Raw genomic sequence first — 922,746 nt, 5'->3', positions numbered from 1 at the left:
TGCAGAGTCTCCTTTTATAGCTGCTAATACAATGGCCTTAACAAAAGCTGATGAGGAGTTTATTAAGAGGTTGAACGAAGTAATCCAAATTAATTATGGCAACCCTGAATTTAGCATGGATGATATGGCGGATAAGCTGAATATGAGCAGGTCTAACTTTTATCGGAAAATAAAGGGAGTCTTGGATTTGAGCCCGAATGAGTTTTTACGCTTGGAGCGTTTGAAAAAGGCGGCCCAATTGCTGAAAGAGGGAGAAAACCGTGTGAATGAAATCTGTTATATGGTAGGATTTAATTCTCCGTCTTACTTTGCTAAATGTTTTCAAAAGCAATTTGGAGTATTGCCTAAAGATTTTGTTAATTCGAAAGAAGAGTAGTTTATACATAAAGCTGTATTTCATTCTATTGCATCTATTATATTGAGATTTTATAATTTATTAGTGTAAATTTTTTTAATAATACTATAAGATATGATGACCAGACAAAAGACAGTGTGGCTTGCACTATTACTAATTGGATTATATACTGATTTTTTGAATGCCAGTGAGATAATGAGATGGATGATTGCTTCTTCCGATAGTATTTGCTGGAAAGTGAATGGGGCGCATAATGACCACATTGAAATGAGTGGACTGAAAGTTTCAACGGTATTGCGCTATGGTGTTAATGAGGCAGGTGAATGGGTGATTGACCGGAATATGGTTTTACCTACTTTTCGTACTATCCCTAATGATACCCATGGTAGTTTACAACACCATTTTAATGGGGACTGGGCACATTTATGTCTTGTAAATGGCCAGCCGTTAGTAGGGGAAAAGGTGGAGACTGTATCGTTGAATGGAATTATGACTGTAAAGAGTATATATGCTGCTAGGGGGATTTCATTGACACGTACGCTTTTTCCTTCCACATCACAACCGGCCTTCTGTGAGAAATATGAGTTGGAGAATACGACAGATCACCCACAGACAGTTCAATTCCCATCGACCACTCTTTCTTATTCTACTGATGAGACAAAAGGAGTGGAGGGTAGCTATATATTAACGGCCACTCTTTCTTCTCCAGTAAAAAATGGTACTTATCTACTGAAAGCCGGAGAAAAAGCTTGGTTTCAGGTAGTCTATGCAGGATATAAGAAACATGATCAGGAGTTGGCGCTGGATGTTAATAATGAACTTTTGGCACGTCGGAGATTTTTGAGACGGATACAAGGTAACCTTGTGTTAGAAACTCCGAATGACGTAATCAATACCATGTTTTCTTTTGCCAAGATACGTGGTTCGGAAAGCATATTTGATACCAAAGGCGGATATATGCAAAGCCCTGGCGGAGAAGCTTATTATGCTGCTGTTTGGGCAAATGATCAGGCTGAATATATCAATCCATTTTTTCCATATTTAGGTTATCAAGCCGGAAATCGTTCGGCTATGGATTCATTCGGCTTGTTTATGCGCTATATGAATGATGAGTATAAACCTTTACCCTCGTCTATAATTGCAGAGGGGATTGATTGTTTTGGTGTTGCGGGTGATCGTGGTGATGTAGCAATGGTTGGCTATGGTGCAGCACGTTATGCTTTGGCATCCGGTAATCGTAATGAGGCTGAAAAATTGTGGCCGCTGATTGAATGGTGTCTGGAGTATTGTCATCGCCAACTGAACGTAGACGGGGTAGTAAAATCAGATTCAGATGAACTTGAAAATCGTTTTCCTGCCGGAAAAGCTAATCTATGTACATCTTCATTATATTATGATGCCTTGATTTCAGCTGCTTATCTGGGGAAAGCGTTGAAAAAAGAACATAAACAGATAAAGTCTTATCAGGATAGGGCTGCTGAACTTTATAAGAACATTGATGTATATTTTGCCCGTAATGTAGAGGGGTATGATACTTATCGCTATTATGATGGTAATACTGTACTACGTTCATGGATTTGCATTCCTTTGACTATGGGTATTTATGAGCAGGCGAAAGGTACTGTAGAGGCTCTATTCTCTGATAAACTATGGATGGAGAATGGGTTGTTAACTCAGTCGGGTACTTCTACTTATTGGGATCGTTCTACACTCTATGCTTTCCGGGGGGCTTACTCTTGTGGTGCTAGAGACATAGCTACTGAATATTTGGATAAATACTCTGCTACTCGTTTGTTGGGTGATCATGTTCCTTACGCAGTGGAAGCGTGGCCGGAGGGAAACCAAAGGCATTTGTCCACAGAAAGTGCTTTGTATTGTCGCATTATGACTGAGGGCTTGTTCGGCATCCGTCCCATAGCATTGGATGCTTTTGTGATGACACCGCAGTTGCCGGAAAGTTGGAACATGATGTCATTGAAACGTGTCTGTGCATTTGGTTCCATATTCGATATTGAGGTGAAGCGTGATAAAGATAACAAACTGTCGGTTTTGATAAAAAAGGATCATAAGATTGTAAAAAGAAGCAAGATAATGAACGGAAAACCGATCGAAGTGCGCATTTAAATAAGATAAAATAATCTGCCCTTTGGTTTAAGCCAATTTTGGTAACAAAATTGGCTTAAATATTATTTTTTAGTACGATTCTGGTTGATTTGTTATATCATTTGGTCTGGTTATTTCCTAATGATTGGCAGATACGCCCTATTTTTGTGTCGGATGTCATTAACAAATTAAATATATTATTTTTTATATGAGAAGTCTATTGATCGTATTTTATTGTCTAGTATCAGCTCTCACCATTAAGGCAAATGGACAGGATCGTTTGTGGAAGATACAGACAACTGATTATCACGGAACTTATTACGGGGCAACAGTAGCCAATGGAGGTATTGGTATCCTGCCGTGGAAAGAGCCGTTTTCTATTCGCCATGTCATGCTGAACCATGTTTTTGATTCTGCTACTCCTCAAGATGTGAGCCGTGTTTTACGAGGAATCAATCCATTCAATTTACAGATGCAAATTAATGGACAGACTGTAAATGGCGATAATATTTCGGGATGGGAACAGTGTATAGATATGAAAGAAGCTACTCATAATACGCATTTCATTTGTGATGGAAAAGCAGATGTGTCTTATAGTATCTGTGCTCTAAGAAATTTGCCTTATGCGGGACTAGTTCGTGTGGAGGTTACGGCACTGGGGGATATGTATTTGACAGTGTCAAATCCTATCGAGGTGCCTGATGAGTATAAAAACATAGGTTCGAAACTGGTCAATGTGAATGTTAATGGGAATGATATAAAAATAGTGCGTACTTGGGCTTTATCAAAACACCGTGAACAGAAAGTTTCGGCTTCTTCCGCATTTATTTATGATAAGAATTCTAACGTGCAGCAACAATATAATGGGAATGGGCAGATTTCTATTCCATTAAAGAAAGGAGAGAAATTCTTCTTTACTTTATTAGGTGCTGTTTGTACCGGGCGTGATTTTATAGATCCGTACAATGAGGCGGACCGTGAAGTTATTTATGGTGCGAAAGAGGGATTGGCGCGTCTGATGGATGGGCATCAGAAACTCTGGGACGAGATGTGGAAAGGTGATATTGTGATTGAGGGGGATGACGAAGCGCAGCGTGCTGTGCGTTTTGCACTTTATAATCTGTATTCCAATGCACGCAAAGGAAGTCGGTTGAGTATACCTCCTTTTGGGCTTTCTTCACAGGGATATAATGGACATATTTTCTGGGATACCGAATTTTGGATGTATCCGCCTATGCTCTTTATGAATCAGGGGATTGCACGAACAATGATGGACTATCGTACTGACAGGTTGGAAGCTGCTTGTCAGAAAGCATTAAGTTATGGATATGATGGAGCTATGTTTCCTTGGGAAAGTGATGATGCAGGAGAAGAGGCGTGCCCAACTTGGGCGTTGACTGGTCCTTTTGAGCATCATATCACTGCTGATATCGCTATTGCGGCTTGGAATTATTACTGTATGAGCGGAGATCAACGATGGTTGCGTGAAGAAGGGTTCCCTTTAATGGAGAAAGTGGCAGAATTTTGGGTAAGTCGTGTAGAAAAGAATGACGATGGTTCCTATTCGATTCGTAATGTTGTTTGTGCCGATGAATATGCAGAGGGTGATGATAATGCCTTTACGAACGGTACTGTTATTCGCGCATTACAGGATGCTACTAAGGCTGCTTTCATATGTGGGGTTAAAGCTCCGGTAATTTGGAAAGAAATAGCAGCAAAGCTACGTATCCCCAAATTTGAAAATGGAGTGACTATGGAGTATGATGGTTATAGTGGACAGGTTATCAAGCAGGCGGATGCTAATTTACTGGTCTATCCATTAAACCTGATTACCCGTCCGGAAGAAATTCGTAAAGATTTGGAGTATTATGAGGGGAAGATTGACAAAGGAGGTCCTGCAATGTCTTTCTCTGTATTGGCTTTGCAATATGCACGCCTTGGTGAGGGAGATAAGGCATATGAGCTGTTTGTGCAGAGCTTCCGTCCTAATCAGTTACCGCCGTTCGGTGTTCTTTCTGAGGGTGCAGGAGGTACTAATCCTTATTTCTCAACTGGTGCGGGGGGACTTTTGCAGACTGTAATCAATGGCTTTTGTGGTTTGGAAATTACAGATAACGGCATTAAACAATTGCCATCGAAATTGCCGGAACATTGGAGAAGGTTGGTAGTTAAAGGAGTCGGACCGGATGGTAAAACATATGTCCGGCTGCAGAAATGAGTTCAATTTTTTTGGTTGTGTAAATAAAAGTCAGAGGATGTATGCTTTGGGAGGGAAATTGAGACTGGAATTTCATTTATTGACCTGTTTTTAATATCCTAAGCTGGTAGAATTCCATATTTTTGTTGCGTATCACACAAGCTACAAGATGTTAGCTGTTGCTCAAGTTTGAAAATGAATTATTAATGTATTAACAGAACCAGTATTTATTTTATTACTGATTCATTTAATTGAATTTACATGAATTTAAAATGCTTATTTTGTGGAATACTTGTTGGGTTATATGTTGAGGCTATTGAAGCTGTCAATTATACTCCAGAAAAGATTTCAGCATCTATTTCCTTAAAAGTACCGGGAAATGAATCGGAAAAATACTCGCTGGATATGCGGCAGTTGAAGAATGACCGTTCATCTTATCTGTTGGAACCTTCAAAAGGTATTCCGATGGTAATAACTCAGAGAATGGAGGATATGAATGGTAAGTTACGCATCAATGTCAGTCTAACTGCATTAGAGGATGTTTATTTTAATTTTAGCGAGCAGTTGTCAACCGGTTTTAATCATGATGATTGCCAGTTCTATATGCCGGGGTTCTGGTATCGTCGCAATCTGCGATCTCCTAAGGAAGCACCTTCATTTCATACATCAGACAGCTGGTTGGTACGTGAGGATAGATTGAGTGCTCCTCTTACAGGTATTTATTCAGAAAAGGAAAAAAGCTTTGTGACAGTGAGTCGTATAGACAATTTTGCTAATGAGGTTTTGTCTACTCATCGAGAGGGAGAAATCATTCTTTCAGGTAAAACTTCAATAGGTTTTACTGGATTCGAAAATCAGAATGGAGTGGCAACACTTTCTTTCGGTTTTCCTTACCGTGAAGCACCTAAAAGCTATATTCGAAAATTAACATTGGCTCCGGCGGTAGAGGCTTTTCAGTCTCTGAAAAAAGGAGAAACAATGTTACTGACATGGGAGATTATGGAGAATAAAGCTGATGATTATTCTGATTTTATTCGGAATGCGTGGGAGTATAGCTATGACACTTATGCTCCGGCTCCGGTTGATACTCCTTATTCTATTGAGGATATGAAAGAAGTAATGAGCCGTTTCTTTGTCAATAGTCTGGTGACTGGTAATTCGTTGACTTTTAATTCGGGTATTCATTTGCGGACTGCTGATTGTCAGAGTAACGGCCAGGCAGAAGTAGGTTTTATCGGTCGTGTGCTTCTTAATGCATTCAATGCTTGGGAATATAGTTGGCAATGTGGCAGAGAGGATCTGAAAGAAAACAGTATGAAAGTATTCGATAGTTATTTGAAGAATGGCTTTACCCAAGCTGGTTTCTTTAAAGAATCGGTAAACTTTGATAGAGGGTATGAAGATCCTGTACATAGTATTCGTCGTCAATCAGAAGGAATTTATGCTATGCTTCATTTTCTTGCTTATGAAAAGGAGAATGGTCGTCGTCATCCTGAATGGGAGCAAAAGATGAAAAATATGCTTGATATACTTCTACAGTTGCAGCATGCGGATGGCAGTTTCCCCCGTAAATTCCACGATGATTTTACAGTAGTTGATGACAGTGGGGGAAGTACGCCTTCGGCCACTTTGCCTTTAATAATGGGATATAAATATTTTAAGGATAAACGTTATTTAGCCAGTGCTAAAAGGACAGCAGATTATCTGGAGAAAGTCTTGATATCTAAAGCTGACTATTTTTCATCTACTCTCGATGCCAATTGTGAAGATAAAGAGGCTTCTCTTTATGCTGCTACAGCAACTTACTATCTTTCGTTAATAACGAAAGGAGACGAGCATCGTCATTATGCCGACCTGACAAGAAAGGCTGCTTATTTTGCATTGTCATGGTATTATGTATGGGACGTTCCTTTTGCTCAAGGTCAGATGTTGGGTGATATCGGTCTGAAAACTCGTGGTTGGGGCAATGTCTCTGTAGAAAACAACCATATTGACGTGTTTGTTTTTGAATTTGCTTCGGTACTGCAATGGTTGTCAAAGGAATATGAGGAGCCACGTTTTGCCCATTTCGCAGAGGTGATCTCTACCTCCATGCGCCAATTGCTACCTCACGAAGGGCATCTATGTGGAATTGCTAAATCCGGTTTTTATCCGGAAGTCGTTCAACATACCAACTGGGACTATGGCAAAAATGGAAAAGGGTATTATAACGATATCTTCGCACCAGGATGGACAGTTGCATCTTTGTGGGAGTTATTGACTCCGGGACGTGCGGAACATTTCTTAAAATGACAGAAATAGGTCAGAAGATATCTCAATTATATTTTAATTTCATTTTGAACGATTTTTTTTAATTATTGGTTTATATGTTTTATTATATTTTATGTTGGTTGTCTACTTTTGCTCTCACTCAATATGAGATAAAGTATTTATTATGAGTTTTTTAAATTTAATATTATGGATTTGAAGAAAGCATTGTTTGTTTGCTTGTTGTTGTATTATGGAATAAGTGCTAACTCCGCTTTACCGGAACATTCTTCTATGTTTGGTAAGACTAATATGTCGGAGCAAGCGAAAGGTATTCGTATCAGTGGTACGATAACCGATAAGGACAAGAATCCTCTTCCTGGTGTGAATGTACGTGTACTGGAACAGACAGGGACTGGAGTGATTACGGATATGGACGGACACTTTTATTTGGATGTACCCGGAAAGAATTCCGTAATAGAGATTTCGTATATTGGTTTCAAAACTCAACAAATAAAAGTTGGAAGTAAGATTAACTTTGATGTAATTTTAGAAGAAGATATTGAAGCCTTGGATGAAGTTGTGGTTACTGGATATGGTAGTCAGAAGAAAATGTCGGTTATCGGTTCTATCGAGACATTACAGCCTAAGAAGTTACAGGTTGGTGCCACGCGCTCTTTGTCTAATAATCTGGCAGGACAGATTGCCGGTGTGATAGCGGTTCAACGTTCGGGAGAACCGGGTTACGATTCCTCGAATTTTTGGATTCGCGGTATTGCTTCTTTCTCTGGTGGACAATCTCCGTTAGTGTTGGTAGATGGTATTGAGCGCGACTTGAATAACATAGACCCTGCTGAAATTGAATCTTTCTCAGTATTGAAAGATGCATCGGCGAGTGCTATGTATGGTGTACGTGGTGCAAATGGTGTCATCGTTATCAATACGAAGCGTGGTAAAGTAGGAGCTCCTTCTGTCAATCTGCGTGTGGAACATTCTATTGCAGAGCCGACAAAACTTCCGGATTTTATTGGGGCAGCCGATCATATGACATTGATAAATGAAATAACAGAGAACAAGTCGCGTTTGCCTTTCAGCCAGGAGCAGATTGACAGAACGAGATATGGTTATGACAGAGATTTGTATCCGGATGTAAATTGGCTGGATGAAATAACAAAGGATTATGCTTATTCTACTCGTGCGAATCTGACCGTATCAGGTGGTTCTGATTTTCTGCGTTATTCGTTGGTTGGTTCTTATTTCGGTGAGAAGGGAATTATGGAGACGGATAAATCATTGCCTTATGATACGGGAACGAAACTAACTCGTTATAATATGCGTGCGAATGTTGACTTGGATGTGACTAAGACAACAGTGCTGCGTTTAAATGTCGGTGGGTTCCTTCAAACACACCGCAGACAGGCATTTAGTACGGACGATGCTTTTGATAGAGCGTTTATAACTTCCCCTTTTGTGTATCCTGCCCGCTATTCAGATGGGACTATTCCAATTATGGCTATTAATGATGTGAACCCTTGGGCAGCGGTGACACAGCGAGGTTACGACGTAGTTACAGCTTCACAGATTCAGTCACTCTTTGCTATTGAACAGAATCTGAAGATGATCACGCCGGGATTAAAAGCGAAAGTAACCTTTTCTTTCGACCGTTGGAATCAGAGTTCGATTACAAGGGGAAAGGATGCTACTTATCATAGTATTGCTACCGGACGTGACATTGAAGGTAATCTGATTCATTCGGTACTTAAATATGGAGATGAGTCTTTGGGACATGGAAATAAGGGGGAATATGGAAATTCGAGGGTGTATTTTGAAGGAACATTAACGTATGCTCGCACTTTCGGAAAGCATGACGTAGATGCATTGTTTCTGTATAATCAGCAAAGTTATGATAATGGTAGTGTACAACCTTATAGAAAACAAGGTATTGCGGGTAGATTATCTTATACTTTCGATAGCCGTTATGTGACGGAGTTCAACTTTGGATATAATGGTTCAGAGAATTTTGCTAAAGGTAAACGTTTCGGCTTTTTCCCTTCTGTGGCAGTCGGATGGTTATTGTCTGAAGAACCTTTCATGGATCGTTTCAGAAATACATTGAGTAAATTGAAATTAAGAGGTTCTATAGGAAAAGTAGGTAATGATGATATCGGAGGACGCCGTTTTGCCTATATAACAACATTGAATACCAATGCAGATAAGTATAACTGGGGTGATACAGGACAGATTGGTCGTACCGGTATTTCAGAAGGAGAAGTTGGAGTTGAAAATCTTACCTGGGAAACAGCTCTGAAAATGAACCTTGGTTTTGAGCTGGGATTATGGAATGAATTGGAATTACAGGTAGATGTTTTCAAAGAAAAACGTACCAATATCTTTATGCAGCGTAAGATTATTCCTTCACAGACAGGATTCTTGACTAATCCTTGGGCTAATTTTGGTGAAGTGACTAACCGCGGTGTAGAATTCTCCTTAAACTATAATAAACAAATTAATAAAGATTGGTTTGTAGGTTTCCGTTCTAATTTCACGTATGCTATCAACAGGGTGGACGAATACGATGAACCAGAAACTGTGAAAGGTACATACAGAGGATTGACAGGTCGTTCATTAAATACTTTGTATGGATTGCAGGCAGAAAGATTGTTTACAGAAGATGATTTCGATGCGAATGGTAATTTGAAATTCGGTATACCGACACAGGACGTTGGAGCTTCAAAAGTACGTCCCGGTGATATCAAATATATAGATATGAATGGTGATGGCATTATCACTGATGCGGATGAAGGATACATTGGTGGAACGGTAGACCCGCGTATTGTTTATGGTTTCGGAGGTAATGTAAGCTACAAAAACTGGGATTTGAATTTCTTCTTCCAGGGAACAGGTGATACTTATCGTGTGATTGGTGGAACTACGTATTTCATTCCGGGTAGCGGACAAACATTACAAGGGAATATTTACTCTAATTATAACGACAGATGGACAGAAGAGAACCCTGCTCAAGATGTCTTCTGGCCGAGACTGACGGAGGAGCCTAATAGACAGAATTACCGGAATTCCACATGGTGGAAAAAGAATATGCGTTTTATGCGTTTGAAAACGTTGGAACTTGGATATACTTTACCGCAATCTGTAACTGATAAGATACATTCCAAAGCTATTCGTTTTTACGTGAGTGGTAATAACTTATTTTGTTTCTCTCCTTTCAAACTGTGGGATCCGGAATTAAATACGAACACCGGTCTGCGTTATCCGGCTATGCGTTCTGTAATGTTTGGAGTTGACCTGAATTTCTAATTAAAAAAATGACGATAATGAAACTTAAGAAATATATAGTTGCCGGTTTAATAGGCATTGTATCGTTGGGTTCCTGTACGTATCTTGATAAAGAACCGGATACGGAAATTGACATAGACATGGTCTTTGAGAATAAGACAAAAGTAGAATCATGGCTGGCCAATGTATACAGCCGTATCCCTAATCCGGGTAATGACTGGCTAAATACGTATGGTTGGGAAGTGTTTGCAGATGACTTGACTGCTTCTGCACGCTGGCAGCAATGGGACTGGCCCAATATCACCAAGATTTTTGGTGGATGGACACCGAATACACAATGGGCAGGAAATTTCTGGGATGGTCTTCCGAGAAAAATACGTCAGGCTTATATTTTTATAGAACGTGTACACGCATTACCTGATTCCGACCTTCCTCAGAGAGAAGTGGATTATATGAAAGCGGAAGCACGTTTTCTTGCAGCTTATTATTGGTGGCAATTATTGGAAGCATATGGGCCTATTCCATTCAGACCGAATTATATTGCCCCGACTGACTTTACTCTTTCAGATTTGATGGTGGGACAAAGGCCATTTGATGAAGTTGTCAGTCATTTGGATAATGAAATGTTGGAAGCATCTAAACAATTACCTGCTGTATGGCAGAGTGTGGAGAAATATGGGCGAATAACTTCAGTCATGTGTCTGACTGTTCGTGCGAAGATGTTATTATTTGCTGCAAGCCCGTTAGTAAACGGAAATGAGTGGTATATCGGGCATAAGAATAAAGAAGGTGAGGAATTGTTTAACTCTACTTATAGCCAAGAGAAATGGGTGAAAGCGGCAGAGGCTTGCAAACAATTACTTGATGTGGCAGAGCAAGCTGGTTATCGTTTGTATGTAGAATATAATGATGAGGGAGAAATTGATCCGTTCACTTCACTTGAGAATCTTTGGTTTACAAAATTTCAGGATGGAAACAAGGAAATATTGTTCCCATATACAAAAGAAGATGCTTATCAAAGTTATCAGTTCTACACAAACAAGGCGGTTACTAAAGAATATGGTGGCGGAAATGGTTTGGGCGTATATCAAGGATTGGTGGATGCTTTCTTTATGAAGAACGGACTTCCGAAAGACGATGACAATTCAGAATATGTAGAAGAAGGTTTCTCGACAAAAGTAGAAGCTAGGTCTACCAATTGGACTGGCGGAACAGGGCAAAAGGGAGAAATAACTGCCGAAGGTACATATAATATGTATTGTAACCGAGAGCCACGTTTCTATACGGCAGTGAGCTATAATGGTTCGTGGTATGCTTTGGCAGGGCGTAAATTTGAATTTTTTAAGAATCAGAGAGATAATGACTATACACACGATGCCCCCCAAAATGGTTATTTGGTTCGTAAAAAAGTATATCCGCAAGATAGTCCGAAGAATGGTAGTTATAAATGGCGGCAAATGTTCTTGTATCGTTTGGCAGCTTCCTATTTGGATTATGCCGAGGCCGTTAATGAGGCCTACGATAATAGAGCATCTCGTGAGGATGCATTGAAATATGTGAATAAAGTCCGTGAACGTGCGGGTGTACGTCAATATACGCTGAATACTGTAGCACTGGATGATCCCAAATACATCCATGTTGATGATAATCAATTAGCTGTGCGTGCGATCGTTCGTATGGAACGTCGTGTTGAACTTTGTTGTGAAGGATCACGCTGGTCGGATATTCGCCGTTGGAAAATTGTAGAACAACTTCCGGAGATGTGTGGAGATGATTATGGTATGAACTTTGCAGGAATAAATAGTCAGGAATTTTACAAGAGAACCGTTTTTCAGACCCGTGTTTGGAAAAAGGCGATGTATTGGCTGCCGGTATATATAGATGAGATGAATAAGAACACGAACTTGGTCCAGGCGCCTTTCTGGAATTAATAAAATGAAAAGCATAATTATGAATAAGATAATGAAACTAATATGCTTGCTCTTTCTTATGTCGATAGCAGCGAGCTGTAATAAAGATCCGGAGTATTACGCGCTTGAAACTCCTGTAGATCAGATGCTTTTGAAGGCTTCTTCTACTGAAATTACTTTGGAGAAAGAGAAGGAGAATGAAGTTGCTGTTTTATTTACATGGGATGCTGCGGCTCAACGTGGGGGAGCTGATGCTACTATCACCTATTTTTTCAGAATGTATATGGCAGATTTACATTCTAATGTGACAGATTTGTATGAGATTGAATCGGAGGAACGTTCCATTAGTTTTACGCATAAGGAGTTGAATGATATACTGGCTTCCTGGAGTGTACTTCCTGGAGATAAGGTGACTATTGAAGCAGAGGTTATAGGACAGGTCAATTCATCTGTAGAATACTTGAAACCGGAGTTGTCGAAGACGCAATTGGATGTGATCGGATATGATAAGAATGCTACTGCGATATATATGGTGATGGTGGATGATGCTGGAGAGAAAACTGTTCGCCGAATGACCGAGAAGGTTGTGGGTTCAGGAGTATATCAGTCGACAGCAGAATTGAAGCCATGTGAGTACTTCTTTGCACTTAGTCCGGATTCTGATTATCCATGCTACATGAAAGCTGAGAATGGAGATAATTCTTTGCAATATGTGGCAGAAGCAGGGAATGGTGAGATGTTTGAAAACACAAAGAGCGGTACCTATACAATAGTTGTGGACTTAAATCGTTTGGATGTGAATATCGTTAGTATTTACCCTTTACCGCAAGATGGGATTTGGATTGTTGGCGATGCCAGTACCATCGGATGGGATTGGGGTAAAATGAAAAAGGAAGGTGCATTTGTGAATAATGATCCACGCCATCCAGAACGTTGGACGTATACAGGTAACTTTTATGGCGGTAAAGAGTTTAAGTTGGCGTTGGAGCCGAATGGAGCAGATTTTGCAGGAAAATTCTTTTTTGCTCCTTCACAAGGAGCAAATCCGGGCGTAGAACATGAACTCGGAGAAGCAAGGTATCAGGATAATGGCGGTGACTTGAAATGGATTGTTGCTGATGATGGTAAATACATTTTGACAGTAGACCTTAATGAGATGAAGATATATTTGGAGCCGACTGAATAATCTCCATAAGAAGTAAATTAAAATATGAAAATCATGAAAAAACTGTTTATAATACTATATCTGCTTACTAATATATTTGTATTGGGAGCATGTGGAGATGTGGAAAGTGAGGGTGACCCACAACCACGTGTACCGAGAGTAGAAGTGGAATCTGATGATTATTATGTACAGATTACACAGGAGAATATGGATGGGGTTGCTTTTGTCTACCGTTGGCTGGATATAGAAACAGCATCGAAGTATGTTATGACTTTAGGACTGCAGGTAGATGGAGAAATAACTGAAACAATGGGTGTGGAAGATAAAAGCATACTTACTTATAACGGAGTACGCGAACAGCTTTTTACCAATCAACAGATAATGGAATATATGAAAGCTTTTGGAGTGGACGAAAAAGAAGCTCAGTTTAGCATTACATTGGAAGCGTTTCAGTCGGATGGTATGCCAATTACTTCAGAAATGGACAAAGAATCAAAGACTTCCATAATCCATATTGTATTGGGACCTGGTGTTGAATTGAATTCGAGTATGGAATAGATTAGTAAAATTAATAAAAAACTGAGAACTTATGTTATACTTACAACATACGATTACGCTTGGAATACTCTCCCTGCTTACATGGGGGTGTGGTAACAGCGATAAACAAAAAGGTGAAGCAGAACAAGCTCCATTGGCAGACAAAGTGTGGTATTCAAATCCTGTCATCGATTCCGATAATCCGGATCCGACAGTGATAAAAGCGGAAGACGGATATTTCTATTTGTATGCTACCGGAGGAAATACATGGATACACAAATCCAAAGACTTGGTTCACTGGACTTATGTGGGCGGTGCTTACGAGGATGATAAGAAACCGTCATGGGAACCGGAAGCAGGTATTTGGGCACCGGATATCAATTATATCAATGGAAAATATGTGATGTATTACTCCTTGTCCAAGTGGGGAGGTGGAGCAACTTGTGGTATTGGTGTTTCTGTTTCGGACAAGCCGGAAGGACCGTTTACTGATCAAGGCAAATTATTCCGTAGCAATGAGATCGATGTTCATAATAGTATCGACCCTTTCTATATTGAAGATGATGGTAAAAAATATCTTTTCTGGGGAAGCTGGTATGGTATTTGGGGTGTTGAATTGACTGAAGACGGTCTTGGACTGAAAGGAGGTATTGAAAATGCAAAAGCGACAAAAATACAGGTCGCTGCCAATACTGGAGGTACCAATGCTTATGAAGGATCATATATCTTGAAAAGAGGTAAATACTATTATTTGTTCTGCTCTACAGGCACTTGCTGTGACGGTGCAAATAGTACATACCAGACAGTTGTGTGTCGTTCCACCGAGCTTTTTGGTCCTTATTTGAATAAATCAGGTGACAACATGAATGATAATAAACATGAGGTACTGATACACAGAAATGATGCGTTTCTAGGGACAGGGCACAATGCTGAAATAGTGCAGGATGATGAAGGTAAAGATTGGATTATCTATCATGCTTACCGGACTGCCGATCCATCTTTAGGGCGTGTAGTATTGCTTGATAGAGTTTATTGGGATGACGATGATTGGCCGTATCTCGTAGGGGACGGACCGGTTGTGAAGGCGGAAGCTCCGACTTTCAAGAAGAGTAAGTAGTTGACATAGGGTGGTTGTAGCTATGATAACTGCAACGACCCTATTTTATTCTCGAATTATAAATTTATTGCTTTTAAATGTTATCATGAAAAGAGGATTATTGCTTTTACTCTGTGTCATGCAGAGTTTTATATTTGTATTGCATGCGCAAAACACACAGCGAAATATTGCTTATACAGATGATAATGTAAGATTTACAGTCATTTCTGATGGAGCAATCCGTCTGGAATATGCACCGGATGGGAAATTCGTAGACGATAGATCTCACATCGTTGTGAATCGTAACTATCCCCAGGTAGATTACAAGCTAAAAACAAGAGGGGGATGGGTTGAAATAACGACTTCCAAAATGAAGATGCGTTATAAGAAAAACAGTGGACAGTTTACAGATAAGAACTTGGTTATCACTGCCTCTAAAGAAATATTACCTTTTACTTGGAAACCCGGTATGCAACAGAAGGGCAACTTGAAAGGAACCTATCGTACATTGGATGGTATGGATGGTGATACACAGACACAAACATGGGTGGCTGATACAAAGAAAGGTGATAAACTGAAACTGGAAGATGGTCTGTTGGCTACTGACGGTTGGACTCTGATTGATGATTCTCAGGGACTTTTGTTTGATGATAATAAAGATTGGGATTGGGTGAAAGAGCGTCCGGCTAATGGCGGACAGGATTGGTATTTCATCGCATATGGACATGACTATAAAGCTGCCTTGAAAGATTATACCCTCTTTGCGGGAAAAGTACCATTACCTCCCCGGTATGCATTTGGTTATTGGTGGTCACGCTATTGGTTATATTCTGACAGGGAGTTCCGTAATCTGATTGATAATTTCCATACTTATCAGATTCCTTTGGATGTATTGGTGGTAGATATGGACTGGCATTATACAGAACAAGGAAAAGGTGGTTGGACCGGTTGGACATGGAATCGTGATTTATTCCCGAACCCAAAGGAGTTTTTGGGATACTTGAAACAGAATGATGTGAAAATCACCCTTAACTTACATCCGGCGGATGGAGTAGCTTCTTATGAAGAAAAATATCCTGGATTAGCAAAAGATATGGGAGTCGATCCTCAGTCCAAACAGACTATTCCATGGATAAATTCAGATAAGAAGTTTATTAAAAATATGTTTAAGAATGTATTGACGCCAATGGAGAAAGATGGTGTTGATTTTTGGTGGCTGGACTGGCAACAAGGGATATATGATCCGAAGGTGAAGAATTTGAGCAACACTTGGTGGATTAATTATGCTTTCTTTAGTAATATGGAAAAGAACAGGGACACACGTCCGATACTATATCACCGTTGGGGAGGTTTGGGTAATCATCGCTATCAGGTGGGTTTCTCCGGTGATGCAGTTGTTTCATGGAAATCATTAGATTTTCAGCCTTACTTCAACTCGACAGCTTCCAATGTATTATATGGTTATTGGAGTCATGACCTGGGAGGACATATCGGTGAAAGTATAGATCCGGAAATGTACACTCGTTGGTTGCAATTCGGAGCCTTAAGCCCGATTATGCGTACACATTCTCAAAAAAGTGCCGGTTTGAATAAGGAACCATGGGTATTCAACAAAGAATATTGTGATGTTCTTCGTAAGACAATCCAGCAACGTTATGAGATGGCGCCTTATATTTATACAATGGCTCGTAAAGGTTATGATGAAGGATTAGCACTTTGCCGTCCGATGTATTATGATTATCCGGATAATAAGGAAGCATATGAATTCCGTAATGAATATATGTTTGGAGATGATATTCTGGTTGCTCCTGCCACAGCTCCTGCAAAAGATGGTTATGTACAAGTGCGTGTGTGGCTGCCCGAAGGTGAATGGTATGAGTTGCATACAGGCACCTTACTGAAAGGAGGACAAATAGTGGAACGTCCTTTTGCTATTGATGAATATCCGATTTATGTAAAAGCGGGAGCGGTATTACCGATGTATACAAGAAAGGTGATGAACCTGAACGGTAATGATGAGGAGGTTGTTGTTACCGTATTCCCTGGTGGAAATGGAATTTCGTCCTTTAATTTCTATGAAGATAATGGAAACGATAAGAACTATGCTTCGGAATATGCTGTGACTAAATTAACATCTTCCAGCCAAGGGCAGGAACGAACGATTGTTATCGGTAAACGTGATGGTCAATATAAAGATATGCCTGAATCTCGTTCATTCAAAGTGAAAGTGCTCTCATCACTTGTTCCTCAGTCTGTCACTGTAAATGGTCAACCTGCCAAATATGAATATTTGGGTGAAGAGTTTGCTCTTTCGGTTGATTTGTCTGTTTTGTCGTGTGATCAGGAAAAGGTTATTAAAATAGTTTATCCTACGGAAACAGCTGATATGAACGGCTTGTTGGGAGTATCTAGACGAATTGCTAAATCTATGGAGCAGTTAAAATACCGTGATTCATATATTTGCTTCAAGGAAGAATTTGGTAAAATGGGAAGTCTGAGTGAAGCGGTAATCTATGCACCGGAGAAGATCTCTTCTTTAGTTTCCGATTTCTGGAAAAGTTATACTGACCTCCCGGAGGTTTTGAAGCGTCAAGGTTTGAATGACGAAAATAAAGCTTGGTTTTTGCAATCTATTTGCTGGAGCAAGCAATAGTATGAGAAATGTAATAGTGGGGTGATAAAAGCATCCCACTATTTTTTTTATAAGTAATGAAGGGCAAGCCAGATACTGTAGTTGATATTTTCTGATGTTGCTCCGTTTTAGAAAATGTTTGTATTTTTATGACCATTTATATAACTATGCTATATGTAACATCACTTTCGGGGGGGGAGATATAGGCTGGATGATAATAGAGGAAAGCACACAACATAATAAAATAGTAAAAGTGCTCCAAAACATACTTGAGATAGTCGTTTTATAGGTTCTTGACCTGTTTTTGTCATTTATTGAACCGTTATTTTTATTCTATTAATAGGATAGCGTTTTATTTTGCATTTCGTTAATAGTGCGCATTGGAATAATGTATAGTTATTTTTTTCTTTTGATTTTTATATTTATTGTTTAACGAATAATTAAATACAATGAAAAACCTTTTTAAAACAAAAAAAGGAGGGAAACAGGTTAGGTTTGTATTGTTTTCCTTGATTTGCCTGGGTGGATTGGGTAGTTGCATGGACAAAAATGTGGAAGTAAATCTTCCGTCTTATGTAGCTTCTGATCCTAATGTTGAAGTTGTTTTTACTGACTATTCTCCCTTAGAAGGTGCTGTGCGCACGAACATGTTTATCAATGGTAGTAATTTTGGGACTGATCCTTCACTGATACGAGTGGTTGTTGGTGGTAAGGAAGCGAAAGTTGTTAGCTCTTCCGGTACACAGATTTATTGTATTGTTCCTTCCCGTGCGGATGGAGGATTTGTGCAGGTGGATATATTGAATAAGGATAAAAGCTTGAATGCCACCTATACATTTGAACAAAAGTTTTCTTATCAGTATAATGTAGTTGTCGGCACGTTGTGCGGTGTAGTAGATAGTGAAGGTAATACTTCTATTACGGATGGTAATTTTGATAAAGCAGGAACTCAAACTCCTCTTGCCATGTACTATGACGAATCATCAGGCGAACGTTGCATTTATTTTTTCGAGAATGAACATAGTTTACGTAAAATCTATCTAGATAAAGATTCCATAGCTACTGTGATTACCAATGGTGCTGCTGGTTGGAGTAGTGCTCCGAGTGGGCTTGGCTGGAGTGTGGGCAGGGATACTATGTTTGTGAACTGTCCGCAGGGGAATGTAGAACGTGCAGGAGCTTATTATCTACTTCGTAAAGAAAATTTTAAAAATTCTTATCCGGCTTTAAATGGGGATGATTTCAATACATTATTCACACATCCTATAGATGGTACTATCTTTTTGTGCCGTGGTCGTGATGCTACGCTTCATAAAGCGGTTTGGAATGAGAAGACACAAATGTGGGATCCGAAGCAGATTGCCAAGATGGGACCAAGCGGCTGGTTTCAATGTGTTACTTTTCATCCAAGTGGAAACTTTGCTTATTTAATAGCACGTGACAAGCAATGTGTGATGAAAGCAGAATATAATTGGGCTGGTAAATATCTGGAAACTCCTATTACTTTTGCTGGAGAGTTCGGGTCATATGGTTACAAGGACGCATCCCAAAATTCAGCCCGTTTCGATAATCCAATGCAGGGGTGTTTTGTGTTGAACGAAGAATATGTGGCAGAGCAACGTTTAGATGTATATGATTTTTATCTTACTGATGCTGCCAATCATTGTATTCGTAAGATCACTCCTGATGGTATTGTTACAACGTTTGCTGGTCGCGGAAGTTATTCGACAGATCAAATAGTATCAGGATATATTGATGGTGATCCTCGTGAAACAGCACGTTTCAACTATCCTTTAGGACTTTGTTATGAAGAGTCTACAGGTACTTTCTATGTTGGTGACAACGGTAATCACCGTGTTCGTACCATTGCATTGCAGTAAATTGATGATTAATACACAATTCTTATTTTATGAAGAAATTTTTATTTATGATATTATTGCTGACAACAGGTTGCGTCATTGATATGTATGCCCAGAGTCAAACGATAGAGGTAACCGGTATGGTCAGAGATGCCGAAAAGATACCTTTGGCTGGAGTCAATATTTCGGTAAAGAATGTTGCAGGTTTGGGAGTTATCACTAATATTGATGGTGAGTATAAGATCAAAATAGCTCCTTACAGTACGCTGATCTTTTCTTATATAGGATTTGAAACACAAGAAGTCCTGATAAAGGATAATATGAGTAAGGTTGATGTCACATTGCGCGAATCTTCTGCGAGTGTGATCGATGAAGTGGTTATCACTGGTACAGGTGCTCAAAAGAAGATAACAATGACAGGTGCAGTCTCTACGGTAGATGTGGATGTGCTGAAGTCATCTCCTACTTCAAGTCTGGTAAATGCATTGGCAGGAAATGTTCCTGGTGTGTTAGCGAGGCAGACTTCCGGTAGACCGGGAGCCAATATGTCGGAATTCTGGATTCGTGGTATTTCTACTTTTGGGGCAGGCTCCGGAGCATTGGTTTTGGTAGATGGATTTGAACGTAGCCTGAATGAAGTCAATGTGGAAGATATTGAGTCGTTCTCCGTATTGAAGGATGCTTCGGCTACAGCAATTTATGGTAGTCGTGGTGCGAATGGCGTAGTGTTGATTACTACTAAGAGAGGTAAGGCTGGTAAAATTAATATCAATGCGAAAGTGGAAACTTCTTATAATACACGTACCATGACTCCTGACTTTGTAGATGGTTATACTTACGCTACCATGCTGAACGAATCACGTACAACTCGTTCTCAACAGCCAATGTATTCCCAAGATGAGTTGAGACTGATTCAGACAGGACTGGATCCAGATTTGTATCCGAATGTGGACTGGATGGATGTATTGTTAAGAGACGGTGCAATGACTTATCGTGCTAATCTTGATATAAGTGGCGGTGGTTCTGTGGCACGCTACTTTGTGTCAGCAAGCTATGTTAGCGAGGGGGGGATGTATAAGACAGACGGCAAGTTGAAAGATTATAATACAAATGCCAATTATCAGCGTTGGAACTATCGTATGAATGTAGATTTTGATGTTACAAAGACCACCATGGTGACGGTGGGTGTTTCAGGCTGGCTTTCTACTCAAAATGATCCGGGACTTGGTTCTGATGCATTGTGGAAGTCTGTAATGGGACAGACACCTATTAATATGCCAGTGATTTTTTCGAACGGAAGAATTCCGGCCGCTGGAACAAGTGAGCGTACTAATCCATGGGTAATTGCTACACAAACTGGTTATTATGAGGAGTGGCAGAACGTAATTCAAACGAATGCAACTTTGGACCAGAAATTGGATTTTATAACGAAAGGTTTGAAGTTTACCGGACGTTTTGGATTTGATACTTATAACAATAACTATCGTAATCATAAGCAGTGGCCTGAACAATGGCAAGCCGAACGTCAGCGAGATTCTAACGGTGAAATCGTTTTCAAAAAAGTGGCAGAGAAACAGTTGATGTTTCATGAGTCTTCTGCTTCAGGTAACCGCAGGCAGTTTTTGGAGGCTATTCTGCAATATGATCGTAGATTCGGCGATCATTCGGTGGGCGGTACGTTGAAATATACTCAGGATGAATATGTCAACACACAAAGTACAGCCGGCTATGATTGGCTACCTAATAGGCACATGGGACTTGCTGGCCGTGTTACCTATGGATGGAAATATCGCTATATGGTTGATTTCAACTTTGGTTACAATGGTTCAGAAAATTTTGCCCCAGGTAACCAATTTGGTTTCTTTCCTGCATATTCAGTAGCATGGAATATTGCGGAAGAACCTATTATTAAGAAGAATCTGAAATGGATGAATATGTTTAAGCTTCGTTATTCTTATGGTAAGGTAGGTAGTGACAATATTGGAACTCGTTTCCCTTATCTGGAGCTTTTTGAAAGTAGAAATCCTTATAATTGGGGAGATTACAATACTCCTAATGTGGATAATGGACAGATTTATAAGCAGATATCTTCTTCTGGTGTGACATGGGAGATTGCTACTAAGCATGATATAGGTGTTGACTTCTCTCTATGGGATGACAGGTTTACTGGTACTGTAGATTACTTTCATGAAACACGTGATGGAATCTTTATGCAGCGTCAAAGTTTACCAGGAACTTTAGGTCTGAGTTATCTTACCCCTAGTGCGAATGTAGGTAAGGTACGTTCTACCGGTTTTGATGGAAATGTTGCTTTCAAACAGGATATCGGCAATGTCAGTCTGACTGTACGCGGTAATTTCACTTATAGTAATAATAAGATTCTAGCTGCTGACGAGGCAAATAGTGCATATCCTTATATACGTGATACTGGGTATCGCGTCAATCAGGCGAAAGGTTTGATAGCTCTTGGCTTATTTAAGGATTATGATGATATACGTAACAGCCCTCAGCAAACAGAATGGGGAACAGTAATGCCTGGTGATATTAAGTATAAAGATGTGAACAGTGATGGCGTGATTAATGATAGTGATAGGGTGCCTATTGGTTCTACAACCCGTCCGAATTTGATTTATGGTTTTGGTATGTCTGCTACATGGAAAGGGTTTGATGTGAATCTGCATTTCCAGGGTGCTGGTAAATCCTCTTTCTTTATTGATGGGTTCGGAGTCAGGCCGTTTAGTGGTGGTGATTGGGGTAACATTCTTACGGATGTAGTAGGAAACTACTGGAGTCTTGGCACGAATGAGAATCCTGATGCCAAATATCCTCGTTTGACTTGGCAGAATAACAGTAACAATAACCGTGAATCGACATATTGGTTGCGTGATGGTTCATATTTACGTCTGAAAACGGTAGAGGTGGGTTATACACTTCCAAAGAACATCAGCCGTGCCATCTTGATGAATAATGTACGCATCTTCTTTATCGGGACAAATCTGTTAACATTCTCTAAGTTCAAATTATGGGATCCTGAAATGGGGAGCTCTAACGGGCAGCAGTATCCATTGTCTAAAATACTCACTTTAGGTTTAACTGTTAATATATAATACGAAATATGAAAAAGAAACATATATTGTTTTCCACCATTATCAGTATGGGAATGATGGTTTCCTCTTGTTCTGATTATTTGAGCGTGGAGGGGAAATTGGGAGAAAATACCCAGAGTTTGGAAAATATATTTGAAAATAAAGAATGGTCGGAACAATGGTTGGCGACTGCGTACGCTTGGCTGACATGGAGTAACATCGATATTGGTTCGAAAGATAACTGTATCACTAACTTTTCCGACGATATGTGTTATAGCGACCGTAATCTTGAATATCGTGTATTCAAATATTGTGAATATGATGAGAATTGGAAACAAGACTCTTGGGCACAAGCTTATGATGGTATTCGTCATGCCTCGATTTTTATTCAGAATATTGACCGAAATAAAGAAATGACTCCGGATGAAATTGTTGATTATAAAGCACAGGCCCGTTTTGTACGCGCTTATTTCTATTGGAAGTTGTTGCAAAAGTACGGTCCTATACCAATTATACCTAATGATGGTGTGATGGACTATAATGCTGCTTATGAGGATCTTTATATCCCACGTAGCACGTATGACGATTGTGTCAACTATATTGCAGAGGAAATGAAGCTTGCAGCGAAAGACCTACCATTGAAACGTGATACACGTAATATGGCACGTCCTACTCGTGGAGCAGCTTTGGCAACTCGCGCAAAAGCATTGCTTTATGCTGCCAGCCCTCTCAATAATCCGCGTCCAACTGATACTGAACGTTTCACGGATTTGGTGGATGATGAAGGACGCTATCTGATGGCTCAAGAATACAATGAAGAAAAGTGGGCAAAGGCGGCAGCAGCTGCTCGTGATGTGGTAGAACTTGGTCGTAAGGGTGTGTATGAGCTACATACGGTCTCAGCTCACTCTACTGGTACAATTGATAATCCGGCAACGATTGCTCCTCCTACGCATGCGGTATATTCTCATGCGGATTTTCCTGCAGGATGGCGGAATATTGACCCGTTACAGTCTTACGAGACACTTTTTAATGGAGTGATTTTTCCTTCGGAAAACAAAGAGATGATTTTTACAACCGGACAGAACAACGGAGATATCAATACGATGATTCAACATCAGATGCCAATAGCATTCGGAGGTTATAATTGTCATGCTATGACAGGTAAGCAATGCGATGCCTATCAGATGAATACCGGAAAACCTTTTGATAAGACGAAAGACTGGACGGGTGATGAAAATTATGTGAGTGCCGAGGAAGCAGCTAGTGGTGATTGGGCACCATTGGTGGAAGGTGTGAATAAACAATATGGACATCGTGAACCACGTTTTTATGCTACGGTAGCATACAATGGTTGCTTATGGAATGGTACTAATGCTGTACAGTCGTATGACCGGAATCTAATCATATGGTATTATCGTGGTGAAGAGAGTGGCTGGAGTAATTCAGGTGATCGTTGGTTGGCTACTGGTATTGGGATCAGGAAATTTGTTAGTTCTCGTGACAACTTTAAGACAGAGGGAGGGGTTATCTCAAAGCCTGTGATTGGTATTCGTTATGCTGACGTGTTGTTATGGTATGCAGAGGCATTAAATGAATTAGGTGCGAGTACTTATCAGATTCCTTCATGGGATGGAACTCAGTCTTATGATATTTCACGTGATAAGAATGAAATGAGTTATGCTATTTCCAGAGTTCGTATTCGTGGAGGAGTTCCCGATTTTGGATCAGATGTTTATGAGAATGCTGATGAGTTCCGCAAGCATTTGAAGCATGAGCGCCAGATAGAGTTATTTGCAGAAAACAGTCGTTACTTTGATCTGCGCCGTTGGAAGGATGCCGAATATGAGGAGTCGCAGCAGATGTATGGTTGCAATGCATATATGAGTAAAACAGAAAGAGACTTATTTCATACTCAAGTGATCAATTCGAACTTGCCGACTACTTTTAGCCGTAAAATGTATTTCTGGCCGATTTCCCATGATCAGTTGAGAAGAAACTTGCGTCTGACTCAGAACCCGGGATGGACATATTATGATTAACCTTATTAAATGGAAAAATATGAAAAATTATATCGTATATTTTATATTGTTATTAACGCTTGTTCTGACTGGTGCATGTAACAATGAATGGGTGGAAGAAGTGTATGTGCAAAATGTCGGATTGAAAGCCCCTGTCAATAGTAAGGGAGTGACTGATGTATATTTGCGTTATCAAGCGAACGGTGAAGTGACTTATCGGCTACCGGTGATTGTAGGTGGCTCTACTATGAATGAAAGAGATCTGGATGTTGCTATTGATGTGGATCCGGATACATTGATTGGTTTGAATGAAGCTCGCTGGAAACAACGTGAAGACTTGTATTTTCAATTACTGGATAAGAAACACTATGAGTTTGCCTCTCCTACTTGTCATATTCCGGCTGGGGAATGTCAAGGTTTGTTTGATATTAAATTCAAATTTAACGGACTGGATCTTGTTGATAAATGGGTACTTCCATTGACGATTTTGGATAGTGACTTGTATGATCCGAATCCACGCAAGAATTATCGTAAAGCACTTCTCCGTGTGATGCCGTTTAATGATTATTCAGGATCTTATGGAGCCACCAATATGTTTGTATATATGATGGATAATACGAGTGCTATGGTTTCAAGTACACGTACCTTGCATGTAGTGAGTGAGAATCAATGCTTCTTCTATGCCGGAGTCATTAGTGAAGAATTGAAGGATAGAGATAAATATAAGATTGTGTTGACTTTTAACGAAAATGGGACACTGACAGCTGAACCTGCCGATCCGACTAATGCCATGAACTTCCGACTTATAGGAGATGCGCCTACTTATACGACTAGCATGTCTTTAGATGAAGTAACTCCTTATTTGGAACATCATTTCACGACGATTTATATGTCATATACGTATGATGATGTGACAACGTATGAAGATAAAGATATCGTTGTACCTTGTCGTGCTGAAGGTAGTATGTTGATGGAACGAAAAGTTAATAGCTTGATTCCTGATACAGACCAAGCTATTCAGTGGTAAAAATGGGAAATATGCCGCAAGAGTAAGATCTTATTGTCTGATATTTATTGATACAAAATATCGTGAGATGATATTCTGTAGAATAAAGCGGAAAGTCAGTTTATAAATAGAGAGAAGGCTATCTTATTATATATAAGTTAGTTTTCTCTTTATTTTTTCAGCAAAAAAACAATAGGTTCTTGACAAATGCTTTTTATTTCCTGATTAGTATCAGAAATGGTGTATCGACTATAGGCAAAAAGGCTACAAATTTCATGAAATTTGTAGCCTTTTTGTTGTAATAGATAGAGTTGAGAACTCGGAAATCCGATTGCAAAGTTTTTAATAAACTCAAATACTGTTCTTAATAAACTACTCAAAGGTTTATTTAAAACGTGATATCCGTTTATATGGGAAATTGTTCATATTTTTGTATGTTTTCAAGTTTGCGTTTGGAATACTCTTTGCTAAAGGTAACTATAATAAACAAATTAGAAAGTAATCTAATGATACAAGTTATTCGTTTTATGCAAAATTTAGACGTGAAGTTCCAGTATGAAACGGGTTCCTTTGGTATAACTGGTATCTAGCGTCAGGCTACCATTCATTTTTGCGGCGATAAGTGAGCAGATTGGTAATCCTAGCCCATCTCCTGTAGTGAGGTCTTTCACTTCCGTGAAAGGCTTGAAGATATTTTCCTGTTGCTCTGCCGGAATACCGATTCCCGTATCCGTCACGATAAACTGATGAGTGTGTGCACCACGTTTCTTGAACTCAAGGCTGATACGTCCTTGTTCGGTGTAGAAGGCTGCATTTTTCAGTAAATAGAGAAGGATACGTTCCAGTTGCTCTTTGTTTGTCTTTACCTGAAGTTTGGGAGCATTAACTGAAGGAGTAACATCTATTTTTATATGCTCCTTAACCTTGTCCATTACATTTTCGCAGAAAGTACCTACGTTGATTTCACCCAATTCATAGAGTTCGGTTAATGAATTCTCTAATGAAGACAGCTCCTGGATATCATCGCTGAATTTCTTTAGAGCAGCGACCTGGCTCTGCATTTGGCTCGCTTCTTGAGGGGCTTTCTGTAAAAGTTCATTCGCAGAAGTAGCTAACGTATTCAAAGTCGGCTCCATCTGTGAAGATATGTTCTGTATGAATTTGGTTTTTAATTCATTATGTTCATTGGCAATCTTCACACTTTTCTTTAATTTGCGGTTGCCGGCGATAAATTTCAGTAATATAGCGGCCAGTATTGCCAGTCCGGCTACGAGGATGACTACAAGAACACACAGGCCTATAATGATGTATTGTTTGGCTGATAGCGTGTCGTCTTTTTCTTGTATAGTCAGTTGGCTTTCGTCATATTTCCTTTTCAGTACATTCAGTTCGTCTTGAGCTGTCAGCGCTTTCACGGAGTCTGTCCAAACGATGTAACTTTCATAGGTGCGTTCCATTAAAGGGGCGTTATTGGCTTTACGGGCAATTCCGATAAGGTTTTTGTAGCAATCACTCACTTTGGCGTAGTCTTTCTTTTCCTTGTATTGATTAATTAGTTTGCGGAAACAGGCATCACCTTGTGTGTTTTGGTTAAATGTATAGTAATAGTTGGCTTTTGTGTACAGTAAAACCTCTGTCAGTGAGTCATTCTTGGCAAGGTTAGCAGTTTCCTCCAGTTTATTCAGCTGTGTTTTTGCCTGAGCTGGATTTTTAAGTGCCGTGTACATCTGCAACCGCTCCTTGTTCACGAGGAAGCGGAGGTCATAAAAGACTTTCTTTTGATTTTGCTCTCCGGCCCATATAAGTTGGTCCATGTCACGACAAAGTTCGAATCCTTCTTTGTAAAAGTTCTCTCTGACGTATAAAGCGTTGGCCTGAACACCACATTCTATTGCCTGTGGATAGTTTTCGCGGGTTGCAAATGCTTCGTATGCCTTTTTGAATAAGTAACGTGCTTTGATGTAATCTTTTTGATTGAGGCTACTTTGTGCTTGTTCTTTTAATTCTGTGGCTCTGTCACGGGGAGTTTGAGCATAAGTCATTATACTCAAACAAAATGTCATTAAAATAGCTATTATCGATTTTCTCATATTAGAATTTATTTATTTGTTACAAATGTAAAACAAATATATGAAAAAAGATAGTGCTGATGATGAAATAATTCTCTTCTGTTTGTATTCATTGTTATTATCCTGCCCAGTTCTCTCTGTCGAGATTCCGATAACTGATAGCCTCTGCCAAATGATTGGGGAGTATTTGTTCTGCTCCTTCCAAATCGGCGATTGTACGGGCAACTTTTAAAATCCGGTCATAGGCTCGGGCAGACAGATTGAGCCGTTCCATAGCATTTTTCAGTAATGCGAGCCCTTTGGCATCCGGTTGAGCATACATTGCAAGCAGTTTGCTGTTCATTTGTGCATTGCAATAAATTCCGGTATATTCGGTGTATCGTTTTTCTTGCATTTGACGGGCTTTTATCACTCGTTGCCTGATGATATTGCTCGATTCTCCCTGTCTTTGATCGGAAATCTTATCAAAGGGTACAGGTACAATCTCTATCTGAATGTCGATGCGATCTAATAATGGACCGGATATCTTATTCAAGTACTTTTGAACCTGTCCGGGGCTGCATACGCATGCTTTTGTCGGATGGTTGTAATATCCACAGGGGCATGGGTTCATGGATGCAATCAGCATCAGATTGGCCGGATAGCTGATAGTACTTTTGATGCGGGAAATACTGATCTGGCGGTCTTCCAATGGTTGACGCAACACTTCCAGCACTCCTCGGTTGAATTCCGGCAATTCGTCTAAGAAAAGTACCCCATTATGTGCCAGACTGATTTCTCCGGGTTGTGGAAAACTACCTCCGCCAACCATCGCCACCTGGGAAATTGTGTGGTGAGGGTCGCGGAATGGGCGTTGGGAAATCAATGAGGACCCGCGTTTCAATTGTCCGGTAACTGAATGTATCTTGGTGGTTTCCAGACTTTCCCCCAGTGAAAGAGGAGGAAGAATGGAAGGAAGGCGTTTGGCCATCATCGATTTACCGCTACCCGGAGCACCTACCATTATTAAATTATGTCCTCCGGCTGCTGCAACTTCTAGTGCCCTTTTTACATTCTCTTGCCCTTTAACGTCTGCAAAGTCCAAGTCACAGTTCGTCTGTTGTTGATAGAATTCTTCCCGTGTATTAACAACAGTCGGCTCTAATTCGCGTTCATTATTGAAGAACTCGACGACCTCCTTGATATTACTGACTCCGTATACTTTTAATTGATTGACAACGGCCGCTTCCCGTGCGTTTTGTTGGGGGATGATTAGTCCTTCGAAACCATCTTCGCGCGCTTTGATAGCAATGGGAAGCGCACCTTTGATAGGTTGTATACTTCCGTCCAGACTTAGTTCGCCCATTAACAAATAGCGGGAAAACTTCTCGGAAGAGATTGTTTCGTTAGCTCCTAACAATCCGATGGCAAGAGGCAAGTCATAAGCTGAACCCTCTTTACGGATGTCCGCTGGTGCCATGTTGACCACTATATTGCTAGTGGGCATTTTATAACCATTCACCAGCAATGCGGAGATAATACGTTGATGGCTTTCTTTGACCGCAGAATCCGGAAGGCCGACGAGATAGAACATACAGCCGCGCGAGCTGTTGACTTCGATTGTGATGAGTGTTGCATCAATCCCTTGAACAGCCGCTCCGAATACTTTAATTAACACGTTTGATTATTGATTATTTTTTCTTCTTATTGTCTTGTTTTTCCTTTTCTTCAGCAGCAGTGACTACTTCCTCAATTTTCTTCTTTAATTGTTCTCCTTTGAGGTTTTTCGCGAGAATCTTACCGTCTGCCGACAGAAGAATGTTGCTGGGAACTTGCTTGATGGCGTATTGTTTGGCTACTTCGGAATTTAGTCCGCCAAAATCACAGACTTGCTCCCAATTGAGCGTATCACGTTTTATAGCATCTTGCCATTCTTGTTTATCTATATCAAGGGAGATACCGAGCATGGCTATATGTTTGTTCTTCTTATATTTCTGATAGATCTCTTTTAACTCGGTATTGCTTTGGTGATTGGAAATGCTATCTCCCCATGAAGCCCAAAAGTTGATTAACAGGTTCTTTTTCTTGAAATCTTCTGATGACCGGGTAATTTTCTCTCCTTTTATATTAGATAGACTGAAAAAGGGGGCATATTTGCCTGTCTCTGTTTTCTCTGACAGAGAGATGGCTTCGTTGAGCTGTTCAATATACAGCTTGTCTTGCAATATTCCTGTCATGATTTCAATTAGCTTCTTTATTTTGTTGAAATCGGGCGAATCTTTCTGAACAAAGTATTTATCCAACAAGTAGAGGCTGACAAAAGAAGAATGATGCTTCATGATGAATTCTTCTGCTTTTTGCTCTAAATCTTTCTCGGATGGGGTAGGCAGGCTATTTAGTTCTTTCTGAAAGTTTGTAAACTCTTCATTATATATATTACCATTGATATCCAGATATTCCGGGTGATTGACATCTCCTTTTATTTTGATTTGATTTCCTTTGTCAAGGAAGATTGGATATTCTGTCTGATTGTCAATAAGTAAAAAGGCAGAAGTAATGGTGTCTATTGAAGCTGTATAAGAGAATTTATCGTTCTTCGCGAAAATGGTATCTATCCGGTCGAATGATTCGTCCATTCCATACAGATAAAGCGTATCTGTGCCCAGACCTTTGATTTCCCCGGTTATGCTAACCTTCTTTGAAGATTTACCACAACTGCATAGACAAATGATTATGAGGATTAAAATGCTACTCTTTTTCATTGCTTTGATTTCTTTTCTGCGAAAGTACGGTTTTTACAGATAAAAAAAAAGAATTGCCCGTCATTTATAATGACAGGCAATTCTTAATATTTAAAATAGAGTGGTAATTCTCTTATTTAATGATGTTCATGAAATCTGCATTTGTGAAGAATTTAGCAAATTCCAAGTCAGTAGCTGCTTTCTTAGCTAATGAAGAATCTTTAGCAACTGCGCTCTTCAAGCTGCTTGTTACCATAGAAGAATTATTAGTTCTAGCGCCTAAAACTGCCATCAGGTAGTCAGTGTAAGCATCAGGTCTTTCTACGTTAGCCAACGTGTTTTTAGCTTTGTTATAGTCCTTAGCAAGGATTTGAGCCAAAGCAGCACTGTTAGTCTTAGAGTCACCGAATGAGTTTACTGCTCTTTCATATTGACCTTGAGCGATGTACAGGTTACCCATAGATTCGCCAAGTTCTTTTGTGCCGGCAGCTTTACCGAAGTATGCTTCTGCAGCAGCTTTGTCACCCTTCATCAAAGAGATCAAACCTAAGTTCATGTTAACTTCAGGAGTAGCATTAACGCTGGCAGCTTTCTTGAAGTAAGATTCTGCTTTGTCAATGTTACCAGCCTGGTAAGCTAATTTACCTAAGTTGTTGTAACCACGGTAATCGTTCGGGAACTGTTTGGTAGCTTGAGTGTAGATAACTTCTTGCTTAGCAGGATCGCTAGTCAGTGTAGCAGCATACAGCAATTCTTCTACGTTCAGTTCAGAAGGATTAGAAGAAGCCAACTTAGCGATTTCTTCGTCAGACTTACCGATGATTTCATAGTTCAAAGTCAAACGAGAACGACGCAATTGAGGAAGAATAGTGTTAGCCAATTCTTTGTATACAGCAGAGATGTTTTTGATTTCGCTTTCTCTTTGAGCAGGATCTTGGTACATTGCAATAACGCGGAGAATCAACTCTTTGTCTTGGATGTTAGATTTAGAAACCAGTTCTTGGAAACCTTCCCAGTCCTGTGCAGTATATTTAGCATCGATTGGAGCATCGATTTTTGCTTTCTTCAGGTCTTTGCTCAACATTTTAGTTGTGTTGCCTTCACGGTTTTCAGCAAGAGTAGTATTCAAGCTTACACCACCATCAGGAGAAGCGTATGCAGAAACTTCGATGTTGCTGATCTTCTTGTTAGCAGCTTCGTTGACGTTAGCTACTTCTTTGTTGAATTCTTTAGCAGTCTTCAATTCGCTGGAACGAATGTTAGCTTGTTGGATCAAGAACATGATGTTGGCATCGTGTTTTTCTTTGATGATACGTTGGAAAGCGTCTTCGCCCAATGCAGGGTTAGCGTTACCTAATGTATTGTTTACTAATTCAGAAGTAGAGATTACACCATCAGCTATTTTCACAGCAGGAATAGTCACCACTTTCTTTCCGATAGTAGCTTTGAATTCCAGATACAATTCTGACTTAGCCATTTCAGGAACATAGTCAAAAGAAGTTTTCATCGTGTAGCTACCGCCCATCTTGTAAGAGATAGTCTGGTCGTTACCTTCCACTTTTTCACCTTGGAAAGTAGCTGGTTGGCCTTTAGCTTCGCCGCCATTCCATTTCAAAACCGGAGTAACTTCTACAACCGCTTTTTTGTTGAAATACTTTTCAGGAAATTTACCATTGATGGTCGCAGGAACTTTACCACCTACTGCCTCCAGCACTTGCGGAGTAACAGTGAAGTAATCAGCTGACAATTCACCCATTTTTTTGCTGCAAGAAGAGAATAATGCAACAACCATTGCCATGAGTAAAGGCAAGTACAACTTCTTAGTCATTTTAGGTATAAATTAAATGTTTGTAATTGAAATATCGTCTATTTGCCAACCTCCTTCTGCTCACACAGAAAAAGTAACGCAAAGATATTAATTCTTAATATAATTATATAGATAAGGGGGCGATTTTATCATAATTTAATGAAATAACTCCTCTTTTTCTTTCCTATACTTGATATTTCGTGGGTGATGCTCGATAATCTCACTACGAAGCATATTGCGGTCGATGTGGGTATAGATTTCCGTTGTCGCAATGGATTCATGTCCGAGCATACATTGAATGGCTCTCAAATTGGCTCCACCTTCCAGTAAATGAGTGGCAAAGGAGTGCCGGAAGGTGTGCGGACTGATGTTTTTGGTAATACCCGCTTTTTGTGCTAATTCTTTTATCATATGAAAGATCATAATCCGGGAAAGACCTTTGCCTCTCCGCTGACTGACGAAAACGAAATCCTCATGCCCTTTTTTCACTTCAATCTGGTTACGGTCTGTGATGTAAAGCTTTATTTCATTAATAGCCCGGGGGGAGATTGGTACGAGTCGTTGTTTGCTTCCTTTTCCTTCTACTTTGATAAAGCCTTCATCAAAATAGAGGTCGGATAGTTTAAGGGTGATAAGTTCTGATACCCGAAGTCCGCAGCTGTATAGTGTTTCTAAAATAGCTCTGTTTCGCTGTCCTTCAGCTTTGCTGCGGTCGACGGCGGAGATAATCCGGTCAATTTCCTCCACAGTCAGTACTTCGGGAAGTTTGAAACCTATTTTAGGGCCTTCTAATAGTTCACTGGGATCTGCTTCCAGATAGTTTTCGAGGATGAGGAAACGGAAAAATGATTTGATTCCTGATAAGATGCGGGCTTGTGAACGGGGATGAATGCCGATGTCATGTAATCCGGCCGCAAAACGTTGAAGATCGGACAGGCATACGTCCAATACGTAAATCCCTTCCAATGTCAGAAAGCTCATCAGTTTGTCCAGATCCGTCAGATAGGCATCCAGAGTATTAAGAGATAAGGACTTTTCGAGTTTGAGATACTGCTGATACTTCCTGATTATCAGCTCTTGTTGTTCCTTCTTATGCTTTTTTTCGTTGATTTCCATTTCTTTTTTCTACCTTTGCACATTCTTTCAGATACAAAGGTATAAAAAAACAGGATTGCGCGATGAAGATACAAATTATTAATGGCCCGAATATTAATCTGTTGGGTAAGCGTGAACCTTCCATTTACGGAAGCGTTACATTTGAAGATTACTTGGCTGATCTTCGCAAAAGATACGTTGACGTGGAGATCGACTATTTTCAATCGAACATCGAGGGAGAAATGATAGACTGCATACAGCAGGTGGGATTTGATGTGGATGGTATAATCTTGAATGCAGGTGCGTATACACATACTTCCATAGCTTTGCAGGATGCTATTCGTTCTGTGACATCTCCGGTGATTGAGGTGCATATTTCCAATGTGCATAGTCGCGAGTCTTTCCGGCACGTATCGATGATTGCTTGTGCTTGTAAAGGAGTGATTTGTGGCTTTGGGCTAAATTCGTACCGTTTGGCTTTGGAGGCTTTATTGGATAGATAATAAATAAGGTAATAATATATAATAGGTAGAAAGACTATGTTATTGAAACAGACTAAGATTGTGGCTTCCATCTCGGATAGACGTTGTGATGTGGATTTTATAAAACAGTTGTTTGAAGCTGGGATGAATGTAGTGCGTATGAATACAGCGCACGCTAGCCGTGAAGGTTTTGAAGCTTTGATTGCAAATGTACGTGCTGTGTCCAACCGTATTGCGATTTTGATGGATACAAAAGGTCCGGAAGTTCGTACGACGGCTAATGCAGAGCCGATTCCATATAAAATAGGAGAGAAAGTAAAGATTGTAGGTAATCCGGATTTGGAAACAACTCGTGAGTGTATTGCTGTTTCATATCCGAACTTTGTGTCTGACCTGAATATCGGCGGTACGATTCTGATTGATGATGGCGATTTGGAACTGGAAGTTATTGATAAGACGAATGGTTATTTGCTGTGTGAAGTTAAGAACGATGCTACTTTGGGAAGCCGTAAAAGCGTAAATGTCCCGGGTGTTCGCATCAATCTTCCTTCATTAACGGAAAAAGACCGTAACAATATTCTTTATGCTATCGAAAAGGATATTGATTTTATCGCTCACTCTTTTGTGCGCAACCGTCAGGATGTACTTGACATACGTGAAATTCTGGATGCACATAATAGTGATATTAAGATTATTGCTAAGATTGAGAATCAGGAAGGGGTGGATAATATCGATGAAATCCTGGAAGTGGCAGATGGCGTAATGGTTGCCCGTGGTGACTTGGGTATCGAAGTGCCTCAAGAACGTATTCCGGGAATCCAGCGTGTATTGATTCGCAAGTGTATTCTGGCAAAGAAGCCGGTAATCGTTGCTACTCAAATGCTCCATACAATGATAAATAATCCTCGTCCGACTCGTGCGGAAGTGACTGATATTGCCAATGCAATCTACTATCGTACAGATGCTTTGATGTTGAGCGGAGAAACCGCTTATGGTAAGTATCCGGTAGAGGCGGTGAAAACGATGACTAAAATTGCGGCTCAGGCAGAAAAAGATAAACTGGAAGAAAATGATATCCGTATTCCGTTAGATGAGAATAGTAATGATGTTACGGCATTCCTTGCTAAACAAGCAGTAAAAGCTACTTCTAAGCTAAAAATACGTGCTATTATCACTGATAGTTATAGCGGACGCACTGCCCGTAATCTGGCTGCTTTCCGTGGAAAGTATCCAGTGCTGGCTATCTGCTATAAAGAAAAGACAATGCGTCATTTGGCTTTGTCTTATGGTGTGGAAGCTATCTATATGCCGGAATTGGCTAATGGACAGCAATATTACTTTGCGGCATTGCGCCGTCTGTTGAAAGAAGGCCGTTTGCAGCCTTCCGATATGGTCGGTTATTTAAGTAGTGGTAAGGCAGGAACAAAGACCTCATTCCTCGAAATTAATGTAGTGGAAGATGCTTTGAAGCATGCAGAGGAGACTGTATTACCTAACAACAACCGTTATCTTTAATTTTTAAAGAGGTAAGTTTTATGCAGGAAACCGAATCGATAGACGAATATATTTTGCAACATATTGATCCCGAGAGCGATTACTTGAAATCGCTCTATCGGGATACGCATGTAAAGCTCCTTCGTCCTCGTATGGCTTCCGGGCATTTGCAGGGACGGATGCTGAAGATGTTTGTAGAAATGATTCAGCCTCGTCAGATATTGGAAATCGGAACGTATAGCGGCTACTCCGCCCTTTGTTTGGCGGAAGGTCTGCCGGAAGGTGGATTGTTGCATACGTTTGAGATCAATGATGAACAAGAGGACTTTACCCGTCCATGGCTGGAGAAATCACCGTTTGCCGATAAAATTCGTTTTTATATAGGTGATGCTTTAGAACTTGTTCCGCGTTTAGGTGTTACTTTTGATATGGCTTTTATTGATGGCGATAAACGTAAGTATATTGAATACTACGAGATGACATTGGCGCATCTTTCCGAAGGCGGATATATCATTGCTGATAATACTTTGTGGGACGGGCATGTGCTTGAACAGCCTCGCAATACGGACGCTCAAACGATTGGTATTAAAGCCTTTAATGATTTGGTAGCACAAGATGTGCGAGTGGAAAAAGTAATACTTCCTTTGCGTGACGGATTAACGATCATAAGGAAGAAAATAGTAAGTAGTAAATTGTAAAACAGTAAATAACTTTATGGAAACAACCAGACAGAATAAGATATCTCGCCTGTTGCAGAAAGAGCTAAGTGAGATATTCCTGCTTCAAACAAAGTCCATGCCGGGTACATTGGTCTCTGTTAGCGCAGTTCGCATCAGTCCTGATATGAGTATTGCCCGTGTCTACCTCAGTGTTTTTCCTTCAGAGAAAGCAGAAGAGATGGTGAAGAATATCAATAACAATATGAAATCCATTCGTTATGAGCTTGGGACTCGTGTACGTCACCAGCTACGTATCATTCCTGAACTGAAATTCTTCGTGGATGATTCATTGGATTATATTGAGAAAATAGATTCATTGCTGAAGTGAAATAACTCATTGCAGAGGTGAACTTCCCTTTTTATATAGCCAGGCGTTATCTTTTTTCAAAGAAAAAGCATAATGCTATTAATATCATATCCGGCATTTCCGTATGTGGAGTGGCTCTTGCTACGCTTGCTTTGGTTTGCACTCTTTCTGTTTTTAATGGTTTTCAGGATATGGTGGCCAGCTTTTTTACGGCTTTTGATCCGCAGTTGAAAATTACGGTCCGTGAAGGAAAAGTCTTTGATGCACAAGATGAACGGATTCGTGCCGTTTGTGAGCTTCCTGAAGTGGAAGTGTTTACAGAGACGCTCGAAGAGAATGCAATGGTGCAATACAAGGACCGTCAGGCTATGGTTGTACTAAAAGGGGTGGAAGATAATTTTGAAGAGTTGACGGCCATAGACAGCATACTTTATGGCGCGGGAGAATTCGTTCTTCATGATTCGATCGTGAATTATGGCGTCATGGGAGTGGAATTGGTTGCGACTTTGGGAACTGGTTTGGAGTTTGTCGATCCTCTTCAGGTATATCTTCCCAAGCGAAATGCCAAAGTGAACATGGCAAATCCAGGCGCTTCTTTTAACCGTGATTATCTGTATTCTCCAGGTGTCGTATTTGTGGTGAATCAGCAAGAATATGATGGAAAATATATTCTGACTTCTCTTGATTTTCTTCGTCAGCTTCTGGATTATACAACAGAAGTCTCTGCGATGGAATTGAAATTGAAACCTAATGTAAATACTTCATCGGTACAATCTAAAATAGAAAACATACTAGGTGATGATTTTGTTGTTCAGAATCGTTATCAGCAGCAGGCAGATGTTTTCCGTATTATGGAGATAGAGAAACTAATCTCTTATTTGTTCCTCACTTTTATTTTAATGATAGCCTGTTTTAATGTGATAGGCTCTCTTTCTATGTTGATCTTGGATAAGAAGGATGATGTAGTAACTTTGCGGAGTCTTGGAGCTAGTGATAAACTCATCTCCCGAATATTCCTCTTTGAAGGACGTCTCATTTCTCTTTTTGGCGCTATTTCCGGTATTGTCCTGGGCTTAATCCTATGTTTTATACAACAGAAATTCGGTATAATTTCATTGGGAGGCGGTGGTGGTACTTTTGTTGTAGATGCCTATCCTGTCAGCGTTCACGCTTGGGATGTCGTATTAATCTTTATCACAGTTTTAGCCGTTGGTTTTCTCTCCGTATGGTATCCTGTACGTTATCTAAGTAAGAGACTTTTATAGCTAAATGGTAATGTTTTTATTATAGCCATTTTTCTATAATTGATAACTTTTAATTCCTTTTTATGGTGTTTTATTTTTCGTAATTGATACAATACTGCTATATTTGGCTCAATTTTGTTAATTGGAAATAATCTATAAATACTTCTGTGAAACTTGAGAATAATGAAATATGTAGAATAGTAGACGGCGATGAAATTGCTTTCAATCGTTTTATGGAGCATTATTCTTCGCGTTTATATCACTATACATTTGCGCTACTTGGCCAGAAGGAGTCAGCTGAAGAGATTGTGAGTGATGTTTTTTTTGAAGTTTGGAAAAATAGAAAAAGTCTGGCTGAAATTGGCAATATGAATGCTTGGATCCAGACAATCACCTATCGAAAAGCGATTTCTTTTTTGCGGAAGGAAACTGGAAAGTATGAATTGTCATTTGATGATATCGAAGATTTTATTTTTGAGCCGGTTCAATCTCCAGCCGAGGAGATGATTAGTAAGGAAGAAATGGCTAAAATTAATGACGCCATTCAACAACTTCCTCCCAAGTGTAAACATGTCTTTTTCTTAGCAAAAATAGACGGGCTTCCTTATAAAGATATTGCAGATATGTTGAACATATCAGTGAAGACTATCAATAACCATATTGCTTTTGCGTTAGATGAAATTGCTAAAAGATTGAATATGAAATCTCGCAAGAGCTAAGTTTTTTACTCTCCTGCTTATTAATGCCTTTTTTTTCACATAGCTAACTCCACTTTTATTCTTTTTACCCGAAAAATGAAAAAAAATCATTTTTGACTGGGAGATTTTTTTTTTAGTTGCGTCTTTATCTATAGAACAACATTAAAATAGGATTATGAGCTTGAAAGAATACCATCGTCTCGCAGATTTATTTAGTAAATTGAATTCTCAAGAAAATATTGAGGATGATTTTACTTCTATGCCTGATGCTGAGAAGTTGAAATTCTTTTGGGAAAATTGTGTGCTGGAAAAGATTGATTCATCTTCTATCATAGAGAAGACTCAACGAAAGATGCGAAAAGATGCTATGAAGCGCAGAAAGAAATATTTCTTAGTTGCTTCAGCTTCTATTGCTGCTTCCTTTTTGATTTGCATTTCAACTATTTATTTTTTCTGATTATCCGTTTATGCACCTGTTATATTCGCAATTACTAGTCTGTCAAAGAGTTTGTCTCCAAAATACCGTCTGTTTAATTTGTAAATAAACTCGTTGAGATACAACTGTAAGTATTTCCTTTTGATTTTATGGTAGTTGCCCAGCAATGTCCGTTTTGCATTACTGATTGCGATATGCACCCATTTGAGTGTTTCCTTGGTGGTTTTGGCGTCTGATTTCTCGGTGACGTGCAATTCCACCAGATCGGAGATGTCAACGTAAGAAGTGCTTTTGTCCGAAAATACGATGGCATCATCCTCCATGCAGTCCCTGACCACGCCGTTGATTCCTTCACTTTGATGGCTATCCAGTACCCTGGCCTTGAAATAACGCACATGCTTCTCCTTTTTGCCCGTTTCGATATCTTCCAACGGGGTGCTTTCGGCCATCACCGCAACGTTCTGCTTTCCCTCGGCTCCCCGGCCACGTGTACCCTTGCCTCGCTCGATTTCCTTACTGGCCACCGAAAAGTAACCCTCATCCAGTTCTATCATCCCTTCCAGTGTATACCTTGCATCCCGGTTGCCCATCGCCCTGCGGAGTTTGTGTACCATCGCCCATACCGGTTCGTAACGCTTCAATCCTAATTGCTTCTGGAGTTCGTTGGTGGAGAATCCCTTTTTTGTGCAACTCATCAGGAACATCGTTTTGTACCACACCAGAAACGGCAGCTTGGAGCTCTCCATGATCGTACCGCTGCGCAACGAGGTGCGGAAACGGCAACCTTTGCATTCATAACTCCATTTACCCTGTAACCAATAATGGGAAGTGCCCCCGCATCGCTTGCAGACAACCCCTTCCTTATCACGCTGCTCCTTGAAATGCAAACGACAATCTTCCTCCGAACCGAAATGAGCCGTAAAACTGAATATGTTCATAATCCCTGCTTTTTGAGCGCTAATATACTAAAAATATTAGGTGTGTTTGCGGAGAATCAGATTATTTTTTTAATCAGAATGGAAGTGTTAATTTAGACTTCCAGGCTATTGCTGAAGAAATGGATAGCCAATCTGTTGAGGAAGTGACTCTTATTACTTCCAAGGAACAGCTTAATTTGGATGAAGATGTTTTCATTAAGTATTCAAAAGAGGGGAAAGTTGCTGTCAATTCACAAGTGATAAAAGAGAATGAAGAGAAAACCAAAGAGGAACAAGAATATAATCAGTTGCTTGTCCCTGCGGGGAAAAGGGCTAGAGTAGAATTGTCTGATGGGACTCGGCTGGTCGTTAACTCCCAGTCAAAAGTGATTTATCCTCGTTGTTTTAAAGGAGACATTCGTAAAATCTATGCCCAAGGAGAAGTTTTCCTGGAAGTTGCGCATGATAAGAAACATCCTTTTATAGTGGAGTCTGATGATTTTAAACTGCAAGTGTTAGGAACGAAGTTCAATATCTCGAATTATAAAGGAGGAACAACTAATATTGTATTGGTGGAAGGTGCGGTAGAAGTTACTGATAAGAATGAAAAGAAAGCACGTTTGAATCCTAATGATCTGTTGAATATAGCAAATGGTACAATTGCTTATCAAAAGCAAGTTGATGTAGCAGAGTATATTAGTTGGGTAGAGGGGATTATGTTATTGAATGGTAATGATTTGTCGCAGATCATTCAAAGACTAAGCATCTACTATGGTATATCTATTCAATGTGATCCAATTATTGGTAAAGAAAAAGTGTATGGGAAATTAGATTTGAAAGATGATATAGACGAGGTGATTGAATGTATTCAGCAAACCCTGTCATTCACGATCGAAAAAAGTGATACTAGTATATATTTAAATAAATAATTTTTTTAATTAATCTTTTAATATGTTTGCCTATGAAGAACAGACTGCCATTATGACAAAAAAAATCGGATAAATATTGCCGTATTTACCCGATAGTAATTCCCTAGTTAAATCAATAAATCCAAAATTGTTAACCTAAAAAGAAATTTTTATGGTAAAGAAAACTATTTTTTTACACTTAAAGAAAAGACTTAAGCTTTTTTGCATTATAAACGTCTTTTTTATGATTCCATTCTCTTCATTCGGTACTAATTCTATTAGTTGGAATTCCGAAGAAGATTTATTCTCAGTACAGTATGAGAATGTTACAGTTAAAGATATTTTAGATTATATCGAAAAACATAGTAAGTATATTTTTATTTACTCTGCTAATGTTCAGAAAAATCTGAATAACAAAGTCTCCATTTCAGTTTCCAATAAGAAAATAGACGCTGTATTAAAAGAGTTGTTCTCAGAGACAGGACTGAATTATAAGATGTCGGGAAGACAAATTACTATTTCGGTGCCAGAAGCTCCTAAGGTACAGCAAACTACACAACAAAAGGGTATTAAGGTAACAGGTAACGTTTCAGATGAAAAAGGTGAGCCTTTGATTGGTGTAACAATCATTTTGAAAAATGATTCCACAGTGCATGAATTGACAGACATGAATGGTAATTATAGTATTATTGTTCCTGAAAGAAAATCTGTGCTTTCTTTCCGTTATATTGGTTTTGTTCCTAAAGAAGAGGTAGTTAATAACCGGAAGGTTGTTAATGTACAAATGGTAGAAGATGTTGGTCAATTAGATGAGGTTGTAGTGGTTGCCTATGGCGCACAAAAGAAAGAGTCTGTTGTTGGTTCTATCACAACGATTGAACCTGCTAAGTTAAAGGTTTCTACTACTCGTTCAATAAGTAATAATCTGGCTGGTACAGTTGCCGGTGTATTAGCTGTGCAACGTTCTGGTGAACCGGGATATGATAATTCTTCTTTCTGGATTCGTGGTATTAGTACATTCCAGGATGCCGGACAAAACCCATTGGTTTTGATTGATGGTATAGAACGCGATTTGAATAATATTGATCCTGAAGAGATAGAATCTTTTTCTGTGTTGAAAGATGCTGCTGCAAGTGCTGTTTATGGAGTGCGGGGAGCTAATGGTGTTATTTTAATTAATACAAAACGCGGACAAGTTGGTAAACCTCGCGTGACTGTAAAGGCTGAATTTGCAGCTACACAGCCAGTTAAACTTCCCGAGTATTTGGGTGCGGCAGATTATATGCAGGTTTTGGATGATATCTTGATGGATACAGGACAACAGCCTAAATATACAGATCGTATTGCAAAAACTCGTGCAGGTTATGACCCTGATTTATATCCGGACGTGAATTGGATGGATGCAATCGCAAATGATTATGCTTCGAATCAGCGTGTAACAGTAGATATTTCTGGTGGTACAGAGACATTACGTTATTCTTTTGTTGCTGCTGCGTATAATGAACGTGGTATTTTGAAACGTGATAAAAGCTATGATTGGGATCCTACTATTAAATTGCAACGTTATAACGTTCGTTCTAATGTGGATTTGAAATTAAGTCCTACTACGCAATTACGTTTTAATATTGGTGGATATTTGCAAGATAGAAATTCTACAACGAAAGATGTATCTCAAATTTTCCAGAAAGCGTTCGTTGCTGTACCTCATGCTTTCCCTGCACAGTATTCCAGTGGACAGATACCGACAACAGAGGAGCCAAACGTTTGGGCATGGGCTACTCAAAGTGGATATAAAAGAAGAAGCGACAGTAAGATTGAAACACTGTTTTCTGTAGAACAAGATTTGAAATTCTTACTTCCGGGATTGAAAGTAAAAGGTACATTCTCATTTGACAGGTTTTCTTCAGGTACTGTTTCTCGTGGAAAGACACCGGATTATTATGTACCTGCTACAGGACGTGATGATGAAGGTAATTTGATTATAGCATCAAAATCCAATGGTACTAATTTCTTGGATTACTCAAAAAGCGGTGAATATGGAAATAAGAGCGTATATATGGAAGCTACTTTGTCTTATGACCGCACATTCGCTGAGAAACATTCCGTCGCTGCAATGTTATTGTTTAATCGTCGTAATTATGATGATGGAAGCAAGTTGCCTTACCGTAATCAGGGATTGGCAGGACGTGCATCTTATACCTATTCGGGTAAGTATGTAGGTGAATTTAATTTTGGCTATAATGGTTCTGAAAATTTTGCCAAAGGCAAGCGTTATGGCTTTTTCCCTTCAGGAGCAATTGGCTGGATTGTATCAGAAGAGGCATTTATGCAACCATTGCGTAAGGTCATATCTAAATTGAAATTGCGTGCGTCCTATGGTCAGGTAGGTAATGCTAATTTAGGTGGACGTCGTTTTGCATACCTTTCTACAATTACCGATGATTATGCTACATTAGACATGTATAAATGGGGATTGGATAGCAGTTATGGTTTGACTGGTATGGCGGAAGGTGAGTTTGCCGTACAAGATTTGACGTGGGAAATTGTAAATAAGATGAATTTGGGGGTTGAGCTAGGCTTCCTGAATGGTATGATTGATTTACAATTAGATTATTTCGATGAACGTCGGAAAGATATATTTATGCCACGTGAATCTGTTCCAATGACAGCTGGATTTATGAAGCAACCTTGGAAGAATTTTGGGAAAGTAACTAATCAGGGTGTAGAGGTTACTTTAAATGTTAATAAACAGTTTGGCAAAGACTTATTTGTCAGCTTAATGGGAACATTTACCTATGCTCATAATGAAATAACAGAAAAGGATGAACCTAGTGCAGTAGTTGGTACTAACCGTGCTGAAACAGGACATCCGGTAGGACAATTAACTGGCTATATAGCAGAAGGTTTGTTTACAGCAGACGACTTTGAAGACGTAAGTACAGGTAAACTGAAAGAAGGAATTCCGACTCAAAGTTTTGTAGGTAAATTACGTCCGGGGGATATCAGATACAGGGATGTCAATGGTGATGGTAAAGTGGACGTATTTGATAAATCTCCAATCGGAGGAACAAAAGATCCGGAGATAGTATATGGCTTTGGAGTGAATATGAAATATAAGAATTTAGATTTTGGAGCTCTCTTTCAAGGAATAGGCCGTAGTTGGAATATATTAGGATCAAGCATTATTCCGGGTGCCAATAGAGGAGTGACAGGCAATATGTTTACTAATGCAAATGATCGTTGGACTGTAGACAACCCAAGTCAGAACGTATTTTATCCGCGTTTGGATGACGGTATAAATAGTAATAATAATCAACCATCTACATGGTGGCTGCGGAATATGAGTTTTTTACGTTTAAAAAACATTGAACTTGGTTATTCCTTACCAAAGAATTTGTGGAGAAATACTACAGTTATATCAGGCATTCGTCTTTTCGTAAGAGGAACAAATCTTTTGACATTCTCAAAATTTGATTTGTGGGATCCGGAAGTCGAAAATACTACAGGGGCTGCGTACCCAATTATGAAATCGTTATCTGCAGGTTTTGAAATTAAATTCTAATAATAGCGCATATGAAAAATAGCATATTAAAATTTATAGTACTAAGTATTATTACGACATTTACTTTTTCTTCTTGTTCTGATTATCTGGATAAGCAACCGGATGACCAGTTGGACTTAGAATCAGTATTTGAGAATAAAAAGAATATGGAACGTTGGCTGGCATATATTTATCGTGGTCTGCCTGAATATTATACTTATGATGGTCCCGATGCCATAGCTGATGAACTGATTCCTTCAGTTGGTTGGGAAGCGCAAGGATTTAAAGCCATTCAATATCAAAAAGGTAACTGGACAGCAGACAATCCCGGGGTAATTGCTTATTGGAATACTTATCCCAAATATATTCGTTCTGCTTATTTGTTTATAAAACATGCTCACCCATTGGAGGCTGTACCGGCTGAAGAAGTAGACTTTATGAAAGCTGAATGCCGTTTCTTTATAGCTTATTATAATTCTATGATGGCTATAGCTTATGGTTCAGTTCCTATTATTCGCGAGGCTAGTGAAAGTACTTCGGCTGATGATCTGATGTTGAAACAAGAGCCGTTTTATAATGTGATTGATTGGGCAGACCAAGAAATGCTGGAAGCTTCAAAACAATTGCCTGCCACTCAAACTGAAGATAAGAAATATGGCCGTGTGACTTCTGTTGGATGTTTGGCAATGCGTGCGCGTATGTTATTATTTGCTGCTAGTGACTTGGTGAATGGCAATCCTGCATTGGCGAATATAAAAAACATTGACGGAACTCCTATCTTTAATTCTGCACATGATCCGGAACGATGGAAAAGAGCAGTAGATGCTTGTAAACTGGTTATCGATGAGGCGGAAGCCGCTGGCTATCATTTGCATTATGAATATTTGGATAACGGTGATATTGATCCTTTTCTTTCTTATCAGAATGCAGTGATGAAGAGATGGAACGAAGCTAACAGAGAATTACTGTTTGTTCGCACAATGGATTCCGGTGGATGGTATGATAAAAACTGTATTCCACGTGGTTTGGGTATTAATGGAGTGGGAGCGATCGGAATAACCCAATCTTTGGTTGATGCTTTTTTCATGAGAAACGGTCAAAGACCTATTATAGGCTATAATTCGGATGGTTCTCCTAAAGTTAACCCTGATGCTAATTATTCAGAGACAGGCTTTAGTACGCAAAAAGAGACTTATTCTACAAAGTGGCAGTATGGGTCTTCAGAAGGAGATCGTAATAAAGATGAAAATGTAGTTGTAGATGCCAATACCTATAAAATGTATTGTGACCGCGAACCTCGTTTTTATATTTCAGTACTGCATAACGAACAATGGCATATTGGTGGTAAGAGAAATACAGATTTCTATATGGATGGTAAAGACGGTGGTCCTTCTCATGACGCTCCGTGGAGCGGCTATCTGGTACGTAAGAGAGTAGACCCATCTGCAAATCCCAAAGAAGGCAGTGGAGATTATAAAAATCGTCATGGTGCACTATGTCGTTTGGCAGAGATCTATTTAAGTTATGCTGAGGCGTTGAATGAATATAGCATTGAGAAGGGGACTTATACTGCTAATCAAAATGAGATTTTGAAATATGTCAATTTGATTCGTGAGCGTGCGGGTATTCCCGAATATAGTGTTTCAGCTGAAGAAGGCAAGATAACAGCCCCATCAGATCCTGTAGAAATGCGCGAGTTAATTCGTCAAGAAAGGCGTGTGGAATTGAATTGTGAATCTGGACTTCGTTTTAATGATCTGCGTCGCTGGAAATTAGCCGAGAAAGTATTGGATGGTGATTTTTATGGCATGAATGCTTATATTAAAGTATCCGATGCGGACTATAGAAATAAATATTATACTCGTACAGTATATCAGACACGTAAATTTATAAGCTATTGGTGGCCTATTCCACAGGACGATATTGATAAGAATTGGAATTTGGTACAAACTCCTGACTGGACCGTCGGGAATCAATAAATAGTTATAATATTAATATATTGAATATAGATATGAAAAACGGATATATATTTAAGAAGAACCTTTTACGGTTCTTCTTCCTGACACTCGCTTCGTGTTTCATAGTAGCATGCAATGATGATGACGATGCTACTAATTCGCTCGACAATCGTACAAGTTTAGTTCTTACTCCTTCTGATTATGAAATAGAACTCAAGGAAGATACCCCAGATGAGGTTGCATTGACGTTAAACTGGACGGAAGCTGACCCAATAGGCTCTGACTATTATATTTCCTATCTTTATAAAATGGATCTGGAAAATAACAGTTTTGGAACAAACACAATGATAAGGGAGTATATTGATGATGATTTTTCTAAAAGTTATACTCATAAAGAATTGCAGAGTTTATTGGTGTCAAAGTGGAAGCAGCAGCCTGGTGATTTAGTAAAGTTACAAGCCCGTATTATCGGTTCTGTAGAAGGGCCTAAGTTTGTAAAACCGGAAGTTTCTACAGTTACTATAAAAGTAAAGATGTATTCTGAAAAGACTTTTGTAGCAGACCATCTTTATATGTCAGGCACAGCTGTTGATGGTGAAGATCTTGAAATCTTGCCAATGGAAAGTCAGCCGAAGCGTTATGTTTCCATTTGTGACTTGAAGGCAGGTAATCTTCACTTCCCGATTGTTTGGAAAGATGAAAATAAGATTAATGCCATCTCACCAGTTGCTGCAGAACAACAGATAACTGATGGAGCAATGGAAGCTAAAATTAAGGGGATAGATAATGCTGGATATTGGGTGATTCCTGAAGATGGGCAGTATCGTGTAGTGGTAGATTTTGAAACACGTACCGTTACTATAGGTTTGGCTAGTAATTTTATAGAAGCTGATAAAATCTATATTGCCGGAACTTGTGTTAGCGCAGATGTAGAGATGACTCGCACGATAGAAGATGAAAATCAATATGCGTTCCATGCAGAACTGCAACCAGGTACTATTTATTTCCCGATCTTGTTTAATGGACAGAAAGATATGGCTATTGCTCCCGAAGAATCAGGCGATTTTACAGATGGTACAGCAATGAATATCTCGACAATGAGTCCGGAAACAGCTGCGCTTGGTTATCATTGGAATATTAAGATTGCGGGTGTCTATCGTATTGTGATTAACATAAATACTAAAAAGGTTACGATTTACTCCCCCGAAACAGATCCTAAACCAATGGTTGTTTCGTGGACATGGAACAATAATACGGTGACTACCACTATTGAAAGAGTCTTTATTTGGGGACCATACGATGGATGGGCTAAAGATGGCACTGGTGATACAGGATTCACTATGGCTCATTCTATGACACCTAGTTTGGCAAATCCTTATTTGTTTATATACAAAGGAGCGGAGTTACCCAGAAAGAATTCCATTAAAGACAAAGATGGAAATGCACATCCGGGTGGATTGAACTTTAAAGTCGGACCGCAAAGTGCAGGTTGCTATACCTTTGGCTCAACAGCAGATGCCATCAGAGGATCTTATGACGGTTGCCTTGATATTGCAGAGAGTGACTACAATCAGAAACAGACTGTAGTCGGAGGGCAATCTCACAACCGCTATGCCTTCTTTAGTGTACCTGTAGGAGTTAATTACATAGAATTAGATATTAAAGAACTGACAGTCTTCTTTGATAAGAGATAATCAAGCAGGATAAAATTAAGAGTGCTATATCAATCTCGTGATTTTTATATGAATAAAGAGAACAATGATATAGCACTCTTTAAAAAACAATTAGTAGTATGGTTATAAGAAAGATTAGTTATTATAGAGTAATTGTGTCTCTTTGTCTGTTTATGTTCCTTTTATCTCCTGTTTTCGGAGACGAGAATTCAGCCGTTTCATTTGATAAGGAACTACCGGAGAATAACATAGTTACGATTCAGCCTGATTCTTTGCGTATTCTTCATAACCCGCTTACAGGATGGGTGCTCTATGCAAGTATGGGAGTGGATGCTGCGGATTTTTGGGCACAGTATGACCATATGTATATTCCTGAATTAGGACACAATGTTAGTGTGACAGATTATGCTCATACGCTTTATATTCGCGCTAGTTGGACAGATTTTAATCCACAGGAAGATGTATATGGTTGGAAAATAGATTCTAATTTAAGAGCATATATTGAAGGAGCTTATCAGCGGAATATGCGTTTGGCATTTCGTGTTGTAGTTGACAGTCGTGATAAGAGAACAGAATTTACTCCTCAATTTGTAAAAGATGCCGGTGCAAAAGGATTTATGAATAAAGGTAAATGGTCACCTTATTCTGACGATCCTGTTTTTCAGAAGTACTATACTAAATTTGTGAAGGCCCTGGCTAAAGATTTCAACGATCCTTCGAAAGTTGAATTTATAGATGGATTCGGACTTGGGAAATGGGGAGAATATCATACAATGATTTATTCAACAGGTGATGATACTCCAAAGAAAGCAGTTTTCGATTGGGTGACAGATATATATTCTCAAGCTTTTGATAAAGTTCCAGTAGTAATTAACTACCATAGATGGATTGGTGCGGGAAAAGATTGGGTAGATGATGAACATTTTGCTGCTGACAGTGAAGAAATGTTGGAAGAAGCAATCAAGAAAGGATATTCATTGCGTCATGATGCATTTGGCATGACAACCTATTATGGCAGTTGGGAGCGTAGGTTCGCAAAAAAATATCGTAATATCTGCCCCATTATTATGGAAGGTGGCTGGATTGTCAAATCACATAGTTATTGGCAGGATCCTAGAGGATATCGTAAGGATTCACACGAGGACGTAAGACGCGGTGAGTTTGATGACAGCAAAGAGGCACATGTCAATATGATGGATTTCCGTTTTGGCGATACAGAGTCTTGGTTTAAAGATGCTTTTGATTTAGTACGCCGATTCCTTCGGGAAGGCGGGTATAGGCTCTACCCCAGTGAGATCTCTTTACCGTTAGAAGTCTCTAAAAAAACAACTCCGACTATTAAACATTGCTGGAACAATTTGGGATGGGGGTACTGTCCTACTAATATTCCGCAATGGAACCAAAAATATAAAGTAGCTTTCGCTTTGCTCGATTCTGAAACGAATGAGGTGCGATATACATTTGTGGATACGAATACTGATTTATCGAAGTGGATAAAAGGAAGTCCCGCTGAATATGTATTTGAGCCGGATATGTCCAAAGTTGAAACGGGTACTTATGTTTGGGCTGTGGGCTTGGTTGACCGGAGTAATAAAGATCTCATAGGGCTGGACATTGCCGCCAAAGGGGATATATTGGATTCGGGCTGGTTAAAATTGTCGAAAGTAAGCATAAAAAAATAAGAGCTATAGGTATGAAGATTAATTTTCAAAATATGTGCAGTTTGAGAAAAATAAGTTGTGGGCTTATTTTTTCTATGGCTATATCATTAGTCGCTTGCGGCAGTGATAATGATGAAGAAGGAGGTGGTAATGGTGATGATGGTTTGGTAGAAGATACTTCTATTCCTGGAAACAGCATTGTCACGGTAAAGCAGAATCGAAATATCATTTTGCATAATCCTCTTTCCGGATGGGTATTATATGCGGGTATTGGTGATGGTTTATCTTCCACATTCTGGCAGGATTATGATAATTTCCCGTCATCGGAAGGCACTGTAAAGGTCTCTGATTATGCAAATACCTTATACCTTCGTGGTGCCTGGGCTGATTTTAATCCTGAAGAAGGAAAATATGCATGGAACTCCGATTGTGATACCCCTTCGGCTAAGCGACTGAAGATGTTGATAGAGGGAGCTAAGCAAAGAAATATGAAATTGGCCTTTACTTTTGTGGTGGATAGCCGTGATAAGCACTATAATTTTACTCCGAATTTTGTAAAAGAGGCTGGCGCGAAAGGATATGAAACACAAACAGGTTCAGTAAAAGTATGGTCTCCCTATCCGGATGATCCTATTTTCCAGAAATATTATGAGAAATTTATCAGGGCTTTGGCTAAGGATTTTAATGATCCCGACAAAGTACAGTTTGTAAGTGGTTCAGGATTTGGAAAATGGGGAGAGTATCATAGTGTATGGTACTATCAGGTGCGTGAGTTGGGAAAACCGGAGCTGCCGACTCGTGAGGCTGTTTTCGATTGGGTGACAGATTTATATTCTCAAGTATTTGATAAAGTTCCTGTGTTTGTAAATTATCATCGTTGGATAGGTACAAGTAAGGAATGGGACGGCAATAATTATGATAAAGATACTGAAAGATTAATAGGAAAAGCAGTAGCTAAAGGATATTCATTACGTCACGATGCGTTTGGTATGAAAACTTATTATTCTACTTGGGAACGCAATTTTATAGCCAAGTGGAAGTATCTCGTTCCTGTAGTAATGGAAGGTGGCTGGGTGAAAAATTCTCATGGAAACTCGATTCAGGGAGATGGATATGCCAATTATGCAGAAGTACGTCAGGGTGAGTTTGATGAGGCTAAAACAGCCTGCGTCAATATGATGGATTTACGCTATAATTCAGACTTTCGCAATGGAGAAACTTATTCATGGTTTAATGAAGCTTTCCAATTAGTTAAACAATTCTGTACAGAAGGAAGCTACCGTTTATTTCCGGACAGAATTTCTTTGCCTACAACTATCTCTAATGGTAAACAGATTGAAATAGCGCACCGTTGGAATAATTTTGGTTGGGGATATTGTCCGACGAATATTCCCCAGTGGAAGAATAAATATAAAGTGGCTTTTGCTTTATTGGACACCAAGAATGATAAACCGAAGTATGTATTTGTTGATGGAGAACCGGAAGCTTGTGATTGGGTGAAAGGTACGGCTAAATCATATACGTTTACAACCCGGATTGAAGGCGTGGAGGCAGGTAAATACATGTGGGCTGTTGGGATTGTTGACACGGCAAAGCAGAATGAGATTGGAATTCACCTTGCTGTAAAGAACAATGTAACATCTGCCGGATGGTTGAAGTTATTTGAAGTTACCGCTCGGTAAGTCATAGTCAATTGCTACGAGATACATTAATTGTTGGAAATGAATGTATTGGCAGGTCATAGTTCTCCGGTTCGTTGGGGATATATCTCCAAGATGTTAGCCATATATATGCTACGTATTGGATCTATATATGCTGCATATTGGATCTATAGATCCAACGTGTTGGGCATATATCTCCAATGAACTGATTGTAAGTAACTGGTACTTAGGTAAATGATAAGTGTATGGAATGGCTGGAATAATTATTTGCTTACGTATTGCTTGATATACATCTGAAAACTAGAAATAATAATTAACTGACGAAAACATTGATGAGAAAAAAAGTTTTGATTTTGGGATTGTGCCTATTGGGAGTCACACATTCTCTTTCGTCAAAAGATAAAAAGAGTATTCCTTTGTATAAGGATGCCAAAGCTCCAATTGAAAAACGTATTGATGATTTAATATCGCGTATGACATTGGAGGAAAAGATTTTGCAGCTAAACCAATATACATTGGGACGAAATAACAATGTGAATAATGTTGGCGAAGAAGTGAAAAAAGTACCGTCAGAGATTGGTTCTTTGATTTACTTTGATATAAATCCAGAGTTGCGTAATAGTATGCAGAAAAAAGCGATGGAAGAATCTCGTTTGGGCATTCCCATCATTTTTGGCTACGATGCTATTCATGGATTTCGCACCATATATCCTATTTCGTTGGGGCAGGCCTGTTCATGGAATCCGGGATTGGTAGAACAAGCATGTGCGGTATCTGCACAAGAAGCCCGTATGTCTGGGGTTGATTGGACTTTTTCTCCCATGATCGACGTGGCACGTGATCCTCGATGGGGACGTGTAGCCGAAGGATATGGTGAAGATCCTTATACAAATGGAGTGTTTGCCGCTGCTTCGGTGCGTGGGTATCAGGGAGATGATATGTCAGCAGAGAACCGTATGGCTGCTTGTCTGAAACACTATGTAGGTTATGGTGCTTCGGAGGCTGGGCGAGATTATGTTTATACCGAAATTTCAGCTCAAACTCTTTGGGATACTTATCTACTTCCCTATGAGATGGGAGTGAAAGCTGGTGCGGCCACTTTGATGAGTTCTTTCAATGACATCAGTGGAGTACCCGGGTCAGCTAATCCTTATATCATGACCGAGATATTAAAGAAACGCTGGAAACATGACGGGTTCATTGTGTCTGACTGGGGGGCTGTGGAACAGTTAAAGAATCAGGGATTAGCCGCTACAAAGAAAGATGCTGCTCGGTATGCTTTTAATGCGGGGCTTGAAATGGATATGATGTCTCATGCCTACGATCGTCATCTGAAAGAGCTTGTAGAGGAAGGTAAGGTAACAATGGCACAAGTTGACGAATCAGTTCGTCGGGTATTGCGTGTAAAATTTCGTCTGGGTTTGTTCGAACGTCCTTATACTCCGGTTACTAATGAGAAGGATCGTTTTTTCCGTCCGCAAAGTATGGCTGTGGCCGCTCAACTGGCAGCAGAATCAATGGTGTTGTTGAAAAATGACAATCAGATATTACCACTTACAAACAAAAAAAAGATTGCCGTAGTAGGTCCAATGGCAAAAAATGGTTGGGACTTATTGGGTTCTTGGTGCGGACATGGAAAAGATACGGATGTGGAAATGCTCTATGATGGGTTGACTGCCGAGTTTGGAGGAGATGCCGAATTACGTTATGCAATGGGATGCAAACTGCAGGGCAATGACCGTTCAGGTTTTGCTGGCGCATTGGACGTTGCTCGTTGGTCTGATGTAGTCATTGTTTGTTTGGGCGAGATGCTTACCTGGAGTGGTGAGAATGCCTCCCGTTCTACGATTGCTTTGCCACAGATTCAGGAAGAATTGGTGAAAGAGCTAAAGGAGGCTGGTAAACCTGTTATATTGGTACTTTCTAATGGACGTCCCTTGGAGTTAAATCGCATGGAACCTCTTTGTGATGCTATATTGGAGATATGGCAACCGGGAATAAATGGTGCACGTTCAATGGCAGGTATTTTATCAGGACGTATCAACCCTTCCGGTAAACTAGCCATGACGTTCCCTTATTCCACAGGACAAATTCCTATTTATTATAATCGCCGCAAGAGCGGACGCGGACATCAGGGATTTTATAAAGATATAACAAGCGATCCGTTATATCCGTTCGGGCATGGATTAAGTTATACCGAATTTAAGTATGGCACTGTTACCCCTTCTGCTACTAAAGTGAAGCGTGGCGATAAACTGTCGGCAGAAGTGACCGTCACCAACACCGGTGCCCGCGATGGAGCAGAGACTGTTCATTGGTTTATCTCCGATCCTTATTGCTCTATCACCCGTCCGGTGAAAGAACTGAAACACTTTGAGAAACAACTTATCAAAGCCGGAGAAACGAAGACTTTCCGTTTCGACATCGATCTGGAACGTGATTTCGGTTTTGTCAATGAGGATGGTAAACGCTTCCTTGAAGCCGGCGAATATCATATTCTGGTACAAGGACAGACCGTTAAAATAGAACTGATAGACTAAAAATGTAAAGAACAAAAGTGTGTGAAGAGCTGATAGCTAAGTTGGTTTTTTACACATATTATATTAACACAGAATCACCATGAAAAAGAAAATAGGAGGCATAGGTTTATGTATGCTATGGAGCATATTAACCTGTGCACAGACAATCACTCCCCAAGCCGAACAACGTGCGAAGGACATTGTAACAAAAATGACTTTGCAAGAGAAAATAGAGTATATCTCCGGATATACCAGTTTTTCTCTGCGTGCCATCCCCCGTTTGGGAATACCTGAAATCAAGTTGGCTGACGGGCCGCAGGGAATTCGTAATCATGCTCCCAAGAGCACTTTATATCCTTCCGGAATACTTTCCGCTTCTACTTGGAACCGGGAATTACTTTATAAATTAGGGCAAGGCTTGGGACAGGACGCCAAGGCAAGAGGAGTTAATATCCTGCTTGGTCCGGGCGTGAATATCTATCGTGCTCCGTTGTGTGGCCGTAACTTTGAATACTTCGGTGAAGACCCTTACTTGACAGGTGAAACGGCGAAACAGTATATCCTGGGAGTACAATCGGAAGGAGTCATTGCTACAATCAAACACTTTGCTGCCAACAACCAGGAATGGAGCCGCCACCATGCCAGCTCTGACATAGACGAACGTACTTTGCAGGAAATCTATTTCCCGGCTTTCCGAAAAGCTGTACAGGAAGCCAATGTCGGTGCCGTAATGAACAGCTACAATCTGTTGAACGGTGTCCATGCCACCGAACATAAATGGTTGAATATTGATGTCTTGCGCAATCTTTGGGGCTTCAAAGGTATTCTGATGTCGGACTGGACTTCTGTATATTCCGCCGTAGGCGCTGCTAACGCCGGACTTGACCTCGAAATGCCGAAAGGACGTTTTATGAATTTGGAGAATCTGTTGCCTGCTATCAAAGCCGGCACAGTGACAGAAGAAACCATCAACCTGAAAGTACAACACATCCTGCAAACTTTGATTGCTTATGGTATGCTGGATAAGGAACAGAAAGACAGCAACATCGCAGAGGATAATCCTTTCTCCCGCCAGACAGCTTTAGAACTGGCGCGCGAGGGTGTAGTCCTGTTGAAGAATGAAGGAAACTTGCTCCCACTGAAAGGAAAGACAGCCGTAATGGGGCCTAATGCAAATTTGATTCCTACCGGTGGCGGCAGTGGTTTTGTCACTCCTTTTTCTACCGTATCAGTGGCTCAAGGCTTGAAAGAATTGAAGAAAAAGAATCTGTTACTATTGACGGATGATGTGATTTATGAAGATATTGTCCATGAGTTTTATACTGATGCTAATCGTCAGATGAAAGGCTTCAAAGCTGAATACTTTAAAAACAAGACCCTTTCGGGCCAGCCTGAAGTAATACGCACGGAATCCTCTGTTGATTATGACTGGGGATATGGAGCACCTTTGGACGGCTTTCCGACAGATGGATTCTCTGTCCGTTGGACAGCCTGCTACATGCCACAAACTGACGGGCAGTTGAAACTTCATATCGGTGGTGATGACGGTTATCGTCTGTTTGTGAATGACAAGCATATTACAGGAGATTGGGGAAATCATTCATACTCTAGCCGTGAAGTTGAACTGCCGGTTGAGGGTGGTAAGGAATACCGTTTCCGGATTGAATTCTTTGATAATATTTCTTCGGCCATCATTCGTTTTAATGCTTATAGCCTTAATGAGGCGAAACTTCGTCAAGGATTGGCAAAGGTGGATAATGTTGTGTTCTGCACAGGTTTCAATAGTAATACCGAAGGCGAAGGCTTTGACCGTCCGTTTGCCTTGCTTCGCTATCAGGAATTGTTTATCAAGAAGATTGCGTCCATGCATCCCAATGTTGTGGTTGTGCTGAACGCCGGTGGCGGTGTGGATTTCACCAACTGGTATGATGCCGCAAAAGCGATTCTTATGGTCTGGTATCCGGGACAGGAAGGCGGCCAGGCGATAGCTGAAATCCTGACCGGTAAGATCTCTCCAAGCGGAAAGCTACCGATTTCTATCGAGCGGAAATGGGACGATAATCCGGTGCACGGCAGTTATTACGAGAACTTAAAGGCGGAGATTAAGCGTGTAGACTATTCCGAAGGTGTCTTTGTCGGTTATCGTGGATACGACCGTTCGGGAAAAGAACCTTTCTATCCGTTTGGCTACGGTTTGTCCTATACTACTTTCGCTTATAGTAATATGGCTGCAGAGAAAACGGGTGAGCATCAGGTTACCGTTAGCTTTGATATAGAGAATACAGGTAAGATGGATGCTTCGGAAGTGGCACAGGTGTATGTGCATGATGTACATTCTTCTGTTTCCCGTCCGTTGAAAGAACTGAAAGGATATGAAAAGGTATTCTTGAAGAAAGGGGAGAAGAAGCGGGTTTCTGTTGTGCTGGATGAGGATGCATTCTCTTTTTATGATATGAATCAGCATCGCTTTGTAGTGGAAAAAGGAGACTTTGAGATCTTAGTCGGTCCTGCTTCCAGTCAATTGCCTTTAAAGGCTATGGTTGAACTGTAATGACTGAATGATAAACAAATAAATATATAATGAAAAAAACACTTTTATTGGGAGTGTCTCTGTTATGTTCCGTTTTTATAATGGCAACAGAGACTCCTTTTCAAAAAGCAGAAATAAAGTCTATCATGCGAAAGGTGGCGGATTGGCAGATTGCCAATCCACACCCCGCTCCTGAACATGACGACTTGAACTGGCCGCAAGGTGCTCTTTATGTCGGCATGGTGGATTGGGCGGAATTGGCTGAAAAAGAAGACAATGATGATACATATTATAAGTGGCTGACTCGTATCGGGCGGCGGAATTGTTGGCAGCCGGACAAACGGTTTTACCATGCTGATGACATCGCTGTATCACAGTCCTTTTTGGATTTATACCGCAAGTACAAAGACGAAGCAATGATTATCCCTACGCTCGCCCGTACGGAATGGATTGTCAATCATCCGTCCGAAGGCAGTTTCAAGCTGGTGGAGGGAGACTTAAAGACCTTGGAACGTTGGACTTGGTGTGATGCTCTCTTTATGGCTCCCCCTGTATATGCCAAACTGTATATGCTGACCGGAGAGAAAAAATATATCAAATTTATGAATCGTGAGTATAAAGCGACTTATGATTACCTGTTCGATAAAGAAGAAAACTTGTTCTACCGTGACTGGCGTTATTTTGATAAGCGCGAAGCCAATGGCAAGAAAGTCTTTTGGGGACGTGGCAACGGTTGGGTGCTTGGTGGTCTGGTTGAAATATTAAAGGAACTGCCCAAGAAAGATAAGAACCGCAAATTCTATGAGGAATTATTTGTAAAACTGGCTACACGTGTTGCCGGATTGCAGCATCCGGACGGTTTTTGGCATGTCAGTCTCTTGGATCCTGCCTCTTATCCATCACCGGAAACGAGTTGCACTACTTTCATTGTCTATTCCATTGCTTATGGAATAAACGAAGGTTTATTGGATAAGGAAATTTATCTTCCTGTAATGATAAAAGGCTGGAATGCATTAGTCTCGGCTGTGGAACCGAATGGGAAACTGGGTTATGTGCAGCAAATCGGTGCCGATCCGAAGAAAGTGACTCGTGACATGACGGAGGTTTATGGAGTTGGTGCTTTTTTGATGGCAGGCAATGAAATTTATAAAATGGCGAGATAATCTGTTCCCTCTGTGAAGATAGTAGACAATAATCATAAAAACGCTGTACTGTGATGAAAAAATTCTTATTGACATGCATAGCCGTAGCCTGTAGCCTTGTGGCTGTAGCCGAAGAACTGCTCATCGAAGCAGAAAGCTTCAGCCAGCGGGGCGGCTGGGTGCTCGACCAGCAGTTCATGGATCAAATGGGTTCGCCCTATCTCATGGCACATGGCATGGGCATCCCTGTGGCGGATGCTACGGCAGAAATCAACATTCCCCAGGCGGGCACTTACTACGTATATGCCCGTACTTACAACTGGACTTCACCTTGGACCGATGCCGAAGGTCCCGGAAAATTCCGCCTGGCTTTAGGCGGCAAATTGCTGAAAGCTACATTAGGACATACAGGTAATTCCTGGCAATGGCAATTTGCCGGAAAGACAGTATTGAAAGCAGGGACTACCACCCTTGCGCTGAAAGACCTCACCGGTTTCGACGGTCGTTGCGATGCCATTTACCTTACGACCGATGCGAATACGCAGCCCGCTACCTGGGATGCGGCAGAGACAGCCGCACTTCGTACCCGCCTGCGACAACAACAGCCGGTGCCCGCTCATCAATACGACTTTGTGGTAGTAGGAGGGGGAATAGCCGGAATGTGTGCTGCCGCATCTGCTGCCCGATTAGGTTGTAAGGTAGCACTAGTGAATGACCGTCCTATATTGGGCGGCAATAACTCGTCAGAGATTCGTGTACATCTCGGCGGTATCATCGAAATGGGGCCTAATCAGGGATTGGGTCGTATGATACGTGAGTTTGGCCATGAGCGTTCCGGCAATGCCCAACCGGGCGACTACTATGAAGACCGGAAGAAAGAAGACTTCATAGATGCCGAAAAGAACATTACCCTTTATGCTTCTCAGCGTGCGGTAGCCGTGAAGATGCAAGCAGACCACATTGCGTCAGTCACTATCCAGCACATCGAGACGGGCGAACAAACTGAACTTACTGCTCCTCTCTTTAGCGACTGCACAGGTGATGCTACCATAGGCTATTTAGCCGGTGCCGATTGGGCTATGGGACGTGAAGGCCGCGATGAATATGGCGAGAGCCTTGCTCCCGAGCAACCCGACTCATTGGTGATGGGGGCTTCTATACAATGGTATAGCAAGGATATGAAGAAGAAAACCTCATTTCCTCATTTTGAATATGGCGTGCGCTTTGACGCTGAAAACTGTGAGCCTGTAACCATGGGCGAGTGGAAATGGGAAACGGGTATGAACCGTAATCAAGTCAGCGAAGCTGAACGTGTACGCGACTATGGACTTTTGGTGATATATTCCAACTGGAGCTATCTGAAGAATCACTATAAAGACCATAAGAAGTACGCCAACCGTTCCCTCGACTGGGTGGCGTATGTTTCAGGCAAACGTGAATCACGCCGTCTCTTGGGCGACTACGTACTGTCACAGGACGATATAGACAAGAATGTGGCGCACGAGGATGCTTCGTTTACCACAACTTGGAGCATCGACCTTCACTTCCCCGACAGCGTGAACAGTGTCCGCTTTCCCGGCAATGAATTCAAGTCGGCTACGGTGCATCGTTGGATTCATCCTTATGCCGTTCCCTATCGCTGTCTCTATTCGCGTAATGTGGACAACCTCTTTATGGCAGGCCGCAATATGAGCTGCACCCATGTAGCTTTGGGTACGGTACGTGTGATGCGTACTACCGGCATGATGGGTGAAGTAGTAGGTATGGCAGCCGGACTCTGCCACAAGCATCGTGTAGAGCCGCGCGACATCTATCATCATCACCTGCCGGAACTGAAGCAACTTATGCAAGCGGGTCTGGGCAAACGCGATGTGCCCGATAACCAACGCTTCAACGAACCCAACAAATTGTTGGAAGTTCCGGGAGCTTACATCAAACCGTAGACAAACTATGAGCAAAAAAAATATTATCACGATATTTCTATCGGCAATATGTACCTTGCCGCTTTGGGGAGGACAACAGTATTACGCTTTTCTGAAAGGTGACACGCTACGTATGGGCAATAACTATATGGAACGCGTCATGCTGTGGAATAACGGTGCGCCTGTTACCATCAGCCTTACTGACAAGCAACACGGAAAAACCATTCCGGCACAGGGCAAACAACCCGATTTCTCGATTGTGAAAGGTATCCCTACGGATGCTACACTTACCGTGAACGAGATACCGACGAACGGCATCCACGCCAGTTATTTGCAGGCTACCGTGGCTTGCACTATCGGTTCGCTGAATATAGAGCGTCGCTATCGCATTTATGCAGACTGTCCCGCCATTGCTTGCGATACCTATCTGAAAGGGCAAGTGGAACTTTATCAGAATAAGGAGGATAACCGCTCTAACGCCGACCGCAAAAATATAGAGCACACGGCCGATATGGCTACGGGGGTGAAAACTCCCACGCTCGACAGGTTGCAACTATCCGGCAATCATTGGAGTGCCCGCACAATAGAGTTTTTCGACTACACCGATTGGAACGATAATCTGGTGGCCGGGCGTACCTGGCTTCCTTACCGTCGCAATACGTATCGTGGTAATTTGCTTTTTGCTCATGACGTAGTTACGCGTCAAGGCTTCTTTTTTTTGAAAGAGGCTCCTAGCAGCAGTACCCAATTACATTATCCGGGTTCTGACTTCGTGGCGGACTTTAGCGGTTTTATGGTAGTGGGGCTGGGCATTGCGTCTCATGATGTAAAGCCGGATAGCTGGACCCGCGTTTATGGATGCGTTACCGGCATCTATACCGGCGGCGAGCAAGAAGCGCTTACTGCCTTGCGCCTCTATCAGAAACAACTGCGCCATCATACCGCCGTACAGGATGAGATGATTATGCTCAATACCTGGGGCGACCGTAGCCAGGATGCCAAAATAGATGAGGCTTTCTGTCTGGCAGAACTGGATCGTGCCGCACGCATGGGCATCACGCTCTTTCAACTGGACGATGGCTGGCAGAGCGGAAAAAGCCCTAACTCGAAGACTGCCGGAGGTAGTTTTAAGGATATTTGGAAGAATACCGGTTACTGGACGCCCAGCCCCACGAAATTCCCTCATGGTCTGAAACCTATTGTAGAGAAAGGCAAGAAATTGGGTATTCGCATCGGATTATGGTTCAATCCCAGCATACAGAATGATTTTGCCGATTGGCAAAAAGATGCGCAAGCCATTATCGGACTTTATAAGAAGTACGGCATCTGCTGTTTTAAGATAGACGGCCTGCAGATACCTACCAAGACAGCCGAACAGAATCTGCGCCGACTGTTTGATACCGTGTTGGAGCAAACCAACTATGAAGTGATTTTCAACCTCGATGCCACTGCCGGTCGTCGCGGCGGGTATCACTATATGAACGAGTATGGCAACATCTTCTTGGAAAACCGCTATACCGATTGGGGCAACTATTACCCTTATCGCACCTTGCGCAACCTCTGGATGCTGTCCCGCTATGTACCGGCGGAGAAGATGCAGATAGAGTTCCTTAATAAATGGCGCAATGCCGACAAGTATGACGCTGCCGACCCTTTTGCCCCCGCCCGTTACAGTTTCGATTACCTCTTTGCTATCACCTTGGCGGCACAGCCGTTGGCTTGGATGGAGGCTTCGAACCTGCCCGAAGAGGCTTATATTACGGCATCTCTACTCAAGAAATACCAACCTTTGCAACTCCGGTTTCATCAAGGCGTCATACTGCCTATTGGTGAAGAACCTTCGGGACGTTCGTGGACAGGATTCCAATCGACCGTCTCCGGCACGCAAGGCTATCTTGTGGTTTACCGCGAAGATAATGAGCAAGCCAGGGGGACTATTGACACTTGGCTTCCTGAGGGTAAGAAAGTTACTTTTACTCCTGTGATGGGAAGTGGCAAGAAGTTTGCTGCAAAAGTCGTCGCACAGGGTAGAGTAAGTTTCGAGCTAAATGACAAGAACTCTTTTGCACTCTATCAATACGAAGTAAAACCATAAAAAGGCGGCTATCTGCATTTTACGCTAATCACGAATGATGTGTTAACTTCTGATTCGCAGAGTGTTATGATGTGTGGAGAGGAGCATTAATATCTCTGCTGTTGGATGTTAATAGTTGAGTTGTCAGGTATTAATAGTTGGGCGGATAGGTATTAATAGTTGAGACAATGGGTATTAATAGCTGATAAATGGAATATTAATATAGCAATGACAAATGAAATAAAATAGGGAACTATGATAAAAAGTGTACGTTTTCTTCTTTTCCTGATAGTATTTGTCTCCATGCAGATAGTTGCATGGGGGCAGCCACAGGAAAGACTGGTTCAAGTGCAGGTCACTCCCGACCACACCAATTGGCTGTATAAACCGGGAGAAAAAGTGAAATTCAAAGTAGTGGTATTGAAATGCAATATCCCGCAGGATAATCTGGAAGTGCGCTATGAGATTTCGGAAGACATGATGAAACCTCATCAGACAGGCAAACAGCCTTTGAAGAATGAAAAGCTTGAAATTAACGCAGGGACTATGAAAAAAGAAGGATTCCTGCGTTGCCGCGCTTTCGTCACTTGCCAAGGGCGTGAGTATGAAGGCGTGGCTACCGTCGGCTTCTCTCCTGAGAAATTACAACCGACCACTCCGTTGCCCGCCGACTTTCTGGAATTTTGGAAAAGCACCAAAGAAGCCGCAGAAAAGTGGGCACTGGAACCGATAATGACTTTACTGCCGGAAAGGTGCACAGATAAGGTGAACGTATATCATGTCTCCTTCGCGAACAATGACTATGCGTCCCGTATGTACGGCATCCTTTGTGTTCCGAAGGCTTCCGGGAAATATCCGGCGATTCTGAAAGTGCCGGGGGCAGGTATCCGTGCCTATAACGGAGAAGCCGAACGTGCCGGAAAAGGTTTTATCATTCTGGAAATCGGTATTCACGGCATTCCGGTCAACCTGACGGGAGATGTGTATCATCGGCTTTATAACGGAGCTTTGAAGAATTACCACTCGTTCAATATGGACAATCGGGACAAGTACTATTACAAACGGGTTTATACAGGCTGTGTGAGAGCCATTGATTTCATTTACACACTTCCCGAATTCAATGGTAATCTGGCGACCTTTGGAGGAAGCCAGGGCGGTGCGCTTTCCATTGTGATTGCCGGACTCGATGATCGTGTCAAGGGATTGGTTTCTTTCTATCCAGCCTTGTGTGATATGGCGGGTTATACCCACGGTCGTGCAGGCGGTTGGCCGCATATGTTGAAGGATGAGAAGAACCGGACACCGGAAAAGATTAAAACCGTTCAGTATTTTGATGTGGTGAATTTTGCCCGACAGGTCAAAGTTCCGGGATTCTATACTTTTGGTTATAATGATATGGTCTGTCCGCCTACCACCACTTACTCCGCTTACAACGTGATTAATGCTCCGAAAGAGCTGTTTGTAGCTGAGACGACCGCTCATTATGCCTATGCCGAACAGTGGAGCGCAGCCTGAAACTGGGTAATGAATTTCCTGAAAAATAAATCGAAATAGCACGGATTACACGGATTAACACTGTTGTTTTACCTATTCTATTCTAAAAACCATGAAATCCGTATAATCCGTGCCTGAACTTATTATATACACTAATTATAACAACATACTTAAATGAAAACAGGTGAGAAATTAAGTCTATGTCTATTGTTGCTAATCGTTTTTGCTGGAAGCGTTGCGGCACAGGAGCTGATAACGAATGTATATGGTCGCAACATCCATTCGCTGAATGGTAAATGGAATGCTATCATCGACCTGTACGACCAGGGGCAACGGATGAAAATCTATGAGAACCGGCAACCGGAAGGAAATATTGATTTCTACGAATACGCGTTTGAAGGCGGGTTGCGTCTTAATGTTCCGGGTGACTGGAACTCTCAATCGCCCGAATTGAAGTATTACGAAGGCACTGTATGGTATGCTCGTCACTTTGATGCCAAACGCTTGGCAGACAAACGCCAGTTCCTTTATTTCGGTGCTGTCAGCTATCGTTGCAAAGTCTACCTGAACGGAAAAGAGATAGCAGAGCACGAAGGCGGTTTTACTCCTTTTCAAGTGGAAGTGACAGACCTGTTGAAAGACGGTGACAACTTCCTGGCGGTAGAAGTGAACAACCGCCGTACCAAAGACGCCATTCCCGCTATGGCATTCGACTGGTGGAACTATGGCGGCATCACAAGAGATGTGCTGCTGGTGAAAACTCCCCGGACATTTATAGAAGATTATTTTATCCAACTGGATAAAAATGCTCCCGACCGGATAATTGCCCGTGTGCGTCTTTCTGATGAAAAGGCAGGTGAGAAAGTAACAGTTGCCATCCCCGAACTCAAAATCAACGCGGAGCTCACCACCGACGCGGAAGGAAAGGCGGAAACCGTATTGAATGCGAAGAAGCTGCAACGCTGGTCGCCGGAAGAACCGAAACTCTATGGCGTGACTGTATCTTCAAGTGCCGACCGCGTGGAAGAGCAAATAGGCTTCCGCAATATCACCGTGAAAGGAACTGATATTTACCTGAACGGGAAGCCGACATTTATGTGCTGTATCTCTTTCCACGAAGAAATCCCGCAACGTATGGGGCGTGCTTTCTCGGAAGCCGATGCAGCTATGTTGCTAAATGAAGCGAAAGCACTTGGTGTGAACATGATTCGCCTGGCTCATTATCCGCAGAATGAGTACACGGTACGCCTGGCGGAAAAGATGGGTTTCCTTCTCTGGCAGGAGATTCCTATTTGGCAAGGCATTGATTTTACAGACGATGATACCCGTAAGAAAGCGCAGAGGATGCTTTCTGAAATGATTAAGCGCGATCAAAACCGCTGCGCGGTAGGTTATTGGGGTGTTGCCAATGAAACACAGCCTTCCAAAGAACGGAATGAATTCCTTACTTCCCTGCTCGAAACGGGAAAACAGCTGGACACTACCCGCTTGTATGTTGCCGCTTTCGACCTTGTGCACTTCAATAGCGAAAAACAGCGTTTTGTAATGGAAGATTCTTTTACTTCCCAACTGGACGTCGTAGCTATCAATAAATATATGGGCTGGTATCATCCGTGGCCTGTGGAACCGAAAGACGCTATATGGGAAGTCGTGACGGACAAACCGTTGATTATCTCGGAATTTGGCGGCGAAGCATTGTACGGTCAGTCTGGTGATGAGAATGTAGTCAGCTCCTGGAGTGAGGAATATCAGGCACGTCTGTATAGGGATAATATCCGTATGTTCGACAATATCCCGAACCTGCGTGGTGTATCTCCCTGGATTCTGTTCGACTTCCGTTCGCCGTTCCGTTTCCACCCCACCAATCAGGATGGCTGGAACCGCAAAGGACTCATATCCGACCAGGGTATGCGTAAGAAAGCGTGGTATCTGATGAGAGATTATTACATGAAAAAGAGAAATAACCGATAAGTTTAGCTATATTTGAATGTGATGAAGCAATATAAGATTGTAGTGATTTGTATGTGCATACTGCTCCTTCTTGCCGGAGGAGTGTATGCGCAGCAAAAAACGGTCAGGATACTTGCTATCGGCAACAGTTTCTCCCAGGATGCCGTGGAGCAATATCTGCATGAACTTGCCGAAGCCGAAGGCATTTCAACCATAATCGGCAATATGTTTATCGGCGGTTGTTCTCTAGAACGTCATGTGAAAAATGCCCGTGACAATGCTCCTGCCTATGCCTACCGGAAAATCGGTACGGATGGAAAGAAACGGGAAAAGGGCAAGATGTCTTTGGAAGCGGTGCTGGCAGATGAAGACTGGGATTATGTCAGCCTGCAACAGGCAAGTCCTTTTTCGGGAATGTATGAGACGTATGAAGCCTCTCTTCCCGAGCTCATAGAATATGTAAAAGTACGTCTTCCAAAAAAAACAAAGCTGATGCTGCACCAAACCTGGGCGTATGCGTCTACTTCCAAGCATAGTGGATTTAAAAACTACAACTGCAATCAACTGACCATGTATCAGGCTATTGCCGATGCAGTGAAGAAGGCGGCTAAGGTGAATAAGATAAAGATTGTCATCCCTTCGGGCACTGCTATACAGAATGCCCGTACTTCTTTTATCGGCGACCATCTGAACAGGGACGGCTATCATCTGGATGTGAAGATTGGACGTTATACCGCTGCCTGTACCTGGTTCGAACGTATCTTCAAACACAATGTAGTCGGGAATCCTTATGCCCCGGAAGGGTTGGATGAGGCGAGGAAAGCTGTTGCTCAGAAAGCTGCCCATGCGGCAGTAAAACATCCGTATAAGGTAACCGAGCTGTCTATTACTAACTAACAATAGACATTGCCGCCCGTCTTGCAGCAGAATCCATGGCATTATCGATGACTTGATTCAAATGTAAATGCAGCACACCAAAGGCGATTTGATTGCTCGTGGTAACCCGATGGTGTACTGCATTTATTTTTCGTATATCGTATGGTTTACTCCATTAAGAACTGGCGTATGGGACAATGGCGTATACCCTCGTAGCTGTTTCCGCTGAATGTATCTTCTGTTACCACTATTTTGGGATAGTTGTCCTGTATCTTTAGCAGGTTTCCAAATTCTCTTTCTGCTGTCTTGTCGCTATCTATTTTTAAAGCGACCTGTATATATAGTTTTTCTCCATTCTTTTCTCCGATAAAGTCAATTTCCTTATCTCCGTAATAGCCAACCTTAATATCGTAACCTTTGTATAAAAGGTGGTTATACACTAGATTTTCCAATATTTTGGCTTTGTCTGTAATGCGATATCCGATGACAATGTTCCGGATTCCCATATTTTCGAAATAATATTTCTCTCCTATCTCAAATACGCGTTTCCCAATTAAATCATACCGCTCTACCCGGTGGATCAGGAAAGCATTGTTTAAATATTCCGTATAGCTTTGTATTTGGTTAACTGATATGGTGGTATGTTGTGATTTTAAATAATCACTGATATTCTTTGCCGAAAAGAGATTGCCTATGTTTTCGGATAAAAATTGAATCAGTTTCTCAAGGAACAAAGTATTGCGTAACTTGTATCTACTGACAACATCACGAAATACAATCGTGGAATATACACTCTTCAAATATTCATTGACCGTTTCATCTTCGAGAGGGAGATTTAATAAATAGGGAAGTCCGCCATAACGGCTATATAATTCGTAACTCGTTTCACTTTCAGTTAATCCGTGGAATTCAAGAAACTCAGAATAGGAGAGACTATATATTTTGAATTCGATATATCTGCCACTTAAATAAGTGGCGAGTTCTCCTGAAAGCATCTTGGCGTTACTACCTGTAATGTATATATCATTATCTTCATTGAGCAGGAGCGAACGGATGACTTTTTCAAACCCGGGAATATCTTGTATTTCATCGATAAAGATATAATTCTTAGCTTTTTCTTTGCTATGAGAAATGATGTACGAGTGTAAATCTTCTGCTGTTTGCAGAGAACTGAATGTAAAATCTTCAAGATTGACATAGATAATATTCGCATCCGGTTCTTTTGCTAAAATTTCTTCAATAAGCTGGTAAAGGAGGAAACTTTTGCCTACACGGCGTTGCCCTGTTAACACCTTGACTACAGATTTTTGCATAAAAGGTTTTATTCGGTCAATATAACCTTTTCTTTTTTTGAGGATTCGAGGGAAGTTCATACGCCTGAAAGTTTTAATTATACTTTAAACTCTTGCGAATATACGGAAAAGTTTTAATTATACTTCAAACTTTTATAGATTTAATGAGATGTTTTAATCATACTTCAAACTCAGTGAAATGATGTAGGAGGCTTGAGTAACTCAAGTACATGGCTCGGCTTGCTTCGGTGAATGGTACTGGAGCCTTTCGGCTGATGGGACTGTCAACCGTGAGGATGATAAAGCCGGATTTTGGAAATGTCCTTACCATAACGGGCGTATGTGTATGGAGATAATGGAGCGCTTTTGATTTCATTGCAGTCGTTTAGTTCCAACCCTGTTTGGAACTGTTTGTTTCTCGGCGTGAAACACTTTGTTTCCCTGCTTGAAACATTTCGTTTCTCGGTGAAAAAGAGTGTAGTTCGTTTTAATCTTTTATAAATCAGCGATTAAAAGTGTTTTTATAAAGATGCAGGTAACGATATAGTAGTGGAAGTTCAGCTACACATTGCATTGCTCTGCATAATTTCAAATATCTCTGTAACACAAAGGTAAGCAATGTTTTTGATGCTTCCAAGTTAATCATAGCATATTTATAGAAGGGTTGACAATTAATTGTCAGCCCTTTTTTTATCCGATATCCTCTGTCATTCTATCAGTCTCTTTTTTAAGAAGGAGAATTGCGTGTATTCCCCTTTCTATCCTGATGAAGAAAAAATATTCTGAAAATTCACATTGATACCAAGTGAGTTACAAGGAAAATGTGGGGCTGGCGGTTACCGTCAGCCCTATTTTTTCATGCCTAATTTTGAAAACTTTGCAACCGAAGAAAGAAAAATAACCCATTAGAACAAAGGAATATTGTATGGAAGAGAACAGAAATGATATTGAGATACTCAAAGCAATGATAAAGGACAACTTTGAGGAACAACGAAAACTGATTGCCAAGCTGGAAACGGCTCTGGAAGCAGTAACCAGTTTCAACGGTAAGCAAATGCTGGACAGCCGGGATATGCGCCTGATGCTGAAAGTATGCGACCGGACACTGATCCGCTGGCGTAATTCCGGGAAACTCCCATTTTTCAAACTCAGCGGCAAGATTTACTTCTGGGCTTCTGACGTATATAAATTCCTGAGAGAAGAATGTCTAAACGAAGATTTCATATCCGATTCTATTAACTCATAAATAAAAATTCACATGGAAAATCAAAGTAAAGTAATCGTCATAGAACGAAACAAATTCGCAGCACTCGTCAAATCACACCGCAAATGCCTCCAGATGCTGAACATCCTGACTTACATCTACACAGTTAAGGAAGTAAGCCTTACCCTGACCTTGCAGGAAATCTGTGAAGTCCTGCACATGACTCCCGAAGAAGTGGAGATACAGCGACAGAAAGGATATATCCGCTTCACGACACAGAAAGGGATGACCGTCTATGAAATCACGGACCTGCTCCGATTGGAAAATATGCTGGAGATGGGGAGCATCTATCGTAAGATCGACAAAAAAGTAATGAACCTCGAACCTCTAAATAATGAATAAACAATGAAAGAAGAAGAGCAAGACAAGAAACAGCGGAAGCGTCTGGTACACGCTTCCCTGTTTAGTGGATTCGGCGCCCCAGACCTGGCTGCCGAATGAATGGGATGGCAGAATGCCTTCCATTGCGAGATAGACGATTTTTGTAATACCATTCTAAATTACTGGTTTAAAGATGCGAAAAGTTATACAGATGTCACAACGACAGATTTCAGGGAATGGAGAGGAAAAATCAATGTCCTTACAGGAGGTTTTCCTTGTCAACCATTCTCCGTCGCAGGCCAAAGAAAGGGAGCGGATGATAACCGCTATCTCTGGCCTCACATGCTCAGGGCCATACATGAGATCAGGCCCGATTGGGTCATTGGTGAGAACGTTGCTGGCATCCTCACGATGGTACAGCCCGGTCAGGAGACTGAAGTGGGAAGTCAATCCACTCTATTCGGAGAGAGTGAGCCTGTATTTAAAAGACGACAGCAATATGTTGTTGAAACCATTTGCCGTGATCTTGAACGCGAAGGATATTCCGTCCAGCCGGTACTTATACCGGCTTGTTCCGTCGGTGCACCTCACAGACGGGATAGAGTTTGGTTTATTGCCCACCGTGACGGCACAGGACTACAAGCGCAGGGGGCCGGGCAGCAGGCAGCAGGGACTACCGGAGATAATCCATGGAATGCTTCTGCCAACGCCAGTGGCAACAGAGATACACCATGCCGAAAGAGTCAGGAAATGGAAATCGATGAATTTATCCTCACCCCATGCCCAGATAGCCGGAGAGAAGAATCCCAACGGCCTGACGGATTTTCTGGACTTTTACGGGATACTACCGGAACCGATACCGGACAATACTGAGCTGGAAAACACGGACGGGAACAATCTGGAAGAATCGATCCTACAATGGCTGGCAGAAGGACAAGTGATGCCGACACCGACAGCGCGGGATTGGAAAGGCGCACCTTCACTGGAGAACCTGAAGAAACGGGGAAAGATACCACAGAAGAACAGCCTTCCGGATTTCTTCGCCCGGACTGGAAAGAGTTTCCAGCTGAATCCCCTGTTTGTAGCCGAGATGATGGGCTTCCCCCCCGACTGGACGGTATCTCCTTTTCTCGGTGAAGACAGGCATCCATTAAAGGATACGGGAACGCTATCGTCCCCCAGGTAGTCTACGAGATATTTAAAGCAATAGAAGAAACCTATAAATTAAACAGTCATGAATAAAGTATCAATATTTGAACATCCTGAGTTCGGACGCATCCGGACACTGGAAATTGACGGGAAAATATGGTTCTGCGCCTCAGATGTTGCCGCCGCACTTGGCTACTCCAATCCGAGAGATGCCGTCGTAAGACATTGTAAACCAATGGGCGTCGTGGTTTACGACACCCCTACACGCAGTGCCGTCCAGAAAATCAAGTACATCAGCGAAGGGAACGTATACCGGCTGATTGCCGGTAGCAAGCTGCCTTCCGCTGAGAAATTCGAAAGCTGGATATTTGATGAACTGGTTCCCGAAACACTAAAGAACGGTGGCTATCTTCTTAAGAAGAATGGCGAAACGGATAATGAACTGCTTGCGCGTGCCATATTGCTCGCACAGAACCGTATAAAAGAGCGAGACAGCCGTATTTCAGCATTGGAGAAGGAGAACAACTATGCTATCCTGAAACTCAAGCTACAGGCCCCAAAAGTTCAGTATTATGACAAAGTCCTCCAATCCCAAAGCACCTACACGACCACACAGATAGCGAAAGAATTGGGAATGACTGCCGGTATGCTGAACAAACGGCTTCGATGGGCAGGCATCCAGTTCCGTCAATCCGGTCAATGGCTGCTCAAAGCTCCTTATCAGAATCAAGGCTATACGGCAACCCGGACCCATGTATGGGAAAGCCGCACAGGAGAAACCGGCACGGCCATGTTGACCGTTTGGACGGAAAAGGGTCGGTTATTCATACATTATCTTTTTGAGGCTTATCTGGTATAGCCGGAATATAAGACTGGGATAAATAAAAAAGCTACTGAAACAAAAATTCAGTAGCTTTTTTATTGCTTTCAATTGATACTATCTCAACCGTGGTCCCGTTTTCTTCTTTTCTTTCACAGGCACAATCTCTTGTCGGGGTGCTTCTTGCGGCCTTATCCTTTCACTTACAGTCTCACTCTGAAGAAGCCTGTTTAAATACCGGAGGTCCTTCAGCAATTTCTGTTTGCATTCTATCTCCAGGGAATGGGCCATATTCGACATCGGGCTGGTACTTTTCTTGACAAGCGGACCGTTCAGGAGATCATCTTCTATATACAGGGTATAACGCTTCAAAATCCCTTCAATATCCTTCGGCGTTTCAGCGGCATCAATCGCCTCCTGAATGGCCTTATAATTCTTATCCATATAACAGGCCTTATACAAGTCATCGGCATGCCAGTCAAAGAAATGAAGATAGTTTTTTCCCAGTTGCTGGTTATACTCTTTTATATCGCTTTCCACAACCCCTTTCTTCTTGTCAAGATATTGCTGCAATTGTTCGATCCTTAAATCACTTTTATCCATTGTTGTCCGATTTATAGTTCCATGTCCGTTTCAGTTTTGCTCTGAAAGGATATATCCAGTTCTCTTTCCTGATGGAAATTATCCGCTATCACGAATTTAATCTCCGCATTCTTGCTGCTTCGGTTATGATAGAAGAGCGTGAATACCTGGCGGCAGGGATCGCTGTCATCCAACTCCGCTATCGAATCCAACGGTTGCATCTCCCGGTTCACCAGATAGACCTTCTTCTTGTCGTACACCTCGCCGCTGCCCTCCATCTGTATATAACCGATTTGATAGCCGGCTTCCTCATAGTTTCCGCTACGATTGAGTGTCAGACGAATCTCCACGGTTTCATCCGGGGAAATGGTCTTCTGGAGATACCAGGACGTTAGCGAGAAATCATAAGCCTGCTGTACTTCCAATTTATCATCACAGCCACCCAGCAGGCAAAGCAATGTGAGCATGATACCACTTATTATTAATTTCATCTTCATGATTTTACGTATTACTAAATGAATAATTTACTTGATTGAGTCCGTTGTCGGCTAACGCCTGATGCCCGTTTTTATCTTTCTTTCAGGCGGCTCTTCTCTCTTCTTTTCTGTTTTATTAGCCGTCTGTTGCAAATTCTCTTCGGGAGGCGTTTGCGCAAGGATATTCGCGAATTCCCGGTAATCCCTAACCAACTGCTGCATACACTCCAACTTCAGGAAATGGGCAACATTCGTTGTCCGGCTGGAACTGTTACAATCCACCTGACCGTTCAACAGTTTGCTCTCACAGTAAGCAATGTTGTCCTCAACAATATTCCGAACCGTATCCATGTCCTTTGCCCCGTCCACCGCCTGCCGGAGTATCTTATAACACCCGGACATAAAATGAGACTTATACAGGCTCTCCGCATTCCATTCGAAAAAGTGCAGGAAATTCCCATTCATCTTCTTGCTTTGTTCACGTATGTCCCGGTCTTCCCGGTTTATTTTCATATCCAGCCAATGAAGCATCTCATCCACGTTCCAATTGCCTTGTTCCATACTATTGCCGCTAATTAAAAATGTACTTGACACCGACAACTACCGCCGTGTGGAAATTCCCCACGGATGATCCGAAGAATATCCTCTGGCGGACATTGAAAAGAAAAACCAGCCTGTCGGAAAGGAACGCCTCCATCTCGAAAGCCGGGGCAAAACCATAAATGAAGCATCCGTCATTCTTTAAAGTCGCCCCGTCATAGAGCAGCTTGCAGTTCCAGTTGGTCGTCTCATAACCCGCCAGAGCGGAAAGACCGGCAGAGAAGAACACGTTCCTGCCACGGTCCGAGAAGAACGGCACGAAATAGCCTACCTCTCCGGTAAACTGCGCTTTGGGAATCGCAATGTCCTTGTAGGAATAGTGCTTCTTCACATAATCCGCCCCGAACAGCCAGCGGGAATGGTTCCGGTTATACCGGCTCAGAGCCACTCCGAGCTGAAAGTTACCACGCAGATGCTTCACATTCGAACCGAAGTCGTCCACACCGCCTAACATGAGCTGGATACCTTTCTGTCCCGGCAGGTAACGCTGGGCAAAGCATTCGCCTGCCGCAAAGGGCAGACAAATGCATAACATAATAAATAAAACTCTTTTCATGATTACTCACCGATTAATTCATTCACAATACGCGCATCCACCAGATCACTGTTCTCCATATAGAACCGCTGGTGACGGCCTCCCCCTTTCTCGTAAATTTCCACTTCCAGCAACTTGTCGTCAGGAATGACAATCTTCGGGAAGGCATACACGATACGTCCCGTGCTCTTTCCCACGATGCGTGTCAGGGCATTGAGCGTGCGTACCGGTTCAATATAAGTTTCCTGCCGGGCCGTCCTTTTGGCTATCTTCTTATCCACTATCTTAAACCGCACGAAATCCACATCGAAAGGCACATTGGAATTGTTCGTCAGGGAAACATGGAAGAATATCAGGTCCTTATGCACATAAATGCCCTTCAAAAGAGCCTGCATCCCGAACTGCCTGCACCCGATATGCTTCACGTCCCTGCGGTCCAGCCGGTGGATGGTGTACATCACGCTGGCAATGACCGTCGGATCTTCCTCGCCCAGTTCCGTGACACGGATGGAACTGCCTCCCTTCTTTTCTCCCTCGTCCGGGTTCATCCACTGGTCCATATTGATATTCAGCGTGGAAGGCTCCTCCTTATAAACCACATTGAAAGAAAAGAAAGAACCGTCTCCCGTAATCACGGAGAAGTTCGTCTCGCCCGGAAACTCCTTCACCGCCGCCTTGACACGCACCACATTCTCGACCCCGTCAGCTTTACCTGCGATGATATTGTTACTTCCCAGGTCCACGTAACGAACTTCAGTGGGAAAGAGGATATGCACCGTCTTTCCGAAAGTGACCTCTATCTTATAAGGAGTGATATGCTGGCCCGCCGTCAGAATCCTGACGGGATTTGCCGGTCTTTCTTCCTGTGCGAAACCGGATACCGAGGCCAGTACAGCCATCAATAATGCTATTACTATTTTCATTGTCTTATCTTTTTTATTAAAGTGAATAATCCGTTATTGTTTCTTTGTGACCAGCAGCACCTTATATCCGGCTTTCAGCGTCACCTTGACCGCACGGACCCGCCCGGCAATCAACCGCGTGCCGCCCTGCATGACTCCGCGCGTCAGGTCCATGACCACCTGCTGTCCGGCAGAACGTGCGAATGATACGCTGTTTCCCATGCTCTCGCTGACCGTCCCAGCCGCATCCTTTGCCGCATTGCGGGTTTCCGATCCGGGAACGAAAATCCCTTTTTGCCCGTCTATATCGTAAGTCGCCAACTGCACGGGGATGATATTTCCGGCATACTCGATGCTGCTGATCAGGATATCCAGACGCTCTCCCTGTATGACCGCCGCACCCGTTACCAGACTGTTCTCCGGAACGGTAATACTTCCTGCCTGCAGAGGTTGCAGCAACCGGAGTCTTACCCTGCCTCCCTGCTCAATGGTCTGGTTCTCCGAAATGCAGGCGGCGATGGTATTCGTCCCCATTTGGTAGCTGCTCCCGACAGCAGTATTAAAACCGTAATTCCTCTCGACAGTGAGCGAAGCGATAAAAGCGGAATCCGTAACAGGTCGTGAAAGGCCGGAAGTCGTCTGATACTCCGCCCGCTGAACCGGAACAACTTCCGTGGGTTCTTCTCCGACAGCTTTCTCCCGAACCGTATCCTTGTCAGGGTTCAGATACTTTGCCGCCATCCTGTAGGAACGCTCCATCAGTTCTTCACGGGTAGCCGCCTTGCTCTTTTCCTTTTCCGCCTCTTCCAGTTTTTTATTCAGTTCGTCCACTTTTCTTTCCAGATCGCCGCTTGCCGTCTCTTTGGGAGTTTCATAGAAATCATCCAACTGCCCGGAGATTTGCTCGTAGGTATTAACAGACTGTTGCAACCGGTCTCCGTCCTTTTCTTTTTCACCGGTATCGGATGATTTTCCATTATTCATCAATGTCCCGGCAAGCTGCTCCAGCGACTTCATCCGGCTTTCTTCCTCCACTTCCGCCTGCTGCTTCTCATAGGCGGCGGTCTTCTTATCAACCAGTTTGGCCGTGGTAGGCTCCGGCACGTTCACATTGAATCCTGAATTTCCGGGAGCTTCCGTCCCGTTTTCCTTGCCGGTGGGGGCAAATATTCAGTACATGACTCCCAGGAAGACCAGCACAAAGGCCGGAATCACAATGAACTTCCTTCTTTTTTCCATCTCTTCCGGTGTGAGCACCTTCTTCTCTTTTTCCGGTTCTTCCTTCAAGGCTCTGACGTTTTCCGGCTGTACCGCCGTTTCTTCTGCCGCTTCGGGCTTTTCCAAATCTTTATCTTCCATTACTCGTGGGTTTTAGGGTGATACATTATACTGTCTTTATCCGCCCGGTGGATGGAGTCCGCCGGATGGACAAACGGCAACTCCTTTTGTGTGCCGTGGGAGAGAAAACGCCCGAAAGCGCGTGTTACGGTGATAGCACATAGAACGGTACTGATAGCCAGCATGCCCACAAGCACTCCCTTACGCTCTTTTTCGGACAGCTCCTCGCAAACGTTCTTTAGCTTTTCGCTGATCTCTGTCTTTATCTTCCTGCTTTTCATTACCTTATTATATTAGCGTTCAACGGTCCTTATATCCCTGTTTTCCAAAATCTCAAAGCGTTCCGCCATGAAGCCTTGCGGATTATTATCCGACCTGACCGTACTCTGCAGGAAGCAACGGGTGACCAGGGAACGCTCGGTGATATTGCTGTTTCGGATAATCATCTGCCGGGCAAAGGTGGTGATCCGGTACGGATAGTTATCGAAATCACACTGCATGCTGTCCACCAGGACAGTCTGGTTGATATTGCCGCTGATCAGACGGTTATAATAGCCTTTCTCGTTCCAATCCCGGTAATAACTATAAAGACTCTTGTCCGCCAGATACATGGCCCGGTTGATATTGGATTCGATAGCGGCCTTATCGGGAGCCAGCGTAAAGAACAGTTCATGCATGCGGCGCACATGCTCGCGGGCCTCCACCGGACGGTTCAATGCCGCATCCTGGGATAACGCCACTATGAGTGACTTGCCCTGATCCAATACATATACCTTCTCCCGTTGCTGGTTGGCAAAGAGATAGGACCTTCAAATGGCATACGTAGTCAGCGAGGCGCAAATGCCCAGAAAGACCAACGTGAACAGACGGATCTGCCTGAACGAGGATTCGATGTTTTTTAAACTTTTAAATTCCATAATTTTATGTTTTTTCAATTTCTACTTTTTCAATAATACGGCACCGACGTTTCCCGTTGAAGCACCCGCCGCAGCACCGGCTACATTGGTCACCTTGGATGCCGTATTGTTGACATTCCGGTTATAGGAACTCATACCTCCCGCCTGGACAATCCAGTTCGAAACAGTCGGCACACAAAAATATCCGATAATGCCGATGACCATGAATATCAGATAGATGGCCGAGGAACCGTCTACGTCGATGATACTCATCGGATCGGCCATCAGGTTCATCTCTTCCTGCAGGATGAGCGTCTGTATCTTGGCAAGCATCGCCCCGAATAGGTCTGATACCGGCAGCCAGAGATAGACACTGATATAGCGTGCCAGCCATTGGATGAGCGTGTTCTGCAGCCCGTCAAAAACACTCAGGGCAAAGGCTATCGGCCCCAAAATGCTCAAGACTATCAAAAAGAAGGTACGGATCGTGTCGATGACCAGCGAGGCAGACTGGAAGAGAATCTCCAGCAATTTGCGCATGACCATCTGGACAATACCTTGCAGGGAGAAGGCATACGAAACCTCATACATGGTCTGCAAGGCCGTATGTTCCTCCTCACTCCAGCCCATGTTATCCAGTTCCGCATCCAGCTCCTCATTGTAAGCAAAGACACGTCCGGTCATCATCGTCTTAGCCATCATGTCCGCACGGAGCTTGTCCTTCTCCTGCTGGTACTTCTGCAAGTCGAAGGTCTGGTCACGGAGCAGCATTCCGGTTCCCTGAACGATGGGGCTAAAGATACCGTTGAGAGTTCCCAGCACCATCACGTCAAAGAAAAGGATACACATGCCCAGGACAAAAGGCCGTAACATCGAAAAGACATCGATGGGCTCCGCACGGGAGAGAGACTGCCAGACACGGTAAGCGATATAGAACAAAGCCCCTAATGCAGCGAGTGCCATCGCCATGTCCATCATCGGGTGGCAGAGTTTGGTCATCGTATCATAGAGATTCCGAAGAATCTGGTGCATATTTTCAAATGAAATGGATAATAATACCATAATTGATTCTTTTAAAATTGTAGACTACCAATAACGCTCATCCTTGCCGTACAGGTCGAATACCTGTTGCTGCTCGTTCTTCTCCTTGGCACGCAGGTAGGATACATGCAGGTTCTTGCGGGTGTAGTAGTTGGCCAATTCCTTGTAATGTGTCATTTCCCTGTATACCCGGTTCACCAGGTCGATGCGTTCCTTGTCGTTCATGGACATGCCGGTGGGGTTGATGATATTCTTCAGCTCTGCAATGCTGCGGCTGCTCTTCTTCATGATGGTGTTATAACCGGCAGCTATCGCATTCAGTTCCCGCTGGCTGAAATTCTTGTCGGTCAGCATCTTGCCGAAATTGTTTACATAAATTTCAGAAATGTCACTGAGCATCAGGACGGACTCTTTTACTTTCTCACTGCCGCTGATCAAGTCATTCACCTTACGCAGTTTATCATAATACTCACGCCCCTGTTCGAAAATCTTTGAGGTCTCTTTCCATGTGGAAAGTGCATTTTGAGCCGTTTCAGATGTTTCCACCATTTCATTGACACTGTTCACGATACCCTGGACGAGGTTGCCCGGATCGCTGACCACCCATTGTGCCTGCACGCTTGCCGGTACCATAAAGGGCGACAGGACAAACAACATGCTTAAAATTCTCTTTTTCATTGCTTCTTGATTTTAATCGTTTATTTTTTCTTTTTCTTCTCTTTAGCCAACACGCGGATCGCCTGCTCCATATTACCGCCCAGCTTCTCGGTCATTTGTGTGACTTCCAACTTTTCGGTTTCTTCTGTGGTATAGGTGAGATACTCCTCGACAGAGGTCTCTGTTGCATAGACAGCAGACTGGACACCACCCAGACCAATCCAAACTTCCTTATACTTCCTTGCCGGATCGTTAGCCTGATTGATAGACAGGATTTGTCCTTTTTCTTTGTCGGTCAATCCGAGCAGGGACTGTACGGAGTCAAACTTGTTAATATACTTTCGCTGATCCAGCAGAATCTTACAATCGGCATTGTTGATAATGGTGTCTTTGATAATGGGACTTGATACAATATCGTCCAGTTCTTGAGTGACGACAACGGCCTCACCAAAATACTTTCTAACCGTTTTGTGTAGGCTAAGCACCCAGCGCCTTATCATATTTCTATGGTAGGTTTCCAAATGCTCGCCCCCGAACCGGACTTACACCTCTCAGCGTATCCGGCTCTCCACTAATTTCAGTCTATCTTTCCGTCATGTATCTTCTTGTGACAACTCCTGCACACGGCAATCGTCTTGCGTTTACGGGCAATCATGTGTCGTTCCCAGCTTTCCTTTCCCTGCAAGTTCTTTAGTTTCCTTACATGGTGCATAACAAGGTCGTCTGTCGCTCCACATAATTCACACTCACGGGCTTTCAGCCTTTCAACAAGGCTTGTCCGCCCCGCAGTATAAATTGTTCGTGGCATAATGTCACATTCCGATTTATAGGTGGGCTTCTTTCGTTTGAAGCCACCGTCGTAAAAGTATCTTTCCTTTACACCAGTTTTAGTCATGTGCGTTACGATAAACCTACCGTTCTTACGATATTTCTTGTTTACCTTACGTGTTCGGCACTTATATTTGCCTGCAAACGTTTTGTACATGCTGTATTCCATGATGTACTTGAAATTATTCAAGGCATGGGCGCAGTTGTTGGCTATGGAGTAGTAATTATAGAACCCCACGATTTCCCGATTATAACTATCAAGGATTTCAAGGTCGTCATTGAATATCAGTCCCGATTTACATTTCGGTTTCCATATTTCCTTTCCGTTACGGTTTGTCAGTTCCAAGACTCCCCAATCGAAAAGTTTTTTACGGACTGTTTCCGTACTGACATTCAAGCAGACCCTTTTACCATAGGTTCTTCTCAATCTACCCCGTTTATCCCGTCTTTGGTCATTGGACTTTCTTACAGTGATTTCATATCCGAGAAACTTGGCCGGTCTTTCCGTGTGAGTGACAAGTGTCTTTTCATCGGACAGCTCCAATGCCAGTCTGTCAGCAAGGAAGTTTTTAATATCTTCTTTTATCTGTTGCGCATCCTGCTTGCTTCCGATAATTCCCACAAGAAAATCATCTGCATATCTTGCATATTTCATTCTTCTGTAATCGGCATCCATTTCTTCGCCGTTGGGATATTTAGCCCGTCCTTGTTCTATTGCTTTCAGTTCAAGGATTAGCTTTGTCCTTTGCCTTTCGTCTTTTACGAACTTCAATCTTCGCACAATACGTTTTCTTGCATTGCCAAAGTCCATACTTTCTCTACTGAATTTTCGTTTCTTCCCTTTGTCGAATTTGGCTGTGTATTCCTTTATATACTTATCCAGCTTGTCAAGGTATATATTAGCCAATATCGGGCTGATGATACCCCCTTGCGGTGTGCCACTGTAAGTATTGTGGAATTGCCAGTCTTCGATATATCCCGCTTTCATAAACTTGCGTATCAATCGGATGAAGCGTTCATCCGCAATACGCTCCAAGAGAATGTTTATCAATACATCATGGTTTATATTATCAAAGAAGCCTTTTATGTCTCCCTCCACAAACCATTTTGCACCATTAAACTCCTTTTGGATATGAGTTAATGCAGTATGGCAGCTTCGATTGGGACGGAAACCATGCGAGGTGTATTCAAAATTTCCCTCGTATATGGCTTCCAGTACCATTCTTACTACTTCTTGTATCAACTTGTCATTGAAAGTCGGCACGCCAAGAGGTCTTTTCTTACCGTTTTTCTTCGGTATGTACACCCTCTTTGACGGTTGGGGCTGGTACGTTTCATCTTTTAACGTATCAATCAACTTTTCAATTCGTTTCAGGCTCATGTTGTCAATGGTCTGACCGTCTGAACCTTTAGTCATGTTACCCTCTTTAGCGTAGATACGCTGATAGGCAACGTAGAACATTTCCTCATTGAACAAAATTCTGTAAAGACGTTCAAACTTATAGCTTGCATCCTTACTGTGTTCTGATAGACTGTTTAATACTCTTTCTGGACTTCTCATAATGTCTCTCACATTTTCCGTTAATTGTATTAATAATTAGCTGCTTCCCTTCGCCATGTACAAGGCGTTACCTTGCTCAAACTACTATGGAAGCTCCGTTACCACTCCGAATTTTCATAGGTCGAACCTAATAGCCTTTCGGCACTTCGGGATAGGTAATCCCCGTTTATTACATCGTAACTGTTGGCATGATAGATTGTCGGATACGACTTCCGTCCTTTACTCGCTTACTGCGGTTGTGTCGTGATAAGTTCTTGCTACCTTCATTCCTATACACTGAAGTAGTATCACGATATGGCGATTGATAGTTACCTTACGCCATAGCCTCAAGGGGGACCATTCGGACTATCGTTCAATCAATTCGGACTTTATCCTCATATCTATCTTTTCATCTCGCCATTCAGTCGCAGTTTGGTAACTAACTGACTTATGACTTTTCCGACATGCTACACTCCCTGCTCGGTTAAGTTTTCCCGAAACAGATAAGTCGGCTGATGATAGGTCATTTTCAAAGAACACTTTCCTAATCTCTTGCCAAAGAGATATTTACGATGCAACCTTTACGGGCGCACACAAAAACTTTATATAATCGGCCATGCCTTCCCGTGCGATAGCCTTCCAAGCTTCTTCCACAACTATCATCTTCCGAACCCCATGCAAACGTCTCATTTTGTTAATAAACGCCTCCATGATGATGACAGTCACGACCGGGAAAAGGATTTTGTGCTCCTTAATTTCGTCAATTTCAAATACCACAAAACGCTTGTTCAACAGGTCGAGCTGCTCATCCGAATTCAGCAGATAATCATATTCTCCACCACGGTAGTATGGAGCCAATACATTCAGAAAGTTAGTGAGATCGAAATCTTTCTCGCGGTAATGCTTCTCCTCCAGTATTCCACGGAACTCTCCCTGTACGAACTCGTAGAAAGTATTAAAAGAAGGAACCAGTTCATTGTCCTCCTTTATCTTTTCAAGGAACAGGTTAACCGCCATTGAAAGGGCTACTTCCTCGGCACGGGTAATGACTTCCGTATCCCTTTTCCAGAGTGACATGATCAGTGTTTTAATGGACTCTTTCTTCTCCAGGTCAAAGACCTTATCCTCGGTAAAGAATGGATTAAAAGCTATCGGGCGTTTTTCACTATAGGTATAATACACACCGTCCTCACCGTTTGTACGCTGATGGATCAGGTCGCATAAGCCCTTGTAACTGTTACCTATATCGATCAATATAATGTGGGTGCCCTGTTCCCAATATTGCCTGACGAGATGGTTCATAAAAAACGACTTGCCCGAACCGGATGGCCCGATGACCAGCTTGTTACGGTTGGTTGTAATACCGCGACGCATCGGCTCGTCCGAAATATCCAGATGCAGGGGCTTCCCGTTTGTCCGGTCTGCCATTTTGATACCGAAGGGCGACAGGGAATCCGCATAGTTCGTCTCTTCCGTGAAAAAGCAGACTCCCTGTTCGATGAAAGTAAAAAAGGACTCCTCCGAAGGGAAATCCCCCTCACCGCCGGGAATGCCCGCCCAATACAAGGCAGGCGCGTCAATGGTATTGTAACGGGGCTTGCATCCCATCAGGGCCAGGGCGGAACCGGTATCGTTCTTTATCACCTTGAGCTTCTCCCGGTTGTCCGACCATGCCATGACATTGCAATGGCAACGGATGGCGGTCAGCCCGAAAGAATGCGCCTCGTCCAGATACGCGTCAATCCACTGCTTGTTGAGCTGGTTGGCACGGCTGTACTTGGAAAGCGAGTGCATGTTACGTGCCGTCTTCTCAAAGCGTTGCAGGATTTCTGCCGAATCATCAATGAACAGGAACTGGTTATAGATATGGTCACAGGAGAGCATCAGCCCCACAGGAGCGGCAAAACTCAAACGGCAGTCGCTGCGGTCGGTGGAGTATTTCTCATAACGGGTATCCGTCTGGACGGAACCGGGAAGATCATCCACGTCGGAAAGCGTATGCACACAGAGGATATCATCCCCGATGCGCATCTCAGATGCGCTCATTTGTATATCCTTCAGTGTGGTCGTGTCCTGCTGCGAAAGAGAAAAATACTTTTCAATCAATCCGGCCTGCTGCGGTGTGCCGACAATCTCATCGGTGGTCAACCGTTCCAGACGGATAAAGACCGAGTCATTCAGGATGCGCTCGAACTGGTCGACACTCTCCAGAAAGCGGCTGACCGCATCCTTGTCCCGGACTTCCTTCGGAATGATATTCCCCCGGCAGAGGATGGAGAAATTGCTCCGGCTACGGCTGCGCTCCCTAGTCGTCTTAGTGATGAACAGGTAAGAAAAATGATTTAAATAAGGCCGTTCATTGAAATGCAGCTCGAAAGAACGATCCAGAAAGCTCATCCCGTCTTTATGCGTGTCGGCCCTGTAATTCTCTTTCAGGAACCAGTCCTGGCGGTGTACTATCGTATAGTTCGGCAGTACCTTGACTGCCTTTGTTCATGTGCCGTGCATGGATACATAATCTGCGGAAGTGACCGTGAACAGCTCCGGCAGAAAGACCTTGAAGCCGATGGTCACGTCCGCGTCTTTGGAGAGAATGCACCCTTCCTCCACGGACAGGATCGGAAACTTACTTTCCAGCGTTGCGGCTTTTAATATATTTCTCATGAATGCGTTTTTTAAATAAGGAAGATATACGTTTGCGATTGATGATATAGGACGGGTGGTACTTGACTGCGGCCAGCTTCATCAGGCCGTTGGGACCATACTTCTTGTTCAGGTGGAACACCCCGAAGATCAGAGAGAAAGCGGAGAGGACACCGAAACCGATACAGAACCACCGGTCAATACCTATCATATAGAAGATGACGAACAGCAGGAAAATGGCCAGCAAGCCCCCGACAAAGAAGTACAGGTATTGTGCCTGCAAGCCGTTGAATTCCACGTTGCGGCCGATTCCCTTGTTGATATTGTATTCCATAGTCTGCTATATTACAGGAAGAAGGAACGAAGGACTGTCGCCGCGACGATGAGGAAGACGCAGGCTCCAAACCAGCTCCCGGCGGTTTTACCTGTGTCGGGGTCGCCGCTGCTGAACTTCGAATATACCTTAATGGCACCTATCAGCCCCACAATAGCCCCTGCCGCATATATCAACTTGGTGGCGGGGTCAAAATAACCGGTAAGCATGGATGTAGCCTTTGTTATACCGGCACTTCCGTCCCCTTCGGCATAGGCACCCAAGGTGGAAACAGCTATTCATGCGATAAGCGCAACCGTCTTTTTAAAATGTCTTTTCATATGCAATCTAATTTTTTAGTGTGAATAAAAATCTTGTTTCAAACAATCCGCAGGAAGTTGCCCTCCTGCGGATTTGTCTCTTGCAACCACGATGTCTTTTTAGAATCAACCTGAGTCATAGTAACCAATCATAGGTACCTCCGTTTTTAAGGGGTTAATCACTCTTTTAATGTTCGCTCCGGTAAAGGGAAAGGATCAACCGGAATCATAGAAGCCTCTCATATCTCTATATCTTCTTTTCTAACAGGTTATACACTACGTCTCAAGAACTCGTCCTGCCCGGATCAACCGGAATCATAATACTGTCTCATATTCCTTACTTGTTCTATTTATTCGGGCACATGCTCCCTAATATCAAATTCCCGGAGAATGTCGTCCCTATTCTTTCCTGTCAATAAATGGGGCTCGCCCCGGTCCACATACAAGCGCATATAGCGTTTCAGTTTATCGCTGCTTCCCAGGACGCTCGCCTGCAGTACCCTTTCCATGTTCGTGCCTTCCAGCTTTTGGAAAGTCTGCCGGGCCTGTTCCTGTTCCGCTTCCGTAAGTTCGTCCGATGCCATTGCTTTCTCAATCATATCCATATCGTCAAAGGTGACACCGGTTGCCCGGTGGGGATTGCTCCGCTGTACGTATCCTGTAATCTCGTAGCGTTCGGGAATCTCCTCTTTTTCTTCACCGGAAGAAGGAGAGGCCTCCCGCATATAATCAATTTCAGGATAATTCAGTTTTTGAAAAGGAGCCGGGACTTCCGGGAATTTCGTATTCTTATCAAGGGGTTCGCGCACTCGGAGAACCGGCTCTGTTTTCTTTTCGGGAGTAAAGGTATCACTCTTTTCTATGCCTGATTCAGGCTGTCCGCTATTGTCATCTATTGTCAGTGATTGTCGTATTTGGTATCGGCTTTTGCCTATTATTTCCGTCTCGGATGAGGAAGCTGCCGGATGGATGGTGACAGGCGTAGCCCGACGTTCCTTCCTGTCCTTTCTGCCTCTCCATGTGAAAATGCTGCCTGTATGCACATACTTTTCAATACTCAGGTAAGAGGCATAAATGAACAGGATAATAAAAAGGTATTCCATGTCCTTATGATTTTAGTGATTGGTAATACTTCTCCAGCACGGCATTTATCAATCCGCCGTTCTCTTCGAAATGATGTGCCAGCACCTGGTTTACAAAACCGGCTACGGTCACTTCGCCACGTCCTACCGCCCATACCAGGGACGAGATGCGGCGATGCAGGCCGGCATCGATATGCAATGATTTACGGGATTTGGTTCTGACCGTATTCAGGAAGGACGCCCTGTAAGCGTCGATTTCCCCGGTGGTAAAGACCGGAGCTTCGCTACTCCCGGCAATCTCCTCTACCGTATCCTCCGGCTTCGGGGATGCACTCGTTGCAGGGGAGTCCGGTCGTATCGTCCCTTTCCTGGCGACAATATCCAATATGGCCTTCTCGTCAATGCTCCGGGGGTCAAATCTCTTTTTTCCGCTGTCCATAATTCCCCTTATTATAAGGTATGGGTGGTATCCAGATGTGTTACGGCACATAACTCATCTATCAGTTCACAGAGACCCGAACCTTTTATCTGGCGGTTGTCGGGAGGGAACAGTGTGGAACGGAAGATACTGTTCTTCAGGGAGCTCAACTCCTTGTTATAGCGTTTGGTATCCGGTATCCGTGACTCCAGCAGGTGTAACTCCGCTTTTTGTATGACACGGTTCCAGGACCCGTAGCTTTCTGTCCGTTCACGCTTGTCGACCATGTTCCAGAAAAGATAGATGCCTTTCAGGTTACAGTTGTGCCTGGCAATCAGTTCTTCCTCCACCACCTCGGCAAACTGGAGGGAACTCTGCATGACGACATTATCGGCCTTTAGGGGGATGAAAATGTAATCTATTGCGGAAATGGTATGGACAACCCCTTCGCTGCGGAGGGTTCCCGGAAGGTCGAACAGTACGACATCAAAGACGGCATCCTGCTCTTCGATGTAGCGGTACAGGTCTTCTATCGCTTTCTCCGGATTGCTTTTGATTACCGGATAGGAACGTTTCCGGATTTGTTCATGCTGCCGGTAGAGGGCCACTTTGAGAAAATCACTTTCCTGCACGCTTTCTATGTCCCGGTCACGCATCCGGGAGATGCTGTGCTGGGGGGAGTCGCAATCCACGACACCCACCTTCAAACCTTTCTGGTAGTGAAGGATACTGGCCACCAGAACTGTGAAGGCAGACTTTCCGACTCCTCCTTTCTGGCTGGCAAAGGCAATTAATAACGGTTCTTTTTTCATACGCTTTCTTTATATAATCAGATAAAAATATAATGCTGTAAAACTGTAATGCTTATAATTGTATATCGTTCTACACTGCAAAAGAAAGGAATGCCGGGAAAAGATGAAATACCCTGTCACGGATAGTCATGGATAGTCAGGAATTGACAGGAGGAAACGCCGTCAGGCAGACAGGAAAGGTTGCAATGAAAAAAGAAAAATCCCTGCCTCATCTTTGAAGCAGGGACTAATAATAAAGGAGCGATACCGGTTACCGGACGTAACCGGCGGCTTGCAAGTCCGTCAGGAAATGTTCAGGGGTATCGGTGGCAACTGACACGCCATGCAGCTCCCCGTAACGCCGGGCAAAGTTCTCCATATACTCCTGATCCGTGCAATCATAGTCGAACCGGCTCCCCTCACGGAGCAGCCGGACGAACTCTTCCGGGCTGGCGGCGGTTATCTGACCGCCATCCAGCAAATGATAAGTCTGTATCATACCGCTAACTTTTTAGTTCTAAGTTTAAAAAATAATTTCTGTTTCCCGTCCAGGAAGGGTAACTCCTCCAATGTCATCCGGCTGGGAAGGCTGGATCTTTTCGCAAAGGTAATTAATCCGTTCAAGAACCGGATCCAATTCTCCATCTTTGTGAAATTGGTCGTACCGGAATGCTGGCGGAACTCAACGGTCCGGTGCCTAGAATAAGCCTCAAAATTGACCTTGTGGTATCGGTCATTATTAAAGACCTCCCGCAGGCCGTCTATCGTCCTTACCGATTTGATTCTCTCGTCGGAAACACCGGAGAGGGTTTTGCAGTAGGTATTGTTCCGGCGTGTCCTTGGCATAAAGGCATCAATCAGGTGTTCGAGATGCTTGTAGGTCAAAGTCAGATTCTTCCAGGTGTCCAGATTGAAACCAGCCGCATCCATATGGACATGGAACCCGCAACTGTCATTCACTTTTGCATTACAGATGTCAAGCACCCAGCATACCGTTTCCAGCTCTTTCAGGCCATTCTCACCCACCAGTATCGGGCTGACCAGCTCGAAAGTATTATTTCCCTGCAGGCTGCTGTCCGTCACCAGCTTCCAATGATCCCTGGTCGTGTGGTTATAACCCTCAACGGCAACATGGATACCGGCCTCCCTCAATTCGCGTGCCAGTCTTTCCATATTACAGTTATAGGCTTCAATCTCAATACCGAACTTGTGGGTGAAGGTGTAATCCATCAGGGTGGTTGCTGCCCTGTTCAGCAAGACTCCACCTTCTCTTTCAAGCATTTTCTTCTCAACATTATATACAAAACCATAGTTGCCACGTGTCACCAAATCGGCAATTTCCCTGCGCATCAGGCCCAGACGGAGCAGCTGCTCAATCTTGCTCGTCTTGGTGGTACTCTGTTCTAAGATATTTCTAACTTGTTCGTTCATAGCTTTTTATCCTTTATTATTATACCACTAAGGTAGCATAATAAACCCACATGTCATAGTATTAGAAGCCTTATTGTCAGACTGTTAGCTTAGTTTAGCTAAGGCTAAATACCCTTATTTTATGTATCCGATTATAACATTGCAGCAATCTACAAGGACAGCAATACAGCAATCTACAGTTCAGGGAACCTGTCTTTTTTTCTCATCGTTTCCCCGGTTAGGGAGATTAGATAATTATGCTTATTTTTGTGCATTGAAAACTTAACCCGTAACGAATAGATTATGATGAAATACCTGATTGTGTCCGACATACATGGCTCGTTACCGGCACTGGAACAAGTGCTGGCATTTTACAGGGAGCAGCAATGCGGAATGCTTTGTATTTTGGGAGATATCCTGAATTATGGTCCCCGGAACGGGATACCTCAAGGACTTGACCCGAAAGGGATCGCAGAACGTCTCAATGCGATGGCCGGTGAGATTGTCGCCATCCGTGGAAACTGTGATTCGGAGGTGGACCAGATGCTGCTGGACTTTCCCATCCTGTCCGATTACACCCTGTTGGTGGATAATGGAAAACGTTTCTTTCTCACCCACGGACATATCTACAATGAGGACAGACTGCCGAAGGGAAGGTTCGATTGTCTTTTTTATGGTCACACCCACCGGTGGAAACTTGAACGGACTGAGCATACAGCGGTCTGCAATACCGGCTCCATCACTTTCCCGAAGGATGGAAACGTGCCGACATTTGCTATTTACTGTGACGGTACGGTATCCGTTCACCGGCTGGACGGCAGCAGGCTCAAGGAACTTTCTCTCTGATGGGGAATGTATAATAACAGCCTATTATAATTGTAGCCTTTTATAATTGCTTATCCATTATACAAATATAGCAATATCCAAAACGCCAATTATTCAGTTGTCACTGTGTAACATTCCAAGAGACTACAGATATAATAGTATTCGGATTATCCGATTATCAAAATATTCAGTTCTCTGAATATTCAATTATCACGAAAAAGAAGCCATCTGATGTGTCGGATAATCGTAGAATGCTCTACTATTACAGGAAGCTACAGCCTATTCCGCCTCCGGAATATTGGTAAAAAACGCCAACTTTCCTGAAGAAGCAGACCGAAATCGGGAGAGGTTGCCATCGGGAGGGAGGCACCAGTCGGGGCAATCTACAGTTCTACTTAAAAACGTTGTCCCCGTAGAGGGGACAGCAAGTTGTGTTTTCGTTAAACGAAAACCATACGGTTTAACGGCGAAAGCCATTAAACCGTCAGTAATAAAGTTCCGAAGATCGCTTTTCAAATAATAATAAAGCTATTGATATATTTCACTTCTATCATCCGTGCTAGGTATTTATATCTCCAATAATATTTTCTTTAATTGATGCAGAACATCATTATACTTACACAGCGGATAGAGAACAAGAAAAGATACCATTTTATGGAAGATACAATATATGTATCTGAGGAATATTGATAAATGTTTATCCTTTAACAAATACAAGAACAATAACTCAAATAATAAATTCTGCGATATTCATACATTATAAAACATCTATTCATGTAAGATCCGAAATCTAAATTAAATAGTAAAATCCTTATATAGACAGTTAGTAATCACACAAATTCAAAACAACATTATCAAAGCAGAGCTTAGGTAAACTAATTTTCCAGAGCCTTTATTTATACTTTCCGCCTGATAATTCCTCCTCTTTGCATGTTTTTTCTAAGATTCGGTCTTCACACATTTCATTTTCCTTTCAGATATTTCCATAAAGTAAATTCCTTACTTTAAACCTTTAAAGCATTGTGATAAAATTGAAGTGGCATTATAACAAAAGAACATATTTTTACCAGAAACATTGCCCATTAGCCAATGTATTGAAATGAAGGGAAATTAAAAACAAATAAAATCTATATAAATATTAATTATCAATGTGTTATTAAGTAATGATGATTTCTGTTGTATTCCTTAAAATCTTTATTATTCGCCGTTTTTGTTACCTAAAACGATACTTATATTCGGATTATTTGTCACCTTTGTATATGGATATAAATCATTGATATACAATGGGAAGGAAAAAGAAATCATTAATAGAGAAATCTCCGTTCAAGTTACGTCACCGTAAACTGGCGGACGGACGTTTATCCCTGTTTCTTGACCGTAGCGTAGACGGCGGGCATGAGTACGAGTTTCTGCAACTCTATCTCATGCCGGAAACATCTGCCAAAGCAAGGCGGCAAAATGCGCAGACACTTCGCAAGGCGGAAGATATTCAGCGAGAACGGACAGAAGCCCTGCTCAATGCGAAGGTGGAAACAGTACCGGAAAGCAAATCTTCCGATATGCTGCTGTCCGACTGGATGGCCATTGTCCGCAAGAACCACGAACACCGGGGAGCACGCGACCTGAACGGAATCGACAACGCCCGCAAGAACCTGCTGAAATTCCGTGCAGATGTCAGGCTCTGTGATGTGGACAGACAATTCTATCTTGATTATATCGACTGGCTTCGCTCTTCCTGCAAGACCGCATGGGGAAAACAGGTTACTCCCAAGACGGCTCATTCCTATTATACCACTTTGCGTACCGCTTTGAACGAGGCTGTGCGTGAGAGACTGATTGAATCAAATCCTTGGTACAAACTGTGGAGATGACCGAGAAAATCAAAGTTCCCGAAAGCAAACGGGATTTTCTGACCATCGAGGAGATAAAGAAAATGATAGCCACGCCATTCTTTAACGAGCAGGTACGGCGAGCATACCTGTTTTCCTGTTTTTGCGGACTTCGTATCAGTGACATACGGAAATTGCGTTGGCGTGACATCTCCACATCAGACGGGCAATGGCTCGTGTCTGTAGTAATGACAAAGACCACAAATCCCGTTTATATCCCCCTTTCGTCCCAAGCGGTAAAATGGTTGCCGAAACATAATGGCTGCACGCCGGATGATCTTGTCTTTGGAGGGCTGCCCAATGCAAGCAATCTCTGCATCAGTCTCAAGAACTGGGCTGATAAGTCAGGTGTAAAGAAGAACGTGACATTCCACACGAGAAGACATAAAGGATTTCCTTTCTTGCTAAAATTCAATAGCTTACAAAATATCTCGGCTTAATAGGTAACGATTTAGAAACCAGCGAAATTCTGTGTTTTACCTCGTTTTGCAGTAATTCAAAAGAACGCTTTTCCTAAATGCAAAGGTAATATTATTTTTTGAATAACAAACCTTTGCAGATAGTCAAATTCAACAAAATCGGCTATGGTTGCCTGAATTTATATTTCAATCCATATTCTTCAAGTTTGCCATATAGAGTTGTTCTGCTTATTCCAAGCAGTTCGACGGCGGCACTCCGGTTGCCGTTTGTCTGTTTTAACGCACGCAATATCCGCTCCTTATCCTCCGCGTCATTGCGCAGGGCGAAGCTGACAGGTGAGGTCAGTTTCGTCACGGCAAGTTCCAGATGCTCTTTCGTGACCACACCTTCCTGCGCCTGTAATACGGCTCCCATTATCTTCTGCCGAAGCTCACGCACGTTGCCCGGCCATGTGTATATCAGTAATGCTCTCCGGAGTCTCCTGAACCTTAAAATTGACGCAAACCTCCATGACATCATCCGCATCCGGTTTTATGTTGCTCATCTGCATCTGGAGATTGGCTCTGTGCGGACTGGATAACAGCAAGTTGTTTTCCGGGATCTGTGATTCCACGCTTCCGACTTTCGCCTTGAACTTTATCTGCACATTATCCATTGCAAGATAATGATGGGATATCAAGGCTATAAGTGGAATATCAATAGTCTTGTCTCCAACCATGATTTTTTTTGATTGGAACGTATTTGCGTTATTTGCATTTGTTCCTTCAAAAAGTCTGGTCAGATTTTGTATCTGATGATTCTGTAATGTATCTTGTGCACAGTTTACGGCGTACTGCAAACCATTCATAATATCAGAGAATGAATTGGTTTGAACACTGTCCGGCTCATCGTCATTATTTTTCTTGCCTCTGTGAAAAAGTCCCATGTTTTTAATTTAATTACTTGATTTGTTGTCTTTAATGAGCACCAATTTTGACAATGTCTGGCTTACAGCTTCCATATTTACACTGGAGTCTATATTATTATTGACAATGCCTTGATGCCAAAACCAATATGGTGGATTCTCCGTGTGTTCCATCACGTCCTCCTTTCTTTATTGGGGTTATACTTCGGTTCTTTCCGTTGCGGGCGGAACTTTTTCCGCCCGACGGCTTACTGCTTCCTCAAGGTGGGCAATGCTCCGGTAAGTTCGTAACGCCACTCTGAACCTGCGTTCTGCAAGGCGGTGTTCATGGCATCAACGGCTTTCTGCCAGGTAACGTCAGTGCCGTCCACCTTCGTGGCTTTGGTGCTTTTCTTATTGTAGCCGATACCTTGTTCATGATTGTTCTTCCAATAGCAGGTGGTCACGGTGGTATAGTTATCTCCCAAAAAGCCGCCGATATGTACATTGCCAGTGCTACTACCTGTACTGGTTACGTTGCCAATGGCATAGCAGCAAGCATCGCATTAAAGCAGCAGGCTGTATATTGCCTGTTTCACATAATCTCGATATACCTAAGGAACTCGGCTTGCGGCACCGTGCAGCAATGGGCATCTCACAAGTGTCAGATGCCCATGCCATCATCATGTCCGAAGAGACAGGTGCTATTTCAGTTGCTTATAAAGGGCAGTTCCACCTGAAACTGAGTGCCGAAGAACTGGAGAGCCTTTATTGCTTTTTGCATTTGCCTTTCAGCCATTCAGTACGCTCTGCATCCTGTTCAGGATATGTCCAGTGGCCGGTCTCAAGGTAAAGATGCAAACTCTTCACTCCCGGAATGACATTATAGGCCGAATACATGGAAGTCGGCGAACAAGTCGTATCATTGTATCCCCAGCTGTACCACCCCGGAGCGTTCACCCTGCGGGCAAAGTTCACGACATCGAAGTAGGCAAGTGTTTCCACTTCGTTTGCCACAGGCTGTGCATGACGGAAGTAATGCGGCCAGCCTCCCGCACGTTTGTGCAGATCCCCGGCATAATCGCACAAAGCCGGATAGAAAGCAGCCAGAAACTTAATGCGCTTATCCAAAGCGGCAGTGACAATGGACAAGGCACCTCCCTGGCTTCCACCGGTCACGCCGACCGTATTCCCGTCAAACTCCGGCAGAGTATAGATGAAGTCCACAGCCCGCACGCAACCGAGATAGACCCGCTTGTAGTAATGTGTATCACGGTTATTCTTGCTCATCGCGAAATAGCCCCTCAACGCTCCCGAAGAGAGACTGTTATAGACCTCCTGAGGCAATGTCACAGGGATGCCGTGTATTCCTATTTCCAATGTGATGATATTCTCTCCGAAATTGCCGCCCCAGTAAGGGCGTATGCCGGCTCCGGGCACCTGAAGGATTGCCGGATACTTGCCCGGTTTCTTCGGGACGGTCAGGATGCCGTATATACGTGAACCGTAACGTTCGTTCTGGAAACTGACATGATAGACATTCTGTGTGGAAGTGCATCTTTCCGGCAACAGAGTCATCTTAGGGTAAAGCGGTTGCTTGCGGGCTTCGGCAATCGCATCGGTCCAAAAGGTATCAAAATCCTCAGGATTGGCTGTTGTCGGGCGAATCTCCGTCTCATCCACCCCGACTGTGGCCATTCCCTCATACCATCGTCCGTCCACCTTTGCCGTCACTTTGCAGCGCAGGAATCCCGGCCTGTCCATCTTCGCCTTCAGCACCGTCTCCCCGCTTTTCAAACGGACATCCTTCTTCACTACCGTCGGGTAGCATTCCGGGCCTAACTCATAGTCCACGACAACATCCTTCAACAGGTTCTCGTTTTTGAAGACCTGTACCTTAAACTTCACCTCCTCATCTGCCTTGCACTTCCAATCCGTGCAATTCGGTGAGACAAGCACATTCACTAACCTTCGGGACAATTGCGCCGACACTTGTTCGCAAATGACCGACATTCCCAAAAGCAAACACAAGAAAAACAACTTCTTTTTCATAAATAAGTAGATATCATAATTTGTTTATATTATAAAAGTAACCAAGCCACCAGGAGAAGTCGACGGAAGTTGCAAACAGTAAACTCAGCACTTTCAAATTAATATAATGCATAGTTATTATAGTCAAGAAGTCCCAAGTAACGGTCAGTTGACTTGCTCTATTTTAAGCACACGACTTGCATATTCTTCTTTCCACATAGGAATTTCCACACCCTGTCCCATTAGGAATTTACCGCTAAAAGTTTTTCCCTCTGCCAAAATTGACTTGCTGTTTTCAGCGGCATTCAGTTCTGTGATGCGATAGTTTGCATCGGGATTTAATCCATCCATTCTGAATGTCGGAATAGGTTGGGCTACAAAATGCTTAAGTTTATAAGCAAAAAATACAGCTTCGCTTTTATCCTCCGAGCAATACATCAGCGATGAAACCCCTTGGTCAGAATAAGGAGAAATCAGCCGGTATAAATCGCCAAACTGCACCAAAGGACGGATTTGCTTGTATGTTTCAATGGCTTTACGCGAAAAAGTCCTTTCACTCTCGCTCATGTCTTTGGGCTGCATTTCCATTCCTAAACGGGCGGACATTGCCACATCGAAGCGAAATTTGAGAGGAATGCTCCGTCCCGTCTGATGGTTTGGCGATGCGCTGACGTGTGATCCCATGGCAATAGCCGGGAAGAAATAAGAATTACCCCATTGCATATAGATACGTTGTAGGGCATCAGTGTTGTCGCTCGTCCAATATTCATCAAAATAAGGAAGAAGACCGTAGTTGACCCGTCCTCCGCCACTGGCACAGTCTTGCATCACCAAATCCGGGTATTTGCTGCGGATGCGTTCCAAGACGTTCCTCAATCCCTTGTGGTAAGCGATGTAAAGGTGCGATTGCTCTTTATCAGACAAGTAGTATGAACCGAAACTGCTAAGTGGGGTGTTCATATCCCATTTGATATAGGATAGTTGCGGGAATTCCGTTTTCAGGTTGTCTACCACTCCGAATACAAAATTCTGGACATCGGGATTCGATAAATCCAGTATGAGTTGGGTTCCCCCCCGTCCGTATTCCGGCGTTCGGCCTTCAGGACAGATAATCCAGTCCGGGTGCTTTTCAAATAACTCACTGGTTGTGTTCACACACTCCGGCTCAATCCAAATACCGAATTTAATATTGTTTCTCTTAGCCTCTTCCAGTAACGGAGCAATCCCATTGGGTAGCTTTTCGCGATCCACTATCCAATCGCCCAATGCGGCATTGTCTTCATTGCGCTTGTACTTGTTTCCAAACCATCCGTCGTCCATCACAAACAGTTCACCGCCCAATGCAGCAATATCACGTATCATGCCCTTCATCTTTCCTTCGTCCACATTCAGGTAGACACCTTCCCAACTATTTAGCAAGATGTCTCTCAGCTGGTTTCCATGAGCCAAGTGTGTGTCACGTCCCCAACGGTGGAAAGTACGACTCGCTCCACCTATGCCTTGCGTACTATAAGTAACAGCCAATTCCGGCGTGATGAATATTTCTTGGGGCTTTAATGTATAATCTGCATTCTCATTGTCAATGCCTGCAAAAAAATCGTATTCGTGAGGTTTCACGCAATCAATACGCAATTGGTAATTCCCAGACCAGCATAACGCGGCTCCAATGACACGCCCGTTTTTTTCGTGCGCTTTTCCGTCCAACGAGATCATCACTTCCGCATGGGAGAGGTGTGCATTACGCACGCCATCGCGATTTTTGATTACTTTCATGCCTGTGGTCAAAGGCTCGTCTTGTACAATACCTTCATTGCCCCAATTGCCATACAAGTGTGACAACCATGCATCACTGCTTTTAAAGGGCAGGTGTGCAGAATCCATTCGCTTCAGTACGACCGGTTTCTTCCACCCGTGCGACAGTTCACTCCACATTTCAATGACATCATTCTTCTTGTATGCCTTGTATTTGAGTTCTACTTGAAAAGGATGCTTTTTATCTTTCAAAACAAATGTCACAAGCTCATAATCTTTTTCATCGATCCGTTGGCAGCTTTTGAGTACCAATTGCAGAGCCAGTTCACCATTGGGGTGAAGCACAGACAATGCCGATTCCGGATTGTATCCGAAGCCAAATGCGGGATAGGCTTGCGAGTGCAGGTCTCCCCCGGAATTACCTACTTGTGTCACTTCGCTATCCGTTAGTCTTTCGCCATAATAGGCAATGGTCAGTCCGGCTTCCTTTTCACCTTCCAAAACCAAGGAGGTATTAGGCGTGGAAATCAAAAAACTTTCGGCAAAGGCGCAACAGGGCATCAATGCCATCACTGTAAGGATACTTTTTATCTTGCTCATTTTCTTTTATTTTTATTTCAAATTTTAATAAGTGTTCTTATCACCTGATACTATAAGATAATGGCATCAGGATCTTTCTTTCCTTGTATTATTTTAGGCTTCTCCATCAACTTCCCACCCTCATTATAGTGTTGGTTGTTGGACTTGTTTTTGTCTCCTACACCTTCCTGCATCAAGACTTTCAAATCATTGAGATGACGTTGGTAGATGCCGCGCGGTGTTTCTCCGAACCGCTTGCATAATGATGCCGCCATGCCTACCACTTCACCCATCATGCCTGTGGTACGCATTACACGGACAGTGCCAAGTGCCACGTGTGTGACACTGATGTTCCGTCCGGCCATAAACAGGTTGTTGACATTACGCGAATAAAGGCAACGGTATGGTACTGCATAAGGATAAATCAAGATGTGTGTGGTAACGGCCTTGAATTCCTGTCCCGGGAATTTCCGACTGTTATCAGGATCTTCACGATGCAGGTCTATGCTCCAAGTGGTGGTGAAAGAAGCATCTTCATGGAACGTATTCTTTAGCAGATCATCTTCTTTCAGCACGTAATCGCCCATCAACCGCCGCGATTCCCGCTTTCCTGCAATATAGGCAACCCATCCGAGACGACGGTTCCGATATTCCCCATTCTCTTTCAGATGGTTTTTCAGGAAACTCCAGTTGGAATAGACCACCAGCATCCCATAGTCCCTGATGCGTTCAAAGTTTGTTATTGGGTTCTGCTGCATACCTGTCTCCCAAGTCCATTCACCCATCTTCACCCGTTCGGCATTATGCTCGTCGAACTTGATACCATAGCTAAACTCGGGAAAGGTGCTGGGCTGCTGCTCTTCTACCGAATACCACTGCACAGAACTGCCCAATACCTTTTGGTCGGCTTTTTCCGGTGCCAGTTCTTCGCCGAACTCATTACGTGCCTCACGTCCCATGCGCCAGTCTGCACCGGCCAAATAGCCTATGCTTCCATCACCCGTACAATCGGCAAAAAGAGGTGCTTCGAAGCGCAGCTCTTTACCTGTTTCAATGTGCTTGGCCGTTACGTTCCGGATACATTTCCCTTCCATGCCAACCGCAATGCCCCGGTAGTTCAGGAAGAGGTCTATGTTCTTCTCTTTCCGGATTATTTCCATTTTCTTGTCGTCCTCATAATTCCCGGCAGGCTGTGCATTGCCCGGTTTGGACGGGCCGAACTCCTTTTGCAGTCCTCCCAATGCCGGATAAGGTTCGTTCTCGATGCGTCCTCCCAAGTGTACACGTATTTCGGAGCTGTTATTGCCACCCAATACCGGACGGTCGTTAATGAGTGCCACCTTGCACCCCAAACGGGCTGCGGAAAGGGCTGCACTCATGCCGGCCACTCCTCCACCCACTACTACAAAGTCGTACTTCCCGGCCAAAGGCGGAGTGTCGGGCAGCTGCAGCACCCGATGCCGGAAAACAGCGAGTTCCTCCCCGTCCGACGGGGGTAACTCTCCTTTCCTGGTAGTAAAGTAGAGGGCATCACACCGGCCATCAAAGCCTGTCAGATCGTGCAGTGCAAGAGTCACCTCTTTTGCTTCGACCGTAACCTTTCCTGCCTCCTGCCACATCCAGCAGCTGCCGGTATCGCCCAAAGTGGTTTCCAGCCTCCTTCCATCTACCGATAAGCGGAATTTCCCGGGTCCTCTTACCGCACTCCAAGGTGATGTCCAGTTGTAAGTGCGCACGTAGGCATAATAAGTTCCTGCCATAGGAAAGCGGACTTTTGTCCGTGCATCCTTCACCCGCACTCCCATGCCGTGTGCCAACAGATAGGGAGACCCCATCTGATCCATAAACTGCTGATCTACTTTCCATCCGCCCTTATTGTCGAAGTTCTCGGCTTCCACGAATACCTGTGCACCCTGCGCCGATGAAACAGCTACCTGAGGCTGTGCGGACAGCGTGCCCGTTCCTAATAAAAGAGCTATTGCCACTATATGTTTTCTGTTCATGAATTTTCTGTCAAGTTTGGTTTGCCATTTTACTTTACTTCTATTTTAATTTGTTCTTTCCCTACGGAGATGACATATTCTCCGGATTCGACGAACCGCTTTCCGCTGCCGTCAACATAGCCCAAATCGCGCAGAGGATCTATGTGGAAATGGAATTTCCTTGTCTCACCCGCTTTGATCAACTGCTTTTCAAAATACTTCAATTCTTTCAGCGGGCGGGTAATGGAGCAATAGGGATCGGACACGTACCAGTGCACAGTTTCCGTACCATCATACTGGCCGGTATTGGTTACCTCCACCCCTACGGTAACGGTTCCGTCCTTACCTATGGTCGTAGCCGTTGCACGTGGAGTGCCATATTCGAATGTCGTATAGCTCAGTCCGTATCCGAACGAGTAGAGCGGATTGCTGGTAATGTCCTGATAGAAGCCCTGATGTCGGCGTGCACTGCCCCTGCGGTTATAGTAGACGGGAATCTGCCCCGTGGAGTATGGAAAGGTCATCGCCAGCTTGCCCGATGGATTGATGCGCCCGGTGAGGATACCTGCTACAGGCCGTCCTCCTGCTATTCCCGGCTGCCAGATTTCGAGGATGGCATCGCACAGCGGCTCGATGCGGCACAGCTCCAGCGGCCTGCCGTTCGAGAGCAACAATACTATCGGCTTGCCAGTCTTTTGCATCTCCTCTGCCAGCCGTTCTTGTATGTTGGGCAGGGCGATGGTGGAACGCGAGGCGTTCTCTCCGCTCCATGAGCGTTTCTCGCCTAAGCAGAGCACCACGATGTCGGCTTTCCCGGCTACAGCCCTTGCCTCTGCAAAGCCACTTTCATCTTCCTTCTCGAAGTCGCAGCCTTTGGCATACAGGAGCAGACTATCGGGTTCGCCGATTTCTTTCCTCATCCCCTCCCAAATGCTGGTCACGTCTTCCGCTTTCCCTTGTCCCTTCCAAGATCCGAGCAATGCCTCCTGCTCCTTGGCCATGGGGCCTATCAGCGCAATCCGTTTGCCGGCAGTCAGTGGCAATATGTTATCCTTGTTCTTTAGCAACACCATTGACTCCTCTGCCAGTCGTTCTGCTATGGCTACATCCTGGGGCCGCAGAAAACGCTCGCTTTCGCTGCTTTCCGGCGTATACGGACGCTCGAAAAGCCCGAGCCTGAACTTCAGACGGAGCACGCGACGTACAGCTTCGTCCACCTCCTCCATCGGTACGCTCCCCTCTTTCACCAATTCGGCCAGATGATTGAGATAGCCTTCGGAAACCATGTCGATATCCAGTCCTGCCCGGATGGATTTTAGGGAAGCCTCCTTCAGCGATGAGGCGAAGCCCTGCGGGACGAGCTGTTTCACGGCGGCCCAGTCAGAAACTATCACTCCGTCGAATGCCCATTGTCCTTTCAGAATCTCCTTCAAGGCGTAAGGATGTGCTGTGGCAGGTGTGCCGCTGATGTCATTGAAAGCACTCATCACAGTGGCCGCACCGGCCTTCACTCCCATTTCATAGGGAGGCAGATAGGTGTCCCATAACGTTTGCCGGGAAATCTCCGTATAGACATAATCCCGTCCGGCTTCGGAAGCCCCGTAGCCAACGTAGTGTTTCAGGCAAGCCGCTACGTTTTCCTTACTATCCATCTTATTGCCTTGGTAACCTCTCACAGAGGCGGCGGCAAACACGCCGTTTGTATAAGGGTCTTCACCGTACCCTTCGGCCACACGTCCCCAGCGCGGGTCGCGTGCCACGTCTATCATGGGTGAGAAGGTCCAGTCCACACCCGACATGCGTGCCTCGCGTGCACTGACGGCACATGCCTTTTCGGCAAGGGAGGGATTCCAAGCACAAGCTTGAGCCAGCGGAATAGGATAGATGGTCCGATAGCCGTGGATGGCATCATAACCGAAAACGATGGGAATGCCCAACCGTGATTCTTCCATGGCCTTCTTTTGCATGTCATTGCGCACTTCAGGCCAGTCCTCATAGTAAATCAACGATCCGATTCCTGCCGGTATGTCTTTTATTTTCTCACCTATATTGTTCGAGTTCTTGTTCTTCCCAATGGTACGCTGGTGCAATTGGAGGACCTTTTCTTCCAGTGTCATGCACGACAGCAGATCTTCTACACGTTCTTCTATGGGGGCATGCCTGTCTTTGTATATTTGCGCCCAAAGGGTTTGTGGAGACAGAGCCGTGAGCAAGGCCACTGTTCCTATTATTATTGTTCTATTCATCTGTTTTTCATCGTTGTTTCGGTTATACAGATTGAATCTACTGTTTCTGGTAGACTTTTACCCAATCCACAATCATGCTCGTTCCATCTATTTGGTCTGTCACAGTACCTACCCAATCGGCTATAGCCCCACTCAGATAGACAGCTGCTTCCTTATGGCAATATTTGTTGGGATAGCGGCGGATCTCCTTACCATCGAAGAACCATATCAACTCTTCCTTACTCCACTCCAAGGCATACGTATGGAAATCCTTGCTCAAATCCACTGTAGGCGTGTAGTTGTAATCCACAGCCTTCACCCAATCTTTTCCATCCCAATATTCTATCTTGAAAGAAGGAACCAGAGATTGCCATTCCCCTTTTCCGTCTATCCAACCGTTGACCAACTGGATGCACCCCACATTTATATCCTCATCCCATTCCAAAATAAGCTGCTTTACACCTATCGTTTGTGTAATCCATGCCGTTTTGATGGTTCCGTCTATGGCGTTCTCAGGCTTTACCTCATCGTATGGACGGACTTGGTCACCGCTTCCTTGCAGGCAGCCGCTGGCCGCCACCTTAGCGCTCTTTGCATAATTGGTCAGCGAAGAGGCTTGCTGCTGTGTATCGCTCAGCGGTGCAGGATATTCTTTGTCTGAAGGTGGAAATACCCGTAGCTCTTTGAGCTGGAAATGGTTGTTTTCTTCGGAGACAAGGCGTATCTTTCTGGTTCTGATACTCTTTTCCAACGGGAATGAATAGCCGGGTTTCGTTTTCTTCGTATCTCCAGCCAGGTATCTCTCCGGAAAGGTGGGATGTCCTGTTGTTCCATCGGCGTATTCAATCTTTGTAGCCCAGTCATGTACGGCCATGTCGATGTTATTGGGATACTTTCCCTCGTTGATATCAATTTCAAACACATTCTGCAAGAATATCCAAAATGAATTGTTCACACCCGTAGCATTGGCATATTTATAACGACACTCAAACCGTCCGTACTTGAATTTCTTCTTTGTCCAAATACTGCCGCTTGTCCATTGCTTGCCTCCTTTATTCTCTTTCTTGTTGTTCAAATAGAGAAATCCATCGGCAACAGTCACATTCTCCCGCCAACGGCTGCAATCTATGTGGCCGGCGGCTCCATTATCTGCATTCCAGTAACTATCCAAAGTAGAATTACTATAATTGAAATCATCCGACCATACTTCTTTCCATTCTTGCGAAGTCTCCCCCGTTTTTTCCCCGTCACCATTATCAGGAGTCATTTCCTCCGAAGAGCAGCTTGCATAAACAGAGGTGGATATAAAAAGCCAGAAAACAGGCATACAAAAAATCTTCCTCATTTCCATTTTCGTTTTGTGTAGCTGCTCAACCGTATATAGGCTGAGCAGCTACTTTTAATATAAATTATATGTATTACTTTATCGCTCAATCTTCAACGTCAACCTCTTCTTCCACATCCTCTATCTTTCGTATCCTTTTTGTTTCTTTGTCAAGGACATAGAGTATCACCTTTCCATCCACCTCTTCCACAGCTATGTCGATTGGAGTGTTGAAAGTAGCTTTGCCGACTTCTCCGTTATTGCTCCCCGCAATGCCGGGACGACCTGCGTAGGTCGTTACGTTACCATCTGTATCTATTTTGCGGATACAATGGTTGTAAGAGTCGCATACATAGATATTTCCTTGACTGTCCGTATCCACACCTCCGATGCCGCGGAAAGCTGCTGTGGAGAGTTTGCCATCGGCAAAGTCGCCTGCTTCTGCCGCGTTGCCTGTCAGTTTTTTGTCCTGACTCAATGTTTTAGTGGAGGAATCATAGTCCGACACCCAAATCTCTCCTCCATTTTTGGGATAGCTCAGGTATAATTTGCTGCCATCTTTTGAGAATTTGAGTCTGAGAATACCGGAACTGTCATATGTTCCACTTGACTTTAATATCTGTGGATCAAATTGCTTTGTAATATCTTGTGTCTTCCGATCCCAGCGGTAGATAGCCGCATAATTTTTATATGTATAGAAGAACAATTCCCCGTCTTTTGGATTTACGGCCACTGATACGATACCATGAAAGATTTTTTTATCACTTTGCTTAAAAGGTTGGCAAATGTATTCTTTCTTGAAACCATCTTCTCGTTTAAACATAACGATAGCTGCCGCCCAACTCCCGCCATTTAAATTATCTACGGCTTGATAGATAATTTCCCCATCGGGACTGATAGATGGTTGCATTTTGAAACTGCTACCTCTATTTTCCTTTGGTTCTTGATAAGAGACTCCGTCTTTAAACAGTACATTGGCTCGCCACGGGCATTGCAATATAAACATCTTTTCCTGCGGATGATAGAGCATATAGTCACTGTTAAATTCTGCATTTACTTGTCCCAATGTGCTCACATTTCTTCCTTTCATAAAGCGGCGTAGTTTGAATTTGTTTTCAAACACGTAGTTTACCTCTTTATCAAGCAGCTTGATGCGTAGCGATCCGCTGTTGGTTGTATTTTCCGGCACAAGGAAAGTAATCGTATTATCGCTCACTGTCTCAATTTGTGCCTGGCGGTAGTTCAGTTCCACCGTGACGTTGGAAAGATCGTTTCCGAAACCGCTCCCGCTTACAGTGATGAGATCACCCACTTTGGCACGATCCGGGGAAAAACTCTCGAAAGACACGCCCTCTGGCAATCCTTTTTTCGGAAGACCGGGGTTGATGATCTGTTCATCACTGTTGCTACATCCGGTCAGGAGAAGCAGTACGGCAGCAGTGATGATGTATGCTATTCTATTCATGGTATAATTTCATTCAAGTTAGTGAATATTTAAATTTTACTTTGCCGGACGGATGGAAAGCAGCTGCCCTGCACCTACCGACAGGGTTATCTGCCCGTTGGTTACAGCCACTTCTCTGTCCGTACCCAGTCCTTTCTCGGTAATGGGGGCGACAAGAACCTTCTTCACCTTCTTCCATCCTTCAGGCATTGTCCAGGTTTTATTGGTATATCCGTTCTTTGAGAAAGCCGCCAGTTCTTTCTTCTTCCATACCAAAGGCAGGAACAGATCATCACCCTCACGCACCAAGCGTCCGTTCTCTTTGTAGGTCTTGGTCTTGTAGTCCGCCACCACACCGCCGGAGTACTCTACGCGTTTGTTGGTCGCATCATACTTTACCACCATGTGTGTGTTGAGCCACAAGTAGGGAATGGTCAGCAGACCGAAGTCTTCGATGAAGCCCTTGTAGTCCGGCGTATTCCGAACGTCCCAGCCCCGGCCCGGAAAACGGTTTTCCCCGTGCATGTTCGAACCGAAAAGAAATTCTACATCCTCGGCACCCTTGTTGCTCACATGGATGGAGCTTCGTCCGCCCGCTGCAAGCGAAGAGGGTATCTCAGCCCGTTCTTGAGCGGTGAGGTCGTTCCACCAAGCGGCAGGCTGCAGGCCGATGAAGGGATCGGTACGCAAATAGTTGCCCGGGGTCTTGCCATGATACAGCTCAGCCGTCACATCCACGCCCTTATTGCGCCAATAACGGAATATCTTGCGCATGATTCTGTTGTTGTCTTCTTTCGTAACCTTATGGTAAGGGCTTTCGTAAGGGAAGAAGGCATCGATGTGTATGGTCTTGCTCTCTGTAAGATTCAAAAATTCGGTCACATGGTCTATCCGTTTTTGCAGGTAACCTTTTTCCCATTCTTTCTTGAAGCAGACAATACCGTCTCCTACCCATCCGAGAAGCAGGCTGCCGTCGGCATTGCGGCAGAGCAGGTCGTTCTTTACGTAAGTATCCCACAAGGGGCTGAGGCGCTTCAGATGATCCTTTTCACTTTCATTATATATATCCGGATTATTAGGGTTGATATTCTTCGGTCCCCATGCATCGTTGAGCATGGCGTGTACAGATACTACGGTGTTGTACTTCTTCGCCTCCTTTACCAGCCACAAGTAACCATCGCGGACGGATTTGTCTCCGGGACGCAGCAGAGCCTCGTTGAACTTGTCCAATGACGGATACCCCGTATCATGCCCGTTGTATTGCCATCCCACAAGGTACACAATCTTCTGCACGCCTCGTGTAATTTTATCGGCCCACTTTATCATCTCTAACGCGTCATCGAAAGTCGCACTCACATTGGTCGCCTCGTCGGAGTCGTGCTTGAGCTGAGCCATGTCGATTTTCATCATCACCAGTTTGTTGTAATCATACATGTAGGGACGCTCGGGTTTTCCGGTCTTGCGCCAGTCGTAATACTCGCCCGACACTTCATCCTTTTTCCCGTCCTTTGTTCCTCCCTCCTTTCCACCACATGCAATCAGAAAGACGCTGTTTATCATCAGCAAGGTGTATAGAAATATAGATTTCAGTTGTTTCATTGTCTTTTTATTACAGAGTTATTTAATTGCGGCTCTACTTTTAATTAAGGTTGCCGCTGAACATCCAAAGCATCTGCTTCTTATCAGGATTGACTGTGGCATCCGATTCGGATCGCAGTTCTATTTGCATTACATAGACAATCTTGCGTCCGTCATCCGATGTCTTGGGCAATTCGCATATCTTTTCGGGATAGAATACGAAAGTGAAATGCTTGAATCCTTCGGTAGAGGCAAAGTCTATCTCCGTATTCCCCTCGATAGAGTAAGCCTCGGCGGGCAGCACACGGTAATTGTTGTTGGCGGCCTGTTCCAAGGCTGCTTCCATTTCAGCCTGTGTAAGCACAGCCAGTTTGGCTTTGGCCTCGTAATAGGCCACACTGCCCGTTTTGTAGACATGCACCTCTTCCACCAAGGGAACCGACGAGGTGCTGCTTACCGTGAGCAATTTCTCGCCCGTATCTTTCAGGCTGAGTACCTTATGATACTCGTTGGGAAAGAGGTTTTCCATTTCAAACTGCGACCCGTCGCAACTGATCATAAGCAGCGTCATAATCAAACAAGCGCATAGCGACAATCGATGCAAAATCTTTTTTCTTTTCATGTTCTTCACTGTTTAATCATTAATATCCGGGTGCCTGTTCCAAATTGGGATTGGAATAGACCTCATGTTCGGCAATGGGAAGCAAATACATGCGTGTATGCCATTTTCCACCAAGGTTGGTAAGCGTTATGCGCTGATTGAACTCTTCGAATGTGGGATCGGGCACCTGTGCATTCAGTCCTTGGAAGGAGGTGGCATCCATGCGTTGGGGAGCGATGAGCCAACGGCGCAAGTCGTAGTAGCGGTGCATCTCGCCCCACAACTCGATAAAACGCTCGCTGCGTACCCACTCTGTGATGCTCATGCCGCTTTCTGCCACCATTTGGGCTGTCAGTTCGGGCACACCCGCACGGATACGGATCGGGTTCAAGGCATCCATCGCCTCTGCATCGTGTCCCAATGCTGCATAGCACTCTGCCAAATTCAAGTAAAGTTCCGCCAGACGGAGGGTAATGGCAAAATGCCGTTTGAAGCTGGCTTTGCCATCGGCCTTTTTGTAACGTATATCGGGTTGAATCCATTTCTTGATATAATAACCACCGAGTGCCAATCCACGGTTGGGAGCATAGCCATGCAGGCTGGATACACGCGTTTGCAACGTGAGTGGCTCTCCATCGACAATGATGGGGCTGTACTGGTCTCCATCGAACGAGAAAGTGGCATAGAACCGTGGTTCGCGGTTGTGGTTCAACTTGATAATGTTCTTATTGGAGAGATCGGCCGATTGGAAATATTCCGTTTTGGGTGTGAATTCAGGATCGTACTCCGGCAGCTTGCCGTCTTTGGTATAAAAGTGCTCGATGGAGTAGAGCGTGGCTCCCGAGCCTACCCAACCTCCTTGCATACTGCCATTGGAATCTTTGATAATGTTGTATGGCATTATCAGCACTTCTCTTCCTTGCATGTAGTCTCCCATCTGCCACAGGAATTCCCGGTTGCCGTCAGATGGAATGGTAGTCAACAGATAACGCATCAACATCACGCTTTTCAGAAAGTTCTCATCTGTCCGATCATCTATCTTCAATTTGTCCAGCGTCAGTCCCTCTGCGTTCATCAGACGGTCTATATCGGTAAAATCCTGCGTGCGTGAGGCAGCATTGTACCCGAAGAGCGAACATCCGCCTTCGTTCAAGGCAAATCCAAGAGCTTCCTTGCAAGCCGCGAGGGCACGATCCCACTTCTGCGGGTCGTACGTCCGGCTAACCAGTTCTTTACCATAACCAGGCGTCTCATAATTGGTATTACGCCAGTTAGGATAGGGAAAACTCCCGTTGTAGATTGGTGAGGCCGCATAAAGGAATAACCGGGCTTTCAAAGCCTTGCAGATGGTGGAGGTAGCACGACGCCACTCCGTGTTGTCTATTTTGGCCGGAAGCACAGCTGCGGCCTCGTCCAGCCATTGGGCTATGCGGTCCACACAATAGTCGAAATGGCTGCGTCCGGGAAGATCCGAACCGGATGCATTGGCATCGTACAGAGACTCCATGATAGGAATGGGACCATAATATTGCAACAGATAGAGGTGCCAGAAGCCTTTCAAGAAAGCAATCTCTCCAAGCCACCGATTGCGCAAGTCAGGTGTAAGCCAAGAAGCTGTAACTTTAGCCAATTCTTCCTCGAAAAGATAGCACTGCTTTAGCATCGTATAGGGTATTGTCCAATCTGATGTCCACTTCATAGAAGGGGTTACATTGCCTTGGAGCATCTGCAGGGTAGTGGTCTGCCAGCCGAAATAGGGGATGGTTTCATCGGTAGCTTGGCAATTGTAGTCTGTCATCCACGATGGAGCTTTTGAAAAACCTAATTCAGGCTGGGCATTTTGGGAAGCGTATACTGCATCTAATCCACTATAACAGGAGAGCAGGAAACCCAATCCTTTGGCTTCCGTATCGAAACCGTTGGATACGGTCGGCTTCTCGGGGGGAGCTACATCCAGGTAATTGCACGAACAGCAAAGTAAGATGGATAAACCGAGCAATATCCGGCATATCTGCCGGGAATAGAAGGATAATGTATTTTTCATTTCGCGTCGTTTTAGAATTTAACTTGTGCCCCGATATTGAATGTGCGGGACATGGGATATTGGTTCCACCACAAAGCAGGATCCCAATGCTTGAACGGACTCCAAACGGCCAAGTTGTCGCCGCTGAAGTAGACCCTGACATTGGGGAAAGTATAGCCGAGTTCGAAAGTCTTGAAACGGAAGTAATTACCATTCCGCTTCCAGTAGGTGGAGGGCTGGTGGTTGTTCTTATAGTCACCGTACACGATGCCCAGACGGGGGAACTTGGCTGCGGGATTCGGGTTTTCGAGTGACCAGTGGTCATCGGCCACGAACTGTAGTAGCTGTGAGAAGGTCTGTGACTGAGGCGTGGTGAAAGGGAATATATCCACCGGCACGTCACCGCCCGAAGTCATCAGGATGGTGCGTTGTGCAGTGCCGTTAAAGAAGACACCAATGTCCCATTTCTTGTAGACAATGTTCATACCCAACCCGAACTGCATACGGGGGATGGAGCCGTAAGGCGAGATCATCACCTGGTCGTTGTCGTTGATTACGCCGTCTCCGTTTACATCCTGATACTTGATGTCACCGGCCTGGACACGTCCGCCCAAATAGCTTTGATCCGGACTGTTGGCCACCTCCTCGTCGCTTTCAAAAAGTCCCAGGGAGACATAGCCCATGGTGCTCTGCAACGGCTTGTTTTTGGCTGTACGCCACACATAGGGGTAGTTTGGTTCATCCTTCTCATTCAGAATGGTTCTGTTGTAAGTGAAACTGCCCCGGAAATCCACGGCCAGATCACGCGTCAGTTGCTTGTTCCAGTTTACGCTGGCTTCGAATCCTTCGTTGGTGGTCTTGCCCATGTTGCTCCAAGGGGTTATAGATTCCCCATATCCTGCCATCCAAGGAAAAGTGCCGCGCTTTACCAAGATGCGGTCACGCTTCTCGTGGAAATATTCCAGTGTCAGGTTCACTTGGTTAAGCAATGTGGCATCGATACCGACATTGAATTTCTTAGAACGTTCCCAGTGCGCATTTTCCACCCGCATGGATTTTATCTTAGGACCGTTATAGGTAGAGAATTTCTCGTAGCCTGTTGTAAAATTGTATCCATTCATATCCACATCCTGTAAATAAAGGAAACGTCCTGCTCCGCTGCCGCTCTCGTCGCTTCCTACCAATCCGTAGGAAGTACGCAGCTTCAAGTAGTCTACTACGTTACTTATAGGTTCCCAAAACGGTTCATTGCTCGCTACCCATCCTAAGGAGACGGCTGGGAAAAACTCGAAGCGTTCTCCTTTGGCCAGACGTTCGGTACCATTGTAACCGAAGTTGAACTCAACCAAGTATTTGTTAAAGTAGTCATAGGTGAATCGGCCGGAGAAACCTTGGTTGCGGTAAGGAAGTACGGCATTGAAATACTCGCGCATCATGTACATCAGCATACCCGATACGGTATGGTTGCCAAAGACACGGCGGTAGTTGATGCGGCCGTCAAAATAGAAAGTATTGTCCGTTTCGCGCGTTGGGCTGCTGTCTTCCCAAATGTATTTGTCACCCGGACTGCCTACCATCTGAAGCTCATAGACACCGGGATTCGATTCGTCCCAAAGGCCCGGTACGGGTTCATAATAATAGGGTTTGAATCCTTTGCGCGATGAACTGTTGGCCCATGCCTTGAAATTGACCATAGCAGACAGCGAGAGTCCTTCGGTCAGGAAGTCGAGTTTCTGATCAAGGTTCAGAATAGCATTGATGGTGCTGTAATTCTGTTGCCTGAGTGTTTGCGATACCACTGCATAGGGATTGCTCTTCGGCGAACTGCTGGTGATGTTTCCGAACCGGATGTGATCATCCCCTTCCTGCGCCGGATAATAGGGCGGAAAGATAACCGGATTGATAAGTTCAATCATGTTGAGTACGCTTTGTGCGTTCGAATCCGGCCCCTTAAGGCGTCCTATCTGTGCATTGATGCGCAGGTCCACTTTCGTGGCATCGGTTACTTTATAACTGATGTTGTTCTGGAATACATACTCCCAACGGTTATAGTTTGTGCTGATGGGTGCCTGCTTGGGTACGTTGATCAATCCCGTAGTATGGTTGGCCTGCAGACCCAGGTAATAGGTTGCACGGCTGCCGCCACCCGATACATTGGCATTGATGCGCTGGTTCATGTTATGCTTCTTAAAAACGAGGTCTACCCAATCTGTATTGGGATAGATGTAGGGATTAACGCCTTCTCGGGTATAGCGTATCACGTCATCGGTATAGTTCTGCGGATTGCCGGGATAACGTGACTGTTCGGCTTCGTTGTAAAGCTCCATATAGGTCACACCATCGGCAAATTTAACTTGGTTGACCGGCTTGTAGAACGAGTTCTCAAACGAGACGCGTATTTCGGCTTTCGTGTTCTCGTGTCCCTGTTTTGTGGTGACGAGCATCACTCCGTTGGCACCCCGCGCACCATAGATGGCTGTAGCAGAGGCATCCTTCAGAATGGAGAACGATTCGATGGACTCGGCAGGCAGACGGTCCAAATCGCCAATGCTGATTTCCACGCCGTCAAGCAGGATAAGCGGCGTGCTGCGCCCGCCGAAAGTGCTGATGCCACGGATGTAAAATTGAGATGTGGCTCCCGGCTCACCGCTGGAGGCTATCGAAATGACACCCGCCAGTTTGCCGGTCAAGTTCGATGTGAGCGAGGGGGAGGGAAGGCGCATGTCGCTTCCCCTCATCGTGGCGATGGCACCTGTCACCGAGACCTTCTTCTGTGTACCGGCACCTACAATGACCACCTCGTCAATGGTCTCATTATCCGATTTCATGGTCACGTTCAGTACACCGAGGTCGTTCACTGCCAAAGTTTGGGTGGCATAGCCGAGGTAGGAAAACTCCAGCTGCGTGTCATTGGTAACCTGGATGGAGTAGTGCCCGTTAATATCGGTGATGACACCCGTATCAGTTCCCTTTACTTTGACGGCAGCACCTACCAGCGGCTCATTGAGATCACCATCGGACACCAGACCTGTCAGCGTACGTTTTGTTTTCTCCTGCTTCTGTTTCAGTTTGAGCAGATTCCCGGAGGCTGCACGTTTTACAACGATTTGTTTCCCGTTAATTTGATAGGTGAGGCTTGTTCCTGCAAAAAGAGATGGAAGCACTTTGCCGATTTCTCCTTTCACATCGACATCTGCCGTGCGCTGCAGTTCAGGAAGGATTTCTTTCGAGTAGATAAAAGCATAGCCTTTTTCACGCTCTATTTCTTTGAATTGTTCCAGTATCGTTCTTTTCTTCGCTTGTTCCGGAAGGGGACTATATCTGTTTTCCGCTTCCATCCATGAAACTGACAAGGCGAGCACGATCAGCATGCAAACAAGGCGAAAAGGGAACATTGGAAACATACATTTCCTTTTCATGGAATTAGTTTTTCTGATATTCATAATAAAAAGAATGTTTTTCACATTAGTGTCCCGTTGAATCGGGACAGGTTTAATAATAAATGTATTTTTCACTGTTCGTTAGAAAATCATTTCGTTGTCTTTCACTTCATAGGCTTCGTAGTTTTTCAGGTTAAACACTCAGGTTGTCTATCGGATCCGAATCTCTCCTTCCTCTATGCTGTAACTGATGCCGTAGAGTAGGGAAAATGTCTTCATTACTTGTTTAATATCATCGAAGAGCAGCAATTTGCCGACAGTGCACTTCCCTGCTACTTCCGGATCGCAGGAGATACGTACATTGTAGTAACGGCTCAGACGGTGGGTAATCTCCTCCATTGTATCGCCACGGAACTTAAGTATTCCTTCTTTCCATGCAATGTAATCAGTGGCATCTACTTCATCCACCGAGAAATGCCTGTCGGATGTGCTCAGTTGGAAACGCTGGTCCGGTGACAAGACGCAGTTCTCCTTTTCGGTGGCTTGGATGTTTACTTTACCTTCTGCAAGAACAACAGACTGAACTTCATCATCCTTATAGGCAGAGACGTTGAACTTCGTGCCCAATACATCGACTGTCATCTGCGAGGTCTCTACATAGAAAGGTCTCGAAGCATCTTTTGCCACTTCGATATAGATTTCTCCTTCCACGCGTATGCGACGCTCTTTTTCCCCGAAGGAGGAGGGGACGTGGAGTATGCTACCGGCATTAACCCAAACTTTCGACCCATCGGCCAGTACGAGCGATGAACGTCTGCCGTAGGGTACAACCAATGTGTTGGTATGCTTATCCGATGCATTGACGCCCTGTAATACCCGCTTTCTCTTGCCCTGTTCGTGGACTGTAACCACGCTGTCGTAAGTTATAAGGGCATTGTTCTCTATTTGGACTTGTCTCCCGGCCTTGCCTATCAGCATCACTTCCCTTTGTGTGAGATCGAGTGTCTGTAAATCGGCTGTCTGAGTGAAATTACCCGCATCCGGCGTATGGAACATATATAAGAGACCTGCCGTAAAAATGCCGATAGCGATGATACAGGCTGCAGCATAGCGAACAAGCAACATCCGATGACGTGTATGGCAATAATCGCGCCTATCCATTTCCTTCTCTATGCGGTTCCATAGGGAAGCTGTCTCTTTAGGCAGACGTTTTACGGAATTGAAGCGGACTGAAACGATGATGCGGCGGGCTTCCTCCTGAGCGGCCTGTTCATCAGGATGCATCTCTACATACTCCTTCCAAAATGTTGTGGATTGGGGTGTGGGCATCAGACAGTGCAAAACGAATGAATCGTCTTGCAGCCATCGTTCAACGGATTGTTCTACTGGGTCGCTTTGCTTCATGGTATCCTCATTGTTTCTACAACATAGAGAGTATGATTATAGAAATAGCCCCATCACAAATCCAAAATAGTGTTAAACATGAAACAAATCTGTAGAGAAAGGCTTTCGGATGTCAGGTAGGCTGCATGAGGCATAATAAAAGCCAGCAAAGCATTTGAGGATGGCGGTTTCTCATTTCTTCGATAGCGCGATAGACCAGTTTCTGCGCCGCTGTGGGCTGTATGCCCATCACTCTGCCAACCTCTTCATAGCTCAGCCCCTGCGTATAGCGGAGGTATATGGCTTCGCGTTGCCGGGGTGTAAGTGCATTGAGCATTTCCTGTAGGCGTTGAATCTTTTCCATCTGCTCTTTCTCGTCCATAATCAGCTCGAAGCCATTGACTTCAATAGTGAATTCATCTTCGACTTTATCCTCCGTAAACTCCTCCAGAAGTATGTTTCTCCGCTTTTCTATAAGAATACGGTTTTTCAAGCATTTCAGCAAATAGGCTTTGATGTTATCGCTCTCCCACAAACGACAATCATGTTCATAGAGATACAAGAATACATCCTGGACGCAATCCTCCAATTCCTCTTTTCCGATGCCAAAGGCCATGCCATACGAAAACAGGTCGTTTTCGTAAGTTTCGTACAGCCATTTATAGCGGGAACATTTATCACTTTTCATTGATTCGGGGGATTAACGTTTTGATGTGAGTTTGTTTTTGACTCTTAGTGCCAACAGTGTATTTAACATGGGTTCGACGAATAAGCTATCTGCAAACTTGGTAATTAGGAGAATTGCTACAGCTTTATAGCATTGAATTACAATACACTATAACAATAATCGCTATGTTCACCGAGGGCAAAGTTACGGAATTATCTTGTATGGCAGATGACTTCTGCAAGTTTTTTGATGTTGTGAGGCAAAGGCATACACTGAAACCAAGCAAGAAACGACACTAAATGGACAGGTATAAGTTTCCCCAGCAATACCTTTTTTATATGTTTGCAGAAACCAAAAAGTACATATCCATTAAAGTCTTCAAGGGTATAGTTCAAAGGCGAAAATGGCGCAGTAGATTTTTAGTGGGGATACGCATAAATTTTAGCTATTCTGAACAAGAAGAATTTCTTGTCTGCCACTCCATGTAAGTTTGCCCTGAAAAGTTTTATCTTTGAATTGAAAGACTCCGCTGCGGCATTGGATGCCCTGTTTGTGTAGAAGTTCAATAAGTCATCATAGTGTTCATAGAACGTTGTGGCAATGACATTGAATGCCTTTATCCTAGCCTTGCCAACCTTGTCATACCACTTTGCCATGCTGAGCCTCGCAGCATCCTTGAAGGTGTCCTTGGCAAATATCATCCTGAGCGAGTGTGACAGCCCATAGGCTTCCTTTATGTCCGGGTATTCATTGAAAAGTATTTCAGCCCTTTGCTTCTGCCTTTCCGTCCATTTGTCCGATGACTTGAACAGCAGGTACCTGCTCCTGATGGGAAGTTCCTGGCGCGTGTCCCCGTTGTCAAACCGGTATGGCTCATACTTCCGCCCTTCCTGCTTGCATTCCTCCATTTCCTCATTGGCCTGCTGGATGGCGTCCCAGCGATGTGACACGCGTATTTCCTGTACTGCGTCACACGCCAGTTTCTGTATATGGAACCGGTCTATTACCCGGCTGGCATTCGGGAAGGCTGACGAGACGATTTTCCTCATGGAGTCGGACAAATCCAAAGTGACTTCCTCAACGGCATCACGCGCTTCCTCTCCTATTTTCTTTAGAACCCGTATCACATCCTCGGACTTTGTACCGGCAACCACGGCGATGAGACAGCCGTCACGCCCATGGCGGTCACGGTTTGTTACAATGGTGTACAGTTCACCGTTGGACAGGGACGTTTCGTCTATTGCCACATGAGGCCCGATGTTGTCAGGGAACAACATCCATTCGTCAGCATGTGGGAGTTGGTCCCGGTCCCTGAAGCCGCCCAGCTTCTCCTTATACTGTTTCTCGAAAGTACGGTGGTTTATATGGTAGTAGTCCTCAAGCGTACGGCAGGTCACAGGGGATGTTTCCATACGTCTCTTTTAAAAAAGCCCCGAACTCCTTTGAGTAACGGGTTCCTTCACAGACAACGTCGAGGTCAATGGGAAGGCTGAAACTCTTCTTTGTACGAAGATCCATCCACCTGCGGCGGCGTATCACTAGGATGACCTTGTGGTCACGGATTGGGAAGTCCGTAACCTTCACGGCGTCCATGAAGCCCTTTGACTCAAAATTTGAGCTGATATCAGGGCTGCACTTGCATGTTCGTCAAGATGGATGTGAATCTCTGTCGCTGTCTGTCCTATGCTGACAATGGAAAAGTAGTCCAGTATCGCTGATGGAAGCACCATTTGTGCCAATAATTCCAGATGGTTCTTTGTCATGATGCAAAGGTCTGAATTTTATACCTAACTGAAAAATTTATCCCCATTAAAAATCTACTGCGCCCAGATTGCTTATGATTTTATTGTATTTCTTGTAAGTCAGACCAATCTTGATTGTTTTGTACACAAGGTATCTACAAGCCAACGGATGTTTGTAGCCCTCCTTATCAATACCTTCCATATCTTGAAGATAATCCAGTATCTCATTCTCGATTTCTTCGTATTTTGTGTAGAGGCGGCTACGCTTACCAAATAACTCTTTTTCTACCATCCAGTCCTTTGTCCATCTTGTATCCTCATCCGTTCGTGGATTCAATGCTAACCCCACGATTACATGATCTCGATTGATGATTCTAAAAGGGTAACGGTCAATTTCATCAGGATTTCGTTCATCTCTGTAAAAAAGCATGGACAAAATTCTCTCTTTAGCAAGATTGTTCTCTTTGGGAGCATGAATGATACTATTATCTCTCATGGGGTTCAGGACTAAAGGCATTTGATAGCCATCGTTTTTATGAAATAGTCCTGTCAACCAACATCTCAAATAAGGGTAATGGATATAATCTACTTTTGGCTTGATTTTTTTAATACGATCCTCTTGGGTAAACTCTTCCCAGTAGTCATTTGGGTTATAAGCATATAACGAATAATTGCAGACAACAGTGTAGAATAGTTCCGTCAACTTGTGTAAACGACTCGTTTGTCTGGGCAAAAGATCGTTTCCATTGCCATTTCTTGCGTCCAACCACCTTTCAGGTCTTTCTGCTCGATAATGAATGTTGTTGTTCTCCTCTATTTCTTCCTTCCTGTATCCAATAACCTCAACCACTCTTCCCTTTACATCCAGTCTTCGCAATTCTTTATTCTGAATAAACAACACGCTGCCATACACATGCTCAATGTAATGCACATGTTCTGCAGCAGCATATTGTGGCTTTTCTCCCATTAAAGCCGTAGCAATATTGTTCAATACTCTCACCATCATATCAAGGATTGAACTCTTTCCGCTACCATTCTCACCTACGACCGCACTGACGCTAATACTCAAACTATTCGTATCGTAAATCATCGCATCATTTGTGAAGTTACCTGGTATTATGATCTGACTGCCATCGTCATCAACTTCTATATTCTGGTAGAATTTATACCATCTGTCGGTCGTTGATAACGAACGTTGCATTCGTTTTACATAATGAGACTCTCCGCCCAAAGGATTCTCAGGTCGGAGACATCTGAAGGCAATTATTCTGAATTGTGATTTGGGCATATGCGATATAGGGGGTATTGCCTTACTTCCAAAGCGGTTCGTTTTCCCAGCCAGTAGGGAATCCCATTGCTGTCACATCAACATTGGGATGAGCTTGCAACAATGATTTTAATTGCTGCTTGAAATCATTATCTGGATGGGTTGCATCTTGGAGGTATGCAAGACAGCAAAGCTGGGCGTAGAGTTTGGTTGGCAATGTTATGGAAGCATTGATCCAGTAACCTTTCAGCTTTCCAGGGAGCTGCGGTTTCAAAGGGTATCTTCTGTTCCATGTTCGTGAATGATGCGCAAGACAGTTGCGCAGAGCCACGGCACATTTACACCAACTCTCAAGATATTCGTGTTGCGGCAAGTTAAATTCCCTCGCAATTTTCTTCTTGAGTTTAGTGTTCTTTAGGTTGCAGAATATCTTTGACAATGTACCGAAAGAAACCACTTCCAACGTTTTCCATACAGGTGGGATTATCGGATTAGAGTATTTGTCAAAATGCTCTTGGATGAAATCTTCCTTTGAGCGGAAAACTTCTTGCTGGACACGGATTGAGCAGTCAGTAAAGATTTTATTATCGGCAAACAAGCTTCGATCCATTATCCAGAATGAACCGTAAGCCATCGAGAAATGATGAATGAGTTTTGAGCGGAGGGCTATCTCAAAACTTTGTATGGCCGTAAAAAGCAATGCCCTCAGTTTCTTGTCAAAGAAATAAAGATTGACGGCATTATCGAAATGACTGTTGGGCTTGAATATATGGGTAGTTTTGTCCTGTTCCATCGGGCGAAGATAATTCGCCAAACGGAAATAACTCATGATTTTCAACTGCCCTAAAGCATCGTTGTCATCTCTAATGATTAGCCCTCGGTCTTTCAGCATTTGAAGAATCTGGGGATAATCCAACGGTCGTTTTGTATAATCCATAAGTGTATAAAAGCAAAAGTTCCGCCCTGGTACGCATTGAAAAGAGGCGTGGCGGAAATTGTCGATGCAAAGATAATGCTTTTATTTCAATCCTGCAAACATTTTCAGGAAAATTCGTCGAAAAACGGTCGGAAATTTGATTTGATTTGAAACGACAAAACGACAAAAAGGGGTCGCAAGGATTCTCAAAGCCAATAAAAGAGCGTTAAAGACTTCATTCCGAAAGCTTTTCCAATGCCTGTTGCTGTGTATCTCTGATATGCTGCAGCAATATCCCCGGATTGATATGCCTCCGTCCCATCCGCACTGTCAGGTGCAGATGCGGTCCGGTTGATCGTCCCGTACTACCGCAGACCCCCACCACATCCCCCGGTCTCACACAGTCGCCTCTTTTCACGCGGCACTCGGACAAATGACAATAGCTGACTGAGAAGTCCCCATGCCGCACAGTGACATACTTTCCGGACACTTTATCCTGCCCGGTCTTCACCACAATGCCGTGCATCATGGCATAGGTCTCGCAACGGTCAGCCCTCAAATCCAGGCCGTTGTGCTTCTTGCGTTTTTTCGTGAACGGGTCTGTCCTGACACCGAATGGCGACGTGACAAAAATCTCTTTCAGCGGATAAGACACGCTCAGGTAGCTGTCTATCCATTGTTTGCGTATTGAAGCGGTATCGGCCGGTGTTTCTGATGATGCCTCTTTCTCCGTCATTCCCATTGTTTTCCCTGCCGTTCCCTGTGCGACACGCTCAATCCTGTAACGTGCCGTGTGTGGCGTTACCGTGTGGAACTGTGTCGTCACTGCCACGCAGCAGCACAACCCCGTTGTAATCAATAATATCCTTAACATGTTGCAAAGGTAGCAATCCTATATAAGATAGCACCATATTGTATGATGTATTTGGCTTTATAAAATATCATACTCTAACAATCTATAACGCTTGTGTTTATTTGACTTGAGTATGAAAGCAAGTATGATAATTGATACTTATATTAAATATACATAAACCACAACTAAATCATACTCATAGATTACTCATATTCGGAACCGCGCGTATAATTTTGCGGAAACGACAACCCATAAAATTACAAAGATGAAGATCCAGAGATTTCAAAGCGAGGAACTGCCATACGGCATCCTCGAAAGATTCGGGCTGACACAGGAGATGCTCGAAGACCTGCCACAGAAAGCTACCGAGGACATCCTTGACGGCCGTCGCTCTCCGGTGCTCCCCATCCATGTCACTGACGAAAACGGAGAGGAAATCCATGCCCGTACCCGGTTTGCATTCATCCGCATGGAAGATGGCAGTGTGGATGTGGTGTTCTATCCGCAGCTCAAGGCTGGCAGACTTGACCGTTTCACGGAAGAAGAACGCAAGGCATTGCGAGAGCACCGCCCCGTCATCGCTTCTGTCATTACCCCCGAAGGGAGAGAGATACAGGCTTTCCATCAGATAGACCAAGGCACCAACCAGATTATCTACGTGCCTACACCCGTCATCGGCCGCAACCTGGAATATGCCGCCAACGAGATGAAGCTCACCAATGCGGAGCTTACCTGCCTGCAGAAAGGTCTGCCCATCACCGTCATGGACGGTGACGACCTCTATACCATCGGCATCGACCTCAATGAAAAGACAGGCGTGCGCCTCACACGCGGCGACGAAAAGAAATGGCGTGAGGAACAGCGCATCGGTTTCGGAAAATATAATTTCGGTCTGAACGGATGTTGGGTTGCCGACGGAGATGGCAACCTCGACTATGTTCCCGAAGCCTCCTATACCGAAGAGCTGTGGGAAGAGATGCGTAAGCGCAATAACATGCTCTCCATTCCCAAAGAACCGAAGAAAAGGGTACGGAAAGAAAAATCAAAGGTCAAGAGTGTAAAAATTAAATAGTCATTCATATTAAAAAAGAAAGTAACATGAAAACAATTTGTATTTGTGAGAAGCCCTCGGTGGCACGCAGCATTGCCCGGGTCCTGGGCGTAACGGAGAAACAGGAAGGATACTTGAGTGGGAACGGATATGCCGTCACATGAACTTACGGCCATCTGTTGGCATTGGCCCTGCCTCAAGACTACGGCATTGTCCATGTGGAAAAGGAGATGCTGCCTATTATTCCCGACCCGTTCAAACTGGTTGTCCGTCAGATTAAAACCGAAGATGGATACAAGGCTGATCCGACGGCTCTGAAACAATTGGAAGTAATCCGTAAACTGTTGGGTCAGGCTGATCAAGTGATATCCTGTACTGATGCAGGGCGGGAAGGAGAGTTAATTATGAGATATGTGCTTGAATATCTGGGATATCATAAGGAAACCAAACGCTTGTGGATATCTTCCATGACAGAAAAATCGATACGGGAAGGATTTGATAGCCTCAAATCAAGTAAGGAGTTTGACAACCTGTACCGTGCCGCTAAAGCCAGGAGAGAATCAGATTGGGTCGTCGGTATGAATGCCAGCCTGTCTTTGAGCATGGCTGCAGGCAAGAGTAACTATTCTCTGGGAAGAGTACAGACACCGACACTTGGCATGATTTGCCGTCGATATCTGGACAACAGGGATTTTATAGCCAAACCCTATTATCTGCTACAGCTACGGACAACGAAAGCAGGGAAAGAACTCGTCTTAACCTGTACCGGGAAATATGATACACCGGAAAAACTCGATGTGGACCGTAAAAAAGTGTATGAAGAGACGACAGCCAAAGTGGTGCAAGTGGAGAAGAAAGAGGTTCCAGAAGAAGCTCCGCTACTTTATGACCTGACCGCCCTGCAACGAAGTGCCAATACCAAACTCGGACTGACCGCAGAACAGACGCTGAACATTGCTCAAAAATTATATGAAGGAGGCTACATTTCGTATCCCCGTACCGGATGTAGCTATATCACAGAAGACATCTTCGAACAAGTCCCTTCCCTCATCGGCCTGCTTAAGCAACATCCCCGTTTCACATGGCATGCGGAAAACCTCTGTAACCAGCCTTTAAACCGGCACTGTGTGGACGATAGCAAGATGACGGACCATCATGCGTTAATCATTACGGAGAACTATCCCCAGAGGCTTTCCCTTGACGAGCAGAATATCTATTCCATGATCGCGGGACGCATGTTGGAGGCTTTCTCCGGCAAATGCCTGAAAGAAACGGTATCCGTACAAGCGGACTGTAACAGCGTTCTTTTCGGGATAAAAGGAAGCCAAATCAAAGTTCCGGGGTGGAGAGGCATCTATAACGAACCCAGTGAGAAAGAAGAAGGAAGTCTTCTGCCCGAATTTCAGGAAGACGAAATATTGCCCGTGCTCGGTATTGATACATTGGTCAAGAAAACCAAACCGCAGCCCATATTCACTGAGGCAAGCCTGCTTGCTGCGATGGAAGGTTGTGGCAGAACATTGGACGATGAAAAGGAAAAAGAGGCAATGGAGGATTCCGGCTTGGGTACACCGGCTACACGTGCCGGAATCATCGAACTGCTCATTGCCAGACACTACGTGGAAAGAAACGGACGGTCACTGATTCCCACTCCCAAAGGACTGGAAGTATATGATATTGTAAAAGAGAAGATGATCGCCAACGTGAGCATGACCGGAGGGTGGGAATGCGCCTTGCATGAAATCGAAACCGGCAAAGTTTCCACGGAAACATTTACTCAGAGCATCAATTCCTATACCCAACAAATCACCTCGGAACTGCTTGCCCTGAAACTTAACCATCCGGACTTGCCACATTGTAACTGCCCCAAATGCGGAGCAGAAACGATTATCGTCTTTAACAAGGTCGCCAAATGCAGCGATCCCAATTGTGGGTTCCTGTTATTTAGAACGTTCAACGGCAGGGAACTGACGGATAATCAGATGCTCCTGCTGCTATCGGGGAAACGTACCGGATATCTGAAGTTTACCAGCAAGAAAGGAAAGAAGTATGAGGCATCACTCGAGCTGGATGACAATTACAGGATTGAGATGACTTTCAAGGATAATAAACCTAAAAAATAAAGAAGCGACTTATGAAAAAAGAAATGGAAGAGATACCGGATGAACTGAATCCGGACTTAATGCTGAATACGATTGCTTCCGAACTGCTGATCAAGATAGCCAAAGGGGAGATTGATATCCAGAAGCTGGTCAGGAAACAACTCTCGGACAGGGGAATCGATGACCAACGGAACTGGATAGGACCGGACAAGGCAAGAAAATATTGGGAGAAATATAAGATGCCTGTCTAAACCAAGTCAGTCAGGATAAGAAGATAATTGCAGGTTATTCAATCCGTTTGTAGGCCAGCCTGCAAATACCGGATCTGAAACATTTGTTCCCGGTCATTTCCCATGAGGAAGGACCGGGAATTTCTGTAAACAGACGTATGCCGTCCCCTTGGATATACGGTGCGACAAAAAGGATGATTTCATCCACCAACCAGTATCTGAACATGCTGCTTATAACGGAAATTGTATCCGGAGCCGCTTCTATGAAATAAATACCTTCATTTTTCTTTTTCCATTGTGTCAATGAGATGAAAGATACATCCGGCCCGAGAGTCTGTGTAGCACGTTCCCGTATTTTGGTGAGGCCATATTTGTTCGGATTATCCCACAAAGGGGAAGAAACAGTCCTGTCGAAGAGGTATCCGTCAAGAGTAGTGATTGCAAGTAATTGGAGTTTTGCCATAAGTATAATATTTAACCTATAAATATTATTCGGCAGAAGTATTTGAGAAAGCGTGGCCTTACCCAACTCCAAGACGGAGGTTCTGGTAAACCTATGAATAGTAGCTGTGTAAGCCACGCTATGACAAAGCATAGCATAAGCAATACACAAAAAGCCTCTATTCATTGAAATTTACCAGATTTATAAAGTATAAATTATGGAGGAAAACAAAAGTCAATCAAATGAAAATAAATATGCTGTATAATAAGCAATTAAGCTATATCTGCATCTTCTCTTGTTTTACTTGATTATTGTTGCTTGGCTCTTTTTCGGTACATTTTTGTTTCTTATTTGTTCCTTAATTCGGATTATTCTTTCTACCTTTGTGGCAGAAATAACGAGTAAAGCAAGGAGGAATTATGCCACGAGTAAAGAAGCCCGCAAAAGTCAAAGAACCTATCCGTCTTCGGATGAAAGAGTTGGCCAATGGAAACAAAAGCCTGTATCTGGATATATACCGCGACGGCAAACGGACGTATGAATATCTGAAGATGTATCTTATTCCAGAAACGGATCACAATGCCCGTAGACAGAACGAAACGACAATGGCTGCCGCCAATGCTATCAAGTCGAAGCGCATTATCCAACTGACCAACGGAGAAGCGGGTATCGAAACCCGTGAAAAGGTTTTTCTTCTGGACTGGATGGAAACCTACAAAGAGAATCAGGCAAAGCGAGGAAAAAAAGATGGAAACCAAATCCAAGTTACTATCCGCATACTGAAAGATTATGCCGGAGAACGTATGACAATGGATCAAATTGACAAGGCGTTCTGCCAAGAGTATATCGACTACTTGCTGACGGAGTATCGCCCCAAAGGGAAACGGGTATCTAACTTTACGCTTCACACCTACTACCGTATCTTGAACGGAGCTTTGAATGCAGCCGTACGAGCGGAAATTATAAAAGTCAATCCTTTTACCAAAATCAACAATTCGGATAAAATCCGTCTGCCGGAAAGTAAGCGGTCTTATATGACCATAGAAGAGGTTCGGGCATTGATTGGTACTCCGATGAAAAACGAAGCCGTAAAACAGGCTTATTTGTTCTCCTGCTTCTGCGGACTGCGGATAAGCGATATTATCAGTTTGAAGTGGAAAGACGTGTTTGTCGATAGAGGACAATACCGTTTGGCCGTATCCATGCAAAAGACCAAAGAGCCGATTTATCTACCTCTTTCCCCTGAAGCGTTGAAGTGGATGCCGGAACGTGGAGAGAAGACATCGGAAGATCATGTATTCGATTTGCCGAGCCCAACGATGATAAACACGCTTCTCAAACCTTGGGCGAAAGCGGCTGGAATAGATAAGCGGTTTTCGTTCCACACCAGTCGGCACACGTTTGCGACGATGATGCTGACGCTCGGTGCAGACCTCTACACGACCTCGAAATTACTCGGCCATGCAGATGTCAAGATGACGCAGGTGTATGCCAAAATCATCAACCAGAAAAAGGATGATGCGGTCAATTTAGTAAACGGATTGTTCGACTAAAGCAGCTGCCGAATTTTAGGGTTGCCCGATGTTTTTTGCTGGTGCAGTTTATTCCCGCGCGGGCATATATAATTCTGTTTAGTTTAGTATTTCTCTATATATAGGGCAAGAAAACTAAAGTAAACCGTTTCGTAAAAACAACTGAAAAGAAAGCGCATAGGTGTATAACGATAGCGAAGTTTATAAAACTTCCAAATCAAATATATACTTTCATATTGACAAAAAACACCGCTGAAGCACAATGCCAGCGGTATTCTTTTTAATCCCCCTTTTTATGAATATGGGGCTTAAGAGACGGCGTATTCCCTGGTGTCTGCTTGTTGTCTCTTTGACGTCTGTCTGGTTTCCCTGTGGATTTTGCAATCCTTTTTGGTCCTGGCTTAATTCCCATGTCTATTAATTTTAAGTTTAAAAAATAAGGACAATAAAAATGCCAATCATGTATTTGGCACAAAATAGCCATATTTATGGCATAATAGTGTCATTTTGGCAGATTATTTGTGATCTTTTTTAGAATTACATTGGACAATCTTACAATTTCTGCTTGCAGATTGTATGGCAATCCTCCCGACGCAGTAAGGCGGTTGGGGTATTAGGCTCCCCCGAAATAAATTTCGTGGCACATGGATAAGTTCATGTAGTATTATATAATGGCAAAATAAAATCAGCCCCAAGACACTTGGGACTGACCTCTTTCGCATACAGAAGTCTGATAATGAGCATCAATAATTAAGTATAATATAAGATGCTTACTCTGAGGCTATGTCTATGGCGAAATAATTAGCAGACATATTATTTGATTCCTTAATTTCTAATGTTGTTGAACTTTGGAACATATTTTCATGTGATTGAAAGCTTGTGTTTTCAATTTCTTTGTATTGGTTTGCCGGGAAGTCTGCATTATTAATTGCATCTATAAACTTCTCGGAGAACCCCGCCTCTTTTAATGTACTATTTAACGATTTCATCTTCTTTGAGGAGTTAATGGAATATTAATGGGAGCTGCATTTCTTATGACACAATAGTTGTTGGAAACAAATATTTTAACAATTCCTGTATTTTCAAATATCCAATAAAACATTGCCCACATTCGTCGCATAGCTTTATCCAGCCCATCAATTGACTCTGAATGGGTAATTTTAAGTTTACAGACATTCCAAGCAACATCCCTATTAATAGCATGACCATGGCTTTTCCAGTTGCTATGACTACATAAAAGATTAGCTATTTCATTAGCTCTTTTTATTTTTTCATCGTTTGTAACAGGTGTATTTGTTGAAGAATGAGTATTCCATGCTTTGAACTTGAATTTAACAAGAAAGTCTTTAACCATATCGATTGAATACTTGCTTGCACTTTGCGCTAATCCAATATCTCGCGCATCCATATTTCTCAGTAACTGAATATCCGTCCAATCCGGTTGCTGATTTTGTTTGAGTTTTTCTTCTCCTCTAATACGAATTCCTTCTAATGCTACCAATATTGACTGTGCAGGAATAAATCGACCTTCCTTATTCGGAATTTGAGGATCTATAGGACCAAATTTTGATTGAGCAGACATGATAATTTCATCTCCTGACATAATTAAGATTGTACCTGCACTCATCGCCATATTTAGAACGATAAAATTCACTTTTTCAAAGCGAGGTCGTTGTACGTTAACAAAACTATTGACCTGATTTGCAGACCCTCCAGGAGTAACCAATACTATATCTATTTCTTTTGCATCAGCAGGAACCGACGATATCATCTCATTAAAAGGAAGATCATCTGTTCCATCGATTGAATTGTTTATATTGCCTTGAACTACATTTGTAACATAACATACAACAGGATTATTTCTAACAGCATATATTTCAGATATACTACGTCTGATTTCTCTGAGAACATCCAAATTATTGTATTGATAACCAAGCAGACTCTCAAATTCTCTGCCGTCTTGCATTACATCTAATAACGAATTAGATATTTTTATACCTATTGGATTCATGAGTTTATTATGATAATCGATTTATTTCTAATTTGATTTGTTCTATTACTTCTTTATTGGCTATTTCTCCATCCAAACTAAATACTATAAATACATTTCCGCCATATTGCTCTTTGAATGATTCGAAACTCGCTTTCATCCGTTCCGTTAGAGAATAACTTCCGAAATTGGCACTTGCAGTTATCGGCTTGATTTGTATGCCTATCGCTTTATCTCCGACTTTTGCAATATAGTCGATATCTCCGGCATGATCCAATTCAGGATCGCTTTCTTCAAAAGTTATGTCGGAAAATATTTTGGCTAAACCATCATTGATAACGGACTTTTCTCGTAAATAACCGTCGTAAGTACGATTTATGGTAAGATTATAAATATAATCGATACAATCTTGTTCAGTCAACTCTCGAAAAGCGGATTCCCATTCGGGTATAACGACTTCTGTAATTTTAGCATATAGCCGTTCTCCTAATTCTTTCAAACTTTCTACCGTTATTTTTGTCGGGTTCTTACCTGCTGTATGGGCGTTATCGAAATACCATGATTGCCACTCTTCGAAAGAGGATGGTTGGCAATCACGTATAAGAGCCATAACTGCACCGACTTTATTAGGACGGGATAATTGATAAGTTTGGCAAGCATAGTTCAGAACTCGTTCCTTTTTCCCGAAATTCATTGAATATCTATCCATAACATTATAGGGTTATCAGTTTCTCGAATTTGTTTTTATATTTGAAATCAAAAGAATAGTCCACGTCTGCCAAACCATTTTTCAGCATATGTGCATTTATAAAAGTCTTGTTATCCAAGTATAAGTAACACAACAACAAGTCTTTATCATCATACTTTATGGCATCGTAACGCAAAAAGACCTTCCTGCCTTTTGTCTTTTCCACAAGAAATTTTGTCGCATTACCATTGACAGACGGCTTTTCTTTGATTCCGAGCAGTCGTATGGTAAGTCCATTGTTCAATACAATAGTATTTGGTGACAAGATCGTTTTTACAGAAAAATACTCTTCCCGTTCTTTCTTGTCTTTATCTATCCGTGAACCGAATTGCAATTTCTTAATCTCGATTTTGCTTTCCATTTTGTGCGGGTCACTGAATATATAAGGCAAAGTTTTCATCTTTTCGTCAATGTCGAAAACAGATATATCGTTGCTGTATCTATATTCTACATTGCCGAACGAAAAGGATGAAGCGACCTTTTCCTCATAGTATTTTTTATAATCGGGATTTATTTCATACCCGATAGAATTACGTTGCAGATTACGCGCTGCCAAAGCCGTAGTTCCGCTACCCATGAATGGATCGAATACCGTTTCTCCAGCAAAAGAGAACATTTTGATTAAACGGTGCGGCAATTCTTCAGGAAAGACAGCAATATGCCCATCTTGTTTTGCTCCGCCAAAATTCCAATGGGAGGCGAAAAAGGTATTCCACTCCTCTTTCGTCATTGCCGAACATTTTTTTTGTTCGGCAGTGGGAACTGGTGCTTTGCCTTGCTTTTTGAATATCAGAATGAATTCATAATCGATTTTCAGAATACCGTTCCGAGGATATGGGAAACTTCCCATAACCGCTCCTCCACCGGTCGTGTTCATTGTGGTCTGCTTTTGCCATATAATCGCTCCCATATAATCCATTCCGAGCGACTCGCAAAAACGAATGATTTCTGTTCTTATAGGTATTACTTTATAGCGTCCGTAATAAACGGAGCGAGCGAATTGATCCCCGATATTTACACACAAACGGCAACCGTCATGCAATATACGATTGCATTCCGACCATACGGTGTTCAAATTATTGATATAACTCTCGTAACTATCATGGAATCCGATTTGACTATCGGTTCCATAATCTTTTAATTGCCAATACGGTGGCGATGTAATTATCAAATGAACGGATTTATCCGGTATCAAAGATAGATTCCGACTATCACCATTAATAAGCGTATGCGTTGTTTTTATTTCCATATTCTATCATCCACTATTATTTTCAAAGCTTTATCAGCAATGTTTTTATCTTCTCCTATAACTGCGTTTACTCTATCTGCAATCCAAAGGCTTAGTAATTCATCTCGCTCAATATTCAATATAGAGGAAAGATGAATTACTTGTTCTCTTTTAGCGAATCGATCTCCACGTTCGATTCGGCTATACATAGGTATATCTATGTTTAGAGCTATTGCTAATTCTTTTTGTAGCAATCCATTTTTAATTCGAGCCTCTTTTATTCTTTGAGCAAATAGCATTTTATGTTTCGTTATTTGTCATTCTTTGACAAATGTACTGCTTTTATTTGATTCGTGCATAATAAAAAACCTCTGTTTTTAACGATCTCACGATTTTTTATTGAATGACACAATCTTATGTCGAAATTGATATTGCAGCCAAAAGAGAAAAATACGATGTTGTTTCGTATTCTTTTTAACTGCGCTGTTATGTGAAGAAAGTGCAAGAAGAGGTGAAAATTCGGTTTAGTTTAGTACATTAGCCTATATATATGCTAAACAAAGTAAACTAAATTTAGGTAGGCATATTTGCCTTTCCATATGCCTATGACTTGATGGAAATGCTTACCTTTGCGGATAATAAAAATTCCGGCGAATGTAATCTGAAGATATACTTTTGCTCATTTTCTCTTTTGGCTGCAACAATTCATCGATGCGCTTCAACAATATATTCTCAGAAGAGCGACTGGTTGTCGGGGAAAATGGCTTAAAAAACATTTTAGTACAACCAAGTGCAAAGGATGAAACTAAGTGAAATGTGAAAAGCGAAGAATCGCTTAAATTATTGATTTTGTTCCTGTCTTGTTTCTTTGATAAGACACATGAAATTATATTGTATTGATATACAACGTATAACATATATGTCTTACAACATTTACCAGATTTCCGTCTTGAGACATTCTGCGAATGTTATGTCTATATCTAATTGGAAGGCTATTGCCTGCCATTTAAATCTATATTTCGTTCCAAAGATACTCATATTTCTGATTTCTCCGAAGAAATCCATATCATAAAGAAATGTGGCAGGGCAAAAAAGGAAAAAAGATGAAAGAGTTACCATTTGTATAAGGGATGTCGGATTTCACGACTCCCCCGTTAAATAAAAAGTATAAGAAAAGCTACGCTGACAAAAAATGACTATTAATGACTATTAACGACACTGGAAACTAAACGATTGATTTATAGTAATATTCCCTTTATCTTGCACCCAATTTCATTATTCACAATTTAATTTATAAATCATGGAACTGACAATTATCGAAACAAGTGCTTATCAGGACTTGAAGAAACAACTAAGTATGCTGTCCGTGCAAATGATGGACTTTCAAAAGAAAATAGCCCCCGTAACACCGGACAAGTGACTGGATGCGCAGGATGTGTGCCTGGCTCTCAATATTTCCAAAAGGGCACTGCAGACTTACCGGGATAACGGGCTGATTCCTTATTCTAATATCGGTGGAAAATTCTTTTATAAAGAAGTGGACATCCAGCAAATTCTGGAGGAAGGACTAATCAAAAAAAGAAAATAAAGAGTATGGCAGACATTATCACTAAAGATTCGGAAGAGTTCAAGGAACTTACCGGATGGATCAAACGGACAGGAAAAAATCTGGAGGCTGCTGCGGCACGGATACGTCCGACGATTGCAGACGAACATTATCTGAGTGGAGATGAGGTATGCCGGATGCTTCATGTTTCCAAGCGTACATTACAAACACTACGGGATGAAAAGGCAATACCTTATACCTCAATTACCTCTGTCGGGGGTAAACTGCTCTATCCGGAAAGCGGGCTATACGAGGTACTAAAAAAGAACTATAAAGATTTCAGGCGTTACTTGAAATAAGCAACCTGCCTGAATACGAAAAACACCCTTCAACATTTGCTGAAGGGTGTTTTTTCATACTTATTCTAATTGGCCAAGCGATACACGGAACCAATCTTGTCGCACATCCTATCCGTATCTTCCCCAACCTTCGGATTGATCAGTTCAGCATAGACTTGTGTGGAAAGAATCGATTTGTGTCCTAATACTTTTTGCAAAGTTTCTAACGGCATGCCTTTCAATATAGCCAAAACTGCAAAGGTATGTCTCCCGATATGAGGGGTGATATTTACATTACAATCACACTTTTTCCCTAAAACCTTAAAACTACTTTTCATGGTTTCATAATCACCGACGGGGAAAACGCAATCAGGAGAATCTTTCTTTTTGTTATCACCCTTATACTTTTCTACAAGTTCAATTGCTATAGGTAATAATTTCACGACGTATGCTACGCCTGTTTTTATACGGTTTCCCATGAGCCATGTGCCACCATCAGAATCTGTATGGATATTCTTATAAGTAATTGCTTTCAGATCTGCGAAGGCGAGGCCTGTGAAGCACATGAAAAGTAGCATGTCACGCATAGCCTGCTGACGTTTATACCTCAATTCTACATGTATAAGCCTCTGCAGTTCTTCTTCAGAGAGAAATGAACGTCTTTTATATCCCGGCTTACATCCAAAACCCGTGAAGGGATGAACTTTTATTAAACCTTTCTCTTGAGCGATATGCATTAGCCATTTCATGGTATTAACACGTCCGAATGCTGTAGAACTGGCCGAGCCGCATGTGCCCAACATCCAATTATAATAGTCTTCAATAAAATCTTTGTCAAGTTCATCAAGTGCAATGTCCTCAACATTCTTTTTGTCTTTCAAAAAAAGCAATGCGCTCTTATAATCGGCTACTAAACCAAGATAGGTGCTTTTTGCCTTTTCCTTGCCTACTTTCTCCTTGTATGACTCAAGCTGTTCCCTGAAAAGCTCCATAAGGGTGTGGGAATCTTCTTTAAAACCGACATAGCGGCTATAGACTTTCTTGGCTGTGACAAAACTGTCATGATCGCATATGTATTGGTAATGCTTGGCAATTTGGGCTTTGGCATTATCAAGTTCCTGGTTTAACATTCTAGCTTCTTCGGATTTCCCTTTAGCCCTATTAGCTTTGGCGTCCCATAAAGAAATAGACACCTCCTTCTTACAGCTAAAGCAAGCTGTGGTCTTGTTGATGGTAATACGTCCCATTACAGGTACTTTACCATTCTTAATCGATTGATTTTTAGTGTAAAACAACACTCTGAATGTACTTCTCATAACTCAACTTTTTTAGTTACAAATTTAATTACTGTTGAGGTATTTGAAGTTATGAAGAATAATGCAATATATTGAAAACTAATGCCTTATATCCGATTAGTAGGCAAATTGGAAGAGGTAACAGATAAGTAACATAACTCACTCCCAAATATGCTCTATTTAGCTTTATTCACCACATCCGATTAAAACATTAGTTTTATAACTATTTGAATTTTAATAGGTTTGCACTATATTTGCGCATCTTGAAAAAACACTTTGTTTCTCGGTGAGAAACAAATGGTTTCATGGCATGAAACAAATCACGGCTTGTGGGGTGACGCCCAGTATGCTGTGGGATGACTGAAGATGACCTTTAAGCAAACTTGAGGTGTATTTATAATGAAAGCTGGAGTAAGGGATTGTTTTATCCTTCCTCCAGCTTTTATATTATTGATGAGCAGTGAATTACTTCACTTCCCAAGTATCATTAGTCATCAACAGCTCCTGGAAATTGTGATATTTCTTCTTGCCTTTGATTTCTTCGATTTGTTCAACGACAGCATCGTTGTAAGTCGGAGCGTCTACATCACGGATTACACCGAGTGCAATCGGGAAGTCGGGACCTTCCATCAAAGCCAGCTTCAGTTGAAGCGTATTATCTTGGCAGTGTGCGTCGTGGATAAGGATATCCTTTTCTGTGATACCGTTCTCACCCAGTTTCACTACCTTCAGCCCGAAGCCTTCCTGCATCAATCCGAACTCCTTGTTTTCACCAAATAACATCGGTTTGCCATGTTCCAGATAGATAGCATTCTTGGCACGTCCTTCTTTGGTGGCAACGCTGGCGTGAGTTCCGTCGTTGAAGATCACGCAGTTCTGTAGAACTTCTACAACAGAAGCACCTTTGTGATTGGCTGCTGCTTTCAACACTTCTACAGAAGCGGCACCATCTACTGCAATGCAGCGTGCAAAGAAACGTCCGCGGGCGCCAAAAGCCAGCTCTGCCGGATGGAACGGGTCTTCCACTGTTCCGTAAGGAGATGATTTGGTGACAAGTCCGCGTTCTGAAGTCGGTGAATATTGTCCTTTTGTCAGACCGTAGATACGGTTGTTCAGAAGAATCATATTCAGGTCGACATTACGGCGTAATGCGTGGATGAAGTGGTTACCACCAATTGCAAGGCCGTCACCATCACCGGAAATCTGCCAGATAGTCAAATTGGGATTGGCTACTTTAGCTCCTGTTGCAACAGCAGCGGCACGTCCGTGGATAGTGTGGAACCCATATGTATTTACATAGTAAGGCAGACGGGAAGAACAACCGATACCGGAAATGACGGCAATATCATGCGGAGCTACTCCCAGTTCGGCCATAGCTTTGTGCAGTGAGTTCAGGAAAGCGTGGTCACCGCATCCCGGACACCAGCGTGGTTGGCCTGATTTATAATCTTGTACGGTATATACTTTATCGCTCATCTTTTATTCCTCCAATAATTTAGTGAATGCATCTATCAATTCTCTCGTAACGAAAGGCTGTCCTTTCACTTGGTTGAACTGGCTGATGTTCAATCCGGGCACTTTCATGCGCAAATAACCTGCGAATTGTCCCAGATTCTGTTCAGCTACCACGATTTTCTTGTATTTATGCAATACATCGGCTGTGTTCTTCGGCAGCGGGTTGATGTACTGGAAGTGAACGAAAGCCACTTTCTTTCCATGTTCGCGCATATAGTCCATAGCCAGACGGAGATGACCGTAAGTACCACCCCAACCCACAATCAATAAGTCTGCATCTTCGTCACCCAATACTTCGAGTTCGGGGATATAGTCTGCAATTTTATCCACTTTGGCCTGACGCAGATGAACCATCTTATTGTGGTTTTCGGGTTCGGTAGAGATAGCGCCTGTTTCGTTGCTCTTTTCAAGACCACCGATGCGGTGCATGAATCCTTCAGTTCCCGGAGTAGCCCAGTAGCGTACGCCTGTTTCCGGATTACGTTGGTAAGGAGTCCAGTTGCCGGCCATATCCGGGGTCACATACGGAGGATTGATGGCAGGATATTCATCCAGATTAGGGAGTTTCCATGCGGCAGAACCGTTAGCTACGAAAGCATCAGTCAGCAATACAACCGGAGTCATGTGTTCCAAGGCCATCTTGCATGCCATATAAGCGGCGTCGAAACAGTTGGTCGGCGATGTTGCAGCGATTACAGGCATCGGGCTTTCGCCGTTGCGTCCGTAAAGGGCTTGTAATAAGTCGGTCTGTTCTGATTTAGTAGGAAGACCGGTAGACGGACCGCCACGCTGTACATTGACAATCACCAATGGAAGTTCACCGATTACAGCAAGGTTCATCGCCTCACTCTTCAGGCAAACACCGGGGCCGGAAGTCGTAGTCACTGCCAAAGCACCGGCAAAAGCGGCACCAACTGCAGAAGCACAACCTGCGATTTCATCTTCGCACTGTACGGTTTTGACTCCCAATGATTTATGCTTGGCTAATTCGTGCAGAATATCAGTAGCCGGAGTGATAGGATAAGAACCCAGGTAGAGCCCCAGACCTGCTTTTTCAGCTGCGGCAATCAGTCCGTAGGCGGTTGCTTTATTACCGTTGATATCTGTATAAAGTCCTTTTGATTTCGGAGCTTTGCTTTCAATCTTATAAGTAGAGACAGAAGCATGAGTGTTTGCTCCGTAGTTGAAGCCATCGTTCAATACCTTAATATTAGCTTCTGCTATTTCGGGTTTCTTGGCGAATTTCTCGCGCAGCATTTTTTCAGCAGCAGCAAGGTTACGGTTGAACAACCAGCAAACCAATCCAAGTGCAAACATGTTTTTGCAACGGAGAATCGATTTGTTATCCAATCCGGAGTCTTTCAGGCTCTCTTTGCACATGGAAGAGATAGGAACTTCCAATACTTCCTGTTTTATTCCTAATTCTTCAAAGGGATTGTTGGTTTTAAATTGTGCCTTTTCCAAATCTCTGGCTTCGAATGAGTCGGAGTCGGTGATGATAAGTCCTTGCGGTTTACAGAATTTGATTTGTGTTTTCAGTGCGGAAGGGTTCATAGCCACCAATACGTGACAACGGTCTCCGGGAGTGTAAACTTGTCCGGCGCCGATGTGGACCTGGAAACCGGAAACACCGGTTAGCGAACCTTGCGGGGCGCGGATGTCTGCCGGATAGTCAGGGAATGTACAGATGTCATTTCCCACTGTAGCCGACACGTTCGAGAAGATGTTGCCGGCTAGCTGCATACCATCGCCGGAGTCGCCGGAGAAACGTACTACTACTTCCTCCAATTCTTTAACCATCATTTCGTCTGCCATAACTTTAATTACTATATTTAATTTAAAAACTGATTTTACTTTCAATTTGTGAGCGCAAAGGTCGGAAAGTTAATCGAATTATCAAAATAAATCCTACTTTATTGTCCTATTGACGCCAATTATTTGAAATATCTGAAAGGAACCTGCATTTTTATTCTTGTTAAATCGACAGAAACCGTTATCTTTGCAAGCAAATTTGAAGCGGCCTTGTAGTTCAACGGATAGAATAGAAGTTTCCTAAACTTTAGATAGGGGTTCGATTCCCCTCGGGGCTACTACAGAAGAATCTATGAGAGTGGTGTTGTTTTGCTTTCATATTGTATCAAGTTTTAAGTGTAACAATAGCTTCTTTTAAGATGAACGTCTTATAGCTTCTATTTGTTTTAATAATCAATAGAAAAAGCCTCTACCGAATGTTCGGAAGAGGCTTTTCTATTTGTGGAGTTTATTATTCTTCCGTAGCTGGTACTACGACTTTTTTGTTCTTCATCATGTTGTATGCAATTGGAGATGCAATAAACAATGAAGATAATGTACCGATAACAACACCCAGGATCATTGCGAATGCAAAGCTGCGGATTGAATCACCACCAAGGATGAAGATACACAGCAATACGATCAATGTACTTAATGATGTATTGATGGTACGAGCCAGCGTTGTGTTCAGAGAGTCGTTGAACAATACTCGTTTGTCACGTTTCGGATATAAACCGAAGAACTCACGTACACGGTCGAAGATTACCACCTTATCATTAATAGAGTAACCGATAGCTGTCAGGATAGCACCAATAAATGTCTGGTCGATTTCCAGAGAGAATGGCAGGATACCCCAGAACAGTGAATAGGCACCGATAATCATAATGGTGTCGCAACTCAAAGCTACGATAGAACCGATACTGTAAGCAATGTTGCGGAAACGGAGCAAGATATACAAACCGATGGCGAGCAGTGCCAATACTACAGAGTAGATAGCACCTGTCTTGATGTCGTCTGCGATACTCGGACCCACTTTCTGTGAGCTTACGATACTACCACCTGTGTGATTGTCACGGTCGATGAAAGTTTCCAATGTGATATTCTGAGTCAATACCGGCTTCAAGGTTTCATATAGATATGATTCGATTTCAGAGTCTACGTTGTTGCCTTCATCTTCGATACGGTAGTTTGTACTGATACGTACGGTCTTTTTGTCTGTACCGATAGCAATAACGCTTACGTTGGCGTCGCCAAATTTGCTAGAGATCAATTCACGAACTTGTTCCGGTTCTACAGGATTCTCAAATTGTACCTTAAAGTTACGTCCACCAGTGAAGTCGATACTCTGACTCAAACCACGGATGGCAAATGAACCGATACAAACAACGATGATTGCACTGACGATAATAAGGGACTTTTTGTTTGTACCCATAAAATCGAAATGTGTATTGGTCATCAGATTCTTTGAAATCTTGGTTGTGAATGTCAGGTTCAACCACTTGTCTTTGTTCATGAAGTGTTCATAAACAATACGAGTAATGAACACTGCAGTAAAGAAGGATACCAAGATACCGATAATCAATGTCGTAGCAAAACCACGAATTGGACCGGTACCAAAGTTAAACAGGATGATACCTGTGATGATAGATGTTAAGTTAGAGTCGAAGATAGCCGAGAATGCATTTGAATAACCGTCGGCAAGTGCTTTCTTCACACCCTTACCTGCACGAAGCTCTTCTTTTGTACGTTCATAGATAAGTACGTTCGCATCCACAGCCATACCAAGTGACAATACCATACCGGCTATACCGGACATTGTCAGCGCAGCCTGGAAGGATGAAAGAATACCTAGCGTGAAGAAGAAGTTGAGGATTAACGCGCAGTTAGCAACCATACCTGGGATGAAGCCGTACATAGAGCACATGTAAATCATCAACAGAATCAGGGCTACAACGAATGAGAAAATACCCGCATTGATTGATTCTTGACCCAGTGACGGACCAACGATATCTTCCTGTACGATGTGAGCCGGAGCCGGCATCTTACCTGATTTCAATACGTTAGCTAAGTCTTTTGCTTGTTCAGGAGTGAAATGACCTGTAATCTGTGAACGTCCACCTGTAATTTCAGAGTTTACGTTTGGTGCAGAATATACATAGTTATCAAGAACGATAGCAATGGAACGGCCAATGTTCTGCTTAGTCAACTGAGCCCAGCGGCGTGCACCGTCAGAGTTCATTGTCATGCTTACAGCCGGTTTGCTGTATTGGTCGAATTCGTCTTTTGCATCAGTTACTACGTCACCTTCCAACGGAGCTTTACCATTACGTTCGGTAGACTTGATAGCGTATAATTCGAAAGTCTGTCCTTTCTTGTCAAATTCGGAAGGAGAAACACCCCATTTCAGACGAAGGTCTTTTGGAAGATCAGCTTTGATTTCCGGCATAGCCAGATATTTGTTGATGTCAGCAGTATCTTTGTAGTTGGCATAACCAATAACGGGACCTTGTCCGCTAGAATTCAACTGAAGTATGGACAGCAAAGGATATTGCTTTTTGATTTCTTTCATATTTGCGGCAGACTTATCTTCAGCAGTTACGTCACCTTTCAGGGCAGCTGCAAGGCTGTCGGCAGCACTTACAGTTTTTTTCTCAACCGGAGTGGCTTCGGTAAGGACTGCTTCAATAGTATCTGTATCAGCTGTTGTTCCTTCAGCTAAAATAACACGCAATTTGGCGTCTGCAGATTGCATGGCAGGGAGAACTTCTCTAGCTGTATAAGTTTCCCAGAACTCCAGATTGGCAGAACCTTGGAGAAGTTTTCTCACACGTTCCGGCTCTTTGATACCCGGAAGTTCCACCATGATACGTCCCATTTTGTCTTCCAGACTTTGGATGTTCGGTTGAACAACACCAAAACGGTCGATACGGGTACGAAGAACGTTGAATGAGTTTTCAACAGCAGCTTTTACTTCTGCTCTCAGCACTTTTTCAACTTCTGCATCTGATGATTTCTGGTTAACTTTATCTTTCAACTGTTGTGTTGCGAAAAGTTCGGAAAGTTTTGCGTCCGGAGCAATTTTGTGGTATTCTCTGATGAACAGGGTGATAACATCATCCTGACTGTTGACAGCCTGTTTTGCAGCTGTCGCCAATGCGTTGTTGAAAGCTTCGTCAGGCTTGTTGTCTGCCAATGCTTTGATAACATCAGGTACGGAAACTTCAAGGATAACGTTCATACCACCCTTCAGGTCCAAACCTAAACTAATCTCCATCTCACGACATTGTTTCAGTGTCCAGTTCCACAGCATTACTTTCTCGTTAGAGAGAGAGTCGAGGTAGTCTTGTTCCACTTTCGGGTCGCCGTTCGCAATTTCTTTCGCCTTGTTGGTATAATGGCGTGTTACGAAGGAGAAGGAGAGGTAGAACACGCATACCAGCGTGAGTAATACCGCAAAAACCTTTACAAATCCTTTGTTTTGCATTTTACTTTTAATTTATGATGATTACTTTTTTAATTTAATTTTCAGTTAAATTCTGTCGTACACAAGTTCTTTTTGCCGTATACAAGGCTGCAAATATAGTTTTTTTTTCACATTCATGTGTAATAAGCCCTCAAATATTTGATGTTTAAGGGCTTTTTTACTGAATTATTTCATTCCTCTGTTTTTCAGTAGCGGTTCCAAGCTTGGTTCCGCTCCACGGAAATTCCGGTAAAGCACCATCGGGTCTTCGCTGTCTCCCTTCTCCAATACGTTGTGACGGAAGAGGTCGGCGGTGTTTTTATCAAAAATACCATGTTCTTTAAAGGCTTCAAAAGCATCATTATCCAGTACATTGGCCCATAGGTAGCTGTAGTATCCGGCTGCGTAACCACCAATGATATGATTGAAGTAAGTCACGCGATAACGCGGTGCTATTTCGGGGATGAGACCGAGCTTGTCCATGGCTTCTTTTTCGAATGCAAGCATGTCTATATTCTTTACATCTGTTACGGTGTGCAGGTTCATGTCGAGGATGGCGGCAGCCAGTAATTCGGTAGTCATGAAGCCCTGATTGAAAGTCTTCTGTTGCAGTATCTTTTCGATGATTTCGTCGGGTATCACTTCTCCTGTCTGATAATGTTTGGCATACATTTTCAGTACTTCCGGTTCAGTAGCCCAGTGTTCATTGATTTGAGAAGGAAGTTCTACAAAATCGCGTACTACATTAGTGCCTGATGTTCCTTTGTATTCACATTTTGTCAGCAGTCCATGCAGAGCGTGGCCAAATTCGTGGAACAAAGTTTCTACTTCATCCATTGTCAATAGAGAGGGAGTATCGCCTACCGGTTTGGTAAAGCTGCAAACATTGCATACTAACGGACGGGTATCTCCTTGTTGTTCGCGGTAGTTGCTCATCCATGCGCCGCCACTTTTTCCGGAGCGTGGGAAATAATCGACGTAGAAGATACCGAGTTGCGAACCGTCTGCGTCTTTCACTTCAAAGACTTCCACATCCGGATGATAGGTAGGGATACCTTCGAGCTTGGTAAGGGTGATGCCATATAGTTTGTTGGCTACGGCGAAAGCACCATCGCGCACATTCTCCAATTTGAAGTAAGGTTTTGTATCCTCTTCAGACAGGTTGTACTTTTCTTTTCGTAGTTTTTCGGTATAATACCACCAATCCCATGCTTCCAGTTTTTCTCCTTTGCCTTCCTTATCCATTAATTTTTGAAGTTCGGTAGCTTCTGCCTTTGCTTTTGGCAGTGCATAGCTCCAAAGGTTGTTTAGAAGGCTCATTACGTTGTTGGCGTTCTTTGCCATCGTTTCGTCGAGAACGAAGTTTGCATAGCAGTCGAAACCTAATAATTTAGCTTTTTCCAGGCGGAGAGAAACGATCTTACGGATATTTTCCTTGTTATCGTTTTCGTCGTTGTTGTTACCGCGGTTGATGTAAGCTTTGTATATTTGTTCCCGAAGCGGGCGATTTTCTGAATATTGCAGGAAAGGCAGGCGGCTGGCATTATGCAGGGTGAATAGCCATTTTCCGGGTTGTCCGGCTGCTTTTGCTTCTTCCGCGGCGCTTTGGCGGAACCATTCGGGCAATCCTGCCAGATCTTCTTCTTTGTCAACGAAGAGTTTGAAAGCATTATTCTCATTCAGTATATTGTTGCTGAAAGTAATGCCGAGTGTAGAAAGTTCCTTGTTGATTTCGCGGAGGCGGGTTTGGTCTTCGGCATTAAGGTTTGCTCCGGAACGGACAAATCTTTTATAAGTCTTGTCCAGCAGACGTTCTTGTTCCGACGTCAGGTTCAATGAATCTTTCTTTTGGTAGACATCGTTCACCCGTTTGAATAGTTTCCCATTCAGGGAGATATTGTCATTATGTTCCGAAAGAACCGGTGCCAGTTTGATGGAAAGTGCGGTCAGCGAATCAGTAGTTTCCGCATCTGTCATATTGAAGAAAATGATGCTTACCCGGTCTAAGATGGGTGCGCTGTTATCCAAAGCCACAATCGTATTTTCGAATGTCGGAATTTCCGGGCTTTCGATGATGGCTTCGATATTTTGATTCTGTTCTTCTATACCTTTTAGAAAGGCAGGTTCATAGTGCTCTAATTTAATCTTGTCGAAAGAAGGAACACCATACTCGGTTTGAAACTCTGTAAAGAAAGGATTGCTTTCTGTTTTCGTAGCACAGGAGTACATCATACAACTTACTGCTAAAATGGTTAGTGTCTTTTTAATCATCATAAGTGTTTTTTATTAGAGTTTTCAGTTCTTATCGTTTACTGATATAGCACCAGATCGGGTAATGGTCTGATGCCTTGATAGACCGGTCTACCGTGCAATTGTAGGCTTTCAGGTTGGGGCTGATCAAGATATTGTCTATGCGGAAATAGAACTTGTTCTGATTGTAGGAAATACCCAATCCTTTACCGGACTGTGTGAATGCATCGTCTAGTTTTTGAGTCAGGATGCGATGGGTATATGAGATAGAACCGTCGTTGAAATCGCCGCATACTATGGTTGTCGGATATTTACTTTCTGCAATGGTTTTAGCCACAGAATCTGCTTGTGTAGCCCGGATAGCCGATGCTTCCGCCAGTTTTCTTATTAATTGCCTAAGTCCGGTTTTTACTTTCTTGGCATTCGGGTCTTTAATCATATCCTCATACATCCCTCTGTCTTCTTTGGTGAGTTTGTTGGATTCCAGGTGGTTGTTGATTAATGTAAGAGTGTCGTTATTCACATTCAGTACATATTTCATGGAGCCGTTATAATTACTTTCATATTCGATGGGATGTATCGAGAGTATGGGGAACTTAGAGAAACAGGCAAGTTGCACATCTCCTTTCCCTTGTTGGTGGACGGATTGGTAAGGATAGGCTTTGAATGCTTTTTTAATGTCCTGTTCCGTCAGGTATTTCTTGTTGGTAGCGGTGTTATATTCTTGCAGACAGATAATATCGGCGTTACTATCTACAAGATAAGACAATACCGGGTTTTTCCCATCTTTCTTCTCCAAATTGTTGAAACTCATTACGTTGTAGGATAGGATTTTGATGCTTCCTTCCGGTATGGTTTTAGTGGTGGAGTTAAAAGGAATATAAGTCCGTATCTGCGGAATACAAATTAGAAAACCGATGGCAGGCAAGAGCGCATAGCGGTAATTGACAAATGCCCAGAAGCCGATAAAAATCAGATTAATCGTCAGGAATATCGGAAATGCAAGTCCCAAGCTGGAAGCAAGTGGATTTATTTTCGGGTTAAGGTAAGGGCTATAAGCGCTTAATATCAACGTTCCCACGAAGAGAGCGTTGACAGCAAGTATCAGATATGCGACAAATTTGCCAATATGTTCCATTCCTTTATCTTTTGCTTGCGTCGAACAAGCTTTTCTTTTCTTCAGTTGTCAGACTGTCGTAACCGGATTTCTTTAGTTTTTCCAAAATACGGTCCACTTCATCAGACTGTGCTTTTTTGTGGGCATTGTAATCATAATCCTTCTCGCGACCGGTGGCACTGTTTCCATAGTGTACCTTCATTTTCGGTTTCCGTTTCCATGTTTTCTTTTGAAACAAGGAGGCGAAACCATCCAGAATCCAGTTGATCCAGGAAGTCAAATCAGTTCCTTTACTTAGGCTGGCGGCAAACCAAAGTCCTGCAAGAGCACCGCCCAGGTGGGCGATATGTCCTCCGGCATTACTTGAGGTGATGGATAATACATCGATTCCGATAACAACCAGTGCCAGATATTTGAGACGGATAGCACCGAAAAGAAAAAGTTGCACCCTGTAATTTGGTTCACGATAAGCCGTAGCAGCTACGATGGCTAATACGGAAGCTGATGCTCCTACCAATGTTGCACCCGCCACTTGCGAACTGAATAAAGGAAATACATTGTAGGCAACCATATACAGTAAACCTCCACAGATACCTCCTAATACATATAGTCCTCTTAAATGCTTGGCCGAGAAAAAGTAGAGAAACAAACTTCCGAACCAATACAGCCAAAGCATATTGAATAGAATATGCAGGATACCGGCATGCATAAACATATAAGTAAATAACGACCACGGCTGATGAATAAATCCGATAAAGGATGCCGGCAGGGCAAATATACCGAATATATCGGGGGTACTTACTTCAAACAGTCGCAAGAAAACGTTAATCAACGTGCCGATCAGAAAGATGCCTACGTTGATATAAATCAGTTGGATGAAAATATTTCCTCTTCTGAATGTCTCCTTTAAATCAGCTATAATATGTCCCATTGTTATTGCTTTTTTTTCTCCAATACAAAATCAGGATCAATCCAAATAACATTCCTCCCAGGTGAGCAAAGTGAGCGACATTGTCTCCGGCGCTATTGGCAAGTCCTGACCATAATTCAATCGCGGCGTATCCTATCACGAAGAACTTCGCTTTGATAGGAAATGGCAGCGGGAAGATAAACAACCGGTTATTGGGAAATAACATACCGAATGCCAGCAATATGGCGTAAACGGCTCCCGAAGCACCTACGGTGGTCATCATGTTCAGATACTCTTCCATTGGGATAACACCTGTACCTATATTCACTTGTGCGTAGTGGCTAAGTTCCGTTACATATTGAATATACTGTACCCCTTCCTGGATAAGTCCCGCACCGATACCGCAGAGAATATAGTAAAAGAGGAAACGTTTGGGTCCCCAGGTTTGTTCGAGAATCGGTCCGAACATAAAAACGGCAAACATATTAAAGAAAATGTGGCTGAATCCGCCGTGCATGAACATATAAGTGATAAGCTGTGCCGGATTAAAGTCACTTGCGAGGAAAAAATGTAATCCTAGATAATTCGTTAAATCCAGGCCGTAACGTTGGGCTACGATTGTCCCGAAAAATACTAGTACATTGATAATTATCAGGTTTTTAGTTACAGTTGGCATCATTTTAATTTCTGAATATTTAGATAATAGACGCAAAAGTACGAATAAATTCTGTTTTAAAGCATGAAAAACGCTTCCTATTAGCTCTTTTTCAATAATTTGCTGCGTTTTTTTTATGTTTTTATTTGATATGTTGTTTTGTTCGGCTATATTTGTGGAATCAATCCATTGTGGGATAATCTTTTGTGTAACAAATATATTAATTAATCATTTTACGTATTATGAATAAGTCTGATCTTATTAGCGCAATGGCTGCTGAAGCTCAAATGAGCAAAGCCGATGCAAAAAAAGCACTTGATGCTTTCATCACTTCAGTTACTAATGCTATGAAAGCTGGTGACAAAGTATCTCTCGTAGGTTTTGGTACTTTCTCAGTAAGCGAAAGAGCTGAAAGAACTGGTATTAACCCTTCTACAAAGGCAACTATTACTATTCCTGCTAAGAAAGTAGCTAAATTTAAAGCTGGTGCTGAATTATCTGCAGCTGTTGAATAAGATAGATAGTTGAAAGAAATTAGGAGAGGAGACGCGATGCGTCTCCTTTTTTTGTATCTTTGCGCGCAAGAAATAACTTGATTATGAAGATAGAAGATAAACTTGTAGCGTCCGTTATCAGCGGACTGAAAGCACTCTACGGTCAGGAAGTCCCTGAAAAAATGGTGCAGATGCAAAAAACGAAGAAAGAATTTGAAGGACATTTGACACTGGTCGTGTTCCCTTTCCTGAAGATGTCAAAAAAAGGACCGGAGCAAACGGCACAGGAAATCGGTGAATATCTGAAGGCAAACGATCCGGCTGTAGCAGCGTTTAATGTGATAAAAGGGTTCTTGAACCTGACTATTGCATCGGCTACATGGATTGAGTTGCTGAACGAGATTCAGGCAGATGAACAGTACGGCTTAGTGCAGGTCACTGACGCTTCTCCATTGGTGATGATTGAATATTCTTCTCCGAATACAAATAAACCGCTTCACTTGGGACACGTGCGTAATAACCTTTTAGGTAACGCATTGGCTAACATTGTAGCGGCAAACGGCAATAAGGTAGTCAAAACAAATATTGTAAACGACCGTGGTATCCACATCTGTAAGTCCATGCTGGCATGGAAGAAATACGGAAACGGTGAAACTCCTGAAACTTCGGGTAAGAAGGGTGACCACCTGGTAGGTGATTATTATGTATCTTTCGATAAGCATTATAAAGCGGAAGTAAAGGAGCTGATGGCTAAATTTACAGCGCAGGGAATGAGTGACGATGAAGCGAAAGCAAAGGCTGAAGCTGAATCTCCATTGATGCAGGAGGCCCGCGAAATGTTGGTGAAGTGGGAAGCCGGTGATCCGGAAGTACGCGGATTGTGGGAAATGATGAACAACTGGGTATATGCAGGATTCGACGAAACCTACAAGAAGATGGGTGTCAGCTTCGACAAGATCTATTACGAATCCAATACTTACCTCGAAGGAAAAGAAAAAGTAATGGAAGGTCTGGAAAAAGGTTTCTTCTACAAGAAAGAAGACGGTTCCGTATGGGCCGACCTGACTGCCGAAGGACTGGATCATAAGCTCCTTCTCCGTGGTGACGGTACTTCTGTCTACATGACTCAGGATATCGGTACGGCTAAACTTCGTTTTGCCGATTACCCGATTAATAAGATGATTTATGTAGTAGGTAACGAACAGAACTATCACTTCCAGGTGCTTTCTATCTTGCTCGATAAACTTGGTTTCGAATGGGGTAAGAGTCTGGTACACTTCTCTTACGGAATGGTGGAACTGCCGGAAGGTAAGATGAAATCCCGTGAGGGTACGGTAGTTGATGCTGACGACTTGATGGAGGAAATGATTGCCACTGCTAAAGAAACTTCACAAGAACTAGGCAAACTGGATGGTTTGACACAGGAAGAAGCTGATGATATTGCCCGTATTGTGGGTCTGGGAGCATTGAAATATTTCATTCTGAAAGTCGATGCCCGTAAGAATATGACATTCAATCCGAAAGAATCTATCGACTTCAATGGTAATACAGGTCCGTTTATTCAATATACTTATGCACGTATCCAGTCTGTACTTCGGAAAGCTGCCGAATCAGGTATCGTGATTCCTGAACAGATTCCGGCTGGTATTGAATTGAGTGAAAAGGAAGAAGGGCTGATTCAGATGGTTGCCGACTTTGCTGCTGTTGTAAAACAAGCCGGTGAAGATTACAGCCCGTCTATTATTGCTAATTATACTTATGACTTGGTGAAAGAATACAATCAGTTCTATCATGACTATAGTATTCTGCGCGAAGAGAATGAGGCGGTGAAAGTATTCCGTATCGCTCTGTCTGTTAATGTAGCTAAAGTTGTTCGCTTGGGAATGAATTTGCTGGGTATCGAAGTTCCTTCCAGAATGTAAGACTTTCTCTGAACAAAATAGACTTCTGCGGGGTTTCTTTTATATATATAAAAGGAACCCCGTATGTTTTACTCCCCCCCATCCATTGCTTCGGAAGAGAGAAACGGAAACTGCTACTGTCTCTTATTCCGAACTGCTGTTTGACCTGATTTATGTTTTCTCGGTCACGCAACTTTCACATTATTTGCTTCATAATCTCACTTGGGAAGGATTATTGAAAGAAACAATCCTGTGGTTTGCAGTCTGGATGTTGTGGCAACATACCATCTGGGTGACTAACCGGTTTAATTCGGATACCAGGCCGATTCGTATTCTTCTTTTTATCGCATATTATTGCTGTGGTTGCTTTAGCTTTACTGCTTTCCTGGCCTTATCACATTTCTTTATTGACAATGAATATCCTGGTGACATCCGTTTTTATATTTGTGATTGTGTTTGATATATTATTTCCTGATAAAGGTTTTAAGATCAAATGAAAAAGCCAGACTAAGTTTAATCCTAGTCTGACTTTTCATTATTGTTGATGACTGTTATTTTTTAGGGTATTTGTACCAGTCTTTGGCTTGTGCCCCATTAGATTTAACCCATGTTGCAAATTTCGGATATGATTCGTCTATCCTTACGCCTTCTTCAGGGATAGGGAATTCGCTAATTGGCATATTGAGAGCAAATGGCATTAAGTCTATCGAAACATAATATAATCCCTCGTCAGGTCTGGAAACATCTTTGCCAGTGCCTAATAGTGATGGATTGGCTTTATCTGTAGGGGGATATTTTACCAAATGCACTTCTCTACCTCTGGTTTTATCTGACTCTACGAAAATAAACGGATTATAAGGTGGTAATACGTTTTTTGAGCTTACATCATTCACTTGAATTGTTACAGTATACTTTTTGTCTGCTTCTTCTTTTCCGTCAAAAATCCTCATGTTATCAAATAATAAAATTGTAGGATGAGATTGGCCGGTCTCTGTTTTCCCAGGCATATATTGAGATTTGGAGGCATAAGAAGGGCCTTCAATAGAAACGTCACTAATATCGCTGTTAGCGATGTTATGTAATTGATAGCCAAAGCCGTTTATCAAATAACCTCCTCGGTGAAACGGAGTGAATTCATCAACAATTTTGTATACTCGATTTGTCAGTATGGATTTATATACTTTACTCTTATATCGTATCATGACATCATTCATGTCATAATCTCCCTGTTCCGGCCATAAGTCCTCGAATGTCAATATTCCGGAGTAAGTGGTGTAGTTGTCTTCATCAGTTGGAACTTCAGGATCTTCGGGCAAAGGAGGAACTACTTCTTCATCAATCGCATTTTTTTCGGAAGTATGGATATAGAAAATGGCATCGCAATAATCTAAGTCTATATTATCCTCAAATCCTATTGCTACAATTTGATTGGATTCTGTATCTCGCAGTGATACGGTTCTTTGTCTCTTTATGCCATCACTTCCCGCTTTGTTCAAAATGGTAGTAGAGTATCGGGTTCCCATGCCTTGAACAAGGTCACCTTGAACGTATTCATCTAAAGGCTTGCTTCTGAATCCCATGCCTTGCAGACACCAACCAATAGTGATCCCAGCAGGAAATTTTTCTTCAAATTTACCTTCTTTTTCGTTCCAGTATTTCAATTTAATTTCATCGCCACAAACTAAAGCACCTACTCCGGCTGTTTTATAAACAGGAGAAGCATTTGGAAATGCCAGTACCTTTTGGATATTTTCCAGAGTTGGTGTTTCGCCAGTAGGATAAGTGTAATATCCCACAGTGTTGTACCAAGCGGCAGTACTATTGACAAATACAAGACTTACTTCGGTTTCTTTAGTGATAGGGATGTCTGATATCATTTTTCCGTTAAAGAATTCGGGATAGTTGTCACGAATGCTTTTCCCGTCCGTTTTTCTAAAAACGTTTTTTATATTATAAAGTACGCTGGCAGGCGGAATGTTTTTTTCTGCAGATAAGTTATTGGGACGTCCGTTGTCGTTCCAGTCTACATTGGGTAGAAGCATCCAGTCATCCTGATATTTATGCTGATTGGTTGTCACTCCTCTGCTGACGGGTGTTGATGCTTTTGCGAGTAGAGATTGAATATACTCATTTTGGTTGAAAGAAATACGGTGGTCTTCGCCAATTGTGAGTTTTACAGGCGATGCTGCACCTAAATAGTCGGATGATAACCATACTTCTGAAATATCTGCCCGTATAGTTATTCCATCTTCATTGAACGTTCCCTTTTTGCTGGTGGCGGCACGGTAGAAAGGTTCTATGTCTTTTTTCTTCCAGCTACCATCTTTATCGTTTACTTCAATCGGGTCTTGATCATAAATTTCAAAAAGAATCACATAATCTTCTTTGAAGCCATAGTCAATGTCTATAGCCAGATTCTGGTTCATGTTGAAATCAAAAAAGCTTTCTTTGGGAAGTTTTTCCGGCTCTTGAAATAAATCACGCTGGTCGTCTACACAACCACATATTAATGGGGCACAAAATAGACCCATTAATGTTTTTACAAATATTGTTTGTCTCATAAGTTTTTGAAAATAAGTAAAATAAATGGCAGATATATAAAAAGATTTATATATCTGCCATCATTCTTATTTTATTTTCTTACTTCTTTTTCGAAAACTTCTTTTTTGGTGCTGGATTCGCTCCTTTTTCGTCTTGAAGCTTGATTAAGTCGAGACAACTTTTCAGCGTTAAATCCTGTGGGACAATATCTTTGGGGATTTTATAATTGGAACCTTTATAGGTAATATAAGGTCCATAGCGTCCGTTCAAAATCTCGAGTTCCGGTTCCTCTTCAAACTTCTTGATGTGGCGTTCCACTTCTTTCTGGCGTTTGTCTAAAATGAGTTGTTCCGCCTCTTCTAAAGTAACTTCCATCGGGTCGAGTCCTTTAGGGAGCGATACATATACCTTATTATGCAGGATATACGGACCGAAACGGCCTACACCGACACTGACTGTCTTTCCTTCATATTCGCCCAATGTACGAGGCAATTTGAATAATTCCAGTGCTTCTTCCAATGTAATGGTTTCCATGGACTGGCCCTTCTTCATTTGTGCAAAGCGTGGTTTTTCTTCATCTTCTACAGTGCCAATCTGTACAACAGGACCGAAGCGGCCAATCTTAACGGAAATGGGTTTTCCTGTCTCCGGGTCTTCTCCCAGGATACGTTCGCCTACTTTATGTTCCGTCTTGATAGCCAACGTGCTTTCTACAGACGGGTGGAACTTATCATAGAAATTCTTCATGATAGAAGTCCACTTTACTTCTCCTTCTGCAATTTCGTCAAATTCCTTTTCTACGCTGGCGGTAAAGTTGAAATCCAGAATGTCCGGGAAATATTCGGTAAGGAAATCATTTACCACAGTGCCAATATCCGTTGGTAGTAATTTAGCCTTTTCTGCACCGGTAATTTCAGTATGGTTTTCATCCTTAATCTGACGATCTTTCAATGTCATGACATTAAACTGTCGTTCTTCCCCGTCTTTATTACCTTTCTCCACGTATTCGCGTTGTTGGATGGTAGAGATAGTAGGTGCATATGTAGACGGACGTCCGATACCCAGTTCTTCCAACTTGCGTACAAGACTTGCTTCCGTATAGCGTGGAGGACGTTGGGTGAAACGTTCGGTTGCGATAATAGGCCCATGTTCCAACTTTTGGCCTTTTTTCAGAGGAGGAAGCAGGTGACTCTCATCTTCTTGTTCGTTGTCATCATCATAAGATTCACGGTATACGCGCAAGAATCCGTCGAACTTAATCACTTCACCGATAGCTGTAAATACATCGCTGCTGCCACTTATTGTTATGGTAGCAGTTGTCTTTTCCAGTTCCGCATCTGCCATTTGTGAGGCAATGGTGCGTTTCCATATCAAGTCGTACAGTTTCTTTTCCTGTGCTGTTCCTTCAACGGACTGGTTTTCCATATAGGTAGGACGGATAGCCTCATGCGCTTCTTGTGCACCCTTAGTCTTTGTTTCGAAATGACGGAGGTGTACGTAGCGGTCACCCATCATTTTGATGATAGCGTCTTTACTGCCTGTTGTCGCAAATTCCGAGAGGTTGACAGAGTCCGTACGCATATAAGTGATGAATCCCGATTCGTATAAGCGTTGCGCGAGCATCATGGTCTGCGCTACGGTATATCCCAGTTTGCGTGCGGCTTCCTGTTGCAATGTAGATGTTGTGAACGGAGCAGGAGGCGTTTTCTTGACCGGGCGGGTAGTAATATCGTCGATAGCAAAGCTTGCTCCCTGACATGCGTTGAGGAAGGCTTTTGCTTCTTCTTTTGTTTTAATGCGGCGAGCCAGTTCAGCTTTCATTTCTACCAGTTTTCCATCCGTGTCCGGGACGAGGAATACGGCAGTGATGCGATAAGCAGCTTCCGTTTGGAAAGCATGTATTTCACGTTCACGTTCAACGATCAGGCGGACAGCAACTGACTGAACACGTCCGGCAGAAAGTGCCGGTTTCACTTTTCTCCAAAGCACGGGAGAGAGTTCGAAACCTACGATACGATCCAGAATCCGTCGTGCTTGCTGTGCATTTACGAGGTTGAGGTCAATGTCGCGTGGTTGTTCAATTGCTTTTAAAATAGCGCTTTTCGTAATTTCATGAAATACGATTCGTTTTGTGTTTTCCGGTTTTAGTTTTAAGACCTCATACAGATGCCAGGCTATCGCTTCTCCTTCGCGGTCCTCATCGGATGCGAGCCATACGGTTTCTGCGTCTTTAGCTTCTGTCTTCAGTGTGTTAACCAGAGCCTTTTTGTCTGCCGGGATTTCGTAGCTGGGTGTAAAATTCTTCTCTACGTCGATGCTGAATTCTTTTTTCTTCAGATCGCGTATGTGTCCGTAACTAGAAAGGACTTTGAAATCTTTCCCAAGAAACTTTTCAATCGTTTTTGCTTTTGCCGGAGACTCGACAATGACAAGGTTTTTCTGCATAATTCTTTCTTTTATAATGGCTTGTACCACAATATTCGGGGACAAAAGTAAAAAAAAAGATTCTCCTTACCTTATATTATAAGGAGAATTTAATAAAATCTTAAGATTTACCAATGTTGATGTTAACTTTTACATCTGTAAATCTTAAGATTTAGCTTAAAGGGAGGATGCTTGCCGGCTTATTTTGTTGCGGATGAGGGGTCTTCCTTTATTTTTTTGAGAAACTCTGTCGGTAACATTCCAAATTGTTTCTGAAAACATTTGGCAAAGTAGGAAGAAGAACTGAACCCGACGAGGAATCCTATTTCGGTAACCCTATATTCTCCCTCCACCATCATTTTGCAGGCTTTCTTTAATCGAGTGACCTTGATGAAATCATTGGGAGTCATGCCAATAATGCCTTTGATTTTGGTAAATACAGAGGTACGGCTCATTCCCAGTTCCTGTGCCAGTGTATTTACCGAAAATTCGGAGTCCTCAATATTATTCTGGATGATTTCGGTACATTTATTCATAAATTCTTCATCCAGTTTATTGTGGACAGCGGAGTGCAGATCGGACAACGGAGTAGAGGCATACGTTTTCTGCTGACTTTCCCTTTTCTTGAGTAAGTTCAGCAATTGTGCTTTCAGGTGGAAAGGTGAGAATGGTTTCTCTATATATGCATCCGCACCGGCTTCCAGTCCTTTGATTTTACTTTCTGTATCCGTTTTGGCTGTCAGCAGAATGACAGGAACATGGGAAATATTGATGTTACTTTTAATTTTCCCACAGAGTTCGAACCCGTCCATTTCCTCCATCATCACATCACTGATGATGAGGTCAATGTTATTCTTTTCAAGGATTTGCAACGCTTCCTCTCCACTCGAAGCCGATATGACAAAATATTCCTCGGACAGAATTTTGGAAAGGAAATCCAGAATCTCCGGGTTGTCGTCCACAACCATAATGGCATATTGTTTTTTCAACGGTTCACTGGGAAGAGTGCTTTCCAGTTCATTTTCTTCTATGCTGTTTTCTGGAATAATCGTATCTTCCACTCGTTTGGCCACTTGTGGCAAAGCAGTGATGGCCGCTTGTTTGGGGAAATATACAGAAATAGAAACACCGTTTTCACCGTCTTCCCTATCGCTGACTTCGATCTTTCCGTTCATCAATTGGACGAGTGAGCGTGTCATGTGAAGCCCGATACCAATGCCCAGTTTATTTATTTCACTGTTGTTCTTAACCTGATAGAATGCGTCGAATATTTTAGTCTTTTCTTGATCGGTGATGCCTATACCGTCATCGGTCACGGTGACTACTATCTCGGAATCCTTTTCTATAGTCGTAATACGAATCGTGCTTTTGGCATATTTCAAGGTATTGCTTAGTAGATTGCTGATAATCTTGGTAAAAGCTTCTTCATCTATGACGATGCTCAGTTCTTCCGGGATAGAGGAAGTGTCAATCGCCACTTTCTTTTGTCTGGCAGATAATTCAAAAATGCAGCTTACTTTGCATATTATTTCTTTAATCCGGTAACAGTCGTACGATAGTTTATAAGATCCCGTATCTACTTTGCGGAAATCCAGCAATTGGGTGACAAGCGCATACAAGCGTTTGTAATTCTGTTCAATAATACTTAGGTATTCCCCATACACATTGTTGATACTTGAAGTTTTCATCAGGTATTCCAATGGGCCGATAATAAGGCTCAAAGGAGTTCGAATCTCATGGGCAATGTTAGTGAAGAAATCTATTTTGGAGTTATAGAGCTCTTTTTCTTTTTCATCGTTCAGCCTCTTGATGCGTTCTTTCTGATGTTTCTCCGTACGTTTTACGTAATACCATACGGTTAACATAATCGCAATTAACAGGACGAGGGCATAGATCAGATAAGCCAGTTGCGACCGGAAGAATGGAGGCAGCACCTTGATTTTTAGCTGTACTTCATTACTGCTCCATAGTTTATCGCTGTTCGTTCCCTTGATCCTTAATACATATTCACCGACGGGTAAGTTTGCATAGGAAAGATGGTTGTTACTTCCTTTAGTGAACTGCCATTCGCTATCCAGACCTTCCAGCATATATTGATAATCATTCTCTTTGGGAGCAATGTAGCTTAGTGCGGCAAAATCGAATCCGATCATGGACTGGTTATATTTCAACACAATCTCATCTGTATATCCTATGGATTGGCGAATGGGTGAATGGGATGTATCGGCCTGTATGTCTTTTCCGAAAATGGTCATATTAGTGAGGACGACAGGTGGATTGTATGTATTTTCTCTTAAGTCTTGCGGGAAGAAATAACAGAAACCGTCTGTCGAACCCAAAAATAGTCTACCGTCAGAAGATTCAAAGCCTGAACATGGTGTGAATTGTTCATTGTATAGTCCGTTTGATTTCGAATAGGTTTTTAGATATTCTGTATCCGGATTGTATACAGCAAGTCCCTTATTGGTACTAATCCATAATAAGTCTCCTTTAGGGATAATGGAAGTGATGATTTTATTCGGCAACTTTAGGTAGTCGTATCTGGTAAAATCATCTGTTTCATCATTATATCTACAAAGTCCTTGCCCATAAGTTCCCACCCATAGTCGTTTCTTGTTGTCGATAGCTAGCGTGGTGATTACATTCTTTGTTAGTGAATTCGGATGGTCTGAACGTTGATAAGATGTTATCTTTTGGGTTCTGACATTGTATGAATATAATCCACTGATGCTTGTTCCTATCCATATTCTTCCGAAATAATCTTCAATGATATCCGATATTTTGCCTGTAAAAGAACCAATTCTGATGAAATTGTTTTTTTCGGGGTTATAGTAACAGAATCCTGCAGAAGTGCCCACGTAAATACATCCATTACTGGCTTTATATAGAGTGAATACCCGTGAGGAGGGGATAGATGTTGAATCTTCCGGATTATCGAGAAAACTTTCCACTTTTCCTGTTTTTAAATTAATCACCTCCAAACCTCTTCCATAAGTGGCGGCATATAGTTTATCTCCGTCTACCAGCAGATCGTGTATACAATAGTAAGTTGTGCCTATACTAGCTGCATCCCGGAAAGGGGTAATTTCTTGAGTTTTGGCATCAAATCGGAAAATGCCATTGTCATCCGTACCTATCCAGTATTTATCATCTTTGTCTTCTTTGATAACATTGATTACTTTTCCTGATTGTGGCGTGGACGATGATGAACAGCTATAATATTTGAAATTATTCTGAAATGCCGAATAGAATTTGATTCCATCGAAATAGGAGCCCAGCCAGAGGCTTTCTTCCTTATCCATATAGATGGTATATATAAACTTATTGGCTCCGGTTCTTATTTTCAGATTCGGATTGTCGGATTGCATAATTTCTCCTTTGTCTGCTTTAAAAATTCCCATACCGTTGTCGGATGAAATGAACAACTCGCCAGGTCTGTATTCTTTAATGTCGTGGATATGATATAATAGGTTGTTTGGACTTCTGTCCCGGTAGTTGGTGAAAGTTTTAGTCACTGGATTGAACAGGTCGAGCCCGTTCTGAAAAGTTCCTATCCATAAATTGCCGTGTGAGTCTTCAAACACTTTCTGAATGGAATTATCTGATAAACTATTAGGGTGATTGCTCTTTTTGTAAGTGACGAACGTGTTTTTCTGTTTATCAAAGCAGCATAATCCTTCCGAATAGGTTCCTATCCAAATGTTTTGTTTACTGTCTTGCTGCAATGTCATGATAATGTTTTGGGAGATGCTATTAATCTTTCCGGGAATATTCCGGTATACTCTAAGCCTGACTTTATCAGATGGAGAAAAACGGTAAAGCCCTTCTCCACTCGTTGCAATCCATACTTCTCCGTCACTGTCTTCTATCATATCGGTGACGTAGGTTTGTATCATTTCTTCAGTTTCAGTTTTGGCATGGAAAGGTTGGAAAGTGTCTGTTTTCGAGTCGTAAATGACAATTCCGGTATCCAATCCTATCCACATTCTGCCCCTGCGGTCGATAAATATTTTCTTGACGCTGTTGCTGGTTGTTGCGTTGATATATTCTGATAGATAGTAGTTCTTGAATGCAATACCGTCGAATCTGCTTAATCCATCATCGGTACCGAACCACATGAATCCGCATGAATCTTGCAAAATGCTGTATACTCTGTTGGCTGCCAGTCCATCATCCATTGTATAGGAGGTGGAAAATATACGCTGCGCATTCACGACGAATGAATGCATGCACAGGATTTGTATGGTTATCAAAAGAACGATTTTTTTCATGGGGGATTCATTTTATGTGTATTAGTTTTCATTAGTATAGGACAATATTAGGAAGAATTAGTAGCAAAAGCAAATGATAGGCTGTCTTTTTAGGTGTGGAATAAAACTTTTGAAAGTGAACAAAAAAATCGTTCAAATCTTGGATAATTATTGGTGAAAATGCATACGGATTAGTCTGTGGCTATCCTTAAATGAGTATAGCTTAATAACATTGTTGTTTTTCTGTACAATATTGTTTGTGTTCTAATAAAACTTCGGTTACATTTGCAGCTATCGTTAATGCTTAACTAATTAAAATTTAGTACTATGTCCAGATTCTTGTTGATCGTGTCATTTGTATGGTGTTGTTGTTCTTGTATTTCTTTACATAAGGATAATAATATGTCGCCCGAAATGCCTGGAGGGGAATATACCCATGCAGATGTAGAGAATCTGGCTTTGTTGTGTAAGGTTTGGGGATTTATGAAATACTATCACCCATCGGTACGTGCCGGAGAATATGATTGGGATCGTGAACTGCTTTGTATAATGCCTTCTTTAGTATCTCTTCCCTCAAAAGAAAAGCGGAATGAGGTTTTAGTAAAATGGATAGATCAATTTGATTTTAAAAAGAAGAATGGGATCTATAGTCTGTGTGCGTCGGATTCGATAAAATTACTTCCTGATTTGGATTGGATAGAAGATAAAAGTAACTTGGGAACGATACTGTCAGATAGGTTAAAAGAAATTAGGGATGCAGAAAGGGATACGGCAAGTTATTATGTGAATTTAGGGGTGATAAATATGGGAAATGCAGTATTTGAGCACGAAGAAAGATATTCTAAATGTACTTTTCCGAATATTGACTATCAGCTCTTATCTTTATTCCGGTTATGGAATGCAATTCAATATTATTTTCCTTACAAATATCTTCTTAAGGACAATTGGAATGAGATATTATTGAATCATATACCTTTATTTCTGGAAATTACCAGCAGAATGGATTACGAGAGTGCTTTAAAAAGATTTATTGCAGAAATCCATGATACTCATGCCGGTATTTATGGCGGACCAACAAAAAAATATTTAGTACCCGTTGTGATACGTTTCATTGAAGGCAAAGCTGTAGTAACAGAATATTATGAATTAAAATCCGAGTTCAAGGAGGAGAAGCAAATTTTGCAGCCGGGAGATGTGATTCTACGTATCAACAGTGAAGCGGTAGATTCCATCATAAAACGTATCACGCCATACATATCAGCTTCTAACGAAGCTTCTTTGTTGAGAAGGATAGCTGTTGATGAACTTTTATGGTCCAATGATACACTATTGTATGTAGACTATGAAAGGAATGGTGTTGTAGAAAAATCAAGAATCAAATGTTTACCGAATAGAATGCGTGAATCTACTATCTTCGAAAAGCCTCATCCACTTGTTACAGTTCTCCCTTCTGATATTTTGTATTTATATTTGGGGAGTAACATTGGTGGAAAAGTTCCCCAAGAGATAAAAGCAAAAAAGATGATTACCTCAAATCCGCAACTAAGCCCTTGAACGTCCTTATTGCGTTTACACGTCCTCTCATTACTGAATTTGCAGATAATTTGAACTTGAAGCACCCACTTCTGCCTACAATATCCCCTTACCCCACAATGTGACTTGAGGCAATACACAATATCATTCCCATAAGTTGTAGGCATTATCCAAAATCAGTCTGGAAAACATCTGCGTAAGCATTATTACAGGTATAGATGTTCAGCACATACCGCCTTGATGTCCTGATCCACTTGGCTGGTACAGAGATAAACCTGAAGACAAACGCTTTTATGCGACTTGTTGCATTGAGCCCGAACTTCTTTACGTCAAGTCTTTGAATAATGGCCTTGTAAAAGTTACGGATAAGTGCTGTAAGAAGAAGGAACACTGTGTTCTCTGCCATGAAGGATTTGGGCAATCTGTCCCACCCGAAACCATTGTTCATATCATCGAAGATACGTTCCTTTCCTCCACGAAGGTTATAGAACTCGACAATTTCTCTTACGGAAGAATCATAGTCGTTAGTCAGGATACAACGGTATGTGTATTCTCCTTCCCAAAAATCCTGCACACCATCCATCCGTTTCTGTCTTTGAATCACAAGTCGATATGCCTTACCTTTCCACTTCTCAACAAGGATAGAGTTCAATTCAAACTCAATGCCATTGATTTCCTCAGTTTTCCAGCCTTTGAGAGCAAAGGTGTCATTGTAGATCGAACTGCAGCGGTTAGCACGGATATAGAAGGACTTGCAGTGTTTTTCTATTTCCTCCACGATTTCCTCGGAACATGATCCACAATCAGCTCTGAAGCGATTGATAGTGAGCCCATTCTGTTCAAATCTCGCAAAGAACCTCTTCAGCGTGTCCTTCTGATGGAAACGAACATTTGTGTTACCATCGCTATTCTCTATACCGACTATCAAATCGCCAATAACCGCCACGCCAGGGCGATAACCAAGGAACTTCTTGTATGTAGGCTTTGCATCATACTTCTCTGTCTCTATGAACTGATGGTCGAAATCAACATCATACATCTCACCCTCTTTCAGTTGGCCAGATGCAAATATACAATTGAGCAATAAAGTATTGAGAGTGTCAGCCGTATTGAAATCGTAGGTCTTGCCCATATCTGATGTGTATGAAATGTTTTCTTGCGTCAACTCCTTTATCGCCCTGAGGATAGTATCAGAGCTACAAGTGCGAAGTGTCGGATGAAGCGAGAGGTGGTTCATCAAATGAGTAGTGACATCCTCAATACATGAACCGCTACAGAAGTAGATACTCATGAGAGAACGGATGATTTCGCTGTACTGATAACCGAACGATCTACACCTTAGACCGAGGGTTGAGTCGATTACAGATGATAATGTGGAGTCAAATTGCTCCATGATTGAAAATAATCCCCCAAAAGGAGTGAGTCTCTCAGATTTAATTTGTATCTTCGCCATGTCTATCGTCGGATTCTCTTGTTTTTTTTGCAACACTAAGATAAGTGAAAATTCTGACATGGCAAAATCCTGAGCAACTTTTTGTTGCTCAGGTACTTAAAAAGTTTAATTTATAATAGTGTTGCGGAATTAAGGGATTATTGATTTGAGAGCATATCCTGTAATGAAGAAAATTGAAGGATATTGGGAGTATAATACTCTGTATCCATCTTCTACAAACTTCTCGATATTTACTCACGGAAGTCTTTTGCAGCCAGGATTGTTTACCTTCGGTCCTATAATAAAAGCTGGAAAAGAGAATGAAGATTATTATCAAGGTAAAAAAGTTATCCTAGTAAATGAGGTAACACAAAGCCATGCAGAATTTATGACTATGAAATATAGATGTACTCCCAATACTGTTGTTATGGGAAGTACAACTGCCGGGGCTGATGGCAATTGTTCATCAATCATTTTGCCTGGTAACTTCAGAGCAACATTTACAGGACTTGGAGTTTACTATCCTGATAAGTCGGAAACCCAGCAAATCGGCATTCTTCCTGATATTGAAGTTAAAAACACAATTCAAGGCATATGTAAAGGACGTGATGAAGTTTTGGAAGCTGCTATAAAGTATTTAAACAATAAATGAAAAGCAGTGAAAATCCTTTGTTTAGTAAATATAAGGTTGGAGAACAGTCAAAGGTCCGTTGTTGGATGAGAGTTAAAGATGAAAAGAGCATTGGCAAATAACTAAGGACAAATGAGATTCAGAAAATAAAATCTCACTTTATATAGATTAGTATACGTTTATTCTACGTACATTTGTTTCATTAGTACTCTGTTTTTCGTTTTACTTAAGTTGAACGAAAGAATGACTTAAGTTAAACTATCGATTGACTTAAGTCAATCGGAAACTGGAATGTGTTTTAGAAAATTAATTTATGGGAGAGAGGTTATCAATCCTTCCTAATGAAAAGCTAATAAATAATGAGTGTAAATTATGATCTTTATGAAACTCCCGATCTTGCTAAAAGCGGGGAAGAACAGCCTTTACATGCACGGGTCGTCTTGAAGGGCAGTTATACGGCTGAAGAGTTTGTGGAACAGGTGACTGCGTTTCAGCATATGCCTCATGCGCAAGTGGTGGGCATTATAGAAGCTATATCAAAAGAACTGCGGCATTTACTCTTAAAAGGGTTTTCTGTAGAGCTGGGAGATATTGGTTATTTCACTCTTTCATTGAGTGTTGACAAGAAAGTGATGGAATCAAAAGAATTGCGTTCACCGTCCGTATCTCTGAAAGATGTTAATTTCCGTGTCAACCGGCAGTTTAAAAAGGATATTGAGAGTGAACTCAAGTTACAACTTTATCATTCGCCGTTTCGTGTAAAGAATCCGTTGTCTGAAAAGAAGTGCCTGCAACGTTTGACAAAGTTTTTAGAAGAACATCCGTGTATCAATCGGCGGGATTATGCACAGCTTGTCGGAAAGACAAAAACGCAGGCATTGCAGGATATCAACTCTTTTATCGAGCAAGGGATATTGAAAAAGTATGGATACGGACGTTCGGTAGTATATATAAAAGGGGCGTAAACTTACATAATCCTGGTGAGTCAAAATTAAGCAACTATGAATTATCGTACTATACTTCTACTTGTTGGATGGGTTATCACATTGACCGCCTGCCACTCTTCCCCGTCTTCAGTTTTGAAAAAGGCTATGCAGATGGAAAATGTTTCTGTCGATAGTATTTTCTTTTATCTTCAGCAAATAGATAAACCGGAGAATTTATCTTCTAAAGAGCAGGGAGATTATTACTTTTTATCCTATAAAGCAACTTTGTGGAAAACCGGGAAACCAGTAGAATCGTTATTGCAGACTGCCATCCATCGCTATATGCAAAATGGGCAGTTATCTCAATGTCTTCAAGCGCGTATAGCCCAAAGTGCTTCCTATTTATATAGTAACCAGCCTGATTCTACATTGCTGATTTCGGATAATCTTCTACGACAACAACTGCTGAATGATACATTAAGAACACAATTGTATGGCCTTAAAAGAGTAGTCTATTCAAGAAATCAGAATTATGGGCAGGCATTGAATATGGCAGACAGTAGTCGGTGGTTAACTCGTAAAAACAAAGATACTCTTGCCTATTTTTCAGCAAGTAGACTTTACTTGAATCTTCTGAAAAAAGTACAGGGCTATGACAGATATACACAAGAGTCTCTACAATTAATGGGAGAGTTTGCAGATTCTCCCAATTACCAATATTTAAATTATCATGTACTGGAGAACTTATTGACTACCAGTTTGGAGGCAAAAGACTTCCAAACATCACTATTGTATCTCCGTCAATTATCGGCTCAACGGCATAGCCGTCATGTCATACCTCACTATTTTCTTCTTCGTGGCAAATCTTATGAGGCATTGAATCAGACGGACTCTGCCAAGTATTACTATCAACAGGCCGCGACCTCTTCTTCGGATTTTATTGCCGTGGAAGCCAATGCCCTCTTATTTGACTTAATCAATGAAAAAGAATATCCGGAACAGGCTTTCTATATCAAACAAAAGGAGAATAAGATTAAGGACGATATACTGACTAGTACCAAGACGGAAATACAAAGAAGAGAATATAATGAGCTTAAATTAAAAAACGAACTTTTTCAGTTGCATTTGAAACAACGCGGAAAAGAACTATGGATGCTGGGCATTGTAACAGCTTTGCTTAGTGTCGGTTTTATAGTGTTTTTCTTTTATCAGAAGGAGAAGAAGAAACGGCTGCAACGGGAAAATCTTTTGCTACACAAAGAGGCGGAGCTCAGCGGACTACGGGAGCAAGAAATCCGTTTGCAAAATAAAGAAGCAGAATTGCGTGAGGCCCTTTTCAGGCGGATAGCCTTTTTTCGGAAGTTACCTTCGCTCCATAATGATGAAAGTCAGGATGAAGTGGCTTCCAGTCGTAAAATTGTAGTGACGGATGCGGAGTGGGTAGAGGTGATTTCTGTTGTCAACGAAGCTTTCGACCATTTTGCGACAAGACTGGAACAAATTTATCCGTTATTGAACAATAAGGATATTGGTTTCTGTTGTCTCGTCAAGATTAATGTTAACATACAAGACCTTTCAGATATTTATTGTGTCAGTAAAGCAGCTATTACCAAACGGAAATACCGTATTAAAACAGACAGGCTGGGTATTACGGATGAAAATGTAAGTTTAGACAGTTTTCTTAAGGCGTTTTAGCTGTTGATTTTTGGGGATTCAATGTATTTGTCCGCCTCTTAAAGAATGCGATAGATGCTTATTTCATTGATAATCAATGATATGTATTCGTCTGGCGTCATCTTTTTTGTCCGCTGCTTTTTTTGTTGCCTTATTGCTTTCCATCTACTTTTGTCCCAATATTCATTTGAAACTAACTAAATACATGTTCGTATGAAAAAGAAAATTATGATTTTGAGTTTGTGTACTTTGGGGCTGTTCGCGCTGGTTGCTTTTATCTTCAACAGTGAGGTAACAAAAGATCCTTTGGCTTTGTCGCCAGTTGTAGGTAAGCGAATCTCAACACCTACCGGAACACTGATTTCCTGTGACTTGAAAGCATTGAAAGACACCGTGGATATTCCACTCAGTTATTTGACCGAAGAGCTTCAAATTGTGAAACTGGACAATCGGGATGAGGCGTTGATAGGGGGATGGGTCCGTACCACAGTGAGTGATAATTATATCTTGGTGAGTAATAAAAAGCAGACTCCATATAAACTGTTTACTCGTGACGGCAAATTTGTTACTACTATTGGAGCTTATGGAGAAGGTCCGAACGAGTATGCCAATACCTATGCCGAGCAATTGGATGAAGCGCATGACCGTATCTATATCTTACCCTGGCAGAGTAATAAGCTATTGGTATTCGACTTGAAAGGAAACCCTCAACCTTCCATCCCTTTGTGTTTGCGTGTCCCTAAAGGACAATTCAAAGTCGACACAAAGAAGTCGGAAGTAACGGTGACGACGCTACCTTTCCAAGGTACTCCGGCTGTAGTATGGACACAGGACTTTGAAGGTAAACGCAAAAATTTTATTCCTGCCCTACATCTGATGGTTCCGTGATTTCAGTAATGAAGTTTTTATGGATAAGAATACTTCCGATTACAGCGTTATGCTGATGACTATCGTGCCTTCTCCGCGGGTAGATAGTTTGATCATTATAATTCACAACAAAACAGGCTTGAAGCCCGGTTCACAGTGAGTTATCCGAACAAGGAAGAAATCCCATGGCATGGCTATACTGAATATCCACGTCACTTCGTTAGCGATGTTTCTGTTCCGGTACAAGTGTCAGCAAATACCTGGAGTGGAAGTAGACCTGCCAAATATATCGTTGACAAACAAACCCTGCACGGCAACTATTTCCGCTTATATAATGATTTCCTGGGAACGAAGAAGATGCAGATATGGCCCTCGTTTGCCAATGGCTATTATATTAACAATATGGAACCTGCCCAATTAAAAGAAACATTGGAAAAAGAATTGGCCCGGAAAGATCTTCCGAACGATGTGCGGAAACGTATCCAAACATTAGTGAAATCATTGGATGAAGGGGGAAATAATGTGGTTCTCTTTGCTAAAATGAAAGATAAATAGCGGGTTCGTCGATAGAAGATATCTGGGGTTTATAAATCCTGCAGTAAGCAGTCGCTTAGTGTAAGATGCCTTACTTCAATTAGTTTAATTCCATTGGGATGCTAATTGGGGTAAGGCACTTATTGATAATAGAAGCACTTAAATATGGAGTTTGGATAAAATAGTTCAAGGCTTGGATAATAATTGGTGAGGAGGCTGTATGCGTGCGAAAAAAAAGTATAGCTTTACGATATTCTTGTTCTTTTGTACGGGATTCGCCTGGAAAATTTATTTTCTCGTTTATCTTTGTGAACGTTACTTTAGAATTTGGTTGCAACAATCTAAAACATCTCAAACTTAAATTAATAACATTAAATCATGTATTATGAATGAAATTGCACGTAAGTTAGATTTCTCATTACGACGATTGGTTAGTGCTCTTATCATCATTTATTTTTTTGCGGCACCTTTTGCTTCGACGTATGCGTCAGGTGCAGTGACTGAAGTATTCCAGGAAGGGAAGAAGGCTGCTACTAGAAAATTAACAGGTAAGATTATAGATAAGAATACGAAGGAGACTCTTATCGGTGCTAGTGTGTGGTTGAAAGATACTAGTATCGGAGGTACTACGGATATGGATGGTAATTTCAATATCAACGTTCCGGGGGGTAAGACCGTAACATTGGTAATCAGCTATTTGGGATATGCTAATATAGAAAAGGAGATATCCCCTTCGGCAAATAATTTGCTTATTGAAATGAGTACCGATGATACAGTGCTTGAAGAAGTGCAGGTAGTAGGTTACGGTACGCAACGTAAAGAAAGTGTGATTGGTTCTATCAGTACATTGAGTGTTAGTAATCTGAAAGTTCCCAGTGCTTCTATATCTACCAATCTGGCTGGTCAGTTAGGAGGCGTTGTTTCTATTCAGCGTGATGGTTCTCCGGGTAGCTCGGCAGAATTTTGGATTCGTGGTATTTCTACTTTTGGTGCGAATAAGACACCTCTGATTCTTGTTGACGGTGTAGAGCGCTCGCTCGACCTGCTTGATCCGGAAGAAATTGAAAGTTTTTCTTTATTGAAAGATGCTACTGCTACTGCTCTTTACGGTGTACGCGGTGCAAATGGTGTTGTATTGATTAAAACAAAACGTGGTTCTGAAGGTAAGCCGAAAATCTCCATCAAAATGGAAGCGGGTATGGTAGCTCCTACCAAAATTCCTGAAATGGCGGATGCTGTGGATTTTGCCAATATGTATAATGAGGCTGTGCCGGGAACTTATAGCCAAAGTGATATTGAAAAATATAGAAATCATACAGACGGAGACTTGTATCCGAATGTGAACTGGCTGAAGTCTGTTTTCAAGAAACATACGTTCAATCAACGTGTCACTGCCAATGTGAGTGGTGGTGGTGAAATTGCACGCTACTTTATTTCTGCCGGCTATTATCATGAAGATGGCCTGTTTATGACCGGAAAGGGAAACTCCTATAATGGTAATCCTGATTATCAGCGCTATAATTTCCGTTCGAATGTGGATATAAACCTACATCCCACTACTGTTCTTTCATTGACTTTAGGAGGATTTCTCACAAAAAGGAGAGATGCTGCCGACTCGGATGGTGTTTGGAAAAGTGCTTTCATTCTGAATCCTAATGCTTTTCCTATTCAATACTCCAACGGTTACTGGGGTGGAGAGAAAGGGGTTACCAATCCTTATTGGCAGGTAACCAGAGCAGGGTATGTAGAAGACTGGCAAAGTACACTCAACTCAATGGTCAGTCTGGACCAGGACTTTTCTTTTATTACTGAAGGATTGAAAGCCAATGTTAAGTTTGCATTCGATACGCAGGCATGGCATGGCAATAAATATACACAGCAGGATGAAATTTGGCATGCTGTACGTCGTGACGCAAATGGCGATCTGGTATTCAACTCTGAACCGGAAAGTGCCAAAGGAGGTCCATGGTTTGGTAATAAGTCAGGTGGTAATAATGCTACTTATCTGGAGGCTTCTATTACGTATAATCGCTTATTTGGAAAACATCGTGTGGGTGCTTTGTTCCTGTATAATCAACGTGTTAAGAATGAAACCTACCGGAATAAGGATTATAAGGATAATATATCATCTATCAAGTCATTGCCTTATAAAAATCAGGGTATAGCCGGACGTCTGACTTATGATTACGATAGTCGCTATTTTATTGAAGGAAACTTCGGTTACAATGGTTCCGAGAACTTTGCAGCCGGTCATCGTGTCGGTTTTTTCCCGGCGGTAGCTGTCGGATGGTATATATCCAATGAAAAGTTCTTCTCGCCATTGACAGACGTCGTTTCAAAGTTGAAATTGAAAGCATCTGTCGGACAAGTGGGTAACGACCAGATTGGTGGAGATGTTCGTTTCATCTATTTAGGAACTGTATCTACTACTAATGATTATGTATATGGCAATTATTCGAAGACAAGTGGTGAGCGTGTTAATGAAGTAGCCAACCCAAATGTAGGTTGGGAAGTCTCAACCAAACAGAACTATGGTTTTGAACTAGGCTTGTTCAATAAACTGGAAATTCAGGGTGACTGGTATCATGATGTACGCGATCATATCTTTGTACGCAATAATAATATCCCGGCTTATGTCGGTATGACTACCGTACCGATGGTGAATGTAGGTAAGATGAAAAGCTGGGGATTTGATGGTTCGTTAGAGTATCGTGATAGAATCGGTCAGGTGAATATAACCGGACGTGGTACGTTTACTTATGCAAATAATGAAATTCTTCGCAATGGAGATGCGTTGAACAAGTATCCTTGGATGAATTCCGTAGGACAGAAAATTTATCAGAAATTCGGATGGGAGGCCGTTGGATTGTTCGAATCACAGGAAGAAATCGATCGCAGTCCGATACAGTTCAGTGAAGGTAATCATAGTCGTTTGCGTCCGGGTGATATTAAATATCGCGATCTGAATGGTGATGGTGTTATTGATGATTATGACAAAATGCCTATCGGATTCTGTGATATTCCGGAGATTACTTATGGCTTTGGTGGTGCTATCGAATGGAAGGGTTTTGATGTTTCTATCTTCTTTCAGGGTACAGCCCGTGTGTCACTGTTTGAAGAAGGTTCTACTATTGTACCCTTCTCTTCCGGTTATAAGAATAATGACGGATTCTTGAGAGGAGTGATGGAAAACCGCTGGACGGTGGACAATCCTGACCCGAATGCGCGTTATCCGCGCACGATCCGTCCGAGTGACGCTTTGGATAATAACAATACGAAGAAATCATCATTCTGGGTACGTAATGCCGCTTTCCTTCGTCTGAAGAATGCGGAGATAGGCTATACCTTCCCGAAGAGATGGATGGAAAAGATGGCTATACAGAATTTACGCCTGTATGTATCAGGAGTAAACTTGTTGACTTGGGCACCGGATGTGCATCTGTTCGACCCGGATCTGGGTTCCGGTGACGGAAGAAAGTATCCGCCGACACGTGTATTTAATGTAGGTTTAAATATTAATTTCTAATACTAAAAGACATGTTTATTATGAAATCCAAATATATGAAACGTATTATGCTTTTGGCTACCGCAGTCTTGACTATGTCATCTTGTGATTCGTTTTTGGATACGTCTCCCGAGGATTTGCGCTCTCCGGAACAGATTTATGAGACTTACTCGTCTACACAGAACGCAATGTTTGGAGTATATTCTTATATTCGTGGCACTTATCCTTTTGATATGCCGGATACATATAGTACTAGTGATGTGGATGTGGCTTATACAAATACGCATACTTTTGATATGGGAGTGTGGAGTGCTTCGTCTGCACAGTATGATAGATGGTATACTTTCTACAAAGCCATTCGTGAAGCAACTTATTTCCTGCAGAATGTAGATAAGTGTCCGGATCCTCGCCTGACTTATGATACTCGTGAGCAGTGGAAAGCTGAAGTGCGCTGTGTGCGTGCTTATTATTATGCACAATTGATGCGTATGTACGGTCCGGTCATTTTATTGAAGGACGAACAACCGGATTTCTCCGGTACGGATATGTTTCGTGAACGTAATACTTGGGATGAATGTGTGCAATGGATTACAGAAGAGTTTACGGATTTGATAGAAAATTCTCCTTTACCTTTAAAGTCAGAGGGTGAGACTTATGCTCGAATGAACCGGGGAATTGCTAAGGCTTATCTGGCACGCATTCTGTTGCAATCAGCCAGTCCACAATTCAATGGTAATCCGAAATATAATAATATCCGCAATGCGGACGGAACTCCGTTATTCCCGACAACGTATGACAAGAATAAATGGGAATTGGCTCGCCAGGCTGCTCTGAGCCTTATAAAGGATGGTAATTATGAATTGGTCAAAGTGAATTATGAAAGTGGAGCTAATATGGGTAAAATAGACCCTTATACCTCTTATAAATCTGTATTTACCACTTCACAGAATAAAGAAATGATTTTCTCTTACCTCGAAGATGGTGGCGGTATTGATAAGCGTCTTGCTCCTAACAGTAATGGTGGCTGGGGAGGAGGCTATAATCCTACCCAAGAGATTGTCGATGCATATGCGATGGCTGAAACCGGTCGTTTCCCAATTACCGGATACACGAATGAAGATCGCACCACGCCGGTTATAGATCCGGAGGCTGGATACAAAGAAGCTGGATATTCTCAATTTACAAATCCATGTGAAGGTAAGGAGAGAAAGACTTATAATATGTTTGTGGGTCGTGAACCTCGTTTCTATGTGTCGATAGTGTATGGCGGTATGTCCTGGTTTATTCCAAAGAAAGCAGGTGAGAGAATTTTCCTGGAGATGTATAAGAATGGAAATAATGGTCCGGATGCTTCTCATAACCACTTTACAACAGGATATAACCTGGCAAAACTGGCTATGCCGGAATATGAAGCCAGCCCAACGAAGAACGTAAAACGTGAATTACCTTATATGCGTTACGCTGAAATCCTGCTGAACTATGTGGAGGCTACTATCGAGGTAGGTGATTTGAAAGATCCGAACTTGTTTACTTTCTGGAATGCGATTCGTAACCGTGCCGGATTGAATGATATCGAAGATGCATATCCTGAAGCTATGAACGATCAGGATAAGTTGAGAGACTTGATTCATCGCGAACGTCGCGTAGAACTGGCTTTCGAGGGCATCAACTTCTATGACTGTCGTCGCTGGCTGACTGCGGAAGCTACAGAAAAAGGAAATATTCACGGTATGAATATCCAGGCTAAGGGTACTCCCGGCAAAGAAGAATATCCGGTGGATTTCTTCCAGCGTACAGTGGTAGAGAAACGTGTGTTTACACCGAGTTTCTATCTGTTCCCTATCCCGCAAAGTGCGATTAATAAAAACCAAGATTTAGTACAAAACTATAAATGGTAAAAAAGATGGTAACAATGAAGAAATATATAAGTTTTTTATTTGCGGCTCTTTTATTGGGGACTTCTTGTACCGATACTAGAACTGATTACATGATGGGAGATACTGCATATTTCCCTAAGAGTGATTTACAGAAAGAAACCCTTTACGTGATGAATGCCAATGATTATGTATACAACGTTTGGATTCATAAGGCGGGTTACTATCAGAATAGATTTGCCGGAAGGGTAGAGCTGGATTATAATTATCTGGTTCAGTATAATACAGAGAACGGCACTGATTACGAGATGTTGGATGAAAAGTATTACTCGCTCGAACGTGATTTCGTTATCGAAGCCGGAGCGGATGAGGCAGCTGTGCCATTGAGTCTGAAGATAGAACAGCTTCTTCAGGATAAAGGTTATGGTATTTATTATATTCCTTTGTCTGTCAATAGCCGTACGCCAGAAGAGGATGTTTATGTAGATAAATCTCACTTTATTCTGCTTTTGGATATCAGAAAGCCGGTACTGGTGATTGACGGTGCCGCAGGAGAACAAAGAGGAGAAGTCTTTATGGATTTATCTAAAGCGACAACAGAGCGTCAGATAGATATTACAGCTAAATTGGATATCAATACGACGGAAGAGCTGGTTGTTACCTATGGTTATGATAAAGAAGCGGATAATCTGTTGACAGAAGAAGAGAAATCTCATTTGCTGACTGCTGGTTTTGAATATGCACAGAGCGTGAAGATTCCGGTTGGCGAGAAATATGCAGAGAATTATCTGACCCTGAAACCGTCGGAAATGCAGGACGGAAAATGGATACTTCCGGTACGTGTGGGAACAACGAATGATAAAGTTGGTTCTGACGCGGAAGAGAATTGGATAAAATTGACGGTTGTCAAAGGTTCACTGGATTCAAAGGTTGAATTGGAAGGAACTTATGTGCAAGGAAGTGATATTATTCTTTCTTCGGATAATACACCATCCCGCGAAGTAATTGCTGATGTAAGTCAGATCAGCGATTTATCTTATTCCGTAGCAGATAAATATGGTGATGAACCCACTTGGCTGCAGGTGAATGAGGCAAGCGGTAAACTTCAGATTACTGTGAGCAGTGCAAATACTTCGACATGGAAGGAACGTGTTGCAACGATTACACTCGTAGACAATGAAACCTGGCTTGAAAAAGAGATTGTTGTGAGACAAGGAATGAAGGGATACGGCATTACTCTGAATAAATCTTTGTGGAGTGTGGTAGGCTATAGTGAACATGTCTCCGGAAAAGAATCTGTATTAGGCAGACTATTTGATAATTTCTGGCCGACAAGTAAGGCGGAGGTAGGTTCCGGAAGCACTTTGTCATACATCGAGATAAGTGATAAAGGGTCGGAAGAGAATCCGGTACAGATCGTATTTGATTTAGGTGAGAATCCTCATGAATATAATTCGATCGGATTGATACCGAGACTCCAATGGGTAGGAAATTCACCTAAATACCTGAAGATCGAAGTTAGTGACGAGGTGTTGACACGTAGTGAAGATATTACAAATTGGATTCTTGTTGGCAGTGCTAAAAGGGACGCATTCACGAAAACGGAATTGGATGCTCACGATGGTGGTAACTGGAATGATTGGTACGCTGATAAACAGTTTGTAAAATGGCATGATTTGGGTGAAAATATGCATCATCGGTATATACGATTGTCTATGTGGGATTCATGGTATAGTACACACTGCTTCGATGAAATATTTGTCTCTAAAAAATAATGGAATATAGAAATAGTAAAAACAATATATTTATGAGGAACATATTTTTACTACTATCGTGTCTGCTCTGTTTGCAGGCTTGTAATGATGAGAAAGAGGTGGACTGGACACCTGATGCGTTGACCGTATCATGCAATGAAACTTTGGAGGAAGCTGGAGACGGACACTGGAAAGTGACTTTGCCAACTGAATATAAAGGAACTGTAAAACTGGAAATTCAGACTGATAAGGCATGGGAAGTTGCAGTCAACTATATGACGACTGAAGAAGAAAAATGGATCACTCCTTCGGCAGAAGGTGGTGAGGGCTCTGCTTCATTATCGTTGGTCATTGCTGACAATAAAACAGCGAAAGACCGTAAAGCTTCTGTTGTGATTTCCACAAAAGGAGAAATTCCGGTAAAAAAAACAATTACTGTGATTCAAGGAAATGTGGATGAACTCTTGCTTGTCGGTACTATTGATGAAAGTAGTTTTCCGAAGGATGTATTTATTACAACGAAAGCTGATGGCTCTTTCGATGTGACTCTACCTAAAGACTTTACAGCAGCGGGAGAACGGGAACTGAACATCTTGACTTACCAGGGCACTACTTCTCCGGTGATAGATGTAACCTATCCTGATGTAGAACAGACTGGTTGGGTGATACTTACGGAAGCTCCGGTAGAATCAGTTTTGGGTTCGGAAGTTAAAACGCTGGCTTTGACAATCAAAGAAAATACAGCGAATGTATATCGCGAAGTATTGGTTAATTTTACAGCTACTGCTGGAGATGTAACTTCTCAAAAGACGGTAAAGATAATCCAGTTTGGTGTTGAGAAGATTATTTGGAATGAGGAGTATTATCAACAGGAACGTGAGCTCATTATATCTTCGGATGCGAATGAAAAACTCCTTGTAGCTACTTGTGAGAATATAAATCCGACAGACTTGGAGTTGAAAGGAAATACTTCTTGGTTGGAATTGAGTCAGGAAGAAGGCAAGATTTATGCAAAAGTTCAAAAAAATGAAAGCACCAATACGGAACGTAAGACAGAAATTGGGGTAAAGAATACGAAGACAAGCGTAGAAACTAAGGTATCTCTGAAACAAGGAATGGCTGGATATGGGATTGTTCTGAGCAAGTCGTTATGGAAGATAGTGGCACATAGTGAGAATACCAATACGCAATATAATGACGGTTCGGCTAATAAGTTGTTCGACAATCTTTGGACTCCCGATAAGGCAAATGAGAAGCATGTTGAATTTTGGGGAAGAAATAATAATGATGATCATGCTGCTGTGCCTTATATTTTGACTTTTGATTTAGGTGAGAATCCTCGTCAATATGATTCCTTCGGATTTATGCCAAGATTACAGTGGACACAACAAGCTCCTAAAACTGTAGCTATTGAAGTTAGCGATGACTTAAATGCTGGTTGGGAAACTGCATTTGAAAAGAAGACTGGAAACTGTTTTACAGATGCAGAATTGAAAGGTAGCACAAATACATATAATGACCATTATGAAGGCATTGTTCATTGGTGTAAACTCAATGGAGTAGTACATAAACGGTATGTTCGTTTGTATTTATATGAAAGTTTCCAAGGTGTCGGAAAGAGTGTTTCTTTGGATGAAGTCTTTGCTTCGGATAGAACGACAGTTGAATGATAAAAACAAATGAGTTATGATGAAGAATTTAAAAAAATATACATTAATCGCATGCAGCCTGTTCACACTGGCTGCGTGTGATCTCGAAATTGATATAACGAATCCGGGACTTATTACAGAAGAGAAACCGGATAGACCGCAGGCAGGAGAAACGATTACCTATCGTGCACAAGTATGGGTAGAGAAAAACGATATGGAAGAATTATATGGCGGAGAACGTTTGTTCCGACAGAATCTGGAAGCGTTGTTCCGCAATACGACTACTTTTTGGAATGAAAGTACGAACAAGTTTGATTATCGCTTTGAATGGGCTATGGGTGAAGGAGATGACAATTTGGTTATTTACGATATAAAAAGTGGTGTAAAAAGCCAGGCGGAATACAATGTGTATAAAGATAAGGCTTATGGTACTTTGAATACAGAGAAGTATGATTTTGTTCTCTTTCTGGCTTTACGTTGTACAAAAGGTGGACTCTCTTGTGGCGGTGGCGGAGCAAGTAAGCAGTCAGTTGTACAGGCCTATTTTGAGGAAGGGCATGATATTTTTGCAAAGAAATGGCCGGAAAAAGGTACATACAGTGATTTAGGTCATGAATATGGTCATGTTCGTGGTGCGCAGGATTTATATCAGTATATGATTCCGGCTGAAAACAATCCGGTCAGTCATGTTGCTTATGATTATCCTAAGTGTAATATGGGGACGGGTTATCAGGAATGGAGTGATTATTGTTCGGCGATATTTAACCATAATGCCCAATATAAACAAATTACTGCTGATATGACCCGAAGTACGTATCCTAAGCAGATGTTGGTCAGGGTAACAAAAGATGGTAAACCGGTACAACGTGCCACAGTCAATTTTTGGGGCTCACGTGCCACTTTTAAGGATATATATGCAGAACCGGGCAATTCTCCATATATGAAGAAAAAAACAGATGCAAACGGTGAATTTACCATTAATGATATATATCGGATGTTTATTCCGGATTATAATAATACTCCGAATCTTCCCCCTAAGAGTCCGGTTGATGAATTTCCTTTTTCACGCTGGTATTGTTTTGTAGTAGAAGTCGAGTTGGATGGTGGACAGACGAAATGTGTGTGGTTGTCGGATTTGGATATTGTTCCTGAATATCTGGATGGCGGGCAGCAAGAACCTTATGTGTTTGAAATACAGTTATAATAAGTTTAGCATGAATATTTTAAAATATCTACTGATTGCATGTAGCTGCCTGATTGGGGCAGCTCATGCTCAATCTCCGATTGCGAAAGATACAATAGAATATCGTGCCCAGGTATGGGTTGATAAAACAGACCTGGAACGTTATGGTGGAGAAGAGGATTTCAAGAAGAACTTGAAAAAGATGTTTCATAATACTACGCGTTTTTGGAATGAAAGTCCTAATAAATTCAATCATTATTTTCGCTTTGTTCCTGCTGAAGAATTGTACGTCTACGACATTCAGGGAGACAAAAACAAATATGATGAATTTAAGAATAAGGCTTATGGACCATTGGATTTGTCGAAATATGATTTTGTGTTGTTCTTGGCGTTGGGTGCAAAGAATGAAGGGCTTTCCTGTGGGGGAGGTGGAGCGAGTGGGCAATCTGTAGTGATGTGTTATATTCGCGAACCTCATAATATCTTTACGGATGCGCTTTATCCCAATCAGGGAACGTATAGCAATCTAGGACATGAATATGGTCATATGCGTGGTGCTACGGATTTATATCAGTATATGATTGCCGCAGAAGACAATCCTGTGAGCCACGAGAAACTGACTCCATCTAAATGCAATATGGGGACGGGCTATCGTGTATGGAGTGATTATTGCTCGGAATTGTTCAATTATACGGCGAAGATGAAGCCGCTCGATAAGGACTTGTCAGATCAGGTATTTCCGCGTAAACTGGTGATTAAGGTAGAAAAGAATGGAAAGGCGAAATCCAACTATACTGTGAATTTCTATGGTACACGTGCCGGTGGTAAATATAATAAGCGTGATGTATACCCAAAGGTGTACAGGACTTATCAGACGGATAAAAAAGGAAAAGTAGAACTGACCAATCTGTATAAACTGTATCATCCCGATATGACTGACCCCAATATTCCGCCTAAGGAACCGCAGGACTTATTTCCTTACTCTTATTGGTTCAGTTTCCTAGTGGAGGTGATAGATGATGCGGCACAGAAGAAATATGTATGGTTACCGGATGTAGAGTTACAGAGACAACATTTGGAAACAGGTAAGGATGTCTGTGAAATAAAAGTTGAATTTTAAGGGTAAAAAGATCGTTAGTTTACAACGTTTTCTATAGGTATTGTTTACGATACAATGAATTAAATCAATAAAGCCATGAATAAAAAGATGGGTTTAATGATGGCAATGGGGCTGTTGATATCAGCTCCATTGTTGTCAAAAGATTACTTGATTTCCACTCCTCGGACCTCATTGTTGATTACGGCCAATGAGGGTGAAAAGTCAAAAATGCAATATTATGGAGTGAGCATCACTCCCGTTCAGATCCAGAATATTTATGATGCCGGTTTGGCTTTCGAAGCGGATAGTTATCCAGCATTCGGTCTTCAGACCGTAGGCGAAAAGGCGGTCGCAATTACCCATGCCGACGGCAATATGTCATTGGATTTGGGAGTAGATAATGTAAAGCAATACGGGATTGACGATGGTGAGATTTTGGAAGTGCTTTTGAAAGATAAGATATATCCTGTTTGGGTGAAACAATGCTATAAGGCTTATAAAGGAACGGATATAATTACCACTTGGGTTGAGATTGGCAATGCAGGTAAGAAACCGGTAACACTGTTTCAGTTTGCTTCCGCTTATTTGCCGATGTCTCGCAGGGACAACTGGCTGACTCATTTTCATGGTTCGTGGGGCGCGGAACATACGATGGATGAAGAGAAACTGACGAACGGGCAAAAAGTGATTGCCAACAAAGATGGACTTGCGAATACGGAAACTGATAATCCGTCTTTTATGTTATCATTGGATGGCAGACCGCAGGAAGAATCAGGAAAAGTGTTTGGGGGCGTTCTGGCTTGGAGTGGTAATTATAAGTTGAAGCTGGATGTTCGCAACACAGCACTGAATATAATAGTCGGTATGAATGAGGAAAGTTCACAATACATATTGGAACTGAAAGAAACATTCGTCACTCCTGAATTTGCCATGACATATAGTACCAATGGCAAAGGTGGGGTGAGTCGTGCTTTTCATCATTGGGCACGCCAATATAAAATGAATCAGGGTGAAAGGCTGCATGACATCTTGTTGAATAGCTGGGAAGGTGTTTATTTCAAGGTGAACCAAAAAGGGATGGATGAGATGATGGAAGCTTTCTCTGCCATGGGTGGAGAGTTGTTTGTCATGGACGATGGCTGGTTTGGAAATAAATATCCCCGTAATGGTGGAAACAGTAGTTTGGGTGATTGGGAAGTCTGCAAAGAAAAACTGCCTGAAGGTATTGAAGGATTGCTTGCGTCTGCCAGGAAGCATCATATAAAATTCGGTATCTGGATTGAACCGGAAATGTCGAATACTAAGAGCGAACTGTTCGAAAAGCACCCGGACTGGATTCTGAAAATTGATAACCGTCCTTTATCTACCGGGCGTGGCAAAACGCAGGTAGTTCTGGATTTGACTAATCCGAAAGTACAGGATTTTGTTTTTGGAGTGGTCGATAATTTGATGACGAACTATCCGGAAATTTCCTATATGAAATGGGATGATAATTGCAGTTTGCTGGATTATGGTTCTTCTTACTTACCAAAAAACAAGCAATCACATCTCTATATTGAGTATAATAGGGGTTTGCAGAAAGTACTTCAGCGTATTCGTGCTAAGTATCCTGAACTCGTGATGCAGCTATGTGCTGGTGGCGGTGCCCGCGTCAATTATGGATTGCTTCCGTATTTTGATGAGTTCTGGACGAGTGATGATACGGATGCTTTGCAAAGAATTTATATGCAATGGGGAGTTTCCGGTTTCTTTCCGGCTATTGCTATGGCATCTCACGTAAGTGCGGACAAGAATCATCAGACCGGACGCCGTATTCCATTGAAATTCCGTTTTGATGTGGCAATGTCCGGGCGATTGGGAATGGAAATTCAGCCGAAGGACATGAATGATGTTGATAAGGCATTCGCCAAGCGTGCTATTGCAGCGTATAAAGATATTCGTCCTGTGGTTCAGTTCGGTGATTTGTATCGGTTGGTGTCTCCATACGATAATAAAGGAGTATCCTCTCTGATGTATGTCACTTCCGAAAAGAATAAGGCGGTCTTTTATGCATATAAGATTTCTCATTTCATCAATATGGTTATTCCGAAGGTTTGTATGAATGGATTGGATCCGTCGAAGAATTATCGTTTGGTAGATTTGACACCTGTGGACAGTAGCAAACCTTGTGACCTGAATGGTAAAATCATTAGTGGAAAGATATTGATGGAAGAAGGCATTGCATTAAAATCATTGCTGAAAAGTGAATATTCAAGTTTGGCTTTACAACTACAGGCTGTGGATTAAGTTGATAAAAGACAATGAGAATGATAAAAAGAGAAATTCCTGTTATTGGTATTTCTACTGAAATTGATATTCCGGGAAGAATATCTGTGAAAAGAAAATATGTGGATGCTGTCCTTCAAGCGGGCGGCATCCCTTTTATTCTTCCGTTTACCGACAATGTACAGATTTTATAATCTGTGGTTTCTTTTATTGATGGTTTACTCCTGACAGGTGGGGGAGATATATCGCCTGTGATATACGGAGAATCGACTCTTCCTGAATGTGGAGAATGTTGCCGGGATAGGGATGACTTTGATTATGCTTTGCTGCGCTTAGCATCCGAAAGGCAAATTCCCGTTTTAGGTATTTGTCGGGGAATGCAGATTATTAATACTTATTTTGGTGGAACATTATATCAGGATTTGCCTGCTCAATATCCCTCGGAAATTAATCATCGGTCACCGGATGCGTTTATGATATTACAGCATAATGTGCGATGTTTGAGGACCGGAAAATTGTATTCTGTTACAGGCAAGGAAAGTTTGAAAGTCTCCTCCATTCATCATCAAGCCGTTAAGAAATTGGCTTGTGGATTCAAGGCATCTGCTTTCGCTGATGATGGAGTCATAGAATCAATCGAATCTGATTCCGAACATATTTGGGGTGTTCAGTTCCACCCAGAGTTGCAGGCTGTGGAAGGGGATGAAGCTATGAAAAAACTATTTGTGTATTTTATCAGTCAGGCAAGGACATTATCATGCTGATAGTGATATAAAAGAGATGATACACAGTATCTTTTACGATATTATTGTTTTTTTGTACGGGATTTGTCATTGTGGTTTGTTCTCCGTCCTATCTTTGTAAACAGATAAATTAAGGACATTAAATCATATATTATGAATAAAGTTATGCGTAATCGATTAGCTGGAACTCTTTTATTATTATTTGTTTTTTTGTGTACATCATGGGCGCAGACATCAGGTTTGCGCAAAATGATTGATTTGAGCGGAACGTGGAGTTTTGCATTGGACCCTCACGGCAAGGGAGAACAGGAAAAACTGTGGAACATGGATTTTGCAGAAACTGTGACTTTACCCGGTACAACAGATTCAAATCGAAAAGGAATAGAGAATACCAACAAGTCGGAGACCACTTATTTGTCCAGATATTATAAATATGAAGGTGCGGCATGGTATAGCAGGAATATAGAAATACCAGCCGACTGGAAAGAAAAGCATATCGTGTTGTTTCTGGAACGTACTCGTCCGACAACCGTGTGGATCGATGGTCGGGAAGTGGGTAAATGCAACTATTTATCTACCCCACAGGAATTTAATCTCACTCACTTCCTGGCTCCCGGTTCACATAAGCTGACTATTCGTGTAGATAACGGAAAAAGTATTCCCGGGCAGATTCGTTCAAGTTCTCACGCTTGTACGGAATCTACCCAGACAAACTGGAACGGTATTATCGGACGGATGGAATTGCAGGCAATGAATCCATTGTTTATTGAGTCCATTCAGGCTTTTCCTCAAGTAGAAGACCGCTCCGTAAAAGTGAAAATAACTCTTTCCAATTCTTCAGGCATTGGTGGGAAGAAACTGCAGTTGTCAGCTTCTGCTTTCAATACTGCCAAAAAGCATAAAGCCAGATCTGCAGAATATAATTTGAAAGAGGGGAGCAAGGAATATGAATTCACTTATCAGTTGGGAGATAATGCTGTATTGTGGAGTGACCTCCAGCCGGCTCTATATCAACTGAAAGCAGAGATAAATGGCATAGACGAGAAAACAGTTCGTTTCGGTTTGCGTGACTTTAAAACTGAAGAAACGCATTTCACTATCAATGGCGCCAAAACATTTCTTCGAGGAAAACATGATGCCTGTGTATTCCCTTTGACGGGCCATACGGCGATGGACTTGGAACAATGGCGTCGTTATTTCAGGATTTGTAAGGAATATGGATTGAATCATTGTCGTTTTCATTCTTGGTGCCCACCTGCTGCGTGTTTTGAAGCTGCGGACTTGGAGGGTATTTACTTGCAGCCGGAATTACCTATCTGGGGAAGGTTTAAGAAAGAATCTGCCGAGCTGATGGATTTTCTGATGAAAGATGGAGAGAATATCATGCGTGAATATAGTAACCATGCTTCTTTTGTACTCTTTGCCTTGGGAAATGAGCTGGGAGGTGACATCGATGTGATGAAAGAGTTTGTAGATTGTTTCCGGTCCATAGAGCCGAGACACCTATACACGTATGGTTCGAATATCTTTTTAGGCTCACGAGGACATATTCCGGGTGAGGATTTTCTGGTAACTTGTCGTGTAGGCAGTGGTGAGGGTTATTCTACTCATGCTCGTGCTTCTTTCTCTTTCGCAGATGCGGAAGAAGGTGGCTATCTTAATAATACCTATCCTAATTCGGTAATGAACTTTGATGAGGCTCTGGAAAAATCTCCTGTTCCGGTGATCGGACATGAAACCGGACAGTTTCAAACTTACCCGAATTATGAGGAGATGAAGAAATATACAGGAGTCTTAGCTCCCTGGAATTTTGAAGTGTTTCGTGACCGCTTGGAGAAAGCCGGCATGCTGGAGCAGGCGGATGATTTTTTTAAAGCATCGGGTGCATGGTCTGTGGAACTTTACCGGGCAGATATTGAAATGAATCTCCGTTCCAAACGGATGGCTGGTTTTCAGTTACTCGATTTACAGGATTATCCGGGACAGGGGGCGGCTTATGTTGGTATTCTGGATGCTTTTATGGATAGTAAAGGATTGGTTGAACCGAAGAAATGGAGAGAATTCTGTAGTGAAGTGGTTCCTTTATTGACAACTGCCAAATTCTGTTGGACAGGCGGTGAATCATTCGCAGGTACTGTTGAGATTGCCAATTATGGAGAAACTTCATTGAACGAAAAAAGTATTTCATGGGAACTCAAAAATGGGAAGAAAAGCCTTGGCAAAGGTAAGATGGCTATTCCATCGGGATTAGGATTATTGACTGCCGGAACTATTCGTTTGACATTGCCCGATGTGGAGCAAGCGTATAAAGCCGAATTACTTTTGAAAGTATCCGGAACTTCCTATCAGAATAGTTATCCGCTATGGATATATCCTGCAAAGAAGCAATTGAAGGCAGGTAATGTTGTAGTTGCCCGCCAACTAACGGATGATGTGCTGAATGCCTTAAAGCAAGGTGGAAAGGTATTGTTGATGCCTCGTGAGGAAGACTGTAAAGAAGTAACAGTGGGAGGATTGTTCCAGACCGACTATTGGAATTATCGTATGTTCAAAAGTATCTGTGACCGCATCAAGAAACCTGCTTCACCTGGTACATTGGGGATTCTGACCAATCCCGAGCATCCGGTATTCGATGATTTCCCGACCGAATACCATACGAACTGGCAGTGGTATCCAATTATCAAACATAGCTATCCGCTTATTCTGGATGGTATGCCAAAAGAATACCGCCCTATTGTGCAGGTAATTGACAATGTGGAACGAAATCATAAACTCGGCTTATTGATGGAGTTGAATGTAGAGGGCAGTAAATTACTGCTTTGTATGTCCGACTTGGAAGCGGTACGTGACACACCGGAAGGATTACAATTCTATGCCGCTTTGCTGGCGTATATGAATTCTTCAGATTTTAAACCGTCCACTTCATTGTCGGTAGAATCGTTTAAGAATCTGTTTGAGACAGGTGTTCGGAAAGAGGGAAAAGGATAAATATCTGTAATCAAAGAGAAATGAAAGGGTAATATTTCTATAAATAAGAATTTATATTATTGTATATCTGTGTGTTATAAAATAAAGCTTGTTTTCTTATCTATTCCTGTGAGATTCCATTTATACCCATTTTTGAATTATTTTTGTTACCTGTTTCGATACTTATATCAAACCGATTTACTATATTTGCACAAGAATATAAAACACTGGAGCACAATGGGTAGAAAAAAGCAATCAAAAGTAGACAAAAGTCCGTTCAAGCTGCGGAGAAGAAAACTTACGGACGGCCGTGAGTCCCTTTTTATAGACCGCACGGTTGACGGCAAGCACGAATACGAGTTCCTTAAATTGTATCTTGTACCGGAAAATTCCGTCAAGGCGAAACGTGAAAATGCAAAAACGCTCCGTCAGGCGGAGGAACTCATCATTGCCAAGACCGAAAACATGGTTGATGACAAGGCACAGGAGGAAGCAGCCAAAGACAAGTCCAAGATGTTGTTGTCCGACTTCATTGGCCTGTTGATGGAGGAATACAAGCAACGGGAACAGCCCGCACATCTGCATTTAAGGGCATCACGTACCAAATTCGAGAAGTTCCGCCCCGGTACAAGATTGTGTGACATAAACAAGAGATTCTGTACCGATTATGCCGAGTGGCTTCAATCCGAACCTCTCACTCCGCAAGGAAAGCCGCTCGCCCAAGCCACCGCCTGTTCCTGTTTCTGGATTCTCGGCATCATCCTGTCCGCTGCCTGGCAGAAAGGGTATATAAAGAACAATCCTTGGAAACTGCTGAGCGCCAAGGAAAAGATAGCGAGACCGGAAAGCAAGCGTGAGTTCCTGACCCTTGACGAAGTCCGCAAACTGGAGGACACCCCCTATATCAAGGAGAATATACGCAGGGCATTTCTGTTTACCTGCTATTGCGGATTGCGTGTAGGCGATGTTACGGACTTGTGCTGGAGTGACATATCCGTCAATGGCGGGCAACACTTCGTATCGGTGGTGATGCAGAAAAACTCCAAACCCATATCGCTTCCTCTTCCCGCCAAGGCGTTATCGTGGCTTCCTGAGCGGGGAGAACCGGAGGCATCGGTATTCTCGCTTCCGTCCCATACCGTCCTGAACAAGCATTTACGTAAATGGGCGGAACTGGCAGGGCTGGACAGACACCTTCATTTTCACCTGAGCCGCCATACCTACGGAACAATGCTGATAACCGCCGGGGTTGACCTTTATACCGCCAGCAAGATGATGGGACATGCCGATGTGCGCCCCACGCAGGTTTACGCAAAAATCGTTGACAGGAAAAAAGAAGAGGCCGTTTCACTGATAGACAAAGTATTTTAAGACATGGCAGTGACAAATAAAAAATCAAGCAAACTGAAAGAGCCTGTAAGAGTCCGTACAAAGAAACTTGCGGACGGTTCCGAATCGTACTACCTTGACATCTATGTCAACGGCAAGCGGAGTTATGAGTTTCTGAAGATGTACCACCTGCCGGAAGTCAACGCGAGGGTCAGGGAGCAGAACCGCGCCACCCGTGAGGCTGTCGAGACCATAAAGTCGCAGCGCATCATCGAGATTACAAATTCCAGAGCCGGAATCAGGAACAAGTTCGCATGGCAGAAACTGATGTTGGCGGACTGGCTGGAAAAATTCTATTCCAACCAGGAGCGCAAGGGTATCAAGCGTATCGACAAATTGAGAAGCATTATAAAGGTCATCAACCAATACGGCAAAAGTACCCGGATGGGCGACATTGACAAGAAGTGGGCACTCGGTTTCATTGATTGGCTCCAACACACTTATAAAGGCAGACAGGAAAAACTGCTGGAACAGGGAACAGTCGTGGCCTATATCTCCCAACTCTCCATTGCTCTGAATGCCGCTGTCCGTGCGGAATGGCTGGGTGAAAATCCGTTCATGCTGCTCTCGGCTTCGGAACGTGTAAAGAAACCGGAATCAAAACGCCAGTTCCTTGCCATCGAGGAAGTGAAGCTCCTTATAGCCACCGAATGCCGTAACAGAACAGTAAAACAAGCCTACTTGTTCTCTTGCTATTGCGGACTGCGCCTGAGCGACATGGAAACCCTTTGCTGGAAAGACATTATATGCAATGACGGCAGGTATATGATTGCCACCGTGCAACAGAAGACATCCACCCCCATTTATACGCCGCTCTCGCAAAATGCAGTCAAGTGGCTGCCTGAGCGGAAAGCGGACGACAGTGACGAGACGTTTGTTTTCGCGGAACTTCCGTCACGCCCGACCACCAACAAAATCCTCAAACAATGGGTGGAGAAGGCCGGTATCGACAAGAAAATCACCTACCACACAAGCCGCCATACCTTCGGAACGATGATGATGACCGTGGGGGCTGACCTTTATACGACCTGCAAGCTGATGGGACATGCCGACGTGCGCACTACGCAGATATACGCGAAAATCGTTGACAGCAAGAAGATTGAGGCTGTCAATATGGTTGACAAAATGTTCGAGCAGATGGAATCTGACTGATAAAATGCAATGAATAACTTCGGCATTGGACAAACTATTTTAGTCCGAAAATAGACCTGATTAACATCACGTTTGCTGTTTTAGGTCTGTTTTCAGCTCATTTTTTGTCTTAAATAGTATGTTCCGCTCCAATCCTTCTGTCATATAAGAACGGCTCTGTACGATTGACTTTATCTGCCCTGAAAATAAACATAAAGTCTATTGAGTGGTTTTTTATACAGATTTTGCCCTTTCATTGGACTTCTTATGAATAAATACGCATGATAAAGTCTTGTTTGTGGGCAAAATAATTGGTTGAATCAAATATAACCGTTAACTTTGCAACAAAACAAAGAAATATGACAGAAAAACTCATAGGCCGTGAATATGAATGTGGTGAACTCGAACGCTGTCTGGAATCAGACCGTTCGGAACTTATCATAGTATATGGCCGTCGTCGCATAGGCAAGACATTCCTTATAGAGCAATATTTTGAAAAGCACTTCGACTTCTGGTTTGTCGGGGTACGTGGGCTGACAACCAAAAACCAGTTGCGGAGGTTCGCCAAAGTCCTCAAAGAGTATTCCGGCATTTCAAGCTACCACTTTTCAGACTGGTTTGATGCTTTTGACGCATTGCAGGATTATCTGGAGCATCTGCCTGCGGACAGGAAGAGAATTGTGTTCATTGATGAAATGCCGTGGATGGATTCAGGCCGCTCCAATTTCGTAGTTGCATTGGAAAATTTCTGGAATGGCTGGGCGATGAGCCGCGAAAATGTGATGATGATTGCCACAGGTTCTGCCACTTCTTGGATGAGGGACAAATTGGTTGGAAACAAGGGCGGACTTCATGCCCGGGTCACATGCCAGCTGCATCTTGCACCTTTTACGTTGCGTGAAACGGAGAAATATCTGGAAAATCGAGGGATGTTCTGGGACAGGTATCAGATATTGCAATCTTATATGCTGTTAGGCGGAGTACCTTATTATTATAGTATACTGGCACCGGAAAAGAGCCTGATGCAGAACATCGACCTTCTCTGTTTCAGACCCGATGGCAAATTGCGGATAGAATTTGATGAACTGTACAACGCCTTGTTCTCAAATGCGGATTACTATATTGATACCGTCAAGGTGTTGAGTGCGCATAAGTCGGGATTGACATTTCAGGAAATCGCAAAGGAAATCAAACTGGAAGGAGGTAAGTTGACCCGTGTACTTAAAAATCTTGAGCGTTGTGACTTTATCGAAAGATGGTCTCAATATGGCAACAAGAAACGGCAGGAAATACTTCGTCTTACGGACTTCTACACTTTGTTTTATTATAAGTTTATCAAATCGAACAACACCAAGGATGAACAATGGTGGAGCAATAACTTTGATTCGCAAAGCGTCACGTCATGGATGGGAGTAAGTTTCGAGCTTGTCTGCCTGCGGCATCACAACCAGATAAAAAAAGCATTGGGCATATCGGGAATGGCCACATCGGTTTCCACATGGCATTGCAAACCAAATGAGAAAGAACAGACTCCGGGAGCGCAAATAGATATGATTATTGAACGTGCGGACCGTATGATTCATCTTTGCGAAATGAAATTCTCGGAAGGAGTTTATCATATCTCCCAAGACTACGAGAAAAAACTTCGAGAAAGAATGGGCTTATTCAAATATTTGACCGCAAATAAAAAATCATTAGTACATACATTTATAACCACTTATGGCGTTGCCAATGGCAAGCACAAGAGCATCGTCCACAGCGAGGTGACAATGGATGCCCTTTTCAATTCCTGACAATTATGATGATACAGCAAATTATACAACGGCTGAGTGAGGTAAACACACTTCTCACCACTTGTAGGCAAGACGATTTCTCTTTTGCCCAGGCTTTGACATTATCCCTGTTCTATCGTGATTTCAGCGATACAAACAGCCTTGTAGGTGGGGCCACCCTCTTGGCAAAGGAGAATCCCGGACAACTGTCGGAACTTTCATCCTCCCTTATTTCGGAAACGAACAGATACCTGTCGCTTGACAGGTCGGTATTGCAGACCGTGGATTTCAAAGCGTTTTTTGAAGAACACCTCAGGCCGTTTGAGCGTAGATACGAAGAAGCCAAGGAAACCGCCACAATTTTGTGGCAGAACTATTCTGCGGTGAGCAACCAGCTGGACTTCCTGCCGCTGGAGTCCGACGAATACAAGTCACTTGATGCGGAATGCGATACGGCAAAAACAGAATATGACGAGGCTCATGCGCGCGTGAACCTCTTATATAACGAGTGGCAGCAGGAGCGTGACCGGTATTTCTATGTGTACTGTTTCAAGCCGATGTTCCTTGACGTTCTGGTGGAACGCCTGAAAGGTATCGCGGAAAGTATCATTGCCGACATCAGCCGCATGAAGGAGGACGAGCCATGACCCGGACAGACCTGTTGCAGGAGACATCCGCATGGATGGACACCGTTGACCTCGCCCTGTGCCTGTTCATCTACGAGGTGTGCAACGACTGTCAGTTCGAGTACGTGTCGGGCAGCGACTTCGTGAACTTCATGAACCTGAAACCCACATCACGGGCTGTTGCCGTGCGCCCGAAAGAGAACCTGCGTGTCTGCTACATGGTGTTTTCCGTCTCGCAGACCATCAGGCCGCGTGAGCGTGGCAAACTTTGGGCGGAAGAGTTTCTGAAACGCTGCGGCATATCCAAGTCATACTACGACAAGCACCGCAGTGATGTATGCGGCAAGGGTACGACAGAAGAGAACCGTGAATACCGCAAATCCGTTGACAAGGCTATCGAAAACGCGAGAAGGTTTAGAAACACCCCGTAACTGCCCGCCAGTCCCCCATTTGAGATAACATTTTCCTATCATGGCAGTGCGCCATACTGTTGAATGCCAGCAGTATGGTGCACTGCCGCTTTTATGCACTTTCCCCATTCGCCCCACATTGTCCCCTTTTGAGTCCAAAGTAACTTTGCAAACGAAACGGAAGGCAACAAAAGGCTAAATGCCAATGTGTTCCACACCGTTGTGACAGGATTTGAAAGACAGTTGAAACAATAAAAGGACAAGTGACATGGAGAATGAACGCAACTTAATGACCACCACCGAAGCGGCCCGGTATCTCGGAGTGAAACCGAGCTATCTCTACAAGATGATGATGCGCCGCGCAATCCCTTACTACAAGCCGGGAGGCAAGCTGTGCTTCTTCGCAAAGGAAGACCTTGATGCCTGGCTGAAACGGGTAAGGGTAAAGTCGCAGGACGAGATAGACAGCGAGACTTCACGGTATCTGGCAAACCGTGAGAAGGACAAATGATTTATCCACTTATAAAAACAGAAACAGTATGAACGATTCAAACATGACCGGTACAGGCATCAGGAATACCGTACCGCAGGATTCCACAAACAAGGAAACCAAGACAAAGACGACACGCTCCGCCATCGGAGCGAAAGCGCAGACCATTCTGGATTTTCTCCGACGCTGCACGCCTTACGAGGCGGATTCCATCCGTGTGATGGTCGGTTATGCCACCGGCAAGGGTGATACCGAAACGATTGAGGCAACCGACCAGCTTGCCGTAAACCGCTTTCTCAACCACGGGCTTATAAAGGAAAACGGAACAAGCAATGAAACTGTAATGAGACACCGGCAGGAACGTGCGCAGAAGCTGATGGAAGCCGTCAAGGAGTTCGTCAACATCGGCCAGCTATGCCGTGTCAGTGTCGCACTGATGAAAATCTCATCGGACTTCAAGGCCGTGGAGGATGCACGACAACACTTGCAATCACAACCTCCCACTACTGCGGGCAGGAGTTGACAACAAGGCAATCGGAGTGTTGGCAGTCAAGAACCACCCTCTGTGAACTTTTGCGAAATAAGGGGAACAGAAATGTCCGATACTCCGATGTCGTTTCCCTGCAAAGATGTCGGCAGCCCCGACAAGGAACAGCGGCAGAAGCTGCAACGGCTTGTAGGGATAACCGACAACAATGCCGAAACCATTTGTTGCACCCCCCATCCTTTTATACACAGCCGACAGATTCCGTAAGGTATTTGTGGACATCCATCCAGCAGGGTGAACCGTATTGGGGAAGCAGGGAATGGCATCCTATTACAAGATATGCCGATGTATTACACTCCCTGGCGGTCATTCCATACACGGCACCCTTGCCATTGTCCGACGGGGACAATGGGGAACGCCGCTCGCAGGCTCGCACCGTAACATACCTATTGTATCACTTTAACCCCTTTTTTATGGATAGAGAACAGGAAACAGCACAGCAAACCGAAGATACCAAAAGTACTGGAACTAAACGGGAAAGGCGTGATTCGACCATCTCGTTCCGTGTCAGTAAGACGCAACGGGAACATATCGGAAGGTTGGCCGACAAGTGCGGCATGCCCCTCAGCGACTATGTGCTGGCACGGTCGTACAATTATAGACCCAAAGCGCGACTGACCCCAAGACAGGAGGCAGTACGTGACGAACTCATCATGGCACGGAGCGATTACGCCAGATACACGTCCATGCTCAACGCCATGCCGCAGGAGGAACGACGTGCGATGTTCCGCAACCAGACGTGGATGGTCGGTGCATTGCAACTGCTCGGCAGGACAGCAAAAGTGGTTACAAAGTTGATTGACAGCCATTTTTCACCGAACTGGATTCCGGAAACTCCCCAAATACAAGAACAACAGAAACAGAAGAATAGTTATGATAGGTAAGGCAAAATCCATCAGTCACGGGATAAACAACATCCGGTACATCACAGGAGAGTCGAGGAATAAGAAGTATCCCGAACTGATATACCACGTCAAGGACAACTTGCTTCCATGCAGACTTGATGCGCAAGGCATATGGGACATGATGAAAGCCCATGCACCGAAAGGCAAGAACGTTATCCGCATTGAAATCAGTCCGGCAAAGGAGCATACGGAACACTTTACCATGAAAGACTGGGAAAAGCTATGGAATGACTTTGTCCGGGAGTATGACTGTATAGAGTTTAGGAACAGGCAAGGTGAAATCTATTCCCACAAGACAAACCTTTCCGGAAGTATATACAGCGTGTGGCTGCACTTGGAATCAAAGAGTGGCATCCCCCATCTACACGCCGCAGTCTGCCGCAAGGATAAGGAAGGCAGAACCAACAATGACCACAACATACATTTACGCGCACAGTATGCGGCGGAGCGTGTGGCCCGAAAGAGAGGTTGGACTACGGCAATGGACATCCGCAGGACGAATGCCGATGAAGTTGCAGCAGGACTTATGGAAGTTTTACGTTCAATGCCGTCATGGTCATGGGACGATTATGTCGCAAAGATACGGGCAAAAGGCTACACACTCGAAGAACGGCGGGACAAGAAAGGTGTATTGCGCGGTTATACGGTCGGTGTCGGGGATGTCATCTACAAGGCTTCGGAACTCGGCAAAGACCGTAACCTGATGGTTTCGAAGATTGAAGCGACATGGCAGAAACTTCACAACAAGTCTGTAACAGAATTGAAGCAGAATGAAAACAAGATAAAAACACAGACAGCAACAACTCCCGACACAAAACCTGCAACGGCTTGCGACAGGCCTGTTATAGACTATTCCGCATGGCGTGAAGGAACATCAAGATATGAACTTGCGCATGAAGGCAAGGATTACCGTTTCTATCTCCCCGATCATGTCATGCGGTTATTCGATGACAAGTTTGACTATCGGGAGATGGTGAACCACAAAGAGCTTACCGACTATGCCGTGGCTCTGTTTGTCGGCATGATGAGTGTCCCGGCTGTCCCGTCCGGTGGCGGAGGCGGAACTTCCAACGATTTGCCGTGGGGACGGAAAGAGGACGAGGACGAAATGGAACGTGCCCGAAGATGCGCCCGTGCCGCCATAAGGAAACTTGGAAAGAAACCCAAATCATCAATCAGGCGATAGGCGAAGAACTATGGCAAACAAAAAATTCGATTACAGTAATGATATGATACAAGGCGATGTTACGCAAGATGAAAATGACAATAAAGAAATCTTGCGTCACCAGCGTCTTGAGCAGCGTAATAATGCGTTGGCAAACGAGTTCCGAGACCTCAAACCGGAAATCGGCAGGGCTTACAACCAACTATGCAACCTTGTCGAGAAATCCGGAGTGCTTTCCGAAACCATACTCAACCTGCTTGAACTTTTGAAAACCGCCCTACCTGTCAAGCTGACCGATGCGGACAAGAAAACGTTACAGAATGAGTTACACGCCATTGCCGACAATGCCGTCTCGAAAATCCGCAAGGAACACGAGCGGGTGGGGAATGACATTCGTAGGAATGCGAGCCGCATACCCCTCACTCCGACAACATTCTGGTGTATGGTTGCGTTGCTGATACTTCTTTCCACATTCTTCGCGATTGTAGTTTTCGCCAACGTAAAACTGCTTCATACCGGGATATTGGCTGAAATAATAGTCATATACTCCGTGTTGATTGTCCTGATACTTATAGCCATAGCCTTTACTTATAGTCAGAAGCAGCAATAAATCCCAATTATTGCAACTTTTGAAAAAGAGTGTTTTTATAATACCACTATAAAGTTGTTCATATACATATACCCGATGGGACAACATGATGAGATGTCTGGAGGACGGACGGTTGCTTTGGGATAACAATCCGGCTGAAAATGCCATCCGCCCTATCACCCTTGGCCGGAAAAACTACCTTTTCTGCGGCAACCACGAAGCTGCTGCTAACATGTCGGTCATTTGTTCACTGCTTGCTACCTGCAAGGCTCACCACGATGTCAACCCAAGGGATTATCTGAATGATACCATCGCCTGAATACCTTATCTTAAAAGGGCAAGCCGCGAGGAACTCTTACAACAACTTCCATACAAATGGAAGTTGCAACATCCGGAAAGTGTAGTGACGAAACAAAACGGAGAATCTTCCAACTAACGTTGACTGTAGCCATAGAGGTTCAACAAAATAATAGCGACTGCAACTATTGGATTCATAGTGACAGTCGCTATTGTTGTAGATCAAGGTTCAATACCTGTAGTTGACCGAATGCTTACCTTGATACTTGCTGGGCATCCTACCAGATAGCTCTATGTGCCGAAGGACTACGAAATGTGGTGCGACACCATACGTTTGCTTGAAAAGTGTGGCAAAGACGTAAGCATTAACTGAAGTTCTTCAAATTCTAATCTTGTCATAATTATAAAGGGTGTTATCGGTGCAACTTTGCACGTGGCAAAATTACAACACGATAACAACCTCTAAAAGGTGTATTTCAGTTAATGCTTACGCAAAGACATTCGCAGCGTGAAGTACATCTGTCTGAAAGACCTTAAAGCGGAACACGACCGCTGGCTGCATAAGGTGAATGCAGCGGAGGAAAAGCGCAGAAGCATAGAGAAGCTACAAAGAGCCAAGCAGCGAGAAGATGAATTTTACAAGAATAAATCTTGTTTCTTCGGTATTGTTATCACTGACAACGACATATGTAATGATCTTCTTATCATCGGAAACTCTCAGGTATCCATCCTTCGTCATAGTTTTTTCTTAAAGGTTCTTATTAGAAGAAATATCAAAGCTACAGCTACTACTAAGTCAATGATATTCCAAAGAACTCTTCCGAGTGCAACTTTGAAGAATGGCTGAAACAAAAGAGCTAATCCAGCAAATAAGAACCCAAGTCCATCTCTTTTATTTTTAAAATAGTCATATGATAGATAAACAAATGTACCTGCCGCTGCAAATCTCACTAATTCATAGAAGCCATATGGCATATCTGCTAAGCAAAGAATTAGCATTATGGCGATTATAAGTTTCAATATCGGTTTCATGTGGATTTATTCTATATATGGTTTGACAACATCTATACTCCAAGCATAATTTAAATTAGCTTGAGAACCATCAGCAAAAGAACCGGAAGTGATGCCAATGGCTTCTCCATACTCATTGATTAGTGCACCGCCACTACTTCCGTGATCAATAAGTGCGCTTATCTGCATTAAATTATCTGCACGCCATTGTGAAACTTCTCCTGAAGAGAAAGTGTTTTCCAATCCTCGTGGACTACCGATTGCATAGACTTTATCTCCAATTTTAGGTTTAGATTTTGCTATCGGAATGTAATTTGTATTTTGGCAGTTTACCTTAAATACGATAAAATCCTCTTTTTCACTTTTATGAAGGACTTTTGCTACAGAATACGATTTATTACTGCCAGCCAACTTTATCTGTTCTCTACCAATGGTAGTCCCTTTAAATACGTGATAGTTACTAACGGCAAGCCCATCGTTACTCACAAAGAAACCTGAGCCTTGATACCCATTACTGCCATCACTCGTAAAAATCATAAATACAGCATTACCATATCTATCGAAAACTTGAGAACCTTCTAGTTTATGATTAGAACGTTTGCTATTTTCCCTTTTTTGACTTGATGACGTTCGTCTTTCTCGAACTTCTTTTGTAGGAGAACCATCTCTATCACTTTCGGTTACTATTTCGGTTGATCTAAACCGCTCTCTTTGATTTCTTGCAGATTTACGGCAGCTAATGAAAGTGACGCAACAGAAAACAATTAGTAATACTGATATTTTTTTCATACTAGTTAATAACCCCCGGCTTGGGTAAAATATGTATTAGAAATCTTTGATTTTTAGTATTAGAAGCATTATCAGGATATGCTCTTAAAGCACCTTCTGTGCCACTACCACAGACTAGCACTTCACAATTTTGTCGCTTTAAATCCAAATGGCGGTTAATTTGAAAATAGCGATACAAAGACAAAGCCCTTTGGTAACTCAAATCAAAATTTCCAGTAAATCCATCATTGGAGGCTTGACCTTCAATAATTAACAAATACTTTACCGACTCACCATACTCTTCTTCTGCATGCCTTAGGAATTGATCTATTGCTAAGCCTGCGCTATATAGTTCTTCTCTTTTTTCTAGTGGAATATGAGTAATTTCAGATTGACCTATTGGGAACGAGACATCAATCTTTAGCACATGTTTCTTATGCAGTTCATTGTACTCAAACCATTTACTATCAATATTTTGTATGCTATTTTCAATATTATGAATCTTATCGATTTCTGCTTGAGTTGCAATTTGTAAATCATTTGCTTTTTTGAGTGCTCGTCCCATTGCAATAATCGCTACAACAAAGAGTACAAGTAATGTAAAGAACAAGCTAGTCATCAAATCTGAATAGCTTGTCCAAAACAAAGATTTCTTATTTCCTTTTGCCATACATGTTAGATTTTAATATCAAACACTTGGACGCAAAGCATAGCAAGAAGCATAATAAATGAACCACAAACGCCAACAGCAATTGCTACATTCATCCAATTACGCTTAGTATTTCCTTTAGAATCCAATGGTGTACCAATAGAACTTGCTAGAGTTTGAATTGCATTACCTTGCTCATCAATCTTTTGTTGTTGAGTTAGTATTGTTTGATTCAGTTTCTCCATTACTTTAGCCAACTCGTTCATTTGACTTGGCACATTTGCGAATTGTAACTTTAATGATTCGCGCTGAGTTGAGATCTCATTTTCAAGCAATTCCTTTTGTGCAGCTAACATTTCTTTGATTGCTGTGTTCTGAGTTTCAAAAGTACTTGATATACTCTCAATGCCTTGACGAGATTGTTCTTCTACCTCTTTGAATGTATCCTTTAGTCCACCAAATGGGTCATTAATTTCTGCTATCTTATTATTAATAGCTACACGTTGATCTTCAAGTGCTTTTGAAAGACTCTCTTGTTGTTCTTCAATCAATGCTTGAACTTGTTGATTTTGCTTTTGGAAAACCTCAGTCAAATTAGAGATACTTCCAGCTAGACTTGTTCCTAAATTATCCAAGGCATCTTGAACAACAGAGTCTAGACTAGACATCTGTTGTCTCATCATTCCTTGTCTGTCTTGAACATATTCAATCTCACTCTTGAAATAATTACCTAATTCTTCAGAAAGACGAGTCCTGTCCTCAATATCACCCAAGCGTGAATTCAATTTAACTACCTGAGCTATATATTCTTCTGAATTTCCAAGATGTTCAAAAAGGCGTTCCAACTCTTCTGTACATCCTTGCAGCTTATCATATACTTCTACATTAGCTTTAGCAATCTTAGCAATCTTTATTTTATCAATAGCATCAAGTAATTTTACTTGATTGTCATAATTGTCAGTTACTTGAGATAAGGTTTCCTTTAATTCTTTGGTATTTTCAGCAAAAGTACTATTGAAATTGTTTAAGTCATTTGCCATTTTTGTAAGTGCACCGGTAAGGTTATCTGACATATTAGGCATAACTTTTGTCTGAATCCAAGACAGAAATTTGTTCTTCATCTTAAGCATCTCACCTCGTGCCTCCTTGTACTTTGAGGTAGAAATGGCTGTAAACATGACACCAAGAAAGCTTGCAATCATAGCAATACCAATATCAGTCAGAAGAGTCTTAATTCCTTCGACCTGAATATTAGTACCTGTCAATAAAGTTCCAAGGTCTGTCCAAGCAAAAGATACAACTCCAATTGCGGCACCTAAAATTGTAGCCATAAGGCCAAGATAAAGGGGTGTCGATAACATTGTATCAACATCTTCCTCTATTCTTTGGGAATCTCTTTCAACTATCTCCTTGATTATCTGATAATCTGCAGACGTATTCTGATTTTCATTTAGATACCCATTAATATCATGCAAAGTTCCTTCAAATTCTGCATGATTAAGAGAGCATTCTATTGTGTTACTTTCTTTATGTAATGACAATGTATTTGTATTAGGGAACAATGCTCTAAGTTTACCAATAATTGACAGGTTCTTAAAGAATGCAATTACTTGAAGGACAACGATAAATGCTACGACAATCGCTACTATATAATATTGAACAGACATAGTTTATTGCTTAATTAATGAAATAACCGCTTTCTTTTCTACTTGAAATGATCCCATCATCAGTTTTGCTTCTCCAATAGAAATAATCTGGATTGTATTGGCACCTTCCATTTGATTTTGGATGTCACAATATGGAATGAGATATCGATTAACATCTGATATGGCTTTAATCATAGGACCATCGTCAGTATTAATTGTAAATTTGTAAATACTGCCACTTTTGCTTGCCCAATATAGAGAATCAGACGAAATCATGCTCTCTTCTAGTGTACCATTTTCTGATACTTCAAAATAGATTTTCTCGGAAGGATCATCAGAGCCGAAACTAACAGAATAGCTTTCCAGCATCTTCCTAAGACGAGAAATTTCTTTGTCCTTATCGGTTAGATTTTTGTTATATTCTTTTTTTAATGTTTCTAACTGGCTTTTGGCCTCTTCTTCAATTTTTTCTTTCTCATCAAGAGCTTTTACCCAACCACTTTCAAGTTCGTTGTTTTTTTTGTTTTCTTCATCGAATTTCTTAGTTTGCTCTTCTAATGATTGCTGAAACTTTTCAATCTCGACATCCTTATCTGAAAGCAGTTTTTGGTTCTTTTCGTTCTCTTTTTTATGCTTTTGAATTTCTTTTTCAAGTTCCTTAATTTTATCGATGAGTTCTTGGTTGTTTCTACTATTACCAGCCAAATTTCCTGTAAGATAGGACGATTTATTATAATATGTCTCTTTGAACCTACTCATACAAGGTTGATTGAGAATGAATTCTAATGCACGCTGCATGTCAGAAGAATTCTGCGGATCTACTTTTATATTGACTTCAAACATAACTTAACAATATTGGATTATAATTTTTGTGAGAACTTGAAAGTCACTAGACAAGCTCCCAGGCTTCTTCACATTTACACTCTTTGCTTGGTCTGGATCAATTCCGTTTGTTTGAACTTCACAGAAAGGATCAATAACGCTAGTTCGGTTATTAATAGCTTTACCTGTCTTTGCACAACAAAATTCAAAAGCATAAATGCCATTGCTTTTCCACGCTCTATACATGGCAACATCAGCAGATTGAGCTATTGACAACTTTCCTCCATCAACAGCTTTAAGCCAAATATATTCACGAGTTTCTGCTTGCTTATTGGCAACTTTGTCATTATTATCTTTTGGCTTCACTGTGTTGGGTAACATAGAATTAGTACCCTGTTCACGAAAAGCATTCTTTTTCACACCTCCTGTTGTAGAGCTTGATTGTACTTTTCGTGAATTACTCAATTGACTTTCAAGGACGTGTATACGATTCTTTAACTGTACAAATTCATCTTCTATTTTCGTGTAATCTTTTTTCAGTTCGTTGAATGAAAAACTATTGTCGCAATCCATATCAGAATGACTATATGCATAATTAGTGTGTGCTTTATAGATTGCATATAGACTAAATAAAATGGCGATACCACAAAGTATCAAAATCAAATATATGTCTGGAAAGCCACTAATTAGATTATGATGTATGGATTCATTTAAGCTATTACTTAGATCTCTTGTTGATGTTTCTAGACAATTCACCTTTGAAGTCAATTCCTCAAAAATAGAATCTTGCTTAACCTTGATACTATCTTGGGCAAAAAGAGTATTGTTAAAGCTGTATGCAAGCAGATGAAACAAAAACAAGCCGCTTCTTCTCTTTGAATTATTCATTTTCACAAACTCTATTACTTAAATCATTAATTACACCAATTATCGGATAGAAGAATAGAGTCTCTTCTAACTTATCATCAAGACTGACATCACTAGTATCCAATTTCAAACGAACACCTTTCTCTACATATGTAGACAGGTTCTCGTTGAAACACTTTGCAGCTAAATCAAGATGTTGCTTATCAATACCAAACTCGTTACTTAACGAAAATCCCTGAATACGTGCTAGTTTCAAAGCAATAAAGTTAAAATAGGCTCTTACGTCTTTAACAACATCATCATACATTGTCTGTGCATCAGCATATGTTTCTGATTCACACAGTAAGTTCCTTGAAACTCCTAAAAGAATACTCTTCGCGGATTCTATATTAGTTGGTTCGTGGCTCAAGAACAAACCACCCTTACAAGTAGCTTCCTTTGGGTTCTCAGAATTTAGTATCAGCTTAATATCCTTATCAATATCAGAATCATACACCAACTTAAAAATGTGCCTTGTTAGCTTCTCAAGAGAAGATTTATTAGGACTTAGAACAGATACTACTTTCGAACCATTACCACTAAACGCTATATTCGCGGGAACTTCTAATCCCTTTGCTTTCATGAGATGAGCCAAGTGATAAATAATAGAAGTATAGAAGATGAAGAATACTATCTTTTGGCTTCCATTACGCATTAAATACGCATTAAAATCAACTGCATCACTCATAGACTTTGCTTTAATCTTTTCGTTATCAGCAAGAGAAAACAAGAAAGATGCAACCTCAGAAGAATTACCATAGTTATTAGCAGTCTTTTGGATGAGCATTTTCTGTAATTCCTCTTCACCTTCAAGTTTTGAAATGAAATCATCTTTACATTGTCTGATAATACCGTTTAGTTCTCCATTTTGAACGCTAACTAAGCTATTACCAAAGATTGCATCAGCAGCAAATCTCATGGATGATATACACTTTACACCATTTGTATCCGCAACAACAATGTCTGTTGTACCCCCGCCTATATCAATTGTAACGATATTAGTCACATCAGATCTGGTTTTTTGGAAGAATGAATATGGAGCAACAGATTCTGTTATAGAAGTTGGAACTCCGGTTTGATTAAAGTATTTTTTATACGCAGCTGTCCACAAACGCTCAAATAGTCCTTTCTTAAAGGCAGACATACTTATTGGATAAAACCATTTGATTTGCGTTTGCTGTATACTAGCTCCTTCTTGAACTACTTTTGTACGTATCATCATAAACAAAGATTCGATATAACATTTTATTCTTTGCTCATTAGTGGGACTAGCTTGACTCCACTTTAAGTTAGGGACGTACTCATTGTACTTTGTGCCTACTATTTTTTGATTATACATAAATGCAGGAGATGCATTGCCAAATGGCTCATATGCTCCAATTCCAGTGCCATTACGTCCGGAATTTACTTTATCAATGCAAAGGACAGTGCGCATGGGAAAATGACAATTAGCGTTCACACCTATAGATTCAGGAATAAACTCACCTCTAATATGATCCATAACCACCGCACTATCTGTTGAAAAAAGCAGACTGAACTGTGGCTGGTCGCTATTAAATTCAAATGGCTTAGGTAGTTGGTCATCACCTGAAGAGTACTCTATATGTGTGTTCGATGTTCCTAAGTCAATGGCAAATGTCAACGAGGCGGCACCTGCACGTTGTTTAAACTTGGGTATTAACAATCCACTGCCTACTCTTTCTTTTCCAGATTCTGAAACTAAAGAAACTCTTGCAAAATCAAAAGTTTTTCCGTCCAACAAGTACACTTTTGAACTTAGTTCTTCTTGAATGTCCACATTTCTAGTAACATAATCTGGTACAAACTTACCAGCAATATTAGTATAACAAACACAAGTGCAGTCTTTATTTACAGAATGATCGGAAAGAATAACGATTCTATAATGTGCATCAGCCTCTTGAGCAAATTTTACAGGAGGAAATACACCTATTGCTAAATCCTCATCAGGAACAACAATTGCACCCTTATTGTTCTGCTCATCTGCTTTAACATCAAGAGTATATATTCGCTTATATTCTACTTCTCCAGCCTTAATAGGTACACGGAGTGATACTTCAACTCCGGAAGCTACTTGCTTAATTTCAAAAGCCTTTTTACCTGATGGAGCCAAGCCCGTTAAATAATCAGATGTAAAGTAATCAAAGAAAGTATCCTTTATTGGGAACAAATAACCTTCAACATTGCCATTTGAACTCTGATAGTTGCCATCAAAATAGTCTGCTTTATTAATAGCAGAAGGGAGCTTTATAATTTTATCTTCAAGGAAGTCGCTGATAGTTAAATAAGGATGCTGGATATTAATGCCAGGCAGACGCCGTTGCGCAAGAGGCAAAGCATCATAATATGGTACATCAAAACTTCTACCAAATTTAGAACCATAGTACTCCATGTTTTCATAAGCGTTTCCTCTGACAACAGGAAGAACTAACGGTAATGTTTCTGTCGATTTCAGAGCTTGTAATTCAAAATCAGAGTTTCCTGTGACAACAGCTCTTTTGCAATGGAATGAAACTCCATTGATTTCGACATCAAAAGATGTTGTAGTATTAATATTGACACTAAGAGCTTCATAAGTCTTATCTACGAAGTTTTTTGTACCAGGAATTATTGAAATACACTGATTTTGGATGCTATTAATTTCGTTTTTGAGGCTATTATCAAGAACGAAGTAAACAGCATCCATATATTTGGCAACCTCAGGATAATCATTATTAAAGTTCGCATTTGAGTATCTAAATGCAAACATATATTTCAAGAATTCTGGATCTCTTTGGTCAAGAGATGAATAGTTTGAATCAAATGCATAATCAGTACCGAAACATAGCTCCTTTGATATAGCAGACTCGTTATTAGCTGTAGAAAAAAATAGTGTTGCAGGTGAAGTAGCCCCAATGATGTGCATCTGTTTCTGTCCTGATCCCTTATATTTAAGAATATACATATTCTTCATTTTCCCAAAGTTGTATGGGTCATTTCCTAAGGCATCTTGCTTGAGGAACATGTCTAATGATCTACCAGCAACTTGGTGATTCGGATTAGGTGACAACAATAGCTTCTGCAATTCTTGATTCATATTCCAAACAACAATGTCAACCTTATCTTGCATGGTTGGATATGAGAAAAATATTTGAGCTACATCCAAGGTGTCAGATACCATTTTATGATAAATTGTATTGCCTGATAGGTGCGATTTTACATCGTCAACAGACATTTGATTTAATGTGCCTGGAATAATCTTACCAAAAGCTTCCTTTACCAATTCTATTCTCGCAAAAGGAGAAGGAATTGAAGTTATCTCGTTTTGCGTAGTTGTAGCATCAGAGATTCCATCAACATACCCATGATTATATGTTGTTGCAGTTGAATTGCTCCAATCGACGATAGTAGTCTTTGTAGCAACAATACCTGCTCTTTTTAATCTGAAAATGTGTCCCATAATTACAATTTAAGTTTGTTTTCACATATTTCCTTAAGCGTAATATAGAATAGCTCAAGAAAAGATTGTAGTGGATTGAGATTAGCGGAGATTTTACCAATGTTATCACTTAGCTTCTTGTCTATATAGTCACAGCCTTTCTTTGACAAAAAGCCATAGTGAGGTGTAATACCTACAACAATATCTAAAGCATCTACAGAAGACTTATCCGGTCTAAATGGTTCAAAAGAAATATGATTTTCTTTCATCTCACTAAGCCATTCTTCAAAGCATTGCTTATATTTGTTGTATGTACTGAAATTGGAAGATCTCCAAAAAGAATCCCCCAAGATAGAACTCTTATCTTTTGCCCATTTCTGTGAAGAACGATGTGAGGCATCACGATTGTTCAGATATGAATTTAAAATCGCCATCATAGACAATGGCTTACGTATTATGTTATTTGTTTCAATTCCAAAGTCAGCAAACATAACATTTTGTGAATCACTTTCAAGACCAAATTCATGAAAATTGGTATTTTTCACTGTGTTCTGTTGAGATTGTTTTCCGGCAAAATCAATAATAGAAAGAGCCGCAAGCATTTCTACCAAATGAGCATTATTTTGTTGATTACCACCACCGTCACAATTATCGTAACCAGCAGCTGAAAAATCATCACCTAAATAATACATATCGTCTAAAGTGTTATTACCGGTGACATTTTTCTCATAGTAGTTTAAAGCCGCTTTTGCTTTTGTAATGAAAGAATCTGCTTGGATTGAACTCTTTTTGTCTGTTTTAAGATTAAAATATGGAAGAAGAGAAACTGCTCCAATTGGTGCGTTTGCTAATGCAGTATTGGAATTTGTTCTCATATTCTTTAACAAAAGAGGAAAACCACTTGCACCTGTTCCTCCAAATATCGAACTGATAATAAATACCTTGTCGCCATTAACAAAATTCGTTGCGAAAGTATTGTAGTCTTTTGAGTCGGTGAATTGGTTAAGTACAATACTGCCAATATTAGGATTACCCTTAAAACCGACATTCATATCTGAAGCCAAATTTGCATTAGAAAACAACATTCTCATGATGGCTTGATTTTCTAAAGACATAGTGCTAAGACTCAGATAATTTTCAAATGATATTCCCGAAGTTCCAATCAATGGAAGTAGATAATTGCCATCGTTATTGAGAGCACTTATTGGATTTTTGAAGAATTCATTTTTTTCATTATTGTTAAAACTAAGAGCATTATGAATATTTTCATAAGAGCGCATAATATCAACAGTGCGAACCAAATCACCGTTTGATTGATCCGGATCGACAATCATAGGGACAATTTCGTAATCGGTATGTACACCTGAAGAAAGAAGCATTGTAAGCGATCTTAAAACACGCGACCCCGACCCGCCTATTGCAAAAACATAGAGCTTACTCATATATTATGATATTAAAATTTTTGAAAAGGTACATATTTTGCTGTGCTACCCCATTTTATGATTAGTGATGCAACCACAAAGAAGATAAATGACCAAATCACATTAGTGAAGCTAAACATGGTACAATCCAAATATGACCATTCTTCTGATGGGTCAACTTCATTGTTAATTAATGGTGTCATCGTGTACCATAATGCAAATACAAAATTGATGATAGCATTTATGCCAGAATATACAAACCACCACATAGTTTGCTTGCGCACTGGAGCTAAAACATAGTAGAATATCGCACACACCACAAAAGAACAAATAAGCATAAAAGCACCTATGTGCAGATAGCCTGGTATGGTTTCATAGAGATATGAATCAAGTTCTACACTATAGAAGCCATTTGTGTAATAGTAAATCGAGTTAAATAAATCTTCCATATTATTTTAGACTTAAATTAATTGTAAAAATGTTATTGTCTTTATTTTGATAGGCATTGTTTACTCCCTCAATTAGTGATTTTATACCATAAGTTGTACTATCTTTAGGAAGTGAGTTATTTTCAAAATTAGATGTAATAACCCAATTCGGTAATTTTGTTGTATAGCCAATAGTTAAATCACATGCAAAAGGTCGTCGATTAGTTGCAATTGTATAGATATACTGTCCATTACTTTCAGATTTTATATTATCAATATAGTAATCATTAGGTACTATCGTGTATTTTTGAACATCTTTAATTTCCAAGTCAGAAATTATAACCTTTGATAAATCTACTTTTATATCAACCTTGTACAGATTGTTTTCATAACGGTCTTCTTTCCAATGCTTAACAATTATGTCTTTACCTTTATCAGTCATTCGGGCATTGTTTGTAACAACCTTTGTTGCACATGTTTCCATTGGTTGCAAGAACATTTTTGCTTCATTTTCTAATGTTACTGGCAAGTTAACCACATCTTTAACCTTTCTACTAGGGCCAAAAATCCATAAATAAAGTGGTCGTTTACCTTTATACTTTATCTTACCAGGAAAATAATACCCGTCAAATGACGCTTCGTATTTATATATGGCAATAGATAAATCGTTATATTTATTTATTCCTTTGGTGAAAATCTTGGTGATTTCTGATTTTGCTTTATCTAAATTTCCGAACCTACTTTCAAAACAATAATCGGAAAGAACAATATTTACGGTATTGTCATTAGTGCCCGATAGAATTTGCTCAAGGACCTTATCTATATCTGAATAACTTGAATTACAATTTGTGTAAATCTGGTTGAGCCATGTATTTATATCACTTTTTTGTGGAATAGTTTCATTATTGATATAGTTTAGCGAAATAGTATCGCCATCTCCTTTGTTTTCTTCTATTCTATCATAAAACTCTTTAAGGATATTACCAGCATCATTTACATACCCTTTAAAATAACCTTTTACACTACCTGAGTTTTCAACGTAGAAATTATATGTAGTAGGTTCTATCTCTACTTTTTCTATGCATTTGGTATTATATTCACCTTTCGACTCACCACTGCGTGGATTTTTACAGCTAGAACATATCATTAAGTATATGCAACTCAGGCCAATAATAGAACCACGCATCATAACTGACTTTTTCATTTTTATGTTAGCTTATTTAAATATTTTACTTTTTTACAACTTCAAGAAACGCATTAGGAATGTATGCTGTAGCCATAGTTAGCAAACCATCTATAACTATTCCTACTCGCTGCTGTCCTTGATAACGAGCCACAATACCTGTTACCCCCTTGAATTTCCCTTCAACTATACGAACCGCTTGTCCCTTTTGGAATTTTTGCACCTCATCAGTAGATACAATGATATCATCCGCATCTGCTTTACAGATTATGCGAAGACTCTCAATCTGATTGTCAGGGATAATCAGTGGCTCGATTTTATTGCCGATGTGGAAGTGACGATAGTAAAAACGAAGATAATGGAGGTTTACGTTATCGTAAACAAAAGACTTGATTTCTTCTTCTGTGCCATAAGCAAAGAAGAGGTTGGGAATACGCGATTCTTCTACTGTTTTACGTTTACCATCTACAAGTTTAACGGTGGAAAGTGTAGGATAGAAGGCTGTTCCACCTTTACTTATAATATAATCGTATGCTTTCTTTTCTCTTCCGTAAGTGGTACGTAGAGCGTACCAATGAGAATTGTCTGTTTGGAAGGTGGAATGTAATGGGGGGTGGGTTGCCGACAGCGCATTTCTGGTGGACACCCCTGTATCTGAGTTCTCCACCATCATAGGCTTTAGAACTTCGGAGAGGGCATCGGAGGTAAGTCCGGTGCAAGGAGGAACTATATCACCTCCATGAGTGTTTGCATATTTAGATGCAAGTTCATTGATATTCATATCGGTGCTAACTTTATTCTAGACAGAACTCAGTTGATAGCACATAAAAAAGCTCTAAGTTTGCAGTTAATAGATAAGAGGTCGGAAATTTATTTTAAAAAAGTCAAGCGAGACGAATAATTACCTCCGCATCTTATCAGGAAAATATCAGTCTTATTATCTTTGTTGTATTAAGATAAAGACTGATAGGCGGGAAGAGGACACCATAAAAGAGAAAGCACTTGAGGCTAGCCCACGTAACGGCCTCTCTCCGCCAAGCTGCAAAGCTCCGATAGAATATCAAGGTTGCGAGCCTATTTAGAGTTTAGAGTTCAAACAGCTTTTACCAGTCTTAGAAAAGTACAGCAAAAATATGAAAAAATTATTTATTGGAATTGATTTTTCAAAGGAGAAACTTGACGCGACGATAATTCTCGCATGTGGAATGAACGAAATAGGCTCCCGTGAGTATGGGTGTTTCCCAAATAACACTACGGGCTACCGCAAGTTATGTAATTGGGTTAAAACAAACGCTTGGAATACAATTGCTGAGGAATGGCTATTCTGTGGAGAAGACACAGGTTCATGTAGTATAGGACTGAGCAAATGGCTTTACGGAAAAGGCTATGACATATGGATTGAGAACGCTTACGCCATAAAACATAGCAGTGGTATCCAGCGTGTGAAAAACGATAAGGCGGACTCAGCAATCATTGCTGAATACGCATGGAGGCAACAGGACAAGGTTGTACCCTTTGAACCATTGAATGAATCCCTTGCGCAACTAAGGGAGATTTTCCTCTATAGGCATAAGCTAGTTGGGCAAAGAGTGGCAATGGAATTACGAAAAGAGGACAAATCACAATCAAACAAGTCAAAAGCAATATCCTTCATCAACCGCAAGAGCAAACACCTTATTGCGGAGATAAACAAAACAATTGCCGAATGCGATAAGGCCATTGATAGCATAATAGAGGCGGATGAGGAACTGAAAGAAAATTATGCTATTATAACCTCAATAAAAGGCGTAGCCAGGCAAAACGCAACCTGTATGTTGGTCTACACAAACAACTTCAAAAAATTCGGATATGACCCAAGAAAGATTGCATGCTATTATGGAGTTGCCCCCTTTGGTAAACAATCCGGAACGAGTGTAAATACACCTGCTCATACAAGCCATTTCGCCAATAAACTTATTAAATCATTATTAGGACAAGCAGCTCATATAGCCAAAATATATAATCCCGAAATTAGAGATTACTATCAAAGACTGATTAGTAAGGGAAAGAAGCCTCAAGTGGCTTTAAATAATGTCAAGAACAAACTCATAAGAATCATAGTGGCATTAGTCAGGAAGAAAGTACCATATGATCAAAATACATACAAATATTATGAAGAACGAGAAGTTATAGAAAGGAAAAAGAACGAGAAGTTAATTTATTGTTAAACGGAATAAGAGATTAGGATATTAGCATAGAATACGTGGAATCGTCCTGTTGTCCATTCCACTTCCTGAGGCTCTAGCAATTGCCTATCATAGTTGAACAGACAACGTCAGAGCCCACGCCGATATGAATAATCAAACACCGTAAAGAGACCTATATAAACAACCTTGTTGTGCCCGAAAGGGTACAATCCATGCTTACAAGGTCTCCACGGGGATGATATAATCACACCCGGGACATCTACTGTTGCTAGGTTCAAGACTATGATTCTGTGAATTTGCTAGATTACAGGAAGTCCTAAACACAGCGTCGAATAAACGCCTTCATTATGTATGGACTATACTTTCCCACCCAAAGCCCGCTTTGTGCAACTGCATCATTCGTATGACTTCGCCGCACTAGGCTCGGCGTGAACTTCCCCAGCCATTGTCGTGAAAGACACGTCTATCGGAAACAAATAAGCGTAGGGGTGCTATAGTCCGAATGCAAAGATATAATTTTTCTTTCAAAAACATGAAACAAAATGAAAGGAAATACGCCAAGATTGATATTTTACGATTTTCAATGAAGAATTTTTGCTTTTATAGGATAATCTCCCAAGTAATGGAAGTCGATTAAACCTGTACTTCGTAATCAAGGATTCGGAAATTACATATATTCTTTACTATTGTTGTTACTTTGTTACTTTATGCTATTTGTATCGACTTATATATCTAATAATAAGTTGTATATGTGTAATATTTATCTTGGAGGGAATAAAAGTGCTGGATAATATCTCTTACGAATAAGTGAAGAGTAAGGAGAAAATCGTATCAATAAAGGCAAAAAAATGACAGAAGTGCTTGAATGCTATACGGAAAGAAATAGAAAAAAAGCAGACTTTACGATATTATTGTCCTTTTGTACGCAATTCGCCAATGTGAATCTGACCAGCGGCTATCTTTGCGATAGAAAGTAAAACGTATGGAGGATATTAACATTTAAATCAATACAGATAAACTCTTATAATAAAATGATGAAAAGACTAATTACATATTCGTGTATGGCGATTTTCGCTATGGGAAGCATGGCGCAGAATCAAAAGGATGAGGCTCAAATGAATCGTTTCATATCCGGTCTGATGAAAAAGATGACACTGGAAGAAAAAGTGGGGCAGTTAAGCCAATGTTCCGGTGGATTTGCCACAGGTCCTGATAATACACGTATCAGTCGGACAGAAGATATAAGTAAGGGATTGATCGGTTCTTTGCTGAATGTATCCGGTGCTGCCAATACTCGTAAATATCAGGAGGCAGCTATGAAATCACGTTTACAGATTCCTTTGCTTTTCGGATTGGATGTTATTCATGGATATAGAACAGGTTTTCCGTTGCCATTGGCAGAGGCTGCGAGTTTTGATCTGGATGCTATAGAAAGAGGATCGAGATGTGCGGCAAAGGAAGCTGCAGCAGCCGGGTTGCATTGGACGTTTGCTCCAATGGTGGATATTAGCTGGGATGCCCGGTGGGGGCGTGTGATGGAAGGGGCCGGTGAAGATCCTTATTATGGCTCGTTGGTTGCTAAGGCGCGTGTACATGGTTTACAGGGAGATGATTTATCGAAAGAGAATACTATTTTATCCTGTATTAAGCACTTTGCCGGATATGGTGCAGCTATTGCCGGAAAAGATTATAATAGTGTGGATATGTCGATGGGACAGTTTGTCAATTTCTATATGCCTCCTTACAAGGCTGGTGCAGAGGCCGGTGCTGCTACTTTCATGAGTGCGTTCAATGACTTTAATAACGAACCGTCTACCGGAAGTACTTTTCTGTTGAGGGAGCTCCTGAAGAATCAATGGGGATTTAAAGGATTTGTGGTATCCGACTGGGGATCAGTGGGAGAAATGATGAACCACCGTTATGCGAAAGATGAAAAAGAAGCTGCTTATAAAGGAATCAAGGCCGGACTGGATATGGAGATGGTAAGTGAATGCTATTCCAAGAATCTGGTGTCTCTGGTAAAAGAGGGTAAGGTATCTATCAAGCTGGTGGATGATGCTGTCAGACGTATTTTGGAACAGAAATATAAACTGGGATTATTTGATGATCCGTTCAGATACTGTGATGAAGAAAGGGAACGTACAGTGATTGGTTCACAGGAATCCCGCAAGGAAGCATGCTACGTTTCCGAACGTTCTATTGTTCTTTTGAAAAATGAAAACTCGGTGTTACCGCTTTCTTCTTCTATCAAGAAAGTTGCTTTGATTGGTGCACTTTCCAAATCGCAGAAAGATATGTGCGGTGCATGGTCCTGTGCAGAGGTTGGTAAAGTAGTAACCTTGTATGAGGCAATGGAGAAACGAGGAGTGGACATCAACTATAACGATGGCTACGACTTGAAAACGAATAAAATTGTAAATCTGGATCAGACTTTAGCTGCTGCCCGCCAATCGGATGTGGTTATCGTTGCAATGGGAGAACAAGCTTGGGAAAGCGGTGAGATGCGTTCGAAAGGAGATATTTCTATTGCTGCCGAACAACAGCGTTTGGTTTCCGAATTGGTGAAGACTGGCAAACCGGTAGTTGTACTAATGATGTGTGGTCGTCCTGTTATTTTCAATGAAGTTCGTCGGGAGGCTCCCGCTATCTTATGTACCTGGTGGCTGGGGAGTGAAGCGGGTAATGCTATCTGTAATGTACTTTGGGGAGATTATAATCCTTCGGGTAAGCTGCCAATGACTTTTCCGCAGCATAACGGACAGATACCATTGTATTATCAATATAAGAGCACAGGACGCCCCACTGCATTGGGCGGATGGTGTGCGAAGTACATTGATATTCCTACGGAGCCTGCTTATCCGTTCGGCTACGGTTTGTCATACACTACTTTCAATTATTCGGATGTGAAACTGCTTCCGGGTGATGGAAAAGGTACTTATACACGTGTTGCTGTAACGGTTACCAATACTGGAAAATGCGAGGGCGAGGAAGTTGTTCAGTTGTATGTGCGTGATGAGGTGGCTTCTATCACTCGCCCTATCAAAGAATTGAAAGGCTTTGAAAAGATTAAGCTGAGTCCAGGTGAAAGCAAAACGGTCACCTTCGACGTAAAAGATGAACAACTAGGATTCTACAATAATCAAATGAAGTTCATTGTGGAGAAAGGAGACTTCACTTTGATGGTCGGTGGAAATAGTCGTGATTTACAAGAAATAAAATACATTCTTAACTAAGAACTAATATGAAAAACAACTGGAAAAGATGGCTCATATTTCCCGCTCTATTGCCTTTCTTCTCTTGGATGGAGGCAAAGACATTGGAGGAAAATCAGATTCGACAATCTTTGGACACCATTGAATACCGGGTATTTGTGGCTGTCGATAAGGCCGGAGTGGAGCATTGGGGAGGTAAAGAAGCTTATCAAGCGAAGCTGAATGCTTTTTTCGACCAAGTGAACGACTTCTGGAACAAAGCCGGCAATGGACGTTTCAACTACTATTTCCGTTATATACCGGATCTGCAGGTGATTTACGACTGCTCCTCCCGCCAATTGGAGAAAATCTATCAGAAGAGTGCCGGTTTTCCCAATCACGATGTACTGCTGATTATAGATTCTATTCTTGATTTTGACGATGAAGAATCGGCTAAAGGATGGTATTGCGGCGGTGGGGCGGACGATCTGAATATGGTAATTTGCCGTAGCCGTAGCAAGACGGAACATGAAGATCTGTTTGGTATCGACTATTTTCATAGAGGAGTGGCACATGAGTTCGGACATTATCGTGGGGTAACCGACTTGTATGCTGATAGAATCCGGGCAAAGAACAATCCGGTGAACCATATCGAATATGAACCTGACTCTTGTGTGATGAACAGTCATTATAAAACATATAAATGGAGCTCGTATGCAGTTCATATAATCAATCACACCGCCAAATCCAAACGTCCGAGACGTGATTTCGACGGATTCTTCAAACAAATGTTCCCCGAAAACATACAGGTATCTGTAAAAGTGAAAGGTAAAAAGCAAAAAGGGGTAAAGCTGAATCTGTATGGTTCACGTGCAAAATTCAATGACCTGATCGCTACTCCTTACCGTACTTATGAGACGGATAAGAAAGGAGAATATCTGATAACTGGTGTCCCCAACTTATATGATAGCCCCGCACCTCCTTTGCATACCGACGAATTGCCTTATAACCGCTGGTTCACTTTCTTGCTCGAAGCCGAATATAAAGGGGAAAAAAATACGTATGGCTTCCCGAATATGAGGTGCAACAGACCTTCTTTGAGAATAAGGATACCTATCAGGTGACAATTGATTTCTAAAAAATGGTAGCGCGAATGAGATAAGAAAGGTGCTATTTAGCACTTGTTCAATGCTTTATTAGCAGGAAATTCTTCCTGTTAAGCTTCCTCCTTTATCTCTGCCAAGCGGTACTCTTATGATAAATATGTAAATAAAAAACTGTGTGAAATACAAAAAGTATTAGTTTATGAAACGTATGATGAAAAGACTTTTGCCGGTTCTAATGGCTATCGCACCTTTAACCATTTGTGCACAGAAAGTGTACGAGCTGAAAGACATTTCCGGTAAAGTGCAGGTGAATGTGATTGTGAATGATAAGAATGTGGAATACTCCGTTCTTCACGACAACGATGTGATGGTGGCTCCATCTCCTATTTTCATGAAACTAACTGATGGTACAGCTTTCGGACTCAATCCGAAAGTAAAGAAGATCAGCCGCCGTTCTGTAAATGAGACTATCTATCCTCCCATCTATAAGAAGAAATCAATCAAGGACCAGTTCAATGAACTAACCATTGACTTTAAAGGAGGATATAGCTTGGTGTTCAGAGCTTATGAAGATGGTGCAGCCTATCGTTTTGTCTCTGAACTGAAGAAGCCGTTTATGGTGGAAAGCGAGCAGGCTTCTTTCTGTTTTCCGAATGATCCGAAAGTTTTTGTAGCTTCACCGAAAGGCCGAATGAACGAGGGCAAGAAAGATCCTTTCTACAGTTCTTTCCAAAATACGTATCTGGAAACTGCCTTGTCTGCATGGGATAAGGAACAGATTGCCTTTTTACCGGTTTTGGTCGAGGGAAAGAACGGAAAAAAAATCTGTATCACTGAAGCCGATTTGATGAACTATCCGGGTATGTATGTGAAACATGGTGAGCATGGATATTCTCTGGATGGAATCTTTGCAGCTTATCCGAAAACGATAGTAGACGAAGTTCGCGGACTGAAAGGGGTAGTAAAATCTCGTGAACCTTATATTGCTAGAGTGGAGGGAAACACAGCATTTCCCTGGCGTGTCATGGTCATTGCCAAGGATGATGCAGAACTGCTTTGTAATGATATGGTATATAAACTGGCTACTCCGGCACAATTTACAGATTTTTCTTGGATTAAACCGGGTAAAGTGGCTTGGGACTGGTGGAACGACTGGAATCTCTACAACGTGGATTTCCGCGCAGGTATCAACAATGAGACTTATAAATACTATATTGACTTTGCCTCGAAATTCGGTATCGAATATGTGATATTGGATGAGGGATGGGCAGTGCCGGGTAAAGCGGATTTGTTTGAGGTGATTCCTGAAATCGATTTGAAAGAGTTGATTAGCTATGCAAAAAGCAAAAATGTAGATTTGATACTTTGGGCGGGCTATCGTGCTTTTGAAAAAGACATGGATCGTGTATGTAAGCATTATGCCGCAATGGGAATCAAAGGTTTCAAGATTGATTTTATGGACCGTGACGACCAACAAGTAGTTGAGTTTAACCGTAAAGCGGCTGAAACCGGAGCAAAATACAAATTGCTGATAGATCTCCATGGAACGTTCAAACCGACTGGTTTGCAACGTACTTATCCGAATACGATCAATTTCGAGGGTGTCCATGGACTGGAAGAAATGAAGTGGGCAGAACCGGGAACAGATCAAGTGATATATGATGTGACAGCTCCTTTCATCCGCATGGTTGCCGGACCACTTGATTATACACAGGGAGCGATGAATAACGTAATCATGAAGAACTTTCATGCTGTCTATACAGAACCGATGAGTCAGGGTACACGTTGCCGTCAGTTAGCATTGTATACTATTTTTGATTCTCCTATTAATATGCTGTGTGATGCACCTACTAATTATCTGAAAGAGGAAGAATGTACGAAGTTTATCGCTGCCATTCCTACTGTATGGAATCAGACACTTCCAATAAGCGGAAAAGTAGGCGAACATATTGTAATGGCACGTGAGAAAGACGGTATCTGGTATGTGGGTGGATTGACCGACTGGAAAGAGCGTGATGTTGAAGTCGATCTGTCTTTCTTGGGTGATGGTGAGTTCAATGCAGAAATATTTAGAGATGGTATCAATGCCGATCGTGTTGGGAAAGACTATAAGCGTGAAGTGATCCGCGTATCAGCCAATAAGAAGTTGAATTTACACATGGCTCCTGGTGGTGGGTTTGTTGTGAGGATAACAAAATAATAATTGAAGATTAAGTTTTTGGTTTGAAAGAGGACATCATCCCTATGGGAGATGCCCTCTTTTTTATGAGATGAGTGTCTCGTGTTATAACTGTTACTGTGATTTATTGATAAACTTTAGAACCGGAAACTCAATCCTCCTAAGAAATTGAATCCTTCCGTAGGATAACCTAAATAATATTGATATTTCTTGTTCAGCAGGTTATGTACTTGAGCATAAACGGATACTCCTTTGAATACATTATAGCTGGCTCCGATATGCAAATCATTAATTGCGGTCATTTTTGCATATTCTTTCACTTCTTTCCGGCTGATGTAATCATAACCTAGATTTATGTTAAGAGCAGAGACCGGATGAATACGTACATTGAAAGACATTTCACTGACTGGTTTCACAGCCAACAGATATTCCTCTGTTTTGCTGTCCCAATTACGGTAAGTATATTTAGCTGATATTCCGAGGATATCTTTGTAATCGTAACTTATTTCACCTCCAAGGTAAAGATTGTCTGTATTATCCTGTGCAAAAGAAAGATAAGAACCTGAATGAATATTACTTGGGTCAAAACCTAAATAAGATAAGTCGTTCTTTAGATTCTGATAACCACCGAACACGTTGAACCAAAGTCCCGGATAAGGGCTTGCTTTGAATCCGATACTACCGTTGATTTGCTCGTAAGTATCATAAGGACGTTGTACGTATCCCAAAGTAGTATTTGCCTCCGGCAGTTCACCGTAAGGACAGATACTTTCTAATCTGCGGAAATCATTCAATTGCTTACCGCCGGTTGCTTTTGCATAAACAATGTAGCTATCAGAAAAAATATACTGTGCAGTGATATCGGGTGAAATACGGAAAGACTTGTCAAATCCGAAAGATAAATCTACATTGGCTCCGATATGCAATTTCCAGTCATCATTATCCAGTTCGTAATATGGATTTAAAAGAAGCGTTGTGTAGTTTTTGAAGTATTCATCTCCGGTGGAAACATTCTTTGTATATCCGTTGTAGAGAAGATTGTTCATTTCCAAAGCGATAGTTATTAATTGTTGGTCGCCGATAGCTCCCGTGACATCGCCTTTGGTGCGTATGATTGTTTCCTTGATACCTGTATTGGCTTCAGATTCATTGAACATGTTGTGCTGACGTTCATACATCAACAGATTTGTTTCTGCGTTGAAACGCAGTGGTGCAGTCTCATCAGTGAAATGAATGCCCGCATGAAAGTCACCGGATGTGAATTTCTGCTTGCTGTTTACGCTTTCCGGTTGGAAGTTGAAGTTGCTCAATCCGAAATTTCCGGCAATATTTAAGTCCAGTTTATTAAATTGGTGTGTGTAATCTACATTTGCGCGTGTGCGATAATAAAATGCATTCCATTTTTCAGAGTCTGTGAAAGGAAGAGTTAACTTACCATCCATTCCATCCATTTGGAAACGTACATTCAATTTGTCTTTCTGCGACAGACGGAATAGATAATTGGCAAGAATATCCAAATTGCCATAATTACCATATCCGGCACGTACATATCCCGGGGTAGTACCGGGTTGAACTTCTTTTCCGGTATAGGGGCGCATCAGGCCTGCCGGAACGGAAGTGGCCGGAAAGAATGTTGTAGCATACTCTACTTCTTTCTTGCTCACTGTCGGTTCTTCTACTTTAGGCAGGACGTTTACTTTCGAAGCGTCCATAATGTCCGGGTTATATTCTTGTTCCACAACGACCGTGCGGGTCATTGTTGTATCCTTCGGTTGGGTGGTTTGGGCTTGAAGGCAGGATGGCATTGAGATTGCCAATGCGAGTCCTCCTATTATATAATGAGATCGTTTCATACTTTTCTATTTTTTTATTCTCAATTCTCAACTTTCAATTTACTAAGTCTGCTTTCAATCATGCTTTCAATATCGTCATTCCCTTGATAATTTTGTTGCAGACTTAGCAGATATTGGCGTGCGTCCAGGTCTTTACCCGTAGCATGATAGACGTCGGATAGAAGGATAAAACTGCGCGCTAGCCAATAAGCATGTGGCGTACTCTGTTCTATATAGTTGAGCAACTCTTTCTCTGCAGCGGCATATTCTTTTGCGTCGTAGAGGGATTGTGCAACCTGATATTTAGCTTCGGCACCGTAAGAGTTACGTGTGTCTTTGGCCAGTTCACGATAGTCTTCCATTGCTTTCTTGTCAGCCTTTTGCTTGGTGTAGGCTTTAGCACGGTAATAAAGAGCTTCATTTCTTAGCTCCGGACTAAGTTTGGCTTCTGCAAGCAGGTCGGTAGCTGCATGGATGGTTTCTATGTCATCTCGCAATAGGAAGGCGCAACGCAGAATACCCGTTTCAGCAAGTTGGCGGCGCTCTACGTTGGTTGCTTTTTCTTTCAGCATTTTGTAGCTAGCCAATGCTTCAGCCATATTTTGCTGGTTGAATTGCACTTCAGCACGCAAGATCAGTGCTTCTTCTGCAAACGGATTGTTTGGATATTCCAACAACTTACCGGAATGGAGAAGAATCATATCATAATTCTTCTGCTCGTTTCCGATCAGGCAGAGATAATAATGTGCGTTCAGGCTGAAGGCTCCTTCCGGGAAAGTTTGCAGGTATTTGTTGAGGCTTGTTTTGGCTTCTTCCATTCTGCCTCGTGCATAAATCTTTTCTGCGGCGGCATACGTAAGCGAGTCTTGTTCGTTAGCATCGAAACGGATGTGTCCTGGCATGGCATTTGCTAAAGCAGCAAATTCGTCGATGCGGTTGAGATCCACATAAATAGATTTCAAATCACGCATGGCAAGGCGTGCTTCTTCACTGCCCGGATATTTTTCGATAACCTGTTTGTAGGCTTCGATTGCTTGGTTGTAATCTCCTTTTTGGTAATATAATAATCCGATTTCGGCGGCAGCTTTCCTGCTGACCGGACTTTCAGGATATTTAGTCAGCAATTCTTTGAAAGAAGTAATGGCTTGGTTGTTGTTATCCATGAGAACATAGGAACGCCCTTTCTCGTAAATAGCGTTTACGGCATAAGGAGAAGCAGGGTACTTTCCTACCAGACGGTTCAGCAAGGTAATCTTACCGGTATAGTCTTTCTGTAGACCGGATACAAGAGCCAGCTGATAGAAAGAATAGTCTCCGGAAGAAGTATTCATCTGTTCGGCTTGCGAATAATACTGTTTGGCTTCTTCAAAGTTACGTACATGCAGGTGGCAGTCACCAATACGATTGTATGCATCGGCAAGTACGGTTGCATTTTCGCCTTTCTCCAGTTGAATGTATTTTTGGAAGTAATTGCTTGCTTGCGTATAGTCTTTCCGGTGGAAAGCGATATATCCTAAGTTATAATTGGCAAGCGCATACATTTCGTTATTGGGTTGGGTGGTGAGTTGCAGATAAGCATTAAAATCACGTGCGGCTTCTACCATTCGGTTTAAACGGTAATAGGATTCTCCGCACCAATAGTAAGCGTCTGCCTTGGTCTGACGATTGTATTGTCCGATGGCAATGGATTGGTTCAGATATTTCAGAGCCTGTTCGAAGTCGGCGTTAACGAAAGATTGAGTTCCCAATTGGAACAGTATCTTCTGTTTGGCTTCCAATATTTGCGCGCTTGGTTTGGCAATCCGGTCGATTGATTTCAAAGCTGCATCGTAGCTACGTGTATTCATGTAAACTTCTACCAGGTAGCTGCTGACTTTTTCAGCGTATGGAGAAGTCGGAAATTCATTCAGGAATTTCTCGAAGGCAGTAACTGATTCACCGAAAGCGGAGAAAGAAGTCTCGTGCAGGCAAAGAGCGTAATTGTAAGCTGCCTGTTCCTTGATTTGCATATTGGCATTGGAGGCGGCTGCCTGTTCAAAAGCCATGCGTGCTTTGTTTTTCTCTGCCAGTTGCAGATAAGAGAGTCCCATGTGGAGATATGCATTTTGGGTAAGGGCATCGTTGTCAGTTGTCACCTTACCTAATGTTTCGGCTGCTTTGGAGTATACTTTTGTTTGGTAGTAGGAGAGTCCCAGCATATAAAGGGCATCCCGGCGGGGAGCCGAGTGATCCTTATTCAAGTAATTGTTGAATGCTTCTACGGCTTGGTGATATTGTCCGAAATGGTAATAGGCATCTCCCAGAATACGGTACATCTCTGCAGCGTGCTCGTTGTTCGGGTAGGCTGACAGGTAGTTTTGTGCTACAATTTGTGCCTTATCATAGTTTTTGAGCTGCGTATAAATTTCGGCTATATAATAAGGGACGAGTGCTTTGTACTTCGAGTCGTCCTGTAAGGGAAGGAAACCTTTCAATGCTTCACTATAGCGTTTTTGTGTATAGCGGATATAGGAGAGATAGTAATCACAATCTTTGGCGTATTTGGGACTGTTGACGCGCAAAGTTTCAAACCAGATGGCTGCTTCTCGTAGATTATCGGTTTTCAGATAACAGGTAGCCAGTTGGTAGGTGCAGTCGTCCCGTTCTTCATTACCTAGCAAATCAAGGTCGGCAGAGTTGAAGAGTGCCAGTGCTTCATCATATTTTCCTTCGTAGAAATAGCAGGAGGCTAACAGCGCATAAATACGGTTGGCATAAGGAGTGTCAGGATAACGGTCGAGATATTTGCGGAGGAGTTCGATGCGGTTTTTGTCTTTCAGTTCGTAAGCCGAACTGACTAGCATATACTCTGCGTCTTGAAGAAGACCGGTTGCAGGCTTTTGTTTTACAAATGCTTTCAAAGCCGGCAAAGCAGCTGCATAATTCTTTTCCTGGAAAAGTTCTTTCCCTTCTTTATAAAGGTTGTCAGCCGAAGTGAACTTATCACTTGTCTGGGCAAATCCTATAATGGGCGTGCAGCAGATGGCTGCACAAATGAGTCTAGTAATTTCTTTTTTCATAATCGGGTGTTTATGCAAAAGTACTACATATCTTTCAATGAGAATCCTTTGAAAGTTATTTTATAATCATTTAATTCTTTATGTAAAGTTTCTCCTTTCTTTTCCAATGCCGGGATACTTATTTTTCTCGGATTTCTTTTTACTTCTCCGATAAGTGCTGTTTTGTTAAACCGGTTGAGGGCGATCAGGTCTATTTCATTTTCTCCGTTTTTGTCCCAATAGTTACCTACGTCGGTAACTTCCTCTTCTTCAGCGATAAGTTCACGGAAATATTTTTCTAACAATAGGCCGCTGTATTGTTCATAGTTCTTTTCTACATATTCTATCAGTAAATGGTTTTTCCTCATTTCCAGTACTGCGTTGTTTGAGAAAATAAAGCGAAACCAGAATCGTAGAAAATTGTCTTGCAGGCAATAACGGGTAGCACGACTATTAGGTTTAGCGAACATCGGTTTCACTTTTTTGATTAATGAATATTCATCCTCAAGGTTGGCTAAATAGGAACCGGTGTTTTTATTGATGATGGAATCAATCTCTCGTTGTGTTGTTTTTCCTTCTGCAATGAGAGATAGGATAGAAAAATAATTGGCATAGTCTTTCCCGAACTCGGAAATTAACATGTCTTTGCCTTCTGTCAGAAATGGTGAGCCTTCGGAAAGCGCATAATTTATCATGGCAGTTTTATTAAATGCTTTCGCTTCCATCAATAGGGTGATGTATTTGGCTACTCCACCTGTCAGCAAATACAAGCAAAGCAAATCTTCCGATGTGAATTGGGGGGCATGGTCTGCTAGAATCTCTTTGATAACGGTGGTGGTGAATGGATGCAGAGAAATTCGGGCGGTAAGGCGTCCGTATAGTGGCTCCTTGCGGTCTTCGAATATTCTTTTCATCATTGAATAAACGGAACCGCATACAATGAAATTGATTTTGGAAGTCGCGTGATATTGGTCCCAAATACGTTGTATGTCACTGACGATAGACGGATTGATATAGAGAAATTCTTGAAATTCGTCAATGATTAATGTGAAATTTTCCTTTTGGGAATGTTGCATCAGCAGTTCAAAGAGCTGTGCGAACTCTCTGATTTCTCCATAGATACGAATGCCAAGCGTTTCCTGAATGACAGGTTGATATTGTGCGCAAAGCAGGACTTCACTCTTTCTTGCTACAAATATATATACGAATCGGGTGTCTTTGACAGACTCTAAGAGTAGAGCTGTTTTTCCGATTCGTCGGCGTCCGGTCATTACAGTAAAGCAAGCGCTCGTTTGTGATTGCTTTTTAGCTGCATACAGTATCGCCATTTCTTTCTTTCGGTCGTAGAACTTCATATTATTGCTATCTTAATGGCAGTTAATTTAATGGCCATTAAATTAATGGTGGTTACAAAGATAACACAATATGTTGTATTTTGTTCATTTATAGTAATATAATATGATTGTTTAAGATTATGTGATAAATTACTTTGATCTATTTGGTTGAGATGAACTTCTATTTTACAAATACATCAATTGGCTACTGAAAAATGGCCCATCTTAAGAAAAGGAATATTTAAACGAGAATAAAAGGCGTAATTACTGGGAGGATTGAGAAATATAAAAAAACGCAGAGATTTGTAGGTGCGAAATTCTTTCTTTTTGTTATATGAGATGTTTGTCGATTAAATTGTAATGCTTTTCTTCTTTTTCACTTGTTGTGTAAACTGAAATGTGGTTAGAAACTGGCATTTTGTTGTTTGTTGCCTTTTCGATATTTGTGATGAAATAGAAGAAAAACGGTCTTAATTTTCCCTTATTTGTCTTCCTCACCGAGCAAAAGCTGCTTCGTCGGTGAGAAAGGAAGCGTTCCTCGGTGGGGAAGAACTCCTTGGTTTTAAACCAACGAATCTTTTCTTGATAGAAAAAGATGCATATTCGACTTGAATTTATACGGTATTAGCCTGTGATTTTGCATACAGTTGCATGTTTTTATGCATTTTATTCTCCAGATCATTATTTTTTTATCTGATGTTTTGGAGGAATATCTTAAAAATGGGACATAACTATAGATGAAATACTCTCAATCTATCAGGCTGATGAGATTATCTTAGCGGCATTGAGCTAGAAACAAGCTAAGTCCGCGACGGATAGAATCCAACCCAAAATCTTCCGGATGAATCTCGGAGAGAGGTAGGAAGAAAGAATCTGCTACATCATCCATGGCGGAGAAATGGCTCATGTCTTCTACGGTGCAGAGAAAAAACATATCAAGTGTGTGTACAGGAAAACCTGAATAGACATAAATATTGGGAAGTGAAAACTGGTAAATAGCTTTTTTTACCTTCAATCCGGTTTCTTCCAGCACTTCACGGGCTACGCCTTCTTCACCTGTCTCGTTCATATCGATAAATCCTCCGGGAAGGTCGAGAGTTCCCTTTGCCGGCTCTTTAGCACGCCGGCAGACAAGCAGTTCATTTTTCTCATTCAAGATGAGTGCTACTGTGGCGGCAGAAGGATTGAAATAATAGACAAAGCCGCAATCTGCACATTTTTTAGATTTCTCGTTGTTAATCTCAAAATGAGAGGAACCACATTTAGGGCAATATAAGAATTGGTCAAGAGGATGTTCCATAATCGTATATATTTTCCAGTTTTTTTGTTTATGCATGCAAAGGTATAAAATGCTTTTATTAATTTCATCTATCACCGCATAGAAATATTCGATTGGGCTTTTTTTGCAAAGGCGGGGGTTCTGCCTTTATCTTTGCATCAGAAACAAAAAACAAAACATTGTTTCTGATGTTATAAGTCAAATCAATTAATAACAATAAAAGCAATAAAGATTATGGAACCAATTTTAAATTCTCAACTTCCTGAATTCAGCGTTCAGGCTTTTCACAACGGAGCTTTCAAGACTGTAACCAACAATGACCTGAAAGGTAAATGGGCGATTCTTTTCTTCTATCCTGCTGACTTTACTTTCGTATGTCCTACTGAATTGGTGGATATGGCTGAAAAGTACGATCAGTTCAAGGCGATGGGTGTAGAAATCTATTCGGTAAGTACTGACTCTCATTTCGTGCACAAAGCTTGGCATGATGCTTCTGAAAGTATTCGCAAGATTCAATACCCGATGTTGGCAGACCCGACTGGCGCTTTGAGCCGTGCACTGGGTGTATATATCGAAGAAGAGGGTATGGCTTATCGCGGTACATTCGTTGTCAATCCGGAAGGAAAGATTAAAGTGGTGGAACTGAATGATAACAATATTGGCCGTGATGCAAGTGAATTGCTTCGTAAAGTGGAAGCTGCACAGTTTGTAGCCAGCCATGACGGAGAAGTTTGCCCGGCTAAATGGAAGAAGGGTGAGTCTACCCTGAAACCAAGCATTGACCTGGTAGGTAAGATTTGATAGATCTTGATAATGGTGATTATGGGAGGCCGGTAACGGGAGACGCTGCCGGCCTTTCTTTTAAAAAAATGAAAGGAAAAAAGGTATGTTAGAATCTGCATTAAAAGAACAACTAAAGGGTATTTTTGCTGGGCTGGAGGCAAATTTTACTTTTGATATATCCGTATCATCCAGCCACGAAAACAAAACAGAATTATTGGAGCTGCTGGGAGATGTAGCGGATTGTTCCGATCATATCACTTGCTCGGTGAATGAGGGAGAAGCATTGAAGTTTACTTTATTAAGGAATGGTGATCGTACCGGAATCACATTCCGGGGTATTCCTAACGGACATGAGTTCACGTCATTGCTTTTGGCTATCCTGAATCTGGACGGCAAAGGAAAGAACTTTCCTGATGAGGCTGTTTGCAACCGTGTGAAAGCACTGAAAGGTCCGATACATCTGACCACTTATGTTTCGTTGACTTGTACGAACTGTCCTGACGTAGTGCAGGCTCTGAATGCAATGGTCACTTTGAATCCTGCTATTACTCATGAAATGGTAGACGGCGCGCTTTATCAGGACGAAGTAGATGCACTGAAAATACAAGGAGTACCTTCTGTCTTTGCAGATGGAAAATTGCTTCATGTAGGCCGTGGTGAATTTGGCGAATTGCTTGCCAAGTTGGAAGATCAATATGGTATTGACGAAACCAAAGCGAATGCAGAGGTGAAAGAATATGATGTGATTGTAGCCGGTGGAGGACCTGCAGGAGTATCGGCAGCTATTTATTCTGCTCGTAAAGGACTCCGTGTAGCTATTGTGGCCGAGCGTATTGGCGGACAGGTGAAAGAAACGGTAGGTATTGAGAATTTAATCTCTGTTCCGGAAACGACAGGAAATGAACTTGCCGATAATCTGAAAACTCACTTGTTGCGTTATCCGGTGGATTTGCTGGAGCATCGTAAAGTAGAAAAAGTAGAAGTGGTTGGAAAACAAAAGCAGATCACTACCTCTGTTGGGGAGAAATTCCTGGCTCCGGCACTGATTATTGCAACTGGTGCAAGCTGGCGTAAACTGAATGTTCCGGGAGAAGCGGAGTATATCGGTCGTGGTGTTGCTTTCTGCCCTCATTGTGATGGGCCGTTTTATAAGGGAAAGCATGTAGCAGTAGTAGGTGGAGGAAATTCCGGCATTGAGGCAGCGATTGACTTGGCTGGTATCTGCTCCAAAGTCACTGTTTTTGAATTTATGGATGAGTTGAAAGCAGACAGTGTACTTCAAGATCGACTTAAATCATTGCCGAACGTGGAAGTGTTTGTAAGTTCACAGACTACGGAAGTGATAGGAAATGGTGATAAACTGACTGCCCTACGCATCAAAGATCGTAAAACGGAAGAAGAACGTTTGGTTGAGTTGGATGGTGTATTTGTACAGATCGGGCTTTCTGCGAATAGCAGTGTATTCCGCGACATAGTGGAAACCAACCGTTCGGGCGAAATCATGATTGATGCACATTGCCGTACGAATGTGACGGGTATCTATGCAGCTGGAGATGTTTCTACGGTTCCTTATAAGCAAATCATTATCTCTATGGGCGAAGGAGCGAAAGCTGCGCTTTCTGCATTTGACGATAGAGTGAGAGGGATTATCTGATATATTCAGATATGAAAGACACACAAACAAGACAATAAGAGGCCGCAAAGGTATGAATCCGTATCTTTGTGGCTTTTTATTTTTTTCTTACCTTTGGGGGAACTTAACATAACCCCCAAAAATGAAGAACATGAAAAAGATCTTTTTACTCATTTCCGTCATCTTATTTATTTTTCCGGTACAGGCTCAACATACATTGAGACTGATGACTTATAATATTAAAAATGCGAATGGCATGGATGATATTTGTAGTTTTCAACGGGTAGCCAATGTGATAAATAATGCTTCTCCTGATGTTGTGGCTATACAAGAGGTAGACAGTATGACCCGTCGGAGCGGACAGAAATATGTGCTGGGTGAAATAGCTGAACGTACACAGATGCATGCCTGTTTTGCACCTGCTATAGAGTTTGAAGGAGGTAAATATGGAATCGGACTGTTGACAAAGCAAGTTCCGCTACGTTTACAAACTATCCCTTTACCTGGTAGAGAAGAGGCCCGCACCTTGATTCTGGCAGAATTTGAGGATTATATTTATTGTTGTACTCATCTGTCATTAACGGAAGAAGACCGTATGAAATCTTTGGAAATAGTGAAGTCATTGATTGCTTCCTATAAAAAGCCTCTTTTTCTAGCCGGGGATATGAATGCTGAACCTGAATCCGATTTCATCAAAGAATTGCAAAAGGATTTTCAAATACTCTCCAATCCGGAAAAGCATACTTATCCTGCTCCCGATCCAAAAGAGACCATTGATTATATTGCCGCATCAAAGCAAAACGCTACCGGATTTGCTGTCATATCTGCGAGAGTAGTTAATGAGCCAATGGCTTCCGACCATCGTCCCATACTTGTGGAATTGCGTACTGCTGAAAAGGCAGACAAGATATTCCGTACTAAACCTTATTTACAGAATCCTGTGGGTAATGGCATTACTGTGATGTGGGAAACAACCGTTCCTTCTTATTGCTGGGTGGAATATGGCACAGATACTACCCGGCTGGAACGTGCGCGTATGATTGTTGACGGTCAGGTGGTCTGTAATAACAAGCTGCATAAAATACGTATAGATGGCTTGCAGCCCGGACAGAAATATTATTATCGTGTGTGTTCGCAAGAGATGTTGCTTTATCAGGCATATAAAAAGGTATTTGGAAATACAGCACAATCGGCCTTCAGTGAATTTACTCTTCCTGTTGCTGATACGAAGTCTTTTACCGCTATTGTTTTTAATGATTTGCATCAACATACCAATACTTTCCGTGCTCTGTGTAAACAGATACAGGATGTTAAGTATGATTTTGTTGTTTTCAATGGTGACTGTGTGGATGATCCTGTGGATCACGAGCAGGCAACCACATTTATCAGTGAACTGACCGAAGGAGTGTATGGCGACAGCATACCGACTTTCTTTATGCGTGGCAATCATGAAATTCGCAATGCCTATTCTATCGGTTTGCGTGACCATTTTGATTATGTGGGAGATAAAACTTATGCCTCTTTTAACTGGGGAGATACCCGTATCGTCATGTTGGATTGTGGAGAAGATAAACTGGACGACCATTGGGTATATTATGGCTTGAACGATTTTACCCAATTGCGTAATGAACAGGTTGATTTTCTGAAAAAAGAACTGTCTGCCAAAGAATTCAAGAAAGCAAAGAAACGTGTCCTTATTCATCATATTCCGCTTTACGGTAATTATGAAAAGAATCTCTGTGCGAATCTTTGGACTAAATTATTAGAAAAAGCACCTTTCAATATCAGCCTGAACGCACATACTCATAAATACGCTTACCATCCGAAAGGGGAACTGGGTAATAATTATCCGGTTATTATTGGTGGAGGATATAAGATGGACAGTGCTACGGTGATGATTCTGGAGAAGAAGAACGATGAATTGAGGATTAAGGTGCTGAATGTAAGGGGAGAGGTTTTACTGGATATAACAGTCTAAAGTCTCTAATAACTTTATAAAAAATGGAGGTGCGCCAGACTTCTAGACACACCTCCATGAATTAGTTATTTCATAAAGTGCTATTCGGAGAAATATGTATAATAGAAATTCTCTATATATCCGTCATAGTTTTTGCTTTCCTCTTTGATACAACTGTTCTCGTCATATTCGAATGTGTAAGTAGCTGTACTGGATGAATGTTGCCAACCACTGCTCGTATGGCAATTAGCCGAGGCTTTTCCAAAGAGACCAGTTTCAACCAGCCAACGACTAGCTCCACTGCTTTCCGCATAGATACAATGTGCTCCGCTCACATTAGGCACGGCAGAATAGGTCTGAACTTTAAACTGCTCTACTCCATCTGAAAATCTGGTCCATTGCATAATATTTCCATCTTCTATGGTGATGTTAGATGCAATATTACCATTCTTTTCAACTTTGGTCATGTAGCCATTCTCATCATAAGTATATTCGTAAGTGTTGGAACCATCTACAAAAGTTGCAACATAACCTTGGTCATTTAAAGTCATGTTATATGCGTTCTTACCTGTCACTGTGATATTATTTCCGTCATAAGCAAAGAGCCATTCTCTATCCAACTCTCCTTCATATAGCCTGTAGACACGTTTAACCGTACCATTGTCATTATATTCGTAATACCATTTATCCCAATCATCTGCAAAAGTGGCTATTCGATAAACTGTTACTTCAGAGGTTGTTGTAAAAGTGATTTCTGCATAGTCTGAATCTTCAAAATAGATTGATCCGGTTTTTTGAGCTTTTACTTTGAATGTATAACTTTTTTCCGGCTCTAAACCTGTCAGTTGAATTGTATTTTGGTCAGTACTTTGTTCACTACCGTTGTTCAAGCTATAAATATAAGCTGTTGCATTTCCTATGGCTTTCCATGTAATAACAGCAGAACTCTCTTTTACATCAGGAACAGTAACTTCCGGTTTATCCAGAATGTTTGTACTGGGATGATTGTCATCATCACTGCAAGCAGTCGTACCTAGTACTACTGCCAGCATGGCTAATAAGTAAAAATACTTTTTCATGTTGTTCTATTTAAGGTTAATAATTAGTTTCCGGCAACTACTATCATTCCCAAACCAACCAGGAAGAAGATAAACATCAAGGCCAGTAGTTGATTAACAGATTTCGTTGAACCTTTAAATTCTTTCCAGATAAATACTCCCCAAATAGCGGCAATAAGTGGTGCGCCTTGTCCTAGTGCATAAGATACCGCCGGACCAGCTTCTCCTGATGCGATATAGCTGAACGCGGAACCAAGTCCCCATATCGCTCCACCAAGCATTCCGCATATATGAGTTTTCGTGTTTCCTTTAAAGTATTCGGAGTAGCTGACTTTTTCTCCGACAAAAGGATATTTCATTACTAATGTGTTGAAAACAAAATTGCTTAGTAATACGCCTATTGAAAAAACAAAGATGGCAGAATAAGGAGTCATCATTCCTATAGCAGGAGAATTGAAGTTTTCTACGTCCATACCTTTCACTACGAACCTGTAGAACAAAGACATCAGTACACCGGCAATTAATGCAATGATAATTCCCTTTTTGTTGTTTTTCCTGCTTTCTTCTCCCTTTTGCATTTTTCCGGAAGCCACTCCATTGCAAATGATAGCAATGACAATGAGAGCTACACCGCCAAATAAAAGCAAAGGATTACCAGTTGGAATTCCCAGATAATTGACGATTACCCCTAATACCAATGCAATGCCAACTCCTAAAGGAAAAGCTACAGACATACCAGCCAAGGAAATAGACGCTGAAAGAAGAATGTTTGAAGCATTAAATATTACGCCCCCCAAGATAACCCAACCAATGCTGTCTCCTGATGCTTGTCCCAGATCTTCCAGGAATGAACGTCCGGTATCTCCATGACTACCCATAGTGAAGCCTAGCAAGATGGTGAACAATACCATTCCAATCACATAATCCCAATAAAAAAGTTCATAACGCCAATTTTTGGAAACTAGTTTTTGGGTATTACCCCAGGAACCCCAACAAATCATGGTTACGATGCAGAATATAACTGCCAATAAATAACTGTTTACTGTGAACATACTATTAGTATTTAATTGTTAAACATGAATTCTGTTATTTAAATATAGTATCCAATCTTCCCAATAAGTGAAAACATTGGCTTCCTTACATTTTCTTGACCGGAACTCATGTTCCAGGTCCGATTCTTTCAAAAGGATATGTATATTACTACTAAAACCATATTCTTTTGATTTGGGTAGTATCTCCATCCAGCATCTGGGATATCTTTTGTGAGAGTTGACTGCTTTTATAAAATTTTGAGCATCATTCTCGTTGCCGATGGCATTTACACAGACTATGCCGGTAAACAAATTTTCTCTCTGAATAGCTTCTATACCTTCTTTAATATTATCTCCCAAAGTGATTAAAGCCCGCATACGTTGGGAACCTCTGATGCCGGAGAGTTGCTTTTCTATATCAGAAATTGTTTCTGACAGGTCTGTGTTAGCTTTTACGAAACAAAGAACAGCAGGCCATGTTTTATTCTCATCTACCATTTGATGAAACTGACTGACGAGAACCTTTTGCTGTTGTTCGTTGATTTCTCCCTGTACATAGATAATAGGATATTTTCTTGTGCTTCCTTGAGCCTGTTCCGGATAATAGACCGTTGCATTGGCTGTTTGGATAAACGGAGTCTCATTCGGAAGACTACTCTCACTATTTCCTGACTGCTTCCCATTGAAATATTCGTTTATGAATCTGAATGCTTTGGGCAGTGCAGTATTCCAGCAGGCGAAATCATGTCCTCCTGAACGTACTTCCCATTCATGAGGTATTTGTCTTTCCAGTAATAATCGGTGCAGTTCTTCATTACTTTCGCAAAGAGTACCTTCTTTATCTCCAATATCCAGCATGATGCCAAATCCTTTTAAATCGGGATTGCGGAGGGTGGAAAGAATGTGGTAGGGTGAATGTTGCTTATAGTAACTGGTTAGGCGCTGGTTACCATTCTTTCCCACTCCTCCGAAAATCCGTCCCCATTGATTGTCCCATCCTTTTTGTGGCCCTTCTTCCATGTATTGTTTTTCTGTACGGATGGATGGCGATAACGCAACGACAGAGCCGAATAAGTGGCGGTTGCGCAAACTAACGGATAATGCTCCGAATCCTCCCATAGAGAAACCAATGATCGAGCGTCCATTAATATCCTTGCGAGTACGATAGTTGTTATCTATATATGGAACCAGTTCTTTGATAAAGAAAGTTTCATAAAGGGAACTGCCATCATAAGTGTCACTGTAATAAGACAGGTAACCGTCAGGAATAACCATAATGAAAGGTTGAATCTTTCCTTCTTTTATCATTTTATCCATTACACGGGCAACGTTGCCGTATTCGAGCCAACTGGTATAATCACCTCCTATTCCATGAAACATGTATAAGACTGGATATTCTGTTTCTGAATGTTCATAACCTTCCGGTAAGATAATGGAGTAGGAGACTTCTTGCTTTAGGGACGGACTGTAAATACTCATCCCTTCTTTTTCTATGGGAAGTGCCCAAGCTCCATCTATACCTGATAGAAATAGGATAATATATAACAGTATCTTCTTCATATTATTTCTTTATTAACTGTTCACCAATATAATAACTCATTGAATAAATACCTGTTTGGGCGGACTGTTCACTATCCAGTCCGTTTCTGACACGATATTGCACCGGAGCTTCTGCACCTCGCAATCCATTGAACAGAGTAAAGATGCTATTGTAGTTGCTGCCTTCGTCTGTTATGTCCAAATAATAGATTTTGGCACGATTCTCGGCAGAAAGGTTGATAATATCCGCGTCTTCTGCAAAGAAAAAGTTGATAGCAGGGGCATTGCCTGTTGACTGATTGTATAAGTAATTAGCTTCTGAACCGTATGTTAATCCTAATCTGAAATCTGCATTGCTTTCCGTATGAACCGTCTTTTCCACAGCATCGGTAATAGCTGAAAAATTTGTTCCATTTAGAATCATTTCTTTCACATTAAAACCTGCGATTATCATACGTTTGATTTGCATAAGAGAATCTAATGCCACTGCTACCTTCTTTGTTGTAAGATCAACATTACCTTCTCCTTTGCTGTAATAAAGAACTTTGTAAGTTAGTTCGGAATTGTAGTCATCCGGTAACCATAGTTCGATATTGGAATTACCTACTTTTATGTTTTTATTAGTAGCATGTAATTCCTCTGTGAATTTTTTCAGAGTTTCCTGCGGATAGTTTTCTCCTTTGAATGAACGTTCGATAAAAGGCAATGCCTCTTTCATGGATTCACGCCAATAACTGTCAGTGTGGGCACCGTTCCGTACACGATATTCGTGCTTGATATTTTTGTCCCGTAATAGAGTATGTAATTCACCGTTTCCTGCATATAGTCTTTCTTCATCATCACCGCAGTCTATGTAATACCGTACTGTTTGAAATGTGGAACTTGGTTTATCCTTGAAAAAGTGTAGCGGACATTGGCTTTTATAATAGCTTGTCAGCCTGCCTGTTCCTGTCTGGCCGCTTCCTCCGAAGTTGTTTCCCCATTGAAGATTCCAACCGTCTTGTGACAAAGAGATGTATTGTTCATCTGTATTTAGGGAGGGACTTAATCCTATTGATACCGAGAATGTTTCAGGATGTTGCGATGCTATACTTAATGCCCCGAAACCTCCCATAGAGAACCCGGCAACAGCTCTTTCCGTCTTACTGGTTGTTGTTCGGAACCGCTTATCAATCAGGGGTACGAGTTCATTAATGAACATATCCATATAGTTGAACTTTCCGTCATAGCGGTTACAAAAATAAGAGTTGAAACCTTCCGGCATGATGTAGATCAATGGGCGAATACTACCATTGCTGGTTTGCGCATCAGCTATGCTTTGAATATTCAGACCTGAAGGTCCCCATGAACTTTGGTTCCCTCCCCAGCCATGTAGAAGGAAAACTACTCCATATTTACCCGTACTTTCCGATAGATATTCTTGAGGCAGTAATACGGAATATTTGATTTCTTGTCCTAATATTTTGCTGTAAAAACTTTGATCGGGATTATAGCGTTTGGTAAACAGTTCCGGTGTCTCGGTCTGTTCGCCTTCGGACGGACTGTTATCATCAGACGAACATGATGACAATCCGTAGGAAAATAATAATAAGGCTAATAATAGGAGTAGTTTTCTATTCATGGCTTCTCTCTTTTATTTATAAGGATTGATTGGCTCTGCCGGTATGGATGAATAAACCACCATGTCTTTACATTGAACGGCATATTTTTCATTTGGATTAATCCATTTAATAACCAGTTTGTGAGGTCCTTCCTCTAAATCATAATTATAGAAAATGTCATACTTTCTTTTTATGTAGTCATAAGGCATTTCTATGGTTTCTACTTTCTTGCCGTCAATGTAGGCCTCCAGGATGGCGATGTAATTGTCATTACTATCTTTAACATCTTGTCTGATCATCCCCATTAAAACAACTCCCTTGCCATTGAACTCAAATGTTTTTTCTGTACCGAGATCATATTTGATAACTCTTCTTTCAGAAGGATATAAGCCTTCAAAAGAAACTTCCCATGCTACGGTTTTTGGCTTCTGAATCGTGGTATAGTATTTATCTCCTTTTATTTTTCCTCCGTTTGCTTTTAATACATCACTCAATAGTTTGAGATTAATGTCGTATACAGAACTTAAAGAGATATCTGTGTAAGGGAACTTAATATTTTCACATCTTTCGAGTGCCGGTTTCCAGTATTCGGGGATAGCCTTGTAGCCTTGTATGACTCCAAGAATTCCTGCGGCAGTTGCCGGGTTACAGTCGGAATCTTGTCCGCAACGAGTGGCTATATCCATTGTTTTGAAAAAGTCGCCGTTGCCATATAAAAGTCCCATCACGCAGTAAGCCGCATTGATAGTGGCGTCAATGTTAAATGCATTGAATACCCCTTCCGGGCAGCCAATCTCAAGAGCATGACGGTTTTCTATTTCCAGCCAGCATTTACGCCAGTCATCGGGATATTGTTTCCAATATTTAATAACGTCTATGATGCAACGGTGAAATTTACTTTGTTCGGGTATTGTTTTAAGAGCTTCCGTGATAATTGTATAAATGTCGTTATTTACATAAGCCAATGCATACATTGCTCCCATGTATACACCTCCATACCATCCGTCGCCGTAGTTCATGATATGCCCTATCTTGTCCGAAAAATTGGAGGCGATATTTACCATCCCCGGACATATCATTCCAATGAAGTCTGCTTCAATCTGGAAATCAATATCGTCAGCGTGCGGATTATTTTTCCAATGTCCGGATGCCGGTGGCATAATACCGTGTAATATGTTATATCTGGCTGCCTGGTTGGCATGCCATAATTTGTAATCTGCATTTGCAAAGGCTTTGGCAAATGATTCGGCAGGGGCATTTATCCCTTCTTTTTGCATTACTTCCAGAAAGGTAAGATCCATATATACATCATCATACAATCCCGGATCTTCTGCAAAGATGTCCTTGCAATAGTCATCATACCAGATTATTGGAGTTTTCTCATGAATGATCGCTCCTCTGTATTTAAATTCTGTAGGACCGCCATAGGTGCATCCTATGGTTTGTCCGGCCCAGCCTCCTTTAATTTTGTCGAGCAGTACCTCTTTACTTATTTCAACTGTTTTTCCATATTCTATTTGTGCCATTCCCGATATGGAAAAGGTAAATAGTAGAATGATGTTAATCAGGACTTTTTTCATCTTAACTTATTTATTAAAGTAAAATCTATCATGTTCTTTTTTCTCTGAATAATACATTATGTCGTTGATACGAATAATGTAGTCTTTTTTGCGGTTCAACCATTTCATTTTAACGTGGTGTCTTCCTTCCTTCATGAGGTATTTCCAGGCTGGTTCTACTTTGCGGTCTGTATTTCTCATGGGTAAAGCTGCTACATGGTCCAGTTCTCCGTCAATCCATATTTCCACTTTAGCAACGTAAGGGTCATTGGGCTCTGCCAATCCGAAGACCTCGGAACCGATGTGGCGTGTAGATACACGATTGATATAATCGGGAGTAATACTTCTTGTGCAGCAAATGTTGCCCCAGATAACAAATCCGTTACCATTGAAATCAAATTCAAATGTATCTGTCAGGAAGCAGTCTTTGCGTTCTCTATAGAGTGGATAGGTGTTTTCGAAATTTTGTTCTAAAGGAAGTACATCCGCCTTTTTGATTGGAATTTCTATTTCCCCACCAGATACTTTTCCACCTGTTTTGACTATGAGTTGTTTAGCTTGATCGAAACTCATTTGGTATGCTTTTGCCAACGACATATTCGTTCCTTCAAATGTAAAGTCTTCTACTTCTTTTAAAGGGTTTAACCAGAATGAAGGGATTTTATCATACCCATACATGACGCCGAGTACACCGCCGACTGTAGACGGATTACAGTCAGAATCTTGTCCGCAGCGTGTTGCAATATCGACAGAGTTGGTGAAGTCTCCTTTACCGTAGAGCATAGCTAATGCTACGAAAGCGGAATTGAGCTTGGAGTCAATATTAAAGTTTAGAAATACGCCTTTGGGACATCCTACATCACAGTTCCATTTTTCTTGCAGGAAGTACCAGCAATCTTTCCAGTTGTCCGGGTGCAAAGAATGGAAATTGATTACATCCTGAATACATTGATGGAATGTACTCTCTTCAGGTATGACAGAGATTGCGGTTTTTAAAATCGCTTCAGGACTCTTTTCATAGAAAGCGGAGCTATAAAGAGCTGCTACGAAAGCACCACCATAAAAACCATCACCGCTATTCATAATGTGGCCTACTCTGGAGGCGATATCCAATGCTTCCGGCAGCATTGCCGGAGCCATCAGACCAATGAAGTCTGCTTCGATCTGGAAATCCAGATCGTCTGCATGTGGGTTATTCAACCAATGACCGGAAGCCGGTGGCATGATACCTTGGCGGATATTATATCTACCTGCTTGGTTAGCATGGGCCAAATGATAATCAGCGAATGCAAATCTTTTGGCAAGTTCTTCTTGTGAACAATCCAGGCCAAGTTCATCAAATGCCTCAACAAACGTGCAATCGTTATAAATATCATCGAACAATCCGGGCTTCTTTTCCCACCAATATTTAACGTAACCTTCCGCCCAGGGGATCGGCTGGTAATCTTGAATATAAGTTCCCGTGAACTTAAACTCTGTAGGTGCTCCGAAAACAACACCAATGGTTTGTCCGGCCCATCCTCCTTTAATCTTATCTAAAAGTTCTTTATCAGATAACTTTAACGTTTTTACAGGCTGGGCCTGTACGTTGAGAGCAAAAAGCCCTATGATACATATCGTAATTATTTTCCTCATTTTTCTCTTCCTTTATTTCTCGTAAACTCCTAGTTCGGTAATAGATATGAATGATGATACATTCTTTGTGTATTTATGCCAGTGTTCCTGCACTTTTGCATCCATTAGTACGCGTATTCCCTTGGTTTTTACTGCCGGAAATTCCAAAACATATTGTGCAAACGGAGGTTGGAAAAATACAATATCGGTTTCGGGAAGTGCCGGAGTTGATTTGAATTTACCTACGTCATACCAATGTCCGTCATTTCCAAGATATTGAATGTTTAGAGAAGTAAACCATCCTCCGAATTCCTCCAGACAGCCCATATCTAAAACAAGCATATTGATGTTATGCTCTTCTTTCCAACCGTATCCGAAATAGTCTATTTTAGGCAGATTACTTTTGGCCGCTAATGAATAAAATACAGATCCTACGCCATCTTTGACTCCGTCATTAATTACTTCTACATTTGTTGCGTACATCGGTTTTCCAAAGGTAATCCAGCAAGAATCGAGCACCTCTTCGTTCAGTTTACGGATATTTGCGTAAATAGTATCAGCCTTGGAGGCTATATTCTTGGTTTTAACTAATAACTCAAAGTCTTTAGTGATTGAGTTCTTGTTATTTGCGCTTAATTGTAGGGTAATCGGATATTTTCCGGCTTCTGTAGGAGTTCCTGCCAGTTTACCGTTTTGGAATGTAACTCCTGCCGGAAGTTTACCTTTTACCAGTTCCCATTTGAAATCAGCATTTGTTCTGCAGGCAAATGAGTAATCGGTAGGCTGTCCGATTTCCAAGTCCGGATTCGGGCCGATACAGAATTCCATCGGGGGAATGAATTGTGCTTTAGGGTTAACATATACCATATCACCTTTCACTTTTCCTCCTTTAGAGCAAACCAGTTCGATTGCTTTGTTGTAAGTACGTTCAATCATGTCTTCAATGGAAGCATCGGGAATATCAAACCTGGTGATATTGATATACCGGTCGTTGAAGGTTTTTTCCCATCCTTCGATAGGTTTGGTCAAACTTTCGGGAAGAGACTTTGCACCGTACATTACTCCTAGAAGTCCGGAGATGGTGGCTGCCTGATTATCGCAGTCAAATCCCATTGCACAACTTAAATCCAGCGTCCGTTGGAAATCTCCTTCGCCATACAACATAGCCAAAATCCCGCATAATCCGTTCAGATTAGCATTCCAGATTGTTTTTGTCATGGCTGGCTCATCTATGTAATATTTTTTAGCCATGATTTGACGTGCTTTTACCCAATCTTTAGGATATTTGTCATATAAAGCAATCATCTCTTTTACAGCTATCGCATATCTGTCATCAGCAGGCAGTTCTTTCAAGGCTCGTGTAATCAGTTTGCGGATATCCTTGCAGAAAAAAGCGTCAGCGTACATTGCACCATATAGGACAGTGGGAGATACCGCCCACGAATCGCTTGTGATACGGGCCGCCCAATCACTTTTTCCTGCAGCATACGAAATCATTCCCGGTGCTGTATACGCCCATATCTCGTTAATCAATTGAGGGTCGATCTGATACCAGTGCGGATTCAGATTTTCGTCACCTGTGAACGGAGGGGTGAATCCAAGATGCATTAATCCGAGTGCAGCCCTATTGGCTAGCCATACACGGTCACGGATATGATACACCCATCCTTCACGCATATTGGCATAAGTAGGTTCTACGCCATATTTCTCCATTAATAGTAAGTAGATATACTCAACATCAGTATCGTCATCAGAGAATGCACCGTTATACTTCTGCAATTTATCTATATTTTTAGTGTAACCGAATGGAAATCTGGATTCCGGGGCAGGTTCATCTACAAACTTGTTCTCAAAAGGAAGTCCATATATGTTTCCTACCATTTGCCCGATCCAAGCTCCGGCTATTTTGTCTTTTAACTCTGTCTTTGAAATCTTCTGTGCAGAGATAAATAAGATGTTAGTAATTAAAACAAGTAAAAAGATGATTGGTTTTTTCATACTTATCAGGGTTGATTTGTTGGAAGGTACACTTTTCTATGTGAACCTTCCAATTGTGGTTAATAATCTTTGTTTTGAGATAATTTTGGATTTGCATTTAAAATATCCGTAGGAATTGGAAATACATTTCTAAAAGTTTCTGAACTTTGGTCAGGGTGTGCCCAATATTTTTTCAGATATTTTCCGAAACGTATCATATCTTCATGGCGCCATCCTTCCCATGCCAGTTCTCTGCCTCGTTCTGCATAAAGTTCATCAATCGTCAATTGGCTTGTAGTATATGCATCAAGACCTGCTCTTGTACGAATCTTCTTGAAGTCTGCCAGTTGGATGGCCTCACTTGTTCTGTTTTGTCGTACCAAAGCTTCTACATACATTAATACAACATCGGCATAACGGAAGATGGCAAAGTCGTTGTCCATACTAACTGTATATTCTTTTAAAGAACCATCAGTCTGGTAATGCCATTTCCAGCAGCGTGCACCATCGTATGTGCCACGTCCTCCGTTGCTATTGTAATATTTTTCTTCGGAGAAGACAGGAGTATATTCGAAACCAAGATCCTTTCCGCTTAGGTCTACTTGAGGACCGTATAACCAGCTCTGACTTCTGCGAAGATCTTGTTCTGCGTATGTTTGGAAAAAGTCTGGTTGGCAGAGAAAACCCGACCATGGGGCTGCCGGAATATTAAATGTTGCTTGTGATGCAGCTTCCAATGTCAGCGTATGCAGATAGAATGAACTACTGCTACCACTAGTATATACTCTATCATAAAGGATTACAAAGATGTTCTCCTTAGAATCTTCGTTTTTAATGTCAAAGTTAGTAGAATAGGAGTCTTCAATGCTGTAAGCACCTATATCCATAATGTCTTTACAGGCTTTCTCTGCTTTGTCATACATTGGAGTACCGAACCATGCTTCTGCATTCAGATACATTTTCGCAAGAATACAATAAGCGGCAGCTTGTGTGACCCGTCCATAATTAGTATCTGAAGGCTCCCTGTCTAGGAACTCGATATTGTCATTAATTTCTTTTTCCAGATAATTGAAAATATATTCACGACTTTTTTGTTCCGGGTATTCGGTTTCCGTGTAGTCAGTTGTGAAAGGTACGTTTCCCCAACAAGAAATGGCTTGGTAATAGTAGAAAGCACGCAGTATTTTCATTTCGGCTATAATCTTCTCTTTTCCTTCAAACTGGATAGGTGATAGTTCCGTTTCGTAAATAATTTCATTACATGCAGCAATACCATTAAATATCCAGTTCCAGCCCCTTGTTAATAATTTATTTGCAGGTGGAATTTTATTCGTCTGGATTTCTTCATAACGTCCATTACTGTACCAGGAACCACCACAAGCGGGAACAGCACATTCATCAGAAGCTTGTAAAAGTAGCGTCCATAAACTTTGTTCGGAATTGTATCCTTGTAATTTCGTATATGCCCTACCTGCATTGGCTACCAGTTCCTTCTCATTTTTAAAGAAGTCATTCATAGCTACTCCTGTATAAACAGTTTCGCTAAGATCGGTACATCCGTATAATAATATACAGATAACGAAACTTAATATTATATTTGTCTTTTTCATGGTAATCTTATTTTTTAGAATACTATATTAACTCCAAAAGTAAATTCTGTTGTACGCGGATAATAGCTCAAACTTTCCATACCGGGTTCCAGTCCGGAAAGGGCAACTTCTGGGTCGACACCAGAATAACCGGTGATACAGAATATATTCTGTGCAGTAAGAGACAATCTTAGTCTTTTTATCATTTTAGATGTGAAATCCCAAGTATATCCAAAGGTAACATTATCTAGTTTTAAATAAGAAGCATCCTCTATATATTTGGAGGAATATTTATAGGTCGTACTTGTGAAATTCGTTTGAGATAACCAGTTTGATGAGATATTTCTAAGTCCGATGCTGCTTAGATTTTCATATTCCATCGCATAGTTGTTCAGAATTTCTCCGCCGATAGATGCACGCAGTGAGAAACTCAAGTCGAATTTCTTATATCTGAAGGTATTACTCCAGCTAAGAGTGGCATCCGGATAAGCACAGCCAATTTTTTCCCATTGTTCTTCCGGTACGGAACCGTCTGCATTTTGTCCTAGCAATACATCTTTTCCATCTGTATCAGTTCCTAACCATATAGGACCATAGAAAGTACCCAATGACTGTCCTTCTATCAGACGTTGAGTGTAGCAGGCAGCACTTGTAGACCATCCCACTTTGTATGTTCCGTTAGTGAATTCATCATTGGTGAATTTCACCAATTTGTTTTTATTGTGCGAAACGGTAAGTGAGGTATTCCATGTAAAGTCCCTAGTGTTAAAAGGTGTACCGGATATCGTCAGCTCAACTCCTTCATTAGTAACTTTTCCAACATTCGTAAACAAGGTATTATATACATAAGGAGGTGTTGGCACGATGTAGTCATATAGCAAGTTTGATGTAGTCCGTTTGTAATAATCAAAAGTGAACGAGAGGCGGTTGTCAAACATTGTCATATCGACACCAACGTTGAACTCTGCTTTTTTCTCCCATTTTAGATCCGGATTTGCATTACTTGCAGGTTGATAAGTATTGATCCATTGGCCATTGTAATAGAATTTACCGGCTGTAGTCATCATCATCAAAGATTTGTAGTTTGAGAAATCCTGGTTACCGGTAACTCCGTATCCGGCTCTCAATTTTAAATCATCGATCCATTTGACATTCGAGAGGAATTTCTCTTTATTTATACGCCAACCTACGCTGACAGCCGGGAACCATCCCCACTTATTATTGTCACCGAAACGGCTGGAGCCATCACGACGTAGTGAAGCAGACAAAAGATATTTATCATCGTAGTTGTACATAAAACGTCCGAAGAATCCGATATATGTATTATCTTCTTTATTGGACGACATGCTGGCTTTGCCTTCAGTTAGATTCGTTCCTGTTCCGATGTTATGAGTCTGGTTGTCATCGAAGTCGAAACCGGAATTTGTCATGGATGCAGATGTGCTGTAAGTATACTGGTATGTATATCCGAGTAATGCCTGAATGGAATGTTTTCCGAAAATATTCGAGTAATTTAAAGTAGACTCATATTGTGTATCGTTTTCCTGATAGTTTTCAATATAGGCTTGCCCGTTTGTTCCTATTAAACTTGGATAATAATGTGTGTAGTATTCACGTGTCTCATATTGTTCCTTGTCGTATGAAACAAAGTTCTCCCATTTTAATCCTTTTATAGGCAATATGTTTAGAGTAGCACGAATATTTGCACCATAATTATCATTCTTACTTTCCATGTTCCTTTTGTTAATGATCGCTACCGGATTGTAATATTCCATTGCTTTGATACGGCTATATCCTCCGGCATCCGGATCGCTGTCGTCATAAACAGGCTCTGTTGGATTATGGGTAAATGCCTGCATAAAAGCACTTGTAGAGGAAGGGCTGTATTTGCGATGAATGATATTCAGGTTATAATCCAAATCGACCCATTTATCTAATAATGACTGGCGAATATTGGTACGTGCCATTAGCTTTTCGGAGCTATTATGCTTTTGCAAGCCATCGCTCTTTTCATAATTGAAAGAAGTGTGGTGTGAGAACTTCTCGGAACCTCCGGATATAGACAAGTTGTGCTTATGGCTGAACGGAGTTTGTGTAATTTCTTTAAACCAATCGGTATCACTGTCAAAAATATAACTTTCCAATTCTGGGCGATATTCCTTGATAACAGATTTGTATTCGCTTGCCGATAAAGGTTTTGCTCTGCGTGAAACGACTCCCACGGTGAGTTGCCCATCATAAGAAACTTCCGTTTTGCCACTTCTTGCACGTTTAGTTGTGACGATGATTACTCCATTCGTACCTCTTGTTCCATAAATAGCAGCTGCCGAACCATCTTTTAATACGTCAATTGATTCCACTTCCTGAAAATTGATATTTCTGATATCTGCACCTGCCACCCCATCAATAATAATTAATGGACCTTGGCCTGCGGAAAGCGTGTTTGTTCCGCGAAGTAATACTTCGTATTTGGCTGTCGGATCAGCACCGTTCGGGTTGATAATTTGTAATCCTGCCACTTTTCCTTGCAACATTCCCATAGCATTGGTGAATGTTCCAGGATTGAGGTCATCTTTCTTCATGCTGGTAACCGATCCTGTAAGCTCTTTCTTTGTGGTAGAGCCGTAGCCGATTACTACAACGTCATTAAGCACTTTCGAGTCTTCGCGCAGGTGTATTACAAGCTGTGTCTGATTTCCTACTTGTTGTTCAACAGTTGCATAACCTACATAAGATATAACCAATACATCAGAAGGATTCGCTTTTACATTGAAGGTTCCATCAACTCCTGTAATAGAACCATTTGTTGTACCTTTAACAAGGACACTGGCACCGATAATGGGTTCATTTGCTTCATCGAGGACTGTACCTCTTATTGCCTTCTGGGCAATAGCATCATTGCTCATCAAAGAAAATACTATTAACAACATACTTGTCAATAGACCGTGGATTGAACATTGTTTTATCATAATAACAGAATTAAGGATGATTATTGTATTTCTTTTCTCAAAGGTATAGATACTTGTGCTCCCATTCTGGTAACAGAAATAGAAGAGGCTTTACTTGCAAATATAATTGCATCTTTTAGATTTTTGCCCTCAGACAGAGCTACGCACAATCCGCCGCAGAATGTATCTCCGGCAGCGGTTGTGTCTACTGCTTCTACCTTGAAGGCTGGAATGTGGATAAACTCATTGTTTTCATAGGCGAGAGCTCCTTTGGCTCCCATCGTAATAATGACAGTTTTTATGCCTTTCGAACTAATATAACGAATCGCTTCTTTTGCCGATTCATCATCTGTAATGTGCATTCCCGAGATGATTTCAGCCTCTGTGACATTAGGAATAAGAATGTCGACATTGGCTAATAACTCGTCAGGCAGTTGTTGGGTAGGGGCAGGGGCGGGATTTAATATAACGGTAATTCCATCTTTTTTCGCCATTTTGGCTGCATAAGTGACACTCTCGATTGGAGTTTCCAACTGCATGATGACGATGGATGCCTGTTTGATGGCAGGTTCTGCATGCTGTATGTCATCAATAGATAAAGTCCCGTTGGCTCCGGAAGCAACAACAATACAGTTTTCCCCTTTTTTGTCGACATTGATAAGAGCTACTCCTGACGGTTCCTGCGGGGTAATTCCTACATAAGTAGTGTCGATCTTTTCTTTGTGAAACATTTCCAAGGTTTCATTTCCAAAAATGTCATTCCCTATTTTACATATGAAAGTGACATCTCCTCCTAGTCTTGCAGCAGCTACGGCTTGGTTAGCTCCTTTGCCGCCATGATTCATTAAGAAGTTTCCTCCCAGAATTGTTTCTCCTGGTTTTGGTAGACGGTCTGATTTGATAACCATGTCCGTATTACTACTACCTATCACTACGATTTTCTTCTTTGTGTCCATATAATGAGTATTAAGTATTAAGGCGAATTGAATCGTAAACGATGCGCAATCGTTTGTGCAAATATAGAAATTTTTTTCAAAACAAAATATTTTTCTTGCTTTTTTCTCAAATAAAATGTTATTTTTGCAAAAAACAGCCAGTAATGAAGAAAACTCTGATTGATGTATCAAAGAAAACTGGGTACTCTATCTCTACGATTTCCAGAGTGTTAAATGGGAAATCAGAGAAATATAGGATCAGCCAGTCTGCTAAGGAGGTTATTTTGCAGTCCGTTAAAGAATTGAACTATCAGCCTGATATAGTTGCGCAAAGTTTGCGCAATAACACGACATATACTATAGGCCTTCTTGTACCACACATAGATAATCCTTTTTTTGCCAATATAGCAAGTGTTGTCATCCGTGAAGCACAACGTTATAATTATACTGTCATGCTTATCGATACCCTGGAAGATCCTGTTCAGGAAAATAAAGCTATCGATTCGCTTCTATCGCGTAAAATAGACGGCATTATTTTGGTTCCAACCGGTGAAAACCCTTCTAAACTCGAGGAAATTAGTACTAGAACTCCGATTGTGCTAATTGACCGCTATTTTGAGAAGCATAATTTGCCATACGTAGCTACTGATAATTATATAGGAGCTTATCAGGCAACGAAATTATTATTAGAATCGGGGCATAGTAAGATTCTCTGTATTCAGGGGCCGGATATTTCTATAACAACTAAGGAACGTGTGCGCGGGTATCTTGATGCGCTTCGCGAAGCTGGTTATCAGGATAACGCAATGATAAGAGGAAATGAGTTCTCGATTCAGAATGGTTATATTGAGACTAAGTTGGCTCTGAACTCTACTACAAAACCTACTGCTATATTTGCGTTAAGTAGTACAATTCTTTTGGGAGCCGTCAAAGCATTAAATGAGCATAAAGTGAGAATTCCTCAAGATATGTCTATTATTTCGTTTGATGATAACTTATATCTGGACTATTTGAACCCTCCTATTACTCGTATTGCACAATCATTGGAGAATATTGGCATTATTGCTGTAAAAATGTTGATGCAGAAGATTTTGGAAGAAACTGAACTACATTCGGAGATTCTTTTGAAACCTAATATTATAAAACGGGATTCGATAAAGGTGTTAACTGATAGAAAGTAGTATTTTATATAATAGAAAAAATCGGGTTTGAACAATGTCAAGCCCGATTTTTACATATTAACACCGTTTCTTATGCTGCCGGATCCGGTGCTTCACCACTGTCTTCATTTCCACCTTCTCCGTTGCCTCCATTTCCATTGTCAGGCGTACTTGACACCATTGCCTTTTGAACCAACTATATGAATTTATAAGTATTAAGAGTTTTGGGCTCAGTTGTAATTCTTGGGGATTGGGGGGGATTTGATTCAGGGCAATCACATCCCTAAAAATTGATTCATTCCTGCACGGTTTTGAATCAATTGCCACTAATGATTTCATTAGTTACTTTTAGGTAATTACTTCCCTATTAATATGTATTTCATAGCCTAATGAGTTTTCGTTTGACTTAAGTCAAACGAACGCTTAACTTAAGTTGAACTATCGTTTGACTTAAGTCAAACGAAAACTCATTAGGCAATCAAAAAAATAATATAGGCAAGAAGAAAAAATAAAAGTAGCATAGTGGCGAGGTATAATTAACGATAGCATAGTTCATTCATTTCCGTACCGGAATGAATCTATTTTTAAGGGTGTGATTGCCCTGAATCAAATCCCCAAAATTTTCAGACTGAGCCGAGTTCTGGTGGAATCACTCATATGTGAGGTGGATGTTGCTCATTCTTTTTCAGGTAAAGACACTAATTTATGCATTAAATGAGAAAATACGATATCCACCCTTTATATTTTCTTTTAAAAACTATACCTTCGAAGTGGTTTCTTTCTTTTTTATCAAGTATGGATGGATTTCCGGCAAGTTCTCCTATATTTCCCGAATTAATATTCATTAACTTATTTGCCGTAATACTTTTTAATATCTCTTGTGTATTAGCTAATAGATATTGAACTATTAACTTTAAAGACTAATATTATGGAAAAAGATTCTCCTTTTTCATCCACCGGCAGAAGGTGTATTGTAACCCTAATGTGCATATTTGTCACTGCTTTTGTTTATGCACAACAGCAAAAAATATCGGTTAGTATCAAAGAGCTTCCTCTTAAAGAAGCTATCAGTCAGATAGCAGAGAAGGCATCGATGAATGTAGCCTATAGCAAAGAATTTGTGGATACGAGTAGGAAAGTGTCATTGGAGGTAAAAGACACAGAGATAAACAAAGCGCTAACTCTTTTGCTAAAAGGGACTAACATTGGGTTCCGTTTCCTGGATGACAGTATTTTATTTTATAATAAAGAATATCAAAATAAAACTGACCCTGTTGATTCGCAAGGAGAGAAAAAGGAACTATATGTGAAAGGTAAAGTTACTGACGAGAATGCGGAACCGATCATCGGAGCCACCGTATCGGTAAAAGGCTCGACTACAGGTACAATCACCGATATCAATGGTCAGTATTCCATCAAGGTACCCTATGGAAGTACACTTCGGTACTCATACGTCGGCTACCGTGAAGAAAGCGTCATAGCGAAAGCAACGACAGTAAACGTAGTGATGAAAGAGAATGCTGTCAGCCTGGAAGATGTAGTAGTTGTAGGTTATGGCGTGCAAAAGAAAGTGAATGTAACAGGTGCCGTATCTATGGTTAAAGCGGAGGCTATTGAGAACAGGCCTATAACTAACGTAACTACAGGGCTGCAAGGATTGTTGCCTGGAGTTAGTATTGTTTCCTCTTCGGGGCAGCCGGGTGCTGTGCCCAGCATCAACATTCGTGGTACGGGAACCATCAATAGTAGTACAGCACCTTTGATCTTGATTGACGGAGTAGCCGGGGGAGACATTAACTTATTGAATCCTTCGGACATCGAAAGCGTATCAGTACTGAAAGATGCCGCCTCATCAGCTATTTATGGAGCACGTGCCGCTAACGGTGTTATTCTTGTAACGACTAAAAAGGGAGAAAAGAAAGAGCGCGTAGTATTCCAATATAACGGATATGCCGGATTCCAGACTCCCACAGCATTGCCCGAACTTGTTAATGGAAGGGAATACATGGAACTCTCCAATGAAGCCATGAGTGCTGCTGGATTTTCCAAGCCCTATACACAAGAGGCTTTCGATAAATATGATTCGGGATTGTACCCCAACGAATATTCCAATACAGACTGGATTGACGAAATATACAAAAGCCGGGCTTTTCAAACGGGACATAATGTGAGCGCACGGGGTGGAAGCGAGAAAACCGGATTTTTTATGTCGTATGGTTTTCTGGATCAGGATGGACTGGTTGTAGGTGACGGATATAGTTCCAAAAGACATAATGCGCGTATCAGTGTAAACACGGAGGTGTATGATCGTCTGAAACTGACCGGACAGATGAGCTATGTCGATTTCTATAAAAAGGACTTAGGTTATAGCGGCACATCAGGAGTATTCCGCCTGTCACAGCGTATGTCTCCGTTACTTCCCGTCATGTGGCAAATTCCTGACGAGAATGGCCGAATGGTGGATAGTGAGAACTGGTCGTACGGTTCGGTGCGTAACCCCTTGCAAGTAGCCTATGAGTCGGGAATGGAAGAACGGAAAACACGTGTGCTCAATGGTATTTTCAATGCAGATCTCAAAATTATAGACGGACTGAACGTAGGTATGCAGTACTCTGCAAATATATATACCCGCCAGGTGGATGAGTTTAACCCGAAGATGTTGTCTTATTACTCGGACGGTAGCCCGTTGAAAGCAAATGAAGATGCCAAGGACTATATCTCACAAAGCCATCTCGACGTTATGACCCAAACGTTGCAATTCACAATGAACTTTAATAGGACCATAGGACGCCACGAGTTGGGAGCATTGATGGGATTTTCGCAAGAGTGGGAAAACAGAAGCACACTGGGTGCTACGCGTGATAATGTGATGGTTGAGGATATTCACGTTATTAGTGCCGGAATGATTAATTTTATGAATAGCGGAACAAAAGACGAGTGGGCTTTGCGTTCTTACTTTGGTCGTGTCAACTATGCTTTTGACGGTAAATACCTGTTTGAAGCTAACCTGCGTGCCGATGGAACTTCAAGATTTGCCAAGGGCAATCGTTGGGGATATTTTCCATCGTTTTCGGCAGGATGGAACTTTTCACGTGAAAAATTTATGGAGTTCGCTACTTCGGTATTGAGCTCGGGCAAGCTGCGTGCTTCCTGGGGTGAGTTGGGAAATCAAAACATTCCCGGTAATTACTACCCCTACTTGTCACCTATCATAACCGAAGAGTCTTATCCTATCGGAGCTTCTAATACACCTGTTATGGGACTTTGGCAAAACAAAATCGGTAATCCCGACATCAAGTGGGAAACCATCCGCATGCTTAATTTCGGGGTAGACCTTAGTTTTTTGAACAATAGACTGAATGTGGACTTTGATTGGTATAAGAAAGAAAATATTGATGCATTGGTTCGTCCCGATGTTCCGGCTATTGTCGGGGTTTCCAGTAGTAACGTAGGTTATGTCAATCTTGGTAAGATTGATGTCAAAGGATGGGAACTTAATCTGTCATGGCGTGATAAGATCGGAAGTGTAAATTACAATCTCGGGTTCAATCTGTCGGACGCCCGTAATAAGATTACCGATTTGGGTGGAACTCCGGAGTCGCTGACCAGTACGGCTTCCGGTTCGTATCGTCGGGTAGGTGATCCGATAGGTGCTTTCTATGGTTATCTGACTGATGGGCTGGCGCAAGTGTATGACTTCGAATCGGTGAATACAACTACAGGTAAGTACCAGAAACCAAAATTTCCTCTTGTTGCATCACAAAACGGCATTGTACAGCCCGGAGATATTAAGTATCGGGACATCAGTGGTCCTGACGGCGCTCCCGACGGGGTAATTGATGACTACGACAAAGTGGTGTTTGGCGAGAAAGAGCCCCATTACACCTATGCAATCAAGGGTGGTTTGGAATGGAAAGGCATTGATTTCAGTTTCTATTTGCAAGGCGTAGGCAAAGTTGCCGGTTACCTTGAGGATGAGGCTCGACATGCGTTTATCAATGACTACTCAATTCCTAAAAAAGAGCATCTTGACAGATGGACGCCTATGAATCCAAATGCTTCTTATCCCAGACTTTATCAGTCGCAGGAGCACAACAGGCTCTTCAGTGATTACTGGAAAGAGGATGCATCGTACTTGCGCCTGAAGAATATTCAGATAGGTTATCGTTTTCCTGCCCGGATGGTGGCACCTCTTGGCATTAATAGTCTTAGAGTATATGCTTCGGCAGATAACTTGTTTACTAAAACCGATTACTTCGGAGCTTATGACCCTGAAGTGAGGACCACCAGCGGAGATGTCTATCCGCAAGTAAAAACCTATGTTTTTGGATTATCAATAACATTCTAACCTATTAAACGACTATAAAGATGAAATACTCAAAATACTTTTTAATCATTGCTTTCTTTGGTATAGTTACCTCATGTAGTGATTTTCTGGATAGAACGAACCCTAACGAGCCGGACAATGTAACATTCTGGGTGAATGAAGATCAGCTTAAAAATGCCTTGCCTCCCTGTTACGAAGCTTTACAAAAAGACTATCTCGTGAATTGGAGTGAATCGACGGCCGAAACTGTCATGTGGGGGAATATTACTAGTGGACTAAGTAAGGTTTCGGGAGGCAAGCACTCTTATACTGACGGCTTCCCCTTCACTACCTATTGGACAGGAGCGTATAGCTATATTTATCGCTGCAATAATTTTCTGGACAACTATAATAAAGCGCAGGTAGCTCAAAATAAGAAGGACGTTTATGCCGCGGAAGTAAAAACCATCCGGGCGCTTATGTACTTTTACCTCACGACATTTTGGGGTGATGTACCTTGGGTAGGAGAAGTCATCCAGCCCGAAGATGCATATATCGAACGTACTCCCAGAGAGAAAGTCATCGACCAGCTCGTCGAGGATTTGAAATGGGCGGCGGAGCGTATGCCTGAAGAAAGGTATACGGGCGATAAACTGGGAAGACTCGACCGTTGGGGCGCTTTAGCCATATTGGCACGTATTGCCTTGCAAAACGAAAGGTGGGAACTGGCTGCAAAAACGAGTGAATATATCATCGAAAACAGTCCCTATGGCCTGTATGAATACGAAAAACTATTTCATCACGAAGGGGATGTCGAGAATGATCCGAAAAATATCGAAGCCATCGTATATAGCCTTTTTGTACCTGAAATCCGTACACAAAGTCTACCCAATGAAACTTGCAGTCCGACAGACTATATACGCCTCAATCCAACGAAGTCATTAGTGGATGCTTATCTGTGTACAGACGGTAAACCGGCAAAAACCGGATTGGAATATTATAAAAAGACCGGTGTGCAGACCTCATCGTTATACAAGTCGCCTGAAGAGCATTATGTAGATTACTTCCAGAACAGAGATCCCAGAATGAAGATGACTTTATATGCTCCGGGTGACAAATGGCCGGGAGGAGATGACGGTGACCCTGATACGGATAAGGCCAACGAGATATTTAATCTGCCTCGTTTTGCTTCATTGCAAGATAATAACCGTGTGGGGGCAAATAGCCGTACAGGTTTCTATCTGAAGAAGTATAACGATATTGATTTGGCCGGTTCAAGTGTGGGGGGACATGGGAATCTCAATGTCATCCGCTTTGCCGAAATCTTGCTGATTTATGCCGAAGCCACTTTCGAACTACAAGGCAAGAAACTGACACAAACACAGATTGATTACTCCATCAACAGGCTTAGAGATCGTGTGAATATGCATCGTATGAACCTTGACGAACTTAGCGCATGGGGGATGGACCTCGAAACCGAATTGAGAAGAGAACGTCGCATTGAGTTGGCAGGTGAAGGAACAAGATACGCCGATGTGATGCGCTGGCGTGAAGGCGAACTTCGCTTTGGACGTGCCATCACCGGTCCCAGCCTGAAAGTTTGTATGAATGATTTGGGCGCTAACCCATATCCCGATACCGGAGTAGATGAGTTTGGTGATGTTATCTACGAAAAGTCTACTGCGGAAGGCGGAGCACGCTACTTCGACGCAACGAAACATTATTTGTGGCCCGTGCCTAATCCCGAGCGTCAGAAGAATCCTCTGTTAGGACAAAATCCGGGCTGGGAAAAGTAATCATTAAAAAATAGAAACCATGTATTCAATGAAGAAATATTTATTATTGTTTTTATGCCTGACTTTGGGTGTTGCCTATGCGCAAGATACTCTACGGGTGCGGGTAATGACCTATAATTTAAGATTTGGCGAACTGGCATCTTTAGAGGAACTTGCTCATCACATCAAATCCTTCAAACCTGATTTTGTGGCGCTTCAGGAAGTGGATAGCAAAACAGACCGTAAGCGTACCCCGCATCAGAAGGGGAAGGATTTTATATCCGAACTTGCCTATCATACAGGGATGTTTGGGCTTTACGGAAAAACGATTGACTATTCTACCGGTTATTACGGTATTGGGATGTTAAGTAAATATCCATATATTTCTGTCCAAAAGATAATGTTGCCCCATCCGGTCAAAGAGCATGAGAGACGGGCCATGTTGGAGGGATTATTCGAAATGGGTAATGATACCATTGTTTTTACCTCTACGCATCTGGACGTCAACTCTCAAGAAACACGGGCGGAGCAAATAAAATTTATTACCGGGCATTTCAAAAATTATAAATATCCTGTAATTTTGGGAGGTGATTTCAACGCGCGTCATTACTCCGAGGCAATACGTGGTATGGATAGCTGGTTTGCTGCAAGCAACGATGATTTTGGAATGCCGGCATGGAAACCTGTGATTAAGATCGATTACTTGTTTGCTTACCCGCAAAAAGGATGGCGTGTGATTAGTACGCAAACTGTTCAGTCGCTTTTGTCAGACCATTTACCGATTATTACGGAACTGGAATATGTGAAAGAAGCATCGAAGAAAAAATATTGATACTCACTTATAACATTTATGATTTTCTATGATACATACAATAATCAAGTATTTACTGATTTCAGCAACGCTTTTTTTCTGCTCATGCCACAAGCCTAAGACGGATATTATCACCCCCGCCAAACAGTTAATAGAACGTCAGATTGGGGAAAGAGCACAGTCTATCCACTTTGAATATATCGAACCATCCGACGGTAAAGATATATTCGAAGTGATAGCAAGCGACGGCCGGCTTACCCTAAGGGGAAGTAGCTCTGTTGCTATCTGTTACGCTTTTCATACGTACATGAAAGAGGCCTGCAAGAGTATGAAAACATGGAGCGGTGAACACATAACGTCGGTGATGCCGTGGCCCGATTATGAATTGTATGAACAGGTGTCCCCTTATGAGTTGCGCTATTTCCTTAATGTTTGTACATTCGGCTACACTACCCCTTACTGGGACTGGGAGCGTTGGGAAAAGGAAATTGACAGGATGGCTCTTTATGGTGTAAATATGCCCTTGGCTACCGTGGCCAGCGAAGCCATTGCGGAACGGGTATGGCTGCGTATGGGATTGAACAAAGAAGAAATCCGTGAGTTTTTCACTGCTCCTGCACACCTTCCCTGGCATCGCATGGGCAATCTGAACAAGTGGGACGGTCCCTTATCTGATGCCTGGCAACAGAACCAAATCGCTTTGCAGCATCAAATCCTGACCCGTATGCGCGAGTTGGGTATGCAGCCCATAGCGCCTGCGTTTGCAGGTTTCGTGCCGGAAGGATTTGTGCAGAAACATCCCGACACACAATTCCGGCACATGCGGTGGGGTGGTTTTGATGAAGAGTACAACGCCTATGTATTGCCACCGGATTCACCTTTTTTCGAAGAGATAGGCAAACTGTTTGTCGAAGAGTGGGAAAAAGAGTTTGGAGAAAATACGTATTATCTCTCGGATAGTTTTAATGAGATGGAGCTGCCTATCGATAAGGAAGATAAAGAAGCGAAATATAAGTTATTGGCCGAGTATGGAGAAACGATCTATAAATCAATTGCAGCCGGAAACCCGGATGCCGTTTGGGTTACACAGGGATGGACATTCGGATATCAACATTCATTCTGGGATAAAGAATCGCTTAAAGCCTTGTTAAGCAATGTACCTGATGATAAAATGATTATCATTGATTTGGGCAATGATTATCCGAAATGGGTATGGAGCACCGAACAAACATGGAAAGTACATGATGGATTTTACGGAAAGAAATGGATATTCAGCTATGTACCCAACTTTGGCGGGAAAAACACCATGACAGGAGACTTGGACATGTATGCTAGTTCCTCGGTCAAAGCATTACGTGCCGCAAATAAAGGTAACTTGATTGGGTTCGGTTCTGCCCCTGAAGGACTCGAAAACAATGAGGTTGTTTACGAACTGTTAGCCGATATGGGATGGTCATCAGATAGTATCGACCTGGACGATTGGATGAAGATATACTGCGAGGCTCGTTATGGAGGATATCCCGATGCTATGGAGGAAGCTTGGAAACTTTTTCGGAAAACAGCATATAGTTCTTTATATTCATACCCCCGTTTTACCTGGCAAACTGTAATTCCTGATCAACGGCGGATCAGTAAAATCGACCTTAGTGATGATTACTTGCAGGCTATACGTTTGTATGCTAGTTGCGCTGACGAACTGAAAAGCTCTGAATTATACAGAAACGACCTCATAGAGTTTGTTTCGTATTATGTAGCAGCTAAAGCTGAAAATTTTTATAAGCAGGCCCTGAAAGATGATTCGGAGAATCGTGTTCTCGCAGCGCAACGTAATCTGCAACAAACTGTTGATTTGTTGATGGACGTTGACAAGCTATTGGCTTCTCATCCTTTATATCGATTAGAAGAATGGGTGGAACTTGCGCGCAATAGCGGAACAACTCTTCAGGAAAAAGATGCTTATGAAGCAAATGCCAAACGCTTGATTACAAGTTGGGGTGGTATTCAGGAAGATTATGCTGCCCGTTTCTGGAGCGGGCTGATTAAAGACTACTATATCCCTCGTATACAGCTCTATTTCACAAAAGGCCGGAATAAAATCCGAGAATGGGAGGAGCAATGGATCACATCTCCCTGGAGCAACAGTACGACTCCGTTTGATGATCCGGTCGAGGCTGCATTGAGTTTAATAGAGAAAACAAATAAGTGATAGCTTTTATGAAAAAGATTGTATTGGCATTCGACTCGTTTAAAGGTTCGGTCGGTTCTTTCGAGATAGCGAAAGCTGCCGAAAAAGCGATTCTGGAGGAATTACCCGACTGTCAGATTATACGTTTCCCCATAGCTGATGGCGGCGAAGGGACTACAGAAGCTCTATGCTCTGCCCTTCATGCCCAAACGGTGTCATGTCGGGTGCATGATCCATTCATGAAGCCAATCGATGTATCGTATGGCATCGTAAACAATGGTGCGATGGCTATTATCGAAATGGCCTCGGCCTGCGGTCTGCCATTGATTGATTCAAATCGGAGAAACCCCATGAAGACTACGACTTATGGAGTTGGAGAAATGGTTGCTGACGCATTAAAACGCGGGTGTCGGGAATTCATTATCGGTATCGGCGGAAGTGCTACGAATGATGCGGGAATAGGTATGCTGAAGGCTTTAGGTGCACGTTTTTTAGATAGCGGAAACGGTGAGTTGGAGCCTGTCGGCGAAAATCTGATAAAAGTTCATCAAATAGATATTTCCCAATTGAATCCGGCATTGAAGGAAAGTCATTTTACGATTGCCTGTGATGTTAGTAATCCGTTTTTTGGAGAAGAGGGTGCGGCCTATGTATATGCTCCCCAAAAAGGGGCAAATAGTTTGCAAGTGATAGAGTTGGACAATGGGTTGCGGCATTATGCACAGATAATAAAGGAATATACAAATATGGATATATCGCAGCTTCCCGGTGCTGGAGCAGCCGGAGGAATGGGAGGCGGCTTGCTTCCGTTTTTGAATGCAGAATTGCAATCCGGAATAGAAGTTATATTGAAAACGCTTCGTTTCGAAGAGGTCGTCCGACAGGCAGACCTGATACTGACCGGAGAGGGGAAACTGGATCGCCAGACTGGTATGGGAAAGGCGCTGGACGGAATTTTACGTGTCGGTGAGAAATGTCAGGTTCCGGTGATAGCGTTGGGGGGAGCGGTCGAAGCCACCGAAGCGCTTAATAGGATGGGGTTTACTGCCGTACTCCCTATTCAACCTTTTCCGGTAACACTTGAAGAGGCGATGCAACCGGAGTTTACGAAAGAAAACATAGAGAGAACGGTGCGACAGGTGGTGAGAATCATAAAACAATTTACTAAATAATACTCAATGACAGCGATAGGCGCATTAATCGGGCTTTCATTATCCATACTGTTAATCATAAGAAAGCTTTCTCCGACATACAGTCTGATTATCGGAGCGATAGTCGGAGGGTTGTTGGGGGGACTATCTTTAAATGAGACTGTTACGGTGATGACCGAAGGGGTGAAAGAGGTCACCCCGGCGGTATTGCGGATTCTGACAGCCGGAGTCTTGTCAGGCATATTAATACAAACCGGAGCTACCACGGTCATCTCCAATGCGATTATAAACAAAATGGGTGAAAAACGGGTATTTATGGCATTGGCACTCGCAACGATGTTGCTTTGTACGGTAGGCGTCTTTATTGATGTGGCTGTGATAACCGTTGCGCCGGTGGCTCTTTCGATAGGCAAGCGTCTAAACCTGTCTCCATCTGTGTTACTTATTGCTATGATCGGGGGAGGTAAATGTGGAAATATCATATCACCTAACCCGAACACCATTATAGCAGCCGGAAATTTTAATGCAGATCTATCGGCTGTAATGTTTGCCAATATTTTACCGGCAGTGATCGGTTTGTTTTTCACTGTTTTTGTTATTGTCCGTCTGATGCCTCAAACAGTGAAAAACAAAAAAACGATGATGCAAACAGAGGATAAAGAGGAAGAGAGAAATTTGCCCTCGTTAAGAACCAGTCTGATTGCTCCTGTTGTTACGATTGTTTTATTGGCATTACGTCCTGCGGCAGGAATCAATATTGATCCTTTGATAGCTTTGCCGGTAGGTGGTTTATGTGGTGCTATCTGTATGAAACAATGGAAAAATATTCTTCCGAGTATAGAATATGGACTGCAAAAGATGTCTGTGGTAGCTATTCTGTTGATAGGAACCGGAACTATTGCCGGTATCATAAAGAACTCTTCTTTGAAAGATTGGATTCTTACAGGATTGGATCATGCTCATATGAGTGATGCATTGATTGCTCCTATATCAGGCGCGTTGATGTCGGCGGCTACCGCATCGACAACAGCCGGAGCGACACTGGCTTCTTCTTCGTTCGCTGAAACGATATTGGCTATAGGCATTTCTGCGGTTTGGGGAGCGGCTATGATTAATTCCGGAGCTACAGTTCTTGACCATTTGCCACATGGTTCGTTCTTTCATGCGACAGGAGGCGTATGCGAACTCAATTTTAAGGAACGTCTGAAGCTGATACCTTATGAATCGCTTATAGGGATAGTGTTAGCTGCCGGAACGACTATTTTATATATAATAAGTAATTAAAAGAATCAAATATTATGAATCCGAACAAACGGTTACTTTCGCTTGATGTACTTCGGGGTATTACTGTTGCCGGGATGATCTTGGTCAACAATACAGGAAAGTGCGGGTATAACTTTGCCGCTTTTGCACATGCCAAGTGGGATGGCTTTTCGCCGGCCGATCTGGTATTTCCGATGTTTATGTTCCTGATGGGTATTTCGACCTACATCTCTTTGTGTAAGTATGACTTCCAGTGTCGACCGGCCATTACGAAAATCATAAAAAGAAGTCTCTTATTAATATTTATAGGTCTGGTTATGGAGTGGTTCATTACATCAATCGATAGTGGTAACTATTTTGATTTGAGTCAGCTCCGGTTGATGGGAGTTATGCAACGGCTTGGGATTTGTTATGGTATTACAGCCTTATTGGCCGTAGCAATACCGCATAAGCGTTTTATGCCATTAGCTATTATCTTGCTGATTGTCTACTTTATTTTTCAGTTATTTGGAAACGGATTTGAAAAGAGTGCGGATAATATCGTCGGGATGATTGATTCGGCTATTTTAGGGGCTAACCACATGTATCTTCAGGGCCGCCAGTTTGTCGATCCCGAGGGGATACTTAGTACGATTCCCGCTGTGTCTCAAGTAATGATCGGTTTTGTTTGCGGAAAGATAATCATCGATATTAAAGATAATGACCGCCGGATGCTGAATCTATTCCTTATAGGTACCACGCTGTTGTTTGCCGGCTATTTGTTAAGCTATGCCTGTCCTTTGAATAAACGTTTGTGGTCTCCTTCGTTTGTTTTGCTTACTTGTGGGATTGCGGCATTGTCATTGGCATTGCTACTTTATATCATTGATGTGAAGCAGAATAAAAAGTGGTTTTCGTTTTTTGAAGCATTTGGAGCGAATCCGCTTGTAATTTATGTGTTTAGTTGCATAGCCGGAGGATTGCTTGTGCATTGGCATATCCATACGGCTGTATTCAATAATTTGCTTAACCCGTTATTCGGAAATTACTTCGGTTCATTTATGTACGGTGTATTTTTCCTCTTGTTCAATGGGCTGTTGGGATATATTTTGTTAAAAAGAAAAATCTATATAAAATTATAAATCAGAATGAAAAGAAAAAGTGTATACACGTGTCTGGTTATGCTGCTTATGTCGTTGGCTCTTCAGGCTAAAGACAAAGACGTAGCTGTTGCGGAAGCATTATTGAAACGTTTGCTGCCGTCATACATCGAGAGTTTTCAGTTTCAAAAATTAAAAGGAGAGAAAGACTGCTTTACGATAGAGTCCGTAAAAGATAAAATTGTAATCGGTGGAAACAACGCCAATTCAATGGCGATGGGACTGAACCATTACTTGAAATATTACTGTCTCACTACAGTGTCATGGTATGCGGATATAGCCGTTGAAATTCCTGAAGAATTGCCGATGGTTGGTGAGAAGGTCGTTTCGGAAGCGAGAGTGGATACTCGCTTTTTCCTGAATTACTGCACGTATGGTTACACGATGCCTTGGTGGCAATGGAAAGAATGGGAGCGCTTTATTGACTGGATGGCCCTTAATGGTATAAATATGCCTTTGGCAATTACCGGACAAGAAGCTGTGTGGTATAAAGTCTGGTCGAAAATGGGAATGTCGGACATCGAAATACGCTCTTACTTCACGGGACCACCGTATCTGCCCTGGCATCGGATGGCTAACATAGATCGTTGGAACGGTCCGTTGCCGATGGAATGGCTGGAACACCAGGTAAGCTTGCAGAAAAAAATACTCGCACGTGAGCGTGAATTGAATATGAAGCCCGTATTACCAGCCTTCGCCGGACATGTACCTGCCGATTTAAAACGGATCTATCCCGAGGCCGATATTCAACATTTGGGCAAATGGGCCGGCTTTGCTGATGCATACCGTTGTAACTTTTTGAACCCTAACGATGCTTTGTTTGCGAAAATTCAGAAACTATTTCTTGATGAACAAAAAAAACTTTTCGGAACCGATCATATTTATGGTTTAGATCCTTTCAACGAGGTTGACCCGCCCAGTTTCGAACCCGAATATTTGCGGAAGATAGCTTCGGATATGTACGCTACATTGACGGCTGCCGATCCCAAAGCCCAATGGATGCAAATGACGTGGATGTTTTATTTTGATAAAGATAAATGGACTTCCGAGCGAATGAAGGCTTTGCTGACAGGAGTGCCACAGAATAAAATGATATTACTTGATTATCATTGTGAAAATGTTGAATTATGGAAAAGAACAGAGCATTTTCATAATCAGCCCTATATTTGGTGTTATCTGGGCAATTTCGGTGGAAACACGACTTTGACAGGTAACGTCAAAGAAAGTGGCGCACGACTTGAGAATGCTCTCATTAACGGTGGAGGCAACCTTAAAGGAATCGGCTCTACGCTGGAAGGATTGGATGTGATGCAATTTCCCTACGAATACATTCTTGAGAAAGCATGGAACCTGAATGTAGATGATAATAAATGGATTGAATGTCTGGCTGACAGACATGTGGGATGTGTGTCGCAGTCTGTGCGCGATGCTTGGAAACGATTATTCAATGACATTTATGTACAGGTGCCGCGCACATTGGGTACTTTACCCGGGTATCGCCCTGCATTGAATAAGAACAGTGAAAAACGGACAAGTAATGTGTATAGCAATGTTGAACTACTAGAGGTCTGGAGAAAACTGAATGAGGCACCTTCTGACCGGAGAGATGCTTTTCGCCTGGATTTGATTACTGTAGGCAGACAGGTGCTTGGAAACTACTTTCTTGATGTGAAAATGGAGTTTGACAGGATGGTTGAAGCTAAAGACCATCAGGCTTTGAAAGCTTGCGGCGAAAAAATGAAGGAGATATTGAATGATTTGGATAAGCTGAATGCCTTTCATCCTTATTGTTCGCTGGATAAATGGATTGATGATGCGCGGAAGATGGGAGATTCTCCCCAGTTGAAAGACTATTATGAAAAGAATGCTCGCAACTTGATTACTACTTGGGGTGGAAGCCTGAACGATTATGCCAGTCGTTCGTGGGCAGGACTGATAAGTGATTATTATGCAAAGCGCTGGGAGGTGTATATCGATACATTTATCAAAGCAGTTGGGGAAGATGTAGAGGTGGATCAGAAGCAACTTGAAGATGAATTAAAAGAAATAGAAGAAGGTTGGGTAAATGCAACTGATCGGAAGGATGTTCGAAAAGATGTTCATTCAACAACTGACGGATTATTATCATTCTCCACTTTTTTGTTCAGCAAATATCAAAGACTGGTGAAATAAATAAGAGACCTGTTTCATTTGTTGCTCGCGAATCATGCTATATCAGAAAGAATTAATATATTTGAAAGTAAGGACTTGATATAATAAGCTTTTTATTTTCATATTTAAAATGATTAAGATGTCCCAGAAATACTCACAGGATGAAGCCCAAGCTTTGGTTAAGGCTCTGAAAGAGGGGAACCAGCTGGCATTTAGTATTGTGTACAAGACGTATGCGGCGCAGACCTTTTCTTTGGCATTTAAATATTTGCTGAATAAAGAATTGGCTGAAGATGCTGTGCAGAACTTATTCTTAAAACTCTGGCTGAAAAAAGAAGAAATCGACGAGACAAAACCTATAAACAGATACCTTTTTACAATGTTGAAGAACGATCTGCTCAATACGTTGAGAGACTCAAAGAAAAATATCTATTTACTTGAGGATTGCCTTTCAATGGTTTTGGAATTGGAAGACAATTCTCAAAACGAAAACCTTAAACAAGAACAAATGAACATCATACAGCAAGCTCTTGAGCAACTTTCGCCACAACGCCGCAAGGTTTTTGAAATGAAAGTTTCGGGAAAATACTCCAATCAGGAAATAGCCGATAAACTTAATCTTTCGATCAATACAATTAAATTTCAATATAGCCAATCTTTGAAGCAGATTCGCGCGACAGTGGGAGAGCTTAGCCTATTGTTGCTTTATTGTATGATGTAGTTTTATCTCTTTTTGCTGAAATGGAACGTTCTTTTGAATTAACACGGTTTAACGTAGTCTGTATAATACTTTTTTGTAACAGTGTGTATTACTAATAGATATTGAAATATGAAATCAAAAAAGAAACATACAAGTCAGGACCTTGAAATAGTTGACGGCATCGGGAAATATATGGATGACGACATTCAGAGGATAATAGAAGGCAAACAGCTCGAATTGGGCGACAGAGAATTGCCTCCTTTTGATGAATATCGCATTTATAAGAATATTCAGGAAGCCGTGATGCGGGAAGAAAAACGAAAGAACAGGAGAATAAGGATGCCATTGTTCTTTAAGTGGACGGTAGCCTGTGCAATTGTTTTGCTTGTGATAGGTGTAGGATATAATTTCTATCAAAGTCATAGTGAGGCAAACCTTGTTTATCGGGAGGTCTGTGCTGTAAGGGGTGAAAAGCTACTCGTATTACTTCCTGATGGTAGCCGGGTGTGGTTAAATGCCGATTCTAAATTGACTTATCCGGAACAGTTTGCAAAATACAACAGGAATGTTACGCTGGAAGGAGAGGCTTATTTTGAGATAGCAGAAAACAAGAAATCCCCTTTTCTGGTACTTGCCGAGAATGTGAAAATACAAGTGACGGGAACGTGTTTCAATGTAAAAGCATACGCTTCGGATAAGGTAATCAAAACTACACTCGACGAAGGAAGTATAAATATCGGGCATGTGCAAAGCCGCAGGCCTATGCAGCAAATGCTTCCCGGACAAACTGCAGTTTATGAAAAAAGGAGTAATGTAATAAAAATAAAAACTGATAGATATCACGATGATGCTTCGAGTTGGAAGAGCAACCGGCTTATTTTCAGAAATGCATCATTGAAAGAGGTGCTTACAACACTCTCGCGGCATTTTGATATAGAGATTACAGTTAAAAACGAAAAGATTGCTTCGTTTACGTACGACTTTGTTTGTAAAGGGAACGACCTGAACTATGTGTTGGAAGTGATGCAATCCATAACACCGGTTAGCTTTAAAAAAATATCAGAATATACATATACCGTTGAATAAGTAAACTTAATCTAATAACAAAAACAAATTTATGAAAGCACTTTTAAAGCCCATTGTATGGGTATGCCTTTTCTTCTTTGCGTATCAAAGTACGTATGCGCAGGCTCTTAAAATAATGAGCTATAATTGCCGGATGTCCGGGGAAATGACCGGTTACTCGGTGAAGGAGTATGCTGTATTTATCAGGAAATACAATCCGGATGTTGTAATGTTGCAAGAGATAGATTACAACACAAAAAGGAACAAAAATCAGGATTTCACCACTCAACTGGCTGCGGAGTTGGGATTGTTTTCCGTATTCGGGAAAGCGATGGATACTGGTGGTGGAGAATATGGAGTAGCTATCCTTTCAAAATATCCTTTTGTTTATATCAATAACAAAACTTTTGAAGGGATAGACGGAGCCAAAGAACCCCGGACGCTATTATATGTAGATATTCAGGAGCCGGGAACTTCAGACGTAATCAGGATAGGAACGACTCACTTGGATCATTCGACAGACCTGATAAGGAGCGCAATGGCCGAACAGATTAATGAGCGGATTGGTACGGGAGATACCCCGACACTGCTGGGGGGAGATTTTAATGCCCGGACCGACTCTAATGTGATTTGTGAGGTAATGAAGAACTGGCAGAGAATCTGTGATGATACATTCACCTATCCCGCAGATCAGCCGACAATCAAGATTGATTATATATTCGGACTTCCACAGAATAAGTGGAAAGTGAAGTCGTTTAAAGTTTTATCTAATCCGGAAGTATCTGACCACAGAGCTTTGTTTGCTGAAGTTGAATTTGTAAAATGAATGAAATATGAAATCAAACTATCTATATCTGCTATTTATATGTATCATCTCTTGCCTGTTCGTTTCGTGTAGTGATGAGGATAACAAGGGAGAAGAAATTCCGGAATGGAACCGGTTCAGAACAACTAACGTATTGGTTTATGCGCACTTGTCAGAGCAAAATTTATTTAGCTCTTGTAGTTATAAAGAGGTGGCGTCATCTATCAGAAACACTGTTCATGCAGTGGCATTGTTGGACAGGACGAACGCTGTCTATGGGCAAACTGCAATCATAAATACGGGTACGGAGACTGCTAGAGAGAGCAAGAAAGTGCCGGTGTTTGTACCTGTCAGCTATAGTAACGGAGAGAAAAAGATAATCGGCAGTACTGTGCTTTTTCCTTCTACTATTTCCGAAATGACACAATATGTAGTAAAAAACGATTGCAGATATCTTGAAACAAAAACAGAAGCAGTGAACGGAATAGATATGCTCTTCTGTTCTGTATCATTAAATAGTGAAGACCTTATAGCTCCGGCTGTCGACGTTTTCAAGAAAAAGGTAAACGAACAGACGGTTCTGGTAGGCACTGTTAAACGTGCGTTATTGCCTAATCTTGAGTCGGCAATTACTTCTAACTTAACTTCTGATACCTATTCTTTCGTAGAAGTGGAAAATAGAAATAGAGACTCCGAGTATTGTATATTTGTCCTGACTTCACATAAATGGGCTTTTAGGGGGGTAACCGAAACAAGTGTAAGCGGAGATTTACATTGTTTTCAATTACAAATCGAATCTTTAAAATAAAAAATGAACGGTCATGAAGCAATATATCAAAAATATAATGATCCTGATACTTGCCCTTCCATGGGGTTTATTGTTGACAAATTGTAGTGATAGTGAGTCTGATTATTCGGACGACAACGCGTATCCGCCACCTACTGTAGAACTCACTTCTCCTTCCGAAATAGATGTGGTGGAGTATAACTCGACGGTGACTGTATCTGCTAAAAGTTTCTCTGCTGTAGGCATACATAGTATATATGCTACCTTGTTGAAGCTGGATGAAAATGGAGAATATGAAGAGATAAATGCGACTGAACGTCAACGTTTAAAGATAGATACTCTGCAAACTGATATGACACTTGAATTTGACTTGAATGTCAAGGTCAATACGCGTGAAGCAGCCGGGATACTGGTAACATCAACGGATGTTTTGACAAAAACGGCACAAAAGGTAATACCTATTAAAAAGATAACCAAACTTCCATCCCAGATATTCACCGAACCATCAGATTTCCCTGTTTTAGTACCCGATGAAGAGGTTTCTCTCTCTCTGGTGATTCGTTCTGCTGTGGGCATTAAGTCTATAAAACATACGTTGTGTAATAAAGTACTGGGTGACCTGAAGGAATATACGACTATTCCGGTATCAGGCAATCCGTTGGAAATGGAATTTATCCTAAAAACTGTCGTAGACAATAAAGAGACCAATGGAATCAAGATTGTGGTGGAAGATATAGAGGGGTTGAAAGAGGAAAAGATTATCAATATCGAAGGTCTTGAGGGTGTTGACAATAATGTTGCGCTTGTTTTCAACAATATCGAAATGGCACCCGAATGGGAACATTCAACAGAACCGGATCAACCTTATATTTTCTCCATAGAGGGAATAATGGTACAAGGTGTGCAAAAGCATGTATTAAGCCTGAAGGAAATTAAAGGATATGGCTCAAAGGCAAATGGCGTAGACTTTGCTTTCATCAATATATGGAGAAATCCGAGCTTTGTTGCCGTTAAAAACAGAGGTTTCTCTTATGTCAGTGCGTCAAGAATTAGTGGAGGACCGATAGGGCGAGCTTACGATGTGAATGACTGGATCAAACCGGCAGGTGTTACCACTAGCAAAACGCTGTTTACCCTTATCCCTGATGATAAGGTTGTTGACCTTGGTATTGATGTGATGATGGCAAATGCGGCTTCGGACGTCAAGACTTTTGAGGCGTTGAATGTATTGGAAAGTATAGCTAAAGGAGGTGCCGATATGTTAATGCAAAGAGTCAATGCGTCTGATGGATACCCGAATGATCCTTGTAGTCTGCAGATAAAAGACGGTTCTTATATTGCCTTTGTTACTGCGGCGGGCAAATACGGTGTCATTCATGTCATTGAAGCCGCAAATGATATGGATGCATTAGTTGCCGGAGGATGTAAAATAGCTACTCCTACAGGAGTGGTAGGAAGCCAGGGACCAGCCTACTCGGGAGCTGGCATAACCGGACTCACCTATGACGGTGTGGCATTACTCTATGGACGTACCTGTAAGTTGAAAATTGTGGTTCAGAAGTAATGTTGTTATAAATTAAGGAATAAAGGACAATACATTTATATTTTGATGTAAAAGTAAAGAAAGGTCGGCTCATAAAAGAAAATGAGTCGGCCTTGTTTTTAGATGTCTTTTTAAATATTGGTTATAATAGTTTTGATGTTATCTCATTAATTTGCGTATCAAACACGAAAATATTATTTTCCTTTATGCTTTTTGCCGGAAAAGCTATAACTTCGAAGCACTTTTTAATTTGAATAATAAATGTTAGATTTGAAGCAGCTTACAACTGATGTATGCCGGATTGCTACCGAAGTTGGATATTTTTTGAAAGAAGAACGAAAGAACTTCCGTCGTGAGCGTGTGGTGGAAAAACATGCACACGATTATGTGTCTTATGTGGATAAAGAATCTGAAGTGCGAGTGGTGAAAGCCCTTACTGCTTTATTGCCTGAAGCGGGATTCATTACAGAAGAAGGCTCTGCCACTTATCAGGATGAACCCTACTGTTGGGTGATTGACCCCTTGGATGGAACCACGAATTATATTCATGATGAGGCTCCTTATTGTGTGTCCATCGCTTTACGTAGCCGTATCGAACTTCTTTTAGGTGTCGTTTATGAAGTTTGCCGGGATGAATGTTTTTATGCTTGGAAAGGCGGAAAAGCGTTTATGAATGGTGAAGAAATTCATGTGTCGAACGTTGAGGACATCAAAGATGCATTTGTCATTACAGAATTACCTTATAATCATCTGCAATATAAACAGACTGCTCTTCATCTCATCGATCAGCTTTATGGGGTAGTGGGCGGTATTCGGATGAATGGCTCGGCTGCTGCCGCAATCTGCTATGTGGCTATTGGGCGTTTTGATGCTTGGATGGAAGCATTTCTCGGAAAATGGGATTATTCTGCGGCAGCACTGATTGTTCAGGAAGCGGGAGGAAAGGTGACTGACTTTTATGGTGAAGATCATTTCATAGAAGGACATCATATTATTGCAACGAATGGAAATCTTCATCCTGTCTTTCAGAAACTCCTGTCAGAAGTCCCTCCATTGAATATGTAGTTGCAATATGTAGTTGCTATTGCAGTTTTAAATCTCTATTATTATGAAACACACATTTCTTATCAAAGACTGGCTTAGTTCTTTCTTATCTTTGCTATTTCCCCGTTGCTGCGTTGTTTGTGGCCGGCCGTTAGCAAAGGGTGAAGAATGTATCTGTACAGAATGTAATATCAATCTACCCCGTACTAATTATCATCTTCGAAAAGATAATCCGGTAGAGCGGCTCTTCTGGGGACAAATCCCTTTGGAACGGGCTACTTCTTTTTTCTTTTATGAGAAAGGAAGCGACTTCCGGTTGATTCTTCATAGGTTGAAATATGGTGGACAAAAGGAAATAGGTGCAATTATGGGGCGGTATATGGCTGCCGAACTTTTGTCTTCCAATTTTTTTCAGGGAATTGATGTGATAATCCCCATACCGCTTCATAAGAAAAAACAGCAAATCCGTGGTTATAATCAGAGTGAGTGGATTGCTCGTGGTATTGCTGCTGTAACAGGAATCCCCATCGATACAGAATCAATATTACGTAAGAAAAATACGGAAACGCAAACGCGTAAATCTGTGTTTGAACGTCGGGATAATGTGGAAGGTATCTTTGAACTTCAGCATCCCGAAACACTTGCAGGGAAACACATACTGATAGTTGACGATGTGTTGACTACTGGTTCTACTACTCTGGCATGTGCTTCCTGTCTGGTAGATGTGGAGGATATACGGATTAGTATATTGACGTTGGCAATGGTGGAATAAATATGTATATCAGTACCCTAATTCATTATAGGTATTCAACGAAAATGAAAATAATCTGTGTGAATCTGTGTAATCCGTGGTGAACTCTAAATTAGCATTTAGCTTGTTTCGGTACGGAAATAACCAAAAATACTGTCGCTGACAATAACTCGTCAATATGCAGCTTTTATCTCTTTCTCTTGCTTATATTATTTTTTCAATTGCCTAACGAATTATCGTTTGACAACTGTTGAACGAACGCTTGACAGATGTTGAACTATCGCTTAACAATTGTCAAACGAAAACTCCTTAGGCAATGAAATAACTATTAATAGGTAAACGTTCGCTTAAAAATAACTAATAAAATCATTAGTGGTAATTGATTCCAAACGGTACGGTTATAAATTTATTCCATATCATTATATTTTAGACACGATAAGATTATCATTGAAATATATTTCAACATATACATTCCTACGATAGAAGTGTCAAAAATAAAAGAGACGAACAATTTCCTTAATTTAAGTTTAGGACTTTATCAGTCGATTCGTTTCTCGGTGTCGAAAAGGTTGTTTCTCGGTGAGAAACGGGCCGTTGGTTTTAAAGGAAATTATAGAATTGTAACCGGTTGGATACCAGTGGTTTATAAAGTAGTGCTATCTATCAGAAATACATAGGAGTTTTATTGACATTTTTTGCAACACTGTTTGGCTCAGTCTGAAAACTTGGGGGATTAATTTTTGTCAATTCCCTTCATGCATATACCTTTGCTAGCCTAAAAAGGAAGAAGCTCATATCCACTACTCCTCTAAATGATGCCCTAAATGCTTTGATTTTAGCATTAAATGCTTCCGCTGCTGCATTTGTACTCCTGTTCACAAAGAAGTTCAAAATCCTTTCATAATGGTTCTCAATAGAGTTTGCCACTGTTGTGAATGTATCGTATCCATATTCTTCAATCTTATTATACCATAGTGCCAGCTTTGCTCTTGCTACATCCTTGTCATAGTTTGTGGAAAAGATCTTTCCCAACTCCAATGAGTAGTAATATACGTGCTTAATATCTTCAAACTGCTTGAAAAGTAATTCTGCCCTGATTTTCTGGCTCTTGGTCCATTTATCAGGTGATTTAAATAATAAATATCTGCTTCTGGCTAATAATTGCCTGAGTGTATCTCCGTTTTCGAGTTCTTCTGCTTTATGTACTTCCCCCTTCTCTTTTGCCGCCTTTATGGCTTTATTCTCCTCTTTTATCACTTGCCATCTATATGTAATACGCAACTCTTGTACCGCTTCGTATACAAGTTTTTGTACATGAAACCTATCAATCACCTGCATGGCACGTGGAAAGCACGTTTTCGCAATCTTTTGCATGCTCCCGGCCATATCCAGTGTAATTTCTTTGACTTGATTACGCAGCTCCTGTGGCATCTTTGTAAGTACCGCAATGATATCATCGGCTTTAGTGCCCTGAATTACAGCTATAATAGAACCTTTCCTACCTCGCTTATCTCTATTTATTAAGATGGTATAAAGATCTCCCTTGCTCAAAGCCGTTTCGTCAATACATAGGCGATAACCCATATTCTTTGGATAAAGGATATACTCTTGGGCATGTGCTCTCTGATCCCAATTCTGGAAGTCACTCAGGTGATCTTTATATTGGCTTTGAAGCTGTTTGCCATCCATACAGTAATGCTCTGCTACACTTTGGCAGCTAACGGCGTGATTATCTAAGTAATTCTTTTAAAAAAGCACCGAACTCAGCGGTTATGCGAGTACCGGTGGCTACCAAACTCCAGTCACGACTATATGTCTGCCCAGTGGAGGGATCTTCCCAGCGACGACGCTTGATACGTAAATAAACGGCTTTACCACGGATAGGGAAGTCCTGAACTTCAATCTCAGGGAGGAAACCTTTTGAGTGAAGATGTAGATCTGAGTACTCAGAAGGAATAGTGGCTTTCTCCTCTAAATAAAGAATAAAGCAAGTATCCTGAGAAACATGATTGACTAGGGTAAAGTAATCAAGGATTCCTGAAGGCAAGAACAAGCTTAAAGAAGCAACAGGATCAATCGTTTGGGAAGAGGATGTTTTCATGATGCAAAAATAAGAATTTTAACGCAATCCCCCAAGGTTTCAGACTGAGCCCCAATTTCGGTATGACCAACGAGTTACGAGGAGTAGAAAAGAAAAGCGGAGAAAGTATTTCTACTTTCTCCGCTTCAGTACCCAGACCCGCATTCGAAATATTAAATATCAATAAACGGAAACAAATCCTATTCACAACAAAATTCCCTGTATTTACTTATGTATAAACGATTTATAAATAGCATTGAGTCGGATTAAATTTAATGAGATTGAAATTATTTCGGGATAGTTGGGAACAATTTGGGAACAATTCGTTAACTTTGCAGTGTTCAATCCAGAAATTAAATCGAAGATTATGAAAGTGACTGCATTTATACGGAAAGTTGCCAAAAAGAACGATGTAGATACTAAGGCTACTATCTATTTTCGTTTGCGTGATGGGAAAAAGGACATCAAGGCAGCAAGCGAGCTTGTTATCAGCCCGAACCATTGGAGTGTTGAGCGACAGGGTTATAAAGACCGTGTAGCTCTGGTGCCGGAAAACGAGAAGATGGACTTGAACCATAAAGTACAGGCATTGGCCCGAATGATTGAGAAAGAATACAAAGAGGATGCAGGAAGTGAATGGCTCGGGGAAGTCATAGACAAATTCCATCATCCCGAAAAGTACAAGACAGAAGAAGAGTTGGCAATAGAGAATCCACCTACTTTTGCCGAACTTTTCGATGAGTTTTTGGAGAAACACAATCTTTCGGAGGTACGGAAGAAAAACTTCCGTGTAGTAAAAAGGGCTCTCATGCGCTATGAATTGTTTGTCAGAAAAACAAGGCGTGGGATGAAACATTTTACCCTTGATATTCATACTACAACCAAAGAGACGCTTGCCGATATGTGGGATTTTATGGAGAACGAATATATGTATGCGGAAGAATATCCCGATATATATGAGACCATTCCCGAAAAACGGACTCCTCAACCGAGAGGGAAGAACACCCTTATAGACAGTTTCTCACGCATACGTACCTTTTTTATATGGTGCTATAATCAAGGCAAGACCACCAATCGCCCGTTTGACAAGTTCCCTTTGGAAGAATGTCTTTATGGAACTCCGATTTATATTACCCTTCAAGAACGTGACAAATTGTTTGAAGCTGATTTGTCTGCCCGTCCGCAACTTGCCATTCAGCGTGACATTTTCGTGTTCCAATCTGTTGTAGGTTGTCGTGTAGGCGACTTTTATAAGCTCACAAAGAAAAACATCGTGAACGGAGCGTTGGAATACATACAAGAAAAGACACGCGGTCATAATCCCCGAACAATAAGAGTGCCACTGAATAGTGTTGCGAAATCTATACTTGAACGCTACAAAGATTATACAGGAGCAACTCTGCTTCCCTTTATATCAGAGCAGAAATATAATCAAGCCATCAAAGAAGCGTTCCGATTGGCCGGACTTGACAGGGTTGTCACAGTGCTTAACCCACTTACTCGCAATCCTGAGCAGAAATATTTGTATGAAGTCGTAACCACGCATACTGCCCGAAAGACATTCATTGGCAATATGTATAAGAAGGTGAAAGACCCGGATCTTGTTTCATCGGTATCGGGACACAAGGAAGGCAGCAAGGCATTTCGCCGATATAGGGAGATTGACGAGGAAATGAAACAAGAACTTGTTCACTTGTTGGACTAATAAAGGAAAGACTATGGCAAAACAAGATTTCGAACAATTCAAACAGGATGTTAAAGAATGGCTCCACAGCCATCCGGAAGAATATGACAGATTCGTTGCTGAAGTGAACAACAAATCGGCAATCGGTTTGCAAAAGATTTTCAAATTAGGATGGAAACTCACTCCTCAAATGATGCGTAAATATCAAGACGAGTGCCATGGAGACCTTGCTGACGAACACCGTCTGCAAAGCTATTCGGCAGATGCCGATGCTGCAAGATTATTGGTCGAGGAGTTTCACAATTTGCAAAACGATTCAATAGCTCCTGCAATGTTGGCATGGCTGTATTACGGCAAGTGCTATGAAACTATGGTTACTCAACTGGAAGCTGAAACACATAACCCGGCGAACAACTTTTTTGAGAAAAAGATAGCTGCTTTAATGATTAAAGTGGTTATCAGTAGCAGTATTCGTAACAAAATGCGAACAAAAGAGGATTGGCAGAATTTCCGTCAGGAGAAAAAGGCTATTGAGGATGATTGTGTAGTAGAAACAACCATTGATAGATTGTCTTTTGATGATAAACCTATTGAAGAAAAATCGCCAACTGGTGAGCAGCAGCCATCACGCACATTAAAAGATTATCTTCACGGAAATCAAGAACAGATTTTGGAGAAGATAAAATTGCGAGTTTCAACGCAGCACACAGGCACCGATTTGGCACGATTGTATTTTGCCCTTCAAGAGGAAGAACTTCTAACAGGCTGTGATGTGACAACATTCCATAAGCTACTTGCCAATGAACTACCAAGTTGCGACTTGAAGACTGTGCGAAACCTCCAAATTTCTATTAAGAAGTTGAATGACAGTACAAATAGGGGGAAAATAAAAGACAATGGTATTGAACGGTCGCTTATCAATGAGTGGAAGACTTACCTCACAGAAGCAAATAACTAAAAGAATGAACCTATTTAATTTAATGATATGGATAAAGACATCATCGCCCAAGAAATCAGTGCCGAATATCTGAAAGGTTATATATACAGCATTAGAGGTGTTCGTGTAATGCTGGATATGGACTTAGCCAAAATCTATGGCTATAGCACCAAAGATTTTAACCGTCAAGTAAAGAACAACATTGAAAAGTTTGAGCAAGACTTCATGTTTCAATTGTCCGATGAGGAGTGTGAAATCTTGAGGTGCAAAAATTCCACCTCAAGTTGGGGAGGTCGTAGATACAACCCTTATGCCTTCACGGAACAAGGTATATATATGCTTATGACTGTTCTAAAAGGAGATTTGGCAACCAAGCAAAGTAAGGCTTTGATTCGCATCTTCAAGCAGATGAAAGACTATATCGTAGATAATCAGCCATTATTGGGGCAAAGGGAGTATCTGCAACTGTCCTTGCAGACAACCCAAAACACACAAGACCTGCTTGATTTGCGTAAATCCCTATCAGCTGTTGATGACAAAGTAGCCGATATAATAGGCACTTTGGGTAATGTTGTTACGAAGTCGGAACTGGCAAATGTTATGCTTGATTTTGGCAGTCCTTCAGTAAGGAGAGGTTGGTTGATACTCAATGGGCAGCCTGTTGAATCGGATTTGGCTTACCAACAGATTTATGCAACCGCCAAGAAAACGATATTTATAGTTGATAATTACATCGGACTGAAGACGCTGGTACTTCTTAAAGATGTTCCGGCTAATGTGAATATTGTAGTATTCTCCGACAATATCGGTAATAGGTTGCACCAAGCCGAGTTTAACGATTTCTGCCGTGAATATCCCAATGTTACCATTTCGCTGCAAACGTCTGGGGGAATATTCCACGACAGGTATATTGTCATTGATTACCAAACGGCTGATGAACAGATTTACCATTGTGGTGCTTCATCGAAAGATGGAGGCAATAAAGTTACGACAATTACAGCGGTTACTGATGGAGCCATTTACCATCCAGTTATAGACCAACTTATTCAAAATTCAGTATTGACATTGAGATAAGACCATTTTCAGACGAACCAAATTGATTGCCTTACATTTCGTTTCTTTCGTTTATGATTTCAGCGAAAATCGCGAAATGTAGATTGTTGAATTATAGCGAATTACATTTATACTTTTGCGCCATCGTTCCAATGTCGGAGCGGTGGCGCAATCATTTATAATGCTGCCAAAGTGATTGTGTCGGACTATGGCAGCACATATATGCTATGACAGATTTAATGCAAATCATCTCCAATAGTACAGCTAATATCAAATTGGAGATTACGAGTGAAGACTTACGGCACTTCTCCGATGAACTTATTAGTCGCGCAGTGAATGAGGTGGCTGTTGCGCTCAAAGCCACCAATGAAGACAAACTGCTGACACGTGAGGAAGTCAAGGAAATGTGCGGCGTTTGCGACACCACCTTATGGCTTTGGAACAAGCGCAACTACCTGAAAGCAATCAAGGTGGGAAACAAAGTAAGATACCGCTTCTCAGACGTGAAGTGCATCTTGGGAGAAACCAATAAAATATCTGATTATGGAAAAGATTGAAAATGCGCTTGTTACTTCTGCAAGTGGAGAAGTTGAGAATATTGAAGAGGAGTATGTCCGCATCGGTACAACCTTGTTTCGTATAATCAATCAGCCAATGATGAATGGGGCATTCCGCAAAATGCGGGTTGAATGGAAAATGAGTATATTCCGATTAGACCACGGTAAGGATGAAGCGGCACTCATTCCGAAATATGACGGATTCTGCACTATGCCAAGTCATATAGATTACCGTTTGAACGTGAATAACTTTTATAATCTCTATGAGCCAATAACCCACATTCCAAAAGAAGGCGAGTTTAATCATATACAATCCTTGATTGAACACATCTTTGGTGAACAATATGAATTGGGAATGGATTATCTTCAACTGTTGTATCTAAAACCAACACAGAAGTTACCGATACTTCTATTAGTGTCGGAGGAACGGAACACGGGTAAGAGTACGTTCCTGAATTTTCTGAAAGCGTTATTTCAAGAGAACGTGACCTTCAACACCAATGAGGACTTTCGGAGCCAGTTTAATGCCGACTGGGCAGGCAAACTGATGATAGTGGTGGACGAGGTGTTACTCAACCGTAGGGAAGATAGCGAGCGATTGAAGAACCTCAGTACGGCACACTCATACAAGATGGAGGCAAAGGGCAAAGACCGCTATGAAGTGCAGTTCTTCGCCAAATTCGTATTGTGTTCTAATAATGAGAATTTCCCTGTTTACATTGAGCCAGAGGAAACACGCTATTGGGTGAGAAAGATTAGCAGATTGGAAAAAGATGACACCTCTTTTCTTCAGAAACTGAAAGAAGAGATACCTGCATTTCTGTACTATCTACAACATCGGAATCTGACCACTAAAGAAGAAAGCCGTATGTGGTTTGCACCCTCACTCATCCGCACGGAAGCGTTGGAGAAAATTATCCGCTGCAACCGCAGTCGCATTGAACTTGATATGGCAGAACTGTTGCTTGACATCATGGACACAATGCAGGTGGATGTGGTAGATTTCTGTATCAACGACCTGTTAGCGTTGTTCAATTATTCTATGGTAAAGATGGAGCGTCATCAGGTGAGGAATGTTCTGCAGCAGTACTGGAAACTGGAGCCAGCACCCAATGCGCTGTCTTACTCCACCTATCAAATATCCGTGCTACCGGGACAGAAATATTCTGCATCGTCCAAAAAGGTGGGACGTTTTTACACCGTTACCCGTGAAAAATTGAAAGACTACCGTTGAGATTGTTGAATATGATGAAACATAAGGGAAGAAGTATAAATAAGAGGGTTACTATTCAACAATACCCTCAACAAACTTCAACAAAGAATTTTGCCTGCCAAAAAAGAAAAAAGATTGCGTACTGCATCTTTAATTTTCTTTTCCCTCTTTTTTTGAATCGTTTTCAACAGAATCAACAAAATCAACGATGGAATTAATAATCGTAAAACCCAACTTAGATGATATTCGTAAAAAGAAATACGGAATGTGCTGGTAGCAGAGTTGCCGTGGTGTGACAGACAGGGCTTGCCCTGATATAGCCCACTATAACTACACGCTTCGCTTCCGTAGTTGTGGGCTCTCCCGAGGGGCTGGGCGTTGCCCCGTCCCACTCAGGACGCTGCCCTAAGAACCCGGCAAGGACTGTCAGCCCTATGCAACCCGACCAAAGAGTGACCCTCTCTTTGGAAACTCCGCTCAGTGGCTTCCACCCCTGAGAACCCGGAGCAAGAAGTGACCCTCTCCCTGCACCCTCCGATTAAGGCTCTGCCCTAATAACCCATTGTGAAACCCGAATAAAGTAAACTTATGGCACAGAAGACATCCATTAACATCAAGCCCTGCAACATCGGCAGTAGCGAACCCCATAACAGGCGGACAGCAGAATACCTTGCCCGTATCAACAAAGAAAAGTTCTATATACGCACTGACCTCATGCCGCAGAATGAAGCATGGGTAGCACCTGACTTTGGCAATACATCGCTCACGGAACGCTACAATCAGATAGCCGCAATGGTCAAGGAAAAGACTGGTCGGGCGATGCAGACCAAAGACCGTGAACGGGTGAACAAAAAGACAGGCAAGGTGACCATTGTCCGTGGCAGCACTCCGCTCAAAGAGGGCGTGGTGGTAATCAAGGAAGATACCACTATGGAACAGTTACGGCATTTTTGTGAGGTGTGCAAGGAACGCTGGGGTATCACACCCCTGCAAGTGTTCATCCACCGTGACGAGGGGCATTACAGCAATCCCGAAGACATTGCCACTTGGAAGCCCAATCTTCACGCACATATCGTCTGGGACTGGATGAACCATGAAACAGGCAAGTCCTGTAAGCTGGACGAGAAAGCCATGTGCGAAATGCAGACCGTTTTGGCTGAGTGTTTGGAGATGCAGAGGGGCACCTCAAAGAAGCTGACAGGCAAGGAACATTTGGAGCGAAACGACTTCATCATCGCCAAACAGAAACAGGAAGCCGAAAAGGTCAAAGCCGAAAAGGAAGCAGCCCTTGCCGCCAAGGAGAAAGCTGAAGCCGATCGGCAGTCCATTGAGGGCGAGAACAAGGCGAAAGAACAATACAGCCTTTCACTTGATAGCGAGATTGCCGATAAGGAAAGGCAGCTCAAAGACGAGCGCAAGGCTAAGATGGACAGCATACTTGACAGTGTCGGCAGTATTGTCGGGGTCGGCAAATCCGCAGCGGTTAAAAAGGAAAACGCCCAACTGAAAGCCGACATCGAGCGTATCAAGAAAGCCTTTCCCAATGCCGTAAAAAACAAAGTGGAAGAACAGACAAAGGCTTTGGTCGAAGCAAAGCAGAGTGCCGAAGCCGAGCGAAACAGGGCTTTGGCGCAAAGTCGCTCATCAGTCATTGAGAGGGACGATGCCGTCAGGCAACTTCAAGCGCAGGAAGCAGACATACAGCAGCGCATCAGCCAAGCGGTTCTTACAGCCACCAAGAAGAAAGACAACACTATCCGTTTGTTGCAGGGGGCATTGGAAGCCAGCCGAAAAATTCTGAATGTCATTGCCGATATTCTCTACCAAGCAAGCGAGGTGTTCAGACGAGCCATCAATGCGATTATCCATTTTGGAACGGAACAGCACAAGTCAATCTTTGCCCCATCGGAAGCCGCTGACATTAAAAGTGTGATGCAGGAATATGGCGAAACAACCGAAATGCAAAAGGCGGTTGGTGACTGGCTGTGTGGCTATGCGGAACATAAGCAGCCCTTTGACGAAATCAAACATCGCCACACACTCAAAGAGGTGGGCGATGTTGCAGACGGGGCGTATGATTGGAAAATAAACAAAACACAGCAATTAGTCAGATAATCGGAGGCGAAAATACCTCTCTTAATGTAGAGAAATCAGTGTTGATAACGGAATATCAATGATAATTCATCTATCTTTGTAACCCCAATTATGCTATAGCTAAGTGAATTAGAATATAGTATTATTAAATTATAATATATGTGTAGGTAAGCCTCATTACAAACAGAGTGTAATAAATACAATTAAAAATTCTATACCTTATGCAAATCAAAGCAGTTCATCATATTGCAATCATAGCTTCAGATTATATGCAATCTCTTCGATTCTATACTGAAATTTTGAACCTTAAAATAATAAGTGAACATTATAGGGATTCACGCCAGTCGTACAAGACTGACCTTGCTCTGCCGGATGGTACTTATGTTGTGGAACTCTTTTCTTTTCCTTCACCACCACAACGGGTTAGTCACCCTGAAGCTTGCGGGCTCCGCCATCTTGCCTTTGCCGTAGCAGATATAGACAAAGCGATAGCTGAAGTTACAGCCAAGGGCGTAGAATGTGAACCTGTAAGAATAGACGAATATACAGGGCGCAAATTCACCTTTCTTCAAGATCCGGATAAACTTCCCATCGAACTTTATGAAGTGCAATAACCTTGACGTATAGCCCAACAATACGCTTTATCGTCAGTCAATAAGAGAATTATGTCATTGCCAAGACTAGCACCACACTTTAGGTTGCCGGTCTTGTTTTTTTATGGATAAAAAAAAGTTTGCTTCCGCAGGCAAGGTTTTCAAGACATCGGTATTATATAGATGAGCGCTCAAAAAAGAACAACAGTAATAAACAAATAAAAAGCAAAAGGTAAAAATGAAAAAGTTCAATATCTTGAAAGTAATGATGATGGCTGTAATCAGTATCTCTGCTATGACATTCGCTTCGTGCGACAACGATGACGACGAGCCCGTTAACACATTAAAACTCAATCCTGCAAAAGTGGAAATAGCTCCGAAAGCTACCGCTACGGTGACTATCGGAAGTGGTATGACCCCGTTTACGGTAAGATCGTCGAATACGAAGGTTGCAACGGTCAAAACCAAGGGCAAGACAATCACAATCACAGGTGTTGCCGAGGGTAGTGCAGTCGTGAAGGTAACTGACAAAAGCAAACAGACAGGACAGGTTATTGTGACCGTGAAGGCTGCATCGTCTTCATTGACTGTTGACAAGAAGTCAGCGGAGATGGCTGTCGGAAAGACGGTTGACATTACCGTATCGAAGGGCACTGCGCCTTACACCGCAACAGTAAAAGACTCGAAAGTCGCGACTGCCAGTGTCAAGGACAGCAAGATTACCATCAAGGGTGTCAAGGCCGGCAAGACAACAGTCACCGTGACCGACAAGAACAAAAAGTCGGCAACCATCAACGTAACGGTTAAGTAACGAACTGTCATTCGGGATGAACGTGATGCATAACGAGAACTACAGCGAGCAGGAACTGATAGACGGAGCAAGGCGAGGCGAGCAAGAGGCCATGAAGAGGATTTACCTCTTGCACGCCCGCTACTTGACCGCTGTGTGTTCTCGTTATGTAGTCAATCCTGAAGATGTCCGCGACACGCTTCAGGATTCTTTCGTTGCCATATTCGGGAATATCGACAAGTACCGGCCGAAGGAAAACGCTTCGTTAAGGTCGTGGATGACAAGAATCGTCGTAAACAATTCGCTACAGTTTCTTCGCAAGAGCGAGAAAATGCAGTTTATCGAATCGGTGGACGAATACGCTGACGTGGTAGAAGAAACGGCGGAAACAGACGGCATTCCATACGAAGAGGTGAGGAAACTCATAGGCGAGTTGCCCGCAGGCTATCGCTCCGTGTTCAATCTTTACGTATTCGAGCGGAAAAGCCACAAGGAGATAGCCCACATTCTCGGAATAAAAGAAGACACATCGGCTTCGCAATTCCACAAGGCGAAGAAGATGCTTGCAGTGAAAATAAACCAATATAAGGAAAGGAGCGACAGATGAGTGATTTCGATTTGATAGAATACCTGAGGAAAGAAGAGGAGCACTTCCTTCCCGAACCGCCGGAGGAGCTTTGGAACGGCATCGTGGACAATCTGCCGACGAAAAGTCAGCATCGCATCGTTCCATTGTGGTTGCGCTATTGCGGAGCGGCTGCTTGCATTGCGTTGCTCATGGGTATAGGTTCGTTGTTTTTCAATACTCCCATTCCAAATGACCAATTACCGCAAATAGCCAAGAGGAGCATTGGCAAAAGTATTGATACGCCGAAGCCGCAAGTCACTACACCGGGCGTGATTACCACCACGCAAGCCATCCGTCTGGCAGACACTGGAAAATCTCCCTTGCAAGTGGTCGCGAACGATGACACGATAACGCATGACGAAGAACCGATACAGGGCGAACAAGTCCTTCCATCAAACGGCAAAGAAGAAAGAAAGAATGGCAAAGACGAAAAGAAAACCGATAACAAACGAAAACGAGGCGGTTATAACGACCTGTGGATTGCCGACCGTATGGTTACGAAGTCGAAGAGCCGAAAGTCAGCTTCCGTATCGCTCTATGCAGGCAACATCATGGCAAACAACACTTCGACACAAGATAATTTCACCTTGATTGGATCCGGTCCCGGGGAACCATCGGATGGAAACACCCCCTATGATGACATCTTCGAACTTAACCAAGGGATGGATGCCGAAACAAAAAAGCATTATAAGCTGCCCGTGCGTACCGGCATTCGTGTATCGGTACCCTTAACCGAAGCCCTTGCCGTAGAGAGTGGCATAACGTACACACTGCTGTCATCATCAATGGAATCGGGTTCCAAAGAAAATTACTATCACACGGAACAAACGCTCCACTATGTTGGCATTCCGCTGAAACTCCGCTACAAGTTGTGGAACAGCAAGCGTATCGGCATTTATGTTAGCGGCGGTGGTATGGTAGAGAAATGCGTATCGGGCAAGGCCAAGACGAAATTTGTCATCGGTGGCAGCAAAAATTCCATTGAAGAGCAAAAGGTAAGTGAAAAACCGCTTCAACTCTCTGCCACACTCTCCGCAGGTATTGAAGCCAATATTGCCAAAAACACATGCCTGTTCATCGAGCCGGGTGCAAGTTATTATATTGACAACCACAGCTCCGTGGATAACGTGTATAAAGACAAGCCATTCAATCTGGACTTAAATATAGGTATAAGAATAAACATTAATAAATAATCGTATATGAAAAAGTTATTATCCATCGTTGCCGCTGCGATATTCATGGTATCGTGCGGCATGACAGACAAAGCAAAACAAGTGGATTACACCGAAGCGCACGGCTACTTTGTGCGTAACGACGCACCGCCTCATCTATCCTGCTACTACGACAGCAAGGAGGCGTTCGACAGTGTTTTCGGTTGTGCAGCCTTTATGGGAGAAGGTGGTACACCCACTCAAATAGATTTCACCCGTCAAAGCGTCATCGCCTGTCATCGCCGTAATAGGTTGCGAAACCAATCGCCCCACGAAGTACATTCCTGTTTCACTTATATCGCAAGCAGATACTTTGCGCCTAAAGTACAACGTGGAAGAAGCTAATCCCACAACATCTACAATGATTCCGCTTCTCCTTTTAGTATTAGATAAGGCTTATGCTTCACCTAATATCAACATAGAAAAGCAATAAACATATACCACCAAAAGAGCGGAAATGGGCTGTCCTGCTATAGTATCAGACCTTTACTCCTTATGGTCCCTCTGATGATGCCTAATTCACGAAGATTGAAAAGTTTGAGTTTAGGTACATGTGATTATCCACATACTGTCCGTTGACTTATTGAATATGCCTTGTCCTGATATAGCTTGACCAAATAGTTAAGCTATATCAGGACAAGGCACTTCATTTGCATTCGTTGAATAGTTACATTTTATTGCTGTTTGTACCTTGATGGTTCTTCAACTACTCAACATATTGATTTTCATTAGCATTACAAATTGCAAAGCAATCAATATTTAAAGGCATTCAACCACATTTAGCGAGGGAGAGAATGAAGTTCTGTGGGAACAAATTGGGAACAGATAAGGTAAAAAGAAAGCAGCTAAGTATTGATATACAACAACTTAGCTGCTTTACTTCGTACCCAGACCCGGGGTCGAACCGGGATGGAAGTGAATCCACTGGTGTTTGAGACCAGCGCGTCTACCGATTCCGCCATCTGGGCGCATACTTGATTTCTCAATTGCGGTGCAAAGATACGACATTATTTTGATTCCACAATAGTTTGGCAAAAAAAAGGAGAAAAAAATAATAAAACATATCTTAAACACTTCTCTATTCAGAGAATAAACCGTACATTAGCAGAAACTTTAAAATAGAGTCACTATCATGACAAACCAGGATAATTATTGCGTGATTATGGGTGGCGGCATTGGAAGCCGCTTCTGGCCGTTTAGCCGCAAAACATTGCCCAAACAATTCTTAGATTTCTTCGGAACGGGCCGTTCACTTTTACAACAGACTTTCGACCGGTTCCAAAAGGTTATCCCAACAGAAAATATTTTCATCGTTACCAATGCAATGTATGCGGACTTAGTGAAGGAACAATTGCCCGAAGTGAACGAAGAACAGATTCTGCTGGAACCCGCAAGACGAAATACCGCTCCGTGTATAGCATGGGCCGCTTACCACATCCGGGCACTGAACCCGAACGCCAATATCGTAGTCGCTCCTTCAGACCATTTAATTTTAAAAGAGGATGAGTTTCTTGCCGCTATCGAAAAAGGACTTGATTTTGTTTCACGCTCGGAAAAGCTACTGACATTAGGAATTAAACCCAATCGCCCGGAAACAGGGTATGGATATATACAAATAGACGAACCCGCAGGAGAAAACTTCTATAAAGTAAAAACATTCACAGAGAAACCGGAACTGGAATTAGCTAAAGTATTCGTAGAGAGCGGAGAATTTTATTGGAATTCCGGCCTATTTATGTGGAATGTAAATACAATCATCAAAGCAAGTGAAGATTTACTGCCTGAATTAGCTTCCAAACTGGCACCGGGAAAAGATATTTATGCCACCGACAAGGAGAAAGCATTCATCGAAGAAAACTTCCCAGCATGTCCTAATGTATCCATCGACTTCGGCATTATGGAGAAAGCGGATAATGTGTATGTATCATTAGGAGATTTTGGCTGGTCCGATCTTGGAACTTGGGGATCACTTTATGATTTATCGGAAAGAGACCCGGAAGGCAATGTTACGCTGAAGTGCCATTCACTTATATATAACAGTAAAGATAATATGGTAGTACTTCCGAAAGGCAAACTGGCCGTTATCGATGGACTGGAAGGATTTCTGATAGCCGAATCGGACAACGTTCTTTTGATTTGCCGCAAAGATGAAGAACATGCTATCCGTAAATATGTAAACGACGCCCAAATGCAACTGGGCGATGATTTCATTTAATAACACGCAACCTGACGCCGGAGACAAAACCGGATAAGAGCATACAAATAGTGAACGGTGAACAAACTGCATAATTGATTGCAGAGAGTTCACCGTTCACTGTTTATAATCAAAAAACTTTGTGTGTCTTTAAATAATCATGAGTTTCTAAATAATCTCTATTCCCTGCTCCTTGCAAAGTTGCAGTCCCAGATCTTTCAATCTGAACTTCTGAATCTTTCCACTACCCGTCATCGGGAATTCATTCACAAAGAAGATATATTTCGGAATCTTATAACGAGATATTTTATTTCTGCAGAAATCACGTACATCGGCTTCCTGCATTTGTACTCCTTCCTGCAAAATAATAAATGCTCCGACTGCCTCACCATACTTTTTAGAAGGAATACCAGCCACCTGAACATCTTTCACTCCATCAAGCTTATAAAGAAACTCTTCTATTTCGCGCGGATAAATATTCTCGCCACCACGAATAATCATATCTTTGATACGTCCGGTAATCCGGTAATTTCCATCTTCATCCTTAATACCCAAGTCGCCGGAATGCAAGAAGTTGTTTTCATCAAGCACTTCCGCCGTTGCTTCCGGATTCTTATAATATCCTTTCATGGTATTATAACCACGGTTACACATTTCACCTTGTACCCCAACCGGACATTCTTCACCTGTTTCAGGATCAATCACCTTCACCTCCGTAAATTCGAAATCATGTCCTACCGTATTACAACGTACATCGAACGGATCATCAATACGGGTGGCCGTCATACCGGGAGCGGCTTCTGTCAATCCGTAGACGCTGGTCACCTTCATATACATCTTCTCTTCCACCTGCTTCATCAGTTCGACAGGACACAGAGAACCTGCCATAATACCTGTACGAAGACAAGACATATCAAAGAGATCGAACATCGGATGATGCAATTCAGCAATAAACATAGTCGGCACTCCGTAAAGAGCCGTACAACGTTCTTTATGAATAGAGGCCAGCACAACCAACGGGTCGAAACGTTCTACCATCACTTGTGTACAACCATGAGTCAGACAGTTCATGGTAGCCAATACTACCCCAAAACAATGGAACAACGGAACGCAACAACAAAGTTTGTCATCTGCCGTGAACTTCATGTGTTCACCAGTCAGAAATCCATTATTGGTGATATTATAATGTGTCAACATCACCCCTTTCGGGAAACCGGTAGTGCCCGAGGTATATTGCATATTTACTACATCGTGACAATCCACTTTGCTTTTTAGTTCGTTCAAACGGCCATCTTCCACATTATCTCCCAACAGCAGAATCTCCGCTGTATTATACATACCACGATGTTTTTCCTGACCTACATATACTACATTTCTCATATATGGAAAGCGTTCGCTCTTCAAATGTCCACGCTCACAAGTCTTCAATTCAGGAAGCATCGTGTATGTCATTTGCACAAAATCACTATCCTTCTCACCATTCACAATACAAAGTGTATGCATATCCGAGTTCTGGCAAAGATACTCCAACTCCGATTGCTTGTAGTTCGTATTCACTGTAACATATACCGCACCAATCTTCGCGCAGGCATATAGCAATGTCAACCAATCGGGAACATTAGCCGCCCAGATACCCACATGAGTACCACGTTCCACACCAATGGCAATAAGCCCTTTTGCCATATCATCCACACGACGGTTCAACTGACTCCAGGTAAAACGGAGATTTCGGTCGGAATATACGATATATTCCTTATCGGGAGTCTCTTCAGCCCAGTGCTCCAGCCACTGCCCCAAAGTACGATCAAATAATTGCATGTAATTATACTTAAGTCTTGGTTCCTACTATTTCATTAAATCGGTGTGTAAACTACTGCCAGGATTTTTGCAGCCTGTCCCTCATAAGCATGTACATGATGAGGAACAATGGAATCATAATAAATGCTATCACCCTCTTCCAGCAGATAGGTGTTCTTGCCATAGCTGATTTCCATGATACCTTCCATAACCATGATAAACTCTTCTCCTTCATGAGAAGAAAGCACGAAGTCGGTATCTTGCGTCGGCATCACATCGATAATAAACGGTTCCATGTGACGGTCCGCCTTTGACTTGGACAACGAGTGATATTCCATGTGTTTGCGAGAGTGAATCGCATTATTGGAAAAACTGATCGCATCTTTGGCTTCTTTCTTACGGCATACGACCGGTCCGACTTCATCCTGATCATCAAGGAAAGTACCCAGACGTACTCCCAACACACGCGCAATCTTAATCAGCGGTGCGAGAGAAGGTATATCAATGTTATTCTCAATACGTTCAACCTGTTCGATAGCCAAACCTGAACGTTGCGCCAACTCTTCTATGCTTATTGATTTATCTTCGCGGAGGGCTTTAATTTTCTCGCCAACAATCTTACTTGTATCCATTTTGAAAGCATTTTAGTTATCAAAGGTGATAAATTATAATAATTAAGCTGCAAAAATAGCAAAATCTTTAGATGAACACAATTATAACCGAAGAAAATACGACTATCAGGAAGAAAAAGAAGAAACTAAAAAAAGCCGCTCCTCTATCATGAGGAACGGCTTTAAATCTTTTCGCGACAAGTAGATTACTTACGCAAACCTAGCTCTTTAACAATAGCACGATATCTTTCGATATCTCTTGCTTTCAGGTAGTCGAGTAAGCGACGACGCTTACCTACCAACATTGTTAACGCTCTTTCAGTACTATAATCTTTTCTGTTGAGCTTCATGTGCTCAGTCAGGTGAGAAATACGGTAGGAAAACAATGCCACTTGGGCCTCAGCTGAGCCGGTGTCAGTGTTAGACTTTCCGTACTTTCCGAAGATTTCTTGCTTTTTAGCAGCGTCTAAATACATAATTCTTAGAATTTTAATTGATAATTTATTCTTTTGAGCGTGCAAAGATAGGCATTATCTTTATATCACACAACGATTTACAAGAAAAAATTGCTATCATTGCGCATATTTCTAATCCTATTTTCGTACCTTTGCAGCCAAATAATAGGTATTATATGCAAAATATTCGAAACATTGCAATCATTGCCCATGTTGACCATGGGAAAACAACGCTGGTTGACAAGATGCTATTGGCCGGAAATTTATTCCGCAGCAACCAAAATAGTGGTGAACTTATCCTGGATAACAACGATTTGGAACGTGAACGTGGTATAACGATTCTCTCCAAAAACGTATCCATCAATTACAACGGTACAAAAATTAATATTATTGATACTCCGGGACACAGCGACTTCGGTGGTGAGGTAGAACGTGTATTGAATATGGCCGATGGCTGTATTCTGTTGGTAGATGCCTTCGAAGGTCCGATGCCCCAGACTCGTTTCGTACTGCAAAAGGCGCTCGAAATCGGTTTGAAACCCATTGTGGTAGTTAATAAGGTAGATAAACCTAACTGCCGCCCGGAAGAAGTTTACGAGATGGTTTTCGACTTGATGTTCAGCTTGAACGCAACGGAAGATCAGTTGGACTTCCCCGTGATTTACGGTTCCGCCAAAAACAACTGGATGAGCACCGACTGGCAACAACAAACTGACAGCATCACTCCGCTACTGGATTGTATCGTCGAAAACATTCCGGCACCGCAACAGTTGGAAGGTACTCCCCAGATGTTGATTACTTCTCTGGATTATTCTTCTTATACCGGTCGTATTGCCGTAGGTCGCGTACATCGTGGTACATTAAAAGAAGGTATGAATATAACGCTTGTGAAACGTAACGGCGATATGTTCAAGAGCAAAATTAAAGAACTCCATGTTTTCGAAGGTTTAGGCCGTGTGAAAACAAATGAGGTTTCTTCCGGTGACATCTGCGCGCTGGTAGGTATTGACGGATTCGAGATTGGAGATACAGTTTGTGATTTCGAAAGTCCGGAAGCACTGCCACCCATCGCAATTGACGAACCGACCATGAGTATGTTGTTTGCTATCAACGATTCTCCTTTCTTCGGTAAGGATGGTAAGTTTGTGACTTCACGCCACATCCACGACCGTCTGATGAAGGAACTCGACAAGAACCTGGCCCTCCGCGTAAGAAAGAGTGAAGAAGACGGTAAATGGATTGTTTCCGGCCGTGGTGTACTCCACCTTTCTGTATTGATTGAAACAATGCGTCGCGAAGGATATGAATTGCAGGTAGGTCAGCCACAGGTTATCTTCAGAGAAATCGACGGTGTGAAATGCGAACCGATTGAAGAGTTGACCATCAACGTACCGGAAGAATATTCCAGCAAAATTATTGATATGGTTACCCGCCGTAAAGGTGAAATGGTAAAGATGGAAAATACAGGCGAACGCATCAATCTTGAATTCAATATGCCTTCACGCGGTATCATCGGTTTGCGTACCAATGTACTGACGGCCTCTGCCGGTGAAGCCATTATGGCACACCGTTTCAAAGAATATCAGCCGCACAAAGGAGAAATTGAACGTCGTACCAATGGTTCTATGATTGCTATGGAAAGCGGAACAGCTTTTGCTTACGCCATCGACAAATTACAGGATCGCGGTAAGTTCTTTATTTTCCCGCAGGACGAAGTCTATGCAGGACAGGTAGTAGGCGAGCACTCTCACGACAACGACTTGGTTATCAACGTAACCAAATCGAAGAAGCTGACGAATATGCGTGCTTCCGGTTCGGATGACAAAGTACGTCTGATTCCGCCTATCCAGTTCTCACTTGAAGAAGCATTGGAATATATTAAGGAAGACGAATATGTAGAAGTTACTCCAAAGGCAATGCGTATGCGTAAAGTGATTTTGGACGAAATCGAACGTAAACGTGCCAACAAGAACTAACCATTCTTTCATTATATTATAATAGAAATCCTGGTGAAACGCAGTGTTTTACCGGGATTTTATTTTTTTCTGTAAGTATCACAAGCATTACTAATACAACAACAATCCTACCACACCCGCCAGACAAATCAACAGGATAGGGTGAAGATTCCATTTCCATGTAACCAAAAAGGCTGCCGCAAAAATACCGATACTTTTATAGTCCATAAAATTTTCTCTATTCATCATAAGCAATGCAGCCGAAGCAATCAAAGCAACCGACATAGGTAGCAGTCCGGACATAGCCGCCTTAATATACTTGTTATCCTTACACTTCGCAAAGAAATAAGAAATGAGCAACACCAGAATAAAAGAAGGTAAACAAACCGCTACCGTAGCTAGCACCGCTCCCCACACGCTTTGCGTTACCGCATACCCTACATAAGTAGCACTATTGATACCAATCGGCCCCGGAGTCATTTGCGAAATCGCCACCACATCCGTAAACTGCTGGGGAGTCAGCCAATGATGAATATCCACTATCTCATGTTGAATAAGGGAAAGCATCGCATATCCACCTCCAAAACCGAACATACCTATTTTAAGATACACCCAAAGTAATTGCAAATATATCATACCTCTTTATTCATTATTTTTTCTTTCAACCACAATGTATATACCAATCCTCCCAGAATTCCTGCCAATACAATATAAATAGGAGACAGTCCAAACTGCCAAATCAAAAGAGTAGCTATGGCAGGAGCAACCAACTGAAGGTATTTCAGTTTCAGAGCTCTTACAGCAGAAATACAAGGAAACAAAATCAACGCTACCACGGCAGGACGTATTCCATTAAAGATGCGAATCATCACTTCATTATCTTGAAACCGTGCAAAAAACATGGCTATCAGCATCATAATAACAAAGGAGGGAAGAATCGTAGCCAAAGCACATACCAAGCTCCCACCCACTTTATACAACTTATATCCTACAAAAATAGAAATATTCACAGCAAACACACCCGGTAGTGACTGCGTCAAGGCAAACATCTCCATGAATTCTTCCTTACTCATCCACTGTTTGGCAACTATCTCCCGTTCAATTAACGGAATCATGGCATAACCGCCACCAATAGTAAACATTCCAATCTTCGCAAACGTCACGAACAATTTCAAATACTCTAATACCATTCCTACTTTCTAATTTTCCGATATTTTCTATTTACTGTCTAATAAGTCCTTTAGTCACATCATATTCAATCCGGTAACTACGCCCTTTCACCGTTTTAAAAGAAAGAGTCTTATCAGCATACTTTATCACACAGTTTCCTCCCGCATTAGAATGAACCACAGCTTCTTTCAGCTGATTATTCTCCCAAACCATATCCACTTCACCTTTGCACAGATACCACTGACAGCCCCACCCTTCCATGCATCCGGCAAAGCAGGCAGCAACTGAATAAAGCCTATATGACTTTGAAGCAACATCTCGGTAATACCGGCTGTTCCGCCAAAGTTTCCGTCAATCTGGAAAGGCGAATGTGTATCCCATAAATTATCCAGCGTGCCGTTCTTCAACAAATTGCCAAACAAGGTATAAGCATGATTACCATCTTGCAAACGCGCCCATTGATTCAACTTCCAGCCCATGCTCCAACCAGTAGCCCCGTCACCACGATGCACCAGTACTACTTTAGCAGCTTTCGCCAGTTCGGGAGTGGTGACCGGAGAAACCGTATGCCCCGGATGCAGTCCGAACAAATGATTCACATGGCGATGCTCGTCTTTCGGATCATCAATATCTACCGACCATTCCATCAACTGACCATACCGCCCTATTTTATAAGGAACGAGATTGGCAAGCACATGCTCCCACTGCTTACGTTCTTTCTTATCTACGCCCAACACTTTGCTCGCCTCGATTGCATCCAGCAAAATCTCACGTACAACGGCATGCACAAAGGTAGCACCCTGATCGATAGGCCCATGCTCCGGCGAAGTAGATGGAGCAGCCGTATATGTTCCATCCGGTTTATGCCACAAATAATCGACAGCAAAGTCCGCACTACTTTTTATCAACTCATAACCCGTTTCTTTCAGGAATGTAAGATCTCTTGTATAATCATAATACTCCCAGATATGAGTAGCCAACCAGGGACCTGCCATAGGATTGAAGTTCCACGACATATCCTGACTTTCCAACGGAGTGGTAAATCCGAATATATTTCCGGAAATGGATGCCGTCCATCCTCTGGCACCAAAATAAGATTTCGCGGTCTTTTCGCCCGGTTTTACCAGCGTACGAATGAAATCGACCAATGGAAGCATACATTCATTTAGGTTAGTGGAGCAGGCCGGCCAATAATTCATCTGAATATTGATATTATTATGATAGTCCACACGCCACGGTCCATCGACATTATTATGCCAGATACCCTGCAAATTCGCCGGCATATTGCCTGGACGGGAACTTGAAATCAACAGATAGCGACCGAATTGAAAATATAATTCTTCCAGATCATAATCCGGCTGTCCTGCCCGGTAGTTTTTCAAGCGCTGGGGAGTCGGCAGATTTCTTCCCTTGATCGCCGGATTCAGATTCAATTTAACCCGATCGAACAAAGCAGCATAATCATTGTAATGCTGACTAAACAAAGCAGTATACCCCTGTGACACTGCGTTATTCATCCATTCCTTGGTTGTTTCTTCCGGATTGACACCCACATACGTCTTCGGATCTTTAAAATCCGGATCAAAGTCAGGTTTATAATCAGTATCAGCCGTAATATAAAACACAACTTCATCCGCACCTTTCACCATCAGTTTTCCATCTGCATTAGACAAGGTTCCGCCTTTTGTCTCCGCCTGAATACGAACGACATATTTCATTCCGTTATTGTCCAGAGATGCGGAATACACCAGTCCTTTATTACTGTCAGAAGCCATATTCCCGGTAGACACCGGATTAGGCGCATAACTGAAAACCAAGTTTTGTTTACCCGGTTGATCCGCACTGAAACGCATCACCATCACATTGGCAGGATAAGAAATGAAATAATTGCGCTGATAAACCACATGATCCTTTTTAAACTGAACAACTGCCATTGCAGAGTCCAAAGAAAGGATACGTTTATAGTCACTCATCCCTATAATATTCAATCCCGTTTCTACATAAAACTCTCCCATGGTAGTAAAACTGCCGAAACGGAAAGGTGTTTCTCCGTCAGCATCATAAGACACCTCACTGTTGAAGTTTTGACGTGTCAGCATTTCAGCCTTTTCCTGATTTCCTTCCGTAAATGCCTTACGTATTTCATCCAAAAGATGAGCCGACTGTTTATTGACATTCCAATAATAGTCCGCCCCTTTCGCTGTATTCGGACCGCCACGCCAAAGCGTTTTTTCGTTAAAGGTAATACGTTCAGCTTCCACCGACCCCATGATATTCGCACCTAAACTACCATTCCCTATCGGTAATGATTGCGATTCCCAAGCGGGATCCGGATTATGACCTGCATTTCCTGCTGTTTCCGGTTTATCACCACCTTTCCACAGATCCGGTCTTCCCCCATACCACACGGCATACCCCTGCAAAGTATTGGGAGTATCAAACCAGATGGAAAGTCCTTTGGTATAATCAGTTTCACCCGCGTAAAGTCCGGAGACAAGAAACAAAGAGCAGATAAGAAAGAAATAGAGTTTCTTCATGGTTGTCGCATTATTATTCAAGATTATTCTCTCGTATATGGTTTGTACAAAAGTAATCAAAATATGCCTTTAATAAAAATAAAATACTGTCTTAATGGACACAATAATAAGGTGAAACTATATCAAACCGGCCAGTAGTTTTTTCACGACCCAATATCCTACCCTAGCCTCCGAAATCCCCTGCAATAGCCGATGATGACAAACAAATGCATCGTCAATAATTTCCGCTTCCATATAATAAAAACAACAGGCAGGATCTTTTTCAAATGCTTTCGCATACTCCAGAATATGAGTTGATATAAGGAAATGGCAACAAGAGAATCTTTTCAATAATTCATTGACTGCAAGAGAAGCCTCAAAAGCATCCTTAGCGTTAGTTCCGCGAAACATTTCATCCAAAACGACCAAACAACGTTTTCCTGTAAGCGCTTTTTGCATCACTTCTTTTATACGAAGAACCTCTGCCATGAAATGGCTTCGCCCGTCACGCAAAGAGTCCGGCAAATTAATAGAAGTATAAATACCTTCGTAAAGAGGACAAACCATTGACTTCACCGGGACAGGCAGTCCACAATGCGCCAGCCAGACAGCCAAAGTCAGTGCTTTTAAAGTGGTTGACTTTCCCGCCATGTTAGAACCCGTAAAAATACTGATATTTCCCCGAGACATCACCCAGCTATTCTCCCGTACATTTTTCACAAAAGGATGAACTACACCCTCAACCGAAAAATCCATTGTTTCCACCACTTTCGGTGTACAACAGAAATTTTTCTCTCTCGCTACCCGGTGAGCTGTCCGACAGACATCCAATAAATACAAAACTGATAATAATTCTTTCAAAGACAACAAACGGGTACATCGAAATAGATAATCGTATTTATCTATCGTATAATTAGATAGCCGCCTTTCTTCGCCAGAAGTCTGTTCCAAGACTTCACCTAATTCACTTCCGGACAAAATATCATTCACCATACGGGCTGACTCCTTCATCAATTGTGGGGCATCCTCATCCAATTCTTTCGCCCACCTCTCCAAACAATGCAGCAAATGTATTACCAATTTCACTCCCCGACAAATAACATAACGGGTTGAATCATATCTCAACAGGCGATCTATGACAGTAGCACATGACAGTAAGACGTGTGCTTCCCTGATCTGGTCGCGATAAGCCAGATAATATTCAATAAAATCCAGTTCTTCTTCATTCAAAAGAAGTTCAGGTAAAGCATCCCACGCAACAGCCTCCTGCCTTTTGCGGATCATATCCAAATCACTTAGCGGATACATAACCCAGTTCATCATCAATGATTTTCCTTCTTTCGTCTCTGTTTTAGAAAACAAAGAGAAAAGAAACTGCTCATTGTTTGCAGTCTCCGTTATGCTTAAATCCGCATAGGTCTGTTTGTCTGTATCCAGATACGTCATAGCTGTCTTTAAAAGTAAATAGTCTCGTTTTGACAAATATAGGAAAAAAAACTAAACAGACAGTATTCCTTTTCATAGAAAGACACAGTATAGCAATAAAAAAGGCGGTTCGAAATCGAACCGCCTTCCATATTATATCTGATTCTCCAATTAGAGTTTCGGACCAGCAGCAACCAAAGCCTTACCAGCTTCGTTACCAGTAAATTTAGCGAAGTTCTTGATGAAACGTCCAGCCAAATCTTTAGCTTTTTCTTCCCATTGGCAAGCACATTCGTAAGTGTCGCGTGGGTCAAGGATCTTCGGATCAACACCCGGAAGTTCTGTAGGAACAACAAAGTCGAAGAAAGGAATAACCTTAGTAGGAGCTTTGTCGATAGAACCGTCAAGGATAGCGTCGATAATACCACGAGTATCTTTGATAGAGATACGTTTACCAGAACCATTCCATCCAGTGTTAACCAAGTATGCTTTAGCACCAGTCATCTCCATCTTCTTAACCAGTTCTTCTGCATATTTAGTTGGGTGCAATGACAAGAAAGCAGCACCGAAACAAGCCGAGAATGTCGGAGTCGGTTCAGTGATACCACGTTCCGTACCAGCCAATTTAGCTGTAAATCCAGACAAGAAGTAGTATTGAGCCTGTTCCGGGTTCAGGATAGATACTGGAGGCAATACACCGAACGCATCAGCCGACAAGAAGATAACTTGTTTTGCGTGAGGACCTTTAGAAACCGGTTTAACGATGTTTTCGATGTGATAGATAGGATAAGAAACACGAGTGTTTTCAGTCACGCTCTTGTCAGTGAAATCAATCTTACCGTTAGCGTCAACAGTTACGTTTTCAAGTAAAGCGTCACGTTTGATAGCATTGTAGATATCTGGTTCGCTTTCTTTATCCAAGTTGATAACCTTAGCGTAGCAACCACCTTCGTAGTTGAATACACCTTCGTTATCCCATCCGTGTTCGTCGTCACCGATCAATTTACGTTTCGGGTCAGTAGACAAAGTAGTCTTACCTGTACCAGACAATCCGAAGAAGATAGCAGAGCTAGTTCCTTCCATATCAGTGTTAGCAGAGCAGTGCATAGAAGCGATACCACGAAGCGGGTTCATGTAGTTCATGATAGAGAACATACCTTTCTTCATTTCACCACCGTACCAAGTATTCAGGATTACTTGTTCTTTAGTCTTCAGGTTGAATACTGTAGCAGTTTCAGAGTTCAAGCCCAGTTCTTTGTAGTTGTCAACTTTTGCTTTAGAAGCGTTGAAACATACGAAATCAGGTTCTCCGTAGTTAGCAAGTTCTTCAGCAGTCGGGCGAATGAACATGTTAGTTACGAAATGAGCCTGCCAAGCTACTTCCATGATGAAACGTACTTTCATACGAGTAGCTTCGTTAGCACCACAGAAAGTATCAACAACGAACAAACGTTTGCCGGAAAGTTGTTTTACAGCTTTAGCTTTCAAGTCAGCCCAAGCTTCTTCAGTACATGGTTTGTTATCGTTTTTATATTCTTCGGAAGTCCACCATACAGAATCAGCAGAAGCTTCATTCTTAACGAAGAATTTATCTTTAGGAGAACGACCGGTGTAGATACCTGTCATTACATTCACAGCGCCTAATTCAGTAACTTGACCTTTTTCAAAGCCTTCCAGACTCGGTTTTGTTTCCTCAGCGAACAAAACATCATAAGACGGATTGTGCAAAATCTCAGTCACACCTGTGATGCCGTACTTGCTTAAATCTAAATTTGCCATTTTCTTTGAATTAATTAAAATTGGTATTTTGTTTTCTATCTCTTTTCACCTTAACATGGGGAGCTTTGGATACCCCCTTGTAAATCCGGCTACAAAAGTAATACTTTCTTTGGAAAGGAAGAAGGTATTAGAGAAATTTTTCCCTAATTGAAACTCTTTTATAAATTCCTAACAATATCTGCAAACTGAATATTGCAATTTGAAAGATTATCGTTTACTTTGCAAGCCAGTATGTTATCAATACTATGAAAATGAGATTAAAATTTGATTAAAATATAATATGAAAGTAATTGATTTTGGCCAAACTAATTCGATTCTAAACCAGTACATATCCGAAATTAGAAATGTAGAAGTTCAGAACGACCGCCTGCGTTTCCGCCGTAACATCGAACGGATCGGAGAAATCATGGCTTATGAAATGAGTAAAGAGTTTAAATACTCGGTAAAGAACATCCAGACACCACTGGGAATCGCTCCGGTCAGTACACCGGACAACAATTTAGTAATCAGTACGATCCTGCGTGCTGGTCTGCCTTTCCATCAAGGTTTCCTTAGCTATTTCGACAGGGCGGAGAATGCGTTTGTTTCCGCTTACCGCAAATATAAAGATACGCTAAAATTCGATATACATATAGAATATATCGCTTCTCCCCGCATTGATGACAAAACGCTGATTATCACCGATCCTATGCTGGCAACTGGGGGGAGTATGGAACTTAGTTACCAGGCAATGCTGACGAAAGGACACCCTGCTGAAATTCATGTTGCTTCGATTATCGCCAGCCAAAAGGCTATCGATCATATAAAGAATGTATTTCCGAAAGACAAGACAACAATCTGGTGCGCAGCCATCGATCCCGAACTCAACGAACATTCTTACATTGTTCCGGGACTGGGCGATGCGGGCGATCTTGCCTACGGTGAAAAAGAATAAACGTTTAAAGATTCTTCCGATATTGCTGCGGTGAAACCCCAACCTGCTTCTTAAAGAACGTACCGAAATAAGAAGCATTGGGGAAGCCGAAAGCATTTGAAATCTCCTGAATATCTTTCTGCGTATTTTTAAGCAATGAGATGCTCTTACGAATGATAGCTTTGAATACAAGTTCCTGCACGGTATATCCGCAGATACTTTTAGAAACGGCAGAAAGATATTTAGGAGACAAACACAATTTATCCGCATAAAACTCAACACCCCGTTCCTGCATATAATATTTTTCGATTAACTGGATCAAGTGAATAAAGACTTCGTTTTTGCGTCCTCCCACTTCCCGCCCGTCATTGACGAGTTTGCGATTATAAATAGAGCAGATCCTGTACGTCAATGCAAGTAGAAGTAATTTCTGCTCATAAAGTTTAAATGAATTTTCTTCCGACTGTAACACATTGTCCAATAAGGACATATACTTTACGATCTCTTCTTCCTCACCAGTAGACCAGACACAAGAAGGTTCTTCGGGAGTAAGGCGGGAATACATATACATGGAAACAACCAGATTCCCCATAATATCCCGGATCGGTTCTATCTGATAAATCAAAATCCGTACCTCCATGTCTTCCGACTCTTGCAAAACCTGAAACTCGCCGTCTTCGGGAATAAACAAACTTTCGCCTGCTCCTGCGAAATGCTTTTTCTGATTAAGCGAAAACTGGAAATTACCCTGGCGGCAAATAATCAGCCCCAGTCCTTTCATTTGAAAAGGTTTCTTCAGTGAGGGTGGAAAATTTACAAATATCCCTTCGGAGCTACATATATTTTTCCCACTTAACAAATCGCGTTCAAACTGCAATAAACGATCTTGTCCGCTATCCATCATACTAATATATTAACAGATCATTATCAAAAACGACGCTAAGTTAGCAATTTTCGTTTAGGATAAGGAACAACGAGCACAAATATCATACAAATTAACCCACCATAAATTGTCCATCCCGCCATCTCTTTGAGTGCAGAGAGCGTGGCCTGCACCTGAATACGCCCTTTGGTAGATATAGCAGCCATGTTACGGGCTTCCGTCTCACTCTTTCCCTGATATTTCATACCTTGTACCGTACCAAGGAAGGAAGTGGAAGCATCCGGATTAAGCAGGTCCACATTTTGCGCATAACGGGTTATATAGTGTTGCTGCCGCTCCTGCAAAACATTTGTATAAATTGCTCCGCCGATACTCGGTCCCACAACCATACGCACAGTAAGCATAATACAGATCCAGGTGGAAAGATATTTAAAAGGCATACGTTGATTGGCATAAGCAGCCGTCAGCGCATACAGAATCATCATGCCTGTGGCACGGATGATAACTGCATATTTCAGACGCTCGTAAACTCCTGCTGTCTGCACCTCGAAATACATAAAAACAGCTGATAAAGACAGGAAGAAGAATCCCATCGCAAACAGATACTTAAAATGTAACCCTTTACCTCCCAACACCATAGCAATCACGGCGCCAATAGCATAACCTACCATACACCAATTACCTAATGAAGCATTTTGCAGATTATCGAGATGCATCCCCACTCCTGCAAACACATTGACAAACATAGCACTGGAGTTTATCACCATCAATAATAAGTAAAGTAATGCTCCCATACGTATAGTACGCAGTTTGAACGCATCCAGCAAAACATAAGGCGACCGGCGCGTTACGTCCATATATAGAAAAATTCCCGCAAAAAGAATACTTACAGCTGTCGCCCAACGGATAGATTCGTCATCATACCAGTCGAGTACTTTTCCATAAACCAGCACATACGTGAGACAAGTCAGCGAGATGCAAAATGCAGTGACATTGCCGAACTTACGGAAATTAATAGGAAACCTTCCGGGAAACTTATAATTCGGCATGGTAATAAACAAGAGCAAAATAGAGATCAGGAGAATCCCCATCATAAAGCAATACACATATTTCCACTCATATTCAAAGGACAGCCAAGCCGTCAATGCTGTGCCCGACTGTCCTAGAATCATAAAAAACAGATAAACAGCCGGCTGACTCACACATCTTTCAATGTCCAATTTATTCCAACCGGCAGTATCTTTCGGCTCCAACCCCGGAGTAATATTGCGGGTAGCTTCCATTCCACCCGCATACCAAATGAGTGTGAACAGATTGACCATCATCAGTACCATACGCAAGAAACCCGTCAGAAGACTACAAAGCGCCAACAGAAAAACGCTGTCTGTCTTTGCACAGATATAACTGAATATATACATGAACGCAAACCCGACAATACACATCATCTTCTCCCGCCGCACACACACCAACTGATATAGGAAAGGAGCAAAGGCTGCCATACCAATAGAAGTAACAAAGTTGGCAAACTGGATATGCTCGGATATAATGCCAAGCCCGCTCATCATTTCGGTGCTATTCACCGAATAAACCCCGCCTACCGTAAGAATCGGCAGAAAGAAAAATAACAGAATGATAATACCCAACGGTTTGGGCATCCAGCTATAGAAAGGATAATTTTTGGGATAAGAGGGCATTAATTTTTGATTTATGAATTATGATTTATGAATTATAGGTGCACGGTGGTTAGAGTTTGGCTTTCACTACTACCATCATGCCTGCTGCTAATCGTTCGTTGTCTTCTTTTGATAAATCGGTAAAGTCGATGCGTACGGGGATGCGCTGTTGGATCTTCACAAAGTTGCCTGCGGAGTTATCGGTCGGCACTAATGAATATTTGGAGCCGGTAGCTCCTGATATAGAGGTGACTTTGCCTTTAAACTCTTTATCGCTAATGGCATCTACTGTGACAAATACTTCCTGTCCGATATGCAGGTTCTCGATTTGTGTCTCCTTATAATTGGCAACGATCCATTTCTGGGTATCAGGAAGAATATAGGTGATGGTCTGCCCTGCCGAAATAAACTGTCCTTCCTCTAATGAGCGACGGCCGAGTTTTCCGTCACAAGGAGCTATTACAACCGTATAGGAAAGATTCAACCGGGCCATTTCGAGCGCAGCTGTTGCTCTTTGAATAGCCGCTTCGGTATTCATGCGACGGTAGGACACTTCATCTACACCGGAAAGAGCTGCTTTTTTCTGCCTTTTCGTAGCTTCCAGCTTCTTACGCGTAGCTTCATAATCAGTGACAATCTGTTCAAGTTGGATAGGAGTAGCCGCATTTCGTTTCACGAGGTTCTCATATCGTTTCCGGTCTTTTTCCAGTTTCGCCAAACGTACTTCAATCTCGGCAATAGACGCATCGTAAACAGATGCTGTTGTCTGCGTAGTATTGAGTGTAGCATTGATGACGGTCGCACCGGCTTGCGCATCTTTCAAGGCAGCTTCAGCCTCCATTACGCGAATTTTATATTCACGATCATCCAGTACCAGTAAAGTATCTCCTTTATGTACCTCCTGATGTTCTGTAAAGTAGATTTTGTCAATGTAACCTGAAGCACGTAGATTGATAGGAGACACATATTGTTCTATTTGTGCATCGTTACTAGTCTCCGTCTGGCTATAATTCAAAAAAAGGCAGATCACTTCAATCACTCCCCAAACAATAATAGCCACTCCGAGAAGGCTGATAGCAATCTGCCAGCGACGAAGTTTCTTCATTTTTTTTGCTTTCTCCTGATGAGTAGCGGAAGGAAGGTTATTTTCCATTGTTTCCATATTTATGATTGTTATTTGCGTATTATTTGACTAATGATTCTATTTGTCCGGTCAGTTTAAGCAGCATCAGGTTAGTCACCCGATAGTTATAATGTGCGCTGATATAGTTGTTTTGAGCTTCACTCATCTGCATTTCATCTTGCAGCACTTCCGTCATAGAAGCAATGCCTTCCCGGTAACGGTCGGAAGTGACTGCGTACACATCTTCGGCAAGCAAGTAGTTATCCTTCTGTTTCTTAAAGTTACGCTGATTGTTCATCAGGTCGTTCACAGCATTCAGATATTGAGTTTGCAGATTCTTCCGGGCATCTTCCCATGCCAGTCTTTTGTTCTCTATATCGATCATCGCCTTCTTTATTTTATAGGTTTTATCCAGTCCGTCGAAAATCGGAATACGCAAGGTTAGCCCCACTCCATAGGAACGAAACCATTGATTGGACGGACCGGAGTGGAACCAATGATAACCTTTATCCGTATATGCAGCATATCGCCAGCTGCCTGTCAGACTAAGAGAAGGGATATATCCATTAGCAATGATCTTCTTTTGCCGTTCCGCCAGTTGCACTTGCGATTGTGAGAGTTGAAGTTCATAGATATTTTCCGACAAGCCGGTCAGGGCTACCGTAGTAATGCTATCGGTATTTACCGGTGTCAACGCGATTTCCTTTTCAGCCGGATAATCCATAATGTATTTCAGCATATTCAATTGCTGTTTCATCATTGCTTGTGCATTGTCATATTGCACCTTCAGATTTTCCAAATTGATATTGACTCTTTTCAGATCGACTTCCATAGACATTCCATTATCGAAGAAAGCCTGTGTAATATCTCTCAATTCTTCCAGACGGGTGATATTTGCTTTTATCAGCATGATTTGTTCGGCCGTGACCTGTCCGAGATAATACATCTTACTGATTTGAAGAATAACATCTTCCCTGGCTTTTCCATAAGACAGACGACTGATTTCTTCCATCACTTTAGCTATGGACATAGAAGTATAAAGAGTCTGATTGAAAAGCGGCATCTGCATTTCCAGTCCTGCATTAGCAGAATGTTGCAATGTTTTCGTTATATTATAGGGAACTCCGTAAGATGAACCGTCTGTGACTGACACCGGAGGATCAAAATTGTTATTATAACCGGCTATCGCATTAATTTGCGGCAGCAGCTTCGAACGGTTTTCAGATACGCCATATTTACTTTTTTGTATTTCTTTACGTTTCCCTTCTAACGACAAGTTATTGTCAATACCAATGCGGAGACAATCCTCTAATGTCAGAATCTCTACCTCCTGTGTGTTCCCACGTAACACGAACAAGAAAAAAAAGGAAAAAATGAATAGTAGTCTTTTCATAACATAATGCTCTATTATTGGCTACAAATTTAGTAGCTTACAGCATAATAAGACTATCCACAAACTATTTGTTTATATTCATATTTTCCTTTTTCAATGAACAAACAATAAACAACTACTCTCATAAAACATCACACTTAATATGTTTCTATGAACAGTGTTTGTTTTTCGTATTTTTTTAGTGAATGTAAAATAAGGGCGGCGCTCTTTGTGAGGAGGAGTGCCGCCCTTATTTTATAACCTTACCATACATTATGAAGGTTAATGACTATTACATTTCGCTTAAGACTTCTTCGCAATCTTGTTCCGCTGCGTCCACGCAAGAACCATAACTCCGATCAACAACAAAGTCAGTGCCGCATAAGCAATACTTTCTGTAACCTGTATGCTTTGTGGATCAAACCACATTTCGATGGTATGTTCCCCTGCCGGTACATTTATCGCACGCAAGATATAATCTGCACGGGCAATATCGACGAGCTGACCGTCAATAGTCGCCTGCCATCCCGGATAATATATTTCGGAGAAGACAACAACTCCGTCTTTAGGAGTGGAAGCCTTGTAGACCAAACGATTCGGCTCGTAACTAGTCAACTGGATGGTAGATAGAGAATCTTTATATCCTTCTGTCACACCTTTCAATTGTTCTTTAAACTTCACATCCACTACGGCTGTTTCCGTTGGAAGAATATCATTCAAAGCGTCGATTTCTTCATTTGCATTATTTACATACTGCACCTTATCTACGAACCATGCATTGCCGTATGCATAAGGATTTACCACAGGAACAGCCTGCCCTTGCTCGCCGGCAGGGAAAATGAAGTATTTTGTATTCAGCATATTCAGTACACGGAATTTGGAAGCGTCTACACTGTCCATCTGTCCGCCGGCAGTAGCCACCGCCTGATAGGTTTCCTGCATTTCGGGCATGATATGATGATCGATCATTTCCTGATAGCGACGGAGCTTCGCTGCATGATAACCACCGACACTCTTATGCCAGTATGCCGTGTTGTTTTCATTAAACGTATTACCGGGGAAGCCTATAAAGTTCAACACACGATAATTTAAAGTAGTATCCTGAAGGATCATCTCATCCGTCTGTGTTTTAACAAACGCTTCTGTCTGTTTGGATTTCGGCACAAACTGTTCGTCATTCAAATAGCGTTTATTAATGCTCCACATATCTATCAAACATAAAAGCGCAATACCAGCCAATGTGAAAGAAGCTTTCAACTTCCGCTGTTGATATAAGAATAAAAACAGGCAACCAATCATTATAATAAAGAAACTACGCCATGCGTCCGAAGCAATAATAGCTTCACGCATTTCAGTCAGGTTTGCCACAAACGGAGCCAAATGTTCGGCTGGAAGTGCTTGTTTCAAAGCAGCCATCTCTTGTGTCGTAATAAAACCGGAGAAGAAAGCACCCGGAGCAACAGCTAAAATCAACGCAACACCAGCAGTCAGTACCAAAGTGGCAATCACCCCTCCACGGTTCTCTTTCAACTTCAGCGTATCCGGTTTGCTCAAAATCTCTTTCAAAGCAAAAATCGCCAACAAAGGAATGGTAAATTCAGCAATCACCAGAATGGAAGATACAGCACGGAACTTATTGTACATCGGGACGTAATCGATAAAGAAGTCCGTCAATCCCATGAAATTCTTTCCCCATGAAAGCAGAATCGAGAAGATAGTAGCTCCTAGCAATGCCCATTTCAGAGGACCTTTCACTATGAAACAACCCAATACGAACAGGAACATCACAAATGCCCCGACATATACAGGACCGGCTGTCCACGGTTGCTCACCGAAATATTGCGGCAACTGCGAATAAATACCACTATACATTGGATTGGCCTTTGCCATAGCAACTTCGCTTTGCGACATCGTAGACCCTGATCCTCCTCCTTTTACGTTCGGAACCAGCAACGTCAATGTCTCGCCGATACCATAACTCCAGTTGGTTATGTAGTCACGGTCCAACCCGCTACTTGCCTGGCTGGCCGCAGCGCCCTCCTGCTTCAATTCGCTCTTGCCGCGCATCGTCTCCTTACTATATTCATAAGTATGATACAGATTGGAGATATTGATGCAAACTCCTACCACGGCAGCCAATACCAAAATTGCGCTGGCCTTGAAGAAATGGGGCAGTTCTTTCTTTTTATAAGCATCTTCAAAGTACGCTCCCACGAAGAACAGGATCACAAACATGAAATAATAGCTCATCTGAATGTGATTCGACTGAATCTGAAGGGCGATGAACAGTGCTGTAATAATTCCACCCAACAAGTATTTCTTCCGGTAAGCCAGAACGACACCCGCAATCGTAGGTGGAATATAAGCCAACGTCACAAACTTCCAAATGTGCCCTGCCGGTATCAGAATGAAGAAATAGGAAGAAAATGCCCATATCACTCCGCCCAATCCTGCCAGCCAGGCTGATATTCCGAAGGCCCGCAAAAGGATATAGAATCCGAGCATCATAATAAAAGTCAGCACTACATAATCCGGGAGAAAGAGGCGATAAACCTTCTCCACCCCTTTCAGGGACGTTGTCGAGTCGTAACTCGGAGACATCTGATAGGTAGGCATACCTCCAAAAATCGAATTCGTCCAGCGCGTACGTTCTCCGGTACGTTCGAGATACTCTTTCGATTCTTGTCCCGCGCCGACTCCGGCAGCCGTGTCATGCTGAAACAAGATACGACCTTCAATATCAGCCGGGAAAAAATAGGCGAAAGAAAGAATGATAAAAGCCAGAATAGCTATTAAGTCGGGAAGAAACTTTTTCATTTACAATGACACGATTTACTATTTACGATTGAAGTTTGAATATAAAATAAATTACGATCTGACAATCCAATATTTACAATTGATAACGGTAGAATACCGATCTCCCACATTTATCAATCGTAAATAGTAAATCGTCAAATCGTAAATCTAATTAGTATCTATAATGATCTGCTTTATAAGGTCCGTCCACTGACACACCAATATAGGCAGCCTGTTCAGGAGTCAACTTAGTCAGTTTCACGCCGATCTTTTCAAGATGCAGGCGGGCAACTTCTTCGTCCAGATGCTTCGGCAAGCGATATACATTGATATCATATTTCTTGTTGAACAGTTCTATCTGCGCCAATGTCTGATTAGTAAATGAATTACTCATCACAAATGACGGATGACCGGTTGCACATCCCAGATTTACCAAACGACCGTCAGCAAGCAGAATGATGCTGTGACCATCCGGGAAATAATAACGGTCTACTTGTGGTTTGATGTTCACACATTTGATACCCGGATAATGTTTCAAGGCATCTACCTGAATTTCATTATCGAAATGACCGATGTTGCAAACGATAGACTGATCTTTCATTTTCTCCATGTGGTCGATACGGATAATATCGATATTACCTGTAGTAGTCACAAAAATATTGCCTTCCATGCAAGCTTCTTCCATAGTCACCACTTCAAAGCCTTCCATGGCAGCCTGCAATGCACAGATCGGATCTACTTCCGTCACGAGTACCCGCGCTCCGTAAGAACGCATAGAATGAGAACAGCCTTTACCCACATCACCATAACCACATACTACCACCACTTTTCCGGCAATCATCACATCCGTTGCACGCTTGATACCGTCAGCCAGCGATTCGCGGCAGCCATACAGGTTGTCAAACTTAGATTTTGTGACCGAATCATTCACATTGAATGCCGGGAACAACAGTTTGCCTTCTTCCTGCATCTGATACAAACGGTGTACGCCTGTCGTAGTTTCTTCAGACACGCCACGCATTTCTTCCGCTACACGATGCCAGCGAGTACTGTCTTCCGCCAACACTTTCTTCAAGATTGCATTCAGTTCTATTTCGTCCTCTGCATGTACTTCTTTATCCAATACGGCAGCATTATTCTCTGCATCATAACCTACGTGAATCATCATCGTAGCGTCACCGCCATCATCTACAATCACATTCGGTCCTTTACCACCTGCAAAGCTCAATGCTTGCAATGTACACCACCAATAATCAGCAAGAGTCTCCCCCTTCCATGCAAACACAGGCACACCCGTAGCAGCAATTGCAGCCGCCGCATGATCCTGCGTTGAATATATATTACAAGAGCACCAACGTACTTCAGCTCCTAAAGCCACTAACGTTTCAATCAGCACAGCCGTCTGAATGGTCATGTGCAACGATCCCATAATGCGGGCACCTTTTAACGGTTTGGATTCTCCATACTTTTCGCGAAGAGCCATCAGGCCGGGCATTTCTTTTTCTGCCAAATCGATTTCCTTGCGTCCGAAATCAGCAAGCGTAATATCTGCCACCTTATAGGGCAGAGTAGAGAATAATTCTGTAGACATATTGTAAATCATTTATATATAATGGATGCAAAGATAGAACATTCTGATTAGTAGGGCAAAAGCTATCCGTTTTTTTTATATTATAATAACTTGGGAGGCAATCCGCGTCTCGGAATATTGTCTTATATTTGCAACAGATAAAACAAATTCTACAATATTCTAATGAATAACAATAAATCTTCTATGAGACATTACGAGGGCAAAACGAAGGAGGAACTTTTAGAAATAATCGAACAATTAGAAGAGAAGATAAATTTTCTTTCCTCTCATCTTTCGCCTCCTTCCCAAGAACGTTTTCGCGATAAATACAGCACCCGGATATTGGATGCCCTCCCCGATATGCTCACCGTCTTCGACCATGATGCCAATATTATAGAGCTTGCTTCTTCGCCGGCAACCAACCACGTAGAAGGTATCAATGCCAATAATATCACCACCACTAACGTAAAAGATATTCTGCCGGAAGAAGCTTATGAGAGTGTCCGCAAGAATATGGATAAAGTGATCCTCACGGGAGAAAGTTCCACAGCCAGACATGACCTGATGTTGGACGGTGTTTTACATCACTACGAAAACCGCATCTTTCCTTTGGATAATGAATATCTGTTGTGTATGTGCCGTGATATATCCCAACAATGGGAGGCAGAACAGACGAACGCGCAACAACAGAAAGAGCTGAAGGCCGCCAGAGTCAAGGCAGAAGAGTCGGACCGGCTGAAGTCTGCTTTTCTTGCAAACATGAGCCATGAAATACGCACTCCGCTCAATGCGATTGTCGGATTCTCCAAACTAATCACTTTCGCAACATCTACGGAAGAGAAGAATCAATATGCGGAAATCATCGAACGGAATTCGGAAATGTTACTGAATCTATTCAACGATATTCTGGATTTGGCCTCACTGGAGGCCGACTCTTTAAAATTCAACATCTGTCCGATCAAGTTAACAGATATCTGTCTGCAACTGGAGCAACAATTTTGCCATAAGACGCAAAACGGAGTCAAACTTATTTTAGATGATGTAGATGCGGACATGTATGCCTCCGGTGACTGGAATCGTATTATACAAATTATAAGTAACTTGCTTAGTAACGCCACGAAGTTTACCCCCAAAGGAGAAATCCATTTCGGGTATCGGGAAAAAGAGGATTTTGTAGAGTTCTACGTGAAAGATAGCGGCATCGGTATTCCGGCAGAAAGAGTTGCCACTATTTTCCGCCGCTTTGGAAAGGTCAACGATTTTGTTCAGGGAACCGGATTGGGGCTGACTCTTTGCAGAATGTTAGTAGAAAAAATGGGAGGACGTATCTGGCTGCGCTCCCAGGAGGGGCAGGGAAGCAGGTTCTATTTCACTCTCCCTTTGATTCGCCAATAAATGTGTCAGTCGAGGTTACAAATACCTGTATCCGAGGATGACACTTATATGACTATTTACAATTAGATACAGAAAACGCGGCCTGTCGATGACAAAGCCGCGTTTTCTGTATTATCTATATTTGAAAAATATTTCTTTATTTCTTAGCAACCGGGGCACTAAGCATTTCTTTGTATTTCACCGGATCATTCAGTATTTTCATCGCTTCCTTCAAACCGTCATCATCCTTCAACTGCTGGATGATATTACCACGTTGATAATAGTAACGTTTGATAATTTCAGTAGCAATCATTTTCTTTATGTCGGTAGAGAAATAATCCAAGTCACGGTCGAGATTATGGTTCAACTTCTTCTCTAGCGCTTTGAATTCCTCTGAAGCGTCATCCATATATCCTTCAAACTCGGCAGCTTCTTTCAACGTTTTCAGAATTTTCTCACTCTGTTGGTCATACTTGAAGTCGGCTTTCTTCACCAATGCTTTAAAATCGTTATAATCAGCATCTGTCACCTCAAACTTCTCCGGAGCAACGATAGTGGGATGTTTCAAACAATACTGCGTTGCATAATCGAAGATCAGATTATCACGTACCAAATAGAAAAGGATATTCGGTAATTTCTCTTGTTTGATCGTAATATCCGGCATTACACCACCTCCGTCACGGACTTCACGTCCGGCAGCTGTATAGAATACCTTAGTTAAACTGTCGGGAATAGTGCCGACACTTCCGTCTTCATTACGATGCTTGTAATCAATAGCCTGCACGCAACGGCCACTCGGGATATAATATTTGGAGGTAGTCACTTTCATCGTTCCGCCATAAGGTAAAGAACGGGGAACCTGTACCAGTCCTTTTCCAAAAGTACGGTTACCAACGATCACAGCACGGTCGAGATCCTGCAAAGAACCTGATAAGATTTCAGAAGCAGAAGCCGTTCCGCTATTTACCAGTACGGCAATCGGAATATCCAAATCCAACGGTTCACGCAACGTTTTATAAATGTTACTGGCCTGTTTGATTTTTCCTTTGGTCGTCACAATCACTTTTCCACGCGGCAAGAAATAATTCGCAATTTCTACTGCTTCATCCAACAATCCACCGCCATTACTACGAAGGTCTATCACCAATGAAGTGGCTCCCTGTTTCTTCAAATCCAAAAACGCTTTCTTAAATTCTTTGGAAGGATTGCCGGAAAAAGTACTAAGGCCGATGTAACCTATATTGTTATCCAATACGGCAGTATAAGGTATTGCCGGATTCTGAATAGACTCACGCACAATTGTGAACTCCATCGGCGTACGTCCGCCTTTCACATTCGGACGCTCAATCTTCAACTTAAAGCTGGTCCCTGCCTGCCCACGCAACATCTGGCTGACTTCCGCATTATTCTTACCGGCAAGGTCTTGGCCGTCAATCTCCATCAGGATATCTCCCGCTTTCAGTCCGGCTTTGGCAGCAGGTGTTCCCTCGAAAGGTTCAGAAATCATCGAACGCTTTAGTTTCGTATTATAAGCAATGTAAGAACCTATACCACCGAATGATCCTTTAATCATCTGTTCCAACTCACTCTGATCTTCTTCCGGATAATATTCCGTATAAGGATCCAAGGTGTAAAGCATATTATCGATTCCTTCCCGAATCGTTTTATTCGGATCGATGGTATCTACATAGAACATATCCAGTTCTTTCACAATCGCGTTAAATATATCCAGATTCTTTGCAATCTGGAAATTACGGTCGTCTCCGCTCTTGAAACTAAAGAAAGCAACTGTGGCTATCACCGCTACTGCAACAATAGCTATTCGCCTGTTCAGCAATTTTTTCATACCTCTTTTTAATCTAAATGAGTCGTAAAAGTAGCTTAATCCTTTGTTATTCTGCCAGAATCCTGTTAATATTTAACTTAATTTCATCCCAGCGTTCCTGTGGCATCGTTGTTCCGATTACCTGAATAACATTTCCCGAGAGAATAGAACCTATTTTTGCACATTTATCCAACGAGTATCCACAGGTCAATCCATATAAGAATCCGGAAGCGAAATAGTCACCTGCACCAGTAGTATCCACCACTTTCTGAACCGGAATGGCCGAAACCTTTATTTCCTCTGTTCCTTTGCGGATATAAGAACCGCTTGCTCCGACTTTTACAATAGCAATACTGCATTTCTTGGCAATCACTCCCAAAGCTTCCTCCGGCTCCTTGCCGGTAAAGGCCTTCGCTTCTTCTTCGTTTGCAAAAACGATGTCGACATATTTGTTTATTAATAAAGAGAAAAACTCCAGATCATTGGCCACAATATTATAACTAGCCATATCCAGACAAATCTGCAAACCTGCTTCCTTAGCCAGTTCAATGGCATGAAGAATCATTTCATGATCCTGAACGAGGTAGCCTTCTATAAATAGGTACGCGTAACCTTTAAACATATCCAGCGTCAGTTCTTCCGCTCTCAAAGAAGCGGCTGCTCCCAGATAGGTTCCGAAAGTGCGCTCCCCATCCGGTGAAATAAAAGTGGATGCCACACCGGAAGGTAGTCGGTCCGAGGTCAATAATTTGTCTTCAATCTTATTTTTCTGCAGATTTTCACGAAAAAATTCTCCATAATTATCATTTCCCACTTTTCCGATAAATCCTGTTCCAGCACCCAAACAAGCCAGTCCGAGGATGGCATTTCCTGCCGATCCGCCTGTTGCCAAGTGGGTTTTCATCTGTGAAAATTTTATGTTAATCTGCTGTAACTTAGCGTCATCGATGAGCTGCATGCTTCCTTTGGGTAAACCCATTTCATCCAAAAGAGTATCATCCTTCAGGGTTGCGAGTACGTCTACCAGGGCGTTGCCCAATCCTATTATTTTGTCCATTCCTAATATTTTTTTTGCAAAGATATTGCATATTTCAAAAAAACCTAGTACTTTTGCATCGCAATTGAGAAAAACATTCTTCCTTAGCTCAGTCGGTTAGAGCATCTGACTGTTAATCAGAGGGTCCTTGGTTCAAGTCCAAGAGGAAGAGCAAAGTTGAAAATCTTGATTGCAAACATTCTTCCTTAGCTCAGTCGGTTAGAGCATCTGACTGTTAATCAGAGGGTCCTTGGTTCAAGTCCAAGAGGAAGAGCGAAAAAAGAGGTAAATCAGAAGATTTATCTCTTTTTTTATTTTTCGGATCCAATGTTTTTCGGATCATAACGCCTCAGTCTGAAACCTTGGGGGATTGCGTTAAAATTCTTATTTTTGCATCATGAAAACATCCTCTTCCCAAACGATTGATCCTGTTGCTTCTTTAAGCTTGTTCTTGCCTTCAGGAATCCTTGATTACTTTACCCTAGTCAATCATGTTTCTCAGGATACTTGCTTTATTCTTTATTTAGAGGAGAAAGCCACTATTCCTGCTGAGTACTCTGATCTCCATCTTCACTCAAAAGGTTTCCTCCCTGAGATTGAAGTTCAGGACTTCCCTATCCGTGGTAAAGCCGTTTATTTACGTATCAAGCGTCGTCGCTGGGAAGATCCATCCACTGGGCAGACATATAGTCGTGACTGGAGTTTGGTAGCCACCGGTACTCGCATAACCGCTGAGTTCGGTGCTTTTTTAAAAGAATTACTTAGATAATCACGCCGTTAGCTGCCAAAGTGTAGCTGAGCATTACTGTATGGATGGCAAACAGCTTCAAAGCCAATATAAAGACCACCTGAGTGACTTCCAGAATTGGGATCAGAGAGCACATGCCCAAGAGTATATCCTTTATCCAAAGAATATGGGTTATCACCTATGTATTGACGAAACGGCTTTAAGTAAGGGAGATCTTTATACCATCTTAATAAATAGAGATAAGCGAGGTAGGAAAGGTTCTATTATAGCTGTAATTCAGGGCACTAAAACCGATGATATCATTGCGGTACTTACAAAGATGCCACAGGAGCTGCGTAATCAGGTCAAAGAAATTACACTGGATATGGCCGGGAGCATGCAAAAGATTGCCAAAACGTGCTTTCCACGTGCCATGCAGGTGATTGATAGGTTTCATGTACAAAAACTTGTATACGAAGCTGTACAAGAGTTGCGCATTACATATAGATGGCAAGTGATAAAAGAGGAGAATAAAGCTATGAAAGCGGCAAAAGAGAAGGGGGAAGTATATAAAGCAGAAGAACTCGAAAACGGAGATACACTCAGGCAATTATTGGCCAGAAGCAGATATTTATTATTTAAATCACCTGATAAATGGACCAAGAGTCAGAAAATCAGGGCAGAATTACTTTTCAAGCAGTTTGAAGATATTAAGCACGTATATTACTACTCATTGGAGTTGGGAAAGATCTTTTCCACAAACTATGACAAGGATGTAGCAAGAGCAAAGCTGGCACTATGGTATAATAAGATTGAAGAATATGGATACGATACATTCACAACAGTAGCAAACTCTATTGAGAATCATTATGAAAGGATTCTGAACTTCTTTGTGAACAGGAGTACAAATGCAGCAGCGGAAGCATTTAATGCTAAAATCAAAGCATTTAGGGCATCATTTAGAGGAGTAGTGGATATGAGCTTCTTCCTTTTTAGGCTAGCAAAGGTATATGCATGAAGGGAATTGACTAAACTTAATCCCCCAAGAATTACAACTGAGCCATCATAACGGAAACAGTGGGCTCAGTCTGAAACCTTGGGGGATTGCGTTAAAATTCTTATTTTTGCATCATGAAAACATCCTCTTCCCAAACGATTGATCCTGTTGCTTCTTTAAGCTTGTTCTTGCCTTCAGGAATCCTTGATTACTTTACCCTAGTCAATCATGTTTCTCAGGATACTTGCTTTATTCTTTATTTAGAGGAGAAAGCCACTATTCCTTCTGAGTACTCAGATCTACATCTTCACTCAAAAGGTTTCCTCCCTGAGATTGAAGTTCAGGACTTCCCTATCCGTGGTAAAGCCGTTTATTTACGTATCAAGCGTCGTCGCTGGGAAGATCCCTCCACTGGGCAGACATATAGTCGTGACTGGAGTTTGGTAGCCACCGGTACTCGCATAACCGCTGAGTTCGGTGCTTTTTTAAAAGAATTACTTAGATAATCACGCCGTTAGCTGCCAAAGTGTAGCAGAGCATTACTGTATGGATGGCAAACAGCTTCAAAGCCAATATAAAGATCACCTGAGTGACTTCCAGAATTGGGATCAGAGAGCACATGCCCAAGAGTATATCCTTTATCCAAAGAATATGGGTTATCGCCTATGTATTGACGAAACGGCTTTGAGCAAGGGAGATCTTTATACCATCTTAATAAATAGAGATAAGCGAGGTAGGAAAGGTTCTATTATAGCTGTAATTCAGGGCACTAAAGCCGATGATATCATTGCGGTACTTACAAAGATGCCACAGGAGCTGCGTAATCAAGTCAAAGAAATTACACTGGATATGGCCGGGAGCATGCAAAAGATTGCGAAAACGTGCTTTCCACGTGCCATGCAGGTGATTGATAGGTTTCATGTACAAAAACTTGTATACGAAGCGGTACAAGAGTTGCGTATTACATATAGATGGCAAGTGATAAAAGAGGAGAATAAAGCCATAAAGGCGGCAAAAGAGAAGGGGGAAGTACATAAAGCAGAAGAACTCGAAAACGGAGATACACTCAGGCAATTATTAGCCAGAAGCAGATATTTATTATTTAAATCACCTGATAAATGGACCAAGAGCCAGAAAATCAGGGCAGAATTACTTTTCAAGCAGTTTGAAGATATTAAGCACGTATATTACTACTCATTGGAGTTGGGAAAGATCTTTTCCACAAACTATGACAAGGATGTAGCAAGAGCAAAGCTGGCACTATGGTATAATAAGATTGAAGAATATGGATACGATACATTCACAACAGTGGCAAACTCTATTGAGAACCATTATGAAAGGATTTTGAACTTCTTTGTGAACAGGAGTACAAATGCAGCAGCGGAAGCATTTAATGCTAAAATCAAAGCATTTAGGGCATCATTTAGAGGAGTAGTGGATATGAGCTTCTTCCTTTTTAGGCTAGCAAAGGTATATGCATGAAGGGAATTGACAAAAATTAATCCCCCAAGTTTTCAGACTGAGCCCCGAAATTCGGGTATGATGGATTTGCACGCGTCATCGACGAAAGAATCGTTACTGAAATGATTAGCTGTTATCCGAATGTTACTGATCCGGAGTGTGCTTGTTGTTGGAAATTCACATTAAGGTAGTAATTCAAATTCTCCATAAGCCACTTTGGTGCCTCTGTTGAATGATTTGTAGATACGGTATTTCCCTGGATGGTTGGGGGATTCTGATGTATAGAGTTTAATTGTTTGTTGGTGACTCGGGTGCTCCGGTGGGAAAATCCACAGTATATCATTAACGACAGGATCGGTCGGCAATGTTTCCCATTGCCGTTTACTTTTGTTATAGTAAGCAAGGCTGTATTTTTCTCCGCACTCATATTCATAGTGAGAGTGGTTGGTGATGGTTATTTTTACTTCTGTAGTTGATAGCGGATAATGATCGTGTTCTGTTTCTATAGAAAGCGAAGCGGGACTTATGTTCTCTCCAGTCGGAATGTCACGGGGAATAGGTCGCAATGTGACGGAGTTCGTTTGCGATGACTGGTTGGTTTTCTTAGGTAACACTGTATAAAGCCCTTGTTCGTCTTTTATTATCTCATATTTTCCCGATTCCAGCCACGTATTCCAATCCTTAAAAAGGTCGGTGATAAATAGGTATAAATCTTCGGAAATATATATTTCTGTACCTGACTTTAAGTCGCATGCCAACTGACCATTTACGACAGACAGATGTTTCTGGGCTCTTTGTAAGGCTTTCAAATAGACAACCTGATTAAATGCGTAATCTTTATTGAAACCTCGTCCCGTGAATAAATCTATTGCAGCATACGACATCGTCCCTCTTGTCTTCAGGAAAGTAGTGTCGGTTATAGACGTCTTGTAGCTATTAGCTTCTTCCCACATCTTTCTTTTTTCCTGTTCTCTGAATTTCTGTACAATCTCGCTCACTTTATCTTGTTCGCTTGTTTCTCTGTGAGATTTTAGGCTGTCATTATCTTGTAATTCGTCATAAAGAGGTAAAGCAAAAAAAGTGTTATTGTCCTTTTCAAACTGTTCTATGATACATGGGATAATTTTCTTACCCATAGCTTTTAGCTCTTTGAATTGGGGTAAAATGGTGTAAGCACGGGTACTTGAACTTAATTGTGCTTTGGGATTGTTGTGTATTTCTTTTTCCCAGGCATTAAATAAACTGTCAAATTTGGCTATATCCTCTGTTGTCAAAATATCACTTTTTTCTGTATTCTGTTTAATACATCCTGTAGTGATAAAGATAAATGGCAGAATAAAGAAAAGTGTTCTCATCGTTTTAATTATTAATCGGTTTTGTAATAGGTTTGCATAAGGGTATGTCAAGCTTTTGATCTGTTTCCTGCAAATATAGAAATAATATTTTTAAACCGATAAACTGGATGCTGCTGTTTTTTTACCGGATAAGAAAACGTTTATTCGTTTTTCGATGTGATACTAGCTGCCCTTTGATAAATAATGTGAAAAAACAGTTTTAGCCTCATTATCGAATTAACTTTCACCCATTTGTGAGGTCTAACATACATAACTTATTTAATATGAGAATTAAAATGATGAGAAAGCAAATTTTAAGTTTGGCAGTTGCGTTATTGATTGGCTCAACTGTATGTATGGCTCAAAATCGTCAGAATGGAAAGGCTGATAGAGAGAAACGTATGGAACAGATTGTTGCCGATCTGGGCTTGAATGAAAAGCAGGCCAAAGATTTCAAAGCTGCAATGAAAGAAATGAGACCTGCGAAAAATAAATCGAATGAAAGGCCTACGCGGGAAGAAATGCAAAAGAAAAGGCAGGAAATAGATGCTAAAATAAAAAGCATTCTGACCGATGAACAATATAAGAAATACCAGGATATGCGTAAGAAGGATAACGCGAAGAAAAAGAAAAAAGCAAAATAAGTACTATTCGTTTAATCTAAACCTGTCAAACGGAGAATCGTAAAAGATAATCTGTTATGACGCTATACTTATTTTCGGTTCTTTCATAAATAATTTATTTAATCTACATGACCATTTTCGTTCTATTAAAGTTGAATGCAGGCTCCATTTAAATGAGTCTATTTTTCAATTTAAGTAGAACGAAAATTTGTTAGACGATGTTTCGTCTTATATCTATATTCCCTCCACTAAAGCTTTTTCATGCTTTTATCTTTCAATCTTTCACCTTCTGCTGAAACTCCCTGTCTATGGTAGTTGTACGTTGGTGATAGATGTAAAATGATCTGTCACTGATCTGCCATCTTTCACCGTATCTCATTTTATTGCAAATTTATCCTCTGTATCGGCGCATCTCTTGAGTAGCGGTGCTATGCGGACGCCGGACGTTGACAACCGATTTTTGAAGAATATGTTTCAGAAATGACTGCTGGCTCACTCGGTTCTGGTCAAATTCATCCATATTGATGAGTGCGAACCTATTTAGCGACAGTTCGGCATCCCGTTTATTGCTGAAATATGCCGTTATATCTGGTTAACTGTATACCGTTGATTGTTTTTCCAAATATATAATCTTCTCTTTATTGGAATCTTCTTATGTACTATCTCTTGCATTGGCTATTAATAGAAAACTTCCTTTCTTTCTTATGCAAAGTTTCTTTCGTCTAATAGAGAAGTTCCTTTTGGCTGTTTGTAATCTATAAATGAAAGCTTTGATTATATAAATGCAAGTTCTGTTTTTATAAACGAAAGTTTCATTTATAAAAACAGAACTTGCATTTATAGTTTGAATCAGGTGAAGAATAAGTTATCTAGTCGTCCCTTAAAAAGTACTCATCTGCGGGATATTGCAAGAAAACAGTGTCCCGCAGATTTTTTCAACAAGTAGCCAAAGAACCCTCATGGCTCTTTTGAAGTTGTACGCTGCTGCGGCTAAGAGCAGATTGACAACATCCCCGAACACACCTTTATAAAAGTTGCGTCCTAAACGAAAGTCTGATTTCAAATGCCCGATAGTCGGCTCTATTCCTGCACGCTTGCAGAATAGCTTATGTTTCTTCTTGCGTGTGTAATAACTGTCTTTCCTGTTTGGAACATCGGGTATCAGTATCCCGGTGCCGCCCACCTCTTTCTTTCCTCTGTACCCCCTGTCCCCGGCCAACTTCCTGATCTTCTTTCCGGTAATGCGTTCCACCTGCCTGAGGGATTCTTCAATGGTATGCCCGTCATATTCATTCCGGAAAGACTTGGCACCCAGTATGACACCGGTAATTGAGCGGACGATTGAAACCTTGTTGCCGAACTCGTATTTCTTATGTTCTTTCCCCTTGCTGATACACTGCACCTCCGGTTCATGCAGGGAATAGATTTTCCCGGGAGAATTGCGCTTCTGTGAAAGCACCCGCTCAAAGAGGTCGAGCAGGGAGTCGTAGCCGTGGTTTTCTTTCAGGTTGCGCCTCAGTTCCCTGACAAGCCTTCCCGCAATGGTGCGCAGCCGCTTGTCCGCTTTCAGGGCCTTGCCACGGTTCTTGGGGTGGTTACGGAAACGCTGGTCACGGTAGATCTTCTTGAGGACAAAGGTATAGCTCTGGCGCAAAGGAAGCCCTAAGGATTTTACGACAGACAACACTTTGCGGACTATCTTTTTATGCAACTTCGCATCCGTGGGATAAGTCACGTTCTTTTCCTGTACCGTGGAATCGATGAAGGCCGTGCAGTGATGGTCCGGGCCGTCGTCCTCCTGATTGACGCGGATACTTTCTGACAGAATCAGTTCCATGCCATTTTCTCCGACACGCTTACGGAAGTGTACCAGTTCGCTTGCATTGCAGGGATAGGAAGGCGTGAATTCCAACATACCGCAAAAGTACTGGTAATAAGCATTCTCGCTCCATTGTTCAACAACCGATTCATCGGACAGGTTACGCACGTGCTTAAGAATCAGAAGTCCGCACATCAGGCGGATGGGTTTGGCCGGACGACCGTTGACGGCACAGTATAGCGGGGAGAAAGCTTCTTCAAAACGGCGCCAGTCTATCTTATTGGCAAGCAGGTATAAGGGATGCCTGGGATTCAGCTGGTCTGTCAAAGAGCTGAACAAGGAGGGCTGAGGGGTGGTCTTGTTTATCATAATAATCTGCAAGTTTTCAACCATAAAGATACAAAAACTTGCAGATATATCAAAGCAATTTATATATTAATATGTTGATTATTAGGCGTAAAAGCACATTCTAAGGGGCGACTATCTATTAGTGAAAAGGAAGTTTATATGAACTTATCTATTAATAGTTCAGGAAAGAAATAGCTGTTCCTTTGAATGTGATAAGTGGTGAAAGATGAAAGATTGGGTGATTAGCAAAGATTTATTCTAGTGTGCTTTGAAAGACATATATTCAAGGACTATTGTTGACAGGAATGGGCAGGTCGCCTGATATGAGGATTAATTCATAAATTTTATCGAAAAGAAGAGAAAAGAATAAAATAAACAAGGGGCGTCGTAACAACCTATCCATAAAAAGACTATATTTATTGCAGCGAGAGAGCACTTTAAGTAATGCTTAAGAGGAAAAACGAAAAGTAGTATATATACTATATATTTTCTATTATTAATTACTTAAACACATTTTTTATGGAAGCCAAGAAATCAAAAAAGGCTGCAATTGAGAATCAACGGGGTTCTTGGTTGTTGATGGGTTTGGTTGTTGCGCTAGCCTTCATGTTCGTTTCGTTCGAATGGACACAACATGATGTCAGAGTTGCAGCACTATCACCAGATGATGAATCCATCTTTGTAACAGAGCTAGTTCCGATCACATTCCTTGAAGAGAAACTGGAACCGCCTCCTCCTCCCGAAACTAAGGTAACAGAATTGTTCGAAATAGTGGAAAACAATATGGAGGTGACGGATAACGTTTCTACAGTGTCAGAGGATATGAATGCAGTTCATGACGTTATTTGGATACCACCAGTGGTAGAAACAGAAACGGTAGTTGAAGACATTATTCACGTAAGTGTTGAAGTCATGCCGGAGTTTCCTGGAGGTACAGCTGCTTTAATGAAATATTTAGGTAGCAATATCAAATATCCGACGATTTCGCAAGAAACTGGTTCACAAGGAAAAGTCATTGTTCAGTTTGTAGTAGATAGAGACGGAACGATTTCTAATCCTGAAGTGGTGCGAGGGGTTGATCCTTATTTGGATAAAGAAGCTATCCGCGTGATAAGTTCTATGCCGAAATGGACTCCCGGAGTGCAAAATGGTAAGAAAGTTCGAGTGAAATATACTGTGCCTGTGTCATTCAGACTGCAGTAGTAACTTGGAATAAATGAATAAGGGTTGGTTCCTGCAAAGAACCAACCCTTTTTCAATAAAAAAATATATCTTTGTCGGGAGAATAAAAATACGAATGATTGTTTTATGAATCTTCTACTCTGTATAAAAAGACCTTTTATCTGGCTTTCCCGCTTCCGTCATCGTTGCGGATATGGTGTCCATTCCCCATTTGCTTTCAGTCTCATTACCGATGTAATTTATGAGAAGATGCCTTACTATGCTTATTCTTCCTTGAAAGAAGAACAAAAAAAGATGGTAAGAGAGTGTGGGTGGACCAAAGGTTCTCAAAAGGTAAACCGTTTTTTGTTCCGGTTGGTAAATAGAGTGCAGCCTGATACGATTATTGAGGTTGGGCGTCCTTCCTCGACAGCCCTGTACTTACAGTCTGCTAAACCATCGGCTTCTTATCTCTTTGCTTCCGATTTGTCGGAACTGTTTCTGGATGCGGATACTTCAGTCGATTTTCTGTATCTGAACGATTACCAAAATCCGGACTTATTGGAAGAAGTATTTCGGGTTTGCGTACACCGTACTACCCTTAAAAGTGTATTTGTAGTCCATGGTATCTGCTATTCCAAAGAGATGAAAGTGCTTTGGAAAAAGTGGCAGGCTGACGAAAGGGTCGGAATAACTTTCGACCTGTATGATGTCGGTTTGCTATTTTTTGATAAAACGAAGATAAAACAGCAGTATATCATCAACTTCTAAGAACCTTTGTACGTTTACCATCTATAATAGTAAAAAAGAAAGTTATGAAAAAGAGCCTTGTATATACAAAGACCGGAGACAAAGGAACTACCAGTCTTGTCGGCGGAAGTCGCGTTCCAAAGACTCATATCCGCCTGGAAGCTTACGGAACGGTGGATGAATTAAATTCTCACCTGGGATGGCTGCACACTTATCTGCAGGAGGAGTCCGACCGGGATTTTATCTTGAGTATTCAACATAAGTTATTCGCCATCGGTTCACACCTGGCCACCGACCAGGAGAAAATGCAACTGAAACCCGCCAGTATCATTACCCCCGAACATGTGGAAAGTATCGAGCGGGAGATTGATAAGCTGGACGAGCAATTACCCGAACTTTGTGCTTTCATCATTCCCGGCGGAAGTCGTGGAGCAGCCGTTTGCCATGTTTGCCGCACGATTTGCCGGAGAGCTGAAAGACGCATTCTGGCTTTGTCCGAAACTTGTACAATTTCTCCCGAAGTATTAGCTTTTGTCAACAGATTATCAGATTATTTGTTTGTATTATCCCGAAAAATTAATTTTGATGAACAAAATAATGAAATATTTTGGGATAATAGTTGGAAATGATAGATTTTATTATACTTTTGCCGAAAAATAGAAAACGAGACAAATTTAGTATTCATTTTAAATACTCAAGATTATGTATTGGACATTGGAATTAGCATCAAAACTTGAAGATGCTCCCTGGCCGGCAACCAAGGATGAATTGATTGATTATGCCATGCGTTCGGGTGCTCCTCTTGAAGTTATTGAGAACCTCCAAGAGATGGAAGATGAGGGCGAAATCTATGAGAGTATCGAAGATATTTGGCCGGATTATCCTAGTAAGGAGGATTTCTTCTTCAATGAGGAGGAGTACTAACATCCACAGATAAGCTAAATAGTTAAATATCAGTGCGATAAACAATAGAAATTTGTTTGTCGCACTGGTGTTTTATACTCTTTGATGGTGTAGTTTATTTGTCTAAAGTTCCATATCTTTGTTTCTCCTCAAGAATATTGGTAAAAGGAATTCTAAGACTTGGTAAGTCTTTTCTCCTTTTTTATTGCAAATTCCTTGTCGGCTATCGCTGCATACTGTTTCTTTGAAAGGAAACCCGCCATTGATGTGAGGTTTATCAATGACGGGCAACTGACTATTTTTTCCACATTTCAGGTATTCCTTCATAAGTCACATATACTCCTTTTTCCATGGGGAGAGGAGCGAGTTTTTCCAGAACGTTTTTCCATGACTCTTCTGGAGGTAAGCCAAGGCGTTCTCTCCATTTTGGGTTTAAACTGAAATTCTTTATTCATACAACTGTAGTTTCTCATTAATTGGAAACTATACAGTTGTAAATAATGGAAGAATGAAGCACCGGGGGCATTAGAGAACCCTATATATTGCTTCCGCTATCTTCTTCATGCCTTCGTCGTCGGGATGTGCGATGATGAAATCCTTGGTTACAGTATATGGCTTTCCGTGTATGTCATAAAGAGTGTCTCCGACTTTCGGACGTGAATCATACAAGCGGTCTATCCAGTCAATCGGAATGAAAGTGAGTCCATGCATATGCGCAGCGTTGATGATGGCACGTTCTTTTTCCTCATCCTTCCAGAAACAACCGGTGATGACTACTTTGTCTGCTTTCCGCTTGCAATATTCCACCAATCGGAGGATACCTGATTTGAATGCTTCCTTATCTTGTACGTTTTCTCCCAAGCGGATAACAATCACATCCTTGTCCGTAACATGAGTGCCAATCAGCGAGTCGATATTGCAATTCAGGTTACGTTCCCAATAAGCGATGTTCAGCGGGGTAACCACTGTGCCGGGACGGTTTTGCGAGAGCATCTTCTCCAATTGATGGCAATAGTCGTTTTCTTCTTTGGATGCTGCCATGCCCCATTCGGAGAACCATTCGATGTCCGCTTTATATTCGTGGCGGGTGATAGAGTTGCCTAAGCAAAGAACACGTAACGGAGGGCGTTGTTCTATCCGGTTGTCGGAAAATGAGGGAGTTACTTCTTCCAGATAAAGCACGCGGCTGGCATATTCGTTTTGTTTCGAAGGTTCCACTCTGTGGGTAGAGGGAATTTCCAGTCCGTTGTCATTCAGATATGCACCGCTGAAACTTTTACCTTCAAATTTCAAAGGTTCAGTGTCGATGCGGTTCAGCTCATGCACCTTATAATATTTGTCTGGAGCAAGTCCTGCCATCTTCACCCGTGGCAAGTGCCGGTTGCAGAAATGTTCCGTTTTCCACCAGTAGAATACGGCTTTGTCCTTTTCTGGCGATACATACATCAGCGAAGCTGCGCCCTGTTTGTCATACGGAGAAAGTAAACGGTAAATATCTCCGAACTGTACGACGGGACGTATCGTCTTGTATTCGGCAATAGCGTTTCTGCACAATGCCTTTTCCTCTTCCGTCATATTCTTGGGCTGTATTTCCATACCTAATCGTCCGCTCATCGCTACATCAATACGGAACTTCAACGGAACGGAACGCGATGTCTGATGGTTGGGGCTTGCGCTGATATGCGCCCCCATGCCGATGGCGGGGAAGAAATAGGAAGTGCCCCATTGGATGTAGATACGCTGAAGTGCATCCGTATTGTCGCTTGTCCAGAATTCGTCGAAGTAGGGCAGTACACCGTAGTTGACACGTCCGCCGCCGCTGGCGCAAGCTTGTATCGTCAGTTGCGGATAGCTGGCGCGAATGCGTCGGCACACGTTCTCAAAACCCCGGTGGTATTCGATGTTCAGGTGGCTTTGATTGTCTTTGGTCAGGTATTGCGAACCTTGGGTGATGATGGACATATTGGCGTCCCACTTGATATAATCAATGTCGGGATAGGAATTCATCAGTTCGTCCACCGTCTGTACGATAAAATCCTGCACTTGCGGGTTGGAGAGGTCGAGCACGACTTGTGTGCCGCCGCGGGCGCATACCACTTCCCGTTCGGGTGCCTTGATAATCCATTCGGGGTGCTTTTCGTACAGTTCGCTTTTGGTATTAGCCATTTCCGGTTCCAGCCAGATGCCGAACCGTATGCCGTGTTTCCGGGCGTTGTCAAGTAATGATTGCAGTCCGCCGGGGAGTTTGGTCTTGTCTACGGTCCAGTCGCCTAAGGCATAAGAGTCGTTTTTGCGCGGATATTTGTCGCCGAACCAACCGTCGTCCATTACAAACAGTTCGCCTCCCATGGCAGCGATATCACCCATCATCTGGTCCATGCCCTGTTCGTTGATGTCGAAATAGACGCCTTCCCAACTGTTCAGCAGAATTTTGCGGGGAGTGTTCCCGTTGGCGAGTTTATGCAGGCGTGCCCATTGGTGGAATTTCCGGCTGCATCCGCTCATCCCTTCATCGCTGTAGGTTAGTGCCAATGCGGGGGTGCGGAACACTTCTTCTTTTTTCAGGTTGTACCAGGAGTTTTCTTCGTTGATGCCGGCGAGGAAATGGTGCCAGTCGTCTTCTTGCGTGTCAATACGCAGTTTGTAGTTGCCGCTGTAGCAAAGCGCTGCGCCGATGACGCGTCCCGTGTTCTCCTGCGGTTTGCCGTCGAGCGAGAACATCACTTCTGCATGTGCCGATTGGGAGTTGCGTACCCCGTCCGTGTTTTTGATGACTTTCATACCCGGTTGCAACGCTTCCTGGCAGAGTTGTCCTTCGTTTGCCCAGGCACCGGAAAGATGTGACAGCCAGACATTGCCGCGGCGGACAGGCAAGTAGGCAGAAGCAAACTGCTGAAGTTGGACAGGCTTCTTCTCTTCGTGACGGATTTCAGTCCATGTCTCGATGACATCTGCATCCTGCCATGCTTTGTAGCAGATGTTGACGAAGAAAGGATACACTTTGTCTTTCAGTTCTATCACCGTCAAAGTGGCATTTTCTTTTGTAAGGCGTGTTTCTTTTACGCCTATGACTGCCATTTGAAGTGTCAGGTTGCCGTCGGCATGGCGGACAGACAATGCCGTTTCGCATGGATACCCCATTCCATAGACGGGATAAGCATTTCTTCTGCGTGCTGTTTCACAAATGCTTCGGATATCCGCATCGGAGGTGCGTGAGCCGTAATACAGTTGTTCCGGTGTACCGCCGTTTGGTACCGAGAGAAGCAACTGTGTATGGGGAGTGGATATGGTGACATTTTGCGCCGACAGAAGTGTAGACAACAGCCAGACGGAAATTAGGAAAAACAGATTCCTTTTGTTAATAATTATCATAATAGCAAATTACGTGTTTTCTATGTTTACTAATGGAAACTTTTTGTATAAAGTGGATTCTCACATGAAGGCCAATCAAGAAAGCGACCTTCATTATCATTGAATTTTTCAAGTCCGTCTTCTCCAATTCTCGTCATTATAAGTTGCAACAAGTCACATAGATGGCCTTTTTGTTCTTTCAAATAATCCAAGTTGCCTTGATAAAGATACCAGTCTCTCTGAATCAATATCCACCAAAGAGAATACGTACACATTGTCATCCATTGGGGAAGTGGTGTAGAGTCACGGATCAAGTCGAGGCTTTTGGGGATCACTTCATTATACCCAAAAACCGTATTGACTGTCATCACTTCGGGATGCAAGTCTCTAATCCAAACCAAGCGGTCACGTTTTATCCCATCCCAGATATAATCTTGCATATTCAAATGCACCGTATAAGCTCCAGTTTGCCATATCTGATTCAAGCGTTCGTCATTACATCGGAACGAACCTTTGTAAGGGATATCTTGAAAAATAGAAATAGCCCGTATCTCTTTGAGGTGCAATTCTGCAGAATCGTCCAAAAGGTCAATCCGGGCAAACCGGAAACCGGAATTCCCGACTTCCAAGCCCCCAAGCCAAGGTACACTAATAACAAAATCACGCATAGCATGATCGTTTGTCGCTCCATTCACTTCGTCTATGTCACACATAGCTTCGCTTACCGACTCTCCTAAGCGAACACGAATAGTAACAGGAGCATGTGAGGCTGGCATACCGGTGACAATTTGTAAGCCGCCTTGCAATTCCTTTCCGAAATCGAAAAGAATAGCAGGATGTTGCTGCCCGGTACTCGAAAGTTTACAGAGTTCATTATTCACAAGATTTGCTTGTCCATGCCCTGATCGGAGTAAATATTCTGCTCCTTGTATTAGTTGACTCTCCTGTTGCCAAACAATGCGTATCGGAGAAAGATACTCCCGTACATGGCTATCACGTTGTTGAGCAGATGATGTGACAACATGGAATAGAAAAATAGGAATGAGTACTATTATCTGACATTTTTTATACAGCATCAATTTTTCCATTATTTAGTAATTCGCATTTTTAGGGCTTGTAATCATATTCACCATTTATTACCCGTTTTACGGCATTCAAGTAACCATAACCATGCTTCATATCGGGCAAGAGATAACTTCCTTCCACCCATTCATTCCACGAGTTGATTGTAATCAGTTTGGGGCGGTCGGGGCGTTGGTCTACATATTCTTTCGTCTTCTGCAAGAAAGCAGCAAAACTTTCTGGCGAGTCATTGTAATGAACCACTTCTTTGGCTGTTTTATTCGGGAAACGCGGGGTGTCATCCCATCCTATTGATGCATTTGGGAAGAATGGCACACCCAATGAATCCAGTTTCGCTGTCCATTGATCGCGACGTTGCATGGCTTTTGTACCCCATGCCAGATAATCTTCTTCGTATGGCCATCCCCAATTGTATTTTGTCACACTGTTTACTTCTGCCTTTACAACAAGTTCTATAAACTTGTCGGTGGGAGACCCGTCACCGATGAGTTGCAAGTGCAAATCAGGGAATCCTGCCTTTTTCACTTCGCTACGGAAATAATCCATAGCCTTCTTCACACCGTCTGCATTACCGAAACTTTCCAACAGTTCATGAAAACCAAATATGGAAAATACCGGACAATTGTCTATCTTGTAATAGTTGGGCTTGTGAAAGTATTGGCGTATCACTCGTTCTACAATGATTTTAAAGTTGGCCCAGTCTACCACACCGGTCCACAGACGCGAGTTGTTGTCCTTGTAACGGTGTACATTCCAATAGTTGTGTGCCACGTTATGGTTGGCCCACATCAGGTAAAACTTCATTTTTTTATTATTCTTGGCTTTCAGAAATCCATTGTTTACGGTGCTTTCTAAAAAAGGCTGTCCGTTGAACCAGTACCAATCGAAGATAAACGTATTGATGCCGTGAGCGGTTGCCACGTCAATCCATTTCTCCATCACCTGCGTGTCATCGTCCATTTCGTATCCCCACAAAGGAACCTTTGGCTGATAGTGTCCTTCGAAACGGGGATTACCTTTTTTGATAATTTCCCATTCGCCTGTACCTTCACTCCACAGTGTGTCGCGTCCCATCGGATCATTGTGACACGACGGCCAAATATAAGCTGCCACATCATATTCATCTTGTTCTTTCAACTGTCCGCTTCTTTGGGGTGTAGAGACACAGGAGCAGATTGTTGTGATAGCAACCATTAAAAGAAGAGTAAGTAAACTCCATAAATAAGTCAGTGTTCTTAAATAATGCATATCTTTTTTTATTTTAAATAGTGAATAATTTAATCTGTTCATTAAAGTAGAAGGTACACCTTGATTTCATTTAAAGGTAACGTCGCGCTGATTTCTTCCGAGTTGCAGAACTTTCCTCATAACAAAATCATAGTGTCGGCAACAATATCTTCGGCTTGTACTATGTCATGAGTGCAAGCTCGTGCGATTATAATAAGTACTCCCTACAATACAACTTTTATCAGGTGTTACTTTATTCTGCTTGGAAACTTTTAGTTTGTACATCACGGGAGTTCGGCCCTACCATAACATCAAATTCTCCGGGTTCGTAAACATAGTGTAATTCGGAATTATAGAATTTCAAGTCATCTTTCGTAATAACAAACTTAACATCACGACTTTCCCCGCTTTTCAGGAAAATGCGTTCAAAACCTTTCAACTCTTTCATTGGACGGGCGACCTCCGCGTAAATATCACGAAGGTACAGTTGTACCGTTTCATAACCATCATAGTTTCCTTTGTTGGTTACAGTGACAGATACAGTCAACTCACCATTCTTAGGCAAGGTTTCCGAGCTAATTTGCAATCCACCATAAACAAAGTCCGTATAACTCAAACCATATCCAAACGGATACAGAGGTTCATTACTCTCATCCAGATAATTGCCGGCATAACGGTTGAACACATGATTGTCGGGATCAGGACGACCTGTATTCAAATGATTGTAGAATAGCGGCAGCTGTCCCACTGAACGTGGGAAGGTAGTTGTCAGTTTGCCGCTTGGAGTGACTTTGCCAAACAATACATCGGCAACCGCGTCTCCTGTTTCGCTACCGCCAAACCAGACATTCAATATGGAATGAACATTCGCATCCTCCCAATTCAAGACCAGAGGACGTCCTGTGAACAGAAGAAGTACGACAGGTTTGCCCGTTTTCACTAAAGCCTTCAATAAATCTTGTTGTGTATCGGGTATCTCGAGGCCGGTGCGTGAAGCCGATTCACCGCTCATTTCCGCACATTCACCCAAAGCGGCAACAATGACGTCTGAACGGGAAGCCACGCGTAAAGCCTCGTCCAACAGTTGTCGGTTATCTCTACGTTCCAGCGGGCGAATACCCGTAGCAGCTTTTTCTGTTTCCGTATCATAATATATGTTGCTGCCTTTTGCATATAGAATTTCAGCCTTGTCACCCGCTGCCGCACGGATTCCTTCCAACAATGTTCTGTGGCGGGACGGTGTACATGTCATGCTCCACATACCGCACATATTATTACGTGCGTCCGCCATCGGACCGATCAGGGCAATCCTGCCTTTTTGCTCAAGTGGAAGCAGCTTGTTGTCATTCTTTAATAGAACAAATGTTTCAGCCGCAATCGCACGTGCTGCAGAACGGTGTTCAGGCGTATAAAGTTTTTCTTTGGCACGCAGGGCATCGCAATATTTATACGGATTGGAGAACAGTCCCAGTTTATATTTGGCTTCCAATACACGGCGACAAGCCGTATTAATCTGCTTTTCCGTTATCTTCTTTTCTTTCAGGGATTCCTCCAATGTATTGAGAAACCCGCATGAAACCATATCCATATCCGTTCCTGCCTGTAAAGCGCGAATGGAGGCTTCCTTCAGAGGGGCGACACCATGGGAGGACATTTCGGCTATCGAATTGTAATCTGTTACCAATAGTCCTCCGAAGCCCCATTCATTCCGGAGCAGGTCGGTCAGTAACCATTTGTTGGCTGTGGCGGGAATACCGTCAACGATATTAAAAGAGCTCATGACACTGCCTGCACCGGCGTCAACGGCAGCTTTATAAGGAGCCAGATATTCGTTATACATACGTAGTCGGCTCATATCCACTGTATTGTAATCACGTCCCGATTCGGACGCCCCATAAAGTGCGAAATGTTTCACACAGGCAAGAATCTCATCGTTGCCTTGCATATTGTTTCCCTGATAACCACGCACATACGCTTTTGCCATTAAAGAACCCAGGTAAGGATCTTCTCCACTTCCTTCTGCGATACGTCCCCAACGGGCGTCACGACAAATATCGACCATCGGGCTGAATGTCCAGTTAATACCGTCTGCGCTGGCCTCAATAGCGGAGATACGTGCCATACGTTCGACGGCCAGCGTATCCCAACTACAGGAAAGTGCCAATGGGATCGGGAAAATAGTTTCGTAGCCGTGGATAACGTCTGCACCTACAAGTAGAGGTATTTTCAATCGGCTTTCTTCTACCGCAAGGTGCTGTAGGACATTGATTTTCTGAATGCCCTTGACATTGAAGAAGCCGCCTATTTCCTGTTTGCGAATCATATCGCTAAGTTCACCGTTCATCACCGAACCTGTCACGAGATCACCGCCCGAAGGCAGGTTCAGTTGTCCGAGTTTCTCACGGAGAGTCATCCGGTCCATTAAGTCGGTAATGAAACGGTCCATTTCCCTATCTTTCCCTCCCCCGGATGGTGAGCAGGCAAAGAGAGTAAGCCCGCAAAGGGCGCAAGATATAAGATTTCTTATCTTCATTTTTCTTGTTATTGGGTTATTTATACTTGTTGTCCGATTTTTCTTTCCACACCACTACTCCCGCAGGTTCAAGGCGTGCACTGCCAATCAGTACTTCTGCCTCATCGGGAATGACTATTTCCTGAATGTCCGACGTATAATTCAAGGCGATGTAAAAACCGTCACGCCATTCCTTCACCACTCCGTACGGTAAATCTTCAGTCGGTACGCCGGCTTCCGTATATACACGACGTACTACTTCTTTCTCCAATTTGCCGTCATCGGTATCCGTTCCGATATAGGTGACCGTTCCTTTACCCAGCCTACGGTGTATCACGGAAGCAGCTCCCTTATAAAACTGGTCCGCATACACAGCCCACACATCTGTTCCGGCAGCTGGGGTTAGTACGTCCGCCCAATTGTTCCAGGCGTATTCCTCACTGCCGAAATCTACTTTTCCGTAGAGACTGTGAGGCAGATGGTCATAGTACAAGCTGTTTATTCCGGCCAGTTGATGAATAGGAGCCGCTAAAGGAGCCTCCCACAATTTGGCGTCACGGTCTTTCTGACCGGTACGGTAGGTCAGAATCAGATGTCCTCCATTCTTCACGTATTCAGTCCAACGTTCTACCAAATTGTTATCAAGCAACTGATAAGCCGGCGCAATCAGGAAAGGATAACCCGAAAAATCCTCCTTCTCCGAGATCACATCGACGGGAGCGGCAAAGGACTTCAACAGGTTGTAATACTTATGTATGTGCGGCATCGTCCACCACTGGTCTGTCTGACGCTGGAACTCCATTTCCCAATAGTTGTTCATATCGAAAAGCAGTCCAATGCGTCGGGAAGCCAGCTGTTTGGGCATACGGCTTTTCTTATCGTAGGCGGCACGAAGCTTTTTCATCTCCTGCGTAATACGTACATATTCTTCACCGCCCGGAGAAAGAGTCACCCCATCGGTCATTATCATGCCGTAATGGTATTGCTCACTGCCTTTCAGAGGTTGACGGAAACGGTAATTGCACACAAACTTCCCACCACCTGCAAAAACGTGATACACCCACATACGCACAGCGCCGGGTAAGGGTTGAGGGTTATACACTCCCCAGTTTACTTGACCGGGCTGTAGTTCCATCACTCCGAATGTTTTGCCGACGCGGTTACGAAACTGGTCATTTGAAAATCCGAGATCTTCGGGAATCCCCATCCGGAAACCTTGGCTACCTATTCCCTGATTATGTCCAGTCACCAGATAGCGGGTGTAGGTCAGGAAGTCCGTATGATCGATCCGTACCGGATCAACCGGATTGAAAACAGGAATCAGGTTGGTAGTGATCCATTGGTCTTTGTGGATATGCCGCCGGAGGATGTCTGCCTGCATATTAACAAAGCCCGCCAATTCGTCCGCCATGAAACGGTTCAGGTCGAGCATGGCATGAGGATTGGGCTTTTCAGGTACTTCCTGCTGGTTGGGAAGGCGAATCTGCTCGAAGTTCTGATAGGTTTCACTCCAGAAAGAGGTACCCCAGGTATCATTCAGTTTGTCAATAGTACCGTATTTCTTCTGTAACCAGACACGGAATTTGGCTTGTGCATTTTCACTGTAATCCACTACTCCGTAGTGTCCCGGCTCATTGTCAATCTGCCAGCCGATAACAGCAGGATGATTGCCATAACGCATTGCCAGACAGGAAACAATGTTTTCTACATAACGACGGTATCGGTCGCTACTCCAGGAAGCATGCTGACGTCTCCCATGCTGAATGGAAATGCCATTATCCCGCTGAATCAATATATCGGGGTACTTTTTTGACAGCCAGACGGGAGGTGTGGGAGTAGGAGTACACATAATTACCTTCAGACCATATTTATCTGCTAAAGAGACGGCACGATCCAGCCACTCAAAATCATACTTTCCTTCTTCCGGTTCTATCATGGCCCAGGCAAACTCCGCAAAATGGGTGAACTTGATCCCCATCTCCGACATTTTCTTCAAATCACGTTCCCATTGGGAGGAATCCCATTGCTCGGGGTAATAGTAAGATCCTAGAGCAAACAACTCTTCCGGAGGAAAAGATTTATCGACCGGAGATTGAGCAAAGGATACCAATGAAAACAATAAAGCTAAGACTAATAAGGACTTTTTCATGGATATTATTTTAAGTTTCATCGCTATAATAAATAACTGGTTAGCGCAATGGGCTGGCTTTTATTCCGCCGGAGGTCATTTTTACAGGTTTGATAGTACCGTTTTTATTAAAATACATTCGGTCAATGCAAGTAATGCGGTAGTTCCCATCGGTTTCACCCAAAGGGCGGCGATGATAGACAATATACCATTCATCCTTTCCCGGACCTTTGATAATGGAATGATGTCCGGCACCATTAGCTATTTTAGTGTCCTGCTCCAGAATCTTTCCGACTCTTTTGAACGGACCAAAAGGCGAATCCGCAATGGCATACGCTACACAATAATCGGGGCCTGTCCAGTCGCCTTCTGACCACATGAAATAATATTTGCCATTGTGTTTAAGCATAAAAGGTCCTTCTATATAATTTTCCGGAGTCACTTCTTTATAAGTTGTTCCGTCTTCAAAAGGTACGATACTGATTAGATCAGATCCCATCTTCACCATATTGCAATGTCCCCAACCGCCGTAATACATATAATACTGACCGTCATCGTCCTTGAAAACAAACTGGTCAATAGGTTGCGCTCCGTTCACGATCTTGCCAATCAGCGGCTTTCCGAGCGCATCCTTGAAAGGACCTTCCGGACGATCGGCTACAGCCACACCTATACCTCCCACTTCACTCTCATGATATATGTTGTTTGCTCCAAAATAGAAATAATATTTCCCATTTGCTTCTATCACGGCAGGTGCCCATAAAGCATTCCTTAACCAGCTGATATTTTCGACAGAAAGGACTTTCGGGTGTTTTCTCCAGTGTACCAAATCTGGGGAAGAAAAGGCATCCATGTACAATTGTTGTTCGAAAGGAGCTGAATAAGTCGGATAAATCCAGTATTTATCACCGAAAACGACTCCTTCGGGATCTGCATACCAACCGTCAAAAACCGGATTAGTACTTGTCTGTTTTTTGCCCGTATTTGTTTGAGCAAATAAGGTTACTGAACAGCAACACATAATCATGAAAAAGAATACTATTTTGGAATTCATGTCTATAAATATTAAAGTTATGCCACAAAAATGATGAAAAATCAATGAAATAAAGGTTGATTATTTGCCAATAAATAGCGAGAATCAACCAAATTGCCGGAAAAATAATTATTTCATATATTGCTGCTTGTAAAGGGCTGTTTTGATTTGTTTTTTCACTTTCTTTGTTTGCAGGTTCAACACTTTTGTTATATATTGCCGTCCCATTTTCGTTGTATCTGTCTTGAATTTCTTAATTGGTCATTTAACAGGCTATTATTTATATATATTATAAGTATTACTATGCGAATTTTATTGTATTTTCTCCTTATTCTTTTAGTGGGTTGCTCATCCGGTCAGAATAAAAAAACACATGAGCGGGTAGACCTCGATTCCGTACCTGTTTATACGAATCCGCTTTTGTCAAGAGGAGGAGACCCATGGGCGGTATTCCATAACGGAATATATTATTATACCCAAAGTATGAGCGACCGCATCACTTTATGGGCAACAGATGATATAACCCGGTTGGCGGAAGCATCCCAGAAAGATGTGTGGGTACCTCAAAATTCGTCAAACGCATTTCATCTTTGGGGACCTGAAATACATTACATTAATAATAAATGGTATATTTATTGTTGTGCGGATGATGGAAATATTGATAATCGTCAGATTTATGTGCTTGAGAATGAGTCTGCTGACCCGATGAAAGGGGAATTTGTCATGAAGGGAAGAATATCAACTGATGAAGATAATAATTGGGCAATTCATGCCAGTACTTTTGAACATGGAGGAAAGCGTTATTTAATCTGGTGTGGATGGCAGAAACGTAGAGTTTATCAGGAAAATCAATGTATTTATATTGCCGAAATGGAGAACCCATGGACACTGGCTTCTGACCGTATTTTGATTTCCGAACCAGAATATGAATGGGAATGTCAGTGGATCAGTATAGATGGTAATAAAACTGCCTATCCGATTCGTGTCAATGAAGCACCGCAATTCTTCTATTCTTTGAAGAAAGATAAGTTATTGATTTATTATTCGGCAAGTGGTAATTGGACTCCTTACTACTGTGTAGGACTGCTGACTGCCGATACTGACAGCGATCTGCTGAATCCGGCTTCTTGGAAAAAGGCACCGGAGCCTGTGTTTAAGCAAGCACCGGAAAATCATGTATATGGACCCGGTAGTATCTGTTTTATTCCTTCACCTGACGGTAAGGAATGGTATATGCTTTATCACGCCCGCAAGAGTTTGTATGATATGCTTGTTTTGGATAGCCGGACGCCGCGTATGCAGAAAATAGAGTGGGATAAGGAAGGAATCCCTGTTTTAGGAATTCCGCAGAAAGAAGGATTCCCGCTTCGCAAACCGTCAGGCACTCCTGAACGCAAATGAAAATAGGGGGCGTACTTTTTGCAATACGCCCGTTTTATTCAAAAAGAGCCCGTTTCTTTCTTTTCTTATTCAAATGGTCTTCTTTTTCACGAAAAGAAAAATTCTCATCTTTTATTGAATGTTTTTTTTCCTTTTTTTTAGTGCGTATTACTTATGTTTGCAACGTAATCTATTAAATAAATCAACTAATGTAAAACGCGCAATGAGAAATGAAAATCTATTGTCCTTTCTTCTTATAAAGAGAAGAATTTTAAAATTACTGGCTATAAAATATGCATACAGTTTAATTGTTTTATGCGGAATTAGTTTTATGGCATGTTCAGATGATGATCCCGTAAAAAAGAATCCTTATCTGCAAACGAGCACCCGTGCTATGCTGAAAGAGGTAGTGGAAGTGGTGTTTAACAATATCGATAGTAATACTGACATTACTGTCGACTTTGGTGACGGAACGGTCAAGGAAGGGAAAGCTGCTACGCCTATCACTCATGCTTATACACAAAGTGGTGACTACACGATGTTAGTGACAGCGGGTGAGCGCGTAGTACAGAAAAGGATCCGTATTTACGACCTATTGGCGCTGACAGAAGCCATGAAGCAATTCAGGGATGCAGATAACAAAATGGTATGGGCTATGACGCATCGCTCTCATACAACAGACAAGACTATTCCCGAAAATTCGGTATCTGCTGTAGAAGCTGCCATCAATGCAGGAGCGGATGTGATTGAATGTGACACTCATCTCACAAGCGATGGAGTAGTTATGGTGTGCCATGACCAGACAATCAATGCTACGACTAACGGCACAGGGGATATTACGAAAATGACTTATGCTGAAATTCAGCAATATAATCTGTTGGACCGGAATGGAAGGGTGACCGATGAGAAGATGCCCACATTGGAAGAGTTTCTGAAAGCAGGGCGTGGAAAAATATATTTCAATCTGGATTATTCTCCACGTACAGCCTCTACCCAAGAAGTGATGAATGTTGTCAAGGAACTGGATATGATGGAACAAGTCTTTTTCTATTGTAACAGTAGCCAGAAAGCAGAAGAAGTGTTGTCTATTTCTAAAAAGGCACACGTGTACACATGGGCACAAAGCGCTTACAAACCTCTGGTTGGGCTTCCGGGCAATTACTTCGTGCAATATTCTTATGCTCCCGACGGGCAAAGTACTCCTATAGGAACTGCCGTCAGTGAGGGAATGATTCCTACAGTCAATATGCTTCATGTATTATCCGGATTGATACCTGAATATGATATAAATACGACTTATCTGGATGAGCTTCTTCAGATTTATCCTGAAGTACGTATGATACAGACAGATGCACCGGAAGTATTAATCTCCGCTTTACAAGCAAGAGGATTGCGTTAACTTTATCATCTAACATAAAATCATTTATTTATGAAGAATATTCATTTCAAAACGTGTACCTGTCTGTTAGGTATACTGCTGATACTGTTTTCCGGTATACAGGTAAAGGGAGCTTCTTTGGAAGTTCAGCAGGAAAGTAAGGTGTCAGGTACGGTGACGGACGAAAAGGGCGAACCAGTTATTGGCGCTTCCGTAGTAGTCGTAGAATCGAAGCAGGGTACTATTACAGATATAGACGGTAAATTTCTGGTGAACGTACCTAAGAATGGACACCTGAAAGTGTCTTATATCGGTTATGAAACACAAGAAGTGGCTGTTAAAAACGGCCAGTTATTGAAGATCGTATTGAAAGAAGAATCGACCGCTTTGAATGAAGTGGTAGTGGTGGGTTACGGTACGATGAAACGGAAAGAAATGACTTCGGCTATTTCGCATATAGGTGCGAAAGATCTGAATCAGATATCCAGCCTCGATGCCTCCATGCTTTTGCAGGGGAAAGTTTCCAGCGTTTCGGTTTCTAACACAGCTCTGGCCGATCCGAACAATCAAGGAAGTATTCAGATTCGTGGTGTCTCTTCCCGTAATGCAGGTTTAGGACCGTTAATTGTGGTAGACGGAGTGCCGGGAGGTGATATGACGAATATTAACCCTGCCGATATTGAATCGATTGATGTATTGAAAGACGGTGCTGCTTCTGCGATCTATGGTACGCGGGGTAGTAACGGGGTTATCCTGATTAATCTAAAGAAAGGGACCAAAGATGGACAGGTTCATACAACCTATAGTACTTCCGTTACTTTTAATAAAGCTAAAAAAGAACTCGACATCATGAATGCGGAAGAATACCGTGCTTATCGCACAGTGTCTAATCCGCTTTCCGATATGGGAGCTGATTCAGACTGGTTTGATGCCGTTACTCAATTGGGGGTGACTCACATGCATACATTGACATTTTCCGGCGGTAATGCGAGAACCAACTATCGGGTGACCGCCGACTATCGTAATGCCCGTGGTATTGATTTGCGTTCCGACCGTCGTGAATATGGAGCACGTGCCAATATTAACCATACAACCAAAGACGGGCTATTCACGTTTTCTGCTAATATAACTCCTCGTGTTATCGACCGGAACAAATCAGCCAATGTATATAGCAATGCTATTAAAAACAATCCGACAATGCCTATTTATGATTCGGAATCGGCTAATGGGTACTATCGTTTTCCCAGTGGAACGGAAGGTTCTAATATCGTAGAGCAATTGAATGAAGAAGAGAATGGTACGGAAATTAAGTTGCTGGAATGGAATGCTACGGCTGCCGTTAATCTGCTGCCTCTGTTTAATCCGAAGAATCCGGACATGGTATTGAAGTCGCAGGTCACTATTTCTCAATATCAAGTTGATAAATTTAACGGATGGTTTACACCGTCTACTTATGGTTCTAACGTAAATGATGGTGTCACCGGAAAAGCCAGCCGTGACTTCGACAAAAGTACGACTAACAATCTGGAATGGGTAACAAATTTCTCTACACGTATCAAGAATCATCAGATCCGTGCAATGGTGGGGTATAGCTATAATTATGGTGTAAATTCCGGAATGTCTGCTGAAAACTGGAATTTCTCTTCGGATGGATTGACGTATAATAATCTGGGTTCCGGGCTGGAAGCGGCAAAAGATGGAAAAACAATGATGGGCTCCTATAAGAATGACCATAAGTTAATCAGCTTCTTCGGACGTGTTAATTATGATTGGAAAGAGCGCTACCTGTTTACTTTTTCTTTACGCCACGAAGGGTCTTCCCGCTTTGGCGAGAATCATAAATGGGGCAATTTCCCGGCTGTATCTGTCGGTTGGCGTATCTCGGATGAGAAGTTTATGAAAGGACTTTCATGGATTGATGACTTGAAAGTACGTTATGACTATGGGGTGACAGGTAATCAGGAAATAGGAAATCCTCAAATCCGCAACTAAGCCCTTGAACGTCCTTATTGCGTTTACACGTCCTCTCATTACTGAATTTGCAGATAATTTGAACTTGAAGCACCCACTTCTGCCTACAATATCCCCTTACCCCACAATGTGACTTGAGGCAATACACAATATCATTCCCATAAGTTGTAGGCATTATCCAAAATCAGTCTGGAAAACATCTGCGTAAGCATTATTACAGGTATAGATGTTCAGCACATACCGCCTTGATGTCCTGATCCACTTGGCTGGTACAGAGATAAACCTGAAGACAAACGCTTTTATGCGACTTGTTGCATTGAGCCCGAACTTCTTTACGTCAAGTCTTTGAATAATGGCCTTGTAAAAGTTACGGATAAGTGCTGTAAGAAGAAGGAACACTGTGTTCTCTGCCATGAAGGATTTGGGCAATCTGTCCCACCCGAAACCATTGTTCATATCATCGAAGATACGTTCCTTTCCTCCACGAAGGTTATAGAACTCGACAATTTCTCTTACGGAAGAATCATAGTCGTTAGTCAGGATACAACGGTATGTGTATTCTCCTTCCCAAAAATCCTGCACACCATCCATCCGTTTCTGTCTTTGAATCACAAGTCGATATGCCTTACCTTTCCACTTCTCAACAAGGATAGAGTTCAATTCAAACTCAATGCCATTGATTTCCTCAGTTTTCCAGCCTTTGAGAGCAAAGGTGTCATTGTAGATCGAACTGCAGCGGTTAGCACGGATATAGAAGGACTTGCAGTGTTTTTCTATTTCCTCCACGATTTCCTCGGAACATGATCCACAATCAGCTCTGAAGCGATTGATAGTGAGCCCATTCTGTTCAAATCTCGCAAAGAACCTCTTCAGCGTGTCCTTCTGATGGAAACGAACATTTGTGTTACCATCGCTATTCTCTATACCGACTATCAAATCGCCAATAACCGCCACGCCAGGGCGATAACCAAGGAACTTCTTGTATGTAGGCTTTGCATCATACTTCTCTGTCTCTATGAACTGATGGTCGAAATCAACATCATACATCTCACCCTCTTTCAGTTGGCCAGATGCAAATATACAATTGAGCAATAAAGTATTGAGAGTGTCAGCCGTATTGAAATCGTAGGTCTTGCCCATATCTGATGTGTATGAAATGTTTTCTTGCGTCAACTCCTTTATCGCCCTGAGGATAGTATCAGAGCTACAAGTGCGAAGTGTCGGATGAAGCGAGAGGTGGTTCATCAAATGAGTAGTGACATCCTCAATACATGAACCGCTACAGAAGTAGATACTCATGAGAGAACGGATGATTTCGCTGTACTGATAACCGAACGATCTACACCTTAGACCGAGGGTTGAGTCGATTACAGATGATAATGTGGAGTCAAATTGCTCCATGATTGAAAATAATCCCCCAAAAGGAGTGAGTCTCTCAGATTTAATTTGTATCTTCGCCATGTCTATCGTCGGATTCTCTTGTTTTTTTTGCAACACTAAGATAAGTGAAAATTCTGACATGGCAAAATCCTGAGCAACTTTTTGTTGCTCAGGTACTTAAAAAGTTTAATTTATAATAGTGTTGCGGAATTAAGGGAAATTATAATTCTCTGGCTACTTACCGGGCTTTCGGTTGGTATCAATACAATGGTAACCGTTTTCATGTATGGGGACCGAGCAAAAATACGAACTCGGAATTGCGCTGGGAGAAAGGACATAATCAGAATGTGGGTTTGGACTTCTCACTCTTCTCACACAAAGTGACCGGTTCATTTAACTATTTCCATCGTAAACAAAGTGATTTGCTCGGAGATTATTCTGTACCGGTACCACCTAACTTGTTCTCCACCATCTATACCAATGTAGGTACATTGCGTAATACCGGTTTCGAACTTGATGTTACAGTAAATGCTGTCCGGACAAAGGATTTCACTTATAGTTTCACATTAGTGGGGGCTACTAATAACAATAAGTTTGTCAGTTTTTCCAACGATATATATAAAGGACAAAAATATTACTCTACCTGTAGCATGGCGAATCCGAATAATCCGGGATATTTGCAGCGGATTGAAGAGGGGGAACGTATTGGTAACTACTTTACATATCGTTATGCAGGAGTGGATAAAAAAGGTGACTGGCTGATTTATGATAAAAAGGGGAATGTGATTCCTGTAGCCCAAGGTACGGAAGAGGATAAGTCTGTGACCGGAAACGGTTTGCCGAAATTCACCGGCTCTATGACGCATAACTTCACTTATAAGAACTTTGATTTGTCTGTTGCCCTCCGTGGTGCTGCCGGGTTTGACATATTCAACGTGCATGATTTCTATTTCGGATTGCAGAGCATGACTACCAACCAGTTGACGACCGCTTATTCGAAGAATGCACATATCACGACAGGTAAGAATGTGATTACCGACTACTTCATTGAACCGGGTGATTATCTGAAGATAGACAACGTCACTTTAGGATATACCATGAACCTGAATAAGAAATATATTGAAAAGATACGTTTGTTCGGTACGGCCAACAATCTTTATACGTTTACGAAGTTTACCGGTGTAGATCCTTCTACCTACGAAGTGAACGGACTGACACCGGGTACTTTCGGAGGAGGATATAACTATTATCCGTCTGCTTTTCAGTTTATTTTAGGATTACAAGTAAGTTTCTAATAAAAGACGATTATGAAAATAACAAAATATATCATTGGATTAGGGATAATGGCAGGTACAGTCATTAGTTTGCCATCCTGTACAGATCTGTCGGAAACGGTGTATGATCAGGTCATGTCTCAAAACTATTATAATACCAAACAGGATGTTATCAACGCCGTTTTTCGTCCGTTTGAGCATATCTATGAATCCATTGTCAGACGTCATGAACACGAAGAACTGACAGGGGATCAGTTGATAACGCCTACTCGGGGAACTTGGTGGTATGATGGCGGTAAATGGGAAAAATATCATTATCATCAATACGATGACATTAATCAGGAAGACTGGACAAACGAGTGGGAAGGCATGTATGGCGGTATCGGTCAATGCAATCTGGTGTTGGATGATTTGTCTCAATTGAATCCTTCTAAATTTAATTTAAGTGACAGTGAGTTTGATAGTTTTAAAGCGCAACTACGTTGTATGAGAGCTTACTGTTATCTTCGCCTGCTTAATAGTTACCGTAATTGTATCTTAACTACGACTTCTGACCAAGCGGTCAATGAACAGCCGGAAAACCGGAAGCAGGTATCTCCACAGGTTATGTTTGATTTTATCGAAAGTGAGTTGAGAGATGTCTGTCTGGTAGCTTTACCTTCCAAAATCGGACAATCTGGTAATGGCGGTCAACAAGGACAATTTACTAAAGCGGGGGCTGCTGCATTGCTGGTACGTCTTTATTTAAATGCGGAAAAGTGGATTGGACAGCCTAAATGGCAGGAATGTATTGATATGTGTGAGCGTATTACCGGAGGAGAATTCGGCTATTATGCAATCGCTGATAACTGGTACGAACCTTTTGACTGGAATAATGAAATGTGTAATGAAGTAATCCTCGGTTTTCCCGGTTCTTATGGACTGACTAGCTGGCATCTGAAAAATGATAAGAGAACAGTTTACGGGCGGGCCCTTCCTTATGGTTGTGAGAAATACCTGAAAATTGAAGGAGATGGCAGCCGAAATCCCAAATATGCACTTTCGCCAAGTTATAATAACCAGCAACCACGTGCATTGTTTGATTATGAATTGGGCATGGTTACGCAGAAATTCGCCAAGTATGCGGGCGATAAACGTTATAAACAATATGTAAATACGAGTAATAATACACGGGAAGGTATGTTCTTCATGGAAGGGAAAATAGCTAATTCCAGTATTAGTGGGGGATATGCCAAGAATCCGGATAATCAATATGTCCTTTACCTACTTGATCAAGTGGGACGTTTTGAAGGTAACGCAGAATCCGGTTATATTGCCAACCCGAATTATCAGGAGTCTAAACTGGGAAACGGAGATTTCAACTCGGGGCTTTACTGTGTGAAGTATCCTTTCTATCCGTTTGATGGAGGATATTTTATAGAGTCGGATTATACGGAAATCCGTTTGGCGGAGATTATTTATTCGCAGGCGGAATGCCTTCTTCGTCTCGGACAGGCAGGCGAGGCCGGCAAGCTGTTGAACAGCGTGCGTAAACGCAACTATGAAAACTTTACTGCAGATATCGCTTATCAGCCGGAAGGTAACGTGGTACTTGATCTAAAAGAAATGCTTGATGAATGGGGGCGGGAATTTCTTGCGGAGAGCCGTCGTCGTACGGATTTGATCCGCTTCGGAAGATTTCAGGATGCATGGTGGGACAAGAAACGGGATGCAGATACTCATTATGAATTGTTCCCGTTTTCACAGACCCAATTGGAGCAGAATGAATATCTGAAACAGAATCCCGGTTATCCGGATATTGCCCGTTAAGCGGTGAACTGTAATTATTTCAATTTAGTGTACAAGTTTAAAATGAAGAAAAATGAAAAATAAGTTGCTCACAATATCAAAGATTGGGCTTTTGGCCTTCACTATTTTAGTGAGCCAGGCGTGTCAGGAAGATTATGAGATGGTTGATCCTCCGATGATTACTGATTATGATGATGATCTGGATGAAGAAGTTGTCTTGCAAAAAGGACTGGAAAGTTATTTTGTAACTCAATTCGGTGAAGGGGACATGGATGGTACTTCATGGGATCAGGCAATGGATGTAGCTGGTTTTCGCAAATTATTGAGTGGATCTATCGATCTGTCCAAGAGTACTATTTACATGAGCCAGGGAAAATATGTGATGTCCGAGACCGGAGGACTCGGGGTGATTATCCGCAAAGACATTAAAGCGATCAAAGGAGGATATAGTTTGTTGAGCGAAGGGACAGATCTGACTAATCGTCGTATTGATACGTATAAGACAGTGATCAGCGGAGATGTAAACGGTAATAATCAGGCTGATTCCGGTGATTGCGGACTATTGTTGGTGAAAGGAGGGATTATTGGGATTGAAGGAGTTACTTTTCAATATGGGTACCTTTCTAATAATGATGCCAAGTCTAACGAGTGTGGTAGCGGAATTTATATCAATGGTAACGTCAATAGCACCTCTGTCGAATTAACGGATTGTATTATCAGGGATTGTAAAACGGAAGCTGTCAACGGGCAAGGAGGAGTAGCGGGAGGTACAGCTATTCTTATTGCTTCCGGGAGCTCGAAACTGAACAATGTGAAGTTTCTGGATAATGCGGCGGATAGCCGTGGCGGAGCAATACGGTGTAACAGCAATAAGGCTGTTGTGTTTATGAATAATTGCCTGATAACTGGCAATTCAGTAAGAGAACTTTTTGGGGTCGGTATTCAGATATCATCGGGACATATTTGTATGAATAACACAACCATTGTCGGAAATCCGGGAAAAGGTGCTGCTTTAAACGGGGGAGGTAGTTTCATGCTCGCTAATAGTACGATTGTAGGGCATGATATTGATCAGGAGTATGGCGCCTTTCGATGTGAAACCTCTATTGATGGTGATACTAAGTTTATTAATAACCTGTTGATTTCCGAGAATTCTACCGCTCCAAGCTTCATTTTGAATGGAGCGAATAAAGAAGCTTACTCCATGGGATATAACTTGTATCAGCGAGTTAATAATTTCACAATGGACGTTTCTGATACTGCTTATCCTACCCTTGTGAATGGCAACCTGACGGAAGAGGGTGTTTATAAGTGGAATATTGACCAGATCGGACAGGTGGGTGGTTATGCTACCAAACAAGCTGTAATCAATGCTGTGAAAAGTTTCAATCCTGCTGCTTCTCCTATGGTTAATTTAGGTGAGGTATTCGTGGAATGGATGGGTGAAGATGCTTTCGGATTGGATCAGCGTGGCGTGACACGCAATCCTGATAAGATGCAAATGGGAGCTTATGATGCTGTATTGTCCAACTGAATCTTTAAAAAGTAATTGTGATATGAAAAACAAATTTTATATAATGACCGCTTTGGTCATTAGTCTGACAGGCTGTTCAAACATTGAAGACGGGACGCAGCCGACCGGCAACTTTCCCGAAGATCATATAATCCGTATTGTGACAGAAGTGAATGCGCCTGTGTCGCGTGCCGGATATGATGCAAGTAATCTGGAGAGTTTTGGACTGATCATTCATAACAGTGAAAACATTGCTTATGATTATAATTCGCAAATGGTAAAATCTAATAATGACTGGAATACGGCGGACGGGCAACAAATGCTTTGGGATAATGCAAGAACTCCGGTAACAGTAGTGGCGTATGCTCCTTACATTTCGGAAGCTAGTTTAGACACTCCGTTAGCTATCAACATACAAAGCAACCAAACTACTGAAGAAAATGTGATTGCTTCTGATTTCCTGTTGACTAAATCAATAGTTGATCCGAAACAGGATCTCACCGCAGATGGTAGATTGAAAGTTACTTTGGATCATGCCATGAGCAAGCTGATTATAAAAGTGACGGTAAATAATGGTATGGAAGATGCGGCGATCAGTAAACTGGGCGATATGGCTGTAAATGGTACAATAGCGGGTGGTATTTGTGATTTGTCAGTGCCGGAACCGGTAGTCATTCCACGGGAAGATGCTGTAGCTACAACTATCGCCCCCTATAAGGGTACGGATGGGTATGAATGCATTCTTCTCCCGCAAACAATAATAGAAGGCTTTTCTGTCAATTTCAGTTATGACGGAAAATTGTATATATGGACTGCCGAAGAGCCCATTGAGTTGCAAAAGGGAGTAGAGCATACGCTGACACTGAATGTAAATGAAACGGCACGGTTGGCTACCATGCAAATGAAATATCGGGCAACCGGTCAGATTATCGATCAGAAATAAAAAGGAGGAGATGAGTTATGAAAATTACTAAACATATATTGGCTGCATGTATATTAACGGGTATGGCAGCTTGTGATACGGATAAAGAGATAGCCGTGTTCAATGAAGACTCCGGTGCAATCAAGATCAATGCTGTTATTGATGCTGCATATACCCGTAGTAATCCTACAGGAACAAATGAACAGCAAATGCAATTTAATAATGGAGACCAGATTCTGTTGAGTTGCGAAGATGGTAGTGTGACTTATATGTTGTCTGGAGGGCAATGGGCTCCTACGGATAACTATTATCTTAGGTGGGGAAATGAACCTGTTACTTATTCTGCCTTTTATCCGGTGACTGAAGGAACAAGCGTAGCCAACTTCTCTCTTCCTATTAATCAGCAGAGTTTGGAAAATCTGGCGAGCGCAGACTACATGACTTGCACAGTAGAAGATGCTATAAATGAGGGATCAGGTGTCCTTCATCTGAATATGAACCGGAGAATGGCGAAAGTTATCATGACATTGGACGATATAGACTCACAAAGTAAAGCTCTAGGAGTTAAAATCGGTTCCTATCAGGGATATACGGACGGAAATGTTTCATCGGGAACTGCACTTGTTTCACCGTATGTCACCATTCCTGAAGGAGGGAAAGCCGGACAAAGCGGATGTAAATATACGGCGATCGTAGCTCCGGGAACTGCAAATCCTAATAGTACTTTCGTTTCTTTAAATTACAAGGGGGAAGATCTGGTATTGCCGGGCATTCCTGCAATAAAGGCCGGATTTTGTTATGAATTTACTTTGAAAGTAGAAGGTTCGGTCATTAGATTGAGTGAACCGATTGTCACTCCATGGGAGACTGGTACAATCAATGGGGGAGATGCAACGGAATTGCAATTGGACGCTTATTATGTGAAAGAGCATGCTACAGGGAATGCTACCGGTATGGATTGGGATAATGCAATGGGAGTAGACGGGTTACGCAATCTATTGAGAACTAACACTAACAGTGCGATCACGACTGCGAATGCTAAGAAATTGGATGGTAAGAATATCTATGTGGCAGGCGGTACCTATTTGATAGCAGATCAGGAAGCCGGTCTGAAAATAGAGTATAGCGGATATAGTAAACAAGTCGAAATAAAGGTTGTGTGTGGATATGATCCTCAAAGTACCCGGAAGGATTTAAGCAAGCGTGATCCTGTCCGGTATCTGACTACTTTCACAGGAGATGCAAATAATAACGGCATTGCGGATGCGGGTGATTATTCCTTGTTTACATTAGGAAACCAGATAGATATTACATTTGAAGGTTGTACGTTCTCTTGCGGTTATCATCCCAATGAGAAAATAAATGGCTATAGTGGTGGATTCCTGATTGCGAATGGTAGCAGTGGCAATGCAACATTACAGTTGAATCATTGTATCATTGAAAAGTGCTATAATGCGGGAGTAAATGGTTCAGGTGAGGCTGGTGGTTCCGGTATATTCATGTATAAGGGGACAGCCAAACTAAATCATGTGCAGTTGAGAAACAACAAGGCATCTTCGCGTGGAGGCGCAATTCGTGTCAATGACAGTGGGAGTATTCTTTTTATGAATAATTGCTCCATTACAGGCAATGAAGGCGGACAGTTCGGTTATGCTATTCAAATGTCAAACGGTCATTTATGTATGAATAATACAACTGTTACCAATAATAGTGGTAGAGATGGAACCATTAACGGCGCGGGGAGTATGTTGATTGTAAACTCTACCATTATCGAGGATGGTGCTCAAAATAGCGGGGCTGTTATTCGTTGTGAATCCTGGCCGGCCCGGCAATCATTCTTGATGAATAATATCATCCTGAATAAAAATGCAGCTAATCCGGTTGTTGAAATGTCCGGTGATGATACTCGCCATTTGACATCCAAAGGGTATAATCTGATGGGCGGTACGATCATGCCTGCATCAACCAACAAGTTTACAACATCAGAGTTTGATAAGTATAACAGTACGATTAGCTCTTTAAATGTCGTATGGGATGCCAATCGTTCTGTCTATACTTGGGACGGGAATGTGAATGAGTTTACCCGGACTGCTGCCGACGCTGTTAAGAATGCGATCACAACCGGCTTTAAACCGGATAGTTGTCCTTTCCAGAATTTAGGTGAGGAGTTTGGAAAATGGTTGGATGAGATGGATGCTTTTTCCACTGACCAGTTGGGGAATCCGCGTGATAAAAATGCGATGTGGCCGGGAGCTTATCAAGAATAATGATACAATTTATTTAAACGAATGACAATGAAAAACTACAAACTGATATGGTTAGGGATATTCTGTTGTTTGCAACCTCTTATATTGTTTGCGCAACGGGGAGAAATGATCCGTAAGGCATTTTTAGATCCGAAGTTCGATCAGGTGTTAGTCGTGGCACACCGGGGGAACTGGCGGAGTGCACCGGAAAATTCCGTAGCGGCAATTGATAGTGCCATACAAATGGGAGTGGATATTGTGGAGATTGATATTCACAAGACTAAAGACGGACAATTAATATTGATGCACGATGACCGTGTAGACCGGACAACCAATGGTAAAGGATTGATTAAGGATTATACATTGGCAGAAATCAAGAAGTTGAAACTGAAAGATAAGGATGGAAATCTGACAGAACATATTGTTCCAACATTGGAAGAGGCATTGTTGGCAGGCAAAGGTCAGATTATGTTTAACTTGGATAAGGCGTATTCTGTGTTTGACGAGGTATACGCTGTGCTCGAGAAAACCGGAACTGCCAGTTTGGTGATAATGAAAGGAGGCCAGCCGGTGGAAACTGTCAAAAGTGAGTTTGGAGATTATCTGGATAAAGTGATTTACATACCGGTGATAGGACTTGACGGAAAGGATGGCGAAAAGAAGGTCAGGGACTATATGACACAGCTGCATCCTGCTGCCTTCGAATTGGTTTATTCGGATTCTTCCAGTCCTTTGCCTCGAAAAGTGAAATCGATTATTCTGGGAAAGAGTCGGATTTGGTACAATACGTTGTGGGCTTCTCTTGCGGGAGGGCATGAAGACGATCAGGCTTTAAAAGATCCGGATGGAAACTATGGATATCTGATTGAAGAGCTGGGGGCACGGATTCTCCAGACTGATCGTCCGGGGTTCATGCTGGATTATTTGAGAAAAAAGGGATTACACGATTAATTGTCTGAAGACAATGAGGTAAATGTATTGTTTGGCACACAGATAACGTCGATGAGATCAATAGACGTTATCTGTGTTGTTTTTATCTATTCTCCAAGTGAAAATAATTTTGAGATTTGGCTTGGGTTACTAAAATAGCTATATTTGACTCGCTGAATCGACATGGGTATATAATATGAAAAAAGCAATAATAGCATTTATCAGTCTTATTATTTTTTGTATTGAGCCATTAATGGCATCTGCAGAGTTTTCTTTTAAGAAATATCAAGTAGAAAACGGATTGTCTCATAACACAACTTGGTGTGCAATTCAAGATAGTTATGGCTTTTTATGGATAGGTACGAGTAATGGGTTGAACTGCTATTATGGTAGCGGAAATAAAATTTATCGGAATGTTCTAAATGACAAATATTCTTTAGGGAACAACTTTGTCGGTTCTTTGATGGAAGAGGGTGAAGACCTTTGGATAGGAACAAGTTCCGGGCTATACATTTATGATCGCTCTGACGATCATTTCTTGTATTTTGATAAGACAACTAAATATGGAGTATTCATTAGTTGCGAAGTCAAGAAAATCGTAAAAACTAAAAATGGTTTGATTTGGATAGCTACTTTGGGACAAGGCATCTTTATTTATGATCCGGTAAAAGACGTTCTGACTCAAAATAGTATCCGGACTTTTTTTGCCTGGGATATTTGCCAAGGTACGGATTCTCTTGTCTATGTCTCTTCTATGCAGGAGGGATTATTGTGCTTTGATGAACAAGGAACTTTTCTGCAAAGTTATCCGGTTTCATTCGAATTGAATATTGGCAATCAGAGGATTAACTGTCTCCATAGTATTGATCATGAAATTTGGTGCGGTGTGGGGACGAATTCGTTAGGGTGCTATCAGGAAGGAAGTCAGGAATTAAAAATATATAATACGTCTGCAGAGAGTTTCAGTTCTATTCTTTGTCTGATGGACTATAACGGGAAAGAAATGCTGGTTGGTACAGACAATGGCATTTATTTATTTGACCGTGAGCGTAAGACATTTCGTAGGGGAGACTCTCCGTTTGGTTTATGGGCTTTGAGCGATCCGACTGTACACGCGATGATGCGGGATAATGAAGGTACACTTTGGGTAATGACTAATTCCGGTGGAATAAATTACATGTCTAAACAGTCGAAGCGTTTTTCTACTTATTCTCTGTCTTTGACGGGGATGGAAAAAGCAGATAAGGAGATAGGACCTTTCTGTGAAGATCGGGAGAAGAATGTTTGGGTGGGAACCCGGAATGGATTGTGGTTTTTCAATTCACAAACTCATTCTTTTCATGAGTATTTTTTGAAGAAATCAAATATAAAATACGATATACGTAGTTTGTTGTTGGAGGGCGATAATCTTTGGGTAGGAACTTATGCTGAAGGATTGCATGTGTTAAATCTGAAGACAGGGAATATTAAAAGTTATACTTATTCCCGTGATATTCCGAATACACTTTGCAGTAATGATGTATTAAGCCTTTTTAAAGATCGTAAAGGAGAAATCTTTGTCGGAACAAGCTGGGGATTATGTCGTTATAATCCACAATCGGATAATTTTATAACTGTGATAAATGTCGGTGCTATGGCTTCTGTAACTGACATCTATGAGGATATGTACAATAATCTTTGGATTGCGACTTCAAATCGCGGCGTTTTCTGTTATAATACAGTTGGTGAAGAGTGGAAACATTTTGAACATATCCGGGAGGACCTGACTACTATTACGAGTAACTCCGTGATAACATTATTTGAAGATAGGAAAGGTACGATGTGGTTTGGGACCAATGGTGGAGGATTATGCTCTTTTTCCAAAGAAACAGAAACTTTTGTTGATTTTGATCCGGAAAATATATGGTTACCGGATAAGGTTATTTATTCGATAGAGCAGGATCTGGCCGGCAACTTTTGGATTTCCTGTAATTCCGGGTTATATCAGTTTAATCCTGCAGATAAGAATAAGAACTGTCTTTTTACTATAAATGACGGTTTGCAGGGGAATCAGTTCACAGCGCAATCTTCATTAGCTTCATCGACTGGAAAGATGTATTTTGGAGGAGTGAACGGATTTAATGTTTTTGAACCGAAAGAATTTACAGATAACACCTATCTTCCTCCTGTTTATGTTATAAATATCAGTTTCCCTAATTTGAATAATGAGCGGGAAGTGAGGCGGTTGCTCCGGTTGGATAAGCCTTTTTATACTGTTGATAAAATAAAATTACCTTATGAGAATAACAGTTTTACAATTCGTTTTGCGATACTTAGCTATGAAGATCCTCTTAGAAATCGTTATGCGTATATCTTGAACGGAGTAGATAAGGAATGGATTAACAACTCTTCTAATAATACAGCTTCCTATACCAACCTTCCTCCGGGAGAATATGAGTTTTTGGTTCGTGGTTCAAATAATGACCATTATTGGACTGAAAAGGCAATTTCTTTATGGATTGTGGTTACTCCTCCCTGGTGGCGGACTACTATTGCTTATGTGGTATATGCATTGTTGTTACTTGCTGCTATCGTATTTCTTGGTTGGCGTTGGAATTTGTATGTCAGGCGTAAGTATAAACGTCGGATGGAGGAGTATCAGACTACCAAAGAAAAAGAAATGTATAAATCGAAAATCAATTTCTTTATTAATTTGGTACATGAAATACGAACTCCGCTAAGTTTGATTCGTTTGCCGTTGGAGAAATTGAGAGAAGAGGAAATCAAAGGGAAAGAGAATAAGTATATTTCTGTAATAGAAAAGAATGTAGATTATCTATTGGGAATCATCAATCAGTTACTTGATTTTCAGAAGTTGGAAAGTAGTGCTTTGCAGTTGAATTTGAAGAAATGCAATGTTAATGCATTGGTCAGTGATATTTTTAATCAATTCTGCGGTTCTGCGGAGTTGAGAGGACTGACATTACATCTTTGTTTGCCTCATGAAGAGATTAACATGATGATTGATTCGGAAAAGATGAGTAAGATTCTGGTAAATTTGATAGGGAATGCGATGAAATATGCGAAATCCAGAATTGAATTGAAGGTATTATCAGTAGATGACGAGGTGAGGATAGAGGTCACTGATGATGGTCCCGGTATTCCGGAGGACCAACGCGATAAAATATTTCAAGCTTTTTATCAATTGCCTGATGATCCTGTGGCATCATCTAAGGGTACTGGGATTGGTTTGGCATTTGCAAGGTCTTTGGCAGAAGCCCATCATGGAAGTTTGTTTCTGGAAAATAGTTCCGAGGGCGGTGCTTCATTTGTATTATCTTTACCATTGGGAACTGTAGAAACAGAAGATGTATCTGATGAATTGACTGAAACGGATGCTGTAGATGTTGGAGAAGAGGTGACTTCTGTTTCTGAATTTGCTAATAGGAGATTCACTGTTTTATTGGTGGAGGATAATCTTGAATTGTTAAATCTAACTCGGGAAGCTTTAAGTACTTGGTTTAGGGTGATACGTGCCGGTAATGGAAAAGAAGCATTGGAAATACTCACACGCCAGAGTGTGGATGTTATTGTCAGTGATGTTATGATGCCTGAAATGGATGGACTTGAACTTTGTAATCATGTAAAATCCGATATGGCTTATTCTCATATTCCTGTTATTTTGCTGACTGCAAAAACGACATTGGAATCTAAAGTGGAAGGACTTGAAAGTGGTGCTGATGTATATCTTGAGAAACCGTTTTCTGTTAAGCAGCTCTATAAACAGATCGAGAATTTATTAAAACTGCGATTGGCGTTTCATAAACAGATGACGGACATCACAATTGGTTCATCTTCTTCACTTTCGGATTTTGCTATTTCTCAAAAAGATGTAGAATTTATAGACAAGATCAATGCAATTTTATCGGAGCAGGTTATTAATGAAAATTATTCAATTGATATATTGGCAGATCAAATGAATATGAGTCATTCTAATCTTTACCGGAAGATGAAAGGTTTGTTTGGTATGCCTCCTAATAACTATGTGAAGAACTTCCGCTTAAACAAAGCAGCTGAATTAATTGCAAATGGTGTTCGCATAGCTGAGGCAGCAGAACGGTTAGGCTTTGCTTCTTCTTCCCATTTTGCAAAATGTTTTAAAGAGAAGTTCGGAATGTTGCCAAAAGATTATAAATAACAAGTCTTTTCATGATGGGAAAAATGATGGGAGGGTAGATGAAGTTTAAAAATGCAAGAAGTATACCGTAGTAATATTTTTTATCCATTCGTTTTATATTCTTGACTCCGGGAAAATCGTAATTGCACATAAACCAGTCACTTTCGCCCCTCGAATTTGCAGCGTTTTTGAATCTCCCGCATCTAAACTAACGTGAGTTCGATATAATTTAGAACATTACAAATTGTCCATAGTTCTTTGTATATATTATAGAACAATGATTACTAAAAAGCGTTAAAGGATTCTTTATGATGTCATCTGGTTTATTGATCGTTTGCCCCTCTTGTGCTAAACACAAGACTGAATCTTTGTCTTTGCTGAGAGCCAAACGCTCATACAGGCTTGAATTATATTGCCGCTGCAATTGACGTACACTCCAATTTTGTTTCTGAGACTCAATTTCGTAAAATCTGCGTTCTTCATCAGATTCAATGCGCATTAATATCAAATAGTGAGACCATGAAAGCGTAAACGGATATTCCCTAGTTGATTTTATGGGGCTTTCGGTGAGTTTTTGAATTTGGTCAACGCTGTTGTTCCAATCTCTTTTGTCGAGTATGTTGAGAAAAATTTGCGACATCTTTTCAATGTTTTGTGTATTGGGTCAAAAAGAAGTTGTATATTTGTTCATCAATATCTAGTCTCAATATAGGTAATCTATGGAATTCATCACATCAACACATTTGAAGCAATGGGCTGACACAAAAGAATGTCAGTCTCTCTTGCCAGAATTGATGAGACGGCTTATCTGTGCTTCCGTGAAGCAGTTGAATAGACTGTCTTTCCCCAGTGGGGATGCTGTGCATATGCCTGAATGGGCCGGAGCAGATACCTGGGTTCTGATTTAAAAAGACCGAACATATAAGAATACCCGATAACTGTTGTAAGAAGCTATCGGGTATTTTTTTATTGTCAGCCCGGTTTCTTGCTTTAGAATTAGAATACAGGCATCTGCCAGATAAATCCTACAGAAATACGGTTAGTACTATAATTCTCCTGTCCCAGCACCTTGGCGCGGGAAGTGAAATCATACGAACGTCCCACGTAGGTAACAAAGAAGTGCAGATTGGTTTCCATCGGGTAATATTCGATACCGCCCAGATATCCCCAGGAAGTACGGTAATTTCCCTTCTCTATTCCCTCGGACGCCTTGCCTACGGAAGCCCTCTCGTACATACCCTTCACAAAAACATTCCATTTCGGAAGAAAGCGGTAATTACATTTGGCAACAACCGAAAGATAGTTAGCATCAAAAGCGTTATGCCCGCCCGGACGGCCTACGATACTGGTAATAATACCTTTGCGGTCAATGTCCTCTTTTGAATACATGAAATCGACAAAAGCATTCCATTTGCCGAGATTCAACTCGTTACCTAAAGCATAATAATACATATTGTGACTTTTGGCCTCGTTCATGATAGAAGCCGACCAACGGGTCTTGAATACGTTATTGAAATTACCATTCCAGTTCAAAGTATAAACCAGCGGCATTTTGCCGGATTTCAGATCGGGAAGATTTCCTTCGGCATCTTCCGTTATTCCGTAAGTGCTGTCGAACGAACTGTTGCGGCTGTTCAGTATTTGCAGGTTAAGTTGCTGTTCGGGAGTAATGTTATAACCTACATTCAGTCCGGTCATAAAGTTACTCATATAGTCGATCATATCGCTGTACTGATAGATGTCGATAGGATTGAGGTCGAATTCGATACCACCGTATGCGGCACATTGCTTTCCTGCGAAGAGACTGAACTGGTCATTCAGTTTGATACCGATTCCGGCATAGTCGATGGAAGTAGGCAGATTGTCAATCATGCCGTTTGCATCGTTCGAGCGGTTGAGGCGCTGGCGATAGCGGTAAGAAAGCCAGTTGTTGATATTTCCTTTGGCTTCGATGCGGAACTGGTGCATATTAAAGTCACCTTCCTGAAAACCATTTTGGAAATGAGCGTCAAAGCTTCCTTGCATATTCAGATAAAGATTGAACTTATCTGTCTTCTTTTTTACGTCTGTCAGTTCTTCAAACAGGGGAGTGTTCGGGTTGAATTTATCCTTCTTCTCCGTTTTTTGAGCATATACTCCCTGTATGCTGCCCGCGAGGAGCAACATAAATATCCATTTTTTCATAAGTAGGTCAGGCTTTTAGTATTCGTTAAAATATTGCTGAATTTGTTTCCAGTCAGTTGTTTTGGTTAGTGCAAGCATTAACAAAACGCGTGATTTCTGCGGATTCAGTTCCTGTGAAGCCACAAACTGATATTTGGCGTCGTCTACCTCTGCATCCAGTGTGGTAGGACCTGTCGGGACACGGGAAGAACGGACTACAAGGATTCCTTTCTGACGGGCGTCTGTCAGTACCGGGAAGATATTCTGATGGATATTTCCATTTCCTACTCCTGCATGGATAATGCCTTTATAGCCGTTGTTGAGCATCGGAGTGACCATATCTGCTTCGATGTTGGAATAGCTGTATACGATACCTACTTTAGGAAGTGCGTTCAGATGAGTAACATCGAAAACGGATTGGGTGGTATGTTTTTTTAGCGTCACCTGATTGTAGAATACTTTTCCGTTCAACACATAACCCAGCGCGCCGGAGTTGGGAGCTTGGAAAGTTTGCACGTCGACCGTGTTCATTTTAACCGTACTCTGTGCTCCAAGGATCAGTCCGTTCATGGCAACCAGTACTCCTTTGTCTTTGGATTCTTTTGCGGCGGCGGTAACTACGGCGTTATAAAGATTCAACGGGCCGTCGGCACTTAGAGCCGTAGACGGACGCATGGCACCTACCAGTACCACCGGTTTGTCACTTTTAACGGTCAGGTTCAAGAAGTAGGCTGTTTCTTCCATCGTATCGGTTCCGTGAGTAATCACGATGCCGTCGATGTCCGGGCGTTTCAATAGTTCGTTTATTTTTTTGGCAAGCGTCAGCCAAACCTGGTCGTTCATGTCCTGCGAACCGATTTTGACAATCTGTTCTCCGGTCACGTTGGCGATGTCCTTAATTTCGGGCACGGCATCAAGTAGTGCGCCGATGGCAACTTGTCCTGCTGTGTAGCTGGTTCCGGTAGCTGAACTTCCTGTGCCTGCAATCGTTCCTCCGGTGGCAAGGATATGAATGTTCGGTTTGGCGGCAAATGCCATTGTTACAGAAAATAGTAGTGTGACTACTACCAGTCCAAAGCTTTTGAATTGTTTCATAACTGAATGATGTTTAGGTTAATAATATATGTATATTAAAATATTTGTATAAAGAGCAGTCCCAGGGCAATGGCAACAATCGTCGATACCAAGCCGGGCATCATGAACGAATGATTCAACACATACTTGCCGATTTTTGTTGTCCCGGTACGGTCGAAATTGATGGCGGCCACTACGGTAGGGTAATTCGGAATAAAGAAATATCCGTTCACTGCCGGAAACAAGGCGATCAGCATATAAGGCGAAATCCCCAACGCAATGCCCAGAGGCACAAGTGCCCGAACTGTGGCAGCCTGGCTGTATAGTAGAATAGACATCACAAACAGCGCGACACCAAACAGCCACGGCATTTGTTGCACGATCCCTTCAATAGAAAGAGTTAGCTGTCCCATATTTCCCTGAAGGAAGGTATCTCCCATCCAGGCAATACCGAAGATGGCAATCACTGCCTGCATACCTGCCGGAAATACGGAACCTTGTGTTGCTTTGATTCCGTCGGTCTTGGTCACTAACAGGATAATGGCAGCAGCCGATAACATCACGATTTCGATGATGGAAGACATTCCTAATGTAACTATTTCCCCGTCGATCAGGAAACTGGGGCGCATTCCTTCAAAAGAACCGAAGAGTACGATAAACGCAGTTGCCAATATAAAGATAAGGACGGAAATCATAGCGGAACGTTTGTTCTTCACATCTTTAATCTCTATCTTTTTATTGTTGAACAGTCCTTCTTTCAGACGTTTCTGATATTCGGGGTCTTCCACCAGCTCTTTACCGACTTTCATAGAGAATAAAGCACCGACCAACACGCCGACAATGGTAGCGGGAATCGTAATTTTGAGAATGTCGAACAGGGTAATATCGAATCCGGCTAAGAGTCCGAGAAGTGCTACGGTAGCCGCGGAAATCGGACTTGCTGTAATGGCCTGTTGGGAAGCAATGACGGCAATACCTAACGGACGTTCCGGACGGATTTTGGTTTCGGTGGCAACCTCCGCGATGACCGGCAACACAGAATAGGCGACGTGTCCCGTTCCGGCTACAAAAGTAAACAGGTAAGTCACCAGCGGACTAAGCAAGGTGACGTGTGAAGGATTCTTACGAAGCAAATGTTCTGCCAGTTTCACCATATAGTCCAGTCCGCCGGCTGCTTGCATACAGGAAGCAGCCGAAATCACAGCGGCAATCATTAACATAACGTCGATAGGAGGCGCGGTGGGTTGTAAACCAAAAACGAACGTAAGTATAGCCAATCCAACTCCTCCCATCACGCCGAGGCCGATACCTCCCAAGCGTGCGCCAATAATAATAGCTGTCAGAACAAATGCTAATTGTAATATCATAAGATGCTGTTTTAAGTTCTCAACAAAGATAAGTGATTTCTCTCTTTGTATTTTCTTTTTCTTGTATTAACAACAAAAAAGTCTTTGAATAGTTTTTGCATATTTATTAAAACAATAACTAAACTCATTGGTTATTATAAGAACTAACGAAACTGTTATTATTATAAAACAACCGATATGGAACAAAATTTATCAAAAAAAACTCGTACGGAGAGTGACCTGATAGGTAGTCGTGAAGTGCCGGAAAGTGCACTGTACGGAGTACAGACGCTCCGCGGTATCGAAAACTTTCGCATCAGTAAGTTTCATTTAAATGAGTACCCTTTGTTTATCCAGGCATTGGCTATCACAAAGATGGGAGCCGCCGTTGCCAACCGCGAACTGGACTTATTAACCGAAGAACAAACGGATGCTATCTTGAGAGCTTGTAAAGAAATACTTGAAGGAAAGCATCACGAACAGTTCCCCGTAGATATGATTCAGGGAGGAGCGGGTACTACCACGAACATGAATATCAATGAAGTGGTTGCCAACCGGGCATTGGAATTGATGGGGCATCAGCGCGGAGAGTATCAATACTGTTCGCCTAACGATCATGTCAACCGCTCGCAATCTACCAACGATGCTTATCCCACCGCCATCCACATTGGACTCTATTACACTCATTTGAAATTAGTTAAGCATTTCGAGGTGTTGATAGAGGCTTTCCGGAAGAAAGGAAATGAGTTTGCGCATATCATCAAAATGGGACGTACCCAACTGGAAGATGCCGTACCAATGACTCTCGGACAGACCTTCAACGGGTTTGCGAGTATTCTTGAACATGAAGTGAAGAATCTTGATTTTGCCGCGCAGGACTTTCTGACAGTCAACATGGGAGCCACAGCCATCGGAACCGGAATCACCGCCGAACCGGAATATGCGGAGAAGTGTATTGCCGCTTTGCGCAAGATTACGGGACTGGATATAAAACTAGCCGATGATTTGGTGGGGGCCACTTCGGACACTTCCTGCATGGTAGGTTATTCGGGAGCGATGAGGCGTATAGCTGTCAAAATGAATAAGATATGCAATGACTTGCGGTTGCTGGCTTCCGGTCCGCGTTGCGGATTGGGCGAAATTAATCTGCCGGCTATGCAACCGGGCTCATCCATCATGCCGGGAAAAGTGAACCCGGTGATTCCTGAAGTGATGAATCAGGTGGCTTATAAGGTGATAGGAAATGATCTTTGTGTGGCTATGAGTGGCGAAGCCGCTCAAATGGAGCTGAATGCGATGGAGCCGGTGATGGCGCAATGCTGTTTCGAGTCTGCCGACTTGTTGATGAATGGCTTCGATACCTTGCGTACGTTATGCATCGACGGCATTACAGCCAATGAAGAAAAATGCCGGAGAGATGTGCACAACAGCATTGGCGTAGTGACAGCCCTGAATCCGGTGATTGGTTATAAAAATTCTACTAAGATAGCTAAAGAAGCATTGGAAACAGGAAAGGGAGTGTATGAACTTGTTTTGGAACATAATATCCTTTCCAAGAAAGATTTGGATACCATTCTGGAACCTGAAAATATGATTAAACCAGTCAAACTGGATATTCATCCCAACCGTTGATAGATAGTAAGTGGGAATCGATTCAATAGGGAAATCGCCGGGCAGGTCACTGATCTGCTCCGGCGATTTTGATTATTTGTTACTTTTATTCTATATGGGAATAATTGCTAACTTATCCGGTAAAATAGTTATTGTTCATTACTTTAAAAACAGTGAACTTTGCAACATCATTAGTTATGAACTTAACAAGTAAATTTAGAACCAATTAAAACTATATGGATATGAATGCATTTGACGTTATTATTATCGGTTTTGGCAAGGGAGGGAAGACTCTTGCGGCAGAGTTTGCAAAGCGTGGGCGAAAAGTTGCCATTGTTGAACGTTCGGATAAAATGTATGGAGGAACGTGTATTAATATTGGCTGTATTCCGACCAAGACATTGGTTCATCAGGCTAAAATTGCTTCCGGTATGAAAGACGCTACATTTGAAGAAAGGAGTGAGTTCTATCGCAATGCCATTTCTGTGAAAGAGGCTGTGACAAGTGCATTGAGAAATAAGAATTACCATAACCTGGCAGATAATCCCAATGTAACAGTCTATACAGGTGTAGGTTCTTTTGTCTCTTCCGATGTGGTTTCTGTCCGTACATCTACTGAAGAAATAATGCTGACATCGAAGCAAATCATTATCAATACGGGAGCAGAAACAGTTATTCCTCCCATTGAGGGAGTTGCAGGTAATCCGTTGGTTTATACAAGTACCTCAATCATGGAATTGACCGAGCTTCCCCGCCGGCTGGTTATTATCGGTGGCGGTTACATCGGTTTGGAGTTTGCGTCTATGTATGCTTCGTTCGGTTCACAGGTGACCGTACTCGAAAGTTATCCTGAACTGATTGTGCGTGAAGACCGGGATATTGCTGCAAGTGTAAAAGAAACATTAGAGAAAAAAGGCATTGTTTTTCGAATGAATGCAAAGGTTCAATCTGTGAAACATATCGAAGATGGAGCAGTCGTTGTTTTTTCTGATTCACAAACTGGTGAGGTGGTGGAACTTGAAGCTGATGCTGTATTGCTGGCTACAGGACGCCGGCCGAACACGAAAGATCTGAATTTGGAAGTGGCCGGAGTGGAGACGGATGCACGCGGAGCGATCATTGTGGATGAATACCTGAAAACAACCCAACCGAATATACGTGCCGTTGGTGATGTGAAAGGTGGTTTGCAGTTCACTTATATTTCATTGGATGATTACCGGATTATCCGGGAGGATCTGTTTGGCGATAAAGAACGGACAACCAATGATCGCAATCCGGTTAGCTACTCTGTTTTTATTGATCCTCCATTAGCACGTATCGGATTGAATGAAGAAGAGGCCCGTAAGCAGAATTTGGATATTATTATCAAGAAATTACCCGTTATGGCGATACCAAGAGCGAAAACATTGGGAGAAACGGATGGCCTTTTGAAAGCTGTCATTGATAAGAATACGGGAAAAATATTGGGCTGTATGCTGTTTGCGCCTGATTCCAGCGAAGTAATCAATATAGTTGCTGTTGCAATGAAGACAGGTCAGGATTATACTTTCCTGCGTGACTTCATTTTTACTCATCCTAGTATGAGCGAGGCGTTAAATGATTTGTTTTCATAGTAGTAAGAATGAGTATAATCTTCTCCCATAAAGTTTAAAAAACATCAAAGTATCTGCCACCTGCAACAAAACGCTTGTAATGTATTAGTAAATAGGCAGTTGGAGCGTTGCAGATACCTGTTGCAGATACGTTGCAGATAAAGTATCTGCAACGCATAATATAACTGAAGAAAGGCCCTTGATTTCCTTATGTAAAGCTATGGGAGGTTCATGGTATCCCTATAAGGAGACTGCAGTATCTACGTACGGAAACTGCGGTATCCATACATGGACACTGTCGTTTCCTGCCTTGGAAACTGCGGTTTCCCGCCTCGGAACTCTAGTTTCCTACGCTGGAAACCGACGTTTGCTTGCTTGGATGTGTACTGTACTGGATTTAGTTGACAACTTCGTTTGTTATACCTAAGTTAGTTAACTCAATATATTTTAAAACCTAAATAAGTTTACTTGTCCCTTTGTAATTCCTTAATAAGTTGTCATATTAAAGATGTTGCAAACATATGTATCTTTTCTTATAAATGCAAGACTTCGGGCTGTAAACTTCATTAAACAACAAAAACTCTTCGCTCGGGGATCGCCCTCGCGGCAAGGGGCGGGAGCACCCGTCCCGACGAGCGGGACTTCAACTACCTTTTTCCGCGTACTTACGAATATGTTCCATCGGTGTTTTCATTTGTATACCTTGATGGGGTCGAACATAATTGTATGCATATATGGCGTCGCTTATACGTTTATCCAACTGTTCAAAGCTGTCATCTTCGCAGTCAAACAACCACCCATTCTTGATCGTGTTATTCATCCGTTCAGCCAGGGCATTATGTAGCGGATCTCCACACTGCGTCATACTAATATTGATATGATGTTTCTTGAGCATATCCACATACAGGTTTGAGCAGTATTGCACTCCCCGGTCAGAATGGTGTATGAGACTACTCAAATCAACATTGTATCTGTTGTAAAAGTCTATAGCCATCCTCAGTGCCTTTAAGGGACCTTCCGCTTCAAGTGTTTTGCACAGGGCATATCCAACTATCGCCCGACTGCCCGCATCGGTAAGAAGAGACAGGTAAGCCCATCCCTGGTACGTGGCAACATAGGTTATGTCCGCTACAACCATTGAACCGAATGTGTCAGCTACAAATTTAGGAGTAACATTTAGCAAGTCCGGATAAATGTAATAATTATGATTAGAATTTGTTGTCTTTGGTCTCACATGTCTGACACGTTGACACAGGCCATTAGCACGAAAAATATTATAGCATTGATCACGCCCAATGACCATCCTGACACCAAACTTGCGGAGACAGCATGCATAGAGTTCACGTATACCAGCCTTAGGCATAAGTTTACGTAACTCATTACAATACAACACAATGCTTGATGTGAGGATGTCTATTTCCTTTTTTCTGTTGACATGCTTATAATAACCTTGTCTGGTTATGCCGAAGTAATCACAGAGGAACTGTAGCCTACCGCGCATATGACGGGCAGAGTTCCCCTGTGACAAGGTATCGATTACTTGGCATCGGAGTTTTTTCGAACCTTGATGTGATAGGTTGACTCAGCAAGATTTATTAATTCCTCACAAGCTTCATGACGAAGACTTTCCTCCTGAAGAGTACGCTGAAGTTTGCGATTTTCGGCACGCAATGCAGCGAGTTCTTTCTCCAGTTCATTGAGAGACTCAGCAGAGTATTTGTTGAAAGAGGGGTGGTCTGTACTCATAACTTTATCATTTATATGATACTTATCAAGCCAAAGAATCAGCAGACGACGGCAAATACCGGTACGTTTGGCAAACTGATACTTCGTTTCCGAAGTAGATAAATACTCACGAATATAAGACATTCGTTCGGATTCTGTGTAAGGAGTGTACTTCTTTTTTAATTCTTTCATGGGAATTTCGCATTTAAGAAGTGTCAACTTATTTAGTACACTACAATGAGAGTAAAAGTTACTCTCATCTTACTATCATACTTACTCTCATACCTGTAACTCCGATGAATAAAGGCTTTTTAAACGATTGATGAGAGTATGAGAGTAAAATTGCTTATTTATTTTTATTGGTGACGGATTTCGGTAATCAGAAATAAGAAACAGGATTATATTTTATCAAATTCATTTTAATACAGAACTTCCTATATTTATTTCCATATTTCTGCTACCTTTCAAAAAAAACATATATCTTTGTCATACGCTTTCAGCCCATCAGCGTGATGAAATAGACAGAAAGCGGTTTTTATTTCCTATATGGAGTAAAAGCGTATTATCTCTCGACCTTAAAAATAGCAAACTTTCAAAAGAGAGAGATGATACGGTAGATACTCCACGTGAACGGCTGTATATCAACATATCCGTAAGAGATGTGTTATATATAAACGATTGACGTGGGTGTCTGCTGTTATCATTATCTTCTTTAAAGGTGTTGCTAGCCTTAAGGTCGGATAATGGTACAGCAGCATCTGCGTCTTTCTTGTATTCGGCCGGTTATCAATTACCCCACAATTTAACCTAGCCAATCTCCATCCGGCGGACTGCAAAAAGAGTGGATGCTCGTTGTGCTAATATACATGAATAAAACATTATTCATCCCTTATTGTATCACACATAAAAGAACAAACGCTATGGCACAATGGATTAGTATAGAAGAAGCGGCTGCAAAGTACGGATTCGAGACAGAATATATTTGGGTCTTGATAGAGATAAGAGAAATCACCGTGGACTACCAAAGAGCTGACATCGACATCATCGACGATGAAAGTATTCAGGATTTTATCAACCGGAATAAAAAGGGGATTACATTGATGTATATCGAAAAGTTGGAACGATATTGCATGGATAAATCTCAAGTCTGTTCAATATACGCATCACTTTTAGGCAAACAAGATAAGGAAATCACCATGTATAAAGGAGCTAAATTTTTGTATGATGCACTGCAGGGCAAATGGTTGAAGCAATGTGACCGGGTGCGGCATTTAGAAAAAGAACTTGCATTGGAGCAGACCACTTGCCGTACGTGTTGGCTGAAAAGGTTATGTATGATAATCAGGAAGTAAATTTGATTAACTATCATTTTCCCAAGATTTATAGATGATAGATAGGATGAAAATTGAACTAATAAGAATTTCTTATTAGTCTGTGAGTGTTAGATGAAACTGATGCTCTATTGTAAGTTCAATCTTCAAAAGAGCAAATATAAATGTATGGGCGTCGGATTAAGTGAACAACAGCGACTTTGAGCGAACAAAAAACCGATAAATTGTGTTTATTTATTCTAATTATATATCTTTGTCCCGAATTATAAACACGTAAATTTATGAAAAAGATTTTTGGTGCTTTAATGATTGCCGTATGTATCGGTATGGCGATGCCTGCCCAGGCGCAAATACACTTTGGTGTAAAAGGAGGTTTGAACTTGTCGAAGGCGAGTTTCTCTAATGTAGGCGATAACTTTAAGAAGGATAATTTTACCGGTTTCTTTATTGGTCCGATGGCCGAGTTTAATATTCCAATCGTAGGGTTGGGAGTAGATGCTGCCTTGCTTTTTGCTCAAAGAGGTATAAAGGTTTCTGAAGGAAACGAGGATTTGACTATCAAGCAAAACGGTATTGATATTCCTGTAAACCTGAAATATACAATCGGTTTGGGAAGTATGGCCGGTATTTATCTTGCTGCAGGTCCTGATTTTTATTTCGATTTTGAAAAGAAATCGGGAATTGATAAGAAGAAAGCGCAAGTAGGTATTAATGTGGGTGCCGGTTTGAAGTTGCTGAACCATCTGCAGGTAGGTGCTAACTACAATATCCCATTGGGCGACACTGCGGATATTGAAGGAACAGACGCTTCTTATAAGACTAAGACTTGGCAGGTATCTGTTGCCTATATTTTTTAAATAGTCTGTCACTTTACATCGTATATGAAAAAGAGTTTCCGGTGAACGGGAACTCTTTTTTTTGTTCGAGGGCTGCCCTGTTGCAGCCTCGAAACTGTTTCTGCCCAATCCTGCCTTAAGAAGCGTTTTTCTTTTGAGTGTTCTCTCTTCCTTCTTTTTTCATTCCCCATTTTTTATTGTATTTTTGTACCTGCAATGAAAAAATATGTAGATGTCATATTACCGCTTCCGCTTCCGAAGAGTTTCACTTACTCTTTGCCGGACGAATGTGCGGAAGATGCGAAGATAGGCTGCCGTGTGGTAGTTCCTTTCGGGCGAAAGAAGTTTTATACGGCTATCGTCCTTAACGTTCATTATTGTGCTCCAACGGAGTACGAAGTGAAAGATATATCTGCATTGCTGGATGCTTCTCCCATTTTACTACCCGTTCAGTTCAAATTTTGGGAATGGATAGCCGATTACTATCTTTGTACACAGGGAGATGTGTATAAAGCGGCACTTCCTTCCGGTCTGAAGCTGGAGAGTGAAACGATTGTTGAATATAATCCCGATTTTGAGGCGGATGCGCCATTGCCGGAACGGGAACAACGCATTTTGGATTTACTTGCCGTAGATGCGCAGCAGTCCGTCACTAAACTGGAGAAAGACAGCGGCATAAAAAATATTCTTACCGCCATCAAGTCCCTGCTCGATAAAGAAGCCATTTTTGTAAAGGAAGAATTGAAACGTACTTATAAGCCTAAGACAGAGGCACGGGTGCGGCTTGCGGGTACGGCAGATGAAAAGCAACTCCATATTCTGTTTGATATTCTGTCTCGTGCTCCGAAGCAACTGGCGTTGCTCATGAAGTATGTAGAGTATTCAGGTATTTTAGGAACCGGAACTCCGAAAGAAGTCTCCAAGAAAGAATTGTTGCAACGGGCTAATGTGGCCCCTTCGGTACTGAACGGGCTGGTGGATAAGAAGATTTTCGAAATCTACTATCACGAAATCGGACGGTTGAATAAACAGGAGAAAGAAGTGGTCGAGCTGAACGCCTTGAACGAGTTTCAGCAACGGGCACATGATGAAATCGTTCAGTCTTTCCAGGAGAAAAACGTGTGTCTGCTTCATGGAGTAACGTCCAGCGGGAAGACGGAAGTGTATATCCATCTGATTGAAGAAACGATTCGTCAGGGAAAACAAGTCTTATATTTGTTGCCGGAGATTGCCTTGACTACTCAAATTACAGAGCGTCTGCAACGGGTCTTCGGTGCTCGCCTGGGGATCTACCATTCTAAATTCCCCGATGCCGAACGGGTTGAAATATGGCGGAAACAACTGGGAGAGAATGGGTATGATATTATCCTGGGTGTTCGCTCTTCCGTGTTTCTTCCTTTCCGAAATCTGGGATTGGTGATTGTGGACGAAGAGCACGAAAATACGTATAAGCAACAAGATCCCGCTCCCCGCTATCATGCCCGTAGCGCTGCGATTGTACTGGCTGCCATGTATGGAGCTAAAACCCTATTGGGAACGGCTACTCCTTCTATCGAATCGTGGCAGAATGCAGGGGAGGGGAAATATGGTTTTGTACAACTGAAAGAACGATATAAAGAAATTCAATTGCCGGAGATTATTCCAGTAGATATAAAGGAATTGCATCGCAAAAAGAGGATGGTGGGACAATTCTCACCGCTCTTGATACAATACATGAAAGAGGCTTTGGAACAGGAAGAGCAAGTGATTCTCTTTCAGAACCGTCGTGGGTTTGCTCCGATGGTGGAGTGTCGTACCTGCGGTTGGGTGCCCAAGTGTAAGAATTGCGACGTGAGCCTTACCTATCATAAAGGAATCAATCAGCTAACCTGTCATTATTGCGGTTATACCTACCAACTGCCGAAATCCTGTCCTGCCTGCGAAGGTACGGAACTGGTGAACCGTGGCTTTGGTACGGAAAAGATTGAAGATGACATTAAAATCCTTTTTCCCGAAGCGGCAGTGGCTCGAATGGACTTGGATACCACACGTACCCGCTCTGCTTATGAAAAGATTATTGCGGATTTCGAACAGGGAAAGACGGATATATTGATTGGCACGCAAATGGTTTCAAAAGGATTGGATTTCGATCATGTCAGTATTGTCGGTATACTGAATGCCGATACGATGCTGAACTATCCGGATTTCCGTTCCTATGAACGCGCTTTCCAGTTGATGGCGCAGGTAGCGGGACGTGCCGGACGTAAGAACAAACGGGGTAGGGTGGTGCTGCAAACCAAGAGCATCGAGCATCCTATCATTCATCAGGTCATTGCCAATGATTATGAAGACATGGTAGGCGGGCAGTTGGCGGAACGGCAGATGTTCCATTATCCTCCTTATTACCGGTTGGTATATGTTTATCTGAAAAATCATAATGAAGCGTTGTTGGATCAGATGGCGGTAGTGATGGCGGATAAGCTGCGGGCGGTATTTGGCAATCGGGTATTGGGACCGGATAAACCTCCTGTTGCCCGTATCCAAACGTTGTTTATCAAAAAGATTGTCGTCAAGATTGAGCAGAATGCTCCGATGGGACGTGCCCGGGAGTTGCTGTTGCGCATCCAACGGGAGATGTTGGAAGATGAACGCTATAAATCTTTGATTGTCTATTATGATGTAGACCCCATGTGATTGAATATTTTTCCCCCTAATAAAAACCTTTAATCATTTAATTAACTAACCATGAAACGACTTACTATTTTTTCCCTGACTTGTCTCTTTAGCGTAGGCGCAGTTTTTGCCCAGCAAGGAGTCACTCAATGTGGTGTTCCGACAGGACAACCGAAGTTCCCTTTACTGACTTATCAGGAATTGCCCGACCCTGCTACGCCGTCTGATAAAGAATGGGCGGCAGTGACAACAACACAAGTGTCTTGGGGTACAACAGACGTCCGGTACGCAAAACACGGGCTTCCCCGGTTGAAGAACCAGCAAACGGTTGCTTTGAAAGGCTGGCGTGGTGAACGTGTGAACGCGCAAGCGGTTGTATGGACAGGTGTAGAACTGAAAGACCTGAATTTCAGCTTTGGTGATTTCAAAGACAAGAAAGGAAATGTTCTTCCCCAAGATGCATTCACCGGCGGTTTTGTCCGTTATGTGATGACGGATGAATTGAACAAAGACGGTCGAGGTGCCTGCGGACACCGGAAAGCGGTGGATTATGATTCATTATTGGTGGCTGATCCTATTGATACCAGTCTGAAAGCAATGGCTTTGCCTGCTCATACTGTTCAACCTGTCTGGGTGCAATGTTGGATTCCTCAATCGGCTGTTCCCGGAACGTATAAAGGGGAGTTGCTAATCAACGACGGCTCTCGTCTGTTGCAACGCCTGAATCTGGAAATTACGGTTTCTTCCCGCGAACTTCCGGCGCCTTCGGAGTGGGCCTACCACTTGGATTTGTGACAAAGTCCCTATGCAGTGGCACGTTACTATCAGGTTCCTTTATGGAGTCAGGAGCATTTAGACGCCATGCGTCCTTTGATGAAAATGCTGGCCGACGCCGGACAAAAGATTATCACGGCTACTTTGATGCACAAACCCTGGAACGGTCAGACGGAAGATTATTTTGATACAATGGTTACCTGGATGAAACGGGCGGACGGCACATGGTCTTTCGACTATACCATTTTCGACCGTTGGGTAGAATTTATGATGAGTGTGGGCATTGACAAACAGATCAACTGTTATTCAATGGTTCCCTGGGAGTTGTCATTCCAGTATTACGACCAGGCAACCAACTCGCTGAAATTTGTGAAAACAGCACCGGGCGAGGAGGCTTACGAAGAAATGTGGGTAGCAATGCTTTCGTCTTTCTCCAAGCACCTGAAAGAAAAAGGATGGTTCGATATCTGCGCTATTGCAATGGATGAACGTCCGATGGAGGTGATACAGAAGACCTTGAAGGTGATTCGTAAAGCAGATCCGGATTTCAAAGTTTCGTTGGCAGGAAATTACCATGCGGAGATTGAGCCCGATTTGTATGATTACTGTATCGTAATCGGACAGAACTTCCCCGAAGAAGTACGTCTCCGCCGTGCGGCAGAGAACAAACGTACCAACTATTACACCTGCTGTACGGAAGCCCACCCCAATACATTTACTTTCTCCGATCCTGCAGAAGCTGTCTGGATAAGTTATTATTCTTCTAAGAGACACCTGGACGGTTATTTGCGTTGGGCATACAACAGCTGGCCATTGGAACCGCTGCTCGATTCCCGTTTCCGCAGTTGGGCAGGTGGAGATACTTATCTTGTATATCCGGGTGCCCGTAGCTGTATCCGTTTCGAACGCTTGATTGAAGGAATTCAGGCGCACGAGAAGATAAATATCCTCCGTCAGGAATTTGAGAAAAAGGGAAATAAAGCCGGATTAAAGAAAATAGAGAAAATGCTTGCTCCGTTCAACTTGGGTAGTATGCCGGAAACCCCGGCAGCAGTAACCGTGAACCGGGCAAATCAAATATTGAACTCATTGTAAATGATTGTTCGTTAAATGGGAATTTAGTGGTTAATGAGAATTTATCGGTTAGGCTGAAAGCCTTACAATTATATATTTATTGGGGCGCCCTGAAAGGGCTTAATTATATAGCGTAGGGCAACGCCCTACGAAAAAAACACACCAGCCACAAGCCCTGAAAGGGCGGAACTATATACAATTATGCCCTTTCAGGGCGCAAATTCAGATTGTCGTTTTTGCGTAGGGCGTTACCCTACGCTATATAATTAAGCCCTTTCAGGGCACTCCGCAAAATTATCATTTAGCTTATTCTTGAATCTGTTAAAACTGAAATTATGAAAAAGATATTGTTTGTCTGCCTTGGAAATATCTGCCGTAGCTCTACGGCTGAAGGCGTGATGCTTCATTTGATAAAAGAAGCGGGATTGGAAAAAGAATTTGTGATAGATTCCGCCGGAATCTTGTCTTATCATCAGGGCGAACTGCCGGACAGCCGGATGCGTGCTCACGCGGCTCGTCGCGGTTACCAATTGGTGCATCGTTCGCGCCCCATCCGTACAGAAGATTTCTATCATTTTGATTTGATAATCGGTATGGACGACCGGAACATAGACGACCTGAAAGACAAAGCACCTTCTCCCGAAGAATGGAAGAAGATTCATCGCATGACGGAGTACTGCACCCGTATTCCTGCAGATCATGTCCCCGACCCCTATTATGGAGGGGCCGAAGGATTTGAATATGTACTCGATGTGTTGGAAGACGCTTGCGCCGGTCTGCTTACTTCTTTAACTCCGGATAACTGATCCGGGTGTGATAAGCAATCTTTAGTTTCTCCTTGAATACAGCTTTCACAGTTGCTATATCCTTGAAAGTGATAGGACATTCCTTAAAGTAACCTTCAGTAACCTGCGAGTCGATAATCTTGTCGACCAGGTTGCTGATTGTTTCTTCCGTATATTCCGGAAGACTGCGCGAGGCAGCTTCCACAGCATCCGCCATCATCAGGATAGCCTGCTCTTTGGTAAACGGATTCGGTCCGGGATAAGTGAACAATTCTTCATTCGGCTCTTCGTCCGGATGCTCGTTCTTCCAGGAAATATAGAAATATTTTGTTTTTCCCCGTCCGTGATGAGTGCTGATAAAATCTTTGACCGCTTTAGGCAGATTGTGTTTATCCGCCAGTTTCAATCCATCCGTCACATGGCTGATAACGACCTGTGCACTTTGTTCGTAATTCAAATTCTTATGCGGATTAACCCCTCCCGACTGATTCTCCGTAAAGAAAGCCGGATTTTCCATCTTCCCGATATCGTGATACAAAGCCCCCGTACGTACTAACTGGCTTTTTGCTCCAATGCGGATAGCGGCTTCCGCTGCCAGATTAGCCACCTGCATGGAATGTTGGAAGGTTCCGGGAACCGTTTCAGACATCTGCCGCAAAAGATCGTTATTGATATTCGAAAGTTCCACCAAAGTAACATTGGAAGTAAATCCGAAAGTCTTTTCCAATAAGAATAATAAAGGATAAGTGAATAATAACAGGATTCCGTTAATGATAAAGTAAGTGTACATACGTATATTCAACTTCGAAAAGTCGGTGGAAAGACCATTCTCCGTCATCAGTTCGAAAGCAAAATAAATGGCTGCATAAGTCAGTATCACTAATAAGGCCGTTCGGAAAAGCTGGGATCTCTGCGATAGTTCCCTTAGGCTGAATATCGCCACTAATCCCGCTGCCAACTGCGTCAGAATAAACTCATGAGGGAAGCGCAAGGAGATGGAGCATATCAATATAGTAATGACGTGCGTCAGAAAAGCGGTTCTCGAATCAAGAAAGACACGGATGATAATCGGCAGCATCGCGTATGGGATGATGTACACATTAAATATATTATGTGTCACCATGAAAGCCGTTATGACGCTGTAGAACACAATCAGGGTGAATAGTAACGACAGACTGCCTTTTCGTTGATAATAGTCTTTCCGGAATAAATCGAGATAAAGCATGAAACAAAGCATCAGCATACCCACAAACAGAACCTGACCTCCGAGAATCAAACGGTTTTGTCCCATAGACTCGTTGCGTTTGATGGATTCTTTGCGCAATGATTCGAGGATATTATAGGTATGCGGACTAACGATCTCTCCACGGTCGATAATCTTCTGCCCGCTGACTACCAGTCCGTTTGCCCAGGAATAATTATTTAATATCTCCTCTTTGGCAGCCTGGGTGCGCTCCTCGTCAAAAGTGAGGTTGGGAGTAATGTATTCGTTCAGCGCGCATTGCCTTAATACTTCCCGGTTGAAATGGGTCGAGTCTGCTGTTAGCAGGTGTTCATACGCTTTCTTTACCGTGTAAATGTTTTCGGTAGCCTGCGGGTTGGCAAGTTTATCGTCAATCACCATGACGGATGAAGTGCTGTCTTTTTGAAGCTGTTGTATATTCTCTGTCGATACGATACCTGCCTGATAGATTTCTTTTAAGGTACGCTCGATATACCGCAAATAATCGATGGAAGGAAGAATTCCTTTCAGGTTGGTGTGATAATTCTCTTTCAGTTTGGCGATTGCATTTTTTTCGATGTCTTTATCCAATTGGTAATAAGGCTGGAAGAAAGCCATCAGACTGTCTTGCTCTCTTTTTACTACTGCATCCTCTTTATAAATAGGAAAGTCGAAAGTAGCGATCAGCTGCCCATATTTCCAGGGCTTATTGATGTCAAACTGGTAATTGAATTTTCCGTCACGTGGCAGGAAATAAACAATCAGCGTCACAGTGCCCACAAATAGCAGTGATTTATATAGTAAATCTCTCCATGAAAAACTTTTTTTCTTCTTCAAATGTTCCATATCCACTGAAATTTTTGCGAAAAGTACAAAAAAAAACAATAGTGTGGAAAAAAAGGTTTAATTTTGCCACGATTTACCTATACTAACCCAAATTATGGCAGAAAGAAAAGTAAGAGTTCGTTTTGCTCCAAGTCCTACGGGAGCACTGCACATCGGTGGTGTGCGTACAGCTTTGTATAATTATCTATTTGCGCGTCAACACGGCGGAGACTTGATATTTCGTATTGAAGATACTGATTCTAACCGGTTCGTTCCGGGAGCGGAAGAGTATATACTCGAATCTTTTAAGTGGTTGGGTATCCACTTTGATGAAGGAGTGAGCTTCGGTGGCGAATGTGGTCCGTACCGCCAGTCGGAGCGCCGCGAAATCTACAAGAAATATGTGCAGGTTTTGCTGGAAAATGGAAAAGCATACATCGCTTTTGATACTCCGGAGGAACTGGACGCTAAGCGTGCTGAAATTGCTAACTTCCAATATGACGCATCTACTCGCGGAATGATGCGCAACTCATTAATCATGCCGAAGGAAGAAGTGGATGCACTGATTGCTGAAGGCAAACAATACGTCGTTCGTTTCAAAATCGAACCGAATGAAGATGTACATGTGAATGACCTGATTCGTGGCGAAGTTATTATCAACTCATCCATTCTGGATGATAAAGTGCTTTATAAATCGGCTGATGAACTGCCGACTTACCATCTGGCAAATATCGTGGACGACCATTTGATGGGAGTTTCCCACGTGATTCGTGGTGAAGAATGGCTGCCTTCCGCTCCTTTGCATGTGTTGTTGTACCGTGCTTTCGGCTGGGAAGATACAATGCCGGAATTTGCCCACCTGCCTTTATTGCTGAAACCGGAAGGCAATGGAAAATTAAGTAAACGTGACGGTGACCGTCTCGGATTCCCTGTATTCCCGTTGGAATGGCACGATCCGAAATCGGGAGAAATCTCTTCAGGTTATCGTGAATCGGGTTATCTGCCGGAAGCAGTGATTAATTTCCTTGCTTTATTGGGATGGAACCCGGGCAATGACCAGGAAGTGATGTCAATGGACGAATTGATTAAATTGTTTGATCTTCACCGTTGCAGCAAGTCGGGTGCCAAGTTCGACTATAAAAAGGGAATATGGTTCAACCATCAATATATACAGCAGAAACCTAACGAAGAAATTGCGGAACTGTTCTTGCCTTTCCTGAAAGAACATGGTGTAGAAGCTCCTTTCGAAAAAGTGGTGACTGTGGTTGGCATGATGAAAGATCGGGTAAGTTTCATTAAAGAACTGTGGGACGTATGTAGCTTCTTCTTCGTTGCTCCTACCGAATATGATGAAAAGACGGTGAAAAAACGTTGGAAAGAAGATTCTGCAAAATGTATGACCGAATTGGCAGAAGTGATTGCCGGCATTGAAGACTTTAGTATTGAAGGACAGGAAAAAGTCGTTATGGATTGGATTGCGGAGAAAGGTTATCATACAGGTAATATCATGAATGCTTTCCGTCTGACATTAGTGGGTGAAGGAAAAGGCCCGCACATGTTCGATATTTCCTGGGTATTGGGCAAAGAAGAGACGATAGCTCGCATGAAACGTGCGGTAGAGGTTTTGAAGTAATCGACACAGTACTATGCTTTACGACCTGGCAATAGTCATTTATGACTTTATCGTCCATTTGGCTGCTCCGTTTAGCCGTAAGCCCCGAAAGATGATGAAAGGGCATTGGGTAGTGTATGAACTCCTGCGGCAGCAAGTGGAGAAAGGGGAACAGTATATTTGGTTTCATGCTGCTTCACTGGGAGAGTTTGAACAAGGGCGCCCTCTGATAGAAATGATTCGTGCGAAGTATCCTGACTATAAGATATTGCTGACATTTTTCTCTCCTTCCGGTTACGAGGTGCGTAAGCATTACCGGGGGGCGGATATTGTCTGCTATCTGCCGTTTGATAAACCGCGGAATGTGAAAAAGTTCCTGGATATTGCAAATCCTTGCATGGCGTTCTTTATCAAATATGAGTTTTGGAAGAATTATCTGGATGAGCTTCACAAACGCCGTATTCCGGTATATAGTGTATCGTCTATCTTCCGTCGCGAACAAATATTCTTTAAATGGTACGGTGGAACTTATCGCAATGTATTGAAAGATTTCGATCATCTGTTTGTTCAGAATGAGGCATCCAAACGTTACTTGTCGAAAATCGGTATCAGCCGTGTGACAGTAGTGGGAGATACCCGTTTTGACCGCGTGTTGCAAATCCGTGAAGAGGCTAAAGAACTCCCGTTGGTAGAGAAATTTAAAGGAACCAATTCCTTTACTTTTGTTGCCGGAAGCTCATGGGGACCTGACGAAGATTTATTCCTCGAATATTTCAATAACCATCCGGAAATGAAACTGATTATTGCTCCGCATGTGATCGACGAGAATCACTTGGTTGAAATCATCAGTAAATTGAAACGTCCGTATGTGCGCTATACTCGTGCCGACGAAAGGAATGTATTGAAAGCGGATTGCCTCATAATAGACTGCTTTGGACTGCTGTCCTCTATTTACCGTTATGGCGAAATAGCTTATATCGGTGGTGGTTTCGGAGTCGGTATTCATAACACATTGGAAGCGGCTGTATATGGTATTCCGGTGATTTTCGGACCGAAGTATCAGAAATTTATGGAAGCCGTTCAATTGCTCGAAGCAAAAGGCGCTTATTCCATCAAAGATTATGATGAACTGAAAACTTTGCTGGATCGTTTCCTGGCAGATGAATTGTTCTTGCGTGAAACCGGAACAAATGCCGGTTATTATGTGACTAGTAATGCCGGGGCTACAGAAAAGATTATGCACATGATTAATTTTTGATTAGAGGAAATAGTGTCGAAAAGAGATGAATCCAATGAATTCGCTTTTTGTAAAAAAACGGCTTTATAAAAAATCTTATAAAAACAGCGGGATGTTCTTTCATTAGAATGTCCCGCTGTTTTTATTAACTTGTTAGAGTTTGCTATTTATCTTCCTTATACCATTGCGAATACATCAAATAATTGTGAGCAATCTTCTGATTCAGTTCTTTGGCTTGTTCAGGATCTACCTTTTTTATGAATTTCGCGGGTACTCCTCCCCAAATACTTCCCGGCTCAATGATGGTATTGCTTAATACCAGCGAACCGGCGGCAACGATTGCTCCTTCACCAACTACGACGTGATCCAGGACGGTTGACCCCATCCCTACCAATGCATAATCTTTGATGGTCGCCCCATGAATGGTGACATTATGCCCAACGGATACGTGATCGCCAATTTCAATAGTCGATTTCTGATATAACGTATGCAAGACACTTCCATCCTGAATGTTGACACCATTGCCGATTCGTATGGAGTTGACGTCACCTCTTAATACCGTATTAAACCAAATGCTACAATCATTTCCTATTTTTACATCTCCTATAATAGTTGCATTATCTGCGAGGAAGCAGTTTTCTCCGATTTCGGGAGTAAAACCCCGTACTGATTTAATTAAAGCCATATAATATTTGTTTCTAATAAAGTTTTTTATTTAATGCAGTTCTATGTTGTACGACACCCGGGTGTCGTGATGGATGAGACCCGGGTCTTGAGCAGTCTGACACCCGGGTCTCAGTATGCTTGACACCCGGGTGTCAGACAAGTTCTGTTTAAAGGGAAGCAGTCGCCTCTTGTAACCAAACTTTTTCTTCTTCGTTAAGATCCGGTGACAACTTCTCGTAGACAGTCTGATGGTAATTGTTTAACCATTCAATTTCTTCATTTGTCAGCATCTCCTTGATGATCCCTTTTTTGCAGATTGGGCATAAAGTGATAGTTTCAAACTTAAGATATTCTCCAAACATTCCCTCTCCATCTTTGCAAACCAACGTCAGGTTCTCCGTACGTATCCCGTGACTGCCTGCTTTATAAACACCAGGTTCATTGGAAGTAACCATGCCGGGCTGCAAAATGACAGGATTCTCATTCATACGAATGCTTTGCGGGCCTTCGTGTACACTTAGGAAATGTCCGACGCCATGTCCTGTGCCATGAAGAAAATTCATTCTGTGGTTCCAGATAGGCATACGGGCTAGTACATCGAGCTGGGCTCCACGGGTTCCGGCAGGGAATTTGGCCATAGCCAACGCGATGTGTCCTTTTAATATAAGGGTATAATCCGTTTTTTCTTCTTCTGTAAGTTCGCCTAAGGCAATGGTTCGGGTGATGTCAGTGGTTCCGTCCAGATATTGGGCTCCTGAATCTAAGAGTAAGAACCCTCTGGGCTGAAGAGTCACGTCACTTTCCGGGGTAGCCGAATAATGTACGATTGCCCCATGTTCTTTATATCCTGCAATCGTGTCGAAACTTTCCCCCATGTAGAGAGGCTGTGCAGCCCTAAACTCATGCAACTTTTTATCTATACTTAATTCTGTCTCTTTTCCGGTAGATACGGATTCTTCTAGCCATTTGAGGAATTTGACGAGTGCTACTCCATCCCGTTGCATGGCAGCGTGGATGCCGGCGATCTCCTGCTCATTGCGAATCGCTTTCAATAATGCGACAGGCGACTCTCCACGAAGAATAGAACATTGCGGATTAATAGATGAATAGATAGAATAATTTGTTTTTCGTGGATCAATCAGAATGTTTTTTCCCAGAAAAGAATTCAGGAATGTCTCTACCTCATCATACTTCTGTATTCCAATCTGCCGTTCCTTTAGATAAGTCTCTACCTCTGCCGTCACTTTCTCCGGTGAAATAAAATAAGTCACTTCATCCTGTGTGATTAACAGGTAACTTACTATGACCGGATTGCAATGTACATCGTTTCCTCGCAAATTGAGAGTCCATGCGATCTCGTCGAGTGCGGATATGAATAAAGCATAGACACCTTTCTTTTTCAACTCCGTACGGATAGCGGATATTTTCTCTTCGCAGCTTTTTCCTGCATATTTGATATCATAAATAAAGGCAGGAGAATCAGGCATGGCGGGCCGGTCTTTCCAAATGCTACTCAATGGATCTCCAAATATGTCGACCTGTAACAGATGTGCCGCCAGTTCTTCTTTCATCTGTTCGACCTGTTGCACAGAGAACATTTTCCCGTCGATACTTACGGATTCTCCAGGTTTTAAGTGTTGGCAGAGAAATTCTGTAATACTGGGAGTCTCCGGCAACATCTCTTTATATAAGGTAATGCCGCTGCCCTCCAATTCCTTCGTAGCTTGCAGAAAATAACGTGAGTCGGTCCATAATCCTGCTTTATCCATCAGGATAACCGCTGTTCCGGCAGAACCAGTAAAACCGGAAATCCACTCGCGTGACATCCAGTGGGGAGCCACATATTCACTAAGGTGAGGGTCGGTGCTGGGAATAATGAACGCTTTGATAGAATTGGGATGAAAGGTCATGCGCAGTGCATGCACTCGCTCTTTTATGCTCTGTTTCATACTTTATTATATTATTATAGACATGTAAGTGTTTCAAAGGTACTAACTTTCTGCATTTAATAACTTGTTTATGAATAGTTTTTGAGAAATATTTGCCGAAAGTTTTGTGAATAAAGAAAGTATGTGTAATTTTGCGGCGCAATTTGACTGCAGAATTTTTTAATCATAACATATTAATAGTAACAAAATGATTGTAGTACCTGTAAAAGAAGGCGAAAACATTGAAAAAGCGCTGAAGAAGTTCAAAAGAAAATTTGAAAAGACTGGCATTGTAAAAGAGTTGAGAAGCAGACAACAGTTTGATAAACCGTCTGTAACTAAAAGACTTAAGAAAGAACGCGCAGTTTACGTACAACAACTTCAGCAAGTAGAAGATTAATAATTCGTAATTTCCTTTGAATTATTGAATTCTTTTCATACATTCGTTGCACGATTTTAGATGTAGCGATATTATGTTGATAGAATCTTTTCTTGATTATCTCCAGTATGAGCGGAACTATTCTGAAAAAACCGTTCTTGCGTACGGTGAAGATATAAAGCAACTGCAGGAGTTTGCTCAGGAAGAGTATGGAAAATTTAATCCGTTAGAGGTCGAGGCGGAACTGATTCGTGAATGGATTGTTTCATTGATGGATAAAGGGTATACCTCAACTTCTGTAAATCGTAAGCTAAGTTCGCTCCGAACGTTTTACAAGTATCTCTTGAGGCAGGGAGAAACGACTATAGATCCTTTGCGTAAAATAAAAGGACCTAAAAACAAAAAGCCGTTGCCTGTGTTCTTAAAAGAAAACGAAATGAATCGGTTATTGGATGAGACGGACTTTGGTGAAGGATTTAAAGGCTGTCGGGATCGGTTGATTATTGAAATGTTTTATGCTACCGGCATGAGGCTTTCGGAATTGATAGGTCTGGATAATAAGGATGTGGATTTTTCAGCTTCTCTTCTGAAAGTGACCGGGAAAAGAAACAAGCAACGGCTGATTCCGTTCGGTGACGAACTGCAGGAGCTGATGCTTGAATATATTAATGTAAGAAACGAAACGATTCCGGAAAGGTCGGAAGCTTTCTTTATTAGAGAGAATGGTGAACGGCTTTACAAGAATCTAGTCTATAATTTAGTGAAACGGAACCTGTCAAAGGTGGCGACGTTGAAGAAAAAGAGTCCTCACGTGTTGAGGCATACTTTTGCTACCACAATGCTGAACAATGAAGCAGAACTGGGGGCGGTAAAAGAACTTTTGGGTCACGAGAGCATAACAACTACCGAGATCTACACACATGCCACATTTGAAGAACTTAAAAAAGTGTATAAACAAGCTCATCCAAGAGCTTAAAAAAAGGAGGTAAGTATGGATGTTAGAATTCAATCAATTCACTTTGATGCGTCAGAGCAATTGCAGGCATTTATTCAGAAGAAAGTGTCCAAGTTGGAAAAATATTACGAAGATATAAAGAAAGTAGAGGTGTCATTAAAGGTAGTTAAACCAGAAGTTGCTGAAAACAAGGAAGCGGGCATTAAAATATTGATCCCAAATGGAGAGTTTTATGCAAGCAAAGTATGCGATACGTTTGAAGAAGCAATTGATTTAGATGTGGAAGCACTCGGAAAACAGCTGGTTAAATACAAGGAAAAGCAACGTAGCAAATAAAAAAATCCCAAATATTTTGCGGGAAAGAAATAAATAACTAAATTTGCAGCCGTTTCGCTCGCGTTAGAACGTGACGGTTGCATTTTTTAGTAAGTTTGCCTCTTTAGCTCAGTTGGCCAGAGCACGTGATTTGTAATCTCGGGGTCGTTGGTTCGAATCCGACAAGAGGCTCAAAAAGAAACCGAAGAACAAAGATAGAACATCTGTCTTTATCATATTGTTTGAAAATAGTTCTTTTATTTCTTGATTTTGAAAAGGGCAAATACCAGAGTGGCCAAATGGGGCAGACTGTAAATCTGCTGGCTTACGCCTTCGGTGGTTCGAATCCATCTTTGCCCACAATCAGAGTGACAACTTTGGCAAGAATGCGGAAGTAGCTCAGTTGATAGAGCATTAGCCTTCCAAGCTGAGGGTCGCGGGTTTGAGCCCCGTCTTCCGCTCTCTTTTCTTGCTGTTATAGCTCAGTGGTAGAGCACTTCCTTGGTAAGGAAGAGGTCCCGGGTTCAAATCCCGGTAACAGCTCATAAAGGATGTAAATGCTGATTATTAATCAAATAAATAACAAGTAAAGCTATGGCTAAAGAGAAATTTGAACGTACCAAACCGCACGTAAACATTGGTACAATCGGTCACGTAGACCACGGTAAGACAACGTTGACAGCTGCTATCACTACTGTGTTGGCAAAGAAAGGTCTTTCAGAATTGCGTTCTTTCGATTCTATCGACAACGCTCCTGAAGAAAAAGAAAGAGGTATTACTATCAATACTTCTCACGTTGAATATCAAACAGCTAACCGTCACTATGCACACGTAGACTGTCCGGGTCACGCCGACTACGTAAAGAACATGGTAACTGGTGCTGCTCAGATGGACGGTGCTATCATCGTTTGTGCTGCAACTGATGGTCCGATGCCTCAAACTCGCGAACACATCCTGTTGGCTCGTCAGGTAAACGTACCTCGTCTGGTTGTATTCTTGAACAAGTGCGATATGGTAGACGACGAAGAAATGTTGGAACTCGTTGAAATGGAAATGAGAGAACTTCTTTCATTCTATGATTTCGATGGTGACAATACTCCTATCATCCGTGGTTCTGCTCTTGGCGCATTGAACGGTGTTGAAAAATGGGAAGACAAAGTTATGGAACTGATGGATGCAGTTGATAACTGGATTCCACTGCCTCCGCGCGATGTTGATAAACCATTCTTGATGCCGGTTGAAGACGTGTTCTCTATCACAGGTCGTGGTACTGTAGCAACAGGTCGTATCGAAACTGGTGTTATCCACGTTGGTGATGAAATCGAAATCCTTGGTTTAGGTGAAGATAAGAAATCAGTTGTAACTGGTGTTGAAATGTTCCGTAAACTGTTGGATCAAGGTGAAGCTGGTGACAACGTAGGTCTTTTGCTTCGTGGTATTGACAAGAACGAAATCAAACGTGGTATGGTTCTTTGTAAACCAGGTCAGATTAAACCGCACTCTAAATTCAAAGCTGAGGTTTATATCTTGAAGAAAGAAGAAGGTGGTCGTCACACTCCGTTCCACAACAAATACCGTCCTCAGTTCTACTTGCGTACTATGGACTGTACAGGTGAAATCACTTTGCCGGAAGGAACAGAAATGGTAATGCCGGGTGATAACGTAACTATTACAGTTGAGTTGATCTACCCAGTAGCATTGAACCCGGGTCTTCGTTTCGCTATCCGCGAAGGTGGACGTACGGTAGGTGCTGGTCAGATTACTGAAATTATCGACTAATACACAATAATTAATCAGTTCCCGGTTTTCCATCGGGAACTGATTATGTACACACGGGAGTAGCTCAGTTGGTAGAGCACCGGTCTCCAAAACCGGGTGTCGGGAGTTCGAGCCTCTCCTCCCGTGCTAATATTATTGAAATGAAAAAGGTAATAGCTTATATTAAAGAATCTTACGACGAACTTGTACATAAAGTATCGTGGCCTACGTATTCTGAACTTGCTAACAGTGCAGTAGTTGTTTTATATGCTTCCCTGCTTATTGCATTGGTAGTATGGGGTATGGATGTCTGTTTCCAGAACTTCATGGAAAAAATCGTTTATCCACATTAAAAAATTAGGAATTGAAAATGGCTGAGATTGAAAAGAAATGGTACGTTCTACGTGCTATTAGCGGTAAAGAAGCTAAGGTAAAGGAATATCTTGAAGCTGATCTTAAGAACAGCGACCTTGGTGAATATGTATCTCAGGTATTGATTCCTACTGAAAAAGTTTACCAGGTTCGCAATGGTAAAAAAATTGTGAAGGAAAGAAGTTATCTTCCTGGCTACGTTTTAGTGGAGGCTGCTTTGGTTGGTGAGGTCGCTCATCACCTGCGCAATACTCCGAATGTGATAGGCTTTTTAGGCGGCTCCGAAAAACCGGTGCCTCTCAGACAATCAGAAGTGAATCGTATACTTGGTACAGTGGACGAACTGCAGGAAACGGGTGAAGAACTCAATATTCCGTACGTAGTGGGAGAAACTGTAAAAGTTACTTTTGGACCTTTCAGCGGATTCAGTGGCATCATTGAAGAAGTGAATAGTGAAAAAAAGAAACTAAAGGTCATGGTGAAGATATTCGGGCGCAAAACACCGCTTGAATTGGGCTTTATGCAAGTGGAAAAGGAATAACGCGGAATTGTTACGCTGTTGTTGTTCTTCGTTTAATGTTTATATATAAATCAATAAAAAAATGGCTAAAGAAGTTGCTGGACTAATCAAGTTACAGATTAAAGGAGGCGCTGCAAATCCATCACCTCCCGTTGGACCTGCTTTGGGTTCTAAGGGTATCAATATCATGGAATTTTGCAAGCAATTCAATGCCAGAACCCAAGACAAAGCAGGTAAGATTTTACCTGTTATCATTACTTACTACGCAGATAAGTCTTTCGATTTTGTAATCAAGACTCCTCCCGTTGCTATTCAATTACTTGAAGTAGCTAAGGTAAAGAGTGGTTCTGCTGAGCCTAACCGTAAGAAAGTTGCCGAGCTTACTTGGGAACAGGTTCGTACGATTGCTCAGGACAAAATGGTTGACTTAAACTGTTTTACTGTGGAAGCTGCCATGAGAATGGTTGCAGGTACAGCTAGAAGTATGGGTATCGCTGTAAAAGGGGAGTTCCCGGTTAATAATTAATAAACTTCAATTGTAATGGGTAAACTGACAAAAAATCAAAAGTTAGCTGCAGAAAAGATTGAAGCAGGGAAAGCATACTCACTGAAAGAAGCTGCATCTTTGGTAAAAGAAATCACTTTTACTAAGTTTGATGCTTCACTGGATATTGATGTACGTTTAGGTGTTGACCCACGTAAAGCTAACCAGATGGTGAGAGGTGTTGTTTCACTTCCTCATGGTACTGGTAAAGAAGTGCGTGTGTTGGTACTTTGTACACCGGATGCTGAAGCTGCTGCAAAAGAAGCTGGTGCTGACTACGTTGGTCTTGACGAATATATTGAAAAGATCAAAGGTGGATGGACTGATATTGATGTAATCATCACTATGCCATCTATCATGGGTAAAATTGGTGCGCTCGGTCGTGTTCTCGGTCCTCGTGGATTGATGCCGAACCCTAAGAGTGGTACTGTAACTATGGATGTTGCTAAGGCTGTAAAAGAAGTAAAACAAGGTAAGATTGACTTTAAAGTTGATAAGAGCGGTATCGTTCACACTTCTATCGGTAAGGTATCATTCAGTCCTGATCAGATTCGCGACAACGCGAAAGAGTTCATCTCTACTCTGAACAAACTGAAACCGACCGCAGCAAAGGGTACATATATTAAGAGTATTTATCTTTCTAGTACAATGAGTGCGGGTATTAAAATCGACCCGAAATCAGTGGATGAAATCTAATAAAACAGAGAAATAATGAGAAAGGAAGATAAAAGTACGATTATAGAGCAAATTGCTGCTACAGTAAAGGAATATGGTCACTTCTACTTGGTAGACGTTACAGCTATGAACGCTGCTGCTACCAGTGCATTGAGAAGAGATTGTTTTAAATCAGACATCAAATTGATGTTGGTTAAAAACACGCTGCTTCACAAAGCACTTGAAAGCTTGGAAGAAGACTTCTCACCTCTTTACGGTTCTTTGAAAGGTACTACTGCTGTTATGTTTAGCAATACTGCAAACGTTCCTGCTAAGTTAATCAAAGACAAAGCGAAAGACGGTATTCCCGGACTGAAAGCTGCATATGCAGAAGAAAGCTTCTACATTGGTGCTGATCAATTGGATGCTCTCGTTTCAATCAAGAGTAAGAATGAAGTTATCGCCGATATCGTTGCCCTGTTGCAATCTCCGGCCAAGAATGTTATTTCTGCTCTTCAATCAGGTGGTAACACCCTTCACGGAGTTCTCAAGACTCTTGGTGAACGTCCCGAATAATTTTCAAAAATCAACAAAGTATTTAAACAATTAAAATCATACAAAAAATGGCAGATTTGAAAGCTTTTGCAGAACAATTAGTTAACTTGACAGTAAAAGAAGTTAATGAACTTGCAACTATCCTTAAAGAAGAATACGGTATTGAACCTGCTGCTGCAGCTGTAGCTGTTGCTGCTGGTCCTGCAGCTGGTGCTGCTGCCGCAGAAGAAAAAACTTCTTTCGACGTAGTATTGAAGAGCGCTGGTGCAGCTAAACTTCAAGTAGTTAAGGCCGTTAAGGAAGCTTGTGGTCTTGGTTTGAAAGAAGCTAAAGACTTGGTAGACGGTGCTCCTAGCACAGTAAAAGAAGGTTTGGCTAAAGACGAAGCAGAATCATTGAAGAAAACATTGGAAGAAGCTGGAGCTGAAGTTGAACTTAAATAACATTGGCCTGGTAATCAGGTAATTCGGTTAGGAATCCTTCACAAGAGGATTCTTAACCTTTTTGTGTATATATTTCAAATTAAGTTCTCCAAATTCATTGACAGATGTCTTCAAATACTGTAAATCAAAGAGTTAATTTTGCTTCGACTAAGAATCCGCTAGAATACCCGGATTTCCTGGAAGTACAATTGAAGTCATTCCAAGACTTTCTACAATTAGATACCCCACCTGAAAAGCGTAAGAATGAGGGATTGTATAAAGTATTTGCTGAAAACTTCCCTATTGCCGATACAAGAAACAATTTTGTTCTTGAGTTTCTGGACTATTATATTGATCCGCCGCGTTATACCATTGATGATTGTATAGAGCGTGGGCTTACTTATAGTGTTCCCTTAAAAGCGAAACTTAAGCTTTACTGTACGGACCCCGATCATGAGGATTTTGATACAGTGATTCAGGACGTATTCCTCGGCCCGATTCCTTATATGACTGATAAGGCTACTTTCGTCATTAACGGTGCCGAACGCGTAGTTGTGTCACAGCTTCACCGTTCTCCGGGTGTGTTCTTCGGTCAGAGTGTACATGCCAATGGTACGAAACTTTATTCGGCTCGTATTATTCCGTTTAAGGGTTCGTGGATTGAGTTTGCTACTGACATCAATAATGTGATGTACGCATACATCGACCGTAAGAAGAAATTGCCGGTGACTACATTGTTGCGTGCAATTGGCTTCGAGAATGACAAAGATATTCTTGAGATTTTCGATCTTGCAGAAGATGTGAAGGTAAACAAGACAAATCTGAAGAAGGTGTTAGGCCGTAAACTGGCTGCACGTGTCTTGAAAACATGGATTGAAGATTTCGTTGATGAAGATACCGGTGAAGTGGTTTCTATTGAACGTAACGAAGTTATTATCGACCGTGAAACCGTACTGGAAGAGGAGCATATTGATGAAATTTTGGAGTCGGGAGTTCAGAACATTCTTTTGCATAAGGATGAACCGAATCAGTCCGATTTCTCTATCATATATAATACGTTGCAGAAGGACCCGAGTAACTCGGAAAAAGAAGCTGTGTTGTATATCTACCGTCAGTTGCGTAATGCCGATCCGGCTGATGACGCAAGTGCAAGGGAGGTTATCAACAACTTGTTCTTCTCAGAAAAACGATATGACCTTGGTGATGTAGGCCGTTACAGAATCAACAAAAAGTTGAATCTGACGACTGATATGGACGTGCGTGTCCTCACGAAGGAAGATATTATTGAAATCATCAAATATCTGATTGAGTTGATTAACTCAAAAGCAGATGTGGATGATATTGACCACTTGAGTAACCGTCGTGTACGTACTGTTGGTGAACAGCTTTCTAATCAGTTTGCTGTGGGGCTGGCACGTATGTCTCGTACGATTCGTGAACGTATGAACGTTCGTGACAATGAAGTGTTTACTCCGATTGATTTGATTAATGCGAAGACTATTTCTTCAGTAATCAACTCATTCTTCGGAACGAACGCGTTGTCGCAGTTCATGGACCAGACAAACCCGCTGGCTGAAATTACGCACAAACGTCGTATGTCTGCCCTTGGTCCTGGTGGTCTTTCCCGTGAACGTGCCGGATTTGAGGTTCGTGACGTTCACTATACACACTATGGTCGTCTTTGTCCGATTGAGACTCCTGAAGGTCCGAACATCGGTTTGATTTCTTCATTGTGTGTATTTGCTAAGATTAATGAGCTAGGATTCATTGAAACTCCCTACCGCAAGGTGGAAAATGGGAAAGTGGATCTTTCTGATAACGGTCTGATTTATCTGACTGCTGAAGAAGAGGAAGAAAAGGTTATTGCGCAGGGAAATGCTCCGTTGAATGACGATGGTACATTCGTACTTAATAGAGTTAAGTCTCGTCAAGATGCAGATTTCCCGGTTGTTGAACCATCTGAAGTTGACTTGATGGACGTTGCTCCTCAGCAGATTGCATCTATTGCAGCTTCTTTGATTCCATTCTTGGAACATGATGATGCTAACCGTGCATTGATGGGATCGAACATGATGCGCCAGGCGGTTCCTTTGTTGAGAAGTGAAGCTCCAATCGTAGGTACAGGTATCGAACGTCAGCTGGTAAGAGACTCTCGTACCCAGATTACCGCAGAAGGCGATGGTGTGGTTGACTATGTGGATGCTACTACTATCCGTATTTTGTATGACCGTACGGAAGACGAAGAATTTGTAAGTTTCGAACCTGCTTTGAAGGAATATAGAATACCTAAGTTCCGTAAGACTAACCAGAACATGACGATTGACTTGCGTCCGATTTGTGACAAGGGCCAGCGTGTGAAGAAAGGTGATATCTTGACTGAAGGTTATTCTACTGAAAAGGGTGAATTGGCATTGGGTAAGAACCTGTTGGTAGCTTATATGCCTTGGAAGGGTTACAACTATGAGGATGCTATCGTATTGAACGAACGTGTGGTACGCGAAGACTTGTTGACTTCAGTTCACGTAGAGGAATATTCTCTGGAAGTTCGTGAAACAAAACGTGGTATGGAAGAGTTGACTTCTGATATCCCGAATGTAAGTGAAGAAGCTACCAAAGACTTGGATGAAAACGGTATCGTAAGAATCGGTGCTCGTATCGAGCCGGGTGATATCATGATTGGTAAGATTACGCCGAAGGGTGAATCTGATCCTTCTCCGGAAGAAAAACTGCTTCGGGCTATCTTCGGTGATAAGGCAGGTGACGTGAAAGATGCTTCTTTGAAAGCTTCTCCTTCTTTGAAAGGTGTGGTGATTGATAAGAAACTTTTCTCACGTGTGATTAAGAATCGTAGCTCTAAACTGGCCGATAAAGCATTGTTGCCTAAGATTGATGATGAATTTGAATCTAAGGTAGCTGACTTGAAACGTATCCTGGTTAAGAAACTGATGACTTTGACTGAAGGTAAGGTTTCTCAAGGTGTGAAAGACTATTTGGGTGCGGAAGTTATTGCGAAAGGTTCTAAGTTCAGTGCTTCTGATTTTGATTCACTTGACTTTACTTCTATTCAATTGAGCAACTGGACAAGTGACGATCATATTAACGGTATGATTCGTGATCTGGTGATGAATTTCATTAAGAAATATAAAGAGCTGGATGCTGAATTGAAACGTAAGAAGTTTGCTATTACAATTGGTGATGAACTTCCTGCTGGTATTATCCAGATGGCAAAAGTATATATTGCTAAGAAACGTAAGATTGGTGTGGGTGATAAGATGGCTGGTCGCCACGGTAACAAAGGTATTGTATCCCGTGTTGTTCGTCAGGAAGATATGCCGTTCTTGGCTGATGGTACTCCGGTTGACATCGTGTTGAATCCGTTGGGTGTGCCTTCTCGTATGAACATTGGTCAGATTTTTGAAGCTGTACTCGGACGTGCCGGAAAAACGTTGGGCGTGAAATTCGCGACTCCTATTTTCGACGGTGCTACCATGGAAGATCTGGATCAGTGGACAGACAAGGCAGGATTGCCTCGCTACTGTAAGACTTATCTTTGTGATGGTGGTACAGGTGAGCAATTTGACCAGGCAGCTACTGTGGGCGTAACTTACATGTTGAAGTTGGGCCACATGGTTGAAGACAAGATGCATGCTCGTTCTATCGGTCCGTACTCATTGATTACTCAGCAACCTCTTGGTGGTAAAGCTCAATTCGGTGGTCAGCGTTTCGGAGAAATGGAGGTTTGGGCACTCGAAGGTTTCGGTGCTGCCCATATCTTGCAGGAAATCCTGACTATCAAATCTGATGACGTGGTAGGACGTTCGAAGGCTTATGAAGCAATTGTGAAAGGTGAACCGATGCCACAACCTGGTATTCCGGAATCCTTGAACGTATTGTTGCACGAGTTGAGAGGTTTAGGTTTGAGTATCAACCTAGAATAAAATAATGAAAGAATGTGAGATGTCAATGTACCGATGAAGGTCTGTTGGCATCCGCACTTTTTTCAATTTCCAATGATTCAATTATCAAATCTCAATTATATAGAGTATGGCTTTTAGAAAAGAAAATAAGACGAAAAGTAATTTCTCGAAGATCTCAATTGGTCTGGCTTCTCCGGAAGAAATCCTTGAGAATTCGAGTGGTGAAGTTTTGAAGCCTGAAACCATTAATTACCGTACGTACAAACCCGAACGTGACGGTTTGTTCTGCGAGCGCATTTTTGGTCCTATCAAGGATTATGAATGTCATTGCGGTAAATACAAGCGTATCCGTTATAAAGGTATCGTCTGCGACCGTTGTGGTGTGGAAGTTACTGAAAAGAAAGTGCGCCGTGAACGTATGGGACATATCCAGCTGGTTGTGCCGGTGGCTCACATCTGGTATTTCCGTTCGCTTCCTAATAAAATCGGTTATTTGCTCGGATTGCCGACAAAGAAACTGGATTCGATTATATACTACGAACGTTATGTTGTTATTCAGCCGGGTGTGAAAGCTGAAGATGGCGTAGCTGAATATGATTTGCTTTCTGAAGAAGAATATCTGGATATTCTGGATACGCTTCCGAAAGACAATCAGTATCTTGAAGATAATGATCCGAATAAATTTGTTGCAAAGATGGGAGCCGAAGCTATTTATGATTTGCTGGCTCGTTTGGATCTGGATGCTTTGTCTTACGAACTGCGTCACCGCGCCGGAAACGATGCGTCTCAGCAACGTAAGAATGAAGCTTTGAAACGTCTTCAGGTAGTAGAATCGTTCCGCGCATCACGTGGACGTAACAAACCGGAATGGATGATCGTACGTATCGTACCGGTTATTCCGCCCGAACTTCGTCCGTTGGTTCCGCTGGATGGTGGCCGTTTTGCTACATCTGACTTGAACGACCTTTATCGTCGTGTGATTATCCGTAACAACCGTTTGAAACGACTGATTGAAATCAAGGCTCCGGAAGTAATCTTGCGTAATGAAAAACGTATGCTTCAGGAATCTGTCGATTCTTTGTTTGATAACTCACGTAAGTCAAGTGCTGTGAAGACAGACGCCAACCGTCCGTTGAAGTCATTGTCTGACAGTTTGAAAGGTAAACAGGGACGTTTCCGTCAGAACTTGCTGGGTAAACGTGTTGACTACTCTGCTCGTTCCGTAATCGTCGTTGGTCCGGAATTAAAGATGGGTGAATGCGGTATTCCTAAATTGATGGCTGCCGAATTATACAAGCCGTTTATTATTCGCAAGCTCATCGAACGTGGTATCGTTAAGACTGTTAAGTCTGCAAAGAAAATCGTAGACCGCAAAGAGCCGGTGATTTGGGATATCTTGGAACATGTAATGAAGGGACACCCCGTACTGTTGAACCGTGCTCCGACCTTGCACCGTTTGGGTATTCAGGCTTTCCAGCCTAAAATGATCGAAGGTAAAGCTATCCAGTTGCACCCGTTGGCATGTACGGCATTCAACGCCGACTTTGACGGTGACCAGATGGCTGTTCACTTGCCTTTGAGTAATGAAGCAATTCTTGAAGCACAAATGTTGATGCTTCAATCACATAATATATTGAATCCGGCAAACGGTGCGCCTATTACTGTGCCTGCACAGGATATGGTTCTTGGTTTGTACTATATTACTAAGTTGCGTGCCGGTGCAAAAGGTGAAGGTTTGACATTCTACGGACCGGAAGAAGCGTTGATCGCTTACAATGAAGGTAAGGTAGATATTCATGCTCCGGTGAAGGTTATCGTGAAAGACGTTGATGAAAATGGTAACATTGTAGACGTAATGCGCGAAACTTCAGTAGGACGTGTGATTGTGAATGAAATCGTTCCACCTGAAGCTGGTTATATCAATACAATTATCTCTAAGAAATCTCTTCGTGATATTATTAGTGATGTAATTAAGGTATGTGGTGTGGCTAAGGCTGCCGACTTCCTGGATGGAATCAAGAATTTAGGTTATCAGATGGCGTTCAAGGGTGGTTTGTCATTCAACTTGGGTGATATTATCATTCCGAAGGAAAAAGAAACTTTGGTACAGAAAGGTTACGACGAAGTTGAACAAGTCGTAAACAACTATAACATGGGTTTCATTACCAATAACGAACGTTACAATCAGGTAATTGATATTTGGACACATGTGAACTCCGAGTTGTCTAATATCCTGATGAAGACTATTTCTTCGGACGATCAGGGTTTCAACTCTGTATATATGATGCTTGACTCTGGTGCCCGTGGTTCTAAAGAGCAGATTCGTCAGTTGTCAGGTATGCGTGGTTTGATGGCAAAACCGCAGAAAGCAGGTGCTGAAGGTGGTCAGATCATCGAGAACCCGATTTTGTCGAACTTTAAAGAAGGACTTTCGGTGTTGGAGTACTTTATCTCTACCCACGGTGCTCGTAAAGGTTTGGCGGATACCGCTTTGAAGACTGCCGATGCTGGTTATTTGACTCGTCGTCTGGTGGACGTATCACACGATGTGATTATTACAGAAGAAGACTGCGGTACACTCCGCGGATTGGTTTGTACGGACCTTAAGAATAACGATGAGGTTATTGCTACTCTGTACGAACGTATCTTAGGCCGTGTTTCCGTACATGATATTATTCATCCTACCACAGGTGAATTGCTTGTTGCCGGTGGTGAAGAAATCACAGAAGAAGTAGCCAAGAAGATTCAGGAGTCTCCGATCGAGAGTGTTGAAATCCGTTCGGTATTGACTTGTGAAGCTAAGAAGGGTGTTTGTGCTAAATGTTACGGACGTAACCTGGCAACGAGCCGCATGGTTCAGAAGGGTGAAGCTGTTGGTGTAATCGCTGCTCAGTCTATTGGTGAGCCGGGTACACAGTTGACATTGCGTACATTCCACGCCGGTGGTACTGCTGCAAATATTGCAGCTAACGCCAGTATCGTTGCTAAAAATAATGCACGTCTTGAATTTGAAGAGTTGCGTACAGTAGATATCGTTGACGAGATGGGTGAATCTGCAAAAGTGGTAGTAGGTCGTTTGGCCGAAGTGCGTTTTGTGGATGTGAATACCGGTATCGTTCTTTCTACTCATAACGTACCTTATGGTTCAACACTGTATGTAAGCGACGGCGACTTGGTAGAAAAAGGCAAACTGATTGCTAAGTGGGACCCGTTCAATGCTGTTATTATCACAGAAGCAACCGGTAAGATCGAATTTGAGGGCGTGATTGAAAACGTTACTTATAAGGTTGAATCGGATGAAGCAACAGGTCTTCGTGAAATTATTATTATTGAATCCAAGGATAAAACCAAAGTTCCTACCGCTCATATCTTAACAGAGGACGGTGATTTGATCCGTACTTATAACTTACCGGTAGGTGGTCACGTTATCATCGAGAATGGTCAGAAGGTAAAAGCCGGTGAAGTAATCGTGAAGATTCCGCGTGCCGTAGGTAAGGCGGGTGATATCACGGGTGGTCTTCCTCGTGTTACTGAATTGTTTGAAGCTCGTAACCCGTCAAATCCGGCTGTCGTTTCTGAAATCGACGGTGAGGTGACAATGGGTAAGATCAAACGTGGTAACCGTGAAATCATCGTAACTTCCAAGACGGGTGAGGTTAAGAAGTATCTGGTTGCACTGTCTAAGCAGATTCTGGTACAGGAAAATGACTATGTACGTGCTGGTACTCCGTTGTCTGACGGTGCTACTACTCCGGCAGATATCTTGGCAATCAAGGGTCCTACAGCTGTACAGGAATATATCGTGAATGAAGTTCAGGATGTATACCGCTTGCAGGGTGTGAAGATCAATGATAAGCACTTTGAGATTATCGTTCGTCAGATGATGCGCAAAGTACAAATTGATGAACCGGGAGATACTCGCTTCCTCGAACAGCAAGTCGTAGACAAACTGGAATTCATGGAAGAAAATGATCGTATCTGGGGCAAGAAAGTCGTAGTGGATGCTGGTGATTCTCAAAATATGCAAGCTGGACAGATTGTAACTGCCCGCAAGTTGCGTGATGAGAATAGTATGTTGAAACGTCGTGACTTGAAGCCGGTTGAAGTTCGTGACGCTGTTGCTGCTACCTCTACTCAGATCCTTCAAGGTATCACGCGTGCTGCTTTGCAAACATCAAGCTTTATGTCGGCTGCTTCCTTCCAGGAAACAACGAAAGTATTGAATGAAGCTGCTATCAATGGTAAGATCGATAAGCTTGAAGGTATGAAGGAAAATGTGATCTGTGGTCACTTGATTCCTGCCGGTACCGGACAGCGCGAGTTCGAAAAGCTCATCGTTGGATCAAAAGAAGAGTATGACCGTATCTTGGCTAACAAGAAAACAGTACTTGACTACAATGAAGTAGAATAAATACAATTCAATTGACTATATGAAAAGGAGCAGTTGCCTGATTGGGCAATTGCTCCTTTTTTTATTTCTTTTTTACTCGCGTGTATTATCATTAGTTTCAGGAAAAATGTGTTATTTTGCAGGATAACTTTTTAATCATATTAAATATGGAAGAACAAAATAACAACGGACAATTACAGATTGAATTGAGAGAAGAGGTTGCACAGGGAACTTATGCAAATCTTGCTATTATTACTCATTCGAGTTCTGAATTCATCCTTGACTTCGTGCGCGTAATGCCGGGCATACCGAAGGCTGGTGTGCAATCTCGTATTATTGTGGCTCCGGAGCACGCAAAACGCCTGCTGCGGGCATTAGAAGATAATATAGCAAAGTATGAGCGCGTATTCGGTCCGATTCGTACTTCGGATGAACCCCCTATTTCTCCTTTGACGGGTGTAAAAGGCGAAGCGTGAGGATGATATAAAAACATTAAAAAAGAAAAAAAAGTTGTAGCGCATTGAATATTCAAATATTATTCGTATTTTTGCAGCCCAAAATGTATAGTTACGAAATTAATATAACAATAATATAAATCAAAAAACAATTAAAATGCCTACAATTCAGCAATTAGTAAGAAAAGGACGCGAAGTGCTGGTGGAGAAAAGTAAATCTCCAGCCTTGGATTCATGTCCTCAAAGACGTGGCGTTTGCGTGAGAGTATACACTACTACTCCGAAGAAGCCGAACTCTGCAATGCGTAAAGTAGCTCGTGTACGTTTGACTAACCAAAAAGAGGTGAACTCATACATTCCGGGAGAAGGACACAACTTGCAGGAACACTCAATCGTTTTGGTACGTGGTGGTCGTGTAAAAGACCTTCCGGGTGTGCGTTATCACATTGTACGTGGTACACTTGATACAGCAGGTGTTGCTGGTCGTACTCAAAGACGTTCTAAATATGGTGCTAAGCGTCCGAAACCAGGACAAGCTGCTGCTCCTGCTAAGGGTAAGAAAAAATAAGGATTAAGACCTAATTAAAATTAAAGTAATAACTTACGTTTTAGTTTGTTGGAAATGCTAAAGGTTGAGTAAATTCTCCGGAGGGAGAGTTGAAGAAGTCAAGAAGTAGACAACCAAGAACAAAAACATTATTTTTCAAACAAATGAGAAAAGCAAAACCAAAAAAACGCCTGATTCTTCCGGATCCTGTGTTTAATGACCAAAAGGTTTCCAAGTTCGTGAACCACTTGATGTATGATGGAAAGAAAAATACATCTTATGAAATCTTTTATGCCGCTTTGGAAACAGTGAAAGCAAAACTTCCTAACGAAGAAAAATCAGCTCTCGAAATCTGGAAAAAGGCTTTGGATAATGTAACTCCGCAAGTGGAAGTAAAGTCTCGCCGTGTAGGTGGTGCTACTTTCCAAGTTCCTACTGAAATCCGTCCGGATCGTAAAGAATCAATCTCTATGAAGAATTTGATTCTGTTTGCTCGCAAAAGAGGTGGTAAATCAATGGCTGACAAGTTGGCTGCTGAAATTATGGATGCCTTCAATGAACAAGGCGGTGCATACAAACGTAAAGAAGATATGCACAGAATGGCAGAAGCTAACCGTGCATTTGCTCATTTTAGATTCTAATACTGTAAGAAACCTAATATAAACTTAAAGTAAAGGAATTAGAAGATGGCTAAACATGATTTACATTTAACTCGTAATATCGGTATCATGGCTCACATTGATGCCGGAAAAACAACTACTTCTGAACGTATCCTGTTCTACACTGGATTGACTCACAAAATTGGTGAAGTTCATGATGGTGCTGCTACTATGGACTGGATGGAACAGGAGCAAGAACGTGGTATCACTATTACATCCGCTGCTACAACAACAAGGTGGAAATATGCTGGTGATACTTATAAAATTAACTTGATTGACACTCCGGGACACGTTGACTTTACCGCAGAGGTAGAACGTTCATTGCGTATCCTTGATGGGGCTGTAGCTGCTTACTGTGCTGTTGGTGGTGTTGAGCCTCAATCAGAAACTGTATGGCGTCAGGCTGATAAATATAACGTTCCTCGTATTGCTTATGTTAATAAGATGGACCGTTCTGGTGCTGACTTCTTTGAAGTAGTTCGTCAGATGAAGGATGTTCTTGGAGCTAATCCGTGTCCGATTGTTGTTCCTATCGGTGCTGAAGAATCTTTCAAAGGTCTTGTTGACCTTATCAAAATGAAAGCTATCTATTGGCATGATGAAACAATGGGGGCTGACTACAGTATTGAGGAAATCCCTGCAGAACTTATCGATGAAGCTAACGAGTGGAGAGATAAGATGCTTGAAAAAGTAGCAGAATTTGATGATGCTTTGATGGAGAAATATTTCGATGATCCTTCTACTATTACTGAAGAAGAAGTATTGAGAGCTCTTCGTAATGCAACAGTTCAGATGGCTGTAGTTCCTATGCTTTGCGGATCTTCTTTTAAGAACAAAGGTGTTCAGACATTGCTTGATTATGTTTGTGCTTTCTTGCCTTCTCCACTTGATACAGAGAACGTAATAGGTACAAATCCTAATACGGGAGCTGAAGAGGATCGTAAACCAAGTGATGATGAAAAAACATCTGCTTTGGCGTTTAAGATCGCAACTGACCCATATGTAGGTCGTTTGACTTTCTTCCGTGTTTATTCTGGTAAAATTGAAGCAGGTTCTTATATCTACAACTCTCGTTCTGGTAAGAAAGAACGCGTTTCTCGTCTGTTCCAGATGCACTCCAACAAACAGAACCCGGTTGAAGTAATCGGTGCTGGTGATATTGGTGCAGGTGTAGGCTTTAAAGATATTCGTACTGGGGATACTTTGTGTGATGAAACAGCTCCGATAGTACTTGAGTCTATGGACTTTCCGGAACCGGTTATTGGTATCGCTGTAGAACCTAAGACTCAGAAAGATATGGATAAACTGTCTAACGGTTTGGCTAAATTGGCTGAAGAAGACCCGACATTTACTGTGAAAACAGACGAACAGACAGGTCAGACAGTTATTTCTGGTATGGGTGAGCTTCACTTGGATATTATCATTGACCGTTTGAAACGTGAATTCAAGGTAGAATGTAATCAAGGTAAGCCTCAGGTTAACTATAAGGAAGCTATCACGAAGACAGTTAACTTGCGTGAAGTGTACAAGAAGCAGTCTGGTGGACGTGGTAAGTTTGCTGATATCATTGTGAACATTGGTCCGGCTGATGCGGATTTCACTTTAGGTGGTTTGCAGTTTGTTGATGAAGTGAAGGGTGGTAATATTCCTAAGGAATTTATCCCAGCAGTTCAGAAAGGCTTTACAAATGCTATGAAGAGTGGTGTTTTGGCAGGCTACCCATTGGATTCATTGAAAGTGACTTTGGTTGATGGTTCATTCCACCCGGTTGACTCTGACCAGTTGTCATTTGAAATCTGTGCAATGCAGGCTTATAAAAATGCATGTGCTAAGGCAGGTCCTGTTTTGATGGAACCTATCATGAAACTGGAAGTTGTAACTCCGGAAGAAAACATGGGTGATGTTATCGGTGACTTGAACAAACGTCGTGGACAGGTTGAAGGTATGGAATCTAGCCGCTCTGGCGCTCGTATCGTGAAAGCGATGGTTCCACTGGCGGAAATGTTTGGTTACGTAACAGCTTTACGTACTATTACTTCTGGTCGTGCAACCTCGTCAATGACCTACTCTCATCACGCTCAGCTTTCTTCTTCTATTGCTAAGGCTGTATTGGAAGAAGTAAAAGGACGCGCTGATTTACTCTAAAATATCTAAAGTAGCAGGCTAGCGAATGACTCTTAGCCTGCCGCTTTATCTTATTATAAATGTATTAATTAAAAAAAATAATGAGTCAGAAAATTAGAATTAAATTGAAATCTTACGACCACAACTTGGTTGACAAGTCAGCTGAGAAAATTGTAAGAACTGTAAAAGCTACAGGTGCTATCGTTAGCGGTCCAATACCTCTGCCTACGCACAAACGTATCTTTACTGTGAACCGTTCGACTTTCGTAAATAAAAAGTCTCGTGAGCAATTTGAACTCTCTTCTTATAAGAGATTAATCGACATCTATAGCTCAACAGCTAAGACAGTAGATGCTTTGATGAAGTTGGAATTGCCAAGTGGTGTGGAAGTAGAAATTAAAGTTTGATAATTAAAAATTAGTGAAATGCCAGGATTATTAGGAAAAAAAATCGGAATGACATCCGTTTTCAGTGCCGATGGTAAAAATGTACCATGCACTGTTATCGAAGCAGGTCCTTGTGTTGTTACTCAAGTTAAAACTGTAGAAAAAGATGGCTATGCAGCTGTTCAGTTGGGTTTCCAGGACAAAAAGGAAAAACATACAACTAAACCGTTGATGGGACATTTTAAAAGAGCAGGAGTAACACCGAAGAGACACTTGGCTGAGTTCAAAGAATTTGAAACAGAGTTGAATTTGGGTGATACCATTACTGTAGAAATGTTTAACGACGCTAGCTTTGTTGACGTTGTTGGTACTTCTAAGGGTAAGGGTTTTCAGGGTGTAGTAAAAAGACATGGTTTTGGTGGTGTGGGTCAAGCTACTCACGGTCAGCATAATCGCGCTCGTAAACCGGGTTCTATCGGTGCTTGTTCTTACCCTGCAAAAGTATTCAAAGGAATGCGCATGGGTGGACAACTTGGTGGTGACAGAGTCACTGTACAAAACTTGCAGGTATTAAAAGTAATCGCGGATCATAACCTTCTTTTGGTTAAAGGTTCTATCCCGGGTTGCAAAGGTTCAATCGTATTAATTGAGAAATAATGGAAGTTAACGTATATAACATTAAAGGTGAAGACACTGGGAGAAAGGTTACGTTAAACGAATCTATCTTCGGAATTGAGCCCAACGACCACGCTATTTATTTGGACGTAAAACAATTTATGGCTAATCAGCGTCAGGGTACTCATAAGTCAAAAGAAAGAAGTGAAATCAGTGGTTCAACTCGTAAGATCGGTCGTCAGAAAGGTGGCGGTGGAGCGCGCCGTGGTGATATGAACTCACCTGTTCTTGTAGGTGGTGCTCGTGTTTTCGGTCCGAAACCAAGAGACTACTTCTTTAAGTTGAATAAAAAAGTTAAGACACTGGCTCGTAAGTCAGCTTTGTCTTATAAAGCTCAAAACGATGCAATCGTTGTCGTTGAGGATTTCACATTTGAAGCTCCTAAGACAAAAGATTTCGTTGCAATGACAAAAAATCTTAAAGTTTCCGATAAAAAGCTACTTGTAATTTTACCGGAAGCAAATAAAAACGTATATTTGTCAGCTCGTAACATCGAGGGTGCTAATGTACAGACTATCTCAGGATTAAATACTTACAGAGTATTGAATGCTGGGGTTATTGTGCTTACAGAAAACTCTCTGAAGGCTATTGACAATATCTTAATTTAAAAAGGAGGCTTAAATAATGGGAATTATTATTAAACCGTTGGTAACAGAGAAAATGACTGCAATCACAGATAAGCTGAATCGTTTCGGCTTTGTTGTACGTCCTGAAGCTAACAAACTGGAAATTAAGAAGGAAATTGAAGCTCTTTATAATGTTACTGTAGTTGATGTGAATACTGTGAAGTATGCTGGCAAGAATAAGAGCCGTTATACCAAAGCAGGTATCATCAATGGTCGTACGAATGCTTTCAAAAAAGCAATCGTGACATTGAAAGAAGGAGATACTATTGATTTTTATAGCAATATTTAATAAAAATGGCAGTACGTAAATTTAAGCCCACAACACCGGGGCAAAGACATAAAATTATTGGTACTTTCGAAGAAATTACTGCATCAGTACCAGAAAAGTCTCTTGTATATGGTAAGAAATCATCTGGTGGTCGTAACAGCGAAGGTAAGATGACTATGCGCTACATTGGTGGCGGTCATAGAAAGGTGATTAGAATTATTGATTTCAAGAGAAATAAGGACGGTGTTCCAGCAGTAGTTAAAACAATCGAATACGACCCGAATCGTTCGGCTCGTATCGCTCTGTTATTTTATGCTGATGGAGAAAAAAGATATATTATTGCTCCCAATGGATTGCAAGTTGGTGCGACTCTGATGTCAGGTGAAACAGCAGCGCCAGAGATTGGTAATGCTCTTCCTCTTCAAAACATTCCGGTGGGTACTGTGATTCACAATATCGAATTACGTCCGGGACAGGGTGCTGCTCTGGTTCGTTCAGCTGGTAACTTTGCTCAGTTGACTTCTCGTGAGGGTAAGTATTGTGTAATCAAGTTGCCTTCAGGTGAGGTTAGACAGATTCTTAGCACTTGTAAAGCTACTATCGGTAGTGTAGGTAACTCTGATCATGGATTGGAAAGTTCAGGTAAAGCAGGACGTTCTCGTTGGCAAGGACGTCGTCCTCGTAACCGTGGTGTTGTAATGAACCCGGTTGATCACCCGATGGGTGGTGGTGAAGGACGTGCTTCCGGAGGTCACCCAAGATCACGTAAGGGATTGTATGCTAAGGGACTTAAGACTAGAGCTCCTAAGAAACAATCGTCTAAGTACATTATTGAGAGAAGAAAAAAGTAATCTGATTAATTGAGTAAACTATGAGTCGTTCATTAAAAAAAGGTCCATATATTAACGTTAAGCTTGAAAAGAGAATTCTTGCCATGAATGAATCAGGTAAGAAAGTCGTAGTAAAGACTTGGGCCAGAGCTTCAATGATTTCGCCTGATTTTGTAGGCCATACAGTTGCAGTTCACAATGGAAATAAATTTATTCCTGTTTATGTTACCGAGAATATGGTAGGACACAAGTTGGGCGAATTTGCTCCAACTCGTACATTCAGAGGACACGCTGGTAACAAGAAAAGATAACAGGATTTATTTGAAATAATAAAGTAATAAATAATAATGGGAGCAAGAAAAAAAATATCGGCTGAAAAAAGAAAAGAAGCCCTTAAGACCATGTATTTTGCAAAATTGCAAAATGTTCCTACTTCTCCACGTAAGATGCGTCTGGTTGCAGACATGATCCGTGGTATGGAAGTGAACAGAGCACTTGGTGTTTTGAAATTTTCTTCAAAAGAAGCTGCTGCAAGAGTGGAAAAATTGCTTCGCTCTGCAATTGCTAACTGGGAACAGAAAAACGAACGTAAAGCAGAAAGCGGTGAGTTGTTCGTAACACAGATTTTTGTTGATGGTGGAGCTACACTCAAAAGGATGAGACCGGCACCACAGGGTAGAGGTTATAGAATTCGCAAACGTTCAAATCACGTAACATTGTTCGTTGGTGCTAAAAGTAATAACGAAGATCAAAATTAAGGTAGATGGGACAAAAAGTTAATCCAATAAGCAACCGTTTAGGAATTATCAGAGGATGGGATTCTAACTGGTATGGTGGAAATGATTACGGTGATTCTTTGCTGGAAGATAGCAAAATCCGTAAATATCTTAATGCAAGACTTGCAAAAGCAAGTGTATCAAGAATCGTAATTGAACGTACGCTGAAGCTCGTTACTATTACTGTTTGCACTGCTCGCCCGGGTATTATTATCGGTAAAGGTGGCCAAGAAGTTGATAAGTTAAAAGAGGAGTTGAAGAAGGTTACCGACAAAGATATTCAAATCAATATCTTTGAAGTGAAGAGACCGGAACTGGATGCTGTGATTGTTGCTAACAACATCGCTCGCCAGGTTGAAGGTAAAATTGCCTATCGCCGTGCCATCAAGATGGCTATCGCAAACACAATGCGTATGGGTGCTGAAGGTATCAAAATTCAGATTTCAGGACGTTTGAATGGAGCTGAAATGGCTCGTTCTGAAATGTATAAAGAAGGAAGAACTCCGTTGCACACTTTCAGAGCTGATATCGACTACTGTCATGCAGAAGCATTGACTAAAGTAGGTCTTCTTGGTATCAAAGTTTGGATTTGTAGAGGTGAAGTGTTTGGTAAGAAAGAATTGGCTCCGAACTTTACACAAAGCAAAGAAAGTGGTCGTGGAAACAATAGTGGAAACAACGGCGGAAAGAACTTCAAAAGAAAGAAAAATAATCGCTAAACGAATTTGAATTTTAGGAAACTATGTTACAACCGAAAAAGACAAAATTCAGAAGACAACAAAAAGGCCGTCAGAAAGGTAATGCCCAGAGAGGCAACCAGCTGGCCTTTGGTTCTTTTGGCATAAAGGCTTTGGAGACTAAGTGGATTACAGGCCGTCAGATCGAAGCTGCTCGTATTGCAGTAACAAGATATATGCAACGTCAAGGACAGATCTGGATCCGTATATTCCCGGATAAACCGATCACTAGAAAACCTGCCGATGTACGTATGGGTAAAGGTAAAGGTGCTCCAGAGGGATTTGTGGCTCCTGTAACTCCAGGTAGAATCATTATTGAAGCTGAAGGAGTATCTTACGAAATCGCGAAAGAAGCATTGCGCTTAGCTGCTCAAAAGCTTCCTATTACAACGAAGTTTGTCGTAAGACGTGATTATGATATTCAAAATCAAAATGCGTAAGTGTTATGAAAATTGCAGAAATTAAAGAAATGACTACTAATGATTTAGTAGAAAGAGTAGAGGCGGAAACAGCTAATTATAACCAAATGGTTATTAATCATTCTATTTCTCCTTTGGAAAATCCTGCTCAAATCAAACAATTACGCAGGACTATTGCGCGTATGAAAACAGAATTGCGCGAAAGAGAACTTAACAATAAATGATCAGCTTGATGGAAGCAAGAAATTTAAGAAAAGAAAGAACAGGGGTTGTGTTGAGCAATAAGATGGACAAGACCATCACAGTTGCTGCCAAATTTAAGGAAAAACACCCTATATATGGTAAGTTCGTTAGCAAAACGAAGAAGTACCATGCTCACGATGAAAAGAATGAATGCAATATCGGTGATACTGTAAGCATCATGGAAACTCGTCCTTTGAGCAAGACTAAAAGATGGAGATTAGTAGAAATAATTGAAAGAGCTAAGTAATTATGATACAAGTAGAATCCAGACTTACAGTATGTGATAACAGTGGAGCGAAAGAGGCGTTGTGTATCCGCGTTTTGGGTGGTACAGGTCGTCGTTATGCTTCAGTGGGGGATGTCATTGTAGTTTCAGTGAAGAGCGTTATCCCTTCTAGTGATGTTAAAAAAGGTGCAGTATCAAAGGCTTTGATTGTACGTACAAAGAAAGAAATCCGTCGTCCTGATGGTTCTTATATACGTTTTGATGATAATGCTTGCGTGTTGTTGAATAATGCAGGTGAAATTAGAGGTAGTCGTATTTTCGGTCCTGTAGCAAGAGAACTTCGTGCTACAAACATGAAAGTTGTGTCACTTGCGCCTGAGGTACTTTAATTTGTAAAAGATTTAAGTAATGAGTAAATTACATATTAAAAAAGGCGACACAGTTTACGTAAATGCTGGTGAAGATAAGGGCAAAACTGGTCGTGTATTGAAGGTTCTTGTTAAAGAAGGACGTGCATTTGTTGAAGGTATCAATATGGTATCTAAAAGCACAAAGCCGAATGCAAAGAATCCACAAGGTGGTATTGTGAAGCAAGAAGCTTCTATCCACATTTCAAACTTGAACCCGGTTGATCCAAAAACTGGTAAAGCAACGCGTATTGGGAGAAAAAAGAGTTCGGAAGGAACTTTAGTGCGTTATTCTAAAAAATCAGGAGAGGAGATTAAGTAATGAGTAATACTGCTAGTCTTAAGAAAGAATATGCAGAGCGTATAGCACCTGCATTGAAATCACAGTTCCAGTATTCTTCTACAATGCAGATACCCGTACTTAAGAAGATTGTAATCAATCAGGGATTAGGTATGGCTGTTGCTGATAAGAAGATTATCGAAGTAGCAATCAATGAAATGACAGCTATTACAGGTCAAAAAGCTGTAGCTACCATTTCTCGTAAAGATATCGCAAACTTTAAGTTGCGTAAAAAAATGCCGATTGGTGTTATGGTAACTTTACGTCGTGAAAGAATGTACGAATTCCTTGAAAAATTGGTTCGTGTAGCTCTTCCTCGTATTCGTGACTTCAAAGGTATCGAAAGTAAGTTTGATGGTAAAGGTAACTATACCCTTGGTATTCAGGAACAAATCATTTTCCCTGAAATAAATATCGATAGTATTACAAGAATTCTCGGAATGAATATTACCTTTGTAACCTCTGCGGAAACAGATGAAGAAGGTTATGCTTTGCTGAAGGAATTCGGTTTACCTTTTAAAAACGCTAAAAAAGACTAATAGATATGGCAAAGGAATCAATGAAAGCACGTGAAGTAAAGCGTGCTAAATTAGTAGCCAAATACGCCGAGAAAAGAGCTGCTTTGAAGCAAATCGTAAGAACAGGTGATCCTGCTGATGCTTTCGAAGCTGCACAGAAGTTGCAAGAGTTGCCAAAGAATTCTAATCCAATTCGTATGCACAACCGTTGCAAACTGACTGGTCGTCCTAAAGGTTATATTCGTCAGTTCGGAATTTCGAGAATTCAATTCCGTGAGATGGCATCTAACGGACTGATCCCAGGCGTAAAAAAAGCAAGCTGGTAATTATTGTTTAAATATTGTCAGGGTAGTCCTGATTAATTTAATTTATTTTTATATGACTGATCCAATAGCAGATTATTTAACGAGGTTGCGGAACGCGATTGGTGCAAAGCACAGAGTTGTTGAAGTTCCCGCTTCGAATTTGAAAAAAGAAATCACTAAGATTCTTTTTGAAAAAGGCTACATCCTTAATTATAAGTTTGTAGAAGATGGTCCTCAAGGAACTATTAAGGTTGCCTTGAAGTATGATTCTGTTAACAAAGTTAACGCAATCAAAAAGTTAGAAAGAATATCTTCTCCGGGTATGCGTAAGTATACTGGTTACAAAGATATGCCGCGTGTTATTAATGGGCTGGGTATTGCTATAATATCTACTTCCAAAGGTGTAATGACTAACAAAGAGGCTGCAGAACTGAAAATCGGTGGTGAAGTCTTGTGTTATGTATATTAATTAGGAGGAATTAGAATGTCAAGAATAGGAAAATTACCCATTAGTATCCCTGCTGGAGTGACAATCACTCTGAAGGATAATGTGGTTACCGTAAAGGGACCCAAAGGCGAAATGAGCCAATATGTGAATCCTGCTATCAATGTTACTATTGAAGACGGACACGTAACTTTAACAGAAAACGATAAAGAAATGCTTGATAACCCGAAGCAGAAACATGCTTTCCACGGTTTGTATCGTTCATTGGTTCACAACATGGTTGTGGGCGTATCTGAAGGTTACAAGAAAGAACTGGAACTTGTAGGTGTAGGTTATCGTGCTTCAAACCAAGGTAACATCATTGAGCTGGCTTTAGGTTATACACACAATATTTTCATTCAATTACCTGCTGAGGTAAAAGTTGAAACGAAGTCTGAAAGAAATAAGAATCCTCTTATTATATTGGAATCGTGTGACAAACAATTGCTTGGTCAAGTTTGCTCTAAAATACGTTCTTTCCGTAAGCCTGAACCATACAAGGGTAAAGGTATTAAGTTTGTTGGCGAAGTAATTCGTAGAAAGTCTGGTAAATCAGCCGGCGCTAAGTAATTCATATAAAATTAGATTATTATGACAACAAAAATAGAAAGACGAGTTAAGATCAAATATAGAGTACGCAACAAAATTTCAGGTACTACTGAATGTCCGCGTATGAGTGTATTTAGAAGTAACAAGCAAATTTATGTCCAGATTATCGATGATCTTTCTGGTAAGACACTGGCTGCTGCTTCTTCTTTAGGTTTGACTGAGAAAGTCGCTAAAAAAGAACAAGCTGCTAAAGTTGGTGAAATGATTGCTAAAAAGGCTCAGGAAGCAGGTATAACTACTGTTGTTTTCGACCGTAATGGTTACTTGTATCATGGGAGAGTAAAAGAAGTAGCTGATGCTGCTCGTAACGGTGGACTTAAATTTTAATCATTATGGCAGGAGTTAATAATAGAGTTAAGATTACTAACGATATAGAACTGAAAGATAGATTAGTTGCTATTAATCGTGTTACTAAAGTTACCAAAGGTGGTAGAACTTTTAGTTTCTCTGCAATCGTTGTTGTAGGTAACGAAGAAGGTATCATTGGTTGGGGACTTGGTAAAGCAGGTGAAGTAACAGCTGCTATCGCTAAAGGTGTTGAGTCAGCTAAAAAGAACCTGGTGAAAGTACCTATTTTAAAAGGTACTGTTCCTCATGAACAATCAGCTAGATTTGGTGGTGCTGAAGTATTCATCAAACCTGCATCTCACGGAACCGGTGTTGTAGCTGGTGGTGCTATGCGTGCTGTATTGGAAAGTGTTGGTGTTACTGACGTTTTGGCTAAATCTAAAGGTTCTTCGAATCCGCATAATCTTGTTAAAGCTACAATTGAAGCTTTGAGTGAAATGCGTGATGCAAGAATGGTTGCTCAGAACAGAGGTATTAGTGTTGAAAAAGTATTTAGAGGATAAGGAGGAGATATGTCAACTATAAAGATTAAACAAGTTAAAAGTAGAATTGGTGCTCCAGCTGATCAGAAAAGAACTCTTGACGCACTGGGACTTCGTAAACTGAACCGTGTGGTTGAACACGAAAGCACTCCTTCAATTCTTGGAATGGTAGATAAAGTAAAACACTTGGTTGCCATTGTTAAGTAATTATTTGTTGAATAATAAAACGAAATTACAATATGAACTTAAGTAATTTAAAACCTGCTGAGGGATCTACTAAGACAAGAAAAAGAATTGGACGTGGTGCTGGTTCTGGCTTAGGTGGTACTTCTACAAGAGGTCATAAAGGAGCTAAATCAAGATCTGGATACTCTAAGAAAATCGGTTTTGAAGGTGGTCAGATGCCTCTTCAACGTCGAGTTCCTAAATTTGGTTTCAAGAATATTAATCGTGTTGAATATAAAGCTATCAACTTGGATACTATCCAGAAACTTGCTGAAGCTAAAAGCTTGGCAAAAGTTGGTGTAAACGACTTTATCGAAGCAGGATTTATTTCTTCAAATCAGTTGGTAAAAGTATTGGGTAACGGAACTCTGACTAACAAGCTGGAAGTAGAAGCTCATGCATTCTCTAAGACTGCAACTGCTGCTATTGAAGCTGCTGGTGGAACTGTAGTAAAACTCTGATTCAATGAGAAAAGCTATTGAAACATTAAAGAATATATGGAAGATTGAGGATCTGAGACAGCGGATCCTCATCACCATATTGTTCGTGGCAATTTACCGTTTCGGATCGTATGTCGTATTACCGGGTATCAATCCGGCGATGCTGGCAAAATTGCACGAACAAACAAGTGAAGGCCTTTTAGCCTTGTTAAATATGTTCTCTGGAGGAGCATTTTCTAATGCCTCTATTTTTGCATTAGGAATCATGCCTTATATCTCTGCATCTATCGTAATCCAGTTATTGGGAATCGCTGTACCGTATTTCCAGAAGTTGCAACGCGAAGGTGAGAGCGGCAGAAGAAAAATGAATCAATATACTCGTTACTTGACGATTGCTATATTGTTAGTTCAGGCCCCTTCTTATTTGCTCAATCTTAAAATGCAGGCTGGCCCTTCCTTAAATGCTTCATTAGATTGGACTCTGTTTATGGTTACCTCTACCATTATTTTGGCAGCAGGTAGTATGTTTATTTTGTGGCTTGGTGAAAGAATTACTGATAAAGGTATTGGTAACGGTATTTCATTTATCATCTTGATTGGTATTATCGCTCGTTTCCCTGATGCTTTGTTGCAAGAAGTTGTATCCAGAGTAGCAAATAAGAGCGGTGGTCTGATTATGTTTATAATTGAAATCGTATTCTTATTATTAGTGATTGGCGCTGCTATTCTTTTGGTGCAAGGTACAAGAAAGATTCCTGTACAGTATGCAAAAAGAATTGTTGGTAACAAGCAATATGGTGGTGCTAGACAGTATATCCCTTTAAAGGTGAATGCTGCCGGTGTTATGCCTATCATTTTTGCTCAGGCAATCATGTTTATTCCAATTACATTTATCGGCTTTTCAAATGTAAATGATGCAGGCGGTTTCTTGCATGCGTTTACAGATCATACAAGTTTCTGGTATAATTTTGTCTTTGCGGTAATGATTATATTATTTACGTATTTCTATACTGCAATTACAATTAATCCGACTCAGATGGCTGAGGATATGAAGAGAAATAATGGTTTCATCCCTGGTATTAAACCGGGAAAGAAAACAGCAGAGTATATTGATGATATAATGTCTCGTATCACTTTGCCGGGTTCTTTCTTCTTGGCTTTAGTTGCTATTATGCCTGCTTTTGCCGGTGTATTCGGAGTGCAAGCAGGATTCGCTCAATTCTTCGGCGGTACATCTTTGTTAATTCTTGTAGGTGTTGTTCTTGATACCCTGCAACAGGTTGAAAGTCATTTGTTGATGAGACACTATGATGGTCTGTTGAAATCTGGTCGTATTAAAGGACGCGCTGGTGTAGCGGCATATTAATTCTTTAGATTAGAAATGATATTTCTTAAAACAGAAGATGAAATAGAATTGCTCCGTCAGAGTAACCTGCTTGTTGGTAAAACTCTTGCAGAGGTTGCCAAACTGGTGAAGCCTGGTGTAACTACACGTGAGTTGGATAAAGTTGCTGAAGAGTTCATTAGAGATCATGGGGCAACTCCAACTTTCAAAGGATTTCCGAATCAATATGGAGAACCGTTTCCCGCATCTCTCTGTACTTCTGTCAATGAACAGGTGGTACATGGAATCCCAGGGGATATCGTACTGAAAGATGGTGATATCGTATCAGTGGATTGCGGAACTTACATGAATGGTTTCTGTGGTGATTCTGCTTATACTTTTTGTGTAGGAGAGGTAGACGAAGAGATTCGTAACTTGTTGAAGGTAACTAAAGAAGCGTTATATATTGGCATCCAGAACGCAGTGCAAGGTAAAAGAATTGGTGATATCGGATATGCTATTCAGCAATATTGTGAGTCTCATTCTTATGGTGTAGTGCGTGAGTTTGTTGGCCATGGCATCGGTAAAGAGATGCACGAAGATCCTCAGGTTCCTAACTATGGTAAAAGAGGATATGGACCATTGATGAAAAGAGGCCTTTGCATAGCGATAGAGCCGATGATAACATTGGGAGACCGACAAGTGATAATGGAAAGTGACGGATGGACTGTGAGGACCAGAGATCGTAAATGTGCTGCACATTTTGAGCATACGATAGCTGTTGGAGCTGGTGAAGCTGATATTTTGTCTTCATTCAAATTCATAGAAGAAGTTTTAGGAGATAAAGCAATATAATATGGCAAAGCAATCTGCAATAGAACAAGATGGAGTTATAGTTGAAGCATTGTCAAATGCAATGTTTCGTGTTGAATTAGAAAACGGACATGAGATTACCGCACATATTTCAGGCAAGATGAGGATGCATTACATCAAGATCCTGCCGGGAGATAAAGTGAGAGTCGAAATGTCTCCTTACGACTTATCGAAAGGAAGAATTGTGTTTAGATATAAATAAAATAAGATATGAAAGTAAGAGCATCATTAAAGAAACGCACGCCAGAATGTAAGATCGTTAGACGTAATGGCCGTTTGTATGTTATTAACAAGAAAAATCCTAAGTATAAACAACGTCAAGGATAATTTGTTATTTTTGCAAAAAAAATAATTTAGTATATGGCTATAAGAATAGTTGGTGTAGATTTACCTCAGAACAAAAGAGGTGAAATTGCGTTGACCTATGTATATGGAATAGGTCGCAGTAGTTCAGCAAAAATTTTAGATAAAGCTGGTGTAGATAAAGATCTGAAGGTTAAAGACTGGACAGATGATCAAGCTGCTAAGATTCGTGAGATTATCGGTGCAGAGTATAAAGTAGAAGGTGATCTTCGTTCTGAAATCCAATTGAACATTAAGCGATTAATGGATATTGGTTGCTATCGTGGTGTACGTCACCGTATTGGTCTGCCTGTTAGAGGTCAGAGCACTAAGAACAATGCACGTACTCGTAAGGGTAGAAAGAAAACCGTTGCTAATAAGAAAAAAGCTACTAAATAATAATTGTTGATATGGCAAAAAAAACAGTTGCAGCTAAAAAGAGAAATGTGAAAGTAGACGCTAATGGACAGTTGCATGTTCATTCATCTTTCAACAATATTATTGTTTCTCTTGCAAATAGTGAAGGGCAGATTATCTCTTGGTCATCTGCTGGTAAAATGGGATTTAGAGGTTCTAAAAAGAATACTCCTTATGCAGCTCAGATGGCTGCCCAGGATTGTGCAAAGATTGCATTCGATCTTGGCCTGAGAAAGGTAAAAGCATATGTGAAGGGTCCAGGTAACGGACGTGAGTCTGCTATTAGAACTATCCACGGTGCTGGTATCGAAGTTACTGAAATCATTGACGTGACTCCGCTTCCACATAATGGTTGTCGTCCTCCGAAAAGACGTAGAGTTTAATTTACCTTTAACTTACACAATGATCTTGATTTTGTTTTTGGATTACATTAATTTCTCTCTGTAATCGCGGCTGCAACAAATTGAGTTCATGAATAAACAATTAAATATTTAAAAGAAATGGCTAGATATACTGGACCAAAATCGAGAATCGCCCGTAAATTCGGTGAAGGAATCTTTGGAGCTGACAAAGTTTTGTCAAAGAAGAACTATCCTCCCGGACAACATGGTAATTCAAGAAAAAGAAAAACTTCTGAATACGGTGTGCAACTTCGTGAAAAACAGAAAGCTAAATACACCTATGGAGTTTTGGAAAAACAATTCCGCAATTTGTTTGAAAAAGCAGCTACTGCTAAAGGTATTACCGGTGAGGTACTTCTTCAATTGCTGGAAGGCCGTCTTGACAACGTAGTATTCCGTTTGGGTATTGCTCCTACACGTGCTGCTGCTCGTCAGTTGGTTAGTCACAAGCACATCACTGTAGATGGTGAAGTAGTAAACATTCCTTCATTTGCAGTAAAACCAGGACAATTGATTGGTGTTCGTGAAAGATCTAAGTCTTTGGAAGTAATTGCTAATTCTCTTGCAGGTTTCAATCACAGCAAGTATGCTTGGTTGGAATGGGACGAGGCTTCAAAGGTTGGTAAAATGTTGCACATACCTGAAAGAGCAGACATTCCTGAGAACATTAAAGAACATTTGATCGTTGAATTGTATTCTAAATAATAATTAATTTCATGGCGATATTAGCATTTCAAAAACCTGATAAAGTATTAATGTTGGAGGCGGACTCCAGATTCGGTAAATTCGAATTCCGTCCGTTGGAACCGGGTTTTGGTATTACTGTAGGTAATGCATTACGCCGTATCCTTCTTTCTTCATTAGAGGGTTTTGCTATCACTACTATCAGAATCGATGGTGTGGAGCATGAATTTTCTAGTGTACCTGGAGTAAAAGAGGATGTTACCAACATTATCTTGAATCTGAAACAAGTGAGATTCAAGCAAGTAGTTGAAGAGTTCGAGAGCGAAAAAGTGAGCATCACTGTCGAGAATTCCAGTGAATTTAAAGCAGGTGACATAGGTAAGTATTTGACTGGATTTGAAGTGTTAAATCCGGAATTAGTTATTTGTCATTTAGATTCTAAGTCAACTATGCAGATTGATATTACCATTAACAAAGGTCGTGGTTATGTACCTGCTGATGAAAATCGCGAGTATTGCACGGATGTTAATGTAATTCCAATCGACTCTATTTATACACCGATACGTAATGTCAAGTATGCTGTAGAAAACTTCCGTGTAGAACAGAAGACTGACTACGAAAAGCTAGTGCTTGAAATTAGTACCGACGGTTCTATACACCCGAAAGAAGCGCTGAAAGAAGCTGCAAAAATTCTGATTTATCACTTCATGTTGTTCTCTGACGAGAAGATCACGCTTGAAAGTAATGATACTGACGGCAATGAAGAGTTTGATGAAGAAGTATTGCACATGCGTCAGCTGTTGAAAACTAAACTCGTTGATATGGACTTGTCAGTTCGTGCCCTCAATTGCTTGAAGGCTGCTGACGTAGAAACTCTCGGCGACTTGGTACAATTCAACAAAACTGACCTACTGAAATTCAGAAACTTCGGAAAGAAATCGCTTACCGAGCTTGATGATTTGCTGGAAAGTCTGAATCTGTCGTTTGGAACCGACATTTCTAAATATAAATTAGATAAAGAATAAAAAATGAGACATAATAAAAAATTCAATCATTTAGGTCGTACTGCTTCTCATAGAAGCGCTATGTTATCTAACATGGCTTGCTCTTTGATCAAGCACAAAAGAATCACTACGACTGTTGCAAAGGCGAAAGCTTTGAAAAAGTTTGTTGAGCCTTTGATTACTAAGTCTAAAGAAGATACTACGAACTCTCGTCGTGTTGTATTTAGCAACTTGCAAGATAAGATTGCAGTAACAGAGTTGTTCAAAGAAATCTCTGTTAAGATTGCTGATCGTCCGGGTGGTTATACTCGTATTATCAAGACTGGTAACCGTTTGGGTGACAACGCAGAAATGTGCTTTATTGAGTTGGTTGACTACAATGAAAACATGGCTAAGGAAAAAGTTGCTAAGAAAGCTACTCGTACTCGTCGTTCGAAAAAAGCTGCTGAAGCTGCTCCTGCTGCTGTTGAAGCTCCTGCAACTGAAGCTCCTAAGGCTGAAGAACCAAAAGCTGAATCGGCTGAATAATTTTACAGTTATTCTTATAGATATAAAAAAGGCTACCTTCGAAGGTAGCCTTTTTTGTTTGTCTGCCGTTTATTAATACTAAGATACATTAAAATATATCCTAATTAAACTTTTCATAGAGAGAATCTGTTATATTTGCAGGTGAATATGGCAAAATTTGTAAAGGTAATATTGTTTCTGTTGCTGACAGTTGCTTTTCATAGCATAGCAGGCAATGTCTCTACCGAAAGAATGGTGGATAAGCAGGGGTGTGATATTACATATGCTATGGGGCAGCGTGGGGAAATCTGTGCACCCGATCTTCCGGGTAAGCCTGTGGCTGAATTGACCAATTTGCAGAGCCATCAAATATCTGTGACACGTATTCAACGTGTACAGCTTGGAGAATATTTCTTTTCTTTAAAGAATGCGCTACAAGGTTGTGCTGATCGTGAGAGCTCACTATCACAACACTGGGGGCGGATTTATGATACAACAACTTCCTATTATTGCCAGCCATCGAGTGAATACTATGTATACACCTTGAGGCGTATAATTATTTAGCAGTATATTTATTGGTATTGTTTATTTTGTGGTTACTGGTATCTTCTGTATACTGGTGATACTACTTCTTTTTATCTTTATATTTTTACTAATAAATTAAACTTTAAATATTATGGCAACTACTCAAACGATTGATGCTACTATATTCGCATCTACACACCCCGATATCGCTAAACGCATAAGTGTTTCAGGAGTTTTAATCTCTTCTGTTATGTTATTGATTGGTATTTTAGCTTTTGCTTCAACATTCGAATTGGATGACAAGTCTTCTACAACCAGTATGGCTTTGATGGTTTTGGGGACAGGTTTATTCCTTATCGGAATTTTCCGTCTTTTCTGGAAATCAAAGGAGGTTGTTTATTTACCAACAAAAAGTGTGGCTAAAGAGCATAGTGTATTCTTTGATTTGAAGCATATGGATGCTTTGAAAAATCTTGTAAATTCGGGTTCATTCTCCGCTGATTCGAAAATAAAAAGCGAGGCTAGTGGTAATATACGTATGGATGTGATACTTTCTGCTGATAAAAAGTTTGCAGCTGTACAGTTATTCCAATTTGTACCTTACACGTATCAGCCAATAACATCGGTGCAGTATTTCACTAATGAAAAAGCTTCTGCGATAGTCGCTTTTTTGTCGAAAAGTAAAATACAATAAGTATATATCTATAACACCTGTTTGACTTTGTTTTTTCCGACACATTAAAACTATGCAGTTTGAAACTTTATATTGAGTTTGCTGCTACTAAATAAAACAGGTTTTAGATGTTACTGTAAAAGATAACTTTGATTTTCATACGAAGATGGGGATTAGTCGTTAATGACGGCGATCCCCATTTTTTTCATTAAGAAGCAGGCGTTCATGTTTTGAGCAACTCCGTTTCTCATTTGATATGAGAAGGTGAGTTCATTGTTGGTAATGTCGGCTTCGAAACAGTAATTTCGGATATTTTGTGGGAAGGACTCTATTAAAGTCCCTAATAACAAGTCATGGGTGGCGATGATACCGTTGGCGTTCATGTGCATGAATTGTTTGATAAGGGCGAAAGAGCCTTTCTGTTTGTCCATGGAGTTGGTGCCTTTCAGTATTTCATCAAGGATGATGAAAAGCTCTTCCCCGGCTTCAAGTTTGTCTATGATTAATTTAAGTCGCTTGAGTTCTGCAAAGAAATAAGATTCGTTGTCAGCTAGGGAATCACTGGTTCGAAGGCTGGTAACGAGACGGGCCGGATATATTTTCATTTGCTTTGCCCAAACGGGAGCTCCTATACATGCCAGTAGATAGTTTACTCCTACAGTACGTAAATAAGTACTCTTGCCTGCCATATTGGCGCCTGTGATTATAATAAAGAAAGGACGTTTTTCAATGTCTATTCCGTTACGCACACATTGGTTGCGATCCATTAGGGGATGCCCCAAGGCTTCAGCTTGTAGGTGGAAAGATTGAGCAGCGATAGTGGGGTAAATATAATCCGGATGGTTATATGCGAATGTTGCCAGGGAACAATAGGCATCTATTTCTCCGATTGTTTCTATCCATCGGGGTAGGTCGGATGCATGAATCTCTTTCCACTTCTCGATTCGCATCACCTGTCGTAGCTCCCAAAATATCAGTCCGTTGAGTATAGTACTCATGAGCAGATTGCTTCGTTGATCGAGTGCGTTCATCAGTTTAGAAAGCTGGCGGACTGCTTGAGAAGCGGTTTGATTTTGACTTGTAAGGTCCGCTTTTAACTCTTGTAGTATATGACTGTGCATTTCTTTTTGTTCAGTGAGCAGAATTTGGTCAGCGTATGTCGAAAGAATCTGCAGCTTTTCTCCGTAGGTTGTTTGCAGTTTAGTGATTCCTTTAGAGAAAATAGTACTGAATAATACAAAGCAGACAAATACTCCTCCTGCGATGTTAGCCGAGATAATACCTGAAATGGCTAGACTTATACATAAGAAATTAATGACTGTAACCGCTATTGGGAGGATACGCAAGAGCGTACGTTTTCGATAATAACTCGGACTGGTTGCCCATTCTTTGATTTCGGTGGTATCGGCAGGTTTTCCTTTATAGAGTAATCCGAGTAAGCGGATTTGTTGGCGATATTCCAAATCGGTGGAGAGTTCCCGGATGGCTTCCTGGCGGTGGTCAATAGCTGCTTTATTTTCCAGATGTGCATTGAACCAGTTTGCGAGATGTTGCTTGCCGATAGGGGTTGCGGTGCGGTTGATATATTGGAAAAGAGAGTGCTCGCCAAATACATCCAGATCAAGAGTGTAGAGGTGAGACGGGTTAATGAATTCTTTTCCATCGTCAAAATCGGAAAAATCATATTGCATGGCACGTAGTTCCTGCTCGTTGATTTCTATTTTCTTTTTCAGAAAGTCTTTCCGGTAGAACCAGAAATTATGGCGTTTTACTAACCAAATGAATAAGATAAAGGGTAGGGCAGCGAATGCAGAGAGGCATAGCCAACCGTCAGACCAAAAAATAATGGCATTTGCTACGGCTCCTACGAATAAGATAAGTCGGAGAAGACTTATATAATAGATGCGTTTCCGTGCATTCTGTAACTCCAGCTCTGTTTCCTGAATGATTTGCTGATATGTGGTAATGATCTGTTCTAGTTTTTCCATGACAAATTTAAATCTTTTGCGCAAAGGTAATATAATTCATAACGGTCGGGATAGGAGCTTGTTTTTGTCAAGAGTAGATTTACTGTTTATTAACGGAAGTAGGAAGATGTGTGGGCTTGGATTATAACTCGTCTTGATAATGTTGTTGTTAGCTGGAAGAAATTTTCAATATTTCTTTTCTCATTCTTGCATTTATCCGCTAAAATATATAACTTTCCACTCGAAAAGGCGTTAGACAGGAAAGGAGGATGCTTATGAAGAAAGGATGTATCTTATGTTTGCTGATAAGCGTGATTAGCCTTCCGTTAATTGCGCAGAATATTATTTATTCCAACCTGAAAGAGTTGCTGACTCAACATGGCGATACCACTGCTGTGTTGCGTGTAGAAAAACGTTCCAGAAATCAGATTGTATTAACAGGAGGGGCTGATTACCGGATAACGGCCGGTGATGACGAGTCGATGTGCCGGCGTTTGAAGAAGCGTTGTTTTGCTGTGCGTGACGAAAAAGGAAATTTATATTTGAACTGTCGTAAGTTGCGCTATAAGAAATTGCGTTTTGGAGCATGGTATGCTCCTGCTGTTCAGTTAGGTAAAAACATCTATTTTTGTGCGATGCCTTTAGGATCAGTCATCGGAGGCAACTTTGTGGAAGAAGATGATGTAAAACTAGGAGGAAATATAGGCGATGCTCTTGCCGCTTCAAGTCTGGTTACAAAACGTGTTTGCTATGAATTGAATGGTGAAACGGGAAAAGTCGACTTTCTGGGGAAAGATAGAATGCTGCAATTATTGAAGAATTATCCGGAACTGAAACAAGCATATTTGAAAGATGATAGTCAGGAGGCAAAGCATACTTTTAAATATCTGTTAGAGTTGCAGAATAAACAAAAGAAATAATTCCATTAGTTTCGGTTGGTATAGTATGAAAAGCCCTATCAATAATACAATCATCTATATAATGATATTATTGAGATGCGGGTTACGCTAGTTATACAAATTCCACCGATTTCATAGCGTTGATTTTAGAAGGGGCTGCTATTTGCTTTACTAAAGATTCTCTTTTATTTTAATGAAAGGGTTCTTACCAATGATCCTTCCATTCATTTTAATGAAAAATCTATTTTTAGCTTTAGTGAAGCTCCACCATTTGTTTTAATGATAGTTTTGCTATTTACCGTAATGCCCCCCCTGCTATCTACTTTAATGAAAGATCTATCTATCTGTTTTGACAAAACGGCCTGTATTCGTGCCTGTATAAAAGCATAAGAGAGTTTTGACATCGCTTGTGTCATGTTCTTCTATCAAACTGTAAATGTAATAATACCTTTCTGATAATAAATCTGTCAAATCTCTTGTCTTTTATCTTCTTTTTTTCTATCTTGCGAAGAGTTATAAGACTGTATTGCTTACAGTTTGTAATCCTTAATTCTGTTTATTATGAGAATAACTCTTGGCAACACACTACCTCCTTATCCGGATTTTGTAGAAGGTATCCGGAGAGCTCCCGACCGTGGTTATACACTTACCCCGGCGCAGACAATCACTGCATTAAAAAACGCTTTGCGTTATATTCCTACCGAGTGGCACGAACAATTGGCTCCTGAATTGATGGAAGAGCTACGCACTCGCGGGCGGATTTACGGATACCGTTTCCGTCCTGCCGGCGACCTGAAAGCCAAACCGATTGATGAATATCGGGGACAATGCATTGAAGGCAAAGCTTTTCAGGTAATGATTGACAATAACCTTTGCTTCGATATAGCATTATATCCCTACGAACTAGTCACTTACGGTGAAACCGGACAAGTCTGCCAAAACTGGATGCAATATCGACTGATAAAACAATACCTCGAAGAACTTACCCAAGAACAGACGCTGGTTATTGAGTCCGGACATCCATTAGGGCTTTTCCGCTCCCGTCCCGATGCTCCCCGCGTTATAATAACCAATTCGATGATGATCGGGCAATTCGACAATCAACATGATTGGCATATTGCTGCCCAGATGGGAGTTGCCAATTACGGGCAAATGACCGCTGGCGGCTGGATGTATATCGGTCCTCAAGGAATTGTGCATGGCACTTTCAATACCCTCCTCAATGCCGGGCGATTGAAACTGGGGATTCCCCAAGACCAGGATCTGCGGGGACATTTATTTGTATCTTCCGGCTTGGGAGGAATGAGCGGCGCGCAACCCAAAGCGGCGGAGATAGCAGGAGCAGTCTCCATCATAGCCGAAGTAGATAGTTCGCGTATTGAAACCCGCCACCGCCAGGGATGGGTGGGACACGTGACTGCGGATATGGCCGAAGCATACCGGATGGCATCTCAAGCAATGCAACATCGTGAACCCTGCTCGATAGCCTATCACGGCAATGTCGTAGACCTGCTCGAATATGCCGAACGCGAAAGAATTCCTATTGAATTATTATCCGATCAAACCTCCTGTCATGCCGTTTACGAAGGCGGTTACTGCCCTGCCGGACTAACTTTTGAAGAACGCACACGCCTTCTTCACGAATCTCCGGAACAATTCCGTCACTTGGTAGATATATCCTTGCATCGTCATTTCGAAGTTATCAAGAAACTCGTAGCCCGCGGAACTTATTTCTTTGATTATGGAAACTCCTTCATGAAAGCTATATACGATGCCGGAGTAAAAGAAATCTCCCGTAATGGTGTTGATGAAAAGGACGGATTTATCTGGCCAAGCTATGTTGAAGATATTATGGGACCCCAACTCTTTGATTATGGCTACGGTCCGTTCAGATGGGTTTGCTTGAGTGGCAAACACGAAGATCTGATAAAAACAGACCACGCAGCTATGGAATGTATCGACGTCAATCGGCGCGGTCAGGATCTTGACAATTACAACTGGATACGGGATGCCGAAAAGAATCAGCTCGTGGTGGGTACACAGGCACGTATTCTGTATCAGGATGCAGTCGGGAGAATGAACATAGCCCTCCGTTTCAATGAGATGGTCCGCCGGGGCGAAGTAGGTCCTATCATGCTGGGACGAGACCATCACGATGTAAGCGGAACGGATTCTCCTTTCCGGGAGACATCGAATATCAAAGACGGAAGCAATGTGATGGCAGATATGGCTGTGCAATGTTTTGCCGGAAATTGTGCCCGCGGAATGAGCCTGGTAGCTTTGCACAATGGTGGTGGAGTCGGTATTGGTAAAGCAGTCAATGGCGGCTTCGGTATGGTATGCGACGGTAGCGAACGGGTAGATGAAATACTCCGTTCGGCAATGCTCTGGGATGTGATGGGCGGAGTAGCCCGTCGCTCATGGGCGCGTAATCCGCATGCGATGGAGACAAGCGAAGCATTTAATGACTCCCATGCAAGAGACTATCAGATAACAATGCCGTATGTAGCGGACGAAGAACTTATAAAGAAGATAGTCCCATATATTGTGGGAAAATAGTATCACATATTATGGGAATTTATTCTCTTAATATGAGAGAATAAATTCCCATAATATATGGAACTGTTTAAACATATAGCTGTTTAGTATAAACCATGCGGTGATTCGGTATGAAACTCGTGTGAACCGTGCCTGATTATATAAGGACTATTGGTAAAGAGCACTTGTTTAATGTAAAACATATAGTTATCCAGTTGAATATAACCTCTATAATAATAGATATTTGATATGAGTTGGAATAAAATTATTGAATGCGTCCCCAATTTTAGCGAGGGACGTGATTTAGAGAAAATAGATCAGATAGTAGCCCCTTTCCGTATTAAGGCCGGGGTAAAACTGCTTGATTACAGTAATGATGAAGACCATAACCGTCTGGTTGTAACTCTTGTCGGCGAGCCGGAAGCTCTGTACGAAGCAATCGTTGAAGCCGTCGGTGTGGCTGTCCGTTTGATAGACCTGAATCAGCATACCGGGCAACATCCCCGTATGGGAGCAGTAGATGTCATCCCTTTCATCCCGATTAAGAATACCAGCATGGAAGAAGCCATCGAACTATCCAAGAAAGTAGCCGCAAAAGTAGCCGAGATCTATCATCTTCCTGTCTTCCTGTATGAGAAGTCCGCAACTGCGTCGCATCGGGAGAATCTCGCTTCTGTCCGTAAAGGAGAATTTGAAGGCATGGCCGAAAAAATCAAACTACCCGAATGGCAACCAGATTTCGGACCTGCCGAACGTCATCCAACCGCAGGTGCAGTCGCCATCGGAGCCCGTATGCCGCTCGTAGCCTACAATATAAATCTTAGTACGGACAATCTGGAAATAGCTACCAAGATAGCAAAGAATATCCGCCATATCAATGGAGGGCTCCGTTATGTGAAAGCAATGGGAGTGGAGCTAAAGGAGAGAAACATCACCCAGGTATCCATAAACATGACCGACTATACCCGTACTGCCCTTTACCGCGCCTTCGAACTGGTACGTATCGAAGCCCGCCGCTATGGTGTTACGATTGTCGGTAGTGAAATCATTGGCCTCGTACCGATGGAAGCCCTGATTGATACAGCTTCCTACTATCTCGGACTCGAAAACTTTTCCATGCAGCAAGTCTTGGAAGCCCGTATCATGGAATAGCCGGTAAAGAAATATGTTAGCGAATATTCAATCCAAATCAGAACGGATGTTTTACAGGAGAACCTGCCTGATAAAAAACAACGGATCAAGAAGCAGGATGAATGAAACAAGAATAAACCAAGATAAATCGGATAATTTATGAGTGAAAACCTAATCATATTCAATGCCCGTATCGTAACTCCCATCGGCTTTTCCGCCCGTAAAGGCGAAGAAATGTCCCAACTGCAAGTCATAGAGAACGGAACCGTGGAAGTCACCAAAGGAATCATCACCTACGTTGGTGAGAACCGTGGCGAAGACCGCGACGGTTACTATCAACACTACTGGCATTATAACGCTCGCGGACACTGCCTCTTGCCCGGCTTCGTCGATTCCCATACCCATTTTGTATTTGGCGGAGAACGTTCCGAAGAATTCTCCTGGCGTCTGAACGGCGAAAGCTATATGTCGATTATGGAGCGGGGAGGCGGAATTGCAAGCACCGTAAAAGCCACCCGGCAAATGAACTTCCTGAAACTTCGTTCAGCAGCTGAAAGCTTTCTGAAAAGAATGAGCACAATGGGCGTAACCACCGTAGAAGGTAAAAGCGGCTACGGACTGGATCGGGAAACCGAACTATTACAGCTAAAGGTAATGCGCAGCCTGAACAACACCGAGCATAAACGTGTCGATATAGTCTCCACCTTTCTCGGTGCCCATGCCCTTCCCGAAGAATATGCAGGAAGAAGCGACGAATACATCGACTTCCTGATTCGTGAAATGCTTCCCCTTGTCCGTGACGGCGAACTGGCAGAATGTTGTGATGTCTTTTGCGAACAAGGCGTTTTCTCTATCGAACAGTCCCGCCGCCTGCTTCAGGCAGCCAAGGAACACGGCTTTCTGTTGAAACTCCACGCTGACGAAATCGTCTCCCTCGGTGGAGCTGAACTGGCAGCCGAACTGGGAGCACTGTCTGCCGATCACCTCCTGCACGCTTCCGATGCCGGCATCCGTGCAATGGCCGATGCCGGAGTAGTAGCCACCCTGTTACCTTTGACAGCTTTTGCTCTGAAAGAACCCTACGCACGCGGTCGTGAAATGATTGACTCCGGCTGTGCGGTAGCACTTGCCACCGACCTGAATCCCGGCAGTTGTTTCTCCGGTTCTATCCCGCTGACCATTGCTCTGGCCTGCATCTATATGAAAATGAGCATCGAAGAAACCATCACCGCCCTGACCCTGAACGGAGCTGCCGCCCTTCAGCGAGCCGACCGGATCGGAAGCATCGAAGTAGGCAAACAAGGCGATTTTATCGTTCTCAATTCCGACAACTATCATATTCTACCTTATTATATAGGCATGAACTGTGTAATCATGACTATTAAAGGCGGTATGCTGTATCCCGTCGCTTAATAGTTGACTCAATTAATCACTTAAAACAAAATACCATGTTAGCAGATTTAACCGTAAAAGATTTCTTAGATAAAGTAGCTTGCAGCGACCCTGTACCCGGTGGAGGTAGTATTGCCGCTTTGGATGGAGCACTGGCTTCCGCCCTTTCCACAATGGTAGCACGGCTCACCGTAGGAAAAAAGGGATACGAAGCCAGTGAAGAAGTAATGCAGCACGCACAAACAATCACCCACCGTCTGCTGGACGAATTTATTGCCCTTATCGATAAAGATTCCGCTGCCTACAACGAAGTCTTTGCCTGCTTCAAACTTCCTAAAACAACCGACGAAGAGAAAGCTGCCCGAAGTGCCGCCATTCAGGAAGCAACCAAACAAGCCGCCCTCGTTCCGTTGGAAGTAGCCCGCAAAGCACTGGATATGATGTCCGTCATAGCAGATGTTGCCCGCTTGGGCAACCGCAATGCCGTCACAGATGCCTGTGTAGCCATGATGGCCGCCCGTTCCGCCGTATTGGGAGCCTTGCTGAACGTCCGTATCAACCTCGGTTCGCTCAAAGACAGAGATTTTGTCCTCCAATTGCAAACCGAAGCCGATACAATCGAGCAAACCGCCTGCCGGAGAGAAAAAGAATTGTTGGATGCCGTAAATCAAGACCTGCGCGTATGAGTAAGAATGTATATCATATTGGTTCCGGAGCATTAACCTTCGAAATCATCGAACGAATTATCAACGAAAACCTAAAACTGGAACTAGCTCCCGAAGCCAAGTTGCGCATCCAGAAATGTCGCGACTACCTCGACCACAAAATAGCTTCTTCCGAAGAACCGCTGTACGGTATAACAACCGGTTTCGGCTCTTTATGTACCAAAAATATTTCTCCCGACGAACTCGGTACGCTTCAGGAGAACCTGATAAAAAGCCATGCCTGCAGCGTAGGCGAAGAAATTCGCCCCGTCATCATCAAACTGATGATGCTTCTCAAAGCCCACGCCCTCTCATTGGGACATAGCGGCGTACAAGTAATCACTGTGCAGCGCATCCTCGACTTCTTCAACAATGACGTCATGCCCATCGTCTATGACCGCGGTTCTCTTGGAGCTTCCGGCGACCTTGCTCCGCTCGCCAATCTTTTCCTCCCCCTGATCGGTGTCGGCGATGTCTACTATAAAGGGAAAAAGTGCGAAGCCATCAGCGTACTCGACGAATTCGGCTGGGAACCCGTCAAACTAATGAGTAAAGAAGGACTGGCCCTGCTCAACGGCACCCAATTTATGAGCGCCAACGGTGTATTCGCTATGCTCAAAGCCTTCCGCCTCTCGAAAAAAGCCGACCTCATAGCCGCCCTTTCCCTCGAAGCCTTTGATGGTCGTATCGACCCGTTTATGGACTGCATCCAGCAAATCCGCCCCCATCAGGGACAAATCGAGACAGGCGAAGCCTTCCGCAAACTACTGGCCGGTAGCGAACTGATCGAACGTCACAAAGAACACGTTCAAGATCCCTATTCCTTCCGCTGCATCCCGCAAGTACACGGTGCCACGAAAGATGCTATCCGCTACGTTGCCTCCGTATTGCTGACCGAAATCAATTCCGTCACGGACAACCCCACCATCTTCCCCGATGAAGACCGGATCATCTCCGGCGGAAACTTCCACGGGCAACCGCTTGCCATCTCTTATGACTTCCTTGCCATCGCTTTGGCCGAATTGGGAAATATCTCCGAACGCCGTGTCTCCCAACTGATTATGGGACTCCGCGGACTACCTGAATTCCTGGTTGCCAACCCCGGTCTGAACTCCGGCTTTATGATTCCGCAATATGCCGCCGCTTCGATGGTCAGCCAGAATAAAATGTACTGCTATGCGGCTTCGAGCGACTCCATCGTCTCCTCCAACGGACAGGAAGACCACGTAAGTATGGGCGCCAACGCTGCTACCAAACTTTATAAAGTGATGGACAACCTGGAACATATCCTTGCCATTGAACTGATGAATGCTGCACAAGGCATTGACTTCCGTCGTCCGCTGAAAACTTCTCCCGTTCTTGAACGTTTCCTTCATGCCTATCGGAAAGAAGTGCCTTTTGTGAAAGATGATATCGTGATGTACAAGGAGATACATAAAACAGTCGCCTTCCTGAAGAGGACACAAATTGACTATTGACCATAAACCAACCCTTTTTCGCTTTTCGTTAATAATGGTGACTGTTGTTGCCGGGTAAGTGTTGATTCTATCGACATTTATCCGGCATTTGTCGATTATAATCCCTCTGCCGGCGATAAAACTTTACTTCGTATTCCCATCATTCCTACCTTTGCCCTATGTTTGTTCCGTATTTCCTATTAACACTTGTTTTCATTTTACTCTATTGAATGATAATAATTCCCAAATGCATTATAAATAGATGGAAACTTGATTTGTTAATTGAGTTTTCTATATATCTTTGTTCCGTTTTTCCTTTGGAAATGAAAAGAAAACGAAAACTGCATTTTAATAAAATAGAAAAACGGATGATGGCAGAGCATGGAAAAGACGCTTCCCAACGGGTAGAGTTAAGAGAACGGATCATAACGGCAGCAACAGAAGCTTTTACTTCAAAAGGCATCAAGAGTATTACGATGGACGATATTGCAGCAGCATTAGGAATATCCAAACGTACCCTCTATGAAGTCTTTTCGGATAAAGAATCGTTGTTGAAAGAATGTATACTGAAGGCACAGGCCGACAGAGATAAGTACTTGCAGAAAATCTTTGAACAGTCGCATAATGTGTTAGAGGTAATACTTGCAGTCTTTCAGAAAAGTATTGAGGTGTTCCATCAGACGAATAAACGCTTTTTTGAAGACATCAAGAAATATCCGAAGGTATATGAGATGATGAAGAATCGGCAGGACAGTGATTCGCAGAAAACGATGTCCTTCTTCAAGACGGGAGTAGAGCAGGGCATTTTTCGTCCGGATGTGAACTTCGCTATCGTTAATTTGCTGGTACGAGAGCAGTTTGACGTACTTCTGAATACGGATATCTGCAATGAATATCCTTTCATTGAAGTGTACGAATCCATCATGTTTACTTATATACGCGGCATCTCCACCGAAAAAGGAGCAAAGGTACTGGAAGACTTTATACAAGAATATCGTAAGAACCGCATCGCAGATTAGAGCAAGAGTGAGGTTTTATTGACAAACAAGTAAGATTAAATTAGAAATTCAGTTTATGAACAAGATGAAAAGATTGGCAGGTAAGAAGATTCTTCTGGTAGCTGTGGCACTCTGTGCATTTGGTTTTGCAAAGGCGCAGGACACACAGGCGGAGAAGAATATACTAACCTTAACCTTAGACAAAGCCCTGGAAATTGCATTGGATGAGAATCCGACAATAAAAGTGGCAGAAGAAGAAGTTGCATTAAAGAAAGTTGCCAGCAAAGAAGCCTGGCAAAGTCTGTTGCCGGAGGCTAGTATTGCCGGTTCAGTAGACCATACCATTAAAGCGGCTGAAATGAAATTGAACGATATGTCGTTCAAGATGGGACAAGACGGTACGAACACCGCGAATGCAGGGTTGAGTATTAATCTGCCACTCTTTGTGCCGGGCGTTTATCGTGCCATGTCGATGACAAAGACGGATATTGAACTGGCAGTAGAGAAGTCACGCGCTTCCAAACTGGATCTCGTGAATCAGGTGAGCAAGGCTTATTATCAGTTGATGCTTGCGCAGGACAGCTATGAAGTGCTTCAAGGCAGTTATAAGCTGGCAGAAGATAACTACAATGTAGTGAATGCCAAATATCAGCAGGGAACCGTGAGCGAATATGACAAGATCAGTGCGGAAGTGCAGATGCGCAGTATTAAACCGAACTTGATTTCGGCAGCTAATGCGGTGACTTTGGCTAAGTTGCAGTTGAAAGTCCTGATGGGCATCACAGCCGATGTGGAGATAAAGATTAACGATAGTCTGACCAACTATGAGACGGCGATGTTTGCCAACCAGTTGAGAGAAGAAAATGTAAATCTGGACAACAATACCACCATGAAGCAGTTGGACTTGAACATGAAGTTGCTTGAAAAGAACGTAAAGTCTTTAAAGACAAACTTTATGCCGACTCTTTCAATGAGTTTCTCCTATCAATATCAATCACTGTATAATCCGAATATCAATTTTTTCAATTACAACTGGAGCAACAGTTCCAGCCTGATGTTCAATCTCAGCATACCTTTATATAAGGCAAGTAACTTTACGAAAGTGAAATCCGCCCGTATACAGATGCGCCAGCTCGATTGGAACCGTATCGATACGGAAAGACAATTGAATATGCAGATTGTCAGTTGTCGCAATAATATGAGTGCCAGCACAGAGCAGGTAGTCAGCAACAAGGAAAATGTGATGCAGGCAAAGAAAGCGGTAGTGATTGCCGAAAAACGTTATGATGTAGGTAAGGGCACGGTGCTCGAACTGAACAGTTCCCAAGTGTCGCTGACACAGGCGCAACTCACCTATAATCAGTCCATATACGATTACCTGGTTGCTAAGGCAGACCTCGATCAGGTTCTGGGAAAAGAATAAAGATAGACAACTAAAAAATTACAATTAAGGAATATGAAAAGAAGTATCCAATTGGTAGCCCTGCTGTTAACTGTGTTTATGGGCTCATGTACAGGTGGAAAAGACAAAGCGGCTGCGGAACATGTGGACGCGAAGCCCATTGTGAAGCTGGCAGACGTAAAAGCCCGTCCCGTAGATCAAATACAAGATTACACAGCGACGGTGGAAGCTGAAGTAAAGAATAATATAGCCCCTTCGTCTCCCGTACGTATTGACCAGATTTTTGTGGAAGTGGGCGACCGCGTATCCAAAGGCCAGAAACTTGTGCAGATGGATGCAGCCAACCTGAAACAGACGAAGCTGCAACTAGATAATCAGGAAATAGAATTCAACCGTATCGACGAATTATATAAAGTGGGCGGTGCGTCCAAATCAGAGTGGGATGCTTCGAAGATGCAACTCGATGTGAAGAAAACCGCTTATAAGAATCTGCTGGAGAATACCTCTTTGCAAAGCCCTATCAACGGTGTGGTCACTGCACGCAACTATGATAATGGCGATATGTACAGCGGTGGAGAACCCGTACTTGTAGTAGAACAGATCACTCCGGTGAAACTCCTGATTAACGTGTCCGAAACCTACTTCACGAAAGTGAAAAAAGGTACCCCCGTCGATGTGAAACTCGATGTATATGGCGATGAAGTATTTACAGGAACCATCAATCTGATTTACCCTACCATAGATGCTACTACCCGTACATTCCAGGTAGAGATCAGACTGGATAATAAAGACCAGCGTGTGCGTCCGGGAATGTTTGCCCGTGCGACATTGAACTTCGGTACAGCAGAAAACGTCGTTGTTCCCGATTTGGCAATCGTTAAGCAGGCAGGTTCCGGCGACCGTTATGTATTCGTTTATAAAGACGGTAAAGTATCTTATAATAAGGTCGAACTGGGTAGACGCATGGGTACGGAGTATGAGTTGAAATCCGGTGTACCGGATAACTCACAGGTGGTAGTTGCCGGACAGTCACGTTTGGTGAACGGTATGGAAGTAGAGGTGGAAGCCTCTTCCCAGTCTTCTTCCAAATAAGAGGTGTTCAGTACCTTTCGCCCGATGCTTTTATTAATTAACCTGATTTCAAAACGATCTTCCGGCTCCCTCTTTTGGGGAGAGGAGCGGGGAGAGGCTTTTAAATAAAATAACATGAGTTTATACGAAGGTGCGGTTAAGAAACCGATTATGACCTCCCTCTGCTTCCTGGCAGTGGTGATTTTTGGTCTTTTCTCTTTGTCCAAGTTACCTATCGACTTGTATCCGGACATTGACACGAATACAATCATGGTAATGACCGCTTATCCCGGAGCAAGTGCTTCGGATATAGAAAATAATGTGACTCGCCCGCTCGAAAATACGTTGAACGCGGTGAGCAACCTGAAACATATTACCTCCCGTTCTTCCGAGAATATGTCATTGATTACATTGGAGTTCGAGTTTGGTAACGATATTGACGTTCTGACCAATGATGTGCGTGATAAACTCGACATGGTAAGTTCGCAGCTTCCCGATGATGTCGAGAATCCGATCATCTTCAAATTTAGTACGGACATGATTCCGATCGTGCTGCTTTCCGTACAGGCCAATGAAAGTCAGTCAGCGCTTTATAAGATATTGGACGACCGTGTGGTAAACCCGCTGGCACGTATTCCGGGAGTCGGAACCGTGTCTATCAGTGGTGCGCCGCAACGTGAGATTCAGGTCTATTGCGACCCCAATAAACTGGAAGCCTATCACCTGACTATCGAAACAATCAGTTCCATTATCGGCGCCGAGAACAAGAACATTCCCGGTGGTAACCTCGATATTGGTAGCGAAACATACGCGTTGCGTGTAGAAGGTGAGTTCGATGATTCCCGACAGTTGGCAGATGTAGTGGTAGGTACGCATAATGGGGCAAATGTCTTTTTGCGTGATGTAGCCCGAATTGTCGATACCGTGGAAGAACGTGCACAGGAAACCTATAACAATGGTGTGCAAGGTGCTATGATTGTTGTTCAGAAGCAGTCGGGAGCCAATTCGGTAGAAATCTCCAAGAAAGTGGCCGACGCATTGCCGAGGCTTCAGAAGAACCTGCCGAGTGACGTGAAGATTGGTGTCATTGTCGATACCTCCGACAACATTTTGAACACCATCGACAGTTTGACGGAAACCGTTGTTTATGCCTTGCTCTTCGTTGTCATCGTCGTGTTCCTTTTCCTGGGACGTTGGCGTGCAACATTGATTATCTGTATCACCATTCCGCTTTCGTTGATTGCCTCGTTCATTTACCTGGCTGTTAGTGGAAATACGATTAATATCATCTCGCTTTCGTCGCTTTCTATCGCTATCGGTATGGTGGTGGATGATGCGATTGTGGTACTTGAAAACGTAACGACCCATATCGAGCGTGGCTCCGATCCGAAACAGGCAGCCGTGCACGGAACCAATGAGGTGGCAATTTCTGTAATCGCTTCTACGCTGACTATGATTGCCGTGTTCTTCCCGTTGACAATGGTAAGCGGTATGTCCGGTGTACTTTTCAAACAGTTGGGTTGGATGATGTGTGCCATCATGTTTATTTCTACGGTCGCTGCACTATCTTTAACTCCGATGCTTTGTTCCCAGTTGCTTCGCTTGCAGAAGAAACCGTCGAAGATGTTCAAGCTCTTCTTTACTCCGATAGAGAAAGCGCTCGACGGGCTCGATACCTGGTATGCGAAGATGCTGAACTGGGCTGTACGTCATCGTCCGATTGTTATTGTGGGATGTATTGCTTTCTTCATTGTCAGTTTGCTGTGTGCAAAGGGCATCGGTACGGAGTTCTTCCCGGCACAGGATAATGCTCGTATTGCTGTACAGTTGGAGCTTCCGATTGGTACACGAAAAGAGATAGCACAGGAACTTTCGGAGAAATTAACCAACCAATGGCTGACGAAATATAAAGACATCATGAAAGTCTGCAACTACACCGTCGGGCAGGCTGACTCCGATAATACTTGGGCATCTATGCAGGACAACGGTTCGCATATTATCTCGTTCAACATCAGTTTGGTTGATCCGGGCGATCGTGATATCACTTTGGAAGCAGTCTGTGATGAGATGCGTGAAGATTTGAAAGCCTATCCGGAATTCAGTAAAGCACAGGTAATTCTCGGTGGTAGTAACACGGGTATGTCCGCACAGGCAAGTGCCGACTTTGAGGTTTACGGATACGACATGACAATGACCGATAGCGTAGCCGCTCGTCTGAAACGTGAATTGCTGAAAGTAAAAGGTGTGACCGAGGTAAATATCAGTCGTAGTGATTACCAGCCGGAATATCAGGTAGACTTCGACCGTGAAAAACTGGCGATGCATGGCTTGAATCTTTCAACAGCCGGTAACTATCTGCGTAATCGTGTCAATGGTGCGGTAGCATCTAAATATCGTGAAGACGGAGATGAGTATGATATCAAAGTGCGTTATGCGCCCGAATTCCGTACAAGTCTGGAGAGTCTCGAAAATATTCTCATTTACAATGCGCAAGGACAATCCGTTCGTGTGAAAGACGTCGGAAAGGTAGTCGAACGTTTCGCGCCTCCTACCATCGAACGTAAAGACCGCGAACGTATCGTGACCGTTTCCGCAGTAATCTCCGGTGCTCCGTTGGGCGACGTAGTAGCTGCCGGTAATAAGGTGATAGATAAAATGGATCTTCCGGGAGATGTCACCATTCAGATTTCCGGTTCATACGAAGACCAGCAGGATTCGTTCCGCGATTTGGGAACGCTTGCCATCCTGATTGTTGTGCTTGTATTTATCGTGATGGCAGCACAGTTCGAGTCACTGACCTATCCGTTCATTATTATGTTCTCCTTGCCGTTTGCTTTTAGCGGTGTCTTGATGGCACTATTTTTTACGAACAGTACATTGAGTGTCATGAGTTTGTTGGGAGGTATCATGTTGATTGGTATTGTGGTGAAGAATGGTATCGTGCTTATCGACTACATTACCCTTTGTCGCGAACGTGGACTGGCAGTGTTGAACTCTGTAGTAACCGCTGGTAAGAGCCGTCTCCGTCCCGTATTGATGACCACTGCCACTACCGTTCTTGGTATGATTCCGATGGCTATCGGTGGCGGTCAGGGTTCTGAAATGTGGAGTCCGATGGCGATTGCCGTAATCGGTGGTTTGACGATCTCTACTGTTTTGACATTGATTTTGATCCCTACTTTATATTGTGTATTTGCAGGAACAGGTATTAAGAACCGTCGTCGTAAGCTCCGTCGTCAACGTGAATTGGATGTTTACTTCCAGGCGAATAAAGACAGTATTATTAAGAAATAATAAAGAAAAGAAATATGAAATCAGTATTGATAACATTCGATCAGGCTTATTACGAACGAATCATGGCATTACTCGACCGTTTGGGTTGTCGTGGCTTTACATACCTTGAGAAAGTGCAGGGACGTGGTTCGAAAACAGGCGATCCGCATTTCGGAAGCCATGCTTGGCCAAGTATGTGCTCGGCTATCTTGACGGTAGTAGACGACAGCAAAGTCGATCCGTTGCTCGACACCTTGCATATAATGGACTTGGAAACCGAACAATTAGGTTTGCGTGCATTTGTGTGGAACATTGAACGGACGATCTGACCGATGTCCGGCATGTAAATAAGTAAAAAGGGAGAATCTCATAAATAATGTAGATTCTCCCTTCTTTTTTATTGCTTTTCTCTATCTTTGCAGCCTGAAAATGTCCGGCACCGATGAAGGCCTCCTCCGGCACCGATGAGGAGATGGTTCGGCACCGAGGAAGAGGTAGCTCGGCACCGGGTAAAAACAAGAACTAAAATAGTGCCTATATCTACTTGTAAAGATGGAGATAATAAAGAATTATTTGAAATATTCGTTGTGGTTCGTACTGATTGTGTTTGCAGTCTTACTCGGGCTTCATTGGCTTCCGGCGCTGACTATTGACGGGCACACGATGAGGCGTGTAGACCTTTTGAGCGACCTTCGTTATCCGGAATCAGAGACTGCCGCAGCTGATTCGGACAGCATCCCTTTGCCTCCTGTTGTAAAACCTGCCTTTGTAGATACCTGTCGTACAGGTATGACTTGCATTGAAGATTACAGTGATTCCACTCTCCGGGGGATGACTCCTTTTTATAAAGCACTTGACCGTGTCTCTTCCGATGACTCCGATGACAAACAGGTACGTATTGCCGTATTCGGAGATTCCTTTATCGAAGCGGATATCTTTACGGCTGACTTACGTGAAATGCTTCAGAAACAATTCGGCGGTTGTGGTGTAGGTTTTGTAACCATCACTTCTATGACAAGCGGTTACCGCCCTACGGTGCGACATACGTTTGGCGGATGGTCCAGTCATGCGGTAACAGACAGCGTCTATTTCGATAAGAAGAAACAAGGCATATCCGGTCATTATTTCGTTCCCCGCAACGGAGCTTATGTAGAACTGCGCGGGCAAAATAAATATGCCTCCCTGCTCGATACTTGCCAGCGTGCCTCCATCTTCTTCCATAACAGAGACTCCGTTCTCCTTTCTGCTCGTGTGAACAAAGGAGAAAACAAGAATTATTCATTAGGCCCTTCCGACGGATTGCAGCAAATTCAGGTAGACGGACGCATCGGCTCTATCCGTTGGACAGTAGACCGTGCAGACTCTACATTGTTCTATGGTTTGGCAATGGATGGAAAGAAAGGAATCATTCTCGACAACTTCTCGTTGCGTGGCAGTTCCGGTCTTTCTCTGCGGGGCATTCCTTCACAGATGTTGAAACAGTTTAACCGCCAACGTCCTTACGACCTCATTATCCTCGAATATGGTTTGAATGTAGCTACCGAACGGGGACGCAATTATGATAACTATCAAAAAGGACTGCTCACAGCTATCGAGCATTTGAAAGAATGTTTCCCACAAGCAGGAATCCTGTTGTTGAGCGTCGGCGACCGTGATTCTAAAAACGAGAACGGTGAACTTCGTACCATGCCCGGTGTGAAGAATCTGATTCGTTATCAGCAGAACATTGCAGCCGAAAGCGGCATCGCCTTTTGGAATATGTTTGAAGCAATGGGCGGAGAAGGCAGCATGGCAAAACTGGTGCATGCCAAACCTTCTATGGCAAATTACGATTATACGCATATAAACTTCCGTGGCGGCAAGCATTTGGCGGGACTACTTTATGAAACGATGATCTATGGTAAGGAACAATACGACAGGAGGCGTGCTTATGAGCAAGAATAATCTGCAGTCTGTCTTTATTCTTATTCTCGCCGGTATGTTGAGTGTTCCTTGTTTCCTTGCAGAAGCAATCGCGCAAGACCGTATCCCTGTATGTCCTCCACTGGGAAAGACCGCAAAACTTATAAAGCCTTTACGGGAAATGAACTGGGCGAATGATACGATCACTGTACAAATATCCTTCCCTTCAGCTTTCCGCGAAACCGGTCGGAATGAGATTATTGACAGTATCGCTCTGCTAGCTCCCGTCTTCGAACATCTTCGCCAGGTGCGTGCCGGACTCTCCGAAGATACAGTCCGTATCGTTCATATTGGCGACAGCCATGTACGTGGACATATCTACCCTCAAACCATCGGTGCCCGTTTGACAGAAACTTTCGGTGCTGTTTCTTATATAGATAAAGGCGTCAACGGAGCTACTTGCCTTACCTTTACCCATCCGGATCGTATTGCCGAAATTGCCGCCCTGAAGCCCGAATTGTTGATTCTCTCTTTCGGAACCAATGAAAGCCATAACCGGCGTTATAATATAAATGTGCACTACAATCAGATGGATGAACTGGTGAAACTGTTGCGCGACAGTCTTCCTAACGTACCCATTCTTCTGACTACCCCTCCCGGTTCTTATGAAAGTTTCCGGCAGCGAAGGCGTAGACGCACGTATGCCATCAATCCACGTACAGCGACAGCAGCGGAAACCATTCGTCGTTATGCAAAAGACCATCGTCTGCTCGTGTGGGATATGTACGATGTAGTCGGAGGGAAGCGCCGTGCCTGCACGAACTGGACGGACGCAAAACTGATGCGGCCCGATCATGTACATTATTTACCCGAAGGATACATCCTGCAAGGAAATTTATTATACCAAGCACTTATCAAAGCATATAATGACTATGTTTCCCATTGATATAGATTTCAGTAGACTGAAAGAGGTACTTACCTACGATCCGCAAGCGCCAATGATATTCAGCAGCGGTATCTTCCTTTGGTTGTTCGCTGCTTTCATGGTGGTGTATGTGTTGCTACAACGCAAATACACCGCCCGTATCATGTTTGTTACTCTCTTCTCCTATTATTTTTACTATAAGAGTAGCGGCACCTATTTTTTCCTGCTTGCCATAGTCACCGTTGCCGACTTTTTCCTTGCGCAACTTATGGATCGTGTAGAGGGTTATTGGAAACGTAAAGGATTGGTCGCTTTGAGTTTGGGAGTTAATTTAGGACTTCTTGCTTATTTCAAATATACCAATTTTCTGGGTGGAGTGATTGCGTCATTGATGGGAGGAGAATTTACCGCTCTCGATATATTCCTGCCGGTCGGCATCTCCTTTTTCACTTTCCAGTCATTGAGCTACACCATCGACGTTTACCGAAGAGACATAAAACCATTGACCAATCTTTTGGACTATGCCTTCTACGTATCTTTCTTCCCCCAGTTGGTGGCAGGACCTATCGTGCGTGCCCGCGACTTTATCCCGCAAATCCGGAAACCCTTATTCGTCTCGCAGGAAATGTTCGGACGCGGAATTTTTCTGATCGTTTCCGGTCTTTTCAAGAAAGCCATCATATCCGATTATATCAGTATCAATTTTGTGGAACGTATTTTTGATAACCCTACTCTTTATTCCGGTGTTGAGAATCTGATGGGCGTATATGGTTATGCTTTGCAGATTTACTGTGACTTTTCCGGATATAGCGACATGGCTATCGGTATCGCCTTATTGTTAGGTTTCCATTTCAATCTCAACTTTAATTCACCTTATAAGTCTGCCTCTATTACGGAATTTTGGCGTCGTTGGCACATATCTTTATCCAGTTGGTTAAAAGATTATTTATACATTTCTTTGGGAGGAAACCGAAAAGGTAAATTCCGGCAATATCTCAACTTGATAATTACCATGTTCTTGGGCGGTCTGTGGCATGGTGCCTCCTGGAACTTCGTTCTTTGGGGAACTTTTCATGGAGTAGCTCTGGCATTACATAAAATGTGGATGTCTATCACCGGGCGTAAGAAAGGAGAGGAAAGTCACGGTTGGCGGCGTGTGTTTGGAGTGATTATCACTTTCCATTTCGTCTGCTTCTGCTGGATTTTCTTCCGTAATGCCGATTTTCAGAATTCAATGGATATGCTGGGACAGATATTCACTACTTTCCGTCCGCAACTGTTCCCGCAATTACTAGAAGGATATTGGAAAGTATTTGCGTTGATGTTGCTTGGCTTCCTGCTTCATTTTGCTCCTGATAGTTGGGAAAATGTAGCTTGTCGAGGAGTGATCCGTTTGCCGTTCCTAGGAAAAGCAGTATTGATGGTCGCTTTGATTTATCTGGTTATTCAGATGAAGAGTTCGGAAATTCAACCGTTTATTTATTTCCAGTTCTGATTGGTTGTATGGTTAATGTGGCATCCTGCTTTTAATTAGAGTATTCTTTTTAATATTCGACTAAAGCTGTAATTGGAATATTTTTCCTTACTTTGTGAAAGGAAAATATAAACATTCTGTTTTATGGAAAACTCTTTTAGTTATCAGCCGGCAGCCAGACGCTACGAACGGATGCCCTATAAATATTGTGGCAAGAGCGGCTTGCAGTTACCTTTAATCTCTTTGGGGTTGTGGCACAACTTCGGTAGTGTGGACAATTTCGATGTAGCAACCGACATGATTAAGTATGCGTTCGATCATGGTGTCACCCATTTCGACCTGGCAAACAATTATGGTCCTGTTCCCGGAAGTGCTGAAACCAATTTCGGACGAATCTTGCGAGAGAACTTCCAGGGTTATCGGGATGAAATGATCATCTCTTCCAAAGCCGGTCATGAAATGTGGGCTGGCCCTTATGGCGGAAATAGCTCCCGTAAAAATCTGATGGCGAGCATTGACCAAAGTCTCCGCCGGACAGGATTGGAGTATTTTGATATCTTTTATAGCCATCGTTATGATGGAGTTACTCCGGTCGAAGAAACCATTCAGACATTGATTGATATCGTGAAACAAGGGAAAGCTCTGTATATCGGAATCTCCAAATATCCCCCCGAACAAGCACGTATGGCCTACGAGATGATGGCAAAAGCCGGTGTTCCCTGTCTCATCAGCCAGTATCGGTATAGTATGTTCGACCGTGAGGTGGAGGCGGAAACACTTCCGCTGGCAGCAGAATATGGTTCCGGTTTCATCGCTTTTTCTCCTTTGGCGCAAGGACTGTTGACAGATAAATACCTGAATGGTATTCCGGAAGGTTCACGTGCCGCACGTTCTTCGGGTTTTCTTCAGCTTTCGCAAGTGACGCCTGAAAAGGTAGAGGCAGCCCGCCAGTTGAATGAAATAGCCCTCCGGCGTGGACAAACACTTGCTGAAATGGCACTGGCATGGGTATTGAAAGACGAACGGATGACTTCGGTGATTGTGGGCGCAAGCTCTGTCAACCAGTTGGCCGACAATTTGAAAGCACTGGAACATTTGGAATTCATGGCAGATGAGTTGAAAGAGATCGAACAGATTTTACCTGAATAATTTCAGCCTGAATCGTATGCTGATTTCACCTTATTATTGAAAATGATAAGGTGAAGTCATCTATTTTAAGGATGCTCCTGTCCAGTCATATACATATTTCCAAGATTTAACCATGCGATTGCATCTCCTCTGGCTGCTGCTATTTTAAAATATTCAAAAGGTTTTTAAAGTCACTAGCATCTATATCATTTAATAACAAAAGAATGGAATATTATTGAGTAAAAAAACAGAAAAGTGTTAGGAATGCTCGAAAAAAATATATACATTCGTATAATATTCACCTTAAATACTTGTGATATGAAGCAATTAACTGTAGTATTCGCTCTGTTGTGTATTTTTGCTTGTAGTAGCGAAGATATTGTAAGTACCGTTGAGGAATCTGTAAAGCCGGCTAATGAAGTGGCTATACAAACTGTTAATTTGCTTGATAGCCTTGAAATTATGGATTATATTTATAGCATTATTGGACCGATGGCTAAGACACGATCAAATCTACCAGGGGGAGGGTATATTCTTCCTGATAATTGGGATTCTCAATTAACAGATGAACAGCGCGAATTGATCAGGAACTCTTTCCCACGACCTCTCTTTTCTGCTGAAAGGAATGCTTTAAGGAAATCGTTTCCTTTAGTTGAATATTCCAATACAGTTGTTATGAATTATCCGTCATCTGGATATAATTGTTTTGCCTATTCGTTGGGGTTTAATAATAAGTGGATAGAGTTTAGTACTTGGGATCAAGTAAGATATGGATATGAAAATGCGAGTTCCGTGTATCATGCCGCTTATGATTACATGAAAGGGGCAACCTCAATATCAAGATACTATCCTGTAGTTTGGGGTTGGGGAAATACCCCTCTGCATGCATCTCTTGGAGGTAGTCCCCATTGCGAGGCACCTTATTCTAAGATGGGGCGTATGTGGCTATTGTGGCACCTTGTAAGTGTGTTTTCTAATGGAATGTATGGAGTTCCTGTGGAAACCTATGGGGCAGTTTCTCCTACCCGTAGTCTAAGTGAAATAGATGCTAATGCAATGAAAGAAATAAGTGAGGATATTCACGAAAATATAATCTTCTCACCGGATGAGTTGATGATGATTGCTAGAAAAGTAAAAACATGTAGAGATAGTTCAAGGTTTGAATCTTTGTTTAATGAATGGAAGGAAGCATGGCATTACTCGCTTAGTAATAACACTGCTACTACAAGAAATTTACCTCAATATGCCGATTTAAAGGCTATGGGAAAAGAAATCATTCCATTATTGATTGAGAAGATGGTAACAGAAGAGGATAATTTCTTTGCAATAAGATTGTATGAAGATCTACAAGATAATCCTAATCTGATAATACGATATGCGAACGATGATCCACACCAACTTGAAGGATTACAACAAACAACCAAAAAAACTATAAAGAAGTGGTTAGAATATAATTCCAATTAAAGTTATCTTGGGGATGATAGGTTGTTGGATATTGCGTATACCTTTAAATTAAGAATATCGGCTCAAATTGGGCCGATATTTGAATATAAATATTCAAGAAATGGGATATCAATAATAATAGAGATAAGTCTGTTTTTAGGATCTTTTGCTGGAGTGTTTCTCGTTTGATTTTACTGTGAAAAACTTATTTGTAGTCTTAATCGAAAAATGGATTTTTGAGGTAAAGAAAATATGAATAATATTTCTCTGCTTTTGAAAGAACTGAATGTCATATGTGAGGATTATGAACGTAGGGAAAACTTACTGAATACTTTCAGTTCACATCGGATATGCATCGTATGATTTATACCATAAATACAGTTGAGGACTGTCATCATCAGATACGGAAAGTGACAAAAAAACAAGGGCGTGTTCCCTAACAACACCGCCCTTAAAAAACTGTTTTACCTCGCTTATCGCAATATATGTAAGAAATGGACCATGTCATACTGGCTAACTGGGGAGCTAGTGCACGACAACTGGCGATAAAATTTGTAGATAGGTTTAAAATGTTGCAATTTTACGTCCGTTGGGACGGGTAGTCCTGCCCCTTGGCGCTGGCCGTTCACCGACCGATGAGATTGAATGAGAATAAAGCATACATAGTTTAATTTACACATCTCCCTGCCTGGTGAATGATCAGGGCGAACGCTCAATAACTTGTACATGTTAATTTAGCTTTTATTATTCCCTAAATAGATAGTTTTTTCCTGTATTTTTTAATATCTTCTGTTCCTATTCTCTGTGTGAATATAATTCATTACATTTGCATATCTACTATATTAATCTCTACCGCAATATGGCCATTCAAGCCTTTTCAGCTATAATTCCTGATGTAAGAGATGATAAGAATAAAATATATCAGTCTAACGAAATAGTGTTCATCGCCCTAGTCTCTGTTATCTGCGGAGCTGATACGTGGAACGAAATAGAAACATTCGGCAAGACGCATGAATCCTATTTCAAGACGCGTCTTCCGGTTTTGACTTCTATCCCTTCCCATGATACCTTGAGTCGTTTCTTCTCCATATTGGATATCGACTGGTTTGAAGAATGTTTCAGGTTGTGGGTCGATGACATCTGCCGTAAAATTCCCGGGGTGGTAGCTATTGACGGAAAAGCCGTTTGTGATAATCCCCATAAAAACAGCCGCTCAAAAAATGGAGTGAGAAGCAAGCTCTATATAGTCAGCGCCTGGTCTGTATCCAACGGCATTTGCCTTGGTCAAAAGAAAGTAGAAGAAAAATCGAATGAAATAAAGGCTATCCCCGAGCTAATAAAGGCGCTTGATCTTGAGAACTGCATCATAACCATTGACGCTATGGGCTGCCAGAAATCAATCACTAAACTAATAATCGAGAACAAAGCTGATTATATTTTATGTGCCAAAGATAACCATGAAACACTCAGGGATATGATAGAATTTAATCTTAGTGAGGAAACAAGATACTATTTATGTCACGCAAAAAGGTACTTTGAGGAAAACGAAGGGCATGGAAGAAGTGAATACAGGGAATGTGTATGCATAAGCGCTAAAAATCTTCAATATTTTCTCAAAGGGTGGACAGGGATCAAGACATTGGCTATGATAAATTCTATCAGAAAAACAGGTGATAAAGAAGCTACTATGGAAACAAGGTACTATATATCATCATTGGAACCTGACCCGGTACTCATACTTAAATCGGTCAGATCACACTGGGAGGTTGAAAACAACCTACATTGGGTACTTGATATAGGATTCAGAGAAGATGATGACAGAAAAACAGGAAATGCTGCAATCAACTTCTCCGCCATATCAAAGTTGGCACTTATGTTATTAAAACAGAGCGATATCAAACTGGGAATGGCAGGAAAGAGGAAAGCGTGTGGATGGGACGAGAAAATAAGAGATAAAGTCATTGGGATTGGAAAAATATAGAGAATAATAGGATGTACAAGTTATTGAGCGTTCGCCCTGAGTTTCCTGCATTTATATCAGCGCCCCCCTGCAAACGATTTGGTTCTTCTTCAAATTCCGTGCTAGTAAAGCTCATTGAAAGGTTGATGGATAAAGGGATATCGGCATATTAGAAATAGCAAATAAATTATCCAAGCTATATGCATCTTAAAGTACCCCGGAATAGCCATGAATAAGGTTATTGAACATAAATAAGTAGCACGGAATTTGATTAAGAACCAATCATTTCTAGTGGCGCTGCGTCGCTGAATATCCTGTATTCTGCTGGTCATGCCCAATTAACCATTCCAATTAATCCATCCCCTTTAATAATCTCCTTTTGTAATGTCCCTTTGTGGTATATCCCTAGTATTCTTTTTACATTTCGTTCTTTTTCTTGCTTTCCTTCTATATCATCTTCTTGTCTCTTTCTTCCTGTTGTCTTTTTCTCAGCTGTAATTCGACTGTAATTTTGTTATTTCTTTCTTCTGCATCTTTTTCTCTCTTGCGTGCGCCTACGCGCCCGCGTGTGATATAATAATGTGTTCCATGTGTACCGTTTCCGCTCCCAATCCACTTATGATAAAAAAATATGTTCTACAACATCATTATCCTTCAGCGTTTTAGCAGATTCTTTCAAAAAAACTTCGAAAAAATAGTTTAATATATTTGGATTGTATACCAAAAGGGCGTACTTTTGCACCCGCTTTCCAAGAGAAGAAAGCCTTGCAGAATTGACATAGTGAAAAAGCGAAATTGCGCTTAAAGAAAAGAACAAAAAAAACTTCCGAAAAGTTTTGGAGGATAATAAATAAAGTTCTTATCTTTGCAGTCCGATTCGCAAAGAAAACGGCCTTTGTTTTTCTTTAATACATTCTTTCCCTTTCGCATAGAGAGCCTGAGAAATGAGTAAAAAGAAAAAAATAAAAAAAAACTTCCGAAAAAGTTTGGTAGTTAAAAATAAAGCCTTTACCTTTGCACCCGCTTTTAAAACGAAAGCAGCAAGTTCTTTGAAATATTGATAAACAATACAAGTAGTACAAGTAAAAAAAATAGAACCGTCAATACTTGTCCGAGAGAGTAGTGATACGATTGAAGATAATAGGTATTTGAATAAGGTCAATAAATTTACGGCATCCTGAACAGAGCAAAAAAATCATCTTAACAGATGAAAAGATACTTTTACAATGAAGAGTTTGATCCTGGCTCAGGATGAACGCTAGCTACAGGCTTAACACATGCAAGTCGAGGGGCAGCATTTTAGTTTGCTTGCAAACTAAAGATGGCGACCGGCGCACGGGTGAGTAACACGTATCCAACCTGCCGATAACTCGGGGATAGCCTTTCGAAAGAAAGATTAATATCCGATAGTATATTAAAACCGCATGGTTTTACTATTAAAGAATTTCGGTTATCGATGGGGATGCGTTCCATTAGTTTGTTGGCGGGGTAACGGCCCACCAAGACTACGATGGATAGGGGTTCTGAGAGGAAGGTCCCCCACATTGGAACTGAGACACGGTCCAAACTCCTACGGGAGGCAGCAGTGAGGAATATTGGTCAATGGACGAGAGTCTGAACCAGCCAAGTAGCGTGAAGGATGACTGCCCTATGGGTTGTAAACTTCTTTTATATGGGAATAAAGTATTCCACGTGTGGGATTTTGTATGTACCATATGAATAAGGATCGGCTAACTCCGTGCCAGCAGCCGCGGTAATACGGAGGATCCGAGCGTTATCCGGATTTATTGGGTTTAAAGGGAGCGTAGGTGGATTGTTAAGTCAGTTGTGAAAGTTTGCGGCTCAACCGTAAAATTGCAGTTGAAACTGGCAGTCTTGAGTACAGTAGAGGTGGGCGGAATTCGTGGTGTAGCGGTGAAATGCTTAGATATCACGAAGAACTCCGATTGCGAAGGCAGCTCACTAGACTGCAACTGACACTGATGCTCGAAAGTGTGGGTATCAAACAGGATTAGATACCCTGGTAGTCCACACAGTAAACGATGAATACTCGCTGTTTGCGATATACAGTAAGCGGCCAAGCGAAAGCATTAAGTATTCCACCTGGGGAGTACGCCGGCAACGGTGAAACTCAAAGGAATTGACGGGGGCCCGCACAAGCGGAGGAACATGTGGTTTAATTCGATGATACGCGAGGAACCTTACCCGGGCTTAAATTGCAAATGAATAATCTGGAAACAGGTTAGCCGCAAGGCATTTGTGAAGGTGCTGCATGGTTGTCGTCAGCTCGTGCCGTGAGGTGTCGGCTTAAGTGCCATAACGAGCGCAACCCTTATCTTTAGTTACTAACAGGTTATGCTGAGGACTCTAGAGAGACTGCCGTCGTAAGATGTGAGGAAGGTGGGGATGACGTCAAATCAGCACGGCCCTTACGTCCGGGGCTACACACGTGTTACAATGGGGGGTACAGAAGGCAGCTACCTGGCGACAGGATGCTAATCCCAAAAACCTCTCTCAGTTCGGATCGAAGTCTGCAACCCGACTTCGTGAAGCTGGATTCGCTAGTAATCGCGCATCAGCCATGGCGCGGTGAATACGTTCCCGGGCCTTGTACACACCGCCCGTCAAGCCATGAAAGCCGGGGGTACCTGAAGTACGTAACCACAAGGAGCGTCCTAGGGTAAAACTGGTAATTGGGGCTAAGTCGTAACAAGGTAGCCGTACCGGAAGGTGCGGCTGGAACACCTCCTTTCTGGAGCGATGTCGTAAGACGATGCAATTGTACATGAATAATGTAAAACGCCCATCGTTAAAAATAGTGACTTTAAAGGTTCTGTTTTTTGTACTACTGGTATTTGTTTATTTATAATATATAGATCAACCATCTATAGAAGTATAGATAGAGATAAACAAGAGAAAAAAGAAGCCGAGTCTAACATCAGGTAGACAAGGTTGAACTAGTCCTATAGCTCAGTTGGTTAGAGCGCTACACTGATAATGTAGAGGTCGGCAGTTCAACTCTGCCTGGGACTACCAAGCTCAAGAACGAGGAACAGCGAAAGCTGAAAGCTAAAAGCTAAAAGCTAAAAAACGATATTCTTGAACAACCTCTTGGGGGATTAGCTCAGCTGGCTAGAGCATCTGCCTTGCACGCAGAGGGTCAACGGTTCGAATCCGTTATTCTCCACTCTCTCTGAAAAGAGAAACGATCTTTGACATGATGTACAAAAAGTAAAATTAAAAGTAAGAGCTAAAAGTATATATCAAACCGTACGTGTTCGAATATGCAATATTGACAGCCGGAAGCAATTCCATGGTCAATACCATTATGAGAATAAAACGTTTGAAAGAAAGTAAGCAAGGGCGCATGGCGGATGCCTTGGCTCTCGGAGGCGATGAAGGACGTGATAAGCTGCGATAAGCTTCGGGTAGGTGCAAATAACCTTTGATCCGAAGATTTCCGAATGGGACAACCCGTCATTCTGAAGGAATGACATCTTGCATAGCAAGAGGCTAACGCAGGGAACTGAAACATCTTAGTACCTGCAGGAAAAGAAAATAATAATGATTCCCCAAGTAGTGGCGAGCGAACGGGGATTAGCCCAAACCAATGTTGTTACGGCAATATTGGGGTTGTAGGACCACGATGTCGCAAGACCTTTAGTGAGAAGAATTCTTTGGAAAATGAAACCATAGACGGTGATAGTCCGGTATTCGAAGCTAAACGAAGCGTAGTGGTATCCTGAGTAGCGCGGGACACGAGGAATCTTGCGTGAATCTGCCGGGACCATCCGGTAAGGCTAAATACTCCCGAGAGACCGATAGCGAACCAGTACTGTGAAGGAAAGGTGAAAAGCACTTCGAATAGAAGAGTGAAATAGTCCCTGAAACCGTGCGCCTACAAGCGGTCGGAGCAGCGTAAGTTGTGACGGCGTGCCTTTTGCATAATGAACCTACGAGTTACTTTTTCCGGCAAGGTTAAGCATTTCAAAATGTGTAGCCGAAGCGAAAGCGAGTCTGAACAGGGCGATTAGTCGGAAGGAGTAGACGCGAAACCAAGTGATCTACCCTTGGTCAGGTTGAAGGTTAGGTAACACTAACTGGAGGACCGAACCGATAAGCGTTGAAAAGCTTCCGGATGAACTGAGGGTGGGGGTGAAAGGCTAATCAAACTTGGAGATAGCTCGTACTCCCCGAAATGCATTTAGGTGCAGCCTTGGGAATTACTACTGTGAGGTAGAGCGACTGATAAGATGCGAGGGCTTCACCGCCTATCAAGTCTTGATAAACTCCGAATGCGCAGTAGTTCGATCCCAGGAGTGAGGGCATGGGTGCTAAGGTCCATGTCCTAAAGGAGAAGAATCCGGACCATCAGCTAAGGTCCCGAAATAATTGCTAAGTTGAACTAACGAAGTCAGATTGCTAAGACAGCTAGGATGTTGGCTTGGAAGCAGCCATTCATTTAAAGAGTGCGTAACAGCTCACTAGTCGAGGAGTTTGGCGTGGATAATAATCGGGCATTAAGCAATTTACCGAAGCTATGGGATGTGTAAACATCGGTAGGGGAGCATTCCACTCTGCGTCGAAGGTGAAGCGTGAGCTTTGCTGGAGCGTGTGGAAAAGCAAATGTAGGTATAAGTAACGATAAAGGGGGTGAGAAACCCCCTCGCCGAAAGACTAAGGTTTCCTGATCAACGCTAATCGGATCAGGGTTAGTCGGGTCCTAAGGCTCAGCCGAACGGTGAGGCCGATGGCAGAACAGGTTAATATTCCTGTACTACCTTAAAGAGTGACGTGGAGACGGAGCAGTGATAGCGCCGCGGACTGACGGAATAGTCCGTTGAAGGGTGTAGATGTTGATCTTTGCAGGCAAATCCACAAAGAGAGTCGAACCTGATAGTATGGAACGTTCTTCGGAACAATCCAATAGTGCGTGTAAGCATACTCCCAAGAAAATCCGCTAAACTTAATCTTTAAGGTACCCGTACCGCAAACGGACACACGTAGTCGGGTTGAATATACTAAGGCGCTTGAGTGATTCACGGTTAAGGAACTAGGCAAATTGACCCTGTAACTTCGGGATAAAGGGTCCCAACGAGAGTTGGGCGCAGAGAATAGGTCCAGGCAACTGTTTAACAAAAACACAGGGCTGTGCCAAATTGAAAGATTACGTATACAGCCTGACACCTGCCCGGTGCTGGAAGGTTAAGAGGAGATGTCATCGCAAGAGAAGCATTGAATTGAAGCCCCAGTAAACGGCGGCCGTAACTATAACGGTCCTAAGGTAGCGAAATTCCTTGTCGGGTAAGTTCCGACCTGCACGAATGGTGTAATGATCTGGACACTGTCTCAACCGTGAGCTCAGTGAAATTGTAGTATCGGTGAAGATGCCGATTACCCGCGATGGGACGAAAAGACCCCGTGAACCTTTACTATAGCTTAACATTGAATTTGGGTAATTGATGTGTAGGATAGGCCGGAGACTTCGAAGCAGGTACGCCAGTATTTGTGGAGTCGCTGTTGAAATACGGCCCTTTGATTATTTGAGTTCTAACTCGTAGATGCGAGGACACTGTTTGGTGGGTAGTTTGACTGGGGTGGTCGCCTCCAAAAGTGTAACGGAGGCTTCTAAAGGTGCCCTCAGGACGATTGGTAACCGTCCGTAGAGTGTAATGGCATAAGGGCGCTTGACTGGGAGACAGACAAGTCGATCAGGTAGGAAACTAGAGCATAGTGATCCGGTGTTTCCGCATGGAAGGGACATCGCTCAAAGGATAAAAGGTACTCCGGGGATAACAGGCTGATCCCTCCCAAGAGCTCATATCGACGGAGGGGTTTGGCACCTCGATGTCGGCTCGTCACATCCTGGGGCTGGAGAAGGTCCCAAGGGTTGGGCTGTTCGCCCATTAAAGTGGCACGCGAGCTGGGTTCAGAACGTCGTGAGACAGTTCGGTCTCTATCTATCGTGGGCGTATGAAATTTGCGTGGCTCTGACACTAGTACGAGAGGACCGTGTTGGACTGACCGCTGGTTTACCAGTTGTGCCGCCAGGTGCATCGCTGGGTATCTAAGTCGGGATTGGATAAGTGCTGAAAGCATCTAAGTACGAAGCCAGCCACAAGATTAGATTTCTTAGGGTCGTTAAAGACGATGACGTTGATAGGATGCAGGTGTAAAGGTGGTAACATCAAAGCCGAGCATTACTAATTGCCCGTTCACTTTCTTTCAAATATGTACCGGTTGGGTATATACGTTTAGCGGATTACTGATACAGAAACTGGAAACAGGGAACAGAAACATACTAGTAATGAACTTGAGATTTTACTTTTCATCATGTCATAACCTTATTCAGGTGGTTATAGCACGAGGGTTCCACCTCTTCCCATTCCGAACAGAGAAGTTAAGCCTCGTCACGCCGATGGTACTGCGTAACAGTGGGAGAGTAGGTAGCCGCCGTTTTTAGAGAAGCCCCTTGATTCAACAACGAATCAAGGGGTTTTCTGTTTTGGGTACTTTGCAAAATTTCTGTTTTTTGATTTATCAATGGTACTTTGGTATTTACACCGCCCTTTTTAGCAGATCAAACCTCATAATAGTTTGTTCAATAGAGATGCTTTTTTTAACAAATTAAAATGATGTTCCCTAGAACAAAATACTTTAGAACTTGTTCTTATAGTAGAGACGAATTTTTATGCTTAAATGATGTGAACAATGATACTCGTGTACATTTTATTGCTACATTTGTCGCCGAATCTATAACGAACGATTTAAACAACTAAAAATACAATGAAACTTTCGCCGAAATTCATATTAGCTTTTGTTCTGCTGATGCTATCTTTTAGCATGGGTGGAAATGCTATGAATTTTTCGGCTTATGCTTCAAACTGTGAAGCTTCTTGTCAACTGTCAGAATCGTCTTCTGATGTTAATCGTAATTCTTCTGTAGATAATCAGTCAGTTAGTTATGATAACTCGCAGTCATTAACTATTTCTGATGTAGAATTAGGATTTAAATTAGTAACTGAATCAAATTCTAATAATTATCGCCTGCGTAGAATCATTGAAATCAATGACTCCTTGAAAGACGTTATGCATAAGTTTCTCGTGTTAAGAGAGAATTCTTTAGTATTAGATCAAAGTAAATCTTTTTATTCGGATAAGGATCCACATTACTCCATTATGTGTAGCGATTACTATGTGTTCGCTCTAAGACATATCCTTATTTAGTTTATTTCCCCCTATTATCCGTTTTTTTTCGTACTCTGTATGAACTGTGTGACTTTTTCCTTTTAAAAGTTGCAGGGTCTGTAGCGCAGTGTGCCTAATCGAAATTTTTACTTCCTAAATAACTAAAATTAATTTCTTAACAAAAAACTTATTATGGAAACTACTAAAAAAACTCAAGTTGTAGGTATAAAAAATGCCGGTATCGTAATCATCTGCTGTTTAGTAATAGCTGTATGTATCTTCCAATTCCTATTAGGTAACCCGTCCAACTTTATGAACAATGACCCGAACAATCACCCGTTGAACATGTTGGGTACTATTTACAAAGGTGGTATCATCGTGCCTATTATCCAGACATTGTTGTTAACCGTACTTGCTTTGAGCATCGAACGTTATTTCGCTCTTCGTTCTGCTTTCGGTAAAGGTTCATTGTCTAAATTTGTAGCTAACATCAAAGACGCTTTAGCTGCCGGTGACATGAAGAAAGCACAGGAAATCTGTGACAAACAACGTGGATCTGTTGCTAACGTAGTAACTTCTACTTTGCGTAAGTATGAAGAAATGGAAAAGAACACATCTCTTCCTAAAGAACAGAAGCTGTTGGCTATCCAGAAAGAACTTGAAGAAGCTACTGCTTTGGAAATGCCGATGATGCAACAAAATCTTCCGATCATCGCTACCATCACCACTCTGGGTACATTGATGGGATTGCTCGGTACTGTAATCGGTATGATCCGTTCATTTGCTGCTTTGTCTGCTGGTGGTGGTGCTGACTCTATGGCTTTGTCACAAGGTATCTCTGAAGCTTTGATTAACACTGCTTTCGGTATCTTGACTGGTGCATTGGCTGTTATCTCTTACAACTATTACACTAACAAAATTGATAAATTGACTTACGGACTCGACGAAGTCGGATTCTCTATCGTGCAAACTTTTGCAGCTACTCACTAATTCTGCGAACCCTTATAAAATCTATTATTAATCATGGGTAGAGCGCAAATTAAAAAGAAAAGTACGTTCATAGATATGACCGCTATGAGTGACGTTACTGTATTGCTTCTGACTTTCTTTATGTTGACATCAACATTTGTGAAGAAGGAACCAGTGCAAGTTACCACTCCGGCTTCTGTATCGGAAATCAAGATTCCGGAGACTAATGTACTCCAGATTCTGGTTGATCCGGAAGGAAAAATATTTATGAGCCTCGACAAGCAGCAGGATATGCAGGCTGTCTTGGAGAGCATGGGTGAAGAGTATGGCATTAAGTTTACTCCGGAACAAGAGAAGAGATTTATGTTGTCTTCTACTTTTGGAGTGCCTATCAGAAGTATGCAGAAATATCTTGATCTCCCCGAAGATCAACGGGATAAGATCCTTAAGAATGAAGGTATTCCATGCGATAGTGTTGATAATCAGTTTAAATCGTGGGTACGTAATGCACGTACTGCTAACGCTGATCTACGTATTGCCATCAAGGCAGACGCTACGACTCCATACTCAGTGATAAAGAACGTTATGAACTCACTTCAGGATTTGCGGGAAAATCGGTACAATCTGATTACTTCTCTCAAAGCAGAATCTGAAAATTAAAAAGGAGGAAATACAATGAGTGCTGAAGTACAAGAGAGCGGCGGAAAAAGAGGAAAGAGCAAGCAAAAAAAGATAACTGTCCGGGTGGACTTTACACCGATGGTGGACATGAACATGTTGCTGATTACTTTCTTTATGCTTTGTACCACACTGAGCAAACCTCAGACGATGGAAATAAGCATGCCGAGTAATGACAAAGATATTACTGAAAACCAGAAGAGTATGGTGAAGGCTTCACAGGCAATTACACTATTGCTGGGGCCTGATAATAAACTCTATTATTATGAGGGAGAACCTAATTATAAGGACTATACCTCGTTGAAAGAAACTAGCTACGGTGCAAATGGACTGCGTGCCGTACTTCTTCAGAAAAATGCTGTTGCTGTCAATAAAGTAAGAGAATTGAAACAACAGAAATTGGATCTTAAGATAACGGATGACGAATTTAAGAAGCAGGTTTCCGAGATAAAGAGCGGAAAGGATACCCCGACCGTAATTATTAAAGCTACGGATGACGCTTCTTATATGAATCTGATTGACGCGCTGGACGAAATGCAGATATGTAATATTGGTAAATATGTGATAACAGACATTGCGGAAGCTGATGAATTCTTAATCAAGAATTTCGATGCGAAAGGTGGATTGTCACAGAACTTAGCCGATAATTGATGTAACACCCAAAAAAGAAAAGTAAAATGGCAAAATTAGATTTAGCTTCTTCGGAATGGTGTCAACTGATTTTTGAAGGCAAGAACCAGGCATACGGAGCATATAGAATGCGTGCCAATTCAACAAAGCGGCACAATGTCGCCATGTTGATTGTGGTAATCATAGCGGCAGTCGGATTTAGCATCCCTACACTGCTTAAGTTGGCAACTCCGGAGCAGAAAGAAGTGATGACAGAGGTGACTACCTTGTCGAAATTGGCAGAGCCGGAAATCAAACAGGAAGAGATGAAACGGGTTGAGCCGGTGGCGCCTCCTCCCCCTGCACTGAAGAGTTCTATCAAGTTTACTGCTCCTGTCATCAAGAAAGATGAAGAGGTGCATGAAGATGATGAGATCAAGAGCCAGGAGGATTTGAATGCTACTAAAGTATCCATCTCTATTGCCGACGTAAAAGGTAATGACGAGGCGAATGGTAAAGATATTGCTGACCTTAAGCAGGTAGTGACACAGGCTGCACCGGAACCGGAAAAGGTTTTCGATATGGTAGAACAGATGCCGACTTTCCCTGGTGGTCAACAGGAATTGATGGCTTACTTGGGTAAGAACATCAAATATCCGACTATTGCACAGGAGAATGGAACACAAGGTCGCGTTATTATACAGTTCGTTGTTGAACGTGATGGTTCTATCACTGATGTGCGTGTGGCTCGTGGCGTAGACCCTTATCTGGATAAGGAAGCTGTGCGTGTGGTAAAAAGTATGCCGAAATGGCTCCCTGGTAAACAGAATGGAAAAGCGGTACGTGTGAAATTCACCGTTCCGGTAATGTTTAGATTACAATAAAAGATGATGAAGAGACAATTTAGGCTGATAGGACTCGTAGCGTTGGTGGTGTTGAGTGCTTGTAACTCAAAATCGAAAGGGCCGACGGATACTTATTCTTCCGGTGTGGTATCTATTGCAGCGGATGAGAGTTTCGAACCTATCATACAAGAAGAGATAGAGGTGTTTGAAAACCTTTACCCTTTGGCCGGGATTGTTCCTCGCTACACAACTGAAGTGGAAGCGATTAATTTACTTCTGAAAGACAGTGTCCGGTTGGCTATTACAACCCGGACACTGACTAAGGAAGAAATGAATTCATTCCACAGCCGTAAATTTTTCCCTCGCGAGATAAAATTGGCAACGGATGGTCTGGCATTGATCGTGAATCGTGCTAATCCGGATTCTTTGTTGAGTGTACGTGATTTTCGCCGCATCCTCACCGGTGAGGTGAAAAACTGGAAAGAGGTAAATCCGGATTCCCGCTTGAAGGGGATTCAGGTGGTGTTCGATAATAAGAATTCCAGTACCGTACGTTTTGCAATGGACTCAATCTGTGGTGGAAAACCGTTGGCTGAAGGTAACGTCAGTGCCTTGAAAACCAACCAGCAGGTGATAGACTATGTAGTGAAGAATCCTGATGCCATGGGAGTTATTGGAGTTAACTGGCTGGGGAACCGCAGTGATACGACCAATCTTTCTTTTCGTGAAGAGATCAGAGTGATGGCAGTCAGTGCTGAAGATGTGGCAACTCCTGCGAACAGCTATAAGCCTTATCAGGCCTATCTGTTCTATGTTAATTATCCGCTGGCACGATCCATCTATGCATTACTGAACGATCCTCGCAGTGGGCTGCCCTGGGGATTTGCTTCTTTTATGACATCCGACAAGGGGCAGCGGATTATATTAAAATCCGGACTTGTTCCGGCTACACAGCCGGTGCGTATTGTCCACGTGAAAGACGAATAATAACTAAAATTAGAGACTATCATGAAACGAGTACAAATGTTTTTAGCTGGAGCGTTTATAGCAGTAGGGTCGCTCTGTGCGCAATCAACCGATGCCGAATGGCAGGCGGAAGTTGCCAAATTGAAAGAAACTATTCAGACGAATCCGGCACAGGCTGCTGAAGAAGCCGAGCATCTGATTAAAGGAAAGAATAAAAAGAATGTGGAACTTTTGGTAGCTATTGGAAATACGTATCTGGATGCTGACAAACTTCCCGAAGCGCAAGAATATGCAACTCTTGCCAGAAAAGCGAATGGTAAATCGGCTCTTGCTTCTGTATTGGAAGGAAATATTGCCATGAAGCAGAAAAATGCGGGTCTCGCTTCTCAGAAATATGAAGAAGCGATTTATTTCGATCCGAAATGTACGGAAGCTTATCTGAAATACGCAGATGTTTATAAATCAGCCAATGCAAGTCTTGCTATTGAAAAGCTGAACCAATTGAAAGCCCTGGAACCGTCCAACACAGCCGTAGACAAAAAACTAGCCGAGATTTATTATTTAAAAAATGATTTTAGTAAAGCGGCAGAAGCTTATGCGAATTTTGCAATGGGGCCTACTGCTACGGAAGAAGATTTGGTGAAGTATGCGTTTGCTTTATTTTTGAACCATGATTTTGAGAAATCGCTCGAAGTGGCTAATATGGGATTACAAAAGAATGCCCATCATGCTGCGTTCAACCGTCTGGCAATGTATAACTATACTGACCTGAAGCGTTTTGATGAAGCGATAAAGGCAGCGGACATCTTCTTCAATGAATGTGAAAAAGCCGATTATTCTTATTTGGATTATATGTATTATGGGCACTTGCTGGAAAGTCTGAAAAAATATGATGATGCAGTAATACAATATGAGAAAGCGGTAAAGATGGATCCGAAAAAGACGGATTTATATAAAAATATCTCTTCTGCTTACGAACAGAAGAATGATTATAAAAAAGCAATCAGTGCTTACCAGAAATATTATTCATCCCTTGATAAAGAAAAACAGACTCCGGACTTACAGTTTCAGGTTGGTAGACTTTATTACGGTGCTGGTACGCAACCTGATTCATTGACAATCACTGTTGAAGAACGCAAGCAGGCGTTGATGTCCGCCGATTCTGTTTTCCATGCAATTGCAGAAGCAGCACCGGATAGCTACTTGGGTAACTTCTGGAGAGCTCGTGCCAATTCAGCACTGGACCCTGAAACCACTCAAGGACTTGCGAAACCTTTCTATGAGGAAGTGGCTGCTTTATTGGAAAGCAAAAATGATCCTCATTACAATTCAGCTTTGGTTGAATGTTACAGTTATCTTGGATATTACTATTTGTTAGCGATCGAGAATCCGGCATTGAAGGCCGAAGCAAAGGCTAATAAAGATAAATCCATAGAATACTGGAATAAAATTCTGGCTATAGACCCCGCTAATGCTACTGCTAAAAGGGCATTGGACGGCATCAAATAGTGAATAATTTTAGTTGTTTGTCGTGACAGGAGGAGTGGAGAGTGATCTTAGCTCCTCCTTTTTTTGCACTTTTTTCTCCTTTTCTATTGGAATATTCAAAAGATTGCCTACATTTGCGGTGTACTATTACACTAATACACTAAGAAACATTGTTCATTAAACAGAAATGCTATGATTACAGTAGAAAATCTTTCATTTACTTATCGTAAATCGAAGCGTGCGGTATTACATGATTTTTCGCTTTCGTTCGAGTCCGGCAGGGTATATGGACTGTTGGGAAAGAATGGCGCGGGAAAGTCTACTCTTCTCTATCTGATGTCCGGGTTATTGACTCCTAAAAACGGCAAAGTGGTGTTTCACGATACAGATGTGCGCCGACGGTTACCGGTTACTTTGCAGGATATGTTTTTAGTTCCCGAAGAGTTTGAATTACCTTCAGTCTCTCTGGTTAGCTATGTGGAGTTGAACAGTCCTTTTTATCCCCGTTTCAGCAAGGAGGAGATGATTAAATATCTCCATTATTTTGAAATGGATATAGATATTGATCTCGGATCACTTTCTATGGGACAGAAAAAGAAAGTATTCATGAGCTTTGCGCTTGCTACAAACACTTCTCTTTTGTTGATGGACGAGCCGACCAACGGACTGGATATTCCCGGTAAAAGTCAGTTCCGTAAGTTTATAGCATCGGGCATGTCGGATGATAAGACGATTGTAATTTCTACGCATCAGGTTCGTGACATTGATAAGGTGCTCGACCATGTATTGATTATGGATGACAGCCGTGTGTTGCTGGATGAATCTACAAGTAATATTTGCGACAAACTCTTCTTTGTGGAGAGTGACAATCGGGAACTGGCGAAAAATGCTCTTTTCGCAATCCCTACTATCCAGGGGAATTACCTGATACTTCCTAACGAAGAACAGGAAGAATCGGAATTAAATCTGGAACTTCTTTTTAATGCTACGTTGGCTGCTCCTGAAGAGATAGCCCGATTGTTTCACACTCAAAAATAAAAGACGATGATGAAAGATACTTTTTTCAGTTTGCCTCGTTTTATGAATCTTTGCCGTAAGGAGATGGTAGAGAGTTGGAGATCGAATGTGCTTCGTATGGTGTTGATGTATGGAGTGATGGCGGTGGTATTGGTTTGGAACGGATATACTCAATATAATTATCACGATTCGGTTTATTTTATTCGTCATGCAAATACCGATCCTGCATGGGGATTTATATTGATGGCTTTTTTGTGGTTTCTATTTGTTTTCGGGTGCTTAAGTGCATCGCTGGTGATGGAGAAGATGAAGAATAAGACTAGTCGGCTATCCACATTAATGACACCGTCCACTCCTTTCGAGAGGTTTTTTTCCCGTTGGCTGATATCAACTATCGTATTTTTAGTTGTTTTTTTGATTGCTTTTAAATTGGCTGATTATACAAGAGTAATGGTTTATTCGCTTATCTATCCGGAGGTAAAAGAGGTGATACTCCCTGTCAATCTGGGAGATTTAGTCGGTAGCGGGAAACGGTGGTTTTTATTCAATGAAACGTATCAGTTGATATTAGTCCTTTCTATATATTGCTTTGTGCAGTCATTGTTCGTATTAGGTAGTTCTGTTTGGCCGAAGAACTCTTTTCTTAAAACTTTTGTTTCGGTTACAATCATTGTTCTGATTTATGTATTGATGGGAATGTTGACGGGTAATATGCTATTTCATGGAAACAACAATAAAGATTACGGCTATATTTTTTCTTCTTTCACGGAGCAACAAGTTTTCACCTTAGGAACCATAGCCTTTATGTTTTTTGCATTGGTTAATTGGGTACTTGCCTTTTTTCGTTTTAAGGAGTCCGAGATTATTCAACGTATGTAATACTCTAGCCTATGAATTTTAAAGAAAGTAAAGCCATTTATCTGCAGATCGCTGATAGGATCTGTGATGAGATACTTCTGGGGCAATTTGGGGAAGAGGAACGCATCCCTTCTGTCAGAGAATATGCCGCTATTGTGGAAGTAAATGCCAATACAGTGATGCGCTCATTTGATTATCTTCAGTCACAGAATATTATTTATAATAAACGCGGCATTGGTTATTTTGTCTCTACCGGTGCAAGGGAACTGATTCATTCTTTGCGGAAGAATACTTTTTTGAAAGAAGAACTGGATTACTTCTTCAAGCAGATTAAGACACTGGATATTCCTATCAAAGAGATAACCGATATGTACCGGGAATTTTGTAAAAAAGAAAAGTAAAACAAATATTATGAAACGTACAACTTATATATTAATTGGGCTTTTTGTAGCCGGACTTTGTGTGCTGGTAGGCGGAATGTTTGTGATGTATTGTCTGGGGAGGCCGCACTTTTCCAATCAAATAAATCTGCAAGGAGAGCAGCTAACCAAAGAAATCCCGGCTTGCCGGGTAATATGGCTTGCTCAAACGGAGATGCATACAGAAGAATGTAGTGTCTGGCTGGCAAATTCTTTTTTGCGAGTGCTGCCTTCAAAAGGAGAGAAAAATGAATTTTCCTGTTCGCAGAAAGTAAATGACTATCTGAAAATGACTGTCATGGGGGATACGTTGAAAATTCTTTTGGACTATCCGCTGGATAAACTCCTGCAAGAGTTAAAGGAAGCCAGATATGTAGCGATGATAACGGGAGACATGCAACTGAATCTGACGCAAGAAGTGGAATGTGTTGTAAATGATATTTATATGCAAAAGATTGTTCTTAAAAATTTGACAAAGGATTCTCTTTCCATTAATACTTCTAATTCTATGCAAGTGGATTCGTGCGATTTTAGAGCTTTGCATGTTGCCAGGAGTGGCAGGAATGTGGAATTTCAGAGTGGTAAGATCAATAATCTGCATTTGAATCTGAATATGATGGATAATTGGTCTGTAAATGTGCAAGAATGTCGGATTGATACGGAATACTTGACAGGTCACAATGGGAATGTGAAACTTCAAAAAGGAGAGTGCAAACGTATGTTTTGGATTCCTGAAAAGGATGATGCCAAATTACAGGTAACTTTGACCGAAAAAGCCTGTGTGACGATGATAGAATAAACTGGCATATAGATTAAAAAAGGAGTAAAGATGTATTTATCATATTTTACTCCTTTTTTATATGGTTATTACAATGCTTTTGTCAGAGTGAAGCAATCGATATCCGGTGCCCAGTTGTAACTATTACCCATGCGAATGGTGTTATATCCTGCTTTTAGTTCAACGGGAACTGTGATTTTGTTATGGTTATTATCCTCTCTCAGAGAATCTATTTTGGTAATAATGCCGTTGACATCCAGTTCTATCTGGCGTCCTTTACCGTATGAGTAATGGATAGTCATGTTGTAGCGTCCGCCATCTCCGCTATACACTTCCTTCCATTCGGCATAATTTTCCGGTTGTCCACCCAGGAAACCTACTTTCATTTTGCCGGAAGCTTCTTTGTCATTGGCATAAAGAATACCTTTAGGATTTTTACCTAGGTCGTTGAAAAGAGGCAAGTAAGCCCATTCTGCTTCGTACAGAGTCGGTTCCAGACGTGTTTCGCCTTCCATGCGGAGGAACATGGCACTGTGTGTCGGAAGCGTTTGTTCGAATGTGCCGGAGAAGCTGCCTAAATCGTTATGTTTTACGAGATCACGTACTTTTACATTTCCTCCAAATTCCAATGAAGAGAACGGGACGGAGAAACTGCATACGGTATCGGAGGGATTGTAGAGAGCCACAGCACGTACGTTTCCACGTTTCTGTTCAATATCTTTCACGAGTACATAACCTTCATTTTCATGTTGCGCTACGTATGCTTGCAAACCCAGCGGGTCTTGGTTGAGGGCAATCAATTCTTTGTTTTTCAGCAGTTCGAGAGAAGACTCCGGTATGTTTTCCAGGTTACATCCGATAAGCAAAGGAGAGCTCATGATACACCATAAACCGAAATGAGCTTCTTCTTCTGTCGGGGTAAGACCTTGGCCGCCCACTTTGCTGTCGTTACGGAATCCGATAACCATCATGTCCATGTCATTGTAATGTCCGTTGCCGGCATAGGCAGACAGGTAAAGATTCTTGCCGACTACATATCTTAATGAGCCCCAATGTGCGTTAATATCACCGCTGATACGCCAGGAGGTTGCTGCGTCTTTGGCCCAAGTACCCGGGAAGGCCCATCGGCAGATATTGATGGAAGCATCTTTGTTCACTTTGTCTATACTGTTCCGGATTGAAGTGTAGCGTTCCTTTTCATTAAGTCCCAGCGCATCTCCTCCGCAATAGTCAATTTTGATAAAGTCGAAACCCCAGTCGCCAAAGTATAATTGGGCGTCTTGTGGTTCATGCCCGTAGATACCAGCTCCTATACCTGCAGTGTCATTGTCCCACATGGAACCGCACGTACTATTACCCGCATCGGTATAAAGGCCGGCTTTCATTCCCAGGCTGTGAATATGATCCGCCACCGGTTTCATGCCGTTCGGAAACCGTTTTTCATTTGCAAGCATTATTCCGTTGTCGTCACGTTTTCCGAAATAGCCATCATCAACATTGACATAATGATATCCGACATCTTTCAAGCCTTTTTCCACCATTAGGTCAGCCTGGTGTTTGATAATGTCTTCACTGATGTCTACACGAAACGCATTCCATGAACTCCATCCCATGATAGGAGGATTGACTGCCTTTTCATTTTCCGAAAGAGTGGTTTGAGTCTTTGTACAACTGATGCACATAAAAGAAGCTACTGCTACTGTAAAGAGATAAATCCTGTTTCTCATGATATAATAGGTTGGTGTTTTCTTGCATTGGGCTCAGTTGTAATTCTTGGGGGATTAAGTTTAGTCAATTCCCTTCATGCATATACCTTTGCTAGCCTAAAAAGGAAGAAGCTCATATCCACTACTCCTCTAAATGATGCCCTAAATGCTTTGATTTTAGCATTAAATGCTTCCGCTGCTGCATTTGTATTCCTGTTCACAAAGAAGTTCAAAATCCTTTCATAATGGTTCTCAATAGAGTTTGCTACTGTTGTGAATGTATCGTATCCATATTCTTCAATCTTATTATACCATAGTGCCAGCTTTGCTCTTGCTACATCCTTGTCATAGTTTGTGGAAAAGATCTTTCCCAACTCCAATGAGTAGTAATATACGTGCTTAATATCTTCAAACTGCTTGAAAAGTAATTCTGCCCTGATTTTCTGGCTCTTGGTCCATTTATCAGGTGATTTAAATAATAAATATCTGCTTCTGGCTAATAATTGCCTGAGTGTATCTCCGTTTTCGAGTTCTTCTGCTTTATGTACTTCCCCCTTCTCTTTTGCCGCTTTCATGGCTTTATTCTCCTCTTTTATCACTTGCCATCTATATGTAATACGCAACTCTTGTACAGCTTCGTATACAAGTTTTTGTACATGAAACCTATCAATCACCTGCATGGCACGTGGAAAGCACGTTTTCGCAATCTTTTGCATGCTCCCGGCCATATCCAGTGTAACCAAACTCGCCTCAGTCTGAAACCTTGGGGGATTGCGTTAAAATTCTTATTTTTGCATCATGAAAACATCCTCTTCCCAAACGATTGATCCTGTTGCTTCTTTAAGCTTGTTCTTGCCTTCAGGAATCCTTGATTACTTTACCCTAGTCAATCATGTTTCTCAGGATACTTGCTTTATTCTTTATTTAGAGGAGAAAGCCACTATTCCTGCTGAGTACTCTGATCTCCATCTTCACTCAAAAGGTTTCCTCCCTGAGATTGAAGTTCAGGACTTCCCTATCCGTGGTAAAGCCGTTTATTTACGTATCAAGCGTCGTCGCTGGGAAGATCCATCCACTGGGCAGACATATAGTCGTGACTGGAGTTTGGTAGCCACCGGTACTCGCATAACCGCTGAGTTCGGTGCTTTTTTAAAAGAATTACTTAGATAATCACGCCGTTAGCTGCCAAAGTGTAGCTGAGCATTACTGTATGGATGGCAAACAGCTTCAAAGCCAATATAAAGACCACCTGAGTGACTTCCAGAATTGGGATCAGAGAGCACATGCCCAAGAGTATATCCTTTATCCAAAGAATATGGGTTATCACCTATGTATTGACGAAACGGCTTTAAGTAAGGGAGATCTTTATACCATCTTAATAAATAGAGATAAGCGAGGTAGGAAAGGTTCTATTATAGCTGTAATTCAGGGCACTAAAACCGATGATATCATTGCGGTACTTACAAAGATGCCACAGGAGCTGCGTAATCAGGTCAAAGAAATTACACTGGATATGGCCGGGAGCATGCAAAAGATTGCCAAAACGTGCTTTCCACGTGCCATGCAGGTGATTGATAGGTTTCATGTACAAAAACTTGTATACGAAGCTGTACAAGAGTTGCGCATTACATATAGATGGCAAGTGATAAAAGAGGAGAATAAAGCTATGAAAGCGGCAAAAGAGAAGGGGGAAGTATATAAAGCAGAAGAACTCGAAAACGGAGATACACTCAGGCAATTATTGGCCAGAAGCAGATATTTATTATTTAAATCACCTGATAAATGGACCAAGAGTCAGAAAATCAGGGCAGAATTACTTTTCAAGCAGTTTGAAGATATTAAGCACGTATATTACTACTCATTGGAGTTGGGAAAGATCTTTTCCACAAACTATGACAAGGATGTAGCAAGAGCAAAGCTGGCACTATGGTATAATAAGATTGAAGAATATGGATACGATACATTCACAACAGTAGCAAACTCTATTGAGAATCATTATGAAAGGATTCTGAACTTCTTTGTGAACAGGAGTACAAATGCAGCAGCGGAAGCATTTAATGCTAAAATCAAAGCATTTAGGGCATCATTTAGAGGAGTAGTGGATATGAGCTTCTTCCTTTTTAGGCTAGCAAAGGTATATGCATGAAGGGAATTGACTAAACTTAATCCCCCAAGAATTACAACTGAGCCCCAAACTCCAGTCACGACTATATGTCTGCCCAGTGGATGGATCTTCCCAGTGACGACGCTTGATACGTAAATAAACGGCTTTACCACGGATAGGGAAGTCCTGAACTTCAATCTCAGGGAGGAAACCTTTTGAGTGAAGATGTAGATCTGAGTACTCAGAAGGAATAGTGGCTTTCTCCTCTAAATAAAGAATAAAGCAAGTATCCTGAGAAACATGATTGACTAGGGTAAAATAATCAAGGATTCCTGAAGGCAAGAACAAGCTTAAAGAAGCAACAGGATCAATCGTTTGGGAAGAGGATGTTTTCATGATGCAAAAATAAGAATTTTAACGCAATCCCCCAAGGTTTCAGACTGAGCCTTGCATTGCCGTCCCGATTTCGTCCCGGCGACTAAATAAAATTAAAGGGTAACTTACTGTAATCCAGAAAGCTACCCTTTATTTTGTCGGAATGAGGCGACTCGAACGCCCGACCCCTACGTCCCGAACGTAGTGCGCTACCAACTGCGCTACATTCCGATTGCTTAAGAAGTGGTGCCACCAGGAATCGAACCGGGGACACAAGGATTTTCAGTCCTTTGCTCTACCAACTGAGCTATGGCACCTTTCTCGTTTGCGGGTGCAAAGATAAGTATATTTTTTAATACCGCAATAACTTCGTGGGAAAATTTCGCCAAATTCTGACCGATGAAAATATTAATGAATTTTTGTTAGAATAAATATGTAGATAACTCACTATTTATGCAGCATATTTTATAAATTTACGCACTGAAACTATCAAAACATTATAAACACTCTAATCCTATGTCATCACTGGCAATTATTATTATAGTAGTTCTATCAGCTACCCTCATTTATGTGTGGGCAAAGTGCCAGTCACTTCAAAAAGAGGTACATTCGAAAGAAAATAAAGAGAATGAACTTAAGAAGTTGGCTTTGGTTTTGCAGAACATCAATGCCTACTTCTTATTGATTGACAAGGATTTTGTAGTCTGTGACACCAATTATTATTCTTTGAACCGTCTGCCTGTTCAGGTAGGTGGAGTTACAAAAAGAGTGGGGGATTTGTTGCATTGTAGAAACGCGATAGCAGCCGGTGAATGTGGTCAGCACGAACAGTGTAAACTATGTTGTATTCGTGCGTCTATCGGTAAGGCTTTTTATAAGAAAGCAAGTTTTAAGAATCTGGAAGCTTCGATGAAGTTGTTGAGTGAGGATGAAATGACAGTGACTCCTTGCGATGTATCAGTATCGGGTACTTATTTGAATATTCATGGCCAAGATTATATGGTGTTGACTGTTTATGATGTGACAGAACTGAAAAATGTGCAAAGGTTACTGACCATTGAAAAAGAACATTCCATCTCTGCCGAGAAATTGAAATCTGCCTTCATTGCTAATATGAGTCACGAAGTTCGTACACCGCTCAATGCTATTGTCGGATTTTCCGGTTTGATGGTGTCGGCTTCCGGCGAAGAGGAAAGAAAAATGTATGCTGATATTCTCGCAGAGAATAATGAACGATTGTTGCGCCTGGTGAATGATATTTTCGATCTTTCTCAAATAGAATCCGGGACGGTAGATTTCGTATATAAGGAGTTTGATGCCAATGATTTGTTGAGAGAATTGGATGGAATATTTAAGGCGAAATTGAATAACTCGCCGGTGGAATTGATTTGTGAGGCGCATGTGCAACCTATTATGATGTATTCGGAACGAGAACGTATCATTCAGGTATTGTCTAACCTCTTACATAATGCGATGAAATTTACTGCGTCGGGTGAAATCCGTTTCGGGTGCCGTTTGGAAGGAATGGAAGAAGTTTACTTTTTTGTGTCCGACACAGGCATTGGTATACCGGAAGAAGACCAGAAAAAGATATTCTCACGTTTCATAAAACTCGACCGTGAAATGCAGGGAACGGGACTTGGGCTGACTCTTTCGCAAACGATTATCCAAAATCTGGGTGGAAACCTCGAACTCGATTCGAAGGTCAACCGGGGATCTACTTTCAGCTTTGTGTTGCCGAGGGTGATTAAGCCGGAATTGATTAAGCCACAACCATAAAGTAAATCGCCCTTACTACAGTTGTAAAGTGTATCTCAAAAGTGTTAAATCTGACTTTTGGAGATGCTTCACTTGACTGTAGTGAGGGTGATTTTATAAATTCAAGGCTTTTCGAATTGTCTTGAACTTCTTAATGAACAGGATGAATGTTTAGTCTTTACGACTTAGGTGCATCCTTATCTTTGTCTCCGGTTCCCGGAGATGCTTTGCTGGCAGAGGAACTTCCGAAGGAAGCTGAACCGGAGGATGCTGTGCCTGAAGTTGCTGCATTAGAAGCGGTTGCACCGGGGGTAGCTGTGCTTGCCCCAGTTGTTCCTCCTGTGTGTGCAGAAGTTGCATTAGCAGGACGCGGAGCATTAACGCTGCTTGCACTAACATTTGCAGTGGCAGGTTGAGCCTGAACTTCCCAATGGAACGGTTCGAAATTGGAATTAGGATCTACCCAAGACGGTTTCTTGGAAGCGTAGATAATAAACGGAGCAACGACAACGATAATTGCACCGATAATTAGTACGGAGAACCAAACGGTGTTGCTACCGGTAGAAATCTGGCTGGGCGGGATGAAGCTAAGAATAAAGGCAAGTAATGATCCGCAGAAGCCAAGACCGCCAACAAACCACATCAGGCCGTTGCCGGATTTACCGATACGGAACGGACGGTTGAGTTTCTTCATCTTATAACGCAATGCGATAGCTCCGGAGAACATCAACAGGTACATAATCAGATAAAGAATAACTGTCAGCTGTGACAGAATTTGATAGAAACTCTGTACGGAAGGCATAACAACAAACAACAAACTTAATACGGTTACAGCGATACCCTGTACGAACAAGATATTCTTTTGTACACCCAGCTTGTTTGTTTTCTGGAAGAACGGAGGCATATAACCGGCTTTACCTACGGCAAATATACCTTTGGACGGACCGGCAACCCATGTCAATACACCAGCCAATACACCGAAAGCAAGAGCGACCGCAATGATTGGTGACAACCAGGAAGCATGAATATATTTGAAATAGTTGTCGAAACCGACGAGCAGGCTTTGAGTCAGGTTGATGTCTTTAGCAGGGATAATCACACCTAATGCGAAAGTACCCAAAACGAAGATCAACACTGTGATAAGCGCACCAATAAATACGGCTTTCGGATAGTTTTTAGAAGGGTTATCTACGTCTTTTACGTGGATACCGCCCATTTCCATACCGGCATAAAACAAGAAGATACTGGCAGCAAGAACGACATTATCGAAGTTGGTAAAGTCGGGGAAGAAGCTGCTGTTGAAATCCATATTGGAATGTCCGCCCGTTGCCAGGTAAATGATTCCTAAGATAATCAACAATCCGGCCGGGATAATGGTACCGACCATACCACCGATTTTGGCTACTTTACCTACCCAGCTCATACCTTTCAGGGAGATGAAAGTGGCCAGCCAATAGATGATAAGTACGACGACGAGCGTATAATACTTATTGTTTGCCAGTGACATGTCATGTACGTCATTCATTCCGATGAAAGCGATAGATACGGCACCAAACGTTAATACTGTCGGATACCAGATCGTACTTTCGATCCATTGCACCCAGATGGCGAGGAATCCCAGTTTCTTGCCGTAGGCCTCGCCTACCCACCGGAATACACCACCCTGCTTATCCTGAAACATTGCTGCCAACTCGGCTGCAACGAGCGATGTAGGGATTAGAAAGACAATAGCTGCAAAAAGATAATAGAAGGCCGAACTCATTCCGTATACGGCCTCGGCTGGTAGTCCACGCAAGGATACTACTGCCGTAACATTCATGATAGCAAGGGTAAACACACCCAGCTTCACTGCATTTTTAATATTTGCCATAAGTTAAGGTTTTAAGTGAAAAATATTTTAAAGTCAGTGTTATAACAACATTTTGCGCGAGATGTTTCCGCAATCTCTTTCAAAGTTCGTTAATTAACATCGCCGGAACGGGATATTGCAACCCCCGATTTACCTGTTTCGGAACAATTACTTTTCTCGATTGTTTCTAAACAATCTAAATTATATGTGAACCATTTTATTATAAACTAAGTAGTTATGAAATCAGCGTTTTCAGATTTTATTTCCGGGAAAAAGGGGATTTATGGTATTCTTCACATTATTATATTAATAATGTCTCTTTTTCTGGTTATCAGTATCTCGGTGGATACTTTTAAGGGAATTCCGTTCTATACACAGTCTTCTTACATGAAGGTACAGCTATGTATCTGCCTTTGGTTTCTTTTCGATTTTGTGTTGGAGTTCTTTTTGGCAAAACATAAAGGACGCTATCTGCGGACACACTTTATCTTTTTATTGGTGGCTATCCCTTATCAGAATATCATCGCATATTATGGATGGACGTTTTCGGATGAGATTACCTACCTGCTTCGTTTCATTCCTTTATTAAGAGGAGGATATGCGCTTGCTATTGTGGTCGGCTGGCTGACTTACAACCGGGCTTCGAGCCTGTTTGTCTCTTATCTGACGATGTTGCTGGCAACAGTTTATTTCTCCAGTCTGGCATTTTTTGTGCTCGAGCATCGGGTAAATCCATTGGTGAATGATTATGGAGATGCCTTGTGGTGGGCTTTTATGGATGTTACTACCGTGGGGTCGAATATTATAGCGCAGACCGTGACCGGGCGCGTGCTTTCCGTTTTGCTGGCCGCCTTGGGTATGATGATGTTTCCTATCTTTACGGTTTATATTACAAATCTGATTCAACAATCCAACAAGCGTAGAAAGCAATATTACGAAGAGGAGGAACAACAGAAAAAGGCTTCCGCCCAAAAGGAATCGGCAGAAAAAGCTGTCGTACAGAAGGTTAATACATAATATGCTTGTGTGGCGGATAAAAACAGATAGAATGAGAGTAATTGTAATGTGTTGAAAATCAGCTTAGAAATACTTTTCTTAATAGTATTATTACTTTTCTTTATAAGCATGGAAGGAAAAGGGGAGGAAAAGTGGAATAACTTTCTATCTTTGTAGAAAAGAGACAGAGGCAAACAGCTGTTAGTTGCTGTCTCTAAATGAAGAAGTTCCACCTTATCCGGGTGAATAATAGTGACACTGATATACTCATTTTAATAACTGGAGTTGCATAGGGGTAAATTTAATTTGTTGTATTTGATAATTAATACCGTTTGTATTGAAAACACTGGTGGGGAGTCAAGCGGGAAATCAATGGGATAAGGAGGAATAGAAAAAGGTTACTATCGGGAGATAGTAACCTTTACCTACTTATAAAAGAGATCGAGAGAGAGTTTTAGTCAACAACGGTGATATGGTTGTTGCTAAACACATTTAATTCCAGCTTGTTCATGATGCATTGAATAGCTAACTGCGCTTTCACGGAGTTGCCCGATCCATCCAAAGGAGGAGCAAAGGCAGCAATACCGAACTGTCCGGGCAGTACACCCATCACACCACCGCCTACACCTGTTTTGGCAGGAATACCGGAAGTGTACATCCAGTCGCCGGTATGTTCATAGAAACCTACTGCGGCAATCATGGCAGTGATTTTAGGAGCCAGCGTGGCATCAAAAACTTCTTTCTTAGTCACCGGATTTACACCACCGTTGGCGATTGTGCCGGCTGCAATGGAAAGCTGCAATGCAGTCACTCCTAATGAGCACTGACGGGTGTAGAGGTCTAATGACATATCCGGATCATCATAAATCCGATTATAATTTTTCAGCAACCATGCGATAGAACGGTTGTTGAAGTTGGTATCCGATTCGGACTTGTACAATTCATCAATCAACTGTGGGGCGCTGCCGCATAAATCGGTCACGTTTCCTACGATGGCATCCCATTTCTTGGCAGAGTCGCCAATGGGCTGCACCATGCTGCAGGCGGAGATGGCTCCGGCGTTTACCAGCGGAGTAGACGGATGGTCGTTCTCCAGCAAGATGGCGATAATTGAATTGAAAGGTAAGCCTGTTGCATCGGCTCCAATCTTGTCCAGGATTTCTTTGGCACCATATTGGCGCAGTGCCAGAATAGCCGTATGTACTTTGGATACGGATTCTATACCGAAGCGGTAGTCAGTATCTCCCACATGGATGGTCTGCCCGTTGAGCAGGCAGACACTGATTCCAAAGAGATCTTTGTTGACATTTGCCAGGTAGGGGATATAGTCGGCGTTCTTGCCGCCGGTATTAGTCTTTACCTGATCGTATGCCTCCTGTACCACTTCTTTCAATTGAGCGAGTGTTACTTTTTTATCCATAGATCTTTTTTATTTTTTTACGGTTTTACGACGACCACCATGGTTGAACATCTTAGCTTCTACCGGAAGATTCTTTTCTTGAGCCATACGGGTAGGGGTAGGATATTCCAGTTTTTCCAGTTCGGTGATGGCGTTGTTGATGTCGCCCAGTAGCATATCTGCCATATCGCGGCTGAATCCCTGACGGACAACGACACGCATCACTACATAATCTTCCAGTTTGGAAGGCAAGGTGTAAGCAGGAACCATCCAACCGTGTTGGGATAGTTTGTCTTGCAAATCGTACAAGGTCCATTTGGCGTTCTTTGCATATTCTGGTTTCAGATACCAGATGAATAATGGGTTCACAACATCATTAGAGTAGTTGACAAACGGAACCATCTTGGCTATTTCGCTGTGGATATATTTAGCAATTTGCAGGGAGTTGTACTGCACTTCTTTGTATCCCTGGAATCCTAAACGGATGAATTGATAATATTGTCCCAGGATTTGTGCAGCCGGACGGGAGAAGTTCAAACCTACCTGTGTAATGTTGGCACCCAGATAATTTACGCTGAATGACATTTCTTCGGGCAGATATTCTTTGCCTTTCCAGCAAACCCATCCGAGTCCCGGATATACCAAACCAAACTTATGGCCGGATACGCTGATAGAAAGTACCCATTTCAAACGGAAGTCCCATTTCTTTTCCGGATACAGGAACGGAAGGATGAAACCACCACTGGCGGCATCTACGTGGATAGGAATGTCATAACCGGTCTTGGCATTGTAAGCATCCAGTGCTTTGTCCAATGCTTCGACGTCATCATTCAGTCCAGTCCATGTAACACCCTGGATAGGCACGATACAGATGGTGTTTTCATCACACATTTTCAAAGCTTCTTCGGGGTCAAGAGTGGTTTTTTCGAGTGTCAAAGGCACTTCACGCATTTCAATCTGCCACAACTGTGCAAACTTTTCCCAAACAACCTGGAAACCTGTAGAAATAACAAAGTTTGGTTTATCAAACGGTTTGCCCTGTGCTTGTCTTTTCTTACGCCAACGCAACCAGGCAGCTACACCACCCAACATACATGCTTCCGAAGAACCGATAGCCAGCGCACCGGTTTTCCAAGTGTCTTTTTCAGGAGAGTTCCACAAGTTGGCAACGATGTTGATACATTTACCGTTCATCACTGCGATACGCGGATATTCTGTTTCATCAATGTAGTTGATGTTAATGGCCTCATTCATCAGCTTAGTGGCGTATTCATCCATATAAGTAGTCACGAAAGTAGCCAGATTCAAACGTGGTTGGGTTTGAGCAAATGTTTCATCTTTCACCATTTGATAGGCGACTTCAGGAGTAGTAGGTCCATCAGGTATTTTCTCTATCGGAGAGGGTTGTAACATTCTGTCTGAACCAAATACATCGGTTTTTGCATCACCTTTTCTGAAATTTAAATCTTCCATACTAATTTGTTTTTTTAAAGGTTTAGGGCGATGGGGATTTTCCCCGTCGAATTTCCCACAACAACAGCAGATAGTTTTGAAAGTTTCCGGGTTTTACATTATTTGGCGTTTATTAAGGAGGAGGATGCCCTTATTGAAACGTGCCTATTCACCACGGAGGACGCAGAGGACACAAAGGTGAATCTTGGTCATTTCCGTGCAGAAATGAGCTAAATGATAATTTTGCGGAGTGCCCTGAAAGGGCTTAATTATATAGTGTAGGGCAACGCCCTACGTAAAAACGACAATCTGAATTTGCGCCCTGAAAGGGCATAATTGTATACAGTTCCGCCCTTTCAGGGCTTGTGGCTGGTGTGTCTTTTTCGTAGGGCGTTGCCCTACGCTATATAATTAAGCCCTTTCAGGGCACCCCAATAAATATATAATTGTAAGGCTTTCAGCCTAACTGCAAAATTCCCATTTAACCGCTAAATTCCCATTTAATTAAGAACTGTACTGAAATGAACTAAATGATCATTTATTTTTAGACATAAGAACAAAAGAACATAAATGCTGCGCTTTGAAACTTATTTCTGTTGCTTATTGAACTGCTATTTTATTTTTTGTTCTTATGTTCTTCTGTCTGTATTAAATTCTCATTTAACTAAGAACTGCATAGAAACGAGTTAAACGTTGCGCTAATGAATGGGTCAAGGGTGAGGGGTGGTGAGGGTAGATTTATAACCTTTTATTTTATTATTTTCTATACTATCTCCTTTTTTTATCTATAAAAAAAATACGAAAGTTATAAATCTACCCTCACCACCCCTCACCCTTGACCCATATCTTATAATAAAAAGATAACGGAGAATCTTAAAAACTCAATCATCTTTTTCAGATTTACCACAACGTTTCCAGAATGCTCCATTATTTTATTCAAAACGGTACCGGCATGAACAAGGTTCCCTTCTGTGTCCTCTGCGTCCTCTGTGGTGAATAAATGAACTTTATAAAGCGACTATTGTTTTCTTCAAACCTAAACTTTTAACGAATAAGCATTATGAAGATACAGACGGGACGAGGAACAATTCCTCTTATCACTTTAATTGCCATTTGGTCTATTTCGGCATTGACTTCATTGCCGGGACTCGCTGTTTCACCTATATTGGGTGACCTTACAAAGATATTTCCGAAAGCTACGGATCTGGACATACAGATGTTAACATCACTGCCATCATTGCTCATCATACCTTTTATATTGCTGGGTGGTAAACTGACGGAGAAAGTCGATTATGTCCGTGTATTGAAAGTCGGACTCTGGCTTTTTGCCGCAAGCGGTGTTCTGTATCTGATATCCAATCGAATGTGGCAGTTGATTGTGGTTAGTGCTCTGCTCGGTATCGGGTCCGGACTTATTATCCCTTTGTCTACCGGATTGGTTTCCAGATATTTTGTGGGAACTTATCGGGTGAAACAGTTCGGGTTGAGTTCGGCCATAACTAATTTTACGTTAGTGATAGCAACTGCCGTGACGGGCTATCTGGCAGAAGTCAGTTGGCACCTGCCTTTTCTTGTTTATCTTCTTCCGTTGGTTTCCATTCTGCTGGTGGGACATTTGAAAGAAGACCGGTCCGGAGAAGCCGCTTTAACGGCATCTTCTTCGTCTGATACTACTACTACTACGGCGGCAAATGTAGCAACTACGAATGCGGCGACGGTGACTTTGCCGGAGACGAATTCAGCGGACGACAGCAAAGCTGCCCGACAGTCTGCCATAGACATTGGAGGCAGCAAATATGGTATTCACATCAAGCATCTGATAGAATTGATGCTTTTCTATGGGGTGATTACATATATCGTAATAGTAGTGATCTTCAATCTGCCTTTCTTAATGGAAAAGCATCATTTCTCCAGTGGTAATTCCGGACTGATGATTTCGCTTTTCTTCCTGGCTATCACGGCTCCGGGCTTCTGTCTGGATAAAATTGTAGGCTTGCTTAAAGAACGTACGAAGGCATATAGCCTGTTGTCGATGGCATTGGGACTATTATTAATCTGGATAGCTCCGATAGAGTGGTTGATTATTCCCGGGTGTATTCTGGTCGGTTTAGGGTATGGCATTATCCAGCCCATGCTTTATGACAAGACCACGCAGACCGCATTACCGCAAAAGACCACATTAGCTTTGGCATTTGTGATGATGATGAACTACCTGGCTATTTTGCTCTATCCCTTTATCGTCGATTTTTTCCAGTGGGTATTCCATACCCAATCGCAAGAGTTTCCGTTTATCTTTAATCTGCTGATTACTGTTGTCACTCTTTTCTGGGCATATCGGCGCCGTCATACCTTTTTGTTTAACGACCAATTGAAATAAAAAATGAAGAATAAGAAACTGGAAGCCAATCTTAGCATGGCCGTCTCGAAAGTTTTTAGCGGGTTAAATATGAATGCCCTGAAGTATCTTCTGCCTTTGTGGATGAGTCCGCTGATAGGAGCAACCCTTCGCTGCACGTTTGCAGCAGCAGCCTTTTGGGTAATCGGGTGGTTTATGCCTCCGGAAAAATCATCCGCCAAAGATAAATGGCTTCTTTTCCTGTTGGGGGCCTTGGGACTTTATGGCTTTATGTTTCTTTACCTGGCCGGATTGAGTAAAACGACTCCTGTTTCCAGTTCTATTTTTACCAGTCTCCAGCCTATTTGGGTTTTTCTCATGATGATATTCTTTTATAAGGAGAAGGCGACCACAAAAAAAATAATAGGAATTTCTATCGGTCTGATAGGAGCATTGGTTTGTATTTTAACCCAGCAAAGTGATGATTTGGCGTCCGATGCTTTCACGGGAAATATGCTTTGTCTTCTTAGCTCTGTGGTATATGCTGTCTATCTGATTCTTAGTCAGCGTATCTTGACTGCTATCGGAGCAATAACCATGTTGCGCTATACTTTTTCCGGTGCTGCTGTATCTGCTATAATAGTAACGTTCATTACGGGATTTGATGCCCCGGTATTCTCCATGCCGTTCCATTGGACACCTTTCCTTATCCTGATGTTCGTATTGATTTTCCCGACCACTATCAGTTATATGTTGTTGCCTGTCGGTTTGAAATATCTGAAGACAACGGTGGTTGCCATTTATGGTTATCTGATTCTGATTGTGGCAACTATTGCCTCCCTTGCTTTGGGACAAGACCGTTTTAGCTGGACGCAGACGTTTGCCATTATTTTTATCTGTATCGGAGTTTATTTGGTAGAAGTTGCCGAAAGCAAGGAACGATAAAAGTTTCTCCGTGTGGAACAGGTTGTTCCTCGGTGAGGAACACTTCGTTTCACACCGAGGAACACTTTGTTTCAAGGCATGGAACAAAAAAAGAGCGTCCTTCACAGAACACTCTTGCTTATTTCATCATCATGTTTTATAGAGAGGAGTTGATCGCTTGTGCTATGGACTTGAATTCTTCATCCGACAATTTCAGTTTCGGATTCGAGAACAACATATCCGATTCCTTTTGAATAGGAATTAAATGAATATGTGCATGAGGAACTTCCAGTCCGATAACCGCTTCGCCCACCTTTTTACAGGGGAAAGCTTTTTCAATGGCACGGACCACTTTCTTTGCAAATACATGCATAGCAGCCAGGTCCTCATCGCTCAAATCGAAAATATAGTCTACTTCCTGTTTGGGCACCACCAATGTATGTCCCTTTACCAACGGATTGATATCGAGAAACGCAAAAAACTTTTCGTTTTCCGCCACCTTGTAGCAGGGGATTTCGCCTGCGATGATTCTACTGAATATTGTTGCCATAACTTTTATTGATAAATGAAGGCAAGCCCCACAAGGAGACCTGCCTTTACGTTAAATTGATATGTTTACTACTTCCAATGCAATTTTGCCTTGTGGAACAGTGATTTCGGCTACATCACCCACCTTCTTGCCAAGCAGACCTTGTGCAATCGGGGTGTTAACGGAAATCTTTCCTTCCTTCAGGTTAGCTTCACTTTCGGAAACGATGGTATAAGTCATCTTCATACCGTTCTTTACATTCTTCAGTTCCACTTTATTTAAAATCTGTACAGAATCTGTTTTCAGCTTAGATTCATCAATGATTTTTGCGTCTGCAATGGTAGCTTTCAATTTGTTGATGCGCATTTCAAGCATACCCTGCGCCTCTTTGGCGGCATCGTATTCTGCATTTTCCGACAAGTCTCCTTTATCTCTGGCTTCGGCTATTGCCGCAGAGATCTTCGGGCGTTCCACTGTTTCCAGTTCCTTCAGTTCCGCCATCAGTTTCTTGTAACCTTCTTCTGACATATAAGCCATGATGTTTTCCTCCTTTAATTGTTTTAAATGGTCATATAAACAAAAAAGAATTCCAACATGAGCCATGTTGGAACCCTCTTATCATTATTTCTTTGCAAAGATAGACTTTTAAGTGATACGTGTCAAGTGAAAAAAGATGCTATGTAACATATTTAAATGAAATATGCTAAATTATAACAACTTAGAGCAATGACTTGACAGCTGCTTCCAAATCCTTGATATCTTCGCCGCGAAGCTTTAATTCGTTGTTACGGTTAATCAAAAAGATAGATGGAACTTGACGAACATTATATACAGCTACGTTGGTAGAATATACTCCGTTTCCATCGCGTACACAAACCCAGGGAAGGTTGTCTGCCGCAGTTTTCCAGTAGTGTTCGTCCGCATCGAGAGATACTTGGTATATTTCCAGTCCTTGTTTTGCGTATTCATTATATAGTTCGCGAAGCATCAGGTTGTGAGGAGAACCGGCAGGCGACTGGAATACAGAGAAATCGAGCAATACGACTTTTCCTTTCAGGTCGGTCAGTTTGCGCACATTTCCTTTCACGTCACGCAGGGCGATGTCGATAATGCCGGTTTCCACAATTTTCTCTTGAGGAATCTCCAATGCTTTCGCCTGTGGCTGGCGCGTGTTCTTCATCCCCTTAATTACAATATTATAAAGGTTCTTGGAACGTACGGCATGAGGGAACGCATTGTTGAGGCTCGTAGCGACAGCAGCGAAACATTTCACATCATCTTTATTGTTCAACGGATCGAATATCAGATAATTATTGAGTTTCTGGAACAGGGCAAAGTAAGCGGCTGCCGTGTTGGGAGCAGCGAAAATATAGTTCACTTTGACATCTTCCTTGTAATTGTTGAGCAACGTTGCCAGACTGTCTTCAAATACATCATGCCCCATTCTGTTACTGCGTAAAGCTGCCAGCAAGTCGTCCACCTCTTTTTGCAGGCGGATCTGCTTCAGCGTCAGCTCTTTTATCTTGTTGCTGTTTTCCGAACCTTCCACCGTGTAAGTAGTGGAGAAATCCACATACGGCGCTTTGATCTGAATTGTTTCGATAGAATCTACAGAAAAATTGATGATTTTGTCGTCAATCCGCAAGCGATAAAATTCGGGTGATTCGGGACGAGGCTGCTTGAAACTGAATGTACCTTCCCCCTTCAGCTTCACTGAATCGAGTGGAACAATACCTTCCAGACCGGAAGCTTCGAGATAAAGCATTTTACCGTCGGCTCCTGATACATCCCCGTTCACCTGGAATTTAGGACCGGAACTACAAGCAGTAATAGTAAGTGCGGCGAGCGCTGCAAAAGTAACCTTTTTCATATAGTGTGTGTTATTAACGAGATGCAAATATACTTCTTTTCGAGATTAGTCAAAGCATTTTGCCGGGTTCTTCATCCTAATTTTGAAAAAAAATCAGTTCACCACTAACTTTTTACCTCATTTCCACCTGATTACCACGATAAATGTATATCTTTGCAGGAATTTTGAAAGAAAAAGTATAGATAAAACAATTTTTATGATTAACCCAATTGTTAAGACAATCGAGTTACCTGATGGAAGAACCATCACACTCGAGACGGGAAAGTTGGCAAAACAGGCAGACGGTTCTGTAATGCTTCGCATGGGCAACACCATGTTGTTAGCTACTGTTTGTGCCGCTAAAGATGCAGTTCCCGGAACAGATTTTATGCCTTTACAGGTAGAGTACAAAGAAAAATTTGCGGCATTCGGCCGTTTCCCTGGTGGTTTCACCAAGCGAGAAGGTAGAGCTTCTGATTATGAGATTCTTACTTGCCGTCTTGTAGACCGTGCTCTCCGTCCTTTATTCCCCGATAATTATCACGCAGAGGTATATGTGAACATCATCCTCTTTTCTGCTGATGGTGTGGATATGCCGGATGCATTGGCAGGACTTGCCGCTTCTGCAGCACTTGCCGTTTCAGATATTCCTTTCAACGGACCGATCTCTGAAGTGCGTGTAGCACGTATCGACGGTCAGTTCGTTATCAATCCTACTTTTGAACAACTGGAAAAAGCTGACATGGACTTGATGGTAGCCGCTACTTATGAGAACATCATGATGGTAGAAGGTGAAATGCATGAAGTATCTGAAGCTGAATTGCTGGAAGCAATGAAAGTGGCTCACGAAGCTATCAAGATTCATTGCAAAGCGCAGATGGAGTTGACTGAAGAGGTTGGAAAAACTGTAAAACGTGAATACAACCACGAAGTAAACGACGAAGACTTGCGCAAGGCTGTTCGCGAAGCATGTTACGACAAGGCTTACGCAGTTGCTGCTTCCGGAAACAATAACAAACACGAACGTTTTGCTGCTTTCGAAGCGATCCGCGAAGAATTCAAAGCTCAATTCTCTGAAGAAGAATTGGACGAAAAGGCTGCATTGATCGATCGTTACTACCACGATGTAGAAAAAGAGGCCATGCGCCGTTCTATCCTTGACGAAGGTAAGCGTCTGGATGGTCGTAAGACTACCGAAATCCGCCCGATCTGGTGTGAAGTAGGTCCTCTGCCTGGCCCTCACGGATCTGCTATCTTTACTCGTGGTGAAACACAGTCATTGACTTCTGTTACTCTGGGTACAAAACTGGATGAGAAGATTATCGACGATGTTTTGGAACACGGAAAAGAACGTTTCTTGTTACACTATAACTTCCCTCCTTTCTCTACAGGCGAAGCAAAAGCACAACGTGGTGTAGGCCGTCGTGAAATCGGTCACGGTCACTTGGCTTGGCGTGCTTTGAAAGGACAGATTCCTGCTGACTATCCGTATGTAGTACGTGTGGTTTCAGATATCCTCGAATCTAACGGTTCTTCTTCTATGGCTACCGTATGTGCCGGCACATTGGCATTGATGGATGCAGGTGTGAAGATCAAGAAACCGGTATCGGGTATCGCTATGGGATTGATTAAGAATCCGGGCGAAGAAAAATATGCTGTATTGTCTGATATCCTGGGTGACGAAGACCACTTGGGAGATATGGACTTCAAGGTGACCGGAACAAAAGACGGTATCACTGCTACACAGATGGATATCAAGGTAGACGGTCTGTCTTATGACATTCTGGAACGTGCTTTGAACCAGGCTAAAGAAGGACGTATGCATATCCTTAATAAGATTACTGAAACAATTGCTGAACCACGTGCCGACCTGAAAGAACATGCTCCACGTATCGAAACGATGACAATTCCTAAAGAATTCATCGGTGCTGTGATCGGCCCTGGTGGAAAGATCATCCAAGGTATGCAGGAAGAAACTGGTGCTGTGATTACTATCGAAGAAATTGATGGTATGGGACGCATCGAAGTTTCCGGAACAAACAAGAAATGTATTGATGATGCAATGCGCATGATTAAAGCAATCGTTGCTGTTCCTGAAGTAGGCGAAGTTTATAAAGGTAAAGTTCGTTCTATTATGCCTTATGGTGCATTTATCGAATTCTTGCCGGGCAAGGATGGTTTGCTGCACATCTCCGAAATTGACTGGAAACGTCTGGAAACAGTAGAAGAAGCCGGAATCAAAGAAGGTGATGAAATCGAGGTAAAACTGATTGATATCGATCCGAAAACTGGCAAATTCAAACTTTCACGCAAGGTATTGTTGCCAAGACCGGAAAAGAAGTAAGAAAGCGATAGCTTCTATATATAATGAAGGCTGTTTCAAATTTAATTTTGAAACAGCCTTCTTTTTTATTAGTATCCTCCGGAGTTGAACTGTTTTATATATAGAGTTAGTATATATTAGATTTATCCAGTTTATTAAAACCTTTAAAAAGATGAAAGACACCTTATTATATCCTCCCCAAAAAAGAATCGGAAAGTACCCCCATACTTCCCGATTCGAAACAGTCAAAAATCGACCTTAATCAATTTATTAACTTAACACGTCGCAAAGATATGAGAAAAATTTCTTTGAAAGAGCTTTTTTATTTAAAAAGTTTATGATACAGGCAAATATACCAGTTAATAAGGTCGTTTTTCTTGCTTTAAAACCAAAGCTTCACTCCTTTTAAAGGAACGACCCCTTCCTTTAAAAGGAAGAGGCCGTTGGTTCTAAAGAAATCTGGTGGGGTGTTTATATAGAAATTTGGATTAATGATTTTTCAATTATATAAATCCGTTTACAAGTTTGTTTTATACTCCTCTTTTATTCGTATTATGTGTGCTAAGTTCTTTTCCAGTAATTCATTTAGCTCATCATCCGAAAAACATTCTCCTAAATAGATCGTGCTTTCTGTTTCAAAATCAAATGATTCGTCGTCTTCATTCACAACAATCTCAATTTTTCCTTGTGCATCTGTAGAGATCACTGCATTGTATTTAGTCATCAATTCTTTGAGCCCTTTTATGAACCTGTATTCTTTGCTTGTCAATATTCTTTTCATCTTCACTTGCTCTTTTGTTTTGTTGCCCTTTCGTGCGGTAAAGTTCGTGATAATTTAACACATTATGCGCTGTTTGAAGTATTCATTTTATTCTATTTGTCAAGTTGTAATATTCCTTTTATCCATATTATCACATCTATTCGTTTTTTTCGTATATTTGCTTCGAGCGAAACTTTTCATTTGTATATTTGTTGGATTTTAAAAAGAAAGAAAATAAAAATGGAAACAGAAGAATTGACAATTGGGAGAGTCCATCACGGACGCAATATACGTCGTACCCGTATTGAAAAGAATATGAACCAGGAGGGTTTGAGTGAATTAGTACATCTCTCACAACCTGCTGTTTCTAAATATGAGAAGATGAAGGTGATTGATGATGAGATGTTGCAACGCTTTGCACGTGCATTGAATGTCCCTTTCGATTATCTCAAGACTTTGGAGGAGGATGCACAGACGGTGGTGTTTGAAAATAATACGGTGAATAATTCAGAACAAAGTGCAGGTGGGGCAAACATCAGCATGGGTATAGTTAAGTCTGATACCGAAGATAGTATTAATGATAGTCGAGTTAACAACTTCAATCCTATCGACAAAATCACTGAACTCTACGAGCGTCTTTTAAAAGAAAAGGATGAAAAGTATGCAGCATTAGAACGCCGTTTGCAGAATATTGAAAAAAGTCTGCAGAAATAAGAGACAGATAAATTGAAAGGAATCGCAATATGATGAAACAAATACCTTACGGAATAACTGATTTTAGCCGAATTCAGAAAGAGAATTATTATTATGTAGATAAGACAATGTTCATTGAAAAAATAGAGATGCAACCGCCTTATCTGTTTCTGATACGTCCTCGTAGATTTGGGAAGAGTCTGACTTTGGCTATGTTAGAGGCCTATTATGACGTAAATCATGCTGAACAGTTTGACGAGTTGTTTGGTCAGCTATACATAGGTCAGCATCCGACGAAGCTTCACAATCAGTTTCTCATCATGCGATTTAATTTTTCGGAAGTGAGTTCCAATGTCAACGAAGTAGAACTATCGTTTAAGCTACATTGTTGTAGCAAACTTAAAGATTTTGTCTTTAAGTATGAAGATTTGTTAGGAAAAGAAATTTGGGATGTTCTTGATGAGAAAATACAAGAAGAACCCGGTGCTTTTCTGTCTGCGGTTAATTCCTATGCTACCCGTAAGAAAAATATTCGTATTTATTTACTTATTGATGAATACGATAATTTCACCAATACCATTCTTTCAACTTACGGTACGGAGTTTTACAGGAAAGCAACGCATGGCGAAGGTTTTATTCGTGGCTTCTTTAACGTGATAAAATCTGCCACTACCGGAACCGGAGCTGCTCTTGAACGGTTGTTTATTACCGGAGTGAGTCCGGTGACGATGGATGATGTAACTAGTGGCTTTAACATCGGAACCAATATCACAAATGATTCATGGTTTAATGATTTGGTTGGATTCAGTGAGAATGAGTTGCGTGAGATGCTGGAATATTATAAAGAGCAGGGAGTACTTCAAGAATCTATAGATGAAATAGTTGCCATGATGAAACCCAATTATGACAATTATTGCTTTAGTGAAGATACATTGGAACAGTGTATGTTTAATTCTGACATGGCACTTTATTTTCTGAAATCTTTTGTACTTCATCATAAAAAGCCTAAAGAAATTGTAGACCCTAACATTCGCACTGACTTTAACAAGTTGGCATACTTGATAAAATTAGATCATGGATTGGGAGAGAATTTTTCTGTTATAAAGGAAATAGCCGAGCAAGGAGAGATTATTACTGACATTGTTACTCATTTTTCTGCATTGGAGATGACGGACCCCAGTAATTTCAAGTCTTTATTATTCTATTTCGGACTTCTTTCCATCAAAGGTGTAGATATGGTGGGAAGACCCATCCTGCATGTACCGAATTTAGTTGTAAGAGAACAGCTTTTTAACTTCTTGATACAAGGCTACATCAAGCATGATATCTTTAAAATAGACATGAACAAGATGAGTGCTTTATTTGAGAATATGGCTTTCAGAGGAGATTGGAAACCTTTGTTCGATTTTATCGCCAACGCTGTTCGTGAGCAAAGCCGTATTCGTGAATATATTGAAGGTGAAGCGCACATTAAAGGCTTCTTGCTTGCTTATTTAGGAATGTATCGTTATTATCAACTTTATCCGGAATACGAATTGAATAAAGGCTTTGCAGATTTCTTCTTCAAACCTAGTCTGTCGGTTCCCGTACTTCCTCCTTTCACCTATCTGCTTGAGGTGAAATATGCAAAAGCCGGTGCTTCGGAAAAAGAAATACGTGCCCTTGCTGATGAGGCGCGCGAACAGTTACTTCGTTATAGTGAAGATGAGCTGGTGGCAGAAGCCAAGGCGAAAGGTGAACTGAAGTTAATTACTATTGTTTGGCGTAGCTGGGAGCTTGTTTTATTGGAGGAGGTAACTCTTTCTTAAGAAATAAGTACCATAAATGTTATTGTAAGGTTTGCGGTTCATCCATTTTACCTAGGGATATTCCTAAAATAATAAAATTTAAGGCAACTAATTCATTGCGAGTTAGTTGCCTTTTTTGTATCTTTAAGCATTCCCCCCAAAAAACGGTTTGACGGCCAAAACGGGGGTAATTAAAAATAAAAACACATGGTAAAGATACAAAAAATCTCAGAAATCGAACCTTGTTTAGGTTTTACCGAGTTCGATATGCTTAAAAAATATCGTCAAAGTTTTGCAACGAGTGAATTAGGTCGCCTCCATTCTCTGTTCCCTTTCTCGGAACTGGCCCGACAAATGCATTTGAAGTCCTCTCCTTTTGGGCGTAAAAGTTATTTTTCTCCCGAAGGTAAAATAGCCTTGATGGTCTTGAAGTCCTATACCAACTTTTCCGATGCACAACTGATTGAGCATTTAAACGGTAATATTCATTACCAGTTATTTTGTGGTGTTCAGATTGATCCGCTTCATCCACTAACCAATCCTAAAATCGTTAGTGCAATTCGTCAGGAACTAGCGGATCGCCTTGACGTTGAGTCCCTCCAGCTCATTCTTGCCGAGCATTGGACACCTTATCTTGAGAACCTTCATGTCTGTATGACCGATGCCACCTGTTATGAAAGTCATCTGCGTTTCCCTACTGATACCAAACTCTTATGGGAAGGTATTGTATGGCTTCATCGTCATCTGTGCAAACATTGCCAGACCTTGCACATACAACGTCCCCGTAACAAGTATCTTGATGTACGCCGTGCCTATCTTGCTTATAGCAAACTGCGTAAACGCAAGAAATCACAGACTCGTATGATTACACGAAGGTTACTTCAGTTATTGGAAAAGTTACTTGACCAGCTGGAGCTGCTTCATTCATCCTACAGGAACAGGCTTACACTATCCTCTGATTACCAAAGACGTTTCTCGGTCATACAGACAGTCCTTGAGCAAGGGAAGAATTTATTTGCAGGCAAAAAAGTGTCCAACCGTATCGTGAGTATCGACCGGCATTACCTTCGCCCCATTATCAGAGGCAAGGAAACCAAATCCGTTGAATTCGGAGCCAAAGTCAACAATATACAGATAGACGGAATCTCCTTTATAGAACATATCTCCTTTAAGGCTTTTAACGAAGGAGTACGTTTGAAAGACTGTATTCATCTGCAACAACAACTGACCGGGGTTAGGGTTAAGGCGCTTGCGGCGGATTCAATCTATGCCAATAATGCCAACCGGAAATTTTGTACAAAATATCATATAAGTACTTCCTTTAAGCGTAAGGGCAGAGCTGCCAAAGATGAGCCGCTTCGGAAAATCTTACGGTCGGAACTCAGCCGTGAAAGAGCTACCCGCCTGGAAGGAAGTTTTGGAACGCAGAAACAACATTACTCACTGGCCAGGATAAAAGCTAGAAACAGGAAAACGGAAGTACTTTGGAGTTTCTTTGGGATACATACAGCCAATGCGGTATGTATGATAGAAAAGGTCGAAAAGAAAAAAAGAAAGGCAGCATAATCTAACTAAAATAACAGGAAAAACAGGAGAGGTTTTAACTTCCCCTAAAAAAGACATGTACATAATGCATGGGTGGGAAGGAAAAAATAAGAATATGTAAACAATATTCTACAAAAAAGATAGAAGACTGGGAGAGTTGAACGAAAAAATCAAGAGAAAAGCTCACGTAAAGCAAAGCTTTTCTCTTGATTTTTTAGAAAGAGGAACATTTACTGAATATCCCTACCTAATTCTTGAAATGCTGATAAATAAGGAGATAACAGATAAAAGTATAAAGTAAAATAAGGTGAAACCGATAAATCAATAGTTTATGTTACTTATAAACTTGTATCGGCAATTCTCCTTTCAATGCTCCTATGGCATTAAAAGCTAACGACTCCATTTCATTCTCTCCCGGATAAACATAGATGGGAGCCAGGAAAGAGATTCTTTTTTTCAGCCTTGAAACCACATAGTCCGAATAAGCGATTCCTCCTGTCAGGAGGATAGCATCTACTTTCCCGCAAAGTACAGTAGCACTGGCGCCTATCGCTTTTGCAACATTATAAATCATGGCGTCCAGTATTAATTCCGCCTTTTTATCTCCTTCTTCTATCGATTGGATGATGGCAGGCACATCGGTCGTACCTAAATGAGCAGTCAATCCGGCACGTCCGGAAATACGTTTCTTCAATTCGTCTTTGGTATGCTGACCGCTAAAACAAAGGTCGATCAGTTGACCGGCAGGAAGTGTGCCGGCGCGTTCCGGTGAGAAAGGGCCTTCGCCGTCCAACGCATTGTTGGCGTCGATGGCTCTTCCATGGTGATGGACTGCGACAGAAATACCTCCTCCTAAATGGCAGATGATTAAATCCAACTCTTCGTATTGCGTCCCTTGTTCTTTGGCGAAACGCCGCGCGATTGCTTTTTGGTTCAAGGCGTGCCAGATGGTAATTTTCGGCATTAACGGAGAACCTGTAATGCGGGCTATGTCTTCCAGTTCATCCACCACTCCCGGATCAGCGATGAAAGCCGGGCAATCGGGTAGGGTGGCGGCCAGTTCGCTGGCAATCAGTCCTCCTAAGTTGCAGGCATGGGTACGCATGGCATGCACTGTATCACGTTTCATGGCATCGTTCACCTCATACACTCCGCCCGGTATCGGTTTCACCAAACCTCCGCGTCCGATGATTGCGTCAAAAGAAAAAGGAATCTTGTTATTCTCCAATTCTTGTAATACCAGATTTTTGCGGAATTCAAACTGATCTATTACCTCGGGAAAAGCAGACAGCTCTTCTACGGAATGTTTTATATTGCTGATAAATAACGGAGTCTCGTTTTCGTAAACCGCAATCTTTGTAGAAGTTGAGCCGGGGTTGATAACCAGTATTTTCATGAATGGTGAGTTTTAAATGGTGAATTTAGAATGATGAGTTGGTGACCTGACTGGCCTGTTTTCTGCACTCGCAATCTCCTGACACTTGTAAGCATGCCATCGCAATGCTATAATATTTGGACAAGCCGGAATCGCTACGCGACGGAAGTACTACAGGACAAATAGGTCCTTGCAGTAATCCTGCCATCTCTGCTTTTGCAAACAGGGAGACAGATTTGTAGAATGCATTGCCCGATTCGATGTTCGGGAATATCAGTACGTCTGCCTGTCCGTTGATAGGAGATACAATCCCTTTAATATCACCACTTGCCTGTTCGCACGCAGTACGTACATCCAGCGGGCCGTCAATAATCACATTTCCGAATTCTCCCGCTTCGGCAAGCTCTACGATATTCACATAATCTAATGAATGAGGGAACTTGGCACTCACTTTTTCCGTACAGTGAATCAATGCGACACGCGGCTGCTCGATGCCAAAGTGGCGGCAGGTACAGATAGCATACCAAATCATCTCTATGCGTTGTTGTAGCGTGGGACGCGGAATGACCGCAGCATCCGAAAAGAAAAGCAGTTTATGATAAGTAGGAATTTCCATCACTGCCAAATGCGTGAGGATTTTTCCTTTCGGCAACAACCCTTTTTCTTTGTCGAGTATGGCGTGCAGTAAGTTGTCTGTATTGATAATCCCTTTCATCAAAATATCGGCTCCCCCTTCGCGAACGATACGGACAGCCTCGCGTGCCGCTTCGTCCGGATTTTCGATATGGATAGTTTTTACATATTCGGGATATTGTTTGAGCGTGGGATATTTCTTCAGAATTGTAGAATCTCCAATCATAAGAAATTCTGCAATTCCCTCTTCCAGCGCACGAGAGATGGCATACTCTGTGTTAGGATCGTTGGCACAGACCACGGCAATTCGTTTTCTATGGTTTAGTTTTTTGAGATGGGCCGTTAGCTGGGCAAAATTTAGAATAGGTTCCATAACGTTAGATTTTTAGCAAATATCAGAAAAATGATTGAAAAAATAACGATTATAACCCGAAAAAATGCATCCGTTATGTAACATTTTGCTATATTTCATTTGTTTTGACTGTTGGATGTGCATGGAACCGTTTTTTCCTGTATTTTTGCAGATGAAAACAAATGCATCCGGGCAGTCTGGTATTTTATCAACGAAAGTCAATTAAATAAGAATATATATGGATATTCAATTTCCTCCCTTTTTGCAGAAAGGTGATAAAGTGGTTATTGTATCACCTTCGAGTAAGATAGACCAACAATTCCTGAAAGGAGCCAAGAAACGGATAGAATCATGGGGCTTGAAAGTGGCTATGGGAAAATATGCCGGAAGTTCATCCGGGAGATATGCCGGAACAATCAGGCAACGGCTGAAAGATTTGCAGGACGCGATGGACGACCCTGAGGTGAAAGCTATTCTGTGTAGTCGCGGAGGGTACGGGGCGGTACATTTGATTGATAAAATTGATTTTACGGCTTTTCGTGAACATCCGAAATGGTTACTGGGTTTTAGCGATATAACAGCGTTGCACAATCTGTTTCAGAAAAATGGATATGCTTCTCTACATTCGTTGATGGCCCGTCATCTTACGGTAGAACCGGAAGATGATCTTTGTACGAACTATCTGAAGGATATCTTATTTGGGAATATCCCTTCTTATACGTGCGAGAAGCACAAACTGAATAAGCAGGGGACTGCACAAGGCGTTTTGCATGGTGGTAATATGGCGGTAGCATACGGTTTGCGGGGAACTCCATACGATATTCCGGCAGAAGGGACGATACTGTTTATTGAAGATGTCAGCGAACGTCCGCATGCCATCGAGCGTATGATGTATAATTTGAAATTGGGAGGCGTGCTTGAAAAACTGTCCGGACTGATTATCGGCCAATTTACGGAATATGAAGAAGACTGTTCGTTGGGTAAGGAATTGTATGCAGCTTTGGCGGATTTAGTAAAAGAGTATGATTATCCGGTCTGCTTTAATTTTCCGGTAGGACACGTGACTCATAATCTGCCGCTTATAAATGGCGCAAAAGTGGAACTTGTGGTCGGAAAGAAAAATGTGGAACTGAAGTTTATATGTTAATAAACCATTCCATCTGAACGATGCTGTGATGAAAATAACTAATTTTGAAGCCCTAATAGATGAAAGGACGATGAAAAAGAAAACTATGATAGTATTAATGAGTGCCTTTTTGTTATTATCAGCATTCTCTTGCGGAGGAGGTAATAAGGCAAATAGTACGAGTGAACAAAGCGAAGAGACAGCAGTGAATGTACCTCAATTTGATGCGGATAGTGCTTATTTGTATGTAAAGAATCAGGTGGATTTCGGACCTCGTGTTCCTAATACAAAAGAACATGTTGCCTGTGGCAATTACCTTGCCGGTCAGTTGGAGGCTTTCGGTGCTCAAGTGACTAATCAATATGCAGATTTAATTGCTTATGACGGAACTCTGTTGAAAGCGAGAAACATTATCGGTTCTTATAAGCCGGAAAGCAAAAAACGAATCGCTCTGTTTGCGCACTGGGATACACGTCCATGGGCTGATAACGATCCTGACGAGAAGAATCATAATACTCCGATTTTGGGTGCCAATGATGGTGCCAGTGGTGTAGGGGCTTTATTGGAAATAGCTCGCTTGGTCAATCAGCAACAACCGGAGTTAGGTATCGATATTATTTTGCTGGATGCAGAGGATTATGGTGCGCCGCAGTTCTATACGGGGCAGCATAAAGAGGAATTCTGGTGTCTCGGATCACAGTATTGGGCACGCAATCCTCATGTACAGGGATATAATGCACGTTTTGGCATCCTGCTCGATATGGTGGGCGGTGAAGGTAGCGTGTTTATGAAAGAGGGATATTCTGAAGAATTTGCTCCCGATATAAATAAGAAAGTCTGGAAAGCGGCGAAGAAGATTGGCAACGGGAAGACGTTCATGGATGGTAACGGAGGATTTGTTACCGACGACCATCTGTTCATTAATCGCTTGGCACGTATTAAAACAATCGATATTATTCCATATAATCAGGAGGGTGACTTTACTCCGACATGGCATACCGTCAATGACAATATGGAGCATATAGATAAGAATACGTTGAAAGCAGTAGGCCAGACGGTATTGGAAGTGATCTATAATGAGAAATAACAGGATTAAATAATTATTTATAATGTCAATTAATGAATTACAGGACGAAGTGATTGCAGAATTCAGTGACTTCGACGATTGGATGGACCGTTATCAACTACTTATTGACTTAGGAAATGAGCAGGAACCACTTGAAGAAAAATATAAGACGGAACAAAATCTGATTGAAGGATGCCAAAGTAGGGTGTGGCTTCAAGCGGATGATGTAGATGGTAAAATCGTTTTTAAAGCGGAAAGTGATGCTTTGATAGTCAAAGGAATTATTGCCTTATTGATTAAAGTCCTTTCAGGACATACTCCTGATGAAATCTTGAATACAGATCTTTATTTTATAGACAAGATTGGGCTGAAAGAGCATCTGTCGCCAACGCGTAGCAATGGTTTGCTGTCGATGGTGAAACAAATACGAATGTATGCACTAGCATTCAAAGCAAAAGAGGGGAAGTGAAAAACTTCCCTTTTTTTATGGTTGCTTTCTGGAAGTCAGATTGTTCATGGTCAGTATGGTGCAGATAAGTAGCAGGATTGAACCGACCAGAGTGACGAGATACGGGCTACCGTTAATCAGGTCATCCATATTCTCGGCTTCGGGATATTTGATGCTAAGATATACGGATAGCGAGTTGTTGAGCACGTGCATGAGTATACAAGGTATCAGGCTGCCTGTTTTGTAATAAGTCCATGCCAGCAGGATACCGATCAGAAATGCGGGAAGGATCTGGGCCGGATTTATATGAAAGACGCCGAACAGAAGCGCGGAAATCAGAATGGCTTTAGTCGGATTATATTGTTGAAGTAAAGCTCGGGTGATTGCTCCGCGAAACAAGATTTCTTCAAGTACAGGACCGATGATAGCTATTGCAAGAATACCGCCCCAACCGGATTGGAGAATGTCGAAAGATTGCTCCATGATGTTGGGTATCCAGTCTAGCAGTCCCATAAGTGCAGATACCAGAAAGCCAGCGGTGAGAATAGCCAGCCCGCTACAAATTAGGAATGGCACTGATACAGGCGACCATGTCGCTTTCTTTTTACTGATATAGCCGGCTTTCCATAGATAAATACCCATCATAATCTGACCGGCTAATTGGGCCGGAATCATAATCATTTGCGTCAGGGCAACCTTATCCAAATCTCCTGTGGTGACTAACAAATAGATCGTACAGGGAATCATAATCAGGATAGGGGCGACAATCTGTGCAATGAGAAGGTCTATTAATATCAGTTTGATAGCCGTTTTCATTGGTCTTTAGTTAGTTGTAAAGAAACTATAGATAAACATAGCTAACATCGAAATAGCTATTACCACCAAAGAGATGCTCATAAATGACTTTTGCATAAGAATCTATTTTTAAATTATTATTGTTCGGTTATTGTATTATTTATTTTGTTTCTCTGCTGTTACTGCCTGCCTTGCTGGCAAGAAGAATAGCTTCCGTCTCTTCTGCATCTTTATGGAGTTGCACTATTAACTCGTCGATACTGGAGAATTTCAGTTCGGGACGCGTCCGTTTTACAAAAGTAAGCCGGATGAATTTATCGTATATGTCCGAATGGAAGTGAAGGATATTCACCTCAATGGTCCGGTTAGGGCCATTATCAATCGTCGGGCGGACACCTATGTTCAGCATCCCCATATATGTCTTTTTATCAAATGTCACCCATACGGCATATACACCGTCCGCGGGGATCAGTTTATCAGGATCATCCACGCTTAAATTGGCCGTTGGAAAACCAATTTTGCGGCCTACCTGATAGCCGCCTACTACTATTCCGTCCAGGAAGTATTCATATTTCAGGCAATCGGCAGCCAAGTCCACTTCTCCTTGATGAAGAAGTTTGCGGATCAGGGAAGAACTTACCGGAACGTTGGGTACGTTCTCTATTTCTATATTGCTGGTATATGCTTTGGCGCGAATCACTTCTATGCCAATTTCTTTCCCATAGCGTACATAATCCTCGAAGCCCTCGCTGCGGTTGTGCCCGAAACGATGGTCATAGCCGATAACCAGGTATTTTACCTGATAGCGTTCTTTTAACAGCTGTGTCATGAACTCCCGGGCGGTAAGCCGGGAAACTTCCGGGGTGAAATCAAGCATCAGGCAGTAGTCTACCCCGATGTCTGCAAGCAGACTTATTTTTTCTTCCGGGGTAGTCAGAAGTTCCGGACGATAATTCGTGTTCATCACTTTGCGGGGATGAACGGGGAAAGTAACCAATGCAGAGCGTAGACCTTTGGCGGCGGCTATCTCTTTCACTTGCTGAATCAGATAGCGATGTCCTGCATGTACTCCATCAAAAAAACCGATGGTAGCTACACTGGGTTCCGGGTTAATAGCCGATGTGTCACGTATAATCTGCATATCTCTAAAATTATTTGCTGTTGAAAAGATGGCTCCAGTCTTCGCCTTCTTTTGCTGTATAAGTGGAAATTCCTAAATTCTGGGCTGCCTTACAGTTCATCTCGGAATCATCGATGAAGAGTGTTTCTTTCGGCTCGATACCGGCATCCTCTATGATTGCCTTGAAGATTTCCGGTTCGGGCTTGGTCATTTTCATTTCAAAAGAGAGGTACGTTTTCTCAAAATAGTCTTCCACCTTAAATGTGCGGTAGGGAAACAGGTGAATACATGTCCAGTCCCAATGGATTTGGTTGGTATTGCTCAATAAATAGACGACATATTTCTCACGTAATTTTAATAATAAATCAAGTTTGTGTGTCGGTATGTCTACTAAAAAACTATTCCAGGCTGCATCTATTTGTATGTCGCTCACTGCTTTGCCTATCATCTGCCGAACTCCGTCACGGAATTCGGCGGGTGTAATCAATCCTTTTTCCTGTTGCATCAGGAGTCCGTTCGGATTATGGATGTCCAGTAGGTCCTCCACGTTCCGGAGCCCTAATTTCTGAAAGTTCTCAATGCAACGTTGGCGGTCGAGATTGATAAGTACACCACCCAAATCAATAAGAAGGTTTTTTATTCCTTTACTTTTCATTTCTGTTTTTTTTGTGAATAATACGTTGAACAAGGCGAATAAGTTCTCCAACCCATAACACCGTGGACGAAACGCCTATAATAAGAAGCCAGGTTTGCCAGTTGAGCGGCTCCGTACGGAATACAGCTCCACCGAACTGTACGATCAGGAATTGTCCGGCAAGAATAGCCAATACAATAAGTTCCATACCATACGATTTGGAAAGTCCCTTGAATGCCGAATCGGTAGTGCCGAATACACGGGCATTGAACAGATTCCAGAATTGCAGCATGACAAAGAAGGTGAAGAAAATGGTCAGGTTGTGTATATCCATACCTTTCGTGCTGTGGTCGAAATAATAAATCATTCCGAGCAGTACGATGAGGAAGATGGAGCCCACACCTAATATATTAGACCGCATTGCCTTACTGATAATAAAATCAGTGCTTCGACGGGGTTTCTCAAGCATTACGGTTTCGCTGGGGGGAATGGAAGCAAGAGCCAAAGCGGCAAAAGTGTCCATAATCAGGTTCACCCATAACATTTGTGTTACAGTCAGCGGAAGTTCCGTACCGATCACAGAACCTAACAAGACAATGAGCAGTGCTACGAAGTTGATCGTCAGCTGGAAAACAATGAAACGCTGGATATTCTTATACAGGGAGCGGCCCCACATAACAGCAGTTCCGATACTGTTGAAGGAGTCGTCGAGCAGGGTAATATCGCTGGCCTCTTTGGCTACAGAAGTACCTGTACCCATTGATAAACCTACTTGGGCATGATTCAAAGCCGGAGCGTCGTTGGTTCCGTCTCCGGTTACGGCTACGACTGCTCCTTTTTGCTGAAGCAGCTGTACCAGACGTTGCTTGTCAGTCGGGCGGGCGCGGGACATGATTTTTAAATCCATCACTCTATCCAATGCTTCTTCATCGCTCAATTCAGCAAATGCAACACCGGTGATTCGATTTCGTTCGGTATCTGTTTCGGGGTTCCAAAGACCTATCTGGCGTGCGATTTCCGTTGCAGTTCCCGGAGTATCACCGGTCACGATCTTGATGCCGATACCTGCGGACTGGCATTTAGCAACCGCAGCAGGTACGTCCGGACGAATCGGGTCGGAGATGGCAACTACTCCCAAGAAATTCAGGTCGTTGGCTGAAACCAGTTCCGTACAATCGTTTGGCTCATTTTCTCCGACAATCTTGAATGCAAACCCAAGTGTACGCATAGCCATATTCTGATAGCCCAACAGTTGTGCTTCTACTGTGGAACGATATTCTACGGCGTCCACTCGTCGTCCGTCCAAGACAACTTCTTTACACTTGCCCAAAACAATTTCCGGGGCTCCTTTTATATAGAGTATTTTTTTTCCGATCAGTGGCGACTCAACAAGGGTTGCCATGAATTTCCGTTCGGTAGAGAAAGTGAGTTGGTCGAGGATATGTGCTTTCTCGCGAAGTTCCAGATAATTTCTTCCCTGCTTGTTAAGCCAAAGCAATAAAGCTACTTCGGTGGGATTTCCTACTCCTTTCGGCTTCTCACCGGTCGTTGACTCTTCGAGGAAAGCGGTTGAGTTAGCGCTGATTCCTTCCGCAATGAGTGTGCTGATATCATCATCGGACAAAACACTGCCATTTTTGATGCCGTAAAAATTAGGCTCGTGCACTTGCATCAGGTTTTGAGTCAGTGTACCGGTTTTATCCGTACAAATCACGGTGATGGCTCCCATTGTTTCGCAAGCATGCATTTTCCGCACCAGATTGTTGGTGGAAAGCATACGACGCATATTCAATGCCAGACTAAGCGTAACGCTCATTGGCAATCCTTCAGGCACAGCTACTACAATCAGTGTAACTGCCATCATAAAATATTTCAGTGTCCGTTCGAAAACAGGAAGCCACTCATGCCATCCGTTCAGTGAACCGAAATCAAAGAATAACAATACGTCTTTGACAAAGAAAATAAGGAAAGCGAGACCGGCAACGGTAAAACCAATCTTTCCGATGAGGTTTGCGAGTTTGGTCAATTGTATGTTCAGCGGAGTAGGTTCGAGATTGTCTTCCGTGCTTTGTCGGGCTACTTTCCCGATTTCAGTAGCATCTCCCACATGCAGCACGCGCATGGTGCCATGACCGTCCACCACTGTCGTTCCACGCATCACCAGATTGGAAGCATAAGTTGCCTCTTCATCAAAGTCAGCTTCTACAGTTGTTTTATTAATAACGGGTTCGCCTGTCAGATTAGATTCGTTTACTTGCAAAGAGATGGCTTCCAGTAATTCTCCGTCGGCAGGAATTTCTTCACCGGTTTCCAGAATTACAATATCACCTACCACTATGTCTTTGCGGGGAATTTCCTGTACACGTCCGTTTCGGATCACTTTTACCAATGTTTCTTCATTGACTGCATTCAGCAGATCAAACTTTTTGCTGGCATCATATTCGAAAAAGAAACCGATTCCGGTGGCCAGTAAGATAGCTGCTATAATTCCGATTGTTTCAGCGTATTCGTTCTCGATGATGGAAATGATTAACGAGAAAACGGCTGCTACTAACAGTACGCGTACAACCGGGTCTTCAAATTTTTCCAGATAAAGTTTCCAGAGGGAAGGACGCTTGGGAGGTGTTAACAGGTTAATACCATTTTTCTCCCTGCTTTGTAGGACTTCGTCATCCGTAAGTCCTAAATGATAATAGTCATTTTTATTTGTACTCATGCAGATACATGCGTTTAGTTTGAACCGCAAAAATACAACATAAAATTGTGATAAATTGTTTAATTAAAACTTTTTATGAAGTCGAATTTGTTATCGTGGTTTACCACATGTGCGATAAGGAATTGTAAACCAGAATGTAGAACCTTCACCTTCTACGGAATCTGCACCGATCTGACCGCCTAGTTTGGCGACAATGGTTTGAGAAATAGAGAGTCCCAGTCCGGCTCCTTTCTTATCTTTGTTCAGTTTCACAAAGCGCTCGAAGACATCCGGTAATTTCTCTGCCGGAATTCCTGCTCCGGTATCCTTGACATAAAAGTAGAGTTCGGTATCTCTTGCTTCATATCCGATGCGAATACTGCCTTCGTGGGTGAACTTAATGGCGTTGCCGGCAAAGTTGGAAAGCACCTGTGCCACCCGGTTGCGATCCGTTTGGATCATGCATGATGAACGAGACGGTTCTGCTATAATTTGTATATTTTCTCCGGCTTCATTGACTCTCATCTGGAAAAGTTGTTGTAAATCTGAAAGCAATAGATTGACATCCACCGTTGTCTGTACAAATTCCAAGGTTCCGGCTTCGATTTTAGACATATCCAGAATGTCGTTGACCAATTGCATCAGGAGATCAGCATTCATTTTTATGATTTCCTGGTATTGAGCCTTTTCCTCTTCGGTATTTGCGCTGCCTAACACTTCTGCAAATCCGGTAATAGCGTTGAGAGGAGTACGGATCTCATGGCTCATATTAGCTAAAAAGGCCGATTTTGAAATATCCGCTTTTTCAGCTTTTTCTTTGGCTAGTCTCAATTCATTTTCGGCCTGTTTCCGTCGGGTGACGTCATGTACGGTGATAACCATATTCTCTTCTTCATTGAGAAGGAAGTAGGAGCCGGATATTACTGCGTCACATTCCACAGTTGTATTATCAGACGTGACTACGGATAAAGTTGCTTCGAGATCCGTGAAGTTCCGTCTCTGTTCGAAGGCCTGACGTATGGCGGTACGTATCGGACAGGAACCGCAGAAACTATGTGTGCCGCAGCCTCCTTCGGCAGCCAATGCGTTACGGCATTGCAACAGGTCGCCCACTCTTTTTTCCTCTGTTCCTTTTCTGGTTCCGGTTTTTTGGTAATAGTTGGTCTTCAGTACTTTAAAATCGTTATCTATTAGCAGAATAAAAGCATGTACATTCTTTAAAACGGCACCGGCGATATGGCTGGTACGTTCCAACTTTCTGGATTCACGGAACAATCGTTGTTGCATCCGTAGGCATTTCCTGCGTTCCCATAAAAAACTGATTAGTAGGACTGCGCATAAAACTATTAAAGTTGACAATAGTGCTATAAGCATAGTATAATATTGTTGTTTTAGCTTGATAATATGACTACAAAGATAGCTTTTTTCTTTAGTTTGGAAAATAGTGTTGAACAAATATCCAGCTATTTGTGTTATATTATTCAGAAAACCATTTAAAAATACGAACGTTATGAAAAAGTACATTTGCACGGTCTGTGAATATATTTACGACCCCGAACAAGGAGATCCGGAAAGCGGAATTGAACCAGGAACAGCCTTTGAAGACATTCCAGATGATTGGACTTGTCCGTTATGCGGAGTCGGCAAAGAAGATTTTGAACCGTACGAAGGATAAAACCAAGAGAGAGAGAATTATTTAAGAGGAGAATGGCCGGGTGTATAGATATATGCCCGGTCTTTTTTGTTTTTCTGGAGGATGATTTAAATTAAAAAGGAGAATCAGTAATGCTATGATAGACTGATTCTCCTTTTTTAGGATTCAATTTTGCTCTATCAAGAAGCTTTTTTCTCTTTTACATCACTACTGGCTTCTACTACATTCACCACATAGTCACCTAGTTTTTCACATTCGGCGATAATATCCATGTAATAAACTCCCATCTGATAATCGTATTCTTTGTTGTTTACGTCCAGAATGTTCTGATTCTTCAGTTGGTTACGGTAGTTGTTAATTTCATTCTCGATGTTGAAGGACTTATTGATGTCAATGTTCTGATGTTCCGGTTTTTCTACAACCACAATCATTTGAGCAAGTGCGTCGTTGGTCAGCTTCATCATGAGGTGGATATGTTCATATTGTTTCTCGGTAAAGTCCTGGTTGGTTTGGCGTTTCCGGTTGATGGTACGTGCCAGGTTATAACAGCTGTCACCGATACTTTCAATTTCCGTCACTTCACGCAACATGGCACGTATCTGTAGTTTACTTTCAGAACTTAACCGGCCTTCAGATACTTGATTCAGGTAGTTGGCTATTTCAAGTTCCATGTTGTCGCTGATATTTTCATACTTCTCGATCCGGCTGAACAGCTTGTTGAAATCGTCATCCTTTTCTGTGTGTAGCAAATCCTGCACCATGCCGAACATCCGGTGTGTACGTTCTGCAAAAAGATGGATTTCTTTGCGTGCCTGAAGGATAGAAAGTTCAGCGGTAGAAAGCATACCACCGGTGATAAACCGCAAACGGGGCTCTTCGTCCTCTTCTTTGGGGTGGATAAGAGCACATACGGTACGTTCAATCAGTTTAACCGCCCATATCAGAATACATACGTTACAGATATTGAAAATTGAGTGGAAAGCCGATAACTTGTAGGAGATGGCAACTTCCGGATTGTTACTTTGGAAAAAGGTATCTACTACCCAGTTTACCAGTTCCATGAAAGGATGGAAGACAATCAAGACCCAGATAACACCGAACACGTTAAAAACAAAATGGGCCAATGCTGCCCGCTTAGCCTGTGTATTGGCTGTAAGTGCGGCAAGATTGGCCGTGATAGTGGTTCCGATGTTTTCTCCCAAAACAAGTGCTGCTCCCAGTTCCAGACTGATCCAGCCGTTGGCGCACATAATCAATGTAATTGCCATGGTGGCGGCGGAGGCCTGTACAATCATCGTCAATATAGTACCGATGAGTAAGAACAGAATGATGGAGAAGAATCCCATGTCCGTGTAGTTCTGTACGAAGGCAAGCATTTCCGGGTTGGCGTTCAGGTCGGGCGCGTTTGCTTTCAGATAAGAAAGCCCCATGAAAAGGAAAGAAAAACCGAAAATGAATTCACCGATGGACTTGCGGTTGCTTTTGCCGGAGAAGATGAGCGGAAGGGCGATGGCTAAGAGCGGGAGAGCGAAGGCAGCCATATCAACCTTAAATCCGAAAATTGAAATGATCCAGGCAGTCACGGTAGTACCGATATTAGCACCCATAATGACGCTGATGGATTCGGCAAGTGTGAGCAATCCGGCGTTTACGAAACTTACGACCATCACTGTCGTTGCTGAAGAAGACTGGATAAGAGCTGTTATCAACACTCCTGTTAAAACTCCCGTTACCCGATTGGTAGTCATTGCCGTTAGAATACTTCGCAATCTGTCACCCGCGACCTTTTGTAAGCCCTCGCTCATAATCTTCATTCCGTAAAGGAAGAGTCCTAATGAGCCTATGAGCTTTAAAAAATCATAAAAAGAATATTCCATCTATAATATTTTTAATGGTTATTTGTTCTCTATCTGATTATAAGTATATTAGTCCCAAATTATTCACCTTTTAACGAACTCGATGAAACAGATGTTACAAATATGTTGCAAAAATAACAATATTTCCAAAGAATTCCCTATCGGAAGCTCACTTTTGGATATTTATTACGGTTTTAATCTTAATTTTCCTTATCAAGTAGTAAGTGCCAAGGTCAATAATCGTTCCGAGGGACTGAATTTCAGAGTTTATAATAATAAAGATGTAGAGTTTCTGGATGTGAGAGATCAGTCCGGTATGCGTACGTATGTCCGTTCGCTTTGTTTTGTCTTGTTTAAGGCTGTCACGGAACTGTTTCCCGACGGAAAATTGTTTGTAGAACATCCTGTTTCAAAAGGCTATTTCTGCAATTTGCGGATTGGCCGTCCCATCGAACTGGAAGATGTGACACGCATCAAGCAACGGATGCAGGAGATTATCGCGGAGAATATTTCCTATCATCGCATCGAATGTCATACGGCTGAAGCTGTGCGTGTTTTCAGCGAACGGGGAATGAATGATAAAGTGAGATTGCTGGAAACTTCCGGTTCGCTCTATACCTATTATTATACATTGGGTGATACCATTGATTATTATTATGGGAATCTGCTGCCCAGTACCGGATATCTTAAATTATTCGATATCGTGAAATATTACGATGGATTGCTTCTCCGGATTCCGAGCCGGGAAAACCCGAATGTGCTTGAAGATGTGGTGAAGCAGGAAAAAATGCTGGATGTCTTTAAAGAATATCTGAACTGGAGTTATATCATGGGGCTTAACAATGCCGGAGATTTTAATCTGGCCTGTGAAGAGGGACATGCAACCGATCTGATAAATGTTGCAGAAGCACTGCAGGAGAAGAAAATAGCCCAGATAGCCGATACCATATTCCATCGTGGTGAAAACGGTAACCGGGTAAAACTGGTATTGATTGCCGGACCATCTTCTTCGGGAAAGACAACTTTCAGCAAACGGCTTTCTATCCAGCTAATGACCAATGGACTGAAACCATTCCCGATCTCTTTAGATAATTACTTTGTGGATCGTGAAGAGACTCCTCTGGATGAAAACGGAAATTATGATTATGAATCACTGTATGCACTTGATTTGGAATTGTTCAACCAACAGTTGCAGGCACTCTTGCGCGGTGAAGAGGTCGAACTGCCTCGTTTTAATTTCTCTCTTGGCAAGAAGGAGTATAAAGGCGATAAACTGAAAATAGAAGATAATACAATTCTGATTCTGGAAGGTATTCATGCCCTGAACCCGGAACTGACACCACATATACCGGCTGAACGGAAATTCAAGATTTATGTTTCAGCATTAACCACCATCTCTTTGGATGACCATAACTGGATTCCGACAACTGATAACCGTCTGTTGCGGCGTATTATCCGTGACTTCAATTATCGGGGATATTCGGCTCGTGAAACGATATCACGCTGGCCGAGTGTACGTGCCGGTGAAGATAAATGGATTTTTCCCTATCAGGAGAATGCCGACGTAATGTTTAATTCAGCGTTGCTTTTTGAGTTTGCAGTACTCCGTTTGCATGCCGAACCTATTCTGATGGGTGTCCCGCGCAACTGTCCTGAATATTGCGAAGCATACCGATTACTTAAGTTTATCAAATATTTTGTTCCTGTACAGGATAAGGAGATTCCGCCTACGTCCTTACTGCGCGAATTTTTGGGAGGTAGTAGCTTTAAATATTAAGTAGAAAAATTAGGATATATTCGTTATTTGTACTTTCTTTGCAGAAAATATGAATTACCTTTTGTTGTAGTAAGGCAAGAGAACACAAAATAAACAATATTTGAATAGGATTCTTTAGGGGAGAATACTGTATAATGACTGTTATACTAAACTATAATATTGAACCTTTGGTTACTTTTGCTGTTATAAAAGGACTACATGCAACAAAAAAAATGTGAATATGATTTTTTATAATAGTCTTTTAGCAAAGTGGTTCTTGGGAAAAGGAAAGAAACACTATTTTATGTTAGGCTGGTTTTTCTTTACCCGGTATAAATATCTGGAAGTTTGGGAAGATATGGAGTTACGGATACATGCAAAGCAATATTGGGAATGCTTTTCTCTGACTCTGATACCAGCGTTGATTTTGTCATTACTGTTTTCATGGTGGTGTATGATACTACCATTCATAACTTATGACCTCCTTTATTGGTTTGAAAAGATCATCTACCACCATTCAATATTTAATTGGGAGGCGATAAAGCATAGCGGCGATACGCTTTATCTCCGAAAGAGAAAAGCGTATGCCTGGAAGAAAGGTTACGGGAAAAAAGAGTTGCCCGTATCCAGATGGAATGATTGATTCTTTATTTCAAATGCTTCTTTATCCAAAGCAGATGTCCATACTCCGTATCGTTGGAGGTCCAATGCTCATTAATAGGAGTAATCAGGGCTTCTTTCGGACAGTTTAGTACATTGTATACTATATAGCTGGTAGTCGGAGGACATACATCGTCATTGAATCCCCATGTTATATAGGTGTCTGCTTTTATCAATTTAGCAAAGTTCACTACATCATAATAGGCCATTGTCTTTATTTTTTCGGGGGTATCCATATCCACCGAATTTCTAAAGAAATGAGGATAGCCACCGGCACGTCCGGCTTTATAGCCTGCCATATCGCTTAATGCAGGATGATTGGCGACACAAACTGTCACCCGTTCATCCAGTCCGGCAGCGATTAATGCCAGGGCGCCTCCCTGACTACCTCCTTGTGCGATTACATTTTTGCCATCCCATTCCGGCAGGGAAGTCAGAAAGTCGATACCGCGTACACAGGCCAGATATACCCGTTTCATATAATAATTATCACGACTGTCGAGCCCGTTGGTCAGATAGCCGTTTTCTCTGCTATTGAAAGCGTTGCTGATTTCTTTAAATTCTTCATCAGTCATTTCCGGATTCAGGCCGTGTATCTCGAATTCAAAACGGATGTATCCTTGCTCCGCATAATATTTATGGCGTAGAGGTTCTTTGATAGTTTTGATGCCTGCTCCCGGAGGGCACAGGACAACCGGAAACTTTCCTTCTTTTTTCGGATAGAATAAATATCCGTAGACGCATTGCCCACGTTTGTTCAGTTGCAATTTTACGAGATAACAGTCTATTTTATCAGTGGAATATTTTTCGACATGTTCTTTGGTATACGTTAGGGGAAATTCCTTTTGTTCTGCTTTTGCCTTTTCCCAAAATTCCTTGAAATCGGAAGGCATGGTTGTATACGGACGAAGTTTTTCCGGTGAAAATCCTACTTTGATATGATGTGAATAGGTCTTTCCATCTACGGTTGCTTTCAGACGACAGTCGCGGAATCCCGGCTCTTTCATTGTGCCCACAGGAATCACTCCCCTGCCATTCTTTAAAGTTACACTTCCTTTGGTATCGGCAACAGGCATCATATCACCACCTATTTCATAAGTGACGGTTACGTTATCTCTGGGGATACCGTATTTATAGAATTGTACCTCCACAGTTGCTTTTTCTCCCGTTTTATAAAGCCAGTCGGCATGATTGGGTACGGTGACCCAAAGCACATCGCTTTTATAAGGATAGTTTTCAGCTACGGCGGACAGCAAGGTAAGTGACAATAGCCATACAGATAAAAGTAGTCTTTTCATGGTGTTATTCATTGTTTTTATATCATTAAAAAGTGAGTTGTTTTAATTCTGTTGCAATATTACGCAAGATTTGGGAAAAGGAGGGTAGAAAAAATGTGCTTTTAGATGGACTATTTGGTACTTTGACAAAAATAGCAGAAGTATTTCACTCGGATGAAAAACTTCCGCTATTGATTTTGAATAGAAGAAAGGTTCTTCTTTTATTTTGATGAGGCTTTTATTTTTATGAAGCTTTTTATCTTAACGCTTCCACCTCTTCCGGTGTCAAAGGGATCTTCTTACCTAATCGGCGGGCGCCGGTTTCTGTAATCAGATAATCTTCCTCATTGCGGATACCACCGAAGTCCTTATAAGTTTCCACTACATCATAATTGATGAAATCGGTAAATTTCTTTTCTCCTTTCCACATGTCAATCAGTTCCGGAATAAAATAAATACCCGGTTCTACCGTGTGTACAAATCCCGGTTCCAACGGAATGGCGAGACGTTGCGATTTGCGACCGAACTGTGTGCTCTTCGGTTGGCCGTTATATCCTACCCATATCTCTCCCAGATTTTCCATATCGTGTACATCCAATCCCATCATGTGACCTAATCCGTGAGGATAGAATAACGCATGAGCACCTTCGCGGACCGCATCTTCCGTATTTCCTTTCATCAATCCGAGTGCCTTCATACCGTCTACCATGACACGGGCAGACAGTTCGTATACGTCCATATAAGGAATACCCGGACGGAGGGCTTTTACAGATTCCAGATGCATCGCATTCTGAATCTCGTATACTTCGCGCTGGCGGGCTGTAAACTTTTTGTCGGCAGGAATGGTAGACGACATATCGCCTGCATAGCCTGATTCTACTTCTGCGCCTGCATCAATTAGGAATAAATCACCCGGTTTTACTTTATTTCCATGATAGTGGTTGTGTAAAGTCTGTCCGTTGATAGTGGCAATGGTGGCAAAAGAAAGCTGGCAGTTGTTAGATTCGGCCACCCGGTTCATTTCCGCTACCACTTCGTATTCATACATGCCCGGACGGAGCACTTTCATGGCGGTGATGTGCATATCGGCAGTTACATCGCAAGCCTTCTCTATTTCTACAATTTCTTCGGCAGATTTGTAATTACGTTGGGCGATAACGGCACGGATGAATGGAACAGAACCTTCCTGACGTGTAGGGGGAATACCCAACCAATCCATCAGTTTCAATTTATGCTCGGGACGGTAAGGCGGCAGATAATGAACCGCTTTCCCTTTCTGGACGCACTTGTGGAGATAGCTTGTAATTTCTGCGGACGGCATCAGATTTTTTACGCCCACACGTTCGCATTTTTCGTGTAATGTAGGTTGCGATCCCATCCATACGATTGCGTCGATAGACAGTTCATCTCCAAAAATGATTTCTTTGTCTTCATCAATATCGATAATAGCCGAAAGGCCGGCGCATGAAAGTCCGAAATAATAAAGGAAAGTAGAATCCTGACGATAACGGAAGGTGTTATCCTCGTAGTTCAGTCCGCACTCGTCATTTCCGAGAAATAACAATACCCCGGAGCCTAAATTCTTTTTTAGCAGGGCTCTTCGCTGCATATACGTTTCTTTGGCAAACATATTGTCCTAATTTTTAAGTTCGTGCAACAAAGATAACGAATTTTGTGTTATAGGATTAAAAATTATCTCCTTAATCTGTGTAATCTCTCGTTAAAAAGTTACTTTTGTAGCGAGAAATAGTAGAAAGCAAAAACGAATATGGCACAAGGTTCCCGTCAAATACAATCTCAGGCGCAACAGCAGGTACAAACGCTCTCGCCCCAGCAGATTCTGGTCGTGAAACTGTTGGAGCTTCCCGCAGTAGAGCTGGAAGACCGTATCCATGCTGAACTGCTTGAAAATCCGGCACTTGAAGAAGGCAAAGAAGAAAACACTGCGGATGAGTATGCTGATTCCGACACTACGGAAGATGGCATGAATAGCGATGCCAACGATTATGATTCTTTGAGTGATTATCTGACTGAAGACGATATTCCCGATTATAAATTACAAGAAAACAACCGTTCGAAAGATGAACAGGCGGAGGATATTCCGTTCTCCGATTCCACTTCTTTTTATGAAATCCTGAAAGAACAGCTGCGTGAACGCAACCTGACTGAACATCAGTGTGACCTGGTGGAATATCTGATCGGTTCATTGGACGATGACGGACTGCTCCGTAAGTCATTGGAGAGCATCTGTGATGAACTGGCGATTTATGCCGGCATCGAATCGACAGAAGAAGAATTGGAGGAAGCACTCTGTATCTTGCAGGACTTTGATCCCGCTGGTATCGGTGCCCGTAGCCTTCAGGAATGTCTGTTGATACAGATTTGCCGGAAGAAGGATGAAGAGAAGAAGCCCAACCCGATACTGGAGCTGGAAGAACGTATCATCAGAGAGTGTTATGAAGAATTCACCCGTAAACACTGGGAGAAGATTATAAAGAAACTGGACATTGATGAAGAGACTTTCCAGGAAGCTCTTAATGAGATAACCAAGCTGAATCCCCGTCCGGGTGCTTCTTTGGGAGAAGCGATCGGCAGGAATCTCCAACAGATAGTTCCCGACTTTATCGTGGAAACGTATGATGACGGAACCATCAATATAAGCCTCAATAACCGTAATGTCCCCGAACTCCGTATGAGTCGCGACTTCACGGAAATGGTGGAAGAGCATACCAAAAACAGGGCTAATCAATCAAAAGAATCCAAAGAAGCGATGATGTTCCTGAAGCAGAAAATGGATGCGGCACAAGGATTTATCGATGCTGTGCGGCAGCGTCAGAATACCCTGATGACTACCATGCAGGCTATCATTGACTTACAACGTCCTTTCTTCTTGGAAGGAGACGAATCTCTGTTGAAACCGATGATTTTAAAAGATGTGGCCGAACGTACCGGACTGGACATTTCAACGATCTCCCGCGTGAGCAACAGTAAATATGTGCAGACAAATTACGGCATCTATCCGCTCAAATTCTTTTTTAGCGACGGGTATACCACAGAGGACGGCGAAGAAATGTCTGTCCGCGAGATACGCAAGATTCTGAAAGAGTGTATTGATGGGGAGGACAAGAAGAAACCGCTGACAGATGATGAATTGGCAGACATCTTGAAAGAGAAAGGTTATCCCATTGCTCGTAGAACGGTAGCCAAATACCGTCAGCAGTTGAATATTCCGGTTGCGCGACTTCGAAAATGAGAACGAATATAAAGTATTAAGTATAAAGTATTAAGTATTAGTGCTGATGGACAGAGAGAGAGAACATATCATAGCGGATAAGACAATGTTGCAGGTGGCGAGAGCTACTTCGATGGTCTTTACTCCATTTTCTATTCCGTTTTTATCGTTTCTGGTGTTATTCCTGTTTTCTTATCTTCGTATCATGCCGATACAATATAAGTTGATCGTGTTGGGAATTGTTTACTGCTTTACCATACTGACACCTACCATTACCATTTTCCTGTTTCGTAAAATCAATGGCTTTGCCCGTCAGGAGTTGAGTGAGCGCAAGAAACGTTATGTACCGATTCTGCTGACTATTATCTCGTATGTGTTCTGCCTGTTGATGATGCGTCGGCTGAATATACCTTGGTATATGACAGGTATCATCCTCGTTTCTTTGGTAGTATCTATTATCTGCATTGCAGTGAACTTAAAATGGAAATTGAGTGAACACATGGCAGGAATAGGCGGAGTGATCGGCGGATTGGTTTCTTTCAGTGCTTTGTTCGGTTACAATCCGGTCGGATGGTTATGCCTGTTTATATTGATTGCCGGTATATTAGGTTCTGCACGAATTGTATTGGGACATCACACGTTGGGTGAGGTGCTTTCCGGTTTTGCGGTTGGCTTGATATGTGCCCTTTTGGTACTTCATCCGGTGAGCAACATCTTATTTCGAGTATTTTTATTTTAAAACAGTATAAATCCTAAAAACTAATTATTATGAACTTTCCACAGAATTTGAAGTACACGAACGAACACGAATGGATTCGCGTTGAAGGAGACATTGCATACGTAGGTATCACTGATTATGCTCAAGAACAATTGGGTGATATCGTGTTCGTAGATATACCGACTGTTGGTGAAACGTTGGAAGCCGGTGAGACATTCGGAACCATCGAAGTAGTGAAAACAATTTCCGATCTTTTCCTGCCTGTAGCAGGTGAGGTGCTCGAACAAAACGAGGCATTGGAAGAAAATCCGGAACTGGTTAATAAAGATCCGTATGGCGAAGGTTGGTTGATTAAAGTGAAACCGACAGATATAAAAGCTGTGGAAGACCTGCTGGATGCCGAAGCATACAAAGCAGTAGTGAATGGATAAGGTTTTCTCCATTACATCAATCGAATAATGTAAAAGATACTATAATCCGAAGCCAGCCTTACCCTCTCTTTTGGGGAGAGGGTTGAGAAGTGGCTCTTTAATTTTTATCCTATGACTCCAATTGTAAGTATTATCATGGGTAGCACGTCCGACCTTCCTGTTATGGAGAAGGCTGCGCAATTGCTGAATGATATGCATGTACCGTTCGAAATGAACGCGCTTTCTGCTCACCGCACGCCTGAAGCTGTGGAAGAGTTTGCAAAGAATGCCCGCAACCGTGGCATTAAAGTTATTATCGCCGCTGCCGGAATGGCTGCCGCCCTTCCCGGTGTAATTGCAGCCAACACTACACTGCCGGTGATCGGAGTACCCGTAAAAGGTTCCGTGCTCGATGGTGTAGACGCACTTTATTCTATCATCCAGATGCCTCCGGGCATTCCTGTGGCAACGGTTGCTATAAACGGAGCGATGAATGCCGCTATCCTTGCCATTCAGATGTTGGCATTGAGTGACGAGAAATTGGCAGAAGCTTTTGCTGCTTACAAAGAAGGACTGAAAAAGAAAATCGTAAAAGCAAACGAAGAACTGAAAGAAGTTAAGTTTGAATATAAAACAAACTAATGTGATTTACGATTTGACAATTTACGATTGACGATTGAAATATCTTCGTAAATCGTATGTTGTCTTTGCACATTGTCTTTGCATATTGCGCAGAAAGTGTTTTCAGTCATCAAATCATAAATCGTAAATCATAAATCATAAATCAAAATGGTTGATCTATTCAATTATTTTCGAAGAGAAACCACAGAAGTAAATATTGGGGCTGTACCGTTGGGCGGCCCCAATTCTATTCGTGTCCAGTCGATGACCAATACGTCTACGCAGGACACGCAGGCTTGTGTGGAACAGGCGAAACGTATTGTTGACGCAGGTGGCGAGTATGTCCGCCTTACAACGCAGGGTATCAAGGAAGCGGAGAATCTGATGAATATCAATATCGGACTACGCAGTCAGGGATATATGGTTCCATTGGTTGCCGATGTGCATTTCAATCCGAAAGTGGCGGATGTAGCTGCTCAATATGCGGAAAAGGTGCGCATCAATCCGGGAAACTATGTAGATGCTGCGCGTACTTTTAAGAAACTGGAATATACAGACGAGGAGTATGCGCAGGAAATACAGAAAATCCATGACCGGTTTGTCCCGTTCCTGAATATCTGTAAGGAGAATCACACTGCGATCCGGATTGGTGTGAATCATGGTTCTTTGTCCGATCGCATCATGTCACGCTATGGTGATACTCCCGAAGGAATGGTGGAATCCTGTATGGAATTCCTTCGTATCTGTGTAGCGGAGAACTTCACAGATGTGGTGATTTCCATCAAAGCCTCCAATACCGTGGTAATGGTGAAAACCGTTCGTCTGTTGGTGGACGTCATGGAAAAAGAGGGGATGACTTTCCCACTACACCTCGGAGTGACAGAAGCCGGAGACGGAGAGGACGGGCGTATCAAGTCGGCTCTCGGCATCGGAGCATTGTTGAGCGACGGGTTGGGCGATACCATCCGCGTATCTTTGAGTGAAGCACCCGAAGCTGAAATTCCGGTGGCCCGTAAATTGGTGGATTATGTTCTGTTGAGGCAGGATCATGCCTATATTCCGGGATTGGAGGCGCCTGAATTCAACTATCTGTCTCCTGAACGCCGTAAGACAAAAGCGGTCCGTAATATCGGAGGTGAACATGTGCCCGTAGTCATTGCCGACCGCATGGACGGAAAGACAGAAGTAAATCCGCAATTCACTCCGGACTATATTTATGCCGGAAGAGCCTTGCCCGAGCAACGGGAAGAAGGCGTGGAATATATTCTTGATGCGGACGTATGGCAAGGAGAGGCCGGAACCTGGCCTGCTTTCAATCATGCGCAACTACCGTTGATGGGGGAATGTGATGCAGCGCTTAAATTCCTGTTTATACCCTATATGGCCCAAACAGATGAAGTGATAGCCTGTCTGAAGTACCACCCGGAAGTGGTAATCATCTCTCAAAGCAACCATCCGAACCGTTTGGGTGAGCACCGTGCATTGGTGCATCAGCTAATGACGGAAGGTTTGCAGAATCCGGTTGTCTTCTTCCAGCATTATGCGGAAGATGATGCGGAGAATTTGCAGATAAAATCTGCAGCCGATATGGGAGCCTTGATCTTTGACGGTCTTTGCGATGGTATCTTCCTGTTCAATCAGGGCAGTTTGAGCCATGCCGTTGTCGACGCTACTGCTTTCGGAATCTTGCAGGCCGGGCGTACCCGTACCTCTAAGACAGAATACATATCCTGTCCCGGTTGCGGCCGTACGCTTTACGACTTGGAGAAAACAATCGCCCGTATCAAGGCAGCCACTTCACATTTGAAAGGCTTGAAGATTGGCATTATGGGCTGTATCGTGAATGGTCCCGGTGAGATGGCGGATGCTGACTACGGTTATGTAGGAGCAGGACGGGGCAAAATCAGTCTTTATAAAGGCAAGGTGTGTGTAGAAAAGAATATTCCTGAAGAAGAGGCGGTAGAACGACTCCTGGAGTTTATCCGGACAGATCGGGAAGAAAACCAACAATGATAATTGGGCACGGAATACAGGTGATGGGGACTGATCTCATAGAAAACCTGTCATCCGTGCCTAACTTTCATGATGAGGATTCTACGGCGACCGGTAACGAGTGCCATTCTTGAACTTTCCTCAAATGCCAATTGCTGAATTCGTTTTAGCTCTTTTAGTTCTTCTTCTCTATTATAAAACCTCATAGTCAGTGAATTATATTAGTAACTGTGGTTACTGTAACCACGGTTACAAAGATGTTTATTCTGAAGGGAACAGCAAACTTTTTCTTTCTTTTATAAATTCTTTACCCTTTCCAATTAAAAATTTTATGATCGTTTCTATTGATTTGTACCAGTCTTATTGTCAAACTGTCAGGATGATATTTAAGTATTTGAATAGCAGTGTTATATCACCTGACGATAGATGTTGATAATAGGCTGACAATAAAATATATCTACTTTTACTGTCAGCCTTATTTTTATCTCTTATGATCCTTTTATGACTTGATAAATAATAGTCTTAGAAGCATGTTCTGAAGTAATGTTGCATTTTAATAACAGCCTCCCAAAGTGATATCTACCTATATAGTTCCATTAACGTGCCTATGTAGTTGCCCTAGAGTGTCAGTATAGTTCTACTGAAGTACCGCTATCTTTACTTTGTCACGGCCGTGGTGACTTCTTCCCACAGCCGTGACGAGTTCCTACCACGGCCGTGGAAAGATCTCGTCACGGCCGTGGAGAGTTAACAATACTGATGCTTTAATGTAACAATACCTACTTGTTAAGTGAAAGATACCAGCTATATATCATTCATTTAATAGGGGGATTCATTTTAAAAAGCTGCTTTCTATGTGGATGGTATGGTTACTGCAGGCGATGATGTCCTTCGGGTGCATCCTGCCCCAAAGCAATCAAAGAACAGGCTGACAATAAAAGTTCTAATTTTTTATTGTCAGCCTATTGTCATGGCTTATTGTCAGCATGTAAACCGATGATAATCATTATACTATCGGGTAAAAACTTTGGTTGACAATAAGAATCATTAAATTTATACGTAGACTTAATATCTGTCTTTCCAATAGTACACATCTTTACAAAAATAGAGGGGAACTTCTGGATGAATCCATTTGTTCCCCTCGAGGGTATTGCTAGCCTTTACCTCTTATATTTTCAAAGGCAAGTAGCAACATCTAAATGTTACGTTTTCGACTTTGCAGTCGTTCGGGTGTCGCTCCATCCGAATTGACTTGCCTTTGTGGTTATTATTAACTTGTTGTTTTACATCTACCGCAAATTTATAGGCACAAAAAAAGCGGAGAGCATTTGCCTATCCGCCAGAGAGGGAGTCCAAGCCCTAAACACACAAACAGGAAACACTCCCCGCATATTGCAAGGAGCATTTATCTGCTTCTCTGTGTGTTTGGAATTTTTGGACTTTTCACTGGCACAGAAATCAGCTAAACGCTTTTTTTTCTTAAAACAAACAATACAGTCGCGCTACGACTGATTGTGCAAAGATAACAATTAATTAAGTTATACAGTCTTTCATCCTATGTTTTTTTCTCTGTGCAGAGTGTTTTTGTTCTATGTTCCATAAAATCGTTTGAAATAGTCTGGTTCCCTTGCTATGACTATATCTCATAAGATTCATATCGTTTATTTTATATATTTTCACTAAACCTCTCGGAGTTATGCGAATTATTGTTATTTTTGCCTCACATAATTTCTAAACAATAATTAAATTATTTATTCGTATGAAAAAGGCCTTGTTATTGTTCGCTCTAGTAGCGATAAGCGTAGTGAGTATCAATGCTCAAGACAACCTGAAATGGGGTGTGATGGCAGGTATGAATGTTAGTAAATACACCATTACAGGTTTTGACAGCAGGATAGGTTTTCACGCAGGAGTTAAAGCAGAAGTGGGATTGTCGCAGGATGCGAATGGTAGTGGTGCCTATATGGATTTCGCTGCATTGTTGACATTGAAAGGTGCTAAAGTTGATGGCGGATCACTTGCAAGCATAACATTTAATCCATACTATCTGGAAGTACCAGTACGTGTAGGATATAAATATGCAGTGAATGATGATTTCTCATTATTTGGTAGTGTAGGTCCTTATATTGCTGTCGGACTGTTTGGAAAAGCAAAAGCGAAAGTGGACGGTGATTATTTTGATTTTGATGAAATAGGAGGCAATTCAGCATCCGAAGATATATTTGGCGACGATGGGCTGAAACGTTTCGATTTCGGTCTTGGACTGAAAGCCGGAGTTGAGTTCAGTAAGAAATATCAGGTTGCCATAAGCTATGATTTCGGACTTGTTGAGGTAATCAAAGAAGTAGGAATGAAGAACAGAAACCTGATGATCTCATTGGGATATATGTTCTAAAACCGATTTTGCAACTTTGTTGCATAAATCATTTGCTACCTTTGCATCAACTAAATGATGAATGTTATGGGACATTGTAGTTGTGGCGCTCACTCATGCGCAACAGAAAAAAAGGTTGATGCAAAGGTTTCGAACTTCCATGAATATGGGAAAGTGATATTCTCTCTCTTGCTGCTGGCAGGTGGAATAATCATGAATGCTCTTGATTTAGCATTCTTCCGTGAAGGATATGTTTCTTTAATATGGTATATCGTAGCCTATCTTCCGGTAGGAATTCCGGTGATGAAAGAAGCCTGGGAAAGCATCAGGGAAAAAGACTATTTCAGTGAGTTTACTCTAATGACTATTGCTACTCTGGGGGCTTTCTATATTGGCGAATATCCGGAAGGAGTAGCCGTGATGTTATTTTATACAGTAGGAGAACTGTTTCAGGATAAAGCTGTAGATAAAGCCAAACGTAATATCGGAGCCTTATTAGACGTAAGACCCGAAAAAGCACTGGTACTTAGAGAGGGTAATCTTGTTACTGAAAGTCCTAAAAAGATAAAAGTCGGTGAAATCATAGAAATAAAGGCAGGTGAACGGGTGCCACTCGATGGAACCATGCAGAATGAGGTTGCCGCTTTTAATACAGCTGCATTAACGGGCGAAAGCGTGCCTCGTAATATTCGGAAAGGGGAGGAAGTGCTTGCCGGAATGATTGTAACCGACAAGGTAATCCGACTTGAAGTGACGAGACCTTTTGACAAGAGCGCACTCGCCCGAATATTGGAACTTGTTCAGAATGCCGCCGAACGCAAAGCCCCGGCAGAATTGTTTATTCGTAAGTTTGCCCGTGTTTACACACCGATTGTTATCATACTGGCCGTATTAATTGTATTGTCTCCATTGGTCTATTCACTTATCAATCCTGCATTTGTATTCACATTTAATGATTGGTTATACAGAGCTTTGGTCTTTTTGGTGATTTCATGTCCATGCGCATTGGTGGTTAGTATTCCATTAGGCTATTTTGGTGGTATCGGAGCGGCATCCCGATTGGGTATTTTATTCAAGGGCGGTAATTATCTGGACGCTATCACTAAGATCAATACGGTGGTATTCGATAAAACAGGAACCCTGACAAAAGGAACCTTTGACGTGCAGGCCTGTAAAAGTGCAGGCGATATTTCGGAAGAAGAATTAGTGAAACTGGTTGCTTCGGTAGAAAGTGATAGCACACATCCGATTGCCAAGGCTGTTGTAAACTACGCAAAAGAACAAAACATAGAACGTGTAGCTGTTATCGGTACGAAAGAATATGCCGGCTTCGGATTGGAAGCAACGGTAGGCGGAATTCCGGTTCTGGTTGGTAATTGCCGGTTACTGTCCAAGTTTGATATATCCTTTCCGCAAGAATTGTTGAAGATAACAGATACCATTGTAGTCTGTGCTGTTGGAAACCGTTATGCCGGTTATCTGTTGTTGGCTGATGCCTTGAAAGAAGACGCAAAGGTAGCTATTGATCGCTTAAAAGCTTTAAATATTGAAAACATACAGATATTATCCGGTGATAAACAGAGTATTGTTACTAACTTTGCGGAGAAGCTCGGCATATCGAAAGCCTATGGCGACTTGCTTCCGGAAGGGAAAATGAAACACGTGGAAGAATTGCGTCAGGATGAGGCAAACCGGATTGCATTTGTCGGCGATGGAATGAATGACGCACCGGTGCTCGCTTTAAGTCACGTCGGTATTGCTATGGGAGGATTGGGCAGTGATGCAGCCATTGAAACAGCCGATGTCGTGATACAGACAGATCAGCCGTCGAAAGTAGCCGAAGCTATCAAAGTTGGAAAGCTGACACGAAGAATCATTTGGCAGAATGTATCACTGGCATTTGGAGTGAAATTGCTTGTGTTGATTTTGGGAGCCGGTGGAATCGCTACTCTTTGGGAAGCTGTCTTCGCAGACGTAGGCGTTGCGTTGCTTGCTATTATGAACGCCGTCAGAATACAGAAAATGATAAAATAGGAGAAAGATGGAAGAAGATATTTATTTGGATAAGCTGGTCAGAAGAGACATTAAGCCAACTGCAATAAGGCTTTTGGTGATAAAAGAGATGATGCAGGCAGAGCGTGCAGTGTCATTGCTTGACCTCGAAACATTGCTCGACACAGTCGATAAATCGACCATATCCCGTACTATTGCTCTCTTCTTGTCTCATCACCTCATACATAGCATAGACGATGGAAGCGGCTCGTTGAAGTATGCCGTTTGCGACAACTCCTGCAATTGTGTGGTACAGGATTTACATTCGCATTTTTATTGTGAGAAATGTCATCGGACATTCTGTCTGGAAGGCACCCATATCCCGGTGATTGATTTGCCTGAAGGATTTACTTTGCATAGCATTAATTATGTCCTTAAAGGGATTTGTCAGGAATGTTCTTCCGTGGGAATGACTTGGCAATGAAATAAAAAAGACCGAAACCCGGAACGATAAAAAGATCGTCAGGTTTCGGCTTTCTGCTTTCGCTAATATTGTTTGATTAGTCAATATTGGGATTCAATGCATGCCAGTCCTTAATGGCTGGGATGATTCCCATTTCAATCACTTCGTCACGAAGTTTACATAAGTGTTCGTAGCTCTTTTCTAATTCTTCCTGTTCGGCAGGAGTTCCGGCTATTTCTTTATAAGTAACGCCGTCTTTAGTAATTGAAGTTTCCATCGCCATCATGATATGGTCGAATTTGCCATTGGAAACATACGTTCCGGCAGGCCAGCGGAATGGCTGTCCGCCCATAGCAGCAGCAATCATTTCGATAGACAGATAAGCCGGGCTTTGGAAAGAAGAACGGCCGCGCAGGTCGATGATATGTTTTCCACCCTGGATGACACGTACTTTCAGTGCTTCCCATTCCGTCAACGGAAGGCGGGTAGTACCGATGAAATCGGTCAGGGGTTCTCCTTTTATTTTGGTGGTAGATGCAAATACAGCCATTTGTTCTCCATGACCGCCATACGTACGACAATTCTGAATGTCGGAAGCGGGGATATGGAAGTATTTCACCAGTTCGTTTTGCAGGCGGGTGCTATCCAGTGCAGCCAATGTAGAAACTTGTGAAGGTTTCAAACCTGCATACAATAAAGTAATCAGACCGGTGATGTCTGCAGGATTAAAGATGACAACGATATGTTTTACGTTCGGGCAATATTGACGAACGTCTTTTCCGAATTGAGCGGCAATCTCTGCATTTCCTTTCAACAGATCTTCGCGGGTCATACCTGCCTTACGGGCTGCTCCACCGGAAGAAACAATATAAGAAGCTCCGGTCAGCGCTTCTTTGATGTCGGAAGTATAGGTAAGGTTGACACCTTCAAAACCGCAATGATACAGTTCTTCAGCTACTCCTTCCAAAGCTGGTGCGAATGGATCATAGAGACAAATATTCGGAGTGAGTTTCATCATCATGGCTGTTTGTGCCATGTTGGAGCCGATCATTCCGGCAGCTCCCACAATCGTAAGTTTCTCGTTGGTTAGAAATTCCATAATTTTATATGTTTAAAAAGGTGAATAATTTACTCTTTCTTTTTGTCGCTACAAAGTTAACATATTAGAACGCAGATTGTTCATTGCAAATAGTTTTGCCCGATAACGAAAAGTTATAGCTGACTGATTGAGGGATCTATTCAAAATAGATTATCTTTGTATCTTATATAATATAATAGATAAGAATATGAGCATCGAATTAGGAAAGTTCAACCAGCTTGAAGTCGTGAAGGAAGTCGATTTCGGCGTATATCTCGATGGTGGGGAAGAAGGTGAGATTTTGTTGCCTACCCGCTATGTGCCCGAGGATTGTAAGATAGGAGATTTTTTGAATGTGTTTCTTTACCTGGATATGGATGAGAGGCTGATTGCTACGACACTGACCCCGTTAGTGCAGGTCGGACAGTTTGCTTGTCTGGAAGTCTCCTGGGTAAATCAATACGGAGCTTTCCTGAACTGGGGATTGATGAAAGACCTGTTTGTGCCGTTCCGTGAGCAGAAGATGAAAATGCAGGTTGGACGGAAATACGTGGTTCATGCACATGTGGATGAAGAGAGTTACCGTATTGTGGCTTCAGCAAAAGTGGAACGTTATCTGTCGAAAGAAAAGCCGGAATATGCTCCGGGAGCAGAGGTGAATATTCTTATCTGGCAGAAGACGGACTTAGGCTTTAAGGCAATTATAGATGATATGTATAGCGGTTTATTGTATGAAAATGAAATATTCTGTCCGTTGGAGACAGGGATGGAAATGAAAGCTTTTGTGAAACAGGTGCGTGAAGATGGTAAGGTCGATTTGATTCTTCAGAAACCCGGTTTTGAAAAGATTGACGATTTTTCGAAAACGCTGCTAGACTATATCAAAGAGCACGGGGGACGAATCAACTTGAATGATAAAAGTCCTGCGGAAGATATCTACGACACGTTTGGTGTCAGCAAGAAAACCTTTAAGAAAGGAGTGGGCGACTTGTATAAGAAACGTCTGATTACCTTGCACGAGGATGGCATTGTTTTGGCGGATTCCTAAACAGAATAGGGATTTCCCTACATACGAATAGAGAGAATCATTGGGGTGGGGAGTTTCCTCACCCTATTTTTGTGGTATCAGATTAAAGATATAAATAATAAAAACGAGATAAGTTATGCGTAAGATTATAATAAGTTTCTGCATCCTGTTCGCTGCCCTTTCCTTACAAGCGCAGTCTGTTAACGGAATCCGTATCGACGGCGGGAATACTCCGATACTTGTTTACTTGGGAGGAAACCAAATCAGTTTGCCTACTACTACCTGCTTTATAGCCAATTTGAATCCCGGACATTATACTGTTGAAGTATATGCCACCCGCTTTACCCGTCCGGGAGAGCGAGTATGGAAAGGAGAAAAATTGTATAAAGACTATGTTTATTTCGATGGTAGGGGAGTGAAAGAGATATGGGTAGACGGACGTGATAACGTGCACCCGGAAAGACCCGACCGCCCCGGACAGGGGGGACATCGTCCGGGACAAGGAGAACACCGCCCAGGATATGGTTACAACAGGGTCATGAACGATCAGCTCTTTCAAACGTTTTATAATGAGATGAAGAAGGAGCCTTTTAAAGATGATCGTATAAAGTTGCTTAATGCTGCATTGGCCGGTTCTGATTTTACATCTGCCCAATGTCTCCAACTGACCAAACTTTATACATTTGACGATGACCGGATGGAAATTATGAAGATAATGTATCCCCGCATTGTAGATAAAGAAGCTTTCTTTACAGTGATTAATACCCTGACATTTACTTCCAGCAAGGACAAGATGAATGATTTTGTGATAGGGTATGGTCGGCGTTGATACTATTAACTGTACGGTTATAGAGATATGTTACGCATGTTTATTGAGGAATATTATCGGAATAATAAATGATAGGAGATTGAATTATGAAACGAATACTTTTTTTACTCTTTGCGGTCGGTCTGACTGCCAATATGACCGTAATGGCTGGAATGAGCACCAGCAAGGTACGTAAGGAGACACGTTTTCTTACCGATAAGATGGCGTATGAATTGAGTTTGAGTACACAGCAATATAATGATGCGTATGAGATTAATTACGACTTTATTTATTCTGTCCGTAATATAATGGATTACGTAGCACGTGGTTACGAATGGGCATTGGATGATTATTATGAAGCTTTGGATATCCGTAACGATGATCTTCGCTGGGTATTGAGTGATGCGCAGTATCGCCGGTTTCTCGGTGCCGAGTATTTCTATCGGCCGATTTATGTAACCGGAGGGAAATGGAGTTTCAGGGTGTACATCAATTACCCGAACCGTAGCTTGTTCTATTTTGGTGTGCCTTATCATTACCGTACTTATTGTGGAGCGCATTATCGTCCACACTTTCACCATACAAGCTACTATCGGGGAAGATATACTAATTTCAACCATTACTCTGCACCGCACCGGGTGAGAGATCAGAGAGTATATCACTCTTATCGTCGTTCGGACTTCGGTTCTGTCCGGTTCCGTCCGAATACTTCTACTCGTCCGCATAATGCACCGACACGTCCGGGTAATTCTTCCCGTCCGGGTTCATCAACAACACGTCCCGGAACGTCTCGTCCAAGTACATCTACTCGTCCTGATACGTCTCGTCCCGGAACGACAACGCGACCTGGTACGTCGACTCGTCCCCGTCCGGAATCAGGAGATAGACCTTCAACTTCTGTCAGACCGTCTACACCGTCCGGAAGTGGGAGACCGAATAAAGAGGTTGTTCCTGATAGAAACGGGAATACAAACAGAGTAGAAGGAGATCGTAATTCCGGTCGCCGTCCGGAAACAAGTTCCGGTTCTTCAAGCTCTAATCGCAGGCCGACAAGCGGAAGTTCGACAAGTAGCGGTTCCAACCGTGAAAGTGGAAAGACAAGTAGCAGCTCAAGGGAAAGTTCAAGTAGGCGAAACGATAGTAGTGGTTCCTATAATAGAAATAACAGTTCTGATAGAAACAATAGTTCTTCCAGTCGTGGTAGCTCCGGTCGTGGCAGTTCTAGTTCCAATCGTGGCAGTTCTAGCTCCAGTCGTAGTAATTCCAGTCGCAGTAGTGAAAATACTACCAGCCGTAGCAGTAGTACTACCTCTAGCCGTAGTAGCGGTAGTTCGAGTTCTACTCGAAGCAGCGGTAGCTCTACCCGGAGCAATGTTTCCAGCGGACAAACAGAAAGACGCTCTTCTTCCGGAAGCACGAGAAGTAATAGTACTCAAAGCTCTTCCCGTTCTTCTGAAAGAAACAGCAGTTCAAGAAGATAACCTATTCCTTTATTATTTATATCAATCTCATTGCTCCTCAGTGGTAGGAGAACTAGACTCCGGTTTTTCACCGGCTAGACTATTCCGGGCGTCGCCCGTAACTTGGATGTCGGGGCGGATACTATCCGCCTCGATTTCACTTATTACTCCTTGCTGTGCAAGACGTTTTGCAATCAGCTTGTAGTAACCTTCCATATTCTCCTTTAATTGTCCGCCTTCTGCAAAAGAACTGCGGAAATGCTTGGGTTTCGGGATAATGGAAGCCAGGAAAATACTTTCTTCCGTGGTCAGTTGCGAAGGGCGTTTCTTGAAATAATAAGCAGACGCTTCCTGAATACCATAAACGAGCGGTCCCCATTCTACAATATTCAGATATACTTCGTACATACGTTCTTTGGAAGTTAGTCTTTCATTCTCTATCAGCCACACAATCAATGCTTCTTCCAGTTTACGCGCAAAGTTCTTGTTACGGTTCAGGAATACATTCTTTACCAGTTGCATGGTGATCGTACTTCCTCCGCGTGCAAAGCGTTTCACTTGCAGGTCGTAAATCAGTGCTTCCCGCAAGGCATCGGGCAGAAAACCGCGATGATAAAAGAATGCTCCATCTTCGCTTTGCATGACAGACATTCTTAGAATGGGGGAAATGCTGTCTAGGGGTGTAAAGTGTCTGCATGAAGGACCGATAGGGAAGGTTCGTACCGGCACTCCATTCTCATAAGCTGTGTAAATGAACTCGTCGGACATTTTGGAGAGTGAAGTAGCTCCATAGCTTATGATATGGAAATCTTTTTCTTTCAATTCAGATTCCAGTTTGAGACTATCCAGTTGCGCAAAATCAATGTCTAACAGAAAATGATAAGCCAGCTCGCCACTTGTCTTGATGCCTTCCAGATTACTGAATAATCCTTTCGGCAGAGAACTGAACAGATCGTCTGCCGGAAACCAGGATTTGTTGACTGCTGCAGTGAAATGCCAGTTTCCCTTCTCCTTCTCGACCCGTAAATAAGGATGAAACTGGAGTTTGTTGAAGTCAACAATGGTGGTACTGTCCAATTCAAATGAGTGTCCGTTTATGTTCATCTCGTAACAGAGTTGTCCGCGATCGAGATGAATGATTTCAGGAGAGAGGGCTTTATGAAATACGTCCAGCCCGTTCACTCTTGCTTTTCCTTTGAGATAGACTTGTTTGGAAGACCCTATTTCTTTCGTCAGGCTATACGATAAAGTGTCAAAGGTTATCTTAGCACCATATCTACGTGTTATATAAGGTATGGAAACTTTTAGAGAATCAGATGAATAAAGCGTTGCTTTTAATGAGTTGTAATGTTGGTGCAGTTCACCATTGGCTATCCAATGCTGTGCTAAACTGTCTTCTTGTATGGTGATGACGGATTGAAAATGATTTTCTTTAATGATAAAAGAAGGAAGAGTGAGAGATACAAAATTATTGTTTTTTCTTTCCGTGATACAGATATTGTTTAGTTGTCCGTTTTCGGGCATAAAACCATAACATAAATTTAATATTTTGTTGATTCGTTCTGCGTAATTTGTTTTGGGGGCCGTTTGTGGCGACGTTCGAGTGAGATATTCTGGTTTCTTTCTAAAAAGAAAATCGTAGTTGGCGATGGAATCCCGCTTTGTGAATGCAAGTGTAATTCCGTCTGCGGCTACATAACGTATTTTTATTTTTCTGCTTAGTAATTTCCAGAAGTTCAGTTTGACACGAGTGGATGTGAGTGTCAGTAATGTGTCTCGTTGTTCGGGTACAACAGAGAGACCTTCGAGGATGATTTCATTCAATCCATTCATTTTCAGATTATCGTAATGAATACGTAGCCCGTGAGTTTGCTCAATATGGGAGGTACGTTTGTCGACTATGCTTCTTAAGAGAGCGTTGCGACTTAAATAAAGACTGATGAGACAGATGAGTAGACCCCCACTGGCTGACAGCAGAAGAATATGTTTCTTACTGTTCTTTTTCATCGTTTGATTTTGATAATTTATCGGATGCAAAGGTAGGCAATATTCTGTTTCGTAGTATATAAACTGTTTTTTTAATTGGTTGTTCGATTCTAAGCGTACAACTGTTCGTTTTCGTACACCACTCTGTTTTGCAATCATTCTGATTATTAGCTTGTTATCTTTTTGGCACGCTCGTTGCATATCTATAGTCGCAAGCGGACAACGAAGAAAAATGAAAAAAGTTCAGAATGTTGCAACCGTTTGAGACACTTGATCCGTCTAATAAACAGAAGAACAAAAAACAGAATGTTGAACAAATAAAAAATATACAATTATGAAAACTACAGTATTATTCAGAATGATCGTTTTAGTTGCTATGGTATTTGCAGGTATCTCTAATGCAACAGTGAAGGCACAAAACAATAACTTCATTACTAATGAAGAAACAGTAGGTGATCTTGTAGTATCGAAGGTGATTTACAGATTAGATGGCTCTCTTTATCGCCACATGAAATATGATTTTACCTATGACGATCAAAAGAGAATGGCTACCAAAGAGGCTTTCAAATGGGACGCTTCCACTGACAAATGGCTGCCGTACTTCAAGATTGAGTATACTTATTCTTCTAATGAAATCACTCTGGTATACGCACGTTGGAATGATTCTCACAGAGCTTACGATGCGGCTGTTGAAAAGAGCGTGTACGAATTGAACGACGCTAATATGCCGGTAGCTTATATGAACTATAAATGGAATGATAAATGGATTGAAGAATCTAGTGTGAACTGGGCTATGAACGTGGCTACTCCGGCAACGAATGAAGCAACTCTGCTGACTGCCAGCAGATAAAAAAAATTAGGAGTTGTGAAACTTCTTCTCTCTCTCTTAATTTAACTGCATTAAAAACGGTGGATTGCCCTATGAGGAAATCCACCGTTCTGTTTATCAGATAAACAGCTTATATTGATTTGTATTACTTTCCGGTGCGGTGCCTATTTAACGAGCGGCAAATATTCTCCATAACCTTCCTCTTTCATTTTCTCTTTCGGGATAAAACGAAGGGAGGCGCTATTGATGCAATAGCGTAATCCGCCTTTCTCTTTCGGACCATCTGTGAATACATGTCCCAGATGCGCATCCCCGGTTTTACTGCGCACTTCCGTACGTATCATGCCATGCGAAGTATCTTTCTTCTCTGCGATGATATCTTTTTGAATCGGCTGGGAAAAGCTAGGCCACCCGCAACCCGAATCGAACTTGTCGGTAGAAACAAACAAAGGCTCTCCGGTGGTAATATCAACATAAATGCCTGGGCGGTGCTCATTCCAGTATTCATTGTGGAAGGCCGGTTCGGTGGCATTCTTCTGGGTTACTGCATATTGTTCCGCCGACAGTTCCTTGCGGAGGGTTGAGTCATCCGGTTTTTGATACACTTTTGTTTTCGGTGCATTGGCTTTGCGTGCCATTTCAAATAAAGCGGGATTGATATGGCAATATCCTCCCGGATTTTTATCCAGATAGTCCTGATGGTAAGTCTCTGCCGGATAGAAATTAGTCAATGGCTTTACTTCTATAGCGATAGGAGTCTTATATTGTGCAGACAATAGTTTAATAGCCTGGTTAATGACAGGAAGATCTTCTTTATTTATATAATAAATTCCGGTTCTATACTGTGTTCCCCGGTCATTACCCTGACGGTTGAGGCTGGTAGGATCAATTGTCTTGAAATACAGATCGAGCAGCAAATTTAAATCTACCGTTTTAGGATCATAAACCACCTTTACTGTTTCCGCAGCATTGGTTTTTCCTGAACAGACCTGTTCATAACTTGGGTTGGCAACATTACTGTTGGCATATCCTACTTGAGTACTTTCTACTCCTCGAATTTGTTTCAGGAAATGTTCTGTTCCCCAGAAGCATCCTCCTGCAAAATAGATTTCTGCTTGATTTTTCATTGGTTTAGCAACTCCTAAAAATGTATTACTAATCACTACGATCACTATGATGATAAAATACTTCATATCCGTTAGTTCTTTCTATAATAACGAATGAACCAACGGATATGTTTGAAGGAACTACTATACTAAACTCAAATATATTTCTTTTTATTCAATGACTTGTCCTTTGTAGAAATCCAGAATTTTAGTCCGGAATAGATAGTCGTATTTAGCTTGCAACTTATCCGAAAGAGCTTTCGTCAGATTAAGTTTGGCTTCATTATATTCTACAAAGGTAGCTTTGCCGTTATTGAATTTCTCACTCATCAGGCGGAAAGACTCCTCGTTGGCTTTCACTGCCACTTCACTGGAGTTGTACTTGCTTTCAGCAGCTAGAGCATTATACCAAGCCTGCTGAATCTCTTTGTAGAGTACTTTCTTTGCGTTATCCAATCTCAAAGATAAGTCTATTTGTTGTAAACGAGCGGTGCGTACTCGGTTTCGTGTAGAAAAACGATTAAAGATCGGAACGCTCAAATTGAATCCTACATACTTATTCAAGTTGTTCTTTATCTGACTGCCGAAGCTGTTTTCTGATCTTCCGCTCACCGTATAATAATTGCTACCCAAACCGGCGCTGAAAGATAATTGTGGATAGAATGCACTTTGAGCAATACGAATGCTATTAAGACTACCTTGTAAACGGTATTCTGCAGCCTTAATACTTGGTTTGTAAGCAAGAGCCTGTGTATATATATCATCCGGTGGGGTGAGAGATTCGAACTCTAGTTCTTCCTTAGGACTTTCGAGCACGAATCCTTCAGGCGTAGGTAATTCCAAAAGTTGGGTGAGGTCTAATAATGATAACTTGTACGTATTGTCTGATTGTACAGCAGTCATTTCGTCCTGTGCGACACGGGCTTGTGCTTCGGCCACTTCAGAAGGAGATGCTTTACCTACTCCGTGGAGCCCTTGGATGCGCTTTAGCTGGTCTTTGCTTAAATCTACCTGATTATGAGCAACCTTACTTAATTCTTGGTTGAATAAAACCTGCAAATAAGCGGAAGTGACATTGATTGCAATGTCTTCTTTGGCTTTATTCAAATCTTCTATAGCGGCTTTTAAATCCAACTTGGCAAGTGAATATTGGTTGGATAACTGTAAACCGGTAAATATAGGTACATTGGTTCCCAAGCTGAAGCTGGTATTGGCACTGTTAATGTCACTATACGAGTTATCTATCGGAGAAGCGGTACGTCCCCAACTCCAGTTTTGGCTGGCGCTACCGCTCAAATTCGGAAGACGTGTCCATTTGCTAGTGTTTACACTCACTTTATTAGCTTCAACACTGTTGGCCGATTGACGAATTTCTATATTATGCTCGATAGCATAGTCGATACATTGCCGCAATGTCCATGCTTGCGGAGAGTTGTTCTGCGCTTGGATAGAAGTGATTCCGATCCCGGCAAGCAGAAGGGCTGATATGGTTTTACGAATTATTTTCATTGAATTCAATTATTTGTCTTTTTTCTCTGCACCCCGTACTTTGTCCTGTGCAGTTATTCCTTTCTTGATTTCTATCTTGATTCCATCACTCATTCCGGCAGTCACCTGCGTACGCTGGAACTTTTGTTCAGGCACTGAATCTGTCATGATGTACACAAATGTAGAGTCGCCATTAAACTCAATAGTGCTTTCGGGCACTGCCAATACTTGATTTGCCCTTTGCAACACGATTTCCGCATTAGCCGAATATCCGGAACGAATCTGAACGGAATCCGGAATGGTAATTGCAGCCTTGATTTCAAATTGGTTGGCACCATTGGTTTCTACCCCTTTCGGAGAGATATATTCCAGAATGGCGTTGAAAGTCAGATTCTGCAAAGCTCCGATTGTCAGTTTGATCGGCATCTGTTCATGGATACGTCCCACTTCCGTTTCATCAATATTACCACGGAAAATCATGTCGTTCATATTGGCTACCGTAGCAATCGTGGTTCCATCATTGAACGTGTTACTCATAATCACAGAGTTACCGGCTTTTACAGGTACATCCAAAATCAATCCGTCAATGGTAGAACGAATCATCGTACTACTGAACGATGCACTGTTTTTGGTAATCCCTTCTTTTACGATTTCCAGATTATCTTTAGCCGTCTGTCTCTCTTCACGAGCTTGCTTCAAGGCTACTTCACTTTTCTCATATTCTTCCCGGCTAATCAGCTGATCTTCGTACAACTTCTTTACACGGGCAAAATCCGTTTCTGCCTGTGTTGCATTAATCTCTGCCAGGCGCACACGACTTTCCGCAGAATTCAGTTGACCGAGTTCAGGGATTACTTTTACTTTGGCGATAACTTCCCCTTTCTTCACAGCTTGTCCGGCTTCTTTGTACACTTCGTCGATAATACCCGAAATCTGCGGTTTGATTAAAATTTCGTCTCTCGGTTCCACCTTTCCGGTAGCTACTGTAGTCTTTTGGAGATCAGTGACTTCCGGTTTTACTATTTCGTAAGTGATTACCTTGGGTTTAGACTTCTGATAAAGGAATACGAATGTTCCGACAAGAATGATAGCAATGACTACCAATAATGTGATTTTCAGATACTTTTTCATGACTTTATTTATATTTTTATTGTTTACGATTAATAATTGAAATCCCTCACACCTCTTTATTCGTCGCGGATAGCTTCAATCGGTTTGATAGCCATAGCCCGATAAGCAGGTGCCAGACCTGCCAACATTCCCAGTGCGATCAGAAGAGCACAAGTGCCGATTGCCAGTCCGAAGGTAACCTGAAAACGGACGTCTCCTCCGTCGGCGTTTGCTCCCATCTCTACCAATTGCAACACCATGACGGCAAAAGAGATTCCACACATTCCTGCAATGGTAGTAAGCACCATACTTTCCGATAGAATCTGTTGCAGAATATCTTTGGGGCGTGCGCCGATTGCCCGGCGGATACCAATTTCGGTGGTACGTTCTTTCACGGTTACCATCATAATATTAGATACGCCGATGGCACCTGCCAACAGAGTCCCCAATCCTACCATCCAAACCAGTATGTTGATGCCGGTAAACAGATTGTCTACCATCGAGAACATTGCTTCCGCATTCAGGTACATAAGTGCCTGTTTGTCGTTAGGCGCGATATAATGCGCAGCTTTAATAATCTGCTCCATTTCCGGTTGTACGTCGGACACTTTGATTCCATGCTTCACGGTGAAGCAGATGACGTCGATCCGTCCCCCTAAGTTATACGTTTGCTGCATTGTGGTGAAAGGCAGGGTGACAGCTTCCGAAGCCCGTCCCTGTATGTTCATATCCCCTTCGGAGGAAGACATGCCGATCACCTGATAATAAATTCCGTCCACACGTATGTATTTTCCACAAGGGTCTTCTCCCGGTTTGAACAGGCTTTCATAGATACGCTTTCCGATAACACACACTTTACGCGCTTCCTGTATATCCACTTCGTTGATAAACCTGCCGTAGGCCATTTCTTGTGATTCGATGTGGAGATAGTCCGGATATAATCCTTTCACGCTGCAATCGTATTTCTTATCTTCGTATACAGCTTTGGAACCCCAACGGGCAATGGAAGGAGTAATGACCTCCACATCTTTGACTTGCGAACGGAGGCGCTCGATGTCGATAGCTTCCAGATTCCACCACCTGCCTTTGCGGAAACCTTTGTAAGCTTCGCCCGTTTTCTGTGCGGCAAGGAAGCCGGAGTTGGTTGCGAATCCTTCAAAGTTCTTTTTCATCATGCCTTCCAGTCCTTGTCCGCCGCCGATCAGGGCGACGAGCATAAAGATGCCCCAGAAAACACCGAATGCAGTCAGCAGGCTTCTCGTTTTATTTCTTGTAATGGTAATGAGGATTTCCTCACAGGTATCCATGTCTATTCTCATAGTCTTAATCTGCTCTAAGTGCTTCGATTGGTCGGATGCTGACTGCTTTTCGGGCAGGAAATAATCCGGCTAACGTACCAGCTATTATTAATGTGAGTGTAGCCTGTATGGCGATTCTTATATCTACTGTCGGATTCAGGAAAACAGTTTCCGTCCACATTCCGGTATCCATTGTCTGATTGCCAAAGGCGTTATTCATCCATTCGGTCACTCCGATGCCCGCCACCATACCTATATATCCGAATATCGTGGTAATGGTGACACTCTCTACGATAATCAGCCAGAGAATAGAAAGCGGCTTGGCACCCAGAGCTTTGCGAATACCGAATTCACGGGTACGTTCTTTTACAGTAATCAGCATAATGTTGGACACTCCTACAATCCCGCTTAACAGCGTGAAGATACCGATCACCCAGATGGCGATGCGTAGCATATTCGAGCCTTGCTGCTGTTGCAAGTAGTTGGTAAACCGGTTCCAAATCCAGATAGCACTATGGTCTGTCGGGTCAAAGCGATGATTAGCCCCCAGTACCTTGCGGTAATGAGCTTCAAATGCTTCATTCGCTTCTATCGTTTCCAGGTTTTTGGTAGTCATGACAAGGTTATTCAACTTGTCTCCTTTGTTGTAAATCGTTTGCAGGGTGGTGAAGGGGATATAAGCGTCGCTGTCTCCGTTGTCTCCTTTATCATTATACAGCCCTACTACCTGATAAACCACATTGCCGGCATTGACAAACTGCCCGATAGGCTCGGTATGCGTTTTATCGAAAAGAATCTCTGCTGTCTTTTTATGGAGCACAATTACTTTCCGGCGCTCTTTAATATCAATTTCATTGATGAAACGTCCTTTGAAGAGTTTCACCACTTCTACTTCCGTATGGTTGGGATATACGCCGGAAAGATTCAAACTGACGTATTCTTGTCCGAAACTTAAGTTAATACCTCCTTGCCACACGGTTGCCCCGGCTTTAATGACATGGTCCGGAAAATAATGGTCGGTAGCATCTACGTCTTTATTATCCAGTTGCACTCGTCTTCCTTCTTTCAGTCCATCGTATGATTTGCTGGTCCATCCCGGAAAAATCTTGATGGAGTTCATGGCACGTTCGGAAGCCGATTGCTCGAATGCATGGATCAATCCATTGCCTGCGCCTAACAGGACGATCAGCATAAAGATACCCCATGCCACAGCAAATCCTGTGAGAAAAGTCCTTAGCTTGTTACGCTTGATGGTACTGTATATTTCTTGCCAAATATCAATCATTTTTTTAAGTATTAGGTGATAAGTAAGTATTAGGTATTAAGTATTAAGCTGCGCTGCGACCGCATGGAATTAATACTTATTACTTAATACTTATTTCATGAAACCGTCTTTGCCGAACGGAGAGGCATCGTGGTCGATATTATCTTCAATGCGTTCGATAACCCCGTCCTTGATGTGTATAATCTTGTCTGTTTGGTTGGCAACTCCGCTTTCGTGGGTGACAACTACAATCGTCATTCCCAGCTTATGAAGATCTTTCAGAATTTGCATCACTTCCACGGAAGTTTTACTGTCCAAAGCTCCCGTAGGCTCATCTGCCAGAATGATTTGCGGTTGGGTGATTAAAGCCCGTGCGATTGCCACACGTTGTTTCTGACCGCCACTCATTTCGTTGGGCATGTGATGTGCCCAGTCTTTTAAACCCAGACGGTCGAGATATTCCAAGGCAAGTGCATTTCGCTTCTTGCGGCTTATCCCTTGATAAAATAAAGGAAGTGCTACATTCTCTACGGCATCTTTAAAGGAAATCAGGTTGAATGACTGGAAGATAAATCCGATCATGCGGTTTCGGTATTCGGCAGCTTTGGTTTCGCTTAAGTTCTTGATGAGTACGTTATTCAGATAATACTCTCCGGTGTCGTAGTTGTCGAGAATTCCCAATATATTGAGTAAAGTTGATTTCCCAGACCCGGATGCTCCCATGATGGAAACAAATTCTCCCTGTTCGATATTGAGATTGATACCTTTAAGTACATGGAGAGGCGCTCCGTTGTTGTAGGTCTTGTTGACGTTTGTTAGTTGTATCACAATTTTCTTTATTTAGATTCTGTTTTCTAATAATTTTCTACTATTAGACGGCTGCAAGATACGAAAAGTTGCAAAGAGGTTGAACTTTTTTTGAAAAACATTTTGTAGACTCAATCTTCTTTACGTAATTTGTGTGCAGTAAACTTAATGATTAACTAACCCTTTTAAATAAAAGTATCATGAATTCAAACATGGAAAAGCCCTACGTAGTAGGTATTGACATAGGCGGAACGAATACCGTCTTTGGAATTGTAGACGCACGCGGAACTATTATTGCCAGCAGTTCAATCAAAACATCTGGTTATCCTACAGTAGAAGAATACGCTGATGAAGTGTGTAAAAGCCTGCTTCCATTGATTATTGCTAATGGTGGCGTTGATAAAATCAGAGGTATCGGTATCGGTGCTCCGAATGGTAACTATTACACGGGAACGATTGAATTTGCTCCAAACTTGCCTTGGAAAGGAATTCTTCCGTTGGCTGCCATGTTTGAAGAAAGACTGGGTATCCCCACTGCTTTGACAAACGATGCAAATGCTGCTGCTATCGGTGAAATGACTTATGGCGCTGCCCGTGGTATGAAAGACTTTATCATGATTACACTGGGTACCGGTGTGGGTAGTGGTATTGTTATCAACGGCCAGATGGTATATGGACATGACGGTTTTGCAGGCGAATTAGGACACGTGATCGCTCGTCGCGATGGTCGTCTTTGCGGTTGTGGACGTAAGGGATGTCTGGAAACTTACTGTTCGGCTACCGGTGTAGCTCGCACAGCTCGCGAATTCCTTGCCGCTCGTACGGATGCCAGCTTGCTTCGTAACATTCCTGCAGAAAACATTACTTCAAAAGATGTATATGACGCAGCTGTACAAGGAGATAAATTGGCACAGGAGATCTTCGAATTTACAGGTAATATCTTGGGTGAAGCTTTGGCGGATGCTATTGCATTCTCCAGCCCTGAAGCCATTGTATTGTTCGGTGGCTTGGCTAAGTCCGGTGACTATATCATGAAACCGATTCAGAAGGCCATTGATGATAATATCCTGAATATCTATAAAGGTAAGACGAAATTGCTCGTTTCCGAATTGAAGGATTCTGATGCTGCTGTACTGGGTGCCAGTGCATTGGCTTGGGAACTGAAAGATTTGAAAGAATAATATATCATTATTATAATAAAGGTGATGAAGCCTCGGGAGTCTATGACTTTCGGGGCTTTGTTTTATTATTCCTTTCCGCCATCTACAAGGCATCTACAGCCTATTCAGAAAAGGGTTTATTCTCACTAGTATGAGAAATAATACTCATACTAATGGGAATATATTCTCATAGGTATGAGTATTTTTTCTCACAGGTGTGAGTATAGTTGAGAAAATGTACTTCCCAGATAATAGCTTTGCGAGAATGGTAGCAATAAAAAAGGGAACTTCATTCATTATGAAGTTCCCTTTTTTATTTCGAATCGAAAAGTTCGGCTTAGCCGTTAGCTCTTTTTTCTTTGATTCTAGCTTTCTTACCAGTAAGAGCGCGCAGGTAGTACAATTTAGCGCGACGAACTTTACCTACCTTGTTCACTTCGATGCTGTCGATAGCCGGTGATTCGATTGGGAAAATTCTTTCTACGCCTATAGTTCCTGACATTTTACGTACAGTAAAACGTTTCTTGTCTCCGTGACCGGCGATTTTGATAACAACACCACGGTACAACTGTACACGTTCTTTGTTACCCTCGATAATACGATATGCCACTGTTACAGTGTCTCCTGCTTTGAAGCTCGGGTGCTGTTTTCCGGTAGCAAATGCTTCTTCTGCAATTTTAATTAAATCCATTGTTGTTATTATTAAATTGTTTCATCGTTACAACGCAACATACCAAGTATCTCTTCTCTTGACAGCGATTGCGCGAAAGCGGTGCAAAGTAACGAATTATTTGCCAGATAGCCAAATGTTTTTGTATATTTGTAGCATATCTAAAAATAGCGAACATGAAACAGACTTATGTAAAGTATCTGATGGTGGCAGCGTTTGCAGGAGGTTTCCTGTTTACTTCCTGCCGGACCGCACGCGAGACTACGGCACAGTACGAAGTAACCAAAGTAGAGGGTAGCATGATAACGATTGATTCTGTTTGGGACACCACCCCCAACGTGAAAGCTACCGAAATCTTAAAGCCTTATAAGGAAAAGGTGGATGCGATGATGTATGAAGTCATCGGTACCAGTGCGATGAAGATGGATAAAGGAGCTCCTGAAAGCTTGCTATCCGACCTTGTCGCGGGTGTTCTACAGCAAGCGGCAACCCAGGTATTGGGGAAACCGGCCGATATGGGATTGGTAAATATGGGCGGCTTGCGTAATATCTTGCCCGAAGGAGATATCACGGTAGGAGATGTTTTTGAAATTCTTCCTTTCGAGAATTCCCTTTGTGTATTGACTATGAAAGGGACAGACTTGAGACGGCTTTGTGAAGCAATAGCGTCTCTGCATGGCGAAGGAGTGAGCGGTATCCGCCTCGAAATCACAAAAGACGGAAAGCTGCTGAACGCATTTATTGCCGGAAAACCGTTAAAAGATGACCAGCTTTACACAGTGGCTACTATCGACTATCTGGCAGACGGAAACGGACGAATGGATGCTTTCCTGCAGGCAGAAAAGAGAGTATGCCCCGAAGATGCTACCTTACGCGGACTGTTTCTTGATTATGTACGCAAACAAACAGCCGAAGGCAAAGTGATTACCTCCAAACTGGACGGACGTATTACGATAAAATAAAAAAGGAGAATCTAAAAATATTGAATATGAAAAGATTTCAGATATTATTCCTGCTATGTCTTGCATTGAGTTTCACTTTTTCAATCTTTGCGCAGGATACCAAAGAAGTGATCATTTTACAAACAAGCGATGTGCATAGCCGTATCGAACCTATCAATCAGAAGGGCGACAAATATTATAACAAAGGTGGTTTTGTCCGCCGGGCTGCTTTTCTCGAACAGTTCCGCAAAGATCATAAGAATGTATTGCTTTTCGATTGCGGAGATATTTCCCAGGGGACACCTTATTATAATATGTTCCGTGGAGAAGTAGAAATTAAACTGATGAATGAAATGGGCTATGATGCAATGACAATCGGTAACCATGAGTTTGATTTCGATGTGGATAATATGGCCCGTATTTTTAAAATGGCTGATTTCCCGGTCGTTTGTGCCAACTATAATCTGGATGCTACGGTGTTAAAAGATATAGTCAAGCCCTACGTCGTTCTGGAGAAATATGGTTTGAGAATTGGCGTGTTCGGTCTCGGAACCCAGCCGGAAGGAATGATTCAGGCCAATAAATGCGAAGGAGTCGTTTATGAAGATCCTATCCGTGTATCCAACGAGATAGCTACTTTGTTGAAAGAAGAAGAAGGTTGTGATCTGGTTGTATGCCTGTCTCATCTGGGCATCCAGATGGATGAACATCTGGTTGCCGGAACACACAATATCGACGTGATTCTGGGTGGACACTCCCATACATTTATGGAAGGCCCCAAAACATACTTGAATATGGACGGAAAAGAGGTGCCTGTCATGCACACAGGAAAAAATGGTGTTCGTGTAGGCCGTCTTGATTTGACATTGAAACATAAATGAAGATAATTCCCTTAATAGTAACGCTTTTATTCCTTATCGCGGTCGGCACAGTTTCGAGTCCGGCGCAAAATGCTACCACCGTTGAACCTCTACTGGTATATAAAGCCCTTCAGGACAAGGACTGCCGGCACTGGGTTGATTCGGTGATGGATAAACTTTCCTTTAAAGAAAAGGTAGGTCAGTTATTCATCTATACCATTGCTCCGGTAGACACCAAACGAAATCTGGAACTGCTGCGCGAAGTCATTGACACTTATAAGGTAGGCGGCCTTCTCTTTTCCGGCGGGAAGATGCAAAACCAGGTCGAACTGACGAACCGGGCGCAGCGACAAGCCAAAGTTCCTTTGATGATTACCTTTGATGGAGAATGGGGATTGTCTATGCGCTTGCGCGGTACGCCTGTCTTCCCGCGAAATATGGTGCTGGGATGTATCCGCGACAACCGGCTGCTTTATGAGTACGGACGTGAAGTTGCCCGCCAATGCCGGCAGATTGGAGTGCAAGTAAACTTTGCTCCCGTGGCGGACGTGAATATAAACCCTAAAAATCCTGTCATCAATACCCGTTCTTTTGGCGAAGATCCGATCCAAGTGGCCGATAAGGTAATCGCTTATGCTTCCGGTTTGGAAGGTGGAGGGGTGTTATCTGTGTGCAAACACTTTCCCGGACACGGGGACACCGATGTCGATTCGCATAAAGCGCTTCCGGTACTTCCTTTCACTCGCGAGCGTCTGGATAGTGTGGAGCTTTATCCTTTTAAAGAGGCCATCCGTGCCGGACTGGGCGGTATGATGGTGGGGCATCTGCAAGTTCCGGTGATTGAACCTATTGGCGGACTTCCGTCTTCCTTGTCCCGCAATGTCGTGTATGATTTGCTGACCGATGAACTGGCGTTCAAAGGGCTGATATTTACCGACGCGCTTGCCATGAAAGGTGTGGCAGGAAATGGAAATGTCAGTTTGCAGGCTTTGAAAGCAGGTAATGACATGGTACTGTCTCCCCGTAACCTGAAGGAAGAGATACCGGCCGTACTGGCAGCTGTTGAAAAAGGGGAACTAAGCCGTGAAGAGATTGAAAACAAATGCCGCAAAGTCTTGACTTATAAATATGTGTTGGGACTTAAGAAGAAATCGTATGTACAATTATCCGGTTTGGAACAACGCATTAACAGTCCGCAGACACGTGACCTGGTTCGTCGGTTGAATTTAGCGGCAATAACCGTTTTGAGCAATAAGAATCATATCCTTCCTCTACATACAGACAAGGAACAAAAGATTGCACTGCTCGAAGTGGGAAATCCCGGAAAAACTGATGTATTGGCCAAACAACTTTCCCGTTATACCTCTTTAGCTCGCTTTTGCCTTCGCGCTAATCAGACAGAAGAGGAAAATCAACGGTTGCGTGATTCTCTGTCTACCTATAAACGAATCATTGTAGCCATTAGCGAACAGCGGCTGGCTTCTTATCAGCCTTTCTTTGCGAAGTTTGCTCCTCAAAGTCCGGCTATTTATCTGTTCTTCACTCCTGGGAAGATGATGTTACAGATTCAGCGGGCCGTGGCTCATGCTTCGGCAGTCGTGTTGGGACATAGTTATAATGTAGACGTGCAACGTCAGGTCGCAGATGTGTTATTTGCCAAGGCATCCGCAGACGGACAGTTGTCGGCAAGCTTGGGAGAACTGTTTCCAACGGGAGCAGGAGTGACCATTACCCCCAAGACGCCATTGCATTTTGTGCCGGAAGAATATGGGCTTTCTTCCACTCATCTGAAACGCATCGATTCTATCGCATTAGACGGTATTCGTCAGGGAGCTTATCCCGGTTGCCAGGTGGTAGTGTTGAAAAACGGGCATATCATGTTCGACAAATCTTTCGGCACTTATGCGGGTAAAGGAAGTCCGCGTGTCGAATCTACCAGTATCTACGATTTGGCTTCCCTATCAAAGACGACGGGCACTTTGCTTGCCATCATGAAACTCTACGATAAGGGACGTTTCAATCTGACAGATAAGATTTCGGATCATTTACCGTTTTTGCAACGTACTGATAAGAAAGATATAACGATTCAGGAAATCCTGTATCATCAGTCCGGTTTACCTTCCTGGATTCCTTTCTACCAAGAAGCTATTGATAAAGATAGTTATGACGGAAGATTGTTCAGCGCACGCAAAGACGCGCATCATCCGTTACAGTTGGGAACAACTTCATGGGCGAATCCGAAGTTCAATTTCAAAAGTGAATACGTCTCTCCCGTCAAGACTGGTGATTACACTGTTCAAATCTGCGATAGTTTGTGGCTAAACCGTTCCTTCCGGAAGGTGATGGAAGAGAAAATAATGGAAGCTCCGTTAAAGCAGAAACGCTATGTATATAGTGATGTCGGATTTATTCTGTTGGGTATGTTGGTAGAACAACTGGCCGGTATGCCTATGGAAGCCTATCTGCAACGTGAGTTTTACGAACCGATGGGGTTGGAGCATACAGGCTACTTGCCTTTACGCCGTTTTGCCAAATCGGAAATTGTCCCTTCCAACAAAGACCGTTTCTTGCGTAAAGAGACTTTGCAGGGATTTGTGCATGATGAGGCTTCCGCTTTCTTTGGCGGATTGGCCGGAAATGCCGGACTTTTCTCTACTGCCCGTGATGTAGCCCGCGTTTATCAGATGTTGCTGAATGGAGGAGAAATAGATGGTCAACGCTATCTAAGCAAAGAAACCTGCCAGTTGTTTACTACGGAAACTTCAAAGATCAGCCGGCGTGGCTTGGGCTTTGACAAACCGGATGCTGATGATCCGAAGAAAGGAAATTGTGCTCCTGCCGCACCTGCCGGAGTGTACGGTCATACCGGCTTTACCGGTACATGTGCATGGGTAGATCCGGTCAATGAACTGGTTTATGTATTCCTTAGCAACCGGATTTATCCGGATGTAACAAATCGCAAACTGAACCAACTGCACATTCGTGAGCGAATACAGGGGGCGATTTACGATGCGATGAAGAAAAAATAAAAAAAGAAAGGTAAAAGGTGCCTATATTAAAAGCTACCTTTTACCTTTTTTATTATTAACGTAATATTCTGATAGTTGTCAGCCAGTCTTAGAAGGATACACCCAGGCGGAAGCCGAAGTTGCTCAATCCATCTACACTGTAATGCAGTACGTCAGCCTTGTTGGTACCATAGCTGTAGTACAAAGCAAAGTGCAAACCCGGTCCGTAAACCCATGGGAATACATTGATACCTACTTCAGGAGAAGCATAGAATCCCCAACTGTTTTCTCTTGCTTCCAGCATGCTGAAATTAGAGCGGATTTTAGCATATTCAGCACCTAATTTAGCACTGACGTATGGTTGAAAGGCTCCACCGCGATTCCACTGGTAACGTGCAGCAGCACCGAAAGGCAATTGGAAAATGGTATGTTGCTGATCGGTAGTCACTTCACCGGCGCCCATCTGGAAGGTTTCGCGACCTACATATTCGTGGTTGCTGTGATAGTTGAGGAAAAGACCCAAACCGATGTTAGGAGTCACGAAATAACCACCTTCGAAGTTCATACCCCAACCGCTTGCTTTATCAGCAAAATTGTTACTTAGCGGAGCGTTGAACTGCCAGTCGATATTTGCATATCCATTGTCCGATAGCTGTGCCTTAGCCGGCATGGCGAAGGCGATGGCAATAGCCGCCAAGGCTACTACCTTGAAGTATATATTTTTTCTTGTTTTCATAACAGTTGTAGTTGTTTATTTGTTAGTAAGATAAGGTGACTGTGTAAATGACTGGTTGACAGCTTCTACTGCAAGAGTACGGTTGATAGCTTTGGAACCAGTTTCAAATCCGGTCAGATAACTTGTCCATACAACAGGCAGTTTTTTACTGTCTCCCTGTTCGGCTTTCAAGTTCACCATTTCTGTCAGGAAGGAGTTGGTGCTATAACTATAAGTTACTGCATACGGGTAGTACCATCCACCACCCCAGTTGCCACCCCAGTAGCCAGGGCCCCAATATCCGGGATAACCCCACCACCATTCAGGTTGTGTGTAGCTGGTGAAATAATAAGTACTTGCGATGTAGCTTACCTGGATACCAAGATCTGCGCTTTCCTGGTCAGCTGCTGCTTCGTAACCTCTAGCTTCCATATTGTCTGTATAAGCTGCCAGAATTTGTTCTGCGCCTTCACCTTCGAGATATTCCGGTTCTTTACTATCACTGATGACCAGAATCTGTGGTGCCAGATAGAATGTAGGAACTTTGAAATCGGCTTTCTTGTCGTAGTTAGTGTATACCAGATAATTGTCATCCAGTTTACCCATGTCCGGGTCTTTTTCACATGAAGCGAGTGCAAAGACCGCCAATAAAATAGGAATTAATTTCTTCATATCTTTTATAATGTTTAGGTTATATAAAAATCACGCCCAGGTACCTTGGGCTTTTGATACAAACAACAAGAAAGGTGGAAAAAGGTTCGCGTGGAAATTTCTTTTGCCGGAAAATTAACATATTTCTTTGGCCCGGCGGAAAGAAAAACGGTGAGCGCTCTGCCCTATTATCAGGGAGTTTGCTCACCGTTTATTATTTACAGATATTTATTTGAAAAATCCGTTTATTAAAACAGAGGTTTTAGTAGATCTGGTATTTCTACCTTATCAAGTTCTAGTTCAGTTACCCGTTGTTTACCCAATTGAGTCAGATGGAAATACATCTGTCTCCGGTCTTCACTTCCGAGTGATCGGACGATTAGTCCTTTTTCTTCCAGTATCCGCAGCATTTTGGATGTGTGTGAGGGGCTTAGTTCGGTTTGTTTAGACAGATTGGTAGCCGTCACTTTGTCCGAAGCCTCTTTAAGGGCACACAATATCATTGCTTCATTAAGCGTTATCTGGTACATTTTTTCAAATGCTGTTTCAAAGTTTCCCATTGCTTTGAATACGTCACGCATTGCACATATTGTTTTCATACCTTATTTAAATATTTCATTTGTTCATTTTTTAAATAAATAGATTAACGTTTGCGTTATCCGCCCGTTCCATATACGTTGCTACGCCGCCAATGGTCACCTCGTCCAGGAGTTCTTCTTGTTTGACTCCCATCACGTCCATTGACATCTGGCAAGCAATAAATTCCACACCGTTTTCCAGCGCTTGCTGGCGCAGGGATTCCAGTGAATCAATCCCTTTTTTGTTCATGATATACCGCATCATTTTTCCGCCTATTCCGCCCATACTCATCTTAGAAAGTTTCAGCTTTTTGGAGCTGGAAGGCAGCATCATGCCAAACATTTTTCCGAAAATATCCTTTTCGGTTTCTGGTTTGTGCAACTTCTTGATGACGTTCAGTCCCCAGAACGTAAAGAAGATGGTGACTTTTTGTCCCGTAGCTGCTGCGCCGTTTGCTAGTACAAAAGTGGCCAAAGCTTTATCCAAATCATCACTAAACATGATAAAGGTTTTTCCTTTGCCCTCACATGAAGTAACAATATTGCACGATTTTGGTTCTCCTTTTTCTATGACAACAACAGATTTTCCTCCGGAGCTGTCTTTCGAAATCAGTTGATTGCCCGTTGAACTGCACCATGCGGCAGCGTCACGCGGAAATCCCGGATCGGTTGAGGTGATTTCCACCCGTTCACCTGATGCCAGTGTATCCATTGTTTTCTTCATTTTCAAAATCGGGCCGGGACATTGTAACCCGCAGGCGTCTACCCGAACTGTTTTAGCGGGGTTTGCAAGGGCATCGGCGGTGACGGCAGCCGTGGCAGTAACCGTGGTATCCGAAACCTTAGCAACCGCAGGTTGCCCAACTTGGGGACTACCTCCCTGTTGTTTGGGTGATTCGTCTATTTCATTTCCATTTTCTTCGCGTATGATAATCGGAGCAGTGGCAGCCCGATAAGTCTTCAGTCCTCCCGAGAGATTACGCACCTTGTCAAATCCATGTTGAGTCAATATCCGGTAGGCAAGATAGCCCCGTAGTCCGACAGCGCAGAAGGTATAAATCATTTTATCTTTCGGCAGTTCGGCCAGCCGGTCACGAAGCTCATCCAGCGGAATATTCACGGCACCCGGTAGGCTGCCTAAAGAATATTCGTCCGGGGTGCGGACATCCAGGAGGAACTTATTTTCCATTTCAATGTCCCGCAACTCTCTCCAATATACCGGATTGGTTTTGCCGGTAATGATGTCTTCCGCTACATATCCTGCCAGTGCTACCGGATCTTTGGCCGAAGAGAACGGAGGAGCATACGCTTGTTCCACTTTCATCAGGTCGTAGATCGTTCCCTCGTGTTTGATGACAAGCGCGAGTTCGTCAATCCGTTTGTCCACTCCGTCGTAACCGACGATTTGCCCGCCGTACAATCTTCCCGTCTTTTTGTCGAAAGTGATTTTGATACTCATCGGCATGGCATCCGGATAGTAGCCGGCATGAGAGGCGGGATGGATGGTAGATGACATATAATCTATCTCTTCCTGGCGCAGGCGCTTGCCGGGTAAACCGGTTGAAGCAACGGTCATGTCGAAAACTTTTGCGATTGAAGTGCCGATAGAACCTTCGTAAGGTATTTTTGCCCCGAGAACGTTGTCTGCAACGATGCGTCCCTGACGGTTGGCAGGTCCGGCAAGATAGTTGAGCCAGGGTTTTCCAGTGATCGGATGGCGGAACTCGATTGCGTCACCGATGGCATAAATCGATTCATCAGACGTTTGCAGGTAATCATTCACGGCAATACCTCCTGCGGGGCCGATAGTCAGTTCGGCAGCTCGTGCCAGACTGGTTTCCGGGCGTACTCCGATCGACAGGATAACGATATCGGCAGAAATGGACTGACCATTTTTGAACGTTACTTTCAACCCTTTTCCCTCCCGGCTAAAAGAGGCGACAGCTTGTTCCAGATAAAGATTGACTCCTTTATCCATCAAGTGCTGGTGGACGAGCGATGCCATCGAGAAGTCGATAGGAGCCATCACTTGATTGCCCATTTCCACAATCGACACTTTCGCTCCCTGTGTATGTAAGTTTTCCGCCATTTCCAGACCGATAAATCCGGCTCCTACGATAACGGCTTTTCGCGGAGCGTGGCTCTTGATATATTCTTTGATCCGATCCGTGTCGGTGACATTCCTTAACGTGAAGATTCCGTTAAGGTCGATTCTCGGAAGAGGAGGACGCACCGGGGAAGCTCCGGTGGAGATGACTAATTTATCGTAGCTCTCCTCATAAGTGTCTTCACTGCTTTGCCGGATGGTCACTGTCTTTCTTTTCCGGTCAATAAAAATCGCTTCGTTTTCTGTACGTACATCTACACGGAAGCGTGTAGAGAAGGCTTCGGGCGTTTGCACGAACAATTTATCCCGTTCCTCTATCACTCCTCCTATATAATAAGGAAGGCCGCAATTGGCGTATGATATATACTTTCCTTTTTCCAAAAGGATAATTTCTGCTGTTTCATCTACTCGTCTGATTCGGGCAGCAGTGGTGGCTCCTCCTGCAACTCCCCCAATAATAATTATTTTCATCTGTTTATAGTGTAAATAGTTTCCTGTGGAAATAACAAACAGGGTCGAAGAAATGTTCATGGATTCAGATAAAAAAACTATATTTGCGCACCCTGTTTTTCATTCTTCTATATTAATGTAGACAATTTGTATGAATAAAATTCTTATTATTGACGATGAAGTCCAGATTCGCAGCCTTTTAGCTCGTATGCTGGAACTTGAGGGCTATGAAGTGTGTCAGGCAGGTGATTGCAAAACTGCCATCAAACAACTGGAAATTCAATCGCCCGACGTAGCTTTATGTGATGTTTTTCTTCCTGATGGAAACGGAGTAGATCTGGTGTTGAACATCAAGAAAATAGCTCCCAATGTAGAGGTGATTCTTCTTACTGCTCACGGCAATATTCCCGACGGGGTGCAGGCTATTAAAAACGGTGCATTTGATTATATAACGAAAGGAGATGATAATAACAAGATTATTCCTTTAATCAGCCGTGCCGTGGAGAAAGCAAAGATGAATGTCCGTTTGGAAAAACTGGAAAAGAAAGTCGGGCAGATGTACTCGTTCGATTCTATTCTGGGTGAGTCAAAGGTGTTGAAAGAGGCTGTATCTCTGGCGCAGAAAGTGTCTGTGACAGATGTTCCCGTATTACTGACGGGGGAAACAGGAACAGGAAAGGAAGTCTTTGCGCAAGCTATACATTATAGTAGTAAACGGAGCAAACAGAATTTTGTGGCGGTCAACTGTTCGTCTTTCAGTAAAGAACTGCTCGAAAGCGAGATGTTCGGACATAAGGCTGGCTCGTTTACCGGTGCGCTGAAGGATAAGAAAGGACTTTTTGAAGAAGCTAATAACGGAACGATCTTTCTGGATGAAATCGGAGAGATGGCTTTCGAATTGCAGGCAAAGTTACTGCGTATCCTTGAAACAGGAGAATATATAAAGATCGGTGATACCAAGCCGACAAGAGTCAATGTGCGTATCATTGCTGCTACCAACCGCAACCTGCAGGAGGAGATCAAAGCAGGACATTTCCGTGAAGACTTGTTTTATCGTCTTTCGGTTTTTCAGGTGCATCTTCCTTCGCTTCGTGAACGTACCGGTGATATCAGAATTCTTGCAACTGCTTTTGCCAAAAGTTTCTCCGAAAAACTTTCGTATGCCATCAATGAGATGACTCCCGCTTTTCTGGAAGCGCTGGAACAACAGCCGTGGAAAGGGAACATCCGTGAATTGAGAAATGTGATTGAGCGTAGCCTGATTGTTTGCGAAGGTGGACGGTTGGATATCTGCGACCTTCCTTTGGAAATCCAGAACACTCATTATGAATGTTCGGACGATAGTACAGGTAGTTTTGAACTGGCTGCAATGGAGCGCAGGCATATTGCGCGTGTGTTGGAATATACGAAAGGGAATAAAACGGAAGCTGCCCGCTTGTTGAAAATCGGACTTACTACGTTGTATCGGAAGATAGAGGAATATAAAATCTGAATATACATTTTAATCAGGCCACGTACTGGCTTTCGAGAAATTGTTTGGATAGCGAACTGATTAGTTTGTTTTTATCTGTGCTGTGCACAGATAGTGTGAGCCGATGATATGTATTACAGACATATTTTCGTCCATAACCATTTCGGCATATTTGTGTAGTTCCCTTTCAATGATTCGCAGGGTGTCCCGGCTGCCCGTCAGCATCATCGAGATAGATACATTGGATGAGGTCATTGAGATGACATTGATTTGATATTTGTTGATAACTTCCAATATCTTACCCATAAACAAATATCCGGGCAATACATTCAATGAGGTAAAACGTACAAAGGTAGCCGAATCCTGTGAGAGGATGGCTTTGACACTGTTGCCTGTGTCATGGGAAGATATATAGAGGCGTTCTGTTGACAGATCGTGTGTATCGGTTAGGCGGATAACTATATTAGAGCGTGCCGCAAGGGTGATACAATCTGCGTAGAGCAGGTGTACTCCGCTGTTAATCAGTTGTTCGGCTTCTATGTAAGTTAGTGAATGTTGTTCTCGCAGACAATTCCGGTTTGCGTAGATATGGTTGATAGGCGTGGATAACAGTATTTCGTCCGCTTTGAATAGGGTGGCAAGCACTGTTGCATAGTAATCATTGCGTTGTTCGCTCATGAAGTCTATTTCACCATACACATTCCTGCAAATGGAAAGTGGGGCGATAAAAATATCTACATTTCGGTTCTCGTCAATGTATTGTTGGATAGATTCCTGAATATATGGGATATCTGGCTTTCTTTCCAGGTTGATCTGTATAAGCTTGCCGGTATCTAATGTTTGGGCACGAAGCCCCTGTTGACGTAAACAATAAGTGAATAAATCGCTGGATAATCCGTATACCTCGGCTTTTATCATTTTATCAATCAGCAAATCTGCTTTGTCTTCTACAAGTATATGTATTTTCTTTATGCACTCCAGAATCCGGTTCTTAATTTCCTGATTTAAGTGCGAATCTGTAATGAGATGATTGGCAAGGGTACAGCAATATGCTTCGATGGCATTGACTGTGGCATGAGAAGCTTCATCTTCTTCGTGAAACCAACTGATGGAAATAGCCTGTAACCACTCCTGTAATTGTGCCAATATAGGGACTACAGCTACATAAGGATGTTCTTTCTGAATACAATTGATTACTTGCTTCATTTCATCCTCATCTTTAATTTTCTCGAATTTACAAACTTTCATTGTTATCTGGTTATTTATTGGTTACTACTCTTTTCAATCTTTTCAAAATGATATGCTTTTTTCAAAAGAGAAAGATATCTTATCATCATTCTTTTACTTTCGAATCCGGTATATCTTTATAAATCAATCTGTTAATGTTGCAATCAATGTTTTTAATACATTTCTTTACTATAAGTAATCTGCTAATACCATACCACATTGGGATATGAAAATAAGATTTCTTATCTTTGTTGCGTAATTGATTGATAAACCAGTAATATTCGTCCATTTATGAAACTCTGTATCTAGCTAAGCTCAACGAATAGCATCATTTCCAACAGGGCTATTCAGCTATCCGACAGGCAACTACTCTCCTGCCAAAGAGTTTTATATCCATTTTTATAAATTTACGGAACTGTGTGCTGCTATGATGTGGTATGCCGTATCGTGTTATTTTTAAGTTGAGCAATGAATTATACATATAAGCAAATATGGCTCATCAACTTTCCTGTGATGATGAGCATTCTGATGGAACAATTAATCAATATTACCGACGCTATTTTCCTGGGGCATGTGGGAGAAGTCGAACTGGGAGCTTCTGCGCTTGCCGGAATCTACTATTTGGCTGTTTATATGCTGGGCTTCGGATTTAGCATCGGGCTGCAGGTAATGATTGCCCGGAGAAATGGGGAACAACATTATAAAGAGACGGGACGTACATTTTTTCAGGGAGTATATTTCCTGTCGGGGATGGCAGTCATTCTTTGCCTATTGCTCCATTTGGCTTCTCCCTTGATCCTGCGCCGGTTGATAACTTCGGATGAAATTTATCAGGCAGTGATTCATTATCTGGATTGGCGTAGCTTCGGTTTGTTATTCTCATTTCCTTTTTTAGCTTTCCGGTCTTTTCTGGTAGGGATAACAACGACCAAAGCATTGTCCGTGGCAGCTATCATGGCTATCTGTATCAATATTCCTTTTAACTATCTGCTGATATTCAAACTGAATCTGGGTATATCCGGGGCGGCGATGGCTTCTTCTTTGGCAGAGTTCGGAGCTTTTATCGTACTCCTATTATATATGTGGGTGAGGGTAGATAAAGTGAAATATGGGCTGAAGGTCGTTTATGATGAGAAAGTGTTAATAAAGTTGTTGAGGATATCTGTATGGAGTATGCTTCACTCTTTTATCAGCGTTGCTCCCTGGTTTCTGTTCTTCGTTGCTATCGAGCATCTGGGAAGGACAGAGCTTGCTATTTCCAATATTACTCGTAGTGTTTCTACCGTCTTTTTTGTGATTGTCAACTCTTTTGCATCCACTACTGGTTCATTAGTCAGCAATCTAATTGGGGCGGGGCAGGGGAAGGAACTTTTTCCCGTTTGCCATAAAGTTCTTAGGTTGGGTTATGCCGTGGGAGTTCCATTGATAGTTATGACTCTTTGGGGTAACCAATGGGTTATCGGATTTTATACGAATAACGATAATCTGGTGAGACTAGCTTTCTATCCTTTTATAGTTATGCTGTTGAATTATGCTTTTGCACTGCCCGGATATGTTTATATCAATGCTGTTACCGATACAGGAAAGACGAAGCTCGCCTTTATCTTCCAGTTAATCACCATTCTTGTATATTTGATTTATCTGTATCTGTTAAGTGAATGTTTTCATGCTTCTCTGACTGTGTATATGACGGCAGAATATTTGTTTGTTATTTTATTAGGGATGCAATCTATCATTTACTTAAAGAGGAAATCCAACTAGAATATGTATTTTTGTACTTTCAATACTTGATACTTTCTCGAAATGACTGAAGATATAAAGAATAAACTTTTGATGTGTGCGGAGATGTATCATCGCGCAGACTTTATACAAAGCGATCCGGTGCAGTTTCCCCATCGTTATACGCTGAAACAGGATATCGAAGTCAGCGGTTTGCTGACGGCGATTATGAGTTTTGGCAATCGCAAACAGATCTTGAAGAAAGTGGACGAATTGCACGGGCTAATGGGAGATTCGCCTTATCAGTATGTACTGTCCCGTCAGTGGGAGAGAGATTTCCCATCGGGAGCAACCAGTAGTTTTTATCGGATGCTGTCACATGCTGATTTCTATGGATATTTTCAGCGATTATACATTGCTTATACACAGTTTGAAAGTCTGGAAGAAGCCTTGAAGACATACCCCGGAATACCGATGGAAAAGCTATGTGCATTTCTTGAAGTCTCTGCCAAAAGCCCTCAAAAGAAACTGAATATGTTTTTGCGTTGGATGATTCGTCGGGACTCGGCGGTCGATTTGGGCATTTGGGAGAGTTTTGATCGCAGGGATTTGATTGTTCCCTTGGATACACACGTCTGTCGGGTAGCCCATTATTTCAAGTTGACGGATGCGGAAACATTTTCTTTGAAAAATGCCCGCCAGATAACGGCAGCATTGGCTGAGGTCTTCCCAGATGACCCTTGCCTGGGCGATTTCGCCTTGTTCGGCTTAGGGGTGAATGGGGAGATTTAATGCATGGCTTGATAGAATCTCAGAAACAATATGTTGCTTCAGTGAAAGATACTGTTTTATTGCGTGATATCTAAAACGCAAACCTGTCCGTGATGTAAAACTGCTGGATGATACTTTTATTTATTTGGTTAATAATGCATCAAACTTATTTTCTGTCCAAAATCTGATTAATTTCTTTAAGTCTAAAAATCGGAGAGTAAGTTATGACACATTATCTAATTATTTAGGTTATATAGAAGAGGCTTTTTTAGCATATAGAACAGAACGGTATAATATAAAAGGGAAAGATGTAGTAGCCGGTAATTGTAAGTATTATCAGAATGATTTGTCCTTTAAGAATTTTCTCTATCCGGGATTTTCTTATGGTGTGGGGTGTTTGCTGGAGAATGCAGTATATTTGGAGCTTCGTCAGTTGGGATATTCTGTATATGTGTGTGCTATTCGTGATAAAGAAGTTGACTTTGTTGCGATGAAGGACGATAGAGTTATATATCTTCAGACCACTTATATGTTGGAAACGGAACAAACAATAGAACGTGAATATTCACCTTTACTATCAATAAAGGATAATGATGAGAAGTATGTTGTTTCTGTAGATGAGATACAGCTCCCCTCTAAAGAGGGAATACGACATATTCAGGTTTGGAATTTGAATGAAATTTTATAAATAATCGATTATATTCGGAAGAGTCGATACAAAATTAATGGGTAATCCATTATTAAAAGTTGATAGACAAAGAACTACTTTACCACTTGTTAAGTAGTAACAGGGTGTTTTTCGGACACTCTCAACGTACTATTATATCAATGTTCCTTAAATCTCTAACCCTTAATGCAACAAATATTCAACTTTAAAGTTGAATATTTGTTGCATTATACTGTATTATTCATATCTTTGCATAAAGATATTTTAGATATGGATATAGAAACAGTCGATAAATTCTTGAGAGAATTTAAAGATAAGGCTAGAGCTTTCGGGATTGTCTTTCGCATAGATAGAAAGAAGAATATGCAAGCCTTGCTTGATTTGGAAATTTCGGCAATTATGCGTGAAAAGATAATAATGTCTTTGACAGTTGAAGACTATTATAAAGGTCCTACGGAAGATAAATTGAATTATATGGGAGAACTTTGGGAGTTTGGCAAGTCCGTAGATAAAAAGGAGGTCTATATCAAAATAAGTAAAGGTACTGGAACAAATTCTCCAATCTGTGTCTCCTTTCATTTGGCAGAGAGAAAAATAGAATATCCTTTCAAAAATAAAAAGTAGAAGTTATGAAAAGTCCGTTTACAGGTGGTGACGCTGTATTGTGTCATGAAAAGCAATCATTTGAATTTCGAAAAGACAATTTTGAGATAGTATATCATTTTTATAGATGTAAGGATACAAATGAAGAGTTTACTACAACTGAACTTGATCAACTGAATATGAATCAAGTTTATAATTTGTATCGTCAGAAATATGCAATACCATTTCCGGATGAAATAAAAAGGGTCCGTGAATTATATGGTATATCTGCACTTCGAATGTCTAAACTTTTAGGTTTTGGCGATAACCAATATAGAAAATACGAAGAAGGAGAGATGCCTAGTGTGTCTAATGGAAAAATGATTTCAGCTTTGAAAGATCCTCATTTCTTTTTGGAAATTCTGAAACTTGCTCAAAATCAGTTTCCCAATGATGAGATACTTAAAATTGAAAAAAGGGTAAAGGAACTGTTATTAAATAATTCCTGTTTTGAGAATAAAATAAATGAATTTATATTTCACAACCATTTGTCTTTACGTTCAAGTATGAATGGGTATGCTTCTGTCATTCCCGAGAAGGTTAAGCAGATTATTGTCTTTTTTGCATCTGCATTACAAGGAGTTTTTGAAACAAAACTAAATAAATTATTATTTTATTCTGATTTTCTTTCCTATAAGAAATATGGTAAAGGTATTAGCGGGTTACAATACCAAGCTATAAGTTATGGGCCTGTTCCTGTGCGTTATAGTACTATATATGAGAACTTAGACGGATTAAAAAAGGAAATCATAAATTTGGGAAATGGTTATTCTGGAAGTATAATTACAACTGTTGAGCAATTTGAACAGTCTTTATTCACAGTTGAAGAATTAGAGGTTTTACAATGTGTATTAGCTCATTTTGAGAAGAGTAAGGCTAATGAAATTTCAGAAATGAGTCATGCAGAGGAAGCATGGCGCCAAAATGAAAAACAGCATAGCTTGATTGACTATAGTTATGCGTTTGATTTGAGACAGTTGTAATGTATGCTTCATTTTGATAAATGGTTAGCTGTGTTCTGTTAAAATGCATCCGACCGTTTTTCTTTATTTTTTCCTACGGATATTAGGTTTGTAATATATACGAAGGAAAGAAAGGAATCTTTCAACAGGCTGTTGGAAAAAGAGCGAATATAAAAAAGTTACCCCAATTTAAAAAGTAAAGGTAGTAGAACAAATAAGCAGGACCTTTTTAGAAGGTTTCTTCTTTATCTTCTTCGAGGCGTATGAGAGGACTATAGTAAGGAATTGGGAGAGATTTTACTTTACAACTGGAAAACTAAAAACTTCTAAAAATTCTAAGGTTGTCTCTGGAGCTTTTGCAAGTCTTTCCAAGAAAGATAGGAAATTTACAAAATAAGAGAAAATAATTATTTTGGCAAGATAGAGCTCTCCGAATGTTTACGAAAATAGTTATATTTGTACTTGTAAACAAGGGGATATAATGGATATCTGGGATAAAAAGAAACGTTCCGACGTTATGGCAAAAATCAGAAGTAAGGATACGAAACCTGAATGGATCGTTCGTCGTTACTTATATTCTCGTGGCTACCGTTACCGTAAAAACGTAAAGGGGTTGCCGGGCACGCCTGATATTGTGTTGCGTAAATATGGTATTGTGATATTTATTCATGGATGTTTTTGGCATGGTCATGAAGTTGATGGGCATATTCCCCATTCTAATGTTGATTTTTGGAGGAAGAAAATAGAACGGAACAAGCAGCGTGATGAACATAATAAAGAAGCTTTAAAAAAAATGGGTTGGAAAGTCATGACCGTGTGGGAATGCCAACTGAAATCTGCGGTTCGAGAGAAAACGCTTTTGGAGGTGGAGTATTGGATTAATCATTCTTATTTGGAACGTTTTTAAGCAGAAAACGTTTAAGGTTTACAATATTGAGGAAACATGTTTGTCTATTGTAGCTGAAGAATATGTAAATTATGAGAAAACTAAATGAAAGTGATATGTAATGCGAAAAGCTGATGATATTAAACTGTTTCTGTCTATATATAAATATGAGGAACAAAAGATGATGGTAATAATTTAAATATTTTAGAATAATAAGAGCCTGTTTGAATTTTCTTCAATAATAATTTTATAGCTACAATTTAGACCATTTTCTCTGCCGAATCGAATGTTAATTCATAGTTTCGACAGAGCCTTCTGTCATTGTCCATCCACGAGAATGATCTTTTCCACAATCCATCTTTTATGAATAGGTTTGAATCCTTGTTCTTTGTATGCATGCACTAATAACCACTTGAATTCCATAACCAATTTGTTTTTGATGTTTCCAATAAGTTCGCCTCTACATCCTCCGTCTGCCAGTATAACTTTTATTCCTGAACAAAGTTCTTTTAATACTCTCATTAGCAGATAAGCAGCTTTACTGTCATGGACGTTGGCTACTGTAACCATCACTGCAATTAGAAAGCCATTTTTTTTGTCCACAGTAAAACATAAACAAGGTTCGATTTCTGAGATTTTTTTGTATCTTTACCATGTGTTTTTATTTTTAATTACCCCCGTTTTGGCCGTCAAACCGTTTTTGGGGGGGATGCTTAAAGATACAAAAAAGGCAACTAACTCGCAATGAATTAGTTGCCTTAAACTTTATTATTTTAGGAATATCCTTAATCAATATATAAAATACTTTTTTAGGAATGGCTATATAAGAACAGCTTGCTAACAGACAGCAACCTATTTTTAGAGATCTGATAATTTCATCATTTGAAAGTTCCAACTCCCAGAATCCTAAAACAAGAGTTTCCATAATTGCTTTTCAAATGAGCTTAACTATAAACTCTTTCAATGTTTCTGCTACAGCTTTTGCTAATGGAACTGGAACACCATTACCAATCATTTTAAATTTTTTTGAGAGAAGATTTGGAGTAGTTAAAACATAGGAATCATCTACTCCCTGAATACGAAGAGCTTCCCTGACAGACAAACGTCTATGTTGATATGGGTGTAAATGAACTTCATTATTCCCGTAGCAAGCAGTCGGACTATATTTATAGCGATGTAAACGTTTAAATGAAGGTCGGTTGGTTTCTCCTTCCTTTATTTTAGCAAATTGATTTGCTTTTCCAAGCAAATTAAAGTATTCGTTAGCATTCGGAATAATAAATTCATCATCTTTTGATACAAGACAAGATGCTAAACAAAGCTGAAGGGGAATATTTTGGGGTTTTTCAATATTTTTAGTACCAAATGCAATGGCTTCTGGCCATTTATATTGTTTATGAGGATTGGTGTATTTTCGTTTACTGTGAAATGGAAACCACTTGTTATTGAGATTAGCTGTTATTGAACTTAAATCAAAATGTTTTCTGTTTAATCCTACAACAAAAATCCTTTCACGGGATTGCGGAACTCCAAACTCTAAACTATTTAATGTTTCCCAATCAATAAGATACTCCTCTGACATGATCTCCAATAATTCTAAAAAATGTTTTGCGTTTTTCTTTACTCGCATTAGTCCAGTTACATTTTCCATTATAAAAAAGGATGGATTAAGATCTAATATTCTGCACAAGTAAGTATCTGTCAACGAGCCTCTTTCTCCTTTAAACCCCTCAAGATTGCCGTTAATGCTAAAATCTTGACAGGGTGGTCCGCCTATTATTCCGAACAATGTTGGGATTTCTTTACCAAAGGCTTGTGAAAGAATTGTATTAGATGGTATATCCTTTATTGAGTTGGTATTCGAAATGGAACATTTTTGTCCTTTAGATAATAATTTATATTTTTTTTTCCAGGATGTAATTCCTTCTTCATAAAATTTAGCAAAAGCAGGTTCTATTTCGTTTGTCCAAACTACATTAAATCCTGCTTGTATGAATCCCATGTCCATGAATCCACCTCCTGTGAAAAATGACAACACTGGTATTGGGTTGTTTGTATTTACTATTTTGTTATCCATATTCTCCATTCTTTTGGACTGTTTTGGGACATTTTATTACCTGATACTATATCATTAATCCATTTTCTTGTGATTATTTGTACAGGCAATAATGTAAATATAGCTTTGTAATTTTGAAATCTTTGGTTGTTTTGGGTTTTCCAAATAGCAATTAAATCTTCTGTTTCTAAATGGTTCGTGCTACCAGGTACTAATAAACCTTTAAAAATTCGGTCAAAGCCTGTTGATCCTTTAGAAAATAAGAAGATTGGGGGGACTTCATTTTTTCTATTCAAATGAAGATTATTAAAAATTCCTCTAAATAATCTATTCCCTAGTGTTTCATGTATTTCTCTTCCTGGTTCCTTATTATCTCCATAATAAGTTACTAAATCTCCATTTATTAAATCTGGCCAATCAATATCACTAAAGGTAGAATAAAGAACTACAAGTGAAGGCTGTTCTGAGGTACCTGCAAATCGTATTCCTGATTGGTTTCCTACTGGAAGAATTTTTGAGATTGGTTCGCTTGATAAATTATTTGCATCACCTCCTTTGCAAATACAATCTTTTATCAGGTCTGATTTATTGAGTTTATTAAAATCTATTATATTCATCTTTTTATTATTTAATAACTATTGAATCATATCATATACGCAAGAGTATTTATTCATAGAATATGTGTTCTCATCTTTATGTTTTAATCCATAAAATCCGAGGTAGTCACCAATTTTGTATTTTTCTATAGCAAACGATGGTGCAATTTCTACTATACTAATTGGTCTTTCATTAACTTCTAGTGTTATATTTACATTACCATTAAAGAAATGTTTAGTATTTATCAATCTCCCAATAACATCGTTTGTTTGTGAATTTGTTTGCAACCATGAATGGTAAAAACTACATGCTGGCCTATACAAACAATATCTGCAATTTGATATAGAACAATTGGCTAATATAGAAAATTGGCTTTTTTGAATGTTGGAATTTACTTCTAAAAGAAGATTTTGTGCTTGCTTGTATAAGGATTGGCACTCCTCATAGGTAAAATCGATTTTTATCGATTTTTTATTCATGTCAATAAGACATAGATAGTCAGGATAGACTTTATAATTGATGAAGTATAATTGAGCATATAATTTCAACTGGTATTCATAATCATCTTTTACCAAAGAAATTATTTCTCCACTTTCATCGACTATATTATAAGTCAATTTTCCTGTTTTGAAGTCCCAAATACTTGTTGAATTCACCGACTTAGTTATTAAATCAGCCATTCCACCAATTGTCCCATTTTCATTTTGTAACCATTTCTCTGAAAGTATTTCTATATGTTTATTTTTACTTATAGAAGTGTTTGGGCTATTTTTTAATTGATTTTTTATAAGGATTTTCTTTAAACCGATATTTTGGATGTGTTTTTTCAAAGGAAGACAGAAGGTGATTCCTTCATGACGTAACTCATTTTCTTTTGATTTAATTTCGCTTTCCCATGCCTCATTAAAGTTTTCTTCTGAGATTTTTCCTTTTATTATTTTTTCCATCAGTTTATGAAACACAGATCCAATATAAGTATTGGGTGACAATGGTATTAGCGGACGCCAATCAAAAGCTTCCGCTAATACCACTTTATAAGGACACTGTACCATTGCATAAAAATGGCTGGGCGCAATACGTGTTAATTGCTTATATTTTATTTTACTTGGTGATAGACACATAATTATTTTATTATTTTTTCGTAACACCAACCTATCCTACGATGCAGGTTAAATGTATCTAGGGTTTTGATATCATCAGAATTCGGATAATTGGGGTCGCCTCCTTGTGTAGCGACATAACTTTGAGCTTCTGCAAAACACTGGGTATACCACGCGTCTTCTGCTAAATCATCAATATTCCAAAAAGGATGAATTATTAAAATGACTTTTTGCTTTCGTTTTCTATTTCCATATTTTATGGCTGGTAGTCCGTTGAAATTACATTTGTATTCTTCTCGTTCTTCTGGTGTTTTCCCAAAGCTTGAGAAACTTTCAATAAATGAATCGCGAAGTTTTTCAGCAAATTGTAGCCAATCTTTCAATTCTACATATTGGGAGAAGTTACCATCTGCCCCAGCTTTGTAATTGGGATCATTGAATAATCGTATCATACTTAATCCCAAGCGCCAGTCAAGCAAACTGTGCCAATTCATGTTCCTGAATATTTTTAAACAATCATAGCAAGCGTCAGCACATTTCTCTTGATGGGTGAGGCTGTGTATTTTACCTAAATAACTATCTGCATTTGTAGGTTGAAGTGTTTCTTGTAAAATATTACTAAAGTCTTCATATAGGCTTCTTACAAAGCCAGAACCATTAGCTAATTCATCGGTTAAAATGATTTCTGCGATATTTTTTACTATTCCGTCTTCGTTTATAGTACATTTTGTTATGTCGGCAATTTCTATTTCTGTAGGGTCAACGTCTAATCGGTCTGCTAATACCCGTTGTAATAAAAACGCAGCAGAATAAAATCCGGAACGTACTCCAAGTGACTGTCGTGTAAAGCTAAACATATCCAAATTCAGCTCCCGTGGAACGCTTGTTGGAGATACTTTGAACATTTCTGTTTTTTTGTAAATAGCTAATGCTAAGGGTTGTTCAGGTTGAGGGCTATTTGTAACATATGAAAAATCATTGGATGGGTTTACAGGCGTTTCCAATCCATCCATAATCCATTGTTTGTCAAAGTCGAAACGTTTTCCTAATAATGGATTATAATTTCTTACATGATAATATTTACCCTTATAAAGCCTGTCTCCATTTGTATTTACACGCCATGTAACATCTTTATCTGAAATTGTAAGCTTTACGTTGCCGTATAGTTTATCTTCAACATTCCGGTCATCTGTAGTTGATTGGTCTGCATATATTGGTGGCCTATTTGTGACCATCTCTGCTTCGTCACGTGTATCGAGGCCTTCTAATAGATTAGTTCGATATGCACGTGGCGATTTTATTAAGAATTGACTGAATGTTGACTTATCTGTATTACCACAATTTGGACATGCCGAATCTGTGGGCTTTTCTTCCATTGAAAATGTTTGATTATATCCACATTTTTTACATCTGGACATCCATCTACTTAGATAGAAGGGATTCTTATCATCATTATGATTTGAATTTGTAACTGTTTCACTATTTCTATGTTCCGCCTTTCTTATAAATTCACTTGTGAACCCAATAGATTGGTATATAGCTTTATCTTTGGTTTTTTGCATTCCTGGAGAAAACTCATAAATGGCCATAGCTTCAGGTCTATCAATCGCAGAAATGGAATTATTGTGTCCGATACCATGATAAAGATACTTCACTCCTGTAGGCATGCCAAACATTGGAAGAATTCCGCCTTCAGCAAATTTTTGGGATATGTCATCTGTAGGAATTTCAGGATTATTAATTATTTCATCCAGCCGCATTATGAATCTATCATGATTGATTATCCAATCAATAAAATTCTGTTGTTTTTCTTTTAAACCATCACTAAGCAAACAAGACACAATTTTTTGGATTTCTTCATGATTTGAATCTATCCAACTAACCACACCTTGCCTATATATATTCCAATTATTTGTTTTACCGAATTCCCCATGTATACTCGATTTCTCTTCATTGTTGAATTCATTTACACGAATAGTCTTGTATGCTTGTCGCAAAATCTCTTTGGATAAAAGCCGTTTGTATATCCTTTCTTGTTTCATAGTTAGGAAAGGTGTAGGAGGATTGTCCCCTGTTATCCGTTGTGGATTGGCAAAATAAAATTCGTCATGACTGCGTCCACGGCAAAATGTAAGAATTACCGAATACGCTTGCCCACGTCGTCCTGCTCGTCCAACCCGTTGTTGATAATTGAATCTTTGGGGTGGCATGTTGGCAAGCATAACCGCTTGTAAAGAACCAATATCAACACCAACTTCCAAGGTTGTTGTTACACTTAACAAATCTATTTGTTTTACTTTTGGATTTCCTTCGTTTTTCAATATGATATTTCTGAAATGTCGTTGGCGTTCAAATTGATCATCTGTTTGCCCTGTTAATTCTTCACAATGCAACCTGATTGGATCTCGTTGTTCATAAGCTGCTGTGTAAGCCAAATAATTCTTCTTCCAAATTTCTTCACATATTGTGTCATGGCTTATATTTAAATTTGTCCGAGAATAGGTGCAAATACCTCCGGCTGGATGTAAATGTGGTCGGCTGCCATTCTTGCTTATCCAGACAGGGTCGGTAGGCAACGCAACTTTCAAATATAATTCTTTTATTAATAATCCTTTATTTGCTTTTAACGCTCCAACTTCATTTAGAATTTTATAAATACTGTCTCCTAAAAGGTTGTCTGGTATAGAGTTTTTGTTGGCGACGGCTTTTATGTAATTCCGAACAGGTGCAGGAAAATAAGTATAATCAGTAATAACTTGATTTAATGGATACATAGAGTAGTCATGTTTATATTTATCTCCTAATATCCTTATTACCCCATCTACTATATTTTTAAAAATATTAGAAGGAAGTCCCGTTTTCCCAGCATAGTAATCTAGCCTTTCTATAGGCGGATTAATAGTTACAAAACCAAGCCCTGCCCCCTCGAAGGAATAGAAGAGGCTTGCAAAAAACATATTTGCTAATTTTGAGAATGTTCCTTCTTTTATATCTTCGATGAATTTATCTCCGGTTTTGAGCCATTCTGGTGGGTTATCAAACGATATCACATTATACCAATAGTCAGTAACACCATCAGTCCTGAGAGTTTTCTGTAACTTTATGTCATTACCACCCGGGTTCATCCCTAAAGAAACTATTTGGCGGACTAATGGCGCAAGCTGCGTTGAATTTACCTCATCAACTAAATCATATACTTTTATAACTCTTTTTTTTATTTCTGCAATTTTTTTCTGGGCTTTAGACTTCCGGGATAGCATATTTTGGTTCCTTCCTTCATATTTGCTATCTGTAAATATTTCTTCAATATCATCGAATACTTCTTTAGTTGCAGAGTTATTCGTATTACGGAATTCGTTTATCGCAGATTCATTATGGTTTTCAAAAGCATGTAAAATATCATTTCTTAAAATGAGTCTTATATTGAGCTCTTTTATAAGAAGTTCCCTTAAAACATCAGTGAAATGATTTCTTTCAATTCCGTTTGCTACTTGGGCTGCATCTTCCCTGCTATCTGAAAATACTACTAATTTTCTTTCTTTTTCTTTATCAGGTAATTGGTACATCAATTCTTTAGCAAACATTTGTGATGTTTTGGCAAAACCTGTTCGGAATCCTCTTATGGAACTGATTTTATTTTCTCCATAATGATGGTCTACGCCACATGCAGGGCAAACACATGGGGTTGCCTTATGGGTGTTAATAGTTTGTCCATGTGCATCTGTTAAAAATGCAATATCTAAATTATTATTATCACTCACTATTTTAAAATAAAGTCCTTTTATCCAATTATCAGGTTCTTTTTCTGCATTCAGAACCCCTTCTTTAATATCTCCTGAATAAATGTTCAAAGACGCTTCAACCCACGATGCACTATATTTCCCTTGATCGGCTCCCTCAACAGTAGTTTGACGCCAATATCCATTGGGCCGTTCATGTGGTACAAATTCCTGTTTCCCTTGTGGCCAAAAGATAGCGTATTCCTGATATGTTCGACGTTCTAATAATTTGTGAGGCGTCTTTTCGGGAATTCCTTCGATATTGGGACTCAATGGGAGTAGTTCTACTGTTTCATTGTCTACTTTCAAACGGCTTCCGCCAAAAAGTGTGGTTCCGCAATTGTCGCAATATAGCAATTCTAAAACACGGTAACCACCTGGACTTTTGATACTTGGCGTAGAAGAAAGCCGACCTGCAGTCCTTTCATCATCCTTGAATTTGTCTTCTACATCCTTCGGCTTGACAGATGCCCATAAGCCTTCTATATTCCGTAAAAAGTAATGGAAACGGAAACGAGGAAGCTTCCTGTCTCCTAATTCAGATTCAAGATTACACCATCTTGATTCATCAAACAAAGACCTTGCTATTAATAATCCTCCTAATGCTTTCCGGGGGGTGTCAATCTCGCCAAAGATAAATTCTGATAAAATATAAGTATCTTCATGATTCCCATTTGCTCTTAATGAGCAGACTGCCCGTTCTTTTCCATCTATCCTGCAAGCCTGGTATAAACGTTCACGTAATAATAGTTTGGGATGTAGTAATGTTCGGAGGAGTAACTCTATTGGTTGAGCGTCAGATGGAATTTCAGCATTCACAAATTGGGCAAGTTCACGTGCAGCTATTCTACATGTTTCCTGAAAAGCAGGACTGTCGATATTTTTTCTGGTATCATAATATGCATCATAAATCCATATAAATGGATTTGTTGGTAAAAAGTGAGTGTCTTCTGGCAAAATATTGACAGGAGTATTTTTACCATCTACAATTACAAAGTCATTCTTTGCATCAGCAACCCCAAAGAAATCTTGAATGAATGCTAAACTCTTTTGTCCTTCTTCACTCTCATCGGCTACTAATGAAGCACTGGATGCTAAAATCCGTAATTGAGGATGTCCTGGATGTAATCCTAATCTATTTAATACTAATTTTAGTAGATATGCTACTTCAGTGCCTTGTGTTCCTCGATATAAATGTAATTCGTCTACAATTAAGTGGAAAACACGATTTTTCTTTTCCTGCTCTTTTTCTTCGCTATTTAGGTTTTGGGAATAAACATCTTTACATTCCAACCACTCTCTAGTTTTATCAAAAATTTCACTATCAATATCTCGCATAAGCATAATGCTTAACATCGAATAGTTTGTTATAAGAATGTCTGGTGGGGCTACTTGAATATCAAAGCGCGTACGCATTTCTGCACCATCAATTCGAGGAAAGAATGATATCAAATCTTTTGCGTCAGATTCAGACATTTCTCCCGATTGGAGTTTTTCTGTAATATATTCATCAACCCTATTGGCATCGGTCTCAATTGCTTTAAGTTCCTTTTTTAATGTCTCTACTTTATAGCGGTTAATGACATCTACTCCATTTTCTTTTTTCTTCAATTCACCAGATACAGGTGTCATGCTATTGTATCGTCCAAAATAGATACAATTGTCGTGTATATTATTTTTGAACCATTTTCGTGCATCATCTGAATCCAACGCTTTGCGCAGTCGTGTCAATTGGTCTTCTACCAATGCATTCATCGGATAGAGAATTAAAGCACGTACTCCTGTTGGACGCCTGTTGTGCGAACGTTGCTGACATGTTTTTTTCAACTCAAAAGTTGAATTGTTAACAATATCAGTGAGCTGTAAATCTTCATTCCACCATTTGTCGCATAAATCTTCTTTTATAGTAGGTATACTCCATGATTCCATTTCTTTAGATAATTGGGCAAAAAGAGGTAGTAAAAATGATTCAGTCTTACCGGAACCAGTTCCAGAAGTTATAATGCAGTGTTTTCCTTCCATTGCTTTGTTTAGCATGCGTGCTTGATGGTCATAGAGAGGAATATTTGCCGGAAATAATCCACATTTTACAAGCCCTTTAAATATGCCTAATTGGGAAGAGGTCATACTTCCTCCAACATCTTTAGGAGTAAGGTCGTCAATCTTTTTACCGCTGGATAAATAATCTGGAAGTGGTTCCATCCAAGGCTCGCGATAAAGCACTTTGTCGGTATCTAATAACTGACGCCTTTCTTCTTCCAATTTATCGAAACGGGTTCTAAACGCAGTTTCTATATACCGGATAAAATTATTCTTAATTGTATCGAATGATTGGATCGGATTTCTCATATTACTCTGAATTTATATAATTGTACTGATTGTTCTAATTTTTTAAATAAATTGTCTGCAAATGTTTTGGGAACGTTTTGGTATAACTGATATGAAATGTAATTACCATTTATAGAAATTTTTTGGAAAGAAGGTATTTTTCCACTTAATAAAATAAGCGATTTTGCAATAAACTTTGCTAATTGGACGTGCGCAGGTGCTCCTAATATCCTACTTTCTTCGTCGTAATAAATAATGTTCTTTTTTCGGCTAGAAAGTAATAGAAACTGCCCCCAATTTTTATCCACATCATAACATGTCGAGTTATACCAGAACCTATATAACCATTCATAGTGTATGTTATATTGTACTAAGGATAGTTCCTTATCTAATAATTCACCTTCTGCTGAAGGGGTAAATTTCAACATATCCATATCAAATACATCCCGTTTGTAAGGATAATCAGTGCCTTCAGTTTGTCTTTTCTCGTACATATTGTTACGATAACTGTTTAAATCGGCAGAAAAACTTCGTAATCCCCATTGGACTATTTGGGGTTGTCGGTATGGTTTGTTGATGAATTTGAAACAAATATCAAACTGTAATGCAAGTTTCTCTAATGCTTTTAGTCCTGTTGTGGTGTTGGGACAATTTTGTGGGACAAGAATTATTGTATCAGGAATAAGATAGCTTTCAAAGAAATTATCTTGCTTGATTATTTTGACATTTATTGATTCATGTTTTGCATATTCAAATAATTTCTTTACAAATTCTTCTGTCCGTGCCCCAGTTAAATAAGCTTTTATTTCTTTTTTGTCAGGAATGAGCATTAATTGGGGTTTGTTGACTATGATTAGCTGTTGGGACTGGTCAAAATCAACATATCCTAAGTAATCTAAATAAAGTAGGGCGTATTTCTTTACAGTTCTTAAGTTAGACTTGTTTAAGGTGTCAAACATATTTTCGGAACTAAAAATAGCATCAAAAGAAGTTCCAAAGGTTTGGGGATTGCATCTCTCTACAAATGAAAGATAGTATAAAAGAATGTTTCCTTTGCGATGCTTATAATCAAATGGACTTTGGGAATAGGGTTGGGAACATTGTTGATATCCCCAAAAATCTGGCAAGTCACCAGCTTGTTGAGAAAAGTTGGATATTTGAACATTATTACCTATAGCATAATTTCCATTTGAATTTTGTATAATTTCATCATAACAGTTCCGGGTAGGATGGCTATTATCTACAATACAATTTACTTCCACATTACATGATACAATCTGGTGTGGATAGGTTTCCAATGCATCAGTTCCGTCAACTTTTATCACAAAATCTTCATCACACGGAAAGTTTTCGGGAAATATCCATTCTTCTCCAAAAGAGAGAATTTTATCCAAGTATATTTTAATGTTTGATTGACTAAGTAAAGCGTATACTTTGGCGGTTTCCTCAATACCTTCAATTCTTACCTTTGGTAAATTGTAATTGAGAAAAGCCCTGTTTTTGACTTTAAGTCCACCTATAAACTGAATTTCTAAATGAGTTTGTAATTGTAGCATTTGTTCGCTTGGATGATCTTGTTGTGGTTTTGAAATACTATACAAGGTATACCCTTCTGGTACTCCATCTAAATCTACTTCTTTAAAATTCCCATCAGAAAAAGAAGACTTGCCCCAATTTTCTATTGATTCTTTCTTTGCATTATTGCAAAGCAGATACATTTTAGATGTTGGGTATAGCTTATCTGTTTGTATCCAATAATCATTGGATATTCCATTTACATTATTACGGTATAAAATAATATCATCTAAAACTGGTGCACTTTTCCACTTGTTATATTTATCTTGTAAGATCAAAAAAGGGTTAAACTCCATTTGGATTGGACGAGAAAAACCATTAGCCAATGATGTTACAGAGGAATTATTATAATTCAGATTATCTGGAAAGTCATTAGTTGAATAAATGAAATAGCAATGATTAAGTTCTTCATTTACTTTATCGATTGTAAATGCAGAAAACAAGCGGGCGTATACCCATGCTTCCTTTTCTTCCAGTTTTTCTCCTTGTTTCCGCTCAATATTCCCTTTCCATTTATAATGCTCTTCTTTTACAATGTTGATAATTACATTTTGCAGGTCGCTATCTCCTTCTTTTAATATTTTAAGGGTATTTCTCGACAATCCTATATCCGTGCCATTTTTCAGTAGAGCGTTTTTTATACTCCCTACAGGAATATGTGTGTTGGGCATAAATCCCGCTAATGAAAATAGTTTTGGAAGGTTTTTGATGTCAGAGGGTGTCAGGATGCATTGTGCGAATACTTTTCCTACATGTATCCAATTTCGGTTCCCAAAATGCCCAACATTGAAGATACCTATATCTGTCTTATAAGTAGATGTAGACCATTCCGATAGGTCATCCCACAATTTGTCAATGATTCCGAAGTCTGTGGCTCCAATATGTCTGTTATTTAAGCCATTTTCTTTTAAAAAATTGTTTAATCTTGGATAATAAGCATTCGCTCTATAATCTTCATTATTGCCAGTCAATGGTATAATGAAAGCTGTAAGCATTGCTAAATAAAAAGGATAAGTAATTTGGGTCGCTTGGTCTGTAATATAAGTTCCCTCTATTTGCAAGTCTATTTTGTTCCATTTGAATATTCCAGTTTTCCTATCATTCCACAAGGTAAATAGTATTTCAACCCGTTTTATAATTGACCTCGATCTTGTGAATCCTGCATAACCATTCGATAATGCAAGGTAATAATCTGCTATGGCTTCTTCTTTAGAAGTAAATCCAAGTTGATTTATACCTATTTCCCCAATTTCTAGTGGTGAAATAAACAGATGCACATCTTTTCCTCCTTTTTCATAATTAAAAAAGTAGTTGCCAATAACAATGTTCCAATCGAAATACCTCATACCTTAATATATAAAATGTTATTTTATTATTGAAACAGATATGGCTTTTACATTCTCCTTCAATGCACTAGTTGTTTTTGTCAGCTTTTTAACTGAAAGCTGTGGCTTATTGGTGTACCAATAGGATACTGTTATTTCACTCTTTCGTGATGTTTCTACCAACAATTTCCCGGTTTTATACAGTTTTGCAAGCACGACTTTTATCTCATTTATTCGTTTCATCGGTTAAATATTTGATGTATTTTACAAATGTAATGATTTGTGTTGAAATGTTTAGTATAAATCGGTTTTTAGTTATTAACATTTTAAGCAATTAAAATAAATGAGCAAAACTGTTAGGCTTGCAAAATTGATATTTTGATTGTTTTTATTCCTCTTTTTCAATTCCATAAATAATGATTTATCACTTAAGGTCGCAGCAGAGAATCAACTATTTTAATTTTTTTTCATTTTCTTCCTCCACCTTTGAAACCCTCTCATCAAACTTTCCTCTTCCACCGACTCTGCCATATCATACTTTACCACAAACTCATGCATCGACTTTATATACATCACCCCATTTTTGAACTTATTCTCCAACAGGAATGAATAAAGCTCCGCTTTCATTTCCACCTCAATTTCCTTTTCGATAATAAAGATACTGTCCTGGCCGAAATAATTATAAACTTCCGGATTCTTGCCCAGCCTTGGGCTGGGAAGAACAAAAGTGATATTTCCTGTCTTTTTCCAGGAGACGCCTTGCGGATGAGGAACGGATAATTGATGTAAGAAGTGATAAATGGGAGTGAGGTGGGAGAGGTGGATTGGAATGGGGAGCCTTGACGGTGGATTGTTATGTGATAGAAGTTCTAAACTTTGTCCGTACCGGACATACATATACCTCGCCAGATATGGCTTGATGGCAAACGTGACTGTAACCATGGGATTTGAATTTTGAATTGTTGAAATTTGTTGTATACTGATTGCCGCTTCGTGCGGCAGATTCCGTCGTGTTTGTTGGAAAAAATCCCATGGGTTACGGGGACGGAATTCTAATTCGGTAAGAAATTGAAATTCAAATGGTTACAAATGCCGGTTTTTCCTTTAAAACCAACGGACCGTTCCTTTAAAAGGAACGACCCGTTGCACACCGAGGAATGACCTCTTCCTTTTAAAGGAACGGACGGCTCCCTAAAATCCATCGTGCAAAGCTATGCCTAATATTCTGATTTTTCAAAAGAAAGAATAGCGGTATTCTTTGTGTTATGTAAAGAAATATTATAAATGATATACATATCTAATTTATGCGTATGCATATTGGAGATATGTAATAAAAATATACTGATTACTATAACGTGTATTTTAACTATATTTATCAGATAACTATTCTTAAAGTGGAAAAACTTTTTATTCCATTTCTTGTTTCTTGCGTAACAGGCGGAAAAATAGTTCTGATAAGTAAGGTGAACTTCGTACTTTTACGTCTCAAACAAAAAAAGCAAAATATGATAACATCAGTGAAACTTATGCTGAACAAGAGCAGGATATTGAATAATGGCAGTTACCCTTTAGTATTTCAGGTGATCCACAATCGGAGAAAAAAGTTACTGTATACAGGCTACCGGATGAAAGAAGAAGTCTTTGACGAGTCGGAAGGGAAGATTATGAATGGTGTAGGCTCTACTTTTACGGCTACAGAGGTCGTAAAAATGAACCGCGAGCTACGGAAGATGCGGAATCAGATTGATACACGGATCAGGCAGCTTGAACGGACAAGAGAAGAATTTACAGTGGAGGATATTCTGACTCAAAATGCTTTTGGTACAGGAAAAACGCAGTTTTATTTATTGCGATATATCAATGCGCAGATTGAGCGTAAGCAGGAACTGAAGAAAGTGGGAATGGCTGCGGCCTACAAGAGTACCCGTTCGTCGTTGGCAAAATTTATAGGTCGCCCTGATGTGCGGATGTCGGAGGTTGATTTAGGGTTCGTCAAGAGATATGAGGATTTCCTGTATAGTAATGGTGCTTCCGGCAATACGGTAAGTTATTATCTGCGCAACTTGCGCTCTTTGTATAACCAGGCGGTAGTGGACGGTTATCATCCCCGTGGCGAATATCCGTTTGCTAAAGCGCAGACCCGTCCGGCGAAGACTGTAAAACGTGCTTTGTCACGGACGGATATGCAGAATTTGGCGGACTTGAATTTGGAGAATGAACCAGAACTGGAATTTACCCGCGATCTGTATCTGTTCAGCTTTTATGCGCAGGGAATGGCTTTTGTCGATATTGTCCTTTTGAAGAAAACCGATATTTGCAATGGTGTGCTGACCTATTCCCGTCATAAGTCGAAACAGTTGATTCGTATAGTGGTGACTCCGCAGATGCAGGGCTTGATAGATAAATATAAGACAGAAAATGAGTATCTCTTTCCGATAATCAGCGGTGAATATGCTTCTGGATACAAACAGTATCGTTTGGCGTTGGGCCGTATTAACCGGCATTTGAAGAAAATCGCTGTTGTAGCTGATATTGAAGTACCGTTGACGACATATACTGCACGCCATACCTGGGCTACCCTCGCACGTGACTATGGAGCTCCGATTTCTGTGATTAGTGCCGGACTTGGACACACTTCGGAAGAAATGACACGCGTCTATTTAAAGGATTTTGATGTATTCATGCTCAATCAGGTGAATAGCATCGTTACAAACTTATCCAAATGAAATAATTATTTGTAATATAATCTGTTGAAAATTAGAATATATCATATTTTTATTTATCTTTGCAATATTGTAATCTATTCCGTAATAGAGATGCATATTAAAAATACCTTTGTTTCTTAATATATTTCACGCTGCAAAGTAAATGAAATTTTTCATTATTGAATTTATCATAAAGTCCAATAATTTATTCATTTTGTACAGATAGAGATAATAATGGCTAACTCGTTTGATTGGTTGCCTGACATTGCTCTATCAGTTGTTTGGGGGTACATCCGAAATGTTGTTTGCAGTAACGGTTGAAGTTACCTTGCGAATCAAATCCCAATTCTTCAATGATATCTTTTATACATACTCCCGGTTTCGTCATTTTTTCCAATATTCTTTGGTTCTTTTGTTTCAGCATCCACTGTTTAGCTGTCATACCAAACACTTCATTGAATTTGATAAAAAAACAGCTTCTTCCCATATTCGATAGTGAGATAAGCTGCTCTATATTATCTACTTTGGTATGATTGTGCATGACAAAATCTTTAAAATCCACTTCTTTTCCGATAATGGGGTGGAATAATGCTGCAATCTCCTGTTTTTCATAAAATCCTCGTAAAAGAAAGAAAAACTCTCGTTGCATCAGCCCGTGTAAGTGTGCGCAACTCATTCCGTTTTTGATGCAGTGAGTTAATACCTCGAGAAATAGTGTTAGTGGATAGCGTATTTTAATTGGTGAAAAGTCATATTTAATGTTGTTGCATACATTTGATAAAGACTGTAATATGAGCTTGTCACAGTTCTCTGCAGGTATATCGAAAAACATGGAGAGCAGGCTTGAATCGGTTTCCGCAAATCCTTTTAGCCGGGAAGAACGAGGGATGAGTATCATTTCTCCGGCATGAAACAGCTTGTTATGAAACTGGTTGCAACAAATGGTGAAATCGCCTTTCAGAAAGAACAGAAGATAATTTTTAGTTGTATTATCTTCTTCAAATGCTGCATTCTTGGCGAATTCAAGATATTTGAATCCGGTTTCAATCGTTGTCATGTAGTTTTGACATGACTGATGTTCTTCAATGTACAAAAGTTCGCTTTTTGTATGTTTTGTTTCCATGGCAATAACTGTTTTGATTGTTTAGTCTGTTACTTATCTGTTTGTTTCACAATTGTTTCAGTATCTATTTTTTTAATGAATTATATATCAGAATAATATTATTTATTTTGTTTGTTATGATTCATTATATTATGATATTGAAACATTCTGTTATTAGTTTCTGTAATATAATTCGTTGATAATTAAATGTTTATTATTTATGTGTAATTATGCATCTCTATTACGGAATAGAGATACATAAGAAATAGTTTGAAAAGACTGTATAAAATGAATGATTGTATAAGAAATAAAGCCGGCATACTTATTGGTCTATTTACTTTGCTAGGATGTTTTGCGGTTAGAGCACAAGATATAGCAGTAAAAACGAATTTACTTTATGGCGGGTTGTCACAAACACCAAACATAGGGGTGGAATGGGGAATATCTCCCAAACTGACTGTTGACTTGTGGGGAGTCTACAATCCTTTTCCTTTGGGTAAGAATGGTTATGGTTCCAACAATAGAAAAATGAAGCATTGGTTGATACAATCAGAGCTTCGCTATTGGCTTTGTGAACGGTTCAATGGACATTTCTTTGGCGGACATTTGTTTTATGGACAATATAATGTCAGTAATATTCGATATTGGGGACTAGGTGACTTTAGAAGACAGGGAAATCTTGCCGGATTCGGATTCAGTTATGGGTATCAGTGGATTCTTTCACCACATTGGAGTATAGAAGGGACATTAGGGATCGGCTATGCACACCTGCATTATAGTAAATACCCGTGTAAGGAATGTGGTAAGCGTTTAAGCGTAAACAACCGTAATTATTTAGGGCCTACACGTGCCGCTGTATCTATCATATATTTACTTAAATAATATCCCAAATGAATAGTTTTCAGATTATAATACTTTCCTTTTTTATGAGTATAACGGTCATGTCAGTTTCCGCTCAAAATAATGATTCGATCAAGATCAATAATTTTTCTATAGAGAAGAATGCTCAAGGTGATTCTGTGAGTTTGAGATTTCATTTGATGATTGCTCCCGGCATTACAAAAGCAAATGATGAGTTGTTGCTTACACCTATATTGATAGATATAAAGGGAAATCACTCTTTTGCTTTCCCTGTCATACGCGTAAATGGCAAAATACGGGAGAAAATAGTTCGAAGACAAAAAGTGCTTCACTCATCAAAAGCAGAGAAAGACTTAATATATACAGTATCCAATCGGCAATGGAATACAATAACATGTTCAACTCCGATGTTAGCCAATCAACTTTGGATATGGCAGGCAAAGTTAGTGTTACGGCGGCAACTTGGAAATTGCTGTATGAAAAAGGAGTTGGATATGGTGGAATTGTTTACGTGGAGCCGGACGGATGGATATTCTATTGTTAAGCCGGAAATAAAGAATAAGGTGGAAATACCGGAAATGTTACCGCATAAATGTGCTACGGAAGTACTGGCTGAAACAGAGAAATTTGTAGAACCCATAGATAACTATTCAGCGGGTAAAAGGATTCTGGCGGGCGAGCAGGAAGGAGCACAGATTGTTTATTTCAAGCTTGCAAAGGCAGAGATAGATAGCAATTATCTGGATAATGAGAGAGTGCTGGAACATATCATTGATGTAATTCGCCGTATTAGTGAAGATCCCGAAGTAGAGATAGCTCGCGTAGTGCTATTGGGGCTTTCCTCACCCGAGGGGGCTTTTGAATTCAATAAACAATTGTCTGGAAAACGAGCTGAAGCGCTGAAGCAATATATAGCCGACCGGATTGCTTTGGCGGATAGTTGCTTTGCGCTTGTGAATGGTGATGAGGGCTGGGAAGAACTACGTTATAAAGTGGAACACTCTGATATGGAATACCGTAAGGAAGTATTGAATATTATTGATTCAGTTCCGATAATGAAAGGCCGTGAGGGACAGTTGCAACGTTTGAAAAGAGGAGTGCCCTATCGTTATTTGGAAGAACACTTCTTTCCGCAATTGCGTCGAGCCGGATACATCAAGGTGTATTACCGGATGAAAAATGGAACCATATAAATCTCAATATATAATTATTTATTTTTTAATCATAAGACAAAAATGAGAAAGAATTATTTTCTAATCGGAGTATTTGCGCTGGCAACAATAACGTTTGCTGCTTGTAGCAGTGAGGACAAGCTAGGTGAAGAAAGAAGCGATGACAATGGTAATACCGAAGTCATAGAGGGAGAGCCTACTTGGGCGAAGTTTACATTTAAACTGGGCAAAGATGGTGTTGTAGCACGTGCAACGGGTGACACACATGAAGGTACTACTACAGAAAAAAACATCAAAAATCTGCGGGCTTATATCTTCAATGAGTCCGGTAGCTTTGAAGCAAAGACGGATAATGCTACTGTAGATGAACATGGCACGGAGCACACTGCTGTATTGAAACTAACTTCCGGTAAAAAGAAAGTGTATGTAGTAGCTAATATGCAGGACGACTGGATTACGTCTACCACTACAACTGCTCAATTTGAAGCTGTTACTTTGACACATTGTACGAAAGCAGGACGTATTGCCCATACCAAAGGTGTAGAAACGGCAGTTGCTGTATCGCGTGTCGGTAATTTTGATAAAATATCCGGTAATGGGAATGCGGCGACCAATGGTTTCCTGATGGCAAATGTATTAAAGGCAACCGAATACACATTATATCCCGGGATTTCTGCTGAGGATTGTTCGAAACCGGCGTATGATAGTTCGGCGGAAATGAAGAAAAACAATCATTTGGAGGTGTTCATATCCCGTGCTGCTGCTAAGTTGCAGGCTACTTATGTAAATGCGGATGCTTTGATATTGAAAGATAGTGAAAGTAATACATTAGGCAAATTACTTACTCCGACTTTTACGGTTCGTAATCTTCCGGTTCAGAGCTATATATTTCTGCATAATCATGTTGATGGTTTCCTTACGCCGTTCTATACAATGACTAATACTAGCTCTACATTTGCAGATTTCGCTAAATATTATGACGAGGTGAATGAGCCTAATTTGGATTTGAAAGCAAGTGCTGACGGGGAAGCTATAGAGTCTATATATTTGCCGGAGAACTCCAATCAGACACCGGTAAGGGGAAATACTACTTATGTGTTGGTGAAAGGTGTATTTGCTCCGGCGGCTAATGTGATGATTAATGCTGTTGAAGTGAAAAATGATGGTGGCAATCTTAGTATCGAAAATAAATTAGACGGAACTGATTATACTACAGGAGGAAAAGATGTACCGCCATATTTTATTGTCCCGGAATGGGAAAATCAGATTTATACGGCTCCTGCAGACTTTAGTGGAAACTTGGCAAACTATGGCTTGGGCATGATTTTAAAGACTTATTTGAATAAAGCCGGAAAACAGAAATGGTTAAATGCAGTAGACGAGGGAAGTGCTGTAGACGAAGGTGATATAGAGAATTCTGTAAGTGTATATTATGGAAGCTCATTCTCTACTTCTGAAGGTATTTATTCAGTTGTTACCATCAAGAAATATTCGCATCCCAAGAATGCACTACCGGGCTATAAGGAAAGTATTGAAGGAACAATACGTATTTTTCAGTACACCGGAGGTACTTGTTATTATCGTGTGAATGTTGAAGATAATATGGACGGAAAGACGGAAGCCAACAACCTGTTCTATTCGGTAATGCGCAACCGTTTTTACAATGTAAATATCTCAAAAATTACTTCAATCGGTTATCCCGATGATGAAGATGTTACCGTGGACCCGACAGATCCCATCAACCAGAAAACGTACATGCAGGCACATATCACAGTGGAACCATGGACGAAAGTTGAACAGGATGCAGAACTGGGAATGTAATTGCTATTAGTCTGCCGGTTCATTAAAAATAGATTTTAACGGATTCTTTTGCCGGGGCATTGTCCCCGGTAAAAGAATCTAAAATCCCTCTCAATAACAATTTAACATGCATAGTACATTTTACCGGAAAAGAAGGATGGTGGCATACATATCAATGCTATTATGGCTTATTACAGGATGCGTTAATGAAGATTTTTCCGATTGTCCGCAGGGAAGTTTCCAGGTGGCTTTCGAATATGTTCATCACACGGACAATACTTGTCCCGATCGCTTCAACATTGACGTACAGCAAATAGACTTGTATGTATTTGATGCAGCCGGATGTTTTTTGAAATGTATAACTCGTAAAGGGACGCCTTTCCCGAAAGAATTTCGGATTGACCCGGAACTTTCTGCCGGTAGCTATACGTTGGTGGCATGGGGAAACTTGACTGATGAAGTGACTTTACAACCGGCCTTTATTGCCGGACAAACTACGCTTGAGCAAGCGTTATTATCACTCAACGCAGCTGAAGACCGTAGCGTGAATCATAGACTGACTCCTGTTTTTCATGCTATGAAACAAGTAGAAGTAAACGATGTGAAGGAACACACTGAAGTTCTTTCACTTATAAAGAATGAGAATCATTTGCATCTGAATGTGAAGTGGTTTGAAAAAAGCGGAATACCATGTATTCACCGCTGTGCGGATGGCGTGCGTGTCCGTGTACTTGATCCCAAAGGGGCGACCTATAAATTTGATAATTCTGTAGTTGCTTCGGGCAACGAATTGACATATTATCCATATCAGGGCGTAAATAATGATGCATGGAATCAATTTGCAGGCGTTTTTTCTTTGATGCGTTTGGTGGAAGGGGAAAAATTGACGCTACTGATAGAACGTTTGATGCAGGACGGCACAGCCAAAGAACTCTACCGTTCTGACTTAGTCGAACTTATCCGGATGCATCCATATACCCGCATCCAGTCGGAACTTGACCGGCAAGATGTGTATGAAGTAGAAATATCGCTTATAGATGATCTGGACGGTGACACGGATACTTATATGCAAACGGCTGTTACCGTATCAGGGTGGACAATCATATTGCAGGATACGGAAATGTGATACTTTATAATTAAACGAGAGAATGAAACTGAAATTAGTTTATATATATAGCTTCGTTGTGACATTATTATATCTGCTTACTGCTTGTACTGACGGAATAGAAGCATCTTCCGATAGTAATGGCCAGGGGGAAGGCAAGGAAATTCCTGTCAGTATCATGCCGAAACTTGTTGCAGGGGATGAAAATGAGGTATCACAATTGCGTGTTATCATTTTCTCGACACGTACTTCCAATCCTTACGGTCCTAAAGTTTTAGTCAGCAATCAATTGATAGATGTAAATGAAGATTATGTTGCCATTACCTATATAGGATACAATGATATTTATGTGATAGGAAATGAACCGGTAGATCTTTCGGGAATCAATAGCCCTGAAGAATTGAAAAATATTCAGATGAATACGGAAAGCAGCCTGAGTGCTTCAAAATTTGTATTTTTCCGGCAGTTGCTCAATGTGAATGTACGGAGTAAAAATGAGATATATCCGGAAGGGGCATCCGCTTCTGTTTCAAAACTGGAGATAAAGTTGCAACGAGTGATTGCCAAGTTAAGTGTGAAGTTTGACCTTAGTACGGAGATTTGTGAAAATGGAAACCCTACAGGTGAATTCGTTAATCTTGAGTCTATGGAGTTACTTCGTATTCCAAAGTATAGTTATCTGGCTTCCTGTAAATACAGGATAGAAGAGGGGTTTCTAGATAACCGCGTTTTTTCACTAGAAAATAGCAGTGCAGAACAGAATCATTTCACATGGTCATCCGGTGATATATATTTGCCGGAATATCTGCCGATGGATGAGATTTACAGAATGGTATTGCGCATTAAAGGGACATCAAGAGGAATCACCCGTATATATACTTTGCCGATTGGTGATGCGATGAATTCAATTGATTCACATTCTACAGAATGGAATATAACCCGCAACAGGCATTATAGTTTGAATATTAAAGCGATTACCGGTTATGGGGAGGAGTCCCTTGAAGTGAAATCCAACGTTTCCGGATGGTCGGAAGTCAATGTTCCGATTGAAATAACGGGAGCTAGTTTTCTTGCAGTCAACAAAAAGACGGTCGAAGTAAAGTCTTTACGCTTTTACTCGTATGTGCGTTTTGCTTGTAACGCTCCGGTTGAAGTGAAACTTCCCGATGAGGTGACAATCGGTAATCAACTGCAGATGACAATAGAATATGATGACGCGACAAAGAAAAGCGGTCGCGTCGGGTTCAGACGTGGAAATTGGAATACTGGTAATGATATTATATATGTAACTACATTAAAATCGGGTACCGCATCTGTTGAACTTAATCTGCAACTTTATAGATCTGAAACAATTCGTGTCGGAAATAACCTTGTTACTTGGGCTGAAGCCATGGGATATTGGGAAGAGGCTAACTGGATACGTACGGGTATTTATAATGATGAGTTTTATAAAAGAGCCACCCGGGAAACTGGATGTAGAGCATATTATCCTGAAGGAGTAAATGAGAATGATGCAACAAGAGGGAAAGGATGCTGGAGATTAGCTACCATACGTGAAAATTGGGCGATTAATTCTGCTGAAGCATGGTGCATAGAGGAACATGATACAAATGGCAGAAAGGCATATGTAAGTTACGGATCGGGAAATCTCATAGACGATTATAAAGAGAATAAAAAATATCGCTATAACTGTACACTTGATGTTCGTCCTCCTGAACTTTCAGATTTTATAGTCTCAAGTTCAGATGTAACGAATGTCACGAAGGAAAATGCGTCCTCTATATGTGCAAATTTAGGCAGTGGATGGAGATTGCCTACAGGAAAAGAAATGAATTATGTTTTCCTGAATGCCGGAACCAACGGGCTTCCCAATAATTTCTTTTCGGACAGTTATTGGGGAAAGAATGAGGATGGTACTTTCATTGTAGCAACAATGAGTGATCCGGACGGAAGTGCCACGACGGATGAATTGCGAAATGGGAGACATACGGTGCGTTGTGTGAAATTACGTTATCCCCCTGTTGGATAAGAAAAATGATAGATATGATAGTAAAAAAGAAATATATTCAATTAGTCCTGTTTGTATTGCTTTTCTCTTTGGGGGCTTGCAATAGTGATGAAATGTCGGATATTAACGATACAACAGAAGTACAGGAGCAAATGGTTTTGAAACTAAGTGTGCAACAAGAGTCTGTTGTGTATACGCGGGGAACAGGTACCCCTGCCGATGAAGCAAAGGTTGAAAGTATGGATTTTCTGATATTCAATCATGACGGAAAAATTGTTTATCATCAGCATCCTGTATTGGAATGGACTGGAAATGAATATAAGACGACAGTAAACATTCCTTCGGCGACAGGAGAGCATACATTGTATCTGATAGCTAATTATCCGATGGAAGCAGGGACAATACATACTTTACAGGACTTGGAAAGCAGGATATGCACAAGTACGAAAGCACTTGTAAAACCACCCTTTGTAATGGCTACCAGGCGCATAACTCTTTCATCACTCAACATGATAGCTATTCGTAATGCGATGGAAAGTGACGGTAGCAATGGTTTCAGTTTAAAACGGAATGTTGCGAAATTCAGTGTGGGAGTGGCAGACAACAATTTTGAATTGATTTCAATAAATTGGTTGGGTTGTCCTGTGTCAGCCTCTGTATTGGCAGACGTGGATTATACCAGTCCGTCCACTTTGTCCGTCAGTAACCTTGCTCCTTCGTCAAATCCTATTTATCTGTATCAGATTCGGAAAATGGGTTTGGATGCGCATAAAGGATTTCACATCGTTGTACATGGAAAATATACGGCAGCGGATGGGACAGAAAAGGAAGGATACTATAAACTCCGTCTATGTACAATAGATGATGCTACAGGAGAAAAAGTTCCGTTGACTTCAATTGTAGGCAATGATTACTATAAACTGAATATCCGGAGTGTTACGGGATTTGGCGCTAATTCATTCGAGAATGCAGAAAAGAATGGATTTACTAATGATATGGAAGCATTCATGTTATTAGAGTATAATGGTACACATGATTATCAAGAGAATTATTTGCAGAATGGTTATCAGATGGGATTTGAAAATTCCCGTTGGATTATATACAGTAATGAAACCTTGAATTCTTTTGTGTTAGGTCATTTCTACCGGTGCATCCGGGATGAATCATTGGAAGGTTACACCATGTTTGATCCGGATTATCCTAATCTTCAGCGTGGATTGATAACGGTGAAAGCAAATGGGACAGAAATAACGGGGGAAACAGTTTGTAATGATACTTCTGATAATCCCGTCGAGATGGACTTGTGTTTCACGGAATCGAGTGAAGTCGCAGGTACGGAATACTCTTTTACGAGTATTATCCAATATGGTGTTCTACAAAAAACGGTAACTGTTGAACGTCATTCCTCTATCGGTCGGTCATATACAGTGCTTCCTATGTTATATACGAATTACGGGGAAGTGTTCGATTCATGTGATTGGATCGGGATAGCTGAACAACGGCACGAAGGTGCTATTACTTATCCGCAGTTAGACTCTGCTAATGATTACATTTTTGTCCATGTAAAGGAAAATGGCACAGGCAATGCACGTGAAGGAAAGGTGCGTCTGTTTGGTAGGAATGGATATTTTGAACTTCGGATACGTCAGGAAGGATAATTCAAATAGTGTTAAGAGTGAAAGGAGATATGAGGATGAATATATTAAACGATATTTTGGAAAAAGAAGGTGATAATCGAGGCTCTGTTTATTTGTATTGTCTAGAGGATTCATGGAAAGCATTCGGATATTCTGCTTTTTATCTGTCTTTACTTTATCCGGGGATGAAAATCGTGAAATATGATAATCCGGATATTATATGCTTTTTTGTGTGTATATCGGATGACTGTCTGATGGAAATATTCGAGATGAGCCGGATATATGTCGGGAATGAATGTATAGAGATGAAAGTGCCGGAAAGGATTTGCGGTGGAGAAAACGAGTATGTCAAATGGTGTAATGAATTGTGCTTGAACTTGTAGAATTATGAATAAACGAAGATTAAGGTTATTACACCTTTTAAGATTGGTAATCCATCAGAAATATATAAGACTTCTTTATATTACTTTAGGCGTGTTTTTACTTTTATGTACTTGTTCTGCCAATTCTGGTGAATCAAATGCTATGGCAAAGCAACAAAAAGACAGCATACTGATAGAGCGCTTTTGGGATACGTATGATTTTACAGATACTATCCGGTTAAGCAGCTCTGCCACTACCGAAAGGATGTTGGTGGATTATCTTTCTCAATTGTCGGAACTGACAGAGGAAAGGGCTTGTGAAAATATCAGGAGATTGGTGTTGAAGACTAAAGTTAATAAGGTGGTAAACCGTTGGTTTCTACAACGGTTGGAGCATCATCTATATGAACCTGATTCGTCACTACGGAATGATAGTTATTATATTTCAGTATTGGAGGAAGCATTAACATCCGGACATTTAGATGGAATGATGCGTATACGTCCCTTGTATCAATTGAAAATGCTTAAAAAGAACCGGATAGGGATAAAAGCTGCTGATTTTACTTTCATTCTTTCTACGGGAGAATTTCAAAAACTATGGGATGTTTCCGCTAAATATACGTTATTACTGTTTTATGATCCGGATTGTATTTATTGTCGGCAATCAATGATGGAACTGTCTGAATCATCGGTAATAAATTCCTTCTTGCAACATAGTGGACTATCCCTATCGCAACTTGCTCTTGTTACGATTTGTACGGAAGGTGAAATGGATGCGTGGAAAGAATATCAGCAGTCTCTTCCTTCTGTGTGGATAAACGGTTATGATGTCAGGAAGGTGTTGACTGAAAAAGAACTATATTTTTTGCGTTCTCTTCCTTCGATATATTTGTTGGGAGAGGACAAGCAAGTATTATTGAAAGAACCCTCTTCTATAGGTGAAGTTACCGGTTATTTATTAAATAAGTATGATGATATATAATAGTGGCATAGGAAAAATGGAATCATGACTTTTCCGCTGCCTGTGAAGGTAGCCTATTGTTTGTTTTGTTTGTGTGTGCATCTTTTTCCCGGTGGGGAAGAAGGTGCACTTTTTTATTATGATATTTATTAGTTTGAATATATTTGTTTATTTATTATTCTCCCCGGCTATCGGTTTTGTCGCTTTTTCTTGCTTTTCGTCGTTGTCTTATCGTTTATTTGGTTCCTCTATGTCGGTTGCGTATATCTGAAATGCTTTTTAGTACTTTTCTGATGAGGCTATTAGGTGTCGTTTCATCTCCGTGGAAGATGCTGCATCTTTGCATCGTTAACGTTAGCGAAGTGATAATTAAAACAGTATTTATTTAAAAAAGAAAAGTAGTATGGCTATTAGATTTAGAAGGGTGTCTCGCCTGTGTGACCCTACAAATAAAGAAGCAGGAAAGAAAGTGTATCCGGTGATTTCTTATCAGTATGATACGAGTGCAACGTTGGATGAGTTTGCAAAGGAGATTGCGTCTGCTTCCGGTGTCAGCGAGGGTGAAACGATTAGTGTATTGAAGGATTTCCGTACGTTATTGAGAAAGACATTGCTGGGTGGTCGTTCGGTGAATATCGCCGGTCTGGGATATTTTTACCTTTCTGCTCAAAGCAAAGGGACGGAGAAGGCGGAAGATTTTACAATCGCTAATATTTCAGGGCTTCGTATTTGTTTTCGTGCCAACTCGGACATTCGTCTGTTTACCGGGACGACTACCCGTTCGGATGGATTGAAGTTCAAGGATTTGGATCATATTAATGATTCGGGTAGCATTGGTGACGGTTCTGATGATGGAGGTGAAACTCCGGATCCGGATGGTGGTTCGGGTGGTAATGGTGAAGCACCGGATCCGGCAGCTTGATTCATAGGTCGTTGAGAACTGTCTGGTTTGTATGGAATGGGGCTTCGGCCTCATTCTTTCTTTATAACTACGTAAAAATATAAATATGCAAATAACTACAATCCTTGCTTTTATTACCGCTATGGGTGGTTTGGAAGCTGTGAAATGGTTAGTGAGGTATATCACTTGCCGTAAGACGGATGCACGGAAAGAGGAAGCGTCCGTGAACAGTATGGAAGAAGAAAATCGCCGTAAAAAGGTGGACTGGCTGGAAGAACGGCTGACTCAACGTGACGAGAAGATAGACGGGCTTTATATTGAACTTCGCAAGGAGCAGGAAGAGAAGATTGACTGGATACATAAATGTCATGAAGTGGAGTTGATACAGAAGGAGTCGGAAGTGAAGAAGTGTGAGATTAGAGGGTGCGTGAAGCGTATGCCACCTTCGGATTATTAACTGGTGCGTTTGAACTAATAATGAATTATCATGAGAAATATAGATTCTATCATAGTACATTGTTCGGCTACGAAAGCCGGGCAGGATTTTACTGCTGCGGATATTGACTGTTGGCACCGGGAACGTGGGTTCAACGGTATCGGGTATCACTATGTGGTCCGTTTGGATGGGAAATTGGAAAAGGGGCGGGATGTTTCTCTGGCCGGTGCTCATTGTAAAGGTTGGAATGAGCGGAGTGTCGGGATATGTTATATCGGTGGATTGGATGCGAACGGGCGTCCGGCAGATACCCGAACGAATGCTCAAAAACGGGTGCTTTATCAGATTATTATGGATTTGCAGTGGGAATATAATATTCTCCAAGTGTTGGGACATCGGGATACTTCACCGGATTTGAATGGTGACGGAGTGATTGAACCTTATGAATATGTGAAGGTTTGTCCCTGTTTTGATGTGAAGGAGTTTTTGAGGAGTGGGAGGGAGTTACTGTTTGTGTTGTTGGTGGCTTTGGTTGTGCCTGTATTGCTGTCGGGATGTAGGAGTAAGAAAGAGGTGATAAATAGGGAGAGTGAAGTTAGGGTTGATTCAAGTTTAAATAGTAGCTCCGGGAAAAGTCTTGTTAAAAATAAGGTTGCTTCAGAAAAGGATTCGGAGGTGGTAGAAGAGCATATCGAACAGGTGGTGTTTGTGTTTCCTGTTGATACGCTTGGATTGAAGGCTGGGATGATGGTGAAGACTGTGGTGGATAGGAAAAACGTTAATGAAAAACAACTTCTTCAAGAAGTGAATTCACAGTCTGTGAGTTTGTCGGATATGAGTTCTAAGACAGAGATTCATAAAACGGGAGTTGAGAAAACTACTAATAGGATAATCGGAAGTGGGTATTGGTACGGGATTATTTTGCTGGTTTTAGTTATTGTGTGTTGGATTTATAGATCGATGAAAAAGGCTATCTGATTCCTTATCAGGCAGACGGGAGTGAATTAGTAAAAGTAGGGGTAGAATTCAGTGCGGAAAAAAGAAATATAGACCGATGGCTGTACTAATCGATAACCATGTTGCTAAAGAATTTATAGAGCCGTTTGAGATTGTTCAAGCGGCTCTTGTTTTGCGGGTAGTTCTTCTTATCGTTTGTTTTAAATCCAAATCACAATCTCTATTTCTTTATCAGTTGTGATCTTTTCCTTTTTTCTGATTTCCGCTTTGAGAGGAAGTAAATAAGTATCAAGTTTGGTGTCAAACCAGATTGCGGTTTCCCATTGGGTATTGCCGATTTTGGCCGTCATCTTCAACCGTCCCCAGCCTTCCTCTAAGAATCCGAGATTCTCTCTTATTTCTTTGGACATCTCTTTCGGCAGGCAGGCTATGTGTCAACCGCCCGTTCCAACGGTCGATGAGTAGTTCCAAACTTTTGTGGTAAACTCGTATTTTATTCCCTTATTTTCTATTGTACAAAAATAGAAAATAATAGGAGATTAGCTATAATTTTTTCTTTTAATTAATTTTCGATGTTTGTTTGAATACACATCTATTATAGGAATTGGCAACTGGGCAAAGTGGTAGAATAAGTCAAAGTTAACTTGTGCATAGCCCTTGTGGTTGCCACATAAAGCATACTTTTATCAATATTGGAATGATAGTTCTTGTCATTTGTTTGCGGAATGATTACTTCGTCAAATTCCAGTCCTTTCGCCATATGGGCGGAAGTGATGATAATCCCTTTCACATAAGCAGAACTTTGATTTGACAAAAGTGAGATGTCGTTTGCATATATCTGGAGTTTTTGAACAAGTTCTTTTGCTTGGGATTCTGTTTTGCAGATGATCCCTAATGAGGTATAATGGGAGTTCCTGAAGGAGTTTACTAAATCCGCAATACCTTGGATCTCTTCTTCTGTACTTTTGAATGGAAGAATCTTGGGGTGTTCTCCATGTCTCATAATCGGTTCTAATTCATTGTTCGATTGAATTTTTTGTGCAAAACTGGTAATCTCAAAAGTAGAACGATAGCTTTTGCAAAGTTTCATTATTTCTCCTGTTACAAATGCTTTTTGAATCATACCGGCAGTGGAAGATCCATAAGGATTGACGGATTGGGAAGCGTCTCCAAGAATTGTTTTTCGACACGGATAAAGTTTTTGAATCACTTTGTATTGTATGGGAGAATAGTCTTGCATTTCGTCTATCAGAAGATGTTTGACATAAGATTGGGCGTTGTTCCCATCTAATGCGATATGCAGATAAGCCAAAGGAGCTAAGTCCGCATACTCCAGTATGCGATTTTTGCGTGTCTTGAACATCTCCGGTTTTCCGATCCATTCAAAAAAGTCTTTATAGATTTGGAGATCGTTATTGCCCGCGAACATCTTTTTTATCTCTTTCTTTAGTTGGTTTTTCTCCGGAGTGCTAACTGTGAGATTATATTGTAGTTGCATCATCTCCAGAATGTAATCTGTCATAGTCTCAAATCGTTGACGTATGGGATAGCGGTGGAATCGTTTGAACTGTTCGTTAATAAATTCGGCAGGAACGGTGATGTATTTGGTGAGTTTTACGTCTGTTGCTTTGAAATAGTTGTTTTCCATGTAAAGGATGAATTTGTCAAGTAGTGATATAAACTCGAAGGAGGCTTTGTATTGTATTCGTTCGATAAAGTCGGGTGTCGGGTTTTCTAATAGTTCCGTCACTTGGTCGAAGAAATTCTGGTGTTTATATTTGTTGTCAATTACATCCGACAGAATTTGCTCCATGCTGGTTTCGGGAACGGTCTCTTCGCCAAGTTCCGGAAGTACATTAGAAATGTAATCGGCAAATACTTTATTGGGGGAGATGATTAATATGTCTTTGGAAGAAATCTGTCCTTTCTGTGCATAAAGCAGGTAGGCAATACGATGGAGCGCGATAGAGGTTTTTCCTGAACCGGCAACACCTTGTATAATGAGTACAGAAGCGTTTTCATTACGGATGATCTGATTCTGCTCCCTCTGAATTGTCGTGACGATGTTTTTCATTTTGTTGTCGGCATTGGAACATAGTTCTTTTTGCAGAATATCGTCATGAACAGTTACGGAACTTTCAATCATGTACTCCATTTTTCCTTTGCGAATACGATATTGGCGTTTGAGTGAGATCGCCCCGTTAATTTTGCCTGCCGGAGAGGAGTAGAACGCCTCGCCTAATTCATGATCGTAGAACATGCTTGAAATAGGAGCTCGCCAATCGTAAATCAGATTCTTTTTTTGATTGAGGTCATAGAAAGTATGTATTCCTATATAGATTGGACTAACTTGGCTTTTGTCTTTCTTTTCCTGAAAGTCGATTCGTCCGAAATAGGGGATATCCAGTATTTTGCTTAGTCGCCTGCGTTTGTCAATTACATTTTCACCTAATGCAAAATGATTTAAGATGCTTTCTCGCATGGAACGGATTTCGTGGGGATCGATATCCTTGTTCGACCATAGATAATCCTTGTATTCCTGCAGGGTGTCTATATGCTCTTTGACGGAAGTACTGGTGGTGTTAATCGTATCATGGATGGTGGTTATGACTTGCTGTAAATACTCTTTTTCCTGTTTCTCTGTTTGATTGAATATCATAATCTCTTTTTAGTTGTATGATGAAGAATTGAAATTGCGGACAAAGTTAGCTCAACCCATTAAGGGATTAAATAGTTATTTATAGCTATATATGTATCCTTTTTCCTATTTTTGCATACTTACTTAATAAGGAAAAAGATGAATATTCTTGAATTGGCAAAACGTAACCAGCAGAAAGCTTGGGAGATTATAGAGGATACCCGTATTGTTCGGATATGGGAGGGGATTGGTGCCAAAGTGAATCTGGTAGGTTCGTTGCGTACAGGATTATTGATGAAACATCGGGATATTGATTTTCATATTTATACTTCTCCTTTGGATTTGTCTGTCAGCTTTCGGGCGATGGCTGAATTGGCGGAAAATACGTCCGTAAAGAAGATTGAATATACGAATTTATTACATACAGCAGAAGCGTGTATAGAGTGGCATGCATGGTATAAGGATATGGAAGGAGAACTCTGGCAAATGGATATGATTCATATCCAAGAAGGCTCTCGTTATGATGGCTATTTTGAAAGGGTGGCCGAACGCATTTCTGCGGTATTGACAGATGAAATGAGACTGGCTATCCTGAAATTAAAATACGAAACGCCTGATACGGAAAAGATTATGGGAGTGGAGTATTATCAAGCTGTGATTCAGGATGGTGTACGTAGTTATCCGGAATTTGAGGAATGGAGAAGATTGCATCCGGTGGTGGGTGTGGTGGAATGGATGCCCTAGCCAGATTGGATCACTGTGCGGGGAGAAAGATTGCATGTATTAACTTAGCAATCCACTCTCTTGTCCTAAACGAATGGCTTCAATGGAATTCTGTACACCTAACTTCCGTAACAGATTTTGTCGATGAATATTAACTGTATGAATGCTGATGCATAGTTTGTCTGCGATTTCTTTACTTAACAGGCCTTTTTGAATAAGACGTAATACTTCTATTTCCCGATTAGTAAGATTGGTAGAAGGCATTAGCGATAGGGAAGGAGAAAATATTTCTCCATTCTTTAGATTCAGGACGGTACAATCTACGGTTTCAGAGGCTTTTTGGTCGGGTGATATGTCCATGTTTCCTATGATAAGCCATGCTTTACCGTTGCGGTCCTGTTCCAATACCTGATGTCTGCTGGTGACACGTATGTACTGTTGTTTCGCATTGAGCATACGAAAACTGTAAATGTTAGAATAGCTATTCCGTTGCTCAAAAGGCAGGCTATAGATGAATTGGCTTAGTGTGACCTGTAATGCCGCCAGTTGTGCGCGATCATCGGGATGGATGCGCGATTCCAGATAATCACCCTGTCTTTCTAATGTTTCTATCTTGTGGCTGTCGTATCCCAGTAAATCAACAAAATTCGGAGAGGCGTAAGCATATTTGCATTTATAAACATCAACAACAAATGTACAGTTACGACCCATTTTCGAGAGTTGATGAAGCATGGATTTATCCCGCTCCCATACGGCATAGTCAATGTCGGTAGCAGATAGATGCTGCTTTGCCCACATTTCTTCTCTAGTTGTAGTGTTTAGTTTCATTCTCGGATATATTTGTTGGGTGTATCTTAATAATTGTTCTGGAACAAAAATAGATATATTATGGGAAATGGTCAAGAATGAATGAGAGAATTGCTAATTGTGACTGTTTTGTGTGATTGACATGCTAACAAATGATAATAATTGAGCTTCTATTGAAAAATATAGAATAAAAACATAGTTATCTAATTTATTGTGTTACCTTTGTTCCCAGAGTTTGAGTTACGAATCATTATTGTGTAGTTCTTCTTTTTAATATATTATTAGTAAGTAGTCCTCTTCTGTAATTATCCTCCTCACTCCAAAATAGTATTTATTTTAATAAAATTTTTAGATGAACATTTACATTTCAGGTTTAAGCTATGGCACAACTGATGCCGACTTAACAAATTTATTTGCAGAGTTTGGAGAAGTTTCTTCAGCCAAAGTTATTTTTGATAGAGAAACTGGTAGATCCAGAGGATTTGCTTTCGTAGAAATGACGAACGATGGAGAAGGACAAAAAGCAATTGATGAACTGAATGGAGTTGAATACGACCAGAAGGTTATTTCAGTAAGCGTTGCACGCCCTCGTACTGAAAGACCGTCAAACGGTGGAGGCCGTGGTGGTTATAATAACTCTAGAAGATATTAATATCCGAATAAAAGCAGAAGATTCTGTCTTCTGCTTTCATTTAAAAGCTGTTTCCGTTTCATGATTCAACGGGGGAATCTCTACTGAATAGAGAAGACGAAAAATCATTTTACATTTAAGTTCTGCTAATTCTGGCTCTTCTATGCAAAATTAGGAATTTCTAATCCTGTACTTTCCATTCTGAAAATAGATTTATTAGGCTTTTTTGTAATACAATACTCTTGAAATAGCCAAGGGCATATAGTTTAATAAATTATCCAACAAGGTAAATCATTCGTGACAGAACCAAATATTGAGCACTTGAATAAAGTATGCTCACTTCTATCTGTCTGTTTTGCCAATACAAAATAAAACATATGAAATCGTTCTTTATAGGAAATATTGAAATTAAAACACCTGTTATACAAGGTGGAATGGGAGTAGGAATCTCACTGTCCGGTCTGGCATCAGCAGTTGCAAATGAAGGCGGAGTAGGCGTTATATCATGTGCGGGTTTAGGATTGTTATATCCCAAGGGAAAAGGCTCTTATCCGGAGAAATGTATAAGTGGACTGAGAGAAGAAATTCACAAGGCACGTACAAAAACAGAAGGTATTATTGGCGTAAACGTCATGGTTGCTTTATCTAATTATGCCGATATGGTGCGTACTGCGATTGAGGAAAAGATAGATGTGGTATTTTCAGGTGCGGGACTTCCGCTTGATCTGCCGTCATATTTGACCCCGGAAAGTGTAACCAAGTTAGTTCCTATTGTATCTTCTTCAAGAGCTGCCAAGGTTATTTGTGACAAGTGGCAAAAAAACTATAACTATCTGCCCGATGCAATTGTGGTGGAAGGGCCTAAAGCCGGTGGGCATTTAGGATTTAAAAAAGAACAAATACAGGATCAGCATTATGCTCTGGAAGCATTGATTCCGGAAGTGGTGATGATTGCATCCAGTTATAAAGAACAAAAGCAGATTCCGGTGATTGCTGCCGGTGGAATTTCGACAGGTGAGGATATAGCACATTTTATGGAATTGGGAGCTTCCGGTGTGCAAATGGGGAGTATTTTTGTTACCACCCTTGAATGTGATGCTTCAGAAACATTCAAAGAAGTATATATTCATTCCAAGTCCGAAGATGTTCTTATTATAGAAAGTCCTGTCGGGATGCCGGGAAGGGCTATTGATGGAGAATTTATTCACAATGTGAATAATGGTTTGGAGAGGCCTAAAAGTTGCTCATTCCATTGTATAAAGACATGTGATTATACAAAAAGTCCTTATTGCATTATTAAGGCTCTATATAATGCAGCCAGAGGAAATATGAAAAAAGGCTATGCATTTGCTGGTAGCAATGCCTTTCTCGCAGAAAAAATCAGTAGCGTAAAAGAAGTAATGGCTACACTGGAACGCGAGTTTTTTTTAGCAACCCACAGACTGGCTTAATGATTGAAACTCTGCTTTTTCATGATTGAAATTGTCCGGGTTTCCCACTATATATAAAACTAATCGCTGTTTGAGTACAGCAAAAATAACATTTATGACATTTAAAGAATTAAATATAACCGAACCGATTTTAAAAGCAATTGAAGAAAAAGGATATACAGTACCAACTCCCATTCAGGAAAAAGCGATTCCGCCTGCACTGGCAAAAAGAGATATATTAGGCTGTGCGCAAACCGGTACCGGAAAGACGGCTTCATTTGCTATTCCTATTATACAGCATTTGCAACTGGATAAAGAGGTTGCCAGACGTCAGGGAATTAAAGCCTTGATATTGACGCCCACACGTGAGCTTGCCTTGCAAATCAGTGAATGTATTGACGATTATTCAAAGCATACTCGTATTCGCCATGGAGTAATCTTTGGTGGTGTAAATCAACGCCCGCAGGTTGATCTGTTGCGTAAAGGTATTGATATTCTGGTCGCTACTCCGGGACGTTTGCTTGACTTGATGAGTCAGGGACATATACATTTGGACACTATCCAATATTTTGTATTGGATGAGGCTGACCGTATGCTTGATATGGGATTTATCCATGATATTAAGCGGATATTGCCGAAACTTCCAAAAGAAAAGCAGACTTTGTTTTTCTCGGCAACAATGCCTGATTCTATTATCTCCTTGACTAAGTCTCTGCTGAAGAATCCGGTGAAGATTTACATAACACCGAAATCGTCTACTGTAGATTCTATCAAGCAGCTGGTGTATTTTGTTGAAAAGAAGGAGAAAAGCCAGTTGCTTATTTCGATCTTGTCGAAGGCGGAAGATCAGTCAGTACTTATCTTCTCACGTACTAAACACAATGCTGATAAGATTGTGAAGATTCTGGGTAAGGCTGGAATTGGCAGCCAGGCTATTCATGGGAATAAGAGCCAGGCGGCAAGACAGTCTGCATTGGGCAACTTTAAATCGGGAAAAACTCGGGTGATGGTTGCCACTGATATTGCTTCCAGGGGGATCGATATTAACGAATTACCTTTGGTTATCAACTATGATCTTCCGGATGTTCCCGAAACCTATGTGCACCGTATTGGGCGTACAGGAAGAGCAGGGAATATGGGAACTGCACTTACGTTCTGTTCGCAGGAAGAACGTAAACTAGTGAATGATATTCAAAAGTTAACCGGTAAGAAACTCAATAAGGCTGATTTCACTATTTGAAGGTAAGCACTTACATTATTTATTCATTAAAAATATAGTATAAACTAAATATTATTTCTATGGCAAAATCCATGACAGTAGGTAAACGTGAAAATGAAAAGAAAAGAATCGCTAAGCGCGAAGAAAAATTAAAGAAGAAAGAAAATAAGAAATTATCGGGCAGCTCAAACAGCTTTGAAGATATGATTGCTTATGTTGATGAGAACGGGAGAATAACCTCAACTCCTCCGACAGAGAATGTCAGAAAAGAAGAGATCAACCCGGATGAAATAGTTATAGCAACTCCTAAAAAAGAGGATGAAGAGCCAACTATTTTGAGAGGACGGGTTGAGTTTTTTAATGAGTCAAGAGGATTTGGTTTTATTAAAGATCTTTCCGGCGTTGAGAAGTACTTTTTTCATGTAAACAATGTCGTTGGTAATATTGCAGAAAATAATATCGTAACATTTGATCTTGAACGTGGAGTGAAAGGGATGAATGCAGTCAATATCTCGTTGGAAAACAAATCTAAGCCGGAAAATTTAGCTCAAACAGAATCTGTATAAGAAGATCTGCATTCTGCTTGTGTATAACAAAAAACAAAAAATAATAATTTGAGATATGAAAAAAGGTAATATAATGCGTGATGTTATTTCATCCAGTCAGTTTACTGCAAACGTGATCAAGGAGTACAAAAAAGGTTTGGGAGATGTAGTGCTGGTAGCAATAACTCCGCGGACTACCATTGAACTTCCTGCACATTTGACTCAAGCAGAAATAGATGCTCGTATAGAGATTTATAAAAAACTACATAGCTCCAAAGTATAGGTGTTTGTAGATACAAAAAGTAAGGTAATAAAAAATCCCTTGAACTTTTAAAGTTCAAGGGATTTTTTATTACCGAATCGATTGTGGTGCCACCAGGAATCGAACCGGGGACACAAGGATTTTCAGTCCTTTGCTCTACCAACTGAGCTATGGCACCTTGTGGTTGTTCGGTCCGGTAATATCTCTTTTGCGGTTGCAAAGGTAGTGAAACTTTTGGATTCTGCAAGCCTTCTGGAAATAAAAAACACTGATAAAAAGCTAGTTTGCTTATTATCAGTGTTGTATGGAATGGAAAATATTTCAGAAAAGTGATAGAAACTATTGTTTATTCTCCTTCAATGGATTCCATCCTTGTGCTTTCAATTCAAATTCTTGGCCGTCACGCGTAATCAATGCACAGCCAAGTTCGGGTTTGGTGATATGTCCGATGAGGCGCACTCCTTCCATTTGTGATACTTTCTCATGATCGGCGATAGAAACGGTGAAGAGTAGTTCATAATCTTCTCCGCCATTCAAGGCGCAAGTCGTCAGATTCATGTTAAACTCTTCAGCCATAACAGCCGTCTGATAATCGATCGGAATATGTTCTTCGTACACGCGGCAACCGGCATTGCTTTGTTTGCAGATATGCATCAATTCTGATGACAGGCCGTCCGAAATATCCATCATAGAGGTTGGAACAATATTGGCGGCAGCTAGTTTCTCAATGATATCCTTACGTGCTTCCGGTTTTAACTGGCGTTCTAACAAGTATTCTTTGCCGGTAAAGTCCGGTTGAATGTCTTTATCACCTTTTAGTACGACTTTCTCACGTTCCAATAGTTGTAACCCCATATAGGATGCTCCCAGATCACCGCTGACGCAGATCAGGTCGGTTTCTTTTGCTCCATTACGGTAAACCACTTTATCCTTATCAGCATCGCCGATACAAGTGATGCTGATAGCAAGCCCTGTAAGGGAGGAAGTTGTATCACCTCCCACAATGTCGACGTTATATTGCTGGCAAGCTAGGCGAATACCGGAATAAAGCTCGTCCATATCCTCTACACTGAAACGCTTGGAAAGGCCAAGAGATACCGTAATCTGCCGGGGAGTGCCGTTCATGGCATAAATATCGGAGAAATTAACGACTGCTGATTTATATCCCAAATGTTTCAAGGGAACATAAGTCAGATCAAAATGTACACCTTCCATAAGCAGGTCGGTTGTTACCAATACTTGCTTTTCTGAAGGGTAGGAGAGAACGGCGGCATCGTCGCCCACTCCATATTTACTGGATTCATTTTCTAGTTTGATTCCCTCGGTGAGGCGGTCAATCAGACCAAACTCACCGAGAGATGCTATTTCAGTTCTCATAAATCGGGGTAATTGTTTAGGCACGGTTGATAAGTTCGCGCATGATTGTTGTCATTTTCGGTTGAGCGGCGTCGGCTGCTTTCTGAACTTCTTCGTGCGTTACTTCTACGATTTTTCCTTCTACTCCCAAGTCGGTAATGACGGAAATACCAAATACTTTGATGCCACAATGGTTGGCTACAATTACTTCCGGAACGGTAGACATACCAACAGCGTCGGCGCCAAGGATATGGAATAGTTTATATTCGGCAGGAGTTTCGAAAGTAGGACCTTGTGTACCGATATACACTCCGTGTTGTACTTTGATTCCTTTTTCTTTGGCAATCTCATCAGCTTTACGAATCAGTTCCTTGCTGTATGCTTCACTCATGTCCGGGAAACGAGGGCCGTATGGGATATTTTTTCCACGAAGCGGATGTTCGGGGAAATAGTTGATATGGTCGGTGATAATCATCAAATCACCGATTTCGAAGTCTGCATTTGTCCCGCCACTGGCGTTGGACACAAACAAGGTCTTGATTCCTAATTCGCGCATCACACGTACAGGGAAAGTCACTTCTTTCATAGAATAACCCTCGTAATAGTGGAAGCGTCCTTGCATAGCCATGATATCCTTATTGCCTAGTTTGCCGAAAATCAGCTTACCGCTATGACCTTCGACGGTAGATACCGGGAAGTTCGGGATATCCGAATACTTTATTTCATACTTCTCGGTGATTTCGTTTGCCAAACTGCCAAGTCCGGTGCCAAGTATAATGGCTGTTTCCGGGCTGGTATGCATCTTACCTTTCAGATAAGCTGCGGTTTCTTGTATTTTCTCTAACATAGTCAATAATATGTTGGTTAAATTTATCTTGTTGATTCTGTAATATTTCTATTTCAATAGGCAAGGCATAGATAAATGGTTTCAATTCCTTGTCCAAAGCCGGATGGTTAATCAGGCGTGTTGCATCTTTTTCGGTAGTGATAATCAACCGGTGTTCTCCTTTCAGCTTATGAAACCGTTCTTTGATAAGCTGGATATCCCGATGGCTGAAATTGTGATGATCGTCAAACGATAGCAAATCTATTTGTTGGGTACAATCTTTCAGCCTTTCAAGAATGGGAGCCGGTGAGGCAATTCCGGTCATCAATAATATATCTGTATTTGTCAGCGAGGACAAAGCAATCTCATTGTTTGCCGAAGGGGTATCTGTGTCCGGAACCATCATAGGAAACACCGGTTGCAGGTTGCCATACCGGAACGATGAGAAGAATAACTGTTGATATGGATAAAGGTTCAGACGTTTCGTGATAATATTATAATCAATAGGCTTGATGTCCTGCGGACATTTGGTGACAATAACGATTTGTGCCCGGTTCTTGCCGCTAATTGGCTCACGAAGTCGTCCTGCAGGAAGCAAGGTATCGTCACAGAACAGCCGATGATAATCCGTTAACAGAATACTCAATCCCGGTTTGACATATCGGTGCTGGAAAGCGTCATCTAACAGGATAACATCTATTGAAGGCTTTTGCAGTGCAAGCAGCTTTTCTATGCCATGACAACGCTTTTCGTCGACAGCTACTGTGACAGACGGGAATTTTTGATGCATCTGGTACGGTTCGTCGCCAATGCTTCTTGCCGTACTTTCCGGAGTAGCCAACACATAACCTTTCGTATGCCGTTTGTACCCCCGACTTAATACAGCTACATTATATTGATTACAAAGAGACTTTATCAGATATTCAGTGTGCGGAGTTTTCCCTGTTCCTCCAACAGCGAGATTGCCTACGCTGATGATAGGTATATCAAAACTCTTTGATTGCAGCACTTCCCAGTCAAAGAGTTTATTTCTCATCATTACCGCTGCTCCGTAGAGCCAGGAGGCAGGGTAGAGCCACTTATGTATCTTAATAAAGTGTTCGTCCATGTATGGCAGTTTATTTAATATTCAGTTCGAACGGAATACGAGCCTGAATCATGGATTGTTCTTGTAGATTTTTCAGTAAACCGAATTGTTGGTAGAACTCACCTAACTTACTTTTCAGCAATTGTGATTCTACGTAATTCGTCGGTTTCGTATCAAGCAGGGAAGAAAAGAAATCTTGTTTTGCAGGATAAGAAACAACGGTGTATCCCTCGATACCGGCTTTTGCCACGGCAATATCCAATGCTTTGTCAATGCCGCCTAACTCGTCTACCAGTCCTAACTTTTTAGCAGTCTCCCCAGTCCATACACGGCCTTCGGCAATCTTTTCGATCGCTTCCTTTGTCATGTGGCGTCCTTCGGCACAACGGCTTACAAAGGTATCGTATCCTTCGGTAATCATCATTTGAAGCAATGATCTTTCATCCTCGTTGAACGGGCGCATGATATTCCCGAAATCAGCATATTTATTCGTCTTAACTACATCATAACTTAAACCGATTTTATCAGTCAATCCTTTTACATTGGGAATGATGCCGAATATTCCGATAGAACCGGTCAGGGTAGTAGGCTCTGCAACAATCGTGTCGGCAACGCAAGAGATATAGTACCCTCCTGACGCAGCATAATCACCCATAGAGACAATGACCGGTTTCTTTGTTTTCAACTCTTTCACTGCATGCCATATTTGTTCTGAAGCAAAAGCACTTCCCCCCGGAGAATTGACACGGAGTACAACAGCTTTCACATCATTATCATCTTTCAATTTACGCAGGTCACGAATGACTTTCGAACCAACAATTCCGTCCTCGGAAGTTGCGGAACTCGGATAGTCTGTAATTTCACCGGATGCATAATAAACAGCCACGATATTACCGCTTTTGTCTTTTGGTACGTTCTTCTTTACGTTCATCATGTCACTTAATCCTACTATCGGGAGATTGTCATCCTCATCTATCTCTACCAGTTTTTTAAGATAATTGCGCACATCATTGCGATAAATCAAGGTATCAGCCAATCCGCATTTTACACTTTCTTCTGACGGATAGAACATTAACATACGATCGGCATAAACATTCAGAGAATCTACTGGAATATTGCGGGAAGCAGAAATCCCCTCCGTCACCTGTCCCCAGATGGAAGTGATAAATGCTGTCACTTGTTCGCGATTGGCAGGGCTCATCTCTGTTGCAATAAACGGCTCCACGGCAGATTTGTAAGTTCCCACCTTGAACACCTGCATCTCAACTCCTATTTTTTGTAGCAGGTCTTTGTAGAATAGGGGAGCGGAAGCGATACCTCTCCATTCAATCATTCCTTTGGGATTGAGCAGCACCTTATCGGCTGCGCTAGAAAGATAATAAAGCCCCTGCGTATAGGAGTCGGCATAAGCAATGACGAACTTTCCACTCTCCTTGAAATCGAGCAATGCGTTACGGATTTCTTGTAAGGAGGCATAGGAGGTACCTAATGAACTTGCTTGCAAATAAATCCCTTTGATATTTTCGTTTTCTTTAGCCTTCTGGATGGAAGAGAGAATATCGTCCAGTCCGTACGTGTTAGATTCGTCACCAAACAACTGTGATAAAATACCTAGCGGATCTTCTTGCGTACGTTCAACCAGCGTTCCGTTTAAGTCGAGCATCATTACGGAATTCTTTTTTACGATTGTTTCCGTGTCCGAAGCGGACATGATGCCAAACAGCGTTACCATGCTGATTATAAATAATACAATACTTGACAAAATGATACCTGTCACCGTGGCAAGTGTAAATTTCAAGAAATCTTTCATTATACTTATTGTTTTTGCGTCAGCTTGTTATTAAGCTAACAAAGATAAATAATTGAGTTGATATTTATTCAATAAGTCGTACGAATTTTTGTTTTATCACAGCGAATCGATATAAATAGAAGCTTCTTTCCTGCAAGATTTAAGTATATTTGTCTGTATCTAATCCTTTTAAATGAGAAGAATTCTCTAATTTTGTGGCACAACTATTATCGTGAAAAATTAAATAAATATCAGCATATGTAATGCGACATTAACTTAACAATCTATTTACCATGAAAAGAAAAACCCCTTTTGTGGCTGCAGCTTTAGCAGCAGGCTTGTTCTTCTATTCTTCCTGTACTCCGACTGAAACAGCGGAAACAAAGGATTATACTCAATACGTTAATACCTTTATCGGTGCTGCTGATAATGGTCATACATTTCCAGGCGCGTGTTATCCTTTCGGTATGATCCAGACCAGTCCTGTGACGGGAGCAGTTGGTTGGCGCTATTGTTCTGAGTATGTTTATGAGGATTCCCTGATTTGGGGATTTACTCAAACACATCTGAATGGAACGGGATGTATGGATTTAGGTGATATTTTGGTGATGCCGGTCACTGGCACACGTGCCCGTGCGTGGGATGCTTATCGTAGTCATTTTTCTAAAGATAAAGAAGCGGCTACTCCGGGATATTACACCGCAGAGCTCTCTGATCCACAGGTAAAAGCAGAACTGACTGCCTCTATCCATGCTGCCCTTCACCGCTATACTTATCACAAGGCTGATTCTGCCTCTATATTGATTGACTTGCAACATGGCCCTGCATGGAGAGAAGAACAATATCATTCACAAGTCAACAGTTGTGAAGTGAACTGGGAAGATGCTCAAACACTGACAGGACATGTCAATAACACGGTATGGGTCAACCAGGATTATTTCTTTGTGATGAAATTCAACCGTCCGGTAGTCGATTCACTTTATCTTCCGATGGGCGAAACAGAAAAAGGAAAACGCATCATTGCCTCTTTTGATATGCAGCCGGGAGACGAACTGATGATGAAAGTGGCTCTTTCCACCACCAGCATAGACGGGGCTAAAAAGAATCTGGAAGCAGAAATTCCTGCCTGGGATTTTGAAGGAGTAAGAGCTACCGCCCACAATGAATGGAATAACTATTTGAGCCGTATTGAAATAGAGGGTACCGATGATGAAAAGACAAATTTCTATACTTGTTTCTACCACGCATTGATTCAGCCTAATCAAATTTCGGACGTAGACGGTATGTATCGTAATGCCGCCGACTCTATTGTAAAAGCCGGAACTGGTGCTTTCTATTCTACGTTCTCTTTGTGGGATACTTACCGTACCGCTCATCCGTTTTATACATTAGTGATTCCCGAACGTGTGGACGGTTTTGTGAATTCTCTCATCGAACAGGGTGAAGTGCAAGGCTTCCTGCCTATTTGGGGATTGTGGGGAAAAGAGAATTTCTGTATGATTGGTAATCACGGCGTATCAGTCATTGCCGAGGCTTATCGCAAAGGATTCCGTGGCTTTGACGCTGAACGTGCTTTCAATATAATAAAGAAGACGCAGACTGTATCTCATCCGTTGAAGTCTGATTGGGAGGTTTATACGAAATATGGTTATTTCCCGACAGATCTGATAAAAGCAGAATCTGTATCTTCCACTTTAGAATCTGTATATGATGATTATGCTGCTGCCGATATGGCACGTCGTATGGGTAAAGAGGAAGATGCCGCTTACTTCGCGAAACGTGCTGACTATTATAAGAATCTTTTCGATTCGGAGACGAAGTTCATGCGTCCGCGCAAAGCTGACGGAACTTGGAAAGCTCCGTTTAACCCAAGTGCGTTGGCACATTCTGAAAGTGTCGGTGGAGATTATACGGAAGGAAATGCATGGCAATATACTTGGCATGTACAACATGATGTTCCAGGATTAATCCAGTTGTTTGGGGGAGAAAAACCTTTCTTGAATAAATTAGACTCATTGTTTACGGTTAAGCTAGAAGGTGAAAGTTTGGCAGATGTTACTGGATTAATCGGGCAATATGCTCATGGAAATGAGCCAAGCCATCATGTGACTTATTTGTATGCACTGGCTGGTCGTCCGGAACGTACACAGGAATTGGTTCGTGAAATATTTGATACTCAATACAAAAACAAACCCGACGGACTTTGTGGAAATGATGATTGCGGACAGATGTCTGCCTGGTATATGCTTAGTGCGATGGGATTCTATCCGGTAGATCCGGTAAGTGCGGAATATGTATTCGGTGCTCCACAGTTGCCGAAGATGACTTTGCATCTGGCCGATGGCAAGACTTTCACGATTATTGCGGAGAATTTGTCGAAAGAACATAAATATGTAGATAGTATTACATTGAATGGCGAACCATATACGAAGAAAACAATCTCGCATGAGGATATTGTAAAAGGAGGAACGCTGGTATACAAGATGAAGTAATAAATTCGTTTCTGTACTGTTATGGGACTAATGATTTTAATTAATAGTGGTTGGGATCATAACTTATAGTAGGGATATTCCTAAAATAATAAAATTTAAGGCAACTAATTCATTGCGAGTTAGTTGCCTTTTTTGTATCTTTAAGCATTCCCCCCAAAAAACGGTTTGACGGCCAAAACGGGGGTAATTAAAAATAAAAACACATGGTAAAGATACAAAAAATCTCAGAAATCGAACCTTGTTTAGGTTTTACCGAGTTCGATATGCTTAAAAAATATCGTCAAAGTTTTGCAACGAGTGAATTAGGTCGCCTCCATTCTCTGTTCCCTTTCTCGGAACTGGCCCGACAAATGCATTTGAAGTCCTCTCCTTTTGGGCGTAAAAGTTATTTTTCTCCCGAAGGTAAATAGCCTTGATGGTCTTGAAGTCCTATACCAACTTTTCCGATGCACAACTGATTGAGCATTTAAACGGTAATATTCATTACCAGTTATTTTGTGGTGTTCAGATTGATCCGCTTCATCCACTAACCAATCCTAAAATCGTTAGTGCAATTCGTCAGGAACTAGCGGATCGCCTTGACGTTGAGTCCCTCCAGCTCATTCTTGCCGAGCATTGGACACCTTATCTTGAGAACCTTCATGTCTGTATGACCGATGCCACCTGTTATGAAAGTCATCTGCGTTTCCCTACTGATACCAAACTCTTATGGGAAGGTATTGTATGGCTTCATCGTCATCTGTGCAAACATTGCCAGACCTTGCACATACAACGTCCCCGTAACAAGTATCTTGATGTACGCCGTGCCTATCTTGCTTATAGCAAACTGCGTAAACGCAAGAAATCACAGACTCGTATGATTACACGAAGGTTACTTCAGTTATTGGAAAAGTTACTTGACCAGCTGGAGCTGCTTCATTCATCCTACAGGGACAGGCTTACACTATCCTCTGATTACCAAAGACGTTTCTCGGTCATACAGACAGTCCTTGAGCAAGGGAAGAATTTATTTGCAGGCAAAAAAGTGTCCAACCGTATCGTGAGTATCGACCGGCATTACCTTCGCCCCATTATCAGAGGCAAGGAAACCAAATCCGTTGAATTCGGAGCCAAAGTCAACAATATACAGATAGACGGAATCTCCTTTATAGAACATATCTCCTTTAAGGCTTTTAACGAAGGAGTACGTTTGAAAGACTGTATTCATCTGCAACAACAACTGACCGGGGTTAGGGTTAAGGCGCTTGCGGCGGATTCAATCTATGCCAATAATGCCAACCGGAAATTTTGTACAAAATATCATATAAGTACTTCCTTTAAGCGTAAGGGCAGAGCTGCCAAAGATGAGCCGCTTCGGAAAATCTTACGGTCGGAACTCAGCCGTGAAAGAGCTACCCGCCTGGAAGGAAGTTTTGGAACGCAGAAACAACATTACTCACTGGCCAGGATAAAAGCTAGAAACAGGAAAACGGAAGTACTTTGGATTTTCTTTGGGATACATACAGCCAATGCGGTATGTATGATAGAAAAGGTCGAAAAGAAAAAAAGAAAGGCAGCATAATCTAACTAAAATAACAGGAAAAACAGGAGAGGTTTTAACTTCCCCTAAAAAAGACATGTACATAATGCATGGGTGGGAAGGAAAAAATAAGAATATGTAAACAATATTCTACAAAAAAGATAGAAGACTGGGAGAGTTGAACGAAAAAATCAAGAGAAAAGCTCACGTAAAGCAAAGCTTTTCTCTTGATTTTTTAGAAAGAGGAACATTTACTGAATATCCCATAGTAGAGAAGAAAAAAAGATACTGCAAGAATAAATTGTACGACACCCGGGTCTCATGATGCTTGACACCCGGGTGTCAGCATGTTCAACACCCGGGTGTCGGTGTGCATGAGACCCGGGTGTCGTACAACTTAATACTACCAAATGAAATTAATTTGAAGCCATACGATTAAGTTTGTACTAATACAAACTTATTTCCGTACAATCCTACTCACCTCTATACGCTGCTTTTCAAACTTCTCATTATTGGTGTTGCGATTACTAACCTCTTTACAGCGAATAGGTGCACTCATTTCAAGCAAGCGCAAAATCTCATTTAAAGATTCACCTTCAAAAGTCGCTTTATAGGAATACTTTCCTAATTCAGCGTCTTTCAGAATAAATTCCACGTTATAAGTCTGTCCCAAACGCTTGAATACATATTCCAGCGGGTCATCTCTAAAAATGAGTATTCCATCTTTCCATGAGCACCATTTATAAGTATTGGTTTTATTGACGTTATATAGAGAAGTGGCCAGATTATAGTCAATCTTCTCTCCCGGTGAAAGGGAAATCGTCTTTTTCTGGTCAAGAGTGACTGCGACCTTTCCTTTTACTAACGTCACTGCTGCTACATGATCCGGAGCGTATGCGTTCACATTGAATGCAGTGCCGGTAGCTTCTACAGTCAGTTGTTTGGTTTTTACGATGAAGGGATGCTCTTTATCGGATTCCACTTCAAAATAGGCTTCACCCTGCATCGAAACAACTCTTTGCTTATCATTGAATTGAGTCGGATACTTTAAAGAACTTCCGGCATTTAGCCAAACCTTAGAACCGTCAGGCAGATTAACTACCGACCAAGTGCCATAAGGAGTGAATAACTCCTGATAAGTCTCTGCAATTTGAGAAGCGGGTTTAAAATAAAGATAAGCAGATAATATCAGTAAAGGAAGAAGTAAGATAGCTGCCACTTGCTGCCAATAGTGTAGGAAGGACAACTTTGGACGAACGGAAACCGGCTGGTTTTGATGGAGAATCTTCTCCATTACTTTTCTGTGCGCATTGTCCACATCTATCTCTTCCGGATTAAAAGCCGGGTGACTGACTTCCCACACATTCTTTTGTGATAGAAAGCTCCTATAGTTTTCGGGAGTAGCCGATATCCAATCATCCAGTACCTTTATTTCTTCTGGTGTAGCCTCTTTCGAGAGATATCTGGAGATTATAATTTCTATGTCTGAATCTTTATTTATCATAATGCATTTTACCTTATATATAATAGACGTTTCAGAAAGAAAATCCCACATTCATTAGTGGAAAAGAAATAAAAAAAGTAGTAAATAAAAATCTTTTAATAAGATGCGGAGCTGCTTCAATGCTTTGCTGATACGTACTTCTACCGTTCTGACAGAGATATTCAGGCGATTGGCTATTTCCTGATATTTAATATTTTCTAATCGGCTCATCTCGAACACTTCTCTTTCTTGAGGAGGTAATTGTTCCAATGCATTTTTAAGTTGCCGGCATAAATCAGAATACAGTATGTAGTTTTCTGTCGTATCTATATCTATAGAATCCGATTTAAGTTCGTAAGCAATGTGTTCATCTATAATCCTGCGATGACGTAATTCGTCCAGACAGTAATTCCTGACCGCTTTCAGTAAATATGATTTTAGTGAGTTCTCAATTACCAATGATTTCCGGTCATTCCATAGTTTGAGAAAGATATTTTGCACAATATCTTCACAGGTAGATTTCTCCGGAATGTAAGTACCGCCAAACAATACCAAATCTTTATAATAAGCATGGAATAGTCGGGTAAAAGCCTGTTTATCATCCTGTTTTAGTGCTATTACCAGAAAACGGTCGTCGGAAGTCTGTTGTTGGATATTCGGCATAGTATTGTAGTAAAGGTTCTATTGTCGGGGGTAAAAATAGAAAGATTATTTGGGATAAACGATAGTTTGAAGAAAAAATAATGCAGATGAAAAAATAATGCGATATCCAATGTGGCTTTTATTTTTAGAAACGTCTTATTGATAGAAACGAGAGAAAAACACATTTATTAACCTTTAAATAATACAAGCCATGAGAAAGACATAATCAGTGAATTCAGCTTCCGACAACTGATAAAAAAAGGAAGGTCTGACTCACCTTCCTTTCCAAAGATTCAGTTATTCGTTAATCAACTTATTTGTAGAACCAATAACCAAACATGTAAAGGTATGAACTTATTTCAATTAGAAAAATGAAAAAGAGAATTAATGTACCTGCGAATGTAAAAATGGGGAGAATCTGTGCTATATGGTTGTTTTGTATAGCTTTGCAAGCTATCAGTATACCTATCTTGGCACAATCCGCCAAAATTACATTGCGACTGAAAAATGTGACTGTAGAGGAGGTCTTGACTAGTATCGAAAATCAGACAGAATATCGTTTCTTATACAACAAAGACATTGTTGATGTAAGTCGTATAGTAAGCATTACTGTGAAAAATGAACGGATGACTCTGGTACTGGATAAACTTTTTAAAGGCGAAGGAGTATCTTATACGATTGAAAAACGTCAGATTGTATTAAACAAAGTTTCATCTCAGCCACAGGATAACAAACAGCCGGTCAAAGTGACCGGAAAGGTAGTGGACGAATCCGGAGAGGTTCTTCCGGGAGTGACTGTGATGATAGAAGGGGCTACTCAAGGAACCATTACCGGTATAGATGGCAATTACCAGTTGCAAGTTCCGGAAGGCTCGACACTGAAATTTACTTCAATAGGTTACACTACATATACGCAGAAAATTACCCGACCGATGACGTTGAATGTGACGATGAAAGAAGATTCGAAACAGTTGGATGAAGTTGTTGTGGTAGGGTATGGGACGACCACCCGTAAGAATCTGACAACTTCCATTGCAACGGTAAAAACGGAAAAAATATCGCGAGCCGCAACAAGTAATATGTCACAGATGTTGCTTGGGCGGGCTGCCGGACTAGAAGCTACGTTGACAAGCCCGCAACCGGGTGGAGCAGTTGACCTTTCAATTCGTGGGGCAGGTACTCCTATCTTTATAGTGGATGGCGTAATGATGCCTTCCACTTCTTTAGAGGTTGGAAACGGAAATCAGGTTATGCCCAACTCTATCAATCGTTCGGGATTGGCCGGACTTAATCCTGCCGATATTGAATCTATCGAAGTGTTAAAGGATGCATCTGCCTCCATTTATGGAATTGGTGCAGCCAATGGTGTCGTTTTAATCACTACAAAGAAAGGTACTGAAACTCGTCCCCAAATCACTTATGAAGGAAATTATTCTATCGTGAAAAACTATCCGTATCTGGAACCTTTGAGTGGGGAGGAATATATGAATGTTGCCAACATTTTCAATAAAGAAAACTATTTATTTACGAACGGTATGTATCCTTATGGTGATAAACCTTTTGATAATAAATGGGTACCTCAATTCTCACCTCAACAGATAGCTGCCGCTCAAACAACAGACTGGCTGGATTGTGTATTAAAGGATGGTAGCATCAATAATCATAATATCACAATTACGGGTGGTTCTAAACTGCTGAAATATTATCTGTCCGGAAATTATTACAAACAGGAAGGCACGGTAGAAAACTCCGCTATGGAACGTTATGCTCTTCGGACAAACATTTCTTCACAATTGCTTCCATTTCTTAAGTTGACAGCAATTGTTAATGTAAACGAAAATGAATATACAAATTCAACTTCCGGTGGCGGAGGTGGTGGAAATGGGTACGATGCTATACAATCAGCATTGACTTATCCTTCTTATTTACCAATCAGAGGTGAGGACGGAAAGCCTACTTTATATTCAAATTACCCTAACCCGGCTGAAATGATAAAAGTTAGTGACCGGACTAAAACAAGCGGTTATTATCTAAACTTTGCTGCCGATGTGGATATAATCAAGGATATGTTGTCCTTCCGTTTGATGTATGGTATTAATAAGGAGAATGCTAATCGTAATCTGTATATTCCTTCTGATATATATTTTATGGACATGTATAAATCAAGAGGGCATTTGGGATATGTTGAACGTAGAAACCAAACTATGGAAGGCACGTTGACTTTCAAAAAGCAGTTTGGAGATTTGTTACGTGTCGATGCCGTAGTCGGTATGGGAAGATATACGAACGATTCAAATGGACTTGAACTTGACTACGAACAGATTAACGATCACATTGCTGCTGATAAGGTGGAAGCTGCGGAAGGCGCTTTCTACCCGACTTCTTTCAGGGCAGCCGATGAACGTCGTTCTCAATTTGCCAGGGCAAGTGTGGATGTGCTCGACAGATATGTAGTTGCCGCTACTATTCGTCGCGATGGAACGGATAAGTTTTTCCCAGGAAAGAAATATGCCTATTTCCCTTCAGTGTCATTGGCCTGGAAATTATCTAACGAGCCGTTTATGAAGCATATATCATGGATTGACCAGTTGAAGATTCGTGGTAGTTATGGACAGACTGGTAATGATAATCTGGGTAGTTCGCTTTATGGCACTTTCAGTCTGGCAGCCCAATATATCAAGTTCTCTAACAATTCAGTGACTTATGTACCCTATCTGCTTAGCGGTCCTGATTACCCGAATGTTACTTGGGAAAAGACTACCATGAAAAATATAGGTATAGACTTTTCAGTCCTGAAAGATAGAATCTGGGGAAGTTTTGATATGTTCCGCAATGATGTAACCAACTTGCTGGGATATGACTCTGCCTCTCCGCTTAGTATGACATCTTCCGTCCCGATGAATTATGGACATTATGTACGTTACGGATGGGATGCGACTATTAACTCACTAAACTTTGAAATCCCCCGTGTGTTTAAGTGGACCTCACAATTGACCTTATCACATCATAATGCCGTTTGGAAAGAACGGATGCCCAACTATTATTATGAAGAATATCGAATCCGCAAGAACGAACCGGTGAATGCTTATTATTACTATGAAACGGAAGGCGTTATCAACATAGATAAAAGCAATATGCCCGAATCGCAGAAATCTTTGCCGGCAGATGCGCAACAGCCCGGTTATCCGATTATTAAGGATGCAAATGGGGATAATAAAATAACGATTGATGATGTGAAGATGCGGAATACACTTCCAAAAATTCACATAGGCTTTGGAAATACATTTGTATACAAAGATTTTGATCTGGATGTATTTATGTATGGACAATTCGGACGTACACGCTATAACTATGCATATCGTTGGGCACTTGTCGGAGATGTGTATTACACGAGTCCCAAGAATTCGAACAAATATGTATATACTATCTGGAATTCCCAAACCAATCAGAATGGAAACCGGCGTGGTATTGCTTCAACAAAGGCTGTCGCTTTGCCTGGTAACGTAGGTTTTGAGGAAGATTATCAGAATGCTTCGTTCGTACGTGTCAGGAATATCACTTTAGGATATAACCTTTCAGGAAAGAAGCTGGGAAGAGTGGGTGATTATGTGAGTTCTATCAGAGTTTTTGTCGACTGTCAGAATCCGTTTACTTTTACCAAGTTTGTAGGTGTCGATCCTGAAATAAAGACGGGTGGCGACGGCTCCAAAGCGGAGTATCCGATGACGAGAACATACTCCTTCGGAGCAAAAATATGTTTCTAAGAAAACCTGTAACGAAAGAAAAGATTGAAAAATATGAACAAGAATAAATTATTTAAGGTGTTTGTCATGATTGCATTTATCATGTGCAGTTGTGAGGATAATTTTGATCCGAAGATGTATGGCACGTTGAATGTTTCTAATTATCCGGTGACTGAAGCCGAATACGAATCATTTATGATGACCTGCTATATGCCTTTTACAACAACATGGACCTATTGGATCGGTGCCGGAACAAGTGGCAATCAGCACGGTTGGTATATCCCTGCCGGAGGTGTACTGAAGTTCTTTGATTATCCGACAGATGAGGTGGCTGTGTGGAATAATGGTTGGGGAGGCGGATATTATTTCCTTTCTAAAGCCGATTTCAGTCAGTGTGTTTATTACGCAAGCGGTACATTAAGCGATGAAAACCCGAACCACTTTCCGAAAGTAAGTGAGATTTCCTACTTCACCAATGTGATTGGTACACTGGAGAAGGCTTCTACCGAAGTGGTTTCCGAAGAGCGTAAAAGGGAATTTATTGCTGAAGCCCGTCTTTGTCGTGGATTGATGATGTATTATTTATTGCATGTATATGGTCCTGTTCCTTTGATTGTCGATCCGAACGATCTGATTAATCCTTCAAAACTGGAAAATCTGGTGCGTCCGACATTGCAGCAAATGACGGAGTGGATTATGGCTGATTTTGATTATGCTTATCAGTATATTGCAGATACGCAGCCGGAACAGGGACGTTACAATAAAGACTATGCACGTGTATGCATCATGCGGCATTGCCTGAATGAAGGCTATTATATGTCCGGTTATTATCAGAAAGCGATTGATATGTATAACGAGTTGAAGGGACGGTATAGTCTTTTCAAGAAAGGGGACAATCCTTATATCGAGCAATTTAAAAATGCCAATAACTTTAATTCGGAAGTGATTATGGCTGTCAGTTGTGATGAAACGGCGGATGGTACGAATAAGTCCGGCAACTTTAACCCGCTGATGATGCTTGCTACTCCCGATAATGCAGCCAGAGTGGACGATCAGGGAAATCCGACTCCTTTCTATCTGCAAGGACAGGGATGGGGACAAACTTTCAACGTGTCTCCGAAATTTTGGGATACGTATGATCCTTCGGACAAACGTCGTGAAGTGATTCTGACCAAATATTATACGACTGCAGGAACCTGGATTGACCGGAATACTACTACATGGGACGGGTTTATCATTAATAAATTCCCGGTGGAAACAGCTACGGCTTTTCAGGGGACTGATATACCGTTAGCCCGTTGGGCAGATGTATTGCTCATGTATGCGGAAGCCGAAGTACGTAAAAACAATGCAGCTCCGTCCGCTGACGCTATAGCCGCGGTCAATGAAGTGCGTAAGCGTGCCGGACTGGGGGATCTTCCGTCATCGGCAACAGCGAATGTTGAAGCTTTCCTGGATGCTTTACTTACGGAAAGAGGACATGAAATGTTGTATGAAGGGATGCGTAAAATAGATCTCATCCGTTTTAATCAGTATGCGCAGCGTACAGCGAAGATCAAAGGAGTGGCTCCTACACATCAATATGTGCCTATTCCTAATTATGCGGTTCAACAAGCTTCGGAATCTTATGGAAAAGTGTTGGTACAGACCTTTGAACGTGAGGGATGGAAAGCGGATCTTGCGGCAGCTCGCAATTAATGTCATCATTCATTATTGTTAAACTAGAGATCTTAAGAAAAATGAAAAAGATATACGTATTATTCATGTCGTCGTTATTGCTCCTTTCGTGTGCAAAAGATGATGTTAGTAAGCCAAGTGAATGGCCGGAGTGGCCTACACCTTCAAAACCTAAAATAGAAAATGCCGTATTGCGGGGAGTGAATGGGGAAACGGTTGTGGCGGCTGGTGATAAAGTGAAGTTCACTGCACAGGTCAGTGATGAATATAATGATTTGGTTTCATTCCAATTATTAGTGACAATGGATGGAGCCGAAATCTTGAATTTGTCTAAAGGATTGAGCGGACGTTCTGCGGTTATTGAAGAGGAAGCTACTTTACCTTTTGTTGCCGGTTTCCAGAATGGACGTCCTGTGGTGACTATAAAAGCTGTAAACGATTTAGGTGGCAATGAATCGACCCTGACTTTGGATGAGGCCGCAAGTGTGGCGGTGACCCGTCCGGAAACACCTTCCAAATTATATCTTGTTGATGATTTGGGAAATGTGTATGAAATGGACAAGGAGAGTCAGAATGAAACGGATTATAGTTTCCGGACGAGTGCGGCGGATTTGGCAGGGATTGGCGACCATTTTAAAGTTGCCGAAAAGATAATAAATAATAAACCTGATTATTCCGGTTTGGTATGGGGATATTCAGACGATAAGATCGCGATTGTGACTGATGATGCAGCTACTTCGATTCCGACTCCTAAGGTAGGGAGTTATACATTGGAGAATATTACTTTTGATATGTTGAGTTTTCTGGCTGATAAGACTTTGACATACAGCATTGATATTGATAAGTCCCGCTTCTTTGATGTGGGAGGAGGATATGTCCAGTTGGATGTTCAGTTGGTAGAAAGTGCCAAGATTAATTTTATAGGTTTTGGTAGTGATGTTACCAATATGCTCCGGCCGGAATTCTTTAAAAATGTTTCAGGGAGCAAAGCAAAATTCGATGGTCCGTCGGTACTTTATAACTTGAAATATAATACATCAAATGGTTTCATGTATATGGAACGTCCACGGGATGTTTTCTATCCGGAGGTGATGTATATTCTCGGTACTGGAGTCGGATTTCCACGCGAACCTTATGTGGCTACGCTTGCTTGGGACTTCGCATATCCTCATCAGTGGTTCTTCTTTAAAAAGGTTGGTGCAAGTGCCTTTGAAGCAGTCGTTTACATTGACCAAACTATGGGATTTAAGTTCTATCGGGGATATGGTTGGGCGCAAGAGGAGGACACGAAGAATCTATATACGGTTGAGCCTGCTAACCTGATAACGAGAAACGCTCCCGGTGATTTGATTCCCGGTCCTGATTTTAAAGCCGGACTTTATACAATACATATTAATAAAGCCAGTGAAGTGATACGATTGACTCCTTACAATTAAGAGGGGATCATGATTAATAGTCTTTAATTTAATATTCAATAGAATTATGTATATATCAATGAAAACATATAGTAAGAAATTTCTGGTTACGTTCTTTTTCTCGATGTTGCCAATGTTATTAATGTCTTGTTCGATGGATCCGGAGAAAGCCTCTTTTTCTATTTCTGGAAATTTAGAGAAGTTACAGATCGGTAATGACGGTTTTACGGAGGTTTATTCGATAAAGTCTAATACGGAATGGAAATTTGTAAACGAGACGGATCAGTCTTGGGTTACCGTCTCACCGACCAAAGGAAGTGGAAACGGAACTGTGACAATTACTGCAAATGCAAATACAGGAACCGGACGTACGGCTGTATTCCGCGTAGTACCTAATGGAGTAAAGACACAAGAAATTGAGATCATTCAGGGTAATTCTTATATCCCTACAACTGATGGAGAATTCCCGATTATAGCATGGACCGGAGTGGAAGCAGACAAGTCGCTGGAGAAATTCCCGGTGATGAAAGCATCCGGCATTAATATTTATCTGGGGTGGTATGATGATTTGGAAACAACATTGAAGGTGCTTGACGCCGCACAGAAGACCGGAGTGAAAATGATAACTTCTTGTAAGGACCTCTTATCTGTCGCTACTGCTGAAGAGGTCGTAAAAGCGATGATGAATCATCCGGCTTTGTATGCTTATCATTTGAAGGATGAACCGGAAGTGAATGATTTGCCGGGCTTGGGCGAATTGGTGAAGAAGATTAAAACCATCGACAGTCATCATCCTTGTTATATAAACTTGTACCCCAATTGGGCATGGGGGAAAGAACTTTATTCTGAAAATGTAAAGTCGTTTATAGAACAAGTTCCTGTTCCGTTTATTTCGTTTGACAATTATCCAATTGTCTCTATAAATGGTGCTCCAAGCATTATCCGTCCGGACTGGTATCGAAATCTGGAAGAAATATCGGCTGCTGCTAAAGAGAACAATAAGCTGTTCTGGGCATTTGCACTTGCACTTTCCCATAAACTTGATGACACTCATTTTTATAAGATACCGACATTGCCCGAGTTGAGATTACAAGTCTTCAGTGATTTGGCTTATGGTGCGCAGGCAATCCAGTATTTTACCTATCGCGGACTTCAACATGATGATCCGACCGAAGTGTATGATTTGGTCAAGACTGTTAATCAGGAAGTACAACAGCTTGCAGGTATATTCTTGGGAGCACAGGTTATTTCTGTATCTCACACCGGAAGTGAAATACCTGAAGGCACGAAGGCTTTGGGAAGTCTGCCGACTCCTATAAAATCATTGACTACGAGTGATACAGGTGCGGTTGTCTCTGTCCTGGAGAAAGATGGTAATCAATATCTTGTGGTAGTAAATAGAGATTTTCGTAATGTGATGAACCTGTCTATCGATGTGGATAGTTCTGTTAGCAGAGTGTTGAAAAATGGTTCAACGACTACTCCGGACGGCTCTACGATAGCAGTCGAACCGGGTGATATGGTAATATTTACGTGGAGAAAATAAAAAGATTTTTAATTTGATAAAGTAAAACGATTATATGAAAAAGATATTACTTTCCTTTTTTATTGGTGTTATGTTGATTGCCTGCAACCAGAAAACTGTCTCTGTTCGTGAGGTCTGGACAAAAGAGCAGGCTAATGAGTGGTATAAACAATGGGGATGGCTTCGTGGATGCGATTTTATTCCGAGCACGGCAATCAACCAAATGGAGATGTGGCAGGCAGATACTTTTGATCCGGTGACTATTGATCGTGAACTGGGTTGGGCGGAAGAAATAGGCATGAACTGTATGCGCGTATATTTGCATCACCTGGTTTGGGAAACAGATAAGGAAGGCTTTAAGAAACGTATCAATGAATACCTTACTATTGCCGACAAGCATCATATCTCTACCATCTTCGTCTTCCTGGATGATTGTTGGAATCCTGTATATCAGGCTGGCAAACAGCCGGAACCACAGCCGGGAGTACACAATTCGGGATGGGCACGTGACCCGGGTGATCTGTATTATAAAGGCGATACGGCAGTGATACTTCCGGTATTGGAAAGCTATGTGAAAGATATCCTGACTACCTTTAAGGATGATAAGAGAATCGTATTATGGGACTTATATAATGAACCCGGAGGTTCGGGAGGATATAGATACGGTGAAAGAAGTTTGCCGTTATTGCGGAAGATATTTACGTGGGGACGAACGGTGAATCCGTCACAACCTCTGTCGGCCGGAGTTTGGGATATGAGCCTGACTAATCTGAATAAGTTCCAATTGGAAAATTCGGATGTGATAACATACCACACGTATGAAGGCGTGAATTCGCATCAGCAACTCATTGATACATTGAAGCAATACGGTCGCCCGATGATTTGTACAGAATATATGGCACGTACTCAAAATAGTACTTTCCAGGATATTATGCCAATGCTGAAGAGAGAAAATATCGGTGCAATCAACTGGGGACTTGTAGCTGGAAAAACAAATACGATCTTTGCATGGGACACTCCATTGCCTGATGTTGTTGAACCTCCATTGTGGTTCCACGATATATTCCGTAGTGATGGAACCCCTTATTCGACAGAAGAAGTGGAATGTATTCGTTCATTAACTAAATAATTCCCTTATGATAACTATGAGGAATATATGGATAATGATGTTGGGGATATGCCTGTTTGGTTGCGGGGCTGGTAAACAGCCCCCTTCCTCACAGCTATCCTTAACATGGAAACTGGAAAAAGATAGTGTGGAAGCCAGATATTTTAAGAATACATTCTGTCTGACGAATAATGGGAATAAATCCTTGACTAATAATTGGGTGATCTATTTTAATCAGACACCTATTTATTATCAGCAACCTATTAATGCACCGCTGGAAATTGAATGTTTGGGTTCGACTTACTATAAAATGTACCCCACTGAACACTACCAGGCATTGCCACCGGGTGAAACAATCACTTTTACCATATTGAGTGAAGGAAATGTGATTAATGTGTCCTCGGTTCCTGAAGGGGCTTATATGGTAACTACCGATGAAAAAGGAAAACCGTTACAACCGCAAAATGTCCCCATCGAGATCGAGCTTTTTAAGCCCGATACCCAATGGGTTAGCTCGAGGAACAGCTTTCCCTATGCAGATGGAAATTATTTCTATAAGCAGAATGATGATTTTAGCAAACCGGTAGATTGTGATATGCTTTCTCTTTTTCCTGCTCCTAAAAAAGTGGAAAAGACGGGCGGTGTTTCTTCTTTCTCTCAAAAAGTCTGTCTGAAGTTTGATGATGCGTTTAAAGAGGAAGCTCTTTTATTGAAAAGTCAATTGACTTCATTATTAAGATGCAGCGTTTCCGATAAGGATGAAGAAACAATCATTGAATTGAAGAAAATGGAGGTTCCTATTACCTGTCAATATCCCGATGAATATTACGAAATCGTGATAAAGAATAACCGGTTGACTTTGAAAGCTAGTGATACACATGGCATATTTAATGCTTGTCAAACATTGCTTGCCTTATTAGATAACATGGAACTAACTTCTTCTCCGATACCTAATCTTCATATAACCGATTATCCGGACATGGGGCATCGGGGAATTATGTTGGACGTAGCCCGCAACTTTACAAAGAAAGCGGACCTGCTGAAACTGATCGATATATTATCATTCTATAAGATGAATGTACTGCATTTGCATTTGAGTGACGATGAGGCCTGGCGTGTGGAAATACCCGGATTGGAGGAATTGACAGAAATAGCTTCTCGCAGAGGACATACCATAGATGAACAGACATGTCTTTATCCTGCGTATGCCTGGGGATGGAATGAGACAGATACTACTTCGTTGGCCAATGGATATTATTCTCGCAGTGACTTCATGGATATTCTGAAATATGCGAAAGAAAGGCATATCAGAGTTATTCCCGAAATAGACATTCCCGGACATTCCCGGGCAGCGATTAAAGCCATGAATGCCCGTTATCAGAAATACATAGCTACAGACCAATCGAAAGCGGAAGAATATCTTTTGACTGACTTTGCAGATACTTCCCAATATCTGTCGGCACAAAATTTCACAGATAATGTGATTAATGTTGCCATGCCTTCCACTTATCATTTTCTTGAAAAAGTGATTGACGAAATCGTGCAGATGTATCAGGATGCAGGAGTAGAACTGACTGCTTTCCATGTGGGTGGAGATGAAGTACCAGAAGGTATTTGGGAAGGTTCTTCTATCTGCCGCACTTTTATGCAAGAGAACGGACTGACTAAGATACGGGATCTGAAGGATTATTTTCTGGAACAAATATTGGAAATGCTGGACAAACGTAACATACAGGCAGTCGGATGGCAGGACATTGTTATGAATCCTGATAATACCGTTAACGAACATTTTAGAAACAGTAAGGTATTAAATTATTGCTGGAACACCATTCCGGAGCAGGGTGGGGATGAAGTACCGTATAAGCTAGCTAATGCAGGCTACCCGGTTATACTCTGTAATGTGGGTAACTTCTATTTGGATATGGCCTATTGCTATCATGTGGAGGAACCGGGATTGCGTTGGGGCGGTTATGTGGATGAATATGTGACGTTTGATATGTTGCCTTTTGATATTTATAAGTCTTTACGACGGAATTTGAAAGGTGAACCTGTTGATGTGAAAGCAGCTTCAAACGGAAAACAACCCTTGACAAAGGAAGGTTATCAGAATATCAAAGGTCTATCCGGACAAATATGGTCGGAAACAATCCGTAGTTTTGAACAGGTAGAATATTATCTTTTCCCAAAAGTCTTCGGATTGGCAGAACGTGCTTGGAATGTTCAACCATCGTGGGCATTATCTCCGGACGGCAAAGTATATATGGATGCCAAACGGAAATACAATGCCGGTATTATAGATTATGAGTTGCCACGTTTGGCAAAGCGAGGAATAAATTTCCGGGTGTCTCCTCCCGGTATTATGACAAGGGATGGATTACTGCTGGCTAATACTGCCATTCCCAATGCGGTAATCCGGTACACAACCGATGGAAGTGAGCCTACGGAAAGTTCCATAGAATGGCAAACTCCGGTAGTATGCAATGCTCCACTGATAAAAGCAAAGGCTTTCTATCTAGGAAAAGAGAGTGTAACTACCGTATTGTTTAATAGATGATATATAAATAAAAAGCTATTTTAATAATGTTAGAATAGCTTTTTATTTATGCATTTATGAAATTTTACATATTAAGGGGCTGCTGAAATTCTAGCTCTTCTTTACAATATTCAACAAATTTAAAACTGGAAATATGACTATTAATATTAATTGATGGTTGAAATATGAATACATTTTCGACTTGCGTTTTAATTAATTTTTTCATATTTTTGCAGAGTATTTTTTTGAATATTAGTGAAAGACATGAGTAATTTTGTAAAAATGAGAGGATTCTTTTTGTTTGTACTTCTTCTCATTAATTGTACTGTAAGCAAGGGACAGATTTATAAGTACATAGGACTGGAAGACGGGTTGAATAATCAGAAAATATACCATATCCAAAAAGACCGACGGGGGTATATGTGGTTTCTGACTCAAGAAGGGATAGACCGTTATGATGGCAAACATATCAAGCATTACAACTTTTCAGACGATAACATGACGTTGGATTCACGGATTGCCTTGAATTGGCTTTATATGGACAACAGAAATGTATTATGGGTAATTGGTCAGAAAGGTCGTATTTTTAGGTATGATTCGCAACATGACAAGTTTGAACTGGCTTATGTACATCCGGAGCTGATCAGAAATAAGTCGCAAGCATTTCTGAATTATGGTTATTTGGACAAGAATGACCGTATATGGTTGTGCTGTAAAGATAGCATTACCTGGTATGATACCCATACCGGGACAGTGTTAAATATGTCGGTGCCGGTCAACGGCGAAATAACTACCATTGAACAGACAGATGGTAATCATTTTTTTATAGGTACGGGAAGTGGTTTATTTCGTGCCGGAATAGAAGAGGGGAAGTTAAAGGTGGTTCCTGATGAAGCGGTGGAAAGCATCGCTCCGGTACATGAACTTTATTACCATGCTGTTTCAAAACAGTTATTTGTGGGAAACTATAAAGAGGGAATACTTATATATGACATGGGGGGAACAGGAAAAATCATCTCTTGTCAATTCCCCAATCATGTAGAGGTTAACCAGATTGCTGCTTTAAACGCTCATGAACTTCTAGTGGCTACTGGGGGAAAAGGTGTATATAAGCTGGATGTGAATACATACATGAGTGAACCCTATATAACAGCTGATTATAGCAGTTATAACGGGATGAATGGAAATAATATTAATGATGTTTATGTGGATGAAGAAGATCGCATCTGGCTTGCAAATTATCCCACCGGCATTACAATCCGTAACAACCGTTATGGAAGTTATGACCTGATAAGACATTCTCTTGGTAATACCCGGTCACTGGTGAACGATCAGGTTCATGATGTGGTGGAGGATAGTGACGGTGACCTCTGGTTTGCAACCAGTAACGGTATCAGTTTCTATCAGACTGATACAAAAGAATGGCGTTCCTTCTTTAGTTCCTTTGATCCGGTACCGAATGATGAGAATCACATTTTTTTAGCGCTGTGTGAAGTCTCTCCCGGTGTAATGTGGGCTGGTGGTTATACATCGGGTATTTACAAGATAGAGAAGAAGAAAGGGTTTAAGGTAACTTATATTTCTCCTGCTGCCATTGCAGGAGTACGTCCCGACCAATATATTTATGACATTAAAAAAGATTCGGGAGGTGATATCTGGTCCGGTGGATATTATCATCTGAAGCGTATCAATCTTGAGACTAAAAATGTACGTTTATATCCGGGAGTAAGTTCTATTACTACCATTCAGGAGAAGGATGACCGGCTGATGTGGATTGGTACGCGAATGGGACTCTACCTGCTTGATAAGGAATCCGGAGTTTACCGGTATATTGATCTGCCTATTGAGTCTCCCTATATATGTGCATTATACCAGAGAGAAGACGGTATCCTGTATATCGGTACCCGTGGAGCCGGACTTCTTGTTTATGACATTAATAAGAAAAAGTTTATCCATCAATATCGTACTGATAACTGTGCGTTGATTTCTGACAATATTTATACAATTCTTCCACGTCAGGACGAGAGTCTTCTGATGGGTACGGAAACCGGTATTACAATCTATTCCCCCCAGAAACATTCTTTTCGTAATTGGACACGGGAACAAGGATTGATGAGTGTCAATTTTAATGCAGGTTCTGCCACCGCCTGGAATAAAAGCACACTTGTTTTTGGCGGTAATGAAGGTGCAGTTAAGTTCCCGACAAATATACAGATACCGGAACCGCATTACTCACGCCTGTTATTACGTGATTTTATGATTGCTTATCATCCTGTTTATCCGGGTGATGACGGATCTCCTTTGAAGAAGGACATTGACGAAACTGACCGGCTGGAACTGGCTTACGGACAAAATACATTTTCCCTTGATGTGGCATCCATTAATTATGATTATCCTTCTAACATTCTTTATTCATGGAAAATTGATGGTTATCATAAAGAATGGAGTCGTCCAAGTCAGGATAACCGGATTCTTGTCAGAAATCTGCCTCCTGGCAGTTATACGTTACAAATTCGTGCCGTATCCAATGAAGAGAAGTATAAGACTTATGAGACAAGGAATATTCAGATTGTTATAACACCTCCGGTATGGGCCAGTTTGTGGGCTATGGTGGGATATGCAATTCTGTTGGTATTGGTTATGATTATCATCTTTCGTATCATCATGTTGCAAAAGCAGAAGAAAGTGTCGGATGAGAAGACACGGTTCTTCATTAATACGGCTCATGACATACGTACGCCGCTTACGTTGATAAAAGCTCCGCTGGAGGAAGTCATAGAAAATCGTATGGTGACCGAACAGGCGTTACCCCATATGAATATGGCTCTTAAGAATGTAAATACATTGCTTCAGTTGACAACGAACTTGATAAATTTCGAACGGATAGATGTCTATTCATCCACTCTTTATGTTTCCGAGTATGAGCTGAATACTTTTATGAATGATGTTTGTGCCGCTTTTCGCAAATATGCTGAAATGAAACATGTCAGGTTTGTTTATGAAAGCAATTTTGACTATCTGAATGTGTGGTTTGATAGTGACAAAATGGGATCTATTTTGAAAAATATCTTGTCGAATGCATTGAAGTATACACCTGAAGAAGGTAGTGTCTGCATTTCCGCCTGCGAGGAAGGAAACACGTGGAGCATTGAGGTGAAAGATACGGGAATTGGTATTCCTTCGTGCGAACAGAAGAAATTGTTCAGGAACTGTTTTAGAGGTAGTAATGTTGTCAATCTAAAAGTGACAGGTAGCGGAATAGGGCTGATGTTGGTATACAAACTAGTCAAATTACATAAAGGCAAGATTTAGATTCAGAGCAATGAACAACAAGGCACTTGTGTACGAGTAACTTTCCCGAAAGGAAATAGCCATCTTCATAAAGCTAAATTTATTTCTCCCAAGCTGCCGGATGAACGTCCGGAGACTATCATACCGGGTAGTATTTCTGATTTGCCGGCTATGGAGATATTCCAGATAAACAGTTCCTTACAACGTATCCTGATAGTGGAGGATAATGATGATTTGCGCAATTATCTGGTGGATATGCTGAAGACGAGTTATAATATTCAGGCTTGTCCGAATGGAAAGGATGCACTAATCATAATTAGGGAATTTAATCCGGATCTTGTTATATCCGATATAATGATGCCTGAAATGAGCGGAGATGAACTTTGTTCAGCGATAAAAGGGGATCTTGAGATGTCTCATATTCCGGTCGTTTTGCTGACAGCATTGGGAGACGAGAAGAATATGCTCGAAGGGCTGGAAATCGGAGCGGATGCTTATATCACCAAGCCTTTCAGTGTAGGAATGCTCAAGGCAACGATTAAGAATTTACTGGCGAATCGTGCTTTGCTCCGTCAGGTTTATAATAGTATCGAAGAGGAAGAACAGAATTTTCCGGTTAATTGTACTAATACTTTGGACTGGAAATTTATAGCTTCGGTCAAGGAATGTATAGAGAAGAACATGGGGGATCCGGATTTTAATGTAGAAATGCTTAGCAGTCGCCATCACATGAGTCGTACGAGTTTCTTTAATAAATTAAAGGTCTTGACAGGTTATGCTCCGGCTGATTATATCCGGATGATACGTTTGCAACATGCTGCACAATTGCTAAAGCAGGGCGAATATACAATAGCGGAAATTACCGATATGGTCGGGTTCTCGGATGCGAAATATTTCCGTGAGGTATTTAAAAAATATTATGGTGTAAGTCCGAGCAAGTATGGAGAGTCGGAAAAGACAGGATCTTATCCGGCAATCAATTTAAAAAATGAGAAATAGTAGGTGGCGTATATAAACATTGTTCTATGTCCGGTTGTTATGTTTGGCAAACAAATATATATTCTGCCGGATGAAAGCAATATTGATATTTTTAGCTGGTCTGCTTTTCCCTATAACTTTCTTATTCGGGCAAAGTGCAATTCAGAAATATGCGGGAACGGCTATGCCGTATCCTTTTATAAAGAATCTATCTGTTTTGAATCATGATGGTATGGTTCCTTTTTATATCAATCATTTAGGAAGGCACGGAGCACGGTTCCCGACTTCGGGAAGAGCATTAGAGAAGGTTAGAAATGTACTTATATTGGCGGAGCAGGAAAAAAGATTGACTGTAAAAGGTCAGGAACTGCTTGCTACGGTATTACGGCTATCCGAAGCTTTCGAAGGACAATGGGGAGAATTGTCGGCAGTAGGAGAGCAGGAACAAAAGGGGATAGCAGAGCGTATGCTATTGCGTTATCCTCAAATATTTGTAGATTCGGCGCGAATTGAAGCGATAGCTTCCTATATTCCTCGTTGTATTAGTAGTATGGATGCTTTTCTTTCTGGTATGGAAAAACAGGATTCCTCATTGGTAATAAAGAAAAGTGCAGGAAAGCAATATAATCCACTTCTTCGTTTTTTTGATTTGAACAAGCCTTATGTTTATTATAAAGAGAAAGGTGACTGGATTTCTTTGTATGAATCATTTGTGCAAGATAAGATAGTTTTTGCACCTGTCATGAAAAGGATTTTTCTCACCTCAGGACAAGAAACAGAACAGGAAAAACGGGAGTTTGTCATGGCTTTGTTCTCAATAGCAGCTATACTTCCTGATACAGGCTTATCTTTTAATATGAAAGGTATTCTCAATGATAAAGAATGGTATGGTTATTGGCAAACACAAAACTTGCGGCAATATCTGACTAAAAGTGCAGCGCCAGTTGGAAATATGTTGCCGGTTGCAATTGCATGGCCGTTACTTTCAGAGTTTATTCAAACGACAGAGCAGGCAATTAACGGGCAATCGGACAATCGGGTGGATCTTCGTTTTGCGCATGCAGAGACTGTCATTCCTTTTGTAGCATTGATGGGTATAGGAAAAACGGATATACAGATAGCATCACCTGATTCCGTATCTATTTATTGGAAAGATTATGAAATTGCTCCGATGGCAGCTAATGTGCAATGGGTGTTTTATCGTGATAAGAACTGTCAAGTCTGGGTCAAAATACTTTTGAATGAGCAAGAAGTAACCATTCCGGTGGTCACATCCTTTTTCCCATATTATCGGTGGGAAGAAGTCTGCCACTATCTGAAACAACGGATAGCAATATCAAAAGAGATTCTTTCCAGGTTTTCAAGTAAGACTGATTAGCAAAAAAGCCCTGTAAGAATGATTGCTTCTCACAGGGCTTATTTGTATCGAAAGAGTATTTTTTATAATAATTTGTTGGAGCCAAGGATGATTAACATGGTATATCCCAATATCAGTCCGATGATTCCCATGATTATTCCGACTTTTTCCATATCCTTTTGCTGAATCATGCCTGTGGCATGTGCCAATGCGTTGGGAGGAGTACTGATAGGCAATATCATTGCTAATGATGAACCGATTGCCACTCCAATCAATAAAGTCTCTACTCCACCTAAGGAAGATAGGTTCTCACGCATGCTGCTTCCTGCAATGGCTAGGATGGGGACGAGCAATGCTGCCGTAGCTGTATGTGAGATGAAATTAGCCATAGCATAACAAATAAGTCCGGAGCCGACAATCATTAATACAGGAGGCCATGTGTTGAATGGGATAGCTTCAATCATATGTTTCGCTAGTCCGGTTTCTTGTAAAGCAACGCCCAGGGCGAAGCCGCCGGCTACCATCCAGAGTACGCTCCAACTGATTTCTTCCAGATCGCGTTTGGTGATGACTCCCGTTATACAGAAAACGGCTACCGGAATCATAGCTACTACATTAGAGTTTACTCCCGTCACCTTGTCAAACATCCAAAGTATGACTGTGATAGCAAAAGTGATATAAACCACAATGGAACGCCAGTCTTTTTTGGCTTCACCTTCAATTTGTAATTCAATATTTTTTTGTTTAAAGGGAAACAATCGTAAAAGTATGAACCAAGCGATAAACAATACAATAATAGTATAGGGTAACATAAAACTCATCCATTCTCCGAAACCGATATTCAGGTTCAGTCCCTCCGGATCATTCAGGTATTTTAAGGCAATTGCGTTGGGCGGTGTGCCGATAGGAGTTCCCATGCCACCCACATTAGCAGCTACAGGAATAGCCATAGCCAGACCTATTTTTCCTTTACCGTCTGCCGGAAGTGCTTTTAATACAGGAGTTAGGAAAGTGAGCATCATGGCAGCTGTAGCCGTGTTGCTAAGGAACATTGAAAATGCAGCTGTAACAAGAATGAATCCTAATAGTACATAGCGTGATTGGGTTCCGAAAGGTCTTAGCATGACGCGTGCCAACAATACGTCCAATCCGCTTTTGGTTGCTGCGATGGCAAGTATGAACCCACCAATAAATAACATAATGATTGGATCGGCAAAGCAATGCATAATGGACTTATATTTGACTGTCTGTCCCAATTCTTCTGTCGAGATTCCTTGAGTAAGGAACCATAAGCTGCTGTCGGAAACGGTGAGTAACAATAAAACGACAATCAATACGGAAGTGGTCCATGCAGGGACAGCCTCGAATACCCACATCAGTGTGGCAAAAATAAAGATAGAAATAAGTCTTTGTTCTATAACTGTTAACCCTTCTATACCAAATGTGTCAATAGGGAGGAGCCATAAAATAAGGGACAGGGTAATAGCTACGGTTAGCTTTATACATCTGGCCACTGTCTGATTTTTTGCCAACCGTTTGGCTTTCTTTAAGTCCTGATAAGCTTCCACTAGATGGAAGCCGTGAAAAATCTTGTACATAATACTAGTTTAAGATAAAATTAAAAAACGGTGCAAAAATAACTTTTTATTCTATATCTCGTAAATCAACGAGAGAAGTTTTTTATAATTCTTTTGGATTGTGATGTTCTTGAAGATATTAATATGGATATTAGGTAGTCTGTCTCTTATCATAATTACGATAATGAGGAACGGCATGGCGAATGTATCAAATTTTTAAAGATGCTTAACCGTCCGTTGATTTGTACCGAATATATGGCCCGTCGCAATGACAGCCGCTTTTGTAATGTTCTTCCTTTGATGAAAAAAGAAAAGGTAGGCGCCATCAATTGGGGATTTGTTGCAGGAAAGACAAATACTATTTTTGCCTGGGATGACGTCATTCCGTCGGGTGAAGAACCGGAATTATGGTTTCATGATATCTATCGTCCTACCGGAGTACCTTATCAGCAGGAAGAAGTCGATTGTATTCAATCCCTGACAGGAAAAAAATAGAATTACGTATTCTTTTTTATCTCTGTTTTTTAGTTTTCATATAGGTTGCTATACTATATTATTTTATTTTTGTATCGTTCTTCTATAATTTGATAACTACTATAATTAAAACCATGAAAAAACTGAAGATTTTATTATTCTTATGTATTGTCGCATGTACGCTTACGGTACAAGCGCAAAAACAATTTACTTTGAACTCTCCGGATGGAAAGCTTCAAACGACGATTACCGTAGGTGATAAGCTGACTTATGACATCCGCTGTAACGGACGGCAGATTCTTGCTCCTTCTCCGATTTCGATGACATTGGATAACGGAGAAGTCTGGGGAGAGAAAGCAAAGTTGTCCGGCACTTCCGGGAAAAAAGTAGATCAGATGATTCCTTCTCCTTTCTATCGTGCCAGTGAATTGAGAGACCACTATAATGAACTGACTCTTCGGTTTAAAAAAGACTGGAATGTCGAGTTTCGTGCGTACAATGATGGTATTGCTTACCGCTTTGTCAGCCGTGCGAAGAAACCTTTCAACGTGGTAGATGAAACAGTAGATTATCATTTCCCATCCGATATGGTAGCTTCTGTACCTTATGTAAAAACAGGAAAAGACGGTGATTATGACTCTCAATATTTCAATTCCTTCGAAAATACTTATACTACCGATCCATTATCGAAGCTGAATAAAAAACGTTTGATGTTTTTGCCATTAGTCGTGGATGCCGGAGAAGGCGTTAAGGTTTGTATCACAGAATCCGATTTGGAGAATTATCCCGGCCTCTATTTGTCTGCTATTGAAGGAGAAAATCGGTTGACGGGACGTTTCGCTCCATACCCCAAGAAGATGGTGCAAGGCGGACACAATCAACTTCAAATGTTGGTGAAAGAGCATGAAGCTTACATTGCCAAAGTAGATAAACCCCGGAATTTCCCGTGGCGCATGAGCATTGTTACCACTTCCGATAAGGATTTGGCAGCAAGCAACTTGAGCTATTTATTGGCTGCCCCTTCCCGTCTGACAGATCTTTCATGGATCAAACCCGGCAAAGTAGCATGGGACTGGTGGAATGCTTGGAATTTGGATGGCGTTGATTTTGTGACCGGAGTAAATAATCCGACTTATAAAGCCTACATTGATTTTGCTTCTGCAAACGGTATTGAATATGTGATACTTGACGAAGGCTGGGCGGTAAATCTGCAAGCGGATTTGATGCAAGTGGTGAAAGAGATTAATCTGAAAGAATTGGTAGATTATGCAGCCTCCAAAAATGTAGGCATCATTCTTTGGGCCGGTTATTATGCTTTCGAGCGTGATATGGAGAACGTTTGCCGTCATTATGCCGACATGGGAGTAAAAGGTTTTAAGGTCGATTTTATGGATCGTGACGATCAGCTTATGACTGCATTCAATTATCGGGCTGCCGAAATGTGTGCTAAATACAAACTGATCCTCGACTTGCACGGAACGCACAAACCGGCCGGTTTGAATCGTACTTACCCGAATGTATTGAACTTTGAAGGTGTCAATGGTCTGGAACAGATGAAATGGAGTCCGGCTTCGGTGGATCAGGTGAAGTATGACGTGATGATTCCTTTCACTCGTCAAGTATCCGGTCCGATGGACTACACTCAAGGAGCGATGCGCAATGCTTCGAAAGGTAACTATTATCCTTGCAATTCAGAACCGATGAGTCAGGGAACTCGTTGCCGTCAACTTGCTCTGTATGTTGTATTTGAATCTCCTTTCAATATGTTGTGTGATACGCCGAGCAACTATATGCGCGAACCGGAATCAACAGGATTTATTGCTGATGTTCCGACAGTGTGGGATGAAAGTATCGTGCTTGATGGTAAGATGGGAGAGTATATCGTAACAGCTCGCCGGAGTGGAAATGTCTGGTATATAGGTGGAATCACCGATTGGACGGCACGTGATATCGAAGTGGATTGCTCTTTCCTGGGTGGTAAGACGTATGACGCTACATTGTTTAAAGACGGAGCAAATGCTCACCGGATCGGGCGTGATTATAAATGTGAATCCATCCGGATAAAAAATGACAGTAAGTTGAAGATTCATTTGGCACCCGGAGGTGGTTTTGCTTTGAAGATTAAGTAAACAACCACTTTACACACTACATTGTCTATTAAATCTTGAAATAGATTTGATATATCTGCAATAGGTTAGATAAGGGTGCGTGCAAATCTTTATAAACGAAGAATAACCCTCGTTACAACTATCTGTAGCGAGGGCTATTACATTAAAAAGAGAGTTCTGGCACATTCCTGTCAGATTCTTATAAGCAAGTCGATTGGGAGGATCACCCTGTAATGACGATGATAGGCAGGGAGGTGTCAGGATAAAGCCGCAATACCTGTCCCTATCAAATTGGCATTATTCATGCTTTTGATATCAACCTCTACATCTTCCAAACCAAACAAACTGAAAAGCTCCCGTAATTTTTCCATGACAATCATGTTATAGTTCTTGTCTTTTCTGTTCTTGCTCCAAAAAAGGCTGCCTTCTGCAACCAGGCAAATTTTTCGTATATTCTTGTTGTATGACTTCAACAACATGATAAGCCCTGTCAGTGAAGCTGCAACTAACTGTGCTGATCTACTATATATCCACTGTGCTACTTCTACATACACCTCCTTATAAATATCGGGATAGTTCATAATAGAGGTGAGCTTTTGTGCATCAAACTTTTCTTCGAACTCCTCCAATGGGAAAGTTGCTTTTAGAATATCTCCCAGGTACATACCGGATACAGCTTTTTCGAAACGTTGTTTTCCCGGATTCCCGGAGATTCCATCCACTGTATTATCTACTGCAGTGAGGAACGGCGGATGAAAATTGCCGGATTCCAGATTGACGGGAATCAATCCATCTACTTTATGTGACGGATTTAATTTTTTAATTTTGTCAGCCGGAATAAAAGTTGCCATATTGGTGCCTGTTCCTACAATCAGACCTATATACGCATCGTAACTACTGTCGGTAAGTCCGGCAAATAAACTAGCAACAGTGTCATTGAGCACTTTTATGTTCGTAAACTTGATTTTATTTCTTTCATTCAGATAGTCGAGCAAAGGTTTTCCAACAACTTCTCCGATCATCTCTTTTATATCAACTCCTTTGGTCCAACGCAGCAGTTTGGCATCTCCACCTGGGACGGACTCTGTCGGATAAGAAAAACAATATCCAATAGGCATCTCTTTTTCCCGTTTTATTCCGGTTATCATATCTGCCATTTCTTTGAACAACTCCTCTCGGGTATAACCAGGAGTTTTCATAATCGACATATCTTTTTTCCAACCATTGTTAGGATGAATGGTGGGAGGCATTTTGCTGAAGTCAACGATTGCTACCCGGTAATTCGTTCCTCCCAAGTCGAGTACTAATGATTTGCCATTGATACCATTTGCTTTTGGAGTGATGAAAGTGGGAATGCATTGTATCTCTGCATTTTCAGTATTCAAACCTTCTTCTACTTTCGCTTTAAATGAGCGAGCAATTTCTTTGAGCTGCTCATTATCTAACTGAAAAATATTTTTCTCCATGATATTATTTTTATTGTATAGAATATGTTTATGTATGAATAACAACTGAAGAGGAATTTTGCTCGTTAGGTATACGGTATATGGATCCAATCGGATTCCTGGATTTATCTCTTTCTTTTTGCTCTTTTCCTTTTTGCTCTTTCTTAAAAAAATGCTGAATTCAGTTTACTTACGCACACTTTCTCCTGTCGCCTATTTTTCACTTGCATTTCTCATATTCTCATTGTTTTTCGATAAACGAAAGATAATCAAATAGATATATTATGAGAAATACTTTTCAAAACGGCATTTCTCATAATATTACCAGCTTTTTATGCTGAAAATAGTGTATTTCTCATAGACTTTTTTTTTATTCTCATATTCCTTTTATGCATTTTCTCTATTTCTTGTTTTTTGTGGTCGTCATTCTGTTCCTCCCAGTCTTTTTCCGGACTGATTGTTATTCTTCCTTTTTTATATAAGTAACTTTTTATAAAGCAATTACCTTGCCTTACTTTACTGCTTTCCTGTATTAAGTTCTCCTTATCCCTTTATATTTTATCCTAATCATTGTTGTGTTTTGCTATAAGTATTTGTATCGTTTCACTGGAGTGGGCAGATCATTGCACTCTAGTGAACGGTACTGTCTACTCTAGTGCACAGACCTTTCCACTCTAGTGGAACGATATGGCTGCTTATACATAAATATGCTAATGTCTACTCTTTATACTCCGCATGTCCATTTTATAATCTATTATTTAAGTATTACCTGATTACATCTCTAGCTTGGCTTGACTTCATAATAGTCTGATGCTTCCTTTGCCTTGTAGTAGACTCTTTTTTTACTGCGTGTTTCGTTGCAGTCCATGCTAACTATTACGGTTTTGTCGAAGAATAACTTGAATACTCTGCAAAACAAGTAAAAAAGTATTTGGAATCGCTTGGAAAATCTATGAGAAATGTTTTTGAAAGTGATGAAAATCTATGAGAAATACGTTGTTTTATGGATAAAACGCTGGTAATACTATGAGAAATGCCGTTTTGAATAGTATTTCTCATAGTGTTATGCATTTGATTTATATATAGTTATTGTATTTACTATGAGAATATGAGAAATGAAAATTGAAAATCGTTTGCAGGAACCTGCCCTGAGCGTTTTTATTTTGCCTCAAATCCGCAACTAAGCCCTTGAACGTCCTTATTGCGTTTACACGTCCTCTCATTACTGAATTTGCAGATAATTTGAACTTGAAGCACCCACTTCTGCCTACAATATCCCCTTACCCCACAATGTGACTTGAGGCAATACACAATATCATTCCCATAAGTTGTAGGCATTATCCAAAATCAGTCTGGAAAACATCTGCGTAAGCATTATTACAGGTATAGATGTTCAGCACATACCGCCTTGATGTCCTGATCCACTTGGCTGGTACAGAGATAAACCTGAAGACAAACGCTTTTATGCGACTTGTTGCATTGAGCCCGAACTTCTTTACGTCAAGTCTTTGAATAATGGCCTTGTAAAAGTTACGGATAAGTGCTGTAAGAAGAAGGAACACTGTGTTCTCTGCCATGAAGGATTTGGGCAATCTGTCCCACCCGAAACCATTGTTCATATCATCGAAGATACGTTCCTTTCCTCCACGAAGGTTATAGAACTCGACAATTTCTCTTACGGAAGAATCATAGTCGTTAGTCAGGATACAACGGTATGTGTATTCTCCTTCCCAAAAATCCTGCACACCATCCATCCGTTTCTGTCTTTGAATCACAAGTCGATATGCCTTACCTTTCCACTTCTCAACAAGGATAGAGTTCAATTCAAACTCAATGCCATTGATTTCCTCAGTTTTCCAGCCTTTGAGAGCAAAGGTGTCATTGTAGATCGAACTGCAGCGGTTAGCACGGATATAGAAGGACTTGCAGTGTTTTTCTATTTCCTCCACGATTTCCTCGGAACATGATCCACAATCAGCTCTGAAGCGATTGATAGTGAGCCCATTCTGTTCAAATCTCGCAAAGAACCTCTTCAGCGTGTCCTTCTGATGGAAACGAACATTTGTGTTACCATCGCTATTCTCTATACCGACTATCAAATCGCCAATAACCGCCACGCCAGGGCGATAACCAAGGAACTTCTTGTATGTAGGCTTTGCATCATACTTCTCTGTCTCTATGAACTGATGGTCGAAATCAACATCATACATCTCACCCTCTTTCAGTTGGCCAGATGCAAATATACAATTGAGCAATAAAGTATTGAGAGTGTCAGCCGTATTGAAATCGTAGGTCTTGCCCATATCTGATGTGTATGAAATGTTTTCTTGCGTCAACTCCTTTATCGCCCTGAGGATAGTATCAGAGCTACAAGTGCGAAGTGTCGGATGAAGCGAGAGGTGGTTCATCAAATGAGTAGTGACATCCTCAATACATGAACCGCTACAGAAGTAGATACTCATGAGAGAACGGATGATTTCGCTGTACTGATAACCGAACGATCTACACCTTAGACCGAGGGTTGAGTCGATTACAGATGATAATGTGGAGTCAAATTGCTCCATGATTGAAAATAATCCCCCAAAAGGAGTGAGTCTCTCAGATTTAATTTGTATCTTCGCCATGTCTATCGTCGGATTCTCTTGTTTTTTTTGCAACACTAAGATAAGTGAAAATTCTGACATGGCAAAATCCTGAGCAACTTTTTGTTGCTCAGGTACTTAAAAAGTTTAATTTATAATAGTGTTGCGGAATTAAGGTTTTGATACAATCAGGGCAAACGTCCGCCTGAGTTTAATTCATCAATACATTGCTTTAAGTCGTAAGGACAAATTAGTGGGGATTTGAAAGTTGCCAATATGTAGCTATAATAATTTTATGTCTCATACCTATTTCTTTGTCAAAATTGTTTGTTTGCTAAATATAAATTGCTACTTTTGTCGTAGTTTACTTTCGAGCGATGAAGGTAACTTTTTAATATTTTTATTGAGAACGGTTATTTGTTACATTCATATATAAAATCCGCTAAATTTTAACTTTCGTGAATGGAATGAGTGACAAGTCTCGCGCACTTTTGTCTGTATAACCTTGTTATATACTCAGTTGGGCGTGGGGCTATCATTCATGTTCACGAAAGGGGTCTTAGCGGATACCTATATATGGCATGAATAGATAGTTTCCACGTATTCTATGCTAATATCCTAATCTCTTATTCCGTTTAACAATAAATTAACTTCTCGTTCTTTTTCCTTTCTATAACTTCTCGTTCTTCATAATATTTGTATGTATTTTGATCATATGGTACTTTCTTCCTGACTAATGCCACTATGATTCTTATGAGTTTGTTCTTGACATTATTTAAAGCCACTTGAGGCTTCTTTCCCTTACTAATCAGTCTTTGATAGTAATCTCTAATTTCGGGATTATATATTTTGGCTATATGAGCTGCTTGTCCTAATAATGATTTAATAAGTTTATTGGCGAAATGGCTTGTATGAGCAGGTGTATTTACACTCGTTCCGGATTGTTTACCAAAGGGGGCAACTCCATAATAGCATGCAATCTTTCTTGGGTCATATCCGAATTTTTTGAAGTTGTTTGTGTAGACCAACATACAGGTTGCGTTTTGCCTGGCTACGCCTTTTATTGAGGTTATAATAGCATAATTTTCTTTCAGTTCCTCATCCGCCTCTATTATGCTATCAATGGCCTTATCGCATTCGGCAATTGTTTTGTTTATCTCCGCAATAAGGTGTTTGCTCTTGCGGTTGATGAAGGATATTGCTTTTGACTTGTTTGATTGTGATTTGTCCTCTTTTCGTAATTCCATTGCCACTCTTTGCCCAACTAGCTTATGCCTATAGAGGAAAATCTCCCTTAGTTGCGCAAGGGATTCATTCAATGGTTCAAAGGGTACAACCTTGTCCTGTTGCCTCCATGCGTATTCAGCAATGATTGCTGAGTCCGCCTTATCGTTTTTCACACGCTGGATACCACTGCTATGTTTTATGGCGTAAGCGTTCTCAATCCATATGTCATAGCCTTTTCCGTAAAGCCATTTGCTCAGTCCTATACTACATGAACCTGTGTCTTCTCCACAGAATAGCCATTCCTCAGCAATTGTATTCCAAGCGTTTGTTTTAACCCAATTACATAACTTGCGGTAGCCCGTAGTGTTATTTGGGAAACACCCATACTCACGGGAGCCTATTTCGTTCATTCCACATGCGAGAATTATCGTCGCGTCAAGTTTCTCCTTTGAAAAATCAATTCCAATAAATAATTTTTTCATATTTTTGCTGTACTTTTCTAAGACTGGTAAAAGCTGTTTGAACTCTAAACTCTAAATAGGCTCGCAACCTTGATATTCTATCGGAGCTTTGCAGCTTGGCGGAGAGAGGCCGTTACGTGGGCTAGCCTCAAGTGCTTTCTCTTTTATGGTGTCCTCTTCCCGCCTATCAGTCTTTATCTTAATACAACAAAGATAATAAGACTGATATTTTCCTGATAAGATGCGGAGGTAATTATTCGTCTCGCTTGACTTTTTTAAAATAAATTTCCGACCTCTTATCTATTAACTGCAAACTTAGAGCTCTTTCTTTTTTATAAACCCTCGCACCATCGGGAACTGATGCGGTAAATAACGCAACCTATGTACGGAGACTTTAATCGCATTGTTGTCCAGCTGGTTCAGCATCCTGTCATGCACAAACCTCTCTCGGATTTAACCTATACGGAATGTGAACTGGCCTATGCTTTGATAAGAGAATTGATTGATTTGTCAACTGAAGGTGATTATACTTTATTGGACTATATCCAAATGGCTCGCCTGGAGTATTATCTGGGTGAGTTGTCTTGTAAGATCAACTGTAGTAGGGAGGAAACTGCCCTTCATTATGCGGGCGCCCTTCATCTATTAGAAAAAGGCGGCTTTGATTTGAACATAAAGAAGTGGGTTGAACTTGTCAGCCTACGAATCGAGAACTCTAAAAAAGAATGACATTCTGATTTTGTATATAGAATCTGATCTGTATCCACTCAGTATTTATCCGGCATATCCATATGGAATAGTCAACCGTTAGACTGCTTAGAACAAGTATTCTAACGGTTGACAATAAATTCTCTTGCTTTTATAATATTTTTCTATATATCCTGTTAATTACTCTATTAGTCATGCCCAATTAACCATTCCAATTAATCCATCCCCTTTAATAATCCCCTTTAATAATCTCCTTTTGTAATGTCCCTTTGTGGTATATCCCTAGTATTCTTTTTACATTTCGTTCTTTTTCTTGTTTTCCTTCTATATCATCTTCTTGTCTCTTTCTTCCTGTTGTCTTTTTCTCAGCTGTAATTCGACTGTAATTTTGTTATTTCTTTCTTCTGCATCTTTTTCTCTCTTGCGTGCACCTACGCGCCCGCGTGTGATATAATAATGTGTCTCATGTGTACCGTTTCCGCCGCCAATCCACTCATGATAAAAAATATGTTCTACAACATCATTATCCTTCAGCACTTTAGCAGATTCTTTCAAAAAAACTTAGAAAAAAGAGTTTAATATATTTGGATTGTATACTAAAAGGGTGTACTTTTGCACCCGCTTTCCAAGAGAAGAAAGCCTTGCAGAATTGACATAGTGAAAAAGCGAAATTGCGCTTAAAGAAAAGAACAAAAAAAACTTCCGAAAAGTTTTGGAGGATAATAAATAAAGTTCTTATCTTTGCAGTCCGATTCGCAAAGAAAACGGCCTTTGTTTTTCTTTAATACATTCTTTCCCTTTCGCATAGAGAGCCTGAGAAATGAGTAAAAAGAAAAAAATAAAAAAAAACTTCCGAAAAAGTTTGGTAGTTAAAAATAAAGCCTTTACCTTTGCACCCGCTTTTAAAACGAAAGCAGCAAGTTCTTTGAAATATTGATAAACAATACAAGTAGTACAAGTAAAAAAAATAGAACCGTCAATACTTGTCCGAGAGAGTAGTGATACGATTGAAGATAATAGGTATTTGAATAAGGTCAATAAATTTACGGCATCCTGAACAGAGCAAAAAAATCATCTTAACAGATGAAAAGATACTTTTACAATGAAGAGTTTGATCCTGGCTCAGGATGAACGCTAGCTACAGGCTTAACACATGCAAGTCGAGGGGCAGCATTTTAGTTTGCTTGCAAACTAAAGATGGCGACCGGCGCACGGGTGAGTAACACGTATCCAACCTGCCGATAACTCGGGGATAGCCTTTCGAAAGAAAGATTAATATCCGATAGTATATTAAAACCGCATGGTTTTACTATTAAAGAATTTCGGTTATCGATGGGGATGCGTTCCATTAGTTTGTTGGCGGGGTAACGGCCCACCAAGACTACGATGGATAGGGGTTCTGAGAGGAAGGTCCCCCACATTGGAACTGAGACACGGTCCAAACTCCTACGGGAGGCAGCAGTGAGGAATATTGGTCAATGGACGAGAGTCTGAACCAGCCAAGTAGCGTGAAGGATGACTGCCCTATGGGTTGTAAACTTCTTTTATATGGGAATAAAGTATTCCACGTGTGGGATTTTGTATGTACCATATGAATAAGGATCGGCTAACTCCGTGCCAGCAGCCGCGGTAATACGGAGGATCCGAGCGTTATCCGGATTTATTGGGTTTAAAGGGAGCGTAGGTGGATTGTTAAGTCAGTTGTGAAAGTTTGCGGCTCAACCGTAAAATTGCAGTTGAAACTGGCAGTCTTGAGTACAGTAGAGGTGGGCGGAATTCGTGGTGTAGCGGTGAAATGCTTAGATATCACGAAGAACTCCGATTGCGAAGGCAGCTCACTAGACTGCAACTGACACTGATGCTCGAAAGTGTGGGTATCAAACAGGATTAGATACCCTGGTAGTCCACACAGTAAACGATGAATACTCGCTGTTTGCGATATACAGTAAGCGGCCAAGCGAAAGCATTAAGTATTCCACCTGGGGAGTACGCCGGCAACGGTGAAACTCAAAGGAATTGACGGGGGCCCGCACAAGCGGAGGAACATGTGGTTTAATTCGATGATACGCGAGGAACCTTACCCGGGCTTAAATTGCAAATGAATAATCTGGAAACAGGTTAGCCGCAAGGCATTTGTGAAGGTGCTGCATGGTTGTCGTCAGCTCGTGCCGTGAGGTGTCGGCTTAAGTGCCATAACGAGCGCAACCCTTATCTTTAGTTACTAACAGGTTATGCTGAGGACTCTAGAGAGACTGCCGTCGTAAGATGTGAGGAAGGTGGGGATGACGTCAAATCAGCACGGCCCTTACGTCCGGGGCTACACACGTGTTACAATGGGGGGTACAGAAGGCAGCTACCTGGCGACAGGATGCTAATCCCAAAAACCTCTCTCAGTTCGGATCGAAGTCTGCAACCCGACTTCGTGAAGCTGGATTCGCTAGTAATCGCGCATCAGCCATGGCGCGGTGAATACGTTCCCGGGCCTTGTACACACCGCCCGTCAAGCCATGAAAGCCGGGGGTACCTGAAGTACGTAACCACAAGGAGCGTCCTAGGGTAAAACTGGTAATTGGGGCTAAGTCGTAACAAGGTAGCCGTACCGGAAGGTGCGGCTGGAACACCTCCTTTCTGGAGCGATGTCGTAAGACGATGCAATTGTACATGAATAATGTAAAACGCCCATCGTTAAAAATAGTGACTTTAAAGGTTCTGTTTTTTGTACTACTGGTATTTGTTTATTTATAATATATAGATCAACCATCTATAGAAGTATAGATAGAGATAAACAAGAGAAAAAAGAAGCCGAGTCTAACATCAGGTAGACAAGGTTGAACTAGTCCTATAGCTCAGTTGGTTAGAGCGCTACACTGATAATGTAGAGGTCGGCAGTTCAACTCTGCCTGGGACTACCAAGCTCAAGAACGAGGAACAGCGAAAGCTGAAAGCTAAAAGCTAAAAGCTAAAAAACGATATTCTTGAACAACCTCTTGGGGGATTAGCTCAGCTGGCTAGAGCATCTGCCTTGCACGCAGAGGGTCAACGGTTCGAATCCGTTATTCTCCACTCTCTCTGAAAAGAGAAACGATCTTTGACATGATGTACAAAAAGTAAAATTAAAAGTAAGAGCTAAAAGTATATATCAAACCGTACGTGTTCGAATATGCAATATTGACAGCCGGAAGCAATTCCATGGTCAATACCATTATGAGAATAAAACGTTTGAAAGAAAGTAAGCAAGGGCGCATGGCGGATGCCTTGGCTCTCGGAGGCGATGAAGGACGTGATAAGCTGCGATAAGCTTCGGGTAGGTGCAAATAACCTTTGATCCGAAGATTTCCGAATGGGACAACCCGTCATTCTGAAGGAATGACATCTTGCATAGCAAGAGGCTAACGCAGGGAACTGAAACATCTTAGTACCTGCAGGAAAAGAAAATAATAATGATTCCCCAAGTAGTGGCGAGCGAACGGGGATTAGCCCAAACCAATGTTGTTACGGCAATATTGGGGTTGTAGGACCACGATGTCGCAAGACCTTTAGTGAGAAGAATTCTTTGGAAAATGAAACCATAGACGGTGATAGTCCGGTATTCGAAGCTAAACGAAGCGTAGTGGTATCCTGAGTAGCGCGGGACACGAGGAATCTTGCGTGAATCTGCCGGGACCATCCGGTAAGGCTAAATACTCCCGAGAGACCGATAGCGAACCAGTACTGTGAAGGAAAGGTGAAAAGCACTTCGAATAGAAGAGTGAAATAGTCCCTGAAACCGTGCGCCTACAAGCGGTCGGAGCAGCGTAAGTTGTGACGGCGTGCCTTTTGCATAATGAACCTACGAGTTACTTTTTCCGGCAAGGTTAAGCATTTCAAAATGTGTAGCCGAAGCGAAAGCGAGTCTGAACAGGGCGATTAGTCGGAAGGAGTAGACGCGAAACCAAGTGATCTACCCTTGGTCAGGTTGAAGGTTAGGTAACACTAACTGGAGGACCGAACCGATAAGCGTTGAAAAGCTTCCGGATGAACTGAGGGTGGGGGTGAAAGGCTAATCAAACTTGGAGATAGCTCGTACTCCCCGAAATGCATTTAGGTGCAGCCTTGGGAATTACTACTGTGAGGTAGAGCGACTGATAAGATGCGAGGGCTTCACCGCCTATCAAGTCTTGATAAACTCCGAATGCGCAGTAGTTCGATCCCAGGAGTGAGGGCATGGGTGCTAAGGTCCATGTCCTAAAGGAGAAGAATCCGGACCATCAGCTAAGGTCCCGAAATAATTGCTAAGTTGAACTAACGAAGTCAGATTGCTAAGACAGCTAGGATGTTGGCTTGGAAGCAGCCATTCATTTAAAGAGTGCGTAACAGCTCACTAGTCGAGGAGTTTGGCGTGGATAATAATCGGGCATTAAGCAATTTACCGAAGCTATGGGATGTGTAAACATCGGTAGGGGAGCATTCCACTCTGCGTCGAAGGTGAAGCGTGAGCTTTGCTGGAGCGTGTGGAAAAGCAAATGTAGGTATAAGTAACGATAAAGGGGGTGAGAAACCCCCTCGCCGAAAGACTAAGGTTTCCTGATCAACGCTAATCGGATCAGGGTTAGTCGGGTCCTAAGGCTCAGCCGAACGGTGAGGCCGATGGCAGAACAGGTTAATATTCCTGTACTACCTTAAAGAGTGACGTGGAGACGGAGCAGTGATAGCGCCGCGGACTGACGGAATAGTCCGTTGAAGGGTGTAGATGTTGATCTTTGCAGGCAAATCCACAAAGAGAGTCGAACCTGATAGTATGGAACGTTCTTCGGAACAATCCAATAGTGCGTGTAAGCATACTCCCAAGAAAATCCGCTAAACTTAATCTTTAAGGTACCCGTACCGCAAACGGACACACGTAGTCGGGTTGAATATACTAAGGCGCTTGAGTGATTCACGGTTAAGGAACTAGGCAAATTGACCCTGTAACTTCGGGATAAAGGGTCCCAACGAGAGTTGGGCGCAGAGAATAGGTCCAGGCAACTGTTTAACAAAAACACAGGGCTGTGCCAAATTGAAAGATTACGTATACAGCCTGACACCTGCCCGGTGCTGGAAGGTTAAGAGGAGATGTCATCGCAAGAGAAGCATTGAATTGAAGCCCCAGTAAACGGCGGCCGTAACTATAACGGTCCTAAGGTAGCGAAATTCCTTGTCGGGTAAGTTCCGACCTGCACGAATGGTGTAATGATCTGGACACTGTCTCAACCGTGAGCTCAGTGAAATTGTAGTATCGGTGAAGATGCCGATTACCCGCGATGGGACGAAAAGACCCCGTGAACCTTTACTATAGCTTAACATTGAATTTGGGTAATTGATGTGTAGGATAGGCCGGAGACTTCGAAGCAGGTACGCCAGTATTTGTGGAGTCGCTGTTGAAATACGGCCCTTTGATTATTTGAGTTCTAACTCGTAGATGCGAGGACACTGTTTGGTGGGTAGTTTGACTGGGGTGGTCGCCTCCAAAAGTGTAACGGAGGCTTCTAAAGGTGCCCTCAGGACGATTGGTAACCGTCCGTAGAGTGTAATGGCATAAGGGCGCTTGACTGGGAGACAGACAAGTCGATCAGGTAGGAAACTAGAGCATAGTGATCCGGTGTTTCCGCATGGAAGGGACATCGCTCAAAGGATAAAAGGTACTCCGGGGATAACAGGCTGATCCCTCCCAAGAGCTCATATCGACGGAGGGGTTTGGCACCTCGATGTCGGCTCGTCACATCCTGGGGCTGGAGAAGGTCCCAAGGGTTGGGCTGTTCGCCCATTAAAGTGGCACGCGAGCTGGGTTCAGAACGTCGTGAGACAGTTCGGTCTCTATCTATCGTGGGCGTATGAAATTTGCGTGGCTCTGACACTAGTACGAGAGGACCGTGTTGGACTGACCGCTGGTTTACCAGTTGTGCCGCCAGGTGCATCGCTGGGTATCTAAGTCGGGATTGGATAAGTGCTGAAAGCATCTAAGTACGAAGCCAGCCACAAGATTAGATTTCTTAGGGTCGTTAAAGACGATGACGTTGATAGGATGCAGGTGTAAAGGTGGTAACATCAAAGCCGAGCATTACTAATTGCCCGTTCACTTTCTTTCAAATATGTACCGGTTGGGTATATACGTTTAGCGGATTACTGATACAGAAACTGGAAACAGGGAACAGAAACATACTAGTAATGAACTTGAGATTTTACTTTTCATCATGTCATAACCTTATTCAGGTGGTTATAGCACGAGGGTTCCACCTCTTCCCATTCCGAACAGAGAAGTTAAGCCTCGTCACGCCGATGGTACTGCGTAACAGTGGGAGAGTAGGTAGCCGCCGTTTTAAAGAAGCCCCTTGATTCAGCAACGAATCAAGGGGCTTTCTGTTTTGGGTACTTTGCAAAATTTCTGTTTTTTGATTTATCAATGATACTTTGGTATACTTGTATTTCCTCTTTTACTACTCTTTTTTATTTTCACCTCTCTATTATATTGTTTTTCATAATAGCATAATCCATTTCAAAATGGTAGGGTGTTTTCCGTTTGTTATTCTTTTTAGTTCTTTTTTATTGTTTTGAAAATCAATAGCTTACTTGCTTTTCTCTTTTTCTGGCATACCTTTAGCATTACTTATGGCAAATAATTAGGATTATTAATCATTTAAAAGGTAAAAACATGGGAATAACACTATCATTTATTTTCTGCCTGTTAAGCGGTTTCGCTTGTTTCTGGCTATTTTGGAAATGTGTAGACTGGTTTGAGAATATTTAAAGAAAAAGGAGAATTGATTATGTACACAGCATTATTCGTATTAGGTATTGCGATCTTCGGTTATTTGATGTACGTGCTCGTCAAACCCGAAAAGTTTTAAAGTAACACACACAGTTTAAGGTAAAAAGTATATGAATATAGAAATTTTAGGCGTGGTTGTTCAGATAGCCTTGATGGTGATTCTGGCTTATCCACTGGGAAAATACATTGCCAAGGTCTACAGAGGAGAAAAGACTTGGTCTGATTTTATGGCTCCTATCGAAAGAGTCATTTATAAAGTTTGTGGAATCGACCCCAATGAAGAAATGAACTGGAAACAATTCCTGAAAGCATTGTTGATTTTGAATGCTTTCTGGTTTTTCTGGGGAATGGTACTCTTGGTTTCACAAGGATGGTTGCCCTTAAATCCGGACGGCAACGGACCGCAGACTCCGGATCAGGCATTCAATACCTGTATCAGTTTTATGGTGAACTGTAACTTGCAGCACTATAGCGGTGAAAGCGGACTGACTTATTTTACTCAACTGTTCGTCATCATGCTTTTCCAGTTTATTACCGCAGCAACAGGTATGGCTGCTATGGCAGGTATTATGAAGAGTATTGCTGCAAAAACAACCAAAACAATTGGTAACTTCTGGCAATTTCTGGTAATAAGCTGTACACGTATTTTATTGCCTCTTTCTCTGATTGTAGGTTTTATCCTGATTCTCCAGGGAACTCCGATGGGATTTGACGGTAAGATGAAGGTAACTACGATGGAAGGTCAGGAACAAATGGTTTCTCAAGGTCCTACGGCTGCGATTGTTCCTATCAAACAATTGGGTACAAATGGTGGTGGTTATTTTGGTGTAAACTCTTCTCATCCGTTGGAGAATCCGACATATCTTACTAATATGGTAGAATGTTGGTCTATCCTGATTATCCCGATGGCGATGGTACTTGCACTGGGATTTTATACCCGCAGAAAGAAGTTGGCTTATAGTATATTCGGAGTAATGCTTTTCGCTTTTCTGGTAGGCGTATGTATTAATGTCAGTCAGGAAATGGGCGGTAATCCACGCATTGATGAATTGGGAATTGCGCAGGATAATGGTGCGATGGAAGGTAAAGAGGTTCGTTTGGGAGCCGGAGCAACGGCGTTATGGAGTATTGTAACTACTGTAACCTCTAATGGATCTGTGAATGGTATGCATGATTCTACTATGCCGCTGTCCGGAATGATGGAGATGCTGAATATGCAGATTAACACCTGGTTTGGTGGTGTAGGTGTAGGATGGATGAATTACTATACATTTATTATCATTACAGTGTTTATCAGCGGTTTGATGGTAGGACGTACGCCGGAATTTCTCGGCAAGAAAGTGGAAGCCCGCGAAATGAAAATCGCTACGATTGTAGCTCTGCTTCATCCGTTTGTCATTTTGGTATTTACAGCACTCTCAAGTTATATTTATGTGCACCACCCTGATTTTGTGGAAAGTGAAGGGGGATGGTTGAACAACTTGGGATTCCACGGTTTGAGTGAGCAACTTTATGAGTACACTTCTTGTGCCGCCAATAACGGTTCCGGTTTTGAAGGCTTGTGCGATAACACTTATTTCTGGAACTATACGTGTGGTATCGTTCTGATCCTGAGTCGTTTTATTCCTATCATCGGGCAGGTTGCCATTGCCGGATTACTGGCACAGAAGAAATTCATTCCGGAAAGTGCCGGCACATTGAAGACCGATACATTGACTTTCGGAGTCATGACATTTGTGGTTATCTTCATTATTGCTGCGCTGTCATTCTTCCCGGTACATGCATTGAGCACAATTGCTGAACATTTAAGTTTGTAATACTGAATTAGAGAAGATATGAAAGATAATAAATCAGCTTCTTTGTTTCCAAAGGAGCAAGTTATAGAAAGTTTGAAACAGTCATTCGTGAAACTGAACCCACGGATGATGATAAAGAACCCGATTATGTTTACAGTAGAAGTGGCTACAGTAGTTATGCTGCTCGTAACGCTTTACTCCATTGTAAATTCTTCACAAGGTTCGTTTGCTTACAACATTGCCGTGTTTATCATTCTGTTTGTAACCTTGTTGTTTGCCAATTTTGCCGAAGCTATTGCCGAAGCACGTGGTAAAGCACAGGCCGACAGCTTGCGTAAGACTCGTGAAGAGACACCGGCAAAGAAAGTGGAAGGCAATAAAATTGTTACCGTCAGTTCTTCACAGTTGAAGAAAGGAGATGTGTTTGTTTGTGAGGCGGGAGACGTGATTCCTTCCGACGGTGAGATTATTGAAGGCTTGGCTTCTATTGATGAAAGTGCTATCACTGGCGAGTCTGCTCCGGTGATCCGTGAGGCAGGTGGCGACAAGAGTTCCGTAACGGGTGGTACGAAGGTATTGTCCGATCATATAAAGGTACTGGTGACTACTCAACCGGGAGAAAGTTTTCTTGATAAGATGATTGCATTGGTGGAAGGTGCTTCCCGTCAGAAAACCCCGAACGAGATTGCGTTGACTATTCTGCTGGCAGGTTTTACGCTTGTTTTCGTCATAGTGTGTGTTACCTTGAAACCGTTTGCCGACTATAGTCATACGGTCATCACCATTGCTTCGCTTATTTCTTTGTTTGTGTGTCTGATTCCGACAACTATCGGTGGACTTCTCTCTGCCATCGGTATTGCCGGTATGGACCGCGCGCTCCGTGCCAACGTGATTACTAAATCCGGTAAAGCAGTAGAGACTGCCGGTGATATTGATACGTTGTTGCTGGATAAAACGGGTACTATCACCATCGGTAACCGTAAAGCAACTCATTTCCATACGGCTCCGGGTGTCAATTTGCACGATTTTGTAGAGACTTGTCTGTTGTCTTCCTTGTCCGATGAAACGCCGGAAGGTAAGTCTATCGTAGAACTGGGACGCGAGTCGGGCATCCGTATGCGTAACCTGAATACAACGGGAGCACGAATGATTAAGTTTACGGCTGAAACCAAATGTTCGGGAGTAGACCTGGCAGATGGAACTCAAATTCGTAAAGGTGCTTTCGACGCTATCCGTAAGATGGTGGAAGGTGCAGGAAATGAATTCCCAAAAGAAGTGGAAGAGGTCATCTCTTCTATCTCCAGTAATGGTGGTACGCCGTTGGTAGTATGTGTAAACAAGAAAGTGACCGGTGTCATTGAGTTGCAGGATATTATCAAACCGGGTATTCAGGAACGTTTCGAACGTCTGCGTAAGATGGGAGTGAAGACGGTCATGGTGACAGGAGATAACCCATTAACTGCAAAATATATTGCCGAAAAAGCCGGTGTGGATGATTTTATCGCTGAAGCTAAACCGGAAGATAAGATGGAATATATCAAGAAGGAACAGCAGGCTGGTAAATTGGTTGCAATGATGGGAGACGGAACGAACGATGCTCCTGCTCTGGCACAAGCCAATGTAGGTGTAGCCATGAATAGTGGTACACAGGCTGCGAAGGAAGCCGGTAATATGGTCGATCTGGATAACGATCCGACAAAACTGATCGAGATTGTGGAAATCGGTAAACAATTGCTGATGACACGCGGTACGCTGACCACTTTCTCTATTGCCAATGACGTTGCAAAATATTTCGCAATTGTTCCTGCCTTGTTTATGGTCGCTATTCCCGAATTGGCAGCTCTGAATATCATGCATCTGCATAGTCCTGAAAGCGCCATTCTTTCAGCGGTCATTTTTAATGCGATTATTATTCCGATTCTGATTCCGCTGGCTTTGCGTGGCGTGCAATACAAACCGATAGGTGCAAGTGCTTTACTTCGCCGTAATCTGTTGATCTATGGTTTGGGTGGTGTGATTGTTCCTTTTGTGGGAATCAAGTTGATAGATTTATTGGTAGGTTTATTCTTTTAATTAAAAAACAATAGCAATGAAAACTTTATTGAAGTCATTAAAAATAACACTTGCTTTTTGTGTCTTTTTCTCCGTGTTCTATATACTTATCTTGTGGTTGTTTGCGCAGGTTGCAGGTCCTAATAAGGGAAATGCCGAGGTAGCTACGCTGGATGGAAAAGTAGTGGGGGCAGCCAATGTGGGTCAGATGTTTACAAAAGATATTTATTTCTGGGGACGCCCGTCTTCTGCCGGTGACGGATATGATGCTACGAGTTCTGCAGGTAGTAATAAAGGTCCTACGAATCAGGAATATCTGGATGAAGTGAAAGCGCGTATTGATACTTTCCTTGTACATCATCCTTATTTAGACCGTGCGGATGTACCTGCCGAAATGGTTACAGCCAGTGCTTCGGGGCTGGATCCTGATATTACTCCCCAATGTGCATACGTACAAGTGAAGAGAGTGGCACAAGCACGCGGATTAACAGAAGAACAAGTAAGAGCGATTGTTGATAAAAGCATCGAAAAACCGTTCCTGGGATTGCTGGGAACAGAAAAGGTGAATGTGCTGAAATTGAATATAGCTCTTGAAGAAAGTAATAAGTAGATGAAGATCAGGAGCAGCGTTCCTGTCCGAATCGTTTGGGTGATACCAGCGGTTCAAATAAACAGGGGGGGATGGGGCGCTGCTTTTTTACAGGAACATAAAATAGAATTAGATAAGAAGTATGAAAAGTTTTTTTAGTAAAAAGAGTATTTTAGGAACAATGGCTGTAGCGGCCGTATGTATGTTGGGAACTGGCAATGCACAAGCACAAGAGTTTACTATACAAGGTGATTTGGTAAGTTCGTATGTATGGCGTGGTATTTATCAGGGTGGTGCCGCTTCTTTTCAACCGACTTTGGGAGTTAGCGTAGGTAATTTCTCACTTACTGCATGGGGATCAACCAGTTTGAGTGAGAGTAATAAAGAAATTGACCTCACTGCAGCTTATAAGTTTGGTGAAGCAGGACCGACACTTTCAGTAGCCAGTCTTTGGTGGAACGGACAAGCTGATGTAGCCAATGGAGAACTAACAAATGATTATTTCCATTTTAAGAGTGGCGACACCGGACATCATTTTGAAGCAGGATTAGCTTATACGCTTCCTGTTGAAAAATTCCCGTTGTCTATTGCATGGTATACCATGTTTGCCGGTGCTGACAGAAAGATGACTGACAAGGGGGAAGAAAAACAGGCATATTCTTCTTACGTAGAACTGAATTATCCGTTCAGCGTAAAAGGGGTAGACTTGAATGCTACCTGTGGAGTGGTTCCTTATGAAACTCCGCAGTATAATGTGAATGGTTTTGCAGTGACGAACCTTGTTTTGAAAGCAACGAAAGCTATCAATTTTAATGATAAGTTTTCATTGCCTATATTTGTGCAAGCTATATGGAATCCGCGTTTGGAGGATGCCCATCTAGTATTTGGCGTAACTTTAAGGCCATAAAATAAACTCATGAATTTTTGTGAACCCGTGGTGATCGTGATGATTGCTACGGGTTAGGATGTTTAAAATAACAGAGCAACATAATGGATGATAGAGAACAAAGTGTACAGCATTTTCTGGATCTGATAAAGAGATCTCAGCGAGGTAAGTTTAAGGTCTATATCGGTATGATAGCCGGTGTGGGAAAGTCATATCGTATGCTTCAGGAGGCACATGAACTGTTGGAAAATGGTGTGGACGTGAAAATTGGCTATATCGAAACTCATGGACGTGCCGGGACCGAGGCGTTACTGCAAGGGCTCCCTGTCATTCCGCGTCGCAAAATCTTCTATAAGGGGAAAGAGTTGGAAGAAATGGATGTGGATGCGATTATCCGTATCCATCCGGAAATAGTAATTGTGGACGAACTGGCGCATACCAATGTAGAAGGCAGCCTGAATGAGAAACGTTGGCAAGATGTGATAACTCTGCTGGATGAGGGAATCAATGTGATTTCGGCAATCAATATTCAGCACATCGAAAGCGTGAATGAAGAAGTGCAGGAGATTACGGGGATTGAAGTGAAAGAACGAGTGCCCGACAGTGTGCTTCAGGAAGCGGATGAGGTGGTGAATATTGACTTGACGGCAGAAGAACTGATTGCCCGTTTGAAAGCGGGAAAGATCTATCGTCCGGAAAAGATTCAGACAGCATTGGATAATTTCTTTAGAACCGAGAATATTCTTCAATTGCGTGAGTTGGCTCTGAAGGAAGTGGCGTTGCGGGTAGAAAAAAAGGTGGAGAATGAAGTGATGATGGGAGTAGCCGTCGGACTTCGGCATGAGAAGTTTATGGCTTGTATCAGTAGTCACGAGAAAACACCCCGGCGAATTATCAGAAAGGCGGCAAAGTTGGCAACCCGGTATAATACTACTTTTATAGCTTTGTATGTTCAGACTCCGAGAGAGAGTATGGATCGAATTGATTTGGCCAGTCAACGGTATTTGTTGAATCATTTTAAACTGGTGGCGGAACTTGGGGGAGAAGTTGTCCAGGTGCAGTCGAAAGACATTTTGGGGAGCATCGTCAAGGTTTGTAAAGAGAAACAGATATCGACAGTGTGTATGGGAACTCCTAATTTGAGGTTGCCGTACGCAATTTGTTCTATACTGGGATATAGAAAGTTTTTAAATAATTTGTCGCAAGCTAATGTAGATTTGATTATACTTGCATAATATTAATCGTATGAACGTTATGAATATTAAAACGAAACTGATTCTTGGCATTGGGATGTTGGCAGGAATGATTATTTTGTTGGTAACACTTTCAGTAGTGAATCTTCAAACTCTGACTGCGACAGAGCCTGATAGTCCTGCTGCTATGCCTGCCTTGGAACGTGCATTGCTATGGATCTCCATAACAGGGGGAATCTGTATCTTGACCGGACTGATATTGCTTTATTGGTTACCTCGTTCTATCAGCAAGCCGATTAAGGAACTGAAAGAAGGAATTCTTGAAATAGCCAATCATAACTATGAGAAGCGTCTCGACATGAGTGACAATGAAGAGTTCCGTGAAGTGGCTGACAGTTTCAACCGGATGGCGGAGCGTTTGACTGAATATCGTGCCAGTACTTTGTCGGATATTCTTTCTGCTAAAAAGTTTATAGAAGCTATTGTTAACAGTATTAACGACCCGATTATCGGTCTGAATACAGAACGTGAGGTTTTGTTTATCAATGATGAAGCCTTAAGTATTCTGAATATGAAACGGGAGAATGTGATTCGTAAATCGGCAGAGGAACTTTCTTTGAAGAATGACCTGCTCCGTCGACTAATTCGTGAGTTGGTGACGCCAAGCGATCAGAAAGAGGCTTTAAAAATTTATGCGGATAATAAGGAAAGTTATTTTAAGGTCTCTTATGTCCCGATCATTAATACGGAGGCTGAAAAAGGGGAACCTCGCAAACTGGGTGATGTCATTTTACTTAAGAATATCACGGAATTCAAAGAACTGGATTCTGCCAAGACTACATTTATTTCAACGATCTCTCATGAATTGAAAACTCCGATTGCTGCTATTATGATGAGTCTACAACTGCTTGAGGATAAGCGTGTCGGTGCACTGAATGATGAGCAGGAACAGCTTTCAAAGAGTATCAAGGAGAATAGCGAACGTTTGTTAAGCATCACCGGAGAATTGCTTAACATGACGCAGGTGGAAGCTGGTAAATTACAGTTGATGCCGAAGATCACCAAACCGATTGAATTGATTGAGTATGCGATTAAAGCTAATCAGGTGCAAGCGGATAAGTTTAATATTCAGATAGAAGTGGAGTATCCGGAGGAGAAAATCGGTAAACTGTTTGTCGACAGCGAGAAGATTGCTTGGGTATTGACGAATCTGTTAAGTAACGCTATTCGTTATTCAAAAGAAAACGGGCATGTGGTTATTGGTGCCAAACAGGATGAAAACTGGATTGAATTGTATGTCCAGGACTTTGGCAAAGGCATTGATCCGCGTTATCACAAAAGTATCTTCGACCGTTATTTCCGTGTACCCGGAACGAAAGTGCAAGGTAGTGGCTTGGGGTTATCTATTTCCAAGGATTTTGTGGAAGCTCATGGCGGTACGCTGACGGTAGAGAGCGAATTGGGTAAGGGGAGTCGGTTTGTGATGCGGTTGAAGGCATAGTTTTGAAGGAGTCTATGAAAGAATTAGACTTCCGACAGGCATGAAATCTGCTTGCCGGAAGTTTCTCTGTTCTCTCTTTTTATCGTTTTCTTCTCCTCCAGCATATCCAAATACCACACAGACCAATAATAAATGGGATGCCATAGCAATAGATAATTTTGATAGTAGATAGATCCATAGGAGTCAGGCTGATATCTTTGTCGAGATAAGGGGCTCTGGAAGAAGATACCGGAAATTTATTATAGCATAGCCAACGGAATGAACCGGGAATCATATTGAAGTTGAATGAATAGATACCCGGTCTTGAGCTTTTTTGTAGTTCGGCATTGCTGAAACAGTCTGCATCCCCCAACACAATGATCCGTTGTTTTTTATCTTTGGCTTTAATCTTGCGGGTTAACGCTATTGCCGTGGGATAGGCTCCTAACTTTTCACCTTGAAGAGAGTCTAATGAAAGGGAGTCATTCAAAAAATCTTTTGTTTGATACTCAATCCATGTCTGTTGGGCGTTGCTTTGTAATAAAACTATTGGATGGAATTTTGTTGTATCGACAACTTCCAGAGCAACAGCCGATGGCATGGTGACTGCACTATGCTTCTGCCTGTCAACCATACGTTTGTAGAAGCCTCCTATACTGTCGGCGGCTATCTGGGTAGCTTTCGCGAGAACGAGGTCTCCGGGATTAACATCAGAAGGTTGTGCAATGATTCCCGGCAACAGTTTTAAACCAACTTTCCGGAGTAAAGGATTCATTACTTCCTGACGTCCGACGTCGCCCATAATCATCATATTACCTCCGCGTTCAAGAAAACGGTCTATGATTTCTTGTTCTTTGGAACTCATGGAAGAACGCATTTCAGCAATAAGTAATATATTGATATTACTTGGTATATCATTCATATCCTTTAGATTCAGTTCCACCAAATCAAAACCTTGATTAATCATGGAATAACGAAAGCGTCCATGTGTGGCGAAAAGTGAGTAATCCTGATCTCCCTTTTTAGTGGTGGAACGTTCCTGATGTCCTGTGATGGCGCCTACCTTCACAGGAGTAACAAGCATTTTCTTCAATGCTGCGGAGATTTCTGTTTCAGAAGGGTGATATTCCATATCGTCGAACAAACGAAGGCGGGCTTGTTCACCGGAGCCACGTTCAACAACCCGCACAAATCGATAATTTTCTTTAGCCAAGTCTATTTTTTCTTTCAGTTCTTCGGCGCTTTTAAGCTTTTTAGGATTGAAGTTCTTCTTCTTGGCAACTTCATAAGCTATCTCACGAATGTTTTTATTCGGATATTGGCGATAAAGGGTGCTGTCTTTCGGTGTAGAGTAATAGTAAACATACTCCATTTTTATCTCTGGTTTGAAACGTGTGTACATTTTGAAGCGTGCCATATCCTCTTTTTGCTCTCTTGGAGAAGCGACATCAAATTCTTTATCGAAAATATTGACGTAAGTTGTGATCGTCATAGGTCCGGACAATTGCTCCATTACTTTCTGGCTTTCTTCTGAAAGTGTACGTTGTTTGCTGCGGGTAGCATCATAAAAGCCCATCATTGCCGGACGGGAACTGACAAAGCCGATAACTATAATGGTACATACAGCTAAGGCATAGCGCATTGTTTTTGAAAAGAGTGAGCGACGTGTTTTTTCATTATTCAGTTTAATGACCGATAGCCAGAGGAATAATAAAATTACGGCAAGGAAATAGATAACGTCATCGCTACATATCAATCCTCCAACCATCTCACTGGCACGTCCTTTAATGGATAGCCAATAAGTAATTTCTCTAAAGAATATGGACTCCTGTCCAATTCCTCCCACATAATTGAGAAATGCTAATGCGGAAAGGGTGGCAACAGCTGCCACAACCTGGTAAGATGTGAGTGTGGTCATAAAGAGACCGATAGAACAATAGGTCAGTATCAACAGAAACATGGATAACAATCCCGCCAAGATAAGTGTAATATCGACATGCGGCACGGAGATAAACATTACGATTGTCGGTAGGGCAAGGATGATGACAAAGATTAGGGCAAATACCACCATTGAAACAAACTTGCCGGTAATGATTTGAACACTGCTTACCGGTGATGAATAAAGTAGTTTGATAGAACCTGATGAATATTCACGACTCATTAAATTCATGGTTAATAAAGGAATATACAGATAAATGGTTTCTTGTATTACTTCATATATTCCTTTGAGACCAAGGACAAAACCGGCTGTGACGCTAAAAGTGATCGTGTTGCCCAATGCTTTTATTTTTACTATTTCCGTCAGGATATTCATAAAGTCGAATCCTACCTGGCATGTAAATGCGACCAGCAGCAACCATGCGACCGGTGAGTAAAAGAGTACCGCTAGTTCGGTACGGGCTATTCTAAGTATAAGTCTTAAGTTCATCTTTTTCTCTTATTAATTTCTTCTGCGGAAAAACCAGATGCCAACTCCTATAAGTAAGAGGATAGCTGGTATAATGATTATGAAAATAGTTTTCATTGTACCAATATCTTTCACTCCGATCGAAAGTTTATTGTCGGTACAATGGGGACGGCGTATGTCGATTGGAAATTCTCCTCCGGAAAGCCAGCGGAAGCTTTCGATAATCAGATTAAAGTTTCCTGATCTATATCCTTCGCGTGAAAGAGTCAGTTCGGTGTTGCTTATGCAATCCGCATCACCAGAGATGATAATACGCTGCTCTTTATCTTTCAGTTGGCGTGAAAGGGCATAGGCTGTGATATAGGTTTGTTCTTTCTCTCCTGCCGAAGCATTACATTCTACTGGTGATTCCTGTAAATCTGTTTGTTCTTTTTCAATCCATACACCTTTGGCATTTGTTTCAAGAATCGGAGTATATTGGAAGCCGTAATCGTTGTCGGAGCATGTAAGGGCTACACATCCGGGCATAGAGACACGTAAATCATATTTGGGAAAATCATCTTTGAATCCGAATGTAAGTTTTCCCGATTCACGGGTTGCCTTGGCTAGAATCAGATTAGGAGAGAAATCAGCGGAAGATTGTGCCAGTTGGTATTCTTCCATTTTGATACCGAGTTTGCTTAAAAAAGGATTCATAACTTCTTGCCTGCCTGTATCGGTGAGAATAAATAAATTACCTCCACGAGCCAGGTAAGCCTCCAGTTGATTTTCTCCTTTTTCAGTAAGCGGAGTTCTCATTTCTGCAAGAACCATAATATTGATTAGGGAAGGAATGGTGTCTCCGTGAGAAATGTCGATCTCGCAGACATCAAAGCCTTGATTAATTAAGGCGGCTCTAGAATATTTCTCAATGGAGAAGTTGCTATAATCGCGGTCACCGGATTTGGACACCTCACGTTCACCGTCTCCTTTGATAAAGGCAACAGTGGGAGGAGTTGAAATCATCTTTTTGATGGCTGCTGTAATTTCCGCTTCGGATGGCGTTGCATCCATATCTTCAAAATCACGGATGAAGGTACGTTTTCCATCTTGCGTTTCCATAATGCGAACAAATGTATTTTGTTCTTCACGCAGGTCGATGATTTGGCGGATTTCTGCCGGGGATTTGAATAAATGAGGATTCAAGTTATAAATCATGGTCATATAATCACGCATCTCATCTACTGTTTTGCCTTGAAACTTAGGATTATTTGCAACGCCGTTGGGGGCGAAATCATAATAATAGACATATTTCACTTGCAGGTCCGGTTTAGCGAGACAATAAGGTTCGAAGATTGTTTCATTCGCTTTCTTCATGATAGGGAGGTAGCGATATGATTTGTTATCAAGTAGGTTAACATAATTGGTAATAGTTACCGGTCCTGTCAATTTTGCTAATACGTGTTGGCTATTTTCGGTAAGTGAGTTTAGTCTAGTGCGTGTTGTATCCCATACCTTAATCATTCCCGGACGTGAAGTGAAATAGCCAATTGCCATTGCTGCGACAAAAAATCCCAGATAGCTGATTGCTTGCCGGAAACGACTGATAGTGCACCGGTCGGATGTAAGTTTGAAAGTGGTAAATGTCAGGAAAAGGGTTACTACGACCACGAAATAAATCACATCTTCACTCCGGATTACTCCATTCAGCATATCGATTGTTCTTCCGTTTATTGACAGCCAATAAGTCAGTTCGCGTATAAAATCGTATTCCTGGCCGATATTTCCTACAAAATTCAGTATAGCTAATATAATAAGAGTCCCAACTGCTGCTACTACTTGATAAGTCGTGAGTGAGGACATAAAGAGCCCGATAGCGCAATAGGCGCATATTAATAAATAGAGTCCTAGAAGGGCGACTAGTACAGGAGCCCAATCAAAAGAAGGGATTACCAAACTGCCATAAATAGCACTGGCTATCGGGACAAGCATCAGACAGCAACCAAATCCGATGGCTGCAAGATATTTACCTAATACGATCTGACCACTGGTGACTGGGGATGAATATGCCAGTTTGATTGAACCCGATGCCGTTTCGCGACTGATGAGTCCCATTGTCAACAATGGAATATAGATGTATATGTTTGATACGACGGAGGACAAAAAGCCGTAACTACCTAAGAAGCAGATACCGCTCAAAGATACTTCCTTGCCGCCTGACAGATCATAGTCGGTCACTATATTCTCCATCAATGACGTAAAACTTGCTGTTGTCAGGAATGAGAAAACAATCAATATGAACCATGCAATCGGCGAATAGAATAAAATAGCCAGATCGGTTCGGGCAATACGCATTATAATCTTTAAATCCGTCATGTTAGATATTATTTTTAAGTTTTCCCGATAGTTGTGCAAAGATTATGTCAAGAGAGCAGCGTTCCATCGTGATTTCTTTCAGTCGCCATCCGTTTTGTATGCTTAAGGCTACTACTCGTTCAGTTATGTTTTCATCGTCATCAAAGCGTATCCGGAATGTACCGGGATAGAGTTCTTCTATATTCAACACATGTTCTATCTTTGCTAGTTCTTCTATAGAAGGGGGAAGGGCAAATGTAACGGTGAAACTACTTGGAACCACATAGTTATCAAAGTCTTTCATGCTACCTGAAAATACGACTTTACCATGTTCAATCATGCGAATATCATTGCAGGTAGCTTGCACTTCCGACAGGATATGAGTGGAGAGTAGGACAGAATGATCTTCAGCAATTTCTTTAATCAGATTGCGTATTTCGACAATTTGGTTAGGATCAAGCCCGTTTGTAGGTTCATCAAGTACTACGAATGGAGGATTATGTACAATAGCCTGTGCAATTCCTACTCTTTGTTGATACCCGCCTGAAAGATTCTTTATAAGTCGTTTGCTAAAATGGGCAATAGCGCAACGTTCTTTAGCTATTTCTACAGCTTCACGAATTTTTGATTTCTCCATTCTCCGCAGTGTGGCACAGTGTATGAGATATTCGTCGACAGTCAAGTCCGGATGGAGAGGTGGTTTTTGAGGTAAGAAACCAATATGTTTTTTTGCTTCAACCGGATTTTTTCGTAGATCGATGCCATTGATAAATACATCTCCTTCCGTTTGATTTAAAACTCCACAGATGATATTCATAGTGGTGGACTTACCTGCCCCATTAGACCCTAACAGACCTAATATTCCTGTTTTTTCAATAGAAAAATTGATATCGCGAATGGCCCAATCTACACTATAACGATGAGATAAGTGTTTAACTTCGACAATAGGATTACTCATACTTTTTATTTTAAATGATTAATAGATTTCTTATTCATATTACCATGTAACTCCTCTTGAAATATCCATCCGGTTCGATTTGATCTTTCTGAATTTCCAGGAGAAATTTATGGTAAAATACCGCCCGAAGTTTTCTCGGTCAATATAACTGGTATAGTTATCTTTCATTTGGATAGCTATGAAATTCACATTTTATCTGACATCGGCCTATATTCGCGTATGCTTCCATCGTTTGTAGTACCTTCGTAGTTCGATTTCACTTTACCAAACCGATAAGCAAAATTTATGGTGAAAAACCGTCCATAATAATTTGTCCACGTGTTTTGAATGTAGTTGGAATACATTTGGCTGTTGAAAGTCCGATGACTATTTAGTAGATCATATGCGGCAATACTAATGTCTCCTTTGCGATTTAACACTTTACAGCCTATGTTCAAGTTTAGGGTGTGATTGCGGTTAATCTCTTTATTGATTCCATAATCACGGCTGAAAATGAAATTATAATGACTACTTAGATAGAAGTATTTACATATTTGGCTTATATCAAATGTTGCTCCTGCCGTTTGATAGAATGTTTTACTTGTATAATTTTCAGTATTGATGCTATGTACATAATGAGTATTGGCACTGATTGTTATTTTTAATCTTTTAGTTAGATTACAGAGTAGAAAATGTTCGAGCGATGGATCATAGGTACGTGTTGTAGTCTTATTTTCTCCTATATAATATGGGTTATGTTCGTAGTTGAATCCGGTAGATAAGGCATATTTGGATTTTATACTACGTATAGGAGCCTGCCATATCAGTTTGCCTTTTATGTCCCAATATCCTTCTACGTTTTCAAAACTAATTAGAGAACTGTGTGCAGGTGCTGTGTATTGCAATCCCGATAGATAAGTTTCGGCATTGTAATAGGTTGTCTTTGCAACAGGAGAGTGTTGGCGGATAGAGGCATTGATAATAACACCTATGGTGTGGTTATGTTTTCCTAACATACGATTGCAATTGAAGAGGAACGAATGTAGATATGATTGTTTTAAGTTGGGATTTCCACTGCGCAGCATGTAAGGATTGCTGTTATCTATTTGTGGGCGTAACTGCACTATGTTTGGTGCAAAATTATGCAGTCTGTAAGCGGCACTCCATGACTTTGTTATATCTGTATGCACAAAAGATATTGCTACTGTTGGAGAGATGAATGTTTTACGGTAGTTGTCCATTTCTTTTTCTTTCCGCTTAAGTGTAGTTTCCTTCAGTCCGGCTGAAATGTCACAACTTGTTTTTTGAAAGGGAAAAAAGTGAAATGAAACTTCCTGTTTTTGTGTCAGGTTATTTATTTTATAACTATATGTATTGGCTTCGTCTGTTTGTGGATTTGTGGGGCTCAACATATTCCAGGCGAATTGGTGTTTCCATCCGTTTTCGTATTTAACGGAATAGTCAAAAGATATTTGGGTGTCATTTTCTGGATTCAGTATATATATTAATTGCGCATTGCCGTTCCACTCCGTATTGCGGAGTTTTGATGGAATAGTCAGATAAGTTTGTGTTGTCGAACTTTCTAATGTGTCTATCCGTAATGAATGATTTTTGCCTTTATTTATATCTACTGAACTTTCTAATGTATATCCGATTCTGTCGGTAATACTGTTGACATAACTGACATCTTCCTTCACATGAAAATTCTTGTTTAGATTATCGTAATGCATCAGGCTTTTCGATGTTTGAAGATTGTTTTCTTCATTATAGATGTAAAGCGATTGCCAATCTTTGTTGTTGTTATATGTTATAAGCTGGTTCCAACGGAATTCTCCCCATTTGTCATTTGAATTGGAGAAAGAAAATTCGGAATAGTGATTTTGTTTTCTGTCACTGTTGCTATTTTGTTCTTCATAAAGGCGCTGCTGATAATTGTTGCCAGGAAAATAATGTTGTTCGGATCGTGTATTTGTATTATCGCGATTATATCCGAAAGTGTAAAATGCTCTAAATGTACCGTATGTTCCATTTTCTGTGTCCCATGAGCGTTCCGTAGCCAGATCTGCATAAGTCGTTTCGTTGTAAGTACTACCAGGATCGGAAATGGAAAGAACATTTTTGATATTATTTGATTTTCGGTTGATATTATTGTGAAATACATTACTTGTGAGTAAAAATTTCTCGGAGAAAAAGTTAGTGGTGAGTCCGAGCCCTTTACGGAACTTTCCTCTGTCGTTCTTTGAGTCCATGTTGCTGCCTGTACTAGCCAATAGGTGTGCTTTCCATGAGCTGATGAGTTTGCTTTTGGTTTCTATGTTGAGCACTCTGGTGAGATCCCCTCTGTACATTAGTTTTTTTGTTTTCGTATTTTCATATTCATCATAAGCCTTGATTTTTAATACATCTGTTGCAGAAAGATTCTTTAGTGCTGCCATTGGGTCACTTCCGAATATTAGTCTGCCGTCTATATAAGTTTTGGTTACTTGTTTTCCCATGATTTTGACGGAATGGTCGTCAGTCTCTGTTCCGGGAAGTTGCTCGACTATATTCATAGCGACATCCCCTTCTTGTATGTTGACTGCCTTCGGGTTGAATATTAGCGTGTCGCCATTTTGGGTCACAATGGGGATTCTGCCCTTGATGGTGACTTCCTCCAGTTGGATGGATTCATCCAAAATTTCTATGTAAAGATTAGAATTCTTTCCAGCTATTATATTTAATTCTTTTTCAACTTTCCGACACCCTATTGCAGTGATAATGAGTTTTGCTTTTCCTGTTTTTATGGGTTTGAAACGGAATACTCCATTTATGCTTGTTGTTTTCAGTGTGTCTTTTGCATAGATCAAAAAGATATTGGCACCGTCTAATGAACCATTAGACCCATTTTCTTGTTTGTGTATAATAAATCCCGATAGCTCATTTGTTTTATCTTGAGCATTTATCGGTAAAGTAATGTATAACAATAAAAAAATAGAAATAAATTTTTTCATATTGCTGTTTTATAAAAAGTTTAGTGATAGTGTGTGGTTTTATTTGTCTAAGGCTTGTGAACTTTCTTTTAGGAAGAAGTTCACCACCCTACGGCCTCCAATTCTTTCTTGTTTTGTTTCATAACCCAGATAACTTGCTTGGAGAATTTTTTTGTCGGCCTTAGAAATGCCTATACTATATTCTCCATCAATATCAGTTATAGTACCATTAGTACTACCCACTTCGATAACGCTCGCGCCTATTAGTACCTCTTTTCCTCCTTCAGTATAAACAACCCCTGTGATTTTCTGACTGAAAAGGACCATTGGGGAGATCGGAGATTGAAGTTTTTTGTTTTTGAAAAACTCAGTACTTTTATTGTCTCTTGCCTTGATTATTGGAGAGGAGGGGGCTTCTTGTGCAAAAGAACACATCATTATAGTAAATATGAATACAATGAATAAAATAATCTGCTTCATAATATAATTTTTTTTTATTGTTATACATTTTACTATCACTAAACTTTTTATAAACATACACGTTGAATGGTAGAGGAAAGGCTAAATTACCCTGTCAATCATCGCTATCAAATAATCGCATTTTCCACGTTCAATATCATTACTAGCCAAAGAACGAGCTTGTATCAAATAGCGACGTGTACTTTTCAACTTATCATAGCAAATGGCTTCGATATCCGTACCGACATAGAAATTGACAGCAGTCATAGGTTCCATACCCGATTGCTCTTCTGTTGCAGATATAGAGGCAAAAGTTGTCAGCAACCCTAATGATTGTAACTTATGATTAGTTTGCTCGTTGAGAGCAATGGAAGTTATTCTTGTTGATACAGCCTTGTCAATAGCCTTTAATGTCGGACACATTCCTTTTAAAGAATTGATATATACAGACAGTTGTGCAATCATTGGAGCACTTAAAGGTTTCCCATTTAAAGTTTCTTTGAATAATTGTTTCTCTATATCATTCAAATATGCTTCTTGGGTATAAGGTCTAGTTGATTTCTCTACACTCAATCCCATACGCATCAAACGAAACATCAAAGACATCATTGGATACCCGTTATTGTAAATCCATGCTGACATATCAGGATTGACACCACCTAAACGCAAGAAATCCTTATTAGAGTCCAGCCAACTTAAATCATAGAAGGTACTGAATATCTTTTGTAAGACTTTCTTTTGCATATCTGCCGATACCGGTTGATATGAAGGAACATTGCTTTTTTCGTTGGCTTCATTGATATAAATACCTCCGATATAAGAAGATACAGGTGACAATGTTTTATTGATTAATTCAATAATCACAAAATCAGGAAATAGCTCCCGGTAATCATTGGGGATATTATCGTCGTGAAACCAGGCAGGACTATTTTTAACTACATATTTCACATGAGCGATTTGTGCATCTAAAGAGGCTATCGGATCATTACCTAAATCATAGTTTTGGCAACGCGGGTCTGTAGCATAAGCTGGTGAACGCTTTCCATAGAAATAGCGTGGATCTCCATCGTGTTCCATAGCCCATTTCTTCAACATGTCTGATTCATTTTCACTGGTGGCGGCATACAGATATTTGAGCGTAAATGCATCACATACACCCGGTTTGTCGACAATCAATACCACTCCTTTTTCTTTATCACCGGGCTGTGCCAGATAATTGTATAATACGTTGTCCATGACTGAAGCTGTGATACCATATTTTTGAGTAAATTCAGGAGAACGCAGTTCCTCAGGGGAGTATGCTGCAGAACCAGCCAAATTAGTTGCCAATCCCAAACTAAGACCAAATGCTTTTAGCATACGTGCTGTCAGATTCTCACAGATCACCTCATCGGCAATGTAATAAGTCCGGAAGCGCGGATCAATCTCTGCCATTTGGTATACTCCATTACGACGTACGCTGACGGCAAGGTCGCGTGGTACTCCTATCTTGGTACTTAAGATTTCTCCAGTGCGTAAGTCAGTGACATTGTATGCGGTAACTTCCGAGTTGTTGTTATTCAGGAAAGCAATCGTATTTATCATTGGGTTATTAGCACGGAAAGTTGAATCTTTCTCATATGGTTTTATTATGATTGGTTTTCCTATTCCTAAGTCTTCAAATATTATATTCCATTCATCTGCACTTTTTTGGATGGCTTTTACCCAGCTATCTTGAATCAGAGTGTCGATGTAGAAGACAACAGGTTGTTGTGTCGTTATATTACGGCGTGTTACATAGTATCCTTTCTTGAAACGTTTTTCATTACGATAGTCTGTGTATGATATATAACCTGTTCCTACACGTGGGTTGGCTTCGCGGGTGTTCATTTTTTCTTTCGACAGTAGGGCTAGTGTTGTTTGTACCGACATGGTTAATTCCGGTTGCTCTTTGGAGACGAATCCCATGATGCTGATGCTCAACTTTGCAGTACAGTTTTGAGTGATACTGATACAATTGTCGAATGCGTCTGCAGAGTCCACAAAAGATGTTTTACTTTGAGGGGAAGCACTTACAATTGTGAGCATACCTCCATAACTGCGTCCGCTAAGATTGAGTACATCTTTATTGGAACAAGAGAAATAGGAAGTGGCATTAAATACAACAGCCGTTGAATCGCTGGTGTATCCTTCAATTGGAAATGCTTTGTAAATAGCATTACTACGAGATAATGCAAAAGCCGCTTCTTGATTATCGTCCTGTTCGTTGAGGCGAACATTGTATTTCGGATCTCGGAATAATATTAATGAATCGGTTTTATCAATAATCAGATACCTGCTTTGAGCAGCTTTTGTGCCCGCCAGCGAAATGTCACTTGCAGTAGTGATGGCAGAGTTTACTAAAAAATCCCGTCCCATTAATTCAATCGGTAGTTCCAGATAAATCTTATCCTCGTACTGATGAACTGTGATTGTCCCTTTATTGACTGTATGTTTCTTCTTATCTTTGAAAAGCTTGTCGTAGACACTCTTTTTTTTCTTTTGAACACTGTCAGTCTGTTGTTCGGTTTTTGCTTTTCCTTTTTTCTTTTTGGAGCGGGCATTGGCTTCATTTGTTGATCCGATAATCAACAAAATTGGCATCAACCATAAAAATAGTATTTTCATCTTTTGTCCCTCCCTTATTTTAAGTTGATGTCGAGCATCTTTAATAATAATTCATAGTGAGCTTTCGTCTTCCCTGATGCACTGGCTGCCTTTTGTTTCATCAGTTGTTTGGCTTTAGCTATATATGCGTATACATCTGCTTGTGTAACTTTAGCCGTCATAGAAAAACGATTCAACGGTCTCCATTCAAAACCTGCTACAGGGTTGTGTATAACATCCTCTTTGATAGCATGTCCTTGGCAACAAGTATATCCGAACTGGCGGTGATTGATGTCAAGTGGTTTTTCTCCGGCCAATGCTTTCCCAGCTCCTTTGATTGTGAAACCGGCAGTTTGCATCATCATGTATATATATTGTTTCTGGAGATTCATTTGGGATTCTGTTAATGTACATCCGGAAATGGTCGGTTTCCATACAAAATTGTATATCATGTTGAAAGCCTCGGCAGCAGTAAATGAATCTTTTTCTAATCCTTCGTATTGTGATACCTGAAAAGGTACAGGCAGTATATATCTCAACATGAAGTTTTGAATAGTTTGTTTAGGGGAACCGGAAATTGGGAATTTAGTTAACAAGTTTTTGTTGTCAAGCCAATTCAGATCGTTATAAATCTCGAATAGGTAATTCAGGGCTTCTTTTTGTTGTGCCTTTGGGATCTGTGCAAAACGTGGCATTGTGTCCCCTTCTTTAACTTCGTTGACAAAATAGCCGCCTACATTGCCTGCTACATGGGTAACGTACATTGCAAGTTGTTCTACGATACCAATAAATAAATCTTCACGGTATTCGTATGTATCGTCACCTTCGGAAATCCAACTTTCCAGATTATTCATGATATACTTAAGGTTCTTGATGCCATATCGAGTTGCTTTCATAGAGTTGTCACCAATATCTTCCGTTTGTGAACGGGGATCAACAACTCCATATACTTGTTGTTTTCCATATCGGTACACTGGATTCTCTTTAATGGCATCACTGATCCATTTGCCTGTTATAATTGCTTCTTCCTCTGCAGAATTAACATTGAATACTGGAGTATACGTCCATTTAATGAGGTATTTGTCGTATTCACCAAAGCGGGGAGGAGTCAATTTAACGCCACGTTCTTTATCGCCAGGTTGTGCTACATAGTTGAAGCGTGCATAGTCCATGATGGAAGGAGTGGTACCATACTTCTGTGTGAATTCCGGTGAACGTAAAGAATCTACCGGGAAGGTGGAAGAAGCTCCCATGTTATGCATAAACCCTAAACAGTGCCCGATTTCATGTGAAAGTACATAGCGCAACGCATCTCCAACCATTTCATCCGGAATATTGACTGTGCGTACATCTTTATCGGCTTGTGCTGTTTGCACGAACAACCAGTTGCTGATAAGTTTGATGACATTGTGATATAGATATACGGAGGCATTCAGGATTTCTCCGCTTCGCGGGTCTACCCATGATGGTCCCATTGCATTTTCAATGCTTGATGGAGCATAGCGGACACATGAATATTTGATATTGTCGGGATCGAATTCCGGATCATCTGTCGGGAAATCTTTGGCTGCTACAACATCTTTGAATCCAATCTGTTCAAATAATTCATTCCATTGGGTGACTCCTTCCCGCAGATATGGTTTCCATTTCTCTGGGAAAGTATTATCGATGTAGAAGACAATCTGTTTAGTGGGTTTCACTTTCTCTCCACGTAAGTAGGCGGCGGTGTCGGACGGTTGTATATCCCATCGATTGGCATAGTAAACGGGTACGGTCGTTTTAGCTCCTTCGCCTAGTTGTTCGCGTCCGGTAAAAAATACACCGATCCGGTAATCTGCCATACGTGGACGATAAGGCTTTTCTTTTAACAGCATGATGGAACGTGTCATTTCTGCGGTGAATGGACGGTCTTTTATGAGTGATGTTCCTTGTGAATTGCTGACAGAGAATGTATATGACAGACAGCTTTTAATAGAAACATTATCTTTGAAAGCCTTGATTTGTGAAATGTACGAGCAGTCGGATTGATAATTCTCTGTACGATTGTACATTCCATAAATAGAATTTTTGTCGAAGGGACTCATCTTTTTATTGTCGCCCAGGAAGACGCTGCTCATATCAAAAACGATAGCAGTAGAGTCATTATTGTATGCTTGAATCTTTTGGTTGCTTAAAATTGCTCCCAGTGTACTTTTGCGTAAAGCTTCATCAATTTGTGTGTTACCAGTAATATAGTCAGTGTTTACCTGACGTAACTGTACATGTGTTTTATTGCGTGTGAATACTACGTGAAGAAGATCGGTCGGCTTGGAACCAACTACTGCATTACCATTATCAGAGATACTGGTAACGGTGGAACCAATAAGCATATCTTTATTAATTAAATCCACAGGAAGTTCAAAATATACTTTTCCATCCAGCAGATGGAGAGTAATCAGTCCTTTGGCTATTTCATGCTTTTTCTTGAATAGTTTGTCATATTCACTTTCTTTTTTAGCAGGAGTTGTTTGTTCTGTTTTTGCCTTCTTTTTTTTCCAGAAGAATGGAAATTTACGCTGTGCGTCAATGGTGGTAGACGAAGCTACCACCATTGCTGCAAGTAAGAGGATTTTCTTTTTCATATCAGTTCTTTAATGTATTTTTATGAAATTAGATTAATATCCGGTTGTTGTTACATCTAGGATTTTACCAAAACCATCATAGATTAGGGCTTTAGAAATATCCAAGGTTCCTGCACCGGCCTGTTTCATCGGAACAATTGAGACTTTTCCGTTAAATTCTGCGGATTGGGTCACAATAATGAGGGCTTTGTTATTCCATGCATTTGGGGCAATAGTTGGTGGATTACCAGTCATTACATTAATTTGATTGGTATATTGCCCTTGTTGATATAACTTGGCCTTTGTAATTTTTTCTCCGTTACTGGGGGTAAACTGTGAGGTGGTGGAGACAGATACTTCATTTCCCATACCGTAAGTAAATGAGTATATAGCTGCATCTGTTACTACATATAATACATTATTTGTATGTCCGAAGAAAATAGATACAGCTTTGTCTAGTAAGGTTTTTCCTGTCGTTGGAATAATATATTTGTTTTTTGCTGCTGCTGGTTGTTCTGGTGAAGTCACAATCCATCCCTCCCAATTATCAGGATCTTCATAGTAGCCTTCTTCTGCTTTATATTGGCTTAAAGTGTAAATAGCATAATTTCCACTATTATCGTCTTTAAGTAAGAAAGTGGCCAATGAGCCATCTTGAGAACTTGTTGCGGCAATAGCTGTTTGACTCCCCATGTCATTAGGATCGAAATCCGGATTTGAGATATACGGAGTACATGTGTTATAACTCGTGCCATTTAAGGAATAAAAGGCACCTTTGGGTTTATCTAACCATACTAAATGGTTGTCTCCAATACTATATGAAGAATTTGCTGCATATACATTGTTATTGATTTCAAATCCATTAAAAACAGAATTAGGCATAGAGAATTTGTTACCTGCTACGTTTAAGAATGAATATAGTCCATTATTTGTATAAGCGATGAAAAGTTGTGAAGAACGAATATAAGATTTTACTTGAAAATCGGTGGGGCAATATAAAAATATTTTTTCATCTTCCCATGTCCCGTTTATTGAATAGTCCTTACAGTTGAAACGAATGCTTTTTCCTGTGGAAGAAATAGCCCAAATCTGATTTAAGTGAGAACTACCAAGTATTGCTGTGTTCCCCATCACCTCATAGGTTAATGAAGTCAATAATTCATCATATGCTGCTCCATTAGCAGTTTCTAGTATGTGACGGAATATTCTTTCTTCTTTTGTATATTGATTTGTTATTTGAGAATTGTTAATCAAAGTAAAATCTGTTGTTGTTCCGTTTTCACTATCTGCGATCAACAATCCGTCTAGGAAGCTACTTTGTACATATAATTCCCAAGAATAAATATATTGTAAGTTATCATTTGCTACATCTGTTACAGTCAATTTTAACGTATAGGCTCCATTTGATATAGGACGATTTATAATACCATGAAAGTCTTTTTCTGTACCAATAATTTCATAAACAGGATTATTAGTTGAGGGTTCCTCGGTTACAGCCCATTCATAGCGCAAATTAGAACCATCAAAACCATCTTGGGTAATAGATGGTACAATATCGACAGGAGATTGATAACCTACGTATATTGAATTTTCTTGATTTTTATCGTTTATACTAATTTGTACTTCTGGAATAAGGTTTGTTACAAATGAACTTTTATCCTCATAACAAGAAGTAAACCAGAGAATATTAGGCAGCAGTAATATTATTAATTGAGTTATATTATTTTTCTTCATAATTTTATAGAATTATATAAATTAATATGTTCTGGCTTCTATAATTTGTCCTTTCAAATTACCTTCGTTATGAACTAGGGGGGTATCGGGATGTTCTTTCTGATACTTTTTTAGATAATCCGCTAATTTTGCAGCATAAGCTTCATATGATTTGTCTGTTACGAATAATCTATAATTGGCGAGATATTTATATGTAAAATATGTTGGTCTCTGTGGTTGGTCAGGATGCGCAGTCATATCGTCCCAATCATCCCAGTCTAAAGCTGTTACAATTGTTTTTAAAGCATTGGAACTATAAGCTGTTGTAGAATAAGAGGTTGGAGCTAGGGATGATTTTATTAGTGAATTATATGTCATCCATACATATCGTTCAGTCGCTGGAGGGGCAATGATATTGTTGTTCCAACTTACTGTTGCTGTGATATATTCTTTAGGGCCTAACCCTAGAGTTGATGACTCCTTTAGCTGGATATAAAGTTTATATGATGCTCCATTTTGTATTTCATCAGTATTAAACAGCCTTATTTTTATTGTTCCTTTTAAACTATTTGCGGGAATCACTGCAGCAGTTATTTCATAACTGTTTTCGGGGGCAGTGGTTTCCTCCGCATTGATTACATAATTCACAGTACGGTCTTCTGTCGATACATTTCCGACCAAAACTAAAGGCAATTCATATTCACCATATTCATCAAAGGGATTCTCCAGAAAAGAATAATTCCCTTTAAATATGTCGGTTTCTGCATCGTACTCATTCGTAGAATTGAATCTGACAGCATTATATTGACTGTCAAAATATGGTATTTCTTCCTTGCCGCAACTAATGAGGCATAAAGAGAAACAGCTTATCGCTAAGACTGATTTTATAATTATTTTTTTCATATTAATATTGTTTATTGTACACGACCGGATTGTATTTCGAAGGTAGGATAAGGCAATAAATATTGCGTATCTGTCATCTCTTCACTATAATTAGGAATAGATTTACACCCTGTTCGCTTATAGTAATAGAACATGACACCTTCGGAAATGAATTCTTTGTGATATTCTTTTTGTATTTCTTTTATGATTTGATCTGCATTTAGATTTTCAAGAGGGGTGCTGATACCTCTGTTTTCGCGAATCTTATTTAGCCTTTGTAATGCCATGTCAAGATTTGGGGTTGCACTTGTTGCATAGCATTCTGCAGCAATATAGAATATTTCAGGCAAGCGTATTAGAGACAAGCGGTTCTTATTGAATTCGTCTAAACTTGCTTGATGAATTTTCATAGGGACATATCCTCTGGAATCACTTTGGGTTTGATCTAACATTCGTGTGAAACGAACATCTGAATTTATGCCTTCATATATATTTTCAACATCTGTTGGAGATATATACATAGCTGTATAGTCTGTGTTGACGAAGTTGGGTATTATATATGAGGTAATTTTGGACGTAACGTCTGAAACATTTAGGCTAAATAAAGCTTCGGATGCTAGAGAACGGTTAGATTGAGAAATTTCTGGTAACAGGTAGGAGTAAGTGTACATATCGTCCATAACAATTCCATTATCACCGATAGCTGTGATTATCTCTTCAGTAGCATTTAAAGCTTTGTCTATGCTTTCTTTACTGCCTTCCCATAAATATACACGTGCTTCCAATGCTTTGACTGCATAATAATTGAGTCGTAAAGTTCTATCTTTGAAGAAACCATCTGCATCTATACTTGTGTAATAAGAAGCCGGATGTTTTTTTGTGATCGGGTCGTATTCCTTTAATAATTTTTCTGCGGCTTCCAAATCGTTGATAATCATTTGAAGTGTCTCTTTTCCTGTGCGTTGAGGAGTTGGGATCGATGATAAAGTTGTTACATATGGAATCGTTTTTTTAGAGTTTAGTTCTGCGGAACGGTTTTTCCAATCACCATATCCATATAGGCGCAACAGATCAAAATGTATATATGCACGAATGGCAAGAAGTTCTCCTTTGATAACATGATAATAGACTTCGTTCAGACTTGACTCCTGTCCTTCCATATTAGTTAATGCTTCATTGGCATTGGCTATTACAGAATATGCTTTAGCCCAGATATTTTCGATGTCCGAGAATATTTGTGTGTGGTCGTAATTGAATTTTTCATATTCTTGCATTTCTCTACTATTACTTGAATTGGAAGTCACAGGATTAAATTGATGACCTAATATTTCAATTGCATACCAGGATAATTCTTTACCATAAAGGGCATTGTCTGTCATGCTAATATAACAACCTATTAAAGATTGTTGGAATCCGGCTAGAGTGCTATAATGATCTTTTTCTCGAATTTCAGACCCTGAAGTAACATCGAACCAGTCGCTGCAAGAGGATAATGTTACTACGGACGTTAATAGGATTAATATGTATTTTTTCATCTTTATAAAATTTAGAGAGTGGCTGTTAATGAGAACGACATATTTCTTGCGAAAGGATAATTTAAACCTCGTTCTATTTTTATAGAAGAGAACGTTGCAATATCATTTAAATAGAATGATAAACGCAGACGTTGCATACTTAATTTCCTATAAATGGAACTGGGAAACTCATAATATGCACTGATGGAAGAGAGTGATAATTCACGCCGATCCTGTACAAAGCGAGTGGTAGCACGTGTAGTTGTTTCAGAATTAAATTTCTTGTATGGTGTTACTTGTCCGGGAGTAGTCCAACGACCAATTAGCAATCGGCGATCCACATTGTAAGCAATATTTGCATTTTCTACCCGACTGACGAGGGTTGAATTATACATTTGACAACCAGCAAGATAACTTATAGTAGCGCTTAATCCGATACCTTTATACTCGGCTGTGAAACCGCCTGTACCACGATACTTAGGATCGGAGTTACCAGCAGCGACCATATCATTGGCTGAATAAGTATAGGTGTAGGTACCATCTTTTTTAATGTATATTTCTTGTCCGGTTTGCGGATCAATACCGGCTGAAGGAACTGCCCATATTGTTTTCATAGATAATCCGTCTTGATACATTAATACAGGTGCAGAGGTATTATTATCTTCTGCTTGTTTCATCATTTTTTCATTGTAAGCCCGCATACTCTCTGACAAACGAATTATTTTATTTCGGTTATAGGCAAATGTTCCATATACATTTACAAAACCTTCTTTTCCTTGCCATATTGTATAATTAGCTTTAGCTTCAACTCCAGAATTACGTACCAATCCTAAATTATCTTTTACTATTGCGAACCCTGTAGAAGTTGGGATTGTTACATCGGTTAACATATTCTTGGTATCTGCTGAGTAATAGTCAACAGAAAGGGATAATCCGGCAACTCTCATATCAATTCCTATATTATGATCCTTTTTCTGTTCCCATTTTAATTTGGAGTTAGGCATAGATGCTAAATAAGCTCCTGTAAATTTGCCAGCTAAGCCTCCATATACGACGCCTGTGTAATAATTATATGTAGCAATTGCTGCGTTGGTATCAAAGTTTTGATTTCCAGTCAAACCAATCGAGGCCCGAAGTTTTAACTGTTTAATCCATCCAACACCTTTCAAGATGGCTTCATTGTGCAGGTTCCATCCAATACCAAAAGACCAGCTATTGGCCCAACGGTTATCTGAACCGTATAAGGAAGATGCGCTTTCCCGAACAGTTGCATCGGCTAAATAACGATTGTCATAATCATACGAAGCGGCTAATAGGAAGCTGGCTTCACGGTTAATTGTGGAATAACCAGTAGGGGTACTGTTTTCTGCATATTGTTTTGCGAATGAAATATCTGCCTTCTGATTATTGGGGAAACCTTCTGCCGTGTGTCGATATGCTGATGATTTTTCTCCGGAGATAAAGGCACCGGCATTTCCAAAGATAGTATGTTTACCAAATTGATTATTATAGTTTATATTCAAGTCTCCGGAAATAGAACTGGATTTACCATTTTCCATAATATACTTACCACGCTTAAGTATATCATTAACATTTGCAAAAATGGAATGTGAGGCGGGATAGAAATCATCCATATCATTTCGTTTTTCAGAGACTCCTATACGTGCTGTTGCTTTCCAGTTTTTATCAACTTGCCATTCTGCATAAAAATTATTGGTGAATTGTAAATAACTGGAAGTAAAGCTGGTTCCGATAATAGAATTATACATAGGGTTAGCTACTTTGCTTGATGTTGAGCCAATTTGTTCTACCCATTGAACTATATTCCCATTTTCATCAGTTGCTTGCCAATATGGATTCATTCTGGAATATTCGCTAAATTCTCCATAAGGGGACTCATTACTTTTGTTAGATATGATTGATAGGATATTCTTTAGTAATAGTTTGTTATGTCTGTATGATAAATTTATATCACCCGATATATTGCGGCGGTCAGATCCCTTCATAACCCCAGTAATCTGATTATAAGTAAGGTCTAAGATTGCACGTAAATTTTGGGAATCGCCTAATTCTATATTTAGGTTATGTTTATGTCCTATGCCAGTGTGAAGTGGCTTGGATAACCAGTAGGTATCTAATCCTTCTAATGCAAGTTTTCGTCGTCCATTATATAATTGATCTAATTGGATTTGTGTATTGGCGCTACTACTTGTATATACTCCGTCTAAACGTTCTGCTTCCAATTTTTCAAATGCATTACAAAGGTCATAACTGGTTAAATCCGGCATTTCCAAAGAAATACTACCATTATACGTAATACGCTGTTGATTTCCGGTTAAACGTTTTGTTTCAATAACAATTACACCATTGGCTGCTTTAGAACCGTAGAGAGCTTTTGCTGAGGCGTCTTTTAAAATTGTAATGCTTTCAATTCGGTTCATGTCCATGTCCATTATTGTCTCAGCAGTTGTTTCAAAACCATCAAGAATGAATAAAGGTTGATTGGGTTGATTTTGATAGTTGCTGCGCAAAGAACTGCTTTCTGTCGTTGGAAAACTGGAAGTTCCACGCATTGACATATCCGGAACACTATTGGGATTGGAGCCCATATCAAAATTATCTGCAATGTATATTGTAGGATCCAGATTTTTCAAACTCTGGAACACATTCTGATTTCCGACACGCATCAGATCTTTGCTCGAAATAGTAGTTGCTGCTCCAGTAAAACTTTCTGCTTTACGAGTATAAATTCCAGTAACGATAACTTCATCTAATTTAGTATCACTTTTTAGAGTAATATTTTTTCGTACATCATTCCGACCACTATTAATCATTACTTGCTGAGTAGACATTCCGATATATGAAAAGGTGATAGTACATGCGGTATTAGCTGGAATCTCTATATTATATTTACCATTATTATCTGTTATGGCAAAGCGTTGAAGATCACTAATCACAACATTAACACCGGGCAAAGGATATCCTTCTTCATCCGAAACGATACCTGTTGCGATACGTTTGCTTCCTTGTTGTTCCACTTTAGAGATAGTGACAATATCTCTTTCCATGCTGTAAGTGAGACCCGTGCCATTGAGTACGGTACGTAGTACGTTATCCACAGTTTCATCTTTTACATGGATAGTGATGGGTTTCAGTGACTTTGTCTGTTCTGTATTGTAGACAAAGCTTAATCCGGTTTGTTGTCTTAAAGCATCGAAAAAATCTTTGACAGTGACAGATTCCAGATTTAAAGTTACTTTTTTGCCACTTTCTGGAATGGCAAGCATCATTGTGGGTAATAGTAATAATACTACTACCAGAGAAAGTATTCGGATTCTTTCTCTACTTTTTGTCTTTCTCATTCTTTCTTCTTGTTTAATTAGTAATTAATTGTCTGTGATTAAAATTTCTCTTCCTTCTATTTTTATTTGTAAATTCGTAGTACGTGCTATTGCTTTTAATATCGGGCTGATTGTGGCATAACGATCCATATTACCAGTAAATCGCAGTTGTTTAAGCTCGGAAGTGCCAAAGGAAATATTAACATTATACCAATGTTCTAGAATTTCGACAATATTTTCTAAAGTACGATTTTCGAAAATAAGTCGTCCTTCATTCCATGCTATGTAGGGAGTGAGGTCTACATTGTATATAGATATATTGTTACCTTTCTGTTCAATGTGTGCCAATTGGCCCGGCTCTATGAGTTGTTCCTGTGTACTTCCTTGAGGAATAATACTGATACTCCCTTTCACTAATGCGACTTCTGTTCGTCCAGAGGTGAATGTATTAACATTAAATTCTGTACCATACTGTTTGATTATTCCTTGGTCAGTGACAACGTAGAAAGGACGAGCATCTTTGGCTATTTTAAAATAGGCTTCCCCTTTTAGATAAACCGTGCGTTTAGTCTTACTAAACTTTACAGGATACCGTATTTCTGTATTATAATTGAGGTGTACGGTTGTTCCATCTTCAAAGGTTACTCTGAATTCGTTTCCCTGTTCAGTTGTTAATGTGTTTTTTTCTACTATTTCAGGCTGCTGTTTTTGAGATATATCTATATTTATATTGGGTGTTGATGGATAGATGAGCGCACCATTTTGAGCTATAGCAGTTGTGGAATGATTAACCTTAACTGGTGTTGGATATGTTGGAGTAAGCGATTGTTTGTCATTCCCGGCTAAAATTAATGTAGCTTTAGGAATTCCTGGCTGTATGGCATCTCCTAAGGCTAGATTGTCAGATATTTGTTTTTCGGAAGCAATATAAAAGTACCATCCTCCTGCTGCTATTATTATAGGTAATATTAAAATAGCTGCATATTTCAGGAGAATTGATGTGACTGATACTTGGCAATATTTCTTTTTGAAATGTTTCCATGCCTGATGTGAGTTAATCTGTGTATATGCCTCGTAGCGCTTACGAAATGATGCGCTTGTTCGTAAACGATTGAAAAACTCTTCGTGTTGTGGAGAGGTCTTGATCCAATTGTCAAGTTGTTTTTTCTCGTGCTCTGTAATATCACCGAAGAGATATTTGGCTATTAATTCTTCTGTACCAGATTTTATTTTCATATATTTATTGTCTTATCATTTGTTAATAAGACAACATGAAGATTAAAAAGAGGTACAAACTTTCTAAAAAAGATTATTTTGGTTACGAAAAAAACTTGGAACTATACAAAATGTCACATAAGGGGAGCAAAAAATAGCATGTGCCCATCTGTTCTTTGATAGATTGTATAGCTCTTTTCTTTTGTGTTTTTACTGTTTCAATCGAAATTCCTAGTGCAGTAGCTATTTCTTCATTCTTTTTTCCATCCATATGTAATAAGAATATTTCCCGGCAGCGTGTTGGCAATTTATCGATAGCACGGAATAGTAGTCGGTATACTTCTTCTTCATTGGTATCTTCTTCTTCTGTGATTTCTCGATAAGTGCTTGCCAAGCGTTCAAGATAGAGAGATTCTACATTCTGATGTTTTAAATAATTAAGAGAGGCATTTCGTATAGAATTATAAAGATAAGTTCGGAAAGAAGGCAATGATAAGAATCTCATTTTCTTTTCCCACATAGTTGCAAAAAGATCCTGTACAATATCTTCGGCAGCTTGTTGGGAAGAGAGAAAGTTGATGGCATACAACACCAATGCTTTATAATATTCATTATAAAGCTGATGATAAGCGGCTGGGTGTTGCTCATTTATACCTTTTATAAAGGAACTTTTCTCTTCGTTCATGGTGAAATATTATGTTTTATGCAGCAAATGTATAAAATATCTAGGATAAAAGAAGTCTTTCAAACTCTATAGTGTTTGTGAATGCTTCTTTTTTTATTTTTGCTTGTCTGTATAACTTCATTTTTTTCTTTGGAATAATATAACAGCAAAAAAACGCGACTCTGTTCTGAAACTTTAGAGAATCAATGTATTATAGTCTCTCTAAAAATCTTTATATTTGCAGACCGTTTGGAAACGATAGTGAATAATAAACAATACAATAACTTAAAAAACAACCAAAATCAGATGAAGCAGGATATGATTGTTATCCTTGACTTGGGTAGTCATGAGAATACGGTGTTGGCTCGCGCCATCCGTGCATTAGGAGTTTATAGTGAGATTTATCCTCACGATATCACAGTGGAAGAACTGAAAGCATTGCCCAATGTAAAGGGTATTATAATTAATGGTGGACCGAATAATGTAATTGATGGCGTTGCTATTGATGTAAATCCGGCTATCTATACTTTGGGGATTCCCGTCATGGCTGCAGGTCACGATAAAGCAACTTGTGAAGTGAAGTTGGCAGAATTTGCGGATGATATTGAGGCTATAAAGGCGGCAGTGAAATCATTTGTTTTCGATGTTTGTAAAGCTGAAGCTAACTGGAACATGAAGAACTTTGTCAATGATCAGATAGAGTTGATTAAGCGTCAGGTGGGCGATAAGAAAGTATTGTTGGCTCTGTCGGGTGGAGTTGATAGCTCTGTGGTAGCAGCTTTACTTCTGAAGGCAATTGGTAACAATCTGGTTTGCGTACATGTTAATCATGGTTTGATGCGTAAGGGAGAGTCTGAAGATGTGGTTGAGGTATTCAGCAACCAGTTGAAAGCAAATCTTATTTATGTAGATGTAACCGATCGTTTCTTGAATAAACTGGCAGGTGTGGAAGATCCGGAACAGAAACGTAAAATTATTGGTGGTGAGTTTATTCGTGTGTTCGAAGAAGAAGCACGTAAGCTGAATGGTATTGACTTCTTGGGGCAAGGGACTATTTATCCGGATATTGTGGAAAGTGGAACGAAAACTGCTAAAATGGTGAAGTCTCACCATAATGTAGGTGGGCTGCCTGAAGACCTTAAGTTCGAGCTTGTGGAGCCGTTGCGCCAATTATTTAAAGATGAAGTTCGTGCTTGTGGCTTGGAGTTGGGATTGCCTTATGAGATGGTTTACCGTCAACCTTTCCCTGGTCCAGGTTTGGGCGTACGTTGTTTAGGTGCTATAACGCGTGACCGTTTGGAGGCTGTACGTGAGTCCGATGCTATTTTGCGTGAAGAGTTTCAGATTGCCGGATTGGATAAAAAGGTATGGCAATACTTTACAGTAGTACCCGATTTTAAATCTGTTGGTGTACGTGATAATGCCCGTTCTTTTGATTGGCCGGTGATTATTCGCGCTGTCAACACGGTAGATGCTATGACGGCTACTATCGAACCGATAGAATGGCCTATCCTGATGAAGATAACAGACCGTATACTGAAAGAAGTGAAGAATGTAAATCGCGTTTGTTATGATATGTCTCCGAAACCTAATGCGACTATAGAATGGGAATAGAGAGACTTTTTAAGTGATATTTCGATAGCCTCAATTTTTTGTAAGTTGAGGCTATTTTTTTAATATGTTGAACCTTGCCACATTGAATTTGACGGATGTTTAATGGCTCAGTTGTAATTCTTGGGGGATTAAGTTTAGTCAATTCCCTTCATGCATATACCTTTGCTAGCCTAAAAAGGAAGAAGCTCATATCCACTACTCCTCTAAATGATGCCCTAAATGCTTTGATTTTAGCATTAAATGCTTCCGCTGCTGCATTTGTACTCCTGTTCACAAAGAAGTTCAGAATCCTTTCATAATGATTCTCAATAGAGTTTGCTACTGTTGTGAATGTATCGTATCCATATTCTTCAATCTTATTATACCATAGTGCCAGCTTTGCTCTTGCTACATCCTTGTCATAGTTTGTGGAAAAGATCTTTCCCAACTCCAATGAGTAGTAATATACGTGCTTAATATCTTCAAACTGCTTGAAAAGTAATTCTGCCCTGATTTTCTGACTCTTGGTCCATTTATCAGGTGATTTAAATAATAAATATCTGCTTCTGGCCAATAATTGCCTGAGTGTATCTCCGTTTTCGAGTTCTTCTGCTTTATATACTTCCCCCTTCTCTTTTGCCGCTTTCATAGCTTTATTCTCCTCTTTTATCACTTGCCATCTATATGTAATGCGCAACTCTTGTACAGCTTCGTATACAAGTTTTTGTACATGAAACCTATCAATCACCTGCATGGCACGTGGAAAGCACGTTTTGGCAATCTTTTGCATGCTCCCGGCCATATCCAGTGTAATTTCTTTGACCTGATTACGCAGCTCCTGTGGCATCTTTGTAAGTACCGCAATGATATCATCGGTTTTAGTGCCCTGAATTACAGCTATAATAGAACCTTTCCTACCTCGCTTATCTCTATTTATTAAGATGGTATAAAGATCTCCCTTACTTAAAGCCGTTTCGTCAATACATAGGTGATAACCCATATTCTTTGGATAAAGGATATACTCTTGGGCATGTGCTCTCTGATCCCAATTCTGGAAGTCACTCAGGTGGTCTTTATATTGGCTTTGAAGCTGTTTGCCATCCATACAGTAATGCTCAGCTACACTTTGGCAGCTAACGGCGTGATTATCTAAGTAATTCTTTTAAAAAAGCACCGAACTCAGCGGTTATGCGAGTACCGGTGGCTACCAAACTCCAGTCACGACTATATGTCTGCCCAGTGGATGGATCTTCCCAGCGACGACGCTTGATACGTAAATAAACGGCTTTACCACGGATAGGGAAGTCCTGAACTTCAATCTCAGGGAGGAAACCTTTTGAGTGAAGATGGAGATCAGAGTACTCAGCAGGAATAGTGGCTTTCTCCTCTAAATAAAGAATAAAGCAAGTATCCTGAGAAACATGATTGACTAGGGTAAAGTAATCAAGGATTCCTGAAGGCAAGAACAAGCTTAAAGAAGCAACAGGATCAATCGTTTGGGAAGAGGATGTTTTCATGATGCAAAAATAAGAATTTTAACGCAATCCCCCAAGGTTTCAGACTGAGGCTGTTTAATCTGATTGATATATGATTTGCGTTGGTGTAAACCGGCACCAATTGATGTATAAAAGAAAAAGGCACCCAGAAGTGGAAGCCTCCCAAATGCCTTATTCTTATCAAGTAGCGGGACCCGGGATTGAACCGGGGACCTCATGATTATGAATCATGCGCTCTAACCAGCTGAGCTATCCCGCCATCGTTTCTCGATTGCGGGTGCAAAGATAGATGATTTTTTATAATCTCCAAAACAATTCATAACTTTTTTGTGTTTTTTCTTTAAGAAAGGGTTTGATTTTCCCTATAAACAGGAAGTTTGAAGCTCGATAATGAAAGAATAATTAAATAAAGTGTCTGATTTATGCGGCGTATTTAGAAAAAAGTATTTATCTTGGCACACGTAAAAACAATTCGAAATTGCTATGAAAAAGGAAAAGATTCATTTGGAGTATTTGTTGAATGCAACGTCTAAAAATATTCTTTGGGGAGCTATTAGTACACCGACCGGGTTGGAGGACTGGTTTGCCGACAAAGTTATTTCTGACGATAAAATAGTAGAGTTCCATTGGGGGAAGACAGAGCTGAGGAAAGCAGAGATTATTGCCATTCGCTCTTTCTCTTTTATCCGCTTCCGTTGGCAGGATGATGAAAACGAACGCGATTATTTTGAAATCAAGATGACTTATAATGAGCTGACTAGTGACTATGTGTTGGAAATTACCGATTTCGCAGAGCCGGATGAAGTAGCCGATATGAAAGAATTGTGGGAGTCGCAAGTAGCTAAATTAAGAAGAACTTGTGGTTTTTAGTTAACTTTCAACTAAAAATTTTCGATGCTCCTTTTTTTGTGCTAATTTTGCATCCTAATTGCACGAACCTATTAAGATGCTACGCATAAAGAAATTAGATATATTCATCGTAAAGAGTTTTTTGATGCTCTTTATTGGTACATTCTTCATCTGTCTGTTCATATTCATGATGCAGTTCCTGTGGAGATATGTAGACGAATTGGTCGGAAAGGGATTGGAGATGAGCGTAATGGCTCAATTCTTCTTTTATTCCGCGTTAACATTAGTGCCGGTATCGTTGCCATTGGCAGTGCTACTGGCTTCTTTGATTACTTTCGGTAACTTTGGCGAGCGTTATGAATTGCTTGCGATGAAAGCCGCAGGTATTTCTCTCCTTAAAATCATGCGTCCGCTTGCTTTCTTCGTTTGCGGACTTGTCGGTGTCTCATTCTATTTCCAAAATGTAGTAGGTCCTATCGCCCAGGCTAAATTGGGAACCCTGATCCTTTCGATGAAACAAAAATCTCCGGAGTTGGACATTCCGGAAGGAGTTTTCTATTCTGAAATCAAGGACTATAATTTAAAGGTAGCTAAGAAGAACCGGAAGACCGGTATGCTATATGATGTGCTGATTTATAGTATGAAAGATGGCTTTGAGAAAGCACGTATTATATATGCTGATTCCGGGCGTTTGGAGATGACCGCGGATAAACAGCATCTTTGGCTGCATTTGTATAGCGGAGATTTATTTGAGAATCTGAAAGCTCAAAGTATGAAATCGGAGAATGTACCTTATCGACGCGAGGAATTCAGGGAAAAACATACCATTATTGAGTTTAATTCCGATTTCAATATGGTTGATGGTGAGATTATGGGTAAGCAGTCCAGTGCTAAGGACATGGCGCAGTTGCAGAGTTCCATTGACTCGATGACGGTTGTGGGAGATAGTATCGGACGACAGTATTACAGGGAAGTGGCAGAAGGAAATTTCCGTCCTTCTTATGGATTGACAAAAGAAGATACGATCAAAATAGAAAAGGCGGATATTTATGAATATAATGTAGATAGTCTTTACGAAGTAGCCTCTTTAACGCAGAAACAGAAGGTGATTTCTTCTGCTGTCAGTCGTGCGGAGAACGTGGCTAACGATCTTGGGTTCAAGAAATTCACGATGGAGAACAATGATTATAGTATTCGAAAACATAAGACGGAATGGCATAAGAAGATAACAATTTCACTTTCTTGTCTGCTGTTCTTCTTTATCGGAGCTCCGTTGGGCGGTATTATCCGCAAAGGAGGTCTGGGAATGCCGGTCATCGTATCAGTGTTGGTGTTTATCATTTATTATATCATTGATAATACAGGATATAAAATGGCCCGCGACGGTAAGTGGATTGTTTGGATGGGGATGTGGACAAGTAGCGCAGTCCTTGCCCCGTTAGGAGTCTTCCTTACTTATAAATCGAATAAAGACTCTGTGGTGCTTAATGCAGATGCTTATATCAACTGGTTTAAAAAGATTGTGGGAATTCGTAGTGTACGCCATATATTTAAGAAAGAAGTGATTATTCATGATCCTGATTACGCACGTCTGACGGGTGATTTGGAACAACTTTCGGCAGAGTGTAAAGCGTATGCCGCCAGGAAACGATTGGAAAAAGCACCGAATTACTTTAAGTTGTGGATGGCGAGTGAGGATGATAACGAGGTGATGGCAATCAATGAAAAGCTGGAAGCGTTGGTTGAAGAAATGTCCAATACGAAATCTGCCACTTTGATCGGTGCATTAAACAATTATCCGGTTATTTCCGTTTCTGCTCATGTGCGCCCGTTCCATATCTATTGGTTGAATCTGGTGGCCGGAGTCATTTTCCCTATCGGTTTATTTTTCTATTTCCGCATCTGGGCGTTCCGCGTTCGTCTGGCTAAGGATATGGAACGGATTATAAAGAACAATGAACAAATTCAATTCATCATACAGAAAATCAATAAATAAGTGTTATGAAAGAGACTATTAAAATGGATAGAATAGAAGATGCGATTGCCGACTTCAAAGAAGGCAAGTTTGTCATAGTAGTGGATGATGAAGACCGCGAAAACGAAGGCGACTTGATTATTGCAGCTGAAAAGATAACTCCCGAAAAAGTAAATTTCATGTTGAAACATGCACGTGGCGTACTTTGTGCACCTGTCACAGTGTCTCGTTGCAAGGAGTTGGATTTACCGCATCAGGTAAGTGATAATACTTCCGTGTTGGGAACTCCTTTTACGGTTACCATTGACAAATTGGAAGGCTGTACAACAGGTGTTTCCGCTTCCGACCGTGCCGCTACTATTCAGGCGTTGGCCGATCCGACTTCTACACCGGCTACTTTCGGGCGTCCCGGACACATCAATCCGTTGTATGCGCAAGAAAAAGGAGTACTTCGCCGTGCCGGACATACAGAAGCTACGATTGATATGGCTCGTCTGGCAGGACTTTACCCCGCAGGTGCCTTGATGGAAATCATGAGTGAAGACGGAACAATGGCACGTTTGCCCGAACTCCGTCAGATGGCAGACGAACACGGACTGAAGCTGATTTCTATCCATGACCTGATCGTTTATCGCCTGAAACAGGAATCCATTGTAGAAAAAGGAGTAGAAGTAAATATGCCTACCGAACACGGAAAGTTCCGTCTGATTCCTTTCCGCCAGAAATCAAACGGATTGGAGCACATGGCTATATTTAAAGGAACATGGAGTGAAGACGAACCGATCTTGGTACGTGTCCATTCCTCTTGCGCTACTGGAGATATCCTTGGCTCACAACGTTGTGACTGTGGCGAGCAGCTGCATAAAGCGATGGAAATGATCGAAAAAGAAGGAAAAGGTGTGGTGGTTTACCTCAATCAGGAAGGACGTGGCATCGGTCTGATGGAAAAGATGAAAGCATATAAGTTGCAGGAAGACGGTATGGATACCGTTGACGCGAATATTTGTTTGGGACACCTTGCCGATGAGCGTGATTACGGAGTAGGCGCACAAATCCTTCGTGAACTGGGAGTACACAAAATGAGACTTTTGACAAATAATCCGGTGAAACGTGTTGGTTTGGAAGCATACGGATTGGAGATAGTAGAAAATGTACCTGTTGAAACAGTTCCTAATCCGTATAATGAACGATACTTGAGAACAAAGAAAGAAAGAATGGGGCATACTTTACATTTTAATAAGTAAATTGCCAATTTGTTTTCATATATCAAATATTATCGCTTATTTTGCAACGATTTTCACTCAACAACAATAAAAATAGATACAAAATGAATCAATTATCAGATCGTTTGAACAGCTTGTCGCCATCGGCGACGCTTGCCATGTCGCAAAAGAGCAACGAGCTCAAGGCACAGGGTGTTGATGTTATTAACTTAAGTGTAGGAGAACCGGATTTTAATACTCCTGACCACATCAAAGAAGCTGCGAAAAAAGCCATAGATGATAACTTTTCTCGTTACTCTCCGGTACCGGGTTATCCGGCTTTGCGCAATGCTATTGTTGAGAAACTGAAAAAAGAAAACGGTCTGGAATATACAGCCGCTCAAATTTCGTGTGCCAATGGTGCTAAACAATCTGTTTGTAATACCATCCTTGTATTGGTAAATCCGGGTGACGAAGTCATCGTGCCGGCTCCTTACTGGGTAAGCTACCCGGAAATGGTGAAAATGGCAGAAGGTACTCCCGTAATTGTTTCGGCAGGTATCGAACAAGATTTCAAGATTACTCCGGAACAGTTGGAAGCAGCTATTACTCCGAAGACGAAAGCATTGATTCTTTGTTCTCCGTCTAATCCGACAGGTTCTGTATATACAAAAGAAGAATTGGCCGGATTGTCAGCAGTATTGGCTAAACATCCGCAGGTGATAGTAATCGCTGACGAGATTTACGAGCATATCAATTATATTGGTGCGCATCAGAGTATCGCTCAATTCCCTGAAATGAAGGAACGTACAGTGATTGTAAACGGTGTATCCAAGGCTTACGCTATGACAGGATGGAGAATCGGTTTCATTGCCGGTCCGGAATGGATTGTAAAAGCTTGCAACAAGTTGCAAGGTCAGTACACTTCAGGTCCTTGCTCTGTTTCTCAAAAAGCTGCTGAAGTGGCATATACAGGAACACAAGAACCGGTAAAAGAAATGCAGAAAGCATTCCAACGCCGTCGTGACCTGATTGTGAAGTTGGCTAAGGAAGTTCCGGGATTTGAGGTAAACGTTCCGCAAGGTGCTTTCTATCTGTTCCCGAAATGCGATGCTTTCTTTGGAAAGAGCAACGGTGAACGTAAGATTGCAGATTCGGATGATTTGGCAATGTACTTGCTTGAAGAAGCTCACGTGGCTTGTGTAGGTGGTGCCTCTTTCGGTGCTCCTGAATGTATCCGTATGAGTTATGCTACAAGCGATGAAAATATCGTAGAGGCTATCCGTCGTATCAAAGAAGCATTGGCTAAGTTGAAATAATAGTTCACCACAGATTACACAGATTGACACAGATTGAAAAGAGATTGTCTGTCTGAAAAATATTAGATTAATAAAATCATCCTTACTACAGTATACAGTAAGGGTGATTTTTTGTTTAAGGAACTTCTTTGTATTTTTCTATCCGTTTGATTGTGAATTAATCTGTGTTAATCTGTGTAATCTGTGGTGAAGAAAGAGCAATAAAAAAGGCTGCCTTCCATAGAAAGCAGCCTATACTCTTTTTGTAACTTGTATTATTCAGCCGGGTGAATTGCTTCAGACGGACAAACGTCTGCACAAGTACCACAGTCAGTACATACATCTGGGTTGATAGAATAGATATCACCTTCAGAGATAGCTTCTACCGGACACTCGTCAATGCAAGTTCCGCAAGCAATACAATCGTCACTAATTACGTATGCCATTTTTCTAAGATTTAAATTATTAGTACTAATTTCTCCGGCAAAAATAAGGCTTTTATTGATTGGTTGTTATGCTTCTATGTTTAAATTGACTTAATTTGTACGTCTTCTAAATAAGCTACCTCCCTATAATCTGCTATATTTTTCGTATTTTTGCACTCAAATTACTAATATATAGCGATTATGCCTTTAAATTTACCCGATAAACTACCTGCGATAGAGCTTTTGAAGGAAGAGAATATTTTTGTGATCGACACTTCCCGCGCTACGCAACAGGATATTCGTCCGCTACGGATTGTGATTCTGAATCTGATGCCGTTGAAAATTACAACGGAAACAGACTTGGTGCGTTTACTCTCCAATACACCTCTTCAGGTGGAGATTTCATTTATGAAGATCAAGAGCCACACGTCAAAGAATACGCCGATAGAACACATGAAAACGTTCTATACGGATTTCGACCAGATGCGTCACGAGAAGTATGATGGTATGATTATCACCGGAGCTCCTGTAGAACAGATGGACTTCGAGGAGGTGACCTATTGGGATGAGATTACGGAAATCTTTGATTGGGCACGTACGCATGTCACTTCTACCTTATATATATGCTGGGCTGCGCAGGCCGGATTGTATCATCATTATGGAGTTCCTAAATATCCGTTGAAAGAGAAGATGTTCGGTATCTTTGAACATCGGGTATTGGAACCTTTCCACTCCATCTTCCGTGGTTTTGATGATTGTTTCTATGTGCCGCATAGCCGTCATACAGAAGTACGCAGGGAAGACATTCTGAAAGTTCCGGAATTGACGTTGCTTTCCGAATCGAAAGATGCCGGTGTCTATATGGCAATGGCACGGGGCGGTCGTGAATTCTTTGTCACGGGACACTCCGAATATTCTCCGCTGACACTGGACACGGAATACCGTCGCGATCTCGATAAAGGCTTGCCGATAGAGATGCCCCGCAATTATTATATAGACAATGATCCTGAAAAAGGCCCGTTGGTACGTTGGCGTGCTCATGCCAATTTGTTGTTCTCCAATTGGCTGAACTACTTCGTTTATCAGGAAACACCTTACAACATCAACGATATTAAATGATAAAGCAGCGTAAAATAGAACTTCTCGCTCCGGCGAAAAATCTGGAATGTGGCATTGAAGCTATCAATCATGGGGCAGATGCAGTATATATCGGTGCTCCGAAGTTCGGTGCCCGTGCGGCGGCTGTGAACTCATTGGAAGATATTGAAGCATTGGTGCAGCATGCCCATTTGTATCATGCACGTATTTATGTCACGGTCAATACGATTCTGAAAGAAGAAGAGTTGAAAGAGACGGAGGAGATGATTCATGCACTTTATCGGATTGGCGTAGACGCGCTGATTGTGCAGGACATGGGGATCACGAAGTTGAATCTTCCTCCGATACCGCTTCATGCCAGTACACAAATGGACAACCGTACACCGGAAAAAGTAAAATTCCTTTGGAAGGCGGGTTTCCGGCAAGTAGTCCTGGCGCGGGAACTATCGTTGCGTGAAATAAAAAAGATACACGAAAATTGTCCGGAAGTGCCTTTAGAGGTATTCGTACATGGGGCACTTTGTGTCAGCTATAGCGGGCAGTGCTATGTCAGCCAAGCCTGTTTCGGTCGTAGTGCCAACCGGGGAGAATGTGCGCAATTCTGCCGGTTACCTTTTAGTCTGGTAGACGCGGACGGGAAAGTGATTGTCAAAGACAAACATCTGCTTTCCCTGAAAGATATGAATCAAAGTGACGAACTGGAGCAATTGCTGGATGCCGGAGCTTCCTCGTTCAAGATAGAAGGGCGGCTGAAAGACGTTTCTTACGTGAAGAATGTAACGGCCGCTTATCGTCAAAAGCTGGATGCCATCTTTGCCCGTCGTCCGGAATATGTAAGGGCTTCTTCGGGTACGTGCAATTTCGAGTTTAAGCCGCAACTGGATAAGAGTTTCAGCCGTGGATTCACACATTATTTCCTGCATGGACGTGACAAAGAGATTTTCTCTTTCGACACTCCCAAGTCATTGGGCGAGGAGATGGGGACTGTGAAGGAGATTCGCGGCAATTATCTGACGGTTGCGGGACTTAAATCCTTTAACAATGGAGACGGTGTTTGTTATATCGACGAACAGGGACGTTTACAGGGATTCCGCATCAACCGGGTGGACAGCAACAAACTATATCCACAGGGAATGCCTCGCATCAAGCCTCGTACCACATTATATCGTAATTTCGACCAGGAATTTGAACGAGTGCTTTCCCGTAAGTCTGCCGAAAGGAAAATCGCAGTGCGAATGTTGCTTGCCGACCATCATTCCGGTTTCTCTTTGACATTGACTGACGAAGATGATAATAGCGTCACAATCACCCTTCCACGTGAAAAAGAGCCGGCCCGGACTCCGCAGACGGACAACCTGAAAACGCAACTGTCCAAATTGGGGAATACGCCTTTCGAAGCAAAAGAAATAGAAATCTCTTTTACCGACAACTGGTTTCTGCCGGCTTCGGTATTAGCCGATTTCCGCCGGCAGGCAATCGACCGGTTAATAACTGCCCGTCGAATCAATTACCGTCAGGAATTGTCGGTATGGAAGTCAACCAATCATGCTTTTCCACAAACGACGCTAACCTATCTGGGAAATGTCATGAATACTCGTGCAGCCTCTTTCTATCAGGAGCATGGGGTTCAACAGGTAGCAGCGGCTTACGAAAAAGAAGCGGTGGAAGATGCGGTACTGATGTTCTGCAAACATTGTTTGCGTTACAGTATGGGATGGTGTCCCATCCATCAACGGGTACGTTCACCTTATAAAGAACCCTATTACCTGGTGTCAAATGACGGCAAACGTTTTCGTCTGGAATTTGATTGTAAGAATTGTCAAATGAAAGTAAAAGCGGCTCAATGAGAATCATTATTCACAATTTTCACCACAGTTTTCACCACAGAGGACGCAGAGGACACAGAGGATATAGTGGAGGTAACATCTTCACTCATTCTTCTGATACAGACTGTTTGAGTGTTTTTTGGAAAAAGTGTAGAAAGTTTTTCTCTTTACCTTCTTTCCCCTTTTTACCCTCTTTATCCTTTTTATCCTCTGTGTCCTCTGCGTCCTCTGTGGTGAAAATAGTGATGAAAACAGTGATGAACCTCCTACTATGTTTACTTTTGCTCTCATCTTGTTATTATAAAGCACCGGCTTTGGATTCGGAAGAACTGTCGAAGAAGACGAAAGACTCGTTGACTTACTTGTACGAACGGCATTATACATGGAATACAAACTTGGAAGTAGTCGATGATTCCATCTCTTTGGAATGTCTTCCGATAAAAGATACTTTTATTCAGTTGAATAAAGGGGATAGGGTAGTGGTGGCAGAGTTTGCGGTTCACCCTGCCGATAGTGTAGACAGTGTTTGGGTGAAGCTGGCTCACACACAGGATGAACAGGGCTGGATACGTGAAAAAGAACTCAAGAAGTCATTTGTGCCGACTGATAGTATTTCGCAGGCCATTCATCTTTTCAGTGATACGCATGCTTCTTATTTCATTATCATCTTCGCTTTATTCGTCGGTGTATATCTGTTTCGCGCTTTTCGTCGAAAGCAGTTGCAGATGGTCTATTTTAATGATATAGATAGTGTTTATCCGTTATTTCTCTGTTTGTTGATGGCTTTCAGTGCAACGATTTACGAATCGATGCAGGTCTTTGTGCCGGAAACGTGGGAGCATTTTTATTTCAATCCTACTTTGTCGCCGTTCAAAGTTCCTTTTATTCTCTCTGTCTTCTTGTTGAGTATTTGGCTGTTTTTGATAGTCGCTTTGGCGGTGCTGGATGATTTGTTCCGACAGTTGACTCCCGCTGCAGCTATCTTTTATCTGCTGGGGTTGATGTCTTGTTGTATTTTCTGCTATTTCTTCTTTATCCTGATGACACATATTTATATCGGTTATCTGTTCCTTGCCTTTTTTATGCTGGTTTTTGCGAAGAAAGTCCATCGGAACATTGGGTATAAGTATCGTTGTGGGCGTTGTGGGGAAAAGTTGAAGCAAAAAGGTGTATGCCCCCATTGTGGAGCTATCAATGAGTAATTTTATTATCTGTTTTATTCTTGAATAACTTTTCAAATGATGGAAATCAGATCTACCGAAATAAAAGATCTCCCTTTAGTGATGGAGATTTATGACTATGCCCGTGCCTTTATGCGTGCAACCGGAAATACTACTCAATGGATTGACGGTTATCCTTCTGAAGTATTGATTCGTCAGGAAATTGAAGATGGACATAGCTTTGTCTGCATAGATGAACAGGGAGAAATTTTGGGGACTTTTTGTTTTATCTTGGGAGACGACCCTACTTATCAACAGATTTATGAAGGAACATGGCTCAATAATGAACCTTATGGAGTGATTCATCGGCTGGCAACGAACGGAAAACAGAAGGGGGTATCGGAAACCTGCTTGAACTGGTGTTTCGAACGTTGGCCCAATCTCCGGGTAGATACTCATCGGGACAATAAAGTCATGCAGCATATATTGACGAAGTATGGCTTTCAACGTTGTGGTATCATTTATGTAAAGAACGGTACAGAGCGTATCGCTTATCAAATGACGCGTGTGTCTGATGGAACAGAGAAACTTGCTTAATCGTGGTGGAGTGTAGTTGAAGTGTATTAGATGTAGACAAGATAATCTTAGATATAAGCAAACCAATAGGAAACTGTAGGTAAAGTAATGCCAGGACACCGGTATAGTTCCGTTAAGATGCCGGTATAGTTGTGTGAAGGTACCGCTATCTTTACCTTCCCACGGCCGTGGTGACTTCTTCTCACAGCCGTGACGAGATCTCTCCACGGCCGTGAAGAGAAGCTACCACAGCCATGGAAAGGTAAAGATAGCGTAGGGTTAAGAGAACAATGCCTATTGGATTAATTAAGTATAACGACTTTATAATGCATACTTCATAGAGGCATACGTTCTTCTATCACGTATTCCATGCCATCAATCTATAAGAGACAGGCTGACAATAAAAGTCCGAATCTTTTATTGTCAGCCTGTTTTTGGGTTATTGTCAGCACTTATTGTCAGGTGTCAATGGACTGATAATCATTGTTCTATATGGATAAAATCTTTAGCTGACAATAAAATGACTAAATAATATCTCTATGAGTGAAAATGATTAGAACCGGCAGCGGAGATCTACTCCAAATTGCATTGGGCGTCCTTTTTGCATAAAACCTTTGTTCATTGTTTCGAAATAGAAGGCGGCATATTCTTTATTCAAGAAGTTGCGTGCCCAGAAACTAATCATTGCGTCACCGATTTCCAGATTCGTTCTCCAGTTGAGTGTGCCATAGAAAGATTGGCTGACATCGTTTTGTTCAGTCCAGTAGATACGTCCGGCAGCGTTATAATTAGCTTGGAATACAACCCGGTCGAAGATAGAGCGCGGACTGCAGGTGATGGCGTATTCTCCTCCGATATTTAAGGTATGTTTGGGGACAAAGGGAACATATTTGCCATTATAATCTGCGGTTACTTTAAAAGTGCCGTCTTTTTGCTCTTCGGTGATTACATAATCCGTAAAGGTGGCATACGTATATCCGTAACTGACATTCAGGCTAAGTTCTTTTGTCACACTGGCACGAAGGGCTGCTTCTGCACCATAGCTACGGCTTTTTCCTGCATTGATCGTGATACGTCCCAGACCACTTTCTGCAAATTGGGAGAGTTGTTGGTCGCGGGTATCCATATAGAATGCTGCGACGTCAGCCCAAAGTCTTCCTTCCCATAGAGTAAGGTGACTACCTACTTCGTAGTTCCACGAATATTCGGGTTTGTAAGTGGTGGACGCTTTTACATCAATCTCTTTTGTAGGTACCATTTGGTTCATCATATTAATGATGGTTTTTCCCCAGGTGGCATCTTGCCCTATTGTTGGACTTTCTTTGATGGCATTCATCATCGAATTTTTCAATTCTGTTTGTGATAAGTCAGAGAACATTTGGATGTTATATCCTCCCGAACGATATCCCCGGGTGACGGTGGCATAAACGTTATTTTGATTCTTCCATTCATATTGAATAGCAAATTTGGGTAGGAGCTGTACATAATCAGTAGAGAGCTTGCCAACGAAAGAGGCAGGGGCTTTCATATTCTGATCAGACAAGTTTATTTGGTTGGGTCCCATAGCTAAGTGAAAATCAAAACCAAAGTCGATAGGAGTGCTAAGAGAATTATACTTCATACTGATTTTCTCGTAATCGAGCCGGAGGCCGGCTGTAACGGACAGTCCTTCTATGAACAAGTTGTTGAAAGTAGACTGATGATAAAGTGCACCGCTAAGAGTCGGGGTGTCGAAAGTTCCTCCTACGCTTAAGGTCGGGTTGTGCACAGTCATTCCCATGGTGGGAGCTCCGGGTTTGGCAGATACTTCTTCAAAAGCTGCATTGGCGTTGTTTTCAATGACCGACTTCACTCCTTCTTCTTTAAACAAAACAGGTCCCGTAGTATGCAGCCATTGATAGAATCCGAAAGCTCCCGTAGCCCACTGCCATCTTTTTCCGGGTTTGGCTTTCAACACAATCTCTTCGGAAATGGTGTTTGCACGTTGCTTTTGCTCAATATTGAAAATATCTCTTTCTGTGAAATCCTGATCGAGAAACATACGGTCGTTCAGGTTCTGATAACCTGTCACGGCACTTAATATAAAGTTGTTGGCTTGATATTCGATGTTAACACCGGAGTTGAGCAATCCACGGCGGTAACTGCTGCGGTCGTTATATGAAATCTTACCGATATGATCTGCCCGGTCTTCTGTCATTTCTTTACCATTTTCTTTCGCTTTAGCTATTGCACTGGGGGTAATCCCGGTATAGTAATACGGATATCCGCCCTGATCGCTATATTCATAGCTAAGGGCCATATCTATTTTCAGGTTCGAACTAGGCAGGTAAATACCACGGAAACGTCCGCCACCGGCATTGCTCTTGTCTACCTTTTCGTTGTTTCTTGCCGAATTTTCAAAGAAGCCACCTGTGTGTTCGTAGAAACCTCCGGTAGAAAAGGCGAAGCGGTCGGATGTCCGGTGATAGTGGGTGAGTGACACATTATAATTATTGTAGGTCGCTGCTCCCATGCGGATATCAGTACCTTGATAAGTGAAAGGTGATTTTGTGTGCACTTTGATAAGTCCTCCCATCGTATTACGTCCGTAGAGAGTACCTTGTGGTCCTCGGAGAATGTCAATACGTTCGATATCAGCATAGTTGAAGTCGAAAGCGGATTTGTCGATATAAGGGATGTTGTCTACGTAAAGTCCTACGGACGGAGTGTTGATACGTGAGCCGATTCCACGGATATAAATGGAAGTGGTCAGTTTGGAACCATAATCGGGGATAAACAGATTAGGGACGATGCCTGTCAGGTTTTTCACAGAGTTCACCTGATTGGCACGCATATTATCTTGTGATAAAACAGTGGCTGCCACCGGTAATTCACGCAACTTACGATTCTCTTTCGGAGTGGCAATCACTACCACTTCTTCGATGTCTACTATTTTTAGTGAGTCTTTCGGGAAATCTTCTGCCCATGCTGTACCTGTCGTCAGGAGCGTGAGGGCAATCATAATATTCTTTGTCTTCATCTGCTGTTAATTTGTCTGCTGCAAAGTAACGGCAAATATAGACAATGGTCAATCCTCATTTATTAGGATTTGTTTCACCACAGTTTTCACCACAGAGGACGCAGAGGACACAGAGGGTATAGTGAAGGTAACATCTTCACTCATTCTCTGATACAGACTGTTTGAGTGTTTTTGGGAAAAAGTGTGGAAAGTTTTTCTCTTTACCTTCTTTATCCTTTTTATCCTCTGTGTCCTCTGCGTCCTCTGTGGTGAATCAGATTCGATCCGCTTCTATATACCCGTTCATTACCGCATAAATAGTCAGTCCGGAGACGGACTTGATACCTAATTTCTCTGTGATATTTTTCCGGTGAGTGATGACGGTGGTCAGGCTGATATTCAGTTTATCTGCTATTTCTTTGTTGATTAATCCTTTGGTTATCAGTACGAGCACTTCTATTTCACGGGAAGATAGAATTTCCTGATGAGGCTGCGTCGGAGGCATGGATGGCATGTCTTTCACCGGATAACCGTTGTGGTGGGCGTGTTGGTGGAGTTTCAATATATTTTTCACCAACTCTTCCTCGGATTCATGGATGTTGAGTACAGGCACGCCGGACAGTTGGAATTGCGGACTATCGCTTGCCAATACAATTGTTTTTCGTTTCCGGGGGAGAAAGAAAGCATTGTGCTCCACATAAATCTGTGCGGAAATGAAATAATGGGCATACATATCCGGCGTATCGTCCATCAGTTCACTGAATTGATGGAAGGTGCGTATGGTTGCCATAGGAATCATTTCCTCCAGGATTCCTTTCAGGCCAAGGCAAGTAAGGGTGTTGGATTCAATGATAGCTATTTCGGGTTGATGATTCATTTTCATGTAGTTTTAGTTAACGATTGAAATAATTGGCTACCGCTTCCGCACACCGTTCTCCATCCACTCCGGCAGAAACAATCCCTCCGGCATAGCCTGCACCTTCTCCGCAAGGAAATAATCCGCGAACGGTTGTATGTTGCAATGTCTCTTTATCGCGTACGATGCGGACAGGCGAAGAAGTACGTGTCTCTACGCCGATCATCACCGCTTCATTAGTGAGGAAGCCATGACTGTAACGTCCGAATTGCTGGAAACCGAGAGATAATCTTTTGCTGATAAACTCCGGCATCCAGAAATGAAGCGGAGAAGAAATCAATCCCGGACTGTAAGAAGATTCGGGTAAGTCGTAACTCAACTTCTTGCGGGTGAAGTCCTGCATACGCTGTGCCGGTGCTGTCTGCCTTCTGCCTCCTTGCAACCAGCATTGGCGTTCCTGTTCTTCCTGAAAGTAAAGGGGAAGAAGTTGAGAGTTGAGAGTTGAGAGTTGAGAGTTATTTAGAGATGGGTTAAGAGCCAGTAGCTGTTCATTTCGTTGCGCAGCTAACTCTCCATTCTCTACTCTCCACTCTCCACTTATTAAATCTTCCGGTTGCACTTCCACCACCATGCCCGAATTACTCCATCGCGAGCCACGATTAGAAGGAGACATTCCGTTTACTACCACTTGCTCCGGTCCGCTGGCAGCAGGAACAATGAAACCGCCGGGGCACATACAGAAGCTATACACTCCTCTGCCTTCAACCTGTGTGACGAAGCTATATTCTGCGGCAGGCAGATACTTGCCTCGCCCCTCCTTATTATGATATTGTATCTGATCGATCAACATTGCCGGATGCTCCAAACGGACACCGACTGCAATGCCTTTCGCTTCAATTGCCACATGATTCGCAGCCAGCCAACGATATACATCTCTTGCCGAATGTCCGGTTGCCAGTATCACAGGTCCGAGAAAAATCTTTCCTGTATTTGTTTCGATACCCTTTACTTCGTCATTCTCGATAATCAGTGCCTCCATTCGTGTTTGGAAATGTACTTCTCCGCCACACTCGATGATGGTATTCCGCATATTTTCAATGACACGTGGCAACTTGTCTGTCCCGATATGCGGATGCGCGTCTACTAATATCGCCGTAGAAGCCCCATGCTGGCAGAATACATTCAATATCTTATCTATATTTCCTCTCTTTTTGCTCCGGGTATAGAGTTTCCCATCCGAATAAGCTCCTGCACCGCCTTCGCCAAAACTGTAATTCGATTCCGGGTCAACCGTGTGTTCCCTGCTGATTTGTGCTAAATCTTTTTTCCGCTCGCGTACGTCTTTTCCGCGTTCGATAACAACGGGACGTAACCCCAGTTCGATGAGACGCAGGGCTGCAAATAGTCCGCCGGGACCTGCGCCCACGACAATCACTTGCGGCTTTCCCTCTACCTTATTATATATAGTATGCTCGTATTCATCATCTTTAGGCATCTCACGGATATAAGCTCGTACCTTCAGATTGACAAAGATAGTCCGCTGCCGTGCATCGATGCTCCGTTTCAAGATTCGGGTAGCAGTGATGTCACGCAGGTTCAAACCTTTTTCTTTAGAAAGATATTCTTTTAGTTTCTGTTCGTTTGCTGCGATTTCGGGAAGGATGCGGAGTTGGTATTCTTGTATCATTTAGTTATTGTTGATATTATTTTTGACTATAAAATTGATAAAGCGGATCATTTATTTATCAGTGACTATTTATCAGTGCCCTATCCGAATAGAGCTCTGAATGCTTCTTCTACCTTTCTCACCGGAACTAACTCGATCTTCAGTTTCTTAGTGTCAATCCCTTGCAAATTATATTTTGGCAACAAGAACCGTTTAAAACCCAATTTCTCGGCTTCACCGATACGTTGCTCTATTCGATTTACAGGACGTATCTCTCCCGACAGTCCGATTTCTCCCGCCATGCAAACTTCCGGCTCAATGGCTGCGTCCATATTGGACGAAAGGATGGCACTGATAACCGGCAAGTCGATAGCCGGGTCATTCACCTTCAGTCCTCCGGCAATATTCAGGAACACATCTTTCTGTGCCAGCTTAAATCCGACACGCTTTTCGAGAACAGCCAGCAGCATATTCATTCTTCTTAAATCGAAACCGGTTGCCGAACGTTGAGGATTTCCATAAACAGCAGAGCTGACCAAAGCCTGTGTCTCGATCAAGAACGGGCGTATTCCTTCGATAGCGGAAGCAATAGCTACTCCACTCATTCCCTCATGATCCTGACTAAGCAAAAGCTCGGAAGGATTATTCACCTGGCGCAACCCATCCTGACGCATTTCATAAATCCCTAACTCTGCCGTACTGCCGAAACGATTCTTGATGCTGCGCAGAATACGATACATATAATGCTGGTCGCCTTCAAATTGAAGAACGGTATCTACGATATGTTCCAGCACTTTAGGTCCTGCAATACTTCCTTCTTTATTAATATGACCGATCAGCAACACAGGGGTATGCGTTTCTTTCGCGAAACGAAGAATAGATGCCGAACACTCTCTGACTTGCGCAATACTTCCGGGAGATGATTCGATACTCTCGGTGGAAATAGTCTGTATAGAGTCAATAATCACTAAATCGGGATTCGTATTCTTGATATGCACATAAATTTGTTCGAGCGAAGTCTCACAAACAATCAGGCAATCGCTGGAAGTATCAGAGAGACGATCGGCACGGAGTTTAAGCTGTCGTGCACTTTCTTCACCGGACACATAAAGGATTTTCTTTTCCGGCATGTGCAGTACGGTCTGCATGACGAGCGTGGATTTACCGATTCCCGGCTCACCGCCTATCAGGACAAGAGAACCCGGCACAAGTCCGCCACCCAATACGCGATTCAATTCATCGTCGTGCATATTGATGCGTGGCTCGTCGTCCGCTTCAATATCGCTAAGTGCCAGTGGTTTGGGTTTCTGTGTTTCAATGCCCGACACCGGACGGCGGTTGGTAGGTTCTTTCCGTACGATTTCTTCAACATACGTATTCCATTCTCCACACGACGGACATTTACCCACCCATTTCGGTGAATCCTGTCCGCAATTACTGCATACATATACGGTTTTCTCTTTTGCCATATTCTCTTTCTTTAATATAAAAATCCGAATGCCCAGAGTGGAATCTTATTTCCGGCCGAATATTCAATATCATCTGCGGCAATAAATGCCTGTTTAGTGTTAGCTATCTGTTTCCCGTCTTTGCTTTTCCCGCCAACTTCTATCGTATATTTACTGTCTATCGTATAGTCTGCGCTACGCGTGCAATATTCCACACGATGTTGATAGGCGAGTTGGTTTACCATGAACACCTCTCTCAATGTTCCTTTGTTTACATCTTTAAAGGTCAATGCATAAAGCAGGTTAGTATTTTCCATATAAATCTTATCCGGTTTTTGTAACTTTTTGATAGAGTCATTATCCGAATAAAGAAGGTGGATTAATTTAGCTCTGTCCAGATACTGTAAATAGGCCAAAATAGTAGTACGTGAAAGTTCTGCCATAGCAGAGAGTTTAGTGATGTCCACCATAAAAGGCACTTCGGAGGAGAGGATTCCCAGCAGACTTTTTAGTTTTCGCACGTTACTGATGTCCACTCCGCATTGCTGGGGAAGTTCGATTTCGAGTATCAGGTTGGCTATATTTTCGATACGTGTGTAGTATTCCGCATTTCCTTCCAAATAAAAAGGATAGTATCCATGTTTCAAATAGTCTTCAAAATAGGCGAGGGGACGGCATTGGGAATTCACTTCATTACAAATTCCATCACTTTTGTCCAATATCTCTTCCAGCGTGTAAGGGCGGATGTCAATCTGATGGTATAAATTCAGATATTCACGGTAGGATAGCCCTTGCATATTATATGATATGCATCGACGAGACAAGTCGGCCTCTGCATTCAGCAGTTGGAGTAAGGATGACCCGGTGAATACTATTTTCAGTTCAGGAAACTCATCATATATATTTTTAATTTCCTTGCTCCATGACGGATATTTGTGCACTTCATCCAAAAACAGGCATTTACCTCCTTTCAGGTAAAACTGTTCGGCGAGTTCGCTAAGAGAATGCTGTGTGAAATACAGACTATCTAAACTTGTATATAAGGCACTTTGGCTATCATTGGCATAATGAAGTTTTAAGTATTGAAGCATTAAAGTTGTTTTCCCAACTCCGCGAGCTCCCCGGATAGCAATCAGACGGTTATCCCAATTGATTGTATTCATCAGGCTTCTGATATAGGTTGTGGAAGTAGCTGTTAATAACCTTTTGTATCTTCTGATTAGTGTATCCATATCTTTATTTGTTTTCTATGGAATACAAAAATAGGCATAATTTGTTCAACGCGCAAAACAAATTCAGATAAAATCTGTTCAATGCGTAAAACAAACAGAGAATTTACAGAGTTATCTCTCCTGCCATCGAACGGTTCATCCGGTCGCGCACCTCGTCCGCTGTATATCCATGTCCCAGTAAGAACATTAATTTCGTCACAGCAGATTCCGTCGTACTGTCATATCCGGAGACAACACCTGCCTGCAACAACTGGTAGCCCGTTTCATAACGTTCCATCTCTACCATTCCTGCGCTGCATTGCGTCACGTTGACAATCACAATTCCACGTTCGCTGGCCTGACAAAGTCGACGTATGAACCATTCCTTCCGGGGAGCATTTCCTGAACCGTATGTTTCGAGCACGACAGCCTTCAATCCGTCAATCCCCAGAATGGCGGCAATCACATTTTCCTGGATGCCCGGGAAGAGTTTCAGTACCACTACATTGGTATCTAGCAGATAATGAGGCTTCAATTCCCGCTCTTCACCATTTACGTGAATCTGCACATTATTATATTTGATATGGATTCCGGCTTCCGCCAATACCGGATAATTGAAAGAACGGAATGCGTTGAAGTTTTCCGCATTCATCTTGGTCGTGCGGTTTCCCCGCATCAGATGATTTTCAAAGAAGATGCACACTTCCGGTACGAGCGCCTTCCCTTCCTTATTTTGTGCGACGGCAATCTCGATGCTGGTCATCAGGTTTTCCTTTCCGTCCGTGCGGAGTACACCTATGGGAAGTTGTGAACCTGTGAGGATAACAGGTTTATCGAGCCCTTCGAGCATAAAACTTAATGCGGAAGCAGTGTAAGCCATTGTATCCGTTCCGTGCAGGATGACGAAGCCGTGGTAGCGGTCGTAATTTTCATGAATGATGCGTACCAGCTTCCGCCACATATCCGGTTCCATGTCCGACGAATCCATTGGAGGATCAAACTGATAGGTGTCAATCGGGAAGTTGAACTTTTGCAGTTCGGGGATATACTTTTGCAGTTGCTCGAAGTTAAAGTTCTCCAGAGCACCTGTCGCGGCATTCTCGATCATGCCAATTGTTCCACCGGTGTATATTAGCAATACGGAAGTATTTAATGGATTCATAAGCTGATTTTGTGCGATTGTTTTCGCAAATATAATAATATATTTGATATATAAGTAGCAAAATGTCATAAAAGTAAAGGCGAATGACAGGACGAATAGAAGACGGAAGATTCTTTTTATCAGAAAAAAACCGAAAAAAGTGATAGATTGAACGTTTTTATTATTACTTTTGCGACACTTATCAAAAACAAGAGTAGAAACAAGGACTATGATGAAGTACTATCCACATACAGTCACATCCATGTGTACCATGACCCTTAGGGGTTAATGGATAGTTTTTGTGTATCTACGTGATTCACGCTTGTATAAGCAGGCAAAATTCAATTTCAATTTTATTCGTAAACAACCAATCGTTCTGTAAAAAGTAAACTGCAGGGCATTGCATTTAAATAAGTATCTTCATGAAAGTAATGAAATTCGGCGGGACGTCCGTAGGTTCCGTGAACAGCATTTTAAGCGTAAAGAGAATTGTAGAGTCGGCAAGTGAGCCGGTAATTGTAGTTGTTTCCGCATTGGGAGGCATCACTGACAAATTGATAAATACATCAAAGATGGCGGCAGCAGGAGATTCAGCCTATGAGGGCGAGTTCCGCGAAATCGTTTACCGTCATGTGGAGATGATTAAGGAGGTGATTCCTGCCGGAGAAAAGCAAGTGTCGTTGCAACGTCAGATTGGCGAACTGCTGAACGAGTTGAAGGACATCTTTCAGGGAATTTATCTGATTAGAGACCTTTCCGCGAAGACTTCGGATACAATCGTCAGCTATGGTGAACGCCTTTCATCCATCATCGTTACCGAACTGATTGACGGAGCAAAATGGTTCGATTCGCGCACTTTTATCAAGACCGAAAGAAAACATAGTAAACACACGTTGGATACCGACCTGACTAATAAGTTGGTGAAAGAGGCTTTCCAGTCTATCCCTAAAGTGTCACTGGTGCCGGGATTCATCTCTTCGGATAAAATGACAGGAGATGTGACGAACCTCGGACGTGGTGGATCGGACTATACGGCTGCCATTATTGCTGCGGCTCTGGATGCGGCAAGTCTGGAAATCTGGACGGATGTAGACGGGTTTATGACGGCTGACCCGCGTGTCATTTCAACTGCTTATACCATTACGGAATTGAGTTATGTAGAAGCGACCGAACTTTGTAACTTCGGTGCAAAGGTGGTTTATCCGCCGACTATCTATCCCGTATGTCACAAGAATATTCCTATTATAATAAAGAATACCTTCAATCCGGACGGAGTGGGAACGGTTATCAAACAAGAAGTTTCCAACCCGCAGAGCAAGGCTATCAAAGGTATTTCCTCCATCAACGACACCAGCCTGATTACTGTTCAGGGACTCGGTATGGTAGGTGTGATCGGTGTAAACTATCGCATCTTTAAAGCATTGGCTAAGAACGGAATCAGCGTATTCCTCGTGTCGCAGGCTTCATCGGAAAACAGTACTTCTATCGGTGTGCGTAATGCCGATGCCGACCTGGCTTGTGAAGTGCTGAACGAGGAATTTGCGAAAGAAATAGAGATGGGCGAGATTTCTCCGATTCTTGCGGAAAGAGATTTAGCTACTGTTGCTATCGTAGGCGAGAATATGAAACATACCCCGGGTATCGCCGGTAAACTTTTCGGTACGCTGGGACGCAACGGTATCAACGTAATTGCCTGTGCGCAGGGAGCTTCAGAAACAAATATCTCTTTTGTGGTCGATTCCAAATCTCTGCGTAAATCCCTGAACGTTATTCACGACTCTTTCTTCCTCTCCGAATATCAGGTACTGAATCTCTTTATCTGCGGTGTCGGTACGGTAGGTGGCAGTCTCGTAGAACAGATTCGTTGCCAACAGCAGAAACTCATGATGGAAAACGGATTGAAACTCCATGTGGTAGGTATCATTGATGCTGCTAAAGCAATGTTCAGCCGTGAAGGTTTCGACCTTTCTAATTTCCGTCAGGAACTGTTGGAAAAGGGTAAAGACAGTAGTCTGCAAACCATCCGCGACGAGATTATCGGAATGAACATCTTTAACTCCGTCTTTGTAGACTGTACGGCGAGCGCCGATATCGCATCGCTTTACAAAGATTTCCTGCAACACAATATCTCTGTGGTAGCAGCCAACAAGATTGCCGCTTCTTCCGCTTACGAAAACTATCGCGAACTGAAAACAATTGCCCGCCAACGTGGTGTGAAATATCTGTTCGAAACAAACGTAGGTGCAGGTCTTCCGATTATTAACACGATCAACGACCTGATTCATAGCGGCGACAAGATTCTGAAGATTGAAGCAGTGCTTTCAGGCACACTGAACTACATCTTTAATAAGATCAGCGCCGATATTCCTTTCAGCCGTACCATCAAAATGGCACAGGAAGAACGCTATTCCGAACCGGACCCGCGTATCGACTTGAGTGGAAAAGACGTCATCCGTAAACTGGTGATTCTGGCACGTGAAGCCGGATACCGTCTGGAACAGGAAGATGTTGAAAAGAACCTCTTTGTCCCGAATGACTTCTTTGAAGGTTCTCTGGAAGATTTCTGGAAACGTGTTCCAAGTCTCGACGCAGACTTTGAAGCTCGCCGCCAGGTGTTGGAGAAAGAAAATAAACACTGGCGTTTCGTTGCCAAACTGGAGAACGGAAAAGCCTCTGTCGGCTTACAGGAAGTAGGCGCCAACCACCCGTTTTACGGCTTGGAAGGCAGCAACAACATTATCCTGCTTACTACAGAACGCTATAAAGAATATCCGATGATGATTCAAGGATACGGTGCCGGCGCCGGAGTAACGGCTGCCGGAGTATTTGCCGACATCATGAGCATCGCAAACGTTTAATTAAATGAAGAACTAAAAATGAAGAATGAAGAATTACTATGCAGCGTAATGGTGCAGCCAATTCTTCATTCATCATTCTTCATTCTTAATTTTCAAAAGAAATGAAGCATATCATTATATTGGGAGACGGAATGGCCGACTGGCCAGTGAAGTCATTAGGGGACAAGACGCTCCTGCAATATGCGAAGACGCCATATATGGATCAGTTAGCCCGAATGGGGCGTAACGGCCGCCTGATTACCGTGGCGGAAGGTTTCCATCCGGGTAGTGAAGTAGCCAACATGTCAGTGTTGGGATATAATCTTCCGAAAGTGTACGAAGGTCGTGGACCGCTGGAAGCTGCCAGTATCGGTGTGGATTTGAAACCGGGCGAGATGGCAATGCGTTGTAACCTGATTTGTGTGGAAGGAGAAATTCTGAAGAATCACTCCTCCGGACACATATCTACAGAAGAAGCGGACGTATTGATTCAATACCTGCAAGAGAAACTAGGCAATGACCGCGTACGGTTCCACACAGGAGTCCAGTACCGTCATCTATTGGTTATCAAGGGAGGAAATAAAGAATTGGACTGTACTCCTCCGCACGATGTTCCTTTGAAACCTTTCCGCCCATTGATGGTGAAACCATTGGCCCCGGAAGCACAAGAAACGGCAGACCTGATTAACGACCTGATTCTAAAATCACAGGAACTGTTGAAGAATCATCCGTTGAACCTGAAACGCATAGCTGAAGGTAAAGACCCCGCCAATAGTATTTGGCCCTGGAGCCCCGGTTATCGTCCGCAAATGACTACTTTCTCCGAAACTTTCCCGCAAGTGAAAAAAGGTGCGGTGATTTCGGCAGTCGATCTGATAAACGGAATCGGTTATTATGCCGGATTACGTCGTATTGCGGTAGAAGGGGCAACCGGTCTGTATAATACGAATTATGAAAATAAAGTGGCTGCTGCATTGGAAGCCTTGAAAACCGATGACTTTGTCTATCTTCATATCGAAGCCAGCGATGAGGCCGGACACGAAGGAGACATCGACTTGAAACTTCTCACTATCGAGAATCTGGATAAACGTGCCGTAGGACCTATCTACGAAGCAGTGAAAGATTGGGATGAACCGGTAGCAATAGCCGTATTGCCTGACCATCCTACTCCCTGCGAACTTCGTACGCACACTTCCGATCCTATCCCGTTCCTTATCTGGTATCCGGGAATTGAGCCGGACGAGGTGCAAACTTATGACGAAATATCTGCCTGCAACGGTAGTTACGGTGTGTTGAAAGAAGACGAGTTTATTAAAGAATTTATGAAATAATGTTCACCACAGATTACACAGATTCGCACAGATTTAAAGTGATAAGAGACTTTTGTATTATGTAATAATAGAGAAAATATCTGTGTAAATCTGTGTAATCTGTGGTGAGCACTAAAAATATCATTCCATGAAATATTATAGTACGAATAAACAAGCGCCGGTGGCTTCTTTACAGGAAGCAGTTGTAAAAGGTCTTGCAGCCGATAAAGGGTTGTTTATGCCTATGTCTATCAAGCCTCTTCCACAAGAGTTTTACGATACAATTGATACGTTGTCTTTTCAGGAAATAGCTTATCGTGTAGCCGATGCTTTCTTCGGTGAGGATATTCCTGCCGACACCCTGAAACAGATTGTATATGATACCTTAAGTTTTGATGTACCTTTGGTGAAAGTAGCGGATAACATCTACTCGCTCGAACTTTTCCACGGACCGACACTAGCCTTCAAAGATGTAGGCGGTCGTTTCATGGCGCGTCTGCTGGGATACTTCATTAAGAAGGAAGGACAAAAGAATGTAAATGTACTGGTAGCCACTTCCGGTGATACGGGAAGTGCTGTGGCTAACGGTTTTCTGGGTGTGGACGGTATTCATGTATATGTGCTCTATCCGAAAGGAAAAGTCAGCGAAATACAGGAAAAGCAATTCACTACACTGGGACAGAACATCACTGCGCTCGAAGTGGATGGAACGTTTGATGACTGCCAGGCATTGGTAAAAGCTGCTTTTATGGATAAGGAGCTGAATGAACATCTGTCATTGACTTCTGCCAATTCCATCAATGTAGCCCGTTTCCTGCCACAAGCATTTTATTATTTCTATGCATACGCTCAACTGAAGCGTGCCGGAAAAGCGGATAACGCCGTCATCTGCGTACCTAGCGGAAACTTCGGAAATATCACCGCAGGATTGTTCGGAAAGAAAATGGGATTGCCTGTGAAGCGTTTTATTGCTGCCAACAACCGCAACGATATTTTCTATCAATATCTGCAAACTGGCAAATACAATCCCCGTCCGTCTATTGCAACAATCGCTAACGCTATGGACGTGGGAGATCCTAGCAACTTTGCCCGTGTACTTGATTTGTATAATGGTTCGCACGCTGCTATCTCTGCCGAAATTTCAGGAACAACTTATACCGACGAACAGATCCGTGAAACGGTGAAAGAAACTTGGAAAGAACATCATTATCTCCTCGATCCTCACGGAGCTTGCGGATATCGTGCATTGGTAGAAGGCTTGCAAGAAGGCGAAACGGGTGTATTCCTTGAAACGGCTCATCCGGCCAAGTTCCTTGAAACAGTGGAAAGCATTATCGGTGAATCAGTAGAGATACCTGCCAAGTTGCAGGAATTTATGAAAGGCGAGAAGAAGAGTTTGCAAATGACGAAAGAATTTGCAGATTTCAAGAGCTATTTACTTTCATTGTAGTCGGTCTTAATAGGTTGTTATACAGTGATCTATGAGGCGTTGACAGTCTATTGAAATGAAAGAAAGATTCTCACCGCAATGAGAAAAAGTTCTCATTACTATGGGATATTCAGTAAATGTTCCTCTTTCTAAAAAATCAAGAGAAAAGCTTTGCTTTACGTGAGCTTTTCTCTTGATTTTTTCGTTCAACTCTCCCAGTCTTCTATCTTTTTTGTAGAATATTGTTTACATATTCTTATTTTTTCCTTCCCACCCATGCATTATGTACATGTCTTTTTTAGGGGAAGTTAAAACCTCTCCTGTTTTTCCTGTTATTTTAGTTAGATTATGCTGCCTTTCTTTTTTTCTTTTCGACCTTTTCTATCATACATACCGCATTGGCTGTATGTATCCCAAAGAAAATCCAAAGTACTTCCGTTTTCCTGTTTCTAGCTTTTATCCTGGCCAGTGAGTAATGTTGTTTCTGCGTTCCAAAACTTCCTTCCAGGCGGGTAGCTCTTTCACGGCTGAGTTCCGACCGTAAGATTTTCCGAAGCGGCTCATCTTTGGCAGCTCTGCCCTTACGCTTAAAGGAAGTACTTATATGATATTTTGTACAAAATTTCCGGTTGGCATTATTGGCATAGATTGAATCCGCCGCAAGCGCCTTAACCCTAACCCCGGTCAGTTGTTGTTGCAGATGAATACAGTCTTTCAAACGTACTCCTTCGTTAAAAGCCTTAAAGGAGATATGTTCTATAAAGGAGATTCCGTCTATCTGTATATTGTTGACTTTGGCTCCGAATTCAACGGATTTGGTTTCCTTGCCTCTGATAATGGGGCGAAGGTAATGCCGGTCGATACTCACGATACGGTTGGACACTTTTTTGCCTGCAAATAAATTCTTCCCTTGCTCAAGGACTGTCTGTATGACCGAGAAACGTCTTTGGTAATCAGAGGATAGTGTAAGCCTGTTCCTGTAGGATGAATGAAGCAGCTCCAGCTGGTCAAGTAACTTTTCCAATAACTGAAGTAACCTTCGTGTAAGCATACGAGTCTGTGATTTCCTGCGTTTACGCAGTTTGCTATAAGCAAGATAGGCACGGCGTACATCAAGATACTTGTTACGGGGACGTTGTATGTGCAAGGTCTGGCAATGTTTGCACAGATGACGATGAAGCCATACAATACCTTCCCATAAGAGTTTGGTATCAGTAGGGAAACGCAGATGACTTTCATAACAGGTGGCATCGGTCATACAGACATGAAGGTTCTCAAGATAAGGTGTCCAATGCTCGGCAAGAATGAGCTGGAGGGACTCAACGTCAAGGCGATCCGCTAGTTCCTGACGAATTGCACTAACGATTTTAGGATTGGTTAGTGGATGAAGCGGATCAATCTGAACACCACAAAATAACTGGTAATGAATATTACCGTTTAAATGCTCAATCAGTTGTGCATCGGAAAAGTTGGTATAGGACTTCAAGACCATCAAGGCTATTTTACCTTCGGGAGAAAAATAACTTTTACGCCCAAAAGGAGAGGACTTCAAATGCATTTGTCGGGCCAGTTCCGAGAAAGGGAACAGAGAATGGAGGCGACCTAATTCACTCGTTGCAAAACTTTGACGATATTTTTTAAGCATATCGAACTCGGTAAAACCTAAACAAGGTTCGATTTCTGAGATTTTTTGTATCTTTACCATGTGTTTTTATTTTTAATTACCCCCGTTTTGGCCGTCAAACCGTTTTTTGGGGGGAATGCTTAAAGATACAAAAAAGGCAACTAACTCGCAATGAATTAGTTGCCTTAAATTTTATTATTTTAGGAATATCCCTACTATGAGTATTTTTTCTCGTCGCAGTGAGAATTTTTTCTCATAGTGATGAGAATGTTTGAGAATTAATATCGGTTTACATAGAAGCTAGAAACACTAAATACTCTCCCGTGCATTGAATGGTAAAACGATTGCTTGTAGCTTCATTAAGAGTTCCTTGCCACCAATTCGTAAAGTCGCTAAGCGGATAAACCAATCCTTCCCCTTTCAATCCTTTCGCTCCGAAATTGATAATGGAAATTTGCTGGCCTGTGTGAGAAACGAAAGTCTGCGTGCCGCTTGCCGGAATAAATACTCCGTAATCCGTAACGGTTCGTACTTCCATACCGCTTTTCATATAATCCAGCAGCAAACTGATATTTCCTAATGTGTGGTCTTCCCGTTTTCCGGTAGCACCGACGATGGCTATTCTCTGGTAGCCTTTTTCTTGCAGGAAGTGGACAGCCTTGGTTTGGTCGTTTGTTTCCTGATCGGCAATATGGTGAATAATGTCCGAAAAGCGTGTTTTGTTTTCCGGCGAAAGAGAGTCTCCGTCGCCAATAATAATATCGGGAGTATGTCCACGTAAGATATATTCGTTGGCTGCTCCATCGCAACAAACCACGAATTTAGCCTCTTCCAGTATTTTCAGGGGAAGCACATGCGTAGGATATTCGCCGTTGGCAAGTATGACGGCTTCGGGAGTATAGTGTTCACTTATCATTGTACGCTCATTAATTTTTTCCATTTAAAGTAGCCAAAGATAGCTATAATGGAGTAAAGTCCGTATAAAGCAGAAGTAAAATAAAGGTCTTTATAGATATAAAGTCCGCAGCAGACAATATCCACAAGAATCCAGGCAAACCATTGCTCGACGTATTTACGCGCCAGCATCCACATGCCGACAATGCTCAATGCCGTAGTAAAACTATCCAGCCAGGGCACGTTGCTGTCCGTATATTCGATCAGTATCCACGCAATGCCGATAAATGCAACAATAAATACCAGAAAAAGAGGTAAGTAACATTTCCATGGAGTATGCACGATAGGAAGGTCTTTGGGTTTGTCACCGATTGAAGCATCTGCTGACTGCTGACTTTTTTTCTTTCTGTGTCCCCACATCCAGAAGAACCAACCATAGATGGCAGCTATCAGATAGTAGATATTGATACCGAAATCGGCATACAGTCCTGCTTTGTAATATACGAAGATATAGATGGCAGGCATCACGATACCTGCTATCCAAAGGTAGATACTTGCCCGGTACTCCAACCAAAGGTAGACTAGCCCGACAATCGTACCGAATATTTCCAGAAAATTCAATTCCATAGCCCTGTGGTATTAAAAGCGGAAAGAAACATGTCCCATAACGTTTGTTCCTGCCTGCGCTGCATATCCGGCATAGTTTCCCCGATTCTCCACCGTATCGGTGTAGTCGCTCGAGGCCCAACCGTTGTTTTCATATTTTTCATTAAACAGATTGTACACAGTGAACCCTACCGTGACTTCTTTCAACACCTTCTTGGGACGGAAGCTGTACGCAAGATTGAGGTTGCTGACAAAATACTTATCAAGAGCCAGTTCTTCAACTTCTGCGTTTGTCATATACTGTTTGCTCACGAACTGTGATTGCAGGGCAGCTTCGAATCCCTTATAATTGAATGAGAAACGATTGTTGAGTAGGAAGTCCGGTGAGAAAGCAATGTGAGTGTCTTTATGCTTTATCTGAATAGTCGGGAGAGAAGTAGAGCTACCGTCGTCATTATAGTGGTAGCCCGGCAGGCTCTCTACGAAATCCTGAATACGGTTTTTGCTCCATGTAGCGTTGATATCCCATTGAAACCATTTGCACGGTTTGATTCCCAGCATGATTTCGATTCCCATGCGATAACTGTCCGGCACGTTTTCGGTCAGTGCTTCACCTATATCGTTTAAGGCTCCGGTCAGAACCAGTTGGTCGGTATAGTCCATGTAGTAGAAGTTTGCACCTGCTGTCAGCCATTGGTTGGCGAAGGTATATCCTGCTTCATAGTCGAGCAGCTTTTCTGCTTTGGGGTACGAGTCCGGATCACCATCCGTATAATTGTTTCTTGTTGGCTCTTTTTGAGCAACCGAGAAAGAGGAATAGACACGATGGTTGGAAGTGATGTTCCAGTTTAATCCTACTTTCGGATTAAAGAAATCGAACTTTTTATCTACTGCCAGTGGACGCAGCGCATTCTTACTCCAGTCATATTTATCATTGTTTCCGTCGATGGTATAGTTGATGTGGCGATACTGGAGATCGGCATAAGCACTTAGTCCTCTAGTAAGATCGTAGTTCGCTTTCAGATAAATATTTCCATCGGTCTTCTTGGATTTGTTGCGGTAATATTCATGGTCGGGAGATAGAGAACCTACGTAGTTTTTCACCCAGGGAACTCTTCCGAAGTTATTGCCCCGGTATTGATTTAATCCGCCGCCCAGGGATGCACTTAGCCTGTTGGCTGTGTAATTGAGAGAAAAAACGCCGCCGCCGAATTTGTTGTCCATCTTCTTTTGACGGACTAAATCGCTTTTAGATACTTCGGTTCCATCTATTGTAAATGATTTTAAACCATATTCTATGAGGTATCTGCCGTCTTTGTACTCTTCGTAATAACCGTCACCTTTGGTATAATGTAAGGCAACGTTCAGATTCCAGGCTGTCGAGAAAGTATGATTGAAGAGAAGCTGATAATTCTTTTGCAGATAATTATCTGTTTGGTCGTCGTAATAATATTTTTTGCCGTTGGCATCAGTGTACATTTCCCCGCAAGGATTGTAGCGTCTGCCGAATTTTTCCATTTGCTCTTTTGTTGCGTATCCCCAAGCATGATATGTTTTTTCTTTTCCGGCAAATGCAATGAGCTTCACAGATGTGTTTTCTGCAAAATAACCTCCTTGCAGGTAGTAAGAGTTCAAGTCCACCGAAGCACGGTCTATGTATCCGTCCGTACCGATATTGGAAAGGCGGGCGTCAAACGTCCAGTGGTTATTGAGTAGGCCGGTTCCCACTTTCACTGTTTCCTTGTGCGTGTTGAACGAACCGTATGAACCATTGAATTCGGCGTATGGTTTCATAGATGCACCTTCGGTTTGCATATTGACACTGGCTCCGAAAGCACCTGCTCCGTTCGTCGATGTACCTGCTCCGCGCTGCACCTGCATATCTTTTACGGAAGAAGAAAAGTCGGGCATATTCACCCAGAACAGGTTATGGCTTTCGGCATCGTTCATCGGTATGCCGTTTACCGTGATGTTGATTCGTGTGCCATCGGTTCCACGTACGCGAAGTGTCGTATAGCCGATACCAGCTCCTGCATCCGATGTGGTCAGTGTGGAAGGAGTCATACTTAGCAGATAGGGGATATCCTGTCCGAAGTTTACCTTTTTGAGTTCTGCTTTGCCTATATTGGTGAATGCCACGGGAGTTTTGGCTGTGGCACGTGTGGACACTACCTGCACCTCTTGCAGGTTTACTACTCTCATACTATCCTTTGCACTCGTCTGTGCATGAACAGTGATACCTGCGCCCAATAAGGCGACGGCCATCCATACAATTCTTTTCATTTTTGCTTACTAATTAGTTCTCTACGCCGGCATTACCCGGATCAGATTCTATGGGTATGTTCTCAGCCCGTCATGTTAAGGCACCCCTACCAGTGAATCGGTGACAAAAATACTGCTTTTGCAGGAGGAAAGCAAAAAAAACTTTTAGATTCACTAAAAACAATATAACTTTGTAAATTGTTGAAATAACAAAACTGCATTTATTCACTTAATATATATTTAATTATGCTACTATTATTGCAAGCAACACAAGCTGCGGACTCTGTGCAAGTGGCTGCAGACGAATTAATGAAAGAGGCGATTGCCAATGCTGACGGATTGGATAAGCTTTCGCTGATTACTCAACAATTGATAGACTTCGGTATTCGTGCCGGAGAACGTATATTGATTGCGGTCCTTGTCTTTGTCGTCGGACGTTTCCTCATCTCGCTGCTCAACAAATTCATCAGGCGTCTGATGGATAAACGAAAAGTAGATGTAAGTATCAAAACTTTCGTTAGAAGTCTGGTCAATATTCTGTTGACAATCCTGTTAATCATTTCTGTTGTCGGTGCCTTGGGAGTTGAGACAACTTCATTTGCGGCTTTATTGGCTTCCGCCGGTGTCGCTGTCGGTATGGCTTTATCCGGTAATCTGCAAAACTTTGCCGGTGGACTGGTTATTCTTTTGTTCAAACCTTATAAAGTTGGCGATTGGATAGAAACACAGCAGGGATCAGCCGGTACAGTAAAAGAAATTCAGATATTCCATACCATCCTTACTACTGGGGATAATAAACTGATTTATATACCGAATGGTTCATTAAGTAGTGGAGTAGTGATTAATTACAGTCACCAGGAAACCCGCCGTGTAGAATGGATTATTGGTATAGATTATGGGGAAGATTACAATAAGGTTCAGCAGATAGTTCGTGATATTCTGGCTGAAGATAAACGTATCTTGAATGAACCTGCTCCGTTTATAGCTCTTCATGCGCTAGATGCCAGCAGTGTGAATGTGGTGGTACGTGTATGGGTAAATAGCGGAGATTATTGGGGTGTTTATTTCGATACCAATAAAGCTATTTACGAAACCTTCAATGAAAAAGGTATCAACTTCCCTTTCCCACAGCTTACTGTGCATCAGGGAAATTGATTGTTATACTCTGATAATTCAAAAAATAAGGGAGTTGTACTTAACGTGCAACTCCCTTATTTTTTGGAAAACTTGTCTGGTGTGATTGAATAAATCTCTTTTTTATTTTATACCGAAATCTTCGGCTAGTTCATATCTATCTTCTTTGATTCCCAGTACATGATTAATTTTTCTCCTTTTCTCGAGATCTTTAAAGTAGTTTTCCACAACCTGATAGAGATCGAAGTTAGTGGTTGATCCTGCGGCTAAATCGAGTGATTCCACCATCTTTTCTACGGCTTGATGGATTTTCTCTGCGTCTATCAGATGCAGTTCGTTGCTGTGTATTAAATATTTTTCCATGACTGCAATGTTTTTAATGTTATATAGGTATAACATCTTGCAGTCATGGAAAGTTCAATGATTGAATGTTAGATTTTGGCAAGCGCCTGATCCAAATCCGCAATCAGGTCATCAATATGTTCCGTTCCAATTGATAAACGTACGGTGCCCGGATAAATCTCCTGTTCGGCGAGTTCCTGTGCATTGAGCTGTGAATGGGTAGTGCTTGCCGGGTGGATCACCAATGATTTCACATCGGCAACATTGGCAAGCAGGGAGAAAATCTCCAGGCTGTCGATGAAGCGGTGTGCTTCCTCTTGTCCGCCTTTTACCTCGAAAGTAAAAATGGAACCGGCACCATTCGGGAAGTAACGTTGATACAGTGCATGGTCAGGATGATTGGATAATGACGGATGGTTCACTTTCTTCACTTTCGGATGATTGTTTAAGAAATTCACTACCTTCAATGCATTTTCTACATGGCGTTCTACGCGCAAGGAAAGAGTTTCCAAGCCTTGCAACAGGATAAAAGCGTTGAATGGACTGATGGTGGCACCTGTGTCGCGCAGCAGAATAGCCCGGATACGGATGGCATAGGCAGCCGGACCGGCTGCATCAACGAAGCGTACGCCATGATAGCATGGATCAGGTTCGGTTAGTTGTGGAAATTTGCCGGAAGCTACCCAGTCGAATTTGCCCGAATCTACAATGACTCCTCCTAATGACGAACCGTGTCCGCCAATGAATTTTGTTGCGGAATGTACTACGATATCTGCTCCGTGTTCGATAGGGCGGATTAAATACGGGGTACCAAATGTGTTGTCAATAATCAAAGGTATTTTGTGGCGGTGGGCTATTTCAGCTACTGCCTCTATATCAATGATATTTGAGTTCGGATTTCCCAATGTCTCGATAAATACGGCTTTCGTATTTTCCTGAATGGCTTTTTCAAAGTTCGATAAATCACTTGGATCAACGAATGTTGTTGTGATGCCATAACTGGGTAAGGTATGAGCCAGTAAGTTATAGCTTCCTCCATAAATAGTTTTGGCTGCCACAATATGGTCGCCTGCACGAGTGATGTTCTCGAAAGCATAAGTGATAGCAGCGGCACCCGAAGCAACTGCCAGCCCTGCTACTCCTCCTTCAAGAGCGGCTACGCGTTGTTCAAAAACTCCTTGAGTGGAGTTGGTCAGACGACCGTAGATGTTTCCCGGGTCCTGCAGGCCGAAACGTGCGGCTGCGTGAGCGGAGTTGTGAAATACATAAGAAGTAGTCTGATAAATAGGTACTGCACGGGCATCTGTTGCCGGATCTGCTTGTTCTTGTCCTACATGAACTTGTAAAGTCTCGAAATGTAAATTCTTTGTTGCCATAATCGTATATTTTTTAAGTTTAATATTCTTTCTTTATTTTCTTGCAAAGTTATTGGATGAAGATATATCGAACAATATATATCTAAAATATAGAAAATAATGCTATTTTTGTGCCATTATATGGAATAATATAACTGTGCTATTCCTAGAAATCACCTTTTAGAAGAATATTTTTCTTATGGATACTTTTGATAAACTGGATAGAGTCGATTTGCAAATACTCCGTACTTTGCAAGAAAACGCCCGATTGACGACAAAAGAGTTGGCTGCACGGGTGAGCCTTTCTTCAACTCCTGTTTTTGAACGTCTTAAACGGTTGGAGAGTGGAGGATATATAAAGAAGTATATTGCCGTATTGGATGCGGAAAAGCTGAATCAGGGATTTGTCGTATTCTGCAGTGTGAAGCTTAGACGTCTGAACAGGGATATAGCAGCCGAGTTTACACGGATTATACAGGATATTCCTGAAGTAACCGAATGTTATAACATATCAGGAAGTTATGATTACCTGTTGAAGATTCATGCTCCCAATATGAAATACTATCAGGAGTTTATTCTGAATGTGTTGGGGACGATTGATAGCTTAGGATCACTGGAAAGCACGTTTGTAATGGCTGAAGTGAAGCATCAATATGGGATACATATTTAGTTCGTTGTGTGATAGTCTGAAATTTATCTTGTATATTTGCTATGTAATATAAATCCTCTTCTGCTGACACAATGAATTCAAAAACATATCCTCGCACCAATGATTTCCAGACTGTTTATCTGAATACAGTGATTAAGAATCCTGCCATTATGGTAGGTGATTATACAATATACAATGACTTTGTAAATGATCCTGTTCTTTTTGAGAAGAACAATGTATTATATCATTATCCGATTAATAAAGACCGATTGATAATTGGCAAATTCTGTTCCATTGCTTGTGGAGCCAAATTTCTTTTTAACAGCGCAAACCACACATTGGGTTCTTTATCCAATTATACGTTTCCTATCTTTTTTGAGGAATGGAATTTAGATAAAGGAGATGTAACTTCTGCTTGGGATAATAAAGGGGATATAGTAATAGGTAATGATGTCTGGATTGGATATGAAGCTGTTATCATGGCAGGAGTTCATATCGGAGATGGAGCGGTTATTGCGTCGCGGGCAGTGGTTACTAAAGATGTTCCTCCTTATACGATAGTAGGTGGGACACCAGCCAAAGAAGTCCGGAAGCGTTTTGATGAGAATACGATTGTCCAATTGCAGAAATTGCAATGGTGGGATTGGAGTATTGAGAAGATATCCGAATGTATACCTTATATTACAGGTGGAAAGATTGAAGAACTGATAAAAAGATAAACAGTGTGTATATATGAAATTTACAATAGAGCCCGGAACTTCTGCTGATATAGATGAACTGGAAAAGCTGTATGATGAACTGAATGATTATCTGGCTGCTACGACTAATTATCCCGGGTGGATAAAAGGTGTTTATCCTGTTCGGGAAGATGCGGTTGCCGGTGTAAATGATGAAACGCTTTACGTAGCAAGATATGATGGAAGAATTGTCGGTTCAGTCATTTTAAATCATCAACCGGAAAAGGCTTATGAGAATGTCAAATGGAAAATAGAACTGGACTATAGTCATATCTTTGTGATACATACTTTTGTTGTACATCCTTCTTTTTTGAAAATAGGAGTAGGGCATGCATTAATGGATTATTCATTGGAATTGGCTCAAAGTTCGGGGATAAAGTCTGTGCGGTTAGATGTTTACGAGAAAAATCTTCCGGCTATTTCATTGTACGAAAAGTGTGGGTTCGAATACATTGATACCGTAGATTTAGGATTGGGTCATTACGGTTTAGAGTGGTTCAAACTTTATGAGAAAATCATTTTATAATCCCTTCCTTACATTATGCATTCATTGTTATAATTCAGTTGCTCTTAGATTTATAGAATAATAAATATCACATCATAGACATGAAGAAACTAATTATTGTATTTGTTCTTTTATTATCAGCACTCTCTTGTTTCTCACAAATAGAGTTTTCGACTTGCCTTTTTGATGCTTCAAGAAACAGAGTGATACCGCTAGCCGTCTATCAGCCGCACAAAGTGAATTCGAAAACAAAAGTCATTATATTTAGCCACGGCTACGATGGAAATAAAAATAATAAGTCCAATCAGACTTATGCCTATCTAACACGATTCCTTTCCCAGAAAGGCTTTTACGTAATAAGCATACAACATGAATTGGCAGATGATCCTCTTTTGGCCATGGAAGGTAATTTCATGGAAACACGCATGTCAAATTGGGAAAGGGGAGTGGCAAATATTCTTTTTACTATTCAGGAATTTAAGAAATTGAAGCCACAATTAAATTGGAATGACTTTATATTGATAGGACATTCCAATGGCGGAGATATGACCATGTTATTTGCTACCCGATATCCGCAGTTGATAAATAAAGCCATATCTATGGATCATCGCAGAATGATAATGCCTAGAACACGGAATCCTCGACTTTATACGTTAAGAGGATGCGATTATGATGCGGATTCAGGAGTATTACCCACTGAAAAGGAGCAGGAACAATTCCGGATGAAGGTTGTGAAATTGGACGGAATAACGCATAGTAATATGGGGGAGAATGGAACGGAAGAACAACACAACCTTATCAATCAGTATATCTATGGATTTCTTACACGGAGATAACTGATGTATTATATTTATTTTATCCAATGGTTTTAAATCGGAAGCCTGTTTTTCTTATAACTTTGCAACTGATTTTAGAAAAAGAAGTTTGGGATGATAAATAAATATGAAGAACGACTGGGGACAGAGCGCATGTTACCGCTTGTTTTTAAGATGGCACTTCCGGCTGTGGCAGCGCAATTTGTTAATTTGCTTTATAGCATGGTCGACCGTATTTATATTGGTCATATCCCTGGGATTGGTACGGATGCATTGGCGGGTGTAGGAGTAACGACTTCTCTTGTTATACTGATTTCTTCTTTTTCAGCGATAGTAGGAGGTGGCGGTGCGCCGTTAGCGGCTATCGCACTCGGACAGGGGGATCGTTCACGTGCCGGAAAAATTCTGGGTAATGGTTTTATCCTGCTGATACTATTCACCTTGTTTACTTCTCTCATCGCATATACCTTTATGGAGCCGATTCTACTCTTTACAGGAGCTTCAGAAAATACATTGGAGTATGCAGTCAACTATCTTTCTATCTATTTATTAGGAACTATCTTCGTAGAAATATCCACAGGATTAAATTCTTTTATCAATGCACAAGGGCGTCCTGCTATCGCCATGTACTCGGTATTAATAGGAGCACTGTTGAATATCGTCCTCGACCCGATTTTCATTTTTTGGCTCGATATGGGAGTAAAAGGTGCAGCTCTGGCTACAGTGCTTTCACAGGCATGTAGTGCAGTGTGGGTTTTAACTTTCCTTTTCTCCCGGCACGCCTCTCTCCCTTTAGAAAAACGTTATATGGCGTTGAACCGGGAAATAATACTTTCTATATTTGCTTTGGGCGTATCACCGTTTATTATGGCAAGTACCGAAAGCCTGGTCGGCTTTGTTCTGAACAGCAGCCTGAAAGATTTTGGAGATATTTATGTCAGCGCATTGACCATCTTGCAAAGTGCGATGCAATTTGCAAGTGTCCCATTAACAGGATTTGCGCAAGGGTTCGTTCCTATTGTGAGTTATAATTATGGGCACGGCGATAAACAACGTGTCAAAGACTGTTTCCGTGTCGCATTGATAACCATGTTCTCATTCAACTTACTGCTGATGTTGTTTATGATTCTTTTCCCCTCAACAGTAGCTTCCGCCTTTACGAGTGATGAAAGATTGATAGAAACAGTCCGCTGGGCAATGCCTGTTTTCTTGGGTGGTATGACTATTTTCGGATTGCAACGAGCCTGCCAAAATATGTTTGTAGCCTTGGGACAAGCAAAAATTTCTATTTTCATAGCCTTGTTGCGCAAAGCAATCCTATTGATCCCATTGGCATTAATATTGCCACATTTTATGGGAGTAGCCGGTGTATATGCGGCTGAAGCAATATCCGATGCGACAGCGGCAATTTGTTGTACTTTGTTGTTCTTCTGGCAGTTCCCCAAAATATTGGGAAAAATCCAAAGGAGCACTTTGCACATAAGCTAAATTTCCTGATGTTTATCCATAAATAGAACTAATTATGTAACGGCTTACGTATTTTTGCGAAAAATGTTTGTTCATATTATAAAAAGCTAATATATTTGCGTAATCAATTACGTATTTAGTGACGCAACTAATAAAAACATGGACTTTTTTAATCAGACAGGCAAATTAGCCATCGGTAGCAGATTACGCATGTTGACCGATAAAATAACAGTAGATGCAGCCGCCATCTATAAAATGTTTGGAGTAGACCTCAAACCGAAATGGTTTCCTGTATTTTTTGTATTATCACGTGGGGAGGCAAAAACCATTACGTCCATAGCCAAAGAGATTGGTCATTCTCATCCTTCCGTGAGTAATATTATTAAAGAAATGGTAGCTAAAGGATTAGTGAAGGAGACAAAGGACAAATCCGACGGGAGAAGAAACATGGTCATGTTATCTGCCAAAGGAAAAAGAATGTCCGACTCTTTTTCGGAACAGTGTATAGATGTTACGGCAGCTATTGAGCAAATCACGCAGCAAACCCGGAATGACCTTTGGGAGGCTATCGAAGAATGGGAGAATCTTTTGTTGGATAAATCCCTGTTGGAGCGGGTGAAGGAAGCGAAAAAGGAACGAGAGAGTAAGGACATCAAAATAGTTCCTTATGAACCTTGCTATCAATCTGCCTTCCGGACCCTTAACGAAGAGTGGATAACTGCTTATTTTCGGATGGAAGAGGCCGATTACAAGGCTTTGGATCATCCAAAGGAATATATTCTGGATAAGGGAGGAGCTATTTTGGTGGCTCTTTATAAAGATGAGCCGGTCGGTGTATGTGCTTTGTGTAAGATGGATCATCCGCTTTATGATTATGAGTTGGCCAAACTGGCTGTCAGCCCTAAGGTTCAGGGCAAAGGTATTGGAGTACTGCTTTGCGAAGCAGTTGTAAATAAAGCGAAGGAGCTTGGTGGTAAAAGAATCTTTATAGAGAGCAATACGCGTCTGAAACCGGCTATCCATATTTATCATAAGTTGGGCTTCAAGGAACTTCCCGAATATCACACGACTTATGAAAGAGGAGACATACAGATGGAATTAATGATTGAAGAGTGAAAATGAAAAAGGTGGATGGTGAATTTATTAAGGGGCGCATTGCCCCTTCATTCCAGTTCCTGCGCATAAATGTTGATAGCGCGTAATGCCTTTGATATTTCAGTCGGGGTGATTCCCTGACATTCTATTCTCAACACTTTTTCCCAGTCCTCCATATCTACATTCCATTTGTAGATTTGGGGACATAGGGTGAACAGCGCTGCGATATGTTTTATATCCCGTGCATTTCTAACCGAGGTTCGAAAAATGAGTATTTGCTCTTCCATAGTTACTATCAATTACTTTTGTTTTCAGTGCAAAGGTAGGTTTAAACAAGGTTCTGTATAGGATTATTCGACGAATGCCCTGATTACTCATGACGAAATAAGTAATCGGGGAGATTAACTTCATATACTTATCCTTTGAAAAGTCAGTCATCTGTACCTGTCAATATATAAAAAAGTGTATCTGTTCTCGTCTTTCTTTTTTGATTTACTTTGCAGTGTTGTTTTAATCTCCTAATATACTTAAAGGTTATGAAGTTGAATTTTGCTAAAAGAATGTCTTATATAAAGGCTTCGGAAATAAGAGAAATATTAAAAGTTACCGAACAGGAAGATGTGATTTCGTTTGCAGGTGGTCTGCCTGCTCCGGAACTTTTTCCGATAGATGAAATCAATGAGATCAATCAGAACGTATTGAAAGAGGCAGGTACGAAAGCGCTCCAATATACTACAACAGAAGGTTATGCTCCTTTGCGCGAATGGATTGCCAACCGGATGAACGAACGTTTGGGCACGGCTTTCGATAAAGATAATATTCTGATTACCCACGGCTCACAACAGGGATTGGACTTATCCGGAAAAGTTTTTCTGGACCAGGGAGATATCGTACTTTGCGAAAGCCCAACATATTTGGCTGCAATCAGCGCGTTCAAAGCGTATGGATGTAGCTTTATTGAAATTCCCACGGATGGGGACGGTATGATGATGGATGTTTTGGAAGAAATTTTGAGCAATACTCCTCATATAAAGCTGATATATGCAATACCTACTTTTCAGAATCCTACAGGAAAGACGTGGAGCCTGGAAAGACGCAGGAAATTGGCTGAATTATCAGCAAAATACGGTGTTGCGGTTATTGAAGACAATCCGTACGGCGAGTTAAGGTTTGAAGGAGAGTCTTTGCCATCTATAAAGTCTTTTGATGAGGCTGGAAATATCCTGTGTACAGGTAGTTTCTCGAAAATATTCTGTCCCAGTTTCCGGATTGGCTGGATTGCGGGGGATAAAGAGATTATCCGCAAATACGTATTGGTCAAGCAAGGTACGGATTTACAATGCAACACTATTGCCCAAATGACCATCGCCGAATACCTGAAGCGCTATGATATTGATAAACATATTGCCAAAATAGTAGAAGTATACAGAAAACGCAGAAATGTGGCGATTGAAAGTATAGAACGTTATTTTCCTGATACTATAAAGTTTACTCGTCCCGAAGGCGGATTATTTACATGGATAGAACTTCCCGAAGGGATTTCGGCACGTGATGTTTTAGTCAGAAGCCTGGAGAAAAAGATTGCTTTTGTTCCGGGAGGCTCCTTTTATCCGAACGGAAACAAGGAAAATACGCTTCGGATCAACTACTCTAATATGCCCGAAGACAAAATAGAGAAAGGACTTAAAACCCTCGGCGAAGTGGTAAAGGAGTATATCAGTCAATCAAAATGATTCTTTGATAATGTTTCCCAAAACCTGCAAGCGTTCTTCAATGAAAGCACTCCATTGCTGACCGAAACTCAAGCGCATACAGTTTCTGTACTGGTCGTGCAGAGTAAACATGCGTCCGGGAGCAATGCTGATCTTATGTTGCATCGCTTTGTAATATAGCTCCGTGGTATCAATCTTTTTATTCAGTTCCACCCAAAGCATAAAACCTCCTTGTGGAGTGATGATTTTAGTGTCTTCGGGAAAATAGTCGGTAATAGCTTGTGCCAAATGAAGACTATTGGAATGTAGCTCATGGCGCAACTTGCGTAAATGATTCTCATACCTGCCGTTCTCCATGAAGTTGGCAATGGCTTCTTGGTTGAGGGTAGGAGTGGATATTAAATGAATATGTTTCTGACGAATAATAGCATCCTTAAACTTACCGGGGGCAATCCAGCCTACCCGATAACCGGGAGCTAACGTCTTTGATACAGAACCACACCATAACACAAGTCCCTTTTCATCGAAAGCTTTGCATGGCTTAGGGCGTGAATGTCCGAAGAATACATCGCCGTATAAATCATCTTCAATCAGAGGAATATTGTGTTCCGCCAACATCTGTACTATCTCTTTCTTATGTTCATCGGGCATGCAACTCCCAAGCGGATTACTGAAATTACTGATAAGCAGGCATAGATTGATCTGCGGCAATACTTTTCTTAAAGCATCGGGTTCGATGCCTGTTACAGGATTGGTCGGCAGTTCCAGCACATGAAGCTCCATACTGTTGGCCAACTGTAATATCCCGAAATAAACAGGACTTTCAACAGCTATCGTGTCTCCTCTTTGAGCAATAACAGATAATGCTAAAGAGATGGAATTGGTTACTCCTGTGGTAGTAACAATATCATCTTCGGTCAGATTTCCATTCCAGCTATACGCAAAACGGGCAATATAGTTTCTCAAACGAATGTTTCCTTGAGGGTCTTCATACCTAGTGCCGTTCCCCGGAAGTGAATACATGGCCTTGGTCAGTTCTTTATTGAGTTTGGCAATAGGCAATAAAACATCTTCCGGTATTCCCAGCGAAAAACGGGTGATAGACGAATCTTCGATGGAATGATATACTTCCATGATTAAGTCTGCTTCTTCCTTTCCCGGAGATTGAGCGGAAGGCTGCGTTGTTGCCGGCGCAGACAAATTTAGTGGCTTATAATTGACAATGTACCCTGATTTGGGGCGGGAAATGATGAATCCTTCCTTTTCCAGTTCATAATATACCTGAATGGCTGTATTTAAACTTACGCCATATTCATTGCTGATAGTACGTAAAGAAGGTAATTTCTCGCCTGCTTTCCATATACCTGTTTTTATTTGCCAGGCGATAGTGCCGGCTATCTTTTGATATAGGATTTCTCTTTTCATGTTTATTCTGTACTTGGCAAAGATACAAAAATGATGTCTGTATCTGTTGTTGTTTGATTGCAAATAATTCATTCAGTCATTTTTTATAATTGCTTGCTATTCAGTTATAAATTTATTCCATATCATTATATTTTAGACATGACAAGATTATCATTGAAATATATTTCAACATATACATTCCTACGATAGAAGCGTCAAAAATAAAAGAGACGAACAATTTTCTTAATTTAAGTTTAGGACTTCAACAGTCGATTCGTTTCTCGGTGAGAAACACTTCGTTTCTCGGTGTCGAAAAGGTTGTTTCTCGGTGAGAAACGGGTTATTGGTTTTAAAGGAAAAGCCCGAATAGTAACCGCCTGGATAACAGTGTTTTACAAAACAACGTTATCTATCAGAAATACATAGGAGTTTTATTGACATTTTTTTTGCAATACCGTTTATTTCTATTGCATCTATTACTGTAATAATATTTACATTAGAACTAAAATATGGCATTTATAAAAGAATCTGTTTCATTCCTTTCCGTACCGTTTTGAATCAAATAACAATAATTGGAGCTTGGGAAGAATCTACATGATGAAGTAGATGAAATCAACATTTATAATAGTGGCATTTCTATTCTCGTCACCTGTTCTTCTTCGGGTACATTGGGATTGCTGTAATAATATTCAATGGATGTTCCCGAAAGTTTGTAACCGTTGGTTTTTATCCATTCCATCATTTCGTTGTACAGGACAGCCAATTCACTGTAAGTTCCTCTATGTAGACAGGAAACTATTTTTCTTTCCGGTATCGTTATGGAGCGTATATCCCCTTCACCCTGTAATTCTTTGGATGACTTTAGACCAATAATCATTTTGATATTGTGTTCCGTCAGACTTTCAAAGTTGGGATATTCAACGTAGGGGATGTCGGTAGTGACTTCACCCTGTTCCTTAAATAAAGAGTCTATTTTTACAAAGTTCTTTCCGATAGCTTCCGACATTCCGTTCATATCTGTTTGTACTTCAACAACCAAAGCGGATTGTTTCGGTTGCTTCAATAGCATGATTTCTGAAATTTTTCCCATAATACATTGTTTTTAGAGGGTTGATAATTAATTATTTCTTGATGACCGGAATATAGATGTCGGTAATTAGTTCTGTTTTAAGGGTGGAGGCAGGGCGGTTCATATACATTTCAAAGCTAAAGGTGCTTTGAGGACGATATTTACTTTCCGGGAACCACTCTTCATAAATAGTCCGGTAGAATTTATGCAATAAAGAGTAGTCGCCGATATGCCTGAATACAGCATAACGACCACCGGGAACTTCCATCACTCCCGGCTGGGAATCATTTTCTTTGTTATCGATTATTACCCCGAGATAGAAGCGACATTTATCCATTGGGGTGATGGCCGGGTCGTCCATACTAAGGCTGACAAACTTATCATTCGACTTTTCTTCATTGCGCTGCCTAGCATAGTTGGTGAGCCTGTCCCATATTAATTTGTATCGGAGTTCATCCTTATACTTTTCACCCACCTCGATACAAAATACTTTCATCGGCAGAATCGACCGGATTTCAGGAGTGATAACCGCATGCTGTTCGTCATACATCGGCTTATACTTCTCCCTATATTGAGAGGTTGACACTCCAAAATGTTTTTTGAAGGCTTTTGCCAGACTGAATTTAGTCTGATAGTTTGTCTGCTCCGAAATCTGATTTAATGTAAAGTCGGTGGATACTAACAGATGTGCTATATGTTCGAGGCGCAAACGTTGTATGTAGCTTCCAATATTTTCTCCGGCAACGGTTTGAAACACTCTTCTGAAGTGATATTTGGAAAGTCCGCTTATCGTACTAAGTATATCTGCATCTAAATTATCGAATAAATGATTATTGATGTAAACGACTATATCCTGAATCTTTTGGTGATGGATATTACTGGTTTCCAACTTCTGTTTCCATCGGTTCAGTTTGGGGAGCCGTTCGTTGAGTATTCGTCTAAGTTCCTCCGGCGAATAAGCGGTATCTGCATATTCATTGTACTTATCGGTGTATTTTATCCAGATATTAATCATTTCCGACATCGGAATGTCGACGATATATTTTCCATCTTTCAGGCAGTAGTAGCAATATTCGTCACTTCGGGAACCGTCGGAGTTAGTACCCAGATATTTCTCTATATCAAAGCGGAGAGGCATCCCGCAACTTTGACAATACCTTTTATTTATATCTGATTCAATCATCGGTTGGGTTTTCGTTTGATGGATAGCAGTCGCTCCATATCATTAAATAAATAAGTGTCTTTCAATTCGAACATAAGCCACTTCCCATCGTGGAAAGTAGTCGTCTCATTGTATATCTTTTGAGTCTCATTGGAGAATACTTCTCGCAGAGATTCAAATTTGGCACGCTCATCTTTACCTAAAATGACCATGAAGCCAATCGTTTGTTCTTTGGCGTATAGGGCACACAGCGTTTTTCCGCCTTTGCGATATTTATATTCGTATATCCATTTTTTCCCTCCATGGTTCCATAGTTGTTCCATATTGTACTTTTGCTCGATAAGCTGACAAAGTGAAGTCCATATATCATAAAGTTCCTTACCTATCAAGGCTTCCAGTGTTTCGGGAGTGGGAATCTGCAAAGTTTCTTTCATGGTATTCTGTATTTACTTTTGATTATCCATATCACAAAGGTAGGCTGATTTTCTAATAGATCGTTGTCCAATATAGGCATTTTGTGTATAGCTGGTGAACAATCTGCCCGGAAATTAATTTATTTTGTAAAAGCGAAATATTGGCAGTATAACCTTTATCTTTGCATTAATTTAAAAACAAAGCCCCAATTAAAGAAAATGAAAACAATATTATTAGCAGTAGGTACGCTCTGCCTCATGGCAGGTTGCTCGTCAAAAGTGGCAAGCTCAAAAGGAATCGTTAGTGATGCAACCATGAATACGGTAACGATTGTTACTGATAAGAATGATACCCTTTCGTTCAGTACGATAGATGCAAATAAAGATGAAGTCAACGGTTTGCTTCTGAATGATACGCTGGAAGTGTTCTATACCGGAAAATATACACCGGGAATGCCGGCTTCTAAATTAGTTCAGTATCCGCAATCTCCGATTGTGGGAGGTGATCGGGATGAACATGGCTGTATCGGTTCTGCCGGATATGTATGGTGTGAAGTGCAAAAAGACTGTATCCGCTTGTTTGAGAAAGGAATCCGCACGGAATCGGTGGACGATAGCAATGCTTCTGCCTTTATTGTGTTTAGTCCTGACTCTACGCAACTGGAACTTTTCTTTTCCAATAATCAGCCCAATGAAATATTGGAGAGACGTGGCCTGCCTTCAGGAGGTTATGCATGGAACGTGGAAGATGACGATACGAAAAATGTACGGCTAATAGATGGTTTGTGGACAATCAGCCAAAGAAATAAGTTAATTTATAGCCAAAAGGCCGGAAACTGATTTTAAAAGCTCCGGCTTTCTGACGCTCTGTTTGTAGAGTAATGTTCTAGGTAATTAAATTAATAAGTGGATATCAAAGATGCTGAATATATAAACTTCCATCATAATCTTTGTATTTAGCATCTTTGTATATATCAACCAGTTTGTTACTGTAATCAAGAATGGTATCTTTGGAGATTTGTGATAAATTTGTAGCCAAAATACCACTTCCCAAAATGCCCGGATTACATAATATACTGTCTTTTCTTATTGAATTCATTGTAAGCTCTACACCTATGTAATCCTTGATACCTGCCTTTTCCAGACTGGATACAATATAGTTGTCCAAAGATGCTTTATCATCTCCGGTCATGAATCCATACCATAATAAACACTTCATGCCTAGTTGAGTAGCCTGTATCAGGACATCGAGATAGGTTACTCCTGAATCTCCTTTCTTGTCTATTTCGTAAGGATCGATATGAATGAAAGAGGATGAAGGAAGTGAAGGCAATAGCTCTATGGTACCTCTCGAAGAGTCGGCATGATGCATCTCTACAGATGCACTTAATCCGACTTGTTTGGCATAGGTACCCACATTTTCCAACGCACTCTTTTCTAAATCAAAGAATACAAACCTTTTTGCTTGCTTCTCTAATACATTCATTGCCAGGGCAGGAGAACCCAGATAATTTCCTTTTGTCATTTCCGGGTTTTCCAGTTGGTAATAAATGGAATCTTTTAGAGATTTGTCATCATCTGCTTTCTCCAGGAAATGATAGATACCATATTGCTGCTCCGGAGTTTGCGTCATGGAGTAGATGGCACATGCGGAATTGGTTTCTACATATACTTGTGGGGCTTCATTTCTAAGAACTTCACAGAGTATCAGATGTTTCAGTACATCGGGTTGTTTTGCGAAATGAGTGTAAGTTGCCATGTGGGTACATCTTAATATTTATAGAATATAAAAGAACTGCAACCGCTATCCTTTTTAGGCATTCATTAATTCATGGATTTCATGAATATGCAGGTGCAAATGACTTAGATAACCTTCTATCATGTCTTGTAGCGTAACCTTTGTTCCTTCAAAATCACACCAGTAGCTATCCAGTTTTGTCTGGTCTACAGATTTTATAACCTGAATGATATGCAGGTTAAAAAACTTCCATAGTTGAATCAGGTTGTTCCAATCTTCATTTTGGTAATCTTGTAATGCTATCCACAGATCATTATCCTGACGGTAATCGGGAAAGAAAAGCAAATCTTTACTGTATTGCAATCTGACCATGCGTTGGTGATTGTTTGATGCCGAATCAATCAAATGTCCGAGAATCTGTTTGATGGTACGATTTTGTTTATTACGTTTCAACGTGATCGTATCATTTTGTAGCCCGGTTAGTATTTTCTCTTCAGTTTCTATCACATGATAGATTCCTTCTGTTATTTTGGAAAAATCGACGTTTGACATACCATTCTTTTCCTTTAGGTGTTTATAGCAAAATTGCTAATGGTACAAATATAGATAAATGTGTCGATATTTATAAATTAAACGGAACTTTTCAATTCTAATTTTATCCCTCTTTCTTAAACCACCTGTAAAACCATTTACCGACCTTTTCGTAATGTCGGGTTTCGGTATCAGTATATAGCTTAGAGAAGAAAGACGTATCCAATGGCTCTCCCGACTGATTGGGATACAACACGATAAAGCTATTGTTGGAGAAATATTTCCCGAGCTGTCTCGGTAACTTCTCAAAAGAACTGTCATACGAAAGAGTTCCTGGTCGTGCACTGATAATAACCAATAAATGATCGTAACTTACCTGTCCTGTCAATACCAGCAGGTCATTCCAGTCTTCTAAGAGAGAGAAATCGGTAAGCGTCTGTTTATGCCTTTTCTTTATCCACGCTTGTAGGCGGATGGTAGTCTTTTCATTGGCAAAGAAGTGTACGCGGCATCCAAGAGTGCTCCCCATGCGACAAAAGTGCTCCATCCAATGAGGAAAACCGGATTCATATTCGGCTTTAGGAGGGACGGCAACGACAATCCGTTTGATTGTATGGACCGGTATCAGAAATTTAGAGATAATTATTTCACAGTTTAATCCGTTCAATAAGTGTTCGGCAAGTATTCCAAAGTATGAATCTGTGATGTTTTTCTTGCGGTGCAGGCCGGTGATAATACTCGTAATCTCATTCTCCTTGACTGAATGGATAATACCGGAAGCTATATTCAAATCATACCGGGTGACCTTTTTGAGTGGTACATTTGCTTCCGTTGCTGTCATTTCGGCTTTTTCCAGATAATGTTTGCTTCGAATTCGTAGATTATCAGAGTTATTATCGTCGTTGATAACATTTAATGCCAGGAGATTGTCTTTCAATTTGGGGTCACGTATGACTAGAGAAAGATTTACCATGTCCTCGATAGTGTCCGGGTTGGCTATGGATATTAAAATCTTCTCTGTTTCTTTCGACGATTCATTTTCAGGTTGTGAATCATCCATCGCCATTTTTCTGGCTGCCCGTTCGGTAATCAGTGAACTCACTACGCAAGTAACCAGGATAAGCAAGACTGTTCCGTTCAGTACATCATCATTCAATAAACGTTCGCCGGTGGGCAGAATAATGTTGTATCCAACTAATACAGCCGCCAATGTGGCTGCCGCCTGTGCATTACTCAAACCATACATCAGATTTCGTTCAAGAACAGACATCTTATATATCTTTTGAGTGAGCCAGCAAGCAATCCATTTGCCTGTCAGCGCCATGGTTATCATCACGGCGGCAACTTTTAAGGCATCCCCCTCTCCGAAAATAACACGTAAGTTGATTAACATTCCCACTCCGATAAGGAAATAAGGAATAAAAAGTGCATTACCAACGAACTCTAAATGATCCATCAATGGAGAGACGTGGGGGATGAGCCGGTTAAGTACCAATCCTGCGAGGAAAGCTCCCAAGATACCTTCCATACCAACAAGCTCCATCAACCCTGCTCCTAAAAAGACCATCGCAAGCACGAAAATAAATTGCATCACGTTGTCATTGTACCGGTGAAAGAACCAACGACCGATGCGCGGAAAGAAATAAATAATTAGTGCCCCTAGAAAGATTACTTTTACCACCAGCCAAATCCAAAACAACCCTCCGGTTTCTCCTTTGAACAATCCGCCTATAACAGCCAGTACCAGCAGCGTGAGTGTATCCGTAACGGCCGTTCCTCCTACGGCAATACTTACGCTACGATGGCGTGATATGCCGAAGCGGGTGACTATGGGGTAGGCCACGAGCGTATGGGAAGCATACATGCTGGCTAATAACACAGAGGTGATTACACCATATTTCAGATAAGATACATTTGCCACGAATCCAATCCCGATAGGAACGATAAAAGCCAGTAATCCCAGTACCAATGCTTTGTTTCGCGTTTCTTTGAAATCTCCCATATTCATTTCCAGACCAGCCAGGAACATGATGTAATAGAGTCCGACTTTCCCGAATAACTGAAAGCTGCTGTCTCGTGCCAGGATATTAAATCCATGTTCGCCAATAGCCAGTCCTGCCAGGATCATACCGATAATATGAGGGATGCGCAGTTTATTCAATAATATCGGAGCAAACAATATAATTAGGAGTACAAGGAGAAATATCCATGTAGGGTCGGTGATAGGGAATGTTAAATCAAGGCCAATCCAATCCATAATTTGACGAGTTCGTGATATTTGTTCCGCAAAATAACCTAAAAAAATGCTTCTAAAAAAGCATTAGTTAATAAAATTCGTCATTTATTTTTTCTCCAGATTCATGATTGCCGGAATGAAGAATGCAAGTGTTCCTGGGACATACGTTTTTAAATATACGATGATTTTATCCGTGTGTGCGTTTTGGGGTGTATAGTGATTTTATCCGGCTCTACTTTTAGCAATAATAGTAGTGCCGGATATGTCTATTTTTCGAATCCTAAATCATGTTCTTGTATTCCTCTTGTTTTTTCTTGGGTAACTTCTTTATAACTTCTTCTACCGAGTGGCTAATCAACTCCTTTATGAGTTTATCGGGAACATCTCCTTCCAAGTAAACGGTTATCCAATGTTTCTTATCCGAAAAAGGTCCCCAAAAAATGTCTTCGTATTGTTCTATGAGCTCTTCTGATTTATCAGGATTACATTTCATATCCGCCCAGAATCTTCCGTTTTTAGGACGTAATGTAGCAAAAGTGAACATTTTATCCATAACCTTGAAAACCAAAGTATGTTCATCAAACGGCATACATTCTGTTGCTCCTTTGACTGACAGGCAATATTCTCTATAATCTTCGATATTCATGACTTCTCTTTTTTGATTCATTCGTTGTACAAATATATCACTTTCTGTTTGCTTTTGAAAAACATGTTTCTATCTCAAAGTACCCGTTTCAATTTCGCCCTTATCCGGCTTAAACTTACCGGAGTTATTCCCAGATAAGAAGCAAGACACTCCAATGGTATTCTCTGTAATAGCTCCGGATTATTTTGTATCAGTTTCGTATACCGTTCGGACGCGGTGGTGAATAAGAGAGAAATAAGTCTTTCCTCTGTTTGCAGGAACTCTGATTCGGCAAACTTGCGCCCCCAGTTGGCAATATGGATATCTTCCTTGAATAATTCGTGTAAGTCTTTGCGCTTTAATAGATACAACACCGAGTTTTCCATCAGTTCCATTGACTCATACCCCTGTTGATTATTTACATAGCTTTTCAATGAGACAATGGTTGACCCTTCTTTCCCAATCCAGAACGTTACCTCTTTTCCGTCTACGGGAATGTAAGCTCTGGCAATCCCTTTCTCGATGAAAAAGATATTCGTTTCAGTCTTGCCAGCCTCCAATATATGATAACCTTTGGGATATGTGACTTTTGACAGATGTTTGACCACCTTATCTGCTGAAGCCTCCGGCATCCGATATATCCTGTTTATAATCTCGTGTATATCCATATCGCATTGAATCATTATTCTGCAAAAATACAAAAAGTTATATTAGGAAAAGAAGAATTGATGATACTCTTACACCGTCGTTTCTTATCAAATGTAAAGTGAAAGCTCCGGGCATCTTGTTAATTTTGCAGTCTAATATTAAAATAGAATGATATGAATTGGATTATATTGATTATTGCCGGACTGTTTGAGGTTAGTTTTACCTTTTGTCTAGGCAAGATTAAGGGAGCGACAGGCACCGATTTTTATTTGTGGGGAGCGGGATTTGTAATCTCTGTAATCTTAAGCATGTTCCTACTGGCAAAGGCTGCGCAAACATTGCCTATCGGCACTGCATATCCTGTTTGGACGGGGATAGGAGCGGTGGGAACCGTCTTGATCGGTATCCTGTTCTTTCATGAACCGGCAACTTTGGGTCGTTTGTTTTTTATGACGACTCTGATTATTTCAATCGTAGGGTTGAAACTGATATAATCAGACGAATAGGATTTAGTTTTAATAGATGGAAAAGTGTAATAAGGACTTTTTCAGTGTAAGTCATATATTGTTGAAAAGATTCCATCCGGTATAATATTGAGGAAGTTTGGAATTGACGAGGTCGATTATGTAATATATGCTTTCGTAATTCTGCGATTATTAGGCATTTATAAGAAGTCGTTTTGATGGGAAAAAGTTTGGTTTCTAAAATAAATGTATATATTTGCAGAATGTGGGACGCATCTCGTCCGGATTCGAAACTAAACTAAAATTCTATTTACTGTTATCTATTAAACATGAAATCCACTGATTCTGAACCTCAAGAGGGCGGTATGGAACTGGAACAGTACCGTACCAGCCTCGAACAGATGGTTGAAGAGAAATCTAAAGACTTGATCGCTATTCAGGAGAATCTCGAAGCAACCAACCGACGGCAGGCATTATTTATCAAGGTACTGCAAATTTTGCAATTGGAACCGGATATACCTACTGCTATGAATATGGCACTGGCCGAAATTGGCCGTTATACTGGTGTCGACCGTTTGGCGACATGGGAAAACCACCTCGACGGAGTTACGTATGGCTGCACCAACGAATGGTGCAACGACGGTATAGAACCCGCTATCGATTACTTGCGGAGTATGACCATTGAAGCGGGAAAACCCTGGTTCGACATGCTGGAAGAAAACCATATCATTTGTACGTCCGATATTTATTCGCTTGATCCCTTTATTACTCAAATGCTCGAAGTGCAAGGCGTAAAAGCCATTGCTGTTTTTCCCCTGTCACAATTGGGAGTACATTTCGGCTTTCTTTCGTTCAACTTTTGCTGGAACAAACAATGGGATGAAAAAGATGTGGAACTGATGAGCCAGATATCGCAAATTGTATCTACTGCTACTAAACGCTGGCAAGTTGAAACATCGCTGCAACAGTCGCAGCGAACCATGCAAAAGGTATTGGACAATATCAATGCCAATATTTTTGTGAGTGATTACGATACGTTGAAAGTGATTTTTGCCAATAAGCCTTTCAGGGAAGAAGCAGGAGAAGTTCCGGAAAATGCGGAATGTTGGAGAATGTTGAATGCAGGTCTGGAAAATGGGTGTAAACACTGCCCGAAGCCGAAGTTGCTCGATGCCAACCGTAAGTTTACAGGCGTTCATTTTTGGGAAGACTACAATCCGGTCACCAAACGTTGGTATACCATCCAGAGCATGGCAATAAAATGGCTCGACGGACGTTGGGCAATCATGGAACTGGCTACCGATATCACCACCCGCAAACAGGTGGAACTAGAGCTGATTCAAGCTAAAGAAAAAGCGGAAGAATCGGACAGGCTCAAATCAGCATTCCTTGCCAATATGAGCCATGAAATACGTACTCCTTTGAATGCCATCGTCGGTTTTTCCAGTCTGCTTGCCGAAACCGATGAGGCGGAGCTGCGTCATGTATATATGTTTTTAGTGCAGGAGAACAATGAGCTGTTGCTCAACCTTATTTCCGACATTCTGGACATCTCCAAAATCGAAGCCGGTATGATAGATCTTGTTATGGGACGGGTGGATGTACCACAACTTTGCCGGGAAGTGATTGCTACCTTCTCACACAAAAAACGTGACACTGCGGTCGAACTGCGGTTTGATGAAAATTCACCGCAGATTGTGATTGATGCTGATAAAAACCGAATCATGCAAGTACTCTCTAATTTTCTGACTAATGCCTTGAAGTTTACGACTAAAGGCTCAATCACACTTTCCTATTCATTGGAAGATGAGAGTCAGGTGCGTTTTTGTGTAACGGATACGGGCAAAGGGATTCCCGATGAACAAAAACATGAAATATTTAATCGTTTTGTAAAATTAGACTCATTTGTACAAGGTGCCGGATTGGGATTATCCATCTGTCAAAGCCTGGTCAATAGGATGGGCGGAAAGATTGGAGTCGAATCCCGTGAGGGGGAAGGGTCGTGCTTCTGGTTCACTCATCCGTATGTTCCCGGTGCTTAACCAAAAAAAAGAGATTGCATATTGAAGCAAACTACGTATATTGTTCCGCAAAGTACGGGACGAACAAAAAACAATAGTTTTCTTGAGAGAGGTGTCTGCAAACTAAAATAACCCATATTTTGTTGTCTTTATACAGTATTGAGTTTTTAGCAAATAAATATATAAATAATGATGAAGATGACAAAGAACTTATTGCTAGGGATTGCTGCCGTATGTGGCAGCACTTTTCAGGCTGTAGCTTGTACGGGAATCTCGCTGACATCCCGTGACGGCAGTTATGTGCAGGCCCGTACGATTGAATGGGCGCGCGGTGTGTTGCAAAGCGAGTATGTGATTATTCCACGTGGCCAACAGCTCACGTCATTCACTCCTACAGGTGTCAATGGACTAACGTTTACGGCAAAATATGGAGTGGTTGGTCTGGCTGTTGTACAAAAAGAATTTATTGCCGAAGGAATCAATGAGGCCGGACTTTCGGCCGGACTATTTTTCTTTCCTCATTATGGGGGATATAAAACGTATGATGCTGCACAGAACCAGCGGACACTGGCAGACCTTCAAGTGACGGAGTGGCTGTTGTCGCAGTTTTCCACTATCGACGAGGTGAAGGCAGCCCTTTCTTCTGTACGTGTTGTAGGATTGGAAAAGACAGCGGTAGTACATTGGCGTATCGGTGAACCGTCGGGGCGTCAGGTTGTGTTGGAAATTGTAGGTGGTGTGCCGCATTTTTATGAGAATGAAGTAGGAGTATTGACGAATGCCCCCGGTTTTGAATGGCAACTTACAAATTTGAACAATTACGTCAATCTTCATCCGGGTGACGCTTCCGTGCAAAAATTGAGCGGTATTACGTTGCAACCTACTGGTGGCAACTCCGGTTTTCTCGGCATTCCGGGTGATGCCACGCCTCCTTCGCGGTTTGTGCGTGCGGCCTTTTACCGGGGGACAGCTCCGCAACGTGCCACAGGCTTTGATACCGTGCAGCAATGTTTCCACTTGCTTAATAATTTTGATATTCCTATTGGTATAGAACATTCACAGGGTGATATTCCGGATATTCCCAGTGCTACGCAATGGACCTCAGCTATCGACCTCACGAACCGGAAGGTTTATTATAAAACAGCTTATAACAATTCGATACGTTGCATTGACTTAAAAGCTATTGATTTCTCAAAGGTAAAATATCAATCACAACCGTTGGATAAGATACAGGAGCAGCCGGTTGAAATGGTTAAGATTCCCCGGTAAAATATGGAACGGTATGGAGGTGCTCTTGTATAATAGTTGCTCGCATTAAGAATGCTCTCAAATAAATGTTGGTGACGTTTTACCCTCACACCCTCACCCTTTGTGCTCAATCCATTTATTCATCGGGGTTACAGGCGTGAGGGTAAAGGTGAGAGTAGGTGAGGGTAACTTTTTACTCTCACTCTGTCTCGTCCTGATTTGAGTTGACCAATCTTATTCCGTTTTTACACTAACTTCTTTATTATTACCATAATATCCACTTCCCGGCACATAAATCGGCTGCATGGCTCCACCCATATTTTTCAATTTACCCTCGTCGCGCAGACGTCGGATATGTCGCATGGCTGTACTTCTTGCCATTCCGCAAAGATATTGGAAGTCGTGTCTCCGCATAAATGGATGAGTACGGAAGTACTTAGTCAGTTGCAGGTCAATTTCCTCGTTCGTCAGTTGGGTGAAATCCAGTCCACCTTTGAGGTTTTTCACTTTAAGAACGCCGAATTCGTTTTTCAATGTCTGGTCGGCACGAAACTGAATGGCCTTTAGCTTCACTTTGGTCACTTTCCGTTTTGTGTCTACCGTTACAGGTTCCGTGGTCGTCAGGCAGGGATGGAAATAACCGATGCCGTCCAGATGAACTTGGCGTCCTTCCGCCAATTCCTGTCCCATGATGTGTGAAAGCGCATCAAGTACGGCTGTGACGTCTGTTTCTGTCAGTGAACAACGTTCTTGAATACGTCGGCGCAGTACGTCGGTCCCTGTGGAACCGTTGTATTTGATGCGCGGATGCAGGGTGTTTCCGTTTTCTCCCTGCTGTTTGTTTGAAGGCTTCGGGTCTTCATACCAATCGAATAATATTGCCATAGCTCTATATTTGTTTTAAATGAACTCTTCTTGTTATGTATTCTCTTAGATAGTAATACATTAATGCTTAATGTTTCTTTTGTTAAACTCTAATGATTTGCAAGGGCTCACCCATGTGAATAAGGCTGTTTACGTCTGTAGACGTTTTTATTTACAATTGATAGCCTGTTTGTTCACACGGGTGAGCCCTTGACAACTACTAAGCAAAGATACATAAATAATAAGGCAAATGCAAATAATATGCAGGTATTTATCGGATAAAATGCTTGTTTACCGGAAGATAAAAGCGTATCTTTACAGGAATTAAATAGGTAGATGTAATTGTAGAAAAAATAGACAAAAATAGGATGAAAATTACTTTAATCAGACAAGACAACGGGAGCGGAAAAGAGACTCTTAGCGTTTGTGAGGCAGGCACATTATTCGACAAAATGAAAACGGAAACAAAGGCGGGGCATATCACGGCTTTGCGGGGAATCATACCATTGCTGGAAGGTACGCATGCCCGATACGAACATATTGATAAATTGCCATACATCTATTCTGCTGTGGAATATACCCGTACCAAAGAGGGCGAACGGAAGATGAAGCAGTATAACGGATTGGTACAGTTGGAAGTGAGTAGGCTGGCGAGCGGCTCGGAAGTGGAATTTGTGAAGCGACAAGCGGCGCTTTTGCCACAGACTTTTGCTACTTTTGGTGGTTCGAGCGGGCGTAGTGTGAAGATATGGGTGCGCTTCGCTTTGCCGGATGACGGAGGATTGCCGACCAAGGAAGCGGAGGCGGAATTATTTCATGTTCATGCTTATTGGCTGGCTGTGAAATGTTATCAGCCGATGTTGCCTTTCGATATTGACTTGAAAGAACCGGTTTTGGCACAGAGATGCCGTATGACGCTGGACGAATCTCCTTATTATAATCCGGATGCGGTGCCGTTCTGCTTGGAACAACCGCTTATGATGCCGGGAGAAGAGACTTTCCGTCAGCGGAAACTGGGAGAGAAAAATCCGTTATTACGGTTGCAGCCGGGATATGAGTCGGCGCAAACATTCACGAAGATTTATGAAGCGGCCTTGAACAGGGCACTTCAGGAAATGGAGGATTGGAAACGTGGGGACGACTTGCAGCCTTTATTGGTTCGCCTTGCCGAGCATTGTTTCAAAGCGGGGCTTCCCGAAGAGGAAGCGATACGGCAGACGATGATTCATTATTATCGCGAAGAAGAAGAGCAGGTGATCCGTTCGATATTGCATAATCTTTATCAGGAATGTAAGGGATTCGGCAAGAAAAGCAGTATCAGTAAAGAGCAGGAGACGGCTTTTCTGTTGGAAGAGTTTATGAAACGTCGGTATGAATTCCGTTACAATACGGTGCAGGACGATTTGGAATATCGGCAGCGCGATTCTGTTCACTTTTGCTTTAAGCCGGTGGATAAACGGGTGCGCAACAGTATTGCGATCAATGCTTTGAAGGAAGGCATCAGTGCGTGGGACCGTGATGTGGATCGTTTTCTGAATTCGGAATGTGTTCCTTTGTATAATCCTGTGGAGGAATATCTTTATGAGACAGGTCGCTGGGACGGGAAGGATCGTATCCGTGCATTGGCTGGTCTGGTGCCTTGTGATAATCCGCATTGGCAGGAATTATTTTACCGCTGGTTTCTTAGTATGGTGGCGCATTGGAGGGGAGTTGATCGGCAACATGGTAATAATACTTCGCCTTTATTGGTCGGTTCGCAGGGGTATCGCAAGTCAACATTCTGTCGTATTATTCTGCCGCCGGAGTTGCGTTTCGGCTATACGGACAGTATTGATTTTAAAAGTAAACAGGAGGCGGAACGCTATTTGGGACGTTTTTTTCTGATAAATATTGATGAGTTCGATCAGATTAATGTCAGTCAGCAGGGGTTCTTGAAGCATTTGTTGCAGAAGCCTGTGGCGAATCTGCGCAAACCATACGGTAATACGATTCGGGAAATGAGGCGTTATGCTTCTTTTATCGGTACCAGCAATCAGAAAGATTTGCTTACCGATCCTAGCGGTAGCCGCCGTTTTATTTGCATTGAGGTGACGGCTCCTATTAATACGAATGTTACGATTAATTACAAGCAGCTTTATGCTCAAGCGATGGAGGCTATTTATAAAGGTGAACGTTATTGGCTGAATGATGAGGATGAAAACATATTAAAACAGACTAACCGTGAGTTTGAACAGGCGAGTCCGCTGGAACAGCTGTTCCACTGCTATCTTAATCCCGTAGAAGAGGAAATGGAAGGCGAATGGCTGACTGCCATGCAGATTTTGAGTTATTTACAGACGAAAACACGGGATAAACTGGCTATTAATAAGGTAGGACAGTTTGGGCGTGCACTTCAAAAACTGAATATTCCTTGTCGTAAGTCTCGTAAAGGGACGCTTTATCATTTGATGAAAGTGAAGTAATTGATAAAGGTGGTGTGAAAGGGGGCTTTGTCAACCCAATCAGGACGAGACAGGGTGAGGGCAAAAAGTTACCCTCACCTACCCTCACTCTTACCCTCATCACTGAAAGGATGATGAATAGGGGGATGCAGGGAAAGTGTGAGGGTGTGAGAGTAAATCATGTATAAAAAATAATTGGATATTGAATCGGATGGTAAAGAATTGTGTGGCGGTCGGCAGTCCTTGCCGGGTGATAAAGTATATTGAGAACGATTGATTGTATGGAGGAGTGGGAGGGGGATTGTCTTTTCTACGTAAAAACAGCAATTTTCGGGTCGTTTATCAGTGATGCGTGTAGTAATTTTGCGGCATTGGAAATGAGAGTGCGAGTGTAAAAACGAAAATATTATTAGCTGTTATTTCAACTGTAAATATAATAAACGTATCTTTGGAAGTATGGAAGATAAAACGAATGTGATTAAGATACAGCGTTATCATTCTCCTTGTGGTGATTTGATGCTTGGCTCGCTGGAGGATAAGCTTTGTCTTTGTGACTGGGCGGCTGAAAGTCATAGGGATATCGTAGACAGGAGATTGCGGAAAGTGCTGAAAGCTGGTTATGAGAAAAGTACATCAGATGTGATACTGGAGGCGATGAGCCAGTTAGATGAATATTTCAATGGCGAGCGGACTGTGTTTGAGGTGCCTTTGCTTTTTGTTGGTACGGAGTTTCAGAAGAGTGTATGGTATAAGTTGTTGGAGATTCCATACGGTTCGACTGTGTCATACGGTGAGCTGGCAAAACAACTCGATTTGCCGAAAGCTGTCCGTGCTGTTGCTGCCGCTAATGGGGCGAACGCTATTTCTATTTTTGCTCCGTGCCATCGTGTCATCGGTAGTAACCGCACGCTTGTTGGGTATGGAGGCGGATTGCCTGCCAAAAAGCGGTTGCTGGATTTGGAATTAAATGGCAAACCTCTGTTATGAATGAGCAAAAAACGCTTGACTATGCACGTATTGCGCAGGCAATCGGGTATATAAGGGAGAATTTTAAAAGGCAACCTGGATTGGATGAGATTGCCGGGGAGGTGGCGTTGAGTACAGCGCATTTCCAACGTATGTTTACGGAGTGGGCGGGAATTAGCCCTAAGAAGTTCTTGCAATATACTAGTATTGAATATGCCAAGAGAATCTTGAATGAAACTCATGCGTCTTTATTCGATGCGGCACAGGAAACAGGGCTTTCCGGTACGGGCAGATTGTATGACTTGTTTGTAAATATAGAAGGGATGACGCCGGGCGAATATAAAAACGGAGGTGAAAGTCTTTCTATCAATTATAGTTTTGCCAAAAGTCCTTTCGGTGAAATCTTCATTGCGTCTACCGATAAAGGTATTTGTTGTATGGAGTTTGCAGACGATCATGACGCGGCTTTTAACTCTTTACGGAAGAAGTTTCCTAATGCAAAGTTTACCTCGATTGTGGATGAAGTGCAGCAAAATGCTTTATTTATCTTCACGCAGGACTGGAGTAAACTCAAAGAAATAAAATTGCATCTGAAAGGTACTGACTTTCAACTAAAGGTATGGGAAACCTTACGGAAAATTCCTGTCGGTGGCTTGACTACTTACGGAGATATAGCCGTAGGAATCAATAATCCGAGAGCTTGCCGGGCTGTTGGAACGGCTGTCGGTGAGAATCCCGTAGCTTTCCTTATTCCGTGTCATCGGGTCATTCGTGCTTCCGGTGAGTTGGGAAATTACCATTGGGGAGAGATTCGCAAGACTGCAATGATTGGTTGGGAGGCTGCAAAAGGTGAGGTAAAGAGGGGATTATAGGGAAGAATGAAGGTGATTTTAGCTCATGTTTTTTTTAGGGCAATGCTGTTTCTTATATTATTAATATATAACTAATTTGATTATGAAATTATTGGTATTCCTTGCTAAAGGGTTTGAAACGATTGAGTTTAGTGCTTTTATAGATGTTATGGGATGGGCAAAGACGGATTTTGATTGTAAAATAGATGTTGTGACCTGTGGTTTGAATCAAAAAGTGATTAGTTCTTTCAATGTTCCTGTTTTGGTGGATAAAGTCATGGATGAAGTGTCTGCAGATGGATATGACGCGCTTGCGATACCCGGCGGATTTGAAGAATTCGGATTCTATGAGGAGGCATATAATGAACAACTTCTGGAATTGATACGACTGTTTGACTCACAAAAGAAATGGATCGCAACAGTCTGCGTGGGAGCTTTGCCTGTTGGGAAAAGTGGAGTGTTGAACGGTCGGAAAGCAACAACTTATCATCTTAGAGGTGCTCATAAACAGAAAGTGCTTCAGGGATTTGGAGCAACTATCGTAAATTCTCCCATCGTGGTGGATGATAATATCATAACTTCTTATTGTCCTCAAACATCATACGGGGTTGCATTGCTTTTATTAGAGAAGTTGACCTCTCATAAAGAAATGGTTTTAGTGAAAGATGCTATGGGATTTTAATAAGTTGCATTTAAGCACTGCACTCGGTTTTGAGTTCGCTATGGATGATGCTTCTCACTGCTTTTTCATGTTTGAATAAATAATAATAAGTGCTTGCGGTAAGAAAAGCCAGAAACCGGATATTGGTTCGACTATGCAACCGATTATGGTGAACAGTAGAATGAAGTAACCTAAAAATAAAGGTGCCGGTTTTTGTTCTTTTCTGATATAGTATTGAAGTGTCTCTCCCCAAAGAATAAGTATTATTCCGCAGATTAGGAACCAGAAAGCAAAGCCCAGGTTATGATTTTCTCCAATAGAGTCTATTAATCCATTGTTAAGCATTTCCGTAAAAGCTTCTTTTCCAAGAAATAACGCATAAATGGTATGAATGACTCCTGTTGCTGTTAAAAGTGTTCCACTATATTTCCAAAGTTTCATGTTCTTGCCTTTTTAGTATTTTATTGGGATGTACACTTCTACAGAATTTGAAATTTAATCCGTTTTAACATATCATCCGGTTCTTAATAAGTTGCTCGATAACGCAAATATAAGTAATCATGTACGATTCCCAACGTATGATTTCGACATTTGTGTTTGTTTTAGATTCTTTATACTTGCTCATTCGTTTTCTTGTTGTGATATCTGTGGACATGAGTTGCTTTATAAATATCCTTTAGTTCTTCTTTATTGTATTGAAAATTATATCTTTGTATTTCAGATAGTTGGATTTATGGAGTTTATAAAAGAGGCTGGCGTTTCACCACAAAAAAGTATGGATATTAAGAATGATAAGATCACAATAAAGCCTTTGCGTGATAAAGATGTAGGCATTTTCAGTAAATGGTTGGCTAAAGAATATATTTATAAATGGTTCTGCCCTGACGGAGAAGAACATAAAATGGCTTGGTTGGATGAGGTAAATAATAGAAATACCCAATATCATTATATGAAACATTTCATTGTTTATTATAATGATAAAGCCATTGGCTTTTGTTTATACTTGGATTGTTATTTTGAAAAAGAATATATACCGGAACATTACGGAAAAACTGTCGATGAGAAAGAGACAGTCTTTGAAATAGGTTATCTCATAGGCGAAGAGGAATATTTGGGTAAGGGCATCGGGAAGATTATTGTAAAGAAGCTGATCGGGGAAATTGCCGAAATAGGAGGGAAAGAGATATTGGCTGACCCTGATGAGGCTAATGTTTTATCCATAAGAACATTGTTAAGTAATGGATTCGTAAAAGTAAAAGATTGCGATTATAGGTATTGTCTTAAATAGATAAGAAAACTTCTTTTGAAAGAAGTTTTCTTATACGGCCATTCTATTTATTATTTGAATACAAAGTTGCTCAATAGATAACTCAAGAAGTTACCATAAATGATTATCTTTTATCTGACTTGTAAACTCATTTATGGCATCATATCTCAGCTTCGAAACAGAAGAGTTTACTTTCGCTATTTTCTTCGTTAAAAACCTTTCGATGAAATTCATTTTGTCAAACTGAAACTCACCACCTAAAATGGCTTTGGGAATCGATAATCTCTGTAAGAACTCCGGGAAAGCCTTGTTCATTTCTTCCGCTTCTTGTTCTTCGTTCATACAACAGATGAACAACCCTATTACTTTTTGCTCTAATAACGGTTGGTTATTGTGACAGAATTGAGTAACTTTTCGGTTTGGAGAGCCCGCATAAATAGCTGTTCCAAGAATTATTCGATCGTAAGTTCGGATATCAGGTCTCGGACACTCCTTTAATGAGATGTAGTCAACTTTATTAGTCAACTTTTCTCCGATAAGGTGTGTTACTCGCTCGGTAGTTCCATGTTTTGAATAATATATGATAGCTGTTTTCATTTTCAACAGGCATAAGCGGTTTAAAATAGCCGTTAATAAGTGGCATGGTTATCCTCTGTAAAGGTAGAGACTTTATTCTGACTAGCAAACAGTTTTCGATATAATTAATCTATATCTTGTTTTTCTCATATTTGAAAAGTATGTTCCCCATCTCAAAACGAGATAGGGAGCATTTCTTAATATATAATTAATGTACAGGTGCCAAGATTGATTCCATAATACCTGTACATATTGAAATTCCTACTTAATATCCCGGATTTTGATACTCGCTGCCATTGGTGATTGTTGCAGTAAATGTAGTTGAAATGGGACGTAATGCATAATTCGGGTGAAAGAATTGTGCTAAGTCCGGATGAGTATTCTCCAGATACTCCGAGTTCTTAAACATTCCTGTCCGTTTCAAGTCGTAGAAGCGGCAATATTCTCCGCAAAGTTCACGGCCTCTTTCGTCTAAGATATCTCGTACTGTAATACTCCCTGTAAGCGGATTTGCTCCGGCACGTTCACGAACCTTGTTGATATAACCGGCTGCATTCGCACCACCATTCAGGTAAATATCAGCTTCTGCCGCAATCAAATAAACTTCTGCCATGCGCATGATAAACGTTGCATTCAGATTACCGTTTCTCTGTTTGGAAGCATTGGCTACATAATAATTGCTGCTGTTATGCTTATTCAGTGATGGATAATAGTAGCGGAATTGGTTCTCATTTGTGCCGTCATTTTTGTAATTGCCAGTGACGTTTGTATAAGCATAATTCATGTTCACATTATTATTGTCATCACTATATACATGATGATAATCAATTAGCAAATAATCAGAAATGTGTTCTTTTTGTTTCTCTGTCGCATAATCGATGTCCTGCGGCATGATGAATTTAATGGCTAAATCACCTTTATTCAGAGCTTTGCCAATGACGGTTTCTTCCTTGTCATACATGTGGACGGCACTTTCATCCCACGTGTAATTCTTGTTCGCGTTCCACTCTGTAGTGAACGATTCATGAAATCTGGGGTCCAATGTTCCGTCTTTCTGTACATATAAACTCAATAAATGCTGTGTGGGCATAAAGATACCGGTAATTGAGCCTTCCCAAGTAAGACGTGTTTCCTGATTATCTTCACGAGCACCGAACTTATTGATATTGCATAAGAAATACTCATCGTTGCGATTTAGCTTGTAATTTCCGTTGCTTGATCCGTGACCGTCTGCTCCTGCATACCAGCGATGTTTCCAGAGAGCTTCCTTGTTTTCCCAGTTATTGCTCTCTTTAAACACTTCGCTATACGATGGATACATATACGTATTGTATTTCCCACCGCCGGTTTCGCAATCGGTAATCAATTTCTTGGCTGTATCCAGAGCTTCCTGCAAATATTCGGTGCTTCCATATTCGTACGTCTGCAAGCAGGCTTTAGCCAGAAAACCGAGAGCGGCTTTCTTTGTCGGGGTGGTAGTAGTTGCATGTGTACCTGTTGGTAACCATTCGGATGCGAATCTTAAATCGGGCAGGATTACTTCCTGATAGATAGTCATCGGATCGGTACGGGTGGGGGAGTAAGTCAGTGTTTCCGCTGTTATCGGTTCTGTGAGCATCGTCACTGCTCCGAATTGTTCCACTGCATTGAAATAATAGACAGCTCTAAGAAAACGGGCTTCCGCAATCTTGGCATTCCGCTCCTCTTCCGTGGTGTAGGGAGGTTTGTCTCCTAATGCGATAGCTTCGTTACAGGCTCCCACACCGTCGTATGTCCCGTTCCACCAATTATTGGTGTAAGTCGTATTGGGTGATGTTCCTGCGAAAAACCAGAACCACTGTGTGTAACTTGTTGATTCGTTGGCTTTATACGTCCAAAGATCGGTGTCGCCTTCAGTCAGTGACATCCAGTCCGCAGAACCGTAGTAAAACCTTTCCATAGCAAAATAACACTGGTTAATCAGGGTTTCATATCCATCTATGGAAGTAGCCAAAGCCTCTTTGGTAAATGCGCCCGGGTTGTATTCCTCCAAGGTGCAGGAATGTAGAGATAAGGCCGAGAACAGCACACTGCAAAATATGAATTTTATATATATCCTTTTCATGATTATAATCTTTTGTTAGAATGTCAAATTAACGCCAAAAACAAATTGCCGGTAGGTAGGAAATGCATCCGAACCGTTGGTTTCGGGATCAGTATCTTTCAACTGCTTATCTTTTACAAAGATGAACGGATTGTAGGCTGTGGCATAAATACGGCATTTCTCCATTAAAACTTTGCGGGAAATATTGACGGGTAGTGTATATCCCAGCGTGATATTCTTAATCTTAATGAAGGAGCCGTCGCGCACTCTTAATGAAGGATATACGGTTTTTTGTTCGTCTCCCGTTCCGGGACGGGGGAAATAGGCTCCTTGATTATCCTCTGTCCAGTAGTCTACGCCTGCCAGTTGATTCTTGGTTACGCTCTGTTCGGCGGTATAATAACCGAGCAGGTCACTGTTGATTGTCTGTCCGTAACGTGCCATGGCAAAGACGGATAAATCAAAATTCTTGTAGGTGAAGGAATTGCTGAATCCGATGATCCAGTCCGGATTGGAATGTCCTAGAATTTGCCGGTCTTCCGTACTGTATTTATGCACACCTCCATCACCTTTCTGGTCTAAGGTTTCTATCTTGATGAAGCCGGGTTTTACGCCGTAGGCATCCAATGTTTCCTGCGGAGTATCGGTTCCCCAAATTCCGGCATATTTATATCCGTAAATAGCTTTAATCGGTTCACCGACAAACAGATTTTCGGCGATCAGATCACCGTCAGGCAGATCGTCTATTTGTTCCTTGTTCCAGGTGACGGATAAAGTGGTGTTCCATGTGAAATTTTTATGCCGTATGTTGTGCGAAGTGATCGTTGCTTCCACACCTTGGTTACTGGTCTGGGCGATGTTCTGCCAGATAGCCAGAGGCGATCCCCATCCGGTCAGACCGCTGGTGATGGGCAATGTACGTTTGAATAATAATCCTTTGGTGGTTGTCTTGAACCATTCTACCGATCCGTCGATGCGACCGTTCAGGATGCCGAAATCCAACCCCACATTCCAGTTGTATGATTTCTCCCATCCGAGGTCGGAACTACCGTAATTATCAGCGTATTGCGTGAAAGGAACGATCTTCCCATTAATGGAAATTCCCGAAGCAGTATATACGTATGCTTGTGTTGTGGTGCTGTATGCGGTGGTTCCTCCCGAGTTACCCGTGATGCCGTAGCTCACTCTCAATGTCAGGTTGTCCAGCCAACTACGTGTCTTTTCCATAAATGCTTCGTCCGATATTCTCCACGCCAGTGCGCCTGCGGGGAAAGCATCCCATTTATGTCCGGTGGAGAATTGTGAAACACCGTCCCAACGGGTCGAGAAGTTAAATAGGTATTTACCCTTGTATGAATAGTTCAGACGGAAGGCAAAAGACATTTTCTGCGTCTGTGCGAAGTCGGATTCTACATGTTGGGAAGTGCCCGATGTCAGTCGCCAGAAAGACCATTGATCTACCATTTGACCGCTGGCGGCAGCCATGCTACTTTCCGACTGGTTCTTATTCCAGGAAGTAATCAGTGAACCTCCCAGATTATGGTCTTTGGCGATGGTTGTGTTGTATGCGAGAATATTCTCCCAAGTGTAATTCCAGGCATTGTTGTTGGTGATGGAAGCATGCGGTGAACCTGCATAAGACGGACGGTTGGCATTGCACTTCTCTCCCCAGTATTGCCCGCGGCGTGAGTGATTCAACGTACCATTGACACGACTGGTAAAAGTCAGGTCTTTGACAGGAGTTAGTTCGACATAGCCGCTCATATTCAGGTAGGTAGAACGTGTGTTGTCTACATACTGGTTCTCTATAAAATCACTCATCGGGGAATATTGTCCTGTGATGTATTCGTGATTGATCTCCCCTTTTTCGGTATAAGCATCACCCAACGGGATGGCGGAGAGAGATTTGGTGAATGTGTTTTTTACGCCGGAGTTCAAGTCCCGGTAGACTAAATTGGAGGTAAAGCCCACCTTTGCCCATGAAAATATCTGCTGATCCAGATTGAGGCGTAACGAATATCTGTTCAGATTTTCGTTATTAAGTAAACCTTCCTCCCGGTTGTAGGAAGTCGAAGCAAATAATTTTGTCTTTTCAGTGCCACTGCTGACCGAAAGACTGTATTTCTGTGTGGTAGCCGTGTTGCCCGACACTTCATCTATCCAGTCTATCCATTTGCCGTCGTTGTATGCATCTATAAAATCCTGTTTCCCCAGTAGGGCGGACATATCGGTAGGATAGTCACCATTTTTATATTTATAGGCTTCTTGCTGGTAGGTGACCCATTCATCCCGCGTCATCCCATGTCTGTAGTTGGGTGAACCGCTGAATCCGTAATAAGCATCGAAGTTTACGGTCGCTTTTCCCTCTTTTCCTCTTTTGGTGGTGATGATTACAACGCCGTTTGCTCCTGCGGAACCATAAATGGCGGTGGAAGAAGCATCTTTCAACACATCTACACTCTCGATGTCCGACGGGCTGACCTGGCTATAACTGCCGGGGATTCCATCGATAATAAACAACGGTTCGTTGCTGCCATAAATAGATCGTGAACCACGTAACAGGATAGTGACATCACCTCCTACCTGTCCCGAAGTCTTGGTGATATCCATTCCGGGTATCTTGCCTTGAAGGGCTTCCATCACATTATTGGTAGGAGCGGCCAGTACTTCTGCACTTTTGACGGAGGTTACCGCCCCCGTCAAATCCCGTTTTTTGACCGATCCGTATCCTACCACCACTACTTCATCAATCAGTCTGGCATCTTCCGTCAGTATGATTTCCAGCTTGTTCTTGTTGCGTGTATTGACTTCCTGCTCCGTGTATCCCATATAAGATACCTTTAATACTGCATTGGGCGCTACGCGCAGTGTGAACAGTCCGTCTACATTCGTAATCGTCCCGTTGCTGGTACCTTTTTCAACGATATTCGCTCCGATAATCGTCTCTCCTTGAGAGTTTTTCACTATACCCGAGATCGTTCTACTCTGTTGGCAATAAGCCCGTGTTGATCCAAGTATCGATAATGAACCTATTAATAGGAATAATAGGTAAAAATTCATTCTATAAACAGTCTTTAGGGGATTATTCTCCCCTATGTTTGTTTTATCAGAAAATGATTTCATGCTTTTTGTTTAATTGTATGTTTACTAATTTGTTTTTGGATAGCTAAATTTCAGGATGATTTAAAGCTATGTTTCGATTGTAATGACTTTACTTACCCCATAGGCTATTAGATTTTATTGGTTAAATGATGATTGTTCAGAATGTCAATGCCAATTGAACATTATTCTGTTACTGTTTTGAATGTGGCGCCACGATTCATGTCAGTAAAAAAACTGACAGGGCAAAATTATGCATATAGAACTGGGGATTGAAAAAAATAAAGTTGACTTTTATCAGGACAGAGTTGTTTCTTACTACCTGTTGTATATTTGATTTTATAAGGTAATATTGTTGTTGATTAAACCTTTACCCGTCGTAAACTTTACGGTAGTAAAGTTTTAGAAGTAGATAAAATGATAAAGACTGGGATAAAATAGATCTAATTAGGTTATATTTAAAAGAGAAACAGATAGAAAGCTGTCTTTTTCAAAGGGCGATATGTAGTTGCGAATTTTATTTTCATTATCTTTGTCTCAATGTATTTACTAAAGCAACAATGATATGGATATTAAAGTAAAAGACAAGGTGAATCAAAGGCATGTCGGTCGCAATCTGCAAAGAATCCGTGTGTATCTGGGTATGAAACAGGAAGCGTTGGCTTCTGATCTGGGTGTTAGTCAGCAGGAGATCTCGAAAATAGAGAAACAAGATGAAATAGAAGACGGACTGTTGACAAAAATAGCTGAAGTCTTGGGAATATCTACTGATGTCATCAAGGATTTTGATGTTGAAAAAGCCATTTGTAATATTAATAATTATAAAGATGCTACCATTTCTCCGGGAGCAATTGCTACTGTTTATGCTCATAACCAACAGATTAATCCTATTGAAAAGGTGGTTGAACTGTATGAACGCTTGTTGAAAAGTGAACAAGAGAAAATAGAGATTCTAAGAGAGTGCATAAAGCAGGGAAAATAATCAACAGACTGGAATATGGAAACGGAAAAGTACACAAATACAATTCATCTGGGAAGAAAAATTGAACGGGTGCGTCGGCTTCGGGGAATGACTCAAGCGGAACTCGGTGATTTGTTAGGTATAACGAAACAGGCTGTTTCGAAAATAGAACAAACAGAGAAGTTTGACGATGAACGATTAGGCGAGATTGCTTCAGCATTAGGCGTTACTGTAGATGGCCTGAAGAATTTTAATGAAGAGACAATCTTGTATAATACGAATAACTTCTACGAGAATTGCGGTGTTAAAAGTGCTGTCAGTAATACAGGTAATAATCAGACCTTTAATAGTTTCCCTGTTGAACAGGTAATTGAGATTTTCGAAAAGCTGTTGGATAAACAAAAGGAACAATTTGAAACTTTAAAAAAAGAGAAGAAATAAATATCTCCAAGATATTGAATTTTATCAGTAGTAGTTATATTCCTGATACAATGATAGCTGAATTGATTTCCTCAAAAAACAAGGAAATAGATTGGTTGAAAGAAGAAATAAAGTTTTTAAGAGGGGAAAATGAAAAACTGTTGCTGATTGTGGGTGAAAAGATATGAGATGATGTTATCATAATTATGTGATACACTTCTGTCTGTTGTTTATATGGGTAGTTATCACCTTTATGTTGTAAGCATAACTAAGATCTGATTGAGACTTTATAAATAATATTTTTTACTGTAAATGTTGAGGTATCCAAACTCTTTTTAATTCAAGGAGTTTGGATGCTATTTTTAAGTTTACTGCATTATGGTGTAGTATTCATAATACAAAAGCAAATATTTCGGGTGACAAGATGATATCTTTTATCTTTTTCTTTGAAAAAAAATATCACAAACTTTTATTTGAAGACTAATTTAGTTATTCTGCGTTCTTATTACTTTTTGTATCATTAGTATGATCCATACAGATATAACAAAGGGAGCGGTTAAGGTAGTGATACCCAAACTCATTCCTAGAATCTGTAATACGGTGGACAGTAAGACAGAGCATCCTGCCCATACGCCACTTTTCCAGCCCGTTCCTCCTAAAGCTATTGCACATAATACCCCATTATAGCCCATTAATCCGGCATTTAAGTCTGTAGCATCCACTTCAAGTAAAATGGCTAGGGGAATAGGAAGAAGTGCTCCCAAGATAGTATAGAGACTTGCCTTTCGAGAATTAATCAAAATGCCTATAAGGAAACATAATCCGGATAGAATTGTATTTCCCTGAAACATGACTTGCCCTATACCTAAGCAGAAGGCTTGGAAATAATTAATATTCTGTGTGGTATCAATAACCGTATAGGAAACTGATAGTAAATCTGGTATAAGCCAGCTGCAAACTCCCAACATTCCCCATACAGCAAGAATGAAAGGAGCAGTAAAGCCAGGAATTAAACGTTGCTGATTAAAAAAATAGGCAATCCATGTGGAAAGGGCCGAAGCGATAATCAACATGATTAAACTTCCTACCGATAATTGTAGAAATACGCCAACTGCTATACCTACTAAAGTTCCATTAAATCCGTATAATCCATTTTTAATATCATCATACTTATATCCCGAAAAATGGGCTGTCAGTGTACTTATTATATTACCGCAGACTGCTAGTATTCCCATTTGCCATGAGTTTAGAAATATTCCAATTAGCATGAATAATCCGGATAACGCATTATTCTGAAACATCACTTGTCCTATTCCACGTCCCAGAATAAGTAATAAATTGTGTATAAAGACCATTTGTATAAAAGATTGACTGATAAAATGATGACAAAAGTACAACCTTCTATTGAAAATAGCAATATCAAGAGATGGAGAATTAGAAAAGTGTAAAGAGATGTGGAATTATCATGTACGGTCAATTCACTAATTATTGTGCTAAGCATAATATTCATGACTATGTTAATGATTTACTTATAGGGGATGAATCTCGTTTTGATTGGACAGGAATAGATTTAATAGTTCCTTATTGGCCTTACTGTTAATTGAAAGTTCTCTGTTTTTTTGGAAAACATCCAAAGAACTGGAACATTCACCGCAGATATCTACTCCGATAATTTCTTCTTTTTTTAGAATGATGGAGAGGAGTTTCTCCAATTCGGTCAGTGATAGGGAACCCTGATCCCAATTGGTTACTGCTGATTTTATGTCCAATACATCTTTGTCCACTGATATATAGACAGGCTCATTCAGATGTTCATGAGAGAATCTGTTCCATCCTTCTTCGTGAGAAAGTTCTGTTTCGCTATAAAACTTTAATTTTTCTCCATAATTGGGATGCAGTGCTTTGATCAACTTTTCAGCAGCACCGACGATACATACTTTTTGAAGATAAGGATTTGTATCCAATACTTTTTTCACCCAACATCCGCATGACATTAGATTGTCAAATAAGGAAGGTTGCATATCTGGATGATGATCAAAGACAACTAGTGAGAATGGGGTCTTTATTTTATCCGTCCAAAATTTACTGATATAATGATAGTTACCGGAATCAATGAAATGTATTCCTTCAGGTAAGTAGGGGGCCATTCTTTGTCTAATGACTTTGGCTGCTTCTGCATCACAGTAGCAGTTGGTTCCGTTTAGGTCGGTACAATCTATCCACTGGAAATGGATGTCGTTTATAAATCTTTCCTGCTCATAGACATGAGTGAAATTCATAAGAATAATGTTCGGTTTCATTGTTCTTTATCTTTTATTGAATAACCTTTGAAACTTGTCATGTATAAAAGCGGAGTGTGTCAAAACGCAGATTAACGCAAATTATCGCAGATTATTTCAATTATATTTATATATTAATCAACGATTTATGAAATTATTTCTGCGATAATTTGCGTTTTATTATTCATTATGACACACCTCCCTTTTTTTTAAAACCATCGGACGTAACAAAAATCTTGTCTATGTGGTAATAGATTATTTTTGGGATACATGCGGAAAGCCTGTTTGAAACTTCCGGCATTAAAAATTTGAGATGTCCCCTTGAAGGTATATAGATTCCCGTCTTTGGAAACTAGTGGAAGAGGTATGACTTCATAGATATGATCTTGACCACTTTCATGCTGAATAATGACCAATTCAATTCCAATTGCATCATCCAGACCTTTCTCATCGACAACAACTGTTACTTCATATTCCTTTCCGGCTTCGATTGTCGCATCCAACCCGTTTCCGGCTTTTATGGATTTGATTTCAATGGAATCCCACCTGTTTCGGACAGCGGTTTTCCAGTCAGATATCATTTTGGCTTTTGCATTATTGTCAGCAGAGAGAATGTGGAAATGCTCCGACAGTTTGATATAGAATTTCTCATAGTAATCGTCCAGTTGCCTTTTCATGGTAAAACGGGGAGCTATTTGTGCGATTGAATTCTTGATGTACTTAATCCAGTTTTCCGAATACTCCTTATCTCCATGTTCATAATATGCAGGAAGAATGTCATGCTCCAATAGATAGTAAATTGCTTCGGCGTCCAGCTGGTTCTGATATTGTTCATTCTGGTAGATACTTTTGTCGGTCAGCGCCCATCCTGCATCCTTACAATAGCCTTCATACCACCAACCATCCAACACTGAGAAATTAAGTACACCGTTCATCAGTGCCTTTTCCCCTGATGTGCCTGAGGCTTCGGCCAGACGTGTGGGAGTGTTCAGCCAGATATCCACCCCTGCGATAAGATGTCTTGCCAGATCCATATCATAGTTTTCAAGAAATATGATTTTACCTAGGAATTCAGGACGCCGGGATATTTCCACAATCTGCCTGATTAGTCCCTGGCCGGCACCGTCACTGGGATGAGCCTTCCCTGTAAAGATGAATTGTACCGGATATTTCGGATTGTTCACTATTTTAGCCAGGCGGTCGATATCGGTAAACAAAAGATGCGCCCTTTTATATGTAGCAAAACGTCGTCCGAAACCAATCAGAAGGGCATTCGGGTTAAACTTCTCAAAAATGGAAATGGTTAATGACGGATCGATCTGGCTTCTAAGCCAGTCTTTGCTGCATTTTCTTTTGATATAATCTATCAGTTTGGTTTTTAGTTTCAGGCGGGTATTCCATATTTCTTCGTCCGGAATGTCGTAGACAGCTTCCCAGATTTTTTGATTGGACTGGTCATGAATAAAGCTCTCATCAAAATTGTCTTTGAAAAGCTTTTCCCATTCGGTGGCGCACCAAGTAGGGAAATGTACGCCATTAGTCACATAGCCCACATGATTCTCTTCCGGGAAGTAGCCTTTCCAGATAGGAGCGAACATTTCCTGTGACACAGTTTTATGCAACAGGCTGACTCCGTTTACTTCCTGGCTGGTTTTACAGGCGAATACAGACATACAGAAACGTTCTCCTTTGTCTCCCGGATTATGGCGTCCGAGATCCATCAGGTTATTCCAGGTTATGCCCAGTTTGTCGGGATACCCTTTCATGTATTTGTTGAAAAGTCCCTCGTCAAAATAATCATGGCCGGCGGGTACAGGTGTATGTACGGTATAAAGAGAAGAAGCGCGTACTAATTCCATCGCTTGGCCGAAATCCAGACCACCGGCTATATAATCACATAACCGCTGAATGTTGATTAATGCGGCATGGCCTTCATTGCAGTGATATACGTCTTTTTCTATACCCAAAGCTTTCAGTGTCATCATGCCGCCTATACCGAGTAAAATCTCCTGTTTCAGCCGGTTCTCCCAGTCACCGCCATACAGATGGTGGGTAATTGGACGGTCAAACTCGCTATTGAGTTCATTGTCCGTGTCCAGTAGATAAAGGGGGATTCTTCCTACATTGACTCTCCAGACATTGGCATGTACAATAAAGCTGTCGGCGTAGGGAATGTGGATTACCAGCTGTTTTCCATCTGGTTGCATCACTTTTTCGATTGGGAGCTGTCCGAAATTCTGTGCTTCATAATTGGCAATCTGCTGCCCGTCCATGGAAAGAGACTGGTCAAAGTAGCCATAACGGTACAACAGTCCTACGGCACAAAGGTCAACGTTGCTGTCTGATGCCTCTTTCAGGTAATCGCCCGCAAGTATTCCAAGACCACCGGAATATATTTTGAGGACCTTGTCTAAGCCGTATTCCATACTGAAATAGGCTACTGACGGACGTTTATGATCTGGAACTACATTAATGTATTCCTTGAAAGCAGTATAGACGGTATTCATCTTGCGGATAAAAAACTCATCATGTGCCAGTGTTACCAGCTTCTCATAATTCATCCGCTCCAGGAACAATATCGGATTTTGCTCCGTTTCTTCCCAAAGCTCCGGATCTAGGTCGCAATACATACTTTTGGCGTCATCATTCCATGTCCACCATAGATTACGTGCTATTTCCGCAAGTTTTCCCAATTCCATGGGAAGATGTGAACCGACTGTAATTTCCCTCCATTGAGGAGTGTTTACATTATAACTTGGATATTCCATAACATTGTACATTAAATAGTTTATATTTCCTTGTTTATTTTATAATAGGGCATTATCCATACCGGATAAAACTTTGTAGTTTCCCGATGATGATACAGTCCGGTATGTCTGCCTCCCGGAGTGTCTTTCCAAGCAGTGGTGAATTAATAACTTTATATGGACAGCTCGTTAAGTACCCGAATCAGGCTTTTGTCAATAGGCTTGTCATTTTTGATTGCTTGTGCAAAAGGAACATAGACAATTTCATTGTTCCGTATGCCTATCATCACATTCTGTTGGTCTTCCATCAGAGCCTGGATGGCTGCTTCTCCTAATCGGCTTGCCAGTATACGGTCGTTGGCACTTGGAGCCCCACCGCGTTGCAGATGTCCCAGAATGGAAACTCTTACATCATATTCAGGATATTCCTTTTTTACCCGGTCGGCATAGTACATGGCACCTCCATTTTTATTTTGGGGACTTTCGGTCACAATGACGATACTGCTGTTTTTTGTTTTTCTGAATCCACGTCCGATAAATGTCTCCAGCTGGTCCACATCCGTTTTGTCCTCCGGAATAATGGCAGCTTCAGCCCCTGAAGCAATCGCACTGTTCTGGGCCAGGAAGCCCGCATCACGTCCCATCACCTCGACAAAGAAAATGCGGTCGTGTGAGGTTGCGGTGTCTCTTATTTTATCTACACATTCAACAATTGTATTTAATGCCGTGTCGTATCCTATGGTGAAATCAGTACCATATAAATCATTGTCAATCGTACCGGGTAGTCCTATACATGTCACGTTATACTCTTCGGCAAAGATACGGGCTCCCGTCAGAGAACCGTCTCCACCGATAATAATCAGTGCACTGATATTTTCTTTTTGTATAACTTCATAGGCTTTCTTACGTCCTTCCGGAGTGGTAAAAGCTTCGGAACGCGCTGTTTTCAGTATAGTACCTCCCCTTTGAATAATACTGCTCACGTCTTCTGTTGTGAGTTCCTTTACTTCACCGGCAATCAGTCCTTCGTATCCCCTATAAATTCCCTTTATTTTAAAGCCGTTGAAGATGGCGGTACGGGTTACGGCGCGGATCGCTGCATTCATTCCTGACGCATCCCCTCCGGAAGTCAGGATTCCAATATACTTGTTATTCATAATTCATTTTTATACAATTATTAGACAAAATCAGAAAGTAACTGCTTTAATTTTTTCCTACTATGAAAGATACGGCTTTTTATTGTACCTAGCGACACTCCTGTTTCTTGAGCTATTTCCCGATATTTGAATCCGGATATATACAACATAAAAGCGTTGTAATGTTCTTTAGGTAGTGTTTTAAGGGCTGCCCTTATCTCCTTGGCATCTTGACTATTGTCTATGAAAGCAAAAGAGTCATCTCTTAGCAGGAAATGATAGTCGGGTTCGGATAATATATATAAGTCTCCCTGGCTTTTTTTTATCCGGTAGTTATTTATAAAAGCGTTACGCATAATGATATACATCCAGCCTTTAAAATTTGTTCCAGGATCAAATTTATCCTTATTATCCAGAGCTTTCAACATTGTTTCCTGCAATAAATCCTCAGCATCGTGTTTGTCAGCTGTCAATTTATATGCAAAACCTAGCAGATCACTTTGCAGAGCTATTAATGCTTCATCAAAATTGAATGTTTTCATTATAGTGATTTGAGGTTCAAAGGTTTATATCAAGGCATCCCCCTAAATATAAGGAACGCCTTGGGTAAAGTTTAGCTAAGATATCTTATTTGATATCAATAGTTCTGGTTATCTTCTGAACTTCTTTGTCCACTGTTTTGGGAATATCTATAGACAGAATCCCATGTTCTACCTTGGCTGTAATCTTATCTTTTTCAACATTGTCCGGCAGTATGATACTTTGTTGGAATTTGGAATAAGAGAATTCACGGCGTAGGTATTTTTTGTCTTTTTTCTCCTCATTCTTCTCTTCCTTCTTTTCCATGCAGATTACTAGATTGTTGTTTTCATCCACATTAACGGTGAAGTCATTTTTTGTCATTCCCGGAGCTGCCAATTGGATTTTATAGTCCTTTTCATTTTCAATTACATTAATAGCGGGGGCTGTTGCATTTGCCTTCATCATCCACTCATTGTTAAAGAAATCATTAAAAATACTTGGTAACCAATTCTGGTTCATTTTTGTAGGTACCATTTTTACCTCCTTTTTTAGTTAATAATTAAAGTTTAGAAAATATGTCTGGCTGCTTGACAGAACTTTTATTGTTTAGTCATTCCTTGTTTTGCTACAGCTTCCGTCCGTTTACGTATCTCTTCCGGATCACCGAGAAAATAGTCTTTGACAAGAGCCAGCCGGTTGTCGAATTCAAAAACGTAAGGAACTGCTGTAGGCAGGTTCAGGTTGGAAATGTCTGTATCGGATATTTCCTTGAGATGCTTGATGATTCCACGCAGGCTGTTGCCATGGGCAACTACCAGCAGGTTATCCTTACATGTCAATGTGGGAAAGATGATGCATTTCCAATAAGGCATTACACGCTCAATGGCATCTTTCAAGGATTCCGTACGTGGAAGTTCCATATCCGGGACATCTGCATAACGTATGTCTTTACTCGGATTGCGCGAATCGTCCTCTCCCAATGCTGCAGGAGCTATATCATAACTTCTCCGCCAGGTGTGTACTTGTTCTTCACCATATTGGGCAGCCGTCTCACTTTTGTTAAGTCCCTGAAGTATGCCGTAATGTTTCTCATTCAACCTCCATGTCTTTTCGACGGGAATCCAGCTCTCATTCAGGCGGTCCAGAACGTAGTCCAGCGTTTTTATAGCACGTTTTAAGTAAGAAGTGTAGGCAATCTCAAAAGAAAATCCGGCTTCTCGTAATGTATCGCCTGCTTTGCAGGCTTCTACAACGCCTTTTTCACTTAAATCAACATCTGTCCACCCGGTGAAGCGGTTTTCTTGGTTCCATAGGCTCTCACCATGACGTAATAATACTATTCTTTTCATGGACGACCTGTCTTTATGCAATGGTTATTGAAGAATCCAAATATACATCCTGTATGGTGCTCAATAGCTGGACCCCATCTTTCATTGGTTTTTGGAAGGCTTTCCGACCACTAATCAACCCCATACCGCCAGCACGTTTGTTCACTACTGCTGTAACAACAGCATCATGCAGGTCGGATTCTCCATGAGATTCACCACCCGAGTTGATTAGTCCGACGCGTCCCATATAGCCGTTAGCTACCTGATAACGGCAAAGGTCTATCGGGTGGTCAGTTGTCAGCTCTGTATACATGCGCTCATTTGTTTTTCCGAAGCCGATGGCTTTGAAGCCACCATTATTGGACGGAAGTTTTTGTTTTACGATGTCAGCCTTGATCGTTACTCCGATATGGTTGGCTTGGCCTGTCAGGTCGGCTGCAGCGTGATAGTCGGTTCCGTCTTTCTTAAAACCGCTGTTTCTCAAATAACACCATAAAATGGTAGCCATTCCCAGTTCATGAGCATATTCAAAAGCTTGCGATACTTCCACTATTTGGCGGCGACTTTGCTCCGAACCGAAATAAATAGTGGCTCCAACTGCTATGGCGCCCATATTCCATGCTTCTTTTATTGTACCGAACATTACTTGGTCATAGCTATTCGGATAAGTAAGCAGTTCGTTATGATTCAATTTGACGATGAATGGAATTTTATGGGCGTATTTCCGTGCTACGGCGCCTAATACGCCGAATGTAGATGCTACGGCATTACATCCTCCTTCAATAGCCAATTTTACGATGTTCTCCGGATCAAAATAAAGTGGATTGGGAGCGAAAGATGCCCCAGCAGAATGCTCTATACCCTGGTCTACAGGTAGGATGGATACATAGCCGGTATTCGCTAAACGTCCATGTCCATATAAAGTTTGCAAACTCTCCAATGTCCGAATGTTTCTGTCCGAATTTATCCATACCTTATCTACTATATCCGGACCCGGAATATGAATCAGTTGTTTATCTATTGTCTTGCATGTATGGTTTAGGTAGTATTCAGCCTGCCCACCTAATATATCTACTGTTTTGCTCATATCATTTATCTTTTAACTATTCAGGTTTATTATTTGCATCCATCCAATTTAGCATCTATGAAAAGGATACCACTATCTCCGGCTTTCTTTAACAGGTTTACAATATTCTGTACACCGGCTTCTTCCTCTACTTGTTCCCGGACAAATTTCCACAGAAAATCCTGTGTGGCATTATCCTTTTCTTCTGAAGCTAAGTATACCAATTCGTCAATCAACTTGGAGATATGCTTTTCATGTTCCAAGGCATGTTCAAAAACTTCCAAAGAATTTCCCCATCCTTGTGGAACTACATCCACTTTGTCTACTTTCGGTGTCGCCTCACGTTTAACCATATACTCGGCAATGGTGCACGCATGTCCCACTTCTTTTGCAGATTGTTTCCGCATCCAGTTGGCCATACCTGAAAAACCTTCTTTTTTTAGATAGAAAGACATAGACAGATACAAGTTGGCAGACCATAATTCTGCTGTGATTTGTTCATTCAAAGCATTTTGTAATTTCTCACTCATAATGATTTAAATTTTTAGAGTTAATAATAATTTAATATTCTCTCTTATCTTGAAACAAGCATAAACTTGTCCCAAAATGTCGATAAAACCGGGTTATCCTATTAATAAAATATTCATGATCTATTTTATTATTGTTTATTATGTTGCAAAAAGTAGACCATACAAGGTTATATAATCTTTAATATTATGAGATGTTAAATGGAGGGACATACTGTTAGAAATAAGGTAGTCTCCGCACATTTTCTTGGGCAAGAATACGTAATAATTCCAAAAGGGCCGTACTTAGATATATTCGGTCTGAATACAGCCTGTTGATGAAAGAATTAGAGGACGCATCCACGTTTCGGCATAGTATGAGGAGTATGGAGACTAGGCGGGACATATATCGTTCATGTTCAATCAATTCGTTTAAGGCACTTACTGGAGCTTGCCATTTTGCACATCCCGTTTTATCTCATTAATTGCAACGCATCCTCCATTATGATATATCCAGCTCATCATTTGATAGACTTTGTTCATATTATCCTGAGCCTGGGTATTTAGCCAGGAGCTCAGTATCGGGAGTTGTTCACTTTCAAAATAAACCTGTAAAGACAGGTATAAGTTGGTTGACCATATTTCTGCGTTGATCAATTCATTCATGGTACTTTCTATTCGTTTATCTATCATTATTCTGAACATTAAGGTTACATAACTGATTGCGTACGTTTCTTGGTATATAAAAATTCCATTTCATAGAGGTAATCTATAAAAATGAAACTTTTAACGATAGTTTAATGATGCGACATTTTTACTGCATTGGACAAATTGTCGCATAAGGCGGAATAATAATGTCTATTTGTCACTTCCACGAGTGATAATCAATAAAATATCCAACAATTTTTCTATTCTTACAATATTATCATATATAGATTCCAAGGTCTTAGGATACAGATAAGACTTACAGTCCTGTATTTCCTTTGCCAAAGCGAGAACTTGTAACCAAAGGTCTTTTTCTGTATGGTGAGAGGAACCGCTATTATTGGCTATCATGGAGGAAGGTCTCAGAAAAATATGTTGGCATGTAATTTGTAAGATAGTGATTGTGTGTCTTGAAAAAAACAGGAATGGAAATAAACAGAATAAGAATTTCACTAAAGACAGTAACAAACGAAGAACAGAAACCGGTCGAGACAGTCGTCTTACTTTTAGAACAAGTTGCTTTCATAATGTTTATCTTCTAGTCAACTCTGTTCCCTGGAGCTGTGTTTATATATAAAGTTAAGCGTGGGAACTTTGGTATTACCGTTCAGAAGTATCCCCATACTCAACAACATATAATACACAAAGCCCCACGCCTATATATATAACACTTTAATATATAAATAGTACGTGGAGCGTCCAATGTATTATCCAGTTGTTGTCTTGAAATTGGGGATTTCCTGAACTTGGATAATGCCTTAACGCTCTATTTTTATTAAGATTTGAAATAAATCCTAATACAAAGGTAAGGAAAAAATATTTTATTTTCCAAACAAGTTGTGCAAAATAAGTTGTGGCGTGTATTGCTTTTCTTTTTATTGGCTGAGGAATGGTTATCTTCAGTAATCAGTTTCTGGGCTCAGTTGTAATTCTTGGGGGATTAAGTTTAGTCAATTCCCTTCATGCATATACCTTTGCTAGCCTAAAAAGGAAGAAGCTCATATCCACTACTCCTCTAAATGATGCCCTAAATGCTTTGATTTTAGCATTAAATGCTTCCGCTGCTGCATTTGTACTCCTGTTCACAAAGAAGTTCAGAATCCTTTCATAATGATTCTCAATAGAGTTTGCTACTGTTGTGAATGTATCGTATCCATATTCTTCAATCTTATTATACCATAGTGCCAGCTTTGCTCTTGCTACATCCTTGTCATAGTTTGTGGAAAAGATCTTTCCCAACTCCAATGAGTAGTAATATACGTGCTTAATATCTTCAAACTGCTTGAAAAGTAATTCTGCCCTGATTTTCTGACTCTTGGTCCATTTATCAGGTGATTTAAATAATAAATATCTGCTTCTGGCCAATAATTGCCTGAGTGTATCTCCGTTTTCGAGTTCTTCTGCTTTATATACTTCCCCCTTCTCTTTTGCCGCTTTCATAGCTTTATTCTCCTCTTTTATCACTTGCCATCTATATGTAATGCGCAACTCTTGTACAGCTTCGTATACAAGTTTTTGTACATGAAACCTATCAATCACCTGCATGGCACGTGGAAAGCACGTTTTGGCAATCTTTTGCATGCTCCCGGCCATATCCAGTGTAATTTCTTTGACCTGATTACGCAGCTCCTGTGGCATCTTTGTAAGTACCGCAATGATATCATCGGTTTTAGTGCCCTGAATTACAGCTATAATAGAACCTTTCCTACCTCGCTTATCTCTATTTATTAAGATGGTATAAAGATCTCCCTTACTTAAAGCCGTTTCGTCAATACATAGGTGATAACCCATATTCTTTGGATAAAGGATATACTCTTGGGCATGTGCTCTCTGATCCCAATTCTGGAAGTCACTCAGGTGGTCTTTATATTGGCTTTGAAGCTGTTTGCCATCCATACAGTAATGCTCAGCTACACTTTGGCAGCTAACGGCGTGATTATCTAAGTAATTCTTTTAAAAAAGCACCGAACTCAGCGGTTATGCGAGTACCGGTGGCTACCAAACTCCAGTCACGACTATATGTCTGCCCAGTGGATGGATCTTCCCAGCGACGACGCTTGATACGTAAATAAACGGCTTTACCACGGATAGGGAAGTCCTGAACTTCAATCTCAGGGAGGAAACCTTTTGAGTGAAGATGGAGATCAGAGTACTCAGCAGGAATAGTGGCTTTCTCCTCTAGATAAAGAATAAAGCAAGTATCCTGAGAAACATGATTGACTAGGGTAAAGTAATCAAGGATTCCTGAAGGCAAGAACAAGCTTAAAGAAGCAACAGGATCAATCGTTTGGGAAGAGGATGTTTTCATGATGCAAAAATAAGAATTTTAACGCAATCCCCCAAGGTTTCAGACTGAGCCAGTTTCTGTCTGTCGAGTAAGTCTGTATAATTTTTTTTTGTACCTCTACTTCGGGTCTTGACATTCCTGCTTCATGGCTGATTGTTGTAGGTAGACTATATAATTTTTTCTGTTGTTCATATTTAATGGAGAGTAGAATGGGAATAAGGCCTTTGGATAAGAAGAAAAGCCCCTGAAAATCAGAGGCTTAATCTTGTTTTTGGTGATCCGCCTGGGGCTCGAACCCAGGACCCCAACATTAAAAGTGTTGTGCTCTACCTGCTGAGCTAGCGAATCAATCCTTATTTGCGAATCAGTTATTTCCTGATTGCAGGTGCAAAGGTAGTTACTTTTATTTAATTTGCAAGCATTACGTAGAAAAAAGTTTCAATTATTTTTCCTCGTTGTGGCTTGTTTCTTGATTATCAGTAGTTTCTACTTCATCATATTTTATTTTTTCTTTGTTGATAATAAAGCGTTGGTAGTAGGAGAGCATCAAAGTTGTTAGTGGCAAGGCGATAATCATGCCGAGCATTCCCATTAATGAACCCCAGATAGAAAGAGATAAAAGGATGATGGCAGGATTCAGTCCGGTAATCTTTCCCATGATTTTGGGGACAAGGAAGGTATCCTGTATGATTTGTACGATTGCAAAGACGGCTAATGCACATGCAATGATAATCCAGAAGTTCTGTCCGGTGTCGGCAGCTTTGAGGATTGCCAATAAAATGGTGGGAAGGAAACCAATGATTTGCAAGTAGGGAACCATATTCAATGCTCCGATGAAAAGTCCCAGAGCGATAGCCATGGGGAAATCGATAATCAGGAAACCGATGCTGAAAAGAATACCTACGCAGAAAGCAACCAAAGCCTGTCCACGGAAATATCTGTTCATACCATCCTGTACGTCGTGAACCAGGTTGGAGGCAAACGTACGGTATTTATTGGGTAGCAGATGCAACCATCCTTCAGCTATCGCTTCGTAATCCAATAATATAAAGATTACATATAATAATATAATGAAAGAGGCAAGGATGCTGAATAGAATGTTGAGAGATTCTGCAAGCAAAGTCCACACTCTGGGGACGGTATCCTTGATTGCCGCCAGGATATTCTCTTCACTTAATACACGGTTCAACGCCTGAAGATCAATGTTCTCGTGGATAAATTCAGAAAGATTCTTAGGCACATTGTTACCGGCTCCATTGGTGAGGTAAGTCACTAGCAAGTCGTTCATTCTGCCTATTTCCGAAATCATCGGCGGCACTAATAGGTAGAATAAAGTGACTCCGATAACCGTAATGAGGAATAAGGAACAGAAGATGGAAATAATGCGGCTTTTTAATCGTAGCTTATACTGGAAGAATTTGACTAACGGATAGACCATATAAGCTATCAGCCACGCAATAAAGAAAGGTAATAACACTCCGCTAAGACGTTCCACGAGCATTAATATTCCTACAACTAACACACATCCGATGGAACCGCGTATAAAACTGTCGAATGTTATCTTTTTCCTTTCCATAATCTGTTTCTTTTATAGAGTTTATACTTTCTGCTCATCTTCCCCTCGTGCACGGAGATAACATTCCCTGCACAGAGGCTCATATTCGGCTGTTTCGCCTAAAAGAACCTGTTTCTCATTCTTGACTGTACGATGTGAGAAAGAGGCCAGCTGACCACATTTCACACAGATCGCATGAACTTTGGAGACTTCATCGGCAATGGCGCACAATTGTGGCATAGGTCCGAACGGATTTCCTTTGAAGTCCATATCCAATCCTGCAATGATAACACGGATTCCATTGTTGGCAAGCTGGTTGCATACATCAATCAAACCACTGTCGAAGAACTGTGCTTCATCAATACCTACTACATCTATCTCAGAAGTAAACAGTAAAATGCTGGCTGACGAATCGATGGGAGTGGAGGCGATAGAATGGCTGTCGTGAGAGACTACGTCTTCTTCTGAATAACGGGTGTCGATAGCAGGTTTGAATATCTCGACACGTTGTTTCGCGAATTTCGCTCTCTTCATTCTGCGAATCAATTCCTCTGTCTTTCCGGAGAACATAGAACCGCAGATTACTTCGATCCGGCCTCTTCTTCTAGTCTCCTGTATGTGGTCTTCTGAAAATAATACCATGAGATTTTGTGTTTTCTTGATTAAATAAATATGTGGACAAAGGTAAGCAATTCGATGTGCAAGAACTGTTAAATTATCCATTATTTTAAGTTATTGCATAAATTATTCCTACATTCGCACCGTATAAACAATGGACTGACATGAAACAGAAGCTATTAACAGATATTGAGTTGGATGTTCATGAGTTGAAGTATCTCATGGATTCATTTACCAAGGAGCCGACTCCGACTTTGTCTGAACTGTTGAAGCGGAGCATTACACGGATGCAGGGGCGTTTGGAAGAACTGCAGCAGGAGGTGGATGCTGTTCAGGTAATTTCTCCGTCAGCTGTGGAAGAGACAGCGGAAGAGGAGGATGAAGTTGCCGGGTCTGAAGAGGATTCCCCCGTGATTATACAATCTCTCGAATCGGTTGTTGTGAAAGAAGATGAGGAAGGAGAAGCCATTGTTGCGGAAGAGAAACCTGTCGTAATAGCGGCAGCTGCAGAGACAGCAGCAGAAGAAGAAGAAGAAGAAGAAGCAGCAGCAGCAGAAGAAGAAGAAGAAGAAGAAGAAGAAGGGAAAAAAGAGGAACCGGCAATTGTTGAGGAACCTGTCGTTGAAACTGTTGTGAAAGAGGAAGAACCTAAATCGGCTGTGTTGGGAGAAAGTCTCAAACTGTCTGCCGGCTTGCGACATGCTATCAGCTTGAATGATTCTTTCCGTTTTTCTCGTGAACTGTTCGGAGGCAACACTGATTTGATGAATCGGGTTATCGAACAGATATCAGTAATGAGTTCCTACAAGACTGCAGTCGCATTTCTGTCCTCGAAAGTCGAATTGAATGAAGAAAAGGAGGCGGTGAACGACTTTCTGGAGCTACTAAAGAAATATTTTAATCAATCAGTATAAAACAAAAACAAGATGGGAAAGCTATATGTAGTGCCTACGCCGGTAGGGAATCTGGAGGACATGACTTTTCGGGCTATCAAAGTCCTGAAAGAGGTCGATCTGATTTTGGCGGAGGATACACGTACTTCCGGTATTTTGCTGAAACACTTTGAAATAAAGAATGCAATGCAATCCCACCACAAATTTAATGAACATAAAACGGTGGAAAGTGTTGTTAATAGAATAAAGGCAGGTGAAACGGTGGCACTAATTTCGGATGCCGGAACGCCTGGAATTTCCGATCCCGGATTTCTGGTTGTTCGTGAGTGTGTACGCAACGGCATTGAAGTGCAGTGCTTGCCGGGAGCAACCGCTTTTGTTCCGGCACTCGTTGCATCGGGATTGCCGAACGAGAAGTTCTGCTTCGAGGGGTTTCTCCCCCAGAAGAAAGGACGGCAGACACGACTGAAGACATTGGCGGAAGAACACCGTACGATGGTGTTTTATGAATCACCCCACCGTCTGTTGAAGACGTTAACACAGTTTGCCGAATATTTCGGTGCTGAACGTCAGGCAACCGTGTCGCGTGAAATATCCAAGCTCCACGAAGAAACAGTTCGGGGCAGTTTGGCTGAATTGATAGAACACTTTACCGCTACCGAACCCCGGGGCGAGATTGTGATAGTATTAGCAGGAATAGATGATTAAATAATTTCATTAAAAAACGTAAAACGTAAACGTATGAAAAAGTTAGCTGTTTTATTTGTATGCGTAGCCATGTTAGCTTCGTGTGATAGCTTTAAAGGTGGAAGTAAAGACCTGAAAGCTGAAAATGATTCTCTTTTGATGGAACTGAACCAGCGCAATGCTGAACTGGATGATATGATGGGTACTTTCAATGAAGTTCAGGAAGGTTTCCGTAAGATCAATGCTGCCGAAAGCCGTGTTGACTTGCAACGTGGAACCATCACTGAAAACTCTGCCAGCGCCAAGCAACAGATTGCTTCTGACATCGAATTCATCTCTAAACAGATGGAAGAAAACAAAGCGCAGATTGCAAAGTTGCAGGCACAGTTGAAGAACAGCAATTACAATTCTGCACAGATGAAAAAAGCTGTTGCTGCTTTGACTGCTGAATTGAACGCTAAACAACAACGTATCGAAGAACTTCAAACAGAACTGGCTTCCAAGAATATCCGTATCCAGGAATTGGATGCTGCTGTCAGCGACTTGTCTGCTGCTAAAGAAACGTTGGCTGCAGAAAACGAAGCGAAAGCTAAAACCGTTGCTGAACAGGAAAAGAGCTTGAATGCTGCCTGGTTCGTATTCGGTACTAAATCTGAATTGAAAGCTCAAAAGATTCTTCAGAGCGGAGATGTATTGAAGAGCGCTGATTTCAATAAGGATTATTTCACTCAAATCGATATCCGTACAACCAAAGAAATCAAGTTGTACTCTAAACGTGCTGAGTTACTGACTACTCATCCGTCCGGTTCTTATGAATTGGTAAAAGATGACAAAGGCCAGTTGACATTGAAGATTACTAATCCTACTGAATTCTGGAGTGTATCCAGATACTTGGTTATTCAAGTAAAATAAGGTAGACATCCCTTTTTGAATTGCCAATGTGCTGATTCCTGGATTCAAGAAATTAGCACATTGGCTTTTTTGTTTCTTATTATACGCATAACTACTGATGAAATATAAAAATCTTTTTTTTGATCTTGATGATACCATCTGGGCTTTCTCTCAAAATGCCCGTGATACTTTTGAAGAAGTATATCAGAAATATTCATTCGACCGTTATTTTGATTCGTTCGATCATTATTATACCCTTTATCAGCAAAGAAATACCGAACTTTGGATTGAGTACGGCGAAGGAAAAATAACGAAAGATGAATTGAACCGTCAACGTTTCTTTTATCCTTTACAGGCTGTGGGAGTGGAAGATGAAGCGCTTGCCGAACAGTTCTCGAAAGATTTTTTCGCGATTATTCCCACTAAAAGTACTTTGATGCCTCATGCAAAGGAGGTATTGGAATATCTTGCTCCTAAATATAACCTCTATATCCTTTCCAATGGATTCCGTGAATTGCAATCATGCAAGATGCGGTCGGCAGGAGTGGACGGGTATTTCAAAAAAGTGATTCTTTCGGAAGATCTCGGAGTGTTGAAGCCTTGGCCGGCAATATTTAATTTTGCCTTGTCTGCCACTCAATCCGAATTGCGCGAATCCTTGATGATTGGTGACAGTTGGGAAGCGGATATAACCGGAGCGCACGGAGTAGGGATGCATCAGGCTTTTTACAATGTGACGGAACGGACTACTTTCCCTTTTCTTCCCACTTATCACATACATTCCTTGAAAGAATTAATGGATTTATTATAGGTTTTCTGGATTAAGTCGTATTTTTGTTGCGTTTTAATTTTGCATAAAATACGATATAATCATGGATAGTACGCTTCTGCCTTTTGCCTTACTTTGTTTCACTTCATTCTTTACATTGACCAACCCATTGGGAACGATGCCTGTCTTCCTTACCATGACTCATGGTATGACGGATAAGGAACGTCAGTCTATCGTACGTCGCGCCACCATTGTGTCGTTTATTACAATAATGGTATTTGTCTTTGCCGGGCAGTTTCTTTTTAAGTTTTTCGGTATTTCTACCAATGGCTTCCGTATTGCCGGTGGGGTGATTATCTTCAAGATCGGCTTTGATATGCTTCAAGCCCGTTATACACCAATGAAACTGAAAGATGAAGAAATCAAAACGTATGCGGATGATATCTCCATTACTCCTCTCGGCATTCCTATGTTATGCGGTCCCGGAGCGATTGCCAATGCTATTGTCTTGATGCAGGATGCACATTCTTATGAAATGAAGGGAATTTTGATCGGCACTATTGCCCTGATTTATCTGCTGACTTTCTTTATTCTTCGTGCTTCTACGAAATTGGTAAACGTATTGGGCGAGACGGGAAACAATGTAATGATGCGCCTCATGGGATTGATTCTGATGGTAATTGCGGTGGAATGTTTCGTCAGCGGATTGAAACCGATTTTGGTGGATATTGTGAGAGAGGGGATGCTTCCTTGATGATAAAAGATAGAAGGGTTGAAGAGTCCTTAAAATGAAATTTATCTTTGCTGTAAAAAATGAACTACCCTTATAGAAGTTAATAAGATATATATAAATAAAGCCGTAAATGGATGACAACTATCAGGAATATTTTATTTTAAATTACTTTTGTAAAAAATAGATTCCCGAGTTTTTTTATAACCCCCTTAATAGAAATGAGACTAAAACTCCAAGGCTTGCCAAAGAGTTTAGTCTCATTTTTACCTTTATAAATCAGTATCTTTTTTATATCTTGGAATTGGATATATTGTATCTACTCTTTTTTATTTCATTAAAAAGAAGTGAATTGTTTATGGATTCTGATCAGTGGCAATATTTAAGCTTTCATTACCGTCGAACTCTGTCATTGGAATCATCATCGTCATTTCCCAGTCTTCCGGATCAATATAACGTCTGTAGTCTAATAGACGTGCTCCTTCTCCCCATTATTCGATACGATGTTGAAGTAAATGTTTCTTACGTAAAACTATTTATGTATATATTTATAAATAATAAGACCTGCAATTTCGATTAATTCTAAAATTGCAGGTCTCATCTACTTATTTAAAACTTATCCTTATATGGAGGCAATATTAAAAAATGTTTTATCGAGGTAGATTATCACTCCATCCCTCTGTTTGTATAACTCCAAAACCTGAATTAACTTCAAAAGAAGGTATTGGGTACACAAATTTGGCAATGTTGAAATTAGTATACGCTCCATCTGCCACACTAATAATTTTGCCTAATCTTCTTGCATCAAAGAAGCGATGTCCTTCTTGAACCAGTTCTAATTTTCTTTCTTTGTCAATCACATCAATAATCGTCTGATCCTCTGCAATTTCACTATCATCCAAATCCGGGTTTCTTTTTGCCGCTACTTCCAACAGTTTTTCTTTAGCTTTACCATAATCAGGAGTTGATTGTTTTGCATATGCTTCTGCCTGTATTAAATACATTTCAGGCAGTCTGAAAACCGGCAAGTTAGAAATCTGATTATTGGTTGTGATACCACGCATTTTTCCACCAGTCCACGTACCGCCAAGAAGTGCCAGACGAATATCATTAGATGAATATTCTGCTATTGTTGCGCTGTTAATAGACAAACCGTATTTATTCCATAAAGTATTCAGAGCATTAGCAGATAAATAATCATCTTCGGCTTTTGCTATAAAGAAAATGTCTTCTGTCGAAACAGCCAATGTCGTGTACATATTCTTATAGTCTTCTTTGGTTGATACAATTGTACCACCACTTAGGGTTATTGCCTCTTGAGCCGCCGTAATAGCCCCTTCGTAATTTTTCATATAGAGTTTTACGCGAGCTTCAAGTGCAGCAACTGCAGCCGTATTCATATACTGTTTACCTACATTTTCAACACCTTCTTTAGCATAATATTCTTTAGCCTTCGTTATATCATCAAGAATCAGGCTATAATTTTGTTCTACACTAACTCTTGACACCTGTGAATAGGCAGGGACGGGCTCAGTAACGTTTACGATACCTAATGTCGTTTTGTTGGCTTCCGAATATGGCAAACCAAACATGTTAGTCAAATAGAAAGAACAGAGGGCTTTAATTGCATAGGCTTGAGCGATGCATCCTTCCACTTCTGTCAGATCCCCCTTTGTTACTTCTTTAAATGAAGCACCTTCTTTAATGATACGTGCACAACGGTCGATAGCCCAATATCCGTATGCCCATATTTCTTCTATGTATGAATTAGTATCCAGTATCTGATAGCGGAAGATGTCATAGAAATGGGACGTTGCAACGGAATGTGAAGTGATATCCGTTGGCGCATCTCCAATTGCTAATACATCACGTCCCAGAAAACGATATGAACCTAATGTGTAATATACACCATTTAAAGCATTCTGAAAATCTTGGGTAGTAACCAAGGCTTCTTCTGTCGGAACAGAAGTTGATGGCGTTTCTGTCAAGAAGTCATCGCATGCGGTGAATGAAATTGCCATCCAACCGGTTAATAAAGCAAATAATATTTTCTTCATTGTCATAAATTTCTAAAGTTATTTTTTAGAAGCTAAGATTAAGACCGAACATGATATTTCTAGGTACAGGATATGCCCAAGACTGCATACCGGTAGATCTAGTTTGTGGATCAAATCCTATAAAATCTTTAGCAGTGATAGTGAACAAATTGTCAGCAGAGATATAAACTCTTAAATTGTCAATAGCCACTTTATTCATAAGGTTCTTCGGAAGAGTATATCCTAAAACCATGGATTTCATTCTCAAATAAGAACCGTTCATTAAGAAACGGCTGGAATTAGTTTCTGCTCCCGAGTTGTCTCCAGCTACAAATTTGGGTACGTCGGTTATATCTCCCGGCTTTTGCCAGCGGTTGTCATAAACATAGTTAGATACCGGGCCTAAGAAATAATGTCCAACCTGCATATCAAATGCAAATCCGGAGTTATATACTTTATTTCCCAAGGTGAAACTGGTATCAAAAGAGAAGTCAAAACCTTTGTATTTGAAATTCATTCCAAAGCCACCATAAAATTTAGGATCGGCAGAACCTACAATTCGCTGACCGGCCTCATTTACATTTTTTGTTTTCTCATCCCCTTCTTGTCCTTTATACCACATTGCTTCTCCTGTTTCAGGATCCACTCCTGCATATTCCGGCATATAGAACGTATTATACGCTTCACCAACTTTTCTGATAGTTAGAGTATTCTCAATTGGTTTTTCTGTGGCAAGTTTTATGATTTTATTTTTATTTGCCGTACCAGTGAAGCGAACATCCCAACTGAAATCTTTATTTCTAAGTACGTTAGCGTTAATTAAGAATTCTATACCTTTGTTTTCCATCTCACCTACATTTTTCAGGATAGATCCGAATCCAGTTGTGTAAGAAAGTGGTACATCAAATATCATATCTTTTGTCCGTTGGTTATAATAGTCCACTTCGAGTGTCAGTCTTTCGAAGAAAACAGCATGGATACCGATATCGGCTTTCGCAACAGTCTCCCATTTAAGATCCGGATTGGCTATTTGGTAAGGAATAGCTCCAGGTTTGCCATTATAAGAATATCCATAATTATACAATCCCATTGCTGCATAATAACCAATATCCTGATTACCTACAGTTCCATAACTACCTCTGATAGTCAAATCTGTCAACCAATTTTTGGTATTTTCCATAAAGCTTTCGTTAGAGATTCGGTATTTTGCTCCTATAGACCAAAAAGGAGCCCATTTGTTGTTTACACCAAATCTTGACGAGCCGTCATAACGGAAACTGCCTGACAGATAATATTTATCATTCAAGTTATATTCTGCATTCATAAAGAATGAAGAAAGAGTGCTTGCTTTGGTTGAAGATCCCGCCCCTGTTGGCTTGGAAGCATTGTCCAATTCAAAAACAGCATCACTAGGATATCCACTGGCAGCTGCATAAATTGTTCTATAAGATATTTTCTGTGCTTCTTGTCCCAACAACACATTCAAATGATGCATGTCTTTGAAAGTGCGGTTGAAGTTTACGGTATTGGTAATGGTCAAGGTTGTTGCTCTTTCCTGGTTTCTTTGACCAAGCATACCACTACCGGAATATTGAGGATTATAAATTGAACTGTAAAAAAACTCGTCCAAGTCAATCAAGCTCAATCCTGCATTTGTCTTCCATGTTAAGCCATCAATAATATTATAAGTAAAATATGGATTCACAACCAATGTAATCTGCTTTTGATTGCGTTTATCACCTTTTTCTTTATCGTTAATAGCTACAGGATTATAATTAACATTTGTATTATATGTTCCGTCTTCATTGCGCACCTGTTCAAACGGACGGATGTCATATACTGCTACAATAGGATTAGTATATTGGCTTTCAGTCATAGTGTTGTTTATATCGGAGAGTGCTCCATTCACAGAAAGTCCATATCCTATCCGTCCGCTTTTTCCATCTAAACTAATACGTCCGCTATAGCGTTTCATTCCAGTTCCGATGACGATACCTGTATTCTGAAAATATCCTCCACTAATATAATAGCGCAAATTTTCATTCCCACCTTGAGCACTGATATCATATTCTTGTGAAAAACCATTTTGCAGAATCTCCTTCAGCCAATCCACACTCTTGATATTTTGCGTCAAGTCCACATTATACCAATCCATAACATAGGCATTCAGCCATTCAGCAGAAGTCATGCCATCCTCACCGTCATATCCTGCATTTGTTAGTCCTTCGGTCCAGATCTCTTTGTATTTATCCAGATTTGTCGTACGATAATTATGATCTATCTTACCTACAAAACTAGTTCCGACTTTTGCATTCACATTAAAACGCGCTTTTCCCAGACTACCTTTTTTAGTAGTAACTACAATTACTCCATTCGCTGCACGAGCTCCATAAATAGCTGTAGCTGTAGCATCTTTCAAAACTGTGATGGACTCAATGTCGTTAGGATTGATATTAGCCATCGGACTTGCCGCCATATCCCCTGTTCCGGCTTTGTTATAAGCCCCCATTTTGTCTGTGTAAATGGCAATACCATCAATTACGTATAAAGGTTCAGTTCCAGAGTTCATTGAACCAACCCCACGAATAGTAGTAGAAGCATATGCACCAGGTTGTCCAGTCAAGCTATTTACTTGTAAACCAGCTACTGATCCTTCCAAAGACTTCATAAAGTTTGCATCTGTTTTTTTCATCAAGTCCTTATTATCCACCGTTTGGGCAGATCCCGTAAATGCCGCTTTTTTAGTTACCCCATATCCGGTTACCACAACCTCATCTATTAGCTGTGCATCAGATTTGAGAACCACTCGCAAATTGGGCTTTATCGCCACTTCCTGCGTCTGCATACCGATGTACGAAATCTGCAAAGTCTTTGCAGAACTAAATACAACTATAATATGTTGATTACTAACAATATATATGATGTTTGCTTTCCTTTGGAAATATTTTTTTGTTGTAGTTATTATGCAGATTATCAATATATTAAGCACCTACCAAACATATTAGTTTACTGATTTATGATACCAGATTTCTATCAAAAATAGGGCATAACCATCTATTAATTAATTATTTAAGTTCTTATCTTATATGATATAAGCTAAAACTTATTTCCATCTTAACTGTTGAAGATGGTTTTCTTGTTCTAAATTATATCCAATAATTATTGACTATAATAATATATTCATTAGCAAACGGTAATCTAAGAAAAAGAAAAACTCCAGATGAAAAAATGCATATTTTATTACTGTATATTTTAAAATATGCAGGGGTGGATTCAAATATCCTCCAAAATCGCAGAGAATATGATTGATGAATATTTATATTGGATGGTTATATGCTTTTTCTGTATCAAAGAGATTGTGTAATTACATCTAATTATGCAAAAAGAGGTATTTATCATTTATCTGATGCTAAAATGAAAGAACCCCAAATGCCGGATTTTAATAGCTATTAGAGGCTGTCAAGTTTATAAATTAGCTTTTAATCCTTTCCTTTTAAAGAAAGCAAGGGCTTCTCTACGACCAATGACTCGTTCCTTTTAAAGGAACGCTTTATTCCTTTAAATGGGACGAGTGATAATATTCGTAATTATGATGTATCTTTAGATTATATATATGCGTTTTCGGAACTTATATTGCATATTCTTTCATTTAATTATACACACTTTCTTCTATTAGAGAAAATTATACCTTCCATTTCTATAACCAAATCTTAAAAACAGAACACTTTCGTTTAGTTTTTGTGCTTATTATTATTTTTTTGATGAGGCAGTTTTCTCAAGATCACGCACCACTGTAATATCCATTATATTCGCATATACCTGCGTGGTCTTTACACTTTTATGTCCTAACAGTTTTTGTACAGTAGTTATATTGGCACCATTATATAATAATAAGGTAGCATTTGTATGACGGGCGGTGTGAAACGATACACGTTTATCAATTTTAGCCAAGCCTGCCAATATGTTTAATTCCTTATTAATATTAGAATTGTCTTTCAACTTGAAAAAACTATTGAGGTCATCTTTATAGCGTTGTAATATCTGGATTCCTTTACCCTCAAATAATAAATATAAAGGAAGGCGTACCTCCATACCTGTTTTGACAGATTTGTATATTATCCAAGTCTCCTGATGGAACTCAACAATATTTGCAGAGGTCAGATTAGTGAAATCAGAATATCGTAATCCAGCATAACAGCAAAATAAAAAAGCATCTTTTGTTTTTTGCAGTCTCGTATATCTTCCAGTCAGCTGCAAATTCTCAAATTTGTGTAACTCTTCCGGAGCTAAGTGTGTATGGCTTCCTTCTATACTTTTAATTTTATATTTTCTAAAGGCATACTTCTGTATATCCATATACTCCTTATTTATTGCAACATTAATATATCGTTTCAGATGCTTCATGTGCTTGGCAATAGTATTAAGGTGATAACCTTTAGATTGCAGGTAATTATCAAATGAAGACACAAACTCAAATGTCAAATCGGTAAATAATACCTCTTTCTTGAACTCCTGAAGTAATTCAAGCGTGGAAAGGTGATTTTGACGGGTACTTTCTTTCAAAGAAGAATTGGCTATCTCCTCTTTAAAAAAAGTCAAAAATGACCTTCCATTGCTTAGAGGTTTATCAATAGAATTTTTTAATAAATCTAACGATATGGACTTTCCCTGTTGCCATAGTCCAAGTTCTGTTTGCTCAATAGCTGCTATATTTTCATATAACATACGATTCAAAACATTCGCATTAGGATGATTCTTCACCATTTTTCGTTTGGCATCCCACTGTTCCGGTTTGAGATATATTTTGGTGGAGAAATACATCTTTTTCCTGTTCAGATAGGCTTCTACCTGAACTAATGCCATTCCTCTTTTATTCAATCTCTTCTTTCTGTTAAACACAAGGTTGTAACTGATCTTTTCCATACTTTCATTTTTTAATTAATAATAGAACAAATTAGACGTAATTCTGTGCTATATCAGAGGCGAATAAGCATTAATATCTCTAAAAAATAAATCTTCAAATCACTTGGTATTCACAAAACTTTAAATTAAATGCCACTTTTTTATTCGCTTTTTCACGAAAAAAGCAAAAAGAATGGCTTTTAAAGGTGTTTTATGACTAAAAACGAGTAAAAGAAATATTAAAAGAGGCATTTTGCTTATGCAAAGTGTCAATTGCTGTTTTAGCAATCAAAGCTTTTGGTTGAAAAAAATATGCTTATCGGCATAAATACAGCTTATAAAATAACAAAATGTTATATTTGCAACTTTTTTTTATTAATATAATTGCTAGTTTCAGTTTTATTAATATATTTGCAAATTGTTAGAGTAAAGATACAAATAATGTAAAGTTAAACTTTAAGAGAGAATTTATGAAAAGAAAATTAATGCTGTTATTGGCATGCCTTTTTGTGGGCATAGGCCTAGTAACTGCCCAGACTCAAAAGGTCACAGGCGTTGTGATTTCTGAAGAAGACGGGCAGCCAGTTGTTGGCGCTTCTGTGTTGGTAAAAGGTACCACTCTGGGTACAATCACAGATGTAGATGGTAATTTTAATTTGTCGAATGTACCAAGTTCTGCAAAGACTTTGCAGATTTCGTATATTGGTATGCAGACACAAGAAGTGGTGATCAAACCAACTTTAAAAGTTGTGCTAAAGTCTGATTCCCAAAATCTAGATGAGGTTGTAGTGACAGCTATGGGGATTAAGCGATCGGAAAAATCCCTAGGTTATGCCGTATCTAGTGTGAAGGGAGATGAAATAACTAAAGCACGTGAAAGTAATGTACTTAATTCATTGTCTGGTAAGATTGCGGGACTGCAAATAGCCCAATCATCTGGTACGGTAGGTGGTAGTTCAAGTATACAGATTCGTGGAGCTTCGTCTATTGGTACCGTTTCTTCTCCTTTATTTATTATTGACGGGCTTCCAATTGACAATGGTTCCTATAACCCTGACAGAACTAATGGTATAGTTGATGTCGGTAATCGTGCAGGGGATATTAATTCAGATGATATTGAATCTATCAATGTATTGAAGGGAGCAGCTGCAACAGCATTGTATGGAGCGCGTGCAAAGGATGGTGCTATCGTTATTACTACTAAGAAGGGAAAGAAGAACTCACCGGTGTTTGTAACAGTAAACTCTTCTACACGATTTGAAAATGTACTAAAGTTACCTGACTTTCAAAATGAATATGCACAAGGCAGTTATGGTGTATATAATGTGAAAATGTTGAATGGTTGGGGACCGAAGATCTCATCGGTACAAGATCAGCAGTTTACAGATTACAAAGGTGATAAAGTGACTTTGAAGGCAAATCCTGATAATGTAAAGGATTTCTATGAAACGGGAATGAGTTATATTAATAATGTATCAGTTGCGGGGGGTGGTGAAAAGGCGGACTTCCGTTTGAGCTTTACTTCTACTAATCAGACTGGTGTTGTACCTGGATCTGACTATAATAAATACGCTTTTTCTGTCAATGCGGGTATGAATTTTACTAAGAACTTCACAGGTCGTATTTCTGCTCAATATATACGTTCCGACTCTGAAGGTCGTCCAGCGCAAGGTGCAAATGATAGTAACCTACTGATTCCATTGATTAATGGATTGCCGAGAACTATTGATATACATGATATTCAAAAGAATTGGGTGGATGAGAATGGAAAGCAAATCACATTAGATCCGGAAGGTAAAAGTAATAATCCATATTGGATTATTAATAAGAATAAGTTTACCAATAATTTAGATCGTATGATTGGTAATATCACATTGACTTATAAACCGATTGAAGGACTGACTATCACCAATAATGCCGGAACAGATTTTTACACAGAAGGAAGGCGTAAGGTATATGCAAAAGGTACTGTAGGAGCCTTGAACGGAAAGTTCCAGACTTGGAATTTGTATAAAAGAATTATAAATAATGACTTAATGGTTTCTTACGAGAAGACTTTTGCAAATGACTATCATTTTAAGGTAATGATGGGGCATAATCTCTATCAGGAGGAATGGAAGAATGAAAATGTGCAGGCGCAGAATCTGGTTGTTGATGGGCTATACACATATACTAATGCGAAGTCTACTACTCCGGTAAATTATTATGAAAAGAAACGTCTTGTTGGTTTATATGGAGATATTAGTTTGGGATACAAAGATATGCTTTTCGTAAATGTAACAGGACGTAATGACTGGTCGTCTACTCTACCGATCAATAATCGTTCCTATTTCTATCCTTCCATAAGTGGTAGTTTTATTTTTACGGAGTTGATGGAAAACAAAGATATTCTGAATTTTGGTAAGGTTCGTTTGAGTTATGCTAATGTGGGTAGTGATGAAGATCCGTACAATTTGGCATTTAAATATACTCCCGCTAGTACTTACTTTTTGCAATATCTGGGTAATGTTAACACTTTCCCCCATATGGGATTAGTTGGCTTTACGGGACCTCGTGTCTTACCAAATGAGAATTTGAAGCCGCAAAATCAAAGTTCTTTTGAAGTTGGAGCTGATTTGCGTTTCTTCGGTGGAAAAATTAGGTTAGATATGACTTATTATAGCAATATTACAAAGAATCAGATTGTAAGTATTGATGTCCCATTGTCAACAGGCTACTTTGCCAATAATATTAATGCCGGGAAGATTGCCAATAAAGGTGTTGAAGTAACTTTGGGGTTGACTCCTGTGGAAACACGTGATTTTAAATGGGACCTGGATGCAACATTTGCTTCAAATAAGCAGACAGTGGAGGAGTTAGCTGAAGGACTTGATGAATATACGTTAACGAGTGGACTGAGCGGTTTACAAATTAAGGCTGCTAAAGGAGATTCGTTTGGCTTGTATGGCACGGGTTGGAAACGTGATGACCAAGGAAATTATGTGATTAATTCTAAAACAGGTTTGAGAGAAACTGTTAATAACGTGCGTTTAGGAGATGTATATCCTGATTTTACGATGGGAATCAACAATACATTTACTTATAAGGGAGTTACCTTGAGTTTCTTGATTGATATCCGTCATGGAGGTTCTTTGTATTCAGAGACTGTAGCTAATTTAAGAAGTAGCGGTTTGGCTGCTGAAACAATAGCTCACCGTGAAGATGCTTCCTTTATTGAGCCGGGTGTAATCCTTCAGGATGATGGAACATATAGACCTAATGATGTTCCTGTGAAAAGTATGCAGGATTATTGGCAGCATATATCCAATTCTAGTAATAATGAAGGGAATATCTATAATGCATCATTTGTAAAACTCAGAGAGGTACAGTTGTCTTATAGCTTCCCACGCAAATGGTTCAAGAGCTTTTTTGTTAAATCATTGGATTTAGGTTTTGAGGCACGTAACTTATGGATTATTAAAGATCATGTGCCACATATTGATCCGGAAGCTAACTTCTTCGGTCCTTCTCAGATTGGGGGTGGTGTAGAGTTTAACAGCATACCTTCTACCAGAAGTTTTGGATTTAATGTCAGATTAACATTGTAAGATTTAAACGAATATGATAATGAAAAAGAAAATATTAACATACGCATTGAGCGCTTTGGCATGTTTAACTTCATGTAGCGATTGGCTCGATATTAACCATGATCCCAATACTGCCGAGAAAGTTGATCCCGGGTATTTGTTTAACTATGTAGCTGTAAACTGGGCTGGAACACGCACTGGTGGTGACTTTTATATTCCTTTATCTATGAGTTCGCAGTGTCAAGTTGATGGTGGACTTGATTACGGTGGCTGGGATGAATCTGTATATACTATTTCTCCTTATAGTACAGGGAATGTCTGGAAACATTATTATTCTGTAGGTGGCAATAATTTGATGTTAGCTATTAAAAATGCAGAAGAGTCAGAACCGGTGAATCACAATGCTATTGCGCAGTGTAAGATTCTTTTGGCTGAGCATATGTATGAGGCAACGATGTTGTGGGGAGATATTCCTTTCACAGAATCCTGGAACGGAACAATTAAATATCCGAAATTTGATTCTCAGGAAAGTGTATTGAATGGTGTTTTGTCATTACTTGATGAGGCATTACAGCTTATAGATCTGAATGATGCTAATGCAATTGATGAGTACGATATCTATTACAAAGGTGATATGAACAAATGGATGACTTTGGCAAAGTCTTTAAAATTCAGAACATTGATGGTTATGGTAGATAAAGACCCTTCTAAGGCTGCTGCTATTGGTACGTTGCTGCAGGCTGGAGGAATGGTTGCATCAGCAGCGGACAATTTGGTATTTCCTTACTCTACAGATCCGGGTAACCAGAACCCTAAATATGAACTTATAGAATTGGTTGGGGGGACACAAATATTGTTCTTTGCCAGCAATTATATGTTGAAACCGATGCAAGAACGTAATGATCCCCGTATTCCCTGTTATTTTGAACCGGGTGCGGATGGTGTATACCGGGGGTTGGGTAATAGAGAGGCTGCAAAGACGGATGATGAAGAAAATCTACTGTCATCTGTTGTAAGTAACTACCTTTTCAGAAGAGACGCTCCGGAATTGATTTATTCTTGTCAAGAACAGCTACTTTTGGAAGCAGAAGCTTATGCGCGCGGATTAGGAGTTGCTCAAAATCTGTCGAAAGCTAATGAACTGTACCTGAAAGGAATTCGTGAAGCATGTGCTTTTTATGGAGTTGCGGAATCCGATATTGATACATATGTTACAGGTTTACCGGAATTGACAACGATGACCCAGGAAAAAGCTCTGTATGAGATTCATATGCAGCAATGGATTGATTTGATGGATCGTCCGTTTGAGGAGTTTGTACAATGGAGGCGATCTGGTACTGCCGGAAACGAGGTCCCGACATTGCAAGTCCCGGAAGATGCAACTTCAAAAGAATTGATCAGAAGATGGGAATATAGTCCTGAAGAAATGACAGCTAATATTAATGCACCGAAAGAATCTCCGAAAATCTGGGAAAAACTATGGTTTGATTTATAATTGAATTACCATAAATGATACGAAAAAGAGGACAATAAAACATTGTCCTCTTTTTTTTTGTTATATTTGCGCCCACATTATTATATATAATAGAAGTAAAGAATGAAAGAATTTGTAATATCCGAAGCCAAAGTAGAAACAGCAGTGCTTGTAGGACTCATCACACAGACGCAGGATGAGCGTAAAACAAACGAGTATCTGGATGAACTGGCTTTCCTTGCCGAGACGGCTGGGGCGGAAGTTGTGAAACGATTTACACAGAAGTTGCCGACGGCTAACTCTGTGACTTATGTTGGAAAAGGAAAGTTGGAAGAAATCAGACAATATATCCATGACGAAGAGGAAGCAGAACGTGAAGTAGGAATGGTCATCTTTGATGATGAGCTTTCTGCGAAACAGATTCGTAATATTGAAGCTGAACTGAAAGTGAAGATACTGGACCGTACTTCACTGATTCTTGATATATTTGCCATGCGTGCGCAGACAGCCAATGCGAAGACACAGGTAGAACTGGCACAGTATAAATATATGTTGCCGCGTTTGCAGCGGCTTTGGACTCACTTGGAACGCCAGGGAGGTGGTTCCGGTGCCGGTGGTGGTAAAGGTTCCGTGGGACTTCGTGGTCCGGGTGAAACACAGCTTGAGATGGACCGCCGTATCATCCTGAACCGTATGTCATTGCTGAAAGAACGTCTGGCGGAGATTGACAAGCAGAAAGCTACCCAACGCAAGAATCGCGGACGCATGATACGTGTTGCACTGGTTGGTTATACCAATGTGGGAAAATCAACCATGATGAATCTTCTCTCCAAGAGTGAAGTGTTTGCGGAAAACAAACTGTTCGCTACTTTAGACACTACTGTGCGCAAAGTGATTATCGATAATCTACCGTTCCTGTTGTCAGATACAGTAGGGTTTATTCGCAAGTTACCTACCGACTTGGTAGAATCTTTTAAATCTACCCTGGATGAGGTACGTGAAGCAGATTTGCTTGTGCACGTAGTCGATATTTCTCACCCCGGATTTGAGGAACAGATTGAGGTGGTGAACAAGACCCTGGCAGAGATTGGCGGCAGTGGCAAACCTATGATACTTGTATTTAATAAAATAGACGCTTACACCTACGTGGAGAAAGCGCCGGACGACCTTACCCCCCGAACAAAGGAAAACTTAACACTCGAAGAACTGATGAAGACGTGGATGGCAAAAATGGAGGATAACTGCCTTTTTATTTCCGCCCGCGAACGAATCAATATAGACGAACTGAAAAATGTAGTTTATCAGCGAGTGAAAGAATTACACGTTCAGAAATATCCCTATAACGATTTTCTTTATCAGACCTACGAAGAAGAAGAGGAAGAATAATCAATATGCTAATGTGCTGATGTGCCAATTGGTTGCGCGTACTGCATCAGAATTGGCACATTGGCATATAGGCACATTAACACATTATTAAGATGAAAGACTATCGTAGATTGACTGAAGATGAGATACTTCAGTTGAAGAGCCAGTCATGTCTGGCCGATGATTGGGGAAATGTATCAGTGGCAGAGGGTTTTAATTGTGAGTACGTCCATCATACCCGTTTCTCGGGTGAAGTAAAACTGGGGGTATTCGAAGCTGAATTTACATTGCCGGGGGGAATCAAGAAACATTCGGGATTACGTCATGTGACGTTGCACAATGTGTCGGTGGGTGATAACTGCTGTATTGAGAATATACAGAACTATATTGCTAATTATGAGATTGGCAGTGACACCTTCATTGAGAATGTAGATATTATTTTAGTGGATAGGTTAAGCACTTTTGGTAATGGGGTAGAAGTGGCTGTCTTGAATGAAACAGGAGGCCGTGAGGTGTTGATGAACGATAAATTGTCTGCGCACCAGGCATATATTCTTGCACTCTACCGCCATCGTCCCGAGCTGATAAACCGTATGAAATCCATTGCGGATTATTATTCCAATAAACATGCTTCTGCTGTCGGCAGTATTGGCAATCATGTGATGATTCTCAATACGGGCTCGATCAAGAATGTCCGGATTGGTGATTACTGCCATATCTGTGGGACCTGTCGCTTATCCAATGGCAGCGTCAATAGTAATGTGACGGCACCTGTACATATCGGACATGGTGTAATCTGTGATGACTTTATTATTTCTTCCGGCTCTAAAGTGGATGACGGTACGATGCTGACTCGTTGTTTCGTCGGACAATCCTGTAAACTGGGACACAATTATTCCGCTTCCGATTCTTTATTTTTTAGTAATTGTCAGGGAGAGAATGGTGAGGCATGTGCTATTTTTGCAGGTCCTTTTACGGTGACACACCATAAATCTACTTTATTGATTGCCGGTATGTTCTCGTTTATGAATGCGGGTTCGGGGTCCAATCAGAGTAATCACATGTATAAGTTAGGTCCTATCCATCAGGGAACGATGGAGAGAGGAGCGAAGACCACTTCCGATTCATATATCCTGTGGCCGGCACGTGTCGGGGCTTTCTCTTTGGTAATGGGACGTCATGTTAATCATGCCGATACTTCCAATCTTCCTTTCTCTTACCTGATAGAGCAGCGGAATACCACTTATCTGGTTCCGGGAGTTAATTTGAGAAGTGTAGGTACTATCCGTGACGCACAGAAATGGCCAAAGCGTGATAAGCGAAAAGATCCGAACCGGCTGGATTATATCAATTATAACCTGCTGAGTCCTTATACCATTCAGAAGATGTTTAAAGGACGTTCCATTTTGAAAGAATTGAAACGTGTATCCGGTGAAACTTCAGAGATCTACTCCTACCAGAGTGCTAAAATCAAGAACTCTTCTCTGAATAACGGAATTCGTTTTTATGAAATCGCCATTCACAAGTTCTTGGGAAACTCCATCATAAAACGATTGGAGGGTATTAATTTCCAGACCAATGAAGAAATCCGTCAGCGACTGAAACCTGACACGGAAATCGGACTTGGCGAATGGGTGGATGTTTCCGGACTGATTGCTCCCAAGAGTGAAATCGACCGATTGTTGGATGGTATTGAGAATGGAACAGTCAATCGTTTGAAATCCATCAATGCAAGCTTTGCAGAAATGCACGAGAATTATTATACCTATGAATGGACATGGGCTTATCATAAGATTCAGGAATTCTACGGCCTGAATCCGGAAACGATTACAGCACAAGATATCATCGGTATCGTGAAAGCGTGGCAGCAAGCTGTTGTCGGATTGGATAAGATGGTATATGAGGATGCCAAGAAAGAATTTTCGTTGTCTTCCATGACCGGATTTGGTGCTGACGGCTCCCACGACGAAATGAAGCAGGATTTTGAGCAAGTACGCGGTGATTTCGAAAGTAATACCTTTGTGACTGCCGTCTTGAAACATATTGAAGATAAAACAGCTCTTGGAAACGAGTTAATCAAACGGATTGAAGCAATCGAATCATAATAGGAGTGGCAGATGGCGAACTGTGGATGATAAACAGGATATGATAAATAGCAAACTGTAAATAAAATAGTGAGCGGTGAACGGCAGATGTCAATGAATGGCATAGCTTGTTTACCGCTCGTTGTTTATTGTTTATGATTGTCTTTTGCTGTTCCTGCTTTTCTCCGTTATTCATTCTTAATTCTTCATTCATCATTCGCCATTCTTCATTCTTAATTACTACCTTTGCCACACTAATTAACATTACGTAATAAAATAAGAAACTTATGGCAACACCTCCGTTTAAGTATCAGCCCATGTTTGAAAAGGGAAAAGATACAACTGAGTATTATCTGCTTACAAAAGACTATGTATCAGTAAGCGAGTTTGAAGGAAATCCTATCCTGAAAATTGAGAAAGAAGGTTTGACTGCGATGGCTAATGCAGCTTTTCGTGATGTATCATTCATGCTTCGTCGTTCGCACAACGAACAAGTTGCTAAGATTCTGAGTGATCCGGAAGCAAGTGAAAACGATAAGTATGTGGCATTGACTTTCCTGCGTAACGCGGAAGTTGCTTCAAAAGGTGTACTTCCTTTCTGTCAGGACACTGGTACTGCTATTATCCATGGTGAAAAAGGACAGCAGGTATGGACTGGATATTCTGATGAAGAAGCGCTTTCACTGGGCGTATATAAAACATACACTGAAGAGAACCTGCGTTATTCACAGAATGCGCCTTTGAATATGTATGATGAGGTAAATACAAAATGTAACCTCCCTGCACAGATTGACATCGAAGCTACCGAAGGTATGGAATACGAATTCCTTTGCGTAACAAAAGGTGGTGGTTCTGCCAACAAGACATATTTGTATCAGGAAACAAAAGCGATCCTGAATCCCGGTACACTGGTTCCATTCCTGGTTGAAAAAATGAAAACATTGGGAACAGCCGCTTGCCCTCCTTATCATATCGCTTTCGTGATCGGTGGAACTTCTGCTGAAAAGAACTTATTGACAGTGAAGCTGGCTTCTACTCATTTCTATGATAACTTGCCGACTACTGGAAACGAATATGGCCGTGCATTCCGCGACATCGAACTGGAAAAAGAAGTTTTGGCAGAAGCTCACAAAATTGGATTGGGCGCGCAATTCGGAGGTAAATATCTTGCTCATGACGTACGCATCATCCGTTTGCCTCGTCACGGTGCTTCTTGTCCGGTAGGCTTGGGAGTATCTTGCTCTGCCGACCGTAACATCAAATGTAAAATCAATAAGGAAGGTATCTGGATTGAGAAACTGGATTCAAATCCGGGCGAACTTATTCCTGTAGAACTGCGTCAAGCAGGTGAAGGTGATGTTGTAAAGATCGACCTGAACCGTCCGATGCCTGAAATCCTGAAAGAGCTGACTAAATATCCGGTAGCTACTCGTCTGTCATTGAACGGAACGATCATCGTAGGTCGTGACATCGCCCATGCTAAACTGAAAGAACGTTTGGATCGCGGCGAAGACTTGCCACAATATATTAAGGATCATCCTATTTATTATGCAGGTCCGGCAAAAACTCCGGAAGGCATGGCTTGTGGTTCTATGGGTCCTACTACAGCAGGACGTATGGACTCTTATGTAGAACTGTTCCAAAGTCATGGCGGCAGCATGGTCATGTTGGCAAAAGGTAACCGTAGCCAGCAAGTGACAGATGCTTGTAAGAAATATGGTGGTTTCTATCTTGGCTCTATCGGAGGTCCGGCAGCTATCCTTGCACAGAATAACATCAAGAGCATCGAATGTGTGGAATATCCGGAATTGGGTATGGAAGCCATCTGGAAAATTGAAGTAGAAAACTTCCCTGCATTTATCTTGGTGGATGATAAGGGTAATGACTTCTTCAAACAGTTGAAACCGTGGAATTGCACAAAATAACCGGTTTTAACCTGTTGGGATAAAACTTTAAGAAGAGGCTAAATGCCCTGAATTTATAAAATCCCCTCACTCTGCAATGTAGTGAGGGGATTTCATCTTTTGAGGACTTAAAGACTTTCCGGATATTTATTTTTGTAGTGTAGATATCAGCCTTTCATCATTTGTGATTACTTGTTCTGTTCTTTTTTCCATTTTTCATATCTCTTCAATACCTTACTACCATCTTTGTTATACCAACTATAACCATTCCGGCGCTCATGCCCGATTTCCGATATATCATATTTTTTAATGCCGTCACGGTCGCAGAAAAAAGGCCGATTCGTTTCCAGTTCATAAAAACGTGCCCAGAGAGTTGGACAGTCTTCACAGGGAACCATACGATAGTCTTTTTTACCTTCACCGTTAGTGAAATATTCCTTCTGTATTCCTTTTATTTTAGACTTTTGGAACCATTTGATTGCTCCTTCTATGGATTTTACAATGTCTGTGGATGGATTAGGAAGTGACATCAACAGCAATACAATATTGTCCGACTCTTGTCCGCTTAGTGACGGAAGTTCATAAGCACGTGCTTTGCAGGGTTCCAAAGTGACACGGTCGTGTTGGGCGCACCATACTGTTAATTCACCATTTTGGCACACCTGCGTTTTGAGTATACACTCTATACCTTTGTTGAATGCATTGCGTGCTTGTTCGCAGATATTGTCAGGAAGAAAAGTATATGGAGCTTTCTTTTCGTATATGCTCCGAAGTTGATTCATGACTCTTACCATTGCATTGTCATTGTAGGTGATTTGTACATAATAACCTTTGGGACGTGGATAAAATTGAGGCCATCCTCCGTTTTCATACTGCGATTTGAGCAGATATTGAATACCGTTCAGCACTCCTTCTTTATATTTCTCTTTCTGTGTAGCCAGATAAAGTCGTGCCAGATATTCTATTTCTGTCGTGGTGGCATTGTTGTCGATTGTGCTTTGGTTGATATCCTCTTTGGCTTTTAGTGCCGCTTTATATTCCTGTTCTGTCAGTTCTGCCGGCATATAGATATTTTTTGGCCATCCTCCGGTGATTTGCTGATACAGTAACACGTTGTCACCAATGCGTTGGGCTTCTTCCGTCTTGAAGAAATCGTCGTCAAATTTAGGAGCGATGTGTACCCATTCTTTGTAATTTTGTTGTTTTCTGTAGTCTGTTGCTTTTTGGGCTGAGGCGTTTGTCAGGATAAAAAGTAGCAGTAAGAAAAGACCTGGTTTTCTCATGGCTTTATTATTTAATGTTTTTATAGTATGCAAATGTATGAAGAAAGAAAAATACTGATATGTAATAACTGTTTTTTATAGAGTAAAAATTGGGTTAACCCTCCCGATAAGAAGATTAACCCAATCAAAAAATAAATGGAAACTACTTCCTTATTCTAGATATTTCGTAATCTTTCCGCTGATTTGTAACAGGGATATTTCGCAAAGTTTCGTATTATATTCAGCAGAGAGGATGCGTTCCTCTGCATCTAACAAACTTTTTTGTGCTTCACGCACTTCAAAACCGGAGAGGTCTCCCTGTATATAACGGTCCATGGCAATATCGTGATTATCTTTGGCGGTTATCAGGTTTTGACGTTCCAGATTCAGCAATTGAAGATTGTTGCGATAGGCTTGCCATAGGTTACTGAGATCAGAGCGAAGTGCTAATTCCAAGTCCTGTCGTTCCAGGCGACGATTCTTGAAAGCCAGACTTGCATTTCTCTTTTCGCGGCGACGATTACCGTCGAAGATATTAAAACCGACAGTTATTCCGGCATTGAAGCCCAGTTCACCTCTTCTGCTGTTTGCATTGATGTCATACTTGTTGAACGTATATCCATATCCGGTATTTAATTTGAGATATGGATAGTTGCGTGAGTTTATTTTCTTGTAGTCCAATTGGGCAAGTACTGTGTTTTGATCGGCCTTGAGCAAAGAAGCATTGGTTGCTAACGTAGAATTCCACAAATCATCAAATTGCAAGTCGCTGTGTACGTCGATAGTGGAGTCTTTGATAATAATGTTTTGATTGACATTGTTGTTAGCCATCAGTTCATTCAACTGGATGCGTGAAGAATGTAGCAATTCCTGTTGTTTGATGTATTGGGCACTGTCTGCATTGAAATCCACCTTTGCCTGCTGATAATCCAGCCCTGAAAACTTACCGACCAGGTGACTAGCCTCGGCTATGCGCAAGCGCTCTTTGGAAAGTGACATTGCATAATGAAAGTTTTTCAGACGAATCTTCTGCTGGATAAAATTATAGTATTCGGAAGTCAGGGCAGCGATAAAATCTTCAATGGCAATACGCGTGTTGGTTTCCCCCTGACGTTCCAGCTCTTTCAACTGTTTGTAGGTGGTACTGATATTGAATCCGTCGAAAATAGTCCAGTTGAGGTTAAGACCGACATTAACTGTCTGATCGTAGACTCCGTTGTTCTTTGTTATTTCTCCGGTAGCACGCGCCTTGGTCTCAATATTGTCCAGGTTTCCGGTATATCCGGCAGAGAAGTCCAGTGTAGGCAGGTAACCTGCATTTCCCAACGTTGCGTTGTTTTTGCTGATCTGCTCTTCGTTATGGATGATACGTAAAGAGTAATTGTTTTGCAATCCTTCTTCCAGACACTCCTTGAGAGTGAGAACTTGTGCCTTTGCAAAAGAGACTGATAAGAAGGCACATGCAATGGTGATATAAATGATGCGTTTCATGCAAATTCCTTTCTGTTTCATTCTTGTAGTTTTTTGATTCGGTTAGTCGAAATGTAACTGTAAATAGCCGGTACAATGTACATCGTAAGCAGAGTGGATACGACCATACCACCCACTACCGCCGTACCCATGGCAATACGCTGGTTACAACCTTCTCCGGTGGCAAATGCCAGCGGGATAAGTCCCAAAACCGTAGAGGCACTTGTCATCAGAATCGGACGGAGGCGTTGAAGGGCAGCATCTTTGATGGCGCTCATTTTATCCTCTCCGGCTTCCTGTTTCTGATTGGCAAATTCTACAATAAGAATACCGTTCTTCGCCACCAGACCGATCAGCATGATAATACCGATCTGACTGAAAATATTCATCGTAATATCTCCGAAATACATGAAGACCAAAGCTCCGGCAATAGCCAGCGGCACTGTCAACATGATAATCAATGGATCTTTGAAACTTTCAAACTGGGCTGCCAGAATCAGGTAAATCAAAAGGATAGCCAGGATAAAGGCGAACATCAGACTGGAGGAACTTTCACGATATTCTTTCGAGTCTCCCGACAGGGCAGTGCGGAAAGTATCGTCCAGTGTTTCCTTGGCAATCTTATCCATCTCGTCCAAACCTTGCCCGATTGTTTTTCCATCTGCCAATCCTGCAGAAATCGTAGCTGACACAAAACGGTTATAGCGATATAACTTTGGAGGAGCAATACCGCTTTCCAACTCAATCAAGTTATCCAACTGAATCATATCCCCACTGTTGCTACGAACGTAAATTGCTTTCAAGTCAGCCGGCTTGTTTCGTTGCTGGCGGTTGATTTCACCAAGAATCTCATATTGCTTACCGTTCATATAGAAATATCCCATACGCTGACCGCTCAATCCATATTGCAGCGTTTGAGCAATATTTTTGGTACTTACTCCCATAATACTGGACTTGTCGCGGTTGATCTGGATACGTGCTTCCGGCTTACTGAACTTCAAATCGACGTCCGCCATCTGGAAGACAGGATTCTCATATACTTTAGCCATAAACTTAGGCAGTACTTCTTCCAACTTTTCCAAATTGGTAGCCTGAAGTACATATTGAACAGGCATACTTCCACGACGTCCACCAAAAGAAGACTGTTGTTGCACGAATGAACGCGCCATCGTTTTCTTCTGCACCGCTTTCGAAATCTTCTCGGCAACTTCCATCTGTGTGTAGTTACGGTCTTTCATGTCATGCAATGTGATACGCACGTTTCCGCTACCACTAGATACACGGGCAGTCACTGATTCCGCATCAGGAAGAATGGAGTCTACCAGCTGATTGATATCTTCCGTATAATCCCGGATATATTCATAAGTGACACCTTCTGCTCCTCGTGTATTGATACTGATTTGCGAACGGTCTTCAAGTGGAGCCATTTCCGCAGGAACTGCATTCCATAGAATACCAATCAGGCAAATCGTGATGAAAGTAAATGGGAGAGCGATCCAGCGTTTGCCGAGGAAAGCGGCAAGTGACCGACTGTATAGCCGGTTCATTCCTTCAAAGAATGGTTCTGTTTTGGCATAGAACCAACTCTGCTTTTCCCGTTTTATGAGCAATTTCGTTGCCAGCATCGGTGTGAAAGTCAATGCGGCAAATGAGGAAATAATAACCGAACCGGAAATTACGATACTGAACTCACGGAACAGTCGTCCCGTCATTCCGTCCATAAAGACGATCGGGAAGAATACCGCTACCAGTGTGATAGTCGTTGAAATAACGGCAAAGAAAATTTCTTTGGCTCCTTCTATGCCCGCTTCTTTCGGAGCCATTCCTTTCTCAATACGGATGTATATATTTTCCGTCATAACGATGGCATCATCTACCACCAGTCCCACCGATAGTACGATGGCGAGCATGGAAAGCACATTGATGGAGAATCCGGCCAGATACATGACGAAGAATGCACCGATAAGGGAGACAGGAATTACGATACAAGGCACCAATGTAACGCGCCAGTCACGCAGGAAGAGGAAGATAATGATAATTACGAGTACAAAAGCCTCATACACCGTTGACTTTACCTCATTGATAGACGCACGGATAAACTTGGTATTATCAAAACCGTAGTTATAGTGTACGTCTTCCGGCAAGTCCTTTTTCATCTGTTCCATACGCTGGTATACCGCATCCGCAATCTCAATATGGTTGGCTCCCGGCTGTGGAATAACAACGACACCTACCATCGGAACACCGTTCATTTTCATATAACTCTTGATGTCGGCAGGTCCCAGTTCGGCACGTCCGATATCGCTGAAACGGACAATACGGTTATTCTCTTCTTTGATAATCAAATCATTGAATTCATCTGCGGTATGCATCAATCCCAGTGTTCGGATAGTCAGCTCGGTGGTATTTCCTTCGATACTACCGGAAGGAAGTTCCACATTCTCATTGTCTACGGCGTTTTTAACGTCGATAGGAGTGATTCCGTAGCCGGCCATTTTAACCGGGTCGAGCCAGAGACGCATGGAGTAACGCTTTTCTCCCCAGATAGATACACTACTTACATCGGAAATGGTCTGTAACTGTTCTTTTACAGTCAAGTCCGCTATTTCACTTAATTCCAACAGGGAACGTTTATCACTTTGAAGAGCAACCATCAGGATCGGTTGGGCATCGGCATCCGCTTTTGAGACAGTCGGAGGGTCACAGTCGCGAGGCAGATAACGTTGGGCACGTGAAACCTTGTCACGCACGTCGTTGGCTGCTGTTTCCAAATCGACGGACAACTCAAATTCTACTGTAATACGGCTTTGTCCCTGTTGACTCACACTGGACAAAGAACGGATACCGGGAATACCGTTGATATTCTGTTCCAACGGTTCGGTTATCTGATTCTCGATAACATCGGCATTAGCTCCCGGATAAGAGCAACTGACAGAAATGATCGGATTATCCACTGACGGATATTCGCGGACACCCAGATAGTTGTATCCGATGAATCCGAAAAGGAGGATAATGATCGTTAATACTGTGGCTAATACCGGGCGACGTATACTTAATTCGGAGATGTTCATTGATTTATGATTTCTGATTTCTGAATTATGATTTCTGAGTTATGGATTGAAGATTTCTGATTTTTGAATTATGATTTCTGATTTCTGAATGTTTGCTGTATTTTGCTGACTTATAAATCATAAATTATTTGGCTTATAAATCATAAATCAGAATTCATAAATCATAAATTCTCATTCTTCAATATTGTCAAGTGTTACGGCGAGTCCGGTACGGAGTTGCAATGTTCCTGAAGTGATGATTGTGTCTCCTACGTGCAATCCTCTAATCACTTGCACTTCAGATGCGGTGCGGATACCAGTAATGATATCCACCGGTTCGGCCTTTCCTGATTTATACAGATAGACTTTATCTTTACCCATTTCCGGCACAATTGCTTCCGTTGGGATGGCTATTGCATTAGGTATTTCATCCTTTTTCAACAGTACACTGGCATAACGGCCGGGAAGTAGGGTGCGATTGACATTCGGGTATAATGCACGGGCGGTAAATTGATGCAGATTCGGATCGATGGCAGATTCTACAGCGTATACCTGTGCGCCAAAAGCATCCAATGTTCCTTCAACGCTGAAATTGAGATTGGTACCCTTTTTGATTTGCTTGGCATAACGTTCCGGAACGGAAAATTCAACCTTCAGTGGAGCGATTTTTGTCAGCTTGGCAACGACTGTGGTCGGAGACGCATACGTACCGATACTGACTTGGCGAAGTCCGATCACTCCGTCAAACGGAGCACGTAGCTCTGTCAGTTCAATATTAGCTTTGATAATTTCTATATCGGCATTCAGAGTTGCTAAATCCGTTTTCACCTGTTCGTAGGCTTCTTTACTGACAGCATCCCGTTTCAATAAAGCATCCTGGCGGAATACACGGTCTTCTGCCAGTTTCAATTGCGAAATCAACCTTTGCAATTGTGCCTGCAACTGTCTGTCATTCACTTTGGCTAGTAATTGGCCTTTCTTTACGGCTGTTCCTTCTTCAAAGTTGATTTCTACAATCTTTCCCGACGTTTCGAAAGACAAATCCACTTCTTCATCGGGCAGAAGTACACCGGTAGTGGTGAATTCATCTGTCAGAGATTGCGGTTTTATGACCTTGGCATTTACATTTAAAACTTGTTTCCCTCTTTTTTTATTACCGCCCATCACTTTGTCGGCGGCTGCTAGTTCGTCGTTTTTTTTCGGTAATTGTGAGTAGATTCCTCCACCGATAATCCCGGCACCAACAAGAATAATGATGCCCCATTTAGTCTTCTTATTCATGGTTTAGTATTGTATATGGCAATTATAATATAATCTTTGAAGATTAGACTTTCCCTGACTGGAAAGGTTTAATCTGTAAATGATAGAAAAAAAGTTAATGCATCTTTTTCAATTTAATAAGCTCATACACTTAAGGGAACTATTCTTTTATGGCATATAGAAGGGTGGTTGATATGACTTTCCCTTTTTTAGTGATAGTTTCTGATTTTACCAGCCCAATATTTTTGGCATACCAATCTATTGAATATTCGGTTTCTGAAATGAACATGACTTTTCCTTTTTGTTCCGTGTAGATTTTAATGCAATCAAAATCTCCCGCAGGAGTATGTATGGTTTCACGTCCTTTATATTTTCCTTTTAGAGAAGCTTTCATAGTCATTGGTCCTGATTTTTGCAAGAAATTACACTGTGGTATATCATCTCCATTCTGAACATGATCCTTTAAAGGTATGCTAATTCGTCCTTCTGCATATATGTTCTTAGAATATTTCTGATATTCATATTCTGATTTACCATCCAAAAGGATAACTTCGGTCATATCTTGACTCTTATGATAAATATAGAATAACCTGTTGATACCACTTTTTATACTTAGAGAATCATAGTGCTCTCCGAAAGCATCTTCTCTTATGATTAAGCGATCACCTTTATCAACCACGTCTGCGATGCACATAGTATCTTTCAGTGTTTTTCCTTCCTTTACTTCGGTTGTTACATAGTAAGCAGTTCTTCCTTTTTTAATACTGCAATATTGTGCATGTGCGGAAATTATGTATAAAATGAAACATAATAAAACTAAGATTTTTTTCATATTGTTTTTTTGTGTGTACTATTATAACTATAAGTGTGAACAGCATTGGTTTTATAAGCACGCTGCTCGCATTTTTTCTAATAAGCAGCCCGATATTTTCCTTCCTCTTTATCTTCCAACATATTGAGATAAGAGGTATAACGGGATTCGCTGATGAGGTGCTCTTCCACTGCTTTGCGTACGGCACATCCCGGTTCATGACGATGTGTACAGTTGCCATATTTGCAGTCGGCGGAGGTTTTGAATATTTCGGGAAAATAATGTCCGATCTCTTCTTCTTCCATATCAAATGTGCCGAAGCCCTTGATACCCGGAGTATCGATGATATAGCCATCTCCTTCCACAGGGAACATTTCGGAGAAAGTAGTAGTATGCATTCCTTTGTTGTGGTAGGAAGAAATTTCGCCGGTCTTGGTTTCTATGCCCGGCAGTATGGAATTGATAAGAGTCGATTTGCCGACTCCCGAATGTCCGGAAAATAAAGTAATCTTGCCTTCCAGTGCTTTTTTGATTTCAGCCACTCCAGTGCCGTTCTTTGCGGAAACTTTGAAGCAAGGGTAGCCGATTTGTGTGTATAAGTTGATAAGGGCGTCCAGATAGCGGAGCTCATCTTCGTCGTAAGCATCTACCTTATTAAATACCAGTTTGACAGGGACGCGATAGGCCTCTGCGGATGCAAGAAAGCGATCAATAAAAATAGTGGAAGTTTCCGGATAATTGATGGTTACCACCAACATACATTGGTCGAGATTGGCAGCAAGGATATGAGATTGTTTGGAAAGATTGGATGAACGGCGGATGATGTAGTTCTTTCTATCTTCTATTTCACTGATAAAAGCAGTGCCTTCCTGATTAAGTATAATTCGGACACGATCACCCACTGCAACAGGATTAGTACTGCGAATCCCTTTCAATCGGAAATTCCCTTTGATTTTACATTCAATAGATTGTCCGTCATCGGTTTTCACCTGATACCAACTACCCGTGTTTTTGATTACTAATCCTTTCATATAAATTATAAATTAAAAATGAAGAATGAAGAATTCAGGCTGTGTTTCAACTGAATAATACAGCATTATAATTCCTCATTCTTCATTCTTAATTCTTCATTATTTTTTAGACGGTCATAATTTCTTTATCCTTTTCAGCCAGCATATCATCGATTTGTTTGATATACTTATCATGGATTTTTTGCAGTTTGGCTTCCGCATTCTTCTGCTCGTCTTCTGCCAATCCGTCTTTTACGGCCTTTTTCAGTGCGTCGATGCCGTCACGACGCGCGTTGCGTACGCTTACTTTAGCCGTTTCGCCTTCTCCTTTACACTGTTTTGCCAGTTGTTTACGACGTTCTTCCGTCAGGGGAGGGATGCCGATACGGATCATTTCTCCATTGTTTTCGGGCATGATACCGAGGTCAGAGTCGATAATTGCTTTTTCGATGACACGGAACATGCTTTTATCCCAAGGCTTGATCACGATACTGCGGGCGTCCGGAGTAGTAATTGCTGCTACATTGCTGATAGGTACCATACTTCCGTAAGAATCTACGCGGATACCATCTAATAAGCGTGCACTCGCTTTTCCGGCGCGGATATGTGCCAGTGCTTCTTCCAGATACATGATGGCCATATCCATCTTTTCTTGTGCATTTTCAAGGCAAGTCTTTACGTCTACCATATTTTTTGAGATTTAAAATTGCATTTTGATTGATTAAGTAGCAAAAGTATATTATTTTTTGTTCATCTGCAACAGCATACCCATCTTTTTTATGAGTGACTTGCCAATGATAATCAGGGTAACGGCGGTGATAATCATTAAAATACCCATCATTAAGCGGGGAGTCAGTTTTTCGTGAAACAGGAGAACACCGAAGAATAAAGCTGTCACTGGTTCCAGAGCACCCAATATTGCTGTTGGTGTAGAGCCTATATAATGAATGGCCAGTGCGGTACAGACCAGTGATACGGCAGTTGGCAGGATGGCGAGTGATAATACATCGGCCCAGAGCCAGGCAGACGGTATTACTTGTAGTTCCGTACAAAAATTTAAACGGACGATATAAACCGATAGTCCGAATAAAATGGCATAGAAGGTAAGTTTCGTGGTCGGCAGGTTTTTCAATGTCGAACGGTTTACACCTACTATATATATAGCATAAGAGAGAGAAGACAACAGAACAAAGATAATTCCCAAAGTCGATAGCGGTTTGTTGCCGTCTCCCTGATAAAGCAAGGCAATGCCTGAAAGTGCCAGCAGGATGGAGAAAACGGTAATGGCGGAAATCTTTTCCTTGAAGAATATTCCCATGATGACAGCTACCATCACCGGATAAACAAACAGAATCGTAGAAGCAATTCCGGCATCCATATAATTATAACTCATAAACAAAAGCAGTGATGAAAAAGAGAATAACAATCCCATAATGACTAAGGGCAAAACGTCTGCCTTATGAAGTGCAAAAGACTGGTGCTGCATTTTCATCAGAATACCCAATACGATTGTCGCAAAGAAGTACCGGTAGAATAAAACGGTATCGACACTCATTCCGGCTGCATAGAGCGGAAGTGCAAAAAGAGGATTCATACCGTAGCTCGCAGCGGCAATCGCTCCATAGATAAAACCTTTGGTTTTGTTAGTCATTGTTTTGCTTTTTTTAATGGCGTGCAAAAGTACGCAGTTCACCAATGATAAACAAGTGTTTAGGCGGTTGATAGTATAATTTAATCTTTCGTATGCTAAAAACTATTTCTTGGTAAAGAGATAACTAATCTTGTTTATGCATAAAATTAATCGTCTGACTATAGTCGAACTTGCGTCTGACTACTGTTAAACTTACGTCTGACTATAGTTGAACTTTCGTCTGACTATAGTCAGACGAAAAAGAATTAACTGTCAGATGATTAATTTTATTCGGTAGGGAGATTAGTTATACGCCTCCCGAGTAATAGTCTGCAGGCAATAGGCAATCAGGTTTTTGAATAAACACTTGCATATATCTTGGATTTTCCCGAATATTGCATCTGAATTATCGAAAAACACAGATGACCAAAGCTAAATTTCTTGTTGTTTATTGCCTGTTCATATCGGGACTTTGTTGCATGGCAAATGTGACGAAGGATATCAATATGCGCTTTAAGGACGTAAGGCAGGGACTTTCTCATCAAACAGTCAATTGTTTCTATCAGGATGAATTCGGATTTTTGTGGATCGGCACTCAAGACGGGCTGAATCGATTTGACGGACGTAAGTTTGAAGTATTCAAACCGGATAACGCTAATCCTTATTCCATCAATATCAATAATATCAGGCAGGTTTGCGGAAATAAAGCCGGATTGCTCTTTATTCGCAGTTTGCAGAGCGTGACTCTTTATGATATGCGTTTGAATCGTTTTAGGGTGTTGCGTGAAGGAGAAGTTGCGGGAATCTGTTATGCGCACGATGCATTATGGATAGCTACCGGAAAGGAAATCTACCGTTATCGCAACCTCGACCAGGCGCCCGAGTTATTCTTTTCATTTCCTTCGGATGAGGAGGATGTATTGATGAACAGTCTCATGGTTCGTCAGAATCAGACAGTGGTGGTGGGTACTTCTTCGAAAGGTGTATACTGCATCGACCAGTCTGCACATATCACCCGGCGTATGGATGTGGGAGCTGTCAATTCAATAACAGAAGATAGAAACGGGAGTATCTGGATAGCTACCAGAAACAGAGGGCTCATACGGTTGGATGAAGATGGAACACTTACTCATTTCAAGCATAATAAGGTAGCTGAAAATACGATTAACCATAATAATGTGCGTCATGTGACGCAAGCTAATGATAGTCTCCTGTATATCGGAACCTATGCCGGTTTGCAGACTTTAAACCTGTTTACCGGAGAGTTTACAGATTATGAATATGACTTGAATGTGGAGGCGGCCGATATACGTTCCATTATTTCGATGCATTACGACACTTCGGGGACTTTATGGTTGGGGACTTTCTATCAGGGAATCCAATATTATAATGTAGCGAATGATGCTTTCCATTTTTACCGCTCGTCTACGGCTGTTGGCGGTCATTTGAATTCTTATATTATCAGTTCCATTGCCGAAGACCGTTCCGGCCGGATCTGGTTTGCAAGTGAAGGAAGCGGGTTGAACTATTATGATAAACATACCAAACGCTTTTTCCCTTTAAAAAAGGTCTATTCTCAAGAGCTTTCTTTTAAGATAGTGAAGTCTCTTTATTATGAGAAAGAGCCGGATTATCTTTGGGTAGCTTCTCTTTATCAGGGAATCAACCGGATTAATCTGTCGACCGGACATATAGAATCTATCTCGGAAAACATCTATACTCCGGAAGGAAAAACAGTTGTTGACAGAGCCTATAATCTGGTGAAAATGATAGAGTTTGCCGGCCACGATTCTTTATTGATAGCTGCCAAGGGAGGATTGCTTGTATTGGATAAAAAACACCTTCGACTTCATCATTTCGAACACCCTTCGTTGGCTGCCAAACATCTGTCGCAGGTTTGGGATATGACGTTTGACAAAGACGGGGATCTATGGCTGACTACCTCTTTTGATCTGATACGAGTCAACCTCAAAGCGGGCATTGCCCATAGTTATCCTTTCTCCCAAATAGCGCAGAGTACAGCGCAGCATCACATCAACCACATTTTATGTGATAAGAAAGGACGTATATGGCTGGGATCGACAGGCTCGGGAATTTATCTATTTGATAAGAAGACAGATTCTTTTGTGGGATACGGAGCGAAACAGGGATTGGAAAATGGATTTATAACCGGATTGGTGGAGAGTCCTTTGGATGGTTCTATCTATGTGGCAACCAATGGTGGTTTCTCTAAATTCAACCTGGCAACGACTACATTCGAGAACTATAACAGACAGAGTGATTTTCCCTTGAATAATATAAATGACGGAGGGCTGTATATTGCGTCCGACCACGATATTTACGTGTGTGGTCTGGCGGGTATTGTCTCTATCGCCCAGGAAAAGCTGAACAAACAGTCTGTTGACTATGATGTGTTTGTAAAACGGGTGCTTGTGGATAATACGGAAATACAACCGCTTGATTCGTTGGGGCTTATCAAAGAAACCGTATTGTATGAACATCGGTTAGTATTGCCGCCCAGATATTCTTCCGTCACTTTTGAGATAGCAAGTAACACCCTGAATAATATTTCTAATATCGGTCTGGAATATAAACTTGAAGGCTTTGACAACGAATATATGAAGGCGGGCGATAATACGATGATTACCTATACCAATCTTCATCCGGGGCATTATACTTTCCATGTCCGTGGCGACCAGGTGGGCGTTCACGGTCGGGAAGCACCTTCCGTTAGTTTTGAGCTGATAGTGGAGGCTCCGGTTTATCAGCGGGCATGGTTTATTTTGTTGATGGTGCTGGCAGCTATCCTTATTGCCGGCTATATTATCCGTATGTTCTGGATACGAAAAACCTTGCGGCACTCTTTATTGGCCGAGAAACGGGAAAAAGAGTATATCGAAAGTGTGAACCAGTCCAAACTGCGTTTCTTTACCAATGTATCGCATGAATTCCGTACTCCGTTAACACTTATATCCAGCCAGCTCGAAATGCTCCTGATGCATAAGGACATTATTCCTGAAGTATATAATAAGATTCTGGATATTTATAAAAATTCCCGCCGGATGAATAACCTCGTGGATGAAGTCATTGATATCCGCAAGCAGGATCAGGGATACTTGAAACTAAAGATTTCTAAAGAGAATATTGTGGCGGTGATAGAGGAAATTTGTGGCTCTTTCTATAGTTATGCCCAACTGAATAAGATAGATCTCCGCTTTTCTTCCACTCTGAAAGAAGCAGATTTGTATATTGACAAAACACAGATAGAGAAAGTATTCTATAATTTATTGTCCAACGCTTTTAAGTATACGAAGCCTGGTGACTGGATTTCTGTTGAGCTGTCAGCGGAAGGAGATAATGACATTGTGATTTCAGTCAACAACCTGGGGGTAGGCATTGATAAATCCAAGATCAAACATGTATTTGAACGGTTTTGGCAGGATGATTCGGCAACAACCACACGAACTGTCAAAGGATCGGGCATTGGATTGGCGATGGCGAAAGGAATTGTAGAGTTGCATCAGGGAACCATCGGAGTGGAAAGCGAACCGAATGGAGTTACCTCTTTTACCGTTACTCTCCACCGGGATGCGAATATGAATATGGAAGCCTCTTCCTCCGCAGACGAGCACGTTGCCGAACATTATATAATAGAGCCTCAAGAAATCTCGGAAATGGTGAAGCCGGATAAAACGGTGAAAATACTGATTGTAGAAGATAACCCGGAAATGCGTAAAGTATTGACGCAGATTTTTGAACAGATATATGAGGTATATACGGCTGCCGATGGGCAGGAAGGATTGGAACGGGCTTCTTCGCTCCAACCGCAGATGATTGTAAGTGACATCATGATGCCTGTCATGTCCGGACTGGAAATGTGCGAGAAGTTGAAAAGTAATTTGCAGACCAGCCATATACCTGTTGTCTTGCTGACAGCCCGCAACCGGGAAGAACATACTTTGGAAGGCTTGCAGACAGGTGCGGATGATTATATCTCCAAACCTTTTAATATCAAGATATTGGTAGCCCGGTGCAACAATATCATTCAGACTCGTAAACTACTTCAACAACGGTTTGTTCGAAACGACGAACCTAAAGTGGAAGACCTTCCGTTTAATCCGATCGATAAAAAGATGTTGATGGATGCTACGGCGATTGTGGAATCTTATATTGATAACCCAGACTTTGACGTAGCTACTTTTGCACGAGAAATGTGTATGAGCAGAACGTTGCTTTTCACCAAATTGAAAGCATTGACCGGACAGACCCCGAATGACTTTATTTTATCTTTGAGACTGAAAAAAGCAACAGAAAAATTGCGGAATGACCCCAATGCCCTGATTGCTGATATAGCATTTGATTACGGTTTTTCTAATCCAAGTTATTTTATCCGGTGTTTTAAAAATGCTTATGATATTACTCCGGCTGCTTATAGACGGAAATATGCAAACTCTTAATTTATAGTGTTTTAGGTGCTTTCTACCTGACGAGATTTGTACTATTTGAACTTTTATACGGACGATTCTATTATTCGAAATCATTAATAATTGGGATTTTTGCGCTGTAATCATTCAAATTATTACATAGTATGAAAAACATCGTAATTAAATGGGCTGTGTTCCTGACAGCCTTTCTTATCTCTTTAGAGGTTAGTGCTCAAAACGTCAGAGTTTCTGGAGTGGTGACAGACGCACTTGGACCGATCCCCGGAGTTAATATCATGGAGGAGGGGACTACTAACGGTACAGTGACGGATGTAAATGGAAAATATTCAATCAGTGTATCGGCTAAATCTACCCTTGTTTTTTCTTGTATAGGATATAAGGAACAAAAAATACGTGTCGGTACGAAAACGGTACTGAATGTGAATATGGTGGAAGAGTCGAAAATGCTCGATGAATTGGTGGTTGTCGGTTATGGAGTTCAGCGTAAGAGTGATGTGGCCACTTCGGTAGCTTCGGTCAAAGCGGATGAAATGAAAACATTTCCCGCCGGAAATGTGGCTGACATGTTACGTGGACGTGCCGCAGGTGTGAATGTAACGAGTAGTTCCGGACGACCGGGATCGACTCCTTCGATTACCATTCGTGGTTCCCGTTCTATCAGTGCAGACAATGCACCTTTATATATTATAGATGGTTCTCCTTCCAGTGCAACAGAGTTCAGTACGTTGAGTGCGGATGATATTGAATCGGTTGAAATCCTGAAAGATGCTGCGTCACAGGCTATTTATGGTGCACGTGCCAGTGACGGTGTGGTACTGGTGACTACCAAGCGTGGTAAAGCCGGAAAAGTGGAAGTCAACTATAATGGCTATTTGGGTATTCAATCTCTCTGGAGAAATTTCGATTTCTACTCTCCCGAAGAATATATGCAGCTTCGTCGTGAAGCAAAGGCGCATGATAAAGGAATAATTGATGCGCGTGAGATTTCTATAGCCGAAGCGTTGGAAGACGAGGTGATGCAGCGGGTATGGGCCAGTGGAAAGTTTATCGACTGGGAAAAAGAAATGTTCAGAAATGCAATCTATCATAATCACGACGTCAGTGTACGTGGAGGAACAGAAAAAATCAAAGTATCGGCAGGTGCCAACTACTTTGACCAACAAGGAATGGTGGTTACCGGATCGGGATATCAGAAGTTTTCTTTAAGACTGAATCTGGACTTTGAAATAGCCAAATGGATTAGTTTCGGTATCAATTCTTCTTATGCGATGACAAAACAAGATCGTGAGGATGGTAACTTTAATGATTTTATTACCAGTTCTCCATTGGCGGAGATATATGATGCGGATGGCAAGTATACAAAATATATCAACTCGGAAGGAAATTATAATCCTTTGTACCGTGCCGAACATTATGGACGTGAAGTAACCCGTGATAATTACCGTCTGAACTTTTTTATGGATGTGAAACCTTTCAAGGGATTCAATTATCGTCTGAATACTTCTGTTTATAATCAGACGTCTGAAGACGGTTCTTATAAAGATTCCCAATATCCGGGAGGCGGAGGAACGGCCGTTCTTGACGAATCGCGTACACAGAACTGGCTGGTTGAGAATATTGTGACCTATAAAGTGCCTATCCGCAACAAGAAACACCAGTTGACATTGACCGGCGTTCAGTCTGTCGACCATAATGGTTCGAAGTCTGTCGGGTACTCGGTTGAGAATCTTCCGGTGGATAAAGACTGGAACTTCATTTCTCAAGGTGAGTTTACAGGCAAGCCTCGTCGTCAGTTTAATGAAAATAACTTGGTGTCTTTCATGGCTCGGGCGCAATATTCGCTTTTAGATCGTTATTTGTTGAACGTGGCTATCCGCCGTGACGGTTCCAGCCGTTTCGGAAAAGAAAATAAATGGGGAACTTTCCCGTCGGCAGCTTTTGCCTGGCGTGTCAATCAGGAGAGTTTCCTAAAAGATGTGTCGTGGATTGATAACCTGAAATTGCGTGTGAGTTATGGTATTGTAGGTAATCAGAACGGTATCGGCAATTATACTACTTTGGGACTGGCTGATAATAAAGGATATGAGTTTGGAAATGTTTTTCAAATGGGATATTTGCCGGGCAAGGAACTGTCTAATCCAAACCTGAAATGGGAACAGTCTGCAACAGCTAACTTTGGTGTTGACTTTAGTTTCTTCAATGGGCGTCTGAATGGTACGGTTGAGTATTATAATACTCATACGAAGGATTTGTTGGTGAAACGTTCCCTGAATGCGTCACTCGGATATACTACCATGCTAGATAATCTGGGAAAGACGAAATCCAGTGGTATCGATCTTTCTTTAAATGGTGACGTGGTACGTACAAAGGAGTTTACCTGGACACTCGGAACTAATTTCAGCATGTATAAGAATGAAATTGTCCGTATTGACGATACTCTTGATGAGAACGGGAAACCGGCAAGTCAGGTAGCACAGGGGTGGATTATCGGAGAACCGATCAATGTATACTATGATTATCTGATAGATGGAATTTTTCAGTATGATGATTTTGATATCACTCGTGATGGTACGGGAAATCTGGTTTATACACTGAAAAACACCTATGATAGTGATAATGACGGTGTGGCCGACAGTCCGATTAATTACGGTGGCGCTATTGAACCGGGAATGGTCAAGGTGCGTGATAACAACGGGGATGGAAAGATTACAGCTGATGACAGGGTACCTATCCGTAAAGATCCGAAGTTTACACTCTCCCTTTCTTCTACATGGAACTGGAAAGGATTTGACTTGTTCATGGACTGGTATGGAGTTTCCGGCAGAAAGATTAAGAACGGTTATTTGTACGAGTATAATTCCGGTGGTTCTTTACGTGGAAAATTGAATGGGGTGAAGGTGGATTATTGGACTCCGTTCAATCCTTCGAACAAATTCCCACGTCCTTCTTATAGTGCGGACCCTGCATATTTGAGTGCCATTGCCATTCAGGATGCTTCTTATATCCGTTTACGCACCTTACAACTGGGATATACTTTCCCCACCCGACTATTGAAGAATACTCCGATTCATAAATTACGATTGTATGCAACTGCTACTAACTTGCTGACATTAACGGAGTTTAAATCTTATAGTCCCGAACTGACTCCAGGGTCTTATCCGGAGTCCAGACAATATGTGTTTGGTGTCAATGTTTCATTCTAAAATAAAGAATCCTTATGAAAAAGTTAATATATACAGCCTTTGTCATTTGCGGAATGTTGACCGCTTCCTGCTCGGATTTATTAAATCTGGAATCAAAAACAGACGTGACGAATAATTATCTGTTCACTACTCCCGAAGGGTTGAATACTGCCGTTACAGGATTGTATTCCTTGGCACGTGAATTGCCGGGTGGAGCGGATAATAACGAATCTAATCTGTACATCGTTACCATGTGTGACTTTAATACGGATATTGCCATACTTAGAGCAGGTGTTTCTACCTCAATCGGACGTTTGAATACAAGTTTTACTCCAAGTACTGGAGATGTCAATAAGTTCTGGAAACATCACTATGGGATTATCGGAAAAGCAAATGAAATTATTGTAGCGGCAGAAGCCTTGGGACTGGATGACAGCGATGTATTGCACGCATGGAGTGAAGCGAAATTCTTCAGAGGACGGAGCTATTTTGAACTTTGGAAACGCTTTGACCGCCTTTATCTGAATGTCACTCCAACCACTGTCGATAATCTGAAACGGGAGTATAAACCGGCTTCTCATGAAGAACTGATGACACTGATGACGACTGATTTGGACGATGCAATGAAAGGTCTGGACTGGTCACTTCCTCAAAATAACGGAAATGTATTGTATGGACGGGTAACGAAAGCGACTGCCAAACATGTCCGTGCACAGGTTGCCATGTGGGAATCGGATTGGGATACAGCCATTGAGGAATGTGAAGACATCTTTAAACAGGAGGGCATCTACTCGATGGAAAAGAAGGCCGAGAATGTATTTAATAGCGCAGATTTGAAATCCCCGGAAGTGTTGTGGAGTTTCCAATATTCACAAAACTTGGGTGGAGGAGGTTCCGGAACTCCGGTTGCCGGACATCGTATCTCTATTCAGACCACTACCCGAATCAATAAAATTGCAGGTTGTATCAATACGGCCGATCAGGGTGGATATGGTTGGGGACGTATTTATCCGAATACCTATTTATTGAGTTTGTATGATCAGGCTAAAGATACACGATACAATGAATTGTTCGTACACCGTTTCAAATACAATGATCCTAATTCTCCTAAATATGGAGAATTGATTCCCCTAGCGAAAAGTTCCAGTTATTGTGAGACGTTGCATTTCATGTCGAAAAAATACTTTGATCAGTGGACTATGGCCGATAATCCGGACCGGACAACGGGATTCAAGGATTTGATTGTCTATCGACTGGCTGAAACTTACTTAATGGCGGCAGAAGCGTATATGCGCCGTGACGGAGGGATGAGCACGGATGCTCTGCGCTGTTACAATAAAACATGGGAACGTGCCGGGAATGACAAATTTGCGGGACCTCTGACGCAAGATATTCTTTTGGATGAATATGCCCGTGAACTGAACTTCGAGGGAGTCCGCTGGCCTTTATTGAAACGTTTGGGGCTTTTGGGTGAAAGGGTGAAAGCGCATTATGGCGAGACAAAAGCTGAAAATCCTTATTTAGATAAAGATTATGCGGAATGTCGTACCAGTTTTGTAGTTGGAAAGCACGAATGTTGGCCTATCCCACAGGAGCAGATTGACTTGATGGGGAAAGAGAATTTTCCGCAGAATGAGAATTGGTATTAAGCGATTGATTATCTGTAAAACATGAATGAGTATGAAAAGAATAATATATCTGTTATTGATTTTAAATCTGGGGCTGCTTTCCTGTGTCGATGATGCGTCGGTACGTGTGATGCCTGAATTTAATTGTAAAGATACAAAAGTAAACCTGGCAAAAGCGGCGGGTTCTTCCGTCACATCGCTATTATATACTAATGTCGGTCAGGTTGTTGCTCAATATCAAGCGGAGTGGCTTTCTGTAGATGTAAACGCTAAAAGTGTAATATACACTGCCTTGACGCAGAATGACGGTGAGGATGCAAGGAGTACTGTCGTGAAACTGACTTGCGGTTCATATACAGTGGAAGTGACGGTTACACAGGATTCCAAAGAACCGGACCTTTCTTTGAAGGTAGGACAAAGTGTAGATGATGGTATCGGTATGATTTTCTGGGTGGATCCTTCGGACAAGATGGTAGGAAAAGCTGTATCTGTAAAACGTCAGGGAGGAAATCCTTTTGAGGCCTCTGTGATGTCTCATAATGCGCTTTCTACAGTGAATGGATATGCCAATACGGCTTTGTTTACTGCTCCTGCTGCAAATGATGCAGTGGCATACTGTCAGTCGCTGGGTGAGGGATGGTATCTGCCTGCACGTGATGAGTTATGGGAGTTGTTTGATGTTTACAACGGTATTGGACATGCTGACCCGGATTTTGCTTCGGTTGTACCTGATAAGTTGACGGAAGTTGAAAAAGCGGCACGTGCGGCATTTGATAAGATGTTGACCGATTTGCAGGGTGATGTAATAAACGAGGCTGCCGGTTCGGGCAATGGGGAAAGCTATTGGTCGAGTACGGAAAATGCAGCAGGGGATAAGGCTTATTGGGTACGTTTCGGAAAGTCTGGTGCTGATGCAGGAAATAAAACAGCTACCAACCGTTTTGTGAGATGTATGCGCACAATTGGTGATTATACTTATCCTGAAGAGCCGGCAACTCTGACGGTGGCTCCCAATCCTGTGACATTGGAAGGTGCTAACGAAGCGGAAGCAAATGTTACGTTGACATCCAATAAGAGTGTATTCAGCGTAGTGTTGGCAGATGATTCCTGGCTTTCATATACTATTTCAGGTACTACAGTTACGTTCAAGGCAAAATCAAAAAATACCACTGGTAATATTCGTACGACAATTGCTACAATAACAGCCGGTACTGGCGCAGCCGCAAAAGCAGTGGAGGTAACGGTGAATCAAAATGTAGCTGCCGAGGGAGACGCTTCCCTCGAATTGAGTACCAATGCGGTGACTATTACTCCTGATGCGGTAGCAAAATCAGAGGTAATTACAATGATTTCTGATGAGACGGAATTTGCAATAAATATCACTGATGAATCTTGGGTGAAAGCGTATGTTGATGTAACAAGTAAAACTCTTTATTTTTGGACATTATCTCCCAATCTGAATAGTTCTAGCCGGGTAACGACTGCTACGGTAATAGCCGGAAGCGGAGCGAATGCGCCTAAACAAGAGGTTACGATTACACAGAGAGGACTTTTAAGTTCCGAGTTTGCGGTGGGACAGGTAATTGCGGATAATGGATCGTTGAAAGGAGGCATTGTTTTCTGGGTAGATGCAACTAATCGTGGTAAGGCTAAGATTATGTCGTTGGACAGAGAGAATTTGGCATGGTCTACAGCAGGCTCTCCGGCTTCTACTGGTTTGACTTTATCTAATGATAACGGTTTGGCAAATACTACTGCCTTGGCAGCATTGCCGAATGCAGCGGAAATGCCTGCTCTTAAATATTGCATGGATAAAGGTTCCGGATGGTATTGGCCTACAAGATCGGATCTGGAACAGATGTTTGAAACCTATAATGGGACTAAAGTAGCAGATGCGACGGAGGATAATCCGAATGCGATTACTGATTTTGAGAAAGCAAATCGTGCGGCATGGGATCTGATAGTTACTAATGTAGGAGGAACTGCTATGAATACGGCAGCGGCTTCTTCTACCGGAGATTCTTATTGGGCTAGTCGTGAAACGTCAAGTGGTACAAATGCATTTTATGTACGTTTTGGAAAACCGCTTGCTTGGGATAAAGCAAATGGGAAAAAGTCTGGGGCAAGATATATTCGCGCAGTCCGTTCAATCTCGAAATAATGGTATTAGGTATGTATAAGGTATATAGAAAAATAATCTTAGCCTGCTTGTTATTGATTGTTGCCAGCACGGTCTGCGGTCAGCGTGTGACGCAAACGATCAACGATGGTTGGAAGTTCTCCCTCTTTGAGGGAGACGCGTCCACTGCTGACTTTGATGTGTCCGGTTGGACTGACGTTTCCATTCCTCATACTTGGAATTCAAAAGATGCAGAAGATGAAATCCCCGGTTATTTCCGGGGAAAAGGCTGGTACAGGAAAGCCGTGACAGTGGAGGAACTGATTGCAGGTCAAAGAGTTTATCTTTGTTTTGAAGGAGCCAATCAGGAGACAAATGTATTTGTGAATGGAAAGTTGGTAGGGAATCATAAAGGTGGTTATTCTGCTTTTACGTTTGATGTGACTGACTATGTTCATACCGGACGCAATTTGGTGGCAGTGAGTGTTGACAACTCTTATAATCCGGATATTGCTCCTCTTTCGGCGGATTTCACTTTCTTCGGCGGACTTTATCGGGATGTTTATCTGGTGTATACTTCGCCCGTGCAACTGTCTACCACTCATTATGCTTCCAGTGGAGTATATCTCAAAACTGTTGGGATAACAGATGCTCAAGCAGAAGTGTGTGCAAAAACATTCTTGTCCAATGCTTTGAAAAGTAATCAGGCATTGATTCTTGAAACGGAGATTTTGGATACAGACGGCAATAGAGTGGCATTTTCCGCAAAGAAAGTGAATGTGAAGGCAGGAGAGAAGAATGTAGCCTTTGAAGCGTTGATGACTATTGCGCAACCCAAACGGTGGGATGTTGATTCTCCTTATTTATATAAGGTGTATAGCCGTTTGAAGAATAAAAAGGGAGAAGTTCTCGATTGCGTTGTTAATCCGCTGGGAATCCGTGAATATCATTTTGATGCGGAGAAAGGTTTTTTCCTGAACGGGAAATATCGGAAATTGATTGGTACCAGCCGGCATCAGGATTACAAAGGAATGGGGAATGCCTTGCGGGATGAAATGCATATCCGGGATATACAGTTGAGTAAGGATATGGGAAGTAATTTCCTGCGAGTGGCTCATTATCCGCAAGATCCGGTTGTGATGCAGATGTGTGATAAGTTGGGGCTGTTGACTTCGGTTGAAATTCCGATTGTAAATGCCATTACTCAAAGTAGGGCGTTTATGGACAACTGTGTGGAACAGGCTACGGAAATGGTTTGTCAGAACTATAATTATCCGTCTGTCATCATTTGGGGTTACATGAATGAAGTGCTTTTGCGTCCTCCCTTTAATCCTGACAACAAGAAAGAACGGGCGGAATATATGAAGTTTCTTCATCAAATAGCTTCGGCTGTTGAGGCGCAGATCAGAAGTCTGGACTCGGAACGCTATACCATGTTGCCTTGTCATTCTGCTTCCCAAATCTATCAGGAAGCAGGGATTACTGAATTGCCGATGTTATTGGGATTTAATCTTTATAATGGATGGTATGGTGGTAATTTGGGCGGATTTGAAGAGAAACTGGAAGAACTTCACAAGGAGTTTCCTCATAAACCGTTGCTTATTACCGAATATGGGGCGGATGTAGATACTCGTATTCACTCTTTTTCGCCGGTGCGGTTTGATTTTAGTTGTGAGTTCGGCTCTGTCTATCATGAACATTATTTGCCTGAAATTCTAAAAAGGGATTATATCGTGGGGGCTATGGTCTGGAATTTGAATGATTTTTATTCCGAAGCCAGAAGAAATGCTATGCCTCATGTGAACAATAAAGGGTTGGTAAGTACGGATAGAGAACGTAAGGACGGATATTATCTTTATCAGGCTTATCTGAAAGAGTCACCTGTCCTGCATATTGCTTCTAAATCTTGGAAGAATAGGGCAGGAGCCAGTCGGGATGGAAAGAGTTGTACGCAACCGCTGAAAGTTTATACTAACGCGGATAAGGTGGAGGTCTTTTTGAATGGAAAATGTTTGGGAGTATATCCGGTAGCAGATAAGGTGGTTTCCGTGGACATTCCTTTTGTAAACGGAAAGAATGTGGTGGATGCTGTGATTGAAAAGGAGGGACGTGAATATCGTGACCAGTATGTCTGTGATTTTAAATGTGTCAATGTGAAGAATGGCTTTACGGAAATCAATGTACTACTGGGTGCTCGACGCTATTTTGAGGACCGGATAGCAGAGATGTGCTGGATACCCGAACAGGCTTATGCAGAAGGTTCATGGGGATATATTGGTGGGGAAGTGGCTCCGAACAAAACTCGTTATGGCTCTTTGCCTGCCAGCGATACAGATATACTGGGGACGGATCAGGATCCTATCTTCCAGACACAGCGAGTAGGTATTGAAGCTTTTAAGGCAGATGTACCGGATGGTGTTTATGCTGTATATTTATATTGGACAGAACTTACTTCTGAAAATAAAAGAGAGGCTTTGGTGTATAATTTAGGAAATGATGTGGTGAGGGAGGACTATATTAACCGGGTATTTTCTGTGGATATAAATGGAGTATCTGTTGCCAAACAACTGAATATTGCAGAAGAATACGGTTCCGAACGTGCGGTTATTAAGAAATATATTGTTCCGGTTTCACAAGGAAAGGGGCTTGTCGTTCGTTTTGGAGCGGTGGAGTCTGTGCCCATTTTAAATGCAATACGAATCGTAAAAGAATATTAGATGATGAAAAATAATATAGTTATATTGTTTTTATTGCTGTTACCCCAGTTTGGTTATGCCCAGGGACATACATTTAAGGTCGCTGCCCGTCCGTGGGTGAAAGGACAGAAAAATCTGCCTTGGAAAGAGTATGATACTCGTACTATTGCTCAATTGGATGGGGTCAAACCTACTGGTAAAGTACATGTGAATGAGTATGGAAGTGATCTGGATGCTCCGAGACATCGCGCTACAGGATTTTTCAGGGTAGAACGTATCGGAGATCGATGGTGGATGATTGATCCCGATGGGTATCGGCATTTGCAGAAAGTGGTGGTAGGAGTACGTTTAGGTACTTCCGAACGCAATAAACAAGCAATGCTGGACAAATTCGGTACGGAGGAAAAATGGATCGAAGGAACGGCACGGATGATTCATTCGCTGGGTTTTTCCGGGACCGGCTCCTGGAGTAATGAAGAAGCTATTGCCTCTTACAATGCCTCTCATAAGGAGGTACTGACTCGCTCAATCATTCTGAACCTGATGAGTGGATATGGGAAGAAACGAGGAGGAACTTATCAGTTACCTGGTAATACGGGATATCCTAATCAGTGTATTTTCGTTTTTGACCCGGAGTTCGAAACCTATTGCGATGAGATGGCACAAAAACTGGTCGCAAATAAAACGGATAAAAATATCATCGGCTATTTTTCGGATAATGAACTGCCGTTCGGGCCGAAGAATCTGGAGGGGTATCTGACTTTGAAGAATCCCAATGATCCGGGAAGATTGTATGCAGAATCCTGGTTGAAACAGCAGGGTATTACTTTGCAGCAAATTACGGACGAACATCGGGAAGAGTTTGCGGGGGTAGTAGCGGAACGATACTACAAAGTGGTGTCGGAAGCGATTCGGAAGTATGATCCCAATCACCTTTATTTAGGTAGTCGTCTACATGGAAAACCTAAGTTTGTCCGCCAGATTGTGGAAGCGGCAGGCAGGTATTGTGATGTCGTTGCTATTAACTACTATGGTGCATGGACACCGAGTGAGAAGACCATGAAGCATTGGGGCGAATGGGCTCAAAAACCTTTCATCATCACGGAATTTTATACGAAAGGAATGGATTCCGGGCTGGCAAACACAACAGGGGCAGGTTTTACCGTTCAAACCCAGCAGGAACGTGGATATGCCTACCAGCATTTTGTTTTAGGATTATTGGAAAGTGGGAATTGTGTCGGATGGCATTGGTTCCGTTATCAGGATAATGATCCGACGGCAAAAGGGGTAGATCCTTCGAATCTGGACTCTAACAAAGGGCTGGTAGATAATGAATACAATCTTTATAAACCGTTGGGCGATGCTATGAAAGAATTGAATATCAACGCTTATCGTTTGGCTGACTGGTTCGACCAACAATCAACTAATAATAAATAAAATACATACCATGAAAAAACTATTTATATTGGGAACTTTTCTGTTTATAAGTTCTATTCCTATGGTGTCTTGTACGGATGATGATGATAAAGATCCTAATTTTATGCCTCCTGACATAGTGATGGGAGGGGGAGATGTAGAGTCGGAATATCCGGAGGATTTGCCTGCTCCCGGAGCTTCTGTGATGTATACTCCGTCATTAAATGCCAATATGTATCGCCCTATCAGTGTTAAGTATTCCAGTGCTTATCCGCCTATATCCAGTTGGAAAACAGAGAATACACGTATTATTGCATATATGGACGGGTATAAACCGGCTATTAAAACGTTGAAAGCGTATCAGGAGTCGGTTAATAAATACGGAAGTTCGACTACACTTCCGAAACAGGCGGCTACGGGAAGATTTTATACGAAGAAAATAGACGGACGTTGGTGGTTGGTTGATCCGGAAGGTTGTCTGCATCTGGAACGTAGTGCGACTTCTTTGCGTAAGGGAACTTCCAGTCGTAATAAAACGGCCTGGAATAGCAGGTTTGGAACTGACGAAAAATGGTTGTCTACTACTCAACGTGAATTGAGTGAGATCGGCTTTCACGGTACAGGTGCTTTCTGCACAGGAACTTATTCACTGATTCAGACTCATAATGCTTCCAATCCGAGCAGTCCGTTAACTTTGGCGCCTTCATTTGCTTTTTTAAGCCAGTTCAAGAGTGCGAAGTCTTATAATTATCCCGGAGGAAGCGATGATAACGCGGCAGGTCTTGTGTTTTATAATGGATGGACTGAATGGTGTGAATCATATTTGGCAGGTAGTGCTTTCGCAGATTATTTGCGGGATCCTAATGTGTTAGGTTTCTTTTCTGATAATGAGATAAACTTCTCTTCAAACAGTTCCCGGATTTTGGATCGTTTTCTGGCTATCAGTAACTCAAGTGATCCGGCTTATGTTGCGGCGAAAGCTTTTATGGATTCTAAAGGTACGCAAAGTGTGACGGATGACTTGAATAATGAGTTTGCCGGGATTGTAGCAGAGAAATATTATAAAGCAGTGAAAGAGGCAGTGAAGAAAGTAGATGATAAGTTGCTTTATCTGGGAACTAGATTACATGGAACTCCTAAATATATGGAAGGAGTAGTGAGAGCTGCCGGAAAATATTGTGATGTTATTTCTATCAACTATTATAGTCGTTGGAGTCCTGAACTGACAACAGCGATTGCTGATTGGGCTAATTGGGCGGACAAACCGTTTCTTGTAAGTGAGTTTTATACGAAAGGGGTGGAGGACTCTGATCTGAATAACCAGTCGGGAGCCGGATATTCTGTCCCTACACAAAACGAGAGAGCTTATGCTTATCAGCATTTTACATTAGGATTGCTTGAAGCTAAGAATTGTATCGGATGGCATTGGTTCAAATATCAGGATGATGATGGTACGGATAATTCGTCGAAACCTGCTAATAAAGGTCTTTATGATAATTCTTATCAACTCTTTCCTTATTTATCTTTCTTTGCCCGCGAATTGAATTTTAATGCGTATGATTTGATTCAGTATTTTGATAAATAGGTGTTTGTTTCTATATAATATTTGAGAGGAAAAACAAAGTGCGAATTTTACAGGATTAGTTTTGGTTAAAGCTATACTGCAAAATTCGCACTTCTTATTTCTAAATGAATAATCAATGTCTTATCAGAGTAGAGTATCATCTGATAGACAAATGAATATCGGTAGTGAAAAATTAGTTATGTACTAATGTACCTATCTCTTCTCCACTGATAACCTTCTTTAAGTTGCCTACTGTGTCCATATCAAATACGACGATTGGCAGATTGTTTTCTTTACACATACAAGTCGCTGTCAAATCCATGACTTTCAAACCACGTTTCAGTACCTCATCGTATGTAATATCATCGAATTTGGTAGCGGTAGGATCTTTTTCGGGGTCAGCTGTGTAAATACCATCTACACGAGTACCTTTCAGCATAACGTCTGCTTCGATTTCTATGCCTCTAAGTGAAGAACCGGTGTCAGTAGTAAAGAAAGGATTTCCCGTTCCAGCGGACATAATGACTACTTCGCCGTTCTCCATACATTCGATAGCTTTCCATTTACTGTAGAATTCACCGATAGGTTCCATCCGGACTGCTGTCAACACACGTGCCTTTACACCGGTAGCCACAAGAGCAGAACTTAGAGCGAGACTGTTGATTACGGTAGCCAACATTCCCATTTGGTCTCCTTTCACACGATCAAAACCTTTATTGGCTCCGCTTAGTCCGCGAAATATATTGCCTCCTCCGATAACGATACCAATCTGTACCCCTTGCTGGTGGATTTCTTTGATTTGTTCAGCATATTCTGCCAGTCTTTTTTCATCAATGCCATATTGCTTTTCGCCCATTAAGCTCTCTCCACTAAGCTTTAGTAAGATTCTTTTATACTTTGCCATACCTTTTGCTTTTTATTGTTTGCCGCAAATATAGAGATAATTTATCGGATAGCCTCACCGGGATACGATTACTTTTTTCATTATTTGTCTTCCCAAAAAGGTTTGTACAATTCCCCGCAATGAAAGATAAACGAGAAAAGCCAGCCACAGGGCATGATTTCCTAAAAGGGGATGGAAAGCGTAATAGACTCCAAAGAAGCTGGCAGAAGCAACTAACATGGAGTAAAGCATTTGTCGGGTAGCAGTGGCACCGATGAAAATGCCATCCCATAAGAAAGCGGAGAAACCAGCTAACGGAATAATCAGTGCCCAGTAAAAATAAGTGTCTGAAGCGCTGATTACTGAAGTGTCATTGGTTAGTAATCCCAGGAATTCTTTTCCGCCAGCTGCATAGAAAATTGTGAATACCAGTGAAAGACCGAACCCCCAATAGAAAAGATGATGTACTGTGTTACGTAAGCCTGTTTGGTTTTTGGCACCAATGTAACGGCCGGCTAGTGCTTCACCGGCATAAGCAAATCCGTCCATAATGTACGAAAACAAGGTAAATAATTGCATGAGCAAGGTGTTCACGGCTAATACGATTTCTCCTTGGGCGGCCCCTGCAGAGGTAAAAAACATAGTGACTATAACAAGGCAGAGGGTACGGAAGAATATATCTCGGTTGACTTGAAAGAAACGGTACATGGCTTGTTTCTGTATGATTTCTTTCCACACGATTCGTTTTTTAAGCGCACTATAGTAATGCATGTATAACAAAATAGCCATGAAGAAACCTGCATATTGGGCAATTAAAGTTCCTGTTGCCACTCCTGCCATTTTCATGTCCAATAAGTAGACAAAACATAGACTGGCTACAATGTTGACAATATTTTGAGTAATAGCGATATACATGGGAAAACGTGAATTCTGCATCCCGATAAACCAGCCGGCGAATCCATAAAGCCCTAATGTGGCTGGGGCTCCCCAAATGCAGATGTAGAAATAGGTTGTTGCCAGTTGCTTGACCTCCGGTGTGGTTTGTATCAGTGTAAATGCCAGTTTCAGGATAGGGTATTGGAGTATCAACAGGCAAAGTGCTATAAATAATCCTACTCCAACAGAACGTAGTAGTAACCGGGTGATTTCGTTTAAATCATGCTGACCGTACGCTTGTGAAGTCATTCCGCTTGTTCCCATGCGCAGGAATCCAAAAATCCAGTAGATAATATTGAATAACATTCCCCCTACTGCAATGGCTCCAATGTATGCCGGAGAACCGAGATGTCCTACGATCGTGACATCGATAAGTCCCAGTAGCGGAACGGTAATATTCGATATAATCGATGGGATGGCTATCTGTAATATTCGTCTGTTTACGGAGGATTTTTTTTTATCTGTCATTGTATAAAAACACTTTTATCAATTTGATTGTTCTTTTCGCGAACAAAGGTACATTTTTTATTTTTTTATTGTATCTTTGTGTGTCACGAACTAAATAGCAATCAGATGGATTATGAGGACCTTAACTATTTTTTTTATCTCTTTATTTTCATTGCCGCTGGTGCTGAATGCGCAGTCGGTTGATGAGATGTTACAAAAAGTGTCTGCCGCCATTGAGGCAGGGCAGAATGGGCAGGCTGTGAGCTATTTCCGGCAGACAATCGCTCTGAATATAGACCGTACGGAAATGTATTATTGGACGAATGTAGACAAGAACAGTGAAATTAGCTCCAAACTGGCTACAGAATTAGCGCTTGCCTATAAAAAGAATCGGAATTACGACAAAGCCTATTTATTTTACAAGGAATTACTGCAAAAGGCTCCTAATAATGTAGATTGTTTGGAAGCTTGCGCAGAAATGCAGGTATGTCGCGGGCAGGAGAAAGATGCTTTGCGTATGTACGAAAAAATATTGCAACTTGAGGCGGATAATCTGGCGGCTAATATCTTTTTAGGAAACTATTATTATTTGACAGCAGAACAGGAGAAAAAAAAGTTGGAGACGGATTATAAAAAACTTTCTTCTCCCACTAAAATGCAGTATGCCCGCTACCGGGATGGATTATCGAAGTTATTTACTACCCGGTATGAGAAAGCGCGTAACTCTTTGCAGAAAGTGATTTTGCGTTTTCCATCAACAGAAGCTCAAAAGACATTGGATAAGATATTGAGGATAGAAAAAGAGGTGAATCGCTAAGCGATTCACCTCTTTTCAATTATATTCAATTTGTTATTTTATAGTGCGTATTGGTAAATCCAAAGGTCCTTCATTAAGCGCTCGGGTATCAATGTCTCCTTTCTTCGGTCCGGGTATCAGAGGACTATAGGATAAGACATGTCTGATACGTTCACGTTGATTTTGAGTGAATTGGTTTGAATAACTAATAGCATAATCCATGATATTATAAGAGATAAACTCTATACCATTACATCCTGTTCGTTTTACCAAATTTTTAAATGTGTATTTTTCTCTCTCATTTTCATATATGTAATCACAATTGCTCTCATACTCTTGTTTATTATAGCTTTTAGTATCTTTGCAATAATCCGTATCTTCACACGTGCCATTATCGGTTTCGGCAAAGACATGATGCAGTCCTAGGTAATGTCCTAATTCATGAGCTAGCGTGACAGCAATGTCTGCTGTACTATATTCTGTTGGAGTAGATTCTTCATTAATATATAGGCTATTAATGGAGACACATAGTGGGAATTGTAAATTTGCTAATGTTAGATGAGAGCGGTCTGTTTCACCAAGCCCTTCTAAATAATGCTCGCCTGTAGTAGAAAAAGGAATATGAGAGATACCTAATGTTACTGAATTTGAATTCGGTTCAGTTGTAAAATTATAAACCATGATGTTGATATATGAGTTCGGATCCCATAAGTATTTTACATATTTTCCCGAATTATCCTTCATAAAAGTTTCACAATCGATAGGGTATGACTCTGACCATTGGATATATTCTACACCAGGATTGGGTAATGTTTCTCCATTTTTATCTGTTGTTGCCAATGTAAAAGTAAGATTCATGTCTACACTGTTATTCTTGCTTTTATACAGATTGTTCACTTTGTCTAGTATATGGGATAAACGGCTTGAATTTACTTTTTGTAGAGAATTCTCATTTTCTTTATACAATACATGAAAGATTACAGGGAGTTCATAATGGTATTCTTCAGCTGTATTGGTAGAGCCATTTTGGATGATTTGAACAGTTTTGCTAACCTTATGACTTATGATAGTGACAGTTGCTGTTCTGGAATTAGATTCCAGATTTGCATTAATAGATAAGATTAACTTTCCATCGTTTTCTCCTTTTTGTGTACTGGGGATACACCATTGTTTATTACTTGTTACAGTCCATGAGGAACTACATGTAATATCTATCGTTAATGATTCACCACTTGCGCTGATGTTATCAAACTTCGATTCTGATATATTCAATGTTGCAGAATCTGAATCATCGCATCCTATTAATACCCATAACAATGGAAGAAGGAAAATTAGTCTTGTTTTCATAAATGAAAGAATTTTATATAAAAACGCACGTTCCAAAGATAATGTTTTGATCTGGAATAGAATAGCTTATTTCAGTAAATATTCTACTTCCTTAAACATGTACCCTCTTTTAATCAGCTTCTCATCTTCTAATATTAATCTTCCTTCAGGTTCTACACAAACGATTCGTGCAAGAAATTCTCCATTGGCATCTTTATATTGATGCATTCCTTCCCTTCTGAAAAGAGATTTTTCATATTGACAGGCTATTGATGTTGTATCGCCTTTTTTGAGCAAACTATAATAAGATTGGATACGCAGCATGATATTTTTCAGTATTTTGAATAGGTCATGCTCTTCTTCTGTGATTTGTAGTAGTGAAACGGGGTTAGGAGCAGAACTGTGAAATATCTCTTGATTAATATTAATTCCGATTCCTGCAATACTTTGACTGATGTTCCGCCCCATCAGATCGTTTTCTATCAACATCCCACATATTTTTTTTTCTTTCCAATAAATATCATTCGGCCATTTGATAGAAATGTCGGTGGTATAGGTATCCAATTCTTCTTTAATAGCTAAAGATATAATCTGTGAAATAAGAAACTGACGTCGTGCTTCCAAAAACTCGGGGAAGATAACGGTGCTGAAAAGAAGATTCTTGCTAGGATCTGATTCCCACGAATTTCCACGCTGTCCCCGACCGGAAGTTTGAAAATCGGCGACAACGACAGTTAGTTCCTCCACTTTCTGTTCAGAACAGAGAGATTGCAGATAATTGTTGGTAGAGTTCGTCTCGTTGATATGAATCAATGAAACCGGGAATGTATCAGGGGAGAGCATCATATTCTGCGCGTAACTTTTTAGTAAATTTCTTGATTACCTCATCATAAGAGTGGTCAATAAGCTCTTTCATCAATTTATCGTCTACGTCACTGTCAAAGCGGACACTATTCCAGTACTTTTTATTAAAATGATAAGCCCCTTCAATTCCCGAATAATGTTCACGCAATTCGATTGCTTTCTCCGGATTACATTTTAGTGCGATGTGATTAGCCTCTTCCAGGTCAATGAGAGCAAACATCTTGTTCATTACCTTTACAACCAGTGATACATCATCGAAAGGAAAAGATTCGGTGACTCCTTTCTTGTTCAAGCAGTATTCTCTGACAGTTTCTACATTCATAATGAATTAATAATTATAGTATGTTTTCATAATTGGTTATATCATAAATTAAAGCGCAGATTGCACGAATTTCACGGCTTTTATAATGATGAATATCTAAATCCACAGCTTTCTTTAATATAGAGGAGGATAAAACGCTTCCTCTATGTGTTCAACCTTGAAATTCCCGTCGTTGCCTACTACAGTGATGATATCGAAGCGTACAGGAGTGTCAATCTGAAACAATCTGATATAGGCATCTGCTGCACGTACTGTACGTTTTATTTTGGGTAAATCTACAGCATCTTCCGGGGCTGCAAACAGAGTGTCACTGCGCGTCTTCACTTCTACTACAATCAGTTCATTGTCTTTTGCAGCTACAATGTCCAGTTCGAAATGTCCTCTTCTCCAATTCCGGTCACGAATAAGATAACCTTTCTGCTCAAGATAAGCTACGGCGGCATTTTCTCCGGATTTTCCTAAATCATTATGTTCAGCCATCTTTTTTTGCAAATTTACTGCTTTTATTCTTTGTTTTTACAGAAGTAAAAGTAATTTTGCAGAAGATATGAGAAAAAGGAGTAAGAAGTGCCTGAAAATGCATGCCGAGTGTACCAAAAGGGAACGACGGATGAGCATTTTATTGAGCGACGAAGAACAGCTGATTGTAGATCGTTATCTTGAGAAATATAAGATAACGAACAAGTCACGTTGGCTTCGTGAAACAATTCTCATGTTTATCCATAAGAATATGGAAGAAGATTATCCCACCCTTTTTGGTGAACATGATATGAGACGATAGTTGAAAATTAAAAATTAAAGCGGGGAATGCTGGACGATATTTACTTCATGAAACAAGCTTTGATAGAGGCAGGTAAGGCTGCCGAGCGGGGAGAAGTTCCCGTTGGAGCTGTCGTGGTTTGTAAAGAGCGGATTATTGCGCGTGCCCATAATCTCACAGAAACATTGAATGATGTAACGGCTCATGCCGAGATGCAGGCTATTACGGCTGCTGCCAACGTGCTTGGTGGTAAGTATTTGAACGAATGTACCCTGTATGTTACCGTTGAGCCTTGCGTGATGTGCGCAGGGGCTATTGCTTGGGCACAAACAGGCAAGCTTGTGTTTGGTGCCGAAGATGAAAAACGCGGCTATCAGAAATATGCCGGTTCGGCTCTACATCCTAAAACAGTGGTTGTAAAAGGGATAATGGCTGACGAATGTGCTGCACTAATGAAAGAGTTCTTTGCTGCGAAACGGAAATGAAAGCAGTGTAATGGCTATTTGATTTCCTCAAAATCTACATATTCGCCATCATCCTGGGTGAATATTTTTTTATGTCTTTTCTCCGGAACATTCTCGGAATATATTTCTTCTTCATCATCATTTGAACGGCGATTCGTTTGGTTATAGCTTTGTTGGCTTGTACGTCCTGATTCCGTTTGTTTCGGGCGGGATGAAGAAGAACTACGTCCTAATCCGAAAATCGTTCTTAGTATGAAGCCGACAATAGAAAGGCCAAATACGAAAATGGCAATGATAAAAATGAGTATGAATAAAAGTATATGCATCGGACTATGATTTTTATGTTGTTACTTTGATAAAACTCATAGTACAACAAACGTGCCAAGAGATTGTTTATTTACTTTTTCTTGTAAAAAGTGAAAGTAAAATATACCATACAATAATGGCGGCAAAACTGCTAATTCCAAGAAATAGAAGAAGAGGAATGCAGATAATCAGGAATATAAAACTGATTTTGTTGTCATTCCATGACAGGTTTTTAAATTTCAAAGAAAACATCGGTATTTCTGATACCAGTAGTCCGGAAAATAGACAGACAAGTATAAGAAGGTAGACAGGATGGCAGTTGTCTGATATCAGGAAGTCATGTGCCCCTGCCACTAATGAGCCCCAAAACAGAGCATTGGCTGGTACTGGGAGTCCGACAAAAGAGCTGGTCTGCCGTGTGTCATTGTTGAATTTAGCCAGGCGCAAGGCAGAAAAAACAGAAATCAAGAATGCCAAATAGGGTAGATAAGGAGCGATGAACTCCATATTTGCCGGATAGTACATTTCTTTGAACAAGGAGAATACGATCAGTGAGGGAGCAACTCCGAAGCTGACATCATCTGCCAATGAATCCAGGTCTTTTCCGATAATGGAATGTGCATTGAGTGCACGAGCCAACAATCCGTCAAAGAAATCAAAAATAGAACTTAAAGCGATGAAAAGTAGAGCCAGTTCATATTTTGCTTCAAAAGCCATGACACAAGCAATACAACCGGAGAAAAGGTTCAGGCAGGTTACGGTATTCGGAATACTATTTTTAATAACGTTTGTCATTGTGACAGAATTATTTAAGTTTGGCGATAACCGTTTGGTTACCGGTCGTTAATTGTCCCATTTTGACACAAATCTCCGTGCCAATGGGTAAATACACATCCACGCGGGAACCGAATTTGATAAATCCCATGTGTTCGTCAATATAACATTCTTCTCCTACTTCAGCGTAGGTGACAATACGGCGTGCCACTGCTCCGGCGATTTGCCGGGTGAGTATTTCCACTCCTTCCGGAGTTTCGATCACTACCGTAGAACGTTCGTTTTCTGTGCTGGCTTTCGGCAGCCATGCTTTCATAAAATTGCCATTATGATGCGCTACCTTTTTAATAGTACCATCTACCGGATACCAGTTGGCATGTACATTCACGATGCTCATAAAAATAGATACCATTAAGCGGCGGTCATGGAAATATTCGTTTTCATCCACTTCTTCGATGACGACGATTTTTCCATCGGCGGGTGCTACGACAATCTTTTCAGTGTCCTGCCCGAAGAGACGGATCGGACATCGAAAGAAATTCACCATCAGCAGATAGACTGCTATACTCGCTACTGCTACCACATAAAAAGGTATTTTGCAATCGATTCCCCAATAAAGAGCTGCATTAATCAATAGCAATAGCAAAAAGCTTGCCCATAATATATGTGTTCCTTCGCGGTGAATACGTATTTTCTTCAATTTCTTTAGTCGGCCCATGAATGCTGTTTAATGATATTGTCTGCAAAAATATACTTAATTTAAAAAATCAGCAAGTAAATGAGCATAGAAATGCGAATGTTGATAACTTTTTGAGGATTATTTTTGTTTATAACCCAAGAGGTAGTAATTTTATGCCTTCAAATTAACTACTTATCATTATGCAGGATTTCGTTCATTTACATGTCCATACTCAATATTCTCTGTTGGATGGTCAGGCTAGTGTAGCTCGTCTGGTCGATAAAGCCATGCAAAATGGGATGAAGGGTATTGCCGTGACCGATCATGGAAATATGTTCGGTATTAAGGAATTTACGAACTACGTTAATAAAAAGAACAGCGGTCCGAAAGGTGAAGTCAAAGACCTGAAGAAGCGAATTGCAGGAATTGAGGCCGGCACAATAGAGTGCGCGGATAAAGAAGCGGAGATTGCTGCCTGCAAAGCTAAGATAGTGGAAGCGGAAAACAAGCTTTTCAAACCTGTCATCGGTTGTGAAATGTATGTTGCGCGCCGCACTATGGACTTAAAAGAAGGTAAGCCCGACCAAAGTGGTTATCATTTGATTGTATTGGCTAAGAATGAAAAAGGTTATCATAATCTTATTAAATTAGTATCGCACGCATGGACACGCGGATATTATGTGCGCCCGCGTACTGATCGTAGCGAACTGGAAAAATATCACGAAGGACTTATTGTTTGTTCGGCCTGTCTCGGTGGTGAAGTGCCGAAGCGGATTACTGCCGGGCAATTTGCAGAAGCCGAAGAAGCCATACAATGGTATAAGAACCTGTTTGGGGATGATTATTATCTGGAGATGCAGCGTCATAAAGCGACTGTTCCCCGTGCTAATCACGAATGTTATCCGTTGCAGGTAAATGTGAACAAATATCTGATTGAATATGCTAAGAAGTTCAATGTCAAACTAATTTGTACGAATGATGTTCACTTTGTAGATGAAGAGAATGCGGAAGCGCACGACCGTTTGATCTGTTTGAGTACCGGTAAGGATTTGGATGATCCTAGCCGTATGCTTTATACCAAACAGGAATGGATGAAAACACGCGAAGAGATGAACGAACTCTTTGCCGACGTTCCCGAAGCGTTGAGCAATACGCTGGAGATTCTTGACAAGGTAGAATATTACTCCATCGACCATGCACCTATCATGCCTACTTTTGCTATTCCCGAAGATTTTGGGACGGAAGAAGGCTATCGGGCGAAGTTTACGGAAAAAGACCTGTTTGATGAGTTTACTCAAGATGAGCACGGTAATGTGGTATTGAGTGAAGAGGATGCGAAAGCAAAAATCAAACGCTTGGGTGGCTATGATAAACTCTATCGTATTAAACTTGAAGGAGATTACTTGGCGAAACTAGCTTTTGACGGAGCTAAGAGAATTTATGGTGAACCTCTGTCGGAAGAAGTCAAAGAGCGAATGAACTTTGAACTGTATATCATGAAAACGATGGGTTTCCCAGGATACTTCTTGATTGTACAGGACTTTATCAATGCGGCACGTAAGGAATTGGGTGTGTCGGTCGGTCCGGGACGTGGTTCGGCTGCCGGTTCAGCGGTGGCCTATTGTCTGGGAATTACGAAAATCGACCCTATCCAGTACGATTTGCTGTTTGAGCGTTTCTTGAATCCGGACCGTATCTCCTTGCCCGATATCGATGTGGACTTTGATGATGACGGGCGTGGAGAGGTACTTCGTTGGGTAACGAATAAATATGGTCAGGAAAAAGTAGCTCATATCATCACTTATGGTACAATGGCTACCAAGTTAGCTATCAAGGATGTTGCCCGTGTGCAAAAGCTGCCTCTATCGGAGTCTGACCGATTGGCTAAATTAGTGCCGGATAAGATTCCTGATAAGAAACTGAACTTGCGGAATGCGATTGAATATGTTCCCGAACTACAAGCTGCGGAAGCATCATCCGATCCGTTGGTACGGGATACGATCAAGTACGCTAAGATGCTCGAAGGTAACGTACGTGGTACAGGTGTACATGCTTGTGGTACGATTATCTGTCGTGACGATATCACCGACTGGGTACCTGTCAGCACTGCTGATGATAAGGAAACGGGCGAAAAAATGCTTGTTACCCAGTATGAAGGTTCGGTGATTGAAGATACCGGATTGATTAAGATGGACTTCCTTGGTCTGAAAACTTTGTCTATTATCAAAGAGGCCGTTGAAAATATCCGTTTAAGTCGTAATGTTGAAGTAGACGTCGATGCGATAGACATCTGCGATCCGGCTACTTATAAATTATATAGTGACGGACGGACGATTGGTACATTCCAGTTTGAATCTGCCGGCATGCAGAAATACCTGCGCGAATTGCAGCCTTCTACATTCGAAGATTTGATTGCCATGAATGCCCTTTATCGTCCGGGACCGATGGATTATATACCTGATTTTATCGACCGTAAACATGGGCGTAAGCCGATTGAGTATGATATTCCGGTAATGGAGAAATACTTGAAGGATACGTATGGTATTACGGTTTATCAGGAACAGGTGATGCTTCTGTCGCGTTTATTGGCGGACTTTACCCGCGGTGAGTCTGATGCACTCCGTAAAGCGATGGGTAAGAAGCTGCGTGACAAGCTGGACCACATGAAACCTAAATTTATTGAAGGTGGGCGTAAGAACGGGCATGACCCGAAAGTTCTTGAAAAAATCTGGACCGACTGGGAAAAGTTTGCGTCATACGCTTTCAATAAATCACATGCTACTTGTTATTCGTGGGTAGCTTACCAAACCGCTTATCTAAAAGCTAATTATCCTCCTGAATATATGGCTGCTGTGATGAGCCGAAGCTTGTCGAACATTACCGATATTACGAAACTGATGGACGAATGTAAGGCAATGGGTATTCAGACGCTGGGGCCGGATGTAAACGAAAGTAACCTGAAGTTTACAGTAAACCATGATGGTAATATCCGTTTTGGACTAGGGGCTGTCAAAGGTGTAGGTGAAGCTGCTGTTCATAGTATTATGGAGGAACGTAGTAAGAATGGTCCTTTCCTCGGTATATTCGACTTTGTGCAACGTGTCAACCTGAATGCCTGCAACAAGAAGAATATGGAGTGTCTGGCATTAGCCGGAGGGTTTGATAGTTTCCCGGAACTGAAGCGGGAGCAATACTTTGCTGTAAATTCTAAGGGTGAAGTATTTCTGGAAACGTTGATGCGTTATGGCAACCGTTATCAGGCAGATAAGGCAGCTGCTTTCAATTCTTTGTTCGGTGGTGAAAACGTTATTGATGTTGCAACTCCTGAAATTCCTCAAGGTGCAGAACGTTGGAGTGATCTCGATCGTCTGAATCGTGAGCGTGATTTGGTAGGTATCTATCTTTCTGCTCATCCGTTGGATGAATTTTCTATCGTATTGGAACATGTCTGCAATACACGGATGGCGGATTTGGAAGATAAAGCTGCACTTGTTGGTCGTGAAATAACGATGGGAGGGATTGTGACTAGTGTTCGTCGCGGAGTCAGCAAGAATGGAAATCCGTATGGTATTGCTAAGATTGAAGATTATTCCGGTTCTACCGAAATCCCATTCTGGGGAAATGACTGGGTGACTTATCAGGGATATCTCAACGAAGGAACGTTCCTATATATTAAAGCCCGTTGTCAAGCGAAACAATGGCGACAGGATGAATTGGAGGTGAAAATCACTTCTATGGAACTTCTTCCCGACGTGAAAGAAGAACTGGTACAGAAGATCACGATTATCATTCCTCTGTCAGTCTTGAACTCGGCTTTGGTTACTGAGCTTGCCACTCTGACCAAAGAACATCCGGGAAATACGGAATTGTATTTTAAAGTGACGGATGATGCCGATGTAAGTCACATGTCAATTGATTTGATTTCTCGTCCGATTAAGCTTTCGGTGGGGCGGGATTTAATAACATATTTAAAGGAACGTCCCGAACTGGGATTTCATATAAATTGATTATATTTGTGGCGAGAATAAGCTAACGAAATAACATTTAATAATTAATACTTAAAAAAATGGCTTTAGAAATTACAGACAGCAACTATAAAGAGGTTCTTGCAGAAGGAAAACCGGTTGTTGTAGATTTTTGGGCTCCTTGGTGTGGCCCATGCAAGATGGTGGCTCCTATCATTGAAGAATTGGCTGCGGAGTTTGAAGGACAAGTAATCATCGGTAAGTGCGATGTAGACGAAAATGGTGATATGGCTGCTGAATATGGTATCCGTAATATTCCTACTGTATTGTTTTTCAAGAACGGTGAAATAGTAGACAAACAGGTAGGTGCAGTTGGCAAACCGGTATTCGCAGAAAAGGTGAAGAAGCTTTTATAGTCGATAATACTTAATACTTATCACTTAATACTTAAAAAAATGGGACTGGAAGACGATTTTTTATTAGCAGATGCCGATGACGAAAAGACCATCGAGTTTATCAAAAACTATCTGCCTCAAGAACTGAAAGGGAAGTTTTCGGACGATGAATTGTATTATTTTCTCGATTTAATCGACGAGTATTACTCTGAAAGTGGTATTCTCGACGCTCAACCCGATGAAGACGGCTATGTTAACATCGATTTGGAAGAGGTTGTGGCTTACATTGTAAAGGAAGCCAAAAAGGATGAAATAGGGGAATACGATCCTGAAGAAGTCCTCTTTGTGGTTCAGGGAGAAATGGAATACGGAAACTCTCTGGGACAGGTGGACTAAACGACGTCCGGTCTCATTGCAGATAAAATTAAGATAAGGGGTGTGCTCTGTGAGTATACCCCTTTTTTTTGCGGGCTTTTTCTCAAACAGTTTTATGCTATGAGAAAAAGTTCTCACTATAATGAGAAAAAATACTCATTGCTATGAGAATTAATTCTCACTACAGTGAGAATAATCCCTTGCCTGAATAGTCTGAAACAGCGTATTCTGGTTATATTTCTTCCAATGCATAATACTGATAATCGCGAAGTATTGTCTGAAGAAATTTCTCTTGATTACCCTCACGGGGAGTAACGGAAAGTAATTCCTGTACTTTTTTGGCAAGTGCCGTGATACGTCTTGCCCGGTCTTTTTCGCTGGATTCCAAAGTCCGGGTAATTACATTCACTTGTTCGAGAGATAAATCAGCCGATTGCGGATATGCCGGATGATAATTTTGGGTCAGATAATCAAATTCATCCAGGCTGACATGTATCTTACGATAGTTTTTCTCTTTAATTACCATAGTGCCGGCAGCTAGATCCCCTAATCGTTGGTTGTTCTTATTCAATAAAACGACCAGAAGTCCAAGGCCACTTGTGATGGGACCATCAATTGGGAAAAGAAGCCATCGTAACAGATAAGAGCCGATGCTTGGAGTAGAACCGTCTACTTTTACGACACGGATATTGATGAGTTTTTTGCCAAAGCTCTGTCCGTGATTGAACATCTCGCAAAGAAAAGAATAACCGAGAATCGGTAAATAAACGACGCACAGAAAAAAGAACGAACTGAATCCTGACGGTAAACTTAATTTAGACAAGAGCGTAATAGTGGACAAGATGTAAAGCCCGATCAGAAAATAATCGATGATTAAAGCCATCAGTCGTTCGCCGATACTGGCGGGCGTTTGGCTGATACGAACGAATTGTCCGGTTATTATCGTAGATTCTGCCATTTCAGGTTAAACATTTTTAGGATTCCGTTGCAAATATATCATAATTCTCTTATTTTTGCTTCCGGTTTCGGACAAAACTTATCCGAAATCTATTGAAAAGCATGAAAGAAGTAACGTTTATTCGTCGGAACATTGAAAAATGGAAGGAGACAGAGAAAGTTGTGGAGCGGGCGGCAAGTCTGTCCCCCGACCAACTAGCCGATGCGTATACGGACTTGACAGCTGACCTGGCATTTGCCCAAACACATTTCCCAACTTCTCGTATTACTATTTATCTGAATAATCTGGCTTCAGCGTTGCACAACGAAATCTACCGCAATAAACGCGAGAAGTGGACACGGATTGTTACCTTCTGGACACAGGAAGTACCACGAACCATGCACGATGCACGGCGCGAATTACTGACTTCCTTTTTGATTTTTGTTGCCAGCGCATTAATCGGCGTATTATCAGCAGCGAATGACCCGGATTTTGTCCGGCTGATATTGGGAAACGGTTATGTGGATATGACACTCGACAATATTGCCAATGGTGAGCCGATGGCCGTATATAATGGTTCTTCCGAAGTACCGATGTTCTTGGGCATTACACTTAATAACGTGATGGTCTCTTTCAACTGCTTTGCAATGGGATTGCTGACCAGTTTTGGAACAGGGTATATGCTTCTCTCCAATGGTATCATGGTAGGAGCTTTTCAAACATTCTTTTATCAACACGATTTGTTGTGGGAATCCAGTCTTGCCATCTGGTTGCACGGAACGCTTGAAATCTGGGCGATTATCGTAGCCGGTGCCGCCGGATTGGCTTTGGGCAACGGCTGGCTGTTTCCCGGCACCTATTCTCGCCTGGAATCTTTCAGAAGAGGAGCGAAGCGAGGCTTGAAAATAGTGATCGGCACTGTTCCGGTATTCATTATGGCAGGCTTTATAGAAGGTTTTCTTACCCGGCACACAGAGCTTCCCGATGTGTTGAGGCTTGGCGTGATATTCACTTCTCTGGCATTTATTATATTCTACTATATTTATTTACCAAATAGAAAAAAACATGGAATCACAGAAACCTAAGATTGCGATGTATGTGAAACGTCCTTTCGGTGAGAAGTTGAACGCTTCTTTTGATTTTATAAAAGAGAATTGGAAACAATTGTTTAAGTATTCAACTTATCTGATACTCCCTATATGCTTAATTCAAGCCGCAAACTTTAGCGGTTTAATGGGAAGTATGACAGATATTACTGCTATGCAGGCGTCCGGAGGAATAAGTGATAATCCTTTAGCTGCTCTGGGACCTTCATTTGCACTGAATTATGCAGGAGTTATCTTTTTTTCATGTTTGGGAGCTTTGTTGATGACTTCCTTGATTTATGCGATGGTACGATTGTATAATGAACGGGAAGAACGTCTGAGCGGGATTGTATTCGGCGATATAAAATCGTTGTTGCTCCGTAATATTAAAAGACTGTTTTTGATGGGGATCGCCTGCAGCTTTTTATTCATCTTTGCGGTGATCTTTATTGTCTTATTGGCTGTATTGACACCTTTCACACTCATTCTGACCATCCCGCTTTTATTCGCCTTTATGGTTCCTTTGGCATTAATGGCTCCCATCTACTTATTTGAAGACATTTCGTTGGGTGAGGCATTTGCAAAAACATTCCGGTTGGGATTTGCTACCTGGGGAGGCGTCTTTCTAATTTTAATTGTGATGGGGATTATTGCCAGTGTGTTACAAGGAATCGTTTCTATACCCTGGTATGTGATCTATATTGTAAAAATGATCTTTACGATGAGTGACGGAGGTGCAACCTCTTCATCAGTCGGACTGAACTTTGCGCAATATTTGTTCTCTATCCTGATGTTGTATGGTTCTTACTTATCGGCTATATTCGGTATCGTCGGTCTGGTTTATCAGTATGGTCATGCATCGGAAGTGGTGGACAGCATAACGGTAGAAAGTGATATTGACAATTTTGATAAACTCTAAACCAAACCTCCACTAGATGAATCTCACTTCCCCGGCTGATACACTAGTCTGTGATACGGCGCAGATTGCCCTCTGGCAGTCTGATCCGGCATACAACTATAATTGTGAACTGATTACTCCGGAGATGAATGTCTTTGAGTGGATCAGTCGGCAGTTTGGGGAGTTGTTGCGTAAAATATTCGGCAGTCATTTTGCTGAAGAGTATTCAGGGCTTATCCTGGTATGTATTGCCATTCTTCTTTTATTGCTGATTGTTTGGTTTGTCTATCGGAAACGCCCGGAATTGTTTATGGTCTCGCATAAAAATGCGTTGCCTTATACAGTTGAAGAAGACACCATTTACGGAGTAGATTTTCCGGGAGGGATTGCGGAAGCGCTTTCCCGTCAGAATTACCGGGAAGCAGTACGTTTGCTCTATCTGCAAACTTTGAAACAACTTAGTGACGCTGAACGTATTGACTGGCAACTTTATAAAACGCCTACCCAGTATATCAATGAAGTCCGGCTACCGGCTTTCAGGCAACTGACCAATCATTTCCTGCGGGTACGTTATGGCAACTTTGAGGCGACGGAAGAACTTTTCCGGGTAATGCAGACCTTGCAGGAAGAAATAGAGAAAGGAGGCGTCTCATGAAAGGAAGTCGCTGGTTTATTGTCTTTATTGTCGCTTTTCTATTCATCATGTTTGCAATAGAATATCATTTGCCGAAGAATTTTGTGTGGAAGCCCACTTTCGGACATCATGACGAGCAACCTTTCGGATGTGCAGTATTCGATACCGTATTGTCTTCTTCTTTGCCACAGGGCTACACTTTTTCGAGGAAAAGTCTTTATCAATTGGAGCAGGAAGATACGACGCAACGCAGAGGTATATTGGTTATCTCTGATAATTTGCGATTGTCGGACGTCAATGTAAACGCTCTGTTGAAAATGGCGGAACGCGGAGATAAGATCATGTTGGTGAGTACCTTGTTCGGCAGATATTTGGAAGATACCTTGCAGTTCAGGTCTTACTATTCTTACTTCAGTCCGATGGCTTTGAAGAAATATGCAACTTCATTTTTGAAAAAAGATAGCTTGCATTGGATAGGAGATTCGACGGTTTATCCCCGTCAGACTTTCTATTTTTATCCCCAGTTGTGCTCCTCTTATTTTTGGGGAGATTCACTTCCGGAAAGGGTGTTGGCACAAAGAGTTTTTGAGTCGAATGAGTTCCGGTATGAAACAGAGGCGGACTCGTTGACAACGGATAGTCTTGTTTATATGCCTGTAGCGATGTCCCGTCGGTGGGGGAAAGGAGAAGTTATTTTAGTTTCCACTCCTTTGATTTTTACCAATTACGGAATGTTGGACGGCAAAAATGCAACCTATATCTTCCGTTTGTTGTCGCAGATGGGGAAGCTTCCCATCGTTCGCACGGAGGGGTACATGAAAGAAACTGCACAGGTGCAGCAATCACCTTTCCGTTATTTTCTTGCACATGAACCGCTTCGTTGGGCTTTGTATCTGACGATGATTACCATCATACTCTTTATGATATTCACAGCGAAGAGGCGGCAACGGGTGATCCCTGTTATTCACGAGCCGGCCAATAAATCTCTTGAATTTACCGAACTGATAGGCACGCTTTACTTTCAGAAGAAAGACCATGCGGATTTAGTTCGCAAGAAGTTTTCCTATTTGGCCGAAGAACTGCGGAGAGAGATTCAAGTGGATATTGAGGAAGTGGCCGACGATGAACGCTCTTTCCACCGGATTGCCCGGAAAACCGGAATGGATGCCAGAGAGATTGCTAAATTTATCCGCGAAGTCAGACCCGTGATTTACGGAGGACGTGCTATTGATGCGGAGCAGATGAAGGTATATATCGATAAAATGAATGAAATAATCAATCATATCTAAAGAAGAAATTTATGGAAGAGAATACAGAACAGCGAGTAGATTTAACTCTCTTTTCCGAGAAGATACAAGAGTTGAAAGACCGGATTGCTTCCGTCATAGTAGGGCAGGAGCAGACAGTGGATTTGGTACTGACGGCGATTTTGGCGAATGGACACGTATTGATAGAAGGTGTTCCGGGAGTTGCGAAGACACTGTTGGCCCGTTTGACAGCTCGTCTGATTGATGCAGACTTCAGTCGTGTCCAGTTCACTCCGGACTTAATGCCGAGTGACGTATTAGGTACGACTGTGTTTAATATGAAAACCAATGGTTTTGATTTTCATCAGGGACCGATTTTTGCGGATATTGTATTGGTCGATGAAATCAACCGTGCTCCTGCCAAGACACAGGCTGCCTTGTTTGAGGTAATGGAAGAGCGCCAGATCAGTATTGATGGAACGACTCACCGGATGGGAAATCTTTATACGATTTTGGCTACCCAGAATCCGGTAGAGCAGGAGGGAACATACAAACTTCCCGAAGCACAGCTCGACCGTTTTCTGATGAAGATAACGATGGATTATCCTTCATTGGAAGAGGAAGTGAATATCCTGGAACGTCATCATACCAATGCCGCATTGGTGAAGTTGGACGACATCACTCCCGCTATTACCAAAGAAGAACTGCTGTCGCTTCGTGCTTTCATGAATCAAGTATTCGTAGACCGCACGTTACTTCAATATATCGCATTGATTGTACAGCAGACCCGTACCAGCAAAGCTGTATATTTGGGAGCTTCTCCACGTGCATCTGTAGCCATGCTGCAATCGTCGAAAGCGTATGCTCTTTTGCAGGGACGTGATTTTGTGACACCGGAAGATATCAAGTTTGTAGCTCCTTATGTACTTCAGCACCGTCTGATCCTGACTGCCGAAGCTGAAATGGAAGGCTATTCTCCAGTGAAAGTGACGCAACGCTTAATTGATAAAGTGGAAGTACCAAAATGAAAAGATTTATGATTTATGAATTCTGATTTATGATTTGGGCTGCGCATTGGATGTCTGACTCTATTCATAACATAAATCGAAGAAATCATAAATCGTAAATTATAAACTGTACGTAAATTATAAACTGTACGTAAATTGTAAGTTGAAGAAATCGTAAACCCAAGAAACCATAAATCATAATTCATAAATCATAAATCATTTGTTTCTAACTCGTCGTTTCTATATTGCCCTTGTCATAGTTATCCTGTTGTTGGGTAGCGGATATGTTTTTGCTCCGTTCTTTGTTATCGGGCAGTGGGCACTCTTTGTCTTGTTTTTGGTGGTACTGGCAGACGTATATTCTCTTTATCGTATTCGTGGAATCCGTGCTTTCCGCCAGTGTGCCGACCGTTTCTCTAATGGCGACGAAAATGAAGTAAGTATTCGGGTAGAAAGTAGTTATCCGCATCCTGTATCTTTAGAAATCATAGATGAGATCCCTTTTATTTTTCAGAAACGTGATGTCGACTTTCAGGTGAAGCTTGGAGCAAACGAGGGAAAAACAGTTACCTATCGTCTTCGACCTACTCATCGTGGCGTTTACTCTTTCGGTCATATCAGAGTTTTTGTGATCGGAAAAATCGGCTTTATATCCCGGCGCTATACTTGTGCAGAACCTTTGGATATCAAAGTGTACCCGTCATATCTGATGCTCCATCAATATGAATTGTTGGCAATAAGTGATAATCTGACTGAATTGGGAATAAAGCGTATTCGCCGGGTTGGGCATCATACGGAGTTTGAGCAGATTAAAGAGTATGTAAAGGGGGATGATTACCGTACGATTAACTGGAAAGCAAGTGCCCGCCGGCATGAACTTATGGTGAATGTGTATCAGGACGAACGCTCACAGCAGATTTATAATGTGATCGATAAAGGTAGAGTGATGCAGCAAGCTTTCTGTGGAATGACCTTGCTGGATTATGCAATTAATGCTTCGCTGGTGCTTTCGTATGTTGCTATGCAGAAAGAAGATAAAGCCGGATTAGTGACTTTCGATGAACACTTCGATACTTTCGTGCCTGCTTCCAAGCAATCGGGATATATGCAGACATTGCTGGAAAGTCTTTATAGCCAGCAGACCACTTTTGGGGAGACAGACTTCTCGGCTCTTTGCGTTCATTTAAACAAACATGTCAGTAAACGTAGCCTGCTGGTACTATATACTAACTTCTCGAGTATAGGAGGAATGAACCGTCAATTATCTTACCTGAAACAACTAAACCGCCAGCACCGTTTGCTCGTAGTCTTTTTTGAAGATGTCGATTTGAAGGAATATATCGCCCAACCGGCAAAAGATACGGAAGGGTATTATCGGCACGTGATTGCAGAAAAGTTCGCTTACGAGAAGCGGCTGATTGTATCTACTTTGAAACAACATGGCATCTATTCTTTATTAACTACACCGGAGAATCTTTCGATTGATGTGATTAATAAGTATCTGGAGATGAAGTCACGACAGTTGCTTTAGACATAAGAACAAAAGAACATATTTTTGTAGTTTTTTGTACTTATGTTCTTTTGTCTGAAAAAATGTGTCAAAGAGTGATGGCTTTCCGTGTTTCCACAAAGAAGAATATAGCCATTCCAATGATGATAATTCCCAGTATCCCATAGAAGAGTCTTGCCCGGTTGCGTCCTACATTCCGGACAATGGTTTGTGCGTTGCGCGTTGTAAAGAACCAGTCCCAGTTCAGCAATGACGCCAGCAGGGAGACGATTCCTGCTAGCGCAAAGATTCCTTGTACGATATATTGTCCGGTCATAGTCTGATTACTCTATTTCCGTCTTCCAGTTCTTCAATCGTTACTTTTACGGCATTTCCCGGAAGTAATTCTTCTACCAGTTCCGGCCATTCAATAAAGCAGAGAGCGCCACTGTAGAAATAGTCTTCGTAGCCCATGTCGTACACTTCACTTAGTTTCTTGATGCGGTAAAAATCGAAGTGATAGATTAATTCTCCGGTTTCGTCCGAACGGTATTCGTTGACAATGGCAAAAGTAGGAGAAGTGATAACATCCGTTACGCCCAATTCTTCGCAGAGCGCTTTGACAAATGTCGTTTTGCCGGCACCCATCTTTCCGTATAAAGCAAATACAGTGTTGTCGCCCATAGCAGCGATAAATTCACGGGCTGCTTCATGGATACTTTCCAGTGATTGAATTTTGATTTCCATATACTATCTATTATTATGACTTTTTCCTGCAACAACTCTTTCCGATTTTACAAACAGCGTAAATCAGGATAGAGAAGAATATGATGGAAGCTCCCGAAGGGACTTTCCAGTGATAAGAAATAAATAATCCACCTAGGCAGCCCAAGAAACCGATGCCGATTGATAACCAGATAATCTTCTTGAAACTATAAGTGAACAAGTTGGCTGTCATCTGTGGAATGGTGAGAAGAGAAATGGCCAGTACGATGCCTACCATACGTAGGCAGGCTACAATTGTCAGCGCAATGAACATCATCAACACATATTCGAATATCTCTACCGGAATCTTTTGCGAACGTGCAAATTCACGGTCAAAAGCAATATATACGATAGGGCGGATAAACAGATAAAAGAATCCGGTCAGTATTAGTGCCAATATGCCGAGCATCCATAAGTCGATTTGGTTGATGGTCAGTATATTGCCGAAGAGGTAAGCCGACAGGTCGGGCGCAAATCCCGGTGACAGGAAGCTGAACATAATTCCGAGTGCCATCCCTAACGTCCAGAATACTGCAATGGCAGAATCTTCGCGCATATCTTTCCGTCTGCTAAGCCATTCGACGCCAAAAGCAGATAATACCGAGAATACGGCTGCCGAGAGTATCGGAGAAATTCCGGCAAACAATCCTAACCCGATCCCTCCGAAAGAAGCATGAGTGATTCCTCCGCTGATAAATACCAGGCGGCGGGTTACAATATATGTACCGATAATCCCACAGGCAATGCTTGCCAGCAGACTTCCCAATAGGGCGTGTTGAAAGAATGTATATTGTAGTAAATCCATCACATCACCTGTCATCTGCCTTTTTTACTTCTATGTTTCTTCTTTCTCCGATAATCAGAAAAACTTCGTCTTTGAGATCATCCGGTAGTTCAATGCCACGGAGCTGAAGGCTACGTACCCATCCGGCCACTTCTACATCCAGTGTCGTATACAATACATCCCGAAACATTTCTGTTTCTTCTTCTGTATACGCATCTCCTGCCTTGCCAATGAACTGGTCCAGTTCTTCGTCATCGTAATATTCTATCTTTTTGCTGACAGCTGCCAGCAGGCTATCCCGTTCGCATACTTCGTGTTGTCCGCAGCATTCCACATCTACTTCCTTCACTTCCGGCATACGGTCCAGTTCGCCCTTTTCTATTTTCTTTTGCAGTCTTTTGTTGCGGATAATTCCGGCTATCAGCGCAATGACACCCAGCAACACCAGACTTATAATAAGTATCCACATGACAATATAACAGTTACCAATCAATTTTGTGCAAAGTTACTTATAAATTTGCATTCTATCATGTATGCTATCTATTTCTTTCGTACTTTTGTATGTTACCTACAAAATAAACATTGGCGGGTGAATTAAATTTCACCAATCAATGAAAATGACTTAAGATATTTGAAGTACAATGAAGAGAGATTATTTACTATTAGCGTTACTGTTGGTTGGAAATATTACTTTTGCCCAATCTCCTATTGAGAGGGCCTTGAATACAATCAACCGTTCCTCTGCCGAAGCTACTATCAACTTTTTGGCTAGTGATGAATTGCAAGGGCGTGAGGCAGGTTTTCATGGTTCACGTGTGACCTCGGAGTATATTGTTTCCTTACTTCAATGGATGGGAGTATCACCTTTGGCTGACTGCTATTTCCAGCCTTTTGATGCTTACCGTAAAGAACGTCAGAAAAAAGGACGTCTGGAAGTGCATCCTGATTCCATAGTTAAACTGAAACAGGAAGTTCATCAGAAGCTTACCATGAGGAATGTATTGGGAATGATTCCCGGTAAAAATACCAAAGAATATGTGATTGTGGGGGCTCATTTCGACCATTTAGGTATTGATCCTGTACTTGATGGCGACCAAATATACAATGGTGCTGACGATAATGCTTCCGGTGTATCGGCAGTGCTGCAAATTGCAAGAGCCTTTTTAGCCAGTGGACAGCAACCCGAAAGAAATGTAATCTTTGCTTTTTGGGATGGAGAAGAAAAAGGACTGCTTGGCTCTAAATATTTTGTACAAACTTGTCCTTTCCTATCTCAAATCAAAGGCTATCTGAACTTTGACATGATTGGCCGTAATAACAAACCTCAACAGCCTAAACAGGTCGTTTATTTTTATACAGCCGCCCATCCGGTCTTTGAGGATTGGTTGAAAGAGGATATCAGAAAATACGGTTTGCAATTGGAACCGGATTACCGCGCCTGGGAAAATCCGATAGGAGGAAGTGATAATGGTTCGTTTGCCAAAGTAGGTATTCCGATCATCTGGTATCATACGGACGGGCATCCTGATTATCACCAGCCTTCCGATCATGCTGACCGATTGAATTGGGATAAGGTCGTAGAAATCACTAAAGCCTCTTTTCTCAATATGTGGAAGATGGCAAATGAGAAGTCTTTTTAATGAAGCAGATAAAATACAATCCTGATAATTAATGGGAAAAGTCAGGATTGTATTTCTTATTTTTTGAGTATTCTTTTTAAATAGTCGATAGGTGGCAAATTCACAGTCTCAAAACTTCCTTTATAAAATACTGCAAAATTATTAAAAACACACGGTAACTCTTTTGCTTTCTGTAGCGTATCTACTTGAATAAAAGAAACAGGGACATCATTTGTTTCACAATATTGTTTGATCATTTCAATGTATTTATAGATGTAGGGGCATTGCATATCATAATAAATCGTCAGTTCCTCACTTTCTATTTTCAGATTTTTGGCATTTGGCGCAAATTGCGGTACTGTTCCGTCGAAAGAAAGAGCAAGCAATTCATATCCGTTATCAGTAGTGTCAACCACCTCAAAACCAAATTTCTTTGCAAATGATTGGTCGGAAAGCCAGCTCTTCTGTTTTTTTGCCCCAAGCATACAAATGCCGGATCTACCTTTTTCTTTGGCATCAGCTATACAGTACTCTATTAATGCTTTCCCATATCCGTTTCCTCGGGGGCTACCTAGCACCCATAAACAATACAGATAATAATAGTTGTCGCCGATGACGGGAACCCAAGCTGTTTCAAGAGGGGCATATTCAATAAAAACAGTAGCTTTGGCGTTTAACTTTCTAAAGACATGGCCTTCATTCAGCCGGTCGGAAAGCCATTGCCGTTTTGCTTCAATACCAGGATGAGACTTTTTGCTGCGGATAATGCAGCATAAATGCTCATTAGAAAGATTTTCTGTTGTTAAGTTTGTAAAGTCAGTATTCATATACACCTTTGTTTCAAGTTAGATATTATCAATCGGATAGTGTAGTAATTGTAATACTTGATTAGCCCGGTTGACAGATAAGCAAATACAAATGTAGTGAATTTTGCGGATAATCTCTGTTGGGTGACTATGGAAATCACAAAGACTTTTTATACATCTGCAGAGGATGTTGAACGAGAACTCATGCGAATGTAAAACTTCATTGCCTAACTTAGGATTAGATTGACCGCAGTTCTACCTAATCTGAAGCGAGACAATGAAGTTTATAAAAATAAAAAGATAACAGATATATAATATTAAGGTCGATATATTTGTAAGCTCAAAGAGTTGTTCTTTTATCTTTTTATTATTCTACAGGTTGTGCGCCGGTGTCGCCTTCAATCTTCCATCCCGGGTTCTGATAAACGACTGAACTTGTAAAATCATTCTTATCCGAGGCTGTCTGACGAAATACAGCCATACCTATCGGATTCAGATAATGAGCAGGTGTAAAGAGGAATCCCTTCTGCCCGGCAATCAGATTATTCTTCGTGATTTTTTCGTATGGAAGAATATATTTACTTAAATCAGGTGAGGACATATTACCTTCTGCCGGATCTACTTTACATAAATCTGCCAGTTGCGTTTCATAGTTGCTTCCCCAGTATAGCATACCTTCTACACGGTAAGGTTTGGATATCAACTGGTCGCATGCACGCCAGCGTTTCAAGTCTTCCCAGCGCAAAGCTTCTGCACAAAGTTCGTTACGGCGTTCACGGCGGATATTATATAACGTCGCGTCTATCAATTGGCCATGAGAATAAGCACCGAAATCGCCTTTAGCCTCTTCGCTCATCTGTGTTGCAGCGATTGTCTTATTATAGTCTTCGTCCACTTTGGCGCGTCGGCGTAAAGCTTTCCAATATCCGTCGGCTGTTCCGTCGATTCTACCATTTTTTTCATACGAAGCTTCCATGTAAATCAACATGGCTTCTGCCGCACGGAAAACAATACCACCTGATGTTCCCGCACTATGGTCATTTGCCATGTGACTGGAGTAGTGTTTGCCTTTTTTGATGATGAATCCGGTTGTTGCCAAACTTCCTTTATCGCCATAAATGAAACGGATTGAGCAATAACTGGGAGTTCCGTCATCACCGTAATAATTCACATCACCTTTATTTTCAGTGTTGGCATCACCCGGCTTTTTGGTAAAGATAACAATGCGTGAATCACGATTCTGTAAAGTGGAATTTACTCCTTCTTTCTCCCAATCGGGATTATAATCGGAACCGGCTGCATAGATGGGAAGCCCATTGCGCATCAGGAATGAATTGACCATGCCACGAGTCCATCCGGAACCACCGCCATTGCGTGCCAACTCCATTTGCAAGTTGCTGGTTACCAATCCTTCCTTGAACTGTTTCCACATCAGTATTTCATCATATCCTTCCATGTTTTCATCGCAGAACATGGTGTAGTAAGGATTGATGGAAACCAGACTGGCGTTCATACCTTCGGGGGTATCGGTATTGTCTGCCAGTTTTCCGACGATATAGTCGCCTACCACTTTTGATGACTTCATTGCTTCATCAAGAAAATAAGCCACTTCTGCATCACTATTAAAACCGCTTACATCTGCGGGATTACCCGGCCATCCTTTTCCACCGGGTACAAAAGCTGTTCCTTTGTGATACTTTTCCCAAGTTGCTTCGAAGAGGGCAACGCGTGCACGTAGCAAGTGAGCTACGTTTTTGCTGATGCGATTCTTGCCACCGGGACTTTTATCAAGCAACAATTCTGTTGCTTTTTGCAAATCGTCCAGAATGAAGCGTGCCACCTTATTACGCGGCTGGCGCTTGCTGGATTCCACCAAGGTCTCTTCTATGTCGGGCAATGCAGTAGTGATAATAGGCAGATCTCCTAAAGAAACCAGTAATTTATAATAATTGTATGCCCGGATCACGTACATTTCTCCGATATAATGCTTCACATTATCCTGATTGCCGGTAATAGTGCCGGCTTCGAATTTCGGTAAAGTATTATCAAAGAAATAGTTGCAGGTTCGTATTTTACTCCAGTCCCATTCGCCTTCACCAGACGGCACCTTCTTTTGCCCGGGTATCCAGAAGGCCGGTGAGTCACCACTGGCTTGGTTATCAGTATCATTATCTTTGCCGAAGAAATTGATGCCATACGCATCGGTCACTGTTTCAAATGGGTAAGCATTGATTGTGTATGCAGCCAGATCACTTTCGGATGCAAAATATTTTTCGGGAATTACTTTATCCAGTGGTTCCCTGTCGAGAAAATCATTGCAACCGGTCAGTCCGCCCAATAGCAATGTTCCTATTGTCAAAAGTTTAATATGTTTTTTCATAATCGTTTATCATTTAAAATGTTGCACTTAAACCGAATGATACAGTCTTGGATAGCGGATAGGTACATCCGTCCCAGTTGCCGATGCCAACAGTTTCGGGGTCAAACGTATCGGCCAGACTGGTAATAGTAAATAAATTCTCTGCTGAAACAAAGAATCGCAGATTGTTTACGCAGAATTTCTCTGTCAAAGATTTAGGTAATGTATAACCTAAAGTAACGTTTTTCAGACGGCAGTAAGCCGCATTTTGCAAATATCGGGTCTGTGGATTACGGTTTCTATCATTCTCGAGAGGACGCGGATAATAACCACCCAGGTTAGCTCCTAGCGGATTAGTCGTATCTTCTCCGCGGAAATAGTCCAGATGAGGTTTGAAAAAGTTGGTTTGCCAGTAGCCTACTGCTCCCCAGAACATTGTAGAACCACTCCCCGGCATATAATCACGTTTCATCGTTCCTTGGAAAAATAATTTAAGGTCGAACCCTTTCCAGGCGGCATCCAGATTCAAACCAAAGTTGTAGCGTGGTGTACTGTTGCCTATTTTCTTCAAATCACCATGATCAGCCAGTGTTTTGTTACCTCTGCTGATCTGGCCGTCACCGTTCAAATCCGCATACATGATGTCACCTGCTCCCCAGCCGGAACCGAGTACATCCTGTGCGCCATTGGGCATACCGGCCAAATGATCTTTCATCTCTTGATCGGTCTTTGCGATGCCGATTGTTTGGAATCCCCATATATCACCTACGTGAGCACCTGCATAATACGTATTATTATTGTCTTTATCTAAAATTGTGTTTGACGGATTGGGGTATTTATCAATAACCACTTGATTGTCTGACAAAGATAAGGTAACTCCATACTTAAAGTCGCGTATCTGGTCGCGCCAGTTCACCTGTATTTCCCAACCTTTGGAAGTCATATCGAGGTTGTTTACTTTGGGAACGGCAATGCCTAAGAGGTTGGGTAGTTCGGGGGCGGGGCCTACCATGTTTTTAGATTTACGCTGGAAATAGTCGAATGTTACATTCAAACGATTGTTGAGCATAGATAAGTCGAAACCTAAATCCAGTGTTTGCGTCTTTTCCCATGTCAGTAAGGAAGATACCAGCGCAGATTCTTTGGAAATATTTGGTTTTACACCATTTACCAGCCAACTGCCTAGTGCGTAATTGCCCCATTGGTCTTTGTTAATATCAATAGTTCGATAGAATGGATACCAGTTATCTGTGTTTTGGTTGCCCAATTCACCCCATGAACCACGTATTTTGAATGTGCTGATTAAATCGGTCAGGTCTTCAAAAAATGCTTCACGGGCCATGTTCCATCCTAAGGAGAATGATGGGAACAGATTCCAGCGGTTATCTCGAAGGAAACGTGAAGTGCCGTCATATCTCATATTTACTTCAGCCAGATAACGTCCTTTGTAGTCGTAATTAACACGTCCGAAGAAGCCGGCTGTAGCCCATTCGGAGTACCCTCCTCTGTTTTGTGCATTTGTCTGCGTGGTGTTTAAGGTAGCCACTTCCGACATGATACCGTCTTGGGAAGCGGTAATATCACGTTGTTTGAATAGTTCGCTCTGAAAACCCAGCATCACTTTAAAGTTGTGCCCGCTTTCTAATGATTTGCCGTATTCGGTAAAGATGTTCGGATTGAAGAAATTACTCTTATAAGCATATTCTGTAACGCTGGAAGTTTGATTGGCAATAATGTAGGGATTTTTACTCACATCATAACCATAAACGGTTTGATAATCGGTATGGTTGAAATTATAGTTGGAACGGTAGTTCAATTCTACGTTAATTTTCCAGTCTTTGATGGGTTCCACGATGAAAGCAAGCTGGTGTGCCATCACGTCTTTTTGTGATTTATATCGGCCTCCTTCTGTTAATTGGTAAATCTTGGATTCGACAGTATAGAATCCGTTTGGGTCTACTACCGGAATGACAGGCCAGTAGCGGCATACATCGAAATAGAATACATTACTTTTGATATCGCCTCCGGCAAATGAAGGAGCTTCATAATCCGTCCGGTTAAAACGCATACTATAGCTTATTTTCAACCATTTGGTTAAGTCCGCATTGATTTTTGCAGTAAAGGAGTAGCGTTGTTTGTTATCATCTCCAAACTTCAAGAGACCTCCTTGGTCCAGATAATTCGCAGAAAGATAATATTGTATTTTATCCGTTCCACCATTTACGCTCAATGAATGCTCGTGGGTAAAGCTATTACCAAATAACGTTTTTAACCAGTCGGTATTGCCGGTAGGCATCACGTCTTGCCGTTGGGGATCATCGAATGAATTCCATCTTCCCGCATCGGTCGGCCACATATATTGTGTGCTTTTTCCTGCCTGAAAATCCAGAATTTGTTGAAGTTTGGTGGCGCTATACATGGGAGTCTGTCCACCATTAGTTAACTGGTCATTGACTGCCAGAGCAAAATTGTATGAATCCGCCATTTCAGGCATATTCAAGGGAGATACAAAACGGAAGTTGTTATTATAGTTAACTACCGTTTTTCCCGACTTACCTTTCTTTGTTGTAATCAGGATGACTCCACCTGGTGCCCGCGAGCCATAAATGGAGGAAGCGGCTGCATCTTTCAGTACAGAAATATTCTCAATGTCCTGTGGATTGATAGCGTTCATGTCTCCCTCCATACCGTCAATGAGCACCAATGGTTCTACCTTTGAACCAGCTCCAATTGTTCCAACACCACGAATATTGAATTTTTTGTCTGAACCTAAGGAGCCACCACCATCACCAGTAGAGATATTCATACCCGGAACCATACCTTGCAAAGCTTCTATGGTAGAGTTAACGGGACGTGCCGAAATTTCTTTTGCTCCTACCGTAGATACAGATCCTGTTACATTCACTTTCTTTTGTGTGCCAAAAGCAACCACAACAACTTCATCCAATGTTTGTGTATTGTCTTTAAGGATGATATTCAATGATTGTCCTGTGAATTTGATTTCTTGAGTCTGATAACCAACAAAAGAGACTACAATAATATCTCCGGTTTTTACATTGTTTAAAGAGAAGTCACCGTTGATTCCGGTGATTGTACCGTTCGTCGTACCTTTGGCTACGACGGATGCACCGATGATGGTTTCACCTGCTGCATCTTTTACTACACCCTTACAAGTAGTACCCTGTTGTACAACGGAAACTTTTAGAGTGCTTTCACCAGTTTCCGGATAAGCTGCTTCTACTGACATTGTCAGTAGGAACAACAACATACTAACTGACTTTAGTTGTTTTAACATAGCATTGAATTTAGAGTTTTTCCTAGAATCCGGAATTACTTTTAATAAGTTCTTTCAGAACTTATTCCGTGCGTAAAACGTTGGATTCAAAGCCTTAAATTCAAAAAAAGAGTCATCTTTTAAGCGATCTTTTCTACTTGTTTTATACCCATTTTATATCTATTTCGTACCTGTTTGTGTTAGATGAAATAACAAGGATGATGAAATAAACAAGTAGTTTCATTTCAATATGAAGATAAAATACGGCTTTGGGTATTCTTAAAAAGAAAAAATGAATGAGAATTTGATATTATTTTTGAAAATACATGCTATGTATTAAAATATATTATATATTTGTGCCGTTAATTCTAATTTTATAAACCATCCTAGTTCTGAAAGAACTTATTTTTTCATCATTGATTACTGAACCCTAAAAGTGTCCTCCAATTGTAAGAGAGCTGTTTATTTGTGAGTTAGCTATTATCATTAATATGATTCCCGTACAGACTTATATACATAACTAGAATTTGGTAGATACCAATATCTGTATAAACAGTTGGGGCAGGTGTTTTTTTATTAGATTTACTTAGACAAATATGTGTTGGCTATGGAGTATCTATCATTACATCCGGCAATAAATAGCAGATGGCAACAGACGAAACAGGATAGTTACATATCTCCATCTTTTGGAAATGAAAGCTACTTTTTTCTTTTTAGAAATAGCCTTTTTAATTTGTTTCACAGCTTTATCAACGGGAGTAACCCAAAACAATCCTTCTCCTTTTGCCATAGCGGTGTCTACAAATCCGGGACGAATATCGGTAGTGTAAATAGAATAAGGAGATTTAGTTGCTTTTTGTCGTAATCCTTCCATATAGTTGATTTGATAGGCTTTCGACGCATTGTAGGCGGGAGCGATGCCACTGCCGCGTGTACCTCCAACAGAGGAAATAGTAACCAGATGCCCGCTTTTTTGCTGTTCGAAATATCGGAAACCCCAGTCTGCGATGTTGGTGAATCCTATCACGTTCGTTAGTAAGGTAGGTTCTTCCAATTGGTAGGAGAGTTCGGGATTTAGTTCTCCGGTCCCGGCACAGATAATCAATATATCCATTCCACCCATCTTTTGAGTGAGAGTTTTGAGGGATGAAATGGTAGCTTGTGTATCGGTGATGTCGCACACTTGATAGAATAGTTTGTCTTTGTCCCGGGCGCATACCTCTTCTAATAGATTTTCCCTGCGACCGGTAATGCCGATAAGATAATCTTCTTGAGAATAGACTTCTGCCAATCCGCGACCGATGCCGGAAGTTGCACCTATAATTATAATTTTTTTCATGAAATACAATATACTTTGTTTGCCCGCAAAAGTAAGGGTAGGGAATAAATAAACTCTTGATTGAAATCAAGAATTTATTTTTGTACGACTTTTCTTCGGATACGACTTAATGTTTCGGGACGAATCAGAAGATAGGAAGCCAGTTCTTTTAAAGTTATCAGTTTCAGTAAGTCGGGACAACGGTTGATAATTTCAAGATAGCGTTCTTCCGGTGTCAGGCTGTACATTGAAATCATCCGGTCGTAGACTTCCCACAATAACGTTTCTGCGATGCGACGCCCCAATTTTTGGTGAGCGTCGTTGGTATCGTAGAAGTCTGCCATTTGCTGATAATTGATTACGTATACCGAGCAGTCACACAAGGCTTGTATATCTACATTTGATTTGTCCTGTAACTGAAAAGCCGGATAGTTGCCAACAAAAGAATGATCGAAAGTATAGCCTACAATGCTGTTTTCGCCTACACTGTTGGTGCAACAGTACCGGAAAGAACCGGAACTGACGAACCCCATTGTTTTGCATACTTCTCCCTGGCGGGAAAAGTAGTCTCCTTTCTTATAATAGGTCTGCTTCCCCTGTTGTAATACAAAATCTACAATAGGGGAGTAGTTGATGTGGGAAGTATATTTGTTGAAATCTTCCACAGCGTATGAAAATTAGCCTTCGTTTATAACCTGAAATCCGGCCTGTTTCAAATCTTCCCAGTATCCGGGATATGATTTGGTAACGACTTGCGGATTGGCAATAAGTAAATTGGGATGGCGGATAATTGCCGGTGCAAATGCCATTGCCATCCGATGGTCTTCGTAGGTTTCAATCACCGGAGTTTCTTCCGGTTCACATCGTTCGCCATTCCACATTAATATACTGTCATTTTCTTCCTTGATCATATATCCCAGCTTTTTAAGCTCGGCTCGCAGGGCGGCAATACGGTCAGTCTCTTTTATTTTCAGGCTTTGTAATCCGGTGAAACGGAAAGGGATATTCAGCAAGGCACAGGTAACAACGAATGTCTGTGCCAAATCCGGAATGTCGACAAAGTCTTCTTCCAGTCTTTCCGGCGCTTTGCCTGTTTTTTTTAGTTTCACACCTTGTGATGTAAATTCGGTAGTTATACCTAAGCGTGAGAAAACTTCTGCTCCCCGGCTATCTCCCTGATAACTGTTAGGAAACAACCCCAATAATTCAATTTCTGCTTTGGGAGATAAGGCAGCAATCTGATACCAATAGGAAGCTGCGCTCCAGTCACTTTCCACTTTGAAAGGAATGCTCTGATAGAGTTGTGGAGCAACGGAAATGCTATTGGGAGAAGTCCATGCAGCTTTGGCTCCAAAGTCCTGCATCAGTTGCAATGTAAGATTGATATAAGGACGGGAAATTATCTCACCGCTTAAATGCAAAGTCAAACCGTCTTTGAGTGCCGGACCTATCATCAATAGAGCAGATATATATTGGGAACTGACATTTCCTTTCAGTGTTATTTCGTTTCCTTTCAATTCTGCACCTTTGATGCGGAGGGGAGGATATCCTTCATTGCGGGTATACTCTATTTCAGCTCCTAATTCCCGAAGCGCATTGACTAATATCTGTATCGGGCGTTGCTGCATACGGGCTGTTCCTGTGATTGTCCGTTCCCCCGGAGTCACACTTAAATAGGCGGTAAGGAAACGCATAGCAGTGCCCGCAGCCATGATGTCAATCGTCTCTTTCCCTTCGGTGAGAGCTTTTATCATCACCTGTGTATCGTCACAATCGGACAGGTTTTCAGGAGGATAAATACCTTTGCCCAGCGCATTGATGATTAATGCACGATTACTGATACTTTTAGAAGCCGGCAACTGGATAGTTGCTGTTACTACTGAAGGAGGGATGAGTTTATAGAGCATCATTTCTATTTTCTTTGGTTTGAGATGACAAAAATAGACATAAATTGGTATATATGCAGTTATAAAGTCAGAAAAACAATAGAAAATTTAGAATGGGAAAATTACAATCGTATTTGAAGTAGAGGATAAAATCTCAAGAAATTACAATTGTATTTAAAATAAATGCTATATTTGTGATGTATTGCAATCGTATTTAAAAAGAAGTAGAATGAAAATACCTCGCATAATTAAACAAAGAAACACTTATGTTGACCGCATAAGACCTTTCATGAGGAAAACATTGGTAAAAGTGATGGTCGGTCATCGTCGTGTCGGTAAAAGCTTTATTTTGTATCAACTCATGGAGTTGATACGGAAAGAAGAGAGTGATGCGAATATTATCTATATAAATAAGGAAGATGTCAATTTCATAGATATAAAGACTTATAAAGAACTGAATGATTATATTCTTTCAAAATCGGTAGATGATAGAATGAACTATATTTTTGTCGATGAAATACAGGAAATACAAGATTTCAGGTTGGCTATCCGTTCGTTGGCATTGGATGATAATAATGATATATATGTGACAGGCAGTAATTCAGAGATATTTTCCAGTGATTTAGCGAATGAATTGGGAGGTCGGTATGTTGAATTTGTGGTTTATAGTTTGTCGTATATTGAATTTCTGGATTTCCATGAACTGGAGAATACGGATGCGTCATTGGAGAAATATATTCATTATGGAGGATTGCCTTATCTGATACATTTGCCGATGGAAGAACCTGTTGTTATGGAGTATTTGAGGAGCATTTACTCTACCATTATATTAAAAGATGTGATTCAGAGAAAGAATATAAGGAATACGGTCTTTTTGGAACAACTAGTTTCGTTCTTGGCAGGTAACATTGGCAACTTATTTTCCAGCAAGAGTATTAGTGATTTTCTGAAAAGTCAGAAAGTGGATATTTCTCCTTATGTTGTGAGTGAGTATGCGATGGCATTATCGGATGCTTTTATTGTACATAGGGTAGGAAGGTATGATATTGCCGGAAAGAAATTATTCGAAAGAGGGGAAAAGTATTATTTTGAGAATATGGGGATTCGTAATGTGATTACGGGGTACAAGCCACAGGACAGAGCGATGCGTTTGGAGAACTTGGTTTATAATCATTTGGTATATAGTGGATATGATGTAAAAATCGGGACATTGGGTACGGAAGAAATAGATTTTGTCTGTAAACGGAATGGAGAGATTCTCTATGTGCAAGTCTCTCTTGAACTTTCTAAACAGGAAACTATTGAAAGAGAATTCGGGAATTTATTGAAGATTAAAGATAATTATCCGAAAGTGGTAGTGTCCGGAGAAAAAATGTTTGAAAATACTTATGAAGGGATAGAACATATTTATATTAGAGACTTCTTGTCTTCTGTTTTGTTACATTCCATTACTCGTGTCATTTAATCAAAGAACAACTGTTTTTTCTTTTATAAATAAGTATGATGAAAATACCGAATATACGTTTACTCAACCAACAGTTATTAAGTCCTCTTTTCTTTCAACCCAAGGAACTTGTGTCCTGGATGGGAGCTATGCAGGCACAGAATTATTCCATGGTGAAATGGGCAGTAGGAATGCGTTTGAAGTCAGCAACGATTCAAACTGTGGAAAAAGCGCTCCGTGATGGTGAAATCCTGCGGACTCATGTAATGCGTCCGACATGGCATCTCGTAGCAGCAGAAGATATCCGGTGGATGTTGAAACTTTCCGCCGGGCGTATTATATCTGCTAATGAGTCTTATGCGAAGGGGCATGACTTGGAAATTTCTGAAGAGCTCTATACGAAAAGTCATAATCTGTTGGAGAAAATTCTTTGTGGGAAGAAAAGCCTGACGAGGCAGGAGATTGCCGAGCATTTTAACCGTTCGGGGATTGTAGCGGATAATCATCGTATGACCCGCTTTATGGCTCGTGCGGAGCAGGTGGGGATTGTATGTAGTGGGGAAGATAAAGGAAGTAAATGTACGTATGCGCTTTTGGAAGAGCGTGTTCCGCCGATGCCGGAATTGACCAAAGATGAATCTTTGGCTCGTTTGGCTAGAAGCTATTTTCGTAGTCATGCTCCTGCTGTTTTGCAAGATTTTGTCTGGTGGTCGGGGCTGCCTATTACAGATGCACGTCAAGCTATTTATTTGATTGATTCGGAATTAACGGCAGAAGAATGGAATGGACAGACATGGTATATTCATGAAGATTGCCGGACTCGTGGAAAAGTTACCGGCAGTTTGCATCTTCTTCCTTCTTATGATGAATATTTGCTTGGTTATAAAGACCGGACAGACGTTTTGCCTAAAGAGTATTACTCGAAAGCATTTACCAATAATGGTCTGTTTTATCCGATTGTTCTTCATGAAGGACAAGTGATAGGAAACTGGGATAAGTCTGTTAAAAAGAGAGGCTCATTGATAGAACATTCATGGTTCCGGTTGGATGATTGTGTTGATGAAGGTGCGTTGGATCGTGAGAAAGATAAGTATATACGGTTTTGGCGATAATATATGAAAAAACGTATATTTTATCGTTGTATAATTCCATATATGCAGGATATATTTAGGCATGAGTTGAAAATGAGAAGGATTTGCTGTTTTCGAATTTAGAAAAGAAATAAATCGATTGTGTTTTGGAATAATTTGTTTTAGTCTGTGTCTTTTATAGAATAGATGTATAGAACTTGCCTTTATTTTGTCTCAAATTGATATGTGGAGTGTTGGCTGTTTCAGGTGTAGGTTAGCTCTGGGATAGCACTTAAAATAAAGTTTTATATGCTCCTTTTAAAGGAATAAAGTGTTTCTCACCGATCAATAAGTCGTTCCTTTAAAAGGAACTGGTTATTCCTTTTAAAGAAACGATTGTCAATAAGTTTATTTATAGTGTATCTTTTGACTGTTTTTGAATAAAAAACTCCTCTGAAACTGTATATTCTTGCATTATTTTATACAACAGAACTGCTGGAAGAGGAAACCTATGAATGCAATTTATACTCATCATCTTAAAAATAGAACATTTAAAGTAAGATATACTACCGCATTTATATTATAATAGAGCTTTCTCTCTATTTAGTCGCCCCTTAGAATGTGCTTTTACGCCTAATAATCAACATATTAATATATAAATTGCTTTGATATATCTGCAAGTTTTTGTATCTTTATGGTTGAAAACTTGCAGATTATTATGATAAACAAGCCCCCCCCTCAGCCCTCCTTGTTCAGCTCTTTGACAGACCAGCTGAATCCCAGGCATCCCTTATACCTGCTTGCCAATAAGATAGACTGGCGCCGTTTTGAAGAAGCTTTCTCCCCGCTATACTGTGCCGTCAACGGTCGTCCGGCCAAACCCATCCGCCTGATGTGCGGACTTCTGATTCTTAAGCACGTGCGTAACCTGTCCGATGAATCGGTTGTTGAACAATGGAGCGAGAATGCTTATTACCAGTACTTTTGCGGTATGTTGGAATTCACGCCTTCCTATCCCTGCAATGCAAGCGAACTGGTACACTTCCGTAAGCGTGTCGGAGAAAATGGCATGGAACTGATTCTGTCAGAAAGTATCCGCGTCAATCAGGAGGACGACGGCCCGGACCATCACTGCACGGCCTTCATCGATTCCACGGTACAGGAAAAGAACGTGACTTATCCCACGGATGCGAAGTTGCATAAAAAGATAGTCCGCAAAGTGTTGTCTGTCGTAAAATCCTTAGGGCTTCCTTTGCGCCAGAGCTATACCTTTGTCCTCAAGAAGAACTACCGTGACCAGCGTTTCCGTAACCACCCCAAGAACCGTGGCAAGGCCCTGAAAGCGGACAAGCGGCTGCGCACCATTGCGGGAAGGCTTGTCAGGGAACTGAGGCGCAACCTGAAAGAAAACCACGGCTACGACTCCCTGCTCGACCTCTTTGAGCGGGTGCTTTCACAGAAGCGCAATTCTCCCGGGAAAATCTATTCCCTGCATGAACCGGAGGTGCAGTGTATCAGCAAGGGGAAAGAACATAAGAAATACGAGTTCGGCAACAAGGTTTCAATCGTCCGCTCAATTACCGGTGTCATACTGGGTGCCAAGTCTTTCCGGAATGAATATGACGGGCATACCATTGAAGAATCCCTCAGGCAGGTGGAACGCATTACCGGAAAGAAGATCAGGAAGTTGGCCGGGGACAGGGGGTACAGAGGAAAGAAAGAGGTGGGCGGCACCGGGATACTGATACCCGATGTTCCAAACAGGAAAGACAGTTATTACACACGCAAGAAGAAACATAAGCTATTCTGCAAGCGTGCAGGAATAGAGCCGACTATCGGGCATTTGAAATCAGACTTTCGTTTAGGACGCAACTTTTATAAAGGTGTGTTCGGGGATGTTGTCAATCTGCTCTTAGCCGCAGCAGCGTACAACTTCAAAAGAGCCATGAGGGTTCTTTGGCTACTTGTTGAAAAAATCTGCGGGACACTGTTTTCTTGCAATATCCCGCAGATGAGTACTTTTTAAGGGACGACTATTTAAATAAATAGCATCAGGACTGATTTTTATTTGTCCATTTGCCTTTTTGCCCACTCCAGTCTTCTTTGATCGGCTAATGGAGTCACTTTAAACTCTTCGAATGTAGCAGTGAACCCTTTCCCGTCCGGACAAGCTCCCATTAATCCTACCATGACAGGACAATTATCTTGCAACCAACACGTGCGCATCATAATATATTCTTTATCATCACGTGAGAAAAATATTTCTACTGCATCCAGGCGACGGACTGCTTTTATCCATATAGAGCGGGGAGCATCCGGCAATTGTACTACACTCCAGTCACTAGTCCGATGCGTAACTACGGCACTTACATCCTGTTTGCCATCAACGTATTCCACACCTGCTTTTATCCAGTTTTCATGGTCGATGCGCAGCATTAATCCCATTTGGTCAAAGGTGGTGACATAGTTGCCGGTTATTTTTACTTTGGCTTCAAATTCTCCACCATAAGTCGCATAATAGAAAGGTCCGTCGTCCACTGTGAACCCATAATGGGAAATCCTCCAAAAGTCTGTTTTTGCAGGAACATCCATCACTAAGGTTTTGCCATCTTTTATTTCCCATTGTTGAGGCTCGTTCAGCCAATTCATTTTATTCAAACTTTGTGCCATAGAAGAAGTTGCTACTGCCATAAAGGCTATTGACATGATTTTGATTTTTAAATGTTTCATGATCATTTCTTATTTGATTATCTTTGAATAGCAAAGTTACAATAAAAAGGGGAATAAAGGCAGACGGTTTGTTTTTAGAACCGAATCTCCATTTAATTTCATAGAAATCTCTATCTTTGTTACTCGTTTTTTTGAGTTTGAATTTTAATTGGATATACAATAATGAAAATAGGAGATAAAGTACGCTTTCTTAGTGAGGTAGGCGGTGGAATCGTAACTGGATTCCAGGGAAAGGATTTTGTGTTGGTAGAAGATGCAGATGGGTTTGATATTCCGATGCCGATACGCGAGTGTGTCGTGATTGAAACAGATGACTATAATATGAGGCGTAAACCCGGTTCGTCTGTGCCGAAACCGGAAGAACCTGTTAAACCGGTAAAACCGGAGATGCCTGTTATTCAACGTCAGCCGGAGGTGCGTGGAGGAGATACTTTGAATGTATTTCTGGCTTATGTGCCCGAAGACGCAAAAGCGATGATGACTACTCCTTTTGAAACTTATCTGGTAAATGATAGCAATTATTATTTGTATTACACTTATTTGAGTGCAGAAGGAAAAGCATGGAAGAACCGTTCGCACGGTTTGGTGGAGCCTAATACAAAATTGCTGTTGGAAGAGTTCACCAAAGATGTACTGAATGATATGGAGCGGGTGGCTGTTCAGTTGATCGCCTTCAAGGACGGTAAGCCTGCGGCTATCAAACCGGCTGTTAGTGTGGAGATACGGATCGATACCGTGAAGTTCTATAAACTTCATACCTTTAGCGATTCTGATTTCTTTGAAGAACCGGCTTTGATTTATGACATTGTGAAAGATGATATGCCTGCCAAACAAGTATATGTTTCGGCGGAGGAGATTCAAGAGGCTCTGCTGCAGAAGAAATCTGTAGATAAACCGAAGTCACAACCTATTGTGAAACCAAACCATACTACTCATGGCGGAAAGAGCGGAATTATTGAAATAGATCTTCATATCGATTCTTTGCTGGATGATACTCAAGGGATGGGCAATGCTGAAATACTGAATTATCAATTGGATAAGTTTCGCGAAGTGATGGAAACTTATAAGAATAAGCGTGAACAGAAGATTGTCTTTATTCACGGCAAGGGAGATGGGGTACTTCGAAAGGCTGTCATTGATGAATTGAAACGGAAATATAGTAATTGCCGTTATCAGGATGCTTCTTTCCAGGAATATGGGTTTGGGGCTACGATGGTAACTATTAAATAATAGTATAAAAAAAGTGGAAGCCAACCGGCTTCCACCCTCTCTCTCTTTTACATATTAATCATTTTACTTATTCAGTTCAATACCTTTATTCTGTAAAGTGATATTCATCAAAGCTGCATACTTGGCGTACTGTTCAGCACTAAGAGTCTTTCTCATCAGTTTCAAGTTACCATAAACAGCGTTGCGCAATTTTGCTTCTTTATCTTTCTTCGCTGTTGTGGCTCTTGACATCTGTGTGGAGAAATAATCGCAAATATTGGCTACTTCTTCACTCTGATCGGAGTTTAACTTTAAATATTTGCCTAGTTTACTTACATTGATGTTACCTTCCCATTTTGCAGTTGTAGGCTGATTTCCGGCTGCAAATGTTGAAGCAGCAAGGCAGAGCGCTGCCACTAATGTTAATCCTAAACGTTTCATAATACCTACTTTTTTAATTGTTATACCTAAAAACTATTCCTAAAAACAAATCTAATACCTATTGAAAATACTGTCTAAGCGCTTAGTTTTTTCTTTTTACCTATGCAAATATAAGAATATGTTTTATAGCATAAAAATAAAGAAAAGGAAAAGATTCTTTTTAGGCTGATTTCTTGATGTAAGTCAAGAGATGATCTGCTTTTTGATATAAAAATACCTTTTTATGAAACATTTTTGTAATACGTGTGCGAAAACGATAGTAGAGTATTTCTCTATTTTAGGATTTATTGCTGTTAAAATGATATTGAGCAAAGGAATGTGACTAGGAACGGAACGCTGAAATCGACAACAAAGCCATGGAAGATGGAAATGATTACAAATTCCTTTCCCGAATATCGGGTAATGATAGGAAGAGTGGTATCCATCGTTGTGGCTCCACCAACAGAAATAGGAGCTAGCTTTCCAAAATATTTCACTAATAAGGGTGCACACAGCAAAGCGATAATTTCACGCATGATATTGGAAAGTAATGCGATAGTTCCCAATTCGGGACCTTTATATTCGGTGATAAATATGCTGGAGAGCGAGTAATAACCAAATCCGGCTCCAACTGCCATACAGTCTAAAGGACTTCGCTGGCTCATAAAAGCTCCCGCTATGGCGCAGCCTGCTAATGTGCCGAGTATCGTCATGATAGGAAGGAATACAAGCCGGGGATTCAGGGACCGAAAACTCTTCAGGGTGTTCGGATCGTTACCGATGCTGATACCTACGCAGAACATGAGTCCGCAGAGGGCATAGTAACTAAGTTTACTGTCGGTGAAGTCGTATGGGATAAGATGGTAAACTCCACAAAGAGTGCCGATAATGAAAAAAGAGACAATAATCAAACTACCTTTCATGCTTTTGTCTCCTTTCCTTTACTATATAATAGGTACCACAAGCCCCATGCACATAAAGTACTTCCTATGACTGCAGCTACCGTGATGACAACAGCTTCCAGTCCAAGAGTGTGTAATCCTTTGATGATAGATTCATTACCCCCTACATCTATTCCGAGAAGAAAGAGAAGAATCCATATAAGGAGAGTGATTATCTTGTGTATCCATGATAGTCTTTTACTGCGTAACAAGTAGCCAAGAAGCATGCCTGTCAGCATAATTCCAATAATGATAAACATAGTTAGTGCCTGCTTTTTGGCTGCAAAGATAGTATTAAATGTAAATCTTGGCTAATCTCTTCCACGATTTCTTTCATGGCTATTGACAGACATTCGACTATATCATCCACGCAAGCGGCATTGACAGACGGTGAATCTTCAAAACTACGGTTTATCGCAGTCTGCTATCCATAATTTATGATTTGTTTTCATCGTTGTGGTTTTTCTATATGAATGATCTTACTTGTCTCCGTACTGATTCCAATCATCCCAATTCCTCCATGTACATTGCTGGGGTACTTGATTGGTTCATTTATTGTTTCATCGTAAGCGTCGGAATCTACCAGGTTAAGTGCTTTCAGATAGTAGTATTCTGTTTCCGTGATGCTTAAAAGACGTACAATAATATCCATCTTTACATTGGTGCCGTATTCAGGAAATCCGTCAATATCTGTCTGGTTGTAAACCGTCATTGTGTAAGATGTATTTTTGAATCGTGAGTCGTCGAATACACCATATATATTCTTTACGGTGTCGAACATGCCGTTGTCTTCGTCATCGCTGTTGGTGGGCTGTCCGTCTGTCAGCACAATATCCTCGCGGGATATAAAATGATAGCGATGTATTGTCCGGCTGACAAATTCTCCTGTTTCTTCATTATAGTCTTTCACTGTCATTTGCTTATCCATGATAAGCCGGTAGTAATTATCTTCGTTGGATCGATCTTTGATATTGATTTTGTATCGGAGAAAATTCTGCGTATAATAATACTTTGTCATTGGAATGGTGACCGTATCGATATCAGCTATTTCATGTGGACGCTGTGGTACGGTCACTTCAGCCCATGCGTGATATTGTCCGTCGTCTGTGAGGGCGTCAATACGAACTACATCTCCGGGAGTAAATTTGCTGGAAATATGGAAGCGGCATTGCATATCTCCTTCCGTTTGGGGTGGGAGCGGACGTAAACTTTCTGATAACTGTCCGTTAACGCGTACTTCCACCGTGGCATTTTCTACATGAGTGGCGTATCCTCTTCCCGTGAAATTGAGATAGAGAACGTTGGTCAGACTGTCTGCGTTGATTAGTGCGTTCATCACTAGTTTGGGGGGATTGTCCTTTACACTAAAAGGGAGTTCGTTTTCGCAAGAAACTGTTGTCAGCAATGCTATTAACAGGATAAATGGATAACATATACGAGTTCTCATAATGGGTTTAGAATTTATAAGTGTAAGTGAATGATGGAATTAATGGAAGTATAGTATACTTCTTGATAATCGGTTTGTTGGGATCGTTTTTGCTGGTGCTGCGATATACAAAGGTAGGATTCATCGCATTATATGCATTATACAGACTGATATTCCAGGTACGCATACCATGTTTGGTCTTTTTGTTGAAATTGACTCCCACATTCAACCGGTGACTGGCTGGTAACCGGTAATTATTACGATGCTCCACATATGAAGCTTCTCCGATGGTGGGTGAAGTTATGTTTGAATCAAAATAACCTCCATATCCATATCCTCCTCCAAATCCGTTGTTTGTGCCGTCACTAGGACGGATGACAGCGGTTTTCTCTTCAGGGATTGTACTTGTTCCACCTGTATAGAACACCCAGGAAGCACCGATGTCGATACGGTCGCTGAACTTATGGTTGATTGTCAGGTTGATATTGTGTCTTCGGTCATATTTATATGGGAACCGTTCACCGTTGTTGATACCGCCTTTGGCAAACTGACGATCACTTTTGGATAAAGTGTAGGACAACCATCCTGTTGTTCTTCCAAGGGTTTTCTGTGCCATAAACTCAATGCCGGCCGAACGTCCTTTGCCCATTTCCACTTTGTTTTCCCAACCGGAGGAAGAACCGAAGAAACTGACGCCTTCCTTATATTCCAGCACATTATACATATCCTTATAATATCCTTCTACCGAGAATTCCCATCCTTTGATTCCCGTATAGTATCCGCCCAATGAATATTGGTGGGAGCGCATCGGCTTGATCTTTTTAGTGACCGGAACCCATAAATCCGTAGGCATGGCAATGGGCATTGACGATAGTAAATGTACATATTGGCTCATTTGGGTATAAGATGCTTTCAGGGTTACATCTTTTCCCAATTGATAGCGTGCGGAAACACGTGGTTGCAAGGAAAAGTAACTTTGTTTTTGCACATGAAACAATGAGAAATGCAGTCCGAGATTCAGGCGCAGACGATCATTCATCTTGATGTTGTCTTCCAGGTAAGCGGATAACTCATGTCCGTAAATCCGGTTGTTGGCTATGCTGTGGTAGGTTGTGTCCAGGTCTATTTTATCTCCTGTCTTATTGGAGATTTTAGAGGTCATAACTTCCGGGCGGAAACGATGATAGATATATCCTGTTCCAAATTTGAGGTGGTGTTTGGGAGATGGATTATAATCGAAGTCGATCTGGTAATTCCAATCATTGATTCCCGAACGGTAATCGGCTGAATACCGGTTGGTAAATGATGTACCGCTACTGCCGAGATATTGATTGTTGGTATATGAGTTGATGTCGAATAAATAGTTGCTGTAGGAGACTGTCGTATTGCAGAATAAACGGTTGTTGAATACATAGTTCCATCTGGCAGAAAGAATCGTGTTTCCCCAATTCATTTTGCTTCCGTCTTTGAAATCTGTATTTCCATCATAATTGGCAGCAAAATGATCCTTTCCATTGTAGGCAGATAGATAGACGCGGCTCCGGTCGGAGAATTTATGATTGATTTTGGCATTGATGTCATAAAAATAATAACTGTATTCCTCGTCATCCGGCATGAATGGTTTAGCGATGAGGTCGAGATACGAACGTCTGGCGGAAATATTGAAAGACGTTTTCCCTTTCACAATCGGACCTTCCAGGTTGATTTTGCTAGTTAGTAGTCCGATACTAAGTGTGCCGTGGTATTTCTGCATATCTCCGTCATTGGTACGGACGTCGATGACAGAAGAAAGACGTCCGCCGAAACGTGCCGGAAAAGAACTTTTGAATAGTGTTACTTTTTTGACGGCTTCCGGAGTAAAAACCGAAAAGAATCCGAACATATGGTCTACGTTATATACAGGAATCCCGTCAAGTAAGATTAGATTTTGATCCGGGCTTCCACCACGTATATACAGTCCGGCAGATCCATCTACTCCTGCCTGTACGCCGGGCATCAGTTGGATGGCTTTCATTACATCTGCCTCTCCCAGTATGCTCGGAGTATTTTTTATTTGCGTCATTGGAATCTCGATAGATCCCATCTGGGTGGCTATAGTTCCTGTCTCGGTTTTGTCGGAAACGATGACTACTTCCTGCAATTGCGTGTTACCCTGCATGCGGATATTTAGTAATGTGTCTTGTGAGAGCGTAAAATGATGCGCTTCTGTGGCATAGCCCAGATAGGAGAAACGCAGTTCGGTTTCTCCTTCGGGTAGGGTGATGCTGTAAAAACCGTAAGGATTGGTGGTTGTTCCTTGATTTTGATGACTCTCAATGATGTTGGTTCCAATCAACGTCTCGGAAGACGTCCCATCAGTGACATATCCGCTGATAGTGAACTTGCGGCTTACAGTTTTTGATTCTTTTTTCTTTTGCAGGAGGATATGCCGGCCAGTGAACTGATAACTGATCTGCTCATTTTTGAACGCAAGGTCAAGTATCTCACGCAAAGGCTTATCCTTTACCTGCAAATTGATTTTATGTTTTATGGTAATTTCCTCACTGTAGATAAAAGAATATCCGGTTGAATTCTCAATCCGTTTGACGAATTCTTTCAATGTGGCGTTTCGTAGTGTCAGCGAAAGTCGGGCGTCCGCATTTTGCGCGTATATTTGTGTGGTGATAAGGAGTGCTACCCCTATCAGAACAATGGTTCTGACAGGGAAGCGATCTTGGAATATAATATTCATCTTAGTCTGGTTTAGCAGTGATAATAATCTGTTTATTGTTTTGTGAGTAGTCGAAATAACCGGCATTATGTAATACAGATAAAATAGTTGTCAGGTCTTCTCCATTGCGGAAGCGTGCTGTGATTCGGTAATTTTGCAAAGCCGTGTCGGCTATGTGAATCGTTGCTCCGAATGAATTGGATAGTTCGCGGGCAATCTCCTGCAAAGGTAGGTCGTCGAATATAAACTCTCCCTGCCGCCAGGAAATTTCATCTTCTACGTTTTCTAAAACCTTGCGGGTGAGCTTTTCTTCCACCTTATTATATATAGCAATCTCATTCGGTTTCAAAATCACACGAACTGACTTGCTTTTATTGCTGACTGCTACCGAACCTGTCAATAACGTTGTCTTTACATCCGGATTGTTCTGATAGGCATCTACGTTGAAGTGAGTTCCCAACACCTGAACGTCAATCGTTTCAGTCTGCACGATAAACGGATGTTTTTTGTTCTTGTTTACTTCAAAATAAGCCTCCCCATTTAGTTTCACTTCCCGCTTGTCCGATTTGAACTTTTCAGGATAAGAAAGTGAAGAATAATGGTTGAGAGTGACGGTGCTGCCATCAGGAAGACAGACTGTGCGTGTCTCTGCCAAGGTGGAAACCGTTTGTATCGTGACCGGTTGCATATATAAATAGGCTGTCCATACCGATAGGCAAAGTAGAGCTACTGCCGCCGCTGCCGAGAAAGTACGTATCAGTGTCAGACGCCGGGTATGTGACTTCAGTCTTTTCTCTAGTTCCGGGTAACTGGCTGTTGCTGAAAACCGTCCTCGCGGTGAACGTGTGGAAGCGACGAGCTTGTTCAGTATTTCTTCTAATTCCGTATCGGTGTATTTCATCTTTTTTCTGTATTGCTCTTGATCTATTATTTTCGTTTCAACAGAATGGTCAGTTTGCTGATTCCTCCTTCTTTCCACTGGGGAGTGCAGGATAAAGTGACATTCTGCTTCTTCAATATCATCTGTTTAGGATAGATTTTTATGACAGTTGTTGCTGACTTCTTACCCGCTTTGATGATTACTTTTTTTTCTGTTAGCTGTACCACTGCTGCTTGTCCTACTACCGGAGGGGGTGTGGCAAGTACTACCGTCCGGTCTTCTTTTGTTTTTTCTGTTGCAACAATTTTAATTTTCAACTCACATTCGGATTTGTCGCTTTCACATTCTACTGTTTCCTTCGAATGTTCAAATCCTGCATAGTCCTTTGGTAGGTTGTCGTTGTCATTGTTGCATGAAAACAGGCACAGACAAACTGAAAGAAGGATAAAGATTCCCATGTTTGCGTCATTTAGCTTTTTCATTTTCTGTCTTTTTTAGTGATTGATTGACTTATTTGTTGATAAAGACCGGAGGGGGACAGAAACTCCCTACGCTCTTTGTCTAAAAGAATGTTAATCTATTTCGGCCCGGCTAATCATCTCTTTTAAACGTGTGATTGCTTTCTGAAGTTGTGCGTCCACTGTATTCATGCTGATGCCTAATTCTTCTGCTACTTGTGCGTAACTCTGTTTTTCTTCACGGATGCGGATGAACACTTCCCTGCAACGATCCGGAAGCCGGTCGAGTGCTTTTACGTAAAGAGCGAACAGTTCTTCACTGATGAGCGATTCTTCCGGTGAATAGCTTTGTTCTTGAGGCTCCGGCAGAGAATCGGGATGAATAAGCGTATGTCTTGATTCTTTTTCCAGATAATTGAGCGAAGCATTTTTGACGAGAATGAAACAATAATCTTCAATGTTTCTCACATCAAGCAAATTGCTGCGTTGCTTCCATAGTTTCAGGAATACATCGAGAACGATTTCCTGCGACCATTCTTCCTGTTTCACATAATAATAGGCAATACGAAAGAGACGGTCGTAAGTCATGTTGTAAAAGTCCCGGAAAGCAGTTTGCGAATCCAGTTCTTTCATTTGCCGCAATAACTTTCTTACTTCTGATTCGGTCATCGGCTTTTTGTTTGTTTGGTTAGTCTACCCAAAGTAAATCACTCATTATACTGTCGGAAATAAAAATCCCTTCACGCGTCAGGCGCAAAGCCCCGTTGTATTCCTCCAGTTTACCATTTTTCAGATAAGGTGCAGCCATTTTTTGACAATACTCCCACATTTCATTGCCGAACATCTGTTTCAGTTTCTCTATAGGTGTTCCCCATACGGTACGTATGGTAGTGATAATAAATTCGTTGTAGCGGGTCGTTGGGTCCAGATACTCTGTCTCGAAAGCACGGCAGTCTTCTTCTATACCTTTTATATAGGTGTCGATTGAAGACACATTCCATTCCCGTGTCATTCCGTCAAAAGAATGTGCCGATGGTCCGCATCCCAGATAAGCTATTCCTTTCCAATAGGAAGTGTTGTGGCGGGAATATTTTCCGGGGCGGCAGAAATTGGAAATTTCATAGTGTTCAAATCCTGCTTTCTGCAAATGCTCTATCAGTAATGTGAAAAATTCTAAACTGGAGTCTTCGTCTACCTCGGATATTTGGTGCTGTTTTAACATATTATATATAGGTGTATCTTCCTCATAAATCAAGTGATAGGCGGAGATATGTTCTACATTCAGACTGATAGCTTGACGGAGATCGTTTTCCCATCGTTCTTTTGTTTCTCCGGGCAATCCGTAAATTAGGTCGATACTGATGTTCTGGAAACCGGCTTTTCGGCATCTGTCAATTGCTTCGATGGCTGTACGGGCATTGTGGCGGCGTCTCAATAGTTTGAGCGTAGCGTCATCAAAAGTCTGTATTCCCATGCTGAGGCGGTTGAAAGGAAGTGAGGAAAGCATTTCCAGATATTCCTGCGATAAATCATCCGGATTAGCTTCCAGAGTGATTTCCTGACAATGATTCAATCCGTAGTGCTCGCGGATGGTATCAAATATTTGTTCAAAATCCTCTTTTTCCAGTTGAGACGGGGTTCCGCCACCGAAATAAATAGTTTCTATATCTTCTCCTTTCAGGTATTCTTTACGCATCGTCAACTCCCGGCAGAGAGCCTGTACATAACGGGTTTTGAGTTCGCTGCGAGTGGTTGAGTAGAAGTCGCAGTAGATGCAGCGCGTTTTGCAAAAAGGAATATGAAGATAGATACCTGCCATAGCTATGCTGTTTGGGTTTGTGGGTGTAAAAGTAAGACTATTATTAGATATATCAAAAAAGCAGTTGACGGAAATTATTTATAGTGGGGCGGGAATACGCTAAATAGATAATTCTCCCATCGATTAGTAGAAGATAATTTCCTGCAATGCTGAATTTAAGATCTTTTCTTTTATAAATAAGATTCGAACTTGTAGCCGGGTTTTCGTTTGACTTAAGTCAAACGATAGAATGACTTAAGTTAAACTATCGCTTGACTTAAGTCAAACGAAAACTGATTAGGCAACGGGGAAACTATTGTATGAAAGGAAAACAACTAAAAATAACATCGTGCCGGATTACTCGTTGCAACTATGAAATTAGTTTATAGCCATGCGAAAATAATTTTTAACCCGTTTCGAAAATGTTCATGTTAAAGATGTGTTACATAACATTGTTTAGTAACACTGCCATAAGTGTTGCTTTTCCCCCAATTAATCCCTAATTTGCGCATCACAAAATTAATGGTATGTGAGAAACATACTGAGTAATTACTAAAATCTTATATATTATGAAAGTATATCAGACTAATGAAATCAAGAACATTGCCTTGTTGGGAAGTTCTGGCTCTGGGAAAACCACTCTCGTGGAAGCGATGCTTTTCGAGAGTGGTGTTATAAAACGTCGCGGATCTGTTGCCGCAAAAAACACAGTTAGCGATTATTTTCCTGTTGAACAAGAGTATGGTTACTCCGTTTTCTCCACCGTTCTCCATGTAGAATGGAATAACAAAAAACTTAATATTATTGACTGTCCGGGATCGGACGACTTCGTAGGCAGCACAGTGACTGCACTAAATGTGACCGACACAGCAATTATCCTTCTCAATGGCCAATACGGCGTCGAAGTCGGTACACAAAATCACTTCCGTTATACAGAAAAGCTGAATAAACCTGTTATTTTTCTAGTCAACCAGCTTGATAATGAAAAATGCGATTATGATAATATCCTCGAACAGCTGAAAGAGGCATACGGCTCTAAGGTTGTTCCTATCCAATATCCGATAGCTACCGGTCCGGGCTTTAATGCGCTGATCGACGTATTGTTGATGAAGAAATACTCGTGGAAACCCGAAGGAGGGGCTCCGACAATCGAAGATATTCCGGCAGAAGAAATGGATAAGGCTATGGAGATGCACAAAGCATTGGTAGAAGCTGCTGCCGAGAATGATGAAAATCTGATGGAGAAATTCTTCGAGCAAGATTCCCTGTCAGAAGACGAAATGCGTGAAGGCATCCGTAAGGGATTGATCGCCAGAGGTATGTTCCCTGTATTTTGCGTCTGTGGAGGTAAAGATATGGGCGTTCGCCGTTTGATGGAATTCTTGGGTAACGTTGTTCCTTTTGTATCTGAAATGCCGAAGGTACAGAATACGGAAGGTAAAGAAGTGGCTCCGGACTCCAATGGACCGGAATCTCTTTATTTCTTCAAGACAAGTGTGGAACCGCATATCGGTGAAGTTTCCTATTTTAAAGTAATGAGCGGTAAAGTTCATGAGGGAGACGATTTGCTGAATGCCGACCGTGGTTCGAAGGAACGTATCGCGCAAATCTATGTGGTAGCCGGTGGTAACCGTGTCAAGGTGGAAGAATTGCAGGCCGGTGATATCGGTGCTGCCGTGAAACTGAAAGACGTGAAAACCGGTAATACGCTGAACGGTAAGGATTGTGACTACAAATTCAATTTTATCAAATATCCGAACTCTAAATATACCCGTGCCATTAAGCCGGTGAATGAAGCGGATGTGGAAAAGATGATGAGTATCCTGAACCGTATGCGCGAAGAAGATCCTACCTGGGTGATTGAGCAATCAAAAGAACTGAAACAGACTTTGGTACACGGTCAGGGAGAATTCCATCTTCGTACCTTGAAATGGCGTTTGGAAAACAACGAAAAACTTCAGGTAAAATATGAAGAACCGAAGATTCCATATCGTGAAACGATTACAAAGGCTGCCCGTGCCGACTATCGTCATAAGAAACAGTCCGGTGGTGCCGGTCAATTTGGTGAAGTTCACCTGATCGTAGAACCTTATAAAGAAGGTATGCCTGTGCCTGAAACGTATAAGTTCAATGGACAGGAATTTAAGATTACCGTGAGAGGTACGGAAGAGATACCATTGGAATGGGGTGGTAAACTGGTGTTTGTTAACAGTATCGTCGGTGGTTCTATCGATGCCCGCTTCTTGCCTGCTATTATGAAAGGTATTATGTCTCGTATGGAGCAAGGACCGTTGACGGGTTCGTATGCTCGTGACGTGCGCGTTATTGTTTACGATGGTAAGATGCACCCGGTAGATTCGAATGAAATCTCCTTTATGCTTGCCGGACGTAATGCCTTTAGTGAAGCCTTCAAGAATGCCGGTCCGAAAATTCTGGAACCGATTTATGATGTAGAAGTGTTCGTTCCGTCTGATAGGATGGGAGATGTGATGGGAGATCTGCAGGGACGTCGTGCCATGATTATGGGTATGAGTAGTGAAAAAGGTTTTGAGAAACTGGTTGCGAAAGTACCTTTGAAAGAAATGTCATCTTATTCTACGGCGCTTAGCTCTCTCACGGGTGGACGTGCTTCGTTCATTATGAAATTCTCTAGTTATGAGCTTGTGCCGACGGATGTTCAAGATAAGTTAATGAAGGACTTTGAAGCTAAACAAACTGAAGAATAAGTATAAATGATAGGTGATAATTGATTGAATATTCACTATAATATTCGGTATTTATCATCTGTTAGGCATAAAGAATCAACTAAAACGTTAAAACCGCCGCCTTTTTTAAGTAAAAGGGGGCGGTTTTTGTTTAACTATGATTAATAAAGATGGAAAAACACAAGGAGAAGATTTAATTTTTTATTAAATTTGCAAACCAAAGGAGGGGTTTTATTGTTGTAGTAATCAGAATACAACCTAAATAGCTCCTTACGGTTAATTTCCGGGAAGTTCCGGTTAAATCAAGTTAATGCATTAGGAGTGTTAATTAGGGAGTGTTAATTTTGTTGCTATGAAGAAGTCAACAATTTGGATATTAGGTATTGTAATGGGGCTTTCCTTCCTTAGCTTGCTGTATTTGCAGGTAAGTTATATAGAGGAAATGATGAAAACCCGTAAGGAACAGTTTGATTCGGCTGTACGCAATAGCCTGGATCAGGTTTCCAAGGATGTGGAATATGCAGAGACCAGACGTTGGTTGATCGAAGATATTTCAGAAGCAGAAAGAAAAGCGCTGATTGCGAATAATGCTTCCATACAACAAGACAACTTGATTCAGCAAACGCAGCGGTTTACAGTGAAGTCTAAGGATGGAAAAGTATATTCGGATTTTGAGCTGAAAGTGATGACCACTAAGCCCTCCGAGCTTCCGAAGGCTATGATTTCTCCTTACAGGGGGACAAAGACCATTCCGGAAACTTCGCGTTCATTAGTGGAAGCCATCAAGAATCGGTATATGTATCAACGGGCATTACTCGATGAAGTGGCCTGGCAGATGATTTACCGGGGAAGTGACAAGTCGATTGGAGACAGAGTACGGTTTAAAGAACTGGATGACTATCTGAAATCGAGCTTATATAATAATAGTATAGATTTGCCTTATCACTTTACGGTGATCGACAAAGACGGAAGGGAAGTCTACCGTTGTGCGGATTATGAGGCAAAGGGAAGTGAAGACGCTTATCAGCAGGCATTGTTCAAGAATGACCCGCCTGCCAAAATGAGTATCTTGAAAGTGCACTTTCCGGGGAAGAAAGATTATATCTTTGACTCCATCAGTTTCATGATTCCGTCGCTGATATTTACACTGGTATTGTTAGTGACATTCATCTTTACGATTTATATCGTATTCCGGCAAAAGAAACTGACGGAAATGAAGAATGACTTTATCAATAATATGACGCACGAATTTAAAACACCGATATCTACCATTTCATTAGCAGCCCAGATGTTGAAAGATCCCGCGGTGGGGAAATCGCCGCAGATGTTCCAGCATATATCGGGAGTGATTAATGATGAAACCAAGCGCTTGCGCTTCCAGGTGGAAAAGGTACTCCAGATGTCGATGTTCGAACGTCAGAAGGCCACTTTGAAGATGAAGGAGATTGATGCGAATGAATTAATAGCAGGAGTTGTCAATACCTTTGCGCTGAAAGTGGAACGGTATAATGGTAAGATAACATCGAACCTTGAGGCCACCGATCCTGTTATATTTGCAGACGAGATGCATATCACGAATGTAATCTTTAATCTGATGGATAACGCGGTGAAATATAAGAAACCGGAAGAGGATCTGGAACTGAAAGTGAGAACGTGGAATGAGTCGGGTAAACTGATGATTTCGATACAAGATAATGGTATCGGTATCAAAAAAGAGAACCTGAAAAAGATATTTGAAAAGTTCTATCGTGTACATACGGGTAATCTGCACGATGTGAAGGGCTTTGGACTGGGATTGGCTTATGTGAGAAAAATTATATTGGATCATAAGGGAACCATCCGGGCGGAAAGCGACCTGAACGTGGGAACTAAATTTATTATTGCATTACCTTTATTAAAAAATAATTGATATGGACGAGAAACTGCGTATTTTATTGTGCGAGGATGACGAAAATCTTGGCATGCTTTTAAGAGAATATCTACAGGCAAAAGGTTATTCTGCTGAGTTATATCCTGATGGAGAAGCCGGTTATAAGGCTTTCTTGAAGAATAAATATGACTTGTGCGTGTTTGACGTGATGATGCCTAAAAAAGACGGATTCACACTGGCACAGGATGTCCGTGCAGCAAATGCTGAAATTCCTATTATCTTCCTGACGGCCAAAACGCTGAAAGAAGATATCCTGGAAGGCTTTAAAATCGGTGCGGATGATTATATCACCAAACCGTTTAGTATGGAAGAATTGACATTCAGAATTGAAGCAATCTTGAGACGTGTTCGTGGAAAGAAGAACAAAGAAAGCAATATCTATAAGATTGGTAAGTTTACTTTCGACACACAGAAACAAATTCTGTCGTCAGAAGGCAAACAAACTAAGCTGACTACCAAAGAGTCTGAACTGCTTGGATTGCTTTGCGCACATGCCAATGAGATTTTGCAGCGTGACTTTGCTCTGAAAACAATCTGGATTGACGATAACTATTTCAATGCCCGTAGTATGGACGTGTATATCACGAAACTACGTAAGCACCTGAAAGAAGACGATTCAATCGAAATTATCAATATTCACGGAAAAGGCTATAAGCTGATTACTCCGGAAGTTGAATCTTAATGATTGCGTTTGAGATAACTCCAAATAAAAAATCCCGGGAACATTCGTTTCCGGGATTTTTTATTGATTTTGCGAAATTAATCAGCGATCTTCTTATTAATAACAATATAAGAAATGAGTCCCAGTACTACAAGTACTACTGAAGTACCCAGGATGGCGTTGTTGTTTACATTTCCTGTAAAGGAACAAGCCAGCAGGATGACTACTCCGACCAAGATTAATATCAATCCTAAGTTCTTTAATAAGCCTTTCATGTGTGTGTATTTTAATAGATTATAATATTCCAGTCACAAATTAAAGCATAATTCTTTAACGGGCGAAATTATTTGGATAAAAATTCCATTATAAATGCACGATTTAGTGGATTTTATGATTTGGAGAGAAGTTCTTCTATCTAATCTTTTGTATTGTAGAACACCTTTTTCAGTACCTCCTGTCCAATGCTCAATTCGTCGAGAGTGATACCGTGAAGAGCCTCTTTCAGAGTCTGTCCGGCAATGACACGCGCTTTTTCCTCCAGTTCTTTTCCGTCTTTGGTCAGATGGATCAGGTTGGTGCGGCGGTCTTTTTTATCGGAAATGCGCACAACAAGATGTTGCCGTTCCATATTATCTATCAAACGGGTCATGCTGGGCTTGTCTTTAAAAGTTGCATTACACAACTCTTGTTGCGTCACGCCGTCTTTTTCCCACAGGAAAATGAGTACCGTCCATTGTTCGGGACTGATTTCCAATCCGTTCTGACGGAAGTTACGGTACAGTTTCCGGTTGATTGCCGCAGAAACTTTGCCATTTAATATGGCAAATATAAGTCGAATGTCGAAATTAAATTGCTCTATCATGAAATTATTGTTTAAACAACTTTGCAAAGGTAAGTCTCTTCCCGGATAAATCCTATCTTCGGATACAAAAAAAGATTAAATATTTGTAGTTCAAAATAAAATGTCTAACTTTGCACCCGCATTTAAAATCAAATAATTTATTTATTTAATTAAACGAAGTATGAATCAATACGAAACCGTTTTCATTTTAACTCCCGTTTTATCTGATGTTCAGATGAAGGAAGCGGTAGAAAAATTCAAAGGCGTTCTTCAAGCTGAAGGTGCTGAGATTATTAATGAAGAAAACTGGGGACTGAAGAAATTGGCTTACCCAATTCAGAAAAAGTCTACAGGTTTTTATCAACTGATTGAGTTCAATGCAGATCCTACTGTAATTGACAAGCTGGAAATTAATTTCCGTCGTGATGAACGCGTAATCCGTTTCTTGACTTTCAAGATGGATAAGTATGCTGCTGAATACGCTGCAAAAAGAAGAAGTGTTAAATCAAACAAAAAGGAGGATTAATCATGGCACAACAAGTTCAATCAGAAATCAGATATTTAACTCCGCCGTCAGTAGACGTTAAGAAGAAAAAGTACTGCCGTTTCAAAAAGAGTGGTATTAAGTATATCGACTACAAAGATCCTGAATTCTTGAAGAAATTCTTGAATGAACAAGGAAAAATCCTTCCGCGTCGTATTACAGGTACTTCTTTGAAGTTCCAACGTCGTATCGCGCAGGCTGTGAAGAGAGCTCGTCACTTGGCATTGCTGCCTTATGTAACTGACATGATGAAATAAGAAGGAGGAAAAGTATGGAAATTATATTGAAAGAAGACGTAGTAAACTTGGGTTATAAGAACGATATCGTAAACGTGAAATCCGGATACGGTCGTAATTATCTGATCCCGACTGGAAAAGCTATCATCGCTTCTCCTTCTGCAAAGAAAATGTTGGCTGAAGAACTGAAACAGCGCGCTCACAAACTTGAGAAAATCAAGAAAGATGCTGAAGCTATGGCTGCTAAGTTGGAAGGCGTTTCTTTGACTATCGCAACTAAAGTTAGCTCAACCGGTACTATCTTCGGTTCTGTTGGTAACATCCAGATTGCTGAAGCATTGTCTAAACTGGGTCATGAAGTTGACAGAAAGATCATCGTTGTAAAAGACGCTGTGAAAGAAGTTGGTAGCTACAAGGCTATCGTTAAGCTTCACAAGGAGGTTTCGGTAGAAATTCCTTTCGAGGTAGTTGCTGAATAAGAGCAAATTTACTTCATATATGAAAAGCGATTTGTTCTGAACGAATAAATCGCTTTTTTTTGTTATCTTTGCTATTACTATTATGAAATTCAACTATTGTTTTCTAAAGAAGAGGTTTTTGCTTCTGCTGATTGCTTTGGGAATTGGCAGTGTTCTTTATGCAAATAATGAGTTGAAACTATTGACTGATTCTTTGCGTAGAGTGATAGATGAAAAACACGTCTTTGTTAAAGAGAAAGAGGAACGGATAAACCGGATAAAATGTATGTTGAGAAGTCCCGGTTTGACTCTTGAAGGAGAATATAGAATCAATCTACGGTTATATAATGAATATAAAAAGTTTCATATTGATTCAGCTATCCATTATGTTGATCGCAATATTGAGATTTCCCGCCAGTTGAATAGACCTTATTTCACCAACCAGTCGTCTTTACATCTTAGCCTTTTATATTCGATGTGTGGCAGGTTCCGCGAAGCGGAGATTATTTTGAAAAGTATAAAGACTTCAGAACTTCCCAGAGATTTATTAATAAACTATTATCAAACTTATTCCAGTTTTTGGGGACACTATTCGATTTCTGTCGCCAATAATCTGTATGGCAAGCAGCAGGCTGCTTATCAGGATTCGCTGTTTGCCCTCATTGACCACACTTCTTGGGATTATCGAATGTCCCAGGCTTCTTATTATATTTGGCGTGATACGCTGAAATCGAAAGAAATTTATAAAGAACTGCTGGAGATTGAGGAAGTGGGGACGCCCAATTATGCTATGATAACTCATTCATATTCTAGGTTATGTCACCATCAGAAAAAGTATGATGAAGAAAAAAAATATTTGATGTTGTCGGCAATAGCCGATACCCGGAATGCTACGCGGGAAAATGCATCCCTGCAATCTCTTGCATTGATAGCTTATGATGAACAGAATTTAGCTGATGCCTTTAAATTTACACAGTCCGCTATCGATGACGTTATATCTTCCGGTATTCATTTCCGGGCCATCGAAATTTATAAATTCAATTCTATTATTAATACAGCTTATCAGGCGGAGCAGGCCAGATCACGGTCGCATCTGACTACTTTTCTTATTTCTACAAGTATTATCCTTTTTCTTTTAGTCCTGTTGGTGCTTTTCATCTATATTCAAATGAAAAAGACGTTGAAAATAAAACAGGCATTGGCACAGAGTAATGAGGAGCTTTTGCGATTGAACAACAAGCTGAATAGCATGAACAGCCAGCTGAATGATACAAATAATCAGTTGTGTGAAATTAATAGTATAAAAGAGTATTACATAGCCGAATTCTTTGATGTCTGTTTTAGTTATATCCATAAAATGGAGAAATATCAGAATATGCTGTATAAAATAGCTATTAATAAATACTATGATGAACTGATTAAGAAGCTAAAATCATCTGCGCTTATTGATGAAGAGCTTGGCGCTTTATACACTCGTTTTGATAAGGTCTTTCTGGGTTTGTATCCCACCTTTGTATCTGATTTTAACGCTCTGTTGAAAGATGAAGAGAAAATTATTTTAAAACCGGACGCTTTATTGAATAGAGAACTTCGTATTTATGCTTTATTACGCTTGGGTATTACGGATAGTGGAAAGATAGCGAACTTTCTCCGTTGCTCTACAAGTACGGTTTATAATTATCGTACGAAGATGAGAAATAAAGCAGCCGTCGACAGGGATGAATTTGAGAATGAAATTATGAAAATTAGTTCAACACAAGAGATATAATTATTATTTTAACATTATAATACTTTCCAAATCATCTACATTTTTTTGATGTGTCAAGTTATCTAAGTTGTTGATTAATAGTAAAAAGAGCAGATTTTATATCTACATAAAGTAGTGTAAGTCAAATAAGCCGTTATTTATTTGGCTAGATTTGCAATATCAGTTTTTAGCTCATCAGTTTGGTAGTTAGAAGTTGATGTTTTATCTATTATTTGTACTTAAATTCACTATGTTTAATTATGAACACGCAATCTTCAGTAGACACGAGAATTAAAGTTGGAATTATCGGTTTTGGTAGGATGGGAAGATTCTACTGGGAAGCGATGACTAAAAGTGATCGGTGGAATATTGCTTATATTTGTGATACCGATCCGGCATCACGTCAGTTGGCTAAAAAGCTTTCCCCTAACTCTATTATAGTAGAAGATAATCAAAAGATTTTTGAGGATGAAAGTGTGCAGGTAGTCGGGCTTTTCACTTTGGCTGACTCGCGGATGGAACAAATAGAAAAAGCTATTCGTTACGGCAAACACATTATTTCAGAAAAACCAGTTGCAGATACAATGGAAAATGAGTGGAAAGTTGTAGAAATGACAGAAAACACAAATCTCATTTCTACGGTAAATCTGTATCTGCGAAATTCCTGGTATCATAATTTAATGAAGGAATATATCCAGCAAGGGGAAATCGGAGAGCTGGCTATTATTCGTATTTGTCACATGACTCCCGGCTTGGCACCAGGTGAAGGTCATGAGTATGAGGGACCTGCTTTCCATGATTGTGGAATGCACTACGTAGATATTACCCGTTGGTATGCAGGATGTGATTATAGAACATGGAATGCCCAGGGAGTGAATATGTGGAACTACAAAGATCCTTGGTGGGTGCAATGTCACGGAACTTTTCAAAATGGGGTCGTTTTTGATATTACCCAAGGATTTGTTTATGGGCAATTATCTAAAGACCAGACACATAATTCGTATGTAGATATTATAGGTACAAAAGGGGTTGTGCGTATGACGCATGACTTCAATACTGCTGTTGTCGACCTGCACGGTGTCAATCAGACCATCCGTGTAGAGAAACCTTTTGGCGGCAAGAATATAGACGTGTTGTGTGACCTGTTTGCTGATTCGGTAGAAACCGGAAAACGCAGTTCACGATTACCGCTAATGCGCGATTCGGCTATTGCATCCGAATATGCATGGACATTCTTGAAAGATACCCGCAAACACGATTTGCCCGCTATTGGTAATTTGCGCACTTTGGAGCAAATACGCGAACGAAGAAAAAACATGAAAAATGGATATGGATTGTTGCACGGCAACCTTCCAAAGATTATTAACCCTTAAACAAATAAAATCATGTCAAACATTTCGAGGAGAAAATTTCTCAAAACGGGAGCCGCTGCTTTAGCAGGTATAACCATTGCTCCTAGTACAATTTTAGGTATGAGTCACGGGCATGTGTCGCCTACTGACAAATTAAATCTTGCAGCTGTGGGTATTGGTGGCATGGGACATGCCAACATTAATCACGTAAAGGGCACTGAAAATATTGTGGCTCTTTGTGATGTGGATTGGAAGTACGCAAAAGGCGTGTTCGACGAATTCCCCAAGGCTAAAAAATACTGGGACTATCGTAAGATGTATGATGAAATGGGTAAATCTATCGACGGTGTGATTATCGCAACTGCCGACCATACTCATGCTATTATCACTGCTGACGCAATGACAATGGGAAAACATGTATATTGTCAGAAACCATTGACCCACTCTGTTTATGAATCTCGTTTGTTGACAAAACTGGCTGCATCAACGGGCGTGGTCACCCAAATGGGTAATCAGGGGGCATCGGATGAAGGTACGGATTTAGTATGTGAATGGATTTGGAATGGTGAAATCGGTGACGTAACGAAAGTAGAATGTGCAACAGACCGTCCTATTTGGCCTCAAGGATTGAATGTTCCTGAAAAGGTTGATAAAATTCCTAGCACATTGAATTGGGATTTGTTTACAGGTCCTGCTAAAATGAATCCTTATAATGCTATTTACCATCCTTGGAACTGGCGTGGATGGTGGGATTACGGAACAGGTGCATTGGGTGATATGGCTTGTCATATTTTGCATCAGCCGTTTAAAGCATTGAAATTGCAGTATCCTACCAAAGTGGAAGGTTCATCGACATTATTGTTGAATGCTTGTGCTCCACAGGCACAACACGTGAAAATGATTTTCCCTGCTCGTGAAAATATGCCGAAAGTAGCTATGCCTGAAGTGGAAATACATTGGTATGATGGCGGTATGATGCCAGAACGTCCGAAAGGATTCCCAGAAGGAAAACAACTGATGCAGAGCGGTGGTGGTTTGACTATTTTCCACGGAACAAAAGATACATTGATTTGCGGATGTTATGGACAGAATCCTTGGTTGCTTTCAGGTCGTAAACCAAATGCACCGAAGGTTTGCCGTCGTGTTCCTAAAGCAATGAATGGTGGTCACGAAATGGATTGGGTACGTGCATGTAAAGAAGATAAATCTAATCGTATCATGACTAAATCTGACTTCTCAGAAGCCGGACCTATGAATGAAATGGTAGCAATGGGTGTATTGGCTATTCGTTTGCAAGCTCTGAATAAGACTCTCGAGTGGGATGGAGCTAACATGTGTTTTACAAATATCGGTGATAACGAAACCATTCGTACTGTTATCAAAGACGGATTCAAGATTCATAATGGTCATCCTACATTTGATAAGACATGGACAGATCCGATCAATGCAAAACAGTTTGCGGCTGAATTAGTGAAACATAATTATCGTGAAGGCTGGAGACTGCCTGATATGCCAAGATAAAAGTAGATTAAAAATTAAAGATTAAAAATTAAATAGTTGATATCATGAAAAAAGTATTTTATCCATTAGCTTGTTGTTGTCTTGCTGCAGGCGTTTTCGCTTCTTGCGGTGGTCAGAAGAAAGCAAATGCTCCGGAAGAGCAAAAAGTTGCGTTGACTTACTCTAAATCATTGAAAGCGGCAGAAACAGATAGCTTGAATTTGCCTGTTGATGAAAATGGTTATATCACAATCTTTGATGGCGAAACATTTAACGGATGGCGTGGTTATGGAAAAGACCGTGTTCCTTCTAAATGGACAATTGAAGACGGTTGTATCAAATTCAACGGTTCTGGTGGCGGTGAAGCTCAAGACGGTGATGGTGGTGACCTGATCTTTGCTCACAAGTTTAAAAACTTCGAACTGGAGATGGAGTGGAAGGTTTCTAAAGGTGGTAACTCCGGTATTTTCTATTTAGCTCAGGAAGTTACATCGAAAGATAAAGACGGTAATGATGTGCTGGAGCCTATTTATATTTCCGCGCCCGAATATCAGGTGTTGGACAATGCCAATCATCCGGATGCTAAATTGGGTAAGGACAACAATCGTCAGTCAGCTTCTTTGTATGACATGATTCCGGCAGTTCCTCAAAACTCTAAACCGTTTGGCGAATGGAACAAGGCTAAGATTATGGTTTATAAAGGTACTGTTGTTCACGGACAAAACGATGAAAACGTACTTGAATATCATTTGTGGACAAAACAATGGACTGATATGTTGCAGGCAAGTAAGTTCAGCGAAGATAAATGGCCTTTGGCATTTGAATTGCTGAATAACTGTGGTGGCGAAAATCACGAAGGTTTCATCGGTTTGCAAGATCACGGTGATGATGTTTGGTTCCGCAACATCCGCGTGAAGGTTTTGGACTAATCAAATAGTAATAAGAAGGCACGGGTTACACGTATTTCACGTTTTTTTGAATGGCGATTGCCATAGAGTAACCGTGAAGTCTGTGTAATCCGTGCCTGTTTTTTCTATATAAATCTAATAATTGTAATCCCCTGATATCTATTATATGAAAACAAAAATTTATTTATGTGCGTTGGCTGCTCTTTTCATGATTCCACAGGCAATGACGGCACAAACTAAGAAGAAAGCTAAAAAAGAAGTAGCTATTCAACTCTATTCTGTCAGAGATATATTGAATAAGGTAGACAATAAAAATGGTAAGTGTGACCCCACTTATACTGCTCTTCTGAAGAAATTGGCAAACATGGGATATACCGGTGTTGAAGCTGCCAATTATAACAACGGTAAATTTTATGACCGGACTCCCCAACAGTTTAAGAAAGATGTCGAATCGGCAGGATTAAAAGTTTTGTCTTCACATTGTACCAGACAATTGTCCAAAGAAGAATTGGCTTCCGGTGACTTGTCAGAGTCTCTTCAATGGTGGGATCAGTGTATTGCCGATCATAAAGCTGCAGGAATGAAGTACATCGTAGCTCCTTGGATGGATGTTCCAAAAACGCTTAAAGATTTGAATACATATTGCACTTATTTTAATGAGATAGGCAAACGTTGCAAACAACAAGGTTTGTCATTTGGATATCATAATCACGCTCATGAATTTCAGAAAGTAGAAGATAAAGTAATGTATGATTATATGCTGGAACATACGAATCCTGAATATGTCTTCTTCCAGATGGACCTTTATTGGGTAGTTCGCGGACAAAACAGTCCTGTTGATTATTTTAATAAATATCCCGGTCGCTTCCAGATATTCCATGTGAAAGATCACAGAGAGATTGGACAAAGTGGAATGGTAGGTTTTGATGCTATCTTTAAGAATGCAAAAACTGCAGGCGTTAATTATCTCGTTGCTGAAATCGAGGGTTATAGTGTTCCGGTAGAGGAAAGTGTAGAAGTAAGTCTGGATTATTTATTGAACGCTCCTTTTGTGAAAAGTTCATACGCTAAATAACGTGCGGCTTGCTAAAATAATAAGATAAAGGCATAAAAAAAAGTCTGTGCATGCTTTCGCATGGCAGACTTTCAATTCTCTCTAGCTGTTTCTGAATTATTCAGCTACAGTTTCAGTTGCAGTGCTATCAGCATTCAAAGAATCTGCTGCTGCGGCTGCTGCTTGTTCAGCTTCAAGAGCTGCTGCTTCTACTGCTGCGATTGAGTCAGCGATACGGATAGAATCTGCAGTTGCTTTTGCTGCGTCAGCTGCTTTGTTACCACATGATGCGAATGATACTGCTACGATAGCTACGGCCATCAAAACTAATTTTTTCATTTTCTTTGCTTTTTAAAAACGTAATACAATCAATTGCTTTATTAAAACGATGCAAAGGTATGTACTTTTTCAATATGTTGTTCTCGAAACGCCAACTTTTTTTATATTTTTTTTTGTAACTGGGCACTTTTCTCCCCTTTTTATATGTTTTAGAACATGCTAATCGACAGCAATACTGTTATATAAGTATCTTTTTATGCTTCTTTTGGGCGTTTTTTCAAATTCAGTAGGGTAGAGTTGGATCTTGCTGATTTTCTCATAAGCGGCTACGTTGCTGTTCAGATTCTTAAGATTTTCATCCATGATTGTTTTCAGGTTATCCGGATTATTTAATCCGAGAGAATCCAACGCTTCGTAATCGGCATAAACAAGTGCCACTAATTTTTTATTGCGTTCGATAACAAGACTTTCGAGAATGAAAGGCAGGTTATTCAGTTTGGTTTCCAACTCTTCGGGGAAGATATTCTGTCCGCTAGAACTTAAGATCATAGTCTTGAGTCGTCCCCGGATGAAAATATTTCCGTTGCTGTCCATGGAACCGAGGTCACCCGTACGTAGCCAGCCGTCCTGCGTGAATACTTCCTGCGTTGCTTCCTGGTTCTTGTAGTAGCCCACCATCACATTTTCTCCCCGAACCTGGATTTCTCCGGTTTCTGCTTCCGGGGTTTCCTTATAGATACGTGCTTCCATTATATCTAGAATCTTTCCGGAAGAACCTAGTACAAATTCATCCCAGGGGGCGTAGCTGATAAGTGGACCGCATTCTGTCATTCCATAACCGATAGTAAAAGGGAATTTGATTTTGTAGAAGAATTCTTCTACTTCCTTATCCATAGCGGCGCCACCGATAATGATCTCTTTAAACCGTCCTCCCAGTGCATCAATCAGTCTTTTACGTATCTGGTTGTAGATTTGGGTGTCGAGTAGAGGAATATTGAGTGCCCACTTCATACCTTTTTTATTAATGAGTGGCTGGATAATATTCTTATATATCTTTTCAATCACTAACGGGACGGTAATAATAAGATTAGGTTTCACTTCCTCAAAAGCTTTCATTATAATTTTAGGAGAAGGTGTTTTTCCAAGCAAAGTGACATGGGTGCCGACAGCCGTTGCTGTCAGAAAGTCAAATGCGCAACCGTATGCGTGGGCGAGGGGAAGGAAAGACAGCACTTTATCCCCTTTTTTAAGGAGTTCGGTACGAATACCGAAAGTGACATTGCCGGCAAGATTGTTTCCTGTCAGCATCACACCCTTACTGAAACCGGTGGTTCCGGAAGTGTAATTTAACAGCATCACTTTGTCATTGGATAAAGTGGTGTACTGAACATCTTCACGGGTAAATCCTTTCGGATACAAAGCATGCATCTCTTTATCGGTATTTTTCAGAAACTTCTGTATGGTTTCCCCGTCGCGTTGATAAAGACACCGGAAATCAGTCAATGAGAATACTCCCCGTAGCCCCGTTAATTTTTCCTCTTCCAGATTCTCCCAAATGCTGTCGCTGGTGAACAGAAATACAGATTCGGAATGATTGACGATATGATGAACGTCATTAGGCGTAAAATCTTGAAGGATAGGGACAATGATCGCTCCGTATGTGATCGTTGCCATATAGGCGATGCACCAATGAGCGTTATTTTTGCCGATAACTGAAATCTTATCTCCTCTGCGAAGGCTACAATGTTTGAATAACAGATGTAAACGGGCGATTTTTTCAGCTACCTCACCGTATGTGTATTGGGTATCTTCTCCATAATCAGTATAACAAGGCAGATCCCAATTCTCACGAAAACTATTTTCGTATAGTTTAATGAAATTCTCTTTAATCATTGCACGTTTTTTAGTGAATTGTGCAAAAATAGGAATAAACTTTCGTATCCTAAAGTGTTTTACTGATAATAATGTGTAACTTTGCAAAGTTAATGTGTTTATAACAGCTTATGATAGATACCACTGTATTTCAAAATAAGACAGCCGTTTATTATACTTTAGGCTGCAAATTAAATTTTTCAGAGACTTCAACTATCGGTAAAATCCTGCGTGAGGCAGGAGTCCGGACTGCGCGCAAAGGAGAGAAAGCAGATATCTGTGTGGTAAATACCTGTTCGGTGACGGAGATGGCGGATAAAAAATGCCGGCAAGCCATTCATCGTCTGGTAAAGCAGCATCCCGATGCTTTTGTGGTAGTGACCGGATGTTATGCGCAATTGAAGCCCGGCGACGTGGCAAAGATAGATGGAGTAGATGTAGTGCTGGGAGCGGAACAGAAGGGAGAGTTACTTCAATATCTGGGCGACCTCCAAAAGCATGAAAAAGGAGAGGCTATCACTACTACAACCAAAGATATCCGTTCGTTTTCTCCCTCGTGTTCACGGGGAGACCGTACCCGTTTCTTCTTGAAGGTGCAGGATGGATGCGATTACTTCTGTTCATATTGCACGATTCCTTTCGCCCGCGGGCGAAGTCGTAACGGGACTATTGCTTCCATGGTTGAGCAGGCCCGGCAAGCAGCTGCTGAAGGCGGAAAAGAAATCGTTCTGACCGGAGTAAATATCGGAGATTTTGGTAAAACAACAGGAGAGAGTTTCTTTGATCTGGTAAAAGCATTGGATCAGGTAGAGGGAATCGAACGTTATCGTATCTCTTCCATAGAACCCAATCTGTTGACTGATGAGATTATCGAGTTTGTGTCTCATTCTCGCAGTTTTATGCCTCATTTTCATATCCCTTTGCAATCCGGTTGCGATGAAGTTTTGCAGTTAATGCGCCGTCGTTACGACACTGCTCTTTTTGCTTCGAAAGTGAAGAAGATAAAAGAGGTGATGCCGGATGCTTTTATCGGAGTGGACGTGATTGTGGGAACCCGTGGAGAAACACCCGAATACTTTGAACAGGCTTATCAGTTTATTGATGGTCTGGATGTGACGCAGTTGCATGTGTTTAGCTATTCCGAACGTCCCGGAACGCAAGCCTTAAAAATAGAATATGTGGTTTCTCCGGAAGAGAAGCATCAGCGTAGTCAGCGTCTGTTGGCACTATCGGATCAAAAGACACAGGCTTTTTATGCATGTCATATCGGGCAGACAATGCCGGTATTGATGGAAAAATCGAAAACTGGTGCTCCGATGCATGGATTTACGGAGAATTATATTCGTGTAGAGGTGGAAAGTGATGACTCGCTGGATAATCAGGTAGTTAATGTACGTCTGGGAGAGTTTAATGAGGAGATGACAGCACTTAAAGGTACAATTTTGATATAAGTTATGAGATCAAAACTTATCTATTGGTTGGTATACAGTGGAATGTGGCTGTTTTCAGCTCTTCCTTTCCGGGTTTTATATATGCTTTCGGATTTTAATTATCTGCTGATGTATCGTGTTGGAAAATATCGTCGGAAAGTAGTTCGGGGAAATCTATTGAGATCATTTCCGGAAAAAACTGATGCGGAGAGATTACAGATAGAACGCAAGTTTTATCGCTATTTGTCGGATTATATGCTTGAAGATTTGAAATTGTTGCACATGTCTGCCGAAGAACTTTGTGAGAGAATGACTTATAAGAATACGGAACAATATCTTGAACTGACAGAAAAGTATGGAGGTATTATAGTAATGATTCCTCATTATGCCAATTATGAGTGGTTGATAGGTATGGGAGCAATCATGAAACCGGGGGATGTTCCCGTGCAGGTTTATAAACCGTTGAGGGATAAATATTTGGATGAGTTGTTTAAACGTATTCGTTCTCGTTTTGGGGGGTATAATATTCCGAAACATTCTACAGCCCGTGAAATTATTAAGCTCAAACATGATGGAAAAAAGATGGTAGTCGGTTTGATTACTGATCAATGGCCCAGTGGATATGATAAATATTGGACTACCTTTTTAGGACAGGAAACTGCTTTTCTGAATGGTGCGGAGCGAATTGCCAAAATGATGAATTTCCCTGTTTTCTATTGTGAACTTAGTAAGAAGTGCAGAGGATACTGTGAAGCGGAGTTCAAGTTGATGACGGAAACACCGAAAGAAACAAGAGAAGGAGAAATCACGGAAATGTTTGCTCATAGATTAGAACAGACGATTCGTAAAGAACCGGCATATTGGTTGTGGTCTCATAAACGTTGGAAAATGACTCGTGAAGAAGCTGACCGATTAGAAGAGAAAGAATTGAACAAGAAGAAGGAATAACAATGAAAGTTTCAGTTGTAATTTTAAATTGGAACGGATGTGATATGCTCCGTACTTTTCTTCCGTCCGTCGTCCGGTATTCGGAAGGGGAGGGGATTGAGGTCTGCGTGGCTGACAATGGTTCTACGGACGCTTCCGTTACTTTGCTTCAACAGGAATTTCCTTCTGTCAGAACGATTGTTCTCGACCAGAATTATGGCTTTGCGGATGGATATAATTTAGCATTGCAGCAGGTCGACGCAGAATATGTAGTTCTTTTGAATTCGGATGTCGAGGTGACGGAGCATTGGTTGGAACCAATGATTGCTTATCTTGATAATCATCCGGAGGTAGCTGCTTGTCAGCCGAAGATACGAAGCCAGCGGCAAAAAGAATATTTCGAATATGCCGGGGCAGCTGGTGGCTTTATTGATAAATACGGTTATCCTTTCTGCAGGGGGCGTATAATGGGAGTTGTGGAGAAGGATGAAGGCCAATATGATACGGTGATTCCTGTTTTTTGGGCAACGGGGGCAGCGTTGTTTATCCGGCACACTGATTATGTGAATGTAGGAGGATTGGATGGACGTTTTTTTGCTCACATGGAAGAAATAGATTTGTGCTGGCGACTTCGTTCGCGGAATCGTGAGATTGTCTGTGTACCTCAAAGTATTGTCTATCATGTAGGAGGAGCTACTCTTAAAAAAGAGAATCCTCGTAAGACTTTTCTTAATTTCCGTAATAATCTTGTCATGCTCTATAAGAATCTTCCACAGAAGGAGTTAAATAAAGTGATGCGTATCCGGGCCTGTCTCGATTATGTGGCAGCGTTTAATTTCTTGTTGCAAGGGCACTGGGACAATGCTCGTGCTGTGATACGTGCGCGGAAAGAGTATAAACAACTATGTCCGTCATTTTCTTTATCCCGTGAAGAGAATATGAGAAAAAAAACTTTGAATCCGATACCTGAACGGACAAAAAGTAGTATCTTGTGGCAGTTTTATGCGAGAGGATGCAAACGGTTCTCTCAATTGTCGGATTTTAAAAGGATAGCAAATGGAATCAAAGGTTAGAAGAGGCATCGGGCTGGTAGCACACGATGCAATGAAAAAAGACCTCATCGAATGGGTGCTATGGAACTCGGAACTGTTGATGGGTAATAAATTCTACTGTACGGGTACTACAGGTACTTTGATATTGGAAGCATTGAAGGAGAAACATCCTGATGAAGAGTGGGATTTTACGATTTTAAAATCAGGTCCGTTAGGTGGTGACCAACAGATGGGGTCACGTATTGTGGATGGGCAGATTGATTATCTCTTTTTCTTCACGGATCCCATGACACTGCAACCGCATGATACGGATGTGAAAGCATTAACCCGTTTGGCCGGTGTAGAAAATATAGTTTTCTGTTGTAACCGTTCTACGGCAGATCATATTATTTCCAGTCCGTTATTTATGGATCCTGATTACGAACGTATTCATCCGGACTATTCCAGTTATACGAAACGTTTCCAGGATAAACCTGTGGTGACGGAGGCTGTAGAATCGGTAAATAGAAGAAAAAAGAAGAGAAAATAAGCCGGTAGTTTACGGCTGTGAAAATAGAAGCAGATCTTGCTTAAAAAGGAATGCAGATGATACGGATTACTTTATTAATATCGTATTATCTGCATTTCGTCATTTATGTTTCATTTCCAGTTGTGATTATCTTATTTCCTGCTGCAGTGTAGCTCAATTCCTGCAGACTCTATATCTGCTCCCATCGGTGGGTTTCGTTTGGAAAGCCGGAGTTCGATTTCTTCAATACAGGGGAATTGGTCAAAGAGCTTTTGTATAATCCGTCCGCTAACGTGTTCCAGCAATTTTGAGGGAACAGCCATTTCATTTTCTATCACCTGATGTACTTCAGCATAGTTGACGGTGTCGGTAACTTCATCTGTCCGGGCAGCTTTGCTGATATCTACTTTCAGTTTCAGGTCAATGAGATATTCATTCCCAATCAGATTTTCTTGCGGTGCGACACCATGATAGGCGTAACAACGAATTTCTTTCAAAAGGATATAGCTACTGTTTATCTTCATATACTGTCTTTTTAGTGTGATCTTGTTTGACTTTTAACAGGTCTTTCTGTGCAACCATTTGTGGAATCACTTTAAGAAAGACGGGTGTGAGCAGAAGGCAGATGCTTAATGTTATAAGCAGAAGTGCGCTTGCCTGTGCCCAACTATTGTGAATATAACGGCTGACTAATGGACCTAAAAAATGAAGTATCGGTCCATGAATACTCAAGGTGATGATTGAATATCGTCCCAAGTAAGAAACAACCTTTATCTTCTTCACTTTTTTGCAAAGTAACATAATCATAAATATTCCTGCAAACGCAGCGATATATACTTGAAAAATATTTCCCGTATAATTGTTGGTACGCATGCCCAATGTGGTAGCGGTAAAGTACATTACCACCAGTGCCAATACAACAAAAACCGGTATCAGTTTGTCGAAACGATGGCTGGGATATAGAAAGAAATTATACCGTCGGATCCAGAAACCGGCCACATAGAAGGGGAGGGCAGTCATGGAAACATCTATATACAGGGGTAACTCTATCTGTAATTTTCCGAGATAAAATCCTGCGCAACCAATCAGGATTGTCACAGCGAACATGACAGGCAGATGCTTTTCGCGCAGAAAGTGAATTAGATAAAACAGGATGTTGCAATTGAATAATGCGAGTAGAAACCAGATCGATGGATTGAACTTGATAAGGTCGTGTCCATGAAATACAACTAAGAGTTCATTCCACGACACAGGCAGTTGAAATACCCCCGGAGCAATCTTCCAAACAATGTATTTCATTAGAAATGCACTTAGATAGAAGAAAAGAAAAGGAATAATCAATTTGTTTATTTTTCGCAGGATGAATCCGAACAGGCCTTCGTATGATTTGAAAAACACTCCCGAGATAAAGAAGTAAAGCGGCATGCGGAAACAGGATAACATCGAATTCGTATCCAGTTGTTCGAAGGCCCCTCCAACATGTGCCATTACCACAAGGATAATGCAGACTCCTTTGGTTAAGTCCACAAAATCAATACGTCTGCTCTGGTTGCCTTCCATTATCTCTTTTAATTTCTCTTTTTCGGCGCAAAGATACTTTATAAATCGGAATAAAAAGAGGAACATTGAAAAAATAAACGAATGATGCGAAAAGCGAAAAAGTATGATATATAGTAATGATATTATTGCGAAAAAAACGGTAGACTATGTTTTGAAACTCCTTATTTTACCTCTGTTATCAATATATCCTTGAAAAACGAATGACGCGGATCACATAGATTTTTGGCGTTCTTAATCTAGTGTTATCCGCGTCGGTAGTGTCCGGAAAATATCCTTTTTGAAAGTTACTTGTACCTTTTATTCTATTTATTCGGATCTCTTCCTGTGTATTTAATCAATTCGCTAATCTTATCATTAAGTGTTTTTGCTTTCATCAACTGCTCAAGAGTGAGATGCATCCGGTATCTCCAGTAGTTTCGTGGATTGGATGGAACATTAATTCGTTCTTCCGCCACATTCGGGTTTCTCCATTTCCCGTCTATCGATAGCCAATCCTGGAAAGACAAGATACAGAGAATGGAATTGCTGTTGAGATGATTGCGTACGATTTCCTCGCACAACTCCGGGGTGGCAGTTGTCGGTGCAACTCCGTAATGTCCTAACGTTGCATTATAGTAACGTTGGGTCTGTTGATAATCTTCTTCCCACCAGCCACGTAACGTAGACATATCGTGAGTGGAGATTGTGCAGACAGACCGGTACGGATACTCATTTAAATGCCCGAATTCATACATCGGATTCTTAGGCATCCGCTGAATTTCCAAACTAAGAATCCGGAGATCATTCATCACCGACGATACACAAGCAGGAATCATCCCCAAATCTTCTCCACAAACCAACATACGGGTTGATTGTGTCAGTTGGGGTAACTTCTTCATTGCTTGCTGATACCAGAACTCGTTGTGCCGATGATAATAATACTGGTCGTATAGTTTGTTAAACGCATTTTTCTCTTCTTCGTTCAGCGACCGGAATACGAAATCCCGTTGCACACCGATGCGCGGGTGGTATTTACTTTCCTCTTTCTTATCCGCAACAAATAAGACGTTGCTGATTAATGAATAAAGCCCTTCCCGAATCCACACACTATCTTCATCATTTCTACCGGCGAAGAATTGCTCTACCTCCCGTTGTGTTTCGAATCCCGGTTTCATCCGATAAAGTCCGGAGTCATCAACCGATTCAAGGAAATCCTGTTTGACTAAATGGGTATGCGGTCCGAACAACTGTCCGAGGAAAGATTCATGGATGAATGGTAGCAGATATTCATCCCGGAACGTTAGACCATAACTTTCGATTTCTTCCCGGCTCATCGGTAAAGAAGGATCAAACTGACCTAACAATCCGTGTACAGCGTGCATTGGTATTTCCCAAATACGGAAGAACCCGAGGATATGATCGATCCGGTAAGCATCGAAGTATTCCGCCATTTTCTGAAAACGCTTCATCCACCAGCGGTATCCGTCTTTTTCCATGACATCCCAGTTGTATGTGGGGAATCCCCAGTTTTGTCCGTTGATCGAGAAATCATCGGGCGGAGCACCCGCTTGTCCGTTTAGATTGAAGTAATGAGGTTCTGTCCAGGCTTCCACGCTGTTGCGGCTGATGCCAATCGGAATATCCCCCTTTAATACGACACCGTGTTGGCGGGCATATTCGGTTGCAGACAACAACTGCAGGTGCAAATGATACTGGATATAATAATACAACGAGATGTGAGGATAATCTGCCGTTCCCGGTTGGCACATTTTTTCTATATCTTCCGCTTGGTAAACAGAGTGTCTCGGCCATTGGCGGAAATTGGGTGTTTTGTAGGCGTCGCGCAGATAACTAAAGACTGCATAAGGTTGCAGCCATTCCTTGTTTGTTTCAAAGAAATCTTTGAAACCTTTGGAAGCCAATACCTTTTCTCCTTCCTGTCGGAACAGTAAGTTGAAAAACTCCCATTTAGTTTGGTTGACCGCTTCGTAGTCAATAGCAGGGAGGCTGTTCAGTTCCTTTTGTTTCTTGCTGAATTTCGATGCCGCTTCTTTATCTTTCAGAGTTCCCATTTGTCTGATATCCGCGTACATCGGATGGAAAGCATAAATTGAAATGCTGTTATAAGGATAAGAGTCCGTCCATGCATGAGTCATGGTGGTGTCGTTGACCGGTAAAATCTGAATAACTTTCTGGCGAGTATTTACTGCCCAGTCTACCATACGTTTCAAGTCGCCGAAATCACCTACTCCGAAACTTTTCTCTGATTTTAAAGAAAATACGGGTATAGCGATTCCTGCCCCTTTCCATGCGGGAATGTCGAAATAAACATATCGGTCGGAAATCACGAGCGTTTCGTTGGTCTTCAGTTCCGGGTCTGCCAGATAGCGGTTAGGGTTTTTCTCCCAGCAGTCTGCTTTCTTTTCCTGTTTATTGTAGAGGATGAATTTATATTCCAGCGGATATTTAAGTTTGCTGGCGTCCAGCTCTATCTGCCATTCTGGGAAATTGGTATCACTCATCAATACTGCTTTCTCCGGGTCCCAGTGACCTAATGATTTCTGGTTGCCACAAATTGCCAGGCAATAATCTTTATTGATACGTGGGGCGTAGGCCTTGATAACCAGTCCCTTCTTATATCTTTGCGGGATATTCTCTTTTTCAGGATGTGCCAGTAAGGCTTCTGTAAAAGCAGAACTATAAAGATACAGTTGTTCCGGAATATTTTTCCAGCAATCATTGATTCTGTATATCTTCCTGGAGCTGCCTGATAAGAAAATAGATCTCGAAAAACTGTCCCATTCCTTGCGGATAACTATTCCGTTTTGCTCTATCTGATAGCTATAATTGATAGTCATCCCTTCTTGAGGGACTTCAAGCTCAAGTTCTGCCGTCCAATAGATACCATCGGTGGTGTGTAAAGGAATTGATTCCGGAAATAAGCCGGAAATCCTTACTTCTTCTCCCCAATTGGTGCGGTATTCAATATTAAATGATAGAATCATATATATTAGATTTTGATTGTATATGTAAGACACTGCAAGTATAAGACATTTTTTTGAATAAAAAATAAAAGGAGCCGCACCGGACTCCTTTTAATCTTTTGTTTATATATTAATTAACATACGTAGGACTATTATCCACATCTGGAAGCGCCGCAAGTAGTACAAATCAGACAGCCTTCCTGATAAACCAATGTCTCGTTGCCACAGTTCGGGCACTTCTTACCTTTGGCTTCCGTTCCATCCTGAATATACTTCTTCAATGCACGTTCTACACCGTTTTTCCAAGTGTTGATACTTTCACTGTTCAATTGCAGAGAGCCAACCAGTTTGATAACCTGTTCAATCGGCATCCGGTAGCGAAGCACGCCGGAAATCAATTTTGCATAGTTCCAGTATTCCTTGTTGAACTTCTCTGACAATCCTTCAATGGTCGTCTTATATCCGCGTTTGTTCTCGAATTGGAAGTCGTAACGTTTGGTACCGTCTTCATCCACATTTTTGATGATACGTCCGCAAGTCACGCTCTTAGGCAGCAAGATACCTTCGTCGTCATCTTGCAAACCAGTGAATATTTCATAAGGGTGTCCGTCCAATAATCCGACAAAAGCTACCCATTTTTCCTTGTTGTTCTGGAAACGGACAACGTCTGCTTCCAATATTCTCGGACGTACCTCTACAACCGTAGGCGGTTTGCAAGGAGGAAGTCCTTCTTTCTTGTCCTTATCCGATTTCGTAGAGATCAGCACTCCGGAGCGTGAACCGTCACGATATACGGTACAACCTTTGCAGCCGGATTTCCATGCCTCTACATACAGGCGGTTTACTAAATCCTCGTCCACATCGTTCGGCAGATTGATGGTTACGCTGATAGAGTGGTCTACCCATTTCTGGATTCTTCCCTGCATCTTCACCTTCATCAACCAGTCGACATCGTTAGAAGTCGCTTTGTAATAAGGAGATTTGGCAACCAGTTCGTCAATCTCTTCCTGGGTGTAACGTCTGGCCGGATCGTATCCGTTAGCTTCCATCCAGGTAACAAATTTATGATGGAATACGATGTATTCTTCGAATGCGTCCCCTGTTTCGTCTACAAAGTCTACATGCACATTCGTATCGTTCGGGTTCACCTTTCTTCTACGTTTGTAAACAGGCAGGAATACAGGCTCGATACCCGAAGTGGTCTGCGTCATCAAACTGGTCGTTCCGGTCGGAGCAATCGTCAGGCAGGCAATGTTACGGCGACCATATTTCTTCATGTCCTCATACAGTTTCGGATCAGCTGCTGCCAGGCGTTGGATGAACGGATTGTTCTGTTCGCGTTCGCTATTGTATATTTCGAAGGCACCGCGTTCTTTGGCCATTTCCACTGAAGAACGATAGGCACCGAGAGCTACTGTCTTGTGTACTTTTTCAGAGAATTCCGTTGCTTCTTCCGTTCCGTAGCGCAATCCTAAAGCAGCAAGCATATCACCTTCTGCAGTGATCCCTACGCCGGTACGACGACCTTGTCCGCTCTTCTTGTAGATTTTCTCCCAAAGTGCACGTTCCGCATGTTTCACTTCTTCGTTTTCCGGATCTTCGTCAATCTTGGTCATGATACGTTCGATCTTCTCTAGTTCGAGGTCGATAATATCGTCCATGATCCGTTGAGCGAGAGCCACGTGTTTTTGGAACAGGTCGAAATCAAAATAAGCATCCGGTTTGAACGGATTTACCACATAAGAATATAGATTGATAGCCAGTAAGCGGCAAGAATCGTAAGGACATAGAGGAATTTCTCCGCATGGGTTGGTAGATACCGTTCTGTAACCCAGGTCTGCATAACAATCAGGCACAGATTCACGGATAATCGTATCCCAGAACAAAACGCCCGGTTCTGCCGATTTCCATGCATTGTGAACGATTTTCTTCCACAAGGTAGAAGCGTCGATTTCCTTGGTGAATGTAGGTTGGGCAGAGTCGATAGGATATTGCTGTACATACGGCTTTTCGTCTACGGCAGCCTGCATGAAAGCGTCGTCCAACTTGACAGAAACGTTTGCTCCGGTCACTTTACCTTCGGTCATCTTGGCATCAATGAATGCTTCCGAATCCGGATGCTTGATAGACACGCTCAACATCAATGCACCGCGACGTCCGTCTTGAGCTACTTCACGAGTGGAATTCGAATATCGTTCCATGAACGGAACAAGACCGGTAGAAGTCAACGCCGAGTTTTTAACGGGAGAACCTTTCGGACGGATGTGTGATAAGTCATGACCTACACCACCGCGTCTTTTCATTAGTTGCACCTGTTCTTCGTCGATTTTGATGATAGCGCCATAAGAGTCGGCTGCACCGTCCACTCCGATAACGAAGCAGTTGGATAGTGAAGCAACCTGGTAGTCGTTACCGATTCCTGTCATCGGGCTACCTTGGGGGACGATGTACTTGAAGTGATCCAGTAAATCATACAGTTCTTTTGCTGTCAACGCATTCGGATACTTCGATTCTACGCGTGCCACTTCATTTGCAATTCTCCAATGCATGTCTTCCGGGGATTTTTCATAGATATTACCGAAAGAATCCTTTACTGCGTATTTGTTTACCCAAACCCTTGCAGCAAGCTCGTCGCCTTGAAAATATCGTAAAGATTCTTCATAGGCTTCGTCGTAAGAATAAATCTGTTTTTCCACGATTCAATTTGTGTTAAATCTCGTTTTTAATAAGTAATATGTAGAAGTTTACTTATCGTTAACAAATGTAGGCGCAAAGCTAAGAATGTTTTTTCATCTATCAAAATAAAAATGAATTAATTTATTAACAGGTTGCAAGTTTTCCATTTGTTTATGCTAAGTATTTGATAAACAGTTAGAATTGAATTTTGTTCAAAGGTTAAAGTTCTCCAAAAAGAAAACTATTCTATTCCACTAGTGTGGTGGATTATTTTTTTCTTTTTATATCTTTGCAAAAAAAAGATATGTTTGAAACCGTAAAGAACAGAAGAACTATCCGGAAATATCTGCCTAAAGATATAAATCCGAGTTTGTTAAATGATTTGCTTGAAACCTCTTTCCGTGCTTCTACGATGGGTGGGATGCAACTTTATAGTGTGATTGTGACTCACGATGCGGAAATGAAGGAAAAACTTTCGCCTGCTCATTTCAATCAGCCGATGGTAAAAAATGCTCCGGTCGTATTGACTTTTTGTGCTGATTTCCGTCGTTTCAGCAAATGGTGTGAACAGCGGAAAGCTGTGCCGGGCTACGATAATTTAATGTCTTTTATGAATGCGTCTATGGATACTTTGCTTGTTGCGCAGACTTTTTGTACGCTGGCGGAAGAAGCAGGACTCGGCATTTGTTATTTGGGAACTACCACTTATAATCCACAAATGATTATCGATACCCTCCAACTCCCCGAACTGGTATTCCCTCTCACCACAATAACGGTAGGCTATCCGGACGGTATTCCCGCACAAGTAGACCGCTTGCCTTTGGAAGCTGCCGTGCACGATGAAAAATATCACGACTATACACCGGAAGAAATAGATAAACTCTATGCCTACAAAGAATCGTTGCCGGAAAACAAGCAGTTTATCGAAGAAAATAAAAAAGAAACATTGGCTCAAGTCTTTACGGACGTGCGTTACACAAAGAAAGATAACGAATTTATGTCCGAAAATCTATTGAAAGTACTTCGCCAGCAAGGATTCTTGAAATAAGTATTAAGTATTTTTCAAGTATAAAGTATTAAGTATTACCCTGGTGCGAAACCGCATAATAAAGCCTGTCCGCATGGATAATACCTAATACTTAATACTTTATACTTGATTTCAGTTTCTCTTTTTCAGTAACGATTCTATTTCCTGTACTTCTGCACTAAAGCTTTTGTCCACCTCCAATTGTCCTTTTACGGTTTTGCAGGCGTGAAGTACCGTTGCATGGTCTTTGTTACCGATAAACTTACCTATCTTAGAAGTTGAAAAGTCTGTGTGGTTTTTAGCTAGATACATGGCGATCTGTCGTGCTTGAACGACTTCCCTTTTTCTGGATTTTGTATGTATGGCAGACGGTTCCAGATCAAAATGTTTGCATACCACTTTGAGGATATCATCGATGGTAACCGCTTTCGTTTCGTTATGAACCACGCCATGTACAATGTGTTGTGCCAAATCCAAATCTATTTCTTTGTTGAAAATAGTGGAACGAGCCATGATAGCAATGACGATACCTTCCAGATCGCGTACACTTTCATTCACATTTTCGGCAATATAATCGATCACTTCCGGCGGGAATTGTAATCCGTCGCGGTGTATCTTGTTGCGTAGAATGTTTTTGCGAAGTTCTACCGTCGGCTTTTCAAGCTCGGCTACCATACCCCATTTGAAACGGGTCAGGAGGCGTTCTTCAATACCTTGCAACAATACAGGAGCACGGTCTGAAGTTAATATAAGCTGTTTGCCGTTCTGGTGTAAATGATTGAAGATATGGAAGAAGTTGTTTTGAGTCTTGGTGACACCGGCAAACTCCTGAATATCATCAATGATTAATACATCAATCGTCTGATAAAAATTAATAAAGTCGTTGGTCGTGTTATTGCGTACAGAATCCGTATATTGTACCTGGAACAAATGTGCCGAAACGTACAATACTCTTTTCTCTGGATAAATTTCTTTGATTTTCGTGCCTATTGCGTTTGCCAGGTGCGTTTTTCCTACTCCGGATGCTCCATAAAGGAATAACGGGTTGAAAGCAGTCCCTCCCGGTTTTTGCGCTACGGCTTCCGCCACACTTCTTGAAAGTTTATTGCTGTATCCTTCAATGAAGTTCTCAAAATTATAATTGGGATTCAAATGCGGGTCCAAATCCTGAACGGCAGGGGCCTGTAGGAAGCTGGGAGCTTTGTTTCCTCCGATTATGCTTTTGGGAGTAACAGCCGTAGAACGATTGCTTGCTTCGAGATTCACGGTTTGATTCGGAATCGAAGTCTTGTCCACCATGACATTGTACATCAACTTGGTTCCTTCGCCAATGACCTTATATAATGTCTTACGTATAAGATCTACGAATCTCTCTTCCAGTATTTCATAGAAAAACTGGCTCGGGATCTGTAAGATCAACGTTTTGTCCTCATATTTCAACGGAACAATAGGGGCAAACCAAGTATTATATGTCGTCTCGGGAACATTGTCTTTAATAACGTCGAGACAGCGGTTCCAAAGTACGACATGATTTGATTCAATCATAGTAACTTTTAATACATTTATTAATTAAGCAAAACTTCTACGTTTGCAAAATTGGGAATCTTATTCGGAAAAAACAAATCTATTTTTTCTTGTTTTTTTCATGCTAACAATAATGTGTTTACTTTCAATGACTTATGCGTTTGTTGTCGGACACACTCTGTTTACCCTCTCTTGCAGTTTTGTAAGTATCTGTATGTTAATGTCTTATATATATAATTTTAGCCTTTTTTCTCACTTTTGTACGTTTGTACGGGAATATTATTTCGGTTTGTAGATAGACATTTGAAGAGCAATCTACTTTCTTTTGAAAGCCCTTCGTTATTTAGATAAAATCTATATAACGATAATTTGCTACTTGTCTTTCTTGCCGAATAATGAGAAGTGAACGTACCGTTTCGGATGCTCTTTCAGGTCTTCTAATAAGCTGGCTGCATTTTCAGTTGTTGCATTCAGATTATTATATAAAGTCGGGTCGTTGAAGAGCAGTCCGATAGTGTTATCTTTGCTGTTTAATTTTTCTGTAAGTATTTTTACGTTAGCCAGCGTTTCGTCTATTTTTTTGAAAGTGGCTGCATAGTCTACTTCTTTCAAATTTCCGCTGATGACAACGAAGTTGTCTCCGATGGTGTTCAGTTTACTGGTGAGTTGAGGTATGTCATTACTCATCAGCCCTTTTACCTGCGAACTGACTACTGCCAGGTTGGCGGTTGTCTTCTCTATCGAGTGCAGGGTGGCAGGGATGCTCTTGTCTCCTAATATATTGTTCAGAGAGATGAGGATAGAATCCAGTTTCGGAAGCATTTCTTCTACCTTGGGGATCAGTTTTGCCGCGCTTTCCATCATTCCGTTGTTCAGTGTGCCGGGGATCGTATCTCCTACGGCATATTTTTCGCGCGGGTTGTTTGCCAGAAGAATATTCATGCGTACGCCTCCCATAAGTTCGGATACAAGCTCGGCGCTACTTCCTTTGGGAATCCGCAGTTCCGTGTCCAGTTCCACTTCGACAATTACATTTCCGGGTTTGGCATAATCATAATAGATGTCACGCACGATACCTACACGAACACCGTCGGCAAATACCGGGCTTGATTTGGTGAGTCCGTTTACGTTTTTAAATTTGGCATAGAAATAGCTGGAAGGTTGAAACATGTGTATACCTTTCAGCCAGTTAATTCCGTATATAAGCACACATAGTGCAACGATACCTGCAATACCTATTCTGACTTCTTTTGTAATGTACTTCATTTTATCTTTTTATTTATTTCTTCTTTTCTTGAATTCGGCAATCGCTTCATTGACGTTCATTTTCTCGCCGTTCCGGAAAGCGATGATAAAGGCGTCTTTGAATTGTGCCGTAATGGTGCGCTTCGTACGCAACACCTTGTTATAATCGGCGGAGGCTCCATACGTATATTTGTATATTCCCCCTTCCTTATAATAATCTACCTCTTTCAGTCCTTTCAGCCGTTTGTCGTTTTTGGCGAGAGGTTTGGAAGAAGTAAGTATCTGTATCTTAAACGTAATTTCACTGTCATTGGTTGCACTCTCTACTACAATTGGGCGTTTCGGTGCTGTTTTGGCTGTCGCGGCAGGTTTTGTTTTTGCTTCGGCCAATAGCTTTTCCTGTTGGGGAGCTGTGTTCACGCTTTCGGTATCCTTTTGGGCAATTGCCGGGGCATTGTCTTCTTCCTGTTCAGTTGGGACGATCGTTCTGCTGACTCCCGTTAGGCGCAGTTCATGTTCTCTCTTATAATTTAAGAAAGCACGGTAGATTCCTTTTGCCATGGTGCCGGCCCCTTCTTCAGAATTCAGATAGCGCTCCTCTTCGGGCGTAGAGATAAATCCTAGTTCTATCAGAATGCTCGGCATGGCACTCGCTTTTAAGACAAGGAATCCGGCTTGATGCACTCCACGGTCTGCCCTTCTACAAGTTTGGCGAAATTGTTTCTGCATCAGCGAAGCTAGGTGTACACTCTGCTCCATGTATTTATCTTGCATGAATTCAAATATAATATATGACTCGGCAGAGTTCGGGTTGAAACCGGCATATCTTGTTTTGTAGTCACTTTCGTAGAGGATTACGGAGTTCTCTCGCTTGGCAACTTCCAGATTTGCGTCTGATTTGGCCAAACCCAGTGTCCAGGTTGAAGCACCTTTTGCGGTACGGTTGTTAGCCAGTGCGTTGGTGTGAATGGAAATAAAGAGGTCAGCCTTCGCGTTGTTGGCAATTTCTGCGCGTCGGTCTAAAGGGATGAATACATCTTTGCTACGAGTGTAAATCACTTTGACGTCGTCGCAATTCCTTTTAATCAGATTTCCCACTTTCAGGGCAACGTTCAGATTGATATTTTTCTCTTTCGAGATTTTGCCGATGGCGCCCGGATCATGTCCTCCATGTCCTGCGTCGATAACTACTACAAAATCCTTCCCCCATAAGTGGTTAGTACATGAGGGTAGAAAAAGTAGCCAGAGGCAAATGAATATGTATAATATGTACGGTCTATTCAGTTTCATATCTATAATACGGTGCAAATGTAGTAGAAATTTGTAGAAAACTCATTATTTGCCATTAAGTTTTGTGTTTTTTTCGGTTTAATGGTAGCTTTTTTCCTGAAATCTCCGTTACTTTGTGCTTCGAAGTTAAAATGTACGACGATGCTTAAGTTTTTGAAGAATTGGACGTTACCTATTGCTATGCTGGTAGGTGCTATAGGTTATCCGCTGTTTATCAGCCTTTCTTTTCTGACTCCCTATCTTATTTTTACGATGTTGCTATTGACCTTCTGTAAGGTATCTCCTTGTGATTTGAAGCCTAAACCTCTCCATTTGTGGTTGTTATTGATTCAGATTGGCGGAGCGTTGGCTGCTTATTTGTTGCTTTATCGCTTTGATAAAATAGTAGCAGAGGGAGTGATGGTTTGTATTATTTGTCCTACGGCTACGGCCGCTGCGGTGATTACTTCCAAGTTGGGTGGGAGTGCAGCCAGTCTGACTACTTATACATTGATAGCAAATATCGGTGCGGCTATTGCTGTGCCTATTCTTTTTCCTTTGGTGGAGGTGCATCCTGATGTCACTTTTTGGGAGGCGTTTCTTGTTATTTTAGGTAAGGTATTTCCGTTGTTGATTTGTCCTTTTTTGGCTGCCTGGTTGTTGAGTAAGTGTTTGCCAAAAGTGCATCAGAAGTTATTGGGCTATCATGAACTTGCTTTTTATTTGTGGGCTGTGTCTTTAGCTATCGTAACAGCGCAGACATTGTATTCCTTGCTCAATGACCCAGCGGATGGTTTTACGGAAATCATGATTGCTGTCGGAGCACTGATTGCTTGCTGTTTGCAGTTCTTTTTGGGGAAGACAATCGGCTCAATTTATAATGACCGTATCAGTGGCGGGCAGGCGTTGGGACAAAAGAATACGATTTTGGCTATTTGGATGGCACATACTTATTTGAATCCATTGTCTTCTGTGGCTCCCGGTTCGTATGTGTTGTGGCAGAATATTATTAATTCGTGGCAGTTGTGGAAAAAGAGAAAGAATGAATTGAAAAATCAAGCGTAAGACATTAGACAAAGAATCGTAATGGATATAAATCAGAATTCGGATTATGAAAAGACATAATTGTATAATTATTGTAATAGCATTGTTGTTTCTATCTTGTTCTAGGACAAACAATTTATTTGATGAAGCAGTAAGTCTTGATAATCAGAAGAAGTATCATGAAGCAATTGTAGTCTGGAATAAATTAATTCAAAATGCCCCGACTTATCTACCTGCCTATATAAACAGAGGAGCCGATAAGTTTGCGTTAAAACAATATTCTGAAGCTATAAAAGACTATTGTTATGTTATACGACAAGACTCTACATATATAATGGCTTGGCTTAACAGAGGAAACGCAAATTTAGAATTGAACAATTACCAAAGTGCAATTGACGACTTTAATGCAGCAGAAAGAATAAAGCGAGAAGTGTACGGATGCGCCCAAGTGATATTTTATGATAAAATAGATCCTAAAGATGTTGCGTTGGAAGAAATTTGTTTGCAAAGAGGTATTGCCTATTGGTATGTGGATAGCATTAATAAAGCATATAGTGATTTGAATTATTGTATTGATCAGAAATATGAAGTAGTATGCAGTTACTTCTGGCGTGCTTATGTCTATTGGAAAGCCGGCAAAGAGAAAGAGGCATATAATGACTTCATGACCGTGATTTTGCAAGGGCGAGCCGATGACGATTATGTAATTCAGGCACAACAAAATCTAAAGTTGTTGGATAAACATAGCATTCTCTTAAAATAGACTATAAATAAGGAATATGAAGAATATAGTAAAGTTATTATTAGTTGCTGTGTGCATAATATCTTGCTCTATACAATCTAAGCAGGAAACGCCTAAAAAAGTTTATGAAACAACGTGGATGGAATTGACAAAGACGGATAGCGGATATGTCGTTTATAATTATCCTGATTTAGAAGATGATAATTTTAAAACTCCTCAAAAAATAGTCCTCAAAGGAGATTCTATAATCTGGATTACTTATAGTGAAATGCCGATTATTGATACATGTAATAGTGTTCAAGAATTGGCTGATGAAGAATATTTCTTCCCAGTCGGGAATCATTATAAATTTGAATGGTCGGATAAGGAAAAACATATTGCCAAGTGGACAATATATTATGGAGATGAAAGAATTTTATCGAATCGTCTCTATATAGATAGTGTTTATAATACATATCCGGTTATAGACTACAAATGGTTTGATGATAAGGTAAACAACAATTGATAACAGTTTACTATAAATTCGTATTATGAAAATGCGAGTTGTTTGACGGTATGCAAATCCCAGAACATCAATGCAGCTTGATTGTTGCCGAATCGTTACTCCTAAGAACTTATAAATGTATCGGATTGGTAGGGGAGTTAAAGTTGTTGACAATACCTGTGCTAACGAATAGCGGTGAGCTACAAACCATAAACGAACTATAATGCGTATTTTTTATGAGGAGTGGGATAAGGTTTTAAATCATCAGCCAACGGCTGATGATTTGGTGTTGAATGAAAAATTGCTTCTTGTAGAAATTCATCAGCCAGTGGCTGATGAATTTAACTGGTCTGACTTTCTTTCAATCGGCTTTAGTCATCATACCGAAATCATATCCAAAGCTAAGACTTTGGAAGCAAGGCTATTTTATATACATGAATGCGCCATTCACTATTGGAGTAAATACACCTTAAGGGATTACTTAAAAGCAGACCTGTAAAGCCATCGGGGAACTTTGCCTAACAATTTCGCACAAACCTTGCCTGATCCACACTCTGGCTTCTCTTATTATCATTTAATGGTAGACAACGAAAGTGGCGATCCGAAAGATTGGACGGAGTACAAACCCGATAATCAGTCATTGGAACTATGCTTTGATGATATTATAATAACACGAAAGTAATCTTTTACGTCAGTTATATTTTAGAACTGGTTCTTTTTTGTTATCTTTGCGTCGAAACATTGTAACACACAAAGAAAACATGAAAAATAAAGCCGTTGTAGTCCTTGTTATTTTAGGAAGTTTGATTATATCGATGTTTGCAGGTTGCCAACAATCTCCTTTGAAATACATTCCTCCGACAATAGATTCTGTTAATAACGACAAAAGCAGGATGGGGTTGAACGGAAAAGTCAAAACGTTGGATATCTATTATTATCGTCCGGAAAATACATCGTCTTTCTTTTCGACGAAATTCAAAAAAGGCGAGAAATGGGAAGAGGACGGAATACATCACTACCATTTTCATTTCAATATCGACGGCAATCTTGCTCAATGCAACGAGTACGACAAACAAGAAAATATTATCCGAAAGACCGATTATACCTATGAGACTTGGGGACATACATCTACACTTAGCTTTCCGAAAACTAACAGTACGATTGTCAGTAAGTATAATACTGACGGGAAACTGTTGGAAATTGTGTATAGTGATTCCCATGGGGAGATAAATACTTATGACGTCAGGGGAAATCTTATTCGAACCAAACAGATTGACGGCACGATTGACAAACCGGCTATGACCGAATATGATTATAACGAACATGATTTGTTGGTAGAGAAGAGGGAATATTATAATATAGGGGAATTATCGGGAAAAACAGTCTATGAGTATGATACAAATGGCTTGTTGGCGCAGACCCAAGTGTATGATTTGCTGAGTCGTGATAGGCCGGAAACGCATTTCATCTATGAATACAGTGATAGTAATCGCGTTGTGAAAAAATATAGGATTGACGATGAAGGTAATAAAGAGTTAGAGTCCTGGTGTAAACGTGAATATTATCCGAACGGTAAACTGAAAACCGTTGTTCGTAATAGTATCGTGCAAGAGAAATACGATGAACAAGGACGGCCGATTGACGAGCGGCCAGGATTTGAAATACTCTACAAAGACTTCCAAGACTACGGCTGTGATGCGAATGGTAACTGGATTGAAACAAAGAATTTCAAAGATTATGTTGATTTTGGCACGGGGCTCGGTCGTATATTAAAACCTTATGTCGAGCGTATCTTTACTTATTACGAAGAATAAAAACTTAAAATTGAACAATATGCACACAAACACACCCACATAGCAAGCGGTAAGATTCCAGAAATCATAGTAACATTGTTAGTGCATACTAAAAAAAAAGAAAACGATGGGAAAAGTAATGAAAGTATTCAAGACACTGATAAACGAGTTGTTTGGAACTAAGAGAGAGTATAAAGTGGAAGGTTTGGGCATCTTTACCTGTAAGGTTTGTGATTGGTGGCGAGATAAATGTTACCTTTGGAGTGGTGCAGTGCAATTGCCTTTTTACTCGGTAGAAACTCTTGTTTTGATAGAAGGGGACGCTTCTGCTCCGTTCTCCAGGCAATTATTGGAATTACAGGTGCTATTGCAGAATTGGGTACCTATGGCCGAACAACTAGATAGCATGCTGTCCAGCAAAAGCCAGCAGAAACATAAAGAAAAAATATACGGATCCTGGCAGGATGAATTTTATCCCTATACGATCGTGCCGGCTGTACTATATAGTGATAGTTGGGAGATTGTGTTTTACAGGAATAGTGGTGTAAATTATAATTTCACTGTTTTTTGGAAAGAAAACAAAATACAAGATTTACATTTGGGAGGTTTTTGAATCCTCCCTTTATTTATAGCATTTCCCGTTCTTTCTTTGTCAAACTTTTAACTACAATATCGTAGGAGTTGCTTACAAGCTCTTTGATTTTCTCATCAGGTACATCTTGGTTGAAATAAACACTGATCCAATATTTCTTGTTCATGTGCCATCCTGGTCTTATGCCGGTATATTCAGTCTGCAGTTCTCCGGATTCGTCAGGGTTGCATTTGATACAACAAAAATCGAAAATCTCAATGTTAACGAAACAGAACCATTTGTCCGCTACATAAAAGCATAGAACGTCACGGCTATATTTGTCGGGCACATTGGGAAACGGCATCTTTTCATGGACTCCCTTAAAAGACAGGCAGTATTCTCTAAATTCTTCAATATTCATTTCACTTTTTTATGTTCGGTTATCTATGCAAAAATAGTTAGAATAAAGGAGTGGATAACCATTTTTCTATGAAAATATTCAGGTGAGATGTGTTTCCACGTCTTTGTTTGGTTAGTCGACTTCTTCAAATGAATAGCCGATCTTAAAAACTACTTGACGCTCCACCGCCACCGCTACGTCCACCACCAAAACTGCCGCTACTGCTACTGCTGCCGCTACTACTACTGCTGCTACTGCTACTGTGACTATTACTAGGACTGTCACTATTTGGGGGTGTCTTGCGGGGAATCTTCTGTGTTGCCTGCTTTTTATCTCCGCACATTAGGCAAAGATAGTCGGCAACCTCCAATCCGGCATCGGAATATGTGGCTTCTTTAACTGTTTTCCACGGACTGATACGCTTGGAAGCAATGGTATGGCATTGATTACACATCTTATATTCGCTTCCGACGACAGATTTATACCGCAATATCCAGCCGCAGGAAGTACATTGATAAATACGGTGGATGGCAGAACCTAGTTTGTGTTCCATTTGTTCGGAAGCAGATAATAAAGGGGTTGCAAGCTCATTGGATAAAAGTTGTAAAGCCACAGCTTTGCAAGAGTCGCAGGTCTTACTCTGCAAAATAACACGTTGTTTTTGGTAGAACTTATACCATAAGGATGCCGCAATAAGTGCAGGCCAGACCGGAAAAAACAACACAAGACATCCAAGTGGGCTGTAAAGTGTCAGGACTTTGATTGCTGCTAATGCTGAACCGTCTTTGGGGCGAGCTTTATTTACCTTCATGCGATAAGTGAGAACATTTACCAGTATCAAGAATATCCAAAGCATAGGCGACTGATTTGCCAGAAAATTCCACAACGTATTACTGGCACTTTTCCAGTAATTATCAGAAGTGCTTTGAGAAACTGGTTCATAGTCGCTTCCATAAAGCACCAATGTTACAGCCCGGACTCCCTCTGTCATTCCTCTGTCAAAGTCGTTTTTTCTAAACCACGGAACCATTTCATTCTGTTGAATGCGAAAGCATAAAGCGTCGGGAAGTACTCCTTCTAAACCGTATCCGGTTGCGAAAGTGACTTTACGTTGATCGAGTACTAAAAGAATCAGTAATCCGTTGTCGTCCGCTTTCTTTCCGATGCCCCAGTGCTCAAAAAGCTTGTGGGCAAACTCTGCCGGAATATCTTCTCCGATAGAAGAGAGCGCAACAATCGCCACTTCAATACTCAATGAATCTTCTAACTGTGACAACATATTATTTATCTCCCACACATAACTTTCATCCAATATCTGATTCGGATTGCTAACCCAATTGGAAGAGCTTTCATTACGCGGATTGGGGACATCTGTTACTTTATAAGTTTCTACTGTTTGTTCGTGCTCTAAAGCCAATGCAAAAGTATGACTACCAAAGGCATAACAGAAAACAAGAAGTAATGTCCGGGCTATTCCCCTGAAGCTTTTTTGTGTTTTATCTTTCATTGTTTTGTTATTAACTGATTGTTCTTAGAGTAGAAAATAACTATCATAACTCTCATTCTTTTTGCTAATATAGTTATAATCTGATGAATAAGAATGATAGATGTCTCTGAAATTTTGTATCTATCATACTTTCTTCATGAAATATGGGTATCTATCATTCTTATTCCACTGTTTTTACTGTTTAATCTTTCATGGTATTAACTCGCACATAAATTTTATGACTGCCGCTTCCAATGGTGTCAAGTACTCCTTCCTTTACCCATCCGTTCAATTCATTCAGCGCTTTGTTCTTTAGTAGTCCCGTCAGTTGCGTATACTCTTTGCGTCGTATCATCGGTCGTTCATCCAGAAACTTCTCCAACCTGCGGCGACGTTCTTCCACCGGAACTTCGGCGGAATGTGCAAATCCTGACTTCGCTTTTTCCACAAATCCGCGAACCTTCTTTCGGAAAGAAGATGATGGACGAAAATTTACATTATCGAAATAAATGGACTGTGCATGTATCTCTTTGGCATCCATCACCGGACGTGCTTTCAGCTTGGCTGAAAAATATCCAAGGTTTCCCAACTGAACGTGATGTCCGCTGACTAAATATTCGGATATTTTATTTTCAATAGCCAGTTGAACTCCTTCAATGTCTGCCGGTGTAAAACTGGAAGCTTGAGCGATCTCTTTTACAATTTGTTGAAAGTCGATGGTTCCGTTCGATACGATGCGGGGATACAACGGCTGTTCGTCTTCGTCTTCTTTCGAAGACGGTTTTTTGCGAAAATCATACTTTGCGTACATGTCTTTTCTATTATGGGTTAATGTGGCTAAAACGCCTTTTAACAGGCATTTTAATGATTGTTCTGCAGTAAGATAACCTACAATTGCAACCTGGATAATCAACTGGAATCAGTGGCTTTTCTTGGGCACACATTTGTGGGCTCTACAGCCCACGAATGTAAACTATACAGCCCGCATAGGTGGGCTGTACGGCACACTTATGCGGGCTGAAGTCTTACTGCCTGCAAAGATACATTATCCTGCCTTTATTCGCAAATTTAGTAAGCATTATTTCTATAAAATAAAGTCGTGTGGCGTAGCAAATAAAAGCGGTGAAATTTGTTTGGGCGAAGAGCATGTTGTATCTTTGTATGGCTGTAGTGCAGCTTTCCTTTTACTGGAAATAATAATAAAAAAAGATGAAAATAACATTAGTCAGAGACGATGGCAAGGTAAAAACCTTACGGACGTTGAAAATGGAGCTCCTTTTGGAGCAGATGAAAACGGAAGTCAAGGCGCAGCCCGTCTCAAAGATGAGGGAAGTCTTGCGGTATACTCTTCCGGGAAATTCGATTGAAGAGGTGCGTAAAGTTCCCAAAGTGATGCCTGCCGCAGCTTTTGTCCGTAAAGAAGGGGTAATGACCCTGAATGAATATAACGGCATAGTGATGATGGAAGTCAACAATCTTTCAGGGAGGGCGGAAGCCGACGAAATAAAGGAACTGGTCAAAGAGCTTCCGCAAACATACCTTGCTTTTACCGGATCTTCCGGCAAATCAGTAAAGATATGGGTACGGTTCACCTATTCGGACGACCGCTTGCCGACTTTACGCGAGCAAGCGGAACTTTTTCACGCGCATGCTTATCAGACGGCTGTGAAATATTATCAGCCACAACTGCCTTTTGATATCGAACTGAAAGAACCGTCGCTCGAACAATATTGCCGGCTGACGTATGATCCTGAACTTTATTTCAATCCGAAAGCAATGCCCATTTATATGAAGCAGCCCGTCAGTCTTCCGTCCGAAACGACTTTTATCAAACGAACGCGGGAAACCGATTCTCCTTTGCAGCGAATGGCGCCCGGATATGAAAATTATGAAGCATTGTCGGTGCTTTTCTCCGCTGCATTCAACAGGGCGCTCGAAGAACTGGACGGATATCGGGAGGGAGACGATCTGCAACCGCTACTAGTGTGTTTGGCGGAGCATTGTTTTCGGGCAGGTATCCCCGAAGAAGATACTGTGCGGTGGACAAAGGCGCACTACCGGCTCCCTTCGGACGAGTTACTGATTCGCGAAACTGTGAAAAGTGTCTACCGTTCCGCCAAGGGATTCGGCAAGAAGAGCAGTCTGACGGCCGAACAGCTTTTCGCCATGCAGATGGACGAATTTATGAAGCGCCGTTATGAATTTCGATACAATACGCTGACCACGGAAGTGGAATATCGCGAACGGAATAGTTTTAATTTCTATTTTCGTCCGGTGGACAAGCGGGTGCTGGCGAGTATCACGATGAATGCGATGTATGAAGGGGTGAAAATGTGGGATAGGGACGTAATCCGCTATTTGGATTCCGACCATGTGCCTGTTTATCAGCCGGTGGAGGATTTTTTGTATCATCTGCCTCACTGGGATGGTAAAGACCGGATTTTGGAACTGGCCAACCGTGTTCCCTGTGATAATCCGCATTGGGCGCCGTTGTTCCGTCGGTGGTTTTTGAATATGGTTGCCCATTGGAGGGGAATGGACAATAAACATTTGCACATAATACTACCATTTATTATCTTTGTACTATATTAAAATAGCCAAGATTTATGAGAGGTGCAATTTACAGTAGAGTATCTACAGAAATACAAGATTATGGTAAGCAAACGGATGAATTGAAGGATTATGCTGCCCGTAATAATATTGAGGTAAAATATATTTTTGAAGAGAAAGTTTCTGGTTTTAAAGATGATAGAACAGAATTTAAGAAACTAGAGAAATTAACTAAAAATGATATTGATATTATTTTAGTGTGGGAATTATCTAGGCTTTCTCGAAGGTCTATCTTCATTCAGCAAACGGTAAAGAATTTCGCTAATAAGGGAATCTGTATCTTTACTAAAAAAGAAGGTCTCTATACTTTGAATGATGACGGCACGGAAAACAAGAACGCAATGTTTACCATTGGAGTAATATCAATGATAGCAGAGCAAGAAATAGAGACTTTGAAAGAACGAACAATTTCCAGTAAAAGAAGATATATTCTAAAAGAAGGTCATAGTTATACTCCTATAGCCCCCTATGGCTATAATTATAATTCGACAACAAAACAATTAACAGTAAATGAAGATGAAGCAGAAGTTGTTAGAAGGATGTATCAACTATCTATAGACGGAGTATCAACCAATAGGATTAGTAAGATTTTAACTAGTGAGGGTGTAAAAACAAAGAAGGGCAATCCTAATTGGAGTTTAGCAACAGTAAGAGATATATTGCATAATCCTGTATATAAAGGAGTGCCGAAATATACAATGACTATTAGAAATAAAAAAGTTGTTGAGTTAGTTTCAGCACCACCAATAGTAAGTGAAGAAGTATTTGAACAATCTGAAAAGGAATTGACTGAAAGAAGGAATAGAAGTAAGTCTGAAATGGTTAATAAACCATTGTTAAGAGCATTGATATTTTGTACAGATTGTGGTAGAAGGTATATATGCAACAGTGGTAGAAATATATATGCCTGCCAAACGAGGTTTGATAACATTAGAGCTAATTATGTTGCAGATTGTCATAGTGCAGGTATTAGTGCAACCAATATTGAACCTATAATTTGGAATTTAGTTGAGAGACTATTTAAGAGTACTATTGCATCCAGCAAGGCACAAGAACGGATTGAACCCTATCAAGAGCAATTATCTAAATTGTCAGAGTCGAAAAACAATTTTGAGATGCAAAGAGATAAAATCAATAAAGATGCAGCTAAGCTATTTGATACCCTTCTTTTAATTAGAGACACTAACCCTACAGTGTTTACTAGCAAAATGGAGGATTTTAACAAAATGAGTACGGAAGCTAACGATTATCAAAAAGAAATAGACATTATTGAAAGTAAAAAACAGGCAATTCAAAGAAGGATAAAAGCCATTGAGGAAATTAAAGACATAGATATTACGGATGAATCGGAAAAATATGACATACTTCATAAAGTAATTGAAGCTATCAAGATTTATTCCGTAAAAACGAATCAAAAGGTATTCACAGTATTATTTGCCAGTGGGCTTGAATATAATGTTCTTTATAATGTGAACAAACCCAAGTTTAGAATAGAATACGCTTTTGCCAGTGACGAAACTATTACTTTTAATAAGAAAGATAAATTGTTGATAAACAAGCTCCATTCTTCTGTAAGGGATATATTGCCTGATTTTTCTATAACTGCTGGAAATAATGATATGTTTGATAATGATGTATGTGGTGACTATAGTTTTCAAGAAGTGTGGGATTTACTAGAAAAATACAATAAAACAGAAGTCCTTAGAGAGTGGAAACCAGACTACACAAAGAGAACAATCAATAGGAGAAGCAAAAAGTAACAATCTTTTAATGTACATACTTCTTATCGGTTTGATATTCAGTAATCACACTTTATTAATGCTTCTAGTCGATTTTTTCAGTTTGTGGTACTAGTATTAGGTCACTCCCTAAAAACTTAGTACCTTTGTATCAATATATTACAAATAGTATATAAGATAGCACAGACACAAAAGATACACTATTTTATCACCATTTTTATTATAAAACAGTACCATGCAAACATTCACCTATGAAGAAATCAGAGAAAAAGCACTAAAACAAGGAGTAACAGATAACAGGCTTAGAGTTGGCTTATGGGCTAGCTCAAATGGTTATATTAAAAGCAAAAGGAAGATACAAGGGAAAGTATATACGATTTATTTTGCACCACAACATTAATTAGATTAAGATACATTATTTATAAAATTAACCAATGACCTATGATTATTCATATTCCTACGGGAAAGCGATTCAATAATCGAAAAGAAGCAAAGATTTACTTTGGTAGTGCTTATTACTACAAGATAGAAAAAGAGAAGAAAGATTTACTATTTATAAACAATATTCAATCCGCTACTAATGAATATTCTACCCAAATTTTGCAGGAGCAATGCAACCGTCAACTATTCCATTCTAAATAGATTCAAACCTGCCAATATTTATAGATTTTTCTGTTTGTCTCTTTCAAGGGATGATTGGTATAATGTGAGAATCACTTTAGATGAATTAAAAAGAACAAGTGGAGGTAAATCAGTAAGCAGTTTTAATAAAAAATTTGAGGAGTACTTGGATATAAAGCCTTATTTTGTGGATAATGGTTTTTATTATCCAACTAGACGGAATATTTATCATATTCCTGCAATGGAAGAACAATGTATCACTATCTCCAATAAGTTTGCATTAATCGAACTGGATGCAGCGATAAAGGGTTTCTTTATCCAATTACTTCTATTATCCCAATATGGCAATATAGAGCTGATTAAGAAAAATATAATCAAAGCAATCAGAATAGATAAAAAGACTTATGATAAGTATATAATAGAACTTGTTGGCGCTGATTTAGTATCAATTACTACTCCCTTAACTTTACATACTGAAAATATTCTATTGGAAAACGACTTTTCCAAGCAGAAAAAACTACCCACGAAGAAAGTAAATAAAATAGCAGAGATAGACGATAATGGGAATATCATAATTCCCAAGTAAGGAGAAAAAGTGTTCTTTATTAATATACTGTACTTTTTCCCTTACACCTAACTATTTTACAGAATAGGATGCAATAAAAGTGATTTTTTCTGTGTACGGCAAAGAGAAATGTGATTATTAGTATTATAAGTTATCCTTAGCTTTACATAGGTAAAGTAGTGGGGAAAAAGTATCTGATATTAATTATATATTATAACACACATTTTCCCCTACTACTAAAGAATTTAAACTTTATGTGCGCATGAACTTCATTTTTTAGGGTGACAGAGTATCTGTTCTGATTTTTAAAGATTAAGAGTTATATAGGCTAATCCTGCACTTGAAGTATGAGACACTGAAAAATATGTCAATGCCCACAAATAAGCTCATTATAGAGACTTTGACGAATAAAGTAGTCTACTATCCAACTAAAAATAAAAATAGCCGCAAGCGAGTACACTTACAAATGTGCTCAACTGCGGCTTTTTTTGTGGAACTTCTAAATTCTTGTCTAATACAAGGGATATAGCAGTTCGCAATTTTAAATATGGGAGTTAATTTTCCCAATGGAAGTGTGGGAAAATGCAAATATGACCTGTTTGATTTACATATAATTCAAGGAGTTGAACCATTGCCAAACAGGTAGTTCTTGATTTTTAAGAATACTCAAAGTTACTCATTATAAACAAGGTAAAAAAATAAACAATACTCATTTTTTGATATTACTACTTAGCATATCTTTATATGGCAGTATAATACTCTTCTTTCTATTATAGTGAATAGTAATACATAGGCACGCAATAAAGTATAGGTACTTATATATAATACCCCCTACCTGTTAAAATAAGAGCCTAAATATATATCAGCTTATTTCTCTTATGATTTACTGAATTGAAAGTTACATGAGCGCATGAACAGTAGTTCTAACGTCCCCCTAGGGTAGTTGGAGAGAAACGAAATATATTTCAATCCACGTAATCAATTTATAAATCATTTAAAATTTTATTCGTTATGAGAAATCTACAAATTATTGGCAATGTGCCACAAGTAAGAAGGGAAAACAACTTTGGTGAGTATGCAGAAGAAGCGGTAATAATCGAAGAACAACCAAAAGTTAAAAAAGAAAATCCTCATTTCTTGGAAGCCAATACGCTAGAGGTAACAATGCAACATTTGAAAGAAGATTGTATTACACCCGTATTTGCCAAAGACAATGAGCTTACAATTCCTCACCCTGCATTTATTGATACTGTTTATGACGCTGCAAATACGTTTTTCAGTGGTGAAAGTATTGATAAGCCCGATATTCGTGTAAGTCACATTATCAAGGGGAGAATACCCGAAGCAATACACAAACCTGCAAATCAACTTCTTGAAAGTGATAAGACTATCTACTACGAAAGATGTGCTTTTATTATTCAGATTCCTACGATTTTCGAAACGGTGAACGGGAATAAGTTAATATTAACTATTGGTGGTGTGAGAGCTTATAATCACACAAATCTGTATTCAAAGAAAGGAGCAGAACGCTTTAAAGTGTTTATTGGCTTTACCTGTAAAGTATGCACAAATTTGTGTGTATCAACAGACGGTTTTCTTAGTTGCTTGGAAGTTACTAATACCAAAGATTTATATCGGGCAGTATTGGAAATGTTTCAGAGTTACCAACCTGCAAAACATCTGCATTTAATGCAAACACTTGGTAACTCATATCTCACAGAACATCAATTTTGCCAATTACTTGGGAGAATGAGACTTTATCAATCATTGCCACAAGGTTATCAGAAAGATATTCCTAAAATGTTGCTTACTGATACACAGATTAACAATGTGGCTAAAGCATATATCAATGATAAGAACTTTGGGAGCTTTGGGAATGATATAAGTATGTGGAACTGGTATTCATTATTAACTGGCAGTATTAAGTCATCATATATCGATAGTTTTTTGGATAGAGCGGTAAATGCTACTGAAATAGCAACGGGAATAAATGCCGCTTTGCATGGAGACACTAAATATAAGTGGTTTATTGATTGATTAAACAGGGGAATATTCAGAAATGGGTATTCTCCTATTTTATTAACTACGTAAAACAAAGAATCATGTTTTATTATAGGATACTTGTTTGGCTCTTTTGGGTGGTATTGTCTTTTATAACAGGTTGTGTTCCGTTAATCTTGCTTATTCTTTTAGTTGGCTTATGGGATATTGAAGAAGCGAATAAACCTCGTTAGTGTTCAAAATAGAAATGTGTTCAAATAAATCTACAAAGGTGGTTTGAACACATTCTTTCATGTTATCAATTTAATCAAAGAATAAAATGAAAACAGCCGTAATATACGCTCGTGTTTCGTCAAGTAATGACAGACAGGACACGAGCAGACAAATAGAGGATTTAAAGAAATATGCTATCTCACAGGATATAGAAATTGTGAATATATTCCAGGAGCATATTTCAGGTGCAAAGAGAATTGAGGAAAGACAGATTTTAGGGGAATGTTTAGAATACTGTAAACGTGAATCTGTGAATATTCTACTTTTGTCTGAATTGTCGAGATTAGGGAGAAGTACATTACAGGTTCTTCGCTCTTTGGATATATTGCATGAATCGAAAGTATCGGTTTACATACAGAACTTAGGCTTATATACTTTGCAACCAAATGGGGAAGTTAACCCAATAGCGTCTATCATGGTGACAGTACTTGCAGAAATGGCAAATATCGAAAGAGGCAATATCCAATATCGTTTGAATAGTGGGAGAGCGAATTATATTGCTAAAGGTGGTAAACTTGGCAGAAAGACAGGTTCAACCAAAACGGATGATAAGAAGAAGGAAGAATATAAAGAAGTCATTGCTTTACTAAGAAAAGGTTATTCAATCAGAAATATAGCTAAGCTACAAAGTATTGGTATTTCCACCGTTCAACGGATAAAAAATCAGTTTATAAAGCCATAAGCATGAAATATCGGTGGGGTGGAAAAATTCAGAGATTTAGTTTTTATATGGGGAGTCTTGAATTTTTCCACTACCATAAATTTATAAAGAAGGGATAGCTCTCAACTTTTAATAAACAATAGTTCTTGCTATTACGAACGCTTTTCGTAACTTTGTGGCAATTTCAGATACCTAATGTGTTAGGTCTGAAAGGACATATTACGAAAGGTGTTATTGAAATTATCTTCCATTCTCAAATCTCGCAAATTTGATAACGGTACGAAGATGATAGCAATAGCACCACACCATTTGATATATACCTACCTTATATCTTTAAGGCTTTAGATATTGTCAATATTGGTGTGGGCTATTGTTTTATCCGTACCAAAGGCAATGCGAGAGCCAGAGAATGAGATAAGACAATACGTTCCACACCTTTTTTATTGTATAACAGTATCTAAAGGGAACAGGGTACATAAATGTGTTGAATAATATGGAAACAGATATATAATTATACCTACTGTAGCAAGGCTTATTAAGCAATGTTGCCAATTTTGAAAAACAATCATAATCCATTTCTATTAAAGAATACCAATTTTTATATTTATGAGAAAAATTCTACCAGTCATAACATTCATATTAGCAATATGGCAATGTACCTATTCATATTCTAAAGATATTGTATTTCCTAACGTAAAACATGCATCTCAAAATAATATTTTTATAAAGAAAATAACGATATTGAGTGCACATACACAAGTGGATTTCCTGTACAGGTCTAATGAGAGTAATTCACGTTATATCTATTTATCACTCCCTAAAGATGGAAACAACTCTATGTATTTAAAGGTAAAGAATATGAAGTATAAACTTTTATTTACTAATGGAATAGCCAATAAAGATGGACAAACGGTATGTCACCCAGGGCAAGAAATTGAATTTTCTGCAATTTTTGAGGCTATACCTGAAAACACAGAAGAATTGGATATAATTGAAGGAGACACAGGGTCTTGGCATTTCTTTGGAGTTCAATTAAAAAGCAATAATACTAATCAACAGGAATTGTGTCGACTTAGTATTATTAACGCTTACGAAAATGACAGAGACATTACTTCTATTATTAAGAGCAGAAGGGCGTATTTAACGTTATACTTAGATAACGGTGAGCTTTGTTTGGCTAATGTACATCCTTTACATAACAGCCAATCATGGGGGAAACTGATTGTTGAAGACTATGAGAGAGCAAGAACTAATGATGGGAGTATAGATAAAATTAGTTATGCAAAATGGTACTATCAAAATTCTTATGATAATAAAACAGGTGTTGCACTAGTTGCAATAGGTCAACGAGAATATACTAATATGGCTTTTGTACAAATCTCAACAGATAATAAAATTCTGCATTACACAACAGAGATTCAAGGGAACATGGATATTATACAACGAGATGAAAATGTGAAAACGCATACACCCAAATCAAAGAATTCAAATACACCAAATAAACGGAGAACATTACAAAAGAATCCTAATTTTAAAATTGAATAAATATGAATAAGAATATATTTTTGATACTTGGTGTTATATTAGCATTCTTTAGTTCATGCCAAAAAAATCTGAAGGATATTATACATGATACAGAGAGTGCAACATTTATAATCTATACTTACGATGAATACGGAGCTCCATTAGGTAGTGGCTCTGGCTTCTTTATTGATAGTGATGGTACAGGGATAACAAATTACCACGTGTTGGATGGTGCTGTAAAAGCAATGCTTAAAACTAGCGATGGGAAAGAGTACGAAATAGATAAGGTATTGGCTTCTGATAAAAAATGGGATATTATTAAGTTTTCGATAATAGCTCTATCTAATCAAAAATTTCCTTATTTAGAATTTGCTACTAAAGGCACAGAACAAGGAGATAGAGTTTATAATATAAGTAGTCCTTTAGGATTAGAGAAAAGTGTTTCTGATGGAATTGTGGCGTCATTAAGGAATGATAAACAACATGGTGATATTATACAGGTAACTGCACCTATTTCTCCAGGAAGCAGTGGTAGTGCATTATTGAATGAAAAAGGGGAAGTGTTTGCTGTTGCGACATTTAATCGTACAGGAGGGCAAAATCTTAATTTTGGGGTATCTATAAATAAAGAAAGACTTACTGCATTGACGAGTAATGATTTTAATCGCTTTAATCCCAAATTTAACAATAAAGAAAATTTTATTATCTTGAATATACCTAATGAAAGGAATAGTGAAGTGGTTTTGAATGCTATAGAATTTAAAGATGATGTAACAATCGCATATCTTTCATATACGAATCTGAATCTATCTATGGGGGAAATGTATATATGGTGCGAGATAGATAAAGGCGATGACGGTTTTCTTATTCACGACTTAGATAACGATAGTAAATATTATGTTACTTCATCAACGATAGGAGTAGATAAAATGAATGGGACAAAAGTATCTTTGGCTTCTAATTATAAGTTCAAAGTGTTTTTTCCACCAATCAAATCGACTTTGCATAAAATTAGTATTACTTATGGAAATACCTCAAGAGGATGGCAATTTAGAAATATTGATTTAGATAAATACAAATCAAATTTTACTGTTGATATGGATAGTTATCAAAAAGAATATGCTTATTCTACTATGCATGAAGGAAACTTTAATGAAGCTATTGATATATTTACAAGTATATTAAATGAGAAAGCCGAAGATATTCAATCTCTAAATGCCTTAGGTATAATATCTTATGTTGTTGATAACAATAGAGATGCAGAATCTTATTTCAGTCAAGCAATAGAATATCATCCTAATAATCCAATAGGATATATAAACCGTTGTCACCTATATAGGTCTCAAAAAAGGAATGAAGAAGCTTTGCAAGATATAACAAAAGCGATAAATTTGAATAATGCACAGCCAGATAATTATACTCAACGGGCATTTATTTATATGGATATGAATATGTGGGATAAAGCTGAATCTGATTGGACTAAAGCATTGGGTACAGATGATTTTAAACGAGATGCAATGGCGTATTATAATAGGGCTATCTGTCGTATCTACTTGAATGAGAAAAAGGTAGCTTGTGAAGACATTCAGATTGCATATAATCTAACTAATGATACAGAATTAGAACAAGAATTGAATGACTTGTGGAATAAATGTGGTTGTTATTGATTAGGAAATATTTATGCATAGTTATACTACTATTATGTATTGGTAATAAGAATACTGATACACTGATTACTGATAGCCTATCTATATATGATAATCATCCTACTTTGGATATATCAGAAGCTAAGCATTTGCAATGGGTAGATTCTGTATTAGGAGTAAAAGGTGTGAAACTGATTGATTATAGAAATGGGATATACCAATACGATGATACAAGGTTTTATTGGAATAGGACTTTTGATTATTTCTTGATATATCCCTCTAACTTTACACATGGAGAAGAATCAGATTTAAGTAATGGCAATCATTTCGTAAATGAAGATAGTACAATCTGTTTGAATGTGTATGCTACTTACTTCGATGTTTTTAAAGATGACTATTCGCTTCGTGAATGGTTCGATATGATGATTGATTCAGAAGTAGAACAAGGCAATAGAATTATCAAGAAAGATATTACAGACTATAGTTATACTATTGAAGGCAATACTAAGAGTGGTAGATGTTTTTTCTGTAAAGCTATTTGTAAAAAGGCTTATGAACGTGAGGTTATCATAACAGTGAAGTTGGAATATACAGATTCAAGAAAGGAAGAAGTGAAAACCATTATTTGTTTGTATAATAATGATAAATTTATTCGCATTAATTTAGATAAGAGATGAAAATGACTAGAATAGTATTATTTGTATTAATTATAGTAGAATGCTTTGTACAAGGGATATTAACGTATTGGTGGTACAAATACAAAAGTGGAGCATATTATAATTTAGTTATTAAAAAAAGTATGCTATACCATATATTATGTCAAACAGAGAATATATTACTAATAGTCATTGCTATAATACTATTCTATCTACTTATAAAACGGATGGTATATCAGATGAATACACATGGAAAGATACAAGTACAGAATGGACAAAATAGTTAGAATAGCTTTAGCAGAAATTATAATTTTTGTGTGCATTGATTACATACTAAGACTGTTAAGCAAAACACGAGTACTTCAATATTATCATATAGATATTAGATGTTGGCTCATAAATATAGAGGACATGCTTTTATTGATAATTATAGCAACGCTATTCTATTTATTTATAAAACGAATAAATATGAGGTTATGACAACAGAAGAACTTTTCGAGAAGTTTGCTAGTAATTCCTTTACCGAGGAAGAACTATCTAGTTTACGTGAAAAATGCAAAAACATAAAGGGCTGGGATGTTCAAGAAGAACCTGATAGGCGTATAAATCCAGCAAGTAAGGACATTTGGTTAAAAGATTGCCCTAAAAAACTAAGGGAAGAACTTGATAAATTATGGAAACTGGACTAACGGTATCTAAAAACGGATTTCAAAAATAAATTGATTATGATAATAAATGCAATAAATGGAAATGGGAATAGACTAATTAGAGTCAATAAAGATACTAATAAAGATGCAATTAAGGAGTTCTTAGTTACTACATTGAGTCAATGTGATACAAACGGGCATTTTATCGAAACTCCTTATTCTGAATCTAAGCTACTAGATAAATATTTAGGGGAAGTAGTATTGAATATATATGTGACTAACCCATATCCAGAGCCTATTGGAGAGTATACACTTTGCATACAAGATGACTGTTTTGCAAAATGTTCCCATTTGCCTGTCTACTATGTAAAGCAACAAGTAGATAAGTATTGGGATACAATAGAGTACTTTATAAATGAAAACGAATAAATGACAAAGACGAGTAAACTTAAGAAATATTTAATCACACATTGGGAAATATGGAAATCTATATCTAATAAAGGGAGATACATATTCTATCAAATTAGATACAAATGAAAAATAAAATTATCAAGATTGTTAAATGGTATCTAATAATACATTTAGCTATATCGAGTATGCTTCTAATAGACTACGCTTTCTTTGTTAAAGAATCTACCAAAATTACATGGGAAGGTAGAGGTTATACTGTAACTAAGATGATATTATTAGGACCATTAAATATATTATACTTTAAATAGAATGAATTATTGGTGAATATTAAGCAAAACAGCATTTGAAGAAATTCATTTGCTGTTTTTTATTGTTCTATTAATTATTACAACACATCTTTTACGACAAGGCTTGTTAGAGAATATATATAATAAAATCTGATTAATTAATTTGTTTTTTGTACATTTGAACACAAAAATACATCATACTAATAGTAAGCTTCAAGTCAACATGAAAAAGATTATTTTTATAATGTTATTAGGATTAGTCTGTAATACAATTAATGCCCAAATTGTAACTAAACAAGAATTAGAAGAATATACTAATATAGGGGATATGTCTTGGTCAGCTAAAGCTAAGGAGCTATCCAATGAATATAAGTTGAATGAATTGGGTGAACTATCATTATCGGTTATAAAAGAGTATAAAGGTCAGTCCAAATCTCAATTATATCGCAAAATTATAGATTGGGTCATATCTATGTCTTCTGATGCAAAGTCAGCTATACAAGTTTCAAATGAGGAAGAAGGAACAATCATAGCACGTTGTTATTTGCCTAATATTGCCAAACGGACTATGGGAGATAACTCATATAGAGTAAGCATTCGACCACTTATTAAATTTGATTTTAAAGAAGAACGTATTCGAATGACATATACCTTACAGAATTATGAGGTATTGAAGATAAATGACGATAGTGGATATGTCATAATGTTTGGTGGTGGTTTTGGGGTAACAGGTAATGGCGTTACTAAAGATACCCAAATATGGGCACTTTCTGATTGCTTTCCATTTGCAGAAAACAGACAACATCCTAAAGTGACCTCATCACGAGCTTTTGTTTATTCACTATCATGTTATAAAATCCTTGTAGACAAAATTGATACAGTTCTAAAGAAGCCATTGCAAACAAGTGATGATGATTGGTAATTACCCTATAAATGTAACTTTGACATTTTGAATTAAATATCTCTTTGGTATGGTGGAAACTAACATGGTTATCACCATTTGAAGAAATTCATTTGCTGTTTTTATTTTTACAGAAATTCAATACTAATACATCAATCAGTATTAATATGGTCACTAATAAGTTGGCTATTATTACAGTTATATTTTATACTATAATAATAGATATACTAGTTCTAGTATTAATAGGATTAGTATAATAATGTTGGGTATTAATATGGAGGGCTTTTTCTTAAAAAGCTATACTATCATAGCTTTTTTTTACATAGAGTGTTCAAATTTTGTTGGAATTTGTTTGTGTTATTATAATAATATACTACATTTGTGGCGGAATTTGTAGATAGCACTATCTTCTGAATAGCCAGTAATAGTGCTGGCATAATTAAAATTATAATAATTATGGAATTAACAAATTCAACAAATGTATTGGAAGCATTAGTGTCTAACAACCGTAGTGAACTGGGCAAAACTTTTGGTGTCGGTATGTTTGTTTCAGAAACAGATACTCCCGAGCAAGTTAAAGCTAAATGTAAGAGCTTTGTCGCAAGATTTGAGACTTATATAGCTAACTTGAATGTAATCATTAATTCGGGGGATGAACTTGCTTCTGAAATGAGAAAAGCTAGGGTTAAACGTCTATATTCAGCTCTTGATGAGAATGAAAAAGAAGATATAAAGGCACTATTGAACTAATGCATTAAATTTAGGCTAGCTTCGGCTAGCCTTTTTTATTCCAATTATACTATGGGTAGACCTATTATTAAATTTTCAAAACGGTATGGTAAAGTATTAGGTAGTATTAATCCAGACAATCACTATCCTTTATATATGTTTATGTATATCATTATAATGTATGCTTTAGAGAATAATTCGGCTTTTAATGCTTTATCAAAACATAAATTATCTGCTATACACTTTATTAGGATGCAGGTAGATTGCTGTTTGGAAGTTTATGCTTGTCTCTTATATAGAGATAAAGAACGTTTCTTTAAATATTTCATGGACGGCAAACCTACTAATAAACTTTGTATAGGTAAACAATATCTTACTGCCGGCTATCTTTGCGGAGAATTAAATAAGAGATATTCCGGAATATCAGAAATATACAAAGAGGGCTGCAAGTGGGTTCATCCTAGTAAAGTTATGTTTAGATTTACAGCTCCTCAATATGACCAGACTAAGTCTGATATGTTTTTTATAGGTTATAAAGATAAGCACTATTATGACGATGAAGAACAATTAAGGGATATATATAAAGATATGTTATTAGTAAATCAAATACTATATGAATTACTAAAGGAGTTAGTGGCACCTTATAAAATGGCACATAGTAAAGAACTAAAAATAGGGAAGTTTTTTAAGTCGAAGAAGAAAATGAGATTTCAGTTTTATGAATAGTGAGATAGAATCTACTATGTTTTTATAAGCGGTATTATTATAATAAAGCTGATTATCAGAAATGGTAATTAGCTATTTTATTGTAAATTAATATTAAAACGCGATATGGTAGTATTATGTGTAAGTGAAAATAGGATAAGAAACACGCCAACAGTACGTCACCTTTGCTGATTGGCCCGCAGGCATATCGGAAATCGACTTTTTGCAGAATGCTTCTTCCTCCTGCTTTACAGGCGTACTATACGGATAGCATTGATTTCAGTCGGAAACGGGACGCGGAGTTGTATCTGAATCGCTTTCTGCTTATCAATATGGATGAATTCGACCAGATTAGCCCTACCCAACAGGCTTTTCTGAAACATATTCTGCAAAAGCCGGTGGTGAACACACGTCGTCCGAATGCTTCGGCAGTGGAAGAGCTTCGCCGGTATGCATCGTTCATTGCCACGAGCAATCATCGGGATTTGTTGACGGATACTTCCGGTAGCCGTCGTTTCATCGGTATTTACATGACGGGAGCTATAGATGTGTCGCGTCCTATTGATTATGAACAGCTTTATGCACAGGCGTTGGAGTTGCTTTATCACAACGAACGTTATTGGTTTGACTCCGAAGAAGAGGCTATCATGACGGAAAACAACCGGGAGTTTGAACAATCTCCTGCCATCGAACAGTTATTTATGGTTTATTATCGTAGGGCGGAAGAAGAGGAAGAAGGAGAATGGCTACTGGCTATTGATATTTTGCGCCGGATTCAGAAAGCGAGTAAGATGACATTTTCCGCCAGGCAGGCATCTTATTTCGGGCGTATCTTGCAGCGGCTCGGAGTGAAATCTAAACGGAAAACGTATGGTACGTATTATCATGTTGTACCTTTGGAGGTAGAATAGAATTTGTTATTTATTTATTATTTACATCATATATATAATGCTATGACTAAAAAAGATGCTATAAAAGTATTTGAAGATAAAAAGATCCGTGCTGTTTGGGATGACCAAAAGGAGGAATGGTATTTTTCCATTGTGGATGTGATTGAAGTATTAACAGACAGTGAGCGTCCTCGTAAGTATTGGGGGGATTTAAAAAAGAAGTTGAAAACAGAAGGAAGTCAGTTGTCCGAAGAAATCGGACAACTGAAATTACCCTCTTCTGACGGCAAACTGTATAAGACAGATGTAGCTACAACCCAACAACTTTTCCGTCTAATTCAGTCTATTCCCTCGCCCAAAGCGGAACCCTTTAAGATGTGGATGGCTCAAGTCGCCAAAGAGCGTCTGGATGAAATGCAGGACCCCGAACTGACTATAAATCGGGCGATGATGGAATATAAATCTTTAGGTTACTCGGACAATTGGATTAATCAACGATTGAAATCAATTGAAGTACGGAAGGAACTTACTGATGAATGGAAAAGAAATGGGATGCAAGAGGGCGTTCAGTTTGCTGCATTAACGGATATAATTTATCAGACATGGGCTGAAAAGTCGGCAAAAGAATATAAGCAGTTTAAAGGATTGAAGAAAGAAAATCTCCGTGACAATATGACGAACACTGAACTGATCCTTAATATGCTTGCTGAAACGGCTACTACGGATTTGTCCAAAGAGAGAAACCCATCCGGTTTTGCTGAAAATGCCGAAGTGGCAAAAGATGGGGGAAATGTGGCAAGAGTTGCTCGCAAGCAATTGGAAAGTCAGCTAAAACGCCCTGTTATATCTCCACTTAATGCAAAAAGTGCATTGCAAGTTGGTGATGAACGGGAAAAAAATGAAACTTCAGGAGAGAGCGTGGATTAATCAAGTATGATAGATACCCCGTTTTTGATGGTCTAAGTATGATAGATGCCGGAAATAATAGTTATCTATCATACTTATTCTTTTAATTATAAGTGGTTTATGAAAATGAATGAGAGTATGATACTAGTTTTTTTACTCATAGAGAAGATATTTTTTTCTGATCTCCTTGTAATCCTGTAATTCCTTTTGCCAACTATTCCGGATAGCCTCTTCCGATTCTCCTTTGAGGATAGCTTTGCGTACGCTGTCAGTTCCCATCAGCAAATCAAACCATCGGGCACGGGAGAAGAAAGCTGCGTTTTCGCCGGATAAGCGATAAAAGTTCAAGAAGTAGCGAAGCGTAAATCCATTTACATCGGTTACATTCCGGAGATCTTCCCCATAACAGGTGATACCTTTGTGCATCGGATTTTTGTCAAAACCGGGTAAGGAGCGGGGAGTAAAAGTGAAACTTCCGTATTTCTTATTAGGTGCGCCTAATACCTGGAAAGGGAAAGTTGTCCCCCGTCCCACGCTGACGCGAGTGGCTTCAAAAGGACAAAGTGAGGCATACAATCGGATAGACTGGTCGTTCGGGAGGTTGGGCGACGGTTTGATGGGAAGTGAATAAGGTGCTCCGTGTTTCCATCCGGTCATTGGAATTACCTTTAATGAACAAGGATTTTTCTTGTTGGCAATCCATCCTTCCCCGTTTATCATCTGTGCCAGTTCGCCGATGGTACATCCGTGGAGAACCGGAAGAGGTAACATGCCGACAAAACTCCGGTAGGCAGGTTTGAGTATCGGACCATCCACATAATCGCACGGATTGGGGCGATCCAGTACAACCATTTCTTTCTTGTTCTCTGCGCAAGCTTCCATCACATAATACATCGTGCTTATATAGGTATAAAAGCGTGCTCCTACATCCTGAATGTCGAATACAATCACATCGACATTTTTTAGTTGGGCGGCAGACGGCTTTTTGTTGTCACCATAAAGCGATACGATAGGAATGTCGGTGCGGGAATCTTTTCCGTCTTTCACTGTTTCACCCGCATCTGCGTTACCACGGAAACCATGTTCGGGAGCAAATACCTTGACCACCCGGACGTCTCTCTTTAATAAGGTATCGAGAAGATGAACCTGCTTTCTTCCTACAACAGAAGTGTGATTGACCACCATTCCGATGCGTTTTCCTTTCAGCAACGGCAGATATTGATCCATCTGTTCTGCTCCCGTGACAATTTGACTGTTTACACGCATTGGCAACAACATAATGAACAAAAATATAAGAATGAAGGAAACTCTAGTTTGCATATCGGTAATTTTTTTGTAATATTGCACAAAAATATTAATTTCTCATCAAGAGAGCAAAAAATAAAGCACATGAATCCATACGAAATCATTGATAAGTATTATCCGGAGAATACCCAGCAGAGACAAATATTAGTAATACATAGTCTGGCAGTGTCCGGAAAAGCAATGAAAATGCTGGATGCTCATCCCGAATTGCGTTTAAACCGGAGTTTTGTAAAAGAAGCCGCTCTGTTGCATGATATTGGTATTTTTCAGACCGACGCTCCAACCATTCAGTGCTTTGGCACTCATCCTTATATCGCTCACGGATATTTGGGAGCCGAAATCTTGCGGGCGGAAGGTTTTCCCCAACACGCATTGGTGTGCGAACGCCATACGGGAGCAGGGCTTTCGTTGGAAGATGTCATTGCCCAGCAACTTCCCGTTCCTCATCGCGAGATGCTGCCCATCACCCTGGAAGAACAATTGATTTGCTTTGCGGATAAATTCTTTTCTAAAACTCATCTGGATGAAGAGAAAACAGTGGAGAAAGCACGGCAAAGTATTGCAAAATATGGTGAAGAAGGTCTAAGCCGCTTTGATAGATGGTGTTCTCTCTTTTTATAGCACTAAAAAATAATTAAATAACGAAGATTCTAACTCATATTTGGTGAAGATTGTGTACTTTTGCCACTTCAAGCGTAAACTATTAGTTAATGGCGCCATTGAAAGCAAAAATACTTATATCATTCATACTGCTGATTGTCTTACTGATGCTTCCCGATGAGGCTACGTCTCAACGTCGAAGAAGAGGAATGATTGCCTCCAATACCGCGAAAACGGATTCCCTTCAGGGAAATGATTCGTTGAAAGCAGATACGGTAACGGTACGCATTGATTCTATCGCACCGGTAAAGAAGAAACAACCACTCGATGCACCGGTTGTTTATGAATCTAACGACTCCACTGTCTTTACTTTGGGAGGAGCCGCTACACTTTATGGTAGCGGAAAAGTGAATTATCAGAACATCGAACTGGCTGCGGAAGTTATTTCGATGAATCTGGATAGTAGTACTGTGCATGCTTATGGTATCAAGGATACTACCGGAGTGGAAAAAGGTAAACCGGTATTTAAAGAAGGTGATACCTCGTATGATACGGAAACAATCCGATACAACTTCAAAACCAAGAAAGCAGGAATTACTGATATCGTCACCCAGCAGGGAGAAGGATATGTGACCGGAAGCAAGGCGAAGAAAGGGGCCAATGATGAAATTTTCATGGAGCATGGGCGTTATACAACCTGCGATCATCACGATCATCCCCACTTCTATATGCAGCTGACGAGAGCTAAAGTGCGCCCTAAAAAGAATGTAGTGACAGGACCTGCCTATCTGGTTGTGGAAGATGTGCCTCTGCCGTTGGCTGTGCCGTTCTTCTTCTTCCCATTCTCCAGCAGTTACTCTTCCGGTTTCATTATGCCGACTTATATGGATGACTCCAGTCGTGGTTTCGGTTTGGCAGAAGGAGGATATTACTTTGCCATGAGTGATATCATGGACTTGAAAATAACGGGAGATATCTTCACGAAAGGTTCATGGAGATTGTCTGGATTGACAAACTATAATAAACGCTATAAATATTCCGGTACGCTGCAAGCGGACTATCAGGTCACCAAGACTGGAGATAAAGGGATGCCGGACTATACAGTTGCTAAGGACTTTAAGGTGGTATGGAACCATCGACAGGATGCTAAAGCCAGTCCGAACACTACATTCTCTGCCAGTGTGAACTTCTCGACCAGTAGTTATGAACGTTCTAATATCAACAACCTTTATAATTCGCAGTTGTTGACTCAAAATACCAAAACATCAAGTATTAGTTATTCTCGTAGTTTTCCCGATATCGGTCTGACCTTATCCGGAACTACCAATATCGCACAGACAATGCGTGACTCTTCTATTGCGGTCACTTTGCCTGACTTGAATATTACGTTGAGCCGTCTGTTTCCGTTCAAGCGCAAGAAAGCGGCAGGAGCCGAACGTTGGTACGAAAAGATTTCCATTGGTTATACGGGACGTCTGACAAACAGTATCCGTACTAAAGATGACCATTTGTTCAAAGCCGGACTAAGCTCATGGGAGAATGCGATGAACCATAACATTCCTATCAGTGCTACTTTTACGCTGTTCAAATATTTGCAGGTCAATCCTTCTGTGAATTATACAGAACGATGGTACACCCGTAAAATCAATCAGCATTATAACGAAGATACTCACAGGCTGGAATCATTGCCGGGCGATTCTCTTAACGGCTTTTATCGTGTATCCAATTACTCGGCTAGTTTGGCTCTAAGTACGAAATTGTATGGTATGTATAAACCGATCTTTGCGAAGAAGAAGGAGATACAGATTCGTCACGTATTCACACCGCAGGTGAGTTTGAGTGGTGCTCCGGGATTTGGCAAGTACTGGGAAGAATATACCGATTATAATGGTAATACACAATATTATTCTCCTTTTACCAATCAGCCTTATGGCGTGCCTTCTCGTGAGGGGTCGGGAACGGTTAGTTTCTCGATAGCTAATAACTTGGAGATGAAGTATTATGACGCAAAGAATGATACAGTTAAGAAAGTTAGCCTTATTGATGATTTGAGTGCCAATATGTCCTATAATATGGCGGCAAAGGAAAGACCGTGGAGTGACTTAAGTATGAACCTCCGTCTGAAACTGACCAAGAATTATACTTTCAATATGAATGCCCAATTCGCTACGTATGCTTATACATTCGATAAAAGCGGTAATGTAGTGACCAGTAACCGTACAGAATGGTCGTATGGTCGTTTTGGGCGTTTCCAAGGATATGGTTCTTCTTTCAACTATACCTTTAATAATGACACATGGAAGAAATGGTTCGGTCCGAAAGAGGAGGATGAAAAAGGAAAAGATAAGAAGTCGGAGGATAGTGACGATGAAGAATCTGACGGAACGGAAGGAGATGGTACTACACCTAAGAAAGTAGAGAAAGCACAGGCAGACCCGGATGGTTATCAAGTGTTTAAGATGCCTTGGTCGTTGAGCCTTAGCTATTCGTTCAATATCCGTGAAGATAGGTCTAAGCCTATTAACCGCTATTCTATGCGATATCCTTATACGTATACGCATAACATCAATGCAAACGGAAATATAAAGATTTCTAACAACTGGTCGCTCTCGTTCAACTCGGGCTATGATTTTCAGGCAAAAGAGATTACGCAGACTTCTTGTACAATCTCCCGTGACTTGCACTGTTTCAACCTGTCCGCCAGTCTTTCTCCTTTCGGACGCTGGAAATATTACAATGTTACCATCCGTGCGAATGCAAGCATCCTGCAAGACTTGAAGTATGAGCAGAGAAGCCAAACGCAAAGTAACATTCAGTGGTACTAGGATAAGTTGAGAGTGGAGAGTTGAGAGTGGAAATTCGGACGTGTAATTGTTTTGCTACAATATAGAAAAGAAAAATGGCTGCGCTATCATTCGACGAATAGTGCAGCCATTTTTTTTACTCTTTACTCTTTATTCTTTATTCTTAACTCTCAACTCTCCATTCTCAACTTCTCCAACTACCATGCGATTTCTGTTTTTCCATGGGTTTTCAGGTAGTCGTTTGTACGGCTGAAATGTTTGTTTCCGAAGAAGCCGTTGTAAGCAGAAAGAGGAGAGGGATGGGCGGAAGTGAGTACCAAGTGTTTGTTGCGGTCGATAAACGCTCCTTTCTTTTGAGCGTATGATCCCCACAGGATAAATACCAGGTTTTCTTTTTCTTCTGCCAGGGCACGGATTGCAGCATCAGTAAATGTTTCCCAGCCACGGTTCTGGTGTGAACCAGCTTGGTGAGCACGTACGGTCAGCGTAGCGTTGAGCAACAATACTCCCTGTTCTGCCCAGCGAGTCAGATTTCCCGTAGCAGGGGCATCTGTGCCGATGTCGGCTTTGATTTCTTTGAATATATTCACTAATGAAGGGGGAAAAGGCACTCCGTCGTTTACAGAGAAACAGAGACCATGCGCTTGTCCCGGTCCATGGTAAGGATCTTGTCCTATAATTACAACTTTCACTTTGTCGAAAGGACAAAGGTTGAAAGCATTGAAGATCAGTTTTCCCGGAGGGAAGATCTGATACTGGCTATATTCGCTTTTGACGAAATCGGTCAGTGTGCGAAAGTAGTCTTTTTCGAATTCGGGTTCTAAATGTGCTTTCCAGCTTTCTTCAATTTGTACATTCATAGTTTGTTATATAAGGTGTATTTCAAGTTCTTCACATTCCTTGCGCATATCTTCGGGCCAGATGCTGGCTTGTATTTCTCCGATGTGAGCTTTGCGAAGGTAGAACATACACAAGCGGGATTGTCCGATACCTCCTCCGATAGACAGGGGAAGGGTGTCATTCATCAATCGCTTGTGGAAATAAAGTTCCAGTCTTTTTTCTTCTTTTTCTTCTTTCAACTGACGTTGCAAGGCTTCTTTGTCAACACGGATTCCCATAGATGATAATTCGATGGAGCGTTGCAGTACATTGTCCCACAGAAGGAGGTCGCCGTTTAGTCCGGGCAAGTCGTTCAATCCTTTGGTTGTGTAGTCGTCATAGTCCGGTGCGCGTCCGTCGTGCTTCTTGCCGTCGCTAAGTTTGCAGCCTATGCCTATGATAAACACAGCTCCGTATTTCTGGCAAATGGCATGTTCGCGACATTTGGGTTCCAGATCCGGATAAAGTTGGCGCAATTCTTCTGAATGGATGAAATGTAGCTTTTGTGGCAGGCACGGCTTGATTTGTGGATACATTTCGTATACCATATATTCTGTACGGATCATAGCCGCATAAATACGGTTGACGATCTCTTTCAGGAAGTTTACGTTCCGGTCTTCATTGGTGATGACACGTTCCCAGTCCCACTGGTCTACGTAGAGAGAATGCAGGTTGCCCAGTTCTTCGTCTGAACGGATTGCGTTCATATCCGTATAAATACCATATCCGGGTTCGATATGATAGTCAGCTAAGGTCAACCTTTTCCATTTAGCCAATGAATGAACCACTTCGGCTTGTGCATCGCCCAGATCTTTAATAGGGAAAGAAACGGGTCGTTCTATTCCGTTCAAATCGTCATTGATACCCATTCCTTTCAATACGAAAAGGGGGGCAGTTACACGTCTAAGGCGTAGCTCGGATGACAAGTTTAATTGGAAGAACTCTTTTATTTGCTTGATTCCCAGCTCGGTCTGTTTGAGGTCGAGTAGCGGATTATAGTTCTTAGGTTTTATCAAGTAACTCATAGGTTTGTTAAATGTTAATTGTCGGCAAAGATAGGAATAAAATTGATATATGTAATGGATATTCTCTAAAAGATTGTCAATTTGATAAAGTAAATGCTCTAAAGCATTTCAAAATAACAGTCTTCTAATATAGGGAAGTACCTTAAGAACTATAAAAAAAGGAGAATCATTAGGAAGATGAGAAGATTTTTTATACTTTTGTCCTCGCATTTAGAAAGAATGGCCCCGTAGCTTAGTGAATAGAGCGTCAGATTCCGGTTCTGAAGGTCGTGCGTTTGAATCGCACCGGGGTCACAGAAAAATCCCTTGATAATCAGTTGATTATTGAGGGATTTCTGTTTTCTTATACCTTGGATAACTAAAACTAAATGCAGGATTTAGCCCTTGTAATTGATTTTTGTTGGTCTATTGTTGTTCCCAAGAAACCAATGTTATATGTTGACTATCAAAGTGAAATCTTTCTTTTATCTCGTAAGAGGTTCTATTATTAGTCTTTCTTTGTATAAGAATTACAAACTAATCGTCTATTTGGGTCATCTGGAAAATCCGGATTAGTTATTTGATTATAAAATTCCCAGTCTCTTTCAAGTCTTTGGGCTACATCTATGTTGGCTGTATAGCAGATGTATTTTTTATTTGCTACATCCAGAATGCCATAGGTAAGAATATCCTTTTCCTTTCCCTCCTTATTTATATATGTACTCTTGACCAATAATATCTTATATTTTCCGTCTTCCCGAGTACAGTATTCTTTATTGTTCTCAAGAGTATATGTGCCGGAGACATCTGTAAAATCATTGGAGGCCATTTCTACGATAATCTGTTTGGGCTCTCCTGTTTCCGGAGTGTCTGTCGAGTCATTGTTGCATGCGGATAGCAAGATGGCGGATAAGAATAATAGTTTAAGTAATTTCATCTTTATATTTTATTTGTTTTTGATCCTTTTTTTAGTCTAGTATATTATTTATAGTGCAAATGTACAGTTTTTGTGTGATATAAAAGCGGTAATGAGTAAAATAAATGTGTTTCATATTCTTGATATTTACATTCATAATCCTTAGATAGTCAGTCATGTATTTTGCTTTGCATTTTCTCAAACCTAGTTAGTTATTATTGTATGTAGTTGCATAATTTAGCCTAAATAGAATGAAAAAGTTGATTTAAATAAAAGGATTCTCGTGAGAAATGCTAACTTTGTAGATATGAAAAAGTAAGGAATGATATTCTGTAGTAGTATGTTCATAGCTTTCCAGATGTAGACATTTGACGATAAATTATATTAATCCCAATAAATATAAATAAGAATGGAAGAAGCTAGAAAAAAGAAATGGGGTAGTGTTGCGCTGATTATCGGAGCTATTGCTTTTATCATTATTATGATTTACTTTACAGTTATTTCAAGTCTCAACATGTAAAACAGATCATTATGGCGTTGAAAAATTAAAGCTTGGACATTTCGTTTGAATCTGTCCAAGCTTGTTTTTTATGGTTCCGGATGATTGACCGGCAATATGGTAACGCTTTCTCTTTAGCTTCTTGAAACCTGAAGTCCCTTATCAGAAAGAGTCATTTCTACAAAACGAGCACGAGGATTGGGGGCTTGTTCCGTCAGTATCCGTCGGATTTGTCCGGCTGCTTGCGGGTCTTTGGCTACCATATATAAATAGCCTCCGCCACCTGCACCGGGGAGTTTGTATCCCAGGGTGTAATCCTTGATTTTTTCGATAATGGCTGCTACTGCCGGTGGATTGGTTCCGCAGTCTAATGCCTGGTTCTGTATCCAGGTTTTGCCGACCAAACGACCGAAACTCTCGAAATTACTTCGTAAAATGGCTTCACTCATATCCATTGCATGAGCTTTCATTTCGGCCAGCAAGCTTAGATGCGGACCGGAATTGAGGAACATGGAACTGACGATCTCTGCCAAAATACTTTTAGCAGTACGAGTAATTCCCGTATAATATAACAGATGACAGTCGCGGTAATCAGGATGAACAAAGAACTGATCGGGTAACCAGCGTACTAATGGATTCTGTTCGAAACCAGCTTCGGATTGAAGCAACTTAATACCGGAAAAGACACCGCCATATTGATCTTGCCAACCTCCTCCAGTGGTCAGGAGCTGTTCTAATACTAATGTGTAACTACATATATCATTTTTATCCCAAGCCAATCCGCAGAAATCATTGATTGCTCCGAGCACGGTAGATGCCAGTATGGAACTGGTTCCCAAGCCAGAGCCCGCAGGAATAGCAGCCAGCAGAGTAATTTCGATTCCTGAACCGAAATCTTCCAGCTGTTTAGCTAAAGAAGGATAAGATTCCGTAGAGAATGCCGGTGCAAAGCCCGCCAATGTAAGGGCGGCTTTCGGAATAGAGAATGGAGAACCTACCTTTTTATAATCTTGCAGTTCCTCGTAATTCCTTATCACTTCCATTGCACCCATGTCGATAGAGCGAAGAGTGATGTGATATTCCTTGCATGGTTTCACATATACTTGTAGCGGTGGTTGACCGTTTAGTTCGATAGCAAGATTTACAACACTTCCCCCTGAATAAAGAGAGTAGGGAGGTGTGTCCGTCCACCCTCCGGCCACATCAATACGCACAGGACTGCGTCCCCATACGATTTGATCGGAATAAACGTTGAGTATGGGATGGCTCTTTCGTTCGCTCATTACCCCCAATAAACCGTCGCGAAGCAGTTGAAAGGCTGCCTGTTCCTCTTTGGCACAATCCTTGTCTTCATGTAGTTTCATGATACGTGCACGAAGCATCCGGTTGTGTATCCGTAACATGGGGGCAGCATCTTCTTTCAAGACGTCAGGCATGCCCAGATTGAAACGTACAAATTCATTTGCGGCATCCAGCAAATCGAGTTGATAGAATACGCTCTTCTCATAATTGGCCGCCAATCCTTTCCAGTTCTCCTTGCGGAAAGCATTGCGCTGTTCGTAAAGACGCTTGAGGTTGGCGTTTGCGGATATTTCGTCTGCAGAAACTTTTTCTGCTTTCAACCAAAGTTTTTTCCCTTCTTCCAGTTGTGGCTCCGAGGTCATCCAGCGTACTAATATGCCTAAATCTTCCACAGAAGCCACTTTGGGGAAGATGGATGCCGATTGTAAATCATCTGTACGCCCTTTTATATCCTCCCAGGTAATTCCTCTATCTTCCATCCAACGGGTAAAAGGAACATTAAGGTAAGTAGTCGTTATTTTGTCCAACGCTCCTTTGAATACATCATCCAATCCATACGGACGCGCAACAAACTCATTCTCACCGATAGGAATAATGTCGATGCAAACCCCATCCGGCAAATTGATGCTCCACTGGTTTTCAGGAACTCCTGTAATAATCTGGCGGGAACCTAATTTCCATTCTTTTCCCACATGGCTATTCTCAATCCATAAATTGGCGTTGTCGGCAGAAAGAGAAACTTGTGTGATGGAATTCTGTATAAAGATAGCCGGATTTGGCTTTACTTTCCGGTGCATGATTCTTCTTTGGTCCCGTACCTTGTCCTGTATGGCTAAAGTAGAAGAAATCAGTTCGTGACTTGTGCCGTAATGGTAGAATTCTCCACCTGGCAACGGCAATATAGCTACGGATAACTGATTGATTTCTTCATCTTTCGTTTTAGGATGCTCTCCCAAAGCCAAACCATAGTCCGAGTATAAGTCATAATAAGTAATATCCTTCGTACCTTCTTTCAATGACCGTTTCATCAATACTTCTATGGCGCGGTCACTCAAAATCCAGATGCCGATATCCATCAGGAAAAGATGAGTTTTCGACAATCCTTCCAACTCTTCCAAAGAAGGTTTCTGCAACATGAAATCGAGCACCTCCGGTTTTTTCCGGTCGGAAACAAACACGCCATGATGAGTTGCCAATGAAGGATTCACCCACAGCCCGTAGCATACTACATCTGCGTTCGGAATATCCTGAAGCGGTTTTTCCGAACGGATATATACGTCTCCGCTAGCAATCAGCGTATTCAGACCGGCCGGAGCCTGATTCATAATCCTTTCATAGAGCGGGAGCTGCAATGATAACAGATTCTGTCCCAGCTTTTGTCCTCTTTCCCAACTGAAGATCGGGATAGGAGTTAATATTTTGCCGGAAGGGCCGTAGCTGGGTAGCCGACGGCTTTGTCCGCCTGCATGGAGCAATATTTTTTTTTCGTGTCCTATCCAGTTGCTGAAAGACTCTTGTGGAGCGAATGCCTGATGGCAAGCTTGCAATAACCATGTGGTTCCGCCGCCGGAGCCTAGTTTGCTCCCTATGGGGTCTGATGTACAAAACCAATCGGTATGGTTAACTTCTTCCAGTTCGTGGAAGCAATGGATCAAATTGGGTGGTAAAGATAATAACTTTTGCATAGTAGAATCTGCGTTGGCTTAGATAGAATCTAAGCGAATTAAACTCCCGTAAAAATACTATTTATATTCCTGCTTTTCAATATTTTTCTTCTGTTTTGAAGAATAAATTTTCTTTTCAGCTTTTAGATGTCATTTTCAGTCATCATGTCCCAGGTGTCATTAAGTGCCTGCATGGATGGAAATAATAAATCAGCCCCGGCATCCAGCAACACTTGCCCGTTCAAAGGACCCGTATTGACTGCTATGGTGAAAATACCCGCGTTGTGTCCGGCTTCCACTCCTAACGGAGCGTTTTCTACTACAACCGCTTCATCCGCTTTGATCCCTCCTTTTTTCAAAGCCATCAAATATGGCTCGGGATTGGGTTTGCCATATTTCACATCGAACGCTGTAACCATCAGTTCTTTGTGAAACATTCCCGGATAGTTGTGTTCCAGCCGTTCGAGCAGAGATAACTGACCGGAGCCGGTGACCACCATCGGAATCAGCCCGTCCTTCTTCACTTTTTGCAGTAACTCCCATGCACCGGGCATAGGCTTTGCTTCGGGATATGAATTGAACAAAACACTTTTCTCCTGATAGATACTTTCTATCTCCTCCTGTGTGGCTTCTCTACCCAATTCACGTTGAAAAACAATATTGATTGTAGAGGCTCCTGTCCGTCCTTCATGCATATATGCTTCTTCGCGACTAAGAGTGAGCCCATGAGATTTCATTACTTTATGCCAGGCTTCCGAATGATAAGGCATAGAGTCAAAGAGTACGCCGTCCATGTCAAACAGGACGGCTTTCAGTTTCTTTTTCATACTTTGTACGTTGCGGAATCTTTTTAAGATGATATTTTATTTTTTTATGAGCATTTTCTTCAGATCAGACATGGGAATAACTACATCGTATTGTTTCCCGGAATCCTTGCCGATATATCTGTAGGTAATATTTTTATTGTTCTCCACGCAGGTTTTTATGAATATCTGGGTGGCAGGATCGGTCTGACTTGCTAGCGTTGACACAATACCCTCTTTCACTTCAGCTGCGTTTTCTTCAATCTGGCTGATAGGACACAACTCTTCGTCCACACTGCATATATAAACAACCGATTCACCTATGATTTCGATTTTTTCGACAACGACTTCTTCACTGGCCTGCATTGGAAATTGCAGATTCGCCATTTTCAGTTGCGCTTCAAGCTTTGTCTGTCCGCTTTGTGCCGGGTCGGCATTTGTATTGATAACCTCTTTCAATTCTTCGGCAGTAAGTTCGCAAACCGCTTGTTCGCCCGACTTATTCCCTACAAATATCATGTGTAATCCGGAATTACACTTAGCCATCAACTTCAGCATTTCCTTTACATCAGCAGCCGGATTCTGAAACATCATTTTGATAGATGATTTCATGCTTTCCGGATTATCTTTCAAAATCTTAATATTGGTAATTTCCTCGTTCATGTTGAGAGTGTACACTACGTTATCCCCGTCGTAGATGATACTGGTAATATTGCCGACTTCTCCCATGTCCAGCGGACACTGTTTGTTGGCTATCCCGATTACAGTTTTGAGTTTGGCTTCCTGACAACCGGTCATGACTATCATTAGCAATGATACGCTACATAGTAGCATGAGTCCACTGGACTTCTTTAATAAATTTCCTGCCATTCTATTTGTTTTTTAAGTTTGATTCGCTTCATCTACAACTGTATACGAGGCAAAGATAACGATAAAAAATGAGAGATAAGTTAGAAAGGGAAGATAGTTGCAAATGACGCTCCCAAGCGATTAACTACATAATTATTTGCTGTTTAGAAGAATATGTGTATTTTTGTAACGTTATAAACTCGACGATAGCATGAAAAAGAGAGTATTATTGTTGCTACCATTGTTTTTAGGCGCCTGCTCTGATAGTGGGGAAAGTCCTGTTATCAAGATAGAAAAGCTTTATGCGAAGATCGAATCGGACGGTGAAAATACCAGTTCCGATGAAAAAGACTATGCGAATCAGAGGGAGGAACTGCCCGCCTTGAAAGTGGGAGATGAAGTGAAAGCCTTTCTGCTTTTGGATGGAAATGGGGCAGAACTGAAAACCTTTAAACTTCAGAATGACGATGAAGTGGATACCAAACTCTTTTATGAGCAAACAGAAGTATCTACAGAGGGAAATCTGACAGATGTGGAAAAAGGACAGCTTCGTTTTAAGGATGGGGTGTCAAAAGCCAAAATTATGGTGATTGCGACCATTAAACAGGTAGATAAGAACGGTGATGTGAAATTAGAGTTCTATCTTTCTTCCAAAGCCGAATGTGAAGGAGCACAGGAAGAAATCGGTTTGAAGACGAAAGTGGAAGATGAGAAGTAGAAGTGGTGAGCAGTAAACGGTACAACGGGCAATAAGCGGTACAATCGGAAACTGCAATCAATTGAATATAATAATGAACGGTGAACAAATCCATGCATATAGCATAGTTGTTCACCGTTCATTGTTTATAGTTTACCGTTTATAAAACGTTCTTGATTTATAGTTTTGCACGGATTGCTTTGGATTCTTCTTCATAACCCGGTTTGTCCAGCAAGGCAAACATATTCTTTTTGTATGCTTCCACACCCGGTTGGTTGAATGGGTTCACGCCCAGCAAATAACCGCTGATACCACAAGCCTTTTCGAAGAAATAGAGCAGACCACCAATGTTGTATTCGCTCAATTCCGGAAGTACGATGCGCATATTAGGTACGCCACCGTCTACGTGAGCCAGCTGCGTTCCCAGTTCGGCCATCTTGTTCACTTCGTCCACACGCTTGCCGGCTAAGAAGTTCAAGCCGTCCAGATTTGCTTCGTCAGAAGGAACTTCCAGTTTGTGGTTAACTTTCTCTACTGAAATCACAGTTTCGAAGATAGAACGTTCGCCTTCCTGAATCCATTGACCCATAGAATGAAGGTCTGTAGAGAAATCTACCGATGCAGGGAAGATACCCTTATTGTCTTTTCCTTCCGATTCTCCGTAAAGCTGTTTCCACCATTCGCTTACATAGTGCAGTTTCGGGCAGAAGTTAACGAGGATTTCGATCTTCTTGCCATTCCTGTACAACTCATTGCGGGTAGCAGCATAAATAGCAGCCGGGTTTTCAGTAAATGCAACGTCCGATCCGCATACTTTTTCCATATCGGCAGCACCGGCAACCAGTTTGTCGATATCAAATCCGGCTACTGCGATAGGCAGCAAACCAACCGGAGTCAGTACAGAGAAACGTCCGCCTACGTTGTCAGGGATGATAAATGTTTTATATCCTTCTTTGTCAGCTGTAACACGGGCAGCACCTTTTTTAGCGTCCGTCACAGCAACGATTACTTTCTTTGCAGTTTCTTTACCGCGCTGATCTTCACATTGCTTTTTCAGCAAACGGAAAGCAAGAGCAGTTTCGGTAGTAGTTCCTGATTTAGAAATATTGATGACACCGAATTTCTTATCTTTCAGATATTCAGTCAGTTCGTACAGATAATCTTCGCTGATATTGTGTCCTGCATAGATCATGACAGGAGCCGTTTTCTTTTCCTGCAGCCAAGTGAAGCTGTTAGACAAAGCTTCGATTACGGCACGGGCACCCAGATAGCTGCCACCGATACCGGCAACGATTACTACTTCACAGTTATCTCTTAATACTTTTGCTGTAGCGTTCAGGTCGGCTAAGTGTTCTTTAGTGATAGAAGAAGGCAAATGCAACCATCCTAAAAAGTCATTACCTTTGCCTGTACCTTTTTCAAGCATTTCCTGTGCGGCTTTTACTTCAGCTTCGTAAGCAAAAACCTTTTCTTTGGAGATAAATCCAAATGTCTTTTCAATGTTTAAACTAATCATATCGTTCTTGTTTAAAGATTATCTAAAAGAGTCAGTCAGCAATTTAATCTCGATCATTGGTGAGATACGTTCGTATAGGATGTTATACACAGCGTCCAGTATCGGCATATTGACATGATGATGCTTATTGATTTCTTTGATACATTTCGTACCATAGTAACCCTCTGCAATCATTTCCATTTCAATTTGCGCACTCTTCACGGAATACCCTTTACCTATCATCGTTCCGAAAGTACGGTTACGACTAAAGTTGGAGTAGCCGGTCACCAATAAATCCCCCAGATAAACAGATTCATCCACGTTTCTGTTCAACGGATGCACCGTGTTCAGGAAACGATTCATTTCCTGAATGGCGTTAGAAATCAATACAGCCTGGAAGTTGTCGCCATATTTCAGTCCGCTACAGATACCGGCAGCAATGGCATACACGTTTTTGAGCACCGAACTGTATTCGATACCCGCCACGTCATCACTGACAGATGTTTTGATAAAACTGCTTCCCAGACGGCGTGCGAAGATACGTGCCTTGTCTTTATCAGGGCAGGCGATAGTCAGGTAGGAGAGTCGCTCCAAAGCTACTTCTTCTGCGTGGCAGGGACCTGCAAGGACTGCTATGTTTTCTGGTGGCACACCATATTCTTTTGTGAAGTATTCCGATACAATAACGTTGTCATCGGGTACGATTCCTTTGATAGCGGTGATGATAAACTTATCTTTTATCTTGGTTTTCAACTTTTTCAGATGCGCCTTCAGATAAGGAGAGGGAGTGACGAAGATCAGTGTATCCGATTCTTTCACAACATCGTTGATGTTGGAACTGAAAGTGATGCGTCTCGTATCAAATTTCACTCCTGTCAGATAAGCCGGATTGTGCCCTAATCGTTTAAAATCGGCAATGCGGTCGTCTCGCCGCATGTACCAATTGATAGAGTCCTCTTGGGCCAGACACATCTTTGCGATGGCTGTAGCCCAACTTCCTCCGCCCATTATCGCTATCTTGCCGGGTAATTTCATTTGTATGGATTTGGATGAAGAACTTATTAAATTTTCTGTATCCACTCAGTTACGTCGTTTACCGACGGATTGGTCAGTTCTAATTTATATTTCTTGTTAATGCCGCAGATGTCCTGGTGCAGCTTCTGCGGATTGACATCTTTCATGTCGGCAACTGTGTTGTAACCGGCTTTTTGAATCACCGGAACCCAGTCTTCTGCGATTCCCAATTCCATGTATTTGGCAGCAGCGTCTTTTTTCACTACTTTTTCCGGGCGCATTTGCGGGAAGAACAATACTTCCTGAATGGTAGTCTGTCCAGTCATTAACATCACCAGACGGTCGATACCGATACCGATACCCGATGTAGGAGGCATACCGTATTGTAAAGCGCGCAGGAAGTCCTGATCGATAATCATCGCTTCGTCGTCTCCCTTGTCGGCCAAACGCATTTGTTCTTTGAAACGTTCTTCCTGATCCAGCGGATCGTTCAATTCCGAGTAGGCATTAGCCAGCTCTTTACCGTTCACCATCAGTTCGAAACGTTCGGTCAGTCCCGGTTTAGAGCGGTGCATCTTGGTCAGCGGAGACATTTCAACCGGATAATCGGTGATGAAAGTCGGCTGGATATATGTACCTTCGCAGAATTCTCCGAAGATTTCATCAATCAGCTTGCCTTTACCCATCGTCTCGTCGATTTCTTCCATCTTCAGTTCCTTGCAGACTTGGCGGATTTCCTCTTCGCTCTTGCCGTTCAGGTCATATCCTGTCTTCTCTTTGATAGCGTCCAGGATAGGCAGACGGCGGTAAGGAGCTTTGAAGTTGATGGTTTTTCCGTCAACCACTGTTTCTGTGCTACCGTTTACTGCGATACAAATACGTTCCAACAACTTTTCGGTGAAATTCATCATCCAGTTGTAATCCTTATATTGTACGTAGAGTTCCATACAAGTGAACTCCGGGTTATGGGTTTTGTCCATACCCTCGTTACGGAAGTTCTTACCTATTTCATATACACCTTCAAAACCACCTACGATCAGTCGCTTCAGATAAAGTTCTGTTGCGATACGCAGGTAAAGATCCATGTCCAGTGAGTTATGGTGAGTGATGAACGGGCGTGCGCTTGCTCCACCGGCAATAGATTGCAGGATGGGAGTTTCCACTTCCGTGTAACCGGCTTCGTCCAAAGCATTGCGCAATGTTTTCACAACAGTGGCACGTTTCAGGAATGTTTCTTTGATACCGTCGTTCACTACCAGGTCCACATAGCGTTGGCGATAACGGAGTTCGGGATCTTCAAAAGAGTCATAAGCTACCCCGTCTTTGTATTTAACGATAGGCAACGGTTTGATAGACTTTGCAAGTACAGTCAGTTTCTTAGCATGGATACTGATTTCACCCATTTGTGTGCGGAACACGAAACCTTCGATACCGATAAAGTCACCTAAGTCGAGCAGGCGTTTGAATACAGAGTTGTACAGTTCCTTGTCTTCTCCCGGGCAGATATCATCGCGGGTGATGTACACCTGGATGCGACCTTTAGAGTCTTGCAATTCAACGAAAGATGCTTTACCCATCACGCGGCGGCTCATGATACGGCCGGCTACGGAAACTTGGCGTGGCTCCTCGTCGTCTTTAAATTCAGCTTTAATATCTGTAGAGAAAGCATTGGTTACATACTCTGCTGCAGGGTATGGATCAATACCCATCGCACGAAGCTCATTCAGGCTGTTGCGTCGAATGATTTCCTGTTCACTTAGTTCTAATATATTCATTTCGTTACGTATTAACTCAATTTTGGAGGCAAAAATACGAAACTTTTCTCATATATCCTGTAATCCACCTCTTTTTTGTATCTTTGCCGTCTCAAACTAATAGGTATGACAGGACAAAAGACACCCACTGCGTTGGGTACGGAAAAGATTGGGAAGCTTTTAATGCAGTATGCCATTCCGGCAATTATCGCCATGACGGCGTCTTCTCTTTACAATATGGTAGATAGTATTTTTATCGGTCACGGGGTAGGTGCGATGGCTATTTCCGGGTTGGCATTAACTTTCCCGCTAATGAATCTTGCCGCGGCTTTCGGCTCGTTGGTCGGTGTCGGTGCGGCTACATTGATTTCGGTGAAGCTAGGACAGAAAGATTATGATACCGCACAGCAGGTTTTGGGAAATGTGTTTGTATTAAACCTTATTATAGGTATCTCTTTTACGGTAATCGTTCTTCCTTTTCTCGATCCGATACTTTACTTTTTCGGAGGAAGCGATGAAACGGTGAAGTATGCCCGTGAATTTATGCAGGTTATCTTGCTCGGAAATGTGGTAACTCATTTATATTTGGGGCTGAATGCAGTGCTTCGTGTCTCGGGACATCCGCAGAAAGCGATGGTGGCAACCATCACGACCGTGTTAATCAATGTATTACTTGCACCTTTGTTTATTTTTATATTCGACTGGGGAATTCGCGGGGCGGCCACAGCTACGGTTTGTGCGCAGTTGATCGCCTTGGTCTGGCAGCTTCATCTGTTCTGTCGCAAAGACGAACTGATACGATTGAAAAAAGGTATTTTCCGTTTGAAACGGAAGATCGTGTTGGATTCATTGGCTATCGGTATGTCTCCCTTCCTGATGAATATGGCGTCTTGCTTTATTGTGATTCTGATTAATCAGGGATTAAAAGAGCATGGAGGTGATTTGGCGATCGGTGCATTCGGTATTGTTAATCGTATTGTTTTTGTCTTTATTATGATTGTATTGGGACTGAACCAGGGGATGCAGCCCATTGCGGGATATAATTTTGGTGCGAAGCTCTATCCTCGTGTGACGGAAGTACTGAAAGTAACCATTTATTGTGCAACTGTAGTGACAACGATTGGTTTCCTGATAGGTATGTTTATTCCGGAAATCGTATCTTCCATTTTTACTTCGGACGCAGAATTAATCAGTATTGCGTCTAAGGGATTTCGTGTAGTGGTGTTCTTCTATCCGATTGTAGGTTTTCAGATGGTAGCTTCCAACTTCTTCCAGAGTATCGGAATGGCAAGTAAAGCCATTTTCTTGTCGCTGACCCGACAGATGTTATTCTTAGTGCCCTGTTTATTGATTCTACCTCATTATTATGGACAAATGGGTGTTTGGGCCAGTATGCCTGTGGCAGATTTGGCGGCTAGTCTTATATCCGGAGGTATGTTGTGGTGGCAGTTCCGGCAGTTTAAGAAAGTTACTGTTTGATAAGTTTGTTCCGATATTCTTTAGGAGATATGCCGACATACTGCTTGAAATATTTCCCGAAGAATGATTGTGTGGGGAAGTTGAGCTTGGTCGCTATTTCCTTAATACTTAAATCGGTATTATCGAGCAGATATTTGGCTTCTGTAATGACATTCTGTATAATCCACTGCAAAGCACTACTCCCTGATTTCTCCTTGATGACAGAAGAAAAATATCGGGCGGACAGACATTGCTTGTTTGCATAGAAAGTAACATCCCGTTCCTGATGATAATATCGATAGAGGGTAATCATGAAATTTTGGAAAATCTTATCCTTTTTATCCTGTGGTAGTGGTGTTTGCGGTTCGTTGTTGAAATAGATGTTTAATAACTCATAGCATATCACTTGTCCCCAGGATTTGATTAATTCAGAAATTAAATGTTGTTTCTGTCGGGAACTGTTACAGATATTCTCCCTGTTAATTCGTTTTTCTACAGATTTGAGCAAGTTCTCTACAAATGTATATTGCTCTTCGGAAAGCGACAGACAGGGATTTTCCCGCAAATAAAGCAAGTTTTCCGAGTTGGCTACTTTGTTTACTATCGGTATGACATAATCCAGATCGACCTCTATCATGATTCCTTCCAGGTCTGCGCTTCTTTGGCGTATCTGTAGAAGGTTGGCTGCAGTATATATGAAAAGATTCCTTTTGTTAATCTGATATGGTCTACCTCCCAGCAGGATTTCCGCCTGTCCTTTCTGGCAGAGGAAAAGTCCGCATTGGTTGAATTCGGAAATAATGCATCCTTCTTTCATGGAAGTATCTTCCGGAGATATTATAACATACTTGAATGGCATCAGTGGTTCCATATTCCTTTTCGTTGAAATGAATTTCCTTACAAAGTAACAAACAAATAAATACAAATAGCAAACTATTTCGGCTTTTTATCTTAGCTAACGTACAAATAGAACAATGTTTCGTCTAAATCAACCTTTCTCCTCATGTTTGCTTGGGATACTTTTGTGACAACTAACTAATAAGTGAAAATATGAGACGATTAGACTTCTTATTAACAGGATTTTTAGCAGTTCTATTGACTTCGTGTGGGCAACGTGTACAAAACACAGACAGTAAGCCGGCAGTGAAGATTGATACCGTACTTTCTGCCGACAGACAAATAGCTTTGCAGTTTCCGGGACGGGTGAAAGCGGCACAGGACATAAGTCTGTCTTTCCGGGTGAGTGGTACTATTCAGTATATGCATGTAAATGACGGTGCCTATGTGCGTAAAGGGCAATTACTGGCAGAATTAGATCCGACAGACTATCAGATTCAGCTGGATGCGGCAGAAGCAGAATATCAAAGTGTGAAAGCGGAGGCGGAACGGGTGATGGCACTTTATAAGGAAAATGTGACAACACCGGATGCTAACGATAAGGCCGTGTACGGATTGAGACAGATTACCGCCAAATATAACCATGCTAAAGACCAGTTGGCATACACCCGTTTGTATGCTCCTTTTAGCGGATATGTGCAGAAACGTCTTTTTGATTCCCATGAGACGGTAGCTGCCGGTATGCCCGTCGTTTCCATCATCAGTGAGGGAAGCCCGGAGGTAGAGATTAATCTTCCGGCAGTGGAATATATTCGTCGACAGCAGTTTACCCGCTATTATTGTACATTCGATATTTATCCTCATCAAAGATATGCTTTGGAACTGATTAGTGTCACCCCTAAGGCAAATGCCAATCAGTTGTACACCATGCGGCTTCAACTGAAGAAAGAAGATAAACAGGCAGTTCCATCGCCCGGCATGAATACAATGGTAACTATCGAATGTAGTGAAGGAGATGTGCGTAACCTGTCGGTTCCCGGTGGAGCGATTCTTCGTGAGAACGGGCGTACGAGTATCTTTCTTTATGATGCTTCCAGTCACGCTATCCGCCGTTGTGATGTGACAGTAACCCGTCTGCTTAGTGATGGCAGATGTCTGATTACTTCAGGAGAAGTGAATCCCGGTGACTTGGTTGTCGCTTCGGGGGTACATCATGTAAAAGAGGGAGAACAGGTGGAACCGCTTCTTCCGGCTACTGAAACCAATGTGGGAGGACTGCTATGATTGATATTAGTAAATGGGCATTTGAGAACAAGAAGTTGATCTACTTCCTGATTGCCGTACTGATTGTAGGAGGAGCTTATTCCAGTTATGAAATGAGTAAACTGGAGGATCCTGAAATAACGGTAAAGCTCGCTATGGTAGTCACTACCTATCCCGGTGCGTCTGCACATCAGGTAGAGTTGGAAGTGACGGATGTGCTGGAGAAAAATATCCGCTCCATGGGGAATATAGATAATGTGGAAAGTTATTCCTACAATGATCTCTCTTTGATTCAGGTAGAACTGAAAACGACTGTCAAAGAGACGGATGTAGAGCAATGCTGGGACCTGCTGCGTCGTAAAGTGGCGAACGCACAGGCAGAACTTCCTGAAGGTGCCAGCCCTTCTATTGTAAAAGATGATTTTGGAAATGTCTACGGAATGTTTTTCGCTTTGACGGGTGACGGACTTTCCGACAGGGAACTATCTGATTATTCAGAACTGGTGAAACGTGAAGTCAGCGAACTGGATGGGGTGGAGCGCGTTGACTTATACGGTAAACGTCCCGAATGTATTAACATCTCTCTCCTGCAAGACCGGATGGCCAACTTGGGTGTGAAACCCGCCGAAGTGCTAGCCACATTGAACGGACAGAACCAAACTACTTATACTGGTTATTATGATAATGGCGATAATCGTATCCGGGTGACAGTCAGTGATAAGTTTAAGACGGTGGAGGACATCGGTCGTATGCTGATTCAGGGACATGATGCCGATCAGTTGCGGTTGAGTGACATTGCCCGTATTGAGAAAGATTATGAAGACCCTACCCGCAACGAATTGTTTTATGACCGCCAGCGTGCGATAGGAATCATGGTGGCTGCTTCTCCGGATGCCGACATTATTAAAGTGGGGCATCGAGTGGAAAAGAAACTGGAGCAACTAAAGGCTGAACGCCTTCCGGCAGGAGTAGAGTGTCATAAGGTTTTCTATCAGCCGGAACGCGTAGGCACTTCGTTGGGGACGTTCATTCTTAATCTGATAGAATCCGTGATTATCGTAGTCGTTATCCTGATGATCGCTATGGGGTTCAAGAGCGGGGTGATTATCGGTATCAGCCTGGTAGTGACGGTATTCGGTTCCTTCCTGTTCCTTTATTTTATGGATGGTACGATGCAGCGTGTTTCATTGGCCTCGTTCGTGCTTGCGATGGGGATGCTGGTGGATAACGCAATTGTTATCATTGACGGTATTTTGGTAGATTTGAAAGCCGGGAAGAGCCGGATGGAAGCAATGACTGCTATCGGACGGCAGACAGCAATGCCTTTGCTGGGAGCTACTCTGATTGCCATCATTGCTTTTCTTCCTATCTTTATGTCGCCTGATACGGCAGGCGTCTATACGCGCGATTTGTTTATCGTACTCGCTGTTTCCCTGTTGCTTAGCTGGGTGCTGGCTTTAGTGCACGTTCCGTTGATGGCCGACCGGATTTTGCATCCGGAAATCTCTGCGACAACTGCTGCCGGAAAGCGTGTGTATGAAGGAAAGATTTATGCCGTGCTTCGTTCATTGTTGACATTCAGTCTGGCGCATCGTTGGAGCTTTGTGTTTACAATGATCGCTTTGGTATTACTTTCAGCTTTCAGTTACCGTTTCATGAAGCAGGGCTTTTTCCCGGATATGGTCTACGACCAGCTTTATATGGAATATAAATTGCCGGAAGGAACTAACTCCACTCGCGTGGCGCGTGACTTGGAGGAAATCGAAGCTTACTTGAAAAAGCGTCCGGAAGTCACACACGTCACTGCTTCTATTGGTGGTACTCCTGCCCGTTATAACTTGGTGCGTAACGTAGCCAATCCCTCCTTATCTTACGGTGAACTGATTATTGACTTCACCTCTCCGGATGATTTGGTGGATAACATGGCGGAAATTCAACAATATCTTTCGCAACATTATCCGGATGCTTACGTAAAGATGAACCGCTACAACCTGATGTTCAAAAAATACCCTATTGAAGCGCAGTTTACCGGTCCTGACCCTGCTGTTTTGCATCAGTTGGCGGATAGTGCCCGCAAGATTATGGAGAATTGTCCGGATGTTTACCTGATTACTACGGACTGGGAACCACAGATCCCGGTGCTGACTATTGAGTATGACCAGCCTACGGCACGTGCTATCGGATTGAGCCGGAACGATGTAAGCCTTTCTTTATTGACAGCTACCAGCGGCATCCCTATCGGGTCTTTCTATGAAGGTATTCACAAAGATAATATCTACTTGCGTTGCCTGGACGAACACGGAAATCCGATTGAGAACCTGGACAATACGCAGATATTCTCGTCTCTTCCTTCTCTGAACGGTTTGCTGACACAGGAAATGATGATGAAGCTGAAGACAGGAACACTATCGAAAGAAGAACTGGTGGAAACGTTGATGGGAACAACTCCGTTGAAACAAATTAGTAAGCGGATTGATGTGAAGTGGGAAGATCCGGTGGTTCCCCGTTATAACGGGCAGCGTAGCCAACGGGTGCAATGCTCCCCTGTTCCGGGGGTAGAAACGGAGAAGGCGCGGCAATCCATTGCCACGCAGATTGAGCAGATTCCGCTGCCTGACGGATATCGGCTTCAATGGCAAGGCGAGAGGAACGCCAGTACAAAGTCAATGCAATATCTGTTCAAGAACTTTCCGTTTGCTATCATTCTGATGATTTCTATTTTGATTATGCTGTTCAAAGATTACCGGAAACCGATTATCATCTTTTGTACTATTCCGCTGGTATTTGTCGGTGTGGTTGCCGTAATGCTGCTTACCGGGAAGACATTCAACTTTGTGGCTATCGTCGGTACATTGGGATTGATCGGCATGATTATTAAGAATGGTATTGTATTGATGGATGAGATCACTTTGCAGATTAATCAGGGAGTAGAACCTGTGACGGCATTGATAGACAGTTCGCAAAGTCGTCTCCGTCCCGTGATGATGGCTTCGCTGACTACGATTTTGGGAATGATTCCATTGTTGCCGGATGCCATGTTCGGTTCGTTGGCGGCTTCTATTATGGGTGGGTTGCTGTTCGGCACGTTGATAACGTTGCTTTTTATCCCGATTTTGTATGCATTATTCTTTCATATAAAAAAGACAGACAAATGAAAAAAGAAATTCTTGTAGCCATTAGTGTAGCGGGTGTATTGTTCGGCCTGTCGGTTTCTCTTGCCGCGCAAGAAAAACTAAGTCTGGCGCAATGCCGTGAAATGGCACTGAAATATAATAAGGATATGGCTGCCGCTAATAAGCAGACGGAAGCAGCCCGATTGATGTCTCTTAGTTATAAAGCCAATTTCTTCCCTAATTTTACAGTCAACGGAACGGGTATTTATAGCACAGCGGACGGAAGTCTCGGAGTTCCGGGAGGAAACCTTCCGGTTTTCTTGCCCAATCCTGCTACCGGAGAACTGGTATCGAGCGGTTTCGCTTATTTTCCCGGATTGAATCTGGATTATAAGGTCGGAACTGTTTACTCGGGCGGTATACAAGTGGAGCAACCTCTTTATATGGGAGGAAAAATCCGTGCCGCCTATAAAATGTCACTACTGGGAAAAGAAATGGCACACTTGAACGAAGCCTTAACTACTTCGGAAGTTATTCTGAATACAGATAAAGCATACGTGCAGTTAGTGAAAGCCAAGGAAATGAGAAAAGTGGCGGAAAAATATCATGCCTTACTAACGGAACTTTTCAAAAATGTGAAGAGTGCTCACCGACATGGCATGAAACCGCAAAATGATGTACTGAAAGTGCAGGTGAAGCTCAACGAGAGTGAACTTTCTTTGCGAAAGGCTGATAACGCCCTCCGTCTTGCGGGTATGAATCTCTGTCATTACATCGGACGCCCTTTGACAGCACAGATTGATATATCTGATGATTTTCCGGAAGTGGAGCAGGAATGGAAAGTGCAGGTTTCTGATATTACCGCCCGTCCCGAATATGGAATCTTGAACAAACAAATAGCCATTGCCGAGCAGGAGGTAAAGCTGAATCGTAGTGAACTGTTACCGCGTGTCGGCGTCAGAGGTAGTTATGATTACCTTCACGGATTAGAAGTTAATGATGAAACTTTGATGAAAAAGGGGGCTTTCTCCGTATTTCTGAATGTCTCTGTCCCTCTGTTTCATTTTGGCGAGCGTACCAATAAGGTAAAGTCTGCCAGAGTGAAATTGGAACAAGTTCGTCTTGAACAGGAAAATGCCAATGAAAAGATGTTGTTGGAGTTGATGCAAGCTGCCAATAATCTGGATGAGGCCCGGCTGGAAACGGAACTTTCCGAACGTTCGTTGGAACAGGCAGAGGAGAATATGAAAGTCAGTGGTAAGCAATATGAAGTGGGACTGGAAACTCTTTCGGATTATCTGGAAGCGCAAGTGCTCTGGCAACAGGCTTATCAGACGAAAGTGGATACTCATTTTCAATTGTATGTGAATTATGTGGCTTATTTAAAAGCGGCGGGACAACTGCAATGATAAAACCAGTATTCTGGACATCCTTATGGAATGTCCAGAATACTGGTGATGATTTGTACCTGCCGGGGAGTAAACGTTCGTGTACGCGGATGATAACCTGTGGCAGTCAATAACCGGAGCAGTTCTTTATTTATTTTAATCCATTTGGTGAATATGCGTATGGCGCAACGGGGTGTAATGTTCGGATTGTACATACAAGCCAATTCCTTTTTCTTATAAGTTTTAATGCGAAACGGAATTTCTTCCTCTTCTGATGGCAATTCTTTCATGTTGATATTTTAATGTTTTAAGATGTGGTAAAGATACAAAATAAAAAAGGCGTTGTCAAGTCTTTTACAGGAATACTTTGGGAAACAGTATCCGCCCGTAGGCGGGTACTGTTTTCCTGCTTTTAAAGGCTGATGATTAATCTTATGCTGCCGGGTCCGGTGCTTCTCCTTTGCCGTCATCCGGGTTGGGATTCGGGTTGGGGTCCGCTTGTTCCGGGCTGATGGAACCATCATCGGAAGCCACCGCTTTTTGAACACTGACTTTACTTAGCATCTCTTTGAATTTGTAGCCTGGAGTAAAAATGATTTTTACTCTGCGTATCGTATCGCTATCTACCTCTTTTTCAGTATCCTGACTTTCGCAATTCATACCAGGACGGAAGCATCCGAAATCTCCTAATTGAACAGAGATGCCTTTTCTAAGGTTGAGATTTAATGTATCGATCAAAGCATCGAGTACAAATTTTACCGCTCCACTGGGAACCATTCCTACTTTAGTGATTTCCTCGCACAAATCTCTGAAATCCACCGTATTGGTGATTACATTTTGTGCTACATACTTTTCAGCTTTAGTTTTATCAAAGCCGAATGTTCTTTTTTTAATGACGTATCTAAGTGCCATAATTTTTTGTTTTTTAAATTAGTTACTTTATTTATCAATTCTCTTTGTGATCACGATGCAAAGATACTATGGGCACTTTCCGGGGAGGTGCTTTAACGGTCCTAGATGTACGTACTTTGATTCACTTTTATTTATTTTGTTTGTATGATTCTGATTTATAGATCCTTATATATTCTGCTTTAATAGCCATTTCCAAATAGGGAATATTTCAATCAGTTTCACGATACTCAAATGTTCTTGATAATCATAAAATATGCCGAAAAACGATGAACGTTGTAAGAATAAACACTATATTTGTACATATTACATTAAGATAATAGAGGTATAGCTATGCTACATTCAAGCCAATCAGCCCCCGTTGTTGATGGCAAAGTCATGGAGTTTGTGATTTTTGCCATTGAGAGTGCCGCCCAGAAGTTGGGTATTCCGGCTCCTACTCTCTATAACCGTTTGGAAAAACTGAATCTTATCCGTCAATACCTGATAAGTGGATATGACATGCTTCACACCCAGAGTCGTGAGTACATAGCCGATACGTTGGTAGAAGCTCTTGAAAACTGGGAAGCCTACTATAAAGAAAAAGGAGAATTTGTATGAAAGTCTATCATGGTAGTACGCAGGCCGTAGAATATCCTTTGGTCGGTGTCGGACGCGAAAACCTCGACTTTGGTAAAGGATTCTATGTAACAGATATCTATGCCCAGGCTGAACGTTGGGGAGCTGTCATGGCATTACGCCATCCTGGTAGCACATCTGTAGTAAACATATACGAGCTTGATGTTGAAAAGATAAATTCATCCGGATACAAATGGCTTCACTTTGACGGGTATAACAATGATTGGTTGGAATTTATTGTCAGTAGCCGTTTAGGAAAACAGCCATGGTTGGAGTACGACATTGTGGAAGGCGGTATTGCTAATGATCGGGTTTTCGACACAATAGAAAATTTCATGGAAAACCAGATTACTAAAGAAGTAGCTTTAGGACGTTTGCGTTTTGAGCAGCCCAACAATCAGTTATGCATTCTCAATCAACGTCTCATTGACGAGTGTCTCTCTTTCAAAGAATATGTAACAATAAAATAAACTACATTTATGATAGATGTATTAGTATGGAATAAATACACTCGTGTGGTGATGCAATTAGCGGAGCGTTTGAATATTTCTCCCGAAAAAGCATTGCACTTGTTCTATAATAGTAAGGTATACGCATTGCTTCTTAATAAACAATACCCGCTTATAACATTGAGTGATGCCTACATCACTGATGAAATCATACTTGAGTTACAACAGCAATAATCCTGTTGTAACTCTTAATTCTACTTGTTCCAAAAGTTTATACCTTTATATATACAGTCAACTTTCCAACCCCTTCTTTCCCTATTATTCCGTCAGTGATAAAGGAATTTAATTCTTCAATAGCTACTTTTTTATTTCGTCCTGTCAGATGGCTATAATCTGTCCGGCTGATGAATAGATGATTTTCCAAGTATGTGTTGAGGCGGTCGCGACACGTCTCACGGGAGATACTATTTTTCTTAGGGCGTGTAATAGATTCTCCTCGTTGCAGCCTCATTTTGTCGCCTACTTCTTTCTTGAATGGACGACTTGCGCGGAAATTAATATTTTTCATTTGGACAGACGCTGCCCGAATTTCTTTTTTATCTTTAACCGGCGGACATTGCAACGATGTAGAGAAGAATCCGAAGTTTCCCATTTCTACATTCCAACCGTCGGCTAGTAAATCCCGTGCTTCATTGGCAAAGGCTTCCATGGCTCCTGCCAATAAACTTCTGCTGATACCGGTAAATTTGTGGACACGATCCAGAAACTCTTCTTTATCTACGGTTCCTTTGGAGACAATACGGGCATGTAGCGGTTGTTTCTCTCCGTCAGGTGACGGTGGATTTTCAAATAAGTCATATAAAGCACTCATATTCTATTATTAATGGATTAATTACTACTATTAATTCGTTCTACCAAGGTTATTCTTTAGTTCTACCTTGGTTATCGTTTGGTTCGACCATGGTATTTGTTTAGTTCTACCTAGGTGGAACGAATTGTTATTTGCTACAAAAGTAGGTAGTTTATGTAAGAGAGAGGTGCTTTAATTGTAGAGTGGTTTCTTATTTGAATAAGATAACTTCGTAATAACTTGCACTTCCTGATTTATTCAATTACGTTTTGTAACGTATAAACCCAAAGAAAGGAGTTGTATAAGTATGGCAAGACCAATTAAGGAAACTCCGGTACTTTTCGGAGAAGATGCTCGGCGATTTGAAGAACGGATGAAAGAGAAGCGTAGTGAAACGCCGGAGCAGCGGGAAAAAAGGTTGAAAGACTATGAACTGGCAATGAAAATCTTTAAGAAATAAAATATGAATCGTCAGTTGATAGAGGAAACGTATGAGATGCGTAAATTAAATATCTCAGAAAAAATAAAATCGTTCGATTGTGGAGATACCGATCTGAACGATTTTATTTTGAATGAATCTTTTCTTTATCGGGAAGAGGTTGGAAAAGTCTGTTGAGAATAGAAGGAGTAGGAAAAACTTCCTACTATCATTTATTATCCAAACTTCAGATGATAGGTGTGGTGGATGAAAGTTTGGAACGGATTCTCTCCGGCCATTCCGCTTATAAATTAAGGTAAGAAATGATAGATGAAATGATAGAAAGAATCTGATACTATTGGATCGTATCGGATAATCTAATCTTTTTCTTGTCAACCAATCATATAATAAATAATAAATGCTATCTTTGTATATTATATGATAGGTTATAGGTATGACAAAGAGTACGATGGGAACTAAACTTCCCCGCAAGTTGGTTCAAAAAATGCAGATTGTAGGCGAACAAATAAAATTAGCTCGTTTGAGGCGAAATTTGAGTATTGCGCAGGTAGCAGAACGTGCAACTTGTTCAGAACTTACAGTTTCACGGGTAGAAAAGGGGTTACCTACTGTTTCTATTGGTATTTATTTGAGAGTGCTTTATGCTTTACAGTTAGATGATGATATTCTTTTGTTGGCAAAAGAGGATAGTTTGGGTAAGGCATTGCAGGATTTAAACTTGAAACAACGGGAAAGAGCTTCTAAAAAAAGAGATAGTTTATGAAAAAGGTATGGGTATATGCAGATTTTGATTGGCTGAAAGATATTGAACTGATTGGCGAATTGAGTTGTGAACTGCTTCGTGGTTCAGAAACGTACGGATTTCAGTTTAGTAATGATTGGCTGAAAAAATATGGAGAATTGTTTTTAAGTGAAGATTTAAACAATTATCCGGGATCACAATATACCCGGCAGGGTAGAGATATTTTCGGTTGTTTTTCCGATGCTTTACCTGATCGATGGGGGCGTGTTTTGCTTAATAGGCGTGAGCAGTTGATGGCTGCTGAAGAAAAGCGTCCTGTAAATAGGCTGAATTCATTTGACTATTTGGTGGGCATTGATGATTTCTCCCGAATGGGTGGTTTTCGGTTTAAAGAGAATCCGGAGGGGGAATTCATTAATACCAGTAATAAGTTACGGATTCCTCCACTAACGGCTATCCGGGATCTTATGTATGCCAGTCAGGAGATAGAGAAAAGTGAAGAATCGAATCTTTTACCTGATAAAAAATGGTTGATTCAGTTGATTCAGCCGGGGACTTCTCTTGGAGGCGCACGCCCGAAAGCCAGTGTTACTGATGAGCGGGGAATATTGTATATAGCCAAGTTTCCGTCCCGTAAAGATGATTATGATGTGGGCTTGTGGGAACACTTTTGTCATCTGCTCGCAGCAAAAGCAGGGATTAGAGTTGCTTCGACCCGTGTGCTTGTTACTGAAAATAAGTATCATACTCTACTGTCAGAACGTTTTGATCGGAGAAATGACGGTAAACGTATTCATTTTGCTTCTGCTATGACTTTGACGGGGTTGACCGATGGAGCCAATGCTGCCACTGGTAATGGTTATTTGGATATTGTCGATTTTATAATACAAGGTTGCACGAATGTAGAAGCCAATCTTCAGGAACTTTATCGTAGAGTAGCATTTAATATCTGTGTGGGCAATACGGATGATCATTTCCGCAATCATGGTTTCTTGTTAACTCCCAAGGGATGGACGTTGTCTCCTGCGTATGACATGAATCCTACTTTAAATAATCAACAAAGTCTGTTGATTTCTGAATCCTCTTGTGAATCGGATTTGATGATTCTGATAGATGCTTGTGAAAATTACATGCTAAGCAGGGATACAGCTGAAAAAATCATTTCGGAAGTAGTTGATGCAATGAAAGATTGGAGGCGAATTGCTATCAGGCTTAATATATCGAAGCGTGAGATTGATTTATTTTCCCAACGCTTCGATACATATAGTTCTTTTGGTTGTTGAGTGTATGTATGAACATATACTTTATCTCTCTGCCTCTATTGTATAAGTAAAGCTGTCTGCCCGGTAATATCCGACGTTGTATTCAATAGGTACTCCGTTCACATCATAAACAAATCTTTTCCTTATTAATATAGGATCATTGGATTTTATCTCCAGTTTCTCTGCAATAAATTCTCCTGCAAGTCTGGCTGAAATCTCCTCCTTGCTGGTTTTTACCACTATATTATATTGGGTTTCCAGCATTTCGTATAAGGGGCGTGTATAATCTTCCTCTCCGGTCAGTGGAATATTGGGGTTGAAATAAGAGATGAAGTAAACAAACGGATATTCTTTTTTTCCTCTGACGCGTTCCATCACTACGCAGCGAGTGTCGGGACTGGAATCTAAATCAAAGAACGTACCGATTTCTTCGGTTGCACGCTTTAAACTGATATGTAGCTCGAAATTGCGAATCTCGATACCTAACATCTTCATTTCCTGTGAGAAACTAAGCCAGTTCTTTACTCCGCCTACGATACCTTTCTTTACTACCTTCGTTCCGTAGCCTTTCTTGCGTACCAAAAGCCCCTCAAACACGAGCTTGTTGATAGCTTGTCTCAATGTGTTCCTTGAAATATGTAATTGTTCAGACAATTCGACCTCATTGGGAAATAGCTTTCCGTTTTTGTACTCTTCAGATTCTATGAGTCTTCTTAGTATCTCTTCTGCCTGAATATGAAGCGGTTTATCACTATTATGATCTAATTTCATATCTATCCTGATTGGTTTATTTTCAGCAAATATAAGATTTATCAAAAAATAATCCAAGTTTTGTTTGGAATAAAAATAAAATCTATATATTTGCACAATTGAAAGTATGTATGAACATATAAAATTTAAAAACGCTATAAACATGAGAAAAGCTAATTATGATAAATTTCCTTCTACGAAGCTGACGGGGATGCTTGTTCAGGGGTGGGATTCTATCATTTCTATGTTAAAAGAGAAAATGGATGCAAGAAAAGTGCTGGCTGTGGATTTATATACAGGAGTATATGAAGAAGAAGTGCTGGATGCTTTTTCAAAAGAATTCTCCGGAAGAGTGATGAATGTACGTGATTTGATGAAACCGGAAAAAGAAATTCAAACGTTGACAGAACGCTTCATGACTGAAGATGTATTATTCGGCTATGTCACCAATTTGAAGCTGGAAGATTATTTGGATGCGGATAAGGTGGCTGTTGCACGGAAGCAAATCAGTGAAGCAAAAGAAACCATTGTAATCATAGGTACGGGTGCTGCTGTTGTTGCTCCACAGGACGCAATGGTGGTTTATGCGGATATGGCACGTTGGGAAATCCAACAACGTTTCCGCCGGCATGAGGTAAAAGCTTTAGGTATAGACAATCGGAACGATGCTGTTTCTTTGCAATACAAGAGAGGGTATTTCAACGATTGGAGAGTATGTGATAGGTATAAGGAAAGATTGTTTGACAGGGTAGAATTCTGGATTGACACCCATGTGGCCGGGACACCGAAGATGATTGATAAGGATACTTTCTTTAAAGGGGTAGAGGCAACGGTGAACACACCGTTCCGGGTAGTTCCTTTCTTCGATCCGGCTCCCTGGGGTGGTCAATGGATGAAAGAGGTTTGCGACCTGGATCGTGAACGCGAAAATTTCGGCTGGTGCTTTGACTGTGTACCTGAAGAGAACAGCCTTTATTTTGAAGTGAACGGAGTGCGCTTTGAACTGCCTTCGGTTGATTTGGTTTTGCTGAAAAGTAAAGAGTTGCTTGGTGAACCGGTGGAGGCACGCTTTGGAAAAGACTTCCCTATTCGTTTCGACTTTTTGGATACGATGGGCGGAGGTAATTTGAGTTTGCAGGTGCATCCTACTACTCAATTTATCCGTGACAGCTTCGGTATGTACTACACGCAGGATGAAAGTTACTACATGGTAGACGCGGAAGAAGATGCCGTAGTTTATCTGGGAGTGAAGACAGGAGTGGACAAAGAAGCGATGATCGGCGATTTGCGTAAAGCACAAAAAGGTGAACTGGTGTTCGACGCAGAAAAATATGTAAATAAGATTCCGACGAAGAAACACGACCACTTCCTGATCCCGGGAGGAACCGTTCATTGTTCCGGTGCCAACAGTATGGTGCTTGAAATCAGCTCGACTCCGAACCTCTTTACTTTCAAACTATGGGACTGGCAACGCCTGGGACTGGATGGAAAACCGCGTCCGATCAATGTGGAACGTGGTAAATGCGTTATCAACTGGAATCGCGATACGGAATATGTGAATGAACACCTTCGCAATCAGTTTACGGAAGTCGCTTCCGGAGAAGGTTGGGTAGAAGAACGTACCGGACTGCATCCGAACGAATTTATCGAAACTCGTCGCCACCGTTTCTCATCACCGGTGTTACATCACACAAACGATAGTGTAAATGTACTGAATCTGTTGGAGGGAGAAGAGGCCGTAGTTGAGAGTCCTACTCATGCTTTTGAACCTTTCGTGGTGCATTATGCCGAAACATTTATCATTCCTGCCGGGGTGAAAGAATATACCATTGCCCCGTATGGTAAATCTGCAGGAAAAGAATGTGTAACGATCAAAGCTTACGTACGCTTTTAATAATGAAATAAATCATCTAATATCTTGAAAACTATGTATGAACATGATGAACGAATCGTAATGACGCTCGATGCGGGAGGCACTAATTTCGTGTTTTCAGCCATACAAGGCTGTCGCGAAATAGTGGAACCTATTTGCCTTCCGGCAGCGTCCGACGACTTGGAGCGTTGCTTGTCTGTTCTTGTAGAAGGTTTCCTGGAAGTTGAGAAACGATTGCCGAAACTTCCGGTAGCTATCAGTTTTGCTTTCCCCGGGCCTGCTGACTATGAGCATGGAATTATTGGTGACTTGCCCAACTTCCCGGCCTTCAGGGGAGGAGTGGCACTTGGACCTTATTTGAGGGAACAGTTTGGTATTCCGGTTTTTATTAATAATGACGGTAATTTGTTTGCTTATGGCGAAGCCTTGGCAGGCACTTTGCCCGAAGTGAATAAACGCCTGAAAGAAGCAGGCAGCAGTAAGGTATATAAGAACCTGCTCGGAATTACACTGGGTACAGGGTTTGGTGCCGGAGTGGTGATTGACAGCCGGTTACTGACCGGAGACAACGGTTGCGGCGGCGACGTCTGGATTATGCGGAATAAGAAATATCCCGAAATGATCGCGGAAGAAAGTGTCAGCATCAGGGCTGTCAGGCGAGTATATCAGGAATTGACCGGAAAGGATGCTTCTTCTTTGACTCCCAAAGATATATATGATATTGCCGAAGGGATCGCAGAGGGAGATCAGCAGGCTGCTGTCCGGAGTTTTAACGAACTGGGAGAGATGGCCGGTGATGCTATCATCCGTGCATTGAATATTGTTGATGGCTTGGTGGTGATTGGCGGAGGAGTGGCCGGAGCGGTTAAATACATACTTCCGGGAATCATGAATGAGATGAATCGGCAGATCGGCACATTTGCAGGAGCTTCTTTCCCTTGTTTGCAGATGGAGGTGTTCAATCTGTCCGAAAAAGAGGCATTTGATAAATTTCTGGAAGAAAAAGACAAGATGGTGAAAATACCATTTTCGGAGAGAGAGGTGCATTATGCCTGTCACAAGAAAATAGGCATTGCTGTTTCTACATTAGGAGCAAGCAGGGCTGTTGCTTTAGGGGCTTATTCCTTTGCTTTGTCCCAACTTAATATCTTATAATATATGATAACTCTTCTATTAATTCAAATATAAAATGTTATGAAACAATCTAATCTATTGAACGCGCAATTTGCCCGCCGGCTTTTCAGAACGGCATTTTCGAGTTGGCAATTATTGGCTGTTATGTTGATTGTTTGTATGAATGTGGCTGTTGGTTCCAAACTGTATGCGCAATCTAATACAATCGCAGTGAAAGGTAAAGTAATGGCAGACGGGGAACCCGTGATTGGGGCTACCGTGCTGGTGAAAGGTGTATCTACGGGTACGGCTACGGATATGGATGGAAATTTTTCACTGAATGTTGCTTCAAAAGCGGTATTGGTAGTTTCCTCAATTGGATATGAAACACAGGAAGTTCCGGTGAACGGCCGCCAGTTTATCAATGTGGTGTTGAAGTCGGATGTGGTTACTTTGAAAGATGTGGTAGTGGTAGGCTACGGCGTGCAGAAGAAAGTCAACCTGACAGGAGCTGTGTCTTCTGTTTCTACGGATGAATTGGAAGGAAAGCCGATTTCCAATGTATTGGAAGCGATGCAGGGAACGACTCCCGGTTTGGTTATTCAGCAGGGAAGTTCTACTCCGGGTAGTGTTCCTTCTATTAATATCCGTGGATTGAATACGATGAACAACAATGATCCGTTGGTGATTATTGACGGAATTGAAGGATCGCTGGGCAATTTGAATCCGGCTGATATTGAGCAGATTTCTATTTTGAAAGATGCGTCTTCTACTGCTATTTATGGTTCACGTGCTTCCAATGGTGTGGTACTTGTTACTACCAAGAAAGGAAAAGCCGGTAAGGTGGAAATCTCTTATGATTTTATGTATGGTGTTCAGCAGCCTACTTCATTGCCTAAGATAGCAGACTCGTGGGTATACGCTGAACTGTATAATGAAGCGGCTGTTAATTCGGGAAGAGCTGCAAAATTCACTCCCGAGCAGATTGCGCAATTTAGAAATGGCGGTCCGAATGTAAATTGGGTGAAAGAACTGTATCACCGTAATTCTCCTCAAAGTTCACACAATGTTTCGATGACAGGAGGTAACGACCAGTTGTCTTACATGGCTTCTTTGGGTTATATGGATCAGAACAGTATGTTCAAGGGACCTGATTATGGTTATAAACGCTACAATGCACGTCTGAATGTAAGCCATAAGGTGACGAATAACTTTACATTGAATTTGACTTCTCAATTTGCCCGTAATGATATTAAAGAACATGCTTACTGGACGGAATGGATTATCGAGCAGGCAAACCGCATGCCACCGATTTATCCGATCAAGAATGAGGATGGTAGTTATAATTATCCAGCCGGAAGTAACTCAAACGGTTTGCAGCGTTTGGAAGAAGGCGGTTATCGCCAGAATGTGAATGATGAATTATTGGGAACCATACAAGCCGAATGGGAAGTATATAAAGGACTGAAACTGATCGGAAGTGCCGGTGGACGTGTTTGGAATAATAATTTGCATGAGAACCGGAAGGCTTTCGAAGGTACGGGAGATAGTGAAAATAAGTTGACCGAGCAATTCTATCGTTCTAAGAATATCACTACCAATCTTATGGTGACTTATAATACGAAAATAGGGAAACACTCTATCGGTGGATTATTAGGATATGCTTATGAGGGTTTCTCTGAAAAGCAGTTCTCTACCAGTCGTTTGACGGAGGATTCTAAATATGATATTTTTGTAGGTGATTTGAGTGGGGATAAAGTTAGCAATGGTGGTTCGGCAAGTGACTGGGCTATCTATTCCGGTTTTGCAAGGGCCACTTATAATTATGATGAGAAATATCTGCTGGAATTTAATATCCGTAATGACTATTCTTCTTATTTTGCGAAAGGAAACCGTTCGGGAGTCTTCCCGTCTTTCTCGGCAGGATGGCGTATCTCGGAAGAAAAATTCTGGTCTGTACTGAAACCGTATGTTCCTTCTTTAAAAATCAGAGGTTCCTGGGGATTGGTTGGTAATAACCGCATTGGTGCTTATCAATACATGCAGACGGTGTCTGTAAAGAACGGTATCAGTTTCGGCGACAAGCTGGCGCAGACGGCTGAATTTGCTTCTACAAACCCTGATCTCAAATGGGAAACTACCCGTATGGCTAATATCGGCTTCGAATTGGGATTGTTGAATAATGATTTGAATATTACTTTTGATTGCTTCAATAATCGTACAAAAGATATTTTGGTGAATTTACCGGTTCCCGGATTGTTTGGTAATGGTGCCCCGATTCAAAACGCTGGTAAGGTAGAGACGAGAGGATGGGAATTATCAGTAAGTTATCGTTTGAAGACCGGTCCGGTAGTGCATAACTTCGCCGGAAATATTTCGGATAGCTTTAATGAAGTAATAGATACACGCGGTACGGAAATTATCGGTGGCTCGGATGTACAGACAATTATCAAGGAAGGTTATCCGTTGTACTCTTACTATGCATATCGTTCGGATGGATTTTTCCAGAATGAGGAAGAATGTCAGAAAGGACCGCACTTGGAAGGTATTACACCGAAACCGGGAGATATTCGTTATTTGGATAAGAACGGCGATGGTGTGATTAAACCGGACGATGACCGTTTTATTGTTGGTAATGACTTCCCAAGATATACTTTCGGCTTCACCTATGGTTTGGAATATAAAGGTTTTGATTTCTCGATGATGTGGCAAGGAGTAGGAAAACGTAACAAGTGGATGCGTGGTGAATCTGTAGAGGCTTTCCATAATAACAATGAAGGTCCTGTAATGGATTTCCATCAAGATCGCTGGACTCCGAATAATCCGGATGCTACTTATCCCCGTCTGACAATGGGTGCGGAATCTGCTAATAATGCAGCGAAATCAGATTTCTGGATTCAGGATGCTAAATACTTGCGTTTGAAAAATGCGCAGATTGGATATACTTTCTCGCAACAATGGATGAAAAAACTCTATGTCAAGAATTTAAGAATCTTTGCCAGTGTGCAGAATCCGTTGACTTTCACAAAGATGAAAGGCGGATGGGACCCGGAATATACCGGAGACGGCAGTGGTCGTTCTTATCCTGTGGCAAGAGTATATTCATTTGGACTTAATGTTAAATTTTAAACTGTACCGTGATGAAAACAACTATAAAGAATTTGATTTTATCTGCTGTCTTGGTAGTGGGCGGTGCCTCTTGTGTTGACTTGGATACGGCACCGTATGACAGAGAAACGGACTTGACTTATTGGGAAGAGGATCCTGAAGCAGCTGTCAAGGCGTTGAATACTTGCTATACCTATTTGGGAAATATGGACGAACAGCTTTATTGTGAAGCAATGACGGACAATGCTTATACCAAGCAACCTAATGATTTTACACAAAATATTGGTAATGGTTCATATTCTACAGCCGACTCTTACGTGAAACAGGTTTGGGACGGGCGCTATACGGGTATTCGTATGTGTAACCAGTTGCTGGAAAATATAGACAGGGTTCCTGATTTGGACCCGGAATTGAAGAAACGTTATATTGGTGAGGCAAAAGTACTTCGTGCTTATAGTTATTATGAGTTGTATACGAAATTCGGCGATATACCTTATACTACAAAAGTGCTTTCTATCAAAGAAAGTATGTCTATTGCACGTACAGCCAAAGCCACTGTAATAGCAAATGTTTTGGCCGATCTGGATGAAGTGATTAATGGTAACTATTTGCCGACTTCTTATGATGCGGATAATAAAGGTCGGATTACCCGTTGGGCGGCAATGGCTATTAAAGCTAAAATCTATTTGTTTGAAGGTAATTGGACGCAAGTGAAAAATATCACTTCTACCATTATGACAGAGGGGGGCTTTAAACTCTTTGGAAGTTATGCAGGATTGTTTGAGATCGCTAATGAATACAACTCTGAAGTAATTTTGGATGCACAGTATCGTCCGACCAGTCGTGAACATCAGATGATGTATGTTTTCCTGCCGCCCACTTTGGGTGGATATTCCCAGCTTTCTCCTTTGCAGGAGTTGGTAGACAGTTATATTATGCTGGATGGAAAAACAATTAAGGAAACAGGAACATCGTTTGATGAAAGTCATCCGTATGCTAATCGTGACCCACGTTTGAAGGCAACGGTGATGTACACTGGAAACTCATATACGTTGGCCGACGGAACAGAAGTTGTTATCAACTGTGAGAAAGGTGAAGGCAAAGATGGTTATGGGGTAGGTTCAGACTGTTCGGCTACCGGTTACTATATTAAGAAATATTGGGATAACACTTATCGTGCTACTCTTTATTCTGGTTTGAATCCGATTCTGATTCGTTACGCTGATATTTTATTGATGAATGCGGAAGCATTGGCAGAATTAGGAGAACTGGATAAGACGGCTTGGGATGCAACTATTAAACCAATTCGTGATAGGGCCGGATTTACACTTGCTTCAGCACTGGAATTCCCGGAAGGAGCTTCTAAAGATAAACTGATTGAGATTGTACGAAACGAACGTCGTTCGGAATTGGCATTGGAAGGACATCGCCATAAAGATATTATCCGTTGGAGAATTGCGGACAATGTATTGAATGGATGGTGTCACGGACTAAAGACAAATGATGTGGTAGGTACGGATGATGGATACGTTCGGGTTGAAAACAGAACCTTTAATGCAAATAGGCATTATTTGTGGCCTATACCACAGGCTGAACGTGACTTGAATGGTAATTTGGAGCAGAATCCGAATTGGTAATTGGTTAAACGACTCAAAAAGGAATGATTATGAAAAAGATATTATGGATATGTTCAGTACTTCTGGCAATGGTTTCATGTCAGGAAGATTATGAATTGAACACGGATTTTGCAGTCCCTACAGAATTAAGTTCCCCTGCTTCTATCCAGTTGAATGTGTCATCTCCAACGCCTGTTGTGTTGTCGTGGTCAGGAGGTGGTGCGGCAGATGGCGGAATTGTATTGTACGAGGTGCTGTTTGATAAGGCAGACGGTGATTTTTCAAAGCCGCTGGCTACGGTGAAAAGTGATTTGGGAGCTACACCTAGTTTGTCAATCACTCATGCGGCTATTAATACGATTGCCAGAAATGCAGGCATTTATCCTTTGGAAACCGGAGATATAAAATGGACGGTAAATGCTTCGAAAGGTGGAGTGGTGAAGAGAACCGACAAGGTGGCTACCATCACAGTAACTCGTGGAGAGGGAATTGATAATATTCCGGCTGAATTGTATTTATATGGTTCGGCTACGGAGAACAGTGGACAGGGGGGAATTCCGTTCCGTTGTGTAGAAGAGGGCGTTTTCCAGATTTATACGAAGTTATCTGCAGGAAATATATCATTTAAGTCTGCTACTACAGGTGAAACATTCAGCTATTATATTGATGATAGCTCGAAGTTAAGAGAAGGGGAGGGCGAAACGGCAGTCGCTGCTTCCGAAGAAGTAACCCGTCTGACAGTGAACTTTAATACAATGGCAATGACCACGGAAAAAATCGGTTCTTCTGTTCGTTGTATTTGGGGAGCAACATTTGGAGATATAGCTGTATTAGAGTATGCTGGTGATGGTAAATTTGTGGGAGAGGGCGATATCCGATTCCTTGATCCGTCCAAACCGGAAACCGGTGCTCCTGATTGGTTAAGTTGGATAGAAGAACGTTACTACTTTTTAGCAAAAGTAAATGGTGGTGATATGTGTTGGGGTAGAGGTGATGGCGTGAGTGCCGAACGTCCGGTAGGTGGAGAACCTGCTTCTTTCTATGCTTTGTATGAATTCCAATGGAGTCAGTGGGATCATCTTTGGAAAATGAAAGGTAGTCTGGATTATACGCATGCGACTATCACTATCGATACGAATTCGGATGGATTGATGATACATACATTTACTAATGTGACTCCGATTAATTAATAAAACTAAGTTATGAAAAAGATAAAGACTATTTTAGCTATTCTTCCGGCACTATTATTCTCCTGTGCCGGAGATGACGTAGAGAAATATATCCCGCCTACACCGATTGCTCCGTCAGAACCCGGAGAGGAGGTCGTTTATCATAAACGTGCCAAAGAGCAGTTTGACTTGATTAATCAGTGCTACCGGATCAATAGTGGGACAACAGAAGGACTGTATAATGAAAATTATCCTA

General features: G+C 41.3%; 721 protein-coding genes, 19 tRNA genes, 6 rRNA genes, 26 pseudogenes and 1 riboswitch (2 of these 773 cut by a window edge). Of the genes and pseudogenes, 448 read left to right on the top strand and 324 right to left on the bottom strand.

Features of this window, described 5'->3' with window-relative positions; genetic code table 11:
- The 14 genes from INE92_RS17840 to INE92_RS17775 form a co-directional block, all read left to right on the top strand.
- Window positions 1-376: the 3' end of a hybrid sensor histidine kinase/response regulator transcription factor gene (locus tag INE92_RS17840; RefSeq protein ID WP_008770548.1), read on the top strand. 3,653 nt of this gene lie to the left of the window's left edge; the window shows 376 of its 4,029 coding nt (coding positions 3,654-4,029); its start codon lies beyond the left edge, outside the window; its stop codon occupies window positions 374-376.
- A gap of 93 nt (window positions 377-469) precedes the next feature.
- Entirely contained in the window at window positions 470-2,479 is a 2,010-nt protein-coding gene (locus INE92_RS17835) for a hypothetical protein (protein ID WP_211421207.1), read from the top strand.
- Between the two features lie 187 nt (window positions 2,480-2,666).
- On the top strand, window positions 2,667-4,676 hold the full coding sequence (locus INE92_RS17830) for a glycosyl hydrolase family 95 catalytic domain-containing protein (RefSeq protein WP_008770549.1): 2,010 nt from the start codon (window positions 2,667-2,669) through the stop codon (window positions 4,674-4,676).
- A 240-nt stretch (window positions 4,677-4,916) separates the two neighbouring features.
- On the top strand, window positions 4,917-6,947 hold the full coding sequence (locus INE92_RS17825; protein ID WP_004317113.1) for a glycoside hydrolase family protein: 2,031 nt from the start codon (window positions 4,917-4,919) through the stop codon (window positions 6,945-6,947).
- 165 nt (window positions 6,948-7,112) lie between these two features.
- The gene (locus INE92_RS17820) at window positions 7,113-10,217 is read left to right on the top strand and encodes a SusC/RagA family TonB-linked outer membrane protein (protein WP_004317114.1); all 3,105 of its coding nucleotides are present in this window, start codon (window positions 7,113-7,115) and stop codon (window positions 10,215-10,217) included.
- Window positions 10,218-10,234: 17 nt separating this feature from the next.
- On the top strand, window positions 10,235-12,127 hold the full coding sequence (locus tag INE92_RS17815) for a RagB/SusD family nutrient uptake outer membrane protein (protein WP_004317116.1): 1,893 nt from the start codon (window positions 10,235-10,237) through the stop codon (window positions 12,125-12,127).
- Between the two features lie 19 nt (window positions 12,128-12,146).
- The gene (locus INE92_RS17810; protein WP_004317118.1) at window positions 12,147-13,292 is read left to right on the top strand and encodes a SusE domain-containing protein; all 1,146 of its coding nucleotides are present in this window, start codon (window positions 12,147-12,149) and stop codon (window positions 13,290-13,292) included.
- Between the two features lie 24 nt (window positions 13,293-13,316).
- The gene (locus INE92_RS17805) at window positions 13,317-13,829 is read left to right on the top strand and encodes a hypothetical protein (RefSeq protein ID WP_004317120.1); all 513 of its coding nucleotides are present in this window, start codon (window positions 13,317-13,319) and stop codon (window positions 13,827-13,829) included.
- A 31-nt stretch (window positions 13,830-13,860) separates the two neighbouring features.
- Window positions 13,861-14,925, top strand: a complete 1,065-nt coding sequence (locus INE92_RS17800) for a family 43 glycosylhydrolase (protein ID WP_004317122.1) — start codon at window positions 13,861-13,863, stop codon at window positions 14,923-14,925.
- 85 nt (window positions 14,926-15,010) lie between these two features.
- Complete coding sequence (locus INE92_RS17795; protein WP_004317125.1) at window positions 15,011-17,557, top strand: glycoside hydrolase family 31 protein; 2,547 nt, start codon at window positions 15,011-15,013, stop codon at window positions 17,555-17,557.
- A 428-nt stretch (window positions 17,558-17,985) separates the two neighbouring features.
- Window positions 17,986-19,416 carry an IPT/TIG domain-containing protein gene (locus INE92_RS17790; protein WP_004317127.1) on the top strand — a complete coding sequence of 477 codons (1,431 nt, stop codon included), beginning with the start codon at window positions 17,986-17,988 and terminating at the stop codon, window positions 19,414-19,416.
- 29 nt (window positions 19,417-19,445) lie between these two features.
- On the top strand, window positions 19,446-22,502 hold the full coding sequence (locus tag INE92_RS17785; protein ID WP_008770554.1) for a SusC/RagA family TonB-linked outer membrane protein: 3,057 nt from the start codon (window positions 19,446-19,448) through the stop codon (window positions 22,500-22,502).
- Window positions 22,503-22,510: 8 nt separating this feature from the next.
- Window positions 22,511-24,523: a RagB/SusD family nutrient uptake outer membrane protein gene (locus INE92_RS17780; protein ID WP_004317131.1), complete on the top strand. Its 2,013-nt coding sequence runs from the start codon at window positions 22,511-22,513 to the stop codon at window positions 24,521-24,523.
- A gap of 19 nt (window positions 24,524-24,542) precedes the next feature.
- Entirely contained in the window at window positions 24,543-25,529 is a 987-nt protein-coding gene (locus tag INE92_RS17775; protein WP_004317133.1) for a DUF4973 domain-containing protein, read from the top strand.
- A gap of 515 nt (window positions 25,530-26,044) precedes the next feature.
- On the opposite strand, the gene INE92_RS17770 is transcribed toward INE92_RS17775, so the two are convergent.
- The 5 genes from INE92_RS17770 to xerD all read right to left on the bottom strand — a co-directional run bounded on the left by INE92_RS17770 (window position 26,045) and on the right by xerD (window position 33,220).
- On the bottom strand, window positions 26,045-27,571 hold the full coding sequence (locus INE92_RS17770) for a sensor histidine kinase (protein WP_373259565.1): 1,527 nt from the start codon (window positions 27,569-27,571) through the stop codon (window positions 26,045-26,047).
- A 124-nt stretch (window positions 27,572-27,695) separates the two neighbouring features.
- Complete coding sequence (locus tag INE92_RS17765; RefSeq protein WP_008770556.1) at window positions 27,696-29,234, bottom strand: YifB family Mg chelatase-like AAA ATPase; 1,539 nt, start codon at window positions 29,232-29,234, stop codon at window positions 27,696-27,698.
- A gap of 13 nt (window positions 29,235-29,247) precedes the next feature.
- Window positions 29,248-30,318, bottom strand: a complete 1,071-nt coding sequence (locus INE92_RS17760; protein ID WP_004317149.1) for a TlpA disulfide reductase family protein — start codon at window positions 30,316-30,318, stop codon at window positions 29,248-29,250.
- Between the two features lie 112 nt (window positions 30,319-30,430).
- The gene (locus INE92_RS17755; protein ID WP_004323056.1) at window positions 30,431-32,125 is read right to left on the bottom strand and encodes a tetratricopeptide repeat protein; all 1,695 of its coding nucleotides are present in this window, start codon (window positions 32,123-32,125) and stop codon (window positions 30,431-30,433) included.
- 135 nt (window positions 32,126-32,260) lie between these two features.
- Window positions 32,261-33,220: a site-specific tyrosine recombinase XerD gene (gene xerD, locus INE92_RS17750; RefSeq protein ID WP_004317151.1), complete on the bottom strand. Its 960-nt coding sequence runs from the start codon at window positions 33,218-33,220 to the stop codon at window positions 32,261-32,263.
- 62 nt (window positions 33,221-33,282) lie between these two features.
- On the opposite strand from xerD, the gene aroQ reads away from it, so the two are divergent.
- From aroQ to INE92_RS17715, 7 genes and pseudogenes are all read left to right on the top strand, one after another.
- The gene (aroQ, locus tag INE92_RS17745) at window positions 33,283-33,702 is read left to right on the top strand and encodes a type II 3-dehydroquinate dehydratase (protein ID WP_004311171.1); all 420 of its coding nucleotides are present in this window, start codon (window positions 33,283-33,285) and stop codon (window positions 33,700-33,702) included.
- A 36-nt stretch (window positions 33,703-33,738) separates the two neighbouring features.
- A complete protein-coding gene (gene pyk / locus INE92_RS17740; protein WP_015531787.1) occupies window positions 33,739-35,196 on the top strand; it encodes a pyruvate kinase in 1,458 nt (485 codons plus the stop codon).
- 20 nt (window positions 35,197-35,216) lie between these two features.
- On the top strand, window positions 35,217-35,873 hold the full coding sequence (locus INE92_RS17735) for an O-methyltransferase (protein WP_195436465.1): 657 nt from the start codon (window positions 35,217-35,219) through the stop codon (window positions 35,871-35,873).
- Between the two features lie 16 nt (window positions 35,874-35,889).
- Entirely contained in the window at window positions 35,890-36,222 is a 333-nt protein-coding gene (gene rbfA / locus INE92_RS17730) for a 30S ribosome-binding factor RbfA (protein WP_004296522.1), read from the top strand.
- Between the two features lie 17 nt (window positions 36,223-36,239).
- Window positions 36,240-37,466 (top strand): FtsX-like permease family protein, encoded by a 1,227-nt coding sequence (locus tag INE92_RS17725; protein ID WP_087317352.1) that lies wholly within the window; start codon window positions 36,240-36,242, stop codon window positions 37,464-37,466.
- A gap of 146 nt (window positions 37,467-37,612) precedes the next feature.
- Window positions 37,613-38,164 carry an RNA polymerase sigma factor gene (locus INE92_RS17720; protein ID WP_008642439.1) on the top strand — a complete coding sequence of 184 codons (552 nt, stop codon included), beginning with the start codon at window positions 37,613-37,615 and terminating at the stop codon, window positions 38,162-38,164.
- A 154-nt stretch (window positions 38,165-38,318) separates the two neighbouring features.
- Window positions 38,319-38,594, top strand: a pseudogene (locus tag INE92_RS17715) (FecR family protein); the annotation flags it as partial.
- 14 nt (window positions 38,595-38,608) lie between these two features.
- Here INE92_RS17715 and INE92_RS17710 read toward each other — a convergent pair.
- Window positions 38,609-39,517 (bottom strand): IS1595-like element ISBbi1 family transposase, encoded by a 909-nt coding sequence (locus tag INE92_RS17710; protein WP_005807145.1) that lies wholly within the window; start codon window positions 39,515-39,517, stop codon window positions 38,609-38,611.
- 62 nt (window positions 39,518-39,579) lie between these two features.
- Here INE92_RS17710 and INE92_RS17705 point away from each other — a divergent pair.
- The 14 genes and pseudogenes from INE92_RS17705 to INE92_RS17640 form a co-directional block, all read left to right on the top strand.
- A pseudogene (locus INE92_RS17705) lies at window positions 39,580-40,425 on the top strand (FecR family protein); the annotation flags it as partial.
- A 151-nt stretch (window positions 40,426-40,576) separates the two neighbouring features.
- Complete coding sequence (locus INE92_RS17700) at window positions 40,577-43,966, top strand: TonB-dependent receptor (protein ID WP_211421206.1); 3,390 nt, start codon at window positions 40,577-40,579, stop codon at window positions 43,964-43,966.
- Between the two features lie 11 nt (window positions 43,967-43,977).
- Window positions 43,978-45,924: a RagB/SusD family nutrient uptake outer membrane protein gene (locus INE92_RS17695; RefSeq protein WP_015531785.1), complete on the top strand. Its 1,947-nt coding sequence runs from the start codon at window positions 43,978-43,980 to the stop codon at window positions 45,922-45,924.
- Window positions 45,925-45,956: 32 nt separating this feature from the next.
- Entirely contained in the window at window positions 45,957-47,597 is a 1,641-nt protein-coding gene (locus INE92_RS17690) for a SusE domain-containing protein (protein ID WP_134993367.1), read from the top strand.
- Between the two features lie 98 nt (window positions 47,598-47,695).
- Window positions 47,696-49,258, top strand: coding sequence for a hypothetical protein (locus tag INE92_RS17685; protein WP_008642449.1), 1,563 nt, complete (start codon window positions 47,696-47,698; stop codon window positions 49,256-49,258).
- Between the two features lie 11 nt (window positions 49,259-49,269).
- On the top strand, window positions 49,270-50,919 hold the full coding sequence (locus INE92_RS17680) for a hypothetical protein (RefSeq protein WP_008642450.1): 1,650 nt from the start codon (window positions 49,270-49,272) through the stop codon (window positions 50,917-50,919).
- Window positions 50,920-51,230: 311 nt separating this feature from the next.
- Window positions 51,231-53,438, top strand: coding sequence for a glycoside hydrolase family 3 N-terminal domain-containing protein (locus tag INE92_RS17675; RefSeq protein ID WP_195436468.1), 2,208 nt, complete (start codon window positions 51,231-51,233; stop codon window positions 53,436-53,438).
- Window positions 53,439-53,517: 79 nt separating this feature from the next.
- A complete protein-coding gene (locus INE92_RS17670) occupies window positions 53,518-55,968 on the top strand; it encodes a beta-glucosidase (RefSeq protein ID WP_195436469.1) in 2,451 nt (816 codons plus the stop codon).
- Window positions 55,969-55,997: 29 nt separating this feature from the next.
- The gene (locus INE92_RS17665) at window positions 55,998-57,110 is read left to right on the top strand and encodes a glycoside hydrolase family 88/105 protein (RefSeq protein ID WP_195436470.1); all 1,113 of its coding nucleotides are present in this window, start codon (window positions 55,998-56,000) and stop codon (window positions 57,108-57,110) included.
- A 53-nt stretch (window positions 57,111-57,163) separates the two neighbouring features.
- A complete protein-coding gene (locus INE92_RS17660) occupies window positions 57,164-59,032 on the top strand; it encodes an FAD-dependent oxidoreductase (protein ID WP_195436471.1) in 1,869 nt (622 codons plus the stop codon).
- Between the two features lie 7 nt (window positions 59,033-59,039).
- A complete protein-coding gene (locus INE92_RS17655) occupies window positions 59,040-61,106 on the top strand; it encodes an alpha-galactosidase (protein WP_195436472.1) in 2,067 nt (688 codons plus the stop codon).
- A gap of 234 nt (window positions 61,107-61,340) precedes the next feature.
- Window positions 61,341-62,600: an acetylxylan esterase gene (locus INE92_RS17650; protein ID WP_195436473.1), complete on the top strand. Its 1,260-nt coding sequence runs from the start codon at window positions 61,341-61,343 to the stop codon at window positions 62,598-62,600.
- Window positions 62,601-62,753: 153 nt separating this feature from the next.
- A complete protein-coding gene (locus tag INE92_RS17645) occupies window positions 62,754-64,550 on the top strand; it encodes a glycoside hydrolase family 2 protein (RefSeq protein WP_015531773.1) in 1,797 nt (598 codons plus the stop codon).
- Window positions 64,551-64,571: 21 nt separating this feature from the next.
- Entirely contained in the window at window positions 64,572-65,426 is an 855-nt protein-coding gene (locus tag INE92_RS17640; RefSeq protein WP_015531772.1) for a DUF4886 domain-containing protein, read from the top strand.
- Window positions 65,427-65,572: 146 nt separating this feature from the next.
- Here INE92_RS17640 and INE92_RS17635 read toward each other — a convergent pair whose 3' ends face one another.
- Entirely contained in the window at window positions 65,573-66,778 is a 1,206-nt protein-coding gene (locus tag INE92_RS17635) for an ATP-binding protein (protein WP_015531771.1), read from the bottom strand.
- Between the two features lie 166 nt (window positions 66,779-66,944).
- Between INE92_RS17635 and INE92_RS17630 the strand changes: the two are divergent.
- The 6 genes and pseudogenes from INE92_RS17630 to INE92_RS17605 all read left to right on the top strand — a co-directional run.
- Window positions 66,945-67,067 (top strand): annotated as a pseudogene (locus INE92_RS17630) (N-acyl-D-glucosamine 2-epimerase); the annotation flags it as partial.
- 555 nt (window positions 67,068-67,622) lie between these two features.
- On the top strand, window positions 67,623-67,943 hold the full coding sequence (locus INE92_RS17625) for a helix-turn-helix domain-containing protein (protein WP_004308054.1): 321 nt from the start codon (window positions 67,623-67,625) through the stop codon (window positions 67,941-67,943).
- Window positions 67,944-67,955: 12 nt separating this feature from the next.
- Entirely contained in the window at window positions 67,956-68,303 is a 348-nt protein-coding gene (locus INE92_RS17620; protein WP_004313787.1) for a hypothetical protein, read from the top strand.
- Window positions 68,304-68,402: 99 nt separating this feature from the next.
- Window positions 68,403-69,155 carry a DNA cytosine methyltransferase gene (locus INE92_RS17615; RefSeq protein WP_008776848.1) on the top strand — a complete coding sequence of 251 codons (753 nt, stop codon included), beginning with the start codon at window positions 68,403-68,405 and terminating at the stop codon, window positions 69,153-69,155.
- Window positions 69,043-69,468 carry a hypothetical protein gene (locus INE92_RS17610; RefSeq protein ID WP_132061476.1) on the top strand — a complete coding sequence of 142 codons (426 nt, stop codon included), beginning with the start codon at window positions 69,043-69,045 and terminating at the stop codon, window positions 69,466-69,468. Before INE92_RS17615 ends, INE92_RS17610 begins: the two co-directional genes overlap by 113 nt.
- A gap of 48 nt (window positions 69,469-69,516) precedes the next feature.
- On the top strand, window positions 69,517-70,290 hold the full coding sequence (locus tag INE92_RS17605; RefSeq protein ID WP_004308051.1) for a phage antirepressor KilAC domain-containing protein: 774 nt from the start codon (window positions 69,517-69,519) through the stop codon (window positions 70,288-70,290).
- A gap of 78 nt (window positions 70,291-70,368) precedes the next feature.
- On the opposite strand, the gene INE92_RS17600 is transcribed toward INE92_RS17605, so the two are convergent.
- The 22 genes and pseudogenes from INE92_RS17600 to INE92_RS17495 form a co-directional block, all read right to left on the bottom strand.
- On the bottom strand, window positions 70,369-70,854 hold the full coding sequence (locus INE92_RS17600; protein ID WP_005680086.1) for a hypothetical protein: 486 nt from the start codon (window positions 70,852-70,854) through the stop codon (window positions 70,369-70,371).
- A gap of 11 nt (window positions 70,855-70,865) precedes the next feature.
- Window positions 70,866-71,330 (bottom strand): TraQ conjugal transfer family protein, encoded by a 465-nt coding sequence (locus INE92_RS17595; RefSeq protein WP_005680087.1) that lies wholly within the window; start codon window positions 71,328-71,330, stop codon window positions 70,866-70,868.
- Window positions 71,331-71,381: 51 nt separating this feature from the next.
- Window positions 71,382-71,870 (bottom strand): hypothetical protein, encoded by a 489-nt coding sequence (locus INE92_RS17590; RefSeq protein WP_005680089.1) that lies wholly within the window; start codon window positions 71,868-71,870, stop codon window positions 71,382-71,384.
- Window positions 71,871-71,880: 10 nt separating this feature from the next.
- A complete protein-coding gene (locus INE92_RS17585; RefSeq protein ID WP_008644754.1) occupies window positions 71,881-72,465 on the bottom strand; it encodes a conjugal transfer protein TraO in 585 nt (194 codons plus the stop codon).
- Between the two features lie 2 nt (window positions 72,466-72,467).
- Window positions 72,468-73,367, bottom strand: a complete 900-nt coding sequence (gene traN, locus INE92_RS17580) for a conjugative transposon protein TraN (RefSeq protein ID WP_005680091.1) — start codon at window positions 73,365-73,367, stop codon at window positions 72,468-72,470.
- A gap of 33 nt (window positions 73,368-73,400) precedes the next feature.
- The gene (traM, locus tag INE92_RS17575) at window positions 73,401-74,516 is read right to left on the bottom strand and encodes a conjugative transposon protein TraM (RefSeq protein ID WP_074706886.1); all 1,116 of its coding nucleotides are present in this window, start codon (window positions 74,514-74,516) and stop codon (window positions 73,401-73,403) included.
- Window positions 74,517-74,705: a hypothetical protein gene (locus INE92_RS17570; RefSeq protein WP_005680093.1), complete on the bottom strand. Its 189-nt coding sequence runs from the start codon at window positions 74,703-74,705 to the stop codon at window positions 74,517-74,519.
- On the bottom strand, window positions 74,705-74,965 hold the full coding sequence (locus INE92_RS17565) for a hypothetical protein (RefSeq protein WP_005680094.1): 261 nt from the start codon (window positions 74,963-74,965) through the stop codon (window positions 74,705-74,707). The genes INE92_RS17570 and INE92_RS17565 overlap by 1 nt, the downstream gene beginning before the upstream one ends.
- 12 nt (window positions 74,966-74,977) lie before the next feature.
- Window positions 74,978-75,601, bottom strand: a pseudogene (gene traK / locus INE92_RS17560) (conjugative transposon protein TraK).
- A gap of 21 nt (window positions 75,602-75,622) precedes the next feature.
- Window positions 75,623-76,642: a conjugative transposon protein TraJ gene (traJ, locus tag INE92_RS17555; RefSeq protein WP_008644756.1), complete on the bottom strand. Its 1,020-nt coding sequence runs from the start codon at window positions 76,640-76,642 to the stop codon at window positions 75,623-75,625.
- Window positions 76,643-76,666: 24 nt separating this feature from the next.
- A complete protein-coding gene (locus INE92_RS17550) occupies window positions 76,667-77,299 on the bottom strand; it encodes a DUF4141 domain-containing protein (protein WP_005680097.1) in 633 nt (210 codons plus the stop codon).
- Between the two features lie 20 nt (window positions 77,300-77,319).
- A complete protein-coding gene (locus INE92_RS17545) occupies window positions 77,320-77,763 on the bottom strand; it encodes a TraG/VirB4 family ATPase (protein WP_255344453.1) in 444 nt (147 codons plus the stop codon).
- A gap of 92 nt (window positions 77,764-77,855) precedes the next feature.
- Window positions 77,856-79,667: a reverse transcriptase/maturase family protein gene (locus tag INE92_RS17540; RefSeq protein WP_004318718.1), complete on the bottom strand. Its 1,812-nt coding sequence runs from the start codon at window positions 79,665-79,667 to the stop codon at window positions 77,856-77,858.
- 546 nt (window positions 79,668-80,213) lie between these two features.
- Window positions 80,214-82,082, bottom strand: a complete 1,869-nt coding sequence (locus INE92_RS17535) for a TraG family conjugative transposon ATPase (protein ID WP_338022578.1) — start codon at window positions 82,080-82,082, stop codon at window positions 80,214-80,216.
- A gap of 57 nt (window positions 82,083-82,139) precedes the next feature.
- Window positions 82,140-82,310: a DUF3875 domain-containing protein gene (locus INE92_RS27175; RefSeq protein WP_005680104.1), complete on the bottom strand. Its 171-nt coding sequence runs from the start codon at window positions 82,308-82,310 to the stop codon at window positions 82,140-82,142.
- Window positions 82,273-82,623 carry a DUF4133 domain-containing protein gene (locus INE92_RS17525; protein ID WP_004309896.1) on the bottom strand — a complete coding sequence of 117 codons (351 nt, stop codon included), beginning with the start codon at window positions 82,621-82,623 and terminating at the stop codon, window positions 82,273-82,275. Before INE92_RS17525 ends, INE92_RS27175 begins: the two co-directional genes overlap by 38 nt.
- 11 nt (window positions 82,624-82,634) lie before the next feature.
- Window positions 82,635-82,901, bottom strand: a complete 267-nt coding sequence (locus INE92_RS17520) for a DUF4134 domain-containing protein (RefSeq protein WP_085931613.1) — start codon at window positions 82,899-82,901, stop codon at window positions 82,635-82,637.
- 371 nt (window positions 82,902-83,272) lie between these two features.
- Window positions 83,273-84,025, bottom strand: a complete 753-nt coding sequence (locus INE92_RS17515; RefSeq protein ID WP_008643639.1) for a hypothetical protein — start codon at window positions 84,023-84,025, stop codon at window positions 83,273-83,275.
- Window positions 84,026-84,029: 4 nt separating this feature from the next.
- The gene (locus INE92_RS17510; protein ID WP_008643638.1) at window positions 84,030-84,443 is read right to left on the bottom strand and encodes a DUF3408 domain-containing protein; all 414 of its coding nucleotides are present in this window, start codon (window positions 84,441-84,443) and stop codon (window positions 84,030-84,032) included.
- Window positions 84,444-84,454: 11 nt separating this feature from the next.
- Window positions 84,455-85,234, bottom strand: coding sequence for a ParA family protein (locus INE92_RS17505; protein WP_211421205.1), 780 nt, complete (start codon window positions 85,232-85,234; stop codon window positions 84,455-84,457).
- 250 nt (window positions 85,235-85,484) lie between these two features.
- Window positions 85,485-85,712, bottom strand: coding sequence for a hypothetical protein (locus tag INE92_RS17500; protein WP_004309901.1), 228 nt, complete (start codon window positions 85,710-85,712; stop codon window positions 85,485-85,487).
- Window positions 85,709-86,644, bottom strand: a complete 936-nt coding sequence (locus INE92_RS17495; RefSeq protein ID WP_005680110.1) for an amidoligase family protein — start codon at window positions 86,642-86,644, stop codon at window positions 85,709-85,711. The genes INE92_RS17500 and INE92_RS17495 overlap by 4 nt, the downstream gene beginning before the upstream one ends.
- Before the next feature lie 285 nt (window positions 86,645-86,929).
- Between INE92_RS17495 and yfcE the strand changes: the two genes are divergently transcribed.
- The 3 genes from yfcE (at window position 86,930) to INE92_RS26960 (ending at window position 89,777) form a co-directional block, all read left to right on the top strand.
- Window positions 86,930-87,469 (top strand): phosphodiesterase, encoded by a 540-nt coding sequence (gene yfcE / locus INE92_RS17490; protein ID WP_212702071.1) that lies wholly within the window; start codon window positions 86,930-86,932, stop codon window positions 87,467-87,469.
- A 1,262-nt stretch (window positions 87,470-88,731) separates the two neighbouring features.
- The gene (locus INE92_RS26965) at window positions 88,732-89,319 is read left to right on the top strand and encodes a phage integrase SAM-like domain and Arm DNA-binding domain-containing protein (protein WP_229097084.1); all 588 of its coding nucleotides are present in this window, start codon (window positions 88,732-88,734) and stop codon (window positions 89,317-89,319) included.
- Entirely contained in the window at window positions 89,316-89,777 is a 462-nt protein-coding gene (locus tag INE92_RS26960; RefSeq protein WP_229097082.1) for a site-specific integrase, read from the top strand. Before INE92_RS26965 ends, INE92_RS26960 begins: the two co-directional genes overlap by 4 nt.
- Window positions 89,778-89,919: 142 nt before the next feature.
- On the opposite strand, the pseudogene INE92_RS17480 reads toward INE92_RS26960, so the two are convergent.
- The 3 genes and pseudogenes from INE92_RS17480 to INE92_RS17470 all read right to left on the bottom strand — a co-directional run.
- A pseudogene (locus INE92_RS17480) lies at window positions 89,920-90,231 on the bottom strand (helix-turn-helix domain-containing protein); the annotation flags it as partial.
- Window positions 90,188-90,682, bottom strand: coding sequence for a DUF2589 domain-containing protein (locus INE92_RS17475; protein ID WP_195436757.1), 495 nt, complete (start codon window positions 90,680-90,682; stop codon window positions 90,188-90,190). The gene INE92_RS17475 and the pseudogene INE92_RS17480, both read right to left, overlap by 44 nt.
- Window positions 90,683-90,909: 227 nt before the next feature.
- A pseudogene (locus INE92_RS17470) lies at window positions 90,910-91,194 on the bottom strand (fimbrillin family protein); the annotation flags it as partial.
- On the opposite strand from INE92_RS17470, the pseudogene INE92_RS17465 reads away from it, so the two are divergent.
- Window positions 91,194-91,409, top strand: a pseudogene (locus tag INE92_RS17465) (diadenylate cyclase); the annotation flags it as partial. The pseudogenes INE92_RS17470 and INE92_RS17465 overlap by 1 nt on opposite strands.
- Here the strand turns inward: INE92_RS17465 and INE92_RS17460 are convergent.
- The 17 genes and pseudogenes from INE92_RS17460 to INE92_RS17385 all read right to left on the bottom strand — a co-directional run bounded on the left by INE92_RS17460 (window position 91,409) and on the right by INE92_RS17385 (window position 116,408).
- A complete protein-coding gene (locus INE92_RS17460) occupies window positions 91,409-92,692 on the bottom strand; it encodes an acetylxylan esterase (protein ID WP_195436756.1) in 1,284 nt (427 codons plus the stop codon). The pseudogene INE92_RS17465 and the gene INE92_RS17460 sit on opposite strands and share 1 nt — an antisense overlap.
- A 144-nt stretch (window positions 92,693-92,836) precedes the next feature.
- Entirely contained in the window at window positions 92,837-95,023 is a 2,187-nt protein-coding gene (locus tag INE92_RS17455) for an alpha-galactosidase (RefSeq protein WP_195436755.1), read from the bottom strand.
- 50 nt (window positions 95,024-95,073) lie between these two features.
- On the bottom strand, window positions 95,074-97,005 hold the full coding sequence (locus INE92_RS17450) for an FAD-dependent oxidoreductase (RefSeq protein WP_195436754.1): 1,932 nt from the start codon (window positions 97,003-97,005) through the stop codon (window positions 95,074-95,076).
- A gap of 29 nt (window positions 97,006-97,034) precedes the next feature.
- Window positions 97,035-99,230 carry a glycoside hydrolase family 3 N-terminal domain-containing protein gene (locus INE92_RS17445; protein WP_195436753.1) on the bottom strand — a complete coding sequence of 732 codons (2,196 nt, stop codon included), beginning with the start codon at window positions 99,228-99,230 and terminating at the stop codon, window positions 97,035-97,037.
- Window positions 99,231-99,267: 37 nt separating this feature from the next.
- Window positions 99,268-100,554, bottom strand: a complete 1,287-nt coding sequence (locus INE92_RS17440) for a glycoside hydrolase family 16 protein (protein WP_195436752.1) — start codon at window positions 100,552-100,554, stop codon at window positions 99,268-99,270.
- Between the two features lie 85 nt (window positions 100,555-100,639).
- On the bottom strand, window positions 100,640-101,998 hold the full coding sequence (locus tag INE92_RS17435) for an IPT/TIG domain-containing protein (protein ID WP_195436751.1): 1,359 nt from the start codon (window positions 101,996-101,998) through the stop codon (window positions 100,640-100,642).
- Window positions 101,999-102,034: 36 nt separating this feature from the next.
- Entirely contained in the window at window positions 102,035-103,576 is a 1,542-nt protein-coding gene (locus INE92_RS17430) for a glycoside hydrolase family protein (RefSeq protein ID WP_195436750.1), read from the bottom strand.
- Between the two features lie 40 nt (window positions 103,577-103,616).
- Entirely contained in the window at window positions 103,617-104,177 is a 561-nt protein-coding gene (locus tag INE92_RS17425; protein ID WP_195436749.1) for a hypothetical protein, read from the bottom strand.
- A 19-nt stretch (window positions 104,178-104,196) separates the two neighbouring features.
- The gene (locus INE92_RS17420; protein WP_195436748.1) at window positions 104,197-106,200 is read right to left on the bottom strand and encodes a RagB/SusD family nutrient uptake outer membrane protein; all 2,004 of its coding nucleotides are present in this window, start codon (window positions 106,198-106,200) and stop codon (window positions 104,197-104,199) included.
- A gap of 11 nt (window positions 106,201-106,211) precedes the next feature.
- On the bottom strand, window positions 106,212-109,622 hold the full coding sequence (locus INE92_RS17415; protein WP_211421204.1) for a TonB-dependent receptor: 3,411 nt from the start codon (window positions 109,620-109,622) through the stop codon (window positions 106,212-106,214).
- Window positions 109,623-109,769: 147 nt separating this feature from the next.
- Entirely contained in the window at window positions 109,770-110,963 is a 1,194-nt protein-coding gene (locus tag INE92_RS17410) for a FecR family protein (protein WP_195436746.1), read from the bottom strand.
- A 112-nt stretch (window positions 110,964-111,075) separates the two neighbouring features.
- The gene (locus tag INE92_RS17405) at window positions 111,076-111,630 is read right to left on the bottom strand and encodes an RNA polymerase sigma factor (RefSeq protein WP_195436745.1); all 555 of its coding nucleotides are present in this window, start codon (window positions 111,628-111,630) and stop codon (window positions 111,076-111,078) included.
- A 398-nt stretch (window positions 111,631-112,028) separates the two neighbouring features.
- The gene (locus tag INE92_RS17400; protein ID WP_195436744.1) at window positions 112,029-113,021 is read right to left on the bottom strand and encodes an ISAon1 family transposase; all 993 of its coding nucleotides are present in this window, start codon (window positions 113,019-113,021) and stop codon (window positions 112,029-112,031) included.
- Window positions 112,987-113,372 (bottom strand): annotated as a pseudogene (locus INE92_RS27280) (ISAon1 family transposase N-terminal region protein). The gene INE92_RS17400 and the pseudogene INE92_RS27280 overlap by 35 nt, the downstream one beginning before the upstream one ends.
- 46 nt (window positions 113,373-113,418) lie before the next feature.
- Window positions 113,419-114,552: a P-loop NTPase family protein gene (locus INE92_RS17395; RefSeq protein ID WP_195436743.1), complete on the bottom strand. Its 1,134-nt coding sequence runs from the start codon at window positions 114,550-114,552 to the stop codon at window positions 113,419-113,421.
- A gap of 109 nt (window positions 114,553-114,661) precedes the next feature.
- Window positions 114,662-115,555 carry an Abi family protein gene (locus tag INE92_RS17390; RefSeq protein WP_195436742.1) on the bottom strand — a complete coding sequence of 298 codons (894 nt, stop codon included), beginning with the start codon at window positions 115,553-115,555 and terminating at the stop codon, window positions 114,662-114,664.
- A gap of 214 nt (window positions 115,556-115,769) precedes the next feature.
- A complete protein-coding gene (locus tag INE92_RS17385; protein ID WP_195436741.1) occupies window positions 115,770-116,408 on the bottom strand; it encodes a M23 family metallopeptidase in 639 nt (212 codons plus the stop codon).
- Window positions 116,409-116,652: 244 nt separating this feature from the next.
- On the opposite strand from INE92_RS17385, the gene INE92_RS17380 reads away from it, so the two are divergent.
- From INE92_RS17380 to INE92_RS17370, 3 genes are all read left to right on the top strand, one after another.
- Window positions 116,653-117,459, top strand: a complete 807-nt coding sequence (locus INE92_RS17380) for a DUF4099 domain-containing protein (RefSeq protein WP_203462413.1) — start codon at window positions 116,653-116,655, stop codon at window positions 117,457-117,459.
- 209 nt (window positions 117,460-117,668) lie between these two features.
- Window positions 117,669-119,561, top strand: coding sequence for a type IA DNA topoisomerase (locus INE92_RS17375; RefSeq protein ID WP_212702070.1), 1,893 nt, complete (start codon window positions 117,669-117,671; stop codon window positions 119,559-119,561).
- Between the two features lie 11 nt (window positions 119,562-119,572).
- Window positions 119,573-119,791, top strand: a complete 219-nt coding sequence (locus INE92_RS17370; protein ID WP_004318621.1) for a hypothetical protein — start codon at window positions 119,573-119,575, stop codon at window positions 119,789-119,791.
- 34 nt (window positions 119,792-119,825) lie between these two features.
- On the opposite strand, the gene INE92_RS17365 is transcribed toward INE92_RS17370, so the two are convergent.
- The gene (locus INE92_RS17365) at window positions 119,826-120,233 is read right to left on the bottom strand and encodes a deaminase (protein WP_004311882.1); all 408 of its coding nucleotides are present in this window, start codon (window positions 120,231-120,233) and stop codon (window positions 119,826-119,828) included.
- Window positions 120,234-120,631: 398 nt separating this feature from the next.
- Here INE92_RS17365 and INE92_RS17360 point away from each other — a divergent pair, with 398 nt between their 5' ends.
- A complete protein-coding gene (locus INE92_RS17360) occupies window positions 120,632-121,765 on the top strand; it encodes a site-specific integrase (RefSeq protein WP_022063873.1) in 1,134 nt (377 codons plus the stop codon).
- A 749-nt stretch (window positions 121,766-122,514) separates the two neighbouring features.
- On the opposite strand, the gene INE92_RS17355 is transcribed toward INE92_RS17360, so the two are convergent.
- From INE92_RS17355 to INE92_RS17335, 5 genes are read right to left on the bottom strand one after another with little or no spacing between them, the layout of a single operon-like run.
- Window positions 122,515-122,733: a hypothetical protein gene (locus INE92_RS17355; RefSeq protein WP_211421203.1), complete on the bottom strand. Its 219-nt coding sequence runs from the start codon at window positions 122,731-122,733 to the stop codon at window positions 122,515-122,517.
- Window positions 122,730-123,755 (bottom strand): SDH family Clp fold serine proteinase, encoded by a 1,026-nt coding sequence (locus INE92_RS17350; protein WP_211421202.1) that lies wholly within the window; start codon window positions 123,753-123,755, stop codon window positions 122,730-122,732. The genes INE92_RS17355 and INE92_RS17350 overlap by 4 nt, the downstream gene beginning before the upstream one ends.
- A 7-nt stretch (window positions 123,756-123,762) precedes the next feature.
- A complete protein-coding gene (locus INE92_RS17345; protein ID WP_233476885.1) occupies window positions 123,763-124,443 on the bottom strand; it encodes an MjaI family restriction endonuclease in 681 nt (226 codons plus the stop codon).
- A gap of 4 nt (window positions 124,444-124,447) precedes the next feature.
- The gene (locus tag INE92_RS17340; protein WP_211421201.1) at window positions 124,448-125,731 is read right to left on the bottom strand and encodes a DNA methyltransferase; all 1,284 of its coding nucleotides are present in this window, start codon (window positions 125,729-125,731) and stop codon (window positions 124,448-124,450) included.
- The gene (locus INE92_RS17335) at window positions 125,722-126,009 is read right to left on the bottom strand and encodes a helix-turn-helix domain-containing protein (protein WP_233476884.1); all 288 of its coding nucleotides are present in this window, start codon (window positions 126,007-126,009) and stop codon (window positions 125,722-125,724) included. The genes INE92_RS17340 and INE92_RS17335 overlap by 10 nt, the downstream gene beginning before the upstream one ends.
- Window positions 126,010-127,130: 1,121 nt before the next feature.
- Here INE92_RS17335 and INE92_RS17330 point away from each other — a divergent pair.
- Window positions 127,131-127,298 (top strand): helix-turn-helix domain-containing protein, encoded by a 168-nt coding sequence (locus tag INE92_RS17330; RefSeq protein ID WP_008771129.1) that lies wholly within the window; start codon window positions 127,131-127,133, stop codon window positions 127,296-127,298.
- A 5-nt stretch (window positions 127,299-127,303) separates the two neighbouring features.
- Entirely contained in the window at window positions 127,304-127,615 is a 312-nt protein-coding gene (locus INE92_RS17325; RefSeq protein WP_004311879.1) for a helix-turn-helix domain-containing protein, read from the top strand.
- Window positions 127,616-127,680: 65 nt separating this feature from the next.
- On the opposite strand, the gene INE92_RS17320 is transcribed toward INE92_RS17325, so the two are convergent.
- The 3 genes from INE92_RS17320 to INE92_RS17310 all read right to left on the bottom strand — a co-directional run bounded on the left by INE92_RS17320 (window position 127,681) and on the right by INE92_RS17310 (window position 132,219).
- Window positions 127,681-128,910, bottom strand: coding sequence for a site-specific integrase (locus INE92_RS17320; protein ID WP_004311878.1), 1,230 nt, complete (start codon window positions 128,908-128,910; stop codon window positions 127,681-127,683).
- 444 nt (window positions 128,911-129,354) lie between these two features.
- Window positions 129,355-130,365, bottom strand: coding sequence for a 2-oxoacid:ferredoxin oxidoreductase subunit beta (locus tag INE92_RS17315; protein ID WP_008642470.1), 1,011 nt, complete (start codon window positions 130,363-130,365; stop codon window positions 129,355-129,357).
- A gap of 3 nt (window positions 130,366-130,368) precedes the next feature.
- A complete protein-coding gene (locus tag INE92_RS17310) occupies window positions 130,369-132,219 on the bottom strand; it encodes a 2-oxoacid:acceptor oxidoreductase subunit alpha (protein WP_141408578.1) in 1,851 nt (616 codons plus the stop codon).
- Window positions 132,220-132,422: 203 nt separating this feature from the next.
- Here INE92_RS17310 and INE92_RS17305 point away from each other — a divergent pair.
- Window positions 132,423-132,494: transfer RNA gene (locus INE92_RS17305), tRNA-Arg, on the top strand.
- Between the two features lie 173 nt (window positions 132,495-132,667).
- Here INE92_RS17305 and secDF read toward each other — a convergent pair.
- From secDF to INE92_RS17280, 5 genes are all read right to left on the bottom strand, one after another.
- Window positions 132,668-135,679 (bottom strand): protein translocase subunit SecDF, encoded by a 3,012-nt coding sequence (secDF, locus tag INE92_RS17300; protein ID WP_195436235.1) that lies wholly within the window; start codon window positions 135,677-135,679, stop codon window positions 132,668-132,670.
- Between the two features lie 165 nt (window positions 135,680-135,844).
- On the bottom strand, window positions 135,845-137,929 hold the full coding sequence (locus tag INE92_RS17295; RefSeq protein ID WP_134993088.1) for a M3 family metallopeptidase: 2,085 nt from the start codon (window positions 137,927-137,929) through the stop codon (window positions 135,845-135,847).
- A 31-nt stretch (window positions 137,930-137,960) separates the two neighbouring features.
- Window positions 137,961-139,046: an endonuclease/exonuclease/phosphatase family protein gene (locus tag INE92_RS17290; RefSeq protein ID WP_015531769.1), complete on the bottom strand. Its 1,086-nt coding sequence runs from the start codon at window positions 139,044-139,046 to the stop codon at window positions 137,961-137,963.
- Window positions 139,047-139,050: 4 nt separating this feature from the next.
- Entirely contained in the window at window positions 139,051-139,956 is a 906-nt protein-coding gene (locus INE92_RS17285) for a rhomboid family protein (RefSeq protein WP_008642546.1), read from the bottom strand.
- Window positions 139,937-140,611, bottom strand: a complete 675-nt coding sequence (locus tag INE92_RS17280; RefSeq protein WP_008776855.1) for a rhomboid family intramembrane serine protease — start codon at window positions 140,609-140,611, stop codon at window positions 139,937-139,939. The genes INE92_RS17285 and INE92_RS17280 overlap by 20 nt, the downstream gene beginning before the upstream one ends.
- Window positions 140,612-140,832: 221 nt before the next feature.
- Here INE92_RS17280 and INE92_RS17275 point away from each other — a divergent pair, with 221 nt between their 5' ends.
- From INE92_RS17275 to INE92_RS17265, 3 genes are all read left to right on the top strand, one after another.
- A complete protein-coding gene (locus INE92_RS17275) occupies window positions 140,833-141,105 on the top strand; it encodes an HU family DNA-binding protein (RefSeq protein ID WP_004296482.1) in 273 nt (90 codons plus the stop codon).
- Between the two features lie 83 nt (window positions 141,106-141,188).
- Window positions 141,189-143,006, top strand: coding sequence for an arginine--tRNA ligase (gene argS / locus INE92_RS17270; protein WP_008642548.1), 1,818 nt, complete (start codon window positions 141,189-141,191; stop codon window positions 143,004-143,006).
- 85 nt (window positions 143,007-143,091) lie between these two features.
- Entirely contained in the window at window positions 143,092-143,445 is a 354-nt protein-coding gene (locus INE92_RS17265; protein WP_229096929.1) for a low temperature requirement protein A, read from the top strand.
- A 91-nt stretch (window positions 143,446-143,536) separates the two neighbouring features.
- Here the strand turns inward: INE92_RS17265 and INE92_RS17260 are convergent, their stop codons facing one another.
- The 3 genes from INE92_RS17260 to INE92_RS17250 all read right to left on the bottom strand — a co-directional run bounded on the left by INE92_RS17260 (window position 143,537) and on the right by INE92_RS17250 (window position 152,221).
- A complete protein-coding gene (locus INE92_RS17260; protein ID WP_055234338.1) occupies window positions 143,537-145,546 on the bottom strand; it encodes an LruC domain-containing protein in 2,010 nt (669 codons plus the stop codon).
- 79 nt (window positions 145,547-145,625) lie between these two features.
- Complete coding sequence (gene topA, locus INE92_RS17255; protein WP_195436234.1) at window positions 145,626-147,971, bottom strand: type I DNA topoisomerase; 2,346 nt, start codon at window positions 147,969-147,971, stop codon at window positions 145,626-145,628.
- A 179-nt stretch (window positions 147,972-148,150) separates the two neighbouring features.
- Window positions 148,151-152,221: a hybrid sensor histidine kinase/response regulator transcription factor gene (locus tag INE92_RS17250; protein WP_211421200.1), complete on the bottom strand. Its 4,071-nt coding sequence runs from the start codon at window positions 152,219-152,221 to the stop codon at window positions 148,151-148,153.
- 462 nt (window positions 152,222-152,683) lie between these two features.
- Between INE92_RS17250 and INE92_RS17245 the strand changes: the two genes are divergently transcribed.
- On the top strand, window positions 152,684-153,754 hold the full coding sequence (locus tag INE92_RS17245) for a S41 family peptidase (RefSeq protein WP_211421199.1): 1,071 nt from the start codon (window positions 152,684-152,686) through the stop codon (window positions 153,752-153,754).
- 145 nt (window positions 153,755-153,899) lie between these two features.
- On the opposite strand, the gene INE92_RS17240 is transcribed toward INE92_RS17245, so the two are convergent.
- Complete coding sequence (locus tag INE92_RS17240; RefSeq protein ID WP_009040242.1) at window positions 153,900-155,186, bottom strand: IS1380-like element ISBf12 family transposase; 1,287 nt, start codon at window positions 155,184-155,186, stop codon at window positions 153,900-153,902.
- A 163-nt stretch (window positions 155,187-155,349) separates the two neighbouring features.
- Here INE92_RS17240 and INE92_RS17235 point away from each other — a divergent pair, with 163 nt between their 5' ends.
- The 21 genes and pseudogenes from INE92_RS17235 (at window position 155,350) to INE92_RS17140 (ending at window position 183,177) form a co-directional block, all read left to right on the top strand.
- On the top strand, window positions 155,350-155,817 hold the full coding sequence (locus INE92_RS17235; RefSeq protein WP_211421198.1) for a S41 family peptidase: 468 nt from the start codon (window positions 155,350-155,352) through the stop codon (window positions 155,815-155,817).
- A 338-nt stretch (window positions 155,818-156,155) separates the two neighbouring features.
- On the top strand, window positions 156,156-156,761 hold the full coding sequence (locus INE92_RS17230; RefSeq protein ID WP_008776861.1) for an HU family DNA-binding protein: 606 nt from the start codon (window positions 156,156-156,158) through the stop codon (window positions 156,759-156,761).
- A gap of 36 nt (window positions 156,762-156,797) precedes the next feature.
- Window positions 156,798-158,417, top strand: a complete 1,620-nt coding sequence (locus INE92_RS17225) for a hypothetical protein (RefSeq protein ID WP_032849681.1) — start codon at window positions 156,798-156,800, stop codon at window positions 158,415-158,417.
- A 192-nt stretch (window positions 158,418-158,609) separates the two neighbouring features.
- Window positions 158,610-159,818, top strand: a pseudogene (locus INE92_RS17220) (6-bladed beta-propeller).
- Window positions 159,819-160,182: 364 nt separating this feature from the next.
- The gene (locus INE92_RS17215) at window positions 160,183-163,323 is read left to right on the top strand and encodes a SusC/RagA family TonB-linked outer membrane protein (RefSeq protein WP_138343235.1); all 3,141 of its coding nucleotides are present in this window, start codon (window positions 160,183-160,185) and stop codon (window positions 163,321-163,323) included.
- A 20-nt stretch (window positions 163,324-163,343) separates the two neighbouring features.
- Window positions 163,344-165,200: a RagB/SusD family nutrient uptake outer membrane protein gene (locus tag INE92_RS17210; RefSeq protein ID WP_162864680.1), complete on the top strand. Its 1,857-nt coding sequence runs from the start codon at window positions 163,344-163,346 to the stop codon at window positions 165,198-165,200.
- 14 nt (window positions 165,201-165,214) lie between these two features.
- Entirely contained in the window at window positions 165,215-166,951 is a 1,737-nt protein-coding gene (locus tag INE92_RS17205) for a DUF1735 domain-containing protein (protein ID WP_162864681.1), read from the top strand.
- 32 nt (window positions 166,952-166,983) lie between these two features.
- Window positions 166,984-168,600, top strand: coding sequence for a BACON domain-containing protein (locus INE92_RS17200; protein ID WP_151937452.1), 1,617 nt, complete (start codon window positions 166,984-166,986; stop codon window positions 168,598-168,600).
- Window positions 168,601-168,616: 16 nt separating this feature from the next.
- The gene (locus INE92_RS17195) at window positions 168,617-169,783 is read left to right on the top strand and encodes a hypothetical protein (protein ID WP_151927628.1); all 1,167 of its coding nucleotides are present in this window, start codon (window positions 168,617-168,619) and stop codon (window positions 169,781-169,783) included.
- Window positions 169,784-169,793: 10 nt separating this feature from the next.
- Window positions 169,794-170,882: a hypothetical protein gene (locus tag INE92_RS17190; protein WP_151929042.1), complete on the top strand. Its 1,089-nt coding sequence runs from the start codon at window positions 169,794-169,796 to the stop codon at window positions 170,880-170,882.
- Window positions 170,883-170,957: 75 nt separating this feature from the next.
- On the top strand, window positions 170,958-173,147 hold the full coding sequence (locus INE92_RS17185; RefSeq protein ID WP_211421197.1) for an alpha-galactosidase: 2,190 nt from the start codon (window positions 170,958-170,960) through the stop codon (window positions 173,145-173,147).
- 20 nt (window positions 173,148-173,167) lie between these two features.
- Window positions 173,168-173,320, top strand: a complete 153-nt coding sequence (locus INE92_RS26955) for a type 1 glutamine amidotransferase family protein (protein WP_229096928.1) — start codon at window positions 173,168-173,170, stop codon at window positions 173,318-173,320.
- 3 nt (window positions 173,321-173,323) lie between these two features.
- Entirely contained in the window at window positions 173,324-173,890 is a 567-nt protein-coding gene (locus tag INE92_RS17180; protein ID WP_233476883.1) for a gamma-glutamyl-gamma-aminobutyrate hydrolase family protein, read from the top strand.
- 132 nt (window positions 173,891-174,022) lie between these two features.
- The gene (locus INE92_RS17175) at window positions 174,023-176,857 is read left to right on the top strand and encodes a sugar-binding domain-containing protein (protein WP_211421196.1); all 2,835 of its coding nucleotides are present in this window, start codon (window positions 174,023-174,025) and stop codon (window positions 176,855-176,857) included.
- Window positions 176,858-177,073: 216 nt separating this feature from the next.
- Window positions 177,074-178,207 carry a site-specific integrase gene (locus tag INE92_RS17170; protein ID WP_008665036.1) on the top strand — a complete coding sequence of 378 codons (1,134 nt, stop codon included), beginning with the start codon at window positions 177,074-177,076 and terminating at the stop codon, window positions 178,205-178,207.
- Window positions 178,208-178,210: 3 nt separating this feature from the next.
- Window positions 178,211-179,377, top strand: coding sequence for a site-specific integrase (locus INE92_RS17165; RefSeq protein WP_022219044.1), 1,167 nt, complete (start codon window positions 178,211-178,213; stop codon window positions 179,375-179,377).
- Window positions 179,378-179,715: 338 nt separating this feature from the next.
- Window positions 179,716-181,149 (top strand): AAA family ATPase, encoded by a 1,434-nt coding sequence (locus INE92_RS17160; protein ID WP_008665039.1) that lies wholly within the window; start codon window positions 179,716-179,718, stop codon window positions 181,147-181,149.
- A gap of 5 nt (window positions 181,150-181,154) precedes the next feature.
- Window positions 181,155-181,775, top strand: a complete 621-nt coding sequence (locus INE92_RS17155; protein ID WP_008665040.1) for a hypothetical protein — start codon at window positions 181,155-181,157, stop codon at window positions 181,773-181,775.
- Entirely contained in the window at window positions 181,772-182,185 is a 414-nt protein-coding gene (locus INE92_RS17150; protein ID WP_008665041.1) for a hypothetical protein, read from the top strand. Before INE92_RS17155 ends, INE92_RS17150 begins: the two co-directional genes overlap by 4 nt.
- A gap of 247 nt (window positions 182,186-182,432) precedes the next feature.
- Complete coding sequence (locus tag INE92_RS17145) at window positions 182,433-182,675, top strand: helix-turn-helix domain-containing protein (RefSeq protein ID WP_008665042.1); 243 nt, start codon at window positions 182,433-182,435, stop codon at window positions 182,673-182,675.
- 28 nt (window positions 182,676-182,703) lie between these two features.
- Window positions 182,704-183,177, top strand: a complete 474-nt coding sequence (locus tag INE92_RS17140; protein ID WP_008665043.1) for a hypothetical protein — start codon at window positions 182,704-182,706, stop codon at window positions 183,175-183,177.
- Here the strand turns inward: INE92_RS17140 and INE92_RS17135 are convergent.
- Window positions 183,145-183,378, bottom strand: coding sequence for a hypothetical protein (locus INE92_RS17135; RefSeq protein ID WP_157463314.1), 234 nt, complete (start codon window positions 183,376-183,378; stop codon window positions 183,145-183,147). The two genes, INE92_RS17140 and INE92_RS17135, sit on opposite strands and share 33 nt — an antisense overlap.
- On the opposite strand from INE92_RS17135, the gene INE92_RS17130 reads away from it, so the two are divergent.
- The 5 genes from INE92_RS17130 to INE92_RS17110 all read left to right on the top strand — a co-directional run bounded on the left by INE92_RS17130 (window position 183,363) and on the right by INE92_RS17110 (window position 187,004).
- A complete protein-coding gene (locus INE92_RS17130) occupies window positions 183,363-184,085 on the top strand; it encodes a plasmid mobilization protein (RefSeq protein WP_211421195.1) in 723 nt (240 codons plus the stop codon). The two genes, INE92_RS17135 and INE92_RS17130, sit on opposite strands and share 16 nt — an antisense overlap.
- Entirely contained in the window at window positions 184,075-185,292 is a 1,218-nt protein-coding gene (locus INE92_RS17125) for a hypothetical protein (RefSeq protein ID WP_022219048.1), read from the top strand. The genes INE92_RS17130 and INE92_RS17125 overlap by 11 nt, the downstream gene beginning before the upstream one ends.
- A gap of 10 nt (window positions 185,293-185,302) precedes the next feature.
- Entirely contained in the window at window positions 185,303-185,881 is a 579-nt protein-coding gene (locus INE92_RS17120) for a hypothetical protein (protein WP_008665046.1), read from the top strand.
- Between the two features lie 85 nt (window positions 185,882-185,966).
- Complete coding sequence (locus INE92_RS27275) at window positions 185,967-186,179, top strand: IS66 family transposase (protein ID WP_022219050.1); 213 nt, start codon at window positions 185,967-185,969, stop codon at window positions 186,177-186,179.
- Window positions 186,180-186,656: 477 nt separating this feature from the next.
- Complete coding sequence (locus INE92_RS17110) at window positions 186,657-187,004, top strand: PcfJ domain-containing protein (RefSeq protein ID WP_082431359.1); 348 nt, start codon at window positions 186,657-186,659, stop codon at window positions 187,002-187,004.
- Here the strand turns inward: INE92_RS17110 and INE92_RS27170 are convergent.
- From INE92_RS27170 to INE92_RS17060, 11 genes are all read right to left on the bottom strand, one after another.
- Complete coding sequence (locus INE92_RS27170) at window positions 186,893-187,132, bottom strand: DUF6804 family protein (protein WP_317622663.1); 240 nt, start codon at window positions 187,130-187,132, stop codon at window positions 186,893-186,895. The two genes, INE92_RS17110 and INE92_RS27170, sit on opposite strands and share 112 nt — an antisense overlap.
- A gap of 63 nt (window positions 187,133-187,195) precedes the next feature.
- The gene (locus tag INE92_RS17105; RefSeq protein WP_008665050.1) at window positions 187,196-187,957 is read right to left on the bottom strand and encodes a S1C family serine protease; all 762 of its coding nucleotides are present in this window, start codon (window positions 187,955-187,957) and stop codon (window positions 187,196-187,198) included.
- 1 nt (window position 187,958) lies between these two features.
- The gene (locus INE92_RS17100) at window positions 187,959-188,606 is read right to left on the bottom strand and encodes a hypothetical protein (protein ID WP_005807978.1); all 648 of its coding nucleotides are present in this window, start codon (window positions 188,604-188,606) and stop codon (window positions 187,959-187,961) included.
- Between the two features lie 5 nt (window positions 188,607-188,611).
- Window positions 188,612-190,252 (bottom strand): coiled-coil domain-containing protein, encoded by a 1,641-nt coding sequence (locus INE92_RS17095; RefSeq protein ID WP_008665053.1) that lies wholly within the window; start codon window positions 190,250-190,252, stop codon window positions 188,612-188,614.
- Window positions 190,253-190,255: 3 nt separating this feature from the next.
- Entirely contained in the window at window positions 190,256-191,074 is an 819-nt protein-coding gene (locus INE92_RS17090) for a hypothetical protein (RefSeq protein ID WP_005807981.1), read from the bottom strand.
- A gap of 3 nt (window positions 191,075-191,077) precedes the next feature.
- On the bottom strand, window positions 191,078-191,941 hold the full coding sequence (locus INE92_RS17085; protein ID WP_005807983.1) for a hypothetical protein: 864 nt from the start codon (window positions 191,939-191,941) through the stop codon (window positions 191,078-191,080).
- Window positions 191,934-195,416 (bottom strand): hypothetical protein, encoded by a 3,483-nt coding sequence (locus INE92_RS17080; RefSeq protein WP_005807985.1) that lies wholly within the window; start codon window positions 195,414-195,416, stop codon window positions 191,934-191,936. The genes INE92_RS17085 and INE92_RS17080 overlap by 8 nt, the downstream gene beginning before the upstream one ends.
- 2 nt (window positions 195,417-195,418) lie before the next feature.
- Window positions 195,419-196,837, bottom strand: a complete 1,419-nt coding sequence (locus INE92_RS17075) for a hypothetical protein (protein ID WP_005807987.1) — start codon at window positions 196,835-196,837, stop codon at window positions 195,419-195,421.
- Between the two features lie 11 nt (window positions 196,838-196,848).
- The gene (locus INE92_RS17070; RefSeq protein ID WP_005807989.1) at window positions 196,849-197,265 is read right to left on the bottom strand and encodes a hypothetical protein; all 417 of its coding nucleotides are present in this window, start codon (window positions 197,263-197,265) and stop codon (window positions 196,849-196,851) included.
- A 1-nt stretch (window position 197,266) separates the two neighbouring features.
- The gene (locus INE92_RS17065) at window positions 197,267-198,448 is read right to left on the bottom strand and encodes a hypothetical protein (protein WP_005807991.1); all 1,182 of its coding nucleotides are present in this window, start codon (window positions 198,446-198,448) and stop codon (window positions 197,267-197,269) included.
- A gap of 25 nt (window positions 198,449-198,473) precedes the next feature.
- Window positions 198,474-199,208 (bottom strand): UpxY family transcription antiterminator, encoded by a 735-nt coding sequence (locus INE92_RS17060; RefSeq protein WP_005807993.1) that lies wholly within the window; start codon window positions 199,206-199,208, stop codon window positions 198,474-198,476.
- Window positions 199,209-199,560: 352 nt separating this feature from the next.
- On the opposite strand from INE92_RS17060, the gene INE92_RS17055 reads away from it, so the two are divergent.
- The 4 genes from INE92_RS17055 (at window position 199,561) to INE92_RS17040 (ending at window position 207,110) form a co-directional block, all read left to right on the top strand.
- Window positions 199,561-200,634, top strand: coding sequence for an IS110 family RNA-guided transposase (locus INE92_RS17055; RefSeq protein WP_008645115.1), 1,074 nt, complete (start codon window positions 199,561-199,563; stop codon window positions 200,632-200,634).
- A gap of 1,010 nt (window positions 200,635-201,644) precedes the next feature.
- The gene (locus INE92_RS17050; RefSeq protein WP_004323102.1) at window positions 201,645-203,846 is read left to right on the top strand and encodes a glycoside hydrolase family 3 N-terminal domain-containing protein; all 2,202 of its coding nucleotides are present in this window, start codon (window positions 201,645-201,647) and stop codon (window positions 203,844-203,846) included.
- Window positions 203,847-203,854: 8 nt separating this feature from the next.
- The gene (locus tag INE92_RS17045) at window positions 203,855-204,928 is read left to right on the top strand and encodes a hypothetical protein (RefSeq protein WP_008016630.1); all 1,074 of its coding nucleotides are present in this window, start codon (window positions 203,855-203,857) and stop codon (window positions 204,926-204,928) included.
- Between the two features lie 181 nt (window positions 204,929-205,109).
- Window positions 205,110-207,110, top strand: coding sequence for a glycoside hydrolase family 97 protein (locus tag INE92_RS17040; RefSeq protein WP_004315091.1), 2,001 nt, complete (start codon window positions 205,110-205,112; stop codon window positions 207,108-207,110).
- A 116-nt stretch (window positions 207,111-207,226) separates the two neighbouring features.
- Here the strand turns inward: INE92_RS17040 and INE92_RS17035 are convergent, their stop codons facing one another.
- The 4 genes from INE92_RS17035 to INE92_RS17020 all read right to left on the bottom strand — a co-directional run bounded on the left by INE92_RS17035 (window position 207,227) and on the right by INE92_RS17020 (window position 214,593).
- A complete protein-coding gene (locus INE92_RS17035; RefSeq protein ID WP_195436229.1) occupies window positions 207,227-208,942 on the bottom strand; it encodes a TonB-dependent receptor in 1,716 nt (571 codons plus the stop codon).
- 20 nt (window positions 208,943-208,962) lie between these two features.
- Window positions 208,963-211,980: a tetratricopeptide repeat protein gene (locus INE92_RS17030; RefSeq protein ID WP_195436228.1), complete on the bottom strand. Its 3,018-nt coding sequence runs from the start codon at window positions 211,978-211,980 to the stop codon at window positions 208,963-208,965.
- Window positions 211,981-212,003: 23 nt separating this feature from the next.
- Window positions 212,004-213,314, bottom strand: a complete 1,311-nt coding sequence (locus INE92_RS17025) for an ATP-binding protein (RefSeq protein WP_149963989.1) — start codon at window positions 213,312-213,314, stop codon at window positions 212,004-212,006.
- A 754-nt stretch (window positions 213,315-214,068) separates the two neighbouring features.
- Window positions 214,069-214,593 carry an NUDIX hydrolase gene (locus INE92_RS17020; protein ID WP_008770568.1) on the bottom strand — a complete coding sequence of 175 codons (525 nt, stop codon included), beginning with the start codon at window positions 214,591-214,593 and terminating at the stop codon, window positions 214,069-214,071.
- Between the two features lie 213 nt (window positions 214,594-214,806).
- On the opposite strand from INE92_RS17020, the gene ahpC reads away from it, so the two are divergent.
- From ahpC to INE92_RS17005, 3 genes are all read left to right on the top strand, one after another.
- Window positions 214,807-215,373 carry an alkyl hydroperoxide reductase subunit C gene (ahpC, locus tag INE92_RS17015; RefSeq protein ID WP_004307892.1) on the top strand — a complete coding sequence of 189 codons (567 nt, stop codon included), beginning with the start codon at window positions 214,807-214,809 and terminating at the stop codon, window positions 215,371-215,373.
- 85 nt (window positions 215,374-215,458) lie between these two features.
- The gene (gene ahpF, locus INE92_RS17010) at window positions 215,459-217,009 is read left to right on the top strand and encodes an alkyl hydroperoxide reductase subunit F (RefSeq protein ID WP_151927460.1); all 1,551 of its coding nucleotides are present in this window, start codon (window positions 215,459-215,461) and stop codon (window positions 217,007-217,009) included.
- A 130-nt stretch (window positions 217,010-217,139) separates the two neighbouring features.
- Window positions 217,140-218,966: an endonuclease/exonuclease/phosphatase family protein gene (locus tag INE92_RS17005; RefSeq protein WP_074704515.1), complete on the top strand. Its 1,827-nt coding sequence runs from the start codon at window positions 217,140-217,142 to the stop codon at window positions 218,964-218,966.
- Between the two features lie 80 nt (window positions 218,967-219,046).
- On the opposite strand, the gene INE92_RS17000 is transcribed toward INE92_RS17005, so the two are convergent.
- From INE92_RS17000 to rbsK, 10 genes are read right to left on the bottom strand one after another with little or no spacing between them, the layout of a single operon-like run.
- Window positions 219,047-220,024 (bottom strand): fibronectin type III domain-containing protein, encoded by a 978-nt coding sequence (locus INE92_RS17000; RefSeq protein ID WP_074704518.1) that lies wholly within the window; start codon window positions 220,022-220,024, stop codon window positions 219,047-219,049.
- 23 nt (window positions 220,025-220,047) lie between these two features.
- Window positions 220,048-221,055, bottom strand: a complete 1,008-nt coding sequence (locus INE92_RS16995; RefSeq protein WP_008642584.1) for a GRP family sugar transporter — start codon at window positions 221,053-221,055, stop codon at window positions 220,048-220,050.
- Window positions 221,056-221,073: 18 nt separating this feature from the next.
- Entirely contained in the window at window positions 221,074-222,594 is a 1,521-nt protein-coding gene (locus tag INE92_RS16990) for an alpha/beta hydrolase-fold protein (protein ID WP_015531758.1), read from the bottom strand.
- A 1-nt stretch (window position 222,595) separates the two neighbouring features.
- The gene (locus tag INE92_RS16985; RefSeq protein WP_134993419.1) at window positions 222,596-224,194 is read right to left on the bottom strand and encodes an alpha/beta hydrolase; all 1,599 of its coding nucleotides are present in this window, start codon (window positions 224,192-224,194) and stop codon (window positions 222,596-222,598) included.
- Window positions 224,195-224,206: 12 nt separating this feature from the next.
- A complete protein-coding gene (locus INE92_RS16980; protein WP_015531757.1) occupies window positions 224,207-225,754 on the bottom strand; it encodes an ADP-ribosylglycohydrolase family protein in 1,548 nt (515 codons plus the stop codon).
- A 6-nt stretch (window positions 225,755-225,760) separates the two neighbouring features.
- Window positions 225,761-227,368: an ADP-ribosylglycohydrolase family protein gene (locus INE92_RS16975; protein ID WP_015531756.1), complete on the bottom strand. Its 1,608-nt coding sequence runs from the start codon at window positions 227,366-227,368 to the stop codon at window positions 225,761-225,763.
- Between the two features lie 12 nt (window positions 227,369-227,380).
- Window positions 227,381-229,345 carry an ADP-ribosylglycohydrolase family protein gene (locus tag INE92_RS16970; RefSeq protein ID WP_211421194.1) on the bottom strand — a complete coding sequence of 655 codons (1,965 nt, stop codon included), beginning with the start codon at window positions 229,343-229,345 and terminating at the stop codon, window positions 227,381-227,383.
- 59 nt (window positions 229,346-229,404) lie between these two features.
- Window positions 229,405-230,934, bottom strand: a complete 1,530-nt coding sequence (locus INE92_RS16965) for a RagB/SusD family nutrient uptake outer membrane protein (RefSeq protein ID WP_015531754.1) — start codon at window positions 230,932-230,934, stop codon at window positions 229,405-229,407.
- Between the two features lie 14 nt (window positions 230,935-230,948).
- Window positions 230,949-233,882 (bottom strand): SusC/RagA family TonB-linked outer membrane protein, encoded by a 2,934-nt coding sequence (locus INE92_RS16960; RefSeq protein WP_211421193.1) that lies wholly within the window; start codon window positions 233,880-233,882, stop codon window positions 230,949-230,951.
- A 20-nt stretch (window positions 233,883-233,902) separates the two neighbouring features.
- A complete protein-coding gene (rbsK, locus tag INE92_RS16955) occupies window positions 233,903-234,817 on the bottom strand; it encodes a ribokinase (RefSeq protein ID WP_008642596.1) in 915 nt (304 codons plus the stop codon).
- 143 nt (window positions 234,818-234,960) lie between these two features.
- On the opposite strand from rbsK, the gene INE92_RS16950 reads away from it, so the two are divergent.
- The 16 genes from INE92_RS16950 (at window position 234,961) to INE92_RS16870 (ending at window position 257,453) form a co-directional block, all read left to right on the top strand.
- Window positions 234,961-235,977, top strand: coding sequence for a LacI family DNA-binding transcriptional regulator (locus INE92_RS16950; RefSeq protein WP_008642597.1), 1,017 nt, complete (start codon window positions 234,961-234,963; stop codon window positions 235,975-235,977).
- A 907-nt stretch (window positions 235,978-236,884) separates the two neighbouring features.
- Entirely contained in the window at window positions 236,885-240,304 is a 3,420-nt protein-coding gene (locus INE92_RS16940) for a TonB-dependent receptor (protein ID WP_211421192.1), read from the top strand.
- Window positions 240,305-240,324: 20 nt separating this feature from the next.
- Window positions 240,325-242,058, top strand: a complete 1,734-nt coding sequence (locus INE92_RS16935; RefSeq protein ID WP_004310724.1) for a RagB/SusD family nutrient uptake outer membrane protein — start codon at window positions 240,325-240,327, stop codon at window positions 242,056-242,058.
- A 19-nt stretch (window positions 242,059-242,077) separates the two neighbouring features.
- Window positions 242,078-242,869 (top strand): endonuclease/exonuclease/phosphatase family protein, encoded by a 792-nt coding sequence (locus INE92_RS16930; RefSeq protein ID WP_004310723.1) that lies wholly within the window; start codon window positions 242,078-242,080, stop codon window positions 242,867-242,869.
- Between the two features lie 28 nt (window positions 242,870-242,897).
- The gene (locus tag INE92_RS16925) at window positions 242,898-245,054 is read left to right on the top strand and encodes an alpha-N-acetylglucosaminidase (RefSeq protein ID WP_211421191.1); all 2,157 of its coding nucleotides are present in this window, start codon (window positions 242,898-242,900) and stop codon (window positions 245,052-245,054) included.
- Between the two features lie 8 nt (window positions 245,055-245,062).
- On the top strand, window positions 245,063-246,205 hold the full coding sequence (locus INE92_RS16920) for a glycerate kinase family protein (protein ID WP_211421190.1): 1,143 nt from the start codon (window positions 245,063-245,065) through the stop codon (window positions 246,203-246,205).
- Window positions 246,206-246,211: 6 nt separating this feature from the next.
- Window positions 246,212-247,468: a GntP family permease gene (locus INE92_RS16915; RefSeq protein ID WP_009038939.1), complete on the top strand. Its 1,257-nt coding sequence runs from the start codon at window positions 246,212-246,214 to the stop codon at window positions 247,466-247,468.
- 14 nt (window positions 247,469-247,482) lie between these two features.
- Window positions 247,483-248,568 carry an acyltransferase family protein gene (locus INE92_RS16910; protein WP_008642604.1) on the top strand — a complete coding sequence of 362 codons (1,086 nt, stop codon included), beginning with the start codon at window positions 247,483-247,485 and terminating at the stop codon, window positions 248,566-248,568.
- A gap of 6 nt (window positions 248,569-248,574) precedes the next feature.
- Window positions 248,575-250,758, top strand: a complete 2,184-nt coding sequence (locus tag INE92_RS16905) for an alpha-N-acetylglucosaminidase (RefSeq protein ID WP_203462426.1) — start codon at window positions 248,575-248,577, stop codon at window positions 250,756-250,758.
- Between the two features lie 118 nt (window positions 250,759-250,876).
- The gene (locus tag INE92_RS16900) at window positions 250,877-251,458 is read left to right on the top strand and encodes an RNA polymerase sigma factor (protein WP_004317492.1); all 582 of its coding nucleotides are present in this window, start codon (window positions 250,877-250,879) and stop codon (window positions 251,456-251,458) included.
- A gap of 108 nt (window positions 251,459-251,566) precedes the next feature.
- Window positions 251,567-252,523 (top strand): FecR family protein, encoded by a 957-nt coding sequence (locus tag INE92_RS16895; RefSeq protein WP_008642606.1) that lies wholly within the window; start codon window positions 251,567-251,569, stop codon window positions 252,521-252,523.
- A gap of 31 nt (window positions 252,524-252,554) precedes the next feature.
- The gene (locus INE92_RS16890; RefSeq protein WP_004296439.1) at window positions 252,555-253,328 is read left to right on the top strand and encodes an endonuclease/exonuclease/phosphatase family protein; all 774 of its coding nucleotides are present in this window, start codon (window positions 252,555-252,557) and stop codon (window positions 253,326-253,328) included.
- Between the two features lie 7 nt (window positions 253,329-253,335).
- Window positions 253,336-254,115, top strand: coding sequence for a hypothetical protein (locus tag INE92_RS16885; protein WP_009038942.1), 780 nt, complete (start codon window positions 253,336-253,338; stop codon window positions 254,113-254,115).
- Between the two features lie 13 nt (window positions 254,116-254,128).
- The gene (locus tag INE92_RS16880; protein WP_211421189.1) at window positions 254,129-255,658 is read left to right on the top strand and encodes a hypothetical protein; all 1,530 of its coding nucleotides are present in this window, start codon (window positions 254,129-254,131) and stop codon (window positions 255,656-255,658) included.
- Between the two features lie 240 nt (window positions 255,659-255,898).
- Window positions 255,899-256,702 carry an inositol monophosphatase family protein gene (locus tag INE92_RS16875; RefSeq protein WP_015531746.1) on the top strand — a complete coding sequence of 268 codons (804 nt, stop codon included), beginning with the start codon at window positions 255,899-255,901 and terminating at the stop codon, window positions 256,700-256,702.
- A gap of 43 nt (window positions 256,703-256,745) precedes the next feature.
- A complete protein-coding gene (locus INE92_RS16870) occupies window positions 256,746-257,453 on the top strand; it encodes a ComF family protein (protein WP_008642613.1) in 708 nt (235 codons plus the stop codon).
- Between the two features lie 732 nt (window positions 257,454-258,185).
- Here INE92_RS16870 and INE92_RS16865 read toward each other — a convergent pair.
- Window positions 258,186-259,121, bottom strand: a complete 936-nt coding sequence (locus tag INE92_RS16865) for an ISAon1 family transposase (RefSeq protein ID WP_118301185.1) — start codon at window positions 259,119-259,121, stop codon at window positions 258,186-258,188.
- Between the two features lie 40 nt (window positions 259,122-259,161).
- A complete protein-coding gene (locus tag INE92_RS16860; protein WP_007483771.1) occupies window positions 259,162-259,533 on the bottom strand; it encodes an ISAon1 family transposase N-terminal region protein in 372 nt (123 codons plus the stop codon).
- 346 nt (window positions 259,534-259,879) lie between these two features.
- Between INE92_RS16860 and INE92_RS16855 the strand changes: the two genes are divergently transcribed.
- The 11 genes from INE92_RS16855 (at window position 259,880) to INE92_RS16805 (ending at window position 270,617) form a co-directional block, all read left to right on the top strand.
- A complete protein-coding gene (locus INE92_RS16855; protein WP_149924862.1) occupies window positions 259,880-261,217 on the top strand; it encodes a site-specific integrase in 1,338 nt (445 codons plus the stop codon).
- A 13-nt stretch (window positions 261,218-261,230) separates the two neighbouring features.
- Window positions 261,231-262,154, top strand: coding sequence for a DUF6043 family protein (locus INE92_RS16850; RefSeq protein ID WP_149924864.1), 924 nt, complete (start codon window positions 261,231-261,233; stop codon window positions 262,152-262,154).
- Between the two features lie 27 nt (window positions 262,155-262,181).
- Window positions 262,182-263,207 carry an ORF6N domain-containing protein gene (locus INE92_RS16845; RefSeq protein WP_149924866.1) on the top strand — a complete coding sequence of 342 codons (1,026 nt, stop codon included), beginning with the start codon at window positions 262,182-262,184 and terminating at the stop codon, window positions 263,205-263,207.
- Window positions 263,208-263,413: 206 nt separating this feature from the next.
- Entirely contained in the window at window positions 263,414-263,743 is a 330-nt protein-coding gene (locus INE92_RS16840; RefSeq protein ID WP_149924867.1) for a helix-turn-helix transcriptional regulator, read from the top strand.
- On the top strand, window positions 263,730-264,977 hold the full coding sequence (locus tag INE92_RS16835; RefSeq protein WP_149924869.1) for a primase-helicase family protein: 1,248 nt from the start codon (window positions 263,730-263,732) through the stop codon (window positions 264,975-264,977). The genes INE92_RS16840 and INE92_RS16835 overlap by 14 nt, the downstream gene beginning before the upstream one ends.
- Before the next feature lie 567 nt (window positions 264,978-265,544).
- Complete coding sequence (locus INE92_RS16830) at window positions 265,545-267,071, top strand: mobilization protein (RefSeq protein ID WP_149934076.1); 1,527 nt, start codon at window positions 265,545-265,547, stop codon at window positions 267,069-267,071.
- Window positions 267,072-267,271: 200 nt separating this feature from the next.
- Entirely contained in the window at window positions 267,272-267,664 is a 393-nt protein-coding gene (gene gloA2 / locus INE92_RS16825) for an SMU1112c/YaeR family gloxylase I-like metalloprotein (protein ID WP_149926853.1), read from the top strand.
- Window positions 267,665-267,881: 217 nt separating this feature from the next.
- Window positions 267,882-268,454: an Ig-like domain-containing protein gene (locus tag INE92_RS16820; protein ID WP_211421188.1), complete on the top strand. Its 573-nt coding sequence runs from the start codon at window positions 267,882-267,884 to the stop codon at window positions 268,452-268,454.
- Between the two features lie 16 nt (window positions 268,455-268,470).
- Entirely contained in the window at window positions 268,471-269,040 is a 570-nt protein-coding gene (locus INE92_RS16815) for an RNA polymerase sigma factor (RefSeq protein ID WP_149934074.1), read from the top strand.
- Window positions 269,037-270,254 (top strand): outer membrane beta-barrel protein, encoded by a 1,218-nt coding sequence (locus INE92_RS16810; RefSeq protein WP_149934073.1) that lies wholly within the window; start codon window positions 269,037-269,039, stop codon window positions 270,252-270,254. The genes INE92_RS16815 and INE92_RS16810 overlap by 4 nt, the downstream gene beginning before the upstream one ends.
- Before the next feature lie 60 nt (window positions 270,255-270,314).
- A complete protein-coding gene (locus INE92_RS16805) occupies window positions 270,315-270,617 on the top strand; it encodes a hypothetical protein (RefSeq protein ID WP_211421187.1) in 303 nt (100 codons plus the stop codon).
- Between the two features lie 539 nt (window positions 270,618-271,156).
- On the opposite strand, the gene INE92_RS16800 is transcribed toward INE92_RS16805, so the two are convergent.
- Window positions 271,157-271,240 (bottom strand) — tRNA-Leu (locus tag INE92_RS16800).
- Window positions 271,241-271,404: 164 nt separating this feature from the next.
- Here INE92_RS16800 and INE92_RS16795 point away from each other — a divergent pair.
- Complete coding sequence (locus INE92_RS16795) at window positions 271,405-272,487, top strand: mannose-1-phosphate guanylyltransferase (RefSeq protein WP_004310696.1); 1,083 nt, start codon at window positions 271,405-271,407, stop codon at window positions 272,485-272,487.
- 147 nt (window positions 272,488-272,634) lie between these two features.
- Here the strand turns inward: INE92_RS16795 and INE92_RS16790 are convergent, their stop codons facing one another.
- The 3 genes from INE92_RS16790 to rpsO form a co-directional block, all read right to left on the bottom strand.
- Window positions 272,635-274,284, bottom strand: a complete 1,650-nt coding sequence (locus INE92_RS16790) for an AMP-binding protein (protein ID WP_015531745.1) — start codon at window positions 274,282-274,284, stop codon at window positions 272,635-272,637.
- A gap of 35 nt (window positions 274,285-274,319) precedes the next feature.
- Entirely contained in the window at window positions 274,320-274,895 is a 576-nt protein-coding gene (locus INE92_RS16785) for a helix-turn-helix domain-containing protein (protein WP_009038953.1), read from the bottom strand.
- 185 nt (window positions 274,896-275,080) lie between these two features.
- The gene (gene rpsO / locus INE92_RS16780) at window positions 275,081-275,350 is read right to left on the bottom strand and encodes a 30S ribosomal protein S15 (protein WP_004296393.1); all 270 of its coding nucleotides are present in this window, start codon (window positions 275,348-275,350) and stop codon (window positions 275,081-275,083) included.
- Window positions 275,351-275,505: 155 nt separating this feature from the next.
- On the opposite strand from rpsO, the gene typA reads away from it, so the two are divergent.
- Window positions 275,506-277,305 (top strand): translational GTPase TypA, encoded by a 1,800-nt coding sequence (typA, locus tag INE92_RS16775; RefSeq protein ID WP_004317549.1) that lies wholly within the window; start codon window positions 275,506-275,508, stop codon window positions 277,303-277,305.
- A gap of 90 nt (window positions 277,306-277,395) precedes the next feature.
- Here typA and INE92_RS16770 read toward each other — a convergent pair whose 3' ends face one another.
- The 5 genes and pseudogenes from INE92_RS16770 to pckA form a co-directional block, all read right to left on the bottom strand.
- A complete protein-coding gene (locus INE92_RS16770; protein ID WP_004317547.1) occupies window positions 277,396-277,920 on the bottom strand; it encodes a chromate transporter in 525 nt (174 codons plus the stop codon).
- The gene (locus INE92_RS16765) at window positions 277,917-278,474 is read right to left on the bottom strand and encodes a chromate transporter (protein ID WP_004317546.1); all 558 of its coding nucleotides are present in this window, start codon (window positions 278,472-278,474) and stop codon (window positions 277,917-277,919) included. The genes INE92_RS16770 and INE92_RS16765 overlap by 4 nt, the downstream gene beginning before the upstream one ends.
- A gap of 31 nt (window positions 278,475-278,505) precedes the next feature.
- Window positions 278,506-280,991: pseudogene (locus tag INE92_RS16760) on the bottom strand (glycoside hydrolase family 95 protein).
- A 117-nt stretch (window positions 280,992-281,108) separates the two neighbouring features.
- Window positions 281,109-282,416 (bottom strand): MutS-related protein, encoded by a 1,308-nt coding sequence (locus INE92_RS16755; protein ID WP_009038949.1) that lies wholly within the window; start codon window positions 282,414-282,416, stop codon window positions 281,109-281,111.
- Between the two features lie 150 nt (window positions 282,417-282,566).
- Window positions 282,567-284,174 carry a phosphoenolpyruvate carboxykinase (ATP) gene (pckA, locus tag INE92_RS16750; protein ID WP_004317539.1) on the bottom strand — a complete coding sequence of 536 codons (1,608 nt, stop codon included), beginning with the start codon at window positions 284,172-284,174 and terminating at the stop codon, window positions 282,567-282,569.
- Between the two features lie 280 nt (window positions 284,175-284,454).
- On the opposite strand from pckA, the gene upp reads away from it, so the two are divergent.
- Window positions 284,455-285,108 carry a uracil phosphoribosyltransferase gene (upp, locus tag INE92_RS16745; RefSeq protein ID WP_008023141.1) on the top strand — a complete coding sequence of 218 codons (654 nt, stop codon included), beginning with the start codon at window positions 284,455-284,457 and terminating at the stop codon, window positions 285,106-285,108.
- Window positions 285,109-285,112: 4 nt separating this feature from the next.
- Here the strand turns inward: upp and INE92_RS16740 are convergent, their stop codons facing one another.
- The 6 genes from INE92_RS16740 to ahcY form a co-directional block, all read right to left on the bottom strand.
- The gene (locus tag INE92_RS16740; RefSeq protein ID WP_134985630.1) at window positions 285,113-285,988 is read right to left on the bottom strand and encodes a helix-turn-helix domain-containing protein; all 876 of its coding nucleotides are present in this window, start codon (window positions 285,986-285,988) and stop codon (window positions 285,113-285,115) included.
- Window positions 285,989-286,026: 38 nt separating this feature from the next.
- Window positions 286,027-287,664, bottom strand: a complete 1,638-nt coding sequence (locus INE92_RS16735) for an efflux MFS transporter permease (RefSeq protein ID WP_004323802.1) — start codon at window positions 287,662-287,664, stop codon at window positions 286,027-286,029.
- Window positions 287,665-287,713: 49 nt separating this feature from the next.
- Window positions 287,714-288,805: an HlyD family secretion protein gene (locus tag INE92_RS16730; RefSeq protein WP_008642648.1), complete on the bottom strand. Its 1,092-nt coding sequence runs from the start codon at window positions 288,803-288,805 to the stop codon at window positions 287,714-287,716.
- Window positions 288,806-288,827: 22 nt separating this feature from the next.
- Window positions 288,828-290,159 (bottom strand): TolC family protein, encoded by a 1,332-nt coding sequence (locus INE92_RS16725; protein ID WP_008642650.1) that lies wholly within the window; start codon window positions 290,157-290,159, stop codon window positions 288,828-288,830.
- A 282-nt stretch (window positions 290,160-290,441) separates the two neighbouring features.
- Window positions 290,442-292,955, bottom strand: a complete 2,514-nt coding sequence (locus tag INE92_RS16720; RefSeq protein WP_195436225.1) for a YfhO family protein — start codon at window positions 292,953-292,955, stop codon at window positions 290,442-290,444.
- A gap of 151 nt (window positions 292,956-293,106) precedes the next feature.
- Window positions 293,107-294,525 carry an adenosylhomocysteinase gene (ahcY, locus tag INE92_RS16715; protein WP_008642653.1) on the bottom strand — a complete coding sequence of 473 codons (1,419 nt, stop codon included), beginning with the start codon at window positions 294,523-294,525 and terminating at the stop codon, window positions 293,107-293,109.
- Window positions 294,526-294,708: 183 nt separating this feature from the next.
- Between ahcY and INE92_RS16710 the strand changes: the two genes are divergently transcribed.
- Window positions 294,709-295,899, top strand: coding sequence for a sensor histidine kinase (locus INE92_RS16710; RefSeq protein ID WP_195436224.1), 1,191 nt, complete (start codon window positions 294,709-294,711; stop codon window positions 295,897-295,899).
- A 136-nt stretch (window positions 295,900-296,035) separates the two neighbouring features.
- Here the strand turns inward: INE92_RS16710 and INE92_RS16705 are convergent, their stop codons facing one another.
- Both INE92_RS16705 and INE92_RS16700 read right to left on the bottom strand, forming a co-directional pair.
- Window positions 296,036-297,724: a S41 family peptidase gene (locus tag INE92_RS16705; protein WP_195436223.1), complete on the bottom strand. Its 1,689-nt coding sequence runs from the start codon at window positions 297,722-297,724 to the stop codon at window positions 296,036-296,038.
- 46 nt (window positions 297,725-297,770) lie between these two features.
- Window positions 297,771-298,760 carry an adenosine kinase gene (locus tag INE92_RS16700; RefSeq protein ID WP_195436222.1) on the bottom strand — a complete coding sequence of 330 codons (990 nt, stop codon included), beginning with the start codon at window positions 298,758-298,760 and terminating at the stop codon, window positions 297,771-297,773.
- Between the two features lie 77 nt (window positions 298,761-298,837).
- Here INE92_RS16700 and INE92_RS16695 point away from each other — a divergent pair.
- The 7 genes and pseudogenes from INE92_RS16695 to INE92_RS26950 all read left to right on the top strand — a co-directional run.
- Window positions 298,838-298,911: transfer RNA gene (locus tag INE92_RS16695), tRNA-Asn, on the top strand.
- Between the two features lie 28 nt (window positions 298,912-298,939).
- Window positions 298,940-299,013 (top strand) — tRNA-Asn (locus INE92_RS16690).
- 123 nt (window positions 299,014-299,136) lie between these two features.
- Window positions 299,137-299,508 (top strand): ISAon1 family transposase N-terminal region protein, encoded by a 372-nt coding sequence (locus INE92_RS16685; protein WP_008640050.1) that lies wholly within the window; start codon window positions 299,137-299,139, stop codon window positions 299,506-299,508.
- Window positions 299,509-299,548: 40 nt separating this feature from the next.
- A complete protein-coding gene (locus tag INE92_RS16680; RefSeq protein WP_008025715.1) occupies window positions 299,549-300,484 on the top strand; it encodes an ISAon1 family transposase in 936 nt (311 codons plus the stop codon).
- Window positions 300,485-300,597: 113 nt separating this feature from the next.
- A complete protein-coding gene (locus INE92_RS16675; protein WP_007483771.1) occupies window positions 300,598-300,969 on the top strand; it encodes an ISAon1 family transposase N-terminal region protein in 372 nt (123 codons plus the stop codon).
- Window positions 300,970-301,009: 40 nt separating this feature from the next.
- The gene (locus INE92_RS16670) at window positions 301,010-301,945 is read left to right on the top strand and encodes an ISAon1 family transposase (protein WP_118301185.1); all 936 of its coding nucleotides are present in this window, start codon (window positions 301,010-301,012) and stop codon (window positions 301,943-301,945) included.
- Window positions 301,946-302,013: 68 nt separating this feature from the next.
- Window positions 302,014-302,115 (top strand): annotated as a pseudogene (locus INE92_RS26950) (DUF6125 family protein); the annotation flags it as partial.
- Here INE92_RS26950 and INE92_RS16665 read toward each other — a convergent pair.
- Entirely contained in the window at window positions 302,107-303,279 is a 1,173-nt protein-coding gene (locus INE92_RS16665) for an immunoglobulin-like domain-containing protein (protein WP_008642664.1), read from the bottom strand. The pseudogene INE92_RS26950 and the gene INE92_RS16665 overlap by 9 nt on opposite strands.
- A gap of 278 nt (window positions 303,280-303,557) precedes the next feature.
- On the opposite strand from INE92_RS16665, the gene INE92_RS16660 reads away from it, so the two are divergent.
- The gene (locus tag INE92_RS16660; protein WP_008015740.1) at window positions 303,558-303,902 is read left to right on the top strand and encodes a hypothetical protein; all 345 of its coding nucleotides are present in this window, start codon (window positions 303,558-303,560) and stop codon (window positions 303,900-303,902) included.
- Between the two features lie 370 nt (window positions 303,903-304,272).
- Here INE92_RS16660 and INE92_RS27120 read toward each other — a convergent pair whose 3' ends face one another.
- Together INE92_RS27120 and INE92_RS16655 are read right to left on the bottom strand one after the other, a co-directional pair.
- The gene (locus tag INE92_RS27120) at window positions 304,273-304,401 is read right to left on the bottom strand and encodes a hypothetical protein (protein WP_258754532.1); all 129 of its coding nucleotides are present in this window, start codon (window positions 304,399-304,401) and stop codon (window positions 304,273-304,275) included.
- A gap of 360 nt (window positions 304,402-304,761) precedes the next feature.
- Window positions 304,762-306,069: an IS5 family transposase gene (locus tag INE92_RS16655; protein WP_008771523.1), complete on the bottom strand. Its 1,308-nt coding sequence runs from the start codon at window positions 306,067-306,069 to the stop codon at window positions 304,762-304,764.
- A 498-nt stretch (window positions 306,070-306,567) separates the two neighbouring features.
- On the opposite strand from INE92_RS16655, the gene INE92_RS16650 reads away from it, so the two are divergent.
- The 5 genes and pseudogenes from INE92_RS16650 to INE92_RS26945 all read left to right on the top strand — a co-directional run.
- Complete coding sequence (locus tag INE92_RS16650) at window positions 306,568-307,251, top strand: energy transducer TonB (protein ID WP_008642667.1); 684 nt, start codon at window positions 306,568-306,570, stop codon at window positions 307,249-307,251.
- Window positions 307,252-307,356: 105 nt separating this feature from the next.
- Window positions 307,357-307,980, top strand: a complete 624-nt coding sequence (locus INE92_RS16645) for a hypothetical protein (RefSeq protein ID WP_015531739.1) — start codon at window positions 307,357-307,359, stop codon at window positions 307,978-307,980.
- A 44-nt stretch (window positions 307,981-308,024) separates the two neighbouring features.
- On the top strand, window positions 308,025-308,588 hold the full coding sequence (locus INE92_RS16640; RefSeq protein ID WP_008642670.1) for a cob(I)yrinic acid a,c-diamide adenosyltransferase: 564 nt from the start codon (window positions 308,025-308,027) through the stop codon (window positions 308,586-308,588).
- A gap of 73 nt (window positions 308,589-308,661) precedes the next feature.
- On the top strand, window positions 308,662-308,883 hold the full coding sequence (locus INE92_RS16635; RefSeq protein WP_002558131.1) for a DUF2795 domain-containing protein: 222 nt from the start codon (window positions 308,662-308,664) through the stop codon (window positions 308,881-308,883).
- Between the two features lie 171 nt (window positions 308,884-309,054).
- Window positions 309,055-309,165: pseudogene (locus INE92_RS26945) on the top strand (IS982 family transposase); the annotation flags it as partial.
- Window positions 309,166-309,387: 222 nt separating this feature from the next.
- Here INE92_RS26945 and INE92_RS16630 read toward each other — a convergent pair.
- From INE92_RS16630 to INE92_RS16605, 6 genes and pseudogenes are all read right to left on the bottom strand, one after another.
- Complete coding sequence (locus tag INE92_RS16630; protein WP_008642671.1) at window positions 309,388-312,234, bottom strand: alpha-galactosidase; 2,847 nt, start codon at window positions 312,232-312,234, stop codon at window positions 309,388-309,390.
- A gap of 56 nt (window positions 312,235-312,290) precedes the next feature.
- A pseudogene (locus INE92_RS16625) lies at window positions 312,291-313,301 on the bottom strand (alpha-L-rhamnosidase-related protein); the annotation flags it as partial.
- Between the two features lie 19 nt (window positions 313,302-313,320).
- A complete protein-coding gene (locus INE92_RS16620) occupies window positions 313,321-314,544 on the bottom strand; it encodes a glycosyltransferase WbsX family protein (protein ID WP_134993558.1) in 1,224 nt (407 codons plus the stop codon).
- Window positions 314,545-314,776: 232 nt separating this feature from the next.
- The gene (gene bglX, locus INE92_RS16615; RefSeq protein ID WP_008642674.1) at window positions 314,777-317,056 is read right to left on the bottom strand and encodes a beta-glucosidase BglX; all 2,280 of its coding nucleotides are present in this window, start codon (window positions 317,054-317,056) and stop codon (window positions 314,777-314,779) included.
- Window positions 317,057-317,072: 16 nt separating this feature from the next.
- Entirely contained in the window at window positions 317,073-319,184 is a 2,112-nt protein-coding gene (locus tag INE92_RS16610; RefSeq protein WP_195436382.1) for a beta-galactosidase, read from the bottom strand.
- Between the two features lie 40 nt (window positions 319,185-319,224).
- Window positions 319,225-320,217, bottom strand: a complete 993-nt coding sequence (locus tag INE92_RS16605) for a glycoside hydrolase family 43 protein (protein WP_008642677.1) — start codon at window positions 320,215-320,217, stop codon at window positions 319,225-319,227.
- A 282-nt stretch (window positions 320,218-320,499) separates the two neighbouring features.
- Between INE92_RS16605 and INE92_RS16600 the strand changes: the two genes are divergently transcribed.
- The 3 genes and pseudogenes from INE92_RS16600 to INE92_RS16590 form a co-directional block, all read left to right on the top strand.
- Entirely contained in the window at window positions 320,500-321,597 is a 1,098-nt protein-coding gene (locus tag INE92_RS16600; RefSeq protein ID WP_004316154.1) for a glycoside hydrolase family 43 protein, read from the top strand.
- 202 nt (window positions 321,598-321,799) lie between these two features.
- Window positions 321,800-322,975, top strand: a complete 1,176-nt coding sequence (locus INE92_RS16595; protein WP_008642680.1) for a glycerophosphodiester phosphodiesterase family protein — start codon at window positions 321,800-321,802, stop codon at window positions 322,973-322,975.
- A 30-nt stretch (window positions 322,976-323,005) separates the two neighbouring features.
- Window positions 323,006-324,928 (top strand): annotated as a pseudogene (locus INE92_RS16590) (SusC/RagA family TonB-linked outer membrane protein); the annotation flags it as partial.
- Here INE92_RS16590 and INE92_RS26940 read toward each other — a convergent pair.
- A pseudogene (locus tag INE92_RS26940) lies at window positions 324,863-325,087 on the bottom strand (hypothetical protein). The pseudogenes INE92_RS16590 and INE92_RS26940 sit on opposite strands and share 66 nt — an antisense overlap.
- Window positions 325,088-325,099: 12 nt before the next feature.
- Window positions 325,100-326,386, bottom strand: a complete 1,287-nt coding sequence (locus tag INE92_RS16585) for an IS1380-like element ISBf12 family transposase (protein ID WP_009040242.1) — start codon at window positions 326,384-326,386, stop codon at window positions 325,100-325,102.
- A 134-nt stretch (window positions 326,387-326,520) separates the two neighbouring features.
- Between INE92_RS16585 and INE92_RS16580 the strand changes: the two are divergent.
- From INE92_RS16580 to INE92_RS16550, 7 genes and pseudogenes are all read left to right on the top strand, one after another.
- Window positions 326,521-327,600: pseudogene (locus INE92_RS16580) on the top strand (TonB-dependent receptor domain-containing protein); the annotation flags it as partial.
- A 12-nt stretch (window positions 327,601-327,612) separates the two neighbouring features.
- On the top strand, window positions 327,613-329,388 hold the full coding sequence (locus INE92_RS16575) for a RagB/SusD family nutrient uptake outer membrane protein (RefSeq protein ID WP_004316159.1): 1,776 nt from the start codon (window positions 327,613-327,615) through the stop codon (window positions 329,386-329,388).
- A gap of 52 nt (window positions 329,389-329,440) precedes the next feature.
- Window positions 329,441-330,901 (top strand): right-handed parallel beta-helix repeat-containing protein, encoded by a 1,461-nt coding sequence (locus tag INE92_RS16570; protein ID WP_008642682.1) that lies wholly within the window; start codon window positions 329,441-329,443, stop codon window positions 330,899-330,901.
- A 22-nt stretch (window positions 330,902-330,923) separates the two neighbouring features.
- Entirely contained in the window at window positions 330,924-331,823 is a 900-nt protein-coding gene (locus INE92_RS16565) for a fimbrillin family protein (protein WP_008642684.1), read from the top strand.
- A gap of 17 nt (window positions 331,824-331,840) precedes the next feature.
- Window positions 331,841-334,069 (top strand): fimbrillin family protein, encoded by a 2,229-nt coding sequence (locus tag INE92_RS16560; protein ID WP_015531731.1) that lies wholly within the window; start codon window positions 331,841-331,843, stop codon window positions 334,067-334,069.
- A 27-nt stretch (window positions 334,070-334,096) separates the two neighbouring features.
- Window positions 334,097-334,999: a glycerophosphodiester phosphodiesterase family protein gene (locus INE92_RS16555; protein ID WP_195436381.1), complete on the top strand. Its 903-nt coding sequence runs from the start codon at window positions 334,097-334,099 to the stop codon at window positions 334,997-334,999.
- A gap of 175 nt (window positions 335,000-335,174) precedes the next feature.
- Window positions 335,175-339,155: a hybrid sensor histidine kinase/response regulator transcription factor gene (locus INE92_RS16550; RefSeq protein ID WP_004313437.1), complete on the top strand. Its 3,981-nt coding sequence runs from the start codon at window positions 335,175-335,177 to the stop codon at window positions 339,153-339,155.
- Window positions 339,156-339,363: 208 nt separating this feature from the next.
- Here the strand turns inward: INE92_RS16550 and INE92_RS16545 are convergent, their stop codons facing one another.
- Window positions 339,364-339,774 (bottom strand): DUF1016 N-terminal domain-containing protein, encoded by a 411-nt coding sequence (locus INE92_RS16545; RefSeq protein WP_195436380.1) that lies wholly within the window; start codon window positions 339,772-339,774, stop codon window positions 339,364-339,366.
- 79 nt (window positions 339,775-339,853) lie between these two features.
- On the opposite strand from INE92_RS16545, the gene INE92_RS16540 reads away from it, so the two are divergent.
- Complete coding sequence (locus tag INE92_RS16540) at window positions 339,854-340,042, top strand: hypothetical protein (protein ID WP_008645720.1); 189 nt, start codon at window positions 339,854-339,856, stop codon at window positions 340,040-340,042.
- 88 nt (window positions 340,043-340,130) lie between these two features.
- Here the strand turns inward: INE92_RS16540 and INE92_RS16535 are convergent, their stop codons facing one another.
- The 3 genes from INE92_RS16535 to INE92_RS16525 are packed head-to-tail and all read right to left on the bottom strand — an operon-like array spanning window position 340,131 to window position 343,738.
- Entirely contained in the window at window positions 340,131-341,318 is a 1,188-nt protein-coding gene (locus tag INE92_RS16535; RefSeq protein ID WP_195436379.1) for a porin, read from the bottom strand.
- A 15-nt stretch (window positions 341,319-341,333) separates the two neighbouring features.
- Window positions 341,334-342,392, bottom strand: a complete 1,059-nt coding sequence (gene ansB / locus INE92_RS16530) for an L-asparaginase 2 (protein WP_008023076.1) — start codon at window positions 342,390-342,392, stop codon at window positions 341,334-341,336.
- Between the two features lie 35 nt (window positions 342,393-342,427).
- Window positions 342,428-343,738: an anaerobic C4-dicarboxylate transporter family protein gene (locus INE92_RS16525; protein ID WP_004313440.1), complete on the bottom strand. Its 1,311-nt coding sequence runs from the start codon at window positions 343,736-343,738 to the stop codon at window positions 342,428-342,430.
- Between the two features lie 177 nt (window positions 343,739-343,915).
- Between INE92_RS16525 and INE92_RS16520 the strand changes: the two genes are divergently transcribed.
- Both INE92_RS16520 and INE92_RS16515 read left to right on the top strand, forming a co-directional pair.
- The gene (locus INE92_RS16520) at window positions 343,916-345,349 is read left to right on the top strand and encodes an aspartate ammonia-lyase (protein ID WP_008645722.1); all 1,434 of its coding nucleotides are present in this window, start codon (window positions 343,916-343,918) and stop codon (window positions 345,347-345,349) included.
- Between the two features lie 221 nt (window positions 345,350-345,570).
- Complete coding sequence (locus tag INE92_RS16515) at window positions 345,571-346,941, top strand: FAD-dependent oxidoreductase (RefSeq protein ID WP_008645723.1); 1,371 nt, start codon at window positions 345,571-345,573, stop codon at window positions 346,939-346,941.
- A gap of 622 nt (window positions 346,942-347,563) precedes the next feature.
- On the opposite strand, the gene INE92_RS16510 is transcribed toward INE92_RS16515, so the two are convergent.
- Complete coding sequence (locus tag INE92_RS16510; protein WP_015533000.1) at window positions 347,564-348,421, bottom strand: IS3 family transposase; 858 nt, start codon at window positions 348,419-348,421, stop codon at window positions 347,564-347,566.
- A gap of 35 nt (window positions 348,422-348,456) precedes the next feature.
- Window positions 348,457-348,837 carry a transposase gene (locus INE92_RS16505; protein ID WP_211421185.1) on the bottom strand — a complete coding sequence of 127 codons (381 nt, stop codon included), beginning with the start codon at window positions 348,835-348,837 and terminating at the stop codon, window positions 348,457-348,459.
- A 728-nt stretch (window positions 348,838-349,565) separates the two neighbouring features.
- Here INE92_RS16505 and INE92_RS16500 point away from each other — a divergent pair.
- The 5 genes and pseudogenes from INE92_RS16500 to INE92_RS16480 all read left to right on the top strand — a co-directional run bounded on the left by INE92_RS16500 (window position 349,566) and on the right by INE92_RS16480 (window position 356,118).
- Window positions 349,566-349,997, top strand: a complete 432-nt coding sequence (locus INE92_RS16500; RefSeq protein WP_008645724.1) for a hypothetical protein — start codon at window positions 349,566-349,568, stop codon at window positions 349,995-349,997.
- A 260-nt stretch (window positions 349,998-350,257) separates the two neighbouring features.
- Window positions 350,258-350,833 carry a porin family protein gene (locus tag INE92_RS16495; RefSeq protein WP_004313444.1) on the top strand — a complete coding sequence of 192 codons (576 nt, stop codon included), beginning with the start codon at window positions 350,258-350,260 and terminating at the stop codon, window positions 350,831-350,833.
- 195 nt (window positions 350,834-351,028) lie between these two features.
- The gene (gene priA / locus INE92_RS16490) at window positions 351,029-353,485 is read left to right on the top strand and encodes a replication restart helicase PriA (protein WP_151936646.1); all 2,457 of its coding nucleotides are present in this window, start codon (window positions 351,029-351,031) and stop codon (window positions 353,483-353,485) included.
- A gap of 51 nt (window positions 353,486-353,536) precedes the next feature.
- A pseudogene (locus tag INE92_RS16485) lies at window positions 353,537-355,333 on the top strand (DUF4091 domain-containing protein).
- A 314-nt stretch (window positions 355,334-355,647) separates the two neighbouring features.
- Window positions 355,648-356,118 (top strand): low molecular weight protein-tyrosine-phosphatase, encoded by a 471-nt coding sequence (locus INE92_RS16480; protein ID WP_015531726.1) that lies wholly within the window; start codon window positions 355,648-355,650, stop codon window positions 356,116-356,118.
- Here the strand turns inward: INE92_RS16480 and INE92_RS16475 are convergent.
- Window positions 356,093-358,165 carry an HD family phosphohydrolase gene (locus tag INE92_RS16475; RefSeq protein ID WP_015531725.1) on the bottom strand — a complete coding sequence of 691 codons (2,073 nt, stop codon included), beginning with the start codon at window positions 358,163-358,165 and terminating at the stop codon, window positions 356,093-356,095. The genes INE92_RS16480 and INE92_RS16475 overlap by 26 nt on opposite strands.
- A 94-nt stretch (window positions 358,166-358,259) precedes the next feature.
- On the opposite strand from INE92_RS16475, the gene gltX reads away from it, so the two are divergent.
- Both gltX and INE92_RS16465 read left to right on the top strand, forming a co-directional pair.
- Window positions 358,260-359,777 (top strand): glutamate--tRNA ligase, encoded by a 1,518-nt coding sequence (gene gltX / locus INE92_RS16470; RefSeq protein ID WP_015531724.1) that lies wholly within the window; start codon window positions 358,260-358,262, stop codon window positions 359,775-359,777.
- Window positions 359,778-359,790: 13 nt separating this feature from the next.
- The gene (locus tag INE92_RS16465) at window positions 359,791-361,014 is read left to right on the top strand and encodes a 3-deoxy-D-manno-octulosonic acid transferase (RefSeq protein ID WP_195436378.1); all 1,224 of its coding nucleotides are present in this window, start codon (window positions 359,791-359,793) and stop codon (window positions 361,012-361,014) included.
- A gap of 142 nt (window positions 361,015-361,156) precedes the next feature.
- Here the strand turns inward: INE92_RS16465 and INE92_RS16460 are convergent, their stop codons facing one another.
- Together INE92_RS16460 and INE92_RS16455 are read right to left on the bottom strand one after the other, a co-directional pair.
- The gene (locus tag INE92_RS16460; RefSeq protein WP_004313451.1) at window positions 361,157-361,678 is read right to left on the bottom strand and encodes a gamma carbonic anhydrase family protein; all 522 of its coding nucleotides are present in this window, start codon (window positions 361,676-361,678) and stop codon (window positions 361,157-361,159) included.
- Window positions 361,679-361,826: 148 nt separating this feature from the next.
- Window positions 361,827-363,608, bottom strand: coding sequence for an aminopeptidase P family protein (locus INE92_RS16455; RefSeq protein ID WP_195436377.1), 1,782 nt, complete (start codon window positions 363,606-363,608; stop codon window positions 361,827-361,829).
- Between the two features lie 187 nt (window positions 363,609-363,795).
- On the opposite strand from INE92_RS16455, the gene rpsU reads away from it, so the two are divergent.
- The 53 genes from rpsU to INE92_RS16190 all read left to right on the top strand — a co-directional run bounded on the left by rpsU (window position 363,796) and on the right by INE92_RS16190 (window position 398,268).
- Window positions 363,796-363,987: a 30S ribosomal protein S21 gene (gene rpsU / locus INE92_RS16450; RefSeq protein WP_002558090.1), complete on the top strand. Its 192-nt coding sequence runs from the start codon at window positions 363,796-363,798 to the stop codon at window positions 363,985-363,987.
- 73 nt (window positions 363,988-364,060) lie between these two features.
- Complete coding sequence (gene xerC, locus INE92_RS16445; protein WP_004313453.1) at window positions 364,061-364,942, top strand: tyrosine recombinase XerC; 882 nt, start codon at window positions 364,061-364,063, stop codon at window positions 364,940-364,942.
- A gap of 15 nt (window positions 364,943-364,957) precedes the next feature.
- Complete coding sequence (gene hpf, locus INE92_RS16440; protein WP_004310895.1) at window positions 364,958-365,257, top strand: ribosome hibernation-promoting factor, HPF/YfiA family; 300 nt, start codon at window positions 364,958-364,960, stop codon at window positions 365,255-365,257.
- Between the two features lie 97 nt (window positions 365,258-365,354).
- A tRNA-Thr gene (locus tag INE92_RS16435) sits at window positions 365,355-365,428 on the top strand.
- 85 nt (window positions 365,429-365,513) lie between these two features.
- Window positions 365,514-365,596: transfer RNA gene (locus tag INE92_RS16430), tRNA-Tyr, on the top strand.
- Window positions 365,597-365,624: 28 nt separating this feature from the next.
- Window positions 365,625-365,697, top strand: a tRNA-Gly gene (locus INE92_RS16425).
- Window positions 365,698-365,707: 10 nt separating this feature from the next.
- A tRNA-Thr gene (locus INE92_RS16420) sits at window positions 365,708-365,779 on the top strand.
- A gap of 51 nt (window positions 365,780-365,830) precedes the next feature.
- Entirely contained in the window at window positions 365,831-367,015 is a 1,185-nt protein-coding gene (gene tuf / locus INE92_RS16415; protein WP_004307553.1) for an elongation factor Tu, read from the top strand.
- Between the two features lie 53 nt (window positions 367,016-367,068).
- Window positions 367,069-367,141, top strand: a tRNA-Trp gene (locus INE92_RS16410).
- 14 nt (window positions 367,142-367,155) lie between these two features.
- Window positions 367,156-367,347 (top strand): preprotein translocase subunit SecE, encoded by a 192-nt coding sequence (secE, locus tag INE92_RS16405; RefSeq protein WP_004296363.1) that lies wholly within the window; start codon window positions 367,156-367,158, stop codon window positions 367,345-367,347.
- A gap of 17 nt (window positions 367,348-367,364) precedes the next feature.
- The gene (gene nusG / locus INE92_RS16400; protein ID WP_004296362.1) at window positions 367,365-367,907 is read left to right on the top strand and encodes a transcription termination/antitermination protein NusG; all 543 of its coding nucleotides are present in this window, start codon (window positions 367,365-367,367) and stop codon (window positions 367,905-367,907) included.
- Window positions 367,908-367,968: 61 nt separating this feature from the next.
- Entirely contained in the window at window positions 367,969-368,412 is a 444-nt protein-coding gene (gene rplK / locus INE92_RS16395; RefSeq protein ID WP_004296361.1) for a 50S ribosomal protein L11, read from the top strand.
- A gap of 15 nt (window positions 368,413-368,427) precedes the next feature.
- The gene (gene rplA, locus INE92_RS16390) at window positions 368,428-369,126 is read left to right on the top strand and encodes a 50S ribosomal protein L1 (protein ID WP_004310894.1); all 699 of its coding nucleotides are present in this window, start codon (window positions 368,428-368,430) and stop codon (window positions 369,124-369,126) included.
- 15 nt (window positions 369,127-369,141) lie between these two features.
- Window positions 369,142-369,660: a 50S ribosomal protein L10 gene (rplJ, locus tag INE92_RS16385; RefSeq protein WP_004310893.1), complete on the top strand. Its 519-nt coding sequence runs from the start codon at window positions 369,142-369,144 to the stop codon at window positions 369,658-369,660.
- Window positions 369,661-369,707: 47 nt separating this feature from the next.
- Window positions 369,708-370,082, top strand: coding sequence for a 50S ribosomal protein L7/L12 (gene rplL / locus INE92_RS16380; protein WP_004296358.1), 375 nt, complete (start codon window positions 369,708-369,710; stop codon window positions 370,080-370,082).
- Between the two features lie 104 nt (window positions 370,083-370,186).
- Window positions 370,187-373,999 carry a DNA-directed RNA polymerase subunit beta gene (gene rpoB / locus INE92_RS16375; RefSeq protein WP_004310892.1) on the top strand — a complete coding sequence of 1,271 codons (3,813 nt, stop codon included), beginning with the start codon at window positions 370,187-370,189 and terminating at the stop codon, window positions 373,997-373,999.
- A gap of 106 nt (window positions 374,000-374,105) precedes the next feature.
- The gene (gene rpoC, locus INE92_RS16370; RefSeq protein WP_004310891.1) at window positions 374,106-378,389 is read left to right on the top strand and encodes a DNA-directed RNA polymerase subunit beta'; all 4,284 of its coding nucleotides are present in this window, start codon (window positions 374,106-374,108) and stop codon (window positions 378,387-378,389) included.
- Between the two features lie 146 nt (window positions 378,390-378,535).
- Window positions 378,536-378,844: a DUF3467 domain-containing protein gene (locus tag INE92_RS16365; protein ID WP_004296354.1), complete on the top strand. Its 309-nt coding sequence runs from the start codon at window positions 378,536-378,538 to the stop codon at window positions 378,842-378,844.
- 136 nt (window positions 378,845-378,980) lie between these two features.
- A complete protein-coding gene (rpsL, locus tag INE92_RS16360; protein ID WP_002558078.1) occupies window positions 378,981-379,391 on the top strand; it encodes a 30S ribosomal protein S12 in 411 nt (136 codons plus the stop codon).
- Between the two features lie 143 nt (window positions 379,392-379,534).
- Complete coding sequence (gene rpsG / locus INE92_RS16355; RefSeq protein WP_004296352.1) at window positions 379,535-380,011, top strand: 30S ribosomal protein S7; 477 nt, start codon at window positions 379,535-379,537, stop codon at window positions 380,009-380,011.
- Window positions 380,012-380,056: 45 nt separating this feature from the next.
- Window positions 380,057-382,174, top strand: a complete 2,118-nt coding sequence (fusA, locus tag INE92_RS16350; protein ID WP_004310890.1) for an elongation factor G — start codon at window positions 380,057-380,059, stop codon at window positions 382,172-382,174.
- A gap of 80 nt (window positions 382,175-382,254) precedes the next feature.
- On the top strand, window positions 382,255-382,560 hold the full coding sequence (gene rpsJ / locus INE92_RS16345) for a 30S ribosomal protein S10 (RefSeq protein WP_002558075.1): 306 nt from the start codon (window positions 382,255-382,257) through the stop codon (window positions 382,558-382,560).
- A gap of 18 nt (window positions 382,561-382,578) precedes the next feature.
- Window positions 382,579-383,196 (top strand): 50S ribosomal protein L3, encoded by a 618-nt coding sequence (gene rplC, locus INE92_RS16340; protein WP_004313455.1) that lies wholly within the window; start codon window positions 382,579-382,581, stop codon window positions 383,194-383,196.
- Window positions 383,196-383,822: a 50S ribosomal protein L4 gene (gene rplD / locus INE92_RS16335; RefSeq protein WP_004313456.1), complete on the top strand. Its 627-nt coding sequence runs from the start codon at window positions 383,196-383,198 to the stop codon at window positions 383,820-383,822. The genes rplC and rplD overlap by 1 nt, the downstream gene beginning before the upstream one ends.
- A gap of 16 nt (window positions 383,823-383,838) precedes the next feature.
- The gene (gene rplW, locus INE92_RS16330; RefSeq protein WP_004296347.1) at window positions 383,839-384,129 is read left to right on the top strand and encodes a 50S ribosomal protein L23; all 291 of its coding nucleotides are present in this window, start codon (window positions 383,839-383,841) and stop codon (window positions 384,127-384,129) included.
- A 5-nt stretch (window positions 384,130-384,134) separates the two neighbouring features.
- Window positions 384,135-384,959 (top strand): 50S ribosomal protein L2, encoded by an 825-nt coding sequence (gene rplB, locus INE92_RS16325; RefSeq protein ID WP_195436375.1) that lies wholly within the window; start codon window positions 384,135-384,137, stop codon window positions 384,957-384,959.
- A 20-nt stretch (window positions 384,960-384,979) separates the two neighbouring features.
- A complete protein-coding gene (gene rpsS / locus INE92_RS16320) occupies window positions 384,980-385,249 on the top strand; it encodes a 30S ribosomal protein S19 (RefSeq protein ID WP_004296345.1) in 270 nt (89 codons plus the stop codon).
- A 36-nt stretch (window positions 385,250-385,285) separates the two neighbouring features.
- On the top strand, window positions 385,286-385,696 hold the full coding sequence (gene rplV / locus INE92_RS16315) for a 50S ribosomal protein L22 (RefSeq protein WP_004296344.1): 411 nt from the start codon (window positions 385,286-385,288) through the stop codon (window positions 385,694-385,696).
- A gap of 5 nt (window positions 385,697-385,701) precedes the next feature.
- Window positions 385,702-386,433: a 30S ribosomal protein S3 gene (gene rpsC, locus INE92_RS16310; RefSeq protein ID WP_004296343.1), complete on the top strand. Its 732-nt coding sequence runs from the start codon at window positions 385,702-385,704 to the stop codon at window positions 386,431-386,433.
- A gap of 23 nt (window positions 386,434-386,456) precedes the next feature.
- On the top strand, window positions 386,457-386,891 hold the full coding sequence (rplP, locus tag INE92_RS16305; RefSeq protein WP_004291234.1) for a 50S ribosomal protein L16: 435 nt from the start codon (window positions 386,457-386,459) through the stop codon (window positions 386,889-386,891).
- Window positions 386,892-386,896: 5 nt separating this feature from the next.
- A complete protein-coding gene (rpmC, locus tag INE92_RS16300; RefSeq protein WP_004296342.1) occupies window positions 386,897-387,094 on the top strand; it encodes a 50S ribosomal protein L29 in 198 nt (65 codons plus the stop codon).
- On the top strand, window positions 387,091-387,360 hold the full coding sequence (rpsQ, locus tag INE92_RS16295; protein ID WP_004296341.1) for a 30S ribosomal protein S17: 270 nt from the start codon (window positions 387,091-387,093) through the stop codon (window positions 387,358-387,360). Before rpmC ends, rpsQ begins: the two co-directional genes overlap by 4 nt.
- Window positions 387,361-387,362: 2 nt before the next feature.
- Window positions 387,363-387,728, top strand: coding sequence for a 50S ribosomal protein L14 (gene rplN, locus INE92_RS16290; RefSeq protein ID WP_004296340.1), 366 nt, complete (start codon window positions 387,363-387,365; stop codon window positions 387,726-387,728).
- A 19-nt stretch (window positions 387,729-387,747) separates the two neighbouring features.
- Window positions 387,748-388,068 (top strand): 50S ribosomal protein L24, encoded by a 321-nt coding sequence (gene rplX, locus INE92_RS16285; RefSeq protein ID WP_004296339.1) that lies wholly within the window; start codon window positions 387,748-387,750, stop codon window positions 388,066-388,068.
- Window positions 388,068-388,625 (top strand): 50S ribosomal protein L5, encoded by a 558-nt coding sequence (rplE, locus tag INE92_RS16280; RefSeq protein ID WP_004310886.1) that lies wholly within the window; start codon window positions 388,068-388,070, stop codon window positions 388,623-388,625. The genes rplX and rplE overlap by 1 nt, the downstream gene beginning before the upstream one ends.
- 5 nt (window positions 388,626-388,630) lie before the next feature.
- Complete coding sequence (rpsN, locus tag INE92_RS16275; protein WP_004310885.1) at window positions 388,631-388,930, top strand: 30S ribosomal protein S14; 300 nt, start codon at window positions 388,631-388,633, stop codon at window positions 388,928-388,930.
- Window positions 388,931-388,982: 52 nt separating this feature from the next.
- Window positions 388,983-389,378 carry a 30S ribosomal protein S8 gene (gene rpsH, locus INE92_RS16270; RefSeq protein ID WP_004296336.1) on the top strand — a complete coding sequence of 132 codons (396 nt, stop codon included), beginning with the start codon at window positions 388,983-388,985 and terminating at the stop codon, window positions 389,376-389,378.
- 15 nt (window positions 389,379-389,393) lie between these two features.
- A complete protein-coding gene (rplF, locus tag INE92_RS16265; RefSeq protein WP_004310884.1) occupies window positions 389,394-389,963 on the top strand; it encodes a 50S ribosomal protein L6 in 570 nt (189 codons plus the stop codon).
- Between the two features lie 21 nt (window positions 389,964-389,984).
- A complete protein-coding gene (rplR, locus tag INE92_RS16260) occupies window positions 389,985-390,329 on the top strand; it encodes a 50S ribosomal protein L18 (protein ID WP_004310883.1) in 345 nt (114 codons plus the stop codon).
- A 5-nt stretch (window positions 390,330-390,334) separates the two neighbouring features.
- Complete coding sequence (rpsE, locus tag INE92_RS16255; protein ID WP_004296333.1) at window positions 390,335-390,853, top strand: 30S ribosomal protein S5; 519 nt, start codon at window positions 390,335-390,337, stop codon at window positions 390,851-390,853.
- Between the two features lie 9 nt (window positions 390,854-390,862).
- Window positions 390,863-391,039, top strand: a complete 177-nt coding sequence (gene rpmD, locus INE92_RS16250; RefSeq protein WP_004296332.1) for a 50S ribosomal protein L30 — start codon at window positions 390,863-390,865, stop codon at window positions 391,037-391,039.
- A gap of 32 nt (window positions 391,040-391,071) precedes the next feature.
- On the top strand, window positions 391,072-391,518 hold the full coding sequence (gene rplO / locus INE92_RS16245; protein ID WP_008023042.1) for a 50S ribosomal protein L15: 447 nt from the start codon (window positions 391,072-391,074) through the stop codon (window positions 391,516-391,518).
- Window positions 391,519-391,522: 4 nt separating this feature from the next.
- A complete protein-coding gene (gene secY / locus INE92_RS16240) occupies window positions 391,523-392,863 on the top strand; it encodes a preprotein translocase subunit SecY (RefSeq protein ID WP_004310881.1) in 1,341 nt (446 codons plus the stop codon).
- Between the two features lie 15 nt (window positions 392,864-392,878).
- Entirely contained in the window at window positions 392,879-393,676 is a 798-nt protein-coding gene (map, locus tag INE92_RS16235; RefSeq protein ID WP_008023041.1) for a type I methionyl aminopeptidase, read from the top strand.
- Window position 393,677: 1 nt separating this feature from the next.
- The gene (gene infA / locus INE92_RS16230) at window positions 393,678-393,896 is read left to right on the top strand and encodes a translation initiation factor IF-1 (protein WP_002558052.1); all 219 of its coding nucleotides are present in this window, start codon (window positions 393,678-393,680) and stop codon (window positions 393,894-393,896) included.
- A gap of 8 nt (window positions 393,897-393,904) precedes the next feature.
- The gene (gene ykgO / locus INE92_RS16225; protein WP_002558051.1) at window positions 393,905-394,021 is read left to right on the top strand and encodes a type B 50S ribosomal protein L36; all 117 of its coding nucleotides are present in this window, start codon (window positions 393,905-393,907) and stop codon (window positions 394,019-394,021) included.
- A 33-nt stretch (window positions 394,022-394,054) separates the two neighbouring features.
- Complete coding sequence (rpsM, locus tag INE92_RS16220) at window positions 394,055-394,435, top strand: 30S ribosomal protein S13 (RefSeq protein ID WP_004296328.1); 381 nt, start codon at window positions 394,055-394,057, stop codon at window positions 394,433-394,435.
- 11 nt (window positions 394,436-394,446) lie between these two features.
- Complete coding sequence (gene rpsK, locus INE92_RS16215; protein ID WP_004296327.1) at window positions 394,447-394,836, top strand: 30S ribosomal protein S11; 390 nt, start codon at window positions 394,447-394,449, stop codon at window positions 394,834-394,836.
- A gap of 117 nt (window positions 394,837-394,953) precedes the next feature.
- Complete coding sequence (gene rpsD, locus INE92_RS16210; RefSeq protein WP_004296326.1) at window positions 394,954-395,559, top strand: 30S ribosomal protein S4; 606 nt, start codon at window positions 394,954-394,956, stop codon at window positions 395,557-395,559.
- Window positions 395,560-395,570: 11 nt separating this feature from the next.
- Window positions 395,571-396,563 carry a DNA-directed RNA polymerase subunit alpha gene (locus tag INE92_RS16205; RefSeq protein ID WP_004296325.1) on the top strand — a complete coding sequence of 331 codons (993 nt, stop codon included), beginning with the start codon at window positions 395,571-395,573 and terminating at the stop codon, window positions 396,561-396,563.
- Between the two features lie 3 nt (window positions 396,564-396,566).
- A complete protein-coding gene (gene rplQ, locus INE92_RS16200) occupies window positions 396,567-397,070 on the top strand; it encodes a 50S ribosomal protein L17 (protein ID WP_004313458.1) in 504 nt (167 codons plus the stop codon).
- A gap of 147 nt (window positions 397,071-397,217) precedes the next feature.
- Window positions 397,218-397,613: a hypothetical protein gene (locus INE92_RS16195; RefSeq protein WP_004313459.1), complete on the top strand. Its 396-nt coding sequence runs from the start codon at window positions 397,218-397,220 to the stop codon at window positions 397,611-397,613.
- Window positions 397,614-397,725: 112 nt separating this feature from the next.
- Window positions 397,726-398,268 (top strand): hypothetical protein, encoded by a 543-nt coding sequence (locus tag INE92_RS16190; RefSeq protein WP_004313460.1) that lies wholly within the window; start codon window positions 397,726-397,728, stop codon window positions 398,266-398,268.
- A 152-nt stretch (window positions 398,269-398,420) separates the two neighbouring features.
- Here INE92_RS16190 and INE92_RS16185 read toward each other — a convergent pair whose 3' ends face one another.
- The gene (locus INE92_RS16185; protein WP_195436374.1) at window positions 398,421-400,235 is read right to left on the bottom strand and encodes a MutS family DNA mismatch repair protein; all 1,815 of its coding nucleotides are present in this window, start codon (window positions 400,233-400,235) and stop codon (window positions 398,421-398,423) included.
- A 254-nt stretch (window positions 400,236-400,489) separates the two neighbouring features.
- On the opposite strand from INE92_RS16185, the gene INE92_RS16180 reads away from it, so the two are divergent.
- The 34 genes and pseudogenes from INE92_RS16180 to INE92_RS16025 all read left to right on the top strand — a co-directional run bounded on the left by INE92_RS16180 (window position 400,490) and on the right by INE92_RS16025 (window position 439,747).
- Window positions 400,490-401,134: a DUF6563 family protein gene (locus tag INE92_RS16180; RefSeq protein WP_004313462.1), complete on the top strand. Its 645-nt coding sequence runs from the start codon at window positions 400,490-400,492 to the stop codon at window positions 401,132-401,134.
- Window positions 401,135-401,674: 540 nt separating this feature from the next.
- Window positions 401,675-403,672, top strand: a complete 1,998-nt coding sequence (locus INE92_RS16175; RefSeq protein ID WP_074707582.1) for a urocanate hydratase — start codon at window positions 401,675-401,677, stop codon at window positions 403,670-403,672.
- Window positions 403,673-403,900: 228 nt separating this feature from the next.
- On the top strand, window positions 403,901-404,803 hold the full coding sequence (ftcD, locus tag INE92_RS16170) for a glutamate formimidoyltransferase (protein ID WP_009040604.1): 903 nt from the start codon (window positions 403,901-403,903) through the stop codon (window positions 404,801-404,803).
- A 138-nt stretch (window positions 404,804-404,941) separates the two neighbouring features.
- On the top strand, window positions 404,942-406,195 hold the full coding sequence (gene hutI, locus INE92_RS16165; protein ID WP_074707579.1) for an imidazolonepropionase: 1,254 nt from the start codon (window positions 404,942-404,944) through the stop codon (window positions 406,193-406,195).
- A gap of 35 nt (window positions 406,196-406,230) precedes the next feature.
- Window positions 406,231-406,860: a cyclodeaminase/cyclohydrolase family protein gene (locus INE92_RS16160; RefSeq protein WP_074707576.1), complete on the top strand. Its 630-nt coding sequence runs from the start codon at window positions 406,231-406,233 to the stop codon at window positions 406,858-406,860.
- Complete coding sequence (gene hutH, locus INE92_RS16155) at window positions 406,857-408,356, top strand: histidine ammonia-lyase (protein WP_004313467.1); 1,500 nt, start codon at window positions 406,857-406,859, stop codon at window positions 408,354-408,356. The genes INE92_RS16160 and hutH overlap by 4 nt, the downstream gene beginning before the upstream one ends.
- A gap of 347 nt (window positions 408,357-408,703) precedes the next feature.
- The gene (locus INE92_RS16150) at window positions 408,704-409,354 is read left to right on the top strand and encodes a TetR/AcrR family transcriptional regulator (RefSeq protein ID WP_008023025.1); all 651 of its coding nucleotides are present in this window, start codon (window positions 408,704-408,706) and stop codon (window positions 409,352-409,354) included.
- A gap of 55 nt (window positions 409,355-409,409) precedes the next feature.
- A complete protein-coding gene (locus tag INE92_RS16145) occupies window positions 409,410-410,756 on the top strand; it encodes a TolC family protein (protein WP_008776905.1) in 1,347 nt (448 codons plus the stop codon).
- 33 nt (window positions 410,757-410,789) lie between these two features.
- Entirely contained in the window at window positions 410,790-411,827 is a 1,038-nt protein-coding gene (locus INE92_RS16140; RefSeq protein WP_008645763.1) for an efflux RND transporter periplasmic adaptor subunit, read from the top strand.
- Window positions 411,828-411,941: 114 nt separating this feature from the next.
- Window positions 411,942-415,100, top strand: a complete 3,159-nt coding sequence (locus INE92_RS16135) for an efflux RND transporter permease subunit (RefSeq protein WP_074910261.1) — start codon at window positions 411,942-411,944, stop codon at window positions 415,098-415,100.
- Window positions 415,101-415,114: 14 nt separating this feature from the next.
- Window positions 415,115-415,408 carry a PG0541 family transporter-associated protein gene (locus tag INE92_RS16130; RefSeq protein ID WP_004313472.1) on the top strand — a complete coding sequence of 98 codons (294 nt, stop codon included), beginning with the start codon at window positions 415,115-415,117 and terminating at the stop codon, window positions 415,406-415,408.
- 223 nt (window positions 415,409-415,631) lie between these two features.
- Window positions 415,632-417,023 (top strand): SGNH/GDSL hydrolase family protein, encoded by a 1,392-nt coding sequence (locus tag INE92_RS16125; RefSeq protein WP_008776902.1) that lies wholly within the window; start codon window positions 415,632-415,634, stop codon window positions 417,021-417,023.
- A complete protein-coding gene (locus INE92_RS16120; protein WP_009040608.1) occupies window positions 417,010-417,927 on the top strand; it encodes an SGNH/GDSL hydrolase family protein in 918 nt (305 codons plus the stop codon). Before INE92_RS16125 ends, INE92_RS16120 begins: the two co-directional genes overlap by 14 nt.
- Window positions 417,914-419,401, top strand: coding sequence for an MBOAT family O-acyltransferase (locus INE92_RS16115; protein WP_015531713.1), 1,488 nt, complete (start codon window positions 417,914-417,916; stop codon window positions 419,399-419,401). The genes INE92_RS16120 and INE92_RS16115 overlap by 14 nt, the downstream gene beginning before the upstream one ends.
- A gap of 123 nt (window positions 419,402-419,524) precedes the next feature.
- The gene (locus INE92_RS16110; protein ID WP_195436373.1) at window positions 419,525-420,529 is read left to right on the top strand and encodes an aldo/keto reductase; all 1,005 of its coding nucleotides are present in this window, start codon (window positions 419,525-419,527) and stop codon (window positions 420,527-420,529) included.
- Between the two features lie 297 nt (window positions 420,530-420,826).
- Complete coding sequence (locus tag INE92_RS16105) at window positions 420,827-421,972, top strand: DUF7689 domain-containing protein (RefSeq protein ID WP_008645790.1); 1,146 nt, start codon at window positions 420,827-420,829, stop codon at window positions 421,970-421,972.
- 296 nt (window positions 421,973-422,268) lie between these two features.
- Window positions 422,269-422,553, top strand: a pseudogene (locus INE92_RS26935) (transposase); the annotation flags it as partial.
- A 257-nt stretch (window positions 422,554-422,810) separates the two neighbouring features.
- Window positions 422,811-423,932 carry an ISAs1 family transposase gene (locus INE92_RS16100; RefSeq protein WP_015531712.1) on the top strand — a complete coding sequence of 374 codons (1,122 nt, stop codon included), beginning with the start codon at window positions 422,811-422,813 and terminating at the stop codon, window positions 423,930-423,932.
- 1,202 nt (window positions 423,933-425,134) lie between these two features.
- A 16S ribosomal RNA gene (locus INE92_RS16095) occupies window positions 425,135-426,663 on the top strand.
- 207 nt (window positions 426,664-426,870) lie between these two features.
- A tRNA-Ile gene (locus tag INE92_RS16090) sits at window positions 426,871-426,947 on the top strand.
- 77 nt (window positions 426,948-427,024) lie between these two features.
- Window positions 427,025-427,098: transfer RNA gene (locus INE92_RS16085), tRNA-Ala, on the top strand.
- A gap of 160 nt (window positions 427,099-427,258) precedes the next feature.
- Window positions 427,259-430,138: ribosomal RNA gene (locus INE92_RS16080) — 23S ribosomal RNA — on the top strand.
- A gap of 121 nt (window positions 430,139-430,259) precedes the next feature.
- Window positions 430,260-430,370, top strand: a 5S ribosomal RNA gene (gene rrf, locus INE92_RS16075).
- The 16S, 23S and 5S rRNA genes sit together here with 2 tRNA genes alongside, the layout of an rRNA operon.
- 327 nt (window positions 430,371-430,697) lie before the next feature.
- The gene (locus INE92_RS26930) at window positions 430,698-431,138 is read left to right on the top strand and encodes a hypothetical protein (RefSeq protein ID WP_008771256.1); all 441 of its coding nucleotides are present in this window, start codon (window positions 430,698-430,700) and stop codon (window positions 431,136-431,138) included.
- A gap of 153 nt (window positions 431,139-431,291) precedes the next feature.
- Window positions 431,292-432,089, top strand: a complete 798-nt coding sequence (locus tag INE92_RS16070) for a MotA/TolQ/ExbB proton channel family protein (protein WP_004306909.1) — start codon at window positions 431,292-431,294, stop codon at window positions 432,087-432,089.
- Between the two features lie 33 nt (window positions 432,090-432,122).
- A complete protein-coding gene (locus INE92_RS16065; RefSeq protein WP_004316570.1) occupies window positions 432,123-432,728 on the top strand; it encodes an ExbD/TolR family protein in 606 nt (201 codons plus the stop codon).
- A gap of 15 nt (window positions 432,729-432,743) precedes the next feature.
- Entirely contained in the window at window positions 432,744-433,397 is a 654-nt protein-coding gene (locus INE92_RS16060) for an ExbD/TolR family protein (RefSeq protein WP_004316569.1), read from the top strand.
- A 26-nt stretch (window positions 433,398-433,423) separates the two neighbouring features.
- Window positions 433,424-434,239, top strand: coding sequence for an energy transducer TonB (locus INE92_RS16055; protein WP_004316568.1), 816 nt, complete (start codon window positions 433,424-433,426; stop codon window positions 434,237-434,239).
- A 3-nt stretch (window positions 434,240-434,242) separates the two neighbouring features.
- A complete protein-coding gene (locus INE92_RS16050; RefSeq protein WP_015531653.1) occupies window positions 434,243-435,187 on the top strand; it encodes a PstS family phosphate ABC transporter substrate-binding protein in 945 nt (314 codons plus the stop codon).
- A 21-nt stretch (window positions 435,188-435,208) separates the two neighbouring features.
- On the top strand, window positions 435,209-436,675 hold the full coding sequence (locus INE92_RS16045) for a tetratricopeptide repeat protein (protein WP_055236633.1): 1,467 nt from the start codon (window positions 435,209-435,211) through the stop codon (window positions 436,673-436,675).
- A 171-nt stretch (window positions 436,676-436,846) separates the two neighbouring features.
- Window positions 436,847-437,692 (top strand): ABC transporter ATP-binding protein, encoded by an 846-nt coding sequence (locus INE92_RS16040; protein ID WP_004316565.1) that lies wholly within the window; start codon window positions 436,847-436,849, stop codon window positions 437,690-437,692.
- A gap of 6 nt (window positions 437,693-437,698) precedes the next feature.
- Window positions 437,699-438,550, top strand: a complete 852-nt coding sequence (locus INE92_RS16035) for a hypothetical protein (protein ID WP_195436792.1) — start codon at window positions 437,699-437,701, stop codon at window positions 438,548-438,550.
- 11 nt (window positions 438,551-438,561) lie between these two features.
- Window positions 438,562-438,930 carry a GntR family transcriptional regulator gene (locus INE92_RS16030; protein ID WP_008026532.1) on the top strand — a complete coding sequence of 123 codons (369 nt, stop codon included), beginning with the start codon at window positions 438,562-438,564 and terminating at the stop codon, window positions 438,928-438,930.
- Between the two features lie 10 nt (window positions 438,931-438,940).
- Window positions 438,941-439,747, top strand: a complete 807-nt coding sequence (locus INE92_RS16025) for a hypothetical protein (protein WP_008026530.1) — start codon at window positions 438,941-438,943, stop codon at window positions 439,745-439,747.
- Window positions 439,748-439,815: 68 nt separating this feature from the next.
- Here INE92_RS16025 and INE92_RS16020 read toward each other — a convergent pair whose 3' ends face one another.
- Both INE92_RS16020 and INE92_RS16015 read right to left on the bottom strand, forming a co-directional pair.
- Window positions 439,816-441,453 (bottom strand): alpha-galactosidase D, encoded by a 1,638-nt coding sequence (locus INE92_RS16020; protein ID WP_151921757.1) that lies wholly within the window; start codon window positions 441,451-441,453, stop codon window positions 439,816-439,818.
- A 74-nt stretch (window positions 441,454-441,527) separates the two neighbouring features.
- A complete protein-coding gene (locus INE92_RS16015) occupies window positions 441,528-442,148 on the bottom strand; it encodes an ISAon1 family transposase (RefSeq protein ID WP_233476882.1) in 621 nt (206 codons plus the stop codon).
- Between the two features lie 82 nt (window positions 442,149-442,230).
- On the opposite strand from INE92_RS16015, the gene INE92_RS16010 reads away from it, so the two are divergent.
- Both INE92_RS16010 and INE92_RS16005 read left to right on the top strand, forming a co-directional pair.
- Complete coding sequence (locus INE92_RS16010; RefSeq protein ID WP_008640050.1) at window positions 442,231-442,602, top strand: ISAon1 family transposase N-terminal region protein; 372 nt, start codon at window positions 442,231-442,233, stop codon at window positions 442,600-442,602.
- Between the two features lie 40 nt (window positions 442,603-442,642).
- Complete coding sequence (locus INE92_RS16005) at window positions 442,643-443,578, top strand: ISAon1 family transposase (RefSeq protein WP_008025715.1); 936 nt, start codon at window positions 442,643-442,645, stop codon at window positions 443,576-443,578.
- Here the strand turns inward: INE92_RS16005 and INE92_RS16000 are convergent.
- The 3 genes from INE92_RS16000 to INE92_RS15990 form a co-directional block, all read right to left on the bottom strand.
- A complete protein-coding gene (locus tag INE92_RS16000) occupies window positions 443,558-443,932 on the bottom strand; it encodes an ISAon1 family transposase N-terminal region protein (protein ID WP_233476881.1) in 375 nt (124 codons plus the stop codon). The two genes, INE92_RS16005 and INE92_RS16000, sit on opposite strands and share 21 nt — an antisense overlap.
- A 137-nt stretch (window positions 443,933-444,069) precedes the next feature.
- Window positions 444,070-444,142, bottom strand: a tRNA-Pro gene (locus tag INE92_RS15995).
- Window positions 444,143-444,155: 13 nt separating this feature from the next.
- A tRNA-Phe gene (locus INE92_RS15990) sits at window positions 444,156-444,228 on the bottom strand.
- A 199-nt stretch (window positions 444,229-444,427) separates the two neighbouring features.
- Here INE92_RS15990 and INE92_RS15985 point away from each other — a divergent pair.
- Window positions 444,428-445,690: a sensor histidine kinase gene (locus tag INE92_RS15985; protein ID WP_015531656.1), complete on the top strand. Its 1,263-nt coding sequence runs from the start codon at window positions 444,428-444,430 to the stop codon at window positions 445,688-445,690.
- 157 nt (window positions 445,691-445,847) lie between these two features.
- On the opposite strand, the gene gadC is transcribed toward INE92_RS15985, so the two are convergent.
- Window positions 445,848-447,539, bottom strand: coding sequence for a putative glutamine/gamma-aminobutyrate antiporter GadC (gadC, locus tag INE92_RS15980; protein ID WP_008026134.1), 1,692 nt, complete (start codon window positions 447,537-447,539; stop codon window positions 445,848-445,850).
- A gap of 216 nt (window positions 447,540-447,755) precedes the next feature.
- Between gadC and INE92_RS15975 the strand changes: the two genes are divergently transcribed.
- Entirely contained in the window at window positions 447,756-448,535 is a 780-nt protein-coding gene (locus INE92_RS15975; protein WP_004316558.1) for a potassium channel family protein, read from the top strand.
- 433 nt (window positions 448,536-448,968) lie between these two features.
- Here INE92_RS15975 and glsA read toward each other — a convergent pair whose 3' ends face one another.
- Complete coding sequence (gene glsA / locus INE92_RS15970; protein ID WP_004316557.1) at window positions 448,969-449,934, bottom strand: glutaminase A; 966 nt, start codon at window positions 449,932-449,934, stop codon at window positions 448,969-448,971.
- A gap of 9 nt (window positions 449,935-449,943) precedes the next feature.
- Window positions 449,944-451,386, bottom strand: a complete 1,443-nt coding sequence (locus INE92_RS15965) for a glutamate decarboxylase (protein WP_008026137.1) — start codon at window positions 451,384-451,386, stop codon at window positions 449,944-449,946.
- Between the two features lie 30 nt (window positions 451,387-451,416).
- Here INE92_RS15965 and INE92_RS27165 point away from each other — a divergent pair, with 30 nt between their 5' ends.
- From INE92_RS27165 to INE92_RS15955, 3 genes are all read left to right on the top strand, one after another.
- A complete protein-coding gene (locus tag INE92_RS27165; protein WP_009040165.1) occupies window positions 451,417-451,599 on the top strand; it encodes a hypothetical protein in 183 nt (60 codons plus the stop codon).
- Between the two features lie 826 nt (window positions 451,600-452,425).
- On the top strand, window positions 452,426-453,742 hold the full coding sequence (locus tag INE92_RS15960; protein WP_195436774.1) for an MFS transporter: 1,317 nt from the start codon (window positions 452,426-452,428) through the stop codon (window positions 453,740-453,742).
- 3 nt (window positions 453,743-453,745) lie between these two features.
- Window positions 453,746-454,645, top strand: coding sequence for a DMT family transporter (locus INE92_RS15955; protein WP_195436773.1), 900 nt, complete (start codon window positions 453,746-453,748; stop codon window positions 454,643-454,645).
- A 136-nt stretch (window positions 454,646-454,781) separates the two neighbouring features.
- On the opposite strand, the gene INE92_RS15950 is transcribed toward INE92_RS15955, so the two are convergent.
- The 3 genes from INE92_RS15950 to INE92_RS15940 all read right to left on the bottom strand — a co-directional run bounded on the left by INE92_RS15950 (window position 454,782) and on the right by INE92_RS15940 (window position 457,023).
- On the bottom strand, window positions 454,782-455,174 hold the full coding sequence (locus tag INE92_RS15950) for an HIT family protein (protein WP_004316638.1): 393 nt from the start codon (window positions 455,172-455,174) through the stop codon (window positions 454,782-454,784).
- 51 nt (window positions 455,175-455,225) lie between these two features.
- Window positions 455,226-455,690 carry a transcription elongation factor GreA gene (greA, locus tag INE92_RS15945; protein WP_032811363.1) on the bottom strand — a complete coding sequence of 155 codons (465 nt, stop codon included), beginning with the start codon at window positions 455,688-455,690 and terminating at the stop codon, window positions 455,226-455,228.
- 181 nt (window positions 455,691-455,871) lie between these two features.
- A complete protein-coding gene (locus INE92_RS15940) occupies window positions 455,872-457,023 on the bottom strand; it encodes a TlpA disulfide reductase family protein (protein ID WP_004316642.1) in 1,152 nt (383 codons plus the stop codon).
- A 196-nt stretch (window positions 457,024-457,219) separates the two neighbouring features.
- Here INE92_RS15940 and pnp point away from each other — a divergent pair, with 196 nt between their 5' ends.
- The gene (pnp, locus tag INE92_RS15935) at window positions 457,220-459,346 is read left to right on the top strand and encodes a polyribonucleotide nucleotidyltransferase (RefSeq protein ID WP_004311937.1); all 2,127 of its coding nucleotides are present in this window, start codon (window positions 457,220-457,222) and stop codon (window positions 459,344-459,346) included.
- A gap of 496 nt (window positions 459,347-459,842) precedes the next feature.
- On the opposite strand, the gene INE92_RS15930 is transcribed toward pnp, so the two are convergent.
- Window positions 459,843-460,106: a hypothetical protein gene (locus INE92_RS15930; RefSeq protein ID WP_008644935.1), complete on the bottom strand. Its 264-nt coding sequence runs from the start codon at window positions 460,104-460,106 to the stop codon at window positions 459,843-459,845.
- Between the two features lie 219 nt (window positions 460,107-460,325).
- Here INE92_RS15930 and INE92_RS15925 point away from each other — a divergent pair, with 219 nt between their 5' ends.
- The 3 genes from INE92_RS15925 (at window position 460,326) to INE92_RS15915 (ending at window position 464,131) form a co-directional block, all read left to right on the top strand.
- Window positions 460,326-460,799 carry a helix-turn-helix domain-containing protein gene (locus tag INE92_RS15925; RefSeq protein WP_004316645.1) on the top strand — a complete coding sequence of 158 codons (474 nt, stop codon included), beginning with the start codon at window positions 460,326-460,328 and terminating at the stop codon, window positions 460,797-460,799.
- Window positions 460,800-460,828: 29 nt separating this feature from the next.
- Window positions 460,829-462,586: an ATP-binding protein gene (locus INE92_RS15920; protein ID WP_008018576.1), complete on the top strand. Its 1,758-nt coding sequence runs from the start codon at window positions 460,829-460,831 to the stop codon at window positions 462,584-462,586.
- A 186-nt stretch (window positions 462,587-462,772) separates the two neighbouring features.
- Entirely contained in the window at window positions 462,773-464,131 is a 1,359-nt protein-coding gene (locus INE92_RS15915; RefSeq protein WP_211421184.1) for a transposase, read from the top strand.
- Between the two features lie 313 nt (window positions 464,132-464,444).
- On the opposite strand, the gene buk is transcribed toward INE92_RS15915, so the two are convergent.
- Window positions 464,445-465,506 carry a butyrate kinase gene (buk, locus tag INE92_RS15910; RefSeq protein ID WP_008018575.1) on the bottom strand — a complete coding sequence of 354 codons (1,062 nt, stop codon included), beginning with the start codon at window positions 465,504-465,506 and terminating at the stop codon, window positions 464,445-464,447.
- Between the two features lie 25 nt (window positions 465,507-465,531).
- Window positions 465,532-466,491, bottom strand: coding sequence for a phosphate acyltransferase (locus tag INE92_RS15905; protein WP_008026160.1), 960 nt, complete (start codon window positions 466,489-466,491; stop codon window positions 465,532-465,534).
- Between the two features lie 217 nt (window positions 466,492-466,708).
- Between INE92_RS15905 and INE92_RS15900 the strand changes: the two genes are divergently transcribed.
- The 3 genes from INE92_RS15900 (at window position 466,709) to INE92_RS15890 (ending at window position 469,131) form a co-directional block, all read left to right on the top strand.
- Window positions 466,709-467,617 carry a S66 peptidase family protein gene (locus INE92_RS15900; protein WP_015531658.1) on the top strand — a complete coding sequence of 303 codons (909 nt, stop codon included), beginning with the start codon at window positions 466,709-466,711 and terminating at the stop codon, window positions 467,615-467,617.
- Window positions 467,618-467,687: 70 nt separating this feature from the next.
- Window positions 467,688-468,683 carry a M20 family metallopeptidase gene (locus INE92_RS15895; RefSeq protein WP_004316652.1) on the top strand — a complete coding sequence of 332 codons (996 nt, stop codon included), beginning with the start codon at window positions 467,688-467,690 and terminating at the stop codon, window positions 468,681-468,683.
- A gap of 22 nt (window positions 468,684-468,705) precedes the next feature.
- The gene (locus INE92_RS15890; RefSeq protein WP_004316653.1) at window positions 468,706-469,131 is read left to right on the top strand and encodes a SufE family protein; all 426 of its coding nucleotides are present in this window, start codon (window positions 468,706-468,708) and stop codon (window positions 469,129-469,131) included.
- Between the two features lie 15 nt (window positions 469,132-469,146).
- Here the strand turns inward: INE92_RS15890 and INE92_RS15885 are convergent, their stop codons facing one another.
- From INE92_RS15885 to INE92_RS15865, 5 genes are all read right to left on the bottom strand, one after another.
- Complete coding sequence (locus tag INE92_RS15885) at window positions 469,147-469,926, bottom strand: CPBP family intramembrane glutamic endopeptidase (RefSeq protein ID WP_008026168.1); 780 nt, start codon at window positions 469,924-469,926, stop codon at window positions 469,147-469,149.
- A 139-nt stretch (window positions 469,927-470,065) separates the two neighbouring features.
- Entirely contained in the window at window positions 470,066-471,046 is a 981-nt protein-coding gene (locus INE92_RS15880; RefSeq protein ID WP_008026172.1) for a bifunctional riboflavin kinase/FAD synthetase, read from the bottom strand.
- Between the two features lie 10 nt (window positions 471,047-471,056).
- A complete protein-coding gene (locus tag INE92_RS15875; RefSeq protein ID WP_008026174.1) occupies window positions 471,057-471,680 on the bottom strand; it encodes an HAD family hydrolase in 624 nt (207 codons plus the stop codon).
- Window positions 471,670-474,375 carry a calcium-translocating P-type ATPase, PMCA-type gene (locus INE92_RS15870; protein ID WP_195436123.1) on the bottom strand — a complete coding sequence of 902 codons (2,706 nt, stop codon included), beginning with the start codon at window positions 474,373-474,375 and terminating at the stop codon, window positions 471,670-471,672. The genes INE92_RS15875 and INE92_RS15870 overlap by 11 nt, the downstream gene beginning before the upstream one ends.
- Window positions 474,376-474,465: 90 nt before the next feature.
- A complete protein-coding gene (locus INE92_RS15865) occupies window positions 474,466-475,641 on the bottom strand; it encodes a sensor histidine kinase (RefSeq protein ID WP_004316658.1) in 1,176 nt (391 codons plus the stop codon).
- Between the two features lie 223 nt (window positions 475,642-475,864).
- On the opposite strand from INE92_RS15865, the gene rd reads away from it, so the two are divergent.
- Complete coding sequence (gene rd / locus INE92_RS15860) at window positions 475,865-476,029, top strand: rubredoxin (RefSeq protein WP_004306971.1); 165 nt, start codon at window positions 475,865-475,867, stop codon at window positions 476,027-476,029.
- Window positions 476,030-476,187: 158 nt separating this feature from the next.
- Here the strand turns inward: rd and INE92_RS15855 are convergent, their stop codons facing one another.
- Complete coding sequence (locus INE92_RS15855; protein ID WP_008644967.1) at window positions 476,188-477,885, bottom strand: Na/Pi cotransporter family protein; 1,698 nt, start codon at window positions 477,883-477,885, stop codon at window positions 476,188-476,190.
- Window positions 477,886-477,967: 82 nt separating this feature from the next.
- On the opposite strand from INE92_RS15855, the gene INE92_RS15850 reads away from it, so the two are divergent.
- Together INE92_RS15850 and INE92_RS15845 are read left to right on the top strand one after the other, a co-directional pair.
- Window positions 477,968-479,641, top strand: coding sequence for a nucleoside kinase (locus tag INE92_RS15850; RefSeq protein ID WP_008016291.1), 1,674 nt, complete (start codon window positions 477,968-477,970; stop codon window positions 479,639-479,641).
- 220 nt (window positions 479,642-479,861) lie between these two features.
- Complete coding sequence (locus INE92_RS15845) at window positions 479,862-480,263, top strand: hypothetical protein (protein WP_008026182.1); 402 nt, start codon at window positions 479,862-479,864, stop codon at window positions 480,261-480,263.
- Between the two features lie 4 nt (window positions 480,264-480,267).
- Here the strand turns inward: INE92_RS15845 and INE92_RS15840 are convergent, their stop codons facing one another.
- A complete protein-coding gene (locus tag INE92_RS15840) occupies window positions 480,268-481,578 on the bottom strand; it encodes an acetylxylan esterase (protein ID WP_195436124.1) in 1,311 nt (436 codons plus the stop codon).
- Window positions 481,579-481,813: 235 nt separating this feature from the next.
- Window positions 481,814-483,187, bottom strand: a complete 1,374-nt coding sequence (locus tag INE92_RS15835) for an aminopeptidase P family protein (protein ID WP_195436125.1) — start codon at window positions 483,185-483,187, stop codon at window positions 481,814-481,816.
- A gap of 138 nt (window positions 483,188-483,325) precedes the next feature.
- On the opposite strand from INE92_RS15835, the gene rpoN reads away from it, so the two are divergent.
- The 8 genes from rpoN (at window position 483,326) to INE92_RS15795 (ending at window position 493,380) form a co-directional block, all read left to right on the top strand.
- The gene (rpoN, locus tag INE92_RS15830; RefSeq protein ID WP_195436127.1) at window positions 483,326-484,810 is read left to right on the top strand and encodes an RNA polymerase factor sigma-54; all 1,485 of its coding nucleotides are present in this window, start codon (window positions 483,326-483,328) and stop codon (window positions 484,808-484,810) included.
- A 46-nt stretch (window positions 484,811-484,856) separates the two neighbouring features.
- Window positions 484,857-485,528 carry a phosphatase PAP2 family protein gene (locus INE92_RS15825; protein ID WP_004316578.1) on the top strand — a complete coding sequence of 224 codons (672 nt, stop codon included), beginning with the start codon at window positions 484,857-484,859 and terminating at the stop codon, window positions 485,526-485,528.
- Window positions 485,529-485,557: 29 nt separating this feature from the next.
- Window positions 485,558-485,938, top strand: coding sequence for a glycine cleavage system protein GcvH (gene gcvH / locus INE92_RS15820; RefSeq protein ID WP_009040178.1), 381 nt, complete (start codon window positions 485,558-485,560; stop codon window positions 485,936-485,938).
- Between the two features lie 111 nt (window positions 485,939-486,049).
- Window positions 486,050-486,559, top strand: a complete 510-nt coding sequence (gene purE / locus INE92_RS15815) for a 5-(carboxyamino)imidazole ribonucleotide mutase (RefSeq protein ID WP_004296231.1) — start codon at window positions 486,050-486,052, stop codon at window positions 486,557-486,559.
- Between the two features lie 147 nt (window positions 486,560-486,706).
- Window positions 486,707-488,551, top strand: a complete 1,845-nt coding sequence (locus INE92_RS15810) for a 4-hydroxy-3-methylbut-2-en-1-yl diphosphate synthase (protein ID WP_195436129.1) — start codon at window positions 486,707-486,709, stop codon at window positions 488,549-488,551.
- A 1,738-nt stretch (window positions 488,552-490,289) separates the two neighbouring features.
- Window positions 490,290-490,925 (top strand): porin family protein, encoded by a 636-nt coding sequence (locus INE92_RS15805; protein WP_195436137.1) that lies wholly within the window; start codon window positions 490,290-490,292, stop codon window positions 490,923-490,925.
- Between the two features lie 66 nt (window positions 490,926-490,991).
- A complete protein-coding gene (locus tag INE92_RS15800; RefSeq protein WP_195436139.1) occupies window positions 490,992-492,938 on the top strand; it encodes a heavy metal translocating P-type ATPase in 1,947 nt (648 codons plus the stop codon).
- Window positions 492,939-492,945: 7 nt separating this feature from the next.
- Window positions 492,946-493,380: a Fur family transcriptional regulator gene (locus tag INE92_RS15795; RefSeq protein ID WP_195436141.1), complete on the top strand. Its 435-nt coding sequence runs from the start codon at window positions 492,946-492,948 to the stop codon at window positions 493,378-493,380.
- Window positions 493,381-493,456: 76 nt separating this feature from the next.
- Here INE92_RS15795 and INE92_RS15790 read toward each other — a convergent pair whose 3' ends face one another.
- On the bottom strand, window positions 493,457-494,458 hold the full coding sequence (locus INE92_RS15790; RefSeq protein WP_008026201.1) for a malate dehydrogenase: 1,002 nt from the start codon (window positions 494,456-494,458) through the stop codon (window positions 493,457-493,459).
- Between the two features lie 187 nt (window positions 494,459-494,645).
- On the opposite strand from INE92_RS15790, the gene INE92_RS15785 reads away from it, so the two are divergent.
- The 3 genes from INE92_RS15785 (at window position 494,646) to INE92_RS15775 (ending at window position 497,753) form a co-directional block, all read left to right on the top strand.
- Window positions 494,646-495,485 carry a CvfB family protein gene (locus tag INE92_RS15785; RefSeq protein WP_004314988.1) on the top strand — a complete coding sequence of 280 codons (840 nt, stop codon included), beginning with the start codon at window positions 494,646-494,648 and terminating at the stop codon, window positions 495,483-495,485.
- Between the two features lie 115 nt (window positions 495,486-495,600).
- The gene (locus INE92_RS15780; RefSeq protein ID WP_087317846.1) at window positions 495,601-496,293 is read left to right on the top strand and encodes a DUF4476 domain-containing protein; all 693 of its coding nucleotides are present in this window, start codon (window positions 495,601-495,603) and stop codon (window positions 496,291-496,293) included.
- A gap of 86 nt (window positions 496,294-496,379) precedes the next feature.
- Window positions 496,380-497,753, top strand: coding sequence for a hypothetical protein (locus INE92_RS15775; RefSeq protein ID WP_195436143.1), 1,374 nt, complete (start codon window positions 496,380-496,382; stop codon window positions 497,751-497,753).
- A gap of 27 nt (window positions 497,754-497,780) precedes the next feature.
- On the opposite strand, the gene INE92_RS15770 is transcribed toward INE92_RS15775, so the two are convergent.
- Entirely contained in the window at window positions 497,781-499,739 is a 1,959-nt protein-coding gene (locus tag INE92_RS15770) for a biosynthetic peptidoglycan transglycosylase (protein WP_195436147.1), read from the bottom strand.
- 313 nt (window positions 499,740-500,052) lie between these two features.
- Here INE92_RS15770 and INE92_RS15765 point away from each other — a divergent pair, with 313 nt between their 5' ends.
- Window positions 500,053-500,568: a DUF3836 domain-containing protein gene (locus INE92_RS15765; RefSeq protein WP_195436148.1), complete on the top strand. Its 516-nt coding sequence runs from the start codon at window positions 500,053-500,055 to the stop codon at window positions 500,566-500,568.
- 143 nt (window positions 500,569-500,711) lie between these two features.
- On the opposite strand, the gene msrB is transcribed toward INE92_RS15765, so the two are convergent.
- The 6 genes from msrB to INE92_RS15735 all read right to left on the bottom strand — a co-directional run bounded on the left by msrB (window position 500,712) and on the right by INE92_RS15735 (window position 507,641).
- Window positions 500,712-501,740, bottom strand: coding sequence for a peptide-methionine (R)-S-oxide reductase MsrB (gene msrB / locus INE92_RS15760; RefSeq protein ID WP_195436161.1), 1,029 nt, complete (start codon window positions 501,738-501,740; stop codon window positions 500,712-500,714).
- Between the two features lie 84 nt (window positions 501,741-501,824).
- Entirely contained in the window at window positions 501,825-503,162 is a 1,338-nt protein-coding gene (locus INE92_RS15755) for a TolC family protein (protein WP_195436162.1), read from the bottom strand.
- 9 nt (window positions 503,163-503,171) lie between these two features.
- Complete coding sequence (locus INE92_RS15750) at window positions 503,172-504,272, bottom strand: efflux RND transporter periplasmic adaptor subunit (RefSeq protein WP_151934573.1); 1,101 nt, start codon at window positions 504,270-504,272, stop codon at window positions 503,172-503,174.
- A gap of 56 nt (window positions 504,273-504,328) precedes the next feature.
- Entirely contained in the window at window positions 504,329-505,570 is a 1,242-nt protein-coding gene (locus tag INE92_RS15745; protein ID WP_008644985.1) for an ABC transporter permease, read from the bottom strand.
- A 4-nt stretch (window positions 505,571-505,574) separates the two neighbouring features.
- Window positions 505,575-506,834, bottom strand: a complete 1,260-nt coding sequence (locus INE92_RS15740; protein WP_195436163.1) for an ABC transporter permease — start codon at window positions 506,832-506,834, stop codon at window positions 505,575-505,577.
- Between the two features lie 90 nt (window positions 506,835-506,924).
- Window positions 506,925-507,641 carry an ABC transporter ATP-binding protein gene (locus INE92_RS15735; RefSeq protein ID WP_008026229.1) on the bottom strand — a complete coding sequence of 239 codons (717 nt, stop codon included), beginning with the start codon at window positions 507,639-507,641 and terminating at the stop codon, window positions 506,925-506,927.
- Window positions 507,642-507,820: 179 nt separating this feature from the next.
- Between INE92_RS15735 and INE92_RS15730 the strand changes: the two genes are divergently transcribed.
- Window positions 507,821-508,801 carry an ROK family protein gene (locus INE92_RS15730; protein ID WP_004315007.1) on the top strand — a complete coding sequence of 327 codons (981 nt, stop codon included), beginning with the start codon at window positions 507,821-507,823 and terminating at the stop codon, window positions 508,799-508,801.
- A gap of 316 nt (window positions 508,802-509,117) precedes the next feature.
- Here the strand turns inward: INE92_RS15730 and rplS are convergent, their stop codons facing one another.
- Window positions 509,118-509,471, bottom strand: a complete 354-nt coding sequence (rplS, locus tag INE92_RS15725; RefSeq protein ID WP_004315008.1) for a 50S ribosomal protein L19 — start codon at window positions 509,469-509,471, stop codon at window positions 509,118-509,120.
- Between the two features lie 155 nt (window positions 509,472-509,626).
- Between rplS and INE92_RS15720 the strand changes: the two genes are divergently transcribed.
- Genes INE92_RS15720 through INE92_RS15710 form a run of 3 tightly spaced genes read left to right on the top strand, consistent with a single transcriptional unit; the run spans window position 509,627 to window position 514,280 of the window.
- The gene (locus INE92_RS15720; RefSeq protein WP_015531672.1) at window positions 509,627-510,412 is read left to right on the top strand and encodes a 5'-nucleotidase C-terminal domain-containing protein; all 786 of its coding nucleotides are present in this window, start codon (window positions 509,627-509,629) and stop codon (window positions 510,410-510,412) included.
- A 26-nt stretch (window positions 510,413-510,438) separates the two neighbouring features.
- Window positions 510,439-511,272, top strand: coding sequence for a bifunctional metallophosphatase/5'-nucleotidase (locus tag INE92_RS15715; protein WP_008026234.1), 834 nt, complete (start codon window positions 510,439-510,441; stop codon window positions 511,270-511,272).
- Window positions 511,269-514,280, top strand: coding sequence for a glycoside hydrolase family 3 N-terminal domain-containing protein (locus tag INE92_RS15710; protein ID WP_203462443.1), 3,012 nt, complete (start codon window positions 511,269-511,271; stop codon window positions 514,278-514,280). Before INE92_RS15715 ends, INE92_RS15710 begins: the two co-directional genes overlap by 4 nt.
- An 88-nt stretch (window positions 514,281-514,368) precedes the next feature.
- Here the strand turns inward: INE92_RS15710 and INE92_RS15705 are convergent, their stop codons facing one another.
- From INE92_RS15705 to INE92_RS15690, 4 genes are all read right to left on the bottom strand, one after another.
- Window positions 514,369-514,995, bottom strand: coding sequence for an outer membrane beta-barrel protein (locus tag INE92_RS15705; RefSeq protein WP_008019936.1), 627 nt, complete (start codon window positions 514,993-514,995; stop codon window positions 514,369-514,371).
- 15 nt (window positions 514,996-515,010) lie between these two features.
- Complete coding sequence (locus INE92_RS15700) at window positions 515,011-515,646, bottom strand: DUF4136 domain-containing protein (RefSeq protein WP_004314298.1); 636 nt, start codon at window positions 515,644-515,646, stop codon at window positions 515,011-515,013.
- A 227-nt stretch (window positions 515,647-515,873) separates the two neighbouring features.
- Window positions 515,874-516,224: a winged helix DNA-binding protein gene (locus tag INE92_RS15695; RefSeq protein WP_004314299.1), complete on the bottom strand. Its 351-nt coding sequence runs from the start codon at window positions 516,222-516,224 to the stop codon at window positions 515,874-515,876.
- Window positions 516,225-516,255: 31 nt separating this feature from the next.
- The gene (locus INE92_RS15690) at window positions 516,256-518,781 is read right to left on the bottom strand and encodes an FAD-dependent oxidoreductase (protein ID WP_195436170.1); all 2,526 of its coding nucleotides are present in this window, start codon (window positions 518,779-518,781) and stop codon (window positions 516,256-516,258) included.
- 130 nt (window positions 518,782-518,911) lie between these two features.
- Here INE92_RS15690 and INE92_RS15685 point away from each other — a divergent pair, with 130 nt between their 5' ends.
- Window positions 518,912-520,252, top strand: a complete 1,341-nt coding sequence (locus INE92_RS15685) for a sigma-54-dependent transcriptional regulator (protein ID WP_195436171.1) — start codon at window positions 518,912-518,914, stop codon at window positions 520,250-520,252.
- 60 nt (window positions 520,253-520,312) lie between these two features.
- Here the strand turns inward: INE92_RS15685 and INE92_RS15680 are convergent, their stop codons facing one another.
- Window positions 520,313-521,479, bottom strand: coding sequence for an amino acid kinase family protein (locus tag INE92_RS15680; protein ID WP_195436172.1), 1,167 nt, complete (start codon window positions 521,477-521,479; stop codon window positions 520,313-520,315).
- A 447-nt stretch (window positions 521,480-521,926) separates the two neighbouring features.
- On the opposite strand from INE92_RS15680, the gene INE92_RS15675 reads away from it, so the two are divergent.
- From INE92_RS15675 to INE92_RS15650, 6 genes are all read left to right on the top strand, one after another.
- Window positions 521,927-523,219, top strand: a complete 1,293-nt coding sequence (locus INE92_RS15675; protein ID WP_195436174.1) for an MATE family efflux transporter — start codon at window positions 521,927-521,929, stop codon at window positions 523,217-523,219.
- A gap of 42 nt (window positions 523,220-523,261) precedes the next feature.
- Window positions 523,262-523,969 carry a TIGR02757 family protein gene (locus tag INE92_RS15670; protein WP_195436175.1) on the top strand — a complete coding sequence of 236 codons (708 nt, stop codon included), beginning with the start codon at window positions 523,262-523,264 and terminating at the stop codon, window positions 523,967-523,969.
- 124 nt (window positions 523,970-524,093) lie between these two features.
- Window positions 524,094-524,636 (top strand): DUF4143 domain-containing protein, encoded by a 543-nt coding sequence (locus INE92_RS15665; RefSeq protein WP_229096923.1) that lies wholly within the window; start codon window positions 524,094-524,096, stop codon window positions 524,634-524,636.
- A gap of 249 nt (window positions 524,637-524,885) precedes the next feature.
- A complete protein-coding gene (locus INE92_RS15660) occupies window positions 524,886-525,239 on the top strand; it encodes a type II toxin-antitoxin system MqsR family toxin (RefSeq protein ID WP_195436178.1) in 354 nt (117 codons plus the stop codon).
- Window positions 525,240-525,244: 5 nt separating this feature from the next.
- Window positions 525,245-526,240, top strand: coding sequence for a type II toxin-antitoxin system antitoxin SocA domain-containing protein (locus INE92_RS15655; protein ID WP_195436181.1), 996 nt, complete (start codon window positions 525,245-525,247; stop codon window positions 526,238-526,240).
- A gap of 496 nt (window positions 526,241-526,736) precedes the next feature.
- Complete coding sequence (locus INE92_RS15650) at window positions 526,737-527,126, top strand: very short patch repair endonuclease (protein WP_410518770.1); 390 nt, start codon at window positions 526,737-526,739, stop codon at window positions 527,124-527,126.
- Between the two features lie 297 nt (window positions 527,127-527,423).
- On the opposite strand, the gene INE92_RS15645 is transcribed toward INE92_RS15650, so the two are convergent.
- The 8 genes from INE92_RS15645 to INE92_RS15610 all read right to left on the bottom strand — a co-directional run bounded on the left by INE92_RS15645 (window position 527,424) and on the right by INE92_RS15610 (window position 540,807).
- Window positions 527,424-527,675 (bottom strand): hypothetical protein, encoded by a 252-nt coding sequence (locus tag INE92_RS15645; protein ID WP_229096925.1) that lies wholly within the window; start codon window positions 527,673-527,675, stop codon window positions 527,424-527,426.
- A 364-nt stretch (window positions 527,676-528,039) separates the two neighbouring features.
- Complete coding sequence (locus tag INE92_RS15640) at window positions 528,040-529,182, bottom strand: DNA cytosine methyltransferase (RefSeq protein ID WP_195436183.1); 1,143 nt, start codon at window positions 529,180-529,182, stop codon at window positions 528,040-528,042.
- Window positions 529,167-529,778: a hypothetical protein gene (locus tag INE92_RS15635; protein ID WP_195436185.1), complete on the bottom strand. Its 612-nt coding sequence runs from the start codon at window positions 529,776-529,778 to the stop codon at window positions 529,167-529,169. The genes INE92_RS15640 and INE92_RS15635 overlap by 16 nt, the downstream gene beginning before the upstream one ends.
- 18 nt (window positions 529,779-529,796) lie before the next feature.
- Entirely contained in the window at window positions 529,797-530,879 is a 1,083-nt protein-coding gene (locus INE92_RS15630) for a PD-(D/E)XK nuclease family protein (protein ID WP_195436192.1), read from the bottom strand.
- A 2-nt stretch (window positions 530,880-530,881) separates the two neighbouring features.
- Window positions 530,882-536,986 (bottom strand): DEAD/DEAH box helicase, encoded by a 6,105-nt coding sequence (locus INE92_RS15625; RefSeq protein ID WP_195436196.1) that lies wholly within the window; start codon window positions 536,984-536,986, stop codon window positions 530,882-530,884.
- Window positions 536,983-539,886: a hypothetical protein gene (locus INE92_RS15620; protein ID WP_211421183.1), complete on the bottom strand. Its 2,904-nt coding sequence runs from the start codon at window positions 539,884-539,886 to the stop codon at window positions 536,983-536,985. The genes INE92_RS15625 and INE92_RS15620 overlap by 4 nt, the downstream gene beginning before the upstream one ends.
- 18 nt (window positions 539,887-539,904) lie before the next feature.
- Window positions 539,905-540,108 (bottom strand): transcriptional regulator, encoded by a 204-nt coding sequence (locus INE92_RS15615; protein WP_195436199.1) that lies wholly within the window; start codon window positions 540,106-540,108, stop codon window positions 539,905-539,907.
- 213 nt (window positions 540,109-540,321) lie between these two features.
- Entirely contained in the window at window positions 540,322-540,807 is a 486-nt protein-coding gene (locus INE92_RS15610) for a hypothetical protein (RefSeq protein ID WP_195436202.1), read from the bottom strand.
- Window positions 540,808-541,370: 563 nt separating this feature from the next.
- Here INE92_RS15610 and INE92_RS15605 point away from each other — a divergent pair.
- Window positions 541,371-542,591 carry a site-specific integrase gene (locus tag INE92_RS15605; RefSeq protein WP_195436204.1) on the top strand — a complete coding sequence of 407 codons (1,221 nt, stop codon included), beginning with the start codon at window positions 541,371-541,373 and terminating at the stop codon, window positions 542,589-542,591.
- Window positions 542,592-542,808: 217 nt separating this feature from the next.
- Here INE92_RS15605 and INE92_RS15600 read toward each other — a convergent pair whose 3' ends face one another.
- On the bottom strand, window positions 542,809-543,693 hold the full coding sequence (locus tag INE92_RS15600; RefSeq protein WP_008774569.1) for a helix-turn-helix transcriptional regulator: 885 nt from the start codon (window positions 543,691-543,693) through the stop codon (window positions 542,809-542,811).
- A gap of 267 nt (window positions 543,694-543,960) precedes the next feature.
- Between INE92_RS15600 and INE92_RS15595 the strand changes: the two genes are divergently transcribed.
- The 11 genes from INE92_RS15595 (at window position 543,961) to INE92_RS15545 (ending at window position 555,893) form a co-directional block, all read left to right on the top strand.
- Window positions 543,961-544,554, top strand: a complete 594-nt coding sequence (locus INE92_RS15595) for a DUF3575 domain-containing protein (RefSeq protein WP_008026259.1) — start codon at window positions 543,961-543,963, stop codon at window positions 544,552-544,554.
- Window positions 544,555-544,562: 8 nt separating this feature from the next.
- Window positions 544,563-545,726 (top strand): DUF3868 domain-containing protein, encoded by a 1,164-nt coding sequence (locus INE92_RS15590; RefSeq protein WP_055236053.1) that lies wholly within the window; start codon window positions 544,563-544,565, stop codon window positions 545,724-545,726.
- Window positions 545,727-545,768: 42 nt separating this feature from the next.
- The gene (locus INE92_RS15585) at window positions 545,769-547,526 is read left to right on the top strand and encodes an Mfa1 family fimbria major subunit (RefSeq protein ID WP_121960134.1); all 1,758 of its coding nucleotides are present in this window, start codon (window positions 545,769-545,771) and stop codon (window positions 547,524-547,526) included.
- A gap of 106 nt (window positions 547,527-547,632) precedes the next feature.
- The gene (locus tag INE92_RS15580) at window positions 547,633-548,631 is read left to right on the top strand and encodes a FimB/Mfa2 family fimbrial subunit (protein WP_229096924.1); all 999 of its coding nucleotides are present in this window, start codon (window positions 547,633-547,635) and stop codon (window positions 548,629-548,631) included.
- A 22-nt stretch (window positions 548,632-548,653) separates the two neighbouring features.
- On the top strand, window positions 548,654-550,639 hold the full coding sequence (locus INE92_RS15575; RefSeq protein ID WP_195436206.1) for a hypothetical protein: 1,986 nt from the start codon (window positions 548,654-548,656) through the stop codon (window positions 550,637-550,639).
- Window positions 550,640-550,644: 5 nt separating this feature from the next.
- Window positions 550,645-552,276: a fimbrial protein gene (locus INE92_RS15570; RefSeq protein ID WP_195436208.1), complete on the top strand. Its 1,632-nt coding sequence runs from the start codon at window positions 550,645-550,647 to the stop codon at window positions 552,274-552,276.
- A 35-nt stretch (window positions 552,277-552,311) separates the two neighbouring features.
- Window positions 552,312-552,638, top strand: coding sequence for a hypothetical protein (locus INE92_RS15565; RefSeq protein WP_229077587.1), 327 nt, complete (start codon window positions 552,312-552,314; stop codon window positions 552,636-552,638).
- A 142-nt stretch (window positions 552,639-552,780) separates the two neighbouring features.
- A complete protein-coding gene (locus tag INE92_RS15560) occupies window positions 552,781-553,599 on the top strand; it encodes a DUF5106 domain-containing protein (RefSeq protein WP_032812131.1) in 819 nt (272 codons plus the stop codon).
- Window positions 553,600-553,981: 382 nt separating this feature from the next.
- The gene (locus INE92_RS15555) at window positions 553,982-554,500 is read left to right on the top strand and encodes an HU family DNA-binding protein (RefSeq protein ID WP_004310610.1); all 519 of its coding nucleotides are present in this window, start codon (window positions 553,982-553,984) and stop codon (window positions 554,498-554,500) included.
- An 85-nt stretch (window positions 554,501-554,585) separates the two neighbouring features.
- Window positions 554,586-554,936, top strand: coding sequence for a hypothetical protein (locus INE92_RS15550; RefSeq protein ID WP_004296148.1), 351 nt, complete (start codon window positions 554,586-554,588; stop codon window positions 554,934-554,936).
- 30 nt (window positions 554,937-554,966) lie between these two features.
- Complete coding sequence (locus INE92_RS15545; protein ID WP_195436212.1) at window positions 554,967-555,893, top strand: N-acetylmuramoyl-L-alanine amidase; 927 nt, start codon at window positions 554,967-554,969, stop codon at window positions 555,891-555,893.
- Between the two features lie 179 nt (window positions 555,894-556,072).
- Here INE92_RS15545 and INE92_RS15540 read toward each other — a convergent pair whose 3' ends face one another.
- Entirely contained in the window at window positions 556,073-556,294 is a 222-nt protein-coding gene (locus tag INE92_RS15540) for a DUF1905 domain-containing protein (RefSeq protein ID WP_287644247.1), read from the bottom strand.
- A 173-nt stretch (window positions 556,295-556,467) separates the two neighbouring features.
- The gene (locus INE92_RS15535) at window positions 556,468-558,531 is read right to left on the bottom strand and encodes a HelD family protein (protein ID WP_015531689.1); all 2,064 of its coding nucleotides are present in this window, start codon (window positions 558,529-558,531) and stop codon (window positions 556,468-556,470) included.
- A gap of 138 nt (window positions 558,532-558,669) precedes the next feature.
- Between INE92_RS15535 and INE92_RS15530 the strand changes: the two genes are divergently transcribed.
- The gene (locus tag INE92_RS15530; RefSeq protein WP_008645051.1) at window positions 558,670-559,254 is read left to right on the top strand and encodes a hypothetical protein; all 585 of its coding nucleotides are present in this window, start codon (window positions 558,670-558,672) and stop codon (window positions 559,252-559,254) included.
- A gap of 39 nt (window positions 559,255-559,293) precedes the next feature.
- Here the strand turns inward: INE92_RS15530 and INE92_RS15525 are convergent, their stop codons facing one another.
- A complete protein-coding gene (locus INE92_RS15525; RefSeq protein WP_195436213.1) occupies window positions 559,294-560,061 on the bottom strand; it encodes a LuxR C-terminal-related transcriptional regulator in 768 nt (255 codons plus the stop codon).
- Window positions 560,062-560,392: 331 nt separating this feature from the next.
- Here INE92_RS15525 and INE92_RS15520 point away from each other — a divergent pair, with 331 nt between their 5' ends.
- The 5 genes from INE92_RS15520 to INE92_RS15500 all read left to right on the top strand — a co-directional run bounded on the left by INE92_RS15520 (window position 560,393) and on the right by INE92_RS15500 (window position 564,148).
- Entirely contained in the window at window positions 560,393-560,692 is a 300-nt protein-coding gene (locus INE92_RS15520; protein ID WP_004315028.1) for an RNA recognition motif domain-containing protein, read from the top strand.
- Window positions 560,693-561,048: 356 nt separating this feature from the next.
- Window positions 561,049-562,122, top strand: a complete 1,074-nt coding sequence (locus tag INE92_RS15515) for an NAD(P)H-dependent flavin oxidoreductase (RefSeq protein ID WP_032811555.1) — start codon at window positions 561,049-561,051, stop codon at window positions 562,120-562,122.
- 94 nt (window positions 562,123-562,216) lie between these two features.
- Window positions 562,217-563,341, top strand: a complete 1,125-nt coding sequence (locus INE92_RS15510) for a DEAD/DEAH box helicase (RefSeq protein WP_195436218.1) — start codon at window positions 562,217-562,219, stop codon at window positions 563,339-563,341.
- A 59-nt stretch (window positions 563,342-563,400) separates the two neighbouring features.
- Window positions 563,401-563,886: a cold-shock protein gene (locus INE92_RS15505; RefSeq protein ID WP_008026293.1), complete on the top strand. Its 486-nt coding sequence runs from the start codon at window positions 563,401-563,403 to the stop codon at window positions 563,884-563,886.
- Between the two features lie 55 nt (window positions 563,887-563,941).
- Window positions 563,942-564,148 (top strand): hypothetical protein, encoded by a 207-nt coding sequence (locus INE92_RS15500; protein ID WP_008026295.1) that lies wholly within the window; start codon window positions 563,942-563,944, stop codon window positions 564,146-564,148.
- Between the two features lie 84 nt (window positions 564,149-564,232).
- Here INE92_RS15500 and INE92_RS15495 read toward each other — a convergent pair.
- The 5 genes from INE92_RS15495 to sppA form a co-directional block, all read right to left on the bottom strand.
- Window positions 564,233-564,305: transfer RNA gene (locus INE92_RS15495), tRNA-Phe, on the bottom strand.
- A gap of 161 nt (window positions 564,306-564,466) precedes the next feature.
- Window positions 564,467-565,504, bottom strand: coding sequence for a thiamine-phosphate kinase (gene thiL / locus INE92_RS15490; protein ID WP_008026683.1), 1,038 nt, complete (start codon window positions 565,502-565,504; stop codon window positions 564,467-564,469).
- A 16-nt stretch (window positions 565,505-565,520) separates the two neighbouring features.
- Complete coding sequence (locus tag INE92_RS15485) at window positions 565,521-566,330, bottom strand: purine-nucleoside phosphorylase (protein ID WP_008026681.1); 810 nt, start codon at window positions 566,328-566,330, stop codon at window positions 565,521-565,523.
- Complete coding sequence (gene lpxK / locus INE92_RS15480; protein ID WP_195436488.1) at window positions 566,287-567,417, bottom strand: tetraacyldisaccharide 4'-kinase; 1,131 nt, start codon at window positions 567,415-567,417, stop codon at window positions 566,287-566,289. Before lpxK ends, INE92_RS15485 begins: the two co-directional genes overlap by 44 nt.
- 10 nt (window positions 567,418-567,427) lie before the next feature.
- Window positions 567,428-569,206 carry a signal peptide peptidase SppA gene (gene sppA, locus INE92_RS15475; protein WP_195436487.1) on the bottom strand — a complete coding sequence of 593 codons (1,779 nt, stop codon included), beginning with the start codon at window positions 569,204-569,206 and terminating at the stop codon, window positions 567,428-567,430.
- Window positions 569,207-569,478: 272 nt separating this feature from the next.
- Between sppA and INE92_RS15470 the strand changes: the two genes are divergently transcribed.
- Together INE92_RS15470 and INE92_RS15465 are read left to right on the top strand one after the other, a co-directional pair.
- The gene (locus INE92_RS15470) at window positions 569,479-571,677 is read left to right on the top strand and encodes a GH92 family glycosyl hydrolase (protein WP_195436486.1); all 2,199 of its coding nucleotides are present in this window, start codon (window positions 569,479-569,481) and stop codon (window positions 571,675-571,677) included.
- Window positions 571,678-571,880: 203 nt separating this feature from the next.
- Window positions 571,881-573,238, top strand: a pseudogene (locus INE92_RS15465) (transposase).
- A gap of 415 nt (window positions 573,239-573,653) precedes the next feature.
- On the opposite strand, the gene INE92_RS15460 reads toward INE92_RS15465, so the two are convergent.
- Both INE92_RS15460 and INE92_RS15455 read right to left on the bottom strand, forming a co-directional pair.
- Window positions 573,654-574,700, bottom strand: a complete 1,047-nt coding sequence (locus tag INE92_RS15460; RefSeq protein ID WP_149952678.1) for a FecR family protein — start codon at window positions 574,698-574,700, stop codon at window positions 573,654-573,656.
- Between the two features lie 54 nt (window positions 574,701-574,754).
- On the bottom strand, window positions 574,755-575,342 hold the full coding sequence (locus INE92_RS15455; protein ID WP_004310625.1) for an RNA polymerase sigma-70 factor: 588 nt from the start codon (window positions 575,340-575,342) through the stop codon (window positions 574,755-574,757).
- A 350-nt stretch (window positions 575,343-575,692) separates the two neighbouring features.
- Here INE92_RS15455 and INE92_RS15450 point away from each other — a divergent pair, with 350 nt between their 5' ends.
- The 8 genes and pseudogenes from INE92_RS15450 to INE92_RS15415 all read left to right on the top strand — a co-directional run bounded on the left by INE92_RS15450 (window position 575,693) and on the right by INE92_RS15415 (window position 592,969).
- Window positions 575,693-579,085: a SusC/RagA family TonB-linked outer membrane protein gene (locus INE92_RS15450; RefSeq protein ID WP_233476880.1), complete on the top strand. Its 3,393-nt coding sequence runs from the start codon at window positions 575,693-575,695 to the stop codon at window positions 579,083-579,085.
- A gap of 33 nt (window positions 579,086-579,118) precedes the next feature.
- Complete coding sequence (locus INE92_RS15445; protein ID WP_195436766.1) at window positions 579,119-580,762, top strand: RagB/SusD family nutrient uptake outer membrane protein; 1,644 nt, start codon at window positions 579,119-579,121, stop codon at window positions 580,760-580,762.
- Window positions 580,762-582,177, top strand: coding sequence for a DUF5125 domain-containing protein (locus INE92_RS15440; protein WP_195436767.1), 1,416 nt, complete (start codon window positions 580,762-580,764; stop codon window positions 582,175-582,177). The genes INE92_RS15445 and INE92_RS15440 overlap by 1 nt, the downstream gene beginning before the upstream one ends.
- Before the next feature lie 46 nt (window positions 582,178-582,223).
- Window positions 582,224-583,702, top strand: a complete 1,479-nt coding sequence (locus INE92_RS15435) for a BACON domain-containing protein (RefSeq protein WP_195436765.1) — start codon at window positions 582,224-582,226, stop codon at window positions 583,700-583,702.
- Window positions 583,703-583,736: 34 nt separating this feature from the next.
- Window positions 583,737-584,810 (top strand): cellulase family glycosylhydrolase, encoded by a 1,074-nt coding sequence (locus tag INE92_RS15430; RefSeq protein ID WP_195436764.1) that lies wholly within the window; start codon window positions 583,737-583,739, stop codon window positions 584,808-584,810.
- Between the two features lie 7 nt (window positions 584,811-584,817).
- Entirely contained in the window at window positions 584,818-587,343 is a 2,526-nt protein-coding gene (locus tag INE92_RS15425) for a family 20 glycosylhydrolase (protein ID WP_195436763.1), read from the top strand.
- A 243-nt stretch (window positions 587,344-587,586) separates the two neighbouring features.
- Window positions 587,587-591,612, top strand: a pseudogene (locus INE92_RS15420) (hybrid sensor histidine kinase/response regulator transcription factor).
- A gap of 70 nt (window positions 591,613-591,682) precedes the next feature.
- Window positions 591,683-592,969: a histidine-type phosphatase gene (locus INE92_RS15415; protein ID WP_195436762.1), complete on the top strand. Its 1,287-nt coding sequence runs from the start codon at window positions 591,683-591,685 to the stop codon at window positions 592,967-592,969.
- 62 nt (window positions 592,970-593,031) lie between these two features.
- On the opposite strand, the gene INE92_RS15410 is transcribed toward INE92_RS15415, so the two are convergent.
- Window positions 593,032-594,546 (bottom strand): SLC13 family permease, encoded by a 1,515-nt coding sequence (locus INE92_RS15410; RefSeq protein ID WP_008026658.1) that lies wholly within the window; start codon window positions 594,544-594,546, stop codon window positions 593,032-593,034.
- A 141-nt stretch (window positions 594,547-594,687) separates the two neighbouring features.
- On the opposite strand from INE92_RS15410, the pseudogene INE92_RS15405 reads away from it, so the two are divergent.
- Window positions 594,688-595,020, top strand: a pseudogene (locus tag INE92_RS15405) (1,4-beta-xylanase); the annotation flags it as partial.
- Window positions 595,021-595,133: 113 nt separating this feature from the next.
- Complete coding sequence (locus INE92_RS15400; RefSeq protein ID WP_195436761.1) at window positions 595,134-597,128, top strand: glycoside hydrolase family 97 protein; 1,995 nt, start codon at window positions 595,134-595,136, stop codon at window positions 597,126-597,128.
- Between the two features lie 236 nt (window positions 597,129-597,364).
- On the opposite strand, the gene INE92_RS15395 is transcribed toward INE92_RS15400, so the two are convergent.
- The 3 genes from INE92_RS15395 to INE92_RS15385 form a co-directional block, all read right to left on the bottom strand.
- The gene (locus tag INE92_RS15395) at window positions 597,365-598,573 is read right to left on the bottom strand and encodes a hexokinase family protein (protein WP_008017924.1); all 1,209 of its coding nucleotides are present in this window, start codon (window positions 598,571-598,573) and stop codon (window positions 597,365-597,367) included.
- Window positions 598,574-599,889: 1,316 nt separating this feature from the next.
- Window positions 599,890-601,176 (bottom strand): IS1380-like element ISBf12 family transposase, encoded by a 1,287-nt coding sequence (locus INE92_RS15390; protein WP_009040242.1) that lies wholly within the window; start codon window positions 601,174-601,176, stop codon window positions 599,890-599,892.
- Window positions 601,177-601,769: 593 nt separating this feature from the next.
- The gene (locus tag INE92_RS15385) at window positions 601,770-602,843 is read right to left on the bottom strand and encodes an IS110 family RNA-guided transposase (protein ID WP_008645115.1); all 1,074 of its coding nucleotides are present in this window, start codon (window positions 602,841-602,843) and stop codon (window positions 601,770-601,772) included.
- 360 nt (window positions 602,844-603,203) lie between these two features.
- Between INE92_RS15385 and INE92_RS15380 the strand changes: the two genes are divergently transcribed.
- Window positions 603,204-603,551, top strand: coding sequence for a hypothetical protein (locus INE92_RS15380; protein WP_008026636.1), 348 nt, complete (start codon window positions 603,204-603,206; stop codon window positions 603,549-603,551).
- Between the two features lie 303 nt (window positions 603,552-603,854).
- On the opposite strand, the gene INE92_RS15375 is transcribed toward INE92_RS15380, so the two are convergent.
- Window positions 603,855-604,085 carry a hypothetical protein gene (locus INE92_RS15375; protein ID WP_008641301.1) on the bottom strand — a complete coding sequence of 77 codons (231 nt, stop codon included), beginning with the start codon at window positions 604,083-604,085 and terminating at the stop codon, window positions 603,855-603,857.
- Window positions 604,086-604,629: 544 nt separating this feature from the next.
- Between INE92_RS15375 and INE92_RS15370 the strand changes: the two genes are divergently transcribed.
- The 12 genes from INE92_RS15370 to INE92_RS15315 all read left to right on the top strand — a co-directional run bounded on the left by INE92_RS15370 (window position 604,630) and on the right by INE92_RS15315 (window position 618,331).
- A 16S ribosomal RNA gene (locus tag INE92_RS15370) occupies window positions 604,630-606,158 on the top strand.
- A 207-nt stretch (window positions 606,159-606,365) separates the two neighbouring features.
- Window positions 606,366-606,442: transfer RNA gene (locus INE92_RS15365), tRNA-Ile, on the top strand.
- Between the two features lie 77 nt (window positions 606,443-606,519).
- Window positions 606,520-606,593 (top strand) — tRNA-Ala (locus INE92_RS15360).
- 160 nt (window positions 606,594-606,753) lie between these two features.
- Window positions 606,754-609,633, top strand: a 23S ribosomal RNA gene (locus INE92_RS15355).
- A gap of 121 nt (window positions 609,634-609,754) precedes the next feature.
- A 5S ribosomal RNA gene (gene rrf, locus INE92_RS15350) occupies window positions 609,755-609,865 on the top strand.
- A 447-nt stretch (window positions 609,866-610,312) separates the two neighbouring features.
- Entirely contained in the window at window positions 610,313-610,393 is an 81-nt protein-coding gene (locus tag INE92_RS27270) for a potassium-transporting ATPase subunit F (protein ID WP_073343870.1), read from the top strand.
- A gap of 31 nt (window positions 610,394-610,424) precedes the next feature.
- Window positions 610,425-612,131, top strand: coding sequence for a potassium-transporting ATPase subunit KdpA (gene kdpA, locus INE92_RS15340; protein WP_195436626.1), 1,707 nt, complete (start codon window positions 610,425-610,427; stop codon window positions 612,129-612,131).
- Window positions 612,132-612,149: 18 nt separating this feature from the next.
- Window positions 612,150-614,183 carry a potassium-transporting ATPase subunit KdpB gene (kdpB, locus tag INE92_RS15335; RefSeq protein WP_015531294.1) on the top strand — a complete coding sequence of 678 codons (2,034 nt, stop codon included), beginning with the start codon at window positions 612,150-612,152 and terminating at the stop codon, window positions 614,181-614,183.
- 16 nt (window positions 614,184-614,199) lie between these two features.
- Window positions 614,200-614,772, top strand: a complete 573-nt coding sequence (locus INE92_RS15330; protein WP_004312961.1) for a K(+)-transporting ATPase subunit C — start codon at window positions 614,200-614,202, stop codon at window positions 614,770-614,772.
- A gap of 121 nt (window positions 614,773-614,893) precedes the next feature.
- The gene (locus INE92_RS15325; protein ID WP_015531296.1) at window positions 614,894-615,658 is read left to right on the top strand and encodes a hypothetical protein; all 765 of its coding nucleotides are present in this window, start codon (window positions 614,894-614,896) and stop codon (window positions 615,656-615,658) included.
- A gap of 83 nt (window positions 615,659-615,741) precedes the next feature.
- Window positions 615,742-616,872, top strand: a complete 1,131-nt coding sequence (locus INE92_RS15320) for a sensor protein KdpD (protein ID WP_015531297.1) — start codon at window positions 615,742-615,744, stop codon at window positions 616,870-616,872.
- Window positions 616,873-616,891: 19 nt separating this feature from the next.
- Complete coding sequence (locus INE92_RS15315) at window positions 616,892-618,331, top strand: ATP-binding protein (protein ID WP_004312964.1); 1,440 nt, start codon at window positions 616,892-616,894, stop codon at window positions 618,329-618,331.
- Between the two features lie 79 nt (window positions 618,332-618,410).
- On the opposite strand, the gene INE92_RS15310 is transcribed toward INE92_RS15315, so the two are convergent.
- The 13 genes from INE92_RS15310 to INE92_RS15250 all read right to left on the bottom strand — a co-directional run bounded on the left by INE92_RS15310 (window position 618,411) and on the right by INE92_RS15250 (window position 641,991).
- A complete protein-coding gene (locus tag INE92_RS15310) occupies window positions 618,411-620,738 on the bottom strand; it encodes a Gldg family protein (protein ID WP_004312965.1) in 2,328 nt (775 codons plus the stop codon).
- 12 nt (window positions 620,739-620,750) lie between these two features.
- Window positions 620,751-623,072, bottom strand: coding sequence for a Gldg family protein (locus tag INE92_RS15305; RefSeq protein ID WP_195436627.1), 2,322 nt, complete (start codon window positions 623,070-623,072; stop codon window positions 620,751-620,753).
- 1 nt (window position 623,073) lies between these two features.
- The gene (locus INE92_RS15300; RefSeq protein ID WP_004309029.1) at window positions 623,074-624,009 is read right to left on the bottom strand and encodes an ABC transporter ATP-binding protein; all 936 of its coding nucleotides are present in this window, start codon (window positions 624,007-624,009) and stop codon (window positions 623,074-623,076) included.
- Window positions 624,010-624,194: 185 nt separating this feature from the next.
- Window positions 624,195-626,978 carry an outer membrane beta-barrel protein gene (locus tag INE92_RS15295; protein ID WP_004309030.1) on the bottom strand — a complete coding sequence of 928 codons (2,784 nt, stop codon included), beginning with the start codon at window positions 626,976-626,978 and terminating at the stop codon, window positions 624,195-624,197.
- A gap of 39 nt (window positions 626,979-627,017) precedes the next feature.
- Window positions 627,018-627,437: a carboxypeptidase-like regulatory domain-containing protein gene (locus INE92_RS15290; RefSeq protein WP_004309031.1), complete on the bottom strand. Its 420-nt coding sequence runs from the start codon at window positions 627,435-627,437 to the stop codon at window positions 627,018-627,020.
- 81 nt (window positions 627,438-627,518) lie between these two features.
- Window positions 627,519-630,062, bottom strand: a complete 2,544-nt coding sequence (locus tag INE92_RS15285; protein WP_134993293.1) for a zinc-dependent metalloprotease — start codon at window positions 630,060-630,062, stop codon at window positions 627,519-627,521.
- A gap of 14 nt (window positions 630,063-630,076) precedes the next feature.
- Window positions 630,077-632,662: a zinc-dependent metalloprotease gene (locus tag INE92_RS15280; protein WP_008997411.1), complete on the bottom strand. Its 2,586-nt coding sequence runs from the start codon at window positions 632,660-632,662 to the stop codon at window positions 630,077-630,079.
- 33 nt (window positions 632,663-632,695) lie between these two features.
- Window positions 632,696-634,375 carry a PKD-like family lipoprotein gene (locus INE92_RS15275; RefSeq protein ID WP_004314582.1) on the bottom strand — a complete coding sequence of 560 codons (1,680 nt, stop codon included), beginning with the start codon at window positions 634,373-634,375 and terminating at the stop codon, window positions 632,696-632,698.
- Window positions 634,376-634,396: 21 nt separating this feature from the next.
- Window positions 634,397-635,257: a DUF4843 domain-containing protein gene (locus tag INE92_RS15270; RefSeq protein ID WP_004314581.1), complete on the bottom strand. Its 861-nt coding sequence runs from the start codon at window positions 635,255-635,257 to the stop codon at window positions 634,397-634,399.
- 11 nt (window positions 635,258-635,268) lie between these two features.
- Entirely contained in the window at window positions 635,269-636,771 is a 1,503-nt protein-coding gene (locus tag INE92_RS15265; protein WP_008771507.1) for a RagB/SusD family nutrient uptake outer membrane protein, read from the bottom strand.
- Between the two features lie 11 nt (window positions 636,772-636,782).
- Entirely contained in the window at window positions 636,783-640,112 is a 3,330-nt protein-coding gene (locus INE92_RS15260; RefSeq protein ID WP_004314579.1) for a SusC/RagA family TonB-linked outer membrane protein, read from the bottom strand.
- 24 nt (window positions 640,113-640,136) lie between these two features.
- On the bottom strand, window positions 640,137-641,327 hold the full coding sequence (locus INE92_RS15255) for a FecR family protein (RefSeq protein ID WP_004314578.1): 1,191 nt from the start codon (window positions 641,325-641,327) through the stop codon (window positions 640,137-640,139).
- 82 nt (window positions 641,328-641,409) lie between these two features.
- On the bottom strand, window positions 641,410-641,991 hold the full coding sequence (locus INE92_RS15250; protein ID WP_004314577.1) for an RNA polymerase sigma-70 factor: 582 nt from the start codon (window positions 641,989-641,991) through the stop codon (window positions 641,410-641,412).
- Window positions 641,992-642,276: 285 nt separating this feature from the next.
- Between INE92_RS15250 and guaA the strand changes: the two genes are divergently transcribed.
- Entirely contained in the window at window positions 642,277-643,584 is a 1,308-nt protein-coding gene (guaA, locus tag INE92_RS15245) for a glutamine-hydrolyzing GMP synthase (RefSeq protein ID WP_004314576.1), read from the top strand.
- A gap of 148 nt (window positions 643,585-643,732) precedes the next feature.
- On the opposite strand, the gene INE92_RS15240 is transcribed toward guaA, so the two are convergent.
- The 3 genes from INE92_RS15240 to INE92_RS15230 form a co-directional block, all read right to left on the bottom strand.
- Complete coding sequence (locus tag INE92_RS15240) at window positions 643,733-644,668, bottom strand: ISAon1 family transposase (protein WP_008025715.1); 936 nt, start codon at window positions 644,666-644,668, stop codon at window positions 643,733-643,735.
- A gap of 40 nt (window positions 644,669-644,708) precedes the next feature.
- Entirely contained in the window at window positions 644,709-645,080 is a 372-nt protein-coding gene (locus tag INE92_RS15235; RefSeq protein ID WP_008640050.1) for an ISAon1 family transposase N-terminal region protein, read from the bottom strand.
- A gap of 164 nt (window positions 645,081-645,244) precedes the next feature.
- Window positions 645,245-645,318, bottom strand: a tRNA-Met gene (locus INE92_RS15230).
- A 224-nt stretch (window positions 645,319-645,542) separates the two neighbouring features.
- Between INE92_RS15230 and INE92_RS15225 the strand changes: the two genes are divergently transcribed.
- The 4 genes from INE92_RS15225 (at window position 645,543) to INE92_RS15210 (ending at window position 650,404) form a co-directional block, all read left to right on the top strand.
- Entirely contained in the window at window positions 645,543-645,929 is a 387-nt protein-coding gene (locus tag INE92_RS15225; RefSeq protein ID WP_004314575.1) for an START-like domain-containing protein, read from the top strand.
- A 76-nt stretch (window positions 645,930-646,005) separates the two neighbouring features.
- Window positions 646,006-647,904: an LptF/LptG family permease gene (locus INE92_RS15220; protein ID WP_087319085.1), complete on the top strand. Its 1,899-nt coding sequence runs from the start codon at window positions 646,006-646,008 to the stop codon at window positions 647,902-647,904.
- Window positions 647,905-647,909: 5 nt separating this feature from the next.
- Window positions 647,910-649,127 carry a bifunctional 3,4-dihydroxy-2-butanone-4-phosphate synthase/GTP cyclohydrolase II gene (locus INE92_RS15215; protein ID WP_004309056.1) on the top strand — a complete coding sequence of 406 codons (1,218 nt, stop codon included), beginning with the start codon at window positions 647,910-647,912 and terminating at the stop codon, window positions 649,125-649,127.
- Window positions 649,128-649,210: 83 nt separating this feature from the next.
- The gene (locus INE92_RS15210; protein ID WP_004306402.1) at window positions 649,211-650,404 is read left to right on the top strand and encodes a pyridoxal phosphate-dependent aminotransferase; all 1,194 of its coding nucleotides are present in this window, start codon (window positions 649,211-649,213) and stop codon (window positions 650,402-650,404) included.
- A 254-nt stretch (window positions 650,405-650,658) separates the two neighbouring features.
- On the opposite strand, the gene INE92_RS15205 is transcribed toward INE92_RS15210, so the two are convergent.
- Window positions 650,659-650,829, bottom strand: coding sequence for a DUF362 domain-containing protein (locus tag INE92_RS15205; RefSeq protein ID WP_002559159.1), 171 nt, complete (start codon window positions 650,827-650,829; stop codon window positions 650,659-650,661).
- 180 nt (window positions 650,830-651,009) lie between these two features.
- Here INE92_RS15205 and metA point away from each other — a divergent pair, with 180 nt between their 5' ends.
- The 4 genes from metA to INE92_RS15185 are packed head-to-tail and all read left to right on the top strand — an operon-like array spanning window position 651,010 to window position 655,489.
- Window positions 651,010-651,927, top strand: a complete 918-nt coding sequence (metA, locus tag INE92_RS15200) for a homoserine O-acetyltransferase MetA (protein WP_195436628.1) — start codon at window positions 651,010-651,012, stop codon at window positions 651,925-651,927.
- Window positions 651,924-653,753: a peptidase U32 family protein gene (locus tag INE92_RS15195; RefSeq protein ID WP_009040622.1), complete on the top strand. Its 1,830-nt coding sequence runs from the start codon at window positions 651,924-651,926 to the stop codon at window positions 653,751-653,753. The genes metA and INE92_RS15195 overlap by 4 nt, the downstream gene beginning before the upstream one ends.
- Window positions 653,750-654,934: a hypothetical protein gene (locus INE92_RS15190; protein WP_008025284.1), complete on the top strand. Its 1,185-nt coding sequence runs from the start codon at window positions 653,750-653,752 to the stop codon at window positions 654,932-654,934. Before INE92_RS15195 ends, INE92_RS15190 begins: the two co-directional genes overlap by 4 nt.
- 36 nt (window positions 654,935-654,970) lie before the next feature.
- Window positions 654,971-655,489, top strand: coding sequence for a GNAT family N-acetyltransferase (locus INE92_RS15185; protein ID WP_004314570.1), 519 nt, complete (start codon window positions 654,971-654,973; stop codon window positions 655,487-655,489).
- A gap of 532 nt (window positions 655,490-656,021) precedes the next feature.
- Here INE92_RS15185 and INE92_RS15180 read toward each other — a convergent pair.
- The 6 genes from INE92_RS15180 to INE92_RS15155 all read right to left on the bottom strand — a co-directional run bounded on the left by INE92_RS15180 (window position 656,022) and on the right by INE92_RS15155 (window position 664,809).
- Window positions 656,022-658,487, bottom strand: a complete 2,466-nt coding sequence (locus tag INE92_RS15180) for a TonB-dependent receptor (RefSeq protein WP_032851550.1) — start codon at window positions 658,485-658,487, stop codon at window positions 656,022-656,024.
- A gap of 253 nt (window positions 658,488-658,740) precedes the next feature.
- Complete coding sequence (locus INE92_RS15175; protein ID WP_009040624.1) at window positions 658,741-659,343, bottom strand: response regulator transcription factor; 603 nt, start codon at window positions 659,341-659,343, stop codon at window positions 658,741-658,743.
- Between the two features lie 16 nt (window positions 659,344-659,359).
- On the bottom strand, window positions 659,360-661,009 hold the full coding sequence (locus INE92_RS15170) for an NAD(P)/FAD-dependent oxidoreductase (protein WP_009040625.1): 1,650 nt from the start codon (window positions 661,007-661,009) through the stop codon (window positions 659,360-659,362).
- A gap of 80 nt (window positions 661,010-661,089) precedes the next feature.
- Window positions 661,090-662,457 (bottom strand): DNA repair protein RadA, encoded by a 1,368-nt coding sequence (radA, locus tag INE92_RS15165; protein WP_004315266.1) that lies wholly within the window; start codon window positions 662,455-662,457, stop codon window positions 661,090-661,092.
- Window positions 662,458-662,468: 11 nt separating this feature from the next.
- Window positions 662,469-663,668, bottom strand: coding sequence for an ATP-binding protein (locus tag INE92_RS15160; protein WP_055235653.1), 1,200 nt, complete (start codon window positions 663,666-663,668; stop codon window positions 662,469-662,471).
- 103 nt (window positions 663,669-663,771) lie between these two features.
- Window positions 663,772-664,809: an asparaginase gene (locus INE92_RS15155; protein WP_055235654.1), complete on the bottom strand. Its 1,038-nt coding sequence runs from the start codon at window positions 664,807-664,809 to the stop codon at window positions 663,772-663,774.
- 401 nt (window positions 664,810-665,210) lie between these two features.
- Between INE92_RS15155 and thrA the strand changes: the two genes are divergently transcribed.
- From thrA to thrC, 3 genes are all read left to right on the top strand, one after another.
- Complete coding sequence (thrA, locus tag INE92_RS15150) at window positions 665,211-667,646, top strand: bifunctional aspartate kinase/homoserine dehydrogenase I (RefSeq protein WP_044130333.1); 2,436 nt, start codon at window positions 665,211-665,213, stop codon at window positions 667,644-667,646.
- Between the two features lie 101 nt (window positions 667,647-667,747).
- A complete protein-coding gene (locus INE92_RS15145) occupies window positions 667,748-668,956 on the top strand; it encodes a cofactor-independent phosphoglycerate mutase (protein ID WP_195436629.1) in 1,209 nt (402 codons plus the stop codon).
- A gap of 127 nt (window positions 668,957-669,083) precedes the next feature.
- Window positions 669,084-670,385: a threonine synthase gene (thrC, locus tag INE92_RS15140; protein ID WP_015531327.1), complete on the top strand. Its 1,302-nt coding sequence runs from the start codon at window positions 669,084-669,086 to the stop codon at window positions 670,383-670,385.
- Between the two features lie 325 nt (window positions 670,386-670,710).
- Here thrC and INE92_RS15135 read toward each other — a convergent pair whose 3' ends face one another.
- The 4 genes from INE92_RS15135 to INE92_RS15120 all read right to left on the bottom strand — a co-directional run bounded on the left by INE92_RS15135 (window position 670,711) and on the right by INE92_RS15120 (window position 675,771).
- Complete coding sequence (locus INE92_RS15135) at window positions 670,711-672,069, bottom strand: transposase (RefSeq protein WP_172725346.1); 1,359 nt, start codon at window positions 672,067-672,069, stop codon at window positions 670,711-670,713.
- 208 nt (window positions 672,070-672,277) lie between these two features.
- Window positions 672,278-672,904, bottom strand: a complete 627-nt coding sequence (locus tag INE92_RS15130) for a thiamine diphosphokinase (protein ID WP_004315260.1) — start codon at window positions 672,902-672,904, stop codon at window positions 672,278-672,280.
- Window positions 672,901-673,509 (bottom strand): nicotinamide riboside transporter PnuC, encoded by a 609-nt coding sequence (gene pnuC, locus INE92_RS15125; RefSeq protein ID WP_004315259.1) that lies wholly within the window; start codon window positions 673,507-673,509, stop codon window positions 672,901-672,903. The genes INE92_RS15130 and pnuC overlap by 4 nt, the downstream gene beginning before the upstream one ends.
- A 12-nt stretch (window positions 673,510-673,521) precedes the next feature.
- Window positions 673,522-675,771, bottom strand: coding sequence for a TonB-dependent receptor (locus INE92_RS15120; RefSeq protein ID WP_134993192.1), 2,250 nt, complete (start codon window positions 675,769-675,771; stop codon window positions 673,522-673,524).
- Window position 675,772: 1 nt separating this feature from the next.
- Window positions 675,773-675,869, bottom strand: a riboswitch (TPP riboswitch).
- Between the two features lie 127 nt (window positions 675,870-675,996).
- On the opposite strand from INE92_RS15120, the gene INE92_RS15115 reads away from it, so the two are divergent.
- Window positions 675,997-676,905 carry a mechanosensitive ion channel family protein gene (locus INE92_RS15115; protein WP_004299133.1) on the top strand — a complete coding sequence of 303 codons (909 nt, stop codon included), beginning with the start codon at window positions 675,997-675,999 and terminating at the stop codon, window positions 676,903-676,905.
- Between the two features lie 102 nt (window positions 676,906-677,007).
- On the opposite strand, the gene INE92_RS15110 is transcribed toward INE92_RS15115, so the two are convergent.
- Together INE92_RS15110 and INE92_RS15105 are read right to left on the bottom strand one after the other, a co-directional pair.
- Window positions 677,008-677,247 (bottom strand): hypothetical protein, encoded by a 240-nt coding sequence (locus tag INE92_RS15110; protein WP_004306417.1) that lies wholly within the window; start codon window positions 677,245-677,247, stop codon window positions 677,008-677,010.
- 68 nt (window positions 677,248-677,315) lie between these two features.
- Complete coding sequence (locus tag INE92_RS15105; RefSeq protein WP_004299135.1) at window positions 677,316-678,602, bottom strand: O-acetylhomoserine aminocarboxypropyltransferase/cysteine synthase family protein; 1,287 nt, start codon at window positions 678,600-678,602, stop codon at window positions 677,316-677,318.
- A gap of 178 nt (window positions 678,603-678,780) precedes the next feature.
- On the opposite strand from INE92_RS15105, the gene INE92_RS15100 reads away from it, so the two are divergent.
- From INE92_RS15100 to INE92_RS15075, 6 genes are all read left to right on the top strand, one after another.
- Window positions 678,781-679,251, top strand: a complete 471-nt coding sequence (locus tag INE92_RS15100; protein ID WP_004299136.1) for an Lrp/AsnC family transcriptional regulator — start codon at window positions 678,781-678,783, stop codon at window positions 679,249-679,251.
- A 71-nt stretch (window positions 679,252-679,322) separates the two neighbouring features.
- A complete protein-coding gene (locus tag INE92_RS15095; RefSeq protein ID WP_195436617.1) occupies window positions 679,323-679,949 on the top strand; it encodes a CatB-related O-acetyltransferase in 627 nt (208 codons plus the stop codon).
- A 13-nt stretch (window positions 679,950-679,962) separates the two neighbouring features.
- Window positions 679,963-680,493: a GNAT family N-acetyltransferase gene (locus INE92_RS15090; RefSeq protein ID WP_004306419.1), complete on the top strand. Its 531-nt coding sequence runs from the start codon at window positions 679,963-679,965 to the stop codon at window positions 680,491-680,493.
- Between the two features lie 80 nt (window positions 680,494-680,573).
- Window positions 680,574-681,308, top strand: a complete 735-nt coding sequence (locus INE92_RS15085; RefSeq protein ID WP_015531329.1) for an alpha/beta hydrolase — start codon at window positions 680,574-680,576, stop codon at window positions 681,306-681,308.
- 93 nt (window positions 681,309-681,401) lie between these two features.
- Window positions 681,402-682,775, top strand: a complete 1,374-nt coding sequence (locus INE92_RS15080) for an MATE family efflux transporter (protein ID WP_004299139.1) — start codon at window positions 681,402-681,404, stop codon at window positions 682,773-682,775.
- 138 nt (window positions 682,776-682,913) lie between these two features.
- Entirely contained in the window at window positions 682,914-683,870 is a 957-nt protein-coding gene (locus tag INE92_RS15075; RefSeq protein WP_004299140.1) for a bifunctional helix-turn-helix transcriptional regulator/GNAT family N-acetyltransferase, read from the top strand.
- A gap of 47 nt (window positions 683,871-683,917) precedes the next feature.
- Here INE92_RS15075 and INE92_RS15070 read toward each other — a convergent pair whose 3' ends face one another.
- Window positions 683,918-684,136, bottom strand: a complete 219-nt coding sequence (locus tag INE92_RS15070; RefSeq protein WP_004299141.1) for a hypothetical protein — start codon at window positions 684,134-684,136, stop codon at window positions 683,918-683,920.
- A gap of 249 nt (window positions 684,137-684,385) precedes the next feature.
- Here INE92_RS15070 and INE92_RS15065 point away from each other — a divergent pair, with 249 nt between their 5' ends.
- Window positions 684,386-685,582, top strand: coding sequence for an aminotransferase-like domain-containing protein (locus tag INE92_RS15065; RefSeq protein WP_195436619.1), 1,197 nt, complete (start codon window positions 684,386-684,388; stop codon window positions 685,580-685,582).
- On the opposite strand, the gene INE92_RS15060 is transcribed toward INE92_RS15065, so the two are convergent.
- The 4 genes from INE92_RS15060 to INE92_RS15045 all read right to left on the bottom strand — a co-directional run bounded on the left by INE92_RS15060 (window position 685,574) and on the right by INE92_RS15045 (window position 689,630).
- Window positions 685,574-686,986 (bottom strand): aminotransferase-like domain-containing protein, encoded by a 1,413-nt coding sequence (locus tag INE92_RS15060; protein WP_008770674.1) that lies wholly within the window; start codon window positions 686,984-686,986, stop codon window positions 685,574-685,576. The two genes, INE92_RS15065 and INE92_RS15060, sit on opposite strands and share 9 nt — an antisense overlap.
- Before the next feature lie 598 nt (window positions 686,987-687,584).
- A complete protein-coding gene (locus tag INE92_RS15055; protein ID WP_151927177.1) occupies window positions 687,585-688,055 on the bottom strand; it encodes a GyrI-like domain-containing protein in 471 nt (156 codons plus the stop codon).
- Between the two features lie 31 nt (window positions 688,056-688,086).
- Window positions 688,087-689,217, bottom strand: a complete 1,131-nt coding sequence (locus tag INE92_RS15050; RefSeq protein WP_211421182.1) for a GyrI-like domain-containing protein — start codon at window positions 689,215-689,217, stop codon at window positions 688,087-688,089.
- Window positions 689,214-689,630, bottom strand: coding sequence for a DUF3788 domain-containing protein (locus INE92_RS15045; RefSeq protein ID WP_087318402.1), 417 nt, complete (start codon window positions 689,628-689,630; stop codon window positions 689,214-689,216). Before INE92_RS15045 ends, INE92_RS15050 begins: the two co-directional genes overlap by 4 nt.
- A 198-nt stretch (window positions 689,631-689,828) precedes the next feature.
- On the opposite strand from INE92_RS15045, the gene INE92_RS15040 reads away from it, so the two are divergent.
- A complete protein-coding gene (locus INE92_RS15040) occupies window positions 689,829-690,449 on the top strand; it encodes a hypothetical protein (protein ID WP_004306429.1) in 621 nt (206 codons plus the stop codon).
- 73 nt (window positions 690,450-690,522) lie between these two features.
- Here INE92_RS15040 and INE92_RS15035 read toward each other — a convergent pair whose 3' ends face one another.
- From INE92_RS15035 to INE92_RS15015, 5 genes are all read right to left on the bottom strand, one after another.
- Entirely contained in the window at window positions 690,523-691,368 is an 846-nt protein-coding gene (locus INE92_RS15035) for a 23S rRNA (adenine(2030)-N(6))-methyltransferase RlmJ (RefSeq protein WP_211421181.1), read from the bottom strand.
- 54 nt (window positions 691,369-691,422) lie between these two features.
- Window positions 691,423-691,899 carry a DinB family protein gene (locus INE92_RS15030; protein WP_004299152.1) on the bottom strand — a complete coding sequence of 159 codons (477 nt, stop codon included), beginning with the start codon at window positions 691,897-691,899 and terminating at the stop codon, window positions 691,423-691,425.
- 103 nt (window positions 691,900-692,002) lie between these two features.
- Window positions 692,003-694,135, bottom strand: a complete 2,133-nt coding sequence (locus INE92_RS15025; protein ID WP_118220015.1) for a cation:proton antiporter — start codon at window positions 694,133-694,135, stop codon at window positions 692,003-692,005.
- A 259-nt stretch (window positions 694,136-694,394) separates the two neighbouring features.
- Window positions 694,395-694,760 carry an MmcQ/YjbR family DNA-binding protein gene (locus INE92_RS15020; RefSeq protein ID WP_004306433.1) on the bottom strand — a complete coding sequence of 122 codons (366 nt, stop codon included), beginning with the start codon at window positions 694,758-694,760 and terminating at the stop codon, window positions 694,395-694,397.
- Window positions 694,761-694,834: 74 nt separating this feature from the next.
- Window positions 694,835-695,407 (bottom strand): Crp/Fnr family transcriptional regulator, encoded by a 573-nt coding sequence (locus INE92_RS15015; RefSeq protein WP_211421180.1) that lies wholly within the window; start codon window positions 695,405-695,407, stop codon window positions 694,835-694,837.
- A gap of 153 nt (window positions 695,408-695,560) precedes the next feature.
- On the opposite strand from INE92_RS15015, the gene INE92_RS15010 reads away from it, so the two are divergent.
- The 3 genes from INE92_RS15010 (at window position 695,561) to INE92_RS15000 (ending at window position 699,141) form a co-directional block, all read left to right on the top strand.
- Window positions 695,561-695,881: a DMT family transporter gene (locus INE92_RS15010; protein ID WP_004309079.1), complete on the top strand. Its 321-nt coding sequence runs from the start codon at window positions 695,561-695,563 to the stop codon at window positions 695,879-695,881.
- Between the two features lie 299 nt (window positions 695,882-696,180).
- Window positions 696,181-697,893, top strand: coding sequence for a GAF domain-containing sensor histidine kinase (locus INE92_RS15005; protein WP_211421179.1), 1,713 nt, complete (start codon window positions 696,181-696,183; stop codon window positions 697,891-697,893).
- A gap of 168 nt (window positions 697,894-698,061) precedes the next feature.
- A complete protein-coding gene (locus INE92_RS15000; RefSeq protein ID WP_004299162.1) occupies window positions 698,062-699,141 on the top strand; it encodes a linear amide C-N hydrolase in 1,080 nt (359 codons plus the stop codon).
- 213 nt (window positions 699,142-699,354) lie between these two features.
- Here the strand turns inward: INE92_RS15000 and INE92_RS14995 are convergent, their stop codons facing one another.
- Window positions 699,355-700,005, bottom strand: a complete 651-nt coding sequence (locus tag INE92_RS14995; protein ID WP_004306439.1) for an HU family DNA-binding protein — start codon at window positions 700,003-700,005, stop codon at window positions 699,355-699,357.
- A gap of 347 nt (window positions 700,006-700,352) precedes the next feature.
- On the opposite strand from INE92_RS14995, the gene INE92_RS14990 reads away from it, so the two are divergent.
- From INE92_RS14990 to INE92_RS14975, 4 genes are all read left to right on the top strand, one after another.
- Window positions 700,353-702,446 carry a BT4734/BF3469 family protein gene (locus INE92_RS14990; RefSeq protein ID WP_004315231.1) on the top strand — a complete coding sequence of 698 codons (2,094 nt, stop codon included), beginning with the start codon at window positions 700,353-700,355 and terminating at the stop codon, window positions 702,444-702,446.
- Window positions 702,447-702,881: 435 nt separating this feature from the next.
- Window positions 702,882-703,412, top strand: coding sequence for a methylated-DNA--[protein]-cysteine S-methyltransferase (locus tag INE92_RS14985; protein WP_211421178.1), 531 nt, complete (start codon window positions 702,882-702,884; stop codon window positions 703,410-703,412).
- Window positions 703,409-704,263: a methylated-DNA--[protein]-cysteine S-methyltransferase gene (locus tag INE92_RS14980; RefSeq protein ID WP_211421177.1), complete on the top strand. Its 855-nt coding sequence runs from the start codon at window positions 703,409-703,411 to the stop codon at window positions 704,261-704,263. The genes INE92_RS14985 and INE92_RS14980 overlap by 4 nt, the downstream gene beginning before the upstream one ends.
- Window positions 704,264-704,345: 82 nt before the next feature.
- Window positions 704,346-704,924 (top strand): DJ-1/PfpI family protein, encoded by a 579-nt coding sequence (locus INE92_RS14975; RefSeq protein WP_008777386.1) that lies wholly within the window; start codon window positions 704,346-704,348, stop codon window positions 704,922-704,924.
- Between the two features lie 54 nt (window positions 704,925-704,978).
- Here INE92_RS14975 and INE92_RS14970 read toward each other — a convergent pair whose 3' ends face one another.
- Complete coding sequence (locus tag INE92_RS14970) at window positions 704,979-705,344, bottom strand: DUF6463 family protein (RefSeq protein ID WP_004309084.1); 366 nt, start codon at window positions 705,342-705,344, stop codon at window positions 704,979-704,981.
- Window positions 705,345-705,678: 334 nt separating this feature from the next.
- On the opposite strand from INE92_RS14970, the gene INE92_RS14965 reads away from it, so the two are divergent.
- Window positions 705,679-706,191, top strand: coding sequence for a GNAT family N-acetyltransferase (locus tag INE92_RS14965; protein ID WP_074705883.1), 513 nt, complete (start codon window positions 705,679-705,681; stop codon window positions 706,189-706,191).
- Between the two features lie 90 nt (window positions 706,192-706,281).
- Here the strand turns inward: INE92_RS14965 and INE92_RS14960 are convergent, their stop codons facing one another.
- From INE92_RS14960 to INE92_RS14950, 3 genes are all read right to left on the bottom strand, one after another.
- Entirely contained in the window at window positions 706,282-706,767 is a 486-nt protein-coding gene (locus INE92_RS14960; RefSeq protein ID WP_117684730.1) for a flavodoxin domain-containing protein, read from the bottom strand.
- A 244-nt stretch (window positions 706,768-707,011) separates the two neighbouring features.
- Window positions 707,012-708,850 (bottom strand): RagB/SusD family nutrient uptake outer membrane protein, encoded by a 1,839-nt coding sequence (locus tag INE92_RS14955; protein ID WP_004315230.1) that lies wholly within the window; start codon window positions 708,848-708,850, stop codon window positions 707,012-707,014.
- Between the two features lie 15 nt (window positions 708,851-708,865).
- Window positions 708,866-711,952: a SusC/RagA family TonB-linked outer membrane protein gene (locus INE92_RS14950; protein WP_211421176.1), complete on the bottom strand. Its 3,087-nt coding sequence runs from the start codon at window positions 711,950-711,952 to the stop codon at window positions 708,866-708,868.
- Window positions 711,953-712,493: 541 nt separating this feature from the next.
- On the opposite strand from INE92_RS14950, the gene INE92_RS14945 reads away from it, so the two are divergent.
- Window positions 712,494-712,910, top strand: a complete 417-nt coding sequence (locus INE92_RS14945) for a helix-turn-helix domain-containing protein (RefSeq protein WP_004306458.1) — start codon at window positions 712,494-712,496, stop codon at window positions 712,908-712,910.
- Window positions 712,911-712,925: 15 nt separating this feature from the next.
- A complete protein-coding gene (locus INE92_RS14940; RefSeq protein WP_004299170.1) occupies window positions 712,926-713,330 on the top strand; it encodes a helix-turn-helix domain-containing protein in 405 nt (134 codons plus the stop codon).
- 464 nt (window positions 713,331-713,794) lie between these two features.
- Here the strand turns inward: INE92_RS14940 and INE92_RS14935 are convergent, their stop codons facing one another.
- From INE92_RS14935 to INE92_RS14860, 16 genes and pseudogenes are all read right to left on the bottom strand, one after another.
- Window positions 713,795-714,664 (bottom strand): urea transporter, encoded by an 870-nt coding sequence (locus INE92_RS14935; protein ID WP_008650018.1) that lies wholly within the window; start codon window positions 714,662-714,664, stop codon window positions 713,795-713,797.
- A gap of 174 nt (window positions 714,665-714,838) precedes the next feature.
- Window positions 714,839-715,609, bottom strand: a complete 771-nt coding sequence (locus tag INE92_RS14930; protein ID WP_004306464.1) for an arginase family protein — start codon at window positions 715,607-715,609, stop codon at window positions 714,839-714,841.
- Between the two features lie 188 nt (window positions 715,610-715,797).
- The gene (glgP, locus tag INE92_RS14925; RefSeq protein ID WP_004326384.1) at window positions 715,798-718,356 is read right to left on the bottom strand and encodes an alpha-glucan family phosphorylase; all 2,559 of its coding nucleotides are present in this window, start codon (window positions 718,354-718,356) and stop codon (window positions 715,798-715,800) included.
- Between the two features lie 152 nt (window positions 718,357-718,508).
- A complete protein-coding gene (gene pfkA / locus INE92_RS14920) occupies window positions 718,509-719,492 on the bottom strand; it encodes a 6-phosphofructokinase (RefSeq protein WP_008777393.1) in 984 nt (327 codons plus the stop codon).
- Window positions 719,493-719,512: 20 nt separating this feature from the next.
- On the bottom strand, window positions 719,513-720,013 hold the full coding sequence (locus tag INE92_RS14915) for an RNA polymerase sigma factor (protein ID WP_008650022.1): 501 nt from the start codon (window positions 720,011-720,013) through the stop codon (window positions 719,513-719,515).
- An 85-nt stretch (window positions 720,014-720,098) separates the two neighbouring features.
- Entirely contained in the window at window positions 720,099-720,527 is a 429-nt protein-coding gene (locus tag INE92_RS14910) for an Hsp20/alpha crystallin family protein (RefSeq protein ID WP_004309103.1), read from the bottom strand.
- Between the two features lie 65 nt (window positions 720,528-720,592).
- Window positions 720,593-721,342, bottom strand: coding sequence for a 2,3-diphosphoglycerate-dependent phosphoglycerate mutase (gene gpmA / locus INE92_RS14905; protein ID WP_004309105.1), 750 nt, complete (start codon window positions 721,340-721,342; stop codon window positions 720,593-720,595).
- 13 nt (window positions 721,343-721,355) lie between these two features.
- Entirely contained in the window at window positions 721,356-722,408 is a 1,053-nt protein-coding gene (locus INE92_RS14900) for a class I fructose-bisphosphate aldolase (protein ID WP_004309107.1), read from the bottom strand.
- A 29-nt stretch (window positions 722,409-722,437) separates the two neighbouring features.
- Window positions 722,438-722,917 carry a ferritin gene (locus tag INE92_RS14895; protein WP_004309108.1) on the bottom strand — a complete coding sequence of 160 codons (480 nt, stop codon included), beginning with the start codon at window positions 722,915-722,917 and terminating at the stop codon, window positions 722,438-722,440.
- Between the two features lie 214 nt (window positions 722,918-723,131).
- A pseudogene (locus INE92_RS14890) lies at window positions 723,132-723,559 on the bottom strand (ferritin-like domain-containing protein).
- A 192-nt stretch (window positions 723,560-723,751) separates the two neighbouring features.
- Window positions 723,752-723,949 (bottom strand): hypothetical protein, encoded by a 198-nt coding sequence (locus INE92_RS14885; RefSeq protein ID WP_004306485.1) that lies wholly within the window; start codon window positions 723,947-723,949, stop codon window positions 723,752-723,754.
- Between the two features lie 609 nt (window positions 723,950-724,558).
- Window positions 724,559-725,494 (bottom strand): ISAon1 family transposase, encoded by a 936-nt coding sequence (locus INE92_RS14880; protein WP_008025715.1) that lies wholly within the window; start codon window positions 725,492-725,494, stop codon window positions 724,559-724,561.
- A 40-nt stretch (window positions 725,495-725,534) separates the two neighbouring features.
- Window positions 725,535-725,906: an ISAon1 family transposase N-terminal region protein gene (locus INE92_RS14875; RefSeq protein ID WP_008640050.1), complete on the bottom strand. Its 372-nt coding sequence runs from the start codon at window positions 725,904-725,906 to the stop codon at window positions 725,535-725,537.
- A 251-nt stretch (window positions 725,907-726,157) separates the two neighbouring features.
- Window positions 726,158-726,233, bottom strand: a tRNA-Lys gene (locus INE92_RS14870).
- Between the two features lie 94 nt (window positions 726,234-726,327).
- Entirely contained in the window at window positions 726,328-727,461 is a 1,134-nt protein-coding gene (locus INE92_RS14865) for an AI-2E family transporter (protein WP_004306487.1), read from the bottom strand.
- Between the two features lie 21 nt (window positions 727,462-727,482).
- The gene (locus INE92_RS14860) at window positions 727,483-728,082 is read right to left on the bottom strand and encodes a thymidine kinase (RefSeq protein ID WP_004299175.1); all 600 of its coding nucleotides are present in this window, start codon (window positions 728,080-728,082) and stop codon (window positions 727,483-727,485) included.
- A 140-nt stretch (window positions 728,083-728,222) separates the two neighbouring features.
- Here INE92_RS14860 and INE92_RS14855 point away from each other — a divergent pair, with 140 nt between their 5' ends.
- The 5 genes from INE92_RS14855 to INE92_RS14835 all read left to right on the top strand — a co-directional run bounded on the left by INE92_RS14855 (window position 728,223) and on the right by INE92_RS14835 (window position 732,052).
- Complete coding sequence (locus INE92_RS14855; RefSeq protein WP_211421175.1) at window positions 728,223-728,972, top strand: hypothetical protein; 750 nt, start codon at window positions 728,223-728,225, stop codon at window positions 728,970-728,972.
- Between the two features lie 12 nt (window positions 728,973-728,984).
- On the top strand, window positions 728,985-729,659 hold the full coding sequence (rsmI, locus tag INE92_RS14850; RefSeq protein ID WP_004299177.1) for a 16S rRNA (cytidine(1402)-2'-O)-methyltransferase: 675 nt from the start codon (window positions 728,985-728,987) through the stop codon (window positions 729,657-729,659).
- Between the two features lie 33 nt (window positions 729,660-729,692).
- Window positions 729,693-730,550, top strand: coding sequence for a Cbp1 family collagen-binding glycoprotein adhesin (locus INE92_RS14845; RefSeq protein ID WP_004299178.1), 858 nt, complete (start codon window positions 729,693-729,695; stop codon window positions 730,548-730,550).
- Between the two features lie 97 nt (window positions 730,551-730,647).
- Complete coding sequence (locus tag INE92_RS14840; protein ID WP_004299179.1) at window positions 730,648-731,340, top strand: YjjG family noncanonical pyrimidine nucleotidase; 693 nt, start codon at window positions 730,648-730,650, stop codon at window positions 731,338-731,340.
- A 61-nt stretch (window positions 731,341-731,401) separates the two neighbouring features.
- Window positions 731,402-732,052 carry a MarC family protein gene (locus tag INE92_RS14835; protein WP_004323496.1) on the top strand — a complete coding sequence of 217 codons (651 nt, stop codon included), beginning with the start codon at window positions 731,402-731,404 and terminating at the stop codon, window positions 732,050-732,052.
- 626 nt (window positions 732,053-732,678) lie between these two features.
- Here the strand turns inward: INE92_RS14835 and INE92_RS14830 are convergent.
- The 3 genes from INE92_RS14830 to INE92_RS14820 form a co-directional block, all read right to left on the bottom strand.
- Entirely contained in the window at window positions 732,679-734,091 is a 1,413-nt protein-coding gene (locus INE92_RS14830) for a RagB/SusD family nutrient uptake outer membrane protein (protein ID WP_004299182.1), read from the bottom strand.
- 19 nt (window positions 734,092-734,110) lie between these two features.
- Window positions 734,111-736,909, bottom strand: coding sequence for a SusC/RagA family TonB-linked outer membrane protein (locus INE92_RS14825; protein ID WP_250698624.1), 2,799 nt, complete (start codon window positions 736,907-736,909; stop codon window positions 734,111-734,113).
- Between the two features lie 905 nt (window positions 736,910-737,814).
- Complete coding sequence (locus tag INE92_RS14820; RefSeq protein WP_004326266.1) at window positions 737,815-738,987, bottom strand: site-specific integrase; 1,173 nt, start codon at window positions 738,985-738,987, stop codon at window positions 737,815-737,817.
- Between the two features lie 449 nt (window positions 738,988-739,436).
- On the opposite strand from INE92_RS14820, the gene INE92_RS14815 reads away from it, so the two are divergent.
- The 4 genes from INE92_RS14815 to INE92_RS14800 all read left to right on the top strand — a co-directional run bounded on the left by INE92_RS14815 (window position 739,437) and on the right by INE92_RS14800 (window position 747,476).
- Window positions 739,437-742,553, top strand: coding sequence for a SusC/RagA family TonB-linked outer membrane protein (locus INE92_RS14815; RefSeq protein WP_004299186.1), 3,117 nt, complete (start codon window positions 739,437-739,439; stop codon window positions 742,551-742,553).
- 13 nt (window positions 742,554-742,566) lie between these two features.
- Window positions 742,567-744,027, top strand: a complete 1,461-nt coding sequence (locus INE92_RS14810) for a SusD/RagB family nutrient-binding outer membrane lipoprotein (RefSeq protein ID WP_004299187.1) — start codon at window positions 742,567-742,569, stop codon at window positions 744,025-744,027.
- Window positions 744,028-744,129: 102 nt separating this feature from the next.
- Complete coding sequence (gene hflX, locus INE92_RS14805; protein WP_004326261.1) at window positions 744,130-745,392, top strand: GTPase HflX; 1,263 nt, start codon at window positions 744,130-744,132, stop codon at window positions 745,390-745,392.
- 92 nt (window positions 745,393-745,484) lie between these two features.
- The gene (locus INE92_RS14800) at window positions 745,485-747,476 is read left to right on the top strand and encodes a DUF4954 family protein (protein ID WP_004299189.1); all 1,992 of its coding nucleotides are present in this window, start codon (window positions 745,485-745,487) and stop codon (window positions 747,474-747,476) included.
- On the opposite strand, the gene INE92_RS14795 is transcribed toward INE92_RS14800, so the two are convergent.
- A complete protein-coding gene (locus INE92_RS14795; protein ID WP_224262987.1) occupies window positions 747,448-747,708 on the bottom strand; it encodes a hypothetical protein in 261 nt (86 codons plus the stop codon). The genes INE92_RS14800 and INE92_RS14795 overlap by 29 nt on opposite strands.
- Before the next feature lie 34 nt (window positions 747,709-747,742).
- Between INE92_RS14795 and INE92_RS14790 the strand changes: the two genes are divergently transcribed.
- The gene (locus INE92_RS14790; RefSeq protein ID WP_004299191.1) at window positions 747,743-749,380 is read left to right on the top strand and encodes a fumarate hydratase; all 1,638 of its coding nucleotides are present in this window, start codon (window positions 747,743-747,745) and stop codon (window positions 749,378-749,380) included.
- A 167-nt stretch (window positions 749,381-749,547) separates the two neighbouring features.
- Here the strand turns inward: INE92_RS14790 and pelA are convergent, their stop codons facing one another.
- The 8 genes from pelA to INE92_RS14750 all read right to left on the bottom strand — a co-directional run bounded on the left by pelA (window position 749,548) and on the right by INE92_RS14750 (window position 759,873).
- Complete coding sequence (gene pelA, locus INE92_RS14785) at window positions 749,548-750,642, bottom strand: pectate lyase (protein ID WP_074705865.1); 1,095 nt, start codon at window positions 750,640-750,642, stop codon at window positions 749,548-749,550.
- A gap of 150 nt (window positions 750,643-750,792) precedes the next feature.
- On the bottom strand, window positions 750,793-752,133 hold the full coding sequence (locus INE92_RS14780; protein ID WP_004306530.1) for a TolC family protein: 1,341 nt from the start codon (window positions 752,131-752,133) through the stop codon (window positions 750,793-750,795).
- Window positions 752,130-755,162, bottom strand: coding sequence for an efflux RND transporter permease subunit (locus INE92_RS14775; protein WP_004326257.1), 3,033 nt, complete (start codon window positions 755,160-755,162; stop codon window positions 752,130-752,132). Before INE92_RS14775 ends, INE92_RS14780 begins: the two co-directional genes overlap by 4 nt.
- 171 nt (window positions 755,163-755,333) lie before the next feature.
- Window positions 755,334-756,422 (bottom strand): efflux RND transporter periplasmic adaptor subunit, encoded by a 1,089-nt coding sequence (locus tag INE92_RS14770; RefSeq protein WP_004299195.1) that lies wholly within the window; start codon window positions 756,420-756,422, stop codon window positions 755,334-755,336.
- A gap of 139 nt (window positions 756,423-756,561) precedes the next feature.
- Window positions 756,562-757,233, bottom strand: coding sequence for a TapB family protein (locus INE92_RS14765; RefSeq protein WP_004299196.1), 672 nt, complete (start codon window positions 757,231-757,233; stop codon window positions 756,562-756,564).
- A gap of 77 nt (window positions 757,234-757,310) precedes the next feature.
- Window positions 757,311-758,243: a ribosome small subunit-dependent GTPase A gene (gene rsgA / locus INE92_RS14760; RefSeq protein WP_008770689.1), complete on the bottom strand. Its 933-nt coding sequence runs from the start codon at window positions 758,241-758,243 to the stop codon at window positions 757,311-757,313.
- Between the two features lie 106 nt (window positions 758,244-758,349).
- Window positions 758,350-758,910, bottom strand: a complete 561-nt coding sequence (frr, locus tag INE92_RS14755; RefSeq protein WP_008650070.1) for a ribosome recycling factor — start codon at window positions 758,908-758,910, stop codon at window positions 758,350-758,352.
- Window positions 758,911-758,961: 51 nt separating this feature from the next.
- On the bottom strand, window positions 758,962-759,873 hold the full coding sequence (locus tag INE92_RS14750) for an EamA family transporter (RefSeq protein ID WP_004299199.1): 912 nt from the start codon (window positions 759,871-759,873) through the stop codon (window positions 758,962-758,964).
- A gap of 401 nt (window positions 759,874-760,274) precedes the next feature.
- On the opposite strand from INE92_RS14750, the gene INE92_RS14745 reads away from it, so the two are divergent.
- From INE92_RS14745 to INE92_RS14715, 7 genes are all read left to right on the top strand, one after another.
- Entirely contained in the window at window positions 760,275-764,309 is a 4,035-nt protein-coding gene (locus INE92_RS14745; RefSeq protein WP_211421174.1) for a hybrid sensor histidine kinase/response regulator transcription factor, read from the top strand.
- A 131-nt stretch (window positions 764,310-764,440) separates the two neighbouring features.
- Window positions 764,441-767,500, top strand: a complete 3,060-nt coding sequence (locus INE92_RS14740) for a SusC/RagA family TonB-linked outer membrane protein (RefSeq protein WP_211421173.1) — start codon at window positions 764,441-764,443, stop codon at window positions 767,498-767,500.
- Between the two features lie 14 nt (window positions 767,501-767,514).
- Window positions 767,515-769,128 carry a RagB/SusD family nutrient uptake outer membrane protein gene (locus INE92_RS14735; RefSeq protein WP_087320666.1) on the top strand — a complete coding sequence of 538 codons (1,614 nt, stop codon included), beginning with the start codon at window positions 767,515-767,517 and terminating at the stop codon, window positions 769,126-769,128.
- A gap of 25 nt (window positions 769,129-769,153) precedes the next feature.
- Window positions 769,154-771,268 (top strand): BACON domain-containing protein, encoded by a 2,115-nt coding sequence (locus INE92_RS14730; protein WP_211421172.1) that lies wholly within the window; start codon window positions 769,154-769,156, stop codon window positions 771,266-771,268.
- A gap of 11 nt (window positions 771,269-771,279) precedes the next feature.
- On the top strand, window positions 771,280-773,943 hold the full coding sequence (locus tag INE92_RS14725; RefSeq protein WP_211421171.1) for a glycoside hydrolase family 2 TIM barrel-domain containing protein: 2,664 nt from the start codon (window positions 771,280-771,282) through the stop codon (window positions 773,941-773,943).
- A gap of 3 nt (window positions 773,944-773,946) precedes the next feature.
- Window positions 773,947-775,359, top strand: a complete 1,413-nt coding sequence (locus tag INE92_RS14720; protein WP_212702066.1) for an agarase — start codon at window positions 773,947-773,949, stop codon at window positions 775,357-775,359.
- Between the two features lie 10 nt (window positions 775,360-775,369).
- Window positions 775,370-776,923 (top strand): glycoside hydrolase family protein, encoded by a 1,554-nt coding sequence (locus INE92_RS14715; protein ID WP_015531351.1) that lies wholly within the window; start codon window positions 775,370-775,372, stop codon window positions 776,921-776,923.
- Window positions 776,924-777,095: 172 nt separating this feature from the next.
- Here the strand turns inward: INE92_RS14715 and pyrH are convergent, their stop codons facing one another.
- Together pyrH and INE92_RS14705 are read right to left on the bottom strand one after the other, a co-directional pair.
- Window positions 777,096-777,806 carry a UMP kinase gene (pyrH, locus tag INE92_RS14710; protein WP_004299207.1) on the bottom strand — a complete coding sequence of 237 codons (711 nt, stop codon included), beginning with the start codon at window positions 777,804-777,806 and terminating at the stop codon, window positions 777,096-777,098.
- Between the two features lie 54 nt (window positions 777,807-777,860).
- Complete coding sequence (locus INE92_RS14705) at window positions 777,861-779,189, bottom strand: MATE family efflux transporter (RefSeq protein ID WP_195564264.1); 1,329 nt, start codon at window positions 779,187-779,189, stop codon at window positions 777,861-777,863.
- Between the two features lie 112 nt (window positions 779,190-779,301).
- Between INE92_RS14705 and INE92_RS14700 the strand changes: the two genes are divergently transcribed.
- Window positions 779,302-779,985 (top strand): tetratricopeptide repeat protein, encoded by a 684-nt coding sequence (locus tag INE92_RS14700; RefSeq protein ID WP_195564263.1) that lies wholly within the window; start codon window positions 779,302-779,304, stop codon window positions 779,983-779,985.
- Between the two features lie 33 nt (window positions 779,986-780,018).
- Here the strand turns inward: INE92_RS14700 and INE92_RS14695 are convergent, their stop codons facing one another.
- From INE92_RS14695 to INE92_RS14680, 4 genes are all read right to left on the bottom strand, one after another.
- Window positions 780,019-781,311 carry a zinc-dependent metalloproteinase lipoprotein gene (locus tag INE92_RS14695; RefSeq protein WP_015531355.1) on the bottom strand — a complete coding sequence of 431 codons (1,293 nt, stop codon included), beginning with the start codon at window positions 781,309-781,311 and terminating at the stop codon, window positions 780,019-780,021.
- Between the two features lie 66 nt (window positions 781,312-781,377).
- A complete protein-coding gene (locus INE92_RS14690; RefSeq protein WP_015531356.1) occupies window positions 781,378-782,136 on the bottom strand; it encodes a biotin--[acetyl-CoA-carboxylase] ligase in 759 nt (252 codons plus the stop codon).
- Window positions 782,120-782,476, bottom strand: coding sequence for an MmcQ/YjbR family DNA-binding protein (locus INE92_RS14685; protein ID WP_015531357.1), 357 nt, complete (start codon window positions 782,474-782,476; stop codon window positions 782,120-782,122). The genes INE92_RS14690 and INE92_RS14685 overlap by 17 nt, the downstream gene beginning before the upstream one ends.
- A gap of 114 nt (window positions 782,477-782,590) precedes the next feature.
- Window positions 782,591-782,956, bottom strand: a complete 366-nt coding sequence (locus INE92_RS14680) for a YraN family protein (RefSeq protein WP_008025070.1) — start codon at window positions 782,954-782,956, stop codon at window positions 782,591-782,593.
- A gap of 67 nt (window positions 782,957-783,023) precedes the next feature.
- Here INE92_RS14680 and INE92_RS14675 point away from each other — a divergent pair, with 67 nt between their 5' ends.
- Both INE92_RS14675 and INE92_RS14670 read left to right on the top strand, forming a co-directional pair.
- Window positions 783,024-783,257, top strand: coding sequence for a hypothetical protein (locus INE92_RS14675; RefSeq protein ID WP_008025069.1), 234 nt, complete (start codon window positions 783,024-783,026; stop codon window positions 783,255-783,257).
- Between the two features lie 26 nt (window positions 783,258-783,283).
- Complete coding sequence (locus tag INE92_RS14670) at window positions 783,284-783,721, top strand: nucleoside deaminase (RefSeq protein ID WP_008640836.1); 438 nt, start codon at window positions 783,284-783,286, stop codon at window positions 783,719-783,721.
- A gap of 14 nt (window positions 783,722-783,735) precedes the next feature.
- Here INE92_RS14670 and INE92_RS14665 read toward each other — a convergent pair whose 3' ends face one another.
- From INE92_RS14665 to INE92_RS14655, 3 genes are all read right to left on the bottom strand, one after another.
- Window positions 783,736-784,026 (bottom strand): DUF4834 family protein, encoded by a 291-nt coding sequence (locus tag INE92_RS14665; RefSeq protein ID WP_004316302.1) that lies wholly within the window; start codon window positions 784,024-784,026, stop codon window positions 783,736-783,738.
- 67 nt (window positions 784,027-784,093) lie between these two features.
- A complete protein-coding gene (pssA, locus tag INE92_RS14660) occupies window positions 784,094-784,801 on the bottom strand; it encodes a CDP-diacylglycerol--serine O-phosphatidyltransferase (RefSeq protein ID WP_004316300.1) in 708 nt (235 codons plus the stop codon).
- A 10-nt stretch (window positions 784,802-784,811) separates the two neighbouring features.
- Window positions 784,812-785,498, bottom strand: a complete 687-nt coding sequence (locus tag INE92_RS14655) for a phosphatidylserine decarboxylase family protein (RefSeq protein ID WP_004316298.1) — start codon at window positions 785,496-785,498, stop codon at window positions 784,812-784,814.
- Between the two features lie 161 nt (window positions 785,499-785,659).
- Here INE92_RS14655 and dnaE point away from each other — a divergent pair, with 161 nt between their 5' ends.
- The 3 genes from dnaE to INE92_RS14640 are packed head-to-tail and all read left to right on the top strand — an operon-like array spanning window position 785,660 to window position 790,215.
- The gene (gene dnaE / locus INE92_RS14650) at window positions 785,660-789,466 is read left to right on the top strand and encodes a DNA polymerase III subunit alpha (protein WP_195436544.1); all 3,807 of its coding nucleotides are present in this window, start codon (window positions 785,660-785,662) and stop codon (window positions 789,464-789,466) included.
- A gap of 59 nt (window positions 789,467-789,525) precedes the next feature.
- A complete protein-coding gene (trxA, locus tag INE92_RS14645; protein ID WP_004306576.1) occupies window positions 789,526-789,840 on the top strand; it encodes a thioredoxin in 315 nt (104 codons plus the stop codon).
- Between the two features lie 39 nt (window positions 789,841-789,879).
- Window positions 789,880-790,215, top strand: coding sequence for a hypothetical protein (locus INE92_RS14640; RefSeq protein ID WP_008640838.1), 336 nt, complete (start codon window positions 789,880-789,882; stop codon window positions 790,213-790,215).
- Between the two features lie 211 nt (window positions 790,216-790,426).
- On the opposite strand, the gene INE92_RS14635 is transcribed toward INE92_RS14640, so the two are convergent.
- Window positions 790,427-791,152 (bottom strand): RDD family protein, encoded by a 726-nt coding sequence (locus INE92_RS14635; protein ID WP_195436545.1) that lies wholly within the window; start codon window positions 791,150-791,152, stop codon window positions 790,427-790,429.
- Window positions 791,153-791,253: 101 nt separating this feature from the next.
- Here INE92_RS14635 and INE92_RS14630 point away from each other — a divergent pair, with 101 nt between their 5' ends.
- From INE92_RS14630 to INE92_RS14605, 6 genes are all read left to right on the top strand, one after another.
- Complete coding sequence (locus tag INE92_RS14630) at window positions 791,254-792,216, top strand: stage II sporulation protein M (RefSeq protein ID WP_004316293.1); 963 nt, start codon at window positions 791,254-791,256, stop codon at window positions 792,214-792,216.
- Window positions 792,197-793,135: a hypothetical protein gene (locus tag INE92_RS14625; RefSeq protein ID WP_015531360.1), complete on the top strand. Its 939-nt coding sequence runs from the start codon at window positions 792,197-792,199 to the stop codon at window positions 793,133-793,135. The genes INE92_RS14630 and INE92_RS14625 overlap by 20 nt, the downstream gene beginning before the upstream one ends.
- Window positions 793,136-793,151: 16 nt before the next feature.
- Entirely contained in the window at window positions 793,152-793,769 is a 618-nt protein-coding gene (locus INE92_RS14620; RefSeq protein ID WP_004316289.1) for a DUF4129 domain-containing protein, read from the top strand.
- A complete protein-coding gene (locus INE92_RS14615) occupies window positions 793,766-795,037 on the top strand; it encodes a DUF4350 domain-containing protein (RefSeq protein WP_203462469.1) in 1,272 nt (423 codons plus the stop codon). The genes INE92_RS14620 and INE92_RS14615 overlap by 4 nt, the downstream gene beginning before the upstream one ends.
- A gap of 11 nt (window positions 795,038-795,048) precedes the next feature.
- Window positions 795,049-796,023: an AAA family ATPase gene (locus INE92_RS14610; protein ID WP_195436547.1), complete on the top strand. Its 975-nt coding sequence runs from the start codon at window positions 795,049-795,051 to the stop codon at window positions 796,021-796,023.
- A 199-nt stretch (window positions 796,024-796,222) separates the two neighbouring features.
- On the top strand, window positions 796,223-797,533 hold the full coding sequence (locus INE92_RS14605; RefSeq protein ID WP_008640843.1) for a DUF58 domain-containing protein: 1,311 nt from the start codon (window positions 796,223-796,225) through the stop codon (window positions 797,531-797,533).
- A gap of 67 nt (window positions 797,534-797,600) precedes the next feature.
- Here INE92_RS14605 and INE92_RS14600 read toward each other — a convergent pair whose 3' ends face one another.
- Genes INE92_RS14600 through INE92_RS14585 form a run of 4 tightly spaced genes read right to left on the bottom strand, consistent with a single transcriptional unit; the run spans window position 797,601 to window position 799,509 of the window.
- The gene (locus INE92_RS14600) at window positions 797,601-797,828 is read right to left on the bottom strand and encodes an immunity 17 family protein (RefSeq protein WP_004307942.1); all 228 of its coding nucleotides are present in this window, start codon (window positions 797,826-797,828) and stop codon (window positions 797,601-797,603) included.
- Window positions 797,825-798,238 carry a tRNA (adenosine(37)-N6)-threonylcarbamoyltransferase complex ATPase subunit type 1 TsaE gene (gene tsaE / locus INE92_RS14595; protein WP_004307943.1) on the bottom strand — a complete coding sequence of 138 codons (414 nt, stop codon included), beginning with the start codon at window positions 798,236-798,238 and terminating at the stop codon, window positions 797,825-797,827. Before tsaE ends, INE92_RS14600 begins: the two co-directional genes overlap by 4 nt.
- Window positions 798,239-798,251: 13 nt before the next feature.
- Window positions 798,252-799,061 carry a metal ABC transporter permease gene (locus tag INE92_RS14590; RefSeq protein WP_004307944.1) on the bottom strand — a complete coding sequence of 270 codons (810 nt, stop codon included), beginning with the start codon at window positions 799,059-799,061 and terminating at the stop codon, window positions 798,252-798,254.
- Between the two features lie 4 nt (window positions 799,062-799,065).
- Window positions 799,066-799,509: a hypothetical protein gene (locus INE92_RS14585; protein WP_004299271.1), complete on the bottom strand. Its 444-nt coding sequence runs from the start codon at window positions 799,507-799,509 to the stop codon at window positions 799,066-799,068.
- A gap of 172 nt (window positions 799,510-799,681) precedes the next feature.
- On the opposite strand from INE92_RS14585, the gene INE92_RS14580 reads away from it, so the two are divergent.
- Window positions 799,682-800,680, top strand: coding sequence for a M28 family metallopeptidase (locus tag INE92_RS14580; RefSeq protein WP_154029987.1), 999 nt, complete (start codon window positions 799,682-799,684; stop codon window positions 800,678-800,680).
- A gap of 56 nt (window positions 800,681-800,736) precedes the next feature.
- On the opposite strand, the gene INE92_RS14575 is transcribed toward INE92_RS14580, so the two are convergent.
- The 6 genes from INE92_RS14575 to aroA all read right to left on the bottom strand — a co-directional run bounded on the left by INE92_RS14575 (window position 800,737) and on the right by aroA (window position 810,323).
- Entirely contained in the window at window positions 800,737-801,486 is a 750-nt protein-coding gene (locus tag INE92_RS14575; protein ID WP_004299279.1) for an N-acetyltransferase, read from the bottom strand.
- Window positions 801,487-801,832: 346 nt separating this feature from the next.
- The gene (locus INE92_RS14570; protein ID WP_008018909.1) at window positions 801,833-803,845 is read right to left on the bottom strand and encodes a RagB/SusD family nutrient uptake outer membrane protein; all 2,013 of its coding nucleotides are present in this window, start codon (window positions 803,843-803,845) and stop codon (window positions 801,833-801,835) included.
- Between the two features lie 13 nt (window positions 803,846-803,858).
- Window positions 803,859-807,092: a SusC/RagA family TonB-linked outer membrane protein gene (locus INE92_RS14565; RefSeq protein WP_008018912.1), complete on the bottom strand. Its 3,234-nt coding sequence runs from the start codon at window positions 807,090-807,092 to the stop codon at window positions 803,859-803,861.
- A 628-nt stretch (window positions 807,093-807,720) separates the two neighbouring features.
- On the bottom strand, window positions 807,721-808,437 hold the full coding sequence (locus INE92_RS14560; protein ID WP_015531366.1) for an SDR family NAD(P)-dependent oxidoreductase: 717 nt from the start codon (window positions 808,435-808,437) through the stop codon (window positions 807,721-807,723).
- A 74-nt stretch (window positions 808,438-808,511) separates the two neighbouring features.
- Window positions 808,512-809,081, bottom strand: a complete 570-nt coding sequence (locus INE92_RS14555) for a Crp/Fnr family transcriptional regulator (RefSeq protein ID WP_004306591.1) — start codon at window positions 809,079-809,081, stop codon at window positions 808,512-808,514.
- Between the two features lie 12 nt (window positions 809,082-809,093).
- Window positions 809,094-810,323 carry a 3-phosphoshikimate 1-carboxyvinyltransferase gene (gene aroA / locus INE92_RS14550; RefSeq protein ID WP_373259746.1) on the bottom strand — a complete coding sequence of 410 codons (1,230 nt, stop codon included), beginning with the start codon at window positions 810,321-810,323 and terminating at the stop codon, window positions 809,094-809,096.
- Between the two features lie 208 nt (window positions 810,324-810,531).
- On the opposite strand from aroA, the gene INE92_RS14545 reads away from it, so the two are divergent.
- From INE92_RS14545 to INE92_RS14535, 3 genes are all read left to right on the top strand, one after another.
- Complete coding sequence (locus tag INE92_RS14545; RefSeq protein WP_004299291.1) at window positions 810,532-811,767, top strand: ATP-binding protein; 1,236 nt, start codon at window positions 810,532-810,534, stop codon at window positions 811,765-811,767.
- A 38-nt stretch (window positions 811,768-811,805) separates the two neighbouring features.
- Entirely contained in the window at window positions 811,806-812,858 is a 1,053-nt protein-coding gene (locus INE92_RS14540) for a winged helix DNA-binding domain-containing protein (RefSeq protein WP_074705900.1), read from the top strand.
- A 676-nt stretch (window positions 812,859-813,534) separates the two neighbouring features.
- Window positions 813,535-814,842, top strand: coding sequence for an IS5 family transposase (locus tag INE92_RS14535; RefSeq protein ID WP_211421170.1), 1,308 nt, complete (start codon window positions 813,535-813,537; stop codon window positions 814,840-814,842).
- A 38-nt stretch (window positions 814,843-814,880) separates the two neighbouring features.
- Here the strand turns inward: INE92_RS14535 and INE92_RS14530 are convergent, their stop codons facing one another.
- Window positions 814,881-815,552 carry a DUF1349 domain-containing protein gene (locus tag INE92_RS14530; RefSeq protein ID WP_229097013.1) on the bottom strand — a complete coding sequence of 224 codons (672 nt, stop codon included), beginning with the start codon at window positions 815,550-815,552 and terminating at the stop codon, window positions 814,881-814,883.
- Between the two features lie 156 nt (window positions 815,553-815,708).
- On the opposite strand from INE92_RS14530, the gene INE92_RS14525 reads away from it, so the two are divergent.
- Window positions 815,709-816,776, top strand: coding sequence for a DUF2027 domain-containing protein (locus INE92_RS14525; RefSeq protein WP_004307954.1), 1,068 nt, complete (start codon window positions 815,709-815,711; stop codon window positions 816,774-816,776).
- A 63-nt stretch (window positions 816,777-816,839) separates the two neighbouring features.
- Here the strand turns inward: INE92_RS14525 and INE92_RS14520 are convergent, their stop codons facing one another.
- From INE92_RS14520 to hemW, 9 genes are all read right to left on the bottom strand, one after another.
- Window positions 816,840-817,196 carry a hypothetical protein gene (locus INE92_RS14520; RefSeq protein ID WP_004316265.1) on the bottom strand — a complete coding sequence of 119 codons (357 nt, stop codon included), beginning with the start codon at window positions 817,194-817,196 and terminating at the stop codon, window positions 816,840-816,842.
- A 293-nt stretch (window positions 817,197-817,489) separates the two neighbouring features.
- The gene (locus INE92_RS14515; protein ID WP_004307956.1) at window positions 817,490-818,098 is read right to left on the bottom strand and encodes a LysO family transporter; all 609 of its coding nucleotides are present in this window, start codon (window positions 818,096-818,098) and stop codon (window positions 817,490-817,492) included.
- Window positions 818,095-818,376, bottom strand: coding sequence for a LysO family transporter (locus tag INE92_RS14510; RefSeq protein WP_004321999.1), 282 nt, complete (start codon window positions 818,374-818,376; stop codon window positions 818,095-818,097). The genes INE92_RS14515 and INE92_RS14510 overlap by 4 nt, the downstream gene beginning before the upstream one ends.
- Before the next feature lie 188 nt (window positions 818,377-818,564).
- The gene (locus INE92_RS14505) at window positions 818,565-819,563 is read right to left on the bottom strand and encodes a DUF4249 domain-containing protein (protein ID WP_004307958.1); all 999 of its coding nucleotides are present in this window, start codon (window positions 819,561-819,563) and stop codon (window positions 818,565-818,567) included.
- A 7-nt stretch (window positions 819,564-819,570) separates the two neighbouring features.
- Window positions 819,571-822,273 carry a TonB-dependent receptor gene (locus INE92_RS14500; protein ID WP_195436534.1) on the bottom strand — a complete coding sequence of 901 codons (2,703 nt, stop codon included), beginning with the start codon at window positions 822,271-822,273 and terminating at the stop codon, window positions 819,571-819,573.
- 1 nt (window position 822,274) lies between these two features.
- Window positions 822,275-823,153, bottom strand: coding sequence for a FecR family protein (locus INE92_RS14495; RefSeq protein ID WP_151926677.1), 879 nt, complete (start codon window positions 823,151-823,153; stop codon window positions 822,275-822,277).
- 26 nt (window positions 823,154-823,179) lie between these two features.
- Window positions 823,180-823,614, bottom strand: coding sequence for a hypothetical protein (locus INE92_RS14490; protein ID WP_195436533.1), 435 nt, complete (start codon window positions 823,612-823,614; stop codon window positions 823,180-823,182).
- A gap of 90 nt (window positions 823,615-823,704) precedes the next feature.
- Window positions 823,705-824,259 (bottom strand): RNA polymerase sigma-70 factor, encoded by a 555-nt coding sequence (locus INE92_RS14485; RefSeq protein WP_004307962.1) that lies wholly within the window; start codon window positions 824,257-824,259, stop codon window positions 823,705-823,707.
- Between the two features lie 19 nt (window positions 824,260-824,278).
- On the bottom strand, window positions 824,279-825,409 hold the full coding sequence (hemW, locus tag INE92_RS14480; RefSeq protein WP_195436532.1) for a radical SAM family heme chaperone HemW: 1,131 nt from the start codon (window positions 825,407-825,409) through the stop codon (window positions 824,279-824,281).
- 548 nt (window positions 825,410-825,957) lie between these two features.
- Here hemW and INE92_RS14475 point away from each other — a divergent pair.
- The 3 genes from INE92_RS14475 to rprY all read left to right on the top strand — a co-directional run bounded on the left by INE92_RS14475 (window position 825,958) and on the right by rprY (window position 830,705).
- Complete coding sequence (locus INE92_RS14475; RefSeq protein WP_004299324.1) at window positions 825,958-828,114, top strand: elongation factor G; 2,157 nt, start codon at window positions 825,958-825,960, stop codon at window positions 828,112-828,114.
- Between the two features lie 331 nt (window positions 828,115-828,445).
- Entirely contained in the window at window positions 828,446-830,002 is a 1,557-nt protein-coding gene (locus tag INE92_RS14470) for a sensor histidine kinase (RefSeq protein ID WP_004299325.1), read from the top strand.
- 1 nt (window position 830,003) lies between these two features.
- Window positions 830,004-830,705, top strand: a complete 702-nt coding sequence (rprY, locus tag INE92_RS14465; RefSeq protein ID WP_004299326.1) for a response regulator transcription factor RprY — start codon at window positions 830,004-830,006, stop codon at window positions 830,703-830,705.
- Between the two features lie 77 nt (window positions 830,706-830,782).
- On the opposite strand, the gene INE92_RS14460 is transcribed toward rprY, so the two are convergent.
- Together INE92_RS14460 and INE92_RS14455 are read right to left on the bottom strand one after the other, a co-directional pair.
- A complete protein-coding gene (locus tag INE92_RS14460; protein ID WP_004299327.1) occupies window positions 830,783-830,959 on the bottom strand; it encodes a hypothetical protein in 177 nt (58 codons plus the stop codon).
- A 140-nt stretch (window positions 830,960-831,099) separates the two neighbouring features.
- Entirely contained in the window at window positions 831,100-831,546 is a 447-nt protein-coding gene (locus INE92_RS14455; protein ID WP_004299328.1) for a MarR family winged helix-turn-helix transcriptional regulator, read from the bottom strand.
- 160 nt (window positions 831,547-831,706) lie between these two features.
- Between INE92_RS14455 and rpsF the strand changes: the two genes are divergently transcribed.
- From rpsF to INE92_RS14415, 8 genes are all read left to right on the top strand, one after another.
- Window positions 831,707-832,051 (top strand): 30S ribosomal protein S6, encoded by a 345-nt coding sequence (gene rpsF, locus INE92_RS14450; RefSeq protein WP_004299329.1) that lies wholly within the window; start codon window positions 831,707-831,709, stop codon window positions 832,049-832,051.
- Window positions 832,052-832,053: 2 nt separating this feature from the next.
- Window positions 832,054-832,326, top strand: a complete 273-nt coding sequence (gene rpsR / locus INE92_RS14445) for a 30S ribosomal protein S18 (protein ID WP_004307964.1) — start codon at window positions 832,054-832,056, stop codon at window positions 832,324-832,326.
- 14 nt (window positions 832,327-832,340) lie between these two features.
- Complete coding sequence (gene rplI, locus INE92_RS14440) at window positions 832,341-832,784, top strand: 50S ribosomal protein L9 (RefSeq protein ID WP_004307965.1); 444 nt, start codon at window positions 832,341-832,343, stop codon at window positions 832,782-832,784.
- Between the two features lie 82 nt (window positions 832,785-832,866).
- Window positions 832,867-834,531 carry a DUF6377 domain-containing protein gene (locus tag INE92_RS14435; RefSeq protein WP_074911368.1) on the top strand — a complete coding sequence of 555 codons (1,665 nt, stop codon included), beginning with the start codon at window positions 832,867-832,869 and terminating at the stop codon, window positions 834,529-834,531.
- A gap of 239 nt (window positions 834,532-834,770) precedes the next feature.
- Window positions 834,771-835,883, top strand: a complete 1,113-nt coding sequence (locus tag INE92_RS14430) for a Gfo/Idh/MocA family protein (protein ID WP_004299332.1) — start codon at window positions 834,771-834,773, stop codon at window positions 835,881-835,883.
- 12 nt (window positions 835,884-835,895) lie between these two features.
- On the top strand, window positions 835,896-837,383 hold the full coding sequence (locus tag INE92_RS14425) for a Gfo/Idh/MocA family oxidoreductase (RefSeq protein WP_008776248.1): 1,488 nt from the start codon (window positions 835,896-835,898) through the stop codon (window positions 837,381-837,383).
- Window positions 837,384-837,427: 44 nt separating this feature from the next.
- Window positions 837,428-838,291 (top strand): 3-keto-disaccharide hydrolase, encoded by an 864-nt coding sequence (locus tag INE92_RS14420; RefSeq protein WP_015531375.1) that lies wholly within the window; start codon window positions 837,428-837,430, stop codon window positions 838,289-838,291.
- 145 nt (window positions 838,292-838,436) lie between these two features.
- Window positions 838,437-839,345, top strand: coding sequence for a sugar phosphate isomerase/epimerase family protein (locus tag INE92_RS14415; protein WP_008641009.1), 909 nt, complete (start codon window positions 838,437-838,439; stop codon window positions 839,343-839,345).
- 96 nt (window positions 839,346-839,441) lie between these two features.
- Here INE92_RS14415 and INE92_RS14410 read toward each other — a convergent pair whose 3' ends face one another.
- Complete coding sequence (locus INE92_RS14410; protein WP_004306615.1) at window positions 839,442-839,663, bottom strand: hypothetical protein; 222 nt, start codon at window positions 839,661-839,663, stop codon at window positions 839,442-839,444.
- A 159-nt stretch (window positions 839,664-839,822) separates the two neighbouring features.
- Window positions 839,823-841,496, bottom strand: a complete 1,674-nt coding sequence (locus tag INE92_RS14405; RefSeq protein ID WP_004299337.1) for a long-chain fatty acid--CoA ligase — start codon at window positions 841,494-841,496, stop codon at window positions 839,823-839,825.
- A 110-nt stretch (window positions 841,497-841,606) separates the two neighbouring features.
- Between INE92_RS14405 and mtaB the strand changes: the two genes are divergently transcribed.
- Genes mtaB through INE92_RS14385 form a run of 4 tightly spaced genes read left to right on the top strand, consistent with a single transcriptional unit; the run spans window position 841,607 to window position 845,413 of the window.
- On the top strand, window positions 841,607-842,926 hold the full coding sequence (mtaB, locus tag INE92_RS14400) for a tRNA (N(6)-L-threonylcarbamoyladenosine(37)-C(2))-methylthiotransferase MtaB (protein ID WP_015531376.1): 1,320 nt from the start codon (window positions 841,607-841,609) through the stop codon (window positions 842,924-842,926).
- Between the two features lie 3 nt (window positions 842,927-842,929).
- A complete protein-coding gene (locus INE92_RS14395) occupies window positions 842,930-843,853 on the top strand; it encodes a lysophospholipid acyltransferase family protein (RefSeq protein ID WP_120079307.1) in 924 nt (307 codons plus the stop codon).
- A 2-nt stretch (window positions 843,854-843,855) separates the two neighbouring features.
- Entirely contained in the window at window positions 843,856-844,905 is a 1,050-nt protein-coding gene (locus tag INE92_RS14390) for a glycosyltransferase family 2 protein (RefSeq protein ID WP_015531378.1), read from the top strand.
- The gene (locus INE92_RS14385; protein ID WP_004306620.1) at window positions 844,889-845,413 is read left to right on the top strand and encodes a methylglyoxal synthase; all 525 of its coding nucleotides are present in this window, start codon (window positions 844,889-844,891) and stop codon (window positions 845,411-845,413) included. Before INE92_RS14390 ends, INE92_RS14385 begins: the two co-directional genes overlap by 17 nt.
- A 131-nt stretch (window positions 845,414-845,544) precedes the next feature.
- Here INE92_RS14385 and folB read toward each other — a convergent pair whose 3' ends face one another.
- The 4 genes from folB to INE92_RS14365 all read right to left on the bottom strand — a co-directional run bounded on the left by folB (window position 845,545) and on the right by INE92_RS14365 (window position 852,611).
- Window positions 845,545-845,916: a dihydroneopterin aldolase gene (folB, locus tag INE92_RS14380; RefSeq protein WP_004299342.1), complete on the bottom strand. Its 372-nt coding sequence runs from the start codon at window positions 845,914-845,916 to the stop codon at window positions 845,545-845,547.
- Window positions 845,900-846,952: an acyltransferase family protein gene (locus INE92_RS14375; protein ID WP_134993488.1), complete on the bottom strand. Its 1,053-nt coding sequence runs from the start codon at window positions 846,950-846,952 to the stop codon at window positions 845,900-845,902. The genes folB and INE92_RS14375 overlap by 17 nt, the downstream gene beginning before the upstream one ends.
- Window positions 846,953-847,254: 302 nt before the next feature.
- Window positions 847,255-849,936, bottom strand: coding sequence for a 4-alpha-glucanotransferase (locus INE92_RS14370; RefSeq protein WP_015531380.1), 2,682 nt, complete (start codon window positions 849,934-849,936; stop codon window positions 847,255-847,257).
- 131 nt (window positions 849,937-850,067) lie between these two features.
- Window positions 850,068-852,611, bottom strand: a complete 2,544-nt coding sequence (locus tag INE92_RS14365) for an adenosylcobalamin-dependent ribonucleoside-diphosphate reductase (protein ID WP_004299345.1) — start codon at window positions 852,609-852,611, stop codon at window positions 850,068-850,070.
- 284 nt (window positions 852,612-852,895) lie between these two features.
- On the opposite strand from INE92_RS14365, the gene INE92_RS14360 reads away from it, so the two are divergent.
- On the top strand, window positions 852,896-853,639 hold the full coding sequence (locus INE92_RS14360) for an NADPH-dependent oxidoreductase (RefSeq protein WP_022199219.1): 744 nt from the start codon (window positions 852,896-852,898) through the stop codon (window positions 853,637-853,639).
- 111 nt (window positions 853,640-853,750) lie between these two features.
- Here the strand turns inward: INE92_RS14360 and dnaA are convergent, their stop codons facing one another.
- The 3 genes from dnaA to INE92_RS14345 all read right to left on the bottom strand — a co-directional run bounded on the left by dnaA (window position 853,751) and on the right by INE92_RS14345 (window position 857,677).
- Complete coding sequence (dnaA, locus tag INE92_RS14355; protein WP_004299347.1) at window positions 853,751-855,163, bottom strand: chromosomal replication initiator protein DnaA; 1,413 nt, start codon at window positions 855,161-855,163, stop codon at window positions 853,751-853,753.
- 351 nt (window positions 855,164-855,514) lie between these two features.
- The gene (locus INE92_RS14350) at window positions 855,515-856,408 is read right to left on the bottom strand and encodes an MlaD family protein (protein WP_015531381.1); all 894 of its coding nucleotides are present in this window, start codon (window positions 856,406-856,408) and stop codon (window positions 855,515-855,517) included.
- 9 nt (window positions 856,409-856,417) lie between these two features.
- Window positions 856,418-857,677: an N-acetylmuramoyl-L-alanine amidase family protein gene (locus tag INE92_RS14345; RefSeq protein WP_015531382.1), complete on the bottom strand. Its 1,260-nt coding sequence runs from the start codon at window positions 857,675-857,677 to the stop codon at window positions 856,418-856,420.
- 81 nt (window positions 857,678-857,758) lie between these two features.
- Between INE92_RS14345 and INE92_RS14340 the strand changes: the two genes are divergently transcribed.
- The 6 genes and pseudogenes from INE92_RS14340 to INE92_RS14315 all read left to right on the top strand — a co-directional run bounded on the left by INE92_RS14340 (window position 857,759) and on the right by INE92_RS14315 (window position 862,332).
- On the top strand, window positions 857,759-858,721 hold the full coding sequence (locus INE92_RS14340) for a Predicted Na+-dependent transporter (RefSeq protein ID WP_015531383.1): 963 nt from the start codon (window positions 857,759-857,761) through the stop codon (window positions 858,719-858,721).
- A 46-nt stretch (window positions 858,722-858,767) separates the two neighbouring features.
- Window positions 858,768-859,463, top strand: a complete 696-nt coding sequence (locus INE92_RS14335; RefSeq protein WP_015531384.1) for a tetratricopeptide repeat protein — start codon at window positions 858,768-858,770, stop codon at window positions 859,461-859,463.
- Window positions 859,464-859,479: 16 nt separating this feature from the next.
- On the top strand, window positions 859,480-859,947 hold the full coding sequence (locus INE92_RS14330) for a hypothetical protein (protein WP_004299353.1): 468 nt from the start codon (window positions 859,480-859,482) through the stop codon (window positions 859,945-859,947).
- A 202-nt stretch (window positions 859,948-860,149) separates the two neighbouring features.
- A pseudogene (locus INE92_RS14325) lies at window positions 860,150-860,422 on the top strand (DUF1016 N-terminal domain-containing protein); the annotation flags it as partial.
- A gap of 265 nt (window positions 860,423-860,687) precedes the next feature.
- Window positions 860,688-861,740: a hypothetical protein gene (locus INE92_RS14320; protein ID WP_151923023.1), complete on the top strand. Its 1,053-nt coding sequence runs from the start codon at window positions 860,688-860,690 to the stop codon at window positions 861,738-861,740.
- Window positions 861,741-861,846: 106 nt separating this feature from the next.
- The gene (locus INE92_RS14315; RefSeq protein WP_008997281.1) at window positions 861,847-862,332 is read left to right on the top strand and encodes a hypothetical protein; all 486 of its coding nucleotides are present in this window, start codon (window positions 861,847-861,849) and stop codon (window positions 862,330-862,332) included.
- 13 nt (window positions 862,333-862,345) lie between these two features.
- Here the strand turns inward: INE92_RS14315 and INE92_RS14310 are convergent, their stop codons facing one another.
- From INE92_RS14310 to INE92_RS14300, 3 genes are all read right to left on the bottom strand, one after another.
- Window positions 862,346-862,711 carry an MmcQ/YjbR family DNA-binding protein gene (locus INE92_RS14310; protein ID WP_009038839.1) on the bottom strand — a complete coding sequence of 122 codons (366 nt, stop codon included), beginning with the start codon at window positions 862,709-862,711 and terminating at the stop codon, window positions 862,346-862,348.
- Between the two features lie 142 nt (window positions 862,712-862,853).
- Entirely contained in the window at window positions 862,854-864,197 is a 1,344-nt protein-coding gene (locus INE92_RS14305; RefSeq protein ID WP_004316784.1) for a TPM domain-containing protein, read from the bottom strand.
- Window positions 864,198-864,378: 181 nt separating this feature from the next.
- Window positions 864,379-864,987: an HU family DNA-binding protein gene (locus INE92_RS14300; RefSeq protein ID WP_004316783.1), complete on the bottom strand. Its 609-nt coding sequence runs from the start codon at window positions 864,985-864,987 to the stop codon at window positions 864,379-864,381.
- A 398-nt stretch (window positions 864,988-865,385) separates the two neighbouring features.
- Between INE92_RS14300 and INE92_RS14295 the strand changes: the two are divergent.
- From INE92_RS14295 to INE92_RS14220, 17 genes and pseudogenes are all read left to right on the top strand, one after another.
- A pseudogene (locus tag INE92_RS14295) lies at window positions 865,386-866,753 on the top strand (BT4734/BF3469 family protein); the annotation flags it as partial.
- Between the two features lie 29 nt (window positions 866,754-866,782).
- Window positions 866,783-868,546 (top strand): recombinase family protein, encoded by a 1,764-nt coding sequence (locus INE92_RS14290; protein ID WP_211421169.1) that lies wholly within the window; start codon window positions 866,783-866,785, stop codon window positions 868,544-868,546.
- 214 nt (window positions 868,547-868,760) lie between these two features.
- On the top strand, window positions 868,761-868,925 hold the full coding sequence (locus INE92_RS14285; RefSeq protein ID WP_165601825.1) for a hypothetical protein: 165 nt from the start codon (window positions 868,761-868,763) through the stop codon (window positions 868,923-868,925).
- Window positions 868,926-868,966: 41 nt separating this feature from the next.
- Window positions 868,967-869,167 carry a hypothetical protein gene (locus INE92_RS26925; RefSeq protein ID WP_233476879.1) on the top strand — a complete coding sequence of 67 codons (201 nt, stop codon included), beginning with the start codon at window positions 868,967-868,969 and terminating at the stop codon, window positions 869,165-869,167.
- A gap of 64 nt (window positions 869,168-869,231) precedes the next feature.
- Window positions 869,232-869,732 carry a hypothetical protein gene (locus INE92_RS14280; RefSeq protein ID WP_233476878.1) on the top strand — a complete coding sequence of 167 codons (501 nt, stop codon included), beginning with the start codon at window positions 869,232-869,234 and terminating at the stop codon, window positions 869,730-869,732.
- A gap of 990 nt (window positions 869,733-870,722) precedes the next feature.
- Complete coding sequence (locus tag INE92_RS14275; protein ID WP_211421167.1) at window positions 870,723-871,748, top strand: DUF3871 family protein; 1,026 nt, start codon at window positions 870,723-870,725, stop codon at window positions 871,746-871,748.
- A gap of 283 nt (window positions 871,749-872,031) precedes the next feature.
- Entirely contained in the window at window positions 872,032-872,667 is a 636-nt protein-coding gene (locus tag INE92_RS14270; protein ID WP_211421166.1) for a recombinase family protein, read from the top strand.
- An 837-nt stretch (window positions 872,668-873,504) separates the two neighbouring features.
- Window positions 873,505-874,191, top strand: a complete 687-nt coding sequence (locus INE92_RS14265; RefSeq protein WP_147340876.1) for a hypothetical protein — start codon at window positions 873,505-873,507, stop codon at window positions 874,189-874,191.
- Window positions 874,192-874,193: 2 nt separating this feature from the next.
- Window positions 874,194-875,837 carry a trypsin-like peptidase domain-containing protein gene (locus tag INE92_RS14260; RefSeq protein WP_055279701.1) on the top strand — a complete coding sequence of 548 codons (1,644 nt, stop codon included), beginning with the start codon at window positions 874,194-874,196 and terminating at the stop codon, window positions 875,835-875,837.
- A complete protein-coding gene (locus INE92_RS14255) occupies window positions 875,822-876,493 on the top strand; it encodes a hypothetical protein (RefSeq protein ID WP_211421165.1) in 672 nt (223 codons plus the stop codon). The genes INE92_RS14260 and INE92_RS14255 overlap by 16 nt, the downstream gene beginning before the upstream one ends.
- A 455-nt stretch (window positions 876,494-876,948) precedes the next feature.
- Window positions 876,949-877,161: a hypothetical protein gene (locus tag INE92_RS14250; protein ID WP_229107766.1), complete on the top strand. Its 213-nt coding sequence runs from the start codon at window positions 876,949-876,951 to the stop codon at window positions 877,159-877,161.
- Window positions 877,162-877,197: 36 nt separating this feature from the next.
- The gene (locus INE92_RS14245) at window positions 877,198-877,548 is read left to right on the top strand and encodes a hypothetical protein (RefSeq protein WP_211421164.1); all 351 of its coding nucleotides are present in this window, start codon (window positions 877,198-877,200) and stop codon (window positions 877,546-877,548) included.
- Between the two features lie 492 nt (window positions 877,549-878,040).
- Entirely contained in the window at window positions 878,041-878,739 is a 699-nt protein-coding gene (locus INE92_RS14240; protein ID WP_229037622.1) for a DUF4468 domain-containing protein, read from the top strand.
- Window positions 878,740-879,174: 435 nt separating this feature from the next.
- Window positions 879,175-879,468, top strand: a complete 294-nt coding sequence (locus INE92_RS14235) for a hypothetical protein (RefSeq protein WP_004321934.1) — start codon at window positions 879,175-879,177, stop codon at window positions 879,466-879,468.
- A gap of 51 nt (window positions 879,469-879,519) precedes the next feature.
- On the top strand, window positions 879,520-880,173 hold the full coding sequence (locus INE92_RS14230) for a hypothetical protein (protein ID WP_004321931.1): 654 nt from the start codon (window positions 879,520-879,522) through the stop codon (window positions 880,171-880,173).
- 137 nt (window positions 880,174-880,310) lie between these two features.
- Window positions 880,311-881,063 (top strand): annotated as a pseudogene (locus tag INE92_RS14225) (VapE domain-containing protein); the annotation flags it as partial.
- Window positions 881,064-881,105: 42 nt separating this feature from the next.
- Complete coding sequence (locus INE92_RS14220; protein WP_004299365.1) at window positions 881,106-881,969, top strand: BRO-N domain-containing protein; 864 nt, start codon at window positions 881,106-881,108, stop codon at window positions 881,967-881,969.
- 132 nt (window positions 881,970-882,101) lie between these two features.
- On the opposite strand, the gene INE92_RS14215 is transcribed toward INE92_RS14220, so the two are convergent.
- A complete protein-coding gene (locus INE92_RS14215; RefSeq protein WP_055235727.1) occupies window positions 882,102-883,268 on the bottom strand; it encodes an exo-beta-N-acetylmuramidase NamZ family protein in 1,167 nt (388 codons plus the stop codon).
- Between the two features lie 69 nt (window positions 883,269-883,337).
- Here INE92_RS14215 and INE92_RS14210 point away from each other — a divergent pair, with 69 nt between their 5' ends.
- Both INE92_RS14210 and INE92_RS14205 read left to right on the top strand, forming a co-directional pair.
- A complete protein-coding gene (locus INE92_RS14210) occupies window positions 883,338-883,874 on the top strand; it encodes an HDIG domain-containing metalloprotein (protein ID WP_022199235.1) in 537 nt (178 codons plus the stop codon).
- Window positions 883,875-883,963: 89 nt separating this feature from the next.
- The gene (locus tag INE92_RS14205; protein ID WP_022199236.1) at window positions 883,964-886,678 is read left to right on the top strand and encodes a putative LPS assembly protein LptD; all 2,715 of its coding nucleotides are present in this window, start codon (window positions 883,964-883,966) and stop codon (window positions 886,676-886,678) included.
- 176 nt (window positions 886,679-886,854) lie between these two features.
- Here the strand turns inward: INE92_RS14205 and INE92_RS14200 are convergent, their stop codons facing one another.
- Window positions 886,855-887,517, bottom strand: coding sequence for a uracil-DNA glycosylase (locus INE92_RS14200; protein ID WP_004312349.1), 663 nt, complete (start codon window positions 887,515-887,517; stop codon window positions 886,855-886,857).
- A gap of 6 nt (window positions 887,518-887,523) precedes the next feature.
- Window positions 887,524-888,561 carry an aspartate--ammonia ligase gene (asnA, locus tag INE92_RS14195; RefSeq protein ID WP_151923021.1) on the bottom strand — a complete coding sequence of 346 codons (1,038 nt, stop codon included), beginning with the start codon at window positions 888,559-888,561 and terminating at the stop codon, window positions 887,524-887,526.
- A 221-nt stretch (window positions 888,562-888,782) separates the two neighbouring features.
- On the opposite strand from asnA, the gene INE92_RS14190 reads away from it, so the two are divergent.
- Window positions 888,783-888,855, top strand: a tRNA-Arg gene (locus INE92_RS14190).
- Window positions 888,856-889,048: 193 nt separating this feature from the next.
- Here the strand turns inward: INE92_RS14190 and INE92_RS14185 are convergent.
- The 4 genes from INE92_RS14185 to INE92_RS14170 form a co-directional block, all read right to left on the bottom strand.
- Window positions 889,049-889,477, bottom strand: coding sequence for a hypothetical protein (locus tag INE92_RS14185; RefSeq protein WP_004326194.1), 429 nt, complete (start codon window positions 889,475-889,477; stop codon window positions 889,049-889,051).
- Between the two features lie 612 nt (window positions 889,478-890,089).
- Window positions 890,090-892,942: a bifunctional fucokinase/fucose-1-phosphate guanylyltransferase gene (locus tag INE92_RS14180; RefSeq protein ID WP_008650155.1), complete on the bottom strand. Its 2,853-nt coding sequence runs from the start codon at window positions 892,940-892,942 to the stop codon at window positions 890,090-890,092.
- Window positions 892,943-893,064: 122 nt separating this feature from the next.
- Entirely contained in the window at window positions 893,065-893,748 is a 684-nt protein-coding gene (locus INE92_RS14175; protein WP_115484947.1) for an HAD family hydrolase, read from the bottom strand.
- Between the two features lie 36 nt (window positions 893,749-893,784).
- Window positions 893,785-894,594, bottom strand: a complete 810-nt coding sequence (locus tag INE92_RS14170) for a hypothetical protein (protein ID WP_115484948.1) — start codon at window positions 894,592-894,594, stop codon at window positions 893,785-893,787.
- A gap of 190 nt (window positions 894,595-894,784) precedes the next feature.
- Here INE92_RS14170 and INE92_RS14165 point away from each other — a divergent pair, with 190 nt between their 5' ends.
- Window positions 894,785-895,291 carry a DUF5035 domain-containing protein gene (locus INE92_RS14165; RefSeq protein ID WP_008650173.1) on the top strand — a complete coding sequence of 169 codons (507 nt, stop codon included), beginning with the start codon at window positions 894,785-894,787 and terminating at the stop codon, window positions 895,289-895,291.
- Window positions 895,292-895,448: 157 nt separating this feature from the next.
- Here INE92_RS14165 and INE92_RS14160 read toward each other — a convergent pair whose 3' ends face one another.
- From INE92_RS14160 to lysS, 3 genes are read right to left on the bottom strand one after another with little or no spacing between them, the layout of a single operon-like run.
- Window positions 895,449-896,786 (bottom strand): glucose-6-phosphate isomerase, encoded by a 1,338-nt coding sequence (locus INE92_RS14160; RefSeq protein WP_008650174.1) that lies wholly within the window; start codon window positions 896,784-896,786, stop codon window positions 895,449-895,451.
- 18 nt (window positions 896,787-896,804) lie between these two features.
- Window positions 896,805-897,800, bottom strand: a complete 996-nt coding sequence (locus tag INE92_RS14155) for an NAD(P)H-dependent glycerol-3-phosphate dehydrogenase (RefSeq protein ID WP_004299378.1) — start codon at window positions 897,798-897,800, stop codon at window positions 896,805-896,807.
- Between the two features lie 26 nt (window positions 897,801-897,826).
- Window positions 897,827-899,554 (bottom strand): lysine--tRNA ligase, encoded by a 1,728-nt coding sequence (lysS, locus tag INE92_RS14150; protein WP_004306657.1) that lies wholly within the window; start codon window positions 899,552-899,554, stop codon window positions 897,827-897,829.
- 105 nt (window positions 899,555-899,659) lie between these two features.
- Between lysS and INE92_RS14145 the strand changes: the two genes are divergently transcribed.
- Window positions 899,660-901,012, top strand: a complete 1,353-nt coding sequence (locus INE92_RS14145) for an MATE family efflux transporter (protein ID WP_015531398.1) — start codon at window positions 899,660-899,662, stop codon at window positions 901,010-901,012.
- Here the strand turns inward: INE92_RS14145 and INE92_RS14140 are convergent.
- Window positions 901,002-901,862 carry an AraC family transcriptional regulator gene (locus tag INE92_RS14140; RefSeq protein ID WP_015531399.1) on the bottom strand — a complete coding sequence of 287 codons (861 nt, stop codon included), beginning with the start codon at window positions 901,860-901,862 and terminating at the stop codon, window positions 901,002-901,004. The genes INE92_RS14145 and INE92_RS14140 overlap by 11 nt on opposite strands.
- A 179-nt stretch (window positions 901,863-902,041) precedes the next feature.
- Between INE92_RS14140 and INE92_RS14135 the strand changes: the two genes are divergently transcribed.
- Genes INE92_RS14135 through INE92_RS14125 form a run of 3 tightly spaced genes read left to right on the top strand, consistent with a single transcriptional unit; the run spans window position 902,042 to window position 907,613 of the window.
- Entirely contained in the window at window positions 902,042-903,112 is a 1,071-nt protein-coding gene (locus tag INE92_RS14135; RefSeq protein WP_022275942.1) for an efflux RND transporter periplasmic adaptor subunit, read from the top strand.
- Window positions 903,109-906,246, top strand: a complete 3,138-nt coding sequence (locus tag INE92_RS14130; protein ID WP_015531400.1) for an efflux RND transporter permease subunit — start codon at window positions 903,109-903,111, stop codon at window positions 906,244-906,246. The genes INE92_RS14135 and INE92_RS14130 overlap by 4 nt, the downstream gene beginning before the upstream one ends.
- Window positions 906,243-907,613 (top strand): TolC family protein, encoded by a 1,371-nt coding sequence (locus INE92_RS14125; protein WP_015531401.1) that lies wholly within the window; start codon window positions 906,243-906,245, stop codon window positions 907,611-907,613. Before INE92_RS14130 ends, INE92_RS14125 begins: the two co-directional genes overlap by 4 nt.
- A gap of 23 nt (window positions 907,614-907,636) precedes the next feature.
- Here INE92_RS14125 and INE92_RS14120 read toward each other — a convergent pair whose 3' ends face one another.
- Complete coding sequence (locus INE92_RS14120; RefSeq protein ID WP_004299385.1) at window positions 907,637-907,882, bottom strand: DUF4248 domain-containing protein; 246 nt, start codon at window positions 907,880-907,882, stop codon at window positions 907,637-907,639.
- A 142-nt stretch (window positions 907,883-908,024) separates the two neighbouring features.
- Entirely contained in the window at window positions 908,025-908,504 is a 480-nt protein-coding gene (locus INE92_RS14115; RefSeq protein WP_015531402.1) for an HU family DNA-binding protein, read from the bottom strand.
- A gap of 330 nt (window positions 908,505-908,834) precedes the next feature.
- On the opposite strand from INE92_RS14115, the gene INE92_RS14110 reads away from it, so the two are divergent.
- Genes INE92_RS14110 through INE92_RS14100 form a run of 3 tightly spaced genes read left to right on the top strand, consistent with a single transcriptional unit; the run spans window position 908,835 to window position 909,802 of the window.
- Window positions 908,835-909,101 (top strand): DUF3791 domain-containing protein, encoded by a 267-nt coding sequence (locus INE92_RS14110; protein WP_004313517.1) that lies wholly within the window; start codon window positions 908,835-908,837, stop codon window positions 909,099-909,101.
- Entirely contained in the window at window positions 909,098-909,589 is a 492-nt protein-coding gene (locus tag INE92_RS14105) for a DUF3990 domain-containing protein (RefSeq protein WP_004313519.1), read from the top strand. Before INE92_RS14110 ends, INE92_RS14105 begins: the two co-directional genes overlap by 4 nt.
- Window positions 909,590-909,598: 9 nt before the next feature.
- Complete coding sequence (locus INE92_RS14100) at window positions 909,599-909,802, top strand: DUF3791 domain-containing protein (protein ID WP_004299389.1); 204 nt, start codon at window positions 909,599-909,601, stop codon at window positions 909,800-909,802.
- A gap of 37 nt (window positions 909,803-909,839) precedes the next feature.
- Here the strand turns inward: INE92_RS14100 and INE92_RS14095 are convergent, their stop codons facing one another.
- Window positions 909,840-910,439: an HU family DNA-binding protein gene (locus INE92_RS14095; RefSeq protein ID WP_004313520.1), complete on the bottom strand. Its 600-nt coding sequence runs from the start codon at window positions 910,437-910,439 to the stop codon at window positions 909,840-909,842.
- 286 nt (window positions 910,440-910,725) lie between these two features.
- On the opposite strand from INE92_RS14095, the gene INE92_RS14090 reads away from it, so the two are divergent.
- The 4 genes and pseudogenes from INE92_RS14090 to INE92_RS14075 all read left to right on the top strand — a co-directional run bounded on the left by INE92_RS14090 (window position 910,726) and on the right by INE92_RS14075 (window position 912,882).
- Entirely contained in the window at window positions 910,726-910,878 is a 153-nt protein-coding gene (locus INE92_RS14090) for a hypothetical protein (RefSeq protein WP_004313522.1), read from the top strand.
- Window positions 910,879-910,881: 3 nt separating this feature from the next.
- A pseudogene (locus INE92_RS14085) lies at window positions 910,882-911,013 on the top strand (GNAT family N-acetyltransferase); the annotation flags it as partial.
- A 277-nt stretch (window positions 911,014-911,290) separates the two neighbouring features.
- Complete coding sequence (locus tag INE92_RS14080; RefSeq protein ID WP_032811209.1) at window positions 911,291-911,620, top strand: helix-turn-helix domain-containing protein; 330 nt, start codon at window positions 911,291-911,293, stop codon at window positions 911,618-911,620.
- A complete protein-coding gene (locus INE92_RS14075; protein ID WP_004313526.1) occupies window positions 911,617-912,882 on the top strand; it encodes a type II toxin-antitoxin system HipA family toxin in 1,266 nt (421 codons plus the stop codon). Before INE92_RS14080 ends, INE92_RS14075 begins: the two co-directional genes overlap by 4 nt.
- Window positions 912,883-912,903: 21 nt before the next feature.
- On the opposite strand, the gene INE92_RS14070 is transcribed toward INE92_RS14075, so the two are convergent.
- Entirely contained in the window at window positions 912,904-913,632 is a 729-nt protein-coding gene (locus tag INE92_RS14070) for a GntR family transcriptional regulator (RefSeq protein WP_195436353.1), read from the bottom strand.
- Window positions 913,633-913,774: 142 nt separating this feature from the next.
- Here INE92_RS14070 and INE92_RS14065 point away from each other — a divergent pair, with 142 nt between their 5' ends.
- The 6 genes in view from INE92_RS14065 to INE92_RS14040 are tightly spaced (at most 39 nt apart) and all read left to right on the top strand, a layout consistent with a single transcriptional unit that may run on beyond the window.
- The gene (locus INE92_RS14065; protein WP_195436354.1) at window positions 913,775-915,505 is read left to right on the top strand and encodes a class I mannose-6-phosphate isomerase; all 1,731 of its coding nucleotides are present in this window, start codon (window positions 913,775-913,777) and stop codon (window positions 915,503-915,505) included.
- A 33-nt stretch (window positions 915,506-915,538) separates the two neighbouring features.
- Complete coding sequence (locus INE92_RS14060; protein WP_015531408.1) at window positions 915,539-916,639, top strand: ROK family protein; 1,101 nt, start codon at window positions 915,539-915,541, stop codon at window positions 916,637-916,639.
- Window positions 916,640-916,678: 39 nt separating this feature from the next.
- Window positions 916,679-919,726, top strand: a complete 3,048-nt coding sequence (locus INE92_RS14055; RefSeq protein WP_118220048.1) for a SusC/RagA family TonB-linked outer membrane protein — start codon at window positions 916,679-916,681, stop codon at window positions 919,724-919,726.
- An 11-nt stretch (window positions 919,727-919,737) separates the two neighbouring features.
- Window positions 919,738-921,342, top strand: coding sequence for a RagB/SusD family nutrient uptake outer membrane protein (locus INE92_RS14050; RefSeq protein WP_195399420.1), 1,605 nt, complete (start codon window positions 919,738-919,740; stop codon window positions 921,340-921,342).
- A 29-nt stretch (window positions 921,343-921,371) separates the two neighbouring features.
- The gene (locus INE92_RS14045; RefSeq protein WP_195399421.1) at window positions 921,372-922,511 is read left to right on the top strand and encodes a SusE domain-containing protein; all 1,140 of its coding nucleotides are present in this window, start codon (window positions 921,372-921,374) and stop codon (window positions 922,509-922,511) included.
- A gap of 12 nt (window positions 922,512-922,523) precedes the next feature.
- Window positions 922,524-922,746, top strand: the start of a protein-coding gene (locus tag INE92_RS14040) for a glycoside hydrolase family 76 protein (protein WP_195436355.1). Its footprint extends 1,004 nt past the window's final position; the window shows 223 of its 1,227 coding nt (coding positions 1-223); its start codon is at window positions 922,524-922,526; its stop codon lies beyond the right edge, outside the window.

The organism is Bacteroides xylanisolvens (genome assembly GCF_018289135.1).
In the GTDB taxonomy this organism is placed as follows: Bacteria; Bacteroidota; Bacteroidia; order Bacteroidales; family Bacteroidaceae; genus Bacteroides; species Bacteroides xylanisolvens.
The sequence above is the reverse complement of the archived record's forward strand: the minus strand, read 5'-3'. Positions and strand labels throughout refer to the sequence as shown.

What these genes read in the sequence shown, in the direction of transcription:
- INE92_RS26930 (WP_008771256.1), top strand. Translation starts at nt 430,698, where the DNA reads ATGAAACTTTCGCCGAAATTCATATTAGCTTTTGTTCTGCTGATGCTA.
- INE92_RS14120 (WP_004299385.1), bottom strand. Translation starts at nt 907,882, where the DNA reads ATGAAAGAATTGCCATCAGAAGAGGAAGAAATTCCGTTTCGCATTAAA.
- INE92_RS17835 (WP_211421207.1), top strand. Translation starts at nt 470, where the DNA reads ATGATGACCAGACAAAAGACAGTGTGGCTTGCACTATTACTAATTGGA.
- INE92_RS16550 (WP_004313437.1), top strand. Translation starts at nt 335,175, where the DNA reads ATGAAAAAAGCAATAATAGCATTTATCAGTCTTATTATTTTTTGTATT.
- INE92_RS17665 (WP_195436470.1), top strand. Translation starts at nt 55,998, where the DNA reads ATGAAAAAAACACTTTTATTGGGAGTGTCTCTGTTATGTTCCGTTTTT.
- rpsJ (WP_002558075.1), top strand. Translation starts at nt 382,255, where the DNA reads ATGAGTCAGAAAATTAGAATTAAATTGAAATCTTACGACCACAACTTG.
- INE92_RS14790 (WP_004299191.1), top strand. Translation starts at nt 747,743, where the DNA reads ATGGCAACACCTCCGTTTAAGTATCAGCCCATGTTTGAAAAGGGAAAA.
- INE92_RS16660 (WP_008015740.1), top strand. Translation starts at nt 303,558, where the DNA reads ATGAGAAAGCAAATTTTAAGTTTGGCAGTTGCGTTATTGATTGGCTCA.
- INE92_RS14970 (WP_004309084.1), bottom strand. Translation starts at nt 705,344, where the DNA reads ATGAAACTTTGGAAATATAGTGGAACACTTTTAACAGCAACAGGAGTC.
- rplW (WP_004296347.1), top strand. Translation starts at nt 383,839, where the DNA reads ATGGGAATTATTATTAAACCGTTGGTAACAGAGAAAATGACTGCAATC.
- INE92_RS14995 (WP_004306439.1), bottom strand. Translation starts at nt 700,005, where the DNA reads ATGGCAATATTATTCGATTGGTATGAAGACCCGAAGCCTTCAAACAAA.
- rpsF (WP_004299329.1), top strand. Translation starts at nt 831,707, where the DNA reads ATGAATCAATACGAAACCGTTTTCATTTTAACTCCCGTTTTATCTGAT.
- rpsK (WP_004296327.1), top strand. Translation starts at nt 394,447, where the DNA reads ATGGCAAAAAAAACAGTTGCAGCTAAAAAGAGAAATGTGAAAGTAGAC.
- INE92_RS14050 (WP_195399420.1), top strand. Translation starts at nt 919,738, where the DNA reads ATGAAAACAACTATAAAGAATTTGATTTTATCTGCTGTCTTGGTAGTG.
- INE92_RS15255 (WP_004314578.1), bottom strand. Translation starts at nt 641,327, where the DNA reads ATGAAAATAAAATCTGGTACAGAAGAATTAATAGCCAAATATCTCTTC.
- INE92_RS14770 (WP_004299195.1), bottom strand. Translation starts at nt 756,422, where the DNA reads ATGAATAAGAAGACTAAATGGGGCATCATTATTCTTGTTGGTGCCGGG.
- INE92_RS15160 (WP_055235653.1), bottom strand. Translation starts at nt 663,668, where the DNA reads ATGGATACACTAATCAGAAGATACAAAAGGTTATTAACAGCTACTTCC.
- INE92_RS15925 (WP_004316645.1), top strand. Translation starts at nt 460,326, where the DNA reads ATGGAAACAGAAGAATTGACAATTGGGAGAGTCCATCACGGACGCAAT.
- traJ (WP_008644756.1), bottom strand. Translation starts at nt 76,642, where the DNA reads ATGGTATTATTATCCATTTCATTTGAAAATATGCACCAGATTCTTCGG.
- INE92_RS16475 (WP_015531725.1), bottom strand. Translation starts at nt 358,165, where the DNA reads ATGGAACATTTGAAGAAGAAAAAAAGTTTTTCATGGAGAGATTTACTA.
- INE92_RS15300 (WP_004309029.1), bottom strand. Translation starts at nt 624,009, where the DNA reads ATGAGTAATCCTATTGTCGAAGTTAAACACTTATCTCATCGTTATAGT.
- INE92_RS16670 (WP_118301185.1), top strand. Translation starts at nt 301,010, where the DNA reads ATGGATGGCAAACAGCTTCAAAGCCAATATAAAGATCACCTGAGTGAC.
- INE92_RS14730 (WP_211421172.1), top strand. Translation starts at nt 769,154, where the DNA reads ATGAGTATGAAAAGAATAATATATCTGTTATTGATTTTAAATCTGGGG.
- INE92_RS14685 (WP_015531357.1), bottom strand. Translation starts at nt 782,476, where the DNA reads ATGAATGTAGAAACTGTCAGAGAATACTGCTTGAACAAGAAAGGAGTC.
- INE92_RS15240 (WP_008025715.1), bottom strand. Translation starts at nt 644,668, where the DNA reads ATGGATGGCAAACAGCTTCAAAGCCAATATAAAGACCACCTGAGTGAC.
- INE92_RS15650 (WP_410518770.1), top strand. Translation starts at nt 526,737, where the DNA reads ATGGCAAAAATCAGAAGTAAGGATACGAAACCTGAATGGATCGTTCGT.
- INE92_RS14780 (WP_004306530.1), bottom strand. Translation starts at nt 752,133, where the DNA reads ATGAAACAGAAAGGAATTTGCATGAAACGCATCATTTATATCACCATT.
- INE92_RS17800 (WP_004317122.1), top strand. Translation starts at nt 13,861, where the DNA reads ATGTTATACTTACAACATACGATTACGCTTGGAATACTCTCCCTGCTT.
- INE92_RS17825 (WP_004317113.1), top strand. Translation starts at nt 4,917, where the DNA reads ATGAATTTAAAATGCTTATTTTGTGGAATACTTGTTGGGTTATATGTT.
- rpsD (WP_004296326.1), top strand. Translation starts at nt 394,954, where the DNA reads ATGGCTAGATATACTGGACCAAAATCGAGAATCGCCCGTAAATTCGGT.
- INE92_RS17635 (WP_015531771.1), bottom strand. Translation starts at nt 66,778, where the DNA reads ATGAACTTCCCTCGAATCCTCAAAAAAAGAAAAGGTTATATTGACCGA.
- ftcD (WP_009040604.1), top strand. Translation starts at nt 403,901, where the DNA reads ATGAGTTGGAATAAAATTATTGAATGCGTCCCCAATTTTAGCGAGGGA.
- INE92_RS15520 (WP_004315028.1), top strand. Translation starts at nt 560,393, where the DNA reads ATGAACATTTACATTTCAGGTTTAAGCTATGGCACAACTGATGCCGAC.
- INE92_RS16740 (WP_134985630.1), bottom strand. Translation starts at nt 285,988, where the DNA reads ATGGATAGCGGACAAGATCGTTTATTGCAGTTTGAACGCGATTTGTTA.
- INE92_RS17670 (WP_195436469.1), top strand. Translation starts at nt 53,518, where the DNA reads ATGAAAAAGAAAATAGGAGGCATAGGTTTATGTATGCTATGGAGCATA.
- INE92_RS15295 (WP_004309030.1), bottom strand. Translation starts at nt 626,978, where the DNA reads ATGAAAAAATTTATTTCTATTTTTTTATTGTTATACATTACTTTACCG.
- INE92_RS15085 (WP_015531329.1), top strand. Translation starts at nt 680,574, where the DNA reads ATGAAGAAACTAATTATTGTATTTGTTCTTTTATTATCAGCACTCTCT.
- INE92_RS14460 (WP_004299327.1), bottom strand. Translation starts at nt 830,959, where the DNA reads ATGAAAGGCTTATTAAAGAACTTAGGATTGATATTAATCTTGGTCGGA.
- INE92_RS14275 (WP_211421167.1), top strand. Translation starts at nt 870,723, where the DNA reads ATGAGAAATCTACAAATTATTGGCAATGTGCCACAAGTAAGAAGGGAA.
- INE92_RS16680 (WP_008025715.1), top strand. Translation starts at nt 299,549, where the DNA reads ATGGATGGCAAACAGCTTCAAAGCCAATATAAAGACCACCTGAGTGAC.
- INE92_RS15535 (WP_015531689.1), bottom strand. Translation starts at nt 558,531, where the DNA reads ATGATATTCAATCAAACAGAGAAACAGGAAAAAGAGTATTTACAGCAA.
- INE92_RS15525 (WP_195436213.1), bottom strand. Translation starts at nt 560,061, where the DNA reads ATGAAACTAAACACTACAACTAGAGAAGAAATGTGGGCAAAGCAGCAT.
- INE92_RS14530 (WP_229097013.1), bottom strand. Translation starts at nt 815,552, where the DNA reads ATGATCATGAAACATTTAAAAATCAAAATCATGTCAATAGCCTTTATG.
- ahpC (WP_004307892.1), top strand. Translation starts at nt 214,807, where the DNA reads ATGGAACCAATTTTAAATTCTCAACTTCCTGAATTCAGCGTTCAGGCT.
- INE92_RS14205 (WP_022199236.1), top strand. Translation starts at nt 883,964, where the DNA reads ATGGCGCCATTGAAAGCAAAAATACTTATATCATTCATACTGCTGATT.
- frr (WP_008650070.1), bottom strand. Translation starts at nt 758,910, where the DNA reads ATGGTAGACGTAAAGACTTGCCTTGAAAATGCACAAGAAAAGATGGAT.
- INE92_RS14310 (WP_009038839.1), bottom strand. Translation starts at nt 862,711, where the DNA reads ATGAATATTGAAGAATTTAGAGAATACTGCCTGTCTTTTAAGGGAGTC.
- lysS (WP_004306657.1), bottom strand. Translation starts at nt 899,554, where the DNA reads ATGAATATATTAGAACTAAGTGAACAGGAAATCATTCGACGCAACAGC.
- INE92_RS15410 (WP_008026658.1), bottom strand. Translation starts at nt 594,546, where the DNA reads ATGTACAAGATTTTTCACGGCTTCCATCTAGTGGAAGCTTATCAGGAC.
- INE92_RS17315 (WP_008642470.1), bottom strand. Translation starts at nt 130,365, where the DNA reads ATGAGCGATAAAGTATATACCGTACAAGATTATAAATCAGGCCAACCA.
- INE92_RS14475 (WP_004299324.1), top strand. Translation starts at nt 825,958, where the DNA reads ATGAAAGTATATCAGACTAATGAAATCAAGAACATTGCCTTGTTGGGA.
- pnuC (WP_004315259.1), bottom strand. Translation starts at nt 673,509, where the DNA reads ATGGAATTGAATTTTCTGGAAATATTCGGTACGATTGTCGGGCTAGTC.
- INE92_RS15400 (WP_195436761.1), top strand. Translation starts at nt 595,134, where the DNA reads ATGAAAAAACTGAAGATTTTATTATTCTTATGTATTGTCGCATGTACG.
- INE92_RS17785 (WP_008770554.1), top strand. Translation starts at nt 19,446, where the DNA reads ATGAAGAAATTTTTATTTATGATATTATTGCTGACAACAGGTTGCGTC.
- INE92_RS14290 (WP_211421169.1), top strand. Translation starts at nt 866,783, where the DNA reads ATGAGAGGTGCAATTTACAGTAGAGTATCTACAGAAATACAAGATTAT.
- INE92_RS17410 (WP_195436746.1), bottom strand. Translation starts at nt 110,963, where the DNA reads ATGAAGCAAAGCGACCCAGTAGAACAATCCGTTGAACGATGGCTGCAA.
- INE92_RS15515 (WP_032811555.1), top strand. Translation starts at nt 561,049, where the DNA reads ATGAAATCGTTCTTTATAGGAAATATTGAAATTAAAACACCTGTTATA.
- INE92_RS16035 (WP_195436792.1), top strand. Translation starts at nt 437,699, where the DNA reads ATGATGAAAGATACTTTTTTCAGTTTGCCTCGTTTTATGAATCTTTGC.
- INE92_RS15020 (WP_004306433.1), bottom strand. Translation starts at nt 694,760, where the DNA reads ATGAATATCGAAGATTATAGAGAATATTGCCTGTCAGTCAAAGGAGCA.
- INE92_RS16055 (WP_004316568.1), top strand. Translation starts at nt 433,424, where the DNA reads ATGGCAAAATTAGATTTAGCTTCTTCGGAATGGTGTCAACTGATTTTT.
- INE92_RS16940 (WP_211421192.1), top strand. Translation starts at nt 236,885, where the DNA reads ATGGAAAAAGATTCTCCTTTTTCATCCACCGGCAGAAGGTGTATTGTA.
- INE92_RS17735 (WP_195436465.1), top strand. Translation starts at nt 35,217, where the DNA reads ATGCAGGAAACCGAATCGATAGACGAATATATTTTGCAACATATTGAT.
- INE92_RS15790 (WP_008026201.1), bottom strand. Translation starts at nt 494,458, where the DNA reads ATGGAATTTCTAACCAACGAGAAACTTACGATTGTGGGAGCTGCCGGA.
- ykgO (WP_002558051.1), top strand. Translation starts at nt 393,905, where the DNA reads ATGAAAGTAAGAGCATCATTAAAGAAACGCACGCCAGAATGTAAGATC.
- INE92_RS15885 (WP_008026168.1), bottom strand. Translation starts at nt 469,926, where the DNA reads ATGAAAACGGCTATCAAACTGATATTAATAGACCTTCTCATTGCACAG.
- INE92_RS16925 (WP_211421191.1), top strand. Translation starts at nt 242,898, where the DNA reads ATGATACATACAATAATCAAGTATTTACTGATTTCAGCAACGCTTTTT.
- INE92_RS16655 (WP_008771523.1), bottom strand. Translation starts at nt 306,069, where the DNA reads ATGATAAACAAGACCACCCCTCAGCCCTCCTTGTTCAGCTCTTTGACA.
- INE92_RS16130 (WP_004313472.1), top strand. Translation starts at nt 415,115, where the DNA reads ATGAAATCAGTATTGATAACATTCGATCAGGCTTATTACGAACGAATC.
- INE92_RS15105 (WP_004299135.1), bottom strand. Translation starts at nt 678,602, where the DNA reads ATGGCAACAAAGAATTTACATTTCGAGACTTTACAAGTTCATGTAGGA.
- INE92_RS16785 (WP_009038953.1), bottom strand. Translation starts at nt 274,895, where the DNA reads ATGGATACAAGTAAGATTGTTGGCGAGAAAATTAAAGCCCTCCGCGAA.
- INE92_RS16765 (WP_004317546.1), bottom strand. Translation starts at nt 278,474, where the DNA reads ATGGTATTAGAGTATTTGAAATTGTTCGTGACGTTTGCGAAGATTGGA.
- INE92_RS14410 (WP_004306615.1), bottom strand. Translation starts at nt 839,663, where the DNA reads ATGAAAAAATTAGTTTTGATGGCCGTAGCTATCGTAGCAGTATCATTC.
- INE92_RS16020 (WP_151921757.1), bottom strand. Translation starts at nt 441,453, where the DNA reads ATGAGAAACAGGATTTATCTCTTTACAGTAGCAGTAGCTTCTTTTATG.
- INE92_RS16575 (WP_004316159.1), top strand. Translation starts at nt 327,613, where the DNA reads ATGAAAATAACAAAATATATCATTGGATTAGGGATAATGGCAGGTACA.
- gpmA (WP_004309105.1), bottom strand. Translation starts at nt 721,342, where the DNA reads ATGAAAAGAATAGTATTATTACGTCATGGTGAGAGCCTATGGAACCAA.
- pssA (WP_004316300.1), bottom strand. Translation starts at nt 784,801, where the DNA reads ATGACAAACGTTATTAAAAATAGTATTCCGAATACCGTAACCTGCCTG.
- INE92_RS15840 (WP_195436124.1), bottom strand. Translation starts at nt 481,578, where the DNA reads ATGAAAAGACTACTTTTATCTGTATGGCTATTGTCACTTACCTTGCTG.
- INE92_RS27275 (WP_022219050.1), top strand. Translation starts at nt 185,967, where the DNA reads ATGATGAGATGTCTGGAGGACGGACGGTTGCTTTGGGATAACAATCCG.
- INE92_RS17400 (WP_195436744.1), bottom strand. Translation starts at nt 113,021, where the DNA reads ATGGAAACATCCCCTGTGACCTGCCGTACGCTTGAGGACTACTACCAT.
- INE92_RS17500 (WP_004309901.1), bottom strand. Translation starts at nt 85,712, where the DNA reads ATGATACAGACTTATCATTTGCTGGATGGCGGTCAGATAACCGCCGCC.
- INE92_RS14655 (WP_004316298.1), bottom strand. Translation starts at nt 785,498, where the DNA reads ATGGGCCGACTAAAGAAATTGAAGAAAATACGTATTCACCGCGAAGGA.
- rplO (WP_008023042.1), top strand. Translation starts at nt 391,072, where the DNA reads ATGAACTTAAGTAATTTAAAACCTGCTGAGGGATCTACTAAGACAAGA.
- INE92_RS17570 (WP_005680093.1), bottom strand. Translation starts at nt 74,705, where the DNA reads ATGGAAGATAAAGATTTGGAAAAGCCCGAAGCGGCAGAAGAAACGGCG.
- INE92_RS16160 (WP_074707576.1), top strand. Translation starts at nt 406,231, where the DNA reads ATGTTAGCAGATTTAACCGTAAAAGATTTCTTAGATAAAGTAGCTTGC.
- INE92_RS15505 (WP_008026293.1), top strand. Translation starts at nt 563,401, where the DNA reads ATGGCAAAATCCATGACAGTAGGTAAACGTGAAAATGAAAAGAAAAGA.
- INE92_RS16700 (WP_195436222.1), bottom strand. Translation starts at nt 298,760, where the DNA reads ATGGACAAAATAATAGGATTGGGCAACGCCCTGGTAGACGTACTCGCA.
- INE92_RS16175 (WP_074707582.1), top strand. Translation starts at nt 401,675, where the DNA reads ATGAGAATAACTCTTGGCAACACACTACCTCCTTATCCGGATTTTGTA.
- INE92_RS16150 (WP_008023025.1), top strand. Translation starts at nt 408,704, where the DNA reads ATGATGGCAGAGCATGGAAAAGACGCTTCCCAACGGGTAGAGTTAAGA.
- INE92_RS15290 (WP_004309031.1), bottom strand. Translation starts at nt 627,437, where the DNA reads ATGAAGCAGATTATTTTATTCATTGTATTCATATTTACTATAATGATG.
- INE92_RS16070 (WP_004306909.1), top strand. Translation starts at nt 431,292, where the DNA reads ATGGAAACTACTAAAAAAACTCAAGTTGTAGGTATAAAAAATGCCGGT.
- INE92_RS15800 (WP_195436139.1), top strand. Translation starts at nt 490,992, where the DNA reads ATGGGACATTGTAGTTGTGGCGCTCACTCATGCGCAACAGAAAAAAAG.
- INE92_RS14825 (WP_250698624.1), bottom strand. Translation starts at nt 736,909, where the DNA reads ATGCAGACGCAGGAAGTGGCGATAAAGCCCAATTTGCGAGTGGTTCTC.
- folB (WP_004299342.1), bottom strand. Translation starts at nt 845,916, where the DNA reads ATGAAGATAAACAGTAGCTATATCCTTTTGAAAGAAATTCGTTGTTAC.
- INE92_RS16915 (WP_009038939.1), top strand. Translation starts at nt 246,212, where the DNA reads ATGACAGCGATAGGCGCATTAATCGGGCTTTCATTATCCATACTGTTA.
- INE92_RS15185 (WP_004314570.1), top strand. Translation starts at nt 654,971, where the DNA reads ATGATGGAAATCAGATCTACCGAAATAAAAGATCTCCCTTTAGTGATG.
- INE92_RS15035 (WP_211421181.1), bottom strand. Translation starts at nt 691,368, where the DNA reads ATGGCAACTTACACTCATTTCGCAAAACAACCCGATGTACTGAAACAT.
- rplX (WP_004296339.1), top strand. Translation starts at nt 387,748, where the DNA reads ATGAGTAAATTACATATTAAAAAAGGCGACACAGTTTACGTAAATGCT.
- INE92_RS16105 (WP_008645790.1), top strand. Translation starts at nt 420,827, where the DNA reads ATGAAGCAATTAACTGTAGTATTCGCTCTGTTGTGTATTTTTGCTTGT.
- INE92_RS15770 (WP_195436147.1), bottom strand. Translation starts at nt 499,739, where the DNA reads ATGAAAAAGAACAGTAAGAAACATATTCTTCTGCTGTCAGCCAGTGGG.
- tuf (WP_004307553.1), top strand. Translation starts at nt 365,831, where the DNA reads ATGGCTAAAGAGAAATTTGAACGTACCAAACCGCACGTAAACATTGGT.
- INE92_RS14265 (WP_147340876.1), top strand. Translation starts at nt 873,505, where the DNA reads ATGAAGTATAAACTTTTATTTACTAATGGAATAGCCAATAAAGATGGA.
- rpoB (WP_004310892.1), top strand. Translation starts at nt 370,187, where the DNA reads ATGTCTTCAAATACTGTAAATCAAAGAGTTAATTTTGCTTCGACTAAG.
- gadC (WP_008026134.1), bottom strand. Translation starts at nt 447,539, where the DNA reads ATGGCAAATATTAAAAATGCAGTGAAGCTGGGTGTGTTTACCCTTGCT.
- INE92_RS14350 (WP_015531381.1), bottom strand. Translation starts at nt 856,408, where the DNA reads ATGAAGTACATTACAAAAGAAGTCAGAATAGGTATTGCAGGTATCGTT.
- INE92_RS14740 (WP_211421173.1), top strand. Translation starts at nt 764,441, where the DNA reads ATGAAAAACATCGTAATTAAATGGGCTGTGTTCCTGACAGCCTTTCTT.
- rplB (WP_195436375.1), top strand. Translation starts at nt 384,135, where the DNA reads ATGGCAGTACGTAAATTTAAGCCCACAACACCGGGGCAAAGACATAAA.
- INE92_RS17120 (WP_008665046.1), top strand. Translation starts at nt 185,303, where the DNA reads ATGGCAAACAAAAAATTCGATTACAGTAATGATATGATACAAGGCGAT.
- INE92_RS14545 (WP_004299291.1), top strand. Translation starts at nt 810,532, where the DNA reads ATGAAAATACCTCGCATAATTAAACAAAGAAACACTTATGTTGACCGC.
- INE92_RS17290 (WP_015531769.1), bottom strand. Translation starts at nt 139,046, where the DNA reads ATGGAACATATTGGCAAATTTGTCGCATATCTGATACTTGCTGTCAAC.
- INE92_RS27270 (WP_073343870.1), top strand. Translation starts at nt 610,313, where the DNA reads ATGTACACAGCATTATTCGTATTAGGTATTGCGATCTTCGGTTATTTG.
- rpoC (WP_004310891.1), top strand. Translation starts at nt 374,106, where the DNA reads ATGGCTTTTAGAAAAGAAAATAAGACGAAAAGTAATTTCTCGAAGATC.
- INE92_RS15220 (WP_087319085.1), top strand. Translation starts at nt 646,006, where the DNA reads ATGCTACGCATAAAGAAATTAGATATATTCATCGTAAAGAGTTTTTTG.
- INE92_RS17455 (WP_195436755.1), bottom strand. Translation starts at nt 95,023, where the DNA reads ATGAGCAAGATAAAAAGTATCCTTACAGTGATGGCATTGATGCCCTGT.
- INE92_RS17495 (WP_005680110.1), bottom strand. Translation starts at nt 86,644, where the DNA reads ATGAACGAACAAGTTAGAAATATCTTAGAACAGAGTACCACCAAGACG.
- INE92_RS17600 (WP_005680086.1), bottom strand. Translation starts at nt 70,854, where the DNA reads ATGGATAAAAGTGATTTAAGGATCGAACAATTGCAGCAATATCTTGAC.
- rpsL (WP_002558078.1), top strand. Translation starts at nt 378,981, where the DNA reads ATGCCTACAATTCAGCAATTAGTAAGAAAAGGACGCGAAGTGCTGGTG.
- guaA (WP_004314576.1), top strand. Translation starts at nt 642,277, where the DNA reads ATGAAGCAGGATATGATTGTTATCCTTGACTTGGGTAGTCATGAGAAT.
- INE92_RS14885 (WP_004306485.1), bottom strand. Translation starts at nt 723,949, where the DNA reads ATGATAGCCAATAATAGCGGTTCCTCTCACCATACAGAAAAAGACCTT.
- INE92_RS15280 (WP_008997411.1), bottom strand. Translation starts at nt 632,662, where the DNA reads ATGAAAAAGAAAATCCTCTTACTTGCAGCAATGGTGGTAGCTTCGTCT.
- INE92_RS17610 (WP_132061476.1), top strand. Translation starts at nt 69,043, where the DNA reads ATGAATTTATCCTCACCCCATGCCCAGATAGCCGGAGAGAAGAATCCC.
- INE92_RS15015 (WP_211421180.1), bottom strand. Translation starts at nt 695,407, where the DNA reads ATGGATATACACGAGATTATAAACAGGATATATCGGATGCCGGAGGCT.
- INE92_RS14300 (WP_004316783.1), bottom strand. Translation starts at nt 864,987, where the DNA reads ATGTACGCAAAGTATGATTTTCGCAAAAAACCGTCTTCGAAAGAAGAC.
- INE92_RS15315 (WP_004312964.1), top strand. Translation starts at nt 616,892, where the DNA reads ATGAATATTAAAACGAAACTGATTCTTGGCATTGGGATGTTGGCAGGA.
- INE92_RS17075 (WP_005807987.1), bottom strand. Translation starts at nt 196,837, where the DNA reads ATGAGTAAGCTCTATGTTTTTGCAATAGGCGGGTCGGGGTCGCGTGTT.
- INE92_RS15835 (WP_195436125.1), bottom strand. Translation starts at nt 483,187, where the DNA reads ATGTTTGCCAAAGAAACGTATATGCAGCGAAGAGCCCTGCTAAAAAAG.
- INE92_RS17195 (WP_151927628.1), top strand. Translation starts at nt 168,617, where the DNA reads ATGATGAAGAATTTAAAAAAATATACATTAATCGCATGCAGCCTGTTC.
- pyk (WP_015531787.1), top strand. Translation starts at nt 33,739, where the DNA reads ATGTTATTGAAACAGACTAAGATTGTGGCTTCCATCTCGGATAGACGT.
- rpsH (WP_004296336.1), top strand. Translation starts at nt 388,983, where the DNA reads ATGACTGATCCAATAGCAGATTATTTAACGAGGTTGCGGAACGCGATT.
- INE92_RS16935 (WP_004310724.1), top strand. Translation starts at nt 240,325, where the DNA reads ATGAAATACTCAAAATACTTTTTAATCATTGCTTTCTTTGGTATAGTT.
- INE92_RS17795 (WP_004317125.1), top strand. Translation starts at nt 15,011, where the DNA reads ATGAAAAGAGGATTATTGCTTTTACTCTGTGTCATGCAGAGTTTTATA.
- INE92_RS17070 (WP_005807989.1), bottom strand. Translation starts at nt 197,265, where the DNA reads ATGGAAGATTTATTTAACTCGATTTACTATTACACAAATGGCTTCTAT.
- INE92_RS16980 (WP_015531757.1), bottom strand. Translation starts at nt 225,754, where the DNA reads ATGAAAAAAGTCCTGATTAACATCATTCTACTATTTACCTTTTCCATA.
- INE92_RS16205 (WP_004296325.1), top strand. Translation starts at nt 395,571, where the DNA reads ATGGCGATATTAGCATTTCAAAAACCTGATAAAGTATTAATGTTGGAG.
- INE92_RS14815 (WP_004299186.1), top strand. Translation starts at nt 739,437, where the DNA reads ATGAAAAGAAAATTAATGCTGTTATTGGCATGCCTTTTTGTGGGCATA.
- INE92_RS17185 (WP_211421197.1), top strand. Translation starts at nt 170,958, where the DNA reads ATGAATAAAAAGATGGGTTTAATGATGGCAATGGGGCTGTTGATATCA.
- INE92_RS17105 (WP_008665050.1), bottom strand. Translation starts at nt 187,957, where the DNA reads ATGAAAAAAATATCAGTATTACTAATTGTTTTCTGTTGCGTCACTTTC.
- INE92_RS15090 (WP_004306419.1), top strand. Translation starts at nt 679,963, where the DNA reads ATGAAATTTACAATAGAGCCCGGAACTTCTGCTGATATAGATGAACTG.
- hpf (WP_004310895.1), top strand. Translation starts at nt 364,958, where the DNA reads ATGGATGTTAGAATTCAATCAATTCACTTTGATGCGTCAGAGCAATTG.
- INE92_RS14185 (WP_004326194.1), bottom strand. Translation starts at nt 889,477, where the DNA reads ATGAAATTACTTAAACTATTATTCTTATCCGCCATCTTGCTATCCGCA.
- INE92_RS17620 (WP_004313787.1), top strand. Translation starts at nt 67,956, where the DNA reads ATGGAAAATCAAAGTAAAGTAATCGTCATAGAACGAAACAAATTCGCA.
- INE92_RS16050 (WP_015531653.1), top strand. Translation starts at nt 434,243, where the DNA reads ATGATGAAGAGACAATTTAGGCTGATAGGACTCGTAGCGTTGGTGGTG.
- INE92_RS16140 (WP_008645763.1), top strand. Translation starts at nt 410,790, where the DNA reads ATGAAAAGAAGTATCCAATTGGTAGCCCTGCTGTTAACTGTGTTTATG.
- INE92_RS14230 (WP_004321931.1), top strand. Translation starts at nt 879,520, where the DNA reads ATGGGTAGACCTATTATTAAATTTTCAAAACGGTATGGTAAAGTATTA.
- INE92_RS16895 (WP_008642606.1), top strand. Translation starts at nt 251,567, where the DNA reads ATGAAATCAAAAAAGAAACATACAAGTCAGGACCTTGAAATAGTTGAC.
- pfkA (WP_008777393.1), bottom strand. Translation starts at nt 719,492, where the DNA reads ATGAATAACAAGTATATTGGAATCCTGACTTCCGGAGGGGATGCGTCA.
- infA (WP_002558052.1), top strand. Translation starts at nt 393,678, where the DNA reads ATGGCAAAGCAATCTGCAATAGAACAAGATGGAGTTATAGTTGAAGCA.
- INE92_RS15025 (WP_118220015.1), bottom strand. Translation starts at nt 694,135, where the DNA reads ATGGATTGGATTGGCCTTGATTTAACATTCCCTATCACCGACCCTACA.
- INE92_RS17780 (WP_004317131.1), top strand. Translation starts at nt 22,511, where the DNA reads ATGAAAAAGAAACATATATTGTTTTCCACCATTATCAGTATGGGAATG.
- INE92_RS14845 (WP_004299178.1), top strand. Translation starts at nt 729,693, where the DNA reads ATGAAAAAGTTAGCTGTTTTATTTGTATGCGTAGCCATGTTAGCTTCG.
- INE92_RS14520 (WP_004316265.1), bottom strand. Translation starts at nt 817,196, where the DNA reads ATGAAACGTTTAGGATTAACATTAGTGGCAGCGCTCTGCCTTGCTGCT.
- INE92_RS16735 (WP_004323802.1), bottom strand. Translation starts at nt 287,664, where the DNA reads ATGCCCTCTTATCCCAAAAATTATCCTTTCTATAGCTGGATGCCCAAA.
- INE92_RS16850 (WP_149924864.1), top strand. Translation starts at nt 261,231, where the DNA reads ATGGCAAAACAAGATTTCGAACAATTCAAACAGGATGTTAAAGAATGG.
- INE92_RS14115 (WP_015531402.1), bottom strand. Translation starts at nt 908,504, where the DNA reads ATGGCACTTAGATACGTCATTAAAAAAAGAACATTCGGCTTTGATAAA.
- glsA (WP_004316557.1), bottom strand. Translation starts at nt 449,934, where the DNA reads ATGGATAAAAAAGTAACACTCGCTCAATTGAAAGAAGTGGTACAGGAG.
- INE92_RS14360 (WP_022199219.1), top strand. Translation starts at nt 852,896, where the DNA reads ATGTTTGAAACCGTAAAGAACAGAAGAACTATCCGGAAATATCTGCCT.
- thiL (WP_008026683.1), bottom strand. Translation starts at nt 565,504, where the DNA reads ATGAGAACTGAAATAGCATCTCTCGGTGAGTTTGGTCTGATTGACCGC.
- INE92_RS15730 (WP_004315007.1), top strand. Translation starts at nt 507,821, where the DNA reads ATGAATTCAAACATGGAAAAGCCCTACGTAGTAGGTATTGACATAGGC.
- INE92_RS16500 (WP_008645724.1), top strand. Translation starts at nt 349,566, where the DNA reads ATGGCACAATGGATTAGTATAGAAGAAGCGGCTGCAAAGTACGGATTC.
- INE92_RS17655 (WP_195436472.1), top strand. Translation starts at nt 59,040, where the DNA reads ATGAGCAAAAAAAATATTATCACGATATTTCTATCGGCAATATGTACC.
- INE92_RS14245 (WP_211421164.1), top strand. Translation starts at nt 877,198, where the DNA reads ATGATAATAAATGCAATAAATGGAAATGGGAATAGACTAATTAGAGTC.
- INE92_RS15755 (WP_195436162.1), bottom strand. Translation starts at nt 503,162, where the DNA reads ATGAAAATAATTCGTAAAACCATATCAGCCCTTCTGCTTGCCGGGATC.
- INE92_RS16910 (WP_008642604.1), top strand. Translation starts at nt 247,483, where the DNA reads ATGAATCCGAACAAACGGTTACTTTCGCTTGATGTACTTCGGGGTATT.
- INE92_RS14600 (WP_004307942.1), bottom strand. Translation starts at nt 797,828, where the DNA reads ATGACCGGACAATATATCGTACAAGGAATCTTTGCGCTAGCAGGAATC.
- INE92_RS16630 (WP_008642671.1), bottom strand. Translation starts at nt 312,234, where the DNA reads ATGATAATTATTAACAAAAGGAATCTGTTTTTCCTAATTTCCGTCTGG.
- INE92_RS17460 (WP_195436756.1), bottom strand. Translation starts at nt 92,692, where the DNA reads ATGAAAAAGAAGTTGTTTTTCTTGTGTTTGCTTTTGGGAATGTCGGTC.
- INE92_RS14045 (WP_195399421.1), top strand. Translation starts at nt 921,372, where the DNA reads ATGAAAAAGATATTATGGATATGTTCAGTACTTCTGGCAATGGTTTCA.
- INE92_RS15060 (WP_008770674.1), bottom strand. Translation starts at nt 686,986, where the DNA reads ATGAAAAGAGAAATCCTATATCAAAAGATAGCCGGCACTATCGCCTGG.
- INE92_RS14385 (WP_004306620.1), top strand. Translation starts at nt 844,889, where the DNA reads ATGGAATCAAAGGTTAGAAGAGGCATCGGGCTGGTAGCACACGATGCA.
- INE92_RS15460 (WP_149952678.1), bottom strand. Translation starts at nt 574,700, where the DNA reads ATGATAAATAAAGATTCAGACATAGAAATTATAATCTCCAGATATCTC.
- rbfA (WP_004296522.1), top strand. Translation starts at nt 35,890, where the DNA reads ATGGAAACAACCAGACAGAATAAGATATCTCGCCTGTTGCAGAAAGAG.
- INE92_RS17095 (WP_008665053.1), bottom strand. Translation starts at nt 190,252, where the DNA reads ATGTCTGTTCAATATTATATAGTAGCGATTGTCGTAGCATTTATCGTT.
- INE92_RS16595 (WP_008642680.1), top strand. Translation starts at nt 321,800, where the DNA reads ATGAGAAATGAAAATCTATTGTCCTTTCTTCTTATAAAGAGAAGAATT.
- INE92_RS15050 (WP_211421182.1), bottom strand. Translation starts at nt 689,217, where the DNA reads ATGATTGAATCAGATATAAATAAAAGGTATTGTCAAAGTTGCGGGATG.
- INE92_RS15170 (WP_009040625.1), bottom strand. Translation starts at nt 661,009, where the DNA reads ATGATACAAGAATACCAACTCCGCATCCTTCCCGAAATCGCAGCAAAC.
- INE92_RS17810 (WP_004317118.1), top strand. Translation starts at nt 12,147, where the DNA reads ATGAATAAGATAATGAAACTAATATGCTTGCTCTTTCTTATGTCGATA.
- thrC (WP_015531327.1), top strand. Translation starts at nt 669,084, where the DNA reads ATGAAATATTATAGTACGAATAAACAAGCGCCGGTGGCTTCTTTACAG.
- INE92_RS15930 (WP_008644935.1), bottom strand. Translation starts at nt 460,106, where the DNA reads ATGAAAAGAATATTGACAAGCAAAGAATACAGGTTCATAAAAGGGCTC.
- INE92_RS17125 (WP_022219048.1), top strand. Translation starts at nt 184,075, where the DNA reads ATGATAGGTAAGGCAAAATCCATCAGTCACGGGATAAACAACATCCGG.
- INE92_RS15895 (WP_004316652.1), top strand. Translation starts at nt 467,688, where the DNA reads ATGAAAAAGAAAACTATGATAGTATTAATGAGTGCCTTTTTGTTATTA.
- INE92_RS15455 (WP_004310625.1), bottom strand. Translation starts at nt 575,342, where the DNA reads ATGCCGAATATCCAACAACAGACTTCCGACGACCGTTTTCTGGTAATA.
- INE92_RS17615 (WP_008776848.1), top strand. Translation starts at nt 68,403, where the DNA reads ATGGGATGGCAGAATGCCTTCCATTGCGAGATAGACGATTTTTGTAAT.
- INE92_RS14455 (WP_004299328.1), bottom strand. Translation starts at nt 831,546, where the DNA reads ATGATAGAGCAATTTAATTTCGACATTCGACTTATATTTGCCATATTA.
- INE92_RS15985 (WP_015531656.1), top strand. Translation starts at nt 444,428, where the DNA reads ATGTCATCACTGGCAATTATTATTATAGTAGTTCTATCAGCTACCCTC.
- INE92_RS15745 (WP_008644985.1), bottom strand. Translation starts at nt 505,570, where the DNA reads ATGAGAATAGACATGGATACCTGTGAGGAAATCCTCATTACCATTACA.
- INE92_RS14260 (WP_055279701.1), top strand. Translation starts at nt 874,194, where the DNA reads ATGAATAAGAATATATTTTTGATACTTGGTGTTATATTAGCATTCTTT.
- INE92_RS16510 (WP_015533000.1), bottom strand. Translation starts at nt 348,421, where the DNA reads ATGCGCGGTAGGCTACAGTTCCTCTGTGATTACTTCGGCATAACCAGA.
- rpsM (WP_004296328.1), top strand. Translation starts at nt 394,055, where the DNA reads ATGGCTATAAGAATAGTTGGTGTAGATTTACCTCAGAACAAAAGAGGT.
- INE92_RS14065 (WP_195436354.1), top strand. Translation starts at nt 913,775, where the DNA reads ATGAGAAAAGCTAATTATGATAAATTTCCTTCTACGAAGCTGACGGGG.
- INE92_RS16000 (WP_233476881.1), bottom strand. Translation starts at nt 443,932, where the DNA reads ATGAAAACATCCTCTTCCCAAACGATTGATCCTGTTGCTTCTTTAAGC.
- INE92_RS15805 (WP_195436137.1), top strand. Translation starts at nt 490,290, where the DNA reads ATGAAAAAGGCCTTGTTATTGTTCGCTCTAGTAGCGATAAGCGTAGTG.
- INE92_RS17085 (WP_005807983.1), bottom strand. Translation starts at nt 191,941, where the DNA reads ATGAATAATTCAAAGAGAAGAAGCGGCTTGTTTTTGTTTCATCTGCTT.
- rd (WP_004306971.1), top strand. Translation starts at nt 475,865, where the DNA reads ATGAAAAAGTACATTTGCACGGTCTGTGAATATATTTACGACCCCGAA.
- INE92_RS14750 (WP_004299199.1), bottom strand. Translation starts at nt 759,873, where the DNA reads ATGACTAACAAAACCAAAGGTTTTATCTATGGAGCGATTGCCGCTGCG.
- rpsC (WP_004296343.1), top strand. Translation starts at nt 385,702, where the DNA reads ATGGGACAAAAAGTTAATCCAATAAGCAACCGTTTAGGAATTATCAGA.
- INE92_RS14145 (WP_015531398.1), top strand. Translation starts at nt 899,660, where the DNA reads ATGACAGGACAAAAGACACCCACTGCGTTGGGTACGGAAAAGATTGGG.
- INE92_RS15320 (WP_015531297.1), top strand. Translation starts at nt 615,742, where the DNA reads ATGGATGATAGAGAACAAAGTGTACAGCATTTTCTGGATCTGATAAAG.
- INE92_RS16535 (WP_195436379.1), bottom strand. Translation starts at nt 341,318, where the DNA reads ATGAAAAAATGGATATTTATGTTGCTCCTCGCGGGCAGCATACAGGGA.
- tsaE (WP_004307943.1), bottom strand. Translation starts at nt 798,238, where the DNA reads ATGGAAATCAAAATTCAATCACTGGAAAGTATCCATGAAGCAGCCCGT.
- INE92_RS14240 (WP_229037622.1), top strand. Translation starts at nt 878,041, where the DNA reads ATGAAAAAGATTATTTTTATAATGTTATTAGGATTAGTCTGTAATACA.
- INE92_RS15765 (WP_195436148.1), top strand. Translation starts at nt 500,053, where the DNA reads ATGAAAACTACAGTATTATTCAGAATGATCGTTTTAGTTGCTATGGTA.
- INE92_RS17375 (WP_212702070.1), top strand. Translation starts at nt 117,669, where the DNA reads ATGCTGCCTATTATTCCCGACCCGTTCAAACTGGTTGTCCGTCAGATT.
- INE92_RS14200 (WP_004312349.1), bottom strand. Translation starts at nt 887,517, where the DNA reads ATGAATGTACAAATTGAAGAAAGCTGGAAAGCACATTTAGAACCCGAA.
- INE92_RS16720 (WP_195436225.1), bottom strand. Translation starts at nt 292,955, where the DNA reads ATGAAAAAGTTTCTTCCCGACTTAATAGCTATTCTGGCTTTTATCATT.
- INE92_RS16995 (WP_008642584.1), bottom strand. Translation starts at nt 221,055, where the DNA reads ATGTTCACAGTAAACAGTTATTTATTGGCAGTTATATTCTGCATCGTA.
- INE92_RS14635 (WP_195436545.1), bottom strand. Translation starts at nt 791,152, where the DNA reads ATGGCAGAATCTACGATAATAACCGGACAATTCGTTCGTATCAGCCAA.
- priA (WP_151936646.1), top strand. Translation starts at nt 351,029, where the DNA reads ATGAAAAAATATGTAGATGTCATATTACCGCTTCCGCTTCCGAAGAGT.
- INE92_RS14675 (WP_008025069.1), top strand. Translation starts at nt 783,024, where the DNA reads ATGAGAAAAAGGAGTAAGAAGTGCCTGAAAATGCATGCCGAGTGTACC.
- INE92_RS16810 (WP_149934073.1), top strand. Translation starts at nt 269,037, where the DNA reads ATGAGTGATTTCGATTTGATAGAATACCTGAGGAAAGAAGAGGAGCAC.
- INE92_RS14135 (WP_022275942.1), top strand. Translation starts at nt 902,042, where the DNA reads ATGAGACGATTAGACTTCTTATTAACAGGATTTTTAGCAGTTCTATTG.
- INE92_RS15270 (WP_004314581.1), bottom strand. Translation starts at nt 635,257, where the DNA reads ATGAAAAAAATAATTATAAAATCAGTCTTAGCGATAAGCTGTTTCTCT.
- INE92_RS17440 (WP_195436752.1), bottom strand. Translation starts at nt 100,554, where the DNA reads ATGAGGAAGATTTTTTGTATGCCTGTTTTCTGGCTTTTTATATCCACC.
- INE92_RS14860 (WP_004299175.1), bottom strand. Translation starts at nt 728,082, where the DNA reads ATGGTATTATTTTCAGAAGACCACATACAGGAGACTAGAAGAAGAGGC.
- INE92_RS16705 (WP_195436223.1), bottom strand. Translation starts at nt 297,724, where the DNA reads ATGAAAAAATTGCTGAACAGGCGAATAGCTATTGTTGCAGTAGCGGTG.
- INE92_RS17250 (WP_211421200.1), bottom strand. Translation starts at nt 152,221, where the DNA reads ATGAAAAAAATCGTTCTTTTGATAACCATACAAATCCTGTGCATGCAT.
- INE92_RS17310 (WP_141408578.1), bottom strand. Translation starts at nt 132,219, where the DNA reads ATGGCAGACGAAATGATGGTTAAAGAATTGGAGGAAGTAGTAGTACGT.
- INE92_RS17150 (WP_008665041.1), top strand. Translation starts at nt 181,772, where the DNA reads ATGACCCGGACAGACCTGTTGCAGGAGACATCCGCATGGATGGACACC.
- map (WP_008023041.1), top strand. Translation starts at nt 392,879, where the DNA reads ATGATATTTCTTAAAACAGAAGATGAAATAGAATTGCTCCGTCAGAGT.
- rplR (WP_004310883.1), top strand. Translation starts at nt 389,985, where the DNA reads ATGACAACAAAAATAGAAAGACGAGTTAAGATCAAATATAGAGTACGC.
- INE92_RS17550 (WP_005680097.1), bottom strand. Translation starts at nt 77,299, where the DNA reads ATGAAAAAGAGAATTTTAAGCATGTTGTTTGTCCTGTCGCCCTTTATG.
- INE92_RS17345 (WP_233476885.1), bottom strand. Translation starts at nt 124,443, where the DNA reads ATGGATAGATATTCAATGAATTTCGGGAAAAAGGAACGAGTTCTGAAC.
- INE92_RS15450 (WP_233476880.1), top strand. Translation starts at nt 575,693, where the DNA reads ATGAAAAAGAGAATTAATGTACCTGCGAATGTAAAAATGGGGAGAATC.
- rplE (WP_004310886.1), top strand. Translation starts at nt 388,068, where the DNA reads ATGAGTAATACTGCTAGTCTTAAGAAAGAATATGCAGAGCGTATAGCA.
- INE92_RS14170 (WP_115484948.1), bottom strand. Translation starts at nt 894,594, where the DNA reads ATGGCAGGAAATTTATTAAAGAAGTCCAGTGGACTCATGCTACTATGT.
- rplN (WP_004296340.1), top strand. Translation starts at nt 387,363, where the DNA reads ATGATACAAGTAGAATCCAGACTTACAGTATGTGATAACAGTGGAGCG.
- INE92_RS15920 (WP_008018576.1), top strand. Translation starts at nt 460,829, where the DNA reads ATGATGAAACAAATACCTTACGGAATAACTGATTTTAGCCGAATTCAG.
- INE92_RS17060 (WP_005807993.1), bottom strand. Translation starts at nt 199,208, where the DNA reads ATGAATATCAATGAACTTGCATCTAAATATGCAAACACTCATGGAGGT.
- radA (WP_004315266.1), bottom strand. Translation starts at nt 662,457, where the DNA reads ATGGCAAAAGAGAAAACCGTATATGTATGCAGTAATTGCGGACAGGAT.
- INE92_RS15855 (WP_008644967.1), bottom strand. Translation starts at nt 477,885, where the DNA reads ATGGAATATTCTTTTTATGATTTTTTAAAGCTCATAGGCTCATTAGGA.
- gloA2 (WP_149926853.1), top strand. Translation starts at nt 267,272, where the DNA reads ATGCAAATCAAAGCAGTTCATCATATTGCAATCATAGCTTCAGATTAT.
- INE92_RS14810 (WP_004299187.1), top strand. Translation starts at nt 742,567, where the DNA reads ATGATAATGAAAAAGAAAATATTAACATACGCATTGAGCGCTTTGGCA.
- INE92_RS15065 (WP_195436619.1), top strand. Translation starts at nt 684,386, where the DNA reads ATGAAGTTGAATTTTGCTAAAAGAATGTCTTATATAAAGGCTTCGGAA.
- INE92_RS14835 (WP_004323496.1), top strand. Translation starts at nt 731,402, where the DNA reads ATGGATAGTACGCTTCTGCCTTTTGCCTTACTTTGTTTCACTTCATTC.
- INE92_RS16855 (WP_149924862.1), top strand. Translation starts at nt 259,880, where the DNA reads ATGAAAGTGACTGCATTTATACGGAAAGTTGCCAAAAAGAACGATGTA.
- INE92_RS14395 (WP_120079307.1), top strand. Translation starts at nt 842,930, where the DNA reads ATGAGATCAAAACTTATCTATTGGTTGGTATACAGTGGAATGTGGCTG.
- INE92_RS14315 (WP_008997281.1), top strand. Translation starts at nt 861,847, where the DNA reads ATGGGAAAAGTAATGAAAGTATTCAAGACACTGATAAACGAGTTGTTT.
- INE92_RS14485 (WP_004307962.1), bottom strand. Translation starts at nt 824,259, where the DNA reads ATGACCGAATCAGAAGTAAGAAAGTTATTGCGGCAAATGAAAGAACTG.
- rplP (WP_004291234.1), top strand. Translation starts at nt 386,457, where the DNA reads ATGTTACAACCGAAAAAGACAAAATTCAGAAGACAACAAAAAGGCCGT.
- INE92_RS16665 (WP_008642664.1), bottom strand. Translation starts at nt 303,279, where the DNA reads ATGAGAACACTTTTCTTTATTCTGCCATTTATCTTTATCACTACAGGA.
- INE92_RS17065 (WP_005807991.1), bottom strand. Translation starts at nt 198,448, where the DNA reads ATGAAAAAGTCAGTTATGATGCGTGGTTCTATTATTGGCCTGAGTTGC.
- rplK (WP_004296361.1), top strand. Translation starts at nt 367,969, where the DNA reads ATGGCTAAAGAAGTTGCTGGACTAATCAAGTTACAGATTAAAGGAGGC.
- topA (WP_195436234.1), bottom strand. Translation starts at nt 147,971, where the DNA reads ATGCAGAAAAACCTTGTCATTGTCGAGTCTCCGGCAAAAGCAAAAACG.
- INE92_RS14535 (WP_211421170.1), top strand. Translation starts at nt 813,535, where the DNA reads ATGATAAACAAGCCCCCCCCTCAGCCCTCCTTGTTCAGCTCTTTGACA.
- INE92_RS15795 (WP_195436141.1), top strand. Translation starts at nt 492,946, where the DNA reads ATGGAAGAAGATATTTATTTGGATAAGCTGGTCAGAAGAGACATTAAG.
- INE92_RS15870 (WP_195436123.1), bottom strand. Translation starts at nt 474,375, where the DNA reads ATGAGTACAAATAAAAATGACTATTATCATTTAGGACTTACGGATGAC.
- INE92_RS14955 (WP_004315230.1), bottom strand. Translation starts at nt 708,850, where the DNA reads ATGAAAAGGATATATATAAAATTCATATTTTGCAGTGTGCTGTTCTCG.
- INE92_RS17025 (WP_149963989.1), bottom strand. Translation starts at nt 213,314, where the DNA reads ATGAAGTTCTACGACCGAAAGAAAGAAATGGCGATACTGTATGCAGCT.
- INE92_RS15975 (WP_004316558.1), top strand. Translation starts at nt 447,756, where the DNA reads ATGAAATCAGCGTTTTCAGATTTTATTTCCGGGAAAAAGGGGATTTAT.
- INE92_RS17260 (WP_055234338.1), bottom strand. Translation starts at nt 145,546, where the DNA reads ATGAGACAAACAATATTTGTAAAAACATTAATGGGTCTATTTTGTGCC.
- INE92_RS17640 (WP_015531772.1), top strand. Translation starts at nt 64,572, where the DNA reads ATGAAGCAATATAAGATTGTAGTGATTTGTATGTGCATACTGCTCCTT.
- glgP (WP_004326384.1), bottom strand. Translation starts at nt 718,356, where the DNA reads ATGGAATATCCAAGTTATAATGTAAACACTCCTCAATGGAGGGAAATT.
- INE92_RS15695 (WP_004314299.1), bottom strand. Translation starts at nt 516,224, where the DNA reads ATGAAAACAATATGTGCAATGCGTGACGTATTCAAAGCAATGGGAAAC.
- INE92_RS27170 (WP_317622663.1), bottom strand. Translation starts at nt 187,132, where the DNA reads ATGCCATATGGCTTCTATGAATTAGTGAGATTTGCAGCGGCAGGTACA.
- INE92_RS17145 (WP_008665042.1), top strand. Translation starts at nt 182,433, where the DNA reads ATGGAGAATGAACGCAACTTAATGACCACCACCGAAGCGGCCCGGTAT.
- rsgA (WP_008770689.1), bottom strand. Translation starts at nt 758,243, where the DNA reads ATGAAAGGATTAGTAATCAAAAACACGGGTAGTTGGTATCAGGTGAAA.
- INE92_RS14340 (WP_015531383.1), top strand. Translation starts at nt 857,759, where the DNA reads ATGGTAGCTTTTTTCCTGAAATCTCCGTTACTTTGTGCTTCGAAGTTA.
- INE92_RS15260 (WP_004314579.1), bottom strand. Translation starts at nt 640,112, where the DNA reads ATGAGAAAGACAAAAAGTAGAGAAAGAATCCGAATACTTTCTCTGGTA.
- INE92_RS15395 (WP_008017924.1), bottom strand. Translation starts at nt 598,573, where the DNA reads ATGGAGAAAAATATTTTTCAGTTAGATAATGAGCAGCTCAAAGAAATT.
- INE92_RS14175 (WP_115484947.1), bottom strand. Translation starts at nt 893,748, where the DNA reads ATGAAAAAGAAACTGAAAGCCGTCCTGTTTGACATGGACGGCGTACTC.
- INE92_RS16185 (WP_195436374.1), bottom strand. Translation starts at nt 400,235, where the DNA reads ATGGAAAAACTAGAACAGATCATTACCACATATCAGCAAATCATTCAG.
- INE92_RS17160 (WP_008665039.1), top strand. Translation starts at nt 179,716, where the DNA reads ATGACAGAAAAACTCATAGGCCGTGAATATGAATGTGGTGAACTCGAA.
- rprY (WP_004299326.1), top strand. Translation starts at nt 830,004, where the DNA reads ATGGACGAGAAACTGCGTATTTTATTGTGCGAGGATGACGAAAATCTT.
- INE92_RS15205 (WP_002559159.1), bottom strand. Translation starts at nt 650,829, where the DNA reads ATGGCATACGTAATTAGTGACGATTGTATTGCTTGCGGAACTTGCATT.
- INE92_RS17595 (WP_005680087.1), bottom strand. Translation starts at nt 71,330, where the DNA reads ATGAAGATGAAATTAATAATAAGTGGTATCATGCTCACATTGCTTTGC.
- INE92_RS16650 (WP_008642667.1), top strand. Translation starts at nt 306,568, where the DNA reads ATGGAAGCCAAGAAATCAAAAAAGGCTGCAATTGAGAATCAACGGGGT.
- INE92_RS15390 (WP_009040242.1), bottom strand. Translation starts at nt 601,176, where the DNA reads ATGGCGAAGATACAAATTAAATCTGAGAGACTCACTCCTTTTGGGGGA.
- INE92_RS15000 (WP_004299162.1), top strand. Translation starts at nt 698,062, where the DNA reads ATGATGAAGATGACAAAGAACTTATTGCTAGGGATTGCTGCCGTATGT.
- INE92_RS17710 (WP_005807145.1), bottom strand. Translation starts at nt 39,517, where the DNA reads ATGAACATATTCAGTTTTACGGCTCATTTCGGTTCGGAGGAAGATTGT.
- INE92_RS15580 (WP_229096924.1), top strand. Translation starts at nt 547,633, where the DNA reads ATGCATAGTACATTTTACCGGAAAAGAAGGATGGTGGCATACATATCA.
- INE92_RS15080 (WP_004299139.1), top strand. Translation starts at nt 681,402, where the DNA reads ATGATAAATAAATATGAAGAACGACTGGGGACAGAGCGCATGTTACCG.
- INE92_RS15305 (WP_195436627.1), bottom strand. Translation starts at nt 623,072, where the DNA reads ATGACGGATTTAAAGATTATAATGCGTATTGCCCGAACCGATCTGGCT.
- asnA (WP_151923021.1), bottom strand. Translation starts at nt 888,561, where the DNA reads ATGAGTTACTTGATAAAACCTAAGAACTATAATCCGCTACTCGACCTC.
- INE92_RS14915 (WP_008650022.1), bottom strand. Translation starts at nt 720,013, where the DNA reads ATGAAAACATTCAATTTTGATGAAGCATTAATAGCTCTGCAAAGTGAT.
- INE92_RS15145 (WP_195436629.1), top strand. Translation starts at nt 667,748, where the DNA reads ATGAAGCATATCATTATATTGGGAGACGGAATGGCCGACTGGCCAGTG.
- INE92_RS15615 (WP_195436199.1), bottom strand. Translation starts at nt 540,108, where the DNA reads ATGAAACGAATAAATGAGATAAAAGTCGTGCTTGCAAAACTGTATAAA.
- INE92_RS16125 (WP_008776902.1), top strand. Translation starts at nt 415,632, where the DNA reads ATGGAGATAATAAAGAATTATTTGAAATATTCGTTGTGGTTCGTACTG.
- INE92_RS14525 (WP_004307954.1), top strand. Translation starts at nt 815,709, where the DNA reads ATGAAAATAGGAGATAAAGTACGCTTTCTTAGTGAGGTAGGCGGTGGA.
- INE92_RS17350 (WP_211421202.1), bottom strand. Translation starts at nt 123,755, where the DNA reads ATGAATCCAATAGGTATAAAAATATCTAATTCGTTATTAGATGTAATG.
- rplJ (WP_004310893.1), top strand. Translation starts at nt 369,142, where the DNA reads ATGAGAAAGGAAGATAAAAGTACGATTATAGAGCAAATTGCTGCTACA.
- kdpB (WP_015531294.1), top strand. Translation starts at nt 612,150, where the DNA reads ATGAAAGATAATAAATCAGCTTCTTTGTTTCCAAAGGAGCAAGTTATA.
- INE92_RS16585 (WP_009040242.1), bottom strand. Translation starts at nt 326,386, where the DNA reads ATGGCGAAGATACAAATTAAATCTGAGAGACTCACTCCTTTTGGGGGA.
- INE92_RS15785 (WP_004314988.1), top strand. Translation starts at nt 494,646, where the DNA reads ATGAGCATCGAATTAGGAAAGTTCAACCAGCTTGAAGTCGTGAAGGAA.
- INE92_RS17660 (WP_195436471.1), top strand. Translation starts at nt 57,164, where the DNA reads ATGAAAAAATTCTTATTGACATGCATAGCCGTAGCCTGTAGCCTTGTG.
- INE92_RS16965 (WP_015531754.1), bottom strand. Translation starts at nt 230,934, where the DNA reads ATGAAAAAGACAAATATAATATTAAGTTTCGTTATCTGTATATTATTA.
- INE92_RS17690 (WP_134993367.1), top strand. Translation starts at nt 45,957, where the DNA reads ATGAAAAACGGATATATATTTAAGAAGAACCTTTTACGGTTCTTCTTC.
- mtaB (WP_015531376.1), top strand. Translation starts at nt 841,607, where the DNA reads ATGATAGATACCACTGTATTTCAAAATAAGACAGCCGTTTATTATACT.
- INE92_RS17415 (WP_211421204.1), bottom strand. Translation starts at nt 109,622, where the DNA reads ATGAATATCAGAAAAACTAATTCCATGAAAAGGAAATGTATGTTTCCA.
- INE92_RS16525 (WP_004313440.1), bottom strand. Translation starts at nt 343,738, where the DNA reads ATGATATTACAATTAGCATTTGTTCTGACAGCTATTATTATTGGCGCA.
- INE92_RS15225 (WP_004314575.1), top strand. Translation starts at nt 645,543, where the DNA reads ATGAAAAAGGAAAAGATTCATTTGGAGTATTTGTTGAATGCAACGTCT.
- INE92_RS17775 (WP_004317133.1), top strand. Translation starts at nt 24,543, where the DNA reads ATGAAAAATTATATCGTATATTTTATATTGTTATTAACGCTTGTTCTG.
- INE92_RS15740 (WP_195436163.1), bottom strand. Translation starts at nt 506,834, where the DNA reads ATGATTGATATTTGGCAAGAAATATACAGTACCATCAAGCGTAACAAG.
- INE92_RS17420 (WP_195436748.1), bottom strand. Translation starts at nt 106,200, where the DNA reads ATGAAAAATACATTATCCTTCTATTCCCGGCAGATATGCCGGATATTG.
- INE92_RS15630 (WP_195436192.1), bottom strand. Translation starts at nt 530,879, where the DNA reads ATGTGTCTATCACCAAGTAAAATAAAATATAAGCAATTAACACGTATT.
- INE92_RS15680 (WP_195436172.1), bottom strand. Translation starts at nt 521,479, where the DNA reads ATGAAAGTTTGTAAATTCGAGAAAATTAAAGATGAGGATGAAATGAAG.
- INE92_RS15030 (WP_004299152.1), bottom strand. Translation starts at nt 691,899, where the DNA reads ATGTCAAACGTCGATTTTTCCAAAATAACAGAAGGAATCTATCATGTG.
- INE92_RS17200 (WP_151937452.1), top strand. Translation starts at nt 166,984, where the DNA reads ATGAGGAACATATTTTTACTACTATCGTGTCTGCTCTGTTTGCAGGCT.
- INE92_RS17175 (WP_211421196.1), top strand. Translation starts at nt 174,023, where the DNA reads ATGAATAAAGTTATGCGTAATCGATTAGCTGGAACTCTTTTATTATTA.
- INE92_RS15915 (WP_211421184.1), top strand. Translation starts at nt 462,773, where the DNA reads ATGGTAAAGATACAAAAAATCTCAGAAATCGAACCTTGTTTAGGTTTT.
- secDF (WP_195436235.1), bottom strand. Translation starts at nt 135,679, where the DNA reads ATGCAAAACAAAGGATTTGTAAAGGTTTTTGCGGTATTACTCACGCTG.
- INE92_RS15510 (WP_195436218.1), top strand. Translation starts at nt 562,217, where the DNA reads ATGACATTTAAAGAATTAAATATAACCGAACCGATTTTAAAAGCAATT.
- INE92_RS16635 (WP_002558131.1), top strand. Translation starts at nt 308,662, where the DNA reads ATGTATTGGACATTGGAATTAGCATCAAAACTTGAAGATGCTCCCTGG.
- INE92_RS15570 (WP_195436208.1), top strand. Translation starts at nt 550,645, where the DNA reads ATGATAGATATGATAGTAAAAAAGAAATATATTCAATTAGTCCTGTTT.
- INE92_RS14180 (WP_008650155.1), bottom strand. Translation starts at nt 892,942, where the DNA reads ATGCAAAAGTTATTATCTTTACCACCCAATTTGATCCATTGCTTCCAC.
- INE92_RS15600 (WP_008774569.1), bottom strand. Translation starts at nt 543,693, where the DNA reads ATGGAAACAAAACATACAAAAAGCGAACTTTTGTACATTGAAGAACAT.
- INE92_RS17790 (WP_004317127.1), top strand. Translation starts at nt 17,986, where the DNA reads ATGAAAAACCTTTTTAAAACAAAAAAAGGAGGGAAACAGGTTAGGTTT.
- dnaE (WP_195436544.1), top strand. Translation starts at nt 785,660, where the DNA reads ATGCAGGATTTCGTTCATTTACATGTCCATACTCAATATTCTCTGTTG.
- INE92_RS14985 (WP_211421178.1), top strand. Translation starts at nt 702,882, where the DNA reads ATGGAAGATAAAACGAATGTGATTAAGATACAGCGTTATCATTCTCCT.
- INE92_RS16840 (WP_149924867.1), top strand. Translation starts at nt 263,414, where the DNA reads ATGACAGATTTAATGCAAATCATCTCCAATAGTACAGCTAATATCAAA.
- INE92_RS14960 (WP_117684730.1), bottom strand. Translation starts at nt 706,767, where the DNA reads ATGAAAACAGCTATCATATATTATTCAAAACATGGAACTACCGAGCGA.
- INE92_RS17430 (WP_195436750.1), bottom strand. Translation starts at nt 103,576, where the DNA reads ATGAAACAACTGAAATCTATATTTCTATACACCTTGCTGATGATAAAC.
- INE92_RS17820 (WP_004317114.1), top strand. Translation starts at nt 7,113, where the DNA reads ATGGATTTGAAGAAAGCATTGTTTGTTTGCTTGTTGTTGTATTATGGA.
- INE92_RS15955 (WP_195436773.1), top strand. Translation starts at nt 453,746, where the DNA reads ATGAAGAATAAGAAACTGGAAGCCAATCTTAGCATGGCCGTCTCGAAA.
- INE92_RS14090 (WP_004313522.1), top strand. Translation starts at nt 910,726, where the DNA reads ATGGCAAGACCAATTAAGGAAACTCCGGTACTTTTCGGAGAAGATGCT.
- INE92_RS17355 (WP_211421203.1), bottom strand. Translation starts at nt 122,733, where the DNA reads ATGAAATCGTTAAATAGTACATTAAAAGAGGCGGGGTTCTCCGAGAAG.
- upp (WP_008023141.1), top strand. Translation starts at nt 284,455, where the DNA reads ATGAAAGTAATTGATTTTGGCCAAACTAATTCGATTCTAAACCAGTAC.
- INE92_RS15810 (WP_195436129.1), top strand. Translation starts at nt 486,707, where the DNA reads ATGGTTGATCTATTCAATTATTTTCGAAGAGAAACCACAGAAGTAAAT.
- INE92_RS14560 (WP_015531366.1), bottom strand. Translation starts at nt 808,437, where the DNA reads ATGAAAAAAATTATAATTATAGGTGCAACTTCCGGCATCGGTCGCGGA.
- INE92_RS16975 (WP_015531756.1), bottom strand. Translation starts at nt 227,368, where the DNA reads ATGAGGAAAATAATTACGATATGTATCATAGGGCTTTTTGCTCTCAAC.
- INE92_RS15130 (WP_004315260.1), bottom strand. Translation starts at nt 672,904, where the DNA reads ATGATAAGTGAACACTATACTCCCGAAGCCGTCATACTTGCCAACGGC.
- INE92_RS17100 (WP_005807978.1), bottom strand. Translation starts at nt 188,606, where the DNA reads ATGGCAAAAGGAAATAAGAAATCTTTGTTTTGGACAAGCTATTCAGAT.
- INE92_RS27120 (WP_258754532.1), bottom strand. Translation starts at nt 304,401, where the DNA reads ATGGATGAATTTGACCAGAACCGAGTGAGCCAGCAGTCATTTCTGAAA.
- INE92_RS14345 (WP_015531382.1), bottom strand. Translation starts at nt 857,677, where the DNA reads ATGAAACTGAATAGACCGTACATATTATACATATTCATTTGCCTCTGG.
- rpsG (WP_004296352.1), top strand. Translation starts at nt 379,535, where the DNA reads ATGAGAAAAGCAAAACCAAAAAAACGCCTGATTCTTCCGGATCCTGTG.
- INE92_RS16505 (WP_211421185.1), bottom strand. Translation starts at nt 348,837, where the DNA reads ATGAAAGAATTAAAAAAGAAGTACACTCCTTACACAGAATCCGAACGA.
- INE92_RS14130 (WP_015531400.1), top strand. Translation starts at nt 903,109, where the DNA reads ATGATTGATATTAGTAAATGGGCATTTGAGAACAAGAAGTTGATCTAC.
- INE92_RS15435 (WP_195436765.1), top strand. Translation starts at nt 582,224, where the DNA reads ATGTATATATCAATGAAAACATATAGTAAGAAATTTCTGGTTACGTTC.
- INE92_RS14625 (WP_015531360.1), top strand. Translation starts at nt 792,197, where the DNA reads ATGGAATCACAGAAACCTAAGATTGCGATGTATGTGAAACGTCCTTTC.
- rplI (WP_004307965.1), top strand. Translation starts at nt 832,341, where the DNA reads ATGGAAATTATATTGAAAGAAGACGTAGTAAACTTGGGTTATAAGAAC.
- INE92_RS15670 (WP_195436175.1), top strand. Translation starts at nt 523,262, where the DNA reads ATGACTGAAGATATAAAGAATAAACTTTTGATGTGTGCGGAGATGTAT.
- INE92_RS16950 (WP_008642597.1), top strand. Translation starts at nt 234,961, where the DNA reads ATGAAGAAAACTCTGATTGATGTATCAAAGAAAACTGGGTACTCTATC.
- INE92_RS15095 (WP_195436617.1), top strand. Translation starts at nt 679,323, where the DNA reads ATGAATTCAAAAACATATCCTCGCACCAATGATTTCCAGACTGTTTAT.
- INE92_RS16885 (WP_009038942.1), top strand. Translation starts at nt 253,336, where the DNA reads ATGAAATCAAACTATCTATATCTGCTATTTATATGTATCATCTCTTGC.
- INE92_RS14210 (WP_022199235.1), top strand. Translation starts at nt 883,338, where the DNA reads ATGAATCCATACGAAATCATTGATAAGTATTATCCGGAGAATACCCAG.
- INE92_RS17515 (WP_008643639.1), bottom strand. Translation starts at nt 84,025, where the DNA reads ATGGAATACCTTTTTATTATCCTGTTCATTTATGCCTCTTACCTGAGT.
- INE92_RS15775 (WP_195436143.1), top strand. Translation starts at nt 496,380, where the DNA reads ATGAAACGAATACTTTTTTTACTCTTTGCGGTCGGTCTGACTGCCAAT.
- rplL (WP_004296358.1), top strand. Translation starts at nt 369,708, where the DNA reads ATGGCAGATTTGAAAGCTTTTGCAGAACAATTAGTTAACTTGACAGTA.
- INE92_RS14255 (WP_211421165.1), top strand. Translation starts at nt 875,822, where the DNA reads ATGTGGTTGTTATTGATTAGGAAATATTTATGCATAGTTATACTACTA.
- INE92_RS15635 (WP_195436185.1), bottom strand. Translation starts at nt 529,778, where the DNA reads ATGAATATAATAGATTTTAATAAACTCAATAAATCAGACCTGATAAAA.
- INE92_RS15750 (WP_151934573.1), bottom strand. Translation starts at nt 504,272, where the DNA reads ATGAAAAAGTATCTGAAAATCACATTATTGGTAGTCATTGCTATCATT.
- INE92_RS16805 (WP_211421187.1), top strand. Translation starts at nt 270,315, where the DNA reads ATGACAGACAAAGCAAAACAAGTGGATTACACCGAAGCGCACGGCTAC.
- INE92_RS17215 (WP_138343235.1), top strand. Translation starts at nt 160,183, where the DNA reads ATGAATGAAATTGCACGTAAGTTAGATTTCTCATTACGACGATTGGTT.
- INE92_RS17625 (WP_004308054.1), top strand. Translation starts at nt 67,623, where the DNA reads ATGGAAGAGAACAGAAATGATATTGAGATACTCAAAGCAATGATAAAG.
- INE92_RS16135 (WP_074910261.1), top strand. Translation starts at nt 411,942, where the DNA reads ATGAGTTTATACGAAGGTGCGGTTAAGAAACCGATTATGACCTCCCTC.
- INE92_RS16570 (WP_008642682.1), top strand. Translation starts at nt 329,441, where the DNA reads ATGAAAAATAAGTTGCTCACAATATCAAAGATTGGGCTTTTGGCCTTC.
- INE92_RS17380 (WP_203462413.1), top strand. Translation starts at nt 116,653, where the DNA reads ATGAAGATCCAGAGATTTCAAAGCGAGGAACTGCCATACGGCATCCTC.
- rplD (WP_004313456.1), top strand. Translation starts at nt 383,196, where the DNA reads ATGGAAGTTAACGTATATAACATTAAAGGTGAAGACACTGGGAGAAAG.
- INE92_RS14160 (WP_008650174.1), bottom strand. Translation starts at nt 896,786, where the DNA reads ATGATTAGTTTAAACATTGAAAAGACATTTGGATTTATCTCCAAAGAA.
- INE92_RS14875 (WP_008640050.1), bottom strand. Translation starts at nt 725,906, where the DNA reads ATGAAAACATCCTCTTCCCAAACGATTGATCCTGTTGCTTCTTTAAGC.
- INE92_RS15825 (WP_004316578.1), top strand. Translation starts at nt 484,857, where the DNA reads ATGGACAGAGAGAGAGAACATATCATAGCGGATAAGACAATGTTGCAG.
- INE92_RS17320 (WP_004311878.1), bottom strand. Translation starts at nt 128,910, where the DNA reads ATGAGAAGTACATTCAGAGTGTTGTTTTACACTAAAAATCAATCGATT.
- rpoN (WP_195436127.1), top strand. Translation starts at nt 483,326, where the DNA reads ATGGCACAAGGTTCCCGTCAAATACAATCTCAGGCGCAACAGCAGGTA.
- pelA (WP_074705865.1), bottom strand. Translation starts at nt 750,642, where the DNA reads ATGAGAAAACCAGGTCTTTTCTTACTGCTACTTTTTATCCTGACAAAC.
- INE92_RS15215 (WP_004309056.1), top strand. Translation starts at nt 647,910, where the DNA reads ATGAAAGAGACTATTAAAATGGATAGAATAGAAGATGCGATTGCCGAC.
- INE92_RS14515 (WP_004307956.1), bottom strand. Translation starts at nt 818,098, where the DNA reads ATGAAAGGTAGTTTGATTATTGTCTCTTTTTTCATTATCGGCACTCTT.
- INE92_RS16790 (WP_015531745.1), bottom strand. Translation starts at nt 274,284, where the DNA reads ATGCAATTATTTGATCGTACTTTGGGGCAGTGGCTGGAGCACTGGGCT.
- INE92_RS14865 (WP_004306487.1), bottom strand. Translation starts at nt 727,461, where the DNA reads ATGGAAAGGAAAAAGATAACATTCGACAGTTTTATACGCGGTTCCATC.
- INE92_RS14250 (WP_229107766.1), top strand. Translation starts at nt 876,949, where the DNA reads ATGACAACAGAAGAACTTTTCGAGAAGTTTGCTAGTAATTCCTTTACC.
- INE92_RS15180 (WP_032851550.1), bottom strand. Translation starts at nt 658,487, where the DNA reads ATGAAGACAAAGAATATTATGATTGCCCTCACGCTCCTGACGACAGGT.
- INE92_RS17225 (WP_032849681.1), top strand. Translation starts at nt 156,798, where the DNA reads ATGAATTATCGTACTATACTTCTACTTGTTGGATGGGTTATCACATTG.
- INE92_RS14470 (WP_004299325.1), top strand. Translation starts at nt 828,446, where the DNA reads ATGAAGAAGTCAACAATTTGGATATTAGGTATTGTAATGGGGCTTTCC.
- INE92_RS17030 (WP_195436228.1), bottom strand. Translation starts at nt 211,980, where the DNA reads ATGAAAAAAGAAATTACTAGACTCATTTGTGCAGCCATCTGCTGCACG.
- INE92_RS17510 (WP_008643638.1), bottom strand. Translation starts at nt 84,443, where the DNA reads ATGGACAGCGGAAAAAAGAGATTTGACCCCCGGAGCATTGACGAGAAG.
- INE92_RS16865 (WP_118301185.1), bottom strand. Translation starts at nt 259,121, where the DNA reads ATGGATGGCAAACAGCTTCAAAGCCAATATAAAGATCACCTGAGTGAC.
- INE92_RS14305 (WP_004316784.1), bottom strand. Translation starts at nt 864,197, where the DNA reads ATGAAAGATAAAACACAAAAAAGCTTCAGGGGAATAGCCCGGACATTA.
- INE92_RS14975 (WP_008777386.1), top strand. Translation starts at nt 704,346, where the DNA reads ATGAAATTATTGGTATTCCTTGCTAAAGGGTTTGAAACGATTGAGTTT.
- INE92_RS15285 (WP_134993293.1), bottom strand. Translation starts at nt 630,062, where the DNA reads ATGAAAATACTATTTTTATGGTTGATGCCAATTTTGTTGATTATCGGA.
- INE92_RS16555 (WP_195436381.1), top strand. Translation starts at nt 334,097, where the DNA reads ATGAAAAACTACAAACTGATATGGTTAGGGATATTCTGTTGTTTGCAA.
- INE92_RS17155 (WP_008665040.1), top strand. Translation starts at nt 181,155, where the DNA reads ATGATGATACAGCAAATTATACAACGGCTGAGTGAGGTAAACACACTT.
- INE92_RS17340 (WP_211421201.1), bottom strand. Translation starts at nt 125,731, where the DNA reads ATGGAAATAAAAACAACGCATACGCTTATTAATGGTGATAGTCGGAAT.
- INE92_RS14075 (WP_004313526.1), top strand. Translation starts at nt 911,617, where the DNA reads ATGAAAAAGGTATGGGTATATGCAGATTTTGATTGGCTGAAAGATATT.
- INE92_RS14405 (WP_004299337.1), bottom strand. Translation starts at nt 841,496, where the DNA reads ATGATTAAAGAGAATTTCATTAAACTATACGAAAATAGTTTTCGTGAG.
- INE92_RS15850 (WP_008016291.1), top strand. Translation starts at nt 477,968, where the DNA reads ATGAAACAGATGTTACAAATATGTTGCAAAAATAACAATATTTCCAAA.
- INE92_RS16900 (WP_004317492.1), top strand. Translation starts at nt 250,877, where the DNA reads ATGTCCCAGAAATACTCACAGGATGAAGCCCAAGCTTTGGTTAAGGCT.
- INE92_RS15210 (WP_004306402.1), top strand. Translation starts at nt 649,211, where the DNA reads ATGAATCAATTATCAGATCGTTTGAACAGCTTGTCGCCATCGGCGACG.
- INE92_RS16030 (WP_008026532.1), top strand. Translation starts at nt 438,562, where the DNA reads ATGAATTTTAAAGAAAGTAAAGCCATTTATCTGCAGATCGCTGATAGG.
- rpsR (WP_004307964.1), top strand. Translation starts at nt 832,054, where the DNA reads ATGGCACAACAAGTTCAATCAGAAATCAGATATTTAACTCCGCCGTCA.
- INE92_RS14415 (WP_008641009.1), top strand. Translation starts at nt 838,437, where the DNA reads ATGAAAACAAAAATTTATTTATGTGCGTTGGCTGCTCTTTTCATGATT.
- INE92_RS15595 (WP_008026259.1), top strand. Translation starts at nt 543,961, where the DNA reads ATGAATGATTGTATAAGAAATAAAGCCGGCATACTTATTGGTCTATTT.
- INE92_RS17435 (WP_195436751.1), bottom strand. Translation starts at nt 101,998, where the DNA reads ATGAATAGAATAGCATACATCATCACTGCTGCCGTACTGCTTCTCCTG.
- INE92_RS15530 (WP_008645051.1), top strand. Translation starts at nt 558,670, where the DNA reads ATGAATATTCTTGAATTGGCAAAACGTAACCAGCAGAAAGCTTGGGAG.
- INE92_RS16875 (WP_015531746.1), top strand. Translation starts at nt 255,899, where the DNA reads ATGTTAGATTTGAAGCAGCTTACAACTGATGTATGCCGGATTGCTACC.
- INE92_RS15155 (WP_055235654.1), bottom strand. Translation starts at nt 664,809, where the DNA reads ATGAATCCATTAAATACTTCCGTATTGCTAATATACACCGGTGGAACA.
- INE92_RS16605 (WP_008642677.1), bottom strand. Translation starts at nt 320,217, where the DNA reads ATGAATTCCAAAATAGTATTCTTTTTCATGATTATGTGTTGCTGTTCA.
- secE (WP_004296363.1), top strand. Translation starts at nt 367,156, where the DNA reads ATGAAAAAGGTAATAGCTTATATTAAAGAATCTTACGACGAACTTGTA.
- INE92_RS14950 (WP_211421176.1), bottom strand. Translation starts at nt 711,952, where the DNA reads ATGAAATCATTTTCTGATAAAACAAACATAGGGGAGAATAATCCCCTA.
- INE92_RS15715 (WP_008026234.1), top strand. Translation starts at nt 510,439, where the DNA reads ATGAAAAGATTTCAGATATTATTCCTGCTATGTCTTGCATTGAGTTTC.
- rsmI (WP_004299177.1), top strand. Translation starts at nt 728,985, where the DNA reads ATGGGAAAGCTATATGTAGTGCCTACGCCGGTAGGGAATCTGGAGGAC.
- INE92_RS17275 (WP_004296482.1), top strand. Translation starts at nt 140,833, where the DNA reads ATGAATAAGTCTGATCTTATTAGCGCAATGGCTGCTGAAGCTCAAATG.
- INE92_RS16880 (WP_211421189.1), top strand. Translation starts at nt 254,129, where the DNA reads ATGAAGCAATATATCAAAAATATAATGATCCTGATACTTGCCCTTCCA.
- INE92_RS14930 (WP_004306464.1), bottom strand. Translation starts at nt 715,609, where the DNA reads ATGAAACCGAACATTATTCTTATGAATTTCACTCATGTCTATGAGCAG.
- INE92_RS14720 (WP_212702066.1), top strand. Translation starts at nt 773,947, where the DNA reads ATGAAAAATAATATAGTTATATTGTTTTTATTGCTGTTACCCCAGTTT.
- INE92_RS16930 (WP_004310723.1), top strand. Translation starts at nt 242,078, where the DNA reads ATGTATTCAATGAAGAAATATTTATTATTGTTTTTATGCCTGACTTTG.
- INE92_RS14590 (WP_004307944.1), bottom strand. Translation starts at nt 799,061, where the DNA reads ATGGATTTACTACAATATACATTCTTTCAACACGCCCTATTGGGAAGT.
- INE92_RS17140 (WP_008665043.1), top strand. Translation starts at nt 182,704, where the DNA reads ATGAACGATTCAAACATGACCGGTACAGGCATCAGGAATACCGTACCG.
- INE92_RS14965 (WP_074705883.1), top strand. Translation starts at nt 705,679, where the DNA reads ATGGATATTAAGAATGATAAGATCACAATAAAGCCTTTGCGTGATAAA.
- INE92_RS16145 (WP_008776905.1), top strand. Translation starts at nt 409,410, where the DNA reads ATGAACAAGATGAAAAGATTGGCAGGTAAGAAGATTCTTCTGGTAGCT.
- INE92_RS17650 (WP_195436473.1), top strand. Translation starts at nt 61,341, where the DNA reads ATGATAAAAAGTGTACGTTTTCTTCTTTTCCTGATAGTATTTGTCTCC.
- INE92_RS15960 (WP_195436774.1), top strand. Translation starts at nt 452,426, where the DNA reads ATGAAGATACAGACGGGACGAGGAACAATTCCTCTTATCACTTTAATT.
- rplV (WP_004296344.1), top strand. Translation starts at nt 385,286, where the DNA reads ATGGGAGCAAGAAAAAAAATATCGGCTGAAAAAAGAAAAGAAGCCCTT.
- INE92_RS15100 (WP_004299136.1), top strand. Translation starts at nt 678,781, where the DNA reads ATGGATACTTTTGATAAACTGGATAGAGTCGATTTGCAAATACTCCGT.
- INE92_RS15900 (WP_015531658.1), top strand. Translation starts at nt 466,709, where the DNA reads ATGGATATTCAATTTCCTCCCTTTTTGCAGAAAGGTGATAAAGTGGTT.
- INE92_RS16025 (WP_008026530.1), top strand. Translation starts at nt 438,941, where the DNA reads ATGAAACGTACAACTTATATATTAATTGGGCTTTTTGTAGCCGGACTT.
- INE92_RS16495 (WP_004313444.1), top strand. Translation starts at nt 350,258, where the DNA reads ATGAAAAAGATTTTTGGTGCTTTAATGATTGCCGTATGTATCGGTATG.
- rplQ (WP_004313458.1), top strand. Translation starts at nt 396,567, where the DNA reads ATGAGACATAATAAAAAATTCAATCATTTAGGTCGTACTGCTTCTCAT.
- INE92_RS15120 (WP_134993192.1), bottom strand. Translation starts at nt 675,771, where the DNA reads ATGAAAAGAATTGTATGGATGGCCGTCGCCTTATTGGGCGCAGGTATC.
- INE92_RS15445 (WP_195436766.1), top strand. Translation starts at nt 579,119, where the DNA reads ATGAACAAGAATAAATTATTTAAGGTGTTTGTCATGATTGCATTTATC.
- INE92_RS17475 (WP_195436757.1), bottom strand. Translation starts at nt 90,682, where the DNA reads ATGGGACTTTTTCACAGAGGCAAGAAAAATAATGACGATGAGCCGGAC.
- INE92_RS15575 (WP_195436206.1), top strand. Translation starts at nt 548,654, where the DNA reads ATGAAACTGAAATTAGTTTATATATATAGCTTCGTTGTGACATTATTA.
- xerC (WP_004313453.1), top strand. Translation starts at nt 364,061, where the DNA reads ATGTTGATAGAATCTTTTCTTGATTATCTCCAGTATGAGCGGAACTAT.
- INE92_RS15235 (WP_008640050.1), bottom strand. Translation starts at nt 645,080, where the DNA reads ATGAAAACATCCTCTTCCCAAACGATTGATCCTGTTGCTTCTTTAAGC.
- INE92_RS16460 (WP_004313451.1), bottom strand. Translation starts at nt 361,678, where the DNA reads ATGGCTTTAATTAAATCAGTACGGGGTTTTACTCCCGAAATCGGAGAA.
- INE92_RS27165 (WP_009040165.1), top strand. Translation starts at nt 451,417, where the DNA reads ATGGGGATTTTCCCCGTCGAATTTCCCACAACAACAGCAGATAGTTTT.
- INE92_RS15195 (WP_009040622.1), top strand. Translation starts at nt 651,924, where the DNA reads ATGATAAAGCAGCGTAAAATAGAACTTCTCGCTCCGGCGAAAAATCTG.
- INE92_RS15415 (WP_195436762.1), top strand. Translation starts at nt 591,683, where the DNA reads ATGAAAGCAATATTGATATTTTTAGCTGGTCTGCTTTTCCCTATAACT.
- fusA (WP_004310890.1), top strand. Translation starts at nt 380,057, where the DNA reads ATGGCTAAACATGATTTACATTTAACTCGTAATATCGGTATCATGGCT.
- INE92_RS14165 (WP_008650173.1), top strand. Translation starts at nt 894,785, where the DNA reads ATGAAAAAGAGAGTATTATTGTTGCTACCATTGTTTTTAGGCGCCTGC.
- INE92_RS17540 (WP_004318718.1), bottom strand. Translation starts at nt 79,667, where the DNA reads ATGAGAAGTCCAGAAAGAGTATTAAACAGTCTATCAGAACACAGTAAG.
- INE92_RS17050 (WP_004323102.1), top strand. Translation starts at nt 201,645, where the DNA reads ATGATGAAAAGACTAATTACATATTCGTGTATGGCGATTTTCGCTATG.
- INE92_RS14580 (WP_154029987.1), top strand. Translation starts at nt 799,682, where the DNA reads ATGAAGAGAGATTATTTACTATTAGCGTTACTGTTGGTTGGAAATATT.
- INE92_RS14490 (WP_195436533.1), bottom strand. Translation starts at nt 823,614, where the DNA reads ATGAAAAAGCTAAATGACGCAAACATGGGAATCTTTATCCTTCTTTCA.
- INE92_RS14630 (WP_004316293.1), top strand. Translation starts at nt 791,254, where the DNA reads ATGAAAGAAGTAACGTTTATTCGTCGGAACATTGAAAAATGGAAGGAG.
- kdpA (WP_195436626.1), top strand. Translation starts at nt 610,425, where the DNA reads ATGAATATAGAAATTTTAGGCGTGGTTGTTCAGATAGCCTTGATGGTG.
- INE92_RS17445 (WP_195436753.1), bottom strand. Translation starts at nt 99,230, where the DNA reads ATGAATAGAACAATAATAATAGGAACAGTGGCCTTGCTCACGGCTCTG.
- INE92_RS14375 (WP_134993488.1), bottom strand. Translation starts at nt 846,952, where the DNA reads ATGGAAGGCAACCAGAGCAGACGTATTGATTTTGTGGACTTAACCAAA.
- INE92_RS17565 (WP_005680094.1), bottom strand. Translation starts at nt 74,965, where the DNA reads ATGAAAAGCAGGAAGATAAAGACAGAGATCAGCGAAAAGCTAAAGAAC.
- INE92_RS16195 (WP_004313459.1), top strand. Translation starts at nt 397,218, where the DNA reads ATGGCAAAATTTGTAAAGGTAATATTGTTTCTGTTGCTGACAGTTGCT.
- gltX (WP_015531724.1), top strand. Translation starts at nt 358,260, where the DNA reads ATGGCAGAAAGAAAAGTAAGAGTTCGTTTTGCTCCAAGTCCTACGGGA.
- INE92_RS14235 (WP_004321934.1), top strand. Translation starts at nt 879,175, where the DNA reads ATGGAATTAACAAATTCAACAAATGTATTGGAAGCATTAGTGTCTAAC.
- INE92_RS15610 (WP_195436202.1), bottom strand. Translation starts at nt 540,807, where the DNA reads ATGGTTACAGTCACGTTTGCCATCAAGCCATATCTGGCGAGGTATATG.
- metA (WP_195436628.1), top strand. Translation starts at nt 651,010, where the DNA reads ATGCCTTTAAATTTACCCGATAAACTACCTGCGATAGAGCTTTTGAAG.
- INE92_RS17170 (WP_008665036.1), top strand. Translation starts at nt 177,074, where the DNA reads ATGGGTAGAAAAAAGCAATCAAAAGTAGACAAAAGTCCGTTCAAGCTG.
- INE92_RS14620 (WP_004316289.1), top strand. Translation starts at nt 793,152, where the DNA reads ATGAATCTCACTTCCCCGGCTGATACACTAGTCTGTGATACGGCGCAG.
- INE92_RS15590 (WP_055236053.1), top strand. Translation starts at nt 544,563, where the DNA reads ATGAATAGTTTTCAGATTATAATACTTTCCTTTTTTATGAGTATAACG.
- INE92_RS17405 (WP_195436745.1), bottom strand. Translation starts at nt 111,630, where the DNA reads ATGAAAAGTGATAAATGTTCCCGCTATAAATGGCTGTACGAAACTTAC.
- INE92_RS17190 (WP_151929042.1), top strand. Translation starts at nt 169,794, where the DNA reads ATGAATATTTTAAAATATCTACTGATTGCATGTAGCTGCCTGATTGGG.
- INE92_RS14980 (WP_211421177.1), top strand. Translation starts at nt 703,409, where the DNA reads ATGAATGAGCAAAAAACGCTTGACTATGCACGTATTGCGCAGGCAATC.
- INE92_RS16115 (WP_015531713.1), top strand. Translation starts at nt 417,914, where the DNA reads ATGTTTCCCATTGATATAGATTTCAGTAGACTGAAAGAGGTACTTACC.
- INE92_RS15440 (WP_195436767.1), top strand. Translation starts at nt 580,762, where the DNA reads ATGTCATCATTCATTATTGTTAAACTAGAGATCTTAAGAAAAATGAAA.
- INE92_RS17020 (WP_008770568.1), bottom strand. Translation starts at nt 214,593, where the DNA reads ATGGAACATCCTCTTGACCAATTCTTATATTGCCCTAAATGTGGTTCC.
- secY (WP_004310881.1), top strand. Translation starts at nt 391,523, where the DNA reads ATGAGAAAAGCTATTGAAACATTAAAGAATATATGGAAGATTGAGGAT.
- aroA (WP_373259746.1), bottom strand. Translation starts at nt 810,323, where the DNA reads ATGCTCTATAAACTCATCCCTCCTTCAGTAGTAACAGCAACTATCCAG.
- INE92_RS14570 (WP_008018909.1), bottom strand. Translation starts at nt 803,845, where the DNA reads ATGAAAAAACATATTAAACTTTTGACAATAGGAACATTGCTATTGGGC.
- pckA (WP_004317539.1), bottom strand. Translation starts at nt 284,174, where the DNA reads ATGGCAAATTTAGATTTAAGCAAGTACGGCATCACAGGTGTGACTGAG.
- ansB (WP_008023076.1), bottom strand. Translation starts at nt 342,392, where the DNA reads ATGAAACAATTCAAAAGCTTTGGACTGGTAGTAGTCACACTACTATTT.
- INE92_RS15645 (WP_229096925.1), bottom strand. Translation starts at nt 527,675, where the DNA reads ATGGTTACAGTAGCCAACGTCCATGACAGTAAAGCTGCTTATCTGCTA.
- xerD (WP_004317151.1), bottom strand. Translation starts at nt 33,220, where the DNA reads ATGGAAATCAACGAAAAAAAGCATAAGAAGGAACAACAAGAGCTGATA.
- INE92_RS17505 (WP_211421205.1), bottom strand. Translation starts at nt 85,234, where the DNA reads ATGAAAAAAGAACCGTTATTAATTGCCTTTGCCAGCCAGAAAGGAGGA.
- INE92_RS17365 (WP_004311882.1), bottom strand. Translation starts at nt 120,233, where the DNA reads ATGGCAAAACTCCAATTACTTGCAATCACTACTCTTGACGGATACCTC.
- INE92_RS17395 (WP_195436743.1), bottom strand. Translation starts at nt 114,552, where the DNA reads ATGCAACGTTCGTTATCAACGACCGACAGATGGTATAAATTCTACCAG.
- INE92_RS14505 (WP_004307958.1), bottom strand. Translation starts at nt 819,563, where the DNA reads ATGAGAACTCGTATATGTTATCCATTTATCCTGTTAATAGCATTGCTG.
- INE92_RS14425 (WP_008776248.1), top strand. Translation starts at nt 835,896, where the DNA reads ATGTCAAACATTTCGAGGAGAAAATTTCTCAAAACGGGAGCCGCTGCT.
- INE92_RS16820 (WP_211421188.1), top strand. Translation starts at nt 267,882, where the DNA reads ATGAAAAAGTTCAATATCTTGAAAGTAATGATGATGGCTGTAATCAGT.
- INE92_RS16990 (WP_015531758.1), bottom strand. Translation starts at nt 222,594, where the DNA reads ATGAAGAAGATACTGTTATATATTATCCTATTTCTATCAGGTATAGAT.
- INE92_RS15485 (WP_008026681.1), bottom strand. Translation starts at nt 566,330, where the DNA reads ATGTTAGAGAAAATACAAGAAACCGCAGCTTATCTGAAAGGTAAGATG.
- INE92_RS15640 (WP_195436183.1), bottom strand. Translation starts at nt 529,182, where the DNA reads ATGGATAACAAAATAGTAAATACAAACAACCCAATACCAGTGTTGTCA.
- INE92_RS14670 (WP_008640836.1), top strand. Translation starts at nt 783,284, where the DNA reads ATGCTGGACGATATTTACTTCATGAAACAAGCTTTGATAGAGGCAGGT.
- bglX (WP_008642674.1), bottom strand. Translation starts at nt 317,056, where the DNA reads ATGAAGATAAGAAATCTTATATCTTGCGCCCTTTGCGGGCTTACTCTC.
- INE92_RS14945 (WP_004306458.1), top strand. Translation starts at nt 712,494, where the DNA reads ATGGATATTAAAGTAAAAGACAAGGTGAATCAAAGGCATGTCGGTCGC.
- INE92_RS16770 (WP_004317547.1), bottom strand. Translation starts at nt 277,920, where the DNA reads ATGATATATTTGCAATTACTTTGGGTGTATCTTAAAATAGGTATGTTC.
- INE92_RS15545 (WP_195436212.1), top strand. Translation starts at nt 554,967, where the DNA reads ATGAGAAATATAGATTCTATCATAGTACATTGTTCGGCTACGAAAGCC.
- INE92_RS15700 (WP_004314298.1), bottom strand. Translation starts at nt 515,646, where the DNA reads ATGAAGAAATTAATTCCTATTTTATTGGCGGTCTTTGCACTCGCTTCA.
- INE92_RS16060 (WP_004316569.1), top strand. Translation starts at nt 432,744, where the DNA reads ATGAGTGCTGAAGTACAAGAGAGCGGCGGAAAAAGAGGAAAGAGCAAG.
- INE92_RS14435 (WP_074911368.1), top strand. Translation starts at nt 832,867, where the DNA reads ATGAAATTCAACTATTGTTTTCTAAAGAAGAGGTTTTTGCTTCTGCTG.
- INE92_RS15710 (WP_203462443.1), top strand. Translation starts at nt 511,269, where the DNA reads ATGAAGATAATTCCCTTAATAGTAACGCTTTTATTCCTTATCGCGGTC.
- INE92_RS15470 (WP_195436486.1), top strand. Translation starts at nt 569,479, where the DNA reads ATGAAAAGAAAAACCCCTTTTGTGGCTGCAGCTTTAGCAGCAGGCTTG.
- INE92_RS14335 (WP_015531384.1), top strand. Translation starts at nt 858,768, where the DNA reads ATGAAAAGACATAATTGTATAATTATTGTAATAGCATTGTTGTTTCTA.
- INE92_RS14390 (WP_015531378.1), top strand. Translation starts at nt 843,856, where the DNA reads ATGAAAGTTTCAGTTGTAATTTTAAATTGGAACGGATGTGATATGCTC.
- INE92_RS14080 (WP_032811209.1), top strand. Translation starts at nt 911,291, where the DNA reads ATGACAAAGAGTACGATGGGAACTAAACTTCCCCGCAAGTTGGTTCAA.
- INE92_RS15175 (WP_009040624.1), bottom strand. Translation starts at nt 659,343, where the DNA reads ATGAATCATCAACCCGAAATAGCTATCATTGAATCCAACACCCTTACT.
- INE92_RS15940 (WP_004316642.1), bottom strand. Translation starts at nt 457,023, where the DNA reads ATGAAAAAGGTTACTTTTGCAGCGCTCGCCGCACTTACTATTACTGCT.
- INE92_RS16845 (WP_149924866.1), top strand. Translation starts at nt 262,182, where the DNA reads ATGGATAAAGACATCATCGCCCAAGAAATCAGTGCCGAATATCTGAAA.
- INE92_RS15135 (WP_172725346.1), bottom strand. Translation starts at nt 672,069, where the DNA reads ATGGTAAAGATACAAAAAATCTCAGAAATCGAACCTTGTTTAGGTTTT.
- INE92_RS14330 (WP_004299353.1), top strand. Translation starts at nt 859,480, where the DNA reads ATGAAGAATATAGTAAAGTTATTATTAGTTGCTGTGTGCATAATATCT.
- INE92_RS14140 (WP_015531399.1), bottom strand. Translation starts at nt 901,862, where the DNA reads ATGGAACCACTGATGCCATTCAAGTATGTTATAATATCTCCGGAAGAT.
- INE92_RS15720 (WP_015531672.1), top strand. Translation starts at nt 509,627, where the DNA reads ATGAAACAGACTTATGTAAAGTATCTGATGGTGGCAGCGTTTGCAGGA.
- INE92_RS15685 (WP_195436171.1), top strand. Translation starts at nt 518,912, where the DNA reads ATGAATAAAATTCTTATTATTGACGATGAAGTCCAGATTCGCAGCCTT.
- INE92_RS14840 (WP_004299179.1), top strand. Translation starts at nt 730,648, where the DNA reads ATGAAATATAAAAATCTTTTTTTTGATCTTGATGATACCATCTGGGCT.
- lpxK (WP_195436488.1), bottom strand. Translation starts at nt 567,417, where the DNA reads ATGGACGAACACTTTATTAAGATACATAAGTGGCTCTACCCTGCCTCC.
- INE92_RS14895 (WP_004309108.1), bottom strand. Translation starts at nt 722,917, where the DNA reads ATGAGTGAGAAATTACAAAATGCTTTGAATGAACAAATCACAGCAGAA.
- INE92_RS16540 (WP_008645720.1), top strand. Translation starts at nt 339,854, where the DNA reads ATGGAATTCATCACATCAACACATTTGAAGCAATGGGCTGACACAAAA.
- INE92_RS14900 (WP_004309107.1), bottom strand. Translation starts at nt 722,408, where the DNA reads ATGAGCAAAACAGTAGATATATTAGGTGGGCAGGCTGAATACTACCTA.
- INE92_RS17390 (WP_195436742.1), bottom strand. Translation starts at nt 115,555, where the DNA reads ATGGATTATACAAAACGACCGTTGGATTATCCCCAGATTCTTCAAATG.
- INE92_RS16755 (WP_009038949.1), bottom strand. Translation starts at nt 282,416, where the DNA reads ATGACGTATCTGGATACAGACAAACAGACCTATGCGGATTTAAGCATA.
- INE92_RS16830 (WP_149934076.1), top strand. Translation starts at nt 265,545, where the DNA reads ATGGCACAGAAGACATCCATTAACATCAAGCCCTGCAACATCGGCAGT.
- INE92_RS16835 (WP_149924869.1), top strand. Translation starts at nt 263,730, where the DNA reads ATGGAAAAGATTGAAAATGCGCTTGTTACTTCTGCAAGTGGAGAAGTT.
- INE92_RS17360 (WP_022063873.1), top strand. Translation starts at nt 120,632, where the DNA reads ATGCCACGAGTAAAGAAGCCCGCAAAAGTCAAAGAACCTATCCGTCTT.
- INE92_RS15560 (WP_032812131.1), top strand. Translation starts at nt 552,781, where the DNA reads ATGGCAAAGCAACAAAAAGACAGCATACTGATAGAGCGCTTTTGGGAT.
- INE92_RS16065 (WP_004316570.1), top strand. Translation starts at nt 432,123, where the DNA reads ATGGGTAGAGCGCAAATTAAAAAGAAAAGTACGTTCATAGATATGACC.
- INE92_RS14640 (WP_008640838.1), top strand. Translation starts at nt 789,880, where the DNA reads ATGGGACTGGAAGACGATTTTTTATTAGCAGATGCCGATGACGAAAAG.
- INE92_RS15010 (WP_004309079.1), top strand. Translation starts at nt 695,561, where the DNA reads ATGAATTGGATTATATTGATTATTGCCGGACTGTTTGAGGTTAGTTTT.
- INE92_RS15880 (WP_008026172.1), bottom strand. Translation starts at nt 471,046, where the DNA reads ATGCAGATTATACGTGACACATCGGCTATTAACCCGGAACCCAGTGTA.
- INE92_RS14690 (WP_015531356.1), bottom strand. Translation starts at nt 782,136, where the DNA reads ATGATGCTCTCCCCTGATACATTCCCGGTTTCATTGATTCATATCAAC.
- INE92_RS14665 (WP_004316302.1), bottom strand. Translation starts at nt 784,026, where the DNA reads ATGCATATACTTTTATTCATACTCATTTTTATCATTGCCATTTTCGTA.
- hflX (WP_004326261.1), top strand. Translation starts at nt 744,130, where the DNA reads ATGAAAGAATTTGTAATATCCGAAGCCAAAGTAGAAACAGCAGTGCTT.
- INE92_RS16890 (WP_004296439.1), top strand. Translation starts at nt 252,555, where the DNA reads ATGAAAGCACTTTTAAAGCCCATTGTATGGGTATGCCTTTTCTTCTTT.
- INE92_RS15565 (WP_229077587.1), top strand. Translation starts at nt 552,312, where the DNA reads ATGAATATATTAAACGATATTTTGGAAAAAGAAGGTGATAATCGAGGC.
- INE92_RS15045 (WP_087318402.1), bottom strand. Translation starts at nt 689,630, where the DNA reads ATGAAAGAAACTTTGCAGATTCCCACTCCCGAAACACTGGAAGCCTTG.
- INE92_RS15865 (WP_004316658.1), bottom strand. Translation starts at nt 475,641, where the DNA reads ATGCAACAACGATTGTTCCGTGAATCCAGAAAGTTGGAACGTACCAGC.
- INE92_RS17240 (WP_009040242.1), bottom strand. Translation starts at nt 155,186, where the DNA reads ATGGCGAAGATACAAATTAAATCTGAGAGACTCACTCCTTTTGGGGGA.
- rplA (WP_004310894.1), top strand. Translation starts at nt 368,428, where the DNA reads ATGGGTAAACTGACAAAAAATCAAAAGTTAGCTGCAGAAAAGATTGAA.
- INE92_RS15310 (WP_004312965.1), bottom strand. Translation starts at nt 620,738, where the DNA reads ATGAACTTAAGACTTATACTTAGAATAGCCCGTACCGAACTAGCGGTA.
- INE92_RS17695 (WP_015531785.1), top strand. Translation starts at nt 43,978, where the DNA reads ATGAAAAATAGCATATTAAAATTTATAGTACTAAGTATTATTACGACA.
- INE92_RS14990 (WP_004315231.1), top strand. Translation starts at nt 700,353, where the DNA reads ATGAAAATTACTTTAATCAGACAAGACAACGGGAGCGGAAAAGAGACT.
- INE92_RS17040 (WP_004315091.1), top strand. Translation starts at nt 205,110, where the DNA reads ATGAAACGTATGATGAAAAGACTTTTGCCGGTTCTAATGGCTATCGCA.
- rplF (WP_004310884.1), top strand. Translation starts at nt 389,394, where the DNA reads ATGTCAAGAATAGGAAAATTACCCATTAGTATCCCTGCTGGAGTGACA.
- INE92_RS14270 (WP_211421166.1), top strand. Translation starts at nt 872,032, where the DNA reads ATGAAAACAGCCGTAATATACGCTCGTGTTTCGTCAAGTAATGACAGA.
- INE92_RS14830 (WP_004299182.1), bottom strand. Translation starts at nt 734,091, where the DNA reads ATGACAATGAAGAAAATATTATTTGCTTTATTAACCGGTTGGATGGCA.
- INE92_RS16100 (WP_015531712.1), top strand. Translation starts at nt 422,811, where the DNA reads ATGGCCATTCAAGCCTTTTCAGCTATAATTCCTGATGTAAGAGATGAT.
- INE92_RS16985 (WP_134993419.1), bottom strand. Translation starts at nt 224,194, where the DNA reads ATGAATAGAAAACTACTCCTATTATTAGCCTTATTATTATTTTCCTAC.
- INE92_RS16010 (WP_008640050.1), top strand. Translation starts at nt 442,231, where the DNA reads ATGAAAACATCCTCTTCCCAAACGATTGATCCTGTTGCTTCTTTAAGC.
- INE92_RS16725 (WP_008642650.1), bottom strand. Translation starts at nt 290,159, where the DNA reads ATGAAAAGACTACTATTCATTTTTTCCTTTTTTTTCTTGTTCGTGTTA.
- INE92_RS16465 (WP_195436378.1), top strand. Translation starts at nt 359,791, where the DNA reads ATGCTTTACGACCTGGCAATAGTCATTTATGACTTTATCGTCCATTTG.
- INE92_RS16710 (WP_195436224.1), top strand. Translation starts at nt 294,709, where the DNA reads ATGAGACATTACGAGGGCAAAACGAAGGAGGAACTTTTAGAAATAATC.
- INE92_RS14220 (WP_004299365.1), top strand. Translation starts at nt 881,106, where the DNA reads ATGACTAAAAAAGATGCTATAAAAGTATTTGAAGATAAAAAGATCCGT.
- INE92_RS16365 (WP_004296354.1), top strand. Translation starts at nt 378,536, where the DNA reads ATGGAAGAACAAAATAACAACGGACAATTACAGATTGAATTGAGAGAA.
- INE92_RS14105 (WP_004313519.1), top strand. Translation starts at nt 909,098, where the DNA reads ATGAAAGTCTATCATGGTAGTACGCAGGCCGTAGAATATCCTTTGGTC.
- INE92_RS17755 (WP_004323056.1), bottom strand. Translation starts at nt 32,125, where the DNA reads ATGACTAAGAAGTTGTACTTGCCTTTACTCATGGCAATGGTTGTTGCA.
- rpsN (WP_004310885.1), top strand. Translation starts at nt 388,631, where the DNA reads ATGGCAAAGGAATCAATGAAAGCACGTGAAGTAAAGCGTGCTAAATTA.
- INE92_RS16645 (WP_015531739.1), top strand. Translation starts at nt 307,357, where the DNA reads ATGAATCTTCTACTCTGTATAAAAAGACCTTTTATCTGGCTTTCCCGC.
- INE92_RS15110 (WP_004306417.1), bottom strand. Translation starts at nt 677,247, where the DNA reads ATGGAAAAATATTTAATACACAGCAACGAACTGCATCTGATAGACGCA.
- INE92_RS15190 (WP_008025284.1), top strand. Translation starts at nt 653,750, where the DNA reads ATGAGAATCATTATTCACAATTTTCACCACAGTTTTCACCACAGAGGA.
- INE92_RS16005 (WP_008025715.1), top strand. Translation starts at nt 442,643, where the DNA reads ATGGATGGCAAACAGCTTCAAAGCCAATATAAAGACCACCTGAGTGAC.
- thrA (WP_044130333.1), top strand. Translation starts at nt 665,211, where the DNA reads ATGAAAGTAATGAAATTCGGCGGGACGTCCGTAGGTTCCGTGAACAGC.
- INE92_RS15660 (WP_195436178.1), top strand. Translation starts at nt 524,886, where the DNA reads ATGGATATAGAAACAGTCGATAAATTCTTGAGAGAATTTAAAGATAAG.
- rpsS (WP_004296345.1), top strand. Translation starts at nt 384,980, where the DNA reads ATGAGTCGTTCATTAAAAAAAGGTCCATATATTAACGTTAAGCTTGAA.
- INE92_RS16120 (WP_009040608.1), top strand. Translation starts at nt 417,010, where the DNA reads ATGAGCAAGAATAATCTGCAGTCTGTCTTTATTCTTATTCTCGCCGGT.
- aroQ (WP_004311171.1), top strand. Translation starts at nt 33,283, where the DNA reads ATGAAGATACAAATTATTAATGGCCCGAATATTAATCTGTTGGGTAAG.
- INE92_RS16455 (WP_195436377.1), bottom strand. Translation starts at nt 363,608, where the DNA reads ATGAAACAGAGCATAAAAGAGCGAGTGCATGCACTGCGCATGACCTTT.
- INE92_RS16545 (WP_195436380.1), bottom strand. Translation starts at nt 339,774, where the DNA reads ATGTCGCAAATTTTTCTCAACATACTCGACAAAAGAGATTGGAACAAC.
- ahpF (WP_151927460.1), top strand. Translation starts at nt 215,459, where the DNA reads ATGTTAGAATCTGCATTAAAAGAACAACTAAAGGGTATTTTTGCTGGG.
- INE92_RS17080 (WP_005807985.1), bottom strand. Translation starts at nt 195,416, where the DNA reads ATGGGACACATTTTCAGATTAAAAAGAGCAGGTATTGTTGCTACAAAG.
- INE92_RS17035 (WP_195436229.1), bottom strand. Translation starts at nt 208,942, where the DNA reads ATGAAACGATCTCATTATATAATAGGAGGACTCGCATTGGCAATCTCA.
- INE92_RS14155 (WP_004299378.1), bottom strand. Translation starts at nt 897,800, where the DNA reads ATGAAATTACCCGGCAAGATAGCGATAATGGGCGGAGGAAGTTGGGCT.
- INE92_RS17700 (WP_211421206.1), top strand. Translation starts at nt 40,577, where the DNA reads ATGGTAAAGAAAACTATTTTTTTACACTTAAAGAAAAGACTTAAGCTT.
- INE92_RS15325 (WP_015531296.1), top strand. Translation starts at nt 614,894, where the DNA reads ATGAAAAGTTTTTTTAGTAAAAAGAGTATTTTAGGAACAATGGCTGTA.
- buk (WP_008018575.1), bottom strand. Translation starts at nt 465,506, where the DNA reads ATGAAAATACTGGTTATCAACCCCGGCTCAACTTCTACAAAGATTGCG.
- INE92_RS15330 (WP_004312961.1), top strand. Translation starts at nt 614,200, where the DNA reads ATGAAAACTTTATTGAAGTCATTAAAAATAACACTTGCTTTTTGTGTC.
- typA (WP_004317549.1), top strand. Translation starts at nt 275,506, where the DNA reads ATGCAAAATATTCGAAACATTGCAATCATTGCCCATGTTGACCATGGG.
- INE92_RS15275 (WP_004314582.1), bottom strand. Translation starts at nt 634,375, where the DNA reads ATGAAGAAAAATAATATAACTCAATTAATAATATTACTGCTGCCTAAT.
- INE92_RS15905 (WP_008026160.1), bottom strand. Translation starts at nt 466,491, where the DNA reads ATGGAACCTATTCTAAATTTTGCCCAGCTAACGGCCCATCTCAAAAAA.
- INE92_RS14370 (WP_015531380.1), bottom strand. Translation starts at nt 849,936, where the DNA reads ATGATTCTATCATTTAATATTGAATACCGCACCAATTGGGGAGAAGAA.
- INE92_RS16045 (WP_055236633.1), top strand. Translation starts at nt 435,209, where the DNA reads ATGAAACGAGTACAAATGTTTTTAGCTGGAGCGTTTATAGCAGTAGGG.
- INE92_RS15250 (WP_004314577.1), bottom strand. Translation starts at nt 641,991, where the DNA reads ATGAACGAAGAGAAAAGTTCCTTTATAAAAGGTATAAATGAGCAACAC.
- INE92_RS16520 (WP_008645722.1), top strand. Translation starts at nt 343,916, where the DNA reads ATGGAACAAAATTTATCAAAAAAAACTCGTACGGAGAGTGACCTGATA.
- INE92_RS16110 (WP_195436373.1), top strand. Translation starts at nt 419,525, where the DNA reads ATGGAAAACTCTTTTAGTTATCAGCCGGCAGCCAGACGCTACGAACGG.
- INE92_RS15385 (WP_008645115.1), bottom strand. Translation starts at nt 602,843, where the DNA reads ATGAAAAAATTATTTATTGGAATTGATTTTTCAAAGGAGAAACTTGAC.
- INE92_RS14680 (WP_008025070.1), bottom strand. Translation starts at nt 782,956, where the DNA reads ATGGCTGAACATAATGATTTAGGAAAATCCGGAGAAAATGCCGCCGTA.
- INE92_RS14880 (WP_008025715.1), bottom strand. Translation starts at nt 725,494, where the DNA reads ATGGATGGCAAACAGCTTCAAAGCCAATATAAAGACCACCTGAGTGAC.
- INE92_RS14940 (WP_004299170.1), top strand. Translation starts at nt 712,926, where the DNA reads ATGGAAACGGAAAAGTACACAAATACAATTCATCTGGGAAGAAAAATT.
- INE92_RS15620 (WP_211421183.1), bottom strand. Translation starts at nt 539,886, where the DNA reads ATGAGGTATTTCGATTGGAACATTGTTATTGGCAACTACTTTTTTAAT.
- INE92_RS16860 (WP_007483771.1), bottom strand. Translation starts at nt 259,533, where the DNA reads ATGAAAACATCCTCTTCCCAAACGATTGATCCTGTTGCTTCTTTAAGC.
- INE92_RS15675 (WP_195436174.1), top strand. Translation starts at nt 521,927, where the DNA reads ATGAATTATACATATAAGCAAATATGGCTCATCAACTTTCCTGTGATG.
- INE92_RS14745 (WP_211421174.1), top strand. Translation starts at nt 760,275, where the DNA reads ATGACCAAAGCTAAATTTCTTGTTGTTTATTGCCTGTTCATATCGGGA.
- INE92_RS17830 (WP_008770549.1), top strand. Translation starts at nt 2,667, where the DNA reads ATGAGAAGTCTATTGATCGTATTTTATTGTCTAGTATCAGCTCTCACC.
- gcvH (WP_009040178.1), top strand. Translation starts at nt 485,558, where the DNA reads ATGAACTTTCCACAGAATTTGAAGTACACGAACGAACACGAATGGATT.
- INE92_RS26955 (WP_229096928.1), top strand. Translation starts at nt 173,168, where the DNA reads ATGATAAAAAGAGAAATTCCTGTTATTGGTATTTCTACTGAAATTGAT.
- INE92_RS15705 (WP_008019936.1), bottom strand. Translation starts at nt 514,995, where the DNA reads ATGAAAACAAGAAAAAATATATACTTCAAGGTAGTAGCCTTGGCGGCT.
- INE92_RS14910 (WP_004309103.1), bottom strand. Translation starts at nt 720,527, where the DNA reads ATGGTACCTACAAAAATGAACCAGAATTGGTTACCAAGTATTTTTAAT.
- INE92_RS14420 (WP_015531375.1), top strand. Translation starts at nt 837,428, where the DNA reads ATGAAAAAAGTATTTTATCCATTAGCTTGTTGTTGTCTTGCTGCAGGC.
- INE92_RS15500 (WP_008026295.1), top strand. Translation starts at nt 563,942, where the DNA reads ATGAAAAAAGGTAATATAATGCGTGATGTTATTTCATCCAGTCAGTTT.
- INE92_RS14615 (WP_203462469.1), top strand. Translation starts at nt 793,766, where the DNA reads ATGAAAGGAAGTCGCTGGTTTATTGTCTTTATTGTCGCTTTTCTATTC.
- INE92_RS15555 (WP_004310610.1), top strand. Translation starts at nt 553,982, where the DNA reads ATGGCTATTAGATTTAGAAGGGTGTCTCGCCTGTGTGACCCTACAAAT.
- INE92_RS15055 (WP_151927177.1), bottom strand. Translation starts at nt 688,055, where the DNA reads ATGGGAAAAATTTCAGAAATCATGCTATTGAAGCAACCGAAACAATCC.
- INE92_RS17770 (WP_373259565.1), bottom strand. Translation starts at nt 27,571, where the DNA reads ATGACATTTTGTTTGAGTATAATGACTTATGCTCAAACTCCCCGTGAC.
- INE92_RS14110 (WP_004313517.1), top strand. Translation starts at nt 908,835, where the DNA reads ATGCTACATTCAAGCCAATCAGCCCCCGTTGTTGATGGCAAAGTCATG.
- msrB (WP_195436161.1), bottom strand. Translation starts at nt 501,740, where the DNA reads ATGAAGTATTTTATCATCATAGTGATCGTAGTGATTAGTAATACATTT.
- INE92_RS15875 (WP_008026174.1), bottom strand. Translation starts at nt 471,680, where the DNA reads ATGAAAAGTAAAGGAATAAAAAACCTTCTTATTGATTTGGGTGGTGTA.
- INE92_RS17325 (WP_004311879.1), top strand. Translation starts at nt 127,304, where the DNA reads ATGGCAGACATTATCACTAAAGATTCGGAAGAGTTCAAGGAACTTACC.
- INE92_RS14575 (WP_004299279.1), bottom strand. Translation starts at nt 801,486, where the DNA reads ATGAATACTGACTTTACAAACTTAACAACAGAAAATCTTTCTAATGAG.
- INE92_RS26965 (WP_229097084.1), top strand. Translation starts at nt 88,732, where the DNA reads ATGGGAAGGAAAAAGAAATCATTAATAGAGAAATCTCCGTTCAAGTTA.
- INE92_RS14610 (WP_195436547.1), top strand. Translation starts at nt 795,049, where the DNA reads ATGGAAGAGAATACAGAACAGCGAGTAGATTTAACTCTCTTTTCCGAG.
- pyrH (WP_004299207.1), bottom strand. Translation starts at nt 777,806, where the DNA reads ATGGCAAAGTATAAAAGAATCTTACTAAAGCTTAGTGGAGAGAGCTTA.
- INE92_RS14495 (WP_151926677.1), bottom strand. Translation starts at nt 823,153, where the DNA reads ATGAAATACACCGATACGGAATTAGAAGAAATACTGAACAAGCTCGTC.
- INE92_RS16675 (WP_007483771.1), top strand. Translation starts at nt 300,598, where the DNA reads ATGAAAACATCCTCTTCCCAAACGATTGATCCTGTTGCTTCTTTAAGC.
- INE92_RS16180 (WP_004313462.1), top strand. Translation starts at nt 400,490, where the DNA reads ATGAAGAAAGGATGTATCTTATGTTTGCTGATAAGCGTGATTAGCCTT.
- argS (WP_008642548.1), top strand. Translation starts at nt 141,189, where the DNA reads ATGAAGATAGAAGATAAACTTGTAGCGTCCGTTATCAGCGGACTGAAA.
- INE92_RS14695 (WP_015531355.1), bottom strand. Translation starts at nt 781,311, where the DNA reads ATGAAAACAAGACTAATTTTCCTTCTTCCATTGTTATGGGTATTAATA.
- greA (WP_032811363.1), bottom strand. Translation starts at nt 455,690, where the DNA reads ATGGCTTATATGTCAGAAGAAGGTTACAAGAAACTGATGGCGGAACTG.
- INE92_RS17675 (WP_195436468.1), top strand. Translation starts at nt 51,231, where the DNA reads ATGAGAAAAAAAGTTTTGATTTTGGGATTGTGCCTATTGGGAGTCACA.
- INE92_RS16015 (WP_233476882.1), bottom strand. Translation starts at nt 442,148, where the DNA reads ATGCAAAAGATTGCGAAAACGTGCTTTCCACGTGCCATGCAGGTGATT.
- INE92_RS14285 (WP_165601825.1), top strand. Translation starts at nt 868,761, where the DNA reads ATGCAAACATTCACCTATGAAGAAATCAGAGAAAAAGCACTAAAACAA.
- INE92_RS17605 (WP_004308051.1), top strand. Translation starts at nt 69,517, where the DNA reads ATGAATAAAGTATCAATATTTGAACATCCTGAGTTCGGACGCATCCGG.
- INE92_RS16620 (WP_134993558.1), bottom strand. Translation starts at nt 314,544, where the DNA reads ATGCATTATTTAAGAACACTGACTTATTTATGGAGTTTACTTACTCTT.
- INE92_RS17680 (WP_008642450.1), top strand. Translation starts at nt 49,270, where the DNA reads ATGAAGATTAATTTTCAAAATATGTGCAGTTTGAGAAAAATAAGTTGT.
- sppA (WP_195436487.1), bottom strand. Translation starts at nt 569,206, where the DNA reads ATGAAAGATTTCTTGAAATTTACACTTGCCACGGTGACAGGTATCATT.
- INE92_RS17450 (WP_195436754.1), bottom strand. Translation starts at nt 97,005, where the DNA reads ATGAACAGAAAACATATAGTGGCAATAGCTCTTTTATTAGGAACGGGC.
- INE92_RS14095 (WP_004313520.1), bottom strand. Translation starts at nt 910,439, where the DNA reads ATGAGTGCTTTATATGACTTATTTGAAAATCCACCGTCACCTGACGGA.
- rpsQ (WP_004296341.1), top strand. Translation starts at nt 387,091, where the DNA reads ATGATCAGCTTGATGGAAGCAAGAAATTTAAGAAAAGAAAGAACAGGG.
- INE92_RS15430 (WP_195436764.1), top strand. Translation starts at nt 583,737, where the DNA reads ATGAAAAAGATATTACTTTCCTTTTTTATTGGTGTTATGTTGATTGCC.
- trxA (WP_004306576.1), top strand. Translation starts at nt 789,526, where the DNA reads ATGGCTTTAGAAATTACAGACAGCAACTATAAAGAGGTTCTTGCAGAA.
- hutH (WP_004313467.1), top strand. Translation starts at nt 406,857, where the DNA reads ATGAGTAAGAATGTATATCATATTGGTTCCGGAGCATTAACCTTCGAA.
- INE92_RS16815 (WP_149934074.1), top strand. Translation starts at nt 268,471, where the DNA reads ATGAACGTGATGCATAACGAGAACTACAGCGAGCAGGAACTGATAGAC.
- INE92_RS17805 (WP_004317120.1), top strand. Translation starts at nt 13,317, where the DNA reads ATGAAAATCATGAAAAAACTGTTTATAATACTATATCTGCTTACTAAT.
- INE92_RS14510 (WP_004321999.1), bottom strand. Translation starts at nt 818,376, where the DNA reads ATGTTTATCATTATTGGAATTATGCTGACAGGCATGCTTCTTGGCTAC.
- INE92_RS15655 (WP_195436181.1), top strand. Translation starts at nt 525,245, where the DNA reads ATGAAAAGTCCGTTTACAGGTGGTGACGCTGTATTGTGTCATGAAAAG.
- INE92_RS26925 (WP_233476879.1), top strand. Translation starts at nt 868,967, where the DNA reads ATGATTATTCATATTCCTACGGGAAAGCGATTCAATAATCGAAAAGAA.
- INE92_RS16870 (WP_008642613.1), top strand. Translation starts at nt 256,746, where the DNA reads ATGAAACACACATTTCTTATCAAAGACTGGCTTAGTTCTTTCTTATCT.
- INE92_RS14070 (WP_195436353.1), bottom strand. Translation starts at nt 913,632, where the DNA reads ATGAAATTAGATCATAATAGTGATAAACCGCTTCATATTCAGGCAGAA.
- INE92_RS14320 (WP_151923023.1), top strand. Translation starts at nt 860,688, where the DNA reads ATGAAAAATAAAGCCGTTGTAGTCCTTGTTATTTTAGGAAGTTTGATT.
- INE92_RS17135 (WP_157463314.1), bottom strand. Translation starts at nt 183,378, where the DNA reads ATGGGGGGTGCAACAAATGGTTTCGGCATTGTTGTCGGTTATCCCTAC.
- INE92_RS17165 (WP_022219044.1), top strand. Translation starts at nt 178,211, where the DNA reads ATGGCAGTGACAAATAAAAAATCAAGCAAACTGAAAGAGCCTGTAAGA.
- INE92_RS15585 (WP_121960134.1), top strand. Translation starts at nt 545,769, where the DNA reads ATGAGAAAGAATTATTTTCTAATCGGAGTATTTGCGCTGGCAACAATA.
- INE92_RS14100 (WP_004299389.1), top strand. Translation starts at nt 909,599, where the DNA reads ATGATAGATGTATTAGTATGGAATAAATACACTCGTGTGGTGATGCAA.
- INE92_RS17385 (WP_195436741.1), bottom strand. Translation starts at nt 116,408, where the DNA reads ATGTTAAGGATATTATTGATTACAACGGGGTTGTGCTGCTGCGTGGCA.
- INE92_RS17090 (WP_005807981.1), bottom strand. Translation starts at nt 191,074, where the DNA reads ATGTTTGAAGTCAATATAAAAGTAGATCCGCAGAATTCTTCTGACATG.
- INE92_RS15690 (WP_195436170.1), bottom strand. Translation starts at nt 518,781, where the DNA reads ATGAAAATAATTATTATTGGGGGAGTTGCAGGAGGAGCCACCACTGCT.
- INE92_RS15625 (WP_195436196.1), bottom strand. Translation starts at nt 536,986, where the DNA reads ATGAGAAATCCGATCCAATCATTCGATACAATTAAGAATAATTTTATC.
- INE92_RS15005 (WP_211421179.1), top strand. Translation starts at nt 696,181, where the DNA reads ATGAAATCCACTGATTCTGAACCTCAAGAGGGCGGTATGGAACTGGAA.
- INE92_RS14715 (WP_015531351.1), top strand. Translation starts at nt 775,370, where the DNA reads ATGAAAAAACTATTTATATTGGGAACTTTTCTGTTTATAAGTTCTATT.
- INE92_RS16515 (WP_008645723.1), top strand. Translation starts at nt 345,571, where the DNA reads ATGAATGCATTTGACGTTATTATTATCGGTTTTGGCAAGGGAGGGAAG.
- INE92_RS16920 (WP_211421190.1), top strand. Translation starts at nt 245,063, where the DNA reads ATGAAAAAGATTGTATTGGCATTCGACTCGTTTAAAGGTTCGGTCGGT.
- INE92_RS17055 (WP_008645115.1), top strand. Translation starts at nt 199,561, where the DNA reads ATGAAAAAATTATTTATTGGAATTGATTTTTCAAAGGAGAAACTTGAC.
- INE92_RS17645 (WP_015531773.1), top strand. Translation starts at nt 62,754, where the DNA reads ATGAAAACAGGTGAGAAATTAAGTCTATGTCTATTGTTGCTAATCGTT.
- hemW (WP_195436532.1), bottom strand. Translation starts at nt 825,409, where the DNA reads ATGGCAGGTATCTATCTTCATATTCCTTTTTGCAAAACGCGCTGCATC.
- INE92_RS17760 (WP_004317149.1), bottom strand. Translation starts at nt 30,318, where the DNA reads ATGAAAAAGAGTAGCATTTTAATCCTCATAATCATTTGTCTATGCAGT.
- INE92_RS15950 (WP_004316638.1), bottom strand. Translation starts at nt 455,174, where the DNA reads ATGGCAACAATATTCAGTAGAATCATCGCAGGCGAAATCCCCTGCTAC.
- INE92_RS16560 (WP_015531731.1), top strand. Translation starts at nt 331,841, where the DNA reads ATGAAAATTACTAAACATATATTGGCTGCATGTATATTAACGGGTATG.
- INE92_RS15265 (WP_008771507.1), bottom strand. Translation starts at nt 636,771, where the DNA reads ATGAAAAAATACATATTAATCCTATTAACGTCCGTAGTAACATTATCC.
- INE92_RS16730 (WP_008642648.1), bottom strand. Translation starts at nt 288,805, where the DNA reads ATGGAAACAATGGAAAATAACCTTCCTTCCGCTACTCATCAGGAGAAA.
- INE92_RS17000 (WP_074704518.1), bottom strand. Translation starts at nt 220,024, where the DNA reads ATGAAAAAGTATTTTTACTTATTAGCCATGCTGGCAGTAGTACTAGGT.
- INE92_RS14935 (WP_008650018.1), bottom strand. Translation starts at nt 714,664, where the DNA reads ATGGTCTTTATACACAATTTATTACTTATTCTGGGACGTGGAATAGGA.
- nusG (WP_004296362.1), top strand. Translation starts at nt 367,365, where the DNA reads ATGGCTGAGATTGAAAAGAAATGGTACGTTCTACGTGCTATTAGCGGT.
- INE92_RS14725 (WP_211421171.1), top strand. Translation starts at nt 771,280, where the DNA reads ATGTATAAGGTATATAGAAAAATAATCTTAGCCTGCTTGTTATTGATT.
- INE92_RS16970 (WP_211421194.1), bottom strand. Translation starts at nt 229,345, where the DNA reads ATGAAAAAACCAATCATCTTTTTACTTGTTTTAATTACTAACATCTTA.
- INE92_RS16600 (WP_004316154.1), top strand. Translation starts at nt 320,500, where the DNA reads ATGCGAATTTTATTGTATTTTCTCCTTATTCTTTTAGTGGGTTGCTCA.
- INE92_RS17370 (WP_004318621.1), top strand. Translation starts at nt 119,573, where the DNA reads ATGAAAAAAGAAATGGAAGAGATACCGGATGAACTGAATCCGGACTTA.
- INE92_RS14585 (WP_004299271.1), bottom strand. Translation starts at nt 799,509, where the DNA reads ATGTGGATACTTATTATAAGTCTGGTGTTGCTGGGTGTCATTGCGCTG.
- INE92_RS16040 (WP_004316565.1), top strand. Translation starts at nt 436,847, where the DNA reads ATGATTACAGTAGAAAATCTTTCATTTACTTATCGTAAATCGAAGCGT.
- INE92_RS17425 (WP_195436749.1), bottom strand. Translation starts at nt 104,177, where the DNA reads ATGAAAAGAAAAAAGATTTTGCATCGATTGTCGCTATGCGCTTGTTTG.
- INE92_RS17205 (WP_162864681.1), top strand. Translation starts at nt 165,215, where the DNA reads ATGAAGAAATATATAAGTTTTTTATTTGCGGCTCTTTTATTGGGGACT.
- INE92_RS17230 (WP_008776861.1), top strand. Translation starts at nt 156,156, where the DNA reads ATGAGTGTAAATTATGATCTTTATGAAACTCCCGATCTTGCTAAAAGC.
- traN (WP_005680091.1), bottom strand. Translation starts at nt 73,367, where the DNA reads ATGAAAATAGTAATAGCATTATTGATGGCTGTACTGGCCTCGGTATCC.
- INE92_RS14060 (WP_015531408.1), top strand. Translation starts at nt 915,539, where the DNA reads ATGTATGAACATGATGAACGAATCGTAATGACGCTCGATGCGGGAGGC.
- INE92_RS15115 (WP_004299133.1), top strand. Translation starts at nt 675,997, where the DNA reads ATGCTACTATTATTGCAAGCAACACAAGCTGCGGACTCTGTGCAAGTG.
- rpsE (WP_004296333.1), top strand. Translation starts at nt 390,335, where the DNA reads ATGGCAGGAGTTAATAATAGAGTTAAGATTACTAACGATATAGAACTG.
- INE92_RS14765 (WP_004299196.1), bottom strand. Translation starts at nt 757,233, where the DNA reads ATGAAAAAAATCTTAGTTTTATTATGTTTCATTTTATACATAATTTCC.
- INE92_RS17235 (WP_211421198.1), top strand. Translation starts at nt 155,350, where the DNA reads ATGAAGAAAATTGAAGGATATTGGGAGTATAATACTCTGTATCCATCT.
- INE92_RS16905 (WP_203462426.1), top strand. Translation starts at nt 248,575, where the DNA reads ATGAAAAGAAAAAGTGTATACACGTGTCTGGTTATGCTGCTTATGTCG.
- INE92_RS17585 (WP_008644754.1), bottom strand. Translation starts at nt 72,465, where the DNA reads ATGAAAAGAGTTTTATTTATTATGTTATGCATTTGTCTGCCCTTTGCG.
- INE92_RS15070 (WP_004299141.1), bottom strand. Translation starts at nt 684,136, where the DNA reads ATGGAAGAGCAAATACTCATTTTTCGAACCTCGGTTAGAAATGCACGG.
- INE92_RS15780 (WP_087317846.1), top strand. Translation starts at nt 495,601, where the DNA reads ATGCGTAAGATTATAATAAGTTTCTGCATCCTGTTCGCTGCCCTTTCC.
- INE92_RS16565 (WP_008642684.1), top strand. Translation starts at nt 330,924, where the DNA reads ATGAAAAACAAATTTTATATAATGACCGCTTTGGTCATTAGTCTGACA.
- rbsK (WP_008642596.1), bottom strand. Translation starts at nt 234,817, where the DNA reads ATGGACACAAAGAAGAAAATCGTAGTGATAGGTAGTAGTAATACGGAC.
- INE92_RS27175 (WP_005680104.1), bottom strand. Translation starts at nt 82,310, where the DNA reads ATGAGAAATATATTAAAAGCCGCAACGCTGGAAAGTAAGTTTCCGATC.
- INE92_RS16640 (WP_008642670.1), top strand. Translation starts at nt 308,025, where the DNA reads ATGAAAAAGAGCCTTGTATATACAAAGACCGGAGACAAAGGAACTACC.
- INE92_RS17685 (WP_008642449.1), top strand. Translation starts at nt 47,696, where the DNA reads ATGGTTATAAGAAAGATTAGTTATTATAGAGTAATTGTGTCTCTTTGT.
- INE92_RS17815 (WP_004317116.1), top strand. Translation starts at nt 10,235, where the DNA reads ATGAAACTTAAGAAATATATAGTTGCCGGTTTAATAGGCATTGTATCG.
- rpmC (WP_004296342.1), top strand. Translation starts at nt 386,897, where the DNA reads ATGAAAATTGCAGAAATTAAAGAAATGACTACTAATGATTTAGTAGAA.
- purE (WP_004296231.1), top strand. Translation starts at nt 486,050, where the DNA reads ATGACTCCAATTGTAAGTATTATCATGGGTAGCACGTCCGACCTTCCT.
- ahcY (WP_008642653.1), bottom strand. Translation starts at nt 294,525, where the DNA reads ATGTCTACAGAATTATTCTCTACTCTGCCCTATAAGGTGGCAGATATT.
- INE92_RS17210 (WP_162864680.1), top strand. Translation starts at nt 163,344, where the DNA reads ATGAAATCCAAATATATGAAACGTATTATGCTTTTGGCTACCGCAGTC.
- INE92_RS17005 (WP_074704515.1), top strand. Translation starts at nt 217,140, where the DNA reads ATGAAAAAGATCTTTTTACTCATTTCCGTCATCTTATTTATTTTTCCG.
- INE92_RS15380 (WP_008026636.1), top strand. Translation starts at nt 603,204, where the DNA reads ATGTACGGAGACTTTAATCGCATTGTTGTCCAGCTGGTTCAGCATCCT.
- INE92_RS16190 (WP_004313460.1), top strand. Translation starts at nt 397,726, where the DNA reads ATGGCAACTACTCAAACGATTGATGCTACTATATTCGCATCTACACAC.
- hutI (WP_074707579.1), top strand. Translation starts at nt 404,942, where the DNA reads ATGAGTGAAAACCTAATCATATTCAATGCCCGTATCGTAACTCCCATC.
- INE92_RS16480 (WP_015531726.1), top strand. Translation starts at nt 355,648, where the DNA reads ATGAAAAAGATATTGTTTGTCTGCCTTGGAAATATCTGCCGTAGCTCT.
- rplC (WP_004313455.1), top strand. Translation starts at nt 382,579, where the DNA reads ATGCCAGGATTATTAGGAAAAAAAATCGGAATGACATCCGTTTTCAGT.
- INE92_RS15550 (WP_004296148.1), top strand. Translation starts at nt 554,586, where the DNA reads ATGCAAATAACTACAATCCTTGCTTTTATTACCGCTATGGGTGGTTTG.
- INE92_RS14565 (WP_008018912.1), bottom strand. Translation starts at nt 807,092, where the DNA reads ATGTTGTTGTTCCTACTGACAATGTCAGTAGAAGCAGCTTATCCGGAA.
- INE92_RS14125 (WP_015531401.1), top strand. Translation starts at nt 906,243, where the DNA reads ATGAAAAAAGAAATTCTTGTAGCCATTAGTGTAGCGGGTGTATTGTTC.
- INE92_RS17335 (WP_233476884.1), bottom strand. Translation starts at nt 126,009, where the DNA reads ATGCTATTTGCTCAAAGAATAAAAGAGGCTCGAATTAAAAATGGATTG.
- INE92_RS15075 (WP_004299140.1), top strand. Translation starts at nt 682,914, where the DNA reads ATGGACTTTTTTAATCAGACAGGCAAATTAGCCATCGGTAGCAGATTA.
- INE92_RS14055 (WP_118220048.1), top strand. Translation starts at nt 916,679, where the DNA reads ATGAAACAATCTAATCTATTGAACGCGCAATTTGCCCGCCGGCTTTTC.
- INE92_RS16960 (WP_211421193.1), bottom strand. Translation starts at nt 233,882, where the DNA reads ATGATAAAACAATGTTCAATCCACGGTCTATTGACAAGTATGTTGTTA.
- INE92_RS26960 (WP_229097082.1), top strand. Translation starts at nt 89,316, where the DNA reads ATGACCGAGAAAATCAAAGTTCCCGAAAGCAAACGGGATTTTCTGACC.
- pnp (WP_004311937.1), top strand. Translation starts at nt 457,220, where the DNA reads ATGATTAACCCAATTGTTAAGACAATCGAGTTACCTGATGGAAGAACC.
- INE92_RS14775 (WP_004326257.1), bottom strand. Translation starts at nt 755,162, where the DNA reads ATGAACATCTCCGAATTAAGTATACGTCGCCCGGTATTAGCCACAGTA.
- rpsU (WP_002558090.1), top strand. Translation starts at nt 363,796, where the DNA reads ATGATTGTAGTACCTGTAAAAGAAGGCGAAAACATTGAAAAAGCGCTG.
- INE92_RS16685 (WP_008640050.1), top strand. Translation starts at nt 299,137, where the DNA reads ATGAAAACATCCTCTTCCCAAACGATTGATCCTGTTGCTTCTTTAAGC.
- INE92_RS14705 (WP_195564264.1), bottom strand. Translation starts at nt 779,189, where the DNA reads ATGACAGATAAAAAAAAATCCTCCGTAAACAGACGAATATTACAGATA.
- rpmD (WP_004296332.1), top strand. Translation starts at nt 390,863, where the DNA reads ATGTCAACTATAAAGATTAAACAAGTTAAAAGTAGAATTGGTGCTCCA.
- INE92_RS15605 (WP_195436204.1), top strand. Translation starts at nt 541,371, where the DNA reads ATGATAACATCAGTGAAACTTATGCTGAACAAGAGCAGGATATTGAAT.
- INE92_RS17245 (WP_211421199.1), top strand. Translation starts at nt 152,684, where the DNA reads ATGAAATACTATCACCCATCGGTACGTGCCGGAGAATATGATTGGGAT.
- INE92_RS14215 (WP_055235727.1), bottom strand. Translation starts at nt 883,268, where the DNA reads ATGCAAACTAGAGTTTCCTTCATTCTTATATTTTTGTTCATTATGTTG.
- INE92_RS16795 (WP_004310696.1), top strand. Translation starts at nt 271,405, where the DNA reads ATGACAAACCAGGATAATTATTGCGTGATTATGGGTGGCGGCATTGGA.
- rpsO (WP_004296393.1), bottom strand. Translation starts at nt 275,350, where the DNA reads ATGTATTTAGACGCTGCTAAAAAGCAAGAAATCTTCGGAAAGTACGGA.
- INE92_RS14700 (WP_195564263.1), top strand. Translation starts at nt 779,302, where the DNA reads ATGAGGACCTTAACTATTTTTTTTATCTCTTTATTTTCATTGCCGCTG.
- rplS (WP_004315008.1), bottom strand. Translation starts at nt 509,471, where the DNA reads ATGGATTTAATTAAAATTGCAGAAGAAGCATTTGCTACCGGAAAACAG.
- INE92_RS15965 (WP_008026137.1), bottom strand. Translation starts at nt 451,386, where the DNA reads ATGGAAGATTTAAATTTCAGAAAAGGTGATGCAAAAACCGATGTATTT.
- INE92_RS14500 (WP_195436534.1), bottom strand. Translation starts at nt 822,273, where the DNA reads ATGAATATTATATTCCAAGATCGCTTCCCTGTCAGAACCATTGTTCTG.
- INE92_RS17525 (WP_004309896.1), bottom strand. Translation starts at nt 82,623, where the DNA reads ATGGAATACAATATCAACAAGGGAATCGGCCGCAACGTGGAATTCAAC.
- INE92_RS16610 (WP_195436382.1), bottom strand. Translation starts at nt 319,184, where the DNA reads ATGAAAAAGTCCTTATTAGTCTTAGCTTTATTGTTTTCATTGGTATCC.
- INE92_RS17045 (WP_008016630.1), top strand. Translation starts at nt 203,855, where the DNA reads ATGAAAAACAACTGGAAAAGATGGCTCATATTTCCCGCTCTATTGCCT.
- INE92_RS17590 (WP_005680089.1), bottom strand. Translation starts at nt 71,870, where the DNA reads ATGGAACAAGGCAATTGGAACGTGGATGAGATGCTTCATTGGCTGGAT.
- INE92_RS17280 (WP_008776855.1), bottom strand. Translation starts at nt 140,611, where the DNA reads ATGCCAACTGTAACTAAAAACCTGATAATTATCAATGTACTAGTATTT.
- INE92_RS14540 (WP_074705900.1), top strand. Translation starts at nt 811,806, where the DNA reads ATGAAAATACCGAATATACGTTTACTCAACCAACAGTTATTAAGTCCT.
- dnaA (WP_004299347.1), bottom strand. Translation starts at nt 855,163, where the DNA reads ATGATTGAATCAAATCATGTCGTACTTTGGAACCGCTGTCTCGACGTT.
- INE92_RS14800 (WP_004299189.1), top strand. Translation starts at nt 745,485, where the DNA reads ATGAAAGACTATCGTAGATTGACTGAAGATGAGATACTTCAGTTGAAG.
- INE92_RS14855 (WP_211421175.1), top strand. Translation starts at nt 728,223, where the DNA reads ATGAAACAGAAGCTATTAACAGATATTGAGTTGGATGTTCATGAGTTG.
- yfcE (WP_212702071.1), top strand. Translation starts at nt 86,930, where the DNA reads ATGAAATACCTGATTGTGTCCGACATACATGGCTCGTTACCGGCACTG.
- INE92_RS17295 (WP_134993088.1), bottom strand. Translation starts at nt 137,929, where the DNA reads ATGATTAAAAAGACACTAACCATTTTAGCAGTAAGTTGTATGATGTAC.
- INE92_RS15845 (WP_008026182.1), top strand. Translation starts at nt 479,862, where the DNA reads ATGATTTTTTATAATAGTCTTTTAGCAAAGTGGTTCTTGGGAAAAGGA.
- INE92_RS17285 (WP_008642546.1), bottom strand. Translation starts at nt 139,956, where the DNA reads ATGGGACATATTATAGCTGATTTAAAGGAGACATTCAGAAGAGGAAAT.
- INE92_RS14820 (WP_004326266.1), bottom strand. Translation starts at nt 738,987, where the DNA reads ATGGAAAAGATCAGTTACAACCTTGTGTTTAACAGAAAGAAGAGATTG.
- INE92_RS15890 (WP_004316653.1), top strand. Translation starts at nt 468,706, where the DNA reads ATGTCAATTAATGAATTACAGGACGAAGTGATTGCAGAATTCAGTGAC.
- INE92_RS15425 (WP_195436763.1), top strand. Translation starts at nt 584,818, where the DNA reads ATGATAACTATGAGGAATATATGGATAATGATGTTGGGGATATGCCTG.
- INE92_RS14735 (WP_087320666.1), top strand. Translation starts at nt 767,515, where the DNA reads ATGAAAAAGTTAATATATACAGCCTTTGTCATTTGCGGAATGTTGACC.
- INE92_RS14430 (WP_004299332.1), top strand. Translation starts at nt 834,771, where the DNA reads ATGAACACGCAATCTTCAGTAGACACGAGAATTAAAGTTGGAATTATC.
- INE92_RS15040 (WP_004306429.1), top strand. Translation starts at nt 689,829, where the DNA reads ATGAAAACAATATTATTAGCAGTAGGTACGCTCTGCCTCATGGCAGGT.